Raw genomic sequence first — 860,994 nt, 5'->3', positions numbered from 1 at the left:
CTGGCCGGGCGGCGCGATCTTCTGTACCTCGCGCGACGCGCACTGGGCGTGGAGATCCTCGACGTCAGCGAGCCGGACTCGCCCCGCTCGCTCGGCCTGCTGCGCCGGGACATCGAGTTCGCGGACATGGCGGTGTCGGGGCGCCTCCTCTACCTGAGCGACGTCTACCGGGCTCTGACTGCGGTGGACGTCGCCGATCCCGCCAATCCGAAGGTGGTCTTCGAGACCGAGCAGGAGTTCACCCTCCGTCCAGCCCTGCGCATCCTGGGCGAGCGGCTCTATGCGCTGGAGTGGGACGAGCTGCAGCTCTTCGACATCCGGCTGGCGAGCCAGCCGCGCCTTCTGCGCAGCTGGGGCGTCGCCACGGACGCGCTAGGGCTGGACGTCGTGGACGGCTACCTGCTCACGACGGCCGGCGATGGCCTCGCCGTCCTCGATCCCGGTACGCCGCCGCCACCGGTCCCATCGTTCGAACCCGGGCGACTGATCTTCGGGCTGGCGGTCGCCGACGGACGGCTCTGCGTGATGGGCGGGGACGGCCTGGACTACTACTCCCTCGACGATCCCGACGCCCCGCGTCACGAGGGTTCCGTCACGGCGCCGGACTGGATCACGGACCTGGTCAGCGACGGGTCGCTCCTCTTCACCGTGGGGCCGGGGCGGATGGACGTCCTGGACATCGGTCACCCGACGCCCGTCCGGGTCGGCACCTACTACGCGAACTACGAGATCAGCGCGGTAGCTCGGAGCGGGCGCCTGCTCGCCCTGCCGCTGAATCCCTTGAACCAGCTGGAAGTTCGACTGGTGGATGTCACCGATCCCGCGACCCCGAAGGAGCGCAGCCGCATCGCGCTGGTGAGCGACTGGGGCACGCCCGCGGTGGCGATGGAAGGAGATGTCCTCGTGGTGGCGTGCGGACGCTGGTTCAACGTCTGCGACGTGAGCGATCCCGCACAGCCCCTTCTCCGCGAGTCCCTCGAGCCCGGCGGCCGCATCGACGCGATCGCCTTGCGCGATGGCTTGCTCTACGCGCTGAGCCACGACCGGCTGCAGATCTACGAGGTCACGCCGGACTTCGGGCTGCAGCTGCTCGGCGAGGCCCTTCTGCCACGGTTCGACTGGTTGGACCGGCGTCATCTGGCGCTGGGGGAGTCGGTCTGCTATTGCTCCCTCGACGCCGCCGTCCTGGTGGTGGACATCAGCGATCCCTTCCGGCCCCACTGCCGCGGAGGCTTTCCGCACGAGCGCAGTTACACGGAGATCGCGGTGGGTGAGAGCCGGCTTTACGTGCAGGCTGGCCCCGAGCTCCTTGCGCTGCCGCTCGACTGCGGGGATGCCGTGGGCGATGCGCCATCGGGTCTCTTCGCGCCCTGACACATTCCCCTTGCCCCCCTCCGCCAAGGCCCCATACTTGCGTCGCCTCGCTGTTCGCCCCAAAGGAGGAGCCATGCGCAGCGCAAGCCTTCGTCCCCTTGCCGCGGCCCTGCTGGCCGCCGCGCTCGTCGTCAGCCTTCACGCGCCTGCCCAGAGCCGCATCGCCGTTCGCCCCAGCGGCGGCGACAGCTACGGCGGCTACGGCCACAGCCACGACGCGGGCTTCTTCCTGCGCCTGTCGGCGGGTGGCGGGGGGGCCAAGACCGAAGCCGATGTGGTGCTGGGGTCCACGCCAGGCACGCTCGAGTTTTCCGGCGGTGCAGGGAACATGAACATCGCCATCGGGGGCATCGTTGCGCCTAACCTCGCTCTGCACGGCACGCTCTGGGGATGGACCGTGAGCGGTCCGAACGTCGACTGGAGCGCCGGCGGCGACGGCTGGGTGCCCGGTGATCTCACCATGGCCGCGGTCGGTGGGGGCGCCACCTACTACTTCATGCCGGTGAACCTCTACGTCTCCAGCTCGCTGGGCTTCGGACGGCTCGACCTCGAGGGCGGTTCGACCGATGCGGGGTTCGCCATGGACTTCACCCTGGGCAAGGAGTGGTGGGTCGGCGAGCGCTGGGGTCTCGGCCTCGCGGGGAGCCTCGGGTTCCACGACATCCCCGAGAAGGACGCGGACAACAACTGGAAGGGTTCGAGCGTCGGCATCCGCTTCTCGGCGACGATGAACTAGCACACACGGGTGCTCTTCCGGCCCCCGGCTGGCCCCCGGCGCGCAGGCTACCCGCCGCGTTCCGGGGGTTTCCCTTGTTGCCCCGAAACGCCGACCGCGCTGGCCCGTCGCTTGCGCGGCCTGGGCGTGGGCCCGGAGCGGCCCGCCACTGCGGAGGATGGCGAATCCTCGCTACGCGTCCCGGATGGAGCCATGGACGTCCCCGCGCCGGCGCTCCTCCACCGGGAGGAGCTAGCAGGGAGCCTACGATGCAGCGACACCTGCCCCACATCCTACTCGCCCTGGCGCTGCTGCCGGCTCTCGCCGGCTGCCAGTTCCTCTTCGGTCCCGACTCCACCGAGTCCGCGCCCCAGGCGGTGGCGATTCCGCTCACGCTGCCCGACGCGGGGCCGCTGCGGTCCGCCGTGCTCCATCTGCACGCGCGCGGCGCCAGCGGCCAGACGGTCTACGTCCACCGCGTCACGGCGCCCTGGGACGAGCTCACGGTCACCTGGAACAACTTCGGCCAGGCCTTCGACCCGGCGCCGCTGGACTCCTTCCCCGTGCAGGGCGCCGGCTGGATCGCCCTGGACCTGACCGCTGAGATCGCCCGCTGGGCGGCGGTCGACAACGAGGAGCCCTTCCACGGCCTGCTGCTGCGCTACGGGCAGATGGCCACGCCGCGCAGCATCATCGACAGCCGCGAGGACGCGGCCAACCCGCCGCGGCTCGAGCTGCTCGTCGAGACCGTGAACGGTCTCGAGGCCGACACGCTCGCGCTGCGCGGGGACACCTTCATCTGGCAGGGCTCGAGCAACGCCAACTACGGCGACCGCAACCCGCTCTACACGGGCTGGGCCCAGCCGCAGACCTACATCGAGACGCAGACCCTGCTGACCTTCGATCTGCCCGTGCTGCCCGTCGCGCCGACCACCGGCAGCGTCGGCGACCGCGTCTGGCTGGACGAGAACGCCGACGGCATCCAGGACGCGACCGAACTCGGCTTCGCGGGCGTGCAGGTCGAGCTGCAGGACGCGGACGGCATCATGCTCGCCCTTGCCGTCAGCGACAGCGTGGGCGGCTATCGCTTCGCCGACCTCGAGCCCGGCGACTATCGTCTGCAGGCGCGCGTGCCGGACGGCTACGCGATGAGCCCCGCCGCCCAGGGCGGCAACGGCGCCACGGACAGCGACGGCGACGCCGCCGGCGTCAGCGCCGTCTTCAGCGTGGCCGCCGGCGACAGCCTGAGCGACCTGGACTTCGGCCTGCATCCGGAGACCCCGAGCGACAACGACTGGACGCCCCGCAGCGTCCGCTACTGGCTCCGCCACGCGGGCCTCTCGCACCACCACGGGAACGTCACCGATCCCGATCTGGTGACGCCGCTGCTGCCCCTCTGGGTGGGCGCGCCGGGCGGCGAGCACAGCGTGCACGTCGAGACGGTGGAGGCCGCCGTGGAGATCCTCGATCAGAAGCGCTGGGATCGCTGCCACGGGCCGAACGCCATCACGGCGCTGCGCGCCCAGGCGCTGGCCTGCGCGCTGAACCAAGCGGCCGGCGCCGCGGGTCCGTCGGACGAGCTGCAGGCGAACGTCGACGGCTTCCTGGCGACGCATGCACCCGCCGACTGGGACGGGCTGTCTCATTCCGACCGGCGCACGATGCGCGGCTGGTGGATCGCGCTGGTGCGCTACAACAGCAGCGCCGGCTGGTGGTGGGGGCACTAGCAAGCCGAGAGATCACCCGAGGGCCAAAGGTAAACCCCGCTCCCGGATGGGAGCGGGGTTCGTCTTGCAGGCGGGCCCCTGTCCGCGCGCCCGTCCGCAATGCTCGGGGCGTCAGTCGCGCGACTGCCACCACTTCGCGATCAGGTAGCCGCCGAAGAGCACCAGCGCCAGCGGCCACCACTCGCCGACCCAGGCCAGCGACATGTCGAAGCGCGTGTTGAGGAGCAGGATCACGCCCAGCGCCGCCAGCGCTGCGCCGCCGGCCAGCGAGCCGCCGAAGGGCAGTTCCAGATCCTTGGGCATCTCCAGGTTGCCGATGCCGTCCAGCGCCTGGTTGTAGAGCGCGGCGCGGCGGCCGGCGTCCACGATGTTGTAGAGCCAGAAGAAGGCGAGGAACACGCCCACCAGCGGCGTGAGGTCGCCGATGCCCGCGGCCAGCAGCGTGATGCACAGCGCGATCGTCAGCACGTGCGCGAAGCCTCGCTGGTAGTAGCCCACGTAGACCTGCCCCAGCCCCGGAAAGAGCGAGAGGAAGCAGGCCAGCACGGGCGACTTGTAGAGGTTCACCTTGCGCTGGAGCTTGGGCGTGGCGAAGACGCCCGCCCGCGCGCCGTTCGGCTCGGGGCCGCGCGCGTCGGTCTGCGGATGTTCGATGCTGCTTTCCATGGGACTGCCTCCTGGTTCTGCGCTGTTCTCACGCATTGTCGTCGTTGTGCCGCGAGGCGTAGTGGAGCCGTTTCAGATCGCCGGCGAGGACGCTGAGCCGGGCCGAGGCCGCGGCCAGGTCCCCGCGCCGGAGATCTCCGACGAAGGTCTTCAGATCGCCCCAGAGGTCCCGCGCGCAGGCCTTCACGGCCGCCATGCCGCGGTCCACGTGCTGGCGGCCGCGCTCCAGCCTGCGGCCGCTCCACTCGCGCGCGCTCTCGCCGCGCTGGGAGACGCTGGCCGTCATGCTGCTCAGGTCGATCGGCGCGGGCAGCGCGCTGGCCAGGCCCGCCTCGTGGCCCTTCAGCAGCGACAGCGCGCGCCCGGGCGCCTGACGGAAGGGCGAGAAGGGCAGGCTCGTGAGCGAGAGGGCGAGCAGCGTGACGGCGTAGGCCATCTCCAGCGCGAAGCGCGGCCGCTGCCAGAGCCGCCGCCAGCGCGCGGCGACGTCAACGAGAGGGTGGCGGCGCGGGGCATCGTCGAGCGCGGCGAGCAGCGCCGCGGTAAAGGTGGCGTCCGGCGCCGGCGGCGCGAGCGCGGGGAGCGCGCCGGCCAGCCAGCGCAGGCTCGCGTCGAGCGCGGCGCAGGACGCGCAGTGCTCCAGATGGGCGTCGACGAGCGCGGCGTCGTCGGCGAGCAGCGCGCCGTCCACGCGCTCGGGCAGCAGCGACTCCACGCGCTCGCAGACGGGCCCGCTGGTCAGCGCCAGGATCGCGTCCGTAAGGGCCGGGTTGGGCGCGGCCTCGCGCAGCGCGCGCAGCTCGAGGGCGGCCGCGTGAAGGGCCGCGCAGTCGGCGCAGCCGTCGCGATGGGCGTCGGCGCGGCGGCGCAGAGCGCCGGGAAGCGTGCCGTCGAGCTGCGCGTCCAAGAGGGCCTGCCACTGCTCGCAGTTCATCGTCATCGGGCCCTCCTCACAGTCCCGCCGCCTCGGCCGGGGGGCCGCCCAGCGCGCCGAGGGCGCGGGCCAGCTCCAGGCGGGCGCGGTGGGAACGGGACTTGACGGTGCCCAGCGGGAGGTCCAGGGCGTCGGCGATCTCCTCGAGGCGCAGGCCCTGGACGTCCTTCAGCAGGATCATCTCGCGGCTCAGCGGACTCAGCGCGGCGAGGGCCTGTTCCACGAGCAGGCGGCGGCTGGTCTCGCGCCAGCGGGCGGCGGGATCGGGTGACGGATCCGCGAGGTCGGCGAGCGCCTCGGCGGCGAGGTCCTGCCGCGGCGGGCGCGCCCGCAGGCGGCGGCGGTGGTCGAGGCTCACGTTGCGCGCGACGCGGAGCAGCCAGCCGAGGAAGCGCTCGGGCTCGCGGCAGGCGTCCAGCTTGCGGTAGACGCGCAGGTAGATCTCCTGGGTCAGATCCCTGGCCTCCTCGGCGTCGCCGACTGTGGCGTAGGCGACGGCATGGACCTGCGATTGGGTGCTGCGCACGAGATGCTCCCAGGCCAAGGGATCGCCTTGCTGACAGCGCGCGAGCAGTGCGGCCGGTTCCATGGCGTCCTTGGGTTGCGGTGGACAGGGCGGGGACCTTCCCCTGCCCGACAAGACGCACGGAGCGCCGCGAAGGTTCGGTCGCCGTGGAAAAAACGTCGGCGGCGCGCTCGACGCTTGACTGTCTTGGGTATTTGGCTAAATTGCCAAGTGTTTGAACCCAGGAGGCCCGATGCCGGAAACGCCCCAGGCCCGCTTCGCCGCGCGGGCCGAGATCCTGAAGGCCCTGGCCCATCCGACGCGGCTGCTCATCGTCGACGAGCTCTCCCGCGGCGAGCGCTGCGTGGCGGAGCTCACCGAGCTGGCGGGCGTGGACATGTCCACCGTCTCGCGCCACCTCGGCCAGCTGCGGGGCGCGGGCATCCTGCAGGACGAGCGCCGCGGCGCCTGCGTCTACTACTCGCTCAGGTGCCCCTGCGTGCTGAGCTTCTTCACCTGCGTCGAGTCGGTGCTCGAGGCGAAGGCCGCCACCCTCGACGCCGTCCGCTAGGGGGGACGTGACCGCGTTCTCCTGGCGTCGCGAAGGCCGGGCGCTCGCGCTGATCGCGGGCGTCTTCGCGCTGGCGTTCTTCCTGCCCGTGGGGCGTGACCGTTTCGACGGGGCGGTCATCGAGGCCCTGCAGCTCCTGCGCTGGTACGCGCGGGAGCACGTGCTGCTCTGCCTGGTGCCGGCCTTCTTCATCGCCGGGGCGATCGGGGTCTTCCTGCGCAAGGACGCCGTGATGCGCTACCTCGGCCCGGGCGCGCCCAAGCCGCTCGCCTACGCGGTGGCCTCGGTGTCGGGCAGCGTGCTCGCGGTCTGCTCCTGCACCGTGCTGCCGCTCTTCGCCGGCATCTACGGCATGGGGGCGGGCCTGGGACCGGCCAGCGCGTTTCTCTACGCGGGGCCGGCGATCAACGTGCTGGCGATCATCCTGACCGCGCGCGTGCTGGGCGTCGAGATGGGCGTGGCGCGGGCGGTGGGGGCCGTGGTCTTCAGCGTCGTGATCGGGCTGGCGATGGCCCTGCTCTTCCGCGAGACCAGGGGCGCCCGCGCGCAGGCCGTCGATCTCGCGGACGAGGAGCCCGACCGGCCCCTGCACCGCACGGTGCTGAGCCTGGCCGCGATGCTGGCCGTGCTGATCTTCGCCAACTGGGGCGCGCCGGCCGGCGGCGACGGCCTCTGGCGCGCGATCCACGCCGCCAGGTGGCCGCTGACGGCGACGGCCGCCCTGGCCCTCGGCGTCATGCTCGCGCGCTGGTTCTCGCTCGCCTGGCGCGAACTCGCCCTGATCGCCCTGCCCGTGGCCGCGCTCGCGCTCTGGGGACCCGCCCGGCCGCTGCTGCCCTTCGGTGCGGCGGTGCTCCTGCTCGCGTGGCGCCTGGGTCGGCGTCCCGCCGACGACCCGCTCGGCGAGTGGTTCGCCTCGACCTGGGGCTTTGCCCGGCAGATCCTCCCCCTGCTCTTCGCGGGCATCCTGGCGGCGGGGCTGATGCTGGGACGTCCCGGCGGTGAGGGCCTGATCCCCGCCGGCTGGGTGGCGCGAGCGGTGGGCGGCAATGCCCTCGGCGCGAACCTCTTCGCCGCCATCGCGGGGGCCTTCATGTACTTCGCCACGCTGACGGAGATCCCCATCCTCCAGGGCCTGCTGGGCGCGGGCATGGGCAAGGGGCCGGCGCTGGCGCTGCTCCTGGCGGGGCCCGCCCTGTCGCTGCCGAGCATGCTGGTGATCGCCGGCGTGCTGGGGCTCCGCAAGACGCTGGTCTTCATTCTTCTGGTCGTCGCCATGGCGACCCTCACCGGGCTCGCCTATGGCGCGCTCTTCTAGGGAGGACGTGATGCGCACCGTGCAGATCCTGGGCACCGGCTGCCCCAAGTGCCGGCAGCTCGAGGCCAACGCCCGCGAGGCCGCCGCGGCGGCCGGCGACGGCTGGCAGGTGGAGAAGGTCAGCGACCTGAAGGCGATCATGGCCTTCGGCGTGATGATGACCCCGGCGCTGGCGGTGGACGGCGTCGTCAAGTCCACCGGCAAGGTGCTCTCGCCGGACGCCATCCGCGAGCTGCTGACATGAGCCGCGCCGCGCTCGCGGTCCTGTCGATGCTGCTCCTGCCCGGCGTCGCGCCGGCCGCCGCGGACGCGCCGCCGCCGGCCTTCCCGTCCGACGGGGTGAGCCTCTACTACTTCCACGCCACCCTCCGCTGCCAGACCTGCCTGCGCCTGGAGGCCAGCATCGATCACTGTGTACAGGACGAGTTCGCCGTGGAACTCGCAGAGGGCTGGCTCGACTGGCGCGCTCTGAACTACGAGCTCACGCCCAACAGCGCGCTGGCCGAGACCCTGGGGCTGCGAGGCAGCGAGCTGGTCGTCATCCGCTGGCAGGACGGCGCGGCCGTCGACTGGCGGCGCATCCCCGCCGTCTGGGAGGCGCCGGACGACGACGGCGTCTGCGCCGCGCTCAAGCCGGCGGTGACGGACTACCTGCGCGCGCAGCTCGCCCCCGCCGGGAGCGAGACGCCGTGAACGCGAAGCACGACGAGGAGTGTGCGTGATGAAGATGGGCGTGCGACTCGGCATCCTCGCGCTGGTGGCGCTGGCCGCCCTGCTCGTGCTGCGCTGGGGGCGCGGCGAGGAGACGTCCGCGGTGGCGGAGGCGCCGGTGGTCGCCGTCGCCCTGCCGCGGCTCGTGGACCTGGGCTCGACCACCTGCATCCCGTGCAAGCGCATGGCGCCCATCCTGGCGGAGCTCGCCGAGGAGCAGTCGGGCCGGCTCGAGGTGGAGGTCATCGACGTCCGCGAACAGCCGGAGGCCGCGGCGCGGCACGACATCCGCCTGATCCCGACCCAGATCTTCTTCGCCGCGGACGGCCGCGAGCTCTGGCGCCACGAGGGCTTCATCCCCAAGGCGGACATCCTCGCGAAGTGGGCCGAGCTGGGCGTGACGCTGGCCCCGGTCGAGGCGAGCGCGCCGTGACCGAGCTTTTCGGCAACCTGAGCGCCGCCGTTCAGGGCGCCTGGCCGCTGGCCCTCGGCGCCGCCTTCCTGTGGGGCGTGCTGAGCATCGTACTCAGTCCCTGCCACCTGGCGAGCATCCCGCTGATCGTGGCCTTCATCGGCGGAGAGGGCGGCACCAGCACGCGACGCGCGGCGGTCCTGGCGAGCCTCTTCAGCCTGGGCATCCTGGTCACCATCGCGGCGCTGGGTTTCGCCACCGCGGCCGCGGGCCGGATGCTGGGGGACGTGGGCGGCGCCGCCGGCCTGCTGGTGGCGCTGGTCTTCCTGCTGGTGGGCCTCCATCTGCTCGGCGTGATTCCCCTGCCCGCGGGACCGGCGCGCGTCGGCCGCGTCGGCCGCGGCCCGCTGGGCGCGCTGCTGCTGGGGCTCCTCTTCGGCATCGCGCTCGGCCCTTGCACCTTCGCCTACCTGGCGCCCATGCTGGCGGTCACGCTGGGCGCGGGGGCCGTCAGCCTGCTCTTCGGGACGCTGCTGCTCCTCAGCTACGGCGTCGGGCACACGGCGGTGATCGCCCTGGCCGGCACCTTCACGCAGGTCGTGCAGCGCGCGCTCGACTGGAACGAGCGCTCGGCGGCGCTGACCGTGGTCAGGAGGATCTGTGGCGCACTCATCCTGCTGGCGGGGCTCTGGCTGCTCCGGCTGGCCACCTGAGCGCGATGGAGCTGCCCATGCCTAGGCCCGCGGTGCTGTTTCTGTGCACGGGCAACGCCTGCCGCAGCCAGATGGCTGAAGGTTGGGCGCGCGCGCTGCACGGCGACCGCCTCGACGTAGCCTCCGCGGGCACGGCGCCCGGGCGCCTGGATCCGCGGGCCGTCGCCGCGATGGCCGAGGCCGGCGTGGACATCGCCGGGCAGCGGAGCAAGGGGCTGGACGCGTTCGCCGGCCGGCGCTTCGATCTGGTGATCACCGTTTGCGATCACGCGCGCGAGCGTTGCCCGGTGCTGCCGGGGGCGCGTCACCTGCACGCGGGCTTTCCCGATCCGCCGGCGCTCGCGGCCGGCGCGTCCTCCGAGGAGGAGGCGCTGGAGCACTACCGCGCGGTGCGCGACGCGATCCGCGCCTTTGTCGCCGGCCTGCCCGACCACCTCGACACGGGGGAATCCCGATGACCACGTCTGCCTGCGTGACGAAAACCCCGAGCCCCCTCGGCGCGTTCGAGCGCTGGCTCACGCTCTGGGTGCTGCTCTGCATCGGCGCGGGCATCGCGCTGGGCCGGGTGGCGCCAGGGCTGGCCGGCTGGCTGGACGGCCTGTCGCTGGCGGTCGACGGCGCGCCGGTGGTGAGCCTGCCGATCGCCGTCTGCCTCTTCTTCATGATGTTCCCCATCATGGTGAAGATCGACTTCGCCGAGGTGCTGCGGGCCGGCCGCAGCGTGAAGCCGGTGACGCTCACGCTCGTCGTCAACTGGCTGATCAAGCCCTTCACCATGCTCGCCCTGGCGAGCTTCTTCCTCGGCGTCGTGTTTCGCGGCTTCATCGGCGTGGACGCCGTGGACCTGGTGAAGCTCCCCTTCGGTCTCGACCTGCCAGTGGGGTCGAGCTACGGCGCGGGCACGGTGGTGCTGGTGGACGGCCTGAAGCAGCTCGCCGTGCCGCTCTGGCGGAGCTACCTGGCGGGTTGCATCCTGCTCGGCGTGGCGCCCTGCACGGCCATGGTCCTGGTCTGGGGCGCGCTCGCCCGCGGCAACGACGGCCACACGCTCGTCATGGTCGCGATCAACTCGCTCGTGATGCTCCTGCTCTACGGCCCGCTGGGCGGCCTGCTGCTGGGGGTCGGGCGACTGCCTGTGCCCTGGCAGGCCCTGCTGCTCTCCATCGCCGTCTACGTGGCCCTGCCGCTCGTCGCGGGCTACCTCACACGGCGCTGGCTGGTGGCGGCGCGCGGGGAGGCGTGGTTCGCCGCGCGCTTCCTGCACCGCCTCACGCCGGTCACCGTGACCGCGCTGCTCGTCACCCTGGTGCTGCTCTTCGCGCTCAAGGGCGAGACGATCCTCGCGGCCCCGCTGAACATCCTCTGGATCGCCGTGCCGCTCTTTCTTCAGACACTCTTCATCTTCGGCCTGACGTTCCTGCTGGCCCGCCGGCTGCGGCTGGACTATCGTGACGCGGCGCCGAGCGCGCTCATCGGCGCGTCGAACCACTTCGAGGTGGCGATCGCCACGGCGACGCTGCTCTTCGGCCTCGGCTCGGGGGCGGCGCTGGCCACCGTGGTGGGCGTGCTCATCGAGGTGCCGGTGATGCTGCTGCTGGTGCGGCTCTGCCTGCGGAGCCGTCCGCGATTCGCCACGCCTGTGTCCTGACCGCGCGCGGTCGGAGGTGTCCATGGTCCGTCGCCACCTGCTTGCTCTCGCCCTTCTGGCACTGCCCGCCGTGGCCTGCGCGTCCGGCCGGCGCAACGTCGTGCTATTCATCGGCGACGGGATGGGCTTCCGCGCCGTGGAGCTGGCGAGCCTCTGGGCCACGGGCCGGCCCGACGCCGCGCCCTTCGCCGACTGGCCGCTGCGCATGGCCATGAGCACGCCGCCGGCGGGCGCCCCGGCCTACGATCCCGCGAGCAGCTGGCAGGACTTCGACGCCGTCCGTCACAAGGTCACCGATTCGGCCGCCGCGGCCACGGCGCTCGCCAGCGGCGTGAAGACGTCGAACGGCGTCCTCGGCCTCGATCCCGCCGGCGCGCGGCTCGAGCTCCTGCCGGAGTGGCTGGACCGCCGCGGCGTGGTGAGCGGGGTCGTCACCAGCGTGCAGTTCGCGCACGCCACGCCGGCCGGCTTCGCCGCGCACGTGGAGAAGCGCAGCCGGTACGAGGAGATCGCGCGGCAGATGCTGCTCGACTCGCCGCTGCGCGTGATCGCCGGCTGCGGGCACCCGGGCTACGGGCCCAGCGGCGAGGCGCTCGAGACGCCGCGCACCTTCAAGTACGTGGGGGGGGAGGCGCTGTGGGTCGGGCTCCTCGCCGGCGAAACCGCGTTCGATCTCGACGGCGACGGCGCCGCCGACCGCTGGCTGCCTGACCTCGACGGCGACGGCGTCCCGGATCCCTGGCGCTTCCCGCAGACGACCCCGGAGATCGCCACGGCGATCGCGCACGAGACGAACGCGCGGCTGCTCATCGTGCCCCGCGTGGCCGACACGCTGCAGGAGGAGCGCGCGGGCCAGCGCCACACCGACCCTGGCGCCGTCCCGCTCACGCCCGATCTGCCCACGCTGGCGGGCATGGCCATCGCCGCGCTCGAGGTGCTGGAGCCGCACGACGGCGGCTTCTTCCTCATGGTGGAGGGCGGGGCCATCGACTGGGCGGCGCACGAGAACGACGCCGGCCGCCTGGTGGAGGAGCAGCTCGCGTTCGAGCAGGCGGTGCGCGCGGTGGAGCTATGGCTGGACCGTCGCGGCGTCACGGAAGAGACGCTGCTGATCGTCACCGCCGATCACGAGACCGGCTACCTCAGCGCGCCGGGGGAGAGCGCCGAGGAGCGCTGGCGGCCGCTGGAGAGTCGCGGGGCGGGTGCGCTGCCTCCGCTGCGCTGGAACAGCGACGACCACCAGCGCTCGCTGGTTCCGTTCTTCGCCACCGGTCCCGGCGCCGAGACCCTGCGCGAAAAAGCCCGCGGCGTGGATCCTCGCCGCGGGCCCTATCTCGACAACACGGATCTGGCCCCCGCGCTGCGCGCGCTCTGGGCCTCGCCGCGCTAGCCCTGCTTCTGCTCGGCAACGAGCTTCTCGAAGCGCGCGAGCTGCTTCTGCAGGTACTCGTTGTCCGGCACGAGCTGCAGCGCGCCCTGGATGAGCTCCAGCGCCTCGCCGCAGTCGCCGCGCGCGTTGCAGATCTCCGCGAGCGTGTCCATCACGTTGGCCCTGGCGCTGGGATCGTCGGCGAGGGCGACGCCCTTGCGCGCGTGCTCCTCGGCCTTGTCCAGCGCCACGCCGTTCTCGAAGCACCACCAGGCGAGGCCGTTGAGCGCGTTGGCGTCCTCCTGCCAGCCGGGCTCCAGGCTCTTCACCTTCCAGCCGTAGGCGGCTTTGCTGTCCTTGTCGACGAGCACGGCGTAGTTCGCGCGCAGGCCCGCCTCCAGGCGGCGGTCCTCGTCGGTGGCGGGCATGGACAGGCGCTGCACGCCCAGCTCCAGCGCGGTCAGGTAGGGCTGGCGATCGCCGTCCTGGGTGCCGCGGTCGATGAGCGCCACGGTCTCGGCCACCTGCCGGGCGCTGGCGCGCTCGTCCTTGAGGACGGCCATGGCCTGGTCGCGGACCTGCTCGCGCGAGTAGAGACCGTCGCGCGCGCCGCGGGCGTAGGCCTCGAGCATGTCGGCGCCGAGGAAGCGCGTGGCGTCGAGGCTCTCGGCCCGGTGGTACCAGGCGAGGGCCTCGCCGGAGAGCCCCGCGTCACGCTGCAGGTCGCCGATCTTCACGGCGTCGGCCGCGTTGGGCTCGCCGCGGAAGCGCTTCTTCCGCTCGCTCAGCGTGAGGGGAGCGGTGGTCGCCTCCTCGAGCGTGGCGAGGAAGGGGGCCGTGTCGCCGTAGCCCAGCCAGCGGTCCATGACTTCACCGTCGGCGCTCACGAGGACGAAGCTGGGGTAGGCGTTGACGCCGTAGCGGCGGGCGATGCCGATGCCCTCGCCGTGCTCGGCGTCGGGGGCGTAGAGGATGACGTGCTCGGCGATGGACTCCTGGAAGCCGTCGCTATCCTTCACCGCACGGGCGAAGGCCTGGCACGCGCCTCACCAGGAGGTGCCGATGTCCAGGAGGATGGGACGACCGGTCTCGCCGGCCAGTCGGGCGGCCTCGGCCATGGAGTCGACGTCGGACGCCCGAACGGCGCCGGCGAGGGCGGCGAGTGAAAGCAGCGCGACGAGCGCCGCCGGTCGCAGTCGGCGAAGTGCGAAGCGCATCGGGGCTCCTTTGCGTCAGGGGATCCGCACGGGCCACGATGGGCCGTCCGGAGCGATTCAACTCCTCGAAATTATTCACAAAGTCCGGGAAAGTGCAAGGACTCCGCCTTGCATGACGTCCCGCGCGGCCACAAGTTTCGCCTGTCCCCGCCTGCCAGGCCTCGACGTCGCCGCCGCCACGGCGGCAGCTTGCCAAGGAGGCCGGCATGGTCATCACGCTCCAGGCTCGGATCCAGTCCCAGCACCGCCGACGGGTGGCGGCGACCGCCCTCGCGGGCAGCGCGTTGCTGCTCCTCGCCGCGCTGCTGTCGCCGCCCTGGCGGCCGGCGCCCTACGTCCCGGACTACGACGAGGCCGTCCCCGAGCTCGTCACGATCCCCGACGAGATCCCGCCGCTGCCGGCCCTGCTGCCGGAGCCCGTGCGGCCGGCCTTCCTGCCGCAATTCACCCTGGTGGCCGAGGACGAGACCGGCGACGACCCAGACGCGCTCTTCCCCGGCGTCGAGGATGGCCTGCCGATGCCGCCGATCGCCATCCACGCCGGCAAGTTCGCCGCCGCGCGGGAGACGCCGCCGACGCCCATCCTGCGGGTGGATCCCGCCTATCCCGAGCTGCTGCGCGAGGCGGGGCTCGAGGGGACGGTATGGCTGTCGGTGGTGGTGGGGGAGACGGGTGACGTGGTCGCCGTCCGCGCGCTGAACCCCGACGCGCCCGCGGCCCTGGTGGAGGCCGCCGTGGCCGCCGCCTGGCGCTGGCGCTTCAGGCCGGCGCGGCAGGGCGTGAAGCCCGTCCGCGCGGTCACGACGCTGGGGTTCACGTTTCGGATTCGCTAGGGCGCGGTGGGCAGGCTGTCGGTCATGTCCTCGAGGGACTCCTCCTCGCCGAGCTCCTTCTCGAGCACGGTGATGAGGACGTCCGCCCCGTTCCTGGACTTGCTGGGGTCGAGGTAGTCGCGGATGGCCGCCTCGAGCGCGTTGATGCGGCTGTTGAGATCGTCGATGATGCTCTCCTGCATGGTGAGCGCGCTCTGCAGGGCGTTCGTCTCGGCGCGGAGCTTGCCGATCAGGCGCTCCTGCTGGTCCAGGCCCGTCAGGACGGCGTCGATCTCGGTCTTGTGCTTCGCCAGACCCATTTCGCTGGCCGCCTTGAGCTGCTGCTTGGCCAGATCGAGCCGATGGTTCATGGCGCACTCCCGTGCCGGTGTTCGAGCGATCTGCACGGCTTTGCAGTCCGCGTCCACTGTGGCGGGCATTTTCCACGATGCCGTGCCCGCTGGCTCCGCCCGCCCTTCCCCGTGGGTCCCGAAGCTGTCCACGAAGGGGGGCGGATGCCGCGCCCAGGGGGGCGCAGGCTCGCCCCTGCAAGTCCCGCACCCTCCCGGCGCCCTTCCGAATTCTGCTGGACGCGCGGCGAGGAAGGCGCGAAACTTCCCCACCCCTCGGCGCGGCGGTCGCTCGACCCCACCCCTGCCCGCGCCACGGTTCACGAGTCCCCGCCATCCCCGATGACGGGATCCGTAGACCGGAAAAACGGCGTCAAACTTGCATTTGCGGGCTGGCCGTCTGGCCGAAACCGTCCGCCATCGGACGCGAAACCGCTCTATGAGGAACTGCCCGAAGGGAGTCCCGGCGCGTGCCGATTCTCGCCTCCTCCGACCGACGCTTCCGCCGCGGCATGCAGGCGCTCGGCCTCGTTTCCACCGCGGCCCTGCTCTGGCTCGTCTGGCGTGGGTCCAGCTACTACCTGACGCCCTACCAGGAGCGTCCCTTCCACCCGGACTACGGCCTGTGGCGGCCGGCGGGCGGACTGGGCCACGGCCTGGGGATCGTCGGCTCCCTGATGATGCTCGTCCTGCTCACCTACAGCCTGCGCAAGCGCTGGAAGCGGCTGCGGAGCGCGGGGCACATCTCCCGCTGGCTGAGCGTGCACATCTACCTGGGCATCTTCGGGCCGCTGCTGGTGGTGCTGCACAGCGCCTTCAAGGTGAACGGGCTGGTGTCGATCAGCTTCTGGTCGATGGTGGCCGTGGCGGGCAGCGGCGTGCTCGGCCGCTACCTCTACCTGCAGATCCCGCGGAACCTGCAGGGCGACGCGATGGACATGAAGGCGCTCGAGGCGGAGGACGCCCGTCTGGCCGAGGCGCTGTCGCGCGACTACGGCCTGGACGCCGACACGGTGGCCGGCCTGCGCGCGCTCGGTGGCTCGTCGCAGGGCCGTTCGCTGATGGCCGCGCTCGCGCAGTCGCTCGTCAGCGACCTCACGCTCTCCCTGCGCATCCGGGGCTACCTGCGCCGCCGCGGCGTGCTGGCCGCGTTGCCGCGGGTGCGTCGGCGGCAGCTCAGCCTGCTCGCGCGCCGCAAGGCGCTGCTCGAGCGGCGGCGCATCCTGCTGGAGCGCCTCGCGCGCATCTTTCACTACTGGCACGTCATCCACAAGCCCTTCGCGGTGGTGATGCTCATCATCATGGTGGTGCACGTGGGCGTGACCGTGCTCCTGGGGTACCGGTGGATCTTCTGAGACGCGGCGGACGTCTGCTGACCGCGCTCCTCGTCCTGGCGACGGCGGCGCCGGCGGCCCGGGCCCAGCTCTCGCCGGGGCCCCTGGCCACGCCGCACGCGAACCTGGAGGGGATGAAGAACTGCACCCAGTGCCACGCGCTGGGCAAGGGCGTCGAGGCGGACAAGTGCCTCGCCTGCCACACGCTGCTCGCGGAGCGCATCACCGCCGGCAAGGGGCTGCACGCAGGCGCCGACCACGCCAACTGCGTGAGCTGCCACTCGGAGCACCACGGCGCGGACTACGCGCTCGTCCACTGGGAGGGCGGCGAGGCGAACTTCGACCACGCCGCCGCGGGCTTCACGCTCGAAGGCGCACATGCCGCGCTCAAGTGCCGGCAGTGTCATCGCGAGGACAAGATCGCGAATCCCGCGCGCCTGACCGCCGCGCACAAGGACCTCGACCGGAGCTTCCTCGGCCTCGGCACGGCCTGCCTCGACTGCCACGCCGACCCGCATCGCGGCACGCTGGGCGACGCCTGCCTCAAGTGCCACGGGCAGAGCGCGTGGCGGCCGGCCGCCGGCTTCGACCACGCCGGGACGCAGTTCCCCCTGCGCGGCAAGCACGCCGACGTCACCTGCGACAAGTGCCACCCGCGCAGCGGCGCCGCCGAGACCGGCGACCTGCGCATCGCCTTCAAGGGCGTCGCCTTCGCGGACTGCAAGGACTGCCACAAGGATCCTCACGCCGGCCGCTTCACGGCGACCTGCGCGAGCTGCCACCAGGAGACGGACTGGAAGGCCATCCGCGGGAAGCAGTTCGACCACGACCTCACGCGCTATCCGCTGCGCGGCAAGCACGCCGCGGTGGACTGCAAGGGCTGCCACCAGCCCGGCGCGCCGCACCGTCCGCTGGCGCACGACCTCTGCCTCGACTGCCACCAGGACAAGCACCTCGGCCAGTTCACGGTGACCGGGAAGGTGCAGGACTGCGCGCGCTGCCACAGCGTGGCGGGCTACTCGCCCAGCAGCTTCACCGTGGCGCAGCACGCGGAGAGCAGCTACCCGCTGGCCGGCGCGCATCTGGCGGTGCCCTGCCGCGACTGCCACCTGCCCACGGAGGCCCAGCCGGCCGGACGCTTCCGCTACGGCAGCACGAGCTGCACCCAGTGCCACGCCGATCCCCACGGCAAGAGCCTGGCGCTCGAGGGCGCCGACCGCCGTTGCGAACGCTGCCACACGCCGGAGAGCTGGCGCCGCGTGAACTACGATCACGCGGCCACCGGCTTCGCGCTCGCCGATCGCCACGCCGAGGCGGCCTGCACCGCCTGCCACGTGGCCATCCCCGGCGCCAAGCCGGGACAGCTCCGCTTCTCGGACCTGCGCAAGGACTGCGCGAGCTGCCACGAGGACATCCATCGCGGGCAGTTCCTGCGCGAGGGCGAGGCCATCGTCGACTGCGCGCGTTGCCATGACAGCCGGGACTGGATGGCCGCGCGCTTCGATCACACGAAGGACGCGCGCTTCGTCCTCGACGGCGCCCACGCGCCGCTGGCCTGCACGGCCTGCCATCTGCCCATCGACATCCCCGCGCCGGGCGAGGCCGTCACGCTCCGCTACCGGCCGCTGCCCACGGATTGCAAGTCCTGCCATCCGACGCTCGTCACCGCTCCGCAAGGAGATACCCCGTGACCACGAGACGCCCCTTCCGCATCCGCAGACGCGCAGTGCTCGCGGTCGTGCCGCTGCTCCTGACGCCGGTCCTGCTGGTGGCGCTGCTCGGCGCCGGCGAGCAGCCCAAGGTGGCCAGCCCGCACGGGCCGCTCAAGGCCGACTGCGCCCAGTGTCACGGGACGGAGAACTGGAACTACGTCGCCGGGCGCGGCTTCGACCACAAGACCACGGGCTACGCCCTCGAGGGGGCGCACGCGGCTGCCAACTGCGACGGCTGCCACGGCGACCTGCGCTTCGGGCGCGTGGCGTCGTCCTGCGCGGACTGCCACACCGACGTCCACGCCGGCGAGCTGGGCTTCGACTGCGCGGCCTGCCACACGCCGCACGACTGGGAGCCCGATGACGGTCCCCTGGCCCTCCATGCCGCCCGCGGCTTCCCGCTGGTGGGCGTCCACGCGCGTGTGGACTGCGAGGCCTGTCACCGCGGGGCCCAGGGCGAGTCCTTCGCGGGCACGCCCAGCGACTGCTTCGCCTGCCACGCCGCCGACTACCAGTCGACGACGAATCCCGACCACGAGCAGGCGGGCATGTCCACCGACTGCCTGAACTGCCACTCCTCGGTGGCGCCGGGCTGGGGCGACAGCAACTTCGACCACAACGCCTTCTTCGCGCTCAACGGCGCGCACGCCGCGCTGGACTGCGCGGCCTGCCACAAGGGGAGCTTCGGCGGCGAGCCCACCACCTGCGTCGGCTGCCATCAGAGCGACTACGACGGCACCACGGACCCGAATCACGCGGCCGCCGGCTTCGACACCGAGTGCATGCTCTGCCACAACACCAAGGCCTGGGAGCCCGCGACCTTCGACCACAACGCCACGGACTTCCCGCTGACCGGCGCGCACGCCACGACCAGCTGCCTCGAGTGTCACGGGTCCGGCTACGCCGGCACGCCGACCAGCTGTTACGCCTGCCACCAGTCGGACTTCGAGAACACCAACGATCCCGACCACGTGGCCAGCGGCTTCGACACGTCCTGCGAACTCTGCCACAGCACGACCGCCTGGGAGCCGGCGACCTTCGACCACGCGGCCACGGACTTCCCGCTGACCGGCGCGCACGCCACGACCAGCTGCCTCGAGTGCCACGGCTCCGGCTACGCCGGCACGCCGACCAGCTGCTACGCCTGTCACCAGTCGGACTTCGAGAACACCAACGATCCCGACCACGTGGCGAGTGGCTTCGAGACCACCTGCGAGGTCTGTCACAGCACGACCGCCTGGGAGCCGGCGACCTTCGATCACGCGGCCACGGACTTCCCGCTCACCGGCGCGCACACGAGCACGAGCTGCACGCAGTGCCACAGCGGCGGCTACACCGGCACGCCCACCGACTGCTACGCCTGCCACCAGTCGGACTACGATGCGACGAACGACCCGGATCACCAGGCGGCCGGCTTCAACACGCAGTGCGAGGCCTGTCACAGCACGTCGCGCTGGTCGCCGTCCACCTGGGATCACGACACGCTCTTCCCGATCTACACGGGCAAGCACAGCGGCAAGTGGGACAGCTGCGCGGACTGCCACGTGCAGCAGAGCGACTACGGGGTGTTCGAGTGCATCTTCTGCCACGAGCACAACCGGAACGACACCGACAGCCATCACCCGCTGAACGACATCCCCGACTACGTCTACGAGAGCGCGGCCTGCTTCGACTGCCATCCGCGGGGGAGAGCCAACTGATGGCAAGACTCCACCGATTCGGACTGGGCGTCCTGCTGCTCGCCGCGAGCGCCGCCCTCGCGGCGGCGGCGCCGCCTTCGGCGGCCGTGCGCTACCTCTCGGCGGATCAGGTCTACCTGGACGCGGGCAGTGCCGCAGGTTTCGCCGAGGGGGACACGCTCAAGGTCCTGCGCAAGGGACAGGTCAGCGCCACGCTGCTCGTCCTGCACGCGGCCGAGCACTCGGCGTCGTGCAGGCTGCTCACGGGCAAGGCGCCGGTGCTGGGCGATCGCGTGCAGGGCGTCGCGCGCGGGGAGACCGCGGCGCCGCCCCCGGTGGCGCCCGCGGCGCGCCGCGAACGGACCGTGCCCGAGCCGCGGCGTCGCGGCGCGGCCCAGGGGCTTGCGGCGCGGCTGGGCGGGAGCGTCAAGCTGAGCTGGGACGGCTACCGCGACGACGGCGCCGCCAGCCGCGACTACGACCGCGCCAGCCTCGCGCTCGGCCTGCGCGGCGAGCATCTCGCGGGGCGCGATCTGCGCCTCGACCTGCGCCTGCGCCAGCGCTGGATCGCGCGCGACGGCGCCAGCGCCGCGGATGAGCGCCGCCTGCGCCTCTACGTCGCCGCGGTCGAGCTGGGGGCGAACACGGGGCGCGTGCACCTGGCCCTGGGACGTCTCGGCGCCGGCCGCATGGCCGAGTCGGGCGCCCTGGACGGCGGCCTGCTGGGCCTCCGCTTCCGCGACGTGGAACTCGGCGGCTACGCCGGCTCGATGCCCGACTGGGCGGATCCGTCGCTGGCGACGCACGGTCTGCGCGGGGGCGTCTACCTGCGTCAGACCCTGGAGGCCGCGCGCTGGTCGCTGGAGGGCGTGAGCGAGCGCATGGACGGCGAGATCAGCCGCGAGTACCTGCTCAGCAGCGGGACGTGGCGGGGCGGGGACATCACCCTGCGCCAGCGGACCGAGCTGGACGTGAACCGCGGCTGGCGCGCCGAGCGCGCGGGGGGCCAGAGTCTCGCCCTCAGCAGCCTTCGCCTCAGCGGCGACTGGCGGCCGAGCGGCGAGTTCAGCGCCGGCCTTCGCTTCGACACCCGGGAGACGCCCCTCGACGCCGAGCTGCGCAGCCTGCCGGACAGCCTCTTCGAGGCCGCGCGCAGCAGCGGCACGAGCGCGTCGGCGCGCTGGCGTCCCGACCGGCAGGCCACGCTGAGCGGACGGGCGGGCTGGCGCGGCCGCGAGGGCCAGGACCGCGGCACGCTGTCCTACGGCGCGGACGTCCTGCTGCGGCCGGCCTTCGCCCCCTCCCTGCGCGGCGGCCTGCACCTGTCGGGCTTCGACGGCCCCGCCGCGGCCGGGCTCAGCCCCAGCGCCGATCTCTACCGCGACTTCCCCGCCGGCCACAGCCTCGGCCTCGCGACCGGCGCCTATCTCTACACGCCGCAGGACCTGGAACGGCGCAGCAACCGCTGGGTACGCGTGGACGGCCGCCTGGCCCTGCCCGCGCGCAGCTGGCTCGCGCTGGAGCTGGAGAACGACTCCGGCGACGACATCCGCGGCCTGCGCTTCTTCGCCGAACTGGGTCGGCGCTTCTAGACGGAGGGACGGTGGAGTCGCTTCTCATCTGGGCCGTCGCGGCGGTGGTGATCCTCGCCATCTTCGTGCCTTACTTCCGCAGCTTCCAGAAGCGCGAGCGCGAGATGGCCGCGCGCCGCGCCGAGGCCGTCTCCCTGGGCGCCGACCGCGCCATCGCCCAGCATCCCCAGGTGGACGAGACGCGCTGCATCGGCTGCGGCGCCTGCGTCGACGCCTGCCCCGAGGGCGAGGTGCTCGGGCTGGTGGGTGGACGTGCGGTGATCATCAACGGGCTGAAGTGCGTGGGGCACGCGCTCTGCGCGGCGGCCTGCCCGGTGGGGGCGCTGGCCGTGGGGCTCGGCGACATCGGCGCGCGCGACGACATCCCCCAGCAGGACGAGCACCTGCAGACCAACCTGCCCGGCGTCTACGTGGCCGGCGAGCTGAGCGGCTACGCGCTGATCCGTAACGCGGTGGCGCAGGGCGTGAAGGCGGTGGAGCACATCGCGAATCAGCCGCGGTCGGAGAACGGGCTGCTGGATCTGGTGATCGTCGGCGCGGGGCCGGCGGGGCTGAGCGCCGCGCTGGCCGCCAAGCAGGCCGGCCTGCGCGCCGTGGTGGTGGAGCGGGAGCAGCCGGGCGGGACGATCTTGCAGTATCCCCGCAAGAAGCTCGTCCTGACGCAGCCGGTGGAGATCCCGCTCTGGGGCGCGCTGGACCGCGCGGAGTACCGCAAGGAGGAGCTGCTGGCGATCTGGGAGGAGATCATCGAGCGCTTCGAGCCCGAGCTGAACATCGGCTGCTCCGTGGACGCCATGTCCCCATTGCCCGGCGGCGGTTACCGCGTCCACGCCGGCGAGCGGCAGTGGGACTCGCGGCACGTCCTCCTGGCGCTGGGCCGACGGGGCAGCCCGCGCAAGCTGGGCGTGCCGGGCGAGGTCGCCGAGAAGGTGCTCTACAAGCTCCTCGACGCGCGCTCGTTCAAAGGCGAGCGCGTGCTGGTGGTGGGGGGCGGCGACAGCGCGGTGGAGGCGGCGATGGGTCTGGCGCACCAGTCCGGCACCCACGTGACCCTGTCCTACCGCAAGGAGCGGCTCTTCCGCATCAAGCGCCGCAACGACGAGCGCTTCCAGCCCCTGGTCCAGGAGGGCCGCGTGCGCACGCTCTTCAACTCCGAGGTGCTGGCGATCGAGCCGGACGCCGTCACGCTGGCGGTGGACGGGCGCGAGGAGCGGATCCCCAACGACCGCGTCTTCGTCTTCGCCGGCGGCGTGCCGCCCTTCGAGATGCTGAAGGCGATGGGCCTGCGCTTCGGCGCCTAGTCGCGCTCCCGCGGACTGCCGGGCGTGCGCACCCACTCGGCCCAGGAGCCGTCGTAGAGGGCGGGGGTCCCCCGTCCCAGGCGCGCCAGCGCGAAGATCACGACACAGGCCGTGACGCCCGACCCGCAGTAGACGCCACCCGGCGCCGCGGGCAGCGCGGCCGCGTCCACGCGACGGCGGAGTTCGTCGTCTGGGAGGAGGCGGCCGTGGGCGTCCAGCAGCTCCGCGTAGGGCAGGTTCACGCTGCCGGGGATGCGCCCAGGCTCGCCCCAGGGCTCGGGCCCGGCGCCGGCGTGGCGCTCGGGCGAGCGGGCGTCGACGAGGGGCGTGCCGCCTGCGAGCCCGGCGAGGACGGCCGCGCGGTCGAGCACCGGCAGCCGGCCGGGCGTGGCCGGCCGGTCGACCGCGGCCGGTGCGGCGCGGCCCGTCTCCACCGGCAGACGGGCGGCGCGCCAGGCGGGCAGGCCGCCGTCCAGCAGGGAGACGCGCCGCTGGCCGAAGTGGAGAAAGGTCCACCAGGCGCGCGACGCGGCCGAGGCCACGCCGCTCTGGTCGTAGACGACCACGTGGTCCTCGGGCCCGATCCCCAGCGCGCCGACGCCCGCCGCGAAGGTCTCCGCGTCGGGCAGCATGTGGGGGACGTCACCCGAGGGCGTGGCGACGCGGTCGATGTCGAAGAACACGGCGCCCGGCAGGCGGGCCTCCGCGTGCGAGGCCCGGGGGTCGAGGCCCTGGGCGGGGGCGATCCAGGTCGCGTCGACCAGGCGGAGCCCCGGACGCCCCAGCTCGGCGGCAAGCGCTTCTGGGGCAATCAGTTCGGCATCTTCCTTGCGCATGCTGCGAGGGATCGCACGGCGCCGGGCGGCGGGTCAAGTGGCATTCCTGCAATCAAGACATTGACGTGCAAAAATACTGAAATTCCCCTTGCATGATTCAAGACCTCGTCCTAGGGTAGCCCCGCCCCTGGGAGGCCTGCGAGGCGCCGATGGCGACCGCGGCGGCGAACCCGGGGGCGAGCGGACCCGGCAGGGTCTAAACCGACGCAATCTCGAGGGAGGATCAGCGATGAAGAAAGTCGTGCTGCTCGCCGCCGTGCTGGCCGCGATGTGTCTGGCCACCGCGGCCCAGGCCGAGAGCTCTCTCGTGGGCCTGGTGCAGACCTGGTGGTCCTACACGGCCTACACGCATCCCGACAGCTCGGATCTCGACGCCACCCAGACCGGCTTCGGCGTCCGCCGCGCCCGCATGGGCTACAAGTACAAGGGCGGGGACATGACCGGCAGCTTCCTGGGCGACATGAGCGGGACCAGCTTCACGATCCTGGACGCCTACGCCGACTACAAGTTCCACGAGAAGGCCAGCCTCCGGGCCGGCCGCTTCATCGGCGTGCAGAGCCAGGCGGCGGGTCTGACTTCCTCCGCGAAGCTGGACCTCGTGGAGCGCACGATCGTGGGTCGTCGCTTCGGCTCCGGCACCGTGGGCGGCGACTACCGCACCTTCGGCGCCCAGCTGACCGTGGTCCCCAACGAGATGTTCACGGTCCAGTTGCTCGCCCACAACGGCAATGGCAGCTGGAGCATGGACTACGTGCCGTCCAACAACAGCCACGGCGATCCCTACCACACCACGATGGTCGATACCGTCGCGGTGCTGACCCCGACGATGGCGGACACCGGCGCGCTGCCGCAGCTGGACTTCGGCATCCAGGCCAAGCCCATGGAGGGCCTCGACCTCGGCTTCACCTACGGCGTGCCCAACGAGAAGCGGAACACCACCGGCTCGATGTCGGCCTTCGCCTACTACACGGCCGAGGAGTACTACTTCAAGTTCGACTTCGCCCAGCTCATGCACAATCCGGTCTGGGACGACGACGACCAGGACTTCACGAGCATGGGCTACGCGGTCACGGGCGGCTACAGCGCCAACGAGAACACCGAGCTGGTGGCCCGCTACGAGTCCTGGGACAACAACACGGACAAGGGCACCGACGACGGCGACTTCCTGACCAAGAACCTGAGCTTCGGCGTGAACTACTACGTGAACCCCGAGGCCAAGTACGATCAGGTCTTCAAGGCCGCCTTCACGCTGCGCATGGATGACACGCCCGACGGCGTGGACATCCCGGATCCGTACCTCTTCCAGCTCATGTGGCAGATCTACGTGCACTAGTCGGCGCGGGATCACGAGCACCCGAGCGCGATGGGACGGGGAGGGCAGCAGCCCTCCCCGTTTTCTTGGGGGTCAGCGGCGCGCGTCGGGGCTCGTGAAGTGCAGGGGTTCGCTGGGCCGCAGCTCGGCGCCGGCGCTGTCCACGGGCACGACGCGCCAGAAGCCGGCGTCCACGGCGGCCGCGTCCGCCGGCAGGATCAGCAGCGTGTCGCGCGCGACGGCGTCGTAGCGCAGCGTGGCCTCGCGGTCGTAGAGCTCGAAGCGGTACTGCGCGGCCGACGGCTCGCGCTGCCAGCGGAACTGCCGCGGCGCCGCCACCAGCTCGCCCTGGGGCTCCAGTCCACGCAGCGTCCCCGGCAGGCTGCGAAAGCGCGGCGGCTCCGGCGGTGCGCTCAGCTGCTGCTGCCAGCGCGGTCCCAGCCAGAGCAGCGCGATGGCCGCGGCCAGCGGCAGCACCACCGTGAACAGGCGGCGCAGCGCGGCGCGCGGCGCCGCGCCCCGCGCCCGCTCGAGCGCGTCCTGGATGCCGAGCTGCGCGTAGAGCTCCTCGCTGGCCTCGGGGTCGGCGAGGATTGTCGCCTCCAGCGCCGCGCGTTCGTCGGGGGGCAGGTTTCCGTCGCGATAGGCTGCCAGACGCGCCTCGCGCGTCTCGTCGCGTCCTTGCGTCATGGGCGCACTCCTCGGTCGAGCAGGATGGTCTTCAGCCGCGCACGGCAGCGGTAGAGCCGCCGGTAGAGCACGGCCGCGTCGAGCCCTTCGCGGTCGGCCAGCGCCGCGGGGGCGTCCCCGGCGAGTACGCGCCGCAGGTAGCGCGCGCAGTCGGCCGATTCGCGGGCCAGCGCGCCCAGGGCGGCCTCGAGATGCCGCCGCAGCTCGCTGGCCTCCAGGGCCTCGAGGGGATCGGCGCCGGACTCGCGCTGCTCGCGCGCGCTGGCCGCGGCGCCGTCGAGGGGCTCGTGGCGGCGGTGGCGTCGCCATTGGTAGTGATTGCCGATGCAGTTGCGCAGCACCTGGAAGCACCACGCGAGGGAGGGGAGTTCGGGCGCGCTCTGCTCCGCGGGCCCGAGTCCCTTCTGATAGACGATGCGCAGCGCCTCCTGCACCGTGTCCTCCACTGCGTCGGGAGCCAGACGTCGTCCGGCGATCTCCACGAAGCGCTGGCGCAACAGCTCGAGCCAGCGCTCGCGTTCCTCACGCGACGGACTCATTTGCCCAGCGCTCCCGATCTCCCGCCCGGATTCCGTCGGCGATCCGCGCGCGCGGCGAGCCACCAGCCCAGCAGCGCGACGAGGGGCAGCAGGACGAGCCAGCGGCCCCGCCCGCCCGCGGACGCCAGGGGGTGGTGGGCCAGGGCCGGCACGGGGGCCGCTCCCACGCCGCTCAGCACGAAGGCCGCGCGATCGCGCAGCGGATAGCCCGCGTCGGCCAGCTCGCGCCGCGCGCGGCGCAGGGCGAGGTCGCGGCTGTCGCCGTCGCGCAGGGCGGCGTAGAAGCGGGCCATGAAGCGCCGGGCGGCGCCGTCTTCCACGTCCCAGAGGCTGGAGACCACGCTGCGGCTCCCGGCCACCAGGAAGGAGCGCGGCAGCCCGAAGCTGCCCTCGCCGGGCAGCACGAGGCCGAGGCTGCTGCGGCAGGCGCTCAGCGTGACGAGATCCGCGCTCAGCGGCAGGCTCTCCACCTCCCGCGCCGGCAGCAGCGCGCTGCTCGCGCCTCGGGCGAGGAGCAGGGCGGCGTCCTCGCCGTTGAGGGGATTGATGAGGGCGTGCGTCGCGAAGTGCAGCACGGCGCGTCCGGGGCCCGCGCTGCGCAGGGAGTCCGCGCTCGCGGCGGCGCCTTCGAGGAGGCGGCAGCCGTCGACGGCGATGTCCCGGATCTCGCGGCGCGCCTCGGGCAGCGCTTGGCCGCCCAGCCCGCGGCTGGGGTCGCGCAGGGCGTCGCGTTCGGCGCGCAACGCCGGCGGGTCCGCGAGGGCCAGCATGCCCGCGGGCGCCGCGCGCCGCTCAACGAGCAGGGGCAGCGCGCTGGCGCTGGGGAGGTAGCTGACGCCGAAGCGCTCGCCCAGGGGCCCGTCCGCGGTCGGCAGGGCTTCGAAAGGGAAGCCCGCCAGCGCGTCCGGCGCCACGATGGCCAGGCGCTCGACACCCGCGGGCAGCCTGGCCAGCACCGGTTCGAGCAGGCGCCGCGACAGGCGCGACAGCGGCGGCAGGCAGAGGCTGTCCGGACTGCCCGCGGCCATGAGGCCGAGGGCGGCGCGGGCGTCGGCCTCGAGGTCGAGGACGTTGCCGAGGGGCAGGTCGACCACCTCGAGGCCCGCGGGCAGCACGGCCATGACCAGCAGGGTGTCGCTGGCGAAACTGTCGTATTGGATGAGGACTGTGTCCATGGCTTTGAGCGTCGCGCGAAGTGAATCCAGCGCGACGGGCGCGTCGCCGCCCAGGCGCTCGCGCAGCAGCGGGGCGCGACCGCGCTCCAGGGCGGCCCAGGCGTCCTCGGGGTGACCGCGCCGCAGCCCGCAGCGCGCGAGGGCCGTGCAGATCTGGGCGCCGCGGCGCTGCAGCCCCGCGCGCGTGGCCGGGTCCTCCTGGGCCTCGCGGTCGACCTCGAACGCGGCGAGCGCCGTGCTCAGCAGCGACTCCGCCTCGGCCACCCGGCCCAGGGCGAGGAGGGCGCGGCCTTCGAGGCCGCGCGCGTCCGTGAGCAGCGGGGCGTGGCCCAGCGCCTCGAGCTCCGGCCGCAGCGCGCGCGCGGCCTCGAGGCAGTCCGCGGCGCGTCCCAGGTTCAGCAGCAGCTGCAGGCGCAGGTTGCGGCAGAAGACCGCGTAGTAGCGCTCGCCCCGGGACTCCAGGGTGGCGATGCCTTCGTCGAGCTGCGCCAGCGCCTCTTCGCTGCGGCCGAGCTCGTCGAGCACTTCCGCCCGCCGCACGAGGGCCAGGCCCAGCGAGGCGCCTTCGTCCTCGGCGCGCGCGTAGGCCAGGCAGGTGTCGGCCCAGGCCAGCGCCTCGGTGCGACGTCCCTGCGCGGCCATCAACTCGGCGCGTCGCAGCAGCGACGCGCCCATCCCCTTGCGGTTGTCGGCGAGACGGTCCCAGCGCTCGGCCTCGCGCGTGGCCTCCAGCGCCTCGCCGACGCGCCCGAGCTCGTTGTAGACGTTCGCGATGTTGCCCCAGGTCACCCCCAGCCCGAAGGTGTCGCCCAGTGCCTCGCGCAGCGGAAGCAGCTCGAGCCAGCTGGCCGCGGCCTCCTCGCGATGTCCGCCCGCGGCATGTCCCACGGCGATGGCGTTGAGCAGGCTGGCCTCCATCTTGGCGTGCCCGTGCCCGCGGACCATGGCCAGGCCCGCGCGCCAGGTGTTCAGCGCGTCGTCGAGGTGTCCGAAGCGGAAGGCGTCGATGCCCGCCCACTCGTAGCCGCGCCCGGCGGCGCCCACGAGTCCCGCGGCCTCGAGGCTGTCGGCCAGCGACAGCAGCGCTTCGCGATGGGGGGCCAGCGCGCTTTCGTCGCTGGGGCGCTGCGGGTAGAGGACCTTCGCGCGCTCGAGCAGCCGCGTGGAGTCGGCGGCCAGGGGGGCGGCGCCCTCCGCGCGCAGCGGCGCGGGTTCGCGGGCCAGCAGGAGCGCCGGCAGCGCGAGCGCCAGGAGGCACCGGTGGCGGAGCGTGGGGCGCATGGCGGGCTTGCCCTCGTTATGTTGTCTAGGGACAACGGGTTGTGCGCAGAATGCTAGCAGGAGACCGCGATCCTCGCCAGTTTTTTCCGCGTCGGGCTTGACCTGTATACCTGGGTATAGTAGCGTACATGCGTTGCCCGGCGGTGGTGCCGGCGCAGTGGAGGTGCTGGCCCGTGTTCACGCCCGTTCCCGCTCTCGCCCACGTCGACATGGATGCGTTCTACGCCTCCGTGGAGCAGCGGGATTTTCCGGAGCTGCGGGGCAAGCCGGTGGTGGTGGGGGCCAGCGATCCCACCCGGCGGGGCGTGGTCTCGGCGGCCAGCTACGAGGCGCGCCGCTTCGGCATCCACAGCGCCATGCCCCTGCGCACGGCCTATCGGCTCTGCCCCCAGGCCTGCTTCGTGGGTGGGCGCATGGACGTCTACGCCGCCGAGAGCAAGCGCATCATGGCCATCCTGCGCGACTACTCGCCGCGGGTGCAGCCGCTCAGTCTCGACGAGGCCTTCGTGGATCTCACGGGCACCGAGCTGATCTTCGGCCCGCCGGTGGAGACGCTGCGCCAGATCAAGGCGCGCGTCCTGCGGGAGACGGGGCTGGTCTGCTCGGCGGGGCTGGCGCCGGTGAAGTTCGTCGCCAAGATCGCCTCGGACCACGACAAGCCCGACGGCTTCACCGTGGTCACGGCGGAGGGGCTGCTGGACTTCCTGCACCCTCTGCCCGTGCAGCGGCTCTGGGGCGTGGGGCCCAAGACGCTGGCGCAGCTCGAGGCCATGGGCATCGCCACCATCGGCGATCTGGACCGCCTGGGCGAGGCCGAGCTCGAGCGGCGCTTCGGGCGCTGGGGGCTGCGCCTGGCCCGTCTGGCCCGGGGCGTCGACCCCCGCGCCGTGGAGGCGGAAGCGCCGGCCGAGCAGTCCGTGGGGCACGAGCACACCTTCGACGAGGACCAGGACGAGCTTCGGGTCCTCGAGCGCACCCTGCTGGAGCTGTCCGAGAAGGTGGCCCGCCGTCTTCGCCGCCAGGGTGTGGCCGGCCGCACGCTCACCCTGAAGCTGCGCACCGCCTCGTTTCGCACGCTGACGCGTTCGGTGACCGGCAGCGAGTACCTCGACCAGGGCCTGCTCATCTTCCAGGCCGCGCGCCGTCTGATGACGGACGTGGACCGCCGCGGGGAGAAGGTGCGCCTGCTGGGCATTTCGCTGCGCAAACTGCTGCCTCGGGACGCCGTGCCCCCCAGCCTCTTCAGCGCCGAATCCCCGGAGCGGGAGGCGCGGCTGGGTCAGGCCATGGACGCTCTCGGGGAGCGCTTCGGACGGGACTCGGTGCGCCGGGCCCGCCTGCTGGGAAGGAGTCAGCCATGATCGACGGCAGGCAGATCGACCTCTTCGCCGCCGCGGCTGTGCCCCGCGCGGATCTGGGGCTGGCCGAGGCGCTGGACAACGCGCGCCGCTCGCTGCTGAGCGTGGCGGACGACGCGACCAGCCCGCCCCCGGGGGCGGGCGCCCCCGCCCTCTTCGCCCTCTGCCCCGGCTGCCCCGTGCATCCGGAGGGCGGCCTTGTCGCCGCCGCGGAGGTCGCGACGGAGGACTGCCCCGCCGGCGCGCGCCTGGCGGCACAGCTCACGACCTTGGCCGGGGGGGAGAAGCGCCTGTGGGCCGAAAGGGAGGGTTCGGCTCACGCGGGTTCGGTGGAGCGAGAGACGCTCGCCCGCTTTTCTCCCCCGGCGACTTTCCATTCCGGTGCGGACGCGCCGCCCCGGATCGACTTCTCCTTGACGGCTCTCGGACGCCTGTGTTCGGGTGCCGTCGAGGCGGTGAGCGCCATCCTCGTGGCGCCGCCGCGCCGCCTGCTGGCGGACGGCGGACGTCGCCTGCGGCGGCGCTGGTATTTCCACAGGAGGCAGGCGATATGTCGCCAGAGGTTCTCACGGATCGCCAACGATCCGTCCTTGATTTCCTGAGGCAGTTTCTCAGGGAAAACGGCTATCCCCCTACCATCAGGGAGATTGCCGCACACTTTGACATGCGTTCACCCCGCGGGGTGCAGGACCACCTGAAGGCCCTGGAGCGCAAGGGCTACATCCGCCGCGCCAAGGAGCGCTCGCGGGGCATCGAGGTCCTGAAGCTCGGCGACGGCCGCGAAAATCCGCGGAGCAACGTCGTGCGTCTGCCCCTCATCGGGCAGGTGGCCGCGGGCGCCCCGGTCCTCTCCGAGGAGAACATCGAGGAGTGGATCGAGGTGGACGCCTCCTTCGCCGCGCGGGAGGGCAACTTCCTGCTGAAGGTGGTGGGGGACTCCATGGTCGACGCCCACATCCTCGACGGCGACACCATCGTGGTCAGCCCGCAGGAGACGGCGCGCGACGGCGAGATCGTCGTCGCCCTGGTGGACGACGAGGCCACGGTGAAGACCTTCTACAAGGAGCCCGGCGGCATCCGATTGCAGCCGGAGAATCCCCGCCTGAAGCCGATCATGGTTCCGGCGGGGAGCGCTGACGTGCGCATCATCGGCAAGGTGGTGGCCGTCATGCGCGTGCTCTAGACGCAGGCAGCGGAAGGCAGGGGTCCGTCCCCGCTCTCCCGAGCGGGGGCGGACTCGCCTCGCCGGTCAGCCCGCCAGCGCTTTCTCGATGGCTTCGACCAGCTCGGCGTCCTCGGGCTTGGTGCGCGAGCCCCAGCGCGCGATCACGCGACCCTCCCGATCCACCAGGAACTTGTTGAAGTTCCAGCCGATGTCTCCCGCGAGCTCGGGATCGCCGCCGCCCGCCGTGAGGTAGCGGTAGAGCGGGTGCTGCGCGTCGCCCTTCACGTGGAGCTTGGCGAAGAGCGGAAAGGTGACGCCGTAGGTGCTGCTGCAGAACTCGCGGATCTCCGCGTCGCTGCCGGGCTCCTGGCCCATGAAGTCGTTGGCAGGAAAGGCCAGCACCTCGAAGCCCTGGGCGTGCAGCCGCTCGTAGAGCGCCTCCAGCCCCTCGTACTGGGGCGTGAAGCCGCACTTGCTTGCCACGTTCACCAGCAGCAGCACCTTGCCGCGGTACTCGCCGAGGGTGGCGGGGCTGCCGTCATTGCGCTCGAGAGGGATCGTGTACAGGGAGTCGGGCATGGGGACCTCCGGGACGTCCGCGCGCTTGCTGGCCCCGAGGGCCAGCGCGACCGCGGCGAGAAGTGCGAGGGCGGCGACGATGCGCAGGATCATGGCGACGCTCCAGGTGAAGGGTGCGACTTGTTTGGGCAAGAAGATCAACTATGTTGTACGCGTCAAGCCGGGCCGAAAAGGAGGGGAGACGGCTCATGGGCACCCCCACGCGCATCGTCATCGTGGGCGCGGGCTTCGCCGGCGCCACGTGCGCACGGACCCTGGAGCGCGCGCTGAGGTCGCGGCGCGACGTGGAGATCGTCCTCCTGGACCGGCACAACTACTTCGTCTTCACGCCCCTCCTGGTGGAGGCGGGCACGGGCAGCCTCCACCCGCGGCATGCCGTCGTCTCGATCCGCGCCTTCCTGAAGCGCAGCCGCTTCGTCATGGCCGAAGTCACGGCGGTGGATCCCGCCGCCCGGCAGCTGCGCTACCGCCTCGAGCCCGGCGCCCCCGAGCGCGCGCTGGACTACGACCACCTCGTGCTGGCGCTGGGCAGCGTCACGCGCCTGCCGCCCGTGCCCGGCCTGGCCGAGCACGGCTTCGAGCTCAAGAGCCTGGCCGACGCGGTGGCGCTGCGCGACCGGGCCATCGCGATGCTCGAACTGGCGGAGGCGACCGACGACGACGCCCAGCGGCGCGCCCTGCTCCACGTCGTCGTGGTGGGGGGCAACTTCAGCGGCGTCGAGGTGGCCGGCGAGTTCCTGGCCTTCCTGCGCGAGGCCAGCCGCCGCTACGCGCGCGTCCGCCCGTCGGACTGCCGCGTCACCCTGGTCGAGCTCGGCGACACGATCCTGAGCGCGCTGGGCGGTCCGCTGTCCCGCTACGCGGAGAAGCGGCTCGGCAAGATGGGGGTGGACGTCATCACGCGCCACGCCGTCGACGCGATCGGCCCCGCGCACGCGCAGCTCGACGACGGTCGCCGCCTCGACACGCGCACCGTGATCTGGTGCGCGGGCATCGCCGCCCCGCCGCCGCTCTGGGACGGCGCCCTGCCCACCGATCCGCAGGGCTGGCTGCTCTGCGAGCCGGACATGCGCATTCGAGGGCAGGAACGCGTCTGGGGCATCGGCGACTGCGCGGTCAACGTGGACGCCGCCGGCCGGACCCTTCCGGCCACGGCCCAGAGCGCCGTGCAGGAGGGCGCGCAGCTGGCCGGCAACCTGGCCGCCGTACTGCGCGGGGACGCGGCGCGCCCGCTGCGCTACCGCGACCGGGGCGCGCTGGCCGCGCTGGGCTGCCGCACGGGTGTCGCGCAGGTCTTCGGGATCAAGCTGTCGGGCTTTCCGGCCTGGTTCCTGTGGCGGACCGTCTACCTGTCCAAGATGCCGGGCCTCGGGCGGAAGCTGCGCGTCACGCTGGACTGGACGCTGGACCTGCTCTTCCGGCGGGACGTCGTCGCGCTGGGCCTGCACGCACGGCACGCGCACAGTGCCCCCGGGACGCGGCAGGCCGCTGCGGCCGGGTCCGAGGCCGCCCGCCCCCCCGACTAGCCCAGGTTTGCGCGGACGGCCCCGCCGTGCTACTAGGTAGGGGTCGGGACGCGCGCCGATCCGACAGCCGTCGGTTTTCTCTTTCGCCCGAGCCCAGGAACCGGTCCCGATGTCCCTTCGCGCCCAGCACCCGCTCTACGCGCCGCTCGTCTACCTTGCCTTCTTCTTCTCTGGGGCGGCGAGCCTCATCGCCGAGGTCACCTGGAACCGCATGCTGATCGTGGTGGTGGGCAACTCGCTCAGCGCCACGGCGATGATCCTCGTGATCTTCATGGGGGGGCTGGGGCTGGGCAGTCTCCTCGGCGGGCGGCTCTTCGGCGCCCGACGTGGCGACCTGCGTCCCTACTTCCTGATGGAGCTCGCCGTGGGGGCGCTGGTGCTGCTGTCCCCGGTGCTCATCGGCGCGCTCACCGGCGCTTTCGAGTCGGCGGCGGGTCGGATCGATGCGCAGGCGGGTCTCGCGATCGTGCGCGTGCTGATCACGAGCTGCGTGCTCCTGCTGCCGGCCATGCTCATGGGCGCCACCTACCCCGCGATCGCGGCCGGCGCGGCCCTCGACGACCCCCGCCGCGGCAGCGCCCGCACGAGCTACCTCTACGCCATCAACACGCTGGGCGCCGCTCTCGGGACCTACGCCGCGGGCTACCATCTCCTGCTCGAGTTCGGTGTGGGGCTGACGCTGCGGATCGCCTTCGGGCTCTACCTGCTGGCGGCCGGCACCGGTGTGCTCGCCGGCCTGCTGCGCCGCTCGGCGCCACGCGCCTCGGAGGCGAGCGCCGCTCCCGCGGCGGACGTCTCCGTCGCCACGCGGCGCGGCTTCCTCCTGGCGGCGAGCGCGACCATCGGCTTCGTCGCCCTGGCCTACGAGGTCCTGCTGACGCGGCTCAGCATCCTCTACCTCGGCAACGCCGTGTCGGTCTTTCCGCTGGTCTTGACCGCTTTCCTGCTGGGCACGGGGATCAGCGCGCTGCTGGGGACGCGGCTTTTCGATCGGGTTGCCGCGCGTCCCCGCGGCGGTGATCGCCTCTTCGCCATCACGGCGATCGCGGCGGGGGCGGCCGTCTTCGCGGCGCCCTATCTGCTGCTCGGAGACTGGATCGTCGGCGCTGGCGAGTTCGCGCGTTTCGCGGACAGCACGGCGCGGAATCCGCTGCCCGTGCTGCTGGTCATCATCACGCCGACGCTGCTCCTCGGCGCGCTGCTCCCCATGGCCATTCGCATGCTGGGTGGGGCGGGTCGTGGCCCCGGGGCGGCCCGGACCGCCGCGACGCTCTACGCCGTCAACACCGCCGGCGGGTTGCTCGGGGCCGGCGTGGTCAATCACCTGCTGGTCCCCGCCATCGGGATGCAGGGCGCGCTGCTCCTGCTCGCTCTGCTCGGCCTGGCGGTGGGACTGATCGCGGCGCTCGCGCCCGGTCGGCGCCCGTCGCGCTGGGGAGTCGTGGCGGCTTCTACGGCGCTGATCGGTCTCCTGCTCGGCGTAGCGGCGCCGGACATGGTCGACCGCTATGCCCAGAAGATCGCGCGGGGTACGCTCGCGGAACGGGCCACGGTGCGTCTCATTCGCGAGGGCCGGGCGGCGACGGTGACGGTGCTCGATCAGCAGGACAGCCGCCTGGGCGACTATCGCGACATGTACCTCAATGGGGTCGAGGAGGCGTCCACGCGCTACTGGCACGTGCAGCTGTTCAAGCTGCTCGGCAGCCTTCCCGTCTTCAGCCATGCCTCCGACGCGCCGAAGGACTGCCTCGTCATCGCCTTCGGCGCGGGAATCACGGCGGGGTCGACCCTGGCCACGGACGAGGTGGGGCGTCTGGACGTCGTGGATCTCAACCCTGACATCGAGGAGATCAACGATCTCTTCACGGAGGTCAACGGGGACGTCTTCCACCGGCCGCGCTTCCACTTCCACAACGACGACGGGCGTGGACACCTCGTCACCACGCACCGCCGCTACGATCTCATCATCGGCGATTCGACGCACCCGCGCGCCTACGACAGCTGGATCCTCTACACGCGCGAGTTCTACGAGCTCGTGAAGCGGCGCCTCGCCCCGGGCGGCGTCTTCGCGCAGTGGGTGCCGGTGCTCGGTTCGATGCGCGGGGAGCTGATGCGCATCCACCTGAATACGTTCCGCACGGTCTTCCCCAACGCGACGGTCTGGTACGTCTACGGCAGCGATCAGGCCTTCCTGATGGCGACGCCCGAGCCCTACGCGCTGGACGCCCCGCGCCTGCAGTCCCGGCTCGACCGGCTCGCACCGTGGTTCCGGGCGGAGCACTACCAGCTCGACAGCGTGCGGCGCGTCGGCGGCTTCTTCTGGATGGACGGCTCGGCCATGGCCGCGTTCATCGGCCCCGAGACCCGGGTGAACACGGACGACGCGCACTACTTCGACAAGCAGTCCGCGGTCTGGCCGCTGCCGCCGGCTCTGCAGTTGCCGATGTTCCAGGCCGCGTTGCCGCCCCATCTCAATGGCGGCGACCGCAGACTCGCCGAGGCGATTCTCGACGAGCAGCGCGTCGCCGGGTTGCTCGCGAGCTATGGTTTCTATCGGAACGAGAATGACCTGGCCACCGCATGGTGCCTGGATCCCGGCAACGGTGACGCCGACTGGTTCATGCGCCTCGCGACGGGAGGACGTCTGCCCGAGGGGGACGGCTTCTGCCTGGAGAACGAGATGCGCCAGTACCGCGAACTGATCGCCTCTCACCCCGACAACGACCGTGCGCTGAACGGGCTCGCCGATCTGCTCATCCAGGCCGGGCGCTACGACGAGGCGATCGCCGCCGCGGACCGGGCACTCGCGCTGGACCCGAGCTCGGGGATGTACCTGGATACGCGCGGCTGGGCCCTACACAAGGCGGGCCGGAGCGCGGAGGCCGTGACGGTCCTCGAGCGCGCGCTGACCGCGCTTCCGCGCCATCCGATCGTGCTCTATCACCTCGGCGCCGCCGAGTCGGCCGCCGGCGCGGAGTCGGCCGGCCGCCGGCATCTGCGCGCGGCGCTGGAGGCGTCGAGCGATTTCGACGGCGCCGCCGAAGCCCGCACCCTCCTCGATCAGACCGAACAGCGCTAGCCCCGGAGCCGTCGGCCCCGACTCACACACGAAGGAGACCCCATGCGCGCCCTCCTCTCCCGCGCCCCGCTGAACACCGATCTCGGTCTGCTGCTGCTTCGCCTCGCGGTGGGCTTCAGCATGCTCGTCTTCCACGGCTGGGGAAAGCTCACCGGCGGTCCGGAGGCCTGGGCGCGCGTGGGCGGCAGCATGGGCAATCTGGGGATCGGACTCTGGCCCGAGGCCTGGGGACTCGCCGCGGCGCTCGCGGAGAGTCTGGGCTCGCTGCTGCTCATCCTAGGCCTGTTCACGCGGCCGGCGGCGGCGGTGCTGGCCTTCACGATGGTCGTGGCGGCGGTGCAGCATCTGAACATGCCGCCGGAGGCCGCCAACGCAGGGTGGAAGGGCGCGAGCCACGCGCTGGAGCTGCTGGGGGTCTACCTGGCGCTGCTGCTGGTCGGGCCGGGCGCCTACGCGTTCACGCGCGGCCGCTGAGGCAGGTCGGCGCCGTCGGCCTGGCCCGCGAGGGGACGTCGCGGGAGCCCCAGCAGGGGCAGGACGGCCGCGGCGAGCTGCTCGAGAGTGAAGGGCTTGGCCAGGTGGACGTCCATCCCCGCCACCAGGCAGCGCTGGACGTCCTCCTCGAAGGCGCTCGCGGTCATCGCCACCACGGGCAGGTGAGCGCCCCCCTCGGCCTCGCGATCCCGCAGCGCACGGGTGGCCGCGAAGCCGTCCATCACGGGCATCTGGCAGTCCATGAGCACCAGGTCGACGCGCTCGGCGGCCAGGGCCGCGAGCGCGGCCTCGCCGTCCGCCGCCTCGCGCACCAGCGCGCCCAGTCGCTGCAGGAAGCGGCGCGCGATGAGCCGGTTGACGTTGTTGTCGTCCACCACGAGCACGCTGCGCCCGGCCAGCGGGCGGGAGGCGAGGGCGCCGGCGACGTCCTGCTGCGCTTCGGGCGACGTGGCCGCCAGGTTCAGCGCGCGCAGCAGCGCGCTGCGCAGCGGCGCAGGGCTGAGCGGCAGCGGCAGGGCCTGGGCGCGGGTCGCGGTGTCGGCGTCCAGCACCGGCGCGCCCAGCAGCAGGAGCGGCGGGTGTTCGGCGGGCAGCGCGTCGGGCAGATCGCCGGCGAGGAGGACGGCGTGGACGGGCGGCGCGTCGCGGTCGCTCAGCCGCTTGGCGAGGTCGTTCGGGTCGTCGAGCGACTCGGCGACGAGCCCGCCCTCACGGCACATCGCGGCGTGAAGCGCGCGGCGTGTCGGGTTCGCGTCCACCACGAGCGCCCGGCGGCCACCCAGGGGCGCCCAGGCCGCGAGCTCGCGCTGGCGGTGCGCGGTGTCGTCCTCGGCCACGGCCAGCGGCAGTTCGAACCAGAAGCAGGCGCCGTGGCCCTCGCGGGAGACGAGACCGATCTGCCCGCCCATCAAGCCCATCAGGCGCGCGCTGATCGCCAGGCCCAGGCCGGTGCCGCCGAAGCGGCGGGCGGTGGAGACCTCGGCCTGCTCGAAGGCCTTGAAGAGCCGGGGCTGGATGTCGGGCGGGACGCCGATGCCGTCGTCCTCCACCTCCACGCGCAGGCGCGGCGCATCGGCGGTGCTGCCCTCGGCCAGCGTCGCGCGCAGGCGCACGCCGCCGTGCTCGGTGAACTTGATGGCGTTGGAGATCAGGTTCGACAGCACCTGCAGCAGCCGCGTGCGATCGCCCTCGACGCGGCAGGGCAGCGGGGGCTCCACCGCATGGATGAGCACGAGGCCCTTCCGGCGGGCGCTCTCCGCGAAGAGTCGGCCCACGTCGTCGAAGAGCGCGCGCAGCGTGAAGGGGGCGCGTTCGATCTCGAGTTTGCCGGCCTCGATCTTGGCGAGGCTGAGCACGTCGTTGATGATGGCGAGCAGCGAACGGCCCGACGCGGCGAGCGTCTCGGCCAGCTGCCGCTGCTCGTCGTCGAGGCGTGTGGTGCTCAGCAGCTCGGCCATGCCCAGCACGCCGGCCAGCGGCGTGCGGATCTCGTGGCTCATGGTGGCGAGGAAGGAGCTCTTGAGCTCGGAGGCGCGCAGCGCGGCGTCGCGCGCCTTCTCCAGGTCCCGCGCGCGCTGCTCGAGCGTGCGTTCGGCGGTGACCACGAAGCCCGTCACGATCACCAGCACGACGATGAAGATCGACAGCATGTCGCCGCTCGTGAGCTCGATCTCCGACGGGATCGTCACGAAGTTCTCGCTGACGCGAAGGCCGACGACGGTGACGGCGCTCGCGAGTCCCCAGGCCGTCGCCGCGCGCGCCCCGCCGTAGTAGCCAGCGGCGAGCGGGATCAGCATCACGTAGTAGAGCGACGGGCTTCGCGACTGCCCCAGGAGCACGGCCGTGCCGACGATGCCGGCCATCCCGAGCGCCGTCAGCAGATGCGTCGCGACGTGCCGGCGGGTCCGCGTCGGGTTGCGGAGGACCCACGCGCAGACCAGTCCCATGCCGAAGACCGATGCCCACTCGATCAGTGCCGCCAGCGGCGCACCCTGCAGGAAGCGGCGCACCGCCACCAGCGCCACGGCGCCGCCCACCAGGGCCGTGAAGCCCAGCATGCGGCGCAGCCAGGCCACGGTCTCGGCGTCGGCGCCGGTCGGCACGAGCCGGTGGCGCAGTCCGGGAAGCGAGGGGAACTCCATGACGCTACAAGCAGCAACCCACATGCCACTTCCGGAGGCCCGAGCGAATTCGGGCCGTGATATCCGTTCCCTAGTGCCGCGGAGAGTGTTGCCAGGCTCTGGGCTGAAGGGATAAACCGCTGTCCACCAGGCAGTTAGGCCTGGGGTGGGATCCGGGCCAGCGCAAGTGGGCCACTGGGGTGTCAGTCAAGCGGATGGGGAGATCGGGACACAATCTCTGCGGCATAAGGAATGAAAAAGGGCCGCTGGGCGCGGCCCGGGGTATCCCCAACGGGATTCGAACCCGTGTCGCCAGATCGAAAATCTGGTGTCCTGGACCTGACTAGACGATGGGGACAGAGCGCTAACCCGGGGGTTGAGCGCGGCCAATCTAGCAGCCGCATCGGGCCCTGTCAACGCGTCCCGTATCTCGGAGTTGCCGCCCCTGATTTCGCAGCTGCCGGCAACGCGCGGGGAACCGTGCGCGGCCGCTGGACTTCCCTTATATTTGCCGGGTGATCGCAGTCGGCGCCCGTGACAACGCAACGGGCCCGACCGCTGGCGCGCGGAACCCCGGCAGGATGCCGGGCATCTCAGGTTCATGCCTGATTCGACACTCTGGACCGAAAGCGAGGAACAATGATCCGCAAGAGCGTCGCCCTGGCCGGCCTTCTGGTGCTGGCCTTCAGTGCCCTGGCCCAGGCTGGGACCTACAGCATCGATCCGGCTCACTCCAGCGTGAGCTTCGTCGCCCGCCACATGGTGGTGACGAAGGTGCGCGGCCACTTCGACACCTTCGAGGGCAGCGTCCAGTTCGAGGAGGGCAAGCCGGAGAGCTGGCGCGTCACGGCCACCATCGACGCGAACTCCGTCAACACGGGGGTGGAGAAGCGCGACGGCCACCTGCGCAGCCCTGACTTCCTGGACGTCGCCAACTACCCCGAGATCACCTTCAAGTCCACCGGTGTGAGCACCCACAAGGGCGGAGGCTGGGTGCTGAACGGCGACCTGACGCTGCACGGCGTCACCAAGCCCATCTCCCTGGACCTCGAGTACAACGGCAGCATCCAGGACCCCTATGGCAACACGCGCGCGGGCTTCACGGCCACCGGCGCGCTGAGCCGCAAGGACTACGGCCTCACGTGGAACAACCTGCTGGAGACCGGGGGTGCCGTCGTGAGCGACGAGATCCAGATCGAGATCGAGGTGGAGGGCATCCTCCAGAAGTAGGCACAAGCCAGGACTCCACCGTGGAAATGCCCGGCCAGTCGGCCGGGCATTTCCATTGGTTTCATCGCGATAGGGCCATCACCTGAAAGCTTACTTCACTCCGCCCAGCTCGGCGAGGCGCTCGAGCCGCGCCTCCTCGTTGGCCTGCAGCCAGGGGTCCTGGCTGAGCAGGGCGTGGGCCTTGGCGAAGTAGGGGCGCGCCGCGTCCGCCTGGCCCTTGGCCAGCAGCAGCTCGCCGAGCTCCTCGTGGACGTACCCGTCGCCCTGCCCCCCGGCCTCGGCCCACTGCCGCTCGAGGTCGCGCTGCATGGCCAGCGCCTCATCGAGGCGGCCCAGCGAGCGCAGGCAGCGCGCCACGCACCACTCGGCGATGCGGATCTCCGGCTGCCGGCCCTTCTCGCGACGGAAGTCCAGGGCCTGCTCGAAGAGCGTGAGGGCCTTGGCGTAGTCGCCCGCGTCGTGGTAGCTCCAGCCGGTGTTGTTCAGCAGCGAGCCGAGCCAGCCGCGCGCGCGCGGATCCTCGCTCGCCTGGGCCATGTCGATGGCCTTCAGATTCCACGCGAGCCCCTCGTCGCCGGGCGACGCGATGCCCAGCATGTGCGCCGCGTCCACGGCGTAGAAGTCGAGCTTCCGCTCCTGGGCCTGGCGGAGCGCGGCGTCGAAGTAGGGGATCGCGGTGGCGGCGTCGCCGTCGGAGTTGTAGGTGCGCCCGCGCTCGAGCAGGATGCGCACCGCCGCCGTGCCGGCCTTGCCCCCGCTGACGCGCTCGGCCTCGTCCAGGATGCGCCGCGCCTCCTCGAAGTTGCGCTGCAGCCCCTCGCAGCGCGCGATCTGGCTGAGTAGCTGGGCGTGCAGGTCGGGGGCGGCCTGCTCGGCCTCGGGCAGCAGGGCTCGGAACTTGACCTCCGTGGCGGCGGGGTCCCGATAGTCCCAGAGCGCGTCGAAATCGGCGACGGACATGGCGGCCTCCTGGCAGCGGGGGGTGAGGGGCGCGGCGGCCAGCAGGGCCAGCGCGAGTAGGGCCGTGGCCCAGGGTCTCATCATCGGCGCTTCCTCCTCGCGGCGGGCGGCGACAGCCAGCGCTCCAGCCAGGCGAAGACCTCGCCGTACCAGTGGACGCTGCTCTGCGGCTTCAGGATCCAGTGGTTCTCGTCCGGGTAGACGACGAGCCGCGCCGGCAGCCCCATCGCCCGGTAGACGTTGTAGATCTCCAGCCCTTGCTGGTAGGGCACCCGGTAGTCTCGCTCGCCGTGCAGGACCAGCATCGGCGTGGCGAAACCCTCGGCGTGGCGCATGGGATTGTAGCGGTCGAGGCCCTCCAGGTCAGCCCAGGGCTCCCCGCCCATGGCCCGGCGCCGGCCCTGGGTGACGTCCGACGCGTACTGGCTCTGCAGGTCGCTCACCCCGGCGTGGTTCACCAGGCACTTGAAGCGTCGCGTCTTGGCTGCAAGCCAGGCAATGAGATAGCCACCATAGCTCCCCCCGGCCGCCGCGAGGCGCTCGGGGTCGGCGAGCCCTTCCGCGACGAGCGCGTCGGTGGCCGCCATGACGTCCTCGTAGGGCTGATCGCCCCAGCGGCCGAGGATCGACGCGGCGAAGTCCTGGCCCCATCCCGTGGAGCCGTGGAAGTTCACGCAGGCGCAGAGGCAGCCCGTGCTGGCGAAGAGCTGCGCGTTCCAGCGCCAGTGCCACTGGTCGCCGAAGACGCCGTGCGGCCCGCCGTGCACGAGCTGCAGCAGCGGACGCCGCCGTCGCCGCGGCCCCGGTGGGTGGATCAGGAACATCTGCACCTGACGTCCACCCGCTCCGCGGAAGCGCCGCTCCTCCACCTCGCCGAGCCGGCGCGCCGCCAGCAGGGGCCGCGTGAAAGCCGTGAGCTGGCGTGGCGAGGCGCCGTCCAGGCCCATGCTGAGCAGTTCGGGCGCTTCGCGCAGCGACGAGTGGTTCACCAGCAGCCGCTCGCCGGCCGCGGCGAGGCCCGAGTAGGTGCCGCCGCGGCGGAGCAGGCGGGGCGTCGCGACGCCGCTGCGGCGCGCGGCCGCAAGCGGGAAGCCGTAGACGCCCACGCGCGCGCCCGTCTCGGCCAGCAGCAGCAGCTGGCGGCCGCGGTCCGCGAAGGTCCAGTCCTGGGCGGACGCGTCCCAGTCCTCGGTGAGCACCTGCTCGTCGCCGCTCGCGCGGTCGCGCAGCACGAGGCGCGTGCGGTCGGCGTAGAAGTCGTGCTCGCGGCGCATGCCGTAGACGAGGCTCCGCCCGTCCGGGCTGTAGCGCGGCCGCCGCGCGCCGCCCTTCCAGCAGCCGCCCAGCGCGCGCGGCCTGCCCGGCCGCGGACGGCCGTCGGCGCCCCAGCGCAAGGCAACGGTGAAGACGCCCCAGCGCCACGGGTCGTGGGGGGGACGGCTGGCGCAGGCGGAGAAGGCGAGCTCGTCGCCGTCGGGCGCCAGGTCGTACTGGCCGCTGGGGTCCATGGGCTCGAACCAGCGCTGCGAGCCGGGCGTCAGGTCCACCGGGGCGCCGCCGTCCGGATCGAGCCAGAGCAGATGGTGGTGGCGATCGGTCTCGAGCCAGTGGTCCCAGTAGCGGTAGACGCGATCCTCGCTCACCCGCGCGCCCACCTTGTCCGCGGCGCGCGCGGCGCGCAGCGCGGCGGCGCCCTCGGGGCCGGGGGCGTCCGCGGCCATCTCGCTGACGACGACCAGGCCGCGCCCGTCGGGCATCCACGTGGGATCCGCGACGCCGAAGGGCAGGTCGGTGAGGCGTCGCGCCTCGCCGCCGTCCAGGCGGAGCAGGTAGAGCTGCGGGCGGTCGCCGAAGGCGCCGTCGCCCTCTCCCGGTTCGCGCAGGTAGACGATGCTCCGGCCGTCGGGCGCCCAGGCGGGCTGCCGGCAGGAGTGCTCGGGCGCGGTGAGGGGGCGGGCGCCGTCGGCGCGGCCGCCGGCCCCCGCGCCGCGCGCGTCGGCGGGCAGCAGCCAGAGGCGGCTGCGGCCGCGGTTGGCGTCCAGGTCGTAGTCGGTGACCGTCACCAGCACCTGGCGCCCGTCCGGCGACGGGCGAGGCGCGCCCACGCGGGGCAGTCGCCAGAGGTCCTCGGCGCTGAGAGGCGGCAGTGCCTTGGCCATCGCGTTCCTCCCTGTGTGAGACTAGGCCTCGCCCGGTCGGTAAAGCGCGATGCTGGCGCCCTGGGGGTCGGTCAGCACCGCGACGCGGCCCACGTCGCCGATGTCGGTGGGCGGCAACTCCACGCGAGCGCCCAGGGACTGGGCGCGCGCGGCCGTGGCGTCGACGTCCACGGCGCGCACGTAGGGCAGCCACTGCGGCGGGGCGGCGGCGTCCGGCGGCATCGGCATGACGCCGCCGATGCCCACCTCACCCACCTTGAGCACGCGGTAGAGGCCCATGGCGCCCATGTCCATCGTCTCGACGGTATAGCCGAGCAGATCGGCGTAGTGCAGCGCCGCGTCCTCGGGCTGCTTCGAGAGCAGCTCCACCCAGATGAAGTCGCCCGGCGCGCGCGAGGCGGTGTCCTGCACGGCCGGCGCGTTGCTGGGCCGGAAGGGGCACCAGACGGCGCCCTGGGGATCCGTGCAGGCCGCCATGCGCCCCACCTCGGGGACGTCGTCCGGGCCGGCCAGCGTCGCGCCGCCGGCGGCCTCGTTGGCGGCCAGGGTGGCGTCGACGTCGTCCACGCTGAAGTAGGTGACCCAGCGCGCGGGCTCGCCGGGCTTCACGCTGCGGTCGTCGAGGCCGCAGATGGGCCGCTCGCCCACGGCGAACATCAGATACTCGCCCGCGCCGCTGGCCCAGGGCACTTCCTTCCAGTCGAAGAGGGCCGTGTAGAAGCGGCGGCAGGCCGCGGCGTCGGGGGTGAGGATCTCGTACCAGACGGGAAGGCCGCGAACCGGGGACGTCGCGTTCATCGCACGCTCCTTGGAGGCGTTGGCGAATGGCGGGCGGACGGGCCGCCCGCGGGAGGTGGCGACACTATAGCGGGCGGCGGCGCGCCCTTCAACTCCGGCGGCCGATGCGCTAGACTGCCGGGCTCCGGCTGCCGAGGAGAAGGCCATGACCCCGACGACACCGACACGCGACGAGGCCTGGGCGCTGCTCTGCCGCTACACGGCGAGCGACGCCCTGCGCAAGCACGCCCTCGCGGTGGAGGCGGTGATGCGCCACTTCGCGCCCCGCTACGGAGGGGACCCGGAGCTCTGGGGCGTCGTCGGGCTGGTGCACGATCTCGACTACGAGCAGTTCCCCGACGAGCACTGCGTCCGCACGGCGAGCATCCTCGGCGAGGAGGGCTGGCCGGAGCCGCTCATCCGCGCGGCGATCAGTCACGCCTATGGCATCTGCACCGACCTGGAGCCCCTGAGCGACATGGAGAAGGTGCTCTTCGCGGTGGACGAGCTCACGGGCCTGGTGGCCGCGGCCGCCCTGGTGCGCCCCAGCCGCAGCGTGCTGGACCTCGAGCCGTCCTCGGTGAAGAAGAAGTGGACCAACGCGCGCTTCGCCGCCGGAGTGGACCGCGCGCACATCGAGCGGGGCGCCGAGCGCCTGGGGCTGCCGCTAGAGGCGCTCATCGCCGAGACCATCGCCGGCATGCGCGCGCGCGCGGAGTCCCTGGGCCTGGCGGGCGCGGTCGCCCACGGAGGTTGAACATGCAGTCGGTGGCCTGTCCCAATTGCCTCAGCGAACTCGACGCGCACCCGGAGCCCGGCGCGCCTGACGCCTTGCGCTGCCCGGTCTGTCACTACGCCCAGCGCGACTGCCCGCGCTGCGGGGGCGTGATGGTCAAGCAGGTGCTGGCGCCCGAGGAGCTGCAGATCGAGGCCACGGGCCTCCCCCTGGACCGCTGCGAACTGCAGTGGATCTGCCAGTCGACCGACTGCGGCGCGGCGCTGGACGCGGTCCCCTAGCGGTCGGCCTTGGACGTCCCCCGGACTTCCTGGTAAAATGAAGGGGTCGGTGCACTGGCTGAAATCCACCAGCCTTGGAGGCCCCCTTTGCCCCCTCGACGCCGCGCTGCGCTCGCCCTCGCCGCGCTCCTGCTGATCGCGCTCGTCCACGGGCGGCAGGCGAGAGCGGACTACGACGCGCTGCATCCCCGCTTCCTGGTGGACCCCGCGCTGATCGCCACGCTGCCCGACTCGGTGGCGGCCGATTCGGTGCGCGCACGCACCCTCTACCTGATGCAGACGATGGGGGAGGTTTACGACGGCCTGTCGCCGAGCGTGATCCTCGGTTCGAACGGGGGCATCACCACCGTGCCGACGCTGGGGCTGCTCACCCAGCTCGCGGACGAGCCCCTGGCCAGCTCCGTGCGCGACAAGCTGCAGGAGGTGGCCGGCTACCTCGTCGCGAACGAGGACGTCTTCGGCTCCGGCGACGATCTGTCCGCCGCGCTGCGGCTGCGCAGTCTGCTGCACATCTACGACCTCGCCTGGTCCGGCGCGGACAGCGCCGCCACGGCCGCGCTCTTCACCGAACTGCGCGACTACCTCGACGTGATGACCACCGACTTCGTCTTCACTCGCGGGATCTACAACCCCTACTGCAGCAATCACAGCATCGCCATCGGCGCCGCGCTGCAGCAGGCCGAGCTCACGCTCCGCGACGACTGGCCGGGCGACACGCTGCTCGTGCAGGCGAAGACGCTGGGCGGTCACCTGGTGCAGAAGGCGCTGACGGACCTGCTCGGCCAGGACGGCAGCTACGGCGAGGGCGGGCTCTATCTCGGCTTCGTCTTCCGCTTCCTGCCGGCGCTCTGGGAGGCGCAGCGCCGGATCGACGGGCTGACCGCCTGGGACGACGCGCAGATCGGCGCGGTGCTGGAGTGGGCGGCCTACTCGCTGCTGCCGCAGGGCGGCGGCTACTGCCTGAATCGCAACGACTGCAACGAGTCGAGCCGGCCGCTGGCCCTGCACTCGACGCTCTGGGAGTGGGCGCAGTACCGTCAGCCCGATCCGCGCTTCGCGCGCTGGGTACAGGACTGGATCAGCGGCGCGCACGGGTTCAACTACTCGTCCGTGGGCGACTACACGGCCACGCTGCTCTGGCACCGCGCGGGCGCCCAGCTGCCGCCCCAGGGGCTGCTGGACGGCGAGCGGCTCTTCCCCGACCAGGGGCTCTACGTCTACCGGCGCGGCTGGCCGGGCGATCCGCTCGCCCAGAGCGTGCACTTCACGCTGCAGGCGGGGACCTTCCGCGGCGGGCACTGGCAGGAGGACGTCGGCCAGTTCACGCTGCGCGCCTTCGGCCAGACCTTCGCCATGGACCATGGCACCGGCGATCCGGCGAAGCAGACCGAGTCGCACAACCTGCCGCTGGTCGACGGCGTGGGACAGCACAACGCCGGCTCGAGCATCGGCACGGACGGCGTCCTGACGCGCGTGGTGGACCGCGGCTTCTGCCGCGTCCTCCGCGCGGACATGGAGCCGGCCTACACGAGCCACTCGCCCTACAACGATCCCGACCAGCCCCTGCCCGGCACCGACTGGTCCTGGGGCTACGACGGCGGGAACCCCATGCTGCTGGCCGACCGCTGGGTGCTGCTGCTGCCGGACGCGGCGCCCGCCGCGCCAACGCTCTACCTGCTCGACGACCTGCAGAAGGACACCGTGAACCACGACTACCAGTGGCGGCTGCACGTCGGCCAGCAGCTGGCGCTGAGCGTCAGCGCCGATCGCTACACCTTCGCCGGCCCGGCGGGCGGCATGGACGCCCACCTGCTCGTCCCGGCGCCGGCGAGCACGGGCTGGAGCGCCGCCGACTACGACAACGGCAACGACGATCCCGACAGCCGGCTCCTCACCGTCGACTACACCGCCATGAAGGCGCGCTTCCTCTGGGAGCTGGAACTGCTGCCGGACGGCGCGACGGCGCCGACCGTGACCACCGAGCGCTTCGACAACGGCGTCCACGCCGTGCGCGGCGAGGGCACGGACCTGCAGCGCGACCTGGTCGCCGCCTGGGACGGCCCGCTGGACAAGGAGGACGTCACCCTCGTCGGCCGCTTCGGTCTCGTGGAAGTCCGCCCGGAGGGCACGCGCACCCTGCTCGTGCAGGGGAGCAGCCTGATCCTGCACGACCGCCTCTACGTGGACCTCTCCGAGACGGGCTGGGTGTCGGCGGACCTCGACACGGTCTGGCTCTCCAGCGATCGCCTGGACTTCCAGGTCTTCGCCCCGGCGGCCACCGCCGTCATGGCCGGCGACACGCCCGTGCCCTGGGTGCGCGTGGGGGACTACGTCGAGCAGGACGACGCCGCCGCCGTCCCGCCGGCCGCCGGCTCCCCCTGGCGGCTGCGGGTGGCGGGCGTCGACCAGGTGGCGCTGTCGCTCTCGGGGCCGGGCGCGACGCGCGCGCGGGTGGACCTCTACGACGTCCGCGGCCGGCACGTCCGCCAGCTGCTGGACGGCCCCCTGCCCGCGGGGGTCAGCACCCTGCACTGGGACGGCCGCGACGGCGCCGGTCACCGCGCGGCCTCGGGGCTCTATCTGGCCCGCCTGCGCAGCGCCACGGGCGAGGCCAGAGGGCGGGTGCTCCTGCTCCGCTAGGCCGGGCTTGCCAGGGCCCGCGCGGGCGGGTACATTGCTCGGCGCTTCGACACTTCTTCCTTCCGCCACACCGAGATTCGCAGAGGAGGACTCCCGTGGCCGCCTACAAGATCGCCTGGCTCCCCGGAGACGGCGTCGGCAACGACGTGATGGAAGCCGCCCGCCTGGTGCTGGACGCCCTCAAGCTCGACGCCGCGTACACGCACGGCGACATCGGCTGGGACTTCTGGTGCAGCGAGGGCAACGCCCTGCCCGACCGCACCATCACCATGCTCCACGCGAGCGACGCCGCGCTCTTCGGCGCCATCACCAGCAAGCCGGTGGCGGAGGCGGAGAAGGAGCTGGACCCCTCGCTGCAGGGCAAGGGTCTCGTCTACTTCAGTCCCATCGTCCGGCTGCGGCAGGAGTTCAACCTCCACACCAATCTGCGGCCCTGCAAGGCCTACCCGGGCAACCCGCTGAACTACAAGGACGGGATCGATCTCGTCGTGTTCCGCGAGAACACCGAGGGCCTCTACACGGGCCTCGAGGCGCATCCCGTGCCCGACGAGCTCTTCGCCATGATGACCAAGCACATGCCCAAGGCGAAGCGCTTCGCGGACGTCCCGCGCGACGAGATGGCCATCACCACGCGCCTGGTCACGAAGGCCGGCTGCGCGAGCATCACCCGCCAGGCCTTCGAGTACGCCAAGGCCAACGGCAGGAAGTCCGTGACGCTGGTGGAGAAGCCCAACGTGCTGCGGCAGACGGGCGGGCTCTTCACGCGCACGGCGCGCGAGGTGGCGAAGGACTACCCCGGCATTCCGCTCTGGGAGACGAACATCGACGCCATGTGCATGTGGCTGGTCAAGAACCCCCAGGACTACGACGTGCTGGTGGCCGGCAACATGTTCGGCGACATCATCAGCGACCTCGCGGCCCAGCTCGTGGGCGGTCTCGGCTTCGCGGCCAGCGGGAACATCGGCGACAAGTTCGCGGTCTTCGAGCCCACCCACGGCAGCGCGCCCAAGTACGCGGGTCAGTACAAGGTGAACCCGATGGCGATGTTGCTCTCGGTCAAGCTCATGCTCGACTTCCTGGGCGAGACCGCTTCGGCGACGCGCCTGGAGGCGGCCATCGCCAGGGTCATCGCCGAGGGCAAGGTGCGCACCTACGACATGGGCGGCGCGAACAGCACGCTGGAGATGGCCGAGGCCGTCGCCAGGGCGCTCTAGGCGACGCGTGAGGCCGTGCGGACCGGAGGGCAGGACGCGTTGAGCGCGAGCCCTCCGGTCCACGCGCGTCCCTGGATTCTCATCGAGCCCTACTACGGCGGCAGCCATCGCCATCTGATCGACGGCCTCGTGGCGCGCCTGTCCGGCCCGCTTCGCTTCGAGCGCTGGACCCTGCCGCCGCGCCGCTGGAAGTGGCGCATGCGGGGCGCGGCCCTGCACTTCGCCGAGCGCTGGCGGCGGGAGCGGCCCGACGCTGCGGGGATCTTCGTCACCTCGCTGCTCGACGCCGCCGCCCTGCGCGGACTGCTGCCGCGCGAGGCCGCCGCGCTGCCTCTGCTGCTCTACTTCCACGAGAACCAGCTCGCCTATCCCGTGCGCGTGGACGACCGCCGTGACGAGCACTACGCGTGGACGAACGTCCAGAGCGCGGCGGCGGCGGACCGCGTGCTGTGGAACAGCGCCTACAACCGCGACAGCTTCCTGACGGCGCTGCCGGAGTTCCTCCGGCGTCTGCCGGCGCCGCGGCTGCCCGGGCTCGTCGAGCAGCTGCGCGCGCGTTCGACCGTGCTGCCGGTGCCGGCCGCGCTCGCGGAGCTGGCGGCGCGGCCGCGCGCGGCGCGGGAGGGCCCGCCGCGCATCCTGTGGAACCACCGCTGGGAGCACGACAAGGGCCCCGAGGAGTTCTTCGCCGCGCTGATCGCGCTGGCGGGCGAGGGACTGGAGTTCAGCGTCTCCGTGCTCGGCGAGCGCTTCGCCGCCACGCCGCCGATCTTCGACGTGGCGCGTGAGGCGCTGGGGACGCGCGTCGCCCACTGGGGCTTCCTCGAGAGCCGCGAGGCCTACGCCGAGGCCCTGGGCGAGGCCGACCTGGTCGTCTCCTGCGCCCGGCACGAGTTCCAGGGGCTCGCGCTGCTGGAGGCGGCCGCGGCGGGCGCGCTGCCGCTGGTGCCGGACGCGCTCGTCTACCCGGAGCTCTGGCCCGCGTCCCGTCGCTACCCGCCCGGGCAACTCGAGGGCGCGCTGAGGACGCATCTGCTCCAGCCGGAGCGCTGGCGGGGTGAGGAGTGCCGCGCCGCGGCGCTGGCCCACGACTGGTCCGCCCTGGGCGGGCGCTGGCGGGAGCTCTTCGCCACGGCGGGGCGCGACGGGGACGTCTAGCCCCTGTCGCTCGCGCGGCCCGTCTCCCAAATCTTCTCAAGCAAGTGCGCCACGAGGCCGATTCCCCAATGGCGACACGTCGGCCGCGGTGGCCGCCGTGCGCGAACTCCCACGGTTTCGGCGGCGCGATGAGTCGACTGCGTGTCCTGCTGTTCGTCCTCTGCCTCGGTCCCGCCGCGTCGCGCGCGGCGGAGAATCCCTACGCGGAGCTGGGGCTCGTCTACGCGCAGAACGTGGACACGGGCGAACTGGGCTTCAACCTGCAGAACTGGTGCGGCGTCCAGGACAGCCTGGGCTTCGTCTACGTGGGCAACACCAGCGGGCTGCTGCAGTACGACGGCGTGCGCTGGCGGCTCGTGGAGGACCTGGGGCCGAACATCGTGCGCGCCCTGCACCTCGACCGGCGCGGACGCATCTGCGTGGGCTCGCGGGTGGACTTCGGCGTCCTCGAGCCGGACTCGCTGGGCGTGCCCCGGCTGCGGTCGCTGCGGCCGCTGCTTCCGGCGGGCGCGCGCGAGGTGGAGGAGATCTACTCCATCGCGGAGACCGACGCGGGCGTCTACTTCCAGGGGCGCGCGGGCGTGTACCTGTGGACGGGCGGCGCGGACTCGCTGCGCGTGTGGCGGGACGGCGGCGAATTCAAGGGGCTGTGGGAGGCCGGCGGCGGCGTCTACACGCGACTCGAAGGGCGCGGCCTGGCGGAACTCGGCGACGACGGACGCTTCCACCTGATTCCCGGCGGCAAGGCCTACGCCGACAAGCACGTGACGGTGGTTCACGCGGCGCCGGGCGGCGGGCTGCTGGTCGCCTCCTACGACGACGGCCTCCTGCGCTACGAGCGCGGCGCGTTCGCGCCCTTCGCTCCCGCGCTGCACGAGCGCCTGCGCGAGGCGCAGGTCTACGAGATCATCACCCTGTCCGACGGCAACCTCGCCCTGGGCACGCTCCGCCAGGGCGTGATGCTGCTCTCGCCCGCCGGCGAGCTGCTGACCGTGCAGGACGAGTCGGTCGGCCTCATCCACAACATGGTGCTCGGCCTGTTCACCGACCGGCAGGACGGCCTCTGGGTGGGCACGGACAGCGGCATCTCCCGGCTCGAGCTGCCCGGGCGGCTGAGCAGCTTCGACCAGCGCCTGGGGCTGGAGGGCTCGGTGGAGGCGCTGGCGCTTCACGACGGCAGGCTCTACGCGGCCACGTCCTGGGGCTTCTTCGCCAGCACGCGGCGCACGGACGGCCGTTTCGGCTTCACGCGCGTCGAGGGTGTGGACACGCAGTGCTGGGCCCTGCTCGAGACGCCCTCGGGTCTGCTGGGCGGCTGCAACGAGGGCGTCTACGCGATCGACGGTGAGACGGCCACGCCCGTGGAGAAGGACCTCAGCGTTCGGGCGCTGGCGTCGAGCCTCAGCGAGCCCGACCTGGTGCTGGTGGCCCACGACGAGGGCGTCTCGCTGCTGCGCGCGCCGGACGCGACGGGAAGCTGGCGCCGGGAAGGCCGGCTGGGCGGCCTGTCTGCGGCGGTGCGCGGCGTCCAGCAGGACGCCGACGGCACGATCGTGGTGGCCTTCGAGCACGACAGCGGCCTGCTGCTCGCCTACGGCGATGGCTACGCGGCGGCGCCGTCGCTGCGCGTGGATCTGGGGCCGGAGCAGGGGGCGACGGCGGACTGGAACCTGTCCCTCTTCGCGCTGGGGGGCCGCGTGCGCGTTGGCGCCGAGCACGGTCTCTACCGCATCGATCCGGACTCGCTGGCGATGGCCGCCCTGCATCCCCTGGTGCCGGACTCCAGCTTCGGTCCCCAGTTCGCCGATGGCAAGCTGGACGTGAGCCTGCTCGCACAGGGCGCCGGCGGCGAGGTCTGGGCCTACGCGGGGCCCGACGTGGGCCGGGTGCTGCCGCGGGAGGACGGCGGCTATCGCTGGGATGCGACGCCCCTGAAGCGCATGCCCCCCGTGGGCAGCACGTCCCTCCTCATCGAACCGAGCGGCGTGCTCTGGTCGGGCAACAACTACGGCTTGCTCCGCTACGATCCGCGCATCGAGAAGCGCCAGCTCGACGTGTTCCGGCCGGTGATCGCCAGCGTGACGCCCGCCGGTTCGGACTCCCTGCTCTTCGGCGGCAGTCCGCGCGCCGACCTCGACGCGCCCGCCTTCCCCGCCACGCTCAACGCGCTGCGCTTCAGCTTCGCGTCCACCAGCCTCGACGCGCCCGATCGCGCCAGCTACCGCTACTTCCTCGAGGGCTTCGACCGCGGCTGGTCGGAGCCGACCGCGGAGCAGCACAAGGACTACACGAACCTCCCCGGCGGCAGCTACCGCTTCCGCGTCAAGAGCACGGACGCCCACGGCGTCGAGAGCGGCGAGGGTGTCTTCCCCTTCGCGATCCGCTACCGCTGGAGCGAGACCTGGTGGGCCTACGGCTCGCTGGGCCTGGCGTTGCTGGGCGCCGTGTGGGCGCTGGGCCTGGGACTGAACCGCTATCGCATGCGCCGGCTCGAGGTGCGGGTGAAGGAACGGACCTCGCAGCTCGTTCGCCTGGTGGGCGATCTGCAGGCCTCGCAGCAGGAGGCCGAGCAGGCCCGCGCCGAGGCCGAGGCGGCGACGCGGGCCAAGAGCGAGTTCCTGGCCACCATGAGCCACGAGATCCGCACGCCGATGAACGGCATCATCGGCATGGCGCAGCTGCTGATCGACAGCGCGCCGAACCCGGAGCACCGCGACTACCTGGAGATCATCCGCAGCTCCGGCGACGCGCTCCTCGTGATCATCAACGACATCCTCGACTTCTCGAAGATCGAGGCCGGCCAGCTGGAACTGCAGGACGAACCCTTCGCCCTCCGCGACTGCGTGGAGGAGGCGCTGGACCTCGTGGCGCTGCGCATGGCCGAGAGGCGTCTCGAGCTGTCCTGCCTCCTCGCGCCGGACCTGCCGCTCACGCTGAAGGGCGACCACCAGCGACTGCGGCAGATCCTGCTGAACCTGCTGTCCAACGCGGCCAAGTTCACCGAGCGCGGCGAGGTGTCACTGACGGTGGCCTCGCGCTCCACCAGCGGCGGACGCGCCGAACTGCACTTCGCGGTGCGCGACACGGGCATCGGCATCTCGCCCGCCGGGCAGCGACGTCTCTTCCGCTCCTTCAGCCAGGTCGACGCCTCGACCTCGCGCAAGTACGGCGGCACGGGACTGGGCCTGGCCATCAGCAAGCAGCTCTGCGAACTGATGGGCGGACGCATCTGGGTGGAGAGCGAGGAGGGGAAGGGGTCGACCTTCCACTTCACGCTTCGCGCGCAGGTCCTGGAAGCCGCGCCCGCGGGCGGGGCGCCGGACGGCGTGGGCGCGGGTCGCCGCGCGCTGCTGGTGGAGGACAACGCCTCGAGCCGCGCCGCGCTGCAGGGGCAGCTGCGCGCGCTCGGCTTCAGCGTGGAGGCGGCGGCGAGCAGCGCGGAGGCGCGGCAGCTGCTGGGTGGCGAAGAGCGCTGGGATCTCGCGCTCGTCGACGAGGACCTGGGCGGCCTCGACCGCGGCAACTGCGCGCGGCAGGTGGCCGAGGCCCTGGCGCCTTCGAACGTGCCCGTCCTGCTGCTGCAGGGACATCCCACCGGCGGGCCGGGCGATCCCGCCTTCCGGGGCGCCCTCAACAAGCCGGTCAAGGAGAGCCAGCTGCGGCAGCTCCTGGGCATGCTCTTCGCCGACGACGCGGACGCCGGTACGACGCCCTCACCTGACGCGGCGTCGCCGGCCGGCCAGGACCCCACGGCCCGCGCCGAGGGGGCCTCGACGGAGACAGCGGTCCGCATCCTCCTGGTGGAGGACAACGCGGTGAACCAGAAGGTCGCCATCAGCATGCTCAAGCGCATCGGCTTGCGGGCGGATCTCGCGGAGAACGGGCTGGTCGCGCTGCAGCGTCTGCAGGAGCAGCGCTACGGGGTCGTCCTCATGGACATGCAGATGCCCGAGCTCGACGGCCTCGGCGCCACGCGCCGCATCCGCGCGGAGCTGCCGCCGGAGCGGCAGCCGCACATCATCGCCGTGACGGCCAACGCGATGAAGGGCGATCGCGAGCGCTGCCTCGAGGCGGGCATGGACGACTACGTCAGCAAGCCCCTGCGCACCGAGGACCTGCAGGCGGCCCTGCAGCGCGCCGGGCTGCTGGTCGCGCACTAGACCCCGTCAGAGCAGGAAGAGCGCGACGGCGCCGGCCACCGCCAGCAGGGTGCCGGCCACGGCGCGCACCCCGACCCGCTCCCTGAACACGAAGCGGCCCACCGGCAGCAGGAAGATGGGCGGCAGGGCCATCAGCGTGCTGGCCACGCCGAGCTCCGTGCGCGCGATCGCCACCATGGCCAGCCAGACGCCCGCCACCGGACCGAAGGTCATGCCCCCGAGGATCGTGCCCAGCGCGCGAGGCTGTTCGCGAAGCCGGCGGAAGGTGAGCCGCACCTGCCGCTGGGCCAGCGCGAGGATCCAGATGCCGACGGCCGCCGCGCACATGCGCAGCACGTGGGCGGAGAGGGCGGGGAGGCCGTCGCCCAGGCCCTGCCGCGCGAACACGAGGCCCAGCGCCTGACCGGCCCCCCCGCCCAGCGCCAGCAGGAGTCCGGGCGCCAGGGAGCCGTCGGGGGCGCTCTGCGGGCCCGTCCTCGGCTGGCGTTCGCTTACCACCCAGCCCACGCCGGCGAGGGTCACCGCCATGGCCAGCACCTGCAGCGGGCCCAGGCGCTCCCCGAAGAGGACGCGGGCCAGCAGTGCCGCGATGAGGGGGTTCAGGCTGTAGACGAGCATCGTGAGCCGCGGGCCGATCAGCACGAAGGCGCGGAAGAGGCAGGCGTCGCCCGCCACGAGCCCCACCAGACCGGAGAGCGCGAGCCAGAGCCAGCGGGTGGCGTCGAAGGCGGGGAGCGGCGCGCCCGTCAGCGCGAAGTGCAGCAGGACGAGCAGGGGCGCCGCCCCGAGCAGGCGGATGCGATTCACCACCTGCGAGCCCACGCGGCGCCCGGCGAGCGAGAAGAAGGTGGGACCCAGCGTGAAGCCGAGGCTGGTGCCCAGCGCGGCCAGCTCGCCGGCGTGACTCACGCGCTAGCGCTCGGGAACGCGATAGATCACGTCCAGCAGGGTTCCGTCCACCCACTTGACCGCGCCCACGACCTCGTCGCCGAGCTCGGGCCTGGCGGGCTTGCCGCCGCAGAGCGCCTCCACCTCGGCCTGGATCTCCTCGATGGGACGCAGCGGCAGGCCCGCCTTCCGCGCGGGGCCGATGAGGTCCTCGCGGCGCGGGTTCACGGCGATGCCGCGCTCGGTGACGACCACGTCGATCAGTTCGCCCGGCCCGCAGAGCGTGGTCACCTCGTCCACGAGCACGGGGATGCGGTCGCGGAAGGAGGGGATGGGCAGGATCGTCACCTTGGCGGTGAGGCAGTTCTGCCAGCCGCCGATGCCGTGGAGCATGAGGCCGTCGGAGTGCGTCACCACGTTGGCGTTGAAGTGGCGGTCCACCTCGGTCGCGCCCAGCACGACGAAGTCGATCATCGAGGCGAAGTTGCCCTTGCCGTGCCAGTTGTAGCTGGTGAAGGGGCTCGTGGCGACGTGCAGCGCGTTCTCGCGCATGGAGCGCACGCCGTCGAGGTCGAAGGTCTGGCCGTCGAGGATGGTGCCGATCAGCCCCTCCTCGAGCATCTCCACCAGGTACTTCGTGGAGCCGCCGCGCATGAAGGCGGCGCGGAAGCCGTCGGCCTTCATCATCTCGCGTAGGTAGATCGCGGTGGCGAGCGCCGTGCCGCCGGCGCCGGCCTGCATGGAGAAGCCGTCGCGGTAGTAGGGCGTGCTGCGGATGAAGGCGGCCGTCAGCTCGGCGATGAGCTGGCGGTCCGGGCTGCGCGTGAGCACGGTGGTGCCGCTGACGATCTGCGACGGATCGCCCACCCGCTCCAGCTCCACCACGAAGTCCACGTTGTTGCCCTGGATCTGCCAGGGCAGGCAGGGGAAGGGCACCAGGTTGTCGGTGACGACGATCACCCGGTCCGCGTAGAGGCTGTCCACGAGGCCGAAGTTCAGGCTCCCGCAGGCGCTGGGGCCGCGGTCGCCGGTGGCGTTGCCGAAGGCGTCGGCCGTGGGCGCGGCGAGGATGGCGATGTCGATGTGCACCTCGCCGTCCTGCACCGCCTGCCAGCGGCCGCCGTGGCTGCGCAGCACCGCGGCGCCCGCCATCTTCCCGTGGCTCGCGTTGAGCCCGAGCGGACCGTTGAGGCTGCCCTCCACGCGCCGCACGACGCCATTGCGCATGTGCTCGATCACCGGCGCGTGGCAGGGGAAGGCCGCGCTGGGAAACCAGACGAGGTCCTTCACGCCCATCTCGGCGGCGATGGCGAAGACCTGGTTCATCACCAGGTCGCCGTTGCGGAAGTGGTGGTGGCTGCCGATGGTCATGCCGTCGCGCAGCCCCGCGCGCTCCAGCGCCTCGCGCAGCGAGGGGACGCGCTTGTCGCCGCTGGCGGGGTAGTCGTTGCAGCTGGCGATGGCCGGCGCGGCCTTGCGGCCGCTGGGCCGGAAGCCGCCCACGCCCTGGAAGGGGACCTGGGCTACGGCGTTGATCACGCCGGGCACCCGGCGGCCGGCGGCATTGACGGTCCAGTCGCTCACGCCTGCACCTCCGCGTTCTCGCGCCAGTTCTCGGCCAGCAGTCCGCCGGCCAGGGCCAGTGTCACCGTGCGCTGCGCCCGCTTGACCACGGGGGCGTCGATCATCTTGCTGCCCAGGCTCACCACGCCGAGGCCGGCGGCCGTGGCCGCCTCGAAGGCCTGCACGATGCGGCAGGCCTTGGCGATCTCGTCGGCCGTGGGAGCGAAGGCGGCGTGGACCACGGGGATCTGCCGCGGGTGGATGCAGCCCTTGCCGTCGAAGCCGAGCTGCTTGGCCGCGCGGACGCTGGCGGCGAGGCCGTCCATGTCGTCCACGTCGCTGAAGACGGTGTCGATGGGCTGGATGCCCGCCGCGCGCGCGGCGTTCACCACCACGCTGCGCAGCCAGAAGCTCTCCTCGCCGCTGTTGCTGCGCTGGACGCCCAGGTCCGCGGTGTAGTCCTCCAGACCGATGGCCAGCGCCACCACGTCCGCGTGCGCCCGCGCGATCTCCAGCGCGCTCAGTCCGCCCAGCGCGCTCTCGATGATGGGCATCAGCCAGAGCGGCTCCGCGCGCCCGCAGTCGGCGGCGATGCGCGCCGCGCGCTCGGCGACGGCCCTCACCTCGGCCGCGCTCTCCACCTTGGGGATGAGCACGAGCTGCACGCCGTAGGGCACGATCCACTCCAGGTCCTCGAGCCCGCGCTCCCCCTGGTTGATGCGCACCATGCGTTCGGCGGCGCCGAAGTCGAGGGCGAGCAGTGCGCCGCGCACGAGGCAGCGGGCGGCGTCCTTCTCCGAGGGCGCGACGGCGTCCTCCAGATCCAGGATCACGGCGTCGGGGCGGTGGAGGCCGGCGTTGAGCATCAGCTTGGGCTGCGTACCGGGCAGGTAGAGGCGGCTGCGCCGGAAGCGGTCGCGCTTCGACGGGGCGAGCGCCACGCGCGTCGCGGGCAGCAGCGTCGCCGCCGGCGCCTGGTCGCCCAGCGCGCGGCGAACGGCCGTCTCGAGCCGGGCGTCGATGACGAAGGGGACGGCGCCGCTGTCGTCGATCGTCACGCGCGCGTGGGCGAGGCCCAGGCGCGCGAGGCCGTCCGCCAGCTGGGCGCGGATCGACGCGCCGTAGAGCGACTCCACCTTGGACTTCAGCGCGATCTCGATGCCATCGGCGGCGATCGGATCGACTTCGATCCAGCAGTCCGAGCGGACGTCCGCACCCCGGGCGCCCGCCGCGGCCTTGGCAGCGCACATGCTAGGCCTCGCTTCGTTGGAGGATCAGGCAGCCGGAACAAATAGCACGGGCCGGCGCGCGGGCGCAATGGCCGGCGGGACGGCGGCGCTCAGGCGTCCAGCGTCGACGCGCGCGTCAGCCGGCTGAAGCGCACGCCCTTGAGGCCGCCGATGCGGATGGCGAGCTTTTCGATCTCGTCGGGACGGCCCCGCAGGAGGATCACCTCGAGGCAGTGGTCGTGGTCCACGTGCACGTGGGTGCTGCACAGGACGTTCACGTGCCGGTTGTGCTGCAGCTGCGTGAGGCGATCGGCCAGGCCGCGCTGGTGGTGGTCGTAGCTGAGCGTCAGCGTGCCGAAGACCGTGCTGCGCCGGGCGGCCCACTTTTCCGCCACCAGCCGCTCGCGGATGAGATCCCGGATCAGTTCGGAGCGCGAGGCGTAGCCCTGGCCGGTGACGCGGCGGTCGAGCTCCTCGAGCAGCTCGGCCGGCAGGGAGACGCTGAAGCGCTGGAGCGTGTCGTCGGCCATGGCTCAGTCCCAGTCGTGGGCGTGGTAGTGCCCGTTCCCGTGGCGGTGCAGCAGGCCGGCGGCCAGCAGGCGCTCGCGGTCGTCGGCGAGCGGCGCCACGGGGCCATCGTAGAGCAAGCGGCCGTCGGGCGCCAGCAGCAGCGCGCGGCGGCCGAGTTCGGGCGCGAGGCTGAGGCGATGGGTGCTGACGAGCGTGGTGGCCGCGAGACGCGGCAGCAGGTCCACCAGCCAGCCGGTGGAGGGAGGATCGAGGTGGGCGGTGGGCTCGTCCAGCAGCAGCAGTTTCGGCTCGAGCACCAGCAGGCAGGCCAGGCCCAGCCGCTGCTGCTGGCCGCCGCTGAGGCGGACGGGCGGGCGGTCGAGGACTCCGGCCAGGCCCAGCTCCGCGGCCCAGTGTCGCGCGCGGTCGACCGCCTCGGCGTCGGCGAGGCCCGCCTGACGGGGACCGTAGGCGATCTCGTCGAGCACGGTGGGGTTGAAGAACATCAGTTCGGGACGCTGGAAGAGCAACCCCACCTCGCTGCGAAAGCGGCGGCGGAAACCCTTTTCGCGCAGCCGCGACTTGGACAGCGGCGCGCCCTCGTAGTCCACGGCGCCTTCGCCGGCGAAGAGCAGGCCGTCCAGCAGCTTGAGCAGGGTGCTCTTGCCGGCGCCGTTGCTGCCCAGCAGCACGACCTTCTCGCCTGCCTCGAGGCGAAAGCTGACGTCGCGGAGCACGGGCTCGGCGCCCGGGTAGGCGAAGCCGAGGGCGCGGGCCTCAATCAAGGTCGAACCCCCGGGAACGGAGGGCCTGGGCCAGCTCGAGGCCGTCGCTCTCGCTGCGGACGAGGAAGTTCCGCGCGGTGGCGGCCGTCTGGCGGTAGAGCAGGCGCAGGGTGGGACGCGAGGGCGACCGGCTCGCCAGCGCCAGCCGGAAGTCGCCCAGCACCCGCCTCAACAGGAGGACCTGCCCGCTGGCCAGCACCAGCAGCGCGCTGAGGCGCCGGAAGGGCGCCAGCGCGCGGAAGAGGTTCACGCGCTCCACCAGCAGCGCGCTGAGCCAGGCCAGCAGCAGCAGGCGCAGGTCCGTGCGCAGCAGGTAGGCTGCGCGGGAGCCCTCGGTCAGGGGCAGGAGCAGGGAGAGGTCGAGCACGACGAGAAAGGGCAGCGACGCCGCCAGCGCCCGCCGGCCCACCCGCGGCGCCGCGCGGCCTGCCGCGAGCACCGCCACGGCCAGCCCCGCGCCCAGCAGCAGCGGCCGGTGGATCAGCGTGGCCGCGACCACCGCCGCCAGGTAGAGCGCGAGCCCAAGGCGGTCCTTCATTCCGTGCCGCTCCGCGTCCAGCGCTCCAGTCCCCGGCAGACGGCCAGGGTCAGCGCGCCCTCGGCGATCCCCAGCAGCAGGTGCGGGACGAGCACCGCCGGCAGCGTCACGCCCAGCCCGTAGGGGAAGTAGAGCGGCGAGCCGTCGGCTGCGCGGCCGAGCGCCGGCTGCAGGCCGAGCGCCAGGGCGACGAGCAGCGCCGGCAGGGCCGTGGCGAGCCAGCCCGCGCCGAAGAGCGCGGCGCGCTCGCTCAGCGGCCTCAGCAGCCGCCAGCTCCACCAGGCCGCGCCGCCGCCGACCAGCCCCATGGCCAGCGCGTTGAGGGGCAGCGTGGTGATGCCCCCGACGCCGAAGACCAGCGCCTGCAGCAGCAGCACGCCCGAGATCGCGAGGAAGGCCAGGGCGGGGCCCACGCTCAAGGCCAGGATGCCGATGCCCGACGCGTGGGCGCTGGTGCCACCGGGCAGGGGCAGCGGCAGGCTCATCAGCACGAAGGCGAGCGCGGTGAGCGACGCCATGCGGGGCAGCAGGTCGAGGTCCCAGCGACGGCGCCCGCGACGCAGGGCCAGCGCCCAGGCGAGGGCCGCCACCCCCCAGCTGGGCAGGTAGAAGCGGGGGCTGAGCATGCCGTCGGGCACGTGCACGGTCGGTCGGGGCTCCCGGTGTTCAGTGGAGGGCGGAGAAGCTGAGCACGAGGCGGTAGTTCTCCTTGCCCTCGGCGCCCTGCTGCAGATCGTCCTCGTTGAGATCGGTCCAGCTGGGCAGCTTGACGCCCAGTCCCAGACTCAGGTTCGCATAGTAGGCGCGCAGGCCCGGCATCAGGTAGAGCATTCTACCGCCGGTGGCCTCCTCGCCGACCCCGTCCAGCGCGTCGCGGCCCAGGGCGAGGAAGTTGGCTTCCAGGTTGCTGTCCAGCCGGAACTTCCGCGCGGCGTTCTCGAGGACGCGCAGGCTCCAGGCGACGTTGGCCCGCTGCTCGCTGCCGAAGCGCACGGCGCTGCCGTCATCGTAGACGTGCTCGTTGAAGTGGATCGTCGACAGCTCGAGCGTGAACGTGTTGCGGGGACCCAGGGTCTTGGTGGCGGTGACGCCGGCGCTGAAGGAGGGCTCGCCGAAGCCCAGGGAGCGGCCGGGATCGATGGCGCCATCGGCGTCGGCCAGCTCCGAATCGCCCAGCGGTAGCGATGCGCCGCCGTACACGGTGAAGTGCCAGTCTTCCAGGTCGTCGAGGCTCTCGTTCGCGGGCACCCGGCGCAGGCCGCCGTCCCACGTGAAGCCCAGCACCGCCATCAAGTTCGGATCGGCGAAGCCGGCGGTGTTGTAGGCGTTGTTCTCCATCGTCTTCACGTTGTAGGGCCAGATGGCATAGACGGAGAGCCAGGGCCGAATCCCGTACCCCGCGCCGTAGAGCCAGAAGCGGTTCGTCGTGGCCTCGTCGTCGCGGGCGGCGGTGAAGGTCTCGAAGTCCGCCTGATCGAGCTTGAGGAAGACAAGCAGCGAGCCCTGGGGCAGGGTGGCCGAAGCGGAGGTCTCCACGGGCGCGCCGGGTCCCTCGAGACCGGCCGCGCCGAGAGAGGCGACACCGTGGTGGGCGCCCGCCTGCAGGGGGAGCAGGGCGAGCAGGCCGAGGGCCAGGACTGGACGCTTCATCATCGCCTCCGTGTGAAGAGCGCCAGGATTCCGAACAGGCCGGCGATCAGCGCCAGGCCCGCCACGAGACGGGCCGAGCGCTCCCAGAGCGAGGTCGGCTTCGCCTTGATCACGCCCGAGCTGTCCACCTGGACGGTGAGCGACGCGCCGTGGCCGTCCTCGCTCTCGGCCACCACCCGCCACTCGCCGGGCCGGTCGGGCAGGAAGAGCGCGCGGCCCTCGGCGTCGCAGCGCCCGGTGGCGAAGGGTACGTCCTCGCCCGGGGGGAAGACCTCGAAGTGCTCGTAGGCGAAGGGGCTGCCGTCGCCGTAGCGCAGCGTGACGACCACGGCCTCCTCACGGCTCACCGTTGCGGCCACCTCGTGCGCGCCGGCGGACGTCGCCAGGCAGAGGAGGGCGAGTGCCAGCAGCCGCCGCATCAGCGCGCGTCCTCGATCGAGAAGGTGAGGGCCGTGGTCTCGATGACCTTGTCGGCGACGTCGTCCACGAGGGGACGCTCCTGGGTGGCCTGGATGAGCTGCAGGCCCGGGCGCCGCAAGCGGACATTCACGCGGCCGTCGGCGGCGGTGACGCCGCGGGGGCTGCCGTCGTAGGCGACGGTCACGTCGGACTGGGGCGCGCCCGCGCGCGTCACGCGGACCGTGACCTTGTCGCCGGGCCGAAGCGTAAGCGGGTTCGTCAGCGGCGACAGCTCGAGTTCCGCGCCGAGGGGCGCCGCGAGGGCGGGGAGCCAAGCGGCGATCCCCTTGACGCTTTCCAGCGAGCGCCAACTGCCCAGGGGGTGCGCCAGCTCGGCGGGGGGCAGGTTGCGCGTGCCCTCCGTGCTCTTCGTCCAGACGCCGGAGCTGGTCGCGACGAGAAGCGCGGGAGCACCGGCGGGCCAGCCGGCGGCGCGGGCGGCCTCCGCAGCGAGCGTGAAGGGCGCGCCGTCGGCATCGAGACCACGCGCGCCCAGGATCCAGCCGGGGGGCAGCTCCAGCGCCGTGGCTCCGTGATCGCCCGCGTCGTGCAGGTGCCCGTAGCGGAGCGACCACCGTCCCTGGTCCGACTCCAGCCACAGATCGTGTGCGGCGGCGGAACTCGCCGCGAGCAGGCTCGCGGCGAGTAATACGACAGACCATTTCATGTTACCAGGGTAGTCGCCGGCGCCGCTTCCCGCAAGTCGAAACTGCGGGGGCGTCCCGCGGACGGCCTACTTCGCGCGGAGGGCGGCGAGCAGGGGCGTCACCCGCTCCAGCTTCTCCAGTTCCTGGACCAGCCCGATCACCTTGGCCTGCTTCTTCTTCGGCAGGCTGAGCCCGGCCAGGGCGGCGAACTTGGTCGTGAGCTCGGCGTCGCTCATCGGGTTGCGCGGGTCGCCCTTGGGGTAGTCCACCTTCGCGCGGCGGGGCTCGGCGCCCGCCAGCTTGAGGATCACCTCGGCGCGCTTGTACTGGGGGAAGGCGGCGTCGATGGCTGCGTCGGCCTCGACGCGCACCTTGCCCATCACCGTGGGCAGGACGGGGTCCTTGAGGCGCTTCTCGGTGAAGGAGTCGGTGGTGACGGCGCCGTCCAGCAGGGCGACGGCGATCACGTAGGGCAGCGAGTGGTCGGCCGTCTCCTTGGAGCTCGGGATGTACTTGCTCGGGTCGGAGAGGATGTCCTTGGCGCGCGCGGTGGTGCGCACCTCCACCCACTCGATCTCCTCGGGCTTGTAGCCGCCGCCCTCCACCAGGTCCAGCGCGCAGGAGATGGGCGAGTGCGTCAGCGCCTCGGTGGGGAAGGCCTTCATGCCGCAGCGCACGATGCGGAACTCGGCGCCCTGCGTGTCGCCCGCGGACTTGCCCTTCTTGCGCTTGGTGAGGAGGGCGTCGAGCCCGTCGGTCAGGATCTCGGGCTTCCAGGCGACGCCGGTCTGCGTCCCCAGGCAGTGGAAGAGCCCCTCCTTGCCCTCGAAGACCGCCTCCGGCCCCGTGTAGCCCTCGGCGGCCAGCAGCGCGCTGACGACGCCCTCGGCGCCGGCCATGGGGTCGACCGTGTTCTTCATCATCGAGAGCTTGCCGGCCACCACGCCGCCGAACGTGCCCTGGCGGCAACCGGCGATGCCCACGGCGTGCATCATCTGCTCGGGGCTGAGGCCGTAGAGCTTGCCGGCGATCAGCGGGGAGACGAACTGCGTCAGCGTGGCGTGGTGCCAGCCGATCTCGCGGATGCCGGGGTGGGCCGCCTCGCAGAGGCGCATCTCGATCTCGTAGGCGAGCACGGTGGCGACGATGAGGTCCTTGCCGCTCAGCTTCTGTTGCTCCACCAGCGACAGCACGGTGCCCAGCATGTCCGACGGATGGCTGGGGTCCTGCTCCCAGTAGATGTCGTTGAAGTCCATGATGCGGATCATGAGGTTGTTCAGGAAGGCCGCGTCGCGCGCGTTCGTCTTCCAGTCGGTGCCGATCACCGTGGCCTCGGGGCGGCCGCGGAAGCGGCGGAAGACCTTCTTGGCGATGCGCGCGTCGTGGGCCTTGGTGCCGCCCAGCGCGCAGCCCAGGCTGTCGAGCCAGAAGCGCCGCGCCTCGCGCACGGCGGCGGGGCTCAGGTGCTCCCACTTGAGAGCGTGGGCGAAGTCGGCGAGTTGACGGGACAGCGTGACGGCGGGCGCGGTGCTCACGGGATCCTCCAGGCGTTGGGGTGGGCGGCCGGTCGATGCGCGGCCGCGGCGAGATAATGGGGGCCCGGCGCGGCGCTGGCAAGCCCCGGCATGACCAGGAGATATAAAGATGGCCGGGGGACCCCAGAGCCCCCCGGCCAGTCAGGATGAGAGCGGGTGGCGTGTAGGTCGCGCCTCCGCTCTGCCAAGCCAGCGAGCGATCGATTTGGCCGAGTGCCTCACGAACTGTGAAGCGAGGCAAATCGATCGCGAGCGCTACTTCGCGAGCAACAGCTTCCGGCTGTCGCTCTGCCCGGCGCTCTCCAGGCGCGCCAGGTAGACGCCCGACGCCACCGGCTGGCCGGCGTCGTCCACACCGTTCCAGGTGATGCTGTGCGGGCCGGCGTCCATGACGCCCGTGCGCAGCGTGCGGACGAGACGGCCGGCGCTGTCGTAGATCCGCAGGCTCATGGGGCCGGCGGCGTTCAGCGCGAAGTCGATGCTCGTCTTGGGATTGAACGGGTTGGGGTGGTTGGCCGCGAGACCGAAGGCCGGCGCCGTGGGCGTCTCCACGCCGGTCAGGTCGCCGATCTCGGTGAGGAAGGCCGTGGCGGACTGCACCACGTCGCCGGAGTTCATGTCCCGGATCCAGACCGTGGCGCGGAGATTGTCGTAAACCCAGCTTCCGTCCAGCGGGGCGGAGACCGAGTAGCTGTGCGTGCCCGGCGTGCTGAGCACGTTGTCGCCGGAGACGATGGCCGGCCACTGGTGGCGGAAGGCCTGGTGGTGGACCGTCTCGCCGTTCCCGCCGGCATGCACGATGTTGTCCTCGGTGATCACCCAGAAGAGCTGGTAGTTGGCGCCCGGACGGATCGCACCGGTGACCACCTCGTTCACGGTGAGCTGGTCGATGCTGTCATCCCAGGCCAGGTCCATGTGCATGGGGCTCTTCCAGGTCTTGCCCTCGTCCATGGCCGCGATCATGGCGGGGCCGTCGTAGCCCACGGCCCAGGTCGCGTCGAGGTAGAAGTCGGGCACGGCGTTCACGCCGAAGGCGCTCACGAGGGCCTGGGACTGCGCCGGATTCGCCAGGTACATGATGTCGCCGCCGTAGGGCCACCACACGTGGATGCGCAGCATGGACACGTTGTTGCCCTGATCGGGCATGTAGTCGTCCACGAGCAGATTCGGGATGTAGCACGGCGGGCAGCCGCTGTTGGTGAAGAAGAAGGCGATGGGCACGTGCTGATCGAAGTAGGTGGTGAAGTCGGACAGGGCGGTGTCGTTGCCGGCGTCGCCGTCGCCCGCCAGCATCGTGCTGCCGCTGAGGTCGTAGTACTCGCCGGGGTCGGGAGTGAAGTTGGGGAAGTTGAGCACTTCCTGCAGGCCCGGCCCGAGGGCGGTGACGCTCATCGTCTGGCTGTAGACCACGCCACCCGAGTCGCTGATGTCGAGGGTGACGTCGAAGCTCTCGTCGGACTGGCCGAAGTTCTCCACCGTCACCTGGGGCGTCACGGGCGTGCCGCCGTCGAGGTTGCCGCCGCCGGGGCTCACGCTCACGGCGCCGACGTCGTGGCCGCTCGGCGTGTAGATGCGGACGTCGTCGATGAACCAGGAGTCGTTCGTGGCCGCGGTGCCGGTGTAGCGGAAGGCCAGGTAGACCGTGGGCTGCCCGGCCAGGCTCACGAGGTTCACCGTGGCCGGTTCGCCGCTGAAGTCGGTGATGCTGTGGTTGCCGGGGGTCTGGTCGGCGATGACGGAGAAGGAGCCCATGTCCGTCTGGCTGGTGGTGCTGGCCATGATCATGTGGTGGCCGCCGGTGGCCCAGTTCAGGGCGCGCTCGTACCACTCGAGCTTGGGATTGATCGCGCCGCTGAGGTCGATGGCGGGCAGGACCAGCCACTCGTTCTGGGGCGAGCTGCTCCAGAACACGGCAGCGCTGTAGGTGCCGGTGTGGTGGTCGTAGTTGCTGCGTCCCCAGGTGGGGCTGCCGGTCTGGATCGTGGCCCAGCCGGCGGGCGGCCAGGCGGTCTCGAATCCCTCGGTGAACAGGTTGTCGTCACGGTCGCCGGGGGGGACGGTGGATTGCACAGGCGCCGCCTGCACAGCGGGCACGACGAGAAGTCCCGCAAGGGCGAGGCAGAGCAGGACTCGCGCGGTCCATCCCGTCAGGGAATTGCGGTGGCTCATGGATTACCTCCGAAGTGAGATAGTGACCGGACGCCGAAAGCGCCGGCCCGGATTCCCGGCGATTCTAGCAAAAATGCGCCCCGGACCGGAGCGCATTCTTCAAGAATAGTGGAGGAGCCGGCCTATATCAGACGTCGGCCTCGGCTTCATTCACCCGGACCTCCACCGCCTCGCTGCGAAAATCGCCGTGCCGCGTGCAGTGGGCCTCGGCGCGCAGGGCCAGCGTCCCGGCCTCGGGGACCAGGTTGAGCGAGATCGCGGGGTTGCCGCCGGCCGGGCCGAGCAGGCCCTGGGCGAAGCGGACCTCGGCGAGCAGGTGGTCGCCGTCGTAGAGGCGCAGGGCGTCGATGAAGTGGTCGGGCGCGTCCGGGTGCTCCTGCTCGTGGCCGACGCGAAGGCCCACCGGCAGGACGTCGCCGGCCTCCACCTCGCGCACGCAGTGCACGAAGGGCTGGTGCTGGTCGTCGTGGGTGTCTTCGTTGCGTTCGCTATTGGCTTCCATCTCGTCGCACTCCGGTCGGTTGACTTGGCGGTACAGGCGCGGACTCGAGCATGAAGTGTCGCCGATCGCGGGGTCTGTGGCAAGGGAGCCGCTCATGCCGCCGGAAGTGGTGACTTGAGCCGCGCCTGGCTCAGTCGCTAGTCTGTTGCGGTGACCCCAGCCAACGGAGGAACGAGGAATGAAGACCAGCCGTTGCTTCGCCGTTGTCCTGTGCCTGTATGGCTTGCTCTCTGCCATGCCGGCCAAGGCTCGCATCGGATTCGAGGCGGGAAATGAGAATGTGGACACCGACCGCTATTCCGTGGTGATTCTTGGCGCGTCCCTCTTGGGCACGGGGGCCGTGCTTCTGATGATCCACAACGAGCTGGATCGCCAGGCGGAACAGACGGTCGAATCGATGAGCCGGTTGATCACTGCCCTTGACGACAACACCCTCACCGCTCCCGACAAGGATCACTTCTACAGCGGGCAACTCAAGGGGGTTGGGCTGTTCTTCGTGGTTGCTGGGACTGCGGCGGTGCTGGCCTCGATCGTGAGGACTGATCGGGCGGGTGAGAACGACGAGTCTGCCCGTCTCGATGCCCCCGGCCGGCAGGGCTGGCATGCCGGCATCGCCCCGCATGGCGCCGACGGCTTCAGACTCGGCGTGTCCCGTCGCTTCTAGGGAGCCGGCTCAGCCGACGATGTCCTCGCCGCCGTCCACGCCGATGACGTTGCCCGTGATCCAGTCGGTGCCGGGCCCCGAGAGGGCGACGAGGGCGCCGGCCACGTCCTCCGGGGTGGTGAGGCGACCGGCGGGGTTGCGCTCCCTGGCCATGTCGAGGATCCGCGCGTTGCCCGGGATCATGCGCAGGGCGGGGGTGTCGGTGACGCCCGCGCGCAGCGCGTTCACGGTGATCCCCCGCGGCGCCAGCTCCATGGCCATCTGCCGCGTGTGGCTCTCCAGGGCCGCCTTGGCCGCGCTCACCGCGCCGTAGCTGGGCATCACCCGCGCGCCGCCCGACGAGGTCATGGAGAAGATCCGCCCGCCCTCGCCCAGCAGCCCCGCGTCCAGCAGTTCCTGGGTCCAGTAGACGAGGCTGTGGGCCATGACGTCGAGGGTCATCTCCATGCGGTCGCGGCCCATGAACTTGGCCTCCTCCTCCGCGCCCCCCGGCACGGGGAAGAAGGGGAGCAGCGAGCCGAAGGCCAGGCTGTGCAGCAGAACTTTGACGCGCTCGACGCCGGCGCCGCGCAGCGCGTCGAAGACCTCGGCGCGCTTGTCCTGGCTGGAGGCGTTGACGTTGAAGAAGAGCGCCTTCACGCCCAGCGCCTCGATCTCCGCGATCAGCGCCTGGACCTTGGGCAGGGTGGCCTTGCGGTCCAGGTGGACGCCGGCCACGTTGCAGCCCGCCCGCGCCAGGGCCAGGGAGCTGGCCGCGCCAAAGCCGCTGGACGCGCCGAGGATGAGGGCCCACTGGCCCTTGAGGCTGGAGGGTTGGCTGGTCATCGTCGCCTCCGGAGGGGGTTGCGGCAGGATTAGCACGGCGGGCCGGGAAACGTCAACGCGGGGTCCTCTGGCGCGGCGGGGCGGCCCGTGGCATACTGCTCGGCGTCACCGCCTCGTGACGCGCCCTTGCCGGGCTCCCGGGCGGTTCCCTCGCTTCCGTGGAGGCCAGCGTGCGCGGCAGCGTCGCCCTGTTCACCGACCCCAGCGGGCTCGCCCACGACACGGGGCGAGGACACCCGGAGCGGCCCGGCCGCCTCGCGGCCCTGGAGCGGCTCTTCGCGGGGCTGGACCGCGAGCGCTTCCCCTGGAGCCGCGCGGCCGAGCCCGCCGCCGAGGACACGCTGCTGGCCGTGCACACCGCCGGCCACCTGCAGCGGGTGCGCGCGCTCTGTGCCGCGGGCCCCGGCTACTTCGACCCCGACACGCCGGTGGTGCCGGCCAGCTGGGACGCCGCCCTCCGCGCCGCCGGCGCCACCGCGGAGGCCGCGCGGGCCGTGGCCCGTGGCGACGCGCGCCGCGCCTTCGTCGCCGTGCGCCCGCCGGGCCACCACGCCGAGCCCGGCCGCGCCATGGGCTTCTGCCTGTTCAACAACGTCGCCGTGGCCGCCCGGGCGCTCCAGGACGAGGGCCTGGCGGGCAAGGTCGCCATCGTAGACTTCGACGTCCACCACGGCAACGGCACCCAGGAGGCCTTCTGGGAAGATCCCTCCGTGCTCTACGCGAGCTGTCACCAGTCGCCGCTCTTCCCGGGCACGGGGCGGCGCAACGAGGTGGGGGCGGGTCCGGGCCTCGACTTCACGGTGAACCGTCCGCTGACCCCGGGCAGCGGCGACGAGCAGGTGCTGCACTGGGTCGAAGGGGAGCTGACCACGGTGCTGCGGCACTACAAGCCGAACTTCATGCTGGTCTCCGCGGGCTACGACGCCCACGCGGCCGACCCCCTGGCCCAGCTCGAGATGAGCACCGAGGGCTACCGCAAGCTGACGGCCCACCTTGCCGCCCTGGCGGACGAACTCTGCGACGGCCGCCTGGTGGCCACGCTGGAGGGCGGCTACGAGCTGGGCTCGCTCACCGAGTCCGTGGCGGCCACGCTCGAGTCCTTTGCCGGCTAGGGGTTGCCGCGGCCTGGGCCCTCTGCTATCTTGCGCGCTCGCCAGGGCCGGGGCGGCCCGAGACAGGACGAGGACGTGCCATGAAGATCATCGCCACCCAGATTCGCGCCGGCCAGGTTCACCAGGTCGACGGTGAGCTGTTCCGGGTCGCCGACATGACCCACGTGACCCCGGGCAAGGGGCCGGCCCACGTGCAGGTGAAGATGAAGAACCTGCAGACCGGCACCAACAAGGAGGTCCGCTACGGGTCCTCCGACAAGGTGGAGAAGGTGGACGTCCTGAGCCGCAAGATGACCTACAGCTACCAGGACGGCAGCGACTACGTCTTCATGGACGACGAGACCTACGAGCAGGTCCACATGCCCGGCGACCTGATCAGCGACGCGCTGCCCTACCTCGTGGAGAACACCACCGTGGACGTCCAGTCCTTCGAGGGGCGCGTGCTCGGCATCGATCTGCCGAAGGTGGTGGAGATGACCATCGTGGAGACGCCCCCCGAGGTGAAGGGCGCCACGGCCACCGCCCAGACCAAGCCCGCCACCCTCGAGACCGGGCTGGTGGTCACCGTCCCGGGCTTCGTGGGCTCCGGCACGCGCATCCGGGTGGACACCGCCACCGGCAAGTACCTCGAGCGCGCCTGAGCCATTTCCTCCGCCAGACACGGCATTGACAGACCCCCGCGGGGGCGCTTTCTTGTCGTCGACAAGAGTTGCGGGTCCGAATAACTGTCGACGTCGACGGAAACGGCCGCAACCCGCTGAGGAGGCTCACGATGTCGGATTCCGGGGACAAGCGGGACGCCCTCCGGCAGGCGGCCCTGGACTACCACGCCGGCGGCGAGCGCCGCGGCAAGATCGAGGTCGTCTCCACCAAGCCCTGCGTGACCCAGCGCGATCTCTCCCTGGCCTACACTCCCGGCGTGGCGCAGCCCTGTCTCGACATCGCGGAGGACCCGCGCCTCGCCCGCCAGTACACGGCCAAGGGCAACCTCGTCGCCGTGATCAGCAACGGCACGGCGGTGCTGGGTCTCGGCAACATCGGCGCGCTGGCGGGCAAGCCCGTCATGGAGGGCAAGGGCGTCCTCTTCAAGCGCTTCGCCGACATCGACGTCTTCGACATCGAGCTGGACCAGAACGACCCCGAGGCGATGATCGCCGCGGTCCGGGCCATGGAGCCCACCTTCGGCGGCATCAACCTCGAGGACATCAAGGCCCCCGAGTGCTTCGAGATCGAGGAGCGGCTCAAGGCCGAGATGAACATCCCCGTCTTCCACGACGACCAGCACGGCACGGCCATCATCTCGGGCGCGGCGCTGATCAACGCGCTGGAGCTGGTGGAGAAGGACATCAGCAAGATCAAGGTGGTCTTCAGCGGCGCCGGCGCGGCGGGCATCGCCTGCGCGAACTTCTACGTGTCGCTGGGCGTGCGCCCCGAGAACGTGCTGATGGTGGACAGCAAGGGCGTGCTCTGGAAGGGGCGTGGCGACGAGGGGCGGAACAAGTACAAGGACAAGTACTACCGCGAGACCAAGGCCCGCACGCTGGCCGACGCCATGGCGGGCGCCGACGCCTTCTGCGGCGTCTCGGTGAAGGACACGCTGACGGCCGACATGGTGAAGTCGATGGGGGACAAGCCCATCATCTTCGCCATGGCCAACCCGGATCCCGAGATCACCTATCCCGAGGCCAAGGCCGCGCGGCCGGACTGCATCATGGCCACGGGCCGCAGCGACTATCCGAACCAGGTGAACAACGTGCTCGGCTTTCCCTTCATCTTCCGCGGCGCGCTGGACGTGGAGGCCACGGCCATCAACGAGGAGATGAAGCTCGCGGCGGCGCACGCACTGGCCCGGCTGGCCAAGGAGGAAGTGCCCGAGTCGGTGAAGCGCGCCTACGACGACAGCGAGCTGAGCTTCGGGCCCGAGTACATCATCCCCAAGCCCTTCGACCCGCGCGTGCTGGTCTGGGAGGCTTCCGCGGTGGCCGAGGCCGCCATGGCCACGGGCGTGGCGCAGCAGCCCATCGACCTCGAGGAGTATCGCGAGCGCCTGCTCGAGCGCCTCGACTGGTCGCGCGAGGTCATGCGCAAGTTCCACGTGCTCGCGCGGCGCGATCCGAAGCGCATCGTCTTCCCCGAGGGCACGCATCCCAAGGTGGTCTGGGCTGCCAGCGAGGTGGCCAGCGAGGGCATCGCGCGCCCGGTGCTGCTCGGCCGCGCGGACGAGATCCGCAGCCGCTTCGAGGAGCTGCACCACGACGCCGAGGGCGTGGAGATCGTCGAACCCAAGAGCTCTCCGCAGATGGACGAGTACATCAAGGCCTACTACAAGCTGCGTCAGCGCAAGGGCGTTACCCAGTCGCGGGCGCAGCACGACCTGCGCGACTACTTCGTCTTCGGCACGATGATGGTCAAGCAGGGCCATGCCGACGGCATGGTGGCGGGCGTCAGCGTGAACTATCCGCAGGTGCTGAAGCCGGCGCTGCAGATCATCGGACCGCGGCAGGGCGGGCGACTGGTGGCGGGCATGTACATGCTGGTCCACGAGCACAAGCTCTACTGCTTGGCCGACTGCTCGGTGAACATCGCGCCCAAGGCCGAGGATCTGGCGGAGATCGCCCTGCTCGCCGCCACGGAGCTGGATCGCCTGCACATCGTGCCCCGCATCGCCATGCTCTCCTTCGCCAACTTCGGCTCGGTGCGCGAGCCCGAGACGGAGAAGGTCGCCGAGGCCGTCCGGCTGATCAGGGAGCAGCGGCCCTACCTGGTCGTCGACGGTCCCGTGCAGGCCGACGTCGCCCTGGACCAGGCGATGCTGCGCGAGTACTTCCCCTTCACCGAGCTGAAGGGCCGGGCCAACCTGCTGGTCTTCCCCAACCTGGACGCGGGCAACATCGCGCTCAAGCTGCTCCAGAAGTTCAGCAGCGCCCACACCTACGGCCCGATCATGCTGGGCATGGACAAGCCCATCCACCTGGTCGTGCGCGGCAGCGACGTGAGCAGCATCGTCAACCTCACGGCGATCGCCACGGTGGACGCCCAGACGGTGGCCCACCGCGAGCAGCAGCTCCGCGAGGCGCTGAACTACGCCACCTAGAAAAGAGGTCGCGGCGACGCCGCGGACCGGCTAGCATCGGGGCCCGGGCCACGCCCGGGCCCTTTCCCTTGCCACGGAGACGCGCCATGGAACGCCCGCTCGCCGAGACCGCCCTGCCGGAACTGCAGGTGGAGAGCCTTGCCGCCGGCGGCGACGGCGTGGGACGGCTGGAGGGGCAGGCCGTGTTCGTCGCCGGCGCCGTGCCCGGCGACCGCCTGCGCGTGCGGCTGGGTCAGCGCCGCGCGCGCTGGGCGAAGGCGGAGATCGTCGAGATCCTGGAGCCCGGCCCCGGACGCCGGAGCGCGCCCTGCCCGGTGGCCGACGACTGCGGCGGCTGCCAGTGGCAGCAGGTCGATGACGCGCTGCAGCGCGAGGCGCGCCGGGACATCGTGCTGGACGCCCTCACGCGCATCGCCGGGCTGGACGTCGCCGCGCTGCCGCCCGTGGACCTGCCGGCCCCGACGCCCGGCCTCGGCTACCGCCGCCGGGCGGAGTACCGCCTGCAGAGCCTGGGCGGCGGGCGCGTCGAGCTGGGCTTCCTGGCCCGGGGCAGCCACCGTCTCGTGGACCACGAGCGCTGCCTGCTGCTCGAGGCGCCGCTGGCCGACGCGGTGGCGAGTCTGCGGGAGACCCTCGTGCGGAACCTCGTCCGTCCGGCCGCCGCGCTGCTCGAGCTGACCCTGCTGGAGGGCGCCGGCGGCGGCTCGCCGGAGCTGCAGCTGCTGGCCACCCTGGACGACGCCGCGCGCCGCGTCCTCCCGCCGCTCCTGGCCGACTGGCGTCCGCCGGGCGTGGGGGCCGTGCACGTCGCGCTGCGGGACGCCGAGGGCCACACGCTTCGCGAGGCCCAGGGCGCGCCCTTCCTGCTCGAGCGCGTGCAGCTGGACGCCCCCGGCGGCCAGCGCCTGGACTACCCGCTCTACACGCGGCCGGGGGAGTTCGTGCAGGCGAGCCGGGCCGCGAATCGCCAGCTGCTCGACGCCCTGCTCGGCATCTTCGATCCCGGCGGCGAGCCCTGGGTGCTGGACCTCTTCTGCGGCGCGGGCAACCTGAGCCTGCCGCTGGCGCTGCTCGGCGCCAAGGTGCTCGGGCTGGAGACGCGCCGCAGCGCCCTGCGCAGCGCCCGCAAGTCGGCCCGCGACGCGCGCTGCGCGCGCGCCCGCTTCCGCGCCGGCGAGGTGGCGGAGCTGCTGCCCGAGCTGGCCGCCGACGGACGCAAGTACCGCACGGTTCTGCTCGATCCGCCGCGCCAGGGCGCTCCGGAGCTGGAGGCGCAGCTGGATCCGCTGGGCGTGGAGGAGATCATCGCCGTCAGCTGCCACCCGGCGAGCTTCGCACGCGACCTGGGCGGCTGGGTGGGCCGCGGCTTCGCGCTGCGCGAGCTCCAGCTCTTCGACTTCTTCCCGCAGACCCATCACGTGGAACTGCTGGCCCGCCTCACCCGGGCCTAGCGCTCGCGTCTGCGCTTGCGCGGCGCCCGCGTCCGTGCTTGGATGCCCGCACGCGCAGCAAGGCGGACGACACCCATGGAACGCAGAAGCTACTCGATCACCGGACGCGTGCAGGGCGTGGGCTACCGGGCCTTCGCGCGGACGGTGGCCCGCGGACTCGGTCTCGCCGGCTGGGTCTCCAATCGCCCGGACGGCTCGGTGGAAGTGCTGGCCGAGGGCACGCCGCGGGCGCTGGCCAATCTCGAGGCCCGGTTGCGGGAGGGTCCGCCCGGCGCCGTCGTGACGGCGGTCGCGCGGGGCGACGCCGCGGGCGAGGAGCGCTTCAGCCCGGGCGACTTCGAGATCCGCTTCGGCTAGCTCACTCGTAGGTGGGATCTTCGTCGTCGAGGCCGTGGTCGATGAGTTCCTGATGCGCGTCCCGCCGGGCCAGGCAGGCGCTGCAGTACCACAGCTCCTGCAGATGCTCGTCGGGCACGAGCTCCTCGGTCGCGCCGCAGTAGACGCAGTGCGCCCCCCGGCCCTTCTCCTCCACGGGCACCACCGCTAGCGGTTGCGCACGGCCGCGAAGGCCTCGCGCACGGGCTCGTAGTCCGCGTCCACGCCCTCCACCAGGCTGTCGATGCTGTAGAGGTCGCTGAGGATGGTGTGGCCGCTGTGGTCGTCGCCCATGGCGAGCAGCGCCGACTTCACCTTGGCCACCACGCCGGGGTGCTCGGTGAGCATGGGCGCCGTGACCGTGAAGGTGTCTCCGGGAATGGGGGGCGAGAAGAAGATGGGCTGAAGCTGCCGGGCCTCGGCGGCGCTGATGAACTCCTCGGCGGTCCAGGCGCCGGCCTTGCCCTGGGGGTCGTCGGCGAAGGTGGCGCCGGCGTCGACCTTGCCGGCGAGGATGTCGCGGATCACGGCGCTGTGCCCGCCGGCGTAGGTGATCTCCGCGAAGAAGTGGTCGGGGTCGATGCCCTCGCCCAGCAGCGCGCTCATGGGCACCACGTAGCCGGAGGTCGAGCCGAGGTGCGTGAAGGCGATGCGCTTGCCCTTGAGATCGCCCAGGGACCTGATGCCGCTGTCCCGCCGCACCAGGATCACGCTCCAGTAGTAGGGCTGACCGCCGCGCACGCACTTCAGGAGGATCTGCGCGTCCGCCACCTGCGAGGCGGTGACGTAGCCCAGCGGCGACAGGAAGGCGAAGTCCACCTTGCCCTCGGCGATGGAGCGGATGAGCTGGCTGTAGCTCTCGGCGATCACCGGCGTGGCGCGCAGCCCCGTGCGCTCCTCGAGGAAGGCGGCGAAGGCGTTGGACTTGATGCGGATGATGCCCGGGCTGTCGCCGCCGTTGAAGCCGATGCGCAGCGGCTGGTCGGCGTCGCCGGGGGTGGCGATCGCGACCGCGGGCAGGAGCAGGAGAACGAGCAGGGCGAGAACGACGGCGCGGCGGGCCATGGCGACCTCCCCGGATGGCGATGGCGGCTGGATGAGGTTCAGGCTGCCACAGGCCCGCGCCGCTGTCAACGCGCGGACTACTGCAGCGCGCTGGGCGGCAGCACGCTGAACTGGCCGCGCCCGCGCGCGCTGGCGCCGCTGACCCGGTCGAGCACCTCCACCTCCAGCACGTAGCTGTCCTCGGCGAACTCGGCGGCGGGAATGCTGAGCGGATGGCGGGCCATCTCGCCGCCGTGGCGGTCGGCGAAGGTGCTGCCCGCCTCGGCGTCGTCCGCCTCCTGCCGCGTCCAGAGCCAGGAGCTCTTGACCACGGGGTTCTTCGGCCGGATGCGGTAGGTGACGGTGTAGTCGTTCAGTCCGTCGGCGTCGGTGGCGAGGCCATAGACCTCGAAGTAGAGCTGGATGTTCCGGTCGGTGGCGTAGGCGTGGAGGGGATGGGGCGTCACGATCCATTCGCCGTGCGCGAAGCGGGCGGGCGCCTCGCCGCGCTGGAGGCCGCTGGCGAAGGCGACGTCGCTGATCAGGAGGCTGTCCGGCGGGAAGCCCGGCACGCTCACGCGCGTGTCGAAAACCTGCAGCCGGTGCGTGCGTTCGTCCTCCAGCCGCAGCGCCAGGCGATAGTCGCCGGGCCGCAGCTGCACCGCCGCCAGGCCCGGCAGGAGCAGGGGGCGGCGCGTGTCCTCCAGGGACTGCGCGTAGACGGGCTGGCGGTCCTCCACGCTCGCGGCGACGCGCTCGTCGGCGTCGTAGAAGACGGCCCGCCGCAGCAGCGCGGCCGCGAAGTCCTGGCGTCCCTCGTCGTAGGCGAAGCCGAGATCGTTGAGCCGCACCTCGTGGGTCAGCTCGACGCGGCTGCGTCCATCGGCGCCGCGAAAGCAGTCCACCGCGAAGACCGCCCAGAGCGGCTCGGCCTTGAAATCGTGCACGTAGGTGTCCGTGCGATCCCGCCGGTTCTCCAGGTACGCCGCCTCCATCTTGCGGAACTTGCTGCCCATGAGGTCGGCGAGCAGCTTCTGGTTCTTGATCTCGAGCATGTTGACGATCTCGCCCTCGGCGAGCTGCCGCATCAGGTCCTGGTAGGCCAGGGGATCGCTCTGGCGTAGGTCGGTGAGGAGCTGCGCGTCCTCGGCCTGGCTGTCCTGCATCACGGCGCGCTCGAGGCGGTAGGAGACGTCCGGGCGGGAGGACGGCGTCTCGTCCCAGGCCTGTTCCCACTCGCCGTCGAGGTTCCAGTCGGCGTAGGTGGCGCGCATGGGCGGGTGCAGCCAGATCCAGATGAGCCGCGCCGGGTGGTGGCCGGTCTCGTCGAACCACTCGTCGATCTCGCTGGTCTCGTCGGGCGGGCCGAAGAGGACGTAGTCCTTGCCGCGCTGGTCGAGTCCAATGGCGTTGTCCGCCGGATACAGCGCGCGGGCGGTCTCCAGGCGCTTGAGATGCTCCTCGCGCCGCTCGTTGACCGGCGTGGTCGGCGTGGGGTCCTTGTCGAGCCAGAAGCGGCGGACCCAGTCGTCCAGCGCGGCGGCGTCGGGCTGGGCGAGGAGGCGGGACTCCTCGCCCCGGCTCAGGATGGGCGCCAGGTCCTGCCAGACGTAGCGCTTCCACGCCGGCAGGGTCGCGGGGTCCACGGCGTCGGCCCCCCGGACCGCGGCGGCGATCGAGAGCACGGCGAACGTCGCCAGCAGCCAGCGGCCTGCGCGCAGGGTCGGACTCATCGGCGCGTGGACCTCACTTGAGAAGGGTCAGCTTGAGGCGGTCCGACCACGGGCCCGCCGTCACGCGCAGGTTATAGACGCCCGCGGCCAGCGAGTGCCCGTGTCCGTCTCGGCCGTCCCAGGTCCAGGAGTGCTCGCCCGCGTCCAGGCGCCCGAGGAACTCCTCGCGCAGCCGCCGGCCCGAGGCGTCGATGATCTCCACCCGCACCGGCGCGTCCGCCGGCAGGGCGAAGTCCACGCGCGTGCTGGGGTTGAACGGGTTCGGGAAGGCGCCGGCGAGCGCGAAGCGGACGGGCAGCGCGTCGTCGACGGGCGTGTCGTTCTGCCCGATGCCGCTGGCGACGCCGCTGTAGCCGCTGCCGTAGGCGCCCATGTCGTAGGCGCTGACGCGGTAGTAGAACGTGGTCTCGCCGTCGGGCACGTCGTCGCGCCAGGTGGATGCGGCCGGGTCCACGAGGGCCACCCGGTTGGCCGCCGACGGCGCGAAGCTCGCGCTGTCGCCGCGGTAGACGGCGTAGCCCAGCAGATCGGCCTCGAGGTTGTCGTCCCAGTCCAGCTCCACGAACCAGGCGCGCGGGCCGCCCGCGACCACGGTGAGACCCGTGGGCGACGCGGGGCGCAGCACCGCGGCGGCGGGTCCGCCGTAGGCGCCGATGTCGCTGCGGCCGCCGTCCACGTCGAGGAGGGCCGGATCGCCGCTGTCGAGGGCGGGCGAGTCGTAGTGGAGATGCAGGTCGCCGGCCGGCCGGTCGGCGTAGAGCGGGTCGGCGTGGGTGTCGCCCTCGCTGCTCGCGAAGCCGAGGTAGTCGCCGCTGCCGCCGTTGCCGAAGAAGTTGTTGTAGGCGGCCGTGGGCAGCGAGGCGCCGCTGGCGAAGATCGGCGGGCCGCCGCCCAGGTTGGTGAACTGGCTGTTGCGGATGGCCACGGGGGCGTTGTTGCAGGCGATCGCGCAGCCGGCGAAGGTGTTGGCCACCCCGTCCACGCTGCAGTTGACGAAGCTGCCGCTCGCGCCCGCCGCGTAGAAGGCCGCGCCCTGGATCGCGACCTCGTCGCCGCGGAAGCGGCAGTTGTGGACGTCGAGCACGGCGCCGGCCAGCGCGTGGATGGCGCCGCCGAAGTTGGTGGTCGCCGGGTCGCCGTTGCCGCTGAAGTCGCAGTCGCCGAGCGTGAGCGGTCCGCTCGCGCGCAGGCCGCCGCCGGCGAGGGCGCTGTTGTCGGCGAAGCCGCAGCCGTCGCAGACCACGCTGCCGACGGCCTCGATGGCCCCGCCGCCAGGCCCCGCCAGATTGCCGGTGAAGCTGGAGGCCGCGAGGTCCACCGCGCTCGTCGCGTCCACGTAGAGCGCGCCGCCGCTGTCGTCGGCCGTGTTGGCGCTGAAGGTCGCCTCGCCCAGCAGGGTGCTGCCGGCGAGGTGCGCGGCGCCGCCCCGGCGGTCGATGGCGATCTCGTGGGTGGCGCTGTTGCCCTCGAAGCTGCAGCCCTCGAGGGTCACGGTGGCGTTGTAGAGGCCGAGGCCGCCGCCGCGGAGCGCGGCGTTGCCCTCGAAGCGGCACTGGCTCAGGGTGACCGCCGTGTTCGCCACGAAGGCGCCGCCGCCGCCGGAGACGGTCTCGTCGCTCAGGTTGGCGCCGGCGAAGGTGAGGTGGCTGAGCGTCGGCGCGCCCGCCTTCACCAGGAGATTGCCGCCGTAGCGGCCGAGGTCGGGGTAGTAGCCGGAGGCGCCGCCGCCGTTCTCGAGGCGGAAGCCGTCCACGACGCAGGCCGCGCCGAAGGCCGCCTGGTCCAGCACGAGCAGGGGCTGGATGCCGTTGCCCTGCAGGGTGCTGGGCGCGCCGGCGGGATCGCGCGTCTCGTAGTCCTCGCTCCAGCCGCCGAGGAGCGCGAGCTCCTTGTCGGGACTCACGATGCCGACCGTCGCGACCACCGATCCGCGCACCGCGATCGTGTCGCCCGCGAGCGCGAAGTCGATGGCCTCGGGCAACGTGGCGAACTCCTCGGGGAAGGCGAAGAAGCTCCCGCCGCCCAGGGCCTGGAAGCCGTTGATGCGGCCGGCGCCGAGCAGGCCGCCGTAGCCCGGGTTCAGCGCGTCGATGTCGTCGCAGGTCTCGGTGAGGCGCGCGAACACCGCGGCCGCGTTGGCGCTGCTGCGCTGGCCGGCGAAGAGCGTCCAGTAGATCTGGGCCATGAGGCCCGCGGTGATGGGGCTCGAGAACGAGGTGCCCTGGGTGGAGACGTAGCCGTCGATCGCCGTGGTCATGATGGCGACGCCCGGCGCGCAGACGTCCACCCAGGTGCCGTAGTTCGAGAAGCTCGCCTTGCCGTCGGCGATGTCGGTGGCGGCCACGTCGACGCACTGGCCCGTGCCGCCGAGGAAGTCCGCCACGCTGGAGTTGTCGTTGCCGGCCGAGACGGCCATCAGCACGCCGGCGCTCTGGCAGGCGTTGACGGCGCTCTGCAGGCCCGGCGTGTAGCTCGAGCCGTAGCTGAGGTTGATCACCTGCACGCCCTTGACGCGGGCGTAGTTGAACGCGCTGGCCATGTAGGTGGAGTAGGAGACGGCGGTCATGCCGCCTTCGCCGTCCTCCACCGCGAAGCCGATGCGCACGGGCAGCACGCGGATCGACCAGCCGATGGACGCGATGCCGACGCCGTTGTTCGCGATCGCGCTCACGCAGCCCGCGCAGCTGGTGCCGTGGCCCTGGAAGTCGTTGGGGTCGTTGTCCTCCCCCGCGTAGTCCTCGCCGGCGTAGGGGCCGGAGCCCACGTTGACGAAGTCCCAGCCGCGCCAGTCGTCCGCGTAGCCGTTGCCGTCGTCGTCCACCCCGGGGATGCCGTTCAGCTCGCTGTAGTCGGTGCTCAGGTTGCCGTCGAGGTAGCCGGGCCCCGTGCCCGCGAGGTCGGGATGGTCGAGGTCGACGCCCGTGTCGCAGACGGCCACGACCACGCTGCTGTCGCCGAGGCTGTGGCCCCAGGCGCCCTTGGCCCGCAGGGTGCCGACGCCGCCGTTGGTGATCAGGTAGTACTGGGCGCCGAAGTTGGGATCGTTGGGCGTGACGATGTCCACCGGGCTGCGCGTCACCGCGCAGCGGAGCACCGGCCAGGCGCTCGCCACCTGGGGCAGGGCCATCAGCGCGTCGCAGAGCGCCCGGATGTCCGCGGCCGGATCGAGCCGCGCGGTGAAGAAGCGGTCGCGGAAGTCGCCGAAGCCGGCCGGCGGCGCCTGCTGGAAGAAGAGGCCGTCGAGCGCGGTCAGGCCGTGCTGGGCGAGCAGGGCGTCGACCGCGGCGGCGCCGGTGCGCCGCTCGGCGGTCACCCGCGATGGGTTCGGCGGTGCGGCCACGAGCTGCAGTTCGAGCAGGCCCGGCACCACGCGGCCGGGCGCGGCGGCGAAGACCTCGTCCAGCGCGGCGCGCGTGGCCTCCGGCCCGAGGGGGGTGAGGGCCGAGCCCGGCCCGGCGATCCCGAGGAGGCCGATCAGGACGAGTAGAGCGGCGGCACTGCGCGTGTTTCGAGACATGGGGACGCTCCTGCGCTGGACGTGATGGACCGGCGGCCCGCCGGGGCCGACACGGCCAAGATAACCCAGGCGCGCGATCGGCTCAAAGCGGAGAACGCGGCGCGAAGACGCCGATCCTCCATGATTTCGGTCCTTTAGGCGTTGACTCGCCCAGGGGCCGGTGATATCTTTCGCCGGCTTCTCCAAACTGCCCCTCATCACAGAGACCGAGAGTTTTGGAAGGGAGTTCGTCCATGAAGATGACGACCGACCCGGGCCGCCGCGCCGTCCGCATGCTGGCGCTGGCACTCGTCCCCGTGACGATGTCCCTGGCGGGTTGCAGCAAGAAAAAGATCGAGAATCCCTACGAGCCGGCCACGGTGACGCAGGCCGTGAGCGGGGAGAGCACGAACAAGCTCTTCAAGTTCGAGCTCGCCTCGCCGAAGATCCTCGCGATCCAGGGCAAGCTCGCCCTGCTGGCCGACGGGGATCGCCTGGAGTTCCTGGTCGCGGACGACCTCTCGCTGCTGTCCAGCGTCGACCCCGGCTACAAGCTGGGTGTCCGCCGTGAGTGGGGCACGAATCCCGACGTCTACCTGGTGCTCGAGCACGTCATCGACGGGGCGGACACGTCCTTCGTCACCGCCGACGAGGCGCCGGTCTTTCCCAGCTACCAGAACTTCGCCTCCTTCGACCGCAGCGCCTACATCGATCTGGGCGCCGAGATCGGCCGCATGAGCGACGCCGACCAGCGCTCCATGCTGCGCGCCTACGGCAAGCAGGGCGAGAAGATCTGGCTGACCGGCACCCTCGGCCACGAGGACGTCAGCGGCATCGGCACCTACTATCTCGAGACGCCCCTCGGCCGCTTCAAGATGGAGGGCGTGACGGGCTTCGGCGAGCTGTTCCTGAAGTCGGCGCTCGCCACCGGCGGGCAGATCGGCGTGGGCGGCCCCATGGGCGAGGTCTACCGCCGCAGCCAGGCGGAGGAGACCGGCTTCGTCGGGCCGATCACCGTGGAGATCTTCCGCTTCCAGAACTACATGATCACCAACGCCTAGCGTTGGACGCCTTCGAGCCCCGGTCGCAGGACCGGGGCTTTTCCGTACCCGCTCGATAGTCCACGGAGGCGACGATGAAGATCGGACTCATCGGCCTGCCGCGGGCCGGTCGCACCACCGTCTTCAATCTGCTGACGGGCCGCGGCGAAGCCACCGGCGGCTATGGCGGCCGTGAGGCGCACCTCGCCACCATCAAGGTGCCCGACCCCCGCATCGACCGTCTCTCGGCGATCTTCGCTCCCAAGAAGACCACCTACGCGGAGATCGAGTTCCTCGACCTGCCCGCCTTCGAGGTGGGACGCGGGGGCATCCCCTCCGAGCGGCTCGGCGAGATGCGCAACGTGGACCTGCTCGTCCACGTGCTGCGCGGCTTCGCCGGCGACGACCTCGAGGACGGGGAGGGCGCCGACCCGCTGCGAGACGCGCGGGCGCTGGAGCAGGAGCTGATCCTCACGGACCTGCTGCTCGTGGAGCGCCGCCTGGAAAAGGTCAGGGTGGACCTGGCCAAGGGGCGCAAGGAACTGGCCGGCGAGCTGGCGGTGATGGAGCGGCTCGAGGCCGCGCTGAACGAGGAGACGCCGCTGCGCCTGGTCAGCCTGGACGAGCACGAGGAGGGCCTGCTGCGGGGCTACCAGTTCCTCAGCCGGCCGCCGATGGTCCTGCTGGCCAACACCGACGCCGCGCCGGACGCGAAGACCCTGGCGGGCCTGGACGCGCTGGCCACGGCCGGCGGCCTGGCCGCACTGGCCCTGGACGCGCAGAGCGAGTGGGAGATCACCCAGCTCGCCGCCGAGGACCGCGAGGCCTTCCTGGCGGATCTCGGCGTCACCGAGCCCGGACGTGACCGCTTCATCCGCACCTGCTACGATCTGCTGGAGCTGGCGTCCTTCTTCACGGTGGGCGAGGACGAGGTGCGCGCCTGGACCATCGCGCGCGGTCTGGCGGCGGTCCGCGCCGCGGGCAAGATCCACAGCGATCTCGAGCGCGGCTTCATCCGCGCGGAGGTCATCGCCTACGAGCGCTTCCTCGAGGTCGGCACCCTGGCCGAGGCGCGCAAGCAGGGCGCCCTGCGACTGGAGGGGAAGGAGTACCCGGTGGCCGACGGGGACATCCTCAACATTCGCTTCAACGTCTAGATCGGAGCCGACATGCGACGAGAACCGGTGAGCAGCCTGCGCGCGGGGCAGCAGGTCGACAGCATCTACATCCTGAAGCGCAAGCTGCTCAAGAAGAACCCCGACGGCAGCCGCTTCGTGCTCTTCCAGTTCAGCGACAACAGCGGCAACCTGGGCGGCATCCTCTGGGAGGGCGCCCAGGAGGTCTACGGCCGGGTGGAACAAGGCCGCTTCGTGCGCGTGATCGGCGAGCTGCAGGACTACCGCGACATGCTGCAGGTGCGCGTCCGCCACGTGGAGACGGTGGACGGCTCGCACTTCGACCTGGCGGAGTTCCTGCCCGTGACGCCCATGGACCGCGAGGCGCTGAAGGACGAGTGGCGCGACCGCCTCGGCGACATCGGGGATCCGCAGCTGCGGGCGCTGCTCACGGCGATGTTCGAGGACCCCGAGCTGCACTGGCGCTTCTGCGCCGCGCCGGCCGGCAAGACCTGGCACCATCCCTACGTGGGCGGGCTGCTGGAGCACGCGGTGAAGCTGAGCCGCATCGTGATGGCGGTCAGCGCGCTCTACGAGGAGCTCGACCGCGACCTGCTCCTCGCCGCCTGCTACCTGCACGACCTGGGCAAGGTGCGCGAGATGGAGTACGAGAAGGCCATCGACTACAGCTCCGAGGGCAGGCTGGTGGGGCACGTGGTGCAGGGCGTGGAGATCCTCGACGAGTTCCTGCCGCGGCACTCCGAGCTGAGCAGGGAGACGGTCTACCGTCTGAAGCACCTCATCGTGAGCCACCAGGGCACCCACGAGTTCGGCAGCCCCAAGCTGCCGAAGACGATCGAGGCGATCGTCTTCCACCACATCGACAACCTGGACGCGCAGATCGACGGCTACGCCCGCGTGCTGCGCGAGGGGCGCGAGACCATGGGCGACAGCAACTGGACGGGCGTCAACAAGCTCCTGGGCCGCAACCTCTACATGGGGGGGCACGAGGAGTGACGCCCCGCGTCTTTCTGATCATCCTCGACGGCCTCGGCGTGGGCGATCTGCCCGACAGCCGGGAGTTCGGCGACCACGGCCGCAACACGCTCGCCAACCTGGCCGAGGCGGTGGGCGGCGTGTCGCTGCCCACCCTCGAGGGCCTGGGGCTGGGGCGCGTGCAGCCCTTCGCGGGCATGGATGCCGCGCGCCCCGTGCGCGGCGCCTACGGCCGCATGGCCGAGAAGTCCCGCGGCAAGGACAGCACCACCGGCCACTGGGAGCTGATGGGGCTGGTCCTCGAGCAGCCCTTCCCGCTCTTTCCCGACGGCTTCCCCGCCGACTTCCTCGCCGCCCTCGGCGAGCGCACGGGCTTCGGCTTCCTCGGCAACGAGGCGGCGTCGGGCACCGAGATCATCGAGCGCCTGGGCGACGAGCACGTGGCCAGCGGCAAGCTGATCGTCTACACCTCGGCCGACTCGGTCTTCCAGGTGGCCGCGCACGAGGACGTGCTGCCCCTGGACGGCCTCTACGCCTTCTGCAAGGAGGCCAGGGCGATGCTGCAGGGCGAGCTCGGCGTGAGCCGCGTGATCGCGCGCCCCTTCGCCGGCCTCTCCGGCAGCTACCGCCGGACCTCCGGCCGCCGCGACTTCTCCCTGCCGCCCCCGGGCGAGACCCTGCTCGACCGCCTCCGCGCCGCGGAGTTGCCGGTGGCGGGCATCGGCAAGGTGAAGGACCTCTTCGCCGGCCGCGGCTTCAGCCTCCATCTGCCCAGCAAGAGCAACGCGGAGGGCATGGAGCGGCTGGCCGAGGTGCAGGCGGAGTCCTCAGGCCCAGGGCTGGTGATGCTCAACCTCGTGGACTTCGACATGCTCTGGGGCCACCGCCGTGACCCCGAGGGCTACGCGGAGGGCCTGCTGGCCTTTGACCGTGCTCTCGCGGAGTTCCTCGGCTCCCTGCGGCCGGCCGACTACGTCGTCATCACGGCGGACCACGGCAACGATCCCACGGGACCGGGCAGCGACCACACGCGCGAATACGTGCCGCTGCTGGTGGCGCACCGCGGTCTCGAACGCGCGGTGGACCTGGGGCGGCGGCCCGGCTTCGGCGATCTGGCCGAGACGCTGGCGGAGGCCTACGGCCTCGCGCCCTTCGGCGTGGGGGAGTCCTTCTGGCCGCGCCTGCAGGCGACCGATGACGCGGGAGGCGAAGCGTGAGCACGGTGGACGAACGCGCGCTCGCCGAGGCGGCCCTGGCCGCCCGCGAGGGCGCGCACGCGCCCTACTCGGGCTTTCGCGTGGGGGCGGCGCTGGCCTGTGCGGACGGCGAGATCGTCAGCGGGGCCAACCTGGAGAACGCCTCGCTGGGGCTCTCGGTCTGCGCCGAGCGCAACGCCGTGGCGCGCGCGGTCTTCACCGGGCGGCGCGAGTGGCGCGCCCTGGCCATCGCGACGGACGCGCCGGACTTCGTGCCCCCCTGCGGCGCATGCCTGCAGGTGCTCCGCGAGTTCGCCAGCGATCTGCCGCTGCTGCTCGTGAACGCGGACGGCGACGTCCAGCGCCGCCGCCTTGGCGAGTTCCTGCCGCATCCCTTCCTCGACTTCCCCCGCCCCGGACGCGACGCGTGAACCTGCTGCCGCTCATCGTGGCCAAGCGGCGTGGCGAGGCGCTGTCCGCGGCGGCCATCGACGCCTTCGTGGCCGCCGTCAGCGACGGCAGCGCCCCCGACTACCAGATCAGCGCGCTGCTCATGGCCATCGTCTTCCAGGGGATGACCGAGGCGGAGACCACCGCCCTGACCCGTGCCATGGCCGCCTCGGGCGAGCAGCACGACTGGTCGACGCTACCGCGTCCCACGGTGGACAAGCACAGCACGGGCGGCGTGGGCGACAAGCTCTCCCTCGTCCTCGCGCCGCTGGTGGCGTGCCTGGGCGCGGCGGTGCCCATGCTCAGCGGCCGCGGCCTGGGCTTCACCGGCGGCACCCTGGACAAGCTGGAGTCGGTGCCGGGGCTCGCGACCCGCCTCGACACGGCGCGCTTTCGGCGCCTGGTGGAGACGCTTGGCTGCGCCTTCATCGGCCAGAGCGAGGGCATCGCGCCGGCGGATCGGCGGCTCTATGCCCTGCGGGACGTCACCGGCACGGTGGAGTCGCTGCCGCTGATCGTGAGCTCGATCCTGAGCAAGAAGATCGCGGCCGGGCCGTCGGCGCTGGTGATCGATCTCAAGGTCGGGCGCGGCGCGTTCATGCCGGACCTGGAGGCGGCGCGGGCGCTGGGTGCGGCGTTGCGGCACACCGCCGGCGCCTTCGGACGGCGCTGCGAGGTGGTCTACACCCGCATGGACGCGCCTCTCGGCCGCGCGGTGGGCAATCGGCCCGAGCTGCTGGAGGCGATCCAGCTGCTGCGCGGGCAGGGCCCGGCGACGCTCCGCGAACTGGTGCTGGCGCTGGCGGTGCCCATGCTCCGGCTGGCGCGCGGCGGCGACCCGAACGCGCTGGCGGCCGAGTGCGACGCCGCGCTGGACGACGGCCGCGCGCTCGCGCGCTTCGCCGAGGTGCTGGCGGCGCAGGGCGGGCGCATGGACGTCACGCGGGACGACGCGGGGCTGCCCGCGCCCGCGGCGACCGAAACCCTGCGGGCGGCCGCGGACGGCGTGCTGCCCGCGCCGGACGCGCGCGCCGTCGGCGAGCTCTGCGTGGCGCTGGGCGCGGGCCGCGCGCGCGCGGAGGATGCGGTGGACCCGGCGGCCGGCATCGTCTTCCTGGAGGACTGGGGCGCCTCCGTGCGGGCGGGGCAGGCCATCGCGCGGGTGGAGGCGAGCGACGCGTCGCGCGCGGCCCGCTGCGCCGAGGCGCTGGCACCGCTGCTCACGCCGGATCCCGTGGCCGCGCCTGCGCCGGCGCCGCTGCTGGGGGTGGAGGACGAGCGGGGGTTCCGCGCGCTCGGGCGGCTGTCCGAGCTGCTGGGGGGCATGGGCCGCTAGGGGGCGGGCAGGTCCTCTTCCTGACTGCGCAGATCGAGTTCCCTGAAGTCCAGGCCCGCGCCCATGAGCGCCGACTCGCCCGGCGAGTGCCGGTCGCAGAGACGGCTGGGCTCCTGCCCCTCGATGAACACCTCCTGCACCGTGTTCGGGCAGTAGCGCGTGGGCAGCAGCCCCGACTCGGTGCACACCGCCACCTTCACGATGCCCTCCGGCGCTTCGAAGGGCAGCGAGGGCAGATCCTCGTGCAGGCGCTTCATGACCTCGGTCCAGATGGGCAGCGCCGCGTGCGAGCCCTCCATCCAGCGGCCCATGGACTTCTTCTCGTCGAAGCCCACCCAGACGCCGCAGGCGTACTGCTTCGTGAAGCCCAGGAACCAGGCGTCGAAGTTGTAGTCGGTGGTGCCCGTCTTGCCCGCGGCGGGGTGGCGGAAGCCGAGACTGCGCGCGCGGATGCCCGTCCCCTGGCTGATGACGGTCTCGAGCATGCTGGTGATCAGGTAGTCGCTGCGCGGATCGATGACCTCGTGCCGCTCCGGCTGGTGCTCCTCGAGCACCTGGCCCCAGCGGTCCACCACGCGGCGCACGGCGAAGGGCTCGCTGCGGACGCCGCCGGCGGCCACCGTCGCGTAGGCGCCGGTGAGCTCGAGCAGGTTCACCTCCACCGAACCCAGGGCCAGCGAGATCACCGGCGGCAGGGGGCTGTCGATGCCGAGGCGGCGGGCGTAGTCGATGACGGTCACCGTGCCGAGGCGGTCCACGAGCTTCACCGCGGGGATGTTGATCGACTTGTTCAGCGCCTCGCGCAGCGTGATTTCGCCGAGGAACTTGCCGGAGTGGTTCTTGGGCTTGTAGGGCTTGGACTGGCCGGGGATGTCGATGGACACCGGCGTGTCCATGATCTTGTCGCTGGGCGCGAAGCCGTTCTCCAGCGCCGCCAGGTAGACGAAGAGCTTGAAGGCGCTGCCGGGCTGCCGCGGCGCCTGCGTGGCGCGGTTGAACTCGCTCTGCGTGAAGTCGCGTCCGCCGACCATGGCGCGGATCGCGCCGGTCTCCGGCTCGAGCACGAGCACGCTGGACTGCAGGTACTGCTCGGCGGCGGGCACGACCTCGCCCGAGTCGATGCGCGCGGAGACGTTGGCGTAGGTGTGCTCGTAGCGCATGCGCTCCTCGAGGTAGCGCACGTACTTCTCCATCTCCTCCTCGGCGACGCGCTGCGCGCGGGGGTCGATGGTGGTCTCCACGGTGAGGCCGTCGCGATAGAGGCGGTCGGAGCCGTAGCGGTCTTCGAGATACTGGCGGACGTACTCGAGGTAGTAGCTGCCGCTGCGCCGCTCGGGCTTGTGCTCCTCGACCTCCAGCGGCAGCGCCTGCAGCGAGTCCAGCGCGGCGGGGTCCACGCAGCCGTTGTCGGCCATCATGGCCAGGGCGAGGTTGCGGCGCTGCGTGGCGCGCTCGGGGAAGCGGAGGGGATTGTAGGCCCAGGGGTTCTTGGGCATGCCGGCGACGAGCGCGCACTGGACGAGATCGAGCTCGGAGGTGGGCTTGTCGAAGAGGGTCCTCGAGATCGCCTCGACGCCGTAGGCGCCGGCGCCGAAGTAGACCTGGTTGAGGTACATCGTCAGGATCTCGTCCTTCGAGTAGGCGCGCTCGATCTTGAGCGTGAGGATCATCTCCTTGAGCTTGCGCTCGATCCGCTGATCCTTGGTCAGGAAGAGATCCCTCGCCAGCTGCTGGGTCAGCGTGCTGGCGCCTTGCAGCGGCGCGCTGCGGCTGCGCAGCCGGATCTTGATGTCGGTGAGCAGCACCTTCGGCCAGCGCAGGATGTCCAGGCCCCAGTGCTCGTAGAAGCGGCGGTCCTCCACCGACAGCACGGCGTTGATCAGGTCGCGCGGCATCTCGTCCAGCGGAATCGCCACACGGTTCTCGATGCCGTAGGAGCCGTAGACGTCCCCGTTCAAGTCCAGCACCTGGGTCTTCAGGCTCTGGGTGATCATCTGGAGTCGGGTGGTGGAGGGCAGGTCGCGGGAGAGCCAGGCGACCCCGGCGATGAGGACGCCCAGGCCGAAGCACAGGGCGGCGACTCCCCAGCGCAGGATGAGGCGCCAGCGCCAGCGCCGCAGGGAGTCGAGAAGACGGGCCGGCGAAAGAGTGGAGCGTGTCGTCATCGGCAGCAGACCTTAGGTGACCTGAAATCCCTTGTCAACGGCGAGTCCCGTGAGTAGCGTACGGCCATTCCATCACTTGCGCGAGAGCGGAGGCCTGGCCATGCTGCCCGTAAAGCAACAACTGGACATCATCCAGCGCGGCGCCGAGGAGATCCTCCCCCTGGAGGAACTGCAGCGGAAGCTGGAACGCGCAGTGGCGCAGAATCGTCCCCTGATCGTCAAGCAAGGATTCGACCCGACGGCGCCCGACCTCCATCTGGGGCACGCGGTGGGGCTGCGCAAGCTGCGTCAGTTCCAGGATCTGGGGCATCGCGTGGTCTTTCTGATCGGCGACTTCACCGGCCTCATCGGCGATCCCTCCGGGCGCTCCGAGACGCGGAAGGCGATGACCCGCGAGGACGTCATCGCCAACGCGGAAACCTACCGCCGCCAGGTGGGCAAGATCCTCGACATGGACCGTCTCGAGGTCCGGTTCAACAGCGAGTGGTGCGCGCCGCTGACTTTCGAGGACGTCCTGCGGCTCGCGAGCCAGTACACCGTGGCGCGCATGCTGGAGCGGGACGACTTCGCGAAGCGCTACGCCGACGGACGTCCCATCAGCATCATGGAGTTTCTCTATCCGCTCGTGCAGGGCTACGACTCCGTGATGCTGGAGGCGGACATCGAAGTGGGCGGCACGGACCAGAAGTTCAACCTGCTCGTCGGGCGGCAGTTCCAGCAGGCGCACGGGCAGGAGCCGCAGGTGATCCTCACGCTGCCGCTGCTCGAGGGCATCAGCGGCGACGGCGAGAAGATGAGCAAGAGTCTCGGCAACACCATCGGCATCATGGAGCCCGCCGGAGAGATCTTCGGCAAGACGATGTCGATCCCCGACGCGCTGCTGCCGGTCTACTTCCGGCTGGCCAGCGCGCTGCCGGCCGCGGAGGTCGAGGAGGATCTGCGCGCGTTGGAGGCGGGGGGCGTGAATCCCGTGCTGCTCAAGCGGAAACTGGGGCGGCATCTCGCGGACCTCTATGCCGGCGAGGGGCAGGGCGCGGAGGCGGAGGCGGCCTTCGACCGCATCTTCGTCCAGAAGGACCTGCCCGAGGACATGCCCGAGGGGCGCTATCCGGCGGGGGAGGAGCTCTGGATCGTCCGGCTGTTGCAGGAAGGTGGGCTCGTCAAGAGCGCCAGTGACGCCAGGAGGATGCTGGGGCAGGGCGCGGTGAGCGTGGACGGCCTGAAAGTGGAGGATCCGGACTTCAACCTGCGGCTCGAGCCGGGGGGCGAGGCCGTGATCAAGGTCGGGAAACGACGTTTTTTCAAGGTGTTGGCGAGCTAGCTCGCGGGGCGTCTTTTCGCGATCTTTTTCGCTTGGCCCTGTTGACATTCACGAAACCCAGGGGTATATTCACGACCGCTTTGCCCCTAAGCCCAAGGGTGAAAGGGGAGTGGGAAAGTTGAGCCTTCTTCGGAATGCCATTGACTTTGCCCACGGGAGGGAGTAGGGTCCCTCTCCTGTCCCTGAGGGGACGGCCGCTCTTTGAAAACCGAATAGCGCACAGTCCGTTCAATTCCGGATCGTAGCCTTGCGTCCCATAGTCGGGACGCCAAGGTAGAAAATCCGGAGCGCGGCCCTTCCCTCGTGGAGGTGGTCGTGCTTCAGACTCTTTCTACAACGGAGAGTTTGATCCTGGCTCAGAACGAACGTTGGCGGCGTGGATTAGGCATGCAAGTCGAACGAGAAAGCACCCTTCGGGGTGTGAGTAGAGTGGCGAACGGGTGAGTAACGCGTGGGGAACCTGCCCTTGAGTGGGGGATAACGTTTCTAACGAGACGCTAATACCGCATAACACAGGCACCGGGCATCCGGAGCCTGTCAAAGGTGGCCTCTGTTTCAAGCTGTCGCTTGAGGATGGCCCCGCGTCCGATTAGCTAGATGGTGGGGTAACGGCCTACCATGGCGACGATCGGTAGCCGGCCTGAGAGGGTGTCCGGCCACACTGGGACTGAGATACGGCCCAGACTCCTACGGGAGGCAGCAGTCGAGAGGCTTCCGCAATGGGGGAAACCCTGACGGAGCGACGCCGCGTGGGTGAGGAAGGTCTTCGGATCGTAAAACCCTGTCAGGAGGGACGAAAACCGGATTGGCTAATACCCTTTCCGCTTGACGGTACCTCCAGAGGAAGCTCCGGCTAACTCCGTGCCAGCAGCCGCGGTAACACGGAGGGAGCAAACGTTGTTCGGAATTACTGGGCGTAAAGGGCGTGTAGGCGGTTCCGTAAGTCGGGGGTGAAATCCAGTGGCTCAACCATTGGCCTGCCTTCGAAACTGCGGAACTTGAGGCCGTGAGAGGAAAGCGGAATTCCTGGTGTATCGGTGAAATGAGTTGATATCAGGAGGAACACCGGTGGCGAAGGCGGCTTTCTGGCGCGGTTCTGACGCTGAGGCGCGAAAGCATGGGGAGCAAACGGGATTAGATACCCCGGTAGTCCATGCCGTAAACGATGAGAACTAGGTGTCGGGGGTATCGACCCCCTCGGTGCCGCAGCTAACGCATTAAGTTCTCCGCCTGGGGAGTACGGTCGCAAGGCTGAAACTCAAAGGAATTGACGGGGGCCCGCACAAGCGGTGGAGCATGTGGTTTAATTCGATGCAACGCGAAGAACCTTACCTGGGCTTGACATATACTTGACTGCCGTGGAAACACGGTTTCCTAGCAATAGGTGGGTATACAGGTGCTGCATGGCTGTCGTCAGCTCGTGTCGTGAGATGTTGGGTTAAGTCCCGCAACGAGCGCAACCCTTATCCTTAGTTGCCATCGGGTAAAGCCGGGCACTCTAGGGAGACTGCCTGTGTTAAGCAGGAGGAAGGCGGGGATGATGTCAAGTCATCATGGCCCTTACGCCCAGGGCTACACACGTGCTACAATGGCCGGTACAATGGGTTGCAATGCCGCGAGGTGGAGCTAATCCCTAAAACCGGTCTCAGTTCGGATTGGAGTCTGCAACTCGACTTCATGAAGTCGGAATCGCTAGTAATCGCGTATCAGCACGACGCGGTGAATACGTTCCCGGGCCTTGTACACACCGCCCGTCAAGCCACGAAAGTCGGGGGTACCCGAAGTCGTTGACCCAACCCGCAAGGGAGGGATGCGCCGAAGGTAAAACTGATGATTGGGGCTAAGTCGTAACAAGGTAGCCGTACCGGAAGGTGCGGCTGGATCACCTCCTTTCTATGGAGAAACTCTCTCTTCGACGGCTTGCCGCCGAGAGAGGGTGATCAACGGTCGATGCGATCTGGAAGGTCTGTGCGCTATTCAGTTTCCATAGGGCGACCCGTCCGTGAGCAGGGTCAGGCGTATGGCTCCAACGGGCCTATAGCTCAGTTGGTTAGAGCGCACGCCTGATAAGCGTGAGGTCGGTAGTTCAAATCTACCTAGGCCCACCCCTGAATACGGGGACATAGCTCAACTGGTAGAGCACCGGCTTTGCAAGCCGGGGGTTGCCGGTTCGAGTCCGGTTGTCTCCAATCTCACGGCGCAGGGAATTCGTTCCCAGGCGCCCCTGCCGTTCCGGCAGATAGCTCTTTGACAATCGCATATCGGGTAAGCGCAAACCGGTATCTTCAAGAGTTTCTTGAAGCTACTAAGAGTCCATGGTGGATGCCTTGGCGCTAGACGGCGATGAAGGACGTGGTAAGCTGCGATAAGCCCCGGGGAGTTGCAAACAAATGTCGATCCGGGGATTTCCGAATGGGGCAACCCGGCGGGTTAATCACCCGTCAACCCTTGGCTGAATACATAGGCCTTGGGTGGCGAACGCAGGGAACTGAAACATCTTAGTACCTGCAGGAAAGAAAAGTAAAAACGACTCCCTCAGTAGCGGCGAGCGAACGGGGAATAGCCCAAACCAGTCGATGTGCTACAGCCAGCACGCTATGCATCGATGGGGTTGTGGGATCTGGCAGGTTCCAGTGCTGACGGAACCAGGGAGTTACAAAGTCTCATGTTAGCGGAATCCTTTGGAAAGAGGGACCGCAGAAGGTGATAGTCCTGTACGCGAAAACGTGAGGCCTCCCGCTAGACACCCAAGTACCACGGGACACGAGAAATCCCGTGGGAATCTGCGAGGACCATCTCGTAAGGCTAAGTACGTGCTAGCGACCGATAGTGAACCAGTACCGTGAGGGAAAGGTGAAAAGTACCCCTGGCGGGGAGTGAAATAGTACCTGAAACCGTGGACTTACAAGCAGTGGGAGCGGTCTTCGGACCGTGACCGCGTGCCTTTTGCATAATGAACCGGCGAGTTACTGGTGTGTGGCAAGGTTAAGTGCAAATACACGGAGCCGTAGCGAAAGCGAGTCTTAATAGGGCGATTCAGTCGCACGCCGTAGACCCGAAGCTGGGTGATCTACCCATGGCCAGGAGGAAGCGGCCGTAACAGGTCGTGGAAGTCCGAACCAGAGAAGGTTGAAAACTTCCTGGATGAGCTGTGGGTAGGGGTGAAAGGCCAATCAAACCCAGAAATAGCTGGTTCTCCCCGAAATAGCTTTAGGGCTAGCCTCGAGTATATGTGCCGGAGGTAGAGCACTGAAAGAGCTAGGGGCCTCACAAGGTTACCGAACTCTATCAAACTCCGAATGCCGGACACAGTTAGCTCGGGAGTCAGCGTGCGTGGGATAAGCCGCGTGCGCGAGAGGGAAACAACCCGGACCAACAGCTAAGGTCCCCAAATCTGTGCTAAGTGACTAAGGATGTGGGTTTACACAGACAACTAGGATGTTGGCTTAGAAGCAGCCATCATTTAAAGAAAGCGTAATAGCTCACTAGTCAAGTAGGCCTGCGCCGACGATGATCGGGACTCAAGCACAGTACCGAAGCTTTGGGATCGTCATTGACGATCGGTAGGGGAGCATTCCGTAAGGGGCTGAAGGTGAACCCGTGAGGGACACTGGACCTATCGGAAGAGATCATGCCGGTATGAGTACGCGAAAAAGAGGGTGAGAAACCCTCTCCCCGAAAACCTAAGGTTTCCTGAGGAAGGCTAATCCGCTCAGGGTAAGTCGGATCCTAAGCTGAGGCCGAAAGGCGTAGGCGATGGCAATCAGGTCAATATTCCTGAACCGCCTCAATGGAGTTTGAGCGATGGGGTGACGCAGGGGTGAAAGGTCAGCCGGCCGATGGATGTGCCGGTCCAAGCCAGTAGGTGGGTCTTCCAGGCAAATCCGGAAGATCAACACCGAGAGGTGATGGGGAAACGAGCCTTCGGGCGAGCCAACTGATCCTAATCGTACTGCCAAGAAAAACCTCTAAGCGATTCATTGGGGTGTCCGTACCGCAAACCGACACAGGTAGGTGAGGAGAGAATCCTAAGGGGCTCGAGAGAACTCTTGTTAAGGAACTCTGCAAGTTGACCCCGTAACTTCGGAAGAAGGGGTGCCCCCAGGTAGGTGATCCACTTCGCGTGGTGAGCTGACGGGGGCCGCAGTGACCAGGCTCTGGCGACTGTTTACTAAAAACACAGGTCTCTGCTAAGTCGAAAAGACGACGTATAGGGACTGACACCTGCCCGGTGCCGGAAGGTTAAGAGGAGTCGTTAGCAATTTCGGTTGCGAAGCGGCGAATTGAAGCCCCGGTAAACGGCGGCCGTAACTATAACGGTCCTAAGGTAGCGAAATTCCTTGTCGGGTAAGTTCCGACCTGCACGAATGGTGTAACGACCGGAGCACTGTCTCAACAAGGGACTCGGCGAAATTGAAGTAGCGGTGAAGATGCCGCTTACCCACAGCTGGACGGAAAGACCCCGTGGACCTTTACTGCAGCTTGACATTGGGTTTTGGCAATGCATGTGTAGGATAGGTGGGAGGCTACGAAGCGGAGACGCCAGTCTTCGTGGAGCCAACCTTGAAATACCACCCTTGTGTTGTTGGGATTCTAACCTGGAGCCGTTATCCGGTTCGGGAACAGTGTCTGGTGGGCAGTTTGACTGGGGCGGTCGCCTCCTAAAATGTAACGGAGGCTCCCAAAGGTTCTCTCAGCGCGGTCGGCAATCGCGCGTCGAGCGTAAAGGTATAAGAGAGCTTAACTGCGAGACTGACAAGTCGAGCAGATGGGAAACCAGGGCTTAGTGATCTGGCGGTTCCGCATGGAAGGGCCGTCACTCAAAGGATAAAAGGTACCCCGGGGATAACAGGCTTATAACCCCCAAGAGTTCACATCGACGGGGTTGTTTGGCACCTCGATGTCGGCTCGTCTCATCCTGGGGCTGGAGAAGGTCCCAAGGGTTTGGCTGTTCGCCAATTAAAGAGGCACGCGAGCTGGGTTTAGAACGTCGTGAGACAGTTCGGTCCCTATCCGCTGTGGGCGCAGGAGATTTGCGAGAAGCTGTCCCTAGTACGAGAGGACCGGGATGGACGAACCTCTAGTGCACCTGTTGTCACGCCAGTGGCATGGCAGGGTAGCTATGTTCGGAAGGGATAACCGCTGAAAGCATCTAAGTGGGAAGCCCCTCTCAAGATAAGATCTCCCTGGGACTTCGGTCCCCTGAAGACTCCTTGAAGAACACAAGGTCGATAGGCCGGAGGTGTAAGTGTGGCAACACATTCAGCCGACCGGTACTAATAAGTCGTGAGGCTTCATGTTCTTTTGAAAATACCGTGCGCTTACCCGGTACTGCGATTGTCACGTTTTTCGGTGGCGATAGCGCAGGGGAAACACCCGATCCCTTTTCGAACTCGGTAGTTAAGCCCTGCTGCGCCGATGGTACTGCGGGGGCCACCCCGTGGGAGAGTAGGTCGCCGCCGGTTTTCATTCAGCCCCGCTCTGCGGGGCTTTTTCTTTGGGCACAAGTGGACGCGAAAAGCCCCGCCGATCGGCGGGGCTCAGCATTGGGAACTGTGCTGCGGAGAGCCCGTCAGGAGATGAGGGCCTGGCTTCCCGCGGCGCCCTGGGCTCGGCTCATGTCACGCGCCATGTGGTCGATCACGGTCCGCAGGATGCTGTCCAGCGCCATGGTCGGCCGATAGCCGATCACCCCGTTGATCTTCCTGAGCGACGGCAGCCGGTGCATCATGTCCTCGTAGTTGGCGCTGTAGGCCTTCTCGTAGGGGATGTACTCGATGCGCGACTTGCTGCCGGTCATGAGCTTGACCTTCTGGGCCAGCTGCTCGATGGTCACGCGCTCGTCGTTGCCGACGTTGAACACCTCGCCTTCGGCCGCGTCCGATTCGCTCAGGTCCACCAGCGCCTTCACCACGTCGCCGACGTAGGTGAAGCTGCGCGTCTGCTTGCCGTTTCCGTAGACGGTGATCGGCTCGCCGTGCAGCGCCTGGCGAATGAAACGCGGGATGACCATCCCGTAGCGCCCCGTCTGCCGCGGTCCGACCGTGTTGAAGAGGCGCGTGATCACGACGGGCACGCGCAGCTCCTGCCGGTAGGCGAGCGCCATGAACTCGTCGAGCGCCTTGGAGTAGGCGTAGCTCCAGCGGCCGATGGTGGTGGGGCCGTAGCAGCAGTCGTCGTCCTCGGTGAAGGGCAGCTTGTTGTTCTTGCCGTAGACTTCGCTCGTGGAGGTGATCAGCACCTTCTTGCCGTGCCTGCTGGCCAGCTTGAGCAGGGTCTCGGTGCCCTGGATGTTCGTCTCCATGGTGGAGACCGGCTTCTCGATGATGAGCTTCACGCCCACCGCCGCCGCCAGGTGGAAGACCATGTCGGCCTCCTGGACGAGCCGTTCCATCACGAAGGGATTGAGGATGCTGTCGACGGTGAGTCCGAAACGCGGGTGGTCCGAAAGATGCGCGATGTTTTCGAGCCGGCCGGTGGACAGGTTGTCGATTACGTGGACCTGATGCCCTTGGTCGAGCAGGTATTCACAGAGGTGCGAGCCGATGAAACCGGCGCCACCCGTGACCAGGTACCTCACCTACGCCTCCATTTCACGATGCGGCATCCGCCTTGGCGGCCTCGATCCGACTCGACGCGTCGGGGCGGAAACCTGCCCGTGCCGGGCGACCCGCCAAACAAGACGGGCAAAAGTCCCATAGCCCGTAATGAGCGTCAAGTTGAAAGTTGGAAGCCAAAGGAGGGCTTGCCCACCTCCAGGCAGATACTGCCGCACTGAAGTCTCACGCTCCCCGACGGGGCGTGTCCCGTTGCAACGACATTGGATGCAAAGCAAGGGCTTTGCCAAGACCAGAGCCGGGGTTCTCCTGCGAAGCCCCTGGAATCAGGAGCTTTCAGCGTGAGCAGTGGGTCGCACGTGCCTCCGGGGCAATGGTGTTGACACTCGTAGGTGGGCAATGTAACGTGCGCTCGTCTCAGGAGCTTCCTAAACTTATCGGGCCGACGGAGCCAATGCAAGAGACTTTCTCCATCGGCGTCCTGCTGGGCGACCTCGTCCGCCGCCGGCGCTTGATTCTCCTGGGCACCCTGGCCGTGGCCGTCCTGGCCGTTCTCGTGTCGCTCTTCGGACTTCAACGCAAGTACGTGTCGTCGGCCAGCCTGTTGCCGGAAGAGCAGCAGTCGTCCTCGCCGCTCAGCGCCATCCTCGGGCAGGCTGGGCTGCCCTTCGGCCTGTCGGGACTGTTCGGGGGCGGCGGGTCGGCGGAAGTGCACCGCGAGATCCTCGTCAGCTACAGCCTCTGCAAGCAGACGGTGGAGGCGCTCGACCTCTACGTCCCCTACGCGTTGACGGAGCTGCGCGCCGAGCGCCCCGAGGCGGCGGAGCAGGCGGCCGTCGCGAGGCTGCAGTCGGATGTCGGCGTGGTGATCGACGACCGCAGCGGCGTGCTGCGGCTCTTCGTCGCCGCGCCCGGGGCCGAGCTGGCCAGGGACATCGCCGCGCAGCTCATCGAACGGCTCGACCGCTTCAACCAGAGCCAGGTGCAGGAGGCCGGCCGGCGCAAGGCGCAGTTCCTCGACGAGCGGCTGACCGCGGCCAACGGAGACCGCAAGGCCGCGGAGGACGCCATGATGGACTTCTCCGCGCGCGAGGGCGTGGTGCACCTGCCCTCCGAACTCGAAGCGGAACTCGCGCTGGTGGGGGAGCTCACTCGCCAGCTCGTCTTCAAGGAGCTCGAACGCGCCTCGCTGGCCCAGGACACCGCGCCCGACGCGCCGTCCCGCCGGCGCCTCGAGTCGGAGATCGCCGTCCTGCGGCAGCAGCTCGACGCGCTCCAGCACGGCGGCGCCGAGGAGGGGACGCTGCAGCTGAAGCCCCTGAGCGAGCTGCCCGCGCTCACCCTGCGCTACTACGAGCTCAAGCGCGAGCTGAGCATCCAGCAGGAGATCTCGAACCTGCTGGTGCAGCAGCTCGAGCAGGCGCGGATCCAGGCTGCCAACACCGTTCCCACCCTGCGCGTCCTCGACCCGCCGCGGGTGCCCACGGTGCCGGCCTGGCCGCGGAAGAAGCTCGTCGTCGGGGGGGCGACCCTGCTCGGCGGCCTGTTCTTCTGCCTGCTCGCGCTGATGCTCGAGTTCCGTGAGCGCGTGCGGCGCAACGACGGCGGTCGCTGGGCGAGCTGGCAGTGGCTGCCGGGGCTCGCCCGTCGATCAGGATCCTGAACGTCCCGAGGAGGCCCGCATGTCCAGCGTCGCCAGTGAGTTGCCCGAGACTCCCCCACGCCCCGGCCTTGGCGCGGCGTTCTCCGCGCCGCTGAGGATCTTCGTTTCTCCCGGCAAGGTGGCGCGCGAGATCAAGAGCGGGCTGCCCTGGTGGCCCGGCCTGCTGTTGATGATCCTCGTGGGGCTCTGCCTCGCGGGGTTGCTGCTTCCGCTCCAGCAGCAGCTCATGGCCGCGGACATCAGCGGCGGGGTCGGCAACACGCGTGGCCTGGAGCTGGGCGAAGGCGGCGAGTTGCCGGCGGCCGCCCGCTACGGCCTGCTCGGCGGGGCCATCGGCGGACCCCTCCTGGGTGTGCCGCTGATGCTCCTGTTCGTGGCCTTCTTCTACTGGCTGGCGCTGACCATCACCTTTGGTGGCGCGCCTTTCGGACGGCTGTTCACGCTGACGGTCTACACGGGCTTCGTCGGTCTCGCCTACCAGCTGCTGAATGCGCTCTACCTGCGCTTCGGCGGGGTCGAGCTCACCTCGATGAAGGATCTGCAGAGCGAGGCCCTGATGCTCAGTCTGGGCGCGCTGACTTCCGGCGAGGGCTTCCTGCACAACTTCCTGGCCCAGCTCGGCGTGTTCCAGGTCTGGGAGCTCGTGGTCTTCGTGGTCGGCGCCGCGCTGCTCATGGGCCGGGCTCGGCGGAGCGTGGCCGTGCCGGTGGTCGTGGTGTTCCTGATGGGCATCGCCCTGGCGGCCTTCCTGGCCACGCTCGGCTCGCGCTTCGGCGGCTGAGCCAAAGCCGTCGCCGCGGCCGAAAACCCGCCAGGTCCCACAGGCGCCGTGTTGACAGCGCGCGGCGCCCGTGATAGCTTGCCTAGGTTGTTTTCTTGCAACCGGTTGAATCCTATCATTCAGACTTTCCCCACCTCGGTGGGCACTCCTTCTGCAGGAGGGCGGATCGGTGAAGAGCTACAGTCCCGAGGAAATCAGGAACATCGCCCTCGTTGGGCACCAGAGCAGCGGCAAGACCACCCTGGGCCAGGCCATTCTCTACGTGACGGGTTCGCTCAATCGTCTCGAGCGCGTGGACGACGGCAACAGCTGCCTCGACTACGAAGAAGAGGAGATCGAGCGGAAGATGTCCCTGAATGCCGCGGTGGGCTACGGTGAGTGGAAGAAGCAGAAGGTGAACTTCGTGGACACGCCGGGCTTCGACGACTTCACGGGCGAGCAGCTGGCCGCGCTGGCGGTCACCGAGGGGGCGGTCGTCGTGGTGAAGGCCGACGGCGGCGTCGAGGTGGGCACCGAGAAAGTCTGGGAGCAGCTCGGCGAGCGCGCCTTCCCGCGCGTGATCTTCATCAACCGCATGGACAAGGAGCACGCGGACTACAGCGGCACGCTGTCCCAGATCCGCGACGTGCTGCCCGGCGCCAGCGCCGTGCCCTTCCAGCTGCCGCTGGGCCAGGGCGACAGCTTCCGCGGCTTCGTCGATCTCATCCACCTCAAGGCCTACGAGTTCGACGCGGAGGGCAACCCCAAGGCGGTGGACATCCCCGCCGACGTGCAGGACGAGGTCGAGACGCTGCGCGCGACGCTCGTGGAGGGCGCCGCGGAGACCGACGAGCAGCTCATGGAGAAGTACTTCGCCGAGGGCAGCCTCACCGACGCCGAGCTGGTGCGGGGGCTGTCCACGGGCGTGCGCGCCGGCACGGTGGCGCCCGTCCTCGTGGGCGACGCGCACAGCGGTCGGGGCGTCCGGCTGCTTCTCGACGAGGTGCTGGAGTTCCTGCCCTCGCCGGCCCAGCGCCCGCTGAAGATCGAGGGCGGCACGCTGAAGGCCGACCCCGCGGGCAAGCCCCTGGCGCTCGTCTTCAAGAACCAGTCCGAGATGAACCTGGGCGACCTCTACTTCCTGCGCGTCTTCGCGGGCACGCTGGAGGGCGGCAAGGACCTGCAGAACCTGAACAGCGACGGCACCGAGCGCCTCGGGCAGCTCTACGTCGCCATGGGCAAGAACCGCGGCGAGGTGCCCAGCCTGGGCGCGGGCGACATCGGCATGACGATGAAGCTCAAGCACACCAAGGTGGGCGAGAACCTCGGGCAGAAGGGCGGCAAGCCCGTGGTGAGCATTCCCTTTCCCAAGCCCAGCATCGAACTCGCCATCGAGGCGCCGAACAAGGCCGACGACGAGAAGGTCGGCACCGGTCTCTCGCGCCTCAGCCGCGAGGATCCCACCTTCAGCGTCCACTTCGACGGCGAGATCAAGCAGAACATCCTCGCCGTGCAGGGCGACACGCACCTGGACGTGATCCTCAGCCGCCTCAAGCGCAAGTTCAAGGTGGAGGTGGAGACCGAGCGCCCGCGCATCGCCTACAAGGAAACCATCAAGAAGCTCGTGGACGCGCACTACCGCCACAAGAAGCAGACGGGCGGGCGCGGCCAGTTCGGCGAGGTCTTCATCAAGTTCGAGCCGCTGACGCGCGGCGAGGGCTTCGAGTTCGTGGACGCGATCACGGGCGGCGTGATCCCCGGCAAGTTCATCCCCGCCGTGGAGAAGGGCGTGCGCGAGGCCATGGTCAACGGCGCCGTGTCGGGCTACCCGGTCGTCGACGTCAAGGCCACGCTGCACTTCGGCAGCTTCCACAACGTGGACTCGGACGAGCACTCGTTCAAGCTGGCCGGCGGCATGGCGCTCAAGGAGGGCATCCGCGAGGCGGGGGCCGTCCTGCTCGAGCCCATCTACGGCCTCGAGATCAAGGTGCCCGACGAGAACCTCGGCGACATCATGGGCGACATCTCCGGCCGCCGCGGCAAGATCTCCGGCACCGAGCAGAAAGGGCGCTACCAGGTGGTCAAGGCCACGGCCCCGCTCTCGGAGCTCTACAAGTACGGGACGCAGCTCCGCTCGATCACGGGCGGTCGCGCGAGCTTCACCATGGAGTTTGACCACTACGAGGAACTGCCCCACGACCTGGCCCAGAAGGTGATCGACGAGGCCCAGGCGGCGCGGGCGGAGTCCTAGGCCCCCTTCGCGGGGCAGGAGGTTCGCATGTCCGGCCATTCCAAGTGGTCGACCATCAAGCACAAGAAGGCCCGCCAGGACGCGCAGCGCGGCAAGGTCTTCACGAAGCTCATCAAGGAGATCACCGTCGCCGCCCGCATGGGGGGCGGCGACGAGGACATGAACCCGCGCCTGCGCACGGCCGTCCAGGCCGCGAAGGCCGCGAACATGCCCGCGGACAACATCAAGCGCGCCGTGCAGAAGGGCTCGGGCGAGCTCGAGGGCGTGGAGTACCTGGAGATCACCTACGAGGGCTACGGCCCCGGCGGCGTGGCGATCCTCCTGGACACGGTCACCGACAACAAGAACCGCACGGCGGCGTCGGTGCGTCACGCCTTCAACAAGTACAACGGCAAGCTCGCCGAGCCGGGCGCGGTGGCCTGGATGTTCGAGACCAAGGGCGTCATCGACATCGCCAAGGACGGCGTCGACGAGGAGGCGCTCATGATGACCGCCCTCGAAGCCGGCGCCGACGACCTGGTGGACGAGGACGAGAACTGGCGCGTCCTGTCCGGACTCGACAGCTTCACCGCGGTGCAGAAGGCGCTCGAGGGCGGCTACAGTTTCCAGAACGTGGGCATCGAGAAGCTGCCGCAGAACACCGTCGCCGTGACCGAGAAGGACGCGCCCGGGCTGCTCAAGCTCATGGAGATGCTCGAGGACCTGGACGACACCCAGAAGCTCACGGCGAACTTCGACATCGACGACGACATCCTCGCCAGCCTCGACACGGACTAGAGGAGGCGCCCTGGCCCGCATCCTCGGCATCGACCCCGGCATCCGCCGGACGGGCTACGGGCTCATCGACGACGAGGGCGCCGGGCAGCGCCTCGTCGACGCGGGGGTGATCGCGCCCTCGCCCGACGACGAACTGCTCGCGCGCCTGCTCGAGATCGAGCGGAGCGTCGAGGCGCTGCTCGACCGCTGGCGGCCGGATGCGCTGGCCGTGGAGAACGTCTTCTATCACAAGAACCCGCAGAGCACGCTGACCCTGGGCCGCGCCCAGGCGGCGGTGCTGCTCTGCGCCGGCCGCAGGGGCCTGCCGCTGGCGCTCTACAGCCCCAGCGAGGTGAAGCAGGCCCTGACCGGCAGCGGCCGCGCGGCCAAGGAGCAGGTGCAGTTCATGGTGGAGCGCATCCTCGGCCGCAGCTTCGGCGGCGAGACGCAGGACCTGACCGACGCCCTCGCCGTGGCGCTCTGCCACGCCGGCCGGCGCCGTTCGCCCCTCAGCCTCGCCGCGCTCGAGCGAGGCTGAGATGCTCGACGCCCTGCACGGCCGCGTCGTGGCCACCGCTCCCGACCTCCTGCTGGACGTGGGGCCCGTCACGCTGCGCCTGGAGATCAGCGCGCGCACCCGTGCGGCGCTGCCGGAGGCCGGCGCGGCGCTGCGCGTCTACACCGAGCTGCTGGTGCGCGAGGAGAAGCTGGAACTGCTGGGCTTCGCCCGCGTGGAGGAGCGCAGCCTCTACCGGCTGCTGACCGGCGTCTCGGGCGTGGGCAAGCGGCTCGCACTCGCGGTGCTGTCGGCGCTGGATCCCGCGACGCTCGCGCACTGCGTGGCGACGGGGGACGCCGAGCCGCTGCAGAAGGTGAGCGGCGTCGGCAAGAAGACCGCCTCCCGGCTGCTGCTCGAACTCAAGGGCCGGGTTGACGTGTTCCTGCCCACGGAGTCGCCCGTCCCCGCGCCGGCCGGCGACCCCGCGCGCGAGGAGGCGCTGCGCGCGCTGCTGGCCCTGGGCATGAGCCGGCCCGCGGCCCAGCGCGCCCTGAGCGAGGCGGGGGAAGAGAACCTCGCCGTGGAAGACCTGATCCGCCGCGCGCTGGCCGCCAACGGCGAGCGCTGAAACCGACGAGACGAGGACGCAGTCCATGACCGGCAGCGCACCCCGCATCAGCAACCCCGGCGCCGATGGCCCCGAGCGCCGCGAAGAGCGCGCGCTGCGCCCACGCCGCCTCGACGAGTTCGTCGGCCAGACGGCGGTGAAGGAAAACCTGCGCGTCTTCATTCAAGCCGCGAAGGAGCGCGAGGAAGCGCTCGACCACGTGCTCCTCTACGGCCCGCCCGGCCTGGGCAAGACGACCCTCGCCGGTATCCTCGCCAACGAGCTCGAGGCCGCCTTCAAGGCCAGCAGCGCGCCGGTCTTCCAGAACGCCGCCGAGCTGGTGGGCGTGCTCACGCACCTCGAGCCGCGGCAGGTGCTCTTCCTCGACGAGGTGCACCGCCTCGGCCGGGTGCTCGAGGAGCACCTCTACCCGGCCATGGAGGACTTCCGCTGCGAGCTCGTCGTCGACAGCGGTCCCAACGCGCGCCACTACAGCCTGCAGCTGCCGCCCTTCACGCTGGTGGGGGCCACGACGCGCGCGGGGATGATCAGCGCGCCCCTGCGCAACCGCTTCGGCGTGGTGGCGCGGCTGGACTTCTACGACACCGACGAGCTCTCGCGCATCCTCGCGCGCTCGGCCGCGCTGCTCGAGCTCGACGCCGACGCCGACGGCCTCGCCGAAATCGCCCGCCGCAGCCGCGGCACGCCGCGCATCGCCAACCGCCTGCTGCGGCGGCTGCGCGACTACGCGCAGGTGGGGGGCGGCGGCCGCATCACGCGCGACCTGGCGGACTACGGCCTGCAGCGGCTGGGCGTCGACGCCGAGGGCCTCGACCCCATGGACCGCCGCCTGCTCGAGACGCTGATCCACCACCACGGCGGGGGCCCGGTGGGGGCGAGCACGCTGGCGCTGGCGCTGGCCGAGGAGAGCGAGACGCTCGAGGACGTCTACGAGCCCTACCTCATCCAGCAGGGCTTCCTGCGCCGCACGCGCCGCGGGCGCGTGGCCGCGCGGCGCGCCTACGAGCACCTGGGGATCACGCCGCCGGCCGCGCTCGACGACGACGCGACGGGGCTCCTCGAGGACCCGTCCTGAGGTCTGCCGTGCCGCCGTCCGAACGTCTCGCGGACTACGACTTCGCGCTGCCGGCCGCGTCCATCGCCCAGCGCCCGCTGGCCGACCGCGCCGCCTGCCGGCTGCTGCACCTGCCGCTCGAGGATCCCGGCGCCCCCCTGGCCGACCGCCGCTTCCGCGACCTGCCCGGGCTGCTCGCCCCCGGCGACCTGCTGGTGGTGAACGACACGCGGGTGCTGCCCGCGCGGCTGCTGGGGACGCGCGAGCACCCGGGCGGCGGCGCTGCGGAGCTGCTCCTGCACAGTCCCGGCCCCGACGGCCGCTGGCTCGCGCTGGTGCGTCCCGCGCGCCGCTTCCGGCCCGGCGATCGGTTCGTGGCCGCCGAGGGTACAGTGTGTGTAATAGTTGAGGAGGCGGACGGCGAGGGCAGCCGCTGGGTGCGGCTGGAGACACCCGCCACCTGGGAGGCGGCCATGGCCGCGGCGGGCCGCGTGCCCCTGCCGCCCTACATCGAGCGCGCGGCCGACGCCCGCGACGGCGACGACTACCAGACCCGCTTCGCCCGCGTCGACGGCGCCGTGGCCGCGCCGACGGCGGGCCTCCACTTCGACGCGCCCCTGCTCGCCGCGCTCGAGGCGCGGGGCGTGGCGCGCGCCGCCCTCACGCTGCACGTGGGCATCGGCACCTTCCAGCCGGTCCGCGAGGATGACCCCGCCCGCCACGACATGCACGCCGAGCGCTTCGTGCTGCCCGAGTCCACGCGCCGCGCGGTGGACGCCACGCGCGCCGCCGGCGGCCGCGTGATCGCCGTGGGCACCACGGTGGTCCGGGCGCTGGAGTCCCTCGACGCGGCCGCCTGGGACGCCCCCGGCGACCACGCCGCCGAGACGCGTCTCTTCATCCGGCCTCCCTACCCGTTCGGGCGCATCGACGGGCTCGTCACCAACTTCCACCTGCCGCGCAGCACCCTGCTCATGCTGGTGGCGGCGCTGGCGGGCCGCGAGCGCCTGCTCGCCGCCTACGAACACGCCGTGGTCGCGGGCTACCGCTTCTACTCCTATGGCGACGCCATGCTGCTGGCGCCGGGCCGGGACGCGCCGTGAGCGCCCCCTTCTTCGAGCTGCAGGCGGTGGATCCCACCGGCGCGAGGGCGGGCGTGCTGCACACGGAGCACGGGGACGTCCCCACGCCGGTCTTCATGCCCGTGGGCACCCAGGGCGCGGTGAAGACCGCCACCGCCGAGCAGCTGGAGTCCATCGGCGCGCGGCTGATCCTCGCGAACACCTACCACCTCTACCTGCGTCCGGGCGCGGCGCGCGTGGAGGCGGCCGGCGGCGTGCACGGCCTCGCCGCCTGGCGCGGCGCGCTGCTCACGGACAGCGGTGGCTACCAGTTCTTCTCGCTGAAGAGCCTGAACACCGTGAGCGAGGAGGGCGTCAGCTTCCGTTCGCACCTCGACGGCTCGCGCCACGCCCTCACGCCCGAGCAGGTGATCGACGTCCAGGCCGCGCTGGGCGCGGACCTCGTCATGCCGCTGGACGAGTGCATGCCCTACCCGAGCACCTTCGAGGACGCGGAGCGCTCCACCGCCCGCACCACGCGCTGGGCGCGTCGCTGCCGTGACCACCGCGGGCCCGTCTTCCAGCATCACGCGCACGCGCAGCGGCTCTTCGGCATCGTGCAGGGCGCCAGTTACCCCGCGCTGCGCCGGCGCTCCGTGGACGAGATCGCCGCGCTCGACCTGCCCGGCCACGCCATCGGCGGCCTGGCGGTGGGGGAGCCGAAGACCGAGATGCTGGACCTCACCGCGCTCTGCGCCGAGCTGCTGCCGGCCGACAAGCCGCGCTACCTGATGGGCGTCGGCTTTCCGGAGGACCTGCTGCGCTGCGTCGCGCGGGGCGTGGACATGTTCGACTGCGTCATGCCCACGCGCAACGCGCGCAAGGGCACGCTGTTCACCCGCGCGGGACGGCTGGTGGTCAAGAACGCCGCCTACGCCGACGACCAGGCGCCCCCGGACGACGCCTGCGCCTGCCCCACCTGCCGCCGGCACAGCCGCGCCTACCTGCGCCACCTCATCCAGGTGGGCGAACCCACGGGGATGACGCTTGCGACCCTGCACAATCTGTACTTCTATTTGGACTTGATGCGCGGCGCCCGCGAGGCCATCCTGGCGGGAAACTACGCCGCGTACCTGCGCGACTTCTTCGACGGCTATGCCATGGCCACCGACTGACACTTCCGGAAGGAGCCCCGATGCCCCTCCTCCTGCAGGCCCAGACCTCGGCCCCCGCCTGGAGCCCGATGCTCCTCATGGTGGGCATGTTCGCGGTCCTGTACTTCTTCATGATCCGTCCCCAGCAGCGCCGGGCCAAGGAGCATCAGGCGATGCTCAAGACCCTGGCCAAGGGGGATCACGTCATGACCAGCGGCGGTCTCTTCGGCACCGTCGTGGGCGTCAAGGAGGACCGCGTGGTCGTCCGTCTCGACGAGAACTGCAAGGTCGAGGTGTCCATCGGCAACGTGAGCGCCAAGCTGGACAAGTGAGATGAGCCTCAGCCTCAAGTACATCGGCTGCGACGTCCTGCGTCAGCGCGGCGAGCCCGTCACCGCGTTCGGCGAGGCGCTGGAGCAACACATCCCGCGCATGCTGGAGATCCTCCACGAGGAGGGAGGCATCGGTCTGGCCGCGCCGCAGGTGGGGCTGGCCCAGCACTTCTTTATCCTCGTGGCGAACGTGGATGACGACGAGCGCGAGGAGGACGAGGTGCTGCTCATGGCCAACGCCCGCATCGTCGAGCGCTCGAAGGAGGAGGTGGCCATCGAGGAGGGCTGCCTCTCCATCCCCGGCCTGCGCGCGGAGGTCACGCGGCCCGAACGCGTGCGCGTGCAGTTCCAGGACCTCGGCGGCGAGAGCGTCGAGCTGGAGACGGGCGGCATGCTGGCGCGGGTGATCCAGCACGAGCTGGATCACTGCGAGGGCATCCTCTTCACGGACCGCCTGAGCCCAGCGCGGCGCATGCTCCTCAAGAAGCGTCTCGCCGACATCGAACGCGAGTACGCCCCCCGCCAATGACGCGGCTCCGCGTGGCGTTCATGGGCAGCCCGGCGCTGGGCGTCCCCGCCCTGCGCGCCCTGCATGCGGCCCCCGACATCGAGCTGGTCCAGGTGGTGACCCTCGGCGACCGCCGCCGCGGACGCCGGGGCGGAACCGTGCCGACCCCGGTGGGGGAGGCGGCGCTCGACCTCGACGTCGCGCTGCTGCGCTGGGAGCGCGGCGATCGCGCCGCCGTCGAAGCCGTGCTCGCGCCGCTGGCGCTCGACGTGATCGTCGTCATCGCCTTCGCGCGCATCCTGCCGCCCCCGCTGCTGGCGCTGCCGCGCCTGGGCTGCCTCAACCTGCACGCCTCGCTGCTGCCCTGGGGCCGGGGTGCGAGTCCGATCCAGCACGCGATCCTCGAGGGGCTCGCCGAGAGCGGATGGTCCGCCATGCTCATGGACGCCGGCCTCGATACGGGTCCCGTGCTCACGACGCACGCGCTCACGCTGAACGCGCGCTGGACCGCCGGCGATCTCACCGACGCGCTCGCCGCCTGCGCCGGCCCGTTCCTGCTGCGCGCGCTGCGCGGCTGGCGCGACGGCGAGCTGGCGCCCGTCGCCCAGGACGACAACGCCGCCACCCTCACGCGCAAGATTCCCGCCGAGGCCGGCGGGCTGGACTGGTCGCTTCCGGCCGTGGCGCTGGATCGCCGCGTGCGCGCCTACTCGCCCAGCCCCGGCGCCTGGTGCCGCCGCGACGGCGAGCGCCTCGGTCTGCTCGCGGTCGCGCCCGCCCCGCGGCAGGGCCACGCCGCTCCCGGCGAGGTGATGGCCGCGCGCCCGCGTCTGCTCGTCGCCTGCGGCGAGGGCGCGCTCGAACTGCAGCGCGTGCAGCCGCCGGGTCGGCGTCCCATGGACGCTCCGTCCTACCTGAACGGCCGCCCCCTGCGCGTGGGCGAGCGGCTCGAGAACGGATGAAGCTCGCCCCCGCGCGCCAGGCCGCGCTCCGCTTCCTCGCCGCCCTCGAACTGGACCTGGACGGCGGCGGCGCCGAGGCCGACTGGGACGCCCTCCAGGAGCGCTGGCTCGCCGACCCGCTGCTCGCCGATCCCCGGGATCGCCGTCTCTTTCGACAGCTGACCGCGGGCGTCGTGCGACTGCGCGGCCGGCTCGACGCGCGGCTCAGACGTCTCACCGGCCGCGAGTCGCTCGATCCCGTGCCGCGCGACGCGCTGCGCCTGGCCCTCTATCAGCTCGAGCACATGGACCGCCTGCCCGCGCACGCCGTGATCGGCGAGAGCGTGGAGTGGGTCAAGCGCCGGCGTCCGCGCCTCGCGGCCTGGACCAACGCGCAGCTCCGCAACTGGCAGCGCGGCGGCGTGCCCGGCGAGGAGCCGTCCGCTGCGGACGACTGGGAGGCGCACGCCGAGGCCGTCCACTCCATCCCCGGCTGGCTCGCCACGCGCTGGCGCGACGAACACGGCGACGCGCGGGCCCTGGCCTTCATGGCCGCCGTGGGCGCCGCGCCGGCCTACTGCTTCCGCTGGAACGCGCTGCGCGAGGGGCGGGAAGCGTTGCTGGACGCGCTGCGCGAAGCGGGCGCCGAGGTTGAGCCCCTCGACGGCGCGCCCCTGGGCTTTCGCGTGCGCGGCGCGTGGCCGGCCGCCCTGCGCGAGGCGCTGGAGGACGGGCGCGTCAGCGTCCAGGACGCCAGCTCCCAGCGCATCGCGCCGCTGCTCGACGCCAGGGACGGCGCGCAGGCGCCGGGCGACTACGCGGACCTCTGCGCGGCGCCGGGCGGCAAGTGCTGCCACCTGGCCGAGCGCGGCGGGGATCGGCGGGAGGTCGTCGCGCTGGACATCGACGCCGGGCGGCTGGGGAAAGTCCTTGCCAACGCCGAACGGCTGGGCTTAGTTCGGCTCCGCGCCGAGTGCGCGGATCTGCGCGTCGCGGCGCCGCGTCCGCTGGACGGCGTCCTCCTGGACGCTCCCTGCAGCGCCCTGGGCACGCTCGCGCTGAATCCCGACGCGCGCTGGCGCCGCCGTCCGGAGGAGATCCCGCGGCTCGCGGCGCTGCAGCGCGAACTGCTCGTCGCGGCGGCGGCCTGGGTGCGGCCGGGGGGACGGCTGCTCTACGCGGTCTGCACCTTCACGCCGGAGGAGACGGTCCGCCAGCGCGAGGGCTTCCTGGCCGCGCGGCCGGATTTCGCGCCGGAGCCCTTCGGCGCGGACGAGCTGCCGGCCGCCTTGCGCAGCGCCGGCGGCGACTATCTCGTGTTGCCCGACGTCGAGGATGGCTCGGGCATGTACGCCTTCCGCTGCCGGCGCCGCGAAACGCCGGCCGAGGGGAGAAGCGCAGGATGAAGATGCGCGGACTCACGCGCTTCACGTTGAGCGTCCTGGGCATGGCGGCCTTCGTGCTGCTGGGCATCTGGGTCGCCAACCGCTGGATCCTGCCGCACCACGTGGGCAGCGGAACCGCCTTCGCCATGCCGCTGCTCGAGGGCAGCTCGAAGGAGGAGGTCTACGCCCTCTGCGCGCGGCGCGGCCTGATCCTGAGCGAGCGCCCGGCGGAGTTCGACGCCTCGCTGCCCAGCGGCTACCTGTTGCGCCAGCACCCACCCGCCGGGACCCAGGTCAAGTCGGGCCGGCGCGTCACGGTCACCTTCTCCGCGGGCCCGCGCATGGTCGTGGTCCCCGAGCTGCACGGGCAGACCGAGCGCCAGGCGCGCCTGAGCCTCGAGGACCTGGGCCTGGTGCCCGGCGATCTGCTGCGCTGCCCCGGCGACACGCCCGCGGGCGACGTCCTCAGCAGCCGCCCGGGACCCGGCGCGCGCGTGCCGCTGGGCGGAAGCGTCGCCCTGCTGCTGTCCACGGGGGGCGGCGCCGGCGCGGGCGGCTACCTGATGCCCGACCTGACGCAGCGGGACCTGGACGCCGCGCTGGCCCTGCTGGCGGACAGCGGGCTGGAACGCCCGGAGCTGCGCTACCGGAGCGCGCTGGGCGCGCGGCCCGGCGACATCCTGTCTCAGAGTCCCGCCGCGGGGACTCGCGTGGAAGGGGGGCGGCACCTTGAGCTGGTGGTCGCATCTGGATCGCAATAGGGTGGGCGTGGCGCCGTCGCTGCTCGGCGGCGACCTGGCCCGCCTGGCCGACGAGGTGCGCGACGTGGAGACGGCCGGCGCGGACCTGCTGCATCTGGACGTCATGGACGGCCACTTCGTCCCCAACCTCACCTTCGGCCCCGAGGTCATCGCCGCCGTGGCGAAGGTGGCCCGGCTGCCCCTCGACTGCCACCTGATGATCGAGTCGCCCCTGGCCAGCGCCGCCAGCTATGCCGAGGCGGGCTGCCACGGACTCACCCTGCACCTCGAGACCCTGAGCGACCCCGTGCGCGCAGTCGACGCGCTCCACGCGCTCGGCGTCCTGGCGGGCCTCTCGGTCCGCCCTGGCACGCCGCTGCCCCCGGCGGGGCCGCTCTGGGAGCGCCTCGACCTGCTGCTGGTGATGAGCGTCGAGCCCGGCTACTGCGGCCAGGCCTTCCAGCCCGCGGCCGTGGAGAAGGTCGAGGCCGCCGCGGCCCTGCGCCGCGAGGCGGGCCTCGACTTCGCCATCTCCGTGGACGGCGGCGTGGGGCCCGCCCAGGCCGGCCTCCTGCGCCGCGCGGGCGCGGACGTGCTGGTGGCCGCCAGCGCCGTCATGGGCAAGCCCGACCGGGCCGCCGCCGTGGCCGCGCTCCGCGAGGCCGCCGCCTCAAAATAGCGCGTTTTGCCGCCGCCAGGGGCTTGTCAGGCAGGGTAAGCTCTGCTATATTGCCGACTTCGTGCGCCTACGCCACGCCTGGCAGGGGGCGCTCTCCCGGAGGCCTTCGTGTTCCAGAACCTCAGCGAGCGCTTGGAGTCCGTCTTCACCAAGCTGAGGGGGAAGGGAAAACTTCGGGAGGAGGACGTCGAGGAGGCGCTGCGCGAAGTGCGCCGCGCGCTGCTCGAAGCGGACGTCAACTTCGGCGTCACGCGCGACTTCGTCGCCCGCGTCCGCGAGAGCGCGGTGGGGCGGCAGGCGCTGGGCGAGCTGAGCACGGCGCAGCAGGTGGTGGGGATCGTCCACGAGGAGCTCGTGAAGCTCCTTGGCGGAGGCGAGGGCCATCACCCGCTGGACCTGCGGACGAGCCCGGTGTCCACGGTCATGCTCGTGGGCCTGCAGGGCGCGGGCAAGACGAGCTTCGCCGCCAAGCTGGCGGGGCTGCTGCGGCGCCAGGGACGGCGGCCGCTGCTGGTGGGCGCGGACATCCAGCGCCCCGCGGCGATGGACCAGCTGGAGGTCCTGGGCCGCCAGATCGACATCCCGGTCTTCCTGGATCGGGACGAGAAGGACGTGGGCGTCATCGCCGAGTCCGGACGCGCCGACGCGCGCGCCCGGCTCTGCGATCTGATGCTGCTGGACACCGCCGGGCGCCTGCACGTGGACGAGGCGCTGATGGGAGAGCTCGAAGGGCTGAACGCGCGCCTGCGCCCCGACGAGATCCTCCTGGTGGTGGATGCGATGACCGGCCAGGAGGCCGTGCGCGTGGCCGAGGCCTTCAAGGACCGGCTGCCGCTCACCGGCGTCCTGCTGAGCAAGCTGGACGGCGACGCCCGCGGCGGCGCCGCCCTATCGGTGCGCGCGGTGACCGGCCTGCCCATCAAGTTCGTGGGCGTGGGCGAGACCGTGAAGGACGTCGAGGCCTTCCACCCCGACCGCATGGCCGGGCGGATCCTCGGCATGGGCGACGTCCTGTCCCTGGTGGAGAAGGTCCAGCAGGAGCAGGATCTCGCCGAGGCCCAGCAACTCGAGCAGAAGCTGCGCAAGCAGGGACTGGATCTCGAGGACATGCTGGGGCAGATCGAGAAGCTGCAGAAGATGGGGCCGCTGAACAAGATCCTCGGCATGTTGCCCGGGATGAGCAAGCTCCAGTCCCAGGGCTTCGAGGCGGATGAGGGCCAGCTCACGCGTGTGCGGGCGATCATCCAGTCGATGACGCGGCAGGAGCGTCGGCGCCCCGAGATCATCGACGGCAGCCGCCGCCGGCGCATCGCGCGCGGCAGCGGCACCACGGTGCAAGACGTCAATCAGCTGCTCAGGCAGCACGGCGAGATGAAGAAGATGATGAAGACCCTCGGCCGGATGAAGGGCCGGGGTCGCGTCCCGGGCCCCATGCGCGGCGGGCCAGGCAACTGAACCGGAGGTTTCTCCCTTGTCGACGAAGATCCGTCTGACGCGAATGGGTTCCATGAAGCGGCCCTTCTACCGCCTGGTGGTGGTGGATTCCCGGGCCCGGCGCGATGGCCGCTACATCGAGAATCTCGGCACCTACAACCCGGTGCCCAAGGCCACCGAGATCAATCTGAACGAGGATCGCATCCTCCACTGGCTGGGCCAGGGCGCCGAGCCCTCGGGCACCGCGGAGAATCTGATCCGCCGGCAGGGCCTGATGGAGAAGCACCGCCTCCTCAGCGAGGGCGTCGAGCCCGCGGATCTCGAGGCGCGCCTGGAGGCCTGGAAGGCCAAGCAGCCGAAGCCCCGGGCCGCGTCGCCCAGCCGCGCCGACAAGAAGGCGCAGAAGAAGGAAGACGCGCGCGTCGCCGCCGTGGCCGCCGCGAAGGCCAAGGCCGACGCCGAGGCCGCCGCTGCCGCCGCCGAGGCGCCCGCGGAGTCCGGCGAGGCCGACGGGGCGGAGGCCTAGCGGATGGCCCAGGTGGAAAAGCTGCTCCGCTACATCGCCGACTCCCTGGTGGAGGCGCCGGAGCAGGTGAGCATCGAGAAGGAAGCCGAGGGACCGGAGGACGTCTACACGCTCCTGCTGGCGCCCGACGACCTCGGCCGTCTCATCGGCCGGCACGGCAAGACCGCCGAGGCGCTGCGCACACTGCTCTCGGCGGTGGGCCGCAGGGAGGAGCGGAAGGTCAGCCTCCGGATCCGTGAGCACGAGTGAGGCCGCCCCGCGGCGGATCGAGCTGGGGCGTCTGGTGCGCCCCGTAGGCATCAAGGGCGAGGTGAAGCTCCTGCCCAGCGAGGACTTCTGGCCGGAGGCGCTCACCTCGTCCCGGCTCAAGCTGGCCCTCGCCGGCGAGGAGCGGGACGTGAAGGTGCTGGGCAGCCGGCCCTCCGGCGACTGTCTGGTGCTGCGCCTCGAGGCTCTGGCCGACCGCAACGCCGCCGAGGCGCTGCGCGACGCGGAGTTGCAGCTGGTGGGCGAGCCGGACGTCGCGCTGCCGGACGTGCCCCGCAGCTGGCAGGTGGAGGGCATGGAGGTGCGGCTCGCCGGCGGCGAGGCGCTGGGCCGCGCGACGGCGCTCACGCCCATGCCGGGCCAGCCGCTGCTGCAGGTGAAGGGCGAGACGAAGGACTACGCGATACCCTTCGTCCCGCCCATCCTCTGCGGCATCGACTGGGCGGAGGGGGTCATCGAGATCGATCCCCCGGACGGTCTCCTGGAGCTGTAGCGAGGGAGCGGCGTGGTCATCAGCGTGGTCACGATGTTCCCGGACTTCCTGCGCAGCGCGCTGCGCGTGGGCATCCTGGAGCGGGCCATCGAGCGCGGGGTGGTGGACTATCGCTTCGCCAGTCCGCGGGACTTCGCCGTGGACCGGCACGGGACGATCGACGACTACGCCTACGGCGGCGGCGCGGGCATGATCCTGATGGCGCCGCCGATGGTCGACGCGGTGGAGTCGCTGCTCGTCCAGAGCGAGTATCCGGGGCACCCGGTGATCCTGCTTTCGCCCCGCGGGCGGCCCTTCGACCAGGCCACCGCGAAGCGGTTGAGCGGCGAGAGCGAGATCACGCTCGTCTGCGGACGCTACAAGGGCGTGGACGAGCGGGTGCGCGAGCTGGTGGTGAGCGAGGAGATCTCCCTCGGGGACTTCATCCTCACCGGCGGCGAGCCGGCGGCGCTCTGCATCATCGACGCGGTGGTGCGGCTGCTGCCGGACGTGATGAGCGACCTGGAGTCGGCCGAGACCGATTCCTTCGGCGCGGACAAGTCGGGCCTCCTGGACTGGCCGCACTACACGCGGCCGGAGAGCTACCGCGGCCTCGAGGTGCCGCCGGTGCTGAAGGGCGGCAACCACGCGCTGATCGAGGCTTGGCGCCGGGAGGAGTCCCTGCGCCTGACGAGGAAGCACCGCCCGGATCTGCTCGAGGACTGACGGTCCCGAGGAGCAGCGAAGCCGGGAAGACAAGGAAGCCCAGCCGGCGCGGGCCGGCCCACAAGGCGGAGGACAGGGCCATGAACATCGTCGATGCGATCCGGAACCAGCAGCTGAAGGACGCCGTGCCGGACTTCAACGTGGGCGACACGGTGAAATTCCGCGTCAAGGTGATCGAGGGCAACAAGGAGCGGTTCCAGCCCTTCCAGGGCACGGTGATCCAGCGGCGCGGCAGCGGCATCGAGGCCACCTTCACGGTGCGCAAGATCTCCGGCAACATCGGCGTGGAGCGCGTCTTCCCGCTGCACAGCCCCAACATCAGCGACCTCGAGGTGGTGCGTCGCGGCAAGGTGCGCCGCGCGAAGCTCTACTACCTGCGCGGTCTGAGCGGCAAGAAGGCGCGCATCGCCAGCCGCCGCGACCACGTCGCCAAGCAGGACTAGCCGGCGCCCCCATGTCTGGGAGCGCCACGACGGCGTCGGCCCCGGATCCCGCCCCCAGCGCGGTGGTCCTGGCCGACGCCGCTGCGTTTCGGGCCGCGAGCGTCGCCGAGCAGACGGCGGCGCTGACCGCGCTCGCCCCCCCGGAGCGCGCGCCGTGGCTCCTTCTCCTCGATGACGATCCCCGCCAGGGCTCCCGCCAGCTGGCATCGCGCTTGCGGCGCGAGGCCGTGCGCCACGCGGCGCGCGAGGCGCGCTGGGCGGAACTCGCCGCCTTCGACCGCCACGAGGCCGCGGGGCAGCGGCTCGCGGGCGTGGACGAGGTGGGCCGCGGCCCGCTGGCCGGCCCCGTCAGCGCGGGCGCGCTGATCCTGCCCCCGGACTACCACGCCCCCGGCCTCGACGACTCCAAGCGCCTCACGCCCGCCGCGCGCGAGCGCTGGGCGGAGCGGCTGCGCGCCGATGCGGTCAGCTGGGCGGTCGCCGACGTGGACGCGGCCACCGTGGACGCCATCGGCATCCGCCAGGCCGTGTTCCGCGCCATGGCCGAGGCACTGCGCGCGCTGCGCCCGCGCGCCGAGCGCGTCTTGATCGACGGCCGCGAGCTGCCCGCCGGCGCGCGCATCAGCCGCGCGGTGGTGGACGGCGACGCGAAGAGCCTCGCCATCGCCGGCGCCTCGGTGCTGGCCAAGGTGCACCGCGACGCGCTGATGGTGCAGGCCGACGCCGAGTGGCCGGGCTACGGCTTCGCCGGTCACAAGGGCTATGGCAGCGACGCGCACATCGACGCCCTCCTGCGCCTGGGGCCCTGCCCCCTGCACCGACGGAGCTTCTGTGAACGCTGGTTCCCCGTCGCCGCGAAATCGACGCGCGCTGGGCGCGCTCGGTGAGACCCTTGCCGCGGACTACCTCGCACTGCGCGGCTGGCGCGTGCTCGCGCGCAACCTGCGCGTGGGCCAGAAAGAGATTGACCTCCTCGCGGTCGACGGGTCATGTCTCGTGGGCGTCGAGGTGCGCATGCGCCGCGGCGACCGCTACGGACGCGCGGTGGAGAGCGTGAATCCGCGCAAGCATGCCCTGCTCCGCGCCGGGCTGCGCGAGGAGGTGCTGCGCCGGGGCTGGCGCGGACTCTATCGCCTCGACCTCGTGACCCTGGATCTCGACCTCGCGCAGGACCGCCTGGAGCTGGAGCACTACCGCGGTCTCTGAGCCCAGCTCGAAGGACTTCCGTGCCTGCGACCCTCGGCGTCATCACGGCCTGCCTGGTCAGCCTGCTGCTCGGCCGCGCGGCCATCGCCGCGGCGGGGCGTCTGCGCTTCCTCGACGCGCCAGGCGAGCGCAAGCTTCAGAGCCGTCCCATCCCCGTGCTGGGCGGCGCGGCGATCGTGCTCGGGCTGCTGGCGGGGCTGACCCTCACCTGGCCGGATGCCGAGCGCGGACTCCTGCTACGCTGGCTCGCCGGTTCGCTCTGGCTGCTCGTCGTCGGCATGCTCGACGACCGCCGCGGCCTCGGTCCGCGACGCCGCCTGCTCGGCCAGCTGCTGGCGGCGCTGCTCCTGCTGCCCGAGCTGCGCGGCTGGCTCGATCCCGGCGGCCTGGCGGTCGCGCTGGGACTCGTCTGGGTGCTGGGGCTCGTCAACGCGATGAACTTTCTCGACAACATGGACGGCGCCGCCGGCACGCTCGCGCTGACCGGCGCCGTGGCGCTGGCGCTGAGCTTCGGTGTGGCCGGCGTCCCGGCGCTGGCCGCGCCGCTCTGGCCGCTGGCCGGCGCGCTGGCGGGCTTCCTCTGGTGGAATCGTCCCTCGGCGCGACTCTACATGGGGGACGCGGGCGCCACCGTGCTCGGCTACACGCTCGCGCTGTTCAGTCTGCTCCTGGTGCCGCGGGCGGGGCTGAGCCCCTGGCTGCTGCCCTTCGTCGTCGCCCTGCCGCTCTACGACAGCTGCACGGTGTTCTGGATCCGGTGGCGCGAGGGACGCCCGCTCTGGGTGGGGGACCGACGGCACGCGACGCATCGGCTGCTGGACCGTGGCAGCGGCATCGGCCGCGCACTGGCCGTGCTGAACGGGTGGGCCGCGGCGGCCGCGGCGGCGGCGCTGCTGCTGAACTGGGGGGGAGTGCGCGGTCTGCGCGCGTTTGCCGCCCTGGGCCTGGCGCTGGCGCTCGCCGTCGCGCTGTTCGGGGGGGAGCGTCGCTGGGAACGGGGCCGGTCGCCCGACGGCGCGGCGCGGCGGCGGAGCTAGTAGAGGTCGTCCTCGTCGCCGATCTCGTCGTCCAGGAGCTCGTCGAACTCCTCGTCGAAATCCTCCGCGTCCTCCGACTGCTCCCAGGTCTCGTCCTCGTCGACCTCGATGCGGCCCTCACCCAGGCAGAAGGGGCACTCGTCGTCCTCGAGGATGCCCGTTCCGCCGCACTCGTCGCAGGTGACCGGCTTCTTGCTGCTGCTCATCAGTCTCCGACCCTGGTTGACGTCCGCGGAGCCCCGCGCTGGGGGCGCTCCCTCCCCTGCGTCGAGGGGAGCGTGCGAAAATGTTAGCGTGGGCGAAGGCACTGTCAAGCGAGAAACGTCCACGCCGTGAACACCCCGCCGGCCGCCTGACATCCCCGGTTGACCGCGCCGGCAAAGGACCCGCGCCAGCGCGCCCTCCGCGGACGGTACCGCGCTTGCAGCGTCCCGCCGCCGGCCCGACCGGCGGGGGAGGAGCATGCACAGCAGCTGGCGCGGCGCGAGTCTTCGTGGGGTCGAGGGGATGCCCGTGCGCGTGGAGGTCCAGATGGCGCGGGGCCTGCCCGGCCTCAGCCTCGTCGGGCTGGCCGGCGCGGCCACGCGCGAGAGCCGCGAGCGCGTCTACGGGGCGCTGCGGGAGAGCGGCTTCGGCGTGCCCGCGGGGCGCGTCACCGTGAACCTGGCGCCCGCGGAGGAGCCGAAGCAGGGGACGGCCTTCGACCTGCCCATGGCGCTGGGTCTGCTGGAGGTGAGCGGACAGCTCGCGCCGCGCCGCGGGCGCGACTGGTGCCTGCTCGGCGAGCTGGGCCTGGACGGCCGTCTGCTGCCCCTGCGCGGCGCGCTGCCCCTGGGGCAGGCAGCGCTCGCCGACGGGTCGGCGGGCCTCGTGCTGCCTTGCGGCAACGCGGCCGAAGCCGCCTACCTCGCCGGGTCGCCGCTCCTGCTCTTCGATACGCTGCGCGCGGTGGTGGACTGGGTGGAGGGCCGCGGCGCGCCCGCAGCGCCCGCGCTGCGCCTGCCGGCCGCGAGGGAGCGGGCGCGTCCGCTACTGCTGCCCGGGGGCGCGCGTCTCGCCCGCGCGCTGGCCGCGGCCGCCGTGGGCGGGCACAACGTGCTGCTGGTCGGCGCGCCCGGCAACGGCAAGTCCACGCTGGCCCGCGCGCTGGGCGCGCTGCTGCCGCCCCTGGATCGCGACGAGCGCCGCGAGGTCATGGCGCTGCGCTCGGCCGCGGGCCTGCCCGTGGACGGCTCCCGCGGCCGTCCGCTGCGCGCGCCCCACCACAGTCTCAGCCTCGCGGGCCTCATCGGCCGGCAGGGGAGCGGGGGACGACCCGGCGAGTTGAGCCTCGCGCACCGCGGTCTGCTCTTTCTCGACGAGCTGCCGGAGTTCCGCCGCGACGTTCTCGAAGCCCTGCGCGAGCCGCTCGAAGACGGCGCGCTGCTGGTGAGCCGCGGCGCCGGCAGCCTGCGCTGGCCCGCGCGCTTCCAGCTCGCGGCCGCCATGAACCCCTGCCCCTGCGGACAGAGCCTGCGCGGACGCGAGCACTGCCGCTGCACGCCCGGGCAGGTGCAGCGCTACCGTGGGCGGGTGTCGGGGCCGTTGCTGGACCGCATCGACCTCATCCTCGAAGTGCCCGCCTGGCGCGGCCGGCCGGGCGCGGACCGCCTGTCCCCGGCGGCCGCCTGCGCGCTGCGGCGGCGGATCCTTCGCGCGCGGCGGCGTCTGCGCGCTGGCAGGGTGGGGACGCTCGACGCCGTCGACGCCGCCTGGCTCGACGCCCGCCTCGCCGAGACCGGCGCGAGCTACCGCCAACGACTCAAGCTGAGGGCGCTGGCCCGCAGCCTGGCCGCCCTGGACGGCGCCCGCCGTCCCGGCCGCGACGTCCTGCTAGAGTCCCTGGACCTGGGGCTGCGCTGGCGCCTGGCGCTCTCGGCGCCGGGGGCGTCCTAAAGTCGCGGCTTTCCGCAACATAGCGAAGTATCTCGTTATGAGGCCTTCACTTGCGTGGAAATGTGGGGTTGTCGTTTCCAGGAGATTCTGGTATTCTACAGCCGCTCCCCACGAGCGCTCAGCCGTCCCGATGGTGGATGTCCGCGGGGCGGCGGCGCGTGTGCGAAGGATCTGGGACTTCATGCGCCTATTGAGCCTGTTCCCCCTGTTCATCCTGCTCCAGTTCAGCCTCTGCGGGCAGAAGGACCCGGTCCTGACCGAGCGGGACGCGCCCGGCCAGCTCACGGTGCTCGCGCAGGAAGCAGACGGCGGGGCCATCGACGGCGTCGCGATTTCCATCGGCGGGCTGCTGCAGGCCCAGACGGCGCCGGCCACCTTCGAGCTGCCCGCCGAAGCGCCGCTGACCGTGGGCGTCGCCAAGGAGGGCTGGACCTTCACGCCCGGCGAGCTGACCGTCACGCTCGCCTCGGACGAGGAGCGCACGGTCACCTTCGTGGGCGAGGCCGCCGCGACGCGTCTGGTGCTCCTCGAGGACTTTTCCAACACCGGCTGCGTGCCCTGTCCCGCGGCCGACGAGGCCATGTGGACCGCGGTGGGGGCGGCCTCGGGGACGGCCATGCCCATCGCCTGGCATCCCAACTTCCCGGCGCCGAGCGACCCCTTCTTCCTCTACAACATCCTGCTGGGCCACTACGCGAACGACGGTTCGCGCAACAACTTCTACGGCATCTCCCAGCTGCCGCACATCCGCGTGGACGGCGAGGCGGTGGGCGTGCCCTCCGATGCGGTGGAGATCGGGCAGCTCATCGAGGCCAGGCTCGCGCTCGAGCCCACGCTGGAGATGACCGTCGCGCACAGCGTCGCCGGCGCCGAGGTGACCGTGAGCGCCGAAGGGACGGTCCTGCGCGCGCCCCCCGCGGGGAACTGGCGGCTCTATCTCGTGCTCATCGAAAACTACGTGGAGTTCGACGCGCCCAACGGCCAGACCGACTACCGCAACACCGTGCGGCACGTGAACGGCGAGGACGCCGGCTTCAACCATCCTCTCGGCGAGCCTGTCACGCTGAGCACCGGCGGCACGTTCTCTGGAAGCGTCACCTTCACGCCCGATTTTGACGTTGTCGACGTCGACGACCTCCGCGCGGTCGTCTTCGTCCAGGATTCGGATAGCAAACTCATTCTCGATGCTGCGGTCGAAGCCACCGGAGGTCCTTGATGCTGACGTTCCGCAAGTCCACGCTCGCCGTCCTGGCGACCCTCGTCGCCTGTCTCGCGGCCGCGCCCGCTCTCGCCCTGGTGGAGTACACCTGGGACACCCCCGTGCACGTGATCGTCGACGACGAGTTCGCCTTCATCGAGATCTACAGCACGATCACCAACACCGGCGACGAGCGCGACACCTACGACATCCACAAGGAGCAGCTCGTCCCCGACGACCTGATCTGGAGCGCGTCGATCTGCGTGGGCGACTTCTGCTACGCGCCCAACGTCAACGACGTATCCACGGGCTCCATCGATCCGGGCGGCACCGTCGACATCGGCGTGGCCTACTTCTTCGGCACGGAGCCGGGCACGGGTTACTCGAGCCTGCGCGTGTCGAGCCAGAGCGCGCCGGGCCTGGAGGACACGCAGAACTTCGTGGCCATCCACTCGGGCTGCGACGTGCTCGCCGTGGACGACACCGGCGACGCCTTCCTGAGCTTCGACCACATGGACGCCATCCGCGCCCAGCTGGGCAGCCGTTTCGCCGGCCACTGGCCGCGCGCGCTGCAGGAAGTCGATCTCGCCTCCCTGCAGGCCTTCCCCGCGACGCTCTGGATCACCGGCGAGAACGGCGAGACCCTGGACGCCGCGGACCGCGCCGTGCTCGGCGACTTCCTCGGCGGCGGCGGCTCGCTGCTGGTCAGCGGCGACGAGGTCGGCTACGACCTCTGCGATCCGGCGAGCCCGAACTACAGCACGGCCAACGTGCAGTGGGTGGCCGACAACCTCGACGCCGGCTACGAGGCCGACTTCGGCGACACCCAGGTGGACGGCCTCGCCGGCAGCGACCTGGGCGACGGCCTCAGCTTCACCCTGAACGATCCCATGGCCGACCCGGACGTCATCCGCCTCACCCGCGCCGGCGCCGCGCAGTTCGGCTACGGCACGGGCGGCACGGCGGGGATCCTCAGCACGGGGACCAAGCGCGTCGCCTTCCTCGGCTTCGACCTGGCGGACCTCGACGCCGCCAGCCTGGGCGCCGTCCTCGACAACGCGCTGACCGCGCTGGCGCAGCCGTCCGCGTCGGACACGCCGGCGCTGCCCGCGGCGCTCACGCTGCTGCCCAACCAGCCCAATCCCTTCAACCCCAAGACGACCCTGCGCTTCCGCGCGCCCGCCGACGGACTGGCCCGCGTGGACGTGCTCGACCTGCAGGGCCGCCAGGTGGCGAGCTTCCGCGTGCCGGTGACGGCCGGCGAGAACGCCGTGCCTTTCACGGCCGTGGACGCCAGCGGACACGACCTGGCCAGCGGCACCTACTTCACCCGCGTGAGTCTGGGCGGCGAGGTCGCCACGGGCAAGATGACCCTGCTCAAGTAGGTCAACGCATAGCGAAAGGACGCGACATGCGACGCATCGGCCTTCTGGCCCTGGCTCTCGGACTGTTCGTGCTGCCCGCGCTGGCCGCGGATCAGCAGGTGCCCAGCTTCTCGCTCGAGGACCTGGAGGGCACACCCCACGCGGTGAGCGAGCTCATCGGCGACGGCCCCGTGCTCTTCAACTTCTGGGCGACCTGGTGCAAGCCCTGCCTGGCCGAGCAGCCCAAGCTCAAGGAGTTCCAGGCCAAGTGGGCGGACAGGGGTTTCCGCGTGGTGTCGGTGAGCATCGACGACCCTCGCACCGCCAAGCAGGTGCGGCCCTTCGTGCACCGTCACAAGATCGAGTTCCCCGTCTACCTGGACTCCAACCAGGAGGCCTACCGCAAGCTGGGCGGCCGCGCCGTCCCCTTCAACGTGCTGGTGGGCTCCGACGGGACGATCCTCTCGGTGAGCATGGGCTACAAGGACAAGGACGCCGAGACCTGGGGCGAGATGATCGAGGCCGATCAGGCCGCGCGCGAGGCGGCCGCGGGGGAGGAGAAGGGTGAATAGACGGGGACCGGCCGTCGCCCTGGGGGCGGCGGCTGTTCTGCTGCTCGTCGGCGCCGTGGCGGCGGTGGCGCCGCTGCGCGCGGGCGAGATCTACGTGCAGGCGCAGAACGACCTGCAGGCCAGTCACGACACGGAGCGCGAGGTCGACATCGTCGAGGACTGGCTCGACCTCGATCTCTACGGCGACGGCTTCCAGCTCGGCATCCGCTACTCGAGCTTCGCGCCGCCGGATCCCATCGTCTCCACGGATCTGAAGAGCAGCGAGGGCATCACCCATCGCTTCGCCGAGCTGCAGCTGGAGAACACCCGCCTGCGCGTCGGCACCTTCACGCGGCTGATGGGCCGCGGGCTCATCTTCCGCAGCTTCGAGAACCGCGACCTGCGCGTGGACACCAACCTCGACGGCCTGCTCATCGAGCAGGAGGGCGGCTGGTGGCGCGGCGCGCTGCTCAGCGGCCGCACCGAGACCGGCCAGATGGAGACCGGCGAGCGGCGTCGCGCGGACCGCTTCAGCGGCGCGGACATGGAGGTGGACCTCGGCCGCATGATCGTCGGCGGCTCCTTCCTCGCGATGGAGCGGCCCAACTCGCCCGCGCGTCCGCAGCTGCAGGCGCTGCGCGCGAGCCTCGTGGACGGTCCCTTCACGCTGGACTGGGAGGGCGCCCGGCACCTGCCGGACAATCCCCAGAACGACGACGCCCGCGGCGCGGGCCAGGTGGTCGAGACCTCCTACCTGGTCGGGCCGCTGGGGCTCTACGCCGGCTACAAGCACTACAACGGCATGTCCGTGCTGACGCAGGACCAGAAGCTCATGAACCAGCCGCCGGTGCTCATCCACGATCCGCGCGCCACGCTCATGAATCGCCATCCGCACCAGCTCGACCCCAACGACGAGAAGGGCTTCCTCGCGGACGTCTCCCTGAGCACGCCGGCGGGCGAGTGGCTCGTGTCCTACGCCGAGACCCAGAACCTCGAGGCGAAGCTCGGCGCCAACAGCTTCACCGAGTCCTTCCTCGAGTGGGACCGCTACGGGCTCGGGCCCTTCGAGTCCGGTCACTTCATCCTGGACTTCCAGCAGACGCCCTACTTCGACACCACGGATCTCGCCGAGCCGGAGTGGGTGTGGGACTACTTCGTCACCACCGCGCTGGATCTGCGCCTGCCCGTCTACCAGGGCACGCTGGTCGGCATCTGGGAGCACCAGCACAAGCAGGCCGATCACGTGGGCGACTACGACGACGAGCTCTTCGTCCTCGAGTACGAGCACGCCAACGGCTGGAGCCTGTCGGTGCTGGGCGAGTTCCTGAACTGGACCGACGAGCAGCAGGTCATCGAAGGGCAGCTCGACCCGCGCAGCCGCTGGTCGGGACTGCAGGTGGCCGGGCCCATCGGCGACCGGCACACCCTGCGGGTCTTCGCGGGCGGGCGGCGCGCCGGCTACATCTGCGTGGGGGGCGTCTGCCGCTACGAGCCGGCCTTCGACGGCATCGAGCTGACGCTCATCAGCCGCTTCTAGCGGACCGCGTTCGCCTCCATGGCCGCGCGCTGCGCCAGGTTCTCCGGGCTGCGCGCGGCCGCGTCGTTCCGGCGCTCGATCACGAGGGCCAGGCCCAGGCTTCCCAGCACCATCGCCACGGCGATCCCGGCCGCCAGGCCGCGCCGCCATCCGCCCGGCGCTTCCAGCCGCAGCAGCAGCGTGGCCGCCAGCGCCGTCAGCGGAAACGCGGCGAAGTAGAGGTAGCGCAGCTCCAGCCAGCCGGCCGGCAGGGGGATCGCCGCGTAGGGCAGCACGGCCAGCAGGGCCCAGCCGGCGAGGAAGCGCAGTCCGGGCCGCGCCGTTCGCGCCGCGAGCAACCGCGCGCAGGCGAGGACGACCCCCGCGCCCAGCGCCCACTGCGCGCCGAGCAGCGCCCGCGACAGCGCCGCAGGCACGCCGCCGCCCGTGGCCGGCACCGGCAGGACGGCGAGCCCGAAGTAGCCCACGTAGCGCAGCGCGGCGGCCAGCACGGCGGCGGGGGAGCCCAGGCCGCCGGCCGTCGTGTCCGCGCCCGCGCTGCCGAGGAGCAGCGCGCTCACGGCCCACGGCACGACGCCCAGCGCGAGCAGCGCCGCGCCCCAGCCCCGCGGACGCGCCGTGATCGGCCCCGCTCCCAGCGCTCGCCGCAGCAGCAGCAGCGGGACGAGCAGCAGCCCCAGCTCGTGGGCGAAGGGGGCGAGCAGCGCGGCCAGCGCGGCCGTCCCTGCGCCGCTGCGGCGCGGATCCGCCTCCGCCAGCAGGGCGACCAGCACCAGCAGCACGGCGAGCAAACCGCCGCTGGTGCAGGCCCAGGTCACCTGCTTGTCCAGGTGCGCGACGCCCACGAGGAACAGGCCGGCGGCGAGCAGTGCGGCGGACGGCTCGACCCCCAGGCGGCGCAGCAGCCGAAAGCCCGCGAGCGCGATCGCGCCGTGAAGGAGCGCGTTGAAGAGCAGGTAGAGTCCGGCGCGCAGCCCGAAGAGCGCGTGTTCGCCGGCGAAGAGGAGCAGGGCGACGGGACGGTAGAAGGCCACGTCGTGCTGAATGCCGAGCAGCGCCCCGGGATCCGGGGCGCTGCGAACGGCGGTCAGGAACTGGTAGTCATCGGCGCGGAAGCCGTTGTCCAGAGCGGCTCCCAGCGGCACGCAGGCCAGGGCCGCGAGCAGCAGCAGGACACGGCGCAAGCGGCCGGCCTCAGCGCAACAGCGTGAGCTTGGGCCCGGGCTCGCCGTGGCCGTCCACGCTGAGGCGGCTGAGATAGGTGCCGCTGGCGAGGGCGGCGCCGCGCTCGTCGCGGCCGTCCCAGCGGAGCACCTGCTCGCCCGCGGGCAGGTCGCCGCGCGTGAGCCGACGCACACGGCGCCCGGTCGCGTCGTAGATGTCCACCGCTACCTCCCTCGCGCCGCGCGCGAGGGACAGCCTGAGCTGCGTGTCGCCGGGGCTCGGGTTGGGCCAGGCCGTGGCCGCGCTCACGAAGGGGCCGCCGCCGGGCACCGCGGTCAGGTCCGCGACGAAGTGCGACACCCAGGTGCTCCAGGCGCTCGACGTCACCGCGTACTCGTGGATCATCCAGAACTCGTAGCCGCCCGGGTCCACGCCCACGGCGCTGTAGTCGCCCCAGCGGGTCGAGCTGTACGACGACGTGCTCTCCTTCACCAGCACCGGCGCCTGCATCGTGCCGGCGGGGTCGCCCGCGGCGCGGTAGCTGCGCCGCATGGAGAAGAAGTCGTTGATGGACGAGTAGGCGTAGACCATCGCCGCGTCGCCCGCGGCGTTCACGCTGATCGAGTTGAAGGTCGCGAAGCCGGTGCCGTTCGGCAGCTCCTCGCCCCACTGCACGAGCGTGGGCGTGCTGCCGCTGTCCGGCCAGCCGTGCATGTCGAACTCGTACCAGCGGGCGGCGGCGGTGCTGCGCGAGGCGTCGGGCGCCACGTGCTGGCAGGCCCACAGCGAACCGTCGCGGTAGACGCAGCTCCAGAAGCGCGCCTCGAAGGTGGTGATCTGCGCCGAGGTGCCGAGGCTGCGCGCGCTGGGCGGACGCCACCAGTTGGGCACGGTGAGCGCGGTGGACGTGAGCGTCGGCGTGCCGAGGGGATCCTGGACCGCCCAGAAGGTCACCGTGTTGGCGCTCAGCGCCTCGTTGGCGTGGACCATGTACATGGTGGGGGCGTCGGTCACTTCCACGGGGATGCCCATGGACTGCGTGCCCGTGTGCAGCACGCTCGTGGCGACGGCCGCGCCGCCCGTCAGCACGCTGCTCTTGTCGAGGATGTAGACCAGGTACTTGTCCCCGCCCGTGAAGAAGTCCGCGGTCAGGTAGACGGCCTGCTCGTCCACGGACATGTTGGGCGAGTCGATGTCGCTGCCGGCGAGGGCGGTGACGTCCTGCCGGTACTTGAACCAGTTGCCGGTGGGGTCGTTGGTCTCCGACACCGCGAAGAGGAAGTAGGAGCGGTTGTTGGTGCGCTCGCAGGCCATGGCCATGAAGCGCTGGTCCAGCGGATCGAAGATGACCTCGGGGTCGAAGACGAAGCCGCCCGCGCCCAGCGAGCCCCAGAAGCCGCTCGCCCCCTCGATGGGGAACTGCCACTGCAGGGTGCCGTCCTTGCGGAAGGCGGCCACGGCGCCGTTGGTGGTGGCCATGACGTGGTCGTGGCCCACGGCCATGTGCGGGTCGGGGGGCGTCCAGCCGGTGTTGTTGATGGCGGTCCAGCCTTCGTCGCGGTTGCCGCCGCCGGGCCAGTAGAGCTCGGGGTCGGGATTGACGGACTCGAAGTCGGCGTCGAAGCTGGGCGGCTCGTGGGGGAGCGCCGCGCCGGCGCCGAAGCCACCGTCGTCGCTGTCCTCGGCGCGGTGCGCGCGCAGGTCCGCCATCGCCAGGCGGCTGCGCTGGGCCAGTCGCGCGACGGGATTGCGGGCTTCGGGCAGCAGCAAGGTCAGGTTCGCGGCGCTGGCGTCGCCCTGCCGCGAATCGCCCTCCCAGGCCACGGCGAGACGGCCGTCGTCGCCGAGCAGCACGCGCGACGCGCCGGAGGCGGCGGCCAGCGCCTGCCAGCCCTCCTCGACGGCGTTCACGCGGAAGGCCTCGCCCAGGGGGGCGAGCGCGGCGCCATAGCGGCGGGCGTAGACGTCCGCCTGCTCGCCGTCGGGGCTGAGCTGGTTCCAGGCCACCGCCAGGTCGCCGTCGGCGTTGGCGGCCAGGGCCACGCCGCTCTGCCAGCCGCCCAGCGCGGCGCCGGGACGGAAGGTCCGGCCGAGCGCGCCGTCGGCCTCCACGCGGCGGAGCGTGGCGCGCCAGTCGTTGCCGTCGCGCTCCATCCAGGCCAGGGCCAGCGCGCCATCCGGCAGCGCGGCGAGGCCGGGCTCGATGCCGCCGGCCGCGGCCAGCGACTCGTCGCCGCGGGGGGCGCCGTCGGCGTCGAAGCGCCGCAGCAGCACGCCGCCCGCCTCGACGAGACCGCGCACCTGGCGCTGCCAGGCGAGGGCGAAGCCGCCATCCGGCAGGGCGGCGACCACGGGCAGGCGGTCCATCGCGCCGGGCGCGCTGACGAGGACGAGCTCGTCGCTCAGCGGCTGGGCCGACGCGCTCACGAGGCGGCCGAAGATGTCGCTCGTGCCGGGTTCGTCACCGGGACCCGTCCAGACGGCGAGATGGCGTCCGTCCACCAGGGTGAGCGCCACGGGGCTCTCCTGGGAACCCGCGGTCGTCTGGTTGAGTAGCAGCTCGTCGCCGCCCTCGACGCGGCCCACGACGGCGTGGGCCGAGCCGTCCTGACCCCAGGCGGTCCAGACCATCCAGAGTTTCCCTGGCGCGCCGGCCACGGTGGGCTGCTGGTACTGGGCGCTGCGGTCGAGGTTCACGGCGAGCTCGGCGCCGTCCGCGCGTCCCCAGGCGTCCACCCGGCGGGCGAAGACCCCGTAGCGGCCGTCGAGCTGGCGACGGCTTTCCCAGACGGCGAGCAGGTCGCCGTCGGCCTGGCTGGCCAGGGCGACGCGCTCCTGGGCGCTGGCGGTGAAGGTGTTGAGGCGCAGTTCGCGTCGAAGGAACTGCCGGTCGCCGTCGCTCACGCGATCGGCGGCGAGGGATGCCGCCGCTGGCAGCAGCAGCGCGGCGAGCAGCGCCGAGCGGAGCGCGAGGCGAGCGAAGCGGGAGCCGTGGCGAGAGCGCATGGGAGCCTCCGTGGCTGAAGGGGGGCCTGGACAGGGCAACGGATGTCCATTATATCGGGTTTGACGCCGGGACTGAAGCGCTTTGCGGCTCGCTTGACGCGTCCCAGGCCCTGTGATAACAATGCCGCGCTGGCCGCCTGCCCCTGCCTGGGCAGCGCTCCCCCCGTCGAAGGAATGCCACGCCCTTGATCCCTCCTCGTCCGCAAGTCTGGCGCCTGCTGGCGCCCGCCTGGCTGCTCGCCCTGCTGGCCCTGGGGATGGGATGCCTCGAGCCCGGCGACACACCGCTCGGTGCCGAGTACAGCCCCGCCCCGCTGCCCGACGACGCGGCGGTCTACGCCGCCCGCGGGGCCGCGCTGAACCTCCGCGTCACCCGGATCGAGGAGAGCCACCCGCTCTTCGACACCGAGGTGCTCGCCTGCGGCGCCGACTCCGCCAGCGGCTTCCGCGCCGAACCCGTCTTCCGCTTCGACTGCGGGCAGTTCACGCCCTACGTCGCCGGCATCGAGACGGCCCGGCTCGCGCCCACCTTCCCCGACGCGGGCGGCGACTCGCCGTGGGCCGGCGACAATCCCGACCTGGGCCGCGACGTGGTGGTGAGCGTCTGGCGCCTGCCGGACATGGACTTCGAGAACGTCGTGCTGGATCAGGCCGTGCGGGACATCCCCGGCGCCTGGCCGGTGACGGGCGTCGTGGACACGCTGCTCAGCGCCGCCACGCTCAGCCTGCCGCCCGAGAGCCTCGAAGTCTGGATCGCCGCCGGCGACACGGTGAACCTGGCGCTGGCCTACGAGGACGCCCTGAGCGAGCCGGGCCTCGTGCGGCTCATCAGCAGGCGGTCCAGCGCCACGGCGACGACCCTGCAGATCGAGTCGGTGTCGGTCAACGAGGACCCGCAGTCGCTCGAACCCTTCGACGACGGCAACGCCGCGACCAAGGACGACACGGGCGCGGCTTTCACCGACCGCCTGGTCCTGGCCACCGGCGTCACCCGCGATGCGCTGCTCCAGTTCGACCTGCCGGATTCGCTGCGCGACCCGGACATCATCCTCGTGCGCGCGGTGCTCCAGCTCTGGCCCGACGACGGCAGCCTGGTGGGCCTCAGCCCCGGCGACCGCGCGGACAACGACGTGGGCGGCTTCGCGCTGGACGAGGGCGGCCTCACCGTGAAGATCCAGGCCGTCGACGACAGCCTGCCGGGCTCGGCCGGCTTCGACGAGGGCCGGGTCCTCGAGCAGCGCCTGGCGCTCTTCACGGCGGCGGACGATCCGGCCGAGACCGACCCGCCCACGGTGATCGCCGCGCCGCTGGCGCTGCCGCTCACCACCTGGCTCCAGGACTGGGCCAACGGCGACGACGAGAACCACGGCGTCACCCTGCGGCTGAACGGCGCCACCGAGCGCCTGCGCCAGGTGGCCTACCTGCTGGATCCGGCGGACGCCGAACTGTCGCCCCGCCTGGAACTGCTCTACCTGCGGAGGCCGGACTTTGACTAGCGCCGCCCGCACCCGCGCCGCCGTCCTGTTCGCCTGCCTCTGCGCGGCGACGGTTGCGCGGGCCGAGAGCCTCTTCGAGCTCACGCCGCCCGGCGAGCCGCTGCTGGCCCTGGACGCCCACGCCATCGCCCTCGCCGGCGCCTCCGAGGCGCGCTGGCATCTGGAGAGCGGACTGCCTTCCAACCCGGCGCAGCTCGTGGCCATCGACGGCGTGAGCTTCGCGACGGTGATCCAGTGGCGTCGCGGCCTGCGCGACCTGGAGGGGGCGGGCGCCAACTGGGACGAGACGCGCCAGGACTTCCCCGCCTTCCAGATCAGCGCCGCCTTCCCGCGCGGCATCCGCTTCGGCGCCGGCTACCGGGCCGACCTGCGCAGCCGCGGCGCGTTCAGCAGCACGGTGCCCATCGATCTCGAGGGGAACACGGATTCCTACCGGCTGGCCTTCAGCCAGGACGGCGGCCTCAGCCGTTTCCCGCTGAGCCTCGCGATGCCCCTGGGCGAGCGCACGCGACTGGGCATCGGCCTCAATCTGTATCGCGGCAACCGGAACCAGGAATGGCTCTTCGACTTCCCCAACGCCAGCAGCGGCGACCCGGATCAGGGCTACCAGGACCGCAGGGTGCGCCGTCAGGCGCGCTGGCACGGCAAGGGGCTGGCGCTCGGGCTGCAGTCCCGTCCGCTGGGGCCGCGGGCGGCCTTCTCGCTGCGCTGGGAAGCCGGGGCCGATCTCGAGGGCGAGGCGCGCACGGAGACCGCCGGCGAGACCGACGTGGAACTGGTGGCGCTGTCCGGCCGCATGCCGTCGCGCTGGGCGCTGGGCTGCGCGTTCGAGCTGGCGAAGGGCGGCATCGCCTCGCTCCAGTGGGAGCACGAGGCCTGGAGCGACTACGAGGCGCCGTTGCCGGCCGCGACCCTGCAGGACGTGGACCGCGTCGCCCTCGGCCTCGAGTGGCTGCTGGGCGGGCCCAGCCGTCCGGGTCATCGGCGGCAGCCGCTGCCCCTTCGCCTCGGCGTCCGACATGGCCGCTGGCCCGCGCCCGATCCGGTGACGGGCGGCGAGGTCATGGAGACGACCCTCGGTCTGGGGACGGGCATCGACGTGCAGTCGGGCCGCGGCTCGCTGGACCTGGCCCTGTTCTGGCAGCATCTCGGCGTGGACGGCGGAGCCGGCGAGCGGCGTTTCGGTCTCGCCCTCAGCCTGCGCACGTCGGAACACTGGTCGCGGCGCACCCAGCCCTACTAGTCTTGCGCAACGCAGAAGGAGTCGCCATGTCACATCGCACTGTTCTCGTTCTCGCCCTGGCGCTGGTCCTGGTCTCGGGGCTGGCGGCCTGCAACCGGGCAGTCTCCCAGGCGGAACTGGACGCCCTGGAGGCCATGCCGCAGCCGGAGCGCGTCGCCAAGCTCGAAGCGCTGTGGGCGAAGTACCCGGACGACATCCACCTGCCCGACCTGCTCGCCAAGGCCCGCTGGGAGGACTACGCCGACATGGACGGCACCGCGCGCATCGAGGCCGTGAAGGCCGACCTGCGGGCCGACGCGGAGGACCCGGTCACGTCGAAGCTGCTCGGCGACGCCTACTACGACTACGCGCGCAGCGGCGGGGGCGTGAACTACCTCGACAGCGCGCTCTTCGCCTACGAGAACGCCGCTCTCAAGGACCCGAACTTCCTCAGCGCCGTGGGCAGCGTGGGCTCGCTCTACGACGAGAAGGAGGACTTCGGCTCGGCGATCCAGTGGTACGAGAAGGCGCTCGAGCTGGAGCCCGACCACGTGCCGACGCTCTGCAACATCGGCGCGAGCCACTACAACAAGGGCGACTACGCCGTGGCGATCGACTACTATCGTCAGGCCCTCGCGCTGGATCCCGACAGCCAGGACGCCCACTACAACCTGGGCGTCGCCTTCGCGGAGGCGACGATCTATCGCGAGGCGATCGCGGAGTGGGGCAAGGTCATCGCGGTGGACAGCACCACCGCCATCGCCAAGCAGGCGATCAAGAACTCGGGACTGCTGCAGGACGTGCTCGACGAGACCGTCTACAAGAACGGGCGCAAGAGCCGCCGGCTCAACCTGAAGAACACGGAGTAGCCCGCCCCGCGGCGGGGGCGGACGGCCGCGAGGCCAGAACCAGCCTAGCGAGGAGGAGTGATGAAGCGAGTCGTTCACGTGGTCGGGACGGGCACCATCGGCGAGCCCCTGATCGGATTGCTGGTGGAGCACAAGCGGGAGCTGGGCATCGACGAGGTGACCTTCCACAAGCGCACGCCCACGCCGCTCGACCAGCCCAAGATCAAGGACCTCATCCGCCGGGGCGCCAAGCTCTGCGTGGACGAGGGCGCGCGCGCCGGCTTCCAGGCCATGGACCTGGAGACCTCCCACGAGTCGGAGGACGCCATCGAGCGGGCGCAGGTCATCATCGACTGCACGCCCTCCGGCAACAGCATGAAGGAGTCGGTCTACTCGAAGTACGACGACGGCCGCCGCCTCTTCGTCGCCCAGGGCAGCGAGTTCGGCTTCGGCAAGCCCTACGCGCGCGGCATCAACGACGAGACCCTGCGCCACGGCGAGGAGCGCTTCCTGCAGGTCGTGAGCTGCAACACGCACAACATCTCGGCGGTGATCCAGACCGTGGCGCTCGAGCCCCACGGCGACGACAACCTGGAGCGCGGCCGCTTCCACTGCCTGCGGCGGGCGAACGACATCAGCCAGGCCGGCAGCTTCATCCCCGCGCCCGAGGTGGGCAAGCACGGCGATCCGCGCTTCGGCACGCACCACGCGCGCGACGCGTATCACCTCTACCTGACCAAGGGCCTGGACCTGGACCTCTTCTCCAGCGCGATGAAGATGAACACGCAGTACATGCACATCATCCACTTCGCGCTCACGCTGCGCCGGCCCACCAGCCGCGAGACCATCGTCGAGCAGATCAAGAGCAACGACCGCCTGTCGCGCACGAACCAGTCCAGCGCGGGCGTCGTGTTCTCCTTCGGCCGCGACCACGGCCACTACGGGCGCATCCTCAACCAGACGGTCTTCGCCCTGCCCACGCTGCACATCAGCGAGAACGGCAGGGAGGTCTCCGGCTACTGCTTCACGCCCCAGGACGGCAACAGCCTCCTGAGCAGCGCGGCGGCCGCCGTGTGGCACTTCTACCCTGACGAGACCGTCGAGCGCCTCGACTGTCTCCGGCCCTTCTTCTTCAGCGAGGTCTAACCGGCCTCGTCGACGAGATCCGCCAGGGAGAGCGGCCGGAACACCGGCCGCTCTCCCTTTTTCGTGGGCACCCAGTCCAGGCGTCCGCTGGGCGACTCGCGCTCGTGCTCGAAGTAGAGGAGCCAGTCCTCCTCGCGCTGCCGCTCGAGGATCGCGCGCTTCGTCTCCAGCGTGTCGAGGGGGTAGAGGTCGTAGCTCATGATCCAGGGCAGCGGCAGGTGGCTGCTGGTGGGGATGAGATCGGCCGCGTAGAGGAGGCGCCGCCCGCCGGGCAGGTCCAGCAGCAGGGACTGGTGGTGCGCCGTGTGCCCGGGCGTGGGCAGCAGCGTGATGCCGGGCAGCAGCTCCGTCTCCCCCTCCACGAGATCCAGCAGCCCCGCCTCCTGGACGGGCAGGAAGTTGCGCGCGAGGTAGCTCGCCCGGCTGCGCTCGTGGGGCTGGGTGGCGTCGAGCCACTCGCCCCGCTGCACCACGTAGCGCGCGTTGGGGAAGCTGGGCTCGGCGTGGCCGGCGGCGTCGAGGCGCGTGTTGCCGCCGCAGTGGTCGAAGTGCAGGTGCGTGTTGACCACGTGGGTGACGTCCTCGCGCGCGAGGCCTCGCTCGGCGAGGGCGTCGAAGAGGTCGCGCTCGCGCTCGAGGGCGAACTGGTCGGCGAAGACGTCGCCCTCCTTGTCGCCGACGCCCGTGTCCACCAGCAGCACCACGCCGGGCGCCTCCACCAGCAGGCAGTTGAGGCCCAGCAGGATGCGGTTCTGGTCGTCGGCGGGGTCGTTCTGCTCCCAGAGCACGCGGGGGACGACGCCGAACATGGCGCCGCCGTCGAGGCGGAAGCTGCCGTCGCTGAGGGTGCTGAGTCGCTGGATGGCCATGGTTCTCCTTCGGTGGTTGGCGTGCGAGGGATTGTCGCTTAGCTTATGCAAACCCGTTGCACATGCAAGCGCCCGGACGGGCAGGAGGTGACGTGAGCGGTCCCTGGAACGAGAGCCTTCACCGCCGTCTCCTCGACGGCGTGCGCGCCGTGGGGGACTACCAGCTCGAGCACTACGGGGCGCTGGCGCCCGCGAGCCTGCGCACCAAGAGCGGCCACAGCGACCTGGTGACCGCCGTGGACACGGAGAGCGAGTCGCGTCTGGCCGCGCTGCTCCACGCCCTGCTGCCCGAGGCGGCCCAGCTCGGCGAGGAGGGCCTGCGCCGCCCCGGCGCGGGCGAGCTCACCTGGATCGTCGACCCCCTGGACGGCACCACCAACTACGCCCACGAGCACCCCTTCTTCTGCATCTCCGTGGCCCTGGTGCGGGGTCGCGAGCCGGTCCTGGGCGTGATCCACGCGCCGCGCCTGGGGGAGACCTTCCACGGCTGGGGCGGCCGCGCCTGGGCGGACGACGCCCCGCTGGCCGTGAGCGCGCGCAGGTCGCCCGAGACCGGCCTCTTCGCCACGGGCTTCGCCGACCGTCGGCAGGGCAACGGCCGCGCGGACGTCAACCTGGGCAACCTGGAGCGGATCCTCCACGCCAGCCGGGGCGTGCGCCGGGCCGGCAGCGCGGCGCTGGATCTGGCCTTCACGGCCGCCGGCCGCCTCGACGGCTTCTGGGAGATGGGGCTCAACCCCTGGGACGTGGCCGCCGGCATCTACCTCGTGCGCGCGGCGGGGGGCCGCGTCACCGACTTCCGCGGCGCGGTGGACGCGCTGGCGGGCGACCAGATCGTCGCCAGCAGCGGGCGGGTCCACGACTGGATGCTGGGGCTCCTCGAGCTCGCGCCCGCCTTCGACCGCGCCCCGGCGGCGCTCTTCGGCGGCGCCTAGCGCCGGCGCAGGGTGACGAGGCGCAGGGGACGCCAGCGATCGTCCACGCGCGCCCGCAGCCGGCGTTCGCTCACGGCGAAGCGGGCCGCGAGCGCGTCCACGCAGGCCGCCCCCACGGCGCGGCCGGGCTCCACGAGCAGCGCGCGCCCACGGGCGTTGAGGGCGGCGTCGAGCCAGCGGACCAGGGGCTCCGCAAAGGCGCGCTCGTAGAGCAGGTCCGCGCCGAGCACGGTGTCGTAGCGGACGGGCGGCGGGTCGTTCCAGTCCAGGCAGCGCACGCGCCGCGGGTCCAGTCCGTTGAGACGCAGGTTGGCCTCGGCGACCGCGCAGGCCTCGGGATCGCGGTCGGCGAGCTCCAGGTCCCAGCCGAGGCGCAGGGCCACGAGGCCGGCGAGACCGAGCCCGCAGCCCAGCTCGAGGGCCCGCCCCGGGCGACGGGGACCGCCGCCCGCCGCCAGCCAGGCCGCGAGTCCGACCGCGCTTGGCCACAGTTCGGCCCAGTAGGGGATGCGCTGCTCCGCGTCGGGGTCCGCGGGGTCGAGGCGCTCCAGGAGCGCGTCGACCGAGGGCGGGCGGTGAAGATGGACCGGCGTGGGAAACCCTGGCAGACGAAGCCGCGCCCGGCGCAACTCGAGGGCGTCGAAAGGATTCACAACGCGGGAACTCCTCTTGCTAAGTGCTGTAGGCGCTTGCTGTTGATAATCTCGCCGCGCTGTGCTTAATTGAGCGCGGCCGCCGCTGCCGCGGGGCCTGCGGCCCCTGCGGGGCGCCGGTCGATTTCCCCGACCTGGAAGGACCCATGAACGCGCGCTTCCGAACCAATCCGATCGTTCGCCTCCTGGCCTCGCTCAAGCTGATGGTCTTTCTCGTCCTCGTCTTCGCGCTGGCGAGCGGGGTGGCCACCTTCATCGAGAGCGCCTACGGCACGCCCGCGGCGCGCGCGCTGGTCTACAACGCCCTCTGGTTCGAGGTGACCATCGGCCTGCTGATCGTCAACCTCATCGCGCTGCTTCTGGCGCGCTGGCCCTACCGGCCGAGCCAGTACGGCTTCGTGCTGATCCACATCTCCGTGATCGTCATCCTCATCAGCGCGGCCATCACGCGCTTCTTCGGCTACGAAGGGATGATGCACATCCGCGAGGGCTCGTCCAGCAGCAGCATCCAGTCCACCAAGGACTACGTGGAGCTGATCGACGGGGACCGCATGGACGGCTTCCCCGTCCTGCTCTGGAAGGCAGGGCCCGCCCACGCGTCGGGCAAGGCCACCCTCGGCGGCGAGACCTACCATCTCGAGGTCAAGGAGTTCTGGCCGCACTTCAGCGAGCAGCTGATGGAGTCCGACAGCGGCCCGGCCGCGATCAACTTCGCCGTGGCCGGGGGGAACGGCATGGAGCGCCGCACCCTCACGGGCGGCGAGAGCATCCGCAGCGGGGACGTCCAGATCACCTTCCACGACGGCGCCCTGCCGCCGGCCGGCGCCACCGCCCCGCTGGGAAGCATCACCGCGCGCGTGGCCGGCAAGGTGGCCGTGCTGCCGGTGAGCCGCGACGCCACGGCCACGGCCGAGCTGGCCGGCTATTCGCTGCGCGTGACGGAGTTCCACCCGGACTACGCGCGCCGCAACGACAGCCCCGAGCCCACGGCCATGAACAACCCCATGGCGCGCGTCGAGATCACCGGCCCGGACGGCGCCACCGCCGAGCGCGTGCTCTTCGCCTTCTTCCCCGACTTCGGCATGGACCACCCCGGCAGCGAGACGCCCATGGCCGAGCTGGCGCTCGTCTACGACTACGGGCGCCGTCTCGAGTTCGGCGTGGCCGACGGCAAGCTCGCGGCCCGCGCCAGCTTCCCCCTGGAAGTGGTGGACATGGGCAGCGGTCAGGCCGACCACGAGCAGCCGGGCGGCGAGACCTTCAGCCCGGCGATGATGACGCTGCACCGCTCCGGCAACTTCAGCCTCGTGATCACCGCCTTCTTCGAGCACGCGGCGATGCAGCCCGCGGCGAGCGCCGACGAGAACTCGCCCGCGGCGGCGCGCGTCGCGGTGCGCGGCCCCGGCGGCGAGCAGGTGGAGAAGGTGCTGCGCCGGGGCGAGCCGCAGCGCGTGAGCCTCGGCGGCAAGGACTTCGACCTCAGCTTCGGCCCGCGGATGATCGACGTTCCCTACCGCGTCGAGCTCGACGACTTCCTGCTGCTCACCTATCCGGGCAGCAACAACCCCGCGAGCTACGAGAGCCACGTGAAGCTCTACGACGAGGACGCCGGCATCAACGGCCGCCCGGTGCGGATCTACATGAACCATCCGCTCACCTACAAGGGCTTCAAGCACTTCCAGTCGTCCTACGACCCGGACCACCGCGGCACGGTGCTGTCGGTGAACCACGATCCCGGCAAGTGGCCCACCTACTTCGGCTACATTCTCATTGGTCTCGGATTCCTGTTGATCCTGTTCAAGGGACTGATGACGCGCGGCGCGTCAGGCAACGGTTCCCGGAAGGAGAAGTCATGAGTCGCACCTCCCTTGGGCGTTCGCTCCCGACCCTGCTGCTGACCCTGCTCCTCGTGGCGGGCCTCGGCACCGGTCAGGCGCTGGCGCAGTACGGCGGTGAGGAGGAGGGGCAGCAGGCCACCGATCAGGGCATGGAAGGCGCCGCGGGCATGGCGCAGGAGCAGGAGGCGACGTCCGAGGACGCGCACGCCGGCCACGTCCACATGCCCGCCGCGGCGCCGGCCAAGAACTTCCTGTCCGCGGAGAGCCGGGAAGCGCTCCGGCGGCTCACCGTGCAGGACTTCCAGGGCCGCATGAAGCCCCTGGACACGCTCAGCCGCGAGATGGTGATGAAGGTCACCAAGCGCACCCACTTCGACGGCTGGGAACCGCTGGATCTCTACCTGAGCTGGATGATCTCCCCGCGCTACTGGTTCGACCAGCCCGTGATCGCGGTCCGCTTCCCGGGCCTGAAGGACCGCCTGGGCGTGTCGCAGGAGACGAAGTACGTCACGCCCGCGAGCCTGCTCGACGGCCAGGGCCAGTACCTGCTGGGCGACGAGGTCGAGGAGGCGCTGCGCACGGCCGACCGCGACCGCAGCAAGCTGCAGCGCAAGCTGCTCTCCTTCGACGAGCGCGTCAACCTGGTCTTCATGAACTTCCAGCGCAGCACGCTGCGCATCTATCCGCAGCCCGAGGACGAGAAGAACACCTGGCTGGCCATGGACCGTCTCAGCGAGGCCATGCGCATGGATCCGCGCTTCGCGGAGTTCCAGCGCGCGGACCAGACCCTCTTCTCCGCGCTGGCCGCCGGCGACGACGGCGAGATCCGCGCCGCCGCGACCCTGGTGGGCGCGCTGCAGGACAAGTACGGGCACGAGGTCAGCGTCCACGACCGGGCCCTCAAGGCCGAGCTGGTGCTCAACGACTACCAGCCCTTCGTGAAGATCATCCCCTACTACTTCCTGGCCTGGGCGCTGATGCTCTCGGCCTACGTGCTCAGCCTGGCGCGCCGGCAGGGCCGCGCCTACACGCTCAAGCACCCGCTCTACCTCATCGGCTCGCTGGTCTACTGGGGCACGCTGCTGATCCACGTGTCGTCCTTCGTGCTGCGCTGGGTCGCCTCGGGGCGCGCGCCGGTGAGCAACGGCTACGAGTCGCTGATCTGGATCAGCCTGATGGTGGGCACCGCCGGCTTCCTGTTCGAGCTGAAGGACCGCCACGCCCTGATCGCCAGCCTGGGCTCGCTGCTCACGGCCATCGTGCTCTCGGTGTCGCTGCTGTCCACCTTCGATCCGGCCATCGGGCCGCTGGTGCCCGTGCTGGCGAGCTACTGGCTCAACATCCACGTGACGATCATCACCAGCAGCTACGGCTTCCTCGGCCTGTCGGGGCTGATGGCCATGACGATCCTGGTGCTCTACCTCTTCAAGGGGCCGGGCCGCGACACCGTGCAGGGCGCCATCGGCCAGCTGCACCGCATGCACTGGTACGTGCTCGTCACGGGCCTCGGCCTGCTCAGCGTGGGCACCCTGCTCGGCGGCGTCTGGGCCAACGAGTCCTGGGGACGCTACTGGGGCTGGGACGCCAAGGAGACCTGGAGCCTGGTGACGATCCTCGTCTACAGCGCCGTCACCCACATGCGCTTCATCCGCGGCGTGGACGGCCCCTGGACCATGGCCACGGCGAGCTTCCTCTCGCTGTCGGCCGTGATCATGACCTACTTCGGCGTGAACTACTTCCTCGTGGGCCTGCACTCCTACGCCGCGGGCGACGCGACCAAGGTGCCCACCTGGGTGATCTACGCCGTCATCGGCGCGCTGGTCCTCGTGCTGGCCTCCTGGCTGGTGGACCGCAATCGTCACTGGCGGACCGGGGCGCCTGCGTGAGCACGGGCCCGCAGCTGACCGTCAAGCTCTTCGGCGCCTACCGCGACGCGGTGGGCGCCGAGTCCCTTGTAAGGCCCTGCCCGCCCGGCCTTCGTCTCGGCGCGCTCTGGGCCCAGCTCTGCGCCGAGTGGCCCGATCTGGCGCCCCTGGCGGCCGCGCGTCTCGGGGCCGTGAACCTCGACTACGCCGACGACGACCACCCGCTCGCCCCGGGCGACGAGGTGGCCTTCTTCCCCCCGGTCTCGGGGGGTTAGCGTGGACGTCCCCCGCGACCACTTCCACGTGGGCGAGGCGCCGCTGGACCTCGAGCCCCTGATCGCCGCGGTGAGCGGCCCCGGCCACGGCGCCGTGGCCGTCTTCCTGGGCGTGGTGCGCGCCGAGGGCGACGTCGTCGCCCTGGACTACGAGGCCTACCCCGCCATGGCGACGCGGCAGATGGCCGCCCTCGCCGACGCCCTTCGCGCGGCGCACGGCCCGCTGGCCGTCGCCTGCGCGCATCGCGTGGGGCGGCTGGACGTGGGCGTCGTCTCCCTGGCCCTGGCCGTGGGCGCGCCGCACCGGCGCGAGGCCTTCGCGGCCGCCGCGGACTTCGTGGACCGACTCAAGCGGAGCGTTCCCATCTGGAAGCGCGACCTGACCCTGGACGAGAGGAGCGAGACGTGACGATGACACTCAGGGTGGACGCCGCCGCCGACCCGGCGCGCCAGGACAACGTGGTGCTCTTCGGCAGCGTGGAGGACGGCATCGACGCCGCCGGACGCGATCTGCCCATCCTGGCCCGCGCGGCCGCGCTGCGCGCGCTGGGCGACTTCACCGGCAAGCTCGGCGCGACGAGCCTGCTCTACGACGACAGCGGCAGCCGCCGCTGGCTCCTGGTGGGGCTCGGCGAGAAGGCCAAGGTGAACGGCCGCGCCTGGCGCGCCGCGGGCGCCGCCGCGCAGGTGACGCTGGCGGGGCTCGGCGCGGAGTCGGCGACCTGCGTTCTGCCTGCGGGTGCCCGCGTCGGCGAGCTCGCCACCGGGCTGCTGCTCTCCGGCTACCGCTACGACCGCTACCTGCAGAGCGAGGACGCCAAGGCCAAGCACCTCGCGTCGGCCACGCTCGTGCCCGCGCCGGGCGACGACGTCGCCGCGGCCATCGCGGCCCTGTCCCGCGCGGAGTGCCACGCCCGGGGGGCGTCGCTCGCCCGCGACCTGATGAACGGCCCGGGCAACGCGGTCACGCCGAGCCATCTCGCGGCGGCCGCCACGGCCATCGCCGCCGAGTCCGGCGGACGCATCCGCTGCCGCGTTCTCGGCGAGCCGGAGCTGGAGGCCGAGAACTGCCGGGCCATCCTCGCGGTGGGGGCCGGCAGCGCGGAGGAGAGCAAGCTGATCGTCCTCGAGTACGCGCCCACGGGCAAGGTGCCGGCGGGGCGGACGCTGGCGCTGGTGGGCAAGGGCGTCACCTTCGACACGGGCGGAATCAGCATCAAGCCCGCGGCGCTGATGGAGGAGATGAAGTACGACATGGGCGGCGCCGCCGCGGTGCTCGGCGTCTTCCGCGCGCTGGCCGAGCTGGATCTGCCGGTGAAGGTGGTGGGGCTCGTCCCCACGGTGGAGAACATGCCCGACGGCCGTTCCTACCGGCCCGGGGACATCGTGGTGACGCGCAGCGGGCTGTCCATCGAGATCAAGAACACCGACGCCGAGGGGCGCGTGATCCTGTCAGACGCCCTCGACTACGCGAAGGACTTCGCGCCAGATCTCTTGATCGACCTGGCCACGCTGACCGGCGCCTGCGTGGTGGCCCTCGCGCACGAGGCGGCCGGGCTCATGGCCAACGACGCCGGCGAGGCCTTCGTGGCCGACCTGCGCGAGAGCGGCGACCGCAGCGGCGAGCGGGTCTGGCCGCTGCCGATGTACGCCGAGTACGAGGAGCTCATCAAGAGCGACGTGGCGGACATGTGCAACACCGGCGGCCGCTACGGCGGGGCCATCGCGGCGGCCAAGCTGCTGCAGCGCTTCGCGGATCACTCGCCGTGGATTCACCTGGACATCGCCGGAACGGCCTGGACCGGCAAGGAGCGCGACATCACGCCCAAGGGCGGCAACGGCTTCGGCGTGCGCCTGCTGATGGACTTCATCGAGGGCTTCGGCAGCTAGCGCGCCAGCTTCGCCACGATGGCGGCCACCAGGCCGTCCATCACCGCGGCCCGATCGAAGCGGGGCAGCACGAAACGCTGTCCCGCTTCGCCCATGGCGCGCGCGGCCGCGGGGTCGTCGCGCAGGCGCGCGATCGCGTCGCGATAGCTCGCGAGATCCTCGGGCGCCGCGGCCAGTCCGCCGCCGCTCTCGGCCAGCAGCGCGGCGGCCTCGCCGGCCACGCCCAGCAGCACGGGCGGACGGCAGGCGAGGAAGTCGAAGAGCTTGCTCGGGATGAAGGTCGCGAAGACGGGATCCGCCTTCAGCGGCACCAGCAGCAGGTCCGACGCGTTCAGCACCGGCGTGACGGCCTCCAGCGGCACCTGCGGGTGCAGGACCACCCGGTCCGCCAGCCCCTCCGCCGCCACGCGCGCCTGGAGCCGGGCGCGCAGCGGGCCGTCGCCGACGAACAGGAAGACGATCCCCGGGTCCTCGCGATAGCTGGCCGCCAGGTCCAGCAGGAAGTCCATCCCCTGGGCGATGCCGAAGAGCCCCGCGAAGGTCACCGTGAAGCGGTCGCCGAGGCCCAGCGTCTCGCGCAGCGCCGGGTCGCGGGGGCCGTCGTGGAAGATCGCGGGCAGCGTGCCGTTGGGCGCCCAGGTGAGCTTGTCGCGCGCGATGCCCTTGGCCGCGATGGCGTCCAGGAAGCCGCGCGTCACCGCGGGGATGAGCAGCGCGCGCCGGTAGAGGAAGCGCTCCACGCGCGCCGCGGCGCGGATCATCCAGGGGCGGCTGAGCTCGCCCAGCGCGACGGCGGCGTCCGGCCACAGGTCGCGCACGTCCATCACGAAGCGCGCGCGCCGCAGCGCGGACAGCGCCCAGCCGGCCATGGCCACGGGCAGCGGCGGGCTGGTGGCCACGACCAGGTCCACCGGACCCAGGCGACGGAAGGCCGCCAGCGTGGCCATCACCATGTAGCTCAGGTAGAAGGCGAGGCGCGTGCGGAAGGTCTTCACCGGGCTCGCCGCCACCCAGACGCGGAGGACGCGGTAGCCGTCCAGCGTCTCCCAGACGAAGCGCTTGCCGCGGTACTCGGGCGGGATCACGCCGTGCGGGTGGTTGGGGACCTCGCAGATCACGGTGACGCGATGGCCGGCGCGCGCGAAGGCGCGGGCCAGCTCGCGGGCGCGGGTCTGCGTGGCGCCCACCTCGGGGTGGAAGTACTGCGACAGCAGCACGACGCCCAGACCGCTGCGGGCGCGCCTCATCGCTGCGCCGCGCGGGCGGCCGCGGCGGCGTAGACCTGCGCGTAGCCCTCCAGCAGGCGACGCCAGTCGCGCTCTGCCTCCACCCAGCGCCGGGCGGAGGCCGCCAGCGCCTGGCGCCTGGCCGGGTCGGCCGCCAGCGCCTCGAGCGTGGCGCGAAATGCGGCGGCGTCGTCGCGGGAGAAGAGCAGGCCGTTCACGCCCGGCAGCACGAGCTCGCGGTGCCCGCCGATGTCGCTGGCGAGGACGACCCGCTCCGCCGCCATGGCCTCCAGCGGCTTCAGCGGCGTGACGAGCTCCGTGACGCGCAGGCTGAGGCGGGGCAGCACCACGAAATCCAGCAGCGCGTACCAGTCGGCGACCTCGGCGTGCGGAACCGAGCCCGGCGCCAGGATCCGGTCCTCGACGCCCAGCTCCCGCGCCAGCGCGAGGAGGCGGGGACGGTCCTGTCCGTCACCGATGAGCAGGAGTCGCCAGGGCTCGGGCAGCGCCGCGAGCTGCTCCACGAGCCACGGCAGTCCCTCGAGTCGGCCCATGCTGCCAACGAAGCCCAGCACGTGCCCGGGCGTGAGGCCCAGCCCGCGAGCCCGCGCGGGATCGGGCGCCACCGGCTGCAGTGCCTGGGTGTCGACGCCGTTGGGCATCAGGAAGAGCCGGTCGGAGGGGATGCCCCGCGCGACGAAGTCCGCACGCATCCCCTCGCCCAGCGTGACCACGGCGTCCGCGGCCGCCATCGCGCGCTCCTCGACGCGGCGCTTCTTGCGGTAGAGCCAGCCGCCTGAACGCGTGTTCCCCACCAGCGACTCGGTTTCCTCCGTGAGTCCGCGGACCTCGTAGACCACGGGGAGGGCGGGGACCCCGGCGCGCCGCGCGGCGCGACGCGCCAGGTTCAGGTTGAACGCGGGCGAGTGGGCGTGGAGCAGCGCCGGGCGCGCGTCGCGCAGGATGGCCGCCACCCGTCCGGCCAGCAACCGGTCGAGCACCGCCTTCTGCGCGAAGACGAGGAAGCGCCGCCAGCCCAGGCGTCCGCGCCGCCGATCCGTGCCCGGCAGGCGCAGGCGGTGGTAGAGGATGCCCTCCCGACTCTCCCGGCTGCCCTCGCTCCAGCGCGCGCCCTGGAAGGGCCCCGTGGTCGCCGACACCTGCCAGCCGAGGTCGCGCTGCCCCTGCAGGATGTAGCGGCTCCGGATGGCGTAGCCGTTGTGGTCGGGCTCGCTGTTGTAGAGGAGGTGCAGCACGCGTCCTCGAGGCGCGGACCGCGCCGCGCCCTCCAGCACCCCGGCATAGATCGCTTCCAGCCGCTCCGCGTGCGCTTCCCAGTCCATCTCGCGCGCGCGTTCCCGCGCAGCTTCGCCGATCCGACCGCGCAGTTCGGGGTCGGCGGCCAGCCGCCGCAGGGCGGCGGCGAGCGTGTCGACCTCGACGTCGGGGAGGAGCAGCCCGTCGCGCTCCGGCGCGATGACGTCCGCGATGCCTTCGCCCGCCGGCGCGATCACCGGCAACCCCGCCGCCATGGCCTCGAGGTAGACGATCCCGAAGGACTCGCCGGTGGCCGGCAGCGCGAAGATGTCCGCGGCTCGCAGCGCCGCCGCCAGCTCCTCCCGCGTCAGGGCGGGGCTCCAGGCCACGGCGAGGCCCGCGGCTTCCGCTTGATGGCGAAGCGCCGGCGCCTGCGGACCATCGCCCACCACGTGCAGGCGCAGCGCGAGCCCGGACGTGGCCACGCGGGCCATGGCCTCGATCAGGCGGTCCACGTTCTTGCTCGGCACGAGGTTCGCCACGCAGATCACCTGCAGCGGATCCTCGCGCAGCGGGAGCGGCGCGGCGGCGAGGAAGAGGTCCCGCCGAAAGCCGTTGGCGACCACCGCGCCGCGATCCACGGGCAGACCGCGCGCGCCGGCGCGCCGCAGCGCGGCGCTGCTCGGAAAGATCACGGCGGTCGCGTCGGCGAACGCGTCGTGGAGCGTGTCGTGCACGGCGGCCGCCCAGCGCGGGGCGCGCAGCACGTCCGAGCCGTGGCTCGTGACCACGTAGGGGAGTCCCAGCGTGGCGGCGAGTCGCCGCGCGGCCGCGCCGTCGGGCACGCCGGCATGGGCGTGGAGCAGATCGAAACGGCCGCGAAGTCCCTCCAGCAGCGGTTCCACGGCCCGCGCCATCCGCGCGCTGGCCCCCGCGAAGCCCAGGCGTCGGGGCAGCAGCAGGTAGCGCGGATGGCGGAGGGTGATGCCCTCGAAGCTGCGCCGGGCGGGGATGCGCGCGAGCCGTCGCCACTCGCCGCTCAGCCAGGCGAGCCCCGGCGGCGTGTGGGGCAGGGGAGCGATCACCTCGATCTCGTGCCCGCGCGCGCGCAACGCCAGCAGGCCTTCGTGGACGAAGACGCCGTAGTGCTCGCGCCCCGGCTGCGGGTACATGTGGCTGAGAACGAGGATTTTCACGCGCGGCAGGGTAGCACCGCGCCCGCAGGGCGGCAAGCGCGACCCGGCTTGCCAGTTTCGCGTCCAGCGACTAGCATGGGCGGGTGATCCTCGGCATCGGCATCGATCTCGCCCCGCCCGCGCGTCTGCGCCAGGCCTGGGCCCGACGCGGCGAGCGCTTCCTCGCGCGGCTCTTCACGCCCGCGGAGCGCGCCGACTGCGCGCGCGCCCGCGACCCCTGGCCCCACTACGCAAGTCGCTTCGCCGCCAAGGAGGCCTTTCTCAAGGCGCTGGGCACGGGCCTCGCCGACGGCCTGTCCTGGCAGGACATCGAACTGCGCCGCGACGCTCTCGGCAAGCCGACGCTCCACCTCGCCGGCCGCGCAGCGGCGCTGGCGGCCGAGCGCGGCGTGACGCGCGTGCACGTCAGCCTGAGCGATCTGCCGGAGCTCTCCGTCGCGCAGGTGCTGCTGGAGGGCGCGCCGTGAAGGAGCGCTGGGTCGACGGCTTCAACGTGATGCACCTGCTGCCGGAGCTGGTGGCGCGGCTGGAGTCGGATCCCGAGGGCGCCCGGCGGCGCTTCCTGCGCCTCCTGGCGCCGCTGGTCTTCCGCAGCGGCGAGCGCTGGACCGTGGTCTTCGACGGGCCGCGCGGGGGACGGGCAAAGGCGCCGGGACCGATCGACGTGATCTACGCACCGCACGCCGACAGCTGGATCGTGGAGGCGCTGGAGCGGCATCGTCATCCCGACGCGGTGACGGTGGTGAGCAGCGACGAGAAGGACATCGGCCGCCGCGCCCGCGCCCTGGGCGCCTCCGTGCAGTCTGCCGCCTCGTTGCTGCGCGCCCTGGCGGGGGACGACGCGCCCCCGGAGCCTGCCGAGCCCGAGAAGCCGGACTCCGTGTCGCCCGAAGAGGTCGACTTCTGGCTCGACGCCTTCGGCGGCGGCGCCTCCGGCGAACCCAAACGCCGCTTCGACACCCTCAAGGGCGACGATCCAGACCCCGAATCCTAGCGCGCCGCCGCCTCCTCCAGGTCCAGCACGAGGTTCAGATGCTGGTCCACGGCCGTGTCGAAGCCCGAGCGGCAGTAGCGGAATTCCCCGTTCAGCTTGAGCATGACGATGGGCAGATCGGGCCAGGGCTGTCCCTGAGCTACAGCCTGCGTCTCCATGAAGTCCTTCGAGAAGTGAACGGGGAAACAGTCGGTGCAGTCTGTGCTTCCGAAGCCGGCCGCTTCCAGGAGATCGGTGGGCGCCGCCTCGCTGCTGGCGGCGAAGACGAGCGCCACGCCACGACCGCGGAGGCGATGGCGGACGTGACCCAGCGCCTCGATCATGCGCGTGGCCGGCTCGCCGGGGGCGAAGATGAAGAGCAGGCAGTCGGGCCCCGGTTCGACTGGGGGGAGTAGCCCGCCCGCCAGGCGGTCGAGCAGCCGCTGCGGCTCGTCCACGTTCACGAAGGCCTCGCCCGGCTCCCAGCCGGGCCCGATGTCCAAGGGCAGGCTCACCGTCGTCAGCGAATCAGGGCTCACATGGAAGCGGCGCAGGCGCCCGTAGACGCTGCCGCCGGGCACGCGGTTCGCGCTGCTGAAGACGAAGTCGCCGGCGTCCCAGTCCTGCTCGCCGAGCACGGGCTCCCACCACGGCGAGCTGAAGGCGCCGTCCTCGAGCCGCGCGACGTTGAAGTGCCGGTAGGACTCGGCGGCGGGATACGGCGCGCCGCCCCAGGTGACCGCGAGGTCGAGGCGCCCGGTGGCCGCCGCGCCCGGCGCGCCCTCCTCGACGCGCGTGCCCGTGGACGGGTCCACGCCGATCCAGCCGTCGAGCCAGACCTCGGCGCGGCCGTTGCGAACGCGCGCGGGCCAGCCGTTGCGGCGGGCCAGACCCACGAGGGCGACGCGCAGGTCGGCGTCGGTGCCGAGACCGAGCCGCCAGCACTGGTCGGGGCTCAGCGGCGCGCCGTGGTAGGTGGCCTCGACGGACGTCGTACGCGCGGCGAAGGCGGCGAGCAGTGCGTCGAGGCTGGCGGGCGCGTCGGCCGCGAGGGGCAGCAGCGGGAGCGCCGCGCGCCAGTCGGTGGCGGGTTCGTAGTGCAGGCGGTCGGGCAGCACGGCCTGCCGGTAGAGCGAGTCGGGAAGGGTGAGCCCCACGGCCTCGAGACGCCGGCGCACCGCGCGGCCCGCGGCCAGCTCGGCGGCGATCTGCCCGGGCGACAGCTCGAAGAGATCCTTGTCGTCGCAGGCCTCCAGCCAGGCGAGCAGGTCCTCCCGGGCGAGCGAGTCGCCGGCCGCCGCGAGCAGTGTGGTCAGCGCGCTGGCGCGGGGGAAGGGCGTCGCCAGCAGCGCGGTGAAGCGCGCGCGCTGGGCCGGCGGCAGGGCGTCCACCTGCGCCTGCTCGTCCGCGTCGAGCGCGCGGAGCTTCGCGCGGTCGGCGGCGTGGGCGCGAACGGCGCGGTTCATGCCGCCCTCTTGCATCGGGGTGACGCGGTTCTCGTCGCGGGCGGGGGTGGCGTCGCCCTCGGGATAGCGCAGCCAGAAGCCGGGGGCGGCGTCGAGGTCGTAGCGGTCCTCCTCGCCCAGGGTGACGTCCACGCGCTCGCCGGGGCGACCGCTCACGACGCGCAGGTAGAGCGCCGAGTCGCTGCCGGCCGTCAGGGCGTACTCGCCGGGGCCCAGCGCCAGCGCATCGCCGCTGTCCATGCGGGCGAGGCCGCGCAGGTTGCCGAAGTTCAGCACGTTGACGTTGAGCGGGGGATCGTCGCGCTCCGCGACTTCGAGCGTCGCGGCGAGGCCGGGTGAGAGCGAGGCGCGCAGCGTGAAGGGCGTGCCGTAGACGGCGGTGGAGTTGATGGCCGTGGCGCCGTCCGCGCGGCGATACAGCGGCTCGGGCGCGGGATCGAACTCGCCGTAGCCGGTGGAGCGCACGAAGCCGGCGCGGCTGGCGGGCCCGGTGAACCAGGCGCGATCGAGGCAGCGGTCGGGCTCGCAGCCGCCGAGGTAGTGCCAGCGTCCGTCGGCCCAGACCTCCACCCAGGCGTGGTTGTTGTCGGTGAAGGTCCAGTAGGGGGTCGAGCAGCTGCGCGCGGGGAGACCGGCGGCGCGCAGGGCGCAGATGGTGAGGATCATCTCCTCTTCGCAGCGGCCCACGCCGCGCTCCACCGTGCCGAGCGGGCCCATGTCGCGCCCGCTGGTGGGGGTGAAGGTGGCCTGTTCGCGGCACCAGCGATTGACGGCCAGCGCCACGTCCTCCATGTCGCGCGCCCCCTCGAGCCGCGGCAGCAGTTCCGCGCGGAAGCGCGCACGCCAGGGCTGGGCCGGCTCCTGGCTCACGCGATGGGGCACCACGTAGTGCAGCCAGAGCGCGTGGGGGATCGCGTCACTATGGGTCGTGGCTGCCAGCTCCACATGTTCGCGCAGGAGCGGCAGGTCGAGCGCGGCGCAGTCCGAGAGCGGCAGCCAGGCGAGGATCCAGTTGGCGGCCTCGCGCTCGAGGGAGTCCTGGGGCAGCGTGTCCAGCCAGGCGGCGATGCGGGCGCCGTCGAGGTGGCGGGCGAGGGTGGCGTCCACCCGCTCCGCGAGGGTGGGTTCGGCGCTCGCGCGGAGCGGCAGGGCGGCGAGCAGCAGGACGATGAGCAGCGAACGGCGCACGACAACCTCCCGGAAGCGGGTCGGCCCAGTGTAGCGGACCGGCGCACGGCAGGCGAGACGCTTGTCCGTGCCCCGGCGCTCTGTTACGGTCGCCCTCCACCCTGCAAGGAGGCCCGATGGAACTCGCCAGCTGGAACGTCAACGGCATTCGCGCCGTGCAGCGCAAGGGCGCGCTGGACTGGATCTGGGAGTCGAGCCTGGACGTCGTCTGCCTGCAGGAGACCAAGGCCAGCCCCGACCAGCTCGACGCGGACCTCACCGCGCCCAAGGGCTGGGTCGCCCACTGGGCCTCCGCCGAGCGCAAGGGCTACAGCGGCGTGGTGACCTACGCGCGCGAGAGCGCCGCGCCCCGGTCCGTGACCGTGGGCTTCGGCACGAAGCGCTTCGACGACGAGGGCCGCACGCTCGTCACCGACCACGGCGACTTCCTGCTCTACAACGTCTACTTCCCCAACGGCAAGGCCAGCGACGAGCGCCTCGCCTACAAGATGGACTTCTACGCGGCCTTCCAGAAGCACGTGAACGCGCAGGTGAAGAAGGGTCGCCACGTGGTCATCTGCGGGGACGTCAACACCGCGCACCGCGAGATCGACCTCGCCCGGCCCAAGGAGAACGAGAAGATCAGCGGCTTCCTGCCCGAGGAGCGCGCCTGGATCGACGGCTTCCTCGCCGACGGCTGGGTGGACAGCTTCCGCGCCGTGCACGGCGACAAGTCCGACGCCTACACCTGGTGGTCCATGCGCACGGGCGCGCGGCTCCGGAACATCGGCTGGCGCATCGACTACTTCTACCTGAACCAGGCGCTCGCCGAGCGCCTGGACGACGCCTGGATCCGTCCCGAGGTCATGGGCAGCGACCACTGCCCGCTGGGCATCGCGCTGAAGACGGGCTAGCGGCAGTCCGCCGGCGCGTTCCAGTTGACGAGCGCCGCGGCCGGCAGCGTCACCCGTCGATGCGGCAGCGCGCGCACGAGCGCGTGCAGCGCCAGGTGGCCGGCGGCCAGGGCGGCCTCGGCGGGCGCAAGGCAGGCGGGCGTCCACAGCGAGAGCGTGGGGTGGAGGCCGTCGTCGCCCGCGGCGACCCAGACGGCGGTCGCGGCCCCGCCCGGCCGGGCCAGCAGCGCCTGCAGGTGGACGAGCGCGAGGCCCGGCAGATCCACCGGCAGCAGCAGCACGGGGCCGCGCGTCGCGCGCAGCGCCGCCACCAGGCCGCCCAGGGGCCCGCAGCCCGGCTGCGCGTCCGCGAGTTCCTCGAGTCCCAGTCCGCCGTAGCGGCGGCCGTCGCCGCTGAGCAGCAGCGCGGAGGCGCAGCTCGCGAGGCCCAGCGCCACCGTCCGCGCGAGCAGCGTTCCGCCGGCGGGGTGGGCGAGTGCCGCCTTGTCGCGTCCCATGCGCCTCGCCGCGCCGCCGCAGAGGATCGCGGCGGTGCAGGAGGGAGGACCGGGAAGCGTGCGGGCCATGGCGGCAGCCTAGCCGCCGGGCGTTGCAGGGACAAGCGCGAGGATCGTGCGGGGTGGGCAGGATGCACGGGGACATCGATTTCGAAGGAATGGCGGCTCCTAGGTGCTTGTAGGGGCATGGCTTAGGAGGCGCATCCCGCGGCGCCCGTGGCGTTTCGCTTGCACGCCTGCTTCCGAGCGTTCAGATTGCTTCCTGAGCCGTGGTCTTCCGCACTGTGGAGCGTGTTGATGATCCCCACCCGGTGCCGTGTCTGGCTTCCCCGTCTCGCCCTCGCGGCGGGACTGCTGCTGTCCCTCGCGGCGTGCAGCGTGACGGGTGTGGAGGACATCGAGCAGCCGCTCGGCGCCGACCAGGAGCCGACGCCCCAGTACGACACCCACGTGCTGCTCTACGGCAACGCGCTCGCGGGCGTGGACCAGTCGACGCTCGCCGCCTTCGATCTGCTCATCGTCGAGGCCCAGGTCTTCGACGACCTGTTGCCCGCGCACCGCTCGCGGGCCCTGCTCTACTTCGACCCCTGGGCGAAGAGCTGCTACACGGACAGCACGCGCAACTGGCCGGAGTGGCAGCCGGCGCCGGGCGAGATCGGCGAGCCGGAGATCGTGCTGGGCGGGGCCTACTGCTACCGCTTCGACAACGCCCACGTGGCGGACTTCCTGCACTGGATCGAGAGCTTCCTCGTCGAGCACGGCAGCCAGGTGGCGGGCGTGTTCCTCGACGACTTCAGCTACGACCGCGACTGGTGGGACGGCGCACCCGAGGACAGGGACGTCGTCTGGGGCCCCATGGACGGCGGCCCCGGATGGCGCGAGTCGCCGGCGGGCTGGAACCATCAGCGCATCCTCGACATCGAGCGCGGCGCGCGGGATCTGGTGCGCGACTACTGCGGTCCGGACGGCGTCGTGGTCGTCAACGGCACCGCGCGGAGCCTGGACGACGTGCGCCGTTTCGCCGAGGACGTGGGCTCGCCCAACAACGAGAGCTGGGATCGCCTGGAGGTGCCGGGCGTCGACGAGCGGCGCTACGTCCGCGCGGGCGACCTGCTGCAGGTCTACGGCGTCGGCGAGACCGGGCAGTGGGGCGACTGGACGGTGACCGCCTCCGGCCACGGGCTCACCAACCTGCGCCGAGCCGCGCTGCTGGCCCGCGAGCGCGGCGCCAGCGTCGGCCTCGCCTACGGCGAGCCGCCCCTGAGCGGCGACAGCCGCGCCTCCCTCATCCTGCCGCCGAACACGCCCGGCCAGGAGTGGCCCTACTACTTCGACGAGACGCCCTAGTCGCCCGCGTCGCCGTCCGCGCCGGGTCCGCCCTCGCGGCGGTCGGGCAGATAGCTGTCGGAGAGCTGCGGCGCGCCGTCGGGGAGCAGCCGGTGGCGCGCGCAGTGCTGGTAGAGGAGGGCGGCGGCGCTCGACGCCACGTTGAGGCTGTTCTTCACGCCGAGCATGGGCAGGTGCAGCACCGCGTCCGCCTGGCGCAGCAGCTCGCGATCCACCCCCAGCACCTCGTGACCGAAGACGAAGCAGCAGCGCGCGGGACCGTCCCAGGCGAAGGCGCTCTCGCTCGCGGGCGTCCGCTCCACGGCCACCAGCGCGAAGCCGGCCTCCCGCGCCCGGGCGACGGCGTCGAAGACGCGCAGGTCGTGGGTCCACGGCACGCTCGCCGTGGTGCCGAGGGCGGTCTTGGCCAGCTTGCCGTTGGGGGGGAAGGCGCTGATCCCCGCGAGGTAGAGGCGCTCGAGGCGCAGCGCGTCGGCGCTGCGGAAGATGTCGCCCACGTTGTGGGCGCTGCGGATGTTGTCCAGCAAGGCGGCCACCGGCGTGCGCGGGCCTCCCGGATCCACCGGGCGATCGCGCCACATCGCGTGCAGGGGATCGTGTTCCATGGGCGCCACTCTAGTCGCGCGCCCCGGACGGCGCAAGCGGAGCGATGCCGCCTTGCCCGCGGGACGCGGGACTGCTACACCTTCCCGCTTCGGGCGCGGTGCCCGGCGAGGCGAAGGAGCGAGGCGCGTGCGCGCATGGAGACGAATCGCGGGGCTGGCGGCCCTGGCGGCGATGGGACTGGCCCGCGCGGCGGGCGCGAGCGGGGGCGAGCCGTCCCCCGGCGAGGCGCCCTACTACTTCTACCACGGACGGGACTACGGCAGCGAGGCCATGGTCCAGCCGCTGCGGATGGTCATCAACAGCGGCTACGGCATCATGCAACTCGACAACCGCAGCGCCTCGGTGGTGGACGTGGACTACGAGGGCAACTGGCGCGGCCTGCGCCGCAACCTGGCGCATCCCGTGACCGCGATCGAGGACGAGGGCTGGAAGAACTTCTTTCTCAAGGAAGTGGTGCCCTTCAGCACCAACACGACCGAGGCGCGCTACTGGCCGAACTACACGCAGCACCTCATCGGCGGCGGCATGAGCTACCGGCTGATGGCCGAGTGGTACCGCTGGCACGGCTATGGCCGGCCGCGGCTCTGGGCGCTGGGGTCCATCACCGCGTATCACGTGCTGAACGAGGTGGTGGAGCTGGAGAGCCAGGAGGGCTGGACCACCGATCCCGTCGCCGATCTCTACCTGTTCGATCCGCTGAGCTGCCTGCTGTTCAGCTCGGATCGCGTGGCGCGCTTCTTCGCCGAGACGCTGAACATGGAGGACTGGTCCTTCCAGCCGGCGATCGCGCCCAAGGACTGGACGATCCAGAACAACGGCCAGAACTTCGCGTTCAAGTACCCGCTGCCGGGCAGCGAGCGCTGGAGCCTGTTCTACCACTTCGGCACCCACGGCGAGTTCGGCCTGTCGCGGCGCAGCGACTCGGGGCTGTCCTGGTCGGCAGGCGCGGGGCTGAAGGCCAAGGACCTGCTCGAGCTCGACGACGACACCCGCGGCGTCGACCTGGCCCTGGTGGGCGGCGTCTGGGTGGACCGCGAGGGCTCGCTGCTCGCCTCGGTGATCCTGGCGGCCACCAAGCGCTACCGCGCGCGGCTCAACCTCTACCCCGGCGTGCTGCGCCTGGGCTCGCTCAGCCCGAGTTTTTTCCTGGTGATGGACCACGAGGAGCGTATCCTCGTGGGCCTGGGGCTCTCCAGCCTGCCCGTGGGGCTGGCCGCCCCGCTGAACTGATCGCGGCGCCGCGGATCGAGGCCGACTCATGAGCGTGAACCCCTGGCAGGAACTCGAGCGCGAGCTCAACGCGCGGCAGCGCGAGGCGGTCTTCAGCGCCGCGCCGCACTGCCTCGTGCTCGCCGGTCCGGGGACGGGCAAGACCCGCACGCTCGTCAACCGCGTCGTCTACCTCGTGAGCGCGGCGGGCGTGGCGCCCGCGCAGATCCTGACGCTCACCTTCACCCGCAAGGCGGCGCGGGTCATGGTGGAGCGGCTCGCGCGCTACCTCGGCGAGTCGGCGGGCGGCGTGCGCACCGGCACCTTTCACCACTTCTGCCTCGAACTGCTGCGCCGGCGCGCGGGCCACGGCGAGATCCCGCCGGACTTCAGCGTTGCCGACGAACCCCGCCAGCTGCGCACGCTGGAGCGGGCGTGGAACCGACTGGGCGTGTCGGCGCGTCCGCCGGAGGAACGCGAGCTGCGTGCCATGCTGGGGCGCTTCGGCGCCTACCGCGTCGCCCGCGATCCGGAGCTGCTCAGCGGCCTGCAGCGCGAGTTCTTCGCCGAGTACCAGCGCCTGCTGCGCGAGGAGCGGGCGATCGACTTCGACGACATCCTCGATCTCGCCCGCGTCCTCCTGGAGTCGGACGCGCCGCTGCTCGCCGAGACGCGCGAGCGCTGGCCGCGCGTGCTCGTCGACGAGTTCCAGGACACCGACGCGCTGCAGTACCGCCTGCTGCGCCTCCTGGCGCCGCCCGCGGCGAGCAGCTTCGTCGTGGCGGACGATCAGCAGTCCATCTACGCCTGGCGCGGCGCGGACCGGCGCAACGTGGAGCGCTATCGCGCCGACTACGCCCCGCACGAGGTGCACCTCGAGGAGAACTACCGCAACCGCGAGGCGATCCTCGCCGGCGCGCAGGCGGTGCTGGGCGCCGGTGGGGAGGCGGGCCACACGCTCGTCAGCCGGGCGGGCGGCGAGGGCAGCCTGCGCCTCGAGGCCTTTGCCAGCGAACAGGAGGAGGCGGACTTCCTCGTGGCCGACATGCGCCGCGCGCGCGCGCGCGACCGCCATCTCGGCTGGGGGGACATCGCGATCCTCTACCCCAAGCACAGCATCGGCGAGTACCTGGAGACCCGGCTCATGGCCGAGCGCGTGCCCGTGGAGCTCGTGGCCGGGCGCGCGCTGCTGGCCCAGGAACGCATCCGCCGCACGGTGGCGGTGCTGCGTCTGCTGCGTCACGGCGGCGACGACGAGGCCCTCTCCACGCTGCTCGCCGCGCAGCTGGACGAGGGCTCCTACGCCCTGCTGCGCCAGGTGGCGCGCGGCAGCGGCGACTCCCTGCGCGCCGCCGTCGATCGCGTGCTGCGCGGCGGGTCGCTGCTGCGCGAACGCCGCCGCGCCTGGCAGCGCTTCCAGGAGCGTCTGGCCGCCGCGCCCGGGGACGACAGCGCCTGGCTCGCCGCCTGGGACGCGACCTTCCCCGACGGCCTCGCGCTCGGCGCCGCGCTGGAGGGCCCGGCGCCCGAGGCCGAGACGGCGGCCGACCCGGTGGCGCGGCGACGTCACCTGGAGGCCGGGGCCGAACGCATGGTCCACCTCTCGCGCCTGCCCTGGCTGCTCGAGGGCGTGGTCGCACGGCTTGGCAACCTGCGCGCGGGGCAGTCCGGCCGCAGCCTGAGCCAGCTCGTGCGCGAGATCCTGCTGGAGTTCGCCGATCCCGACGAGGAGGAGCTCCCCGGCGATCCCGCGGCGGTGCCCGGTCTCGCGGCCCTGCTCGCCGCCCTGCGCGAGGCGCTGCGCAGGGGGCGTCCCGTGCGCGTGGACGTCCCCGGCTCGCCCGCCGCGGCGCAGGTGCTCACCGAGATGCTGCGCGCCGGGCTGGAACCCTGGCATGCGCAGTGCCTCGCGGTGGCGAACCCAGCGGCGGACGCGGCGACGCCGAGCGCGGGCCTGCGCCTGGTGGCCGAGGGCGACCGCCTCGCGCTGGAGGGCGGCCCCGCCGCCACCGGCGCGCCCTGGGCCCTGCTGGCCTTCCGGCTCTATCAGCTCTGGCGGGGAGCGGAGCACCGGCCGCTGCGGGACTTCGTGCTCTTCGACCTGGAAACGACGGGGGTGGACACGGCCAGTTGCGAGGTGATCGAGCTGGCGGCGATCCGCGTCGAGGGGGGCAGGCCGACGGCGCAGTTCGAGGCGCTGGTGAAGCCCGTGGGCCCGATCCCGGCGGCGTCCACGGCCGTCCACGGCATCGACGCGCGGACGGTGGCCGACGCCCCGCCGCTCGGCCACGTGCTGCCCGACTTCCTCACCTTCCTCGGCGAGCACGACCTGGTGGCCCACAACGGGGCCGCCTTCGACTTTCCCGTGCTTCGCCGCGTGGCGCGCGAGCAGGGGCTCGCGCCCCCGCGCAACGCCCTCTTCGACAGCGTCGCCCTCGCGCGCCGTCTCCACCCCGGGGCGAAGAACGACCTGGGCTCGCTGATCGCGCGCTACGGCGTGACGGCCACGGCGCGTCACCGCGCGCTGGACGACTGCCGCTGCCTGCTCGAGGTGCTGGGCCATCTGCAGGACGAGCACCTCGCCGCGCTGCGGCGCCGCGCCGGGCGGGAAGCCCTGGCCCCGGCCGCGCTGGCCCTGCAGCTCGCGGGGCAGAGCGGGGGACTCGCCCCCGGCGGCGATGCCGCCACGCTCTTCCAGGCCGGCGTGCGCCGCCTCCTCGCCGGTGGCAACCCCTGGCTGGACCGGCTGGAGCTGGACGGCGAGGCGCGGCAGTCGCTCGAGGCGCAGCTGCTCGCGGCGGCCGGGCTCGAAGGCGAGGCCCCCGACCTCTTCACCGGGCTGCGCAGCGAGGAGGAGCGCTTCCTCTCGCTGGTGCCGCGCTTCGACGAGCTCTTCCTCGGCGACTCGCTCGCCGCCTTCCTGGACTTCCTCGCGCTCTACACGGGGCCCGACCTCGCCGGCGGGGGCAATGCCGTCCAGCTGATGACGATCCACGCGGCCAAGGGCCTGGAGTTCGAGCGCGTCTACATCACCGGGCTCGAGGAGAACGTGCTGCCCGGCTTCTACGCGCTGCGCTCCGGCGATCCGGAAGAACTGGCCGAGGAGCGCCGCCTGCTCTACGTGGCCATGACCCGCGCCGCGCGCGCGCTCACGCTCACGCGCGTGGGTTCGCGCGGCGGCTTCCAGCAGTCGCCGAGCCGCTTCCTCGCGCCGCTGGGCGCGGCCGACGGAGCCAGCCCATGACGCCGCGCCGGCTGCTTCTGCGCGCGCTGCGGGTGCTGGCGGCGCTCGTCCTGCTGGTGGTGGTGCTGCGGGCCGTGGTGGTGCCGCTCGCCCGTCAGCGCCAGCACCGCCGCGTCGAGGCGCCGACCCTGCTCGCCCTGCTCCCCGCCGACAGCGACGCCTGGTGCCTGCAGCGGCCCGCCCTGCGCCGCGTGCCGCCGCGGCTCTGGCCCGAGGCGCCGGCACTCTTCCTCGAACGCGCCCACGCCTGGGGCGCGCCGGTGGACGCCCTGGCCGACACGCTCGTGACCCTGCACCCGCTGCTGGGAGAGTGGCTCTGCGCGCGCTCGCCGCGCGGCTGGCTCCTGGCCGGCCCCCGGGTGCGGCTGCGCGGCGCGTCCCGGGTCGCGGAGGGCGGCGACGGCCTGCGCGCGCTCCAGGACGGCCTCGCCCTGCGGCTCTGGGGCGACTGGTTCGCGCTGGCCTCCGACTCCGCGCTGCTCGCGGCGCCGCCCTGGCTGGACGCCCAGGCGCGCTGGGTGGAGCGCGACGATCTGCTGCTGGAGAAGGACTGGCTGGAGTTCCGCCGCGCGGGGGCCGGCGGCGCGGTGCTGGGGGTGGAGAGCGTCCTCGACCGGCTGCTGGCCGAGGGTCTGGCCTGGGACTGCGCGGACGGCCTCGCGTTGCTCGTCGGCCTCGGTCCGGGGCCCGTCGTTGCCGAGGCGGTGCCGCCCGCCGCGCTGGACAGCCTGCCGCTCCTGCGCCACAGCGGACCCTTCGCGCCGGACGGGCTGCCGCTGGCGGCGGCGGGGGCGTCGCGAGGGGAGACCGACGCGCTGGGCGCGGCCGAGCGCCGCTGGCAGGACGGCGATCACGCGGCCCTGGCGCGGGTGATCTGGCTGCGCTGAGGCGCTGGCGGCGGGGGCGTTCGCGCAAAGCACACAAGCGCGGCGGAAATTGCCATTGACAGTGATGGGGCCGCTGAACAGTATGTCACGGATTGTGAGGAAAGGTGCGAAATGACCGTGTTCGCCGCCGCGGACAGCTACGCCGCAGGCTCCTATCTTCCCATCGTCGTGCTCATCGTGCTGGCCGTCCTCATGGCGGCGGGCATGGTGGCGGCCAGCCGTTTCGTGGGGCGCCGCATCGTGAACGCGGCCAAGTACACGCCCTACGAGTCGGGCATGGACCCGCGCGGCGACGCGCGCGATCGCTTCTCGGTGAAGTTCTACCTGGTGGCGATCCTGTTCATCCTCTTCGACATCGAAGTGGTCTTCCTCTACCCCTGGGCCGTGCGCTTCCATCACCTGGGGCTCTTCGGCCTGGTGGAGATGGGGATCTTCCTCGTGATCCTGCTGGTGGGCTATCTCTACATCCTGGGCAGCGGCGCGCTGGCCTGGGACCGCGGCGGGCTCTTCGAGCGGCGGGAGCAGGACGGGGAGGGACGTCGTGACTGAGCGCCTCGACTCCGTGGCGGTCCAGGCCGCCCAGCGCTTCGGCGACCGCCTGCTCGCGAGCGAGCGGGCCCAGGGCGAGCTCACGCTGCGGGTGGGCCCGGACGCCCTGATCGAGATCCTGACCTGGGCGCGCGACGAGGCCAGCCCCCGCTTCGCCATGCTGACGGACATCAGCGGCGTGGACGGCCTGGGCTTCGACTGGTCGCCGCGCTTCCGCGTGAGCTATCACCTGCTGGACCTGGAGCACGGCACGCGCCTGCGGGTCATGGCCGACACGGCCGAGACCGCGGACGGGCCCAGCGTGCCCACGGTCACGGGACTCTGGGAGCTGGCCAACTGGAACGAGCGCGAGGTCTGGGACCTGATGGGCATCCGCTTCGCCGGCCACCCCGACCTTCGCCGCATCCTGATGCACGAGGACTACGCGCTGGGACATCCGCTCCGCAAGGAGATCCCCACGCGCGGCGTGCACGACGACAACCGCTGACCCGCCCGCGGGCGGCGGCCACGGAGAGTGACGATGTTTGACGCGAGCATCCAGCGCGAGGCCGACGGGATCGTCGCGCTCTATCCGGACCCGCGTTCGGCGCTGCTGCCGCTGCTGCACCTCGTGCAGCGCGAGCAGGGCTGGGTGAGCCCGGAGGCGATGCGCTGGGTGGCCGAGCGCCTGGAGCTGACGCCGGCCATGGTCGAGGGCGTGACCACCTTCTACACCATGTACAACACCCGGCCGGTGGGGAAGCACCTCATCCAGCTCTGCCGCACGCTGAGCTGCGAGCTGCGTGGCAGCCTGGACATCCGCGCCCACCTGAAGGCGCGCCTGGGCATCGGCCCCGGCGAGACCAGCGCCGACGGCCGCTTCACCCTGGTGGAAGTGGAGTGCCTGGGCGCCTGCGGCACCGCGCCCGCGATGATGGTGGGCGAGGACTATCACGAGAACCTGACTTCAGAGCGCGTGGACGCGATCCTGTCCGAGCTGGGCTGAGCCCGCGCGCCACCGACGAACCGAGGCCGAGGACCCGATGGCTGCCTTCGAACCGGTACTGACCCGCATCGTGGGGATGGACGACTCCCACACGCTCGCCGTCTACGAGCGCGAGGGCGGCACGCAGGCCCTGCGCCTGGCCCTGAAGAAGAGCCCGGCCGAGATCGTCGAGACGGTGAAGGAGTCCGGCCTGCGCGGTCGCGGCGGCGCGGGCTTCCCCTGCGGCATGAAGTGGGGCTTCTTGCCCGACCCTGCAAAGAACAGCAGGCCCCGCTACCTGGTCTGCAACGCGGACGAGAGCGAGCCCGGCACCTTCAAGGACCGGGTGCTCCTGCGCCACAACCCGCATCTGCTCATCGAGGGCTGCACGATCTCGAGCTATGCGCTGCAGGCGCACCACTGCTTCATCTACATCCGCGGCGAGTACGCCGAGGAGGCGCGCATCCTCGAGCGCGCCATCGCCGAGGCGAAGGCGGCGGGGCTGCTGGGCAGGAACATCCTCGGCAGCGGTTTCGACCTGGAGATCGTCGTGCACCGCGGCGCCGGCGCCTACATCTGCGGCGAGGAGACGGCCCTGCTCGAAAGCCTCGAGGGCAAGCGCGGCTACCCGCGCATCAAGCCGCCCTTCCCGGCGGTGGTGGGGCTCTACGGCTGCCCGACGGTGATCAACAACGTGGAGACGCTCTGCTGCGTGCCGCCCATCGTGGAGCGTGGGCCCGCCTGGTTCGCCGGCATCGGCCGCGAGAAGAACACCGGCCCCAAGCTCTTCTGCGTGAGCGGCCACGTGGCGCGGCCCGGCACCTACGAGGCGCCCATGGGCATCACCTTCGACGAGCTGCTCGAGACGCACTGCGGCGGCATGCTGGGCGGCCGCAAGCTCAAGGCCGTCATCCCGGGCGGGAGCAGCACGCCGGTGCTCACGGCCGAGGAGGCCGCCGGCGCGATCATGGACTTCGACGGCCTGGCCGCCCTCGGCTCGATGATGGGCAGCGCGGCCGTGATCGTCATGGACGAGACGGTCGACATGGTGCAGGTGGCCTTCAACCTGATCCGCTTCTATCACCACGAGTCCTGCGGGCAGTGCACGCCCTGCCGCGAGGGCTGCGGCTGGCTGGAGAAGATCATCGGCCGCTTCGTGGCGGGCCAGGGCCGCAGCGAGGAGCTCGATCAGATCCTCGACATCTGCGACAACATGGCCTTCAAGACCGTCTGCCCGCTCGGTGACGCGGCCCGCATGCCCACCGAGTCCTACGTCCGCAAGTTCCGCGGGGAGTTCGAGGCCCGCGTGCTGGGCGCCGCCCTGGCGAAGGGGGAGTGATGGCCGACTTCCTGATCACGGTGATCAAGATCGTGCTCATCGCGCTCGTGGTGCTGGGCGGCGTGGCCTACATGACCCTGGCCGAGCGCAAGGTGTCGGCGTTCATCCAGTGGCGGAAGGGGCCCAACCGGGTGGGCTTCTGGGGGCTGCTGCAACCCATCGCCGACGGGTTGAAGTTCGTCCTCAAGGAGGACTTCACGCCCCCCGGCGCGAACAAGGCCCTGCACACGCTCGCGCCGATGCTCGTCATGATGCCGGCCCTGATCACCTACGCCGTGATCCCCTTCGGCGGCACGCTGCCGATCTTCGGCCACCAGGTGCGGATGATCGTGGCGGACCTGTCCATCGGCATCCTGTTCATCTTCGCGATCGCCAGCCTGGGCGTCTACGGCATCGCCGTGGGCGGCTGGTCCAGCAACAACAAGTACGCCCTGCTGGGCAGCCTGCGCTCGAGCGCGCAGATGATCAGCTACGAGATCGCCATGGGCCTGTCGGTGATCCCCGTGATCATGTTCACCGGCTCGCTCCGGCTCACGGACGTCGTGGCCCACCAGGGCGGCAACCCCTGGTTCGTGCTCAGCCAGCCGCTCAGCTTCCTGCTCTTCGTCGTGGCCGCCTTCGCCGAGACCAACCGCCTGCCCTTCGACCTGCCCGAGGCCGAGCCGGAGCTGGTGGCGGGCTATCACACCGAGTACAGCAGCATGAAGTTCGCGATGTTCATGCTGGGCGAGTACGTCAACATGATGACGGCCAGCGCGCTCATCGTGACGCTCTTCTTCGGCGGCTATCACCTGCCCTGGGTGGAGACCCTGCCCTTCTTCCAGCAGCACGGCTTCTGGCTGGCGCTACTGCAGCTCGCCACGTTCCTGGGCAAGGTCTGCGTGTGGCTGTTCATCTTCCTGTGGGTGCGCTGGTCCCTGCCCCGCTTCCGCTACGACCAGCTCATGGGACTGGGCTGGCGGGTGATGCTGCCGCTGGCGCTGGTCAACCTGTTCGTCTACGGCCTCTGGTCGCTGAAGGATCTCAACTAGGGGGCGCGGGAAGGCATGGTGCAGAGCTTCTTCTACTTCTTCGCCGCGCTGGCCGTGGGCTCGGGCCTGATGGTGGTCACGCGGAAGAACCCGGTGAGCGCCGCGCTCTACCTGGTGCTGGCCTTCTTCGCGCTGGCGGGCATCTACGTGCTGATGGACGCCTTCTTCCTGGCGGCCGTGCAGGTGGCGGTCTACGCCGGCGCGATCATGGTGCTCTTCCTGTTCGTCATCATGCTGCTCAACCTGGGCCCCGACGACCTGCCGCCCATCATGAACCGCAAGGTGAAGTGGCTCTACGCGGCGCTCAGCGCCGTGCTGGTGGCGCTGCTCATGGCGATGGACCTGGGCCGGCGCCTGCCCGAGGGCGGCCACGGGCCGGCCGGCGAGGTGGGGGCCATCGGCGACAAGCTCTTCGGCGACTACCTGCTGCCCTTCGAGATCACCGCGCTGCTGCTGCTGGTGGCCATCGTCGGCTCGGTGGTCATGGCGCATCGCGAGCCCCGGCGCTAGGAGGCGCGGATGTTCGATCTGAATCACGCGCTCGTCGTCGCCTTCCTGCTCTTCGGAACGGGCGTGGCGGGCGTGCTGCTGCGGCGGAACGCGATCGTCGTCTTCATGTCGATCGAGCTCATGCTGAACGCGGTGAACCTGGTGCTGGTCACCTTCTCGCGCCTGCGCGGGGACCTCGACGCCCAGGTGCTCTGCTTCTTCGTCATGGCCGTGGCGGCCGCCGAGGCCGCCATCGGGCTGGGCATCGTGATCGCGCTCTTCCGCCGGCAGGAGAGCATCGACCTCGACCAGGCCACGCTGCTCAGGAGCTAGCATGGACATCCGCTACTTCCCGCTGATCCTCCTGTGGCCGCTGCTGGGCGTGCTCGTCAACGCCGTGCTCGGCAAGCGCCTGCCGCTGCGCGCGAGCGGCGGCGTGGCCTCCTTCGCCGTGCTGCTCTCCTTCCTGACGGCCCTCGGCGGCTTCTTCGCGCTGCGCGGCATGGCCGGCGGCCACGAGGCGGAGGCCCCGCGGCTGGTCTTCCCGCTCTGGCAGTGGATCGCCAGCGGCGACTTCTCGGTGAGCGCGTCGCTGCTGCTGGACCCGCTCAGCGCGGTGATGATCCTCGTGGTGACGGGCGTGGGCTTCCTGATCCACGTCTACAGCATCGGCTACATGTCCCACGACAAGGACTACGCCCGCTTCTTCGCCTACCTGAACCTCTTCATGCTGGCGATGCTGATCCTGGTCCTGGGCGACAACTTCCTGATGCTCTTCGTGGGCTGGGAAGGCGTGGGGCTCTGCTCCTACCTGCTCATCGGCTTCTGGTACGACCGGATGTTCACCGCCACCATGAGCACGGCGCAGGCGGGCAAGAAGGCCTTCATCGTCAACCGCATCGGCGACTTCGGCTTCCTGCTCGCGCTCTTCCTCATCGTGACGCACTTCCACAGCCTGGACTTCGCCACGGTCTTCGCCGCGGCGCTTCACCATCCGGCCGCGCCCGGCGTGATGACCGCGATCGGCCTGCTGCTGCTGCTCGGCGCCACGGGCAAGAGCGCGCAGATCCCGCTCTTCGTCTGGCTGCCCGACGCCATGGCCGGCCCGACTCCGGTGAGCGCGCTCATCCACGCGGCGACCATGGTGACGGCGGGCGTCTACATGGTGGCGCGCAGCCACGTGCTCTACGCGCTGGCGCCGGCGGCGCTGGACGCGGTGGCCTGGATCGGCGGACTCACCGCGCTCATGGCCGCGACGGTGGCCATCGCGCAGAACGACATCAAGAAGGTGCTGGCCTACTCGACCGTGAGCCAGCTCGGCTACATGTTCCTGGGGCTGGGCAGCGCGGCCTTCGGCGCGGGCATCTTCCACGTGATGACCCACGCCTTCTTCAAGGCCCTGCTCTTCCTCGGCGCGGGTAGCGTGATCCACGCGATGCACGAGGAGCAGGACATCCGCAAGATGGGCGGCCTGCGCCGCCACCTGCCGGTGACCTTCGCCACCTTCCTCGTCGCCACGCTGGCCATCGCCGGTTTCCCCGGCCTCAGCGGCTTCTTCAGCAAGGACGAGATCCTGGCCGCGGCCTTCGTGCAGCACAAGGCGCTCTGGGTGATCGGCGTGCTGACCGCGGGCCTCACGAGCTTCTACATGTTCCGCCTGCTCTTCCTCACGTTCTTCGGCGAGAGCCGCGTGGAGCCCGAGCGCGCGAAGCACCTGCACGAATCGCCCGCGGTGATGACCTTGCCCCTGGCGCTGCTGGCGGTGCTGAGCGTCGTCGGCGGTTACCTGGGCCTGCCGCCGGTGATGGGCCCGCACCTGCTGGGCGGCTGGCTGGCGCCGGTCTTCGCGGACCTGCACCACGTGGAGGGCTTCGGGCACGCGGAGCACCTGAGCCACGCCACGGAGTGGGGGCTGATGGGCCTGTCCACGCTGGTGGCGCTGGTGGGCTTCGCCGTCGCCTGGCAGCGCTATGGCCGCGCGCAGGACCTGACGCCGCGCCTGGCCGACGCCCGCGGCGGGCTGCCCGGACTGCTGGCGGACAAGTATCGCATCGACGAGCTCTACGAGGCCGTCGTGATCCGGCCGCTGGGCGCGCTGGCGCGCTTCCTGTGGCGCTGGATCGACGAGCTCCTCATCGACGGTCTCGTCAACTTCAGCGGACTCTGCGTGCGGGTGGGCGGCGAGGTGCTGCGCCTGTTCCAGACCGGCTACGTGCAGACCTACGCCCTGTTCATGGTGCTGGGCGTGATCCTGCTGCTCCTGCGGCTGCTGGCCTAGGTGGGGGAGATGATCGATTCCTGGATCCTGACCTGGCTCGTCTTCCTGCCCGTCCTGGGGGCGTTGCCGCTCATCGTGCTGCCCGCGAGCCGGCCGGGGCTGGCGCGCGCCTGGACGCTGGCGGTGACCACGGTCACCTTCGTCCTCTCCCTGCACCTCTGGTTCCACTTCGACACCGGCAGCGCGGCGCTGCAGTTCACGCAGCGCGCGCCGTGGATCGCGGCGCTGGGCATCGACTACGCCGTGGGCGTGGACGGCATCAGCCTGCTCATGGTGCTGCTGACCGCCTTCATTATGCCCCTGGCAGTCCTTGGGAGCTGGCGCGCGGTGGACGACCGCGTGCGGGCCTACCACTTCTTCCTGCTCATGCTCGAGGCGGGCATGATGGGCGTCTTCGTGGCGGGCGACCTCTTCCTCTTCTACGTGTTCTGGGAGGCCATGCTGATCCCGATGTACTTCCTCATCGGGATCTGGGGCGGCCGCCGGCGCGTCTACGCCGCCGTGAAGTTCTTCATCTACACGATGGTTGGCAGCGTGCTCATGCTCGCGGCCATCCTCTACCTCGTGGTGCACCACCATCAGGTCGCGGGGGTGTGGACCTTCGACGTCGCCGCCATGGGCGCGACCCCGCTCCACGGGCGCCCCGAGCTGCTGGCCTGCCTCGCCTTCGTGCTGGCCTTCGCGATCAAGGTGCCGATCTTCCCGCTGCACACCTGGCTGCCCGACGCCCACGTCGAGGCGCCGACCGCCGGCAGCGTGATCCTGGCCGGCGTGCTTCTGAAGATGGGCACCTACGGCTTCCTGCGCTTCTGCCTGCCCTACTTCCCGGGCGCCATCGCCACGATCACGCCCTGGATGATGTCCCTGGCCGTGATCGGCATCGTCTACGGCGCCCTCGTGGCCATGGTGCAGGAGGACGTCAAGAAGCTCGTGGCCTACTCCAGCGTCAGCCACCTGGGCTACGTGGTGCTGGGTGTCTTCGCGCTCAACGCGCAGGGTCTCGCCGGCGGCCTGCTGCAGATGCTGGGCCACGGGCTGTCCACGGGGGCGCTCTTCCTCCTGGTGGGCATGATCTACGAGCGGCGCCACACCCGCCGCATCGAGGACTTCGGCGGCCTGGCGGCGGTGATGCCCCAGTTCACCTTCTTCTTCCTGCTCACGACGCTGGCCTCCATCGGCCTGCCCGGGCTGAACGGCTTCGTGGGCGAGTTCCTGATCCTGCTGGGGACCTTCAAGGTGTCGATTCCCTTCGCGGCGGTGGCGGCGACCGGCGTGATCCTCGGCGCGGTCTACATGCTGTGGATGGTGCAGCGCGTCTTCTTCGGCCCGGTGAAGCACGAGGAGAACCGCGGCCTGCGCGACCTGCTGCCCCGCGAGTGGCTGCTGCTCTTGCCCCTGGCCGCGCTGATGCTGTGGATCGGCCTCTACCCGAGACCCTTCCTCGATCGCATCGAGGCCTCGGTGAACGCGCTGGTGAACCAGAACCGGCTGGGCCACGAGCTGCCGCTCTCGTCGGCGCCTGCCCACGGCGCGGCGCCGGACGCCTCGGCGGCGCAAGCCCGTCTGCATGAAGGAGAGTGAGGACGCGTGGACTGGACCCTTTCGCTCATCGCCCCGCCCCTGATCCTGGCGATCGCCGCCATGCTCGCGATGCTGGTGGAGCTGCCCCGGCGCCGCGCGGGCCGGGGCGAGGGCTGGCTGGCCGAGGGCGTCGCGGGTCTCGGCCTGGTGGCGGCGCTGGTGATGGTCCTCGGTCACTGGGGCGAGCCGACCACCACGGGTTTCGGCGGCCGTCTGATGCAGGACGGCCTCGCCACCTACTTCCAGCTCCTCTTCCTCGGCATCGGCCTCGGCGTGCTCCTGCTCGCCCTGCCCTACCTCCGCCGCGAAGGCCTGCCCCGCGCCGAGTTCAGCGCGCTGCTGCTCTTCGCCGTGCTCGGCATGATGCTCATGGCCGCGGCCACCGAGCTCGTCACCTTCTTCCTGGCCCTGGAGCTGCTCTCCATGGCGCTCTACGTGCTGGCCGGCTACCAGCGCCGCGAGGCGCGCTCGGTGGAGGCCGCGCTCAAGTACTTCCTGCTGGGCGCCTTCGCCAGCGCCGTGCTGCTCATGGGGATGGCGCTGCACTGGGGCGCGACCGGCAGCCTGCAGCTCAGCCCCGCCGCGCCGCTGAGCCCGGGCGGGCTGCTCTCGCCGGGCCTCGCCACCGCAGGCTTCTGGCTGGTGCTGGTGGGCTTCGCCTTCAAGGTGAGCGTGGTGCCCTTCCACTTCTGGACGGCCGACGTCTACGAGGGCAGCCCGGTGCCCGTCACGGCGCTCATGGCCACCGGCACGAAGGCCGCGGCCTTCGCCGCGCTGCTGCGCCTCATGGGCACCGGCTTCGCGCCCGTGCCCGCCGACTGGGCGCCCGTCCTCTGGTGGCTCGCCGTGCTCACCATGTCCGTGGGCAACCTCATGGCCATCGTGCAGAGCAATCTCAAGCGCATGCTGGCCTTCTCCAGCGTCGCCCACGCCGGCTACCTGCTGGTGGGGATCGTGGCCGGCACGGCCGGCGCCGACCGCGCGGTGCTCTTCTACCTCGTCGCCTACACGCTGATGAACCTCGGCGCCTTCGGCGTGCTCGAGCTCGTGTCGCGCAAGGGCGAAGAGTACCAGTCCATCTATGACTTCGCGGGTCTCGCCCGCCGTCAGCCGGCCCTTGCCGTGCTGATGTCCATCTTCCTCTTCGCGCTGGCGGGCATCCCGCCGACGGTGGGCTTCACCGGCAAGCTCTTCCTCTTCGCCGAGGCGGTGAAGGCCGGCTACGTGGGCCTGGCCGTGATCGCGGTGCTGAACAGCCTGGTGTCGGTCTATTACTACCTGCGCGTCATCTACCTGATGACGATGAAGGAGGAGTGGGAACCCACGCCGAGCTTCACTGTTCCGTCGCCAGTGGCCCTGGTGCTCGCGGCGGCCGTGCTGCTGGTGCTGTGGCTGGGCATGCTGCCCGGCAGCCTCCTCGCGGTGGCGGATTACGCGGCCAGCGCGCTCTAGTCCGCCTCCACACCCGTCCGCCGCGCAAAGGATGGCCCCATGCCCACCCGTCCACGCCACCGGCGCCTCGCGCTCCTCGCCCTGGCCTCGGCCCTCTGGGTGGGCTCCAGCGCCGCCGCCGAGCTCTTCCCCCTGGACGCGCTGCGCCCGGGCATGCGCGGCGAGGGCTTCAGCGTCTTCCAGGGCGACAGCATCACGCGCTTCGAGGTGGAGATCGTCGACCGCGTCAGCGGCCGCGCGCCCTACGACCTGGTGCTCGTGCGCTGCCTCGGCGAGCAGCTCGAGCGCGACGGCATCAGCCAGGGGATGAGCGGGAGTCCCGTCTACATCGACGGCCGCTGGCTCGGCGCCATCGCCTTCAACTTCAACTTCGCCAAGGAGCCCCTCGGCCTGGTGACGCCGGCGTCGGCCATGCTGGCCCTGGCCGACCGGCCCGCAGGGACGGCCGGTGGCCGCGCCGACGCCGGCGACCTGCGCGCGCTGCCCTACCTCGGCGCGGACTGGAGCCCCGCGACGCCGCCCGCCCTCGCGACGGCCACCGGCGAACCGCTGACGCTCAGCGTGGCCGGACTGAGCCCGGCGAGTCTGGCCGCCCTGGCCTCGCGCTACGCGGCGGGCGGACTGACGCTGCAGCCCATGGGCACGGTGGACGCCGCCGGGTCCGGGGCCGCGCCCGCCGCGCCCCTCGCCCCCGGGGCGGCCCTGGCGGTGGAGCTGCTGCGCGGGCCCGTGTCGGCCGCGGCCATCGGCACGGTCAGCCACGTGGACGGCGACCGCATCTGGGCCTTCGGCCACCCCTTTCTCGGCGAGGGCCCGGTGACGCTGCCCCTGGCCAGCGCGCGCATCCACGCCGTGCTGCCGAGCCTCTACAACTCCTTCAAGCTCGGCGCCATGGGCGAGTCCGTGGGCACGCTGCTCCTCGACGGGCAGTCGGGCATCTACGGCCGTCTGGGCGAGGCCCCGCCGCTGCTGCCACTGCGCGTGACCCTGCGCACGGCCGACGGCGAGGCGCCCCTCTCCGCCAACTTCGGCCTCGCGCGGCACCGCCGCCTGCAGGCCACGCTCGGCCGCCTGGCCCTCGACGGCTGGCTGCCCGGCCGCCTGGGCAGCGCGCAGCGGGGCTGTCTGGCCATGGACGTCACGCTCAGCGCCCGCGACGACGCGAACGCGCCCGTCCGCGTGCGCGTCGGCGAGCGCTTCGCGGGCCAGGGCAGCGTGGGCGCGGTGGGGGCGTGGCTGCAGTCGCTGCTCGCCGCCCTGGGCGACAACCCCGCCGGCCCGCTGCCGCTGGACTCGCTGGACGTCGCCCTCGACTGGACGGCGGGCCAGGAGCCGCTGCTGCTCCAGGACCTCAGCCTCACGCGCGCCGCGCTGCGGCCGGGCGAGCCCTGGCGGCTGCGCCTCAACCTGCGGCAGGGCGACGGCGACGCCACGGACCGCGTGCTCGACTTCCCCGATCCGGCCGCGGGCCCGGTGGAGCGCCTCGCCGGGGCGGCGCTGCCGCCCGGCGACTACCGTCTCCACGTGGCCGATGGCACCACCTTCGAGCGCTGGAACGTCAAGCGCCAGCCGGCCCTCTACGACCTGGACGACCACGCGGCCCTGCTCGACCTGCTCGGCCGCCTCGAGTCCACCGCGCACTGGGTGGTCTGGCTCGAGGCGCCGGGCGAGGACGCCGTGGCCGGCGGCCGCGAGTTCGCCATGCCCGTGCGCTTCCGCGAACTGGCGCCCACCAGCCGGCGCGAAGAGCTGCTCACGCCCAAGGAGCCGCGCCGCATCGTCGCCCTGCAGCGGCTGGACGTGCCGCCGGGCGCCGCCGCCCAGGGCCATCTCTCGCTGCCGGTCACCGTCCTCGACACCCCGCGAAGGAGCGAACCATGATCCGCCCCGGGCTGCTGGCCGCCACCCTCGTCACGCTCGCCGCCAGCAGTACTCCCGTGCGCGCGGTGGAGACGCAGTACTACCGCTACGCCCGCATGGAGGACTACCAGGACGCGAGCTTCCGCGAGCTGATCCTCGCCGACGACGGCAGCTGGCGCCTCGGCCCGCGCTTCGAGGAGCTGCTGGCCGACGAGGTCGCCTACTTCTCCGAGCTCGGCGACGACGGCCGCTCGCTGCTGCTGGCCGGCGGCGGCAGTCCCGGCAAGCTGATCCTCTTCGACAAGGGCAAGCAGCGGCACGCGCCCGTCCTCACGGCCGACGACCTGCTCTTCAGCTGCGTGGAAACCCTGGGCACCGGCGACTGGGCCGTGGGCTCCGGGCCGGGCGGAGTCGTCTTCCGCGTCAAGGACGGCGAGGCGAAGCCCTTCGTGGAGACGGGGGAGGACTTCGTCTGGGACCTACTGCGGCAGGGCGACACGCTCTACATCGCCACGGGCAGCCGCGGGACCATCCTGCGCCACGACCTGAAGCGCGGCACGACGGAGACCTTCGCCACGCTGCCGGACCAGAGCGCCTTCTGTCTGGCGATGGACGACCAGGGCCGCCTATTGGCGGGCAGCAGCGGCGAGGGGCTGCTCTACCGCTTTGACCGCGACGGCAACATGACCCAGCTCGCGGACTTCGACGCGGAGGAAGTGCAGGCCATCCTTCCCGAACCCGGTGGCGGCGTGGTGGTCGCGGTGGCGCAGAGCGAGGCCGACTGCAAGGAGAACTGCTCGGCCGTCTACCGGCTCGAGGCCGGCGGTGTGCTCGAGAAGCTGCTGGGCTCGGACTCGGCCTTCATCGGCGACCTGCTGCCCGCGCCCGGCGGGGCCATCTGGGTGGCCTCGGGCAAGCCGGGAGAGCTGGACCGTCTCACGGGGCCCTACCACGGCGAGGTCTACGCCAGCGAACCCGAGCGCTACTACAGCGACCTCGCCCTCGACAGCGGCGGCGAAGACCTCTGGCTGCTGCAGTCCAAGCCCGCGCGCCTGCTCAAGATCTCCGGGCGCGCCGAGCGGGGCACGCTGACCTCCGAGGTGCTGGACCTGAACAACCGCAGCCTGGGCGGCGCGCTGCGTCTGGAGGGCGACCTGCCGCGGGGCTGCGGCTTCGCGGTGGAGGCGCGCTGCGGTCACAACGCCGAGCCCGGGGATCCCGGCGCGGGCTGGACGGACTGGACGGCCTGCCCCGCGGACGGCGACAGCTACCGCATGGCGCTGCCCGCGGCGCGCTACTTCCAGTGGCGCGTGGTCTTCGAGGGGGCAGGCGACCGCTCGCCGCGGCTCTACCGCGTGACCGCCAGCTTCCTGCCGCTCAACCGCAGTCCGCTGCTGGGCAACCTCACGGTGCTGCGCCCCACCGACGGACCCTTCGCCGAGAGCATGGAGCTGGGCGGGCGTCCCTTCACCCAGGTGATGGAGCGCGGCGTGCGCGTGCAGTACCAGCAGAAGGCCGGCCCCGAGCTGGCCATGGACCCGGACGTCCCCTCGCTGCGCGGCCTGCGCGAGCTGCACTGGGACTGGCTGGATCCCGACGGCGACCGCCTGCGCGCCACCCTCGAGCTGCAGCGCGAGGGCGAGGACGACTGGCAGCTGCTCGCCCGCGACTACGAGAACAGCACCTACACCTGGGACACGCGCGGCCTGCCCGACGGCCGCTACCGCCTGCGCGTGACCGCCGACGACGGGCTCGACAACGACGCCGCCCGGGCCAAGACGAGCACCCTCGTCAGCGAGCGCGTGCAGCTCGACGCCCAGCCGCCCAGCTGCGCGCTGCGCGTGGAGCGCGCGAAGGACGGCCTGCGCCTGCGCGGCACGGTGGCCGACGCGGGCGGGCTGCTCACGCGGCTCGAGTACCGTCTCGACGACGGGCCCTGGCTGCGCGTCACCGGCCCGGACGGCCTCATGGACCGCAGCCGACTCGACCTGGACGTGGATCTCGGCGACACCGCCGGCGCGTCACGCCTCGAGCTGCGCGCCGGCGACGAGTTCGGCAACTGGGGCTACTTCCGCAGCAGCCTGGAGACCGCGCGATGACGCCGGGCTTCCGGCGCCTGCTCCTGCTCGCCGACGGCGAGCTGACGCGCCGGAACGCCAAGACGGCCTTCGCCGTGCTCCGCTTCCAGCCCGGGCGCGCCGTGGCGCTGCTGGACCGCGAGACGGCGGGGCGCTCGGCCGAGGACGTGCTGGGTTTCGGCGGCGCGCTGCCCGTGCTGGCGAGCGTGGCCGAGGCCCTGCCGCTGGGCCCGGACGCGCTGCTCATCGGCGTGGCGCCGGCCGGCGGCGCGCTGCCGGCGGCCTACGTCCGGTTCTGCGAGGACGCCCTCGACGCGGGCCTCGACCTCGCCAGCGGCCTTCACCGCTTCCTCGGCGACGATCCCGTCTGGCGCGCCCGCGCCGACGCCCACGGCGCGCGCCTCTGGGATCTGCGCAAGCCGCCGGCGGAGCTGCGCGTGGCCCGGCAGCCGTCGCCGCGCCGCGCGACGGTGGTGCTCACCGTCGGCAGCGACTGCAAATCGGGCAAGATGACCGTCACCTTCGCTCTCGCCGACGCGCTGCGGGCGCGCGGCAAGCGCGTGGCCGTGCTGGCCACCGGGCAGACCGGCGTGCTGCTGCAGGGTGACGGCGTCTGCGTCGACGCCCTGCCGGCCGACTTCGTGGCCGGCGCGGTGCAGGAGCGCGTGGACGCGCTCGACGCCGCCGCGGACGCGCCGGAGTGGATCCTCGTGGAGGGCCAGGGTTCGCTGGCGCATCCGCTCTTCTCGGGCGTCAGCCTCGGCCTGCTGCACGGCGCGGCGCCCGACCTGCTGCTGCTCTGCCACGAGGCGGGGCGGCGCGTGACATCGCACACCGAGGACTGGCCCCTGCCCCCGCTCGCCGAGGTGCGGCGGCAGGTGGAGACCGCGGCCGCCTGGGTGAAGCCGGCGCCGGTGGTCGGGGTGGCGCTCAACACGGCGCAGCTCGCCGACGGACCCGCGCGGCAGGCCGTGGACGACGTCGCGGCCGCGCTCGCACTGCCCGCCACGGATCCGCTGCGGCTGGGCGTGGATGGACTCGTCGACGCGCTGCTCGCCGGCGCGGACCGGGAGGCGCGCGCGTGAAGCTGCACGTCGAGGCGCTGGAGCTCGAGACCACGCATCCCTTCGTGATCGCCCGGGGCGGCGCGCAGCGCTTCGAGAACCTCGTGCTCAGGATCGAGGCCGACGGTCTCGTCGGCGAGGGCGAGGGCAGCGCGACGCACTACTACGGCGAGACGCCGGCCATCGCCCGCCTGGCCCTCGAGAAGTTGCTGGACGGACTCGCGGACACGCTGTCGGAGGCGGTGGGGGCCGGCCTCGACCTCGCGCGCATCGCCGCCGTGATGGATCGCGCGGATCGCGTCCTCGCGCGCAATCCCGCGGCCAAGGCGGCGCTGGACGGCGCGCTCTGGGACCTGGCCGGCCGGCAGCAGGGCGCGCCGGTCTGGCGGCTGCTGGGCTTCGGCGAGCCGGTGAGCATCGAGAGCAGCTTCACGATCGCGCTGGCCGAGCCCGAGCGAATGCTCGAGCGCGCGCGGGCGGCCGTGGCGGCGGGCTTCGGCATCCTCAAGCTGAAGTGCGGCACGGAGCGCGACCTCGAGGTGGTGGAGGCGGTGGCCGCGGCCACCGGCGCGCGGCTGCGCGTGGACGCGAACGGCAGCTGGCGCGCCGACACGGCCCTCGCGCGTCTGGAGCGGCTCGCGCTCGCGGGGGTGGAGTTCGTCGAGCAGCCGCTCGAGCTGGACGACATCGCCGGCTACCGCGCCATCGCCGGCCGCGCGCCGCTGCCGGTGGTCCTGGACGAGAGCGTCCACGACGCGCTCGGTCTCGCCCTCTTCGGCGAGCTGGCCGACGGCGTGAACCTCAAGATCTCGAAGCTGGGGGGCATCACGCGCTGTCTTCAGCTGGCCCGGGCGGCGCGCGAGCTGCAGCTGGATCTCATGATGGGCTGCATGATCGAGAGCAGCCTGGGGATCGCGCAGGGCCTCCAGCTCGCGCCGCTGCTGCGCTGGGCGGACCTCGACGGCGCGCTGCTGCTGGCCGACGATCCGTACTCGGGCTTGACGGAAAGCGCCGGGGTCTTCACCCTGGGCTCGGCCCCCGGCCTCGGCGTGGCCAGGAAGGATCCACGGTCATGAGACACAAGCAGGTGGCGGTGATCGGCGACGCGGACGCCTCGCCGGAGGCGGAGGCCTTTGCCGAGGAACTCGGCCGCGTCATCGGCCGCAACGGCTGGGCCCTGATCTCGGGCGGCCGTGACGGGGTCATGGGGGCCGCGAGCCGCGGCTGCCGCGACGCCGGCGGCGTCGTGGTCGGCATCCTGCCCACGTCCGACGACAGCGCGGGCAATCCCCACTGCCAGGTCCTGCTGCCCACGGGCATGGGCTGGACGCGCAACAGCCTCACCGCCCTGGCCGGGGACGTGGTGGTGGCCATCGGCGGACGGGCGGGCACGCTGAGCGAGATCGCCTTCGCCTGGAGCTACGGCAAGCCCGTGCTCGCCGCGACGGGCTTCGGCGGCTGGAGCGAGCGTCTCGCGGGCGAGGCGATCGACGACCGCCGCCCGGACCGCCTCGAGCCGGTGGCGGACTCGCGAGCGGCGGAGGCCCTGCTCCGCCGGCTGCTGGGGAGCGAGGACGGCGCGTGAGCCGTCTGCCGCGGATCGAGGCGTCCCGTCTCGGCGAGATGCCGGCCCGGCTGCTGTGGCTCGGTCTCTTCCTGTTCCTCGCCGAACGGGTCGCGGTCTGGCTGCTGCTCGGCGCCACGCTGCCGACCCACGGCTTCGAGTCCGGCGTGATCTCCGACAACCTCGTGGCGGGCCGCGGCTACTGGATGCCCTTCTACTACTGCGACGTGCCCATGCGCTCGTTCATCCCGCCGCTCTACCCGGTGCTCATGGCGCTGGCCAAGATGGCCACCGCGCACTGGGTCACGCTGCTGCGGGTGCTGCAGGTGGGGGCCTCGCTCGTCAACGCGCTCCTGGCCGCCGAGATCGCCGGCCGCTGGTTCGGCCGCCGCGCGATGATCGGCAGCTACTTCCTGGTGGGGCTCTACCCGCTCTTCGCCATCTACTCGCTGGCAATCTTCTCCACCACGCTGATCATGACCTGGGTCCTGGTCCTGGTGAATCTGATGGACCGCGTGGACGGCCCGCGCCCGCTCGTCCTCGGCGGGACGACGGGCTTCGTCCACGGCCTGGCGATCCTGACCTCGCCGCCGCTGGGCCTGCTGGGCGTGCTCTTTCTCTTCCGGCTCTGGCGCTTTCCCCACCCCGGGCGACGGCGCCGCACGCTGAGCTACCTGGTCATGCTGGCGGCGGTCTGGAGCCCGTGGATCCTGCGCAACGCGGCCGTGCACCACACGCTGCTCCTGACGAGCACGAACGGGGGCTTCAACTTTCTCGTGGGCAACAACGCCTACGCCGGGGGCTACACCTGGGGCGACTTCACCGAGGAGCGGAACTTCTGGCGCGTGGTCGACCGCCAGGTGGTGGAGACCCTGCCCGAGCCGGCCCTCGAGCGCTGGTTCTACGCGCGCGCCTTCGGCGCCATCGGCGAGCGTCCCGCGCACTACCTGGGCTTCATCGTCCGCAAGGCGTACTACTTCTGGTGGTGCCGGGACATCACCCGCTTCGGCTATCCCACCCGCTGGAGCGTGGCCTACCAGTCGCTCTACGGGTTCATCCTGCCCTTCATCCTGGCGGGGCTCTGGCTCTGGCGCGGGCGCTGGCGGCGCCTGTTCCCGGCCTACTTCCTGTTCGCCGAGTACACGTTCCTCTACAGTCTCTACTTCGTTCGCAGCCGCTTCCGCTGGGAGATCGAGCCGCTGCTGCTGGTCTTCGCGGTGGCCGGCGCGCTCGAGATCCTCCGCCGTCTGACCGGAGGCTCGGGCCTGGAGGCGTCGACGTGATGCATCCCATCCTCTGGGCGGCGCTGCTCAGCGGCCTGCTCGCCCAGCTCTACAAGGTCGTGGCGGAGAGCCTGCGCGCGCGGCGCTTCAAGCTCTACCGCTTCTTCGAGACCGGCGGCATGCCCAGCAGCCACACGGCCGTCGTGACGGCGCTCGCCGTGGGGGCCTGGCGCGTGGCCGGGGCGGACTCGCCGCTCTTCGCCGTGACGGTGGTCTTCAGCCTCTACTTCGTGCTCGAGGCCACGGGGCTGCGGCAGGAGGTGGGCAAGCAGGCGCGCCTGCTGAACGAGATCCTCGACGAGCTCATCGACACGCACCACTTCGCCCGCGAGCGCACGCGCGAGCTGCTGGGCCACACCTGGAGCGAGGTCTTCTGGGGCTTCGTCCTCGGCGTGGTCACCACGCTGCTCATGGTCAGCGGCTGAGCGCTTCCCCCGCTCCTGGCCCGCGGAGCCGTCACACCACGTTCCCTCGTGATGCGTCGGGCAATAGTCCTTGACGGTTTTTCGGCCTGGCAGCACAGTGGCCGCGATGGAGACCCAGACAGCGCGGCCATGACCTCACCGGGGTCCTCCGGGGTGTACGAGACAGGAGGTGTCGGGATGAAGGTACTCGCGGTCGTTAACCAGAAGGGCGGCTGCGGCAAGACCACGCTCGCGATCCATCTCGCCGCCGCGTGGGCCAAGGAGGGCTTCCGGGTCCTGCTCGTGGACCTGGATCCGCAGGGCCACGCGTCCCTGGGCCTGGGCGTGGAAGTGGAGCGCTGCGCGCTGGGCACCTACGACCTGCTCAGCGATCCGGCGGCGTCGCTGGACGCGATGACCGTGCAGGTGCGCGACCATCTCGGCGTGGTGCCCAGCGGCATCATCCTCTCGGCGGCCGAGCAGGAACTGGCCCGCCAGCCGGGACGCGAGAGCCGGCTGCGCAGCGCGCTGCTGCGGCACGCTGAGGCCTACGACTGGGTCATCGTCGACACGGCGCCCGCCGTGGGGCTGCTCACCTTCAACGCGCTCGTGGCGGCCGACGCCCTCCTGGTGCCGGTCGACAGCAGCACCTTCACGCTGCACGGACTCGAGAAGATCCTCGAGACCCTCGAGGTGCTGGAGGAGGAGACGCGCCAGCGCCCCGCCTGCTTCGTGGTCGCCAACGAGTTCAATCCGCGCACGCTCTTCAGCCGCGAGCTCTACGCCGAGCTGGCGGCGAACTCGCGCATCCGCCTGTTGTCCACGCGCGTGCGCAGCAGCGTGCGGGTCAAGATGGCCGCCGCGGCCGGCCTGCCGGTGATGGAACTGGCGCAGGCCGGGCCCGTCCGCCTCGACTTCGAGAATCTCGCCGAGGAGCTCTGGGGCCACCTCGCGGAGCTGACCCTCGCGCGCGACGAGGAGCTGGAGTCCCTGCTCTTCGGCCCCCAGCGCTGCGACGAGGGGGTCCGCTTCCGCATCCACGCTCCCGAGGCGCACGCGGTCTACCTCACGGGCAGCTTCAACCACTGGAATCCCGGAGGCATCCCGCTCGCGCCGCGGCCGGGGAGCGCCGGCGCCTGGGAGGTCACGCTGGCCCTGCCGCCGGGCAACTACGAGTACCGCTACATCATCGACGGGCGCTGGGTGACCGATCCCAGCCACCAGCAGACCCGCCTCAACGACCTGGGTGTCGAGAACTCACTGCTCGTCGTGGGGGCGTAGACGGGAGCACGCCGCATGGGTGTCGCCGGCCAGCCGCAGCGGGCCAATCACATCCGCAGCATCTCGGGACTCTTCCTCAGCCGAACGCTGAGCGTGGAAACCAGGGTCCCGCAAAGCGTTTGCGGCCCCGAGCTCGAGTGTCGCGTGACGGGCCGGCCCGGTTCGCCCTGGCCGCTGGCCCTCGCCGCCAGCCTGGCGCTGAGCGCCTGGCGGCTCGGGGAATCCGTGCGCCTGGAGCTGCCGCCCTCGCGCCTCGCCCTGGCGGCTCGCCTGCTGGGCGCGCCGCCGTCGCGCATGGGTCTGGACTGGCGGGCGAGCGCACCGCCGCCGCTCCGCGTGGAGGTGCTGCCCGGGCTCCTGCTCCTCGGCCCGGGACAGGCCGAGCGCGAGGCGACCGCGCCGGGGACCTGGCGGCTCCAGCTCGTGGAGGGACCGCGCCCGGGCCACTCGCCGATCCTGGCCCTCGTCGAGAGCGCGGACGGCGCGGCGCCGTCCGCCGACGGCGCACCGCTCTTCCTCCTCGGCCTCGACCTCACGCCGCCGCCGCGCCGTGGCGTCACGGGCATCTGGGGACCGCTGGCCCGCCGGCAGCTGCTCGACCCTGGCCGTCTCGGCGCGCTGGCGCTGCAGTCCGGCGACCCGCCGCTGCGCCGCCGCTACCAGGGCTTCCTCGAGGCGCTGCGCCGGACGCCGACCGGAGGCCGGCCCCGGTGACGGCCGCGGGGGCCGGATCCTCGCCCGGCATGGAACCCGTCGTCGCGGTGCTGCTGCGCCGCTTCGAGCTGCAGCTCCGCCAGCTCGACCCGCGCATCCAGGTGGAGGCCGGCGCGCTGCAGCGCGTCTACCGGCTGGACGGCGACGTCCTCGCCGTGCTGCACCTGCACCGCGACCTCTTCCGCCTGCAGACGGGCACCGGCCCCAGCTGGGAAGCGCGCGTGCGCAGCCCCGAGGAGGCCCTCGCCGGCCTGGCGCGCGTCTTCGACCACTACTGGCAGCTGCTCGCCCGCGGGGGGCCGACCGCATGAGACCCTCGACGCGCACACCGGCCCGCTGGCTGCCGCGAACGCTCGCCCTGCTCGCGCTGGTGGCGTGGGGCGCCGTCGTCGTTCCGCGCGCGGCCGCGGACGTGGCGTCCTGGGCCGACTGGGCGGCGCCCGGTCCGCCCCTGCCCGCGCCGGACTCCGCGCGCGATCTGGCGCTGCAGTTTCTCGAGTGGGACTACCTGGCCGACTGGACCGCGGCCACCGTCCGCGGCGAGTCCGCCGGCGAGCTGCCAGGCCGCTGGGCGCGCCTGCGCGAGCTGCGCGGCGTGGCGGGGCGGGAGCCGTCCTGGTCGCTGGAACGACGCCAGCGCGGGCTCTGTCTCTACGAGCAGCTGGAGCTCGAGCCGCCGGCTCTGCTGGTTTTCTGCGACAGCCTGAAGGCCGGGCGCTACGCGCCCAGCAGCCTGCTGTTCGCCGGAATGGCCGAGGGCTTTCTGCTGCAGCGCGCGGGGCTGCCCGGCTGCGGGCGCGCGGACGACGGCGCCGACGCCCTGGCGGCCAGCCTGCCGCAGATTCCCTCCCTCGACCTGGAAGGGCTCAAGGAGGGGCGTCCCTTCGCGGCGCTCTTCTTCGCCGCGGAAGCCGTGCTGGAGACCGGCAGGCTCTCTCGTCTGGAGCGGGTGCGACGTTTCCTCCAGCAGCCCGGTCAGCTCATCTCGGTGAAGAGCGGCAACCACCGGCCGGTGCTGGAGCAGGCCCCGGCGCCCGCGGAGAGCCTCGACGCCGAACACCGGCTCTACGCCCAGGGGCTGCACGTGGACTGGGACAACGGCCGCGAGCTCAACGTCCGCGCGCTGCCCGTCCTGGTGACGCCCGCGCAGCATCTCTACCAGGTGGTGGAGCCGGACGGGCAGTGGACGCTGCTCAGCGACGGACGTCCGCTCGAGCCGCAGGTGGGCCGCTACGCGGTCGACGGCGAACTCCGTGTGGAGAGCGCGCACGTGACGCTGCGCATGAACGGCGGGCGCTACCGGCTGGAGGGGGGCGAGCTGCGCGTCTGGCTGCCCGGCAACTTCCTCGCCAGCAATCGCAACGGCCTGCTGCTGACGGCGCTGATGCTGGTGATCATCATCTACCTGCTCGGCAGCGTGCGGCGGCAGCGACGGCGCCTCGCCGAGCCCACGACGCGGCGGCGGCCCGGTCGCCGCTGAGCCAAGCCGCTGGACTTGGGGCGCGTCCTGGGGCATGATGGCCCCGTCCCGCGCCCCTGCGCGGGCACCCTCATCCGACGACCACTACCGGAGGGCAGCATGAAGGACAGGGTCCTGGCGGCCATCGAGACCGCGCGCCTGCGCGGCGCGGGCTACGCCGACGCGCGCTGGGTGGAGCGGCGCAGCGAGGAACTCATGGTCAAGAACGGCGCCCTCGCCCTGGCCGAGCTCAGGCGCAGCCAGGGCGTGGGGATCCGCGTGCTCAAGAACGGCGCCTGGGGCTTCGCGGCCACGGACCGCCTGGACACCGAGAGCCTCGAGGCGGCGGCCGCGCGGGCCGTGGACATCGCGGAGGCGAGCGCCCGGGTGATGGAAACGCCCGTGGAGCTGGCGGCCGAACCGGTCCAGCAGGCGCGCTGGGCGACGCCGCACACGGAGGATCCCTTCGCCGTCTCGCGCGAGGACAAGCTCGCCCTGCTCCACGGCGCCGAGCGGGCGCTGCACGTGGACCCGCGGGTCAAGGTGGGGCAGGCGCAGATGCTCTTCGACGAGCAGCGCATTCTCTTCGTCAGCACCGAGGGCGCGGAGCTCGAGCAGACCTTGCTGGCCAGCGGCGGGGGCGTGAGCGCGGTCGCCGCGGACGGCAACACGATCCAGCGGCGCAGCTACCCCGACTCCGCCGGCGGCACGCATCTCGGCGGCGGCTACGAGGTGCTGCGCGAGTTCGAGCTCGCCGCGAACAGCCAGCGCGTGGGGGAGGAGGCCGTCGCCCTGCTGGGCGCGGACCCCTGCCCGGAGGGCGAGCGCGACATCATCCTCGAGGGATCGCAGATGGCGCTGCAGATCCACGAGTCCTGCGGCCATGCCAGCGAGCTGGACCGCGTGCTGGGCATGGAGGCGAACTTCGCCGGCCGCAGCTTCCTGACCACCGAGAAGCTGGGCAACTTCACCTACGGCTCCGAGCACGTGAACCTGGTCGCCGACAACACCCTGGCGCGCGGGCTCGCCACCCGGGGCTGGGACGACGAGGGCGTGGCGGCCCAGCGCTGGCACGTCGTGGAGGGCGGCCGCTTCGCCGCCTACCTGACCAGCCGCGAACTGGCGGCGGTGGAAGGGAACGCGCGCAGCCGCGGCTGCAACCGCGCGGAGAACTGGAACCGCACGCCGATCATCCGCATCCCGAATCTCGGGCTGGCGCCCGGCCAGTGGGACCTCGATGACCTGCTCGCAGACACCGACGACGGCCTCTGGCTCGAGACCAACCGCAGCTGGAGCATCGATCAGATGCGGCTGAACTTCCAGTTCAGCACCGAGATCGGCTGGGAGATCAAGAAGGGCAAGAAGACGCGCATGCTGCGCGGCTGCACCTACCAGGGCCGCACGCCGGACTTCTGGGGCGCCTGCGACGCCGTCTGCGGCGCCGCCTGGTGGCGGCCCTTCGGCGTGATGAACTGCGGCAAGGGCGAACCGGGCCAGACCGCCCGGATGACGCACGGCTCCGCCCCGGCCCGCTTCCGCAAGATTCGCGTGGGGGTGAGCGCATGATCGACGAGATGGCCTTCCGCGGCATCGTGGACCGCGTGCTCGCCGCGAGCAAGGCGGACGAAACCGAGCTGGTCCTGGGGGGCGGTCGCGAGGAGCTGACCCGCTTCGGCGAGAACCGCATCACGCAGAACGTGTCCGAGGAGCGCTACGAGCTGCGCGTGCGCGTTCGGCTGGGCCGTCGCATCGGGCTGGCGAGCACGAACGACCTGTCGCCGGGCGGTCTCGAGCGCTGCGTCGAGGACGCCGAGGCGCTGGCGCGCATCCAGCCCGAGAGCGAGCAGGTGATCGACTTCCACCGCGGCGATGCGCGCAGCGAGGATCGCGCCTGGTCGGCGCGGACGGCGTCCGTCGACGCCGCCACGCGCGCCGCCTGGGTGAAGACGGCCGTCGACGTGGCCGCCGGCGAGGGCATCGAGCTGGGCGGCATCGCGCTCAGCACGGACGGCACCATCGGCGACTACGGCGAGATCGGCCAGTTCGGCGTGGCCAACAGCAGCGGCCTCTTCCGCTACGGGCGTCACAGCCGGGCCGTCTTCGAGGTGAGCGCCCAGAAGGGCGACGGCGCCGGCCGCAGCCGCATCCTCGTGCGCGACGCCGGCGACGTGGACGCCGAGGCCGTCGCGCGCGACGCCTGCCGCCGCTGCCTGGACAGCCGCTCGCCCCGCGAGCTGGCGCCCGGCAGCTACACGGTGGTGTTCGAGGCCGAGGCGGCGCAGGACCTGCTCTTCTATCTCACCTATCTCGGCTTCAACGGCCTGGCCGTGGCCGAGGAGCGCTGTCCGCTGGCCGACAAGCTGGGGGAGAAGGTCTTCGGCGAGAACGTCACGCTGCGCGAGGATCCCGCCGACCCGCGGCTCTTCGGCATCGGCTTCGACGGCGAGGGCGTCGACACCCAGGCGCTCACCCTGATCGATCGCGGCGTGGTGCGCGGCTTCCTCCACGATCGCGCCAGCGCCCACCGCAGCGGGCAGACGGCCACCGGCCACGGCCTGCCCCAGCCCAACGCCTGGGGCGCGTTCGTGCGCTTTCCGGTCATGGACGGCGGCCCCGCGAGTCTCGAGGCGCTGATCGGCGGCGTCGAGCGGGGCGTGCTGGTGACCCGCCTCTGGTACACCAACGTCGTCGATCCCATGCGCATGGTGATCACGGGCATGACGCGCGACGGCACCTTCCTCATCGAGAACGGGGCCCTGGCCGGCCCGGTGAAGAACTTCCGCTTCAACCAGAGCCTCATCGACCTGTTCGGCAAGGTCGAGGCGCTCGGCGAAGCCCAGGCGCTGGGCAACGCCGTGCTCCCGCATCTGCGGGTGGCGGACTTCCGCTTCAGCAGCGGGACGGACTTCTAGGACCGACCGGACATTTTCCGGTATCGGCAGGAACCGGGCCGCCCGCCGTGGAAGCGGGCGGCCCAATTCTTTACGATTCAAGCGTTTGGCTCGATTGTTCCGCCGCCGGGCGGCGTGCTATACTTGGTGTCCGTTTACGTCGATCCCACACCCTGTCCCGCCCCGGCGGGACCCGCACCTCCACGCAGGAGACAAGGATGCGCTCTGCCCTCAATCATCGCCTGCCCCTGCATCTTCGCACGTCACTCCCGCTCCTCGTGCTGCTGCTCGTGCTGGCCCAGGCGCTGCCCGCGCTGGCCACCGAGCTGCAGTTGACCTGGCGCGCGGATGCGTCGCTGCGCGCGCTTTCTTCCGCCGAGGACCTGGCCGCGCTGCTCGCCGCCACCCCCGGCCACACCGAGGTCGCCCAGCAGCCGTCGCTGCCCCTGCTGCCGCTGCGGCTCGCGATCCCCTCGGGTGAGCGGGTGACGGCGGTGCGCCTCGAGGACGTCCTCGCCGACCGGGTGCCGCTCGCGCAGGCCCTCGCCGACTTCGAGGGCGTCGTGGACGAGAACGGCAATCGCCTGAGCGTCGCCCCCGTGGGGCAGGACGCCGGCGAGAGCTTCCCGGCCGACTACCTCTACGCCCAGACCACCGGCAGCTTCCGCGGCTTCGCCAGCGCCGAGCTGCTGCTCGCCCCGCTGCGCTACCGGATGGAGAACGGCGCCCCGCTGCTCGAGCGCCTGCTGTCCGCGCGCGTGGTGGTGGAGACGGCGCCCGATCCCGGCGCGCGCGTGCCCCTGCGCCAGCGCGCGGAGGACCTGGCCCTCGGCGAGCGCCTGCTCGTCGCCAGCAGCGCGAACCCCGAAGCGGTGCGCGGCTTCGCGCCGCCGAGCGCGGTCCGCCAGGACGACGGCCCCTTCGACCCGCGCAGCGTGCCCAGCATCGAGGGCAGCGGCGTGGACATGGTCATCGTCTGCGCGCCCGAGTACGCCGCCACCTTCCAGACCCTGGCCGACTTCAAGCTGACCATGGGCATCCCCACCGTGGTTCGCGACACGGACTGGATCCGCGCCAACTATCCCCAGGGCGCCGACCTCCAGGAGACGCTGCGCTTCTTCCTGCAGGACGCGCTGGAGAAGTGGGGCGTGCGCTGGGTCATGCTGGCCGGCGACACCGACACGCTGCCCGCCCGCTACGTGCACTCCTACTTCAAGGATCCGCCGGAGGACATCCCCGCCGAGCTGTACTACGCGGACCTCGACGGCGACTGGAACGGCGACAACGACCAGTACTTCGGCGAGTCCAACTACGGCGGCACCCAGGGTGACGCGGTGGACATGATCGCCGACGTCAACCTGGGCCGCCTGCCCGTGCGCAACGCGGCCGACGCGCAGCTGATGGTGGACAAGATCATCGCCTACAGCTCGCAGCCCGACCCCACCTACACGGCCAACGTGGGCTTCTACGCCGAGGTGCTCTTCCCGGCCGACTGGCAGATCGGCGATCCCGTGGAGCTGATCACGCGCAACGGGGCCGACTACGCCGAGGACGTCTACGACAACCTGCTGCCGCCGCAGATGCAGGCGCTGCGCTTCTACGAGACGGACTGGCTCTACCCGGGCACGCTGCCGGAGAGTCCCGCGGCGGTGCTCGACGACATGGCGAACCGCGCCCACATCGTGCATCACGTGGGGCACGGCTTCCGCTACACCATGTCCATGGGCACGGGGTCGATCGTGGCGGACAACATGTACGCCCTCACGAACGGACTCGACCACCTGCTCGTCATCTACGCGCTCAACTGCACGTCCTGCGCCATCGACTACAACTGCCTGGGCGAGGCCGTGCTGCGCGCGCCGGCCGGCGGCGGCGTCGTGATCGTCGGCAGCATGCGCGAGGCGTTCCCGAACACCAGCATCTACTATCAGGACTCGTTCTTCGAGTCGCTCTTCGCCGACTCGATGAGCGTGGGCGAGTGCTTCTCCTACAGCCACAACACCTGGTCGACGCTCGGCATCGTCGAGGGCAGCCACCGCTGGACGCAGATGAGCTACGTGCTCATCGGCGATCCCTCGCTGGACATCTGGCTGGACACGCCGGAAGCGCTCAGCGCCGCGCTGGTCACGCCGTACACGCTCGACAGCACCACGCTCGAGCTGCAGGTCAGCCGCCTGGGCTCGCCGCTGGAGGGCGCGCGGGTGATCGCCAGCAAGGCCGGTGAGGACCGCGCCGAGGGCGTCACGGACGCGCTGGGCATGGTCTCGATTCCCTTCCGCGCGGAGAGCATGGGGGACATCGACCTCAGCCTCCTGCACCGGCAGGACCTGCCCACCTTCCTCGCCCAGTCCGTCGCGGCGGGCACGGGTCCGCGGCTCTCGGCCGAGCTGCTCGCGGTGGAGGACGATCCCATCGCCGACCCCACGGTGAACGGCAACGCCGACGGGCGACTGGACGCGGGGGAGACGGTGCGGCTCGCGCTGCGCATCACCAACGCCGGCAGCGCGGCGGCGAACGCCCTGACGCTCGACCTGACGCTGCCCGGCGGCGAGGCCGCCGTGACCGAGAGCCACGTGGCGACGGGACAGACCGTCGCGGCGGGCGGTCAGCTCGATCTCACCGGGCTCTTCCTCGTCGACGCGCCGCTGACGCTGGCCGACCGCCGCTACGCGGCGCTCGAGCTCGCCCTGAGCTACACGGGCGGCGGCGATGTCGACCAGCTGGACGTGGAGACCCACGCGCCGCTGCCGCGGCTCTTCGCCTTCGACATCGACGACAGCGCGGGCAACGGGGACGGCAATCCCGACGCGGGGGAGGTCTACGTCTTCCAGCCCGAGTGGAAGAACTACGGCAGCACGCCGGTGGACGGCTGGCAGGCCAGCCTGACGCCGATCGACCCCGCCGGGCAGGTGCTGTCCGGCGCGGTGACGCTGCCGCTGCTCGACCTCCTGGAGCGCGGCGCGTCCGCGGGCATCAACCTGCGCGAGAACGACGTCTCTTCGCCCAACCGCTTCGCGCTGACCCTGACCGGTCCGCTGGGCGGCACGCGGGTCGACACGGTGCAGGTGCGCCGCCCCGAGGCGCCGGGCATGCTCTACCTCGACTCGAGCCTGGCCAGCGACGTGATCGACGTCGCCTGGGACATCCCGGCCGCCCTGCCGGCCTCCTACCTGGTCTACCGCAGCCAGAGCCAGGGCGGGCCGTACTCGCTGGTGTCCAGCGAGCCCACGCAGCACGCCTACTTCCGCAACGACCACCTGGAGCAGAGCACGATCTACTACTTCGTGGTGGAGAGCGTGGACTCGGCCGGCTTCCGCAGCCTGCCGAGCGTCGAGTTCTCGACGAGCACGAACCCCTCGATGCTCGCCGGCTGGCCGCTGCAGACGAACTTCGGCACCGCCAGCAGCGTCGTGATCGGCGACATCGACGGCGACGGCGACAAGGAGCTCGCCGCCGGCGCGGAGCTGCTCTACGCCTGGCACGCCGACGGCGTCGAGATCCAGGACGGCGACTCGAACTCGGCCACCTACGGCGTCCTCAGCCCGAGCGGCGGCGAGTTCACCGCGGCGCTGGCGATGGCGGACGTCGATCCGGCGTTCCCGGGCCTCGAGATCATCGGCGCCACGCGCAATCCCTTCGGCATCTACGTCTACCACGGCGACGGCACCCTGGTCTCCGGCTGGCCCAAGACCCTGCCCAACTGGTGCTGGGGCACGCCGGCGGTGGCGGACGTGGACGGCGACGGCCAGGTGGAGATCTTCGCCATCTGCCTCGACGGCAACCTCTACGCGTGGAACGCCAACGGCACGCCGCAGATCGGCACGACGGGCATCTTCGCCAGCGGCTTCGGCGCCTGGAGCCGCTCCAGCCCCACGCTTTGCAACCTCGACGCCGATCCCGACCTCGAGATCGTGCTGGGCAGCTACGGCTCGAAGAAGCTCTACGCCTTCAACCCCAACGGCAGCACGGTCTCCGGCTTCCCGGTGACCTTCAGCGACGCCATCCACTCGAGTCCCAGCGTGGGCGACCTCGACGGCGACTACGATCTCGAGATCGTCTTCCTGTGCGAGAACGACTCGCTCTACGTCATCAACAACAACGGCACCCGTCGCCCCGGCTTCCCGGTCTACCTGCAGAGCAACGCGGCGGGCCTCGCGCCCAGTCCCGCGCTGGTGGACTTCGAGGACGACGGGCAGATGGAGATCGTCGCGGGCGGAGTGGTCGCCTACACGAGCATGAACCTGACCGTGCTGGACAACAACGGCGTCACGCGCCCCGGCTGGCCGCTGCACTTCGAGGAGAGCAGCGAGGCGAGCCCGGTGGTGGTGGACCTCGACGGCGACGGCGAGCTGGAGATCATGCTCGGCATGGAGACCGGCTACCTCTACGCCTTCGAGGCTGACGCCACCGACATGCCCGGCTTCCCCATCCTCACCGAGGCCGAGCTGCGCAGCTGTCCCACGGTGGACGACCTGGACGGCGACTTCAGCGTCGACGTGGCCCTCTACGGGTGGGACGCCTACGTCTACGTCTGGAACATGCCGGCCTTCTATCGCAACGGTCTGGCGCAGTGGAAGATGTTCCGCGCCAATCCGGGGCGCACCGGCGTCTTCACGCGTGAGGAGCAGAACACCGGCGGCGACGACCTCCCGGTGAGCGCGCCCGACGGCCTGCTCTTCGCGAACTACCCCAACCCCTTCAACCCGAGCACGACGATCCGTTTCGTCACGCCCGCGGGCGAGGGGCTGCTGCCGGTGACGCTGAGCATCCACGACATCCAGGGCCGCCGCATCGCGACGCTGCAGGACGGACCGCTGTCGCGGGGCGTCCAGCAGAGCGTGGTCTGGGACGGCAAGTCCGACACCGGCGCGCCGGTGGCGAGCGGCATCTACTTCGCCCGCGTGGAGATGGGCGACGTGGTGCACTCGCAGAAGATGGTGCTCCTAAAGTAGCGCTCGCGGGTGCTTGGCCTCGCTTCACACTTCGTGAGGCACTCGGCCCAAGCACCCGCTCGCTCGCGGGCAGAGGGGCGCGACCCGGACACAAGGCTCGCTCGCGGGCGGAAGCAGAGAAGACAAGAGGACGGGGGAGCCGGTGGCTCCCCCGTTTTCGTTGCGTGGGCTGCGGGGTCAGTCCTCGACGTGGACGTTCGCGGGGAAGTCGCTCGGGCGCGGCTGCTCGCCCCGCAGCAGGGCCTCCTCGAGCAGGTCGCGGGCGACCACGTCGAGCGTGTCCACCTGGCTGGCGAGATGGAGGATCTCGCCGTAGCCGTCGCCGCCGCCGAAGAGGAAGTCGAGCGTGGCGAGGGTGTAGTCGCGATCCGGGACCAGCGGCTCGCCGCCCACGCGGATGGAGAGCGCGAGGCTGTCCGCCACCGTGTAGTCCGCGCCGCTGACCTGCGCGTAGCGATAGCCGCCGCGGTTGTCGGCCAGGCGGTCGAAGAGCGCGCGCAGGGCGTTGCCGTCCATGTGCAGACGCAGCACCCGGTTGTCGAAGGGCAGCAGCTCGAAGAGCTTCTCGCGCAGCACCGGACCGGCGGGCAGGAAGGTGCGGTAGCCGCCGACGTTCTGCAGGCCGAGGTCGGCGCCCGCCGCACGGCGCATCAGCTCGGCCAGGAGCTGGCCGAGGGGGTCGGCGCCATCGCTCTTGCCGGCGCCGTCGAAGGCCTCCGGCAGCAGGCCGAGCACGGTCTTCATCTCCCGGTCCACGGGCACGCCGGCCTCGGCGATCAGCGCCGCGATCGCCGGGTCCTCTGGCCAGTCGGCCGTGACCGGTTCGAGGCGATCGCGGAGGTCCCAGCTGCCGTCGGGCCGGCGCCGGCACTCGAGCACGCCCAGGTTGTAGCCGTAGCAGCCGGTCTGGCAGACGGTGACGTCGCCCACCCGCTCCGGGTCCTTCAGAAAGCTGTGGCTGTGCCCGCCGAGGATCACCGGCACCGCGGGGACGGCGGCGGCGATCTCGCGATCCTCGCCGAGTCCGCAGTGGCTGAGCGCCACGCGCAGGTCGGCGGCGGGCCGTGGGGCCGCGAGCCAGTCGGCCAGGGCCTCCGCCGGCGGCTGGACCAGGAGCTCCCCGCGCATCGCCTCGGCGCTGAGTTCGGGCAGCGAGCGGGTGATCAGTCCCACGACCTCCACGCGCCACGGGCCCGCCGTGAGCAGCGTGCTGGCGGGCAGGAACGGCGTGCCGTCGGGCAGGTCGAGGTTGGCGCAGAGGCGGGGGAAGCGCGCGCCCACGGCGGCGCGCAGGAAGTTGACGCTCCCGTCGTCCAGCTCGTGATTGCCCAGGGCCATGGCGTCGCAGCCCATGCGGTCTAGCAGGGCCATGCCCAGCGCGCCGCGGTAGACGTGGTAGAACGGCGTGCCCACGAAGAGGTCGCCGGCGTCGAGATAGAGCAGCCGGTCGCCGTAGCGCTCGCGCAGCTGCCCGATGCGCCAGGCGAGCCGGGCGAAGCCGCCGCTGAGCGCGCCCTGGCGGTCGGGGAAGCTGCGGTAGTGGGCGTGGAGATCGTTGGTGTGGACGATCACGAGATCGGGCTCGCCCGCCGGCTCCTCGGCGCGAAGCGGCGCACCGAGGCCGAGCCCGAGCCAGAGTCCGAGCGCGAGGGCGAGGCGGCGGAGGGGGCGCTGGAGGGGCATCTCTCTCCTCGAAAAGCTTTGTCAGGCCGTGGCGCAGGCCCTATCTTTGGACGAGCAACTCGGAGGTGGACGCAGTATGCGCAGCAGATCCGCACGTCTCAAGGGCTTTCGCCGCTGGCGCACCGTCGCGCCGGCCGTTCTCCTCCTCGCCGCCGGCCTGGCGGGCTGCGCGAGCAACCCCACGCCCCCCGACGACAGCAACCACGCGCCGCAGGTGACCCAGATCAGCATCCTCGGCGACAAGCCCGTGGTCGCCGCCGGGTCCTTCAACGTCACCCTGCAGGCCCAGACCGCCGACGTGGACGGCGACGCCCTCACCCTGAGCTGGAGCGGTCCGGGCAACTTCCACGGCGTGAACAATGCCGCCAAGACGGTCCTCTGGGACGTCCCCGCCGACCAGTACGGGGACCTCACCGTCACCTGCACGGCCAGCGACGGCGATCTCAGCGGCAGCCGCGACCGCAGCTTCGCGGTGGGGCGGGCGATCACGGCGGCGGACTACGGCACGCCGGTGAACGGCACGATCACCTGGAGCACTGCGGACTCGCCGTTCTACATCCTCAAGGTCCCCGTGGACATCCCCGTGGACGTGAAGCTGGTCATCGCTCCCGGCACCACGATCTGGTGCGAGTCGGCCAGCCAGCTCAGCGTGCTGGGTGAGCTCGAGGCCCTGGGTACCTCGACCCAGCAGATCACCTTCAAGCCCTACGCCGCGCCCACGACGCTCCAGGACTACTGGCTGGGCGTCAGCATGGAGGCCGGCGCGAGGGCGGCGAATCTCGAGTGGTGCAACATCTACAACGCGAACGTGGGCCTTTCGCTGGCGCTGGGCACCCAGGACCCGGCCCTGGTGTCGATCGTCTACTTCCTCAACTGCAAGAAGGGCGTCGTGGCCGGCTTCGGCGGCGTGGCGGTGTCGGGCTGCCGCATCGAGGGCTTCGCGCAGGGCGTGGTGGCCGACGACTGCGAGGTCGACATCCACAACTGCACCTTCGTGGACGGCAGCGAGTCGTCCCTGATCCTCCGCGGCGGCAGCACCGGCCCCTGCACGGGGAACGTGATGACGGACGTCGCGGCGCCCATCGTCAACCTCGCCGCGAGCTACCCCCAGCTCAACTACAACTCGTTCTACGGCACGGGCGTGGCCATCGCGGTCGGGGGGGGCTACGGCACCGACCCCGCGCCCGTGGACGCCCGCTGCAACTACTGGGGCGACGGTCTCAGCGAGGGCGGCGTGGTCGGCCGCATCAGCATCTCGGGCACGGATCCGGCGGACGTGCTCTACGACCCCTGGCGCGACTCGGTGAGCGCCGACTGCAGTTTCTAGTCGTTGCCGGCCGGTCACCAGCGTGCTAGGCTGAATCCGTGAAGCACCGCAAGAACCCAAGCTACGGGCGCATCCGGACCTGGCCGAACGCCGTCAGCGCGCTGCGCCTGGCCCTGGCCTTGGTCGCGGCGGTGCTGTTTCTGGTCTTCGGGCTGATCCTCGCGCCGATCCTGCTCTCGATCCTCGCCAGCGTCCTGGACTTCGTCGACGGCTGGCTGGCCCGCCGCATGCGCCAGATCACTCGGCTGGGGGAGCACCTGGACCCCCTCGCGGACAAGGTGCTGATCACCGTGGTCTTCGGTGCCCTGGCCTGGTTCCTGCGCGAGCTCTGGGTCTGGGTGGCGGTGTCGCTGCTGCTCCTGCGGGAGTGGGGCATCACCTGGCTCCGCGAGTTCGTGCAGCGGCGGCAGCAGCTCACCCTGCCCGCCGGGCGCATGGGCAAGTGGAAGATGCTCAGCCAGAGCCTCTTCGGGAACCTGTTCCTGTTCTGGATGAGCCGCGCCCCCGACGCCCGGCCGGGCGAAGGGACCTTCCTGCCCACCCTGGGTCTGGCCCTCGGTCTCATCCTCGTGCTCTCCTACGCCTCCGCGATTCGCTACCTCGGCCGCCTCAGTTCCTGATCCCGGGCCTGGAACGGGAGTTGCACTGCACCCCCCGGGCGCCTGCGCTGTGCCGGCCGCCCTGTCAAGCTGCACAATCGCAACGCGTTGCAAGGATTCCTCGAGGCCCGCTTCCGCCGCGGGCGCCGGAGGCGTGGCAGGATGAACCCACCCATGGACACGCAGTCCCCGTCGCGCCCGACGCGTGAGCTGGGCACCCTCCTGGGCTGCCGCAGCCCGGAGGACCTCGCGCGGGCCCTGGCGCTCGACCTCGCCGAACGCTGGCCCGCCCGGCTGGGCCTGCTCGCCGTCTGCCCGGCCGAGACCCGGGACTGGACCGCCTGGTCGCTGCCCTCGCTGGAGCCCGAGCCCTGGAGCGCGAATCACCCGCTGGTGGAGGAGTTCCGGGAGGAGATGGACGGCGCCGTCCGCAGCCTCGACCCCACGGGACTGGACTGCCTGCGCGCCGACGGCTCGCCGCGCGGCACGCTGCGGGGGGTCGCCCTGCGCGACGGCCGCATGGGCCTCCTCGGCGCCCTGGCGCTCTGCGTCCCCGCGGGCACGGACGCCGTCGAACAGCGCGAGATCGAGGCCTGGCTGCGGGAGACCGCGCTCCTGTCGACGCTGCTGCTGGAGCGCCTGGTCCTGGGTCAGCGCCTGGAGCACCTGGAGCGCGAGGTGGACGAGCTCGAGTCCCTGAAGTCGAGCTTCATGGACACGGTCAGCCACGAGCTCAAGACACCGCTCACCAGCATCCTGGGTTTCTCCTCGCTGGCGCTGGACCAGCCGAGCCTCGACGCGCACCCGCCGCTGCCGGAGTTCCTGCGCAGCATCCACGACGCCGCGCTGCAGCTCGACCGCCTGATCAGCGAGGTGCTGGTGATGAGCGAGATGGCCTCGGCCGAGGGCATCCTCGAGCTCGAGGACCGCAGCCTGGGCTCGCTGCTCAGCGAGTACCGCGAGGGGTGGCTGAACCGGCTCTCCGGCGGCGAGCGCGTCCGCTTTCCCGACAACGCGCTGGAGTGCATGGTGCGCGTGGACCCCTACCAGTTCCACCGCATCCTCAGCCACCTGCTCAAGAACGCGCTCGGCTTCTCGCCGGAGGGCAGCGAGGTCACCGTCTCCTGCGCCTTCATCTCCGGGCGACGCCGCAGCGACTCCACGGACTTCCTGCGCATCGACGTCGTCGATCGCGGCGCCGGCATCCCCCTCGAGGAGCAGGAGCGCATCTTCCGCAAGTTCTACCAGGTGGACCGCTCGAGCACGCGCGAGCACGGCGGCGCCGGACTGGGGCTCACCGTGGCGAAGGAGTTCACGGAAGCGATGGGCGGACGTCTCTGGCTGCGCAGCGAGCCGGGGCGCGGGTCGACCTTCTCCTTCACCGTGCCCGTGCCGCGCGACGGGGGACTCTGCCCGCCGAACGAGGGCGACGGCTCAGCCCAGTAGCTCGATCTCCGACTGGAGTTCGCCGCTGACGAGCAGCGCTCCGCGCCAGTGCAGCGCGTCCACCTCGGTGCGCAGTCCGAACGCCGGGCCGTAGATCCCCGGCTCCACCGAGAACGCCACCCCTTCGATGAGCCGGCGCTCCTCGCGCGTCTCCAGGTCGTCCAGGTTGGCGCCCGGGCCGTGGTCCTCGCGGCCGATGCTGTGGCCGAGCCGGTGCACGAAGGCCTCGCCGTAGCCCTTGCGCTCGAGCAGCGCGCGGGCGACGGCGTCGACCTCGCAGCCCTGCGGCGGATCGCCGGCGGCGAAGCGGTCGCGAAGGAAGTCGAGCGCCGTATCGCGGGCGGCGCGCAGCGCCGTCCAGGCGCGCGCCACGTCCTCGGGCAGCTGCGTGCCGGCGAAGGCCATCCACGTGAAGTCTGCGTAGACGCCCTCCGGCCCCGGCTCCCGCGCCCAGTAGTCGAGGAGCACGACCTGGTCGCGGACGAGCGCGCGCGGCGTGGCGTCGGAGCACTCGTGATGCGGGTTGCCGCTGTCGGGCCCGAAGGCGACGATGGGGGGCGCGTTGGTCTCCAGGCCGGCCTGGCGGATGGCCGCGAGCATCCACTGCTGCAGCGCGCGATCGGTGAGCGGCGCGCCGCTGCGCAACGCTTCGCGCAGGCGTCCGATCGCGCCGCGGCGCACCGTCTCGATGGCCGCCGCCGCGCGCCGATGGCTCGCAAGCGACGCCTCGCTCCACGGGGCCTCGAGGCGCTGCACCAGGTCGGCGCTGCTCACGATCTCGAGTCCCAGCTCGCGGAGCCACTCCAGCGTGCCCGCGTCCAGGTGGGACACCGTGGGGATGGCCCCGCCGGGCGAGTACTCCATGGCGATGGGGCGGTCCTTGGGCAGATCGAGCAGCAGCGCGGCCAGCTCGCGCCAGCCGCGGAAGAGGCGCTGCTCGCCCGGCAGGTGGGCGAAGTGATGGCGCTCCACGGCCGACTGCAGGCGCACCGGCGCGCCCACGGCCGGGATCCAGTAGAAGAAGCGCCGCGTGAGCAGGGCGCCGGCCGGCAGCGCCAGCAGCTCGAGGGCCAGGGGGTTGGAGCCGCGGAAGTCGTAGAGCAGCCAGCCGGCGAGTCCTTCGTCCGCGAGCGCGGCCTGGACCTGTTCCAGGGAGTGCTTCATCGTCCACCCTTCTCGAAGCTCAGTTCGTAGGGAACCCAGCAGGCGACGGGCTTGCCGTCGAGGGTGCCGGGGGCGAAGCGCATCGCCGCGATGATGCGGTCGGCCTCGTCGCGGCAGGGCGCGCAGCGGAAGCCGCCGTCGTCGACGAGCTGCCACTCGGAGACCTGGCCGTCGGCCTCGACGCGCACACGGTAGCGCAGACGGCCGCTGCGATCCAGCGAGGCGAGCAGCTCGCGGCGCGGCCAGGCGGCGAAGAGGATGCGGGGGGAGCGGCGGCCGAGGCCCTCGGGGCCGCCTTCGCCGCGACTGTCGGGGGACGGGACCGCGGCGGGGCCCTCGCCGGGCGGCGCCGGCTGACCGGTCGGTGGCGCGTCGCCGGGCGCGACGCCGTCGTCCGTGGGCGCCGGGGTCGCTTCGGGGACAGCGAGCGGCTCCGCGTCGTCGGGGTCCGCTTCGACGGCCTCGGGCACGGGCGCCGCGGGTTCGGCGCTCGCCGCCGCCTTGCGCGGATCGGTGGGATCCCAGACCACCTGCACCTGGTCCCAGTCCTCGCCGCCCGCGCCGCCCGCACGCGTCCAGCTCTGGCCGAGGAGGCCGCCCGCCAGCCGGGGGAGCAGATCGAGGGCCGCCCAGGCGCCCAGCAGCAGCGCCAGCGCGGCAAAGAGCAGCCAGCGCCGCGCGCGGGGACGCGGCCGGCGTCCCGGCGGCTCGGGTGGCGCTTGCGGTGTCATGACCCCCGATTTATAAAGGGACTCCACTCCAGCTGCAAGCCGAGGAATCCATGCGAACCACTACCGATGGCCCCGCGCTCCTCGCCGCCGCGCTCGCGGTCGACCCCGTTCAGCCGCTGCGCCTGGACGGACTCACCGTGCACCGCGGCGACGGCGCCCCGGCCGCGCCGCAGGCCGTACAGCTCGCCGCCGGTCGCTTCGTGGCGCCCGAGGGCGAGGCGCGACGCATCGACCTCGGCGGCTGGACCCTGCTGCCAGGGCTCTGCGACGCGCACCTGCACCTCTTCCACGAGGCGCGGCGCCGGCTGCGCGTGGACCTGGCCGGCCTCGCGCGTCGCGCCGAACTCTGGGAGCGCCTGGCGGCCGCGCCCGCCGACGGGCCCGTCATCGCCGTGGGCTGGGACGAAAGCGACTGGGACGATCCCCGCTTTCCCACCCGCGCGGAGCTCGACGCGCTCTTTCCCGGCCGCCCGGCGGGACTGATCCGCGTCTGCGGACACGCCGCCGTGGCCAACAGCGCCGCGCTGGCCCTCCTCGAGCCGCCGCGGGACAGCGCCGACGGCCTGCTGCTCGAAGGCGACGCCGTGGCCCTGGCGCGCCGCTTCCCGCTGGAGCGCGAGCGGCTGCTCGTCGCGGCGGCGGACGTCGCGCGGGACCTGGCGGCGGAGGGCCTGACGGCCGTCACCGACATGGGCGCCGCCGAGCTGCCCGCGCTGGCCAGCGCCCTGCCCGCGGACTTTCCCCTGGCGCTCGAGTACTTTCACGCCGGACCGCTGTCGGATCTCCCCGCGCCGCGCGAGGACGCCGCCGGGCGCCCCCTGGGACGGAAGTTCTTCCTCGACGGCTCCATCGGCGGCCGCACGGCGGCGGTGGATCCGGCCTACGCGGACGGCGGGAGCGGCACCCTCCTCCACGAGCGCGCGGCCCTGGAGCGCGCCCTCGCCGCCGCGCTGGAGGCCGGCTGGAGCGTGGCCCTGCACGCCATCGGCGAGCGGGCGCTGGGTCAGGCGCTGGACTGCCTGGAGTCCCTGCGGCCCGCGCCCGGCAGCGCGCGTCTGGAGCACGTGGAGATGCTCGCGCCGGGCCAGGTGGAACGGGCGGGGGCGCTGGGCGTGGCCGTCTGCATGCAGCCCAACTTCATGGACCGCTGGGGGCGTCCCGGGGGCCTCTACGCGCGCGCCCTGGGCCCGGACTACGCGCGACGCTTCAGCGCGCCGGGCGACTGGCGGCGCGGCGGCGTCCCGCTCGCCTACGGCACGGACGGCATGCCGGCCGCCCTCTGGCCGGCGCTGCGGGCCTCGGTGGACGCGTCGATCTTCGGGGAGGGGCGCGACCGGCCCGAGACCGCCCTGGCCGCCGTCACCGGGGACGCGGCGCGCGCCGCCGGGCGCGCGGCCCAGCGGGGGCAGGTCAAACCCGGACTTCAGGCCGACTTTTGCCTTGTGGAACGGGATCCCTGTGCCGAAGACTTCAAGGAGAAGCTCGAGGTGGCCCTCACCGCGCGACGTGGCCGCCTCACCTGGCTCGCCCCCCGGCACCAAGGAAGGTGAACGTGACTCGGCTGTCCCCGACGATCCTGCGGACCCTGCTGGCCGCCCTGAGCCTGGCTGTGCTCGGCCTGGCCTGCGAGAAGACGACCACCCCCGTGGACGTGGTGCCGCCCGGCGCGCCCGTGGCCGCGCTGATCACGGTCTCCGCGCCGAGCGGGGGCATGCTGACCGTCACCGGCCAGCCAGGCGCCGTGGAGGGGAGCGCCACCGTGCGCGCCACCAACCAGACCAGCGGTGGCGACCCGGTGATGGCCAGCGCCGGCGGCAACGGCGCCTTCAGCCTGCAGCTGCCCGGCGGCCTGCTGGACGTGGTGCGTCTGCGCGCGGTGGACGAGGCGGGGAACGTCAGCACCTACACCGACCTGGTCTCGGGGGCGCCCTTCGCGCTCGCGGCCACCAGCGGTCTCGGCCAGACCGGCGTCGTGGGGAGCACGCTGGCCGAGCCGCTCGTCTTCACCCTGACCGACGGCGGCGGCGCGCCGGTGGAGGGCGTCGAGATCGTCTACGCGCTGGAGACGGGCGACGGCAGCTTCGATCCGGAGACCGTGAGCAGCGGTCCGGACGGCCGCGTGAGCAGCGTGCTCACGCTGGGGACCGCCGCCGGCGCGCTGAGCGTGCGGCCCCACGCCGTCGGTCTGACCCTGGACAGCGTGACGCCCATCGCCGCCACCGCGACGCCCGGGCCGCCGGTCAGCCTGGTCTGGGCCGAGGGCGACGGCCAGAAGGACGCGCCCGGCGAGACGCTGCTCGGCGCCCTGCGCGTGGAGGCGCAGGACAGCTACGGCAACGCCGTGGCCGGCCAGGCGCTGACCGTGGCCGCGGGGCAGGGCGGCAGCGTGAGCCCGACCGGCGGGACCACCGACGCCGACGGCGGCCTCGACTGCAGCTGGACCCTGGGCGGATCGCTGGGGACCCAGCAGCTCACCGCCAGCGCGACCGGCCTGCCCGACGGCGTGGCGCAGGCCGTGGCCGACGACGCGCCCACCCTGACGAGCGTCAACCCGACCACGCCCGTGGATCCGGGCGACCTGCTGACCCTCGACGGCGACAACTTCTGCGAGACCGAGGCCTTCAACACGGTGCTCCTGGGGGCGACGCCCATGACCGTCGTGGCGGCCTCCGAGACCCACCTGAGCGTGCGTGTGCCGTCGGGCGTGCTGCCCGGCGTCTACACGCTCGGCCTGAGCGTGGGGCACCAGACGGCGCCGCAGACCTACGACGTCGAGGTGGTCCAGCCGCTGGGCGGCGTGGAGGACCATCCCTTCGTGGGCGGCGCCGCGAACGTGCAGCTGGCCCTGCCCGGCAGCAGCACGCGCTACGTGATGATCCCCTACAACCTCGACTACTGGCCCGCCGGCGAGCCCGCGGGCTGGGTCGGGCCGCAGCCCGACTACACCTACGGCCAGGATGGCTACGGGGTCGACGCCGTGGCCCTGGCGCGCGGCGCGGCGGGCGAGCGCGCCGACGACGACCCGGTCTGGGACTTCCACCGCCGCCTGCTCACCACCCGCGGGGAGGGGCCCTACACCGGCGAGCGCGTGGTCCGCGATCGCGAGGCGCCGCTGGGGGACCGCGTGGCGTTCGTCTGCCTCGCGGTCAACGGCAACACCCTCGATCCCGCGAACTACGTGACCGTCAACGCGACGCTTCGCTACACCGGCGCGCACACCAAGATCTACGTGGACGACGACACGCCCGCGGCCTACGTGCCCGCGACCGCGATCAACGCGCTGGGCGCGGCCTTCGACCAAGAGGACTACGTCACCGACGTGGCCGCCTTCGGCGAGCCCTCGGACATCGACGGCGACGGCAAGGTGACAGTCCTGCTCAGCCCCGTGGTCAACGGGCTCACCACCTGGAACGACGGCTCCTACATCGGCGGCTTCTTCAACTCCATCGACCTGGACATCTGGTTCAACGTGCCCGGCACGAGCAACCACGGCGAGTTCTTCTACGCGATCGTGCCGGATCCCGGTCCGAACCCTCAGTTCAGCCCGGTGGCGCACGAGATCGACGCGACCATCGAGTCGCTGAAGAGCATCTTCGCCCACGAATTCCAGCACATGATCAGCGCCGGGCAGCGCTACATCCTCCAGGGCGATCTCAACAGCCCCGACGAGGAGCTGTGGTTCAACGAGGGCCTGAGCCATCTCGGGGAGGACCTCTGCGGCTACACCGCGCAGAACGTCGCGCGCGTGAAGATCTACCTGCACGGCGGCGCGCATCGCTTCTGGAGCCTGGTGCAGGGACCGGCGACGCTGGCCGAGCGCGGCGCGTCCTATCTCTTCTGCCGCTACCTGGCCGACCGCTGGACCGGCGACAGCTTCACTCGCTCGCTGATCGGCGGGCCCGAGGCGGGACCGGCGAACGTGGCGCAGGCCACGGGCGAGACCTTCGAACAGGTGTTCAAGGACTGGACCGCGGCGATCTACCTCGACGACCGCGACCTCGACGGCGACGGCTTCGCCGACGACCTGGGTCCCGTCTACCGCTTCACCAGCCACAACATCCGCACGGACTTCCCCTACTCGGGCGGCCCGAGCGAGCCGCTGGCCATCGTTCAGCTCACGGCGGACGACCCCGCCTACAGCAGCACGCTGGCGCCGAGCGCCATGGACTACCTGGAGATCGGGGTGGCGGGCGGCCAGTCGCCGCCGCCGGGCGGCACGCTGGATCTGCACTTCACCGGTGCGGGCGACGGGCCGATGGGGGTGCAGATCATCCGCATCGCGCACTGACGCCGGCGCGTCTGCGGTCGACGAAAAAGCCCCTCCCCCGCGTGGGGGAGGGGCTTCGTCTTGGCGCGATACTGGGGAAGGTCGTCCGCGGGCGGCGACTAGTAGAGCGCGCGAATCCGGCTGAAGCTGCTGCTCTCCGTGGCCACGGTCTGCGCCGTGAAGATGCGGCCGGCGAGACGGCTGTGGTAGCCGGGCGGCACGTTCACCGAGTCGTCGGCGCTCATGCCGTCGAAGACCTGCCACTCGAGCATGGCGAGATCGCCGAGCTCCGCCAGGCGCGAACCGCCCGTGAAGACGCAGTAGCCGTTGAACGTGCCCACCTGCGTGAGCGTGTTGAAGAGCACCGTCGCGGCGGAAACCGTGCCGGTCAGGGCCGCCGTGCCGTTGGTGGCGCTGGCGATGCCCTCGGCCGGGGAGTTCCCGTAGTCGAGGTCGAAGCTCGCATCCTCGTAGACGCCGACCGTCCCGCCGGTGAACTGGAAGTTCTGGAACACGGCGACCTCGGAGTAGCTCGCGAGGGTCATGCCCTCGAGCACCCAGGTCACCTCCGTCCCGACGTAGTCGAAGTCGAACGGGGGATTCTCAGGCTGGATGGGCTCGAAGAGTCCCACCACGCCGGCCTGGTCGCCGGGCGTGGTGCCCTCGATGAAGCTGTAGCCCTGCTGCAGGAAGTTGTAGACCACATCATCCGCCGACGCAGGGACCGCCATCAGGAGGAGGAGCGCCACCCCGATGATCGCTTTTCTCATGCTGAGTCTCCTTGGCTGTAGTTGTACGGCCACTGCTTAGTAGAGGCCCTTGATCTGGCTCAGGCTCGACGACTCCGTGGCCACGCTCTCCACCCAGACCTCGCCGTCCAGGGAGAGCTCGTAGCCGGGGGGGATCCCGGGGTTGTGGGGCGGGACCAGCGTGCCGCCGAAGGCGTAGGCCTCCTCCGTGAAGTAGGAGATGGCGCTGCCACCGTCGAGCGAAATGTGCCCCTCGAAGACGCCCATGCCCAGGTCACGCCACAGGGTCATGGTGAAGTCGGTGAAGGGGCCACTCAACCAGAGCGTGCCGTCGAAGAACGAGGACGGCGGATCGGGGATCGAGGGGAACTCGTTCCAGTCGGAGTTCATCGAGGCGTCCTCGAAGATCTGGAACAGGCCGAGGTTGTAAACGATCGTGGACACGCCCGCATCGACGACCTCGCCATTCGAGATCAGGCCGGTGACCACCAGCGTGTACTCGTTGAGGACGGGGTCATAGGGGAGCGCCCCCGGCGCGTCGATGCTCGTGACGTGGCTGATGAGGTGGATCTCGTCGCCGGGATCCGAGAAGTCGAACCCACCCACCTCGTAGCCGTAGCCGCTGAAGTGGATGTCGATGGTTCCCTGCGCGAGCAGCGGCGTGGCGCTCAACGACAGGGCCGCGACGGCGAGAACGAACATGAGCGATTTCTTCAAAGTGACGACCTCCCGAGTTGTGCTGCCCTTGAGCCCGGGCGGGCTGGATGCGGATGCTTCGCCAGCTCGGTGCCGTGGTGCGAATCGGTGGCGCCCTGCCGAAGCGTTGGCGCCGATGCGGTCAGTGATGCGAAGGCTCACGGTGCATGCGGGAACGATTATACCCCCTGCCACAGGGGCCTACAACCAGATTCCCCGGGCCCGTGCGCCCAGGAACTTCCATATTACACTCGGTTTGGACCCTCCGGGAGCGGGGGGGCTTTCGCCTTGACAGTCCCGCACCCCATCCCCTAGAGAATCGGAGACCTCAGGCTTCTGCCCTCGCGCCGCCCGCGGAAAGACGAGCGTATGTCCAAGTCAGCCATGCGGATCACTCTCCTGCTGGGGGCGTGCCTGCCCCTCGTCGGAGCGCTGATGCTCGCCCTGGCGCCGGCCGTTTCGGCGCTGGAGGTCCGGGATCCGAGCTACCTGCGGGCCTTCTCGCCCAACGGCGACGGGGTGCAGGACGTCTGTCCCATCACGCTCATCGGCGATGGGGGCGACGTGGCCGTGGACACGCTGATCCTGGGGATCTACGCGTCCCCCGGCGTGCCGCCCGACCCGGCCGACCTTCTCGCCGCGCCGCCGCCCGACAGCGTCCGGAGCACGGGCTTCCTGAAGCGCTCCTACCACACCTGGCACGGCCGCGGCGGGGACGACACGGAAGGACAGCCCCTGCTGCCCGACGGCCTCTACTACCTCCACGTCCTGGGCGTGGCGGGGGAGGACAGCGTCCGCCTCAGCCCGGCGATCCAGCTCGAGCTCAACACCGCGCCCCCCAGCCTCGACGCGGTGGCGCTCGAACCGTCGCTCTACTTCACGCCGCTGCAGGCCGGCGCGGACACCGTGCTGCAGGTCTTCTTCAGCTCGGCCGACTTCGACACCCTGACCGACACCGCCACGGCGCGCGTGCTGCGTCAGGATCCGGGCAACGGCAGCTACCTCCAGGTCAACCTGATCACGCGCGATCCGTCCTACGTGCTCCCGCAGGGCGGGCTGACCCGCTACCGCCTGCTCTGGGATGGATTCGACACCGAGGGCACGCGCGTCGACGGGCAGTACCGACTCGACCTGACCCTCAAGGACGACGCGGGCAACGCCCCGGCGGGCGCGAGCCTGAGCTCGAACCTGGACATCCTGGCGCCCACGATCGCCGTGACGGAGCTCGGGGGACCGGTGGAGAGCGGCACCAGCTTCACCTTCCATCCGGACTCCTTGCCGGACTCCCTCGTGGTGCGCGTCCGGGATCGCAACGACGTCGCCGACTGCGTCGCCGCCCTGGAGACCGCGACGGTCTTCGACCAGGTGGGCCGCCTGCTTCCCGGGTCGGGCTTCGGCGAGCGATTCTACGCCTTCACCCTGCCCGCCGCCTGGGGCGACGCGGCCGACACCCTGGACGTCCACCACGTCTACGTGGACGCCGAGGATCTCGCGGGCAACCGCAAGACCGACCTGGGTTCGGCCACGCGCATCACGCTGACCCTGGACGCGGAGGCGCCGCCCGCGCCGGTCCTCGATCCCCTGCCCGCACGCGTGATCCAGCCCGTGCTCACCCTCGCGGGCAGCAGCGCCGACCTCGAGGCCGACGTCGAGATCTACGAGGACGCGGTCTACAAGGCCGTCATGCCGGTGGACGTGGAAGGCCGCTTCAGCCTGCCGATCCTTCTCAGCGAGGGGACCCACGCGTGGACCGCCCGCGCGGTGGACGTCGCGGGCAACGCGTCGCCCTTCTCCGCGCCCGTCACGGTGACCTACGCCCCCGGGCCGGCGCTCAACCTGCCGGGCCGCTTTCGCGGCGGGCCGGGCGAGACCCTCCAGATCAACACCTCCGGCCCGGCCGACGCGGTGGTGCTCCGGATCTACTCGCTCGAGGGCGACCTGATCCGTCGCCTGGACGCGCAGGGCGGCCCGGTGCAGTTCAGCGCCGACTGGGATCTCGCGGACTCCGGGGGCCGCCAGGTGATGGACGGTCTCTTCGTCGTGAACGTGGAAACGCTCTACCAGGACGGCTCCCGCGACACGGAGCGGAAGGTGGTGGCCGTTGTTCGCCCCGCGCCCTAGTGCCGCGCTCGCCGCGCTCCTCCTCCTGCTGGCCTCCGCCACGCCCCTCCGCGCGGATTCGCAGGGGGGAAGCTTCCGCCTCTGGCCCCACGCCGCGCGCGATCTGGCCATGGGGGACGCCGCCACCCTGCTCGCTCCGGGGCTGGAGTCGCTCTTCACGCAGCCGGCCTCGCTGGTCGGCATGGACAGCTGGGAGCTGGGGCTCAGCGCCCAGCGCCCCGCCGGGCTGGACGGCCTCGACCTCAACTCCGCGGCCCTGGGCCTCGCGAGCGGGCGCCGGCTGCGCTCGGCGGGCGAGTGCACGCCGACGAGCCGGCACGCCGCGGCGCTGGCCGTGCAGCACCTCGGTGCGACGCTGGCCGACGACAGCGGCTGGGGCGAGACGACCGTCGCGCTGGGCCTCGCCTGGAGCCCCGTGCGCTGGATCTCGATGGGCCTGCGCGGCGACTACAGCCGCGGCGGCAGCGACGACGGTGTCGACGACGGCCGCGCCGTCGCGATGAGCGTCGGCCTCCGGGCCGTGGTGCTCAATCCGGGGCTGGAGTTCGGCTGGGTGGCCGAGGACGTCGTCCAGCGCTTCCACTGGCAGGACGCGCCGGACGACACGCGTCGCCGCGCGTCCGCGCAGGTGCTGGCCCTGGCGGCGCGGCTGCCCTGGCGCCTCGACGTCGAAGTCCAGGGGCGCTGGCGCTACCGCAGCCTCGAGCGCGCGGGGCTGGGGCTCGAGTGGCATCCGCTGGGTCCGGCGTTCGCGCTGCGCGGCGGCTTCCTCGCACATCGGCGGCTGGAGGAGAGCGTCGCGCCCTCCTTCGGCGCGGGCCTGACGCGCGGGCCGCTGCGCGTGGACTACGGCTTCCGCTTCGAGCGCGAGGAAGGTCCGGGCTCCCAGCATCGCCTGTCGCTGCGCTGGGTGGGCGGCCGGCCGTGAGGGTGGGGGCCGCGGCCATCCTCGTCGCTCTCGCCGTGCTGCAGCCCTCGACTCCCTGCCGCGCGGCATCCCCCGGGTGGGAGTCCGCCGGCGCCGTGCTCGCGGCGGGCGGCCAGGTGGGCTGGCTGCCGTCGCCGGGGCGCGGCTGCCGCGGGTTCACCGCGGAGGCGGTCTTCGGTCCCGGAAGCGTGCGTCAGTTCTCCAGCACTCTCGCGGAGCGGCGGCTGGGCCTCTGCCTGCGCTTCCACCGCAGCGTCGTGCGCAAGTGGGTGAACTGGAAGGGCGCGGAGATCTGCGTGCGCCGCGGCTTCGGGACGCGTCCCGACCTGACGCCCTTCCTCGAGCTGGGCGTGGGCGAGCTGCGCGTCGAGGACGAGCGCGCGGGCGCGGGGCGCGGCACCTGGAACGCGGTCATCGGCGGCGGCGTCCTGCGGCGTCTGGGCGAGCGCTGGACGGTGCAGCTCGCGGCCCACGCGCGCAGCGTGGAGACCGGCGGCGAGAGCTACAGCCATGCGGCCGTGACCCTCACCCTCGGCGGAAGGATCGACGCGTGAGCGCGTATCGCAGATCGAACGACCGGCTGCCCTTCGCGGCGAGTCCCTATCCGTGGACGCTGCGGCTGGTGCTGATCAACGTCATCGTCTTCGTGCTCATGCTCACCGTGATCCGCACGCGCTGGGGCGCGGAGCTGTTTGGCGAGATGATCCTGGTGCCGTCGCAGGTGCTGCGCGGTCACGTCTGGCAGCTCATCACCTACATGTTCATGCACAGCCCGAGCCTGGAGCGCTTCCTCTTCCTGCCGCTGCCGACGCACATCGTCTTCAACATGCTCATCCTCTGGATGTTCGGCCGCGAGGTGGAGATGACCCTCGGCAGCGGGACCTTCCTGCGCCTCTACTTTCTAGCGGGGATCGTGGCCGGCCTCTGCAGCATGTTCACGGGCAGTCCGGTGCTCGGCGCGTCGGGCGCGGTGCTGGGCATCCTGGCGGTCTACGGCTCGCTCTTTCCCGACCGCCTCATCCTGGCCTTCTTCTTCATCCCGATGAAGATGAAGGTCTTCATGTGGGTGATCGCGGGGATCGATCTGATGGGCGCGATCCAGGGGGGCGGGAACATCGCGCACCTGGCGCACATCGGCGGCTTCTTCACCGGCATCCTGATGATGCGCACGGGCTGGTACCGGAAGCGCTGGTTCGACTTCGGCGAGCTGCGGCGACAGCGCGAGCTGGACCGCCAGCGCCAGCGCCACCGGCGCGTGGATCAGATCCTCGACAAGGTGAGCCGCGAGGGCATCCAGTCCCTGTCTCGCGACGAGCGCGAGTTCCTGGAGCGCATGCGCCGCGAACGCTAGGTGGCGGGGCGGGACACCCTGGCCCACGGCCGCGCGGAGGGCCGCTGGGGCGAGGGCGTCCCGCCTGCCCGGGCGGGGACCCGGCCGAGGCCGGGCGGAGGTGGGGGCGCAGATGGGCCCCCGGAAGGCCAGCGGGGCCGAAGCCCCGCCGGGATCAGTCGTTCTTCAGTCGCTGCTCCAGTTCCTGGAGCCGCTTCTCCAGCGCGTCGAGCTTGTTCTGCAGGTCCTCATCGCCGCCGTTCAGCGGGCGCGCCATGCGGTGGAACTGGCCGAAGGGCGCGTCGTCGCCGCTGAAGCGCTTGATCATGAAGGGCGCCTTCGCGGCGGGGATCTCCACGTCCACGCGCTCGGTCTTGCCCTTGCGGACGTAGACCAGGGTGCCGGCGTCCTCGCCCGCCAGCGCGCCGACGGCCTTGCGCAGGTCGCTCACGCTCTCCACGTCGTCATCGCCGAGCTTGGTGATCACGTCGCCGGCCTTGAGGCCGGCCTTGGCGGCGGGGCTGTCCTCGTCCACGGAGAGCACCAGCGCGCCGTGCTTGGCGCCGGGGAAGTAGCCGCCGAGGTCCTCGTCGAGGTCACGGGCTTCCACGCCCAGGCGGGCGGCGCCGGGGCCGAAGCCCTGGACCCAGTCGTAGCTGTCGTCGTCGTCGCCCATCGCGAAGAAGCGGTGCGGGCCGCGGCCGAGCTGGTCGAGCGTCACCGACTGCTCGCGCTCGGCCAGGGTGACGCGGAAGGTCTTGCTGTCCCCGTCGCGCCGGGCCTTGACCTTGACCTTGTCGCCGGGGTCGTGCTCGCGCACGAGCGCGGTGAGCGCGGCGGCGTCCGTCACCTTCTTGCCGTCGAACTCCAGGATGATGTCCCCGGCCTCGAGGCCCGCCTCGCGGGCGGGGGTGTCGTCGAAGACGGACTGGACGCGCACGCCGCCGTCCTTGCCGGCCTCGTCCGCATCGAGATCGCTGAGGGTGACGCCGAGGAAGGCGCCGTCGCCGAGGAACTGGAGCTTGCTGTCGTCGTCGATCACGATGACGCGGCTGCCGTCCTGATCGTGCCAGTTCACGCGCGGGCTCTTGGCCAGCGCGCTCCCGGTCTGGCCGACGAGAAGGGCCAGCGCGACCAGGGCGACGGGGACTTGGTGCTTCATCGTGCAACCTCCGTGCAGGGGTTTCGGGTTGCCCCCTCTACGGCAGGTGGGGATGGGAGTTCCAGGCGCCGTTGCGCGTTGACCGCTCGGGCGCGCTCGCCTATTCTGGCCCCTCATGGACCTCGTTCTCCACCGCATGAGCGCCGCCGGCAACGCCTTCTATCTGGCCGTGGGGCGGAGCCTGCCCCTCGCCCACGCGGAGGAGCTGGCGCAGGTGCTCTCCCGCGGCGACGCGCTGTGGCCGCTGGACGACGCCTCGCCGCCCGATCTGAGCGACGGCCTCATCTTCGGCCTGCTCGCCGGCGGCGGCGCGCCGCCCCGGCAGATCATGCACAACCCCGACGGCAGCCGCGGCCACTGCGCCAACGGCGTCCGCTGTCTGGCCTGGCTGCTGGCGGCCGGGAGCGCGCTGCCCACGCCGCCGCGGATCCTCACCGACGACGGCGAGATCCCGGTGACCGTCGACGGCGATCGGGTCGAGGCGGCCCTCGGCCCGCTGCGGACCCTCGCGGGCTGGACCCCGCCGGACCAGCTCGCCGAGATCGTGCTGAATGGCGAAACGCTTCGCGGGTATCCCGCGTACGTTGGCAATCCTCAGTTCGTGCTGTTCGGGGATGTGAGTCTCGAGGCCCGCCTTGCCACTGTGGGGGCCGCGCTGCAGACCCACCCCCGCTTCCCGGATGGCGTCAACGTGGAGTTCGTGTTCGAAGACCCTGCCGCGCCCGAGGGCGAGGACGGCTGGCGCGTGCGCGTCTGGGAGCGGGGGGTCGGCGAAACGCTTTCCTGCGGCACCGGCGCACTGGCCGTGGCCGCGGTGGGTCCACGGGGGTTGGCGCGGGGGGCCGCGCGGCCCCTACGCTATCCGGGCGGCACGCTCACCGTGCGCCGGAGCCATGACGACCGTCTGCACCTCTCGGGTGAGGTGCAGCACGAGGGACGCTACGCGCTCGCCCCCGAGCTCGCGGCGCGAATCGCCGACGGCGTGGGAGGCCAGACGTGATCGAACTGCAGGGCGTGACCAAGCGCTACGACCGCACGGTGGCCGTGGACGGCATCGACTACCGCTTCCAGCCGGGCAAGCTCACAGGCTTCCTCGGCCCCAACGGAGCGGGCAAGTCCACGACCATCCGCATGATCATGAACATCATCGCCCCGGACTCGGGGCGCATCACCGCGGGCGGGGAGCCGCTCACCGAGGACTTCCGCAACCGCCTGGGCTACCTACCCGAGGAGCGCGGCCTCTACAAGAAGATGAAGGTGCTCGACCACCTCGTCTTCTTCGGCAGCCTGAAGGGGCTGAGCCGGGGCGAGGCGCGGCGGCGCGGCCAGGCCTGGCTCGACCGCCTGGGCCTCGCCGATCGGGCGCAGGGCAAGGTGGAAGACCTGTCCAAGGGCATGCAGCAGAAGATCCAGTTCGCCGGCACGCTGCTGCACGAGCCGGAGCTGATCCTGCTGGACGAGCCCTTCAGCGGCCTCGACCCCATCAACGCCGAGGCGCTCAAGGACATCATGCTCGAGCTCAAGCGCGCGGGCCGCACGGTGATCTTCTCGACGCACATGATGGACCAGGCCGAGAAGCTCTGCGACGAGATCGCCCTCATCAACAAGGGGCAGCTGGTGCTCTCCGGCGCCCTGAGCGCGCTGCGGGCGTCCTTCGGCAGGAGCAACCTGCGGGTGCGCTTCGTGGGCGACGCCGGCGTGCTTCGCGGCGACGCCCGCGTGGTCAGCTTCCAGGAGACGGAGCCCGGCCTGGCCGAGCTTCGCCTCGCGGACGGCCACGCGCCGGGCGAAGTGCTTCGCGAGTGGAGCGCGCGCCTGGACATAGACCACTTCGAGGTGATCGTCCCGAGCCTCCACAACATCTTCATCCAGACGGTGACGGCCCCCGCGGCCGCCGCGGAAGGGGGTGCGGCATGAACAAGGTCTGGGCGATCCTCGCGCGCGAGTATCTGGAGCGGGTGCGTCGGAAGTCCTTCTTCATCGGCCTCGTCCTGGTGCCGCTGTTCATGAGCGCCGTGATCCTGCTGCCGGTCTGGCTCAGCCGCGTCGAGGGCGAGGGGGTCAGCCGCGGGCTGATCGTGGACGCCAGCGGCCTGGTGAAGGCGCCCCTGGAGGACGCGCTGGCGGCCGACACGCTCAGCACCGGCGAGGCGCGCTACCGATTCGTCGACAAGGAGCTCGGCGACGCGCCCTTCCTGAGCGGCGACGCGCGCGAGCAGGCGCTGGGGACGTTGCTGGGCGAGGAGGCGATCGACTGGTACCTCGAGATTCCGGCCAACGTCCTCGAGACCGGCGACTGCACCTTCCATGGCCGCGTGGTCAGCAACTTCACGCAGCTGGAGAACATCCAGTCGCGCATCACCGAGATCCTGCGCGGCGAGCGCCTGCGGCGTCTGGACCTGGATCCCGCGCTGCTCAGCGAGCTCTCGGTGCACGCGGATCTCAAGACCATCCAGCACCGGGGCGAGAAGGCCAGCGAGGCGGGCTTCGAGTCGCTCTACTTCGGCACGCTGACCCTGGTGATGATCCTCTACATGACCATCCTCGTCTTCGGGACCATGATCCAGCGCAGCATCCTGGAGGACAAGAACCAGCACATCACGGAGGTGGTGCTGTCGAGCATGAGCGCCACGCGCTTCTTCACCGGCAAGATCCTCGGCATCGGCGCGGTGGGGCTGACGCAGTATCTCGCGTGGCTCCTGCTCGGCGCGGGAGCCATGGCCTTCGGCCTCGTGAGCAGCGCGCAGCTCGGGGCGCTGCCGGTGCTGTCGCCGGTGACGCTGCTGGCCTTCGTCAGCTTCTACGTGCTCGGCTTCCTGCTCTTCGCCGGCCTCTTCGCGGCGGTGGGCGCCATGAGCACCACGGACCAGGAGGCGCAGCAGCTCATGCAGCCGCTGGTGATGCTGCTCGTGGTGCCGCTGGTGATCATGGTCTACATCTTCCAGAATCCCGATTCGGCGGTGTCGGTGGCGCTCAGCCTGATCCCCGTGTTCACGCCGCTGGTGATGTTCATGCGGATCAACATCAGCCAGCCGCCGCTCTGGCAGATCGCGCTGGCCTACGGGCTGCTCATCGCCTCGGTGGCGGTGGTCTTCGTGATCTCGGGGCGGATCTTCCGCGTCGGGATCCTGATGACGGGCAAGAAGCTCAGCCTCGTGGAGGCCTGGCGCTGGGTGAGGCAGCCCTAGCCGTGGCGGACCGGCTGCGCGTGGGGATGTACCAGTTCAGTCCGCGTCTCGGTGACCGCGAGGGCAACCTCGCGGCCATCGAGGCGGGGCTGGCCGGCGTGGAGGCCGATCTGGTCGTCCTGCCCGAGCTGGCCACCAGCGGCTACGCGCTGCCCTCGCGCGAGGCCGCGGCGGCGGTGGCCGAGTCGCCGGGGAGCGCGGGACTGACCCGCCTCCAGGCGCTGGCCGAGTCGCTGGGCGCCGCGCTGCTCCTGGGCCTGCCGCTGGCCGAGAACGGGAAGCTCTTCAACGCCGCGGCGCTGCTGCGCCCGGCCGCGCCGCCGGTCTTCTACCGCAAGCTTCACCTGTTCTATCGCGAGGGCGAGGTCTTCGACCCCGGCGACCGGCCCGCGCCCGTGGAGGACGTGGCCGGCGCCCGGGTCGGCGTCATGATCTGCTTCGACTGGGTCTTTCCCGAGCTGGCGCGCAGCCTGGCGCTGGCCGGCGCGGAGCTGCTGGCGCATCCGTCCAATCTCGTGCTGCCGGGTTTCGCGCAGGCGGCCATGGTGACGCGCGCAGTCGAGAATCGCGTCTTCGCGATCACCTGCAACCGGGTGGGCGAGGAGCGCTATCCCGACGAGGAGCGGTCGCTCCGCTTCACCGGCCTCAGCCAGGCGCTGGATCCCCGGGGACGTCCGCTGCTCCAGTTCGGCGAGACGGACACCCGCCGCGGCGTGGTGACGCTCGATCTGGCGGAGGCGCGCGACAAGCGCATCACGCCGCGCAATCATCTCTTCGCGGATCGCCGGCCCGAGCACTACGGTCCGCTGACGGCGCCCCTGAGCGACGGCCGTGAGTCCTGACGAGCTCGCCGCGCTGGATGCGGACACCCTCGCGTCGCGGCTGGGCCGCCTGCTGGACGTCGCCGCCGGCGATCAGCCCGTGGGTCCGGGCCTGGTGGACGCGGCGGTGCTCGTCCCGCTGCTCGACGGGACCGGCGCCCACGGCGCCGACGGCCCCGCGCTCCTCTTCATGCGCCGCGCCCGGGACCTGCCCGACCACGCGGGCCAGGTGGCCTTTCCCGGCGGGGTCCGCGAGCTGGGCGACGCCACGCTCCGCGACACGGCCCTGCGCGAGGCCAGCGAGGAGGTGGCCGTGGCGCCGGGCGACGTGCGCCTGCTGGGCCCGCTGCCCCGCGTGAGCACGCTGGCCAAGTACAGCATCCAGCCCTTCCTCAGCCTCTGGCCGCCGGGGCGCTACGGCGTCGCGAGCCCGGCCGAGGTGGATCACGTCTTCCAGGTTCCCCTCGCCTGGCTCGCCGCTCCCGCGAACAGCGAGGAGACGGAGATCGCCCTGCCCGGCGGCCGCCGTCTGCGGGTGCCTGCGTGGCTCTGGGAGGGCGAGGTGATCTGGGGCGCGACGCGGCGCATCACGCTCACGCTGCTCGACCTCGTGGCGGCCCTTCGGTCTTGAGAATGCGGGGGACATGTTCTAGTATGCGAACTCCTGTTTGCCCCCACGGCCCACGGCGTTAGACGGGAACGAGGCATGGACTTCCAGCTCTCCGAACAGCACCGCATGATCCGCGACATGGCGCGCGACTTCGCCCGGGGGGAAATCGAGCCCGTGGCCGCGCGTCTGGACGCGGAGAAACGCTTTCCCGCGGACATCCTCGCGAAGGCCGCCGGTCTCGGCCTGATGGGGGTGATGGTCCCTCCGGAGTACGGCGGCGCGGGGCTGGACATGCTCGCCTACATCCTCGTGCTCGAGGAGGTGGCCAAGGCCTGCGCGTCCACCTGCGTGATCCTGTCCGTGCACAACACCCTCGCCAACGGAACCCTGCTCCGCTACGGCAACGCGGCGCAGAAGCAGCGCTGGCTCCCGGACGCCGCCGCCGGCAAGACCCTGGGCGCCTACCTGCTCACCGAGCCCGGCGCCGGCAGCGACGCGGCGAGCCTCCAGTGCCGGGCCGAGGCCGTGGACGGCGGCTGGCGCATGAACGGCAGCAAGGCCTTCATCACGAACGGGGGGCAGGCCGACTTCGGCATCCTCTACGCCGTCACCGAGCCCGGCGGCGGCAGCAAGGGGATCAGCGCCTTCGTCCTCGATTTCAAGTTGCCAGGCGTGCACCGTGGGCCCAACGAGAAGAAGATGGGCCTCAACGCCTCCTCCACCGTCATGGTGACGCTGGAGGACGTCGTGCTGCCCGCGGACGCCCTGCTGGGCGAGCGCGGCGAGGGCCTCAAGATCGCCCTCGGCATGCTCGACGCCGGCCGCATCGGCATCGCGGCGCAGAGCCTGGGCATCGCCGCGGCCGCGCTGGAGGAGTCGCAGCGCTACGCCGGCGAGCGCGAGCAGTTCGGCTCGGCCATCGGGCGGTTCCAGTCGGTGCAGTGGCACCTGGTGGACATGGCGCTCGGCGTGGAGGCCGCGCGTCTGCTGACCTACCGCGCCGCCCTGGACTATGGCGAAGGGCGCGGCGTGACCAAGGAGGCGGCCATGGCCAAGCTCTACGCGAGCCAGACCGCCGTCCGCTGCGCCGAACTGGCCGTGCAGATCCACGGCGGGTATGGCTACTTGAAGGACTTCAAGGTGGAGCGGCTCTTCCGCGACGCCCGCGTGCTCGAGATCTACGAAGGCACGACGGAGGTGCAGCGCATGGTGATCGCGCGGCAGCTCCTGAGCGCCTGAGTTCGTCCAAAGGAGGATCATGAAGATCGCCGTGATGGTGAAGCAGGTGGCCGACACCGCCGCGCGCATCGAGCTGGCCGACGGCGGCGGCGCCGTCAAGCTCGACGGTGTGCAGATGGTGCTCAATCCCTACGACGAGTTCGCCGTGGAGCAGGCCATCAAGGTGAAGGAGGCGAGCGGGGGCGAAGTGGTGGTCTTCAACCTCGGGCCGGCCGGCGCGGACGAGGCCGTCAAGACGGCCCTCGCCATGGGCTGCGACCGCGCCGTCCTCTGCCGCGACGACGCGGTGGGCGAGCTCGACGCCGCCGGCGTCGCCGCCGCCCTGGCCGCCATGATCAAGAAGGAGGGCGGGTTCGACCTCGTCTTCTGCGGGAAGCAGGCGACGGACGGCGACAGCCACCAGGTGGGCCCCGCCGTCGCGCAGCTCCTGGATTTGCCGGCCGTGACCTTCGTCACGTCCTTCGCGCTGGCCGACGGCGCGGCGACGGTGGGCCGCGAGGCCGAGGGCGTCCGCGAGACGCTCAGCGTCAAGCTCCCGGCCCTCTTCACCTGCCAGAAGGGCCTCAACGAACCCCGCTACCCCAGCCTGCCTGGCATCATGCAGGCGGCGCGCAAGCCCAAGGAGACGCTGACCCTGGCCGACCTTGGCGTCGACACGTCGCGGCGCGTCCAGCGCAAGGGCCTCAGCCTGCCGCCGCCCCGCGCGGCCGGCAAGATCCTGAAGGGGGAGATCCCCGATCAGGTGAAAGAACTCGTGAAGCTGCTGCGCGATGAAGCCAAGGCCGTCTAGCGACGTCGGGAGGAAAAGGACATGGCGATGACATCGATCTGGGTCTACCTGGAGTCCAAGGGCGGCAAGCTGAGCAAGGGCTCGCTGGAGGCCCTGGGCGAGGCGCGCCGGCAGGCCGACGCCGGCGGCGGCACGGTGACCGCGCTGCTCTTCGGAGCGGGGCTCGGCGACATGCCGGCCGAGGCCGGACGGCGGGGCGCCGACCGCGTGATCACCGCGGAGGACGCCGCCTGGGCCGACTTCAACCTGGAACTGCACCTGCACCTGGCGATCCGCGCCCTCGCGGGCAGCGACGCCGATCTGCTCCTGATGAGCGTCGGCACGCACACGCGGGAGCTGGCGGCGCGGCTGGCGGCCCACCTGGGCGCGGGCCTGGCGGCCGACTGCGTCGAGCTGAGCCGCGACGGCGACACGCTGCTCTTCAAGCGGCCGATCTACGCGGGCAAGGCCTTCGAGACCGTCGCGCTGGAGGGCAAGCCCGCCATCGCGACCCTGCGTCCCAACAACTTCGCGCCGATGCCCGCAGACGCGGGCCGCAGCGCGAGCGTGGAGCCCCTCGGCGAGAGCCTCGACGCCGCCGGCCTGCGGGTGGTGGTGAAGGAGGCCGTGGCCGCCGCGGCCGACAAGGTGCCCCTCGGCGAGGCGAGCATCATCGTCTCGGGCGGGCGCGGCATGAAGGGGCCGGAGAACTACGCGATCCTCGAGGAGCTGGCGGGGGTGCTCGGGGCCGCCGTGGGCGCGAGCCGCGCCGCGGTGGACGCCGGCTGGCGTCCCCATGCGGATCAGGTGGGGCAGACGGGCAAGACCGTCAGTCCGGTGCTCTACATCGCCTGCGGGATCTCCGGAGCGATCCAGCACCTGGCGGGGATGAGCTCCAGCCGCTTCATCGTGGCCGTGAACAAGGATCCGGACGCGCCGATCTTCAAGGTGGCCGACTACGGCATCGTGGGGGATCTCTTCGAGGTGGTGCCCCTGCTCACGGAGGAGTTCAAGCGCGCGCTGGCGTCTTGAAGTTGCCCGAGCTTGACCGCCGAAAGGCTTGGGAGTGATGGGGTTGCGGTTCTGCACGGGCGGCCGGCTGGAGGCCGCTCGAAGGCCGGAGGGGAAAAGGAAAACGAGATGGCCCGATGGACCATCCCGCTTTCCAGAGAGCAATCCCTATACCCAACCTTGAAAGGCAATGGTATAAGTCTTTGAAATGTCGCCATTTACCGCCTGCAAGCAGCGCCTGGCGACAAAGAGATACTAGCACAAGCTCTCCGGCCGTGCAAGCGGCGCCTACCGCAATTGCCCCGGGCGGGGAGCCATTTTTTCAAGTGCCTGCAACACAGTGAGTTGTGGGCCTGCCCGGGGTCCCGCGGCCCCGGGACGGGAGACGGCCATGAAGCGGGTTTTCAGCGGCATCCAGCCCTCCGGCGAGCCCCATCTGGGCAACTACGCTGGGGCGCTCATGAACTGGGTCCGCCTGCAGCAGGACTACGAGTGCATCTACTGCGTCGTGGACTACCACGCGATCACGCAGAGCTACGAGCCGGAAGTCCTTGGCAGGCGCACGATCGACATGGCGACGGCCATCCTGGCGGCGGGCGTGGATCCGGAGCGCGCCACGCTCTTCGTGCAGTCGGCGGTGCCCGAGCACACGGAGCTGGCCTGGCTGCTCAACTGCGTGACGCCGCTCGGCGAGCTCGAGCGCATGACCCAGTTCAAGGACAAGTCGGCGCGCAACCGCAAGAACATCAACGCGGGCCTGCTGAACTACCCGGTGCTGCAGGCGGCCGACATCGTGCTCTACAAGGCCGCGCTGGTGCCGGTGGGCGAGGACCAGGTGCAGCACCTGGAGCTGAGCCGGGAGATCGTCCGGCGCTTCAACGCGCGCTTCGGCGACGTCTTCCCCGAGCCCGAGCCGCTGCTGAGCACGGCCAAGCGCATCCTGGGCCTGGACGGCCAGGCGAAGATGAGCAAGAGCCTGGGCAACACGCTGGCGATGCTGGCGGAGGAAGACGAGATCTGGGAGAAGCTGCGGCCGGCGGTCACGGATGCGCGGCGGGTCCGTCGCAGCGATCCGGGCGAGCCCGAGGACTGCAACATCTTCACGATCCACAAGGCCTTCACTCCGGAGGACAAGCGCGCCGAGCTGGCGGCGGGCTGCCGGGGCGCGACCATCGGCTGCATCGACTGCAAGCGCGTGCTGGCCGACAACCTGAACGCCGACCTGGCGCCGGTGCGCGAGCGCTATCGCGAGCTGCAGGCCGCGCCGGAGCGGGTGCGGGAGATCCTGGCGGCGGGAGCCGAGCGCTGCCGAGCCCTGGCGCGCGAGACGCTGGCCGAGGCCCGGCAGGCGATGGGTTTGCCGCGCTAGCGGGCGCCGTGGCTACTTGCCGCGCCCGTCCTTGAGCAGAGTGACGCGCAGGAGGCCGTCGCGGCCGGGGGGGTTGCCCTTGAAGGCCAGGCCCTCGAAGGCCACCTGGTCCTCCGCCAGGAGCAGGCGCTCCTCCAGCTGACCGGCCAGCCACTCCGCCCGCGCCGCGGCGAGGTCCTGGGTCTCGGCCCAGGCCTGCACCTGGATGGCCCGCTCCGGGGCGTCCAGGATCTCGCGCAGCATGCGGTCGATGCGGCCCTCGGCCTCCTCCAGCGGCTTCTGGCTCCGCTTCTCGAAGAGATCGTGCCCCGACGCCTCCACGCGCAGGTTCTTGCCGTGGCTGTAGGCGACGAAGGGCAGCGAGAAGGTGCTGCCGGCGTACTGGTAGCGGTTCGTCCCCGAGTCCTCGATGGTGAAGAGGAAGGAGTAGGGGAAGCCGGGCTTGAGTTCCTCGTCGTGGTCGCCGCGGCCGTCCCAGGCCAGCTCGAGCGGCGGGACGCCGTCGCCCTCCATGCGCCGGAAGACCTCGCCGCGGTAGTCCGTGATGTCCAGCTGCCAGTGCTTCACGTCCGCGCCGGCGCTGAAGTCCGTGCGGAAGGTGGTGACCGGCGCGCGGCTGACGGGACGGCTCCCGAAGCTGGGCACCACCGGGCAGTCCACGCGCTCGGTGTCGAAGAGATAGGGATTGAAGCTCTCCATCGGCGCGTACTCGAAGAGCAGCTGCTCCACCTCGGTGGTGCCCTCGTCGAGGTCCTCGGGGGTGGGGTGGAAGTCCAGGTCGGTCTTGTCCACCTCGAGGCGGAACTGGTTGTCGTCGATGACCTCCATCTCCTGCACCGTCGCGGCGTCGTGCTCGGGGTCGGCGGCGGCGTCCCCCGCGTGCGCGGGAGCGGCCAGCAGCAGGGCGAGGAGGGCGAACGGGATCGTGGACTGTCGCATGGCTGTCTTCACTCCTGTCAGCGCAAACGGAAGACGATGGTGAGCACGCCCCACTGCTCGGCGGTCGAGCCGTCCGGCAGCGGGCTGAAGCGCCAGTGCTCGAGGCAGCGCTTCGCGGCCTCGTCCAGCACCTGGTAGGGGCTGGCCTGTTCGACGAAGACCTTCTTGATGCTGCCGTCGGGCCGCACGGTGAAGTAGACGCTCACGGTGCCCTGCCACCCCTGGCGCTTGGCGTCCTCGGGGTAGTCGGGCGCGACCGAGGACAGCACCTCCCGGCCCAGGATCGGACCGCTGAGCGTCATGGAGACGCCCTTGCCGGCCTTGTCGCTCGGGCCCGGCTGGGCGGGCGCAGCCTCCTCCTCGGCGGCGGGAGGGGGCGCGATGGTCTTGGCCAGTAGTTCCGCCGGGCGCGGCCCGCCGGAGGAGGCCTTCAGGCTGCCGCCGCGGGTGACTGCATCCGCGCCGCCCCGCGACACCAGGCCCGTGCCACGGCTCGGCTCCACCACGCCGCCGCCCACGGGGCCGCCGTCGCCGACGCCGCCCGGCATGCCGCTCTTCTGGAGCGTGGCGAGCGATTCCAGGCGATCCCGGCTGCCGTCCTTCGTGACGAGATTGCCCGAGGGGAGCTGGCCCTGGTAGGCCTGCTTGCCCTCGGCCAGCGTGCCGCCGCGCAGGTCCGCGTGGCCCGTGGCCACGCCGCCCTCGGGCACCGAGAGGGTGAGCGCGCCGCCGGCGAGGCCGGGGCCGCTGTCGTCCACCTCGAAGAGGGCGCTCTCCGTGAGGCGCGACTTGCGTCCCACCAGCACCTGCCCCTTCAGGTCGACGTCCTCGCTCGCCATGCGCACCCGCTTCGGATTCTCGGTCAGGCCCGCGGTGAGGAGCACCTCCTCGTCGCTGGACCGGGGCACGGCCGGGGCCGCGTCGCGGCGCTGCCGCGACTTGAGCACGGCCTTGGCGAAGGGATTGGGCGCCTCCAGGGGCGCGGGCTTGGGCAGGGGCACGTCGCTGAGCTCGGGCTGGGGAGGCAGACCCTTGGGCTCGGCTTTGGCGAAGATCGAGCCCTCGAGCTTCGGCGCCTCGGCCGGCTTGGCCTGGACCGCGGCCACCTTCTGCGGCGCCACCGTGACCTTCTTCGCCACTTCCTGCCCGTAGCGCTCCTCGATGTAGGAGATCTCCGTCAGCTTGACCGTGTCGTGCACCTTCTTCGCGCCGCCGATGCCCAGCAGCATGAAGAGCAGGACGTGCAGGCCGGTGCTGACCACGAAGGACGTGTTGGTGTCCGAGAACACCCCGCGGCGCGAGGCGCCGTGACGGTCCCGCTGGTCCAGCCGGTGCGGGTTCTGCGGCTTCACTGCGCGGCCTCCCCGTTCTTCTGCTCGGTGGCGAGCGCGATGCGCGGCGCCCCGGCGCGCTGGATCGCGGCGATCACGGCCTCGACGTCACCGTAGGCGATGCCCTGGTCGGCCTTCACCACGGCCATGCTGGTGGGCTGCTCGGCGAAGGTGGCCGCGAGGGTCGGCTCCAGCGTCTCCAGCGTGACGGCCTCCTGCCCGACGACCAGCGAGCCGTCCCGGGCGAAGAGGATCTCCACCTTGTCCTGGTCCTCGGTCTCGGTGGTGGTCGCGTCGGGCAGGTCCACGTCGAGCTCGGGCTTGTTCAGAAAGGGGCTGATGATCATCAAGGTCAGCACCACGACCAGCGAGACGTTGATGATGGGCACCACGTCCGTCTTCGGCGTGGGCAGCCCGCTGTGCTTGTGCTTTCTGGCCATCTCAGGGTCCCTTCACGCGGTTGAGCAGGGCCAGGCCCTGGGCTCCGTTCTGCTTGAGGACGTCCATCACGCTCACCACGTTGCCCAGCAGCACGTCGTCCTCGGGCACGACGATCACCGTGCGGTCCTCGCTGCCGGCCAGGCGCTCGCGGGCGATGGCCGCGAGGCCGTCGAGGTCCACGAGCTCGCCGTCCACCTGGATGCTCGCCGCCGTGACGAGCACGGTGAGCTTGTCGTCCGCGCTGTTCTCCTTGCGGGTCACCTCGCGGGTCTTGCTCGCCCGGGTGGCGTTGACCTGGATGCCGCTCCAGAGCAGGGCCGGCATGGTCATCAGGAAGACCACGATCAAGGTCGTCACCACGTCGGCCAGCGGCGTGACGTTGGCCTCGGCGATGCCCTCCGGGTTGATGCGCCTTCTGCGAGCCATCACTCCACCGGCCGGCTGTTGACGTACTTCCAGAACATGTTGCGGGCGTCCTCGGCCTCCGTGTTGCGCACGCGGATGGTGCGCGTGAAGGCGTTGTAGAAGACCGTGGCGATGACGGCCACCACGATGCCCGCCGCCGTCGTGAGCAGGGCCTCGGAGACGCCCATGGCGATCACCGAGCTGCCGCCGCTGCCCGTCACCGCGATGTCCTTGAACGCGCGGATGATGCCGACCACCGTGCCGAAGAGGCCCAGCAGGGGCGCGATGTTGGCCAGCGTGCCCAGCACGATCAGGTTGCGCTCCATCAGCACCTGCTCCTTCTCCATCTCGGTGTCGAGGAGCTGGTCCACCTGGTCGCGCCCGGCGCTGAGGTTGTCGAGGCCCGCGCCCATGATGCGGCCCAGCGAGCCGCTGCCGCGCTGGCAGTACTTGGCGAACTCGCCCAGCTGGTTGCGCGCGAGATGCTTGCGCATGGTCGCCTTGAACTCGTTGGCCGAGTAGCGCGTGCGCATGAAGTAGAGCCAGCGCTCCAGGGCGAAGGTGACCACCAGGATGCTGCAGAAGATCAGCACCAGCATGGTGGGGCTCTTCAGGAGCAGTTCGGTGAGGCTGTCCACACTAAGCATGGTCTCTCCTTTGCGGGTCCGTCCGGGCTGAGGGCCGGGCTACTGCGCGCCGGCCTGTTGAAGTTCCTGATCGAGCGATTCCATGCGCTCGCGCGCAAGGGACGCCCATTCGGCGTTGCTGTCGTTCTGGGCGATGCGCTGGTAGGCCTTGCGGGCCTGGGCGAGGTCGCCGGCCTCTTCGTGAATGCTCGCGATGCGGGCGAGGGCGGCGATGCCGTGGTCGTCGGAGAGCGCGCCGGGCACGTCGGCCGCCGCCGCGTAGGCCGCCAGGGCCTCGTCCGTGCGGCCGAGCTTGCTCAGGCACTCGCCGCGCTCGTACTGGATCTGCACCACCGGGGCGCCGGGCTGCTCGGCCAGCGTGCCGTACATGTCGAGCGCCTTGTCGTACTCGCCGGTCTCGTTCTGGTAGACGTCGGCCATCTGCAGCTGCACTTCGAGCCGCCGCTCGTGGCTGGCGTAGCGCTCGAGGAAGTCCTCGCTGTTGCTGAGGAAGGTCCGCCACTGCTCGAGCTTCCGGTAGCAGAGGCCGGCGTTGAAGAGGCCGAGCGGGGCCATCTCGTCGTCGGGATACTGATCCGCGAGGATGAGGAAGTGCCCGGCCGCCTCGGCGTACTTCTCCTGCACGTAGAGGATGTGCCCGGCCTTCAGCAGCGCCGCCGCCACGAGGGGGCGGTCCGGATAGGTGGCGGTGAAGTTCTCGAAGCCCGCGCGGGCCGCGTCCATGTCGCCCAGCGCGAAGCGCGACTCCGCCAGGTAGAAGAGCGCGTCGGGCGCGACGTCCGAGTCGGGGTAGCGCAGGGTGATGGCCTCGAGCCGCTTGGCCGCCTCCTCGTAGCGCTCCTCGCGGAAGGCCTCGCTGCCCTGCTCCCAGAGCACCTCGGCGGCGAAGGTGGCGTCGGGATTCTGCTCGACGTAGGCGAGCATGTCCTTGCCGCTGCGGAGGAAGCAGGCCTGCAGCGCCTGCTGGGCGTCCGCGAGTCGCCCGCCGGCCGGGTAGTCGTCCAGGTAGCGCTGGAAGAGCTGCGCGGCGGCGTCGTAGTCGCCCTGGTTGTAGACGCAGTTGCCCTGGTTGAAGAGGGCCTCGGAGGCCTGCGGGTCGTCGGGGAAACGCTGAGTCAGCTGGGCGTAGACGCCCTGCGCCTCGGTGTAGGCCTGCAGGCCGAAGAGCGTATCGCCCAGCTTGCGCAGCACGGCGGGCGTGTCCGGGTAGTCCGGCTGCTCGTTGAGCACGCGGCGCCAGCGGCCGACGGCGTCCTCGTAATACTGCAGCGCGTAGAGGCACTCGCCGCTCTGGTAGAGCGCCTCGGCGGCGGTGTCGCCCTCGGGCTTCGTGGCCAGGAACTGCTCGAAGAGCTCCAGGGCCTTCTTGTACTCCTTGCGGTTGAAGTACATGCCCGCGGCCGCCAGCGCGTTGCCCGGGTCGCTGCTGGCCTCGTTGGAGATCACCAGCAGGTAGCGCTCCTGCTCGATGGCGGCCTTCTGGTCCTCGCCGAGGCGGCTGTAGCTGGCCGTCACGCCCTGGAGCGCGAAGGGCGCCACGTCGCTGAAGGGGTAGTCGTTCAGCACCAGGCGGTAGAGGTCCGAGGCGTCCTGGTAGAGGCCGAGGTCGTAGTAGCTCTCGGCGATCAGGTAGTAGGTGCGCGCGCGCCAGGGGTTGGGCGTGGGCAGCAGCTTGCGCGCCATGTGCCGGTAGTTGGTGACGATGCGGTTGAAGTCCTGCTCGCCGTAGTAGGACCAGGTGAGCAGGAAGAGGGCCTTCTCGCCGAGGTCGGTGGCCGCGTGGGTGTCCAGGAGCTTGCCCAGCAGCGAGCGGGCCTGGCCGGTCTCGCCGAGCTCGAGGTAGTCCAGCGACTGGATGAGCTGGACGCGCCCCTCGAGGGGGTCGCCCTCGTAGCGGTCCATGAACATGTGGCCGAGGCCGATGCTCTGGTTCCAGTTCTGGTTGCGCGCATAGTGGTGCATCATGCGGAAGAGAGCGCTGCTGCTGGTGCGGCCCTCGGGGAAGGTCTGGAGGATCGCGCTGAAGGCGTGGTCCGCCTCGCTCTCGCGCCCGAGCTGGAAGTAGGCCAGACCCTGCAGCATGAGGACCTTCTCGCGCAGGGTGTCGTCCTCGGGGAGGTCGGCCAGCAGGGCGTCCAGGCTGTCCAGCGCGCGGTTGAAGTCTTCCTCGCGGAACAGGATGGTCGCCAGCTTGAAGCGTGCGGCCAGGGCGTGACGGCTGTCGGGATGCGCCTGGAGCACCTCCTCGAAGGCGCTGCGCGCCAGGGCGCGCTGGCCCGAGCGAAGGAAGCTCTCGGCGATGGCGAAGCGGACGTCCTCGGCCAGGCTCGTCTCGGGATAGCGCACCAGGAGCTGGCGGTACTGCTGGATGGCCTTCAGGTACTGGCCTTCCTCGCCGAGGGTGCGCGCCGTGTAGAAGCGCGCGCGCTCGGACTCCACCTGGCGGAAGAAGTCGCGCGCCTGCTCGAGCTCGCCCTTGTGGTAGTGATAGACGCCGTAGGCGAAGCGCAGCTCGGGCCGCTCGCCGTAGCCGGGCCAGGCCTCCACGAGACGGTCGGCCGTCTCCTTGAAGTCCTCCCACTCGTTCAGCGCGACCCAGGTCTGGGCCAGGGCGAAGCGCGCGTCGCGGGCGAGGTAGCTCTCGTCGCCGTCCTCGACCTTCTCGAAGTACTTGGCCGCCTCCGCGTAGTCGCCCTGGGCGAAGGCGCACTGGCCCCGGCGCAGGAGCGCGCAGGCGTCCAGGATCGCACGGTCGCCGCTGGCGCCCTTCACCTTGGCGAACTCCTGGTCGGCGGCCTTGAGCTCGCCGAGCTGGAAGAGGCAGTCGCCGGCCATGTAGCGCGCGCGGGCGCAGTGCTCCGAGCCGTCGAACTTCTGGTAGACCGCGCGGTAGGCGTCCACCACGGCCATGCTGGGACCCTTGCGGGCGAGCAGGGCGTCGGCCTCGTCGATGAGGGAGCTGGCGCTCTCCTGGGCCGCGGCGGACGTGGCCACGAAGAGCGCGAGCGCGAGCGGGAGTCCTTTCCACATGGTCTGCACCTCAGTTCACTTCCAGCTGGACGGGCGTCTTCAGGGCCGGGTCGTAGTCGCGGATCTCGACGTTCAGCTCCTGGGTCCAGGGATCGCCGAACTCGTCCAGGACCACGACCACGACGCGGTAGCTGCCGGTGCTCACCAGACGGCCCTGGTCGTCGCGGCCGTCCCAGGAGTAGGTCTCCGGCGGCTCCTTGCTGCCGCGGGCGCTGTGGCGGGGCTGGCCGTCGTTGTCGTAGATCACGAGCTCCCAGCCCTTGGCCTTGCCGCGGAACTGGCTCTTGAGCTCGAGCTCGACGCGATTGCGCTCGCCGCTGGGCGAGAAGCGCGCCGTGTCGCTGCTCAGGCTCACGCCGAGCGGCACGCCGAAGCGCCAGGTGAAGCTCAGCCGGTGCGACAGGCCGATCGGCGTGTCGCTGACGGCATAGTCGAGCTGCCAGGCCCCGCTGCGGTAGCCGCCGCCGGCCGCGTAGCCGTTGCGCATGGTGTCCCAGCCGCTGCGCAGCGCGAAGTTGCCCAGGCCCCAGACCTCGATGCCGGTCTGGACGCCCAGGGGAGCGTCGCCCACGCGGACGAGGTCGAGCGTGGACAGCACGCGGCCGTCACGCAGGTGGAGGGCGCCGCCCGCGCGCACGGTGAGCGGATAGCTCTCGGCGGTCTGGAGCAGCGTGATCTCCGGCGCCAGCACGTTCTGGACGAGGAAGCCGAAACTGAAGTGCCGCGCGGGACGGTTGAAGACGGCCAGGTCGAGTCCCGACCCGCTGCCGCTGTAGCCGGCCAGGCTCTGGTTCACGGTGCGATAGCTCGCCGCCAGGCTCACGCTGCCGAAGCGGCGGGCGAAGCTCACCTGCAGGCTGTTCTGCGTCTCGTCGAAGCTCTCGCCCGTGTCCTCGAGCAGGCTGCTGCGCTCGAAGCCGCCCGAGCTGAGCAGCGCGCCGGCGACGCCCAGCGTGCCGAAATGCCCCAGCGGCTGGACCAGGCCCAGGTACTGGTAGCGCGTCTCGGCCAGCAGCTCCGCGTGGAAGAAGAGCAGTTCCGTGCTGCGCACCTGCTCCATGCCCGCGGGGTTGTAGAAGAGGGCGCTGGCGTCGTTGGCGAGGCCCGTGGAGGCGCCGCCCATGGCCAGACCCCTGGCGCTGGCTCCGAAGCGCAGGAAGGTGCCCGGCTGACCGCCGGAGGCGTCCTGCGCCGCCGAGGGCGACGCCGCCGCGAGCAGCAGAGCGCTCAGGACCAGGATGCGGATGCTCGTCGTGTTCACCGTGTTCACCTCGCCTGCTACTTGACCACCGCGATCTTGCGTCGCAGGAGTTCGCCGCCGGTGCGGACGGTGCAGAGATAGCCGCCGTTGCCCACGATTTCCCCGCGCCCGTTGCGGCCGTCCCAGGGTACCTGGTAGGTCTGCCCGTTCTGGGTGCCCAGCTCGTGGGTCCAGACCAGGTTGCCGAAGTGGTCGTGGATGCGGACCACGGCCGTGCCGTCGGCGGCGGCGCGGAAGAGGATGACGGTCTCCTCGCGGCCCGCCTGGAAGGGGTTGGGCCGGTTGCTCACCGGGTGGTCGGCGGCGAGATCCGCCCCGAAGACCACGGTGAAGGTCTGCACGTTCTCGCGGTTGCCCTTGATGTCGTCCGCGTAGTAGCTGAGCGTGTGCTGCCCGTAGGCGCCGATGCCCAGGTCCTCGAAGCTCAGCGGTTCGAAGTAGAGGTTCTGCGGCAGCGCCTCCGGCCCCAGGTCCACGCCCCAGTAGGTGCGGTAGAGGCCGATCTCGCTGGAGCTGCTCAGGGCGAAGCGCGTCTCCGGCGTCACCATGACGCCGTGGCTGGTCTCGGCATTCGTGCCCAGCAGGGACAGCTCGGTGAGCGGGGGACCGATCACCGCGATCTCCACGAGGCGCGTGGGCAGGTCGCGCACCGACACCTGGACGACGAGATCCTCGCGCCCGCCCGTCGGCACGCGCACGACGTTGCTGGCCGTGCCCAGGTTCCCCGTCAGCACCGAGTCGGCCGTGAGGACGCCGTCGCCGCTGAGCAGGGTGAAGGCCACGGGCTCGCTGAGCACGTTGTTGCCGAAGAGGTCGGTGAGCGCGGCGGTGATCGCCGTCGCCTGGCCCACCTCGAGCGTGCTGAGGTCGGCGGTGACGCTCAGGTTTTGCGGCGGACCGTGGTGCACCTGGATCGGATCGGTGAAGACCACCACGCCCTGCTCGTCCGTGATGCGCAGGTAGATGGGCTCGGCGGCCGTGTAGGACTCGGTCAGCGTGCAAAGCCCCGCGTGGGTGCTGCCGGCCGTGAGGGCCAGCACGCCCGCGCCGAGGTCGCCCGTGTTGTGGTTCACGGCCTCCACCGTGAAGGAGCGGTCGTCGCTGGTGACGCGCTGTCCCGTGGAGGTGTCGATGAGCTCCAGGTCCACGGTGAACGACGCCGGCGGACCCACCGTGGCGGTGACCGGCGTGGTCACGCGATAGGTGACGTCCTCGGGCACCATGTGGATCACGTCGCTGAAGCTCTCGCGGCCCTGGTCGTCCGTCACGCGGATGACGATGTCCTGCACCGTGGCGTAGGTCTGCCCACCGATGGACAGCTCGCCCGCCGCCAGCACGCCGCTGGTCACGCCGAGCTGGTCGAGGGCCGTCTCGTGGTTCGGCAGCAGCGCCGTGAGGTAGACCTCGTCGTTGGCCGCGGTGATGAGCGTGCCGTCGTCGCGCACCAGACGGATCGTCATCGGCCAGCTCGCCGGCGGTCCGGCCTGGGCGATCGCGGGCACGCTGATCTCGTACTGCGCCTCGCCCACGGGGATGTTCACCGAGTGGGCCAGGACCTCGGGGTTCTCCGTGTCCTGCGCGAAGACGATGATGCTGCCCTGGTTGTGGATCACCAGCGCGTAGTCGCCGATGCCGCCGATGAGCGGCGCGCCGTTGTTGGGCGGATTGCCGTCGCGCACGCTGCCCTCGGAGCTGCTCAGGGTCACCGCGCCGGCGTTGAAGGTCTCGATGAGGTTCCAGTACTGGTCCGTGGCCCGGACCTGCACCATGAAGGGCACCTCGGCCTGCTGCAGGATCGGGTTGCCGGTCTTGCCGGTCTGGGAGCTGACGCCCGGCACCGGCGTCTCGCCCGGCGCGATGAGCTGCAGGCGCTTGTAGCCGTCCGGCAGCATCACGATGGTGTCGGAGATGCCCACCACGCCGCGCTCGTCGTGCACGCGCAGGTAGATGTTCCCGGCGCCGGTGTAGGTCTCGTTGAAGCTGCAGCGGCCGTCGTTCAGCACGTTGCTGCCCACGCTCCAGGAGCCCGCGCCGAGCTGGCCGGTCTGGCCCGAGTAGACGTCCACCGCGAAGGTGGTGTCCTGGCTGGCCACCACGAGCCCCGTGCCCAGGTCGAGCAGGCGCACGGTGACGGGGAAGCTGGTCGGGCCGCCCACCGTGGCCGTGTCGGGTACGCTGACCTCGTAGACGAGCCCGCCGGGCTGCATGTCCACGATGTCCGTGTAGCCCACGCGGCCCACGTCGTCCATGACGCGCAGGATGATCGGCTCCACGCGGTCGTACTGCTGGCCGTTGATCACGCGCACGCCGGCGGCCAGCGTCTCGTCGGTGATGGCCAGGTTGCCTGCCGCCACCGAGAAGTCGGGGTTCAGGGCGGTGATGCCGAAGCTGTGGTTGGCGTCGGGGGCCGGGTCGCCGGTGACCGGATCGATCATCTCGACGATCATCTGGAAGCCGGGGTAGCCGGTCTGCGGCGCCGGGTTCGACAGCGTGATCTGGTACTCGTAGCCCGGCGTCACGGGGATGGAGACCGTCTGTCCGGGGGGCGCGGTGTTGTCGTCGTCCCAGGCGCTCAGATCCACGGTGCCCTGCGCGTCCAGGTAGAGCTGGAAGGTGCGGCGGCCGTTCACGTAGGGCGACCCCATGGCGGGCGGGTTGCCCGGCCCCACGCTGTTGTCCGTGGAGCTGAACATGATGGCGCCCTCGTTCACGGTGCTGACGAGGTTCCAGAACTGGTCCACCGCGCGGACGGTCACCGGGAAGGGGATGCGGCTGCGCTGGGTGTCCGGGACACCCTCCTTGCCGGTCTCGGCGAAGGCCTCGACGCCCGGCCGCACCTCCTCGCCCGGGGCGAGGATCTGGAGGCGCTTGTAGCCGTCGGCGGTCACGGTGAAGATTGCGCTGTTGCCCGTGAGGCCCTGGTCGTCCTCCACGTGCACGTAGACGTTCTCCGCCCGGCTGTAGCTCTGGTTGAAGAGCACGTAGCCGGACTCGAGGCTGGCCTCCGTGACGCCGACCATGCCGAGGCCGGGGGCGCCCGTGGCCGAGGCCCAGACGCTCACGTCGAGATCGCGGTCCACGTCGATGCGCGTGCCGGTGTCGACGTCGCGCATCTCCACCGCGATCGGGAAGGTGCTCGGCGGACCCGCCACGGGGTTCGCGCCCTGGCCCAGCGCGATGCGGTACTCACGGCCGTTGCTCAGCATGTGGATGGGCTGGCTGTAGGCGAGGCGGCCGGCGTCATCGCTGACGCGGATGATGATGTCCTCGACCGTGTTGTAGGCCTGGGCCGGGATCGTCACCACGCCGGCGCTCAGCGTGGCCTGGCCGACCCAGAGGGTGCTGCTGGCCGGGTCGAGGTTGCTCTTGAAGGCCGTGATGTCCACGGTGTTGTTGGCCGCCGTCTCGGGCATGCCGAGCGAGTCCACCAGGCTCACGGTCATGCCGAAGGTCTGGGGCGGGCCGACGCGGGCGCTGTCGGGCGTCGCGATCAGGTACTGCGCGCCCTGCTGCAGGCTGATGGTGACGGCCTGGGGCAGGATGTCCAGGTTGTCCAGCGGGTTGACCTCCACGGACACCGCGCCGCTGGCGATCAGGAAGATCGGAAGCGTCAGGCTGCCGCCCGAGAGATTCTGGCCCTGGTTGGGCGGGTTGATGTCGTCGAGCGCGCCGTCGCTGCTGGTGAGCAGAACGTGCTCGTCGTTGTTGGGCACCTGGTTCCAGTACTCGTCGACGCTGCGCACCTCGATGTCGAACTGCAGACTGGTGGTCTGCAGGTCCGGGGTGCCCAGCTTGCCGTCGGACTCGTAGCCGCCGGGGTTGGGGGTCTCGCCGGGGGCGATGATCTGGAGGCGAGTGAAGGGCCCCGGCGCGATCTCCACCGTGGAGGTGTCCGCGCGGTCGGGCCAGGTGACGTCCGCGATCGCCAGGTCCTGGTCGCCAGCGGTGCGGAAGTAGAGCTCGGAGCTGGCGCTGCCGTTCGGCTGCAGGACCACGGGGTTCGCCGTGGTCACCACGCTGTAGCCCGTGCTGCTGAGCTGCACGGACGGCTGCGTCGCCACCTGGTTGAAGAAGGCGTCGACGGCCAGCAGCGTGGCGCTGAGGGTCTCGCCCGCGTCCACGGGGAAGGGCACGCCGGCCTTGCCGCTGCCGATGCCCGGCGTGTGCATCTCGCCGGGCAGGATGAGCAGCAGGTCGCTGTAGGCGCCGGCCAGCACGTCGAAGGCGTTGCTCACGCCCGTGCGTGCGTAGGCGGCGTCGGTGACGGTGAGGGTCACGTCGCTGCCGGCCTTGAAGACCTGCAGGCCGCCGCGCCAGACGCCCAGCTCCGCGCCGGGCCAGGTGCCGCCGTCGCTGAAGTCCACGCTCATGGGGGCGAGGATGCCGTCGCCATGGCTCACCGTGAGCAGGCCCGTGCCGCCGTAGGTGGGGATGTGGTTGCCGAACTGGTCCCGGGCCACGATGGTCAGGTCGCTGAGCACCTGGCCGGCCACGAAGTCGGGGATCGGGTCCAGGGGATCGTTGGGCGTTGGATTCGTGCGGCTGTTCACGCCCAGCGTGAAGTGATCGATCACGCCGGCCTGGAGCGGGACGGCCGTGAAGGCCTCGGCGCTGCCGTTCATGTCCTCGGCGTGGACGGTCTGGAAATTCGGGTCGGCCAGCGTGCGCAGGGTCACGTTGAAGTTGCCCGACGACGCCGACAGTAGCTGCCCGGGACTGGGCAGCGACGCGGCGCCGTCAGAGCTGGTGAAGCGCAGGCTGATGGGCAGCGACGGATCGCTCTCGCCCACGGGATTCCAGAAGGCGTCGGTGGCCACCACGGTGACCGGGAAGGCGATGCCCGCGTCCTGGTGGTTGCTGTCGCCCAGCTTGCCGTCTTCCTCGATGGAGTCGAAGATGCCCGGCGCCAGGGTCTCGCCCGGCGCCACCACGGCCAGGCGCGCGTAGGCGGCCGGCGAGACCTGGATCGCGTCGCTGGTGCCGCTCACGCCCTGGGAGCTGGTGATGGTCAGGGTGCGCGAGCCGAAGGTGCGGTAGATGACGTCGATGTTGGTGGCGTTGCTCACCGTGAAGTTGTTGTCGGCGAAGGCGGGCAGCTGGAAGTAGCCGTCGCCGCTGCTTGCGCCCACGAAGTGCGTGCCGCCCACCATGTTGAAGTACTCGTCCACGGGGCGGACCACCACCGGCGAGACCGTGAGTCCCGCCGTCGTGGGGTTGGGCGTGCCCAGGTTGCCGCTGAAGCCGGGCGTGCTGAGGCCGGGGGCGTAGGTCTGGCCGGGGAGCGTGACCAGGAAGCTGGCCAGCGGTCCCGGATTCACCTGGAAGCTGCCGCTGGTGGACGAGGCGCTGCCGCCGCTGTCGCAGACCAGCGCGCAGGAGAAGAAGCGGCGCGTCACCTGGATGTCCGTGTCGAGCTGGCCCGCCACGAAGGTGCTCGTGCTGCTGAGGATGTAGTCCTCGCTCTCCTCGGCGCCGTAGCGCACGCGCAGCGAGACCGCGCCGTTGTAGGGGAAGCGGTTCTCGTAGAAGTCGCGCGCGGTGATCTCCACGTTGAAGGGCTGGGTCGTCACCTGGACGTCCAGGGTGTCCCAGATCGCATAGTTGAACTCGAAGTGGTCGAGGTTCTGCGGATCCACCGTGAGGTAGCTGTTGCTCACATCGCTGATGGAGCCGCTGGCCGTGGCGCTCACGCTGTGCGTGGCCGCGGTGATGAGCCGGAAGTACTGGTCGCTGAGCGTGTTGCCGCTCATGGCGCCGCCCGGGGGCAGCTGCACCTGGGGATGGCCGTCCGAGCAGCTGTAGCTCAGGGTGAAGGGCAGGCCCGGGTCGCTCTCGAGCACGGGGTTCCACCAGGCGTCGACGGCGTAGACCGTGGCCGCGAAGGGGATGCCCGCGAGCTGATGCGTGGGGGTGCCGCTCTTGCCCGGAGGCACGCCAGGCGTGAGCGTCTCGCCGGGCAGGACGAGCACGATGCCGTCGAGCGCCGCGGGCCAGAGCGGCGTCACCACGGCCGTGCCGCGGGGATAGCTCGACTGCCCGGGGTAGATGCGACCGCCGGTGGCGGTCACCACGTTCGAGCGGGTCAGCGGATCCGTGCCGAGGAACTGCACGTTCACCGAGGCCTGTCCGTGATCGAAGCTGCCGCCGCTGACCAGCTGGGTGGGTCCGGGGCCCAGGTGGCCGATCTGGGCGGCCAGGGTGACGTCGTCGGCGAAGTTGCCGATGGGCACGCCGAACTCGTCCACCGCGATCAGCGTGATGGGGATGTTCTGCCCGACCCACTTGTCGCCCGAGGGCAGGCTGATGTTGAAGTGGTCAACGAAGGGGTAGCAGTTGATCCACTCGTAGCCCTTGGGGGCGGTGATGTCGTCCACCGCGCGCGCCTCGAGCTGGATCCCGGTGCCGGGCGCGTTGAAGACCACGTTGTCGAACTGGACCTCGCCGTTGACGATGTAGCGGTCCGGCGGCAGCGTGGCGGCGTGCGTGGTGTAGAGCTCGAAGAGCAGGGCGTTGACGCTGGTGTCCACCGAGCCGTCGCCGTTCATGGTGCGGACGCGCACGCTGAAGCCCTGCCCCAGGGTGACGGCGGGGTTCCCGTCCACCATGACGGCGTCGATCACCGTCAGCTCGGTGTAGTCCCAGGCCTGGGCGGTCGTCGCGCCCATGCCCAGAAGCAGGGCGGCGAAGGCCAGTGCGAGCCCGAGACCGAAGGTGCTACGCGCCGGGATACGCTGCGGCATCAGATGCCTCCACTCGGCGAAGTCTATGGGGGGCCGTCGCAGCGAGACGCTGCGAGGGATTGCCACCTGCTTCCAGAACTGCCGCATTGGCGCCGTGCCTGCGGGAGTCCAGTTCACGGCGACCCGGACTGCAACCGTTATGCCACCGGCAAAGTCTCGAGTTAGTAAGGAGTTGAGAGGCGTTCCTCACCCTTGTCGGAAAGCTCACGGCGGGCTGGGAAGGTCCGGGGACGCCTCGGGCCAAGGGCCGGTCAGTCTCCATTTGCACGATGCACATCGCCAGCCGTCAGCCCGCGCGTACGCCGCTTGCGAGGCGATCCCGCAACTCGTAAACTATTCCGTGAGGATCTGGAAACCTTGCCGCCCTCGGCGGCATCCAAGGGCCTGAACCCGACACCGTGGAGTCATCGATGCGACGCGCCGCCCATCTTCTCGCTGTGACCCTGCTGGCGGCCTCGCCCGCGGTCGCCGGCGCCGCGCTCATCCAGGTGCCCGGCGAGGTGGGAACGATCCAGGCGGCCATCGACGGCGCGAGCGACGGGGACGTCATCCAGATCGCCCCGGGCACCTACGCGACCTCGCTCGTGCTTCGCGGCGGCGTCACCCTCGTGGGGGGCGGGCCGCGCCCCGAGGACACGGTGCTGAGCGGCTCGTACATGCATCCGCTCATCAAGCTGGAGGGCGACAGCCGTCCGGCCCGCGTGGAGAACCTGACCCTGCGCGACGGCTTCGGCTACAAGGGCGCGGGGATGGAGCTGCAGGGCGCGGTCCTCGACGTCTACCGCGTGCGCTTCGTGAGCAACGCGGCCGCCCTGGAAGGCGGCGCGATCTACGCCACGAGCTCGCTGCTGACCCTGCGCGAGTGCCTCTTCTACGCGAACTACGCGCAGGGCGGCGAGGGTGGGTCCATCTACATCCAGGGGGACGACCAGACCGGCCGCGCCCACGTGGTGGAGAACTGCACCTGGGCGGGCAACGCCGGCTGCTGCGGAGGCATCTCGCTGGTGATCAGTGACTGCCGCGTCGAGGTGACGAACAGCATCCTCGAAGAGGTGACCTGTCTGGCCGGCGGGGACGGCTACTTCGCCTGCAACAACGGTACCTTCTGCGGCACCGACGGCGGCGGCAACTTCTTCGCCGATCCGCGCTACTGCGGCTTCGAGAACGCCGACTGCCGCCTCGAACCGGAGTCGCCCTGCCTGCCGGAGAACAACCCCGACTGCGGGCTCATTGGCGCCTTCGGCGGCTGCGGACTCACGGCCACGGCCGAGACGAGCTTCAGCGCCCTCAAGTCCCTGTACTAGCGGGCTTCACGGCGAGTCGCGGCGAGCGCGCAGCCAGCCAGGCCATGCCCAGCGCGAGTCCCATCCCCCAGATCCAGCCGGCGAGGACGTCCAGCGGGTAGTGCACGCCCACGTGCACCCGGCTGTAGGCCACCAGCACGGGCAGCGCGAGGACGAGCGCGCGCCGCCAGCGCGTCACGCCGAGGGCCAGGAAGGTGCCGGCCGCGCCCATGTTGGCCGCGTGGGAGCTGGGGAAGCTGAAGCCGGGGCCGCAGTCCACCAGCACGCGCAGGCCGGGGAGATCCGCGTGGCAGGGGCGCGGGCGCGCGAAGAACTCCTTGAGCAGCTGGCTCGACGTGCTGTCGCTGATCGCGATGAGCGGCAGCAGCCAGAGCGCGCGACGCCGCCAGCGCGGGCCGCAGGCCAGCAGCAGGAAGAGCCAGAGGGCGAGCAGGGGGATGCGCACCGGCTCGTCCTCGGTGATGAAGACGAAGAAGGCGTCCAGCCAGTGCGGCCAGGGGTGGGCGTTCAGCCCCAGCATGAGGCTGCGGTCGAGTGAGGCGAGCCAGTGCATGCGCGCAGCCTAGTGGAGGGCCTTCCGTTCGGCCAGGGATTTCGCGTCGGCGTCTTCGCCCGCGCTGGACGGCCGCGGCCGCAGGCCATAGAGTGGCGGCATGTTCGAGTACGAGCGCTATGGACGTTACTTCGCGCAGTGCGCCCACGCCCTCGAGCCCCTGGCGGCCGAGGAGCTGCGGGAGCTGGGGGCGAGCGACGCGCGTCCCGCCTATCGCGGCGTCTACTTCGAGGCGGAGCCGGCCGCGCTCTACCGCATCAACTACGCGTCGCGGCTGGTGAACCACGTCCTGGCGCCGCTGATCACCTTCGAGTGCCACTCCGACCGCTATCTCTACCGCACCGCCCGCCAGCTGGACTGGGACCGCCTCCTCGATCCCACGCGGACCTTCGTCATCGACGCGAACGCCAGCGACAGCAACCTGCACCACTCGCGCTTCGCGGCCCAGCGCCTGAAGGACGCCATCGCCGACCACTTCCGCGAAGCCCGGGGCGAGCGGCCCAGCGTGGACCGCCGCGAGGCCGATCTCTGGCTCAACCTGTCGATCCATCGGAACCGCGCGATCATCAGCGTGGACGTCTCCGGCGGCTCGCTGCACCGGCGGGGCTACCGCGTCGACGCCCGCGAGGCGCCGCTGCAGGAGACCCTGGCGGCCGCGATCCTGCGCCTCAGCGGCTGGCGGGGCGAGACGCCGCTCGTCGATCCCTTCTGCGGCTCGGGCACCCTGCTCGCCGAGGCCGCGCTGGTCGCCGGCCGCGTGCCGGCGGGCTGGCGGCGGCAGGCCAAGGGCGCCAGCGCCGCGGTGCTGCCCGACTTCGACGCCGCCGTCTGGAAGCAGGTGCGCCGCGAACAGGACGCCGCGCAGCGGGCGATCGCGCCGGGACTGCTCATGGGCGGGGACATCGACCGCGAGGCGGTGAAGGTGGCGCGCAAGAACCTGGCGAAGCTGCCGGGGCCGCCGCCGGTGGCGCTCAGCGTGCGCGACTTCCGCGAGGGCCCGGCGCTGGAGGGCGCGACGATCGTCACCAATCCGCCCTACGGACGCCGGCTGGGGGACCGCCGACAGGTGGAGGCGCTCTACACGGAGCTCGGCAACTGGCTCAAGCGCCGCTGCCAGGGCTCGACGGCCTGGATCCTCTGCGGAGACACCGGGCTGGTGAAGAAGCTCGGCCTGCGGCCGAAGCAGCGCATCCCGCTCTACAACGGGCCCCTCGAGTGCCGGCTGGTGGAAGTGCCGCTCTACGGCTAGGGGCCGGTGCGAGCGGGGCGTTGCCGCGGGGCTTCAGCGGCGCTTATAATCGTGGTCCCCGTTTCCGCGCGAGGTGAACCATGACATTCTCGGCCATTCTTTGCCGCTCTTCCCTGCAGGAAAGCCCCAGCGCCGGTCGGGCCGCGCGCCGCCCGGTGCTCTGGCTCTCGATCCTCCTGCTGGCCCTGTCCGCCGTTTCCGTGGCCTCGGCCGCGGAGGACGTCGCTCCCCGGCGATCGGGGGTCGTCGAGGTCGGGCCGCCCACGGCGGTCGGCACCCGAACGCAGGGCCTGCGCACGGGCGACGTCAACGTGACCGAGAACGCGCAGCAGCAGAACGAAACGGCGATCGCCGCGGATCCCTCGCATCCCGGCAATCTCGTCGCGGGCTGCAACGACTACCGCAACGGCGACTCCGACGTCGGCGTCGCCTACAGCTTCGACGGCGGCGAGAGCTGGACGGCCAGCACCCTGGCCGCGCTCGACCCCAGCCTGGGGAAGTACGACGCGCAGGGCGATCCCGCGATCGCCGCCTACCGTGACGGCGTCTTCTACTACGCGTTCATCGACTTCAGCCGCTCGGACGACCGCAACCGGCTGGCCGTGGCCAGGAGCGTCGACGGGGGCGTGACCTGGCCGCAGCTCGGCGTCATCATCGATCACTCGGGGACGGGTAGCGAGGACTTCGAGGACAAGGAATACATCGCGGTGGACAACACGGGCGGCCCCCACGACGGCAACGTCTACGTCACCTGGACGCGCTTTCCCGTCAGCGGCGATGTCGAGATCTTCTTCGCGCGCTCGACCGACGGCGGCGCGAGCTTCTCGACGCCGGTGGTGATCAGCGACGAGCCCGGCGTCCAGGGCTCGGTGCCGGTGGTGGGCGCGGGCGGGGAGATCTTCGTGGCGTGGAAGAACGGCGCGCTCATCGTCGTGGACAGGTCCACGGACGGTGGACTGACCTGGGGGACGGACGTGGTCATCGCCAACATCGACCCGATCCCCAGTCCGCTGCCCGGCGCGGGGTTCCGCGTGAACAGCTTTCCGACGCTCGCCACCTTCCAGCCGCCGGGAGCGCCGCAGCCACACGTCTACGCGGCCTGGGCGGACGAGTCCGCGGGCGGCGCCGGCCCGGACATCCTGTTCAGCCGCTCGCTCGACGGGGCGGCGACCTGGTCGCCCGCCATCCGGGTCAGCGACGACGACAACGCCGCGTTCCAGTGGTTTCCGTGGATGGCGGTCGATCCCGCCGGGAACATCGACGTCGTCTTCTTCGACCGCCGCCATAGCCCGAACTCGTCACGCTACCATACCTATCACGCCCGCTCCCGTGACGGCGGCCTGTCCTTCGAGACGAACCGTCGCCTGAGCGACGAGGAGTCCGACGCGGCGAACGGCGGCTTCGGCGGCGGCTTCATCGGCGACTACAACGGCCTGGTCTCGACCTCGCTCGGCGTGCGCGCGTACTGGACCGACACGCGCGATTCCAACGGCAACGCGGAGGGCTACACGGACGTCGACGTGAGCACCGCGGTGGCTTCCGGCGGCGATGGCTGGACGGCGGCCGCGATCCAGAGCAGCCCGAATCCGTTCCGAAGCAGCACCGAAATCCGCTTCGCGCTCCCGCGGGCGGGCGCGGCGACGGTCGCGATCTACGATGTCTCGGGACGTCGGCTGTGGGAGGCATCGCCGTCGGCGTGGAGCCAGGGCGAGCACGCGGTGCTGTGGGACGGCAGGAGCGCATCGGGCACGCTGCTGCCGTCCGGCGTCTACCTGTGCCGTGTCGAGGGCGAGGGGATTCGTCTGGAGCGGAAGCTCACCCTGACCCGCTGACGCGAGAGACCGAGGTGCCGGAGGTCGGGCTCGAACCGACATGCCCTCGCGGGCGGGGGATTTTGAGTCCCCTGCGTCTACCGATTTCACCACTCCGGCGGCGGCTGCAGAATAGCAGGCCGCGGGGGCCTGTCAACTGCCGGCGCTAGCGGGTCGAGTCCGGCCCTTCGTAGGGCCGCAAGGCGCGCGGCGCGCCGAGCACCTCCGCCATCACGATCGCGCGTCGCCAGCCCTGACGTCCCCGCGGCATGGCCGTGACCGGTCGCGGTCCACGCTGCTCGCTGGACATGGGCGCCGCCGGGGCGGCGGCCTGTTGCCGACGCTTCGCCGCGACGCGGCGCAGGGCGTCGGTGGCGCGCTGCCACTCCGGACCCGGCGTCACCGGCCTCGACGTGATCGTGGGCGCGGGGTGCGCGGCCTCGTAGTTCGTGCCGCCCTGGCCCTCGAAGCGGGCCTCGTGGGCCACGTCGTGCCAGGGGGGCGGCGCCTCGGGATCCGGCTCGCCGAAGGGTTTCGGCTGCGGCGCCGCGGGAGCCTTGGGCTTGTTCTCCGCGGCGCCCAGACGCTCGGCCAGCGACTCGAGCCAGGGGGGGAGCTGTACCTCGTCGGCGGGGCTCTCGTCCGTGACCGGCGTGGGCGCGGGCGCCCGACGCGGCCGTTGCCGCGCCGGGGCCTTCGCCTTCTTGTCCGTCTGCCCCTGCTTGGCCACGGCCTTGATGATTCGTGGCAGCGCCAGAAACAGCAGCAGGATGAGTAACTGCTCCACGGCCTAACCCTCCGGGGTGTTCTTGCCGCCGCCCGGCTTGTCCTCACGCGAAATCGAGTCGCGCATGGCCGTGTCGCTCTGGATGTTCTTCATGCGGTAGTAGTCCATGATGCCCAGGTTGCCGGTGCGGAAGGCCTCGGCCATGGCCCTGGGCACCTCGGCCTCGGCCTCGACCACGCGGGCGCGCATCTCCTGCACGCGAGCGACCATCTCCTGCTCCGCGGCCACGGCCATGGCGCGGCGCTCCTCGGCCTTGGCCTGGGCGATGCGCTTGTCGGCCTCGGCCTGGTCCGTCTGCAGCTGGGCGCCGATGTTCTTGCCGACGTCCACGTCCGCGATGTCGATGGAGAGGATCTCGAAGGCCGTGCCCGAGTCGAGGCCCTTGGCCAGCACCGTCTTCGAGATCTTGTCGGGGTTCTCCAGCACGGCCTTGTGGTTCACGCTGGAACCGATGGTGGAGACGATGCCCTCGCCCACGCGCGCGAGGATCGTCTCCTCGCCGGCGCCGCCCACGAGGCGGTCGATGTTCGCGCGCACCGTGACGCGGGCCGTGGCGATGAGCTGGATGCCGTCCTTGGCCATGGCCGCCACGTTGGGCGTGGTGATGACCTTGGGATTCACGCTCACCTGCACGGCCTCGAGCACGTTGCGGCCGGCGAGGTCGATGGCCGTCGCACGCTTCCAGCCCAGTTCGATGTTCGCCTTGTCGGCGCTGATCAGCGCGTTCACCACCAGGGTGACGTTGCCGCCCGCCAGATAGTGGCTCTCGAGCTCGTTGATATTGAGCACGAGACCCGCCTTGGTGGCCGCGATGAGCGGTCGGATGATCGCCGGCGGACTCACCTTCCTGAGCCGCATGCCCACCAGGGTGAAGAGGTTCACCCGCACGCCGCTGAAGAAGGCGGTGATCCACAGCCCCACCGGGATGAAGTAGGTGAAGAGCACCAGCATTACGATGATCAGAAGGACCACGAGGAAGAGGAGGATCTCCGTCGCGATCGCGGGCAGGAACAGCATGTCGCTCCTTAGGTCAGTTGAGAGGGCGAGCCCTCGGCCTCACCGGATTCCAGCGGCTCCACCACGACGCGGTTGCCGCTGATCTTGATCACCTTGACGCGCGACCCCCGGTCCACGTAGTCGCCCGTCGTCACCACGTCCAGCCGCCGCCCTTCGAGCTCGATCGCGCCTGCGGGCCGCAAATCGCTGAGGCAGTGGCCGATCTTGCCCACGAGCGGCTCGCCCTCGTGCTGGTCGGCGTGGAAGCCCACCGCGTGATCCTGTCGCGTCTCCAGCACGATCCCGCCCATCCAGCGGGCTTGCGGAAGGTACTTCAGCAGGCTGAGGAAGAGGATCAGCGTGACGAAGAAGGAGGCGATGAGCAGCAGCAGCGCGCCGCGGATGTCCGCCATGCCGCCGTGGGGCGCCACGCGGCTGAGCAGCAGGCCGGCCACCAGCATCACGATGCCCGCGATCCCCGCCGCGCCGAAGCCCGGGATGACGAAGATCTCCAGCACGATGAGCAGCAGGCCGCCCAGGAAGAGCAGCAGTTCCACGTTGCCGGCCAGGTTCACGAGGTAGTGGCTGCCGAAGTAGAGGGCCAGGCAGATCACGCCGATGAGCCCGGGGATCCCGAGCCCCGGCGTGCGCAGCTCGAGCAGGAGCGCGAGGCCGCCGATGGAGAGCAGCAGCCCGGCCATGATCGGGTGCGTGAGGAAGCGCACGAGCCCTTCGGACCAGGTGGGGCTGGCGCGGACCACGTCGCCCTCGTCCCAGTCCATGTAGCGCAGCAGCTCGCCGCGACCGGTGACGAGCTTGTCGGCCACGCCGAGATCCAGCGCCTCGTGGCCGGTGAGGGTGAGCAGCTTGCCGGTGGCGACGACGCCGTCGATCGCGATGTCCGCGTCGACCATGGCCTCGGCCACGCGCGCGTCGCGGCCGGTGGCCTCGGCGGTGGCGCGCATCTCGCCGCGCATGTAGGAGACGGTCTTCTCGCCCGTGGGCTCGCTCTCGCCGCCCGGGGTGATGTGGATGGGCTCGGCAGCGCCGATGGAGGCGCCCTCGTTCATCACCAGGGTCTTGGCGGCGAGGCTGATCAGGGCGCCGGCGCTGATCGCGCGGCCGGAGACCCAGGCGATGGTGGGCACCTGGCAGTCGAGGATGGCGTCGCGGATGCGCACGGCGGCGTCGATGCGGCCGCCGAAGGTGTCCACCCGCAGCAGGACGGCGTCGGCGCCCTCGCGCTCGGCCTGCGCGATGGCCCGCTCCACGAAGGGGGCGAGGCCCATCTCGATGGTGCCGGTGATGGGGATCTCGGTCACCCGCGTGGCGCCGTAGCCCGGCGGCGTGGCCGGCGCGTCGGCGGGGGTAGGGCCGGCCGGCAGGGTGAGCAGGGCCAGGGTGAGCAGAGGGAGTCCCGCGCGGCGCAGGAGGCCCCCGAAACCCAGTTGCACGCGGGTGAAACTGGCCCATGTGACCATTTTGTACCCCCTTAGGCCCTTGACTTTGCACAGGTCTATGCTATTGTGCAAGCCGTTTTGGGGCCGTAGCTCAGCTGGGAGAGCGCATGACTGGCAGTCATGAGGTCAGGGGTTCGATCCCCCTCGGCTCCACCTCAACGTTCGCCTGCGAGAGCCCGCAACCGCGGGCTCTTTCCGTTGAGGTGCTACCGCCGCGACGGGGGTCTATTCGACCCCGAGTTCAAATTCCACGCTGACGATCGCCTGGCCCCCCAGCGGCAGCTCGAGAGCGCGCCCCTCGCCCAGCGCGATCGCCTCCTGACGTTCTTCCAGTAGGTTCACCCGCCAGGCCGCGCGCGGCGGCGGGCCAAACACCAGCCGCTCCACCTGCGCATCGCCGCTCAAGTTCCACAGCCTCACGATCAGGGTGTCGCGCGCCTCGCAGCGCTTGATCGCGCTCACGGCCACGTGGGGGTTCGTCTTCGCAAAGAGCCCCGGCCCGCCGGCCCGCAGCCCCGCCGCCACGCCTTGGCTGCCCAGCGGCTCGGCGCGCCAGGTCTCGCTCACGCCCTTCACGTCCGCCTGCAGGTGATGCCCCGCGAAGGGCAGCAGCGCGTAGCGGAGCTCCTGCGGCCCGAGGCACTGCGCGTCGGGCGTGGCCAGCGTGGGGCCGGCGTTGCTGCACCGGCGGCTGACGAAGTCGTCCCGGGAGAGCCAGCCCACGGCGCGCAGCAGGGTGAGGCTGAGGCCGCCGTCAGCCGGCAGGGGGTGGATCTCGGGCAGGCCGCGATTCAGCACGGCGAGGCCGCCGTCCGCGGCCTGCAGCAGCGAGTAATCCTGTTGCGGGTAGCTGCCGGGATGCGGCTGCACCCAGTCCTCGCCCGTGGGCGGCGTGAGCGGTCGCGCGTTGATGAAGTAGTGACCCTCGCTCAGCACCCTGTCCGTGACTATCCCCGCGGGGAACTCGGCGCGCAGCCGGTGGTCCTCGGCGCGGTTGTCGATGCGCGTGCGGACGTCCACCAGCGGACTCCCCGCCGTGAGCGTGACGCGCACGGTGACGGGGCAGTCCACGGTCTCGGGGCTGCGAGCGCTGCGATCGGCGCCGAGTGACACCGGTAGGAGCCAGTTGAAGCGCGCCTCCACCGTGGCGCGCCCGGCACCCGCGTCGACGTGAACGACTTCCCCGGCGAGCCCCGCGGCGCTCACCGTGCGCGGCGTGGCGGCGTGGGAGAAGTCGTACTCGTCGCCGGCGTCCTCGTCGTCCACGAGATGGTTGAGGCCGTGGAAGCTGCGGCCGTCGCGGAGGTCGTCGAGGTCGAGGCGGCCGTCGGAATGCAGCGCGACCCGCACGAGGCCATTCTCGAGGGTCGATCCCGCGACGCGCACAGGGTGCGCAAAGGGCGGTGGCGTGGGTGCGTCTTCCACCAGGGTGAAGGTGGCGTGGCCGAGGGCGGGCAGCGCGGCCTCGAAGCGCAGGTGGAGGAAGCAGTCGGCGGTGTCGGCCTCGCTGTCGGGGCGGAGGATGCGCTCGCCGAACTGCTCGCGGTAGATCGCGAAGCGCGCGAGCTGCTCCTCGGCCGTGAGCGCAGCGCGGTAGTCGATGCCCCAGAAGCGCTCCACGAACTGCCGCGAGACGATCTCGCAGGGCACGGCGTTGCCGTCCGCGTCCACGAGGCCGAGCGTGTCCAGCCGATAGCCGAAGGGCTGCAGCACCACGAGGCGCTCGACGATCTCGCGTCGCGGCACGGGCAGCGGATTGAAGAGCGTGAGGACGGTGGCGCGGTCGTCGGCGGGCGCGGGGCCGAAGCGGGGGGCGAGGTCGCCCAGCTGGCGCTGCAGGAGGCGCGTGGCCGTCTCGCGCACGCCCGCGAAACGCGGGAGCATCTCGGCGTGGACGTCGTCGGTGCTGCAGCCGCAGATCGAGTCGTGGGGGTGGTTTGCCAGCAGCAGCTTCCAGGCGGCGCCGATCGCGCCGGCGGGGTAGGGCAGACCGTGGACGAAGTGCGCCACGGCGCTGGCCGGCTCCAGCACCCGCGCCAGCAGGTGCTGGCAGCGCTCGTTGGCCTGCTTCAGCGGCATGCGCGCGCTCCAGACCCCGGACAGGATGTGGTGCTCCTTGCCGCCCAGCAACTCGCCGGCGTGCGCGCCCGGCGTGAAGGGGCGCGAGCGCAGGGCGGCGAGGAAGTCGCCGTAGCTGCCGTGACGGAACTCGATCTCGGGGAAGGCGTCGCGCAGCGCCGCCAGCACGGCTTCGAAGTCCTGCTGCACCGGGAAGTGGTCGCAGCCGTTGTTGAGCAGCCAGACGTCGCTCCGCGAGTGCCGTGCCATTTCAATGAACAGCTCGCGCACCTGCTCCACCGCGCGCGCGGGCTCCACGCGCCGACGGGTGTGCGCGTGCCAGATCTCCTGGAAGCCCAGCCCGCCCGCGTTGCAGTAGCCGCGGCACTGGTTCACGGCGAGCACGCGGCTGCCGTCGGGGGCGGTCCAGTCGAACTCGAGGCCCTGGGCGGCCGCGGCGTCGTCGTTGCCGCGCGTGTAGATGAAGCTGTCGATGCCCGCGCCGCGCAGGAGCTGGGGCATCTGCGCGAGGTGGCCGAAGGAGTCGGGCATGAGCCCCACCTTCTGCGCGCCGCCGAAGGGCGCGGCCACGGCGTGGCCGATGAGCAGGTTCCTCACCATGGACTCGCCGCTGACGAGAAACTCGTCGGGCAGCACGTACCACGGACCCAGCGCGAGGCGGCCCTCCCTGCACAGCGCGGCCACGCGCGGCGCGTGCTCGGGTCGGACGGACAGGTAGTCCTCGAGCGCGATGGTCTGCCCGTCCAGCGCGAAGTGCTTGAACTCGCCGCCGGCGTCCAGGCGATCGAGCACACCCTCGACCACGCGCTCCAGGTCCACCTGGAACTCGTGCGCGGTGAGGTACCACTCCCGATCCCAGTGCGTGTGGCTCACGAGATAGACGATCGCCGGGCGCTCGGGCATCAGTCCTCCTGGCAGGCGCGAATCAGTTCGCCCACGGTGCTCTCGGCCACGCCGATGCAGGTGTCGGCGGCGCCGTAGTAGACGAGCACGCGCGCGTCCGCGGGGGCGGGGCCAGGGCCGTCGTGGGTGGGCAGGACCATCCCCGAGGGGAAGACCACGTTCGGCACCTGGCCGCTCAGCTCCCAGGGGAGGCGCGGCTCCAGCAGGTTGTTGCGGGTGCGGGCGAGGACGCGCGTGGGGTCGTCGGCGTCGAGCAGCAGCGCGCCCGCCTGGTAGACGTTCACGCCCCCGTGGTGCGTCGCCACGCCGTGATAGAGCGCGAGCCAGCCGGCCTCGGTGAGCACGGGGGGCGGCCCGGGGCCCAGCAGTTCGTCCCAGGAGCGCGGGCGGCCCGCGGCGACCGGACCTACGGGACGCCAGTGGAGGAGATCGTCCGACTCGCTGAGCCAGATCGCGTCGCCCGCGCCGGCCGCGCCGGCCGCCACGCGATTCGGACGGTCGAGGCGCAGCGCGCGGCCGCCCACGCGCGCGGGGAAGAGCACCCCGTTGCGATTGCCGCCGCGGGACACGAGCCCGCGCCACTGCCAGTCCCGAAGGTCCGCGCTGCTGAGCAGGCCCAGCTCGCAGCGGTCGTCGAGATCCACGGCCACGAGGGCGTGGTGCAGGCCGTCGAGGGTGGTCAGGCGCGCGTCGTAGACGTGGTGCACCGGCTCGCCGAGGGCGTCGAGCCCCGCGAGGTGGATGGGCTCCGGCGCGACCGTGACGCGGAGGCCGTCCTCGCTGGCGGCCATCACGAGGAAGGTCTCGCGCCCGCGGCTCTGCACGCGCAGCATGAGGTGGATGCGCCCGCCCGCGCGCAGCGCGCCGGGATTGAACACGCTGCTGGGATCGGCGAGGCGCGGCTCGCGGGAGCGGATCTCCGCCGCGGTGAGCAGCGGCGTGTCGGCGACGCGGCGGAGCCACATCTCAGCGCCTCCAGCCGATGAGGACCGCGCTGGAGCGCCAGTAGCCGTAGTTGCCGTCGGCGTCGGCGGGGCGGATGCCCTCGATGCGGTAGGCCAGCGCGTGCGGGCCCGGGGGCAGGGCCGCGCTCAGATCCTCGCGCAGGGGCGCCACCTGGTCCCCGGGGCACCAGCCGCTGCGGCTGTAGTCGCTGGACCAGCTGCCGTCGCTCCAGCGGCGGCAGTACGGGTTGATGGCGCGGAAGCGGCCGCAGTCGTCGCGCCAGGGACGCAGGCGAAGCACCTCTCGGCCGTCCACCGTGACCACGTGATCGCGCGTCTCGAACTCGTCGGCGCCACGGCCGTCGGTGCAGTGTCCGCTGGTGAAGAGGAGCAGTTCCACGCGGCCGACGTCCTGCGGGATCTCAACGGGGCAGTCGATGGTCCCCGCATCCATGGCGACCCGAGTGATGGCGTCCTCGCAGAAGAGCGGCAGCGCCCAGTCGGGATCGTCGGCGCCGGGGTCCGGTGCGAGGGTGAGGGTGAAGTCCAGGCGCCAGCCGGGATCGGACCAGGTGTCCACTGTAGCCTCGAAGTCGACGTGGCCCCGGAGGAGCGGTCGCGCCCAGCTCACGTCGGCCGTGTGCTCGGTGGCCCCGCCGTAGGCCGTGATGAACTTGAGCAGCTCCACCGCGGGCCCGGTCGGAGGCTGCAGCCGCACGCTGCCCGCGCGGTCCCAGGGATCGTGGACGTGCTGGATGTCCTGCGGGATCGGCCGCGTGGCCACGTGGGCCGTGATGCGCAGCGGCACGTTCCTCAGGCGCGGCGGAAACTCGTGGGGCCTCACCAGCACGCGGCCCGCGTCGCGCGTGTCCACCGACGCGGTGGCGTAGCGGGTGGAGTCGGCGGGGACGAAGGCGATGACGTTGTCGTCGAACACGATGAGCCGCTCCACCGGCGGCAGCGGCGCTGGCGCCGGCGCGCAGGCGCAGACGAGGGCGACGAACGGGATGGCCAGGCGACGCATCAGGCGTCCTCCCCGGAGTGGTGGACGACGCCGTCGTCACGGGCGTCGCGGGCGGCGCTGTCCAGCCGGCGGAAGAGCGCGCGCAGGTCGCGCAGGCCGCCCGCCGTGAACCAGACGATGGTGAAGACGGCCAGCAGCACCTGCACGACCACGTAGATACGCCAGTAGCGGGTCCAGCCGCGGCTGGTGGGATCCAGCCAGCGGAGCCCCGCAGCGGCGGCGCGCTGGGCGAGCGCCACGTCGCCGGTGGCGCTGGCGGCTTCGGCAAGGGACGTCCACGCGCGCCCGAAGGTGGAGTCCTGCTCCACGGCGCGCTGAAGATGGGGGAGCGCGGCGGCGGGCTCGTCGGCCTTGAGCAGGCAGAGGCCCAGGCGCTGCCGGAGCAGCGGATGGTCGCTGGCGGGCGCGGCCGCGAGCAGCGAATCGAGCCGCGCGGCCGCCGGCGCCCAGGCGTCGGCCGGCGTGTTCTTGTCGGCCAGCAGCGCCTCGGTGGCCACGAGCTCGCTGCGGGCTGGCTCGGGGACGGCGCCGTAGTCCGGCGCCGGGTCCAGGTGGCGCAGGCTCCAGAACGTGCCGCCGATGAAGATGAGCGTCCACGCGCCCGTCTGCGCATAGGTCAGCAGGTAGATCGCGCGGTCGGCGCGCGTGAACTCGCGGCCCATGCCGAGCAGGCGCCAGCCGCGGGCGGGCGCAGGCGTGGCGACGCGGGTTTCGTCCACGCGGGCGTGCGCGCCGCGATGGAGGGTGCGGTCGAGGTCGTGCAGGCGGCGCGGTCCCAGCAGCGACACGGCGATGTAGAGAAGTGTCGACGCGAACATCGACAGCGCCCAGTACTGCTGGCCGTTGATCGCGAAGAGCCAGCCCAGCACTCGCCAGCCGGCGCGTTGAAGCAGCGGCAACTCGCTGCGAACGACCTCGAAGAGGCCGGCATCGAGGCGATGGATCAGGATGCCGCCCACGGCGATGATCGCGCCGGCGCTCATGGCCGTCCACGCGGCCGCGGTGCTGCCGCGTCGCCAGTAGAGTCCGCCGATGATCACCGCGCCCGAGCCGCCGGCGAAGATCGCCCCCGTGATCGCGAAGAACAGGAAGATGTACTCGCTCTGCTGGAAGAGCAGGCTGAAGCAGAAGATGAACAGCGCCACGCCCAGGATCGCGAGGCGCAGGGCCAGCAGGTGCTGCCGCGGCGTGAAGGGCCGTGCGCGGAAGGGCAGGATGACGTCCTGCACCAGGATGCTCGCCCAGGAGTGCAGGTAGGTGTCGTGCGTGCTCACGAAGGCCGCGAGCATGACCGCCGCGAAGGCGCCCATGAAACCCACGGGCAGCAGGTGCGTGAGCACCAGCGGCGTGCGCAGCTGGCTGCGGACGGCTTCGTTGTCCACGCCGCCCAGGGCGTCCCGCACCGCCTGCGCCACCGGCGCGAAGTCCGGATGCCGCAGCACGGTGTAGGCCATGATCGGCACCAGCAGTAGGAACAGGTTCTGCGGAAAGCCGCGCCAGTTGTTGAGCACGCCGGCCATCTTGGTCTCGTGCGCGCTGATGCCCGACGCGTTGTAGGCCTGTGTCCCCTGCCAGCTCATGGTGCCGTAGAGCAGGCCGAAGATCCCGATCAGGAAGTAGACGAAGTTGAAGTCCTCGACCTGGCTGGTCTGGAAGGGGTTGATCAGGCTCGCGCGCTCGGGGGCCATGTTGAGCGTCTCGAGGATCTGCTCCCAGTGCACGTGGCCGAACAGGTAGAGCACCAACGCCACGAAGACCAGGTTGACGAACACGCCCTGCACGAAGTCCGTCACGATCACGGCCACCTGGCCGCCCGTGTAGACGAAGGTGAGCGCGATGCCCAGCAGCACGGCCATGACCAGCGGGAAGGTCGGCACGGGTCCCAGCTGCGCGGGCAGCCCGCAGAAGTGGATGAAGAAGCGCGCGCCCACGGCCGGGAAGATGCCGAAGTTCACCAGGCCCGACCCGAAGGCCAGCAGCCCCGCGAAGATGCGAAAGCGCTTGCTGTAGCGACGCTCGAAGAACTCGGCCAGCGTGAGGCAGCGGCTCTGCCGGAAGCGATAGGTGACCCAGCCGGTCACGGTGACCAGGAGCACGAACACGCCCATGGTCAGGCTCCACCAGCTCATCGAAAAGCCGGCGACGTAGTTCATCTCGAGGAGGCCGACGATGGTGATGGCGCCCAGGCCCGCGATGCCGTTGGCCACGCTGAGCAGGTAGCGGCCCGCCGCGCGGCCGGCGGCGAGGAAGTCCGCCACGCTCTGCATGCGCCGCCGGCTGGCGACGATGCCCGTGCCCATGAGCGCCAGCATGGCCGCGACGATGATCCAGTCGAGGGGTGCCATGTTCACGGCGGGGCCTTAGTAGAAGGACCGGGGTTTCCCGGGGTGCGTCCGCTCACACCCGGAATCGTCGATGAATCCGTAGCGGTTGGTGCTTGCATCGTACCCAGATGCCGAGTAGCCAATGGGGCTCACATCGAGGCTGAACGACCGCCATGCTTCGGACACGGGCACTCTCACGGCCAACTCGTCCAGGTCCCGTGCGTAGCGTTCTGTCTGAGCGTAGTAGCGCTTCTGAGCGTAGTAGAAGCGGCGAAACCTCGACAGCGTCTCACGGAAGACGAAACCACCGCTCTCCTTGCCCCCGAAGTGTAAGAATCCCCACATCTCCGGATAGTGCATGGCCACGAGCCCCTGCGGCGACCAGACCCAGTTGTCCTCGGGCAGAGGCCTTCCGGTCTCGGGGTCGACGCGCTTCCGGTAGGCGCCGTCGACCACGTCGAGCTGCCACTGCACGCGGGAGAAGTTCACGCGCCAGGTGTCCTTGCACTGCGGGGGTCTCCCCTGCGCCGCGCACTCTTCCAGCACGGTCCAGGGCAGCGCCAGCTCGACGCTCCAGCCGCGGTCGGTGTCCGAAGGGTCGTTGAGCGTGCCGTCCAGGTGCACGGCGCTCTTCAGCCCCGCGATGTCCCAGCTGTCCACGGCGTGCCCGCCGTCGCGGTAGGGGGCGGTGAGCAACAGATCCCAGACCGTGCCCAGGGCGTTGATCTCCAGCTCGTAGTAGTCGTGGGTGTCGCCGTCGGGGTCGATGAACAGCTCGAAGTCGTTGTCGTGGTAGATCACAGCGTCGCGCTGGGTGAGCGTCGCCCAGAGATGGGGCTCCTCCAGGTCGGCGCCGATGTAGAGGTAGTCGTCGTCCCAGAGCATCTTGACGCGGGTGCGGTGGCGGGGAGTGGGTGCGGACCCGCCGCGGATGTCCACGAAATCCGGTGTCCACTCGCTGCGCCCCCAGGCCGCGTCGTCGAGGCGGCCGTCGATCACTGGGGGTTGCTCCGCGCGGCCGCAGGCGTAGCCCAGCGGTTTCCACGTATCGAGGTCCAGCTGCGGCAGGGGGAAGTCGTCCGCGAGCGCCGCCGTGGGCGCGAGCAGTGCGAGCAGGATCAGCCACCGCGTCTTCATGCGGTCAGCCTACACGCTCGGCCCACGTCCCCGAAAGCGGAAAGGCGGGCAGGCGCGGCGCTTGCTTGCCTTGCATGTGGAGAGCGGCTCGCCTAGGCTGAGCCCGCCCGACCCGCCAGCCCGGAGGCAACGCATGCGCGCCAGGACCGTCCCCGTGATCCTCTTCGAACCCGCCGGCTGCGAGGGCTTCGGCCCGCCGGTGGCGCTGCGTCCCTGCTGGGAGCTGCGCGTGGGCGCGCGGCGTCTCGTGGAGCGCGTGCTGGACCAGGTGCCGGCCGATTCGCTTCACTTCTGGAGCCGGCCGTCGCTGCGTGGGCTCTGCCCGCCGCCGCCGGAGGCGCTGTTCGACACCGAGGATCTGCTCCTCGTCGCCGGCAACCTGTTGCTGCTGGGCGAGGCGCGGCTCGAGGCTCTCGCGCCCGGCGAGCGCGTGGACGTCGACGGCCAGGTGGTCGCGCTCCGTCTGGCCGGCCCGGCGGCGCGCGAGTTCCTGGCGTCCCAGCAGCCCGGCGCGACCTGGCCCGACCCGGCGCCGAAGGCCCGGGACTGCGCCTTCGGTCCCGTCCTCCAGTACTGGTGGGAGCTCTACGAGCAGGCGCCCCGCGCGCTGGCCGCCGACCGTGGCCTGCTGCTGGGGACCGGCGCCTGGCGCCGGGAGGATCGCATGGACTGGGTGGCGGCCGAGGATGTCCACCTGGCGGCGGACGCGGAGATCGCCGCAGGCGCCATGGTGGACGCCAGCGGCGGCCCCGTGCTCATCGACCGGGGCGTGCGGGTGGGGCCGCTGAGCGTCATCCAGGGGCCCTGCTACGTGGGGCCCGGAACGCGGCTCAAGCCGCACACGCAGCTTCTGCACGGCTGCTTCGTCGGGCCCGAGTGCCGGCTGGGCGGCGAGATCGAGGAGGCGCAGTTCCAGGGCTACGCCAACAAGCAGCACCACGGCTTCCTCGGCCATGCGGCGGTGGGCGAGTGGGTGAACCTGGGCGCGGGCGTCACCAACAGCGACCTCAAGAACAACTACTCCGACGTGCGCGTCCTGCAGGCGGGTCGGGAACTGCAGAGCCGGCGGCGCTTCCTCGGCTGCTGCCTGGGCGACCACGTGAAGGTGGGCATCCAGGGACGCATCAACACGGGCACCGTGCTCGAGCCCTTCACCAACTGGTTCGGCGCGGACTTCCCCCCCAAGGGGCTGCCGGCCTTTCTCTGGGGATCGGAGGCGGGCACGACGACCTACGCCCTCGACAAGGCGCTCGAAACGGCGGCCATCGTGATGCAGCGCCGCGGGCGCTCGCTCGACGCGGCGCTGGCCCGGACCATCACCGACTTCTTTGCCGCGACCGAACCGTCACGCGCCACCCTCCGCGCCTGAGAGCAGGCCCGGGAAGAGCCTGCACGGGTGGCTGCAAATTGCCGCCCCGGCCCACCGGGGGCGCGGCCCATCGCGTTTTTGCAACAACCTGCAATCGTTTGTCATCGAGGAACTTAGCCTGAGCACTCGGCTTCGGGACGGGCTCATCCGCCGGCAGCCGAGTCTGGCCCTGCTTTTGATGGACCGCCCCCAGCGACTTTGCCCTGCCCAGTGCGAGACAACCAAGCCGGGGGCCCAATCTCACTTCTCGTGTGCTGCGCTTTTCCGCGTTTGGTACTACGGCTCGGGCGGGGTTTTTCTTAGCGAGAGCGCCATCAGTGGGGGCGGCCAGTCGGTCGCCCCTTTCCCTTGATTCCCCACCCCTTAGGGTTTGACAAACGCAAGTGCGGGTGATACCTTGCGTTGCGTCTTTCGGATGGAGAGGCTGGACGCGGCGCGACGCCGCAAGTCGCCGAGCCTCCCGAGAAGGGGGAGTATGACCAAGGCCGATCTCGTCGAGGAGATCTCCACGCGTGTCACTCTGAGCAAGAAGGACACGGGGATCGTCGTGAACCTCGTGCTCGACAACATCAGCATGGCCCTCTCCCGCGGGGACAAGGTGGAATTGCGTGGTTTCGGGAGCTTCCGCGTGAAGCAGCGCCGGAGCCGGCGCGCCCGCAACCCGCGCACCGGCACCTCGGTCTTCGTGCCCGCCAAGCTGGTGCCCTTCTTCAAGGCCTCCAACGAGCTCAAGTCGCTCGTCAATCGCGCCGTGCAGGCTGCGGGCACGGAAGGGGCCGATCGGGGCTGAGCCCCCTCTCGATCCGACTCGAACGGAACCACGATCAAACCGGGATGGCCTCTCCCGACAGGGGAGAAGTGCTGCTCAGACGAAGAGGTAATGAGGCATGCCCAACGGCAGGAAGCGCAAGCGCAAGAAGATCGCCACGCACAAGCGGAAGAAGCGCATGCGCAAGGATCGTCACAAGAAGAAGTAACTAGCGCTTGCGCGACCGCATCCGCTCCTTCCTGGAGCTGCTGGGGAGGCATCCCGGCGGGCTGACCCTGCGCAGGGCAGCCCGCCTCCTCGGCGTCCCCCGCGAGGAGTACCGCGAGTTCAGACGAGACGTGCTCCGGATCCTGCGCCAGGACCAGCTCCGGCGGGATCGGGGGCGTTTTCTTTTGCCCGGCGCCGCGCCTGCGCAGGGCGTCGGGCGCTCCCTGAACAGAGAGCGGACCACGCAGCGGCCCCAGGGCGACCGACTGCGCGCGGCGCTGCCCGCGGCCTTCCAGCCGGCGAGCGTGGAGACCGAGCGGGCGCTCGGGATGAAGGAGCTCTACGCGGAGTTCGGGCTCGAGGCCGTCTTCCCGCCCGCCGTGGAGAGGGAGGCGAGAGCCAGCGCGGATGCGGCGCCAGCCGAAGAACCCGGGCGTGAGGCCCAGGGCGGCCTGCGCGTGCTCTGCATCGACCCCGCCGACGCCCGCGACCACGACGACGCCATCAGCCTGGAGCCGCTGCCCGGCGGCGGCTGGCGGCTCGGCGTGCACATCGCCGACGTGTCCGCCTTCGTGGCCGAGGGCGGCGCCCTCGATCGCGAGGCGCGTCGCCGGGGCAACTCCACCTACTTCTACCTGGACACCGTGCCCATGCTGCCGCCCCTGCTCTCGGGGCAGGCTTGCTCGCTGAGCGAGGGCGAGGATCGCGCGGCCATGTCCGTGTTCATGGATCTCGACGCGGACACGGCGGTCCGGCGCGTGCGGGTCGTCCGCAGCCGGCTGCGCGTGACGCACGCCATGAGCTACGAGGACGCCGAGGCCGCGCTGCTGGCGCCCGGGAACGCCGAGCCCGCGGCGACCCTGCGCGCGATGGACGCGCTGGCCTCGCGTCTGGCTGCGGCCCGGGCCGAAGGCGGCGCGCTGCAGTTCGAGCTGCCGGAGATTCGTCCCAAGGATCGCGGCGAGGGGGTCGAGGCCTTCGCGCCCGTGCCGGTGCTGCGGAGCCATCACATCGTCGAGGAGTTCATGCTGGCGGCCAACCACGCCGTCGGCAGGCTTCTGCGCGAGCAGGGGCGCCCCGCGCTCTACCGCGTGCACCCGCCGCCGTCGCCGGACGACGTGAGCGCCCTCGTCACCACGCTCCAGCATCGGCGCGTGGCCTGGCGACCCGGGCGGGTCGTGCGCAGCGCGGACTTCCAGCGCCTTGCCCAGCTGCTCGCCGACCGGCCCGACCGGCAGGTCCTCCTGATGAAGCTGCTGCGGGCCATGGCGAAGGCCGTCTACGCCGAGCGCGACGACGGCCACTTCGGCCTCGCCTGGCGCGACTATCTGCACTTCACGAGTCCCATCCGGCGCTACGCGGATCTCGAGGTGCATCGCACCCTGAAGGCGCTCATGGACGAGACCCGCGGCCACGCCCTCGAACACGACTTCGCCCCCGAGACCCGGCGGCCCAGCGCGGTGATTCCCCGCGGCGCGCGCGGCCGCAGCATGGCCGAGCTCGCCGGCTGGCTCAGCGACTGCGAGCTCAACTCGCTGCGCGCCGAGCGCGAGAGCCTGCGCCTCGAGATGGTGCTCTGGGCGCGCCAGCGCCTGGGGGAGTCCTTCGAGGCCGAGCTCGCGGCCGTCTTTCCCACGGGCCTGCTGCTGCGCCTGCCCGAGTCGGGCGTGGAGGGCTTCCTGCCGGCGCAGTTCCTGGGTCGGGAGTACTTCGTCTACGACGAGGAGCGCGAGGAGCTGCGGGGCGAGCACAGCGGCCTCCGCTTTCGGGAGGGCGACCGCCTGCCCGTGCGCCTCGTGGACGCGAACCTCTACACCCGTCGGCTGCAGTTTTTGCTTGAGCGTGACGGGGACTCGGACGACACTTAGAGGAAGCACACGAGCCGGGAGGTGAGCATGCAGGAAAGACGTCGGGCGCCGCGCCTTCGCATCAAGGTACCGGTCTCTCTGCGCATGCCCAATCGCGAGGTCGCCCGACTGGGCGAGACCGTCGACCTCAGCCGCAACGGCGCCTACTTCGGCAGCGAGTACTTCATGGGCGAGGGGACGCGCCTGCCCGTCACGCTCGAGCTGCCGGCCGACGAGGCGCATCCGGCCTGCACGATCCATCCGGACGGCATCGTCGTGCGCTGCCAGCCCGAGGCGGAGGACCCCAGCGTCCGCGAGTACGAGGTCGCGGTGTTCTTCATGGATCTCGACGAGGACGACCAGTCGCTGCTCGACGGGTTCCTCGAGCGCCGTCTCGGCAAAGCGACCGCCCGCTAGCTACGCCGCCAGCTTTCCCCTAAAGCGACCGCTCGGGAAGCCGATAGTCCTTCCGTGGCCCTATGCGTCCCGGAAAGGAGACCTCTGGCATGTCCGACAGTCCGTCCATCGCAGGTCTGGTGGAGAAGAAGACGCTTCAGAAGCGCGTGCTGACGCAGATCGAGAACATCCCGAGTCTTTCGACCGTGGTAGGCGAGTTCCTGGAGCTCTCGGCCAAGGACTACTTCACGGCCCTCGACTTCGAGAAGATCCTGATCAAGGATCAGGCCCTGGTGGCCCGCCTGCTCAAGGTCGCCAACAGCAGCTTCTTCGGCAGCTCCCGCGCGATCCACACGGTGCACGAGGCCGTGGTGCTGATCGGCATGGACAACCTCAAGAACATCGTCTACGCGGTGAGCTCGAGCGGTCTGCTCCGCCACCAGATGAAGGCCTACCGCTATCCCGACGCGGGCTTCTGGCTCCACTCCATGGCCGTGGGCATGACCTGCCGCGCGCTGATGGAGGGCCTCAAGAACGGGCCGCTGGGCAGCGAGGAGGCCTTTGTCGCCGGCCTGTTGCACGACATCGGCAAGCTCATCATCGACGACTACCTCGACCCCGGCGCGGCGAACGAGGAGGGGCGCTTCAGCCTCGAGTCCGAGATGGACGCCGCGGGCTACGACCACACCGAGCTGGGCGAGAAGATCCTCGAGCGCTGGCGCATCCCCGCGAACATCCGCGAGGCGCTTCGGCATCACCACCAGCCGCTCACCGACGAGGGCTTCCACGCGGGCGCCGCGGTGATCAGCCTGGCCGACCGCATCTGCAACACGTGGAGCGTCGGCACCAGGTCCCTCATGGACCTCGGCCGCGAGATCGAGGAGGAGGACTTCGAGGACCTCCTCACCGCGCTCCAGTTCCCGCCCGGCGCCTTCCTGCCGCTGCTCTGGGAGCTGCGACAGAAGCTCGCTCACGTCGAAGACTACTACGTCGACGACGAATGAGCGCTCCCCCTCGCACGGACGAGAGCCTGGCGCTCCAGCAGCTCTACGGCGCGGAGGATCTGGCCGCCTACCAGCAGGTGCTCGGCCGGCTTCTGCACGAGCTGTTCGACGTGGAGCGCTTCGCGATCACGCTGCTCGACCGCCGCCGCAAGGCCTTCCTGGAGATGGAGTCCGGGGAGGGCGTCGGCAAGCGGCTGAGCGGCGGCGACGCGCTGCGCCTGCCTCTCTCGGTGCAGGGCGGCGACCTCGGCGCGTTGCACCTGCCCGCGACGGCCGTCGACGACGACGGCGCCATCGCCCGCTTCGCCCAGCACGTGGGCCTGGCCCTCTACTATCACAAGTTCATCGACCAGCAGAGCCGGCTCATCGACGAGAGCCTCGCGCACGTCCAGGCGCTCAAGGCGATGGGCGAGCTGCTCGGCGAGCTGGACGAGGAACTCGTCCTCACCCAGATCCTCAAGTTCTTCGTGGACCTGGTGGACGCGGAAGTGGGCGCCGCCCTGCTTCGCGACGACAGCCGCGCCGTGGCCGAGGCCCGCTGGGGTCTGCCGGCGGAGCTGCTGGTGGAGCTGGTGGCCGCCGTCGACGAGGGGCGTGTCGAGGGCGAGGGCATCTTCCAGCAGGTGCGCCTGCCGGCCGGACGTTTCGCGTCGTTTTCCATGGCCACCGTGCTGCATCTGCCCATCGCCCTCAAGCCGCCCCATCGCGCGCAGGTGTTCCTGGTCTCCGGAGAGCGCCTGGACGTCGGCGCGCACCGGCAGGAGCTCATCCGCTCCTGTCTCAACATCGGCGGCATCGCGCTGCAGAAGGCGCTGGATCACCGCGAGCAGATCCGCCAGCACCGGCTGAACGAGCAGCTCAAGGTGGCGAAGGAGATCCAGAGCAAGCTGCTGCCGGCGGAGCTGCCGCGACTGGAACAGCTCGACATCGCCGGCGTCAGCCTGCCGGCGCTCGCCGTGGGCGGCGACTACTACGACGTGCTCGCCCTGCCCGGCGGCGACCTGCTGGCCATCGTGGCGGACGTGTCGGGCAAGGGCATCCAGGCGGCCATCCGCATGAGCGGGCTGCAGGCCATGGTGCACAGTCTCGTCTTCCAGGATCTGCGGCCGGGCGAGGTGCTGGGCAGGCTCAACGAACTGCTGGTGACGAGCCGGCTGCGCGGGCACTTCGTGACCGCCTGCGTGCTTCGGCTCGAGCAGGGCGGCCGCCGGGTGCGCATGGCCTCGGCGGGCCACGAGGCCATCCTGCGGGCGCGCGCGGGCGAACCCGGCCATGCGGTCGAGGCGCTGGGGGGCATCCCCCTGGGGCTGCGCAGCGGGCAGGAGTACCCGGAGAGCACGTTTACCCTGGACGACGGCGACCGCCTGCTCATCTACACCGACGGCATGACCGACGCCCGTGATCCGTCGGGCGCGCTCTACGGCGCCGAGCGCCTGAGCGATCGCCTCGCCGCCGGCGCCGACGAATCGGCCGCGGCCCTTCTCGATCGCCTGGTCGACGATCTGGAGCGCTACCGGGGCGAGCAGCCCTGGCCCGACGACCTGACGGCCCTGACCTTTCACTACCAGTCAGAAGGGAAGCAGTAATGGAAATCCGGAGCACCGAGCAGGGCGACGCGGTCGTCCTGAGCGTGAAGGGCGAGATCGAGGTCTACTCGCTGCCCGAGTTCTCACGCATGGCCGAGGGGTATCTGGGGGGACCGCAGACACTGATCCTGGATCTCGACGGCCTGGAGTACATCGACAGCTCGGGCCTCGGCTTCCTGGTCACGCTTCACGAGCGCATGGAGCGCAAGGGGCAGAAGCTGCGCCTGACGAACCTGCGCAACCACGTGGGGCGCGTCTTCAAGATCACGCGGCTGGACCAGATCCTCGACATCCAGCCCGAAGAGGCGCCGGCCAGCTAGGCCAGGCCGACTTCCCTCCTCACCCCGCCCGGTGGGCAGCTTTTGCCCGCCGGGGTGGTCGCGCTTTGCCCCCGGCCGCGTCCCGCGGCGCGACGACCGCGCCAAGTTGCAGCATTGACACCACTTGCCGGCATCGTCGGGAACGACGAGGCGTGGCACGCCCCTTGATGCTGGCCTGCGGACAACGCGCCGTTCGGGAGAAGCGGCGCGCGATCCGGGGGAGAAGCCATGATCAAGGCGCTGGAGAGCAGCGGCAGGGCCATGCAGGTCCAGCTTCGCCGTCACGAGCTCATCGCCAACAACCTCGCCAACGTGACCACGCCGGGCTTCAAGAAGCTCTTCGCGCAGGTCGCGCAGGAGACCGCGCAGCCCGCGGCGCCCGGCGGCGCCGCGACGCGTCGTCTGAGCGTGGGCAGCGCGACGTCCAGCGTCCAGGGCCCGCTGCAGAGCACGGGCAACCCGCTCGACGCCGCCCTCATGGGCGACGGCTACTTCGAGGTGGAGACGCCCGATGGCCCCCGCCTCAGCCGCGACGGCGCCTTCAGCCTGGGGCCGAACGGCGAGCTGCTCCACTCCTCCGGCAATCCCGTGCTCGCCGACGGGAGTCCCGTTCGCATCGAGACCGTGGGCAGCATCCTGCCCGACGGCACCGTCCTCGACGGCGACCGCCCCGTGGGTCGCCTCTCCGTCGTGCGGCCCGTGGCGGGCAGCGCCCTGCTGCGCCGCGGCGACAACCTCCTCGAAGCCCCCGGCGGCACGGAGCCCGTGCCCGAGGGCGAGACGCAGGTGCTCGCCGGCCGGGTGGAGGGCTCCAACGTCGAAGCGGTGGAGGAGATGGTGGACATGATCCGCGCCTTCCGCGCCTACGAGATGGCCCAGAAGGCGGCCCAGGCCGCCGACGACACCCTGCGGGTGGCGGTGGAGCGCGTGGGCGCCGTGCGCGCCTAGAACCGAACCGGGGCGTGAGCGCCCCGACACGCAGTCAGGAGAGCAGCCATGATGCGAGCGATGTCCACTTCCGCCAGCGGCATGCGGGCCCAGCAGCTCTACGTGGACACCATCGCCAACAACCTGGCGAACGTGAACACGACCGGCTTCAAGGCCTCCCGGGCGGAGTTCCAGGACCTGCTCTACCAGATGATCTCGCCCAACCAGCGGCAGGCCGCCGGCGCGAGCATCCAGCCGGTGCAGGTCGGCCACGGCGTGCGCCTGGCCGCCGTGCGGCGCATGTTCACGCAGGGCGCCACGCAGGTGACGGGCAACGCGCTCGACCTCACCATCACCGGCGACGGCTTCTTCCGCGTCGAGCAGCCCGACGGCAGCTACGCCTACACGCGCGACGGCAGCTTCTCCATGGACGGCGAGGGCAGCCTCGTCACCGCGGGCGGACTGCGCGTCGCCCCGGGCTTCACCTTTCCCGAGAGCACCGACGAGGTGGGCATCCGGCGCGACGGGCTCGTCCTCGTGCGCGCGGCCGGCGAGGAGACGTCGAGCGAGCTCGGCAATCTCGAGGTCTACCGCTTCGCCAACCCGGCGGGGCTTCGCGCCCTCGGCAACAACCTCTACGGCGAGACCGAGGCCAGCGGCGTCGCCCAGCTGGGCACGCCCGGACAGAACGGCGTGGGCGCCGTGGAGGCGGGCCTGCTCGAATCGAGCAACGTGAGCGTCGTGGAGGAGATGATCCGTCTCATCGAGGCGCAGCGCGCCTACGAACTCAACTCGAAGGCCATCCAGACCTCCGAGGACATGCTGACCGTCACCAACCAGCTCAAGCGCTAGGCCGACGTGACCCGACGCCTCGCATTCGCCTGCCTTCTCGCCGTCTCGGTCGCCACGCACGCGTGGGGGGCCGAGGGCGGCAGGCTCGTCCTGCGCGCGCGGGTGGACTGCGGCGGGCCGAGCCTCACCCTGGGCGATCTGCTCGCGCAGGGCAGCGCGGGCGCGCTGGACTCGCGGTTCGTGGGGGGAAGTCCCGCGCCCGGGCGCAGCGCGACGTTGAGCAAGCGCCGCCTCGAACGTCAGCTCGCGGACTGGGGCTGGCGCGGCCGCGTCGAAGGTCCCGACAGTCTGCGGCTGGCCACGCCGGGCGTCATCCTCGACACGCGCGCGCTGAGGGCCGCCGTGGGCGCGGAGCTGACGACGCGGCTGGACTCCCTGGGCCTGCGCCTCGACGGCGAGTCGGTGGACGGCTGGCCCGAACCCCTTTGCTGCGCCACCTCGCGCGTGCGCTGGACGCTGACGCTGCCGCCGACGCCGCCGCGCGCGTCGGGCGTCGCGCGGCTGAGCCTGGAGGATGCGGCGGGCTTTGCGAGCGAAGTCGCGCTGCGCTTTCGCTGCGCGCGACCGGTGCAGGTCGGGGTGGCGACGCTGTCCCAGCCCCGCGGCGCCACGCTGAGCGCCTGGACGCTGGAGGAGCGCGACGCCTTCGCCATCGACGGCGAGGCCCTCGACCCCGCGGGGCTCGTGGGCGCGCAGCTGCGCGAGCCGCTTCACCCCGGCGACGTGATCACGCGGCGCAACGTGCGCCCGGCGCCGCTCGTCAAGAGTGGTCGCGAGGTGGAAGTGCGTCTGGTGCGCGGCGCCGTGAGCGTGAGCCTGCGCGGGATCGCCCGCGGCGACGGCGCGCTCGGCGACCTGGTCACCGTGCAGCCCCTCGACGGCGGCGGAGCCCAGCGGCGCTACCGCGTCGCGGGTCCCGGGGTCGTCGTGCCCAGCTACGTACCGCTTTCAGGAGGCAGTTCATGACGATGCGCAGTTCCGTCCGCCAGGCCGGTCTTGCACTCGCGCTGCTCGCCGGCGCCGCCGGCGCGCGCGCCGACGCGCTCTGGGACAGCAACGCGGGCGGGAGCCTCTTCGCCAACGTGAAGGCCCACCAGCCCGGCGACCTGCTGACCGTGCTCATCACCGAGAACAGCAGCGCCAGCAGCGACGCGAAGACCGGCACGGAGAGCAAGCACGACACGGCCGGCGGCCCGGGCGAGGGCGCGCTCAACTTCATCCCGCTCTGGGGCTTCAGCCAGAAGACCACCTACGACGGCAAGGGCAACACCACGCGCAAGGGACAGCTCAGCGCCGTGATGAGCGTGCGGATCGTCGAGGAGCTGCCGGGCGGGATGTTCCGGGTGGAAGGCCATCGCGAGATCAAGCGCAACGGCGAGATCGAGGAGATGAGCCTGACCGGCATCATCCGCAGCCGGGACATCGGGCCGGACAACACGATCAACTCGAGCGCCATCGCCGACGCGGTCATCCACTACGACGGCACCGGCGACGTGGCCAACGGCAACGAGCCCGGCTTTCTGACGCGGCTCATCAACTGGTTCTTCTAGGAGCGGGCATGCAGCGCAAGCGAGCGTGGATCCTGGTACTGACCCTGGCGGCGACCGCCTCGGCGGCCGGCGCGGCCGGCGCGGCGCGCATCAAGGACATCGCCGCCGTCGACGGCAGCCGGGGCGAGCACGTCATCGGCTACGGCATCGTGGTGGGCCTGAACGGCACCGGCGACGGCAGCAAGACCGGCTTCACCACCTACTCGGTCGCCAGCATGATGGAGAAGTTCGGCCACACCCTGGATCCCGAGCAGCTGAAGCTGAAGAACGTGGCGGCCGTCATGGTGACGGCGCTGCTGCCGCCTTTCAGCCGCGAGGGCGGGGCCATGGACGTCACCGTCTCCAGCCTCGGCGACGCGTCGAGTCTCGAAGGCGGCGTGCTCCTGATGACGCCCCTCCTGCGGCAGGCCGACGGCCTGCAGTACGCGGTGGCGCAGGGCCCCATCTCCATCGGCGGCTTCAACGTGGACGCCGGCGCGGGCAACAGCCTTCGCCAGAACCACAGCACGGTGGGGCGCATCCCCGCCGGGGCGCAGATGGTGCGCGACTGGGACGGCCAGCTCGTCCGCGACAACCACGTGGAGCTGAGCCTGCACAACCCCGACTTCACCACCGCCACCAACGTGGCCAGGCGGATCAACGAGGCCATGGGCAGCGAGGCCGCGCAGGCCTACGGGCCGGGCCGCGTCTCCGTGTGGATCCCGGCGGCCTACGAGGCCGACCGCTTCAGCTTCGTCGCCCAGGTGGAGAACCTGAACGTGGATACGGACCTGCCGGCCCGCGTCGTGATCAACGAGCGGACGGGCACGGTGGTGGTGGGCGAGAACGTCTCGATCAAGGACGTGGCCATCGCGCACGGCAACCTGCGCGTCGAGATCTCCACGAACTACGGCGCGAGTCAGCCGGCGCCCTTCGGGCAGGGCGAGACGAAGGTGCTGCCGCAGGTGAACGCGGCCGTCACCGACGGCCAGGGCCAGCTCGCGGTGCTGAACCGCACCAACACGGTCGAGCAGGTGGCCCGCGCCCTCAACGAGCTGGGCGTGAGCCCGCGCGACATGGTGGCGATTTTCCAGGCCCTCAAGGAAGCCGGCGCGCTGCAGGCCGAGCTGGTGATCATGTAGGAGGCGCGCATGGCGACCCCCGGCATCACTCCGAACGCCGCGCGGCTGCTGCCGCTGAAGGCGAGCACGAGCAAGGCGCTGCGGCCGGCGCAGTCCGCCGCGAGCGCGGATCTGAAGCCCGCGGAGCGGCAGTCGGACGCGCCGAGCTTCGTGCAGCTGGACGGCCGGCAGGTGCCCGGCGGACTGCAGTCGCTGCAGCCGGCCGCGGCGGGCAGCCGGCGCGAGGCCCAGGAGGCCGTGAAGGCCTTCGAGGCCGTCTTCCTGCGCACGCTGGCCAGCGCCATGACGGCGAGCGCCAGCCAGGGGGGCGGCACGGGAAAGATGCAGGGTGGCGAATTCTACCAGGGACTCATCGACGAGCAGTTCGGACGGCTGCTGGCCGAGGACGGAGGCATGGGCAAGGGACTGGAGCAGGCGCTGCTGCGGGTCATGCTGCCCACGGAAGGAGTCGACGCCGATGTTGAGCGCTGACGAACTGCGCCGCCTGGAGGCGCTGCTGCGAAACGAACTGGAGGCCTGGGAGACGCTCGAGGCGCGCACCCGGGAACACCACGACGCGCTGCTGGCCGGCGAGGCCGCGGGGGTGGAGCGAACGCTGCGCGCGCAGGTGGGCGCGGTGGCGACGGCGCGCGAGCACAGCGAGGCGCGCGTGGCCGTCACCCGCGCGCTGGGCGAGGCGCTGGGCGAGGGGACGAGCTGCACGCTCGGCCGTCTGCTGGGCGCGCTGCCCGACGGGGACGACGCGCTTCGACGCATCCAGCAGGCCCTGCGCGCGAGCGCGGAGCGGCTGGGCGAGCTGAATGCGGCCAACCGCCGCCTCAGCGAGCACCGTCTCGATCTGCTGCAGGGGGACTTCGCCGCCCTGCAGGCCATGCTGGCCGCCGCCACGGGCGGCACCGACGACGGGCGCCCCGTGGAGGGCAGCCTGCTGTCCTTGCGAGCCTAGGGGGCTGCCATGTCCGGACTCTTCGGTCTGCTCGAGACTTCCAAGCTCACCATCTTCGCCCAGGAGATGAGCCTCGGGATTCTCAACCACAACATCGCCAACGCGAACACGCCCGGCTACCACCGCCAGCGGCTCAGCGTCTCGGCGCGGGGCAACGTGATCGGCTATGGCGGCGGACTGGGCGGGGGCGTCCAGATCGACGGCGTGGAGCGCTTCGCGAACAGCTTCGTGCTCAACCAGCTGGGACGGGTGGGCGCGAACCGCGGCGAGCAGGCGGCCCTGGCCACGGGCTACGGCGCGCTGGAGACGATCCTCGGCGAACCCGTGGACGAGACCATGGGCGAGACGGGGATCAACGACGCCCTCGACGCCTTCCTCAACGCCTGGCAGCCCGTGGTGAACCCGGAGATGACGGGCGAGGACGCCGACACGCGCAACCTCATCCTCGAGGCGGCGAGCACGCTGACCCACCGCCTGCGGGACGTGGCGCAGAGCATCCTCGAGGAGGCCGACAGTCTCCGCGAGCAGGTGGAAGCCGGCGTCGACGAGGTGAACGGCCTGCTGCAGCAGGTGGCCGACCTCAACCTGGCCCTCACGAGCAGTTCGCTCAACGACTCGTCGCGCGCGGACCTCGAGGACAGCCGCGACCAGCGCCTTCAGCGCCTCTCGGCGCTGGTGGGCGCCACCTGGGAGTTCACGGAGCAGGGACAGCTCAAGGTCTACACCGGCGGGCGCGTACTGGTGGATCACGTCACGGTGCACGGGATCGGCAGCGAGCTGGCCGCGGGCGAGCGCGTCGACAGCCTTCGCCTCTTCCCCCTGGCGGACAACCATCCGCTCACGCCGGCCGGCGGCGAGCTCAAGGGGCTGCTGGCGATGCTCGACACCGAGATTCCCACCGTGCTGGAGCGCCTGGACGCCCTGGCCGCGGGACTGATCGACAGCGTCAACGCCATCCACCAGTCGGCGACCGGCGACGGCGGCGGCGGCATCGACTTCTTCACGGGCAGCGACGCCAGCACGATCGCGGTCAACGCCGCGCTGCTGGCCGACCCCGCGCAGGTCTCCCTGTCGGGCACGCTGCCCGACGGGCGCGACATCGCCTCGGCGATCTTCGACCTGCACACCGACGTGGTCGACGCGGCGAACGGTCTGTCGCTCCAGGGCATCTACACGGGCATGGTGGGCAAGCTCGGCGCGCGCAGCGCGTCCAGCCAGCAGCTGCAGGCGGCCGCCGAGCGCCTGGAGACGGGACTCACCGAGAAGCTCGAGTCAGAGGTGGGCGTGAACATCGACGAGGAGCTGGCCCAGATGCTGGTGGTGCAGACCACCTACCAGGCGGCGTCCAAGGTGATCGGCGCCGTCGACGAGATGCTGCAGACCCTGCTGACGATCCTCTAGGAGGCACGATGCGCGTTACCCAGAAGATGTGGCAGTCGAGCCTGCTCGGAAACATCAACCGCGCCTACGACCGCATGGCCGGCATCGATCTGCGCCGGCGCATCACCACCGCCAGCGACGACCCCGCCGGCGCCGAGCACATGCTCCGCCTGCGTGCGCTGCTGGCCACCAACGAGCAGTACCAGGCCAACGTGGCCAGCGCGTCGCGCTGGCTCACCTACTCCGAGTCCGCGGTGGCCGCGGCGGCCCAGGACGTCCGCGCCGCGCACGACATCGCCCTCACGGCCGCGGACTCGAGCAACGATCTCGCGGGCCTGGCGGAGTCGCTGGACAATCTCATCGACGACATGCTGAACCAGGCCAACGCGCAGCAGGGCGGCCGCTACCTCTTCGGCGGCTCCCAGGGGCGGGAGGCGCCCTTCGTGCGCGAGGGCAACGCGATCACCTACCGGGGCGACGACATCGAGCTGGGGACGGCGATCAGCAGCGGGCTGTCGCTCCGCTACAACATTCCCGGCAGCGACGTCTTCGGCGACCGGGCGGCGAGCTTCGCGGGCACGGTGGACTGGGATCCGGTCACCACCTGGGCCACGCCGCTGAACCAGTTCTTCGACGGCGCCGGCCTCGAGCCGGGCCGCGTCCGCCTGACCGACGGCGCGGGCGAGTCGGCCGTCGTGGACCTGCGCGGCGCGACGAACCTGAGCGAGGTCCGCCAGCGCATCCAGACCGCGCTGCCCGCGCTGCGGGTGAGCATCGTGGACGGCGAGCGGCTCGAGATCCGCGACGACCTGAACCCCCAGGGGCAGGTGCGGATCGAGGACGTCCAGGGCGACCGCACCGCCGCCGTGCTGGGCCTGGTGAACGGCGGCAGCGGGGGAGCGCTGCGCAGCCGTGACCTCGACCCCTCGTTCACCGACACGACCCTGCTGAGCCAGCTGCGCGGCGTCACTCTGCCGCTGGGCGAGGTGGCCGTCGTGGTCGACGGCGCGGAGCCCCCGGTGAAGCTCGACCTCTCCGGCGCCCTGACCGTCGGGGATCTCCGCGGGCTGCTGAACTCAGTCTCCGGGGTCAGCGTCACCATCGCCGACGCAGGCAACCGGCTGGAGGTCGGGGGCGTGGGCTCGGCGAGCGTGGCCATCCAGGCCGTGGAGGGCGACGCCACGGCGGAGCTGATGGGCCTGGTGGGCAGCGCCGTGCCGGTGCGGCCCTTCAGCGCCCTGCTCGACCTGCGCGAGGCCCTCGAGAACGGGGACCGCGCCGCCGTGCGGGCCCTGCTGCCGGAGCTCGAAGCCCTGGAGCATCACTTCACGGCCACGCGCGGAACGCTCGGCAACCGTCTCAACCTGGCCGAGGACGCGCAGTCCACCCTCGAAACCCGCAACTTCAACATGACGGCGGCCCTGTCGGAGGTGGGGGACGCGGACATGACCGAGGCGCTGCTGCAGTACCAGAGCGCGGAGTCGGTCTACCAGGCGTCGCTGCTCATGGCCTCGAACATCTTCCAGTTGACCCTTTCGAACTACCTGTAAGCACGGAGAGTACGCAATGCAACTGACCGGAACGCGCTTCGGCGCCATGGAGTATCGAGAGCAGGATCGCATCACCTTGCCCGAGGGCCTGGTCGGGATGCCGAACCTGCGGCAGTTCCTCATCGCCGACTTCGAGGAGAAGGTGCCCTTCCGCTGGCTTCAGTCCGTGGACGACCCGTCCGTGGGCTTCCTGATCGCCGAACCCGCGCTCTTCGAGCCGGAGTTCAGCCTCGGCCTGACGGAAAGTGACCTCCGCGGGCTGGACGTGTCTGATCCCGAGGAACTCGGCGTCTTCGTCCTCTGCACCTTCCGGGGCAGCTGGCAGGAGACCACGGGCAATCTGATGGGGCCGGTGCTGGTTCACGCCGGGTCGCGGCGGGGGCGGCAGGTCATCGTCGAGGACTCCGGCTACAGCACGCACGAACCCCTGCGGGCCCTGCTCTCGGGCGAGGAGCTTGAGGCGGTTCAGCGCAAGGTGTCACAGACCGCCCGCCGACAGGCCGCGGTCGAGAGCATCGGTTGAGCACGAGCGGAAGGAGCCACTGTGCTTGTACTGAGCAGAAAACGGGATCAGAGCATCATCGTCGGCGAGGAGATCAAGATCACGGTGGTGGACGTCCGCGGGGACACGGTGCAGCTGGGCATCGACGCGCCCCGGGCGATCGCCATCTACCGTGAAGAGATCTACGCCGCCATCAGGGCCGCCAACGAAGAGGCGGCGGAGCGCCAGGGCCTGGACGACGACGGCGCCGGGCCGGCCACGCCGCCCCGGCGGGCGTGAGCGTTCCGTTGATGTCGACGGGCGGTGCGGGGCTGCGCGAAAGGCGCGGCCGGGCGCAGAATCAACTCTCCCCTTCGCATGAGCGCGCAACGTGGAAAAAACGCTCAAGTGAGGGTGAGGACGGCCGATGAAGGGTGAGGACGGCCGCAGACGACCGGCCGCCTGAGCGAATGGGACCGTGATCCGTGGCAAGGGAGCGCGACGGATCCAGGACAGCAAGAGCCGCCGCGGGCGGATGCTTAAGGAGAAGCGAAGATGGCATTCCGAATCAACCACAACATCGCGTCCATGAATGCGTACCGCAACCTGTCGCGGAACGACATGGGGTTCTCCCGCTCGCTGGAGCGGCTGAGCAGCGGCCTGCGCATCAACAAGGCGGGCGACGACCCGGCCGGCCTGGTGGTCTCCGAGAACATGCGCGCGCAGATCGCCGGCCTCGGCCAGGCGATCGAGAACAGCGAGCTGGCCACGGCCATGGTGCAGACCGCCGAGGGTTCCCTCACGGAAGTCCATGCGCTGCTCACCAGCATGCGCGAGCTGGCCATCCACGCGGCGAACGAAGGCGCGAACAGCGCCGCCGATCTCGCCGCGGACCAGGCCGAGATCAACAACGCCCTGGCGACGATCAACCGCATCGCCCAGCACACCCAGTTCGGCACCAAGAAGCTCCTCGACGGGTCCAACGGCGTGACCGGCAACGTGACCAGCGGCAGCGTCACCTTCCTCAGCGGCTCGGCCAGCACCGAGAGCGGCACCTACGATGTCGTGGTGACGACCCAGGCCGAGAAGGCCACGCTGGCCACCGGCAACTCGGGCGCCATCGCCGGCATCGCCGCCGACGAGACCCTCACGATCACCAACGACAACACGGGTGTCAGCGTGTCGGTCAACCTGGTGGCGGGCGACGACGCCCAGACGATCGTGGACAAGATCAACGCCTACACGAACTCCACCGCGGTGCAGGCGAGCACCGACGGCACGGACATCACCCTGCTCAGCTCGGTCTGGGGCACCGCGGGCGACTTCACGATCGTGTCAAGCAACGCGGCCACCGACGGCACGCAGAGCGGCTTCTCGGCCGGCGTGGGCGACACGGACGACGGCGTGGACATCGCCGGCAGCTTCAACGTGGGCGCCACGGCCTACCAGGCGGACGGCCTCGGCGCGATCCTCACCGGCCGCGCGGGCAGCATGGTGGATGGCCTCACGGTCTCGACCACGGCCGCTGCGGGCGTTGCCGGCACGGTGCAGGTGAGCAACAACAGCCTCGTCTTCCAGGTGGGCGCCAACGCCGGGCAGCAGGTGACGCTGTCCATCGGCAACATGGCGGCGGCCACGCTGGGCACCGGGCTCGACATCACCGGCGGCGGCAGCAACCAGTTCGGCAGCCTCGCCGAGATCAGCATCCTCGACGCGCACAAGGCGGCCGATTCGCTGGCCGTCATCGACCAGGCCATCGAAGAGGTGAGCACGATCCGCGGCACGCTGGGCGCTTTCCAGAGCAACACGCTCGAGAGCGGCGTCAACAACCTGCGCGTGGCGGAAGAGAACCTGGTGGCGGCCGAGTCGACCATCCGGGACACCGACATGGCCGCGGAGATGGCCACCTTCACGCGGAACCAGATCATGCTCCAGGCCGCGACGGCCATGCTGGCGCACGCGAACAGCGCGCCCCAGGTGGTCCTGCAGCTCCTGCAGGGCTAGCGCCACGCTCCCGGACAGCCCACGCGTCCCCATTCGCGGGCCCCGCCATCCGGCGGGGCCCTTTTGCGTTTCAGGGCTGCGCCCGGTAGGCGAGGGCGGCGGCGACGGGCTGCGCTCACCGCGTCGCGTGCCGGGGTTTCCCATCACATCCAACGGGAATCGCGTTTTTGCAATGCGCGGATAGCAGATTGAGCGCTCGCCTATTTCTCAGCGCTTCTCTGTGGGTGATTCAACCCAGCGCTCTGAGGCCTCAAGCGCCACGCAGTGCAGGCCTCCTCCGCGGACAGCCGCGCAGGGACACTCGGCTCCACGTCGGGCGACCTACCGCCTTTCGCGTCCCCTGGGGGGCTGCGGCCGGAAGCGCAAGGAACGGCTGCGCGGCCTTCGTCACACCGCTGTGCGCTTGGCATCGGGCCTGCGAACGCAGGCTCACGCCCGCCCTCCGAACGGAGGGGGCTTACGCCCGTCAACGAGGGCGGGTCTCGGGACCACGGAGGATCCCCTGCGGGGGATATCAAGGAGGATCGCCAGATGGCATTTCGCATCAATCACAACATCGCGTCCATGAACGCGTACCGGAACCTCTCCCGGAACGACATGGGCCTGTCGAAGTCGCTCGAGCACTTGTCGTCCGGCCTCCGGATCAACAAGGCTGGCGATGACCCGGCCGGCCTGGTCGTCTCCGAGAACATGCGCGCGCAGATCGCGGGCCTCAGCCAGGCCATCGAGAACAGCGAGCTGGCCACTTCCATGGTGCAGACCGCCGAGGGCGCTCTGACCGAGGTGCACGCGCTGCTCACCAGCATGCGCGAGCTGGCCATCCACGCTGCGAACGAAGGCGCCAACAGCGCTGCGGACCTCGCCGCGGACCAGTCGGAAATCGACAACGCCCTGGCCACCATCAACCGTATCGCCAGCCAGACCCAGTTCGGCACCAAGAAGCTGCTGGACGGCTCCAATGGCGTGACGGGCAACGTGACCAGCGGCAGCGTCACCTTCCTGAGCGGCACGTCCGACACCACGGCCGGCACCTACGACGTCACCGTGACGACGCAGGCCGAGAAGGCCACGCTGGCCACCGGCAACTCGGCGGCCATCACGGGTATCACCGCCGACGAGACCCTGACGCTGACCAACGACAGCACGGGCGTCGCGGTGACGGTGAACCTGGTGGCGGGGGACGACGCGCAGACGATCGTGGACAAGATCAACGCCTACACGAGCTCGACGTCGGTCGAGGCCAGCACGGACGGCACCGACATCACCCTGACCAGCACGGCCTGGGGCACGGCGGGCGACTTCACGATCGTGTCGAGCAACGCGGCCACCGACGGTACCCAGAGCGGCTTCGCGGCCGGCGCGGGTGACACGGACGACGGCGTCGACATCGCGGGCACCTTCGACGTGGGCGCCACCTCCTACCAGGCCGATGGCGTGGGGAACATCCTCACGGGTCGCGCTGGCAGCGTGGTGGACGGTCTGCGGGTGTCGACGGCTGCGGCCGCCGGCGCGGCGGGCACGGTCCAGGTGAGCAACAACAGCCTGGTGTTCCAGGTGGGCGCCAACGCCGGTCAGCAGGTCACGCTGGCCATCAGCAACATGGCGGCCTCCGAGCTGGGCACCGGTCTGGACGCGGCCAACGGCGGCAGCAACCAGTTCGCGGGCCTGGCTGACATCAGCATCCTGGACGCGGACAAGGCGGCCGACTCGCTGGCGGTCATCGACCAGGCGATCAGCCAGGTCAGCTCGCTCCGCGGCACGCTGGGCGCTTTCCAGAGCAACACCCTGGAGAGCGGCATGAACAACCTGCGCGTCGCCGAGGAGAACCTGGTGGCGGCCGAGTCCATCATCCGCGACACCGACATGGCGGCGGAGATGGCCACGTTCACCCGCAACCAGATCATGCTCCAGGCGGCCACGGCGATGCTGTCGCATGCGAACAGCGCGCCCCAGGTCGTCCTGCAGCTCATGCAGTAGCGCTGGCTGCTGGCTTTCCTCACGGGCTCCCTCCGAAGGGGGGGAGCCCGCTTTGCAGACACGATTTCCGGCTCAAGCGGGGACCGATGGGGGCCGATAGGGAAAGCACGGGAGCCGGGGAGCACTCCCGGGACACGCACAGGGAGGAGCAGCCATGCCCACGGGCGTGAATTCCATTTCAGGACTGATCAGCGGCATCGACACGGCGACGCTGGTCGACAAGCTCATCGACTTCGAGCGGCGGCCGGCCTACCTGCTGGAGGCCAAGCAGGCCCGCACCAACCTGACGCTGGCGGCCTACGGCGCCATCGAAGCGACCCTCGGCCAGCTCAAGAGCGCGGTGGAGGGGCTGCGCCGGCCCAGCGACTTCCGCAGCATGATGGCCACCAGCTCGCAGGAGGGCCTGATCACGGCCTCCGCGGGCAAGGGCGCGGCGCCGGGCGTCTACACGCTCACCGTGGACAAGCTCGCGCAGAGCCATCAGATCGTCAGCGGCGGCTACGCCGACCCGGCGGACAGCCTGGGCACGGGCACGGTCACCATCAGCGTGGCCGGCGCCGAGGCGCTGACGGTGACGCTCACCGAGGGCAACGACTCGCTGAACGATCTCGCCACGGCCATCAACCAGGCCGCGGCGGGCGTCACCGCCATGGTGGTGAACACGGGCAGCGGCGACACGCCCTACCAGCTCATCCTCTCGGGCAACACGACGGGGGCCGACCAGCTGATCAGCGTGGCCACCGACCTCAGCGGCGGCGCGGGCCTGGACTTCGGCAGCGTGGGCGGCGTGAACATCGTCAGCCAGACGGGCTCGAGCAGCATCGCCAGCGGCGGCGAGTACACCGGCAACAGCGACGGCGCCTACAGCTTCAGCGTGTCCACGGGGGGCGTCGTGGGCAGCGACACCATCGTCATCGACTGGACGAACGACGCGGGCGAGAGCGGCCAGATCATCCTCGACGACAGCTACGCCGGCGAGGCCGTGGAGGTGCACGGCAGCCTCACGCTCACCTTCGGCGCGGGCGATCTGCAGGCCGGCGACGAGTGGAGCGTGAACGCCACGAGCAGCACCATCCAGGCCGCCCAGGACGCCGAGCTGAGCTTCGGCAGCGGCGCGCCGATCACGATCCGCAGCGCCAGCAATACCGTGGACGACCTGATCGACAACGTCACGCTGAACCTGCTCGGCGCCGATCCCGGGCAGCAGGTGACGGTGAAGGTGGAGCAGGACGTGGACGGCCTCGTCCAGCGCCTGCAGGGCGTCGTGGACAAGTACAACAGCACCATCGACTTCTTCCTCCAGCAGTTCTCGTACGATCCGGACACGGAGAACGCCGGCGTGCTGCTGGGCGACCGCACCGCCATGAAGCTCGATTCGAGCATCCGCAGCGATCTCACCCGCGCGGTGGCGGGCCTGAGCAGCCAGTTCAGCCAGATGGCCCAGATCGGCATCGGCACGAGCGCGGGCGGCTCGCTGGACTACGACGGCAAGCTCTCCATCGACGAGGACACGCTGCGCAACGCCATCATCAACGATCTCGACGGCGTGATCGCCCTCCTGGGCAGCACGGGCAGCTCCAGCGACGGCGACGTGGTCTTTCTCAACGCGGGCCAGAGCGTCGAGCCCACGGGCGGGTTGAACGCCTACGACGTGCACGTCACCCAGGCGGCGACGCAGGGGCGTTTCGCGGGGCTCGGCGTCGCGACGCCCACGGTCGGTTCGCCGCTGACCATCACCGCGGCCGACCAGCTGCTGCGCTTCAGCGTCGACGGGATCGAGGGCAGCCTGCTGCGCATCCCGGAGGGCAACTACGAGAGCGGCGAGGCGCTGGCGGAGGCGATCCAGGCGGCCATCAACAACGACGACGCCATGGCGGACGCCGGCAAGAGCGTCAGCGCCAGCTGGGTGGACGACGGCGGCGGCCAGGGCCATCTCGAGCTCGTCAGCCGCAGCTGGGGCGGCAACAGCAAGGTGGAGCTGGAGACGACCGACGGCGCGCTCGCCACGACGCTCGGCCTCGTCGGCGGCTCGCCCATGGTGGGGCACGACGTGGCGGGCTACTTCCTCGTCGACGGCGAGGTCGAAGAGGCCTCCGGCTCCGGCCGCATCCTCACGGGCAACCAGGAGAACGGCGCCACGCGCGGCCTGAGCGTGCAGGTGAACCTGACCGAGGACACCCTCGCCGCCCAGGGCGAGAGCCAGGGCGCGGTGCAGGTCTGGAGCGGCGTCACCGACCGCCTCTACCGCTCCCTCGACGGGGCGCTGGACTCGGTGAGCGGCGTGCTGACGAGCAAGCAGGAGAGCCTGCGCGGCGAGATCGACGACATCGAGCAGCAGGTCAAGGCGATCGACGACCGCCTGGCCAAGCGCAAGGAGCGCTACCTGCGCGAGTTCCAGCGCATGGAGAGCCTGCTGTCCGAGATGACCAACACCAGCAGCAACCTCGCGTCGATGCTCGCCAGCGTCGGCACGATCTCGACGAGCCTCGGCTCGAGCAGCAACGGTTGAGGTAGGGATGAACCCCAGGCTGTCCGACACCCAGAGCCGCGCGCAGCGCGCCTACCAGGAGAGCAGGATCCGCGGCGCCGATCCCCAGGAGCTGCTGGCCATCCTCTACGAGGGGCTGCTCCAGTCCGTGCGGGACGGCCAGCACGCCCTGCGCGAGCAGCGCTGGGAGGACGCGCAGCTGGCCCTGAGCAAGGCGCGGCGGATCGTCACCTACCTCAGCAACTCGCTGCGCGAAGAGGGCGGGGAGATCACGAAGCAGCTGCGGCCTCTGTACGCTTTTTGCTTCGAGAACATCGGCCGCGCGAGCCTGGAGCAGGCGCCCGGCCTGCTGGACGGCGTGATCAAGGTGGTGGGGGAACTGAGCGGCGCCTGGGCGGCCATCGCCCGGGACGGTCAGCCCTCCCCGGCGCACGCGCCGGACACGCACTCCCCCTGACCCGGAGTCGAGGCATGGGCAGTCAGACGGCACAGGACACGTTGAGCGCGCTCAGGGCGCTGGCCGAACAGCTGCTGGACGCCTCGCGCGGCGGCGATCTCGACGGCCTCGAACGCGTGGAAGCCCAGCGTCGCGCGCTGATCGCCGCCCTCGATCCCGGCGACCTCGCCGCCCTCGCGACCGCCGACCCCGACGGCCTGGCCGCCCACGTGGCCGCGCTCGAGCGCGTCGACCGGCTGGTCCGCAGCCGCCTGCAGGGCCGGCTGGCCCAGCTCACCCGCGCCATGGAGCAGGATGGCGCGCGCCATCGCGCCGAGCGCCGCTACCGCCAGACTCCCTAGACTTCCCCGGAAGGCCTCGCGGCGCGGACCTTGCAAGACTCCCCGATCGGACCCCGCCCACGGAGGTAGACGGTGGAGATCGGCAAGTCTTCGACCATCCAGCCCCAGGATCTGACCAAGCTCTACGCACAGCGTTCCGAGACGGACGGCGCGCAGGGCGCCGGCACGTCGGCCGTCGCGACCGAGAGTGCGTCCGCCCGCGGCAACGCCGTGAGCGCCGCCGCGCCCGTCCTGGTGGAGATCAGCGCCGAGGCGCGCGAGCGCGCGGAGCAGCAGGAGTCCCTGCAGCTCGCGCGGGACCTCTACGACCGGCTGCCCGCCGTGCGCAGCGAGGTGGTGGCCGCCGTCAAGGCGCGCCTCGCCGCCGGCTACTACGACAGCGACGAGGTCAAGAACGCACTCGCCGACCGGCTGACCGGCCTGATTCGACGTCTGGACCTGGCCGTCCGCTAGCCTTCCCGGTTCCGCTCGCCCCCTGGCAAAAATTCTTGCGGGTTTTGCGATTCGCTGCTACGCAAGTGACGAAGGGGGAGAGAATTGAAGCAGGCCACCGCCGCGCGTTCGCTTCGCGTGCTCGCCGAGAGATCCACGAGCCGTGAGGACTTCGGACTGCCCGCCCGTCTCGACGGCTGGCGGGTGGAGTTCCACGTGCTCAGCGCCGCGGATCCCGGCGACGGCCAACCCGATCTCCTGCTCCTCGCCCTGCCGCCCTCCGCGGCGGGCCTGCGCGACTGGCTCGCGCGCTTCCGCTTCCTCCAGCCCCACTGCCAGGTCCTGCTCGCCGAGTACGACGAGGACGCGCGCTGGTATCGCGACGCGGTGCAGCTGGCCGTGGACGGCCTGCTCACCCTGCCCCTCGACGCCGGCGGCTGGCGGCGCACCCTGGCGCAGAGCGCCGAGGCCCTCGCCGCGGCCGAAGCCCAGCGCGGGCTGCTCGGCGATCTGCAGCGCAGCTCCCAGTCCCTGGAGGAGAGTCGGCGCCAGCTCGCCGGCATGCTGCTCCAGTCCTACGAGCACCTGGGGCGCGTCCATCGCCAGCTCGAGCAGCGCCTCGAGCAGCTGGGCATCCTCTACCGGCTCGGCCGCGATCTGAGCCGGCAGCGCAACTGGGATCCCGCCCTCGACGAGTTCCTGAAGGCCTGCGTCGAAGGCCTTGGGTTCAAGGGCGTTGCGCTGCTGCTGTGGAGCTTCGACGCCAGCCGCCTCGCCACGCGCGCCCACCGCTCGCTGGAGGCGCCCGCACTGGAGCGCGTCCTCGCCCTGCTGGGGGCGCTGCCGGGCGACGACCGCTGCGCGGGCACGGTGCTCGGTCTCGCGGGGGGCGACCTCCTGCGCGACGACGCCCTGCGCGCCGCGCTCGAGCGCATCGAGCTGCTGGTCCTGCCCCTGGCGCTGGGGGACGAGCCCGAGGGCTTCCTCGTCCTGCGCCGCGACTACAGCGAGGCGGCGGACCTGGACGCCGACTTCCACTTCCTGCGCGCCGTGCAGACCCTGCTCAGCGAGGCCCTCGCGGGCGCCAAGGCCGTGCAGCGTCTGGCCCGGCTCAGCGAGTTCAATCGCAGCGTGCTCGACAGCGTGCACGCCGCCGTCCTCACGGTGGACGGGGCCGGCCGCGTCAGCTTCCGCAACCCGCGAGCGGCGACGCTCTTCGGCCCCCGCCTGCAGCCCGGCACGGCCTTCGCGTTCGACGCGGGCTTCCATCTGCTCGACGACGCCACGGCCACCCTGGAGGGCGCGGACTGGATCCAGCGCGAGTGCCGTCTGCAGGACGAGACGGGCGCGGAGCGCCGCCTCCTGCTCTCGGTGACCCGCCTGCCGGCGCGACACGACAGCGAGACGCGCCACGTCATGGTGGGCGAGGACCTCACCGAGTACAAGCGGCTCGAGAGCGAGCTGCGCCAGGCGGAGCGGCTGAGCAGCCTCGGACAGCTCTCGGCGGGCATGGCCCACGAGATTCGCAACCCGCTGGCCGGCATCGCGATGACAGCGCAGGTGCTGGCCGGGCGACTGGCCGACCGCCCCGAGACCGCGCCCCATCTGGAGCGCATCCAGGCGGAGACCCAGCGCCTCGAGCGCATCGTGCGCAGCCTGCTGGAGTTCAGCCGGCCGGCGCGGCCAAGGCTCGCCGCGCTCGACCTGGCCGAGAGCGCGCGGCGCATCCTGGGCGACCTGGCCGAGAGCGCGCGGGCCGCCCAGGTCCACCTGGAGGCCGCGCCCGAGGGCCCGGCGCGCTGCCTGGCGCTGGCCGACGCGGACCAGATCCACCAGGTGCTGCTCAACCTGCTGCAGAACGCGCTGCAGGCCTGCGCGCCCGGCGACCGGGTGGGGCTGCGCCTGGAGCGCGCGGCCGCGGCCGGCGGCGGCGCGGGGCGCGTTCGCCTGGTGGTCTGGGACAGCGGTCCCGGCGTGCCGGAGGCGCACCGGGCCAAGCTCTTCGACCCCTTCTTCACGACCAAGCCGGAGGGGACGGGCCTCGGCCTGTCCGTCTGCCGGCAGATTCTGGATGAACACGGCGGCGCGCTGCGCCACCAGCCCCGACCCGGTGGCGGCGCGGAGTTCGTGCTCGAACTCGCGCCGGCGCCCGCCACTTCCAGCGCCGAGGAGAGAGCACGGTGAACCACAGCATCCTGATCGTCGACGACGAACAGACGCTCCGCTGGTCCCTGGGCGAAGCGCTCAAGGACAGCTACCGCGTCATCGAGGCCGAGGACGGCCCCGGCGGCCTGCAGCGGATCGCGGAGGAGGAGCCGGATCTGGTCCTGCTCGACGGCCGCCTGCCCGGTCTCAGCGGCATCGAGGTGCTCGAGCAGGCGCGCGCGGCGGGCTACGACGGCCAGGTGATCATGATGACCGCCTACGGCGAGGCCGAGAACGCGCTGCGCGCGGGGCAGCTCGGCGCCTTCGACTACGTGACCAAGCCCTTCACGCTCGAGAAGCTGAAGCAGCGCGTGGAGAACGCGCTGGAGGCGGGGCGCCTGCGCCGGGCCAACGCCCACTGGGAGGAGACGCAGAAGCGCGGCGACCCCTTCACCGGGTTCATCGGGCGCAGCCCGCGCATGGAGGAGCTCTTCGAGAAGATCCGGAAGATCGGGGCCAGCCAGGCGTCCACGGTGCTGATCCAGGGCGAGAGCGGTGCGGGCAAGGAACTGGTGGCGCGGGCGATCCACCGGGCCACGGCGGGCGCCAGCGGGCCGGTTGTGGAGATCAACTGCGCGGCCATCCCCGAGACGCTGCTCGAGAGCGAGCTCTTCGGCCACGAGAAGGGCGCCTTCACCGACGCCAAGAGCCGCAAGAAGGGCCTCATCGAGGCCGCGGCCGGGGGCACGCTCTTCCTCGACGAGATCGGCGAGATGGGCCTTCAGCTCCAGGCGCGCCTCCTGCGCGTGCTCGAGAACCGCACCTTCCGCCGCGTGGGGGGTATCGAGGATCTGCAGGTCAAGGCGCGCATCGTGGCCGCCACCAACAAGGACCTCATGGAGGAGGCCTCGGCCGGACGCTTCCGCAGCGACCTCTACTTCCGCCTCGGCGTGATCGTCCTCGAGGTGCCGCCGCTGCGCGAGCGCACGGAGGACATCGGCCCGCTGGCGAACTTCTTCATCGCCCGCTTCAACCGCGAGCTGGGCAAGAGCGTGGCGCCGGTGGACGAGCACGTGCTCGCGCTGCTGGAGGGCTACGGCTGGCCGGGCAACATCCGCGAGCTGAAGAACCTCATCGAGCGCGTGCTGCTGCTCGAGGGCGACGGCGCGCTGAAGCCGGCGCATCTGCCGGCGGCGATCCGTCAGGGGCAGCAGGGCGGCGAGGCGGCGGGCGTGCGTCGCGCGGAGAGCGGGCCGTTCCGCCCCGAACCGATCAGCGCGGTGGAGCTGCGGCACATCGAGCGGACGCTCGAGCACACGGGCGGCAACAAGAGCCGCGCGGCCCAGCTGCTGGGCATCAGTCGTCAGACCTTGCGCGAGAAGCTCAAGCAGAAGGACGTGCCGTCCGCCGCCGCGAAGTCGGCCGGCGCCTCTGGCTGAAAACCCACCAGCCTCGCGGCCAGCTTTCGAACCCTCCCGCCCCCGGCACGGCCGCTCGCCTGCCGGGGGCTTTGCGTTGTCGCCGCGTAAGCGGCCTTCTCCTGGGACCTTAGCGACGTCGATTCCGAGCCGGCAACCGGGCGGCAGCAAAAAGCGCCGAGGCATGGAACTTGTTTTCCGCCTCGCCTGGAACGGAGGAAGACGTCGCGATGAAGTCCACGCTCTCACTGCTGGCTCTTCTGGTCCTGCTCCTCGGGGGTGGGACCCTGGCTGCCGCGCCCGGCGATCCGGCGCCGGATGCGCCCGCCGCGCAGCCGACGGACGGCGGGCAGGACGGCGAGCATGCCATCACCATCCTCCTCCCCGAACTCGAGAAGCGCCTCGGCAAGCTCGAGGGCATCGACACCGCGAGCACGCAGGACCTTGCCGGCGCGCTGAGCGTCGCGCGCGGCTACCAGAAGCTGGGCCTCTACGAGGAGGCCTCGAAGTGGTACGAGCGCCTGGAGCACCTGAACGGCGCCGAGCTCTTCGCCGATGCGATCTTCAACGGACGGCTCGCCATGGCCGTCGGCTCGGGCGACGCCGACTCCCTGCGCGCGATCATCCTGCAGGGCGGCCCGAACGTCGCCGACCCCGACGCGACCCTGCTGACGCGCGCCTTCACCGAGGTCGGTCGCCGCGGCGACTGGAACCAGGTGGGCGAGCTCGTCAAGACGAGCCTCTCCCTCTACGGCGACAAGGTGCCGGCCGATCTCCTCTACCTCCAGGGGCGCGCCCTCCGCCGGCAGAACCGCCTCGCCGAAGCGGTGCTGCACTTCGAGCGCCAGCTCAACGCCATGAAGGTGCCCGACGCGGTGCACCCGTCGGTGCTCTCGCAGAAGGGCCGCTTCCTGCGCGCCGCGGCGGACTGCTCCTTCCTGATGAACGACCAGCTGCGCGCGCGGGGGCTCTATCAGCGCCTCGCCGTCGAAGGCGAGCCCAACGAGCGGGAGTGGGGGCGTTTCCAGATCGCGCAGATGGACATGCTCGCCAACGACTACCCGCGCGCCGAGCGCGTCTTCCGCGCCATCGCCGCCGACAGCCTCGGCACCCTCGCCGAGCTCTGGGCGGCGCCGCTGGCCCAGCACTGCGCCGAGATGCAGGCCCAGAGCAAGTACTACGTGTCCTCGAGCCCCCGGCTCTCGGCCAAGGCAGGAGTGAACTGATGGAAGACGCCCTGCGCCGCCTGATCGACGTCTACTGGCGCGAGCGCGAGCTCTACCGCCAGGTGCGCGGACACGTGGCGCGGCAGCGCGAGCTGATCGAGGCGGGACGCAGCTACGCGGAGATCAACGCCGAGCTCTCGCGCAAGCGCGACCTGCTGGAGGAGATCGCGACGCTCGAGGCCTCGGTGCGCGCCGACCGCGAGCTCTGGCAACGCCGCCGCCACCAGCTCGACGGCAGCCTGGCGCGCTCGCTGATGACCCTGCTGGCCGAGGTCACGGGACTCGTGGAGACCCTCCTCGACGAGGAGCGCCAGAACGAGATCCTGCTGACGAGCCGCCGCCGTCACGGCGTGAGCACGGCCGTGGACGCGCGGCGCGCCGCCGCTAGCTACCGCAACCACAGCCACCTGGAGGGCAAATGACCCCGGCGCTGGGAACGGCCGCGCCGCGACAGGAGACGGATCCCGTCGCCGCGGTGGGACGTTTCGTCGCGGGCTTCACCCATCGCCTGCGCAGCCCGCTCACGGGCCTGCGCGGCTACGGCGAGCTGGCGGAGCGCGAGGAGGACCGCGCGCGGCGCGCCTACTGGCATCAGCAGCTGCAGGGCGGGCTCGACTCGCTCGATCTGCTGCTGGAGGGCTTTCGCCGCTACCAGATTCCCGAGCAGGTCGCGCGCCGTCCGCAGCCGGCGCGCCGCCTGGTGGAGGAGGCCTGGCGGCTGGCCGGGCGCGTCACGCCGGGCAGCGCCACCAAGCGGGTGACGCTGTCGATCGATCTGCCCGAGGGGCGCGAGTGGCGCGTGGACGCGTTCCACTACCGCAACCTCCTGGTGAACCTGTTCCAGAACGCGCTGGATGCCAGCCCCGAAGGCGGGCGCGTGCGCGTGAGCGAGGACGGCGAGGCCGTCCTGCGCGTGGAGGACGAAGGGCCCGGGCTCGGAGAGCTCGGCGCCGCGGAGATCGTCCAGCCCTTTTTCACGACGCGCGCGGACCGGGCCGGCCTCGGCCTGACCGTGGCGTCCCGCATCGCCTGCGAGCACGGCCAGTCGCTGTGCTGGCAGGCACGACCCACCGGCGGCCTGGCCGCCCTCATCGTGATTGCCAATCCGGCAGAACAGCAAAGGAGTCTCCGGTGAGCGAGATGCGTCGCATTCTGGTCGTCGACGACGAGCGCGTGATGACGGACTACCTCGGCGATATGTTGCGCGATCGATTCGACGTGGCCGTCGCGGCCACGACCGTCGAGGCCAAGGCCCGCCTCGGCGCCGAACCCTTCGACCTGGCGCTCACGGACTTCCAGCTGGAGCGCGCCGACGGCGGGCTGGAAGTGCTGAAGGCCTGCCGCGAGCGCGGCGTGCCGGTGCTCGTGATGACGGCCTACGCCACGCTGGACGCCGCCGTGGCGTCGCTGCGCCTGGGCGCCGTCGACTTCTTGCCCAAGCCCTTCGGAGCGCGCGAGCTGGATGCCGCCCTGCGCCGTCTCGAGGCCGGACAGCCCGCGCGCGCGCGGGTGGTGCCGGCGTCGGCGCCGGGCAACCGTCTCGTCCTGGGCAGCAGCGAGGCCATGCGCCGCGTCCATGCGCTGGCCGCCAGCGTGGCGCGCACCAAGGCCACGGTGCTGCTCACCGGCGAGAGCGGAACCGGCAAGGAGCTGGTCGCCGCGGCGATCCATGCCCTCAGCCACCGCGCGGGCGGGAGCTTCATCAAGGTCAACTGCGCGGCGATCACCGACACCCTGCTGGAGAGCACGCTCTTCGGCCACGAGAAGGGCGCGTTCACCGGCGCGATCAAGCGCACGGCCGGCAAGTTCGAGCTCGCCAACGGCGGCACGCTGCTCCTGGACGAGATCAGCGAGATGAAGCTCGAGCTGCAGAGCAAGCTGCTGCGCGTGCTCCAGGAGCGCGAGTTCGAGCTGGTGGGGGGCACCCGGACCATTCCCGTCGACGTGCGGATCATCGCCACCAGCAACCGCAATCTGCGCGAGGAGGTCCGGGCCGGACGCTTCCGCGAGGACCTCTACTTCCGTCTCAACGTGGTGCCGGTGCATCTGCCCCCGCTGCGCGAGCGCCGCGAGGACATCCCCGATCTCATCGAGCACTTCCTGGCCCAGTCCGCGGCCGAGAACGGCCTGACGCCGCCGGTGCTCGACATCGCGGTGCTGCGCGAGCTGCAGCGGCAGGCCTGGCCGGGCAACGTCCGGCAGCTGCAGAACGCCGTGGAGCGCGCCGTCGTGCTGGCGCAGGGGGAGCCGCTGCGCTGCGAGCACTTCCTCTTCGAGGAGGACCTCGGGGCGCCTGCCAAGAGCGCCGCGACCTTCGACCAGGACCTGACGCTCAAGGAGATGGAGAAGCGCATGATCATGGCCAGCCTCGCCCGCTTCCGGGAGAACCGGACCCAGGCGGCGCGCCACCTGGGCATCAGCGTGCGCACGCTGCGCAACAAGCTGAACCTGTACCGCGAGCAGACCCGGGCCGCCAGCCGCGCGGCCACGGCCTAGGAGCGACATGGCCCGCGACGTCTTCAACGCCGGCAACCTGGACCTGCTCAAGCGCAGCCTGGACGCCTACACCCTGCGCCAGCGCGTGATCGCCGAGAACATCGCGCAGGTGGAGACGCCGGGCTATTCGAGCCGCAGCGTGGATTTCGAGGACGCCCTGCAGCGGGCGCTCGACCGCGGCGAGACGGCCCTGCCCGAGCCGGTGCTGCGGCCCGACTCGCCGCGCGCGCTGCAGGGTACGACGAACGGCGTGAACGACGTGGACCTCGACCGCGAGATGGCCGCCCTGGCGGAGACGAACCTTCGCCACAAGCTGGCCACGCGCATCCTGTCCATCCGCTACCAGCTGCTGCGGAGCGCGATCCGCGGCAAGGGCTAGGAGGTGAGCCGCCATGGCGACTGAAGGCATCTTCTCCAGCTTCAAGGTGAGCGCCATGGGCCTCAAGGCCCAGCGCCTGCGCCTGGACGTGGCCGCCGAGAACCTGGCGAACGCCGAGACCACGCGGACGCCCGAGGGCGGTCCCTACCGTCCCAAGACGGTGGTGTTCTCCGCCCGCGAGGCGAAGCCGGAGCCGCGCCGGGTCAGCTTCAGCGCCCTGCTGGACCGGGCGCGCGAGCTGCCGGCGATGCCGCCGCAGCCGACCCTGCCCGAGCTCGAGGCGAAGGTGGCCACGGTGGCCGACCCCGTGACGAGCGAGTACGCGCCGGGCCACCCCGACGCGGACGCCGACGGCGTGCTGCTCAAGCCGAACATCAACCCCGTGGACGAGATGCTCACCCTCATCAAGGCGACGCGGGCCTACGAGGCCAACGCCACCGCCATGGACGCGGCCAAGGAAATGATCAGCCGCGCCATCGACCTCTAGGAGTAGGCGATGAAGGATCTCCAGCTGCGTCCCCTGGTCACGCACAACCTGCTCAAGGCCTACGGGCAGACGCCCACCGAGGCGCCCAAGGCCAGCGGTTTCGCGGCCATGCTCGAGCAGAGCCTGTCGAAGACGCAGGCGAAGCAGGACCAGGCCGACGCGGCCATCGGGGCGGCGGTGCTGGACCAGGGCGTGGATGTCCACCAGATCATGATCGCCCAGGAAGAGGCGAGCCTCACCTTCGAGCTTCTCATGGAAGTGCGCAACCGTCTGCTGGAAGGCTACCAGCAGCTCATGCAGATGCAGGTCTAGGGAGCGAGCATGGCAACGATGATCTCACGACTGCGGGAGCTCTGGGGACTGCTGGGCACGAGCCAGCGGGTGCTCTTCCTGTCGCTCACGGGCGCGGTGCTGGCCACGCTGCTGATCTTCTTCGCGTGGCTGGGCCGGGAGAACTTCACCCTGCTCTACTCGAACCTCGGCCCCGAGGACAGCGCGCGCGTGATCGAGCAGCTCCAGAAGCGGGGCGTCGACTACCGCGTGACCAGCGGCGGCAACGGCCTCATGGTGCCGGCTAGCCGCGTGGGCGAGCTGAAGGTGCTGATGGCCGGCGAGGGCCTGCCCACGGGCGGCCTCAGCGGCTACGAGCTCTTCGACAACGAGGGGCTCGGCGTCAGCGAGTTCACGCAGAATCTCAACTACCGGCGCGCGCTCGAGGGCGAGCTGGCGCGCTCGATCATCACCATCAACGGCGTCGAGAAGGCGCGGGTCCACCTGGTCCTGCCCAAGCAGGCGCTGTTCCGGGCCGAGCAGCAGCCGCCGACGGCCAGCGTCGTGCTGAATCTGCTCCGCCCCGGCGCGCTGCGCGGCGATCAGGTGCAGGCGATCCAGCGTCTGGTGTCCGGCAGCGTCGAGGGCATGAGTCCCGAGCACGTGACGATCCTCGACAGCTTCGGCACCCTGCTCTCCCGTGACGGCACGAGCGACGTGGCCGGACTCAGCAACGCCCAGCTGGAGATCAAGCAGGAGGTGGAGTCCTACCTCGGCCGCAAGGCCCAGAGCACGCTGGAGAGCGTGCTGGGCCCGGGCACCGCGCTGGTGCGCGTCAACGCCGAGCTGGACTTCGAGAAGGTGGAGCGCACGCGCCAGGTCGTGGACCCGGAGACCAGCGCCGTGCTCAGCGAGCAGCGCAACCAGAGCCAGCGGGACACCGAGGGCGAGAACACCGAGAGCTCCACGGTGCAGTACGAGTTCAACCGCATGGTGGAGAACATCGTGGCGGCGACCGGCACCGTGCGGCAGCTGAGCGTGGCGGTGCTCATCGACGGCGTCTACACCCAGGCCGAGGACGGCAGCAGCCAGTACGCGCCGCGCAGCGCCCAGGAGCTCGAGGGCTACCGCAAGGTCGTCGAGAACATCGTGGGCGTGAACAAGGACCGCGGCGACAAGATCGAGCTGCTCAACGTCCGCTTCCAGGAGACCCCGCTGCCGGAGGCGAGCGCCCTGTCCACCTGGGTGGGGCGCGCCCCCAAGTACATCAACGGCGGCCTGATCCTCCTGGCCCTGATCTTCCTCATGGCGACCTTCCGCCGCCTGAGCGGCCAGCTCGTGGCCGGTCTGACCGGGCCGACCCGCAGCGCGCGCGACCTCGGTCGGGCCGTGGAGGCCGGTCGCGATCCGGCGGGGGACAGCGCCGTCGCCGAGGGGATCCAGAGCAAGGCGGCGCACGCGCTGGAGGTCGAGGAGCAGGCCCGCGCGCTGGCGCTGGAGAAGCCCGAGGACATCGCACAGCTGGTGCGTACCTGGATGCACGCGAGGAGCTAGCACGTGAGCAAGGCGACGAAGCAGCCGGCGCCCGAGAGCCCGCCCGCCCCGGCGGCGGGGGTGAACCTCGACGGCATGAAGGGCGTCACCCGCGCGGCGATGCTGATGATAGCGCTGGGCAAGGAGGCGGCCTCCGAGATCACGCGGCATCTCAGCGACGAGGAGCTCGAGGACCTCTCCGCCGAGATCGTCTCAATCGGCACGATCTCGGCCGAGGACAAGCGCGCGATCATCGAGGACTTCGCGCAGACCGCCCAGGCGCGGGACTACATCCTGCAGGGCGGCGAGGACTACGCGCGCGAGATGCTCATCGCCAGCCTGGGCGAGCGCAAGGCCAAGGCCATCATGAGCCGCTTCCGCGGCCTGGGCGAGACGAACTACTTCGGCCTCATCAGCAACGTGGACCCGCCGAGCATCGCGAACTTCCTGAAGAAGGAGCACCCGCAGACGGTGGCGCTCGTGCTCAGCACCCTGCCCACCCATCAGGCGGGACAGATCCTCGTCAACCTGCCCGAGGAGACCCGCACCAGCATCGCCTACCGCATGGCCACCATCGAGCGGCCGAGCGCGGAGGTCATCGCCGAGATCCAGGGCGTGCTGGGCGACTACGTGCTCACGGACTTCCAGGACATGGGCGTCAAGTTCGGCGGCACGACCCACGTGGCGGAGACCTTCAACGAGATCGAGCAGACGGTCTGGAAGGGCATCCTCGAGGAGATCGAGGAGGTCGACGCGGCCGTGGCCGAGGACATCAAGAACCAGATGTTCACCTTCGGCGACCTGGTGCTGCTGGACAACAAGTCCGTCCAGGCCGTGATGAAGGAAGTGGACAGCAAGGACCTGGCCCTCGCGCTCAAGGGCGCGACGGGCGAGGTGCGCGACCTCGTCTTCGGCAACATGTCCAAGCGGGCGGCCACGGCCATCCGCGAGGAGATGGAGTACATGGGCGCGGTGCGCGTGAGCGACGTGGAGGCCGCCCAGGCCCGCATCATCGAGGTGGTGCGCAGCCTGGAGGCCGAGGGGACGATCTTCATCGCTGGACGCGGGGGGGAAGAGGGTGGCCTCATCGAGTGACGCGGCCCTCGGCCTCTACCTCGAGGACTTCGCCCGCGCCGGCGCGGACGCGGAGATCGCGCACCTGTCCCGGCAGCCCGGCTTCGCCGACCTGCGCGAGCGCCTGCTGGCGGAGGGGCGGGACGCGGGACGCCGCGAGGCGGCCGCGGAATACGCCGCCGAGCGCGAGGCCCTCGTGGCCGGCCCGCTGGCCGCGCTGGAGCGGCTCCTGTCGAGCCTGACGGCGGCGCGCGCCGAGTTCCAGCGCGAGAGCGAGCGCGAGCTGCTGGCCCTGTCCATGGGCATTGCGCGTCGGCTGCTGCGCGCCGAGCTGCGCGCGAACGACGCGGCGCTGGCGGGCAAGCTCGCGGAGCTGCTCGGCTGTCTCGAGCGTGAGAGCAGCATTCGCGTGCTGGCGAACCCGGACGACCTCGCCGCGGTGGACGCCCTGCTCGCCGCCGAGGGCAAGCGCCTGCTCGACGGTCTGCCCTTCCAGCTCCAGCCCGATCCGCGCCTGCCCGCGGGCAGCCTCGCCCTGGAGGGCGACCGCGCGCGGGTGGAATCCATCGCCGAGGACGAACTCGCCCGGCTCGAGGCGCTCCTGCTCGACGGCTCGCTCGACGCCGCCGACGCGCCGCCTGCTCCCGAGGACGGGCCCCATGGCGCTTGATCTGCGCCGTGCGCTCGAACGCGTGGAGCGCGGCGACGTGGTTCGCCGCGTGGGCCGGGTCAGCCGCGTGATCGGCCTGCTGCTCGAAGCGGAGGGCGCGCCCGCCTCGGTGGGTGAGCTCTGCCTGATCGAGACCGCCGGCGACGGCACGCTGCCCGCCGAGGTCGTCGGCTTCCAGGACGGGCGTCTTCTCCTCATGCCCTACCGCGCGATCGCGGGCATCCGACCGGGCGACCGCGTGGTGCCCACCGGCGCGCCGCTCAGCGTGGGCGTGGGCGACGGGCTGGTCGGCCGCGTGCTCGACGGTCTCGGACGTCCCATCGACGGCGCGGGCGACCCCTGGCTCCCCGAGCGCCGCCGCGTGGAGGGCCGCGCCCCGGCGCCCCTGGACCGGGCGCCCATCGCGCGGCAGTTCGTCACGGGCGTTCGCGCGCTCGACGGGCTCCTCGGGGTCGGCGAGGGGCAGCGCCTGGGCATCTTCGCCGGCAGCGGCGTGGGCAAGAGCGTGCTGCTGGGCATGCTGGCCCGGCGCGCCGAGGCCGACGTGATCGTCCTCGGGCTCATCGGCGAGCGCGGACGCGAGGTGCGCGAGTTCATCGAGCGCGACCTGGGCGCCGAGGGGCTTCGGCGTTCGGTGGTGGTGGCCGTGACCAGCGACGCCACCGCACTCGAGAAGGTCAAGGGCGCCGAACTCGCCTTCAGCGTGGCCGAGCACTTCCGCGACCGCGGGCGGCGCGTCCTGCTGATGATGGACTCGCTGACGCGCTACGCCATGGCCCTGCGCGAGATCGGCCTCGCCACCGGCGAGCCGCCGGCCAGCAAGGGCTACACGCCGAGCGTGTTCGCGGCGCTGCCGCGGCTGCTGGAGCGCGCGGGCTCGGCCGCCACGGGGTCGATCACGGGGCTCTTCACCGTGCTGGTGGAGGGCGACGACATGAACGACCCGGTCGCCGACACGGTGCGCTCCATCCTCGACGGGCACGTCCTGCTCAGCCGCCGGCTCGCGACGGCCGGGCAGTACCCGGCGATCGACGTGCTGGAGTCCGTCAGCCGTCTCTTCGACGCCGTGGCGCCGGCCGAGGCCGTCGCGAAGGCGCGCGAGCTCACGGCGGCGATGGCCGTCTACCGGGAGAACGAGGACCTCATCCAGATCGGCGCCTACGCCCCGGGCAGCAGTCCGGAGATCGACCGCGCGATCGCGCTGCGCCCGGACTGGCAGCGATTCCTGCGCCAGGCGCGGGACGAGCGAAGCACCCTCGACGAGACCCGCGGCGCGCTGAGCGCGCTGCTCGGGCAGGCCGCGTCGACGCGTCAGGCCGGAGTCCGCCGCTGATGGCGCGCTTCAGCTTTCGGCTGCAGAAGCTGCTGCGCCTCCGCGAGCGCGCGGAGCAGGACGCCGCCCTGGCGCTGGGGCGGCTGGAGAGCGAACTCGCGCTGGCGCGGCAGGAGCTCGAGCGCAGCGCGGCCCTGCGGCGGGCGCTGCTGGAGCGCAGGGATCGTCTGCAGCAGGGGCGCGTCGAGCCGCTGCGCCTGGGCGAGAATCGCTATCAGCTGCTGGTGCTCGAGCGCGCCGACGTGCTGGCGCGTCAGCGTCTCGCAGCTCAGGAGCAGGGCGTGCGGGCGGCGCGGGCCGTCCTGCAGGAGCGCAGCCGCGAGCGCCGTCTGCTCGAGAAGCTCGAGGAGCGGCGGCGCGCGGAGTGGGAGCTGGAGGAGGCGCGACGTGAGCGCCGCGAACTGGACGCCAGGCCGACCCCGCGGCATGGCATGACGATTGCGATGCCGAGCCCGATCGCGGACAGAAGGTGACACCATGAAATCGGTCATTGTCTTCAGTGTCTTGAGCTTTTTCGTGATCTTCGCCGGGACCTTTCTGGTGACGGGCGTCTTCACGGGCATCCGCAGCGCCTACTTCACCGGCGAGGAGGCCGCCCCCGTGGACTCCACGGCGGAGTACAGCCTCGAGCGGCAATCCCTGCAGGCCAAGGCGGCGGAGATTGCCGAGCGCGAGGGGGAGATCGAGGACCTCCAGGAGAGCCTCGAACTCGAGAAGGCCGTGCTCGCGGAGGAGTTCAACAAGATCGACGCCATGCGCAAGCGCATCCAGCTGGCCGTCGGCCAGGTGGAGGAGGAGCGGCTGCGCGGGCTGAAGAAGCTGTCCAAGGTCTACGAGGCGATGCCGCCGAAGGACGCCGCGGCGATCCTGAGCGGGATGGACGTGGACATCGTGCTCGAGGTGCTCCGCAACATGAAGGAACGCCCGGCGGCGCAGATCCTCGCGTCGCTGGACCCGGCGCGCGCCGCGGCCCTCAGCAACCTGCTGACGGCGCAGGGGGGCAAGTGATGGAGCTGCTCAAGATCCTCGGCGCCATCGCGGACCTCGCGCCCACGCCCGGAGCGGGCGTGGAAGCGCGCGGCACGAACGACGCCTTCCGCCGCGAGCTGGACAGCGCGATGACCCGCCGCGCCGACACGCCGGCGCCGCAGCCGGCGCGGGCGGACGTCGAGCCCGACGCTCCCGCCGCGCCGACCGACCGGCCCAGTGCGGACACGAAGCCCGCGCCGGAGCAGGGCCTCGCCGACGAGGAGACCCAGACCGGCAGCGACGACGACGCGCTGGACAGCGCCGCCACGCCGAAGGGCGAGGACGAGAGCGCTTCCCGCCTGCTGGCGATGCTGATGGGCGTCGCGGCGGGCGTGGACGACGGGATCGATCCGGCGTCCTCGACGCCGCCGATCAAGGAGGCCGCGGACACCGGCGCCATCCCGCCGCAGGTCCACGGCGAGCTCGGCGATGGGAAGGGTCCGATCGCGCCGGCGCTCGCGCCGACGGTGGACACCCACGCGCTGACCGCCGCCGGGACGGCGCTCGCCGACGCGCCGCCCCCCGCGGTCGACGCGCCGGCCCTGCAGCCGGACCCGCAGGCGTCGCTGCGCCCGGCCAAGGGTCGGGGCGGGGAGGCTCTCGCGGCGGTTTCGACCGCGGAGGACGGCAGGGCGCTGCGCGCCGACGCGCGCGTGGCCACGCTGCAGAGCGCGCTGCTCGGAATGCGCCGCCCGGCGAAGGGCGAGACCACGGTGACGGGCGAGTCGGCGGACGCCGACGCGACCGGCCCGATGCGCGCATTGGCCCCGACCCCGCGGCCCGTGCCGACGCCGACGCCACCCATGCGGCCGACGACCGCCGGGTCCTCGGCGCGTACTCCCGAGCCGCCTGCTGCCCCGCCGGCCGATGCGATGCCGTCCCAGGGCGCCGCGGCGACCACGGTCCCCGCTGCGGCGGGTGAAGCCGACGCCGACGTCGCCTCGGATGGCGAGGGCGCGCGCTCCCAGACCACGGACGGCGCGCCCGCGGCGCCGGCCACGACCGACACGCCCCGCGCCCACGGCGCGGAGACCCTGCTCCAGAACGGCGCCGAGCTGCGGGCTGCCGAGAGCAAGGCGGGGACGTCGACGCGGCCCGCCGGCCCGAGCACGCCGCTGCCGGCCAGCCTGCGTCCGGCGGAGCTGCCGGAGCGCAGCGTCAGTCTGCTGCGGGAGCTGCGCCAGAACGGCGAGGACAACTACCGCGCCACCCTGCGCCTGGATCCGCCGGCGCTGGGCAAGCTGCGCATCGAGGTGCAGATGGACGGGGACCGCAGCTGGACCCGCCTCACCGTGGAGAGCCACGCCGCGCGCGAGCAGCTGCAGAGCGAGCTGCCGCGCATCCGCGCCCTCATGGAGCAGCAGGGCCTGGGCGAGGCGCGCGTCGAGGTGCAGCTCCGCCAGGGCGGCGGGCAGCACGCGCAGGGCGACGGCCAGGGGCCGCGCTACGGCGCCCCCGCCGCCGAGACGGAGTCGGGACTGGAAGCCGCGCGGACCACGGTGTGGGCCGCGCACGACGGCCTCATCGACCTGAGAGCCTGAGGAGAGAGGGATGACCACGCAGATCAGCGATCTCGGCCTGGGCAACTCCATCGGCATGAACGGGGTGATGACGCCCAGCGCGGAGCTGGGCAAGGAGGAGTTCCTGCAGCTGCTCGTGAGCCAGCTGCAGCACCAGAATCCCCTGGAGCCGACGAACAACGAGGACTTCATCGCCCAGCTCGCCACCTTCTCGAGCCTCGAGCAGCTGCAGGACATCAACACCGGCACCCAGACCGGCCTGCTGATGCAGCAGAGCCTGGGCAACGCCATGTCCACGAGCCTCATCGGCCGCGACGTGCTGCTGGACACGAGCAACGTGCGCGTGGAGTCCGGCTCCGCCAGCGACTTCCTGGTGGACCTGGACGACGACGCCACGCTCACGGTGGAGGTCCGCAACGCGGACGGCGACCTGGTCCGCAGCATGACGGTGGCCGGCCAGGACGACCTGCCGCTCATCCCGGGCGAGCACGAGGTCCACTGGGACGGCAAGGACGACAAGGGCAAGGCCGTCCCCGACGGCGAGTACTCGGTGTCGGTGACCGCCACCGACGCCACGGGCGGCGACGTGGGGGTGAGCACCTGGCTGCGCGGCCACGTGGATGGCGTGCGCTTCTCCCAGGGCACCGCCTACGTGATCGTGGGATCCATGGAGTTCACGCTCGCGGACGTCATCGAGATCCGCGAGCAGATCGAGGCCGCCGCGGAGGCGGCGAACACCCCGTCGCTGACGGCGGGCTGAGCGCACACCGGAGAGCTGGAGCAAGCACTGAGGGAGGACTAGAGCATGCTGAGAAGCCTTTTCGCGGGCGTGTCCGGCCTGATCAACCACCAGACGAAGCTGGACGTGATCGGCAACAACATCGCCAACATCAACACCATCGGCTTCAAGACGGGCCGCGTCTCCTTCCAGGAGATGCTGAACCAGACCGTGCGCGGCGCGAGCCGCCCGGACTCGGGGCTCGGCGGCACCAACGCCATCCAGGTGGGCCTGGGCATGACGGTGGCCTCGGTGGACACCCTGCAGACCCAGGGCAACCTGCAGGCCACTGGGAACATGTTCGACATGGCCTTCCAGGGCGAGGGCTTCTTCGTGGTGAAGAGCGGCGACTCGCTGAACTTTACCCGGGCCGGCAACTTCGCCGTGGACGGCTTCGGCAACCTTGTGCACCAGGCGAGCGGGTCCATCCTCCAGGGCTATCTGCCGGACGCCGACGGCGAGATCCGCGAGAGCAGCACGCTCTCGGACATCGTGGTGGATCGCTCGCGGGTGGTGAACGCGCAGGCGTCCACCTACATCGGCCTGACGGGGAACCTCAAGGCCGACGCCGAGGCGCTGCCCACGATCACGGAGTCCGGGCGCTTCCTGAAGCTCGCCGAGAGCACGACCCTGCTGACGGACATCTCGCAGCAGAGCTTCGGCACGGACATGAACATCCGCTCGGGCGACGTGATCAGCCTCAGCGGCCTGATCGACACGGACATCATCTCGGGCAGCCTGGTGGTGGACGACAGCACCAGCGTGCAGGACGTGCTGGACTTCATCAACGGCGCGCTGACGGCCGTCAACCCCACCTATCCGCCCGGCTCGGTGACCTTCGTGAACGGCGAGATCACGGTGGACGGCCACCCGGCCGGCGGCAACGACATCCACGATCTACGCCTGAGCATCAACGGCAATCCCGAGTTCAACTCGGCCTTCACCTTCCCCTCGCTGATCACGTCGGGCACCGGCGACAGCGCCACGATGAACGAGACGCTCATGCAGGCCGCCGACGCGACCGACCTGCTGGTGAACCTCTACAACGGCGTGGGCGAGCCGCTGGACGGACCCGACAGCGAGTACGGGATCGACGGCACCACGCTGACGCTGCAGGCCTACGTGGGCGGCGAGGCCCACATGCCCAGCGACTTCAACGTGACCGGCACCACCTCGCTGCAGGACCTCATGAACGCCCTGCAGGCGGTGACCGGCATCTCGGACTACGGCAACGCGGGCGTGACCCTGACCGCCGACGGCGCCATCCGCATCCAGGGCAACCCGGGGACGGACAACTCCATCGACAGCATCTCCATCGGCGACTCGACGTCGACGACGACCTTCGGCACGACCTTCCTCTTCGACCAGATCCAGGCGGCCAAGGACGCGGAGATGCATCCGGTGAGCGTGGACGTCTACGACAGCGTGGGCGCCAAGCACCACCTGACCATCTCGCTGCGCAAGCCGTCCTCGGACGCGGGCAACATCGAGTGGTACTGGCAGGCCGAGGTGGACGGCACCAGCGAGATCCTCGCGGGCGACCGCGGCAGCCTGATCTTCAACCCCGACGGCGAGCTGGTGAGCTTCTCCTTCGACGACGGCAGCGGCTCCATCCGCATCGATCCGGGCAACGGCGCCAGCACCATCGACCTGCAGATCCAGACGGCCGTGGGCTCGAGCACGCTCACCCAGACCGCCGGCGCCTCCACGGCGAAGATCGTGGCGGTGGACGGCTACGCCTCGGGCACGCTGGAGACCGTCTTCGTGGACGAGCGCGGCGTGATCGTGGGTCAGTTCTCCAACGGCGTCTCCGAGGACATGGCCCAGATCGCCGTGGCCCAGTTCTCCAACGCCGCCGGCCTGACCCGCCAGGGCAGCAATCTCTATTCAGAAAGCAGCAATTCCGGCCGATCCCTGGTCGGAACCATCAGCGGCTCGGTGGTGAACCGCATCACCCCCGGTGCGCTCGAGATGAGCAACGTGAACCTCGCGCAGGAGTTCACCGAGATGATCACCGCGCAGCGCGGCTTCCAGGCCAGCGCGCGGATCATCAGCACCGGTGACGAGATGCTCACCGAGCTGGTGAACATCAAGCGCTAGGGCGCGCAGGGGGCTGAGCAGGCATGATTCGGCTGACGAAGCTGAACGGGCAGTCCGTGGCGGTCAACGCCGACCTCATCGAGATGGTCGAGGAGACGCCGGACTGCCTGCTCACCCTCACCACGGGGCGCAAGCTGATGGTGCGGGAGTCGATGGAGGCCGTGCGCGAGGCCTTCCTGGAGTATCGCCGCCAGCTGGGACGGGCCTATCCCGTCCCGTCCGGCGGCCCGGACTACGATCCGACGGAGATCGCGCAGCCCTAGCGGACGGCGCGGCCCGGCGGGAGGGAAACCAGCGTGGACATCGCAACCCTGGTCGGCCTGGTGATGGTGATGGTGGTGCTCGCCCTGCAGCTCCTGCTGGGCGGCTCCATCGCGCTGTTCATCAACGTCCCGTCCATGGTGGGCACCTTCGGCGGCACGATCGCGGCGCTGTTCATCAACTTCAGCCTGCCGCAGATCCTGGGCGCCATGAAGGTGGCCCAGAAGGCCTTGCGCGACAACAGCAAGGACACGTCCGAGCTGATCAAGAACATCGTCACCTATGCCGAGAAGGCGCGCAAGGAGGGCATGCTCGCCCTCGAGGAGATGGCCGAGAAGGAGCAGGACGACTTCCTGCGCAAGGGCCTGCGCCTGGCCGTGGACGGCACCGATCCCGCCGTGCTGACCCGGATCATGGAGATCGACATCGACCAGGTGGAGAGCCGCCACAAGCAGGGCCAGGAGATCTTCAACCAGATGGGGGCCTACGGGCCCGCCTTCGGCATGATCGGCACGCTGATCGGCCTCGTCCAGATGCTCGCGGGCCTGGACGACCCCAGCACCATCGGCGCGGGCATGGCCGTGGCGTTGCTGACGACGTTCTACGGCGCGATCCTCGCCAACTCCTTCGCGCTGCCCATGGCCGGCAAGCTGAAGGTCCGCAGCGGCGAGGAGATCAACCTGAAGTGGATGATGGTCGAGGGCATCATGGCGATCCAGTCGGGCGACTCTCCGCGCATCGTCGAGGAGAAGCTGAAGAGCTACCTGACGCCCCAGGCCCGCGCGGCGCTCGAGGCCGAGCGCGCCAAGGACTAGGGAGGCCGCATGCCGCGCAAGAAGGGCGATGACGCGCCGCCGCCGGGAGCGCCCGCGTGGATGGCCACCTTCGGCGACATGATGAGCCTGCTGCTGACCTTCTTCATCCTCCTGGTCAGCTTCTCGAGCATCCAGGAGACGAAGTTCCGCGAAGCGGTGGGCAGCCTGCAGGGCGCCCTCGGCGTGCTGACCAAGCTGCCGAAGGTGCCCGTCGCCGACGAGATCGAGCTGCCCACCATGCGCGGCAAGGACCGCAGCGACGAGCTGCAGCAGCGCACCGAGGAGCTGCGTCGGCACCTGCAGGCGCTGAAGCAGGCAGACACGGTGACCGTGAGCCGCACGGCGGAGGGGCTGGCCATCCGGCTGGAGGACGAGATGCTCTTCAAGCCCGGCCAGGCCGTGCTGGAGACGCGGAGCTACCCGGTGCTGGACGTGGTGGCCGCCACGCTGGCGAGCTATCCCAATCCGGTGCGGGTGGAGGGCCATACGGACAACCGCCCCATCGAGAGCGAGCGCTTCCCGAGCAACTGGGAGCTCTCGGCGGCGAGGGCGGCGTCGGTGCTGCGCTACTTCGAGCGCTCCGGGCTCGACCCGCGGCGTCTGAGCGCCGTGGGACTGGGCGAATGGAGTCCGGTGGCCAAAAACGACTCAGAGGCCGAACGGGCCAAGAATCGCCGCGTGGAGATCTTCATGGAGCTGCCCCTGCCCCAGGGGATTCCCCAGACGGACCGTCTGGGCGAGCACTTCTAGGGCGCCGAGGCGCGTCAAGGAGCTGAAATGGCTGAGGATACCAAGGACAATCCGGCCGAGGAGCAGGAGGAGCAGCAGGCGGAGGCCAGGCCCAGGCGCTCCCTGCCCCGACGCCCCATCGTCTTCGCGGGCATCGCCGCCGTGGAGCTGGCCCTGGCCTTCGCGCTGGCACATTTCGTGATCCTGCCCCGTCTGCCGGCCCAGGAGACCGACGCTGTGGCCGATTCCCTGGCGGCCCTGGCCGCGGCGGAGCCGCAGCGGGGGAACATCGTCCTCATGGACGACGTGGTCGTGAACCTGCAGGGGGATGACGGCAGCCACTTCCTCAAGGTGGCGCCGGGCCTGGAGGTCTCCGACAGCAAGGTGGAAGCGGAGATCGCCGAGCGCATGCCCGAGCTGCGCGACCTGATCATCGACCACCTGGCCAGCCGCGCGGTGAACGAGGTGGTGGACCGGGAGGGTCGCGAGAAGGTCAAGCAGGACCTGCTGGACGACATCAACTCCCGGCTCCAGAAGGGTCAGCTGCTGAACATCTACTTCAGCGACTTCGTGGTTCAGTGAGACGGAGCGCCCACGGTGGCAAACGACGACACCCAGGACGAGACGCGGGAGACCGGGAGCGGCCTGGACGGGACGTCCGAGTCCTCGGCTGAGCGCGGAACCCCGCCCTTTCCGGAAGACGTCTTCGCGACGCCGCCCGCGCTGACCCTGGCCGAACGCGAGCAGCAGCGCGCCGCGCGCGCGGCCGCCGGCGGCGCCACGGCCGCGGGGGGCGGCGAGCCCTTCCTGACCTCGCGTCGCGGCCGCAGCGTTCAGCCCCAGAGCTACGACTTCAGCCGCCCGATCCAGCTCTCCAAGGGTTTTTCCCGCAGCCTGACCATCGTGAGCGAGTCCTTCGCCAAGCTGCTGACGCTCTCGCTGAGCAACTACCTGCGCATCCCGGTCACGGTCACGGCCAAGGGCGTGCGGCAGGTGCTCTTCGAGGAGCACACGCGCGCGATCGCCAATCCCAGCTGCATCAACATCATCGATCTGGCGCCCATCAAGATCCCGGGCATGCTGGACCTGGACATCGGCCTGGTCTTCGCGATGATCGAGAAGCTGCTCGGCAGCGCGGCGCTGCACGACGACGTGCGCCGCGAGTTCACCGCCATCGAGTCGCGCGTCGCGCGCAAGATCGTGCTGCGCATGCTGACGGACCTGCGCGAGGCCATGCTGCGCATCCTCGAGGTGGACGTCGGCCTGAGCGCCATCGAGCACAACCCCGACTTCACCTACATCATGAACGCCAACGACGCCTGCATCCTTCTCCTGTTCGAGGTGGAGCTGGCGGAGTTCTCGGGCCCCATGAGCGTCTGCATGTCGTTGACCAGCCTCGCCGCCGAGGTGGGCACCGAGGGGGCGTCGCCCTATCGCGACGGGCGCAGCGAGCACGAGCGGCGCGAGGACGCCGAGCGCCTCTCGCTGATCCTCGACAGCACCCGCACCGAGGTCGTGGCCGAGCTGGCGCGCATGCCAGTGAGCCTGGATCTCGTGCAGCAGCTCGCGGAGGGCAGCGTCATCAGCCTCCGCAAGCAGGTGGACGATCCGCTCAAGGTCATGGTGGGGGGCTGTCCCCTCTTCCAGGGCAAGATGGGGCGTTTCAAGAGCAAGTCGGCCGTCAAGATCACGCGCGTCCTGCGTCCCCGTGAGCATCCGCTGGGGGGCGCGCTGGAGGCGAAGCAGACCAGGAACGAGGGCAAGCGATGAGCGACGAGACCACCCTGCAGCAGGATCCCGAGACTCCGGTCAAGGCGCCCGCCGCGCGCCCCCAGGGCAAGGCGGCCGAGCTGCCCAGCTTCAGTGCGGGCATGGAGGGCAAGCCCACGGCCGTGCTGCGCGACGAGCGCGCGGGGAGCATCGAGCTGCTGCGCGACGTCAATCTCGAGCTCACGGTGGAGCTCGGCCGCACGCGCATGAACATCGGCGAGCTGATGGAGCTGGGCCAGGGCTCGGTGATCGAGCTGGACAAGATGGCCGGCGAGCCCGTGGACGTCCGCGTCAACGGGGTGCTGCTGGCCTCGGGCGAGGTCATCGTGCTGGACGACGTCTTCGGCGTGCGGATCACCCGGCTGCACAACCGCGTGGATCGCGCGGACACCTTCGGCGACTAGGAGTCAGCCATGCGCGGCCTCCGCTTCCTCAAGTCTCCGCTGGGCCTCGCGGCCTCCGCCTTCGGCCTGCTGGGACTGCTGTCGCTCTGGCCCGCGTCCGCCACGGGAGCGGAGAGCCCCGCCGCGGGCCTGCCGCTGCTGCGGCTCGCGCTGGCGCTGACGGGCATCCTCGCGCTGGCCTTGGCCGCACTGCCCGCGCTGCGCCGGCTGCAGAGCGCGGGGGGCAAGGGCCAGCGCCGCCTGCGCTGCGAAGAGGTGCTCGCCCTCGACGGCCGCCACCGCGTCGCGCTCCTGCGCGTGGACGATCGGGAGCTGCTCGTGAGCCTCCAGGCCGACGGCAGCCGCCTGCTCCTGGACCTGGGCGCCGACGGCGCCGCGGCCACCGACCCGGCCGCCGACTTCTCCTCGGCCATGCGCCGCGCCCGCGCCTGAGCGGCCAGCTTTCGGCCAGCGGCGTTCGCGTCGCCGCGGCAGCGTCTCGCCAGCCTCGCCGGATGGCTCCGTAACCACCTTCGCTGACAGCACTTGCACGCCCGATTCGCGGACGCTCCACCGTCCGCCGCGGCACGGGGCTTGATGTTCCCTACCAGGAACGTCCCCGAGGAGGCTCGAGTGCGCAGAATCCTGCCAATCGCCCTGACCCTGGTCGCCATCGCGCTGCTGTTCCATGCGGCGCCGGCCGGCGCCGTCAGTCTGCCCGGCCTGCAGCTGAACATCGGCGGCGCGGAGGGCGCCGAGGCGCATGGCCTCGGGCCGGCGCTCCAGATCATGCTCGGCCTCACGGTGCTCTCGCTGGCGCCGGCCATCCTCATCCTGATGACGAGCTTCACCCGCATCGTCGTGGTGCTGGGCTTCCTGCGGCAGGCCATGGGCACGCAGCAGATGCCGCCGAACCAGCTCATCATCGGCCTCTCGCTCTTCCTGACCGCGGCCGTGATGAGCCCCGTGATCGAGCAGATCCGCGCGGAAGCCATCGCGCCCTACCTGGCCGCGGAGATCGACGACGGCCAGGCGCTCCAGCGCGGCGTCGCCCCGCTCAAGACCTTCATGCTCGCGCAGACCGGCGACCGGGAGCTCGCGCTCTTCCTCGAGATCGGCGACAAGCCGCAGCCCGAGTCGCGGCTGGAGACGCCCCTCACGGTCGTCATCCCCGCCTTCGTGCTCAGCGAGCTCAAGCGCGCCTTCCAGATCGGCTTCGTGCTCTTCGTGCCCTTCCTCGTGATCGACATGGTCGTCGCCTCGATCCTGATGAGCATGGGCATGATGATGCTCCCGCCGGTCATGATTTCCCTGCCCTTCAAGGTGCTGCTCTTCGTGCTCGTGGACGGGTGGAACCTCCTGGTCCAGAGCCTCATCCGCTCGTTCGGAGCGTAGGGGGGAGCCGTGAACGAACAGATGATCCTCGAGCTCGGCCGCCAGGCGCTCACCACCACGCTGATGGTGGCCGGCCCGATGCTCGCCGCGGCGCTGCTGATCGGCCTGCTGGTGAGCGTCTTCCAGGCCGTGACGCAGATCAACGAGATGACCATGACCTTCGTGCCGAAGATCGTCGGCATCCTGGTGACGGGCCTCGTGGCCCTGCCCTGGGTGCTGCGCGTGATGCTGACCTTCACGCGTCACATCTTCGACGTGATCGCGGGACTCTGAGGCGGGGGCGCGCATGACCTGGCCCGTGATCGACGGCACGAGCGCAGTGCTCTTCCTGATGATCCTCGCCCGCACGGCGGCGTTCTTCTCCGTCTTCCCGGCCTTCGGCGGCGGCACGGTGCCCATGCGCTTCAAGGCGGGCGCCGCCGCCGCGCTCAGCGTGCTGCTCTTCACCGCCGTGCCGGCGCCGGCCGCGCTGCCCACCAGCACGCTGGAGCAGGTGCTCCTCATCGCCAGGGAGTCGCTGCTCGGCCTCACGCTCGGTTCCCTGGTGGCCTTCGTCTTCATGGCGGCGCAGTTCGCGGGGCAGGCCATCGGCGTGCAGATGGGCCTTGCGGCCGCGAGCCTCTTCGACCCGTCGAGCGGGGAGACGGTGGGCGTCAACGGACGCTTCTATCACCTGCTCGCGCTGCTGCTCTTCGTGAGCCTCGATCTGCACCACGGCTTCCTGCGCGGCTTCGGGCGCTCCTTCACCCTGCTGCCGCTGGGCGAGCCGGGGCTGGCCGCAGCGGGCTTCCTGCGCTGGGCGGAGCTGTCCGGCAAGGTCTTCACGCTGGCGCTGCGCCTCAGCCTGCCGGTGATCGCCGCGCTGCTGCTGCTCGATCTGGCGCTGGGCTTCCTCAGCCGGCTGGTGCCGCAGATGAACATCTTCCTCGTGGGCTTTCCCCTCAAGATCGGCCTGGGCCTGGCCGTGCTGGCCGTGGGCGTCCACACCGCGGGGCCGCTGCTCCTGCGCGCGCTGGACGGACTGCTCGTCGACTTCCACTCCCTCATGACCTGGATGCGCTGAGATGGCCGAGAACGGCGGACAGGAAAAGACCGAACTCGCGACCCCACGCAAGCGGCGTGAGGCGCGCGAACGCGGTCAGGTGGCGCGCAGCCAGGAGCTGGGCAGCTTCCTGTTGCTGCTCGCCGCCCTGCTCGCGCTGGCCGGGCTCGCGCCGAGCGTGGGCCGCGGCCTGGGCGGCATCCTCCGCCAGTCGGTGGAGGCCGCCTTCGTCGTGACGGTGGACGCGGGCACGCTGCCGCAGCTGACCAAGGTCTGGCTCAGCGAATCCCTCGCGCTGCTCGCGCCCTTCTGGATCATCCTGCTGGTGGTGGGGGTGGCCGCGTCCGTGGCGCAGGTCGGCTTCAGCGTGAACCCCGGCCTGCTCGCGCCCAAGCCCGAACGCCTGAACCCCATCGCCGGCTTCGGCCGCATCTTCAGCAAGCGCAGCGGCTTCGAGCTGGCCAAGAGCCTGCTCAAGATGGGCCTGCTCCTCGGCATCACCTGGTGGACCCTGCGGGGGGCGGCCAGGACCATCGTGGGCCTGTCGGAGCTCGAGCTGCTGCCGGCCCTCGCCGTGCTGGGCAAGGTGGCGCTGCTCCTCGCGGGACGCCTGATCGTGCTCATGGTGCTGCTGGCCATGGCGGACTACGCCTACCAGCGCTGGCAGCACGAGCAGGACATCATGATGACGCCCCAGGAACTCAAGCAGGAGTACAAGGAGACCGAGGGCGACCCGCTGCTCAAGTCGCGCCTGCGCGCGCTGCAGCGCGAGATGTCCCTGCGCCGCATGATGGAGGACGTGAAGCGGGCCGACGTGGTCGTCACCAACCCGACCCACTTCGCCGTGGCGCTGAGCTACGAGGAGACCAAGGGCGCGCCGACGGTGATCGCCAAGGGCGCGGACCTCGTGGCGCAGCGCATCAAGGAGACGGCCCGCGAGGCCGGCGTGCCGGTGGTGGAGAACCGCCCCCTGGCCCGCGCCCTCTACGCGGAGTGCCGTCTGGGCGACCGCATTCCCATCCGCTTCTTCCAGGCCGTGGCGGAGCTGCTGGCCTACGTCTACCAGCTGAACCCGCGCAAAGCGCGGCCGGCTCGCGCGGGGAGGGCGTAGCGCATGGCGGACGTGCTCCAGGCCAAGCGGCTCGACGGCATCCTGAAGGGGAACGCCAACATCCTGGTGGGCGCCAGCCTGATCGGCATCCTCGCCGTCATGGTGCTGCTGCTGCCCCCGGGCCTGCTGGACATCCTGCTGTCCTTCAACATCACCTTCGCGATCATCATCCTGATGGTGACCTTCTACATCCGGGACCCGCTCAACTTCTCGGTCTTTCCCACGCTGCTGCTCTTCCTCACGCTGTTCCGCCTGGCGATCAACGTGGCCTCGACGCGGCTCATCCTGCTCAACGGCTACGCGGGCAAGGTGATCGAGTCCTTCGGCGCCTTCGTGGTGGGGGGCAACCCGGTCGTGGGCATGGTGGTCTTCCTGATCCTGGTGATCATCCAGTTCATCGTGATCACGAAGGGCGCGGGCCGCGTGGCCGAGGTGGCGGCGCGCTTCACGCTGGACGCCATGCCCGGCAAGCAGATGGCCATCGACGCGGACCTCAACGCGGGCCTGATCGACGACAAGGAGGCCAAGCGGCGGCGCGAGCGCATCGGCGAGGAGGCGGACTTCTTCGGCGCCATGGACGGCGCCAGCAAGTTCGTGCGCGGCGACGCGATCGCCGGCATCGTGATCACGGCGATCAACATCCTCGGCGGGTTCATCATCGGCGTGGCGCAGCAGGGGCTGAGCTTCGGCGAGGCGCTGCGCACCTACACGCTGCTCACCGTGGGCGACGGCCTGGTGAGCCAGATCCCGGCGCTCATCATCTCGGTCAGCTCGGGCGTGGTCGTGACGCGCGGCCGCAGCGACCAGGAGCTGGGCGACGACTTCGTCAGCCAGCTCTTCGGACAGGCGCGGGCGCTGGGCATCGCGGCGGCGGCGCTCGGCGTGCTGGGCCTCGTGCCCGGGCTGCCGCACACGCCCTTCCTGCTGCTGGGCGCGGCGACGGGCACCGCCGCCTATCGCATCTCGCGCCGGAACAAGGACGAAGCCGCCGCCGAGGACGCGCCCGCCGCCCCCGAGGCGCCGGGCGATCCGCTGGAGGATCCCGCGCTCTTCCAGGTGGACCGGCTCGAGCTGGAGATCGGCTACGGCCTGATCCCGCTGGCCGACGCGTCACGGCGCAGCAACCTGCTCGAACGCGTGACGGCCATCCGCCGGCAGCAGGCCACCGAGCTGGGGCTCTACGTGAGCCCGGTGCGGATCCGCGACAACATCCATCTCAAGCCGGCCGAGTACGCGATCAAGCTGAAGGGCGTCGAGCTCGAGCGGGGCGAGATCCTGCCCGGCCATCTGCTCTGCATCGCGGGGCCGGAGGAACGCATGGGCCTGCCCGGCATCGAGACCGTGGAGCCGGCCTTCGGGCTGTCGGCGCTCTGGGTGCCCGAGGCCGATCGCGAGCTGGCCACCGACCGCGGACTCACGCTCGTGGAGCCGGCCGCGGTCATCAGCACGCACCTGGCGGAGATTCTGCGGCGGCATGCGGACGAGGTCATGAGCCGGGAGGACGTCAAGCGCCTCGTGGACGGCGTCCGCGAGATCGCGCCGGCCCTGGTGGACGAGCTGGTGCCCGGACAGCTGAAGCTGGGCTTCCTGCAGCAGGTGCTGGCCAACCTGCTCCACGAGCGCGTGCCCATCCGCGACATGGTGACGATCCTCGAGACCCTCGGCGACCACATCGGCCACAGCCAGAACACGGACTTCCTCGCCGAGAAGGTGCGCGAGGCGCTGGGGCGGGCCATCGTGCGCGAGTTCCTCGACGAGCGCGGCACGCTGGCCGTGATCACGCTGGACCACGGCGTCGAGGAGCTCTTCCTCGGCGCGCTCAAGCAGTACGGCGAGACGGGGGGCGTCGCCCTGCCGCCGGACCTGGCCGAGCGCTTCCAGGAGCGCCTGCGCGGCGCGGTGGAGCGCGCCACCCGGCAGGGCTACGCGCCCGTGCTGCTGGTGGCCAGTCCGATCCGTCTCGTCTTCAAGCGTTACACGGAGATCTTCCTGACGGGCCTCACGGTCCTGGCCTTCGGCGAGGTGCCGACCGGGATCGAGGTCAATGCCCTGGGGATGGTGAGTCTCGATGACTGAGCACCGCATCGTCGCGCGTGACATGCGCAGCGCGCTCAAGACCGTCCGCGCCCGCTTCGGCGAGGACGCGCTGATCCTCGACTCGCGCACGCTGCGCCGGCCGCGGCCGGGGTCCCTGCGCATGGACGAGGAGGTGGAGGTGCGCGTGGCCCTGCCCGGCGCGCCCGGCGAGATGGGCACGGGGCCGAGCGCCCCGCTTCGCCTGGAAGACGAGATCGCCCGCCTCGAGGCGCTCCTGGTCGACATGGAGGCGCAGCTCGACGCTGCCGAGACGCCCGGCCATCCCCTGCGGGCGGCGCTCGAGGCCCTGGGCATCCTGCCGGCCACGCTGCAGCGCCTGGCGCGCGACCACGCCGACGAGGTGCCGCCGGTGGATCAGGCCGCCGAGACGCCCGCGCTGGAGCGCATCGCCGCGCAGCTGCCCTGCGTGGAGTCCATGGCGCTGGCGGACCTGCGCGGCCACCACGCCCTGCTCGGCGCTCCCGGCGCCGGACGCAGCGCGCTGGCCACGAAACTCTGCGCCCAGGCGGCCGCCGCGGGACTGCGCGCCGCGCACCTCGCCGTCGCGCCGACCCACCCCGGCGAGCGCCTGCGCCTCGAGGCCGAGGCGGAGCTTCATGGCCACGAGGCGGTCCTCGCGCCCGACGGCGAGGCTCTGGTGGACGCCCTGCGCTTCCTGCGCGACCGCGACCTCGTGCTGATCGACCTGCCGGGCTTCGCGCCCGGGCAGATCGGGCTGCTCGAGCAGGCGGAGGCCCGGGCGGAGCTGGGGCCCATCCTGCGGCACGCCGTGCTGCCGGCGGACGGACGCGCCGTCCTCGCGGCGGAGCTCGCCACGGGGGCCCACTACCTGGCCCTGACTCGCGGGGACCTGGACGACCCGCTGCGCCTGGCGCTGGACCTCACGGCCGGGGGACGTCCGCTGCTCTCCTTCGTGTCGAGCGGCGCGGACGGCCACTCCCCGCTGGCGCTGGCCGGTCCGGAGGGCCTGCTGGCCGGCCTGCGCGGCCGTCTGCGCGGCGCCAGGGGCGCGGCCGGCGCGGGAGCCGGACGATGACCGGCATGCAGCGGCTCAACGTCCTGGCCGCGCTGCTGACCTTCCTCTACGGCGCGTGGAGGGGGTGGCCGCTGGCGCTGTCGCTCCAGAAGGGCCTCACGGCCTACGTGGTGGTCTTCGCGGCGCAGATCCTCGTGATCCTGGGCCTGCTGCGCCTCGCGCGTGGCGGGGCCGCGGAGCGTCGGCGCTGAGTCGGCACGGATTTGGACCGCCAGACCGGTGGCACGGATGCTGCAAGGTAGCGTCGGCGTCTAGGGTCAATGGCGGGAGTGCATGAGCAACCATGGGGAAGGACACGCCTAAGTTGGAAACGACGCTGACGTTATGGGAGGCGTACCACCGCGAGCGCGCGCCGCGCGACCGCGAGGCGCTCATCGTCCACTACCTTGGCCTGGTCAAGTATGTGGCGGGGCGGCTGGCGGCGGGCCTGCCGGATTCGGTGGACATCGACGATCTCGTGGGCGCGGGGATGATCGGTCTGATGAAGGCCGTGGAGGCCTTCGACCCCGCCAAGGAGGTCAAGTTCGAGACCTACTCCATCCCACGGATTCGCGGCGCGATGCTCGACGAGTTGCGCAACCAGGACTGGTTCCCGCGCTCCGTGCGCCGCAAGGCGAAGCGGATCGATCTGGCCGTCCAGGAGCTCGAGGCCAAGCTGGGCCGGAGTCCCAAGGACGTGGAACTGGCCAAGCACATGCGCCTCGATCTGGAGGACTTCTACCGCCTGGCCGGCGAGGTCTCGCAGTCCAGCCTGCTCTCCATCGAGGAGGAGCTGCGCGTGGGCAAGGACGGCACCTACGCGTCCGTGCGGGAGATCCTCTCCGACCTGCGCGTCCAGAGCGCGCACGATCGCCTGGCCGACAAGGAGCTGCGCGCCATCGTCATGGAGACGCTGGAGCAGCTGGACGAGAAGGAGCGGCTCGTCCTGACCCTCTACTACTTCGAGGAGCTGACCCTGGCCGAAATCGGCGAGGTGCTGGGGGTCAGCGAGAGCCGGGTCTGCCAGATCCACGGCAAGGCCGTGGGCCGTCTGCGCCTCAGGGTGCGGGGCAAGACCCGCGAGAACCCGCTGCCGCTGCGCCGGACGGGACGGCGCAAGGAGGCGGCGGCGCAACGCTGACGCACGGGAGGCGGCCATGGAGGACCTGCGCCGCATCGAGGGACCCGCAAAGGTGCCGCAGCCGGTGGACCGCGGCACGCGCAGCCAGCCCGGCCACACGCGAAAGGACGGCTTTCGCGATGTGCTGGAGCGAGAGCGACAGCCTGCAGAGCGTGAGCGACAGACCGCCGACCCGTCCGTCGAGTCCGAGGAGCCCGCGGGCCACGGACGCGGCGGCGCCGCCGAAGAGCCCGCGACGGGGGCGGTGGACCCGGACCGCGGGCGTCTGCTGGACGAGCGAGCCTGAGCGCTCGCGGAGCGCGAAACGGAGGAGCCCCAAATGACGGCGATGGCGGCGAGTGCCACCCTCACGGAACTCTGGAGCGCCGGCAGCCTGCCGCTGGCGCTCGGCGCGGCGCTGGTGGGGGTGGGCCTCCTGCTCGCCCTCCGGCTCCTGCGGCGCAGGACGACAAGCCCCCTCCGGACGGCCGCCGGCGACCCCGCGCTCGGGGAGCCTCAGCCGGCCACGCCGGCGCCTCTGCGGGCGCGGGCCGAGGCCGCCTACGCCGGCGCGGGAGCGATGGGCAGTGCGGGGTCAAGTTCGGGAACGAGACTGCCGATAGCTGAAACGTCGGCCCGGACGCCGGCGACACATGAATCGAGGGAGCCTGGCACTCCATGCCCCGCCGCGCTGAGCCGGCGGATCGATCGCTTGGAGGCCAGGGTACGCGCCAGGAGAGCAGCAAGCCGTGGTTGACACACTCGACAAGCTGATGGCCAAGGTGGGCAAGCTGCCCACCATGCCCCACGTGGCCTCGAAGATCCTGGAGCTCGTGGGCAATCCCGAGACCAGCGCCCGCCAGTTGCAGGTGGTCATCGACAGCGATCAGGTGCTGGCGATGCGCATCCTCAAGGTGGCCAACAGCGCGCTCTACTCGCTGCCGCGCAAGGTCAAGACCCTGAAGGAAGCCATCGTGATGCTTGGCTTCAACCACATCCGCAGCCTGGTCCTGGCCGAGGCGATCCAGAATCTGTTCAAGGGCAAGGGCAAGCGCGGCGACCTGCTGGAGTCCATGCTCTGGGAGCACTCGGTGGGCGCCGCGATGGCGGCCAAGACCGTGGCCGTGAAGGTGCATCCCGCGCTGAGCGAGGAGGCCTTCGTCACCACGCTGGTGCACGACATCGGCAAGCTCATCCTCCTGCAGAGCGATCCGCAGGGCTACCACGAGATCGTGCAGCGCATCTACTCCGAGTACCAGCCCTTCGGCGGGCTCGAGATCGAGCGCTACGACGTGGACCACGCCGAGGTGGGCGCGGCCCTGGCCGAGCGCTGGAACCTGCACGAGCGCGCCGTGGCGGCGATCCGCGAGCACCACGACGACACGGACGGCGACGTCCTCACGGACCTGGTCCGGCTGGGCAACGCCATGGCCTGGAAGGCCGAGTGGGGCTTCCGCAAGGAGCCCGACCTGGAGCTGGGCACCCTGAGCTGCGCCCAGCGCCTGGGCCTGGGCGAGGACGCGCTGCTCGAACTGCTCGCCACCACCCGCGAGCTGATGGCCAAGGAGCGCGCCACCTTCGGCGTGCCGGAGCTGGGCCGCACGCGGCGCGAGGGCGAGGGCGCCGAGGACGAGGCGGCCGAGCAGCCGGCGGACGCCTAGCGCCGCCGGCAATGGCGGTTGACAGACTCCGCGCTGCATCGCATACTGGTGCCAAGTTGGCAGTCTGTCGTCCAAATCCCTGTCTAGCAAAGAGCTAAGTATGCCCGCATCGGACGCCGTGCAGGCCGATGGCCTCTTCGTCGTCAGCGCCGAACGGGGTTTCGTGGCCACCGTGGAGGCCTGGGGCCCCGTGGCGGGCGCTCCGGTCTTCGCCTTCCCGTCCCTGCAGGCCGCCTACGGCGCCCTCGACGCCTACGACCCCCTGATCCTGCTGGTGGACCGGCGCAGCGAGGACGGCAGCATCCTCGGCCTGCTCCGCAAGCTCCGCCGCCGCTTCCGCCACCTGGAGCTGATCCTCCTGGAGAGCCCCCGCAGCGACCGCGTCCGGGGGGCCGAGCGCCTGGCCGGGGTGGACCTCTTCATCGACCTGCCCCTGCCCGACGGCGACCTGCGCCTCCTGCTCGAACGGCGCGTGCGCCTGGGGCGCTTCCGCCGCGACAGCAAGCTGGTGGGCAAGAGCGAGGCGCTCGAGCAGATCCTCGAGATGATCCTGCACATCGCGCCCACGGACATCAGCGTGCTCATCACCGGTGAGAGCGGCACGGGCAAGGAGCTCATCGCCCAGAGCCTGCACCAGACCAGCCGCCGCGCGAAGGCTCCCTTCCTGGCGCTCAACTGCGGCGCCATGCCCGAGGGCACGCTGGAGAGCGAGCTCTTCGGCCACGAGAAGGGCGCCTTCACCGGGGCGACGTCCGCGCACCCGGGGCACTTCGAGCGCGCGGATGGCGGCACGCTCTTCCTCGACGAGATCGGCGAGCTCAGCCCCCAGATCCAGATCCGTCTGCTGCGCGTGCTGGAGACGGGCGAGTTCATCCGCGTGGGGGGCGTGCGCACCCAGAGCGCCGACGTCCGCCTGCTCGCGGCCACCAACCGCGACCTCGACCTCGAGGTGCGCGAGGGGCGCTTCCGCCGCGACCTGCTGCACCGCATCAAGGTGATGGAGATCCGCGTCCCGCCGCTGCGCGAGCGCCCGGAGGACATCCCCCTGCTCGTGGAGCACTTCCTGCGCGAACTGCACGCCAAGGAGGGCACGCCGCTCTTCAGCGTGGATCCGTCGCTGATGGAGGTGCTCGCCGCGGCGCCGTGGCTCGGGAACATCCGCGAGCTGCGCAACACGGTGCAGCGCATGGCCGTGCTGGCCACCGGCAGCCGCCTCGGCCTGGAGAACCTGCCCGTGGACTTCGTGCGGGTTTCGGAGGGGCCGGCCTCGAACCTGCCGGTGCCGCTCAGCCTCCGGCCCGAGGAGGCCGAGCGCGAGCTGCTCTACCGGACCCTGCTCGCCCTGCGCGAGGACGTGGGCGAGGCGCTGGGCATCCTCCGCCGCTTCGAGCAGCAGCTCCAGGACGAGGAGTTCAGCATCGAGCACGAGGGACGGGCCTTCGGGCCCGGCCGGGACCTGAGCCGGGCCGAGGGGGGCAGCCTCGAGGCCATGGAGCGCCGCCTCGTCGAGCAGGCCCTGGCCGACAACCACGGCCACCGGCGCCGCACGGCGCGCCAGCTCGGCATCAGCGAGCGGACGCTCTACCGCAAGCTCCGCGAGTATGGGCTCGGCTAGCTCCCCGGGCCCGGATTTTCGCTGGCATCAACGGCTTGCCTCCTCTATCATTCAGGCCATGACCCCTGCCACCCCTGCCGGGAACAGAGCCAACCCCTCAACCGACGCGGTGAAACCATGAACACGCAGCTCTCGCGCTGGATGCTCCTGCTGTGCGCCGCCCTGCTGATTCTCCCGGCGACTGCTCACGCCACCAAGTACACGGCCGATTTCCTCACCGTGGGCACCGGGGCGCGGCCCCTGGCCATGGGCGGGGCCTTCACGGCCGTGGGCGAGGACAACAACGCCCTCTTCTTCAATCCCGGCGCCCTGGCCGCCATGGGCGGGAACAGCCTGAGCCTGATGCACTCGGAGCGCTTCGGCGGCCTGGTGCAGGTGGACAACGCCGGCTACCACCGGGCGGTCAATCTCTACGGCCGGCAGGCGAGCCTCGGGATCTCGGTGCTGCGGCTGGGGGTGGACAACATCACCTTCACCAACGACCACCCCTTCAACGATCTCAACGGGAACGGCGAGTTCGACGGCCCCGAGGAACTGCCCGACAGCATCGATCCCAGCTACTTCAGCAAGGAGAGCGACCAGGAGTGGGGGATCCTCGGGATCTACGCCACCCAGGCGGGCGGCTGGTCGATCGGCGGCGGGATCAAGATCATCTACCAGTCCGTGGGCAGCTTCAACAGCTTCGGCTTCGGCCTCGACGCCGGCGTGCTCAGCCCGCCGCTGGGCCACGGCCTGCGCGCGGGTCTGAAGATCCAGGACATCACGGGCACCTACGTCGCCTGGAATACGGGCGTGTCCGAGTTCGTGGCGCCGTCGCTGCGCCCGGGCCTCGCCTGGCGGCACGCGCTGGGGAGCCTCAACGCCAGCGTGCTGCTGGCCGGCGACCTCGAGATCCGCTTCGAGGAGTACGGCGACGCCGCCACCTGGAGCAGCAGCTTCGCGAGCGTGGATCCGCACCTCGGCGGCGAGCTCTGGCTGCTGGGGACCGTCGCCCTGCGCCTGGGCCTGGACCGCGACAACTGGACGGCCGGCGGCGGCCTGCGCCTGGCGGGCCGCGACGGGATCCTGCCCTGGAACGTTTTCGACGACCTGTCCCTGGACTACGGTTTCGGCAGCCACGAGGTCTTCGACGGCAGTCATCGCCTCGGGTTGTCCACGCGCTTCTAGTCGCGCGGCGGCGGGCCGCGTCACCCGATACGACAGTGGAGAGATGGACAACGTCCTGACCATGATCCTCGCCGGCGGCGCCCCGGACGCCCTTGGCGTGCTGGCGCGGCACCGCGCGAAGACGGCCGTGCCCTTCGGCGGCCGCTATCGCCTCATCGACTTTCCGCTGAGCAACTGCGTCAACTCCGGCCTGCGCAACCTCTACATCCTCACGCAGTACAATCCGCGCAGCCTTCGGCGGCACATCCGCCTCGGCCGGCCCTGGGACCTGGACCGCAGCATGACCGGCGGCGTGCGCGTGCTCATGCCCTACTCGGGCGCGCATCACACGTCGTGGTATCGGGGCACGGCCGACGCGCTGCTGCAGAACCTGGACATCATCCGCAAGAGCACGAGCCGCTACGTGCTGATCCTGAGCGGCGACCACATCTACAAGATGGACTACCGCGAGCTCTTCCACCGGCACATCGTCACCGGCGCCACGATGACCCTGGCCACGCGCCTGCAGCGCCCCGGGGACGAGCATCGCTTCGGGCTGGTGGACGTCGACGCGCGCGGTCAGGTGGTCGCCTTCCGCGAGAAGCCCGGCGCGCCCTTCGGCACGGACGCGAGCCTGGGGATCTACCTGTTCGAGCGCGACTACCTGGTCACGGCCCTGCGCGCCGCGGCCGCGGGCGACGGCACGGACCTCGTCAGCGAAGTCGTGATCCCCACCGTGAACCGGGAGCAGGTGGCGACCTACCGCTTCGACGGCTACTGGGAAGACGTCGGCGACCTCGAGGCCTACTACCGCGCGAACCTGCTGCTGGTGGACGCGGCGCCGCCGCTGGTGCTGGACGACCCCGCCTGGCCCATCTACACGCGGATGGAGAGCGAGAGCCCCACGTGGTTCGCCGGCGACTCCAGCGTCGAGCGCTGCGTGGTGGGCGCGGGCGGCCGCATCGCGGGGGCGGTGCACGACTCGGTGATCTTTCCGCGCGTCACCATCGAGGCCGGGGCCGTGGTGGAGGGCGCCGTGCTCTTCTCCGGCTGCCGCGTGGCGGCGGGCGCGCGCGTGCATCGCGCGATCCTCGACAAGGACGTCCAGGTGGGCGAGAACGCGCGGGTGGTGGGGCGCGACGCGCTGATCGTCCTGCCCAAGGGCAGCGCCGTGCCGGCGGGCGCCGACGCCTGCGAACCCGGCGCCGTGCTCGCGCGCGGAGGTGAGCGATGAAGCCCATGCGTCCCTACGGCAGCGTCGCGGTGCTGGTGCTCGCCGGCGGCCGCGGCGAACGTCTGGACCTGCTCACGACGCTGCGGGCCAAGCCCGCCGTGCCCTTCGGCGGCAACTTCCGCATCATCGACTTCGTCCTGTCCAACTGCTTCCACTCGGGCATGAGCGAGGTGTCGATCCTCACGCAGTACCTGCCGCGCAGCCTCGAGGACCACGTGGGCTTTGGCCGCGCCTGGGATCTCGACCGCATGACCAGCGGTCTGCAGTACCTGCATCCCTTCCGCGGCCTCGAGCGCTCGAACTGGTATGGCGGCACGGCCAACGCGCTCTACGAGAACCTGCACATCCTCGAGGAGTCGCGCGCGGATCACTTCCTCATCCTGAGCGGCGACCACATCTACCGCATGGACTATCGCGAGCTGGTGGCGCAGCACGAGGCGTCGATGAGCCAGGTGACCGTGGCCGTCCGGCCGGTGGACTGGGCGCAGGCGCATCACTTCGGGCTCTTCGAGACGGACGCGGCCGGCCAGGTCACCGCCTTCGTCGAGAAGCCGCCGGAGCCGCGCAGCAACCTGGCCAGCATGGGGATCTACGTCATCCGCCGGCAGTTCCTGCTGGACGCGCTGACGCGGCGTGGGCCGCAGGAGCCGTCGCTGGACTTCGGCCGCGACCTCGTGCCCGACTGGGTGAGCGGTGGCGACGTGACGCTCTTTCCCTTCGAGGGCTACTGGCTCGACGTGGGGACCCTCGACAGCTACGTGCAGGCCCACCGCGATCTGCTGGGCGCGAAGCCCACCTTCGCGCTCGACGACCCCGACTGGCCCGTCCTCACGCGCACGCCGCCGCGCGCGCCGATGCAGCTGGGCGACGGCGCCCGCGTCGCCGACTCGCTGGTGAGCGACGGCTGTCGCATCCAGGGGCGCGTGGAATCCAGCATCCTGGGCCCCGGCGTGCAGGTGGCGGCCGGAGCGCTGGTGCGCGACGCGATCGTGATGGAGGACACGGTGGTGGGCGAGGGCTGCCACGTCGAGCGCTGCATCCTCGACAAGCGCGTGCTGCTGGGCGCGGGCAGCCGGATCGGCGCCGCCGGCGCCGGCGATCCGAACCACGAGCGCCCTGCCGTTCTGCGCTCGGGCCTCAGCATCCTGGCGAAGGACAGCGTGGTGCCGCCGGGCTGGTCCCTGGGACGCAACGTCCGCTGGGCGCTCTCGGCCGAGCAGGCGCCCCCGGAGGAGCGCTTCCCGGATCACCGCGTTCCCGACGGGGAGAGCTGCCTCGCCTAGCTGTCCGTGTAGAGCACCAGGCGATCGCCCGGGTGCAGCACCGTCTCCTGCGTGATCTCGCGATTCCATCCCAGCAGGGCCTGCACCGTGGTCCCGTAGCGACGGCTGATGGAGTAGAGGCTCTCGCCCTGGGTGACCACGTGCACGCGGCGCACGTTGGCCGCGGCGGTCGAGGCCGTCTCCCCGTCGCCGCCGCTGCTGAGGTACTGCAGCACCTGGTTGGGATAGATCCGCGAACTGCGGCCGAGCCCGTTCCAGCGCTGGAGATTGCGCACCGGCACGTCGAGCCGGCGGGAGATGGCCGACAGGTTGTCGCCCTTGCGCACCGTGTAGAAGCTCTTGGACTGCCCGCCGGGCACGTCGAGGGGCGGCAGCACCTTGGCCGCCGAGGCGGCCACGCCATTGGACGTGGGCTCCTGCCAGCCCCGGTCCGGATGCGTGGGGATCGTCAGCACGGAGCCGGCGCGCAGCGAGCGCGGATTCCGGATGCCGTTGCGATCGATGATGGCCTGCACCGTGGTGCCGTAGCCCTTGGCGATCTCGTAGAGCGTCTCGCCCTTGCGGACGCGGTGGCGCGCGAAGCTGACGCGCTCGTCGTTGCTCAGCTGCGCGAGCGCGGTGCGCAGGCTGCCGCTGCGACCCGGCGGCACGTGTACGGCGTAGGCGGGGCGGTCCGGCGGCGTGCACCAGCGCAGCAGGTGCGGGTTGAGCCGCTCCAGCTCGGCCTTGCGGAAGCCGCCCTTCTTGGCGATGAGCGCCAGGTCCACCGCCTCGTCGATCTCCAGTTCCTCGTAGGTGAAGGGGCTCTCGGGCTGGACGGCGAAGCCGTGCTCGTCCAGGTGCGCGCCCACCCAGGCGGCGGCCATCATCTTGGGGACGTAGTCCTGGGTCTGCCGCGGCAGGCGCAGCTGCCAGAAGTCGCGGCTGCCGGCGCGCCGGACGGACGCCTGCACCCGGAACTCGCCGGTGTTGTAGGCCGCCATGGCGAGATTCCAGTCCTGGAAGATGCCATAGAGGTGGGAGAGGTACTGGCAGGCGGCCTCGGTGGAGCGCACGACGTCGCGGCGCTCATCCACCCAGTAGTCCACGCTGAGGCCGTAGCGGCGCGCCGTGCCGCGGATGAACTGCCACGGCCCCACGGCGCCGGCCGAGCTGCGGGCCGTGGGCTTGAAGCCGCTCTCGATCATGGCCAGGTAGTAGAGCTCGGGCGGCAGCTCGTAGCGCTCGAGCGCGCTCTCGATGACGTCCCGGTAGGCCTCGCCCCGGTTCAGCCACTCCTGGAAGACCTTGCGGCCATTGCCGGTGAAGTAATCCACCCACTTGTCCACGCGGGCGTTGCGCTCCAGCCGCAGCGGGCGGGAGGGCATGTCGGGTAGGCCGCCGTACCAGAGGGCGACGAGCGAGTCGTCGGCCACCTCGAGCGGCGCCGCGAAGTGCATGAGCGATTCCTCGTCGAGGATCTCCTGCAGCCGGTCCAGTCGGTTCTGCAGGCTGGTGAGATAGAGCCGCGCCAGGCCGCCGGCGGTCAGGGCGCTGTCGCTCTGGGCGTCCGCCAGGGTGAGGACGGCGTGGTCGATCATCTCCTGCGCGCTGAGGAGATCCCCCTGGGCGATGTAGTGGACGGCCTCGTCGTAGTCGCCCTGCAGCGCCTGCAGGTCGGGCTTGAAGGCCAGGGCGCGGTCGCGCAGCGACCACTCCGCCGGCTGCTCCTCCAGGGTGCCGCTGTCGGCCGTCAGGCCGGGACTCGTGACGCTGTCCGTCGCCGCCGTGACCAGGCCGGGCGCCTCGTCGTCCACCTCCGTGGACGGCGGGGGCACCTGCTCATGCCTGGCGCAGGCGCCGACGCCCAGGGCGAACAGCAGCAGCAGTGGGAGGATGCGAGGCGAGGCTGACACGGGGACCTCCTGGCGTCCGGGTTGCTGGACGTGGGCACCGGGATGCCCGCCGCGGATTTGCAAGGGGAATGCCTGCCGGGTGGCGCAGTCTAGGTCTGGGCTGCGGATCTGGCAACGAAGATCTCGCCCCGCGGGCAGAGGTCGGTTGACCTGCCCCCGGGGCCGTAGTATATACTTGAAATGCAGTCATTAGGCGCTTGTCATCGCAGATGTTAGACACCCCATGCCGCCCTCGGACCGCGGGTCTCGGGTTTGCAACATGAACCGACAGCAGAGGACCAGCCGCTACTTCCTCCAGCACCTGCTCCCGCGTGACGCGCTCGCGCCGTCCGAGCGGAGCCGGCTTGACGCCGTGCTGCGCGCCGGTGGCACCGACGCGGAGCGGCGTCTCGCCGTGGAGCTGGCCGAGGCCCTGGCCAGCCGGGGAGTCTACCGGCGCGGCCGCCCGGGCCACTACGGGAATCCGGCGACCCGCGAGACCTACCGTCTGTGCCCGCTCGCGGTTCCACGTGAACCGGTCGCCCCGGAGGCGTCGCCGCCGGCGACCACGCCATCGACGCCGCCCGTGCCGGTGGAGGGGGGCGTCCGCTTCGATCGCCTGCGGGAGGTCCTCGCGGTCCTGCGGCTGCAGGGGCGGCAGCCCGGCATCCTGGCCGGGGTGGGCCGCCTCCTGGCCGCGCTGGACCGCTGGTATCCCGGCAGCGGGCACTGCCTCTACCACTTCGAAACGCTGGCCCAAGGCGACACGCTCGCGGGACTGCGTTCGCTCGAGCCGGACACGCTCGCGCCGGGACATCCCTACCGCCAGGCGCTCGCCACGCGGGGCGTGAGCCGGCTGGATCCGCAGGCGGCCGCCGCGTCGGGCTGGTACCCGCCGCGCGCCGGCGCGGACGCGCGCTGGCTCCTGCTGCCACTGCGGCTGCCCGCCGACGACGCGGACGCGAGCCCCTGGGGCCTGCTCGAGCTGCGGCTGCCGCCCGCGCTGGACGACGACAGCCTCGACGCCGAGCTCGGCCTGCTGGGCGAGGCGCTGTCGGAGCTGGTGCACAACCACCGGGTGCTGTCGGACGTGGTCTACGTCGACGGCCTGACCCAGGTCTTCAACCGCAGCTTTCTCGACCTGCAGCTGCCGGTGGAGGTGGAGCGCGCGCGCCGCAACGACGAGACCCTCGCGGTCCTGGTGGTGGACCTCGACGACTTCAAGCGCATCAACGACACCTTCGGCCACGAGGCCGGCGACCGTGTCCTGCGCAGCCTCGGCATGCTCGTCCGTGACACGATGCGGCGCGTCGACCAGGTCTTCCGCTTCGGCGGCGAGGAGTTCGTCGTGCTGCTGCCCCGCCTCGACGAGGACTCGGCCCTGCGCGCGGCCGAACGTCTGCGCCTGGCCGTGGCCGAGCACCGGGTGGAGCTGCGCGGCAGCGACAGCCCGCTCGGCGTCACGGTGAGCATCGGCGGCGCGCTCTACCCCCGCGACGGCGCGGACCCCGACGCGCTCTTCCGCGAGGCCGACGCCGCCTGCTACCGCAGCAAGCGCGACGGCAAGAATCGCGTCAGCTTCGCCGGTCCCCCCGGCGTCTGATTCCGCCCGGTTTCCCTCCCTCGACACCGCGCCGACGGGAGCGCCTCCGTGTTCTGGCCTCTGCTCCTCGGCGTGCTGCTGGGCCTGCCCCTGCGTCTGACCGCCGCGCGCGCGGCGCTGCCCCTCTACTGGCCACTGCTGCTGCTGCCGTCCGGCCTGCCCCCGAAGCGCGGGCGCCTGGGCTGGACGCTGCGCGCCCTCGGCGTCGCGCTGGTCCTGCTGCGGCTGCCTGGGGCGCCGGCGCAGGGCGAGGTGGACGTCGCGGGCCGCTGGGACGCGGCCGTCGACCTGCGCGGCGAACGCGTGGAGGGACGGCTGCGCGCCCGCCCCGAGCTGCCGCTGCGCCTGCTCCTCGACGTGGACGGCCGCCTGCCCGCGGACGGCGCGCGCTGGCGCGGCCGCGGACTGCTCCTGCCGACGGCGGGCGGGGAGGCCGAACTGCGCGTGCGCGAGTGGACCGCCTCGCGGCGCGAGAGCCCCGCCGCGCGCGCGAGCCGCGCCGCCGGGCCGGGCGTGCGCGGACGCCTCGCCCGTCGACTCACGCGGGGCTTTCCCGCGCGCGAGGCGCCGCTGGCCAGGGCCCTGCTCCTGGGGGAGCGGCGCGGCCTCCCCGCGTCCACCTGGCGACGCTTCCGCGACGCCGGCCTCGCCCATGTGCTCGCCCTCAGCGGGCTTCACGCCGGGCTCTTCCTGCTGCTCGCGCGGCGCCTGATCGGCGTCCTGCCCGGCGGCGGCGCGGCGGGCGCGGAGCGCGTCCTCCTGCTGGCGCTGCCGCTGCTGCTTCTGCTCTGGGGCGGCTCGGCGTCGGTCCTGCGCGCGCTGGCGATGGCCGCCTACGTGCTCGTCTGGCGCCGCCGCGGCGGACGTCCCCGCGCCCGCGAGGCGCTGGCCCTGGCCGCGCTCGTCGAATTCATGCGCCGGCCGGCCACCCTGCTGTCGCCCGGCTTCCAGCTCAGCTACCTGGCGACGCTGGCGCTGATCGCCTGGGCGCGCCGCGTCGCGCCGCCGCAGGCCTTCTGGCCGCGGCTGCGCTGGTCGCTGGCGCAGGGCCTGCTCGCCAGCCTGCTCTGCACCGCGGCGGGCCTGCCCGTCCTCATCGGCGGGGGCGAGGCGAGCTTCGGGCGCCTGGCGCTGCTCGGCCCGCTGTGGAACCTGGCGGCGGGGCCGCTCTGCGCGCTGTCGCTGGGGCTGGGTTGGCTCGCGCTGCCCTTCGCCGCGCTGCCGGGCGTGGATGCCATCGCCGCGGCGCCCGGCGCGCTGGCGCTGCGCCTGCTGGCCGCGCTGGCCTTCACCGCGGGGGGGCCGCTGGCCGTCTGCCTGCACGGACGGGTCGCGAGTCCCTGGGTCTGGATCGCCTGGAGTCTGGGCTTCCGCACGCTGCTCGCGGGCGGCCGACGGCGCTGGCCGGCCCTGCTGATGGGACTGCCGCTGCTCGTCTTGCTCGTTGGCGGAGCGTGACTTGACACCCCGGCGACCCCTGACTAGGATGCGCCCGTCACCGCCGTCGCCACAGCCGTGGCCTCACCCACGTCGGAATCCGAGCAGTGCAGGGATGACCCGAATCGCCGTTTTCGCGTCCGGTCGCGGCTCCAACTTCGAGGCTCTCGCCGCGGCCGCGCGGGAGGGGCGCGTTCCGGCGCGCATCGCCCTGCTGCTCAGCGACCGGGAGGACGCCGGCGCCCTGGACGTCGCGGCGCGCTTCGGCATCGAGGCCGTGACCCTGAAGCCGGCCGGCCGCCGCGGCCCGCTGGACGCCGACTGGGAGGCCGCCTGCCTCGCCGCGTGCCGCCGCGCCGGGGCGGAGTGGATCTGCCTCGCCGGCTTCATGCGCATCCTGGGTCCGGCGCTGCTGGACGCCTACCGCGACCGCGTGGTGAACATCCATCCCTCGCTGCTGCCGTCCTTTCCCGGCCTCGACGCCCAGCGCCAGGCCTGGGAGCACGGCGTGCGCGTGAGCGGCTGCACGGTGCACCTCGTGGACGCCGGCGTGGACACGGGGCCCATCGTGGCCCAGCGCGCGGTGTCGACGGAGGGGGTGGGCAGCGCGGACGCGCTGGCCGCGCGCATCCTCGAGGCCGAACACGCGCTCTACGCCGAGGCGCTCGAGCGTCTGCTGGCCGGCGGCTGGCGCCGCGACGGGCGCCGCCTCGTCTTCACCCCCAGCCCGGAGGGCCGATCATGAACGCGAGCACAGCCCTGGTCTCCAGCCAGGATCTGGGCCTGACCCCCAGCTACCGCGGCAAGGTGCGCGACCTCTTCGATCTCGGCGAGGAGCTGCTCATCGTCGCCACGGATCGCATCAGCGCCTACGACGTCATCATGGGCGAGCCCGTGCCGGGCAAGGGCGCCATGCTGACCACGATCTCGGTGGAATGGTTCAGGCGCATCGAGGCGGCGGGCCTCGTGAAGCATCACCTGCTCAGCGCCGACTGGAAGGACTTCCCCGCGCCCTACCGGCGCGAGGAGCTGGCGGGGCGCAGCATGCTGGTGCGCAAGACGGACCGCTTCGACCTGGAGTGCGTCGTGCGCGGCTATCTGGTGGGCAGCGGCTGGAAGGACTACCGCGCGAGCGGCGCCGTCTGCGGCATCGCGCTGCCGGCCGGCATGCGCGAGGCGGACAAGCTCGATCCGCCGATCTTCACGCCGGCCACCAAGGCGGAGGAGGGGCACGACGAGAACGTCGACGCCGCCGGCGCCGCGGCCATCGTGGGCGAGGACTGGCTCGCGCGCCTCGAGGCGACGAGCCTCGCGCTCTACGCCTTCGCGCGGGACTACGCCGCCGAGCGCGGCATCATCATCGCGGACACGAAGCTGGAGTTCGGCCGCCTCGGCGACGAGCTCGTGCTCATCGACGAGGTCTTCACGCCCGACAGTTCCCGCTTCTGGGACCGCCGCGTCTGGGCGCCGGGCGCGACGCCCGACTCCTTCGACAAGCAGATCCTGCGCAAGCACCTGGATGACGTGGGCTGGGGCCGCGCGGGCGACCCGCCGCCGCTGCCGCAGGACCTCATCGCGCGCATCGGCGCGCGCTACGCGGAGATCCGCGACATCCTCTTCGCGCCCGGCGGCGGCCTGCGATGAAGATCAGACGCGCGCTGCTCAGCGTCACGGACAAGTCGGGACTCACGGAGCTGGCCACTTTTCTGCGAGGGCACAGCGTCGAGCTCATCGCCAGCGGGGGAACGCGGCGGCATCTCGAGGCGGCGGGGGTGGAAACCGTGGAGCTGGCCGCCTTCACCGGCAGCCCGGAGTGCCTGGACGGCCGCGTCAAGACCCTGCACCCCAAGACCTTCGGCGGCATCCTCGCCGATCCGGAACTCCACGCCGAGGACCTCTCGCGCCTGGACTTCCCGCTCATCGATCTGGTGGTGGTGAACCTCTACCGCTTCCGCGAGACGGCCGCCTCGGGCCGCGGCGAGGCCGAGGTGATCGAGTCCATCGACATCGGCGGGCCCAGCCTGCTGCGCGCGGCCGCGAAGAACCTGCGCCGGGTGGCGGTGCTCTGCGCGCCGTCCCAGTACGCCGAGTTCATGGCCGCGATGCAGGCCGGCGACGGCGACGTGGGGCCGGAGCTGCGGCGGCGGCTGGCCGGCGCGGCCTTCGCCCACACGCGCGACTACGACCGCGAGATCGCGGCCTGGTTCGACGTCCCCGAGGCGACGCCGGGGCCGGGCCTCGAAGCGCCGCTCGCCACGCTGCGCTACGGCGAGAATCCGCACCAGCGCGCGGCGCTGCACCCCTGGCTCGCGCCGAGCGCGCCCTACACGCAGCTGGGGGGCGCCGAGCTGTCCTACAACAACCTGCTGGACCTGGGCGCGGCGCTGGATCTCGTCGCCGACCTGCCCGGTCCCGCGGCGGCCGTGATCAAGCACGGCAACCCCTGCGGCATCGGCTACGGCGACGACAGCGCCGCGGCGCTCGCGGCCGCGTGGAGCTCGGACCCGGTGAGCGCCTTCGGCTCGGTGATCGCGCTGAGCCATCCCGCGGACGCGGCCGTGGCCTCCTTCCTGGCCAAGAAGTTCGTCGAGGTGCTCGTCGCGCCGGGCTACAGCGACGAGGCCAAGGCGAAGCTCGCGAAGAAGGAGAAGCTGCGCGTGCTCGAGCTGCGGAACCTGGCCCACTGGCGCGCGCCCCGGCGACTGCGGTCGGTGGGGCCGCTGCTCCTGGTGCAGGACGAGGACATGGACTTCGCCCCGACCGCCGAGTGGAAGCACGGCGCCGGCCCGGCGCCGGACGCCGCGACGCTCGCCGAGCTGGAACGCGCCTGGCGCGCGGTGAAGCACGTGAAGAGCAACGCCATCGTGGTGTGGAAGGGCGACAAGCTGCTCGGCGCCGGCGCGGGTCAGACCAGCCGGGTGGACTCCTGCCGCATCGCCGTGGACAAGGCGCGCGAACTCGGACACGATCCCGCCGGGGCCGTGGCCGCCTCGGACGCGTTCTTCCCCTTCCCCGACGGGCTGGAGATCCTGGCCGCGGCGGGCGTTCGCGCCGTCGTCGAGCCCGGCGGTTCGATCCGCGACGAGGAGGTGCTCGCGCGGGCGGACGCCCTCGGGGTCACCGTCATGCTCACCGGCCGGCGTCACTTCCGGCACTAGCGGCGCGGGCGGAGCCCGGCGCGACAGGGGGTAGCTCTCGTGGAGCAAGCGAGCGGCGCCATCGTCATTCTCGACTACGGTTCGCAGTACACGCAGCTGATCGCGCGTCGGATCCGCGAGCTGGCGGTCTTCAGCGTGATCCTGCCCTGGAACGCGGACGCGGAGGCCATCCGCGCCCACGCGCCGCTGGGCGTGATCCTCTCGGGCGGCCCGGCCAGCGTCTACGAAGACGGCGCGCCGGCGCTCAACGAGGCGGCGCTCGGGCTGGGCGTGCCGGTGCTCGGCATCTGCTACGGCATGCAGCTGATGGGCCGCGCGCTGGGGGCGAGCATCGAGCGCAGCGACCGGCGCGAGTACGGCCTCGCCGAACTGCACTGCGACGTGAGCGCGCCGCTCATGGAGGGTCTCGACCCCCAGGAGCCGGTGTGGATGAGCCACGGCGACAGCGTCCACACGCTGCCCGCCGGCGCGCGCGCGCTGGCCAGGAGCTCGGGCAGTCCGGTCTGCGCCTTCGCGCTCGCGGAGCGCGGGCTCTACGGCCTGCAGTTCCACCCCGAGGTCTCGCACACCGTGCACGGGACGCAGATCCTGCGGAACTTCGTCTTCGGCATCTGCGGCGCGGCGGCCGACTGGACGCGCGAGCAGTTCATCGACAGCACCGTGGCGCGCGTGCGCGAGACGGTGGGCGACGCGCGCGTCTTCTGCGCGGTGAGCGGCGGCGTGGACTCCACCGTGCTCGCGGCCCTGCTCAGCCGGGCCCTGCACCGGCAGGTGGAGTGCGTCTTCATCGACACCGGGCTGCTGCGCAAGCACGAGGGCGACGAGGTGGTGTCGCTCTTCGCGCGGCACATGGACGTGTCCTTCCACCGCGTGGACGCCGGCCCCGAGTTCATGGCGGCGCTCGCCGGCGTGGACGACCCCGAGGCCAAGCGCAAGGCCATCGGCCACACCTTCATCCGCGTCTTCGAGCGCGTCAGCGCCGAGCTGGGGGAGATGCCCTACCTCGCGCAGGGCACGCTCTACCCGGACGTCATCGAGTCGGTGTCGGTGGGCGGGCCCAGCGCCACGATCAAGAGCCATCACAACGTGGGCGGACTGCCCGAGGACATGCGCTTCACCCTGGTGGAGCCATTGCGGGAGCTGTTCAAGGACGAGGTGCGCGAGGTGGGCGCCGCGCTCGGACTGCCGCGGGACTTCCTCATGCGGCATCCCTTCCCGGGGCCGGGACTGGCGGTGCGCATCCTGGGCGAGGTGACCGCGGACAAGGTGGCCGTGCTGCAGGAGGCCGACGCGATCTTCATCGACGAGCTGCGCGCCGGCGGCTGGTACGACAAGGTCTGGCAGGCGCTCGCCGTGCTGCTGCCCGTGCGTTCGGTGGGGGTGATGGGCGACTTCCGCACCTACGAGAACGTCGTCGCCCTGCGCGCGGTGGACTCCCTCGACGGCATGACCGCGCGCTGGAGCGAGCTGCCGCACGGGCTGCTGGAGCGCGTGAGCAACCGCATCATCGGCAGCGTGCGCGGGGTGAACCGCGTGGTCTACGACATCAGCTCCAAGCCTCCGGCCACGATCGAGTGGGAGTGAGCGTGGCGCGCTCCCTGCTCGCGGGCCTGCTGCTGTCCGCCCTCGCCGCGACGGGCGCCGCCGCGGCGGAGCGGGCGACGAGCTACGTCTACCCGCCCTTCAAGCACACCCTCGGCATGCAGCGCGTGGGCGAGCTCGAGCTGAAGCTCTTCCTCGGTCCGGGCGCGAAGGTGGAGAACCCCCAGGGGATCTGCGCCGGCAAGCCGGCGAGTCGCGACGACGCCAAGACCGACCGCGACGACGACGAGCTGACGCTGGTGCTCGTCAATTCGGGGCGCGGCGAGCTGCTCTACAACCCCTCGCAGACGAGCCTGAAGCGCTACGGCCGCAAGGGGAGCGGCGAGGGCGAGTTCCTCGATCCGCGCGGCGTGGACATGGATCGCGAGGGGCGCGTCGCCGTGGCGGACACGGGCAACCACCGGGTGGCGCTGCTCGGCCTCGGTGAGGACGCGCTCCAGTGGACGGGCGCCATCGACAGCGTGGAGGGCGCGCCCTTCGCGCCGAGCGACGTGGCCTTCGCCGCCGGGATGCTCTGGGTGACCGATCTCGCCGGCGGGCGCATCCTGCGCTTCGAGCCGGACGGCGAATGGGTGGACGCCTGGGCGCCCCGGGGCGACGACGCGCTGGACGGTCCGCTGGCCCTCGCCGTGGCCGACGCCAAGGACCCGTGGAATCGCATGCGGCGCTTCGCCCTCGTGCTGGTGGACCGCCAGGGACAGCGCGTGCGCGTCTACGACGAGCGGGCGCGCGTGCTGCACGAGGCGAACGTCGCCGATCTGCTGCCCGGCCCTGCGCGCCTCGGCTATCCGGTGATCGACCTGCACGGGCAGATCCTCCTGCCGGACTCCACCGGCGGGCGGCTGCTCAAGCTGAACCGCGATCTCAGCGTCCTCGACGTGCTCGACCACCTGGACGACGACAGTCCCCTGCGCCATCCCAACTCCCTCGCGCTCTACCGGCGCTTCGGGCAGCTCTTCGTGGTGGAGACGCGCGGCGGCAGCTACGCCTGGACCGGCACCGACGTCAAGCGCTTCGAGGCCCTGCGCGTGGACGGCGACGGCCGGCCGGGCCTCCAGCTCGACTACTTCCTCACCGAGCCCAGCCTGGTGCGCATCCTGCTGGCGGCGGGAGGCGAGGAGCGCGAGCTGCTGCCCGAGCGACGGCGCGAGGCGGGCGAACGGCGTGACTGGGTGGCCCTGCCGGAGCCGATCCCCGCGCGCGCCACCGTGATCCTGCGCGCCACGCCCACCTACTCCGCGCGCAAGCAGCTCACGGTGGAGCGCCGCGCCCCGCTGCCGGCGGGCGATCCCGCGCCGCAGGCGGCGGAGGCGCGCTGATGGTGATGGACGCCCTCCGCGCCGAGGGCCCGCGCAAGGCGGTGCACCTGGCGACGGTCTGCATCCCCCTGGCCGTGTGGTTCCTGCCCGAGCGCCTCTGGCGCTGGCCGCTGGTCGCCCTGACGGTGCTGGTCCTGGCCATCGATCTGCTGCGCCTGGGCGATCCGCGCGTGCGGCGATTCTTCGGCAGCCTGGTCGGGCCGGCGCTGCGCCGTCACGAGCACAACGAGCTGCTGGGCTCGAGCTACCTGGCCATCGGCTGCCTGCTGGCCGCCCTGGTCTACCCGCGGCCGGTGGCCGTGGCCGCCATGGGCTACCTCATCCTGGGCGACGGCCTCGCCGGTCTGGTGGGACGCACCCTCGGGCGTCACACGCTGGCCTTCGGCAAGAGCTGGGAGGGCACGGTCGCCTGCTTCGCCGCCTCCCTGATCGTGGGGCTGCTGGTTCTCGGCGACCCGCGCGTGGCCGTGCTCGGCGCCCTGGTCGCCACCGTGGTGGAGCTGCTGCCCCTGCCCCTGGACGACAACCTGGCCATCCCGCTCCTCTGCGGCACCGTGCTCTGGTGGGCGCTGCTCTGATGCCGGGGCGCGTCCTGCACCTGCTCTCCCAGCAGCCTGGACACACGGGCAGCGGCGTGATCCTCGCGGCGCTCGTGGAGCAGGCGGGCCGGGCGGGCTGGGCGCAGCGGGTCCTGGTGGGGCTTCCCGCGGAGGAACCCACGCCCGCGCTGGCCGGTCTGGAGGCCGGCCAGCTGGAGGCCCTGCGCTTCGGCGAGGCGCCGCTGGAGTTCCCGCTGCCGGGGATGAGCGACGTCATGCCCTACCCCAGCAGCCGCTTCTCGGCCCTGAGCGACGCGCAGCTCGCCCGCTACGGGGAGGCCTGGCGCGCGCGCATCGCCGCGGCGGTGGCCGGCTTCGCGCCGACGGTGATCCACAGTCACCACGTCTGGCTGCTCAGCGCGGCGGTGAAGGACGTCGCGCCGCGGGTGCCCGTCCTCACGAGCTGCCACGCCACGGGGCTCCGGCAGGCGGCGCTCTGCCCGGCCCTCGCCCCTGCGGTGCGGGAGGGCTGCCGGCGCAACGAGCGCTTCCTGGTTCCGCACCGCGAGGGCGCGCGCGCCCTGGAGCGCTGGCTGGGCGTGCCGCCGGAGCGCATCCACGTGCAGGGGCCCGGCTTTCGGGACGAGCAGTTCCACGCGCGGGACCGCGCGCCGGGCGCGAGGGGGACCGTGGTCTATGTCGGAAAGTTGAGCAACGCCAAGGGCGTGCCTTCTTTGCTTGATGCGGTGCCCGAATTGAAGCGACGTCACAGGGACTTCGCGCTGCACCTGGCGGGCGGCGGCGGCGGCGCCGAGGGGGAGGCGCTGGCGCGGCGGGCGGCGGCGATGGAGGACGTCACCGTCCACGGCCCCCTGGACCAGGCGGCGCTGGGCGCGCTCATGCGGCGGGCGGCGGTCTGCGTCCTGCCCTCCTTCTACGAGGGCCTGCCGCTGGTGCTCATGGAGGCCGCGGCCTGCGGCTGCCGGGTGGTGGCCAGCGATCTGCCCGGGCTGGCCGAGTCCCTGGCGCCGAGCCTCGGCGAGGCGCTGCAGCGGGTGCCGCTGCCGCGGATGCTGGGGGTGGACAGCCCCGATCCCCTGGAGTTGCCCGCCTTCGTCGAGCGCCTGGTGGAGGCCCTGGACGCCGCCCTCGCGGCCGGACCGCCCGCCGGACCCCCGGCGGGCTGCGCCGAGCACGCCTGGCCTGCCGTCTTCCGGCGCATCGAGAGGCACTGGCGGGAGCTGGGCGGCTAGCCCGCCCGGGCTTGCATTTGCCCCCGCGGCTGGCCCACACTCGGACGTCCCTCGCTGCCGGGCGTTGACAGTGGCTGCGCGACGGTCCCGGACAGGCCGCGGCCCCGCTCCCCGACCTGGAGAGATCGCATGAAACGGCTCTACGTGGGCAACCTGCCCTTCACCGCCTCCGAGGACGAGATTCGAGAGCTCTTCTCCCGGCACGGGACCGTGAACGAGGTCAAGCTCATCAGCGATCGCGACACCGGCCGCCCGCGGGGCTTCGGCTTCGTGGAGATGGACGACGCCGGCGCTGACGCGGCCGTCGCGGCCCTGAACGGCGCCGAGATGGGCGGGCGCACCCTGCGCGTGGACGAGGCCCAGGAGCGCCGGCGCTAGGCGCCGCGCCCGCGATCGACCCCCGGCATGAGCAAGACACCGCCGCCGCGCTTCCGGCCCTACAGCGAGTACGAGGAGTACTCGCCCGACGCGATGCTCGCCCGCGCGGAGGACTTCCGGCGGGACCTGGCGCGGCGGCGCACCGTGCGCCACTTCGCCGAGCGGCCGGTGCCGCGCGCCCTCGTCGCCCGCTGCCTGCTGGCGGCGGGGACCGCGCCCAGCGGCGCCAATCGGCAGCCCTGGCACTTCGAGGTGATCGAGGACCCCGCGCTGAAGCGGCGCATCCGGGAGGCCGCCGAGGCCGAGGAGCGCGCCTTCTACGCCGAGCGGGCCCCGAAGGAGTGGCTGGAGGCCCTGGCGCCCCTCGGCACCGACGCCGAGAAGCCGTTCCTGGAGCGGGCGCCCTTTCTCATCGCCATCTTCGCGAAGCGCTGGGAACCGCTGCCGGGTGGGGGGCGTCTTCACAACTACTATGTGACGGAGTCCGTGGGCATCGCCACGGGACTCCTGATCGCCGCGCTTCATCGCGCGGGGCTGGCGACGCTGACCCACACGCCCAGCCCCATGGGCTTCCTGCGCGAGATCCTCGGGCGTCCGGCCCACGAACGCCCCTATCTGCTGCTGGTGCTTGGCTATCCGGCGGCGGGAGCCCAGGTGCCGGACATCGGCCGCAAGGGGCTGGGCGAGATCGCCGGGCTGGACGGCGGGCCCTTCCCGTCCGGGGACTCGGAGCCCTGAAGGCGCCGGGGATCCGGGAGCGGGGACAGGGCGGTTTGACAGACGCCGGGCCCGCCACTACCTTACGGGGCGCCCGCGCGCAAGCAGTTGAATTCCAAGCCGATGAGGAGCCGGTCGATGGCCTTCGAGATCCTGAAGAAGCTCTTTGGCACCCAGATGGACCGGGAGATCGGTCGCCTGCGGCCCATGGTGGACGCCATCAACGCCCGGTTCGAGGAGTACCAGGCGCTGCCCGCGGAGGGCCTGCCCGCCAAGACCGCTGAGTTCAGGGCGCGCCTGGCCGACGGCGAGGCCCTCGACGACCTGCTGCCCGAGGCCTTCGCGCTCGTCAAGGAGGCCTGCCGCCGCAAGGTCGGCGAGAGCTGGGACGTCATGGGCCGCCCGCAGACCTGGGAGATGGTGCCCTTCGACGTGCAGCTCATCGGCGGCATCGTGCTGCACCGCGGGCAGATCGCCGAGATGGCCACGGGCGAGGGCAAGACCCTCGTGGCCACGCTGCCGCTCTACCTCAACGCGCTGAGCGGCAAGGGCGCGAATCTCGTCACCGTGAACGACTACCTGGCCGAACGCGACGCGCGCTGGATGGGTCCCGTCTTCGAGAGCCTGGGGCTCACGGTGGGGGTCATCCTCGCGGGCATGACGCCGCCCGAGCGGCAGGTGGCCTACCGCTGCGACATCACCTACGGCACCAACAGCGAGTTCGGCTTCGACTACCTGCGCGACAACATGGTGGGCAGCGTCGAGCAGCAGGTGCAGCGCGGCTTCAACTACGCGATCGTGGACGAGGTGGACTCGATCCTCATCGACGAGGCGCGCACGCCGCTCATCATCAGCGGACCGGTGCGCGGCTCGAGCTCCGACGCCAAGTACTTCGAGCTGAAGCCCATGGTCGAGGGGCTCTTCCGCAAGCAGCAGCGCCTGGTCAACGAGCTGGCCGCCCAGACCGAGGGCCTCTTCAAGAAGGAGGACCGCAGCGACGACGAGCGCTGGCAGCTCGGCACGTACCTCCTCCAGCTCCGCCACGGCTCGCCCAAGAACAAGCGCTACCTGCGCCTGCTGCAGGAAGAGGGGCTCGCCAGCCTGCTGACGCAGGTGGAGAACGCCAACATCCGCGACAAGACCATGGGGGAGCTGGACGCGGCGCTCTACTTCGTCATCGACGAGAAGGGCCACAGCATCGAGCTCACCGAGAAGGGCCTCGACTCGCTGTCCGAGAAGGACCGCCAGCTCTTCGTGCTGCCGGATCTGAGCGCGCGGATGGGCGAGATCGACGCGGACCCGGACCTCGACCCCAAGGCGCGCGCGATCGCCAAGGAGGAGGCGCACCGCGGCTACGCGGAGCGCAGCGAGCTCATCCACATGGTGCAGCAGCTGCTGCGGGCCTACAGCCTCTTCGAGAAGGACGTGGAGTACGTCGTCCAGGAGGGCAAGGTCCAGATCGTGGACGAGTTCACCGGGCGCATCCTGCACGGGCGGCGCTACTCCGACGGCCTGCACCAGGCCATCGAGGCCAAGGAGGGCGTGCGGATCGAGGGGCAGACCCAGACCTACGCCACCATCACCTATCAGAACTTCTTCCGCATGTACGAGAAGCTCGCGGGGATGACCGGAACGGCCATCACCGAGGAGGCGGAGTTCTGGGAGATCTACAAGCTCAAGGTGGGCGTGATCCCGACGAACCGGCCCGTGGTCCGCGCCGACGAGGACGACCGCATCTACCGCACCCGCAAGGAGAAGATCGAGGCCATCCTGCAGGAGATCGAGCGCCTGCACGGCATCGGCCTGCCGGTGCTGGTGGGCACGGTGTCGGTGGAGTTCAGCGAGATGCTGAGCCGCGTGCTCAAGGGACGGAACATCCCGCACAACGTGCTCAACGCGAAGCAGCACCAGCGCGAGGCGGAGATCGTGGCGGGGGCGGGGCAGCCGGGCGCGGTGACCATCGCCACGAACATGGCCGGCCGCGGCACGGACATCAAGCTGCACCCGGGCGTGCTGGACGGCTCGGCGCTGAACGAGAGCGAGAGCAACGGCGACGGCCCCGGGCCGCGCGGCCTGCAGATCATCGGCACCGAGCGCCACGAGAGCCGACGCATCGACCGCCAGCTCCGCGGCCGTTCCGGCCGCCAGGGCGACGCGGGCCGCAGCGTCTTCTTCCTCTCCCTCGAGGACAATCTCATGCGCCTGTTCATGGGCGACCGCATGGGCGCCATCATGGACCGCATCGGCGTGCAGGAGGGCGAGGTCATCACGCACCGCCTGGTGACCAACGCCATCGAGCGCGCGCAGAAGAAGGTCGAGGCCTACAACTTCGACATCCGCAAGAACCTGATCAAGTACGACGACGTGATGAACGCCCAGCGCGAGGTGGTCTACGACCGGCGCGCCTACGCGCTGGAGGGCGACGCGGATCTGCTGGAGGACCTGCAGGAGAAGACCCGGGGCGTGGCCACGGCGCTGGTGGACCGGCACATTCCCGACAACTCCATCCCCGAGACCTGGGAGGCCGATCCGCTCTTCCACGAGCTGGAGGGCATCTTCCTCGGCGACTTCGCGCTGCCCGAGGGCGAGCTGGACCGCATGGACAAGGACCAGCTGCGCAACATCGTGCTCGAGCGCGCGGAGCAGCGGCTCGAGGAGCGCCGCGCGGCGCTGCCGGCGGAGATCTTCACGCAGGTGGCGCGCTTCGCCCTGCTGCGCAGCCTGGACGAGGCCTGGAAGGACCATCTGCTCGAACTGGACAACCTCAAGAGCGGCATCGGCCTGCGCGGCTACGGACAGAAGGACCCGTTGATCGAGTTCAAGCGCGAGGCCTTCGGTCTCTTCGAGGAGTTCATCGAGCGCGTGGACCGCGACGCGCTGCACGCCCTCTTTCACCTACAGGTGGCCGTGCAGCCGGCCGAGTACGAGGGGGAGGACCTCTCCAGGGTCAAGACCGAGCACGAGGAGGCGGAGTCCTACGCCTCCGCCGCGGCGCCCGCGAGCGGGGGCGGCGGACAGCCCCTGCCGCCCGAGGCCGCGATCTCGTCGACGGCCGCGGTGGCCGAGGCCTCCCGGCGCGGCGGTCCGGTCAAGGCGGCGCCGGTCAGCGCCGGTCCCAAGGTGGGACGCAACGACCCCTGTCCCTGCGGGAGCGGCCTCAAGTACAAGAAGTGTCACGGGCGCGCGGGCCAGGATTGAAGCCGCGCCGCCGGGAAATGGGGGCTGGACGACACCTGACCCAGATGCTAGCTTGCCGCGCAAGCCGGGGGAATCGACATCCATGCAGAAGCGCCTCAAGGAAATCGTCATCTACATCCTCGAGAACGGCAACAGCCTCGAGCCGGAGCAGCGCGCGGAGCTCGAGGCCATGCGCGGCGAGCTCGCCGAGAGCGGGCTGTCCGTGGAGGCGATCGAGGAGGCCATCCGCCAGGTCCTGGACCTGGGCGAGTTGCGCCCGGCCCGTCCGCGTCCCCTGACCGGCGACGTGCCCGCCGCCGCGCGGCACTACCTGCAGCGCCTCGTGAGCCACGGGCTCATCGACGAGGAGCAGCGGGACGAGATCCTGCAGCGGGCGCGGCGGCTCGAGCGGGACGTCCCCGAGCTGTCCACGGTGGAGTTCCTGGCCGCGTCGGTGATCTTCGACGAGAGCCTGGGCTTCTTCTGGGGCTGGGATGGGGAGATCCACGCGTCCGCCCACAACCTGCACTGACCCTCCGGAGAGCATCCCCATGGCGCAGAAGCTGCTCATCGTCGAGAGTCCCACCAAGGCACGCACCTTCCAGAAGTACCTGGGCAGGGGCTACGTGATCAAGGCCAGCAAGGGCCACGTGGTGGACCTGCCCAAGAGCAAGCTGGGCATCGACGTCGAGAACGGCTTCGAGCCGCAGTACGTCACGATCCGTGGCAAGGGCAAGGTCATCAAGGAGCTGGAGCAGGCCGCGCGCAACGTGGACGAGGTCCTGCTGGCCACGGACCCCGACCGCGAGGGCGAGGCCATCGCCTGGCATCTCCAGCAGCACCTGGAGAAGCGGCAGCCGAACATCCGCCGCATCCTGCTCAACGAGATCACGAAGGAGGCCATCGCCGAGGCGGTCGAGAAGCCCGGCGAGGTGGACCTGCGCAAGGTGGAGGCCCAGCAGGCCCGGCGCGTGCTGGACCGTCTCGTGGGCTATCAGATCAGCCCGCTGCTCTGGAAGATCTTCTACTACGGCCTGAGCGCGGGACGCGTGCAGAGCGTGGCGCTGCGGCTCATCGTCGAGCGCGAGCGCGAACGGCGCGCCTTCGTGAGCGAGGAGTACTGGTCCCTGCGCGCGGAGTTCACCGGCGCCGCGGGCGTGCCCTTCGAGGGGCGTCTGTTCAAGATCAAGGGCGAGGATCCGCAGCTCGCGGACGTCGCGTCCATGCGCGCGCTCCTGGCCGGCCTCGGCGCGAAGGACGCGAGCGGCGACGACGCCCTGGCCGGCGGCGAGCTGCGCGTTGCGGCGAGCGGCTCGCCGCCCTTCACCGTGACGGCGGTGGAGCGCAGCAAGCGCAAGCGCTCGCCGGAGCCGCCCTACATCACGAGCACGCTGCAGCGCGACGCGAGCAGCAAGCTCGGCTTCTCGGCGCGCCGCACGATGATGCTGGCGCAGCAGCTCTACGAGGGCGTCGACATCGCCGAGGAGGGGGCGGTCGGTCTCATCACCTACATGCGTACCGACTCGACGCGCATCGCCGACAGCGCGCGCGCGGAACACCGCGACTTCGTGCAGAAGACCTTCGGCGCCGACTACCTGCCGGCCAAGGACCGCCAGTTCAAGGTGAAGCGGGGCGCCCAGGACGCGCACGAGGCCATCCGGCCCACGCGCGTCTCGCGCGTACCCGACGGCCTGCGCGGCACGCTCACCAAGGACCAGCTCGCGCTCTACCGGCTCATCTGGCAGCGCTTCGTGGCGAGCCTCATGGCCGAGGCGCAGTTCGAGGCGACGCGCGTGGACGTGACCGCCGGCGACGCGCTGTTCCGGGCCACCGGCAACCGCCTGCTCTTCGACGGCTACCGCCGCGCCAGCGGCCCGCTGCGCGGCAAGCCGGGCGAGGCGGCGGAGTCCGGCAGCGAGAACGGCGACGGCGAACGCCTGCTGCCGGTCATCGAGGAAGGCGAGCGCCTGGACGCCGCGCTGATTCCGCGGCAGCACTTCACCGAGCCGCCGCCGCGCTACTCGGAGAGCAGCCTCATCAAGGAGCTGGAGGAGCGCGGCATCGGCCGTCCCAGCACCTACGCCAACATCGTCGGCACGATCCAGGGGCGCGACTACCTGACCCTCGACGACAACCGCCGCTTCCAGCCCACGGAGCTGGGCGAGGGCGTCTGGCAGGTGCTGGAGGAGGGCTTCCCGCGGCTCTTCGAGGTGGGGTTCACCGCGCGGATGGAGGAGGAGCTCGACAAGGTCGAGGAGGGCGACGAGGTCTGGACCGACGTCGTCGATCACTTCTACGCGCCCATGCGCGTGGCCCTGAGCGACGTCTCCGGCAACACGGAGCACCTGCGCGAGTCCATCCGCGAGGAGACGGGCGAGGCCTGCGAGAAGTGCGGCAAGCCCATGATCAAGACCTGGGGGCGCAACGGCCGCTTCCTCGCCTGCAGCGGCTACCCCGAGTGCCGGAACTCCCGGCCGCTGGAGGCGCCCGAGGAGGCCGGCGAGCAGAAGTGCCCCGAGTGCGGCGCGCAGATGATGGTGCGCGTGGGACGCTTCGGCCGCTTCGCCGCCTGCTCCCGCTATCCCGACTGCAAGGGCACCGCGCCGCTGCAGATCGGCGTGCCCTGTCCGCGCGAGGACTGCAACGGCCAGCTCGTGGAGAAGCGCAGCAAGCGGGGACGCACCTTCTACGGCTGCAACAGCTACCCCGACTGCGATTTCGCGAGCTGGAGCCGCCCGGTGGCGACCCCCTGCCCGGACTGCGGCGGCATGGTGGTGGAGAAGGCCAGCAAGGCCAAGGGCAACTACCAGCAGTGCAGCGTCTGCAAGCTCGAGATCCCGGAGTAGCATGAGCGCGCGCGTGCGCATCGTGGGCGGCGGTCTCGCCGGCTGCGAGGCCGCTCTGTCCCTGGCGGCCCAAGGAACCCCCGTGCTGATGGTGGAGCAGAAGCCGCTGCGCCGTTCGCCGGCCCACCGGCTCGACGGTCCCGCCGAGCTCGTCTGCAGCAATTCCCTCAAGTCCGTGCGCCTGGACAGCGCCTCCGGCCTCTTCAAGGAGGAGCTGAAGCGTCTGGGCAGCCGCCTGCTGCCGCTTGCGGAGGCCTGCGCGCTGCCCGCGGGCGCCGCGCTGGCGGTGGACCCCGCCGCCTTCTCCGCCCGGGTGGAGCAGGCGCTGGACGCGGACCCGCGCATCGAGCGCGTGAGCGAGGAAGTCGTCTCGCTGCCCGAGAGCCCCTGCATCGTCGCCACGGGACCCCTCACCGGCGCTGCGCTCAGCGCCGAGATCGAGGCGCACTTCGGGCAGGGGCGGCTCAGCTTCTACGACGCCATCGCGCCGAGCGTCAGTCGCGAGAGCCTGGTCGAGGGGGCGCTCTTCACCGCCAGCCGCTACGACAAGGGCGAGGCCGACTACCTGAACGCGCCGCTGGACCGGGCGACCTACGACGCCTTCACGGCCGCGCTGGCCGCCGCCGAGCCCTACCCGGCCAAGGACTTCGAGGCGGGCGTGCCCTACTTCGAGTCCTGTCTGCCGGTGGAGGTCATCGCCGCCCGCGGTGCGGAATCGCTGCGCTTCGGACCCTTCCGGCCGGTGGGACTGCGCGATCCCGTCACCGGGCGCCGGCCGCATGCGGTGCTGCAGCTGCGCCGCGAGAACGCCGAGGGCAGCGTCTGGGGCCTGGTGGGCTGCCAGACGCGCCTGCGCATCGGTGACCAGCAGCGGATCTTCGGGATGATCCCGGCGCTGGCCGAGGCGGAGTTCGTCCGCTACGGCGCGATGCACCGGAACTTCTTCCTCGACTTCCCGAGCACGTTGACGCCGTTCCAGGAGAGCCGCGCGCGCGCGGGGCTCTTCTTCGCCGGGCAGATGACGGGCGTCGAAGGCTACGTGGAGTCCATCGGCAGCGGCCTGCTCGCCGCGCGGCACCTCGCGGACCGGCTCGCGGGGCGCTCGCCGAGCCTGCCTCCGCCCGAGACGCTCACCGGCGCCCTGCTCCGCTTCCTCGCCGGGCAGACGCCGGGGCGCTCGCAGCCCATGAACGTCGCCTTCGGGCTGCTGCCGGCGCTGGACGGCCCGCGCCGCGGCAAGGACGCCCGCAAGCAGGCCTACGCCGAGCGCAGCCTGGCGGCGCTCGACGCCTATCTGCAAGAATCCCAGGACTTGCGAGCCTGAAAGCGCTCTGCTAGCTTTCCCGCGTGCACACCCTTCTTGGCGATTTCGAACGCTATCTCCTGGTGGAACGCGCTTACTCGGAACACACCGTGCAAGCCTATCGCCGGGATCTCACGCAGTTCCTCGAGTTCCTGGACTTCCAGGGCGATCCCGCGGAGCTGGCGGTGGACCGTCAGCGCATCCGGCGCTTCCTGGCGCTGCTCCGCCGGGACGCCTTCGCCGTGGACCGCCCGCGCAAGCCGGCGCTCAGCGACCGCAGCATCGCGCGCAAGCTCAGCGCGCTGCGGGCCTTCTACCGCTGGCTGGGCAAGCGCGGCCTGGTGGACGCGGATCCGTCCCTGCTGGTCCAGCTGCCGAAGCTGGGCCGGCAGTTGCCCGTCTTCGCCGAGGAGGGCTGGGTGCACCGCATGATGTCCCTGCCGGACACCAGCACGCGGCGCGGGCTGCGCGATCGCGCGCTGCTCGAGCTGCTCTACGGCGCCGGATTGCGTCTCGCGGAGCTGCAGGGACTGCGCCGCGACGACGTCGACCTGCGCGGCGAGCTGCTCCGGGTTCGCGGCAAGGGCGCCAAGGAGCGTCTGGTGCCGCTGCAGGGCGAGGCCAGGCGCTGGCTGGAGCGCTGGATCGACCTCGCGGGGCCCACGGGCGCGTCGCCGGTCTTCACCGGCCGCGACGGCGCCTCGCCGCTCAGCCGGCGCACCGTGCAGCGCGTGGTGGAGCGCTGCCTCGGCCAGGTGGCGAGCCTGGCGCGGGTGAGTCCGCACGTCCTGCGCCACAGCTTCGCCACGCACCTGCTCGCGCGCGGGGCCGATCTGCGCTCGATCCAGGAGATGCTCGGCCACGCGAGCCTGACCAGCACGCAGGTCTACACGCACGTGAGCACGGACAAGCTCAAGGCTGTGCACCGGAAGGCGCACCCGAGAGGATGATCCCCGTCGAACCGCGCGCCGCGGTGGCGCCGCGAAACCCCAGCTAGGGAGGAAGGGCCTTGTCGCACCCGAAGGATTTCATCTCCATCGCGGACTGGAGCACGGACGAACTCGTGCGCCTGCTGGAACTGGCGATGGAGCAGAAGCGCACGCTGAAGAAGTCGGGCAAGCTGCCCGCCAGCCACGCCGGCAAGGTGCTGGCCTGCATCTTCCACAAGCCCAGCCTGCGCACGCGCATCAGCTTCGAGGTGGCGATCCGTCAACTCGGCGGTTCGAGCCTCTACATCACCGACAAGGAGATCGGGCTCGGCAGCCGCGAGGCGCCGCAGGACGTGGCGCGCGTGCTCGAGCGCTACGTGGACGGCATCATGATCCGCACCTTCGCCCACGAGAACGTCACGGTGCTCGCGCGCAACGCCACGCGGATCCCCGTGATCAACGGGCTCACCGACCTGCTGCACCCCTGCCAGGTGATGGCGGACCTGCAGACGATCTGGGAGCACCGCGGCGGCATCGAAGGCCAGCGCGTGGTCTACATCGGCGACGGCAACAACATGGCCAACAGCTGGGTGCACGCCGCGGCGCGGCTGCCCATCTCGCTGGTCATCTGCAACCCGGGCGGCTTCGACGTGGACCCGAACGTGCTCGCCAACGCGAAGCGCATCAACCCGCAGCTGAAGCTGGAGCTGATCGGCGACCCGGCCAAGGCCGTGGACGGCGCGGACGTCCTCTACACCGACGTCTGGGCCAGCATGGGGCAGGAGGACGAGGCCGAGTCGCGCAAGTCGATCTTCGCGCCCTACCAGGTGAACGGCCGGCTGCTCGAGAAGACGCACAAGGCCGACACCATCGTCATGCACTGCCTGCCGGCGCACCGGGGCGACGAGATCACCGACGAGGTGGTCGACGGCCCGCGCTCGGTGGTCTTCGACGAGGCGGAGAACCGCCTGCACGCGCAGCGGGCCATCCTCTCGGTGCTGATGTAGATGCGTGGCTGGCGTGCGCAGCTCGTCCTGCTGGCGCTGCTCGCGTCGGCGCTGAGCTGCGCGCGCATCAAGCCGCCCAGCGGCGGCCCGGTGGACGACACGCCGGCCACGCTGCTGCGGGGCCGTCCCGCCGACGGAACCCGCAACACCGGCCCGCTGGAGGAGGTCAGCCTCGTCTTCAGCGAGCCGGTGGAGCGCGGCAGCGTGCTCGAGGCGCTGCACAGCGATCCGCCGCGGCTGCTGCGCAGCGTGCAGTGGAGCGGCGACACGCTGCTCGCGCTGCGCTTCTGGGAGCCCCTGGACGCGGACGTCAGCATGGACGTCTATCTCACCCCCGGGTGGAAGGATCGCCACCGCGTCGCCCAGGGCGACTGGCAGGTGATGAGCTTCGCCACGGGCGACACGCTGCGCCCCGGCTGGCTGGCGGGCCGCGCCACCTTCAAGGGCGAGTCCAGCCGCAGCCTGCACCTCGCCCTGCAGGACAGCAGCGGCGCGGTGCTGCGCCGGCTGCGCCCCGACGCGCGCGGCGACTTCGTCATCCGCCGGCTGCCCGCCGACGGCCGCGAGCTGGAGCTGGTGGGCTTCCAGGACGTGAACGGCGACAGCGTCTTCACCCCGGGCGTCGACTTCGCGGACACGCTGCGCGATTCCCTGCGTCTGACGCCGGCGGTCAAGCGCCGCTTCGGGCTGAAGCTCGACGTCATCGACCCCGACGAGCCCGGCACGATCGCCGGCAGCTTCGCCTGCCTGGACACGCTGTCCGGCGGCTTCTTCCTGCAGCTCCTGCCGGACTCCTTCCGCCTCGCCGACGGCGCGCGTCCCACGGGACCGCTGGACCAGCTGCCCGCGGCCGACCTCACGCATCTGCGCTGGACGAGCCGCTGGCAGGCGACGGCCGACAGCCTCGCCCCGGCCGGCCTGCGCATGGACGCCGAGGGGGCCTACGAGTTCGCCAGCGTCCCGCCGGGGGACTGGTGGCTCTTCGTCTTCAAGGATCTGGGCGGGGGCGACTCCCTCTGGAATCCCGCCGACGAGCCGGCCGGGCTCAACGCGGGACCGCTGCGCCTCGCGCCCGGCGGCGCGGTCACCGTGCCGCGCCTGGCCTTCCCCGTGCTGGACGACGCCCCCGGCGCCCGCCACGGCGGTGCCCCGTGAGGACGTCACGCCGGCTCGCGCTCCTGCTGGCCCTCGCGGCGCTGCTGGGCGGGGCGCTGCCCGCGCGGGCGCAGTATCTCTTCGGCAAGAACAAGGTGGTCTACTCGCCGCGGCAGTGGCTCGTCTCGCGCAGCGAGAAGGTGGAGCTGTTCTTCTACCCGGAGGAGGAGCGGCTGGCGGGCCAGGCGCTCGTCTTCGCCGACAGCGCGGCGGTGGAGCTGGAGGGCGTCTTCGGGCTCACGCTCGAGCGGCCGGTGCCGCTCGTGCTCTACGGCTCGCAGCACGACTTCCGCGAGACGAACGTCATTCCCAGCCTGATCCCCGAGTCGGTGGGCGGGTTCACGGATCTCATCCGCGGCCGCGTGGTGGTGCCGTCCACGGGGGACCTGCACCAGCTCGAGCACGTGATCCGGCACGAGATGGTCCACGCGGTGATGCTGGAGAAGCTCGCGCGCGTGATGGCCGAACGGCACCAGTTCTCCTACCAGCACCCGCCGCTCTGGTTCGTCGAGGGACTGGCGGAGTTCTACAGCGTGGGGCCGCCCGACACCGAGGGGGAGATGCTGCTGCGGGAGGGCATCATCGAGGGCTCGCTGCCGCCGCTCGACCAGCTCTGGCGCATCCAGGGCACCTATCTCATGTACAAGGTGGGTCAGTCGGTGCTGGCCTACCTCGACCGCAACTACTCCACGGCCGCCGTGCGCGGACTGCTGGAGTCGTGGTGGCGCAGCGCCGACTTCGAGCGGCTGCTCGAGCTCGAGCTGGGACTGGATCTCGAGACCCTGGACCGCGACTGGCGCAACAGCCTGCGGCGTCGCTACTACCCCACGGTCACGCGCCGCCTGCCCGCGGCCGAGCGGGGACGCGCGGTGCTGCGCGGCGGGAGTTTCCAGGTGAGCCCGGCGGCGCTGGGCGACTCGAGCTTCGTCTACCTGGAGACCGCGACGGGACGCGTGGCCCTCGCCAGCGCGCGCTTCCCCAGCAGCCCGCGGCGGAAGGCGGACTTCACCGTGTGGCTGGAGGGCGGGCGCAAGGCGTCGACGGAGTCGATCCCGTTCATGCGCAGCCGGCCGGGCAGCGGCGCCGGGCTCGTGGCGCTCACCGTGCAGCGGGGGCCGCGCGACGAGCTGCGCTTCCTCGACGCCGCCAGCGGCAAGTCGCTGGCGAGCTTCGGCGCCGACTCGCTGGTGCAGCTGGAGTCGCCGAGCGTCGCCGCGGACGGCCGCGTGCTCTTCTCGGGCATCACGCCCAGCGGACGGCGCGATCTGTTCCTGCTCACGGGCGATCCCCGCGCCGAGGACCCGGGCTGGCGCGTGCGGCGCCTCACGCGCGACGACTACGACGACCGCGATCCGAGCTGGCACCCCGACGGCACGCGCTGCCTCTTCAGTTCCGACCGCGGCTTCCCGGCGGCGAGTCCGCATCGCAATCTCTACAGCCTCGATCTGGCCAGCGGAGCGATCGAACGCCTGACGCAGGGGCCCTGGGTCGACCGGCAGCCCACCTGGGGACCGGACGGCGCGCGCTACCTCTACGTCTCCGATCGGCAGGGCGCCTGGGACGTCTACCTGGCCGAAGGCGAGCAGCACGTCCGGCAGACGGCCTGCTTCGGCGCGGTGCAGGATCCCGCCTGGCTGGGGGACGGCTTCCTGGGCGCCGTCTACGAGGAGGGGCGCTACCGCCTCTACCACTTCCCGCTGCGGGCGGGACAGGAGCCGGTGGCGCCGCGGCTGGCCTCGGCGGGGGACGGTCACGCGCCCGCGCCGCCGAGTCCCGCGGCGCTCCCCGCGCCGGTGCCCTACCGCCTGCGCTGGGGGCTGGACTTCGCGACCTCCGGGCTGGCCTACGATCCGGAGTTCGGCAACACCAGCGGCGGGTTGCTGGGCTTCACCGACCTGCTGGGCAACCACCAGCTCGGCGTGGCGGTGACCAACACGGCCTCCACGACCGCCGACTTCTTCAAGCGCATGAGCGTGGGGGTCAGCTACACGAATCTGTCGCGGCGCTGGAACTGGAGCGTCGCCGCCTTCCACCTGAGCAGCGACTTCGACACCAACGTCTGGGACTATCGCTACGAGCGGCGCTTCGGCGGGCTGGCGGCGGTCAGCTACCCCTTCAACCTGTTCCGGCGCGTGGAGTTCAGCGCGAACGTCCGCGGCGTGGTGGAGGAGGACGAGCTGAGCTACGTCCTGCGCGATCCGCAGGCGGTGCTGGGTTCGCTCTACGCGTCGTGGATCCACGACACGGTGCTCTGGAGCTACGCGGGGCCGCTGGAGGGCGAGCGCGTGAACGTCACGGTGGGCTGGACCACGGCCTTCGGGGAGGGAGGCTACGGCTACACCGTGGGCCGGGTGGACGCGCGCAAGTACTGGCGCGTTCTGCGCGACACGGTCTACGCGGCCCGCGTCATGGCGCACTACTCGGCCGGGGACGACCCGCGCTACGTGCACCTGGGTGGGCCGCTGCAGCTGCGTGGCTGGCCGCATCAGCACTTCCACGCGCGGGGCGTGCTGCTCACCAACCAGGAGCTGCGCGTGCCGATCCTGCGCGGCATTCGGCTCTTCATGCCGCTGGGCGCCCTCGACCTGCCGTCCGTGCGGGGCAGTCTCTTCTTCGACGCCGCCCGGCTCTCCCAGCGCTTCTTCGCGATCCCCGAGCCGGAGTGGGCGGGCGACTACGGCCTGGGCTTCGAGCTGGGCCTGGGACCGGTGCTGATCCTGCGCTACAACATCGCCCGCACGACGGACTTCCACGAGATCAGCGCGCGGGTCGATCACGAGCTCTTCCTGGGCTGGAACTTCTAGCGAGCGGAAGGAGACCGCATGACCGGTCGGGATCCCTGGACCGACGACCTGCTCCAGCTCAAGGGGACGCCCCGCAGCGGCTGGCTCCGCATCGGCATCGAGCACCCGGAGTCGGTGGCGTCGCACAGCTTCGCCGTGGGCCTCCTGGCCTGGCGCGAGGCGCGGGCGCGGGGTCTCGACGCGGACAAGGCGCTGCTCATGGGCCTGCTCCACGACTTCCACGAGGCGCGGCTGGGGGACATCCCCAGCCCCGTGAAGCGGCTCCTGCCCGCGGACGCCCTGGCCCAGGCGGAGGCCGAACTGCGCGCCGCGCAGTGGGCCGGCTGGGCGCCGGAACTGCTGGGGCTGCTGGAGGAGTTCGAAGCCGGCGAGAGCGCGGAGGCCCGCCTGGTGCGCGCCATGGACAGGGAGGAGCTGCGACTGCAGGCGCAGCGCTACCTGGCGCAGGGCCACGCGCGCGCGGCGGAGTTCCTGGAAGGGGATGCGGTGGGCGACTAGCGGAGCAACGCGAAGCGCCCTCCGCGCCGGGTGGCGGGGAGGGCGGCGCAGCGGCCTTCGGGACGAGGGGCGCTAGGACTGGACGAGCGCGTTGGCCTTCAGCTGGAGCCGGGACTTGAGACGGCTGGCCCGGTTCTGCTTGATGATGCCCTTCTTGGCGAGCTGATCGAGCATGGCGCTGATCTCGGGCAGGGCGGCGGCGGCCTCGTCGGCCTTGTCGATCGCACGGAACTTCTTGAGTCGCGTGCGCATCAGGCTGGTATACGCGCGGTTGTAGACCCGGCTCTTCTCGGCGGTCTTCAGGCGCTTCTTGCAGGACTTGTGATGCGGCATTTCCCTTCCTCGCTGGATAGGCGCGCAATCTAGCAACCCCCGAGGGCGGTGTCAAGGGGGAAACCCCTTGTCCCGTCACGGTTTCCGGGCTAGATTCGCCCGCGATTCCCCGGCCCAGTCCTCCCGCGATCCACGGAACGGCCATGAACTCCAGCAGCGACGACAGCAGCCCCGCCCCCGACGCCCTGGCGCGCAAGCTCGAGCGCCTGCCCACCAGCCCCGGCGTCTACCTGTTCAAGGACGCCAAGGGCAAGGTCATCTACGTGGGCAAGGCCAAGAACCTGTCCAGCCGGGTGCACTCCTACTTCCGCGAGGGGCGGCCGGCCGATCCCAAGACGGACCTGCTCGTGAGCAAGGTGGCGGACCTCGACTACCTGGTGCTCGCCTCCGAGATGGAGGCCCTGGTCGCGGAGAACAACTTCATCAAGGAGTACAGCCCGCGCTACAACATCCAGCTCCGGGACGACAAGAGTTATCCCTACGTCCGCATCACCCTGGAGGAAGAGCTGCCGCGGATCTTCCTCACGCGGCAGATGGAGGAGGGCGGGAGCCTCTACCTCGGGCCGTACACGGACGTCGGCGCGATCCGGCAGACGCTGCGCGTCCTGAAGAGCCTCTTCCCGATCCGGGACTGCCCCGGCGATCTGCCCTTCGACAGCCTCACGCGCGAGTGTCTCTACTACCACATCGGGCGCTGCAAGGCGCCGTGCACGGGGCGGCAGTCGGTGGCCGAGTACCGGGACGGCGTCGAGAAGGTGCGCCTCTACCTCACGGGCAAGGCGGCGCGGCTGCGCGATCTCATCGACGGGGAGATGCGCCGCGCGGCCGAGGAGCAGCGCTACGAGCAGGCGGCGCGCTTCCGCGACCAGCTCCAGGCCATCGAGCGCCTCACGCACCGCCAGCGCACGCAGACCTACGGCCAGGAGGACCGCGACGCCCTCGCGCTCGCGCGCGACCGCGAGGACTGCTGCGGCGTGGTGCTCCGCCTGCGCGGCGGCCGCCTGCTGGCCAGCGAGACCTATCACTTTCGCGCCCGCGAAGCGGAGGCCGACGCGGACGTCGCCCTGGCCTTCTTCCAGCAGTACTACCACCGGGTGCAGCAGCCGCCGCCGGAGGTCCTGCTGCCCGCGCTGCTGCCGGACGGGGAGGACGCGCTGCTCGCCGACTGGCTGAGCGAGCGCCGCGGCGGGCGCGTGACGCTGCGCCGTCCGCAGCGGGGGCTGGGCCGCGAGCTGCTCGCGCTCGCGCTGGAGAACGCGCGCACGAAGCTGGACGAGTCGCTGGCCACCCAGGGGAGCAAGGCCGGGCGCGTCCCGCCGGAGGTCTTCGAGCTGCGCGAGGCGCTGGGGCTCTCGGCGCTGCCGCGGGTGATCGAGGGCGTGGACATCTCGAACACCGGCGACCGCGAGATCGTCGCCGCGCTGGTGAGCTTTCGCGACGGCGCGCCGCGCAAGAGCGGCTACCGTCGCTTCCGCATCAAGGGCAAGGACGGCCAGGACGACTTCGCCGCCGTGGCCGAGGTGGTGACGCGGCGCTTCCGCCGGCTGAAGGAGGAGGGCGCGCCCTTCCCCGACCTGCTCCTCATCGACGGCGGCCCGGGTCAGGTGGGGGCCGCGGCCGAGGCGTTGCGGGCGCTCGCGGTGGAGGGCCAGGCGCTGATCGGTCTGGCGAAGCGCGAGGAGGCCATCTACCGGCCCGGCGCGCCCGACGCCCCGGTGATGCTCCCGCAGAACTCGGGCGCCCTGCGCCTGCTGCAGCGCGTCCGCGACGAATCCCACCGCTTCGCGCGGGGCTTCCATCGCGAGCGGCGGGGCAAGCGCAGCATCGGCTCGGCCCTGGACGCGGTGCCCGGCCTGGGGCCGGCGCGCCGACGCCTGCTCCTCGACCAGTTCGGCAGCGTGCAGGCCGTGGCGGGCGCCGCGCTGAGCGAGCTCATGGCGCTGCCCGGCATCGGCGAGGCGCTGGCGCGGCGCATCCTGGCCACGCTCGCTTCGCCGCCCGAGGAGGCGCCGTGAACGCCGCCTGGCAGGCGGCCCTGGACGACTGGCTGGACCAGCTCCTCGTGGAGCGCAGCCTCTCCGCCAACACGCTCGAGGCCTACCGGCGGGACCTCGGCCGCCTGGTGGACTGCGCGCTCAGCCCGCTGACCGCCCGCGAGGACGACCTCCGCGGCGCGCTCCACGCGGCCGAGGCCGACGGCCTGTCCCCCCGCAGCCGCGCGCGCCTGCTGAGCGCGTGGCGCGGCTTCTTCCGCTACCTCTGCGCCGAGGGGCGCCGCACGGACTCGCCGGCGGAGGGACTCGAAGGGCCCCGCCTGCCCCGCGCGCTGCCCGACCTGCTGTCCCTGGACGAGATCGAGGCCCTGCTGGACGCCGCCGGCCGCGCCCGCAGCGCGCCCCTGCGCAACCGCGCACTGCTCGAGCTGGCCTACGGCGCGGGGCTGCGCGCCTCCGAGCTGGTGGGCCTGCCCCTGGCGGAGCTCTTCCTGGAGGACGGGCTGGTGCGCGTCCTCGGCAAGGGCCGCAAGGAGCGCTGGGTGCCGCTGGGGCGGCAGGCGGCGGGCGCCCTGGGCGAGTATCTCGGCCTGGAGCGGCCCCGGCTCGCGCGCGTGGAGTCGCCGCCGCTGGTCTTCCTGAACGCGCGCGGCGGCGGGCTGAGCCGGGTGGGCTGGTGGAAGATCCTTCAGGCGCTGGCGGGCGAGGCGGGCCTCGCGGGGCGAGTGAAGCCGCACAGCCTCCGGCACTCCTTCGCCACCCACCTGCTGGAGGGCGGCGCGGACCTCCGCGCGGTGCAGGAGATGCTTGGGCACGCATCCATCGGTACGACGCAGATTTACACGCGTGTGGACAGGCTCTACCTGAAGCGCGTGCACCGCGACTTCCACCCGCGGGGCGTGGCGGCGGGCGGGGAATAGACGTTGACGGATCGCCGGCCCTCTGTTACCTGAAGGACCACTTGAAGTCCCCGCACTCTGCCCCGCCACCGACACGTGATCCCCGGGGAGGCCCGTGAGCTACACCGTTCGCCTGGAACTCTTCGAGGGCCCGCTGGACCTTCTCCTCTACCTGATCCGCAAGGAGGAGATCGAGATCACGGACATCCCGGTGGCGCGCATCACCGACCAGTATCTCGCGCACCTGGGTCAGCTCGAGGATCTCGAGCTCGACGGCGCCGGCGAGTACCTGCTGATGGCGGCCACCCTGCTGCGCATCAAGAGCCGCATGCTGCTGCCGCGGCCGACCTTCGGCGAGGAGGAGGAGGATCCGCGGCGCGATCTCGTCGCCCAGCTGCAGGAGTACCGCAAGTACAAGGAACTGGCGGAGCGCTTCGGCGATCTGGCGGAGGCGCGGCGGCGGCTCTTCGACTTCGTTCCCGAGCAGCCGCTCGCGGAGTTGCGGACCCGGGAGGAGGTCTTCAGCCTGGACTTCCCCGATCTGCTCGCGGCGCTGCGCGATGTCATGGGCATCGTCGCCGAGCGCGAGGCGCGGCATCGGATCGAGCTGGAGAACATCACCATCGAGGAGAAGATGGACCTGATCCGCGGCCGCCTGCAGCGGGGCGGACGCCTGCTCTTCCGGGACTTCTTCGCGGAGGCGCCGTCGCGCCTCCACGTGATCGTCACCTTCATGGCGCTCCTGGAGATGGTCAAGTACGGCGAAGCGGCCGTGCGGCAGGAAGGCGCCTTCGCGGAGATCTGGATCGAGACGGCCGCGCCGCAGGCTGGGGTGCCTGCGGACGGCGACAGCCAGGCGCTGGGAGCGACCGGCGCCTGACCGAAAGGGTGAGAGAAATGGAAGCCGACCTGAAGCGGACGGTGGAGGCGCTGCTCTTTGCCTCTCCCGAGCCCCTGTCCCTGCCTCAGCTGCAGTCCATCCTGCCGTCCACGGACCGCAAGGGACTGCGCGCGATCCTCGCCGAGCTCGCCGCGGACTACGACGCGGCGGGCCACGCTTTCCAGCTCAGCGAGCTGGGCGGCGGGTGGCGCGTGCTGACGCGGCCCGAGCACGCGCGTCACATCGAAACGCTGCTCAAGGGCCAGCGCCGCGTGCGCCTGAGCCGGGCCTCGCTCGAGTGCCTGGCCGTGGTGGCCTACCGTCAGCCCTGCACCCGCGTGGACGTGGAAGCCGTGCGCGGCGTGAACTGCGGCGGCTCGCTCGCCACGCTCATGGAGCGGAACCTGATCCGCATCACGGGTCGCGCCGAGACGCTGGGCCGCCCGCTGCTCTACAGCACGAGCGAGGAGTTCCTGTCGCACCTGGGCATCAACAGCCTCGAGGAGCTGCCCAAGCTCACGGAGATCGAGGCCCTGCTGAACACGCGCGAGGACGAGGAGGACAGCTCCGTGCCCGCCGACGCCCGCCGCGAGCGGCTGGTGGAGGGCATGGACGCCATCGCCGCGGTCATCGCCGAACAGCGGGAGGCCCTGGGCGAGGCGCAGGACATCGTCCCCGAGGATGACGCCGAGGCCGAGGGCGACGTCGAGGACGCGGCGGTCGACGGGGAGGGGGCCAGCGAACTGCCCGAGCATCGCGCGGTCATGGACGCCGCGCTGGCCGAGGAGCGCGCGGAACTCGCCGAGGCGCCCGCCATGGCGATGGCGGCGGTGGCCGCCGCGGCGGGCAACGGAGGCGGCACGCTGTCGCGCCTCGCGCGCGCGCTCACGCCGACGCCGGCCGAGGCCGACGACGCGCTGGACGAGCTCGCCGCCGCGGCGGACGGCGACCGCGAGGATTGAAGACCGTCCGCCTCAACCGCTTCCTGGCCCTGGCCGGCGTGGCCAGCCGACGCCGCTGCGACGAGATCGTGCGCAGCGGCCGCGTGGCCATCGACGGCGAGACCGTGGACGATCCCGCGCGCGGCGTCGATCCCGCGCAGGACCGGGTCACGCTCGACGGCAAGCCCCTCGCCGCCGTGGCGCCCCGCACCTGGCTCCTCAACAAGCCCCGCGGCGTGCTCTCCGCGGCCAGCGACGCGCGCGGCGGCCGCACCGTGCTGGATCTCGCGCGCGAGGCCGGCATCACGGAGCGCCTCTATCCGGTGGGGCGGCTCGACAAGGACAGCCGCGGCCTGCTCCTGCTCAGCAACGAGGGCGACCTCGCGCTGCGCCTCACGCACCCGCGCTACGGGGTCGAGAAGACCTATCGCGTGAGCATCAACCTGCCCATCACGGCCACGCAGCAGCGGCGCTTCGCCGCAGGGCTTCCGCTCGAGGACGGCCCCACCCGGCCCTGCCGCATCCGTCCGCTGCCGGGGCGCGCGAACTACGAGGTCGTGCTCGCCGAGGGGCGCAAGCGGCAGATCCGCCGGATGTTCGAAGCCATGGGGCGGCGGGTCACGGATCTGCGCCGCGTGCGCCTGGGCGCCCTGAGCCTGGGCGCGCTCCGCGAGGGCGAGCTGCGCGAACTCAGCGGCCGCGAACTGCAGGCGTTGAAACGGTCCGTGGGGCTGCGCTAGAGTCGTCGCGACACCCCGAGGGAGGGACGATGAACTTCGAGACGCTGGCGCGGCAGGAGATCCTGCAGGTGCGGCCCTACGTGCCGGGCAAGCCGGTGGAGGAGCTGCAGCGGGAGCGGGGGCTGGAGACCATCATCAAGCTGGCCTCGAACGAGAACCCGCACCCGCCGAGCGAGTCCGTGCTCGCCGTGCTGGCGCACGGCTGCCGCGAGCTCAACCGCTACCCGGACGACAGCGCCTACCATCTGCACCGCGCCCTCGCCGGGCAGCTGGGCGTGGACGAGGCGCGCATCATCATCGGCAACGGGTCGGTGGAGATCCTCTACCTGCTGGCGCAGATCTTCGTGCGGCCGGGGGAGAACCTCGTCTACGCGACGCCGTCCTTCGTGGTCTACGACATCGTCGCGCGGCTGTCGCCGGGCGAGGGTCGCCCGGTGCCCTGCGATGCGGAGTTCCGCCACGACCTCGGCGCCATGCTCGCGCGGGTCGACGCGCGGACGAAGCTGGTCTTCGTCTGCAATCCCAACAACCCGACGGGCACCTACACCCGGGCGGGCGAGCTGCGCGACTTCGTGCGCGCGCTGCCGAAGGACGTGCTCGTGGTGGTGGACGAGGCCTACTACGAGTACGTCGAAGCCGAGGACTACCCGCAGACGCTGGAGTGGCTGGACGCGCATCCGAATCTCATCGTGCTGCGCACCTTCAGCAAGATCCACTCGCTGGCGGGCCTGCGCGTCGGCTACGGCATCTGCCACCCGGAGCTGCGCGCGCTGCTGGAGCGCGGGCGGCCGCCGTTCAACGTGAATTCGCTGTCCCAGGCGGCGGCGGTGACGTCGCTCGGCGAGAGCGCGCGTCTGTGCGGCATCCGCGAGGAGAACAGTCGCGGCCGCGCGCTGCTGGAGCGCGAACTCGCCGCCATGGGCTGCCGCGTGCTGCCCAGCCAGACCAACTTCGTCATGGCCTTCCTCCCGATGGACGCCGCGCTCGCCTACGAGCGGCTGCTGGCGAAGGGCGTCATCGTGCGCCCCATGGGCAGCTTCGGCACGGACATGAACGCCGTGCGCATCAGCGTCGGGCTGGAGGCGGAGAACCGCCGTCTGCTCGCGGCCGTGAGCGATCTGCTGCAGGAGAGTCGCACCGCCTGATGAGTTACCGCATCCGTCCCGCGAAGAAGTTCCGCGGTCGCTGGCAGGCCGCCGGCGACAAGTCGCTCACGCACCGCGCCTTCCTCTTCAACGCCCTCGGCGAGGGCGAGGCGGTGCTGCGCGGCCTCAACGCCGGCGAGGACTGCGCGCGCAGCCGTGTTCTCGTGGAGGCCCTCGGCGCGCGCGTCGAACCCGTGGAGGGGGAGAAGGGCGCCTGGCGAATCACCGGCCGGGGAGGACGCTTCCGCGCCCCCGACGGCACGCTCGACGCCGGCAACTCCGGCACCACCCTGCGCCTGGCCTGCGGGCTGCTGGCGGCGCAGGCGTTCGCCAGCACCCTGGACGGCGACGACACCCTGCGCCGACGCCCCATGGCCCGCATCCAGGCGCCGCTCGCGGCCCTCGGCGCGACGGTCACGCTGACCAACGGCGGCACCGCACCGGTCACCGTGCAGGGCGGCGCGCTGGCGGGCTGCGACTACGTCAGCCCCGTGGCGAGCGCGCAGGTCAAGAGCGCGTTCCTGCTGGCGGCGCTGCAGGCGGAGGGGGCGAGCAGCTTCCGCGAGCCCGTCCTCAGCCGGGATCACAGCGAGCGCCTGCTGCGGCGCATGGGCGCGGAGATCGTCACGGACGGCGACGGCAGGCTCCGCCTCAGCGGCCCCCAGAGCCTGCGCTGCGTGAGTCTCGACGTGCCGGGGGACATCTCCTCCGCGGCCTTCCTGATCGCGGCGGGCGTGCTGGTGGAGGGCGGGAACGTCCTCATCAAGAATCTGGGCGTCAATCCCACGCGCACCGGCTTCCTCGACGTGCTCGAGCGCATGGGCGGACGCTTCGCGCTCTACCATCCGCGCGAGGAGGCCGGCGAGCCCGTGGCGGACCTGCTGGCGCAGCACTCGGCGCTGGAGGCGGTGGAGGTGGCGCCCGACGAGGTGCCGCGCCTGGTGGACGAGATTCCCATCCTCGCCGTGCTCGCCGCGCGCGCGCAGGGAAAGAGCCGCTTCCACGGGCTCGGCGAGCTGCGCGTGAAGGAGAGCGATCGCCTCGCCCAGACCGCGTCGCTGCTGGAGGCCTTCGGCGCGAAGGCGCGCGTGGTGGACGACACGCTCGAGGTGGAGGGCGGCGCGCGGCTCAAGGGCGCGGAGGTGGACGCCGCCGGCGACCACCGGATCGCCATGGCGGCGAGCGTCCTGGGCCTGCTGTGCCGGGGCGACAGCCGCGTGAACGGCACGGCCTGCGTGGCGACGAGCTTCCCCGAATTCCCCGGTCTCCTGCGCCGCTTCTCCGACGGCGCGCTGGCCCAGGACGGCGACGGCTGATGCTCATCACCATCGACGGCCCCGCCGCCAGCGGCAAGAGCACCACGGCCCGGGCCGTGGCCGAGCGGCTGGGCCTCGACTACCTGGACACCGGCGCGCTCTATCGCGGCGTGACCCTGGCGGCGCTGCGCAAGGAACTCGCCGCCGAGGAAGGGCCCGCGCTGAGCGCCTTCCTGGCCTCGCTGCACCTGCGCTACCGGGTGCGCCGCGGGCAGGTGCAGATCCTCCTCGACGGCGAGGACGTGAGCGACGAGATCCGCGACGCGGCCGTGACCGCGCGCGTCAGCGACTTCAGCGCCCTCCCGTCCCTGCGCGCCCACATGGTCGAGTTCCAGCGGCACTACGCGCGCGGGCGCAACGTGATCGCCGAGGGACGCGACATGGGCAGCGTGGTCTTCCCCGAGGCGGACCTCAAGGTCTTCCTGGAGGCCGATCCCCAGGTGCGCGCGCATCGGCGCGCCGAGGAGTTCGCCGAGCGGGGGCGGGACGTGGAGGACGCGGTCGTCGCCGCCGAGCTCGAAGCCCGCGACAGCAAGGACGCGGGGCGCTCGCACTCGCCGCTGGTCAAGCCCGAGGGCGCGGTGGTCCTGGACAACAGCCGGCTCAGCATCGAGGAGCAGGTGGAGGCCGTCCTGCGCCTGGCCGAGCAGCGCTGGCCCGCCGCGCGGGTGGATCCCGAGACCCTGCTCTATCATGCCCCCGGGGGGAACGCGGCCGTGCCGCGCATGCGGCTCAGCTACCGACTCGCCTGGAGCTTCGTGCGGCTGACGCTCCGCCTGCTCTTCGGCCTGCGCTACGTGCACGCCGAGCGCGCGGCGATGGGGGGGCCGCTGATCGTGGCCAGCAACCACATCAGCTGGCTGGATCCCCCCGCGGTGGGCAGCGGGCTCCCGCGGGAGATGACCTTCGTGGCCAAGCGCGAGCTCTTCGCGTTCAAGCCCTTCGGGGCGCTCATCGGCTACTTCAACGCCGTGCCGATCCGGCGGGGGACCTTCGACCGGGTCTGCTTCGACGTCCTGCGCCGCCGGATCCAGGCCGGCGGCGCCGTGCTCTTCTTCCCCGAGGGCACCCGGAAGCCCGTCGGGCGGCTGGGCCGGGCCAAGTTCGGGATGGGCCTGGTGGCCAAGGAGAGCGGGGCGCCGGTGCTGCCGGTCTACGTCAAGGGCAGCACCCGCTGGAAGCGGGCGCTCCTCCGGCGGGAGCGCGTGGAGGTCTGGATCGGCCGCCCGCTGCACATCGCGCCGCTCGCCGCCCAGGGCCACCGGGGCCGTGAGCTGCTGGATCTCTTCGGCGAGGGGGTCATGGCGGAGATCGCCCGGCTCCAGGACGAGGCCGGCGGCGCCTTCGACCCCTCCCCGCGCTAGCCCCACCCCCTTGCAATCGGGGCCAAGTTGGCCTATTGTCAGCGGGTTGCCCGGCTCCGGCCGGGCTTAACGCCATTCACCCATCAGGAGGAAACGCGTACATGGACTTCGAACAGACGACCCCCCAGGGCCCTGGCGAGACCCAGGCGAGCTCCGAAATGACCCTGAAGGGGGGTGAAAGCGAATCCACGTCCGGCGCGGCGACCGCTCCGCGCAAGGACCGCCTGCTGAACCAGCGCCTCGGCCTCGAGGTGGAGGAACTGGGGACGGGCGAGGGCGGCATCCGTCGCGACGTCAGCTTCGAGGAGCAGATGCTCCAGTACGAGCAGACCCTCAAGGAGATCAAGGAGGGCGAGATCGTAAAGGGCAGCATCCTGCACGTCGGCGACAACGAGGTGCAGATCAACGTCGGCTTCAAGAGCGAGGGCTACATCCCGCGCTCGGAGTTCGGCAGCGAGCCGATCAACATCGGCGACGAGGTGGACGTCTTCCTCGAGAGCCTCGAGGACCAGGACGGCCTCGTGGTCCTGTCCAAGGAGAAGGCCGACTTCCTCAAGGTCTGGGACACGATCAAGGACGCCTACGACACCGGCAACATCATGGAGGGCGTGGTGGACCGCCGGATCAAGGGCGGTCTCGTGGTTCGCTTCCTCGGCGTCGACGCGTTCCTGCCCGGCAGCCAGGTCGCCCTGCGCCAGGTGCCCGATCTCGAGGCGCTCCTGGGGCAGACCTTCGCCTTCAAGATCATCAAGCTGAACAAGCGGCGCCGCAACATCGTCGTGAGCCGGCGCACGGTGCTGGAGGAGGAGCGCAACCGCCTCAAGGCCCAGATCATCCAGGAGCTGGAGAAGGGCCAGGTGCGCAAGGGCACGGTCAAGAACATCACCGACTTCGGCGCCTTCGTGGACCTGGGCGGCATCGACGGCCTGCTGCATCTCACCGACATGAGCTGGGGCCGCATCAGCCATCCCAGCGAGCTGGTGACGATCGGCGAGGACATCGAGGTCAAGGTGCTCGACATCGATCTCGAGCGCGAGCGCATCAGCCTGGGCCTCAAGCAGCTCACGCCCTACCCCTGGGACAACGTGGAGAACAAGTTCCCCGTGGAGTCCGTGGTCAAGGGCAAGGTCGTCTCGATCACCGACTACGGCGCCTTCGTGGAGCTGGAGAAGGGCGTCGAGGGCCTGATCCACATCAGCGAGATGAGCTGGACGCGCCACGTCAAGCACCCGAGCAAGATCGTCAGCATCGGGCAGGAGGTGGAGGCCAAGGTCCTCTCCGTCGACCGCGAGAACGAGAAGATCAGCCTCGGCCTCAAGCAGACCGAGCCGGATCCCTGGGACACGCTCGACGAGAAGTACCCCATCGGCTCGATCGTGCCGGGCAAGGTGCGCAACCTGACCAACTTCGGCGCCTTCGTGGAGCTGGAGGAGGGCATCGACGGTCTGGTCCACATCAGCGACATGAGCTGGACCAAGCGCATCCGTCACCCGCGCGAGATGCTGAACAAGGGCGACGAGATCGAGGTCGTGATCCTGGCCATCGACAAGGACATCCGCCGCATCAGCCTCGGCATCAAGCAGCTCACGCCGGATCCCTGGCTCGAGCTGAGCACCAAGTACGGCGAGGGCACCTTCGTGGACGCCAAGGTCGTGCGTCCGCTGGAGCGCGGCGTGGTGGTGGAGGTCGAGGACGGCGTCGAGGGCTTCATTCCGGTGAGCCACCTGGGCGACCGGAACATCAAGCAGCCCGAGCTGCACTTCGCCGAGGGCGAGGAGATTCCGGCCAAGGTGATCAAGGTGGATCACGAGGGCCGGCGCATCGTCCTGTCCGTCGGCGACCGCCTGCGCGAGGAGGGCACCGAGGCGCTCAAGGAGTACCTCGACAAGTTCGGCCAGCCTCGTTTCACGCCGGCGGAGAAGTCCGAGAGCGACGGCGACGACGACATGGACGTGGATCTCGATGCGGACGTCGACGAGGCGATCGCGGACGCGTCCGAGAACGACTGATCGGGTTTCGCAGTGTGAGGGGAGGTCGGGCCTGCGCCGGACCTCCCCTTTTTTGCAGGGTCTGACGAAGGGAGACGCGCCATGGCCGGCGCGCCCGGACACGCCGAGGGGCTTCGCGCCCCCGGCCGCGTGGCCCTGGTCACCCAGGGCTGCAAGGTCAACCAGTACGAGACCCAGGTGATCCTGGAGTCGCTGCTGGCGCGCGGCTGGGAGCTGGTGCCCTTCGGTGACGCCGCCGACCTCACGGTGATCAACTCCTGCACGGTGACCGACGGCGCCGACCGCGACCTGCGCAAGCTCGTCGCGCGGGCGCGCCGCGCCAGCGCGGACGGCCGCGTGCTGGTCACCGGCTGCCGGGTCCAGGTGGACCCCGCGGGCAGCGCCGCGCTGGAAGGCGTGGACCTGGTGGTGGACAACGTCGCCAAGGCGCGCATCCCGGCGCTGCTGGACTCGCCGGCGCCGGGGAGTCTCGCGGGGAGCGTGCTGCAGGCCTTCGGCGACCGCGTGGAGGACGCGCCCATCACGCGCCTGGACGGCCGCGGCCGGGCCATCCTCAAGGTCCAGGACGGCTGCAACCTGCGCTGCAGCTTCTGCATCGTGCCGGCCGCGCGGGGGAACAGCCGCAGCCGCGCCGCCGGGGAGACGCTGGCGCGGGCGCGCCTGCTCGAGGAGCACGGCTATCGCGAGCTGGTGCTCTCGGGCATCCAGCTGGGCTTTTACCGCGACCCCGACGGCCACGCGCGCAGCCTCGCCGACCTGCTGGAGCTCCTGCTGGCGGGCACGCGGCGGCTGCGCTTCCGTCTGGGCTCCATGCTGCCGCGGCACTTCACACCCCGGCTGCGCGCGCTCTTCGCGGCCGAGCCGGCGCGGCTCTGTCCGCACTTCCACATCTCGCTGCAGAGCGGCGACGACGCCGTGCTGCGCGCCATGAAGCGACCCTATCGCTTCGCGCACTATCGCGAGCTGCTGGAGTCGCTGGTGGACGACCTCGCGGACCCCTGCCTCGGGACGGACCTCATCGTCGGCCATCCGGGCGAGGACGCGGACGCCTTCGCGCGCGGGCTCGAGGCGGTGGCGGCCTTGCCGCTGGCCTACGGGCACGTCTTCCCGTTCTCGGCGCGGACGGGGACGCGCGCGGCGGCGATGCCGACGGCGGCGAGCCCGCGCGAGATGGCCGCCCGCAGCCTGGCGCTGCGCGAGCTGCTGGCGGCGAAGGGCGCGGAGTATCGCGGCCGGCAGCGAGGCCGGGAGCTGCGCGTCGTGGCGGAGCAGCGCCGGTCCGGCGGGGTGTGGACGGGGACGAGCGAGAACTACCAGACCGTCCGCTTCGCGGCGCCGTCGCTGGAGGGCGGGGCCCTGGCGCGCGTGCGCGTGGTGGACGTCGAGCCGGGTGGCAAGCGCCTCCGCGGCGACGTCGTCGCCGACGCGCGGCCGGCCGCGGGCGTTCCCGACGCCGAAAGGATGCGAGCATGAGCCGCAAGTTCTACGTGGAGACCTACGGGTGCCAGATGAACGCCTACGACACGCAGGTCATCGAGGGCGTGCTGGAGGCCGAGGGGCTGGAGAAGGTGGAGCGGCCGGAGGAGTCGGACCTCATCATCATCAACACCTGCTCGGTGCGGGATCAGGCGGAGCAGCGGGTGCTGGGACGCATCAACCAGCTCGACGGCCTGCGCCGCGGCCGCGACAGCCGCCTGCTCATGGGCGTGGTGGGCTGCATGGCGCAGCGTCTCGGCCCCACGCTGATCGGCGGTACGCGGGGGCGCGTGGACTTCGTGGTCGGCCCGCAGCAGTACAAGCGTCTGCCGGCGATCCTGGCCAAGGTGGACGCCGAGACCGAGGCGCGGGAAGAGCACTACTTCACGGACTTCGACCACGTCGTCACCTATCAGGCCAAGCCCAAGCTCGCGCCGCCCGGGGGCAGCCACTTCGTGGCGGTCATGCACGGCTGCGACAAGTTCTGCTCCTACTGCGTGGTGCCCTTCACGCGCGGGCGCGAGCGCAGCAAGGACTGGCGGCACGTGCTGGAGGAGGTGGAGATGGTGGCGGCGCAGGGCGGCTTCGAGGTCACCCTGCTGGGGCAGACCATCAGCAGCTACCGGTTCGAGGACGTCGACTTCGCCGGCCTGCTGGAGAAGGTCCACGCGGTGGAGGGGATCGAGAGCATCCGCTTCATGACCAGCTACCCCACGGACATGACCGAGGCGCTGTTCGATCGCATTGGCAGCTTGCCAAAGGTCGGGACCGGCATCCACCTGCCCTTCCAGTCCGGCAGCGACGCGATCCTCAAGGCTATGAACCGCCGCTATAGCATCGGGGAGTACGAGTCGATCCTCGCGCGCGGGCGGCGCGCGATCGACGACCTGCTCTACTCCACCGACATCATCGTGGGCTACCCCGGCGAGACCGAGGCGGACTTCCAGGCCACGCTCGACGTCGTGGAGCGGCAGGATTTCATCTCGGCCTTCATGTTCAAGTACTCGCCGCGCGAGGGCACGCTGGCCTGGCGCCGGGCGGACGAGGATCTGCCCGCGGAGGTCAAGGAGGAGCGCCTCGCGCGCCTCATGGAACTGCAGGACCGAAAGACGCGGGAACTCCTGGAAACGCGGCTCGGGCGGCCGCTGGAGATACTGCTTGATGAACCCAGCAAAAAGGATGAGACTCGCCTGCGAGGCCGTACCCGCAACAACTTGCGGGTGATCGTCGAGGCCCGTCCCGAGCTTCGCCTGGGGACCCGCGTCAGGGTGCGTCCCCGGGCCATCGCCGGCAGCAGCCTGCTGGCCGACCTGGTGGACGCCGCCCCGGGAGGTTGATCATGTGGATCCTGCAGCGACTCTTCGTGGTGGCGGCCATCGCCATCGTCCTGCTCTTCGGCATGCTGAACGCCGGCGAGACGGTGCGGGTCCAGTACTGGTTCGGCGGCGGCTACACCTTCTACAACAGTCCGCTGCCCCTGGTCATGGTGACCTTCTTCCTGCTCGGGGTGCTCTTCTACTACCTGTTCTCCATCGCGAGGGAGTGGCGGCTGCGCGCCGAGATCCGTCGGCTGCGCCGCCTCACCGGCGACAAGGACCGCGAGCTGCGCGACCTGCGCAACCTGTCCCTCGATGACGTCGACGTCGACCTCGAGGACAGCCAGGGCAGCTACGCCGGCGAGGTGGGTGAGCGGTGAGCGCCGTGGCCTGGCTGGGTGCGGGCCTGCTCCTGCTGCTGGCGGGCCTGCTGCTCTTCTACCGCCGGCAGCTGAAGGCGCGGCCGTCGAGTTCCACCCACGATCATCACCTGGCGGCCCTCGAGGCCTTGGCCGACGGCGACGCCGACCGCGCCACCACGGAGCTGCAGGCGGCCGTGCAGGAGGGGCAGGGGGGCGTCGACGCCTACCTGCGCCTCGCGGAGCTGTCCCGCGCCGCCGGGCAGGTGAAGCGGGCCATCCATCTGCATCGCTCCCTGGCCGTGAACAGCAACTGGAGCCCCGCCGTGCGCCAGCGCATCCTGCGCGGCCTGGCGGAGGACTACCTCGCCGCCGGCCGCTGGGACGACGCCCTCGGCCAGCTCGAGGAGCTGCGCAAGCTCGACGGCCGCGACCCCGCCATCTACCGCCGCCTCTGCCAGGTCTACCTGCGCAAGCTCGACGGCGAGAAGGCCGAGCACGCGCTCAAGCGCGCCCACCGGCTGGAGGGCACGCCCAAGCCCGACGAGCTCGCGATCCTGCAGGGCGAGCTGGCGCGCCGCCTGATGGGCGAGCAGCGGCACAAGGAGGCCCAGAAGGCCGTCGCCGCCGCGCTCAAGCTGGACGAGGACTGCCTGCCGGCCCTGCGGCTGGCCGTGGATCTCGCGCTGCAGCAGAACCAGGAGCAGGAGGCCGCGGACGCGCTGCAGCGCCTCGCGCTCACCGGGCAGCCGGGCTCCGAGGACGACTACGCCCGCATGGAGAAGCAGTTCTTCGAGCTGGGGCGCTATCACGAGATCCAGTTCGTCTACCAGGAAGTGCTGAGCCGCGAGCCGGAGTTCTGGCCGGCGCGTTTCGCGCTGGCGCGGATCCTCCAGAAGCGAGGGCGGGGCGACGAGGCCGTCAATCTGCTGGAGCCGAGCCTCGACGCCGACGCCGGAACCGCCAGCCGCGCCGCCGCGCTGCTGCTGGAGTGGGGGCAGCCCGAGCGGGCGCGGCGCTGGCTCGAGCGCTGGGCGGGCGAGCTGCCCACGCGCCCGCGCACCTACCGCTGCCGGACCTGCGGCACGGAGAGCGCCCGCGCGCGCTGGTACTGTCCCACCTGCCATGCCTTCAAGAGCTACGACGCCGTCCGCGAGGAAGCCCGTGCGAAGTCGGCGCGCTGAGCTGACCGTCCTGCTGGCCGCGGGTCTGCTGCTCGTCGGCGCGGGGGCCTGGGCCGGTGCCTGGCCCGAGCCGCCCGCCACGGTGGCGCCCCAGAGCCTCAGCGGCGAGGCGGCCCGGGACTACCGCTTCGCCGCCGGTCTCTACCGCGCGCTGGCGCGCGAGGTCACGGACGGCAACCCCGCCCTGCTCGGCCCCGCCGACGCGGCGCGCGTGGCGCGGGCGCTGCTCACGCTCGGGCAGGGGGATCTCGCCGCCGAGCGCTTCGGGGGCCGGGACGACCTGCCCTCCGGGCTGCGGCTCCTCCTCGCCCTGCAGCGGGACCCGTCGGGTTGGTCGGCCGCTGACCGGGAGCGCTGGGGGAAGGCCTGGCCGGGCGGGGATGGCGAGTCGGTTTACTGGCGGGCCCGCGCCGATCAGGCGCTCGACGAGAGCGAGGGGGCGCGGAGCGCGCTGAACGCCTTGCTGGGCCGCGAGCCGGGGTCGGTCTTCGCGCCCGCGGCGCTGGAACTGCTGCAGGACCTGCCGGCGCCCGAGACGCTCTCCGCGAATCGCGGCGCGCCGGGTTCCAGGGTGGAGCCCGCGAGCGGGGGCCTGCGCGTGCAGTGGGGCGTCTTCCGTGACGTGCAGGGCGCGCGCCGGCTGCGCGAGGCCGTGAGCGCTTACGGTCAGCAGGCGGAGCTGCTGCGCTTCCGGCAGGACGGCCGCGAGCTCTTCCGCGTCTGCTCGCCGCCCTTCCCCGACGACGCCGAGGCGGACGCCCGCGCGCTCGGCGAGAGCCTGCGCCAGCGCTACGGCCTCGACTTCGTGCTCCATCGCAGCGAGGAGTCCGGAGCGTCGCCATGAGCCGCGCGGCCCGCGGCATGACCCCCATGATGGAGCAGTACCACCGGATCAAGCGCGAGCATCCGGGGCGCATCCTGCTCTACCGCATGGGCGACTTCTACGAGACCTTCTACGACGACGCGGTCGTCGCCAGCAAGGTGCTCGGCATCACCCTCACCACCCGCGGCAAGAGCGAAGGCGAGCCGATCCCGCTGGCCGGCGTGCCCTATCACGCCGTCAACACCTACGTCCACCGGCTGCTGCGGGCGGGGCACAGCGTGGCCATCTGCGAGCAGGTGGAAGACCCCGCCCTCGCCAAGGGCGTGGTGGAGCGGGCCGTCACCGAGGTGATCACGCCGGGGACGGTGGCGATCGAGGAGTTCCTCCCGGCCGATCGCGGCAACTACTGCCTGGCCGTGCAGCAGGCGGAGGACGGCCGTCTGGGCTACGCGCTCGGGGACATCGCCACGGGCGAACTGCTGGTGGGGGAAGATCCCACGGCGGTGGTGCTCGGCCTGCCGGGCCGCTTCCAGGTGCGCGAGCTGCTGCACGCGGAGGGCCTGGACGAGGAGCGCTGGCTCGCCGAGATGCGCGCGCTCTATCCGGAGCTGCACATCACGCCGCGCCGGGCCTGGGACTTCCTCGCCGAGGAGGCGGAGCGCGCGCTCACGCGGCACTTCGCCGTGGGGCGCAGCGCCGTGCTGGGCTTCCGCGAGCACGAGCGCGCGCCGCTGCGCGCGGCGGGCGCACTGCTGGGCTACTTCCACGAGCTGAAGAGCGGCGATCTCGCCTACGTGGATCAGGTGCAGTTCCTCCGCCAGGAAGAGTGCATGGTTCTCGATCGCGTGACGGTGGAGAACCTGGAGCTCATGCGGCCGCTCAGGGGCGAGGACCTCAGCGCGACGCTCTTCGCGCAGATCAACCACTGCCGCACCCGCATGGGCGCGCGCCTGCTCTCGCGCTGGCTGCTTTCGCCGCTGCTGGAGGTCGCGGCGATCGACGCGCGCCTGGACGCCGTCGCGGAGCTGCTCGGGCAGCTCGAGCTGCGCCGCGAACTGGAGCAGCTGCTCGGGCGGCTGCCGGATCTGGAGCGTCTGGTGGGTCGGCTGGGCAGCGGACAGACGCGTCCACGCGACCTGCGCGCCCTCGCCGACAGCCTGGCCGAGCTGCCCGTCTTCAAGGGCTTGCTCGCGCAGGCGGCGAGTCCGCTGCTGCGGGAGCTCGAGGCGGCGCTGGACCCGCTGGCCGAGCTCACGGCGCTGCTGCAGGGCGCGCTGGTGGAGGAGCCGCCGGCCAAGCTGGGCGACGGCGGCGTGATCGCGGACGGCCACGATCCCGAACTGGACCGCCTGCGCTCGCTCGCGCACGACGGCCGCGAGTGGATCCTCGCGCTGCAGGAGGCCGAGCGGGAGCGCAGCGGCATCCCCAAGCTGAAGGTGGGCTACAACAAGGTCTTCGGCTACTACCTGGAAGTCAGCCGGGGGCAGGCCGACAAGGTGCCCGAGGACTACGTCGTCAGGCAGACGCTGACCGGCAGCCTGCGCTACGTGACGCCCGCGCTGAAGAGCCGTGAGGAGGAGATCCTCGGCGCCGAGGAGCGTCGGCTGCGGCGGGAGGCCGAGCTCTTCGAGGCACTGCGCGCGTCGGCCTACGCCGAGCACCGGGCGCTGCAGGCGAACGCGCGCGCGCTGGCGGCGGTGGACGTCCTGCGCGGCCTGGCGACGCTCGCCGAGCGGCGTCGCTACTGCCGGCCGCAGCTGCTCGACGAGCCGCTGCTCGAGATCACCGAGGGACGTCACCCGGTGGTGGAGGCGCTGCTGGAGGGCGACTTCATCCCCAACGACCTCACGCTGCACCCCGAGCGCGAGCAGATCCACGTGATCACCGGGCCCAACATGGGCGGCAAGTCCACCTACCTGCGGCAGACGGCCCTGATCGTGATCCTCGCGCAGCTCGGCAGCTTCGTGCCGGCCGCGGCCGCGCGCGTGGGGCTGGTGGACAGCATCTTCACGCGCGTGGGGGCCAGCGACAACCTGGCGCGCGGGCAGAGCACCTTCCTCATCGAGATGGAGGAGACCGCCAGCATCCTGCGCAACCTCGGCGAGCGCAGCCTCGTGCTCATGGACGAGATCGGCCGCGGCACGAGCACCTACGACGGCCTCAGCCTCGCCTGGTCGGTGCTCGAGTACCTCCACGCCGAGGAGCGTCGCCGTCCCAAGACGCTCTTCGCCACGCACTACCACGAGCTGACGCGCCTGGAGCAGGATCTGCCGCGGCTGGCCAACTACCACGTCACGGTGAAGGAGTGGGCGGACGGGATCGTCTTCCTGCGCAAGATCGAGCGCGGGCCGGCCGAGCGGAGCTACGGCATCCACGTGGCGCGGCTCGCCGGACTCCCGCCCAGCGTGATCCAGCGGGCCTTTCAGCTCTTGCATTGGATCGAGCAAAGCCAGACTATGGATGGATCCGCGCCCGGGGCCCCGGCCCCGGCCCGCGCGCAGATGGAGCTCTTCGGGGGCGCGGCGCATCCCGTGCTCGAAACCCTGCGCGGGATCGACCCGGCGGCGATGACGCCCCTCGAAGCGCTGAACCTCCTGCACCGGCTCCGGGAGCGACTGGACGGCGAGAGCTGATGGCCACCGAACGCGTGATACTGGCGGGAGACGACGAGCGCCTGCTGCCCCTCTACGAACGCCTCCGCGGCGACGCGCTGGCCGACGTGGTGGCGCTGGGCAGTTCGGATCCGGACTCCGTCACCGCCACCCTGGCCGCGGTGAGCGGGCTGCCGCTCCTCACGGGCGCGGACGGCGAGCGCACCCCCGCCGCGGACTTCTGGGTCTGCGCCGGCCCCTGGCGCGCCCGGGCGGGGGCGACGCCGGTGCTCGACTTCGCCGACGCGGAAGCGCGCTGGCGCCCCGCCATGAAGCGTCCGGCGACGGCGCCCGGCGCCCCTGCGCCGCCGCCCCCGGCGCTGCGCCAGCAGGTCGACCAGGCGCTTGGCGCGTCGGCCAGCCCCTTCACCGCCTTTCCGCGCGAGCTGCAGCGGGAGATCCAGCGCAGCCAGCGCTACCATCTCGGCTTCACCCTGAGCATCCTGCGCGTGCTGGACGCGGCCGGCCGGCCTTTGGATGAGCGCGCCTTCGTCCAGGAGCCGCTGCGTGGCCTGCCGGGCCGCCTGGGACGCGCCTGCGACTCCTGGGGCCTCGCGCGCGAGGGCTACCTGCTCCATCTGGCGCCGGAGACCCTGGAGCAGGCCAGCGCGCTGCGTCGCCGCCTCGAGGCGGCGCTGCTGGAGGCGCTGGCCGGTCAGCCGGGCGGACCGTGGACCGTGGCCACGGGCCAGGCGCGCTTCCCGCGCGACGGCGAGCAGGGCAAGGCGCTCGTGGAGCTGGCCCTCAAGCGGCTCCAGCGCAAGCTGGAGCACAGCGGCGCCGAGGACGACGCGTGAACCCACCCACACGGCAGAGCATCCGGGCGCTGTCCCCGGAGACGGTCAACCGCATCGCCGCCGGCGAGGTGGTGGAGCGGCCGGCCTCCGTGCTCAAGGAGCTGCTCGAGAACGCCATCGACGCGGGCGCGAGCAGCCTGGAGCTGGAGATCGCGGGCGGCGGCATCGCGCTGCTGCGCCTCGCCGACGACGGCCATGGCATCCCCCGCGACGAACTCGCCCTCGCCCTCGAACGCCACGCCACGAGCAAGATCCGCGGTCTCGAGGACCTCGCGCGCGGCGACACGCTGGGCTTCCGGGGCGAAGCGCTGGCGGCGATCGCGTCGGTGTCGCTGCTCGAGATCGTCAGCCGCGTGGAGGACGACGACAGCGCCTGGGCGCTCTCCGGCGGCGAGGCCACGAACCCGCGGCCGGCGGCGCGCGGCCGCGGCACCACGGTCACGGTGCGCGAGCTCTTCGGCAATCTGCCCGCGCGGCGCAAGTTCCTGCGCACCGAGAGCGGCGAGAAGCGTCGGCTCCTGGACGTCTGGACCACCGCGGTGCTCGCCTATCCCGAGCTGCGCTTCGTGCTCCGCGAGGGCGGTCGCGAGCTGTCGCACTACCCGCCGGTGGCGAGCGCGCGCGAACGCGCGGCGGCCGTGCTGGGCGAGACGACGGCGCGACACATGGTGGACGTCAGCGCCGACGAGGCCGGCTTCCGCCTCCGCGGCCTCGCCACGCTGCCCCTGGTCAGCCGCGGCAACCGCAGCCACCAGTTCCTCTACCTGGGACGCCGGCCCGTGGAGGACCGGCAGGTGAGCCACGCGATCGCGCAGGCCTACGCGGACGTCCTCGCGCCCGGCCGCTTCCCCGCGGTGCTGCTCTTCCTCGAGGCGCCCGCGGGCAGCGTGGACGTGAACGTCCACCCCGCGAAACGCGAGGTGCGCTTCCGCGACGGGCGTCTGGTCCACCACCTCGTCAGCAGCGCGCTGCGGGCGGCCATCGGCGAGCGCGGCGGCCTGAAGCGCCATCTGGAGAGCCGCGAGGCGCCGCTGCTCGGCGCGCAGCGCGTCAACCAGCCCACCGGCTTCGCGGCGGCGCCGGCCCCGGCGCCCGAACAGCGAGAACTGACCTTGCCCGCGGGCAGCCGGCCCGCGCAGCCTCGCAGCGCCCGGGAGCCGGGCTTCCTGCGCCTGGGCGAGAGCGCCGACGCGCGCCATCATGAGCCCGACCGCGAGGAGCGACGTTTCTGGCAGCTCCACGACACCTTCATCCTGACGCAGATCCGCGGCGGACTGGTGATCATCGACCAGCACAACGCGCACGAGCGCGTGATCTACGACCGCGCACGAGCGGCGCTGTCCGGCGAACGCGCCGGCACGCAGGGGCTGCTCTTCCCGCACACGGTGGAGCTGGGACCCACGGAGATGGCGGCCTGGGAGGAGTTCGCGGTCTTCTTCGAGGAGCTGGGCTTTCGCATCGAGCCCTTCGGCGCGACGACGCTGCAGGTGACGGGCATCCCCGACACGCTGCGGCGCTGGGAGGGCGGGCGCGTGATCCGGGACATCCTCGACGAGGTCATCGCCGAGAGCGGCGGGCTCGCCGAGCGGCGGGACCGCGCGCTGATCAGCTTCAGCTGCAAGAGCGCCATCAAGGCCGGCGAACCCCTGCGCGAGGAGGAGATGCGCCACCTGGTGGATCAGCTCTTCGGCACGGAGAATCCCTACACCTGCCCGCACGGTCGCCCCATCGTGATCCGCATCAGCATGGACGAGCTGGAGAAGCGCTTCCATCGCCGCGTGCCCGGCGAGCTGGGTGACGCGCCGCCGCGCTGATGCGCCGCGTGCTCGTCATCATGGGCGCCACGGCCACCGGCAAGAGCGGGCTGGCGCTGGCGTTGGCCGAGGCGGCGGGGCGCGAGATCGTGAGCGCGGACAGCCGCCAGATCTACCGCGGCCTGCGCGTGGGCACGGCCCAGCCCACGGCGGACGAGCGGGCGCGCGTTCCCCATCACTGCGTCGACTTCCTCGCGCCCAGCGAACGCTGGTCGGCGCGCGCCTTCGCGGAGGAAGCGCTGGGCCTGCTGCGGCGCGAGGATCGTCCGGCGGCGCTCGTGGTGGGCGGGACGGGCTTCTACCTCGAGAGCCTCTGGGCCGGTCTCTTTCCGGCCGAGATCCCGGCCGCCGAACTCGCGGCCCTTCGCGAGGTCTTCGCGGCGGACGACGGGCCGGCGCTCCACGCCCGCCTCGCCGCGCTGGATCCCGAGAGCGCGGCGCGTCTGCATCCCAACGATCGCCAGCGCGTGGCGCGTGCGCTCGAGGTGGCGCTGGCCACGGGGCGGCCGCTGTCCGCGCATCATGCCGAGGGTCGCGAGGCCCCGGTGGACATCGCGTGGACCCGGGTGTGGCTGCGGGTGGAGCGGCCGTTGCTGAGGGAGCGCATCGCGAGGCGGCTGGACGCCATGCTGGCGGGGGGCTGGCCGGAGGAGGTGGAGGCGCTGCTGGCGGGCGGGGCCGATCCCGGCTGGCCCGGACTCCAGGCGCTGGGCTACCCGGAGCTGGTGGCCCGCCTGGCGGGGCGGCTCGACGCGGAGGAAGCGCGCGAGCGCATCCTGCTGCGCACGGCGCAGTTCGCGAAGCGGCAGGAGACCTGGTTCCGCAATCGGGGGCGGGCGGACGCCGTGCTCGATCCCGACGACGCGGCCACGCTGGAGCGGCTGCGCGCGCTGCTGGAGGCGGGCGGGGCGGCTTGACAGTCCGCGAAGGCGTTGCTAGCTTCCGGTCAGAGGCGGGAATAGCTCAGCTGGTAGAGCATCAGCTTCCCAAGCTGGTGGTCGCGGGTTCGAATCCCGTTTCCCGCTCCGTCGCCAAGCGCCCGGCCAGGCCGGGCGTTTCGCTTGGGGCTAGTAGCGTCCCTTGATCTCGCTGATCGACGCCGCCTCGGCGCCGCCGAGCCCGCAGTTGCAGGTGCCGCTGCAGTTGAAGGTGAACTCGCCGCCCAGGACGTCGTGCTCCTCGTAGTCGCCGTCCACCAGCACGATGTTCTGCTTCTCCGCGCCGCGGACCACGGTCATCCGGTGGTCGCCGTCGACCCAGTTCTCCGAGTAGGCGAGGAACTCCAGGGTGCCGAGGAGCACCGGGGAGCCGCTCACCGCATCGCCGAGGAAGGCGAGGGTGAAGTCGTCGTCGAGGTCGCCGATGGTGAGCGGCGACTCCCACACGGCGGTGCACTGGCCGAGGGGGTAGCCGGGGTTGCCGGGGTAGCCGTCGAGGCTGAACTCGGCGGCGCTCACGGCGTCGAGGCGGTCCAGCGTGGCCATGACGTAGACCGTCACCGCCTGGTAGGGCGTGAGCGGGGCGCTGCAGCTGCTGGCGCTGAGGTCGGTGTAGAGGCCGATCATGTCCGTCGCGGCCGAGGCCGGGACGCTGGCGCAGAGGATCGCGAGGGCGAGTGCGGCGGCACGTAGACGCATGGTCACCTCCAGGAGCTGGCCGAAAGCTAGCACGCGGGGCGTCGCTCTCCAAGCCCGCGGCTTGCGTTCCCGCCACGAGGCCCTAGAATGTGGGGACACCCCCGCGGGAAGGACCCATCGTGAAGCTCATCCGCTCCTCCCGTCACCCCGGGCTGCGCATCGCGCCGGCCGGCGGCGAGCCCGGCCTGCGGCTCACCGCCGTGGGGCCCGGCCTCGCCGATCGCCTGGCGCCAGGGGAGCGGGTGCTGGCGGTGGACGGCCACGCGCTGGAGGACGTCCTCGACTTCCACTACTACAGCGCCTTCAGCATGGAGCCCGAGCTGACGGTGCAGGACGTGGACGGCGCGGAGCGGCGCGTGACCATCGCGGGCGAGCTGCTGGAGCGGGAGTCGCTGGAGTTCGAGCCGCTGCAGTTCAAGACCTGCGGCAACGACTGCGTGTTCTGCTTCATCCACCAGATGCCGGAGGGCCTGCGCGAGGACCTCTACTTCATGGACGAGGACTACCGCCTCGGCTTCCTCTACGGCAACTACGTCACGCTGGCCCTCGCGCGGGAGCACGAGCTCGAGCGCATCGTGAAGCAGCACCTGAGCCCGGTCTATCTCAGCGTGCACGCCACCGACATGGCGTTGCGCAACCGGCTGCTGGGGCTGAAGCGCAGCCGTGACGTCCTCGCGCTCATCCGCCGCCTGCTGGACGGGGGCGTGAGCATCCACACGCAGGTGGTGCTGGTGCCGGGCTGGAACGACGGCGCGGCGCTGGACCGGACCCTCGCCGACCTCGCGGCCTTCCACCCGGGCATCGAGAGCCTGGGCATCGTGCCGGTGGGACTCACCGCGCACCGCGACCGCCTCACCGATCTGCACGCCTTCGACGACGCGGGCTGCGCGCGGGTCATCGAGCAGGTGGAGGGCTGGCAGCGCCGGCTGGCGGCGGAGCACGGGACGCGCTTCGTGCATCTCGCCGACGAGTTCTACCTGCAGGCGCGGCGCCCGCTGCCGGCCATGGAGGACTACGAGGAGTTCTTCCTCTACGACAACGGCATCGGCATGAGCCGCGATTTCGTCGACACGGTGCTGACGGAAGCGCAGGAGTGGATCGCGCCGCCGCGACCGCTGCGCGTGGGGCTCCTCACGGGCAAGCTGGGGGAGCAGCTCTTTCGGGAGACGCTCCTGCCCGCCCTGGGCGCGCTGCCCGGTCTCTCCCTCGAAGTGCGCGGTCTCGAGAATCGGCTCTTCGGGTCGGGAATCACCGTGAGCGGGCTCCTGCCGGGGGAGGAGCTGCTGGCGGGGCGGTCGCAGCTTCCGGAAGACCTGGACCTGCTGGTGCTTCCGCCCAATACCCTCAACGCCGGCGGGCGCTTCCTGGACGACCTCAGCCTCGAGGAATTCCGCGCGCGCTGCGACCTGCCCGTGCGGGTGCCGGCGGCGGGGCTGCTCGCCGAGCTGGCGGACTTCGCGCGTCACTCGAACTAGAAAGCGCTTGAAGCGGCGAAGGCGGCCTTGCTAAGGTCCGCCTATCGCTTTAGGCGACAGGACCTTCCGCAGGACGTCTCAAGTGCCGCCTGTATCGACCATCGCCATCATCGGCCGCCCCAACGTGGGCAAGTCCACGCTCTTCAACCGCCTGGCGGGGCAGCGTCTCGCCGTGGTTCACGCCAGGGCGGGGGTCACGCGTGACCGTCTGGTCACCCAGGTGACCCACGACGGCCGCCGCTTCTGGGTGGTGGACACCGGCGGGATCGGCTTCGACGACGACGAGCTCTCCGTCAAGACCAAGGAGAGCGCGCTGGCCGCGCTGGACGAGGCCGACCTGCTCATCTTCCTCACCGACGTGCGCACCGGGGTCACCGACGAGGACCTCGCCGTGGCGAAGCTGCTCCGCGGGCACACGGCCAAGGTCTGGCTGCTCGTGAACAAGGTCGAACGCGCCGAGGACGAATACGGCGTGCACGACTTCCACTCCCTCGGCCTCGGCGATCCGCTGCCCATCTCGGCGCTGCACGGCACGGGCGTGGGCGTGTTCTGGGAGCGCCTGCTGGCCCTGGTGCCGCCGCTGCCCACGGGCGCGGCCATGCAGCAGCAACTGCGGCTGGCCGTGGTGGGCCGTCCCAACGTGGGCAAGAGCAGCATCGTGAACGCGCTGCTGGGCGACGAGCGCATGATCGTCAGCGACGTGCCCGGCACCACGCGCGACGCCGTCGACAGCCGCCTGCGCTGGCACGGGCAGGAGGTGCTGCTCATCGACACCGCGGGCCTGCGCAGGAAGACCAAGGTCAAGCGGAGGCTCGAGGTCTACAGCAATCTGCGCAGCCTGTCGGCCATCGACAACGCGAACGTGGTGCTCATGACGCTCGACGCCAGCCGCAGCTTCGCCGAGCAGGACCTGCGCATTGCGAAGCACGCCCACGAAGAGGGCAAGGGCGTGATCATCGTCGTGAACAAGTGGGACCTGGTGGAGAAGGACAACAGCAGCACCGGCGAGTACGTGCTGCGCGTGCGCGAGGCGCTGCCCTTTCTCGGCTACGCGCCGATCCTCTTCATCTCGGCGCTCACGCACCAGCGGATCCACACGGTGCTGGAGACCGCCTTCCGCGTCTACGAGAAGCGGGGGCAGAAGCTCTCCACGTCGATGCTCAACGATTTCCTCGAGACGGCCGTCGCTCGCCGCCCGCCACGGCACACGCGCGGGGGCACCGCGCGCTTCTACTACGTCACGCAGACCGGCTCCGCGCCGCCGAGCTTCGCGCTCTTCGTGAACAACCCCGAGTGGGTGCACGAGAGCTACCGGCGCTACCTGATCAACCAGTTCCGCAAGAACTTCGACTTCGAGGGGAGTACCGTGCGGCTCAACCTGCGCGCGCGCACCCGTCGCGAGCGGAAGGTCTCGTGAGCGCGCCGCTCGCGAGCGTCGGCCTCCTGCTGGCCGCCTACCTGCTGGGGGGCATCTCCTTCAGCTACCTGGCCGGACGCATGGCGCGCGGCGTGGACCTGCGCGACGTGGGCAGCGGCAACCTGGGCGCCACGAACGTCGTGCGTCACCTGGGCTGGGGCTGGGGCGTGGGCGTGTTCGCGCTGGACATCCTCAAGGGCTGGGTGGCCGTGGCGCTGGCGCAGCGGCTGGGCCCGCCGAGCGCGGCCGCCTGGCTGCCGGTGGCCGCGGGCCTCGCGGCGATCCTCGGGCACAGCTTCACGCCCTACCTCGGCTTTCGAGGCGGCAAGGGCGTGGCGACGAGCGCGGGCGTCTTCCTGCGGCTGGCCCCCGCGGCCACGGGTCTGGCGCTGGCCGTGTTCCTCGTGGTGATGCTGCTGGGGCGGATCGTCTCGCTGGCGAGCCTCGCGGCGGCCACGGCGCTGCCGCTGCTGCTGCTGTGGCGGCGGCCGGACGAGCACGTCCTGCTGGGCTTCGCCCTGCTCATCGCGGTCCTGATCTGGGTCCGCCACCGCAGCAACCTGCGACGCCTGCTGCGCGGCCAGGAGCCGCGGCTGAGCGCCTCGCGGAAGGGAGGCGCGTGATGGACGGCGTCCGCGTCACGATTCTCGGCTGCGGAAGCTGGGGCAGCGCGCTGGCGAAGGCGCTGCACGAAGGCGGCAACACGGTGACGCTCTGGGGCCATCTCGCCGAGGAGATCGAGCCCATCCGCGCGAGCTGCCGCAACGAGAAGTACCTGCCCGGCGTGGAGCTGCCCGCGGCGGTCTGCCGCGCGGCGACGACGGATCTCGACGCCGCACTGGCCGGAGCGGAGGCACTGCTCCTGGTGGTGCCGAGCCAGGTGCTGCGCCAGGTGGCCGCGCGGGTGAAGGCCAGCGGCGCGCTGCCCGCGAACGCCGCGTGGATCCTCGCGGCCAAGGGGCTGGATCCGCAGACGGGCCGTAGCCTCTGCTGGGCCATCGAGGACGAGGTCGGCCCCCTGGCCGAACGGCTCCTGGTCCTGGTGGGACCGAGCCATGCCGAGGAGGTCGCGCGCGGACTGCCCACGGCCCTGGTGCTGGCGGGCGCGGAGAGCCCGGCGCGCGCGGCGCTGCAGCGGGCCTTCTCGAGCGACGCGCTGCGCGTCTACGTCAACGAGGATCGCACGGGCACCGAGCTGGGCGTGGCGCTCAAGAACGTGGTCGCGGTGGCGGCGGGGATCATCGACGGCGTGGGGCTCGGCGACAACACGAAGGGCGCCTTGATCAGCCGCAGCCTGGCCGAGATCGGCCGCTACATCGAGTCCCACGGGGGCGACCGGCAGACGCTGCTGGGCCTGGCGGGGGTGGGCGATCTCGTCACCACCTGCTTCAGCCAGCACAGCCGCAATCGCCACGTGGGCGAGGAACTGGGACAGGGACGCAGCCTCGACGCGATCCTCGCCGACATGGTGCAGGTGGCCGAGGGCGTCCACACGACGCGCACCCTGCACGCCATGGCGGGGCAGGAGGGCGTGGAGATGCCCATCACCGAGCAGGTCTACGCCGTGCTCTTCGCCGGCAAGGATCCGCAGCTCGCGATCCGGGAGCTCATGAAGCGCGACCCCGCGCCGGAGATCCGGAAAGGAGGGAGTCATGCCCGCAGGGAAGCCTGAGCGGGCCCGGGCCAAGCCCGATCCCGAGGCCAAGTCGTCGCGGCGCAAGAAAGAGGTCGGCCGCCTCTACTGGAGCATCAGCGAGGTGGCGGAGCTGGCGGGGGTCAAGCCCCACGTCCTGCGCTACTGGGAGACCGAGTTCCCCAGCTTCAAGCCGAGCAAGAACAGCGCGGGGAACCGGGTCTACCGGGAGCGGGACGTGGAGCTCGCCCTGGCCATCCGCACGCTGCTGCACAAGGAGCGCTACACGATCAAGGGCGCCCAGAAGAAGCTGGCCGAAACCCGCAAGGTGCGGGAGCTGGTGGATCAGCTCGAGATCCCCTTCGCCCGGGCCGACCAGCGGCAGGCGCTGAAGGACATCCGGGACGAGCTCATCGCCCTGCGCAAGCTCCTGGGGGGAAAGTAGCGCCCGCCCCCTTGTCAGCCCGGCCCCAAGTTGCTATATATCGGGGCCGTTCGGGGCGTAGCGCAGTCCGGTAGCGCACTTGCATGGGGGGCAAGTGGTCGCTGGTTCAAATCCAGTCGCCCCGACCTGAGAAGCTGAAGAGCCGCAAGCGCTTTGCCTGCGGCTCTCTTCTGTTTCCGGCCGCATGGATCGGCCACGGCAAGCCCTCGGTCTCGCGGCGCTGGCGATCTAGTACAGGGACTTCACCCGACTCCAGCTCGCCGCTTCCGCCGACACGGCTTCGCAACCGACATCGAGCGCTCCGATCAGGCCGCAGTCCCACCCATCCGGGTGGTTGCCAGGGGCGCAGGGCGAGTCGCTTCGAAGGGCGAAGTCTCCGCTGCCAATGAGGTCGCAGAATTCTGGGTCTGCAGAGAGATTGCCGCTGACTCCCGCTTGGCCCGCGACGATGTTCACCCAGTCGCCGCCGGCGTTTCCAAAGATGTCGGTGCACGTGACAGAGAGCTGGCCTACTGGCGATGATGGGTCGGTACCAATGGCAGCACCTTGAGCGTTGAACGCAAAGAGGCAGTTGGCGAAAGAGGCGTGGAGCCCTGATCCATACACGAACGCGCCGCCACCCGCCGCATCCCATCCACCCGCAGTCGCAGAATTCCGAGTGAACGTGCAGTTGGATACGGTTGCGGTGGAGATCCATCCACCTCCCCCGAACAGGTAGAGCCCAGCACCCAACACGCTGTTGTTCCGGTCGAAAAGACAGCCAGTCACGATCAGAGTGCAATCGAGCTGGGCGCTGACCGCTCCCCCGTAGTTCCCTTGGTTGAAGGCGAAGATGCAGTTGTAGATCGAAACAGAGGAGTGTTCGGAGACCGTGATGGCGTTTCCCTGGCTACAGCATCCATTGACGATGGAAACGCCCTCGATGACGACATCGGAGACTCCGTTGCCATCCGTCCCGCAGGCAATTCCCTTCCCGATGCCCTCGGCATCAATCACGACATCAGCTGGGTCCCCCGTGGCCCCGCGCAGCGTCACCCCCGATTTCATGATGACGCAGTAGTAGGGCGCAGAATACCCTTCCGGCAAGTGCGTGCAGTCGTAGTACTGGCCTGGCGCCACTTCGACGATGTCGCCTGACACCGCCGCGCCGACACCCTCGAAGATGGTGGGGTAGTCTGCCGGCACGCTGATCAGGGCGGCAAGGAGGGGCGACGGGCAGAGCGCAAGGATGACGACCAGGGCGATGGAGCGCATGCTTGACCTCGTTTCGCCGGAGGCGGGCCTCGACAGCCAGACAAGGCTACCAGGTCCGATTGCTCGCGACAAGCTACTGATTGCCTTCCCATTGCCAATGACGAACGCTGGTAGTACTAATCTGACCCGCGCGGCGAGGATTCGGCGCCGGGCGGGCGCTGGGACAGACGGGATACGTCTGCCACGCTCCATGGCGTTGAGGTGTGGGCTGGATGGGTGCAGGTGATCGTCGGTCAAGGCCCGGTCCCCACGACCCTGAGGTATCCCCCGCGTGTCAACGCGCGAGAGGGCCATCTCGCGAGCGCGCGAATCGCGGCTAGGACCGTCTACGGATTCTCCCGGGAATCGCGCGTGTCCTCGCGTTCCGACGCCTCCAACGCAAGAGCAGATAGGCGAGGACGCCGACCCATGCCGACGTCAGGAACTTGCCGATCACAAGCATCAAGAAGATCTCTTCGGTCTCGGCGTGGAGGGCCTTGCCCAGCTGCTCGACTAGCCAGAGCGCGGGATCCAGGGCGATGACCAGCGCGCCATTGTCCGCGCCGGCCGCGATGATCACGGTGAAGAAATGCAGGATCGCCACGAGCGCAGCGACCAGCTTCTCCCAGACGAACTTCTCGAGCATCCAGGCGGAAAGACCCATTGCCATCACCTCTCGGGGGAGTCAGCGCGGGTCGATGATGCATCAGGGCGGGAAGATGCTCAATCCATGAATGCGGCGACGCGGTCACCCAGCCCTTCCCGCATCCGTCCGGACGCGCTATGCTCTGAGAACGCCAAGCTCCTACGGCCACCCCCTCACTCCTCCCCGGAGGCCGCCATGCGCCGCTTGCTCGCCTTCAGCCTCGCTCTGGCTATGCTGCCCGCCCTCGTGGCGGCCGCGGTGAATCCCTCTCTCCAGTCCGCCACGGCGCGCCTCGCGCCCGGCGCCATCCTTCTCGACCGCGTGCTCGACCTGGCGGACTCCCCCGCCCTCGACGGCGGCCCGGGAACGCCGCCCATCGGCCCCGCGCGACTCCGCCAGCTCGCCTTCGAACTCGAAGCCGCCGGCGGGCCCGCTGCCTGGCCGGACGTCGAGGCCCTGCGTGACGCCGCCCGTCCCGGTGACGACCCCACGCTCCTGCCGCTGGCGCTCATCGACGCGCGCATCGCGCGCATCGAGGGCGATGCGCTCGAGACGGGCCTCCTGCGCTGGGAGGGCGAACAGCTCGTACCCACCGGCGCGGGTGATCCCACCACGACGCAGCCCCTCGTCGCGGCGGCGCTGCTGCGCGACTGGACCTACCACGGCGCCGGCCTGCGCCTGATCCTGCGCCGGGAGCAGCTCCTGCGCACGGCGGACGTCCCCGCCGCCACGCTCGCGCTCGACGCCGGCGACGGCCTCGGCTTCCGCGCTCTCGCGCTCGACACGCCCTTCCTGGTGCGCTACGCGAGCCGCGGCGTCAAGACGCTCACGCTGCGCGCCACGTCCGCCGACGGCGCGCGCCGCTACGCGCGCTTCACGCTCGACGTGCGCGACCTGCAGGCGCCGCCCTACGACACGCTCTGGCCGCTCACGGCCGACACGCCCTACGGCGGCGCCGTGGCCACGGGCGAGGCCTACGTCTACCTCGCGCCCGGCCATGCGACCGTGGAGAAGCCCGTGGTCATCGTGGAAGGTCTGGACCTCGACAACATCATGGGCTGGGACGAGCTCTACGACCTGCTGAACCAGGAGAACCTCCTGGAGGACATGCGCGCGATGGGCTACGACGCCGTCGTGCTCAACTTCACCGAGTCCACCGACTACATCCAGCGCAACGCCTACCTGCTGGTGACGCTCATCGAGCAGGTGCAGGCGGCGCTCGCGGACCCGGGGCAGGAGTTCGTCATCATCGGCGCGAGCATGGGGGGGCTGGTGGCGCGCTATGCGCTCGCCAGCATGGAGCAGGCGGGCGAGCCGCACCGGGTGAGCACCTTCATCAGCTTCGACTCGCCCCAGAACGGCGCGGACATCCCGCTCGGCGTGCAGTACTGGCTGGACTTCTTCAGCGGCGAGTCGGCGGACGCGTCGCACCTGCTGAGCCGCCTCGACCGCCCCGCCTCGCGCCAGATGCTGCTCTATCATCACACCAGCCCGCCCACGGGACAGGGCCAGCCCGACCCGCTGCGCGCCGTGCTCCTCGCCGATCTGGCCGCGGTGGGGGACTACCCGCAGAACCTGCGCAAGGTGGCGGTGGCCAACGGCAGCGGCACCGGCCAGACCCAGGGCTTCGTGCCGGGCGAGCAGCTCATAGACTACACGTATCGGAGCTTCCTGGTGGACATCAACGGCAACGTCTGGGCCGTGCCGGCCGGCAACAGCCACATCATCTTCGAGGGGCTGATCGATCGCATCTGGCCGCTGAACGACGATGCGATGAACGTCACCGTCAGCGGCACGCTGCCGCTGGATGGGGCGCCCGGCGGCTCGCGCGCGTCGCTGCAGGAGATGGACGAGAGCCAGGCCCCCTACGGCGACATCGTGGCCCTCTACCAGAGCCACTGCTTCATCCCCACGGTGAGCGCGCTGGCGCTCGACAGCGCGGATCCCTTCTTCGACATCGCCGGCGCGGGCGACCTGCTGGCCCACACGCCCTTCGACGCGCTCTACTACCCGGTCGAGAACCAGCCGCACGTGCTGGTGACGCCGGAGAACAAGGCGTGGTTCATCGACGAGATCACGAGCGGCGAGACGGCGGCCGGCGATCCGCTCCCCGCGGCGCACGCCTCCCTCGCCAGCTGGCCCAACCCCTTCAATCCCGCCACCACGCTCGAGCTCGAGCTGCCGCGCGCGGGGCGCGTCACGCTGGCCATCTACGATCTGGCGGGCCGCCAGCTGCGAACGCTGCTGGACGACAGGCGCCCGGCCGGGCACCTGAGTCTGCGCTGGGACGGGCGCGATGACACGGGCACGGTCCTGCCGTCGGGCGTGTACCTGGCCCGGCTGACGGCCGCCGACGAAACGCGCTGGCGCCGGCTCACCCTGCTGAAGTAGCGCGCATTTCCTCTCCCCAGGCGCGTGGCGATGCGCTAGACTGCCGCTTCGTCACGCCTTGCGGGAGAGTCCATGCGCATCCTACTCAGCAACGACGACGGCATCCACGCCCGCGGCCTGAACGCGCTCCGCGAAGCGCTCGAGCCTCTTTGCGAGCTGTGGGTCGTCGCGCCGCTTTCGCAGCAGAGCGCCACCAGCCACAGCCTGACCCTGCACACGATCCTGCGCCGGCACCGTTTGGGCGACCGCATCTACGCCGTCGACGGCACCCCGGCCGACAGCGTCCTCATGGCGATCAACGGCCTGATGCAGACCTCGCCGCCGGACCTCGTGCTCTCGGGGATCAACCACGGCCCCAACATGGGCGAGGACGTCCACTACTCGGGCACGGTGGCCGCGGCGATCGAGGCCGCGATCCTGGGCGTGCCGGCCATCGCGGTCTCGGTGGCGGCCTTCCGCAACCAGAACTTCGAAGGCGGCGTGCGCTTCATCGCGGACCTGGTGGAGAACGCGCCCGAGCGCCTGACCCGGCCGGGAACCCTGCTCAACGTCAACGTGCCGAACCTGCCGCACGCGGAGATCCGCGGCGTCGCGGTGACCCGCCTCGGCAGCCGCTACTACGGGGACGTCATCCTGCGCAAGGAGGACCCCCGCGGCCGCGAGTACTTCTGGATCGGCGGCGAGGAGCCCACCTGGCGTCCAGGCGACGACTCGGACTTCCACGCGGTGCACCACCAGGCGAAGATCTCGGTGACGCCGCTCAGCCTTGATATCACCGCCCACTCGCGGCTCGCCGGCCTCGCGGACTGGGTGGAGGAGCGCGCGTGAACGCTGCCGCCGAGGACTTCGCCGTCGCCCGCGAGCGCATGGTGGCCCGGCTGCGGGCCCAGGGGCTCGCGGGCGAGCTGGTGCTGGGTGCGATGGCCGAGCTGCCGCGTCACCGCTTCGTGGACGCCGCGCTGGGCGCGCGGGCCTACGGGCGCGACGCGCTGCCCATCGGCTACGGGCAGACGCTCTCGCACCCGGAGGTCGTCGCGCGCATGAGCGAGGCGCTCGTCCTGAAGCCGGGCCTGCGCGTGCTCGAGGTGGGCACCGGCTCGGGCTACCAGGCGGCCTTGCTAGCGCTGCTGGGCGCGGAGGTCTACACCGTCGAGCGCGTGGGGGGGCTGGTGGAGCGGGTGCGTCCCCTGTGGAGCGCGCTGGGTCTCGAAGCGCGGATCCAGGCGCGTCACGCCGACGGCTACCTCGGCTGGCCGGAGGCCGCGCCCTTCGCGCGCATCCTGCTCACGGCGGCGCCGCCGCGACTGCCGGAGGGACTGCTTGGCCAGCTGGCGGAGGGCGGTCTGCTGGTCGCGCCGCTGGGTGCGGAGGGTGGGCAGCGTCTCACACGCTTCCGCCTCGAGGGCGACCGCGCCTACCAGGAGGATCTGGGGGCCTGCGCCTTCGTGCCCATGCTCAGCCGCACGGTGGGGGGCGCCGCGGGCCAGTCGGCGGGGGCGAGCTGATGCACGCGCTCCTGGACTGGATCCGCAGCCTGCCCGCCGGACCTTCGGTGCTGCTCATGGCGATGCTGCCCATCGTGGAGCTGCGCGGCGCGATTCCGTTCGGCGTGTCGGTCCACGGTCTCGGCTACGCGCAGGTCTACCTGCTCGCGGTAGTGGGGAACCTCGTGCCGATCCTGCCGATCCTGTTGCTGCTGGGGCCTCTGGAGAGGACGGTGGGGCGATGGGGGCCGGCGCGGCGCTTCCTCGACTGGGTCTTCGCCCGCAGCCGTCGGAAGGGCGCGATGATCGAGCGGGTGGAGTTCTGGGGCCTGGTGCTCTTCGTGGGCATCCCTCTGCCCGTGACGGGCGCCTGGACGGGCGCGGCCGCGGCCTACGTCTTCGGCCTGCCCCTGCGGCGGTCGCTGCCGGCCATCGTCCTGGGCGTCTGCCTGGCGGGGCTGGTGGTCAGCCTGGCCTGGGCGGCGGGGATCGGCGTCTTCACGAAACTGCCGCTCTGAGGCAAGCTGGCAGGGAATGCCCCTTTACACCCCAGTTTCCATGACTTATGTTTGCGCCGTGTCGGGGTGTAGCGCAGCCCGGTTAGCGCGCCTCGTTCGGGACGAGGAGGTCGGAGGTTCGAATCCTCTCACCCCGACCCTTTTTCATCGCTCCAGTTACCGGAGAAGCCATGACGGCGGGCGACTTCGAGTCCGTCTATGTGCGGGAGATCTCCAGGATCCCTGTGCTGGGCCCCGAGAAGGAGCGCGCCCTGGCCCGACGGGTGCGCGCGGGGGATCCCCAGGCGCGGCGCGACCTGATCGTCAGCAACCTGCGCCTCGTCCTGAGCATTGCGCGCTCCTACACGGGTCGCGGCGTGGCGCTCATGGACATCGTGGAAGAGGGCAATCTGGGCCTGATCCGCGCCGTGGAGAAGTTCAACCCGGATCGGGGCTTCCGCTTTTCCACCTACGCGTCCTACTGGATCAAGCAGGCCATGGCCCGCGCGGTGGCGAATCAGGGGCGCACGATTCGCATCCCCTTCCACGTCTTCCAGCTGGTGAACCGCTTCTCGCGCCTGTCCATGCGCGACGGCGAGCTGGCCGGACTGTCGGATGCGGAGCTGGCGCAGCGGCTGCACTGCACCGAGCGCAAGGCGCATCTGGTGCGCAACCTGGTGGTGGGCATCCTGTCGCTGGATCTGCTCATGAGCCAGGGCGCGATGAAGGAGCTGTACACGCCGGAGGAAAACCGCGTCGGCCGCACGCCGGAGGACGTGGTGGCGCTGCAGCTCGAGCACGAGCGCGTGCATCGGCTCATGGACAAGCTCTCGGCGCGGGAGCGCGCGGTGCTGCGCATCCGCTACGGCTTCGAGTCGCGGGGCGAGTTCCAGACGCTGGAGGAAACGGGCCGCGCATTCGGCGTCACGCGCGAGCGCGCGCGGCAGATCGAGATGAAGGCGCTCCGCAAGCTGCGGCTGCTGCTAGTCAGCGAGGACGCGGCGGAGTTGCCAGGAGACTCGCCCCCGTAGCTCAGGCGGATAGAGCACTGGTCTCCTAAACCGGAGGGGCAGGTTCGAGTCCTGCCGGGGGCACCTGGATTGTGGGCGGGATGCGAGAGGTAGGGGCATAAAAAAACGAGGGGCTCACCGCTGAGTACGTATGACGTCCCACCCTTCAGAGGCTCGTGCGGCAATCGCTTCGCTGAGATGCATGAGGATACGGGGTCACGTACTCCCAGTGGAGCCCACTCAACCGGCACTCTAGCAGCGGTCCCCAGACCTGTCAACGCGATTCGCGTAATTATTTCGGGATATCCCGAATGGCCGAATTTCATCCGTAATAGCAATCTTGTCGCGAATGGAAACACTCCATTACGTCGCGGGGGCAAAAAAACCGGCGCCCCCCGCTGCGGAGGGCGCCTAGCGCTCGAAGGGCATGTGAACCTCTCGCTATCAGTCTCGCAACCACCAGAAGAGATCCAGTAACTCGCAGAAGAACACCCACATGGGTTCTCCTCCTTTCCTCAGGATCTCGGCCGAGATGTACACCTTGGCGATAGCAAGGCCCGTGCCCCGATTGCTACAAACGGGTAATTAAGCGCTTAAACGCATGAATACAAACGAGATGTCGTCGTGGAGGACGCCGCCGCCGAAGCGATCCAACTCCTCCAGAAGCTGGTCGGAAAGGGCTTCCAGCGGCAGATCCTTGCGCGATCGCAACCAATCGGCCAGGCGGGATTCCCCGTAGGGGACCGCGTGGGCGTCCTGCTGCTCCTCGAGTCCGTCGGAGCGCAGGAAGAGCAGGTCGCCGGGGTGGATGCGCAGCGTGCCCTGGAGGTACGGCCGGCCGTCGTTCACGCCCAGGAGCTGCCCGCCACGCTGCAGGCGCTCCAGCCGGCCGCTGCCGCGCAGGAGCCAGGGCGAGGGCATCCCCGCGTTGCAGAAGCGCAGGAGCGACGTGTCGCGGTCCAGGAGGGCATAGAAGAAGCCCGCGAAGGCTCCGCGGCTGCGGCTGCGATCGGTGATGAGCCGGCCGAGGGACTGGCTCATGGCGCCGAGCACCGTCGCGGGACGCTGGCCTTCCGCGGCCTGCGTGTGAAAGGCCAGCGCCACCGACGAGATCAGCATGGCCGCGGGCACGCCGTGCCCGGTGGCGTCGCCCAGGGCGAGGCCGAGGCGTCGGCCGTCGAGCTCCAGGTAGTCGTAGTAGTCCCCGCCGACGTCGCTGCTCGTGCGCATGCGTCCCGCCAACTCGACACCGCCGAGGCTCGGCGTGTTCCGCGGGAGCAGGCTGAGCTGGATCTTGCGAGCGAGGTCCATCTCGCTGCGCAGCTGCTCGTCCCGGGCCGCCCTGGCCAGCAGCGCCAGATTGCGCAGGTGGAGCTCCAGCGGGGCCACGAGTGTCTGCAGCCCTTCCACGACGTTCGCGTCGTAGAGGCCCGACGAGCACGCCGGCCCCAGCACGAGCAGCGCGGGCTGTTCGCTGTCGGCCGCGAGGCAGAGCAGCAGCGCCCAGTCACGCGCCTTGCAGTAGGGGAGAGCCTCCTCGCCCAGCAGGCTGCGCGCCCAGTAGGGGTCCCACTGCTCGGCGGCCAGGAAGAAGCGCTTGCCGAGCAGCGATCGCTCGAGTCCGGCGGGCAGGGTCATGGCCACGCCGGGCTCGGGCACCGTGATCGAGTGCGCGGGACCGCCTTCGCGCTGCCACCGCTCGCGCACCTGCCAGCGGTTGGGGGACTCGCGCTCGAGCCAGAGCGCCCAGGCCGCGTCGGCGTCCCAGCCGAGACGTGGCAGCAGGGCGCGGCTCATCTCGGGCCGATCGGTGAAGTAGCGCGGGGGCGCGAGCCAGCGGAGGCAGTCGACGAAGGGGTTGCCGTCGACCCGGCGGTCGCGCTGGTTCAGCCGGCGCAGCAACGGCGGGTGCAGCGGCATCGCGAGCACGAGGGCGAGGACGTCGAGGAACACCGCCTCGCCGAGGCCCTCGTGCTCGGGCCGCAGCGCGTGCAGGGCGAGCCGCAGCGCGCCGAAGAGCAGCAGCAGCAGCGCCCCGCTGAGGAGGTAGCGGCGCAGGAGGGTCGCGCGGCGCTGCAGGGCGGGAAGGTCGGGGCCGAGCATGCCCAGCGCGAAGCTCACGGGCAGCAGGGTGAGGAAGAGGGGTGTCCAGTCGGCCAGGCCCAGGCGGCGCCCCGGCAGGAGCAGATGAAGCAGGTGGAAGGCCACGAGCGGCAGGAGCCCTAGCGTGGCCGCGAGCAGCACGAGACGCAGGCGGCGCTGCTCGCGACGGTACTTGCGACGGAAGGCCTTGAGGACCAGGACGCCCAGCCCGAGCAGCAGAAGCAGCAGGCTGAGCAGGTTGCCGACGGTCTGCAGTTCGCGCGCCGGCGAGGACGGCCGCGTCATGGGCAGGTCCTGCAGGATCGCCACGCCCACCAGCAGCCCGAGGGCCACCGGGGGCAGGAAGACCAGCAGGCGCAGCCAGAGCGGCCGGGCCCGTCGTTCGGGGAACAGGACGATGAAGTGCAGCCACACCGGCGGCAGCATCAGCGCGAAGAGATCGCCCTTCCATTCGAGCAGTCGTGCGGGCAGTCCGGGCCCGAGACGAGGATCCAGGGCCAGGAGCGAGCCGATGAGCAGGGTGAGCACGAAGAAGAGCCTCGCCAGCGGATCGCGACGACGCCACTGCACCCAGTAGCCCGTGAGGAAGATCAGCGCCGCGGCCAGCGTGCGGAGCGTCCAGCCCAGGCGCCGCACCGGCTCCGGCGCCTGCCGGCGAAGGCGCAGCTCCTGGCGCACCCCGCCGCGCTCCACCTGGACCCAGGCGGGGCCCTGGCGCAGGGCGCCGGCGAGGGCGCCGAGCGCGGAGCCGTCGCGCCGGAGGATGCGCCCGTTCACGGCGATCAGACGGTCGCCCGCCCGCAGCGGCGCCAGGCTGGGCCCCGCGGGGTCGTGGGGGACGACCTGCAGCCGCCGCAGCCGGAAGGGGAGGTCCGGCCCCGACCAGCGCTCGGAGAGGCCGCTCAGCGCCAGCGCGAGCAGGGCCAGCACCGCGAGGGCGGGGAAGAGCCGCCAGGCCGATGAGCGTCGGGTGGACATGACACTATTTGACCGCGTGGACGGGGGGGCTGTCAACGTCCATGGCGACAGGATCTTGCGGCCCCAGGGCTCCCGTGGTAGATTCCACGTCTTGCCTGCAACGCGCCCGATGGGCCCAGCCGAGGAGTGAGCGTGAGCGCCGCCAAGCGGATCAGCAAGAGACGCCTCAAGGACGACAAGTTCGTCGACATCGTCTTCCACTACGGGGAGATGCTCCGCGAGCACCAGCGCCTGATCGTGGGCGGACTCGTGGTGCTGGTCCTCCTGGTCCTCGGTGTGACCTGGGGCAAGCGCGCCATGCACCTCGGCAACGAGGAGGCGCAGCAGGCGTTCTCCACCGCGCTCAAGCAGCTCGAGGTGGCCATGCAGGGCACAGACCCCATGGCCTTCGGCGCGCCGGAGCAGGCCTTCATGGCCATCGAGAGCGAGAACGGCGGCAAGGACGTCGGCAAGTGGTCCATCTACTACGTCGGCTACTGCCGCGAGCAGATGGGCAAGTACGAAGAGGCCGAGCAGGACTATGAACGCTATCTCAAGGCGGAGTCCAACGGCCAGTTCGCGCTCGCCGCGAAGCTCGGGCTCGCGACCTGCAACGCGGGCGTGGGGCGCTACAAGGTGCAGGCCGACATGCTCGTGGATCTCGCGTCGTCCGCCAAGGTCGACAGCGCCCAGGCGAACGCCTGGCTCTATCAGGCCGGGCAGACCTACATGGACAACGGCTACTTCGACCTCGCGCGGCAGGTGTTCACGCGGATCGAAGATCACGTGGACGAGCAGACGCAGCAGGAAGTGCAGCAGTTCCTGGAGGCGCTCGACCAGGTCAAGCAGTCCTGAGCCTTGCCCTCAAGTGAAGTCGAACGTGAAGCGCGCGCCGCGCGCTTCACCGTCGCTTTACATTGACTTCCACCAACAAAGCTGGAATTCTCGCTCCGATCGCAGTCGGCGATGGGGGGCTGGACTGCTCGCGCGGGTCGTGGGCGGATCCGAAGGGCAAGGTCCCCCGCCGCTCACGAGTCGCCGGGGATGCCGGGTGCGCCACGCGAGGTAGGCCGTTGAACGAGCAGCCGCCGCACAGCCAGGTGGACATCGAGGTCGATGGCGACGCCGCCCGCAAGGGGGCGTCACGGTCGGTGGACGGCGACAGCGGGGACCGCTGGGCCGCAGCGGTGTCCTACGTGTCGGTCCTGTGCCTGCTCCCGTACTTCTTCCGCGGCAGGCGCCCCTTCGCGCTCTTCCACGCCAAGCAGGGGATCCTTCTGCTCGCGCTCGAACTCAGCGCCGCGCTGGCCCTGTGGCTCGTCGAGGTGACGTTGGGGCGAATCCCTTTCCTCGGCCTGATTCTCATGCTGCTCCTCAGACTCGCCGTCTGGCTGCCGATCCTCGGCCTCGCGGTGCTGGGCTTCACCCGGGCCCTGGCCGGCGAACAGCTGCCGCTGCCGTGGATCGGTCACCTGGAGCATCGCGTGCCGGATCCACCCGTGACTGGCGGCGACGGCCGCCGCGACGAGGGGAATGAAGGCGATGACGCATAATGTATATTATGTTAACCACAGGATTCGCCCCAAGGTGAGGGGGGCCGCTGGCGGCGCTCCGGAGCGTCGGCCATGAGCGTCAGGACGCTGAACGAACTGCTCCTGCACGCCACTCGCAAGATCTCCAATCCCAAGGCGTTCCAGCGCAAGCTGAATCAGGTCTATGAAGCCGTTCCGGCGGCCGAGTTCGAGCGACTGTGCTTCGAAACCGCCCTGGGCCTGTCCGGGCTGGGCGTCGGCCGCGGCGACCGCGTGGCGCTGCTGTCGCCGAACCGGCTCGAATGGGCCGTCGCCGACTACGGGATCCTGCTCCTGGGCGGCATCAACGTGCCGATCTATCCGACGCTCCTGCCGGAGCAGATCGCCTACATCCTCAACGACGCGGGCGCGCGCGCTGTCGTCGTGGCCGACGAAGCCCAGGCGGCCAAGGTGCTCGAGGTCCGCGGGCAGGTCCGCAGCCTCGAGGCCATCATCCAGATCGACGGTGCGCGCGCGTCGGGCGTGCTCAGCCTCGAGGAACTGCGCGCCCAGGGCGCCGCGCGCTACGCGGCAGGCGCCGCCGAGATCGAGCGCGTCGCGCTGTCGGTGGCTCCGGGTGATCCGTGCAGCTTCATCTACACCTCGGGGACGACCGGCGACCCCAAGGGCGTAGTGCTGAGCCACTGGAACATCGTCAGCAACGTCCTCGCGGCCCTGGAGATCTTCGACATCAGCTCCAGGGACACGGCGCTGAGCTTCCTGCCGCTGAGCCACATCTTCGAGCGGATGGCCGGCTACTACACGATGCTCTTCGCCGGCGCGTCGATCGCCTATGCCGAGTCCATCGACACGGTGCCGCAGAACCTGCAGGAAGTGCATCCCACGGTGATGGTCTCGGTGCCACGGCTCTACGAGAAGATGTACGCCCGCATCCTCGACACGGCGCTGGCCGGCGGCTTCGTGAAGAAGAACATCTTCTTCTGGGCGAAGAAGACCGGCGAGCGCTGGGCCGATCTGCGCCTGGCCCACAGGCCGGTGCCCGGCGGCCTCGCGCGGAGCTACGGGATCGCGCAGCGGCTCGTCTTCGGTAAGCTGAAGCAGCGCACCGGCGGCGAGATGCGCTTCTTCATCTCGGGCGGCGCGCCGCTGGCGCCCGAGATCGCGAAGTTCTTCTATGCGGCGGGGCTGACGATTCTCGAGGGCTACGGCCTGACGGAGACGAGTCCCGTCATCACGGCGAACACCTTCAGCGCGATCAAGCTCGGCACCGTCGGCCGGACGCTGCCTGGCATCGAGGTGCGGATCGCGGAGGACGGCGAGATCCTCACGCGCGGCCCCCATGTGATGCAGGGCTACTACCGCAACGACGCCGCGACGCGCGCCGCGATCGACGCCGATGGCTGGTTCGCCACCGGCGACATCGGCGAGCTGGACGACGAGGGCTTCCTGCGCATCACCGACCGCAAGAAGGATCTGCTGGTGACGGCCGGCGGCAAGAACGTCGCGCCGCAGCCCATCGAGAACATGCTCAAGCAGGACAAGTTCATCAGCGAGTGCGTCCTCATCGGCGATCGGCGACCGTTCATCGCGGCGCTGATCGTGCCCAACTTCGAGACGCTCCAGAAGTACGCCAAGCGCAAGGCGATCATCTACACGTCCATGAAGGGCCTGATCAACGAGCCGCGCGTCCAGGATCTCTTCAGCCGTCGCGTGCAGCGCTACAACGAGTCGCTGGCGCGCTTCGAGCAGGTGCGGCAGTTCCGCCTGCTCGATCAGGAACTCACGCTCGAGGCCGGCGAACTCACGCCGTCGCTCAAGGTGCGGCGCCGCCGGGTCCTCGAGAAGTACGCTGATCTCATCGCCACGATCTACCCCGAGGAACGCTGAGTGCTGGCGCTCCTCAACAACCGGAGAAGGTGCTTCATGAAAGGAACGGCATCGCGTCTGCTGACGGTGACGACGGCCGCCCTGCTCCTCGCCTGCGCGAGCGGCGCCTGGGCCGCGGGCTTCGCGGTTTGGGAGATGGGGACCCGCAGTTCGGCCATGGGTGGTGTGCTCACGGCGAGCGCCGAGGATCCCACGGCCATCTTCTTCAACCCCGCCGGCCTGGGCTGGCTGGAAGGCCGACAGGCCACGGTGGACTTCACCGTGATCAATCCCTACACGGAGTTCAGCGGCGTCGATCCCAACCCGGGCTTCGGGGTGACCGAGCGCCTGGACGACCCCATGTTCTTCCTGCCCCAGGCCTACGTGGCCCAGCGCATCAACGAGCAGTGGAGCGCCGGCATCGGCTTCTACACCCCCTACGGCCTGGCGGTGGAGTGGCAGGATCCGACGAACTACTCGGGGCGCTACATCGCCACCAAGACCGAACTGAAGACGTACTTCATCACCCCCACCGTCGCCTTCGCCCCCACCGAGCGCGTGAGGGCGGGCCTGGGACTCAACCTGGTCAAGGGCAGCGTGGAGCTGAACCAGAACATCGTCGAGAACCTGCCCAACGCCACGGAGCTGGGCACGGCGAAGCTCAGCGGCGACAGCGACTGGGCCGTGGGCTTCAACGCCGGCCTGATGGTGGACGTCGCCGAGAACACCACGCTCGGCTTCAGCTACAAGTCGAAGGTCGATCTGGACTTCACGGGCGACGCCGTCTTCACGGCGCTCGTCGAGAACGCGCCGCTGCCGCCGAACGGGGGCGTGACCACCACGCTGCCGCTGCCGAGCATGTTCTCTCTCGGCATCGCCACGCAGGTGAACGATCGGCTGATGCTGGAGTTCAACTTCAACCGGGTGCAGTGGAGCACCTTCGAGAAGCTCGAGTTCCACTTCACCGAGTCGCCCGAGAACGACAAGAGCATCCGCGAGGAGTACGAGGACACGAGCCAGTACCGCTTCGGGGCCGAGTTCGCGGCCACGCCCGAGCTGGCGCTGCGGGGCGGTTTCGTCTACGACGAGAGCCCCCAGCCCACCGGCAGCGTGGGGCCGGTGCTGCCCGACGCGAATCGCAAGGGGCTGTCCATCGGCGCGGGCTATCAGGTCGGCAACGTCGAGCTCGACGTCTACAACCTCTTCCTGTTCTTCGCCGACCGCAACATCCGCGACAACTGGGACGGCTACAACGGCGACTACCAGAACTACACGAACCTGTTCGGCCTCGGCCTGACCTACCACTTCTAGCCAAGGAGCAGAGCCATGAACTTGCGCAACCGACGCACGGCCATTCTCGCGCTGGCGGCCCTGAGCCTGGCGCTTGCGGGCTGTTCGCTCTTCGCGCCGGACGAGACGGCGCTCCAGGCGCCCGCGCCCGACTGGGGCACGGCCGACTTCAGCACCTACGTCGCGCTGGGCAACTCGCTGACGGGCGGCTACCAGTCCGGCGCCCTCTACGCGGAGGCGCAGGAGCGGAGCTTCCCCTCCCTGCTCGCCGAAGCCATGGGGACGCCCTTCGAGCAGCCTCTCATCGCCTCCCCCGGCTACTATGACGCCGAGCACGACTCCGGCCTCCCCGTGGGCCACCTGCAGGTGACCTTCGACGACGCCGGCGACGCCGTCCTCGGCCCGACGCCCTGGAGCGGCGGCGCCCCGGCCCTGCTCAACGCCGGCCTCACCCTGCCCTACAACAACCTCGGCGTTCCCGGGGCGCTCACGGTGGATCTCCTGCAGGCCACCGACGCGGCGACGAGCGCGGGCGGCGAGAACACGTACTTCGACATGATCCTGCGCAACGCGGACATCGACTGGACGGCCCTCGGCGCCCCCGCCGCGGATCTCACCCCGCTCGGGCAGGCGCTGATGCTGCAGCCGACCTTCATGACCGTCTGGATCGGCAACAACGAGATCCTCGGCGCCGCCACCGCCGGCAACGGAACGCCGCTCGTCGACGCGCCCACCTTCAGCTTCCTCTACGACCAGCTCATCGACGCGCTGGTGGCGAACGTGCCGAACAAGGCCATCGTGCTGGCGAACGTTCCGCCGGTGACGGCCGTTCCGTTCTTCACCACGGTGCCCTGGTTCGTGCTCGACGCGGATCAGAACCCCGTGGACGGCGACCCCGGCACGGCGGGGATCCAGTTCATCGGCCTCATCGCCGCGGACAAGGCGCCCACCTACCAGCTGGAGTCGGGCGATCTCGTCACCATCAAGTTGCTGAGCTACGACTCCGAGCCCGATGGGACGCCCGACCTCGAGCAGGGCATGGGCATTCCCGACGCCGTGCTCATCGGCGCGCTGATGGCGCAGGGCATGAGCCAGTCCGAGGCGGAGGCGGCCCTGCCGGTGGCCTTCCCCCACCACGCGGAGCCCATCCCCGGCGCGCTGACCCTGGTGGCCGACGAGGTGACGTCGATCCTGGCTGCGACGACGGCCTACAACGACGCCATCGCGGCCCGGGCCGCGGATGACGACCTGCCGGTCGTGGACGCCTACGCGATCCTCGCCGACGTGGCGGCCAACGGCTGGACCTTCGACGAGGAGACCTACACGGCGGAGTTCGTCACCGGCGGGCTGTTCAGCCTCGATGGCGTGCACCCCAGCGCGGTCGGTTACGTGAGGGTGGCGCAGGCCTTCATCGACGTCATCAACGACACCTGGGGCTCCACGCTCGCCCTGCCCAGCGTGCCGATCCTGCCGCGCGCCGAGTCGCCGCAGCTGGCCGGCAAGCTTCACGTGGATCTGCCGTCGACGCTGCAGCCCTGAGCGGCCGCGGCGCTGGATACGCGAAACGCCGGGGAGCGACTCCCCGGCGTTTTCGTTTGGACGCCGACGCTAGTAGCCGCTGCGGGACGTGCTCATCCGGCGGGGCTCCTGGTAGAGCTCGTCCTCGGCCAGGTCCGCGACGTAGGCCTTGATGTCCGCGTAGCTCTTCAGGAGCTTCTCGTCGTCCGGGCTGGTGACCACGCGCAGGCGGCGGCCGCCCGGCAGGAAGAACTGCACCGTGAGCGAGGACGTCATCAGACCCGCATCCATGGCCTCGCGCCGCTGCCGGGGCAGCTCCACGTAGCAGTTGACGAAGTCCTTGCTCGCCTCCACCACCTCGGGAATGCGATAGAGCTGGGGCAGGACGAAGAGGCAGTCGCTGCAGGTGTGATCGAAGATGTAGAAGGCGAGCGGCAGGCCCGTGTCCTTGGCCTTGCGGAAGGCGACGTCGAGATCGTCGTAGAAGTAGACCCGCGAGGGATGCGTCCGCACGCGGCCGTCGGCCAGGAAGCTGATCTCCGGGTCGAGGTTCGCGTTGTCGTCGCCGATGAAGTTCTGGTCGTAGATCCACTGGCGGTAGTTGTGGCCCTCCTGCCAGAGGGAGTCCCGCGCCGCGCCCACGGTGTCGTTGTCGAGGATCTCGCGGGCCGACGTGGGGCCGTCCGGGACCAGCGCCCCGGCCAGCAGGACGGCGGTGGCGGCGATCAGCAGTGCGCGCATGCGTTCTCTCCAGGTCTGCGGGTGGAATGCGGAAAGCTATCAGCCGGCGGTCGCCGGGGCAAGGGCTCAGCCCCGAAGCGCCTCGCCGCGCAGGGAGGCCAGCAGCGTGATCTCGACGAGCTCCCGTTCCAGGGCGGCGGAGCCGTGCAGCAGCCGGACGTCCAGCTTCTGCAAATTGAGGATCCAGGTCAGGAGTTCCCGCTTTTTCAGGGCTTTCGCGCGGTCGACGGCCTCCCGCGCCCGCTGCGGGTAGGTGGGCAGCGCCGCGGCGGCGCGGGCGGGCGGCAGTCCCTCGTCCAGCAGCAGCCGTGCGCGCAGCAGCATGGTGATGCTGTAGTTCAGCGCGCCCAGCATGCTCTTGAAGCCGAGCCCGCTGCCGAGCAGTTCGTGGAGCAGGGCCATCGCCTCGGCCTCGCGGCCCGGGCGCAGCAGCTCGGTGAGGCGCCAGACGTCCTCGAGGCGCTGCACGCCCACCAGGCGATCCAGGTCGGCGGGCTGGAGGCGGTGCCCGGGCGGGCAGGCGAGGCGCAGCTTGTCGATCTCGCCGGCGATCTCGCCGGGGTCCGGCGGCAGCGCGGCGACGAGGCGCGCCGGCAGGCCGGGGGCGAAGTCCAGTCCCTGTTCGCGCAGGCGCGCGGCGGTCCAGTCGGTCAACGCGGCGGCACTCATGTTCTCGAACTTCAGCGCCAGCCCCTTCTGCTTCACGACGCGGTTCTTGGCCGCCATCAGCTGCTCGAGGTTCGGCGCGCTGAGGCAGAGGACGTTCTGACCGGGCGCCTCGTCCAGGAAGCGGGACAGCGCCGCGCGGAAGTCGTCGTCGAGCTTGCTCCCGACCTCGAGGTGGACGAGCTTGCGCGGATCGAAGAAGGAGTAGCTGCGGAGCAGGGCCTCGATCTCGGCCCAGTCGGCGAAGCGGTCGAGCGTGCGCTCCTCGTAGGAGAACTGGCGGCTCTCCTCGGGGACGCAGGCGTCGCGCAGAAGGCGGACCGCTTCGCGCCGCACCCAGTCGCTCTCGCCGGTGAAGAGGTAGCTGGGGCGGATGCCCTTGGCGAGGTCCGCGCGCAGGGGCGCGAGCGGATCCGAGCTGCTGCGCGCGCCCCGGGCGGCCATGCTACCAGTCCCCGAAGATGGCGTTGAGGACGGCGTCGATGATCTGCTGCAGCGCCTTCTCCTCGGCGCGATCGCGGGTGAGCTCCTCGCCCGCGGCGCTGCCCTCGACGAAGAAGCTCTCGCTGCCGGAGAAGCGGCGGTCCTTCCAGAGGTCGTCCCCGGTCTCCTGGTCGCGGAAGCTCAGCATGAGCACGAGGCTCAGCTTGTACTCGTCCGCGGTGCCCGCATCCCCGATCGAGAAGGGCGCTTCGCCGTAGCGCGCCACGGTGCCGGTGAGCAGATAGCGCTCCTGCCCGCGTGGCACGAGGCGCAGGCCGCCGTCGGCCTCGATGGCGTCGATGAGGGCCTCGGTGGCGCGCAGCTCCAGGTCGGGCTGCGCCGTGCGATTCTCGAGGAAGGGGATGGCGATCGTCCCCTGCAGGGTGCGCCCACGACTGGTGCTGTGGTAGTGCCCGCAGGAGGCGACGCCCAGCAGGAGCAGCGCGGCGAGGGCCAGGCGCGCGAGGCGGCCTCCCCTCATCGCTCACTCTCCTGGCGCGCGTCCTGGGGGTCGAGCTGCTTCATGCGGTAGCGCAGCTTGTCGCGGCCGAGCCCGAGCAGCTCCGCCGCGCGGCTCTGGTTCTCGCCGGTCTGGCTGTAGGCCTTGGCGATGAAGGTGCGCTCGACGGCCTTCAGCAGCTCGTCCAGCTCGACGCCCTCCTCGGGGATCGGCGATTCGAGCAGCCGCGCCAGGCGCCGCGGGAAGGTCTCGGGCACCTGTTCCCAGCTGCCCGAGAGGTAGGGACGCAGCTGCGTGGCGCCGAGGGTGGGGCCTTCCTCCATCAGCACGATGCGCTCGACCACGTTCCTCAGCTCGCGGATGTTGCCCGGCCAGGGGTAGTCCATGAGCAGGCGGCGGGCGGCGTCGTCGATGCGGGTGAAGTTGCGGTTGAAGCGCGGGTTGAATTCGCCGAAGAAGTGCGTGATGAGCGGGAGGATGTCCTCGCGCCGGTCTCGCAGCGGCGGGATCACGATCGGCACCACGTTGAGGCGGTAGTAGAGATCGCCGCGGAACTGCCGCGCGGAGACCATCTCGCGGAGATCGCGGTTGGTGGCCGAGAGGATGCGCACGTCCACGGTGAGCTCGTGGGTGCCGCCCACGCGCCGGAAGCTCTTGCGTTCGAGGAAGCGCAGGAGCTTGACCTGGAGGCCCATGCTCATCTCGCCGATCTCGTCGAGGAAGATCGTGCCGCGATCGGCCGTCTCGAAGAGGCCGGCCTTGGCCTCCTTGGCGTCGGTGAAGGCCCCGGCCTCGTGGCCAAAGAGCTCGCTCTCGAGCAGCTCCGAGGGGATGGCCGCGCAGTTCAGCTCCATGAAGGGCTGGGCGTGGCGCGGGCTGAGGCGGTGGACGAGCTGGGCGACGACCTCCTTGCCCGTCCCGCTCTCTCCCGTGATCAGCGCGGTCGTGTCCTTGCTCATGGCCACCATCAGGGCGTCGTCGTAGACCTTGGCCATGGCCTCGCTGGTGGACCGATAGAAGTCCTGTCCGTCCCCCATGCGGAAGCGGCGGCGCCGCTCGATGAGCTCGCGCTCCTCCCCCCGCCCGTCCAGCGCGCGCTCCACGGAGGCCCGCAGTTCGGCGAGGGGCAGCGGCTTGGCGTGGTAGTCCACGGCGCCGTGGCGCATGGCCTGCACCGCGTCCGCCACCGAGGCCTGGGAGCTGAGGAGGATGACGGGCAGGTCGGGCCACTGCCGGCCGATCCCGTCGAGGCGGTGCCCCAGGTCCACGGCGGGCCCGGGGTCGAGGATGAGCAGGGCGGGCTGGGTGTCGCGCAGCAGCGCGTCCAGATCCGCGGGCAGCGGGGCGCAGCGAACCTCGCGCCCCTCGCCCGCGAGGTTCTGGGACAGGAGGCGCCGGACGGCGTCCTGATCGTCCAGAACCAGGATCAGATCGGCCACGTTCGCGCCCTCATGCTCAGCGTCCGCCCGCGGTGGCGGTTGCCCGGTACCAGTCGACCGTGCGGCGGAGCCCCTCCTCGAAGCTGACCACCGGCGCATAGCCGATGAGCTCCCCGGCCAGGGCGATGTCCGCCTGGGAGTGATCCACGTCGCCCGCGCGGCGCGGGCCGAACTCGGGCTCGAGGTCCACTCCCAGCTGATCGCGGATCTGGTCGAAGAGATAGCGCACGGAGTAGGACCCGCCGCAGGCGACGTTCACGCTCTCGCCGGCCGTCTTCGGCGCGGCGATCGCGCGGAGATTGCCCTCCACGACGTTGGCGACGTAGGTGAAGTCGCGCGTCTGCGCGCCGTCGCCGTCGATGCGCGGCGAGCGGCCGGCCAGCAGCTCCTTCGTGAAGATCGGCAGCACGGCGGCGTAGGGCGAGTCCGGATCCTGACGCGGTCCGAAGACGTTGAAGTAGCGGATGCTCAGCGTCTCGAGACCGTAGACCGCGCTGAACGCGCGGCAGTAGTGCTCGCCGGCGAGCTTGCTCACCGCATAGGGCGACAGCGGCTGCGGCGTCAGGCCCTCGTGCTTCGGGCTCACCTCGGTGTTGCCGTAGGCGGAGCTGCTGCCCGCGTAGACCACGCGCTTCACGCCCGCGTCGCGCGCCGCCTGCAGCACGTTCAGCGTGCCGCCCACGTTCACCGCGTTGCTGCTTTCCGGGTCCTTCACCGAACGCGGCACCGAAGCCAGCGCGCCCTCGTGGAAGACGTAGTCGCAGCCCGCCGTCGCGCGGCGCACGGCGTCCATGTCGCGCAGGTCGCCGCGCTCCACGGTGATCTGCCCCGCGATCTCCTCCAGGTTGGACTCGTGTCCCGTGGAGAAGTTGTCGAGGATCACCACCTGGTTGCCGTCCGCCACGAGGGCGGCGGCGATGTGGCTGCCGATGAACCCGGCGCCGCCGGTGACGAGGATCCTGGCCATGCGTGCCTCCTAGAGCCTGAAGATCTTCTCGGATTCGACGCCCTTGTAGACGTTCCGGGAGTCGACCACGAGAGGCAGCCGCTCCAGCAGCCCCGCGTAATCCACCTGCTTGTGATGCGTGACGACGACCGCCACGTCCACGTCCTTGAGGCCGGCCGCGTCCAGCGCCCTCCGCGGGACGCCCGTCAGCTCGGGGATCTGCCCCTTCACCCAGTCGTCGTGGATGCTGACCTGCGCGCCGCGCCCCTGCAGCAGCTTGATGATGTCCAGCGCCGGGGACTCGCGGTAGTCGTCGATGTCGGCCTTGTAGGCCACGCCGAGCACGAGGATCTGCGCGCCGTTCACGGACTTCTTCTGCGAGTTCAGCGCGTTGGTGACGACCTCCACCACGTGGTCGGGCATGTGGCCGTTGATCTCGCCGGCCAGCTCGATGAAGCGCGCCTCGAAGCCGTGCAGCCGCGCCTTCCAGGAGAGGTAGAAGGGGTCGATGGGAATGCAGTGGCCGCCCAGCCCGGGCCCCGGGTAGAAGGGCATGAAACCGAAGGGCTTGGTGGCCGCGGCGTCGATCACGTCCCAGACGTTGATGTTCATGCGGCTGCAGATCAGGGCGATCTCGTTGACCAGGCCGATGTTCACCGAGCGGAAGGTGTTCTCCAGCAGCTTGACCGTCTCGGCCACGCGGCTCGACGACACGGGCACCACCGTCTCGATGGCCTTCGCGTAGAGATCCACGGCGACGTCCGTGCAGGCGGGCGTGATGCCGCCGACGACCTTCGGGATGTTCCGCGTCTGGAACTTGGGATTGCCGGGATCCACGCGCTCGGGGCTGAAGGCGAGGAAGAAGTCCTTGCCGACCTCGCGGCCGGTGGCCTCGAGCTTCGGCAGGATGACCTCGTCGGTGGTGCCGGGGTAGGTCGTGCTCTCGAGGATGACCAGCGTGCCATCGCTCATGTGCCGGGCGATCTCGTCCGTGGCGGCCACGATGTAGGAGATGTCCGGGTCCCGCGTCTTGCCGAGGGGCGTGGGCACGGCGATGTTGATCGTGTCGACGTCCCTGAGCACGGAGAAGTCCGTGCTGGCGCTCAGCAGCCCCTGCTTCACGAGCGGCGCCACGATGGCCGACGGGACGTCCTGGATGTAGCTCTCGCCCCGGCCGATGGCGTCCACCTTCCGGGCGTCCAGGTCCACGCCCACCACCTTCATGCCGCTCTTCGCGAACTCCACCGCGAGGGGCAGCCCCACGTAACCCAGGCCGATGACCGCGCAGCGCGCGTCACCCGCGGCAATCTTTGCCTTCAGCGTCTCGAGATGGGACATTGTCACTTCCTGCTCGGGACCGGGAGCGTCGCCACGCCATCCTGGCGTCGGGGGCGGCGCTCCGGGCCTCAGTCTAGATCGTTGTCGTTCATTGACTTGGGACTGCTCTTCAACTCCCGGCCCAGCTCGAGCACCTCGCGCCAGAGCCGGACCAGGCGGTAGAGTAGAAACACGAGGATCGCCCCGATGACAAGCGGCAAGAGCCATGCCTGCGGGCCGCCGGCCTCGTCGAAGTGGGCCCGCACCAGGCGAACCGCGGTGGCCAGCAACCAGAACAGGGCGCCGCAGAGCACGGTCATGGTGATGGCCTGCACGAGCTTGCTGGCGAAGGCCTCACGCGTGCGCCGACCCCTGCGAAAGCGGCCGTCGCCCTGACTCCGTGGCCGGACGCGCCCGCGGCGTCGCCCGAAATCCGCGGTCATGGGCGGCCCTGACCGGCGCCCCGCCCCTGTTCGCCCTCCCCGGCGGAGGACTCCAGGTCCTCGAACTCAGCGTCGCGGATGTTCGCGCCATCGAAGGGCAGCGGCTCCCCCGGCGCGCGCGGCTGAGCCTCGTTCCGAGTCTCTCGAGGGCGCCGGGTGCGCGCCCACGCCCCCAGCAACTGGCGGACGACCCAGAATCCGAGGAGGATGAGGATGAGGCGGGTGATGAACATAGCTCCAGGTACGCCCGGCAGGATTCGAACCTGCGACCTCTTGCTCCGGAGGCAAGCGCTCTATCCAGCTGAGCCACGGGCGCAGCGCAGTCGAATCTAGGGAATCCTCAAGGGCTTTGCCAGGGAAATCGTGGTCAGGCGCCGCGCCCCGCGGCCGCGAGCAGGCGCTTCGCCAGGGCCCGCGTCTCGCGGCCGGGTTCGGCCTCGCCGAGCATGCGGGCGATCTCCTGCTCGCGCTCCGCGCCCTCCACCACGACTACGCGCGTTCGCGTGCGCTGCTCGCCGAAGTCCTTGCGCACGCAGAACTGCCGCTGCGCGACGGCGGCGAGCCGGGGCTGATGCGTCACCAGCAGGATCTGACGCCGACCGGCGAGCGCCTCCAGCTGCTCGGCCAGCGCGCCGGCCAGATCGGCGCCGATGCCGGCATCCACCTCGTCGAGGATGAGCGTCGGCGCCGCCGGCTCCGACGCGCGGTCCGCGATCAGATGCCGGGCGAAGGCGATGCGCGACAGCTCGCCCCCGCTGGGCACCTCGCCCAGGCCGCCCTCGGGCAGGTCCGGGTTGGTTCGGATGCGGACTTCCACTCGGTCGGCACCCTCGGGACCCGCCCTCAGGCGCTTGCCGGCAATTTCAAGCCAGCCATCGGGATCCGGCTCCTGCTTGACGTCGATTCTCAGAGTCGCGCGCTCGAGGCCGAGGAGGCCCAGGCGCTCCTGCCAAGCCTTGCCGAGGGCAGCGGCGGCCGAGCGCCGGCGCTTGCTCAGCTCGGCGGCGGTGCGGGAAAGAGCGGCCTCCGCCTCGGCGCGGACCTGGGCGCGTTCCGCCAGGAGGGCGTCCTGGTCGTCCAGCTGGGCCAGGAGCTCGCGCTGCTCTGCGGCCCAGGCCAGGATGGCCTCCAGGTCCCGGCCGTGCTTCCGCTCCAGGGCGCTCAGCCTGCCCAGGCGCTCCGCGAGGTCCTCGCCGCGGCGGGCCTCGAGCAGGCCGTCCTCGGCGCGGTTGCGCAGGGTCGCGGCCAGCTCCTCCAGCGGGGCGCTGACGGCGGCGAGATCCAGGTCCACGGGGACGTCGCCCAGGCGCTCGAGGCGCTCCAGGAGGCCCTCCAGAGCGCCCAGGCCCTCCAGGAGTCCGCTGCCGCCCTCCAGGCGCTGCAGGAGCGTCCTGTAGGTCTCGCCCAGGCGGGCGGCGTTGCGGAGGCGGCGCTCGGCCTGCTCCAGGGCCTCGCGCTCGCCGGGCTCGGGGGCGAGGGCGTCGATCTCGTCGAGCTGGAAGCGGAGGTAGTCCTCGTCCTCGCGCAGGGCCGCCAGGCGGGCGGCAAGCTGCTCCTCCTGCCGGCGCAGCCCGCGGACCGCCTCCAGCTCCTGCGCGTAGCGCTCGAGGAGCGGGCGGTTGTCGGCGGCGGCGTCGACGAGGGCGCGCTGGGCGTCCTCGCTGGCCAGGGCGAGCTGGCCGTGCTGGTCCTGCCGCTCCAGGAGCAGCGCGCCGAGGGTCTTGAGACGTCCCACGCTCAGCGGAAAGCCCTCGCACCAGGCCTGGCTGCGGCCGTCGGCCCTGAGCTCGCGGCGCAGGGAGAGGCCCTCCTCGCCGGCCTCGATGCCCTGGGCCTCCAGCGCGGCCCGAACGCTCCGCGAGGGCATGAAGAAGCCCTCCACCACCGCGCGATCCGCGTCGGGACGGATCCAGTCCGTGCGCGCCCGCGCGCCCGTGACCAGGGCCAGGGCCGCCAGGAGCACGGACTTCCCCGCGCCGGTCTCGCCGCTGAGCACGTTGAGGCCCGGGGCCAGCTCGAGCGTGGCCTCCTCCACCACGATCAGGTTGCGGATGCGCAGGTGGGTCAGCACGGCTATCTCCCGTCCGGCACGCCCCAGCCGAGCTTTTCGCTGACGAGACCGTAGTAGTCGAAGTCCAGCGGCAGCGCGATGCGCAGCGCCCGCGCTTCCGCGCGGTGGATGCGGATCTGGTCGCCGCTCTGCAGGGGAATGCTGTCGGCGCCATCGAGCGTGAGGATCGCCGGGCCGCTGCGCCCGCCGATGCTCACGCGCAGCTCCTCTTCGCCCCCCACCAGGATCGGCCGGATGGACAGCGCGTGGGGACAGATCGGCGTGGCCACCAGCGCGTCCATCGTGGGGTGGACGATGGGCCCCCCCGCCGACAGCGAGTAGGCCGTGGACCCCGTGGGCGTGGCGACGATCAGACCGTCCGCGCGGTAGCCGCCCAGGTGCTGGCCGCTGACGGCGATGCGGAACTCGACGAGGCGGTTGCCGTCGCTCATGTGGACGACGGCGTCGTTGAGCGCGAGGTAGTCGTTCCGGGCCGCGCCGTCGCGGATCACCGTGGCGGTGAGGCGCATGCGCTCCTCGAGGCGGTAGGCGCCGCCGAGGATGGCCGCGAGGGCCGTCGCCATGTCCTCGAGCTTGAGCAGGGTGAGGAAGCCCAGGCTGCCCATGTTGATGCCGAGCAGCGGCGTGCTGGCCCGTTCCAGCGCCCGCGCGGCGCGCAGGAAGGTGCCGTCGCCGCCGAACACCAGCACGAGGTCGCAGTCGGCGGCGAAGTCGCGCAACTCGCGGCCGTGGGCCTCCAGGCCCAGCCACGCGCCCTGTTCCGCGTCGAGCAGCACTTCCACGCCCGCGGCCGCGGCCACCCCCATGGCTTCGAGGACCACCTCGCGCGCGGCCCGCACCTCGCGGTTGGCGGCCAGCCCCAGTCGGCGGATGGGCTCAAGCATTGCGACTCCTTCTCACTGCGCGCGCCGGGCCAGGACGAAGGTCTCCTCCTGGCGCTGATCGGGCCCCAGCGCCACCGGCTCGGTGGCGAGTATCTCCCAGCCCTCCGTGCGAGCGCAATCCAGGACTGCCTCCACGAGGCGCGTGGCCACGCTGGCGTCGCGGAGGCGGCCCGCCGCGGTGAGCGCCTTGGCGGGGGCCTCGAACTGGGGCTTCACCAGCGCGATCATCCGCGCCCCCTCGGCCAGGGGCAGCCGCAGGGCGGGCAGGATGCTCTTGAGGGAAGTGAAGGAGAGATCGAGCAGGAGGACGTCGCAGGGCGCGGGCAGGGTTTCCAGCGTCAGGAGATCCGTCTTCTCGAGGCTGGTCACGCGCGGATCCGCGGCCAGCGAGGGATCGAGCTGCCCTTCGCCCAGCTCGACGGCGAGCACCCAGGCGGCGCCGCGCTCGAGCGCGACCTGGGTGAAGCCGCCGGTGCAGGCGCCGCCGTCCACGACGCCCCGCGCTTCGAACTCCACCGGGTGCACGGAAAGGAAGCGCGAGAGCTTGTCGTAGCCGCGGCCCACGCGGTGTTCGCTGGCGGCGGGATCGAGGGCGAGGGTCTGCTCGGGGGCCACGGTCTGGGCCGGCCGTCGCACCGTGGCGCCGTCCACGCGCACGAGCCCGTCGAGGATGAACTCGCGCCCCTGGTTGCGGCTCTTGACGAGTCCGCGGCTCACGAGGGCGCGGTCAAGTCGCTCGCTCACTGCTGCTGGCCGCTGGCGCGCTGCTCCGCGAGATGTCCCAGGGCGGACTTGATGCTGGCCACGATGCCGTCGGCGTCGAGGCCCGCCTGCGCGAGGAGTTCGGGGCGCTTGCCCTGCTGCACGAAGGCGTGCGGCAGCGTGAGCGGCAGCACGCGCGGCCCCTGGCCTCGCTCTCGATAGAAGCGCAGCACGGCCTCGCCGAAGCCGCCCACCGGTCCGTTCTCCTCGATCGTGACGACGAGGTCGGTCGGCTCGACGATGGCGGCCAGCGCCTCCTCGTCGAGCGGCGCCAGGAAGCGCGCGTCCACGAGCGAGGGGGCGAAGCCCTGCGCGACGAGCTGATCGGCCGCCTTCTGTGCGGCGCCCAGGGTCGCGCCGAGCGACCAGAGGTGGATGTCGCGCCCGTCGCGCAGGCGACGGCTCTTGCCGATGGCCAGCGTCTCCAGCGGCGCCGTCTCCGCAAGGCCCAGCGCGGCGCTGCGCGGGTAGCGCAGCGCGATCGGCCCGCCCTGGTAGTCCACCGCGGTGGCGAGCATGCGACGCAGCTCGTTCTCGTCGCCCGGGGCCATGACCACCATGCCGGGCACCATGCCGAGGTAGCCCAGGTCCAGCACGCCGTGGTGGGTGGGGCCGTCCTCGCCCACCACGCCGGCGCGATCGATGGCGAAGATCACGGGCAGCTTCTGCAGGGCGACGTCGTGGACGATCTGGTCGAAGGCGCGCTGCAGGAAGGTGGAGTAGATGGCCACCACGGGGCGCAGGCCGTCCGCGGCCAGGCCCGCGGCGAAGGTGACCGCGTGCGGCTCGGCGATGCCCACGTCGAAGAAGCGCTCCGGGAAGCGCTCCGCGAAGGGGCCGAGCCCGGTGCCCTCGGGCATGGCCGCCGTGATGGCGACCACGCGCTCGTCCCGCTCCGCCAGCTCCACCACGGCGTCGCCGAAGGCCTGGGTGTAGGTGATGGGACTCGGCCCCTCGCCGCTCGGACGCTTGGCGCCGGTCTCGAGCACGAAGGGCGCGAAGCCGTGGTACTTCGCGGGATTCGACTCCGCGAAGGAGCAGCCCTTGCCCTTGCGGCTGAGCACGTGCAGCAGCACCGGACCCTCGATGCGCGAGAGCTGCTTCAGCGTGCGCACGAGGAGCGGGATGTCGTGGCCGTCCAGCGGGCCGTAGTACTTGAAGCCGAAATCCTCGAAGAAGTTGCTCGGCAGCACCATGTGCTTGAGGCCGAACTTCGCGCGGCTGGCCAGCGCGCGCAGCCGCGTGCCGAAGCGCGGGATGCGCCCCATGGCGCGCCAGGCGCCGCCCTCCAGGCTGAGGAAGGTGCGGGTGGACGTCAGGCGCGTGAGGATGCGGGAGATCGATCCCACGTTGGGCGAGATCGACATCTCGTTGTCGTTGAGGATCACCATCAGCCGGCCGGCGTGCGCGCGGGCGTTGTTGATGGCCTCGTAGACCATGCCGCCCGTGGCGGCGCCGTCGCCAAGGATCGCGATGGTCTGCCGCTGCTCGCCGCGCAGCGCCGCGCCGCGCGAGAAGCCCAGCGCCGCGCTGATGGCCGTGCAGGCGTGGCCGGCGCCGAAGTGGTCGTAGGCGCTCTCGCTGCGCTTGAGGAAGCCGCTGAGGCCGCCCGGACGGCGCAGGGTGTGGAAGCGGTCGCGGCGTCCGGTGAGGAGCTTGTGGGCGTAGGCCTGGTGGCCGGTGTCCCAGATCAGCCGCGTGCTCTCCTCGGGGAAGACGTGGTGCACGGCCACGGCCAGGTCGACGGAGCCGAGGCTCGCCGCCAGATGCCCGCCGTTCAGCGAGCAGACCTGGATGATCTCCTCACGGATCTCGTGGGCGAGAAAGGGCAGGGCTTCCACCGGCAGCGCGGCGACGTCCTGTGGGTTGCGGATTCCGTCCAGCAGCATGCGTTCGACTTTCTCGGTTTCTTTACGTGGCAGCTCCTCAAGCTACCAGCGCCAGGCCCGCAGTGCAAGCAGGGCTCTTTCCACCAGCAGGCCCAGCATCCCCCCCGCCAGGAGGGCCACCCAGGCGCGCACCGGGCTCTGCCCCAGGAGCACGCTGAGCCGGTGCTCCAGCGACTGGGCCTGGCCCAGCGACATGAGGATGCCCGCCTGGCGGCCGGCGGCCCGCTTGACCCCCGAGGTGTCGTAGAGGATCACCGCCGTGTAGCCCAGGACGATCGCCGTGTAGGGACTGCCCCAGCCCGTCGCCTGGGCCACCTGCACGGCGAGGCAGCCGCCCAGCAGCGGATGCAGGCTGGGGAAGCTCTCGAAGTCTGCCAGCCGGCCCGGCCGCCAGCGCCGCTCGCGCAGCGAATGGAAGCCGAGCTTCAGCAGCTGCCCCAGCAGTCCCGTGCCGATGATCGGAGCGAGGAGCATCAGGACCGTCGCTCCACCAGGCGCCGGGCCAGCGCCCGCAGCGGCTCGGCCGCGGGGACGTCGGGGATCTGGCGCAGGGCGCTCTCCAGATGCTCTCGCGCCGCCGCGCGGGCCGCCGCGGCTCCGAGGACGCCCGGGAGCGTCAGCTTGCCCAGCGCGCGGTCCTTGCCGGGCGTCTTGCCCAGCTCCTCGCGGCTGGCCTCCTGGTCCAGCAGGTCGTCGACGGCCTGGAAGGCGAGGCCGAGCGACAGACCCGCCGCCGCCAGCGCGTCGAGAAGGGAGTGCTCGGCGCGCCCGAGACGTGCCCCCAGCGTGAGACTGCTGCGGATCAGCGCCGCCGTCTTGCGGCGGTGGATCCACTCTACCTGCGCGGCGGGCGCGAGTTCCCCCGCCGGTTCGAGATCGCCGGCCTGCCCTCCCACGAGTTCCAGGGGGCCGGCGGCGTGGGCGAAGTCGTCGAGGGCGGCAAGGGCCTGCTCCGCGTCCAGCCCCGCCCGCGCGATGGCCGCGCCGAGGGTGGCGAAGGCCTGGGCCTGCAGGGCGTCGCCCGCCAGGATCGCCATCGCCTCGCCGTAGACCCTGTGGCAGGTGGGACGGCCGCGGCGCAGGTCGTCGTCGTCCATGGCGGGCAGGTCGTCGTGGATGAGCGAGTAGGCGTGCAGCATCTCCAGGGCGCTCGCGCCGAGCAGCGCGACGGACTGGTCGTAGCGCGCCAGGCGCATGCCCGCGGCGAGGAGCTGCGCGCGCAGACGCTTGCCGCCGCCGAGCAGGCCGTGGGCCATGGCCGCGCGCAGCGTGGGATGGCAGTCGGCCTTCGCGGGCAGCGCCGCCTCGAGGGCGGGCTCCAGGGCCGCGAGGAAGGCGTCCACCTCAGGCCTCCGCCAGGCTGTGCCGACGGCGGAACGCGGTGACGGTATTGCGCAGCAGCATCGCCACCGTGAGCGGACCCACGCCGCCGGGCACGGGCGTCATGGCCGAGGCGCGCTCGCGGAGCGCGTCGAAGTCGCAGTCGCCGACGAAGCGGTAGCCGCGCTTCGCGGAGGCATCCTCGATGCGGTTCATCCCCACGTCCACCACCACCGCGCCCGGCTTGATCCAGTCGCCCTTCACCAGCAGCGGCCGCCCCACGGCGGCCACGAGGATGTCCGCGCGCCGGCAGTGCTCGGCGAGGTCCGCGCTCGCGCTGTGGCAGACGGTCACCGTGGCGTCGCCCAGCGCGTGCTTCTGCAGGAAGAGCAGCGCCGCGGGCTTGCCCACGATGACGCTGCGCCCGATCACCACCACGTGCTTGCCGCGGGTGGGAATGTCGTTCCGGCGCAGCAGCTCGCGCACGCCGGCGGGGGTGCAGGGCAGGAGTCCGGGCAGACCCGCCACGAGACGGCCGAGATTCACGGGGTGGAAGCCGTCCACGTCCTTGTCGGGGTCGAGCAGCGCCATGACGGCGTTCTCGTCGAGGTGGGCCGGCAGCGGCAGCTGCAGGATCACGCCGTCGGGCGCGCCGGCGCTGAGCGCGGCCATGCGGGCCTCGAGCTCGGCCTGCGTGACGTCCGCGGGCAGGTGCAGATGCTCGCCCACGATGCCCGTGCGCTCGCAGGCCCGCATCTTGTTGCGGATGTAGACGCCGCTGGCCGGGTCCTCCCCCACCTGCAGCACGGTGAGGCGGGGCGCCTCGGGCAGCGAGGCGACCTCGGTGGCCAGCTCGTCGAGCAGGGTGTCGCGCAGCGCGTTGCCGTCCAGCAGGATCACGCGGTTCCTCCCTCCGGGGTCGTGAGCGGCGCGTCGATGCGTTCGATGGCGGTGGCGCGGCCGGCCTTGTCGATCGTGATCAGCGCGCCCTGCAGGCGCGGATCCTCGGTGGCCACCTCGAAACGGCGCAGGTTCTGGCGCAGGAAGCGGTGCAGGACCGCCTCGGCGTCCATCCCGATGATGCCGCCGTGCGGGCCGGTCATGCCGGCGTCGGTCAGGTAGGCGGTGCCGCCGGGCAGGATGCGCGCGTCGGCCGTCTGCACGTGGGTGTGCGTGCCGATCACCGCGGAGACGCGGCCGTCGAGATAGCGGGCCAGGGCGATCTTCTCGCTGCTGGCTTCGGCGTGCATGTCCACGAAGACGGGACCGCGCCCCTCCCAGTCGGCGAGCAGGTCGTCCGCGGCGCGGAAGGGACAGTCCACGGGGTTCATGAACACGCGCCCGATGAGATTGATCACGAGCAGCTCGCGGCCGTCGGGCAGGGCCAGGACCGCGCGGCCGCAGCCGGGGTTGCCCGGCGGGTAGTTGTGCGGGCGGAGCACGCGGCCGTCGCCGTCGTCGAGGTGGGCGACGCCCTCCTTGTTGTCGAAGCTGTGGTTGCCGCCGGTGAGGACGTCAGCGCCGGCGTCCATCAGCTCGCGCGCGATCTTGGGCGTGAAGCCCGCGCCCGCCGCGGAGTTTTCCGCGTTGGCGATGACCACGTCGGGGGCGAGACGCGCGCGCAGCTCAGGCAGGAGCTGCGTGACGGCGCGACGCCCGGGGCGTCCCATGATGTCCGCGATGAAGAGAAGGCGCATGGCGGGCACTCTCACGGCGTCGACCCCGCCCGGCCGTCGCCGACGAGCCGGGTGAGGGCGCAAAAAAATTCCCCACTCACTGCCGTGCGAGAAGATTCCGCATGGGCCGAAAGTCCCATGGGGGAAGGCCACACGACCGTTTCAGGACGCCCTGGGGCACCTTCCGCCGGCCGGATTCGGCCTTCCTTGCCGAAAGTGTTGGCTCAAACGCTGTCTTCCCGCTCGAGCACGGTAGGGAATTCGACTGCAGTATACCAAGCGCGACGGCCACCGGCAATGCCGCGCAAGGCGCTAGTCGCCGCCGCCGGCGGCGAGCGCGTCGTCGTCGAACAGGCGGAGCAGCTCGGCGGCCTTGGCCTCGGCCTTGGAGCCCCTCCCCCCCTGCTCGCGCTCGCGATGGAGCTCGGCGGCGATGTTGAACGCCGCCAGGATGGCGATCCGCGTGGTGGACACGTGGCGCCCGCCGGCCGCGATGGCCGACATGGTGGCGTCCACGTAGTCGGCGATCCGCTGGATCTGCTCCGCGTCCGCGTCGCCGCGCACGCGGTACTCGTTTCCGAAGATGCTCACCTTGACCTGGGGGTCGCTGGCCATGTCACCTCGCTCTCGGCTGGGAGCGGCGCTCAGAGATCCAGTAGCTCGAATTTCGAGAGGATGCCGTCCACGCGGCCGCGGAGATCGTCCAGGTTCGCGCCGGACTGCTGCGCGCTGCTGAGCTGCGCCGCCAGCGTATCGCGCTCGGACGCGAGCCCCTGCTTCTCCTGCTCGAGCTGCTCGAGGCGGGTCCGCAGTTCGTGGTTCTCCCGGTCCATGCGATTCAGCTTCTCGATGGCCTGGCCGATCTTCTGCTCGAGGATGTCGAGATTGGACACTTCTGACACGCGTGCTACCTCTGTCGTCTTCGGGGTACGGCCCCAGTCTGTCACGAGCGGAGCTCGACCTTCAAGGCTTTGTTGAGCTCGCCGAGGATCCGCTGCTGCACCTTGTCGACCTGCTTGTCCGTCAAGGTCCCCTCCGCCGAGCGGAAGCTCAGGCGGACGGCGTAGCTGGCGCGCCCCTCGGGCAGGCCCTTGCCGCGGTAGATGTCGAAGAGGGCCAGGTCCTCCAGCAGCTTGCCCCCGGCCCTGCGCAGGAGGGACTCCACCTGCTCCCAGGCAACGCCGTCCGGCACGAGCAGCGCCAGGTCGCGCCCCGCGGCCGGGAAGGCCGGCAGCGGCGCGTAGCGCGCCTGCCGCAGCGCCCCCGCCAGGGGGCGGTCGATCTCGAGGACGTAGACCTCGCGCTTGGGCTTGAGGTCGCCCAGGACCGAGGCCCGCAGCAGTCCGCCCTGCCCGAGCACCGAGCCCTGGGCCTTGAGCTGGAAGGAGGCGCCCGGGACGTAGCAGGGATCCGCCGCGCCATAGTCCACGTCGAGGATGAGTCCGGCGTCCTCGGCCAGCGCCAGGGCGAGTCCGCGCAGGTCCGCCAGCGTCGTCGGCGCGGCCGGCAGGCTGTAGTGCGCGGGCGCCGCGTGGCCGGTGAGGAGCAGGGCGAGGCGCAGGGGTTCGTCGGGCAGCGCCTCGCCGTCGCGGGCGAGGTAGACCCGTCCGAGCTGATAGAGGCGCAGCTCCTCCTGCCCCCGGTGGAAGTTCGTGCGCAGGACGTCCAGCAGCCCGGGCAGCAGGCTGGTGCGGAGCGTCTCGTTGAAGCTCACCAGCGGATTGAGCACGGTCACCGTGCGCCGGCGGGGGTCGTCCGCGGGGACGCGCAGGAGGTCCAGCTGCCGGGGATCCATGAAGGTGCTGGTCAGGACCTCGCGGCAGCCGAGGCGGGTCAGCGCGCGGTGCAGCCGCTCGACGCGCCGCTCGTCCTCGCTGCGCGCGCCGTAGAGGGTGTTGCGCACGCGGTTCTCGCGGGGCACCGCGTTGTAGCCGTGCAGACGCGCGACCTCCTCGATCAGATCCACCTCCAGCTCGAGATCGGGCCGGGTGTCGGGGATGGCGGTCTCCAGCGCGTCCCCGGCGACACGGGCCTCGAGTCCGAAGCGAGCCAGCAGGGCGGCCATGTCCTCGGCGGTGAGCGTCGTGCCCAGCAGCGCGTTCGCGCGCGCGGGACGCAGGGCGACGGTGCGCGTGGGCGGAGCGGCCGCCGCCACGTCGTCGGGCCGGTCCGCAGCCACGGCGCCGGCCAGCTCCACGAAGAGCTGCGTCGCGCGAGCGCTGGCCAGCGCGGCGGTCGAGAAGGCCGTGCCCCGCTCGAAGCGATAGGATGAATCGGTGCTGAGGTCGTAGCGGCGTCGCGCGCCGCGCACGCTGCGCGGATCGAAGACCGCGCTCTCGAGCACGAGCTCGCGGGTGCTGTCCGTCACCTTGCTCGCGTCGCCGCCCATGACGCCGGCCAGCGCCACCGGATCCCTGGCGTCCGCGATGACGAGATCCTCGGCACAGAGTTCCAGCGTCTTCTCGTCCAGCGTGACGAGGCGCTCCCCCTGCCGCGCGCGGCGCACGCGGATCTCGCCGCCCGCGAGCCGCGCGGCGTCGAAGGCGTGCAGGGGATGTCCCGTCTCGAAGAGCACGTAGTTCGTGATGTCCACCACGTTGTTGATGGGACGCAGGCCGAGCGCCAGCAGCCGCGCCTGCAGCCACTCCGGGCTCGGGCCCACGGTCACGCCGGTCAGCCGCCGGGCGATGTAGCGCGGGCAGCCGGCGGAGTCTTCCACGGTGACCGGCACCGGCGCGAGGGACGTCTCGCCTCCCGCCCGCAGCGCGGTCGCCGGCAGGCGCAGGGGCGTGTCGTAGAGCGCGGCCACCTCGCGGGCCACGCCGAGCACGCCGAGCTGGTCGGGGCGGTTGGGCGTGACCTCGATGTCGAGCAGCCAGTCCTCCTCGCCGAACTTCGCCGAGAGCGGCGTGCCGGCGGGGACGTCGAAGTCCAGCTCCATGATGCCCGAGGCGTCCTCGCCCAGGCCCAGCTCGATCTCGGAGCAGATCATGCCCTCGGAGAGCTCGCCGCGCAGCTTGCCCTTCTTGATCTCCGTGCCGTCAGGCAGGCTGGCGCCGGCGGGGATGACCGCAACCTCAAGGCCCGCGCGAACGTTCGGCGCGCCGCAGACGATGTGGCGGGGTGCATCCTCGCCGATGTCCACCGTGCAGACCGACAGCTTGTCCGCGTTGGGATGGCGCTCGCAGGTGAGCACGCGGCCGATGCGCAGCGCGTCGAAGGGATTGGGCCGGTGCTCGAGGCTCTCGACGTTGAGGCCGAGCATGGTCAGGTCCTCGGCCAGCTGGGCCGGCGTCGCGGAAATGTCGACGTACTCCCGCAGCCAGTTCAGGCTGATCAGCATGGCGGCTCCTAGAACTGGGAAAGAAAGCGGATGTCGTTCTCGAGGAAGAGGCGGAGGTCCTCGATGCCGTGGCGCAGCATGACGATGCGCTCGATGCCCATCCCGAAGGCGAAGCCCGTCACGCGCTCGGGGTCGTAGCCCGCGGCCTTGAAGACGTTCGGATGCACCATGCCGGCGCCGAGGATCTCGATCCAGCCCGTCCCCCCGCAGATGCGGCAGCCGTCGCCGCCGCAGCCGAAGCAGACCATGTCCGCCTCGGCGCTGGGCTCCGTGAAGGGGAAGAAGTGCGGCCGGAAACGCAGCCGCGCCTTGGGCCCGAAGTACTCGTGGGCGAAGTGCTGCAGCGTGGTGGTGAGGTCGCCGAGGGTGACGCCCTCGTCGACGTAGAGGCCCTCCACCTGGTGGAACTCCGCGCCGTGCGAGGCGTCCACGGCCTCGTTGCGATAGACGCGCCCGGGCACCACGATGCGCACCGGCGGCGGGTGCGCTTCCATGTAGCGGATCTGCACCGGGCTGGTGTGCGTGCGCAGGAGCACGTCCTCGCTGACGTAGAAGGTGTCCTGGGCGTCGCGCGAGGGGTGGTCGGCGGGAAAGTTCAGCGCCTGGAAGTTGTAGGCGTCGAGCTCGACCTCGGGGCCCTCGGCCACGCTGAAGCCCATGCCCCGGAAGATGCCGACGATCTCGTCGAGCCCGGCGGCCAGGACGTGCCGGCCCCCCACCCAGGGCAGCCGCGGCGGCAAGCTCGGATCGAAGCCGGGGGGCAGGGCGGTCTCCGCGGCCGCGGCGAGGGCCGAGCGCGCGGACTCCACCGCCGCCTCCACCTCGCCCTTCAGCGCGTGGATGGCCTTGCCCAGGGCCGGGCGCTCGTCGGGCGGCGCCGCGCTTAGCTGCTGGAAGAGCGCGGGCAGCAGGCCCTTCCGCCCCAGGTAGCGCAGGCGGAAGGCCTCGAGCGCGGTGTCGTCGCCCAGTCCGCTGCGCTCGGCGACCAGGATCTCTCGCAGTCTGGCGATCTCGTCCAGCACGGGCGGCCTCCTAGCTGGCCTGGGCGAGCTGCGCCTGCACCTTCTCCGCGAGCATGCGGAAGGCCGAGGGGTCGTTGACGGCCAGCTCGGCGAGCTGCTTGCGGTCGATCTCCACCGCGAGCTCCTTGAGCCCGCTCATGAAGCGGCTGTAGCTCAGGCCGTTCTCGTGGGCCGCGGCGTTGATGCGGATGATCCAGAGGCGCCGGAACTGGCGCTTGCGGTCCCGCCGGTCGCGATATGCGTACTGACCCGCCTTGTGGACGGCCTCCGTCCCCTGACGGACGCTGTTCTTCCGCTTGCCCTGATAGCCCTTGGCGCGGGTCAGGATGCGCTTGCGACGTGCGCGCGAGGCGACGTTGTTGATGGCGCGGGACATTGCTCTTCCTCCTCTTTGAAGCCTGCCGTGGTCTGCCTGGAATCGTGGTGGCCGGGGGTAGCGGGGCTACTCGGCCAGGATCATCCGCTTGATGCGCCCGTTGTCGGACGGGGCAGCCAGGGTGGCGTCGCGGAGGTTGCGCTTCCGCTTGGCGGACTTCTTGGTGAGAATGTGGTTCGCGAAGGCCTTGTTGCGACGAATCTTGCCGGAGCCGGTGGCCCGGAAACGCTTCTTCGCGGCGCGATTGCTCTTCATCTTGGGCATACTGGTCCTCCCCGACCGGCAGCAGCCGGCGCGAGTGTCTGGAGTTACTCCTGAACGCCGCCGCTGGCGGCCTCTTCTTCCCTGGCCCGCTGTGGCCGGCGCTCCTTCTCGTTGAGGGGCGCCAGGATCATCACCACGGTCCGTCCTTCCTGCTTGGGCTCCTGCTCGATCTTGCCGTGCTCGGCGATGTCGGCCATCAAGCGCTGGAAGGTCTGCATCGCGAAGTCCATGTGGCTCATCTCGCGGCCCCGGAAGCGGAGGGTCACCTTGACCTTGTCCTTGTGCTCCAGGAAGCGGATGATGTTGCGCAGCTTGAAGCCGTAGTCGTGGTCGTCGGTCTTGGGACGGAACTGCACTTCCTTGACCACCACCGTGTGCTGCTTCTTGCGCGCCTCCTTGGCCTTCTTGCTCTGCTCGTACTTGTACTTGCCGAAGTCCATGATCCGGCAGACCGGAGGCCGGGAGCCCGGCGACACCTCCACCAGATCCAGGCCCCGCTCCTGGGCCATCTCCATGGCCACCGAGGTGGCGATGATGCCCACCTGGTTGCCTTCTTCGTCGATGAGACGGATCTCCGGGATACGGATCCGGTGATTGACGCGGGGTTCGTCGGAATCGCGGCGGATAGAGTTACCTCCTGAAACGCAAAAAAGAGTGGATGCGAAGGCACCCACCCCACCATGACGGAGTCCGCGGGAACGCTGAGCGACCGATGCACGCGGTGCAGGCCGTCAGGTGAGAGTTGCCTCTGCTTTCACTGTATTCAGTTGTGACGCGCCAATTTAGCGCTTTGCAGCCAAGTCGTCAAGGGCTCGCTGCAGAAAATCCTCCGGACGGGCGCTGCCCTCGTCCCCGGACTGGCGGCTCCGGACCGAGACGGTCCCCTCCTCCATCTCCCGGGAGCCCACCACCAGCATGTAGGGGATCTTCTGGAGCTCGGCCTGCCGGATCTTGTAGCCCACCTTCTCGTCCCGGGTGTCCAGCTCGGCCCGCAGGCCGGCCGCCTTGAGCCGCTCGAGCACCTTGGCCCCGTACTCCCGGTAGGGCGCGCTGACGGGCAGCACGATCGCCTGGACCGGCGCCAGCCAGAGCGGGAACTCCCCGCCGTAGTTCTCCGTCAGCAGGGCGATGAAGCGCTCGATGGACCCGAACAGCGCCCGGTGGATCATGTAGGGGTGCTTGTGCTGGCCGTCCTCGTCCACGAACTGGACGTTGAAGCGCCGCGGCAGGTTGAAGTCGAACTGGATGGTGGTGGTCTGCCAGTCCCGGCCCAGGGCATCCTTGATCTTCACGTCGATCTTGGGCCCGTAGAAGACCGCCTCGCCCTCCATGCGCTTCACGGGCAGGCCCACGCGCTTGGTGGCCTCGAGCAGGGCGTGCTCGGCGCGCTCCCACTCCTCGTCAGAGCCGAGGTACTTCGTCTTGTTCTCGGGATCGCGCACGCTGAGTTCCGCGCGGAACTCGTGGAAGCCGTAGGTGCTCTGCAGCTCCTTGGCGAAGGTGATGAGCTCGGTCACCTCGTCGACCAGCTGGTCGTGCGTGCAGAAGATGTGCGCGTCGTCCTGGGTGAAACCCCGCACCCGGAGCAGCCCGTGGAGGGTGCCGCTGCGCTCGTAGCGGTAGACCGTGCCCAGCTCGGCGATCTTGAGCGGCAGGTCGCGGTAGCTCTTGAGGTCGTTCTGGAAGATCAGGATGTGCCCAGGGCAGTTCATGGGCTTGACCACCTGGAGCTGATCGTCCTTCTCGAAGGTGTACATGTTCTCGGCGTAGTAGTCGAGGTGGCCGCTGGTGCGCCACAACTCGCCGCGAAAGATGTGCGGCGTGATGACGAGCTGGTAGCCCCGCGCCTTGTGCTCGGATTTCCAGTGGGTCTCGATCACCTCGCGCAGGATCGCCCCCTTGGGGTACCAGAAGGCCAGGCCGCCGCCGGCCTCCTCCTTGATCCCGAACAGCCCCAGCTGCTGGCCGAGCTTGCGGTGGTCCCGCTTCGCGGCCTCTTCCAGCATGTGCAGATAGGCCTCGAGGTCCTTGGCCTTGAACCAGCTGGTGCCGTAGATGCGCTGGAGCTGCTCGCGCTTCTCGTCGCCCTTCCAGTAGGCGCCGGCGACGCTCATCAGCTTGAAGGCCTTGAGCATGCCCGTGTCGGGCACGTGGGGGCCGCCGCAGAGATCGGTGAACTCCCCCACCTCGTAGAAGGAGATGGGCGTCTCGTCGGGCAGCTCGCCCACGTGCTCCACCTTGAAGGGCTGGTCGTGCTCGGCGAAGTAGCGGCGGGCGTCCTCCCGGGACATGATGCGCTTCGTGAAGGGCAGCTTCTGACGCGCCAGGTCCTTCATGCGCGCCTCGATGCGCTCCAGGTCCTCCGGGGTGAAGGGCTTGTCCACGAGGATGTCGTAGTAGAAGCCGTTCTCCACGTCCGGGCCGAAGGCGAACTTCGCCTCGGGGAAGAGCTCCTGCACGGCCCAGGCCATCAGGTGCGCGGTGCTGTGGCGCAGCACCTTGAGGGCGTCCTCGTCCTGCTCGGTGAGCACCTCGAAGCGGCCGCTGCTGTCCAGGGTGCTGTGGAGGTCGACGAGCTTGCCGTTGAGCTTGACGGCGACGGCCCGCCGCAGCAGGCCCTCGCTGATGGCCTTGATGGCCTCCGGCACGGGCACGGGGCCATCGAGCTTGATCACGGCGTCATCGGGGAGCGTAAGGGCGACGGTCATGGCGGTCCTCACTACGACAGAGGGTTCCGAAGGTGCAATTGCGCAAAGGGCCGAACGCGGGGTCCGGCCCTTGCGGCACGGTGGGCGCTACTGGGATCGAACCAGTGACCTCATGCGTGTCGAGCATGCACTCTAACCAGCTGAGCTAAGCGCCCGTGGATGCGAAGGATATAATCGAGACGCGGGGTCCTGTCAAGAGGCCTAGGCCACGGGCACGGCCTCGCCCACGATCCTCAGCCGCGGGGTGCCCTTCTCGAAGCAGAGTCGCCCGTCCACGCCGAAGTCCACCTGCAGGTGGTCCCCGTAGCGGATCTGGCCCGTGGAGATGAGGTTGGCCAGCGGATAGACCAGGTAGCGCTCGATGGCCCGCTTGATGTGGCGCGCCCCGTACTTGCGGTCCACGCCCTCGCGCAGGAGGAAGCCCTTGGCGTCGTCGCTGAGCTCGAAGGAGAACTTCACGTCGCCCGCGGCCTGCATGATCCGCCGCTGGAGCTGGCTCAGCTCGATGTCGATGATGCTGCGGATGTGCTGCTCGTTGAGATTCCGGAAGACCACCACGCTGTCGATGCGGTTCATGAACTCTGGCGAGAACTTGCGCCGGGCGGCGTCGAGGACCGTGGAGTAGATCTGCTGGTCGAAGCCGGGCTCGTTGAGCGCCGCGGCCTGGTCGGTGAAGCCGATGCCGCCCTCGATCAGGCGGTCGATGCGATCGGCGCCCACGTTGCCCGTCATGTAGATGACCGTGCGGGTCATGTCCACCTCGGTGTTGTCGCCGAGGGTGAGGCGCCCCTTGTCCAGGATGCCGAGCAGCAGGCTCCAGAGGGTGTCGCTGGCCTTCTCGATCTCGTCGAAGAGGACGAAGGTGAAGTCCATCTCAGGCGTGCGGTAGCGCTCCAGGTTCGCCTGGGAGAAGTAGGGCGTGGTCTCGCGGTGGCCCAGGTATCCGGGCGGCGAGCCGATGAGGCGGCTGATCTCGTGGCTGTGCGCGTACTCGGCGCAGTCCACCTTGAGCACGGCGTTCGCCGTGCCGAACAGGATCTCCGAGGCGGCCTCCACGATACGCGTCTTGCCGCTGCCCGTGGGCCCCAGGAACAGGAAGTTCCCGATGGGGCGGTTGGGAGGGAACAGACCGGCCAGGAAGACCTGATAGAGGCGGGCGATCCTCTCCACCGCCCGATCCTGCCCCACGATGCGTTCGCGCAGCTGCTGCTCGAAGCGCTCCGCCGCGAGGGACTTCTTCATGGGATCGAGGGTGCTCTTGGTTGCGATACTCACGATGCTCGGACCTCCTGCTTCCGTTCCGGGCGGCATCAGCAAGGGCCCTGCCAAGGCTCGGCTTGCCGAGTCCCGCGGCAAGCGCTGTGGCGTACTGGTCCCGATGGTCCGTTATGTGGGCGATGGGCAGTCGCTTCGCGCTTCGAGCGCGTCGGTCGCGAAGGCACGAACAGGGAATGAACTGCCCTTTCCGAAGCGCCAGCGCCGAAGCGCGTCGCGAACGTGCGTCGGGATGCAATGCGCGCGCGGCAATTTCCAACGATCGCACGCGCGTCGGTGACAGGAATGCGAAAAGGCGCCGTCCGGAGACGACGCCTTCTCGGCCAACCCTCGCGGAGCGCTCAGTCGACGACTTCGTAGTCCGCGTCCACCGCCTTGCCGTCGTCGCCGCCCTCGGACGACGCCGCCGCCGACGCGCTCTCGCCGCCCTGCGCCGGCCCGGCCTGCTGCTGCTGGGCGTCCTGGTAGAGCTTCTGCGAGAAGCTGTGCAGGGCCTTGTTGAGCGTCTCGATGCCCTGCTCCATGGCCTCGTGGTCATCGCCCTCGAGCGCCTTCTTCAGCCCGCTGACGGCGGACTCGATCTCGGCGCGCGTGGCGTCGTCGATCTTGTCCTTGTGCTCCACCAGCTGCTTCTCCGTCTGGTAGATCAGCGACTCGCCCTGGTTGCGCGTGTCGATCAGTTCGCGGCGCTTGCGGTCCTCGTCGGCGTGCGTCTCGCCGTCCTTGACCATCTGGTCGATCTCGTTCTCGCTGAGGCCGCTGGACGCCTGGATCTTGATGGACTGTTCCTTGCCCGTGGCCTTGTCCTTGGCGCTGACCGAGAGGATGCCGTTGGCGTCGATGTCGAAGGCGACCTCGATCTGCGGCACGCCGCGCGGCGCCGTCGGGATGCCCGTCAGCTGGAAACGACCGATGGACTTGTTGCTGTCCGCCATCTCGCGCTCACCCTGGAGAACGTGGATGTCGACCGTGTCCTGGTTGTCGGCGGCCGTGGAGAAGATCTGGGCCTTGCGCGTGGGGATCGTGGTGTTGCGCTCGATGAGGCGCGTCATCACGCCGCCCAGGGTCTCGATGCCGAGGCTCAGCGGGGTCACGTCCAGCAGGACCACGTCGTGGACGTCGCCCGCCAGGATACCGCCCTGGATCGCCGCGCCCAGGCTCACCACCTCGTCGGGGTTGACGCCGTGGTTGGGCTCCTTGCCGAAGATCTCCTTCACCTTCTCGCGCACCCGCGGAATGCGGGTGGAGCCCCCCACCAGGATCACCTCGTCGATGTCCCCGGTGGTCAGGCCCGCGTCGCTGATGGCGCGCTGGCAGGGCCCCACCGTGCGCTCCACCAGGTGGGCCGTCAGCTCGTCGAACTTGGCCCGGCTCAGGTTCACGTTCAGGTGCTTGGGGCCGGTCTGGTCCGCGGTGATGAAGGGCAGGTTGATGTCGGTCTGCGTGCGGGTGGAGAGCTCCTTCTTGGCCTGCTCGGAGGCCTCCTTCAGGCGCTGCACCGCCATGGCGTCCGCCATGAGATCGATGCCCTCCTTGCCCTTGAACTCCTTGGCCAGCCACTCGATGAGCACCTGGTCGAAGTCGTCGCCGCCGAGATGGGTGTCGCCGTTGGTGCTCTTCACCTCGAAGACGCCGTCCCCCAGCTCCAGGATGGAGATGTCGAAGGTGCCGCCGCCCAGGTCGAAGACCGCGATGGTCTGGTCGGTCTTCTTGTCCTCGCCGTAGGCCAGGCTGGCGGCCGTGGGCTCGTTGATGATGCGCTTCACCTCGAGACCGGCGATCTTGCCGGCGTCCTTGGTGGCCTGCCGCTGGCTGTCGTTGAAGTAGGCCGGCACGGTGATGACGGCCTCGGTCACCGGCTCGCCCAGGTACTCCTCGGCGGTCTCCTTGAGCTTGCGCAGCACCAGGGCGCTGATCTCCGGCGGCGTGTACTCCTTGCCTCCCATGACGATGCGCGCGTCGCCATTGCTTCCCTTCGCGACCTTGTAGGGCACCTCCTTCATCTCCTGCCCCACTTCGCCGAACTTGCGCCCCATGAAGCGCTTCACCGAGTAGACGGTGTTCGTCGGATTGGTGACGGCCTGGCGCTTGGCCAGCTGGCCCACGAGGCGCTCGCCGTCGTCCGTCATGGCCACCACGCTGGGGGTGGTACGATGGCCTTCGCTGTTGGGGATGACCTTCGGCACGCCGCCCTCGATGACGGAGACGCAGGAGTTCGTGGTGCCGAGGTCGATGCCGATGATCTTGCCCATGGCTTCTCCTTCCGGATGGGATCCGATCCTTCGTTCACGCTCCCTATCGGAAGATGCGTGCCAGCGCTCCGCAAACGAGTCGCTACCGCTAACTGGCTTCGTTTATGTAGGTTACGGGGCGACCCCGCCCCGGGCTTCGCGACCGGAGACGCGGGGCGGCGCCAGATTGGCGCGGATCACTGCCACGCTGACGGCGTGGCCGACACGCCTGCCGCCGGACTGACAGGTCCTGCCAGCGGCTGCCAAAGGTGCTGTAGGGAGGTTTCAGAGGTCGGGAAGGCGCCGCTGGCGGGCAGGGAAACCGGCCTGGAGGTGCCGGAGCCGGGATTCGAACCCGGATGGATTGCTCCGGGGGATTTTAAGTCCCCTGCGTCTGCCCGTTTCGCCACTCCGGCGCAAAAAAAAAAGGAGGCGGCACCCGGATTCGAACCGGGGATGACGGTTTTGCAGACCGTTGCCTTACCCCTTGGCTATGCCGCCTTGAATCCGAGAACCCCTCCTCATCGGAGGCTATGTCCGACGCAGATCAGGAGCGGGAAACGAGACTTGAACTCGCGACCCCAACCTTGGCAAGGTTGTGCTCTACCACTGAGCTATTCCCGCCGAAGCCTCACTATGAATAGGGCATACGCCGCGCACTGTCAAGGCCCTTGCCCCGCCGCCGGCAGCGAAATCGTCGCCTGCGAGGCCCGGATCGCCGCCAGCAGGGCCGCCGCGCCGCGGCGGTCTCCCGCTCGCCGCAGGATCGCTGCCCGGTAGAGTCGCAGGTAGTCGGCGGCGCTCCGCGACCAGCTGAAGTCGAGCCCCATGATGCGTCGCCGCAGCGAGAGCCGGGCGACCGGGTCGCCATGCAGCGCGAGCGCGCGCCGGATCGCGTCGAACAGCGCCTCGGGGCGGGCCTCGCCGAAGACGAACCCCGTGCCGTCCTCGGGGGCCTCCGTCACATCGCGCACGGTGTCCGCGAGTCCGCCCGTGGCCCTCACGATGGGCGGGGTGCCATAGCGGAGACTGTAGAGCTGGTTCAGGCCGCAGGGTTCGTAGCGGCTGGGCATGAGGAAGAGGTCCGCGCCGGCCTCGATGCGGTGGGCCAGGCGGTTGTCGTACTTCACCCAGACTCTCAGCTTGTCCGGACAATACCTTGCAGCGTCATTGAATGCAGCTTCGATCGCCGGTTCGCCGCTGCCGAGCACGACCAGCTGCAGCGGCAGCGCGAGCAGGTGATCCAGGAGCGGCACCAGCAGGTCGAAGCCCTTCTGCCGGACCAGCCGCGAGACCACGCCGAGCACGGGGACGTCCAGGTCCGGCAGGCCGGCTTCCTCACGCAGGGCGCGTCGGTTGGCCGCCTTGCCCGCCTCGACGGTCGCCGCCGTGTAGGTTTCTGCGAGTTCCGGGTCCGTGGCCGGCGACCACTCGTCCGTGTCGATCCCGTTCAGCACCCCCACCAGGGTGTCCAGCCGGTCCGCCAGGACCCCCTCCAGGCCATGGCCGAACTCGGCGCTGCCGGCGATCTCCTCGGCGTAGCGCGGACTCACCGTTGCGACGAGATCCGCGGCCACGATGCCGGCCTTCATGCAGTTCAGCTTGCCCCAGAACTCGTAGGGACTGCCGTAGCGCGCCTCGGCGGGGCTGATGCCGGCGCGCGCCAGCAGCGGCAGCGGAAACACGCCCTGATAGGCCAGGTTGTGGATGCTGAAGAGGGTCGCCGCGCGGCCGAGCAGCGGGTCGTCCCGCCAGTTCCGCTCGAGTAGCGCGGGGGCCAGGCCGGTGTGGAAGTCGTTGCAGTGGATCACGTCCACCGGCACAGGCCCCTCGGCGAGCGAGTCCAGCGCCGCCAGGGTGAAGGCGAGGAAGCGCTCGCCGTCGTCGGCGTAGCCCTCGCCGGTGGCGCGGTCGACATAGAGCGCATCCCGCTGAAAGTAGCGCGGAATGTCGATCAGGATCGCGCGCAGTCCGGGCGCGGGCGCGTGCTCCCAGCGGCGGTAGCGCAGCGGCGTCGACGCGTCCGGGAAGGGCAGGCTGCCCTCGCCCGCGGGCGAGAGTCCATGCGCCTCGCGGTCGACCACCCCGTGCAGCGGCAGCAGGAGCGTCACCCTGTGGCCCGCCTGCGCGATCGCACGGGGCAGGGCGCCGGCGACGTCGCCCAGGCCGCCGGCCTTGGCGTAGGGCAGGGCCTCCGCGGCGAGAAAGGCGATGTGCAGCGGGCGATCGTCCACGGGCTAGCCGCTCTGCGATTCGGCGGCGAGGCTCAGCTTGCGCAGATAGTCCGCCGCGTCTTCCGGAGGCGTGGGGTTGATGTAGAACCCGCTCCCCCACTCGAAGCCAGCCACCTTCGTGAGCTTCGGCATCAGCTCGAGGTGCCAGTGGAAGTGCCAGTCGACCCCGTCGTTGATGGGCGCCGTGTGGATGATGTAGTTGTAGGCGGGCTGATCCAGCGCGAGGTTCAGCTTGCGCAGCACCGTGCGCAGCACCTGCGCCAGATCGAGGCGCGCCGCGTCCCCCAGCCGGTGGAAGTGCGCTTCGTGCGCGCGCGGCAGGATCCACGTCTCGAAGGGAAAGCGCGCGGCGAAGGGCGAGATCACGAGGAAGTGCTCCGTCTCCAGGATCACGCGCCGCCCGTCGAAGAGCTCCTGGTCGATGATGTCGCAGAAGATGCAGCGCTCCTTGAGCTCGAAGTGCCGCTTGGCGCCCTCCAGCTCCTCCATCACGCGCTTGGGCACGATCGGCGTGGCGATCAGCTGCGTGTGCGAGTGCTCGAGGCTCGCCCCCGCTTCCTCGCCATGGTTCTTGAAGATGAGGATGTAGCGGAAGCGCCGGTCCCGCGCCAGGTCGAGCTGGCGCAGCCGATAGGCCTCGATCACGTTGGCGATGTGCTCGGCGCTCATGTCGCCGAAGCTGCGGTCGTGCTCCGGCGAGTCGATGATGACCTCGTGCGCGCCGACGCCGTCCACCACGTCGTAGAGCCCCACGCCCCGGCGCTTCAGCTCGCCCTCGATCACCAGGGCGGGGAACTTGTTGGGCACGACCCGCACCTGCCAGTCCGGGCCGTTGGGCACGGCGTCGCGGCGGAGCGCGAAGATCTCCGGGGGGGTCTTGTCCTCGTTGCCAGGACAGAACGGGCAGAAACCGCCCCGCTGCCGCGCGGGGCGGTGAGGGAAATCCATGGGGCGCTTGCCCCGCTCGCTGGCGATGATCACCCAGCGGCCGATGACCGGGTCCTTGCGCAGCTCAGGCATGTGACCGACTAGCGCTCGAAGATCCAGGCGTCCTTGTAGCCCATCTCGGTCAGATCCCGGCGCAGGATCACCGCGTCATCGCGCTCGGTGAAGCCCCCCACCAGGACCTTGTAGTAGGGGTCCAGGAAGAGGATGCGCACGGGCTTGTCGAAGCGGGAGTCCGCCTCGAGGGCCACCTCCTCGGCGCTCTGCCGGTTGCCGCTGGCAAAGATCTGCACGTAGAAGAGCGGGCCGGACGCGGCGGGCGCCGCGCTCTCCACGGGCAGGGGCGCCGCGGCCAGTTCCTGGGGCGCGGGCGCGGAGGCCGGGATGGGCGTCGAAGGCGGCGCCGTGTCCTCCACCGGAAGGTCCGCCTCGGCGGGCACCGCGTCGGCCGCGGCCACGCCCTCCTCGGCGAGGAAGTCGTAGGTCAGCGTGTCGCTGCTGGCGGTGTAGGTCTCCGGGGTGTCCGGGCTGTCCATCCAGGGATCGCTCTGGATGGGCTGCTTGGAACTGCAGGCGCTCAGCGCCAACGGCAGCGCCAGCAGCACGAGGCTGCGCTTGAACATTTTTCTCTCCTCCCTGTGGCCACGAGCGGCGGGAGGATAGCAGCCGCCCCTGGGACTGGCAACAGGATTCCGGCGGGTTCAGGCGTTCCGCAGGGCGCGCTCGTAGAGCGCAAGGGTCTGGTCCAGAACCACTTGCGGCGAGAAGCGCGCCCGGGCGTTCGCGTGGGCGGCGCGGCCTCGGCGCTCCCTCTCCGACGGGTCCGCCGCCCACGCCGCCAGGCAGGCCGCCAGGGCTGCGGGATCGCCCGCGGAAAAGCGCCAGCCGCTGTCGTCGTCCACCAGTTCGGGCAGCCCGCCCAGATCGCTGACCAGCGGGGCCCGCCCCAGCGCCATCGACTCGAGCACGGAGAGCGGCGCGTTCTCGTAGCACTCGCTGGGGACGATGCAGCCGTCGGCCTCGCGCACCCGCGCCGCGATGTCGCCGCGGGGCAGCCGCCCCAGCCACTCGACGCGGTCGCGAAGACCGAGCTCGTCCGCCAGCGCGCGCAGGGCCGCGTCGGCGGGGCCGTCTCCAGCGAGCTGGAGCTCCACCGGCGCGTCGCAGCGCGCGACAGCCCGCAGCAGCGTGCCGAGACCCTTCTCCGGGCTCACCCGCCCCGCCCAGAAGAGCCGCGGGCGATCGCGCCGGGGCGGCGGCGCGTAGGGCGCGGCGAGGACGTCCTCGCCGAAGGGCAGCGCATTCGGCAGGTGGACGATGCGCTCGGCCGGCACCCCGCCGGCGATCATCTTCTCGCGCAGGAAAACGCTCGGCGCGGTGAAGAGCGTCACGCCGCGCGCATAGCTCCCGAGCAATCGGTGCAGGGCCGCCTCCGCGAAGAGCACCGCGCTCTCCGCGAGGCCGCCGTCCTTGCAGCGATGCGCGAGCACCGGCCAGGGCATGCGCCCGAGGCACTCCTCGCAGAGCTTGCCGTCGCGCAGGAACAGGTAGACCGGGCACTGCAGCTTCAGGTCGTGCAAGGTCAGCAGCACCGGGATGCCGCGGTCCCGCGCAGGCGCCAGGATCGACGGGGTGAGCTGATGGTAGATGTTGTGCGCATGCACGATCGCGGGGCGTCGACGATCCAGCAGCGCCGCCATGCCGCGGCGCGCCTGGACGCCGTAGATCGTGCGCATCGCCTCGCGCGCCTTGCGCAGCGCGCCGCGCCGGGCGTGGTAGTCCACGGTCGCCGGGTAGAGGTCGGCGTCATCCGTCGCGACGTTGCGCGGGTCGTCCATGCCGAAGTAGCAGACCTCGTGGCCGGCCGCCCGCAGGGCGTCGCCCAGACCGAGGCAGACGATCTCCGCCCCGCCCTTCCGGTAGAGGAACTTGTTGACCTGCAGAACCCGCATCAGCCCTGCCCTCCGAGCGCGGCCAGGAAGCGTCCGTAGCGCGCGGTGAATCGCTCCGGCGCATGGTCCCGGGCCACGCGCCGCCGCAGCGCCTCCCTCGCCGCCGGGGACGGGGGCGCGACGAGGAAGCGGTCGATCTGCTCCGCCCAGTGCGCGGGGTCGTCGCCGTTCAGCAGCAGCCCGCGCTCGCCGCCGAGAAGCTCCGGCAGCGCCCCGTGCGGGGGCGCTGCCACCGGCAGTCCCGCCGCCTGGGCCTCGAGCACGCTCAGCGGCAGCGCCTCCTCCTCGCTGCCGAGCACGAAGAGGTCGTGGTCGGGCAGCAGGGCGGCGATGTCGTCGCGCTGCCCCAGCAGCCGCAGCGATCCGCCCAGCCCGAGTTCTCCCGCCAGCGCCTCGAGGCGGGGCCGCTCCGGTCCGTCGCCGATCAGGGTGAGACGGGCGGTGCGTCGGCGCCGCAGGGCGTCGACGAGCCGCAGCAGCCGCTCCAGGCGCTTCTCCGGGCGCAGCCCGGCGACGCAGACCAGCTCCACGGCGCCGCCCTGGCGCTGGGCGGGGACCTCCGTCGCCAGGAATCGCTCGAGATCGGGGACAGGATTCGGGATGCGCCGCCACAGCCCGCGCGGAACGCCCTCGCGCCGCTCCAGGGCCCGCTCCTGCCAGCCCCCGAGGGTCGCGAGGTTCGGACTCAGGCCGAGCAGGAGTCGGTTGTAGAGACGGTAGGCGCGCAGGCGCCCGGCGGCCGAGCTGTGCACCGGCGAGAGCGTCGGCAGGAAGCCGTGAAGCGCCGCCGCCAGGCGTCCCCAGAAGAGGCAGTCGTGGTGGTCCTGGACGTAGAGGAGATCAGGCTGTCGCTCGCGCAGCAGGCGCAGGAGCGCCGGCAGGGCGCGCGGCGAACGCGTGTCGGCCAGTCCGAGCGCATGGCTCGCGCAGCCGTCGGCGGCGAGCGCCTCCCCTACCGGCCCCGGCGACTTGAGGTAGCAGAGCTCCACCGAGACACCCGCCGCGCGCAGTCCGCGCAGCAGGCTGGCCAGCACCTTCTCGCCGCCGCCCACGCCCAGTGTGGAGGCCAGGACGAGCAGGCGGCGGATCGACAGCTCAGTCGGGTGGGTCATAGGGTCGTTCGCGCAGATCCACGGGACAGCCGAGCGCGTAGATCGAGCGCCCCACGCGCGCCGGGTTGCCGTAGACCACCGTCTCCGGCGGCACGTCGCGCGTCACCACCGCGCCGCTGCCCACCAGCGCCCGCGCGCCGATGCGCACCATGGGCAGCAGGGTGACGTTCACGCCGATCTGCGCGCCGGCCTCGATGATCGGCCCGCGCATGCACTCGGCCGACTGCGGGCAGCCCGGGTGGGGATCGTTGGCGATGGTCACGCCCGGGGCGAGGAAGGCCCCGTCGCCGATCTCCGTGAACTGCGCGATGTAGCAATTGCTGTGGATCTTGACGCCGTTGCCGATCACGCAGCCATAGTCGATGACGGTGTTGTTCCACACCGACAGGTGCTCGCCGATGCTGTTCTGCTCGCGGATGACGACGTTGTGGCCCGTCTCGAGCCCGGCCCCGATGCGGCTGCCTTGATAGATCACCGTTCCCGAGCGCAGGTGCGCGCCCGCGCCGATCAGCAGCTCCAGCGGGACGTCGCGACGTCCGGTGCGGTAGCCCAGCAGCACGTTGGGATCGAGATGGCGCGGCGCCTCCAGGCGCACGTGCTCCGGGATCAGCGGCTCACCCTCCATGGCGTCGCCCCCTGGTCAGATCGCCTTCGACAGATTGTAGTCGATTTCGACGCGGCGTCCACCCTCGCGAATGGACGTGCACCCGGCCTCCAGCGCGCAGACGACCTGATGCCCGTGCTCGAGTCCTGACTGGCAGGGCACCCCCTGGCGGATGCACTCGAGGAAGTGGGCGGTCTCGGCCTTGAGAGGCTCGCCGTCGTCCAGCTTGGGGATGTGGATGTCGCCGAAGCGATAGGCCAGCTGGAACTCGCCGAAGGTGTCGTAGTGGCGGTGCACGTCGACGCCCTTGTCGTAGACGCGGATCTTCTCCACGTTCGACGTGTCGTCGTAGACGAGCATCTTCTTCGAGCCCACCACGGTGATGCGCCGGATCTTGTTCGGATCCAGCCAGCTCACGTGCACGTGGGCGAGACGTCCGCCGGGGAAGCCGTAGGTGAGGAAGGCGACGTCCTCGATGCCGGGCTGGATGTAGCTGTGCCCGACGCCCTGCACCCGCTCCGGCTCCGCGCCCAGCAGGAAGTTGAAGATCGACAGGTCGTGGGGCGCGAGGTCCCAGACCACGTTGATGTCCTCCTGGAAGAGCCCCAGGTTCACGCGCGTCGAGCTCATGTAGTAGACCTCGCCCAGCTCGCCGGAGTCGAGCAGCTCCTTGATCTTGAGCACGGCGGGCGAATAGATGAACGTGTGCCCCACCATCCCGGCCAGCCCCCGTTCGCGCGCGAGCTTCACCAGCTGCAGGCTGTCCTCGGCGCTGTTGGTGAGGGGCTTCTCGACGAAGATGTGCTTGCCGGCCTCGATCGCCTCGCGCGCGATCTTGGCGTGGCTGGTCACCGGCGTCGCGATCACGATGGCGTCCAGGCCCGGGTCCTCGATCAGCTCGCGGTAGTCCTGCGTGGTGTCGAGGAAGGGGTAGAGCCGCTCCATGTGCTGAAGCCGCTCGCGGGACAGGTCGCTGACGCGCGTCACCTGGGCGCCGCTCTGATTCACGAAGTTCCGGATGAGATTGGGGCCCCAGTAGCCCGCCCCCACGACACCGATGCTGATCATGGCTCTCCTCACGTGGCCGCCGGTCGGCGCATCCCGCAGCGGGACCGGGCCGGCCTCTCTCGCCCAGCCCCGTGCCCATGCCGGATCGTGCCCCGGGACAGGTCGCTCATGACTGGGAATCTAGCAAGAACGACGCTCAATACCCCCCGACCCCGAAGATGACCACCGGGATCGTGCGCAGCAGGATCTTGAGGTCGAGCAGGAAGGACCAGTTCTCCATGTAGTGGATGTCGAGCATCACCATCTCGTCGAAGGGCACCTGGCTGCGGCCGCTGACCTGCCAGAGGCCGCTGATGCCCGGCTTCGCCTGCAGGCGCTGCTTGTGCCACTCGTGGTAGTACTCGACCTCGTACTCGATGGGAGGGCGCGGCCCCACCAGGCTCATGTCCCCGCGCAGCACGTTGAAGAGCTGCGGCAGTTCGTCGAGACTGCACTTGCGCAGGAAGCGGCCGATGGGCGTGATGCGGGGGTCGTCCGTCATCTTGAAGGCACGGCTGTCGTGGCGGGCGTTCCAGCCGTTGATCAGCCGCTCGGAGTAGGCGCGGTGGATGGAGTCGTCGCTTCGATGCACCATCGTCCGGAACTTGAAGAAGTTGAAGCAACGGCCCCCCAACCCCACACGGCGCTGGGTATAAATGGCGGGTCCCCTGGAACTGAGGCGTACACCCAGGTACACCAGCAGCAACAGGGGCGACAGGATGACGAGACCCAGCCCAGCGGCGACGATGTCGAACGCTCGCTTGGCGAGGGCTCCTCGCTGGTAGGCACCAGAGACGGCGGGGGCTGCAACCAGGGTCAAGTGGGGTTGCATGGTGACCCCATAGCCTTCCGCCGCGGAGTTGGCCACCATCGAAGTCTTTTTCAAGCTCGAACTCCTCGATGAACAGCTGAGATGCGATTCAAGCCTGGCAGAACAGGTCGTTAGCTATCGCTCGATAGTGCCTCCAGCGGTTTCAGCGAGTGTCACCTAAGGATGTCGTTCCAGCTGAACGCGCCCAGTATAGCATAGCCCTTCGATCGGCATCTACCGGAAAGGCAGGAGCCCCGGGCTTTCTTGAGGCCCGCCGGACGCGGCAACTGTGCTCGTGGAGCCACGGACCTCGCGGATGGCCCCTTGCAAGACGCCCTCCCACTTCTCCAGGAGCGCTGCGGAATCATGCTCCTGCCGCAGGTGCTCCCAGGCGCGCCGACGGCGGGCGTCCTTCTCCACTTCGCCCGCCGCCGCCGCCGCCTTCAACCCCGCCTGGAGCTCGCCCAGCGTCCTCCCCACGAGCCCCAGGCCACGCTCGGCGAGCAGCCTGTCCGGATCGACCGTGGAGACCACTTCGAGCCCTCCGCTCCAGGCCTCGAGCAGCGTGTTGGGAAAGCCCTCGGTGATCGACGTGATGAGCAGGACCCCGCACTCGGCCACGATCCCCGGCAGCGCCTCGGGCGCCACCGCGCCCCGGTAGTCCACGTTCGCCCGCGCATTCAAGGCGCGCTGAATAGGCGCCGCATAGCGCTCCTGCCCGGCGACCACGCCCCCGAAGACGATGAAGCGCTGGTCGGGCAGGGCGTCGGCGAGGGCGAGAAGCCACTCGGGGCGCTTTACGGGCCGCAGGTTGCCGCCCCAGAGGACGGCCCTCCCGCCGGGCAGCGCCGGCCGCGGCGGCAGCGGCCCCCCCATGAACGAGCGCAGGACGTAACCCTCCCGTCCCTGCGCACGGCGCAGGGCCAGACGCTGCCGCGCCGACTGCAGGACGATGGCGTCCGCCCGCGCCACACCCTGACGGAAGAGCACCCGGTCCTGGGGATGCGGAAGCAGTTCGCGCCCGGGGACGAAGTCGCTGTCGCTGGCCGACGCGAAGACGAAGGGCAGCCCGAGCAGGCCCGTGACCGCGCGCCCCAGGCCCGTCAGTTCCGACGCCCCCCGCTGCAACAGCAGCTCGCTGCCGCGGCGCCGCAGGAAGGCCGCGAGCGCGGTCCCCTTGGGGTGGATCAGCTTGAAGACGGGCAGGCCGCCCGCGGGAAAGCTCGGCCAGAGGCGAACGCCGTCGACGATCCGCGGCCGCTCGGGATCCAGGGCCGGGCCGGCGGCCACCAGCACGTCCACGTCGTGACCGCGGGCGACGAGCCCCCTGGCGAGGGACGCGAGCTGGCGCTCCGCGCCGCCCACGCCTTGCCGGGATTCGGGCAGGAAGGCGGGCGACGCGCCCGGGGCCAGGATCGCGAGTCTCACGGGGTCTGCAGGCCGCGGCCGAGGGCGGGCGCATGGCCGCGCTTCGGCACCCTCGTGCAATCCTGGAACAGGACGCCCGCGATCATGAACATCATGATCGTCGGGTACTCGGCGTGAAAGAGCATGTCCGTGGTCAGGGCCTGCACGTACTGGGTGATGGCCATCCCCATGAGGACCATCACCTCCATCGTCCCCGTGGTGGGATGGACGAGCCGTCCCGAGAGGAGCTGCAGCATTCGCCGCACCATGAACACGAGCATCAGCAGGTAGGGCACGACCAGCACGACGCCGCCCTCCACCCAGAGGCGGATGTACGAGTTGTGCGGCGAGGTGATGCCGTGCGCGTAAGGCGTGCTCACGGTGTTGCCGTAGAAGGTGAAGTACTTGTCATAGTAGAAGCTGAACCAGCCGAAGCCCGTGCCGAAGACAGGGAAGCGGCGGGCGATCTCGTAGGACGTCAGCCAGACGATGTAGCGGTCGTTCACCGTGCGCGAGTTCGCCATGCGCTCCTGGAAGACCTGCGACTCCTCGATGGTCTTGAGGTTCAGCAAGAACACCGTGGTGCCCAGGAGCATCGCGATCATCACCGGCTTGCGGAAGCGCCGGTCCAGCACGCTGAGGAAGATGAGCGTCGCCCCGTAGCCCATCCACACCGAGCGGCGATAGGTCCAGTAGATCGCGACCGAATAGATGACCAGGATGCCCAGGGACAGCAGCCGCCGGGAGAGCGAGCGCGCGTTCACCATGAGGTAGAAGAAGAAGACGATGCCCCCGACCATGACCGTCCCCAGCACCTGGGGCGAGTTGAAGGGGCCCTGGATGCGGTCGGCCATCCCCTCCTGCTGCCAGGTCAGCTTGTTGTTGTCCGTGAAGAAGCTGTACTCGGTGAAGTGCTCCTGGAAGCCAAGCACGGCGCAGTAGAGCGTCACGATGCCCAGCGTCAGCACGAGGGCGCGGATCTCCCGTTCCGAGGTCAGGAGGTTCTTCGCCAGGAAGAAGGCGATGAAGGGCGTGAGGATCTGGTCGTAGATGAGCTGGCCGGCCGCCACCGGCTCCCGCGCGCGCGCGACGCCCGGCAACAGCACGAGGAAGATCGCGAGCATCACCCACTCCACCGGCGCCATGCGGCGCAGCGTCCGCATCTTCAGGGCGACCTGGAAGACGAGCGCCATGAGAAGGAGCAGCGAGGCCACGCGGTCCACGGTGATGTCCGGAATGCCGGCGCCCATGTCGATGCGGACGAAGTTGGTGAGGATCGGCGAGGTGCCGATCCAGACCAGGAACATCGCCATGGTGTTCTTGACGACGGCGTAGAGGATGAAGGGCACCAGGCTGACGACGAGCACCTGCATCCAGTTGCCGCCGAAGAAGGCCAACCCCATGAGGATCCCCACGAAACCGGCGACCAGCAAGGTGGGATCGAAGGAGATCAGGCCGCCGAAGCGCTTCCACAGCGAGGGCTTCTGGAAGACGACGCGGTACATGTCAGAGACGGCGGTAGAGGAAGTCGGGAATGGGGTGCTCCCGCATGTTGAAGACCATCCCCGTCACGGGGATGCCCGCCGTCTTGAAGCCGCGGAGCGTCTGCAGCATGATCTCCCGCTTGGTGCGTCGGTAGCTGGCCAGCAGCAGCACCGCATCCGCGCGCCGCCCCCAGAGCTCGACGTACTTGTCGAATCCCGCCCGGCCGTTGAAGATCACCGCTCGATAGTAGCGCGTGGCCTCGGAGACGAAGGCGTCCGCCTGCTCCGCGGCGAGCTTCACGAAGCTCTGGTGCAGATGCCCGGCGTGGATCGCCGCCAGGTCGGTGAGCTCCGTGGCGAAAGGTAGCAGTTTGAAGTCCACGTCGCCACGAAGATACTCGCTGAGGCCGTGATCGGGCAGGCCGGTCGTGTTGCGGATCGTGGGCTGGACGATGTCGCCGTCGACGAAGAGGCACTCCTCGCCCTCGCGCATGGCCAGGTAGTAGGCCAGCGCCCAGCTCACCGTGCTCACGCCCTCGCCTTGGTCGCTGGCGCCCATGTAGATGAACGGACGCTTCGCCTGGAGCAGCGGCTGCAGCGCGGAGTAGAGCCCTTCCAGCTCGGGCAGGATCCGGCGGTCGAAATGGGACGGATCCGGGCGCTGGCCCGCCGCCGACTCCTTGATGAAGTGCTTCATGCTCGCCCCTCAGATCTTGCGGAAACTGGCCAGCACGGGCACGCCCGTGAAGTCCTCCAGCTCCGCCCGGCGCTGGAAGGTGTGCGACGTCGCCTCCTTCATGAAGGCGATGGCCACGGCCAGCAGCAGCGCGAACAGCGGCGCCACGACCACGGTGACGATCTTGGGAGTCTCCCCCTCGACACCGCCGATGTTCGGCGGGCCGAGCTGGACGATCTGGTTCTCCAGCATCGACTGCGCCTCGCTGGCCTGCGTGTCGCTGAACTTCGTGATCAGCTCGCCGTAGAGGCGCCACTGCTGCTCGATGTACGCGTCGTAGTACTCCAGGCGGCCGGCCGTCACGGGCACGTTCTCGAGCTGGCCCTTGAGCTCGGTGATCGCCGTCGTCAGCAGGCGCTCGTGCGCCTTCATCTGCCCCAGCTGCAGCTCGTGCTCATCCAGCACGGCGCGGATGGTGCCGTCCAGATTGACCTCGGCCTCCCGCAGCTCGTCGCGCTTCGCCCGCACCAGCCGGTGATCGTCGGTGTAGCGCGAGCGCAGCTCGGCGAGGTTCATCCGCAGGTCGTTGACCACGAAGAGGTTCTTGTTGACGAGATTGTCCTCGCGCAGCGCCTTCGTCAGGGCCGTGCTCTCGGGCGCGCTGACGTAGCGCCGCTCCTGCTCCACCTGCAGCGCGTAGAGCTCGCGCTCCCGCTGCCGGCGCGCGAGATCGAGCTCGAGCTGCTGCAGCGACTCCGTGAGCGCGATCTCCTGGTGGTTCCAGTTGAACAGCTGCGTGTCCTCCTGGAGATCCGCCTTGGACTCCTTCGCGATCCGGATGCGGTCCTCCACGTCGCGCAGGGCGCCTTCGAGGTAGCTGCGGCCGTGGCTCTCCAGCGAAACGCGGCGGAACTCGTTCAGGAAGCCCTGGCTGTACATCTCCGCCAGGGCGAGAGCCGTGTCGGCGTCCGTGTCGCGGACGAGGATGTTGATGATGTCCGTCTCCTGGACGGGCACCACCTCCACCATCGTCGCGAGACCGGAGGCGATCTCCAGCGTGCGCGACTCCGGCGGGTCGGCCCAGCCGCGGTACTGGTCGTAGCGCCGGGCCGTGTCCACGAGCACGCCCTGGCTGCGGCCCATCTCCGCGAGGGAGTTGATCTCCTCTTCCCACTGCAGACGGCCCACGTAGCGGATCGTCGCCTGCTGGGGCAGCGCGCGGTTGACGAAGAGCTTCACCGACGCCACGAAGACCCGCTGGCGCAGGGAGAGCCCCCACATGATCGCCAGGAGGAGCACGATGAAGGAGCCGATGATCGTCCATTTGTGCAGGAAGATCACCAGGAAGAACTCACGCAGCGTGATCTGCTGCCCGCTCTGAGGACGCTGTTGCGCGTTCTGGGTGTCGGAAACGTCCATCGGTGTACCGGCTAGTTGGAGTAGTAGAGGTTGAGTTCCTTGGACAGCGCGTTCTCGAAGACGATGGCGTCGAGGCCGAAGCGCAGCGCGACGAGGCTGTTGCCGAAGGCCGCGTCCACGAAGTCGCGCAGGTTCGCCACGCGGCTCTTGGGCACGACCACGATGTCGTAGCGCTGCAGCGGAATGTCCGGCAGCAGCGACTCGCCCTTGAGCAGCTTGGAGAAGTTGATGTCGAAGACCACGGGGTCCTGCCCCGGGACGCGACGGATGACGATCACCTGCTTCTTCTGCCCGTCCGGCGTCAGACCGCCGCAGGCGGCGATGGCGCCCGCCAGCGTGAGCGGCTCCGACTTGGCCAGCTGCGGCGTGCGCACCTCCCCCAGCACGAAGACGTGCTGGCTGCCCAGCTCGACGAGATGCACGAAGACCTGCGGGTCCACGAGGTAGCGCGTCAGGCTGTCCACGATGGCGCTCTGCAGCTCTTCCAGCGTCAGGCCGGCGGCGAGGATGGGCTGGTCCAGCAGCGGCAGCAGCACGCGCCCGTCCGGGCTGACCTTGACGTTCGAGTCGAGGGCGGTCTCCCCCACGAAGGTGGCGCGCAGGACGTCGCCGGGCCCGAGCAGGTAGCGCGGCTCGGGGACCGCGATGCCCTCCTCCTGCAGCGTGGCGGCCTCGTGAATGGTGTGGACCGTCACCGGCGGTTTCGACCCGCCACAACCGACCAGCGCGAGCAGAAGGGCGGCGGGGACCGCCTTCCATCCGTGCAAGATGCTATTCTGCAAGGCCTTCCGCATCAGGACGCAACCCCTCGTTGAACGGCCGCGCGGACCGCGATACCACGCGATTCTGCAAGTCGGATGCCAGTTGGCCGCGTCACGGCCGCTTCTCCAGTGTGTAAATCCTTACACCACGCAATGTTGCGCTGCCGACCTCGCGATAGCCGGTGAACGCGCGCAGCAGGGCCTCGCTGCCGCCCCACTCCCAGTCCCGCGCGCTGACCAGCTTGAGCCGTGCGGGCTCGCCGAGCGCGGCGACCTTGGCGCGGATATCGTCGCTTCGCATGCCCGGCCACAGCTGCGCCGTGGGCACGTTACCCCTGAAATAGTAGTCGAAAGGCGCCCCCACCACGGCCACCACGACGGGCACGGCCTCGGCCTCGGCCGCCAGGCGGCGCGCCGCGCCCCGAACGTCTTCCTTCGCGTAGGCGGGATTCCAGTAGTACTGGGCGAGGGAGCCGGCGAACAGCCCGAGAACGAGGGCCGTCGCCAGCTGGCGCCATCGCCGTGGGCGCAGGGCCAGGATTCCATCCGCCAGCAGCAGGAGGAGAAGCGGCCAAACCATACTCACGTAGCGCACGTTGTAAACCTTAAAGTTCTTCAGCGCCAGCGCCGTGGCGAGCCCCAGGCAGACCGCGAGAATCGCCACGATTTCCCAGCGCCGGCTCCGCGTCTGGCGGGCAAAGCCCAGCACCATCAGCGGCGCCAGCACCAGCCCGGCCACCCCCAGCGCCAGGGAATGCCGGCCCAGCGCCGCGCCCAGGCTGCCGTGGAGCTCGCCCAGCGACGGTCCCCAGCTGAAGCCCATGAGCAGCGCGTAGAAGGTGTAGGGCAGCGCCATGGGCGAGAACGACGGCGCGCCGCGCAGGGGGGCGTCTCTCCAGCCGGGGACGTCCAGCACCAGCCGCTGCGGCGCCATGGTCTCCACGAAGCTGCGGATCCAGGGCAGGCTGAGCAGGGCCAGCAGCAGCGCCGCCAGACCCAGCCAGGCGGCCTGTCGCCGCCGCCGCCCCGGGACCGCCACCAGCAGGGCCACGGCCAGGCCGAGGAGCAGCAGCGCAAAGGTCAGGTTGGCCAGCAGCCCGAGCCAGGCGATGCCGACGAAGAGCGCGAAGTCCCCCCAGCGCGGGGTCCCCCGCTCCCGCCAGCGCTCCGCCGCCCAGAGGCAGCTCGCCGCCAGCAGGAGGACGAAGCTGTAGTTCCGCAGCTCCTGGCTGTACCAGACCGCGAAGGGGCTGAGGGCGGCCAGCCAGGCCACGAGCGCGGCGCTTCGCTCCCCGGAGACGCGACGCGCCCAGGCGTGGACCGGCAGCACGGCCAGCGCGCCCGCCAGGGCCGAGATCAGCCGCAGCCGCTCGCCGCTGAGCGCCTCCGCGCCCAGCGCCAGTGCGGCCGTGTAGAGCGGACCGTGCAGGTCCCGCAGCAGATGGCCCGCGCTGACCTCGCGCACGACGCGCACGGCATCCAGCGTGATGATCTCGTCCACCCAGAAGCCCGAGGCCGTCAGGTGGTAGAGACGCAACACCACGCCCAGCAGCAGGGCGCAGGCCAGTGGCCAGTGCCCGCCCCAGCGGGTGGAGGATTGCCCGAGTGCTGTCGTCAAACTAGTAAGCGCCTCGTCTGGCGATGATGGCCGGCAGTGTGCGCAGGAGGAGCTTCACGTCGAACACCAGGCTGCGCAGTTTCACGTACTCCATGTCCAGTCGCATCCACTCGTCGAAGCCGATGCTGCTCCGCCCCGACACCTGCCAGAGGCAGGTGATCCCCGGCTGCACCTCGAGCCGGCGATAGTGCCAGGGTTCGTAGAGTTCCACCTCGGAGGGGATCTGCGGCCGCGGGCCGACGATGCTCATGTCGCCCTTGAGCACGTTGAAGAGCTGCGGCAGCTCGTCCAGGCTACTGCGGCGCAGGAAGCGGCCGAGAGGGGTGATCCGGGGATCGTCCCGGATCTTGAACATGGGGCCCTCGGCCTCGTTGAGGTAGCTGATCTCCTCCTTGAGGGACTCGGCGTCGGCGACCATCGAACGGAACTTGTAGCAGACGAAGTGGCGCCTGCCCTTGCCCACGCGGATCTGCCGGAAGAAGATCGGCCCGTCGCTCTCCAGCTTGATGATGATGGCCAGCGGGACCATCAGCGGCAGGAACAGCAGGATGCCAACCCCGCTGAAGAGGATGTCCATGAGGCGCTTGCTGGCCCGGTAGTACCAGGGATCGCGGACGGGAAAGGCCACCAGGTCGCCGTCCTGCGCGAACGGCGTCGCGCCTGCGCTGCCCATGTCGGCCTCTGCGTCGATGTCGTGCTCGGAGAGCAGGGTGCCGCTTCTTGCCATGCTGTCGACCTCAGATGTCTGACTGCTCTGCGGATCGGGTCAGGAGCGCGCTTGCCAGCCGGCGCCGGGTCCGAAGTGGAGCGCTGTTGTCATCGAGAACGATAGCAAGCGGCGATAAGGGCCTCCGTGGCGGGTTGAGACCATCAAGTCTAGCAGAGGCGAAGCAGGCTTGTAAAGCAGCGCCCTTCCTGCGCCTAGAACACCGAGCGCAGGACCGCGCAGACGTGATCCACCTGCTCCTCGGCGAGCTCGGCGTACATGGGAAGGCTGAGGATCTCCGCGGCGCCACGCTCCGCGGCCGGGAACTGCCCGCGCCGGCCCAGGTGGGCGAAGGCCGGCTGCAGATGCACCGGCTGCGGGTAGTGATAGCCGAAGCCGATCCCCGCCGCCTTGAGGGCTGCATCGATATCGGCCACGCGCTCGCTGCGAATGACGAAGAGGTGGAAGACGGGCTCGTGCCCCTCGCGCCGCAGCGGAAGCCGCAGGTCCCCCACGCCCGCGAGGCGCTCGGCGTAGGCCGCCGCCACGCGGCGCCGGCCGGCGTTCCAGGCGTCGAGATGGGCGAGCTTCACCGACAGCACGGCCGCCTGCAGCGCGTCCAGGCGGCTGTTGGTGCCCAGCCGCTCGTGCTGGTACTTGCGAGGGCTGCCGTGGTCGCCGATCTCTCGAACACCCTGCGCCAGTTCCGGTGACGACGCCAGCACCGCCCCCGCGTCGCCGTAGGCGCCGAGGTTCTTGCCCGGGTAGAAGCTGAAGCCGGCCATGTCCCCCATGCTCCCGCAGCGGCGGCCCTTGTAGCGCGCGCCGTGGGCCTGCGCGGCGTCTTCGATCACGACGAGCCCGTGCTTGCGGGCGAGCGCAAGCAGCGGGTCCATGTCGACGGCGTCGCCGTAGAGATGCACGGGCATCAGCGCGCGGGTGCGTGGGCCGATCGCGGCCTCCACCTGGGCGATGTCCAGGTGGTAGGTGGCGGCATCCATGTCCACCAGCACCGGCGTCGCGCCGGCGAGCACGATGGCCTCCACCGTCGCGACGAAGGTGTTCGCGGCCGTGATGACCTCGTCGCCGGGGCCGAGGCCCAGGGCTCTGCAGGCGAGCTGCAGCGCGTCGGTGCCGTTGGCCACGCCCACGGCGTGAGGCGCGCCGCAGTAGGCCGCGAAGGCCGTCTCGAAGTCCCTGACCGCCGCGCCGCCGATGAAGGCGCCGCGCGCCATGATGTCGTTCAGCAGCGGGTGGATTTCGTCCTTGATCTGCTGGTACTGGACCTTCAAGTCGAGGAATGGCACCTGCATCTTACGTCGTTCCCTTCCGTCCCGGAGCACGGGCCGCGATTCCGCAGGCGGGGGCGACCGTCCCCGTCCGCGTCCGCAGCCGCGGCGATTGTCACTTTCTTTGCGAAGCAGCAGAGGTGCCAGTCGCGGCCGCCCGCGCCGCGTTGACGCCCCGGAGAGTGGGTGATAGCGTAACACGTTCTCGCTGAAAGGAAAGCCCCATGCTCCGCGTGGCGATGGTCGCCTACACCTACTACGCCTCGGACCCGCGCGTGCGGCGCGAAGCCGAGGCCCTCGCCGCCAGAGGAGACCACGTGGACTTCTTCTGTCTGCGGTCGCGAGGCGAGCCCGCCGAGGAGCGCCTGCATGGCGTCCGCGTGCTCCATCTGCCGCTGCGGCGCTATCGCGGCGGGAATCCGTTGCTCTACGTCGGCAGCTATTGCCTCTTCCTCGTCATGGCCGGCTGGGCGCTGGCGTGGCGCCATCTGCGCGGCGCCTACGCGCTCGTGCACGCCAACAACATGCCGGACTTCATGGCCTTCGCCGGCCTGCTGCCGCGTCTCGCCGGGCGGCCGCTCGTGCTGGACATCCACGACACCATGCCCGAGATCTACCGCGGCAAGTTCGGGGTCGGCCCGGACCACCCCCTGATCCGTCTCCTGCGCCTGCAAGAGCGCCTGAGCGCGCGCCTGGCCAGCCGGGTCCTGACCTCGGAGCACACCAAGCGCGACGCCCTCGTGGAGCACGGCCTGCCCGCGGAGAAGATCGAGGTCCTCCTGAACCTGCCCGACCCGCGGATCTTTCCCCCGGCGCCGCCGCGGGAGCCCCGTCCGGCGGACGCGGGCTTCCGCCTCGTCTTCCACGGCACGCTGGCGGAGCGGCTGGGCGTGGATCTGGCCCTGGAGGCCGTGGCGCGGATCGGCGAGCGCATCCCCGGTCTCCGCCTCGACGTGATCGGGGACGGCGACCAGCGTCCGGCCCTGCTCGCGCTCCGGGACCGCCTCGGCCTGCAGGACCGGGTGCGCTTCAGCGACGGCATGGTGCCGGTGGAGGATCTCCCCCGGCTACTGGCCGACGCCGACCTGGCGGTCATCCCCACGCGGGAGGGAATCGCCACGCGTTACATGCTGCCGACGAAGCTCGTCGAGTACGCCACCCTCGGAATTCCGGCAATAGTGGCGCCGACGCACACGATACGCTATTACTTCGACGAGACCCAGGTGGCCTTCTTCACTCCGGGGGACCCGGAGTCGCTGGCCGAAACGATCGTGGCGCTCCACGAGGATCCCGTCCGCCGGCGCGCGCTTGCCCTGGGCGCGGCGCGCTTCAGCGAGCGGTATTCCTGGAACCGGCACAAGCAGGTCTACCTAGACCTGGTCGATGCCCTCTGCGCCCCCGCAAGGAGTAGCTGATGTACCTGGAGTTCTTCGGGCTGCGCGAGAAGCCGTTCAACGTGACGCCCGATCCCCATTTCCTCTACATGTCGCCGAGCCACCAGGAGGCCTTCGCGAACCTGATCTACGGGGTGCGCGAGCGGAAGGGCTTCATCATGGTCACGGGCGAGGTGGGAACGGGCAAGACCACGCTGCTCCACAGCCTGCTGGCGAACCTCGACGACGACATTCGCAGCGTCTTCGTCTTCCACACGGGCCTCGACTTCACCGACATGCTCGAGATGGTCCACCACGAGCTGGGCATCCCGATCAGCACGCCCACGCGGGCCGCGCTGCTCCAGAGCCTGAACCGCTACCTCATCGAACAGCTCGGCGAGGGGCGCAACGTGGCGCTGATCATCGACGAGGCGCAGAACCTGTCGCCGGAGCTGCTCGAGAACCTGCGGCTGCTCTCGAATCTCGAGACGGCCAAGGACAAGCTCCTGCAGATCGTGCTCGTGGGCCAGCCCGAGCTGGACGACAAGATGGCCCTGCCCCAGCTGCGCCAGCTCAAGCAGCGCATCGCCGTGCACGGCGTGATCGACACGCTGAGCCCCGGCGAGAGCCGCGCCTACATCCGCCACCGGCTGGCCGTGGCCGGCGCCCCCAACCAGGGCGCGGGGATCTTCAGCGAGGAGGCGATCAGCCACCTCGTGCACGCGGCCGGAGGCGTCCCGCGCCAGCTCAACGTGCTCTGCGACAACGCGCTGCTCATCGCCTACGCCGACGGCTCGCGCGAGGTGCTCAGCGCGCACGCGCGCGAGGCCATCCGCGATCACGGCGCCCCCACGCCCAGCGCCCGGCGCAAGGCCGAGCTCGAGGCGACGCAGCCGTCGCTGCCGCCGCTCCCGGCGCCCGCGCCCAGCCGTCGCTGGCTGATGCCCGCCGTGATCATCGGCGCGCTGGCCATCGCCGCGCTGCTCTATGGCAGCTTCCGTCTCGGCTCGCGCAAGGGCATGCCGGGCGAGACGTCCCGCTCGCTGCCGCCGCAGCGGGAGGTCCAGCGCACGCCCCAGCCGATGGCCGACGAGCCCGCTGCCGCCATGCCGATCCCGGCCACCGCCCAGGCGGCGCCCGCGGAGTCGCCGGCGCAGCTCGCGGATGAGCTGGCGCGCCGTCGCGACAGCGCCGTGCTCGATCCCCTCTACGCCGGCGAGCGCGCCACCGAGACGCGCCAGGCGCCGACGCACACGGGCGAGCGCATTCTCGATCCCATGTACACGCGCCAGCCCGACGAGGCGGTGACGCAGCGGCCTGCCGAGAGCGTGACGCAGCGGCCGGTGGCTGCGCGCCCCGTCGAGACCGTGGCGGAGCGGCCCGCGACGTCCCGACCGGTCCCGAGCGCGACGCAGCTCGACACCGCGACGCAGTCCTCCGCGCCGCCCGCCGCGTCCGACGTCATGGACGAGCCCCCCGCCGCGCGCCCGGCGACGCAGACGCGCACGTCGCCCCCCGCCACCAGCACCCCGGCCGTCGCGGTGACGGAGGACGGCCGTCCGGGCCGCTTCCTGCCCGTCCGGCGGCCGGAGAACGAGTCGGTCCCGCTGCCCCAGGAAGCGCCAGATTCGCCGGTCGCCTCGCCGGAACCCGCGCCGCTGACGCATCACGAGGGGAACCAGAACCTCCTCGAGCGCTTCTGGCACGCGTCGACCCTGGTGGAGCTGCAGTCCATCCTCGACCAGTGTCCGCGCCGGACCTACGTCGTGCGGCCGGGCGATCACTTCATCGGTCTGGTCTACGCCGCGACGGGCCGTCGCGACGTGCTGGTCCTCGATCTGGTGGAGCGGATGAACCCCCAGGTGACGGACTTCGACCTCATCGAGGTAGGCTGGCCCTTGATCCTGCCGGACTTCACGTCCTCGGCGTCGGAGACGTCCGAGGTGGCCGGCACCCCCAGCGGCTAGGAGGAGCGCCGCGTGAGCAAGACCTTCAAGGCCCTACAGCGCGCCGCCCGGGAACAGGCCCAGCGGCAGCACCGTCCCCTGGACGAGGCCCTGACGCCCCCGCCGCCGGCCCCCCGGCTGGCGCCGCCTTCGGCGTCGCGCGCGCGGGTCATCGCGCTGTCCGGTCTCGTCCACGACGGCGAGGGCAACGCGCCGCCGCGTCCCCGCGCCCTCTCCGCCACGGAGGAGCACGGCGAACTGCGCAGCGAGATCGACCTCTCCCTGCGCGAGATCCTCGAGCAGCATCTGCGACCGGGCTGCCCGGAGCTCGACATCCGCGACGACGGCTGGGTGCGCGGCAAGCTGGACCCACGGGGGCTGCTGCGCCTGCTGCGCCGTCACAACCTGCTGCACTGCCTGCAGCGGGACGAGGAGACCACGTTCTGGTTCTGGGCGTCGGCGCGCGAGGCCACGGATCTGGCCGATTCCACCGGCTACCGCCTCGACCCCGTGGATTTCGCCGGGAATCTCCGCGACTAGGGCGCCTCGTCGAGCGTGTCCTCGGCGGGCGCTTCCAGCGAGCCGCCGGCCCGATAGGTCCGCAGCTCCGAGGTGAACGCCCCCACCGGCGCGCGCGCCTTCAGCTTGACCGGCAGGCGGCGCGAGTCGTCGCTGACGTAGATGAGCATCCTCCCCTCCGACTTGAACAGGCCCTGGCTCTGCAGCGTCGGCTCGAGCACCAGGCAGTCGAAGCGGCCCATCGGGGTCTCCACCTGCTCCCTGCCCACCACGGCCACCCGCAGGGGATAGCTCTTCTTGCCGTCGTGGACCGGGATGTGCAGCACCATGCCCTCCCGGAGCGGGAAGGCGCGCAGGGTGAACAGCGCGGAGAGGATGTCCTGGCTGCCGGGCATGAGTTCGCTCTCGCTGCCGTCGGCGTAGCGCGCGACGCCCTCGTCCTGGTAGTACTCCGCCACGAGATCGCTCTCGTAGTTCCCCTCGCGGAGATGCTTCTCGAAGCGAAGGCTGGTGAGCGTGTCGAGATCCAGCAGGGAGCTGATCTCGTCGCGAACCTTGTAGACGCTGTCGATCCACTTCGCGCTGCGCGCCCGCGACATCAGGCCGAGCACGCGGCGGCCGCGGTGCGTCTCGACCTCGCGCGTCTCGAGGCGCGCCCGGCCGACGCTCATCACCCCGTACTGGATCTCGTAGTCGAGGATTTCTCCGCCGCCGAAGGGCAGCGTGTCGGGCATGAGGAAGCCCTCGCTGCCGTCCGGGTACTCCACGTGGCCCGGCTGAGGGAGGCGGAGCGCGGGGTGCGTGGCGTCGGGTGCGCCGTTCGGCGCCGGCGCTTCGTCCGCGGCGCTCACAGCGCCGGCGGCGGCGAGGAGCAGCGCTGCGAACCACACGCGTCTGCGAAGTCTAGTCAACGCCGCGCTCCTCGTGCTCGGGTGGCGCCGGGTCGCCCGGAATCACTCCGCGCGCCTGGCCCCAGTGGAGGCTGTGCTTCAGCCCCACCTGCAGGGCGGACAGCAGCGCCAGCACGACGCCGTGCGGGCCATCGCGCCAGCCCCGCTGCCAGACCAGCATCCGCAGGAAGCGTGCCGGCGGACGAAGCAGCGCCCTGCCCAGGCTGGGGCGGCGGCCCTCGCGGGCGAGCTGTCTGGCCCCCGCCCGCGAGTAGCGCAGCATGCGGGCGAGGTAGTCGTCTACATCCCGGTAGCTGTCGTGTTCCAGCGCCTCACGGAGCCGGCCGTGGCCGCCGGGGCAGTGCATGAGCTCGTGGACGAGGGCGTCCCGGTAGCGGCCAGCGTCCCGCTCCAGCAGGCGGACGACGCCGTCGCGCTCCCAGCCCCCGTGACGCATCGTCTTGCCCAGGAAACGGTTGCGGCGAGGCACCCAGTAGGCGCGGTGCTGGGGAGCCGCGAGCGTGCGGTCGATCTCGGCGCGAAGGGCCGGCGTGACGCGCTCGTCGGCGTCGAGGATCAACACCCAGCCGGGATCCAGGCGCTCCAGCGCCCAGTTCTTCTGGTCGGAGGGCGAGCGGTACTGGCGCCGCACGAATTCGGCGCCCGCGGCCTCGGCCACCTGCGCGGTGCCGTCGGTGCTGAAGGAGTCCACCACCAGGATCCTGCGCGCCCAGCCCGCCACCGAGGCGAGGCAGCCCGGCAGGTTGTCCTCCTCGTTCCAGGTGGTGACGAGCACCTGGGGGCCCGTCATCGCGCGCCGTCCTTGCCCAACATGGCGCGGAGCCTTGCAGACACCTCCTGGGGCGTCAAGTCGTTCATGCAGGGGTGGCCGGCCAGCGGGCAGCGCGTGAGGCTGCAGGGACTGCAGTCCAGCGGCAGGCGGAGGAGCGGGTGGCGCGGATCGTCCACTGACCAGATCGACGGATCGCTGGGACCGAAGAGCGCCAGGCTCGGCGTACCCACGCCCACGGCGACGTGCCTGGCGCCGGAGTCCGTGCTGAGCAGCAGGTCCGCGTGACGCACCGCGGCGAGCAGGGTGGCGATGTCCGTGGACGCGAGCACCGCCGCACCCGAGCGCGCTGCGATCTCGCCGAGCAGCGCCTGCTCGGACGGTCCGCCCAGCAACGTCACCCGCCAGCCCTCGGCCAGCAGCGTGCGCGCGACCTCGGCGTAGTGGGACGGCGGCCACTGCTTCGACGTCCAGGTGGCCCCGGGCGCGACGAGCAGGCTGGGCCCGTCGCCCGGCGGCAGCGGGTTGCGCTCTTCGGCGGGCGCCGGCGGGAGCCGCAGGTCCAGGGAACCGGGTGCGATCCCCAGGCTGTCGACGAGCAGGAAGTGATTCACCGGCGCGTAGGGGCGTCCGCGCTCGGCGGGCCACACGCGCGGCGCCTTTTCCGTGTAGAAGAAGTGGCGGTGCCGCACCCGGTACCCGTGTCGCCGCGGCGCCCCCGACAGCAGCGTGAAGAGCGCCGAGGTGGTGCTGCCCTGCAGGTCGAGCACGAGATCGTAGCGCTCGCGGCGCAGACGCAGCCCCCAGCGCAGGTCGCTGAGCCAGCGCGGGCGCGCCCGCCGCGGGTAGGCGAGCACGCGGTCCAGCACCGGACTGCCCTCCACCAACCGCGCGAGGGTGTCGTCCACCAGGTAGTCGATGCGCGCGGCGGGATAGGCCGTTCGCAACGCGGCGAGCAGCGGCGTGCCCAGCAGGACGTCCCCCAGCGCGCGGAAACGCATCACGAGGATGCGCTTCACCGGCCCTCCAGGAGCGCCACGAGACGTTCGAAGGCGAAGTCGACGCCGAGATCGGCGAGGCAGAAGGGATCGTCGCAGACGTGCTTGTGACAGGGCCGGCAGTGCGCCGGCATCGTGAGCAGCTCGGCGTGGGGCTGGTCGTCGTAGGGGAACCAGATGTTCGGGTCCGTCGGGCCGAAGAGCGCCAGCGTGGGCACGCCCAGCGCGATGGCCAGATGCATGATGCCGCCGTCGCCCGCGACGAGCGCGCGGCAGGCGGCGAGCAGGCCCATCAGCGGACGCAGCTCCAATTCGGGCAGGATCACGACCTTGGAGTTGCTCAGCGCGCGGATCCGTTCCAGGCGCCGCCGCTTGCCCGGCTGGCCGAGAAAGACCGGGCGATACCGTCCGTCCATGCGCAGCTGGGCCGCCAGGCCCACGAAGCGCTCCTCCGGCCACTCCTTGGTGGGCTGCGTCGCGCCGGTGAGGATGGCCACCGTGTTCCCGCCCAGCCCGCGGTCCTCGAGCATCCGCCGCCCGGCGCTCAGCTCCGCCGGCGACACGGTGAGCCGCGGCGCCGTGAGCGCCTGCGGGCCGGCGATGCTCTCGACGAAACGGAGGTGGTGGCGCGGGGCGCTGTCGTCGGGGAGATCCTCCGGCGGCCGCACGTTGTAGAGCAGCGAGCGCGGAAAGCGTCCGCGCCCCACCCGCGTGGGCGCGCCGGTGAGCCAGGTCAGCCAGGCGCTGCGCGGGTTGCCGAAGAGATCCAGCACCAGGTCGTAGCGGCCGCGCAGCCGGCGCACGAGCTCCCACGCCCCCTCGCCCGTGGCGCCGTCGCTGCGGCGCAGCGCGTGCACGGCGCGCAGCTCCGGGACGCGGTCGAGCACCTCGTGATACGGCGCTTCGCAGAGGTAGTCGATGGCCGCGCCAGGATAGGCGCGCCGCAGGGCCGAGACCACGGGCAGGGTGAGCACGACGTCGCCCAGGAAGCGCAGTCGCGTGACGAGGATCGTCCGCGGTTCGCCCTTGCCGAAGCGCGTCTTCACGCCCGCACCTCCGCGTCGCGGATGACGCGCGCCGCTTCGAGCAGGGTGTCCAGCACCTGCTCCGCGCCTTCCGCCGCGCCGGCGGCCTCGGTCTCGGCGCCGTGGCCGCTGCGCACCAGCAGCGCGCGCAGTCCGCGCGTGGCCGCCAGGCCGAGGTCGTCGGGCTTGTCCCCCACCACCCAGCTGCCGGGCAACTCCAGGTCGAGTTCCCGCGCCGCGCGATCCAGCATGCCGGGACGCGGCTTGCGGCAGTCGCAGTCGATCGCGTAGTCGGGCACGCTGCCCTCTGCCAGATGCGGACAGTAGTAGACGCCGTCGAGCCGCACGCCACCCGCGGCGAGGAGCGACGCGAGGCGGGCGTTCACCGCGGCCACGGCGCCCTCGTCGAAGAGGCCGCGCGCCACGCCGGACTGATTGCTCAGAACGACCAGGGCCAGGCCCGTCTCGCCGAGCGTGCGCAGCGCGTCGAGCGTCCAGGGGTAGAGCGCGAGCGCGCCCGCCTCGGCGAGGTAGTGCTTCTCCTCGACGAGTGTGCCGTCCCGGTCCAGAAAGACCGCGCGCCTCATGCCGACGCCCGCCGCGGCTCGAACCAGTCCGCGAGCGCGCCGCGCACGTTCCACGGCGTGACGGCCGTGTCGCAGTGCATCGCAGGCAGCGGACAGACGCGGTTGAAGCAGGGCCGGCAGGGGACGTCCGCGGCCAGCCAGCGCACGCTCGGGCCGCGCGGCGCGGTCCACTGCGTGGAGGTGGAAAGAAAGAGACCCAGCACGCGCCCTCCCACCGCCGCCGCGAGATGCATCGGACCCGTGTCGTTGCTGACGACGAAGCGCGCCTCGCGCAGCAGGGCCGACAGCTCGCCGAGATCGAGCGCCCCCGCCAGCGCCAGCGCGCGGCGGCCCTGGGCGCGCAGCGACTCCGTCAGCGCGCGGCAGAGCGCGGCTTCCTCGGCGCTGCCGAGCACCAGCACCCAGAGCTCCTGCGGAATCACGCGGGCCAGCTCCGCGAACTGCGTCCAGCGCTTCGCGGGCCCGAACACGGCGCCGGGGACGAAGACGGCGAAGCCGTCCAGCGGCACGTCCTCGCGCTGCAGGCGATCACGCGCGCGGGCGGTCGCGTCCGCGGTCGGATGGACCGCCGGCTGCAGCCCGCTGGCGCTCGTGGCCCCGTCCGCCAGGAGGCCGGCGCGTCCGTCGATCCAGTGACGCTCCCGCCCGGGCGGCGGACCGAGGTTCCGCGTGAGCAGCGCGCCGCGGCCCTGGCCGCCGAAGCCGACGCGTCGCCGCACGCCGCTCGCCGCCGCGAGGAGCGCGGTGGACAGGCTGTCGGGGACGATCCACAGGGCATCCAGCGCGCGCGCGGCGCCGCCCAGGTCCCGGCGCGCCCGCAGGAGTCCGACCGGGCCGCGGTGACGTCCCTTCGGTTCCACCGCGCGCACGGCGACCACTGCGGGATGGCCGCCGAAGAGGGGCTCGTGCCCCGGCCGGCACCAGACTTCGACGCCCTGTCCGCTGAGGCCGGCGAGGGGGGGCAGGAGCGCCGTGGACATCACGCAGTCGCCCAGGTGCGCGGGCGTGAGCAGCGCGGCGCGAAAGGGCGGCTCAGGAAGGCTGGACATGCAGGATGCCCTCGACGGCCGCGTCGATCTCCCGCAGGGACATCTTCTGACCTGGCTGCCCCCGCAGCACGCCCACGCGCTCGCGCCGGCGCGGCTCCCAGCGGCTGCTGTCCGCCGCGCTGAAGAGGCCCAGGCTGGGCACGCCGGCCGCGACGGCCGCGTGGAAGAACTCCGTGTTGCCGGCCACGAGCAGATCGCAGCGGCTGAGCAGCGCGAGCCGCTCGCGCAGGCCCTGGGGCGGCATGTCCAGCGCCTCGCCGCGCAGGTCGCGGCGGAACTCGGCGGCGGCGTCCGCGTCCTCGTCCAGGTGCAGCAGCAGCACCTTGCCCCGCAGCCGCTCGGTGAGATGGTTCACCAGGTAGGCCAGGTTCCCGCGCGCGAGGCGGCGCTCGCCGAGCCCGCGTCCCGGGTCCACGGCGATGAGCACCTGGTCCTTCACCGGCTTGCGGAAGTGGATCAGCTGATCGGCGGCGCGCTGCTCTTCCGGACGCAGCGTGAAGCGCCACTGGCTGGGGTCGTAGTCCAGCCGGAAGAAGCGCGACAGCTCCCAGGCCAGCTCCATGTGGTAGCGCTCGTGCCCCTGCCAGCGCAGCATGCAGTTGAGCAGCTGGTCCCGCTCCTCGCGGAAGACGCCGATGCGCAGCGCCGCCTGGGAGGCGTAGGCGACGAGATCGCGCGGCGGATCGGCCTCGTCCCCGAGGAGGATCACCGTGTCGAACTCGCGGTTGCGCACTTCCTTGAGCAGGCGGTAGTAGCTCGCCGAGCGCGCCTTGAGCTGGTCGGTCTTGTAGACGAGCAGACCGCTCAGCATCGCCTCGCGGCGGAGGAGTTCCGCCCAGCGGTCCTCCACCATCACCTGCAGCTCGAGCTCCGGCTGCTCGCGGTGCAGGGCCTGCATCACCGGCAGGAAGAAGACCAGATCGCAGAGCCGGCCCGAGTCCACGAAGAGCAGCCGCCGGGCTTCGCTGAAGCCGCGGCTCAGGCTGAACTCGCGTTCCAGCGGCGCCATGCCGAGGCTGCGCAGCGCGAGGCGGGCGAAGGGGCTGTTGAGGATCGACGTCTTCATGCGCTCAACCGTCGTTTCGCGGATTCGTCGTCACCGGCTTCCGTAGAGCCGATCGTAGTACTCGCGGTAGTCGCCGCTCAGGATGCGCTCCCACCACGGGCGGTGGGTCAGGTACCAGTCGATGGTGGCCGCGATGCCGTCGGCGAAATCCACCGTGGGCGTCCAGCCCAGCTCGGCGCGGATGCGCCCCGCGTCCATGGCATAGCGACGATCGTGCCCGGGGCGGTCCGTCACGTGCTCGATCAGGTCCTCGCCCTTGTTCAGGGCCGCCAGGATCAGGCGCACGATGTCGATGTTCGCGCGCTCGTTGTCCCCGCCGATGTTGTAGACGCGCCCGGGCTCGCCGCGTTCCAGCACCGCCAGCACGGCGCGGCAGTGGTCCTCGACGTGCAGCCAGTCGCGTACCTGCAGGCCGTCGCCGTAGACCGGCAGGCTCAGGTCCTGGCTGGCCCGCTGGATCATGAGCGGGATCAGCTTCTCGGGAAACTGGTAGGGCCCGTAGTTGTTGCTGCAGCGCGTGATCGTCACCGGAAAGCCGAAGGTGCGGTGATAGGCCTGGCAGAGCAGGTCCGCCGACGCCTTGCTCGCCGAATACGGGCTGGACGGGTCCAGCGGCGTGTCCTCGCGGAAGCGTCCGGTGGGCCCCAGCGAGCCGTAGACCTCGTCGGTGGACACCATGACGAAGCGCCCGTCGCCCGCGGGCCAGGCCTTGCGCGCCGCGTCGAGGAGCACCTGCGTGCCGCGCACGTTCGTCTCGACGAAGACGCCCGGCCCCAGGATGCTGCGGTCCACGTGGCTCTCGGCCGCGAAGTGCACCACCGCGTCGATGGGGTGCTCGGCGAAGAGGCTCTCCACCAGGGCCGCGTCCGCCACGTCGCCGCGGACGAAGCGGAGGCCGGGATCGTCCTCCAGGGCGGCAAGGTTTTCCAGGTTGCCCGCGTAGGTGAGGGCATCCAGGTTCAGCAGCTCCCGCTCCGGGCGCTCCGCCCGCAGCAGCTGGATGAAGTTGCTGCCGATGAACCCGCAGCCGCCGGTGACCAGGATCATCCGCCGGCCCCCCGCGTGCCGAAACCGGCCTCGGGCGGCACCAGCTCCTGCGCGTGGCGGAGCGATTCGAAGGTGCCGGCGTCAGTCCACCAGCCGTCGAGCACCTGGTAGCGCAGGGTGCCCTCGGCGATGTAGGCGTTGTTGACGTCGGTGATCTCCAGCTCGCCGCGGCCCGAGGGCTTCAGGGCGCGGATGATGTCGAAGACCCGTCCGTCGTAGATGTAGATTCCGCAGACGGCCATGTGGCTCTTGGGCTTGGCGGGTTTCTCTTCGATGCTGACGATGCGATCCTCTGCCAGCTCGGCCACGCCGAAGCGCTCGGGCTGCCGCACCTCCTTGAGGAAGATGCGCGCGCCCGTCCCCTGCCGCTCGAAGGCCTCCACGCCGGGGCGGATCGAATCCGCGAAGATGTTGTCGCCCAGGATCACCGTCATCGGGTCGCCATGGGAGAAGTTCTCCGCCAGGCCCAGCGCCTGGGCGATGCCGCCGGCCTCGTCCTGAACCCGGTAGGTGATGCGGCAGTCGAACTCGCGGCCGCTGCCCAGCAGGCCCACCACGTCCCCCATGTGCTCCGTGCCCGTCACGACCAGGATCTCCTCGATGCCGGCTTCCACCAACTTGGACAGCGGGTGGAAGATCATGGGCACGCGGCCCACGGGCAGCAGGTGCTTGTTGGTCACCTTGGTGAGGGGATAGAGACGGCTGCCGGTGCCGCCCGCCAGGATGATGCCCTTCATGTCGCTCCTGCGGCTGGGGTTGGCTCAGGGGACAGCCTAGCGGTCGCCCTGCTGACCGGCAACAGGAAATCTGCCCTGTTCAGCGCGCGCGCCAGGCACTAGGCTGGGAGCGGGAGGTTGCGTGATGTCCCTGCTAATCGGCACCGCCGGATGGAGTTACCCCGACTGGGCGGGCGCGGTCTACCCGTCGCCCAAGCGTCGGGACTTCGACCCGTTGCCCTACCTGGCGCGCCACTTCGATCTCGTGGAGATCAACGCCAGCTTCTACCGCCTGCCCCCGCTTCGTGTCGTGGAGAGCTGGCTGCGCCGCGTGGACGGCTTTCCGCGCTTCCGGTTCCTCTTCAAGGCCCCGCGCAGCTGGACGCACCCCGGCCTCGGCGCTGGCGAGCCCGAGGCGCCGGCCGCGGCCGTGGCGGAGCTCGCCGGCCGTCTCCATGACGCGGGACGTCTGGGCGCGGTGCTGCTGCAGTTCCCCTGGTCCTTTCGCGACGCCCCCGCCAGCCGCGCCCGCGTGGACGCGCTGCTGCGGCGCCTCGAACCCCTTCCGGCCGCCGTCGAGGTTCGCCACGCCAGCTTCGCGCGCGCCGACTGGCTGCACTGGCTCGGGGAGCGCGGCGCGCTGCCCGTGAACGTCGACCAGCCCGCCCTCCGCGACTGCCTGCCCCTCGAGAGCGCCACCGGCCCCGACGCCGCCTACTTCCGCCTCCACGGACGCAACGCAGCGGCCTGGTTCGCCGCGAGCGCCGGGCGTGATCAGCGCTACGACTACCTCTACGCGGCGGCGGAACTTGACGCGATCGCGGCCCGCGTGCGATCGGCGGCCGAGCGCGTCGCGACGCTGTTCGTCGTCACGAACAACCACTACGGCGGCCAGGCCGCGGTCAACGCGCTCGAACTCCGCGCGAAGCTGCTCGAGGAACGCGTGCGCGTGCCGCGCAGCCTCCTCGCGCGCTATCCGCAGCTGGCGGAGATTGCCACGCCGGACAGCGAGGACGGCGTGGATGACGACCCCACCCCACCGACGCGTCAGGGAGAGCTGTTCTGAGGAACTAGCGGCGGCCGGGGCGCGCGCTGCGGTAGAGACTGCGCTCCTGCAGGTCCACGTTGCGCAGGGAGTCGAGCCGCATCTGCTCGAGCACGTCCTCGGGAATGAACTCCACCGTGAGCTCGTCCACCACCGGCGGCCACTCCCAGAGCAGCGCCACGGTCGGCGCGCCGCTGAGGTTGTGCAGGGCATAGGTGCGCCCCGCGGGAATCTGCAGCAGGTCGCCGGGGCCGTACTCGCTCTCGTCGTCATCGATGAGGAGCGTGCCCCGCCCGCGCCAGACGTAGACCCAGAGATCGCTGTGCGGGTGGTAGTGCGGCCACTCCTCGCCGCGGAGCTGGTAGAGCTCCAGGGCGAGCGTGGACTCGGCGCGGAAGACGGAGACGCGGCTTGAGTTCTCCTCCTCGGCGAGCAGATTCTTGCGCAGCAGCTCCTGGAGCTGAAGGCGCTTGAAGTCCAGCGGCGGCCGCTTGGAGAAGCTGTCGAGGAAGGACTCGATCTCGCCCGCGTCCTGGCTCAGGTCTCTCGGCTCGGCGGACAGATCCCGCGTGTCGAGGTAGCTGCCCTGTCCCAGCCGCGGCCGCATCACGCTGTCGGCGGGCGCGGCGTCGTCGGCCGCCCGCGCCACCGGGACGACGGCGAGGAGGGTCAGGGCGAAGGCGAGGGTCGACAGGGCTGAGCGCATGGATCCGTCCCGCTTACAGGTGGTCACCGCGACCGTTCGTGTAGCTGTGGCGAGGAGGAACGCCGAGGCTCTCGAGCTCCTCCACCACCTTCCGCATCAGCGCGGCCTTGCGCGCGTGAGGCAGGAAGGCGCTCTTGAAACCGTTCAGGATCAGCTCGTGCACGTCGCCGACGTCAAGCTGGAAGGCTTTCACCGCCCGGTCGAACTCCTTCGTGACGGTGGTGTCGGAGATGAGCCGATTGTCGGTATTCAAGGTCACGCGCAAACCGAGGTCAAGGTATTTCCGGAACGGGTGATCGTGCAGCTCGGCCACCGCGCCCGTGTGGACGTTGCTGGACAGGCACATCTCCAGCGGGATGCGGTGGTCGTTCACGTACTCCATCAGGTCGGGGTCCTCGTAGAGCCGGACGCCGTGGCCGATCCGGTGCGTGCCGCAGTAGTGCAGCGCCTGCGCGATGCTCTCGGGACCGAAGGCCTCGCCCGCGTGCAGCGTCGAGTTCAGGTTGTGATTCAGGATGAAGTAGAAGGCCTCGCGGTGCTGCTTCGCGGGGTAGTCCTTCTCCTCGCCGGCGAGGTCGAAGGCGACGATGCCGAGATCCTTGTAGAGCAGCGTGGCCTGGGCCAGCTCCAGGGAGCGTTCGGGCGTCATGGAGCGGATTCCGCAGAGGATCTGCCCGGCGATGATGCCCGTCTCGGCCTCGGCGCGCGACAGTCCCCGCTCCACGGCCTCGATGATCTCGCGGTTGTGCAGCCCGCGTTCGCGATGCAGCAGGGGGCTGTAGCGCACCTCGATCAGCCGCACGTTCTCCGCCGCGGCGTCCACGGCGAGCTCGTAGGCGATGCGCTCGAGGGCCGCGGCGGTCTGCATCACCGGCAGCGTGTACATGAAGGCGCGCAGGTAGTGCGAGAGGCTGCGCTCCTCGCCCTGCACCTGGGTGAGGGTGCGCACCTCCGCCTCGCTGCTGGCCGGCAGGTCGAAGTCCGCCTCCACGGCCAGCTCGAGCAGCGTGGCGGGCCTCAGGGAGCCGTCCAGGTGGACGTGCAGGTCCGTCTTGGGAAGGGTCGCCAGCCAGTCGCGTTCGATCTTCACGCGCTCGCCTTTCCGCGCCGGCCCGTCACTGGCCGCCGCCGCTCTGGAAGTAACGCTCCTCGAAGACCTCGGTGTAGGGCGGGCCGCCCATGAAGTCCTCGATGCTGTCCTCGTCGCGCTGCTGCAGCTTGCCCTGTTCGATCAGATCGTAGACCACGTTGCCGAAGTCGCCCCCGCTCTTGACGCCCCACTCGCGGAAGACCAGGGCGGCCAGCGGGCCGTAGCGCTCCGCGCCGAGGCGCCGGAGGCTCTCCAGCAGCTCCGCGCCGCTCACGTGCCCGCCGTCGGGGGTGCTCTGCCGCGCCTGCTCGAGCGCCTCGCGCAGGAAGTCGTAGGCCTCCGCGCTGTAGGGTCGCTGCTTGCCGCTGTCGGTGGTCATCCCGTCCCCTCCCGGCTCGGGTTGCCGGATAACAAAGCGCGTCGACGCGCCGCTGTCAATCGACCTTGCTGGCCATGAGGTTCTGGAAGAGCTCCTCGTAGCGATCGATGACCCGCGGCAGCGGAAAACCCTCCTCCACCGACGCGCGGCCCGCGAGGCCCACGCGACGGCGCAGGCTCTCGTCCCTGAGCAGGGCGTCGCAGCGCGCCGCCCAGGCGCCGAGATCGGACGGATCCAGCAGGAAGCCGTTCTCGCCGTCGCGGATGAACTCGCTCGGACCGCCACGGCTCGTCACCACCACGGGCACGCCGCAGCTCATGGCCTCCAGCGCCGCGAGCCCGAAGGACTCGTGCTCGCTCGGCTGCAGGTAGACGTCCGCCACGGGCAGCAGCTCCTCGATGCGCTCCCAGGCGCCCACGATCTTGACCTGCCTGCCCAGCCCCAGCTCGCGCGCCTTGTACTCGAGCGCCGCGAGTTCGGGCCCGTCGCCCGCGAGCAGGAGGACGGTCCGCTCGCGCTCCTCCATGGCGGCGAGGATGTCCACCAGGGTCAGCGCGCGCTTCACGGGACGGAAGTTCGACGCGTGCAGCAGGATCCGCTCGCCGTTCTTCGCGAAGCGGGCGCGCAGGCCGTCCGCCGAGCGCGGGCTGAAGCGCGCCGTGTCGACGAAGTTGGGGATCGTGTGGATCTTCTTGTCGGTCCGGAAGATCCTGCGCGTCTCCGAGGCTAGGAAGTCGCTCACCGCCGTGACGCGATCCGACTGCTCGATGCTCCAGCGCGTGATGCGGTGGTAGCTCGGGTGGTTGCCCACCAGCGTGATGTCCGTGCCGTGCAGGGTCGTCACCACGGGGATGCGCCGCGAGCCCATCTGGCTGGCCAGGATCGCGCTGGCCGCGTGCGGGATCGCGTAGTGCACGTGCAGCAGGTCAAGGCCGTGGAAGCTGGCCACCTGGTGCATCTTCACCGCGAGCGCCAGCGTGTAGGGCGGATGCTCGAAGAGCGGGTAGTCCAGCGTCTCCACCGTGTGCACCGACACACGCTCCTGCCCCAGGTGCACGCGGAAGGGCACCGACGCGGTGATGAAGTGCACCTCGTGCCCGCGCTCGGCGAGCGCGAGGCCCAGCTCCGTGGCGACGATCCCGCTGCCCCCCGCCGAGGCGTAGCAGGAGACGCCGATCTTGAGCGGGCGCGTCACGACGCCCTCCCCGCGCCGTCGAAAGGCGCCGGCGCGAGCAGCTGCGCGGGGTCGGCGACGAGCGGCACCTGCGCCGAGTGGAAGGGCTCGGCGTAGCCGCAACCGCCGAGCGCGCCGTAGTAACGGTCTCGCGCCAGGAGCTGCTCGAGGAAGTCCGGATGGTTGATGGACGTGGCCGCGCGCCCGCCGCCCCGCAGGAACTGGCTCGCGTAGCAGCGCAGCGACTCGCGCTTGGCCTCCACCACCGCGTCGATCCCGATCACGAAAGATGGTGCGAAGGGAAAGCGCTCCATCGTCTCGATGATGCGCTGCGGGCGCCGCGCCGCGCCCGCGGCGTCGTAGCGTTCGAGCCCCGCGAGGAAGGCCGCATCCCAGAGCAGATGGTGCGCGGCGCTGTGGTCGGGGTGACGGTTCTGCGCGCCGGGGATGATGAGCAGGTCCGGGCCCAGGGTCCGCAGCCACCCGGCCACCTCGCGACGCTGGCCGAGGTCGGCGGCGCTGAGATGTCCGTCGGGCAGGCCGGCGTTCTCCCGCCGCCCCACACCCAGCGCGCGCGCCGCGGCCGCCGCCTCCTCCGCGCGACGCGCGGGATCGCCGTTGGAGCCCAGCTCGCCGGCCGTGAGATCGAGGATGCTCACCGTGTGCCCCAGGGACGCCGCCAGGGCCAGGGTGCCGCCGCAGCCCAGCTCCACGTCGTCGGCGTGCGCGCCGCAGGCCAAGAGGTGCATCTCAGGCTCCTTCGGGTTCGAGCGGGAGGGTCCACTCAATAAGCTCTCCGGACGCCCAGGCCGCCAGATGCTCGCGCGCCAGCGCGAGCAGCCGGGCGGGGTCCGCGAGGGGATGCCCGCCACGCGCCAGAGGACTGCTGCGGCGACCGGGATCGGGGAGATCGAGGTCTCGATCTCCGTCCCACCGGGCGCGAAGGCGCGGGTATGCCGGTGGGAAGGGCAGGTCCAGTAGCGCGAAGCCGTCGACCAGCTGGCGATGATAGCGCCACTCCCCCGGCCCCAGCACCACGGCCGCCACCGGCAGCACCGCGTCCTGCGCCAGGGGGCGCAGCGAGGCGTTCGGGCTGAGCGTGTCGGGCGCCTCTTCCAGCCGGCGTGCCAGGGCCGCGGCGTAGTCCTCGGGCTCCGGGAGCTGGCGACGTCCCCGCCGCAGCAGCCACAGCGCCCGCTCGCCGATCCCCGCGCGCAGGGGGGGCTCGGTGCCGTCGGCGGCGAGCCGCGCCCCCGCCGCGTCCAGCGCCCGGGCGAACTCCAGCCGCTTCGCGGCATAGCGGACGTAGAGCGGCGCGGCCGCTGCGCGCAGCGCGGGGCTCCTCGCGTCGATCGCGAAGAGCGGTTCCTCCGGGAAGCGCTCGAGCACCAGCCTGAGCTCGCGCGAGCCGAGGTCCTCGCCCGCGCGCACGGCGTGCCGCGCGAGATCCGCGTCCACGCCGGGCAGCGCGATCAACTCGGCGTAGGCCGGCCCGGGGTCCAGATCCCCGACGAAGGCGCCCTTCTGCGCGAGCGCCGCGGGCAGGGCCACGTCCAGCGGCCTGCGCCCCCGTCGGGGGAGGCGCTGGCCGGCGGCTTCGTCGAAGTCGCTGTCGTCGCCGCCGGACCAGAAGCAGGGATAGACCGGGAGATCGCCCGTGGCCGACAGGTGCGACGCCAGCGCCACCGCGGTGGCCACCTTCTGCAGCGTGAGGCCCAGGGGCAGCGGAAAGCTCGGCTGCTGCCCGGTGACCACCAGCCGCGCCTCGCCGCGCGCGAGCTGAGCGCGGGCCGTGGGGCTGCCGCCCTGCATCGCCGCCAGCAGCGCTGGATCCACGGGCGAGGGCGCTCCCGGCGCGGCGGCCGGCAACGGCGCCGGCAGCTGCAGCGCGTGTCGACGCGGGCCCTGGGACATCACGACGCCGCTCGCGTCAGCAGGAGGATGAGCCGCGCGCTCCGCTCGGGATCGAAGGCACCGCCGCGATAGTCCCCCCAGCGCCCCGACTCCGCCAGACCCAGCCGCGCGAAGCCGTCGACGAGCTCGTCGGGCGTGAAGAGCCGCACGCTCTCCTCGTAGTGGACCGTCTCCCCGCCCGCCAGCGGGCGCAGCGCCACCCGCTTGACCACCCGATCCGCCTCGATGCTGCGCTCCTCCTCGGCGCGCCAGTGGCGGCTCTCGCGCACGCCGCGCTCCTCGAGGCTGCGCTCGAGCTGCGCCCGGTTGAAGAAGTCGAAGAAGAACCAGCCGCCGGGCGCGAGCACGCGCGCCACCTCGGCGGGCACCTGCCAGTTCTCCTCGTCCCGCGCAAAGTAGCCGAAGGACGTGAACATGCTCACCGCGCCGTCGACGCTGCCGTCGGCCAGGGGCAGCCGCCGCATGTCGCCGCGCAGGAGATGCAGCCCCGGCCTGAGCCGCCCCCGCGCCGCATCGAGCAGCGGCCAGGAGAGGTCGAGGCCCAGCGCACGCGCGCCCCGCCGACCCAGCGCGGCGAGGTGACGTCCGCCGCCGCAGCCGAGATCCAGCACCCGCTGACCTGTCAGCGGCGGGGTGACGCGCGCGAGCAGCGCCATCGCCAGCTCGGCTTCGCGCTCGTTGCGATGGGCGTAGAGTTCGAGGTAGTGCTCGCCGAAGCCTTCCACGTACCACGGCTTAGGCACGGGGCGAACCTGCGGTGAAGCGCGCGGAGAGGTAGCCGACCACCTCGCGCCGGTCCCCCGTGACCGGGGACGAGTCCCGCCGATCCAGCAGCTCCACCTGCCCGCCGCGGCGACGGTGCTCCGCCAGCAGCAGCAACACGGGCTCGGCGCCGCAGGCCTCCGCGCGCCCCTTCGCCAGCGCGAGCGCGAAGGCGTCCGCGTCGCCCGCCTCGATCAGCCGGGCGGTCTCCGCGTCGAGCGCCTCCGCCCGCTCTAGCGCATGGAAGTGCGAGAGGTCCGTCGTCACGACCCAGAGATCCCCCGGACGGGCGATGTCCCCCAACCGACGGGCGGCCTCCTCCCGGTCGGCCGCGCTGCAGCGGCCGACGAGGATCGGCAGCACCCTCGGCGGGCTCTCGCCGCCCAGCCGCTGGAGGAAGGGCAACTGCACCTCGAGCGAATGCTCGAGCGCGAGCGCCTCCTCCGCCGGGGCGAAGGGCGCTCCGCCGGCGAGCAGGGCGTCGACCGCGGCGGCGTCCACCTCCACGTCGCCGAGTGGCGTCTCCCAGCGCTCCGCGCGGGAGAGGCCGAATCCCGCCAGCGGCCGGTGGTGGTTCGGTCCGAGCAGGAGCACGCGCGAGGGCGTCGCCGGCAGCCCCGCGTAGGCGGCCGCGGCGCAGGCGCCGGAGTAGGGATAGCCCGCGTGCGGAACGAGCAGGGCCCAGGGCGCGGGCGCGTCGGGTCGAGGGGGCCACGCCGCGAGCAGCGCGTCCACCTGAGTCGCGAGATGCTTCGCATCGCCGGGGTAGAACTTGCCGTCCCAGAGCGCGTGCCTAACCAAAGAGCTCACCTCGCTTGAGCAGCGTGGGTCGCAGCCAGTCGTCCAGGGTCTCGGGATGGTCGAGCGTGTAGTGCAGGCCGCGGCTCTCCTTGCGCGCCAGCGCGCTGCGGATGATGAGCTGCGCCACCAGCGCGATGTTCCTCAGCTCGATCAGTTCCGCGGAGATGCGGAAACGCCAGTAGAAGCTCTCCACGGTGTCGCGCACGTGGCGGATGCGCTCGTCCGCGAGGGTGAGACGCTCGTCGCTGCGCACGATGCCCACGTAGTCCATCATGATCCGGCGCACCAGATCCCAGTCGTGCTCGAGCACCACCGACTCGTGGTAGTCGCGGCTCTCGGGCGCGCTCCACGGCTTGAGCTCGGGCTGCTCGCCATCGGGCAGCCCGCGCTCCGCCAGCGCCTCGTAGGCCCAGTGCGCGAAGGTCACGGCCTCGAGCAGGGAGTTGCTGGCCAGACGGTTCGCGCCGTGCACGCCGGTGCAGCTCACCTCGCCCAGGGCCAGCAGGCCGCGGAGGCTGGTGTGGCCCGTCTCGTCCACCTGGACGCCGCCGCAGGCGTAGTGCGCGGCCGGCACCACGGGCACGAGCTGCGAGCGCGGATCGATGCCCACGCCCATCAGCGCCTTGAAGATGGCCGGGAAGCGCCGCGGGATCTCCTCGCGCCCGATGGGCGCGAAGTCGAGCCACAGGTGGCGTTCGCCGCGGATCTTCATCTCGTGATCGATGGCCCGCGCCACGATGTCCCGCGGCGCGAGGTCGCGGCGCTCGTCGTAGCGCGCCATGAAGGCCTCGCCCGCGCCGTTGCGGAGCAGCGCGCCCTCGCCGCGCACCGCCTCGCTGATGAGCTGGCTGTGCAGCCGGTCGTGGTAGAGGCAGGTGGGATGAAACTGCACGAACTCGAGATTGGCCACCACCGCGCCGGCGCGATAGGCCATGGCGAGGCCGTCGCCGGTGGCGATGTTCGGATTCGTGGTGTAGGCGTAGACCTTGCCGAGCCCCCCCGTCGCCAGCACCGTGACGTGCGCGGCGATGGCCTCCACGTCGCCCGTGTCGACGTCGAGCACGTAGGCGCCGTAGACCTGCTCCTCGCGCCCCTCGCCCCGCAGGTGCTGCACCAGGGCCAGATTCACCGCGATGTGATTGGGCAGGATCGTGATGTTGGGGTCGCTCGCGGCCCGCTCCAGCAGCACGCGCTCGAGCTCGCGGCCGGTGTAGTCGGCCACGTGGACGATCCGCCGCCGGCTGTGGCCCCCCTCGCGTCCCAGGGCCAGCGCGGGGCCCTGCTTGCTGAAGGCCACGCCCCAGTCCAGCAGCTCGCGCACCCGCTCGGGGCCGGCGGCCACCATCCGCTCCACGCGCGCCCGGTCGCAGAGCCCCGCGCCGGCGCGGAGGGTGTCCTCAACGTGGGAGACGAAATCGTCGGCGGGGTCCAGCACCGCCGCGATGCCCCCCTGGGCGCGGCAGGTGTTGCTGTCCGCCGCCTCCTTCTTGGTGACCAGGGTCACCCGCCCCAGGGACGCCGCCTTGATGGCGAAGCTCAGCCCCGCGATGCCGCTCCCGATGACCAGAAAGTCCGTGCGCATGGCCCTCCCGCCCGCCGGTCCGCCCGGGGGCCCAGGCAGTCTACGTCAGGGCAGGCGACCATGCAATCTGAGCCGGGCGGTCCCCATCTGCCGGTTGCGGGCAAGCGCCCGGCGGGGCGGAGACCGCGGCAGGCGCGCTCGTGCTTCCTCGCGGTTCCCCGGCGTTCCCCATGGCGCCCTGCGCAGGGTTCCCCGGGGGATGGCACAGGCGTTGCTGTCCCGTCCTCGAAATCCCTGCGCACCAGGAGGTCAGCATGCGCAGCACTGCCGCCTACTCTCTGATCGCCGTGGCAGCCCTGACGCTTGCCTTGAGCAGCGGCTGCGGCCAGAACACGATCGAGGGTCACACCCGTCCCACCCTGCTGTCCATCAATGCGGGACAGCCGCTGCACGCGGACGTCTTCGTTTCGGACACCACCCTCGTCGGCATGGGGTACATCCCCGAGGAGACGGTCGAGGTCGTCTTCTCCAATCCGCCCAGCCAGGCCTTCCTCGACATGACTCCGGACGATCCGTACGGGAACTTCGTCTTCACGGCCGCGACGATCCGCTACGAGGTGCTGCAGCTGCTGGAGGGTGGCGGAAGCTTCTCCACGCCGAACCTGCCCACGGTTTCGATCCCGATGCACCTGACGATCCCGGTCGGCACGGAGATGACCACCTCGCTGGTCCTCGCGCCCGCCTCGATCAAGCTCGAGGCCCCGATCGTGGACATCATGCCCGGCGGCACGGCACCGAACGGCGAGGCCGTGGTGCGAGCGGAGATCATCTTCACGGGGCACGAGCAGGGCTCCGACCGGGATCAGATCATCGAGGCGAGCACGACGATCCTCTTCGCCGACTACGCCGACGAGAACTGATCGATCAGGGCGAGCAGAGCCGCCGGGTCCTGGAAGCGATGCTCCTGGGCCAGTACCTGAGGCGGCGGCCCCGACAGATCCCAACGCGACGAGGACGCCCAGCGATGGGCGTCCTTTTCCGTTAGCAGGAAACGCGCGCCCGGGTGGCGCTCCAGCGCGGCGCCGAGGCGCGCCCTGACGCGCGGCGTCCAGTCGGCGTGATCCGAAAAGCGCAGGTGTTCGCGCACCTGCGCGCCGGCCGTCGCCAGGCGCGCCCGCGCCGCCTTCTCGAAGCCCTCCGGGCGGGCGATCCCGGCGGCTGTCACGTAGACGCGCGCGGGCGTCGCGGGGGCGCCGTCGAGGTCGCGCAGCTCGCTCGACACCCACTCCAGGACGAAGACCGTCTTCCCCGCCGGCGCGCGCTGGCCGGGCCGCAGGACGAAGGCGTCCGCCCGCGCCAGCGCCCCGGGAAACTCGCGCAGGGGGCCCGCGGGCAGGACCCGCCACGGGGAGAGCGGCGCGTCCGGGGACAGGCGCACGAGGTCCAGGTCGCGGACGAGACCGCGGTGCTGGAAGCCGTCGTCCACCAGGATCAGCTCGCAGGCGCCGGCGCCGTCCAGCGCCAGGGCGCCCTCCACCTTGCGGCGTGCCGCCAGGACCGGCACGCCGGGCAGCCGGGCGGCCAGCAGCCGCGCCTCGTCCGGCGCCGCGTCGGCGAAGGCGGGGTCGTCACCGGCGAGCAGCGCGCGCCCCTCGGCGTCCCGCCCCCAGAGCCCGGTGACGATCCCCGGCCGCCGCCCCGCCTCCAGCAGCAGCGTCGCCAGGGCCAGCACCGCGGGCGTCTTCCCGGTGCCCCCGGCCTCCAGGTTGCCAATGCTGATCACGGGGCGGACGCAGCGGCGCGCCCGTCCGGCGAGCCGGCGGCCGTTGAGCGCGGCGGCCACCCCCACCAGCAGCCCCAGGGGCGCCAGGAGCAGGGCGGCGCCCCCCGGCCGTCGCTCCCAGGGACGGCGGTAGTCGAGCACGCGCGGGGCGCTCACGCGTCCTCCGCCGGCGGGATCGGCGCGCGACCGAGCTCGAGGTCCAGGGCGTCGGTGAAGCGCTGCAGCTCCAGCTGGACCTCCCGGCGCAGGGCCTCGAGGGCGTCCCCGCCAAGACCCCGCGGCACGAGACGCGGCGCGCCATAGCGGATGCGCAGGCGCTGCAGCGGCCAGGGCAGGAGCGTCCTGTCCCAGCTGCCGAAGACGTGCATGCGGGGCGCGGCCACGGCCACCGGCACGAGCGGACAGCCCGACAGCGCGGCCAGCTGCAGGGCCCCGCCGTGGAGGTGGCCCCGCGGGCCGCGGGGACCGTCCACGGTGAGGGCTGTGTCCGCGCCTTCGCGCGACGCTTGAAGCATGCGCCGCAATCCCGCGGATCCACCACGACTTCCGGAGCCGGCCGGCATGCCGTAGCCCAGGCGACGGTTCACCGCCGCGATGAGCTGTCCGTCCCTGCTGCCGCTGCGGAGCACGTGGATGCCCCGCTCGCGGTGCGTGTAGGACAGCATCAGCATGCGATTGTGCCAGAAGACGTAGACCAGGGTCCCGTTCGGGCTGGCCTGCCGTGCGGCGTCCAGGGCCTGGCGGTCCTCGTCCACGCGCCAGCTGCCGCCCCAGAGCCGCAAGAAGCCGGCGATGGCCCAGGCCTGCCGCTCCAGCGCGCGGCGCTCCTTGGGGGCGAGCCGGTCCTCGCCGGCGTCCCAGTGGGCGCTCTCGCTCACGGCGCCGCCCCCGGCCCGGCGGCGAGCAGCTCCTCGGCCAGCGCGGCCACCCCCGCGCCGCAGCCCGCGCCCCCGAGCGAGGCGCGCAGCGCCTCCAGGCCCTCGCGCTGGGCGCGGCGGGCGGGGCCGTCCTCCAGCAGCGGGAGGACGGCCGCGGCCAGGGCCTCGGCGGTCACATCGCCCTGGATGAGCTCCGGCACCAGCGCGGCATCGGACACCACGTTCACCAAGGCGATGCGCGGCAGGCGCACGAGGCGCCGGGCGAGCTGGTAGTTCAGGGCGCCGGTGCGGTAGGCCACCACCATGGGCAGCCCGGCCACGGCGGCCTCCAGGGTGGCCGTGCCGCTGGCCACCAGGGCCGCGCCCTGCCGGGCGAGGAAACCCGCGCTCGTCTCGCGGCAGCGGCGCGGGGCGATGGGCGCGCCCGCGAGCTCGGCGTCGTAGACGGAGGGGGCCAGACCCGGCGATTCCAGCAGCTCCAGCTCCAGCCCGGGCAGCGAGGCGGCGACCCGCGCCGCGGCCTCGAGCATCACCCCCAGCAGGCGGTGGACCTCCTGCGCGCGGCTGCCCGGGAGCAGGCCCAGCCGCGGCCGGGCGGCGGCCGGCGCGAGCGGGCGCTCCGTCTCCATCAGCGGGTGGCCGACGAAGCGCCCTTCCACGCCGCGCGCCCGAAACCAGGCCTCCTCGAAGGGCAGGATCAGGGCGAGGCGGTCGACATCGCGGCGAAGCTTCGCCACGCGCCCTTCCCCCCAGGCCCAGAGCTGCGGCGCGACGAAGTAGAGCACGGGCACGCCGGCGCGATGCGCCCGCGCGGCGAGGCGGAGGTTGAAGCCGGGGAAGTCCACGGGGAGAAAGAGGTCCACCGAGCCGTCCTCGAGACGCCGGCGCAGCCGGTTCAGGTGCCCACGCAGGGCGGGCAGGCGGGTGATGACCTCGGCGAAGCCCATCACCGCGAGCTCGCGGTAGTCGAGGATCAGTTCCGCGCCGGCGGCCGCCATGCGCTCGCCGCCCGTGGCCAGCAGGCGCCAGTCCGGGTGTCGCGCCTTGAGCGCCGCCACGACGGCGGCGCCGGCCTGGTCGCCGCTGGCCTCGCCCGCGGTGAGGAGGACGCAGGGCGCGCGGCGGGGCTCAGCGGCCACCGTGCATCGTCTCCAGGATGCGCACGGCGAGGCGCAGCGCGCGCAGGCCGTCCTCGCCGCTCACGGGCACGGGCTCGCCCGCCGACACCGCGCGCGTGAAGGCTTCGAGCTCCAGACGCAGCGGCTCCGCGCGGGTGACGGGCACGGCCACCTGCTCGACGAAGTCCTCCAGGTGCACGTCGGCCATGCCGCCCGGCGCGGACACGGCCTTGGCGAGGCGCAGGTCGAAGTCCGCCTGCTTGCGGATGAACTCCACGCTCCCGGCCATGAGGTCGACGGCCAGGTAGCCGTCCGGCTGGAAGACCCGCAGCTTGCGCATGCGCTCACGGCTGATGCGGCTCGCCGTGATGTTGGCCACGCAGCCGCCGGCGAAGCGGAGGCGCGCGTTGGCGATGTCCACGTCGCGGGTGAGCACCGAGCTGCCGCTGGCGTCGAGACTCTCCACCTCCTCGCCCAGGATCATCGAGAGCAGATCGATGTCGTGGATCATGAGGTCGAGCACGACGGCCACCTCCGCGCCGCGCGCGCCGAAGGGCGAAAGGCGATGGCTCTCCACGAAGCCCGGCGCGCGAAAGTGCGGCAGCGCGGCGAGGATCGCCGGATTGAAGCGCTCCACGTGGCCGACCATGAGCTGGAGATTGCGGCGGGCCGCCGCGGCAAGCATCTCCTCGGCGGCGCGCAGGTCGTGCGCCACGGGCTTCTCCACCAGCAGATGGCAGTCGCGCTCGAGGGCGGCCAGGGCCACGTCGCGGTGCGCGGGCGTGGGCACGCAGACGCTGAGCGCGTCCACCGTCTCGGCGAGGGCCGCGAGGCTGTCGTAGGCGCGGCAACGCAGGCGCTCCGCGCAGCGCGCCGAGGCGGCCGGATCGATGTCGTAGACGCCGGCGAGCGTGACCTCCGGCAGTTCACTGTAGACACGGGCATGAATGCTGCCCAGATGGCCGCAGCCCAGCACACCGACTTTCACCTTGACCTCCTTTGCGAGCAGGCTGGATCTTAGTGGCCGGCGCGAAGGGCTGCAACCGTAGCCTGCGCGCGCCGCCGGCGAAAGGAAGCCCCGTGGACGTCACCCTGCATCCGGAACTCCGGGGACGCGTGATGGCGGCCTGGTTCACGCTCTCGGAACTGCGCCACGAGGAGGCGCCGGGCTTCCGCGACGAGGTGGCGCGCGTCGCCGAGGGCCTGCGCCAGCGCTGGGCGGGGCTCAAGCCCTCCGAGATCCCACTCTTCGCGCCCGCACGCACGCTCTACAAGGCCGTGGGGATGGATCCCACGCGGCACCGCCCGTCCAGCGAGGCGCTGCTGCGGCGGATCCTGCTGGGCAAGGAGCTCTACCGCCTCGACGCCGTCGTGGACACGGGCAACCTGTTCTCGCTCTCGCACGGGATGCCCCTGGGGCTCTACGACGCGGACCGCGTCGCGGGCGACGTGATCCTGCGCCTCGGCGAGCCGGACGAGTCCTTCCCCGGGATCCGCAAGGCGCCGGTGAACGTGGAGGCCCGCCTCTGCCTGGCCGATGACCAGGGCGCCTTCGGCTCGCCCAGCTCGGACTCCGACCGGACCCGGATCCGCCCGGAGACCGTCAGCGGTCTCGCCCTCCTCTACGCGCCCGCGGACTTCGCCGCCCCGGCGCTCCAGGCCGCGGCCACGACCCTCGCCGCCGAGTTCGAGCGCTGGAACGACGCCACGGCCAGCCAGCCCGCGCTGCTCGGGGTCGGCGAGGCGGGCGACTGACCTGTCCTACTTGGTGATGCCGCGCGCGCTGCTGCGCACGAAGTCGATGAGCCTGCGCACCTCGGCGCAGTCGCTCAACTCGGTCTCCATGCGTTCCAGGGCCTGCGTCGTGTTGAGGCCCGCGCGGTAGAGCAGGCGATAGGCCTTGCGGAGGCTGTTCAGGGTCTCGGGCGCGAACCCGCGCCGCTGCAAGCCCAGTAGATTCAGACCGGCGATCTCCATCGGATTACCCGCGCCACGGAGGAACGGGGGAACGTCCTGGGGAACGCGGCTGCCGCCGCCCACGAAGGCGTGCGCGCCGATCCGCACGAACTGGTGGACGGGCGTCACGCCCCCCACGATCGCATGATCTTCGACCGCGACATGCCCGGCGAGATTCACGCTGTTGGCCAGGATGACGCCGTCGCCGATCGCGCAGTTGTGCGCGACGTGGGAATAGGCCATGAGAAGGCAGCCGCTGCCCACGCGGGTCACCTCGCCCGCCGCCGTGCCCGGGTTGAGCGTGGCGTACTCACGGATCATGTTGTCCGCGCCGATGTCGAGGATGCTCGGCTCGCCCCGGTACTTCAGGTCCTGGGGCGGACTGCCCAGCACGGCGCCCTGGAAGATGCGGTTGCGCGGTCCGAGGCGGACGCAGCCCTCGATGCGCACGTGGCTGGCGATCTCGCAGCCGTCGCCGATCACGGCGCCGTCGGCGACGATGCTGAACGGGCCGATGCTGACGTCCGCGCCGAGCGTGACGCCCTCGCCCACAATGGCCGTGGGGTGGATCCTCCCCTGCTCGCCGCTCGCTCTGCCCATGACCGCCCTCACGCTAGCGCTCGACCACCTGGGCCATCAGTTCCGCCTCCGCGACGAGCTGGCCGTCCACGAAGGCCTCGCCACGCATCTTGCACCCGCTCTTGCGCAGACGCAGCATGCTCAGCTCGAAACGCAGCTGATCCCCGGGCAGCACGGGCCGCCGGAAGCGCGCGTTGTCGATGCCCATGAAGTAGACGAGCTTGCCCGTCGGATTGTCAACCGTGGACAGGAGCAGGATGCCGCCCGTCTGGGCCATGGCCTCCAGGATCAGGACGGCGGGGAAGATCGGGTGCCCGGGAAAGTGCCCGTCGAAGAAGGGCTCGTTCACCGTGACGTTCTTCACGCCCACCACGCGCTGGCCGTCCACCATCTCGATGAGCTTGTCCACGAGCAGGAAGGGATAGCGGTGGGGCATGATCCGCATGATGTCGCGGATGTTCCACTCGTTGGGCGCGCCGCCGATGAAGGTCTTGTCCTGGCGCTCGGCCGCCTCGGCGAGCATGCGCGCGAACTTGCCGTTGGAGACGTGCCCGCTCTTGTGGCTGATGATGTGGCCCTTGATCGGCCGGCCCACCAGCGTCAGGTCGCCCAGCAGATCGAGGATCTTGTGGCGGACGAACTCGTTGGGAAAGCGCAGCGGCGTCTCGTTCATGATGCCCTCGCGCCCCACCACGATCGCGTTGTCCATCGTGCCGCCCTTGATCAGGCCCTGCTCGCGCAGGCGCTCGACGTCGTCCCAGAGCACGAAGGTGCGCGCGCTCGCGATCTCCTCCTCGAAGATCTGGGGGTTGATGTCGAAGGACGCGTACTGCGTGCCCAGCTGCGGCTCGTCGTACTTGATCGTGAAGCTGATGCGGAAGCCGTCGTAGGGCAGGGCCAGCAGCTCGATCTCGTTCTCCACGAGACTGATCGGCTGCTTCACCTCGAAGTAGCGCACCGGGGCGCCCTGTCCCGTGATGCCGACTTCCTTGAAGCGCTCCACGTAGTCGGCGCAGCTGCCATGGACGGGCTCGGCGGGTTCGTTGCTGTCGAGCTCCACGATGACGTTGTCCACGCCCAGGCCGGTCAGCGTCGCGAGGACGTGCTCCACGGTGTGGATGCTCTGCCCGTCGCGGCTGAGCGTGGTGTTCCGGAACTCCTCGGTGACCGCGGGCGAGAAGTCCGCGTGCACGGGGAAGTCCAGCGGCGGATCGAGATCCACCCGCCGGAAGACGATGCCCGTGTTGGGCGGCGCAGGGTGGAAGTGCATGCGCACGGGATTGCCCGTGTGGAGGCCGATCCCCTCGTAGACGAGATCGCTGGCGATGGTCCGTTGCTGGCGAATCACGTGCGGTCGTCCTCCTGGCGGCCGTCGTCGCCCGCGCCGCCGCGCAGTCGGCGCACCTCGTCCTCGAGCTCGCGCACCCGGCGGACCAGCTCCGGGAGCTTGGCCAGGGCAGCCTGCAGACGCATGGCCTGATCGTGCGGACGCGCGGGATAGCCCGAGACGGCCGTGTCCGGCTCCACCGACTTCGTCACGCCGGCCTGCGCGCCCACCTGGGCGCGGTCGCCGATCTCGATGTGGCCGACGATGCCCGCCTGCCCCGCGATCTTCACGTGCTCGCCCACGCGCGTGCTGCCGGAGATGCCCACCTGCGCCACGACGATGCTGTTCCTGGCGATCTGCACGTTGTGGGCGATCTGGACGAGGTTGTCGATCTTGCAGCCGTCGCCGATGGACGTGACGCCCGTCGTCGCCCGGTCGATGCACACGTTCGCGCCGAGCTCCACGTCGTCGCCCAGCACCACGTGGCCGATCTGCGGGATCTTCCGGTGGGCGCTGCCGTCCCAGGCGTAGCCGAAACCGTCAGCCCCCACCACCGTGCCGGCGTGGACGATCACGCGCGCGCCGAGCTTCGAATCCTCGCGGAGCGTCACGTTGGGAAAGATGACGCTGTCTTCGCCGATCCGCACGCGGTCCATCAGCACCGCGCCGGGCATGAGCACGACGCGGTCGCCGAGCTCCACGTTCTCGCCAACCCGCACGAAGTCGCCCACGTGGCAACCGGCGCCGAGGCGCGCGGACGCCGCCACGCTGGCGCGCGGGCTCACCCCCGGCGCGAAGGCGTTGCGCAGGGGGCTCGCGAAGAGCTGGATGGCCCTGAGGAAGCTGAGGTAGGGATCGTCCACGCGCACAGCGGGCAGGCCGTTGATCTCGGCCTTCCGGCTCACGATGAGCGCGCTGGCCCGCGTCTCCTTGACGAATCCCTGATAGCGCCCGTTCGCCAGGAAGCTGATCTGCCCGGGCTCCGCCTCGCGGATGCCGGCGATGCCGCTGATCTCGAGCGTGGGATCCCCCTCGAGATCCCCGGCGAGGGCGCGGGCCACCTCCGCCAGCGTGTAGCTGCGCGCGGCGCTCGCCGCCCCCAGCAGGTCCTGGTCCGGCTTGGTCAAGATTGCCACCCTTCCGGCGCTAGCCCTTGGCATTGATCGCCGCGGCGACGCGATCGTCGAGATTCAGGTCCGGGCGCCAGTAAACTATCACACCATTGACGTCGAAGACCAGATCGTATCCGTCTTCCTCGGCGATGGTCTTCACGGCCTCGCGGATCTTCTCGTAGATCGGCTCGCTCAGTTCCATGTTGCGCCGCGCGGCCTCGCCCTCGGGGCCGAACTTCTCCTGGTCGAACTGGTAGAGCTCGCCCTCGAGCTGGGCTAGCTCCGACTGCCGCTGCTGCTGCGTCTCCGGCGTCATCATCGGGCGCTGCACGGCGAAGTTGTCGCGCGCCTCGGTGAGCTCGCTGATCATCTGCTGTTTCTGGGCCTGCCAGGCCTCCATGTCCTTGTTGAAGATCTTCAGCGCTTCCTCGTAGCCCTCGTAGTTCTGGAAGATCGCCTGGATGTCCAGGACCCCCACCTTGAGGTCGTCGGCGCGAGCCGCGCCCACCGCGGCCAGGGCCACGACTGCGAGCGCGAGAATGGACTGCTTGACGCGCATGGCGGCATCTCTCCTAGAAGTCGGTTCCCATCTTGAAGTGGAAGCGCCCGTGATCCGACCCGGGCGCGGGGTCCAGGGGGTAACCCCAGTCGAAGCCGAGGACACCCATCAGCGGAATCTCGATGCGGGCGCCGAAGCCCAGCGAGCGCTTGAGCGTGGTGAAATCGGCTTCGGACATCGAGTTCCAGGTGTTGCCGAAGTCGAAGAAGGGCGCGACGATCTGCACGCTGTTGTTCACGCCCAGCACGACCTCCACGGTGCCCGTGGTCATGGCGCGTCCGCCCAGGAAGCCGCTGTTGCCGTAGGGCACCACGCTGTACTCGTCGTAGCCGCGCAGAGGTTCCGTGCGGTTGCCGCCCAGACGGAAGCGCTCCTGATCCGGCACCTGGTCGGGGCGGTCCAGGCCATCCACCAGGCCGAGCGTCTGGTGGAAGCGCAGCACGAAGGGTCCGCCCAGCTTCTGGTACCACGTGTAGTTCGAGAGGTACTTCTGGTAGGCGAGATTGCCCCCCAGCGCACCGCCGGCGAACTGGCCGCTCGTGCGGAAGCGGGTGCCCCGGCTCGGCAGGAAGGGGTTGTCGGTGGAGTCGCGCCAGAAGGAGAAGGTCACGCTGCTCTCCACCTCGGGCCAGTCGCGCTCGGCGAGGCGGCCGCCCGCGTCCAGGTACTCCTGGCTGAAGTCGTAGAGCTTGATGCTCTCCAGACGGTAGGTCGCGCTGATGCGGGCGAACTCCAGCCACGGGAAGGGGCGCCCCGCGCCGAAGGAGAAGCCCAGCTTCTCGTCCTTGTAGTACTCCCGGTACAGGTCGCTGCGGCTGCGATAGACGTTCCCACTCAGCGAGATCGGCCGGTCCCGGAACCACGGCTCGGTGAAGCCGACGTTGAACAGGTTCACGCGGCTGCCGAACTCCCACTGGAAGTTCAGGCTCTCGCCGCGGCCGCGGAAGTTCTGCGCGCCCACCTGGATGAAGCCCGTGACGCTCGTCGCCTCGCTGTAGGTGATGCCCGCGCCGAAGTTGCCCGTGGAGCGCTCCACCACGCGGAAGACCAGGTCGACGTCGCCGCTGGCCGGATCGGTGCGCGGCTCGAACTGCACGTCGTCGAAGAAGCGCAGCATGAAGATGTCCCGGTGGCTGCGGATCACCTTCTCGCGGTTGAACAGCTCGCCCGGGTAGATCTTCATCTCGCGGCGGATGACCTTGTCGAGGGTCTTGTCGTTGCCCGCCACGATGACCTCGCGCACCCGCGCCAGCGGACCCTCCACGATGCGCAGGGAGAGGTCCACGCTGTGCTCGTGCAGGTTCCGCTCCGGCCGGACCTGGTTGTACAGGTAGCCGCGGTCGTAGAGCGCCTCGGACACGCGCGCCACGCCGCGGTCCAGCGCCCAGCCGTCGAAGGGCTGGCCCGCCTCGAAGGGCAGGAACTCGGCGATGCTCGAGTCCGGCAGCGCCACGTTGCCCGACCAGTCGATGGCGCCGAACGCGTAGCGATCGCCCTCCTCGACCCGGTAGGTGATCGTCACGTCCGCGTTCTTCTCGTCGAAGTCGCGCTGGGTGTCCAGCACCTTCGCGTCGAGATAGCCCGCCTGGTGATAGGCCCGGGTGATGCTCGCGACGTCCGCCGCGATCGAGTCCGGCTGGTAGGCGTTGAAGTTCGTCCAGCTCGTGGGCAGATAGATCCGCTTGGGCTTCGAGCTCACGGCGTCCCTCAGCTCGCCCGTGGACAGGCCGCTGTTCCCTTCGAAGCGGATGTCGTGGATCTTCGTCTTCGCGCCCTCGTGCAGCGTGAAGGTGAGCGTGGCCCGGCCGTTCTGAACGGTGTCGTCCGCCTCGACGCTGGCGGAGTAGTAGCCCTTCTCCTCGGCGTGAGCCAGGATGGACGCCTTGGCCTGCTCCACGAGCAGCGGCCGCAGATAGCTGCCCTGCGTGATCCGGATGGCCTCTTCCAGGTCCTTCTTCTTGAGCTTCTTCAGCCCCTCCCAGCGAAGTTCGGCCACGCGGGGGTACTCGGTGACCTGCAGCTCGAGCAGGGCGCTGCTGGCGCCTAGCGGCTCGGCACGCACGGTCAGGGTCTCGAAGCGGTGGCTGCGGTAGAGCCGCTTGACCGCGTCGCCCAGCGTGTCCCGGTCGAGGGTGTCCCCCTTGGCGACGCCGAACTCCAGCAGGATGCGATCGGCCGGCACGAAGCGCTCTCCCGTGACCCGCAGGGAGTCCACGGTGAAGCTCTGGGCACGCGCAGATCCCGCCGGGAGCGTGAGCAGCGAGGCGAGGAGGGCGAGGAAGAGGAAGGGAACGCGTCGCAGCATCGGCATCCGCTCGCGTGGGAGACAAGCCACGGGCCTGCGGCCCAAAAAAACGGCCCCCGCAGGAGCCGTAAAACAGTGGGAATCTAGGAGAAGTGCCGCGGCTTGTAAAGGTCTTTCCGCCCCCCTACTCCGCGGGCGCCGACGCCGGGGACGGCTCGTCCTTGCGGGCCCCCCGCCCGCCCCCCTTGCCGCTCGCATCTGACTGCACGAAATGGAGTTCCCCGTCCTTCACCGAGATCGCGACCGGCCGCCCGCGGCGCAGCTTGCCCGCCAGGATCTGCTCGGCCAGCGGGTTCTCCAGGTTGCGCTGGATGGCCCGGCGCAGCGGCCGCGCGCCCAGGCTGGGGTCGAAGCCGCGGTCGATGAGCAGCTGCTTGGCCGGGTCGTCGAGCGTGAAGCTGAAGCTCTGTTCCTTGAGACGCGCCTGCAGATCGCCGATGAGGATCTCCAGGATGCGGCTCATCTCCGCCCGGCCCAGGCTGTGGAAGACGATCGTGTCGTCGATGCGGTTCAGGAACTCCGGACTCAGGGCGCGCTTGACCTCGTCCATGATCTTGTGGCGCATGTCCTTGTAGTCGCTGTCGTCCGTGGCCAGCGAGAAGCCCATGGTCCGGCTCTCCTTGAGCTGGCGCACGCCCAGGTTGCTGGTCATGAGCACCACGGTGTTCTTGAAGTCCACCGTGCGGCCGAAGCTGTCGGTGAGCTGGCCGTCCTCCAGGATCTGCAGGAGGATGTTGAAGACGTCCGGGTGGGCCTTCTCGATCTCGTCGAGCAGCACCACCGAGTAGGGACTGCGGCGGACCTTCTCGGTGAGGTAGCCGCCCTCGTCGTAGCCCACGTAGCCGGGAGGCGCGCCGATGAGACGGCTCACGGCGAACTTCTCCATGTACTCGGACATGTCGATGCGCAGGAGCTGGTCTTCCGAGTCGAAGAGGAAGCGCGCGAGCTGCCGCGCGAGGTGGGTCTTGCCCACGCCCGTGGGGCCGAGGAAGAGGAAGGACCCGATGGGCCGCCGCGGATCGCGCAGCCCCGCGCGGTTGCGGCGAATGGCCGTGGCGATGGCCGCCACCGCCTCCGCCTGCCCGATCACGCGCTCGGTCAGCACCTCCTCCATCCGCAGGAGCTTCTCGCCCTCGCGCTCTTCCACGCTGGTGACGGGGATGCCGGTCATCTCGCTGATGACCTTGCAGATGTCCTCCACGTCCACCACCGCGCGCTCCTCGCTGACGTTCTCCTCCACCTCGATCCGCAGGTTCTCGAGGCGCGCCTTGAGCTCCTTCTCCTTGTCGCGGAGCCGCGCGGCGGTCTCGAACTCCTGGTTCTGGATCGCGCTCTCCTTCTCCTGCTCGAGGCGCTCCACCTCGCGCTCCATCTCCACCAGCTCCTTCGGAATCGCCGTGACGGCCAGCCGCGCCCGCGCGCCGGCCTCGTCGATCACGTCGAAGGCCTTGTCCGGCAGGAAGCGGTTGTTCACGTAGCGCTGGCTGAGCTTCACGGACTGCACGATGGCGTCGTCGGTGAAGGTGGCGCGGTGGTGCGCCTCGTACTTGTCGCGGAGCCCGCGGATGATGGCGATGGTCTCCTCCTCCGAGGGCGGGTTGACCAGGACCATCTGGAAGCGCCGCTCGAGGGCGCCGTCCTTCTCGATGTGCTTGCGGTACTCGTCCAGGGTCGTGGCGCCGATGCACTGCATCTCCCCGCGCGCCAGGGCCGGCTTGAGCATGTTCGAGGCGTCGATGGCGCCCTCGGCGCCGCCTGCGCCCACGATGGTGTGCAGCTCGTCGATGAAGATGATCACGTCGCTCGACTCGCGGATCTCGTTGATCACGCTCTTCAGGCGCTCCTCGAACTGACCGCGATATTTCGTTCCCGCCACGACGCTTGCCAGATCCAGGGTGCAGATGCGCTTGTCCTTGAGGATCTTGGGCACCTTGTTCTCGACGATGTGCTGGGCCAGGCCCTCGGCGATGGCCGTCTTGCCCACGCCCGGCTCGCCGATGAGCACCGGGTTGTTCTTCTTCCGCCGGCAGAGCACCTGGATGACCCGCTCGATCTCCTTGTCGCGGCCGATCACGGGGTCCAGCTTGCCGTCGGACGCGTACTGCGTGAGGTCGCGGCCGAACTGGTCCAGCGCCGGCGTCTCGCTCTTCTCGCGGCGGGGATTGCGCCGCTGCCCGCCCGTGGCGCCCAGCAGCTTGAGGATCTCCTCGCGCACCTTCTTGCGGTCCGCGCCCAGGTCGAGCAGCACGCGCGCCGCGACGCCCTCGCCCTCGCGGATCAGCCCCAGCAGCAGGTGCTCGGTGCCCACGTAGTTGTGGCCCAGCAGGCGGGCCTCCTCCACCGACAGCTCGAGGACGGTCTTCGCCCGCGGCGTGAAGGGGATCTCGCCGATGGTCACCGTGCCGCCGGTGGCCGCCACCAGCTTCTCCACCGCGAGGCGGATCTGCTCGAAGTCCAGGCCCATCTTCTTCAGGACCTTGGCGGCGATGCCCTCGCCCTCCCGGACGATGCCCAGCAGCAGGTGCTCCGTGCCGATGTACTCGTGCTGAAGGCGGCTGGCCTCGTCCCGGGCCAGGAAGAGCACCTTGCGGACGCGCTCGGTGAATCGGTCGTTCATGGACTATCCTTTCCGCTCGGCCGTTTCCAGATCCGCCAGCCAGCGCCGGAGCTGCTCCGCGCGCCGGGCGTCCCGTGCCGCGGGGTCGAGGGTCTCGCCGGCGAGCAGCTGAAGCCCGCCGTCCCCCACACGCCGCCACATGGACTGAACTCCTTGATAATCAACTACTTCCAAGATGCCAGCCCGACAGCCCAGGCTCAGCGTGCCCAGCAGCTCGGCGGCGGTCTGGGCGCTGAGCAGCCGGCCGTAGCGCAGCTGCCCATAGGCGGTCCAGACCCTGTCTTCGAGCAAGCTCCGTGCCTCGGTGAGGAGGGCCTCCCGGGCCCGGTCCTCGAAGGCGCTGAGCTTGTTCACGACCTCCGCAAACCCGTCCACCAGCTCATCTTCGCTCATCCCCATGCTGCGGGAGTTGGCCAGCTCCAGGAGCGTGCCGGGGCCCTCGCCGTCCCCGTGCAGGCGGACGTCGCCGTGGAGCACGTCCAGGGCGCGCAGCAGGCGCGGCAGCTCGCCCCGCAGCGTCAGGGCGGGCAGATGGAGCAGGGCGCGGCACTGCAGCGCCGTCCCCGCCCGGCGGGGAGAGGCGGTGAGGTAGCCGAACTCCTCGGAGAAGGCGAAATCGAGGCGCTCCTCGAGGGCCGCGTCGAGGCTGTCCACGTCGGCCCAGATCTCCTCGAGCTCCCAGCCCTCCCGGTGCCCCTGCAGGCAAAGATGGTCGCCATCGCCGACGCGGACGCTGTGACGGGCGCCCGCCGGCAGGACGAGCCCGCGTCGGTCGTCGGCCAGGTCCTGCCGCTCCGGCAGCAACGCGAACTCCGCGAGGCAGGCCATCTCCGCCGGGTCGAGCAGTTCGGCCTTGAGGAAACTGGCCTCGCGGCAGCAGTCCATCTCGGCCAGGGCGGCGAAGAGCCGGTCCCGCAGCAGCTCCCGCTCCTGCCGGTCCAGGCGCCCGGGAAAGCGCTCGGGCAGATTGCGCCGCAGGATGCAGAGCGCCCCCAGGACCACGGGGTGGCGCCGGCTGCGCGTCTCCTCCAGGAGCGACCTGAACTGCGGGGCCAGGGTCACGACGGCTCTCCCGTCTCGAGCAGGCGGGCCAGCTCGCGCTCCAGGTCCTTCATCTCGTCGCGCAGGCGCGCGGCGTCCTCGAAGCGCTCCTCGCCCACGGCCAGGTGGATGCTCTCCTTGACCCCGACGATTCGCCGCCGCAGGTCGATCCGGCGCCCGAAGTTGCGCGGCATCTTGCCGCGGTGCCCCTGGCCGCCGTGCCAGTCCTGGAGCAGGCGGGTCATGTCGCCCATGAAGGTCTGGTAGCAGCGCGGACAGCCCAGCCGCCGGGTCCGCTCGAAGTCGGCGAAGGTCTGGCCGCAGTCGGGGCAGGAGAGGGCGTCGTCGCCGCGGCCCTCGGAGAGCTGCTCGATGATCTCGCGCCACAGGGCGCGCGTGTCCATCCGCTCGCCCTTGACGGCGTCCCTGGGCAGCCCGCGGGCCACGCCGCAGTCGGCGCAGAGCAGCGCTGAGCGCTTGCCCGCGCCGTCCACTTCCGTGAAACGGAATTCTGCTTCGCGCTGGCCGCAGGCTTCGCAGATCTCACGCATGGACCTGACCTCCGCCTTCAATATAGAGCCGGGGGCCGGGTCTCACCAGGGTCAGGCCGGGCCCAGGCGGCCCCGGTCGAGGCGCAGGCTGCGGTGCGCGCGCGTGGCGAGCGCGGCGTCGTGGGTGACGAGCAGCAGGCCCACGCCCTCGTCGGCGGTGAGTTCGAAGAGCAGATCGGCCACCTCTCGCCCCGTGGCGGTGTCGAGGTTGCCGGTGGGCTCGTCCGCGAGCACCAGGCGCGGCTTGCTCAGCAGCGCGCGCGCCACGGCCACGCGCTGCTGCTCGCCCCCCGAGAGCTCGCCCGGGCGATGCTCCTCCCGCTCGGCGAGACCGACCCGCGCGAGCAGGGCGCTCGCCCGGGCGAAGGCCTCGGCGCGTCGCTGCCGCGCGATGAGCCCGGGCAGCGCGACGTTCTCCAGCGCCGAGAACTCCGGCAGCAGGTGGTGGAACTGGAAGATGAAGCCGAGCTCCTTGCGCCGGAAGGCGCTCGCCTCGCGCGCCTTCGCGGCCAGGAGGTCGCGTCCGTCGAAGCGCAGCGATCCCGCGTCCGGCCGGTCGAGCGTGCCGAGGATGTGCAGCAGCGTGCTCTTGCCGCTGCCGCTGGCCCCCAGGATCGACAGGGCCTCGCCCGCGTTCAGCGTCAGGCTGCAGTCCGCCAGCACCTCGAGGCGGCGACGCGCGGTCACGAAGACGCGGCTCAGCCCCTCCGCGCGCAGCAGTTCAGGCACGGATACCCCCCTCTCCCTGCAGCGATTCCAGCGGCCGCCGCCGGAGCGCCTCCAGTCCCGGCAGCACCAGGGCGAAGAGCGCGACGCCCACCGCCGCCCCCGCGATGCTCAGCACCAGCGCGGGGCTCAGCTGCGCCGGCAGGTGATCGATGAAGTAGACCTCGCCCGGCAGCGGCAGCGGATGGCTGCGGAACCACAGGATGAGCCCCGTCCCGAGCAGTCCCCCCGCCAGCACCCCCGCGGCGCCGATCATCCAGCCCTCGGTGAGGAAGACGCCCAGCACCGAGGACCGCTCCGCCCCCAGCGACAGCAGCAGGCCGATCTCCCGCGTCCGCTCGGTGACGATGATCGTCATCGCCCCGGCGATGTTGAAGCCCGCCACGAGGATGATCAGGCTCAGCGCCACGAAGAGCACGGAGCGCATCGTGCGGATCCAGCGAAAGATCTCGCCGTTGAGGTCCTGCCAGCTCGCCACGCGGTAGCGGCTGTACTCGAGCTCGCCGCGCAACGCCAGCGCCACGCGGTCGGCGTCGTCGACGCGGATCACCCGCAGTCCCAGGCCATCCGCGCCGCCCTCCGGGCGGAAGCAGCGCTGGGCGACGGCGAGGTCCAGGTAGGCGAAGCGCCGGTCGAACTCGTAGAGGCCGGTGCTCACGAAACCCAGCACGGTGAAGGGCTGATGCAGGGCGCGATCCGCGTCGCCGTCGCCGTCGAGCAGGGTCGTGAAGGTGACGACCTCGCCGGGCAGCACGCCCAGCTCGCGCGCCAGCTCACGGCCCATGAGCAGCCCTGGCGCCTCGGGACTGCCCAGGAGGTCGAAACCCGCGAAGGGCGGATCGCAGCTGTCCAGCAGCCGCGTGACGCCCCGCTCCCGCTCGGGATCGAGCCCCCGCAGGATCACCCCCCGCAGCTTGAGGCTGCGGCCGGAGCGCGTGCTCAGCACGCCCTTCTGCTGGATGAAGGGACTCACGGCGCTCACCCCGGCCGTCGCCGCCACGGTGTCCAGGACCGGGTCATCGGGCCCGATCCCGCCCCGCGCCGCCGCGGAGACGAAGACGCCGGGATTCATGTCCGTCAGCAGCGACAGCACCTCGGCCTCGAAGCCCTGCACGAAGGCGAACACGGTCAGCAGCGTGGCCACCCCCACCGCCACGCCCGCGGTGGCGAGCAGGCTGACGCGTCCGAGAAAGCCGCCGCGCCGCGAGGTGGCCAGATGCCGCAGGGCCAGGTCGAAGGCGAGACCCATCAGGCCTCGGGTCGCATCATCGGAAAGAGCAGCACCTCGCGGATGTGGTGCGCGTCGGTCATGAGCATCGCCAGCCGGTCGATGCCGATGCCCAGCCCCGCCGTGGGCGGCATGCCCACCTCCAGCGCGCGGATGTAGTCTTCGTCCAGCACCTGCGCCTCGTCGTCGCCCTTCGCGCGCAGGCCCATCTGCGCCTCGAAACGGCGCCGCTGCTCGGCGGGGTCGTTGAGCTCGCTGAAGGCGTTGCCCGCCTCGAAGGTGGCGATGAACGGCTCGAAGCGCTCCACCTGGCCGGGCTTCGAACGGTGGTCCTTGGCCAGCGGGCTGATCTCCTTGGGATGGTCCATGACGAAGGTCGGCTGGATCAGTCCGGGCTCCACCAGCTTCGCGAAGAGCGCGTCCAGCAGCTTGCCGCGGTTCATGCCGGGCTCCAGCGCGATACCGTGCTTCGTGGCCAGCGCGGCCACCGCCTCCGCCGGCGCCAGCCGCAGGTCCTCGCCCGTGGCCTTCGCGAGGGCCTCGTAGTAGTCGAGCCGCGGCCAGGGCGGAGCCATGTCGATCGTGTGCTCGCCGTAGGTGATGCGCGTCGAGCCGGTGAGCTCCGTCGCGAGCTGCGCGTAGAGCGTCTCGAAGAGCTCCATGAGATCGTGGTAGTCCCAGTAGGCCGCGTAGGCCTCGAGCATGGTGAACTCGGGGTTGTGCGTGCGGTCCATGCCCTCGTTGCGGAAGATCTTCCCGATCTCGAAGACGCGCTCCATGCCGCCCACGATGAGCCGCTTGAGGTAGAGCTCGTCGGCGATGCGGAGGTAGAGCTTGGTGTCGAGCGCGTTGTGCAGCGTGGTGAAGGGACGCGCGCTGGCCCCCCCGTAGAGCGGCTGCAGCACCGGCGTCTCCACCTCCAGGAAGCCGCGCTCCTCGAAGAAGCGCCGGATGAAGCTGATCATGCGCGAGCGCGTCTCGAAGTTGCGGCGCACGTCGCCATTGGCCGCCAGGTCCAGATACCGCTGCCGGGCGCGGAGCTCCGGATCCGTCAGGCCGTGGTACTTCTCGGGCAGCGGCAGCATGGCCTTGGCCAGGAGCGTCCAGTCCCTGACCTTGAGGCTGAGCTCGCCGGTGCGGGTGACGAAGAGCGCCCCCGTGGCGCCCACGTGGTCGCCGGGCTCGACGAGCTTGGTGAAGCGCCGGTAGCTCTCCTCACCCAGCTCGTCCAGGCGCAGGAAGAGCTGCAGGCTGCCGCTGCGATCTTCGAGATGCCCGAAGCTGGTCTTGCCCATGACGCGCTGGCTCATGAGCCGGCCGCAGAGCTTCAGTTCCCTCTCCTCGGCCACCCAGGCGTCGGCGTTGGCCACGCAGTCGGCCGCCGTGGCGCTGCGCTCGAAGCGGTAGGGATAGGGCTCAACGCCCTGTTCGCGCAGGCGCGTGAGCTTCTCGTCCTTGTCCCGGCGCAGACGGTCAACTGCTCCAGGGGCTCCGGACGCTTCGGGCGCCTCGTGCTCGGCCATGGCTCGCTGTCCTCCTCGTTGCGCGCGCGTCGCGCGGCGTCTCGCTCAGGGTGCCGCGCTAGGCGAGCACCTGCCGGCCGTCCGCATTCATTCCCTGCACGCGGACGAGCAGGCGGCGGCGGCGGGGTCCGTCGAATTCGCAGAAGTACACGCCGCCCCAGCTGCCCAGCTCGATCCTACCCTCGCTGATCAGCAGCGTCGCGCCGCTGCCGGCGAGCACGCTCTTCAGGTGCGCGGCGCTGTTGCCCTCGGCGTGCCGGAAGTCCGGGTCGTCGGGCACGAGCTTGTCCAGGGCCATCAGCAGGTCGCGCTTCACGTCCGGATCGGCGTTCTCGTTGATCGCCAGGCCGGCCGTCGTGTGCGGGACGAAGAGGTGGCACAGGCCCTCCACCACGCCGCTGGCCGCCACCGCGCGCGCGACGTCCCGCGTCACGTCCACGATCTCCTGCCGCGAGCGCGTGGCCACTTCGAGGCGCGTCACGACCCGTCGCCCACGGCCATGCCGGAGCTCTTCTTGAGCCAGGCCTCCACGAAGCGGTCCAGGTCGCCGTCCATGACGGCCTGCACGTTGCCCGTCTCCACGCCCGTCCGGTGGTCCTTGACCATGGAGTAGGGATGGAAGACGTAGCTGCGGATCTGGTTGCCCCAGCCGATCTCGGTCTTGCTGTCCTCGAGCTTCTGCCGCGCGGCCTCCTCCTCCTCGCGGCGCAGCTGGTAGAGCCGCGCCATGAGGATCTTCAGCGCGTTCTCGCGATTGCGATGCTGGCTGCGCTCGTCCTGGCAGCTCACCACGATGCCCGTGGGGATGTGGGTGATGCGCACCGCGCTGCTGGTCTTGTTCACGTGCTGGCCGCCCGCGCCGCTGGCGCGGAAGGTGTCCACCTTGAGGTCGGCTTCGTCCAGCTCGATGTCGCCCGCCTCCTCCACCTCGGGATAGACGAAGACCGACGCGAAGGACGTGTGCCGACGGCTCTGCGCGTCGAAGGGACTGATGCGCACCAGCCGGTGCACGCCGCGCTCGGCCTTCAGGCGTCCGTAGGCGAAGTCGCCCTTCACCTCGACGCTCACGCTCTTGATGCCCGCCTCGTCGCTGCGCTGGAAGTCCAGCAGCTCGGTCTGCCAACCCTGGCGCTCGCAGTAGCGCTGGTACATGCGCCAGAGCATCTCGGCCCAGTCCGCGCTCTCGGTGCCGCCGGCGCCGGGGTGGATGGTGAGGATGGCGCTCTTGTCGTCGTCCTCGTCCTTGAACATGAGCAGGAGCTCGTAGCCGTCCAGGCGCTCCTCGAGGCGCTCCAGCTCCGATTCGATCTCCGCGCTGGCGGAGGCGTCGTCCTCGCTCTCGGCCAGCTCGTCCAGCAGGGTGAGGTCCGCGCAGGCGCTGGCCAGCTCGTTCAGGGGATCGAGCCAGGCCTTGAGCCGCTTGGACTGGGACATGGTGCGCTTGGCGCGGGCCTGGTCATCCCAGAAGCCCGGCGCGGCCATGGTCTGCTCCAGGGCCGCCATCTCCGCGGTCAGTCGCGGATAGTCAAAGACACTCCTTGAGATGGGAGACGCGGGACTCCAGCGTGGCGATGTTCGCGGCGTGCGACATTCCAGGGCTCCTCGGGATCGGGTCGGGCAACCATAGTGCGTCGATGGCGAGGGGGCGTCAAGCCCGGGTCTCCCCCTACGGCGCGGGAGCGGCGAGCAGCGCCGGCAGCAGCACGCGGACGCGCCGCTCGAGCTCGGCGAGATCGCAGTCGGTGTTGAGCACGCGGTCGGCCTGGGCCGTCCAGCGCTCCCAGTCCCCCTGGGCGGCCAGGCGGCGCGCCACGTCGTGCGCGGCCAGACCGCTCCGCGCGGCCACGCGCTCCACCAGCCGCTCCGGCGGCGCCCAGGTGAGCAGCACGCCGTCCACGGCGAAGGGGCGCTGGCTGAGCTGGAACCAGAGCACCACCTCCATCACCAGGAGCCCGCTGCCGCGCGCGCGCCAGTCCGCGGCCTTGTCGGCCAGCTCGCTGAGCACGTGGGGATGCAGCAGCGCCTCGAGCTTGCCCAGGAGCCCGGGGTCGGCGAAGACGCGCTCGCCGATGAGCCGCCGGTCCGGACGCCCATCGGCGCCGAAGACCGCCTCGCCGAAGAGCGCGCGCAGGCCGGCGTGCACCTCGTCGTGCCGCGCCAGCAGCCGGTGCGACAGGGCGTCCGCGTCGAGCACCGCCGCGCAGCACTGCTCGAGCAGGCGGCAGACCGTGCTCTTGCCGCTGCCCATGGGGCCGGTGACCACCCACACGCGCGAGTCGGGACGCCTCAATGCGCCTCCAGCCAGCTCGCGCCCACGCCCCAGTCCACCTTGAGCGTGACGTTCACCGCGCCGATGCCCTGCCCCACGCCCTCCATGCGCGCGACGACCTCCCCGGACAGCGCCTCCAGGTCTCCGGGCGCGACCTCGAAGAGCAGCTCGTCGTGCACCTGCAGCAGCATGCGCGCATCGAGTCCGCTCCCGGGCAGCCAGTCGTGGATGCGGATCATGGCCAGCTTGATCAGATCGGCCGCGCTGCCCTGGATCGGCGTGTTCACGGCCATGCGCTCGGCGAAGCCGCGGATGCGGCCGTTGCCGCTGTTCAGCTCGGGCAGCGCCCGCCGGCGCCCGAAGAGCGTGGTGACGGCCCCCTCCGCCCGCGCGCGGAAGAGCGTCTCGTCGATCCAGCGGCGCACCTCGGGGAAGGCGGCGAAGTACTCGTCGATGAAGCCCTGCGCCTCGCCGCGCGAGATCCGCAGCCGCTGGGCGAGTCCGTGGGCGCCCATGCCGTAGAGCACGCCGTAGTTCACCACCTTGGAGCGGTCGCGCTCCTCGCGCGTCACGTCGTCCTCGGCCTTGCCTGCCAGGCGCGCCGCCGTCCAGCGGTGGATGTCCCGGTCGCCCGCGAAGGCCTCGCCCAGCGCCGCGTCGCCGCTCAGCGCCGCGAGGATGCGCAGCTCCACCTGGCTGTAGTCGAAGGATGCGAGCTGCATCCCCTGCGCCGGCACGAAGGCGCGGCGGATCTCGCGTCCCAGCGCGGTCCGGATCGGGATGTTCTGCAGGTTCGGATCGCTGCTCGAGAGCCGCCCCGTGGCCGCCACCGCCTGGTTGAAGCGCGTGTGCACGCGCCCGGTGGCCGGCAGCACCATCTGCGGCAGGACGTCGACGTAGGTGCTCTTCAGCTTCGACAGCTCGCGCCACTCCAGCACCCAGCCGGCGATGGGGTGCTCCGCCGCCAGTTCGCCCAGCACCTGCTCGTCGGTGGAGTAGCCGGTCTTGGTGCGGCGTCCCTTGGGCAGGCCCAGCTCCTCGAAGAGCACCGTCGCGAGCTGCTTCGGGCTGCCGATGGCGAACTCCCGCCCCGCGGCCGCGTGGATGCGTCCCTCCAGCTCGGCGCGGGCGGTTTCCATCTCGCCCGAGAGCCTGGCCAGGTGCGCCGTGTCCAGCGCGATGCCCGTCTTCTCCATGGCGGAGAGCACGGGAATCAGCGGCATCTCCAGCTCGCGGAAGACGCGCTCGGTGCCCGTCTCCCCCAGCGCCGGACGCAGGGTCGCGGCCAGGCGCAGGGTGTAGTCGGCGTCTTCGGCGGCGTAGTGGCCGAGGCTGTCCAGCGGCACGGTCTGGATGTCCCGCGTCTTGTCGCCCGCCTCGAAGAGATCCTCGAAGGGCACCATCACGTGGCCGAGCAGCTCGAGGGCGAGGGCGTCGAGGCCGTGGCTGCGCCGGCCGGGGTCGACGCAGTAGCTGGCCAGCATGGTGTCGAAGCAGGCACCCTGGATGGGTAGGCCATGCTGTTCAAGCATTTGGGCGTCGAACTTCAGGTTTTGCGCGACCTTCTCGATCCCCGGATCGGCGAGGGCGGGACCGAGCAGCGACCGGAGCGTCTCCAGCGGCAGCCCCTCGCCGGCGCAGCGTCCCGCCACCGGCAGGTAGAAGGCCTCCCCGGGCTCCAGGGCCAGGCTGATGCCCACGAGTGCGTCGCTCAGGGGATCGAGCCCCGTGGTCTCGGTGTCCACGGCGAAGCGCGGCGCGGACTCGAGGCGCTCCACGAGCGCGCGCAGGGACGCCTCGTCCTGCACGAGCGAGTAGCGGGCCGCCTCCTCGGGCTCGCTCTCGCCGAGGAAGTCCGGCACGAGGGTGTGGAAGCCGCGCTCGAGCAGCCAGGCCTGCACGGACTCGCGCCGGGGCGCCGCCGGACGCCAGGCTGGCTCCGGCCCGTCCAGGTCCAGGTTCTCCACCAGCGCGATGAGCCCGCGCGCCCGGAAGGCGTTCTCGCGGCCGTCCTCGAGCTTCTTGCGCACGGTGGCCGAGTCGAGGTCGTCCAGGCGGGCGTAGAGGTCGTCCAGGGACTCGAACTCCGCCAGCAGCTTGCTGCTGCCCTTGGGTCCCAGCCCCGCCACGCCGGGGACGTTGTCCGCGCTGTCGCCCACCAGGCTCAGGTAGTCGCGGATCTTGGCCGGGGGCACGCCGTACTCCTCCTCCACCTCGGCCGGCCCCAGCTCCTTCTGCGGCTTCTTGCCGCTCGCGGGCCGCAGCAGGTGGATGCGGTCGTCCACCAGCTGGCAGAGGTCCTTGTCGCCCGACACGATCCGCACGTCCCAGCCCTCGGCCGCCGCGCGGCGCGCGGCGCTCGCCAGCACGTCGTCGGCCTCGTAGCCCGGGCGAATCTCCTGCGCGATGCCCGCCAGCGGCAGGAACTCCTGGAGCCGCGACACGCTGGCCTTCAGCTCCAGCGGCGTCTCGGCGCGCTGGGCCTTGTAGTCGGGAAACTCGCGGTGGCGAAAGCTGCCCCCGGGCGGATCGAAGGCCACCAGGATCGCATCCGGCGCCTCGTCGCGGCGCAGGGCCAGCAGCGTGCGCAGGAAGCCGAACTCCGCGCTGGTGTTCTCGCCCGCGCTGTTCGTGAGCGGACTGCGGATCATGGCGTAGTAGCTGCGGAAGGCCAGCGCGTGGCCGTCGAGGAGCAGCAGCTTCACGGGGCCTCCTTGCGGTAGAGTCCGGCGCGCCGGGCGGCCGCGGCCACGGCGGCCGGCAGCCAGGGCGTTTCGCGTCCCGCGGCGAGACAGCCGCGGATGACCCGGCTCTGCGCCGGGTGCGTCTCCCCCGCCGCGAGCCGGTGCGGCCAGCGCGCGGGCGTGGGACTCCCCTCCCGCGCCAGGACCAGCAGCTCCACCTCGGCGCAGAGCTGCGCCGGCTCGTGCCAGCCGTCGAGGTCCGCGAGCGAATCCGCGCCCAGGATGAGCGCGAAGCGCTGCGTCGCCCCGTGCCGCGCCTTCAGCGCCCGCACGGTGTCGAGGCTGTAGCTCGGCCCCGGGCGCTCGGCCTCGATCGCGTCGACGCGGAGCCAGTCCTCGCCGCTGCTCTCCACGAGAACCCGCGCAAGGGCGGCGCGCTGGGCGAAGGGCGTCTGCCGGTCGGCGTCCTTGTGCGGCGGATGATGCGCGGGAACGAGCCAGACCTCGTCGAGGCTCCAGAGCGCATGGGCGCGACGGGCCATCCAGAGATGGCCGGCGTGGGGAGGGTCGAAGCTGCCCCCCAGGAGCCCCACGCGACGGCGCCGCGCCCCGGCCATGCTCAGCGGTCGAGCAGGGCCCGGGCCCGCCGGGCCAGCTCGCTGTCGGGGCGATCCGCCGCCACGCGCTCGGCCAGCCGACGCGCCTCGCCGCGCTCGCCCATCTCCACGCGCACCGCGATCAGACCGAGGACGGCCGCGTCGGCCCGCGGGCTATCGGGGTACTCGCGCAGCAGCTTCTCGTAGTAGATCGCCGCCGCCTGGGGCCGTTCCATGCGCCGGTACAGCTCCGCGACGGACAGCGCCTTGTGCGCCAGCTTGTCCTGCAGCGCGGCCAGCTTGACCTTCGCGTCGGGCGCCTGGGGCGCGTCGGGGTGGTCGAGGAGGAAGTCCTGCAGCATCTGGATCGCCTTCAGCGTGGGCGTGGCGTCGCGATCGTAGGCGGGCGACTGCTCGACCCAGCAGAGCGTCTGGTACCACGCGGCGGCGAGCAGCGAGTCGCTGCGCGGATAGTCGCGCTGGAAGATCTCGAACTCCACGGCCGCCGTCGGGTAGTCGCCGTTCTCGAAGTAGCTTCGGGCCAGCATGAAGTGGGCGTCCATGGCCTCGACGCCGAGGCCGGCCTCCTCGAGGAAGACCTGGTAGTCCTGGATCGCGCTCGCGTAGTCCCCCCGGGCGAAGGCGTTGTCCGCCCTGCCCTTCCGGCTCAGACCGCGGCTGGACGAACAGCCGGCCAACGCCGCCCCCACCAGCAGCAGAGCGAGGAGGACGAGTCCCTGCCGCCGGAGGGCCTTCGGATCCCTCGCGCTTCGCTTCACCGCAACCTCGCCTTCTCCATTCTAGCCAACCGTTCGATGGCCGTGTCGTAGATCCGGCCCGTCTGCGTGTTGCTCGTGTCGATGACGCGCCGGTAGCAGGACGCGGCCGCGTCGTAGTCCTGTAGATTCTCGTAGCTGCCGCCGAGTTCCAGCAGCGCTTCCGCCGTCATCGGCGGGTTCTCGTCGAAGCGCAGGGCCCGGCGAAGATACTCCACGGCGGCGTCGTAGTCCATGCGGCCGTTCGCCGCGCGCGCCTGGTCGATGAGGATCTCCTGATAGAGCCAGATCGCCTCGTGCCGATCGCGGTGGCGCGGGTAGCGCGTGATGAAGGGCCCGAGGACGTCCATGGCCTCCTGGTCCCGCTCCAGCTTGTGCAGGCTCACCGCGTAGGGGTAGAGCGATTGCTTCACGGCGCTCGAGTCGGCGTAGACGCTGAGCGCGCGCCCGTAGAGCGCCGCCGACTGGCGCCAGTCGCGCTCCTCGTAGGAGCGGTCCGCCATGTAGAACGCGTACGGGCCAAGATCGAGCATGGGCTCGAAGCGCAGGGCGATCAGCCAGCGGCGGGCGGCGCGGCTCTTCTGCCCGGAGGTGTAGTCCTCCCTGGCGCGGGTGTCGTAGAGTTCCGCCGCCTCCATGGCGTGCAGCGGGCTCTTCTCCGCCAGCGTGTGGAAGTAGCTCTCGGCCTCGCCGTCGCGGTCCTGGGCCAGGAGGCTCCTCGCCACCAGGGAGAGCGCCTCCTCGTTCTCGGGCTCGCGCAGGAGCACGTAGAGCCCTTCGAGCTGCGCCTCCTCGTAGTGCTTGTGCGCGAAGAGACTGCGTCCCTTCGACAGGTGCGACTCCAGCTCGCCGCCCCCGCACCCGGACGTGGCCAGGACCAGGGCGACGCCCAGCGCCGCGCCGCCGGCGCCGAAGCCCCGGAGCGCCCGCCGCAGCGCGGGTCGGCGCATCAGTTCCCGCTCTGGTTGCTGAAGAAGAGGTAGATGAGCCCCGCGATCATGCCCGTCACCACGAAGGGCTCGGCGGACTTGCTCCAGTCGCGCTCCTTGAGTTCGGGCGCGGTGAAGGGATAGGTCGGGCTGCCCACCAGATCCTTCAAGTCGTAGGGCACGCGGTCGGCCAGCAGCACCTCCTGCTGCGTGGTGGCGCGCTCCCGCCCGCCCTCGGTCTCGAGGACCCGCGCCGCGAGCACGCAGGCGCCGTGGCGCTCGATCTCCTTGCGCGTCCACAGCGCGCTGCGGTCCACACCGGTGTAGGCGATCTGGAGCTCCAGGATGCGATACTCGAGCGTCGTCGGACAGCCGGCGTCCGCCGCGGCGATCGCCAGTCCGCGCTGGCGGGCGGCCTCGGCCAGCGCCAGCTCCAGGATCGAGTTCCCCGAGTGCTCGCCGCGCGCCTTCAGCAGGACGCAGCCGCCGGCCGGCAGGGACAGCGCGTCCAGGGTCGCCGCGGCCACCTCGGTCGCCATCCGGTGGGCGAGGCCGAGATTCGTGGGGATGTCCTCCACGGTCAGCGGCGCCGGCTCCGCCGCCACCGCCGGCCCCAGCGCGAGGAAGAGCAACGCGGCGCAGCCCAGCAGGCGGCGAGGGGCGGACAGGACGACTCGGCGAGGCGTGGCGCGCATGGCGATCTCCGTCAAGTTGTTGGTCCAGCTTGGTATAGGAAGCGTCCCGGCCGCTGTCAAGGCAAAGCCGGCCCGGTCAGACGCCCCCGCAGGTCGTAGACGTCGCTCTCGATCACCTCCACCTCGACCCAGTCGCCGGGGGCGAGGCCCGCGTCGTCGTCGAGGAAGAGGTGACCGTCCACTTCGTAGGCCTCCCGCGGCCCCCGCAGGGCCGCCCGCGCCGACGGGAAGGGCGCGCTGGCCAGCGGATCCAGGCAGCGCTCGGGGGGCAGCCCCTCGCCGAGGGTCGCCGTCGCCTCCACCACCGCGCGCACCCGGCGTCCCACCCAGGACGCGGCGCGCTCCTCGCTGCAGGCCATCTGCGCGAGCTGGACGGCCTCCACCCGCTCCGCCACGCTCTCGGCCGGCACGGCCGGGCCGAGGCTCGGCGAGGCCGTGCCCTCCTCGCGGCTGTAGCCGAAGACGCCCAGGTGGTCGAAGCCGTGCTCGCCGAGGAAGTCCAGGAGCGTGGCGAGGTCGTCCTCCGTCTCGCCGGGGTGGCCCACCAGCACGGTGCTGCGGAAGGTCATGTCGGGACGCTCCGCCCGCAGCCCGCCGAAGAGCTCCGTCAGCCGCTCGGGCCCGTGGCCGCGGCGCATGAGCTTGAGCATCGAGGCCGACGCGTGCTGGATGGGCATGTCCAGATAGGGCAGCACCTTGGGCAGGGCGAAGAGCTCCAGCAGATCGGGCAGGTCCACCAGCGTCGGATGCAGGTAGAAGACGCGGATCCACTCCAGCCCGTCCACGGCCGAGAGGCGCCGCATCAGCGGCAGCAGGGTCTCCCGCGCTCCCTTCGGCCCCGCGTCCAGGCCGTAGTAGGCCGTGTCCTGGCTGATGATGTTCAGCTCGCGCACGCCGCGCGCCGCGAGCGCGCGCGCCTCGGCCTCCAGGTCCTCGGGCGGGCGGCTGCGGAACTGCCCGCGGATCCCCGGTATCGCGCAGAAGCTGCACTTGCGGCTGCAGCCCTCGCCGATCTTGAGGTAGGCGAGATGCGGCGGCGTCAGCAGCGGCCGCTCGAGAAAGCCCGCGAAGCTGATGGCCGGCGCCGCGGGCGTGAGGGCCTGGGCCCCCGCCGCGGCGTCGTCGCCGGCGAAGAGCGCCGCCAGGGACGCGGCCAGCTCCGCCTGCTGCCCCACGCCGGCCAGCAGGTCGATCTCGGGGATCTCGTCGCGCAGTTCGTCGGCATAGCGCTGGGGCAGACAGCCGATCACCGCCAGGCGCGCGCCGGTCTCCCCCTTGAGGCGCACCAGCTCCAGAATGCGCTCCACCGACTGCTCGCGCGCCGATTCGATGAAGGAGCAGGTGTTCAGGAGCAGCAGTTCGGCGGCGCCGGGGTCCGTCTCGTGACGAAACCCGCGCCCGAGGAGCAGGCCGAGGGCGGCCTCGCTGTCCACGAGGGTCTTGGCGCAGCCCAGCGACTCGAGATAGACGCGGCGCGCCTTGGCGGGATCGCTCATGCGCCCAGCTCCTCGTCTTCCAGCGCCTCCGGTCCGACCAGCAGCTCGCGGGCCTTGCTGCCGGTGTGGGGCCCCACGATGCCGGCCTCTTCCAGCATGTCCATGAGGCGGCTGGCGCGGGTGTAGCCCACGCGCAGTCGACGCTGCAGCATGGTGGTGCTGCCGAAGCCGGCGAGGATGACCGTGCGCCGGGCGTCGGGGAAGAGGTCGTCCTCGGCGGCCAGGTCGAGCCCGCCCTCGCGGCGGGGCTCGAGATTCACGTGGGCGGGGTCGTCGCCCCCCACCTGGCGCCAGTGATCCACGATGCGTTCCACCTCGCCGGTCTCCACGAAGGCGCCGTGCACGCGGCGCGGGAAGGGCTGACGGCCGTGCTTGAAGAGCATGTCGCCCCGGCCGATGAGGGTCTCGGCGCCCACGCCATCGAGGATGGTCTTCGAGTCGAAGCGACTGAAGACCTTGAACGCGATTCGGCTCGGAAAGTTCGCCTTGATCACGCCGTCGATGATGTCCACGCTCGGCCGCTGCGTCGCGAGCACCAGGTGGATGCCCACGGCGCGGGCCATCTGCGCCAGGCGCACGATGGGCGTCTGGATGTCCTTGCCCAGGGTCATCATCAGGTCCGCGAACTCCTCGACGACGCCCACGAGGAAGGGCAGCGTCTCGTCGACGCGCTGGCCGTCGCGGTCCGTCACCTCACCGGCGCGCACCTTGTCGTTGTACTCGCCGATGTTCCGCACGCCTACCGGCTTGAGCAGCAGGTAGCGCCGCTCCATCTCCCCCACCAGCCAGTTCAGCGCCTGCAGCGCGACGCGGTTGTCCGTGATCACCGGGTGCATGAGGTGCGGGATCTCGTTGTAGACGCTGAGCTCCAGCATCTTGGGATCCACGAGGAAGAGGCGGAGCGTGTCCGGCGTGTGCGCGAGCAGCAGGCTCACCAGCAGCGTGTTGATGCAGACGCTCTTGCCCGTCCCCGTCGCGCCGGCCACCAGCAGGTGCGGCATGTCGGCGAGGTCGGTCCAGGTGGCGCGGCCGTCCACGTCCACGCCCAGCGCGAGGGCGAGCTGGCCGCCCGCGCCCACGGGATCCGTCGCCTCGAGCACCTCGCGCAGGCGGATGACCCGCGGCTTCGGATTCGGCAGCTCCACGCCCACGGCCGCCTTGCCGGGAATCGGCGCCACCATGCGCAGCTCCTTGCTGCGCAGCGCGAGCGCGAGGTCCTCGCGGCGGCTGAGGATCTGGTTGACCTTCACGCCGGTGTCCGGCTCGAACTCGTAGGTGGTGACCACCGGTCCCTGGCTCATGGCGCTGACGCGCCCGCCGATGTTGAAGCTCGCCAGCTTGTCCACCAGCACCTTCGCGCGCTCCTCCACGAAGCGCTTGTCGGCCGCCTCGCTGCGCACCGTGGGCGGCTCGAGCAGTTCGAGGGGCGGCAGCGTGAGATCGCCGCGCTTCCGCCGCGCGCGCCGCGCTGGCGCCGGGGCGCTGCGCGGCTCGGGACGCGACTCGCGCGCGGGCGCGCCCGTCGTGGCGGCGGCCGCCAGGGCCACGGGCTCGTCCTCCATCGTGATCGCGTGCACGGCCGCGGCCGGCACTGCCATCGGCGATGGGTCCTCGCCCGCCGCTCGCGCCCGCGTCTCGGCGCGCCGCGCGGCCTGCTCGGCCCAGGCGTCCTGACTGCGCAGCGCCAGCCCACGGACGGATCCGCCCACCCAGCGCAGAGCCTCGGCGAGACCGCTGCCCAGCGCCGTCAGCGCGCGTCCCCCGGCGCGCAGCGGCGCGAGGAGCCCACGCCCCAGCACGAGAAGACCCCGACGCAGCCCGCCGAAGACGCGCCCGGGCAGCGCGAACACCAGCGCCATCAGACTGAGGAAGGCCAGCACGATCACAGAACCCGTGCGTCCGGCCAGGCTGGCCAGACCCTCGCTCAGCAGCTCGCCCAGCCAGCCCTGACGCACGACGCTCGGCCCTCCGGCCACCGCGCTGCCCGCCCAGAGCAGGGCCAGCAGCGCGGCCGCGGCCCAGAGCTGCAGCGCCGGTCGCCGCGAGCGTCCGAGCAGGTCGGCGCCGCCCGCCAGGAAGAAGGCGGGCGCCAGCAGCCAGAGCGCCAGGGCTCCCAGCAGGAAGAGCAGGATCTTGGCGAGGACCGCCCCGACGAAGCCGAAGGCGTTGCGCGCGTGGAAGAGCGAGGCGTCCCAGCCCCAGCCCACCCAGTCGCCGGGATGGAAGGTGAGCAGACTGCCCAGCACGACGAGGCCGAGCAGCAGGGCGACGAGGCCGCGCAACGGGTGACGGGACGTGCTACGGGAGCCGGCCATGGTCTGCGGACCGGCTCAGCGCCCCGCGCTGCGCCAGTCCTCCTCCTCCAGGAAGTGGGTGCTGAACTTTCCGCTCAGGAAGCGGGGATGCTGCATGATCTTGGCGTGGAAGCCGAGGGTGGACGGCACCCCGTCGATGACGCACTCGTCCAGCGCGCGGCGCATGCGGCGAATCGCCTCGTCGCGGTCCGCGCCGTAGGTGATGATCTTCGCGATCATCGAGTCGTAGAAGGGCGGAATCTTGTAGCCGCTGTAGACGTGCGTGTCCACGCGCACGCCGGGGCCGCCCGGCGGGTGGAAGCTCACCACGGTGCCCGGCGCGGGCGCGAAGTTGTTGAGCGGATCCTCGGCGTTGATGCGGCACTCGATGGCGTGCCCCTTCATCACCACGTCCCCCTGCCGGAAGCTCAGCGCCTCGCCGGCCGCCACGCGGATCTGCTCCTTGAGCAGGTCCAGCCCGGTGACCATCTCCGTGACCGGGTGCTCCACCTGGATGCGCGTGTTCATCTCCATGAAGTAGAAGCGGCCCGTCTCGTCGAGGAGGAACTCCACGGTGCCGGCCGAGTGGTAGTTCACGGCCTCGGCGGCGCGCACGGCGGCCCCGCCCATCTTGGCGCGCAGGGCGTCGTCCACCGCCGGCGACGGCGACTCCTCGATGAGCTTCTGATGCCGCCGCTGGATCGAGCAGTCGCGCTCGCCCAGGTGCACGATGTTCCCGTGCTTGTCGCCGATCACCTGGATCTCCACGTGCCGCGGGCGCAGCACCAGCTTCTCGAGGTAGACGTCCCCGCGCCCGAAGGACGCCTCGGCCTCCCCCTGCGCGGCGCCGAAGGCCCGCCGCAGCTCTTCCTCGTCGGCCGCGGCGCGCATGCCCTTGCCGCCACCGCCGGCGCTGGCCTTGACCATCACCGGGAAGCCGATCTCGCGGGCGATCTGAAGCGCCGTGAGCTCGTCGGCGACGATGCCCTCGCTGCCGGGCACCACGGGGACGCCGGCGGCGATCATCGTCTCGCGGGCGAGGGCCTTGTCGCCCATGCGGCGGATCATGTCCGGCTCGGGACCCACGAAGATGAGCCCGTGGGTCTGGCAGACCTCGGCGAAGTGGGCGTTCTCGGCGAGGAAGCCGTAGCCCGGGTGGACGGCGTCGGCGCCCGTCACCTCGGCGGCGCTGATGATGTTGTGGATGTTGAGGTAGCTGCGGCTGGAGCTGGCCGGGCCGATGCAGACGGTTTCGTGGGCGAACTTGACGTGCAGGCTGTCCTCGTCCGCCTCCGAGTGCAGGGCCACGGTCTCGATGCCGAGCTCCTCGCAGGCGCGCATGATGCGCAGGGCGATCTCGCCCCGGTTCGCCACCACCAGCTTGCGGATCATCGTGGGGACAGCCTTCCGACCTCCGGCGCGGTCCACCCGCGCCAGGTCCGTGGCATAGCACAGTCGCCGAGGGCTGTCCAGCGGGGATCAGGGCGCGCGAAGCGCCGCAAGTCCCCATTCTGACGGGCTCTGCGGCGCTTCGGCGGCTAGACGTGCGTCGTGCTGTCCCGCGGGATCCAGGTTTCCAGCAGGTTCTCCGAACCCTCGATCCCCGACATCTTGAGCCGGATCTCGTCCGGGTGCGAGGCGTGGGTCAGCGCCTCCTCCATGCTGATCTTGCCCAGCTTGGCCAGCTCGAGCAGCGACATGTCGTAGGTCCGCGTCCCGTAGACGGTGTAGCCCTCCGCCATGAAGTCCCGGATGCTGTTCATCTTCTTCGGATCCTGCAGGTACTCGCGCGTGGTCGCGCAGCCCACCAGCACCTCGCAGGCCGGCACGCGACCGGTGCCGTCCTTGGTCGGCACGAGGCGCAGGCCGAGGATCCCCTCCAGGTTGTGCGAGAGCAGGTGGCGGATCTCGCTGTGCTGGTCCGGCGGGAAGAGCGACAGCATGCGGTTCACGGTCTGCAACGCGTCCGTGGTGTGCAGCGTCGAGAGCACGAGGTGCCCCGTGTCCGCGGCCGTCAGCGCGATGCGCATGGTGGCCGCGTCACGGATCTCGCCGATCACCAGGACGTCCGGGTCCTGCCGCAGCACGTGCTTCAGCGCCGAGGCGAAGGACAGCGTGTCGCTGCCCACCTCGCGCTGCGTGACCATCCCGATGCCGTCGGCGTGCAGGAACTCCGCGGGGTCCTCCACGGTCATCACGCTCACCGGCTTCGTGTCCAGGATGCGGCGCACCATGGCGGCCATGGTGGTGGACTTGCCGCTGCCGGTCATGCCCGTCACCAGCACGAGTCCGCGGGGGGACATGGCCAGGCGCTCGGTCACGTCGGGCAGGTTGAGGTCCTCCAGCTGCGGCACCGTGGTGGGGATGTGCCGGAACACCATGGAGATGCTGCCGCGCTGCAGGAAGATGTTCCCGCGAAAACGGCCCAGGCCCGGCATGCTGAGCGCGAAGTCCACCTCGTGGTCGCGCTCGAAGACGTCACGCTGGCTCTCGTCCAGCGCCTGCCGGTAGAGCGCCACGGTGTCCTCGAGGAGCAGGGGCTCGTCGCCGGCGAAGGCCAGCTCGCCGTTGATGCGATAGCCCGGAGGGCGGCCGACCTTGATGTGAAGGTCGCTGGCCCGCCGCTCCACCATCTCCTGCAACATCTGGGTGAGTTCCATGCTGTCCTCCGCCTGAGGGGCACACGTCGCCCCGGCGAAACTTAGCAAGAAGCTCACCCTTTCCCTGGGGATCTCTCGGCGGGAAGCAAGGTCCGCGATGGGGAATCGGAAGGAAGCCTAGCGCCGCTCCACGCGGAAGAGCGGCTGTCCGAACTCCACCGCCTGCCCGTTCTCCACGAGGATTTCGCGCACCACACCGCTCACGTCCGACTCGATCTCGTTCATGAGCTTCATGGCCTCCACGATGCAGAGCACGGTGCCCGGCGTCACCTTGCTGCCCTCGCTGACGAAGGGATCGGCGTCCGGGTTGGGCGCGGTGTAGAAGGTGCCGACCATGGGCGCCTTGATGACGTGGAGGTCACCGTCGGCCTGCGGCGCGGGCGCGGCAGCCGCCCCCCCCGCGCTCACCGGAGCCGGCGCGGCCGGCGCGACCGCGGGGGCCGCCGTTTCGCCTCGACGGGAGACCCGCACGCGGTGCCCGCCCAGGAAGCTGGACATCTCGATCTCGACGATGCCGGCGTTCTCTTCCAGCAGCTTGATCAGCTGGCGGATCTCGTCAACGCGCATGCTCTCTCCCTTGCCTGCGGCGCCGGGCGCCGCTAGTCCTCGGCCAGACCCGCCAGGTGAAGGATGGCGAGCCGGTAGCTCTCCTCGCCGAAGCCGCTGATGATCCCCTTCGCCGCCGCGCCCGTGAGGGAGCGCTGCCGCCAGGGCTCGCGCGCGTGGAGGTTGCTCAGATGCACCTCCACCACCGGCAGCGCGAGGCCCGCGATGCAGTCCCGCAGCGCCACGCTGCTGTGGCTGAAGCCGCCGGGGTTCAGGACGGCGCCGTCGCAGCGCCCCGCCGCCTGCTGCAGGGCGTCGATGAGCGCCCCCTCGTGGTTCGACTGCAGGAACTCGAGCGCGACGCCGCGGGCCGACGCCCAGCGCTCGAGGTCGGCCTGCACCGTGCTCAGGTCGCGGGCGCCGTAGACCTCCGGCTCCCGCGTGCCCAGCAGGTTCAGGTTCGGTCCCTGGAGGACGAGGATGCGCGTCATCCCGTCCGCTCGCCGCCGGCCCGCTGCGGGTCCGCGCCCGCCCAGGCATCCGGATCGTCGGGGGACGGCGCGCGCAGGTAGGCGGGCTCGAGTTCGGCCAGGCTCAGCTCCATCAACCCCGGCGCGCGAGGGACGGGCGGCGAGGGATCGGCCGCGCCCATCGCCTCCAGCTCCTCCAGCAGATCCGCCAGCTCGGGATCCTCGGGGTCCTGCGCGGACCAGGCCTCGAGAAGCCGCCGCGCCGCGTCCACGTCCCCCGCGGCCAGGCTGCTGGCCGTCAGGGCCCGCAGCGCCGGCAGGTTCTGCGGATCCAGGGCCTCGAGAACATGGCGGTAGTGCCGGAGCGCCTCGTCCATGCGGCCCTCCTGGGCGCGCAGCCGCGCGAGCTGCACCCAGGCCGACACGCGCCGGGGGCACTCCTCCAGCCCCTGCTCCAGCAACGCCGCCGCCTCGGCCAGGCGCCCGTCGCGGCGCGCCAGCTCGGCCAGGGGGACGAAGAGCGTCCGCTCGCCCCGGGCGAAGCGCGACTCGAGGGCCTCCCGGCCCTGGTCCCTGTCGCGCTGGACGAGCTTGGATCGTGCTGGAACTGGCAAGCGCAACCCCTTGGATATCCTAAGCCTATACGATTACACGACTTCTAGGCAATCAACGCTAGCAGAGCCCGGGCCGGACGGTCAACGCATTTCCGTGTCCGGCACGGCGAGGAGGAAATCGACGAGGGCCCGCTCCACACTCTCCGGGGCCACTTCCACGCCATGGCGGCTGCGTCCCCAGTCCTCGAGCAGGACGAAGCGCAGCGCGCCGCCGCGGCGTTTCTTGTCGCTGCCCATCAGCCGGACGAGAGCCTGCGCGTCGGCGCCGGCGGCCGGCCGCAGGGGCAGCGACCACCGCGCGAGCAGGCGGGCCAGACGCGGCTCCGCGCCCTCCGCGGCGGTCACGCCCAGGGCCGCGCCGAGCCGCAGCGCAAAGAGCATCCCGATGGCCACCGCCTCCCCGTGCAGCAGCGGCGCCTCGCCCGCGGCGACCGGCGTGCCCGCCAGCGTCGCGCCCTCCAGGGCGTGGGCCAGCGTGTGGCCGAAGTTGAGGATGGCCCTTCGCCCCGCCTCGCGCTCGTCCTCGGCCACGACCGCCGCCTTGAGCGCGCAGCCGCGAAGCAGCGCGTCGGGCAGCGCTGGCGAACGCGGATCCAGCAGCGACTCCCCCGCCTGCTCGAGTGCGGCGAGCAGGTCGGCGTCCAGGGTGGCCGCCATCTTGGCCAGCTCCGCCAGCCCCGCGGCGCGCTCGCGCCGGGGCAGCGTGTCGAGAAAGCCCAGGTCGGCCAGCACGGCCAGGGGCTGGTGGAAGGCGCCGAGGCTGTTCTTGGCCCCCGGCAGGTTCACGGCGACCTTGCCCCCCACGCTCGCGTCAACCTGGGCGAGCACCGTGGTGGGGACCTGCACGAAGGGGATGCCCCGCAGATAGCTCGCGGCCAGGAAGCCGCCCAGGTCGCCGCAGACGCCCCCGCCCACCGCGACCAGCGCCCCGTCGCGGCCGAGGCCCAGCGCGATCAGCTCGCGCGCCAGGCGCTCCAGCTGGGCCAGGGTCTTGGTCCCCTCGCCCGAGGGGACCGTGAGGCGGGGCCGCCCGCCCAGCAGCGCGTCCAGGCGCGGCCCCTGCACGGCGGCCACCTGGGCGTCCACCAGGGCCACCGCGGGGCGGCCGGCGAGGGCGTCGGCCAGCAGCGCGGGGTCGAGGTCGCGGCCGAGATGGATCGGATAGCTGCGGGCGCCCAGCGCCACCTGGAGGCTTCGCATCAGTAGCGGAAGGTCGTGGCCAGCGCCTCGAGCTCCCGCATGAAGGGATGCTTGGCCATGCCCGGCGCGTAGAGGAGCAGGTCGAGGGCGAGCAGGCGGTGGCGGTGCTCGTCGAGGAAGAAGTAGGTGACGAAGGGGCCGCCGGTCATGTCCCGCTCGTTCTGCCAGATGCCCCGCAGGCGCAGCGCGCTGCGTCCGGCCTCCTCCACCGCGGTGAACTGGTTGGCCTCGGGCAGCAGGTAGTCGCCGTGGTAGAGCGTGTCCACCACCGACTCGCGAAAGGCCAGCAGGCGGGTGGAGTCGGCGACCGTGGGCGCCGGGCCGTCCCAGTCCTGCCAGAAGACGCCCATCACGCGGCTCGGATCCTCCCGGTGCAGCTCGATCGCCCCGAGGTCGGGACGCTCCTGCAGCAGCCGGTACTCGGCCGGGTAGCGCAGGGTGAAGGCGTAGCGCCGCAGCAGGTACTTGCCGCCGCCCTTGTTCTCGCGGCCGTTCAACAGATAGTCCCGCAGGCGCTCGCGCGTGGAGTCGCGCATGCGGTCGCGCAGGGTCGGCGCCATGCGCGTGAAGAGCTGCTCCTCGCCGGCGGCGCCGTCGGCCAGCAGGAAGTAGACGTCCTGGTCGCGCGCGAAGAGATCCTCGCGGTAGAGCACCAGCTGACCCTCGCGCCGAACCCGGGCGAGGATGTCCTTGCCCAGCAGGCGCTGCACCCGCGAGAGCATGCCGCCCTGGCGGTCCACGCGCGCGTAGAGCACGATGTTCTTGCGGTCGCGGTTGTGCTCGAACTGCTCGAAGTCGCGGACGTAGACGTCGAACTCGTTCTCTTCCTCGAAGACGTACTCGATGGGGTGCGAGAGCGACTCGACGAAGCTCCGGAGCAGGTCCGTCTGCGTGCCCTGCTCGGTGAAGATCCACACGTCGGAGTAGGGACCCACGGCGGGGATCACGCGCTTCTCGCTGCAGGAGAGCAGAAGCGGCGCGACGAGAAGGAGCGCGGCAATCGCTGCGCGAAGACGTCGGGGCGAGGTGATCATGGAGGCAGAATAGGCGCCGGACGCGGTGGGGTCAAACGCTCATCTGATGGAAGCGCCGAGGCGCGCATGGGGTGGCGCGAGGGCGGGCAAGCCCAGCCTCGCGCCACCCCCGCCGGGGTTCAGGGCGTCGTCGCGGGAGCGCCGAGGCTGTCGGCGCTGGCGCTCGGAGCGCCGGTCTCGGCGGCCTTGCCTTCCAGCAGGATCGCCTGACGGGGATCCGCCGCCTGGATGGTCCAGTGCTCGGGACCCTGCAGCGGCATCACGTCGCTGCCGCCCACGGGCTGGAAGCCGCGAGAGCTCTCCTGGAGGCCGCCCGCGAAGGGCTGCGGCGTCGACGGGATCTGCAACCCCTCGCCGCTGTCCTGGGCGAGACCGCCCTGCGAAGCGCTGCCGCCCAGCGCCGGCGGGAACATCGACGGCGCCTGCATGGCGCGGTAGACCAGCGCGCCGCCGCCCAGGGCGATGGCCAGGGCCGCCGCCGCCGAGAGCACGAAGCGCGGCCAGAAGCGGCGCTCGACGTCCTCGTCGCGGTACTGCCAGCCCTCGTGCTGGGCCTGCTGCAGCTTGCGCTTCAGATTCCAGTCGAAGTTGGGGGACGGAGACTCCAGCGGCAGTTCGTGCAGGGCCGCCAGACCCTCCTTCAGTTCGTTGAGATAGGCCGTGCACTCGGTGCAGCCGGCCAGGTGCCGGTTCAGCTGCGTCTGTCCCGCGGGGTCGAGCCGCTCGTCGAGGAACAGGGAAATCGCAGCCTGGGCGCGTTTGCAGTTCATTGCAGGGGGCCTCCATCCGCCGTGCGGGCGTTGTCGTCTTCGAAGCGAGCCAACCACTGCTTCCGGAAATGGGCGCGAGCCCGGTTGATGCGGCTGCGCACGGTGCCGAGCTTGAGGCCCGTGGCCGCCGCGATTTCTTCGTAGCTGAGGTCGTGAACTTCGCGGAGAACGAAGGGTTCCCGGTAGTGCGCGGGAATCTTGACCATGATCTCCTCGATAAACCGACGCTGTTCCCGGCGCTCCAGGTCCACGTCCTGGAGGTCGCCGAGGTCCGGCGCTTCCATCTCGACCTTGTCCTCGCCCTTGCCGATCAGCGGCATCCGCGAGATCGGGCTGCGCTTGGCGCGGCGCGCGTGGTTGCGCACCAGGTTGATCGCGATGGTGTAGAGCCAGGTGCTGAACTTGGCGATGGTCCGGTACTTGTCCGCGTTGATGTAGGCGCGGACAAAGGCGTCCTGCGTGATTTCCTCCGCCAGATCCGGGTCGGCGACCATGCGCAGGACGAAGTTGTACAGGCGCATCTTGAAGCGGCCGACCAACTCGTCGAAAGCGCGCTTGTCGCCGGCCTGGACGGCCAGGATGAGATCCTCATCGGTGGGCACGCCCTGCCCCTCCTGACGTTTCCATGCTAGCATCATGTCTCTCTCCGAGATGGTCAGGGGTTGCTGCTGAGCAACACCCCGTCCTCACGGAGGGTTCCCGTCGTCACCCAGAAAAAGCCAGTCCTCGGGGCCGAGCGCCGGCGCCGGGCGCAAGCGGCTCTGAACCCGCAGCCAGCTGCCGTCGGGCAGGGCCACGCGCAGGACCGCCCTCGCGCCTGGGGCCAGCGCCGGCCAGTGCAGGACGACCCTGCCCTGCGGCAGGTCCCAGTCCAGCGCGCGCGCCCGGCCGCCCCGCAGCCGCAGAGTGGCCGGATGTCCCCCGAGACGCCCCCGCGCTTCCCGCAGCGCCCCGCCGGCGGGCCCCGGGACCGCGCCCTCGAGGCAGGCCGTGAGGGCGGGGCCGTCGCCGAGGAGGAGCGCAGCCAGCGCCGTCGGCGGCAGCGCCGCCAGCACGCCGCGCAGATCGCCCCGCGGGGCCAGCAGGGAGCGGGCGCCGGCAGGTTCGGTCCAGTCCAGCAGGGCTGCGCCCTCCCGCAGGAGGAACTGGCGGCGCGGCGCGAGCGCCACCGGCGGCAAGGTCAGGGCCGCCGAGACCCGGTCGCCGTCCAGGAGTCGCAGCTCCGCCCGGCCGCCACGGTGAAGGAGGCCGCGCCCCAGCAGCCAGTGCGAATGGAGGCGCGAGGGAGCCGCGAGCTCCGCCCGAGCCGACGTCGCCGAGGCGATGAGGAGCAGAAGGGTGATGAGCCGCGGGCTGCGCAGCGAGAGGCTCAGGGCCTAGTCCTTGGAGCCGGGCCCGCCGGCCCCGTCGCCGCGCCCCTTGGGGAGCTGGTCGTTCTCGTCCTTGCCGGACATTCCCTGGCGAAATTCACGGATGCCCGACCCCAGGCCACGGGCCAGCTCGGGGATCTTGCGGCCGCCGAACAGCAGCAGCAGAGCCAGCACCACGAGGGCGATCTCCCATTGACCCATGAAGGCGAACATGGCAACTCCCGCTCGCGTCGCGAGCCGTGCAAGTGGATGCGAAACTGCAGTTTCAACGATAGTGCCGCGGTCGGCCGCTGTCCACCCCGAAAAGCGGACCGCCCCGGACCCCGTTTCCACGCCTTGCAGGCGGCGGGCCAGCCGCCTAGACTACCCCCCTTCCCGGAGGTGACCCATCCGCGCCCTGTTGCGACTGATGCCCTACCTGGCACGCCGCCGGGGACGCTACGCGCTCGGCGTCCTCTGCCTGCTGCTCTCGAACCTCGCCGCCACGGCCGTGCCCTGGCTGGTGGGACACATCGTGGACGTCCTGCAGCGCGCCCACGCCGGCGGCGCCGGTCTCCCCGACGGCTTCCTGACGCGCAACGTGCTCGCGCTCACCGGACTCTCCCTCGCCGGCGGCGCCTTCATGTTCGGCATGCGCTGGCTGCTGATCGGCGCCAGCCGCGAGATCGAGTTCGAGCTGCGCGACGACTTCTTCGCCCACCTCCTGACCCTGGATCCCCCCTACTACCAGCGCACCCCCGTGGGCGACCTCATGGCCCGCGCCGGCAGCGACCTGAACGCCGTCCGCATGCTCCTCGGCCCGGGCATCATGTACACGATCAACACCGCGACGGCGCTCATCATGACCCTCGCGCTGATGTTCGTCATCGACGGCAAGCTCACCCTGCTCGGCCTCGCCCCGCTCCCGGTGCTCAGCGTGCTGATCTACCTCATCAGCAGCCGCTTCCACCACGGCTTCACCCGCATCCAGGAGCAGTTCAGCCGCCTCAGCACGCGCGTGCAGGAGAACTTCTCGGGCATCCGCGTGGTGAAGGCCTTCGGCCGCGAGGAGGGCGAGCAGCGGCGCTTCGAAGCGGAGGGCTGGGCCTACTATCACGCGAACCTGAAGCTCTACCGCATGATGGCCCTCTTCATGCCGACGCTCCGCCTGCTGAGCGGCGCGGCGATCGTCCTGATCCTCTTCTACGGCGGGCGCGCCGTGGGCGAGGGCCGGATCACCCTGGGCCAGCTCGTCACCTTCATCCAGTACATGATCCGCCTGAGCTGGCCCATGGCCGCCCTGGGCTGGGTGACGGGCATCATCCAGCGCGGCAGCGCCTCCTGGGCGCGCATGCTCGCGGTGCTGGACCAGGAGCCGGCCATTGCCGGGCCCGCGCCGTCGCCGCAGGACGCGCCCCTGCGCGGCGATCTGGAGATCCGCCATCTGCACTTCGCCTACGGGGAGCACGCCGTCCTGCACGACATCGACCTGCGCCTGCCCGCGGGGGAGACCCTCGGCATCGTGGGCCTGACCGGCAGCGGCAAGACCACGCTCCTGCGGCTCATTCCGCGCCTGCTGGATCCCCCGCCGGGGAGCATCCTGCTGGCGGGGCGCGACGTCACCACGCTCCCGCTCGCCCAGCTGCGCGCGTCCATCGCCTGGGCGCCCCAGGAGCCGCTGCTCTTCAGCGAGAGCCTCGACGCCAACCTGCGCCAGGGCGACCTGGGCATCGACCCCGCGCTGCGCGACGCCGCGGCGAAGGACGCCGGCGTCCTCGACGAGATCCTCGGCTTTCCCAAGGGCTGGGACACGCCCATCGGCGAGCGCGGCGTGAACCTCTCCGGCGGCCAGCAGCAGCGCGTGAGCCTCGCCCGCGCGTTGCTCAAGGACGCGGGCTTGCTCATCCTCGACGCCCCCTTCGCCAGCGTGGACACGCACACCGAGGAGCGCATCCTCGCGGCGCTGCGCGCCGGCACGCGCGGGCGCAGCCTGATCCTGGTCAGCCATCGCGTCTCCACCGTGCGCCACTGCCAGCAGATCCTGGTGATGGACGGCGGCCGCATCGTCGAGCGCGGCGACCACGCCAGCCTGCTCGTCGCGGGCGGGCTCTACAGCCGCCTACACGAGCGCCAGCTCCTGGAGGACGAGCTCGGCGCCGCCGGCGCGACGGCGGACGACGGCGCCGAGAGGGAGCAGGCGTGAGCGACTACCTCCAGGCCGACCTCGCCCCCCAGAAGGCCTACGACGCGCGGCTGATGCGGCGCGCCCTGCGCTACCTCCACCCCTATCGCTGGCGGGTGGCGCTGGCCGTCGTGCTGCTCGCCTGCGCCAGCCTTGCCGGTCTCGCAGGGCCCTACCTCGTCAAGGTGGGCATTGACCGTGGCATCGTGGGCTCGGATCCCTCCGCCCTGCTCTACGCGTCGCTGCTCTTCGGTCTCGTGCTGCTCGCCGAGTTCGGCCTCGGCTACCTGCAGACGCTCATCGTCGTCGGCCTCGGCCAGCGCTTCATGCTCGATCTCCGCCTGGAGCTCTTCGCCCACCTCCAGCGCCTGCCCGTGGCCTTCTTCGACCGCAATCCCGTGGGCCGGCTGATGACGCGCATCACCAGCGACGTCGAGCTGCTCAACGAGATGTTCAGCTCGGGCCTGGTGGCGATCATCGGCGATCTCATCACCCTGGCGGTGATCCTGGGCTACCTCTTCCTGCTCAACGTGCGGCTCGCCCTGGTGACCTTCGCGCTGCTGCCGGTGCTCAGCCTCATCACGCTCTACTTCCGCGGACGCCTGCGCACCAACTTCCGCCAGGTGCAGGTGCGCGTGGCCGCCATCAACGCCTTCCTGCAGGAGCACCTCGCCGGCATGGAGGTGATCCAGGCCTACGGCCAGGAAGAGCGCGCCGCCGGCCGCTTCCGCGAGCTCAACCGCTCCCACACGCGGGCCCATCTGGACAGCGTCTTCAACCTGGGGCTCTTCTTCCCGCTCGTGGAAGTGATCGCGGTGCTGTCGATCTCCCTGAGCCTCGGCTTCGGCGGCCACTGGTACAGCACGGGCGGCGACGCGGCGCTGAGCCTCGGCGATCTGGCGGCCTTCATCCTCTACGCGCGGCGCTTCTTCCAGCCCATCAGCGACCTCAGCGAGAAGTTCAACATCATGCAGGCGGCCATGGCCTCCAGCGAGCGCATCTTCCGGCTGCTGGACACGGAGCCCGAGCCCCCGTCGCCGGCGCTGCCCGCCTCGCCGCCGCGCCTGCGCGGGGAGATCCGCTTCGAGGGCATCCGCTTCGGCTACGACCCGGCCCTGCCCGTGCTCCACGACGTGGCCTTCCACGTGGCGCCCGGCGAACGCCTCGCCCTGGTGGGCCCGACGGGCGGCGGCAAGTCGAGCATCCTGAGCCTGCTGCTGCGCTTCTACGAGCCGCAGCAGGGGCGCGTGCTGCTCGACGGCGTGGATCTGCGCGACCTCCCACGCGGTGTGCTGCGGGGACAGGTGGCGCTGGTGCAGCAGGACATCTTCCTGTTCCCGGGCAGCATCGGCGAGAACATCCACCTGGGGAACGCGGGCATCGACGCGGCGCGCGTGCGCGCGGCGGCAGAGGCCGTGGGGGCGCTGGACTTCATCGAGCGACTGCCCCGCGGCTTCGACACGGCGCTCACCCAGGGCGGCGGCGGTCTGTCCACGGGGCAGAAGCAGCTCATCGCCTTCGCCCGCGCCCTCGCCCACGACCCCGCCGTGCTGATCCTCGACGAGGCCACGAGCTCCGTGGACACCGAGACCGAGGCGCTCATCCAGCAGGGACTCGAGCGGCTGCTCGCCGGGCGGACCAGCGTGGTGGTGGCGCACCGTCTGTCCACCGTGCGCGGCGCGGATCGCATCCTGGTGGTGCAGCGCGGCCGCATCGTGGAGTCCGGTCGCCACGAGGAGCTGCTCGCGCTGGACGGCGTCTACGCGCGACTCCACCGCCTGCAATACCTGGACACGCCCTCCGCCTGACCGCTGGACCCGTCCTTGCAACGTGCCGCGGTGAACGGCGCTACCGGCGACGCCCGTGGCGCGGCGTTTCCTTCGCTTCCCCCTGGAGCCTCGATGCCGGCCGAACTGGTGGCCAACGACAGCACCGTCCTCACCCGGACGCCCGACGCCGAGGAGCGCGCCCTCGCGGACGCCCTCGACCGCTGGGCGCCCGGCGCGCCCGCCTTCGACGGCCCGCTCGCCGGCATCGCCGACGAGGCGCATCCCCGCCGACGTCGCGACGCGCTCTGGACCCTGCTCGCCGAACAGGAGCGCGGCACGCGGCAGCGCCTGCTCGAGGCCATCATCGGCGCGGCCTATCGGGAAGACCCCGCCGGCCTGCGCCTGCTCTTCAGCTTCCTCTGCGGACGCCCCCGCAGCGTGCTCTACCCCGAGCGCGTCGCCACGCTGCGGCACCTGGACCGGCTGGGCCGGCGACTGCTCCTCGTCACCGCGCCCGCGAGCGACGAGGAGACCGCCTGGCTCGCGGAACTACTCGCCATCGTGGAGCCCATGGGCCCGCCCGAGCAGTTCCAGTCCTCGCTCGCCGGCCCGCGCGACGCCCTGAGCGCACTGCTCGCCGCCCCGGAGGGCATGCCCCATCCTCTGCCCGACGCGCTCGCCCGGCTGCTGCTGCTCGAAGGCCGCGCGGCCAGCCTGCGCGGCGCGCGGCTCGTCGACCAGGTCGGAGACTACGACCCCGCCGCCCTCGCCCGCCTGCTGCCGCTGGTCGTCGCCCTCGACGAGTGGCAGGGCGACCTCCAGGCGCTCGTCGAGCGCGGCGCGCGCGGCTTCAAGCATCCCCTCGAGCAGTACCTCGGCGAGGAGGAGCTCGTGGGCTGGCGCCACGCGCTGAACAAGGGCGAATCGCTTCCCTCGCAGCTGCTCTCCGGCTGGGTGAACTGGATGAGCAGCACGGAACTCGTCGGCGACGAACCCACGGCCTGGGTGGGCCTCCTGCGCACGCTCGGCGGCCGCCGCTACCGCAAGACGCTCCACGCGGCGCTGCTCCTGCCCCTGCGCTGGCGTCAACGGCGCCTGGGCCTGGGCGAACGCCCCCCGCGGACGCTCTTCCGCGCCAGCGCCGTGAGCGAGTCCGAGGGGCTGTACTGGGTCGACCTCGACGCGCTGCTCTGGTCCGAGTGGGTCAGCCCCGACGGCTGCCCCATGAGTCCCGAAGGCTGGCGCGACGAGGGCTCGCCGCTGCTCATGCTGCGCAGCCGGCTGCAGGACGACGCGTTCTGCGAGCGCATCCTCGACAACGAGCAGTGGAGCCAGCGTCACGGCGTGGTGGAGGCCATCGCGCGCGGCAGCCGCAGCCTGAAGGTGCTGCTGCGCATCGCGCGCGAGCGGCGTCTGCACAGCGGCGCGGCCTGCCGCGGCGTGCCCCTGGCGCTGCTCGAGAACCCCACGGGCATCCCGCTCAGCGCGCTGCGCACCTTCCTCGGGCCGCGCTACATCTCACGGCACGACTTCACGCGCCTCGCGCGCGGCAGCTCGGGCGTGCGGCAGGAGATCGTCCACGAGGCCCGTCAGCTGCAGAAGCACAACTAGCGCGCGTAGAACTCCGCCAGCGCGTCCAGCACGGCGTCCTGCCGCTCCTCTCCCAGCTCCGGATAGATGGGCAGGCTGACGACCTCCGCCGACAGGCGTTCGGTCATCGGCAGCGCCCGCGCGACGCCGGGCAGATCCGCGAAGCAGGGCTGGCGGTGCAGGGGCACGGGATAGTAGATCGCCGCGCCGATGCCGGCCGCCTGCAGGTGCGCCAGGAGCGCGTCGCGCCGCTCGGCCCGCAGCGTGAACTGATGGAAGACGTGCTCCTCGCCCACCGGCAGGGCCGGCGCGCGCAGGACGTCCGCCAGCCCGCGCGCGGCGATGCCCTCGGCGTAGCGCGCCGCCAGCGCGCGCCGTGCGCGATTCCAGCCGTCGAGGTGCGGCAGCTTCGCGTGGAGCACCGCGGCCTGCAGGGCGTCGAGCCGCCCGTTCACGCCGACTTCCGCGTGGTGATAGCGCTGCGTCTCGCCGTGATTGCGGTAGCGGCGCGCGCGCTCCAGCAGCGCGGGATCGGGGCTGGTGAAGAGGCCGCCGTCGCCCGCGCCGCCGAGGTTCTTGCTGGGGAAGAAGCTGAAAGCCGCGGCGTGGCCCAGACTGCCGCTGGCCCCCAGCGCGTCGCGCGAGCCCACGGACTGCGCCGCGTCCTCGATGAGCGCGAGCCCGTGCTCCTCGGCCAGCGCGCGCCAGGGCCGCCAGTCCATCTGACGTCCATAGAGGTGCACGCCGATCGCCGCTCGCGTGCGCGGAGTCAGGACGCGCCGCGCGTCGTCCGGGTCCATGAGGAAATGCTCGTCCACGTCCACGAAGACGGGCGTCGCCCCGCGCTGCGCCACGGCGCCCGCGGTGGCGAAGAAGGTGAAGGCGGGCAGCAGCACCTCGTCGCCCGGGCCCACGTCGAGCACGGCCAGCGCGATGCGCAGCGCCTCGCTGCCGCTGGAGATGCCCACCGCTCCCGGCACGCCGAGGTAATCGGCCATGGCCGCCTCGAAGTCCGCCACGGCCGCGCCGAGGATGAAGCTCTGCGACTCGAAGAGCGCATCCACCCGGGCGCGGATGTCGTCGCGCAACGCGGCGTACTGGGCGGGCAGGTCGAGCTGAGGCACCTTCGTCACGACATCCTCCATCGTGGGCAGGAAGCGGGCAGTCTAGCACCCGCTGCGCCCTCGGGCGAGCGCTCGCCGCGGGGCTGCAAGAAAACTTGCCACAAACTTGCAATAGAACGGGCGACGGACGCCTGCGCACGAGGAGGGAGCCTTCCGTGAACACCCCACGCTGGATGATCGACGCCCCACGCTTCCTCGTCGTGGCCGCCCTCGCGCTGGGCCTGCCGCGCCTCGCCAGCGGGCAAGATGACGATTCTCTTGCAAAAATCCAACACTTCGAAGGCGGCCAGCTCGCCCTGACCATGGGCGCGACCAGCGTCGCGCTGCTGGGCCCGGGCGTGGCGGGACTGCAGACCACCGTCGCGCCCATCTACCCCGGACCGGGACGACAGCTCCACAACCCGGCGCTGCTGGGCCTCGTGGGACGTCCCCTGCTGTCCGCGGATCTCGGCCCCCGCCTCGGCCTCGACCTCGGCGGCATGCTCGGCCTCGACGACGAGCTCGTGTCGCGCACGGACGATCTGCTGGAGGACCACCTGGCCGACGGCGGCACGCTGGTGGCCTCGACGGCCGACGCCAGCGTCTTCCACCCCGGGGGCCTCGGGACCGCAGCACTGATCCTGCCGCTACCCGCGGGTACAGCGTCGTTCACGATTGACGCGCCCTTCGCCCTCGACCTCGATCTGCTCGCCACGGGCCTGCAGGCCTGGGCGGACATCGAGAAGACGCTCGGCGACCAGACGGAGACGGTGCTCCTGCGCGCGGACCTCGACCTCAGCGCGCGCCTGCGGCTGCGCGCCCGCCGCTACAGCGTGGCGATGGGCCTGCGGCCGCTGCCGGATCTCAGCGTCGGCGTCGGCGTGGACTGGCTCGCTTACCGCGCGCAGGTCGACGGCCTCGCCGACACCGAGGGCATCATGTCCACCGGCGGTCGCGAGTTCAGCTTCGGCGACCCGAACGACGCCTGGGAGAACTCCCTCGACCAGAGCGTGCACGGCGACTACGCCGGCCACGGCTGGACCCTGCGGCTGGGCGCGGGCTGGCGCCCGGTGCCGCGCCTGGCGCTCGGCCTGGTGCTGCAGGCCAGCCCGCCCGTGGAGCTGCCCGGCAGCGCGGAGCTCTCGCTGCGGCGGCTGGTGGCCTACGCCGACGGCGGCATCGACCCGGCGCAGCTGTCGCTGTCGCAGCCCACGCGCACCGAGGCGGTGGACTCCCCCGTGGACGACCGCTTCCGCCTCGCCCTGCCCGGCAGCCTCGGCCTCGGCGCCGCGAGCTTCCTGGGCCCGGTGAGTCTGAGCCTCGACGGCAGCGTCTTCTGGGGCGACGGCAGCCTGCGCTACCTGGACACCGAACTCGCCCTGCGCCCGCGGGGCCTGCTGAAGGCGGGCGTCTACTCGGGGCCCGCCTCCCTGTCGCTGGGCGTGCTGCTCGCGTCGCCGCGCGTGGTCTTCGATGGCGAGACGCACGCGTCGGGCCTGCTGCCGCTGCCCATGCTGACCCTGGGCGGCGGCGCGCGCGTGGGCGAGCGCCTGCGCCTGGACGCCATGCTCAGCGCCGCCCCGCTGCCGTCGCTGCGACTCAGCGGAACCCTGCTGCTCTGATCCGGGAGAGGACGATGACCCGCCGCCACGCAACGCTCTTCTTCATCGCCCTGCTGGCGCCCTGCGCCGCGCTGGCCGGCGTGGGCGACGTCCATCCCACGCAGATCCCGGGCGGCCTCACCGCGCTCGGCGACACGCTCTCCCTCCGCTGGGCCGAGCCGCTGGACTGCCAGCTCGAGCTGGGGCCCACGCCAGAGAACCTGCTGCCCCTCGACGGCGCCGCCGGCGGCCCCGGCGCGCTGGACTTCGTCCCCGACAGTCTCGGCCTCATGCCCGGCGCGTGGACCGCGCGGCTCGTCAGCCTGGTGAACGCCGCCGACACCAGCCTGCCCTTTCCGCTCTTCATCGAGGCCGACCAGGCCCCGCTGATGCTCTCGCCGGCCAACGGCGACACCGTGCCGGGCGGGGGCGTCACCCTGCGCTGGGAGCCGGTGCTGGGCGTGCCCTACTACCACGTGCTGTTCAGCGACCAGGAGATCCTCATCGAGGAGGACGAGAACGGCGATCCCGTGATCGCCGGCGCGGCGATCGTGTGGCAGGCGATCACGCCGTCGACGAGCATCGCCTACGGCGACGTGGACCCCTCGGGCTTCTTCACCGGCATGAACGGCAACGCCGCGCCGCTGGTGCCCGGGCCCACCTACAACTGGCTCGTCCTGAACAACTACGGCAACAACCCGGCGCTCTCGAGCACGCGCCAGGCCGGCGTGAGCGCCTTCAACGTGGATGGCGGCAGCGCCCTCGACGCACCCGTCCTCCTCGCCCCCGCCGAGGGCGATACGCTGCAGAGCGACTCCGTGGTTTTCAACTGGTCCGCCGTCGACGGCGCGAGCCACTACCAGTTCGTGCTCAGCCGCATCGTCGACGAGGACGGCAACGAGGGTGCGGTGGGCGTCTTCGATCAGGTGACGGGCCAGACGTCGCTCGAGCTGCCCGCGTCCAGCCTGCTGGTCGACTCGCGCTACCGCTGGAAGGTCTACGCGCTGGACGAGAGCGGCCAGGGCACCGCCAGCGCGCCCCGCGAGTTCGTCTACGTGGTGGCCTCGGGGCGTCTCAAGATCCGCACGCGCGACGACAACGGCGACGTCCTCGCCTACGTGCAGGTGCTGCTCACGCCCCTGGGCGGCGGCGGCAGCGCGCTTCCCGTGGTCACCGGTTCGAGCGGCGGCTGGGACGACGACCTCAGTCCCGGCGCCTACCTGCTCGAAGCCTCCTTCGACGGCCACGAGGACGCGAGCGCGCAGGCCGAGGTGATCGAGGACTCGCTGCGCACCGTCACGCTCGTGCTGCCGCCCAGTCCCGCCACGCTGGCCGGCACCGTTCGCGATCTGCAATCCCAGCCCGTCGCCTACGCCGTGGTGAGCGCGCGCGACACGCTCACGGGCGAGCTGCGCCAGGTGGACGCGGGCGGCGGCGGCGGCTTCCAGCTCGGCGTCACGCCCGGCGTCTGGCGGCTCAAGGCCACCCGCAGCGGCTACCACGCCGCCGACAGCCTGCTGGTGACGGCCCAGCCCGGCGCCTATCAGACGCTGCCCGCGCCGCTGCACGTCGAGCCCAACAGTTGCACGCTGGCCGGCGCCGCGCTGAACGCCAGCGGCGCGCCGGTGGTGTCGGCCACGGTCACGCTCGCCCGCGACGGCGAGAGCCTGCAGGCCTTCACCGGCAGCGACGGGCAGTTCCAGTTCAACCTCGACGCCGGCCTGTGGACGCTCACGGCCGCCAAGCCCGGCTACGTCTCGCCGGCGCCGCGCACGCTCAGCTTCGCCCCGGGGCAGGACCTCGCCCTCGATCCCCCGCTCACGCTCAGCGCCCAGGCGGCCATCCTCAACGGCTTCGTGCAGGCGGGCGGCGGCATGGTGGGCGGCGCGACCGTCACGGCCACCCCCAGCGCCGGCTATCCCCAGACCGCGCTCAGCGGCAGCCAGGGCGCCTGGCAGCTCTCCCTCGCGCCCGGCACCTGGACCCTGCGCGCGAGCAAGGCCGGCTACAGCCCCGGCCCCCCGCTGCAGCTCACCCTCGCGCCCGGCGGCGGCCAGAGCGGCCTCGTGCTGACGCTCAGCCCCAACCCCTGCAGCGTGTCGGGACAGGTCAGCGACGGCGCCGCCCCCCTGGCGGGCGCCACCGTCACCGGCGGCGGCGCGAGCGCTGGCAGCCTCTGGGACGGCAGCTACACGCTCACCTTGCCCGCGGGCACGCAGCTGCTCCAGGCGAGCAAGACCGGCTACAGCGGCGCGCAGCAGACGCTCGAGCTCGCGCCCGGACAGCAACTCACGGGCGTGGACTTCGTCCTCGCGCCGGGCGCCGCCACGGTCAGCGGACAGGTGCTGTCCGAGGGGCTGCCCGTGGCCGGCGCCACCGTCTGGCTCCGCGGCGACACGGATTCCCTCGCGCAGCTGAGCGGGCCGTCCGGCGGCTTCAGCCTCAGCGCCCCGCCGGGCGCCTACCTGCTCGGCGCGACGAAGGCGGCCATGCTGGGCGACGGCCCCGTCGCCCTCACCCTCGCCCCCGGCCAGAGCCTGCCCGGGCAGCTGCTCACGCTCACCCCCGCCGGCGCGCGGCTGTCCGGCACGGTGACGGCCGACGGCGCGCCCCTGCCCGCCGCGCAGCTGCGGGCCGTCTCGGCGCTGGGCGAGGCCAGCACGGGCTGCGATCCCAGCGGCGGCTGGTCGCTGCTGCTCGACGGCGGCGCGGACTGGACCGTCACCGCCTCGCGCAGCGGCTATGGCAGCGTGAGCGCCGCGACCGGCGTGCTGGCCGACGGCGCCACCTGGCAGCACGATTTCGCGCTGACGCCCCAGCCGGCGCAGCTCAGCGGCCGCGTGCGCGACGACGAAGGCCTGGACGTCGCCGGCGCGCTCCTGCGCCTCGACGCCGGCGCCGACAGCCTGACCGTCGCCACCGACGGCAGCGGCCGCTACGCCATCTCGCTCGCCCCCGGCGACTGGACGCTCTCGCTCGCGCCCGCCGGCTTTGCGCCGTACAGCGCCGTGCTGACGCTTCCCGTCGGCAGCACCGTCCACAATCCCGTCCTCGAGACCCGCTTCGCGCGCCTGGACGGCACCGTCGCGGACGCCGACGGCGCCCCGCTCGGCGGCGTCACGCTCACCGTGAGCGGCGCGGCCTCCGGCAGCGCCCTGAGCGGCGCGGACGGCGCCTTCCACTTCCCCCGCCTGCTCGCCGGCGCCTCCACGCTCAAGGCCCAGAAGTCGGGCTTCGCCGTTGCCCAGGAGCCGCTGCTCCTCGCCGAGGACGAGACGGCGGCGCTGGACCTCGTCCTCACGGCGCACACCGGCACGCTCTCGGGCGCCGTGCGCGGCGACGGCGACTCTCCCCTGGCCGGCGCCAGCGTCCAGCTGCGCGCGGGCGGCCAGCTCGTGGCGCAGGCCCTCACCGACGGCGACGGCCTCTTCGCCGTCTCCGGCCTCGATCTCGCGCAGGCGCTCTCGGTCAGCGCGAGCCTGGCCGGGCACTCGGCCGTCTCCACGAATCCGCTGCTGAACGTCCTGCCGCCGGCCGCGGGCCTGCTGTTCCAGCTCGCGCCCGACGACGGCGTCATCCGCGGACGGCTGACGGACGCCGACAGCGGCGTGCCCGTCGCCGGCGCGCTCGTGATCGTGGACGACGGCGCGGGCTACCACGGGGAGGCCCTGAGCGACGCCGCGGGCGACTTCGTCGCCGCGGGCCTGCGGCGCGCCTCCGTCTACTCGCTCGTGGCGGACGCCGCCGGCTGGGCGCCGCTCGCGCTCGACGCGGTGAGTCCGGACGGGGCGCCGCTCGCGCTCGCGCTCACGTCCGCGCCGGCGAGCATCTACGGCACGCTCTACGGCGGACGCGAACCGGGCAGTCCCCTGCCGGCCGGCTCGCGCCTGCGCGGCGTGGCCGGGAGCGGCGGCGTGGACGTGAGCGTCGCCGTGGACGCCCTCGGCGCCTACAGCCTCGGCGCGCTGCCGCCGGGCAGCTACACGCTCGTGCTGCGCGCGGACGGCTACCTGAGCGAGCCGCGCCAGCAGATCGTGCAGGTCGGCGAGGGCCAGGCGGCGGGTCCCTACGACTTCGAGCTCGTCGAGACCTCACTCGCCAGCCTCGAGATCAGCGGCGTCGACGAGCTCGACAACGACGGCAGCGCCATCTTCCGCGGCGCGCAGCTCAGCGCCGACGGCGAGCAGCTCGACTACCCGCTGGCCTGGACCGTCGAGCCGGCCAACGCCGGCACGCTGGACGCGGCCACCGGCCGCTTCACGCCCCGCGCCGACTTCCTCGGCACGGTGACGCTCGGCGCACGGCATCTCGCCTCGGGGCTCAGCGCCACGCGCGCGCTCAGCGTGACCGCCCGCGTGTCGCCGGACAGCGCCCGCGTCCTCGACGACGGCAACGGCGTCTCGATCAGCCTCCCCGCCGGCGCCCTCGCCCAGACCACCCGCCTGTCCATGCGGCGCCGCACGCCGGGCCCCCTGCGCCGGCGCGCCGGCAGCTTCCGGGTGGAGGGCGAGCTCTACCGCTTCCTGCCCGACGGTCTCGCCTTCGGCGTCGACACCCCGGCCACGCTGACGCTGCCCATCCCCAATCCGCTCTTCAACCAGCGCCTCGCCATGGGCTGGTGGGACGCCGAGGCCCTCCGCTGGGAGGCCATGCTGGCGAACAAGGGCAGCGCCGGCCTGTCGCGCAGCCTCGCGCACTTCTCGGAGTACGCGCTGCTCGTGGCGAACACGCCGCTCGGCGTCGCGGACGCCGCCTTCAGCGCGAACCCCTTCAGTCCCGCGCTGGGTCCCGTCCAGCTCAGCTTCGTCCTGAGCAGCCAGGCCATGGCCGCGCCGCTGGTGGACCTGACCGTCTACAACCTGCTCGGCGATCCCGTGCGCACGCTGCTGCGCCACGAGGCGCTGGAGGTGGGCGTGGCGCAGGTCGTGTCCTGGGACGGCCTCACCGACGCGGGCGAGCTGGCCCGCAACGGGCGCTACCTGCTGCGTCTCGTCGTGGACGACGGCCGGGACCGCGCCGAACGCATCCTGCAACTCGTGCTCATCAAGTAGGAGAGACGCCATGCGCCGACACCGCCTGACCCTTTCCCTCGCGCTCGCCGCCGGACTCGCGCTGCCCGGCGCGGCGCGCGCGGGGCAGAGCGCGATTCCCGCCGCGTTCGCGGATCCGGGACTGGGCGGACGCGTCATGGCCATGGGCGGCGCCGGCGTGGCTGCGGATGGCCGGGCCACCGACCTCGCCTGGAATCCAGCCGGCCTCACCGCGCTCGCGGGGACGTCCCTCTGGGCCATGCAGGGCGACCAGTTCGGCCTCGTGCCCTCGACGGTGCTGGGCGGCGCGCGCCCCTGGGGCGAAGGGCGCGGCGTGGCCGCCGCGCTGCTGTCGGGCGGAGACGCCCTGCTGCGCGAGAACACGCTCCTCGTCGCGCTCGGACAGAGCCTGGGTCCACTGGCCCTCGGCGCGACGCTCCGGCTGCGCCACGCGTCCTTCGGCCCCGAGTCCGGCGGCGACGGCGTCGACGGCAGCGCCTACGGCGCCGGCCTCGATCTCGGCGTCGTGATCCGCCAGGGACCCTACCGCTACGGCCTCGTCCTCGACGAGGCCCTCAGCGACCTGCGCTGGAGCAGCTCCGGCCTCGGCGACTACCACGAGGGCGTCCCCCCCACGCTGCGCGCGGGCCTCGGCCTCGACGCCGCGCCCTTCAGCCTGGCCGTCGACCTGGAGCTCGCGCTGGAGAGCGAACGTGCGCACAAGGCGGCGCTGGGCCTGGAGTGGCGAGTGCATCCCGTGCTGGCGCTGCGCGGTGGAATGAGCCAGCGGCTCGACACCGAGGAGCTGCGCTTCCTCACGCTGGGGGCGGGTCTGGGGAAGGATCTCGAGGGTGGACGTCGCCTGCAGCTCGACAGCGCCTACAGCTTCCACGACCTGGGCGGCAGCCTGCGCGTGGAAGTGAGCCTCGGGCTCTGAAGCGTCACTCCAGCTCGAACTCGAAGGTGCTGACCACGCGGATGGTCTTCGTCGGCGTGCTGGTGGGGCTGTAGGGCGAGGACTCGTTGTTGCCGTCGCTCCCGAAGATCTGGATCGAGCCCTGGTTCGCGTCGCGGATGCGCCCGACGCGCGTGCTCGCGTCGTCCGCGAAGCGCTGCGCGGTCTCGCGCGCGTTCCTGGTCGCCGCCGCGAGGAGCGTGGGGCGCAGTTCGTTGAAGCTGCTGAGCAGGTAGCGCGGATTCGCCCCGCTGCTCGCGTCGCCGTCGAGGAGGACGCCGGCGCTGAGGAGCGTCTCCGTGCGGCCGATGGCCTGGGTCACGCGGTCCACCTGCTGCGTGTCCACGCGCACCGCGCTCGTGGCCACGTAGCGATAGGCGCCGACGTCGCTGGTCTCGCCGTACTCGCGCGCGAGCTTGTCCACGGTGCGGATGGGCTGGCGCGTGATCTCGTCGTCGGTGAAGCCCTGCGCGTGCAGGAACTCCACGGCGGCCTGCCGGTCGGCCTCCAGCTGCCGCTGCACGGACTCCGGCTGCGAGCCGGCGCGGCGAAAGTTCAGGGACCAGAGCGCCCGATCGGCCTTCGCCTCCTGCTCCACCAGGCCCTTCACCGTGACGGTCCGCGTCGCCGCGCCCTGGTGGCGCAGCCCCTCGCCCACGGCGTAGCCCGCCAGGGCCAGGCCCGCGACGAGGCACAGCCCCAGCAGGAGGGCGGAACCGAGCGAGAGGGAGCGGGGCGTGGCGTCCATGGCGAACCTCCGGCGTGCTGCGCGGAGGCTAGCCCAATGCCGCGGACGGGTCAACGCCCGGGCGCGGCCTGGACCTCCCCGCCTTCGCGTGCTAGACCCGGCCCATGCACCCGGACGCCTACGCCATTCTCGCCGGCGGCGCCAGCGCCGAAGCCAGGATCAAGGGCTCGCGCTTCCTGGCCCTCTGCGCGCCCGTCGTCGACGAGGCCGCCGCCCACGCCCTGCGCGAACGCACGGCGGCCGGGCATCCGGACGCCAGTCACCTCTGCTGGGCGCTGCGCCTGGGACGTCCGGAGAGCGCCCGCGCGCTCAACAGCGACGACGGCGAACCCGGCGGCAGCGCCGGGGCGCCCATCGCCCGCGCGCTCGAGAGCGCCGGCGTCTCGGACGCGCTCTGCATGGTGCTGCGCTGGTTCGGCGGCACGAAGCTCGGTGTCGGCGGACTGGTGCGCGCCTACGGCGGCGTCGCCCGCGAGGCGCTGGCCGCCGCGCCGCGCGACGAGCGGCTGGCGCTGCTGCTGCTCGAGGGGAGCTTCGACTACGCCCACGAGGGCGCGCTGCGGGCGCTGCTCGCGGCGGGGGAGGGACGGGTCGTCACCCAGCGGCGCGACGCGCGCGTGCACTGGCGGCTGGCCCTGCCGCCATCGGCGCTGGGAGACTTCAACGCAAAGGCCGCGGATCTCGTCCGCGGCCCTTCGCCGTTCACGCAGCTCGAGGAGGACGGGACCTCACTGTAGCAGGCTGCTGTCCACCAGGTAGTCGTACTGGAGCAGGTCCGGGCTGAAGACGATCTCGTCCAGGGCCTGGTCCCCCACCACCACGACCTTGTCCAGATCGCGCGACGTGACCACGACCACGGGTCCGAGGTCAGGCGCCAGGAGCAGGAGGCCGAGATCCCGGCGCGCGGTGCCCATCGCGGCGCGCGCGGGGATGTACTCGTCCGGGATCGCGCTCTCGCCGGGGGCCGTGTTCGGATCCCGCTGGTTGCTGAGGAAGATGTCCGCCTCGAGGCTGAGGCGCACCCAGCGGCACCGGGGGTAGCTGACGCCCTTGAGCTCGGGGAAGAGCGAGTCCGCCTCGGCCCCGAGGTCCGAGTAGGCGAAGGTCTCCTCGGCCAGAACCTCGCCCACGAGCCGGACGGCGCTGATGCCGTCGAGGTAGGTGTCGTGGTCCACGTCCGAGGGATCCCAGAGCACGTTGCCCGGCTGGCCTTCGCCCTGGTAGAGCCGGCGGGTGTAGTCGAAGCCGAGCGCGTGGTTGAGCAGGACCTTCCCCTGCTCGTCGCCGCCGTAGTCCACGCCCATGCTGCTGTCGGCGTAGGTGGCGAGCTGCTGCGACCAGCGGAGCTGCCCGAAGCGCACCCAAGGATAGGGCGCGCCCTCGAGGAAGACGAAGCTGCTGTCCGTGGCGGCGAGGGTGTCCTCGCCGGCGAGCGAGTACCCTCCGGCCACGCTGTTCAGATAGACGCTCAGCGAGTGCCGCAGGACGCCGCCGCCGTCGGGCGCGCTGGTCGCGGTCCCCGTGAGGATGAGATCGGCCAGCCCGCCACCGCTGCTGCATTCCCAGCGCGTGTAGGCCGAGGGCAGGTCGGGGTTGTAGTAGTCGAGCGTCGTGTCGGGGCTGAAGACGCCGGTCTCGCGGCGCACGAAGCTCCACCACTCGCCCGGGGCCAGCGGCAGGTAGTTCGCCGTGAGCGGACTCAGCGTCGAGCCACCGGGCCCGGCGGGATTGGAGCTGTCGTCCGAGCAGGCTCCCAGGAAGAGAGACAGGACGGTCGTCGCCGCCAAGGTGGCGAGCCACCCGACTCGCCGGGGCGTTGCGCTGGGCCTCATCGTCGTCCACCTCGCGGTGAATGGGCGCGCGGAAATCCGCGCCGTTGCGTCGGTTCCGGAATCGTGGGGACCTGGGGAGTTTAGGGAATGCCGCCTGCACGGGCAAGGGGATTTTTCCCGGCTTGCGGCGTAGAGGGCCCCTGGGTTACGGCTAGGGAACCCCAACCCGGAGAGCCACGCAATGCCGCGACGTCAGCTTCTCGTCCCCCTCGCCCTCGCGCTCCTCGCGGGCGCGCCGTCCGCCCTCCCCGCCGCCAGCGCCGGGCGGGCCGCCAGCGCTGACACCCTGCGACTGCACGAGGACGTCTTCGCCCTCGCCTCCGAGGACTGCGCCGGGCGCCGCGCCGGGACGCCCGGCAACGCCAGGGCGCGAGAGTACCTGCTCTCCCGGCTGGCGTCCCTCGGGCTGGAGCCTCTCCCCGGCGCCGACGGCCTGACCCAGCCCTTCGCCGTGGTCGGCGTGGAGCTGGACAGCCTGCGCGGCGCGCTGGGCACGCCGGCCGGCGCGCAGGTGCCGCTGCAGCTCAGCGTCGCCTCGCCCTTCCGCGCCAGCGCGTCGCCCCGCGTCGTGGCCTGGCCCAAGGGAGAGCCGGCGCCCGCCTGCGGCGCGCCCACCCTGCTGATCCGGTTGGGGCCCGCCGGCCGCGGCGAGGAGTTCTCGCCCAGTTCGCTCGAGCTGGAGGCGGAGGCGGCCGGCGCGGAGGGCGTCGTGCTGGTGCCCGATCCCGCCGACAGCACCGGCCTCTTCGGCCACTACCTCGCGCGCACGCGCTCGCGCGACCCGCGCCTCTACGCCCTGGCCGGCGCGCCGCCCACGGGGGTGCTCGCCTATGCGGACGGCCCCGGCGCCGAACTGCTCTACGGCATGGCGCTCTCGACTCCCGAGGGCTGGGGGCTGCGCCTGCCCGCGGGACGTCCGCTGGCGCTCGAGGGCGTGAACCTGGTGGGCCGCCTGCCCGGCGAGGAGCCGTCGACGCGCGTGCTGCTGCTCAGCGCTCACTACGATCACCTCGGCGTGACTCCCGAGGGCCTCTTCCCCGGCGCCGACGACAACGTCAGCGGCGTGGCCACCCTGCTCGAGACCCTGGAGCTCCTGCACGGCCAGCCCCACCGCGACGAGCTGCGCGTGCTGCTCGCCGACGGCGAGGAGCTGGGGCTGCTCGGCGCGCGCGCCTACCTGGCGGCGGAGGGCAAGCCGGACCGCGTCATCAACCTGGACTCCGTGGGACGCGCCGGCGTGGACAGCTACCGGAAGCTGCGCGATCCGTCCCTCGCCGATGCCCGGCTGATGATCCACTGGTCCAGCGACGCCGGGGCGCCGGGCGCCACGCGCCTCGATGCCGCGCTCGCGGCACGCGGGTTCGCCGTGCAGGCCGGCGACGGCCCCATGTTCGCGCGCGGCGGGGATCACTGGGTCTTCGCCGAGGCGGGCGTGCCGGCGGACTTCCTCTTCGGGGGCTTTCACGTGGACTACAACACGGTGAACGATCGGCCGGAGCGGCTGCTGCTCGACCGGCTGGGCCTGCTGGCCGAGGCGCTGGCGAGCTACTGCGACGAGTCGCTGGACCGCTAGCGCGATCTAGCGCGCCTTCGGCGCAGGCTCCCGGCCGGAGTCGACCCACTGCAGGAAGCGCAGCGGCAGCGCCAGGTCACCGCCCAGCGCGCGCAGCCCGCGGCTGCGGCAGGGCAGGAGTTCCACGCGACGACTGCCCTCCGGACCCGCGGCCAGCAGCGCGCGCACGCTCTCGAGCGAGACGCTGTCCTGATCGCAGGCCGTCAGCAGGAGCGGCTGCGGCGCCGCGTTCGCCGACGCGCGCAGGTCCGCCGTCGGCAGCGGCGAGACGAGCAGGCCGCCCGCGTAGCGCCGCGCCTGCGGCGCGCGCTCCGCGTCCTCGGCCAGCATCTCCAGCGCCAGCGCGCAGGCCTCCCCTTCCGCGATCAGCACCCACGGCCGCCCCTCGAGGCCCGGCTGGCGATCGGCGAAGCCGAGCACGGCCTCCAGGTCCCGCGCGATCAGCGCCCGCGCGGACGCGTTCCAGGCCGGCGCCGGGGACACGCGCCCGCGACGGCTGTTCACGCTGTCGCCCTCGCCGCGCAGGTCCGGCAGGAAGACCGCGGCGCCCGCGTCCTGCAGCCCGTAGCCGAGCGGCGCGAGCGCGTAGGACGACGCGCCCCGGTCATGCAGCAGGAGCACCAGCGGCTGCGCGGCGTCGAAGGCCCGGAAGTAGCTGCCGGCCAGGGCCAGCGAGTCTGCCGTCCAGAGCTGGAAGCGCACCAGGTCGGCGGTCTGGGCGCGCGCCAGCGGCGCGCAGAGCAGAAGCAGCGCGAGGACGAGGACCGCGCGAGGGGCCCGAAGGCGTGCGGGGGCGTCGTGGATCATCGCTGGTAGAGGTAGGCTTCCCAGCTCTGATGCATGGCGTCGCCGAGGAAGCGGCGGAAGAGCAGGGGCGGCAGCCAGCGCGGCTCCCGCGGCGTCGTCAGCAGGCGCATCCCGGCCTCGGCCGGCAGCCGGTTGCCCTTGCGATGGTTGCAGGCCGTGCAGCAGGTCACGCAGTTCTCCCAGTGGGTGGGTCCGCCCCGCGGGTACTCGGGGGTGCGCCGGCTCTTCGGCACGACGTGGTCGATGGTGAAGGGCCCCACGGCGCTCCCGCAGTACTGGCAGATGAACCGGTCGCGGGCGTAGAGGTTCCTGCGATTCAGCTGCACCCGCACCACGCGATAGACCCGGTGCGCGATGGCGATGAAGAGCCGGATGATCCGCGGCAGGCGCCACTCCGCCTGGGCCGACCGGATCACGAGGCCGGACTCCTCCACCGCCACGGCGCGCCCGCTCACCAGCAGGACCATCGCGCGCCGCGCGCTCACGATGTTGACGGGCTGGTAGCCCGCATCCAGGACGAGGACATGCTGTCCCAGGGCCCGCGCGTCCACGGCAACCTCTCCTCGCAGCGGGGCCGCCCCCGTGGCCGGAGACGGCCCATGCGAAAAGGTTGGGCGAGGGCAGGCGGCCGGTCAAGCGAATTCCGGGTAAAGCCGGGCTAGTGGCCGGCGTCGGGCGCGTCCGTCGGCGGCGACGGGAAGCCGGCCGCGTCGTCGTCGAGGCGCTCGAGGGCGACGCGCGCGGCGTCCTGCTCCGCATCCTTCTTGCTGCGCCCGCTGCCTTCTCCCACCACCTCGCCCAGCACCAGGACTTCCACCTCGAAGTCCTTGGAGTGGTCGGGCCCGTGGGTGGCGCCGACGCGATAGCGCGGGGGCGTCTTGTAGACGGACTGCACGCGCTCCTGGAGCAGCGACTTGTAGTTGCGGTGGCTCTCGTCGGCGAGGAACTCCTCCTTGCGCGAGAGCACGCGCGCGGCCACGAGGCGCCGGGCGGGCGTGAGCCCGCCGTCGAGGTAGATCGCGCCGAGCACCGCCTCGAAGGCGTCCGCGAGGATCGAGTCGCGGCTGCGGCCGCCGCTCTCCTCCTCGTTGGCGCTGAGGCGCAGGACCGCGCCGAGCTCGAGATCCCCCGCCACGGACGCCAGCACGACGCGGCTCGCCAGCAGACTCTTGAGCTTGGTGAGGGAGCCTTCGTCCGCCTCGGGCAGCTCGCGCACCAGCGCGACGTTGATCGCGAGGCCCAGCACCGCGTCGCCGAGGAACTCGAGGCGCTCGTTGCTGGCCTGCCGCTCCATGCCCTCCTGGAAGGCGTAGGAGCGGTGGGTCAACGCGAGGAAGAGCAGCTCCGGATCCTTGAAGCGGTAGCCGAGCCGCTCCTGGAACCGCGCCAGCGCCTCGCTCTCGTCGGCCGAGAGCGTGGGGAAGAGCTTGCCCGGGAAGAGCTTTCGGAACCAGGCGCGAATGGCGGGGCCACCTTTCCTCTGGCGGAGGGCGTCAGCGCTCGCCCGGAGCCTTGCCCAGCAGCAGCACGATGTTGTGCCCGCCGAAGCCGAGGGAGGTGCTGATCGCCGCCTCCACCGCGTGCTTGATGGGCGTGTTGGGGACGTAGTCCAGGTCGCAGTCTGGATCCGGATGCTCGTAGTTCACGGTGGGCGGAATCTCCCCCCGCTGGAGCACCAGGGCGGTGATGCCCGCCTCCAGACCGCCGGCCGCGCCGAGCAGGTGTCCCGTCATGGACTTGGTGCTGCTGATCTTCAGCGACTTCGCGTGCGCGCCGAAGGCGTTGCGCATCGCCTGCGTCTCCACGCGGTCGTTGTAGGGCGTGCTGGTGCCGTGCGCGTTGACGTAACCCACGGCCTCCGGCGGCAAGCCGCCCTCGTGGAGCGCGCGCTGCATGGCGGCCGTCGCGCCGCGTCCCTCCGGATCGGGGGCAGTGATGTGATGCGCGTCGGCGGTCAGCCCCGCGCCGAGCAGCTCCGCGAGGATCGTCGCGCCGCGCGCCTTCGCGTGCGCGTAGTTCTCGAGGACCAGGATGCCGGCGCCCTCGCCCATGACGAAGCCGTCGCGCTCGGCGTCGAAGGGACGGCTGGCGCGGGTGGGATCGTCGTTGCGCGTGGACAGCGCCTTCATGTTGCCGAAGCCGGCGAGCGCCATGGGGCTGATGGTCGCCTCCGCGCCGCCCACCACCATCACGTCGGCCCGGCCCGCGCGGATCTGCAGCGCGCCGTCCGCGATGGCGTGCGCGCCCGTGGCGCAGGCGGAGACCACGCCGTAGTTGGGGCCGCGGAAGCCGTGCCGCATGGACACGAGCCCCGACGCGATGTCGCCGATCATCATCGGGATGAAGAAGGGACTCACCCGCCGCGGACCGCGCTCGATCAGCGCGCTGTGGTTCTCCTCGAAGCTCCACATGCCGCCGATGCCCGAGCCGATGATCACGCCGGTGCGCAGGCCGTCCGGCGGCTCGGCCAGCAGGCCGGCCTGCTCCAGCGCCTCCTCGGCCGCCACCAGCGCGAACTGCGCGAAGCGGTCGGTCTTCTTGCGTTCCTTGGGTTCGACGATCTCGCCTGGATCGAAGTCCTTCACCTCGGCGCCGATCTTCGCGGAGTAGCCCTCCGTGTCGAAGGCGCCGATGAGGCCTACGCCAGAGCGCCCGGCCAGCAGTGCTGACCAGGTCGCCTCGCGACCCTGACCGACGGGGCTGACCAGCCCCAGGCCGGTGACGACGACGCGGCTGTCCATGCTCGTCCTCCTGCGCTGACGGCGCCCCGCCGTCGCAGCGGGACGCAGCGGGGCTAGGCCTCGGAAACGGTGGCTTTCAGATACTCCACCACGGCCTGCACGTTGGTGAGCTTCTCGGCGTCCTCGTCCGAAATCTCCATCCCGAACTCTTCCTCGAAAGCCATGACCAGCTCGACGGTGTCCAGGGAGTCCGCGCCCAGGTCGTCGATGAAGGAGGCCGTCGGGGTGATCTGCTCGGGATTGACGCCCAGTTCCTTCTCGATGATCTGATGCACACGCTCTTCGATCGATGCCATGGATGCAACCTCCTGCATGGGCGCGGGGAACCCTCGCCCCTCGCCTGGAATGCCAACTCCTTAGGGGATCGCGTCCCCCGTGTCAAATGCAAAACCCTACATCACCATGCCGCCGTTGACGCCCAGCACCTGCCCGGTGATGTAGCGGCCGCCCGGTCCGAGCAGGAAGAGCACGGCCGCGGCCACGTCCTCCACCTCGCCCAGGCTGCCCAGGGGGATCGACGCCAGCAGGCTCGCCTTCACGTCGTCGGCGAGCCCGTCGGTCATGTCCGTGCGGATGAATCCCGGCGCCACCACGTTCGCCGTGACGCCGCGCGGCGCGAGCTCCTTGGCGAGGCTCTTGGTCAGACCGATGAGCCCGGCCTTGCTCGCCGCGTAGTTCACCTGGCCCGCGTTGCCGATCTGTCCCACCACGCTGCTGATGTTCACGATGCGCCCGGCCCGCTGCTTCATGAAGGGCCTGGCCAGCGCGCGGCAGAAGTGATACGCGCCGCCCAGGTTGACGTCCAGCACCCGCTGCCACTCCTCGGCCTTCATGCGCGCGAAGAGGTTGTCGCGCGTCAGCCCGGCGTTGTTGACGAGGAAGTCCACCTCGCCCATGGCGCCGCGGACGGCCTCCACCAGCGCGGCCACCTGTTCGCCGTCGCCGATGTCGCAGCCGAAGCCGCGCAGGTCCTCACCGCCGCCGAGCGCCGCCGCCGCCGCCTCGCCCCGCTCGGGGCTGCTGCCCACCAGGGCCACGCGGCAACCCCGCGCGCGCAGGGCCTTCACGATGCCCAGGCCGATGCCCCGGGTGCCGCCGGTCACGAGGGCCAGCTTGCCCATCAGCGCGTCGTCCGCCGCCATGGCCTCCTCCTTCACTCCGCGGCCCTGGCCCCGCTCGCGGCGAGCCAGTCGTCCAGGGCGGCCTTGTCGCCGAGCGACGCCACGCGCGCGCCGCGGTCGATGCGGCGCATGAGGCCCATCAGCACCTTGCCGGGGCCGACTTCCAGCGGGTCGGTCTCGTCCACCGTGCGCAGCGCCTGCATGGACTCCACCCAGAGCACGGGGCGCGTGAGCTGCTCGATGAGCAGTTCGCGCAGACGGTCGCCGTCGGTGGTGGGCGCGGCCGTCACGTTGGGGATGACCGGCGCCGACGCGTTCCTGAAGGGCGTCGCGCGCAGCGCCTCGCCGAGTTCCTCCGCCGCCGACGCCATGAGCGCCGAGTGGAACGCCCCGCTCACCGTGAGCGGCACCACCTTCGCCGCGCCCGCCGCGCTGCAGGCCGCCATGCCGCGCTCCACGGCGGCGACGGCCCCGCTGATCACGAGCTGCTCGGGGCTGTTGACGTTGGCGAGCTGCAGCACCTCGCCCTCGGCCGCCTCCGCGCAGCAGCGCTCGACGGCCTCGCGCGTGAGGCCCATCACCGCGGCCATCGTGCCGGGCGTCTTCTCGCCGCTGGCGAACATCAGGCGTCCGCGCAGGGCCACCAGCTCCAGCGCCCGCAGCGGTTCGATCACGCCGGCCGCCACCAGGGCGCTGTACTCCCCCAGGCTGTGACCGGCCACGACGCTCGGCGCCACCCCGTGCCGCGCCAGGTAGTCCTGGCAGGCGATGCTGACCAGCAGGATGGCCGGCTGCGCGTGGCGCGTCTCGGTGAGGCGCTCCAGCGGTCCCTCGAAGCAGAGCGCGCCGAGCGGCAGCTGCACGCGCGCCTCCGCGTCGGCGAAGAGCCGCGCGGTCGCGGCGTCCCCGGCGAAGAGCTCCTGGCCCATGCCCACGAACTGCGAGGCCTGGCCGGGAAAGATCATCGGGCGACGAAGCATGCGTCCTCCTTGCCTGCGCGCCGCTAGAGCCGCACGAGCGCGGCGCCCCAGGTCAGGCCGCCGCCGAAGGCGGCCATGAGCACCAGGTCGCCGGCCTTCACGCGGCCGTTGCGGCGCGCCTCGTCCAGCGCGATGGGAATCGATGCCGCGCTCGTGTTGCCGTAGTCCTGGATGTTGACGTAGACGCGCTCCGAGGGAATGTCGAGGCGGCTGGCGATCGCGTCGATGATGCGCGTGTTCGCCTGGTGCGGGATGAACAGCGCGACCTCCTCGGCCGCCACGCCCGCGTCCTCCAGCACCGCCATCGCCGCCGCGCCCATGTTGCGCACCGCGTGCTTGAAGACCTCGTTGCCCTTCATGTGGATCTTGTTCGTCCGCGCGGCGATGACCTCCGCCGTGGGCGGCGACGCGCTGCCCCCCTCCGGCGCGTTGAGCAGTTCCGTGAGCCGGCCGTCGCTGCGGCTGAAGGTGGCCAGCACGCCGCGCCCGTCGGGCTCGCCCGCCTCCAGCAGGACGGCGCCGGCGCCGTCGCCGAAGAGGACGCAGGTGCTCCGGTCCTTCCAGTTCGTCAGGCGGCTCAGGACCTCCGAGCCCACCACCAGCGCGCGCTTGCCCCGGCCCGACGCCAGCAGCGCCGTGGCCTGCTCGATGCCGAAGAGGAAGCCGCTGCAGGCCGCCGACAGGTCCCAGGCGGCCGCGCCCTCCGCGCCGATCTTGGCCTGCACGATGCAGGCCGTGCTGGGAAAGATGAGATCGCCGGTCACCGTGCCCACGAAGAGGTAGTCCACGTCGGCCGCGTCGCAGCCCGCCTCGGCGAGCGCGCGGCGGCAGGCCTCGGCGGCGAAGTCGCTGTTGTTCTCGTGGTCGGCGGCGATGTGCCGGCGCTTGATGCCCGTCCGCGTGGTGATCCACTCGTCGCTGGTGTCCACGATGCGGCTCAGGTCGTCGTTGGTGAGCACGCGCTCGGGGACGGCGTGTCCCGTTCCCACGAGGCGCACGCTGGGTCTAGGCGCCAAGACTTTCCCCCTGCGACTGGCGCTGCGACTGGCCCAGCAGCGCCTCCATGCGCTGGGCGGTGTGCAGCTCCTGGAAGCGCGCCGCCGTGCGCACGGCGTTCATGATCGCGAGCTCGTTGCTCTTGCCGTGGCTGATGATCACGGCGCCGCCCACGCCCATCAGCGGTGCGCCGCCGTGCTCGGCGTAGTCGAGGTCCTTGCGGATCCGCTGCTGGCCGCGGCGCAGGCCGTCCTTCATGAGCAGCGCGCCGAGCTTGCCGCGCAGCGTCCCGAGGACGCTCTCCTTCATGTGTCCCATCAGCAGCCGGGTGGTGTAGCCGACCATGCTCTCGGCCAGCTTCAGCACGACGTTGCCCGTGAAGCCGTCGCAGACCACCACGTCGGCCTCGCCGGCGAGGATGTCCGCGCCCTCCACGTTGCCCACGAAGTTCACGGGCGCGGCGGCCAGCAGCTCGTGCGCCTTGACGTAGAGCTCGCTGCCCTTGCTGCTCTCCTCGCCGATGTTGAGCAGGCCCACGCGTGGCTTCTCGCGGCGCAGCACCGCCTCGGCGAAGAGGCGGCCCATCACGCCGAACTGGGCGAGATGCTCGGGCTTGTTCTCGGAGTTCGCGCCCACGTCGAGGACGACGCAGCCGCCCTGCTTGCTGGGAAACCAGGTGGCGATGGCCGGACGCAGCACGCCGGGCAGGCGCCCCACGTGGAACATCGCGCCGGCCACCATGGCGCCGGTGGAGCCGGCGCTGACGATGCCGCCCACCTCGCCCGCCTTCAGATCGAGCATGCCGCGGACGATCGGCGAGTCCTTCTTCTTGCGCACCGCCGAGGCCGGCGACTCGCTCATCGCGATGGACTCGGTGGTGTGCACGATCTCGAAGCTGTCCGGGCCTTCGCCCTCTTCGGCGAGCACCACACGGATCGCGTCGGCGTCGCCGTAGAGGCGCAGCTCGGGCGCCGCATCGAGCTCGCGCCGGGCCTTGAGCGCGCCGCGTACGAGAACGGGAGGCCCGTGGTCGCCTCCCATCACATCCAAGGCGAGCTTCACGCCCCTCAGTCCGACTCGACCGTTTGCACCTGGCGGCCGGCGTACCAGCCGCAGTCCGGGCAGACCTGGTGGCTGGGCTTCATCTGACCGCAGTGGCTGCAGCGCACCAGGGTCGGCGTGCGCGCCGAGGCGAGCCAGACCGCACGGGTCATGCGCGAGCGCGAGCGGGACTTGCGCTTCTTGGGAAGAGCCATGAGCTACTCCTGTTCTTCACTGTCGTTCTGGTCCGCGGCCGTGGCCGCGGGACCCTTCGGAGCCTGCGCCTCGAGCCGCTGTTTCAGCGCCGCCAGGGGCCCCCAGCGGGGGTCCATGGCCGCTTCGCCCTCGCCGGCGGCGGCCTCCTCGGGGCCGTCGGGTCCGGGGCAGGGCCCCGCGTCGCCGTCCTCGCAGCTCAGCTGGATGGGCAGATCCAGCCAGAGCGCCTCCATCGCGGCGGCGGTCAGATCGAGTTCCTGGCTGCCCGGGGGCAGCACCACCACCGTGTCCTCGTCGTCGGGCTCGAGGTCCCCGGGAGAAGTGGCGAGCACCAGCAGCTGGAAGCTGCCCGTGAGGGCCCCCGCGAAGGCACGTCCGCAGCGGTCGCAGCGAAAGGGAAAGCTCGCCTCGACCTCAGCGCTCACGTACCAGCGTTCGCCGGCAGGGTCAACTCTGACTTCCAGCCTGGCCTCGCCGGGCTCCGCCCGGCCGGCGTCCTCGAGTTCCTTCAGGCGCACGGGACCCGTCAGGACGAAGTCCCGCGACTGCTCCTTGACGCTGCTGAGGAGGATCTTCACGGGACGCCCACGGCCCGCACAAGAGGGGGCATCATAGAACCGAACTGCTCCATTGTCAAGGTCTTGGCCGCCTCGGCGAAGGCCCTAGCCCCCGAAGATGATCCCCAGCTCCCGGGCCGCGGAGGCGTCCGAGTCGCTGGCGTGGACCCCGTTGTTCTGCAGGCTGCGCCCGAAGAGGTAGCGGATGGTGCCCGGCGACGCGTTCTCCGGGTTCGTGGCCCCCACCAGCGTGCGCAGGTCCGCGACCGCGTTGTCCTTTTCCAGGCGCACGGCCACCACCGGGCCGCCGCTGATGTAGGCCACCAGGTCGTCGTAGAAGCCCTTGCCCTCGTGCTCGGCGTAGAAGGCCCGCACCTGCGCGGCGCTGAGCCGCTTCATCTCCAAGGCCTTGATGGCAAAGCGGTTGGCGGTCAGCATGGCCAGGATCTCGCCGATCACCTGGTCGGCCACCAGCTCCGGCTTGATCATCAGGTAGGTTTCGCTCATGGCGGCAGTCCTCGTCGCGCGCTAGGGTTTGTAGATCTCGCTGAGCAAGGGCACGATGCGGCTCGGGATCTCGGCCACGGGCACGCCCGCCGCCTGGAGGCTGGCGATCTTGTCCGCCGCGGTGCCCGAGCCCCCGGCGATGATGGCGCCGGCGTGGCCCATCCGCTTGCCGGGAGGCGCCGTCTGGCCGGCGATGAAGGCCACCACGGGGATGTCCATCCGCTCCTTGATGAAGGTCGCGGCCTCCTCCTCGTCGGTGCCGCCGATCTCGCCGATCATCACCACGGCCTCGGTCTCCGGGTCAGCCTGGAAGCCCGCGAGGCAGTCGATGAAGTTGGTCCCGATCACCGGGTCGCCGCCGATGCCGATGCAGGTGGACTGGCCCAGCCCCGCCTGCGTCAGGTGGTAGACGACCTCGTAGGTCAACGTGCCCGAGCGGCTCACCAGGCCCACGCGGCCCGGCTTGACGATGCTCCCGGGCATGATGCCCACCTTGCACTGCCCGGGCGTGATGGCGCCGGGGCAGTTGGGACCGATCAGGCGCACGCCGGCCGCGCGCACCCGCGGCATGACCGCGTTCATGTCGCGCACGGGAATCCCCTCGGTGATGCAGACCACCGTCTGCACCCCCGCGGCCACGGACTCGAGCACCGCGTCCGCCGCGACGCTCGCGGGGACGAAGATCACGCTCGTGTTCGCGCCCGCCTGCTCGACCGCCTCGGCCACCGTGTCGTAGACCGGCACGCCGTAGGCTTCCTGGCCGCCCTTGCCCGGCGTCACGCCGGCCACGATCTTCGTGCCGTAGGCCTGCATCTGCTCGGTGTGGAAACCGCCGTCGCGCCCGGTGATGCCCTGCACCACCACGCGCGTGTCGTTGTCGATGAAGATGCTCACGCCGCTTCCCCCCGAGCCAGGGCGATCGCCTTCTGGACCGCCTCGTCCATGCTGTCCGCGCCGACGAGCTCCGTGGCGGCCAGCAGCTGCTTGGCCTCGGCCTCGTTGGTGCCCACCAGGCGCACCACCACCGGCAGCTTCAGGTCCATCTTGCTCTTGGCCGCGATGATGCCGCGGGCCACGTCGTCGCAGCGGGTGATGCCGCCGAAGATGTTGAAGAGGATCGCCTTCACGTTGCGATCGCGCGTGATGATCTCGAGCGCCTTCACCACCTTGTCCGGATTCGAGCTGCCGCCGATGTCCAGGAAGTTGGCCGGCTGCCCGCCGTAGTGCTTCACCAGGTCCATCGTGGCCATGGCCAGGCCGGCGCCGTTGACCAGGCAGCCCACGTCGCCCTCGAGCTTCACGAAGCTCAGGCCGGCCACGCGGGCCTCGTCCTCTTCGGGCGTGGTCTCCGCCGGATCGCGCCAGCCGGCGATCTCGTTCTGACGGTAGAGGGCGTTGTCGTCGAGGACCATCTTGCCGTCCACCGCCCAGACCTCGCCGGTGGGCGTTTCCACCAGCGGGTTGATCTCGGCGAGGTTGGCGTCGGCGTCGCGATAGGCCGCCCAGAGCCGCTGCAGGATGTCGGCCATCCTGAGCGCCACGCGCCCCGTGGCCACGCGGAAGGCCACGCGCCGCGCCTCGTAGGCGGTCAGCCCGGCCACCGGGTCGATGCTGTGCTTGATGATCTGCTCGGGGGCGGAGCTGGCCACCTCCTCGATGTCCATGCCGCCCGCCGCCGAGACCATCAGCGTGGCCCGCTGGGCCGCGCGATCCTGCACGATGCCCAGGTAGTACTCGGCCTTGATGTCCACGGCCCGTGTCACCAGCAGCCGCTTCACCGTGAGGCCCTTGATCTCCATGCCCAGGATCTGGTCGGCCTTGTCGCGGGCCTCGTCGTAGCTGCCGGCGAGCTTGACGCCGCCGGCCTTGCCGCGGCCGCCCACCAGCACCTGCGCCTTCACCACCACCATGCCGCCCAGTTCGCGCGCGCGCTCCTTCGCCTCCTCGGGCGTGCGCACGACGTGGCCGTCGGGCACGGGAATGCCCTGCCGGCGGAACAGCTCCTTGGCCTGATACTCGTGAATCTTCACACAGCACTCCTCCGCTGTGAGCGCGCGCGGCGCCGCCGACGGGTCAGCGGGCGGGACCGCGGGCGCTCCCCTCTTTCTCGTTCCGTAGACTGCGGGTCGTCGAATGGCCGGGCAGCATGCCCACGCGGTGCACGCGCCCGCCCCAGCCCTTCACCTCGGCCGCGCCGACGATCGCGTCCTCGGCGTACTCGTCGCCCTTGACGAGCACCGCCGGGCGCACGGCGCGGATCAGCTCGAGCGGCGTGTCCTCGTCGAAGACGGACACCGCGTCCACCGAGCGCAGGTGCGCCAGCAGGCGCGCGCGATCGTCCTCGCCGTGGACGGGCCGGCTCTCGCCCTTGAGGCGACGCACCGAGGCATCGCCGTTCAGACCCACGAGCAGCAGCTCGCCCTGCTCGGCCGCCTCGGCCAGCAGGGTGCGATGCCCTTCGTGGAGAATGTCGAAGCAGCCGTTGGTGAAGACCACGCGCTGTCCGCGTTCCCGGGCGCGGGCGGCCCAGGCGGCGGCCTCCTCGCGGCTGAGGATCAGGGCCTCGCGGCCGTCCTGCTCGGGTTCGCGCAGGCGTTCGTCCAGCACGGCCGCCAGCAGCTGCTCGGGGCGCACGGCGGCCGTGCCCACCTCGGCCACGACCAGGCCCGCCGCGTGGTTGGCCAGCACGGCGCCCTCGTCGAGCCCCGCGCCGGCGGCGAGCGCCAGCGCGAGCGTGGCCACGACGGTGTCCCCGGCGCCGGTGACGTCGTAGACGCGCCGCGCCTTCGCGGGAAAGCGACGCTGCTCGGCCCCCGGCGTGAACAGGGCGATGCCGCCCTCGCCGAGGGTGATCATCAGCGCCTTCACGCCGAGGCGTTCCAGGAGGCCGCGCCCCACGCGCTCCACGTCGTCGTCGCTGCGGATCGGCAGCCCGAAGGAGCCGCCGGCCTCGGCCTTGTTCGGGGTGACGAGATCCACGCCGCGGTAGGCGGCGAAGTGGCCCTCCTTGGGATCCACCACCACGGGCACCCCGCGCGCGGCGGCGGCCCGTACGACCGCGGCCACGAGGGCGTCCACCAGCACCCCCTTGCCGTAGTCGGAGAGCACGACGGCGCGGCACTCGGCCACGAGGGCGGCGGCGCGCGCTTCGAGCGCGGCGAGGACGTCCCCCGCGGCCGGACGGCGATCCTCGTCGTCCACGCGGCAGATCTGCTGCCCCGCGCCGAGGATGCGCGTCTTCACCGTGCTGGGCCGCGCGGGATCCACCACCAGGTCGCCCGCCGGGATGCCGTGCGCTTCGAGGGTGGCCGCCAGCTGGACGCCGGCCTCGTCGTCGCCGCGAATCCCCAGGAGACGCGGCCGTCCCCCCAGCGCCGCGACGTTGCGCGCCACGTTGGCGGCACCGCCCAGCCGATGCTCCCGCTCCCGCACGGCCACCACCGGCACCGGCCCCTCGGGGCTGATGCGCTCCACCGAGCCCTTGAGGTAGACGTCGAGCATGAGATCGCCGAGGACCAGCACCGGCAGGCCCTGCATGCCGTCCAGGAGCCGGCGGAGTCGATCCAGGCTGGGAGACTGCGAATCCATGCTTCCTCGGGGGCGTGCGCCGGCTCGGCGCGGAGGGCCGCAAAAGAGTGGCCGCAAAGTATCACCGGCCCCCCGGGGTGTCAAGAAAGGGGCTGGCGCCGCCCGAAAGCGCGTGCTTACATGGCGCGGAAGGCCCCAACCGCCACGCACACGCAGGAACGAGGACGCCATGGCCGACCCCAAGCAGCCCGCCACGACCCGCATCGAGATCGATCTCGGCGACGCCGACGAGCACTACGCGAACATCACGCTCGTGAACCAGTCCAGCAACGAGTTCATCCTGGACTTCGCCCGCCTGATGCCCGGCCGGCCCAAGGCCCAGGTGCACGCGCGGGTCATCATGGCGCCGGCCAACGTGAAGGCCCTGCTGCGCGGCCTGCAGCAGCACGTCCAGCGCTACGAGGAACTGCACGGCGCGCTGCCCGAGCCGGGCAACCAGACGCCGTCCGCGGGCTTCTCGGAGCCCGGCCGCGCCTAGTTCGCCGCCTGCGCCACGCGCCGCGGGAGGCCGTCCTCCCCGCGCGGCGCGCGCTTCCAGCGCTTGTGCAGCCAGAACCAGTGCTCCGGATGGCGACGCACCACCGCCTCCAGACGCGCGGTGTGCGCGGCCGTGAGCGCGAGCACCGCCGCGTCCGTGGGCTTGCCCTCGGGCCAGAGCGGGGCGTCGAAGATCACGCGGAAGCGCTTGCCCTCGCGCACCAGGAAGCTCGGCAGGATGGGCGCGCCCGTGGCCAGGCTGAGGTAGGCCGAGCCCGGATGCGTGAGACTCTCCATGCCGAAGAAGGGCACGACGATCCCGTGCCAGCGCGCCTCCTGGTCGCCCTGCACCCCCACGCCGTGTCCCGCGCGCAGCGCCTTCATCACCGCGCGCAGGCCCATGCCCCGGTGCTCCACCGGAAAGCCGAGCGAGCGGCGCAGGTCGTTCATGGCCGCGTCCACGCCCGGGTTGGCGAGGTCGCCCACCAGCAGGTGCACCGGCAGGCCCAGCGCCTGCGTCGCCAGCGCCAGCAGCTCCCAGTTGCCGAAGTGCGCTGCGAGGAAGAGCACGCCCTTGCCGGCTGCGCGCGCCGCCTCCAGATGCTCGAGGCCGCTGTAGTCCACGCGCTCGAGCACGCGGCGGCGTCGAAAGGCGGGCAGGGCGAAGTACTCCCAGTAGCTGCGGCCGAACTGCGCGTAGCAGTCCGCGGCGATGCGCCGGCGCTCGGCCTCGGTCGTGCGCTCGCCCAGGGCCAGACGCAGGTTCTCGAGCGTCACGCGGCGGCGGACGCGCAGCACGTGGAAGGCGAAGCGCCCCATCAGCGCTCCGGTCCCGCTGATCCACGACCAGGGGAAGAGCGAACCCAGGGCCAGCCCGCCGCGCACCAGCGCGAATTCGATGCGGTGCTTGAGTCGCATGGTGTCGCAGTCTAGTCCACGCGCGGCCCGCCATCAATCGTCGCCGCCGGCGCGGCGGCATCGGTCACGCGAAAGCGCCCGCCGCCCAGACGTTCCACCGCGCCCTCGCGCTCCCAGTCGGCCAGCCGTTCCAGGGTCTCGGTGATGAGCCAGCCGCTGCGCGCCGAGAGGCGCTCGGCGTCCAGCACGCCCTCGCGCGCGCAGCGCGCGGGCGTCCAGGTCTCGCCGTTCGCGTGCCCCGGCCCCGCCGACTCGCCCCAGAGCACCGGCAGGTCCTCGGGACCCAGCAGCAGGTGGCAGCCCTCGGCGAGCAGGCGGTTGCTCCCGCCCGCCGAGGGATTGAGTGGACTGGCGGGCACCGCGCCCAGTTCCCGGCCCAGGGCCTGGCTCTCGCGCGCCGTATGCAGCGCGCCGCTGCGCGACCCCGCCTCCACCACCACGAGCGCCACCCCCAGCGCCGCGATCAGCCGGTTGCGCCGCGGAAAGTGGAAGGGCAGCGGCGGCGCGCCCGGCGGGAACTCGCTGAGGAGTCCGCCGGCTGCCACCACCGCCTCGGCCAGCGCGCCCGCCTCGGGCGGATAGACCCGGTCGAGCCCGCAGCCCAGGACGCCCCAGCTGGGCCCCTGCTCCAGGCTGCCGCGCTGGGCGGCCTGGTCGATGCCCCGGGCGAGCCCGCTGACCACGGGCCGTCCCGCCGCGGCGGCCGCGCGCCCGAGCCGCCGCGCCATCTCCAGCCCCTGTCCGCTGGCCCGACGGCTGCCTACGATCGCCAGCAGCGGCTCGCCCTCGCCAGGCAGCCGCCCGCGGTAGTAGAGCAGCGGCGGCGGATCGGGGAGCTGTCCCAGGGCGGCGGGGTAGTCCGCGCCCCCGAAGGGGCTCACGCGGATGTCGAGCCGCCGGCAGGTCTCCGCCTGGCCGCGCAGCACCCCGGGCGACGGCAGGTCCTGCGGCGCGGGCTCGCGGCGCAGGATTTCCAGCCAGCGGGGCGGCGGCGTCCCCAGGGCCACCAGTTCGGCGAGGCGCGCCGGCTGGTAGAGCAGGCGCTGGGAGAGCTCGAGTTGATCGACGTCCGGATGCAGGGCACACCTCCGGCCGGACAGCGCAAGCGCTGCGCCGGCGACGCCAGGATCGGCATCGCGCGTCGTGGCATGGGCTTGGGCGGATCCGTCGAGGCGGCGTCGAGGTCGGAGCGACAACGGCGGCGTCGGTTTCGCCGGCCCGTGACAACGCCGTGGACGGGCGAGCGACTAGAGGACGTCCGCCAGCGCGTCGTCCAGGCGGGGGTGCCGCCACGTGAAGCCTGCGGCCTCCAACCGCCCCGGATGGACGGCGGCGCTGGCCAGCAGGGCCGCGTCGGCCATCTCGCCCAGGAGCAGGCGCAGCGCGAAGGCCGGCGCGGGGAGCAGGGCGGGGCGGTGCAGCGCGCGGCCCAGCGCCCGCGCGAAGTCACGCTGGCGCACGGGAGCCGGCGAGACCAGGTTCACCGGCCCGGCGAGGGATTCGTTCGCGAGCGCGAAGCGGACGGCGCGCGTCGCGTCCTCCAGGGACAGCCAGCTCAGCCACTGCCGGCCGCTGCCCAGCGGACCGCCCAGGCCCAGGCGGAAGATCGGCAGCATGCGGCCCAGCGCGCCGCCTTCGGCCCCCAGCAAGACGCCGAAGCGCAGGTGGACGACGCGGATCCCCGCGGCGGCGGCGGGCGACGCGGCCGCCTCCCAGTCCCGGCACAGCGCCGGGAAGAAGCCCTGGCCCGCGGCGCTGCCCTCGTCGAGGCGCTCGTCGCCGCGGTCGCCGTAGAAGCCGACGGCCGAGGCGCAGAGCAGCGCCCGCGGCGGGCGCGCGCAGGTCGCCAGGCGGCTGGCGAGGAGGGCGCTGCTGCCGACGCGGCTCGTCCGCAGGCGCGCCTTGCGCGCGGCGTTCCAGCGGCCGGCGGCGATGTTCTCCCCCGACAGGTGGATCACGGCGTCCAGACCCTCGAGCGCGGCGGCGTCCAGGTCGCCGCGGGCGGGGTCCCAGCGGAGCTCGCCGGGGCCGCGCGGTGCGCGGCGCAGCAGGCGGGTCAGGGTGTGGCCGTCGGCCGCCAGCGCGGTCAGCAGCGCGCCGCCCAGCATGCCGCTGGCGCCGGAGAGCGCGATGCGCAGGGGCGTCATCTCAGAGGGTGGGGATCGGGGAGTGGCCGGGGCGGTCGCCCTCCCCGGGCGGGGTGACGTGGCGATCCAGCACGTGACGCAGCGCGTCCAGGCCGGCGCCGGTCACCGCGCTGATGGCGAGGTAGCCCACGCGCTCCTCGAGCCCGGACGGGCGGGGCGGCGTCTCGCCGCCGAGCAGGTCCAGCTTGCTCAGCACGAAGAGGCGCTCCTTCTCGAGCAGGGCGGGTTCGTGGGCTTCGAGCTCGCCGAGCAGGGTCAGGTAGTCGGCCAGGGGGTCGTCCGCGCTGCCGTCCACCAGCACCAGCAACACGCGGCAGCGCTCGACGTGCCGCAGGAACTCCTTGCCCAGTCCCCTGCCGTCGCTGGCGCCCTCGATGAGGCCGGGGACGTCGGCCATCACCAGGCTGCGGTACTGGGACGTGCGCACGAGGCCGAGGTTCGGCTCGAGCGTGGTGAAGGGGTAGTCGGCGATCTTGGGACGGGCGTCGGAGAGCGAGGCCAGCAGCGTCGACTTGCCCGCGTTGGGCAGGCCGACCAGGCCCACGTCGGCGATGAGCTTCAGCTCGAGCTCCAGGGTCAGCTCCTCGGCCGCACCGCCCGGCGTGAACTTCTGCGGCGCCTGGTGGATGGAGCTCTTGAAGCGCGCGTTGCCGTGGCCCCCCTTGCCGCCCTTCGCCACGAGCAGGCGCTGGCCCGGCTCCACCAGGTCGCCGAGGACCGCGTCCTCCTCCACGTCGCGGACCACCGTGCCGGGCGGCACGGGGACGACGGCGTCCTGCCCGCTCTTGCCGCTCTTCTCCGAGCCCTGGCCCGGGCGGCCGTTCTCGGCCTGATAGCTGTTGCGGTAGCGCAGGTCGAGCAGCGTGTGCATGCGGGGATCGACCTCGAGCACGACGTCGCCGCCGCGGCCGCCATCGCCCCCCGACGGCCCGCCGCGCGGCACGAACTTCTCGCGCCGAAAGGCCACGCAGCCGTCGCCTCCGCGACCGCTGCGCACACGGATCACCACGCGGTCGACGAGCATCAGACCACGACGCCCACGAAGCGCTCGAGGCGATCGAAGGCCGCCGTCAGCTCGTCGTCGGAGGCCGCGAAGGACAGCCGCGCCCAGCCGGGCATGCCGAAGGCATCGCCGGGCACCAGGGCCAGGCCCTCCGCTTCGAGCAGCGCCGTGCAGAACTCCTGGCCGTCGGCCCAGCCGCGCTGCTCGCAGAGCGGCATGGTGTCGAAGAACAGGTAGAAGGCTCCGCGCGGTTCGATGAAGGGCAGCCCCACCTTGCGCATGCGCTCCACGCAGAGCGAGCGGCGGCGCGCGAAGGCCTGCCGCATGGGCTCCACGGACTCGCGCCCCTCGCCCAGCGCGGCCAGCGCCGCGCGCTGGCTGATCTGCGACGGGCTCGACAGCGCCTGGCTCTGGTAGCTCGCCAGCGCCTTGATCAGCCCCGCCTCGGCGATGGCGTAGCCGAGGCGCCAGCCGGTCATCGCGTAGCTCTTCGAGAAGCCCGACACCAGCACCGTCCGCTCGGGCAGCCACGCGGCCAGGTTGTAGCAGGACTGGTGCGGCGTGTCGCCGTAGACCAGGTCTTCGTAGATCTCGTCGGCGATGAGGATGAGATCCTTCTCGCGCACCACCGCGGTGATCGCCTCCAGCTCGGCGCGCGTGTAGACGGCCCCGCTCGGGTTCGTCGGGTTGTTCAGCAGCAGCGCCTTGGCCCGCGGGCCCGCCGCTTCCGCGAGGCGCCGCGCGTCCAGCTTGTGGTCGCTCGCGTAGTCGGTGGGCACGGCCACCGGCACGCCGCCCTTCATCGTCACCATGGCGGCGTAGCTCACCCAGTAGGGCACGGGGAAGAGCACCTCGTCCCCCGGCTCCAGCAGGATGCACATGAGGTAGTAGAGCAGCGGCTTCGCGCCGCTGGACACGCAGACGTTCTCCGCCGCCAGCGGCAAGCCGAGGCGCTGGGCGTAGAACTCCGCGATCGCCTTGCGCAGCGCCGGCTCGCCCGCCGCCGCGGTGTAGCGCGTGGCCCCGGTGCGGATCGCCGCGATCCCGGCCTCGGCCACCGGCGCGGGCGTGCGGAAGTCCGGCTCGCCGGCGGTGAGCGAGATGATGTCGCGTCCCTCGCTCTTCAGCCGGGCGGCCAGCGCCGTGACCGCCAGGGTCTTGGACGGCTCCACCGCGCGGCCGATGCTGTTCAACTTGTCACTGAAGCGCTCCATGGCTCCTCCTCCGGTCACGGCCGTCTCAGTCGGACGACGTCCCCAGCGCCTGCAGCCGAGCCAGCACCGCCGGCGGCACGAAGGCCGACACGTCGCCGCCGTAGCGGAAGATCTCCTTCACCAGGGAGCTGCTCACGGAGAGGAAGGGCTCGCTGGGCATCATGAAGATCGTCTCGAAGGTCGGCAGCAGCTTGCGGTTGGTCAGGGCCATCACCAGTTCGTATTCGAAGTCGCTGAACGCGCGCACGCCACGGAGGACGGCGTTCACCTTCAGCGTGCGCACCTGCTCGGTGAGCAGGGTGTCGAAGCTCAGGACGCGCAGGCCGTCCATCGTGGCCGTCACCGTCTCCATGAGCGCGAGGCGGTCGGCCAACGGTAGCAAGGTACGCTTTTCGCGGTTTTCCGCCACCGCCACCACGAGATCGTCGCAGAGGGGCAGCGCGCGCTGGATCAGGTCGAGATGCCCCAGCGTCGGCGGGTCGAAGGTGCCGGGGTAGAGCCAGCGTCGGACGGCCGGGGTGGGTGTCATGGCGCCTCGCCTCCTCGCAGCAGGGTGACGCGCGTGTCGCCGAAGCGCAGCACGCGCTCGATGACGAGGCCCGCGGGCGCGTCCACGTCCCGGTCCTCGCTCTCGTAGACGACCCGCGCCGGCCGCCGCTCGGCCAGCGCCGCCAGCAGCGCGGGTCCCAGGGGCTCGCCGTAGGGCGGGTCGAGGAAGACCAGCCCCGGCGCCGGCGACGGCCACTGGCGCCGGACGAAGTCCACGGCCTCGGCCCGCCGCACCGCCATCGCGAGCTCCGGCGCGGCCGCCCGCAGCGGCGCCAGGTTGCGCTCGAGCACGGCCAGGCTGGGCGCGGAGCGGTCCACGAAGAGCGCCGCCGCCGCGCCCCGGCTCAGCGCCTCGATGCCCAGCGCGCCGGTGCCGCAGCAGAGATCCAGCACGCGGACGCCGGCGAGCGCGGGCTCCAGCACCGCGAAGAGCCGTTCGCGCACGCGGTCGCTCGTGGGGCGCACGCCCGGCGGCGCGGGGGCCAGACGGCGTCCCTTGAAGCGCCCGGCGATCACGCGCACGGCGGCGCCTCCTCCCCCTCGGCCGCGCGGGCGGCGGCGAGGATACGGCGGCTCAGCTGCTCGCGCAAGCGGCGCCGGTCCATCTCCGCCTCGCGGGACCCCAGCGGCAGGACGAGCCGCGCCAGCCCCCGGTAGAGCGGCACCCGGCGCTCCCAGCGCTCGCGCAGCGCCGTCTCGCCACCCGCCGCCAGCGGCCGGCTGGCGGGCCGCGCCAGGATCCGCGCGGCGAGCAGCGGCCACTCCCAGTCCAGGTAGACGCAGAAGCCCGCGCCCAGCAGCGCGCGGTTCGACGGGTCCTCCACCGCGCCGCCGCCGGTGGCCAGCACGAGGTCGCGCCGGCCCTCCAGCGCACGCAGTGCGGCGTGCTCCTCCTCGCGGAAGGCGCGCTCCCCCACGAGCGCGAAGAGATCGGGGACGGTCAGTCCGCTGCGCCGCTCCACCTCCTGGTCCAGGTCGAGGAAGGGCAGTCCGCCGCGGCGCGCGATCGCGGGTCCCAGGCTGCTCTTGCCCGCGGCCATGAAGCCCAGCAGGTGGATGCGCACGGCGTCAGCGCCGGGTCTGCTGCCGGCGGTAGAGTCGCCAGGCCTGCTTGAGGTCGCGCAGGGTGTCCGCGCGGAACTCGTCGAGGACGGCGTCGGCCAACACGAGCGCGCACATGGCTTCCATCACGACGCCCATGGCGGCAACGGCGGTGCAGTCGCTGCGCTCGCGCACGGCCTTCACCGCGCGGCCGGTGGCGATGTCGACGCTGTCCAGCGGCTGCATCAAGGTCGAGATCGGCTTCATGGCGCCGCGCACGAGCAGCGGCTCGCCGTTGGTCATGCCGCCCTCGAGCCCCCCCATGCGATTCGAGCCCCGCGCGTAGCGCAGACCCGTGGCGGCGGCCTTGGCGGGCAGTATCACGTCCATCACGCGGCTGCCGCGCATCTGGGCGTTCTCGAAGGCCGGGCCGATCTCCATGCCCTTCACGGCGGGGATGGACAGGATCGCCTCGCCCAGCCGCGCGTCCAGCCGCCGCTCCCAGTGGACGTAGCTGCCCAGCCCCGCCGGCAGCCCCGTCACCACCACCTCGGCCACGCCGCCGAGCGTGTCGCCGTCCTTCCAGACGGCCTTGATCGTGCGCACCATGCGCGCGTAGGCGTCGCCGTCGGCCACGTGGAGATCGTTGGCGGCCGCCGCCTCGGCCAGGGCGGCCAGGTCGCCGTAGTCGACCTGCGCCTTGACCCCGCCGATGGACAGCACGTGGCTGAAGACCATCACCCCCAGCTCCTCCAGCAGCAGGCGGCAGACGCTCCCGGCCGCCACCCGCGCGGCCGTCTCGCGCGCGCTGGCGCGCTCCAGCACGTTTCGGATGTCGCCGGTGCCCGTCTTGAGGACGCCGGCCAGGTCGGCGTGGCCCGGCCGCGGCTGGGTGACCGGCTTCGGCGCCTTGCTTCCGCGCCGCGGCTCCGGGTGCATGCTCCGCTCCCAGTTGGCGAAGTCCAGGTTCTCCACCCAGAGCGCCAGCGGACTGCCCAGGGTCACGCCGCGGCGGAGGCCGCCGGTCACGCGGACCTGGTCCTTCTCGATCTTCATGCGGCCCCCGCGGCCGTAGCCCTCCTGACGGCGTGCGAGTTGCGCGTTCAGACGGACGGGATCGACCTTGAGGCCCATGGGCAGGCCTTCGAGAATCGCCGTGAGACCGGGGCCGTGGGACTCGCCCGCGGTGAGCAGCTGCAGGTGGCGCATGGAACGTCCTCGGCTGGAGACGCGCCGAGCCTAGCAAGCCCGCGGGTCCAGGCATAGAAAAACCCGGCCCCGCAAGGCGGGAGCCGGGTTCGCCCGAACGGCGGCGCTAGCCGCCCAGAGGAAGCGTGTAGCCCTGGTCGCGCAGGTCGGCCTCGGTGTCCGAGTTGCCCGGCTGCACGATCCGCGGCGTGATGAAGATGATCAGCTCGCGCTTGCTGTCGGTGTTGTTGCTGTAGCCGAAGAGGCGGCCCAGGATCGGCAGCTTGCCCAGGAAGGGCACGCCGTTCTCCAGGGTGCTCTCGCTCGACTTGATCAGGCCCGCGATCACGGCCGTGGAGCCGTTGTCCACCATCACGTTCGTCTTGCTCTCGCTCGTGGTGATGATCACGCCGCCCTGCACCGTCGCCTCGCTGGCCAGGTCGCTCACCTCGGTGAGCACCTGCATCATGATCTTGCCGTCGGGGTTGATGTGCGGGGTCACGACCATCTTGATGCCGATGGTGGTGAGCTGCGTGATGGCGTTGCCGGCCTCGTCCGCGACGATGAGCGGGATCTTCTTGCCCACGAGGATGTTCGCCTCGCGGTTGTCCATGGTCGTCACGCGCGGCGTGCTGATGATGTTCGCCTTGTTCTCCTGCTCCAGGGCCTGCAGGGTGACGTTGAGCTCACCCCAGCTGCGCACCGAGGCGACCTGCACCTGGCCGGCGGGCTCCGGGAAGGTCTGAGTCACGCTCGCGTTGCCGACGATCCCCGCGTCCGGGTTGACCACGTTGAGGGCGTTCCAGTCGATGCCCAGGTCGCGGCTCGCGCGGTAGTCCAGATCGACGATCCGCGCGGTGATCTCCACCTGCGGCATCAGCTGGTCGAGGCGCATGGCCAGCTCGGCCACCTGCGCGACGGTCTCGGGCAGGTCGGTGATGAGCAGGCTGTTCGTGCGCTCGTCCACGTCCATCTTGCCGCGCTCCGTGAGCATCTTGCTCAGGGGCTCGGTCATCTCCTCCGCCACGGCGTAGGACAGGTTGATCACGCGGGTCTCCAGGGGACGGTACTCCTGCCGCTTCTTCTCGGCGGTGAGCATCTCCATGTCCTCCTGCAGCAGGCTGCCGCGGGGCGCCACGCGCAGCACGCCGTGCTCCTCGCGCACCGCGTAGCCGTTCGCGCTGCAGACGGCGGCCAGGGCCTCGCGCCAGGGCACGTCGTCCAGCGTGACGGACACCTTGCTCTTGACCTCCTGTCCCGCCACGATGTTCACGTTGGCGAACTCGGAGAAGGCGCGCAGCACGGTGCGGAACTCGGCGCCGCGCATCTCGAGCGTGATGGGCGCGTCGTCGGGCTTGACCGCGCCGTGGCCGGCCATCAGGCTGGCGCTGGTCTTCGCGGCGGGCGCGGCCTTGGGCTGCGCGGCCGGGGCCGCCTGCGCGACCTGCACCGGCTCGCGCTTCGCGATCGCCGCGCTCGCGTCGGCCACCTGCATCGGCGCCGCCTCGGCGGCGGTCTGCTGCGTCCCGCGATCGAACTTCACCACGGGCGCGGTCTTGACCGGGGCGCCCGAGGACGAGGGCGCGCTCGGCTGCGCCGCCGTCTCGCTCGCCGCGGCCATGCCCACGGCACCGCCGGTCGCGGCCGCCATCACCACGGGCTTGCCCACGGGCGCGGCCTGACTCTGGCTCTTGGCGACGGGCGCCTGGGCCTTCACGACGGCCACGGACCTGGGCGCGCTCTCGACCTCGCTCGTGGAGCTCGCCGCCTCGGGCGTCTCGAACGGATCGCCGTAGAAGACGGCCTCCGCCTCGGCCTGCCGCTGCTCCAGCTTGGCCGCGGCATTCTTCGCAGCGCTCACCGCGGCGCCCGCGCTGGACGCGCTGCCGCCGCCGGAGAGCCGCGCGAACTCGCTGGCCGCGTCGCCGCTGGCCGCCGGCGCGGACGCGGCCTTCGCCTTGTCGGCCTGCTCCCAGTCGAAGGGCGCGCGGTCCTCGCCGTCGAGGTCGGGCTTCGTGGCCTTGGCCTTGGCCGCGGGGGCCTCGTCGGGCAGGGCGTCCATCGCGCCCATGCTCGCCGCCGCCACCGGGCGCGGCGCGTGGAGCGTCTCGCTCTCGGCCACCACGGGCAGCTCGTCCTCGTCGGCCGGCGCGGCCTTCGGCGCCGCCTTGGGCGCGGAGGCGATCACGGCGCCCGCGCTCGGGCTCGCCGGCATCTGGCCGGACGGGGCGAGCGTGATCCGCAGGAAGCGGCCCGACTCCTCGGTGAGGAAGTTGTGCGGGGCGCTCAGGTCCAGCACGATGCGCGCCTTGAGCCCGCCGGGCTCGTCCGGCTCGTTCTGGCCGACGCGGATCGCCTGCAGGTCGCCGCTGCCGGCGTAGTCCTGCACGTCCAGGGTGGAACGCACGTCCGGGAAGTCCAGGACGATGCGGTCGGGGTCGTCCAGCACCATGCTGCGGCTCTCGTAGGGGCCGTCGAAGCCGAGGATCAGCACGCCGTCCTCCCAGACCAGGGAGTTGAGCAGCGTGGCCGCCTGGGCCGTCAGCCCGCTACAGGCCAGAATCACCAGCAGGGCGGCGATCCTCAGGGTCTTGCCGAGCATCTCACTCTCCTTCCTTGACGAGCTCGAGGCGGATCTGCTGCCGCGAGTCGCCGTTGCGCATCCAGGCTGTGAGGGCCGCGTCGCTGATGGCGGTGACGCGCCCGGACCGGACGTTGTCGCCCTTGAAGAGGGCATAGCTGTCGCCGTTGGCGTCCTCCACCAGGGCGATGTAGTCGCCGCCGGGGAGCTTGACCACGCCCACCAGCTCGGCGGTGCGCAGGTCCAGCTCGCGCGAGGACGTCTGCGAGCCCGCCGTGTAGTCGGGCAGGTCGAAGGGATCGCGCGAGAGCGTGGCGTGGTAGGTGATCGTCCTCAGCTCGAGGCGCTGCTCGGTGACCTTCGGCGCGGGTTCGTCCCCCACCGCGGCCATCGCGCCCTGCGCCGTCAGCAGCGCGAGCAGGGCGAGGAGCGCCCAGCGCCGGCGCGCGTCAGCGAACCGCATTGCTGCCCTCCATCATGTAGAGCGTGGCGCGGAAGGTGGCCTCGATGCTGCCGTCCTTCGCGTCGCCCTCGACGTTCTTCTTCTTGGACGCGTCGTCCAGACCGCGGATCGTGAGCCCGTCGGTGCGGATGACGCGCGAGGCGTTGGCCACCAGCGCGATGAAGCGCCCCACCTTGTGATAGTCGCCGTGCACGCGCATCTCGATGGGACGCGTGAGCACGCCCTCGCCCGGCACCGTCTGCCCGGGCTGGAGCAGGTCGATCTTCACGCCGACCGTGCTGGCCAGGCGCGCGATCTCCTTCAGGAACTCGGGCATCTCCTCGGTGCGCGGCAGGAGCGCCTCGAGACGCGTCCAGTCGGCCTGCATCTCGTTCATGCGGGCCTGCAGCACCTCGAGCCGGCCCGCCTTGCCGCGGGCGATCTCCAGCTTGCGCTCCTGCTCGGCCAGCTCGGCGTCCACGCGCGCGATCTGCGCCTTCTTCACCCGGTAGGTGAAGGGCAGCAGGGTGCTGCCGAAGAAGAGGTAGCCCAGCAGCAGCGTGATCAGCACCGTGAAGGCGCGCCGCTGGATGACGGGGTCCTGAAGGTTCATGACTTACCCTCGGGGGCTGGGGCCGGCGTGGCCGGGGGACCGTCGGCGCCCCAGCCCGCGGAGACCGTGAAGTAGATCATCGGGCGTGTGCCCAGCATGTTGCGCTCGGCCTTGACCAGCTGCACGCCGCCGAAGTGCCCGCTCTGCTCCATGGACTTCATCAGGTCGCTGATGGGCTGGAAGCCCTCGGCGACGCCCTCCAGCGTGGTGCGGTTGCCGGCCTGGTTGCGGTTCATCTGCTTGATCCAGAGATTCGTCGGCACCACGGTGTTCACCGAGTTCAGCCACTCCACGTTCTCGAAGCGGTGCACCTCGAGCTGACGCAGCAGATCCAGGCGCTCGCTGAGCAGCGCGCTCTGGGTCTCGAGCTGCTCGATGGCCCGGGTCTGGCGCTCCAGCCGCTCCTGCTCGGCGTTCAGCTCCACCCGCTTCGACTCCAGCGAGCGCATCGTGTGGCCCTGGGAGAAGAAGGTGTAGACGCCGGCCGCCACGATCAGCGCCGCCGCCGCGTAGACGATCAGCGACACGCGGTCGGGCAGCGGCAGGGTGCGAGGCCGGGGACGGTCCTCGTAGGGCAGCAGGTTGATGCGAATCACGCGACCACCTCCCGCAGTCCCAGGCCCACGGCGACGCCGAGCAGGGCCGGCAGGCCCAGCTCGCGCATCTCGGTCTCCACGTCGGGATCGATCTCGAGGGCGCTGAGGGGATCCACGGTCTTGACCGGCAGGCGCAGGCGCTCTTCGAGGCGCTCGCGCAGGACCGGCAGGTTGCCGCCGCCACCGGACAGGTAGACGGCGCTGAGCTCCTCCACCTCACCCGCCGAACGCAGGTAGGCCAGCGAGCGCTCGAGACCCACGGCGATCTCTTCCGAGAGCCGCGCGATGGTCTCCTGCCCCGCCTCCTCCGGCTGCGTGCGGTCCACGTTGTTCGTGCTGATGAGCTGCAGGGCCTCTTCGTAGGGGATCTCGAGGTCGCGCTGCAGCGCTTCCAGGTACTGTCCGCAGCCGACGCTGAAGTCCCGCGTGAAGAGCGGGAAGCCGTCGCGGACGATGCTGACGTTCGTCACCTCGGAGCCCACGTTCACCAGGGTCGCCAGCGGCTCCTCGCCGCCCACGCCCTCGTGCAGGTTCTGGATGGCGAAGGTGTCCACGTCGATCACCGTGGGCGTCAGCCCCGCCTCGCGCAGCAGCGAGAGATGCTCGTAGATGACCTCGCGCTTGGCGGCCACCAGGAGCACCTCCATCTTGCCGTCGCCGGCGTTGGGCTCGAGCACCTGGAAGTCCAGGCTCACGTCCTCGATGTCGAAGGGGATGTGGCTCGACGCCTCCATCTCGATCAGCGCGCGCGCCTCCTCGGTGGTCATGCGATCCATGAGCAGGCGCTTGACGATGACCGAGCGGCTCGAGACGGCCGTGACCACCTTGTCCTTCTTGATCTCGGCGGCCTCGAAGGCGGCCTCGATGGCCGCGAGCAGCAGGTCGCGGTCCATGATCTCACCCTCCACCACCGCGTCGGGGGACACATGGGCCGTGCCGAAGCGCAGCAGGGTGGGACGGCCTTCGTTGCGGCCGATCTCCACCACCTTCACGAGTCGGCTGCCGATGTCGAGCGCGACCACATGGTCGCTCTCCTTCTTGAAAGGCAGCTTCATTTCACCTCCTGGGGCGCGCGAAGGCGGGCATTGCGCCAACCACGCCGGACTCCGGGTGCGATCTCACGACAGCAAGCCATGTGCCATCCTTCCTCAGGAGGGCGCCGCCGATGGCGTGGTCAGGCGCTCCTGACCCTGCTTATGCAGGATTGCTTCCAGCCGCCGCACGTTCTCGAGCGCGGCTTCGCGCACGGACGGATGTTCCGCCGTGGCGGCCACTTCCAGCCACATCTCCCGCGCCACGCGGGGATCGCCGCCCAGCTCCGAGATGCGGGCGACGAAATGGCGCCAGGCCGGCGCCACCCCTGGGCAGCGCCCGGCCCGCTCGAAGGCGGACTTTGCGGCCTGGTAGTTTTCCAGCCACAGGTACTGCATGAATCCCTGCTCGTAGGGGTAGTACCAGGTGCCCGGGTTGGCGCGCTCCGCGTAGGCCAGCCAGCGAACGGCGCCGGCCGGATCGCCCATGTCCGTGGCGCGGATCACGGCGGCAAAAAGGGTCGCCCGGTGGAAGTTCGGATCCAGTCCCAGCAGCCGCTCGACGCGCAGGTTGAAGCCCGCGAGGTCGTGCTCTCCCATCCGGTAGCCGCCGAAGTACTGGAGCAGGTCGAACCAGTAGTAGTCCACGAGCACGGCCTCGCTGCCCATCATGACGGACTCGAGGGCACGATGCGGCGCCTGGCGCCGCACGGCGGGCCAGGGCTGACTGAGCTGGGCCACCACGATCAGCAGCGCGCTCAGCGCCAGGAAGACCGGCTCCTTCCGCATCAGCGGATCTCGCGGCGGCTGAAGATGGCGGCCGCCCCGCCCACCAAGGCCGTGAAGTAGAGGAGCGTGTAGCCGAGCGCGCCGAGGATCGCGTCGGGCGCGGGCGCCACGCCGGCGACGAGATCGTGACGCACCCGGTAGAGCTCCAGATGCGGCAGCACCCAGTGGGCGCCCAGGGCCACGCCCTTGATCACGGCGCTGTGCGACAGCTCCGCGAAGCGCAGCAGGTCCGCGGACAGGTGGCCCGCGGCGAACATGGCCAGCGCGAGAAAGAGCGTCATCACCAGTCCGGTGAAGGTGGAGAAGAGCAGCACCATCCCCGCCAGCAGGGACATCTCCATCACGATGTAGAGCAGTCCCACGGCGAGATGCCCCACGGGCGGCACGCCGGTGGCCCAGGCCACGAGCAGGTAGACGAGCGCGGCGCCGCCGACCATGAGCGCGAGCACGCCGAGGAGGCCCATCACGCGGCCGATGAGGTACTCCTGCCGCGAGACGGGGCGCGTCAGGATGCCCAGCCAGATCCCCCGCTCCTGTTCGCGGTGCAGGCTCCAGGCGCCGAGCACCAGCATCGCCAGCAGGCCCGAGGCGTGGATCCAGGCCAGGGCGACGTCGCTGAAGGTCTTGTCGCGCGCGCCCAGGGTGAGCGGCGCCATGAAGGCCAACACGGTGAGCAGCAGGGCGCCGAGGCCGAGCAGCGAGTAGAGCAGACGGTCCCGCAGCGCTTCCTTCAACGCGCTCCAGGCCAGCACGGCCGCGACTCTCATACGCGCTCCTTGACGGGTTCGTCCGTGGGTTCGCTGGCCGGTGCCTCCCCCTCCGCGGCGATGCTGGCGATGATCTCGTCCGCGGCCAGATCGCGCCGCTCGTGCAGCTCGAGGATGGGGATGCCCAGCGCCGTCCAGCGCTGCAGCAAGCTCTGCGCGCGCTCGAAGGGCAGGCCGCGGAAAGTCTCCGTGTCGCCCTCGTGCACGCTCTCCAGGTCCGGCGCGTCCAGCCGCGCCTCCTTGACCTTCTCGAAGGGGATGCGGATATCCACCGCCAGGGGGCGGCCCTCCGCGTGGAGCGGGATCTCGCGGCGGATGCGCCCGCCCGACAGCACGCCCAGCCGGTCGGCCAGCGCCTCCAGTTCGGAGAGGATGTGGCTCGAGACGATCATGCTCGTCCCGGCGCGCTTCTGGTCCAGCAGGATGTCGATCACGCGCTGCCGCTGCAGCGGGTCGAGGGCGGTGAGCGGTTCGTCGAGGATGAGCAGCTCCGGTCGCGCCAGCAGCGCGAGCGCCAGCGCCAGACGCTGCACGGTGCCGCGGGAGAGCTGCCGCACCTGCTTGCGGGCGACGTCGGCCAGGTCGAACTGCGCGGCGAGCCAGTCGAGGCGGCTGCCGGCCGTGACGATGCGCGAGCGCACCAGCGCCGCGTGGAAGCGCATCACCTCGCGCACCGTGAGATTCGGGGGAAAGGCCGGGCTTTCGGGGCAGTAGCCGAGGCGCAGGCGGACGTCGTTGTCGCTCGGGCCACCGCCCAGCAGGCGGATCGAGCCCGTGTCGGGCCGCGCCAGACCGGTGAGCAGCCGGAAGGTCGTGCTCTTGCCGGCGCCGTTGCGTCCCAGGAGTCCGTAGACCTCGCCCCGGGCCACGCTCAGGCTCAGGCCGGCGAGCACCGGTGCCCGGCCCCGCGCGCGGCGGCCGTAGCTCTTGTGGAGATCCTCGACCTGGAGGACCACCTCTCCGCTCGTGCTCATGCTCAGGGCTCCTCCCCTGACCGCAAAGCGGTCGAAATTGCCTGACGACGGCCGAAAAGCGCCCAGTAATGGCGCGTTCGGCCCCTTCACGAGGGGAGTCGCACGGGGCGTTCCAATCGCGCATCCACGGAGGGGAGAGAGGACCAGGGTTGGTGAGGATGTCGATCGCTAGATGCCGATGATTGACTGGAGAGCTCCAAAAAAGCACTGCGGTAGGTCGGCAAACTGGCAAGGTCAGCTGTAGTGGTGTGACTATGCGAGTGGTCAAGAGATGATCCCGGGCCGCAAGCACCCGGGATCAGAATCAAAGCGATCAGGTCAAGACTGCCCTCGGTGTTCAGCGCAGCAGGCATAAGCTCTTCGAATCGCGCCCCAAACCCCAATCCATCTGACAGAAGTACACTCCTGCCGGCGCGCGATCACCCTCATCCGATTTCCCATCCCACTCGACAGTATTGATCCCAGCTTCTGCTAACCCTTCATACAATGTCCGCACATGCCTACCCTGGACGTCCACGATGTCAATAGCAACTTGCCGATGTCGGTCCAACGCATAGCTGATCGCCGTCGACCGAAAAAACGGATTCGGCCAGGCCGCCACGACTGATAAGCCTGGCTCGACCGCATCAACAAGCGGGGAGTCGCCTGTCACGGTCCCCCCAAGCTTGGCTGTGAACATGCCGGGGGCACTGGTCATAACAGTGCAATTGCCCATACTCAACGGGACACTGTTGTAGTGCCCATGCACCAAGATGTAATCCCACTCATCCAACGACACATCCGCGGCCGTCGTGTTCCCTGTGTTGCTAGCGCCAAATGGATCAAGTACCCATACTGTCGATCCATCCACCCCATCCAGTTTCGCTAGCAGTCCCCTGCGCACACTGTCATTCAAGCCGAAATCGATGTCACCGATCTCAGCCAAACCTGTTACGTAGCCCGTGACCAGTACGCTTCCCGCTGCATCGATGGCGACGCCACCAATTGCATCGCTCCCGCTGCCACCGAGTGCAAGCACCCACTCCACCGCCCCCTGATCATCGAACATGATAAGGGCGTCATCCACGCCGCCTGGATCCGCGATTGCATAGTCAGCGCCCCCCACAGTCAGCGTGCCGTGGAAGCCACACGCAACAAGCACCCCCCCTGCCGAAGACGTCGCGATATCGTAGCTAGGGTCGACCAGAGTGCTGCCGAACGCGCTGCCCCACTCGGCTGAAAAGCCACTCTGCAAGTCACCCGAAAACGACGCCGCAAAAACATCTACCGATCCCACAGGTGGTGTCAGGAGGATCCCCGAGCCTAGGTTTAGATTCCCATCGAATGTCCCGGTTATCGCGAATCCAGTGGAACTTGACAGGGCGATCGACCGAGGTGTGTCGGTCCCCGATGAAGTGAAGGCTGCATCCCAAAGAAGTGTGCCGTCAGCGGACGAGAAGACAGCGATGAACATGTCTCGGCTGGTAGCAGAGTGCTCACCGCTTCCGAAGTCGATATCTCCTTGAAAGTACCCCAGCACAAAGACGTTTCCCGAATCGTCAACCGCAAGGGAGGTCACTGCCACCTCCGCGCTGTTCCCGAAAGATAACCCCCAGATGCAGTCTCCGCTACTTGCCACCCTGGCGATGAAGATGTTAGCCTGCGTTCCGATGGCATATAAATCACAATCGTCTGCTCCCCCACCGCAATCGCCAATGTGGATGGCACCATTAAACTGACCGGCCACATACACGCTCCCGCCCGGCCCCGTTGCCAGGGCCGTTGGGTACTGCGCTTCAGATTCGTCCCCTGTGCACTCCCCATACGTCCAAACATCTTCGAAATCCCCATTGCTAGAGTACTTTACCAAGTACATGTCCAACCCAAGGGGCGTTTCAGGGGATTCTGGAAATGCCGGATCGAACGGGGTGGGGGTCGAAAAGCTACCAGTCACATACACATATGGGCCCACCCCTGTTGCGACGGCAACGGGCGTCACCCCTCCAGAGGGCACCTGAGTCACCCAATGGCACGATGCGTCGTCACGGTCTGCCGCTACTGAGTTCGACATCCACGCCACCTGCACCAGCAAGAGAGCGCTGAATACCACGATCAAGCCTGATGACCGCATGTTTGAACCTCCTTCACCCACGAGTCAGACCTCGCTACTGGCACGAGCACTGATTGTAGTATTGCGCAAAGATTCCGAAGTCGGCCGTTGTGACCGCACCACTCTCGTTGTAGTCGCAACATAGGTTGCACTCAGTGCAGTTTAGCTCACCCGCCAGAATCCCCATATCCCCAATGGTGACTTGCCCGTCTCCATTCAGGTCGGGAGAGTCGACACCTATCTCAACGGACTCAATCGACTGGACGCCGAGCACGACGGCATGCATTTCAAGCAGATCACAAGGCGGCGGCTCCGATGACGCCAAAACCGAACCGAAGAGGCTTCCCGTGAACGACGTCTCGCCAAGGCTATTCGTCTGGCCGTCTGGGTGATTGTATTCCTCGGCGGGCCCACACAGCCATATACTCGGATGCCACAACCATATGTCCGTGGGAGGGATGCTTTCTACTGGGTCCCCCACGGTGTCCAACACCGTCAAATAGATTGCCAGGGACTGACCGCCCGGACCTGCTGTATCTAGCTCCTCGCCACCGCAGGGCGCTATTGTTACGCGTCCAGTCCCGGCCGATGAGATGTAGATATGTGCTCCATCCGGTATCCCCGCCCACGCGTCTACTGCCAGGAGCATAACGAACACCGCAACAGGAAACCGCATTCTCTACCCCCTCCGTGTCGTTGCCGCCTTGTCGCACATGACCCATGCTGGGCACAATTTGCACAAAGAACTAAGCATCTCCGGATTGATAGATCAAGTATAAAGTAGCTGCCGGCCTGCTGCTGGTCGGGGAGGAGCTGCGGGAGCCGTGGTGGCCCAGGCTGATTGCACCCGAGTGGGTTGGCAGGCCGACAGGTTGCCGAGGCGCGGTACTTTTCGCTTCAGTGCGGACCAGCGGGTTCGAGCTTTGGCCTGCCCGCCTGCTGGGCACCTGTTGTGCTTGACTTGTGGGACTGGAAGCTCCCAGGCCCGTAGGGTGCTCATAGCCTCAACATGTACCGACTCTGCAGGAATTTATCCGTTTGACAGGCCGAGGAGTAGCCCTCCGCCGTTGCCGTAGCAGTCGAGGCGGTAGTGCTGCGGATCGCCCATGGCCGTGGGGTCCTGGTAGTCCACCATGCCCTCGGCGGGACCGGCGCCCACGCTGAGACCGTCGGCGCCGCTGAAGGGGTTCTTGAAGATCGCCCCTCCCGGCAGCTGCGCCTGGATGTCCGCCAGGGCCGTGGCGGCGGGCGGATAGGTGCCGAAGTTCGCGGCGGCGTAGGCCTCCACCGCGAGCTGCCCCGCGTGCCCGTTGGCCTTGACCGAGGCCTCCATGGCGCGGTTGCGCATGGTGGTGAAGTTCATCGTGCCCATGATCGCGAGGATGCCGATCACCACGATGACCACCATGAGCTCGATCAAGGTGAAGCCCCGTCTATCCAGCATGAGCGCGACCTCCCGCACGACATGCCCAGAGCCAAGGGCAGGACAGGTAAAAGCGGCGGGGGCCGAGAGCCCCCGCCGCCAGGGAATCCGAACTAGCCGTTGGTCAGGGTCAGCACGAGCGCCGCGGCCTTGCCGTAGCAGTCGAGCTGGTACTGGTTGGCCACACCGGTCGTCGTGGGATCGGAGTAGTCCACCATGCCCTCCGCGGCGCCTGCACCCGCCGTGAAGCCGTCCGCGGCCCCCGTGATGGGGTTCGAGAACGCAGTGCCACCGGGCAGCGCGTTCTGAATCGCCGCCTCAGCGCCCGCACCGTCGGGATAGACGCCGTTGCCCTGGACGGCCAGGTCCTCCACCGCCAGCTGCGCCGTGTGGCCGTTCGACTTCACGGCCGCCTCACGGGCGCGGTCCTGCATGGCGACGAAGTTCGGGATCGCGATCGCGGCAAGGATGCCGATGATCACGACCACGATCATCAACTCGATCAGGGTGAAACCCTTGTTGGAAAACATCTAGCTTACCTCCTGTTGGTCCGCCGAATCGGGCTCGGTTGGCTCCTACGCGTCGGTCCGGGCCCCCTCATCGCAAGGGTAGTGCCAAGCCGCCCTTGCACATTGTGGCGCGCGAAGCCCTTGAACGGCAGGAGCTTGCGCTTCGCGTTGCAAGCTGCACGAAAGTGCCCTGCCTGAGCACCCGTGCAGTTTGGGCCCCACGGGGACCCGACGAATCAGTCCACCTGCGCCATTTCGCGCTGCGGCTCGAGGCCGTAGCGCTGGATCTTGCGGTAGAGGGTGGACGCATTGATGCCGAGGATGGCGCTGGCCTTCTTCTTCTGCCATCCGGTGGATTCGAGCACCTGCAGCAGGTACTCCTTCTCCAGTTCCTCGAGCGTCGCCCGGGGCTTGCCTTCGAAGAAGGCCTTCGGGCTCCGGTCGGGGCTCTCCAGCAGCTTCTCGGGCAGCGACTCGCGGTCCAGGCTGTCGCGCTCCTCGAGCAGGACCATGCGCTCCAGCACGTTCTCCAGCTCGCGGACGTTGCCGGGCCAGTCGTACTCGCAGAGCAGCTCCATGGCGTCGCGGGTGATGCCCTTCATGGGCAGGCCGCGCTTCTCCGCCAGGCGCTGGATGAAGTGCCGCACCAGCAGGGGGACGTCCTCGCGGCGTTCCCTCAGCGGCGGCACCGTGAGCGGGATCACGTTGAGTCTATAGTAGAGGTCCGCGCGGAAGGTGCCGCGCTCCACCTCCTCCTCCAGGTCGCGGTTGGTGGCGGCGAGCACGCGCACGTCCACCTTCACCGGCTGCGTGCCGCCCACCGGCAGGAACTCGCGCTCCTGCAGCGCGCGCAGCAGCTTGACCTGGAGGGCCGGCGTGATCTCGCCGACCTCGTCGAGGAAGATCGTGCCCGACTCGGCCACCTTGAAGAGGCCCTCCTTGTCGCGGATGGCCCCAGTGAAGCTGCCCTTCACGTGGCCGAAGAGCTCGCTCTCCAGCAGGTTCTCGGGCAGCGCGCCGCAGTTGACGCCCACGAAGGGCTTGTCCGCGCGGCCGCTCATGAAGTGGATGGCCCGCGCGATCAGCTCCTTACCGGTGCCGCTCTCGCCACCGATGAGGATGGTGCTGTCCGTCGCCGCGATCTTGCGCACCACGGCGAAGATCCGCTGCATGGCCTCGCTGCTGCCGATGATGCTCTCCAGCGACGAGTCGTCCTGCAGCTGGCGGCGCAGCTGGGTGTTCTCGCTGCGTACCTCGCGCATGGCCAGCGCGTTGCGCACCACCATCTTGATCTCGTCGTTGCGGGCCTGCTTGATCAGGTAGTGGAAGGCGCCCTTGTTCACGGCCTCGATGGCGGTCTCCTGGCTCGCGTAGGCCGTGAGGAGGATCACCGGGATCGACGCGTCGATGGCCTTGATGCCCGCCAGGAGCTGGATGCCGTCCATCTCCGGCATGCGGATGTCGCTGATCACGAGATCGGCCCGCCACTGCTGCAGCTCGCGCAGGGCCTGCTTGCCGCTGCTGACCGCGCGGATCTCGTATCCTTCCTTGGCGAGCATGATCGACAGGAAGCGGATCATGCTCTCTTCGTCGTCGACCAGTAGGATCCTGGGCTGAGCCATGGGCTCGGGCTCCCTCCGCTAAGACTGCTGTACTGCTGTTTCGGTCGTTTCCGGGGCGTGCGCCCCGGTCGCGTCGCCCGCGCCCCGCCAGAGCAGGGGCAGGCGGACGCGGAACACGGCGCCCGGCCCTTCACTTTCCACCAGCTCGAGCTGGCCGCCGTGCAGCCGCACGAGGCGGTGCGCGATGGCGAGCCCCAGGCCCGTGCCGCCGGGCTTGGTGGTGAAGAAGGGCTCGAAGACGTGCTCCTTGTCGGCGGCCGCGATGCCGGGCCCGTCGTCGGCCACGTCAATTGTCAGACAGTGTCCGGTGGCCCCCTTCTCGCAGTCCGACGCCGGCGCCTGGGCCAGCGTGACCTTGAGCGCGCCCCGCCAGTTCACCGCCTGCGCGGCGTTGAGCAGCAGGTTGAGAAGCACCTGCTTCAGCATGCCGGGGTCGGCCTCCACCTGAGCCGGCGCGTCCTCGGCGCCGAGGGTGAGGCGCAGCTGCTCGCCCGCCTCGCTCCGCTGGCGCAGCAGCCGCAGCACCTCGCGCAGCAGGACGCTCGGATCGAGCACCTCGGGGCTCGGCTGGCGCTCGCGCGTGAAGTCGAGGAACTCCCCGATCAGCGCGTTGAGCCGGTCGCTCTCCTTGATGATCAGGTCGAGCAGCACCCGGTGCTCGCCGGACAGCTCCAGCTCCCCCGCGAGCAGCTCCACGCTGCCGGCGATGGAGGCCAGCGGATTGCGGATCTCGTGGGCGATGGACGCCGCCAGCGCGCCCACGGCGGCCAGGCGCTCCTGCTGCTGCATGCGCGCCCGGAGCTTTCTCGCCTCGGTCAGGTCCTGGAACACGGCCACCGCGCCGGAACCGCCACCCAGCCGGCTCGTCGAGATGCCGAGCGGGATGATCTTGCCGTCGGTGCGGGTCACGTCCAGGCTGCCTCGGTTCACCGTCTTCCCTTCGAGCGCGTCGCGCAGCAGGGCGGCCAGGCCGCGCTGCCCCGCGATGGGCCAGCGATCCACGTGCTGTCCGATCATTCCCCCCCGGCCCATGCCGAGGATCCGGGTCGCGACCTCGTTCCAGCGGCAGACGGAACCGGTCTCGTCCAAGCCCACCAACCCGCTGGGAATGGCCGCAATGATGTCTTCGGCCGTGCGCGTGCCCGCCTGAAGTATCGATTCCGACATCATTCGCCGTCGTCGTTCCGCGCGAAGCCCCGCGACGGTCCAGGCGCCCGCGCCCGCCGCCACGGCCCCGAGCCCCAGCAGCAGCGAGGGCGGAGCCCCCAGCGCGGCCGCCAGGGCGGCCACGGCGCCGGCGCCCCCGCTGATCATGGCGGTCCAGGCGGGGTCCAGCGTTGCGCCGGCTGGCTCGACCTTCTGCATCCTCCCCTAACCTCCGGACACGACGCTGATGAGCTTGAACATCGGCAGGTACATGGCGATCAGCATGCCGCCGACGATGAGACCCATGACGACGATCATCACCGGCTCGATCACCGCGGTGAGCGAGTCCACCGCCGCGTCGACCTCGTCGTCGTAGAAGTCGGCGAGCTTGCCGAGCATCTCGTCCAGGCGGCCGGTCTCTTCGCCCACGCTGACCATCTGCGTCACCATTGGCGGGAAGACGCCCACCTGGCGCATCGGCTCGGCCAGCGTGGAGCCGCCGGTCACCGAGGTGCGGATCACGCCGACGGCGTCCGAGACGATGGTGTTGCCCGCGGCGCGGGCGGTGACGTTGAGGCCGTCGAGCAGCGGCACGCCGCTGGCGAGCAGGGTGCCGAGCGTGCGCGAGAAGCGGCTCACGGAGCCCTTGCGCACGACCTGGCCGATCACCGGGATGCGCAGCATGATGGCGTCCACCTTGCGTGCGCCCTTGTAGGTGGCGCGGTAGCGCTTGAGGAAGATCAGGCCGCCCACGATCAGGATCACCAGGACCCAGCCGTAGTGCTTCAGGCCGTCGCTCGCCATCATGACGATCTTCGTGGGCAGCGGCAGCTCGCCGCCGAAGTCCGCGAACATCGCCGCGAAGCGAGGGATCAGGAAGAGCAGCATGAAGGCCGTGGCGCCCATGCTCACCGAGAAGACCACCAGCGGGTAGGTCATGGCGCCCTTGATCTTGCGGATCAGGGCTTCCATCTTCTCCAGGTGCGTCGCCAGGCGCTCGAGGATGGTGTCCAGGATACCGCCCGTCTCGCCCGCCTCCACCATGCTCGTGAAGAGCTCGTTGAAGACGACCGGGTGGTCCCGCAGCGCCTCGTTCAGCGTCGAACCGCCCTCGATCCTCTGCGTCACCTGGCTGATCACCGAGCGCAGCTCCGGGTGATCCATCTGCTGCGCCAGCACCTCGAGGCACTGGATGAGCGGCAGACCGGCGCTGATCATCGTGGCGAACTGGCGCGTGAAGAGACCGAGGTCCTTGACCTTGATCTTCTTCGGGCGCGAGAACATGCCCTTCTTGGCGGCCTGCTCCTGCACCAGGGTGATGCGGATCTTCTGCTTGCGCAGGTTCTTGAGGACGTCCGCCTTGCTGTCGGCCTCCAGCACGCCGGAGACCCGCTTGCCGCTCAGCGAAATGCCCTGCCAGACGAAGCTAGCCATGCGCTATCCCTTCGGCTAGGAGTCCATGTTCACCAGTTCGCCGATCATGTGCTGGAGCTCCATCGGGTCGCGGCTGCGGCCCATGGCGTCCTCGAGACTGATCTGGCGGTTCACATAGAGCTCGTAGAGACTCTGATTCATGGTCCGCATCCCGTACTTCTGCCCCGCCTGCATCATGCCGTAGACCTGGTGCACCTTCCCTTCGCGGATGGCGCTCTTGATCGCCGGCGTGCAGACGAGCACCTCCGACGACAGGCAGCGCCCGCCGCCCCGCGCCACGGGGATCAGCTCCTGCGTGGCCACGCCCTGCAGCACGAAGGCGAGCTGCGCGGTGACCTGGGCCTGCTGCGAGCTGGGGAAGATGTCGATGAGGCGGTGGATGCTCTCGTAGGCGCTGTTGGTGTGCAGCGTGGCCAGGCAGAGGTGGCCGGTCTCGGCGATGGTCAACGCGGCCTGGACGGTCTCCAGGTCGCGCATCTCGCCGATCAGGATCACGTCCGGGTCCTGCCGCAGCACGTACTTCAGCGCCACCGCGAAGCTCTCGGTGTCGGCCCGCACCTCGCGCTGGTTGACGATGCAGCGCTTGTGCTGGTGCAGGTACTCGATCGGGTCCTCGATCGTGATGATGTGGCCGTTGCGGTTCTCGTTGATCCAGTTCACCATGCTGGCCAGCGTGGTGCTCTTGCCGCTGCCCGTCGGGCCCGTCACCAGCACGAGCCCCTGGGTGCGCTTGGCGAACTCGCCCACCGCGTTGGGCAGTCCCAGCTGCGAGAAGGACTTGATCTCGAAGGGGATCTGTCGGATCGCCATGCTCACGACGCCGCGCTGCAGGAACACGTTGGCGCGGAAGCGCGAGAGGTTGGGGATACCGAAGGAGAAGTCGAGCTCGCGCGTCTTCTCGAAGCGCGAGCGCTGGTCCTCGTTCATGATGCTGTAGGCCAGCTTGCGCGCGAGTTCGGGCAGGATGCGGTCCTCGCCGAAGCGCGTGATCTCGCCGTCGATGCGGAACATCGGAGGGAGTCCCGCGGAGAGGTGAAGGTCGCTGGCGCCCTTCTCGATCATCTGACCCAGCAGTTCGCGCAGGTTCATGTTGATCTCAGTCAATGTTGGTCTCCCTCAGAACTTCCTCCAGCGTCGTCATTCCCTGGGCCATCTTCCACAGGGCGTCCTGACGCAGCGTGATCATTCCATCGGCGATGGCCCGCTCGCGGAGCTCCGCCGTCGACGCCCGGTCGAGGATCATCTCCTTGAGCCGGGGCGTCATCACCATCACCTCGTAGAGTCCGACACGGCCCGAATAGCCCGTGCCGTTGCAGTTGGGGCAGCCGGTCCCCTTCTGGGGCTGGGCCGTCTGCGCGTTCTCCGGAGTCATCCCCGCCTCCACCAGCACCTCGGGCTGAATCTCGACCGGCGCCTTGCACTTGGAGCAGATGCGCCGAACGAGTCTCTGGGCCAGGATCAGCCGCACAGAGCTCGACACCAGGAAGGGCTCGATGCCCATGTCGATGAGTCGCCCGATGGAACTGGGCGCGTCGTTGGTGTGCAGAGTGGAGAGCACCAGGTGACCGGTGAGGGCCGCCTTGGTGGCGATGCTGGCGGTCTCCAGGTCGCGGATCTCGCCGACCATGACGATGTTCGGGTCCTGGCGCAGGATGCTCTTCAGCGCGCTGGCGAAGGAGAGCCCCACGTCGTCGTTGATCTGGACCTGGTTGATGCCCTCGAGGTTGTACTCCACCGGGTCCTCGGTGGTGATGATGTTCACGTCCACCGTGTTGATCTTGGTGAGCGCGGAGTACAGCGTCGTGGTCTTGCCGCTACCGGTCGGGCCGGTGACCAGCACCATGCCGTAGGGGCTCTTGATCGCCTCGAGGAAGTGCTGGAGCGGGCCCGTCTGGAAGCCGAGCTTGTTCAGGTCGACCTGGAGGTTGCTCTTGTCCAGGATTCGCATCACGATCTTCTCGTCGAAGAGCGTGGGGAGCGTGCTCACGCGCATGTCGATGTTCTTGCTGCCGATGCGCAGCTTGATGCGGCCGTCCTGCGGCACGCGGCGCTCGGCGATGTCCAGCTCGGCCATGATCTTCATGCGGCTGATGATCGCGCTCTTGAGGCGGTTGGGCGGGCTCATCATGTCGTGCAGGATGCCGTCGATGCGGTAGCGCACGCGCATGTTCTTCTCGTAGGGCTCCACATGGATGTCGCTGGCGCCCCGCTGCACAGCGTCGGCCAGCAGGCTGTTCACCAGCTTGACCACCGGCGCGGCCTGGCTCTCGGCCTCCATCTCGCGCGTGGCCAGCAGCTCGTCGTCGTCGTCGATGACGTCGATGTCGCCGTCCATCTCGTCCATGACGGACTTGAGCGTCTGCGCGCGGTCGTAGTAGCGGTCGATCGCGTCCTTGATCGCGGACTCGGGCGCCACCAGGGGACGGACCTCCAGACCCGTGTAGAACTTGAGGTCGTCGATGGCGAAGAGGTTGTCCGGATTGGCCATCGCCACTTCGAGCACGCGGCCCTGGCGGCCCACGGGCACCAGCTGGAAGCGTGTGGCGATGTCTTCGGGGACGAGCTTGATGATCTCGTTGTCGATCTCCATGGAGCCGAGATCGACGGCCGCCACGCGGAAGACGGACGACAGGAAGTCCCGGAACGAGGCTTCCTCGATGTACCCGCTCTCGATGATGTGGCGACTCAGCGCTCCGCCCTGACGCTGGTGCGCCTCGACAATATTGCCGAGCTGCTCCGGCGTCAGCAGTTTGCTGGCGAGGAGCGCCTCGCTGAGTTTCTCGTTGGTCACGGGTCCTCCGGGGGCCGGGCATCCATGCCGGGTGCCACCGTTCCCCGAGAGGCAACGCATATGCCAGCGCGCACTCTGCAAACCCTGTCCGCAGAAGCGCCCGGCGCGGCGCAAGCTTCCCCGTGAGGGCGCGCCGACGACGCGAACCGCCGCCCTAGGCGGCCGAACGTGCCCTTTTGCGCGGTCTAGTGATCAAGTTGCCAGTCGATGCCGAGGCGCAGCGTCGACGGCTGGACGGGAAAGCCCGGCAGTTCCTCCCCCGCCCAGTCCAGCGCATTGCTCAAACGTAACCAGAAGCGAGCGTCCAGCACGCGGAGCTCCGCGCCCAGCGAGGCCCTGACGATGTTCCCGTGATCGCTGCGGCCGCCGCGGAACTCGAGTCCGCCGTCCAGCGTGAGGCGGGCATCGGCGGCGAAGAAGGCGCGGCCCAGGCTCAGCGTTCCCCGCGCGGCCAGCGGATAGAAGGCGCGCTCCGCGGTGGAGGCCTCGTCGAAGCCACCTTCGGCGCTCAGGTCGACCGCCGCGGCCATCACGCCCCCGAGGCCTTTCACGCGCGTCCCGAGCGTCGCGCCCAGCGCCTGACGCGCCTCGCCAGGCGCCGCGCGCCAGGCGCCGCCCGCGTCGGTCTCCACGAGGACCCAGTCCAGCCCGCCTTCCTCGTGCGCGACGAGCAGGCGCGCCCAGAACGACTCTCCCTGCCGGTCCAGCGCGGCCCCCGTCCGCAGCAGCGGGTCGCCGGCGGGCGCCTCGCCGGGAGCGCTGAGCGCGGCGGGCCAGCGCTGGAGGTCGGGGACCCGGTCTCGTCCCCAGGCGACGTCGCCCCGCCCACCGGCGGCGAAGCCCTCCACGGCCCAGCCGGCCGGAAGGGTCCAGCGCAGCGACGCCTCGCCCTGCACCCGTCCCCGGCGCTCGTAGGGCGCCGTGAAGCGGCCGCCGAGCGCGGCGCGAAGACGCTCGCCGAGCGCGGCCTCGCCCCGCGCCCCCAGCCAGAGCCAGGCGGGGCGCGGCAGCGGCGCACGCTCCCCGTCCACGGTGAAGCCCAGCTGATGACGCTCCGCGCCGCCCAGCAGTCGCAGGGCGTCCCCCGCCAGCGGACGGGACCAGCGCAGCGCGACGCCGGCGTCGGTGGCGCGGCCGTCCGCGCTGTGGCGGTCCAGCAGCGTGTGGCTCAGCGTCAGCGCGCCCAGCGGGCTCGACGGCAGCTGCAGCGCGAAACGGGTGCGCTCGCGGTACCAGGGGTCGAAGCGGGTGCCGCTGCGATCCAGATGCCAGGCGCTGCCCTCGAAGGACAGCTCCAGCGGCCCCGCGCCGCCCCCGTCCAGCAGCACCCGCGTGCTGAGCTGCCGCCGGCGCGTCAGGCTGATCTCCGGCGTGGCGCTCGTCTGCACGGGTTCGCCGTTCCACACGGCGCTGAAGGGATAGCCCTCGGCGAAGACCTCGTCCAGGCCCACCAGCACGGCGACGTCGCCCGGCGGCGTCGTGAAGGTCAGGTGACGTCCCCGCTGGCCGAAGCTGCCCCGCGAGAGCTGCAGCCGGGTCTGCACCCGCGGCGCCTCGGGACGCCGCGTGGTCACGCGGATCACGCCCGCCAGCGCCGCGTCCCCGTAGTCCGCGAGCTGGGGCCGCAGGTCCAGCTCCACCGCCTCGACGAGCGCGATGGGCAGCTCCTCGGCCAGCGGCTCGCCGGTCCAGGCGTCGCGCCAGGGCACGCCGTCCACCACCAGGAGCAGTTCGCCGGGGCGCGCCCCGGGCGCGAGCACGCGATACGGCAGGCCCTCGCCGCCCTGGCGCTCCACCGTGAGCATCGGCGCGGCGCGGAGGACGTCCTCCAGCGTGTCCGCGTGCAGCCGTCGCAGCGCCTCGCCGTCGACGCGCCAGGTCTGGGCGGGCGCGCCCGTCGCCAGGGCCAGGAGCGCCAGGGCCAGCAGCAGTCGACGCCCCCGCTCAGGCATGACGTCCCGCCGCGTCCAGCCGCGCCACCTGCCGCATGAGCGGTCCGTAGCTGCTGAGGAAGATCAGCGCGTTGACCCCGAGCGAACCCGCCGTCATGAGGAGGCCGAGGGCCGCCCAGCCCTGCCACGCGCCGCCGCCCAGCAGGGCGAAGCTCAGGGCCGGCAGGAGCGGCAGGGCCAGCGCGGCCGCCAGCGCGAAGGGGAGCAGCAGCGCGCGGCCGGCCCAGCCGTCTCGCGCCGCGGAAGGCAGGCCGCGCCAGAGCTGTCCGCAGAGCGCGCCGAGCGCCGCGATCCAGAGTCCGGCCACGAGCTGCGCGCCGAAGAGCAGCGGAAAGGCGAGGCTCGAGCCGTAGGGGTTCAGTCCATAGTAGAGGGCGATGGCGATGAGGGACGCCGCCGCGCCTCCCGTCGGGCCGAGCGCGCTACCGGCCACAAAGAGGCTGAAGGTCACGAGCTCCACGTTGGGGACGGGCGCGAGAAGGAAACCCAGAGCGGCCGCGAGGGCGGCGAAGAGGGCGATGCGAACGGTGCGGCGCACCCTGGCTCCTTGGCGAGGCGAGCAGATGTCAACGCGCGGGGACCTTAGCCCATGCCCCCGGGACGGTCAAGGCGACCCCGCCCGGCCGGCCGCAACGCGCGCAGCGCGGCCAGCGCCTCGCTCGCCACGCCCTCGGCGCCGAGATCCCTGGCGCCGCTGCCGGGCTGATGGAAGTCGCTGCCGCCGGTGGCCACGAGGCCGAGCTCGCGACAGCGCGCCCGCAGCTGCTCCCGGTCCAGCACGGAGTGCTTCGGGTGGTCCACCTCCAGGCCTTTCAGCCCCAGCGACACGAAGCGTTCCAGCAAGGGCTCGTAGTCCGTGAGCGCGGGGTGGGCCCAGACGGGCACGGCGCCGTACTCCGCGAGCAGCGCGAAGCCGCGCTCGGGGTCCATGAGGGTCTTGGGGACGTAGGCGGGGCCGTCGTCGCCGATGTAGCGCGCGAAGGCGTCCTCGAGGCTCGACACCTCGCCGCGGGCGAGCAGCGCCTTGGCCACGTGCGGGCGGCCGGGGTTGCCGTCGCCGGCCTGCTCGAGGACGTCCCCGTAGGTCACCGCGCAGCCCAGCGACTGGAGCAGGTCCACCATGCGCTCCGCGCGACGGTGCCGCATCGCGGTCAGCTCGAGCAGGATGCCGCGTAGCGTGTCGCTCGCGTGGTCGATCCAGTAGCCGAGGACGTGGACGTCGCGGCCGTCCACCTGCACGCTCAGCTCGATGCCGGGGATGAGCTCGAGGCCGTGCTCGTCCGCGGCGGCGAGCGCCTCGTCGACGCCGTCGACGCAGTCGTGATCGGTGAGCGCCAGGCCGTCGAGTCCCGCCCAGGCGGCCCGGGACACCAGCCGTGCCGGTGAGAGCACGCCGTCGGACGCGGTGCTGTGGCTGTGGAGATCGTAGCGCAGAGGGCCTCCCCACCCCTTCGCGTCCAGCGCAGCGCCGGACCTTCGGGGCCAAGGGGGCAGCGTACTAGGCGGTGGTCAGCTTGGCAAGCTTGGCCTGGACGTCCCGGAACTCGCTGTCGAGCTGGTAGACCTTGGTGAAGGCGTCCAGCGCGAGGTCCCAGGCCTTGAGCATCTCGTAGGCCTCGCCCAGCAGGTAGTAGAGCTCGACCATGGACTTGTGCGGATAGGTCTCGGCGTCCAGGCGCGTCTGCAGCAGCAGCACGATCTCCCGCGGCCGCTCCAGCTCGAGCAGACAGCGCGCCATCCACTCGCGGGTCTTCTGGCCGAGGACCTTGTGCTCCAGCGTGTGCTCGAACTCCTCCAGCGCCTCCTCGAAGAGGCCCATCTCCATGTAGGAAACGCCCAGCTGGTAGCGCTCCTCCGGCGCCATGGAGCCCATCTGCTCCTTCATGCGCCGCTTGAACTCGCCGAGCACCTCGTCGATGTCGTCGGTCTGCAGCGCCTCGCCCGCCGTGGTGGACAGGCCGAAGCTGAGATGGCCGTCCTCGCCCGGATGCCCGGTGCTGTCGAGGTCGAGGCTCCGCCGACGGCCCTCCCGTCCGGGCAGGGTCTCTCCGCGCCCCCGCGCCTCGTCCTCGGCCTTTCGCTTCCACTCGCCCTCGGCTTCCTTGAGGCTGTCCTCCACCGAGACGAGTTCCAGGCCGTCGAGGTCGAGTCCACCGGCGGCGTGCCCGTCGCCGGGGTCCGAGGCGAGGCCGTCGCTGACGTCCGCGAGTGGCAGGCGCTCGTCGGCGTCGCCCTGGGACGAGCCCCCGCTCGGCGCGCTCTGGGTATTGCTGAGCGCGTCGCCGCCCTGGCGGCTGTCCATCAGCTCGGCGAGGCCCCCCGCCTCGTCGGGCGCCGCGGGCGCTGCCGCCGGCCCGTCGTCGCCCTGCGTGCTGTGCAGCAGCTCGACGCTGTCGTCCAGATGGAACTGGGAGACCAGCGAGTCCGCCACCTGCCGCGTGGTGAGCAGCTCGTCGTCGTCGCCGTTGCTGGGCAGCACCTCGACCTCGGGCAGGCCGCTGCGCTCGAGCTGGGCGAGCATGGACTCGGCGAGCGCGGCGGTCTCGTCGTCCTCGGTGCCGTCGTCCAGGCCCACGGGCTCCGCGTCCGCCTCCAGCGCCGGGGGTGCGGGTTCCGGTGCGGGTTCGGGCGCGGGCGCGGTGTCGGCGGGCGTCGCCACGGTGAAGGCCTCGAAGCCGTCGTCGGGCTCCGGAGCGCTCTCCGCGGTTTCGTCCTCGTGCTTCTCTCCACCGTTGCCGCCCGCCGCGGCCGAGGGCGTCGGCGCCAGCGGCAGCGGCTCGCCGGGGCTCGTGATGGTGAGCTTCTCCATCTCCTCGGCGGTGGGGATGCTCGGCCGCGCCCGCTTCTCGAGCACCGGGCCGGCGGGGGCTGCCGGCGCGGCGCTGTCCGGCGCGGGCTCGGGCCCGCCCGCGGGCGCCATGTTGCGGGCCTCGCCGCGCAGCGCCTCCGCGCGATCGCGATGGCCCTCGCGCTCCTCGAGGTCCGCCATCCGCAGCGTCGCCTTCCGCGCGAGTTCCTTTTCGCCCATCCGGGTGTAGGTGCTCGCGACGTAGCTCAGCAGTTCGCGGCTGCCCGCCTGAAGGGTCTCGGCCTGTTCCAGCAGCGTCAGGACGGACTTGCGGTCCATGGGGTCGTCTTCGGCGTAGAGCTTGAGCCCTTCGAGCATGTGCTCGGCGCCGTCGGCGAGAAAACCCTGCCGGGTCTTGAGCTCGCCAAGCACCCAGATGGCCTCGCGCTGCTCGGGCTCGAGGCGCAGGACCTTCTTGCACAGCGCCGCCCCGTTCGAGTACATCCCCAGCTCGCGGTAGGCGTGGATGCCCCGCATGAAGCTGGTGATGGCCTCGGCCTGGCGTCCCGACTTGAGGAGGATGTCGCCCATCTGGTTGTGATAGGCGGGCTGCGACTCCTCGACGCTGACCAGCTTCTCGAGCACGGCCAGCGCGTCGTCCCAGGAGGATTCCTGGAGAGCCAAGCTCAGGTTGCGCTTCAACTCCTGGATGCGGCTCAAGGGCTCTCCTTTCCCGAGCACAGGAACCCCTGCCCTGGAATCAGGGTCTCCGCCGAGTCAGCAAGGGCTATTCCATCGCGGGCGACGCGCCTCAAAGCGGCAAGCTGATGCACTGCAAGGGATTGCGGGCAGGCCTCGGCACCCCCGCCGCCCCCTGGGAAAGGGACGGGGCGCAAGAAAGTGCCCGGTGGATTGCAAAATGGGCAGGCCGTTCGACAGGACTTACGTTCTTGCGAGGGGCCGGTCGCGGCAGGCGTCCTCCGCGAAGTCCACGACCTCGCCGCGGGCGTAGACGCGCTGCGCCGACGCGAAGCCGATGTGATACGGAAGCTCGCGGAGGTCGGCGGCATCGTGAAGGACGAAGTCCGCCCGCTTGCCGGGCTCGAGGCTGCCCGCGCGCTCGCCCTCGCCGCAGGCCCAGGCCGCGTTGAGCGTGGCCGCGCAGAGGGCCTCCGCCGGCGTCAGCCGCAGCGCGCTCGCGGCCAGCGAGACGATCAGCCCCATGGATTCGCAGCAGCTCGAGCCGGGATTGAAATCCGTGGCGAGGGCCAGGGCCACGCCGGCGTCCACGAGCTGGCGCGCGGGCGCGAACTGCGTGCTGGCGAGGCCGAGGCTGGTGGCCGGCAGCATCACGGCCAGCGTGTTCGACGCCGCCAGCGCGGCGATGTCCGCCTCGGCCATCACGATCAGGTGGTCCGCGCTCAGCGCCGACAGCCGCGCCGCGAGGGCGGCGCCGCCGTAGCCGGCGGCGATCTCGTCCGCATGGATCTTGAGGCCGAGGCCCAGGGCGGCCGCCGCCGCCAGGATCCGCTCGCTCTCGGCGAGGGTGAAGACGCTGGGCTCGCAGAAGACGTCCGCGAAGCGCGCGACGCCCTGGGCCGCCACGGCCGGGAGCCAGTCCTCGCAGATCGCGCGCACGTAGGCGTCGCGGTCGGCGCGCCCCTCCGGCGGAATCTCGTGCGCGCCGAGAAAGGTGGGGACCAGGGTGCCCGGAAGTTCCGCGTCGAGGGCGGCGATGAGGCGAAGCGCCCTCAACTCCTGCTCGAGGTCGAGGCCGTAACCGCTTTTCACCTCTATAGTAGTGCTTCCCGAGCGCAGCATGCGGCGCAGGCGGGGCCGGCTGAGCGCCAGCAGGTCCTCGTCGCTGCGGCCGCGGAAGTCGGCCACGCTGGCGTGGATGCCCCCGCCCGCGGCGGCGATGTCCACGTAGGCCGCTCCGCGCACGCGCAGGTCGAACTCGTCGGCCCGGTAGCGCCCGAAGAGGGCGTGCGTGTGGGGATCGACGAAGCCCGGGGTCACCAGGGCGCCGCCCGCGTCCAGCTCCCGGGTGTCGGGACCGGTCGTCACCGCGGCAAGCACTGCCGCCTCGGGCCCCGCCGCCAGAATCCGGTCCCCCGCCACCGCGAGGGCGGCGCCGGCCACGAGGCCGGGGTCGTCCATGGCCCGGCCGCGCCGCGGGCCCGCGGGACCGGCCAGCGTGGCGAGCTGGCCGATGCCCCGGACGATCAGCGTGGCCTTCACAGCGGCCGCGCGGGCTGGACGAGGGGTGTGCGCACGCCGCGCTCTGCGGCCACCTCCAGCGCGCGCGGATAGCCCGCGTCCGCGTGGCGCATCACGCCCGTGCCCGGGTCCCCCGTGAGCACGCGGCTGAGGCGCGCCTCGGCCTCGGGCGTGCCGTCGGCCACGATCACCATGCCCGCGTGGATCGAGTTGCCGATGCCCACCCCGCCCCCGTGGTGGATGGACACCCAGGTGGCGCCGTTCACCGCGTTGAGCAGGGCGTTGAGCAGCGGCCAGTCGGCGACGGCGTCCGAGCCGTCCTGCATCGCCTCGGTCTCGCGGTACGGACTGGCCACCGAACCGCTGTCGAGATGATCGCGCCCGATCACGATCGGCGCGCTCACCTTGCCCTCGGCCACCAGCCGGTTGAAGGCGAGACCCGCCCGCTCGCGCTCCCCGTAGCCGAGCCAGCAGATGCGGCTGGGCAGTCCCTGGAAGTGCACCTTCTCGGACGCCATGCGGATCCAGCGCGCGAGCGCCTCGTCCTCCGGGAACAGCTCCAGGATCGCGGCGTCGGTGGCGGCGATGTCCGCCGGGTCGCCGGACAGCGCCGCCCAGCGGAAGGGCCCCTTGCCTTCGCAGAAGAGCGGACGCACGAAGGCCGGCACGAAGCCGGGGAAGTCGAAGGCGCGCGGTTCGCCGCCCTTCACCGCGCCGCCGCGCAGGTTGTTGCCGTAGTCGAAGGTGACGGCCCCGCGCGACTGCAGCGCCAGCATGGCCCGCACCTGCGCCGCCATGCTGGCGTGCGCGCGGCGGACGTGCTCGTCCGGGTCCTTCGCGCGCAGGTCGGCCGCCGCCGCGAGGCTCAGGCCCGCGGGGACGTAGCCGTTCAGCGGATCGTGGGCGCTGGTCTGATCGGTGACGAGCTCCGGCGTCACGCCGCGCTCCACCAGCGCGGGAAAGACCTCGGCCACGTTGCCGAGCAGGCCCACGCTCAGCGCCTCGCCCCTGGCCTTGGCCGCCGCGCAGCGCGCGAGGGCGTCGTCCAGGTCCTTCGACTTCACGTCGAGGTAGCGGTGCTCGAGGCGGCGGTCGATGCGCTGCTCGTCCACTTCCACCACCAGCGCCACGCCCTCGTTCATGGTGACGGCCAGCGGCTGCGCGCCGCCCATGCCGCCGAGGCCGCCGGTGAGGGTGAGCGTGCCGCGCAGGGTGCCGCCGAAGTGCTGCCGCGCGGCCTCGGCGAGCGTCTCGTAGGTGCCCTGCAGGATGCCCTGGGTGCCGATGTAGATCCACGAGCCGGCGGTCATCTGCCCGTACATCATGAGGCCCTTCTTCTCCAGGGCCCAGAACTGCTCCCAGCTCGCCCAGGCCGGCACGAGCTGGCTGTTGACGATCAGCACGCGCGGCGCGTCCGGGTGCGTGCGGAAGACGGCCACCGGCTTGCCCGACTGCACGAGCAGGGACTCGTCTGCCTCGAGGTCGGTGAGGGCCTGCACGATGGCCGCGAAGCAGTCCCAGTTGCGCGCGGCCTTGCCCGTGCCGCCGTAGACCACCAGGTCCTCGGGCCGCTCGGCCACCTCGGGATCCAGGTTGTTCATCAGCATGCGCAGGGCGGCCTCCTGCAGCCAGCCCTTGCAGTGCAGTGCGCTGCCCCGAGGCGCGCGGACCTGGCCCGGGCTCAACTCCAGCATCGTGTCCCCCTCGTGTCCTGCGGGTCGGTGTCGCGTGTCCCGCGCGCGGCGGCTTCAGGCGCCGGGCCGCGTCGGGCGCGGCCGCGAGACGTACCAGGCGTGGAGTTCATCCTCCAGCGTCGACGGATCGAAACATAGTCGAGTCTCCGCGGGAAGTGAACGCAAAAAGCGCTGGCCGTAGCCCTTGTGGACGAGCCGGCTGTCGAGGAAGATCGCCAGCCCCTCGTCGCTCGCCCCGCGGATCAGCCGCCCGAAGCCCTGCTTGAAGCGCAGCACCGCCTCGGGGACCATGAAGTCCATGAACGGGTCTTCGCCCGCCTCGGCCAGCCGCTCGCAGCGCGCCTCCACCAGCGGCTCGGACGGCACCGCGAAGGGCAGGCGCGTGATGACGAGGATCTTCAGCGCGTCGCCGGGAAAGTCCACGCCCTCCCAGAAGCTGCTCGTGCCGAGCAGCACGGCGCCGCGCCGCGTGCGGAAGCGCTGGGCGAGGGCGTCGCGGCTCTGTCCGCTCTCCTGCACCAGCAGCCGCTCCGGCGACAGGCCGCGCTCGAGCAGTCCGCGCCGGCAGCGCTCGAGCGCGCCGTAGCTGGTGAAGAGCACGAGCGTGTTGAGCGGCTGCGCCGTGGCGAGATGCGCCAGCAGCTCCACGACGGCCTCAACGTGGCCCGGTCGCCCCGGCTCCGGCAGGTAGGTGGGCAGCAGCAGCGTGGCCTGCGCCGCCAGGTCGAAGGGACTCGAGAGCGCGAGCTCGAACGCCGTGCGCCCGCTGTACTCGAGGCCCACCTTGCGCCGGAAGTAGTCGAAGTTGCCCTGCACCGTGAGCGTCGCGCTGGTCATGAGCAGCGCATCGAGCTTCTCGCGGAAGAAGGCGCCCAGTTCGAGCGACACCTCCACCGGGCTCGCCACGAGTTCGCGGACGCCGCCGCGCGCGTCGCCTTCCAGGTAGAAGACGAAGTCCTCGCCCTCGGCGGCGAGCAGGAAGCCCAGCCGCTCGCGCAGCTCGTCGACGCCCGTGGCGATGAGATCCAGCGACTCCAGCTCGCCGCGCAGCTCGGGCTCCTTGCCCGGTGGCGCGGCGACGTCCCGCGCCGCCCCTTGCAGCGCGCGCGCCGCGCGGGCGACGGCGCCCAGCGCCTCGGTCAGCGCACCCGCCTCGCTCGCGAGGTGACGTCCCAGCGCCTGCGCCTCGCGGTAGCGCAGGCGCCCGGTGTCGGCCATGGCCCGGGCCACCGCGCCCTGGGCCGCGAGGCGGTCGAGCAGGGCGCGCAGCGCGGCGCGGGCTTCGGGCAGGGCTTCGAGGAGGCACTCCCGCGCGGCGCCCACGGCCTCGCCGTCGGAGGCCAGTGCCTTCAGCGCCGGCAGCCAGCGCGCGAGCGCGCGCTCGCCCCAGCCGAGCTGCCGATTCTCCGGCGCGATGACGGCCAGCGCACCGTCAAGCACGCGCGCCGACAGGGTGACGCCCAGCGCCCGCGTGGCCACCGCGTCGAGGTGCTGGGCCTCGTCCACGATGAGATGGCGATACTCGCCCAGCACCGCGCCGCCCACGGCCTGGTCGGCCAGCAACAGCGCGTGGTTCACCACCACCAGCTGCGCGCCGCGGGCGCGCTCGCGCGCGCGGGTCACCCAGCAGTTGCTGCGCGCGGCGCAGCGGCTCTCCTCCGCGCTCTGGTTGCGCGCGCGGAGGTCCTCCAGCAGCGCGGGGTCGATCAGCGGGTGCTCGGCAAGCTCCTCCACCAGTCCCTGCGGACTGCGATCGCGCCAGACGAGCAGCGCGGCGGCGGCCAGTCGCTGGCGGGGATCGTCCCCCATCGTCTCGAGGAAGCGCTCGAGCTTGCGGCGGCAGACGTAGTTCTCCCGTCCCACCAGCAGCGCGCAGTTCACCGGGAACCAGTCCGCCTCGGCCAGGCGGGGCAGGTCGCGTCCCAGCAGCTGCTGCTGCAGGTTGCGCGTGTGCGTGGAGACGAGCACGCGCTCGCCGTGCTGCAGCGCGAAGAGCCCGGCGGGGACGAGGTAGGCCAGGCTCTTGCCCGTGCCCGTGGGCGCCTCGACGAGCAGGTCGCCGCCGCTTGCGAGCACCTGCCAGGTGGCGAGGGCCATCTGGCGCTGGCCGTCGCGCAGTTCGAAGGCCTTGCCCATCAAGGTGGCGAGCGCGCCCCCCGGCGCGAAGATGGCCTCCACCTGCGCCTCGCCGCCGCCGGCAAGGGCGCCGGCCGCGGTCGCAGCGCGTCGCGCGGGACGCTTCGCCGCCATCGCGCGCTCGGCCGCCAGGCGGCCCCCCTCGGCGGCGAAGGCGGCCCAGGCCGCGAGGGGCGGTCCGCCGCCCGCCATCAGGCCCTGGATCAGGCCCCAGGTCTCCACGGCGAGAGGTGTCCAGTCGATGGCGGCGATGTCGAGGGCGAGGGCGTCGAGGTCGAGCGCGTCGGCGTCGAGCTCGCCGAAGGCGGCGCCGTCGGGGGCGGGCCGCTCGGGCAGGAAGAGCGCCAGGAAGAGATCCAGCGGCAGGCGGCGCGCGGCGAGGTCCGGCGCGGCCCCGGGGCTCGGATCGAGGGTCCAGGCCGGCGCGTCGGTGGTCGGGGAGAGTCGGATGGCGAGTGCGCTGTTCATCGTCGGCGTGGGGTTGAATCCTCGAACCTGCGGGCGACATCGGAGTATGCCCAAGGGCGCGCGGGGCCACAAGCGCCCTGGGAGACCATTTCAATCCTGTTGCCCGACCCGGCGGCATGCTCTATCTTGGTCCGAAATCCCAGCCACGAGGGGAGTTGCGATGTTCGGGTGGAGTCTGCGCAGAGCGCCACGGAGCGTGAGACTGTGGACGCGGTTGACGCTGGCCCTGCTCCTGGGCGCGCTGGCGTTGCCGGTGTCCGCGGCCGCGCCCGGGCCGGCGGGCGGCGCGCTGGGCGACGGCGGCGGCTTCGGCCCGCCCCCGGTCCCCGTGCGCCTCGAGCTCATGGCCGACCGCGCCGTGGCGGGCGAGACGGTGCCGGTGGTGCTCGTCTACAGCATCCCCGCCGGGACCCACCTCACCGACGCGTTCTTCACCGTCGACTTCACGGCCGAGCCCGCCCTCGCCGTCGAGGAGCCGCGCTATCCGCGCGGCGAGCCCGTGGAGGACGGACAGGTCTACCGCGGCGAGGTGCCCGTGTGGACGCGCGTCACGCTGCCCGCGAGCGGCCCCGTGACGCTGCGCGCCGTCGCCGAGTACCAGATCTGCCAGGAGGGCGAGGTGGAGATGTGCTTCCCGCCCGACGAGGCCACGGCCACGCTGGCGCTCGAGCTCGCCCCCGCCGGCAGCGCCTGGGCGCCGCTGAGCGTGGCGGGCGTCGACCCCAGCGGCGGCGGCCAGGGCGACAGCGCGGCCCCCGCGCTCGGCACCGGCGGCGGCCTCGAAGGCCGCCTCGCGCGCGCCCTGGCCTCGGGCAGCTGGCTGGCGTTCCTGCTGGTCTTCCTCGGCGGCGTGCTCACGAGCTTCACGCCCTGCGTCTACCCGGTGATCCCCATCACCATCAGCTACGTGGGCGGCAGCGCGAAGGGCAACCCGCTGAAGGGTTTCGTGCTGTCGCTGTGGTTCGTGCTGGGCATCGCGATCACCTACTCGGCGCTGGGCCTGCTCGCCGCGGCCACCGGCGCCGCCTTCGGACAGGCCACGCAGAATCCCTGGGTCAACGGCGCCATCGCGCTGCTCGTGGGCGCCATGGGCTTCTCCATGGCGGGCTTCTTCGACATCCAGCTGCCCAGCGGCCTCACCAGCAAGGTCGGCGGCGCGCGCGGCGGCTTTCTCGGCCCCGTGCTCATGGGCTTCGCGACGGGCCTCATCGCCGCGCCCTGCGTGGGGCCGGTGCTCGTCGTGCTGCTCACCTGGGTCGCGCAGACCGGCAGCCTCTTCCTCGGCTTCTGGCTGCTCTTCGTCTTCGCGCTTGGCCTGGGCCTGCTCTTCCTCGTGCTCGGCACCTTCAGCGGCGCGCTGGCCGCGCTGCCCGGCGCCGGCGCCTGGATGGACGGCGTGAAGCACTTCTTCGCGCTCATGCTCTGGGCCCTGGCCCTCTGGTTCCTGCGGGCGCTGGTGCCGGCCTGGATCCTGACCCTCGCCTTCGGCCTCGCCCTCGTGCTGGCGCTGGCCGCCTGGGGCGCCTTCCATCCGCTGCCGGAGAACGCCAGCCACCGCCAGGGTCTCATGAAGGGCGTGCTGCTGCTGCTCTGGATCCTGGGCGCGGTGCTCACCATCGGCGCGGGACTGCGCGGCTTCGCCCCGCAGCTGCTGCCCGCCGGGGGCGGCGGCGCGCCGGGGGTCGCCCTCGCGACGCATCAGGAGCCCGAGTGGGTCTGGGACGCCGAGAACGGCTTCGCCCAGGCCGCCGCCGCGGACACGCCCGTGATGATGGACTTCTGGGCCCAGTGGTGCGCCGCCTGCAAGGAGCTCGACCACAAGACCTACAACCAGGCGCGCATCCTGGAGCTGGCCCGGGGCTTCACGTCCATCAAGATGGACATGACCGAGCGCGACGAGAACAACGCCGCCGTGCAGAAGCGCTACGGCGTGGTGGGCATGCCCACCGTCATCTTCTTCGATTCGGAGGGCCGCGAGCTCGAGCGCTTCGCGGGCTTCAAGAAGGCCGAGGACCTGGCCCCGATCATGGAGCGGGTCCTGGCCGCGCACTGACCGCCCATCGCTCACTGCGAGCGCGCACTGGAGGAGGAACCATGAGCGACGTCCTGCACGTCAACGACGACAACTTCGAGACCGAGGTCACCCAGAGCGACATCCCGGTGCTCGTGGACTTCAGCGCCACCTGGTGCGGTCCCTGCAAGAAGCTCGATCCGATCGTCGAGGAGATCGCCACGGAGTACAAGGGCCGGCTGAAGGTCGCCCACGTGGACGTGGACAAGGCCCAGGGCAGCGCGCGCAAGTTCGGCGTGATGTCCGTCCCCACCGTGCTCTTCATGAAGGACGGCCAGGTGAAGGGCACGCAGATCGGCCTCGCGCCGAAGGAAAAGATGGTGGAGAAGATCGGCGCGCTGCTCTAGCCCGATCGTTCGCACGTCGACGCCCCGCCCGCCCAGCACGGCGCGCGGGGCGTTCGCGTGCTCGGCCGAGGCTCAGGGGTCCACGAAACGCAGCGTGCCCTCGAAGACCGTCAACCCCGGCGCGAACTGGTAGAACTCCCAGTCGGGGCGGCCGTCGCGCAGGCAGGTGATCAGCCGGTAGTCGACGCTCTCGCCCGCGCGCGGCAGCAGGCGCGCGCTCTCGTCCAGGGCCCACATCTCCGTCTCGTCCCCCGCGTCGTTGCGCAGCAGGGCGTAGTCGTCCGACGGCGAATCCAGGTTCAGGTAGTACCAGCGGAAGCTGGTCGCCTCGCGCTGCGGCGACCCGTCCAGGGCCGAGCTGTAGGACTCGCGGATCGGCGGCAGGACCGCGTAGTAGGTCCAGTCGGCGTGCCGCGGGATCTCCGTGACCGGGCCGTCCGCGGCGAGCGGGTAGTGCTGCGTCACGCCGGCGTAGGACGCGTGGTCGGCCCAGGACACGTCCGGGTGCGCGATGGCGAGCACCTCGTAGGCGTCGGCCTGGGGATTCGTGTTCGCGTTCTCGCTGCCCAGGCGCGCGCTGTGGCGCACGGTGACGGTGCGGGTGACGTCCACGTCCAGCTCGCAGTGGATCGACGCGCGCAGGAGCACGCGGCAGGCGAAGCGATCGGCGATGGCGAGGACCGTCGCCTGCGTGGCCGGGTCCTGGGTCGCCAGATCCTCGGGGGTCACGGTGGCGAGCAGGGACTCCACCAGGGCCTTGTCGGGCAGCTCGTCGGGGCCCAGCGGCAGCAGCTGACGGATCAGCGCGACCGTGGCCGGATCGGAGACCGGGTCGTCGATCGCGCTGGAGACGAGCAGCGCGGAGTCCGGCAGCGCCAGCCAGAACTCCTGCGCGAAGAGGCCGTTGCCCAGGGCGGTCGGCGGCGCTGGATCCAGCGGCAGCAGCACCCGCTCCACGTAGTCCGGGGCGAACTCGCCGGCGTTGTAGTCCAGCGCGAGGCGCCAGCTCAGCGTGCAGTCGTCAGGGAAGGGCGTGTAGTAGCGGAGCGTCACCCGGACGGAGTCGCCGGGCGCGGCCTCCGGAGGCTCGACCGCGATGGCGATCGGGCGGGTCTTGTCCTCGCGGCCCAGGTGCATCTCCAGGTCGAAGAAGTCCTGGCTGCAGGCGGGCAGCAGCGCCGCGAGCAGGAGCGCCGCGAGGACGCGAGGGCGCCGTCGGATCTTCATCCTAGAACTCCACCCGGCAGCCGAGCGCGGGCAGGATGATCCACCCGTAGTCCCGCCGCTCGGAGAAGTCGTAGTTGTAGTCATAGCCTTCGGGGCTGTTGTAGAGGAAGTAGCCGAGGTTCTGCACGTCCAGGTAGAGCTGCCAGATCGACGAGCCGCGCACGAAGCGCTTGTCCACTCGCATGTCGCAGCGGACGTAGGGGCTGCGCCGATCGCTGAGATAGTCGCCCAGCACCTGCTGGTAGTCGCCGGTGTCGGCGTCGAACTCGAACTGCTGGCTGTCGTAGTTGAGCAGCGGCGTGACCGGGTTGCCGCTCACGACCTGCAGGCGCAGGCCCAGCGACCAGGTGGGCGTCACGCGCCACGAGCCCAGGGCCTCCAGGTGATGCGTCTGATCCAGCGCGTAGAGCACCCAGCGGTCGGGGTCCCAGGGCCCGGCCGTGCTCGGCAGCCCCGAGGTGTCGGGTTCCTGGGTGACGTTCGCCGGCCGCACGGGCGTCTTCCGCTCGCTGCGCGAGAGGGTGTAGCTCAGCCAGCCGAAGAAGCGCCCGCCGCTCTCGCGCCGCAGCGTGAGCTCGAGGCCCCCCATCCGCGCCTCGGCGCTGGGACGGTAGCCGTCCACCGACTCCTCCACGGCCACCGGGATCCGGCGCTGCGTGTTGTAGTAGAGCTGCGTCTCCAGGCGCAGCTGGGGCGAGATCCGCCACTCCTCCCCCAGCACCGCGTGCCGGCCCAGCGTGGGCGGCAGGGAGGCGCCGCCGTCCACCAGCTGGAGCGAGCTGCCCGTCGGCTGCGGCTGGGACGGCTGGTTGTAGCTGCCCAGGGCGGCGTTCAGCGCGTGCCGCGCGCCGAGCCGCCAGCGCGCGTTCATGCGGAGGCTCGTCTCGGTGGCGTCGCTCTGCCAGTAGTCGTCCACGCGCACGGACGGGCGCAGCAGCAGCGACTCCGTGGGACGCCACTCCACCGACAGGTAGGCGCCCAGGTCGGAGCTGTCGCGATTCTGGAGCGCCGCGGGCCAGTCCTGCGCGCGCACCGCGTAGTGCACCGGGGCGTAGTTGAGGTCCAGGCCCAGCGTGGCGTCGACCCGCGAGTGAACGGCGGCCGTGAGCTCGTCGCGCAGCTGCCAGTTGGGCCCGTGCAGGTCGAAGTCGAAGTAGCCGAAGACGTGCCCCCGCTGCTGCGAGCGCCCGTAGGAGGCGCGGAGCATGTTGTCGAAGCGCTCGCCCAGCGGGCGGTCGTAGCCCAGGATGAAGCGGCTGAAGCTGGCGTCGATGGCGATGGCGTTCGTGGCCGCGTTCACGCTGGGGTCGCCCTGGTCCGCGCTCGGCACCAGCAGGTCCATGCGGTCGCGGGCCGCGAAGGCGGTGACGAAGAAGCGCTCCTCGGGCCGGCGCGTGAAGTCGTAGCGCGCCACCAGGTCCCAGTAGTAGGGCGACAGGGTCATCTGGTAGTCGTTGCTGCCCGACAGGACGGCGCGCAGCACCTCGCCCACGAAGCTGCGGCGCCCGGTGAGCAGCAGGCTGCTCCGCTCGCCGAGCGGCCCTTCGGCGTGGAAGGACGCGTCCAGCAGTCCCGCGTCCACGATGCGCCGCCAGTGGTCGCGGCGGCCGGGCCGGCCCCGCAGCTCCACCACGCCGCCCACGCAGCCCCCGTAGCTCGCGCCGTAGCCGCCCGGGTAGAGGTCCACGCTGCCCAGGGCCAGGCTGTTGTAGGTGGACTTGACGCCGCCGTAGTGGAAGAGCAGGGGGATGTCCACGCCGTCGAGGAAGAAGCGCGTGTCGTAGCTGCCGCTGCCGCGCACCGTCACCGAGCCGGGGTCCGCGAGCACGGGACGCGCCACGCCCGGCATGGACTGCACGCTGCGCACGGCGTCGCCGCCGAAGCCGGGGAGCGTCTCCACCTCCACGGCGGTCAGACGCTGCCGCGACACCTCGCGATCCCGGTCGTGCCCCTCCACCACCAGCTCGTAGGCCGCCACGCTGCTGCGGGCGAGGGCGAAGTCGCGCGAGAGCGCGCCGTCGACGGGCACGCTCACCCGCGTGTCCAGCTCACGGAAGCCGCCCCGCCGCACGACCACCCGCAGCAGGCCCGGCGGGATGGCGCTGAAGCGGAAGGCGCCCGTGGAGTCGGAGTAGGCCACCAGGCTGTCGCCGCCGCCGAACTGGCCGGGCAGGCTCGCGAGGCGCTCCATGACGATGGGCCAGGGCAGGGCCATCACGCTGTCCATGACGGCGGCCGGGAAGTGCAGCACCACGGTGGCGTCCACCAGGGGACGGCCGCTGCCGCGCTCCAGCACGCGCCCCCGCAGCTTCGTGACCGGCGCGATCTTGCGGGCTTCGTCGCGCAGCGAGAACGCGTAGCTGTAGAGCAGGCGGACGGGGACGGCCTCGCCCGCCACGCGCGCGGGCGTGAAGCGGAAACGCGCGGCGGCCGACGACGCGGCGGCGTCGAGCGAGGGCTCGAGCGGCTCGACCACCGTCACCGAGTCCACCTCGCCCCCGGCGTTCACCAGCAGCTCGAGCAGCACGTCGCCCTCGATGCCCGCGCGGAGCGCCGCGCGCGGGTACTCGGCCGGCGCGAAGTGGACGAGCTCGGGCAGCACGTCGGGCTCGGCGCCCTCCTGCGCGAGCGCGGCGGCGGGCGCGAGCGCGGAGAGCGCCAGCGCGAGGGACAGCCAGGCCATGAGCGCGCGCATCCCCGTCACCCCGCGAACTCGAAGCGAATCTTGTAGAGGATCCACACGGCGACGGGCTCGCCCTGCCGCAGCGCGGGCTCGAAGCGGAAGCGTCCGCAGGCCTCGGCCGCCAGCCGGGCCGAGTCGAAGCCGAAGTCGTCGAGCACGTCCACCTGCTCCACCTCGCCGCGCACGTTCACCAGGAGCCGCGCGTTGACCACGCCGCTCGCCCGCGCGTCGACCATGGCCTGCGTGTAGACCGGCCGCTCGACGTAGAGCGGCAGCGGCGCGCGATCCACGCCGCTGAGCGGAACGGCGTTCGCGACGAGATCCTCGGGCCGCGCCACGAGGCTGTCCATGGGGCCGCCGGTGCTGTTGCCCGGCTTGGCGGTGAGGAAGGCGCCGCCGGTGTCGTCCCCCAGCGCGCGGCCGTAGATCTTGCGCACGCCGTAGACCTTGCGCGGCGGCGCGGCGCTCGCGGCGCCCTCGGCAGCGGCGGCGGGCGCGGCGCTGGACGCGGGCGGCGTCTCGCGGCTGGGCGCGGCGGCGGGCAGCGTGACGGGCACGCTGCGCGGCACGGCCGCCGCCGGCGACTCGCGCGCGCGCAGGCTGCGCGGGCGCCGGCGGACGCGGCAGGTGCACGGCCGGGACCACCTGGAAGCGCGCCGGCGTCACCGGCACGGCGGTGCGCGGCGGACCCGGCGGCGCGGCGGCGCGCAGCCCCGCGCCCGCCACCAGCGCCAGCAGGACGCAGGCGGCGAGGAAGGCCAGGAAGCGGCCATCGCGGCCGCGGCGCGGCGGCGCCACCGCATAGCTGGCCAGCAGGCGTTCCCGCCGCTCGGCGCGCGCGTCGTTCTGTGCCGGCGCGTCGCTCACGGCGTCTCCTGTTCGGCCAGCAGGGCGAAGTCGCGGATGCCCGCCGCGGCGCAGGTGCGCAGCACGCGCTTGATGACGGCGAAGTCGAGATCGCGGTCGCACTGCAGGGTGACGCCCTGCGTGTCGCCCGCGCCCTCCAGCGCCGCGAGCAGCGTCGGCAGCACCAGCGAGTCGGCCGCCACGGCCTCTGCCACCGGCAGCACCGGCACGCCCTCCACGCTGATCTGCCTCAACGTGACCTCCACCGACAGGGCCGGCGCCAGCCGCGATGGGCTGCTCGACGTGGGCAGCTGCATGTCCGAGGCCCTCGACGCGAGGTCGCCCTGCACGCTGAGGTTCACGAGCAGGAACACGACGAGGATGGTCATCATGTCCACCAGCGACGTCAGCGGCGGACTCCCCGCGCTGCGCGGCGCGCCCTTGCGCGCGTCCTTGGGCAGGATGCTCTTCGACGGCTCGCTCATCGCGGGGACGCCTCCGGCGTGACGAGCGTCGGCAGGGGCTCGGCGAGGCCGTCGGCGAGGCTCACCTCGTCGAAGCCGACGCCGCGGCAGCGGTCCAGGCAGGCCACCAGCGACGCGCAGCGGACGCCGTCCTCCGCCGCCACCACGACCCGGTTGCCCGCCAGGCCCTGCGAGCGCAGCGCCACCAGGGCGCTGTCCAGCGCCGCGAAGCTGGTGGCGCCCTGGCCCGCTCCGGGCAGGCGGCCCAGTTCCTCGTCCCCCTTGGCCAGCAGGACGCCCTCCGCCCCCAGCGCCACGAGCAGCGGCGGGCTGGTGTCGGTGGCCGTGGCCGACGCCTCGGCCGCCGAGAGACGGAACACCTGCACGGCGAAGTGCGAGAAGGCCGCCATGCTCACCAGGAAGGGAATGAGGATGGTGAACATGCTGAGCACGGGGGTGACGTTGACGTCCGCCCCGCCGACCGCGGCCGTCGGCCGGCGCGCGCCCAGGCCGCGCGTGCGCTGGGTCATGGCGTGCTCCTTCTCGCCGGCTGCCCGCGAAGCTCGGTGAACGTGCCTAGGCGGAAATGCGGCCCGCGATCACGTCCGGCTTCTCCGGACGGTTCTCGAGGTAGTTGAGCAGACGCATGGCGCCCGCATCAAGGTCCTCGGCACGTCGGCTCTGGAGATTGACCAGAACGGCATGGGCCAGCAGGCAGGGAATGGCCACGATGAGGCCGAAGGAGGTGGTGTTCATCGCCTGGGCGATGCCCGCGGCGAGCACGGCGGCCTTCTCGGCCGCGTTGGTGACCACGAGGGAGCGGAAGGCCACCTGGAGGCCGAAGATCGTCCCCAGGAGACCGGCCAGCGTGGCCACGTTGGCGAAGGTGCTCAGGTAGCCCAGGCGCTGGGAGAAGCGCGGCACCTCGCGCAGGGCGACCTCCTCCACCGCCTGCCGGATCTCGCTGTTGCTGTGGCCGTCGCGGTAGCGCTCGATGGCCACGGCCAGCACGGCGTTCAGCGGTCCCCGCTGCCGGGTGACGGCCCGCAGGGCCCGCTCCGGCAGGCCGTGGTTCAGGGCGCTCACGGCTTCGGCCACCAGCGGACCGGAGCGGTCGCGGCAGCGCAGCAGGAAGAAGACGGCCCGTTCGACGATCACTGCCGCCGCAGCGCCCACGATGGCGAGGATGGCCCACATCAGCGGGCCGCCGTCTGCGAAGTAGCGAGCGATCAGATCCAGCATGCGTGTCCTTTGCCGCGGGACGGCGGTGACGTCCGGTGCAGTCCGCCAGGCCCGGTGTAAGATTGGCCGACCGCTTCGTCGCCGGTCGCGCGCCGCCGGAACCTCATTCTGTCATTCGAACGGAAGCTATTATCGCACACGGGTCTGGCCGCGGTCAACGGGGCCGCCGGCGCGCCACCAGCGACGCCGTGCGCGCGGCCGGTTCGCGCTCCCCTTCGCGATAGGCGACGATTTCCAGCAAATCCTCGTAGTGCCGCTGGAGTTCCAGCGGCTCCAGCAGCCACTGGGGCCGGCGCGGTTTGCCCCGGTGCCCCTGGAGAAAACTTTCGTAGATCAGGACCCCGCCGGGGGCCAGCGCGTCCGCCAGCCGGGGCAGCAGGGGCCGGTGAAGGAAGTTGAAAACCAGGAGCCCGTCAAGGGCGGCACGCGGCAGCGCGTCCGGGCGGGTGACGTCCCCCACCCGCGCGTCGAGGTCCACTCCGTGGCGAGCGGCCAGCCCCCGCGCGAAGGCCACGGCCTCCGGCAGGATGTCCTCGCCCTCCACCCGGAACCCCCGCAGCGCCAGCCAGACCGCGTTGCGGCCGCTGCCCATGGCCAGATCGAGGACGCGACCGCCGGCCGGCAACAGCTGCCAGTGTTCGGCGAGCCAGGGGCTGGGCGACCAGAGCGGGCTGGCGGCGCCCAGGTCCAGCGCGTCGGCCGGCCAGTCGGCGGGCGGCTCGTCGGTCCAGGCCAGCGACCAGCGCGCGCGGCGCTGCAGGCGATGGGCGCCCTCGGCGGCGAGTTCGCCCCCCACCACGAAGAGCTCCGCCCCGCGCCGGGGCAGCTCGTGGATGCGGGCGTCGATCTCGTCCAGGGGGACGTTGCCCGCACCCGGCAGATGCCCGCGCGCGAAGTCCTCCGCCGGACGCAGGTCCAGGCAGGCCGGGCGGTGCGTGGCCGCCAGCCAGTCGCGAACGCCGAGGCGCCTCACGCCTCGGCGTCCCTCAGCGCGCGGAGGCGCGCCTCGTCCCAGATCTCCACGCCCAGCTCGCGCGCCTTGCTCAGCTTGCTGCCGGCCTTCTCGCCGGCGAGCAGCAGATCGGTGCGGGACGAGACGCTGCCCGTCACCTTGGCGCCCCGCGCCTCGCACCAGGCCTTGAGGGCGTCGCGGTCGACGTCCGCGAAGCTGCCGGTGATGACCACGGTCTTGCCGGCCAGGGGGCCGTCCGCCGCGGGCGCGGGCGCCTCCGCGTCCGACGCGTCGAAGAAGCCCACCGCCTCGAGCGCCGCGAGCTCCCGGTTCACCCCCTCGGCCGCCAGGCTCTCCAGCACGGCGGCGGCCACCACCGGCCCCACGGCGTCGAGCGCCTGCAGCTCCTCCAGCGTGGCCGCGCGCAGCCGCGCGAGGTCGGGGAAGCGCGCCGCGAGGATGCGCGCCGTCTCGGCGCCCACGTGGCGGATGCCGAGCGCGAAGAGCTTCGCGCGCCAGGGCCGGCGGCGCGCCCCGTCGATGGCGGCCACCAGGTTCGCCGCACTCTTGGGCCCCATGCGCTCCAGCTCGAGCAGCTGCGCCTCCGTGAGCGTGAACAGGTCGGCGAAGCCTTCCACCAGGCCCTGGTCGACGAGCACGTCGATCCACTGCTTGCCGAGGCCCTCGATGTCCAGCGCGCCGCGCGACGCGAAGTGCTCGAGCCGCCGCCGCAGCTGGGCGGGACAGCGGGGGTTCTCGCAGCGGACCGCCACCTCCTCCTCGGCGAAGGAGAGCGCCGCGCCGCAGGCGGGGCAGCGCGTGGGAAAGACGAAGGGCTGCTGGCTGCCGTCGCGCGCGTCGGTCAGGACGCCGAGCACCTTGGGGATCACCTCGCCGCCCTTTTCCACCAGCACCGTGTCGCCGACGCGGAGGTCCTTGCGCTCGATCTCGTCGCGGTTGTGCAGCGTCGCGCGGCTCACGGTCGTCCCCGCAAGCTGCACGGGATCCAGCTCCGCCACGGGGGTGACCGCACCCGTGCGCCCCACCTGCAGCACGATGTCGCGCAGCCGCGTGCTCACCTGCTCCGCCGCGAACTTGTAGGCGATGCCCCAGCGCGGCGAGCGCGCCGTGGCGCCGAGCTGGGCCTGGAGCCCGAGGGAGTCGAGCTTGATGACGGCGCCGTCGGTGGCGTAGGGCAATGCCGCGCGCTCGGCGTCCAGCGCATCGACGGCCTCGCGCACCGCCTCCTCCCCGCGGCAGCGGCGCGTGGCGAGCACCGGCAGCCCCAGCGTCGCCGCGCGCTCGAGGCGCCCGCTGTGCGTGTCGCCGAGCTCGTCGCCGAGCACGGCATAGACCGCCAGGGACAGCCCCCGCCGCGCCACCTCGCGGCTGTCCAGCAGCTTCAGCGTGCCCGCGGCCAGGTTGCGGGGGTTGGCGAAGCGCTCCTCGCCGGCCGCCGCCCGCGCGGCGTTCAGCGCGGCGAAGCGCTCGCGGTCGAGGTAGGCCTCGCCGCGCGCGGTGAGGCTCACGGGCTCGGCGAGCTGCGCGGGCACGTTGAGAAAGGTGAAGACGTTGGGCGTCACCAGATCTCCCTGCACCCCGTCGCCTCGCGTGGCGGCCCGCTCCAGACGCCCCGCGACGTACTCCAGCGAGAGGGCCACGCCGTCCACCTTGGGCTCCACCGACCAGTCGAGCGGCGCGTCGTCGCCCGCCTCCAGCGCGCGACGCGTGCGGGCGAAGAACTCGTCCAGCTCCGCCCGGCTGTAGGTGTTGGCGAGCGAGAGCATCGGCTCGGCGTGGACGTGCGGCGGAAACGCCGCGTCGCGCGCCTCGCCCACGCGCTGGGTGGGACTGTCCGGCCGGGCGAGCGCGGGGTGCGCGGCCTCGAGGGCGACGAGCTCGGCCATCAGCGCGTCGTAGTCCTGGTCGCTGATGGTGGGCGACGCCTCGGCGTAGTAGCGGCGATCGTGCTCTCGGATCGCGTCCACCAGCTCTCGCCAGCGTGCGGCGGCGCGCGCCGTTCGGTCCCGGGGCATGCCCCTCCTCCCGCCGCGGCGGGCTGCTAGAAGCCGGTGTCCAGGGCCAGGTGGACGCGCAGGTCCGCCAGGCGCTTGCTCTCGCCCATGGCCAGGGCGAGGGAGAGCTGGCCGCGGGGCCCCGGCGCGAGGAGGCCCAGGCCCGCGCCCCAGCCGCGGAAGCTCGCCGTGGGCGCGCCGTCGCGGCGCCAGCGGCCCCAACCATAGTCGAGGAACAGGGAAAGCTCAAGAGGCTCCCCCAGCGCGAGTTCCGCGCTCGTCGACGCGACGCGGTCGCCCCGGAAGAACTCCTCGTCGTAGCCGCGCAGGCTGAGCGCGCCGCCCAGAGGATAGAGCTCCGCGGCGTTGAAGCCGCCCTCGGCGCTGTGGACGAGATCGCCCACGCCCTTCAGCCGCAGCTTCCAGAGGGGCGCGAGCCGGACGGTCCAGCGCCCCTCGCCCTCCACCGCGTACTGGCGCTCGCGGCCCTCCTCCCCGGGCAGGGTGGAGCGCTTGATGAGCAGGTCGCCCACCAGGCGCAGGCGACGGTCCAGCCCCCCACCTTCGCCGAGTCCGCGCCAGGCGAGGCCGAAGCGGTGCCGCCGCCGGCTCATGGTGGCGTCGCTGGCCACGTCGCCCGTGGCGAGGCCGAAGAGACTGCGCTCGTAGCCGATGCCCGCGATGCCCTCCCAGCCGGCGGGCAAGAGCAGGCGCAGGTCCGCCTCCACCGAGAGCTGCAGGAAGGTGGAGTCCTGCTTGGCGCGGTGGAAGCCGAGGTCCATCGCCACGGGCCGGCCCAGCAGCCGCGGCTCCGAGAGCGACAGGTCCACGCGGCTGCGCTGCCGCCCCTGCCAGTCGCCGCCGAGCTGCCAGCGACGTCCGCGGCCGAAGGGGCTGAAGAAGTCCAGGTCCAGCGCGCCGCTGGTCTCGCCGGAGCCGCTGCCGAGCAGCGCCGTGATGCGGTTCGGCCGCGGGCGCTCCACGACGCGGTAGAGCACGCCCACCTGGCCGCGCACGGGATCCCAGCCCAGCTCCGGCCGGTCCACGCGGTCGAACCAGCCGCTGGCCGCCAGCCGTTCGCGGCCGCGCTCGGCGGCGGCGCGGGTCATGGGCACGTCGCGCGGGAGGTCGAGGTAGTCGACGAGGAAGTCCTCCCCCAGCCGCCTCCCGCCCAGCACGCGCAGCGGCCCGAGCTTCCCGCCGGGACCCGGCTGCAGGATGGCCGTCAGCGCGAGCGTGTCGCCGTCCGCGGGCCGCAGCCAGAGCTGCGCGAAGGGATGGCCGCCCCGGTCCATGAGCGTCAGCCAGTCGCGCGCCTCCCGCTGGAAGTCCGCCGGCGAGGCGATCAGCGCGTCCGCCCGCCATGGCGCCGCCGCCGTCTCCCCGGCGAGGGAGTCCACCCGCGCGGGGTGCGGACGCGCCCCCAGGGCGCGCAGGCTGCGGCCCTGCAGCACGAGGCTGTCCGCCCGCCAGCCGGCGGCCTCGATCGCCAGCGCCGCGCGCGCCAGACGCGCCCCCGGATCGCCCCCGGCGCGTCCCAGCGCGTCCAGCTGCCGTGCCAGGCCCTCGGGCAGCGGCGCCGCCGCGGACAGCCCCGCCCCGCCGCTCAGCAGGAGGGCGAGGAGGAGTCCGCGCAGGGCGCGCTTCATCTCATGCATCGCTGCAAGTGCCATCGCCATCCCTAGAAGAATGCACGGCTTTCCAGTCTCAATCGCTGCCGGGCGTCCGTGTCGGCCTCCTCGCGGAGCTCGTAGCGGGCGCTCAGGGTCAGGTTGCCCCCCGCCTGCACGGTGGACTCGAGGCGCAGCACGCGGGTCCAGCCGGGTGCGTCGAAGAACCAGGGGCGGCCGGCGGCGGGATCGCCCTCGGTGTAGTCGTTGTGGCTCAGCTGCCAGCGCGCCTCGAGGCGCAGGCTGTTCACGGGCGTGAGGGCGAGGCCCGGCTCCAGGCTGAGCACCCGAAGGCCGAGGGCCCGCGCATCGTCCCGCTGCAGGCTCAGGTCGCCGGTGAGGGTGGCCGTGAGCCGTCCCGGCAGGTGACGGGCGCCGGCCAAAGCGCTGCCGCGCTGTCCCACCGCGTAGTCGCCGCCGCCGCCCTCCACGCCGCGCCGCTCGCGGCGCTCGAGCCGGAGCGTCCACTCCAGGCTGCCGCTGTCGCCGCTCCAGCGGCTGCGCAGGGCGTGGCTCCACTCGCTCTCGTCGACGCTCCCGGCGGTGTCGCGGGCGTCCAGGCGCGCCAGCCGCCGGAAGCGATAGCGCAGCTCCTGTCCGCCGCGCGGACGGTAGCGCAGCTCCTGCCACAGCTCCGCGCTCCCGAGCAGCGTGCTGCCCACGCGGCGGAAGCGCGCCGGATCCAGGCGCGCCAGCGCCCAGGGCGAGGCGTCGCGGTTCTGCTCACGCAGCGTCACGCGCGACTCGCTCCCCAGACGCGAGAGCCAGCGACCCTTGCGCGCCTCCAGGTGCTGCAGCCGGGTCTCCAGCTCCAGGTTCTGCGTGCGCACGGCCTCCTCGGCGAGGAGACTCAGGCGGCGGTAATCGCCCTCCCCTTCGCCGACGTAGACGCCGTCCTCGTTGAGGTCGCCGAGGCCCAGCCCCACGAACACGAGACGGCTCTGGCGCAGACGCTGCCGCTGACTGCCGAGGCGGTACAGCAGATCTCCCCCCCAGCCACCGGGGCGGGCGAGCCAGGTGCCGCGCGCCTCGGCCTGGAACTGCTCCGTGTCGAGACTTCCGCGGCGGCGCTGGTAGTGCGCGGTGAGATCGAGGCGGCCGCTCGCCGGCAGCCCTCCGGCGACGGCGCTGCGCAATCGCCGCACGCGGTCCTGCGCCGCGCCGGCCTCGATGCCCTCCTCGCGCCAGCTGAAGCTCCAGAGCCCGCCGCCGCGCGCGCCGAAGCGAAGCTCCGCGCCGCTGCGCGTGTGGTTGGCGCGCAGCTCGGGCGTGCGCAGCGCGTCCAGGCTGTCGGGATGGTCCAGGCGCGCGCGTTCCACGTCGACCTGCGCGCCCCGCAGCAGGGGCAGCGGCAGATCGACCGTGAGCCGGCCTTCCAGGCGCGAGCCGTCGCCCAGGAGCGAGTCGCTGCTCGAGACCGCCGCGCCGGCCGCCCGCAGGCCGAGATCCGCGCGGCCCAGGCCGCCGTCCAGCGTGCCGCGCAGGCCGTCGAAGCGGTTGCCGAGACTCAGGCTCTCCACGCCGCCGTGAAGACTGCGCCAGGGGGAATCGCCCCAGTCGAGGGCGAGGCCGAGGCGGCGCTCGTCGAGGCGTCCCGGATCCCAGGGCAGGTTCCACAGGCGATAGTCGGACGCGCCGCGCCGTGCCCCCGGAAAGCGGAAGCGCTCCTCCTGGCGCTCGGCGCTGGCACGCAGCGTGAGCGGCTGGCCGCCGGGCTCGGCCACGCGCCCGGCCAGCGCGGCCCGGAAGGCGCCGCCGAGGTTGTCGCCGTCGTCGCGCGAGGAGAGCAGGTTCGCGTCGCGGTCGCTCAGCGCGAGCTCGGCCTCGCCCTCCACGCCGGCGCCCGACCAGTCCAGCCGCAGGCTTTCCAGGCGGTAGGATTCGGGCAGGGCCAGCTGCTCCCCCAGGGCGAAGCTGCCCTGGCCCTGGCCCGCGTAGCCGAAGTAGCGCTCGCCGTCCGCGCTCACGCCGAGGGCGCGGTAGTCGCCCTGGCCCGCGCCAAGCTCGCGAAAGCGCAGGACGTAGTCGCCGAGAGAGTCCACCCAGGCGTAGGTGTCGAGGTCGGGCAGCGTCGGATCCTCGTGGGTGAGAACGTAGCGCCCCGCGCCGGGACGCGGGATCACGCCGTCCGTGATGGCCAGCGCCGCGTCGTCTCCCGCCGCGGCCAGCGCCGCCCGGTGCGCGTCGTCGAGGCCGAAGGCCAGGGGGCGGGCGGTGTCGTCGCTCTCCTCGAAGTGCAGCAGATCCACGCGAAGCGCGCCGAGCCGCGCGCCCGCGCTCGCGCCCCAGGCGCCGCGCTCCCAGCTCTCCTGCGAGTAGCGGAAGTCCACCCGGATGATGTCCCCCTCGCTCACGGGCTGCCCGCTGCTGAAGGTGACCGACGCCTGGTCGTAGTCGATCACGTAGTCGCGGTCGCGTCCGCGGGTCAGCACGCGGCCGTTCAGCCGCACCGTCTCGCTGCCGGCCAGGATGACCGCGCCGTTGCTGCGCAGCGCGCTCAGCAGTTCGTAGGGCCCCTGCAGCCCTTCGCTGCCGGTGAATTCGAGGCTCGTGAAGAGGCCCTGGCTCCGCGCCAGCCAGAGGCCGGCGCCGCCCCGCGCACCGCGCCACTCGCCCTGGATCCCCTGGAAGTCGCGGTGGAAGGGCGTGAGCTCCCGCTCCGGCGCCTCGAAGACGAAGTCGCCCACCCGCGCGCGGCCCGCGGGGCCGGCGATCTGCAGGAACACCTTGTCCAGCTCGTCGAGACGCTCCGTGTTGCCCTCGGGCTGGAAGGGCAGGTTGTCGTCGCGCAGCACCGCCTCCACCACGGTGGAGTCGCCGAGACGCCCCTGCAGCTGCACGCGCAGGCTCTGCTCGAGCGCGAAGTCCTCGCCCTCGCCCATGCGCAGCACGAGCGACTTGCTGCCCCCGAGCGTGAAACTCGCGGGCACCGCCGCCGCGCCCGCCTCCGTCGAGGGAGGGGAAGCGCCCGACGCCGCGCGGGCCGTGTCGGCGTCGGCGAGGAGACTCAGCTCCTGCCAGGAGCGGAAGGGGGCGAGTTCGAGACGGCGGGGCAGCCCCCAGGGCAGCCGCTCGGCGGAGAACTCCAGCAGGGCGCCCGGCGCGGGCTCGAGCAGCTCCAGGGCGCCCTGGCCAAAGTCGAGGCGGTAGTCGCGCCCCGGCGCGAGGGCCTGACCGTCCAGCAGGACGCTCTCGCTGCCCGGCACGATCGCGAGCGCCTGCAGCTCCACCCGCCGTTGTCCGGCTTCGAGTCGGGCCGTCATGCGATAGGTGAGGAGATCGCGATAGGGCGCGGTGATGACGCTATCTGCCGACTCGGCGGCCACCGCAGCCGGCGCGCCGGGCAGCAGCAGCAGCAGGGCTGCGAGCAGTCGGCCCGTGCGCATCAGGGGGCCTCGCCGGCCTCCGTCGCCGGGACCAGCAGCCGGACCGTGCTCGCGTCCTTGAGCACGTAGGCCCTGGGCAGCGGCCGGAAGCCGAAGTGCAGTTCTTCGCCCTCGGGGCCGTGGGCGACGAGGAGCTCGTCGTCGTCGTTCACCGCCAGACGTAGCTCGCCGTCCGGCAGGTCGAGCGGCCAGCTCCCCAGCGCGTTGCCGGCGCCGTTCAGGTGATGCACCCGCGCCGGCCAGCCCTCGGCCACGTAGAGGCCGCCGCGCTCGTCGGGGCACCAGTCGAGCAGCGGACCGCGGTAGCCGGGCAGGCGCGTCTCGAGCTCCCAGCTCGCGAGGCGCTGCCCCGCGCGGCTCAGCACCAGGAAGCGCCCGCCGCCCTGCTCGCTCACCCAGATCCTGCCGCCGCGATCCGCGCGCAGCCGCCGCCAGGGACGGTCCTCGGGCAGCGGCCAGCGCTCCTTCGCCTCCCCCCGACGCCCGATGCGCTGCACGGCGCCGCCCCCGTCCACCAGCAGCAGCCAGTCCGTGCCGTCGGCGCTGATGGACTCCGGCCAGTCGCGGCCGGGGAGGTCGCCCCCCAGCAGCCGCTGCTCGACGTCGTCGCCGTCGAGCACCAGATGCAGGCCGCCCTCCGGATCGAGCAGCAGGAGATCGCCGCCGAAGCCGCCCAGCGCCATGTCCCGGGCGGGCGAGGCGCCGAAACGACGTCGCTCGCGCACGGTCAGTCGGGTGAAGCCGCCGCCGAGTCCGTAGCGATGGATCGAGACGTCCTGCGCGCCGGCCTGCGCGGGGACGTCGGCCTGCCGGTCGGCGGCGAGAAGCAGCGGCAGCGCCAGAAGTGCGAGGAGGCCGCCGAGGCGGCGAGGACGGCCCCGGCTCAGAAGCACCGGGTCCAGCGCAGGCTGAGGGCAAGGCCGTCCGCGCGCGGCTCGGCCCCGAACTGCAGGCTCGCCTGCTCCGCGTCGAGGCCGCTGCGGATGGCCTCGCGGCTCCGGTAGACGCGCCAGGTGTCCACCATGGCCACCACGCGGTTCACCAGCAGCGCGTAGAGCGTGTAGGTGGCGCGGCGCTCGGCGTTGTTGCTGGCCTTGCGCTTGGCCAGGTAAGCGAAGCGACGGTCGTCGCTGTTCCAGTCCCAGGCGTCGGCCTCGCCGATCTCGTTCTCGGCGATGTAGCTGTAGTACTCGGGGGTCCCGAAGCCGTACTCGCGGCGCGCCTGGTAGCGCAGCCACTCGTTGTAGTCCAGCCAGCTCGCGTTCTGGCCGACGGCCTTCCAGTAGTCGTCCGGGTGGTCGCCGCCCGTCACGCCGGCGAAGACCTGCCCCATCTCGATGTAGTCGTCGCGGCGCAGCTTCTCCTGCACCTTGAAGGTGCTGTAGGTGCCCCAGGTGGCCGCCTCCGCGCCCATGAAGATCAGCCCGCGCCCTGGCGCGCCGAGATAGCGCTGTCCCCAGCCGGGCAGGAGCGCCGTGCGCCAGAGCCCGCCCACGAGACCGCGCTGGCCGCTGGGACGCTCCTGGATGCCCATCCGCCCCTGCGGCGCCGGCTCCGGCCGCCGCCAGGCCTGGGGCCGGGACAGGGACGCGCCGCTCCAGTCCGCCGGCAGCGCGCGGGCGCCGCCGGCCAGGGCGGCCAGGACGAGCAGCGCGAGGGCGACGCGCAGGGACCGTGTGCTCTGCATGGGGATCACGCTACCATCTCCTCGTCAGGGCGAGCGCGAAGCGCGACTCGCGCGGGTCCACGGGCGCCATCTCCAGACGCCAGCCGCGGTCCAGTTCCTGCGGCGGCACGCCGGCCTCGAGGCGGCGCAGCATCAGGAAGGTGTCCGCCAGCGACACCACCCGGCCCACCACCAGCGCGTAGATGAAGTGCTCGGCCGTGGTGAAGGCGTCGTTGCTGTCCTTGCGCATGGCCGCGTAGACGTATCGGTTCGCCGAGTCGTCGGCGCTTTCACTGTAGTCGTCCCAGCCCCAGCGGTACCAGTCGTACTTGCCGAGATTCTCGTAATAGTGCTGGGGGTCCTCCTGGTAGGGCGCGAAGTGGCTCTCCAGGTAGTCCTGGTGGCCGTCGCGCCAGAAGTCCATGGCGCTGGCAATGGTGTCGGGCCAGGCGTAGGCGTCCCACTGCTCGGGAGTGACCCAGTCCATCCAGTCGGGCTGGCCGTCCGGGCTCCAGGCGCTGGCCCAGCGCGCCTCTTCCCAGTGCGCCTCGGCGTAGGCCTCATAGTCGTGGCGGAGCTCGAACCCACGGTCACGATAGTAGAAGTTGCCGGCCCAGCAGCCGGCCTCCAGGGCGAAGTGGGTCAGCGCGATCCGCTTGTGGCCAAGGCTCCACTCCCCCATGCCCGGGATCAGCAGCGAGTAGAGCAGCGGCTTCGCGTCCATGGCCCGCGCGCTCGGCGCAAGCAGGGTGACGATCACGAGGGCGGCGAGCGTGGCACGTTTCATCGCAAGACTCCCAGTCGACGCAGGAGGTGACGGCTCCCGGCCTCCCCTTCCACCTCGATGCGGCAGAAGTAGACGCCCGAAGCGAGGCTGCGCAGCTGCAGGGGAATCTCGAAGGGGCCGTCGACGGGGACCGTCGCCTCGCGCGTGAACTTGTGCTGCCCTTCGAGGTCGAAGAGCTCGAGTCGCACGTGGGTGCCCGCCGCCAGCGACGGATGGTGCAGCCGCACCCAGTCCGCCGCGGGGTTGGGATAGAGCAGCCAGCCCTCGGCGATGTCGCCGCCGCCCGGCTGCAGCGCGTGCTGACGCTGCCAGCGCCCGCCGCGGTCGGTGCCGCCACCGCCGGCGCCCCACTCCGCGGGCACGCCCGCGCCGCCGCTCCCGGCGAAGGCGAGCAGGAAGCCGTCGCGGCTCACCGCGTAGACGCGGCCGTCCCGCGCGATCAGATCCTGCGGCGGCGCCGCCGCCAGCGAGCGCGGCGTACCGAGCACGGGCCGCGCGTCGGCGTCCGCGACGATCAGGTGACCCGAGTCGCCGAAGACGATCAGCTCGGCCACGCCGTCGCCGGTGAGATCGGCGGCGCGCAGGCCCGACCCCACGCGCATGGGCGTGTCCAGATCGGCCAGCTCGCCGAGGCGCAACGGCCAGTTCGGATAGGCGAAGCCCTCGAAGCTCAGGCGGTGCACGCGGTCGCCCGCGGCGAGGAGCAGCTCGGGACGGCCGTCGCCGTCCAGATCCGCCACGGCGGGCTCGGCGCTCAGCGTGGCGCCGCCGAGCGGCGCGGCGAAGCGGAGCGTGGGTGCGCCGCCCGCGGGGTCCGGCGTGGCGACGCGGCCGTCGACGTGGACCCAGAAGAGCTCCTCCGGCGACTCCACGCCGTCGGCGTCCAGGTCCACGGGGCGGATCCAGAAGGGACCGTCGCCCGGGTCGGGCAGCGGATACTGCGCGACTGGCGCGTTGCCGAAGGGATCCACGAGATTGAGCGTGTCGCCCAGGGCGATGCCCAGGCGCGCGCCGTCCGCGGTCTCGACGCGGCAGAGCGGCGCCATGACGGGCAGGTCCTGCCGCGCGCCGCGGGACGCGGGCGCGAGCATCGCGCGCTTCGCGCTCGGCGCCGGTGTACCGCGCTTCAGCGAGTAGTCCAGCACGTAGAGGAAGCCGTCCTCGCCCAGCCAGAACACCGCGGCCGAGTCGCCCACGGCGATGGCCAGCGGGAGCGTGGCGGGCCCCGCGGGCAGCTCGGCGCCGCCGGCGGGCGTGGGCGGCGCGCCGGGCGAGGGGATGTTCCACACCAGCAGCGAGTCCGGCGTGAGCAGGATCCAGTCGCGCGCCGCGACGGCGGGCGCGTCGAGCAGCGCCGCGCCGCTCAGCGTGTTGCCCAGGCGCGCGGGCGCGCGCGGGGCCAGCGGCGGGCCGCTCGCGGCGTCGCTGCCGCTCACGATGAGATGGCTCTGCAGCAGCGTGTCCGGGTCGAGCGAGTCCATCACGTAGCCGAGCCAGAGCGCGTCGCCGTCGGCGAGGGGCAGCAGGCTGCCCGTGGCGGGGCGCTGGGCGAGCGTGGAGTCCACCACCGCGCGGTCGTCGCGGGGGAAACCGGTCGGCTGGCCCGCGAGTGCGATGTCGAAGGTCACGGTGGAGTCCACGAAGCCGTCGCTGTCGAGGTAGGGACTCGTCACCAGGTCGGTCATCGAGAAGCCGGAGGCGGTGCCGTCGCGCAGGCGCGTGTTGGGCACGCCCTCGGGCAGCCACTCGGTGACGTTGCCGGTGTAGAAGGGATCGCGGTCGTTGCCGCGCCAGTCGAAGGAGTAGGGATCGCCGAGGTCGCCGGCGCCGTCGGCCTCCACGAGGATCACGTGGCGGTCGTCGGCGGGGTTGATCACGTTGAGCGGGTAGAGCGTCTCGAAGTCGCGCTCGTCCACGTGCCAGGCCAGCAGCCCCGACTGCGGGATGAAGAGGTCGTACTCGCCGATGTTCTCCGCGCTGTCGGGATAGGCCGGGAAGTCCTTGGAGACGAACTGGAAGACGCCCGTGGCCTCGTCGCTCTTCACGTAGCGCCCGCCCGGCCAGAGCAGCTCCTGGCGGTTCTCGAAGAGGAAGTACTCCCGCTCGCTGAAGTCCACGCGCAGGGCCTTCACTCCGCCCGGCGCCTGCACGTTGCAGGCGGTGAGCTCGATGTCGTGCGCGCCGCCGCCGGGGCGCTCTAGGCTGCCGTCGTCCTCGCTGACCCAGCCCAGCAGCATGCGATGCCAGATGCCGAAGCTCGTGGGCAGCGCGCCGTAGACGTAGATCGGGTCGGGGTCGTCCAGCGTCTGGAAGCCGTAGAGGATCTGGTGGCCGCTGTCCATGAGATCCCAGTAGCCCACGCTCGGCCAGCCCCAGAGGGTGTTGTAGGTGTCCACCAGGTCGAGCTGGTGGCCGAACTCGTGGGCGGTGACGGCGTTCAGCGCGCCGTAGATGGGATCGGCCGGATCGGTGTCCTGGGTCGTCGTCTCCGGCAGGAGCAACACGGAGCCCAGCGGGTGCGTCCCCCCGTCCACCAGCGGCGGCTCGCCGAAGAAGATGTTGAAGCTCGGCAGGTCGTTGGGGCTGTCCTGGAAGATGTCGTTCTGCAGGTCGCTGCCGGCGTGGAAGATCATCACGTGGTCGTAGTCGGCGAAGCGCGGGCCGTCGGGGTCGGCCTGCAGCGCGACGTCGATGCTGTCCACCATCGTGCGCACGGCGCTCTCCAGCAGCTCGAGCGTCCAGTAGCCGCCCGACTCGCCCGGGCCGTAGTCGGCGATGTCGGGCAGGAGGAAGAGGCCGTCGTCGGGGCCGTCGAGAATGTCCCACTCGATCTGCAGTTTGCCGTAGCTCTGGATGCGGTAGAACTCCCGCATCGCGCGCATGTGGGCGTCGAAGAAGGCCGCGTCGTGCGGCGGCGGATCCACGCGCGTGAGCCAGCTGGCCAGCGTGTCCGCGTCGGCCATGAACTTGCCGTCGACGGGCACGGTGGTCAGGTCCGGCCGCCGGTTCTCGCGGAAGCCCAGCAGGCAGACCATGACGCGGGTGGTGCCCACGCCGGCGGCGCGATCGCCGAGCGCGTTCTCGTCAGCGGGCTGCGGCCGCTCGAGCGCCTTGCGCAGGCCGGCCGTCAGCGCCTCCACCTCCGCCCGGCGGTCCAGGCGGAGCTGCGCGTAGGGATCGCGGGCGGACGGATCCGCCACCTCGCCGCGCTCGGCGCCGGGAAGCAGCGGCTCCCAGCGGCCGGCCATGGCGGCGCCGGCCGTCAGCAGCAGCGCCAGCAGGATCCCGACGCGCGCGCCGAGGAGGGCGCCGCGCCGCTCCGGCCGAGGCTCGCGTGCGCGTGTCATGGGCGCCCGGTCCTAGAAGAGCATCTCGAAGGAGAAGCGGTGCACGCGGTCGAGGTTGTCGGCCTGCGGGATGTTCGCGTAGTCAAAGAAGAAGTCCTTCCCGCCCAGCGCCTTGTGGAAGCCGCCGCCGAAGGTGAAGTCCTCGATGTGGCCGTCCGGGTCGTACATGTAGCCGATGCGAAGGGCCATGATGTCCGTGTACTGCAGCTCCGTGCCGCCGTTGAGCGTCGTCTGGCCGCCGGAGACCAGCAGCTTGTTGAAGTCGCCACTCACCAGAACGTGCCCGTACTCGCCCTGGTAGACGAGACCCGCGGCGCCGAGGCGCAGGAAGCGCGGCAGCGGGTCGCTCTGCTCGGCGTCGATGAAGCTGATGTTGGGGCCGAAGTTCGTCAGCGCCAGGCCCGCGCTGTAGTTGCCGAAGTGGCGCAGGAAGCCGAGGTCCACGGCCACCGAGCCGCCGGCGCCCGCGCCGGAGCCCGCGCCCTGGTCGGGCACGCTGCCCGACGGCGCGAGATCCACGCGCACGTACTTGAAGCCCAGGCCCACGGCGGTGTTCTCGTCGAGGCGCACGCCGTAGCTGAGCGAGGGCGAGAACTCGTAGCTGGTGAAGGTGCCCTCGGGGTCGGGGCTGTCGGTCGTCTTCACGCTCGTCCCGTAGGAGAGGTAGATGACGTTCACCGAGTAGGTGCCCCAGCCCTCCAGCTGCTGCACCCAGCCGGCGAACTCGTAGTAGATGTCGTCGGCGAGGTCGGGCACCAGCTTGCTGTGCATGAGGCCGAGGGTGCGGCCGGTCATGAAGCCAAGCCCCGCGGGGTTCCACCAGGCGGCGGTGGCGTCGTCCGCCAGGGCCACGCCACTCTGGCCCAGCCCGTTGAAGCGGGCGCTGGGCGGAATCTGCAGGCTGGCGGCACCGGCCACGCTGGCGAGGGCGTTGCCCGAGGCCAGCAGCAGCAGCAGCAAGGTCAGCAGGGCCACAGGGGCGTGGGATCCGGTCCGGTTCATGCGGCTCGTCCTCCAAAAGGGTTGATTTCGCGCAATATAGATTCCTTCGGCGAGCAGGGTCAAGCTCACTCGCGCATGCGGACGAGGGCGCCGGTTCGCTCGCGCCGCCGTGCCGCGTTGTCGCTGTAGACCGCCTCGAGGCGATAGAGGTACGTGCCGTTGGCCACCTCGTCACCCACGCTGTCGCGGCCGTCCCAGTCCAGGGCGTAGCGCCCCGCGTCCGGGCAATCCAGTTCCAGGTGACGGACCCGCCGCCCGCTCACCGTGTAGATGTCGCAGCTCACGTGGCCGGGCGCCGTCAACTCGAAGCTGATGGCGCAGCGGCCGCGGAAGGGATTGGGGAAGGGCTGCACGGCCAGCACGTCCGCGCGGCCGGCTTCGAAGATCTCGACGCGCAGCGTGTCGCGTCCCACGTTCCCCAGGTTGTCCGCCACCGAGGCCACCAGGGTGTTGAGGCCCTGCGGCAGCCCGGGCGGCAGCACGCCCTCGGCGCTGCCCGCCGTGGCGCTGCCCACGCCGTACTCGAAGCGATCGGTGAGATTGTCCACCTCGCCCGTCTCCACGAACTCCACGAAGATCGCGTTCTGCGGATGGGCGCCCACCAGGTTGATCCCCGACGCCGCCTCGGCCTCCACCGCGTAGCCGCCGCCCGGGGTGGAGTGCGTCGCGCCGCTGGCCAGATGCAGCGACACCCGCGGCGGATCCCCCGCCGGCGGCAGGATGCCCGGCAGCACCGTCAGCGAGTCCAGCGCGCCCGCGGCCTCCTGGCCGCTGTCCGTGTCCACCGCGAAGGCGCGAATGCGGCCGTAGTTCCCCAGCGCCGAGTCCGGCAGCCCGGGGACGAAGAAGGCCGGCGACTGGAAGCGCCCGTCGGTCACGCGCACGCGGCCCCGGAAGACCTCGGGCCCGGGCAGGTGGTAGGCCACGTGGGCCGTGCCGCCGCCGTAGAGCGGCTTCATCGTGCCGCTGGTGTCCGCCGAGGCGCGCACGCTGAGCTGCAGCTCGCCGTTGAAGTCCGGGGCCAGCAGCCCGTCGCGAAGCACGCGCCCCGACACGGCCAGCGTGCTGCCCACCTCCAGCGTGTCGGCGCGGGTGGCGTCGAACTCCACCGTCAGCTGGGGCGTGCGCAGGCGCAGCGAGGGATCGCCGAGCACGGTGTAGCGCTCGTTGTTGAAGCCCTGGGACTGCTCGTAGTCGACCTGCTGGATGCGCACCTTCGCGCGCAGCAGCGCCGCGCCCACCGCCTGCGGGTCGCGCACGAGGCGGTCCGGGAAGAGCTCCTGCAGGAAGTTGCGGTTGAGCTGGTTGTTGAAGCTCGCGCTCGAGAGATCGCTGGACGCCATCGTCGCGATCGCCCCGCCCGCGGCCAGCGAAAGCATCTCCTCGCTCATGCTGCGGCCCTGGGTGTCGTCGAACTTGCCGACGTTGCACGAGGCCGAGACGAAGAGGAAGCGGCGGTTCCCGTTGGCCAGCGAGGACAGGCGCGGCGTGAGGAGGAGCTGCTCGTCGCTCAGCACGTCGTTGCCGCCGTGCCCCACGTAGTTGAAGACGAGGACGCCCTCGTTCAGCGCGTCGAAGAGCGCGTTCTGCGCCTGCGGCTTGAAGCCCGCGTAGTCGCAGTCCCACTCGCACATGTAGATCTTCTGCAGGTCCAGGACCGGCGGCACCGCGAAGCGCACCAGCAGCTCGGCCTGGGCCGTGTGGTCGATGGTGTCGATCTCCTGGCAGTTCTTCGTGTAGTCGTCGGTGGCGATCACCATGCGGTCGTTCCAGAGGCCGGGCACGGCGTCGCGCTCGTAGCCGATGATCGCGTCGATCATGACGTCCGCCGTGCTCTCGTCGCTGGCGGGCAGCCGGCCCATCGCGAGGTCGGGAATGGCCCGGCGCAGCGAGTCGTCCTCCGCGTCCATGTAGGCGAAGAAGTCGTCGGTGGTGTAGGCCCAGGGGTACTGCTCGATGCGGAAGCGGTCGCTGATCGACGGCACCAGGACGTTGCTCACGTCGCCGCGCACGTCGCGGCCGAGGAAGTTGCGGTAGTCCGTGCTGGTGTCGCCGAGCAGCAGAACGTAGCTGAGGCGGGACTCCGGCGTGTCGAAGCGGTACTTCAGGAAGTGCCGCAGCGCGGCCGGGTCCTGCATGCCGCCGCCGAAGTTCGCGTAGATGTCGCTGACCCCCACCACCTCGATCTCGCCCTGGCCGATGGCGGGGAAGTGGGCGGCGCGCCAGGCGGCGAAACGATTGGCGGCGCCGAGGAAGCCGTCGTCGCCGGGCGCGTCGAGCTTGCCGTCGAAGGCGATCACGACCATGTGGGGCCGCGCGTCGTGGCGCAGCGGCGTGGGCGAGACCGACAGCACCCGGTCGGGCGTCCGGTAGCTGGACGCAGCCTGGGAATCCACGAGCATGAGCCGGCGGCGCGAGGACGTGTCGAGCCCGAGCGCCAGGCTGTCGCCGGCCCAGACGCCGCCCGTGAGCAGCACGGGAGCGGCGGGATCGCTGAGATCCCAGACGTCCGGCAGGTGCGCCCAGCCGCTCGACGTCACCTGGGCCCGCGCCTGGGTGTCGGGAACGTTGAGCAGCAGCGGCGCGGAGTCCGCGGTCCGCGGCCGCGCGGCGTAGTAGAGCTCGTACCAGAGCAGCCAGCCGAAGTCGTTCGCGAGGCCCGTGGGCGGGTCCCGCGGCAGGCGCAGCGTGAAGCGAAGCGTGGACAGTCCCTCCAGATCCGCCGGCAGGGGCAGCGTCCCCTCGAACACGGCCTGGCTCAGCGAGGAGCTGATGAAGGCGCTGCCGTCCACGAAGCGGTGCGTCGGATCCGCGGGGTCGGCCTGCACCGACGCGGGCGTGAGATAGCCCTGGATGTGGTGCGGCCCGCTCAGGCCGTCGTGGCGATCGGCGTCGAAGCCGATGCGCAGGCGGGCGGGCTCGCCGCTGGCCGGCCAGCCCACCCCGACGTTGTCGGCGATCGAGGTGGGTCCCGAGCCCGGGAACACGTAGGTCCAGGCCCAGCCGTCCTCGAAGAGCTCGTGCGAGTTGTACTCGGTGTTGCGCTCCCGGTGCACGCGCGCGGGCAGCGTGCTCAGCGCGGTTTCGCCACCCTGGGGCGCGGCGTCGGCGCTGGTCACGCGCGCGCCCGGGCTGCCGCCGCCCCAGTTCAGGTAGTACGCGGCGCGGGCCGCATAGGCGCCGCGCCGGTACGATTCGAAGTCGGCGCCGGCCACGGCCTCGTCGCGGTAGCCGTCCACGCCGGGGAGATAGGCGAGGATCTCGGTCTCGGGCGCGAGGCTGTCGCCCCCGCGCACGAGCAGCGGCAACTCCGGCAGCTGCCAGCCCCGCTCCCAGGAACCGCCGGGCCACTCGAGCCGCGTGGGCTGGGCCAGGCCGCGCGTGCCGAGCAGGCGCAGGTCGACGAGACTCGCGCCGGGAATCATGCCCGCGCTCACCAGGTCGCCGTAGTCCAGGCGATAGATCCCGGTCGCGGCGACGTCCAGGCGGATCCAGTGGCCGCTGCCGTCGAAGATCTCGTCATCGCGGTCTCGGGGTTCCGCGGCGCGCGGCGCGGCGACGGTCACCGCCTGCGCGGGGTTGAGGACGAGACCGTCCAGCAGCGGATCGGCGGCGATGGAGCGGGTCGACGGGGCCAGCGGCGCGTCGAAGTCGAGGACGAGCTCGGCGCGGGTCCAGCCGCGGGCGGGCGGCGTGAAGCGCAGGTGACCGACGCGCACGCGCCGGAAGACGCCCGGCAGGCCGAGCGTCACGCTGCCGTCGACGGGAACGGAGCGCCCGTCGACGCTGAGCGCGCTCACGCGCCAGCCCCCCGTCTGCGGCAGGGCGAGGCTGAGGTCCACGGGCTGGTCGCCGGCCGCGGGATCGGCCAGGATCAGCACGCGACCCTGGCGCCCCTCGCCTTGCCAGCGCAACTCGGGGCCCGCCGCCGACGCGAGGCCGGCCGCGAAGAGGAAGAGCGAGGCGAGGGCGAGGCCCAGCCGGCGGCTCCGTCGACGGAGTGGTCTACGCATCCATGCTCCTGGCGCTCTCGGGCAAGAGGTCGGCGATGCCGTCCACGATGGGATAGTCCACGCGGCAGCCGTCACAGGCCAGACGGTCTCCCCCCGACTCCAGGCGGAGACGCTGACGGCAGCGTGGACAGACGAGGATGTCCAGCAGTTCCCGGTCGAATTCCATCTCGCTCCTCGGCCGGGACCACTGCGGCGGGACCCGGACAGGCGGACCTAGGCCTCTCGCCGAGCAGGGATCCACGGCGATTCTTAGAGGAGACAGGGGAGTCGGGCAAGCCCGAAATCGGAACTCCCGGACGCGGGAGCGCAGTGACTGGTCTGCAAAGGATAAGCGGTCAGGGGCCAGAGATCAAGCCGGCCCTTGCTCCCGATAGACGCCCATCCGGGCGAACTTGGCCACCCGGGCCTCCACGAGGTCTTCCGGCCGCCGGCTCTGCAACTCCGCCAGCTCCTCCACCAGGACCCGGCCCAGGATCTTGGCCATGGCGTCGGGATCCCGGTGCGCGCCCCCCAGCGGCTCCTCCACAATCCGGTCCACCACCTCCAGTTCGGCCAGATCGCGGCTGGTCAGGCGCAGGGCCTCGGCGGCGTCCTGGCGCTTGGTCGAGTCCTTCCACAGGATGGACGCGCAGCCCTCCGGGCTGATCACGGCGTAGATCGAGTGCTCGAGCATCAGCACCCGGTCCCCCACGGCCAGGGCCAGGGCGCCGCCGCTGCCCCCCTCGCCGGTGATCACGGTGATCACGGGCGTGGCGAGCAGGGCCATCTCGCGCAGGTTCCTGGCGATGGCCTCCGCCTGGCCCCGCTCCTCGGCCCCGATGCCGGGGTAGGCCCCGGGGGTGTCCACGAAGGTGATCACCGGCCGGCCGTAGCGCGCAGCCATCTCCATGAGGCGCAGCGCCTTGCGGTAGCCCTCGGGGTTCGGCATGCCGAAGTTGCGGTGGATGTTCTCCTTGGTCTCGCGGCCCTTCTGGTGGCCGATCACCATCACCGGCTGGCCCTGCAGCTCGGCCATGCCGCCGACGATGGCGGGGTCGTCGCCGTAGAGCCGGTCGCCGTGCAGCTCCACGAAGTCCGTGAAGATCCGGCCGACGTAGTCCAGCGTGTAGGGCCGCGCCGGGTGCCGGGCCAGCTGCACCTGCTGCCAGCGGGACAGGTTGCCGTAGATCTGCTCGCGCAGCTTGGCGGCCTTGGCCTCGAGGCGCTCGAGCTCCTCGTCCATCTCCACGCCCTGGCCGCCGGCGAAGGCGCGCATGTCCTCGATCTGGGACTCCAGCTCCGCCAGCGGCTTTTCGAACTCGAGCGTGGGACCGCGCATGGCTCCTCCTTGCGTCAGAAGCTGCCTTCGTAGCTGATCTCGAACTGCCGGTCCACCGAGTCGCGGCCGCCGTCCGACGGGCGGCGGTAGTTGGACAGCAGGTCCCGGAAGAAGAACTTGAACTGCACCGGGCCCACCACGTTCCAGCGCAGGCCGAGATCCAGCCAGCCCTTGCCGCTGCCGTAGCGCCGGGTGGGCGACTCCTGCTCGCGGTCGTCCAGGCCCGCGCTGTAGTCCAGCAGCAGGGCGAACTGCCGGTCGAAATCCTGCTCGAAACCGAAGAAGAAGTCCACCGAGGACTCGTCCTTGTCCTCGGTGCTGTAGTTGATCCCCGCCGTGGTGGCCACGTCGGTGCCCATGGGCCCGTACCAGTTGCGGGTCAGGCAGGCGTAGAAGCCCTTGCTCTTGCGCTCGTAGCGCTCGAGGTCGGGATCCCAGGCGCCGTAGCCCTGGCTGTCGAAGCCGATCAGGAGTGACGGGAACTGCATCTCCGGAATCAGCAGCAGCCGCAGGGAGAGCGCCGTGCGGTCGTTGAACTCCACCTCGCCGCGGCCGAGCAGGCCCTGCATGCCCCAGGAGACGCCCACCTCGAAGCGGTCCTTGATGCCCACGCTGGTCGCCGCGACCAGGGAGCCGCCGTCCATCAGCCGGCCGCGGATGCGGTAGTGGCCGTGGGCCAGCACCGTGGCCGTGGGGCTGTCCACCACCTGGCTCGAGTGAAGCAGCTCGCCGAAGCCGACGTCGTAGCCGCCGGCCGCGTAGTCGCCGTAGCCGTCGTCGTCGCTGCCTTGGGCCTGCGCTCCACCCGCGAACGCGGCCAGCAGGGCCACGGACGCGAGGAGCGCGCGCGCGCGCAGTGCCATGCCTCTCCCCTTTCGCCTAGGGCAGGAAGCGCTCGGGATGCGCCAGCTTGCGGGGCAGGTACTCGTCGATCACGTAGTTCAGCCCGTGCTTGGCCAGCGCCTGCTGCTCCGCGCGCACCCCCATCTTGATCAGCTGGTTCAGGGCCTTCTGCCAGGCCTTGTAGTGCTGCACGAAGGGATCGTTCTTGAGCGCGTCCTTGGCCCGCTTCACGTCCACGTCCTTGAGCGGATGCGTGGGCAGTTCGTAGTCCACGATGTCCTGGGGCGTGATCCCCAGGAAGTGCGCCTGCGGTACGCAGAAGTACTCGTTGAGATGCGCGGCGTTTCCGCTGCCCACCTTGAGCGTGCGGTAGATGTTGCTGATGCCGTAGGGGTCGCCGTCCACGAAGACGTAGACCGCGAGGCCCTTCTCGTCGGCGAGGCGGCGGATGAAGCGCCGGCAGGCGCGCGTGGGCACGCCGCCCATGCTCACCAGGATCGCGCCGGCCGTCTTCCAGTAGCCGTGCTTGACCAGGCGCTGGAACATGCCCGCCGTCTCGATGGCGAGGATGAACTTCGCCTTCGTCTCGAAGGCCAGGTGCTCGACGCTGTTGGGGATCGAGTAGGCCCCGCTGCCGAACTTGGTGCAGTCGATGCGCAGCTTCTTGCCCGTGGCGGGATCGCGGTCGATCACCACGAGGTCGCCGGCCACGTCGCCGCCCTTCTCCTCGGGGATGAAGCCGAGCTGCTCGCGGTTGACGCCGAAGAGGGCCTCCACGTCGTCCATCACCGTGTCGCTCTCGGGCTGCTCGTGGAAGCGCGCCTCGCCCCAGTTCTTGGAGACGTAGTAGGCCTCTCGCTTGGTGGCGATGTCGCCCGTCTCCACCAGCTGCTTGGACAGCGCCATCATCTTGAGCGTCTGGGCGAAGCCCTTCACCGTGCCCACCGTCAGCGCGCGCTCCTTGCGGCCGGCCTTCATGGTGAAGTGCCCGCGGCTGGCGTCGTAGCGCACGTTGCTCAGGCTGCGGACGGGGAACTTGAGCGTGGGCTTGCCGCCGGCCAGCGCGCTCTTCTCCACGGCCTTGGCCTGCTCGCGGATCTTCTTGACGACGGGACTCGTGCTCTGGGCCATGCCTACAGCTTCCGGCTGCGCTCGAGCGTCTCGCTGAGCGTCTCGACGATGGACTTCTCCCGCGACTCGCTGAGGCCCAGGATCTCGCGCAGCGCCTCGCCGATGTGCGGAATGTAGCTCTTGATGTAGTCCGACTTCTTGCGCGCCTCGGCCATGCGCTTGCCGCGGCGGATGTGCTGGCCCAGGCGCCGGCCGCAGTCCTGCAGCGCGAGCTTGATCTCCTTGAGAATCTCCGGGTAGCCCGCCACCGCCTCCTTGCTCTCGCTGGTGAAGGGCACCCACGCGCTCGCGATGTGCACGGCGATCACCAGCGAGCCCGCCGGCAGCGCGCCCTTGGACTGCGAGAGGCCGTAGTTCTTCCAGCCCGCCCCCACCACGCTCTTGGTGATGGCGCAGGCGCCCTGCTGATACTGCAGGGGCACGCGGTTCGCGAAGCGGTGCAGGACGGCCAGGTCGTCGCCGGCCTGCCCCTCCACGTTCCAGGCGATCGCGGCTTCCACCAGGAAGGGATTGCCGCGGTAGACCGACGGCTTGCGGCTCACGGCCGTGAAGAACTCCGCCTCCACCACCTTGCGCAGCCCGGCCTCCAGCTCCTCCGCGCCGATGGGCGACAGGCAGTTCGTGGGCGGCGCCATGATCTTGGTCGCGGCGATGCCCTTGAGCAGCTGCTCGGCCTTGTCGCGGCCCAGGCTCCCCGGCTTGGCCTGCGGACGCAGCATGGCCGCGTCGATGATCTCGTCGGCCACCTTCGGCCCCACGCGGCTGAACTCGTCCTGCAGGAAGCTCTTCAGGTTGCGGCTCTTGCTGGCGTCGAGCATGGCCATCAGCGCGCCCAGTTCCACGCCGTAGGGATGCGGCTGGATGGCCTGCGCCTCGTGGGGCAGCGCGTCGCTCACGCGGGGGTAGCGCGTCTCCTCGCCGCTGGGATCGCGGTAGCTCAGCTCGAGATGCGGATTGGCGACGGCGGTGAGGGTGAGGTAGTCGTCCACGCTGCGGCGGCCGCGCTTGTGGGTGGCCTCGAGCTCGATCTCCACGCGCGTGCCGTGCTCGGCATCCCAGTCGACGGTCTCGTCGAGCGTGATGATCGGCTCGTTCTTCTGCGTGTTGATCTTGACCTCGAACTGGTGGGCCGCGGCGCGGGCGCCGGTCCGGCTGACGATGCGCACCGGCTTGCCCGTGGTCAGCTGCCCGTACATGCCCGCGGCGCTGATGCCGATGCCCTGCTGCCCGCGGCTCTGCTTCAGCGTGTGGAACTTGGAGCCGTAGAGCAGCTTGCCGAAGATCTTGGGGATCTGCGCGCGCACGATGCCCGGACCGTTGTCCTGGACCACCACGCGGTAGCGCGTCTCGGCCACCTGCTGCACCTCCACGCGGATCGTGGGCAGGATGCCGCCGTCCTCGCAGGCGTCGAGGCTGTTGTCCACGGCTTCCTTGATCGTCGTGAGCAGGGCCTTGCTGGGATTGTCGAAGCCGAGCAGGTGGCGGTTCTTGGTGAAGAACTCGCTGATGGAGATCTCGCGCTGCTTCGCCGCCTGCTGCTCGGCCGTGCTGCCCTTGCGGGGCGCCGGGCTGCGCCGGCGGGGCGCCGTCTTGGCCGTGGCCGGCGCCGCGGGCGGCGGCTCGGCCACCGACGTGGTCGCCTCGGCGCTGCTCGAAAAGAGATCCGGGCCGTCGTTCTTCGACTTGCGGCGGGCCATGCTGCTCCTGATGGCTGCGGGAGGTGCCGGGGACGCGGGAGTCTAGCGGGGGCCGGGAAAGCCGTCAAAGGAAAGCTCGGCGACGCCGGGTGTCAACCGCGTTGACAGCCACGACGGGCAAGACCTTGCCATCGCGGCGCTTGCGGCGACGCGCCACGGGGTCGCTCGCAGGGGACGTGCCGCCCGGCACAGGAAAGCCAGCGCTTGAGTTCCCCGGCCGCTTGGATAGAATCGGGCCATGAGCGAAGGTGCGAACTCGAGCCCCCGTGGCATCCAGGCCCCCGCTCCCGGTCAGCGGGGCGTGGCCGTGGCCATGGGCGGCGGCCTGCCCTTCGGCGTGGTGGCGATCGGGCTGCTCAGGCTGCTGGAAGAGAAGGGCGTCGCCGTGAAGGCCCTGGCCGGCACCAGCCTGGGCGCCATCGTGGGCGCCTGCTACCTGCGTTACGGCAGCGCCGAGAAGGTGGAGGCGCTGCTGGCGGAGTTCTTCGCCCAGCTGCACCCGCGCTATCTCATCGTGCGGGACTTCCGCTTCTTCCAGCCGGGACTCCTCACGGGCAAGAGCGTGATGAACCACATCGCCGAGCTGCTGGGCGGCGACTTCCGCCTCGAGGACGCGCCCGTCCCCTTCCTCGTGAACGCCACCGATCTCCTGCGCGGCACCGACGTGGTGATCCGCACCGGGTCCGCGCTGGATGCGATTCGCGGCAGCATCGCCATGCCGGGCATCTTCGTCCCCCACAAGTGGGGCGACACCTATCTCGTGGACGGCGCCACCACCTGCCCCGTGCCGTCGGCCTTCCTCGAGCGCGAGGGCTTCGCGCCGGTGATCCCCGTGCGCGGCCTGCGCACGCTGCCCGACGAGGCCGAGGTCGAGAAGGAGCGCAGCAACCTGGAGAAGGAGCACCTGCTGCAGGTCGGGCTGGCGCCGAGCATCATCTACGTGCTCTGGCGCGCGATGGGCCTGCTCCAGCAGGACGACTTCGCCCGCCGCATCATGGAGCAGAACCCGCTCAGCGTGTCCCCGAGCATCAGCCTCGAGCTCGGCGGCGATTTCCAGAAGGTGCGCGAGATGGTCCAGCTCGGCTACGACGCCGCCCTCGAGAAGTGGCCGGTGATCGAGGCCGCGCTGGGCGGTCAGCCCGTCTCCCCGGGCAGCGAGGCCTGAAGTCCCGCCAGTCGCCCCGTGGCGAACGCTGCCTGGAAGTTGTAGCCGCCGATGGGGCCGTCGACGTCCAGCAGCTCCCCGCAGATGAACAGCCCCGGCACGAGGCGCGAGGCCATCGTGCGCGGATCCACCTCGTCCAGGGGAATCCCCCCGCGCGTCACCTCCGCCTTGGCGAAGCCCAGCGTGCCCGCCACGGGCAGGCGCAGGGACTTCACGGCGTCCACGAGGCGCAGGCGCGCCGCGCGGTCCAGGGAGGCGGCGGGGACGTCCGCGCCGGCCTGCGCCGCCAGCGCGCGACGCAGTCGCTCGGGCAGCGCCTCGGGCAGGAGCGCGTGGGTCGGACGCGCGCCGCCGGCCCGCAGCGCGGCGTCCACGCGCTCGCGGGGCAGGTCGGGCGCGAGGTCGAGGACCAGCGCGCAGCCGGCGCCGGCGGCGGCGACCCAGCCGGAGACGTCCATCGGCCCCGGGCCAGAGAGTCCGCGATGGGTGAAGAGCAGCGGGCGGCGCCGCGTCGCGAGGTGGCGGCCGTCGACGTCCTCCACCGCGATCACAGCGTCCGGCAATGTCAGACCACTCAGCGCGTGGACCCAGTCGAGGTCCACCGCCAGCGGCGCGAGCGCGGGCACCGTGGGCGTGACGGAATGGCCGAGCGAGGCGGCGAGCGCGTAGCCGTCGCCCGTGGTGCCCATCTGCGGATAGCTGCGGCCGCCCGCGGCGAGGATCACGCGCCGCGCCGCGAGCGGGCCGGCGGGCGTGTCGAGCTGGAAGCCGTCCGCCTCGCGGCGGATCGCGGTGACGGGCCGCTCGGTCTCGATCGCGACGCCGGCCTCGCGCGCGCGGCGGAGCAGGGCCTCGAGGACGTCGCCCGCGCGCCCGCTCACGGGAAAGACCTTCTCCAGCGCTTCCTCGTGCAGCGCGACGCCCGTGCTTTCGATGAAGGCGCGCAGCGCGCTCGGGGGAAAGGCGCGCAGGGCGTGCCGCAGCCAGCGCGCGGCGGCCTTGCCGAAGGCGGCCTCGAGCGCGGGGCCCGTCACCGTGGTGGTGAGGTTGCAGCGGCCGCCGCCGCTGACGAGGATCTTCACGCCGGGACGGCGGTTCTTTTCCACGACGATCACAGGGGTAGCGGAGGGCGCGGCGGCAGCCGCCGCGATGGCGGCCATGAGGCCGGCCGCGCCCGCGCCGACCACCACGATACCCTGGCGTGGCGAATCACTGCTCATCTTCGACTGACCCATGCAGATGCTCGCCCTGGAATCCGAGGTGCTGGAGCATGGGAGCCTATAGTCGCCAACTGTCCGTGCCCGCCTGAATCCAACCCGAGTGGAACCGCAGATCTACGGGAATGAGATCTGCACCATAGCGCCTATTGAGGTAGCGGATCAACTCCTCCCCGTTGCCAAGCCCTAGGCGCTCCCCGGGAGGGACAAGGAAGATCTCCCGCCTACGCTCCATCGTCTCCGGCAGCCAAACTGCTGATCCGAACGCCCTGCAAAGACAAGACCCTAGTAAACGGTCATACTGCTCACTGCTGGAATTAGGGAGGATGTACGCGCTGCCAGTGTCGTCACGGTGTATGACCACAGCATCAAGACAGGAGCGCCACTTGATGAAGTCGCTATGTGCAAAGTAGTAACAGTCCCGAGCCTCGCCACCTGGCTTGCGATTGATCAACTGACGAATGCCGTATAGCGATGCCCCGATCTGGATCGCGCGGAGATCCGCAAACTTGCCAGAGACACGAAACCAAAGCACTCGAAAGTCTGCATGCTGCCAAGCTCTGAGCTGCCTTGTTCCCTCCTTGATACGGCTGGAGATGCGATTCATTTGATTCGCTGACTCCGAGAAGGAGTAGATCCCCCCACGAACTAGTGTCTTCGACTCCTCAAGAAGTCGCCCAGGGTCTTCCTGCTTGTCCTTGACCTCGATCACTACTCGCTCGTGATCATGCTCAACTAAAATGTCAGGGGTTTTGCTGTGCTGCCGACGTGGTAGCGGTGTTGCGCATAGCCCGAAGTCCCCGAGTTGAGCGCAGACGGCCTGAATGTATGCCGTGTCCTTCTCCATGCTAGCCCCGCGCCCAGGCCGCGCGCCCGCCGCCGTTGCCGCCGCCGCCGCGCCGGCGAGGATCCTGCGGGAAGGGCTTGCCCTCGAAGCGGCAGCGGAAGCGCTCGCGGTTGTCGCGGAGGAAGTCCTTCAGCCAGGGGCCCGCCTCCACGCGCAGGGCCTTGCTGCGGATCACCACCGGCTCGCCGTCGTCACCGGTCAGATGGAAATACACCTCGTGGGGCCCCGGATGATCGCGCAGCTCGGCCTCGAGCGCGGCCAGCCAGGACGACCGAAAGCCGGCGCTGAAGTGCAGGTGCATCTTGCCGGGCCAGGCCGACAGGGCCTCGTCCACGCTGTAGACCCGGTCGAGCAGCAGCTTGGCCTCCCCCGACTCCATGAGATTGCTCTTGCCCTCGAAGCCGAGGATGGCGTCCACGGCGAGCTTCAGCCCGTACTGCTCGTAGACCGAGCCGAAGACCACCACCTCGTAGCTGCCCAGGTAGTCCTCCACGGTGAGGAAGGCCATCGTGCGCTCGCGGGAGTCCAGCTTCTGCTTGATGGCCGTGATGATGCCCACCGTGCGCGCCTCGCTGCGGTCGGGGCAGTCCTTCAGGCTCTCGGCGTTCTGAAGCGGCAGGGCCAGCAGCGTGGGGCGCAGCGGATCGAGCGGGTGTCCCGACACGAAGAAGCCCAGCACCTCCTTCTCCTTGGCGAGGCGCTCGCGCGCGTCCCATTCGGGCAGCGCTTCGACCTTCTTGCGGACGGCCTCCTGCTCCTCCGCCCCCAGCGTGTCCAGCAGGCTCATCTGCCCGGCCTCGCGCTCCTTCTGTCGGCTCTGGCTCGCGGCCATGGCCTCCTCCAGCGCTCCCAGCAGGCTCGCGCGATTGGGCCCCAGCCCGTCCAGCGCGCCCGCCATGATGAGGCTCTCGAGCACCTTCTTGTTCACCTTGCGCAGATCCAGCGCCTCGCAGAACTGGTAGAGGTCCGCGAACTGACCTTCCGACTCCTCCCGCGCGCGGATGATCTCCTCGATGGCCCCGTGCCCCACGTTCTTCACGGCGCCCAGGCCGAAGTAGATCTTGCCCCCGTGGACGCGGAACTCGTCGTGGCTGATCGTGACGTCCGGCGGCACCACCTCGATCTCGTGGTTGCGGCACTCGTTCATGAAGACCACGATGCGGTCCGTGTTGCTCATCTCGCTGGTCATGCAGGCGGCCAGGTACTCGGCCGGGTAGTGCGCCTTGAGGTAGGCCGTCTGCATGCTGATCATGGCGTAGGCCGCCGAGTGGCTCTTGTTGAAGCCGTAGCCGGCGAAGTAGGCCAGGAGGTCGAAGATCTCCTCGGCCTTGGCCGCGGGGTAACCCCTGGCCACGGCGCCGTCGACGAAGAGCGCCTTCTGCTGGGCCATCACCTCGGCCTTCTTCTTGCCCATGGCGCGGCGCAGCATGTCCGCCTGGCCCAGGGTGAAGCCGGCCATGCGCGAGGCGATCTGCATCACCTGTTCCTGGTAGACGATGGCGCCGTAGGTCTCCTCGAGGATCGTCGCGAGATCCTCGTGCGGGTAGGCGATCTTCGTGCGGCCGCGCTTGCGGTCGATGAAGTCGTCCACCATGCCGCTGCCGATGGGACCGGGCCGGAAGAGCGCGTTGGTGGCCACGATGTCGCTGAACTCGGTGGGCTGCAGGCGGCGCAGGATGTCCCGCATGCCCGCGCTCTCCAGCTGGAAGGTGCCGACGGTGTCGGCGGCGCGGAGCAGCTCGAAGGAGGCGGGGTCGTCCAGGGGCAGGTCGCGCGCGGTGAGGCGCTCGGCCGCGGGCCGCGACGCGTTGATGGCGGCGAGGGCGTCCTCGATCACGGTGAGCGTGCGCAGGCCGAGGAAGTCCATCTTGAGCAGTCCGATGGCCTCGCACATGCCCATGTCGTACTGCGTGGTGACTTCGCCCTTGTTGTTCACGTAGAGCGGCACGTGCTCCACCAGCGGATCGGGCGTGATGATCACCCCCGCCGCGTGCGTGCTGGCGTGCCGCGTGAGGCCCTCCAGCGTGAGCGCGTAGCGGATGAGCTTGGCGTAGGGCCAGGGCTCGTCGGTCTTCGCCAGCTCGGCGAGGTCGGGACTGAGCTTGAGCGCCTGCTCGAGGGTCATCCCCAGCGTCTCGGGCACCAGCTTGGCCACGCGGTCGACTTCGCCGTAGGGGATCTTGAGGACGCGCCCGACGTCGCGCACCACGGCGCGCGCCTTCATGGTGCCGTAGGTGATGATCTGGCAGACGTTCTCCTTGCCGTACTTCTCGGTGACGTAGTCGATCACCTCGCCCCGGCGCACGTAGTCGAAGTCGATGTCGATGTCGGGCATCGACACGCGCTCGGGGTTCAGGAAGCGCTCGAAGAGGAGGCCGTGCTCCAGCGGGTCGATGTCCGTGATGCCCAGCGAGTAGCAGACCAGGCTGCCCGCCGCGGAGCCGCGCCCCGGCCCCACCGCGATGTCGCGCTCGCGGGCGGCGCGGATGAAGTCGCGCGTGATGAGGAAGTAGCCGGGAAAGCCCATGCGGCCGATGATGTCCAGCTCGTAGTCCAGCCGCTCGCGCTGCTCCGCCGTCGGGGTGCCGTAGCGCGACTTCAGTCCCTCGAGCGAGAGGTCGGCCAGGTAGCGCTCGGGGTTGTCGTAGCCCTCGGGCAGCGGGAAGTTGGGCAGGCAGTTCACGCCGAGCGGAATCTCGAGGTCGCAGAGATCGGCGATGCGCTGCGTGTTGGCCAGCGCCTCCGGCAGGTCGCCGAAGCGCTCGGCCATCGCGTCGGCGTCCTTGAAGTAGAGCTCCTCGGTGCCGATGTGGAAGTGGTTGTCGTCGATGTCGCTGCCCGTGTTGATGCAGAGCAGGACCTCGTGGGCCTCGTGGTCGCCCTTGCTCAGGTAGTGGCAGTCGTTGGTGGCGACCAGCGGGATGCCCGTCCGCCTGGACAGGTCCGCCGCCCGCTCCCGGATGAGATCCTCCTCGGCGATGCCGTGGTTCTGGACCTCGAGGAAGAAGTTCCCCTTGCCGAAGATCGACTCCAGCTCCAGCGCGCTGGCGGCGGCCTCGTCCAGGCTGCCGGCCGCGAGGAAGCGGTTCACCTCGCCCGACATGCAGGCGCTGGTGGCGAGCAGACCGCCGCTGTAGCGGCGCAGCAGCTCCCGGTCCAGGCGCGGCTTGTAGTAGAAGCCCTCGGTGTAGGCGAAGCTCGAGAGCTTGACCAGATTCCGGTAGCCCTCGTAGTTCCGGCACAGGAGCAGCAGGTGGTTGGTCTCGGGCCGGCTGCGGCCGCCCCCCCGTTCCCGGCGGTCCCCCCGGATCGAGTAGCCCTCCATGCCCAGGATCGGCTTCAGGCCGGCGGCCTTGGCCGCCAGGTAGAAGTGAATGGCGCCGAAGAGGTTGCCGTGGTCCGTGACCGCCAGGGCCCCCATCTCGTACTCCCGTGCCCGGGCCACGAGCTTCTTGACCTGGATGGCCCCGTCCAGCAGGCTGAAGTCGGTGTGATTGTGCAGATGCACGAAGGGGGCGCTGGCGGACATGAGGGCGAGTTCCTTGGCTGGGGACCGGAGGGTGGCCCCACTGTAGTCGCTGGCCGGCCCCCGCTCAACCTTTCGGTTGCGGCGGCCGAGACCTTGTGCTAAGTTGTGCCCCTTCAGTGAATTGACCGCCCCGGCCGGGACGGTCCTCGTTCGCAACCCCCGTCAGCCGTCACGTGCCGTAGCGCAGGGAGGGGCCTTTCATGTTGAGCCAGATGCGGCAGGGACAGTTCATCAAGACCGTCCTCTGGGTGGTGGTGGTCACCTTCGTCGCCACCATGATCTTCGTCTGGGGCGCCGACCTGCAGGGTTCCGGCTGCGGCACGCGCGCGCCGCAGGGCGAGCAGTGGGCCGGCATGGTGGGCAAGCAGCCCATCAGCCTGGCCGAGTACGACCGCCGCCTGCGCGAGGCCATCAGCCAGATGGCGCAGGGACGCGAGCCCGGTCAGGTGATCTCCGAGGACGAGCGCCTGCGCGTCAGCGACCAGATCTTCCAGCAGATGGTCAACGAGGCCCTCTTCAAGCAGGAAGTCGATCGCATGGGCCTCGAGCCCAGCGATCAGGAGATCGGCGACGTCCTGCAGTACGACCCGCCCGACTTCCTCAAGCAGCAGTTCCGCGACGAGCAGGGCAACTTCAACCAGGACGCCTACCAGCTCGCGCTGAACAACCCGAACGTCGACTGGAAGCCCCTGGAGGCCTTCGTGCGGTCGAGCCTGCCGGCCGAGCGCCTGCAGCAGATGCTCATGAGCTCCGTGCACGTGGGCGAGGGCGAGGTGCGGCAGGAGTACGAGCGGCGCTTCCGCAAGATGACCGTGCGCTACGCGGGCCAGACCTGGCGCGACGTCGTCCTCGAGAACGAGAACCCCGGCGACGAGACCCTGCGCGCCTACTTCCAGTCGCACCTGGACGACTACCAGCTCGACGAGCGCTACCGCATCGACGCCGTCCGCTTCTCGCGCGATCCGAGCCCCGAGGACGACGCCTACGTCAAGGACCGCATGGACTTCCTGCGCCAGCAGATCCTGCAGGGCGGCAAGACCTTCGACCAGATGGCCAAGGAGTGGTCCCAGGACCTCAGCAACGCCGACAAGGGCGGCAACCTGGGCTGGTTCGGCAAGGGCGTCATGGACCCGGCCTTCGAGCAGGCCGCCTTCGCGCTCAAGGAGGGCGAGGTCAGCCAGCCCGTGCGCACCCGCTTCGGCTATCACCTCATCAAGCTGGACGGCAAGCGCGACGAGGCCGGCCAGGAAGAGGTGTCCGCGCGGCACATCCTCCTGCGGGTGGAGCCCAGCTTCGCCACGCAGGACAGCCTGACGACCCTGGCCGACTCGCTCTACGCCCAGGCCACGCGCGACGGCTCCCTGGCCACCGCGGCCGCATCGCTCGGCGTCGAGGTGCTGAGCCCGCCCCCCTTCACGCAGCGCCAGTCCATCGAGGGCATCGGCTTCAACAGCTCCGTGAAGTCGCGCGTGGAGCGCATGAAGCCCGGCGAGATCACCAAGAGCTTCGCCGCGCGCGACGCGGACTACCTGGTGCAGCTCATGGAGGTCCTGCCCGCCGGGCCGTCCGACTTCGACACCGAGCGCGACAAGGTCACGCGCGACTGGCGCGAGAGCCAGCAGCGCGCCGTCGCCCGCCAGAAGGCCGCCGCCCTGCGCGCCGCCATCGACGCCGGCGCCAGTCTCGACGCGGCCGCCAAGGAGCTGGGGCTCGAGGCGGTCGAGACCGACCCCTTCGCCCGCCGCGACTACATCCCCGGCGTGGGGCGCCAGGGGGCCTTCCAGGACGCGGCCTTCATCATGAACCCGGGCGAGACCAGCGGCGTGGTCGAGACCCAGGAAGGCGCCTACGTCTTCACCCTGCTGACCAAGCCGGAGTCGGACAAGACCAGCTTCCCCACGGAGCGCGACAAGATCCGCGAGCGCCTGCTGAGCAGCGCGCAGCAGCGCTTCTTCGAGAGCTGGATGACCGAGCTCAAGAAGCGCTTCCCGGTGAAGGACTACAGGGACCAGTACTACAAGTAGTCGCCCGGCCGGGGCGACGACGCCGGCGGACTAGGAGGCGGATCCGGGGTTGTCCGGGTCCGCCTCGTCGTTTGCGGGGTCGTCGGCGGGCTCGGTCGCGCGACGCGCCTGCTCCGCCTCGGCCTCCGCGTCTCGGTAGGGCGCGTCGGGATCGGCCGGCGCCGCGGCGACTGCCGTGACGGGTGTCTCGACGGGCGTCGGGTCGGCGGCCGCCGTGGGCAGCTCCCGCGCCTGGCGCGCGGCCTCGCTCGCGCGGCGCGAGGCGGCCTCCGCGTCGGGATCCACGCTGCTGTAGAGCTCGCGACGGAGCTCGCGGTTCGCGTCGCGCAGCTGCGCCGTGACGCGGCTCAGCGTCCGCGCGATCTCGGGCAGACGCTTCGGCCCGAAGACCACCAGCGCGATGGCCAGCACGAGCAGGAGCTCCTGCCCGCCCACGCCGCCGATGAACGCTACCACGCCCACTTGAGGAGCTGGATCATCACGAAGATGCCCAGCACGGAGAGCAGGTTGAAGGTGAGGCTGAAGCCCAGGGTGAAGCTCACCACCAGCAGGTTCACCGTGAAGGGCTCGAGGGTGAAGCTGCGCGAGTAGGTGAGGACGTCGCGGGGAATGCCGTCCGGGAGCACGATGCCCAGCAGGTCGCCGAGCAGGGTGCCCACGGCGATGCCCAGCAGGATCGCCAGCACGATCGTCTTGAATGACTTGCGGTGGAGGGACATCGGTTCACCTCGTCGTGCGCGGGATCAGGGCTCGGGCCAGCGGTAGTCCGACCAATCTTGCCCCAGGACCAGCGTCGCGTCCAGCATGAGATCGTCCCGCCGCTGCAGGATCACCGGCACGCCGCCCAGGCGCCGGGCCAGGTCGCGGACGGCATCGAGGCGCTCCGGGCTGCTGCTGCGCACCAGGAGGAGCGTCTCGGGGAAGGGATAGTCCGGGGCGTTGTCCCGGTCCAGGGCGTCCACGCCCCACTCCCTGAGCCCTTCGCCGCGCTCCAGCGCCAGGCGGTTGACCCCGGTGGCGTTGAGGATCTGCAGGCGCAGCGGCGCTTCGTTCGGCGCGGCCGCCGCCGCAGGCTGGGGAGCGCCCCCGGGGGCGGACGTCGCGTCCCCCCCGCCCGGCAGGACGTCCCGGACACGGCTCAGCGCCGCGTCCGCCCCGTGCCGCCAGCGCGGTCCGTAGCGCAGTCCCAGCGAGACCACGAGCAGCAGGCCGAAGGCGACGACCAGCCAGCGCGAGGCCGACGGACGCCGCCGCGCCGCGGGACGCAAGCGGCCCACCTCAGGCGCCGTCCGGGTTCGGGGCGGCGAGCGCCGCCGCGAGGCGCGCGAAACTGTCGGCCAGGTCCTCGGGCACCACCCGCGTCTGCCCCACCGTGGTGATGAAGTTCGTGTCCCCCACCCAGCGCGGCAGGAGATGCACGTGCAGGTGGTCCGGGATGCCCGCCCCGCCCGCGCGGCCGAAGTTGACGCCCAGGTTCATGCCCTCGGGGCGATAGGCGCGGCGCAGCGCATCCTCCACGCGGGCCAGCAGCGGACCGAGCTCCTCGCGCGCGGCGGCGGGCAGGTCGCCCAGCCAGCGCAGATGGTGGCGGCTGATGAGCATCACGTGCCCGCTGCAGTAGGGAAAGGCGTTGAGCGCCAGGTACCAGTGCTCGGTGGCCAGCAGCTGGTCTTCCGGGGAGTTCGCGAGGCGGCAGAAGACGCAGCCCTCCTCGCGCGTGCCCTCCACCACGTACTTGCGCCGCCAGGGTGTGAACAGGTGCTCCACTCAGTCCCCCCTCGACTCCAGCTCGGCCTCCAGCGCCGCGAGCTGCTCGCGGTCGTTGATGCCCGCGATCTCGCGGGGGTCGTCAGCGAGGCGGGCGGCCACCCGCTGGCCGCGCGCGCGTAGAATGGCCAGCGTGTCCGTCAGGTAGTACTCGCCCTGGTCGTTCTCGGGACGCAGCGCGTCCAGGGCCTCCAGCAGCGAAGGCGCGCGGAAGCAGTAGATGCCCGCGTTGATCTCCCGCACGGCGCGCTCCGCCTCGCTGGCGTCGCGGTGCTCGCGGATCGCGACGACGTCCCCCGACGGCTCGCGCAGGATGCGCCCGTAGCCCGTGGGATCCTCGAACTCCGCCGAGAGCAGCGTCAGGGCCACGCCGGCCTCGCGGTGCGCCGCGAGGAGCCCGCGCAGGGTCTCGGGACGGATCAGCGGCACGTCGCCGGCCAGGATCAGCACGTCCGCCTCGCCGAGCGCGAGCAGCTCCTGACGCGCCACCTGCACCGCGTGCCCGGTGCCGTGCTGCTCGGCCTGCAGCACGTAGCGGAGATCGCCCTCGTCGTAGCGGGACATCTCCTCCTTCACGCGCTCGGCCTGGTGCCCCACCACGACGAGCTGCGGACCGAGGCCCGCGTCCCGCGCCGCCGCCAGCACCCAGGCCAGCAGCGGACGTCCGCCGAGCGTGTGCAGGACCTTGGGCATGTCGCTCTTCATGCGCGTGCCCTTGCCCGCGGCAAGGATCAGCGACGCGCAGGCCGCGCCGCCGCCCTCGCGCGGCGGCGTCTCAAAACAGGAGGGTCTCATGGATGCCTTCCTCTCCCAGACTGAAGACGTGATTGTCGATGAGCCGCGCCGGCCCCAGCCGCGCGGCGCAGGCCACCAGCAGCAGCCCCCGCTCGGGGACCCGCGCCGGCGGCTCCAGGGTGGACGGATCCACCGCGGCGAAGTACTCGGGCGACAGGCCCGGCGCCGCCGCCAGCCGCGCGAAGCCGCGCTTCGCGAGACGCAGCGGGTCCCGCTCGCCCCCGCGCAGCGCCGCGCCCGCGTCCTCGAGGGCGGCGAAGAGGGCCGGCGCTTCGGCGCGCTGCTCCGCGCTCAGGTAGGCGTTGCGGCTGCTCATGGCCAGGCCGTCCGGCTCGCGCCGCGTGGGCGCGAGGCGCAGGCGCAGCGGCCAGTGCAGCGCGTCCACCATGCGCTTCACGATGAGCGCCTGCTGCGCGTCCTTCTGTCCCAGGATCACCGTGTCCGGCTCCACCAGGTTGAAGAGACGCGCCAGCACGTTGGTCACGCCGTCGAAGTGGCCTGGGCGCGTGGCGCCGCAGAGCCTGTCGAGGCCCCAGTTCACGCTCACGGTCGTGCGGTCGCCGGGCGGATAGATCGCGGTCGCCGCCGGCGCGAAGCAGGCCTCGGGGGCGAGCGGCGCCATCGCGGCGAGGTCCGCCGCCAGGTCGCGCGGGTAGGCGGCGTAGTCCTCGCCGGGACCGAACTGCGTGGGGTTGACGAAGACCGAAACCAGCAGCCGGTCGGCGTGCTTCCGCGCCAGGCGCATGAGGTCGAGATGCCCCTCGTGCAGCTTGCCCATGGTGGGCACGAAGGCGAGCGACGCGCCCTCGGCGCGCAGGCCGCGGCGCCAGGTCCTGAGCGCCGCCACCGTGTCCAGCAGCAGGGGCGTGGCCATCAGCCGCCGGCCTCGTCCCGGCCGCGACCGCGGGCGCGCGGCTTGGGGTTGCCGGGCGCGAAGCGGTGCTCCTCGGCGGGGAAGCGTCCCGCGCGCACGTCCTCGCAGTAGCGGGTCACCGCCCCGCTCACGTCCCGCTCGATCTCGGCGAAGCGCTTCACGAAGGTGAGGCCGCCCTCGCCGTAGCCCAGCATGTCGTGAAGGACGAGGATCTGCCCGTCGCAGCGCTCCCCGGCGCCGATGCCGATGGTGGGGATGCGCAGGCGCTCGCTGATGCGCTGGGCCAGGGTCCAGGGCATGCCCTCCAGCACGACGGCGAAGGCGCCCGCGGCCTCGAGCGCGAGGGCGTCGTCGACGAGCGCGTCGGCGGCCGCCTCCTCACGCCCCTGCACGCGAAAGCCGCCGAAGGCCAGGTGGCTCTGCGGCGTGAGGCCCAGGTGTCCCATCACGGGGATGCCCGCCGCGACGATGGCCTCCACGGCCGGCGAGCTGCGCCGTCCGCCCTCCAGCTTGACGGCCTCGGCGCCCGCGGTCTTCACGAAGCGCCCGGCGTTCTCGAGCGCCTGGGCCGTGCTCACCTGGTAGCTCATGAAGGGCAGGTCTGCGACCACCATCGCGCGCTGCGCGCCGCGGGCCACGGCGGCGACGAGCACGAGCATCTCCTCCATCGTCACCGGCAGGGTGGAGTCGTAGCCGAGCACCACGTTGGCGGCGCTGTCGCCCACGAGGACGATGTCCACGCCGCAGGCGTCCAGGATGCGCGCGCTGGGGTGGTCGTAGGCCGTGAGCGCCACGATCTTCTCGCCGCGCGCCTTCATGGCCGCGAGCGTGCGCGTGCCGACCTTCTTCGTCGCCATGTCAGCTCTCCCAGTTGGGCACGTAGTAGAGCGTCCCCTCGAAGGGCGTGAGGATCCGGCGCACCAGATCCTCGAAGTGCTCGGGGTGGGCCACGAAGTTCACGTTGTCCGTGTTCACCACCAGCAGCGAGGACTCCCGGTAGTGGAAGAAATAGTGGTTGTAGGCTTCCGACAAGGTGGCCAGATAGCGCGGCTCGATGTCCTTCTCCATGCGCCGGCCGCGCCGGGCGATGCGCTCCAGCAGGCTCTCCACCGAGGCCTGCAGGTAGATCACCAGCTCGGGGCGCGGCACGCGGGGGGCGAGGACGTCCGCCACCTGCTTGTAGAGCGCCAGCTCCTCGTCGCTGAGGGTGATGTTCGCGAAGATCAGGTCCTTCGCGAAGTGGTAGTCCCCCACCACGCGGCGCTGGAAGAGCTCGCCCTGGAAGAGTTCCTGCTGCTGGCGGTAGCGCGAGAGCAGGAAGAAGAGCTGGGTCTGGAAGGCGTGGCGCGCGGGATCCGCATAGAAGCCCGGCAGGAAGGGGTTCTCCTCCACCAGCTCCAGGTTGAGGCGGGCGTCGAAGCGGTCGGCGAGCAGGCGCGCGAGGCTGGTCTTGCCCACGCCGATGACGCCCTCCACCACGATGTAGCCGGGCAACTGCCCCTCAGCGCGCGTCGCCGTCACGGCGCCACCACCCTTCCTCGCAGTCGAGACGCCGCACGGGTTGCGCGTCGCCAAGGTCCGTCAGCATCCTGTCCACGCGGCGATCGTCGGCCGGGTGCCGCCAGTCCGGCCGCAGCTCGGCCAGCGGCGCCAGCACGAAGCGCCGGCGCGGGAGGCCCGGGTGCGGCAGCGCCAGGCCCGGGCCGCTGCGCACGGCGTGGGCGTAGTACAGCAGGTCCAGATCGAGGACGCGAGGCCGTCGCGGGCCGCCGGCGGGTCGCCCGGCCTCGCGTTCCAGCCGCTGGGTGCGCGCGAGCAGGTCCGCGGGCGCGAGCGTCGCCCGGCCCACCGCGCAGCAGTTCCAGAACGCCGGCTGCGCCTCCCCCACCTCCACGGGCGCCGTCTCGTAGACGCCGCTGACCTCCATGCCCTCCAGCAGCTCGTCGTCCAGCGCGCGCAGCGCGGCCGCCAGGTTGGCCCGGCGATCGCCCAGGTTGCTGCCCAGCGACAGCGCCACCTCGGCGGCGCTCACGCCCGGCGCTCCCGGCGCAGGCGCACCTCCACCTCGCGGCAGGTGTTGGGAAAGGGCAGGTTCATCTTGCGCAGCGACACCTCCACGCCGGCGAGGCGGGGAAAGTGCTGCAGCAGCCCGTCGATGACACGCTGCGCCAGATGCTCGAGCAGCCGGCAGCGGGTGCCGCCCGCGAGCTGCTGGGCGGCGACGTAGATCTCCTCGTAGCTCACCGTGTCCACCAGGGCGTCCGAGGCGGCCGCCTCGCTGAGGTCCACGTCCAGCTCCAGGTCCATGAGCAGGCGCTGCCCCACCTGGCGCTCCGGGTCGGAGGCGCCATAGTAGCCGTAGACGATGATGTCCTTGAGGCGGATGCTGTCCATGGGATCCTCGGTGGGAGCGGGCGGAGACGGCCGCCGGCGACGAACGCGGTGGAGACTACGGACGGTCCGACAGGCTGTCAAGCGCAGCCCTCGCCCACGGCGCGAGCCCGCGCGTCGGTCGGCGATCGCAAAGAAAATGCCCCGCCGAGGCGGGGCAAGGGGGGCTTGGCGCGGGATTCGGGCCCTTGGCGGGCCGGAGGCGCTGACTCAGCGCAGGTGCAGCAGCTTCTTCGTGTCGCCGAACTCGCCGGCGTGGAGGCGCGCGAAGTAGATGCCGCCAGGCAGCGCCTGCGCGTCCAGCTGGGCTTCGTAGGCGCCCGCCTGCTTCTCGTCCGACACGAGGGTCGCCACCCGGCGGCCCAGCGCGTCGTAGACCTCCAGGCTGACGAAGCCGGCGACGGGCACCTTGTAGCGGAGCGTCGTGCTGGCGGTGAAGGGATTCGGGTCGCTGTTCAGCAGGGCGAGCGGCGCGGCGGGCGTGTCGCCGGCGGCGGTGGCGCCCAGGGTCATGCGGCCGTAGTAGACGTCCTGCTCGCCGTTGAAGGTGGCGGCCCAGGCCAGGTTGAAGCCCTGATCGTCCGAGACCATGTGATAGTAGTCGCCCATCTTGTCCTGGTTCGGCCAGCCGAGATGCGGATCGAAGGCCTCGGACAGGCGCTCGTTGGCCGACCAGGTCAGCCCGCCGTCGTCGGAGTGGGAGTAGTAGAGCGAGGACAGGTAGGTGCCCGGGTTGTCGCGCGTGTCGAGCCAGATTGCGTCGATGCGGCCGGAGGGACTCGTCGACATGGTGCCGAACCACTGCCAGCCGGTGCCCGCGTCGTCGTTCACGCGGACCGGCGCGCTCCAGGTCAGGCCGCCGTCCGTGCTGCGCGAGAAGCCGACGTCCAGCGGATCCGTCCCCGCCGGATTGACCGAGCAGAGCGCGCAGATCACCACGCCCTGCGGGCCGCCGGGGATCGCCGCGACGTGGGCCTGGCCGAGCAGACCGCCCGGGTTGGGGCCCGTGCTCGAGCGGATGGGTCCGCCCAGGTCCACCACGGTGACCGCGTCCCAGGTCACCGACTGTCCCGCCTGCTGGGCGTTCGAGGAGCGCGCGACCGTGAAGTCGTCGCCATTGGTGCCGATGGTGAAGAGGCGGCCGAGGGGATCCACCGTGAGCGTCCCCCAGTAGGGATCGTCGGGGATCGTCGTGCAGTTCTCGTAGGAGTCGCCGCCGTCCGTGGACCGGGTGAAGAAGCCCGGCGGACAGGTGGAGAAGAACCCGTTCCAGTAGGCGTAGATGTGGCCGTCGCCCACGCCGCCGGACTTGTCGATGGTCATCCACTGCTTGTCGCCGCCGCGGGCGCGGACGCCGCCGTCCCAGGCCATGCCGCCATCGTCGGAGCGGTAGACGTCGCAGGGGTAGTCGTTCCCCTCGATGGTAAGGCTGTTGTAGTAGAGGCGGCCCGCCGCGTCCGAGTCCAGCACGGGATCGGAGCGGAAGACGCCGGGCTCGATCACGCCGGGGAAGGTCCAGGTCAGGCCGCCGTCGGTCGTGTAGCCGTAGCCGGCCTGGCGGAAGTTGTTGGTGACGCTGTCGAACTGCCGCCAGCCGATGACCATGCGGTTCGGGTCGAGCGCGTCCACGGCGATGGACGGTTCATTGGCGGCGTCGCCGACGATGTTCTGCCCGAGGGCGTCGACGTTCACCTGGACGGCCAGGAAGGACCCCCGCGCGAAGCGCATGGCCGGCGAGCGCGGATGCTCCACGCGCGGCGAGGCGACGTAGGGATCGTCGGGCACCTCGTGGTGGCGTTCCCGCGCGGTTTCGGTCGCGCTGGCGAAGGCCGCCGGGAGCAGGATGAGAAGGGCGAGGACGGCGAACCGGCGGAGCGTGGGTGTGTTTTTCATGACTCAAGTAGACCAGATGTGGCCCTGCAAGTCAACGTGGGCGCGGCTCGCGACGCGCGCCTTCCCCCCAACGAAGAACCCCCGGAGCGCTGCCCCGGGGGTCCGTCGATTGCGCTGACGTGGTCGTCGAGGCCAAGTGGCCTAGTACATGCCGCCCATGCCGCCGCCCGGCATCGCCGGCGCCTTGTCGGGCTCCGGGATGTCGGCCACGATGGTCTCCGTGGTCAGCAGCAGGCTGGCGATGCTCGCCGCGTTCTGCAGCGCGCTGCGGGTCACCTTGGCGGGATCCACGATGCCGGCCTTGAACATGTCGACGTACTCGCCCTTGGCCGCGTTGTAGCCCATGGCGCCCTTCTCGGTCAGCAGGCGCTGAACCACGACCGAACCCTCGACGCCGCTGTTCTCGGCGATCTGGCGCAGCGGGCTCTCGAGCGCCTTGCGGACGATGTTCACGCCCGTCGCGACCTCGGCGTCCAGGTCCTTCAGACCGTCGAGACTGGCGATAGCGCGGATCAGCGCGACGCCGCCGCCGGGGATGATGCCCTCTTCCACCGCGGCGCGGGTGGCGTTGAGGGCGTCCTCGACGCGCATCTTCTTCTCCTTCATCTCGGTCTCGGTGGCCGCGCCGACGTTGATCACCGCGACGCCGCCGGCCAGCTTGGCCATGCGCTCCTGCAGCTTCTCGCGATCGTAGTCGCTGGTGGTGTCCTCGATCTGGCGCTTGATCTGCGAGACGCGGGACGCCACGGCGTCGGACTTGCCGGCGCCCTCGACCACCGTCGTGTTGTCCTTGTCGACGGTGATGCGCTTGGCCTGACCCAGGTCCTGCATCGTCGCGCTCTCCAGCTTGCGGCCGGCCTCCTCGGCGACCACGGTGCCGCCGGTGAGGATCGCGATGTCCTCGAGCATGGCCTTGCGGCGGTCGCCGAAGCCCGGCGCCTTCACGGCGCAGACGTTCAGGGTACCGCGCAGCTTGTTCACCACCAGCGTGGCCAGGGCCTCGCCCTCGATGTCCTCGGCGATGATGAGCAGCGGCTTGCCCGTCTGGGCGACCTTCTCGAGCACCGGCAGCAGGTCCTTCATGCTGCTGATCTTCTTGTCGTGGATGAGCACCAGCGCGTTCTCCAGCACGGCCTCCATCCGCTCGGCGTCGGTCACGAAGTAGGGGCTGAGGTAGCCGCGGTCGAACTGCATGCCCTCGACGACCTCGAGATCCGTGGTCAGGCTCTTGGCCTCCTCCACGGTGATGACGCCGTCACGGCCCACCTTGTCCATGGCCTCGGCGATGAGCTGGCCGATCTCCTCGTCGTTGTTCGCGGAGATGGCGGCGACCTGGGCGATCTCCTCCTGGTTGCTCACCTCGTGGCTCTGCTCCTTGATGGACTCCACGACCTTCGCTACGGCCTTCTCGATGCCGCGCTTCAGGTACATGGGGTTCACGCCGGCCGTCACGTTCTTGAGGCCCTCGTGCACGATGGCCTGGGCCAGCAGCGTGGCCGTGGTGGTGCCGTCGCCGGCGACGTCGTTGGTCTTGGTCGCCACTTCCTTCACCAGCTGGGCGCCCATGTTCTCGTACGGGTCCTCCAGCTCGATCTCCTTGGCGATCGTCACGCCGTCGTTGGTGACGGTGGGGCTGCCGAACTTCTTGTCGAGGATGACGTTCCGGCCACGGGGGCCCAGGGTCACCTTGACGGCGTTCGCGAGCTTGTCCAGTCCGCGCTTGAGCGAATCGCGGGCGGCGACGTCGAACTCGATCTGCTTGGCCATCTCTTCCTTCTCCTTCGGTCGTTGATCGAACGGTAACGCGTCGGGGCGCCGCCGCGCGGCGCCGCCTTGTCTCCTGCGAGGGCGGGTCTAAAGGACCGCGAGGATGTCGCTCTCACGCAGGATGATGAACTTCTCGTCGTCGATGGTCACTTCGGAGCCCGAGTACTTGCCATAGAGCACCTTGTCACCCTTGCCCACCTCGAGCGGCAGACGCTCGCCGGCGTCGGTCAGCCGGCCGGGGCCGACCTCGACGACCTCGCCCTTCTGGGGCTTTTCCTTGGCGGTGTCCGGGATGATGATGCCGCCCTTCTTGACCTCCTCCTCATCGAAGGCCTTCACGAGGATCCGGTCAGACAACGGCTTGATGGACATACTCCAACCTCCATGGATCGTTGGGCCGAGGCGGGGCCGTCGCGCCGAGGCCGCGTCGCCTAAAGCATTACTTTGCAGTGGATTTAGCAGTCGAATGGCGCGATTGCTAGCGCTTCGCGGCGGAATATAGACAGGGTTGCGGAGGCGTGCAAGCCTATTCGGCTGCTTTTTCCGGCCCCCCCAGCGGCAGGAGCGGCGCGGGCGCGGCGCGCCGCGCGCGCACCGGATGCAGGTAGCTGCGGGCCGGATCGAGACGGAAGCGGCCGGCCAGATCAGCCCGCCCCAGATGCAGGAAGTGCTGGCGCCGGCTGGGCACGAGCGCCAGCTCGCCCTCCCAGATCTGCTCGCCGAGGGCCAGCCGCGCCTGGACCACGAAGCAGCGCCCGAGCCCTTCCCCCAGCCGCGTCCGGCGGACGTAGAAGGCGTGCACGGGCTGCAACCTTCCCTGCCCGCGCCCCACGGGCACCTCCAGGCGCAGGACGAGCCGGCGCCGGCCGTCGGGGTCGCGCATGCGGCCCACCCGCTCGACCCGGGGCACGGACAGGGTCGACAGCGGCGACACGGGATCCATCAGCGCCTTCAGGGTGATGCCCCAGTCCGGGAGCGTCACACGCTCCTTCCAGCCCACCAGGGGCGGCGTGGCCTGACCCTCGCTCGTGCTCACGGCCTGCGCTCCTTCCCTCCGCGGCGGGAAATCGCTCAAGCGGCGCCCGCCGCGGCCGATACCAAGGGTGCGCGGAGGGCTCGTGACGCTTCTCCCCTAGGCCCTTCGCTGCACTGCTCCACTGCTCTCGCCGCGCGAGGGCAGGCTTCTCCCGGGATCCCGGCTCGCTCAGCGGGCCGGGATTCTTCATCCAGCACTATACCGGATCCCGGCTCGCGGCGCTCTCGCAAAGGCACGATGCTTGCCTGACCCGGCGCATGGCCGTCCCGTTCACGTGCCCGCCGCGCGCCCTGCTGGGCGCCTGCCTGCTGCTCGGCATCGCGCTGGGGACGGCCGGGTCCGCCCAGGCCCAGCGGCTCTTCCGCCAGGAGCGCAGCGCCACCTACGCCGACGGCAGGACCATTCCCCCACTCAGCGTCAGCGAAGACCTCCTCGAGACCGGGCCACGGCGTGAGTTCGCGCTCCCCGGCGGGCGGCGGCTGCTCGTCGTCGGCGCGCTCTCGTCGGACCGCGAGGCGGAACTCTCCGACGTGGCCGCACTGGTCCGCGAAGCGGTGGCCCATGCCACGACCGCCACGGGCCTGCCCTTGCCCGGGAACATCCTGCTCTGTCTGCTCGAAGTGGAGCGCGTGCCGACGGCCTACCGCTTCGAGGCACGCGAGCCATCCGACGCGTCCTGGTGCGAGCTGCGCCTGGCCTTCGTCGAGCGGTCGCGCCCCCTGCTGGGGCCGGGCGCCACGCCGGAGTTCCTCGAACTGCTCTACGACACGCTCCCCCACGAGCTGGGACACGACCTGCTGGACCAGGTGCCGGGGTTGCGTCAGGACCTCGACGGCGGACCCTCCACCGGGACGCGCTGGTTCTGCGAGGGAGTCTGCGAGCTGATCGCGAAGAGCTTCGCCCAGCGGCTCGACCCGCAGCAGGCCCGACGCTACCGGGCAGATCGCGACGTGGGCTCCGCGCTGCGGACGGCCGGCTGGCTGCAAGCGCTCCTGGACTGGCGCCAGGACTCGGCGCTCGACCCCGCGGCCGAGTCCCGGGCCTACGGCCTCGCCTGGCGGTTGGTGGAGACCTGGGACGACCACCGCCCGCTGCGTGAGCTCCTCGCGGAGCTCGCACGTTCGGCGACACCCACGGACGGCCCGCGCCTGCGCGCGCTTCTCGCCCGCGATCTCGGCACGGACGAGGCAACGCTCGCGCTCGCCCTCGGCGCCCGCCGCCCGGACGAGCCGCTGGCGGCGGGCCTGGGGACGCAGCCCTGATGCCAACGGCACGGGCCGCCCCCGAAGGCGCGGCCCGTACCGGCAAACCGATTTCTAGGTCGACTAGAGCTTGATGCCCAGCGCCTCGATCGTCGCGTAGGTCAGGCCACCGGAAGCCAGGCCCTTTGACTTCTGATAGGCCGTGAGGGCGCCCTGGGTCTGACGGCCGTAGATGCCATCGATCGGGCCCGGGTCGAAGCCGGCGCCCTTGAGCGCCCGCTGCAGCTCGCTCACAACGCCGCCGCTCATGTTGGTCTCGCAGAGCACCGGACGCCACTCCAGCCGGCTGGGCTGGACCATGCGGCGGTTCTGCACCGTCTTGTACTCGGCCGGGATCGCCGTGCGCGTCTCGCGCGCGGGCTCCGCGAGCTTGCGCACCTTGACGGACTTGTACACGGCGGGAACGGTGACCGTGCGCGTGTGCGCGGCCTCCTTCACAACCTGACGGCTGAGGGTCTTGTATTCCGCAGGAATCTCGACCTCGTGCACGCCGGCCTTGGACTTCAGCACGCGCTTGCTCACGGTCTTGTAGACCGCCGGCTCCTTGACCAGGCACATCACCTCGCCGGTGCTGTTGTCCACGCGCTCGATGAGACCGCGGCCCTTCTTCCAGTAGGTGCGCTCCGGGGTGACCAGCACCTTCTCGGTGACGGTCTCGTAGACGGCCGGAACCTCCTGCAGCTCCTTGCTGGCCGGCTTGACCAGGATCTGCTCCTCGACGGTCTCGAAGGTCGCGGGCACGACTTCCAGCTTCTCGCTGGCCTCGCGCACGAGCACGTCCTCCTCCACCCAGTCGTAGCGGGCAGGGACGATCTCCACCTTCTCGCCGGCCTCGCGCACCAGCACCTGCTCCTCGCCGGTCTCGTAGACCTCGGGAATCAGCACACGCGCGTAGCATTCGCCGGGCTGGGCGTTGGGAGGCAGTAGCATGGCCTCGGCGCTGGAGGCGCCCTGCGCGCTGCTCATGTCCTGCATGGCGGTCTCGACCTGCTGAGCGCGGCTCTCGGCCTGGTTCGCGGCATCGCGCGCGCTCGCGGCTTCCTTCTGGCTGGTGGCCAGCTTCGCCTGCAGTTCCTCGATCTGCGCCTCGCGCGAGCGGAGCGCCTCCTGAACGCTGTCGTCCGTGTTCAGGTCCTTCGTGCTGGAGCTGCTGCAACCGCTGGCCGCGACGCTCGCCACCGCCAGCAGCAGACCCCAGGTCATCATCCTCGACTTCATCGGTTCGTCTCCTCGTGCTGAGTGAATGCCACCGGATCCTGCCGGACCTGCGGCGCGGGGCATAGAGACCTTGCTCGACCCGCCGCTTTCACGACCGCAGACGGGTTCGCAAAGTCACAGCAAAGCGTCGGTCTCCCGGGAAAAGCGGCGAGCTAGCCCATGACCTTCTTGAACAGATCGGCGAGCCCCTGGCCGCCTTTGGACTTGAAGAAGTCCATCATGACCGGCGCGAACTTGCCGACCATCTCGGGCTTGAGGCCGAGCTTCTCGAAGCCGCCGGCCAGCCCGGCCAGCGCGCCCAGGCCGCCGAGCTTGCCGCCGAGCTTGCCGCCGAGGCCCGAGACCAGCCCGCCCAGGCCGCCTGCGGAGGGCGCCGCCTGCATGAGGGCGTCGGCGTTGGGGAGCTGGGCCGCCAGCTTGCCGAAATCGCCCCCGCCGAGCTTGTCCTTGGCCGCCTTGAGGATGAGACCCGCGCCACCCTTGGCCTGGGACTCGTCCACGTTCAGTTGACTCGTGAGCATCTGAATCAGATCCATGCTGACCTCCATTTTCGGGTCGCGCATAGTATGTCGCTGAGGCGCCGGGCGCCAGATGAATTCACCACGCTACAAAAATGTGAAGTCAGTGAGAGGCGCAGAGAGCGGCCACGCCGCGCAGGGTCCAGTCGGGCTCCAGCCGGCAGGCGCCCGCCGCCCAGCGCTCGGCGAGCCCGGGGGCGGCGCCGCCGGTCAGGATCACCGGCGCCGCGTCCCCCCAGTCCGCGCGATAGCGCAGCGCCAGGCCTTCGAGGGCGGCCAGCCCGCCCCAGAGCGCGCCGGCGGCCAGCGCCTCCGCGCTGTCGCGTCCCCAGGGGGACGGCGGCCAGTCCGGCCGCGCCTCGAAGAGCTGCTCCGCGCCGGCGCCCAGCGCGCGCAGGGTGAGCGACTGCCCCGGCAGGATCGCACCGCCGCGGTAGACGCCGCCCGCGTCGACCAGATCCACGGTGACGGCGGTGCCCGCGTCGATCACGAGGGCGGGCGCCAGCGAGGCCGCCCAGGCGGCGGCGGCGTTGCAGAGGCGGTCGGCGCCGAGGGTCTCGCGCTGGGCGACGGCCACGGGAAAGGGCGCGGGACTGTCGCCGCGGATCTCCCGCAGCTGTGCGCCTCGCGCGCGCAGCGCCCGCGCGAGGGGCAGGCCCAGCGAAGGACGGACGCTGCAGAGGCCGACGCGGCCCTCGGCCGCAGCGAGCAGCGGGGCGAGGGCGTCGAGCAGCGCGTCCACGTCCCCGCCCTCCAGCGACAGCGCGTCGCCCTCGGGCCCGTGCGACCAGCACCGGGCCTTGAGCCGGCTGTTGCCGATGTCGATGCAGAGCAACGTGTCCACCGCGATCTCCGGGCCGGGGGTCGTCACAGGGTAGCCGCGCGGCGACGGCCGCGCCAGCGCTCAATCGTCGCCGGCGTTGGCGTCCTCCTCGAGGACGAGCAGCTCGCCCGCCTGGAGCAGCTCCGAACCCGTGGGACTCTCGACGCGCAGCGCGCCGGTCGCGTCCACGTCCATCAGGCGCAGCCGACGACCCGCCTCGTCGCGCGCGACGCGCCCGCGGTGGGCCCAGCGTTCGCGCCACGCGTCCAGGAGCCGCGGCGCAGCGTCGGTGTCGAGCGCGTCCAGCACCGCTTCGAGTTCCACGAGGAGCGTCGCGAAGAGGTCCCGCCGCGACAGCCGCCGCCCGGCGGCCAGGTCGAGCGAGGACGCGCGCCCCCGCAGCGCCGGCGCGAAGTCGGTCTCACGCTGGTGGACGTTCACGCCCATCCCCAGCACCAGCTGCGCGTAGCCGTCCCCGGACAGACGCGCCTCGCTCAGCACGCCGGCCACCTTGCGCTCGCCGTGCAGCACGTCGTTGGGCCACTTCAGCGCGAGACGCAGTCCGAACGCGTCGCCCGCGCGGGCGAGGGCCAGCCCCGCGCCCAGGGCGAGCAGTCCCCCGCGCGCCGGCGTCCACGTGGGGCGCAGCAGCAGCGCCAGCAGCAGGCTGTCGCCGGGCGCGTCCTGCCAGTCGTTGGCGCGCCGCCCGCGTCCCCGGCGCTGGTGCTCGGTGAGCACGCAGGCCCCGGCCGGCGCGCCCGCCTCCCCCAGCGCGTGCGCGCGGTCCATGGCGCTGTCCAGGGCGCTGTGGATCTCGAGGGGACGTCCCAGGCGGCCACGAAGCGCCGCGCTCCAGTCCGCCTCGCGAGCGCTCAGGCGCAGGGACTCGCCGGAGGGAGACGACATGCTCAGGCTTCCAGCTCGAGGGCGAGATCCAGCGCGCCGGCGCCATGGGTGATGGAACCCAGGCTCGCCGCCTCCACGCCGGCATAGCGCGGATCCGAGAGGTCCTCGGCGCGGAGCCCGCCGGAGATCTCGAAGTCGGGGCCCCCGCCGAGGGTCTGCCGGAGGGCGACGGCCGCCGCCACCTGCTCGGGCGGGAAGTTGTCCAGGAGCACGCGATTCACGCGCCGCGCGGCGGGGTGCGCGAGGAGCAGCTGCAGCTCCTCGAGGCTGTCGACCTCCACCACCAGCTCCGGCTGGCGTTCGGGCGCGAGCGGCAGGGTGGCCACGCGTTCCATCACGCCGGCCATGCCGCCGAGGGCCTCCTTGTGGTTGTCCTTGACCATGATCGCGTCGTAGAGACCCATGCGGTGGTTGCGGCCCCCGCCCATGCGCACGGCGTACTTCTCCAGGCGGCGATAGCCCGGCGTGGTCTTGCGCGTGTCGAGCACGGCGGGGCCGCAGCTGGCCGCCACCGCGCGGGACGTCGCCGTGGCCACGGCGCAGAGGCGCTGCAGGAAGTTGAGCGCCGTGCGCTCGCCGGCGTGGAGCAGGGCCGGCGGCGCGGCGAGGCTGGCGAGCGTCTCGCCCGCGTTGAAGCGCAGGCCCTCCGGTGCCGTCTCGAGCAGACGGATGCCCCCCGCGGCCAGGGGCACGGCACCGTCGGCGGGCAGCGGCGGCGCGAGGCCGAGCCGCGCGGCCGCGGCGCGAAAGACGAAGAGGAAGAGCGGCAGGCCGGCCAGCACCCCGGGCTCGCGGGCCACGAGCCGCGCCGTGCGGGGCGCCGCGGCGGCGTCGGGATCGAAGTTCCGCGCGCTCAGGTCGCCGGCGTCGCCGAGGTCCTCGTCGAGCGCCAGCCGCAGCAGGGGCAGGGCCGCCGCCCGCAGGTCCTCGGGCCAGCTCAGCCAGGGATCGCGCGTCACAGCTGCTCCTCCCCACCCGCGGCGAGCTGCAGCTTCAGCTCGGCCACCAGATCGCGCAGGCTGGCCGCGGCCTCGAAATTGAGCTCGGCGGCTTCCTTGCGCATCTCCTCCTCGAGCACGGCGATCCGTTCCACCACCTGGAGGTGCGCGTAGTCGCGCGCCAGGGCGGCCGCGTCCTCACCGGCCTGCCGGCGACGCGAATCGCCCACCTGGGTCTGCGCGTCGATCTGTTCGAGGCTCTTCGTTATGCCCACAGGTGTGATGTGGTGCTCCGCGTTGTAGGCCTCCTGGAGCGCGCGGCGGCGTGCGGTCTCGTCCACGGCGCGGCGGATGGAGTCCGTCTCCTCGTCCGCATAGAGGATGACCGTGCCGGACACGTGCCGCGCCGCGCGGCCCGCCGTCTGGATGAGGCTCGTGTGGCTGCGCAGGAAGCCCTCGCGGTCGGCGTCCAGCACCGCGACCAGGGACACCTCGGGCAGGTCGAGGCCTTCGCGCAGCAGGTTGATGCCCACGAGGACGTCCACCTCGCCCACGCGCAGCTGGCGCAGGATCGCCACGCGGTCCAGCGCCTTGATGTCGCTGTGCAGGTAGGCGACGCGCACGCCGCCGGCCTGGAGGTAGTCGGTGAGGTCCTCGGACATGCGCTTGGTGAGCGTGGTCACCAGCGTGCGCTCGCCGCGCTCGGCGCGGGCGCGGACTTCGGCGAGGAGGTCGTCCACCTGGTGGCGGCTGGGGCGGATCTCGATCACGGGATCGAGCAGCCCCGTGGGACGGATCACCTGCTCGTAGACCGCCTTGCCGCTCTTCTGGAGTTCGTAGGGACCCGGCGTGGCGCTCACGAAGAGCAGGCGCGGGGCGAGGTCCTCGAACTCCTCGAAGCGCAGCGGCCGGTTGTCGAGCGCGCTGGGCAGGCGGAAGCCGTACTCCACCAGCGTCTCCTTGCGGCTGCGGTCGCCGTTGAACATGGCGCCGATCTGCGGCGCGGTGACGTGGCTCTCGTCGAGGATGATGAGAAAGTCCTCGGGAAAGTAGTCCAGCAGGCACATGGGCCGGTCGCCGGGCGCGCGGCCGTCAAGGTAGCGCGAGTAGTTCTCGATGCCGTGGCAGAAGCCGATCTCGCGCAGCATCTCCATGTCGTAGCGGGTGCGGCCCTCGAGACGCTGGGCCTCCAGCAGGCGATTCGCGTTGCGGAACTCGTGGAGGCGCTCCTCCAGGTCGTGGCCGATCCGGTCGATCGCCTCGCGGAGACGGTCGCGGCCGGTCACGTACTGCTTGGCCGGGAAGACCGTCAGCTCGCCGAGCACTTCCAGTCCGCGGCCGGTGAGGGGATCGAAGGCCTCGATCAGCTCGACGCGGTCGCCGAACAGCTCGATGCGGTAGGCGCGCTCCTCGTAGGCGGGGAAGACGTTGATCACTTCGCCCCGGACGCGAAACGCCCCGCGCGCGAAGTTGAGATCGTTGCGCTCGTACTGCATGTCGACCAGGCGACGCAGTATCCCTTGCCGGCCGGGCTCCTCCCCGATCGCCACGTGCAGCACCATGCGCTTGAACTCCTCGGGATTGCCGAGGCCGTAGATGCTGCTGACGCTGGCGACCACCACCACGTCCTTGCGCGTCAGCAGATTGCTGGTGGCGTTCAGGCGCAGGCGGTCGATCTCCTCGTTGATCGACGCGTCCTTCTCGATGTAGGTGCTCGTCGCCGGGACGAAGGCCTCCGGCTGGTAGTAGTCGTAGTAGCTGATGAAGTACTCCACGGCGTTCTCGGGGAAGAAGCCGCGGAACTCGCCGTAGAGCTGGGCCGCCAGGGTCTTGTTGTGGCTGATGATCAGGGTGGGCAGGTCCACCTGCGCGATCACGTTGGCCATGGTGAAGGTCTTGCCGCTGCCGGTGACGCCCAGCAGCGTCTGGTACTTGCGGCCGGAGAGCAGGCTCTCGGTGAGGCCCTTGATCACCGCGGGCTGGTCGCCCGTGGGCGCGTAGGGGGAGTGCAGGCTGAAGCGGGACAAGGCTGGGGCCTCCGGGGGCGGGGAGAGGGCCCGCGCAGGCTAGCGCAGAGGCGCGGGGGCGTCAATGCCAGCGCCTAGTCGCCGCCCTCCGGCGCGTCGATGCGCAGGGCCAGCACCCCGTTGCTCGGCGGCGTGGGCAGGCTGCGCGTCTCGCCGTTCACCGTGAGCGCGAGCGCCTGCGACTCGGTGGTGTTGAGGACGATGAACTGCTCGGCGGCCACCGTCCACGTCTCCCCGTCCACCATGGCGCGCGCCACGGTGCGGCGGTCGTCCACGTTGAGCTGGACGCGGCAGGGCGCCAGCGCGCGCAGGGTGACGCGCAGCGCGGGCTCGCGGCGCAGCGTGGTGCCGGCCGCCTGCCCGGGCAGGCTCACCGGCCCCTCGGTCCAGGCCGGGCCGGCCGGCGCGGCGGGCAGGGTGTCGGCGGCCGCGTTGGACGCGCCCAGATCCTCCTGCGGCGGGGGTGCGGCCTCCTCGGCGGCGGAGTCCGCCGGCCGCGCCTCCTCCACGGCCGGGGGCGGCGTCGCGGCGGGCCGCTCCTGCGCCGTGTCGACGGCGCCCTGCGCGGACGTCGCCGCGTCCGTGCGTGAGCGCCCGGCCAGCCACCACCACAGCGCAGCCGCGAGCACCACCAGCAGGATGACTCCACCGATCAGACGCGGGCCTGGCCGCCAGCCGGCGACGCGGGTCTCCGGCACCTCCTCGCGCCAGACGCCGTCGGCGGCCGCCTGGGGCCGCTCGCCTGCAGCGCCGAGCATCTCGCGCGCGCGGGCCATCAGCTCCACGCGGTCGAGCTCCAGGTAGTCGGCGAGGATGCGGATCGCGTTGGCCGTGTAGAGCTCTCCGGGCATGTCGCCCAGGCGGTCGCTCTCCAGCGCGCGGAGAACGGCGAGGGAGAGCCGGGTCTCGCGCCCCACGGCCTCCTGGCTCAGGCCGCGGGCTTCGCGGGCCTGCCGGAGGGTCTCGCCGATGGTGCGCTCGGGGCTCATCCTACTCCCGCAGGTTGTCCAGGCTCTCGCTCAGGCGGCGCGCCTTGTCGCGCGCGGCCTCCGCGCGCTCGCGCACCTGCTCCACCACCTCGGGTGGGGCCTGGGCCAGAAAGCCCTGGCTCGCGAGCTTCGCCTCGCTGCCCTTGAGATCCTTCTCCACCTTGGCCAGCTCGCGCTCGAGGCGCTGGCGCTCCTCGTCCAGGTCCACCAGGCCGACCAGGGGCAGCCAGACTTCGAGCCCGTCGAGGAAGGCCCCCGCCGCGGGCTTGGGCTTGATCGGCGACGCGGGCTCCAGCGCGAACTCGCTCACCTTGGCGAGACTTGCCAGGAAGGGACGACAGTCCTCCAGCTGCCGCGCGTGCTCGGGCCGGTCGCTGCGCAGGATCAGCCGCAGCTCCTTGCCCGGCGCCAGGCCCAGCTCCTGCCGCAGCCCGCGCACCGCCGAGATCAGCGCGATGCGGAAGTCGAGTTCGGCCTCGGCGGTCTCGTCGCGGAGCGCGGCGGGCAACTGCGGCCAGGGCGCCGCGATCACGCGATCGGCCGCGCCGGGCAGCCGCTCCCAGATCGCCTCGGTGACGTAGGGCATGAAGGGATGCAGCAGGCGCAGCACGGCGTGCAGCACGCCCGCGGCCGTGACCAGGGCCGTGGCGCGGGCGGCGGGGTCGTCGCCGTAGACGCGCGGCTTCGTGAGCTCCAGGTACCAGTCGCAGTACTCCTTCCAGAGGAAGTCGTAGAGCGCGCGGGCCGCGTCGTTGAAACGGAAAGCCTCGAGGTCGCGCTGTACCGACTCCGCGGTGGCCGCGAGCCGGCTGACGATCCAGCGGTCCTCGCTGGCCGGCGCGGCCAGCGCGTCCTCGCCCACGGGCTGCCACTCGGCGGCGAGCCAGTCGGCCAGCGCGCCGCGGGCCGGCGCGCCCGCGCCCAGGCGACCCTCGGCCACCACGCCGGACTCCTCCAGACGCGTCAGCACATAGCGGCTCGCGTTCCAGAGCTTGTTGGCGAAGTTCCGCCCCATCTCCATGTGCGAGTCCTCGAAGAGGTAGTCGCCGCCCAGGGGCGTGAGCATGGTCATGGAGAAGCGGACGGCGTCGACGCCGTAGCTGTCGAAGAGATCCATGGGGTCCGGGCTGTTCCCCAGGCTCTTGCTCATCTTGCGGCCCTTCTTGTCCCGCACGATGCCGTGCAGGAAGACCTGGCGGAAGGGCACGTCGCCGGGGAAACGCAGACCGGCCATGATCATGCGCGCCACCCAGAAGAAGATGATGTCCGGTCCCGTCACCAGCGTGCTGCCCGGGTAGTAGCGCGCAAGGTCGGACGTCTTCTCCGGCCAGCCGAGGATGGAGAAGGGCCAGAGCCAGCTCGAGAACCAGGTGTCGAGCACGTCGGGATCCTGCCGCCAGCGGCCGCTCGCGTCCGGCGCTTCGGCCGCGGCGCGCTCCTCGCCGCTGTCCAGGTGCGTCCACACCGGGATGCGGTGCCCCCACCAGAGCTGACGGCTGATGCACCAGTCGCGGATGTTCTCCATCCAGTGCATGTAGGTCTTTTCCCAGCGCGTCGGCGTGATGCGGATGCGGCCGTCGGCCACGGCGGCGATCGCCGGCTCGGCGAGTTCCTTCATGCGCACGTACCACTGGGGCGAGACCATGGGCTCCACGGGCACGCCACTGCGCTGGCCGTGCCCCACCGAATGCCGGTAGGGCTCCACCTTCTCCAGCAGACCCTCGGCCTCGAAGGCCGCCACCACTGCCTTGCGCGCCTCCTCGCGGGTGAGCCCCGCGAAGCGGCCGGCGGCCTCGGTCATGCGGCCGTCGAAACCGATCACGCGGATGCTCTCCAGCCCGTGCCGCTGCCCCATGGCGAAGTCGTTGGGATCGTGCGCCGGGGTCACCTTCACGAAGCCGGTGCCGAACTCGGGGTCGACGAAGTCGTCCTCGATCACCGGCACCTCGCGGCCCACCAGCGGCAGCCGCACGCGGCGGCCGCGATAGGCGCGCTTGGACGCGTCCTGCGGGCTCACGGCCACGGCCGTGTCGCCGAGCATGGTCTCCGGCCGCGTGGTGGCCACCACCAGGTGGCCCTCGCCGTCCGCCAGCGGATAGCGCAGGTGCCAGAGGTGGCCGTCCTTCTCGACGAACTCCACTTCCTCGTCGCTCAGCGCCGTCTGGTCGTGGACGTCCCAGTTGACGATGTACTCGCCCTTGTAGATCAACCCCGCCTCGTAGAGCGCGATGAAGACCCGCTGCACGGCGGCGCTGAGCCCGTCGTCCATGGTGAAGCGCTCGCGCTCCCAGTCGCAGCTGCAACCGAGCCGGCGCAGCTGGCCGGTGATGCGCGCGTGGTACTCGTCCTTCCAGGCCCAGGCGGCCTCGACGAAGGCGTCGCGCCCCATGGCCTCGGGGTCCTGTCCCTGCGCGCGGAGCTTCTTCGCCACCACGTTTTGCGTGGCGATGCCGGCGTGGTCGGTGCCGGGCACCCAGAGCGTCTCCACGCCCCGCATGCGCTGCCAGCGGATGAGCACGTCCTGCAGCGTGTTGTCGAGCACGTGGCCCATGTGCAGGATGCCGGTGACGTTGGGCGGGGGGATGCAGATCACGTAGGGCGGCCGGCCCTGGGCGTCCGGGCGCGGGCGGAAATAGCCCCCCTCCTCCCAGGCGCGATAGAGCCGCTCTTCCACGCTGGCGGGCGCGTAGGCCTTGTCCATGGAGCCGATCGCGCTATCGCTCATCGGAGATACTCTCCTCCCGTGACGGCACCGATCGGTCCGCCCGCCGGCCAAAGAAGCCCGTATCGTAGGTCAAGGGTCGGGCCGGGTCAAGGCGCGGGCCGGACTAGCCCCGCGTGAGCAGGATCAGCACGCCGGCGATGCTCGCGGCCCAGCAATAGAAGGAGAACTTCCAGAAACTCTCCCGCGCCAGGAGCCGCAGCAGCCAGACCAGGGCCAGCCAGCCGGACAGGAAGGCCGCCAGGGTGCCGGCCAGGATGACGCCCCAGTCCACCGCGGCCAGCGACTCGATCTTGAGCGTGTCGAAGAGCGCGGCGCCCACCAGGGCCGGCACGGCCAGCAGGAAGGCGAAGCGCGCGGCCTCCTGCCGCTTCACGCCCAGGGCGAGGGCGGCCGAGATCGTGCTGCCGCTGCGGCTGATGCCGGGAAGCATCGCCACGGCCTGGGCCAGGCCGATCAGGAAGCCGCGCCGCCAGCCCACCTCGCCGGTGGCGCGCGGGCCCGTCCAGCGGGTGCTGAGGAGGATGAAGCCCGTCACGGCCAGGAAGATCGCCGCCGGCAGCGGCGCGCTGAAGAGCCGGTCCAGGAGATCGTCGAAGGCCAGGCCCAGCACCACGGCCGGAATCGTGCCCAGCACCAGGATGCCGAGCAGGCGCAGTGCCTGAGCGTCCCCGGGCGCGGGCTTGCCGCCCCGGGCCAGGGCGCGGAAGGGCGCGCGCAGCATGTCCCACAGGTCGCGGCGGTAGTGGATGAGAATCGCCAGCAGGGTGCCGAAGTGGGTCATCACCACGAAGAAGCGGTAGTGGTCGCCGTCGTGGCCGCTCACGCCCAGCAGGGCGCCGAAGAGCGTGAGGTGTCCGCTCGAACTCACGGGCAGGAACTCGGTGAGCCCCTGGATGATCCCCAGCAGCAGGCTGTCCCAGTAGCTCATGCTAGGCGCCCGCCCGGGCCGCGCGGCTCATGCCTTGCGCCAGGCGATGTCCAAGGCGGTCGGCCTGCTGGTAGCTCTGGAGCGCGGCGTCGGGCTGGCCCAGCTTGTCGTAGACGATGCCCAGGTAGTAGTGGCTGCGCGCGTCGTCGGGATGCATGGCAATCACCTGCCTGAGGCAGGGCAGGGCCGCGGCATAGTCGTTCATGTTCACGTGGCAGAGGCCCAGGTAGTACTTGATGCGCGGATCGTCGGGGAAGCTGCGCTCGGCGCGCTCGAGCTCGGCCAGCGCCTTGCGGTGCGCGCCGAGCCGCGAGTGGCAGAGCGCCGTGTGGAAGCGGGCCTCGCCGCTGGACGGCTGCAGCGCCTGCGCGCGCTCGAACTCGTCCAGCGCCTCGGCGTAGCGTCCGCTGTTGTAGTAGGCGAGCCCCAGGCTCATGCGGCCCTCGTGGCTGTCGGGGGCGAGCTCGACCGTCTTGGCGAAGAGCCGGATCGCCTGCTCGAAATCCCCCTGTTCCCCGTAGAGCGCCCCCAGGTTGAGGTGCCCCATGGCGTCGTAGGGGTCGAGCTGGATGGCCCGCTTGAACTGCTGGATCGCCTGCTGCCGCTCCCCCCGCCGGTCCAGGCTGAAGCCCAGGTTGGTGTAGGCCTTGGCGAGGCGGGGATCCAGGGTCAGGGCGCGGCGGAAGGCGTCCTCGGCCTCGAGGAAGCGGTTCTCCCGCAGGAGCGTGCAGCCCAGCTGGTAGATGCTGTCGGCGGACTCGCCCGGCATCGACAGCGCCAGCCGGTGCAGCTCGTGGGCCTGCTCGAAGCGGCCGGCGAGGCTGTGGAGACGGGCCGCCTGGTTCAGCGGCCGGGCGTTCTCGGGTTCGCGGCGCCGCCAGGCGGCCGCCAGGCGGAGACCCTGCTCGAAGAGCTGGGCCCGGAAGCTGGCCTCGATGAGATCGGAGTAGGTCTCGGACGGCAGCTCCAGCGGGTCGCCCAGTTCGTCGAAGAAGGCCTCGAGCTCCTCCTTCTCACCCCGCGCCAGCCGCTCGTCGAGCCACTGGGTCAGGGTTTCCAGGTCGCGCCCGCGCTCGCCGCGCAGGGTGCCGATCACGCTGCGGCGCCGCGAGCGCCGCTGCAGCTTCTGGTACCAGTTCCAAGGACTTACGTTCACCTGGCCACCTCTCCGGCATGACGGCGGCAGGATAGGCGGGGTCCCAAAAATCGGTCAAGACATTGTTGTGGATCGGAAAGGCGGCGCTAGGCGCTAGTCGTCGGCCCGATCGGCGACACTGTCGCTGCGCGGCGACAGCAGCCCGCCGCGCTGCCAGCCCAGCGGCGAGTAGGCGTCGTAGAGGCTGCCGCCCAGGCCCTGCCCCACCTCGACGTGGAAGAGAAAGCTGTCGCTGGGGCGCCAGTCCAGCGCGGCGTAGGGCAGCACGAACTGCCCGCTCTGCTCCTGGCCGCTCAAACCGGCGTTCGGGGTGAAGGCCACGCCGAAGCGCGTGTTGAAGTCCAGGTTGCCGCCCAGCGGCACGCGCAGGTCGCGGGTGAGCATGCCGAGCGAGCGGCTCTGCCCGCCGCCCCAGCTCTGGCTGTAGCTCAGGGTGGTGGGACCCCATTGCAGACGGTCGAAGCCGAGGGTGGGAACGCCGCCGGCCGCGCCCAGGGTGGGCAGCGCGCCGAGCGGATGGAGCGTCTCGTTCGCGGCGCCTTCCACGTCCGCCGACGCGACGGCGGGCAGCAGCAGGCAGACGAAGGCGATCAGGGTGCGACGCGACATGGCTTCCTCGCTTCCTCGGTCGGACGGGGACGGAAACGACAACGCCTCAGTCGGCGAGCAGTTCCCGCACCTTGGCCTTCAGCGGATCCAGATCCGAGGACTTGACCACGTAGGCCTCCGCGGACCAGGACGCGAAGTCGTCCTTGTAGCTGTGATAGGCGCTGCTGATGAGCACGGGCATGTCCCGGTGCTCCCCCATCACCTCACGGAGGTAGGTCAGGCCGTTCTTGCCGGGCAGCTCGATGTCGAGGATCAACAGGTCCGGCCGCTGACGCTCCAGCACGCGCGTGGCCTCCTCCGCGGACGCCACGGTCTCCACCTCGTAGCCCTCGTCGCCCAGTTCCTGGGCGTAGAGGGTCCGGATGCTGGCTTCGTCGTCGACGACGAGAATGCGCTTGCTGCTCATGCCCTGGCCACGCTCCTTGCCGCGAAGCGTAGTGACGACGCGAGGGACTGTCAAGCAGACCCCTAGTCCAGGGGGACCAGCTCGCCGTCGCGCAGCGCGAAGCGCGTGCCCGTGCCCGCCGGACGTCCGGCCATCGGCGCGCTGGAGCGCGCGTGCGCCGGCGCGGCCGCGGGGACCGGAACGGGTTCGGGCGCGGGGGCTGGTGCGGGCGCGGGCGGGGGGGCGGCGGCGGCGCCGCTGTCACGGGCTCTGCGGAGCCCACGGGCGCCGCCGTCGGGGCCAGGGCCGCGGGAGCGGCCGGCGCCGCGGGAGTCGCCGCGCTGGACGCGGCGCCGCTCTGTCCGCCGCCCGTGGCGCTGGGCGAGTCGTCCAGCACCAGGCGCAGCGTGATCTCGCCGCGGATGAGCAGCGAACGCGGCACGCGCAGCGTGAGCACCTGGGGAGCGCTGTCCGTCACCGCGGCCGGCGGAGTCGCCGGCGGCGCGACCGGCGTGGGCGCCGGCGGCGCGACGGCCTGCGGCGGCTCCGGCGCCGGCGGCGCGGGGGGCGGCGCGACCGGGGGCGCGGCGTTCACGGGAGCCGCCGTGTACGGAGTCTGCGTCACGGGCGGCGTGGGCGTGGGCATCTCCTGGATCTCGACGATCTCGGGCACCACGTGCGAGGGCGTCTTCGCCGTCGGGGTGCTCGCGGTCATGCGCTCCAGCGGCGACTGCGCGTTGTGCGTGGACGGCGCGGGCGTCTCGGAGAGGCTGCGCAGCGGCGAGGCCTCCACGGAGGTCTCCACCTCGCGCAGCGCCCGGCGCATGTCGCGGCCGTCCATGAGGTCGGCGATGCCGCCGGCGGCCGGCGACTGGGGCTTCGGATGCGTGCCCGGGGCCATCTCCACCACGCGGGGATCGGGCAGGCCACCCAGGTCCAGCGTGTGACGCGCGCCCCCGTCGGGCGCGGCCGGCGCGGGCGGCGGCACGGGGGCCGGCGGCGTGGACTGCTGCACGGACCGAGGCGGCGTCGACTGCATCGGCGACGGCGCCGCGCCGTGGCCGCTGCGCAGCGTGTCGCCCAGCTCCTTCTCCACCATGCGCTGCAGCTGCGGCCGCAGGTGCTCGGTCACGCCGCGGAGCGTCTCCTGCACGCCCTCGCCGCGCGGCGCCACGGCCGTGAAGCTGGGCACGCCGGTGGGGTTCAGCGCCTGCTCCAGCTCCTCGACGCTCAGGATGTCCGGCAGGTCGCGCTTGTTGTACTGGATCACCCAGGGCAGGTCCTCGAGCTTGAGACCCATGTCCACCAGGTTCGAGCGGAGGTTCTCCAGGCTCTCGAGGTTCTCCTCCATCTTGCCGCGCTGGCTGTCGGCGACGAAGACCACGGCGTCCACACCCTTCAGCACCAGACGCCGGGTGGCGTTGTAGTAGACCTGACCCGGCACGGTGTAGAGCAGGATGCGCACGTTGAAGTCGAGGATCGCGTCGCCGCTCAGCGGCAGCAGATCGAAGAAGAGCGTGCGGTCCGTGCGCGTCTTCATGGAGATCATCTTGCCGCGATTGTCCTCGGGGACCTGGCGGAAGAGCACCTCCAGGTTGGTGGTCTTGCCGCTCAGGCCGGGCCCGTAGTAGACCACCTTGGCGCTGATTTCCTGTCCCGCTCGGTTGATGAGAGCCACGCTGCACCTCGTTCTCGCGTTGGACGGCGGAGGCCTGCCGGCCCGCCGCAGTCTCCTGCTTCCTTGCTGGGGCGCATCGGGGAGCGCAGTTCCTCCCCGTCCGCCGCTCGGCGATCCTCGCGGGCGGCAATGCAAGAAGCGTTCTCGCAAGGCCTCCGAATTCAGCTTCCTTCCCCCCGCCGCCCAAGCGCTGCAAGACGGCGCAGATCTTGCAAATGCAAAGCCGCCGCTGAACCCGGACGCAGGGGCGGGGCACGCTTATGGACACATCGCAGCGAGGTGCTGGCGCTCATGGCCGAGACGCGGAAAGTCGTGACGGAAATGTTCTCCCGCTTCCTGAACATCCAGGTCGAAGGGGAGGCGCTCGAGCGCCTCGTCGCGCTGGTGGACAAGGTCGAATCCAGCATCGACGAGGACCTCGACCTCAGCACCGTCCAGGGACGCAACACGCTGAAGGTGCTGCTCGGCACGCTGCTGGCCTACGGCTGGGGCATCGGCATGCACCCCTTCCACAACCCCGAGCGCGACATGGACGGCCGCCCGCTCGAGGTGCGGGTGAGCAAGGACATCCTCGTCACGCTCAAGGATCTGCAGGCCCTGCGCTACCTGAAGAAGGACCAGTACGGCCGCGTCAAGAAGGCGCTCTTCGAGCCCGACCAGAACGCCCGCGTGCGCAGCCAGATCGACGGACTGCTCACCGAGATCCACAGCAGCAAGTGGCAGGAAGAGGAGTTCTAGGGGCTCAGCGCCCCGCGCGACGCAGGTAGAGCAGCACCACGCGGCCGCCCTCCTGATACTCCACGCGATCGGCCAGCTCCTGCATGAGCAGGACGCCCCGGCCCCCACCCCGATGCAACCCTTCCTCGCTCGCCGGATCGATCAAGGTGCCGGGATCGAAGCCCGCGCCCGGATCCTCGATGCGGATGCGCAGCACGTCGTGGCCGAAGCGCACCTGCACCTGCACGCGCTTCGCCGCGTCGCAGCCGCAGCCGTGACGGATCGCGTTGCTCAGCGCCTCGTCCAGCGCCAGGGGCAGGTTCTCCGCCCAGACCCGGGGATGAAAGCCGTGTTCCCGCGCCATCCGGCAGAGAAAGCCCGCGGCTGGCGCCACGAAGCGCAGCTCGGCGGGCAGCTCGAAGTCCACGCGCGTGCGGACCTTCTGATCGAACTCGGGCAGGCGGCGGTCCAGGGGCAGCGCGCGCTCGCCGTCGGCGAAGAGCAGCTCCAGATCGAGGCCGCGGAAGGGCGGCGTGAGCACCTCGGCGAAGCCGCGGGCCAGCAGGCGGCGCCAGGCGCGCTCGTCGCAGGCGGGCAGCAGCAGCACGAGTCGGGCGCCGGCGACGCGCAGGCCGTCCAGCAGTTCCTGGGCGGGCAGCGCGGCCTCCGAGGCCGCCGCCAGCACGACGCCGAAGGGCGACGTGGGCAACTCGCTCATCCAGCGCTCGGGCGTGGGCAGCGCGCGCAGGCGGCCGGGCTCCGGGCGCAGCTCCTCGAGGAAGCGCGTGGAGAGACCGTCGTCCGCGCCCCACAGGTAAAGGGCGAGGGGGGCGGCCTCAGAAGAGCGGATGTCCGTCGGCAACGATCTCATTGAACGCATCCCTGAACTGCGGGTGTGTCCGGGCGAAGTCCTCGCCCACCTTCTCCACGTAGACGCGCCAGGCGCGCTGGATCTCCGGCCCGAACTCGGCGAGCAGCCGGCCGGCGGCCAGCGCCGTGTCGCGGCGGGCCCGTCGACCGGGGCCCTGCAGCAGCTCCTCGGCCAGCGCTCGGGCCAGGCGGCGCGCCCGGCGCTCCAGACGTCGCTGCTCCCGCTCCGGGTCCGGCGCTGGATCCGGCGGCCCAGCGGTCGACGCGGCAGATTCTGCCGCTGGAGGCGCGACTTCTGGCGATTCGGACGGCTCCGGCAGCGCCGGGGGCGGCTCCGCGCCCTGACGCCAGCGCAGGCGGAAGCGCGTGTCGCAGCGCGGGCAGCGTACACGCAACTCGCCTTTTTCCATCAGGCTGGGCGGCACGGTGAAAGTGCCGCCGCAGCCTGGACAGGTGACCGTCTGGGCCGTCATGCAGGTTCCGTCCTGGGCGCTATGGCTCCGGGCGGCGCTGCAATCGCCATGCCGCGTCAGCCCACCCCGGCCAGGGTGAGACGCTCCTTGTAGACGCGCTGCAGCAGGGCGCGCAGGGGCTTCAAATCGGCGGCGGCCAGCTCCGGGTCCCGCTGGGCCAGATCCACGGCGCGCTCGCGGGCCAGGGCGACGAGGCGCGCGTCCCGCAGGGGATGGGCGAGGCTCAGCTCGGGCCGGCCGTGCTGCCGCTGCCCGAAGAGCTCGCCGGGGCCGCGCAGGCGCAGGTCCTCCTCGGCCAGCTTGAAGCCGTCCCGGTGCTTGACGAAGATCCCCAGCCGCTCCCGCGCCTGCGGCCCCAGCCCGCCCGACGCCACGAGCACGCAGTAGCTCTTCGCCGTGCCGCGCCCGATGCGCCCGCGCAGCTGGTGCAGCTGGCTCAAGCCGAAGCGCTCCGGGTTGTGGATGAGCATGAGCGTGGCCTCGGGGACGTCGATGCCCACCTCCACCACCGTCGTGGCCACGAGCACCGGGCGCTCGCCGCTGCGAAAGGCGTCCAGGGCCTCGGCCTTGCGCGCGGGGCTGAGCCGCCCGTGGATCAGCGCGCAGCCGAGGCCGGCCAGCGGGCCGGCCTCCAGCTCCTCGAAGGCCTCCGTGGCCGCCTTGAGCTCGCTCTGGTCGCCCTCCTCCACCAGCGGGTAGATGAGAAAGGCCCGCTCCCCCGCCTCCACCCGCTCGCGCAGGAAGGCGTAGATCTGCGGGAGGCGGGCTTCGTCGCGCAGGGTGGTGACCAGTGGCGGGCGGCCTGGCGGCAGTTCGTCGATGACGCTGAGCTCCAGATCGCCGTAGACGGTCATCGCCAGCGAGCGCGGGATCGGCGTTGCCGTCATCACGAGCACATGGGGCGCGCCCCGCTCGCGCAGGCCGGCGCGCTGCATCACGCCGAAGCGGTGCTGCTCGTCCACCACGGCCAGGCCCAGGCGCGCGAAGGCCACGCCCTCCTGAATCAGCGCGTGCGTGCCGAAGACCAGGTCGATCTCGCCGGCGGCCAGCGCGGCGATCGTGGCCCGGCGCTCGGCGGCCGGCTGCGCGCCGCTGCCCAGCAGCAGGCCGCAGCGAAGGCCCAGCGCGGCCAGCCGCCCCGCCCAGGACGCGAAGTGCTGACGCGCCAGCGCCTCCAGCGGCACCATGAAGGCGGCCTGGTAACCGCCCTCCACGGCGAGCAGGCTGGCGGCCAGGGCGACGACGGTCTTGCCGCAGCCCACGTCGCCCTGGAGCAGGCGGTTCATGCGGCCGCCGCTGGACAGGTCGGCACGGATCTCCCCCAGCGCCCGCGACTGGGCGTGGGTGAGCTGGAAGGGCAGGCGCGCGAGCAGGGGCTTCAGGTAGCGGGTGTCCTGGTCCAGCACCGGGCCGTGCTCGGCGCGGCGCCGGTGTCGGCGCAGCGCGCCCAGCAGCTGCAGCAGGAAGAGCTCCTCGAACTTCAGCCGCTCGCGCGCGCGGGCCAGGTCGGCCTGGTCCTCGGGGAAGTGGATGGACTGCAGCGCCTCGGCGCGGCGGGGCCAGTCCTCGGCGGCGAGCCACTCGGCGGGGAGGACCTCGGGCAGGAGGCTCGGGAGATCGGCCTCGGCCAGCACGCGATCCGTGAGGCGCCGCAGCCAACGCTGGCCGACGCCCCGCGTGAGCGGATAGAGCGGCAGGAGGGTGCGGGCGAGCAGGCGCGGGGACTCGTCCTCGCCCAGGATCTCCAGCTCGGGCGACTGCATCTGCAAGCCCGACCTGTAGACCGCAAGCTCCCCATTCACAGCGACTCGCGCGCCGTTTCTCAGCTGCCGCTTTAGGTAAGGCTGGTTGAAGAAGACGAGCTGCAGGCGGCCCGTGCCGTCGTCCACCATGACCTGGAGCAGGCTGAGCCCTCGGCGCGGCCGGCGCTCGGCGCTGGCCAGCACCTGCCCCTGCACTGTGGCCCGTTCGCCGGGCGTGAGCTCGGCGATGGGACGGACGTCCCCCAGGTCCAGGTAGTCGCGGGGGAAGTGGAGGACGAGGTCCTCCACCGTCTCGATGCCCAGGCGGGCCAGGTCGGCGGCGCGACGGGGGCCCACGCCCTTGAGGAACTGCACGGGGCGTAGCAGACCCTGGCCGCGCGAGGGATCGGACTGCATGGCGGGAGGGTAGGCCCTGGCGGGCGCGCTGACAAGGGCGGGCTAGTCGCCCTCGTCCGCCAGCAGCTCGAAGTGCTGGGCGAGCAGGCGGCGCAGGGCGGGCTGGTCGGGGTGCGCCGCGAGGAGCGGCTCGAGCATGGCGCGCGCGGCGTCGTTGCGGCCGAGATTGCGCAGCGTGAGCGCGAGGCCCAGTTCGGCCTCCAGGTACTGCGGCGCCTGGGACAGCGCGCGGCGGTAAGACTCCTCGGCGCCGAGGAAGTCCCCCTGCTTGAAGTGCAGGTCCCCCTGGAGCTTGAGCAGATCGGGGTAGCTCGGATGCGCCGTGAGCGCCGGCGCCAGCAGCGCCTGCGCCTTGGCGTAACGGCCCAGGCGCAGCTCGCAGCGGAGGCGTCCCTTGAGGACGAAGAGATCCTCCGGCGCCAGCTCCTGCGCATGGGTGAAGGTCATGAGGGCGGCCTCGAGATCGCCCTGGGCGAGCTGGGTCTGGCCGAGGAAGCCCAGCAGCTGCGGATCTTCCGGCGCCGCCTCGGCCAGGTGACGAAAGCGCAGCCCCGCCCGCCCCCACTCGCCCTTGCGCGCGTGGATGAGCGCCAGGTCGAGAGCCGCAGTGCCCAGCGTCGGCTTCGCCTCCAGCGCCGCTCGGATCAGGCGGAGGGCGTCGTCGTGACGACCCTCGGCGTGACGCAGCAGGCCCAGCAGGTAGCGCGCCTCGGCGTGCTCCGGCTGGCGGCGGAGGAGTTCGTCGAGCAACGTCTCCGCGCCCTCGTTCCGCCCGAGCTGGAAGCGGCAGCGCGCGAGCTGCAGCAGCAGGTCGCTGCTCTCGCCCCCCAGCTCCCGCGCGAAGTCCAGCGACTCCTCCGCCTCCAGGTAGCGCTCCTCCCCCAGCAGCGCGAGGCCGAGGAAGTACGACGCCTCCATGAAGCGCGGATTCACGGTGAGCGCCGTGCGCAGGGCCTGGATCGCGCCCTCGCCGCGGCCGCACTTGAGCCGCGCGAGGCCGAGCTGGCACTGGACGTCCGCGTAGTGCGGCTTCATCGCCCCGGCCTGCTGCAGCAGATCGGCGGCCAGCGGGTAGTTGCCCAGGTTGAACTGCGCGACGCCCTCGGCATACACCTCGCGGAACTCCGCCCCGCTCTCCAGCAGCTCGAGTACGGGTCCCACCTCGGGCAACACCGTCTCGCGCTCGCGCAGGTTGGCGAGCAGGAAGCGGTTCACCTGGATGGGGATCTCCGCGCGGCTGGCCGTCACCTGCTGGAGCTGGGCGCGGGCGGCTTCGGCATCGCCGTCGGCCTCGAGCGCGACGGCCAGGAAGCAGCGCGCCTCGGCGTAGTCGGGGTTGATCTCCAGCGCGCGCTCGAAGCAGGGCTTCGCCTCGTCGCGGCGGCCCTCCATGAAGAGCGCCACGCCCAGCGAGTACTGCAGGTCGGGGAAGTTGGGCGTCTCGGTGAGGGCCTGCTCCAGGTGGACGCGCGCCTCGTCATAGTGCTCGGCCTTGAGCAGCGCACGGCCGATGTTGGCGTGCGCCTCGGCCGCGTAGAAGATGCCCAGTCGATAGGTGGTGCTGGTCTTGGCGGAGCCCGCCACGGCCGCCTCGAAGTGGGCGATGGCCTCCTCGAAGCGCCCCTGGTTGTAGAGCGCGATGCCCGCGCTGTACTCCTCGTCGTGACGGTTGCCGAAGAGTCTGCGCAGGAGCGAGGCCATGCCTCCCCCTAGTCGTTCTGCTTGCGCAGGAAGGTCGGGACCTCCCAGTCCTCCGTGCCGGACCCGCTCTTGAGACCCCGCAGGGCCTCCTCGCGCATGGCCGCGGCCTCGCGCGTGAGCAGCTCGTCGTCGTCCTGTTCGGGCTCGAGAACGGGCGCGGGCTCGGGCGCGCGACGGAAGTCGCCACCCAGTTCCAGCTCGGGCGCCGCCGCAACCTGCCGCGCGGGACTCTCGTGCACGATCTCGATCACGCGGGGCGCCTCGGGCTGCGCCACCTCATGCGGCTTCTCGGCGGCGGCCACCGCTGCGGCAGCGGCGGCGGCCGCGGCGCGGCGCTCCTCGCTGATGCGCGCGGCGCCGAAGCCCGTGGCGATCACGGTGATGCGGAGCTCGTCGCCGAGCGACGGGTCCATCACCGTGCCGAAGATGATGTTCGCGCTGTCGCCCACGGCGTCGGTGATGAGGTCCGTCGCCGTGGTCACCTCGCGCAGCGTGAGCGTGCTGCTGCCGGTGATGTTGATCAGCACGCCCTGGGCGCCGGAGATGTCCTGCTCTTGCAGCAACGGGCAGCTGATGGCCGCGCGCGCGGCCGCCTCGGCGCGGCCCTCGCCGCTCGCCGTGCCCGTGCCCATGAGCGCGGGGCCCATGCCGGCCATGATGCTCTTCACGTCGGCGAAGTCGAGATTGATCAGCCCCGTCACCGTGATGAGATCGCTGATGCCGCGCGTGGCCTGCAGCAGCACGTCGTCGGCGATGCGGAAGGCCTCGGTGAAGGGCGTGTCGGGATCCACCACCTCGAAGAGGCGCTGGTTGGGAATGGTGATGAGCGTGTCCACCTCGGCGCGCAGGGCCATCATGCCCTCGTCGGCCACGCGGCTGCGCTGCCGGCCCTCGAAGTTGAAGGGCTTGGTCACCACGCCCACGGTGAGAGCGCCGGCGTCCTTGGCCAGCCGCGCCACCGACGGCGACGCGCCCGTGCCCGTGCCGCCACCCATGCCCGCGGTGACGAAGACCATGTCCGCCCCGCGCAGGAGCTCGGCGATGGCGTCGAGGTCCTCCTCCACCGCGGCCTGGCCCACGTTGGGGTTGCCCCCGGAGCCCAGCCCCTTGGTCAGCTTGCGGCCGATCTGGATGCGGTGGAGCGCCTTGCTCTCGGAGAGCACCTGGGCGTCCGTGTTGATGTTGATGAAGTCGACGCCGGAGAGCCCGGCCTCGATCATCCTGGCGACGGCGTTCCCCCCGGCTCCTCCGACGCCGACCACCTTGATGGACGCCGTATCGGAGAAGTCCGAGTCGAAGTCGAACTTCACCCTTGGCATGTCGGACATTTTCTCTCACCTCCGCCGTCAAGCTAGCGTGAGCTGCGAGAAAGCGTCCAGGGTTATTTTCCCCTTCTGGCAACCGCCCGCAGCAGGCGCTTCAGGCCGCCGCCGCGCGGCTCGGTGGCCGCCTCCTCGCTGCCCGCGAGGCGCTGGTAGCCGTAGTGAAGCAGCCCCACCACGGGCGTGTAGCGGGGGTCGGCCAGCTCGGCGGTGAGCCCCTGCTGCTCCAGCGGCGCGCCCACGCGGACGCTCCGCTCGAAGAGCTGCGAGGCGAGGGCCGGCAGCCCCGGCAGCAGCGCGCCGCCGCCGCAGAGCACCACGCCGCAGCCCGCGCTGCGGGCGGCCGGCGAGCGCTGGGCGCGATTCCAGGCCAGTTCCAGCAGCTCGCGCACCCGCGGCTCCACGATCGAGCTCAGCGTGCGCGCGGTGAGGAAGCGGTCGGCATCGGCCCCCACCTGGCGGATGGGAATGCGCGCCTCGGCTTCCTCGTCCTCCAGCGCCCCCACGCGCGCGTGGTCGAGCTTGAGGCGCTCGGCGTCGGCGACGCTGAGCCCGAGGCCGATGGACAGATCCCGCGTGACGTTCGCGCCGCCCAGCGGCAGCACCTCGGCGTGGCGGGCGGCGCCGTCGGCCAGCACCAGCACCTCGGTGGTGCCCGCGCCGATGTCGATGAGCACCACGCCCTCCTCGCGCTCGGCTTCCTGCAGCGCGGCCATGGCCGAGGCGAGCGGGCTGAAGACCAGGCCCTCCACGGCGAGCCCCGCCTTCTCCACCACCTTCGCGGTGTTCTCGAGCACGCTGACCTGGCCCATGAGCAGGAGCACCTCGGCCTGGAGGCGCACGCCGTCCATGCCCACGGGATCCTTGATGCCGCTGCGCCCGTCGAGGATGAAGTCCACCGGCAGCGTGTGCAGGATGCGATAGCCGGGCGGCAACTGCAGGCTGCGCGCGACGCGGATGACCTGCTCGACGTCCTCGGGCGTGATCTCGCGCTCGCGGCCCTCCTTGGCGTGCACGCCCTCGCTCGGAATCGCGCGGAAGTGCTCGCCGCTGACGTTGGGAAAGACCGCCCGGATCTCCAGGCCCGAGGCGCGCTCGGCCTCCTCCACGGCCTCGCGCACGGCCTCCACGGCCGGCTCGAAACCCACTACCACGCCCTTGCGGATGCCCTGGCTGGGCACGGTGCCCAGGCCGAGCACGCGCGAGTGGCCGCGGCCGTCGAGTTCGGCCACCAGCGCGGTGACGCGGTGGCTCCCCAGGTCCAGTCCCACGACGATCTTCTGCTCGTTCATGCTCACTCCATGGCTGCGTGCCTCGCCACCACCTGATCGCGGTAGCGCAGGTCGAGCTCGGCGGGGAAGCCGCCCGCCGCGATCTCGCTGTAGACGTCCCGGTAGCAGCGCGCCCGCGCGCCGAAGTCCTCCCAGCCCATCAGGACGCGGGTCGCCGACCCGCTACGATAGTAGACGATTCCCGTGGATTCTGCAGTGATTTCGCTGACCTCGTCGGCGAGATCGAAGGAGGCGTCCCGCAGGGCGTCCAGGGCCGCCAGGGCCAGCGTGCGCAGGCTGTCCGCCGCCAGGGCCTTCGCCGGCCGGATTATCGGCAGATCCGGCGCCGCGTCGCCGAAACGATCGAGCGGGCGGCCGGCGTCGTCGAGCTCCACGAAGCCGCCGTCCAGCCAGAGCGCCACGCCCTTGGCCTCCTCGACCCGACAGAGCAGCGTGCCCGGCGGCCGCCGGCTCACGCGCAGGCGCGCCACGCGCGGCAGGTCGGTGAGCGCGGCCTCGAGGGAATCCGGATCGATCGAGAAGAGCGGCCGTCCCAGCAGCGGCTCCAGGCGCTCGCGCACGCGCGAGGCGGGCAGCACTCGGCAACCCTCCACGCGCAGCGTGCGCAGGCTCAGCCAGTCGCTGGCGTTCAGCGCGCGCAGGCCCTGCCAGCTCCCGTAGCCGGCGAAGGCCACGGCGAAGACGGCCAGGCCCAGCAACACGCGCCACCAGGGCCCCCGCTTCTTCGACGCCATCGCGCGCCGGCGCCTGACCGGCAGCCTAGGGCTCGCCATAGATCCTGACCTCGGGCTCGAGCACGACGCCCGTCTTCGCGGCCACGATCTCCGCCACCTCGCGCATCAGCGCCTCGACGTCGGCCGCGCGCGTGCGCCCCGTCTCGGTGACGATGAAGTTCGCATGCCGCTCGCTGATCCGCGCGCCGCCCACGCGGAGGCCCTTGAGACCGCAGGCGTCGATGAGACGCCCCGCGTGATCGCCCGGCGGATTCTTGAAGGTGCTGCCCGCCGTGCCCAGCCCCGCGGGCTGGCTCGCCGAGCGCGCGGCGATGATGTCCTTGAAGCGGGCGTCCGCCTCGGCGCGTGCGGGCGCGTCCATCACGGGCAGGTTCAGCACCAGCGACGTCACCACCACGCCCGCCGGCAGCCCGCTGCGGCGGTAGCCGAAGTCCAGCTGATCGCGCGTCAGCGTGACGGGCGCGCCGGTGGCCGCGAAACCCTCCGCGCTGACGAAGTGGTCGGCCAGCTCGCCGCCGAAGCAGCCGGCGTTCATGGCCAGCGCGCCGCCGAGGTTGCCGGGTAGCGCCGCCGCCCAGACGAAGCCTCCGCGTCCTTCCGCCAGCGCCCTGCGCGAGAGCCGCGCGCTGGCGAGCCCCGCGCCGCAGCGCGCCGCGTCGCCGTCGAAGTCCAGCGACTCCAGCGCGCGCGTGATGCGGATCACCGCGCCGCGGATGCCGCCGTCGCGCACGAGCACGTTGCTGCCCTCGCCGAGCACGGTGACGGGCAGGCGCTGCTCCGCGAGCCAGGCGAGCAGGGGACCGAGTTGCGCGGCGCGCGTGGGCGTGAAGAGCCAGTCGGCGCTGCCGCCGAGGCGGAAGTTGCTCTTGTCGGCGAGGGAGGCGTCCCGCTCCACGGGGCCGTCGTAGACCGCGGCGAGCTCCTGCATCAGCGGACTCCCCGCGTCGCCTCCAGCCGCTTCAGCAGATCCTCCGCGAAGCGGTTCAGGTCGCCCGCGCCCAGCGTGAGCACGAGATCGCCGGGCTCGAGCTCGTCCATGAGCAGCGCGGCGATCGCGTCCTTCTCGCCCACGCGGCGCACGGGAGTGCGGCCGCGCGAGGCCACCGCCCGCTCGATGAGCCCGGCGTCCACGCCCTCGATCGGCGCCTCGCCGGCGGCGTAGATCTCCGTGAGGATGAGGTCGTCGGCCGCGTCGAAGGCCTCCCCGAACTCGTCGGCCAGCATGCGCGTGCGGCTGTAGCGATGCGGCTGGAAGACGACCCGCAGCCGCCGGCCGAAGTGCTCGCGCGCGGCCTCCAGCGTGCGCGCGATCTCCGTGGGGTGGTGGCCGTAGTCGTCCATTATGATGATGTCATCGACGCTGCCAAGGACCTGGAATCTGCGCCCCACGCCCTGGAAGGCCGAGAGCCCGCGGCCGATGTCCTCGGGGCTCACGTCCAGTTCCAGCCCCACGGCAACGGCCGCAAGCGCGTTGAGCACGTTGTGACGTCCCAGCACGGGCAGCTCGAGCTCGCCGCCGAAGCGCGCACTGCGCCAGCGGAAGCGCGTCCCCCCCGGATGCTGCTCGACGATCTCGCCCTTCAGCGCGCAGTCGTCGCTCCAGCCGTAGCCCACCACGCGGCCGCGGATCTCGGGCAGCATGGCGCGCAGGGTCGGGTCCTCGAGGCAGAGGATCGACGCGCCGTAGAACGGCACACGGTTGAGGAAGCCGAGCACCGCGGCGCGCAGCGTGGCGAAGTCGCCGTAGTGGTCGAGGTGCTCGTTGTCGACGTTGGTCACGACGGCCCAGGTGGGCGCGAGGCGCTGGAAGGAGCCGTCGGACTCGTCCGCCTCGGCCACCATGTGCGGCCCTGCGCCGAGCCGCGCGTTGCTGCCGAAGCTGAGCAGGCGCCCCCCAACCACCGCCGTCGGGTCCAGCCCGCCGGCGTGCAGCACCTCGGCCACCAGCGAGCTGGTGCTGGTCTTGCCGTGGCTGCCGGTGATCGCGATGCCCCGCTTGAGACGCATCAGCTCGGCGAGCATCTCGCCGCGGCTGATCACGGGAATGCCGCGCTCGCGCGCCTCCACCAGCTCGGGGTTGTCCTGGGGCACCGCGCTGGAGTAGACGACCACGTGCGCCCCCTCCACCTGCTCGGCCCGATGCCCCACGTGACAGACCACGCCGAAGCTGCGCAGCCGCTCGAGCGCCGGCCCTTCGCGCTGGTCGGAGCCCGTGACGGTAAAGCCAGAATTCACAAGGATCTCGGCGATTCCGCTCATGCCGATTCCACCAATGGCGACGAGGTGCAGGTGTCGGGTGCGGCCAAGGTGCACGGCGCGGTCCTCCTAGGGGGCTTGGCGGCGGTTTATCACCCACCCCCGGGACCGACAAGGCTTTTGTTGTGCCGCGGATCTTGTACCGCGGGACAGCGCATGCCTCCTCGCTATCGCCCGCTCGGCGCTAGGCCGCGTACGCAAGCGAGTGCCGCCGATTGACGCCCAGCGCCGGTGTCTCGTCCTCGCCGGCGTAGGTCGTTGCCCAACTCGCCGGCAGCTCGATCCGGGTCCTGAACAACCGCTCCGATAGGATCTCCGGCACACGCAGCAAACGGTCGGTCAGCCCCTTCAGCATCGCCGGGCTCACGGGAGGCCCCTTCTCGTGCCGACGCTTCACGCAATTCCGCCAGACCACCAGGACCCAAAGCCTGAGCGCCGACGCGTTCCGCCGCTTTGACCAGGCGATCGTCTCCCGCCGGTGGTTCGCGCTGCTGTGACGGATCAGCAGGTCCAGCAGGTTCACCTCGAAGAGGTCGTTGTCGGCGTCCCGGCGCGCCGTCGAGGGCGTGATGTGGTGCTTGAACTTGATGTTCAGCGGCCGCATGGCCCGCGGGTAGGCCGGGTGGTCGTCGCTGCGGAGTTCCAGCCGATCCAAACCCCGGCAGACGATCCGCAGCAGCTCGCGAACGCCCTTCTCCACGGCCTTCCGGTCGGGTCTTCCCCAGCGCTCCTCGAGTTCCGCGCGGCGCTTCTTCTGATCCGAGCGCATTCGACCCTTTCGGCGGAGCGGGCTGTCGGTGAAGCCGAAGGTGAAGCTGCTCTCGGCCTCGACGGCCAGGTTGTGGTGGAAGGGGAAGTACTGGCTGTACTCGAAGGTCTCGAAGCCGTCGACTACAACGGCTCCCCGCGGTCTACAGCGCTCGAGGAGCCTGGTTTGGTAGAGCAGGCAGTGCCTCCCCAATCGAGCCAGCTGGCGATCCACGGTACTCGGCGCCACACCCAGATCCCGGGCGATCTGCCGATTGGCCATGCCGCCGACGGTCTTCATGAAGAGCCTGGGCAGGACGTCCGGCCGCTTGAGCCAGTAGCTGGTCGAGAAGGTCTGGGTACTGAAGGAGCGCTTGCAGTCGGTGCACTGGAAACGCTGGATGCAGTGCGGCTTGACGGCCCGGTAGTAGACGCCCTGGCGTTTGAAGGGCCAGCGGCCGTCCAAGATCCGGTGGTACTTGCAGTTGGGATTGGGGCAGAAGGGCGGCCGCCAGCTCTGGCTGAGAATCGTGGGCTTGTTCATGGCCTGGCCCCGGCAGGACCCGGGCCAGGTACAACATCAGCGGCACAACGCAAGGCTTTTCTGGATCGCCTCCAGGATCGCCGCCGTGGCCTCGGGCCGGCCCAGCGCGCGGCTCGCGGCGGCCATGGCGGCTTCGCGGCCCGGCGCGCGCCAGAGCCCGGCGAGGGTCTCGGCGAGGCGCGCGCCGGTGAGTTCCGCATCGGGGATGAGCACGGCGGCGCCTGCGTCCACGAGGGCCTGGGCGTTGGCCGTCTGGTGGTCGTCCACCGCGTGCGGGAAGGGCACGAGCACGGCGGGCAGTCCCAGCGCCGTGAGTTCGGCGAGGGTCATTGCCCCCGCGCGGCAGAGCACCCAGTCGGCGGCGGCGAGGCGGGCGGGCATGTCATCGAGGTAGGCGGCCACGGTGACGGCGGGCGCCAGCGGCGCCAGCGCCGCGGCCACGGCAGCGTGCTCGGCGGGCCCGGTCTGCAGCACGGCCTCGAGCGCGAACTCGCGCGCGAGCAGCGGCAGCGCCTCGGCCGTGGCCGCGTTGAGGCTGTGCGCCCCGCGGCTGCCGCCGAAGACGAGCAGGCGCCGCGGCGCATCCGCGGCGCGAGGCAGGCGCCGCAGCCCGACGAACTCCTCCCGCAGCGGATTGCCCGTCAGCAGCGTGCGCGCCCGCGCGGGCAGCTGCTGCGCCGCCTCTTCGTAGGCGATGAACACCGCGCGCGCACGCCCCGCGAAGAGGCGGATCACCCGCCCCGGCACGCTGTTCTGTTCCTGCAGGAAGATCGGCCGCCGCGCGAGCCGCGCGGCCAGCAGCACCGGCAGGCTCGCGAAACTGCCCGTGGCGAAGACGGCCCCGGGCCGCTCGCGCAGCAGGATCCCCAGCGCGCCGAGCAGCGCCACGCCGAGCTCCGCGAGAAAGCGCAGCCGCTGGAGCGGGCCCTTGCCCCGCCAGCCGTGAATCGGCAGCGCGCTGAAGGGGACGTCCGCGGCCGGCACCAGCTGCGCCTCGAGGCCCCGCCGCGAGCCCACGAAGCGCACGCGGCGGCCTGCGCCGCCCGCGAGGAAGGCCCGCGCCACCGCCAGCGCCGGGTAGATGTGCCCCCCCGTCCCGCCGCCGGTGACGAGCAGGCGGCGCATCAGCGCCCCGCCGCGCGGCGCGCGCGCTTGAGCGGCGGCTCGGCGCCACGCCGTCCGGCGCGGCTGAAGAGGTCCTCGGCCACGGGCTCCAGGCGACGCCGCCGCGGGATGAGGCTGCGGCGCGCGGCCTGCACGGGTCGTCCCGCTTCGGCGCGGCTCACCGACAGCACCAGGCCCAGCGCGAGCAGGTGCATCACCAGCGCGCTGCCGCCATGGCTCACGAAGGGCAGGGGCACCCCGGTGAGCGGAAAGAGCCCGAGGGTGACGGCCACGTTCATCGCCGTGTAGACGAAGAGCATGCCCCCCACGCCCGCGGCCAGGTAGCGCGCGAAGGGGTCCGCCTGCCGGCCGGCGATGCCCAGCACGCGCAGGCTGAGCGCGGCGAGCAGCGCGAGCAGCACGCTCGCCCCGAAGAAGCCGTACTCCTCGCCGACGATGGCGAAGATGAAGTCCGTGTGGTGGTCCGGCAGGAAGATGCGCTGGCGGTTGCGTCCGGCCCCCTGTCCGAAGCCGCCGCCCGCGCCGATGCCGATCAGCGACTGCCGCAGCTGGTAGTTCTCGGCGGAGTTCTCCGACGCGTCGAAGTGCAGCGTCAGGTCCACGCGCTGGCGGATGCGGTCGCTGCCCAGGTAGAGCGCGCCGACCATCAGCACACCGGCCAGCACGGCCAGCGCGAGCCAGCGCCAGGGCGGCCGCGCCGCGATGAGCACGCAGGCGCCGCTGAGGCCGAGCGCCAGCGCCGAGCCGAAGTCCGGCTGCAGCGCCACCAGCAGGACGCCGGCGGCCAGCGCGATCGCCGCGGGCAGGAAGCGTCGCCAGCCGGACATCGCCTCGCGGAGCGCCAGGCGATCGGCCATGAAGACCAGCAGGCCGACGCGGGCCGCGTCCACGGGCTGAATGGTGAAACCGCCGACGAAGATCCAGCCGCGCGTGCCCTTGATCATGGGCGCGCCCAGCACCCAGAGCAGCAGCGCGGCGCTCGCCACGGCGGCGGGGAAGGCCGCGCGACGGATCCAGCGCGGATCGGCCAACGCCGCCACGCCGAGGAAGGCGAGGCCCAACGCGATCTGCACGAGGCGGCGCAGCAGCAGGTGGCCACTCGCGCCCTGCGCGCCCGCGGCCACCTTGGCGCTGGCCGCGTAGAGCACGATCAGTCCCGCCAGCAGCACCAGCAGGATGAGACCCAGCAGGGGACGGTCCAGGCCGCGCAGGCTCCTCACGCGCTCGCCTCCGCCACCAGGCGGCGGAAGTGCTCGCCGCGCTCCTCGAAGTTCCGGTACTGATCGTAGCTCGCGCAGGCAGGCGAGAGCACGAGCAGCTCGCCCGGACGCCCGTCGCGCCGCGCGGCCTCCACCGCCGCGGCGAGGTCGCCCAGTTCGCGTCCACGCTCGCCGAAGGCGCGCGCGACCTTGTCGCCGGCCTCGCCGATACCGTAGGCGAGGCGCACGCCGGGCAGGCCGGCGGCGAGGGCGTCGAAGTCGCCGCCCTTGTCGCGACCGCCGGCGATGAGCAGCACGGGCGCGCTGAGGCCGCTCACGCCGGCCAGCGCCGCCTCCACGTTCGTGGCCTTGGAGTCGTTGTAGCAGCGGAGCGCGCCGAGCATCCCGACGTCCTCCATGCGGTGCGCGAGGCCACGGAAGCTGCGCAGTCCCTCGGCCAGCGCGCCCGCGTCGGCGCCGAAGGGCAGCACCAGGGCCAGCGCGGCGAGCGCGTTGGCCAGGTTGTGGCGGCCGGGCAGCGGCAGATCGTCGGCGGGGAGCAGGCGGTGCTCGCGGCCGTCCCAGCGGATGGCGAGGGCGCCACTCACCAGACCCGCGCCGTCGGCCACGAGAGGGCGCGTGGGGCTGGCGGCAAGGCGGCGCGCGGGGCAGTCCGCCAGATGCGCGCCGGCCGCGGGGTCGTCGCCGAGGGCGAGCCAGTCCTCGGCCGTCATGGCGGCGAAGGTGCGCAGCTTGGCGGCGTAGTAGTCCTCGAGTCGGCCGTAGCGGTCCAGGTGGTCGGGGCTCAGGTTGAGCAGCGTGGCCGCGCGCGGACGGAAGCGGCGGAAGGTCTCCGCCTGGAAGCTGCTGACCTCCACCACGTAGCAGTCGGCGTCGGGCGCGTCGAGCAGCAGGTCCGAGAGCGGACGGCCCAGGTTGCCGCCCGCGGGCGCGCGGCGCCCCTGGGCCTGGAGGAGGTGGGCCGCGAGGCTCGTCACCGTGCTCTTGCCGTTGCTGCCGGTGACGGCCAGCACCGGCGCCGCGCAGCGGCCGAAGGCCTCTTCCAACTCACCGCTGATCGGCAGGCCGCGCTCCGCGCAGGCGCGATGGGCCGCGCTCGTGGGCGGCACGCCCGGACTCACGACGACGCGGGTCACGCCCTCGAGCCAGGCGGCGTCGAAGGCGCCCACGCGGCAGTCGACGGCGCCGAGCGCCTCCGGCAGCGCGGGGAGCGACTTCTCGTCAGCGAGGCGCACGCGCTCGCCGGCGTGCGCCAGCAGGCGCGCCGCGGCGAGTCCGCTCGCCCCCGCGCCGAGCACCAGCGTGATGCCGCCCATGGACGTCATCGCAGCTTCAGGGTGCTGAGGCCGACCATGACCAGGAGCACGGCGAGGATCCAGAAGCGCACCACGACCTTGGATTCCGCCCAGCCCTGCAATTCGAAGTGGTGATGCAGCGGCGCCATCTTGAAGATGCGCTTGCCGCGGCGCTTGAAGCTCCAGACCTGGAGGATCACGCTGGCGGCCTCCATCACGAGCACGCCGCCCAGGATCACCAGCAGCAGCTCCTTCTTGATCAGGATCGCCACCGTGCCCAGCGCGCCGCCCAGGGCCAGCGAGCCCGTGTCGCCCATGATGATCTCCGCCGGATGCGTGTTGAACCAGAGGAAGCCGAGGCTCGCCCCCACCACCGCCGCGCAGTAGACCGTGAGCTCGCCGGCGCCGGGCAGGTAGACGATGTTCAGGTACTCGCTGAACACCCGGTGGCCGCTCACGTAGACGAGCCCCGTGAAGGCCACGAAGATGATGCTCACCACGCCGATGGCGAGGCCGTCGAGACCGTCGGTCAGGTTCACGGCGTTGCTGGTGCCCGTCAGCACCAGCACCACCACCGGGATGTAGAAGAGCCCCAGGTTGAGCAGCATCCCCTTGAAGAAGGGCAGCTCCATCGTCACGCCGCCGCCCTGGGGATCCAGCGGCTGGAAGTAGAGGAAGAGGCCGAGCGCGAGACCGAGGCCCACCTGCCCCACGAGCTTGTAGCGCCCGACCAGGCCCTTGCTCTGCTTCTTGACGACCTTCAGATAGTCGTCCGTGAAGCCCAGCAGACCCGTGCCCACGGTGACGGCGATCACCAGCTGCACGTAGCGGTTCGTGAGGTCCGCCCAGAGCAGCGTGGGGATGAGGATGCTCGCGAGGATCAGGAGCCCGCCCATGGTGGGCGTGCCCGCCTTGGCCTGATGGCTGTCGGGCAGCTCGGCGCGAATCCTCTCGCCCAGCTGCATGCGGCGCAGCCGGCGGATGACCCAGGGCCCCATGAAGAAGCTGATCACGAGGGCCGTCACCAGCGCGTAGGCGCTGCGAAACGTGATGTAGCGGAAGACGTTGAATCCGCTGAACCAGTCCAGCAGCAGGTAGTGCAGGTGATAGAGCATTCAGCGCCTCGATTCGCCCGTGCGGGCCGCGGCCCGCTCCAGCAGTCGGATCACCGTCTCCATGGCCATGCCCCGCGAGCCCTTCACGAGCAGCAGGTCGCCCGGCGCGAGACGCGCGGCGAGGGCCTCGGCCAGGGCGGCGTGGTCGTCGAAGTGCGCGGCGTCGAGTCCGGCCGCACGGGCCGCGTCCACCAGGGCGCGGCTGAGAGGGCCGTAGGCGAACAGCCCGGCGATGGCCCCAGCCGTCCCCAGCACCGCCGCGCGCTCGCCCAGGGCGCGGTGCAGGTCGGCGGCGCCGTCGCCGAGCTCGAGCATGTCGCCGAGCACGGCCCAGCGGCGGGCCTCCGCGGGGAGGGGCGCCGCGGCCAGCCACTCCAGCGCGGCGCGCATGGAGTCGGGGTTGGCGTTGTAGCTGTCGTCCACCACGGTCCAGTCGCCGAGCGGGCGCGTGCCGCCGCGGTTCGTCTCGCGGAAGGCGCCGGGCGCGGCGGCGGCCAGCGCTTCCGGCGCGGCGCCCAGCGTGCGCGCGAGCAGCCAGGCCGCGCCCAGGGCGAGCTGGCTGTGCCGCCAGGGCCGCGGCAAGGTGAGGGTCTGGCCGTCGACGCGCAGGCGGCGAGCGCCGGGGCCGTCGGGACCCAGGTCTTCGAGCACGAGGTCGCCCGCGCCGTGGCCGTAGCGCAGCAGGCGCGCGCGGCTGCGCGCGGCGAGGCGCGCGGTGTAGGGGCCGGCGGCGTCGAGGAGCAGCAGGCCGTCCGCGGGCAGCGCGGCGGCGAGTTCGCCCTTGGCCCGCGCGACGCCGTCGAGGTCGCCGAGCTGCTCGAGGTGCGCGGCGCCAATGTTGGTGATGATCCCCGCGAAGGGCGGGAAGAGCGCCGCGAGCGCGGCGATCTCGCCGAAGCCCGAGCATCCCATCTCGAGCACCAGATAGCGCGTGTCGGCCGGCGCGGCGAGGACGGTCATGGGCAGGCCGATCAGGTTGTTGAAGTTGCCCTCGCTCGCATAGCAGGGGCCCAGCGTGGCGAGGAGCGCGCGGCAGCAGTCCTTGGTCGCCGTCTTGCCGTTGCTGCCGGTGACGCCCACCACCACCGCACCCAGCGAGGCGAGGTAGTCCGCGGCGAGCTGCTGCAGCGCGCCCAGGGGACTCGTCACGAGGTAGAGCGACGCGTCGGGATGCGCGGCGGCCAGCGCGGCGTAGCGCCCGGCGTCGCCGAGCAGCGCGCCGCCGGCGCCGGCGGCCAGGGCGGCGTCCGCGTGGACGTGCCCGTCCGCCCGCTCGCCCTTCAGCGCCACGAAGAGCTCGCCCGGACGCAGGCTACGGCTGTCCTGCCGCGCGCCCCGCAGCGGACGCGTGCCCGTCCGCGACTCGCGCAGGAGTCCGTGCGCCCCGAGGCGCGCCGCGATCCAGTCCGGCGTGATCATCGCTCTCCGTTCAGCGCGGCCCAGGCCCGCCGCAGGACGTCCACGTCGTCGAAGGGCAAGCGCTCGCCCGCGATCTCCTGCGTGCGCTCGTGGCCCTTGCCCAGCACGGCCACCAGGTCGTCCGGCGCGGCGCCGTCCAGCGCGAGGCGGATCGCCCGGGCCCGGTCCACCTCTTTGTGCCAGCTTCCGCGCGAACGGTCCAATCCTGTTTCCATCTCGGCGAGAATCGCCGCGGGATCCTCGCTGCGGGGATTGTCGCTGGTGAGCACCACCACATCCGCCCCGGCCTGCGCCGCCCGCGCCATGAGGGGACGCTTGCCGCGGTCTCTATCCCCGCCGGCGCCGAGCACCACCACCAGGCGCCCGGCGCAGAGCGGCCGGCAGGCCGCCAGCACGCGCTCCACGGCGTCGGGGCTGTGGGCGTAGTCGACGATGGCGAGCGGCCCCTCGGCCAGCGGCACCCGCTGCATGCGGCCGGGCACGCCGTCGAAGGCGGCCAGCCGCGCGGCGAGCGCGGCGGGCGCTTCCCCCAGAGCGAGGGCCAGCGCCAGCGCGCCGGCGGCGTTGCTCACGTTGAAGTCGCCGGTGAGTGGGCTCGTCACCGCCAGCGAGCCGCCCTGCCAGTCCAGACGGAAGCGGCTGCCCGCGGCGCCCAGCTCCACGTCGCGCACGCGGTACGCCGCTCCCGGCGCGCGGCCGACGCCGAGGACGTCCCGCCCGTTCGCCCAGGGGGCGAAGGCGGGGTCGTCCGCGTTGACCAGCGCGGTCGCGCCCGGACGGCGCAGGCCGAGCAGGCGGCGCTTGGCGTCGAGGTAGCGCGCCATGTCGCCGTGATAGTCGAGATGGTCGCGGCTGAGATTCGTGAACAGAACGCCGGCGAAGGCCAGGCCGGCCACGCGCTCCTGGTCGAGGGCGTGGCTGCTCACCTCCATCGCGACGCCGGCCTGTCCCCGGTCGACGCTCTCGCCGAGCAGCGCCGCCAGGCTGACGGGATCCGGCGTCGTGTGCGTGCTCGGATGCACGGCGCCGCCCGTGTCGAAGCGCAGCGTGCCCAGCGCGCCCCAGCGCGGCGCGCCGCCCATCAGCGCCTGCAGCAGCAGCACGCAGCTGCTCTTGCCGTTGGTGCCGGTCACGCCGAGCAGCGCGAGGCGCGCGGCAGGGTCGCCCGCGAGTCGCTGCGCCACCCGCCCCGCGGCGCGGCGCGGCGCTGCGCAGAGCAGCGCGGGAACGTCGGGGGGGGGCGCGGCTCCCGCCGGCAGCAGCAGCGCCACCGCACCGGCGGCCAGGGCCTGGGGGATGAACGCGCGGCCGTCGGCGGCGGCGCCGGGCAGCGCGGCGAAGAGCGCGCCGGGCGTGACCCGGCGGCTGTCGATGGCGAGCGCGGCGACGGGCAGGTCGCGTCCCGCGAGCGCGCAGCCTCCCGCCTCGGCGTCGATCAGGGCGGCAAGGGCGGCGAGGGAGACGGGCGGCGGCTGCGTGACGCCCGCGGGATTCACGACGATCTCCCGCCGCCGGGCTGCGCGAGCCGCAGCGGAATCGCGCCGCCGCGCCCCGGATCGGGAGCGCCCTGCTCCACCACCACGCCCCAGCCGCGCGGCGCCACCTGATAGCCGCGCTCCAGCGCCAGCCGCCGCGCCTCGCGCAGGCTGAGGCCCACGAGCTTCGGCAGCGGACTCGGCTTCTCCGGGTCGCCGAGCACGAGGGTCAGCGGGCTGTCGGGGCGCTGCACGCAGCCGGGGTCCGGCTGCTGGGCCACCACGCGGCGGCCGTGGCCGCGCAGGCGCAGCTGCAGGCCGCGTTCGCCGGCCAGTTCCTCCGCCGCGGCGAGGTCGAGTTCGAGGAAGCGCGGCACGGGACGGCCGGCGAAGCGGCCGGGGTCCGGCGCTTCGCCCGCGCTGGGCGCGAGGAGCTCGGGGGTCGCCACGGCCAGCTTCTCGACGATGTGCGCGAAGGCCGGCGCCGCGCTCTGCCCGCCGTGGCAGTAGGCCCAGCCGGGCTCGTCGATGAAGATGCCGATCACGATGCGCGGCGCGTCCAGCGGCGCCACGCCCACGAAGCTCGCCAGGTACTTGCCGGGCTTGAGGCGCCCGCCCTCGAACTTCTGGGCCGTGCCCGTCTTGCCGCCCACGCGCAGCCCGGGGACGGCCGCCGCCGTGCCGGTGCCCATCTCGACCACGTCGCCCATGAGCTGGAGGATCGTCCGCGCCGTCTCCGGGCGGCAGACCCGGCGCAGGAGGACGGGCTCGTCCTCGCGCAGATGGCGGCCATCGGGGTCGGCGCTGCCCCGCAGGATGCGCGGCCGCATCAGCAGTCCGCCCGTGGCGAGCGCGCCCACGGCGGAGGTCACCTGCAGCGGCGTCGCGCTCAGCTCCTGCCCGAAGACCAGCGTCAGCTTGCTGCGGCGGGACCACTCGGCCGGCTTGCGCAGCACGCCTTCCAGCTCGCCGGGCAGCAGGACACCCGTGCTGTTGCCGAAGCCGAGGTCCTGCAGCGTGCCGAAGAGCTGTTCGCGGCTGAGGCGCTGCGAGAGCTTGGCGAAGCAGATGTTGCTGGAGAAGGCGAAGGCCTCGCGGAAGCTGAGGTAGCCGGGGTGGGGCGTGTCGTCGCGGACGGTGAAGCCGTCGATCTCGGCGCTGCCGTCCTCGGCGTCGATCTGCGTGGCCAGGCTCACGTCGCCGCGCTCGAGCAGGGCGATGCTGGTGACGGCCTTCAGCGTCGACCCGGGTTCGTAGAGCCCCTGCACCGGCAGCAGCTTCCACTGCGCGGGGTCGTAGCGATCGGCGTCGCGCGCCGCCACGGCCGGCCAGCTCGAGAGCGCCAGGATCTCGCCGCTGTGGGGATCGAGCACCACCGCCGCGGCGCCGTGCGCGCCCGACTCCTCCGCGGCGCGCGCCAGTTCGAGGTCCACGATGGCCTGGATCTTGTGGTCGAGGGTCAGGTAGACGTCCCGCCCGCGTTTCGGCTCCACCAGCCGCCGGTTGAGCGGCGAGATGAGCACGCGGCCGCGGTCGTCCTTCTGCACGAGTTCCACGCCCGGCGTGCCGGCCAGCTCGGCCTGCAGGCCCGCTTCGAGGCCGCAGACGCCCTGGTCCTCCGCGTTCACGAAGCCGAGCAGCGGGCCGGCCAGCGGCCCCATGGGATAGAGCCGACGGCTGCGCTGCTCGAGATGCACGACGCCGGTGGCGCGCAGCGCCTCGGTGGCCTCCACGTCCAGCGTGAGCCCCTCGTGCAGCAGCGCGTAGCGACCGCGCGCGCCCAGCGCTCGACGCAGCTCTCGCTCGCTGAGCCGCAGCGCGCCGGACAGGGTGGCCAGCAGCTTCTTGCGGCCCTCCGCCGAGCGCTCGCGATAGGCCTGCGGATCAGCGCTCACGCGGTACTGCAGCACCCCCACCGCGAGCGGCGTGCCCCCGCGGTCGTAGAGGTTGCCGCGGGGCGCGGCGAGCGGCAGCTCCTTCTGCCACTGGCGGTTCGCCAGGGAGAGGTAGTGGTCGTGCTGCAGGATCTGGAGGACGAAGAGCCGCAGCCCGAAGACCAGGGCCACGGCGACGATGATGACCCGCAGCAGGCCGAGACCGGGATCGCGCGAGGGAGCCATCGCCGACTAGCGGCGCTCGGCGGCCAGCGCCGGCGCCACGCCGAGACCCACGCTCGCCAGCCAGGTGTCGGGCGCCTCCGCGCCGCCGTTCTTCTCGCGCCGCGCCGGCACGAAGACGCGCCCCTGCAGATCGCTGAGGGCCAGGTCGCCGGCTTCGCCGTCACGCATGAGCTGCAGCGGCTGACGGCGCTGCGCCACCAGCACGCCCTGCTCCACGATCCGGGCGCGCAGCGCCTCGCGGCGCAGTTCGAGCCGGGCCACGTCCGCCGCGAGCTGCAGTCCGCGATTCTGCTGCCACACGAAGAACAGGAGGACGAGAAAGAGCAGCAGCCCCAGGAAGAACCACAGGTCCTTGCGCCGCAGCGCGTGCCGCGCGGCGACGCCCTCGCCACGGTGGCTGTGAGGATCCCAGGTGCGGGCTTCGGCGGCGGGAATGCTCAGCACGATGACCTCCTGCGGGCCGCGCGCAGACGCGCGCTGCGCGCGCGCGGATTGCGCGCGATCTCGTCGGCCTCGGGTTTCAGCGCCCGAGGGGTGAGCAGTTCGAAGCGCGCCACCCGGCCGCAGACGCAGACGGGCAGCTCCGGCGGACAGACGCAACCACGGCTCTCGAGGCGGAAGCTCTGCTTCACGCGCCGGTCCTCGAGCGAGTGGTAGCTGATCACGGCGGCGACGCCGCCCGGCGCCAGCAGGTCGGGCAGCGCGGCGAGCAGCGTGTCGAGGGCGCCGAGCTCGTCGTTCACGGCGATGCGCAGCGCCTGGAAGACGCGGGACAGCTCGGCCGTGGCCTCGCGTCCCACCGCGCGCTCCACCGCGCGGCGAAGATCGGTGGTGCTGGCGAGTCCCCCCGCGTCGCGCGCCGCGAGCATGGCGCGGGCGACGCGTCCCGCCGCGCGCGACTCGCCCAGTTCACGGAGCAGGCGGCGCAGGCCGTCGTGGTCGAGGCGGCGCAGCAGGTCGGCCGCGCTCTCGCCCGCGGAGCGGTCCATGCGCATGTCCAGCGGCGCGTCGAAGCGGTAGGAGAAGCCGCGCTGTGCCGTGTCGAGCTGCATGCTGCTCACGCCCAGGTCCAGGAGGAGGCCCGCGAGGCCGTCAGGCGCGCGCTCGGCCAGGATCGGCGGCAGCGCGTCGGGCAGTCCGCGGAAGTCGACGTGCAAAAAAAAACCCGGTCGCCGAAGGGCGACAGGCGTTCGGACGCCAGGGCCAGGGCGCTGGCGTCGCGGTCCACGCCCAGCAGCGTGGCTTCGGGCAGCGCGCGCAGAAGGGCTTCCGCGTGTCCACCGGCGCCGAGGGTCGCGTCCACGAAGAGCCCGGGACCTCCGCGTCGCAGCAGATCGACGCTTGCGTCCAGGAGGACCGGCTCGTGGGACATGGACCCCTCTCCTCGACAGTGTCGCGTGCGTCGCGGAAACAAGGGGGAAGCGGCCTAGAAGACCAGACCGCTTCCCCTTCTCTCACCCTCGTGCGGAAACTGTGAACTGGCGGCGAAGTCAGGCCGGATCCCCAAGGCCGCACTCGCCTCCGAAGGATAGACCGGAATCGATCTGGGAACGTCCCCCGCCGCCAGAATCTCCATGAGGTAGAAGCTCGGCCCGGCCAGCACCAGCTCGCCGCCGGCGCGCTTCACCTCGTCGTGCAAGTCGAGCAGCTTCGACAGCACCCGAAAGCGGATGTGCGTGGTGGCCGCAAGGTCCACCAGGAAGCTGCGTCCCCCCGTGGCCAGCCGCGAGCGCACTGCGCGAGCGAGTTCCTCGTGCAGGATGTCGTCCCACTCGTCGGCGGGACGCAGAGTCAGAATGCCATCCATCGGCTCGCAGATCAGGGTCACGGTCTCGCTCCAGTTCTTTCTCTCACCGACTCCTGCGCCCCCTCCAGGCTCACCCAAGCTCAGAGGAGGTGTTCCACCTCGCGAAGGGCGTCGTCCACGTCGCTGATCTGCGTGTCGAAGTCCGCAGGATTCCACAGCTCGATGTGGTCGAGCGCGCCGACGAGGAGAACCTCGTCGCGGATCCCGTAGTCGCCGAGGAAGCTCTTCGGCAGGTTCACGCGTCCTTGCCGGTCCACCAGGAGCGGCGCGGAGTTGTGGCTGAAGAAGCGGATCACCTGGCGCTTCTTGGATCCCGAGGGAAGGGCGTTCAGACGCTCCTGGAAGTCCCGCCATCCATCCGGGCCGTAGAGGATCAGGTGCTTGTCGAAGCCGCGTGTGACCACGAAGGTCTCTCCCCCCTCGATGCCCGAACTGCGGCGGAAGACGGCGGGCACCTGGAGGCGTCCCTTGTCGTCGACCTTGCAGCGATGGGTTCCGATGAAGGCGGCCATCTGGGCTCCCGCGCTCGATCCTCGTTGTCCCAGTTTCAGGAGAGTTGGTCCAATCCTCCCCACAACGCCCCACCTTACCCCCCAACCAAATGCGCGTCAAGCGCGTTCTCCGCGCGTGGCGCGAAAAAACTGCGGGGCCGCGCGCACGCGCGACGACCCGCAAGCTCAGGGGGATGGGAACGGATGCTGCCGCTAGATCTAGGGGACGTCCTCGGGGCCGCGCTCGAGGATCGCCAGCAGCGATGCGCGCGGTCGCGCGCTGAGACGTGGGACGGGCGCGTAGTCCGGGCTGCCCAGCAGCACGAGCACCCCCACTCCCCCACCGGGGGGCGGCGGCTCCACGCCCAGCGGGACGAGCGCCCGCCAGTACTCCAGCGTGTCGCCTTCGGAGCTGACCAGGCGCTGCAGCGCCGTGAAGCGGAACTCCAGCGCGCCGAGCGAAAGCGCCTGCCCTAGGCTGCGGCGCCCGAGCTCGCCCGCCGCCGGGACGGACGCGTCGAGCAGCGCGCGCAGCTCCTCGGCAAGGGCGGGCACGCGGCCGTCGGTCGGCGCGAGCAGGTGCTGCTCGCCCTGGCCGTGGATCCGCAGCTCGACGGGGGGGCGCTCGGCGGGAGCCGGCGGCGGCGACGCGCGGCGGCAGGCCCCCGTCGCCAGGGCGATCGCGAGCGCGACGAGGACGCCGAACCGGCTCGGGCGCGTCACTTCAGCAGCAGCAGGCGACAGGTCTCGGCGCCGCCGGCGTGGCGCAGCTGCGCCAGGTAGACGCCGCTGGCCTGCAGGCGGCCGGCCTCGTCGCGACCGTCCCAGAGCGCGGCGTGCCGACCGGCCGGCAGCAGACCTTCCACGAGCCGACGCACGCGGCGGCCTTCGACGTCGAGCAGATCCAGCGCCACGCGCCCCGGCGCGCCGAGGGTAAACTCCACCGTGGTGCTCGGGTTGAAGGGGTTCGGATGCGCGCCCACGAGGCGCGTGGCCAGCGGCGTGGCGGGAACGAGGAGACGCCCCAGCAGGACGCGCTGTCCGTCACGCCGCGCCAGGGCCGTGTACTCGAGCTCCTCGCCGGGCTGCGGGCTCGCGTCGCGCCAGCGGCACCAGCCCTCGCCGTCAGGCCGGAGATCCTCCGCCACGCGCAGGGCCCCCGACCAGGACGCGCCCGGCGCCGGCCGCCGGCGGCGCTCCAGGTCCCAGCGCGTCAGCGAGGGATCGCCCACGCGCCAGGCCACGCGCGCGGCGCCGTCGGCGGCGAGGGCCAGGTCCACGGCGCTGACGGCCACGGGCACGTCGTCCCAGCGGCCGGCCTCGCCGCGGCGCAGCGCGCTCCCGGAGAGCGTGGGCCAGGGGCAGGTCTCGGGGCCGAAGGGCCCGGAGAAGTCCCAGGCCAGGACGCGGCGGTTCCAGGTGGAGACGAGCAGCTCGATGTCCCCGTCGCCGTCGAGATCGGCGAGGCAGGGCGTCCCGCGTACCTCGCCGCCCACGGCGATGGGAAAGCCCGGCTGCACCGTGCCGTCGCTGCGGTAGCCGTAGATCACGCCCTGCTCGCTGCCCTGGATCACCTCGAAGAGCCCGTCGCCGTCGAGGTCGCCCACCACGGGACTGCACTCGGCGTGCATCGGCAGGTCCAGCGGCCAGCCGGCCACCTCGCTGCCGTCGAGCTGGAAGAGATGCATGCGCGAGGCGCCGCCGCCGAAGATCTCGAGGACGAAGAGCTCGAGGTCGCCGTCGCCGTCGACGTCGGCGGGCGCGGGGCCGGGCATCAGGTCGCCGCCGCCGCTGGCGAGGCGGCGGGGCCAGCCGGGCCAGCGGTTGCCGTCCGACGTGAAGACGTAGAGCGAGTCGTTCTCGCTGCAGAGGACGATCTCCAGCGCGCCGCCCGGATCGTTGTCGAGGTTCGCCACCAGCAGCGGCCGGCTCTCCTTGAGCCCGGGGAGCTGGTTGAGCGGGTCGAGATTCACCGGCCAGCCGGGGAGCTCGCTGCCGTCCCCGTCGAAGACGTGCAGGGAACGGTGCCCCAGGCCGCCCATCACCACCAGCTCGTCGTCGCCGTCGCCGTCGAGATCCGCGGCGGCCGGGGAGCCATCGGAGTAGCTGCCCAGCCCGCGCCTGAAGATGCCCGTGGTGGCCGGGTTGGCGTCGCCGTCGATGAGCTCGCTGCCGTCGGCGTGGAAAGCATAGAGATTGCCGCTGCGGTCGAGGGCGGCGAGTTCGTCGTCGCCGTCGCCGTCGAGATCGGCGGCCACCAGGTTGGCCCAGATCCAGTCGAGGGTGGGGCGCGGCCAGCCCGGCAGCACCTGGCCGGCGTCGTCCATGAGGAAGATGCGCCGCTCCGCGATGCCGCCGTAGTCGCGCGTGGCGACGGCGATGCGGCGGTAGGTCGTGCCCGGCACGGGGAGCAGCGTGACCGCCCCCACCACGTCCCGGACGGCGGTGGAATAGGGGCCGAGGGTTTGCGCGTCGCCGTCGCCGTCCAGCGGCTCGTTGCCGTCGGCGGTCCACACGTAGAGCACGTTGGCCCCCACCACCAGCTCGAGGCCGGCGTCCCCGCTGACGTTCCCCACCGCCAGCGGACAGCTGCTCGCCGCCCCCGTCGCCTGGGGAAAGCCCGCGAGCTGCGGCGGACTGGTGGACGTGTAGAGCGTGTCGGCCGCGGCGCTCTCGAAGCCGCCGCGGTCCACCGCCGTCACGTAGGCCCAGGTCTCGCTGTTCTCCGCGAGGCCCACCAGCGAGATCCCCGCGTGGGGTAGGGGCAGGGGCGTCACCCGCGTGAAGGCCGTGGGACTCGACTGGGAGACGTAGACCAGGTAGCCGGCCAGGTCCGCGTCGGCCACGGGCTCCCAGCGCAGCGCGAGTTCGCCCGCGCCCTCGCTGAAGCCCGCGCCAAGTCCGGCGGGCGGGCTGGGCGCGAGGAAGTCGAGGCTGTCCTCGCGCACGCGACCGAAGGCGTCGGTGAGGCTGAGCAGGGCCGCCGACGCCACGCCCGCGTTGACCCGCTGCACGAGGAAGCCCGGTGCGGGCGCGCCGGACTCCAGCAGCTCGAGGGGACCCAGGGTCGCGTCGCCCTCGAGCACGGTGAGGTCCACGTCGTGGGAGACGAGCTGCGCCGACAGCGGGCCGCCGCTGCCTCCGCCGAGGTTCACCCAGCGCGGCGCGGCGCGCCAGCTCTCGCTCTCGTCCCAGATGCCGTCGCCGTTGCCGACGTCCGTGAACGTCCACTGCGCGAGAACGGGCGCGGGGGCGCGCGCGATCACCGCGAGCGTGTCGCTGTGCAGCGGCTGCTGGGCGAGATCCTCCACGTGGAGCGCGAGGCGCAGGCGATGCGCGTCGGGGCAGTCGACCTGGGCGCGCAGCACGAGATCGCCCACGCCCCAGACGGCGCCGCCCGCGGGCAGCGCGCCGAAGCTCTCGGCGTCCGTCTCCACAGTGAGCAGCGGGTCGAGCGACTCCAGGCGCAGCGTGAAGGCCTGTGTGTCGGTCAGGCCGTCGTTGGCGATCTGCGCCACGAGACGCGCGCTCTCGCCGGCTTCGAGCAGGCCGTCGCCATCGTTGAGGGCGTCGAGCGCGGGGTCGTCATCGAGCTGCCAGTCCGCCAGGTGCGGCGCCGCGCCCGCGGGCGCGTTCACGGTGACGGCCCGCGTCTCCTGAAAAGCGTTCGGCGCCCAGACCACCAGGTCCATGGCGCCGGCGCTGAGCGGCTGGATGGGCAGTCGAACCAGACCGGCGGCGTCCGTCTCGCCGCTGGACCAGAGCTCGCCGGCCTTGCTCAGCGTGACCGTGGCGCCGGCGACCGGCTGCACTCCCGCGCGCACGGTGACGTCCACCTGCTGCCAGCCCGTCTCCACCGCGGCCGGGGCCGTGATGTCCAGGGTGCGCGCCGCACCGGCCCAGAGATCCAGCAGCGGGTCGCCCAGGTAGTTCATGATGAGGTAGGTCCAGCGGCTCGAGCCCTCGGCGTCGGTGCCGGGCGCGAAGGCCTGGCGCATCTCCAGCACGATCCGGCCGGGGCGCGTGAGGCCTTCCTGGAAGAGCTGCCTGTAGTAGTAGTCGGGATAGCGCCAGCTACTGAGCGGATAGCTGTCGCGGCTCGCGCCCAGCGCGGCCACCGCGCCGCCCACCGGGTTGCGCAGGAAGTTCTCGGCCAGGCAGTCGAAGTCGAAGGCCGCCGAGCTGCAGTTCATCAGCATCAGGTGGAAGGGCATGCTGTTGGTGAGCGCCAGCGCCTGGCCCACGGCGCAGCTGCCGTCGCCGAGGGACATGTTGTAGCGGAAGCCGTGGCCGTTCTGGTCGACGAAGGCCCAGTTCCCGCTGTCCATGGAGTCGAGCGCCGCCGCCACGTTGAGGCGCCGGGGCGAGGCCGCCGTGGCGCCCCAGAGCGGGTTCTCCCAGCTCTGGAAGAGCTCGTGGTGCTCGACGTAGGGATTCAACGCGTCGGCGATGAGCGCGGCGTCGAAGCTGCCGCCGTCGAGCAGGATGTCCGAGAAGGGATCCTCCGGCGACCAGCTCGAGGGCGTGAGGACCTCGGCGAGAAAGAGGATGCGCTGCTGGAAGTCGTCGCGGCGCGTCTCGCGGTAGGCGATCAGCTTCGCCACCAGCGCGGCCGCCTCGGCGGGCGTGCTCACGGGCAGCCGGCCCACCTCGAGCTCGGGGTAGAGGTCGGCGCCGTCGCCCGGCTGGCCTTGATAGCTGGACTCGCACCAGCGCGAGTCGCCGTCGCCGTTCCAGTTGCCGTCGAGGCAGGCGTAGTAGAGGTCGGTGGGCACGTCCTCGCCGGCGCCGCCGTGGAAGTAGCTGACGGCATAGCGCACGGGCACCACGTCGGTGTCGCCGCCCAGGATCACGGTCCTGAGGCCCCACTGCGCGTGGGCGTCCTGCAGGAAGACGCGCAGGTTCTCGGCCTGGTCGCGCCCCGGCGGGTAGTTCGCGGCCACCCACTCCAGCGTGCGCAGCACGCAGCGCGTGCCGCGGGCGAGATGCCAGTCCGCCAGGACCTGGAAGGCCGGGGCCAGCGCCTCGCTGGTGACGATCACCGCGTCCACCGGGCTGCCGTCCTCCGAGGGGAACTCCCGCGGCGCGAAGGGTCCGCCGCCGCGCGTCTCGGCGGCCGTCACGGCGCTCGCCGCCGCCAGCAGGCCGAGCAGCCCCATCCCCAGGGCGCGAAGCGGTCGGCGGAGCGAAGTGGACGTCATGCGCATCTCCCTGGCGGCGGAACGGCCCGCCGCGAAGCGATTCCAAGGCAATGATACCCCCTGCGCCACACGGCGTCGAGGACGGCCCCCGCCCGCGCGCCGGCTAGGGGCTCGGCGACGGCGGCGCCGGTCGCAGCTCGGGGCCGTGCGCCTCGTCCGGCGGGCCGATGCGATAGAGCGTGTAGACCAGCGGCTCCGGCTTGCGCAGGCCGAGTCCACGGACGGGCCGGCTGACCAGCGGCAGCAGCACGCGCCCGTCGGGCATCCGGCCCGCCAGCCGCCCGGCCTCGGGCGCGCGGTCCACCAGGTAGTCGGCGGGCTGCCGCTCCAGGAAGGCGAGCGTGCGGACCATCTCGTCGTAGCCAATGCGGTGCCAGAGTTCGGCCATCTCGGGGTGGATGAGACCGCCCAGATCCACGATGCGGCAGTCCGAGCGCAGTCCCAGCAGGCCGATGTCCGGCGCGGCCACCCGCGACCCCGCCGGCGCGCGCAGCGCCAGGTAGTCCGCGATCCGTCCCAGGCTGGACTCGAGGTCCTGTCCGAAGGCCCGGCCGTAGGGCTGAACGCGCGTGACGTAGAGCCAGAGGTTCGGCCCGAGGTGCAGCGCGAGCAGCACCGGCGCCAGGGCGAGCACCCGCGGGTGGCGGTCCGCCCAGTAGTCCAGGAAGTAGACGGCCGCCAGCGGCAGCAGCGGCGTCACGGGCAGCAGGTAGCGGCTGATGACTTGAACGTCGCGGACGAGGAAGACCACGGGCAGACCCAGTCCCCAGACCAGCGCCACCAGCGCGTAGAAGCGGAAGCGTCCCGCGTGCTCCTCGCGCCTGAAGAGCGGGCGGCGGCAGCGTCCCCCGAGGAGGCAGGCCGCGAGCCCCAGCCCCGCCGTGAGCAGCAGCGCCGCCTGGCCCGAGAGCGGCACCTTGAGCAGGCGCCAGGTCTGCAGGACGACGTGCCCCATGCCCTGCCAGCCCTGGCTTTTCGCCGCCGCCGTCGAGGGAAGGAAGGCGCCGAGTTCGAGCCGCGCGAAGATCAGCCAGGGCAGCAGCGGCAGCGCGATGCCCAGCAGGAGCGCGGGCAGACGCCGCCGCCAGCGCGCGCTGAAGAGGGCGAGGCCGGGCAGGATCACGTCCAGCAGGTAGAACTCCGGCCGCACCAGCGCGGCCAGTCCCGCCAGCAGGCCGATGCCGAAGACCCCGCTCCGCTGCAGCGGCGCGGCCGCCAGCCGCTCGAAGACGGCCAGCAGCAGCAGCACCGCCAGCGAGCTCTCCATGCCCGACGAACTCCAGCGCAGAAACCAGATCTCGGTGGCGAAGAGCAGCGTGGCCATCAGGCGCAGGCTCTCGCGCCGGATGCCCCGCGCGGCGAGCTGGTAGAAGACGGGAATGGACACCAGCCCGGCCAGGATCGCCAGCAGGCGTGCCGCGAGCAGGCCCGCCGCCTCGCCGCTGGCGAAGGGCGCGAGCAGCAGCACCCAGAGCGGACTGGTGCTGCCGTAGGACGGCTCGCCGACGTTGAAGACCCAGCCCTCGCCCAGCAGCAGGTGCCGCGCGTAGACCAGATGGATGTAGGTGTCGTCCGTGACGTAGCCCCAGAGCGGCCACTGGGCGAGCAGGTAGAGCAGGCCGATGGCCAGGAGATAGCGCCTGGCGTGGCCGGCGGGAATGCTCACGACCGTCCCCCTTTCGCGGCGCGCTCCACGCACGCGTCGAAGAGCGCCGCCATGGCCGCGGCCTGGGCCTGACGGCTGAAGGCCTCGGGCGCGGGCCGGCGTGTCCAGCGCCCCTCGTCGAGCGCGCTCAGCGCCTCGCCCAGGGCGTCGCGCACGCTCTCGGCGCGCGGGCGGCAGGTCCAGCCCAGCGCGTGCTCGCGCAGGAGCGTCTCGATCTCGCCGGCCGGCGTCATGGCCAGGATGGGCGGGCCCGCCGCGGCGTACTCGTAGAACTTGCCGGGGATGAGATCGCGGTAGCGCGGATCGTCGTGCTTGATGAGCAGCAGCAGGTCCGCCGCCGCCTGCCGCGCGACGCTCTCCGCGTGGGGCACCGAGTCCTCGAAACGCACCAGCGCCTCCAGGCCCAGCGCGGCCACGGCCGCCTCGTTGTCGCTCTCGCGCGGCCCCAGGAAGTGAAGCCGCGCACGTTCGGCCAGCGCGGGCCGCGTCTCGCGCAGCGCGGCGAAGCCCTCCAGCAGCGGACGCGCCGAGCGCGTGAGGCTGAGCTTGCCCGTGTGCAGCAGGTGGAGCAGTCCGTCCGCGCGCGCCGACGCGGCGAGGCCTTCGTAGTCCGCCGGATCGAAGCCGTTGCGGATGAGCACCGGCGGCCGCGCGCAGCGCTCCGCGTAGTAGCGCCGCCAGCCTTCGGTCACCGCGACCACCTGCGCCTCGCGCAGCACGCGCGCCTCCATGCGGCGGTGCAGCGCGCGGTGCAGCGGCGTCGGCGGCGTCTTGAGATGCAGATTGAACCAGGGATCGCGGAAGTCCGCCACCCAGGGCAGGCCCGCCCTCGCCGCCAGCGGCCCCGCCACGCGGTGCGCGCTGTCGGGCGGACTGCTCGAGTAGATGAGATCGATGTCCCCCGCCGCCAGCCGCTCGGCCCCGGCGCGGCGCGCCGGCGCGATCCAGCCGGCGTAGGCGTCGGGCAGCGTCAACCAGTCGCCGAGGCGGCGCAGGCGGCGGAAGAGGCCGCTGGAGCGGCTGCCGCTCGCGGTCGCGTCGCCGCCGCTCGCGCCGCCGCGGCGGAGACGTCGCAGCAGGGACTGCCCGGTGAGGCCGCCCACGCGGTGCACCTCGAGCGAGGTCGGCAGCTCGTCGAGCAGCGACGCGTCGCGCACCCAGTAGTCCTCGGGCCGGCCGCAGAGCAGCACGGGCTCCCAGCCGTGCCGGGGCAGGTAGCGCGCGAGCTTGAGGCTGCGGAAGACGCCCCCGTCCCCCATGGGCGGGAAGAAGTAGGCCACCATCAGCACGCGCCGGCTCATCGGTGCACCGCCGCCGCCATGGCGAGGAAGCGCGCGCGCACGGCGCCCATGTTGTCCTCCCAGATCGCGCGTTCGCCGATGACGGTGCGGTTCGCGGCGAGGGCCTCGGCGCGCGCCGTGTCGTCCATGCGCAGGGCGCGCTCGAGCGCGGCCTCGAGACCGGCGGCGTCCCCGACGGCGAAGTACGCCGCCCCGGGCGGCGCGGCGATCCACTCGCGGTTCGCCGGCAGGTCGCTGAGCACGGGATAGGCGCCCAGGGCCATGGCCTCGAGCAGCGAGACGCTGGTGCTGTCCGAGCGGCTCGCCGAGAGGTAGACGGTGGCGCGGCGCAGTTCGTCCATGAGGGCGTCGCGCTGCAGGCGGCCCAGGAAGCGCACCTGCTCGCCGAGCGCCAGCGACGCCGCCTGCGCCTCCAGCTCGCCGCGCAGACTGCCGTCCCCCGCCAGACGCAGACGCCAGTCGGGGTGGGCGCGCAGCACCGGCGCCGCGCCGCGCAGGACGGTGCCCACGTCGTAGACCGACTCCAGGTTGCGGTTGTGCAGGATCACCCGCTCGCGCGCCGCCCGTCCGCCCTCGGCGAAGAGCGCGCGGCCGATCCCCATGGGGGCCGTGAGGACGTCCACGGTCTCACCGGCGAGGGCGTGGATCGCGTCGGTCAGCATGGCGGCGTCGCTGGTCACCAGGTCGGCCGCGCGCAGCACCCTGCGGGCGCGCCAGCGGTGGAAGGGGCTCAGGCCCGGGTTCACCAGCACGTCGCTGCCCCAGGTCGAGAGCACCCACGGCCGCTGGCGGAGCAGCCAGGCCATCCAGCCGTAGTTGGGCGCGAAGTGCGCGTTGACGAGATCCGGCACGAAGCGCGTCAGCACGCGCCGCGCCGCCGGCACGGCGGCCGAGTAGGCCAGCGCGGCGGGCCGCGCGCGCGGGCCGAGCCGCCGCACGGGCACGGGCATGGAGAGCGGGTGCTCGAGGGTGAGCAGCATGACGTCGTCGCCCTGCTCGGCGAAGTAGCCGGCCCAGCGCTGGGTGTGGACGTTGCCGCCGTCGCTCAGCAGCGCGAGCCTCATGCCGCCACCCCCATCACGCGCCCCAGCCCGTGGCGCAGCGCCGTCGACGGGAGCCGGTCCAGGAGCCAGCGCTTCTCGTCGGCGGCGAAGAGCCCGCGGCCGCGCAGCGCGAGCAGGGCGCTCGACGCCAGCAGGGCCAGACCGGTCCCGACACCCGCCGCGCTGGGCGCCACCGCGCTCCCGCCCGGCCAGGCGAGCGCCGCCGCGATGCCGAGCGCCGCCGGCGCCAGGCCCACCAGCGCGCTGCGGCAGACGCCGCCCAGCGCTCCCGTCAACCAGCCGCGCCGGGCGGCGACGCCCATCACCCACACGGCCTGCACGGCCGCCGCGCTGACCTGCGCGAAGCCGAGGCCCCAGAGCCCCCAGCGCCCGATGAAGAGCGGCAGGGCCGCGTAGTAGAGCAGCGCCCAGAGCAGGTTGCCGACGAGGACGGCGCGCAGGCCGTCGAGGCCGCGCAGCGCCGCCTCGAGCACGGCCACCAGGCTGCCCAGCGGCAGCGTGATCGCCAGCAGCGCGAGCAGCGGCAGGGCCTCCAGGTAGGCGCCGGTCGAGAGCAGGAGCAGCAGCGGACGTCCCGCGAGGTAGAGCCCGGCGGCGAACCAGCAGGCCACCGCCAGCTGCCCGCGCAGGATCAGCTGCAGGCGCGCGGCCAGCTCACCTTCGCGGCGCTCCTCGAAGAGGCGGCTCACCTCGGTCTGGAAGGACAGCACCGGCGCGGCCAGGAAGCGCTTGCTGATGCCCACCAGGCGCGCCGGCACGTGGAAGAGCGCCACCAGTTCCACGGCCGCCACCATGCCGATGACGTAGCGGTCCAGCTCGAAGTAGGCCAGCGCGAGCCAGCGCAGCGGCAGGCTGGTGAGCCAGTAGTCGAGAAGCTGCCGCCGGCCGATGCGCAGCGCCCCCAGCGCCGACGGCGCCCCGCCGCCGCGCGGAAGCCACCAGGGCAGCAGCGCGAGGAGCAGCAGCGCGCGCAGGAGGAACCAGAGGGCGAAGAGCCGGAGGGCGCCGGGCGCGTCGAGGGTGGCGCGGCGCAGGAAGAGGTGCAGCGTGAGGCCCGCCAGGCCCAGGAGCTCGGCCAGCGCCATCGGCGCCATGCGGCGGAGCCCCTGGTAGAGTCCCGCGGCCAGCTCCGCGAGGCCGAGGGCAAGTCCGAGGAAGACCGTCGGCAGCAGCAGCGGCTCGAGCGCCGTCTGCGGCGCGACGCGCCCTGCCAGCTGCGGCCAGAAGCGCCAGGCCGCGAGGCCGACGACGGCGTAGAAGCCGAGCAGCGCGACGACGAGCGTCACCGCGCCCCGGAGCAAGGCGCCGCGGTCGCCGCGCACCTCGAGCTGCGGGCCGAAGCGCTGGGCGAGCTGCGGCAGGGCCATCACGCCCACGGAGGAGAGCAGGACGGCGAGTCCTCGCAGCGCGAGGAAGAGACCGAAGACCTCCTCGCCCAGGCCCACCGTGAAGAGCTTCATCTGCAGCAGGCCGAAGACGCTCGCCGCTAGCCCCTGCAGCAGCAGGAAGAGCGCGTTGCTCCCCGCGCGGGAGCCGCCGGACGCGCCGCTCACGACGCGCCCCCGCGGCCGAGGAGCCGGAGCGCGGCGCCGTCGCGTCGCCAGAGCCCGTAGTGCACGGGCTGGGCGCCGAAGGCCGCCTTGAACTCGTAGAGCGGGTCCTTGCCGATGCTCCCGCCGAAGTTGAAGCTCGCCTCGCCGTCGGCGCAGGCCTGCTCCAGGTTCATCGCGTAGAGCAGCACGCTGGGCGCGAGCTCGCGATGGGCCTTGCTCGCACAGCCGTTCCAGGCGATCACCGCGCCGCGGTGGTGGAAGTTGAGATGCCCCCCCACCAGCACGCCGCGGTGGCGCGCCACCCAGAAGCGCACGCGCCCCGTGTCGCGCACGAGGAACTGCAGGTGGGCGAGCGGCGTGGGCGAGGCCAGCCGCCACTCGCGCGCGTGCTCGAGGTAGATGCGGTGGTAGGCGGCGACGTCGTCGGGCTCGGCGCTGCGCGCCACCACCACGCCCGAGCGCAGGGCCTTGCGCACCTGCCGGCGGCGCTCCTTGCGAAAGCCGTCGGCGAAGACCGCGTCCCAGCCCGGGCGCAGGTCGAGGATCTGGGTCGCCGGGCGGTGGGGAGCGTCGGCAGGGCCGTCGGGATGGTCGAGGTCGGGCGCCGTGGTCAGCGTGACGCGCTGGCAGCGTCCCCCCACGCTCGCGAGAAAGCGCGCGCGCAGCGCATCGGCGAGCGACGCTGCGGCGTCCGGCGCCAGCGCCGGGCCGCCGTAGGTGCCGAAGGCGAGGCTCTGCCGGTGCACGATGCCGAGGCGCGCGCTCTCCACGAAGGGCAGCACGCCCTCCAGCGCGCCCTCCGCGCGACGCAGGAGGAACCCCACGCGCAGGCCGTAGACCTCCTCCAGCGAGCGCAGCCAGGTGGCGCCGTGGTAGAAGCTCGCGCCGCGGGCCGTGGCGACGAAGGCGTCCAGCTCCTGCCAGTCCAGGCGGCGCTGGAGCGTGATGCCGTCCGCCACCGCGCTACCCTCGGTAGTAGCTGATGAGCTTGAGGACGGCCTCGCTGGCCTGATCCACCTCGTCGTCGGTGATGTCCGGAAAGAGGGGCAGGCTGAAACAACCGCGGTAGAACGCCTCGCTGGACGGGAGCTGCGGACCGGGCGCGCCGAAGTACTCCCGGTGCACCGCGTGGTGCTGGATCGGGATGAAGTGCAGGCTGGGCGAGATGCCCTCGGCCGTCAGCGCCTGGAGGAAGCGGTCGCGATCGACGCGCAGCGCGCCGTCGGCGAGGCGCGGCGCATAGAGATGCCAGCTGTGCAGCGCGCCCTCCCGCGTGGCGGGCAGGTGCAGCGCCGCCTCGTCGGCGAGGTTCGCGCGGTAGCGCTCGGCCGCGCGCCTGCGCGCCTCGCGCAGCGCCTCCGCCCGCCCGAGCTGGACGAGGCCGAGGGCGGCCTGGATGTCCGTCATGTTGCACTTGTAGCCGAAACGGCTCACGCCGTAGAACCAGCGCCCGCGGTCGGCGTAGCGCCTCCAGGCGTCGCCCTCCATGCCGTGCAGGCTCATGAGGGCGATCTCCTTCTCGAGCGCGTCGTCGCGGCAGCTCAGGAAGCCGCCCTCGCCGGTGCTGAGGTTCTTGGTGACGTAGAAGGAGAAGGCCGCCATGTCGCCGAAGTCGCCGGGGGGGCGCCCGCTGGCGAGTCCACCGAAGGCGTGAGCCGCATCCTCCACCAGCAGCAGGTCGTGTCGCTTCGCGATCGCCGCCAGCGCCTCGATGTCGCAGAGCTGTCCGCCGTAGTGCACGGCGAGGATGGCCCGCGTGGCCGGCGTGATCGCCGCCTCCACCGCGGCGGGATCGAGCCCGTAGCTGATGAGCTCGATGTCCGCGAGCACGGGGGTGGCCCCCACGTGGTGGATCACGTTCACCGACGCGGTGAAGGTGTTGGGGCTGGTGATCACCTCGTCGCCAGGACCCAGGCCCAGGATCTTGAGCGCGAGGAAGAGCCCGGAGGTGCAGCTGTTCACCGGCCAGCCGTGGGCCAGGCCCACGTGGTCGAGGAAGGCCTGCCGGAAGGTCTGCGTGCGCGGTCCCACGGTGAGCCAGCCAGAGCGCAGGGTTTCCACCACCGCCGCGATCTCGTCCTCGCCGTGGCTGGGGCGGAAGAAGGGCAGCGGCGTGTCCCGGACGGGACGTCCCCCCTCCAGCGCGGGCAGCGCGCCCGAATCGCCGCGGCGCGCGCTCACAGCAGGTCCCGCGTGGCGCCGGCCACGGCGAGCATGCGGGCGCGGAGCGTGTCGTCGTCGCCGGCGGCGGCCAGGGCGCCCAGCTCGGCAAAGGTGGCGTCGAGGTCGAGGCCGCCCGGCAGCTCCGGGCGGATGATCATCAGCTGCTCGCCGAACTCGCTCACCTCGGCCTCGGCCGCGGTCATGAGGCGCTCGTGCAGCTTCTCCCCCGGACGCAGGCCGGTGAAGCGGATGGGAATGTCTCGCTCGGGCACGAAGCCCGACAGGCGGATCATGCTGCGCGCCAGCTCCAGGATCTCCACGCTCTCACCCATGTTGAGGATGTAGATCTCGCCCCCCGCGCCCCCGCTGCCGGCCTGGATGACCAGCATGCTGGCCTCCTTGATCGTCATGAAGAAGCGCGTGGCGCGGGCGTCGGTCACCGTGACCGGCCCTCCCGCCGCGATCTGCCGCTGGAAGAGGGGCACCACCGAGCCCCGGCTTGCAAGCACGTTGCCAAAACGGACGGAGATGAAGCGGGTTGCGCCGCCGGCCTGCCGCGCCCGGGCGGCCGCGCGCAGCAGCAGCAGCTCCGCCAGGCGCTTGCTGGCGCCCATCACGCCCTGGGGATCCACGGCCTTGTCGGTGGACAGCATGACCATGCGCTCCGCGCCGACGGCCGTGGCCATGTCCACGAGGTTCCGGGTACCGAGCACGTTGTTCACGAAAGCTTCGCTGGGCCAGGCCTCCATGTAGGGCACGTGCTTGTGGGCGGCGGCGTGGTAGAGCAGCTGCGGGGCGATCTCGGCCCCCAGCCGCAGGATGCGCTCCCGGTCGCGCATGTCGGCGATGAGGCCGAGGATCTCGAGCCCGGGATGCCGATCGCGCAGCTCGTTCTCGATCTCGAAGATGGAGTTCTCGCCCCGGCCCATCAGCACCAGCCGCCGCGGCGCGAGACGCGCCACCTGGCGGGCGATCTCGCTGCCGATGGACCCGCCCGCCCCGGTGATCATCACGGTCTTGCCCGCGACGTCGCGGCGGACCGGCTCGGGCTGGAAGTCCACCGTCTCGCGGCCGAGCAGGTCCTCCGGATTCACCCGGCGAATCTGCGAGATGTGCACCGCGCCGGTGACGATCTCGCGAATCCCCGGCACGATCTTGAAGGGAAGCTCCGCCTCCTGGCAGATGCGCACCAGGCGCCGCACCACCGCGCCCGCCGCCGACGGGATGGCCAGCACGACCTCGTCCACCGCCTCGCGGCGGGCCACCTCGCGCAGCGCCTCGGTCGTGCCGAAGACGGGCCGCCCGGCCACGCTCTGCCCCGCCAGCGCGGGGGCGTCGTCGAGCCAGCCCGCGAGGGCGAGGCCCAGTTCCGGGCTGGCCTCGATCTCGGCGGCCACCATGCGGCCGGCCTCGCCGGCGCCGATGATGAGAAGTCGCTTCACCGTGTCCCCTAGCGCACCACGACCAGCTCGCGCAGCGCCACGTGCCCCTGCGTCTCGAGCCTCAGGATGTAGGTGCCGCTCACCGCGCGCGAGCCGAAGCGCGTGGTCATGTCCCAGAGCACCCCGCCGGGCTGGACCTCGCCCGACTCCTTCACGAGCTGGCCTTCGAGGTTGTAGACCGTCGCCGTGACCGGCTGCTCGATCCCGCCCAGGCGCACGGCCTGGTGGCCGAGCGCGAGCCGCGCGGGGTTGGGGTAGATCCACGCCGCGTCCACGAGGGACGGATCCGGCGCCGCGTCGGGGCTGAAGGTGAGGCGCGCCACCCCAGACGTGGTACCCAGCCAGATCGTGTCCCCGTCGTCGCCAACCAGCACGCGGCGCACGTTGCCCGACGGCAAGGGCGCGAGCGTCTCGCTGCCGAAGAGATCAGTGCCCGCCTGCTGGCGGCCGGTCTCGGTGGTGTAGCTCTGGAGCGTCCAGCGCAGCAACTCCTGGCCGCCGCTGTTCTCGAGGGTCAGCGCCGCATGCGTGAGTCCGAGATCCGTGCCCACCCAGACGCTGCCGTCCGGGGCGCCCGCCACGCAGGCAACGCTCACGCCGATCAGGCCGTCGGTGAAGGTGGTCTTGGCGCCCAGGCGCGTCACCACACGGTAGCCGCCGCTGGACGGAACCACGCGCACCAGGCCGTTGCCCTGGCCGACCCAGAGTCCGCCGCGGCGATCGTCGGTGAGGCTCGAGAAGAGCGTTCCCGCCTCGAGAAGGCCATCGTCGTCCTCGAGACCCGCGCCCTCGCCCCACCAGGTGTCGTCGTCGGTGTTGTCCAGCGTGCCGGCGTGGTCCCAGATCCAGAGCCCCGCGCCGCGGCAGAGCAGCGCCACGCGCCGGGTCGACAGGAAGGCGATGTCGTCGATCGTGAGCGACGGCAGCCCGGAGCCGAGGTCGTAGTGGATCCAGGTGTCGTCCGCAGTGAACACCGACAGGCCGGTCTGGACATCGTTGTTGTCCCGGCAGAACCAGCGGTTGCCCTGCGCGTCTTCCAGCATTCGTGTGATCGACACGCCGTCGCCCGTGATGATCTCCTCGGTCAGGCTGCTGAGCTCGACGCGCAGGAAGCGATGCGTGTAGCGATTGAACCACACCCAGCCCTGGCTGTCTTCGAGCACGTCGAGGCTGAACCGTGGAACGCCGCCCGAGAAGCTGCCCGAGGGATAGCGCGTCCAACGCTGGCCGTCGAACATGGCGCCGGCCACGGTGCTGTTCGCCCACAGATTGCCGGAGGGCGCCAGCGCCATGCTGTTGTACTCCGCGCCCGCCGGGCTCGCGTTGAGGGGATGGTGCGTCCAACTGCCGCCGGCGTAGTGCACGGCACCCGGTCCCAGGGCGCCGTCGACGGTTCCGCCCACCCAGATATCGCCACCGGGGCCCGCGAGCACCGCGTCATAGGCGAGCGTGCTGTACGCGGGATAGAAGTTGTTCGGAAGGCCCGCGCTGATGTCGGTCCACCCCGCGCCGGCGCTGTAGAGAAAGACTCGATCCGCCCTGCCACTCGTTCCCGACTCTCCCAACGTGACCACCAAGCCCTCGCCCACGGCCGCCAGCGCCTTCACTTCGAGGCCCGCTACCGGCGACGCTAGCGCCGGCCAGGCGTCAGTACCCGCCAGACGATCCCGGTGCAACGCCCCGCCGGCCACGACCCACACGCTGTCGGCGACCACGGCAACGTCCGTGATCGTCGACGTCGGCGCGCCCGCCACGGCCACCGGGTTCGCCCCGGGGTCCATGCGGTAGAGCCCGGCCGCCGTGCCCACCACCAGCGTGTCGCCAGCGAAGGCCAGTGCGCGCACGTCGGGATTGGAGAGTCCGTTCAGCTCGTTCCAGAGCCGCTGATGCTGGCCGTCGACGATGACGCCGTAGCCCTTGTCGCTGCCGTACCAGACGCCGCCGGCGGGACCGCCGGCGAGGCACTGCACGGCGTCGGAGGCCAGGCCCTGCGGGAAGGTCTGGAAGCGGAACCAGGGGTCGGCCGCGCCCGGACGATAGCGCTGCAGCCCCTCGGTGGCCATGGCCACCCACAGTTCGCCGTCCTGCATGAGCAGGTCCATCACGTCGATGCCCGCCAGGCCCTCGGCCGTGGTGACCGCCTCCACGTCGCCCGTGGCCGGCGTGATCCGCACCAGGCCGCCGCGGCCGCCGGCCCAGACGGCGTCGCCGTCGAGCGCGAAGGCGCGCACGCGGCTGGGGTCCGCCCACACGGACCAGTGGTCTTCGGCGCGCGACGTCGCCGCGCTCGTCGACAGGAGCATCGCCAGCAGGAGCAGGGGGAGGCTGTGCTGCTTGCTCACGCGAGTCCTTTCTCGCCCGGCGCGGCCGCTGCCGTCGGGCGCGTGGCCTCCTCCCCGCGCAACCGCGCGAGGAGGAAGGCGGGATGGTCGCCGCGCAGCTGGGCGCCCAGGGTCTCCAGCCAGAGCTGGAGGTCGAGCCCCAGGCTCCAGTTGCGCAGATAGAAGAGGTCGAGTTGACGGGCCTCGTCGGCCGCGTCCACCCGCCCGCGACGGCGCCAGGCGCCGGTCAGCCCGGGGCGCAGCGTCAGCAGCGCGCCCAGGTCCGGCGGCGGCGCGGGCAGCGCGCGTCGGGGCATGGGCCCCACCAGGCTCAGTCCGCCTGCGAGCACTGCCGCGAATGCCCAGGGGTTGAGAACGTCGGGCGCCGGGCGACCGTCCCGGCGCAGGACCAGGGTGAGGCGCGTCGGCCGCCCGTGACGTCCCAGCACCTCCACGCGGAGCCTCCTCGCCCCGCGACTCACTCCAAGATGCACCAGGCCGGGAAGCAGGGTCAAGACGAGCCCCGCGAGCCCCACGACCAGGTCCGCCAGCCGCTTGAACGCCCGCTCCAGCGGGTAGAGGCCGGCCATGCGGTAGGCCACGGCGGGCAGGCCGAGAAAGTCCTCGGCGCGCGCGCCCCGGCCCACCATGCCGGCCAGGTCGCTGAGCAGGCGCAGGTCGATGCTCCGCGCCCGGCACCAGATCAGGGCCGTGGCCAGCGACGGCAGTCCCGCCCCGCTCGGCGCCACCACGATCTCCTGCACCCGCTCCGCCGCGCTCACCCGCTCGAGGTCCGCGGGACCGCCGAGCGCGCCGCGGCGCTCCATCTCGCTCTCGCCGACCGCGATGCGCCCCACCATCTCCAGGCCCAGCTCCGGGTGCCGCAGCAGGCGCTGCTCCAGCGCGGACGCCTCCACCGCCGTGCCCACGAGCAGGAGCCGACGCAAGTCGAAGTGGTAGCGCAGCAGCACGCGGTGCAGCGCGCGCAGGCCGCCGCGCAGCAGCCAGGTGAGCAGCACGGCGAGGAGCACGCTGGCGAGCACCACCGCGCGCGAGACGATCCGCTCCTTGCTCAGGAAGGTGCTGCTCATGAGCACCACGCCCGCCAGCACGCCGGCCTTGCCCAGGGCGAGCAGCTCCTCGCTCGCGCTCTCGCGGCGGCTGCTGCGGTAGAGCCCCGACAGGTAGTAGGTGCCGAGGAGGATGACGAAGTACAGCAGCGAGAAGCGCTGGTACGGCTCGGCGATGAAGTAGTCCAGGTGGAAGCTGCGGCGCAGCGCGATCGCGGCGAGGTAGGCCGCGCCCGCGCCGGCGACGTCGAGGACGAGGAGCGTCAGCACCTTGAACAGGTTGCGATAGCGCTTGAGCAGGTAGGCGGCCGGGTTCCACTTCTCGGTGTAGTGCACGAAGCTCGTGATGTGCGCCACCAGGCTGCGGCTGAAGGGATTCCGCGCGCTGGCGCGCTTGTGCACGTGGTTCATCACGGCGCCGGGGACGTACCACACCTCCCACCCGCGCGTCTGCATGCGGTAGCACCAGTCCACGTCCTCGAAGTAGAGGAAGAAGCGCGGGTCCATGGGGCCCACCTCGGCCACGGCCTGCCGGCGCACCATCATGCAGGCTCCGAGCACCCAGTCCACCGCGCGCTCGGAGGCGTGGTCGAAGTCGAGCATGAGATGGTGGCGCAGCGCGCGGCTCTTCGGGAACAGCTTCCCCAGCGGCGTGCGCCGCAGCAGCACGGTCCAGAAGGTGTAGAAGCTGCGGCAGGAGTGCTGCAGCGTGCCGTCCTCGTTGAGCAGCTTCGCGCCGGCGATGCCCGCGCGGGGATGGGCGTCCATGAACTCCACCAGCGCGTCGACGGCGCCGGGGCGCACGGTGACGTCCGGGTTCAGCACCAGCACGTAGTCGCCGGTGGCGGCCGTGAGCCCCAGGTTCACCGCGCGCGCGTAGCCCAGGTTCATCGGGTTCTGGAGCAGCGTCAGGTGCGGGGCCTCGGCCAGGCGGGCGGCGGAGTCGTCGCGGCTGGCGTTGTCCACCGCGATCACCTCGAGCGCGTGGCGGCTGCCCGCTTCCCGGAGGCTCTTCACGCTCGCGAGGATCTCCTCGCCGGAGTTGTAGCTCACGTAGATGACGGAGATCGTCTTCACCGCGACGCCCCCTGCCAGCGTCCGCCCCGCAGTCGCGTGAAGCGCAGACGCCAGACCATCCACACGGCCTCCCAGATGATCCGCCGGTTCATCTTGCTCACGCCCACGCGGCGATCCGTGAAGACGATGGGGATCTCCTTGATCTTGAAGCCGCGCTTCCAGGCCTGGTAGTTCAGCTCGATCTGGAAGCTGTAGCCGTCGCTGCGCACCCGCTCGAGGGGGATGGACTCCAGCACCTCGCGGCGGAAGCACTTGAAGCCGCCGGTGGCGTCCTTGATCGGCATGCCGGTGACGATGCGCGTGTAGATGTTCGCGCCCAGGCTCAGCACCAGCCGGCGCAACGGCCAGTTGACCACGGTGACGCCGTCGAGGTAGCGGCTGCCCAGCACGAGATCGTGGCTGTCGATCTCGCGCAGGAAGCGGCGCAGGTCCTCGGGGTTGTGGGAGAAGTCCGCGTCCATCTCGAAGATCCGGGCCACGTCGGGGCGCGCCAGGGCCCACTGGAAGCCCGCGATGTAGGCGCTGCCCAGTCCCATCTTGCCAGGCCGGCTCAGCAGGAAGACCCGTGTGTCCAGCTCGGGGCGGGCCTTCACGAGCTCCGCCGTGCCGTCCGGCGAGCTGTCGTCCACCACGAGCACGCCCAGACCCGGGTCGATGGCGAGCACCGCCGCGATGATCGCGTCGATGTTCTCGCGCTCGTTGTAGGTGGGAATGATGACGAGGCTCTGCCCGTTCACGCCGTCCCCTCCCGTTCCTGCCGGCGCGGCCGCGCCAGCAGCCCGCCCGCCGCGCTCAGCAGCAGCAACAGCGCCCACGCGGCACGTCCCAGCCAGCGGAAAGCGGCGAGCCGCGGCGGCGCGAACTCGAAGCGCACCGCGTGCTCGCCCGCGGCCAGGCCCACGGCGCGCAGGAGGCCGTCGGCCGTCAGCAGGGGACGCTCGGCGCCGTCCACGCTCACGCGCCAGCCGGGGTAGGCCATGTCCGCGAGCACCAGCAGCGCCGGCCGGTCCAGGCGCACGCTGCAGTCCACCGTGTCGAGCGCCCACTCGACCCGTTCCACCGCGCCGGGAGGGCCGTCGCCCGGGGCGGGCGCGGGATCGGGCGGAGCGTCCACGTAGACGAGGCCCGGCTCCGCGCGACCCGCGAAGAGCCGCTGCCGGCTCGCGGCCGGCGGCTCCACGGCGGCGCGGTCGGCGAGCCGCAGGCGTCCCAGCGCGCCGGGATTGACGAAGACCGCCTCCTCGCAACCCTCCGCGCCCGGCGCCGGCGGGAAGCCCGCGCCCAGCTGCGTGCCGCGCGGCGCGATCAGGGTGCTCACCGCGAAGCGATCCAGCAGCTCGGGACCGGCCGTGGGCAGCGCCTTCAGCACCGAGTCCGCGAGCGCGAGCTTGGCGGCGTGATAGCCGCCCAGGCTGGCCAGTCCCGCGGCGGCGGCCCCGTTGGCGGCGAAGGGACTGCCGGGCAAGGCGTAGAAGCGCTGGTGATCGAGGTTGCGCTCCAGGTAGTCGAGCGTGCGCGCGGGCAGGCGTTCGGCCGCGGGCTCGCGCTCGCCCCACAGCTCCACGCCCCGGCGCGTCGGCCAGTGCGCGGCCGGGTGAAGGACGCGCCCGTCCTGCGGCAGCAGGTCGCCCAGCACGGCGAGCAGCAGGGCGGCGGCGAGGAGCAGGTCGGTCCGCTCCCAGCTCGACGCCATCGCGCCGCGGACGCCACGGCGACGCCGCAGCTCGAGCGCGGCGAGCACGGGCAGGAGCAGGAGGCCGGCGCGCAGCGCGTCGTCGCGCACCCAGCCCGCGGGCAGGGCGGCGAGACCGTCCACGAAGTCGCGCGCCTGCTGCGGCGACACCCGCGCGAGCTGGCTGCTGTAGCGCGCGGCGAGGGTCTGCCGGGCGCGGTCCTCCACCCTTCCGGGCAGCACGGCGGCGCTGATCAGCATGGCGGCCGCGCCGGCGGCGAGCAGGAGACGCAGCCGCGACAGGGCCGTCGACTCCCGCAGCGCCAGCTCGAGGCCGCGGGCCATGAGCGTCGCCACGGCGAGCTGCTGGAGCAGGAGGATCATCACCGGCACGCGGAAGCGGCCGAAGCCCGGCAGATGCTCGTAGAGCGGGCGGTAGACCGCCGGCAGGAAGCGTCCCGCGGCCACGAGCGTGGCGGCGAGCGCCAGGGCGAGGAAGAAGACGTCGAAGGCGCGCGGCCGGCGGCGCCAGAACAGCGGCACGGCCGCGAGCAGGGGCAGGATGCCGAGCGCGTTGCCGTAGTCCGTCAGCGGCATGCGGCCGAAGTAGCTCTCGGCGCCAAAGCCCCAGCTGGCCGGCCAGAGGAAGGTGCTCCACTCGGCGGGCGCCAGGCTCCAGCCCGTGGCGTAGTCGTAGCTGGCCCCCGCCTCGGCGGCCCCGCGAATCGAGTGCGCGCTGTACTCCTTGACCGGTCCGTAGAGGGGCAGGCTCGCCGCGCCCGCCAGCGCCAGCGCGGCGAGGCCCAGGGCCAGCGGGGCGAGCGCGCGCGCCGGCCCCTCGCGGCGGGCGATCAGGACGAGGCGGCCCAGCGCGAAGAGCCCCAGGGTGAGCAGCGCGTAGTAGGCCACCTGGATGTGCCCGGCCAGCAGCAGTCCCGCGAGAGAGAGCCCGAAGAGGCCGGCGTCCATCAGCGCGCGGCGCCGGTCGAGCAGGCGGTCGACGAAGAGCAGCGCCCAGGGGAGCCAGGCGAGCGTCATCACCTTGCTGCCGTGACCGTGCGCGCCGATCGCCACCTGCGGCGGCAGCAGCACGAACCACGCCCCCGCCAGCCAGGCGAGGTAGGGCCGCACGCCACGTCGACGCAGGAAGAGGAAGACGCCCAGGCCCAGCCACAGGTAGTGCGCCAGCAGCCAGCCCAGCGGCGGCAGCAGGTGGATGGCGCTGAGGCCGCGCAGCAGCGGCCCCGGCGGGTAGAGATTGCGGTCGTGGGCGAGCGAGGCGTAGGCGGGCATGCCGCCGAAGATGAAGGGGTTCCACAGCGCGTCGCCCGGGGCGATGCCCTCGCGCGCCACGTAGTCCGCGAAGCCCTGCGGCGCCACGCTGTCCGGGCTCACGAAGACCTGCCCGTGGAAGACGCCCTCCGGAAAGAGCAGCGCCAGCAGCGCGGCGTAGAGCAGCGCCGCGGCGAGGCCGCCCCAGCCGCCGCGCAGGGTGAGGAAGGCCGTCAGGCGGCCGTTGCCGGTGGACTCGCTCACGCGCTCCTCTCCCTGCTCTGCTTCGGACCCGTTTCGCCGCCGCCCGAGCCCATGGCGCGCACGAGCGCGCCGCCGACGCCCCGCTCTCCGCGCAGCCTCGCGGCCAGCGCGCCGCGCAGGACGTGCAGCCCCCAGGCCGCGAGCGCCAGGGGACGCCGCCAGGCGGGCACGTGGCGACGCAGCAGGTGCAGCACCGCCTTGCGCTGGGCGCGCAGCTTCGTCGCCGCCAGGCCCCCGCCGCTGGCAAAGCCCACGCGGTGGTAGAGCAGGGCGGCGGGCGCGTAGCGCAGCCCCCAGCCCAGGGCGCGGGCGCGCAGGGACAGGTCCACGTCCTCGGCGTAGAGGCCGAAGCTCTCGTCGAAGCCGCCCGTGCTCCGCCAGAACTCGCCGCGGCCCATCAGGCAGCAGCCCGTGAGGTAACCGGTCTCGGCGGGCACGAGCCAACGCCCGGCGGCCGGCTTGCGCAGGCCCAGGTGACGGCTCACGGTGCTGAAGCGGCTCACCGCCCCCCCAGCGTACCACATCCGGTCGCGCGGGTCCGCGTAGTGGATGCGGGGGCAGACGCCGCCGGCCCGGGGGTACTGCTCCAGGGCGTCGACCAGCGGATCCAGCAGGTCCGGGTCCGCCTCGGTGTCGTTGTTCAGCACGCAGACGTGGTCGAGGTCGCGCGCGAGCAGCAGCTGCAGCCCCGCATTCATGCCGCCGGCGAAGCGGCGATTGCTGTCCAGCCGCAGCAGCTCCCACTGGGGATGGGTGCGCAGCGCGGCGTCGGCGGAGCCGTCGGTGGAGGCGTTGTCCACCAGGAGTCGCGTCACGGCGTGCCGGCTGTGGGTCACGGCGGCGTCGAGGCTGGCCAGGCAGGCCGGCAGCACCTCGCCGCCGTTCCAGTTGAGGACCACGAGGCCCACGCGCCGCCGAGGCGTTTCGCGCTCAGACATCACGCGGTGGACGCTCCCGGGCGATGCGCCGCCGCTCCTCGTCCCCCCGCAGATGAATCATGAGCTCGCCCAGCAGGCCCAGCGAGGCGAACTGGAAGCCCAGCACCAGCAGGATCAGGCCGAGGATGAGCAGCGGGCGCACGCGAAGCGCTCCCGTGGCGAGCCAGACGGCGCCGAAGTACAGGTTGATGGCCGTACCGACGACCAGCAGCCAGAAGGCCACCCGCCCGAAGAAGTGCAGCGGCGCGGACGAGCGCCGCGCGATGAAGGTGATCGTGAGCAGGTCGAAGATGCCGTTGAGGAAGCGGCGCCCACCGTACTTGCTCTTGCCATAGGGACGCGCGTGGTGTTTCACGGCCAGCTCGCCCACGCGGAAGCCCTCCCAGCCGGCGAGTACCGGCAGGTAGCGGTGCATCTCGCCGTAGACGCGCAGGGTCTCGGTCACCTCGCGGCGGTAGGCCTTGAAGCCGCAGTTGAAGTCGTGCAGCGGCAGCCCGGACACGCGTCGCACCAGCGCGTTCCAGAGCTTGCTGGGGACGGTCTTGCTCACGGGGTCCTTGCGCTCGCGCTTCCATCCGCTCACCAGGTCGAGCTGGCGCTCGTCGAGCGCGGCCACGAGACGTGGCAGTTCGGCGGGGTCGTCCTGCAGGTCCGCGTCCATGGTGACCACCACGTCGCCGCGCACGCGGCGAAAGCCCTCCGACAGGGCGGCGCTCTTGCCGTAGTTGCGTCCCATGCGCAGGATGCCGAGCTGCGGACGCGCCTCGGCGAGCGTCTCGAGGACCTGCGCCGTGCCGTCCGTGCTGCCGTCGTCCACCACCAGGATCTCGTAGGGGGTGAGGCCGGCGGCCTCGCAGGCGGCGGCGATGCCGTCGACCAGCGCGGGCAGACTCTCGGCCTCGTCGTAGGCGGGGACGAGCACGCTCAGCTTCACCCCGAGCCCTCCATCTCCCGTGTCCAGGCCACCTGGGCGGCGAGGCCGTCGGCGAGGGGGATGCGGGGCGTGAAGCCCAGCTCCTCGGTGATGCGGGTGGCGTCGGCGAGCGTGTCGGGGACGTCGCCGTCCTGCTTCTCGCGGAAGTCCAGATTGAGCGGCCGGCCCAGCGCGCGCTCGAGGATCCGCAGCGCCTCGCGCAGCTCGACGCGGCTGCCGCCACCGGCGTTGAAGACGTACTGCGGCCCGTCGTAGGCCGCCGCGCGCAGGTTGGCCTCCACGATGTCCGCGATGAAGGTGAAGTCCCGCGTCTGGCTGCCGTCGCCGTAGATGGGCAGCGCCTGGCCCGTGAGCCCCGCCGCGATGAACTTGGAGAAGCCCATGTCCGGCCGCTGCCGCGGTCCATAGACCGTGAAGTAGCGCAGCGCCGTGGCCCGCAGGCCGAAGTTGAGCCGGTAGAGATCCACCAGCTGCTCGGCCGCGAGCTTGGTCACGCCGTAGGGGCTGAACGGGCGCGGCAGGCTCGTTTCGCGCATGGGCAGGTCGGCCGTGGCGCCGTAGACCGAGCTGGAGCTGGCGTAGACCAGCTTGATGTCCCGCCCCTTGCAGGCTTCCAGCAGCCGCTGCGTCGCGGCGAGGTTGCAGTGCAGGTAGATGTCGAACTCCGCGCCCCAGCTCGCGCGCACGCCGGCCTGGGCGGCCTCGTGGAAGACGAGCCCGCAGCCCTGCAGCAGGGCGGCGAGGTCCGTCTCCACCAGGTCCTCCTGCACGAAGCGGTAGCGCGGGTTCGTCAGCGCGCGCTCGAGGTTGCGGCGCTTGCGGGCGGGATCGTAGTAGTCGGTGAGGCAGTCGATGCCCACCACGTCGCGTCCCTCGTCGAGGAGGCGCTCCACGATCTGCGAGCCGATGAAGCCGGCCGCCCCGGTGACCAGCACGCGGTCGTTGGCGCTCACGGTGTCGCTCCTCCCGAGTCGGGCGACGCCGAGGGCGACTCGCCGGCGAGAACCTCGTCGAGCAGGCGCAGCCGCTCGCGGATGGACGTGTTGTCGGGATTGCGCACCATGTACTGCGCCAGCTGCTCGCGCAGGTTGCGCAGGTTCTGCACCGACGGGAAGTAGCTCACCACGTAGTCCACCAGGGACAGGTAGGCCGGCTCGTAGTCCGGGTTGATCGCGATCACCTGGCGCAGCGCCTGCACCACGCGCTGCCTGTCGTCCGCCCCTTCGGCCGCCTGCGCGTAGCGCGCCCAGAGCTGCCAGTTGTCCGGCTCCCGCTCCAGGTAGTGCTCGTAGGTGCTCATCGCGCGCTCGGGCTCGCCGTTCTTCATGTAGAGGTAGCCGAGGTAGAGCACCACGGGCGTCAGGTCCTCGCGGATCAGACTCGCCATCTCCATCGCCCGCACCGCGCCCTCGGGATCCGGCGTCAGGCCGGGCCCCTCGCGATCCAGCTCGATGGCCAGACGGCTCCAGGCCGCGGCGTAGTTCTGGATCAGGTGCGTGATCGTGGGCTCCTTGTAGAAGCTCGGGAGCGTGAGGCCGGGGTCGTCCGGCGGCGGCACCTTGCTCAGGATGCTCGCCGAGTCCGCCGACTCCTGCCAGGCCTCGCCCTCGCTGCTGGGGCCGTCGGTGAAGATGCCCCGCCACTCGAAGACGTGCTCCAGGTTCTCCTCGAGCTTGGGGATGTTCACCTGGTCCTTGCCCTCGGTGAGCGTCATCCGGTAGACCATGCCCTCCATGCTGCAGTAGGGCAGGTAGGGCTCGAGCGTCTCGCGCGGAATCGTGACGGCGAAGTAGAACGGCGTCTTCTCCCAGCCGCGCTTCTGGGCGGTGATGAAGAGGTGGTTGATCACCTCGTCGCGCGGCTGGATGATGCGGCCGTCCTCGAGCCGGTAGTAGTGGGTGGCGACCTCGTCGAGGTCGGCGTTCTGCCAGGCGATGGGCACCTGCGGCGGGTCGTCGCGAAGCTGCTGCATGTACCAGGCCGTGTTGAGCAGGCTCAGGTTGACCACGCGGACGTCCTTGCGGAAGCCCTCCACCTCCTGGATGTACCAGAGCGGGAAGGTGTCGTTGTCGCCGTTGGTGAAGATCACCGCGTTCGGCTCCAGCGGCTCCAGCATGTTGTAGGCGTAGTCGCGCGCGATCAGGTTCTGGCTGCGGTCGTGCGTGAACCAGTGCTGCTTCAAGGGGCCCAGCGAGGCGATCACCAGCACCACGGCCAGCAGCCCCGCCCAGAGCGCGCGCTTCCGCTCGCGCCGCAGCGAGTCCAGCAGGCCCACCGTCCCCAGGCCGATGAACACCGCGTAGTAGTAGAACCCGTTCGCGTAGAAGTAGTCGCGCTCGCGCACTTCCTGGTCGCTGAAGTTCAGGAAGAGCACCAGGCCCAGCGTGTTGATGATGAGCACGGTGAACAGCGCCGCCCAGTGCTTCTTCTCGCGGAACCACTGGATCAGCATCCCCAGCATCCCGAGGCCCAGGGGGATCGCCGTCAGCGCCCGCCCCGCGTGGAACTGGAAGCTGCCCAGCGAGAAGGCCGCCTCGCCCGGCATGCGGAACTGCGCGCCCAGGTAGTGGAAGAAGTGTCCGAACTGCCAGGCGAGCGCCGCCTTGCGCTCCGTCGGCAGCTGGAAGGGATACTGCTCGCGGCGCAGCACCGCCCAGAGGTTCGCCCAGTTGGCCGGATCCGCCTCGTTGATCGCCGGGTGCTGCCCCGCCCGGATGAGCAGGAAGACGTGCACGCTCAAGCCCAGCGCGAAGAGCGCCAGCGAGTAGAGCACGAAGGGCCGGTGCCCCCGGCCGCCGTAGCGCGTGGGCAGCGCCAGCCAGACCCCCGCGGCCAGGATGGCGAGGGTCCCCACCACCAGCAGCGTGTCCGGCATGTGCAGGATCGTGCTGCCCAGGAAGAGCGCCAGCGCCGCGCCCACCAGCCAGAGGTCCAGGTCGGTGAAGCTCTTCTCCCGGATCAGCAGCGCCAGCACGAAGAAGCCGGGAAAGACCAGCACCGTGCCCAGGTGGAAGCCCACGGCCAGGCTCAGCAGGTAGAGGATCAGGTAGACGAGCGCGTTGCCCCGGGGCTGGTCGGCGTGCTTGGCCCAGTCCAGGGCCAGGTAAAGCACGAAGCCCATCAGGAAGGCGCTCAGCGCGTAGACCTCGGCCTCGATGGAGTTGATCCAGAAGGTGTCGCTGAAGGCGATGAAGAAGGTCGCCACCAGGCCACCCGCCGCGCGGATCCAGGCCGGCGGGGCCTCGTCGCCCTCGCGCCAGGCCGCCGTCATGCGCAGCGTCAGCAGGTAGATGAACAGCGCGGCCAGGGCCCCGAAGAGCCCGCTCATGAAGTTGATCCTGTGGGCGACGCTCTCGCCGAAGGGCATCACGCTGGCCAGGCGCGCCACCAGCACGAACATCGGCGTGGCCGGCGGATGCGGGATGCCCAGGATGTAGCCGCAGGTGATGAACTCGCCGCAGTCCCAGAAGTTGAGCGTCGGGGACATGGTGAGCCCATAGACGACCAGCGGCAGCAGAAAGGCCACGATGCCGCCGGCCAGCAGGAGAGGATGTCGCTTTGCCATGTGCATCCGCGCTGATTAAGAGACTGAAATTACAGGAAATATAGCGGGATCCTGCCCGAAAGTTCCCCGGCGCGCAACCGCTTTTTCGGCCCGCTAGGAAGCCTCGCCGGGGCCCGAGGACGCCGGCCGGACGCCCCCGCCCCCCCGCCGCAGCAGGAAGAGCAGCCCCCCCACCAGGCTGACGGCGAGCATGAGCAGGTAGGCCAGGAACTCGATGGCCACGGCCCCCTCCCCGCTCACCCCCAGCGGCGCGAAGAGCGGCAGCGCCAGCCCCTCCCGCAGCCCCAGCCCGCCCAGGGTGATGGGCAGGGTCAGCGCGAACGCCAGCGGCGGGATGACCAGGAAGAAGTCTCCGGCCGCCGGGCAGGCGTCGCCCAGCAGCGACCGCCCCACGAGGTAGTGAACGGCCACCCGCAGCGCCTGCACGCCCAGGGAGAAGACGAAGAGCCGCAGCAGGAGCCCCCGCCGGCGCCGCACCCGGCGCAGCTGCTCGAGGATGTGCGCCGGCAGGCCGCCCGGCTTCAGCATCCCCCAGCGCTCCCCCAGCACGCGGAGGGGGCGAAAGAAGGGTCCCACCAGGAAGAGCAGCGCCAGCAGCAGGAAGAGAGCGCTGCCCAGCAGCACGCCGCGGGCCAGCGACGCCAGCTCCGACTCCGCGCCGAGACGCCAGGCCGCCGCCAGGGCCAGGGCGGCCAGCGCGCTGAGGCCGGTGATGCGGTCGGCCAGCGTGGCGGTGGCCGAGGCCACGGGGTCGCGCGCGGCGCGGCTGAGGTCCACGACCTTCACCACGTCGCCGCCCAGATTGCCGGGCATGAAGTTGTTGAAGAAGAGCCCGACCCAGTAGAGCTCGAGCAGCTTGCGCCCGCCCAGGGAGATGCCCAGCGCCTCCAGCAGCTGCCCCCACTGCCAGGCGCCGGCCAGCACGCTGAGGATGAACACCGCCAGCGCGCCCACCATGGGCAGGAGCCGCGCCTCGCCGAGCAGCGAGAGGGCCTGGCCCAGCGAAATCCGCGTGACGAGCAGCCAGAGCAGGACCGCCGTGAAGACCAGCTTCAGGACGAGCAGCAGGCGCTGCCGGCCGCGCTCGTCCGCGGCGGCGTTCACCGGGCGCCTCCGCGCCCCTCGTCGCGCAGCGCCTGCAGGAGGGCCTCGGCGTCGGCGGCGCTGCGATCCCAGTGGAAGCCGCGCGCGCGCACGGCCGCGGCCTCGCCCATGGCGGCGCGGCGGGACTCGTCGCGGAGCAGGGCCAGCGACGCCCTCGCCATGGCGTCCACGTCGCCGTAGGGGACGAGCACGCCGGTCACGCCGTCCTGCACGGACTCGCGCAGGCCCGGCGAGTTGGCCGCCACGCAGGGCACGCCGCAGGCGCCGGCCTCGATCACGGTGAGACCCCAGCCCTCCTTGGGGCTGGCATTCAGGAAGAGATGGCAGCGGTAGAGCAGGTCCACCATCGCCGGCAGGGGCAGATGGCCGTGGAAGGTCACGGCCCCGGTCACGCCCAGGCTCGACGCCAGGCGCTCCAGCGCGGGCAGCTCCGGCCCCCCGCCCACCATGTCGAGCCGCGCCGCGGGCTCCTCGGCGCGAACCTTCGCGAAGGCGCGCAGCACGAGGTCGGCGCCCTTGTAGCGGCGGAGGCGTCCCAGGTGGACGAGCCGCGGCGACGCGTCCCGCGGCGGCGGCGCGGCGAGATCGTAGGGCCCCGCGTCGAAGCCGCAGTGACTCACGGCGATGCGGGCTGGATCGAGACCGCGGCGGACCAGGTCGTCCTTGGTGCTCTCGCTGATGGCCAGCACACGGCTCGCGCGGTAGGCGGACGGTATCAGCAGCTCGGGCAGGAAGACGTAGGCCCCGAAGAGCGGGTTCGTCTCGCGGAACACGGTGGCGCCGAAGAGGTGCGGCACCACGAGCAGGTGCGGCAGGTCGCTGATCCAGGGCAGGAAGAAGGGGATCTTGTTGACGTCCTCCAGCAGCACGTCGAAGGACTCGCGTGCCAGCAGCCGGCGGGCGAGCCAGGCGAGGGCGTAGTTGGCGGTGAGGGGGCCGCCCGCGCGCAGCACCCGCAGCCCCGCGTAGCGCTCCTCGCGCGCGGCGCCGGGCCAACCCGCCGCCAGCAGGGTGACCGCGTGCCCCCGCGCGGCAAGACGCTCGAGGATCTCGTGCAGGTGCGTCTCGGCGCCGCCCGCCTCGGGGTTCTTGCGATCGCGCCAGTTGACGGCGAGGATGCGCAGCGGCGCGCTCACGCGGTCCGCGCCTTGCTTTCGGACGGTGTGACGGTGGCCGGCCGGCGCGCCACCACGCCCACCACCATGGCCGTGTACTGCCCCAGGCGGCGGTAGCGCTGACCGCGCTTGAACGCGTTCGCGAGCTGGCCCAGCACGGGAAAGGGCGGCGGGTACATCGGCAGGCGGAGTCCCAGCCTGCCGGCCGCGCGCCGCAGCACGCGATAGACGAGCCCGGGCTCCGGCCACGCACCGTAGCTGCAGATCCGCTCGAGGCCGAGGCCGTCGAGCAGGTGCTCCAGCTCGCGCGCGCTGAAGGAGCACTCCCAGCCCGCGAACCAGCGGTCCAGGGCGATGAGCAGGCGCTTCGCGGGCGTGTAGGGATGCCAGCGCTGGGGCACGTCCACCAGCAGGACGCCGCCCGGCGCGAGCACGCGCAGGTTCTCGCGCAGCAGCGGCAGCGGATCGCGGAAGTGCTCGAGGAGTCCCTGGTGGAAGACCGCGTCGAAGCTGCCGTCGGCGAAGGGGAGTTCGAGGGCGTTCCCGCGCAGGAGCCAGGGGGACGGCCCCTCGATCCGCAGCCGGCCCAGCGCCCGCCGCGTGGCGGCCAGCGCGGACTCGGAGTAGTCGAGCACCGTCACCCGCGCGCCGCGGGCGGCGAGAGCCAGCGAGTCGCGGCCGCTGCCGGCGCCCACTTCGAGCACGCGGGCGCCGTTCAGGTCGAGATGCCGCGCGAGCTCCTCGTGCAAGGCGCCCACGGCCTCGTAGACGTCCTCCACCGGCTGCGCGTCCCAGAAGCGATCCCAGTGCTCGCGGCGACTCTCCCGCCCCGGACTCACGCGCGACCGCCCTCGGCCAGCTCCCCTGGGCGCTCGTCGCTCAGCAGCGCGGCCAGCAGCCCGTTGGCGAAGCTCGCGCCCTCCTCGCTGTCGTACTTGCGGGCGAGTTCGACGGCCTCGTCGAGGATCACGCGCGCCGGCACCTCGGGGGCGTGGCGGCTCTCCGCCAGCGACTGGCGCAGGATGAGCCGCAGCAGCAGGCTCACCCGGTCGAGGTCCCAGTTCCGCAGGCGCTCGGACAGCGCCGCGTCGAGCGCGCGCTCGTCCGCGCGCACCCAGGTGACGAGCCGCCCCGCGTAGTCGCGGGTCTCGTCGGCGCTGCCCCGGCGGTCGGCCTGGTCGCGCAGCACGGCCCCCGGGTCCTTGCCCGGCGCCTCCAGCTCGTAGAGGCTCTGCAGGGCCAGTTCCCTGGCCTTTCGACGGCGGCCCACGGTCAGGCGCCGAGCTTGCGTCGCAGGTCGGCCAGCTCGATGGCGGCCAGCGCCGCCTCCCAGCCCTTGTTGCCGCCCTTGCTGCCGCTGCGCTCGATGGCCTGCTCGAGCGTGTCCGTGGTGAGGACGCCGAAGAGCGTCGGCACGCCGGTCTGCAGGCCCACCTGGGCCACGCCCTTCGCGGCCTCGGCGGCCACGAACTCGAAGTGCGGCGTCCCGCCGCGGATCACCGCGCCCAGGCAGATCACCGCGTCGTAGCGGCCGCTCTCGGCGGCCAGCTTGGCGGCGTAGGGCAGCTCGAAGCTGCCGGGCACCTTGATCTCGGTGATGGCCTCGTCGCTCGCGCCGTGGCGGCGCAGGCAGTCCCGGGCGCCGTCCACGAGCTTGTCCACCAGGAACGCGTTGAAGCGGCTCACCACCAGCGCCACGCGCAGCCCGTCGGCTCCCAGCTGACCTTCCAGAATCACGTCCCTACCTCCTGTGTCGCGCCAGGGTCACCGCCCCGGCCTCGCCGTTCAAGTGCAAAATGCCGTCGCCGCGATGTCCTAGAGCAAGTCCAGCAGGTGGCCGAGCTTCGCCTTCTTCGCGGCCAGGTAACGCTCGTTCTCGCCGCGCGGCGGCACCTCCAGGGGGAGACGCTCGACGATCTCGAGTCCGTAGGCCTCGAGCCCCACGATCTTGCGCGGGTTGTTGGTCAGCAGGCGGATGCGGCTGAGCCCCAGCTCCGCCAGGATCTGCGCGCCGATGCCGTAGTCGCGCAGGTCCGCCTTGAAGCCCAGGTGATGGTTGGCCTCCACCGTGTCCATCCCCTGCTCCTGCAGCCGGTAGGCGCGGAGCTTGTTGGCGAGGCCGATGCCGCGCCCCTCCTGGGTCATGTAGAGGAAGACGCCGTGGCCGTGCGCCTCGATGCGCTGCATGGCCAGATCGCGCTGCTCGCCGCAGTCGCAGCGGCGGCTGCCCAGGACGTCGCCCGTGAAGCACTGGCTGTGCACGCGCACCAGCGTGTCGGGCTCGGCCGCCGGATCGCCCTTGATCAGCGCGGCGTGCTGGCTGCCGTCCACCACGCTCTCGAAGAGCACGAGGCGGAACTCGCCGAGCCGCGTGGGCAGATCCACGCGCACCACTTCCTTCACCAGCCGCTCGCGGCTGTGCCGGTAGGCGATGAGCTCCTCGATGGTGATCAGCACCAGGTCGTGCGCCTGGCAGAAGCGCTCGAGATCCGGGCGGCGGGCCATGCTGCCGTCCTCGTTGAGGATCTCGCAGAGCATGCCGACGGGCCGCAGGCCGGCGAGGCGGGCCAGGTCGACGGCGGCCTCGGTGTGCCCGGCGCGGCGCAGGACGCCGCCGCCCACGGCGGCGAGCGGGAAGATGTGTCCGGGCCGCGCCAGGTCCTCGGCGCAGGTGCCGGGGTCGGCCAGGAGCCGCACCGTCAGCGCGCGGTCGGCCGTGCTGATGCCTGTGCTCGCGCCCTCGCGCGCGTCCACGCTCACCGTGAACGGCGTGTGCATGAGCGCGGTGTTGTTCTCCACCATGGGGTGCAGGTCGAGACGCTCGAGTAGAGGGCCGTCGGCCGGCGCGCAGATGAGCCCGCGGCCGTGCGTCGCGAAGAAGTTCACGGCCGCCGGCGTGACCTTCTCCGCGGCCATGATGAGATCGCCCTCGTTCTCGCGGTCCTGGTCGTCGACCACCACCACCATGCCGCCGGCGGCGATCACCGCGATGGCCTTCTCCACCCGACTGAAATCACGCATGCTGTCCTCGCTTGGTCGCGTCTGTCAGCGCTGGCCTTTGCCCTTGTTCAGGAATCCCTGCTCCATCAGCAGGCCCAGGAGGCGTCCGTCGCCGCCCTCGCCCTGCTGGATGTAGCGCTGCACGTACTTGCCGAGGAGATCCGTCTCCAGGTTCACCGCGTCGCCGGGCTTCAGCGCGCCGAGCGTGGTCTCGCCGAGCGTGTGCGGGATGAGGTAGATCTCGCAGCCGTCGTCCTCGAGCTCGGGGCCCACGGTGAGCGAGACGCCGTCCACCGCGATCGACCCCTTGGGGACGAGCTGTTCGAGCAGCTCGAGCTCCATGCTCAGGCGCAGCGTGGTCCAGCCGGGCTCCGGCGTGACGGCCTCCACCCGGCCCACGCCGTCCACGTGCCCGCTGACGAAGTGCCCCCCCAGCCGGCTCGTGGGCGTGAGCGCGCGCTCGAGGTTCACCGCGTCGCCCACCTTCAGCGCGCCGAGCGTGGTCGCGCGCAGGGTCTCGCCCATGGCGAAGACGCTGAAGCGGTCCCCGTCCAGCGCGGTGACGGTCTGGCAGGCTCCGGCGATGGCCACCGAATCCCCCAGCGCCAGGCCGCCGGCGAAGGGCGGCGCCGCGATCTCCAGGCGACGTCCCCCGGCCTCCGGCAGCGCGGCGGTGACACGGCCCAGGGTCTCCACGATCCCCGTGAACATTCAGGCCTCCTCGTCCGCGCCGGCCGGCGCCGGCGGCAGCAGGGTGATCTGCAGGTCTGCCCCCACGCTCCGCACCCGCTCCACGCGCAGGCCATCGCGCGCGGCGAGCTCGGTCCAGAGGGGACGTCCGTCGGCCGGCAACAGGCGCGGCGCCACGAAGAGCTCCCAGCGCTCCCAGAGGCCCGCCCGCAGGAAGGCCGACAGCAGCCGACCCCCGCCCTCGACGAGCAGGCTGTCGAGTTCCTCGTCCGCGGCGAGCTCGCGCAGCGCGGCGTCGAGGTCCAGGCCGCCGTCGCCGCGGGGCACGCCGCGCACGCGCCAGCCGGCCCGGCTGTGCGCCGGCGCCTCCACGCCCGCGGGCAAGAGCAGCAGCGGCTGACGGTCGGGGTAGCCGAGATCGGCGGGCGTGCGCAACGCCTCGCCGTCGAAGACCACCGGCCGGGGCGCCGCGGCCCCGGCGCTCTCGCTGTCGGGGAGCAGTCGGAGGTCGAAGCGCGGCCGGTCCAGCCGCGCCGTCTCGCCGCCCACCGCCACGCCCATGGCGCGCGCGCGCAGGCGATGCCCCTCGCGCCGCGCGGCCTCGCCCGTGATCCAGCGCGAGCTGCCGTCGGCGCGCGCCAGCAGGCCGTTCAGGCTGGCCGCGCTCTTCAGCGTGACCAGGGGACGTCCCGTGCGCTGCCGGTGCACGTAGGCGGGATTCTGCGCCGCGGCCTCCTCTGCCAGCAGGCCGCCCTCCACGGCCACGCCGGCCTCGGCCAGCAGGCGATGGCTCACGCCGCGCTCGCCGGGATTGGGGTCCTCCAGCGCGTAGACCACCCGCGCGATGCCCGCGGCGAGAATGGCCTCGGTGCAGGGCGGCGTGCGTCCGTGGCGGTGGCAGGGTTCGAGCGAGACGTAGAGCGTGGCGCCGCGGGGGTCCTCGGCGCAGGCGGCCAGCGCTTCGCGCTCGGCGTGCGGGCCGCCCAGGCGGGCGTGCCAGCCCTCGCCGATCACGCGGCCGTCCTTGACGAGCACCGCGCCCACGCGGGGGTTGGGTCGCAGGGCCACGCCGCCCCGGGCCGCCAGCTCCAGGCTGCGCAGCAGCCAGCGGCGGTCCTCGTCGCCCGGGCGGATGCTGTTCGCGTTCGCGCTCACGGTTCCCCCCCTCGCCCCGGATACGAAAACACCGGGGCGGGACCCCGGGGCATGGGAGGACGCGGACGCACGGTGGCGCCTGACAGCCTTCTCCCATCCGGACTGTGACCGTCGGCCCCGGAATCGCACCGGATCTGCGGCTCGCGCCGCTCGCGGGCTTCGGCGCCCGGATCCCGGGTCGCCGTCACCGCCGGTGGGGAATTCCACCCCGCCCCGAAGGCTGGCCCCAATAAACGGCAGGGCCTCACGGCTGTCAAGCAAGCCGCGCGCCGCCGCGGGACCGCTCGCCCGAACGACCCCCGTGTTCCTAGTCGAAGATCTCCTCGAACAGCGCCCGCATGGCCTCCCACGAGCGCCGGTCCGCCGCCGCGTCGTAGGCCGCGCCGGCCGAGGTGTCGTCGCCGGCCTCGCGCTGCGTGAAGGCGTGCACCGCGCCCGAGTAGACGACCACCTGGTAGTCGATGTGGCCGGCCTCCATCTCGTCCACGAAGCGCTGCAGGTCGCTGAGCTTCGCGTAGGGGTCGATCGCTCCCTGGCAGACCAGCACCTTCGCCTTGATGTTGCGCGCCGAGGCCGGGTCCGGGTTCGAGAGCCCGCCGTGGAAGCTCACCGCGCCGGCGATGTCCGCGCCCGAGCGCGCCAGCTCCAGCGCGCCGGTCCCGCCGAAGCAGTAGCCGACCACCGCGATCCGCGCGGGGTCGACCCGCGGGTCGCGCCGCAGCTGATCCAGCGCGGCGGCCAGCCGCGTGCGGTAGAGCGCCCGGTCGTTCATGTACTTGCCGGACTCCTGCGCCGCCGCGCCGCGGTCGGCGGGCCGCACGTCCTTGCCGTAGATGTCCGCGGCGAAGGCGACGTACCCAAGCTCCGCGAGCATCCGCGAGCGCATGCGCTCGTTGTCGGTGAGCCCCATCCACTGGTGCACGACGAGCACGCCCGGCCGCGGGCCGGTCTGCGCGTCGTCGTAGGCCAGAAAGCCCTCCAGGGCCGTGTCGCCCTGGCTGTAGTCCACCGTCTGGGTGACGATCGCGGCGCTCACCGCCGCCCCTCCCCCGAGCCCCAGTAGCGCCAGGACGGCCAGCAGCGCCGCGAGGGCGCCGTGAAACAGCTTGATCCGCATGGTTTCCTCCGTCGGCTCATGGTCGCGGGACTCTAGCGCAGGGGCGGGCGGGTCACAAGGGGAAGGGATGCCGCCTTTTTCGTCCGCCGGGTGTCGTGGGGTCGCCGGCGCGGAACGCGAGCGCTCGAGCGGCGTTCATGCCGCGCCGGGCATCCCCTGGCTGGGCACCCAAGGAGGAGCGATGCGTGGACGACGACTGTGGTGGCTGCTGGTCCTCGTCGTGATCGGCGCGGGCCTCGTGGGCTGGCGACTGCGGGCGGACGGCGACAGCGCGCCGCGCTACCGCAGCGAGCCGCTGGGTCGCGGCGACGTGGAGGTCAGGGTCGCGGCCACCGGCACCTTGAATCCCGTGACCACCGTTCAGGTGGGCAGCCAGGTGAGCGGGACCATCGCGGCGCTCTACGCCGACTACAACGACCGCGTGCGCGAGGGACAGAAGCTGGCCCAGCTCGACCCGACCTTCCTCGCCGCCCAGGTCGCCCAGAACCGCGCGGACCTCCAGCGCGCCCAGGTGGAGCTGCGCCAGGCGCTGCGGGACAGTTCCCGCACGGCGCCCCTGGCGGCGGAGGGGCTCGTCGCCCAGGCGGACCTCGACGCCTCCCTCACCGCGGTGGACGCCGCCCGCGCCGGCGTGGACGCCGCCCGCGCCGCCCTCGACCGCGCCGCCACCAACCTCCGCTACGCCACGATCGAGTCGCCCATCGACGGGGTCGTGGTCTCGCGGGACGTCGACGTGGGCCAGACCGTGGCGGCCTCGCTGTCGGCGCCCACGCTCTTCACCATCGCCCAGGACCTCACCCAGATGCAGCTCGAAGCGGCCGTGGACGAGGCCGACATCGGCGCCGTGCGCGAAGGCCAGCCGGCAAGCTTCACCGTGGACGCCTACCCGACCCTCGCCTTCGAGGGCGTGGTGCACCAGATCCGCCTCGCGCCGGAGACCGTGTCCAACGTCGTCACCTACACCGTGGTGATCCGCGTGCAGAATCCCGAGCTCAAGCTGCTGCCCGGCATGACGGCCAACGTGAGCATCCTCGTGGACGCCGCCCGCGACGTGCTCCGCGTGCCCGCCATGGCGCTCCGCTTTCGTCCCGCCGGCGCGCCGCCCGCGAGCGCCGAGAACGGCCGCGGCGGCGCCACGCTCTACGGCCTCGGCCCCGACGGGACGCCGGAGCCGCTGCGCGTGAAGCCCGGCCTGAGCGACGGCACCTGGACCGCCGTCAGCGGCGACGGACTCGCCGAGGGCCTGCCCGTGCTGCTGTCCCTGGACCGCGGCGGCAAGGCGGGCGGAGCGAACGACACCGTGAACCCCTTCATGCCGCGCCCGCCCGGCGGCCGCTCGCGCTAGGGGGCGCCATGGCGACGCAGGAGAGTGCCGCGCGCGGGAACGTGGTGATCGCGCTCCGCGATCTGGTCAAGGTCTACGGCCGCGGCGCCAGCCAGGTGGCCGCGCTCCGCGGCGTCTCGCTGGACGTGCGCGCCGGCGAACTGGTGGCCATCATGGGCGCGTCGGGCAGCGGCAAGTCCACGCTGATGAACATCGTCGGCTGTCTCGACCGGCCCAGCGCGGGCAGCTACCTCCTCGACGGCGAGGACGTCAGCGCGCTCGGCCGCGACCGCCTGGCCGAGATCCGCAACCGGAAGATCGGCTTCGTCTTCCAGAGCTTCAACCTGCTCGCGCGCACCAGCGCACTGGAGAACGTCGCGCTGCCGCTGGTCTACAGCGCGGGCGGCGGGAAGCGGCTCGAGGAGCGGGCCCTGGCCTGCCTGGAGCAGGTGGGGCTGGCCGACCGGGCGCGGCACATCCCCAGCCAGCTCTCGGGCGGACAGCAGCAGCGCGTGGCCGTGGCCCGCGCGCTGGTCAACGATCCCGCCCTCTTACTCGCCGACGAGCCCACCGGCAACCTGGACACGCGCACGTCCGTGGAGGTGATGCAGGTCTTCCAGACGCTGAACCGCCGCGGCATGACGGTGGTGCTGATCACGCACGAGACCGACATCGCCGAGTACGCCGGCCGCGTGATCGTGCTCCGCGATGGCCTGGTGGTGGAGGACCACCGCATCGACCGGCCGCGCGACGCGGAGGAGGAGCTACGACACCTGCCCCCGGCCAGCGCGGTGGTGTTGCCTGGCCCCGGCGCGAGGAGGTTCTGAGATGCCGCGGCTCCTGCTGCTGCTCAAGGCCGCGCTGCGCTCGATCGCGCGCAACACGATGCGCTCGGCGCTCACCGTGCTCGGCATCGTCATCGGCGTGGGCGCCGTGATCGCGATGGTGGGCATCGGCGAGGGGGCCTCGAACCTGGTGCAGTCGCAGATCTCGGCCCTGGGCGACAACCTGATCAACGTCTTCCCCGGCTCCTTCGCCGGCGGCGGCCGGCACTTCGGCGCGGGCAGCAGCTCGACGCTCACCGAGGAGGACGCCGCGGCCATCGAGCAGCAGGTGCCCCTGGTCACGATGCTGAGCCCCGTCGCCCAGTCGGGCGGCATGGTCGTCTACGGCAACGAGAACTGGTCCACGAGCTTCCTGGGCGGCGACAGCGACTACTTCGACATCCGCAAGTGGCCCGTGGTCGAAGGCACGGGCTTCGGCGCGTCGGCCGTGCGCAGCACGGCCAAGGTCGCCGTGCTCGGCCGCACGGTGGCCGAGCAGCTCTTCCAGGGCGCGGACCCGGTGGGACAGATCGTGCGCATCAAGAAGATGCCCTTCACCGTGATCGGGGTGCTGGAGGAAAAGGGGCAGAACAGCTGGGGCCGCGACCAGGACGACGTGATCATCCTCCCCTACACCACCGTGATGAAGCGGCTCTCGGGGCAGACCAAGCTGTCCATGATCCTGGCCTCGGCGACGAGCGCGGACGACCTGGACGAGGCCGTGAGCGAGATCTCGGCGCTGCTGCGCCAGCGCCACCGCCTGCCGGCCGGCGTGGATGACGACTTCACGGTGCGCACGCAGCAGGACATCGCCAGCGTCATGGGCTCCACGTCGCGGGTGATGCGAATTCTGCTGGCCGCCATCGCCTCGGTGTCGCTGCTGGTGGGCGGCATCGGCATCATGAACATCATGCTGGTCTCGGTCACCGAGCGCACGCGCGAGATCGGCATCCGCATGGCCGTGGGCGCGAAGGGCTGGCACATCCTGATCCAGTTCCTCGCCGAGAGCGTGGTGCTCGCCTCGCTCGGCGGGCTGGCGGGGATCGGGCTCGGCGTCGTGGCGGCGAAGCTCGTGGCGCGTTTCGCGCACTGGCCGGTGCTGGTGCCGCCCGGGGCGGTGGTCGTCGCCTTCCTGTTCGCGGCCGCGGTGGGCGTGTTCTTCGGCTTCTGGCCGGCCCGCAAGGCATCGCTGCTGGATCCCATCGAGGCCCTGCGCTACGAGTGACCCGCCCCCGGGGGCGGGTGCCAAAGCTTCCCCCTCGCTGCCAGCTTGACCTCCCCCCCCCATCTCGGGGCATTATGGCGCAGGTCGAATCCGAATGGTCTGCGTTTGCCTTCAGGGGGGTGTGGCATGCCAAAGGTGTGGGGACTCCTTATCATTGCCGCTGTCAGCGTGTTCGCGGGGTGCACGCAGCGGCGAGTCGAAATCGGTGTCGCCGTGAGCGACAAGCAGAAGACCGACCTCGACTTCTATGCCTACACGACGCGGCTGCCCGCCGTCGCGCCCGAAGAGGTGCGGCTCGTGCTTGCGACCGTGGCCGACCTCGAACGGCGCATCGATCTCGAGATTCCCGAGAGCGTGTCCGTCTACCCGATCCTCATGCAAGACGAAGTCCCCTACCGCTACATTCACCCCGACCTGATCGGGCAGCTCGTGCCCGACTCGCCAGTCTCCCTGGAGGAGGACCTTGGACGGCCCTTCGTGCTGGGACGATTCGATCACATGCTGGCCTATGCGCCGAACTGGAAGGTCTACGAGGCTCCCAGTGCCGTGGCTGGAGTGCAGTGGGCCGACCTGGACGAGAGGTTGATGGACGTCGTGCGGGAGGGCATCCTGAGAATGCGCAACGATGCTGCCGCCTACGGCGCTCGCGCGGTGGTGGGCATCACCGTCACGGTGGCGGAAGGTCACAGCTCGAGCAGAACGGCCGCGGAGTACCTGGGGTTGCGGCTGCACGGCCGAGCCGTTGTCTTCGATCAGTCGGGGGAAGGCGTAAGGCAGCCCTCAGAGCCGCGACTGCTCAGTCCAACAGCTTCACGCTAGGGGTCGCGCCCGCCCTGAGTGCGGGCCTTCGGACCCCGTGCTCCGATTGCGCGGCGCGCGCCGCGGCGGCTCGCGTGCATTCTCGGCGAGAAGTGTTAAACTACTTCCGCGACACCTTCACGCCACCTTCACTCCGGGAGCAGCCCCATGAGCGAGACCCCCGCGCCCACGCGGCAGCTGGACACCCGCGGCACCTACTGTCCGCGCCCCGTCATCGACACCGACGCCGCCATGCGCCAGCTCGGCGCCGGCGAGGTGCTCGAGGTGCTCGCCGATGACGTGGGCGTCAAGCTGGACCTGCCCGCCTGGTGCCGCGCCCACCGCCAGCGCCTGCTGGAGGTCCGCGAGGAGGGCCGGCTGATCCGGGTGCTCATCATGAAGACGGGAGAGCGCGCCTGATGCCACCGATCCCCCGCCGCCTCAAGGAGGACGGCCGTCCGGTCAAGGCCATCGGCCTCATCTCGGGCGGCCTCGACAGCACCCTCGCCGCTCACGTGATCGCCGAACAGGGCGTCGAGGTGCTGGGCGTGAACTTCTCCACCGGGTTCTGCCGCAGCGATCACCATCGCGCGATGGGCGCCATGGGCAAGACGCAGGACGAGAAACGCCTGCGCAACGAGGCGCTGCGCGCCGGCGCCGATCTCGAGATCCCCGTGCGCATCGTCGACGTGTCCAGCGACTACATGGACGTCATCCTCAAGCCACGCCACGGCTACGGCGCGAACATGAACCCCTGCATCGACTGCCGGGGCTACATGCTGCGCGCCGCGCGCGCGATCATGGACGAGGAGGGCGCCGACTTCGTCTTCACCGGCGAGGTGCTGGGCCAGCGGCCCATGAGCCAGCACCTGCGGGCCATGCAGCTCATCGAGCGCGAGAGCGGCCTGGAGGGCCTGCTGCTGCGGCCGCTCTCCGCGCGGCTCCTGGCGCCCACGCTGCCGGAGCGGCACGGCTGGGTGGACCGCGAGCGCCTGCTGCGCCTGCAGGGACGCACGCGCAAGCCGCAGATGCGGCTGGCGGACGCGGCCGGACTGACGGACACGCCCGCCCCCGCCGGCGGCTGCTGCTACCTCACCGACGAGGTCTACGCCTCGCGTTTCGTCGACCTGCTCAGGCACCTGCCCGCGGACCAGCGCCCGACGCCGCGGGACGTCCTCCTGCTCAAGGTCGGACGCCACTTCCGGCTGACGCCGGGCCTCAAGATGGTGATCGGTCGCGACGAGCCCGAGAACAACTTCCTGCGCACCTTCTTCCCCGAGGGGCCCTTCGTCGAGGCGCCGGACGTGTCCGGGCCGCTGGCCTACGTCCACGTCCACCCGGGCGCGGCGCCGCCCGATCGCGCGCTGCGCGAGCGGATGGCGGCGATCGTGGCGCGCTACGGCAAGGGACGGGACGACGAGCGTCTGCGCGTGGACTACTGGCGGCCCGAGGGCGTGGAGGCGCTCGACGTGAAGCCCGTGCCCGATAGCGATCCGCTCGACGAGTACCGCATCGCCCGCAAGATCGACGCCCGCACGGCCCTGCGCCGCTAGCGCTGCTGGCCGCCCGCGCGCAGGGCGGCCTCGTAGTCCCTGAGCGCGGCCGCGGCGTCGCCCGGCGTGGTCTCCGCCTCCACCAGCTCGCGCAGGCGCTGGCCCACTGCGGCGGCGGTGGCGCCGTCGCCCGTCGCCAGCGCCAGCACGCCGCGGTCGTAGAGCAGATCGGGATCCTGCGGGTGCCGCGTCAGCATCACCTCCACCTCGCGAATCGCCCGGGGGAAGTAGTTCCACTGGAAGAGGAGCTGCGTGAAGCGGCGGCGGCCGAGTTCGCCTCGGCCCAGGTAGAGGAAGTCGCTGGTCCCCGTCAGCGCGTAGATCTCGCTGTTGACCCAGCTGGTGTCCGGGCTCGCCGCGCCGGGCAGGGCCTCCACCACGCGCCAGCTGCGCAGCTTGGGGAAGAAGACGGGCAGCACCCTGCCGCCGTAGAAGGCCTTGTCCACGGGGAAGAAGAGCATGCGCCGCGTGTTGGGTCCCTCCTCGAGCCCCACCGCGAGATCCACAGCCTCGCCCGGCACGGCCGCCACCACCAGCACGTCCCCCGCAGGCGCCTTCTCGGCCGCGCGGAGGGAGCGGACCGCGTCCTCGACGATCTTGCCGTAGCGCAGCATCGGATCGGCCTGCAGCTTGCCTTCGAGGAGCAGCGCCGCGCGCGCGTCCATGCGCCAGGCCGTCAGCCCCAGCAGCGCGAGCGGCACGGCGAAGCTCGCCAGCGCGAATCGCGCGGGCAGACGCTCCAGCCCCGCCGCGGCCAGCAGCCAGAGCGGCGCCAGCGGCAGGTAGAGGTAGTAGAGGTAGCTGTGACGCACCAGCGGCAGCACGGGCGCCAGGAGCAGCAGGGCCATCAGGCTGGCGCGCCCGATCCAGGGCGCCCACTCCCGCCAGCGATACCAGGCGAGGAAGGCCAGGAGTAGAGGGAGCGCGAGTCCCCATCGCCAGAGGGCCGGCTGGAACACCGGGGTGATGTCCGGGAAGGGCGTCCAGCAGCGGACGAGCCAGGCGCTGTAGGTGAACGCATTCCAGATCACGTTGAGCCCGTAGGCGGTGGCGTAGGGGTTATTCTCGGGCTTGCCGACGAAGGCGCCGCCGGTGTAGAGCAGTACGAGGCCCGGCGCGAAGGCGAGCATCGCGCGCAGGCGGCGCGCCCGCGACTCGCCCGGCAACAGCACGGCGGCCACCGGAAGCAGGAAGGCCGCCTCCTTGCTCAGGATCGCCGCCAGGTAGAAGACCAGCGCCAGCGACTCGCTCCACGCGCGCGCCGCCCCCCGGCGCAGCCAGGCCCAGAGCGCCGCCAGCGCGAAGGTGGCCATCATCACGTCCTGCACGCCGCTGATCCAGTGCAGGCTCGTGAAGGCCACCGGCGAGACGAGAAAGAGCAGCGCCGCGAGCGCCGCGCCGCGATCGCTCAGCCCCAGTCGCCCGGCCACGCGCCCCAGCAGCCACGCGTTCAGCGCGTGCAGCAGCAGGATGAGCACGTGATAGAGCGCGGCCCGCTCGCCGAAGAGCGCCCAGCAGACGCTGAAGAAGACGCGCACCGACAGCAGGCGCCGCGTGCCCATCGCCCAGGGTTCCACGCCCTTGGCGCGCAGGAGGAAGAGGAGGTCGTCGGTGCTGAAGAAGACGCGGAGCGCGCCCCAGTAGAGCCCGAGCGTCAGCGCCACGAGCAGCAGGGCGAAGAGCGCCTCGCGCCAGGCCCGCGCCCGCGCGTCCATCTCAGTCCCTCGCGAGCAGCGCGCGGGTGAAGGCGTCGGGATCGAAGGGCGTGAGATCCTCGAGCCCCTCGCCCAGGCCCACCCAGCGCACGGGCAGGCCCAGCTCGCGGCCGATGGCGAAGATCACGCCGCCGCGCGCGGTGCCGTCGAGCTTGGCGAGCACGATGCCGGTCACCTCGGTGGCCTCCTTGAAGACGCGGGACTGCTGGATGGCGTTCTGCCCCGTGTTGGCGTCGATGACCAGCAGCACCTCGTGGGGCGCGCCGTCCACCTCGCGTGCGGTGACGCGGTGGATCTTCGCCAGCTCGGCCATGAGGTGCGACTTGTTGTGCAGGCGGCCGGCGGTGTCGGCGATGACCACGTCCACGCCGCGCGCCTTGGCCGCGGCGAGGGCGTCGTGCACCACGGCCGCGGGATCGGCGCCGTCGGCGTGCCGGACCAGCTCGCAGCCCAGGCGCTCGGCCCAGATGGCGAGCTGGTCGCCGGCGGCGGCGCGGAAGGTGTCGCCCGCGGCGAGGAGCACGCGGCGCCCGCGCTGCTGATGCTGCCAGGCGAGCTTGGCGGCGGTCGTGGTCTTGCCCACGCCGTTCACGCCCACCAGCAGCACGACGTGGGGCTTGCCGGCCAGCGCCAGCGCGCCGTCGTCATCCGTCGCGGAGTTCGGGGCGCCGGCGGCGCCCAGCTCTTCGGCGAGACTGTCGCGGAGGACGTCGATCACGGCATCGAGGTCGTCGCCGCTGGCGCGGGCGGCGCGCAGCCGCTTCTCCGTGCGCTCGGTGACGTCCAGCGCGAGCTCGGCGCCCAGGTCCGCCTCGATCAGCAGCTCCTCGAGCCGCTCGAAAACTTCCGGGCTCAGCGTCTCGCGGCCGCTGAACAGCTCGCCGACGCGCTCCACGAGCTGCTTGCGGGTCTTGCCCAGCCCGGCCTTCAGCCGGGCGAAGGGATTCACGACGCCACGGCGGCCTGGGCCCCGAGGCCACCCTCCGGTTCGTCGGGGACGTCCTCGAAGGCCACGCTCACGAGCTTCGAGACGCCGCTCTCCTCCATCGTCACGCCGTAGAGGTGGCCGGCCACCTCCATCGTGCGCTTGTTGTGGGTGATGACCACGAACTGCGTGCGGCTCGAGAACTCGCCCACGAGCTTCGTGAAGCGCGCGATGTTCGCGTCGTCCAGCGGCGCGTCGACCTCGTCGAAGACGCAGAACGGACTCGGCTGGCTCAGGTAGACGGCGAAGAGCAGCGACAGCGCGGTCAGGGTTTTCTCGCCGCTGGAGAGCAGCTGCACGGAGCTGATGTTCTTCTCCTTGGGCTTGGCCGTCACCACGATGTCCGCCTCGAGCGGATCGTCCGGATCCACCGTGAAGCTGAGGTCCGCCTCGCCGCCGTCGAAGAGCGTGAGGAAGATCTCGATGAAGTTCTCGCGGATCACCTTGAAGCTCTCGGTGAAGCGCTGCTTGGCCTCCGTGTTGATCGTGCGGATGGTCTCGAGCAGCTGCTCGCGCGCCTTGACCAGGTCGTCCTTCTGCGCGAGCAGGAACTCGTAGCGCTCGTTCTTCTCCTCGTACTCCTCGAGGGCCAGCAGGTTCACCACGCCGAGGCGGGCGAGCTTGTCCTTGAGCTCCGCGACGGCCTCCCCCAGCGTCTGCCCGTCGATCAGGGGGACGCCGGCCTCGCCGCCGCCGGCCGCCGCGGGATCCACGGCGGGGTCCAGCTCGACGCCCAGCTCCTCGAGCACCCGCGACTGCAGGTCCTCCATCTTCACGCGCAGCGTGTTGAGTTCGAGCTCCAGCGCGTGCTCGGCCTGCTCGCTCTCGCGCTGGGCCTCGCGCAGCTTGCGCCCCTCGCCCTGCAGCTGGGCCTGCTGCTCGCGCAGCGACGTGATCCCGCCCATGAGCGCCTCGGCGTCGGCGCGCCGCGCTTCGAGACCCTCTCGCTCGCTGCCCAGGCCGCCGCGCAGCTCGGCGCCGCGGGTGCGCAGGGCCGTCACCTGTTCGAGGCTCGCGGCGGCGCCGGCCTCGCCGGTCTCGCGGCGCGAGAACTGTCCGGCCAGCGAGCGCTCGAGATTCTCCTCGCGGAGCCGCAGATTCTCGCGACGGCCACGCACGGCAGTCCGCTCGAGCCGCTTCTCGTCGAGGCGCGCGCGGGCCGCGTCGCGTTCGCGTTCCAGGGCACCCACCTCCAGCTCCAGCGCGGGCAGATCGATCTCCTCGCTGGGCGCGTCGTCGGCGAGGCGGGCGAAGGTCGTCTCCGCCTCGTTCAGCGCGCTGCGGAAGGCCTCGGCCTGGCGGCTCTGCAGGGCGTCCTCGTCGGCGACGGTCTGCGCCTCCTCCTCCGCGCGGGCCAGCCGCGTCTCCACGCGCGCGCGCTCGGTCTCGCGTTCGGCCACGCGCGCGCGGGCCGCGCCCAGCTCGAGTTCGAGGGCGTCCAGCGCCGCGCGGGCCTCGCTCAGCGCGGACGCGTGTTCGTCGCGCGCGGTTTCGAGACGACGCCGCTGCGGCTCCAGCGCCTCCAACTCCTCGGCCAGGCTGGCGATTTCCGCGGCGCGCCCCAGGGGACGTCCCTCCGCGGCGCCCGTGCTTCCGCCGCTCAGCAGGCCCCGCTGGAAGACGAAACCGTCGGGCGTGACCACGGTGAGGTGCTCGCCGCCCGGGCCGGCCAGCGCGGCGCGCGCGGCGCCGGCGTCCGCGGCGAGGTAGTGACGGCCCAGCAGGCGCTCCAGCGTGGGGCGCAGGGCGTCGTCGCAGCGCACCGCCGCAAGCAGCGGGCGCAGTCCGGCCGGCGCGGGCGCCTCGGCCCCGGCGGCGCCGTCCGCGCGCTCGAGCAGCAGGGCGCGGCCGCCCTCCTCGCCCTGCAGGTGACGCAGCCAGTCGAGGCCGCGGCCTTCATCCACCACCAGCGCGCCGAGCAGACGCTCCAGCGCGCACTCCACGGCGAGGCGGTCGGCGTCGTCGACGTCGAGCAGGTCGGCCAGCGCGCCGTGCAGGGCGCCGTCGCCGCCGTGGCGCTCGAGCAGGCGCCGGGTGCCTTCGGGGTAGCCGGCGCCCTCGTCGCGCAGGCGCTCCAGCAACTCGCGCCGCGCCGACGCCTTCTCCCCCGCCAGTTCCAGGTTCCGCAGCAGGGCGTCCACTTCGCTGCGGCCGGCCTCGGCGCGCTCGCGGCGCTCGCGGGTCTCGTCGCGGCGGTTCTGCAGGGCCAGCAGCGCGGCGGCCGCGGCGGCCTCCGCCTCGCGAAGCCCTTCGAGTTCGGCGGCGAGGGTCTGGCGCTGGGACTCGAGGCTTTCGCGTTCGACGGCCAGCTCCTCGCGGCGCCGCGCGCTGTGCGCCAGGCGCTCGCGGAGGCGCTCCACCTCGCCGCCGGTCTCGGCCCGGCTGCGCGCGAAGTCGAGCTGCAGCTGCTTCTCGCGCGTGAGCAGGCTGCGGCGCTCGGCGAACTGCGCGTCCAGCGCGGCGTGCGCCGCGTCCGCCTCGGCGAGTTCCGTCTCCAGGCGCTGGGCGATGGCCTCCAGCTCCGTCCGCTCGGTCTCCAGCGTCTCGCGGTCCGCTTCGAGCCGCGTGATGGCCTCGGCGGCCATGCGCGCTTCCTGCTCCATCTGCGCGGCCTGACGCTCCTCGGCGCGCACGCGCTCGTCGAGGACGGCCAGTTCCTCCTCGCGCTTGCGGTAGGCGTCGGTGGCCAGCTCCAGCGCGTCGCGGCGGCGCTTGTACTCCTCCTCCTGGGCCAGCAGCTCGGCCTGCGCGGCCGACAGCGACGCCTCCAGCGCCGCCAGCTTGCCCTCCTGCGCGCGCCCCGCGTCGCCCGCGCTCTCCAGGTCGCGGCGCAGCGCGCGCTGACGCTGCCACTGCGCGTGCAGCTGCTCGGCCGCGTGCTGCCGCTCGGCGGCCTTGAGCTCGTCCTGCAGGCGCTGGTAGCTGCGCGCGCGGCCCACCTGATACTTCAGCGAGCGGACGCTCTTGCCCAGCTCGTCGAGGATGTCGTCCAGTCGCGTGAGGTCGCCTTCGGTGGCGCCGAGCTTGGCCAGGCTCTCCTTGCGCCGCAGCTTGTAGCGCATGATGCCGCTGGCCTCCTCGAAGAGCAGGCGGCGCTTGTCGCCGGCCTCCGAGAGGATGTCCTTCACCATGCCCAGCTCGATGATCGAGTAGACGTGGTTGCCGAGCCCCGTGCCCGCCAGCAGATCCTTGATCTCGTGCAGGCGGTAGGGCTGGTTGTTGAGGAAGTACTCGCTGCCCCCCGCGCGCGTCACGCGGCGCTTGATGCTGATCTCGTCCCACTCCACCGGCAAGCGCTCGCTCGCCCCGGTGAAGGTGAGCGTGACCTCGGCGAAGCCCATGGGCGGGCGGCGCTTGGTGCCGTCGAAGATCACGTTCTCCATCTTGACGCCGCGGAGGAGCTTGGCGCTCTGCTCGCCGAGCACCCAGCGGATGGCGTCCACGATGTTCGACTTGCCGCAGCCGTTCGGCCCGAGCACGGCGGTGATCCCGCTCTCGAAGTTGAGCACGGTCTTGCCCATGAAGGACTTGAAGCCGAGCATCTCTAGACGTGAAAGGCGCAAGACGTCTCCTCGGGTGCTAGTTCGACGTTGTCGTGACGAGCAGGCAGTAGTCCTCGTCGGTCTGGTCCAGCAGCGAATCGCGCACCGCCGCGGCGGCGGGCAGATCCGGGAAGGGACCGATCAGCATGCGGTACCACTGCTTGCCGCCGATCTGCGAGGGCTCGATGACGAAACCGAAGCGCTGGAAGCCCCGGCGACGCGCGCTCTCGTCGGCCAGCGCGCTGTCGTGATAGGACTCCACGTGGACGTAGAACGGCCCGGACGACTCGGTGAGCGTCCGCCAGGCCCCCGCCGGCTCGAAGCGGCGGCGGATGACGAAGTGCCCGGCGCCGCTCGAGGCCGGCGCCGGGGCCGGCGCCGAGGCGGTGGCCGCCGGCGGTGTGGACGGCCTGGGCGTGGTCTTCGCGGGCGGCGTCACGGGCTCCGGCTCCGGCGACGGGGATCCGGCCACGTCATCGGCGCTCGCGGCGGCGGGCTTGGCGGCCGGCTTGGCGGTCGACGTGCTGCTGCCGGCGGCGAGCGCCGCGGGCGCTTCGCCCATGCCGGCGCGTTCCTGCGCGCCCATGGGCCTGGCCGATGCGCCGCTGTCGGCCGTCTCGGCGGCGCCGCTGCCGTAGGGCAGTTCGGCGGGTCCGGGCAGCGGCGAGTAGGTCTCGCGCGCGCCGCGACCTTCGGCCAGGGTCGACGCGCTCTCGCCACGGCCGATGAGCCCGCGCGCCGGGCCGAAGATGAGCGCCCAGGCGCCGGCGAGCAGCAGGACCAGGATCAGCGCGGCAAGGGGCCAGCGGCGAGGGCGATCGGCGTCATCCATGAGCACCACCCTTGGCAGGTCGTCGTCGGTGTCCGACGGCGAGTGAGAGGTCGTCATGCCCGCGGGCTCGGCGGCCTCCACCGGCGGCGGGGCGACGTCCCCCGTCGACAGCGCGGGCACGAGCTGCAGGCGGTAGTGGCAGCGGTCGCGCAGGGCGTCCAGCAGCCCTTCGGCGTCGGTGGCGTCCGCGAGCAGGAGCACGCGATCCGCCTGGCTCGCCAGGCGGTAGAGGCTGAGGCCGGGCTCCTCGGGATTCTCGAGGGGCAGGCTCCAGCGGCCGCCGGCGGGAATCCACTGCCCCGCGCAGCCCTCGCGGCTGCGGGCGGAGGCGTCGGGACTGAGGCCGTAGTGCAGGATCTCGGTGAAGCCCTCGGGGCTCTCGCCGAACATGTCGCCGAAGAAGGGGCGCGCCGGGTGCGCGTCCACGATGAGCGTGCGCAGGCCGCGGCCCTCCCACAGCTCGGCGAGGCGCTCCGTGAGGCGCAGGAACTCCGGGCCGTCGTCCGGGCCGAGCTCCACCAGCACCAGCACGCCGCCCTCGCCGACGGCGGCCGCGTCGATCTCCGCGTCGAGCGAGGACACGAGTTCGCCGATGCGCGGCGACGCCCCCGGCGCCAACGGCCAGGGCAGGATCCGCTCGTGCTCGTGGCTCATGAACCGCCTCCCGGCTTCGTCGTACGATCGAGCACACGCCGCAGCACCTTCGCGGCGTCAGGCAATTCTTCCCGTGTAATCGCCGCCAAGTCGAGGAAAAACTCCTCCTGGCGCACCGTCCCGAGCACGGCGGGCCGGGCGTCGCGCAGCTTGCGCGCCAGGCGGGCCGCGGGCAGGCCCTCGCGGACGAGGCGCAGCGCCGCGCTCGGCCAGTCGCTCTCGGCCGCCGCCCCGCCGCCGCTGCGCGCCTGGGTGGCCACGCGCTCCACCCGCAGCCCCGCGATGGGCGGGGCGGTGAGCAGGGCGGCGAGTTCGTCGGCCAGCGCTTCGATCTCACCCCGCTTGCGCGCGAGCATGCCGCGCGTGGGCACGGGGACCTCGACCGCCAGCCGGTCCGCCAGGGTGGCCAGCAGCGCGGCGATGTTCAGCTTGTCCAGGCGCAGCGCGCGGGCCAGCGGGTTCTTGCGCAACGCGCCGATCAGCGGCGCCGGCCCCAGCAGGATGCCCGCCTGCGGCCCGCCGAAGACCTTGTCCCCGCTGAAGCTGATGACGTCCGGCCCCGCCGCCAGCGCCTCGGCCAGCGGCGGCTCGCCGAGCCAGGCGACCTCGTCGTCGAAGCGGCCGCTGCCCAGGTCGTAGATCACCGGGCACTGGCGCTCGCGCCCCAGCGCCACCAGCTCGGCCAGCGACGTGTCCTCGACGTAGCCCACCTGGCTGAAGTTGCTGCGGTGCACCTTGAGCAGGACGTCGCCCTTGCGCGTGATGGCCTTGGCGTAGTCGGCGATGCGCGTGCGATTGGTGGTGCCCACCTCCACCATGCGCCCGGCGAAGCGCTCGAGGATCTCCGGCAGGCGGAAGGAGCCGCCGATTTCGACCTGCTCCCCGCGCGAGACGATCAACCGCCGCTTCCGCGCCAGCGTGTCCACGGCCAACGTGAGCGCCGCGGCGTTGTTGTTCACCGCCGTGGCCGCCTCGGCCCCCGTGAGCAGGCGGAGCAGCAGTTCCAGCTTCCGCGTGCGCGAGGCGCGCTGGCCCGTGTCCAGGTCCAGCTCCAGGTCCACCGGCCAGCGGGCGGCGAGCGCCAGGTCGCGGCGGGCGCGGGCGGACAGCGTGGACCGTCCCAGATTCGTGTGCAGCAGCACGCCCGTGCCGTTGATGACACGGCGCGTCCCCTGCTCGCAGAGCGCGCGCCACTCGCGGGCCCAGGCCGGCGGGAGCTGCTTGAGCAGCGCGTCCCGCTCGAGCGCCTGCGCGCGTCCCTCGCGGAGGGCGAGGCGATAGGCGTCCAGGCGCAGGGTGACGAAGCGGCGCAGGCCGTCCCGCTGCCAGTCCTTCGCCAGGGCGGCGAAGGCCGGGCTGGCCAGGATGCGGTCCACGGACGGGATCGCCTGGAGGGCCCGCTCGAGTTCGCCGGGCGCTGGGGTCACGGAGGGCTCGCTTTCGGATGGACGGGAAGCGCGGCCGCGCTGGGCCTCACGCTAGCATGGGGCTCAGGGACCGTCAATGAAGCCGTTGGAGAAGGCGTCCGGGGCCGCGGTCTCGCGCTCGGCCGGGGCGTCGCGCTCGTCGTAGGGCCGGATCTCCCCGCGCTGGACGGTCATCAACGTCACCTGGGCGGCCAGCAGCTCGCGGCGCGCGGCCTCGTCGCCCGTGTCCGCGGTGCGCAGGGCCAGCTGGTCGCGCAGCGCGCCGCGGCCCTCGGCGCCGCCGGCCATCACCTCGAGCAGCGTGGTCATGCCGAGGAAGCCCCGCGCCGCCACCGGGTTGACGCTGCTGGCGTAGCGGCGCTCGTAGAGGCGCAGGAAGTCGCGGTAGAGGCCGCGATCGCGCTTCAGCAGCAGGTCGCTGGGGAAGAGCGCCCCTTCGAGGCCGTCCCCGCCCAGGCGCAGCAGGCGGCGGCTGTTCCACGACTCGTTGCCGAGCAGCTGGGCGTAGACGTCGTGGTAGGCCAGCTGGGGGACCAGCAGCACGAGTTGCTCCACCTCGCCGGGCATGAACAGCACCTCGGGCTGCGCGAGGCGGATCTGCTCCAGCGGCTCGCTGAAGTCGGTCATCCCCACCTCGTAGGAGACGCTTGCCACGATCTCGCCGCCCAGCCCGTAGACCGTGTCCTCGAAGACCTTGGCCAGGGCCATGCCGTTGCCCTGCTTGGGGTAGAGCACCGCGAAGCGTGCGCCCAGAAGATCCGTGATGGCAACGCGCGCCAGAGCAAGAACTTGCGCCTCGCTCGTGATGTTGTTCTGGAAGACCCACGGCCCGATCTCGTGGATGTTCTCGGCCGTCGCGGCCGGCGAGAGCAGCGGCACCTCGCTGGCGTTGGCCTCCACCGCCGCGGCGGCCGTGGAGTTGCTGAGCACGCCACCGAGCAGCGCCGCCACGCCGTCGCGGCGGATCAGCCGGCGCGCGGCGAGGGCGGCCACCACCGGATCGCCCTCCGTGTCCGCGCTCACCAGCTCGAACTGGCCGAGGGTCTGCTCGTTGTAGCGGTTCAGCGCGAGCTGCGCGCCGTCGAGGAAGGCTTCGCCGTAGACCTGGTAGCGCCCGCTGAGCGGCGCGAGCACGCCCACGAGTCCCGTCCGCACCGGCGCCGCCTGGCCGGGCGCAAGGCCGGGAGCGCCGTCCAGCTCGGCCAGCAGCTGGCGCGCGCGGACGCGCAGCCCCGGTTCGTCGCCCGACGCCACGTCCTGCAGCAGGGTCCGCGCGGCGGATTCCTCCCCCGCCTCCATGCGTCGCTGGGCCAGCGCCAGCTTCGCCCGCGGCAGGCGGCGCGAGTGCGGGCGGCGCGCCATGAACTCCTGCAGGTCCACGGCGCTCAGCGCGCCGTCCAGAAGCGAGGCCATCTCGCCCTCGGCCCGGCTCTGCCAGGCGTTGTCGGGCCAGTAGTCGAGCGCGCGGTCCAGGCCGGTGGCGGCGTCGAGCCCACGGCCGGCGCCGGCCAGGGCCTGGGCCTTCAGCACGATGGCGGGCCAGCGCTCGTCGCTGCGCGGGTAGTCCTCCAGCAGGCGGCCGAGCTGATCGAGCGCGGGCTCCCAGTCCGACTCCTCCATGTAGCTCTCCGCGAGACGGCGGCGCAGTTCGGCGGCGCCGCGGAAGCCGGGCTGCGCGTCGAGCAGCGCGAAGGACAGGCTGCGCGCGCGCGCCACGTCGCCGCGGCCGTAGGCGTCGAGGACCGCCGCGTAGTCGCGCTCGGCCGCCACCTCCTCGCCGGCGTTCAGAGACTTGAAGCTCGGCCCGCGGCTGCTGCAGGCGCCGAGACCCAGGAGCAGCGTGGCCAGGAGGACGACGCCCGCGCTTCGCAGCCGGGCCCGCGTGTGCTGCCCACGGTGGCTAGTCGCCTCCATGCTCGCCATCCTTCCGTGAGAGTCCGCGCCGGAAGCGCTCGGCGTTCGCGGCGTAGTGCGCGGCCGAGGCGCGGTGGGCGGCCAGGGTGTCCTCCTCGGGGAGGCCGCGCTTCACCGCGGCGGGCAGGCCCACCACCAGGCTGAAGGGCGGGATCTCCGCGCCTTCGCGCACCAGCGCGCCGGCGGCGATGAGACTCCCGCGCCCGATGCGCGCGCCGTTGAGGACCACCGCCCCCATGCCGACGAGCACGTCGTCCTCCACCGTGCAGCCGTGCAGGATCGCCCGGTGGCCCACGGTCACCCGCGCGCCGATGCGCAGCGGAAAGCCGGCGTCCACGTGGAGCACCGCGCCGTCCTGGAGGTTGGTCTCCTCGCCGACGGTGATCGCGTCCACGTCGCCGCGGATCACCGCGGCGAACCAGACGCTCGCGCGCTCGCCCAGGCGCACCCGCCCCGCGACCTGCGCGTCCGGCGCGAGCCAGCAGGAGTCGGGAATAGCGGGGTCGTGGTCGTCGAGTCGGTAGACGGGCATGGGCGCTCCTCGCTCCTAGTCGTCGTCTTCGTCGTCGTCGGCGGCGTCGCTGTCCTCGGCGTCCGCGGGGCCGTCATCGCCGGCCGACGGGGGACCCAGGCGCTTCTTCTGCGCCTCGAAGAGGTCGGCCGGCACGTAGATCTCGGCGCCGCAGCGCAGGGCCAGGGCGATGCCGTCGCTGGGACGGCAGTCCACGGCCACGAAGTCCCCCTTCCGATCCAGCAGCAGCCGGCCCAGGAAGGTGTTGCCCTCGAGGGCGGTGACCTCGGTCCTGAGCAGGCGGGCGTCCAGCCCCTCCAGCACGCGCTGGATGAGATCGTGCGTCAGGGGGCGCTGCGGCTCGGCCCCGCTCAGCGTGAGCGCGATCGCCGACGCCTCGCTGGGGCCGATCCAGATGGGCAGCACCTCGTCACGGCCCGGCGGCTGCAGGAGGAGGATGGGAATCTTCGTGTCCTCGTCGAGGGCGAAGCCCTTCACCTCCATCCGCATTCCGGCGTGCTCACGACTCATGCGGCCCCCTTCCTCCGCGGCTACTGGGTCTGAAAGGGCGGCTCCGTTCCGCTGAGCGCCCCCAGCATGTAGTGCGCGTCCTCCACGAGGTCGCTCTTCGGATAGAGCGACAGGAAGCGCTCGAAGGCGGCGCGGGCCTCGGCGCTGTCGCCGAGCTCCTCCGAGTAGACGAAGCCCACCATGAACATGGCGCGATCCGCCTGCTCGTAGTCGGGAAAGCGCTGCACCATCTGCTGGTAGTACTCGATCCGCTCATGCGGGTCCTTGGCGCTCTGCGCCATCTCGAAGAGCTCTTCCGGCGTGGCCGCGCTGGTGAAGGGCTCGGCCATCTCCTTGACGCCGAAGCGCTCGCGGAGCTGCTTCAGCGTGTCGGCGTAGAGGTCCTCCTGGGCCTTGGGCGCCAGGCGGCGCGCGATGTCCCCGCGGACCTCCGCCAGGGACTTCGTGCGGGCGTCCTCGTGCTCGTCCACGCGCACCAGGGCCCAGCCCTTCTTCTCCACCTCGATGGGCGCGCTCACCTCGCCCAGCTTGAGGCCGAAGACGCGATTCGTAAAGCCCTCATTCACGCCGATGGAGCGCACGTAGCCGTCGCGGGTGAACCAGCCCAGGTCGCCGTCCTCGGTGGCCGTGGGCGCGTCCTTGCTGTTCTCCCGCGCGAGCTGCGCGAAATCCGCGCCGTCGGCCAGACGGCCGGCCAGGCGCTGCGCGTCCTTCTTCGACTCGGCGAGGATCCAGCGCGCCCGCACGCGCTCCTTCACGCCGAACTCGTCGGGGTGCTCGTCGTAGTAGGCCTGGATCTGCTCCTCGCTGGGCTGCGCGGCATCCTGCACGGCGGACTTGTAGTAGTGCCGCATCAGGATCTGACGCCGCGCGCGCTCCATCTCGTCCTTCACGTCGGGCGTCTTGTCCAGGCCGTCGGCCAGCGCCGCCTGGTAGAGCAACTCCATCTCCACGAGGCGATCGAGGAACTTCTGCTTGCCCTGGGGCGACTCCATCTCGCGGCGCTGGTAGGGCGGCACCTTGTCCAGCTCGGCCTCGAAGTCAGCCTTCGTGATGGACGTCCCGCCCACGGTGACGAGCACCTCGTCCCCGCCGCTCGCGGTCTTCTCCTCACCCTTCTCGCCGCCGCAGCCCGCCAGGGCCAGCAGCGCGACGAGCACCGCCGGCAGCAGTCCGGCTCGCATCGCAGTTCGCATCATGGTCGCCTCCTTCGGTCGCCAAGCGCCGTCGTGTCAGCCGTCGTTCTAGAGGTAGCGGCCGCCCTCGCGCGCCGCCAGTAGCCCCACCAGTTCGCGAAGGTCGTCGAGACGGTCCCGCCGCGCAACCAGCACGGCGTCGCCCGCCCGCACGACCACGAGTCCCTCGACGCCGAGCAGGGCGGTGACGCCCTCCCGGTCGAGCACGATGTTGTCCGTGGCGTCGAGCGCCACCACGTCGCCCTCCACGCGGTTGCCCGCGCTGGGCGCCAGCAGTTCGCCGAGCGCGCTCCAGCCGCCGACGTCGCTCCAGCCCACGTCCGCGGGGATCACCCGCACCGGCACTTCGCGCTCCTTCTCCATGATCGCCACGTCGAAGGCGATCGACGGCAGCGCGTCGTAGGCCGCCTCCAGCGCGCGGCGCCAGCGCGGCCGGTCCGCCGGCGTGTCGGGCAGCGCGTCCAGCGCCGCCCACAGCGCGGGCGCGTGGCGCTCGAAGCTCGCCCGCAGCGCCGCGGCGTGGAGGAAGAAGATCCCGCTGTTCCAGAGGTGGCGTCCGCTCGCCGCGTACTCGGCGGCCAGCAGCGCGGCCGGCTTCTCGACGAAGCGCGCGACGTCCACGGGCTCGTCACCCCGCGCCGCGCCGGCCAGTTCCAGGTAGCCGTAGTCGGTGGCCGCCCGCGTGGGCGTGATGCCCAGGGTGACGAAGGCGCGCTCCTCGCGCGCGCAGCGCAGCGCGCGGCGGGCCAGGCGGCGGAAGGCGGGGACGTCGGCGACGTGATGGTCGCTGGGGAACACGGCCAGCACCGCCCGCGGATCCTGCCGCAAAGCCAGCACGGCCGCCAGCGCCACCGCGGCCGCCGTGTTGCGGCCCGCCGGCTCGCCGAGGACCTGCGCCGCAGGCAGCGCGGGCAGCGCACGGCGGCAGTCCGCGCGCAGGTCGGCGGCGGTGACGAGCCAGCTGCGCGCGGCGTCGCCCAGCGGGGCGACGCGGGTCCAGGTGTCCTCGAGCAGGCTGCGCCGGCCCAGGAGGGGCAGCAGCTGCTTGGGCCGGTGACGGCGACTCAGGGGCCAGAAGCGGGTCCCCCGTCCTCCGGCGAGCAGGACGAGGTGTGCGGCCATCAGTCGCCCCCCTCCGGCAGCTCCGCGTGCAGGGCGTCCATCACCAGGCTGCGGATGGCCTCCAGGCGCTCCTGGCTCACGGCCTCGAAGCGCAGCACCAGCACGGGACCGGTGTTGGAGGCGCGGACGAGTCCCCAGCCGTCGGGGAACTCGATGCGCACACCGTCGATGTCCACCACCTCGTAGTCGCGCGCGAAGCGCTGCCTGAGGGCCTCCACCACCTGGAACTTGGACTCGTCCGGGCAGGAGAGCCGGATCTCCGGCGTGGAGACGTAGCGCGGCGCGCCCGCCAGCAGGCCGCTCAGCGGCGAGTCGGCGGCGGCCACGATCTCGAGCAGGCGGCCGGCGGCGTAGAGGGCGTCGTCGTAGCCGTAGTAGCGGTCGGCGAAGAACAGGTGTCCGCTCATCTCGCCGGCCAGCAGCGCGCCCTCGGCCTTCATCTTGGCCTTGATGAGCGAGTGGCCGGTCTTCCAGAGCACGGGCTGGCCGCCGTGGGCGGCGATGTCCTCGCCGAGCGCGCGCGAGCACTTCACCTCGAAGATCACCTTCGCGCCGGGATGCTCGGCGAGCACGCTGCGCGCGTAGAGCGCGAGCAGGCGGTCGCCCCAGAGGATCTCGCCGCGCTCGTCGACCACACCCAATCGATCCGAATCCCCGTCGAAGGCGACGCCCAGCTCGTAGCCGCCCTCGCGCACGGTCTGGATCAGGACCTTCAGGTTGTCGGCGACGACGGGATCGGCGGGGTGGTTGGGAAAGTTGCCGTCGGGATCCTCGTAGAGCAGGGTCGCGTCGGCGCCCCAGGCCTCGAAGAGCTTGCGCGCCACGATGCCGGCGGTGCCGTTGCCGCAGTCGACGGCCACCTTCACCGCGCGGCGCGGTGTGAGGCCTTCGCCCAGGCGCGCCAGGTAGCGCGGCCGGAAGTCCTCGTCCGTGCGGCCGCCCCGCCCGGTGGGCAAGGGGCCCGCGGCGCGGCGGCGGAGATCCTGGATCTCCTCGCCGCTGAGGGCGCGGCCGGCCGAGACCACCTTGACGCCGTTGTAGCGCGGGGGATTGTGGCTGGCGGTGACCATCGCGGCGAAGTTCCGGCCCTCGCCCAGGGTCGCCTGGGCGAAGTAGAGCACCGGGGTGGGCACCTCGCCGATGAAGATGACGTCCAGCCCGGTGGCGCGGATGCCCTCGATCAGCGCTTCGCTCAGTTCGGGGGAGTGCGTGCGGTTGTCGTGGCCGACTACCGCCGCGCGCGCGCCGTCGTCGAGGAAGCGGCTTCCCAGGGCGCCACCCAGGGCACGATAAGTCGCGGCGTCGAGGTCTTCCCCCACGACGCCGCGAATGTCGTACTCGCGAAAGATCTTTGCAGGCATCTCCACGCCGCTGCTCCTTTGCCCGCCCGGTGTCCAGGCGACGGGTTCGGGTGACGGGCCGCGGGTCGGGCCTTCGCGCTACTCCCCGCTCACCACGACCTTGATGGTCGCCTCCACTCCCTGGCCGCGATGGAGCTTCAGGATGACCGGGTACTCGCCCAGCTCCTTGATGTGCTCCTCGAGATCGACCATGCCGGTCTCGATCTGATAGCCCTTGGCCTGGAGCTCCTTGGCGATGTTCTGGGCCGTGACGGAGCCGTAGAGGTGACCCTCCTCGGTGGTCTGGCCCGAGAACTGGAGCGTGACGCCCTCGACGATCTTGCGCAGTTCCTCGGCGGCGACCACGTTCTTGCGGTCCTTGCGGGCGCGGACGCGATCCTCTTCCGCCATGGCGCGCAGGTTGCCGTCGGTCGCCAGCACCGCCATGCCGCGGGGCCGGAGGAAGTTGCGGAAGTAGCCCTTGGCCACGTTCACGCGGTCGCCCCGCTTGCCGAGACTGTCCACGCTCTGGGTCAACAGGATTTCCATGCTCGTCCTCCTCGCCTAGCGCCAGTGCTCGCGCACGTAGGGCAGCAGCGCCACGTAGCGGGCCTTCTTGATGCCGGAGACCAGCATGCGCTGATGCCGCGCACAGGTGCCGGTGATGCGGCGGGGCGCGATCTTGCCGCGGTCATTGACGAAGCGGCCCAGGAGCTCCTGGTTCTTGTAGTCCACCTCGTCCACGTGGGTGATGCAGAACTTGCAGGGCTTTTTCCGCCCGCTCCACTTGCGCGCCTTCTTCTTCTTGCGACGGATACGCGGCATTAGTCGTCCCTCCCTCCATCGTTGTCCCTGTCGGCGTCAGCGCCACGGGCGGACCGGGGCGCGTGGTCATCCTGGTCGTCGCGCGGAGGACGGGGGCCGTCCTCGCGGGGGCCGCGTCCGCCGCCGGGGCGAGGTCCGCGGCCACGGGGGCCACGGCCGCGACCGCGGCGATCGCGCTCCTTGCGCTCGGTGAGCTGCATGAGCTCGTCGTTCTGCCCGGCGCCCTCGGGCACCTCGTAGCTGGTCATGTAGCGCAGGACGCGGTCGTCCACGCGCATGCGGAACTCCAGCTCGGCGATGGTGGTCGCCGGGGCGTCGAAGCGCATCAGGATGTAGTTGCCGTCGGTGAACTTCTGGATGGGGTAGGCGAGCTGGCGCTTCCCCCACTGATCCACCTGCCGCACGGTGCCGCCCTGCCCGGTGACGATCTCACCGAACTTGGCGGCCGACTGCTCCAGCTCGGAGCTGTCCGCGGCGGGATGGACGATGTACAGACACTCGTAGGCTCTCAATGCCTGCCTCCCTTCGGACTGACGGCCCCCGGTCGCCCCGAACGGGGGCCGGGAGCAGGGTGTGGCCGGCGCGTGGCCGGCCAGGCATTCGTATTGCTGCTATGTAAATGCGGGCCGGGAGCCTGAACTCCCGGCCCGTCAATATAGCGCGGGCGGACGGCGGTGTAAACCCCGTCAGCCCAGGAACTTCTTCATCAGGGGCGCCAGCACGAGGCTCACCACGCTCATGAGCTTGATAAGGATGTTCAGGCTGGGCCCGGCGGTGTCCTTGAAGGGGTCCCCCACCGTGTCGCCCACCACGGCGGCCTTGTGGGCGTCGGAGCCCTTGCCGCCGAAGGCGCCGCCCTCGACATGCTTCTTGGCGTTGTCCCAGGCGCCCCCCGCGTTGGACATGAACAGGGCCATCAGCACGCCGCTGGAGGTCACGCCCGCCAGCACGCCGCCCAGCATGACCGGGTTGCGCAGGATCAGGCCGAAGAAGACCGGCGTCAGCACGGCCAGCAGGCCGGGCAGGATCATCTGCTTGATGGCCGCGGCCGTGGAGATGTCCACGCAGCGCGCGTAGTCGGCGCGGGCCTTGCCCTCCAGCAGGCCGGGGATCTCGCGGAACTGGCGGCGGACCTCTTCGATCATGTCGAAGGCCGCCTTGCCCACCGCGTTCATGGCGAAGGAGCTGAAGAGGAAGGGCAGCATGGCGCCGATGAGCAGGCCGCCGGTCACGTTGGGATCGAGGATCGAGATCTCGATGCCCTTCTCGGCGAAGCCCACCGTGGTGGCGAAGGCCGAGAAGAGGGCCAGGGCCGTCAGGGCCGCCGAGCCGATGGCGAAGCCCTTGCCGATGGCCGCCGTGGTGTTGCCCACCGCGTCCAGCTTGTCGGTGCGGCCGCGCACCTCCTTCGGCAGCTCGGCCATCTCCGCGCAGCCGCCGGCGTTGTCGGCGATGGGGCCGTAGGCGTCCACCGCGAGCTGGATGCCGGTGGTGGCCAGCATGCCCAGGGCCGCGATCGCGATGCCGTAGAGCCCGCTCAGCTTGAAGCTGAAGACGATGGCCAGCGCGATGGCCACGACCGGCAGCGCCGTGGACAGCATGCCCGTGCCGAGCCCCGCGATGATGTTCGTCGCCGCGCCGGTCTCGCTGGCGCGGGCGATCTCGTGGGCCGGCTTGCGGTTCTCGGCCGTGTAGTACTCGGTGAGCAGACCCACGGCCACGCCGGCCGCCAGGCCCACCACCGTGGAGCCGAAGACCCGGGCCGCCGCCCAGGGCCCCTCGCCCAGGGCGTAGCGCTGGATCACGAACCAGGACAGGATGACCATCAGGATCGCGGCGCCGAAGGTGCCCAGGTTGAGCGCGGCCTGGGGGTTGCCGCCCTCGCGCGTCCGCACGAAGAAGGTGCCCACGATGGAGACCACGATGCCCAGCGCCGCGAGGATGAGCGGCAGCAGCACGTAGTTCAGCGCGATGTGCTCGCCGCTGGCCGACATGATGCCGGCGCCGGCGGCCAGGACCATGGCGCCGATGATCGACCCCACGTAGGACTCGAAGAGGTCGGCGCCCATGCCCGCCACGTCGCCCACGTTGTCGCCCACGTTGTCGGCGATGGTGGCCGGGTTGCGGGGATCGTCCTCGGGGATGCCCGCCTCGACCTTGCCCACCAGGTCCGCGCCCACGTCGGCGGCCTTGGTGTAGATGCCCCCGCCCACGCGGGCGAAGAGCGCGATGGAGCTGGCCCCCATCGCGAAGCCGGAGAGAATCTCCATGGTCTGGGGCAGGTGCGCGTCGCCCTCCAGACCGCCGTAGAGCCAGAAGAGCGCGCCGAGGCCCAGCACGCCGAGCCCCACCACGCACATGCCCATGACGGCGCCGCCGGAGAAGGCGACCTGCAGGGCGGCCGGCAGGCTGGTGCGCGCGGCCTGGGTGGTGCGGTTGTTGGCGGCGGTGGCCACGCGCATGCCGAAGAAGCCCGCGAGGCCCGAACAGGTGGCGCCGACGACGAAGCTCAGGGCCACCATGCCCGTGCCGCGCCCCTTGTTGGCGAAGAACAGCAGCACGGCGACGGCGATCACGAAGACCGACAGCACCTTGTACTCGCGGGAGAGGAAGGCCATGGCGCCCTCGCGCACGGCCCGTCCGATCTCGACCATCTTCTCGTTGCCCGGCTCCTGGCGGCCGATCCAGGCGGCCTTGAACCAGGCGAAGAGCAGGGCGAGAACGCCCGCGATCAGGATTCCCAGGACTTCGGCTCTCATTGGCGTAGGTCTCCCCTCGGCTGTGCCCCCACGGCATAGCGGCGACCCGCGGTCGGGTCAGGTGATCTGCAGGGCGTTGAAGTGGCTTGCGGCGCGCTCGAGACCGCGATCCAGGGTCTCGGAAACGGCATCCGCGGCAGCTTCGATCATCCGCTCGGCCGTGTCAAGTTCCGCGTCCGCGAAGGGCGCGAGGACGTGCTCCACCGTGTCGTCCGCCGGGCGGCCGATGCCCAGGCGCAGGCGGGGGAACGCGTCGCTCGCCCAGGCGGCGGTCAGCGAGGCCAGGCCGCGGTGGCCGCCGTCGCTGCCCCGGGCGCGCAGGCGCAGGCGGCCCAGGGGCAGGTCGAGGTCGTCCACCAGGACGAGGCAGTCGGCGGGCGCGAGGCCCGTGAGCTCGAGCAGCCGCGCCCCCGCCTCGCCGGACCGGTTCATGAAGGTCGTGGGCAGGACGAGAAGCACGTCGCCCGCCGGACGTGCCCAGCGGGCGGCGTGAAAGTCTCCCCGTCCGGGGCGGAAGTCCTGCCCCGCGCGGCGAGCCAGGCGCTCCACCACCATCCAGCCCGCGTTGTGGCGGGTGGACGCGTAGCGCGGCCCCGGGTTGCCCAGTCCGATGACCAGGCCCGCCAGCCCGTCATAGCGCAGGGACGGCGGCCGGAACAGGCGCCTAAGAGTCGCCAGCACCGCCCGCATCCGGAGCGGCCTCCCCCTCGTCGTCGTCGCCCTCGACGCCGCTGGCGCCCTTGACCAGGCGCGGCGCCGCGATGTTCACCACCGCGCGGGCGGGCTCGGCCACGAAGGTCACCTTGGGCACGTTCAGGTCGCGCACGTGGATGGACTCGTTGATCCCCAGCTTCGAGATGTCCACCTGGATGCTGTCGGGGATGTCGTTGGGCAGGCAGCTGATCGTCACCTGGCGCAGCAGGTGCTCGAGGATGCCGCCCAGGTCCTTGATCGCGCGGGACTCGCCGATGATGTGGACGGGCACGTCCACGCTGACGGGCTTGTCCATGCTGATGCGCTGGAAGTCCACGTGGATGACGCGGTTCGACACCGGGTGGCGCTGCCGCTCGCGGACGATGCTCAGCACCGGCGCGGCGCCGTCCACAACGAGATTCAGGATGAAGTTGCTGCTCTCGCGCGCGCGGTAGAGCAGCTCGAACTCGATGGCCTCGACCTGGAGGCTCCGGGCCTTGGAGTCGGCGCCGTAGAGGGTGGCGGGCAGCACGCCCTGGGCGCGCAGCTTGCGGGTGACGGACTTGCCAGTGCCCTCGCGGGTCGTGGCCTTGAGATCGACGGTCTGCATGATTCCTCCCGTTTCCCCGCCCCGGCGCGAGTGGCCGGGAATCGAAGACGGAGCTTGGGTTGACGGATCAGATGAAGAGCGAACTCACGGATTCGGCGTTATGTATGCGCCGAATCGCCTCGCCGAGCAAGGGGGCGACGTCCAGAATCTGGACCGAGGGCGGCAGGTCGTCGTTTTCCCGGTTCAGCGAATTGGTGATGGCCACGTCCTTGAGCGGCGAGGCCGACAGGCGCGCGATGGCCTGCCCGGAGAGCAGGCCGTGGGTGGCCGCCGCCCGGACCGAGCGGGCGCCGCGGGCCATGCAGAGCTCGGCGGCGTTGGCCAGCGTGCCCGCGGTGTCGATGAGATCGTCGACGATCACCACGTCGCGGCCGTCCACCTCGCCGATGAGGTTCATGGTTTCCGAAACATTGGCCGAGGGCCGCCGCTTGTCCACGATGGCCAGCTCGGCGTGCAGCCGCTTGGCGAAGGCGCGCGCCATCTTGACGCTGCCCACGTCCGGCGCGACCACCGCCGGGCGCTCCAGGCCCAGGTGCTCCAGGTAGTCCAGCAGCACGGGCGCGGCGAAGAGGTGGTCCAGCGGGATGTCGAAGAAGCCCTGGATCTGCGGCGTGTGCAGGTCCATGGTCAGCCCGCGGTCGGCCCCGGCGCTCGTGATGAGATTCGCCACGAGCTTGGCCGTGATCGCGACGCGCGGGCGGTCCTTGCGGTCCTGCCGCGCGTAGCCGAGATAGGGAATCACCGCCGTCACGCGCTGCGCGCTCGCGCGCTTGCAGGCGTCGATGAGGATCAGCAGCTCCATGAGGTTGTCCGCCGGGGCGGGCGTGGACTGGATGATGAACGCGTCCACGCCGCGAATGTTCTCCTGGATGTGCGCGTAGATCTCCCCGTCCGCGAAGCGCTCGATCGTGGTCTCGGTGAGGCTTCGTCCCACGTAGCGCGCGATGCGCTCGGCCAGGGGACGGTTGGCGGTGCCGGTGAGGAGGCAGAGATCTTCACGCGTGGAGAACATGCGAGACCTTTCGAGCGTAACTCCGCGCAGGCCGCTCACGCCGCAGCTCCGCGCATCCTGATCGCCTAGGTTGGGGCGGGAGGATTCGAACCTCCGAATGCAGGTACCAAAAACCTGTGACTTGCCACTTGTCGACGCCCCAGCGAGCGCAGTCTGCTACTCGTCGTCCTCGCTGCCCGTCGAGTAGTCGGTCTCACCGGACTCGAGCCGTCCGACTTCCTTCGCGTACTCGTTGAGGATGCGAGCCTCGATCTTCGTGCGCGTGTGGTTGTTCACAGGGTGGGCGATGTCCTGATACGTGCCGTCGCCGCGCTTGCGGCTGGGCATGGCAACGAAAAAGCCGCCGGCTCCCTCGATGATCTTCAGACCGCGAACCACGAAGCAGTCGTCGAAGGTCATGCTGGCGAAGGCCTTCAGCTTGTCGTCATTGCGCAGGGAGATACGGACCTCGGTGATCTCCATGAGTTCCTCCCAGCCGGTCGATGTCCTAGCCAGTCGATCCTACTGCTGCGCCCGAGTCAGTCGAGGCCTATCCCCTGCGTCCTGGGTGCGACTACCCACGTCTGCCAGCGCTCTGCCAGCAAGACCCCGGCGCGCGCTGCCGCCTCGCGATCCCGGAACGTGCCGAAGAGCGTCGCACCACTCCCGCTCATCAGCGCTTGCACCGCTCCGGCCTCCTCCAGGCTCTCCACGATATCGGAAAGAACGGGGTAGGCCGGAAACACAACGTCCTCTAGGCGGTTCTTCAGGACCATGCCGGGGACGGGAAACCGCGACAGATAAACCTTAACTTGTTCGACACTAATCCGATACGGGTGGCCTGTCAAGCCCAATCGCAAATGCTCGTAGGCCCAGGCCGTGCTGACCGAAAACCCGGGATGGACCAGCAGAAAGGCGCCCCGGTGCAGCGGCGGCAGGGCCTCGAGTCGCTCGCCCCGTCCCCTGCCGATGGCGGTGCCCCCGGCGAGGAAGAAGGGTACGTCGCTGCCGAGCTCCAGCGCGAGCCGCCCGAGGGTGGCGGCGTCCAAGTCCAAGCCGAACAAGCGGTTGAGCGCCAGCAGCGCGGCGGCGCCGTCGCTGCTGCCCCCGCCGAGGCCCGCGCCCACCGGAATGCGCTTGTCCAGATCCACCCTCACGCCGCCCAGGCGCCCCGGCCGGGTTTCCCGCAGGAGGGCGTAGGCCCGCCTTGCGGTATTGTGGGTCTCGTCCGCCAGCGGCTGCCCCGTGATGCGGAGTTCCAAGTCCGCTTTGTCGGGCCGCCGGGTGAAGACGAGCCGGTCGCCCCAGTCGACGGTCTGGAAGAGCGTCTCGATGTCGTGGTAGCCGTCCGGGCGACGGCGCAGCACCTCGAGGCCGAGGTTGAGCTTGGCCGGCGCGAAGGCCTCGACCCGCTCGGGCAGTCGCGACGCGTCGCTCATCGGCCCAACCCCACCGTCCACAGGGTGAAGAGCATCCAGCCCAGCGCGCTGAGCTGGATGGGCCGGTCGCGCAGCAGCACCTCGGCGGGATCGCCCGCGCCGCCGCCGCCGTAGGCGAGGTAGAGGTAGCGCATCACGCCGAAGGTGACGAAGACGTTCGAGAGCAGGAAGCCCGCGCCGTAGCGCTCCACCGTGCTCGGCCAGAGCGTGTAGAGCGCGTAGGCGAGGATCACCACGCCGGCGGAGAGGCCGACGAGCTGGTCCAGCAGCGGTCCGTTGTAGCGCGCCAGCACCGGGCGGTGGCGGCCGGGTTCGTCGAGCTCGAGCAGCTCGCTGCGCCGCTTGGCGAAGGCCAGGAAGAGCGAGCCGAAGAAGGTGCAGACCAGCAGCCAGGGCGAGAGCAGCACGCTGCCGGGGCCGCTGGCGCCGCCGAAGGCCGTCACCACGTGGGGCGCGAGCACCGCCACCCCCGCCACGGCGCGGAGCACGAAGTTCAGGGCGATGCCGAAGGCGTCCAGGATCACCTGGTGCTTGAGCCAGAGCGAGTAGAGGACGTTCAGCAGCACGAAGATCACCGACAGGACGAAGAAGTTCCGCCCGAGCCACCACGCCCCGCCCAGCGCCAGGGCCAGCACCAGCACGAGCCCGCCCGGCACCCAGCTCAGCGGCAGGCGCCCCGACGGCAGCGGACGTCGCCGCTTCTCCGGGTGGATGCGATCCTTCTCCAGGTCCAGGCGGTCGTTCACCAGGTAGATCGCGCCCGAGAGCAGACAGAAGACGAGACAGGCCGCCACGCTCCGCGCGAGCAGGGACGCCTGACCCGTCTGCCGCGCGAAGACGATGCCGAAGAGCACGATGAGGTTCTTCGTCCACTGGCGGGGACGAAGGACGGCGACGAAGGCGGCCAGCTGCGACGCGAGCATCAGGGCGCGGACTCCCGTTCGTCGTCGGCCTTGCGGCGCGCGAGCTCGTCCCGGATCTTCGCCACCAGCAGATCGATGGCCACCGCGTTCTGCACGCCCTCGGGCACGATCAGGTCGGCATAGCGCTTCGACGGCTCCACGAAGCGCAGGTGCATCGGCCGCACCGTCTGCTGGTACTGGTCGACGATCGAGGCCACCGTCCGCTCCCGGTTGCGGATGTCCCGCTGCAGGCGCCGGATGAAGCGCTCGTCCGGATCCGCGTCGATGTAGATGCGGATGTCCATCCGCCGGCGCAGCGCCTCGTGCTCGAGCACCAGGATCCCCTCGAGCAGGATGATGTCCGCCGGCTCCACCGGCGTGCCCTCCGCCAGCCGGGAGTGCGTCTCGTAATCGTAGCGCGGCTGCACGACCTCCTCGCCCCCCCGCAGCCGGTCCAGATGCTCGATCAGCAGGTCCGTCTGGAAGGCCTCGGGATGGTCGTAGTTGATGCGCTCGCGCTCGGTCGCGGGCAGATGGCTGTTGTCGTGGTAGTAGGAGTCGTGGTGCAGGAGCACCACGCGCTCGTAGGGAAAGAAGCTCTTGAGCTTGAGGGCGACGCTCGTCTTGCCCGAGCCGGTACCCCCCGCGATGCCGATGACCACCGGTGCGCGCTGCATGCGTGTTCCTCCCCCTGCCTGGACCGGGCTGCAAGCTAGCACATCGGCCGGGCCCTGCCAATGGCGCTCAGTAGGCGTTCTCGCCCCTGAACACGGCCCGCAGGGTCAGCCAGAGTATCTTGAGGTCGAAGCCCAGCGACCAGTTCTCCACGTAGAAGAGGTCGTAGCGCGTGCGCTCCTCGATGGGCGTGTCGCCCCGCAGCCCGTTGACCTGCGCCCAGCCCGTGATGCCGCTGCGCACCCGGTGCCGCTCGAAGTAGCGCGGGATCGAGCGCGCAAAGCCCTCCACGAACTCCGGCCGCTCGGGGCGCGGGCCCACCAGGCTCATCTCCCCCTTCAAGACGTTCCAGAGCTGCGGCAGCTCGTCGAGGCTGCTCGCGCGCAGGAAGGCGCCGGTGCGCGTGCGGCGGGCGTCGTCGGGGCGGCTCCAGGCGGCGCCGCCGGCCTCCGCATCCCGCCGCATGCTGCGGAACTTGCGGATGCTGAAGCGCCGGCCGTCCCTGCCCAGCCGCACCTGGCCGTAGAAGATCGGGCGGCCGTCGTCCAGCAGCACGGCCAGCGCGAGGAGCCCGAAGACCGGCGACAGCAGCGCGAGGCCCAACCCGGCCACCAGGAGATCCATGCTGCGCTTCAGCACGCGCCCCAGTCCGGAGAGCGGCACGTGCCGGAAGGCGAGGAAGGGCAGTCCCTCGATCTCCAGGTGGTGCAGGCGCGTGGTGAGCAGGCCGGCGAGGTCGGGCACCAGGTAGGCGTTCACGTTCAGGCTCGACAGCCGCGCCGCCAGCTCCACGAAGCGCTCGTAGCGCTCGAAGGGCAGCGTGACCACCACCGTGTCCAGCTCCAGCGACTTCACCAGCGACTCCAGCTCGGCGCTCGCGCCCAGGCGCGGAAGGTCCTCCGGCAGTTCGCCCTCGCCGGCGCCTTCGTCGATCAGCCCCAGGGGACGAAAGCCGTAGCCCGGCCTCTCCACGAAGAGCCGCCACACGCGCGCGGTCATGGGGCTGTGGCCCAGCAGGGCCAGGTTCAGCGCGCCGCGCCCCCGCGCGAAGGTGCGCCCCTGCGCCAGGCGCAGCAGCCGACGGACCAGGAGCAGCGAGAGGTAGGCGAGGACCGCGAAGCTCAGCACGTAGCTGCGCGAGAAGCTGAAGCCGCGCCAGAAGAAGAGGAAGGTCAGCAGCAGCGCCAGGCTCAGCCCCAGGCCGGCCGCCAGCTCGCTGAGGTCGGTGCGCAGGTCGCCGCGTCGCCGCGGCTCGTAGTGCCCCCGCTGGTAGAAGACCACCGCGCAGAGCAACGCCGTCACCGCCCCGGCCAGCAGGTAGACGCGAAAGGCCGGCACGCCCAGCGGCGTGGGAAAGAGGCCGCTCGAAAAGCGCAGCAGGTAGGTGCCCAGGGACGCGCCCAGCAGCGCGGCGACGTCTCCCAGCAGGAAGAGGCTGGGAAAGAGCATGTCGCCCTTGCGGGTGCGCAGCGGGCCGGGGCTCACGGCGCGGCGCTCCCGCGTTGGACGGGCGGCGGCCCGCCGAGGAAGTCCTCGAGCTCGCGGCGGAACGCGGCGCGGAAGCGGTCCTTGCCGAAGCGCTCCGCCTGCGCCCGGCAGCGGGCGGGGTCCCAGTCCCGCGCGGCGAAGCGGTCCAGCGCCTCGCGCAGCGAGGCGGCGCTGGGCGTGGCGAAGAAGAGGCCGGTCTCGCCGTCGACCACCGTCTCCAGCGCGCCTCCCGCCCCCAGCGCGACCACGGGCGCGCCGCAGGCCTGGGCCTCCAGCGGAGTGATGCCGAAGTCCTCCTCCCCCGGCAGCAGGAAGGCCCGCGCGCCGCGGTAGAGGGCGCGGAGCGTGTCGTCGCTCGGGCGGCCGACGAAGTGGATGTTGCCCGCGCCCGCGGCCAGGCCCCGCAGCCGCGCGGCATCGGGGCCGTCGCCGGCGACCACCAGCGCGTCGCCCGTTCCCGCCACGGCGGCCAGCGCCAGGTCGAGGCGCTTGTAGGGCACCATGGCCGAGACGAGGAGCAGGTAGCCGCCCGGGCGCAGCCCCGCGGGCAGGTCGTCCCCCGGCTCGCCCGGCGTGTAGAACGCGGCGTCCACCGGCGGGTGCAGCACGCGGGTGCGCGCGGCGGGCAGGTCCCAGAAGCGCTCGAGCTTGGCGCGCACGTTCTCGCTGTTGGCAAGATAGCGCTGCGCGCGATGGGCGCTGCGCCGGTCCCAGGCGCGCAGGCGCGCCATGACGCGCGGCAGCACCTGGCGGCCGACGAAGTCCGTCCGGTCGCCGAAGTAGGCGTCGTACTGGTCCCAGGCGTAGCGCATGGGCGCGTGGCAGTAGCACAGATGACGCGTGCCCGGGCGCAGGCGCACGCCCTTGGCCACGCAGTGGCTGGAGGAGACGACCAGATCGAAGCGGGACAGGTCGAGGCTCTCGATCGCCGTCGGGAAGAGGGGCAGGTAGTGGCGATAGCGCCGCGCCGCGCCGGGCAGATGCTGCACGAAGCTCGTCCGGATCGGATGGGCCTCGATGGCCGGGCTCACGCTGCCCGGCACGTGCAGCAGGGTGTAGAGCGGCGCGTCCGGAAAGTCCTCCATGAGCAGCTCGAGGACCTTTTCGCCGCCCCGCATCCCGGTGAGCCAGTCGTGGACGAAGGCGACCCGCATGGCGTCAGGCCCCGTCCGCGGGGGCCTCGGCCAGCAGGCGATCCAGCAGCTTGCAGAGCACGTGGCCCAGCAGGATGTGCGCCTCCTGGATCCACTGGGTGTCGTCGCTGGGCACCAGCAGCACGCGGTCGCAGAGGGGAGCGAGCGGCCCCCCGCCCTTGCCCAGCAGGCCGAGCACCTGCACGCCCCTGGCGCGCGCCGCCTCCGCGGCGCGCAGCAGGTTGGGGCTGCGCCCGCTGGTGGAGATGAGCACGAGCTGGTCGCCCGGGACCGCGAAGCCCGCGACCTGACGCGCGTAGACGGCGTCGAAGCCGTAGTCGTTGCCGACGCTGGTCAGGGTGGAGCTGTTGGCCCCCAGCGTGTGGACGGCCCGTGCCGGACGCTCGGCCTCCAGCCGGCCCTCCATCTCGGCGGCGATGTGCTGCGCGTCGGCCGCGCTCCCGCCGTTGCCCGCCAGCCAGACGCTGTGCCCCGCCGCCAGCGCCCTCGCCAGCGCCTCCGCGGCGGCCAGCAGCTCCGGGCCCAGCGCGTCCAGGCGCGCGAAGAGTTCGCGGTGGCCGGCCAGGTGGGCCCCGTAGATCTCGCTCAGCGCGCCAGCCATCCCATCTCCTCCAGGTAGCGGTTCAGGGCGTCCTGCCAGGGCGGCAGGGGACGTCCCCGCAGGCTCTCCAGTCGCGTGCCCCCGAGCCGGCTGTTGGTGGGACGGGGGGCGGGGCGCGGATAGTCCGCGCTGCCGCAGGGCGTCACCCGCTCGGGCGCCAGGCCCATGCCCACGGCGACGGCGCGGGCGAAGCCGTACCAGGTGGTGGCGCCCGCGTTGCAGCAGTGGTAGACGCCCTCGCCGCCGGCCTCGCCCAGATCGAGGATCGCCGCGGCGCTGTCCCGCGTGAAGGTGGGCGAGCCCTGCTGGTCGTCCACCACCTTCAGGGTGCGCCCTTCGCCGAGCAGGCCGGCGATCGTGGCGACGAAGTTCTTGCCGTCCGGGCCGAAGGACCAGCTCAGTCGCAGCACGCTGCCGCCGGCCGCGAGGACGCGCTCCTCGCCGCGCAGCTTGCTCCTGCCGTAGGCCGTGGCGGGGCCGGTGGGGTCGTCCTCGAGGTAGGGTGCGTCCTTCGCGCCGTCGAAGACGTAGTCCGTGCTCACGTAGACGCAGCGCGCGCCGATCTCCGCCGCGCCGCGCGCCAGCACGCCGCTGGCCTCGCCGTTGATGGCCATGGCGAACTCGGCCTGACTCTCGCAGCCGTCGACGTCGGTGATGGCCGCGCCGTGGATCACCAGCTCCGGCCGCGCCTCGCGCAGCTGCCGGGCGGCCTCGGCCGGCCGCGCCAGCTCGAAGCCGGGCCGGTCGAGCCCCGTCACGGCGTGCCCGCGCCGCGCGGCCTCCTCCACGAGGCGGCGGCCCAGCATGCCCTCGCAGCCGGTGACGAGCACCCGCATCACTTGGCCAGGGCGTTGATCGCGAGGATGAGACCGCTGAGCGAGGCCGCGGTCAGCAGCACCTCGGAGAAGATCGACAGGTTGCTGCGGCCCACCACCAGCACGTCGCCGCGGTGCAGATGGTCGGTGCGCGCCACCTTGCGGCTGACGCCGGTGGCGTCCACCACGTGCATCTTGCCGTCGCTGCCGCGGTCGCTCACCCCGCCGGCCATGGCCAGGTACTGCCCCACGGTCCAGGAGGGCACGTAGCGCAGCGAGCCGGGGCTGCGCACCTCGCCGAGCACGAAGACCTCGGTGGGGCGCAGGGGGACGTAGAGCACGTCGTCGTTCTCGATGGCCAGATCGGCGGGGCCTTCTCCCCGCAGCACCTCGCGCAGGTCGAAGCGGAAGAAGCGGCTGCGCTCCGTGCCCCGGCGCTCGAGCGTCGCCTCCTCGGGCAGGGCGCTGCCCCGCGTGTCGCCGAGACGGCGGACGAGATCGCCAAGGGTCTCGCCCGGGCTCAGGTAGATCTCGCCCACGCGCTCGCCGGCGCCTTCGAGGAAGACGCGCTTCATCATCGGCTTCCGGCTGCCCACCACCACCGTGTCGCTGGGCCGCAGCGGCGTGTCGCGCGCGTCCGCGTCCAGGAGCTGGATGCTCACCGACTCGGCGTCGCGCTCGAGCAGCACGGAGCCCGGCAGCGCGTCCTGGGTGAGGCCGCCGGCGTAGTCCAGCACGTCGCCCAGGGTCTCGCCCTCGCGCCACTCGTAGGTGGCCGGGCGGTTGACCTCGCCCAGCACCTGCACGGTGTCGGTGCGCAGGGGGACGAAGATCGCCGTCCCCGTGGGGCAGTAGGGGTTGGCGTCCCAGTCGCCGTCCATGAGGAAGGGAAAGAGATCGAGGCGCGTGCGCCGCGCGCCGTCGCGGAACTCGACGAAGCGCTTGCTGCCCCGCGGCCCCGGTCCCCCCGCGGCGGCGATGGCGGTAGTGAGACGATCGCCGGCCGACAGGCGCACGGCGCCCGGATGCGCGACCTCCCCCAGCACTTCCACCTCGATCTGCCGGGGCGCGAGCAGGAGCAGGTGGACGGACACGTCGGGCATGAGCGGCGCCAGCGCGTCGGCCACCGCCGCTTCGGCCGCGCGGAGGCTGAGGCCGTCCACGGGCTCGCGCAGTCCGCCCTCCCACTCGAGCAGCCCCTCGGGCAGCACCGTCAGGGTGAGGCGCCGCAGGCTGCGGCCCTCCAGCAGCAGCAGCACCTTGTCGCCGGGTCCGAGCAGGTAGCGGTCGGCGTCGACGCTGCCGTCCAGCGCCCAGTCCACGGCGGCGCCCGGCGGCGACGCGGGCAGCAGCCCGCCGGGCAGCGTCACGGGAGCCATCGCGTCCAGCTGCGCGGCGGCAGGAGTCGCCAGCGCCGCGGACAGCGCGAGGAGGATGAGGAGGCTGCGCATCAGGCGTCCTTTCCCGTGGAGGCTTCCTCGAGCAGGCGTCCCAGCGCCTGGAGCACCGTGGCGAACTGCCCGCGCTCGGACAGCCCCGCCTGGGCCAGCGCCGGACTGCCGCCACCCCGGCTGCCGAGGCTCTCGGCCACGGCCGCGGTGAGACGTCCGGCGTGCAGTCCCCGGGACTGCAGCGCATCGGGGACGAGAATCAGAAACGAGCTCTTGCCGCCGGCCTCGGCCAGCAGCGCGCCCACGGCATCGCCGAGCTTGCCGCGCAGCGCGTCGGCGAGGCCGCGGATCTCCTTGGGGGACTCCGCCTGCAGTTCGCCCTTCACCAGCGCGACGCCCCCGTGCTCGCCCACCGGCTGCAGGAGCTCGTCGCTGCGAGCCGCGGCCTGCCGCAGGCGCAGGCCCTCGAGGTCCTTGCGGAGCTGCTGGGCGGTCTCCTGCAGCTCCGCCGCGCTGTCCGCGACGGCGTCCACCGGGACGTGCAGCCGCCGCGACAGCTCCACCACCTGCGAGCGTGCGCTCTGTCCGTACGCGTGCGCGCGCAGGCCGGTGTAGGCCTCGATGCGCCGCACGCCGCTGGCCACGCTGCTCTCGGCGACCACCGCGAGCTGGCCCATGGAGCCGCTGGCCGTGAGGTGGGTCCCGCCGCAGAGCTCCAGCGAGATGTCGCCCACGCTGATGACGCGGACCACGTCGCCGTACTTCTCGCCGAAGAGGGCCATCGCGCCGCGCTCCATGGCCTCGGCGATGGGCAGGCTCTCGTGGCGCACGGGCAGGTTGGCCACGATCCACTCGGCCACCTGGCTCTCGACGGCCTCGAGCTCCTCGGGCCGCACGCCGCGGAAGTGGTTGAAGTCGAAGCGGAAGACGTCCGGGCCCACCCAGCTGCCGGCCTGCGTGGCCTCGTCGCCGATCACCTGGTGCAGCGCCGCGTGCAGCAGATGCGTGCCGGTGTGGGCGCGCGCGATGGCCTGGCGGCGGGCGGCGTCCACGCGGGCGTCGATCGCGGCCCCCGCCGCGAGCAGTTCCAGCAGCGCGTCCTGCGCGAGGCCCTCCGGCAGGCGCACGCGGTGGCAGAGGCGGCTGCCGCGGCGGGCGACGTCCAGCACCGGCAGCTCCCAGCTGCCCACGCGCAGGACGCCCGTGTCGGCGATCTGGCCGCCGCTGGTGGCGTAGAAGGGACTGCGGTCCAGCACCAGCTCGAGTTCGCGGCCGGGCGCGTCGCCGCCCTCCCCCAGCGCCCGCCACTCCAGGGCGCGCGCTTCGTCGGCGAGGCGCTCGTAGCCCGTGAAGACCGAGGCGGGCACCGGTTCCACCAGCGCGGTGTAGCGCCCCTCGTCGGTGCCGGGGTCGGCGCCCTCGAAGGCGCTGGCCGCCTGCGAGCGCTCGCGGTCGGCGGCGAGCGCGGCGCGATAGCCGGGCTCGTCGACCTGCAGGCCCTCGTCGCCGGCCATCTCGCGCGTCAGTTCCCAGGGAATGCCGTAGGTGCTGTAGAGACGGAAGACCTCCTCGCCCGGCAGCGTGTCGCCGCCCGCGGACTTGAGGCCGTCCACCAGTTCCTGGTAGCGGCCGACGCCCTGTTCGAGGGTGCGCAGGAAGCGCTCCTCCTCGCTCTTCACCACCAGGGCGCTCCGCTCGGCCCGCTCGCTCAGTTCGGGATGCACGCCGCCCATGTGCTCGCCCACCACGCCCAGCACGCGGTAGAGCATGGGCTCGCGCACGCCCAGCGTGCGCAGCGCCATCATCGCGCGGCGCAGGATGCGCCGCAGCACGTAGCCGCGGCCCACGTTCGACGGCACCAGCCCCTCGCCGAGGGTGAACGCCAGCGCGCGCGCGTGGTCCGCGACGCGGCGCAGGGCGACGAGCGCCTCGCCCTCCTCGGGGCCGTCGTAGCCGGTGAGCGACTTGACGCCGTCCATGAGCGGGCGGAAGACGTCCGTCTCGAAGACGTTGCTCTTGCCCTGCAGCATCGCGGTCATGCGCTCGAGGCCCGAACCCATGTCAATGCCGCGGTTGGGCAGGGGCGGGCGGCTGCCGTCCTCCTGCTGGTCGTACTGCGGGAAGACGGCGTTCCACACCTCGATGTAGCGGTCGTCCCGCCCCGGGCCGCGGCCGATCTCGCCGCTGGCGTGCTCGGCGCCCAGGTCCCAGTAGATCTCGCTGCTGGGGCCGCAGGCGCCGGTCGTGCCCGCCGGGCCCCAGAAGTTGTCCTTGGCGCCCAGGCGCACGATGCGCTCGGCGGGGAAGCCCACCTTGCGCCAGCAGTCGGCGGCTTCGTCGTCCTCCTCGAAGACGGAGATCCACAGCCGCGACGTGTCCACGTCCAGCACCTTCGTGAAGAACTCCCAGGCGTAGGCCACGGCCTCGGCCTTGAAGTAGTCCCCGAAGCTGAAGTGGCCCAGCATCTCGAAGAAGGTCAGGTGACGCGGACTGCGGCCCACGTTTTCCAGGTCGCTGTCCTTGCCGCCGGCGCGCAGGCACTTCTGGATGGAGAGCGCGCGGCGATAGGGCAGCTCGCCCGTGGTCGAGTAGAGGGACTTGAACTGCACCATGCCCGCCGTGGTGAAGAGCAGGCTGGGGTCGTCCCGGGGCACCAGGCTGGCGCTGGGCACGAGCGTGTGCCCCCGGGCGACGAAGAAGTCCAGGAAGGCCCGGCGCAGTTGCTCGTGGCTCGTCATCGCCTTGCGGTCCTCGCGTTGGGCGTTCAGTCCAGTGCCTCGGCGTCCTCCGCCTCCCGCGCCGCGGCGAGGTGGGGCTCGCAGAGCTCGCGCACGATCGCGGCGTCGAAGCCGCGCCGGGCGAGATAGTCGTGCAGACGTCGCCAGCGCGCAAGGGCGGGCAGCGACGCCAGCGCGCCCTCCCGCCGCGCGGCGAGCCCCTCGGCCAGCGCGCGCTGCCGCTCGGGGTCCTCGCGGCCGGCCAGCGCGGCCGCCGCGTCGGCCGCGTCGATGCCCCGCTGCTCGAGACGCCGTCGCAGCCGCAGCGGCCCCAGCGGGTCGTGGCGGTCGTGCCAGTCGCAGAGCCGCTCCGCCAGCGCGGCGTCGTTCAGATAGCCGCGCTCGTGCAGATGCTGGATCACGTCCTCCACGTCGGTGGCGGGCGTCCCCCACTCGGCCAGACGCGCCCGGACCTCCCGCTCGCTGCGGTCACGCCGCGCAAGCCAGCGGAGGGCCCGGGCCAGCGGCGTGGCCGGGGCGGGCCCCTCCGGCATCAGTCCGCGCCCAGGGCGGCCTTGGCGGCGCCCTTCGCGGCCGGGGCGGACGAAGCCGCCGCGGCGGCCTTGGCGTCGTCTTTGGCGTCGGCCTTGGCCTTGCCCTTGGTCTCGACCGCGGTCTCGGGCTCGGGCGGCATCAGGCCGAAGTGCCGGCGAAGCTTGACGTCGAGCTCGTCGCGCAGTTCGAGGTTGTCCTTGAGGAACTGCCGCGCGTTGTCGCGGCCCTGGCCCAGGCGCAGATCGCCATAGCTGAACCACGTGCCGCTCTTCTGCACGATGTCGGCCTTGATGCCCATCTCCACGAGGTCGCCCTCGTAGCTGAAGCCCTCGCCGAAGTAGAGCTCGGTCTCGGCCACCTTGAAAGGCGGGGCCACCTTGTTCTTGACCACCTTGATCTTGGTGCGGCTGCCGATGACGTCCTCGCCCTTCTTGATCGCCTGCGTGCGGCGGATGTCCATGCGCACCGAGCTGTAGAACTTGAGCGCGTTGCCGCCGGTGGTGGTCTCGGGATTGCCGAAGAGCACGCCGATCTTCATGCGGATCTGGTTGAGGAAGATCAGGCTGGTGTTGCTCTTGGACACGATGCCCGTCAGCTTGCGCAGCGCCTGGCTCATGAGCCGCGCCTGCAGGCCCATGTGGGCGTCGCCCATCTCGCCCTCGATCTCGGCGGCGGGCACCAGGGCTGCCACGGAGTCCACCACGACGACGTCCAGCGCGCCCGAGCGCACGAGCACCTCGACGATCTCCAGCGCCTGCTCGCCCGTGTCCGGCTGGCTGACCAGGAGCTTGTCGACGTCCACGCCGATCTTGCGCGCGTAGATCGGGTCGAGAGCGTGTTCGGCGTCCACGAAGGCCGCCGTGCCGCCCAGGCGCTGCGCGTTGGCCACCACGCTGAGGGCCAGTGTGGTCTTGCCCGAGCCCTCGGGGCCGTAGATCTCGGTGACGCGCCCGCGGGGCACGCCGCCGATGCCCAGGGCGTGATCCAGGATGAGGCTGCCGGTGGAGATCTTGCCGATCTCGGGCAGCACCGCGCCCTCGCCCATGCGCATGATGGCGCCCTTGCCGAACTGCTTCTCGATCTGGGTGAAGGCCAGCTCCAGGGCCTTGGCCTTGCCGTTCTGATCCTCGCTGCGGGTCATCGTGTTCTCTTCCGTTGTGGGTGCGCGCAGTGAGCGGCGCATCCTGGCCAGACGGGACGCCGCCGGCGCCAAGGTATCACCGGCAAAGCGGGGCCGTCAAACGATCTTCGGGCACGGCATTGCAGGGCGCGGGCCGCGGACTCGGGTCGCCGAATCGCCCTTCCGACAGCGCCTTCGGGGCGCCGTCGCCCTCGCCGCCGACAACGTCGGCGACAGCCCGGAGCGGCGCTGGCGTCGGCATGACCGGTCCGCCTCGCGCCGTGCCGGGTACGAATGTATAGCTAGCGTGAATGGGCGTCAAGCATTGCTTTGGCGACGAGATCCGGCGGCAGGGAAGCCGCGAAGTCGGCGAGCTCGGCCCGCAGGGCCGCGCCGTCCGTGGGCGTGCAGGCGTAGACGGCCACCGTCGGCCGCGAGCAGACCACGTTGTCGGGGATCGTCCACTCCAGCAGCGGAACCCACGCGGCGGGGATCTCCCCCTCGAACAGCCCCGGGTGCAGCAGCGCCACGCGCGCGCCGCGCCGAGCGGTCTCCGCGGCCAGCGCCGCGCCGAGCCGCCCCTCGCGCCGCGCGCGGGCTAGCGCGGGCGTGGCCAGTCCCAGCGGGTCCACCGCGCGCACGCGCGCGTAGAAGCTGGGGGCGCCGATGTCGTCGAGCACCACGGTCTCGCCCGCGTGATGGCCCTCCAGGTAGCGCGCCACCTGGAGCTGCTGGCCGGCGACGTTCCCCATCGCCAGCGGAATCCGCCGGAGCGACACGGCGCTGCGCGCGCCCAGCGCGACGAGGAGCAGCAGCCCCACCAGCGCGAGCGCTCCACGCGGCCGTCCGCGCCACGAGCCCGGCGCGCCGGGCAGCGTGAAGGCCATCGCGAGGCCCAGCGCCACCAGCCAGCTCTCGTAGCGGAAGAACCAGCCCACGCCCCCGAAGACGAGCTGCAGCGCGAGCGCCGCGAGCAGCAGCGCGACGCCCGCGCGCCGCTCGGCGTCGAGCGCGAGTCGCTCGCGCCGATGCCACACGAGCGCGCCCGCGACGATGAACAGCATCAGGTGCAGCGCGAAGGGACTGAGCGGATTCCGCAGCTCGGCCCAGAGCGGCAGCAGCAGCGAGCGGAGGCTCGCGGCCGGCGAGCGCAGGTCGAGACCCCGGCCCTTGAGCAGGAGCGAGTCCGGCAGCCAGCCGCCGCCCGCGCTCAGCGACAGCGCCGCGTAGAGCGCCCACGGCGCCGCCCCCGCCGCCAGCAGACCGAGCGCGCCGGCCCGGCGCCCGCGCCGCGCGAAGAGCACGGCCCCCGGCACGACGAGAAACGCCCCCTCGGGCCGCGCCGCGCACAGGAGCGCCGACAGCGCGAGCAGTCCCGCCCCCGGGGGCGCGCCCGTCCCGAGCCGGGGCAGCGCGACGCCGAGCCAGAGCAGCGCCAGCCAGGCCTGCAGGAGGTGCTCCATGCCTCCGATCGCGAGCGCCGGCAGCGGCGTGAGCAGGACGAGCAGCAGCAGGGCGCGCAGCCGCTCTCCAGCGGCGAGACCCCGACGTGCGAGGAAGCGGTCCGCGGCCGCCAGCAGCAGGCCGCCGAAGAGGAGGTTCAGCGCGAAGGGCCAGAGCGTGGCCGCGCCCGGCCGCGGGCGCGCGAGCGCCACGAGCAGGGTCCAGAGCGGCGAGCTGGAGACGCCGTCGAACTGCCCCGGGACCAGCCCCCAGCCACCGCCCTCGGCCAGCGTGCGGCCAAGCGCCAGGTGGATGTACGCGTCGTCCAGCGCGTAGGCCCAGCCGCCGCCCGTGCGCGCGAGGCCGAGCGCCAGGCAGGCTGCCATCAGCAGCCCGAAGGCGACGAGCGCCACGGCGACGGGGCGGCGCCCCACGCGCTAGTTCCCCGCGCCGGCCGGCGGCGTGCAGTGCGGCCGGCGGCCCGCGGCGCGCGCCTCCTCGTAGAGCGGCAGCGCCGTGCTCATGCGCGCCTGCAGATCCGCGATGCGCGTGCCGTGCGACGGATGCGTCGACAGGAACTCCGGCGGCTGCCCGCCGCCCGCGGCGCTCATGTTCTCCCACAGCTCGATGCTCGCGCGCGGATCGAAGCCCGCGCGCGCCATGGCGTCCAGGCCGAGCAGGTCCGCCTCGCTCTCGTGCGAGCGGCTGAAGGGCAGCAGGATCCCCACCTGCGTCCCCAGACCCAGCAGCCCCATCAGCTGCTGGTGCTCGGGGCTCTCGGGATTGCCGAGGGCGATGTCGATCACGCCCAGGCCCAGCTGGGCCACCATGCCCTGGGAGACGCGCTCGTTGCCGTGCCGCGCGATCACGTGCGAGACCTCGTGGCCGATCACGGCCGCCAGCTGGTCGGGCGTGACCGCCACCTTGAGCAGCCCGGTGTGCACGCCGATGCGGCCGCCGGGCAGGGCGAAGGCGTTGGGCGTGTCGTCGCGGAAGACCACCACCTCCCAGTCGCTGACGCCGGTCTGGTCCGCCGTGACGGCCAGGATCGCCTCGGCGACGCAGCGCACGTAGGCGTTGGTGGCCGGGTCCGTCTCGATGGGCGTGCTGGCCTTGGTCTCCTCGAAGGCGCTGAGGCCCATGCCGTTCATCTGGTCGTCGGGCAGCAGCGTGAGCTGCTTGCGGCCCAGGGGCGACGTGGAGCAGGCGAGGGCCAGCACGAGAACGAGCAGGGGACCGAGCCAGAAGCGGCGGGTGGCGCGCAGGTTCATGCCGTGGATCCGTCCTTTCGGGTGGCGGCGTCGCCGCCGAGGGGGAAGCTCTGGCGGCGCCGGTACTCCGGCCCGCCGGGTCGCAGCACGCTCTCGAAGAGCAGCACCTCGCTCGCCCGCCAGGCGGGCTGCGACGGCGCATCCAGGGCGCCGGTCAGCGCCGGCGGCAGGCTCTCTCCCTGACGCGCCCGCGCCAGGGTCAGATGCGCCTTGAAGGGGCGCGTCTCGGGCGCGTGGCCCAGGCGGCGGCAGACCGCCTCGACCTCGCGCGCCACCGCGCTCAGCGCCGGGACGCCCTCCGCGCAGGCCAGCGCCAGCACCCGCGCGCCCCTGCCCGAGGGCAGGCGCAGCGCGGCGCCGAGTCGCAGGTCCACGGGCGGCAGAGCCGCCAGGGCGGGCGCAAGCGCGTCGCGAAGCGCGCCCTCCTGCGCTGGCGTGCAGTCGCCCAGAAAGCGCAGCGTGAGATGATAGAGTCCGGGGTCGACCCACTTCAAGCGGGGAGCGACGTCCCGCCACGGCGCGGCGGCGTCGGCGGCGGCCGCGCGCGCCGCGCCGGACAACGGCACGCCCACGAAGAGCCTCAGGCTCGTGCTCATCCTCAGGTCTCCACGTGCCGCAGCTGCTCCCAGAGCAGCGTCATCGCCTGCAGCACCGCGTAGCGGCGGTTGTCCTCGCGCTCCCAGCCCGCGCGCAGCAGGCGGTGGGCGCTCGTCGCCGGGCCGGCCAGGGCGACGTGGATCGTCCCCACGGGCTTGCCGGGCCGCTCGCCGCCCGGACCCGCGATCCCCGTGATGGCCAGCGCCCAGTCGCTCGCCAGGCGCGCGCGGACGCCGTCGGCCATGGCGCGCGCCACCGGCTCGCTCACCGCGCCGTCGCGGGCGAGCAGGGCGGCGTCGACGTCCAGCAGCGCGGTCTTCACCGCGTCGGCGTAGCTGATCACGCCGCCGACGAAGACGTCGCTCGCCCCCGCCACGCGCGTGATGCGCGCGCCGAGCATGCCTCCCGTGCAGCTCTCCGCCACGGCGAGCGTCTCGCCCCGCGCGGCGAGGAGCTTCACCAGCACGGCCTCGGGGCGTCCCTCCTCGCGCGAGGCGAGATGCGGCGCGAGGCGCTGCGCGAGGTCGTCGCGATCCACGGCGTCGCGCAGGGGCACGCGCAGGCGATGCCCTTCCATCGACGGATAGAAGCCCAGGTGGTCGCGGCCGGGGTAGTCCTCGAGCAGCGCGGCGAGACGGTCCTCGCCCACGCCGAGCAGCAGCCAGTCCTCCGCCTGCGGCGCGGCCGGCGGGGGCAGGACTGCGTCCACCATCGCCGCGAACTCGAAGGGCACGCCCGGCAGCACCAGCAGCCAGCCGGCGCCGCTCGGGTGGGGACGTCCGAAGCCGGGCGCCGTGCCCACCGGATTCTCGACCGGCTCGCAGCCCTCGGGCAGCAGGGCCTGCCGGTGGGTGAAGGGGGTGAAGCGGCGGCCGAGCCGCTCCTCGCGCGCGTGGATCATCGCCGCGGCGGCCGGGTGCTCCACGAGCGCCACGCCCAGGCCCGCGGCCACGTCCTCGCGCGTGAGGTCGTCGGCCGTGGGGCCGAGACCTCCACAGAGGAGGAGCACGCCCCCCTCCTCCAGCCAGCGTTGCACGGCCGCCGCGGTGGCGCCGCCGTGGTCGGGCGACTGGGCCATGGAGTCGGGCATCCAGCCGAGGGCGGCCAGGCGCGCGGCGAGACGGTGGCCGTTGCGGTCGAGCACCTCGCCGCGCAGGAGCTCGTCCCCCACCGCGACGAGTCTGACGGGCCGGGCCAGGGAGGCGAAGCGGTCGCTGGGCATCAGAACCAGGGCAGCCAGAGCGAGAGCAGGAGGACGGCGCCCAGGCTGTAGAGGCCGGCCAGGGTGTCGTCGGCCACGATGCCCCAGCCCTCGGGCAGGTGCTCGAGGCGCCGCCCGGGCCAGATCTTGAGGATGTCGAAGAAGCGGAACAGGAAGAAGGCCGCCACGAGGAGCTTCCAGCTGCCGGGCGCGCTCAGGTCGCGGCCCTGCAGCGGAATGAGGTAGCCGACGAACTCGTCCACGGTGCAGGCGGACGGGTCCTCCCCGAGCAGTCGCTCCATGCGCGTGGCCAGCGGCACCGAGACCAGCAGGCCGACGCCGAGCATCACGCCCAGCGCCACGGGGCCGGGCCCCCACCAGGCGAAGAGCAGCGCCAGCAGCAGGGTGGTGAAGGTCGCCGGCGCGAAGGGAAAAAAGCCCGTGCCGGCCACGCTGCCCAGGAAGAGACTCAGTCGGTTCATCCCATCTCCACACGGCCTTCGAAGGCGCGCTGCAGGGTGGCTTCGTCCATGTACTCCAGGTTGCCCCCCACGGGCAGGCCGCGGGCCAGACGCGTGAGGCGCAGCTCGCGTCCGCGGAGGCGCTCGGCGAGGTAGAGCGCGGTGGTCTCCCCCTCCACGCCGCCCGAGAGGGCGAGGACCAGCTCGCGGACGCTCTCCGCCTCCACGCGGCGCAGCAGGGACTCCACGGCGAGGTCCTCGGGGTGCACGCCGTCGAGCGGACTGATGACCCCGCCCAGCACGTGGTAGCGCCCGCGGTAGACGGCGCTGCGCTCGAGGCTGATCACGTCCACCGGCTGCTCGACCACGCAGAGCACGCCTTCGCGGCGACCGGCGTCGGCGCAGATCACGCAGAGCGCGCCCTCGGCGTAGAAGCCGCAGCGGGGGCAGAAGCCCACGCGCTCGCGGACGTCGCGCAGCAGTCGCGCCAGCTCCTCGCTGTCGGAGGCCGGCGCGTGCAGCAGGTGCAGCGCGATGCGCTGCGCGCTGCGCTCGCCGATGCCCGGCAGGCGTGTCAGACGCTTGACGAGCTGCTCCAGGAGGGGGCTTCCGTAGTCCACCTAGAACCCCGGCAGGCCCATTCCACCGGTGATGCCCCCCAGCTTCTCCTCGCTGGCCGCGCGGGCCGCGCCCTGCGCCGCCCTGAAGGCGGCGGTGATCAGGTCCTCGAGCATCTCGGCGTCGGCGTCCTCGAGCGCCGCGGGATCGATCTTCACCTCGAGCAGATCCTGCGCGCCGTTCAACGTGACCTTGACGACGCCGCCGGCCTCGCCGGTGAAGGGCGTCTCGGCCAGCTCGCGCTGCAGCTCGGCCATGCGGGCCTGCATCTGCTGCGCCTGCTTCATGAGCTGGTTCATGTTCTTCATCGGGGGTTCTCCTCGTCTGGGACTGGAGTCGGGGTCAGTCTTCCAGCACTTCGCCGTCGAAGCGCTGGAGCAGGTCCTGGATCAGTGGGCTGTCGGCATGGTCGCTCAGCGCCTGCTCGCGCCTGGCCTCGGCCGCGCGCTCCGCGCTGATGCGCGGGCCCGGCGCTGCGGCCGTGGCGCTGCCCGCGGCGAGCTCCAGGCGGATGGCGCGCGCCTGCCCCGTGAGTCCGGCCAGCGTATCGCCCATGAGCCGCAGATGCTCGGGCGTGTCGAGCATGGCCAGATGGAAGGGGTTCTCCACGACGATCCGGTAGTGCTTGCCGCTCGGTCCGCCGGGGCGCGCGCGCTCGAGGAACGAGCCCAGCGACTTCATGCTGCGGCCCACCTGCCGGACGAACTCGCCCCAGAGCTCAGCCGGGTCGTCTCCGGCCATGGCGGCGGGCGCGTCCTGCCGCGCGGCCGCCGCGTCAGGGCTCGCCGTGGCGCCCGGCTGCGGCCGCGGCGACGGCGCGTCCTCGACGCGGGGAGCGGGAGCGGGACGCGGCGCGGCCGAAGCCGCCCTGGCGCTGGGCCCGGGGCGCGAGCGCGCGGGCGGGTCGTCGTCCCCCTGCGCGGAGGGACCGGCGCCGCCGGAGCCCGCGCTCGCGCCATCGAGCGCGCGGAGGCGGCCGAGGAGTTCGGCGAGCACCACGCGGCGCTCGAAGCGGGCGATCTCCACCACCAGGGTCTCGAGCAGGACGCGCGGCTGGCTGGCGTAGCGGATCTGGTCGGCGCGCTCCCCCACCAGCCGGGTCAGGTGCAGCAGGTCTTCCACCTGCCAGCCGGCCGCGAGTTCGGCGCAGCGGGCGTGGTCGTCGGCCCCCATCTCGCCGGCGAGCAGCCCGGGGTCGAGTCGCAGGAAGAGCAGGTCGCGGAAGTGGCGCACCAGGCCGAGCGCGAACTCGCGCGCGCCGAGACCCGTGCCGAGCACGGTGTCCAGCGCGCGGAGGGCGGCGGCGGCGTCCTCGGCCTGCCAGGCCTCGTCGAGCGCGAAGTAGTGGTCGTGGCGCGTGAGGCCGAGGATGCCCGTCACCGCGTCGAGATCGAGGGCGCCGTCGCTCGCGGCGAGGGCCTGGTCGAGCAGCGTGATGCCGTCGCGCATGCTGCCGTCGGCGCGGCGCGCGATCGCCTGCAGCGACTCGGCCGGCACCGCGACGTTCTCGCGCTCGCAGATCGTGCCGAGGCGGCCGGCGATCTCGTCGGCGCCGAGCAGGCGGAACGCGAAGCGCTGGCAGCGCGAGTGGATCGTCGGCAGGATCTTGTGCGGTTCGGTGGTCGCGAGCACGAAGACGGTGTTCGGCGGCGGCTCCTCGAGGGTCTTGAGCAGCGCGTTGGCGCCGTGGGCGCTGATCTGGTGGGCCTCGTCGAGGATGTAGACCTTGTAGCGGCCACCCATGCTGCCGAGCGCCGCCTCGGCGCGCACGCCGCGGATGTCGTCGACGCCGCCCGAGCTCGCCGCGTCGATCTCGATCACGGCAAGGCTGTTGCCCGCCGCGACCGCCTTGCAGGACGCGCATTCGCCGCAGGGCTGCGAGGTGGGTCCGCGCTCGCAGTTGAGCGCCTTGGCCAGGATGCGGGCGGTGGTGGTCTTGCCGCAGCCGCGCGGACCGGAGAAGAGGTAGGCCTGGGCCAGGCGGCCCTGGTCCACGGCGCCGGCGAGGACGCTCGTCACGGCCTGCTGGCCCACGATCTCCTCGAAGCCGCCGGGACGGTATTTCAGGGCCAGAACCCGGTACTCCAAGCGTCCTCACCTCCAGCGGGGATCGGAAAGGGGCCAGGCGGCTCCACGGCACATCCGAGGGCTTTTCGTACCGCTGCTATCTTCCGATCCTGACGGAGTTGGAAAACTCGGATTGCGTGGGACCTGGCCCCAAAACAGCCTGCTAGCAATGGGCGGAGAGGCAGGGATTCGAACCCTGGGAACCCGTGAGGGCTCAACGGTTTTCGAGACCGTCCCGTTCAACCGCTCCGGCACCTCTCCCAAGGCGGAGAGTCTGGGATTCGAACCCAGGGTACCTTTCGGTACACACGATTTCCAGTCGTGCCGATTCGACCGCTCTCGCAACTCTCCCGTGCACTCAGTCTTCCCGGAGCTTGCGGAAGAACCCCCGCATCAGCCTGGCCGCCTCGTCGTCCAGGATCCCGCCCTGTACCTCGACGCTGTGATTCCAACTCGACACCGCCGGGACGTCGATGATGGAACCGCAGGCGCCGAACTTGGGATCCTTGGCTCCGAAGACGACTCGCTGAATGCGAGCCAGATGGATGGCTCCGATGCACATCGTGCAGGGTTCCAAGCTAACATAGAGGGTGCACTGGTTCAAGCGCCAGCTTTTGAGGGTGCCGGCCGCGGCGGTGATGGCCAGGAGTTCGGCGTGCGCCGTGGGGTCCTGGAGCGTCTCCACCGAGTTGTGCCCGCGGCCGACCACGATGTCCTGGTGGACCACGACGGCCCCCACCGGCACCTCCTCCTTGGCGAAGGCGGCCTGCGCCTCGTCGAGGGCCATCCACATGAAGTAGGTGTCGGTCTCGAGCCTGTCCATGGTCACTCCGCGCGGCGTCCGGCCGATTCCGGCGCGGGGGCATTAGACCCCAAGCCGTCCCGACCGGCAAGGCAATTTCCCGGGGATGCGAGAACGCTGGGAGCAAGAAGAAGGCCCCGCCGCGGGCGGGGCCTCGAAGACGATGCGCTGGGGAAGGATCAGCCGCGCTGGGCGAGGATGCGGCCGCAGCGCCGCAGCGACTTCACCGGCAGGACCACCCGGACGTGCTCGTCGCCGGACTCCACCTCGATGCGCAGGCGGCGGCGCTCCTTGATCACGAGCACGCGGTCCGCGCCGGACTCCACGCGCACGAACTCCCCGTCGGGGCAGTTCGCCAGCCCGTCGCAGGCGGCCAGGAGCACGGGCTGCCAGGCCACGGGGGCGTCGTCGAGTTCCTCCGCGGCCTGGGCGTAGACGTCACGCGGCACCAGCAGCAGCCCCGCCTCGAGGAGTCCCGAAGGCAGGCTGAGACGGATCGGCGGGGCGCCGCTGCCGCTCACGTGCACCTGCACGCTGCCCGGTCCGACGAAGAACCAGAAGCCCACGCCGGCGATGAGAACGGCCAGCGCGACCCCGGCCAGAAGCGACAGTGCGACGTTGCTGCGACTCATGACGACCTCCTCCTTCCGACTTTCACGTGGGCCTAGATGCCCTCCATGCTGGAGTCCACCCAGACGCGCACCTTCGACTCGCCGTCGTCGACCGTCACCAGGGTGCTGCCCTTGCCGTCGCCCAGCACTTCGAGCGCGGCCTTGATGTTCAGCGAGTTCTCGCCGCCGTCGAGCATGGCCTTGGCGACGGCGATGGGGATCTCCACCTGGACGATCTCGCCGTCGTCCTTCACGTCCACGTGCAGCGTGTCCTTCTTCTTGTGGACGGTCACGGTGACGTCGTCGCCCTCCTCGATGCGGACGAACTCGCCGTCCTTCGACTTGACCGCCGCCTCGAGGATGGCCGTCACCAGGGCGGGGTCGAACTCCTGGTCCTCCAGGACGATGTTGCCGTTGCGGAACTGCTCGCTGTCCACCGAGGCGAGCACGCTGGCCACGAGTTCAATGGGCAGGTTCACGGAGACCTTGTCCTCGCCGTCCAGCACCCGGACGTGGAGCCAGCGCTCCGCATCCGCCCGGGCGGGCGAGCTGCCCGCGGCCAGCAGGGTCGTCAGGGTCGCGAGCACGAGGGCGAAGAGGGTTAGCTTGCGCATCGTCTACCTCCGGCTGGGACGGCCCGTCGCGGGCCGCCAACCCCCTACGGGGCGGCGCGCAGCGGGTTACAGCGACACGAAGCCCCGCCTCCTGGCGAGGAGGCGGGGCCGAGAGGAAAGGCGAAGCCTAGAGCTCGTCGGCGCTGACTTCCACCACCTGGTCGTCCATGCCGATCTCCGCCAGCTGCGGCAGGACCTCCTTCTTGTCCCCGACGATCACGATCTGCATGGTGTCGGGGTGGAGCATCTCCCTGGCGCTGCGATTGGCGCGGGCAAGGTCCATGGCCTGGACCCGGTCCACGTAGTCGCTCCACTCGCTGAGCGGCATGGCTTCCGTCAGCAGTTCGGAGAGCTGGCCGGCCATGCCCTCGAGCGTCTCGAAGCGCTGCGGGTAGCCCTGCACCAGGCGGTTCTTGCAGTCGACGAACTCCTGGTCGCCGATCGGCCGCGCCCCCTGGATGTCCCGGATCTCCTTGAACATCTCCTTCAGCGACGCGCCCGTGAACTGGGTCTGCACGCCCGCGGCGCAGCCCCAGCTCCCGGCGCCCTTGAGGCCGTTCACGAAGCTGTAGCTGCCGTAGGTGTAGCCCTTGTCCTCGCGCAGGTTCATGTTGATGCGCGCGATGAACCCGCCGCCCAGCGCCGCGTTCATCACCTCGAAGGGCAGGAACTCGGCAGAGGCGCGCTCGGGGCCCAGCTGGCCGACGACGATCATGCTCTGCTGCGCGTCGGGCCGGTCCAGCAGCGCGATCCGCGGCCCCGTGGCCGGCTTCGGTGCGGGGATGCTGACCGCGGGCACGTCGCCGCGCTTCCACTTGCCGAGGGCCTTGTCCAGGTGGGCCCTGGCCTCCGCCAGCGTGATGTCCCCCACCACCACGACCATGGCGTTGTTGGGCCGGTAGTGCGTGGCGTGGAAACCCACCAGGTCCTCGCGGGTCAGGCGGGAGACGGACGCCGCCGTCCCCGTGCCGGTCATCGGCTGGGCGTAGGGATGGCCCTCGCCGAAGAGCCGCTGCTGCATGAGCTTGACCGCGGCCAGCCGCGGCTGGCTGTTCTCCTGGCGGATCTGCCCGAGGGTGCTCTTGCGCTGGCGCTCCACCTCGTCGGCGGGGAAGGACGCGTTCATCACCACGTCGCCCATGAGCTCCAGGCCGGCGTCCAGCTGGCTGCGCAGGATGTTGAGCGAGACCTGCGAGCCGTCGAACGCGCTGTTCGTGCCCAGGCGCGCGCCCAGGCGGCGGGCGTCCTCGGCGATCTGCAGCGCGTCGCGGCGCTTGGTGCCCTCGTCCAGCAGCTCGGCCGTGAAGGCGGCCGTGCCCGGCCGGTCGACGGGATCGGCCGCCCAGCCGCTCTTGAAGTTCAGCGTCACCTGGACCAGCGGCAGCTCGTGCTTCTGGACCACGTAGATCTCCAGGCCGTTGTCCAGCGTGGCCCGCTCCACCGCGGGCGGCGCGAAGCTCACGGCCTCGCCGGGCGCGGGCAGCCCCTCGGGCATGCCGGCCTCGCCGGACGCCACGCGGCTGTGCTCGGGCACGATGTAGAGCACCGCGCGCCGGGTGGCGGGCAGGTACTCGTCGACGTAGCCGGCCACGTCGGCGGGGGTGACCTGGCGGTAGCGGTTCACGTCCCACTGCAGACGGTTCGGGTCGCCCAGGAAGGTGTTGTAGTTGTTCATCAGGTCGGCCTTGCCGCCCCAGGCGCCCACGCGCTGGAGCCGGCGCATGAAGCGCGACTCGTAGCCCACCTTGGCCAGCTCGAGCTCGTCCTTGGTGACGCCCTTCGCGCGCAGCGCGGCCAGTTCCTCGTCGATCACCGCCTCGATCGTCTCGAGCGCCACGCCCTCGCGGGCCGTGACCTCGATGGTGAAGACGCCGCTGAGCTCGCGGCCGTCCTCCCAGGCGGAGACGTCCTGCGCGATCTCCATCTCGTAGACCAGGCGCTTGTAGAGGCGCGAGGTCTTGCCGCCGGCCAGGACGGAGGCCAGCAGGTCGAACTCGGCGTCACCCGGCTGGTAGTTGCCCGGCGTGTGCCAGCTCATCGTGAGCTGGGGCAGCTCGACGGCGTCCTCGGCCACGAGGCGGCGCTCGCCGTCCAGGCGCGGAATCCAGCTCTCCAGGCGATCCACCTGCGGCCCGCTGGGGATGGGCGCGAAGTACTTCTCGATCAGCGCCTTGGCCTCGGCGCTGTCGAAGTCGCCGGCCACGGCCAGAGACGCGTTGTTCGGCGCGTAGTAGCGGCGGAAGAAGTCGGAGACGTCCTCCAGCGAGGCCGCCGACAGGTCGTCCATGCTCCCGATGACAGTATGCGAGTAGGGATGGTCGGACGGGTAGAGCAGCTCCGTCATGATCTCGTAGCCCTTGGCGTAGGGCTGGTTCTCGCCCTGACGCTTCTCGTTCTTCACCACGTCCTTCTGGTTGGCGAGCTTCTCCTCGGTCATGGCCGGCAGCAGGTAGCCCATGCGGTCGGCCTCGAGGTAGAGCGCCAGGTCCAGCTGATCGCTGGGGACGTTCTCCCAGTAGTTGGTGCGGTCCTCCGTGGTAGAGCCGTTCACCTGCCCGCCCGTCTTCTGCAGGGGCAGGAAGTAGTCGTCGTCGTAGTGCTCCGAGCCCTGGAACATCATGTGCTCGAACAGGTGGGCGAAGCCCGTGCGGCCCGGCTTCTCGTTCTTGGAGCCGACGTGGTACTAGACGTTGACCGCCACGATGGGCGTGCTGTGATCCTCGTGGAGGATGACGTCCAGGCCGTTGGGCAGCTCGTAGTGCTCGATGGCGAGTGCGGGGAGCTCGTCGGCGGCCCGCGCCGGCTGCGCGGCGGCGAGGACGAGGAGCAGGCCCGCAGCCGCGAGGGATGCGCTGCGCATGAATGAAGCCTCCGGTAATGAGTGGAAGGAGATGATGCCCGTACGCGGCTCCCGATTCAAGGTTGCACCCCATCGCTTCGGGTGATTCCCCCTGGGGCGCCGGCCCCGCCGGGGCTATACTGGGCCCATGGGCACCGCTCCCCATGCCGTGGGCCACTGGCGACCGCTCGACGACGGCCGCCTGGAGTGCACCCTCTGCCCCCACCGCTGCCGACTGGCGGACGGGCAGCGCGGCTTCTGCTACGTCCGCCGGCGCGAGGGCGGCACCCTGGTGCTCGACACCTACGGCCGCTCCAGCGGCTTCTGCGTCGATCCCATCGAGAAGAAGCCCCTGAACCACTTCCTGCCCGGCACGCCGGTGCTGTCCTTCGGCACGGCGGGGTGCAACCTCTTCTGCCGCTTCTGCCAGAACTGGGAGATGAGCAAGGCCCGCGAGCAGGACGTCCTCGCCGCCCCGGCCGGCCCCGCGCGCATCGCCGAGGCTGCCGTCCACGCGGACTGCCGCAGCGTGGCCTTCACCTACAACGACCCGGTGATTTTCCTGGAGTACGCCGTCGACGTGGCCGCGGCCTGTCGCGAGCGGGGCGTGGCCTCGGTGGCCGTCACCGCGGGCTACGTGGAGGAGGCCGGACGCCGCGAGCTCTTCGGCGCGATGGACGCCGCCAACGTGGACCTCAAGGCCTTCAGCGAGGACTTCTACCGCAAGCTCACCGGCGGCAAGCTGGGCGTGGTGCTCGAGACGCTGGAGTACCTGGCGCGGGAGACCGAGGTCTGGCTGGAGGTCACCACCCTCCTCATCCCGGGGGAGAACGACGGCGACGCCGAGCTCGAGCGACTCGCCGCCTGGTGCGCCGAACGCCTCGGCCCGGACGTCCCCCTGCACTTCACGGCCTTCCATCCCGACTTCCGCATGCTGGACCACGCCCCCACTCCGCCGGCCACCCTGCGCCGCGCGCGGCGGATCGCCAGGGCCGCGGGACTGCGGCACGTCTACACAGGGAACGTGCGGGACGCCGAGGGCGGCAGCACCTGGTGCGCGGGCTGCGGCGCGCTGCTGATCGAGCGGGACGGCTATCGCCTCGGCCACTGGGGACTGGACGCCCGCGGACGCTGCGCGGACTGCGGAACGCCCCTCGCCGGCCGCTTCGAGGCGGCGCCCGGCGCCTGGGGCGGAGGCCGGCGGGTCCTGGATCTCGGCGAGGGCGACGTCGGCGCCTAGAACGCCTCGCCGACGGACATCGTCACGCTGCTCTCCCCCTGCTCGCCCCAGCCGAGGTCGAAGCGGAGGTGCAGTTCGCTGCCCGCGTCGTAGAGGTAGCGGAAGCCCAGACCGCCGCCGAGGCGGGGATCGCCCGGCCGCAGATCGGCCACGCGGGGCGCCACGTCTCCCAGCCCGCCGAAGAGCACCACGCCGAGGGGCCCCACGAGCGACGAGCGACGCAGCTCGAGCTGGGCGAGGAAACGGCTGCGGTCCCGGTAGCGGGCGCCGGGGTAGCCGCGCAGCTCCTGGTCGCCGCCGAGGGCGGGAAGCTGGTCGAAGGGCACGTCGCCGTGGGCGTCGTCCAGCGCGAGCTGCAGCGCCAGGACGCCGAGCGCCCCGACCGCGCGGTAGCCGCGCAGGTCGATCCCGTAGCGCTCCCAGTCGAGGTCGCCGCCGAGCCCGCGGCGGAAGGCGGTGCCCGCGAGGCTGGCGAACAGCCCGCGCCGGGGCCACCAGTCGGAGTCGCGGCTGTCGTAGCGGACGATGAGGCCGAGGCCGGCGAAGGCGTAGCCGTCGCTGCCCGTGAGGACGGCGGACTCCAGCACGCCGCCCGCCTCGAGCTCGCCGTAGCTGCGCCGGCCGCCCGAGGCGCTGGCCCCCAGTTCCCAGGCGCTGCCGAGACGGCGCAGGTAGGTCAGGGCCCCCGAACCGCCGCGGGGGGTGTAGTCCTCCTCTGTTCCCACGGGGGTCGCACGGCCCATCCCGTAGTAGGTGCTCGGGAACTTCTTGTAGTCCAGGCGCCAGACCAGGTGGTGGCGCCGGCCCATCCAGTAGTTCTCGCCCCCCAGGGCGGCGATCACCTGGCGCTTCTGGCTGTACAGGAAGCTCAGGGCGACGTTCGAGCGGCGGCAGTCGGGGTCGTCCGTCTCCTCGCAGCCGAAGAGCCGCATGAGCATGGCCCCGCCCATGAGCTCCGTATCCGTGGAGTAGCCCAGCGCCGGGATGAAGACCCAGTCGCGGCGCGGGGCCTCGTCCCCGCGGGCCGCCGAGGCCAGACCCAGCAGGGCCGGCAGGATGACGAGCAGGCGGGTCAGGGCACGGCGCACGGCGACCTCTCGGCGGAATTCGCTTGAAACACGGACAGGTCCGGCACAGTAGTCTACCCATTCCCCGGAATCAACCGTTCCCGGCGCCCGGGCGCCGGGAAGCGCGCGCGACGGGCAGGTCCCGCCCCGCGGACACCACGTCATGGAGGCAGCGATGATGCATTGCTCCGCCGGCGGATCCATCCGTCGATTCTTCCGTCACAGTGCGAAGAGCCCCTGGGGCGGGTTGGCGCTCGCGCTCCCGCTCCTGCTCGCCCTGAGCGCGGCGGCCGACGCGTCCACCGGCTACCTGCGCACGCCGGACATCCACGGGGACACGGTGGTCTTCTGCGCCGAGGGCGATCTCTGGACCGTCGCCGCCGGCGGCGGCCTCGCCCGGCGGCTCACCACCCACGACGGCGCCGAGACCAATCCGAGCTATTCCCCCGACGGCAAGTGGATCGCCTTCTCGGGGCAGTACGACGGCAACCGCGACGTCTTCGTCATGCCCGCCGCGGGCGGCGAACCGCGTCGCCTGACCTGGCATCCCGCCCCGGACGAGGTCATCGGCTGGACGCCCGACGGCCAGCGGATTCTCTTCCGCAGCTGGCGCGAGTCGGCCCCCACGTCCTGGGAGCTCTTCAGCGTGCCGGCGGCCGGCGGCGACGTCCAGCGGCTGCCCCTCGGCTGGTGCTCGCGCCTGGACATCGACCCGGCGAGCGGGCGCTACGCCTTCAACCGCATCAACCGCGAGTCCCGCACCTGGAAGCGCTACCGCGGCGGACTGGCCGCCACGATCTGGGTGGGCGATCCCAAGCGGGAGGACTACCGCGAGGTCACCACCTTCACGGGGACGAACGGCTACCCCATGTGGCACAGCGGGCGGATCGTCTACCTCTGCGACGAGGGCGGCACGGCCAACCTCTGGTCGATGCAGCCCGATGGCTCCGACCGCAAGCAGCTCACGCACGAGGACGTGTGGGACGCCCGCTGGCCGTCGATGGGGCCTGACGGGCGGGTCGTCTACATGCTGGCCGGCGGCATCAAGGTCTTCGATCCGGCGAGCGGCCAGAGCCGCGAGATCCCGATCGAGCTGCCCAGCGAGCGCCTGCTCACCCGCGAGCGCTACAGCGACGTGGCGCGCTACGTGACGGGCTTCAGCCTGTCGCCCGACGGCGATCGCCTCGCGGTGGTCGCCCGCGGCGAGATCTTCTCCGTGCCCGCGGAGGACGGCGTGACGCTCGCCGTGACCCGCGGCAACGGCGCCCGCGAGGAGGCGGCCGAGTTCAGCCCCGACGGCAAGCGCCTGCTCTACCTCACGGACGAAGGACACGAGGAGAGCTTCCGCACGGCCGACGCCTGGGGCCGCGGCGACGTGAAGGTCGTCGTGCCCGCCGCGGAGCGCGGCTACCACTACCCGGCGGTCTGGGCGCCCGACGGCAAGCACATCGCCTACGGCGACGATCAGCAGACCCTGTGGGTCGCCCCCGCCGACGGCGGCAAGCCCGTGCAGGCGGACGCGAGCGACCGCGCGCCGATCACCGACTACACCTGGAGCCCCGACGGGCGCTGGCTGGCCTACACGAAGCGCCTCGACAACGACTTCGCGTCGGTGTTCATCTACGACAGCCAGGACAAGGAGACGCGCCGCATCACCAGCGTCTACACGGAGGACCAGTCCCCCGCCTGGGACCCCGACGGCAAGTACCTCTACTTCAGCAGCAGCCGGGCGATGAATCCCGTCTTCGGCAGCCGCGACTTCAACGTGGTGGAGGCGAACAACGTCAAGCTCTACCTGACCCTGCTCCAGGCCGACGGCGAGAACCCCTTCGCCCACCTCGAGGGCATGCCGCCCGGCGCCGAGGACGAGAAGGACAAGGAGAAGGCCAAGGACAAGGACAAGGCCGACAAGAAGGACAAGGACAAGAAGGACGACGAGGACAAGGACGACGACGCCCTCGAGCCGGTGAAGATCGACTTCGACGGCATCGGGAATCGCAGCGTCGCGCTGGACGTCCCGGCCGGCCAGTACGGCGGCCTGGGCGCCGTGAGCGGCAAGCTCTTCTACTTCAGCCGGCCGCTGCAGGGCTGGTCCGAGGGACAGGACGAGGACGGTCCCGGCGCCACCCTCATGGCCTTCGACCTCGAGTCCAAGGAGGCCGACACCTTCATGGACGGCGTCGCGGCCTACAGCCTCGCGCTCAAGGCCGACAAGATCGCCGTCGCCAAGGGCCGCGGCGAGCTCTACGTGGTGGGCACCGGCAGCGCGCCCAGCGATCTGGGCGAGAGCCGCGTGAGCCTGGACGGCATCGTCATCGACCTCGATCCCCGCGAGGAGTGGAGCCAGATCTACTACGAGGCCTGGCGCCGCATGCGCGATCGCTACTGGGATCCGAACATGGCCGGCGCCGACTGGAAGAGCCTGCGCGATCAGTACGCCTCGCTGCTGCCGCGCCTGGCCAACCGCGACGACCTGCGCGACCTGCTCGGCGAGCTCATCGGCGAGCTGAGCACCAGCCACACCTACGTCTGGGGCGGCGACTACGCCGTGCGCCCGCAGTCGGTCGCCACCGGCCTGCTCGGCGCGGATCTCGCGCGCGAGGGGGACGTCTACCGCGTCGCGCGCATCTACTATGGCGACGAGGCGGACGACCTCCCCTCGCCCCTGCTGGCGGCAGGCGTGAACGTCAAGGTGGGCGACGTCCTGCTGGCCGTGAACGGCCGCGGCTTCGCGGCGGACCGTCCCTTCCTGGCCAGCCTCGAGAACTTCGCCGACAAGGACGTCCTCCTCACCGTGGCCGCCGACGCCGCGGGCAAGAAGGACCGTCGCGACGTCGTGGTCCACACCCTGGGCTCGGAGAACGCCCTGCGCTACGCCGACTGGGTGCGCCACAACCGCGAGTGGGTGGACAAGCAGTCCGGCGGCAAGTTCGGCTACCTGCACATCCCCGACATGGGCTACGACGGCATGACCACCTTCGACCGCTGGTTCTACCCCCAGTGCGACAAGGAGGGCATGGTCGTCGACTGCCGCTGGAACGGCGGCGGCTTCGTGTCGCAGATCCTGCTCGAGCGCTTCCGTCGCCCGGTGACGGCCTGGGACCGCAACCGCTGGGGACGCCTCGACAAGTACCCGCAGATGAGCCTCAACGGCCCCTTCGTCGTGCTGACGAACCAGTTCGCCGGCTCCGACGGGGACATCTTCCCCCGCGCGGTGCAGATCGAGAAGCTGGCGCCGGTCATCGGCAAGCGCTCCTGGGGCGGCGTGATCGGCATCAACATGGCCAGGATCCTGGTCGACGGCGGCGTCGTCACCTATCCCTACTCGGCCTGGTGGGACCGGATGGGCGGCTGGAGCATCGAGAACCACGGCGTGGACCCGGACATCGAGGTGGAGAACCAGCCCGAGGACGTGGCCGCGGGCAAGGACAGCCAGCTCGAGCGCGGCCTCGCCGAGCTCACGCGGCTCCACAAGGAGAACCCGCCGGCGAAGCCGGACTTCGAGCCGATCAAGTCCAAGAGCCGGGGCGCCTACAAGCGCGAAGGCTAGTCGCGGCGACCGAGGGCGGCGCGGCGCTCCCGACGGGGGCGCCGCGCCGTTCTTCATGGTGGCGTCCTGCGTGCGGGACCGCCCCCCGCCTCCATCCTGGCAACTCCCTTGCACTGCGCACCCATGTCAGCGGCGCGAGCCCTGGCCGAGATGGCGCGAGATTCCCCGACGTTCCCCGTGCCGTCCCGTGATGCCCCGCAATCCCCGGGGCGAGCGCAGGAATCCCGGCAGCCGCTGACACAGGGGCTGCACAAACGCGCAAGGAGTTGCAAAATGAAGAAGCTGCTAATGGCTTTCGTCGTCCTCACGCTGGCCACCGGCGTGGCCACCGCCGACACCTACATCGGCATGTACGCCGCGCCCACGGCCACCGAGTGCTACGCGGGCACCAGCGTCTACACCGCCACCACGGTCTACTTCACGGCCTGGGTCGACACGGACTGGAGCGGCGAGATCTCGGCCGCCGAGTTCTACGTCGAGAACTTCCCCGAGGCCGCCGGCATGGGCGTGATCACCGAGAACTGGAACACCGATCTCGTCATCGGCGTCATCAGCTACGGCATCGCCCTGGCCTTCAACCCGCCGCTCAGCGGCCCGCTGGCCGCGCTGGGCAGCGTGGACTTCTTCACGACGGATGCGAACTGGATCCCGGCCGACTACTCGATGTACGTGCGTCCGAGCCGCGCCAGCAACGGCCTGCTGCTCGTCGACACGGATGGCATCGAGTACCAGGTCGGCGGCGGCATGTTCACGTTCAACTGCAGCAACCCCACGAACTGCGACTGCCTCGAGGGTGTTGCCACGGACGACGCGAACTGGAGCTCCGTGAAGGCGCTCTACTAGCCGACGCCCGACACTCGCCGGTCGCCTCGGCGACCCGCTTGCAACGACAGACGGGCCGCGCAATCGCGCGGCCCGTTCTTCATTGGGAGCAAGCCCTGTGTCCGGGTCGCTCTCCTCTGCCCGCGAGCAGTCGCGCGTCCGGGTCGCGCGCCTTCGAAGCGGCGCACGAGAGGACGCGCTGCTGCGTCACTTTAGCAGCACCAGCTTCTGCGACTCCCGCCGTCCCTCGGCCACCAGCTGCACCAGGTAGACGCCGCTGGCCAGCGGCGTGCCCGCGTCGTCGCGGCCGTCGAAGCGCAGCGCGCTCTCGCCCGCCGGCCGGGCGGCGCCGTCCAGCAGCAGACGCACCCGGCGCCCGGCGAGATCGTAGATCGCCAGGCTGACCCTGCGGGGCGCGTCGAGCGTGAAGCGGAGCGTCGTGCTCGGGTTGAAGGGATTCGGCTGGGCGGCGTGCAGGCGCAGGGGCGCGGGGGCGTCCTCCACGGCGGTCACCGTTTCGCTCACCAGCAGGTGCTGATCCGCGGCCAGCGTGGTCATGACCTGCGTGACGCCGCTGGGCCAGCGCAGGATCAGGGAGTCCACCTGCGTCGCCGAGCCCAGGCCGAAGTGCAGGGTCGGCGCGTTCTGGGAGAAGGTGCCCGCGTCGCCGCCCAGCGTGCGGGTGACGCGCTGCCCGCCGGCCACGGCCGTCACGGTGGCGCCGATGCCGAGACGATTCGACGCCGTGCCCTCCAGATCCAGCAGGAGCCAGTGGCCGCCCACGCCATCGTTGCGCAGGAGCCGGTTCGGGCCGCCTGCGTTGACGAGGTAGACGTCCAGGTCGCCGTCACCGTCGACGTCCGCCCAGGCTGCGGCGTTGCCGTTGCCCGCGTCGCCGAGCAGCGGATGGGTGGCGTCGCTGAAGGCCTCGCCGCCGTCGTTGTGCAGCAGCACGTTGGCGCCGTTGTTCACGACGTAGAGGTCGAGCCGGCCGTCGGCGTCCACGTCCACCCAGCTGGCGCTGCGGCCGGCGCCGGCGTCGAGCAGCGCGCCGGAGCCGCTGGACACGAAGACGCCCCCGTCGTTGCGGAAGTAGCGGTTCGCGCCGTCGTTGACGATGTAGAGGTCCAGGTCGCCGTCGCCGTCCGCGTCGCCCCAGGCGGCGCCGTAGCCGTTGCCGCTGTCGGTGAGCCCCGTGGCGTAGGTGGCGTCGGTGAAGCTGCCGTCGCCGTTGTTGCGGTAGAAGTAGTTCGTACCGGAACGCACGAGGTACAAGTCGAGGTCGCCGTCGCCGTCCGCGTCGCCCCAGTTGGCCGAGCGGCCCCAGCCGGCGTTGCCCAGGGGCGAGGCGGCCACGTTCGCGAAGCTGCCGTCGCCCAGGTTGTGCAGGAGCAGGTCGGGCTTGTAGACCTGGGCCACGTAGACGTCCACGAGCCCGTCGCCGTCGTAGTCGCCCCAGGCGAGGTCGCTGCTGTAGCCGTCGCCGACGACGTCGCCGGCGGTGATGTCGGTGAAGGTCCCCGCGTCGTTGCGGAAGAGCAGGTTCGTCTCGCCGCCGGTGCGCAGCAGGTAGAGGTCGAGGTCGCCGTCGTTGTCGATGTCCGCCCAGGCCGCGCCGCGGCTGAAGCCGTTGACGTCCACCGGCGGCGCGCTGCCGTCCGCGAAGCTGCCCACGCCGTCGCCGAAGTAGAGATGGTTGGCGCTGCTGCTGTTGCTCAGGTAGAGATCCGCGCCGCCCACGCCGTCGCAGTCGCCCCAGCTCGCGGACTGCCCCGCGCCGCCGTCGTCCAGGGGCGCGCCGCCGGCCTCCGACCAGGCGCCGGCGCCGAAGATGCCGAAGACGCCGCTCCAGCCGAACTTCAGGTCGTCGCCCACCACCTTCAGGCGGTAGGCGTTGCCGGTGCCCCAGGCGGACTGCACCGTGCCCAGGGGAATCTCCTCGCCGTCGTTCGCGGTCCAGTCGGCGAGACGGGCCACGAACTGCGTGCCGTCGTAGAGGTCCACCACCACCTGGCTGCCGCTGGCGCCGCTCCAGTGCACGGCGGGGATGGGATCGCCGTGGGTCCAGATCTCGCCGTTCGCGGGATCGCTCACGGCGAAGTAGCCCAGCGGCTCGATGTTCACCAGCATGGCCTCGACCATGGGGTCGCAGCCCGACCAGGGGCAGTAGACCTCGTCCAGGGCGTACCAGAGGTTCTGCCCGCCGCCCCAGCCGTAGTTCATGTGGTAGTAGCGCGCGCCGGCGTCTTCCTGGTGACCGTCGCAGATGATCGAGTGCGTGTTGATGCGATAGTGCGTGGGCCGGGGCGGGAAGGCGTCCAGCTCCTCGCAGATCCGCGCCCACCAGCCGTCGGCGGTGTGACCGCTGCGGTTGATGAAGTCGATGTCCGTGGAGTAGCGGAAGTAGTCGGGGTAGACGCTCTCGCCCCAGGACACGTAGGTGCCCGAGGCGCAGACGCCGTAGTCCATCTCGAAGGCCACGCCGACCTCGTAGTTCAGCTCGGCGGCGGCCGCCGCCTGCGCGGCCGTGTAGCCGCTGGTGTAGCTGTCGAGGATGAGATCCCAGTCGTAGGGATCGGAGAAGTCGGCGCTCAGGATGCCGCCGCCGACGTTCTCGCCGCAGGAGTCGTCGCCGCCCCACTGGTAGCTGTGGGAGCCCTCGCCGGCCGGCGGATACTGCCAGTACTTCATGATCATCGCCGCGCTGGTGGCCACGCAGCCCACGACGCAGATGCCGCCGTCGCCCTGCGGACAGGCGTTCTTGTAGGGCGCGCTCTGGTGCCAGCTGCTGGCGATGAAGGGCCCCACCGGCGTGTCCCGGGGCGTCTCGGCATCGCCGGCCAGCAGCCGGTCCCAGGCCTCGCGCGCGCGGTCGACCGCGGGGTCCTCCCCGGCGGCCAGCGCGCCGCGCGCCTCGAGCAGGTCGAGGCTCTCGCCGAGCGTGAAGCGCAGCAGGTCGGCGACGCCGCCGTCGTCGGCGGGATCGAAGTCGGTCTCGAAGGAGAAGGCCTTGATGGGCGGCAGCGCGCGCCGCGCCGAGACGACGATCACGCCGGCCGGCTCCAGGGGCAGCCGATAGGCCAGCAGCCGCCCCTCGGCGGTGAAGGGCTGGCAGTCGAGGATGCGCGCCGTGGGCGCCGCCCCCCGCGCCTGACGGGCGCCGAGCCAGGTCTCGGCCACCTGCCGGGCGTCCTCCCGGTTCACGGCCTGGGCGAAGGCGCTGCCGGCGACGGCGAGCAGCAGCAGGGCGACAAGAACGCGGAACGCGTTGGAGCGCATGGGGAACTCTCCTGGCTGGAGTCCGGAGTGGCGGCGAGGCGTACGCTCAACTATAGCAGGTGAGGCCTGGCTGGCAAAGGCCGGAGTCGGGACGGACGCGCCCTGGACAGTCCCCGCCCCGCGCGCCTAGTCTCGGGGCTCCACTCGCCCGGGAGGCGCCATGCGCAAGACGAAGATCGTCGCCACCATCGGTCCGGCCTCCTCGTCGCCGGAGACGCTCGACGCGCTGCTCGAAGCGGGCATGAACGTGGCCCGCCTGAACTTCTCCCACGGCACCCACGACGAGCACCGCGCCAAGGTGGAGGCCCTCCGCGCCGCCTCGGCGCGCACGGGCAAGCCGGTGGCCATCCTGCAGGATCTGGCCGGGCCCAAGATCCGCGTGGGGAACGTCGCCGGCGGCAGCGTGCGCCTGAAACCCGGCGCGCGTTTCCTGCTGCGCGCGGCGGAGGACGCGCCCGGCGACGCCGACGGCGTGAGCGTGAACACCCCGCGCGTCGTGAAGGACGTGGCCCCCGGCGAGCACCTGCTACTCGCGGACGGCGCCCTCGAACTCGAGGTCCTCGAACAGCGGGACGACGCGCTCGTCACCCGCGTGCTGGTGGGCGGTGTGCTCGGCTCGCACAAGGGCATCAACCTGCCCAGCAGCACGCTCAAGTTGCCCAGCCTCACCGCGAAGGACGAGGACGACCTCGCCTTCGGCCTGTCGCTGGGGGTGGACTTCGTCGCGCTCTCCTTCGTGCGCGAGGCCGCCGACCTCGAACGCTGCCGCGAGCTCATGCGGGCGCACGGCGATCCCGTGCCGCTCATCGCGAAGGTCGAGAAGCACGAGGCCCTGACCCACATGGACGCCATCATCGCGGCGGCGGACGGCGTCATGGTGGCGCGCGGCGACCTCGGCGTGGAGACGCCGCTGGCCCGCGTGCCCACCGTGCAGAAGCAGCTCATCGCCAAGTGCAACCGCGCGGGCATCCCCGTGATCACGGCGACGCAGATGCTCGGCTCCATGACCCAGAGCCCGCGTCCCACGCGCGCCGAGGTCGCGGACGTGGCCAACGCGATCCTCGACGGCACCGACGCGGTCATGCTCTCCGAGGAGAGCGCGATGGGGCAGTACCCGGTGGAGGCCGTCGCCACGATGGACCGCATCGCGCGCGAGACGGAGGAGGTCTTCCCCTACGACAGCTGGGAGGGGCGCGTGGCCCACAGCGCACGGCAGGGACTGCGCGAGGCGGTGGCCCACGGCGCCTGCGCGCTCGCCGCCGCGGTGGACGCCGCCGCGATCATCCCCTTCACGCGCTCGGGCGGCACGGCGCAGCTCGTGGCGAAGTATCGGCCGGCGATGCCCATCCTCGCGCCCTGCTCCCTGGAGCGCACGCGGCGTCGGCTGCTGCTGAGCTGGGGGATCATCCCGCTGGCCAGCGAACGCCTGCCCGACAGCGAGGCCATGCTGCGCCACGCCTGCCAGGTGGCGCTGGACACGGGGCTCGTCGCGCCGGGACAGACCGTCGTGCTCACGGCGGGACTGCCCGTGGGCCACGAGGGCGTGACCAACACGATCCGCGCGGCCGTGCTGGACTAGCCGCCGTTCAGGCTGCGCTCGTGCGGCATCACGCTGCGGTGGGCGCGGAAGAACGCGTAGGGCGACTCGTAGATCAGGTTCGACACGCGCGAGGTGTAGATGTCCGCGTGCCGCTCCACCTGCCGCGCGAAGTAGCTGCGGTCGTTGCCGCTGGCCATGAGCAGCCCCCAGCGCCGGTTGCCGAGCTCCCCCACCGCCTGCGCCAGCGGCGTGATGGCGGCGTCCAGCGCCAGCAGCTCCTCGCGCTTCGCCGCGAGCTGCGCCTCGAGCTCCTTCAGGCTCGCCTCGCGCGGCGGCGCGATGCCCTCCTTGCGGTGCAGCACGCGCAGTCGCAGCAGCGAGAGCTCGCGTTCCATCTCCACCTTGCGGGCCATGAGCGCCGTCAGCTCGCGCTGCCGCGGCGTGAAGGCCTTCTCGGCGCGGATCTCCGCCTCCAGCTCGCGGGCCACCAGGGCCGTGCGCCAGCGGCGGAGGTTCTTGGACACGTGGACGTCCCCGTAGGCATGGTCCCCCACGTAGAGGAACTGCGCGCCGCGCAGCCCGAAGATCTGCTCCACCGCGCCGGCGTGCCCGCCGTGGAAGATGCCACCCGCGCGCGGCGGGCCCACCACCGGCGTCAGGAGGCCCTGTTCGTCCACCACCTCGAAGAAGGGCTGCTGGCCCAGGAAGAAGGCCGGCTTCCGCGCCGCCACGATGATGAGATCGAAGAGATCGCGCCAGGTCATGTCGGCGGGCAGGTAGCGGTCGAAGGCGTAGCGCATCATGGCCTGCGTGAAGGGCCACTCCGAGTTGGTAATGAGCAGCAGGTGCTTGCCGGCGCGCTTCTGGTCGAGCAGGGTCCAGGGCACCTCGGGATCGAGGTCCACGAAGGCCTCGGGCTTCGCGACGATCTCCGCCTTCAGCTTGCCCTCCAGGTGCGCCTCGTCGAGGACGCGCTTCACCAGCCGGTAGAGGTCGGCGTAGCCCACGGGCGCCGGCGCCTGGCCCGCTTCCACGAGATCGACGAGCTGCGCGTACATGCTCGCCTCGGACAGCGAGAAGAGCGTGTTGAGGAAGACGAAACGCGGCTCCGACAGGTCCACCACCGTCTCGGCGTAGGCCTGGCGCAGGGGCTCGAAGTCCAGCATGCGCGTGCCGTGCGCCGCGCGCTTCACGTAGCCGAACTGGTTGGCCTTGAGGATGTTCCCCAGCTCCAGATCGATGATCAGCCCGCGCTGGAAGTCCCGCGGCGCGAAGCGCAGCTCCCCGACGGGCCAGCCCGCCTCGCGCAGCTTGCGCCGCATGGTCGAGAAGCTGCGCTGCTCCCACTTCTCCACCCGGTAATGGATGAGCGTGTAGTCCATGTCGTAGCCGATGGCCCGGATGGAGCGCAGGTTGAGGGTGCGGTTGCAGAAGATGCGGCGCTCCGGCGGGGGCAGCGCTCCCGTGGGCGCGGGCTGCGCGTCGGTGGGCATGGCGTTTCGCTTTCGTCTGTCGGGCATGGGTCAGCGGGAGCCGAAGAGCGCGACGAGCACGCCCAGCGTGGAGATGATGCCGATCACCGCGGCGACGATCAGCATCCGCGTCCGCGGACTCGCGCCGGCGCCGATCTTGAGCAGGGCCTCCCGGCGCGCGACGCGCAGGGCGACGTCGATCTCCATCGCGGTCAGCCCGCTCTCGCGGGACTTGTACTCGGCGATCAGGCGCACCACCGCCGCGGCCAGTTCCTTGCTGCGCCGGCTGGGCGAGTGCTGGACGGGGACGTAGACCATCTGTCTCCTTGCCGGGCGCGCGCCTAGCGCGGCGCCGCGTCGAAGGCCGGCGGATGCCGGCGGTGCCAGTCGGTGGCGCGCTCGTAGGCGGCGGCGACACCGAGGAGGGTGGCTTCGTCGTCGAGCCGACCCACCAGCGTGAAGCTGCTGGGCTGGTCGGGCTCCGTGAAGCCGTTCGGCAGCACTACCGACGGGTGCCCCGAAAGATTCGTCAGCAGCAGGTTGTCGCCCTCGAAGCTCGGCGACAGGTAGACGTCCACCTGCGCGAAGAGTTCCGCCATCGCCTGCAGCAGCCGCCAGCGCGCGCGGTTGGCCTCCAGGTACTCCACGGCGGGGATGTAGCGCGCGGCGCGAAAGACGTTGGGCCAGGCGAAGCGGCCCTGGCGGACGAGCAGGTCGTCCCGGCCGCTGAGCGTGAGGCCGTCGAAGGCGGTCGCGGCCTCGGCGCTGAGCAGGAAGGCCATGCTCGCCACCGGGGCGTCGGGCAGCGCGATGGGGATCAGCTGCACGCCCAGCCCGCGAAAGACGGCGAGCGCCGCGCTGTCCTGGGCCGCGCCGGCGTAGTCGCCCGCGAAATCGTCGGCCAGGTAGCCGATCCGCAGCCCGCGCAGGTCCAGCGCCGGCGCATAGGGAAAGGGCGCGTCGTGGACGGCCGCGTCGGCCTCGCGCGGCCCGCCCGACCCGCGGATGGCGTCGAAGACCCGCGCGCAGTCCTCCACGCTGCGGGCGATGGGGCCGAGCTTGTCCATCGACCAGCTCAGGGCCATGGCGCCCTCGCGGCTGACACGCCCGAAGCTGGGGCGCAGGCCCGTCACGCCGCAGCGCGTGCAGGGCGAGACGATCGAACCCCAGGTCTCCGAGCCGATGGCGAAGGGGACGAGCCCGGCCGACACGGCGCTGGCCGAGCCCGCCGACGAGCCGCTCGAGCCCTGCTCGACGCGCCAGGGATTGCGCGTGGTGCCGCCGAACCAAACATCGCCCCAGGCCAGCGCCCCCAGGCTGAGCTTGGCCACGAGCACGGCGCCGGCCGCGTCGAGCTTGCGCACCACCGTGGCCGTGGAGTCGAGCACCTGGTCGGCGTAGGGCGCCGCGCCCCAGGTGGTCGGCGCGCCGGCCACCGCGAGCAGATCCTTCACGCCGTAGGGGATGCCATGCAGGGGGCCACGGTAGCGTCCCGCCGCCAGCTCGCTGTCGGCCCGGGCCGCGGCGGCCAGCGCGCGCTCCTCCAGGAGCGTGATGACGCAGTGCAGCTCGGGGTCGAAGCGCTCGAGCCGGTCGAGACTGAGGCGGGTGAGCTCGGTGGAGCTGACCGCCCCGCTGCGCAGCAGCGCGCCCAGCGTGCCGAGATCGGCGAAGGCGAGCGTCTCGAGCGAGGCCGGCCGGCTCACCCGGCCCGGCTCGGACCAGCGGGGCGGCGCGGCGGCGGCCGGCGCCTGCCAGCCCACGGGTCGGGGATCGAAGACGAGCGCCGGCGGCACGGCGTTGGGCAGCGCGAGCGCGCGCAGGGTCAGGAAGCTCTCGAGCTGATCGGCCAGGTCGGGCAGCAGCGTGTCGATCTCGGCGGCGCTGAAGTCGAGACCGATGAGCTGGCCCGCCCTGGCGGCGACGTCGGGTTCCGGCGCGGCCGCGGCGGCCGGCAGCGCGAGGAGGCAGAGCAGAGCGATCGCGGCGCGCATCGGCGTCCTTCCGTGGAGGTCGCGCCCAGTTCAGCCCAAGCAGGGCGCATTTGCAAGGACCAAGTCCGCCGTCCGCGCAACCTCCGCCGCCCTGTCCCGTAGAGCGGGAACGCCGCCGCTGCCGCGGCGCCACACGACACCCACCCGGAGGTTTCCATGCGCTCCCCCACCCGCCTGGCCGCCGTCCTGCTGTTCGCCGCGCTGGCCGCCCCGTCGCTTCCGTCCCCCGCCGCCGCCGACTGGAAGGGCAAGCAGGTGGCGCAGGGCGACGTCGTCCTCGTGCAGAATCCCGCCGAGCCCATGCTGGCGCCCACGACGATCCGGCCCACGGAGGCCTGGCGCCTGGGCGGCGACAGCGACAGCGACGACGAGTTCTTCGGCGTCCTCGTCGACATGCTCGAGGACCCGGAGGGCGACGTCTACCTGCTCGACCAGGTGCTCTGCGACATCAAGGTCTTCTCCCACGACGGCGAGTTCCTGCGCGCCATCGGCCGCGAGGGCGAGGGCCCGGGCGAGTTCCGCAACGCGCGGGACTTCGTGCAGCTGCCCGACGGCACCCTCGCCGTCTTCGAGCTCGCGCCCGGACGCGTGGTGCAGCTCACGCCCGACGGCGTGCCTGCCGGGGAGCACCCGCTGCCCACGATCGAGGGCGCGGGCTTTCTCATCCTCCTCGGCGCGCAGCGCGAGGCGGACAACCTGGCGCTGGCCTTCGGCTACAACAGCTTCGAGACGGGCAAGTTCACCACGGTCCGCTGCCTGAGCCGCATCGGCGCCGACGGCGCCCTGCTCACCGACTACGTCAAGGATCCGCGCAGCGTGGACCTCGCCAACCCCGTGATCGAGGAGCGCCGCTGGGACGGCTTCGAGAACCGCTGGGCAATGGGCGTGGACGGCCGCGTCTACGCGGCGGTGCACTGGGGCGAGTACGAGATCACCGTGTGGACGGCCGACGGGCGCCGCGAGCGCGTCATCACGCGGCCGCTGGAGGAGCGCAAGCGCAGCCGCGAGGAGATGGACCGCTACCACGCGATCTACGAGCCCTTCATCCGCAGCTTCCCCGGCGCGAAGCCGGGGATCGAGGACCGGGATCACCGCATCCAGCAGGTGCACGTCCGGCCCGACGGCTCGCTCTGGGTGCTCAACGCCTTCGGCGCCTTCGAGCGGCCGGAGGGGAGCCTGGGCGTCTTCGACGTCTTCGACGCCCAGGGCCGCTTCCAGCGCGAGGTCACGATCATGGGCGAGGGCGATCCCCTGCGCGACGGCTACCGCTTCATCGGCGACCGGCTCTACGTGATGACGGGCTTCCTCGACGCGGCCATGAACGCGGCCGGCGGCGCCGACGACGAGGCCATGGCGGAGGACGCCAAGCCCATGGCCGTGATCTGCTACGAGCTCGGCGACGCGCTGAAGCTGGCCCGCGCGGACCGCTGAGCCCGAAGGTCGAGACGGGGCACAAAAAGAGGGCCCGCCGTGAGGCGGGCCCTGTTTCTCGGTGCCGGTCAGCGCTGTGACCGGCGCGTGGGTCCTCCCGAACGCCTAGCGGCGCCAGTTGCCCCCACCGCCGCCACCGCGGCCGCCGCGATCGCGGCGCTCCTCGGCCTCGTTGACGCGAAGGGTGCGACCACCGAACTCGAATCCGTCCAGGGCGCTCATGGCCGCGGTCGGATCCTCCATCTCCACGAAACCGAAGCCACGGGGGCGGCCGGTCTCGCGATCGTTGATCAGGTTGACGGACACGACCGTGCCATGCTTCTCGAACAGGGCGCGGATCTCATCCTCGGTGGCACTGAAAGGCAGGTTGCCCACGTACAGTTTCTTAGCCATCTCTGCTCCGAATCGCCCCATTGCCATTGTCGACGGGAAGGCGGCGCGTTCGTCGCGGGCCGGGTCCCAAGCTTCTCTCGGATTGCCCGCTGACGAGACTCGGTCGCGACTTGCGCTGACGACGCCCTGCAACGGCCTTCGATGCGACGGGGGCGAAACGGCCCATCGATCCTGAGGAGGCTTATACAAGGGTCGAATATAGTCCATTCGACGCCACTTGTCACTGTCGATCGCTCCGAGTAGCCAAAAAACAGGTCGCCGGACCCGATTCCCGAGTTCCGGCAACATATTGCAGGATTGGCAGTTCGGGCGGCCGGCTCCCCCCCGCGGGGAAGCGCTTCCGCTAGCTCCGCAGCGCTTCGAGCGCTTCCCAGCGCTCGTAGCGCTCGGCGAGTTCGACGGCGAGGGCCTCGAGCCGCGCGCTGTCGGCGCCCAGCTTGGCCCCCGCGCCCGCGCAGTAGACGGGGTCGGCGAGCCGCGCGTGCAGCGCGGCCTGCTCCGCCTCCAGGGCCTCGATCTCGCCGGGCAGGACCTCCAGCTCCCGCTGCTCCTTGAAGCTGAGGCGACGCGGCGCCGCCTGGCGCTCCCGCGGCCGGGCCGGGCGCTCCGTGCGGGGAGCGGCCGCGGCGCTGCGGCGCGTCCGCGCCCAGTCCGCGTAGCCCCCCACCGTCTCGGCCACGTGGCCGTCCGGCTCGAGCACCAGGGTGCTGGTGCAGACGTTGTCCAGGAACTCCCGGTCGTGGCTGACCAGCAGCAGGGTGCCGGGGAAGTCCACGAGCTGCTGTTCGAGCAGCTCCACGGTCTCGAGGTCGAGGTCGTTGGTGGGCTCGTCGAGCACCAGCAGATTGGCCGGGCGCGCGAAGAGACGGGCGAGCAGGAGCCGGTTGCGCTCGCCGCCGGAGAGGCGCGCGAGCGGGGCGCGGAACTGGTCCGGCGTGAAGAGGAAGCGCTGCAGGTAGGTCGCCACGTGGACGCTCCGCCCGTCCACGGTCAGCGTCTCGCCCCCGCCGGTGACGTTGTCCTGCACGCTGCGGGTCTCGTCGAGCTGCTCGCGCTGCTGGTCGTAGTAGGCGAGGGCGAGGCGGGTGCCGTGCTCGACGCTGCCGGCCGCCGGCGTCAGCTCGCCCAGCAGCAGGCGCAGCAGCGTCGTCTTGCCCGCCCCGTTGGGCCCGAGGATGCCCACCTTGTCGCCGCGGGCGATCACCGTGCCAAAGTCTCTCAGGATCGGCCGGTCGCCCCAGGCGAAGTCGACGCCCCGGGCGCGGATCACCTCGCGGCCGCTGCGCCCAGCGTCCTGCACCGAGAGCTGCACGCTGCCCGCACCCTCCCGCCGCGCCTGCCGCTCCGCGCGCAGCCGCTCGAGGGCCCGCACGCGTCCCTCGTTGCGGGTGCGCCGCGCGCGGATGCCCTGCCGGAGCCAGGCCTCCTCCTCCGCGAGCTTGCGGTCGAACTCGGCGGCCTGGGCGGCCTCGGCGCCCTGCAGGGCGTCGCGCCGCTCGAGATAGGCGGCGTAGTCGCAGTCCCAGCTGCGCAGGCGCCCGCGGTCGAGCTCGAGGATGCGCCCCGCCAGCGCGCGCAGGAAGGCGCGATCGTGGGTGACGAAGAACAGCGTCCCGGCGAAGCGGGCCAGCTCGCGCTCGAGCCAGGCGATGGCGTCGATGTCGAGGTGGTTCGTGGGCTCGTCCAGGAGCAGGAGATCGGGCTCCGCCACCAGCGCGCGGGCGATGAGCGCCCGCCGCCGCGCGCCCGTGGAGAGGGTGGCGAGCGGGGCGTCGCCGTCGAGGTCCGCGCGCGTGAGGGTCTGCTCCACGAGGTGCGACTGTTCCGGCCCCGCCGGGGGCAGGCCCACGGCGGCGAAGCCGTCGGCCACCGTGTCGCGCACGCTGGCCTGCGTGAGGACGGGCAGTTCCTGGGGCAGGTGCGCCACGCGCAGTCCAGGGGCGCGCGCAATCTCGCCGCCGTCGGGGGTCAGCTCGCCGAGGAGCAGGCGCAGCAGCGTGCTCTTGCCCGTGCCGTTGCGGCCGAGGAGGCAGATGCGCTCCCCGCGCTCGATCTGGAGCTGGACGCCGTCCAGGAGGAGCGGACCGCCCAGGGCCATCGAGACGTGCTTGAGGTCGACGAGTGCCATGGGGGCAGAAGGTAGGGCGAGCCGGCGGGCGCGGCAAGCGTCGGCTAGGGACGTCGCCAGTCGAGGCTGCCTTCGGCGACCACGCGGGCGCTGTCGCTCGCGAAGGGGGCGAGCTGGGCCGTGGCGAAGTCGGCGTCCGCGGGCGACAGGTTCCGGTACCAGTAGATGGGCACGCCGCGCGCCACCAGGCGCGCCTGCAGGGCCCGCAGCTGGGCCGTGCTCGCGTGGACCGCGGCCGGCGCCACCCCCTCCTCGAGGCACTGGGCCGCCAGGACGCCGGCGGCCTCGCCCAGGGCCCACTCCACCGCGTGGGTGCGGGTGGCGCCGTTGGTGATGTGGGTGCTGCCGGCCGCCTTGCCGGTGGGGATGAGGTTCTCCGTGTCGGCGCTGACGAGGAGCCCGAGGGGCAGCTGGAAGGGCAGGCTGCTCTGCGCCGGGGCGTCGCCGGCGGCGCAGGGTCCCGCGTGCAGGTCGATGGCGTAGTCCCCCACGCCCACCGCGTTGGCGAAGAAGGCGCCGCGGGTGCGGCCGGGGTTGAGGCGCCTGGACAGGTCCTGCTCGCGCAGGCGGTCGAGCGTTAGCGCGCGGCGGCCTTCGCGCACGTAGGGGTAGCGCGCCAGGCCGTCGGCGGTGCCCATGGCCTCGGCCGCGAGGCGCAGCTCCGGGTGGCCGCGGCCGCCGGGGTGGTCGATGGACGTCTGCAGCCAGTAGAGAAAGCCGAGGCTCAGCCGGCGGGCGGCGAGGAGGTGCTCGAGCGTGACGGCGGGGTCGTCGCCGAGCAGGGTGCCGCCGCGGTAGTCCATCGCCGGCCAGTTGATGAGCGAGAGGTCCGACGGGTAGGCGTCGGGACGGAAGAGGGAGCGGTCGATGAGGCGGCGGTAAGTCCAGAACGAGCCGCCGAGGTTGGGGGTGCGCGTGAAGAGGGAGAGCAGGGCGTAGCGGTGACCGCCTCGGCCGTCGGGCAGCGCGGTGCTGTGCGAGTAGGGCTGCGCGCGGCGGTTCGCCGCGTAGTCCTCCGGTTCGGGAATGACGTGCGACTCGCTCGGGAGATGCTCGAGGATGAACGCGTAGGTGAAGGCCTGCACGCAGTCGGGGTCGGGCGTGACGGGGGCCGAGGGTTCGCCGGTGTCGTCCGTGGACTCGGCCCCGCACGCGAAGCCCGCGCCGCAGGCGGGGAGCAGATCGCCCATCTCCGTGGCGTCCACCAGGTAGTCCGCCAGCACGCGCGTGACGCCCCCGCCGTCCAGGTCCAGCAGGTCGACCCACTCGACCCGCGCCCCCACGCGCCCGGCGCGCAGCACCCGATGGCGTCGCAGCAGCACCAGCCGCCCGGACGCCACCAGCGGCGCGAGCAGATCCTCGATGACCGCCAGCGCGACGCGCGGCTCGCAGGCCAGCGGCCCCACCCAGCAGTTGCCGGGGTTCAGGCGCGGGCCGGCCGCGACGTCCGGCAGCAGCAGGCCGCCCTGCCGATAGCGCCCGCGGATGCCCTCGCGCAGGGCCTGGTAGCTGCGGGTGCCGCCGCAGCGCTCCACGAGCGGCGGATCGTCCAGCGCCGCCATGCCCTGGGCCGTGAGCTGGCCGCCGGGCCAGTCGGTCTCGTCACAGAGGAGAACGCGGTGGCCGGACTCGCAGAGCGCGAGGGTCGCGGCGATGCCGGCGAGCCCGCCGCCGGCGACGAGCACCTCCGTCTCGCGCTGCGTGTCGGGAGCGCGCGCGGCGTCGACCGCGATCAGCCGCAGCTGCTGGACGTCCAGCACCGTGAGCGTGCCGGCCCGGGCGGCGCCGGCCACGGCGAGCAGCGCGACGAGCAGGGCGCCGCCCCGGCGACTCGCGCCTGGAGACCCAGCCCGTTGCGGACCGCGCCCAGCGCCCATGGCTGCCCCCGGGGTAAGGGGAGGCGGCCCCTCAGGAGAGGAGCCGCCCGATGAGAAGCCCTGGTGTCTGCTAGTAGAGCGACTTGACCTGGCTCCACGACGTGTCCTCCACGCCCGTGGTGCCCCAGACGACGCTGACGTCGTCCCAGTAGACCTCGGTCCCGCCGTTGCTGAACAGGTCGAGGCAGGCCAGGTTGAGCACGCCCGTGAAGTCGAAGTTCGTGCCCGCGGTGTACGGCTTGCTCAGGAAGACGGCCCCGTTGTAGGACACGTCCATCAGGTCGAGATCCAGATCGATGACCACCTGCAACTCCGCCCACTCGCCGGAGACGGTGGGATAGGTCACCGCGTCGAACTCGCTCTCCACCAGACCGTCCTGGAAGCGCAGCTGCAGCGCCCAGTGGTTGGTGGTGCCCCCGTGGTCGTAGGCGTCCAGGAGGATGAAGTACTGCTCGCCGGCGGCGCCGCTCGGGATGTACATCCAGGCGGTCACGATGACCATGCCCGCCGTGACCCCGCTGAACTGCTGGATCACGTCGGTCGTTGGCAGGATGCTCACCGAGTTGGGCCCGCTGTGGGCGTAGAGATTCGTCACCATGGCGTCCGTCGAGATACCGCCGCCCCAGCCTTCCCAGCCGCCCTGACCGATCAGTCCGCTGCCATTAGCATAGGTGTCGAAGTCGTCGGACCAATCCGCGCTGGCGTTCGTCGCGAACAGGCCAAAGGCGAGGAGAATCGCGAAGAACATCACTTTGGAGTTCATGATCCCCTCCTTGAGTGTTGAGAGGAAAACAGGATAGCACAGGCCAGAACTCAACTCCACTCGAAGCTCCCCGCCCCCGGGCAGGGAAAGTTTCGGCCAATCGCAACCGAAATCTCGTTTGATGATGACAAGCCGGCGCGGAAGCTGTACCTTCTGCGTCATAGACGACTCCTCGTGGCTGGATCCGCCGTTTCGCCCCCGTCGAACCACGATCCGTTCTTCCGCTGACCGGCGACGACGCCGCTCCCGCGGACGATCCCGAAGAGCATGAGCACCGCCCCGCCGCCGACGTGCGGGCCAGGGCTCCGTCGATGACCTGGGGCGAAATCGGAGACTCCAATGTCCAAGAAGCTCTATGTGGGCAACCTGCCCTTCACCGCCACCGAGGATGAGGTCCGCGCGCTCTTCGAGAAGCACGGCACCGTCCACTCCGTCGCTCTGATCATGGACCGCGACACCGGCCGCCCCCGCGGCTTCGGTTTCGTCGAGATGGACAACCACGAGGCCGCGATCAGCGCCCTCGACGGCACCGAGATGGGCGGCCGCGCCCTGCGTGTCAACGAGGCCGAGGAGCGCCGCGAGCGCAGCGGCGGCGGCTTCCGTGGTGGCGGTCGTGGCGGCGGTGGCGGCGGCGGCCGCTGGTAGCCTGACCTCTTGCCTTTTCCCCCGGCGGCCGCTGGTCGCCGGGGGACTCTCCCACACGGGCGGCCCTCGATGAACTCCCCGCGCAGATCCCCGCACGTCGACTGGCGCGCCCTGGTAGCACCCTTCGAGCGCAGCTGCACCCGCCGCAGCCTCCTGCAGATCGCCACGTCGGTGCTCCCCTACCTCGCGCTCTGGGCGGCCATGCTCTTCAGCCTGCGCGTCTCCTACTGGCTGACCCTCGCGCTGGCGATTCCCACCACGGGCTTCCTCGTCCGCAGCTTCATCATCTGCCACGACTGCGGGCACGGCGCCTTCTTCCGCTCGCGCTGGGCGAACCGCCTGGTGGGCTTCGTGACGGGCCTACTCGTCTTCATCCCCTCGGGCGGGTGGAGCCACGAGCACGCGCGGCATCACGCCACGTCCGGGGACCTCGACCGCCGCGGCGGCGGCGGGGACATCTGGACGCTCACGGTCGCCGAGTACCGCGCCGCCTCGCGCTGGGAGCGCCTGCGCTACCGGCTCTATCGCCATCCGCTGGTGATGTTCGGCCTCGGCCCCTTCTTCGTCTTCCTGCTCAACTACCGCGTGTGGCGGCGCGAGGACAGCACCCGCGCGCGCCGCAGCAAGGTGCTGACGAACCTCACCCTCGCCGCCATCGCGGCCGTCATGTGCCTGACCATCGGCTGGAAGGCCTACCTGATGATCCAGTTGCCGCTGATCTTCCTCGCCGGCGTGGCGGGCATCTGGCTCTTCTACGTGCAGCACCAGTTCGAGGGGACCTACTGGGCGCGCAAGGGCAAGTGGGACTACCTGCGCCAGGCGCTGGAGGGCTCGTCCTTCTACAAGCTGCCGCGGCTGCTGCAGTGGTTCAGCGGGAACATCGGCTTCCACCACATCCACCATCTCAGCCCGCGCATCCCCAACTACTTCCTCGAGCGCTGCCACCTCTCCAGCCCGCTCTTCAGCCGCGTGAAGCCGGTGACGCTGCGCGCCAGCTTCAGCAGCCTCCGCTTCAAGCTCTGGGACGAGGACGCCGGCCGCCTCGTGGGCTTCGGCGCGCTGAAGACGGCGAGCTAGCGCAAGGCGACTCGGGAGGCGCGCCGCGGGCGCAGCGGTCCCGGCGGCTCACGCCGGACGCCAAGGACATGCGCTCGTCCTGGAAGACCTGGCACGATACGCGCTAGTTGCCTATCTTGACGCATCTCGTCGGGCTCCTGCCCGACAGCGGCGAACAACAGGACCGCGATTCACGTCGCGGGTCGCGCCGCCCGCAACCCCTCTTACCCTTCACTGTTGTTTGGGTCGGAACTCCAGACCGCCTCGCGCGGGCCCGGCCCGTGTGCCTGCGGTGGAACGCAAGGACTTCATGTCAGATCAATCTTCTCCCGCCGGCGGCTTCGACCGCTTTGGCCTCCACGACGCCCTGCTGCGCGGCATTCGCGACGCGGGCTTCACCAGCCCCCGCCCCATCCAGGCCGACACCATTCCCGCCAGCCTCGAGGGCCGCGACGTCCTTGGCCTGGCCATGACCGGCACCGGCAAGACCGCGGCCTTCGCCCTGCCCTTGCTGCACCGGCTGCTCACTTCGCCCCGGGACGGACGCCGCCGCGATCCCCGCGCGCTGATCCTCGCCCCCACCCGTGAGCTGGCAACCCAGATCGCGGCGGAGATCGCCGTGCTCGCGCGGCACAGCGCGCTGAAGGTGGTCACCCTCTTCGGCGGCGTGCCCGTGTCGCGGCAGATCAATCAGCTGCGCCGTCGCCCCGAGATCGTGGTCGGCTGCCCGGGCCGCGTGCTCGACCTCATCGAGCAGGACGAACTGCGGCTCGACCGGGTCGACACGCTCGTCATCGACGAAGCCGATCACCTGTTCGACATGGGCTTCCTGCCGAACGTCCGCCGCATCCTAGCCACGCTTCCGGCGCGGCGACAGAACCTGCTCTTCTCGGCCACCATGCCCAGCGAAGTGCGCCATCTGGCCGACAGGCTGCTCTTGCGCCCGACGGTCGTGGAGCTGTCCCACAGCGCGCCGGCCAGCACGGTGGATCACGCGCTCGTGTCGGTGGCCGAGACGCGCAAGCGCGATCTGCTCGAGCAGTTGCTCAGGCGGCCGGACTGCGCGTCGGCCATCGTCTTCGCGCGAACGAAGCAGCGCACGCGCCGCCTGGCCGAGCATCTCGCCAAGGCGGGCTTCCGCGCGGTGGGCATCCAGGGCAACCTGTCCCAACCTCAGCGCGACCGCGCCATGGCCGGCTTCCGCACGGGGCAGTTCAGCGTGCTCGTGGCCACGGACATCGTGGCGCGCGGGATCGACGTCAGCGGCGTGTCGCACGTGATCAACTACGACGTGCCGAACACGCCCGAGGCCTACACGCACCGCATCGGGCGCACGGGACGTGCAGAGCTGACGGGCGCGGCCATCACCTTCGTCACGAACGAAGATCATGGCTGGGTGCGCGCGACCGAGCGAATGATCGGCACGCGAATTCCGCGCCGGACGGTCGAGGGCTTCGAGAGCGCGTTCGTCGAGGCGCCGCCGCGGCCCGCGCGGACGTCGCATCGCCAGTCGCGGCCGCGCCTGGAGTCGCCCGTGCCGCCCGTCGCCTCGGCGGGTCGCGGGCGCCGTCGACGGCGCTAGGGTGATCGAAGGGGACAAGCCCTCCGTCCGGGTGTAGACTCCAGACAGCCCTGGAGGTGGCCCGATGAAAGAGATCCGCAACACGACCGCTGGCCCGCTGCGCCTCACGCTGCCCGGCGGCAAGACGCTGCACCTGAGCCCGGGCAAGGTGGCGCAGGTGGCCGACAAGGCGCTGGAGCGCGCGAGCCTGAAGGCGCTGGTGGCGTCGGGTGAAATCGAGGTCCTGGGCGAAGGCGACCACCCGGAGGGCATCGGTCCCGCCGCGAGCGGCGCGGAACAGACGCACGGGCAGAGCCGCTCGCCCTTCCGGCGGCGGTCGGGCGAACGCTAGCGGCCCTACTTGCCAAGACCCTTCAGCAGGTCCTTGGCCTTGTCGCCGATCGAGCCGCCGAGCTTCTCCTCGATGAGGCGCTGGGCCTCCGAGCCGGCGACGTCCCGCGCGGCCTGCTTCGCCACGGCGCCGAGGATCTCGCGGGCGAGCGCGTCGGGCGTGGCGCCCTCTGCGCCGCCGAGGTTCGCCAGATCGAAGGCCGGCAGCTTCACCGTGCGCGGTTCGAGGCCGAGGGCGGAGGCGTCCACGGCGATCTCGCCGTCGGCGAAGTGAAGGCGCGCGATGCGGAGCTTGGCCGGCGCGGCGCCGGCCGGTTCGCGCGGCGCGCTGTCCTGCAGGCGGTGGCGGAGGACGTCCAGGTTCAGCGAGCCGTCCCGCAGGAACTCGGCGCGGACGCGCGGGCCGTCGACGCGGATCTCGTCGATCACGATCGGTTCGCTCTTGAGACTGGCGAGATCGAGATCGAGGACGATGTCCTCGAGGTCGAAGACGTCCTCGCCGCTGAAGCCCACCGGATTGCCCACGCTCAGCCCCGCCACCTCGCCGCGGCCCTGGCGCAGCGAGAGCTTGGCGCCGGTCACCTCCACCGGCGAGCCGGTGGCCTCGCTGCCGGCCTTCTCGATGGCCGCGGCCAGGAACGCGCCGAGGTTGCTCGTCAGGAAGATCGCCGCGGCGACGATGACGACCACGGCCACGGCGGCGACGACGATCACGGGCTTGCGCATGACACCCTCCGCAGGTTCGGGTGCGGCCAGCCTCGCAGGCGGCTCGGCGCGGGTCAAGGACCGGATGCGACTGGACCGGCCGCCCGCCGCTCGCTATCCTCACGAGAGCGGTGGAGGTGGACGATGACGCGGACGCTTGCGCTCCTGGCGCTGCTCGCCCTGGCATCCCCGGCGATGGGAAATGCGACCGAAACGGCGCTCGACAGCCTGGTCACGCCGGATGAGCGCGCCTTCCTTCTGGAAACCGTCGCGGCAATCGACCCACCCACCCGCTTCTGCGAACTCGCGGAGTTCGGCTCACGGCAGTCCGCCCTCGGCGGCGGCTTCTACGGCATGCTGCCAGACCAACTCACCCCCGCCGACAGCCTGCCCGTGCCCGCCGACGAAGACTCGCGCCTCGCTGCCGTGCTGGTCCTCGCGCGCCAGCGCGAGACCAACCGCGCGGCGCTGGCCGCGCTCAACCCCGACTACCCCGTGACCTTCGGCGCTACGTCGCTCGCGGACTTCCTTCTCGACCTGCCCGCGTCGGAGCTGGGCCCTCCCCCTGACGGCGATGCGCTGCGGCTTGCACTCGATCTCAGCGCCGTGCGCGGCTTCCTCGCGGCCCGCGCCGACGGTGCGATCGACCGGTCCGAGGCCGCCGCCCTCGCCGCGCTACCCAGCAACGTGGCCATGCTCGAGCACCGGCGCAATCTCGGTTACGTGCCCGAACCGCTGCCGGACGCCGAGGCGCTGGCAGCGTTCATCGGGCAGGCGGGCTCGCCGGATCCGCTGGACCGCCTCTGGTGCTGGGTGAGCTCGCAGAACGCCTTCGGCTACGCCGATCTGGCGGAGCAGCCGACGGGGTACGGCGATCTCGTCGCTCAACTGAACGCGCACGGCGACGCCCTGGCGGCCGCGGTGCTCGGCCGCATCGCCCGTTTCGCACCGGAGGACGCACGGCTCGAGACGACCTTCGCCTTCACCGTGGGCTGGGCGATCCGCGGCTGGGCGACGCCAGCGATGGCGGGGCTGAACGTCGAGCAGGTGAAGGACGACTGGGACTTCCTCTACGGCACCCTGGTGGAGGAGACGTATCACCGCCTGCAGCTCGAGCTGTTTCCTTCCGCGGACGGCGCGCCCGCGCGCACGTTCGAAGACCTCGTGGCCGCGGACACGGGCGACCCGCGGCTCGATCGGCTGCAGGAGATCCTGGCCTACACGGCGGCCGAGGGCGCGGCGAACCTGGTGCGCGGGCGCTTTGCGCCGGCGGGACTCGACGCGAAGGCGCCCGAGGGGGCGGCGCTGCTGGCGCGATTCGTGGGGGAGGTCGTCGAGGGTGGCAACTTGGAGGCCGCTGACGCGCTGATCAACGAAGGCCTGCGCGGCAACGGTCCGCTCTACGGCCTCGGCCTGCGCCTGGCCACCGCGATCGCGGACACCGACGGCGACCACGCCGTGGGCGAATGGCAGCAGCGCGGCGCGGCGGCCTTCGTGCTGCGCGGGTCGGAGCTGTCGGCGGCGGGTGGAACGCCGCTGCTGGCGGCGGACGTCATCGCCGCGGTCGAGCGTCTACGCTAGGCCTACTTCAGCAGGGTCATCTTGCCGCTGACGCGGAAATCCCCCGCCTCCAGGCGATACAGGTAGACGCCGCTGGCGAGACGGTAGCCGCTGTCGTCGCGACCGTCCCAGATCGCAGTGAAGGGGCCGGCGGGCTGCGGCGCGGCACTGAGAAGCGTGCGGACGCAGCGGCCCGCTGGATCGAGAACGCGCAGCGTCACGGGCGCCGCCGCGGGCAGCGCGCAGCGGATCGTCGTCGCGGGGTTGAAGGGGTTGGGGAAGTTCGCGGCGTACGGCGCGGCCGGGCTGCTTCCCGTGTTCACGCCTGTCGGCGCGTCGGACCAGCGGCCCACCGCATAGGACATGTGGCCCCCGGCGACGCGGAACGTCCCGCAGGCGTAGAGCCAGTCGTCCACGACCTCCAGGTCGTAGAGGGACGCTCCCGAGTAGTCGAGTTCGGCGAGGCCCGTGCCCAGCAACTCCCAGCTTTCACCATTCCAGCGCGCGATGCCGCCGCAGGCCTCGCCGTCGATGGCGGAGATCCAGCCCCCGGCGATGAGGTCGCCGTGGTAGACCGCGAGGGCGGTGACATTGCCGGTGACGACCCAGGGGAAGGGCTGCCACTGCTGACCGTCCCACCGGGCGATGTGGCTCGCGGGCTGACCGTCCGCGAGGGTGAAGCTGCCGCTGGCCACGAGCTGATCGTTCCACTCGACGAGCGCGGACGCCTGCGCGTCGAAGCCGCCGCCGAAGGGCTGCCACCCCGCTCCATCCCAGCGGCCGATGAAGTTGAGCGGCTGGCCGAGGTCGTCCGTGGCGAAGGTGCCGACGGCGACCAGCTCGCCCTGGTAGGCGTGCAGGTCGATGATCGTCCCATCCAGGCCGATGGCGAGGTCCTGCCAGCTGGTTCCATCCCAGGCTCGAAGCGAGCTCCCCCCGGCGGCGAAGAGGGTGCTGCCGACCAGTCGCAGCGCGCGGCAGGCGAAAGGCAGGCCGGCGCCCAGCGCGTGCCAGCCGGTGCCGTTCCAGGCCGCGACGTTGAGTGCCGGGACGCTGTCGATCTCCGCGAAGGTCCCTCCCGCCACCAGTTCGCCGTCGAGCTCCTCGAAGCAGTAGATGGAATCGAAACGATCCGGAAGGCCGGCGCCGAGGGGCTTCCAGGCGTCGCCGTCGAATTCGCCGACGCCGTTGAGCGCGCTGTCGAAGCCGAAGTCGAAGGGGCCCCCCGCCACGAGGCTCCCCGCGAAGGTCCCGAGCCCGTAGGGCGACCAGTCGAGGCCCCCGTAGTGGCCGAGGTGCGAGGGGCTGGCGAAGGGCACCCAGGCCGAGCCGTCCCAGAGGGCCAGCCGGTTCATCGCCGAGTGATTCGCCTGACGGAAACCGCCCCCGATGAACAGCTGGTCCTGATAGCTGCCGAGCAAGGTGAGGGTCGGCGGCACGATGTTGGCCGGGTTGCCGAAAGGTGCGCCGAGCGCCGACCAGGCGGCGCCGTCCCAGAACGCGGCGCAGCGGCCGCCGTCGATGTCGAAGTTGCCACAGGCCACGAGGCCGCCATCGAAACTCAGCAGCGCCCGGACGTTGCCCGGGAGATCCCCCGGAAACTCCTCCCACGCCGCACCCGTCCAGCGGAAGACGCCGGAGTAGTCGCCCGTCAGCAGCTCGCCCTCGAAGAACTCGAAATCGCACGGCTCATAGAGGTAGCCCATGCTCGACCAGGACCCGCCGTCCCAGCGCGCAAGGTTGCGGATGCCGTAGTCGCCGTCGAGGCCCTCGAATGCGCCCTGGACGACCAGGTCGCCCTCGTAGACCACCATGTCGCTGACATGGCTCGCCCAGCCCCATTCGAAGGTGGCGAGGGACGTCCACTCGTATCCGTCGTACGCCGAGAGGCCGCCCTGCTCGAAGTAGTGATACTCATCGGTGTACCAATCGAGGATGCCTGCGACCACCAGCCGCCCCTGATACAGGCAGAGCGAAAGCACGGAGTCGAAGTCCGGCTGCACGGCGAGCGGCTGCCAGGCCGCGCCATCCCAGCGCGCGATCCCGTTGACGGCCGTCGCCCCCGAGTGTCCGAACTCGCCGGCGGCGTAGAGCGATCCGTTGATCACCACGAGGTCGCGGACCGCGCCGTCGAACCCGTCCCCCATGGGCTGCCAGTCGTTGCCGTCCCAGCGCGCGACGCGGGTTGTCGGCGAGAGATCGACGTGGGTGAAAGCGCCACCGAGGACGAGGCTTCCGTCGTATTCAACCGCGCAGTAGACGCTGGACTCGGCGCCGGGCAATGCGAAGTCCTCCGACCAGTCCCCGCCGGACGGGTCGCTCCGCGCGAGGGTCGCGGACAGCATGAGCAGCGCGAGACCGAGAACTGACTTCTTCATCGCCCACCTCCACCGCCGACGTTTGCTCGCTCCGCCCTACCTCCAGGAGCACCTCCACCCGGGGGCAGTATAGCAGCGGAGCCACGATCTGAAAAGATTGTGGATGGCCACGGCGGAGATGCTACACTTTCTAATGCGCGACGCAACCGGGGAGGGTCCGATGCGGCGAAGAGTTCGTGCGGTGGCGGCCATGGCCCTGGCCCTCTCGGGGCTTGAGGCGGGCTGGGTGTCGGCGGCGGAGTACGTCGTCCCGACGGACTTCGAACGCCTCGGCGAAGCGCTCCAGGCCGCCGGTCCTGGCGACACCGTGACCGTCCGGCCAGGCGAGTACCCGCTCTTCGGGCACATCGGAACTGAGGAGACGGAGCTGCTGATTCGCTCGTCGGGCGGTCCCACGGTGACGATACTCCTCGGTGACGATCCCTGGGGACTGGGGGCAGACTTCACCTTCGGATGGGGCATAACGCCCACGACGGTTCTGCAGGGGTTCACGTTCAGGAACTTCGACCGCAGCGCGATACGGATCTTCGGCGGCTCGCCGTCCTTGAGCAATCTCGTGTTCGAGAATTGCGGCACCACTGGATTCGTCGACTCATTCGGTGGCGCCATCAATTGCCAAGCGGGCAGTCCAGTACTCGCCGGTGTCCGCTTCGTCGAGAACCACACGTTGAGCGGGGGTGCGTTCGCCAATAGCGGCGGCTCACCGGTCTTTTTCGGCTGCAGCTTCGAGTCAAACTGGGCGTGGTACGGTGGAGCGGTGCATCTAGGCGGCGGCAGCCCGAGCTTCATCGCCTGCGACTTCATCGACAACGAGGTGAGGACGGACTACAGCTGGGAGGACCAGTCCTACGTCGATGCCTATGGTGGCGCGGTGTACATCACCGGGAACTCAACCGTCGCCCCCACCTTCAGCCAATGCCGGTTCATCCACAATCAAGCGCTGGATGCCGTGCAGCACGGCACGGAAGCCATCGGCGGCGCCTGCTATACCAGGGGCGGATGTACCCCCACCTTCACCGGATGCACCATGGTGGACAACAGCGCCGACACGCGCGGCGGCGCGGTGCTGGCGACCGACGAGGCGCAGCCCACGTTCAGCAGCACGATCATCGCGTTCACGTCCGAAGGCGGCGGGCTGGTGGTCGAGGGCGTGACCGCGGGCGTTACGCTTGCCTGCTGTGACGTCTACGGCAACAACGGCGGCGACTACGTCGGCATGGACGACCCCACGGGGCAGGACGGCAACATCAGCGCCAACCCCCTCTTCTGCGATCCGGACGCGCGCGAGTACACGCTGGCAGCCGGGTCGCCCTGCCTGCCGGCCGGCAACGACTGCGGCGTGCAGATCGGCGCGTATGGCGAAGGCTGCGCGTGGCCGACCGCGGTGGAGGACGCGCCGGCGCAGGCCGGCGGGGGCGTCGCCCTGGACTGCCACCCGAACCCTTTCAATCCGACCACGGTCTTCAGCTTCGAAGTGCCCGCACCGGCACGCGTGTCGCTCACGGTCTACGACGTGACCGGGCGCCACGTGCAATCCCTGGTCCACACCGATCTGCCGGCGGGCCAGCATGCGGTGGACTTCGACGGCAGCGGGCTGGGCTCGGGGGTCTACCTGGCGGTGCTGCGCATCGGGGAGCGGCACGCGGAGCGGAAGTTCACACTCGTGAAGTAGTCGGGAGTCGACGCGTGGCGGATCTTGAGGGAAGCCCGGACATCATCCTGGTGTTGCCGAAGGGGCATGTGCTCGCCGCGGTGGCGCCGGTCGCGGGCTATTCCGTGCAGGCGCTGCCGGCGTCGTCCGACGCTTGGTGGATCGCGATCCACCGCCAGGCCGTCCCCGCGTTCGGCGAGTCGGACCTGAAGGACTGGCTGCAAAGGTACCGGGACCTGGCGCTGCGCGACGGGATCCTCGTCGCGACGGACGACGCGACCGGCGCCCCGGTGGCGACCGCCGGCAGCCTCGCCAACTCGAAGGGCGGGATGTTTCCCGAGGGCGGGCAGATCGGCTGGGTCGCCACCGTCCCCGAACATCGCCAGCGCGGCCTGGCGAGCTGGCTGACCGCGCTGGTGACGCAGCGTCTTCAGGCGGAGGGCTTCCGGAACATCTTCCTGTGCACCGGGGACGACATGCCGGGCGCCATCAGCGTGTACCTGCGCCTGGGGTATCGGCCGTGCCTCTACGCGAGCGACCAGGCGGCGCGCTGGGCGCGGATCTGCGCGGCGATAGGGGCTGAGTACACGCCGGCGGCGTGGCCGAGCGTTGAGGAGTACTTGGCGGGGTGACGCGCGGCGCGGGCGTCAGCGAAGGGCAGGGACTATTGGCTGGACTCAAACGACCGAGGCTCCGGATAGGCAGAGGCGGCTTACTTGTCGAGGCAGAGATGAAGGAAAGGGCTGCGCGTTCTCACTGCAGCACCGAGAGGGGTTCCAGATGACACCCGAGGAGTTCATGAGCCGGATGAGATCCGGGGAGTTTGACTGGCAGGAGATCGGCCGTGGGATGCACAAGGCCTTCTGCAACGCAGAGTCGCTCCTCGAAGACGCCGAGTACTTCCTCAAGCACAAGCCAGGTCGGGCGATTAGCCTCGCGGTCCTGGCCGCAGAGGAGATCGCCAAGGTCTTCCTGCTCGCCGAGGTGGTCCTGATGGCTGCCGCACATCCTGTTCCGTGGGACGAAGCCGAGAGATCAATGAAACTGCGTGCACACAAGGCAAAGCTGGAGGTCTTTGCGCAGTATGGAGACAGGATTCTAAACCGCTTCTTCGCGGAAGAGGGCACCACATACTACAAGGAATCGCTGCCGGTCGGGATAGCCCCGCTACTCGACTACTTCAAGCAATTAGGGCTGTATGTGAATCCTGCAGAAGACCGCTTCATCTCGCCTGAGGAGTTCGGGCGGGACAACCCCGAGCTCGCTGAGACCCTGGTCACCGCCGCCCGGGAGCGCCTTGAGAGCATCAGGAAGATGCACTCAAGCGAGAAGCAGTCCATAGCAATGGCTGGCATCCTCGTGGAACTGCTGAAGGAGTATGCCCGCACCATGGTGGCATCAGGGGATGTCGACGCCGCAGCGATGCGCGAGATCGTAAAGAAGGGAATGGCGGTTGCCCGCACTGCGATGGAGGAAGGTGACTCCGGTACGGCCTCCCCGCAAGACGAGTCCCAGCATGGCTAGGATGGGTACAAGACAGGTACATGATTTGGGTGCATAGGATTACCAAAGAAGAGCCCCGCTGCAACTCCTTGCAGCGGGGTCATTTGTAGCTCAACTCAGGTACGCCCAGGAGGGCTCGAACCCCCAACCTTCTGATCCGTAGTCAGACGCTCTATCCAATTGAGCTATGGGCGCAGGGGCGGAGAGGCAGGGATTCGAACCCTGGGTGAGCTTTATAGGCCCACACTCGCTTAGCAGGCGAGCACCTTCGGCCGACTCGGTCACCTCTCCAAGCGACTCGTCAGGCGGAGGACGAGGGACTCGAACCCCCAAGGGCAAAGCCCGGCGGTTTTCAAGACCGCTGCCTTACCAGTTAGGCTAGTCCTCCCAAGGCGCGAAGCGCCCCGGCAGGATAGCCCCTGCAGAGCCGGGGCGCAATATATCAGCGCCTTCGGACCCTGTCAATCCATCCGCGTCTAAGCCATTCGTTTTGCTCGAATTCCCCCTCGAGCGGGGCGGGCGCGCCGCCGGTCCGGCCACGGCGCACGCGGCGCCACGCGGCCACCAGGAAGAGCAGCATCATGACGAAGAAGAGCGGCGCCGTCCCGAAGAGCAGGCCCCAGCGCCGGAAGCCCGGCATGATCGACGCGTCGAAGCGCGCCTGGAAGGCCTGCAGCGTCTCGCCGCGGCTGCGCTCGAGCGCGTCGGAGAAGGGCATCCCCTCCTCGAGCAGCGCCATGAGATGCGCCCAGCTCTCCGGCTCGCGCGCCAGCTCCTGCACGGCGGCCTGCGACTCGGCGTAGGCGAGCATCGCGCGCGGACCGCTGGCCGGGAAGCTGCGGCGGAGGTCGCCGAGGGGGATGGCGCTCTTCGTCCACGCCGCGCGGGCGAGACGCCAGAGCACCTCCATGTCCCACTCGGCCGCGCGCATCTGCGCATAGCCCTCGTGGAACCAGCGCGGCACCGGCCGCTCCCCCAGCTTGCGGTCGAGCAGCACGTGCGCGAGCTCGTGCCGGATCAGCGTCGCCGCCTGCCCCAGGTCGAGGACGTACTCCTTGTCCAGCAGGATCGTCTCGCCGGGCACCAGGATCAGCCCCGCCGCCCACTCCGGGCTGCGGCCGCCGGCCAGCCGGCGGAAGCGCTCGCCGTCGTGGGCGAGAATCAGGGTGATGGGACGCCGGTCGGCGCCGAGTTCCGCTTCGGGCAGCGCGGCCAGAAAGCCCTCGGCCAGGTCGCCGAGCTGCCGCGCCAGCGGCGCGTCGGAGGGCTCGCTGCGGACGTCCACGCGCGGCGGCCCCGGTGCCAACGCCGTTGACACCTGGGCCTGCAGGGCCAGCGTGGCCAGCACAGCGGCGACGAGCGCGGCCCATCCTAGCAATCGCTTCATCTCACCCTCACAAATCGCTGCTACCGGGACGGATAGCACTTCGGCAATGCGGGCGATCATGCTAAGCTAGCACATCCTCTGCGAAAGGACATCCCCCGTGACGCCATCGCGCCCCTCCCCGCGCGCCGCGCTGCTCGGCCTGGCCGCCCTCTGCCTCGCCGCCCTGCCCGCCGTGGCCGGCAGCCTCCGCCTCATGGACTACAACCTGCTCAACTTCCCCGGCAGCACCGGCGCGAGCCGCGCGCCCTACTTCCGCACCGTGCTGGCCGAGGCGGCGCCCGACCTCATCGTCGCCGAGGAGGTGCTCGGCACGGCCGGGCGCGACCAGTTCCTCTCGCTCGTCCTCGACGTCGCCGAGCCAGGGCTCTGGGAAGCCGCCTTCTTCCACGACGGCACCGACACCGACCGGGCGCTCTTCATCCGCGACAACTGCGCCGCCGTGATCGACGCGGGCTGGCTCGACACCGACCTCCGCGACATCGACTGGTGGGACCTCCGCCTCACCGAAAGCGGTGACACCCTGCGCGTCTACGGGCTGCACCTCAAGGCCAGCCAGGGCAGCACCGAGGAGCAGCGCCGCTACGCAGAGTGCCTGGTCCTGCGCGGCGACCTCGACGCCCTCCCGCCCCAGCGCGCGGCGCTGGTCTGCGGTGACTACAACATCTACACCTACACGGAGCCCGCCTGGCAACTGCTTCGCAGCGACGGCCCCGGCCAGCTGCTCGATCCCCTCGACCAGGAGGGCCCCTGGCACAACAACCTGGCCTACGCGCCCGTACACACCCAGAGCACCCGCACCGCCAGCTTTGGCGGCGGCGCCACCGGCGGCCTCGACGACCGCTTCGATTTCATCCTTCCCCGCCCCGTGCTCATGGATGGTATCGGTCTCGAACTCGACCCGCTAAGCTACCTGGTTCTAGGCAATGACGGGAATCACTTCAACCAGGCGATCATCGATGGTGTGAACGGCGTTGTCAGTGCCGAGGTGGCCAACGCCCTCCACGAGTCCAGCGACCACCTGCCCCTGCTCGTGAACCTCACCTGGCAGCCTGTCACCACCGTTGCCACCGCGCCCGCGCCCACCCGCCTCGACGCCTGGCCCAACCCCTTCAACCCGGCCACGCGCCTGGCCTTCGGCCTGCCCGCTGCAGGCCACGCCCGGCTGGCCGTCTACGACGCCCTCGGCCGACAGGTGGCGCTGCTCGTCAACGAGGCCCTGCCGGCCGGCCCGCTGCAGGTGGACTGGCATCCCACGGGCCTGCCCGCCGGCCTCTACCTCGCCGAGCTGCGCCTGGACGGGGCGCCGGCGGCGCGGACGAAGCTGGTGCTGCTGAAGTAGCTCGCGATCGTTCTGCCTCGCTTCGCACTGCGTGAGGCGCTCGGCCAAAACGATCGCTCGCTAGCGTGTGGAACAAAGGCGCGCGACCCGGACACAAGGCTCGCTAGCACGCAGAGCAAGAGCGCCGGGCTGGACGCGCGTCTACCCGCCCCCGGGGGCGGGTGGCACTCGGCAGGCAACTCGATTCGGGTCAAGATTCTCGCGGCGCCCACTTGCGCTGGATACCAATGTATAGTATCCTTGGGCAGGAGTCAAGGGGCTTCGCGCGAGGCTGAGCCGAGGGGAGAGTCGCGCCGGCCGTCCGACACGGCTGCGGAACCCGCCCCCGGGGGCGGGTCGAGAGGGGCGAATCGAGGAGGCCGGGGCCGCCAATCCGCCCCCGGGGGCGGGTTCGACCTGGCGATCTGCATCGAACCGCGCCTAGCTCACCGCGTCGATGATCCCGTGCCCCACCACGCTGTCGCCCCGGTAGAGGACGAGGCTCTGTCCCGGCGCGGCGGCGCCCGCAGGCGACGCGAGGCGCACGGCGAGCGCGCCGTCGCCGAAGGACCACGACGCCACCGGCTGGTCCGCGCTGCGGTAGCGGATGCGCGCGGCCACCGGCGAGTCCGGCGCGGCGACGAGCGCCGGGTGCACCCAGGCATCGCGGCAGCGCAGCTCGCGGGCGGCGAGGTCGGCCGACTCCCCCAGTTCCACCTCGCCGGTGGCGGCGTCCACGCGGGTCACGTAGAGCGGCCGGCCCGCCGACACGCCCAGGCCGTGGCGCTGGCCCACGGTGAAGAGCGCGGCGCCGGCGTGTTCGCCGAGCACGCGGCCGTCCGCGTCCACCACCGGGCCGGGCGTGAGCAGCTCGCGCTCGCCCAGGTAGTCGCGCAGGGTGCGGCCGCCGAGGAAGCAGACGTCCTGGCTCTCGCGCTTGTCGGCGACGTGCAGCCCGTGGCGCCGCGCCACCTCCCGGGTCTCCACCTTCTGCAGGTCCCCCAGCGGGAAGAGCACTCGCGGGTAGAGCGCCGGGGCCATGGCGGCGAGGAAGTAGCTCTGGTCCTTGGCGCGGTCGGCGGCGCGGGCGAGGAAGCGCGCGTCGTCCGCGCCGAACATGCGCGCGTAGTGGCCCGTGGCCACGGCGTCGAAGCCGCCGGCCACCGCCTCTTCCACGAAGCGCGGAAAGCGCACCTGCGAGTTGCAGCGCACGCAGGGGTTGGGCGTGCGGCCGGCCGCGTACTCGGCGTGGAAGACGTCGATCACCTCGCGCTGGAAGCGCGCGGTCTCGTCCACCACGCGGTGGTCGATGCCGAGCGCGCGGCACACGTCCAGCGCGTCGGCCACTGCGTCCACCGAGCAGCAGGAGCGGCCCGGCAGCTCGTCGGTCTCGGCGAAGCAGAAGTTCTTGGTGGTGGCGCCGACGACTTCGGCGCCCTGTTCGATCAGGAGGGCGGCGGCCGCGGAGGAGTCCACGCCCCCGCTCATGGCCACGAGCACCCGGCGCCCGGCCAGGGGCTTCATCGGATCACGTAGCCCCGGGAGCGGGCCAGCTCCTCCTTGGCCTTGTCCAGCAGCGCCTCCCACTCGGAGGTGCCGTGCTCGATCTTGCGGGAGTAGCTCTCGAGACGCGCCACGGCGGCCTCGTTGATCTCCTCCTCGATCTCGAGGTCGCGGGTGATCCACACCTCGAGCAGGTCCATGAAGGCCCGCTCGCTCACGGTGATGTCCACCAGTTCCTCGTCCAGCAGGCGGTCCGCCAGGCGGCCGGCCAGCACCTCGATGCGCTCCTCGCTCAGCCTCACAGCGTGTACCCCCGCTTCTTGGCCAGCTCCTGCTTGAGCTTGCGCCGCAGCATCATCTGGTCCAGGTCCTGGCTCATGATCTGGCGCTCGTACTGCTCCAGCAGGACGTTCACCTCGGCGTCGATCTCGTCCTCGACCTTGAGCTCGTCCACGAACTCCCACTCGATGATGCGCACGAGCTCATCGGCGGGGATGTTCAGGGAGACGTCCTCGTGGTCGCGCATGATGCGCACGAGCTTCTCGGCCAGGTACTCGATCTTGGCGGGGCTAAGTCGCATGGCTCTCCTCGCTTTCGCAAGAATCTAGACGAGCCGCCCGGCCCTGTAAAGCCCCCGCCCGGCGGGCCGGCTTCTTGCAGATCCCGCCCGACGGGCGTCCGCGGAGGCCGGCCAGGAGGCAGCATGGGCAAGCAGAAGGCAGATCGCGCCGCGCGAGGGCAGTTTCCGCGCTGGCGGCAGCTGCAGCGCGAGATGCAGGCAGCCCTGCAGGCGCGCCTGGACGCCCTGCTCGAGCCCCCGCCGTCCTACATCGACGACTACCGCGCCCGCTACGAGCGGGAGTACCCCGCCTGGGACGGCGGGAGCCTCAGCCCCAGCGAGCTCGACCGCCGACTGGGCGAGGCGGATCTCGTCCTCGTGGGCGACTACCACAGCCTCGCCCAGTCCCAGCGCACGGCCCTGCGCCTGCTGCGGCGGCTGAGCCGGCGGGGCGTCGCGCCGACCCTGGCGCTCGAGATGCTCCCCGCCGACCGCCAGCCGCTGCTGGACGACTTCCTCGCCGGCCGGCTCAACCGCGCGGCGTTCACCGCGCGCATCGAGCAGGAGCGCGTCTGGGACTTCCCCTGGAAGCCCGTGCAGATCCTGCTCGACTTCGCGCGCTATCACCAGCTACCGGTCGTCGCCCTGAACCACCGCCCCCGGCGCGCCGAGCGCGCGCTGGTCGAGCGCGACCGCCGCGCCGCCCGCCTGCTCGCCGAGGCGCGCAAGCGCGAGCCCGGGCGGCCGCTGTTCATCCTGTTCGGCGACTACCACCTGGCCGCCAGCCACCTGCCGGCGGAAGTCGCGCGCGCCTTCGCGAAGGCGAAGCTGCCGGCGCCGCGGCTGAGGCGCGTCTTCCAGAACCGCGAGGCGCTCTTCTGGCAGAGCCTCGCCGACGACGGCCGCGCGCCCGAGATCCTCGACCTGGCCGGCGGCGACGTCTGCATCCAGAGCGCGACGCCGCTGGTGAAGCTGCAGAGCTACCTGCACTGGCTCAGCTTCCACGCCGGCGAGCGCGAGGACTGGGCGCTGCCCGACCCCGACGAGTACAGCGAGGACCTCAGCCGCGAAGTCGACGTGGCGCTGCACCGCATCGCGCAGTTCCTGCGCGTCCCGCTGCTGGAGCAGTCGCCGCCGCGCGTCTTCTGGGTGGGCGAGACGGACTTCGCCCGCCGCATCGCCCGCGCCGCCGGCTGGCGCGACGAGGAGCTGGCCCTCGTGCTCAACTCCCTGCGCGTGGGCGAGGACTGCTACCTCCGCGAGCGCGATCTGGCCGTGATCGGCGACCCCGGCGAGAACCATCTCAGCGAGCTGGCCGCCCGCGTGCTGCACAGCCGCTGCAGCCGCCTGTCGCTGCGCCCCCGCACGCTGGTGGACGACTTCTACCTGCGCGTCATCCGTCACGCGCTCATGTTCCTCGGCTCGAAGGTGATGAACCCGCTGCGCAAGAGCCAGGACCGCCCCGCGCTCCTCCGCTATCTCCGCGAGGACGGCCCCGCCGGCGACTGGCGCGGCCGCGCCGAGCTGCTGCTCGCCTATCTGGAGGCCGAGGAGCAGTTCCAGTCCACCGGCGACATCGACGGCTTCGCCGGTCGCTTCTTCAACCTGGAGCCGCGTCTGCACCTGGCGCTCACGCGCGCGGTGGGCCGCAGCCTCGGGGGACGTCTCTACGAGGCCCTGATCGCCGATCGGCTGGACCCCATCTGGCTGCGCACGCTCTGGTTCGAGCCCTTCCACCTGGAGGGCAGCCCGCTCAAGCGCTACCTGGAGATGCTCGAGCAGCTCGGCCGTCCGGGCGGCGCCGCGCGCGCCGCCGGCGAGCTGGAGCGGCTCTAGACGCCGCCCTCGGCCGCCCACCGCGCCGCCAGCGCCGGCAGGCGTGCGAGCAGCTGCGCGTCGGCGGCGGGGAAACGGTAGTCGGCGAGTTCGTCCGGCCGCAGCCAGGCGAGCGCTTGACCCTCCCGTCCCTCGGGCTCGCCCGCGAAGCGCGGGCAGCGCAGCACGATCAGCGTGATGCTCACGTGATCGTAGTCGTGGCGGATTCGCTCCAGCTCCTCCCCCACCTCGACGTCCACGCCCAGCTCCTCGCGCAGCTCCCGCGCCAGCGCGCGCGCAGGCGTCTCGCCGGGCTCCACCTTGCCGCCGGGAAACTCCCAGACCGGGCCCAGGGGATCGTCGTCCGCGCGCCGTGTGACCAGCAGCCGCCCCGCGCGCCAGAGCACGCCGGCGACCACGGTGATGGGTTCGCGTCCCGCCACGCCGCTAGCGCTTCAGCTTGCGGCCGAGACGGGCCTCGAGGGCGTCGGTCTTGCCCTCCAGGCGGCCCGTGGCCCCCACGCGGTCGTCGATCTTGATGAAGGTGGACACCCGCGCCGCGCGCTCGCGCACGAGGAAGTGGCAGCGCTTGACGAGGTCCATCACCGGATCCCAGTCGCCCTCGATGGTGGTGCCCATGGGACCGGTCTTGTAGGCGAGGCCGCTGCGGTCGATGAGATCCAGCACCTCGGCCACGATCTCGCTCATGCTCTCGCCCGTCCCCGCGGGCGCCACGGTGAGGAAGACGAGCATCAGTCGCGCGCTCCCCGCAGGATGAGCAGGCGCAGCAGCTGCAGCACGGCCATCGCCGCGGCGGCCACGTAGGTGAGCGCGGCGGCGTCGAGGACCTTCTTCGCGCCCTCGGCCTCGTCGGCCTGCAGGTAGCGCCCCTCGCGGAGCATCACCATGGCGCGGCGGCTGGCGTCGAACTCCACCGGCAGCGTGATCATGTGAAAGAGCACCGCGCCGATGAAGAAGACGATGCCCACGTCCATCAGGATCCGGAAGCTGCTGAAGATGAAGCCCACGAAGAAGAGCGGGAAGGCCAGCGTGCTCGCGAAGCCCACGGTGGGCGCGATGGCGCTGCGCAGGTTGAGCGGCAGCCACTGCTTCGCGTGCTGCATGGCGTGCCCCGACTCGTGGGCCGCGATGGCCAGCGACGCGAGGCTCGTGCCCTGGTAGACGGCCGGGCTCAGGTTGACGCTGCGGTTCCGGGGATCGTAGTGGTCGTCGAGCTGGCCGCGCGTGGCGCGCACCTCGACGCCCTGCAAACCCTGGCTGGCCAGGATGCGCTCGGCCACGTCGCGGCCGCTCAGCCCGCCCCGGCTCGGCACCTGCAGGTAGCGCCTGTAGGCGCTCTTGACGCGATTCTGCGCCCACAGGGCGAAGACGAGGGCGGGGATGATCAAGAGGAACGTGGGGTCCCAGAAGAACATGGTCACCTCCGGTGGCGTCAGTCCTGGTCGGCCGGCGGCTCGGCCTCGGCGCTCGCCCTGAAGTCCTCCAGCACCTCCTGCGCCGCGTCCAGATCCACGGCCCGCACGCGCATCTCGGCGTGGCCGCGCTGGCTCTCGAAGATGCCGTCGTAGGGCGTCGAGTGCCAGGTGATGAGCTGGCTCGGGATGCCCGCGTCGGCCAGCAGGCCCTCCAGGACCTGCGCCTCCACGGGGTTCTCCACGGTGCAGAGCTTCACGAGTTCCAGGTCGTCGCGCCGGGTCATGGCTCACCTCCCGCTGGGGTGAATATAGTCCCGGGGCCCGGGAAATTCACCCGGAAGGGCGGGCCCCCCGCGTCCTCCAGAATTGACACCGGCGCCCCGATCCCTTAGCTTTCGGGGGACTCCCCAGCCCCAGCGCCCCAGAACTACGGAGGATAGCGGAAGCCATGCTCAAGCGGCCCGCCCTGGCTCTAGCCCTGACCGCGACGCTCCTCGCCGGCCTGCTGCCCGGCACTGCTCAGGCCATCCTGATGGGGAGCCACCAGCTGACGCTGGATCTGCTGGGGACCACCCAGTACTTCGACTTCGCCGAGTTCAAGGAGTACCAGTTCCCGGTCCAGGGCCTGGACTGGGGCTTCCGCCTGCAGGATCTCTACGACGTGGACTTCCGCGACCCGCAGATCCCCTTCGACTCGGAGCTGCAGAACCGGAACGCGATCCGGCTCGGCTTCGTGGGCAACCTGGACATCGGCGCCCGCCTCCGCACGGCGATCCGGCCCAGCTGGGGCCTGGAAGGCTACTTCAAGTACACGCCGGTGGACCTGGTCATCAACTACAACGGGCAGAACCTCTCCGAGGCCACCTTCACGCGCTACTCCGGCGTCACCAACCCCGGCGACGCCCCGGACCTGCTGAACTGGGTCAAGGGCGACTACCCCACCTACCACGTGCTGCGCTTCGGGCTGAACCTGGACTACGTCTACTTCCGGGCGCGCAACAACACGATCAATCTCTACGGCGCGGCGGGCGGCGGCGCCGTCACCTACAAGATGGACGGCAAGCTGTTCATCCCCACCGACTACGATGAGAACGAGCAGAACGAGCCCAGCGCGCCGCGCGACATCAGCTTCTACATGCCCAACGACACGTTCTGGTCGGTGAACATGGGCCTGGGCGGGATCTTCTTCGTGCACCGCTACTTCGGCATCAACGTGGACTTCCGCGCGTCCTACTCGCCGTTCCAGCTGCATCGCATCGACGCCGACCAGTACTTCGACACGAACAAGAGCCACTGGATCTTCAGCTCGAGCATCGGCTACACCTGGCGCCTGGGCTAGCGGCCCTCGACGCCCTGAACGCGAAACGCCTCCGGCCCGGGAAGGGACGGAGGCGTCGTCGTAAGCGCCGCTGACGCGGATCTACTCGTGCATCTTGAGCGGCGGGATCTTGTATTTCCGGTCGATGAGACGGATCTCGTCGAAGGCCTCGCGCAGCCGGGTCTGGATCTCCTGGAGGCGGCGGGCGGCGGCCTCGTCCAGCGGCTTGCCGTCCTTCTGGCGCCAGTGCTCGTGGTACTTCTCGCGCAGCAGGGCGTGCAGACGCGCCTCGAGTTCGGCGAAGCGGGGGTCGTCCTGGGGGCTCTCGTCGGGGCTCATGGTCACCTTCCTCGTTGATCCGGATCCGTCGCCAATATAGCATCTGCGGATCCCAATGCCAGCCTCCCCTCAGCCCTGCGGGTCCCGCATGATCGTCGCCTTGATCTCCGACAGCCACGGCCAGCTGCCCCCCGTCGTCTTCGAACGGCTGGACGGCGTGGATCTCATCCTCCACCTCGGCGACCTGGGTCCCGTGGGCCTGCTGGCGGACCTCGCGGCCATCGCGCCGGTGCAGGCCGTGGCCGGCAACGTCGACGCGCCCGGCCACCCGGAGCTGCCGGCGCGGCGGCGGCTCACCCTGGCCGGCCTGCCACTCTTGCTTCGCCACGAGCCCTGGGACGCCGGCGAGCTGGCCCTGTCGCCCGTCGGCCTCTACCTGCACGGGCACATCCACCAGCCGCGGCTGGAGCGCATCGGGCGCGCCTGGGTCTGCTGTCCCGGCGCCGTGCGGAATCCCCGGGGCGGCAGCCCGGCGAGCTATGGCTTGATGATGGTGGACGAGCGGGCGCTGCGCATCGCGCTGCACGCCCTGGAGGATGGCCGCATGCTGGCCCGGCAGGCCTGGCCGCGGGGCTGAGGACCTCCCCAAAAAGACGAAACCTCCGCGGCCGCTGTGGCGTGCCGGGAGGTTCGGGTGCCCGGGGCGAGACTCGAACTCGCACGAACTTTCGTCCACTGCCCCCTCAAGACAGCGTGTCTACCAATTCCACCACCCGGGCTCGTGCGTCAATTCCCCGCCGGGGCCGGTGCGGACGTGCCCGCGCCCGGCTGGGCGGCTCCAGTGCTGTCGCCGGACATCTCCGTGGCCGCGCCCTCGAAGCCCTCGGTCTCGATCTGGTTGAGGATCGAGCCGTCGTTCTGAACGTTGTAGACGTCCAGCGCGCCGGACTGCTGACGCCGGGAGATGATCCCGCCGTCGGGGCTCGCCGTCTGGCGCGTGCGCGAGGACAGCACCGCCAGGATCAGGGCCAGGGCCATGAAGGAGACGGCCAACCACACGGTCAGCTTGCCGAGGAAGGTGGCCGCGCTGCGCCCGCCCAGGACGGAACTGTCGCTGCCGCCGCCCCCGAAGGCGCCGGCCAGACCCCCGCCCTTGCTGGACTGGAGCAGGACCACCACCATCAGGACCAGGCAAACCAGGATGAAGAGCGTCAGCAGGACGGCATACATGGCCACAACCTCACGGCGTCGAGCAAAGGAAAGCGCAAGTTATCACTTTGTTTGGGGCCTGTCAAGCGGCCGTGAACGGCGGAATCAGCGCGAGGAAGCTCCCGGCCTCCAGGCTGGCGCCGCCCACCAGGGCGCCGTCCACGTCGGCCTGGGCCAGCAGTCCGGCCACGTTGCCGGGGTTCACGCTGCCGCCGTAGAGGATCCGCAGGCGGGCGGCCAGGGCCTCGCCGTGACGCCGGACGAGGTGGGCGCGCATGGCCGCGTGGACTTCCTGGGCCTGGGCCTCCGTGGCCACGCGGCCGGTGCCGATGGCCCAGACGGGCTCGTAGGCCAGCGTCACCAGCGCCAGCGCGTCGGGCGACAGGCCGTCCAGCGAGCCGTCCACCTGACCCAGGACCACGTCGAGGGTGCGGCCCGCCTCGCGCTCCTCGAGCGTCTCCCCCACGCAGACGATGGGCAAGAGCCCGGCGACCAGGGCCGCCGCGGCCTTGGTGGCAACGCCGGCGTCGGTCTCGCCGAAGTACTGACGACGTTCGGAGTGCCCCAGGATCACCCAGCCGGCGCCGGCGGCGCGCAGCATCGGCCCGCTGATCTCGCCCGTGAAGGCGCCCGACGGCTTGGCGTGCAGGTTCTGTCCGGCGACGCCCACCGCCGCATCTCCCAGCGCTTCCACCACCGCGGTCAGGGCGAGCGCCGTCGGGGCGACGACCACGTCGGCCTCGACGCGCCGGCCGGCCAGCCCCGCCGCCACGCCGCGGGCCAGCGCCGCCGCGTCGGCGGGAGCGAGGTTCATCTTCCAGTTGCCCGCGATCAGAGGGCGCCTGGCGCTCATACCACGGCTTCCTTGGCGTCGCTCAGGGCCTCGACGCCGGGCAGGGACTTGCCCTCCATGAACTCGAGGCTCGCGCCGCCGCCGGTGGACACGTGGGTGAAGCGCTTGGCCAGCTTGAGCTGCGTGATGGCCGCCACCGAATCGCCGCCGCCCACCACCGTGGTGGCGCCGTGGCTGGTGGCGTCGGCCATGGCCTTGGCCAGGCTGAGCGTGCCGCGCGAGAACTTGGCCACCTCGAAGACGCCCATGGGGCCGTTCCAGAAGATCGACTTCGACGCCTGGATCACCTGCGTGTAGAGGTCCACGGTCTTGGGCCCGACGTCGAGGCCCATCCAGCCCTCGGGGATGTCCGTGGGCAGGACGGTCTGCGTCTCCGCGTCGTCGCTGCGCTCCTTGGCCACCACCACGTCCACCGGCAGCAGGATCTCGCGGTTGGCTTCCTTGGCGCTGCGGATAGTCTTGAGCGCCGTCTCGAGCATGGCCTCGTCCACGAGGCTCTTGCCCACGCTGAGGCCCAGAGCCTTGAAGAAGGTGAAGGCCATGCCGCCGCCGATCATGAGCGTGTCGAGGTGCTCCATCAGGTTGCGGATGACGGGGATCTTGCCGCTCAGCTTCGCCCCGCCCAGCAGCGCCGAGGCGGGCCGTTCGGGATCGGAGAGCAGCTGGCCGAGGAAGTTCAGTTCGCGCTCCATCAGCAGGCCCGCGGCCCTGAACTCGAAGTGCCGCGTCATGCCCTCGGTGGACGCGTGGGCGCGGTGCGCCGTGCCGAAGGCGTCGTTGACGTAGAGCTCGGCCAGGCTCGCCAGCTCGGCGGCGAAGTCGGGATCGTTGGCCTCCTCGCCGCGGTGGAAGCGCAGGTTCTCCAGCAGCAGGACGCTCCCCTCGCGCATCTGCGCCACGGTCTCGCCCACCTCGCGGCCCACGCAGTCCCGGGCGAAGCGCACGGGGACGTCCACCAGCTCCGCCAGGCGATCGGCCACTGGCGAGAGGCTGTACTCGTAGGCGGGGTTGCCGTCAGGACGGCCGAGATGGCTGCCCAGGATCAGGGTCGCGCCGCGCTCGATGAGGAGCTTCAGCGTGTCCAGCGAGGCGCGGATCCGGGTGTCGTCGGTGATTTCCTGCCGGTCGTTCAGGGGGACGTTGTAGTCCACCCGTACGAAGACCTTCTTGCCGGAGACGTCCAGATCGCGGACGGACAGTTTCGACAACATGGGGACGCTTTCCTTCGCTGTGGGACCCCGGCCTTCCACCCCCTGTGGGAGGGGAGTGCTGCGGCCCCGGTGCAGGATCCTAGCGCTAACCCGCTCAGTCGCATGCCAAGCGGCGTCGCGGGTTCCACAAGGTACTCAGGGCAGATTCAACCTGTCAAGGGAGACCCCGGCGGCGGGATCCGCGCCAGAACCAGCGCTAGCACATGGCGTTCCAGCGATGGGTCGAGCGCCGCACGGCAGGCGCGGAGGGTCGCGCCGGTGGTGCAGAGGTCGTCCACGAGGATCAGCGTGCCCTCCGCGGGCGGCGCACCCCGCGCGAAGTACTCCCCCGCGGCCCGCGCGAGGCGTTCCTCGCGGCCCCGTCCCGCCTGCCGCCCGGACAGCGCCCTCCGCCGCAGGAGCGCAAGCGGATCCGCGGCGCCGCAGCGCGACGCCACCGCCGCGGCCAGCAGCGCGCTCTGGTTGAAGCCGCGGCGCAGACGGCGCGGCAGCGGCAGCGGCACCGGCTGCAGCCACCAGGGCCGGGGCGGCGCCGCACGGCGAAGGCGCGCGGCGAGGGCGTCGGCCAGGAGCGGCAGCGCACCGTCGCGGCCGCCGTACTTGAGCCCTTTCACGAGCGCCTGCACCGTGGGCCCCGGCGCGAAGGGCGCGAGCAGGGTGAGGCCCGGCTCCAGCGCGAGGGTCGCGTCGCCGCGCAGCAGCGCGTCGTCGCAGCGCGCGCAGAGCGTGGCGAAGCGCAGTCCCCCCCAGCGCTCCACGGGTTCTCCGCAGGCGTGACAGAGACTCGGCAGGCACGCGGCGAGCAGTTCGCCGAGGCGCATGGCGACTCCGGTGTCGAAGCGTGGGAGGTCAGGGAGCGCCGAAGAGCGCGGTCCGCATGGCGGCGAGGGGTGCGTCGCGGCCGGTCCAGAGGCGGAACGACGCCGCCCCCTGGGCGAGCAGCATCTCGCGGCCGTCCGCCGCCCGCGAACCCGCCGCCGCGCAGGCCCGCTGCCAGGCCGTCGACTGCGTGACGAGGTCGAGCGCCGCGGGGAGTTCGCCCGCCGCGGGCAGTGGCGGCAGGGGATCGTCCGCCGCGAGTCCCAGGCGCGTGGCCTGGATGACGAGATCGACGCCGCCGGGGCAGCGGCCGTCGACGAGCGCGTGGACGGCGAGGCGCGCGTCGTCCGGGGCCAGCGCCCGCTGCAGCGCGCGCGCGCGCTCGGGGCTGCGATTCCAGAGGAGCACCGCGTCGCAGCCGCCATCGAGACAGGCGGCCACCGCGGCGCGGCCCGCGCCCCCCGCGCCGAGGACCAGGACGCGGCGACCCGTCAGCGGCGCGCCCAGCAGCGACTCGGCGGCGGCGCGGCAGCCCTCGAGGTCGGTGTTGTCCAGCCGCCAGCGGCCGTCCGGCTCCAGGCGCAGGGTGTTCACCGCGGCGAGCCGGGCCGCGGCGTCGCCGATCGCAGCGGCGCGCGGCGCGAGCAGAGCCCACGCGCGCTCCTTCAGCGGCAGCGTGAGGTTCAGCCCGCGATAGCCGGCGGCGGCGAGCGCGGCGAGGCGCGCCTCCAGCGCGTCGGCCGGGCAGCGGATGGCCTCGTAGCGTCCGTCGAGGCCCGCCGCGTCCAGCGCCGCCTGCTGAAAGCGGGGCGACAGCGAGTGCGCCACCGGATCGCCGAGCACCGCGAGCCGGAGCATCAGGCGACGTCCAGCACGCGCCCGCGGCCCCGGCGCAGGCGCCAGTGCAGCAGGATGCCCGCCACCAGGAAGCCGATGCTCAGCCACTGGTTCACGCTGAGGGACCAGACGGTCATCGCGTCCTCGTAGTAGCGGAACTGATCGACGGTGAAGCGGTGCACGGCGTAGAGCAGCAGGAAGTTCGCGAAGGTGAAGCCCTCGTAGGGCCGCCGCCGATCCAGCGCGAGGAGCGTCACCAGGATCACCAGACCGCCCAGCGACGAGTAGAGCTGCGCCGGATGGATCGGGATGCAGTCGCCGGCGAAGCCGTGCCCCGTCGCGAGGGAGGCGGCCGTGCGCTCGGCCTCGCTGTGGGGCGGGAAGCAGACGCCCAGCGGCGAGTGCGTCGGCAGGCCGTAGCAGCAGCCGTTCAGGAAGCAGCCGATGCGCGTGAGCATGATGCCGAGGCCAAGGCTCGGGGCCATGACGTCCGCCATGCGCAGGAAGGGCACCTTGCGGTGGCGCAGGAAGAGCCAGGCGCTCACGAAGCAGAGCAGGATGCCGCCGTAGAGCGTGAGCCCGCCCTCCCAGATGGCGGCCATGTGCCACCAGCGGCCCGCGTAGGCGTCCAGGTGGAAGACGACGAAGAGGATCCGCGCGCCGACGATGGCGCTGAGCACGAGGAGCTGGAAGAGATCCATGACGTCCCGCTCGGCCACGCCGCGCTTCGGCGCGCGCGCGCGGGCCAGCAGCACGCCGGCGAGGAAGCTGAGCGCGAGCATGGTGCCGTAGGCGTGCAGCGTGAAGGGACCGAGGCGGAAGAGATCGGGATGCACGCGGTCCTCCTTGCGACCTAGTAGCGGCCCCAGTTCCGGGCGATGTTCATCTGCAGCCCCAGCAGGAAGCTCGTGGCCACGAGCACGCTGCCGCCGAAGCTCATGCCGGGCAGGGGGAGGCCCGTCACCGGCGCGAGGCCGGTGGTCATGGCGATGTTCACGAACACGTGGAAGAGCAGGTAGGAGCTGATCCCCACCGCCAGCAGCTGCGCGAAGGGATGTCGCGCGCGCCCCGCCACCTGGAAGCCGCGCAGGATGAGCAAGCCGTAGAGCCCGAGCAGCACCAGCGCGCCCACGAAGCCGAACTCCTCCCCCACCACCGAGAAGATGAAGTCCGTGTGCCGCGCCGGCAGGAAGGCCAGGCCCTTCTGCGTCCCCTGCAGGAAACCGCGCCCCAGCAGTCCGCCCGAGCCGATGGCGACCTTCGACTGGAAGATCTGATAGCCCGCGCCCAGCGGATCCAGCTCCGGGTCGAAGAAGACGAGGATCCGCTTCTGCTGGTAGGGCAGCAGCCCCGCCCAGATGCGCGGCACGACGAGGCCCACGCCGATGCTGGCCACCATGAACCCGATGCGCTCCACCAGCGGCACCCGCGGCGAGAAGAGCATGAGCAGGAAGAGCCCCAGCATGAGCAGGGCCCAGACCAGGTGCGCGGCGCCGAGTCCCTCGTGCGCGCGCGTCTCCCCGTAGAGGACGATCGCGCCGCTGAGCAGCGGCGCCGTCATGATGATGAGCCGGCGCAGCGACAGCCCCCGCCAGAGCAGCATGGGAAACATCAGCCAGATGAAGGTGAGCGCCGTGCCCAGGTCGGGCTGACGCAGCACGAGCAGCGTGGGCGGCAGCACCAGCGCCAGCGTGAGCAGGAGCTGCGAGAGCCGGTCGGGATCGCCGCGGCGTCCGGCCAGGAACGAGGCCAGCATGATGATGAGCGCCGCCTTGAAGAACTCCGAGGGCTGCAGGCTCACCGGCCCCAGCACCAGCCAGCGGTGCGTGTCCCCGCGCAGGGGCGGCAGCGCCAGCAGCGCGACGAGCACCAGCAGTCCGCCGCCGTAGAGCAGCCAGGCGAAGTAGTCCTTGTAGACGCGGAAGGGCACGGCCGCGCTGACGAGCATCGTCACCACGCCCAGGGCCACCCAGAGCAGCTGCCGCTCGAAGAAGATGCGGCTCACCGTGTAGGCGGCGCGCTCGTCGCCCAGGTCGAAGTCGCCCGGCGGCGAGCTGACGGAGTAGAGCATGAGCAGGCTGAAGACGAGAATCGCCAGCCAGGGCAGCAGCGTGCGCAGGTCGATGACGCCGATCTGGAGCTTCACTCGCGTCCTCCCTGGCCTGCGCTGCGGCGCCCCCGGCGCAGGGGCGTCACGTCGAGATGGAACCAGGTCGCCACCAGCTGGCGGAAGATGGGCGCGATGTCGCTGCCGTGCTCGCCGTGCTCGACCAGCAGGGCGATGGCGATCTGGGGATCGTCGGCGGGGGCGTAGCCGCAGAACCAGGCGTGCTCGGCCCCGTGGGGATTCTGCACGGTTCCCGTCTTGCCGGCCATGGGGAAGTCGTCGATGGCGCTGCCGTTGGCGGTGCCGTCCTCGTCGGCGAAGACGTCCACGAGGCCTTCGCGCACCACGCGCAGCGCGCGGGTGTCCAGGCGGATGCGCTCGCCCCGGCTCGGCGAGAACGGGATGACCGTGTTGCCCGCGGCGTCCTCCACGTGATGGCGCAGGCGCGGAACGGGCAGGAAGCCGCCGTTGCCCAGCGCCGCGTAGAGGCGGGCCATCTGCAGCACCGTGACGAGCACCTCGCCCTGGCCGATGGCGACGTTCCAGACGTTGCCGGTGGTCCACTTGCCTTCGCCGAAGCGGCGGTTGTACCAGTCGCGGTCGGGCACGAGGCCGCGCGCTTCGCCGTCCAGGTCCACGCCCGTGGCCTCGCCGAGTCCGAAGCGCCGCGACTCCTCGGCCATCCGGTCCACGCCCAGCTCCTCGCCGAGCTGGTAGAAGTAGACGTCGCAGCTCTGGCTGATCGCCCCCACCGCGCCGACGCTGCCGTGGCCGCCGCGATCCCAGCAGTGGAAGGTGCGGCGCCCGAGGCGCAGGCCCCCGGTGCAGGGCCGGAAGCGGCTGTCGCGGTTCACCACGCCGCGTTCGAGGCCCTCCAGCGCCACGATGGGCTTGAAGGTGCTGCCCGGCGCGTAGGTGGCCTGCGAGATGCGGTTGAAGAGGGGCTTGCCGGGATCCTCGCTGAGGCGTTGCCAGAGCGGCGCGGGGATGCCCCCCACCAGCAGATTCGGGTCGAAGGACGGGCGGCTCGCCGCCGCCAGGATCTCGCCGGTGTGGACGTCCATCACCACGCCGGCCCCCGCGCCCCAGAAGGCGAGGGCGCTGTCGAGCTCGGCGCTGAGCGCGAGGTCGAGGGTGAGCACGACGTTGCTGCCCGGTTCCGGCGCCAGGGACTGCACGGTCTCCAGCTCGGCGCCGCGCGCGTTGACGAGGATCATGGTCTTGCCCTCCGCGCCGCGCAGGAAGGGCTCGTAGGTCTTCTCGACGCCCGCGCGCCCCACCAGATCGCCGGGCCGGTAGGCGCGCGGATCCGCGGAGCCGGGCTCGAGCTCCTCCTCGCGCACCTCGCCCACGTAGCCGAGCACGTGGGCCATCAGGTCCCCGCGCGGGTAGCGCCGCCGGGCCCAGTCGCGCAGCACGAGGCCGGGCAGGGTGGGCAGCTGCTCCTCGAGCACGAGGATCGAGGGCTTGTCCAGGTCGCGGTCCAGCACGATCCGGGGCCGGGCGTCCTCGAGGCCGCGGTCCACCACCGCCTGCAGGGCGTCGGCGTCCCGTCCCAGCATGGCGGCGAGGCGCGGCAGCGTCTCCGGACGCTGCTCGAGGCTGCGCGCCGACACGCTGGCTTCGCAGGCGGCGACGTTCTTGGCCAGCACGCTCCCGTTGCGGTCGAGGATGAGCCCCCGCGGGGCCGCGACGCGAATCTGCCGGAACTGGTTGTCCCGCGAGAGGCGGAGATAGCCCCCCGACGAGATCACCTGTATCTGGAAGAGCCGCGCGACGAGCACGAACAGGAGCAGGCCCGACAGCAGCATGATGCGCCGGGCGCGTCCCTGATCGGAACCCTCGCTAGGACCGCTGTGCCGGTTCATTGAGGAGACGGGTTCCCTCCCGGATGAGATGCACCACCAGGAGCACGAAGGCGTAGACGAGGGCGTTCAGCGGCGCCCCCGCCAGCGCGTAGCGGGCCCAGGCCCAGAGCGCGCTGCCCACCGACCAGCCGCTGCGCGGCAGCAGGATCACGGCCTGCGTGGCGAGCACGGCCGCCGCCAGCAGCACCAGCCGGGTGCCGAGGTTGTCGCGGTCCACCTTCTCGCGCAGGTCGCCCACGGCGTAGCCGACCAGCGCGTAGGCCAGCGCGCTCGCGCCGAGCATGGAGAAGTTGCCGAGGTCGCGCAGCAGGCCGATGAAGAAGCCGTAGAAGGCGCCGGGCGTGCGTCCCCGCCTGAGCGCGATCCAGAAGACCACCAGGAAGGGGTAGTCCACGCTGAGCCCCCAGGGCCGGAGCCAGCGCTCCACGATGGGGTGGAAGAGCGCGGCCAGCAGCAGGATGAAGAACTGCCAGCGGTTCTCGCTCATGGCCCGCCGCCTTCGCCGCCGCCGCCCCGCTGCGCGCTGGAGTCCGGCGCCTCGGCGGGCAGCGGGAAGCCGGGCGCGTGGGGACTGACCGCCGTGACGACGAACACGTCCTCCAGACGCGGCAGCGGCACCGCGGGTTCCAGCGCGATCTCCTGGCGCAGGGCGCCGGGCGGAGCGTCCACGGCCGTCACGCGGCCCAGCAGGAAGCCCTCGGGGAAGCGGCTGCCCAGGCCGCTGGTCATGAAGATGTCGTCCACCTGCACGTCCTCGCCCAGATCCACGCGATCGATGTGAAAGCCCCGGCGCGAGTCCCACTTGAGCACGCCCAGCACGCGGCTGCGGCGGTCGCGGCAGCTCACGGCGAAGTCCTTGCTGGCCAGGAGCTGCACCTCGGCCGTGCGCTCGTGCACGGCGAAGACCGCGCCGATGAGACCGGCCGGGCTCACCACCGGCATGCCCTCCTCGAGGCCGTCGCGCCGCCCGCGGTCGATGCGCAGCAGGTTGCGCTCGCGGAAGTCGAGCGGGTAGCTCAGGAGCTCCGCGGGCAGGAAGCGATAGCTCTCACGGTCGCGGAACTCCAGCAGGCGCCTGAGGCGGATCGCCTCCTTGCGATACTCCTCGCCCCGGCGCCACTCGTCGGCCAGGGTCATGAGCCGCTCGCGCAGGGCCTCGTTCTCGCCGTGCAGCCGCCGCAGGTGGCCGCCCAGCCAGATCGCGCCGTCGGCCGGCGCGTAGACCACGGTGCCGAGGCCGCGGGCGAGCGTCATGCGCAGGTCGTCGGGCAGGCGCATCAGGGTGATGGAGGCCAGGACGCAGGCCAGTAGCACCGCGCGGTCGCGGTGCCGCTGCAGGAAGGCGGGGAGAGCCATCTCAGCTGTCGCTTCCTCGCATGATCACCTGCTCGTACTCCTCGATGTTGTCGAGGATCTTGCCCGTGCCCAGCACGACGCAGGAGAGGGGATCTTCCACGAGGTTGATGGGCAGGGCGGTCTCGTCCTTGAGGCGAACGTCGATGCCCTTGAGCAGGCTGCCGCCGCCGGTGAGCACGATGCCGCGGTCCACGATGTCCGCGGCCAGCTCCGGCGGCGTCTGCTCGAGGCTGCGCTTCAGCGCCTCGACGATCTCGCTCAGCGGCTCCTCCAGCGCCTCGCGCACCTCCTCCGACGAGATGCGCAGGGTCTTGGGCAGGCCGTCCACCAGGTGCAGGCCCTTGACCTCCATGGTCATGTTCTTGACCGAGGGATGGGCGCTGCCGATCTGCTTCTTGATCGACTCGGCGGTCTGCTGACCGATCATGAGGTTGTACTTGCGCTTGACGTAGTTGACGATGGCCTCGTCCATCTCGTCGCCCGCCACGCGGATCGACGTGTCGGCCACGATGCCGTTCAGCGCGATGACGGCGATCTCGCTGGTGCCGCCGCCGATGTCCACGATCATGTTGCCCGTGGGCTTGTCGACTGGCAGGCCAACGCCGATGGCAGCTGCAATGGGCTCGCTGACCAGGTAGACCTCGCGCGCGCCGGCGTGCTCGGCCGAGTCGCGCACCGCGCGCTTCTCCACCTCGGTGATGCCGCTGGGCACGCAGATGATGATCCGCGGCCGGATGAAGCTGCGCTTCTTCTTGGCCTTCTGGATGAACGCGCGCAGCATGACCTCGGTGATGGCGAAGTCGGCGATCACGCCGTCCTTGAGCGGCCGGATCGCCTCGATGTCCTGGTGGGTGCGCCCCAGCATGAGCTTGGCCTCGGCGCCCACGGCGTAGACCTTGCGGGTGTGCGCGTTCACCGCCACCACGCTGGGCTCGTTGATGATGATGCCCTCGCCCTTCACGAAGACCAGCGTGTTGGCCGTGCCCAAATCGATGGCGATGTCGTTCGTGAAGTAGCGGGCGATCTGTGCGAACAAGGCTCCATCCCCTCTCCGGCTAGGGCATCAGCCCTCGCTCCCTGAGGCTCACGTGCTCGGCGCCGCCGAGGATGACGTGATCGAGCAGCTCGATCCCCATCAGGCGGCAGGCGTCATGGAACCGGGCGGTGAGGCGCAGGTCCTCTTCACTCGGCTCGGGGTCGCCCGACGGATGGTTGTGCACCATCACCATGGCCGCTGCGGCGCTGAGGATGGCCGGCCTCAGCACCTCGCGCGGGTGCACCACGGCGGCGTTCAGCCCGCCCATGGCCACCAGCACCTCTCGCTCCACGCGGTGCTTGCTGTCGAGCAGCAGCACCCGGAACTGCTCCTGGCGCAGCCCGGCCATGTCCGTCGCCAGGAGGGCGGCCACGTCCTCCGGCGCGTGGATGGCCGGACGCTTCCCCAGCACCACCCGCGCCGCCTGGCGCCCCAGCGCGAAACAGGCCGTCAGCCGCGCGGCGCCGCCGGGTCCGAGTTCCCCGCAGGCGAGGAGCTCCGAGGGCGAGGCCGCCGCCAGCCCGCGCAGGCCGCCGAAGTGGCGCAGCACGCGGCCGCTCAGGCGCTCGGGACGTTCCACGCCCCCGGGCGACAGCAGCGCCGCCAGCAAACGCTGAGGCGAGTGGCCCGGCGGCGCCTCGTTCAGCAAGGCATGACGCCAGCGCTCGTCGCGCGCGCCTCGGCCGCTCACGTCCACTCCGTTGGCAGCGGGGCCGCCCCGCTGTCAACCGGCGCCAATCTACCCGCGAATCCATGCGTTATCAACAAGTTTCGCATTTCCCCGGGTTTGCGTCGGTCCCCGGGGAGGCGAGGCCGGCGCGCCGCTCACGCGGGTTCAAGCGGCGTGCCGTTCACCCCATCAGACGTTCTCCAGCGTCTCCAGCGCCCGCCGGGCCAGGCCCCCGTAGGGCGACTGCGGCCAGCGGCGGAGCTGCTCGTCGTAGAGGGCCCGGGCGCGGTCCGGATCCACCCCCTCCTCCAGGCGGGCGGCGCGCAGTAGCACCAGGGGCATGCGTTCGGAGTCGCCGTAGAGCGCGCGGAAGATCTCCATGGCCCGGAGGGCGGCCCGGGGACGTCCCAGGCGGTCCAGGCCCAGCGCCAGCCGGTAGAGCTGGGGCTCGGGGAAGGCCAGGTCCGGGTAGCCCCCCAGCGCCTCCGCGTAGACCGTGGCGGCGCCGACCTCGTCGTCCTGGGCCAGGGCCCCCCGCACGGCGCGGTGATAGAGGCCGCGGCCCACCGTCCCGAAGCCCAGCAGCCGGGCGCAGCGGGCGCCGAGGCAGAGGTCCTCGGGATCGTCGGCCTCGAGCAGCGGCTGGATGGCCTCGTAGGCCCCCATCCAGTCCCCGCGCTCCAGACGGCGCTCGGCCGCGTGGCGCAGCCCGAACTGGCGCCCCTCGCGCGGCAGCTTCAGCGCCCAGCCCAGCAGCAGGCCCGTGACCAGCCCGCCCAGGTGGGCGCCATAGGCCGTGCCGTCCGCCCCGCCCAGAGCCTTGGCCCCCACGTGGACGAGCTGCAGCGCCACCCAGCTGCCCACGGCCAGCAGCGAGGGGATCGCCACCACGCCGCTCTTCACCTGGCCGTAGAGCGGGCTGAAGAGCACCCAGGCGGTGCGGATGCGCGCGTAGGGAAAGCGCAGGACGAAGAGCCCCAGCAGGCCAGAGATCGCACCCGACGCGCCCACGACGCCGAGCCCGGCGCCCGCGGTGAGCAGGGTGCTGGACACGAGGCCCTGGGCCAGGTTCGACATCACGCCGAGGAAGACGAAGAGCAGCAGGTAGCGCGCGCCGCCCAGCTCCCGCTCGAGGCTCGGGCCGAAGGTCCACAGGTAGATCAGGTTGCCGGCGATGTGCATCCAGCCCACGTGATTGAAGACCGAGAGGAAGAGCCCCGGCCGCAGGCTGGCCTGCGGGAAGTAGACCCACCACTCCCAGTTCAGCAGCGCGGCCATCGGGTGGGTGTGGAAGTAGAGGAAGACGGTCAGCATGATCCCCGTGAGGGACCAGGTTGCCCAGGCGGGGCCCGCCGGGCGCCGCTGCACCCCGAGCGGATAGTAGAAGAAGAAGTACACGCGCGGTCTGTCCTTCCCGATCGTTCCCCGGCGGGCCGCGAAAGGGCGCGGCCACTCCCGGAGTTGGCAAGAAGCGCGCACGGGGCGGAACGGGGCGCGAAAAAACCCCGCCCTCCGCAGGGGAGGACGGGGTCTCGCGAGTGATCGCTGCTCGTCGCCGAGCCAGGTTCCAGTCAGACTAGAACCAGAGCTTGGCCTCGATCTGCGCGATGGGGCTCTGCGGGCTGTCGTAGCCATGGAACCAGTAGCCGGCGCTGTACAGCCAGGTCTGGTTCAGCTCCAGGTCGATGACCCAGTCGCCCATGGCGATGCCCATGCCCATCGTGAACATCCAGGGATAGCTGTGGTACGTGTCGGTGCCGTCGGGCGTGCCGGGCTCCTCGTACTTCTCCCAGTTCTTGGTGGCGCCCATGCGCACCGTGAACATGTCCGTGAACTCGTGCTCGACCGCCGCGCCGATGCCGGGCAGGGCCGTCATCTTGTACTCCGCGGTGTCGGTGCCGTCGTCCAGGGTCTCCTTGCTGTTCTGGAAGCTGGCGAACACGTAGAGGTCGTTGTCCTCGTTGATCGTGTAGTCGAAGCCGAGGCCGGCGCCGAACATCGTGGTCTTGTCCTCGGCGTCGCCCAGCTTGTCCTTCCAGGTGTTGAAGACGAACACGGGAACGATCGTCAGATCCTCGCGCCAGGCCTTGAAGGCGCGGGCGCCGAAGTTCATGCCGGTGCTCTCGGGATCGTCGTTGCCATCCACGCCGTCGTCGGTCTTGCCGGTCACGAAGGCGAAGGTGGCGTCGATCTGAGTCTCGTCGTCCATGTCGTAAGTGATACCGGCGCCGAAGGCGTTGTAGGTCTCACTCATCTTGGTGCCGCCGACTTCCTGGCTGGTGCCCTGACGGTTGTAGACCACGCCCAGATCGAAGTTCTCGAAGGCGTAGCCGTAGCCCAGCGTGAAGTGGTTGTACTCGCCGGACAGCTGCTTGTCGTAGAAGGAGCCCTCCTGCAGATGCAGCATGTAGGCGCCGTAGCTCTCCTCGCTCTTGATCAGGCCGAGGCCCTGGGCAGTGCTGGAGGGCCACCAGGTCACGCGCACGTGATCCGCGTTGCGGTAGATGCGACCGAACCAGGTGTAGGCGTCGTTGCTGTCGGAGATGAAGTTGGCGTTGAAGGCGTCGCCGCCGGTCAGCGTGTAGCTACGCACCGGATTGGGGAAACCCTCGAAGGCCATGGCCGCGCTGCTGACGAGCATCAGCAGAACACCGGCGGTGAAGAGAACACGATTCATGCGAGACACGAGCAACCTCCTGATGGGGTTTGGCAGCTGATATCCAGTAGGTCTCTCAGCCGGAACGAAAACAGAATTCCTTCGCAGTGTGTCTTGGCGCCTCCCGTTTCATCACGCGCCTGGAGCCGACGAAGTGATGGCGTGTGAGGTCGGGATGCCCCGACTCCGCGTGCCACTGGCCCCTACTCTGTGAAAACCGGACGCAAGGTATCCCCCGACCCCAGGTCTGTCAACAAAAAACGCGGCCAGGAATCCGATATCCCGCAATCCTGTTCCGCACCGCTGCGAACGCGCAACTGACGCTGGCGCAGCGAATTGCGGAAACCCGCATGGGGACTGGCTCTCCGCGATCGCGGTCACAGCAGGGTCACCGCGACCACGGGGAGGCGATTTCCCAGCGCGCCCCCGTCCCCCAGGGCCTCCAGCCGGCTCGTCCCGCTGGCGTGCAGGAGCCGAGCCCCCGTCGCCAGCACGCCCACGTGATCGACACGGGCGCCGGCGCCCGAGTCACCGCTCCCCCCGTAGAACAGGAGATCGCCAGGCCGCCAGGATGCCGGCGCGGCGGGATCCAGGGCGCGGCCCGCGCGAGCCTGCAGGTCCGCGTCGCGGGGCAACGCGATGCCGAGGCTCCCCGCGAGCAGCTGGACGAACCCGCTGCAGTCCAGCCCCGCGCTGCTCGTCCCGCCCCACTCGTAGGGCAGGCCGAGGAGGCGCTCGCCCCGCCGCAGCAGCTCGGCGCGCAGCGCATCGCCGTCGCCCTCGCCCCCGGTCCGCGGGGCCCAGGGCGCCAGCGCGTCGACCGGGGTCCAGGCCTCGCGCCCGTCGGGCAGCAGCCAGCCCTGACGCCCCGCACGCAGCGCGCCGGCTGCCGCCAGCCGGGTGCCGAAGGAGAGGTCCAGCAGCAGCGCGTCGCCCTCGGCCGCGGCATGGGCCGGCGCCTGCCTGGCGACGACCACGCGGTCCGGCGGCGTGGCGGCGGGGCCGTCCACCAGATGCCAGCTGCGGAACCAGCCGGGGTAGCCGTCGTCGCCGGCGCCGAAGCACCAGGCGCCGCCGTCGGCCTCGTGCCAGGCGGTGAAGCGGTCGCCCAGGCGCAGCTGGGAGATCTGCTCGGCCGCGTGGGACGGCGCCGCGCGCAGCGAACTCCGCGTGACGCTCACCCGCCGCACGCTGGCCCTCGCCGGATCCAGCGCCCGCCAGCGCAGGCCCGCCGCGCTGAGCGCCTCGGCGTGCGAGGCCGCGAGATCCAGGGCCGGCCCCGGCTGCAGCAGCAGCTCGCCCGCGCCGGGCTCCCAGGTCCAGAGCTCGCGCCGGGGGTCGAGCCCCGCCTCCCGCGCGAGGGCGCGCCAGCGATCGAGGGACGGCGTCGGGGTCATGGCCGGGCCTCCGTGGCGGCGCGCTCGTCCAGCAGGTCGCGGAGCGCGTCGCCCAGCAGGTTGAAGCCCAGCACGGCGAGCGCCATGGCCAGGCCGGGGACGAGCGTCAGCCAGGGCGCCGTGCGCAGGTAGCCGAAGCCGTCGCGGATCAGGGTGCCCCAGCTCGGCTGGGGCGGCTGCGCGCCCAGCCCGAGGAAGCTCAGGCTGCCCTCGGCGATGATCGCGCTGGCCATGCCCATGCTGAAGAGGACGAGCAGCGTGGACCGGCAGCCCGGCAGCACGTGCACCAGCAGGATGCGCCGCCGGCTGCAGCCCAGCGCGCGCGCCGCCTCCACGTAGTCCAGTCGGCGCAGGCTGAGCACCTGGCTGCGCAGCACGCGCGCCACCGGGGCCCAGCCCAGCACGCCCAGGGCGAGGAAGAGCGTCAGCAGACTGGGCCCGAAGGCCGCCACCACGGCGATCAGGAGCAGCAGGGCGGGGAAGGCCAGGGTCATGTCGGCCAGGCGCATGACGACGCCGTCCAGCCAGCCGCCGAAGTAGCCCGCCAGCAGCCCGGCCGCGGCGCCGAGCAGCAGGGCAACCAGGCGGCTGAGCAGGCCCACGAGCAGGCTGAGCCGGGCGCCGGCCAGCACGCGGGCGGCCAGGTCCCGGCCCACGGCGTCGGTGCCCAGCAGATGCTCCCCGCCCGGTGGGCGCAGCGCGGCGGCGGGGTCGGCGGCCAGGGGATCCGCGCCCAGGGCCGGCCCCAGCAGGGCCAGCCCCACGAAGGCGAGCACCAGCAGGGCCCCGAGGACGAAACCGCCGTGGCCGAGCCAGCGGCGCAGGCCGCGCCCACGCCGCGCGGCAGGCGCGAGGGCAGCGCCGGTCGCGCTCGCGCTCATGGCGCCTCCCGCCGGGTGCGCGGGTCGATCCAGGCGTAGCTCAGGTCCACCAGCAGATTCACCAGCACGAAGGCCAGCGCCATCACCAGGATCGCGCCCTGGATCGCGGGCAGGTCGCGCTTGGCCACCGCGTCCAGGGTGTAGCGGCCGAGCCCCGGCCAGGCGAAGATCCGCTCGGTCAGCACGGAGCCGCTCAGGTAGCTCCCGAAGTCGTTGCCCACGACCGTCACCACGGGCAGCAGCGCGTTGCGCAGGCCGTGGACCAGCAGGATGCGCGAGGGCTTGAGGCCCTTGGCCCGCGCGGTGCGGATGTAGTCCTGCCCCATCACCTCGAGCAGGGACGCCCGGGTCATGCGCGCCACCAGCGCGGCGGAGGCCAACCCGAGGGTCAGCGAGGGCATGACAAGGTGCGCCAGGTCCCCGCCCCCGTAGCCCGAGGGCGGCAGCCAGCGCAGGCGGATGCTGAAGGCCAGGATCAGCACCATGCCCAGCCAGAAGACGGGCACGGAGATCCCGAGCGAGGCGAAGACCATCGCCGCGCGGTCCAGCAGCGAGCCGGGCTTGAGCGCGGCGGCGAGGCCGAGCCCCACGCCCAGGACCACGGCCACGAGCATCGCCGAGAGCGCGAGGCGCAGCGTGTGCGGGAAGGTGGCGAAGATGGCGTCGCGCACGGGCTCGCGCGTGACGTAGGACACGCCCAGGTCGCCGCGGGCGAGGTCCAGCAGGAAGCGGCCGTAGCGCAGGGGCAGGGGATCGTCGAGGTGCAGTTCGGCGCGGAGCGCGTCGAGGACGGCGTCGTCGTAGCGCTCGCCGGCCACGGCCTGCACGGGATCGCCGGGCACGACGTAGAGCAGCAGGAAGCTGAGGAGCGTCACCCCCAGCAACACGGGCACCAGCGCCAGCAGCCTACGGAGCAGAAAGCGCCGCATCGCGCCGGATCTCCAGGTAGTCCTGCCCGTTGAAGATGAGCGGCGGCCGGTAGCCGCTGATCCCGTCGGCCACCACTTCCAGCGACAGCGGGTGCCAGAGCCAGATCCACGGCGCCTCGCGGTAGAGCGTCTCGTTGAGGCGGTTCACCAGATCCTTGCGCGCGGGTCCGGCGGGGCTGGTCTGCAGCTCGTCCAGGAGGATGTCCACGTAGGTCTCGCCGAAACCGCAGCGATTGCCGCCGCCGCCGCGATTGCGCGAGTGGAAGAGCGGCACGAGGAAGTTCTCGGCGTCGGGGTAGTCCGCCAGCCAGTCGAGGAAGAAGGCGTCGGCGCTGCCCTGGTTCACCGCGTCCTTGAACGCGCCCCAGTCGCGCACGACGATCTTCGCCTCCACCCCCACCGCCGCGAGATAGGCCTGCACGGCTTCCAGCAGCCGCCCGGCCTCGGGGTTCTCCTTCTGCCAGATCTCCATGGCGAAGCCGTCGGGGTAGCCCGCCTCGGCCAGCAGCTCGCGCGCGCGCTCCGGCCGGTAGTGGAAGGTCTCGGCCGGGTCGGCCGTGCGCAGCGCCGGCGGCACGGGGCCCAGCGAGCGGCGCGCCGCGTGGGCGCGCAGCGTGCGGATGAGCGCTTCCACGTCCACCGCGTAGTTGAGCGCCTGGCGCACGCGCAGGTCGTCGAAGGGGGCCTTGCGCACGTTGAGCCCGATGTAGGAGACCACGAGCTGTTCCTGGCGCAGCACCTTGCCGGGATGCGTGTCGCCCATCCAGTACTCCGCCTCGGCGAGCGGGACGCGCAGCAGATCCAGGTTGCCCACCTCGAACTCCGCGACGGCGGTGAAGGGCTGCGGGATGATGCGCAGCTCGAGGCCGGTCATCTCGCCCGGCAGCGCCGGGCCGCGGCGCTCGAGGAGAAGGCGGTCGCCGCGGTCCCAGGTCCTCAGCCGCCAGGGCCCGCCGGCCACCGGGAGGCCGTCCACGCGGCGGGGCTTGCCCGACGCGTCCAGCAGGCAGACGCGCGTGGCCGGCATGGCCAGCAGCCCCAGGAAGGGCGTGAAGGGCGAGTGCAGCGTGAGGACGAGCGTGCTGTCGTCGGGCGCGGCGAGGCCGGCGACGTCCGTCGCCATGCCGTCGCGGAAGGCCGCAGCCCCCTCGAGCCGCTCCAGCACCCAGCGCCGCGGCGAGGGCTGGGCGGGATCCAGCAGGCGGCGGAAGCAGCGCGCCACGAGCGGCGCCGTGATCGCCGTGCCGTCGTCGAAGCGGCGGGAGCCGTCCAGGTGCAGGCGGTAGCGCCGCCCCTCCTCCTCGCGCTCCCAGCGCAGGGCCAGGTCGGGCTGCGGATGCCCCGCCGCGTCGAAGCGGAAGAGGCCCGGATAGATCAGCGAGACGAGCGTGCCCGAGGTCTGATCCACTGCGAAGGCGGGGTCCACGCTCTGGGGCTCGTCGGTGGTGTAGCTGCGGAAGAGCGCCGGATCGCCCGCCGGCTCCTTACCGCAGCCGGCGAGCAGCAGCAGCGCGGCGACGGCGCCCAGCGCGCGGCGGCCGCTCATCCGTTCATCACCCGCAGCAGGACGAAGTCCCCCGCGCCGTGGCGGTCCTCGAAGACGTAGACCAGTCCCTGGCGATCGTAGGTCCAGACCTCCAGCGTGCGGAAGTTGCCCTCGTCCTCGGTCGTCTCCACGCGGTCCGGCGGGCCGTACTGCAGGTAGACCTGGCCGCGATCGCTCAGGTAGCCGTCGCGGGCGCCGGCGCCGAAGCGGCGATTGGCGTCGCTGACGTGCTCGCAGAAGGCCTCCAGCGCCGGGTTGCCGGGCGCGTCGCCGCCCGGATCGCGGCGGGCCCAGAACGCCCGCCAGCGCACGAGGCGCTCCCGCGGCAGGGCGGCGGCCAGGTCCTCGCGCTCGTCGAGACTGGCCAGCGGCCGGACGAGCTCCTGGGTGCGCTCCCAGTCGCGGTCGAAGGCCGCCTGCGTGAGGCCCACGTCGAGGCGGCCGGTCAGCCGCCGCCGTTCGCTCTCGCCCTGCACCCGCAGGTCGATGTCCACCAGGTAGGCGCCCATCCCCAGCTTGTTCACCGGCAGCTCCCAGTCCAGCGCCTGCCGGCCGGGTCCGACCTCGACGACGCGCCGCGCGTAGTGCGCCAGCTTGCCGCGCGCGTCCTCCACGCTGAGGACGGCCTCCGCCTCCAGGCTCTCCTGGCTCCAGTTCAGCAGCTCGCAGCTCAGCGCGGCGCGCGCCGGCGCACCGTCCGCGAAGTGGCTGCGGTCGTCGGGGATGCGCCAGATGTCGCGGAAGAAGAAGGGCGGCGTGAGCGCGCCCTGGCCGCGCCCCCCGGCCCAGCGCGGCCCCTGCAGGAACAGCGTGCCGTGGCTGGAGTCCGGCACCTCGACCGCGAACGCGTCGCGCCAGGGACGCGCGGGACCGCGGGCGTAGAGCAGCAGTTCGACGTCCCAGCGTCCGGCGCCCAGCTCCAGCGCGAAGTCTTCGGTGAAATGCTGGCCCTTCCGGCGGCTGGCGGCGAAATCGGCGGCCCGCACGCTCGCGTGGCGCAGCAGCGTCGTCTCCTCGTGGTCCGACTCGCGACGGGCCCGGCCCGCGATCCGCAGACGCGCCGCGAAGCCGGAGTCCGCCCGCTCGAAGACGAGACGCTCGTAGGGAATCTCGAGGTGGAACTCGAGCCGCGCGCTGCCGGAGTCGGGCAGCGCCAGGCTGTGGTCGAGACGGATGTCGCGAGGCAGGTCCTCGCTACCCTGCGCGGCCGCCGTCGCGGCGACGAGCAGCAGCGTGGGCCCCAGCAGGGCCGCTAGGCGGGTGGCGGTGCTCATGCCCTGTCCGATCCTCGGGGTTCGTTCGCCGGCAGCGGCGCCTTCGAGCCAAAGATTCCGCAAAGGGCTGCGGGTGTCCAGGGGTTTCAGCCGGTGCGCGTGTCGCTCTCGATGCGGCCGTCCCGCAGGCGGAGGCAGCGGCCGGCGTGCTCGGCGATATCCGGCTCGTGGGTGACGAGGATCACCGTCTGGCCGCTGGCGTGCAGCGCGTCGAAGATCGCCATGATCTCGAGGCCGGTCTTGGTGTCCAGGTTGCCGGTGGGCTCGTCCGCGAGCAGGATCGCGGGCTCGTTCACCAGCGCGCGCGCGATCGCCACGCGCTGGCGTTGCCCGCCGGACAGCTCGTTGGGCTTGTGCCTGGCGCGGTCCTCGAGCGAGACGGCGGCGATGGCGCTGTCCACCCGGCGCTTGCGCTCCGCGGCGGGCTGGCCGGCGTAGATGAGCGGCAGCTCGACGTTGTGGTAGACGTCCGCGCGCGGCAGCAGGTTGAAGGTCTGGAAGACGAAGCCGATCTGCCGGTTGCGGATGCGGGCCAGGGCGTCGTCGTCCATGTCGGAGACGCGCTCGCCGTCCAGCAGGTAGCTGCCGTGGCTCGGCGAGTCCAGGCAGCCGATGATGTTCATCAGCGTCGACTTGCCCGACCCCGACGGCCCCATGATCGCCATGTAGGCGTTGGCGGCGATGTCCAGATCGACGCGGTCCAGGGCGCGCACCTCGCTGGCGCCCACCCGGTAGACCTTGCTCAGTTCGCGGATCTCGATCACGGCGTCATCCTAGCGGGACAGCGACCAGCCGGTGGCCCGCTCCAGCTCGGCCACGGCGCTGAGGTAACCGGTCACGCCGTCGATCTCGCTCGAGCGCCCCTGCACCAGGGACACCTCCGCCTGGCTGACCTCGAGCAGGGTCGCGGCCCCGACGCGGTAGCGCTCGCGGGCGAGGCGCAGATCCTCCTGGGCCAGCGAGATCGTCGCGCGCGCCAGCAGCACGCGCTGCCGCGCGTTCTCTAGCGTCACCAGGATGTTCTCCACCTGCTGGATCAGGTTGCGGCGCTGCTGGTCCACGGCGTACTGCTGCTGATGATAGCTCGCCCTGGCCTGCTGGATGCCGCGCTTGGTCTGGAAGCGGTCGAAGAGGTTCCAGCTCATGCCGAGCGAGAGCGAGTAGGAGTAGTCCTCGTTGAAGACGGTGAGGACCTCGTCGGGCGGGCTCAGATTGCTCCAGCCGAAGCGGTAGTTGGCGCCGATGCTGGGGTAGAGCCCCGACTTCGCCTGGCGAAGGTTCTGCTCGGCGGCGTCGCTGCGGAAGCCGGCCGCACGCAGGGTCGGGTCGTGGTCGATCGCCGCCTGCAGGGCGTCCTCACGCGAGACGGTCGCGAAGCGGTCGAGCGCGGGCGACACCACGTCCAGCGGCGCCTGGGTGTCGGCGCCGATCAAGGTGGCCAGCGCCACCCGGGCGAGCGCGTGGCTGTTCTGTGCCTCCAGCAGTCCCAGCTGGGCCTCCGCCGCCTGCACGCCAGAGCGCAGGGTGTCCGACCGGGCCACGGCGCCCATGGCGAAGGAGCGCCGCGTCTGGTCGTGCTGCTCCAGATTGGCTTCCAGGGTGCTCTGCTTGAGCTCCACCAGGAGCTGGGCGCGCGCCAGGTCGTAGTAGGCCTTGACGACCGCGCTCTCCACGTCGCCCCGGGTCCGCTCGAACTCGGCCTCGCCCGCGGCGAGCGTGAACTTCTGCCCGGCCAGGCTCGCCCAGCGCGAGAAGCCGGAGAAGAGCGTCAGGTCGCCGGAGAGATTGAAGCTGTAGGTCTCGTAGTCCCGGCTCTGGATGGGGTCCTGGATGAAGAACTGCTGGGTGATGGTGTTGTACTGGGTGCTCGCCGGCTTGGGCCCCACGAACTGGTGCCCGTAGCCGATGGAGGTGCTGAAGCTCGGCAGGAAGCTGCCGTAGGCGCCGAGCACTCCCGCCCGGCTGGACAGCAGCTGCTGCCGGGCCGAGGCCAGTTCCGGGGAGTGCTGGAAGGCCAGGGTCAGGCACTGGTCGAGGTCCAGGGTCTCCGCCCGGGTCGCCGACGGAACCTGCGCGACGCTGAGGGTCAGGAGCAGTAGCAGACAGGTCCGAAGGCTCGCACGGCAGCGCGACATGGGCGGCACCCTCCCTAGGCTGATGGACCCCGAGCCTACGACCGAGGCGGCGCGAGGTTTCCACCGCATGATGACACCCGAGCGGCGGGCTTGCGACGGAAAAAGTACGGGGGATCGACCGGCGGGCGGGCCGGGGCCGGGTCCGGCCCTAGCCGCGCACCTGGAACACGAAGGGGACGCTGATCGTGGTCTTCACCGGCACGTTGCGCTGCTTGCCGGGCTTGAAGCGCCACTTCCAGGCCGCCTTGACGGCCTCGTCGATGAGGATCTGCGGCACCGTGGAACTGAGCATCTGCACGTTGAAGACGTTGCCGCGCTCGTCGACGAAGATGAGGACCACCACCGTGCCCTCCATCTCGGCCTCGCGGGCCAGCTCCGGGTACTGCGGGGCCTGCCGGTAGGTGGGCGCGGGCGGCTCGTCGAAGGCGTAGAACTGCGTCGGGCCGCCGCCGAAGTCGCTGGCCGCGGGCGGCGGGATCTCGCTCGCGAAGTCGAAGCTGGTGTCCTCGATGGTCTCCTCGTCGGACGCCGAGTCGGAGATCTCGATCTGCACCGGCACCTTGGGCATCTCGACTTCCTGCGGCGGCGGCGGGATCTCGATGTCCTCGGGGATCTCCACCACCTCGAAGACCTCTTCCTCGAGCTTGTAGGGATTGGGCACGTAGCGCGGCGAGAACAGGAACACGTTCACGATGATGATGAACGCGCCCAGCAGCGCCCAGCGCAGGAGCTTCGGGTAGCCTTGCTTGACCAGTTGCTGGACCGTGATGACCATGGCTCGCTCCCCGTCCTAGCGCCTGCTGCTTTCCATGTCGCTGGAGAAGACGACGCGGACCGCGTTGATGCCCTTGAGCTCCTCCATGATGGAGTTCATCACCTCGTACTTCACGCGGCTGTCGGCCTTGAACGACACGATGAGCAGCGGATTGCCCTCCAGGCGCCGCTTCATGACGGCCTGGATGTCGGGCACGCGCACGAGCTTGTCGTTGATCGAGATGCGGCCCTTCTGGTCCACCCAGACCTGGGCGAGCTGCTCGGTCTTCTGCTTCTTGGCCGCCTCGGCGCGCGGCAGCGTGACCTCGAGCCCGTTCTCGTGCTTGAAGATCGTCGTCGTCATGAAGAAGATCAGCAGCAGGAAGACGATGTCGCCCATCGTCGACGTGGGGATGCCGGGCATCGGCTTGTCGGGTTTCTCGATTCGCATGCTGTCTCCCTACCCGGACATCTTGATGGAGATCTTCTTGATATTCGCCATCTTGAGTTCGTCCAGGATGTCGATCATCACGCCGTACTGCGCCTGCGGGGCCGTCTGGATGACCACGATCAGCTTGGGATTGGCGTCCTGCGCTTCCTTCACGATGCGGCGCACCTCGCCGACCTTGGTGGGCACGCCCTTGATCGTGATGGAGTTGTCGGGGTTGGCCTTGATCTCCAGCACGTTCTTGCGGCTCACCTGCGCGGCCGACTCGGTCTGACCGCTGGGCAGGATGAGCGGCAGGCCCATCTCCAGGTTGAACACGGTGCTCACGATGAAGAAGATCAGGAGCAGGAAGGAGATGTCGGCCATGGAGGCCGTGCTGATCTCCGGCGGCTTGCGCTTCTTCTTGTTGCTGAGCAGGCCCATTGCGTCCCCTTGCGCCGGCGCTCGCTAGAGGCCGAGCTCCGTCAGCTCGTTGATCAGCTCCGCGCTCGTCTCCTCCATCTCCACCACGAAGCGGTCCACCTGGCCCGTGAAGTAGGAGTGGAAGAGGCTGGTGGGAATGGCGATGACCAGACCCGCCGCCGTGGTGATGAGCGCTTCCGAGATACCCGAGGCGACCAGCTTGGCGCTCACCTGGTCGGAGGCCGCGATGGCCTCGAAGGCGTTGATCATACCCGACACCGTGCCGAGGAAGCCGAGCATCGGCGCCACGACGACGATGGCCGCGATGGCGCTCAGGCCCTTCTCGAGGAAGGCCATCTCGATGGCGCCCGCGGTCTCGATGGCCTTCTCCACCGCCTGGGGCCCGCGCGCGGTCTTCAGCAGACCTGCGTGCAGGATGGCGGCGATCGGCCCGCGCGTGCGCTCGCAGGTGCGGATGGCGGCGTCCACGCCCTCGCTGCGCAGGGACTTCTGGATGCCGTACATCAGGCTGCGCGTGTTGACGCGGGCGCGCGACAGCGTCCACAGACGCTCGAGGATGAAGACCAGGCCCACGACGATGCAGGCCAGCAGCGGCCACATGAAGGTGCCGCCGTTGATGAAGAGCTCACCCGCGCCGCTCCGTCCGAGACGCGTGCCGCGGAACCAGGCCTCGAACCCGCCCTCGGAGTAGTAGTCCGCGTAGGCCTGGGCGAGGCCGGTGGTGTCCGAGTCCGCCACGGCGCCGGGTGCGATTCGGTAGGTGACCCCGGAGTTGTCGCCGGCGGCCTCCTGGCCGAAGGCGGGCGCCAGCGTCAGCAGGGCCAGGATCCCGAGCGCGAGAGACGCCCGCGCGATACTCTTCCTGATGTTCATCGATCCCTACTCCTTACGAGCGTGACTTGCGGTCCTGGGCCGGCGCGCACCTGGGGCGCCCCGCGGCACGGACTTCCCTAAGCTATTGCAATTGCTTTGGCTTGGCGGGTTGACTACGGACTCAAGGGAGCCCAACTATAGGGTCCGTCGTGGGGCGTGTCAACTCGAAAAGGCGGCCCCCCAACTCGCCAAACCCTCAAAAATCAAAGTCCTCCGAACGGTAGCGCAACGTGTAGTCGCCGTAGCCGTTCTCGTCCACGAAGATCACCTGCAGGCTCACGCCGCGCAAGTGGAGCTTGTATTCGGGCAGCAGCGGCTCGCCGCCAAGGGCGTAGGTCCAGATCTCGTAGGCCTCGCTGTCGTCCCCGAAGTCGATGAGTCCCCCGGTGCCGATCCCCTTCAGGTCGCTCGCCAGCTCGCGGTTGCGGCCCGGGTCGCCCTCGCCGCTGACGAACTCGGGGTCGTAGGGCGAGAGCATCGGATCGACCGCCTCCTGGCCGTGCAGCCCGCGGACCGCGTTGGTCAGACCCTCGCGGTTCAACGGCATCGCCTCCGCGTCGATGCTGCTCGGCTCGCCGTAGCGGATGAGCATGCGTCCTCGGTCGCTCAGCGCCCCGGCCTTGAGGACCGAGTAGCGCGACTGCGCCAGGGCGAAGCGGCGGAGGAACTCGTCGTAGACCGGGTTGTCCGCCGAGTCCGGCGTCGGATCCTGCCGCTTCCAGAACGCCTCCATGGCCAGCACGCGCTGCAGCGCCGACAGCCGCGACCAGCCCTGGTAGGTGTCGCCGTCGAGGAATAGTTGCGCCTCGACGCCACGCCGCGCAAGCTCCTCGTCCGCGATCTCCCCCGTGCCGACGATCTCGAGCGTGGTTTCGCGCGTGCTCGTCCCGATGCCGGGGCCGTGCAGCTCCAGGCTCAGCGTGTAGCTGCCCGCCTCCAGGCCGCCGAGCGGCAGCCGGAAGCGCAGGGGCAGGTTCTCGCCGGGTGCGTAGTTCCAGGCGCCGCGCTTGCTCAGGCGGGTCAGGCCGGCCGCGTCGCGCAGGGCGAGCGCCAGCCCGAAGTGGCCGGCGCTGTCGGGCGCGGCGAAGACCGCCTGCAGCTCGATGGCCGGCTCACCCAGGAAGAAGGCGTTGCTGGGATTGAAGCGCGTGCTCTCGCCATCGGCCAGCACCCGGTAGAGGAGCGGATCGCCGAGCTCCCCCCCCGCGGAGAAGTCGCGCGCCGTGAGCGTGGCGTCGATCGTCGCGCGGGGATGGCGGTCGAAGAGCCCCAGCACGCCGCCCACGCTGCGCCCGAGGTCCTCGCACTCCAGTTCCAGACGGTACTCCCCCGCCGGCACCTCCACCTCGCGCAGGTAGAGCATCGTCGCCAGGGGCTGCCCGGGCGGACGGCTGAGCGGGAGGCGCTCGTCGACTGCTGTGGCCTCTTGTCCCAGGCTGTGCAGACTCCAGCGGCAGCGGATCTCGGCGACGAGACTGTCGCCCTCCTCGCGCCAGGCCAGCTCCTGCACGGGGAGCTGGACGGCCAGCAGCAGCCGCGTGGCGTCAGCGGCGGCAGGCTGGCTGAAGCTCTCGAGGAAGATCCCGAAGTCCCCGCGCCCCGTGGCGCCCTCCGCCAGCGCGGAGCCGGCGACCGTCCCCAGCAGGACCGCGCCGAGCAGCAGCGGGAGCAGCCGGGAGGCGGGGCTGGGGAGGGAACTGTGCCCGAACACGGGAGGCTCCTGTCGCAAAGGCCCCCGCATCCACGGGAAGCGGGGGCCGTCAACCGTCGGTCGCTGGGATCCGCGATGCCTAGTAGGCGAAGCTCACGCTGAAGCGATGAGCGCCACCCAGGTAGGACAGATCCTCGAAGGCGTAGTCGACGAGCAGCCGCGAGCGCTCGCTCGTCCCGATCTCGAGGCCGAAGCCGCCGGTGAGGCCGTTGGCGTCGTAGCCGGCGTTGTAGCCGCTGCGCAGGAAGAAGAAGCGGTTGAACCCGTACTCCACGCCCAGGTTCGCGCGCTCCTTGTTGTCCGGCGGATGGCTGAACTCGATCACGCTGGTCATGTGGTGCGGACCGACGTCGAACGCCTCCGCCGACAGGCCCACCTTGAACATGATGGGCAGCTTGGCCGGCTGGGAGTCGTAGTCCACCTCGCCGCCGGCGTTCTGCACCACCATGCCCAGGCGCATGCCGCGGATGCCGATGCGATACACCAGACCGAAATCGAAGGCCGAGGTGTTCACGGACTTGTCGGCGAGCCCCATGTGGATGAAGTGCGCCGTGAAGCCCGTCGAGAAGCGCTCGGTGAAGTACTGGGCATAGGTGATGCCGAAGCTCATGTCACCGGCGTCGAATTCGCGGCCCGTGCCGTTGGGCAGGTAGATGGTGCGCTCCACCTGCGGGTCCATCGTCAGGGCGCGGGCCGTCAGGCCCAGCACGCCGGGCAGATAGGGCGTGTGGAAGACGTAGGACACGAAGTCCAGCTTGATGTCCGCCGGCCACTCGACGTGGTCCAGGTGCAGTGCCGTGCGGGGCACGTCCACCAGGCCGCCGGGGTTCCAGTAGGTGGCGCTGGCGTCATCGGCCACGGCCACGAAGCCGTTGCCCATGCCCGCCGCTCGCGCCGTGGGACCGATCTTGAGGAACTGGCCACCGAAGGTGCCCACCTTCTCGAAGATCTGCGCCTGGGCTCCCTGTGCAAACAGGACGAGGGTCAGAGCCAGCAGGGCTGTGCGTTTCACGTTCTACCTCCCGCAAGGTCCCTTGGTCAGGTGCGGTTTGTCGGTGAGGCCTGGCCTCAACGAATGACGATGAACTTGCCGACCTTCCTGTCGAAGCCGTCGGCCTCCACCGAGAATACGTACACGCCGCTGGCCACGTCCTGGCCGTTGCGGCTGACCAGATCCCAGCTCGCCGTGCCGGTGGAGCCGTAGTCTCCAGCGGCGATGTCCGCGCTGCGATCGTGGACGATGGTCTTCACCAGATCCCCCGCCAGCGTGTACACGCGGATCGTGCACTTCGCCGCCGGCAGATGACGGAACTCGACCTTGAGCCCCGTGGGATCGTCGTTGTTGGGGTTCAGCGCCCAGGGCGCCATGGACTCCTGCGTGGCCGGGTTGGGCACCACGAAGACCTGGTCGGGATCGTAGTCCCAGGAGGGCTGGCTGGCGCTCTGGGGCACCGTGTAGACGAACCCGCTCGACGGGTCGCCGCTCAGGCCCTCGGCGTAGCCCGTGAGCACGCTGTTCGTGAACACGCGCTCGTGGTCCGTGGCGGTCACGGAGTAGAAGTAGTGCATGCCCGTGTGAACGCGCGAATCCTCGTAGCGGTAGTAGGTCTTTCCGCCCGGCAGTCCCAGCGCCGTCTTGGCCAGGGCGATGGCCGTGTCGGCCTCCGCCAGCGTGTAGCCCGTGGGCGGCAGCAGGTCGTGGCCCGAGTCGATGGTCGGGTTGTCCATCAGCGCGTCCGTGTAGAAGGCCATCAGGTTCGCGTCCACGTTGGGCTGGTAGCGCAGGCCCTCCAGCCCGGTGTCGGCGCCCAGGCCGTTCTGCATGTCGTACTCGGCGAGGAGCATCCACAGGTCGGAGCTGGGGCCATTGTCGATGGACGAGCCGAAGGGCCGGTCCCAGTTGTCCGCCCGCCAGACGCGGTAGCCCTCGAAGTCGTAGATGAGCTCGCTGACGTCCGGGATGGCCTCGCTGAAGTTGTCCCAGAACAGCACGTTCTTGCCCTCGGTGGGCCAGATGCGCAGGTTGGGCGGCGGCGGCGGCGAGCCGTAGAGCCAGTGGATCTGCGTGTCGAGTCCGCCCTCGCCGGGCGTGCACCACCAGCCGTCCATGCCTTCGATGAGACCGGGGTTGCAGAGCGCGTTGGCGTCGATCTCGATCCGGCAGTCGTTGTTGACCCACATCTTCTCGCCCTTGTTGATCAGCACGGGCGGCGCCAGGCTGTCGCAGGGGTTCGCCCACTCGACGCTCTCGGTGATCGCCTCGATGAGGGTCTCGGCGCAGGGCTTGACCTGGGGCGGAGTGTTGATGTCCGCGTCGAGATCGAACCAGTTGCCGTCGTAGGTGAGCTTGGCCTGGGCGGCGTTCTCCAGCAGGCCCTCGCGGCCCTCGCCCACGACGAAGGCCACCTGGAACTTGAGGCTGTCCCCGGACTCCACCAGGAAGGGACCGGCGGAGAGCAGCATGCGGTAGTCGCGCGGGACGTTGGGCTTCTTGTCGCTGGTCTCCGCGCTCATCAGCGCGTAGCGCTGCTCGTCGTTCGTCGGGTCGCCGCCGTCCTCGAAGGGCGCGTTGCCGCTGAAGGCCTGCCAGGAGCGCAGCGTCACCCGCGGCGGCGCCTTGACGCCCGAGGGATCCGTGGTGTGGCCCATGAACATGATGCCGATCTGCCCGAGGGCGGGTGTGTCCGCCTCGGGGTCGCCGTCCGCGTCGAAGGCCACGCCCATGGCGTAGCGCACCGGCACCTCGAGGGAGCCCTTCTTCACGCAGGCGGAGGCGTCGATCACGTCCACGAGGTCGTCCTCGTAGTTGTTGGGCAGCGCGCGCGAGCCGACGTCGGGGTCGGCGAAGAAGCCGAGGAAGAAGTCCTCCAGCGTGGCCTCCCCGATGTTGTAGACCGTGAACTCGACGCCCACGAAGTCGTCGACGCGGTCGTTCTCCCACTCGTAGCTCTCCTGAACGACGTAGAGGTTCAGGGGCTGGTGGTCGGGCGAGTTGCCGTAGCTCTCGGGGAGGTCGTCGCGGTAGGTGCAGCGGAACATCTGGTTCGAGATGGCCGCGAAGTCCTCGTCGATGAGACCGTCGCCGTCGTCGTCGAAGCCGTTGAGCGGGTCCTCGTCGATCCTGCCGTCGTTGTCGTCATCGGCGGCGGGCGAGGGCAGGCGGTTGCCGCCGCGCGAGCCCTCGAAGCTGCGGTAGAGCGTGTAGATCGGCTCGATGCCAGGCCTGAACTCCCAGATCCGGAAGTCGCTGGTGGAGACGCGGGGGATGCCCGACACGCGCGCGCCGCACCAGAGACCGGCCGCCCACAGGTACTCGACGCCGCTGCCCGCCGGCCACTGGGCCGACGGCATCTCCGACATGGCGAACCCGGCGTTGGGATAGGAGCCGAAGACGCCGAAGTTCGTGATGTTCATCTGCAGCTCGCCGACGTTGTGCACGAAGCTGCCGTCGATCACGAGCGTGCCGTTGCCCCCGACGGGGTAGTCATGGCCTCCCGCCGGCGAATCCTGGTGCGCGGCGGCGGGACCGGCCGGCACGAGCAGGCAGCAGAGCGCGCAGGCCAACAGCGGCGCGACTCTCGCTTTGATCGTCTTGGCTGCGGACATTGTCCGTCCTTTCTCTGCGGCCGCAGGGGCCGAGCTAGAACTCGAAGCCAAAGCCGATGCGGAAGATCCGGTGCGGCGAGTAGACGCGCGGATCCTCAACCGGGTGGTATTCGTCCTCGCCGTCGCCATCCAGATCGGTCCGGTAGGCGCCGCCGTAGTTGCCGGTCTCCGTCAGGTAGGTCGTGTAGCCGTTCTGGGCGTAGCGGAGCGCGGGGAAGATGCCCGGATCGTGGTTGGCGATCTGATCCTGGTCCAGCAGATTGCGGCCGTCGAAGAAGAGGGTCAGATCCTGACCCCAGACGTTGAAGTACTTCTCCGCCTGCATCGACAGGCTGTGGGTGGCCGGATAGCGCCGCGAGTTCTCGAGTTCGGGGTCCTGCCGACGCACGTCCGGGAAGGCCGGCGTGTAGGGGAAGCCCGAGCCGAAGCTGTAGATCAGCGAGCCGCCCCAGCTGCCGGGGTCGGCCAGACGGAGGCTGGCCGAGACCGAGTGACGCTCGTCCCAGCGCAGCGGCAGCTCCTTCGTGGGCAGGTGCGTCAGGCCCGCGGCGCTGGTGGCGCCGAACTCCGCGTCCGAGGCCACGCCGTCCGCGTAGCTCAGCGTGTAGGCGATCTGCCCGCCGTAGTTGTCCGCGAACTGCCGGTTGAGCGTGATCTCCAGACCGCGCGCCGAGGCGTAGGCCTTGTTGATGTAGCGCCCGAACTGGTTGCCGCTCACCGTGTCGATGGCCGTGGTGGAGCTGATCAGGTCGTAGATGTCCTTGTAGAAGATGGCGAAGTCGCCCACCACGTGCTCGGTGAACTGGTGCTTCACGCCGGCCTGATAGGAGATGGTGATCTCCGGCTTCAGGTCCGGGTTGCCCAGGATGCCCACGCCCGCATTCGGGTCCTGGGTCTGGAAGAGGTCGTTGTTCGAGGGCGCCTGGATGAAGCGACCGTAGTGGAAGTGGAACACGTCGCGGTCGGTGATCGGGAAGGCCAGGCCCAGCCGCGGACTCAGCGACTGCTTGTAGCGCTTGATCGTGGGATCCACGCCCTCCGCGCGCAGCAGGATGTCCACGCCGCTGCCCGGGCTGAACAGGTCGTAGCGCACGCCGCCGTTCACCACCATGCCCTTGTACTCCCAGCGGTCCTGCACGTAGAAGGCCGTCAGCGGCGCGTAGTTGTGGAAGATGTTCGCGCTGCGCCCCTGCGCCTCGCCCAGCACGCGGCCGGTCTGGTCGTCCACGAGGATGCGCGTGCGGCCGGGCGCCGTGAGCTGCTCGTTGTACATGTCGTTGTACTGGGCGAGGAAGCCCGTCTTGATCTTGTGCGACTTCCAGCGGTTGCTGGTCAGGTCGAACTTGGCGATCCAGCTCGTGGAGTTGCGGTCGAAGTAGTTCGGGTAGTCGTAGGCGGAGGCCAGGAAGGGGTTGTTGGGATCGGTGTAGTAGATCTCGCCCGACACCGACCGCACGGTGGCCCCGTTGTGCAGCGTCGCAGGCAGGCCCGCCGTGGAGTACTCCACCGGCGACTTGCCGTCCACCGCGCTGTGCCGCTCGAAGCCGAGGCGGGTGAGCGCGAGCTTGTAGAAGACGTTGTCGCTCACGTTGTGCACGGCCACGAACTTGACGCTGTTCGTGAAGCTCGTGCTCGTGGGCGTGTGCTCGGCCGAGTTGTAGTAGACCTGCGAGCTGTCGTTCTGGATGTAGCTCCAGCGGCTCAGCGTGTCCATGAAGCCGTCGAAGAGCTCGTCCGTGAGCACGAGGAACTCCGTGCCCGAGAAGGCGCTCTTGACGCGCATGGCGTCGACGACCTCGTAGACCGACGAACCCGCCCCCGACGGCTTGTACTTGATCAGCACCTTCTCGAAGTCGGTGGGCAGACCCTGGCGCTGGCGCTCCTTGTCCTGGACGTAGGCCTGATACCAGGGGCCGTGCAGCACCGGCAGCGTGCCGCGGACCACGTAGAAGAACTGCTCGCCCTGGTTCGGGTCCGTCTCGCCGCTGAGCTCCAGGCGCTCGAAGAGGTGCAGGCGATTGACGTAGCCCTCCTGGTTCCAGTTGTGGATGTAGCGGTCGTTGCTGTCCCAGCTGATGTTCCCTTCCAGGTTCAGCTTGAGATCGGGATTGACGCGCCAGGTGAGCTTGTTCTGGACGTTGAGGCTGCTGCTCGCGCGGTCCTTGAACTTGAGGAAGCCGCCCAGGGCGCTCCACTCCTCGCGGCGGTCGAGGGTCAGATCCTCGCCGTCGGAACCCTGGGCCTCGGCGGAGAGGAACCAGCGGAAGTCGTCGCTCACGAGGGGACCGCCGAGGCCGACGGCCAGGCGGTCGTAGTTGGTGTAGGTCTTGTCCTGGCGGCCGTAGTCGTCCGTCCAGTAGCGCACGGAGCCCTCGAACTGGCTGCCGCCCTCGCGCGTCACGATGTTGAACACCGCCGACTGCGCGTTGCCGAACTCGGCGTCCATGCCGCCGATCACGGCCTCGGCCTCGGCCACCGCCACGTTGGACACCTGCACGGCGCCGCCCAGCGGGTCGTTCACGGGCACGCCGTCGATCATCATCGAGACCTCGCCCGACCGGCCGCCGCGGACGTAGAGGTCGCCGCCCTTCATGGTGATGCCGGCCTCGAGGGCCATGGCCTCCTGGACGTTGTCCACCGCGAAGGCGGTCAGGTCTTCGGAGTCCTTCTTCTTGGTCTCCGACGAGCTCTTCACGTCCACCACCGGCGCATCGCCCTCGACCACGAACGCGTCCATGGCCAGCGCGACGCTGGGCTTCAGCTCGACGTCGAGGGTCGTGGTCCGCTCGCCGTTGATCACGACGCCGTCGCGGGTGACGGACTCGTAGCCCAGGTAGGTCACGACCACCGTGTAGGTGCCGGCGGGCAGGACGAAGCTGAAGGTGCCGTCCTCCAGCGTCATGGCGCCGAAGTTCGTGTCCTTCACGGTGACGTTGGCGTAGCCCAGCGGGCCGCCGGTCTGGTCGTCGGTGATCTGCCCCCGGATCGTGCCGATGTTCTGGGCCCACGTCAGGGTGGGAACCATGAGCAGGGTGAGCAGTAGGCACACGGTGCGCAGTCGTCGACCGGTCATGCGGTTCCCCTTAAGCATGGCGTTCCGGTCCCTCCTCGATTACGTGCAAGTCGTTAAAAGCAAACACTCTGCGGGCCTGCCCCGCGAGGACAGGACGACGGTTCGGGCCGCAGCAACTCGACTTGCCGTACGATGGGGGGAAGTTCAACCTGATCGCTCTTAATGTAGGGATTGGCAAGAGCTTGAGTCAACCGGATTCTTGCCCGCCCGCCAGGGTCACCGGACAGCGCAGGCGGCGTCCATCCGCGCCTTCCAGCAGCGCGGGCGCCTCCAGCCCGCACCGCGTAAGGGCCAGCGGACAGCGGGGCGCGAAGGCGCAGCCCACGAGCCGGTCGCCCGCATCCGCCGGCTCTCCCGGAAGCGGCGCCGGAGGCGCGGCGCCCGCCTCGGCCCGGGGCGCCGCCGCGCGCAGCGCCCGCGTGTAGGGATGACGGGGATCGCCCAGCACCGCTTCGGCGGGGCCCTCCTCCACCACCTGCCCCAGGTACATCACCGCCACCCGGTCGCAGAGCTGACGGAGCACCGCCAGGTCGTGGCTGATGATCAGGATGGCCAGGCCCATGCTGCGCCGGAGCTCGTCCAATAATAGAAGGATCTGCGCCTGCACCGACACGTCCAGGGCGCTGACGGGCTCGTCGGCCACTAGCAGGTCCGGCCCGCAGGCCAGCGCCCGCGCGATCCCCACCCGCTGACGTTGCCCGCCCGAGAACTCGTGCGGGCGCCGCCGCGCCTCGGCGGGATCCAGCCCCACGCGCTCGAGCAGGGCGGCCACGCGGCGCGCGCGCTCGGCGCCCCGGGCCAGGCCGTGCACCGTGAGCCCCTCGCCGACGATGTCCCCCACCCGCAGCCGGGGGTTCAGCGAGCCGTAGGGATCCTGGAAGACGAGCTGCATCCGGCGCCGCAGCCCGCGCAGGGCGCGACGGTCCAGGCCGGCCAGCGCGCGGCCGTCCACGGCCACGCTGCCGGCGTCGGGGCGTTCCAGGGCCAGGATGCAGCGCGCGAGGGTTGTCTTGCCGCAGCCGGACTCGCCGGCCACGCCGAGGATCTCGCCGCGCCGCAGGTCGAGGTCCACGCCGCGCAGCGCCGCCAGCGTGCCGCCGCCCCGTCCGCCGGGGTAGCGCTTCTCGAGCCCCCGCACCTGCAGCAGTGGCGGCCGCCCGGTGACGCTCACGGCGCGCCCTCCGCCGCCAGCCAGCAGCGCGCGCTGAGCGACCCCTCCGCGTCCAGCGGCGTCAGCGTCTGCGGCCGCTCGCAGCCGGGCCGGGCCAGCCCGCAGCGATCCCTGAAGCGGCAGCCCGCCGGGGCCCTGCCCGCGGGCGGCACGCTGCCCGGGATGCCGGCCATGGCCACGCGGCGGTCCACGCGCGGCAGGCTCGCCAGCAGCGCGCGCGTGTAGGGGTGCGCCGGCGCGGCGAGCAGCGTGGCCGCCGGGCCCGTCTCCACCACCTGGCCGGCGTACATCACCATGACGCGCCCGCCGAGAGCCGCCACCACGCCGAGGTCGTGGGTGATGAAGAGCAGCGCCAGCCCGCGGCGTTCCCGCAGGCCGGCGAGGAGCGCCAGCACCTGGGCCTGCAGGCTGACGTCGAGGGCGGTGGTCGGCTCGTCGGCGATGAGCAGCGCCGGATCGCAGGCCAGGGCCATGGCGATCATGACGCGCTGCCGCAGTCCGCCGCTGAGCTCGTGCGGATAGCTGTCGAGCCGCGCGCCGGGCGCCGGCACGCCCACCTCGGCCAGCAGCTGTTCGGCGCGCGCGCGCGCCTCGCGCCGCCCGAGCCCGCGGTGCTCGCGCAGGACTTCCCCGATCTGGGTGGCGACGCGGAGCACGGGATTGAGGCTGGTCATGGGCTCCTGGAAGACGACGCCGATCTCGGCGCCGCGCAGCCGGCGCAGCGCGCGCTCGTCCAGGGCGCCGATCTCGCGGCCACGCCAGCGCAGGCTCTCGCTGCGGCGCCGGAGCCCCGCGGGCAACAGCCCGGGCAGCGACAGCGCGGAGAGGCTCTTGCCGCAGCCGGACTCCCCCACCAGGCAGACCGTCTCGCCGGCGTCGAGCGCGAGATCCACGCCGTCCACCAGGGCCAGCGGCGGCCGGTGGCCGGCGTGCTCCACGCGCAGTCCGCGCACGCGCAGCAGCGGCGCGGCGGCGGCATCGAAGGCTGTGGACGAAGTCGCTGACACGGCGCCTCCGCGGGCACGACGGGTGCGGGACGGACCTAGGCCCAGCGAATCCCGAACTCGGCGGCGAAGGCGTCCGCCAGGGCGGACTCGAGCGACTCCCGCGCCGGCAGCGCGGGCAGCAGCTCGCCCAGGGAAACGGCCTGCGCCGCCAGACCCAGTTGGTAGCGCAGGCGGCGCTCGGGGTCCAGGGGAAGGAGCAGGGCCAGGTCGAGATGCGCGTTGCCGAGGGGCAGGGAACCGTGCTGAAGGAAGGCGCGACGCCCCCGCCGCTGCGCGCTGCCGGCCAGCTTGCGGCCCTCGACCTCGAGCTCGGCCAGCCCCGGCGCGGCGAAGCAGGGCGCCGGACTGCGGGGGTCGAGCGCGGCGGGCGGGGCCGGGCGCGTGAGCTCGGCGTTCACCCCGAGACCATGGTAGAAGCGCCGCAGCGCCCCGGCGACCCGGCGGTGCGTGTCGGCCAGGCCCGAGGCGAAGGGTCCGGCCAGCGGGGCCGTCAGCGCGTAGGTGATCTCGTCGGCGTGGAGCACGGCGCGGCCGCCGGTGGGCCGGCGCACCCAGTCCCAGCCGCGGCGCGCGACCGCATCGAGATCCAGGCTGCGGGCGGGGTCCTGGTGCAGCCCCAGCGAGACGGCCCAGGGCTGCCAGCCGTAGAGGCGCAGGGTCGGGGCCGCGCCGGGCAGGTCCGTCTCCAGCGCCTCGAAGAGCTGGAGATCGCGGGCCATGTTCACGGCCGCGCTGGCGGCGCCCTCTCGCAGCAGTCGCCAGGTCCCGGGCAGGCCGCTCCCGCTCAGGAGCGCGCCCCCGCGGTCGGGGGTGCGGTGGCGCGGTCGCCGGCGGCGTCGTCCAGCGGCAGCGGCTGCACGACCTCCAGGAGCTTCGCGGCGCGGGCCTCGTCGAGACGGCCCACGGGCGTCGCGTGCGGCGCCTCGGTGAGCAGCGCCGGCTCGCTGGACGCCTCCATGACGATGCGCTCCATGATCTCGACGAAGGCGTCGAGCGTCTCCTTGGTCTCGGTCTCCGTGGGCTCGATCATCAGCGCCTCGGGGACGATGAGCGGGAAGTAGATCGTGGGCGCGTGCACGCCGAAGTCGAGCAGGCGCTTGGCCACGTCCGTGGTGCGCACCCCGTGCTTGCGCAGCGGCGTGCCGCTGGCGACGAACTCGTGCATGCACAGGCCGTCGTGGGGAATCTCGAGCAGATGGCGCAGCCGGGCCTGCAGGTAGTTGGCGTTGAGCACCGCGCCGCCGCTGATGTCGGCGAGACCGTCGCCGCCGTAGCGCAGGATGTAGGCGTAGGCGCGCAGCAGCATGCCGAAGTTGCCGTGGCGGCCATGGACGTCGCCCACGCTCTTCGGCGCGGGCGACGCGCTGTAGACGCCGTCCGCCTCGGTGACGCGCAGGCCGGGCAGGTAGTCGGCCAGGTCCGCGCGCACGCCCACGGGTCCGGCGCCCGGGCCGCCGCCGCCGTGGGGCGTGGAGAAGGTCTTGTGCAGGTTGAGGTGCATCATGTCGAAGCCGATGTCGCCGGGGCGCACCCGCCCCACCAGCGCGTTCATGTTGGCGCCGTCCATGTAGACCAGCGCGCCGGCCGCGTGGACCGCCTTCACGATCTCGCGGATGCTCGACTCGAAGAGCCCCAGCGTGTTGGGGTTGGTGAGCATCACGGCGGCCACATCGGCGTTCAGGGCTGCCTCGAGCGCGGCGAGGTCCACGAGGCCGTCGGGGCCGGACTTCACCGTCACCGAGCGCAGGCCGGCCATGGCCACGCTGGCGGGGTTCGTGCCGTGGGCGCTGTCGGGGATCAGGACGACGTCGCGCGCCTCGCCCCGGTCGGCGTGATAGCGCCGCGCGATCTTCATGGCGACGTACTCGCCCTGGGCGCCGGCCGCCGGCTGCAGCGTGAAGGCCGGCAGTCCGGTGATCGCCACGAGCGCGCGCTCGAGCGCGTGCATCAGCGCGAGCGAACCCTGCACGGTCTCCTGCGGCTGCTCGGGATGGCAGCCCGCGAAGCCGGGCAGCGCCGCCAGCAGCTCGTTCTGCACCGGGTTGTACTTCATGGTGCAGGAGCCCAGCGGATAGAAGCCGCGCGCGATGGAGTGGTTGAGCTGGCTGAGACCCACGAAGTGCCGCAGCACCTCGAGCTCGCCCAGCTCCGGCAGCCCCGCCGGCGAGCGGCGGCGCTTGTCCGCGGCGAGGCGCGCGCCGCCGGTCGGGCCATCGGCGGGGAGCGCGAAGCCGGGACGGCCCGCGCGGCTCTTGTCGAAGAGGGTGGCGCTCATCGTGCGAACTCCTTCAGGAAGTCCACGTAGCGGTCCAGCGCCTCGGCGCCGTGCTTCTCCGAGACGGTCACCAGCAGCGCGTTCTCCCCCAGCGCGGGGAAGTCCGCGCCCAGGGGCAGCCCCGCGGCGATCCCGCGCTCGCGCGCCGCCGCCATCAGCGTGGCCGCGGGCACGGGCGCCTCCAGCACGAACTCCTGGAAGATGTCCCCGCCGAAGGGCACGCGGAAGCCGGGCAGCGCCGCCGCGCGCGCCGCCAGGCTGCCGGCGCGGTTGGCCAGCCCCTCGCCCAGCGCGGCCAGGCCGCCCTCGCCCAGCGCGGCCAGGTAGACGGTGGCGGCCAGGGCCATCAGCCCCTGGTTCGTGCAGATGTTGCTCGTGGCCTTCTCGCGACGGATGTGCTGCTCGCGGGTCTGCAGCGTGAGGACGAAGCCGGGGCGCCCCTGCGCGTCCACCGTGCGTCCGACCAGGCGGCCGGGCAGCCGGCGCACCAGCTCGCGGCTCACGCCGATGACGCCGAGGTAGGGCCCGCCGAAGCTCAGCGGCAGGCCGAGGCTCTGCCCCTCGCCGGTGACCACGTCCGCGCCGTAGTGGCCCGGCGCCTCGAGCACGCCCAGGCTGCTGGGATCCGCGTGGACCAGCAGCAGCGCGCCGGCGGCCTTCGCGAAGGGCGCGAGGCGGCCCAGGTCCTCCACCACCCCGAAGTGATTCGGGCTCTGCACCACCAGCGCGGCCACGTCGCCCGTGGCCAGCGCCGACTCCACGGCCGCCGGGTCGAGCCCGCCGTCCGCGCTCCAGGGCAGCGAGACGAGCTGCATGTCCTGGCCGTCGGCATAGGTGCCCACCACGCGGCGGCAGCCGGGGTTCAGGCTCGCCGGCAGCAGGACGCGCCGCCGTCCCGTGGCCGCGCCGGCCAGCAGGACCGCCTCCGCCAGCGCGCTCGCGCCGTCGTAGAGGCTCGCGTTCGCCACGGCCATGCCGGTGAGGCGCGCCATCAGCGTCTGGAACTCGAAGATCACCTGCAGGGTGCCCTGGGAGACCTCGGGCTGATAGGGCGTGTAGGCCGAGTAGAACTCCGGCCGCGCCAGCACCTGCGCCATGACCGCGGGCTGGATGCGGTCGTAGGCGCCGCCGCCCATGAAGTTGAGCCGCCCGCCCGCGGGGCGGTTCATGGCCGCCAGCGCGCCGATGCGCTCGCCGACGCGGTACTCGTCCTCGCCGGGCGGCAGGTCGAGGGGACCGGCCCAGCGGCAGTCCGCGGGGACGGTGGCGAAGAGGTCGTCGATCGAGCCGACGCCCACGGCGCCGAGCATGGCCTCGATCTCGGCCGGCGTATGGGGCAGGAAGCCGCGCATCTACTCTCCCACCAGCTCCAGGTAGCCTTCGCTGTCCATGAGCGCCTCCAGTTCGGACGGGTCGCTCATCTTGATCCGCACCAGCCAGCCCTCGTGGAAGGCCGACTGGTTCACCTGCTCGGGATGCTCCTCGAGGCCGTCGTTGATCTCGAGCACCTCGCCGGTCACCGGCGCGTAGATCTCCTCGACGGTCTTCACCGCCTCGACGGTGCCGAAGGGATCGCCCTTGCCCACGTGGGTCCCCACCTCGGGCAACTCCAGGTAGATGATGTCGCCCAGCTCGCCCTGCGCGTAGTCGGTGATGCCGATGGTGGCCACGTCACCCTCCACCGACACCCACTCGTGCTCCTTGGTGTAACGATAGTCCGCGGGGTAGTCGCTCACGTCCTCTCCTTGCTGTGACCTCCGGCGCGAGCCGCCGGCCGAGACCCTAGGCGCGAAGCGCCGGTTGAGTATAGAAAGGCAACTTGACCGTGCGGGCGTCCACGCGCTCGCCGCGGATCTCCACGCGAAGCGGCTGCTTCACCCGGTCGCGCCGGACCAGGGCCATGGCGAGACTCTGGTCGAGCGTCGGCGCGAAGCTGCCGCTCGTGACCGCGCCCACGGGGGCGTCGTCGTCCGCGTGGACGGCATAGCCCTGGCGCGCGATCTTGCGCCCGGGCAAGGCGAGGCCCACCAGGCGCCGCGCCGCGGGGTCGTCCTTGCGCCGCCGCAGCGCGTCCCGGCCAATGAAATCCCCCTTCTCCAGTTTCACAAGCCAGAAAAGGCCCGCCTCGAAGGGGTCCGTCGCCTCGTCGAGCTCGTGGCCGTAGAGGCAGTAGGACGCCTCGAAACGCAGGGTGTCGCGACAGCCCAGACCGGCGGGGACGAGCCCTCGCGCCCCGCCCGCGCGCATCAGCGCGGCGGCGAGCGCGGGCGCGGCGTCCGGGGCCAGGTAGAGCTCGTAGCCGGGCTCGCCGGTGTAGCCCGTGCGGCTGAGCAGCACGGGCGCGCCGTCGAAGCGCGTCTCGAGGAAGTGGTAGAAGGGCAGCGTGGCGAGACGTTCGGCCAGCGGCGCGAAGGCCGGCACGTCCTGCAGGATCTCGCGGCTGGCCGGCCCCTGCAGCGCGAGCTGGGCGAAGTCGGCGGAGGCGTCGCGCAGGTCCGGGCCGCCGGCCAGCTGCTTCGCCGTCCAGGCGGCGAGCTTGTCGCTGTTGGCGGCGTTGACCACCAGCAGGAAGCGCTCCTCACCGAGGCGGTAGACGAGAAGGTCGTCGAGGACGCCCCCGTCCTCCTTGCAGGCCACGGTGTAGAGGATCTCGCCGATCGCCAGCCGCGCGCAGTCGTTGGTGACGAGCCGCTGCACGCCCTCCAGCGCGCCCGGTCCCTCCACCAGGATCTCGCCCATGTGGCTGACGTCGAAGAGGCCCGCGCGCGTGCGCACGGCGCGGTGTTCGTCCAGCAGCGAGCCGTAGTGGACGGGCAGTTCCCAGCCGGCGAAATCCACCAGCTTGCCGCCCTGCTCGCGGTGCCAGGCGTTCAGCGGAGTCTTGCGTGGCGGTGTCGTGATCGACCTCCTGCGGACGGCGCGGTCTACTCGGGTGTCGGGTCGCGGCGCTCCGCGTCCTGGTCCAGCGCCTCGACCAGAACGGCGCCGGTGGCGCTACGGGTGCAGGATCGGATCTGCGAGGGCGGGCCGGCGAAGAGCAGCTCGCCGCCCGCGGGGCCGCCGTCGGGTCCGAGGTCGATGAGCCAATCCGCCTCCCGGATGATGTCGGGGTTGTGCTCGATTATAATGACGGTGTGCCCCTTGTCAACCAAGCGCTGGAGGATGCCCATCAGCGTGCTCACGTCCTGGAAGTGCAGGCCCGTGCTCGGCTCGTCGAGCAGGTAGACGGCCTTCCCCCGCGCCCGGCGCGTGAGCTCCTTGGCCAGCTTGAGCCGCTGCGCCTCGCCGCCCGACAGGCTGAGCGCGCTCTGTCCCAGGCGCAGGTAGCCGAGTCCCACCTCGGCCAGCACGGCGAGCGCGCGGCCGAGCGCGGGGATCTCGGAGAAGTGCTCCCGCGCCTGCTCGACGGTCATGTCCAGCACCTCGGCGATGGTGCGCCCGCGGTAGTGGATCTCCAGCGTCTCGCGATTGAAGCGACGTCCCCGGCAGACCTCGCAGGGCACGTAGGCCGGCGGCAGGAAGTGCAGCGTGACCTTGCGCTCGCCGTCGCCCTGGCAGTGCTCGCAGCGGCCGCCCTTCACGTTGAAGCTGAAGCGGCCGGGGCCGTAGCCCCGCAGCTTGCTCTCGGGCAGCGAGGCGTAGAGCCGTCGCACCTCGTTCCAGAGGCCGGCGTAGGTGGCCGGGTTGCTGCGCGGGGAGCGGCCGATGGGCGCCTGGTCCACGTAGACGACGTCGTCCACGGCGCCGGCGCCGCTGAAGCGGCGGCAGGGGCCGGGCGTGGGCGTCTCCCTGCCCAGCGCGCGCGCCAGGTGCCGGTAGAGCGTGTCGTGCACGAGGCTGCTCTTGCCGCTGCCGGACACGCCGGTGACGCAGGTGAGCAGGCCCAGGGGGAACTCCGCTTCCAGGTCCTTTAGGTTGTGCAGGCTCGCGCCCATCACCCGCAGCCACGCCTTGCCGGGCGGACGCGGGGCGCGCAGCGGCCGGCCCAGCGCCTCGCGCAGGCTGCGGCCCGTGGGGCTGGCCGCGTGCGCGCGGATGGCCGCGAGGTCCCCGGCCGCCACCACCTCGCCGCCGCGCTCGCCGGCGCCCGGTCCAAGGTCGATGATCCAGTCCGCCCGCTCGATCGTCGCCCGGTCGTGCTCCACCACCAGCACCGTGTTGCCGCGGTCGCGCAGCGTGATCAGCGTGTCCAGCAGCGCATGGTGGTCGCGCGGGTGCAGGCCGATGGACGGCTCGTCGAGGATGTAGAGCACCCCCGTCATCGCGCTGCCCACCTGCTCGGCCAGCGCCAGGCGCTGCCGCTCTCCGCCCGACAGCGTGCTCGCCCGGCGGTCGAGGCTGAGGTAGCCGAGGCCCACGCGGTCCAGGAAAGCGAGGCGCGAGCGGATCTCCGGCAGGATCTCGCCGGCGACGTCGCGGCGCGGTCCGCTGAAGCGCAGCGCGGCGAGGTGGACGTCCAGCTCGCGCAGGGTCAGCGCGCTGAGCGCGGCGAAGTCCAGGCCTCCGAGGCTGACGCGCAGCGCGTCCTCCGAGAGCCGCTTGCCGCCGCAGGCGGGGCAGGGTTCGTCGCCCATGAGCGCCTCGATGCTCTTGCGCAGGCTCGCGCTGCTCGTCTCGGCGTGCCGCCGCTCGAGGTAGGGGATGAGCCCGGGAAAGGTCTTGCGCACGCGGCCGCGGGGACTGCGCAGCTGGATGTCCAGGCCGCCCCGCCCGGTGCCGTGGAGCAGGGTGACGCGCGCCTCCTCGGAGATCTTTCGCCAGGGCGTGTCCAGCGTGAAGCCGAGCACCGCGCCCAGCGCCTCGATCTGCGCCAGCAACCAGGCGCCGCGGGCGCCGGCCAGCACCGGCAGCGCGCCGTCGGCCAGGCTCTTGGCGGGCGACGTCACGAGCAGGTCGAGCTGCACCCGTCGGCTCCGGCCCAGCCCCTGGCACTCGGGGCAGGCGCCGCGCCGGCTGTTGAAGGAGAAGAGGCTGGGAGAGATCTCCGGCAGCGCCCGTTCGCCGCCGCGGGCCACGGCGAGATCGAGGGTCTCGACGTCCTCGTCGCCCCCCGCCCCCGCGCTCTGGATCAGCGCGCGCAGCCGCCCGCCCGACAGCTCGAGCGCGCGCGACACGCTGTCGGCCAGGCGCCGCTGGCTCTTCGGGCCGCAGACCAGGCGGTCCACCACCGCCTCCACGCTGTTGCGCCGGCCGGCCTCGAGGCGCAGGTCCTCGTCGAGATCGCGCAGCTCCCCGTTGAGACGCACGCGCACCAGGCCCTCGCGGCGCAGGCGATCCAGCAGCCGCTTCTGCGCCCCTTTGCGCTCCTCCAGCACCGGGGCCAGCAGCGTGAGGCGCGTCCCCTCGGGCAGCGCCTCGAGCCGCTCGCGGATGGCCTCCGGGTCCATCACGTAGCCGCCTTCGCCCAGCTCGCCCACGCGCGCGTAGAGGAGGCGGAGGAAGTTGCCGATCTCGCTCAGCGTCCCCACGGTGGAGCGTGGCCCCGCCGCGGTGCTGTGCTGGTTGACGGCCACCGCCGGACTCAACCCCTCCACCAGATCCACGTCGGGACGGTGCAGCTCGCCGAAGAGCTGCCGCGCCTGGCTGGACAGGCTCTCCACGTAGCGCCGGCGCCCCTCGGCGAAGAGCGTGTCGAAGGCGAGGCTGCTCTTGCCCGAGCCACTCGGGCCGGTCAGCACCGTGAAGCTGTAGCGGGGGATCTCCACGTCGATCCCCCGGAGGTTGTTCTCCCGCGCGCCGTGCACGCGGATCGGTGCGCCGCGCGTGCTCATTGACCCTGCCCTGCGGTGTCGGTTCGGGCCAGCGCATCGAGGCGGCGAAGCGCCTCCGCGGCGCTGCGCCCGGGGTCGGAGTCCGGCCCCTGGTTCGCGAGCACCCTGGCATAGAGCTGGCGCGCCTCGTCGAGCGCGCCGCTGCGCTCGTAGAGGAAGGCCGCGCGCAGCGTGGCCGTCACGCCCCAGAGCCCCTGGTCGCCGTAGAGGTAGCCCACCTTGAGGAAGGCCCCCAGCGCGGCGTCGCGACGGCCCAGCGCCTCCAGGCTGTCCCCCACCCAGAAGGTGAGACGCGCCTTGCCCTCGTCGTCCTGGAAGATCTCGGCGCGCTGGTAGGCGAGCACGGCCTGCTCGTGACGTCCCAGCTCGTGCAGGCTGTAGGCCGCCTTCATCATGGCCTCGGGGGCGCGGCGGTCCTCCGGATAGCGCGCGAGGAACTGCTCCAGGCGTGCGAGGGTGCCTTCGCGGTCCTCGCGCTTCTCCAGGGCCAGCGCGGAGTTGTAGAGGAGGTCGGCGTCGGGCGACGCCTCGCCCGCCACGCAGGCTTCGAGCTGGTCGCTGGCGGCGGCGTAGTCGCCGCGGGCGAAGAGCAGCGCCGCAGCCTTGCGGCGGGCCGCCGGCGCGGCGGGGCTGGCCGGGGCGTCCCGCGCCACGCGCAGGAAGTCCGCCAGGGCGCCGTCGCCGTCGCCCCGGCGGGCCTTGAGCAGCCCCGCGGCGAAGCGCGCGGCGGGCGCCGCGTCGGTGGCGGGGAAGTTCTCGGCGCAGGCCTCGAGGCGCGTGAGCGCGGCCGCGACGTCCCCGGCGGCGGCGCGCTCCTCGCCGAAGGCGAGCAGCACGCGCGCGCGTTCGGCGTCGTCGATCCGCGCGTCCGGCGAGTCCCCGAGCGCCGCCCAGGCCTTGCGCGCGCCGCCGGCGTCGCCCGCGAGCAGCAGCGCGCGCACCCGCTCGGCGCGCAGCGTGGGTTCGAGCGCGCCCGCGTCCCCCCGCGCGAGCAGCGCGTCGTAGGCGCGACGCGCCTCGCCCCCCTCGCCGCGCGCCAGGAGCAGACGGGCGAGTCGCAGCGCGCCCTCGGCCGCGTGCGGGCCGTCGTCGCCGAGGGTCTGCAGGCGCCGCAGGGCGTCCTCGGCGGCGGCGCTGTCCCCCGCCGCCAGCGCGTGATCCGCGAGACGCCACGCCGCCTCGCGCCGGTAGCGCGGCGCGGCGTCGTCCAGCAGCCGGCAGTAGGCCTCGCGCGCGGCGGCGACATCGCCGCGCCGCTCCGCCACCAGTGCCACGCGGTAGCGCGCGGCGTCGGCCAGCGGCGCGGGCGGCGCCATGTCGACGAGCAGCGCGTAGGCCTCGCTCGCGGCGTCCCACTCGCGGAGCGCGTAGTGGCAGTCGCCCAGGTGCAGCAGGCAGCGCGCGCGCGCGTCGCCCGTGAGCGCGGTCTCGAGGAAGGCGCGGTAGTGGTCGATGGCGCGGCCCTGACGCCCGCGCGCCTCCTCCACCTCGCCGAGGCCGAGCCGCGCGAGGGCCGACTCCACACCGCTCGGCTCCCGGTCCACCAGGCGACGGAACTGCCGCTCGGCCGCGTCGAGGGCGGATGCGTCGCCCTGCGCGAGCGCGAGGCGCCCGGCCAGCAGGCGCGCGGCGGGCGCGAAGGCCGCCGAGGGGTCGAGCGCGAGGGCGCCTTCCGCGTCGGCGCGCGCCGCGACGAGCGCGGTGGAGTCCGCGCCCGCGGGATCGGTGAGCGACGCGCGGCGGTAGCGGGCGCGCGCCCAGCGGGGATCGTCGCCGTGGGCGAAGAGCGCCGCGTCGAGCAGCGCGCGGCGCTCCGCGTCGTCGCGGGCGGCGGCCAGCGCGAGATCGAGCGATTCGCGCGCGGCCTCGTCGCTCACGCGCGGCAGCCCCGCGACCTCGGCGCGCCGCAGGCGCTCGCGCGCGCGGCCCCGCCAGTCGCCCACGCCTCCCTGCCGCGTCCCCGGCAGCGCGCGGCGCTCCGCCTCCCGTGCCGCGGCGCGGCCGGCGTAAAGCCAGGCCCAGGCGCGTCCCTCCGCGTCGGCGACGCTCTCCCCCAGGGCGTCGAACTGCGCCATGGCGCCCGGGAAGTCCTTGAGCGTGTCGAGCAGCACCAGGCCGACGCGGAAGTCGCGCCCGCGCGCCGCGCCCCGCGCGCGCTCCTCGTCGAGCAGGGCGAGCAGTGCCTCGAGGGCCGCGGGACGGTCGGGGGCCGTGAAGCGCGAGAGGACGTCCAGGCGCGTGGCGGCGGCGGACGCCTCGGCGCTGCCGCCGAACTGGCGCAGCAGGCGCCCGTAGTGGGCGCGGGCCGCGTCCCAGTCGCCGCGCTCCTCCGCGAGACCGCCGAGTTCCAGCAGCGACGCCAGCAGCGGCGCGCAGGGCGGGGCGTCCTCCGCCACGCGCGACCAGGCGCGGCGCGCCGCGTCGGGATGGCCAAGCGCCGCCTCGCGCGCGCCGAGCGCGTGCAGGACCTCCGCGCGCTCGAGGGGATCGCCCAGCCAGGGCAGCAACTCCTCGACGCCGCGCTCCAGCGCGGGCAGCGGCCCGGCGCCCGCCAGCAACAGGCCCACCCGGCGACGGCGGGCGAGCAGACCCAGTTCACCCGCGGGGTCGGCGGCCGCGCAGTCGGCCCAGGTCGCGAGGGCGTCGTCCGCGCGTCCCGCCGCCTCCTCGGCGCGCGCGAGCAGGGCGAGATGCGCCGCGCTCGGCGCGTCGGCGACCCGCTCGCGGGCGCGGGCGACGGCGTCCCGGGGCTTGTCGGCCGCCAGCAGCAGCTCGATCTCGCGCGTGAGGTCGTCGGGACTGAGCTGCGCCGCGGGCAGACGGCGGCGGAGGGTCGCAAGGTCGCGGGCGGCATCGGCGGGGCGCCCCGCGTCCGCGCTCAGCGCGGCGCGGGAGCGCAGGGCGCGCGCCTGCTGGGCCGCGTCCTGGCTGCGGTCGAGCGCCCAGTCCAGCGCCTTGCGCGCGGCCGCATCGTCGCCGGTGGCGCGGCGATCCGCCGCCACGCGGAGCGCGGCCTCCACCGCGAGGGAGTCCCGTGGCAGGCTGGCCATGAGACGTTCGCGGTCGGCGCGGGCGCCGTCCGGATCGACGTCGTCCCGCAGCGCGGCGCGGGCCCACAGTGCCTGGCCGAGGAGCCCCGCGTCGCCGGTCTGCTGGATCACGAGGCCGAGCAGCTGGCGCGCCTCGGCGCCGCGGCCTTCGTCGGCGCGCAGGCGGGCGAGGAGGAGCAGGGCGTCCTCCCGGCGCGCGCTGTCGGCGTGGTCGCGGAGCAGGCGCTCGAGCACGGACTCGGCGTCGGCGGGGAGGCTGTCCGCCACGGCGGCGCGGCCGGCGGCGAAGAGCGCCTCGGGCGCGCGCGGGTCCTCGGGCGCGTCGGCGGCGAAGCGGGCCAGCCAGCGCAGCATGCGCCGGGTGTCGCCCTGGGCCTCGTAGCTGCGGCCGAGCAGGTGCTCGACCTCGGTGCGCGCGGGATCGTCGGGATGGGCGGCGAGCCAGGTCTCCATCTGGCCGGCCGCCACGGCGTGGAGGCCGTCGGCCTCGAGGGAGCGGAAGAAGCGAAGCTCCTCGCCCGTCTCCGCCCCTGCCCGCGCGGCCGACGCCAGGAGCAGCGTCGTCGCGAGGATGCGGAGCCGAAGGCGCGCGGGGCGGGACATGCCTCTCCCTAGGGCGTGATGCGCGTCATCATCCGCGGGAAGGGGATGCACTCGCGGATGTGCCGGCGCCCGGCCAGCCAGGCCAGGGTGCGCTCCACGCCGATGCCGAAGCCGCTGTGGGGGAAGCTCCCGTAGCGCCGGAGGTCAAGGTACCACTCGTAGGGCGCGCTGGGCAGCCCGTGCTCGGCGATGCGCCGCTCGAGGAACTCCAGGTCGTCGGCGCGCTGGCCGCCGCCGACGATCTCGCCGTAGCCCTCGGGGGCGAGGCAGTCCACCGAGAGGCAGTACTTCGGGTCGTCCGGATCGGGGGCCATGTAGAAGGCCTTGATCGCGCTCGGGAAATGGTGGACGAAGAGCGGCCGGTCGTGGGCGTCCGAGAGCAGGGTCTCGTCCTCGGCGCCGAAGTCCCCGCCCCACTCGAAGTCCACGCCCTTCGCGCGCAGGAAGGCCACGGCGTCGTCGTAGTGCATGCGCGGGAAGGGCGCCTTCACCCGCTCGAGGGCGGCGCAGTCGCGCTCGAGGACGTCCTCCAGCAGGCCGCGGTGGGCCTCCAGCACGCGGCCGGCGACGTACTCGAGCAGGCGCTCGCTCACGTCCATGACGTCCGCGAGGTCGGCGAAGGCCATCTCCGGCTCCATCATCCAGAACTCGGTGAGATGGCGGCGGGTCTTGCTCTTCTCGGCGCGGAAGGTGGGGCCGAAGCAGTAGACCTTGCCGAAGGCCGCCGCGGCGGCCTCCATGTAGAGCTGTCCGCTCTGGGTGAGGAAGGCCTTGTCGCCGTAGTAGTCCACGGCGAAGAGCGTGGTCGTGCCCTCCACGGAGCTGGGCGTGAAGATGGGCGCGTCCACGTGCAGGAAGCCGTCCTGGCGCATGAACTCGTGGATGGCCGCGATCAGCGTGCCGCGCACGGTGAGCAGCGCGTGCTGCTGCCGGCTGCGCAGCCAGAGGTGGCGGCGCTCCAGCAGGAAGTCCACGCCGTGCTCCTTGGGCGTGATGGGAAAGTCCACGCTGGGGGCGATCACGGCGAAGTCGGTCAGCAGGAGCTCGTAGCCGCCGGGGGCGCGCTCGTCCGCGTGGACGGTGCCGGTGACCGTGAGGCTCGTCTCCTGGGTCAGGGCGTCGAGGGCGGCGAAGCGCTCCTCGCCGAGGTCCGCCAGCGACCCCACCGCCTGGATGGTGCCCGAGCCGTCCCTGACCTGCAGGAACTGGAGCTTCTTGCTGCCCCGCTTGTTGTAGAGCCAGCCCGCGAGGGTGACCTCGCGACCGTCGTGCTCGCCGATGGCGGCGATTCTCACCGATTGCATGTTCTCGACTCTCCGGTGTCAGTGCTTGAGCCTGGCGAAGTCCTCGTTGCGCGCGATGACCGACAGGCGGTCGCCGGCCTCGAAGCGGAAGTCGCCGTCGGGCACGGGAAAGACCCGCCGCTCGCTCTTGCCCTCGGCCAGCGTGATGCGCCGCACCGCCAGCACCGCCAGCCCGTGGTTGCGGCGCAGCCCCAGCTCGCCGAGCGTGCGGCCCACGAAGGGCGCGGGCACCTCGAGCTCGCGCAGCGAGTAGTCGTCCGGCAGGTCCACGAACTCCAGCGCGTCGCCGCGCACCAGGTTCTGGGCCAGGCGCTGGCCCATCTCCTGTTCCGCGAAGAGCACGCGGGTGGCGCCGACCCGCTCCAGGATGCGCCGGCGCACCGGCGTCCCCGCGCGGGTGATGACCTGGGGGATGCCCGCCTCGGCCGCCCAGGACGTGATGAGGATGTTCTCCTCGAACAGCTCGCCCACGCCCACCACCAGCAGGTCCACGTTGCGGACGTCCAGCTCGTCCAGCGCGCTCTCCTGGGTCGCGTCCACGCAGACGGCCAGGTCGACGTCGTCCTTGACCATCTCCACGTAGCGCAGCTCGCGGTCCACGGCGAGGACCTCCACGCCGAGCTCGCTGAGCGTGCGGGCCACGGCGCGGCCGAAACGGCCGAGGCCCACCACCGCCGCGCGCTTGATCGTCCGCTCGCCCATGCTTCCTCCACGCGAATGAAGCCCGGACGCGGCCGGGCCGAAGCGGCAGTCTAGCACAGGGGCCGGCCATTGCAACGGCGAAGCCCGCGCGGGCTAGCCGACCATCGGCGCCTCGGGCGGCAGCTGGAAGTGGCGCTCGCGCCAGCCGCCGGCCAGGCCCAGCGCCACCGTCAGCAGGCCCACCCTGCCGCAGAACATGATGACGACGAGCAGCAGCTTGCCCGCCGGACCCAGCTCCGCGGAGAGCCCGACGCCGAGCCCCACGGTGCCGAAGGCGCTGACCACCTCGAAAGCCGCGCGGTCCAGCGCGACGTGCGCGGTCAGCAGGATCAGCAGCGTGCCCAGCACCACCATCACCAGCCCCGCGCTCATCACGGCCAGCGCCTCCCTGAGGACGGTGTCCGGGATGCTGCGGCCCGCCACGTCCACCCGGATCCGACCGGCGAAGTAGCCCCGCAGCAGCAGCAGGACGAGGATCACCGTGGAGACCTTCACGCCGCCGCCGGTTGAGCCCGGCGCCGCGCCGATGAACATCAGCAGCAGGCTGCCGAGCGTGCCGGCCGGCGACAGCAGGCCCTGGGCGAAGACGTCGAAGCCCGCCGTGCGGCAGGTCACCGACTGGAAGAAGGCCATGAGCAGCTGGCGGCCCGGAGACTGCTGGGCCAGGGCGCCGTTCCGCTCGGTCCACAGAAAGAGCAGCGTGCCGCCCAGCCAGAGGACGAGCGAACCCACGAGCACGATCCGGCCCTGCACCGAGAAGTGCCGGCGCCGCGGCCTCCGCCGCAGGCGGCCCAGGATCTCGAAGCTGAGCAGGAAGCCGAGCCCGCCCAGCATGACGAGCAGCGCGACGCTCAGCAGGGCCAGCGGCCGCTCGAGGAAGCGGGCCAGGCTGTCCGGATAGAGCGAGAAGCCGGCGTTGCAGAAGGCGCTCACGGAGTGGAAGACGGCCGCGAAGGCGCGGTGCCGCCCGGCGCCCAGTCCCGGTCCCGCGCTGAGGTGAAGCAGCAGGGCGCCCAGCCCCTCGATGAGCAGGGTGAAGCTGACCACGCCGAGCAGCAGGCGGCGCAGTCCGTGGATGCCCCCGGTCCGGAGGTCCTCGCTGAGCGTGAAACGGTGCCCCATGCCGAGATCGCGCCGCGCCAGCAGCGCGAAAACGCTGCTCACGGTGAGGATGCCGAGCCCCCCGATCTGGAACAGGAGGAGAAGGACCAGCTTACCCGCCGGGCTGAAGTGGCTGCCGGTGTCCACCACCGTGAGTCCCGTCACGCAGGCCGCGCTCGTGGCCGTGAACAGCGCGTCCACCAGGCCCAGATGGCCATGCCAGGAGCAGAACGGAAGGCTGAGGAGGAGCGTCCCCGCCGCGATGAGCGCAAGGAAGCCCAGGGCCACGGCGGCGGGCGGGGTCAGGCGGCGGCGCGAATGCAGGACGAGAGGTGACACGACCGCGGCATCATAGGGTCCGGCCCCGGCAGGCTGTCAAACGGAAACCCTTATGCCGCCGACCTTGTATCTCGACTGTAGGCAACCCACCTCGGCATGCGCGCTTGCCTCTAGGTTGCATACGTCAGGGCATGCTGCCGATTGATCCCCAGTGCAGGTGTTTCGTCCTCGCCGGCGTAGGTGGTGCCCCAGCTCGTCGGAAGCTCGATCCGGCTGCGGAACAGCCGCTCCGCCAGGATCTCGGGCACACGCAGCAAACGGTCGGTCAGCCCCTTCAGCATGGCCGGGCTCACCGGCGGCCCCTTCTCGTGCCGACGCTTCACGCAATTCCGCCAGACGACCATGATCCAGAGCCTCAGAGCTGAGGCGTTCCGCCGCTTTGACCAGGCAATCGTCTCCCGCCGGTGGTTCGCGCTGCTGTGGCGGATCAACAGGTCCAGCAGGTTCACCTCGAAGAGGTCGTTGTCGGCGTCCCGGCGGTCAGTCGAGGGCGTGATGTAGTGCGCAAACCTCACCTTCAGCGGCCGCATGGCCCGCGGGTAGGCCGGGTGGTCGTCGCTGCGGAGTTCCAGCCGATCCAAACCCCGGCAGACGATCCGCAGCAGCTCCCGAACGCCCTTCTCCACGGCCTTCGGGTCGGGTCTTCCCCAGCGCTCCTCGAGTTCCGCGCGGCGCTTCTTCTGATCCGGTCGCATTCGGCCCTTTCGGCGGAGCGGGCTGTCGGTGAAGCCGAAGGCGAAGCTGCTCTCGGCCTCGACGGCCAGGTTGTGGTGGAAGGGGAAGTACTGGCTGTACTCGAAGGTCTCGAAGCCGTCGACGATTACCGCTCCACGCGGTCTACAGCGCTCGAGGAGCCTGGTTTGGTACAGGAGGCAGTGGCGGCCTAGCCTGGCCAGCTGGCGATCCACCGTGCTCGGCGCGACGCCCAGATCCCGGGCGATCTGCCGATTGGCCATGCCACCGACGGTCTTCATGAAGAGCCTGGGCAGGACGTCCGGCCGCTTGAGCCAGTAGCTCGTCGAGAAGGTCTGGGTACTGAAGGAGCGCCTGCAGTCGGTGCACTGGAAACGCTGGATGCGGTGGGGCTTGGCCGCGCGGTAGTAGACGCCCTGGCGTTTGAAGGGCCAGTGGCCGTCCAAGATCCGGTGGTACTTGCAGTTGGGATTGGGGCAGAAGGGCGGCTGCCAGCCCTGGCGGAGAATCGTGGGCTTGTTCATGGCCTGGCCCCGGCAGGACCCGGGCCAGCTACAACATCGGCGGCACAAGCAACGGGGAGGGGGCGCGCCCCCTCCCCGACACTCAGTCCAGTGCCAACTGCCCGTTAGGCCGTCGGCGCCTTCTTGGCCGTGCTCTTCCGGCGAGCCGGACGCTTCGCGGCCTTCTTCGCCGTCTTCTTGGCGGCCGTCTTCTTCGCGGCCTTCTTCACGGTCTTCTTGGCGGCCTTCTTGACCGTCTTCTTCGCGGCCTTCTTGCGGGTCGCCTTCTTGGCGGTCTTCTTGGCGGCCTTCTTGGCCGTCTTCTTCGCCGCCTTCTTGGCCGTCTTCTTCGCGGCCTTCTTCACGGTCTTCTTGGCGGCCTTCTTGACCGTCTTCTTCGCCGCCTTCTTGCGAGTCGCCTTCTTCGCGGTCTTCTTGGCGGCCTTCTTGGCCGTCTTCTTCGCCGCGGTCTTGCGAGTCGCCTTCTTGGCGGTCTTCTTGGCGGCCTTGCGAACGGTCTTCTTGGCAGCCGTCTTCTTGGCGGCCTTCTTGACCGTCTTCTTGGCAGCCTTCTTCACCGTTTTCTTGGCCGTCTTCTTGGCAGCCTTTTTCACAGCCATTGTACCCTCCTAGGCAGGGAAAGCGGATTGCTCTCTGGAGCCGGTTGCCTTGAGGCTCCGTCGACAGAGATATCGGAAGCTGTGAAAATTTGTAAAGGGAAAATGTTGCCTTGAGGTCGTTTTTCCGATCTCGCCGCTTGCGCGATTCAGCGCTCGTGAACACCCGCGTTCGGCGCTGCGTCGCCGAGTCGTGCGCTCTCGATGCGCGGCGTGTCGGTGTTCATGCCGCGCAGCACGAGCTGCGCGCGCTTCCATGGCGCTTCCTGCTTGAGGTAGAGCGACTGCGCCGCGAGCTCACGCCGCTGAAACTCCTGCTCACGTTTCGCGCGCTGCTTGCCTTCCAGCGCGCCGAGCGCGAGCTCGAGCGCGCGCTCGAAGTCGCTGACCAGGTAGATGCGGAAGTCGTAGTAGCCGAAGCTGTCCGACTGGAAGAGGAAGGGGCCCTCGAGCAGCAGCAGCCCACCGGGCTCCAGCGCGAGACGGCGGCGGCCGGTCACGCGCTCGCGGCCCGCGTCGTAGACGTCGTAGTGCAGTTCGAGCGGCAGCTCCCGCGCCTGTCGCAGCGGGAGGAGCAGCTGCTCCTTCAGACGGTCCATCGCGTAGTACTTGCGATAAAGCCCTTCGGGCTCGGGGTAGCCCTTGGCGCGGCGCTCCTTCTTCTCGGCGGTGAAGTCGTCCAGGGCCACCTGCTCGACGGGCAGGCCGACGCCGGCGAGGCGCGTCGCGAGCGCCGCCGCGAAGCCCGTCTTGCCCGCCTTGTCGATGCCGTTGATGCCCACGAGGAAGGGCCTCCCCTCCCGCTGGCGGCGGGCGGCGAGGAGCAGGGCCACGGCGTCGCGCAGGACGAGCGCGTGGGGCGCGACCGTCTCGACGGGGGACTGCCCGGCCGCGCCCGCGTCCAGAGCCGGCAGCCCCGCGCGGCGGGCCCAGCTCAGGAGGCGCTCGCGTCCGCTGAGCAGCAGCGTCTGCTCGAGGACGCCCCCCGCATGCAGTCGCTCCAGCGCGGCCAGGCCGCCCTCCCCCTCGGCGTCGATGCGCTGCGGTCCGGCCGGATCCGCGGACGCGGCCGGCGGCGCATCGTAGAGCAGCAGCTCCCAGTCGGGGTGCTCGGCGCGCAGCGCCGCGAGGAGCGAGGCCAGCGCGTCGGGGTCCGCCGCCAGCTGGGCGTCGACGATCACGCGACGGCAGTCGCTGGCGAAGCGGGGCATGCCCATCAGAAGGAGCCCGGGCCGGCGTTGGGGCCGAGGCTCACGAGGGTGAGCGTGGCCGGGTCGAGGTAGGTGGTCGCCAGGCGCTGGATGTCGTCGCGGCTGACCGCGTCCACCCTGGCCACCAGCTCCTCCACGCCGATCTGCCGCCCCTCGTTGATCTCCCCGCGGGCCAGACGGCTCATGCGGGCGTTCATGCTCTCCATGGCCAGCAGCAGGTTGCCCTTGAGCTGCATCTTGGTGTCCTCGAGCTCGTCGAGGGAGCAGCCCTCCGCGCAGAGCTTCGCGTACTCGGAGAGGGTGAGGCGGATCGCGTCGTCGCTGCGTCGAGGCGAGACGGCCATGTAGCTGCCCAGCAGCCCCGCGTCGCTGGCGAAGTCGGAGAAGGAGTAGATGTTGTAGGCCAGCCCCGCCCGCTCACGGATCACCTGGAAGAGCCGGCTGCTCATGCTGCCGCCCAGCAGCGTGCTGAGGAGGAGCAAGCCGTAGCGGTCCGCGTCGGCGCTGCTCACGCCCAGCCGGCCGAGCCAGAGGTGCTGCTGCTGCAGCTCCCGGACCTGGGTGACGACCCGGCGCCGGGGCGCCGGCGGGGCACTGCCGTTGCGGGCGAGCGCGGCGCCCGGACGGACGTGGAACCAGGTCTCCACGCGCCCGCGCATCTCGTCGTGGCTGAGCGGCCCCACGGCGGCGACGATCACGTTGCCCGCCGTGTAGCGCGCGTCCAGGTAGGCGCTGAGATCGTCCCGCGAGAAGGACTCCACCGTGTCCTCGGTGCCGAGGATCGGCAGGCCCAGCGGGTGCTCGCCGAAGACCTCGGCGCTCGCCAGCTCGTGGATGAGGTCGTCCGGGTCGTCCAGGACGTTGCGGATCTCCTCGACCACCACCTGCTTCTCCACGTCGATCAGCTCGCCGTCCAGCGAGGCGTGGCCGAGCATGTCGCCGAGGACGTCCAGGGCCGTGTCCACGTACTCCGCGAGCACGCGGGCGGAGAAGCAGGTGAGCTCCTTGGTCGTGAAGGCGTCCAGCTGGCCGCCGACGCGGTCGATGGCCAGGGAGATCTCGAGGGCGCTGCGCCGCTCGGTGCCCTTGAAGACCATGTGCTCGAGGAAGTGCGTGATGCCGTTGTGCTGGGCGCCCTCGTCGCGGCTGCCGCAGCGCACCCAGGCGCCGATGCTCACCGACAGGGCGTCGGGCACGCACTGAGTAAGCAAGGTGACCCCGTCGTCCAGGGTCACCTTGCGAATGTCCTCCCGGCGGGAGAAGTGGCTGGTGTTCATGGCGGGCCTAGTTGGCGGCTGCCTCCAGCAGGACCTTGCGGCTCAGCCGGATCTTGCCGGCGTTGTCGATGTCCACGACCTTCACCTGCACGGTGTCGCCCACCTGGAAGACGTCCTCCACGCGATTGATGCGCTTGTGGTCGATCTCCGAGATGTGCAGCAGACCGTCGGTGCCCGGGAGGATCTCCACGAAGGCGCCGAACTTGGTGATGGTCTTCACCTTCCCATCGTAGACCTTGCCCACCTCGGCCTCGGCCGTGAGGTAGTTGATCCACTCCACCGCCGCGTCGCTGCTCTCGCCATTGACCGCGGCGATGCGGACGGTCCCGTCGTCCTCCACCTCGATGGTGGCGCCGGTCTCCTCCTGGATGCGGCGGATGGTGGCGCCGCCCTTGCCGATGACGTCACGGATGCGCTCGGTGTTGATCTTGATGCTCGTGATCTTGGGCGCGTGACGGCTCACCTCGGGCCGCGCGCTGGGCATCGACTGCTCCATCACGTCGAGGATGTGCATCCGCGCCGTGCGGGCCTGGGCCAGCGCGTCGCGCATGACCTGCTCGGGCAGGCCCTCGATCTTGGTGTCGAGCTGGAAGGCCGTGATGCCCTTCCGCGTGCCCGCCACCTTGAAGTCCATGTCGCCCAGGTGGTCCTCCAGGCCCTGGATGTCCGTCAGCACCCGGAAGCTCTCGCCATCGGTGATGAGACCCATGGCCACGCCGGCCACGTGGGCCTTGAGGGGCACGCCGGCGTCCATGAGGGCCAGCGCGCCGCCGCAGACGGTCGCCATGGAGCTCGAGCCGTTCGACTCGGTGATGTCGCTCACCACGCGGATCGTGTAGGGGAACTCCTCCTCGTTCGGGATCAGCGGGCGCAGCGCGCGCTCGGCCAGGTTGCCGTGGCCGATCTCGCGGCGGCCGGTGAAGAAGCGGCCCACCTCGCCGACGCTGAAGCCGGGGAAGTTGTAGTGGAGCATGAAGCGCTTGAAGTACTCGCCCTCGAGGTTGTCGATGCGCTGCTCGTCACGGCTCGTCCCCAGGGTCGTGGCCACCAGGGCCTGGGTCTCGCCGCGCGTGAAGAGCGACGACCCGTGGGCCCGGGGCAGGAAGCTGGGAACGATCGTGATCGGGCGCACCTCGTCGAGCTTGCGGCCGTCGGCGCGCAGGGACTCCCTGAGGATCATCCCGCGCATGGCGCGCTTCTCGACGTCGCCGAAGGCCTTGCCGATCCAGCGCTCCTGCTCGGGGAAGTCCCCGGCGAGCTCCGCCAGCACCTTCTCGCGCAGGGCGTCCAGGGCGTCCTGGCGCTCGTGCTTGTGCGCGTTGCGGCCGAGGCGGTCGATCTCGGCGCCGTAGGTGGACTCCACGCGCTCCAGCAGACCCTCCGGCATCGACGGCGCGACGACCTCGCGCTTGGCCGGCGTGCCCGCCTTGGCGAAGAGCTCGCGCTGCATGGCGTTCAGCTTGCGGATGTGCTCGTGCGCGAAGGCGATGGCCTCCAGCATCTCCTCCTCGGAGATCTGATCGGCCTCGCCCTCCACCATCATGATGGCGGTGTCGCTGCCGGCGACCACGAGGTTGAGCGGGCTCTCCTCCGTCTCCTCCAGGGTCGGATTCGCCTTGAGGGCGCCGTTCACCCGGCAGACGCGAACGCCGGAGACGACGTCGCCGAAGGGGATGTTGGACAGGCCCAGGGCCGCGCTCGCGCCGGTGATGGCGAGCACGTCGGCCTCGTTGACCTGGTCGAAGCTGAGAACGGTGGCCACCACCTGCGTCTCGGCCATGTAGCCGTCGGGGAAGAGCGGACGGATGGGACGGTCCACCAGACGCGCGGCCAGCGTCTCCTTTTCGGACGGGCGCGCCTCACGCTTGAAGTAGCCGCCGGGAATCATGCCCGCGGCGTACTTCTTCTCCCGGTACTCCACGAAGAGAGGGAAGAAGGGCTTGTCGGGGTCGTTGTCCTTGCTGGCGACCGCGGTGACCAGCACGAGCGTCTCGCCCATGCGGACGATCACGCTGCTGGCCTGCTTGGCCACCTGACCCGTTTCCAGGGCATACTCCTGCCCCGACAGTTCTAGACTGACTTTCTGCATATTACCTCCGGGGTCCGGGAACGGACCGTGGTGGAAACAAGGGGGACCTTCCCCCTTCCCCGCCACGAATGGCGGGGAGGAGCGCCGACCCTCGACGCCCCTGTGCGCGGACCGTCGGCGTTAGCGCCGCAGACCCAGCGACTTGATCAGCTCGCGGTAGGTATCCAGCTTGTTCTGCTTCAGGTAGTCCAGAAGGCGACGCCTGCGTCCCACGAGCTTCATGAGACCTCGCCGCGAATGGTGATCCTTCTTGTGGACCTTGAAGTGTTCGGTGAGCTGGTTGATTCGCTCCGTGAGCAGGGCGATCTGAACTTCCGCAGAGCCGGAGTCGGCTTCGTGCAAGCGGAACTTCTCGATGATGCCCTTCTTGGTGTCGGACTCGAGTGCCATCGTCAGTATACCTCCAGGTATATTCGAGCAGTCGCGATGGCGGCAGGCGCGGGAGCACCCGCCAGAACGGCAGCAAACTAGCACAGTGCCAATCGGCTGTAAAGGGGCCTGGATGCAGGCTTTATTCCAACGGCCGAGGTCTTGATCCCCCGCCCCGCGATCCGGCCAGGGCGAGCCGGCGGCGGGCCTCGGCCACGTCGGCCGCGATGGCCGCCGTCAGCGCCTCCAGGCCCGCGAAGCGCTGCTCGTCCCTAAGCCGTTCCAGGACTTCCACATGCAGGGTTCGGCCGCAAAGGTCCCAGTCCCCGTCCAGCAGATGCACCTCGGGCAGGAAGGTGCCCCGGACCGTGGGGGCTTCTCCGAGGTTGAGCAGCCCGTCCGCGGCGCCCCCCTCCCAGCGGGCGCGCACCAGGTAGACCCCCCTGGGCGGCAGCAACTTCTCGGGGGGCGGCGGCGCGAGGTTGGCCGTCGGGAAGCCGAGGGCGCGGCCACGGCCCGCCCCCCGCTCGACCACGCCCGTGAGCGGAAAGGGACGTCGAAGCGCGTGGGCCACCGCGCCCAGATCGCCCGCGGCCAGGTCCTCGCGGATGCGGCTGCTGCTGACGATGCGCCCGTCGGCATAGCAGGGCGTCACCACGTCGACCCGATAGCCCAGCGACTCCCCCAGCGCGGCCATGGCCTCGGCCGAACCGGCGCGGCCGCGGCCGAGATGGAAATCGTAGCCCGCCACCAGCTGCACCATCCCCGCGGCGCCGACGAGCGCGTCGCGCGCGAAGTCGGCGTAGTCGGTGGCCGCGACCTCGCGGTCGAAGGGCAGGATCAGCAGTTCGTCGAGTCCGGTGTCGGCGAGCGCCGCGATGCGTTCCTCGAGCGTCAGCAGCAGCCCGGGCGCACGCTCGGGCCTCAGCACGGCCATGGGGTGCGGCCAGAAGGTGATGGCGCAGCTGGCGTCGAGGCGCCGCCGCCGCGCGGCCCCGAGCAGCGCGGCGAGGATGCGGCGGTGGCCGCGGTGCACGCCGTCGAAGACGCCGACCGTGACGGCGCGACGCCGGTCGCGGGGCAGGTCCTCGAGACGCCGATAGACCCGCACCGCTAGTCCACCAGTCGCCGCCGCAGGCGCAGGCGGGGCGGCGCGTCCGCGCTGGCGGGACGCTCGACGCGGGCGAGGGCGAGCAGCGCGTCCTCCGGCGAGAGGACGCGCACCCAGGCGCCCTCCGCCGCGGTGGCGAAGTCCCAGTCGAGGTCCTCCACGCCCGGCTGGGCGCCGAAGCGCAGGCGCTCGGCGTAGTCGCCGCGGGTGACGGCGGCGGGCAGGTCGGCGAGGGCGACCTCGAGCGGCAGGCCCAGCGGGTCGGTGCTGTCCTCCCAGAGCAGGCGGTCGGCGCCGACGGCGTGCTCCACGCTGAAGGGACCCGAGCGCAGGCGGCGCAGCGCGCGCAGGTGGGCCGGCACGCCGACCAGCTCGCCGAGGTCGCGGGCCAGCGCGCGCACGTAGGTACCGGCGCTGCACTCCACCTCGACGACGAGGTCGCGGCCGTCCCAGTCCAGTCGCTCGAGGCGGTGGATCGTGACCGGGCGCGGCGGCGGCGCGTCGTCCGCCTCCAGCTTGCCGGCGCGGGCGAGCTTGTAGAGGGGCACGCCCTCGCGCTTGATGGCCGAGTAGACCGGCGGACGCTGCTCGCGCCGCGCGGCGAGCGTGGCCAGGGCGTCGTCGAGGGCGGCGGGCGCGAGCGCGAAGTCCGCGGCGCTGGCGACGACCTTGCCCTGCCGGTCGTCGGTGTCGGTCGCGCTGCCGAAACGCACCGTCCCCTGGTAGACCTTCACGTGGTCCCCGAACACCTCGGCCAGCCGCGTGGCCCAGCCGGTGAGGATCAGCAGCAGCCCGCTGGCCATGGGGTCGAGCGTGCCGCAGTGCCCGGCCTTCTTGATGCCGAGGGTGCGGCGCAGCGTGCTCACGACGTCGTGGCTGGTGGGCCCTTCGGGCTTGTCCACGAGAACCAGACGGCTCACGCCTCCTCCTCGGTCCCGGGCGCCGCTGGCGGGGAGGGCGAGGGCGTCGCGTCGGCCGCGTCCACGGGCGGGGCCTCGTCCAGCAGCTCCTCCACGCGATTGTAGCGTTCGAGGCTCTCGTCGGCGCGGAAGCGCAGCTCGGGCGCGGTGCGCATCTTGAGGGTGCGCCCCACGGCGCCGCGGAGGAACCCGCCCGCCTTGCGCAGGCCGCGCAGGGCGGTCTCGCCGCCGCCCATGACGAAGACCTTGGCCACGCTGTAGTCGTCGTTGAGCTCGACGGCCGTGATCACCACGTCCTCCACCCGCGGGTCGCGCAGCTCCCGGGCGAAGAGATCGGTGAGCACCTCGAGGATGTGGTTTTCGAGCCGGCCCTTGCTGTGATCGCTCACCAGTACTCCTTCTCCTCCTCGAGCAGCACGACGCGGGGCTCCCGCTCGAGGATGGCCAGCACCTTCTCCAGCTGGGCGTCGCCCTGGGCCCGGCTCGCCACCACCGCCGCCACGCCCAGTCGCGCGCGGTCGTGGATGCCGGTCGGCTCCACCTCGCTCACGGAGAGATTGAGATCCCGGCGCAGGCGCGCCTTGAGGCGCTCGAGCACGGCGCGCCGGGCCTTGAGACTCCGGCAACCGGGGATGCCCAGCTCCAGCGTGAGCACCAGCACGCGCACGTCCGGCCTCTCCCGTCGGGCTCGCTACAGGGTGCGGGCGATCTCCTCGGTGGTGAACGCCTCGAAGGTGTCGCCCTCCTTGACGTCCTGGAAGTCCACCAGGCCGATGCCGCACTCGTAGCCGGACTCCACCTTGCCCACGTCGTCCTTGAAGCGCTTCAGGCTCGAGATGCGCCGATTGCCGATCACCACGCCGTCGCGCAGGACGCGGATCGTCGAGCTGCGCTCGATGACGCCGTCGGTCACGTAGCAGCCGGCCACCGCGCCGATGCGCGGCACGCGGAAGACCATGCGCACGGCCGCCGTGCCGGTGACGGTCTCCTTGATCTCCGGACGCAGCAGGCCGCCCATGGCCTGCTTGATCTCGTCCACCGCCTCGTAGATGATGTCGTAGGTGCGGATCTCCACCTGCTCGCGCTTGGCCAGCTCGCGCACCGAGACCTGCGGCCGCACGTGGAAGCCGATGATGATGGCGCTCGAGGCCGCGGCCAGCAGCACGTCGCTCTCGGTCACCGTACCCACCGACTTGTGGATGATGTTGACCTTCACCTCGTCGGTGGACAGCTTCTGGAAGTTGTCGGCCATGGCCTCCACGGAGCCGGCGACGTCGCCCTTGAGCACCAGGTTCAGCTCCTGCACCTCGCCCTGGCTGATCTGGCTGTAGAGGTCGTCCAGGGTCATGCGGCGCTGGTAGCGCAGCTCCTGCTCGCGGCGGAGCTGCTGGCGCTTGACGGAGACCTCGCGGGCCTTGACCTCCGATTCGGCCTCGGCGAAGACGTCGCCCGCCTCGGGCACGTCGCTCGCGCCCAGGATCTCCACCGGAGTCGCGGGCCCGGCCTCGTCGATGCGGTCGCCCCACTCGTTGATCATGGCGCGCACGGTGCCGTAGTGGAGGCCCACGTCGAAGGGCGTCCCCACTCGCAGCGTTCCCTGCTGCACGAGGACCGTGAACACGACGCCGCGGCCCGGGTCCTTGCGCGCCTCGATCACGATGCCCTTCACCGGCGCCTCGGGGGCGCCCTTGAGCTCCAGCAGCTCGGCCTGCGTGAGCACCATCTCGAGCAGGTTCTCCACGCCGTCGCCGAACTTGGCCGAGATGGGCACGGTCACGGTGTCGCCGCCGAAGTCCTCCACGGTGACGCCGTGCTGCAGCAGCTCCTGCTTGACCCGGTCGGGGTTGGCCGCCGGCAGGTCGATCTTGTTGATGGCCACGATGAGCGGCACCTTGCCCGCCTTCGCGTGGTCGATGGCCTCCACCGTCTGCGGCATGACGCCGTCGTCGGCGGCCACCACCAGGATGACGAGGTCCGTCACCGACGTGCCGCGCGCGCGCATGGCCGTGAAGGCCGCGTGGCCCGGCGTGTCCAGGAAGGTGATCCTGCCGTTCGGCAGCTCCACCGAGTAGGCGCCGATGTGCTGCGTGATGGCGCCCGCCTCGCCCTCGGCCACCTTGGCCTGGCGGATGTAGTCCAGGAGCTTGGTCTTGCCGTGGTCGACGTGACCCATCACCGTGACGACCGGGGCGCGGGGCGCCAGGTCCTCGGGCGCGAACTCCACCGGCTCCGGCTCGCCGATCTCGCTGAACTCGCTGATGAACTCGACGTCGAACTCGTACTCGCTGGCGATGAGCTCGATGTCCTCGCGCTCCAGACGCTGGTTGATGGTCACCATCAGCCCGTTCTTGAGGCAGGTGGCGATCACCTCGTTCTGGGGCACCTTCATGGCGTTGGCCAGCTCGGAGAGCGTCGACAGGGGCAGGATGCGCAGCCGGGTCTCCTGCACGGCCGTCCGCTCCTCGGCGGTGAGGATCGGCGCGCCGCCGGTCCCCCGGCGCCGCTGCTTGCGCCCGCCGCGGCCTTCGATGGTGGCCATGGCCTGGCGGACGCTCTTGCGGATCTCCTGCTCGTCGCGGTCGCTCTTCTTCTTGCGGCGCTTGCGGCCGCGCGCGGCCGTCGCATCGCCCGCGGGAGGCGGCGGCCCGCCCGCGGCGCCACGCGGCGGCGAGGGCCGGACCGCGCCGCCGGGACGACGCGCGCCCGGCGCGCCCCCGGCACCGGCGCTGCTGAAGTCACGACCGGGACTGCGCGCGCCGCGGTTGCGGAGCAGCTCGTCGCGCGCGGGGGCGCCGGGCTCCATGCCGGGCGCATAGCGGATGACCCGCGGCTTCTCCTCCGGCTGCGGCTCGGGCTCCGGCTCGGGCTTCGCGGCCTTTTCCTCGGCCGCGCGGGCGGCGGCGGCCTCCTGCTCGGCGCGCTTGACCACCTGGACGCCGCTCTTCCGCTCGCTCGGACGCGGCGGAACGGCCTTGGGCGCGGCCGGCTCCGGGGCCGCCGGCGCCGGGGTCACGGCCTTTTCCTCACCGGCGGGCGCGGGGGCCGCCGGGGCGGTGGGCGCCTCGGGTGCGGCGGGAACGGGAGCGGCCTCGGTCGACGCGTCGGCCGTGGCGGCCGCCTTCTTCGTCGCCTTCTTGACCGTCGCCTTCTTGGTGGCCTTCTTGGCGACCTTCTTCACGGCCTTCTTGGCGGCGGGCTTCTCGGAGCTGTCCCCGGCGGGCGCGAAGCGCTTGTCGATGGACTCCTGCATCTCCGCGCTGACCTGCGACATGTGGCTGGCCACGTCGAAGCCCTGGTCGCGAAGATAGTGGACCAGCTCCACGCCCTTCACGCCGAGGGATTTCGCGACCTGATAGATTCGCTTCGCCAACTTTACCTCCGTAAGGCCCCGGGGTCCGCAGCGCCGCCTTCACCCAGGCGCGCCAGCATCCCCGCGGCCAGCCCGGGGTCGGTTATCCCCAGGATGGCCAGTTCACGCCGGCCGATCCAGGCGCCCAGCGCCTCCCGATCGGCCAGTTCGACCAGCGGCGTTTGTCCCACCGCCAGCCTGCGCAGCGACTCGCCCGCGTCGCGCGCCCTGAGGATCAGGACGCAGCGCCCCTGCGCGAGAGACTGCTTCACCGCCCGGTAGCCCAGCGCCACACTGCCCGCCCGCCGCGCCAGATGCAAGTAGGGCAGCAGCGATTCGAGCGTGGCGTCCCCGGCCATCTCAGGCGGGACGTTCCCCGTCGTCGCCCGCCTCCACCGTGCTGGGGGCGGGATCCGCGTCGGGCTCCTCGTCCGCGGCCTCCGCCTTCGGTTCGAAGGGGTTGGTCGCGGGACCCGCGTCGGCCGCGGGGGCGCCGTCCGCCTCGTCCTCGTCGTCCTCGTCGTGATCGAACTTGGACTCGTCGAAGAAGGGCTCGGCCTGGCGCCGCTCCTCCTCCAGTTCCCGACGACGGCGATCCACGTAGTCGTCCCGCGCGTTCTCCAGATCCATGAGGCCGGCGTCCGCGCGCTCGAGGATCTTCTCGGCGGTCTTGTCGCCGATGCCCTCGATCTTCGCGAGCTGCTCGGGCGCGGCGGCCGCGAGGGCCTCCAGGCTGTCGTAGCCGGCGCTGGCCAGGGCCTCGGCCAGGCGCGGCGTGATGCCCTCCAGATCGCCCACGGCCATGGTCACGTGCTCCATGGCCTCATCGCGCAGCTTCAGCAGCTCGCTGGTGACGAGGTCGATGCGCCAGCCCGTCAGCTTCGCGGCCAGGCGGACGTTCTGCCCCTCCTTGCCGATGGCGAGCGAGAGCTGGTCCTCGGCCACGATGACTTCCAGCGCGCGGGCGTCCCAGTCCACCACGCGGATGGACGAGACCATGGCCGGCGACAGCGCGCGCGACACGAAGTTGTGCACGTCGTTGTCCCAGGGCACGATGTCGATGCGCTCGCCGCTCAGCTCCTTGACGATGGCCATGACGCGCGCGCCCTTCATGCCCACGCAGGCGCCCACGGCGTCGACGCGGTCGTCCTTGCTGTAGACGGCCACCTTCGAGCGCCAGCCCGGCTCCCGGGCGATGGCCTTGATCTCCACCAGGCCCTCGTAGACCTCGGGGATCTCCTGCTCGAAGAGGCGCAGCAGCAGGTCGGGATGCGTGCGGCTCAGGATCACCTGGGGTCCGCGCGATTCGCGCTGGACCTCGAGCACCAGGCCCTTGACCGTCTCGCCCTGATGCCAGCGCTCGCGGCGGATCTGCTCGCGGTAGGGCAGCAACGCCTCGGCGCGCCCCAGGTTGAGCAGGATGTTCCCGCGGTCCACCTGCTGCACCGTGCCGCTGACGATCTCGCCCACGCGCTTGCTGTACTCGTTGAAGATGCGCTCGCGCTCGGCCTCGCGGACGCCCTGCACCAGCACCTGCTTCGCGGTGAGGATCGCGTTGCGGCCGAATTCCTTGACGTCCAGGGGAATGCGGATCATGTCCCCCACTTCGGGATCGTCGATGTACTCGCGCGCCTCCTCCACCGTGAGCTGCTGGTCCTCGTTCTCCAGGTCGTCCTCGGTGACGACCTGCATCACGAGGTGGATCTCGATGGCCCCCTGGGGATCGATGGTGACGTCCACGTTGGCCTCGGAGCCGTGCTTGCGCCGCACGGCCGAGCGCAGGCCCATGGCCAGCGTCTCGATCAGCACCTCGCGATCGACCTTGCGCTCGCGAGTGATCTGCTGCAGGGCTTCGAAGAAGCCTTCGCTCATCGTAGTTCCTCCGTCGACGTCCCGTTCAGTCCCGCCGCGTGCTCAACGTGGCCAGGACACGCGCCTTGCCGATGGCGCTCCAGGGCAGCGTGACCTCGCCGCCCTCCCACTCCAGCCGGATCGCGTCGTCGCCGACGTCGCTGAGCCGGCCCTCCAGCGTCGGGTTCTCGCCCGACGCGGGATCGTGGTCCGCCCGCGTGATCCGGACGCGCTCGCCCAGCGCCATCGCGAAGTGCCGCGGCGTGAGCAGCGGCCGGTCCACCCCGGGTGATGAAACCTCGAGGACGTAACTGCCCTCCACGGCCTCGGCCGCCTCCAGCGCGGCGCCCACCCGTCGGCTCACCCGGGCGCAGTCGTCCAGGTTCACCCCCTGCTCGCCATGGATGAAGACCTGCAGGAGGCGGCGCTTGCCGGCCGGACGCAGCTGCCAGCTGTAGAGCTCCAGCCCTTCCTGGCGGATCTCCTCCGTCAGGAGACTCTCCAGGTCCTCGCGCATGCGGATGCCTTCCAGGGAGAGTAGAAAGAAAAAAGTGGGCACAATCACCCACTTGCCCCGATACCTTAGTACGGATGGCGCGGTGCCGCAAGGGGTTATTTGCCAGGACCCTAGAAAACGAAGGTGGTCCGCAGGTCCAGCCGCACCCGGGTCTGGACGTTGTTGCGGATGTCGTCGCTGGTCCGGCTGAAGGTCAGGCCGGCCGAGCCGCGGAGCTTCTCGGTGAACTGGTAGCTGGCGCCCGGGCTGATGGTGAAGCTCTTGGACCCGCCCAGGGGCGTCTCGAAGCCGCCGGAGTCGATGCGGACGTTGCGGATACGCGTGTAGCCCAGCTTGGCGTTCAGGTCCATCCGGCTGGAAAAGCGGATCTTGCCGAGGCCCGGGAAGCCCAGCCCGTTGGGCGCCGACAGGTTGTAGTTCCAGGACAGGTCGACCTTCAGGTTGCTGCTCTTCGTCTGGCTGGTGTTCTCGATGCTGGCCGTGGAGCCGTAGCTGCCGGTGAGCTGGGTCTGCATCTTGTTCGCCCAGTTCATGCTCCAGCGCGGCGTCCAGTTGGTGCTCTGCGTCCGGTTCTCGGTGCCCTGGACCAGGTTCTCCGTCACCCGCAGCTGCCGGCCGTAGCCCAGGCCCAGGGAACTGCTCTCGAGCATGTCGCCCCAGAGCGGCCACTTCTCCACCCCGCTGAGGTCCACGCTCAGGCTCGGCCACTTGCGATTGGTGTCCACGGTGCTCGTGCTGGTCATCTTGCGCGTGCCCCGGGTGTATTCGAAGTCCGTGCTGACCTGCAGGTTCTCCGCCACGGTCACGCCGGTGGCCAGACGGAGGTCCCGCGACTCGTCCAGCAGGTCGGCGCGCTTGTGGTCCACCGCGACGCCACCCTGGGTGCCCGGCAGGTCGGGATCCTCGCTGAAGCCGAGGCGGTAGAGCAGGGTCGGCGCGCCGTGGACGTTGTCGAAGCGCGTGTTCACCCGCCGGCTGAGGTCGACCTTGAGCGGTTTGAGGCCGCTGAGCACGTCCAGGGTCTTGTAGACGATGAACATGGGGTCGACCTGCTTCTCGGTGCTGTCGGCCTCGGCGGCGGCGGCCGGCACGGCGACCTCGAGCTCGTCCTCGATGAAGCGGCGCGTGCTCCGCCGGCGCATGCGCGGGTCGGGGCCGCGGAGGGGGTCCACCGGCACCAGCAGGCGCTGCGGCTGGTGGCGCGGCGCGCCGGTCGGCCCGGCGCTGCGCCCCGGCGTCTCCTCGGGCGCCTTGGCCTTGCGCAGCGCCTCGAGCCCCTCGCCGCCCATCCACGTGAACCACTTCCCCACCTCGAAGTTGTAGGTGGTGGAAATCACGTTGCTGTTGTTCAGGTTCTTGCTGCCCGCCGCCACCGAGTTCGAGCCGAGGTTCACCGCCTGCGCGCTCTGGCTGTAGTTGCTGTTGAAGCTGAACTTGGGACGGAAGCGACGCAGGTAGGGCAGCGTGAAGTCGATGCGCAGGGTCTGGCCCTGGCTGGTCTGGTAGCCGATGTTCAGCGACTTGCCGAAGAGCTTCAGCGCGTCGGGGTCCTCGTGCTCGAGGTCGCGCGCGTCGTTGATGCCGAAGTCCGTCTTGAAGGAGTCGAAGAGCGGCCAGTTGAGATTCGCCGAGTTGGTCAGCTTGCCGCTGCTGATGTAGGGGTTCGGGGTGTAGCGCAGGCCGCTCGCCTTCCAGCTCTCCGTGCGGGAGCGGGTGACGTCGGACTTGAGCCGCAGGCTTCCGGGCAGGTAGCGCAGTTGCCCGAGGCCGAAGATCGGCAGGCGCCGGTCCTTGATCTGGGTGTCGTAGCTCGCGCCGTAGGCCAGCTGCTCCTGCAACTCGAGGCGCAGCGGCGTGTTGCTGCGGCGCTGGGTGACGGACCCCGAGAGCTTGATCTTGTCGAAGAGCAGCCGGCCCAGCAGGTGCGTGGAGGGGCTGCGGCTCAGGCTGGCCGACACCCGCTGGTTGATGGACGTGCTCTTCTGCTCTTCCTGATGCGGGCGATCGAGCTCGACGTCGCTGCTGAGCTGGTACTTGGGCAGGCTGAGGCCGCGGCCGTAGCTGGCGTTGATCGGCAGCTTGTAGCCCCCCAGCGGGACGAAGTGCTCCAGCGCCGACGACGCGCTCACGCTCCAGTTGCGCGTGTGCGCGCCCTGTCCGGTGGTGGCCCGCAACCCGCGGAACTCGGCGTCCTGCTCCTGGTAGTTGACGCCCATGTTCAGCACGCCGGCCATGTTCACCGAGCCGGTCACCTTGCCGGCGTAGCCGGTGGCGCGCTTGACCTCCTTCACCTTCAGGTCGTTCACCCAGGTCTCGCCGGTCAGGGGCAGCGCGCCCTCGTCGTTGACGATGCCGAAGAAGAACGCGCGGATGCGGCTGAGATCCGGATTGCCGATGCGCGTCAGCGTGTAGTCGCGCCCCGGGAAGACCGCGTCCTCGCCGGCCGTGCGCACCGTGTCGGCGTCGCTGATCAGCTTGAGGTCGGTCCAGTCCTGCAGGTCCAGGTTCACCTCGGTCCAACCCTGGCTCTGCGGACGGTAGCGCCACTCGTAGTAGGTCGTGCTGTCCTGGGCGGCGCGCAGGAAGACATCGTGGTCGGCCGACGCCTGATCCGGATGGACGTAGAAGGTCAGCGTGCGGTAACCGGTCAGGTTGAGGCTCTGGTAGTCCTTGCGGATCAGCGCCTGGTGGCCGGGCTGCAGGTTCTCGTAGACGACGTTGAGCGCCTGCTCGCGCTCGGGCAGGCCCGTGTCCGGATCTAGCTGCTCGCCGAAGGGCCAGCTGAAGTTCGCGTTGTCCTTGCTGTTGATCACCTCGACGCGCAGGTCCTCCCCCGCGCTGAGCGACGTGGGCGGCAGCGTGACGCCCGTGGCCAGCTCCTGGATGCCGTGGGTCTTCCAGCGGTTGCCCACCAGCTTGATGCTCGCCACCTCCAGCCGGTTGGACGGCCGCTCCGGGTTCTGGCCGGGCGCGTTCAGCCCGTCCACCCAGAAGCGGAAGTAGTTGATGCGGCTCCAGTCGGGCGCCTGGAAGCCGTCGCCCACCACGCGGGCCTCGTCGAGGTTGATGCGATACAGTCGCCAGGCCTTGTTGTTCTCCGGCGGCGCCACGCCCTCGTCGGCGTAGACCTCCACCATGTCGGTGAAGGGAACGGCGTTCAGGTCCACGGTCAGCGTGAAGTAGCTGTTGGTCTGATCCAGGGTGCCGTCGCCGTCGAGGTCCTCGGTGTCCAGGCGCTGGTTGCTCTCGGTGCCGTTGATGCGGAAGTACGAGCTGCCGAAGTCCTCGTCCTGCTGTTCGGGCGCGTAGTCGTCGCCGGCGGGGTCCGCCGCGCCGCCGTAGGGGTTGTCGGGATCGGGGGGCTCGTCCATGTCGAAGACGCCATCGAGGCCCGTGTCCTCCTCGCCCTGGACGAAGACGCCGATGCCCTCGCGGTCCTCGGTGTCGTACTCGTTGAGCTCGGGGTTCCAGTAGTCCTCGTTGATGGCGCCCATGTCGAAGTGCAGCCGGCCCGTGCGGAAGAGCTGCTGCTGCTGGAAGTCGTTGACCCAGACCTCCAGGTACTGCGCCTCGCTGAGATCCAGTCCCTGGCCGCTGAAGCCGCGCATGAGGCCCATCCACAGCGAGTCGCCCTGGGCCCGGTTGTAGCCGTCGGTCTCCACCAGCGCCGGGTAGGCGCCGAGCTGCTGCGCGTTCAGGTTCACCGGCACGAAGAGCTGGAGGACGTCCACCACCTCCTGCGCCTCCTGCTCGGGCAGGTTCAGGTTGAAGTCCTCGCGCCGCGTGGTGCCCTGGGGCTTGAACCAGTAGGCGCCGCGCGCGCGGCCCGCGGGCGTGGGCAGGATGTCCGCCCCGCCGACGACGCGGATGGCGTCCACCGGCTCGCTGGCGCGCACCCACTGCACGCGGTTGACGCCGAGCTCTACGGCGTCTTCCGCGCCCTCCATGTCGTCGACGAAGGCCTCGTTGTCCACGTTGGGATTGGGGAAGCTCACCGCGAGCTCGCTGGACAGGCTGACGGTGCTCGTGGCGTCCGTGTCCACGCGCGGCAGGAGATTCGCGAAGGACGTGAGGAACTCCGGCTCCGCGCTCAGGTTGGCGAGCACGTTGCCCACCACGTTGCGCGTGGACTCCTCGCCCAGGCGCGGCCGCCGCGCGCCGCTGTACTTGGACTCGTAGAGCCACGAGCTCGCGATCTGGTTCTTCTCGCCGAGGTGATAGGTGCCGTTGAAGCCCACCAGGCTGCTCTGCCCGCCCCCCACCAGCGGACGGAACTGGTAGGTGACCTGCAGGTTGCTGCTCGGCGTGAGGCGCGCGGCCGCGTCGCCCAGCAGTTCCACCTCGCCGGAGAAGTAGTCGATGCGGTAGTCCGTGCCCTTCTTGAGCGGCACCCCGTCGAGCGTGACCACCTCGCTGCCCTCGAGGATGTCGAAGGCGTTCAGGTTGAAGCGGCTGGCCACCGTGGCGCTCTGGTACTTGATCACGTACTTGCTGTAGAGCGACGGGTTGCGGTTGATCGTCTCGCGCGCCGTCTCGTAGATGGCGGGGTTGAGGTCGGCGTCGGTGAGCAGTTCGCAGTCGCCGACCACCGGCTGGGTCCACTGGCAGACGAGCCCCTCCGGCGGATCGAAGGGCCGGTAGTAGGGAAAGATCAGCAGACCCTCGGCGATGTCGATGCGCGGCCAGTCGATGCGGCCGTCGGGGTCGAAGCCCTCCACGAGCTGGCCGCGGTACTGGTCCAGTCCGAAGAAGCGCAGGTAGGGCGTGTTGCTGCCCTCGGGATAGGCCGGATCCTGGGAGGTGCCGATGCGCTCGATGCTGACCTCGAGGCTCGCGAAGTCGATCTCCGTGCCGCCTAGCGAGTAGACGTTCCGCAGCATGTAGTCCCAGGTCGGACTGTCCGGCCGGTAGGGATCGGGCTTGATCAGCTCGAGGCTCAGGGTGTCGGCCTGGGAGTCGAAGTAGGTGATCTTGCCCTGGGTGTTGTCGCCGACCTGGCGCAGGGCGTCGCCGTTCGCGGAGTCGCGCGCGGTGTAGCTCACCGCCAGGATGTCCGTCTCGGCGATGGGGTAGTTCAGCTCGAGGATGCTGAAGTTGCCGTTGGGGTCCACCCGCCAGGTGTACTCGTTTTCCTGGAGGAGCTTGAAGGCCTCGAGCTCCGGGCTCTGCCCGGCGAGATCGTCCGCGAGACCGTTGCCGCCCAGATCGGTGTAGGCGCGGCCCCAGTAGTAGCGCGACGCGTCCGGGCTGCTGGCGCTGGGCGCGGCGCCGTTGGACACGAAGACCTGGAGCTTCTCCTCCACGATCCAGCGGTAGAAGCTGTCGGGATCGGTCGGGTTGTCGAGGAAGAAGAAGCGGTTGGCGATGTAGTCGGTGTCGCGCTTGGAGTCGGCGCGGACGTCCTGGCCCGAGTTGTTGAAGGTCTTGCTGGAGACCTCGCCCTCCTGCTTCGAGGCGATGGCCGTGAAGTCGAGGGCGCCGAGATGGCCCTGCATCTTCACGCCGAAGAGGCCCTTGTTCTGGGTGGAGTAGCTGATCAGGCCCGAGCTGGGCAGGCTGAGCTGCGTGTCGCCCATCTCGATGAGCTCCACCACCTCGTCCTCGTCGCCCTCGTAGCGGATGCGGATGCGGTTCGCGTCCGCGCCCTGCGCCAGGCTGTTGTTCTCCACCTCCACGTGGACCTTCTCGCCCACGGTGCCGTTGAGCTTGACCTGCAGCTCCTGCTTCATCTCCAGGCGCGGAAAGAGGGGCTGGCCGCGGCCGGACTCGTCGGTGATGAAGTTGCTGTTCCGCGTGGTCTCGCCGCTCAGGGTGATGGTCTCGCGGCCCGTCACCGTGATGTTGCTCTTCTCGCCGCGCCCCACCACGCGCTCCACGCTCTTTGGCAAGTTCAGGGGGATGTTGATGTCGATCAGCGAGCCGCGCGCCTGCTCCTGCTTCAGCTCGCGCGCGGTCTGCGCGGCCTTCTCGCGCAGCAGCGCCAGGCGGCGCGCGGCGATCTCACGGTCGAACCAGTCCTGCCAGACGAGGACGTCCCGCTGAACCGCCTGCGGCCACTCGTCGGCGAGCTGCCTGCCGTAGTGGTCCTCGCCGGAGGAGAGCGGCCGCATCTGGTCCAGCACCGCGGGGCGGCGGAGCCAGAGCACGAGGCCGCTCTCGGGGAGGACGCGCAGCTCGTCGACCCAGTAGGGCTCGCGGCCGTGGCGATCGACCACCGGCGGCAGCCACTGCGCGGGGCCCACGCCGCGAATCCACCCATCCAGACGGTGCTGGCGGTCGGCGTACCACTGGGCGTAGGGGCTGTAGGGCGGTTGATCGGGGGCGGGCGGCAGCTCCGCGCGGGCGTTGCCGGCCAGGAGGAGCAGCAGCGGCAGGACCACCGCGAGCGCGCGCAGCATCGCCGCGCCGCTGAGGCGCGCGCGAACGTTGGCGACTGGCTGGCGAGCTCTCTCGGTCATCGACGACGGGTCCCTCGGATCGCGATGCACGGCGTCACGACCCCGCTGGCGCCCAGGTCCTCCTGAGCGCGTGAGGCAGGGGCGTACTGTCCCCTCCCGGGGACGGCCCGGTCCTCGAAACAGGACAGGGCCCCCTCCGCTCCAGTCGCCGTCCCTGGCGGACCCGGGCTGCGGGGCACCGCCGTCACCAGGTGGCCTGGAACCGGCGGCGGGAGCGACCCATAATTCCCTTGTCGGGGAGCGCAGGGGTAAAGTACACTCGCCCTTCCAGTTAAGTCCTTGTCTTTAAAGAGGTAATCGGTGAGGCTGGCCGATCGCTACATCCTGCGCAACCACGTGGGACCCTTCTTGCTCGGCCTCTCGGTGCTGACCTTCATCCTCGTGATCGATATGCTCTACTCCTTCCTGGAGCTCTTCCTGGTCAACAAGGTGCCAGCGAAGGTGGTGCTGGAGCTCGTCGTGCTCAGCCTCGGGCACATCTTTGCATTGACCATTCCAATGGCCGTGCTGGTCTCCACCATGATGGCCTTCTCCCATATGGTGGGCGAGAACGAGATCACCGCGCTGCGTTCGGGGGGCATCAGCCTCTACCGCCTCATCGCCGCGCCGCTGGTGGCGGCCCTGGCGCTGACCGTCTTCATGTTCCTCTTCAACAACTTCGTGCTGCCGGAGACGAACCACCGGCTCAAGAACCTGCTCATGGCCGTGCGCTCCAAGAAGCCGGCGCTGGACATCAAGCCGGGGCGCTTCATCGAGTCGATCCCGGGCTACACGCTCTACGTCAGACAGAAGGACGACGTCAGCGGCGAACTCGCCGACCTGCTCATCTTCAAGGAGGAGCGGGGCAAGGACCCCACGATCACCAGCGCCGAGCACGCGCAGTTCCAGCGCGACGACCAGCAGGACCTGCTCAAGCTCGGCCTCACCGAGGGCGAGCAGTTCTCCGCCGACCTGCAGCGGCCGGCGCGGATGCAGATCACCGTCTTCGACCGCATGGACATCCTGCTGCGCGACATCGACCGCGACCTCCAGCGCCGCGACCTCGAGCACCGCGGCGATCGCGAGATGTCCGTGGCCATGATGTCCGAGAAGGTGCTGCGCAACGAGGAAGAGCTGCAGCGGCTCGACCAGCGGCTGGCGGGCGAGGTGGACACGCAGCTGGGACGTCTCGTCACCCTGATCGATCCCGCGCAGCGCAAGGCCTACCTGGAGCGCAAGGGACTGCCGGCCACGGCGCCGGCCTCCCGCCGCGGGGCGGCCTCGCGCATCCAGGACGAGGAGAACACGCTGCGCAGCCTGTCCAATCTCATGCTGAGCCGGGACTCGGTGGAGCGCAAGATCCGCCGCTACCAGGTGGAGATCCACAAGAAGTTCTCCATCCCGGTGGCCTGCCTGGTCTTCATCCTGCTGGGGGCGCCGGTCGCCATCAAGACGGGCCGCAGCGGCACGGGCTGGGGGATCACCTTCAGCATCGCGCTCTTCACGATCTACTACGTCTTCCTCGTGGGCGGCGAGGAGCTGGCGGACCGCGAGTTCCTGGCCCCCTGGATCGCCATGTGGATGTTCAACCTGCTCCTGCTCGGCCTGGGGATCCTCATGCTGATCCGCACGAACCGCGAGTCCCGCCCCTACCCCGTGGTCACGCGCATCGCCGAGTGGGCCGAGCGCCGCCGCATCGCCAAGCAGGCCCGGAGGCGCGGCGCATGAGACGGCTCGACCGCTACGTCCTGCGCCAGTTCATCCAGGCCCTGCTGCTCGGGCTGCTGGCCTTCCTGGTGATCTTCATCGTCATCGACTTCTTCGAGAAGCTGGGCGACTACATCGACCGCGACACGCCCTGGCTCGTGGTGGCCCGGCTCTACCTGTTCAAGGTGCCCTACATCACGGTGCTGATCCTGCCCATCGCCATGTTGCTGGCCAGCCTCTTCAGCCTCGGGCGGATGTCCCGCGACAGCGAGCTGACGGCCATGCTCGCCGCCGGCGTCCCGCTGACGCGGCTGCTGGCGCCGCTCTTCGTCTTCGCGGCCCTGGTGAGCGTGGGCAGCTACTACTTCAACGACCGCGTCGTGACGCGCTCGAACCTGGCGCTGGAGCAGGTGCAGAAGTACGAGGTCAAGCAGGAGAACGCCGCGGACCGCAGCGTGCGCCGCTTCGTGCACCGCATCGGGGAGGACGGCACCCTCTACTGGGCCGAGGCCTACTTCGTCGCGCAGCAGCGCTTCGAGAACCTGGTGCTGCTGCGCTACGACGGCAGCCGCCTGCGCGAGTACACCCTGGCCCGCCACGCCTTCTGGAACGGCAACCACTGGCGTCTGGCCGAGGGCACGCGGCACCTCTTCCCCGCGGGGACGGGGCAGGAGCGGCCCGAGTCCGGCACCTTCACCTTCGAGAACTTCGACCTGCCCCCGCTGGCCGAGACGCCCGAGGTCTTCAGCGAGGAGGAGAAGAAGCCCGAGGCGATGGACTACCGCGAGCTGCAGGACTACATCGCCACGCAGACCCGCTCCGGCGAGGACGCCGACCGCCTCTGGGTGGACCTGCACGTCAAGGCCAGCTTCCCCTGGGCCAACCTCGTGATCGTGATCCTGGGCAGCGCGCTCAGCGCGTCCAAGCGCCGCATCTCCATGGCCGCGGGCTTCGGGCTCACCGTGGCGATCGCCTTCGTCTACCTGATCTTCCTGCGCTTGGGGCTCTCGCTTGGGCACAACCACACGCTGCCCCCCCTGCTCGCGGCCTGGGTGGGCAACATGCTTTTCGCGGTGGTGGGTCTGGGTCTGCTCTGGCGGGCGAGCCGCTAGGCGTCGTCTGGCGCCGGTGCGCGAAGGATCTCCACGCGCTCCACGGTGACGAGGCCCTGCCGCAGCACGCCGTCGAGGCGGGGCAGGAAGCTGCGGATCCGCTCCTCCGCGTCGACGATCTCCACCACCAGCGGCAGGTCCTCCGACAGGCGCAGGATGCTCGCGCGATGCACGCGGCCGCCGGCGCCGAAGCCCTCGAGCCCGCGCAGGACGGTGGCGCCCGCGAGGCCGTGCGCATGCGCCGCCTCCACCAGCCAGCGGTGGAGCGGCTTGCCCGCATGGCGGTCGGACTCGCCGATGAAGATGCGCAGCAGGGCGCCCTGACGCGGCCGCGAGTCCATCACGCGCTCACCCCCGGCAATCGTCCCAGCCCCCAGCCCAGCCAGACCGCGCCGAGTCCGAGCAGGAGCTGGCCGGCGACGTTCAGCCCGGCAAGATGCCACTGGCCGTCCTTGAGCAGTTGCAGGGTCTCGAAGCTGAAGGACGAGAAGGTGGTGAAGCCGCCGAGCAGACCCAGGAAGACGAGCAGGCGCGCGCCGGGGCCGAAGAGGCCCCGGCTGTCGGCCAGTCCACCCAGCAGTCCGATGACGAAGGAGCCCAGCGCGTTCACGCTCAGCGTGCCCAGCGGAAAGGCCCCGCCGGTGGGGCCGAGCCGCTGCACGAGTCCGCTGACGCCGTAGCGCAGCACCGAGCCCAGAAAGCCGCCCAGGCCCACGAGGACCCATCCCGGCAGCGGCGGCACGGCCCTAGGTCCCCGCCGAGTAGTCGTCCGCGTAGGCGATCTGCTCGGGTGTGAGCGTGTCGATGGCGAGGCCCAGCGTCTTCAGCTTGAGCGCGCCGATCTCCTCGTCCTGGGCCGCGGGGATGTCGTGCACCGTGGGCGAGAGCTGCTTGCCCTCGCGGGCCATCCACAGCAGGCTCATGAACTGGTTGGCGAAGGACATGTCCATCACCTCGGAGGGATGCCCCTCGGCCGCGGCCAGGTTCACGAGGCGGCCCTTGGCGAGCACGAAGATCCGCCGTCCACCCGAGAGCGTGTAGCGCTCGTTGTTGGGGCGGATCGTCTCGGCCTCGCCGTCGGCGAGGCTCGCCAGCTGCCCGAGGTTGAGCTCGCAGTCGTAGTGGCCGGTGTTGCAGATCACGGCGCCGTCCTTCATGGACTTGAAGTGGCGCTCCACCACCACGTCCTTCATGCCGGTCGCGGTGATGAACACGTCGCCGAGCTTCGCCGCCTCGTCCATGGTCATCACGCGGAAGCCCTCGAGGTTGGCCTTGAGCGCCGCCGTCGCCTTGACCTCGGTGACGATCACCTGCGCCCCCATGCCGCGCGCGCGCATGGCCACGCCGCGGCCGCAGTGGCCGTAGCCCGCCACCACGAAGGTCTTGCCCGCGAGCAGGATGCTGGTGGCGCGCAGGATGCCGTCGATGGACGACTGCCCGGTGCCGTAGACGTTGTCGAAGTCCCACTTCGTCACGGCGTCGTTCACCGCCACCACCGGGTAGCGCAGCTTGCCGTCGGCGGCCATGGCGCGCAGGCGGTGGACGCCGGTGGTGGTCTCCTCGGTGCCGCCGTGGATCGTCTCGCAGCGCTGCGGGTGCCGCGCGTGGGCGCTGAAGATGAGATCGGCGCCGTCGTCCAGGGTCAGCGTGGGGCCCGCTTCGAGGCACTGGTCGATGGCCCAGTAGAATTCCTCGGTGTTCATGCCGTGCCAGGCGTAGATGGGCGTGTCGGCGGCGGCCAGGGCGGCCGCGACCTCGTCGTTGGTGGACAGCGGGTTGCAGCCTGACCAGGCCACCTCCGCGCCCGCGGCGCGCAGCGTCTCCACCAGGACCGCCGTCTCCTTGGTGACGTGCAGGCAGCCGGCGATCAGGTGCCCCTCGAAGGGCTTGCTCTTGCTGTAGCGCTCGCGCAGGGCCATGAGCACGGGCATGCGGCTCTCCGCCCACTCGATGCGCCGGCGGCCCGCCGCCGCCAGGGAGAGGTCCGCCACCTTGTATCGGGTCTGGGTATTCATCGCGTCTCCTTGCTAGTCCTAGCGCTGCTTCGCGCGCGCTGCCTGACCGAAGCGCTCGCTGAGCGCGCCGGCCAGATCGGTGTCCTCCCAGCGGAAGCCCTCGCCCTCGCGGCCGAAGTGGCCGAAGGCCGCCGTGCGTGCGTACTGCGGCCGCAGCAGGCCCAGGTGTTCGATGATCTGCCGCGGCTGCAGCGGAAAGAGCTCGCGCACGGCCTTGGTCAACTCGGTGTCCGGCGCCACGGCGGTGCCGAAGCTCTCCACCATCACGCTGACGGGGTCCGCCACGCCGATGGCGTAGGCGAGCTGCACCTCCACCTCGCCCGCGAGCCCCGCCGCCACCAGGTTCTTGGCGATGTAGCGCGCCATGTAGGACGCCGATCGGTCCACCTTGCTCGGGTCCTTGCCGCTGAAGGCGCCGCCGCCGTGGCTGCCCTTGCCGCCGTAGGTGTCGACGATGATCTTGCGCCCCGTCACGCCGCAGTCGGCCTTGGGCCCGCCCTCGACGAAGCAGCCCGTGGGGTTGATGTGCACCTTGTAGCCGCCGTGGTCGTAGCCGCTCTCCTCGAGCACCGGGCGGATCACCTTGGCGTTGATCTCCTCGCGCAGCGCGTCGATCGCCCACTTCGCGTCGTGCTGCGTGGACAGCACCACCGTGTCGATGCGCACCGGGCGACGGCCCTCGTACTCCACGGTCACCTGGCTCTTGCCGTCCGGGCGCGCCATGGGCAGCTCGCCCGCGCGCCGCAGGTCGGCCAGGCGGCGGGTGAGCCGATGCGCCATCGTGATGGGCAGCGGCATGAGGCTCTCGGTCTCGTCGCAGGCGTAGCCGAACATCATGCCCTGGTCGCCGGCGCCGCCGGTATCCACGCCCTGCGCGATGTGCTCGGACTGCTTGTCGATGCTCGTCATCACCGCGCAGGTGTGCGAGTCGAAGCCCGTGTCGGAGCTGGTGTAGCCGATCTTCGCGATGGTCTCGCGGATGAGCGTGGGGATGTCCACCCAGACCTCGGTGCGCATCTCGCCGGCCACCATGGCGAGCCCCGTGGTCACCAGGGTCTCGCAGGCGACGCGCGCGGCGGCCACGTTGCCGCCGGAGCTGGTCTCGCCCTCGAGGACGGCGTCGAGAATGCTGTCGGAGATCTGGTCCGCCACCTTGTCGGGATGACCGTCGGTCACCGACTCGGAGGTGAAGAGATGGCGTTCGCTCACGGTGTCGCTCCTCTGCTGGGGATCAGGACTCGGCGTCTGGGGGCGCCCCGCGGACCACGCTGTGGTCGCCGAGATTGAGGCTGCCGCGCAGGCCCTCCACGAGGCAGTGCGCGCCGACGAGGGAGTCGTGAAGCCTGCACTCTCGCACGCGCGCGCCCTCGCCGACAACGGAATTCTCCAGGGTGCCGCCGCTGATCTCCGCGTTCTCCCCCACGCTCACGTAGGGCCCGAGCCGGCAGTTCTCGAGCTGCGCGGAGTCCGGCACGTAGACCGGCGGGACGAAGCTGACCCCGGGCGGCGGCGGCGGGGCGGGCTGGCCGTCGAGGAGGGCGCGGTTCGTCTCGAGCCAGGTCTCCTCCTTGCCCACGTCGTACCAGTCGCCGATGGGAAAGGGCGTCAGGCGCTCGCCCTGCTCGATGAGCCGCTGCAGGCCGTCGGTGAGCTGGAACTCCCCGCGCGTGCGCTGTCCCGCCTCGATCACGGCCTCGAGGGCGTCGTAGAGCACCCCGAGGTCCTGAAACGCGTAGACGCCCACCAGGGCCAGGTTGCTGCGCGGCTCGGCCGGCTTCTCCTCGAGGTCCACGATGCGGCCGTCCTCCACCACCGCGACGCCGAAGCGCCGCGGATCCTCCACCGCCTTCACGCCCATCGCGTGGCCCTCGGCGGCCAGCAGGCCGTTGAAGTCCGCGCGCACGATCGTGTCGCCCAGCACGATGAGCCCGCGCCCGGAGCGCAGGCCCTTGCCGCCGTGGGCGTCCTGCAGCGCGCGGAAGACGGCGTGCCCCAGGCCAAGGCGCTGGGTCTGCAGCACCGCGTCGAGCTCGAGCTGCGGGTAGGCCTCGGCCACCCATTCGGCGATCATGTCGCCGCGATAGCCGAGCACCAGGACGACGTGATCCACGCCGGCCTCGAGCAGCTGGTCGAGGATGTGCCCGAGCACCAGCTTGCCCGCCACGGGCAGCAGCGCCTTGGGCCGGCTGTGCGTGTGCGGACGCAGCCGCGTGCCCACGCCGGCGGCGGGAATGATGGCGGTCAGGCTCATGCGGACTCCTGGTCGGGGGGCGTGGCGGGATCGTGGCTGGCGGCCAGCCGCTCCTTCATGGCGACTAGCGGCGTCACGGGGGTGGGATCCACCCCGCGCATGAGGGCGTGGTAGACGCTCAAGGTGTCCCCCGCGAGCACGGTTGTCAACATGCGGGTGAGCAGGGCCCCGCCGGTGGCGGGGATCTCCAGCGGCGTCACGCCGCGCGCGGCCAGCAGCGCGTCGGTGAGGCGGCGGCGGAGCAGCACCCGCGGATGGGCATCGGCCGCGCCGACCCAGACCGGCAGGCCCGCCAGGTCGCCGTCCGCCCAGGGCACCCAGCTGTTGTGATGGAGCTCGGGCAGGCTGCGCCGCGACGCGCTGCGCTTGGCGTTCTCCTCGCACTGGCAGCGCAGGCGCAGGGCCACGGCCTCGAAGGCCTGGGCCATGGCGCAGAAGACCGGCCGGCGCTCGCCCAGGGCGAGGGCCATGGCCTTGGCGGGATTGTCGTCCACGCCGCGCGCGGGAGCGAGCGCCGTCCAGCGCGAGTCGAGCGCGGCGACGAGCCCGTCCAGGTCCTCGTCCGCGGGGTCGTGCAGCCCCAGCCCGGCACCGATGGCCAGGAGACGGCCGAGCAGCGCCGGCAGCGCCGCCCGCGGCGGATGTCCCGCGGGCAGGCCGAAGTGGACGGCCCCCGGCGCCCGCGCGGCGAGGCTGCCCCCCACGGTGACCAGCAGCGGCTCGAGGCCGGCGCGGCGGGCCTCATCGAGCAGGGCGAGCACTTCCTCGGTCTCGCCCGAGTAGCTGCAGAGGACGAGCGCGTCGCCCCGCCGCAGCGGCGGGAGCCGGTAGTCGCGCACGAGCTGCAGATGCGCGCGGGCGCTCCCGCCCGCCGCGTAGAAGCCGCCCAGCAGCTCGCCCGCGATCGCGCTGCCCCCCATGCCGCCCACGAGCAGCCGCGCGGGTGACGGCCGCGTCGCTGCGCCGGGCTCCCAGCCCGCCGGCAGCGCGAGGGTCCGCGCGTCGCGCAGCAGCGCGGCGAAGCCCGCGAGACGCGCCAGCATGCCGCCGGGATCGGCGGCGGCGAGCGCGGACGGGTCCGCGAGGCGCGCCCGCCAGTCGGCGTTGACCGTCATGGACGGGGCTCCGCGGGCTGCAGCGAGGCCTCCAGTTCGGGGAACTTGCGCGCGGCCAGGCGCGAGACGTTGCGCTTGATCTCGTCCGCGGTGGCGTAGCTCCAGGCGCTCTTCACCAGGTTGCGCGCCTGGTCCGCCGTGATGCTGCGGATGATGCGCTTGATCTCGGGGATGCGGTAGGGGTTGACGCTGATCTCGTCCAGCCCCAGGCCGATGAGCAGGATCGTGAAGAGCGGCTCCTCGGGCAGTTCGCCGCAGATGCCCACCCAGCAGCCCGCGTCCTTGCCCGCCTTCACCGTGCGCCGGATCTGGCGCAGGATCGCCGGATGGAAGGGCTCGTAGAGCTTGCGCACGGTGTCGTTGTCGCGGTCGATCGCCAGCGAGTACTGGATGAGATCGTTGGTCCCGATGCTGAAGAAGTCCACCTCGCGCGCCAGCAGGTGCGCGATGACCACGGCCGCCGGCGTCTCGATCATCACGCCCAGCTCGTAGCTCTCCGTGAAGGGGAGGCCGTCGGCCTTGAGCGAGGCCTTGACCGCCTCCAGGTGCGCCTTCACCGCGCGGATCTCCTCCACCTGCGAGACCATGGGCACCATGAGTCGCAGCGTGCCGTGCACGCCGGCGCGCAGGATGGCGCGGAGCTGGGTGCGGAAGACGTCCGGCCGGTCCAGCGCGTAGCGGATGCCGCGCCAGCCGAGGGACGGGTTGTCCTCGGCGGGGAAGTCCATGGCCGGCGACACCTTCTCGCCGCCGAGATCCATGCTGCGGATGATCACCGGGTCGGGCGCGAGGCCCGCCAGCACGCGGCGGTAGACGTCGACCTGCTCTTCCTCGCCGGGGAAGGAGGGCGAGGTCAGGAAGAGGTACTCGGTGCGGAAGAGCCCGACGCCCGCCGCGCCGTGATCCACCGCCGCCGCCACCTCCTCGGGGAGCTCGATGTTGGCGAGCAGCTCGATGAGGCGGCCGTCGCGCGTCTCGGCCGGGTGGTCCTTGTAGCGCAGGCTCTGCCGCTCCAGCTCGCGATAGGCCGTCTCGAGCCGCTGGAACTGCTCCTCGGCCCGCGCGTCGGGGTGCAGCACCAGCTGGCCGGTGTGGCCGTCGAGCATGAGCATGTCGCCCTGCTTGGCCGCGGCGGTGATGCCCTCGGCCCCCACCACCACCGGAATGCCCAGGCTGCGGCCGAGGATCACGGAGTGGCTGGTCTCGCCGCCGCGCTCGGTGACGAAACCCAGCACCCGCTCGCGGCTCATGGTCGCCGTGTCCGACGGGCTGATGTCCCTGGCCACCACGATCACCGGCTCGGCCAGCTCGCGGAAGCCCGCCTGCTTGCGCCCCTGCAGCTGGGCCAGGACGCGGCGTTCCACGTCGCGCAGGTCGCTGCTGCGGTCGGGCAGGTCGCCGTCGAGGCTCTGGAAGGTGCGCAGGATGCGCTGGCAGGCCTCGGCGTAGGCGGTCTCGGCGCTCCAGCACTCGCCGATGAGCCCGCGCGTCTGCTCCAGCAGGAAGCGGTCGAGCAGGATGAAGCGGTGCGCGTCGAAGATGCGCGCGTGGTCCTCGCCCAGCTCCTCGGCCACGCGGCCGCGGGCCTCGGCGATCTCGCCCTCGGTGGCCTTCAGCGCCGCGGCGAAGCGGGCCAGCTCGGCCTCCACCTCGCCCGCCTCGATCTGCCGGGGGGCGCCGGTGGGCAGGTCCTGGTCGTAGACGAACACGCGCCCGGCGGCCACGCCGGGGGCGCCGGGACGGCCCTGGAACCGTTGCGGTCGCTCAGAGGGCATCCTCGTAGAACCCCCGGGCGAAGAGCGCCGTGATCGCGTCCAGTGCGGAACCCTCGCTGTCGCCGTCGCAACGGACCTTCACGCTGCTGCCCTTCGCGGCCCCCAGGGCCGCCACCCCGAGGATGCTCTTGCCGTCCACCTCGATCACGCCGTTGGACAGCGTGACCCTGCAGTCAAGGGACGAGGTCAGCTTGACCAGCTCGCTGGCCGCGCGCAGGTGCAGGCCCTTGGCGTTGACGACTTGAAGATCGCGCTCCAGCAAGGCAGCTCCTTCGTCAGGGGACGGACGTGGCGCCGCCGTCGGCGTCCAGCGGCCCGAGCTCCACCCGGTAGGCGAACTCGGCGGACTGTCCGTCGTCGAGGTCGAGATCGCGGCAGGCACAGATCCAGGATCCCTGGTAGACACGTTCGAACCCCTCCTCGGAGAGGCTGACCGTCTCGATCGGCTCACGATAAACCGCCAGCGACCCGGCGGCAAGGGCGATGCGCACCCCGCTCCAGTCGTCCCGGAGCTCCAGCCGGCCGCCCTGCTCCCAGCCGCGGCTGGCGAGACGGGGGTCCGCCGCGGGCGCGCCGTCCACGAGCACCCGGCGGTCCGGCGCGTCCGGCGCGAGCAGGTTGAAGTTCCAGCCAGAGCCCAGCTTGGCCCGGAGCGGGGACGCGCCCCGGTAGCTCAAGCGCAGCTGGACGTCCAGCGCCGCCCCCTCCTCCAGCCAGCGCAGGCGCTTCTCCAGGCGCAGGCGCCGCCCGGGCTCGAACTCGTGCTCGACCGCGAAGAGGAGCGCGCCGTCCGGGGACTCGGGCGTTGTCACCGCGAAGTCCAGGGCGGCGAAGTCCAGCCAGGCGCTGCCATAGGCCAGCGTCTCGGCGTCGGCGGCGTAGAGGCCCTCCTCTAGACCGGCGCGCGGATGCGGATCGTAGACGAGATAGGCCTCGAGACCCTCTTCCTTGACGCGCACGATGTCGTGGATGCTCTGCGCGCCGCCCGCGGCCACCGCGGCCGGCGCCGAGGCCAGCGCCCGGAGCTGCGCGTGATAGCCCTCCTCGCGGCGGCTCAGGCAGTTGCTGAAGGGGAAGGCCGCCGCCAGGCTGTCCAGCTCGCGCACGAGGCCGCCGCGGGGCTTGGCGAAGAGCCGCGAGCGCGGGCTGGTCCAGACGATCTCCTCCTGGCCGTCGAAGTCCAGGTCGTGCCGCGCGATCGCGTGCTCCCGCGGCACGACGCGCGCCTCGGCGGCCAGCAGGCGCTGGAAGATCGCGTGGCGAAGGTGCGGCAGGTAGAGCCCGCCGAAGAGGCCGTGCCAGTAGCCGCAGTTGCACTGCGCCTGGAGGAGCAGGTCCTCGGCGGCGTCCAGGTCCTCCGCGCGCGCGTGGCCCGCCGCGCGCGCGGTCTCGATCTCGCGGCGCG

General features: G+C 71.4%; 738 protein-coding genes, 21 tRNA genes, 3 rRNA genes, 1 other RNA gene, 3 pseudogenes and 1 riboswitch (1 of these 767 cut by a window edge). Of the genes and pseudogenes, 307 read left to right on the top strand and 459 right to left on the bottom strand.

Translation table 11 applies throughout. The annotated features are described in order from the left end of the window. From H6693_04555 to H6693_04545, 3 genes are all read left to right on the top strand, one after another. A partial coding sequence (locus H6693_04555; GenBank protein ID MCB9515439.1) for a hypothetical protein occupies window positions 1–1,374 on the top strand: 1,374 nt, incomplete at its 5' end. Window positions 1,375–1,447: 73 nt separating this feature from the next. After that, window positions 1,448–2,110, top strand: coding sequence for a hypothetical protein (locus H6693_04550; GenBank protein MCB9515438.1), 663 nt, complete (start codon window positions 1,448–1,450; stop codon window positions 2,108–2,110). Window positions 2,111–2,358: 248 nt separating this feature from the next. After that, entirely contained in the window at window positions 2,359–3,816 is a 1,458-nt protein-coding gene (locus tag H6693_04545; GenBank protein MCB9515437.1) for a DNRLRE domain-containing protein, read from the top strand. A gap of 111 nt (window positions 3,817–3,927) precedes the next feature. Here the strand turns inward: H6693_04545 and H6693_04540 are convergent, their stop codons facing one another. The 3 genes from H6693_04540 to H6693_04530 are packed head-to-tail and all read right to left on the bottom strand — an operon-like array spanning window position 3,928 to window position 6,005. Further along, complete coding sequence (locus tag H6693_04540; protein MCB9515436.1) at window positions 3,928–4,482, bottom strand: hypothetical protein; 555 nt, start codon at window positions 4,480–4,482, stop codon at window positions 3,928–3,930. 28 nt (window positions 4,483–4,510) lie between these two features. Continuing rightward, a complete protein-coding gene (locus H6693_04535) occupies window positions 4,511–5,422 on the bottom strand; it encodes a zf-HC2 domain-containing protein (protein ID MCB9515435.1) in 912 nt (303 codons plus the stop codon). 10 nt (window positions 5,423–5,432) lie between these two features. Next, on the bottom strand, window positions 5,433–6,005 hold the full coding sequence (locus H6693_04530) for an RNA polymerase sigma factor (protein MCB9515434.1): 573 nt from the start codon (window positions 6,003–6,005) through the stop codon (window positions 5,433–5,435). A 169-nt stretch (window positions 6,006–6,174) separates the two neighbouring features. Here H6693_04530 and H6693_04525 point away from each other — a divergent pair, with 169 nt between their 5' ends. Genes H6693_04525 through H6693_04485 form a run of 9 tightly spaced genes read left to right on the top strand, consistent with a single transcriptional unit; the run spans window position 6,175 to window position 12,684 of the window. Continuing rightward, window positions 6,175–6,492: a winged helix-turn-helix transcriptional regulator gene (locus tag H6693_04525; GenBank protein MCB9515433.1), complete on the top strand. Its 318-nt coding sequence runs from the start codon at window positions 6,175–6,177 to the stop codon at window positions 6,490–6,492. A 7-nt stretch (window positions 6,493–6,499) separates the two neighbouring features. Further along, window positions 6,500–7,810, top strand: coding sequence for a permease (locus H6693_04520; GenBank protein ID MCB9515432.1), 1,311 nt, complete (start codon window positions 6,500–6,502; stop codon window positions 7,808–7,810). 10 nt (window positions 7,811–7,820) lie between these two features. Continuing rightward, window positions 7,821–8,054, top strand: a complete 234-nt coding sequence (locus H6693_04515; GenBank protein MCB9515431.1) for a thioredoxin family protein — start codon at window positions 7,821–7,823, stop codon at window positions 8,052–8,054. Then, complete coding sequence (locus tag H6693_04510; protein ID MCB9515430.1) at window positions 8,051–8,503, top strand: hypothetical protein; 453 nt, start codon at window positions 8,051–8,053, stop codon at window positions 8,501–8,503. The genes H6693_04515 and H6693_04510 overlap by 4 nt, the downstream gene beginning before the upstream one ends. Window positions 8,504–8,537: 34 nt before the next feature. Next, window positions 8,538–8,954: a thioredoxin family protein gene (locus tag H6693_04505; protein MCB9515429.1), complete on the top strand. Its 417-nt coding sequence runs from the start codon at window positions 8,538–8,540 to the stop codon at window positions 8,952–8,954. Continuing rightward, window positions 8,951–9,646 (top strand): cytochrome C biogenesis protein, encoded by a 696-nt coding sequence (locus H6693_04500; protein MCB9515428.1) that lies wholly within the window; start codon window positions 8,951–8,953, stop codon window positions 9,644–9,646. The genes H6693_04505 and H6693_04500 overlap by 4 nt, the downstream gene beginning before the upstream one ends. A gap of 17 nt (window positions 9,647–9,663) precedes the next feature. Next, window positions 9,664–10,104 carry an arsenate reductase ArsC gene (locus tag H6693_04495; protein MCB9515427.1) on the top strand — a complete coding sequence of 147 codons (441 nt, stop codon included), beginning with the start codon at window positions 9,664–9,666 and terminating at the stop codon, window positions 10,102–10,104. Further along, window positions 10,101–11,294: an ACR3 family arsenite efflux transporter gene (gene arsB, locus H6693_04490; protein MCB9515426.1), complete on the top strand. Its 1,194-nt coding sequence runs from the start codon at window positions 10,101–10,103 to the stop codon at window positions 11,292–11,294. Before H6693_04495 ends, arsB begins: the two co-directional genes overlap by 4 nt. A gap of 22 nt (window positions 11,295–11,316) precedes the next feature. Beyond that, window positions 11,317–12,684, top strand: a complete 1,368-nt coding sequence (locus H6693_04485) for an alkaline phosphatase (GenBank protein MCB9515425.1) — start codon at window positions 11,317–11,319, stop codon at window positions 12,682–12,684. Here H6693_04485 and H6693_04480 read toward each other — a convergent pair. After that, on the bottom strand, window positions 12,681–13,682 hold the full coding sequence (locus H6693_04480; protein ID MCB9515424.1) for a hypothetical protein: 1,002 nt from the start codon (window positions 13,680–13,682) through the stop codon (window positions 12,681–12,683). The two genes, H6693_04485 and H6693_04480, sit on opposite strands and share 4 nt — an antisense overlap. Window positions 13,683–13,709: 27 nt before the next feature. After that, window positions 13,710–13,880 (bottom strand): hypothetical protein, encoded by a 171-nt coding sequence (locus tag H6693_04475; GenBank protein ID MCB9515423.1) that lies wholly within the window; start codon window positions 13,878–13,880, stop codon window positions 13,710–13,712. A 206-nt stretch (window positions 13,881–14,086) separates the two neighbouring features. Here H6693_04475 and H6693_04470 point away from each other — a divergent pair, with 206 nt between their 5' ends. Beyond that, complete coding sequence (locus H6693_04470) at window positions 14,087–14,713, top strand: TonB family protein (protein MCB9515422.1); 627 nt, start codon at window positions 14,087–14,089, stop codon at window positions 14,711–14,713. Here H6693_04470 and H6693_04465 read toward each other — a convergent pair. Then, entirely contained in the window at window positions 14,710–15,063 is a 354-nt protein-coding gene (locus H6693_04465) for a hypothetical protein (GenBank protein ID MCB9515421.1), read from the bottom strand. The two genes, H6693_04470 and H6693_04465, sit on opposite strands and share 4 nt — an antisense overlap. Before the next feature lie 449 nt (window positions 15,064–15,512). Here H6693_04465 and H6693_04460 point away from each other — a divergent pair, with 449 nt between their 5' ends. The 5 genes from H6693_04460 to H6693_04440 are packed head-to-tail and all read left to right on the top strand — an operon-like array spanning window position 15,513 to window position 22,660. Next, complete coding sequence (locus H6693_04460) at window positions 15,513–16,397, top strand: hypothetical protein (GenBank protein ID MCB9515420.1); 885 nt, start codon at window positions 15,513–15,515, stop codon at window positions 16,395–16,397. Continuing rightward, window positions 16,385–18,067 carry a hypothetical protein gene (locus H6693_04455; protein ID MCB9515419.1) on the top strand — a complete coding sequence of 561 codons (1,683 nt, stop codon included), beginning with the start codon at window positions 16,385–16,387 and terminating at the stop codon, window positions 18,065–18,067. The genes H6693_04460 and H6693_04455 overlap by 13 nt, the downstream gene beginning before the upstream one ends. Beyond that, a complete protein-coding gene (locus H6693_04450; GenBank protein MCB9515418.1) occupies window positions 18,064–19,788 on the top strand; it encodes a hypothetical protein in 1,725 nt (574 codons plus the stop codon). Before H6693_04455 ends, H6693_04450 begins: the two co-directional genes overlap by 4 nt. Continuing rightward, window positions 19,788–21,359 (top strand): hypothetical protein, encoded by a 1,572-nt coding sequence (locus H6693_04445; protein ID MCB9515417.1) that lies wholly within the window; start codon window positions 19,788–19,790, stop codon window positions 21,357–21,359. Before H6693_04450 ends, H6693_04445 begins: the two co-directional genes overlap by 1 nt. 11 nt (window positions 21,360–21,370) lie before the next feature. Beyond that, complete coding sequence (locus H6693_04440) at window positions 21,371–22,660, top strand: NAD(P)-binding domain-containing protein (protein ID MCB9515416.1); 1,290 nt, start codon at window positions 21,371–21,373, stop codon at window positions 22,658–22,660. Here the strand turns inward: H6693_04440 and H6693_04435 are convergent. Next, window positions 22,657–23,496, bottom strand: coding sequence for a sulfurtransferase (locus H6693_04435; protein MCB9515415.1), 840 nt, complete (start codon window positions 23,494–23,496; stop codon window positions 22,657–22,659). The genes H6693_04440 and H6693_04435 overlap by 4 nt on opposite strands. Before the next feature lie 229 nt (window positions 23,497–23,725). Between H6693_04435 and H6693_04430 the strand changes: the two genes are divergently transcribed. Further along, a complete protein-coding gene (locus H6693_04430; GenBank protein MCB9515414.1) occupies window positions 23,726–24,829 on the top strand; it encodes a hypothetical protein in 1,104 nt (367 codons plus the stop codon). A gap of 72 nt (window positions 24,830–24,901) precedes the next feature. Here the strand turns inward: H6693_04430 and H6693_04425 are convergent, their stop codons facing one another. The 3 genes from H6693_04425 to H6693_04415 are packed head-to-tail and all read right to left on the bottom strand — an operon-like array spanning window position 24,902 to window position 28,493. Continuing rightward, on the bottom strand, window positions 24,902–25,498 hold the full coding sequence (locus tag H6693_04425) for a hypothetical protein (protein ID MCB9515413.1): 597 nt from the start codon (window positions 25,496–25,498) through the stop codon (window positions 24,902–24,904). Next, the gene (locus tag H6693_04420; GenBank protein ID MCB9515412.1) at window positions 25,495–26,037 is read right to left on the bottom strand and encodes a sigma-70 family RNA polymerase sigma factor; all 543 of its coding nucleotides are present in this window, start codon (window positions 26,035–26,037) and stop codon (window positions 25,495–25,497) included. The genes H6693_04425 and H6693_04420 overlap by 4 nt, the downstream gene beginning before the upstream one ends. Further along, window positions 26,034–28,493, bottom strand: a complete 2,460-nt coding sequence (locus H6693_04415; protein MCB9515411.1) for a CHAT domain-containing protein — start codon at window positions 28,491–28,493, stop codon at window positions 26,034–26,036. The genes H6693_04420 and H6693_04415 overlap by 4 nt, the downstream gene beginning before the upstream one ends. Window positions 28,494–28,666: 173 nt before the next feature. Between H6693_04415 and H6693_04410 the strand changes: the two genes are divergently transcribed. The 3 genes from H6693_04410 to lexA are packed head-to-tail and all read left to right on the top strand — an operon-like array spanning window position 28,667 to window position 31,034. Continuing rightward, window positions 28,667–29,854: a DNA polymerase IV gene (locus H6693_04410; GenBank protein ID MCB9515410.1), complete on the top strand. Its 1,188-nt coding sequence runs from the start codon at window positions 28,667–28,669 to the stop codon at window positions 29,852–29,854. Continuing rightward, window positions 29,851–30,453: a hypothetical protein gene (locus H6693_04405; GenBank protein MCB9515409.1), complete on the top strand. Its 603-nt coding sequence runs from the start codon at window positions 29,851–29,853 to the stop codon at window positions 30,451–30,453. Before H6693_04410 ends, H6693_04405 begins: the two co-directional genes overlap by 4 nt. Beyond that, entirely contained in the window at window positions 30,402–31,034 is a 633-nt protein-coding gene (gene lexA / locus H6693_04400; protein MCB9515408.1) for a transcriptional repressor LexA, read from the top strand. The genes H6693_04405 and lexA overlap by 52 nt, the downstream gene beginning before the upstream one ends. A 66-nt stretch (window positions 31,035–31,100) precedes the next feature. On the opposite strand, the gene H6693_04395 is transcribed toward lexA, so the two are convergent. After that, on the bottom strand, window positions 31,101–31,595 hold the full coding sequence (locus H6693_04395; protein MCB9515407.1) for a glutathione peroxidase: 495 nt from the start codon (window positions 31,593–31,595) through the stop codon (window positions 31,101–31,103). Window positions 31,596–31,783: 188 nt separating this feature from the next. Between H6693_04395 and H6693_04390 the strand changes: the two genes are divergently transcribed. The 3 genes from H6693_04390 (at window position 31,784) to H6693_04380 (ending at window position 36,674) form a co-directional block, all read left to right on the top strand. Beyond that, window positions 31,784–33,121, top strand: coding sequence for an NAD(P)/FAD-dependent oxidoreductase (locus H6693_04390; protein ID MCB9515406.1), 1,338 nt, complete (start codon window positions 31,784–31,786; stop codon window positions 33,119–33,121). Window positions 33,122–33,230: 109 nt separating this feature from the next. Then, entirely contained in the window at window positions 33,231–36,200 is a 2,970-nt protein-coding gene (locus H6693_04385) for a fused MFS/spermidine synthase (protein ID MCB9515405.1), read from the top strand. 42 nt (window positions 36,201–36,242) lie between these two features. Continuing rightward, a complete protein-coding gene (locus tag H6693_04380; GenBank protein MCB9515404.1) occupies window positions 36,243–36,674 on the top strand; it encodes a DoxX family protein in 432 nt (143 codons plus the stop codon). On the opposite strand, the gene H6693_04375 is transcribed toward H6693_04380, so the two are convergent. Together H6693_04375 and H6693_04370 are read right to left on the bottom strand one after the other, a co-directional pair. Further along, window positions 36,650–38,836: a response regulator gene (locus H6693_04375; GenBank protein MCB9515403.1), complete on the bottom strand. Its 2,187-nt coding sequence runs from the start codon at window positions 38,834–38,836 to the stop codon at window positions 36,650–36,652. The genes H6693_04380 and H6693_04375 overlap by 25 nt on opposite strands. 262 nt (window positions 38,837–39,098) lie before the next feature. Continuing rightward, window positions 39,099–39,173 (bottom strand) — tRNA-Glu (locus tag H6693_04370). A gap of 281 nt (window positions 39,174–39,454) precedes the next feature. On the opposite strand from H6693_04370, the gene H6693_04365 reads away from it, so the two are divergent. Continuing rightward, window positions 39,455–40,045: a YceI family protein gene (locus tag H6693_04365; protein MCB9515402.1), complete on the top strand. Its 591-nt coding sequence runs from the start codon at window positions 39,455–39,457 to the stop codon at window positions 40,043–40,045. Window positions 40,046–40,135: 90 nt separating this feature from the next. On the opposite strand, the gene H6693_04360 is transcribed toward H6693_04365, so the two are convergent. Genes H6693_04360 through H6693_04350 form a run of 3 tightly spaced genes read right to left on the bottom strand, consistent with a single transcriptional unit; the run spans window position 40,136 to window position 43,962 of the window. Continuing rightward, on the bottom strand, window positions 40,136–41,089 hold the full coding sequence (locus H6693_04360) for a tetratricopeptide repeat protein (protein MCB9515401.1): 954 nt from the start codon (window positions 41,087–41,089) through the stop codon (window positions 40,136–40,138). Then, window positions 41,086–43,164: a S9 family peptidase gene (locus H6693_04355; protein MCB9515400.1), complete on the bottom strand. Its 2,079-nt coding sequence runs from the start codon at window positions 43,162–43,164 to the stop codon at window positions 41,086–41,088. The genes H6693_04360 and H6693_04355 overlap by 4 nt, the downstream gene beginning before the upstream one ends. A gap of 21 nt (window positions 43,165–43,185) precedes the next feature. Beyond that, window positions 43,186–43,962 carry a VOC family protein gene (locus H6693_04350; protein MCB9515399.1) on the bottom strand — a complete coding sequence of 259 codons (777 nt, stop codon included), beginning with the start codon at window positions 43,960–43,962 and terminating at the stop codon, window positions 43,186–43,188. 145 nt (window positions 43,963–44,107) lie between these two features. Between H6693_04350 and H6693_04345 the strand changes: the two genes are divergently transcribed. The 6 genes from H6693_04345 to H6693_04320 all read left to right on the top strand — a co-directional run bounded on the left by H6693_04345 (window position 44,108) and on the right by H6693_04320 (window position 54,130). Next, window positions 44,108–44,698 carry a hydrolase gene (locus tag H6693_04345; GenBank protein ID MCB9515398.1) on the top strand — a complete coding sequence of 197 codons (591 nt, stop codon included), beginning with the start codon at window positions 44,108–44,110 and terminating at the stop codon, window positions 44,696–44,698. Between the two features lie 2 nt (window positions 44,699–44,700). Then, entirely contained in the window at window positions 44,701–44,958 is a 258-nt protein-coding gene (locus H6693_04340) for a hypothetical protein (GenBank protein ID MCB9515397.1), read from the top strand. Window positions 44,959–45,045: 87 nt separating this feature from the next. After that, window positions 45,046–47,598 (top strand): heparinase II/III family protein, encoded by a 2,553-nt coding sequence (locus H6693_04335; GenBank protein ID MCB9515396.1) that lies wholly within the window; start codon window positions 45,046–45,048, stop codon window positions 47,596–47,598. Window positions 47,599–47,693: 95 nt separating this feature from the next. Next, complete coding sequence (locus H6693_04330; GenBank protein ID MCB9515395.1) at window positions 47,694–48,812, top strand: isocitrate/isopropylmalate dehydrogenase family protein; 1,119 nt, start codon at window positions 47,694–47,696, stop codon at window positions 48,810–48,812. A gap of 39 nt (window positions 48,813–48,851) precedes the next feature. Next, window positions 48,852–49,970 carry a DUF3524 domain-containing protein gene (locus H6693_04325; protein MCB9515394.1) on the top strand — a complete coding sequence of 373 codons (1,119 nt, stop codon included), beginning with the start codon at window positions 48,852–48,854 and terminating at the stop codon, window positions 49,968–49,970. A gap of 128 nt (window positions 49,971–50,098) precedes the next feature. Next, window positions 50,099–54,130, top strand: coding sequence for a response regulator (locus H6693_04320; GenBank protein ID MCB9515393.1), 4,032 nt, complete (start codon window positions 50,099–50,101; stop codon window positions 54,128–54,130). Between the two features lie 6 nt (window positions 54,131–54,136). Here the strand turns inward: H6693_04320 and H6693_04315 are convergent, their stop codons facing one another. From H6693_04315 to H6693_04255, 13 genes are all read right to left on the bottom strand, one after another. Next, window positions 54,137–55,039 carry a DMT family transporter gene (locus H6693_04315; protein MCB9515392.1) on the bottom strand — a complete coding sequence of 301 codons (903 nt, stop codon included), beginning with the start codon at window positions 55,037–55,039 and terminating at the stop codon, window positions 54,137–54,139. 3 nt (window positions 55,040–55,042) lie between these two features. Continuing rightward, the gene (locus tag H6693_04310) at window positions 55,043–56,602 is read right to left on the bottom strand and encodes a citrate lyase subunit alpha (GenBank protein ID MCB9515391.1); all 1,560 of its coding nucleotides are present in this window, start codon (window positions 56,600–56,602) and stop codon (window positions 55,043–55,045) included. Further along, window positions 56,599–57,831, bottom strand: a complete 1,233-nt coding sequence (locus H6693_04305; protein ID MCB9515390.1) for an HpcH/HpaI aldolase/citrate lyase family protein — start codon at window positions 57,829–57,831, stop codon at window positions 56,599–56,601. The genes H6693_04310 and H6693_04305 overlap by 4 nt, the downstream gene beginning before the upstream one ends. Window positions 57,832–57,920: 89 nt before the next feature. Beyond that, a complete protein-coding gene (gene nikR, locus H6693_04300) occupies window positions 57,921–58,340 on the bottom strand; it encodes a nickel-responsive transcriptional regulator NikR (GenBank protein MCB9515389.1) in 420 nt (139 codons plus the stop codon). Between the two features lie 3 nt (window positions 58,341–58,343). Next, the gene (locus H6693_04295) at window positions 58,344–59,105 is read right to left on the bottom strand and encodes an ABC transporter ATP-binding protein (GenBank protein ID MCB9515388.1); all 762 of its coding nucleotides are present in this window, start codon (window positions 59,103–59,105) and stop codon (window positions 58,344–58,346) included. Then, window positions 59,098–59,643 (bottom strand): ABC transporter permease, encoded by a 546-nt coding sequence (locus H6693_04290; GenBank protein MCB9515387.1) that lies wholly within the window; start codon window positions 59,641–59,643, stop codon window positions 59,098–59,100. The genes H6693_04295 and H6693_04290 overlap by 8 nt, the downstream gene beginning before the upstream one ends. Further along, on the bottom strand, window positions 59,640–60,287 hold the full coding sequence (locus H6693_04285) for an energy-coupling factor ABC transporter permease (GenBank protein MCB9515386.1): 648 nt from the start codon (window positions 60,285–60,287) through the stop codon (window positions 59,640–59,642). Before H6693_04285 ends, H6693_04290 begins: the two co-directional genes overlap by 4 nt. A 22-nt stretch (window positions 60,288–60,309) precedes the next feature. Continuing rightward, window positions 60,310–61,296 (bottom strand): transporter, encoded by a 987-nt coding sequence (locus H6693_04280; GenBank protein MCB9515385.1) that lies wholly within the window; start codon window positions 61,294–61,296, stop codon window positions 60,310–60,312. Continuing rightward, window positions 61,293–61,712, bottom strand: a complete 420-nt coding sequence (locus tag H6693_04275; GenBank protein ID MCB9515384.1) for a hypothetical protein — start codon at window positions 61,710–61,712, stop codon at window positions 61,293–61,295. Before H6693_04275 ends, H6693_04280 begins: the two co-directional genes overlap by 4 nt. Continuing rightward, window positions 61,712–62,419, bottom strand: coding sequence for a DUF4198 domain-containing protein (locus H6693_04270; GenBank protein MCB9515383.1), 708 nt, complete (start codon window positions 62,417–62,419; stop codon window positions 61,712–61,714). Before H6693_04270 ends, H6693_04275 begins: the two co-directional genes overlap by 1 nt. A gap of 66 nt (window positions 62,420–62,485) precedes the next feature. Then, window positions 62,486–63,934, bottom strand: coding sequence for an MmgE/PrpD family protein (locus tag H6693_04265; GenBank protein ID MCB9515382.1), 1,449 nt, complete (start codon window positions 63,932–63,934; stop codon window positions 62,486–62,488). Between the two features lie 255 nt (window positions 63,935–64,189). After that, window positions 64,190–66,103, bottom strand: a complete 1,914-nt coding sequence (locus H6693_04260) for a choice-of-anchor J domain-containing protein (GenBank protein ID MCB9515381.1) — start codon at window positions 66,101–66,103, stop codon at window positions 64,190–64,192. A 127-nt stretch (window positions 66,104–66,230) separates the two neighbouring features. Further along, entirely contained in the window at window positions 66,231–66,605 is a 375-nt protein-coding gene (locus H6693_04255) for a dethiobiotin synthase (protein ID MCB9515380.1), read from the bottom strand. A 178-nt stretch (window positions 66,606–66,783) separates the two neighbouring features. Between H6693_04255 and H6693_04250 the strand changes: the two genes are divergently transcribed. Next, on the top strand, window positions 66,784–67,269 hold the full coding sequence (locus H6693_04250; protein MCB9515379.1) for a hypothetical protein: 486 nt from the start codon (window positions 66,784–66,786) through the stop codon (window positions 67,267–67,269). A gap of 9 nt (window positions 67,270–67,278) precedes the next feature. On the opposite strand, the gene H6693_04245 is transcribed toward H6693_04250, so the two are convergent. Continuing rightward, entirely contained in the window at window positions 67,279–68,094 is an 816-nt protein-coding gene (locus H6693_04245) for an SDR family oxidoreductase (GenBank protein ID MCB9515378.1), read from the bottom strand. 188 nt (window positions 68,095–68,282) lie between these two features. On the opposite strand from H6693_04245, the gene H6693_04240 reads away from it, so the two are divergent. The 5 genes from H6693_04240 (at window position 68,283) to H6693_04220 (ending at window position 74,108) form a co-directional block, all read left to right on the top strand. Next, window positions 68,283–69,206, top strand: a complete 924-nt coding sequence (locus H6693_04240; GenBank protein ID MCB9515377.1) for a histone deacetylase — start codon at window positions 68,283–68,285, stop codon at window positions 69,204–69,206. 80 nt (window positions 69,207–69,286) lie between these two features. Then, window positions 69,287–69,847 carry an elongation factor P gene (efp, locus tag H6693_04235; protein ID MCB9515376.1) on the top strand — a complete coding sequence of 187 codons (561 nt, stop codon included), beginning with the start codon at window positions 69,287–69,289 and terminating at the stop codon, window positions 69,845–69,847. 131 nt (window positions 69,848–69,978) lie between these two features. Then, window positions 69,979–72,300: an NADP-dependent malic enzyme gene (locus H6693_04230; protein ID MCB9515375.1), complete on the top strand. Its 2,322-nt coding sequence runs from the start codon at window positions 69,979–69,981 to the stop codon at window positions 72,298–72,300. A gap of 86 nt (window positions 72,301–72,386) precedes the next feature. Continuing rightward, on the top strand, window positions 72,387–73,751 hold the full coding sequence (locus H6693_04225; GenBank protein MCB9515374.1) for a class I SAM-dependent RNA methyltransferase: 1,365 nt from the start codon (window positions 72,387–72,389) through the stop codon (window positions 73,749–73,751). A 75-nt stretch (window positions 73,752–73,826) separates the two neighbouring features. After that, window positions 73,827–74,108, top strand: coding sequence for an acylphosphatase (locus H6693_04220; protein MCB9515373.1), 282 nt, complete (start codon window positions 73,827–73,829; stop codon window positions 74,106–74,108). 1 nt (window position 74,109) lies between these two features. Here H6693_04220 and H6693_04215 read toward each other — a convergent pair whose 3' ends face one another. From H6693_04215 to H6693_04200, 4 genes are all read right to left on the bottom strand, one after another. Continuing rightward, window positions 74,110–74,283, bottom strand: coding sequence for a hypothetical protein (locus H6693_04215; protein MCB9515372.1), 174 nt, complete (start codon window positions 74,281–74,283; stop codon window positions 74,110–74,112). An 11-nt stretch (window positions 74,284–74,294) separates the two neighbouring features. Then, window positions 74,295–75,191 (bottom strand): phosphate/phosphite/phosphonate ABC transporter substrate-binding protein, encoded by an 897-nt coding sequence (locus tag H6693_04210; protein ID MCB9515371.1) that lies wholly within the window; start codon window positions 75,189–75,191, stop codon window positions 74,295–74,297. Window positions 75,192–75,268: 77 nt separating this feature from the next. Next, window positions 75,269–76,903 (bottom strand): GWxTD domain-containing protein, encoded by a 1,635-nt coding sequence (locus H6693_04205; GenBank protein MCB9515370.1) that lies wholly within the window; start codon window positions 76,901–76,903, stop codon window positions 75,269–75,271. Window positions 76,904–76,916: 13 nt separating this feature from the next. After that, window positions 76,917–80,420, bottom strand: a complete 3,504-nt coding sequence (locus H6693_04200; GenBank protein MCB9515369.1) for a S8 family serine peptidase — start codon at window positions 80,418–80,420, stop codon at window positions 76,917–76,919. Window positions 80,421–80,653: 233 nt separating this feature from the next. Between H6693_04200 and H6693_04195 the strand changes: the two genes are divergently transcribed. The 6 genes from H6693_04195 (at window position 80,654) to H6693_04170 (ending at window position 86,532) form a co-directional block, all read left to right on the top strand. Continuing rightward, on the top strand, window positions 80,654–81,460 hold the full coding sequence (locus H6693_04195; GenBank protein ID MCB9515368.1) for a hypothetical protein: 807 nt from the start codon (window positions 80,654–80,656) through the stop codon (window positions 81,458–81,460). 74 nt (window positions 81,461–81,534) lie between these two features. Continuing rightward, the gene (gene ychF / locus H6693_04190) at window positions 81,535–82,596 is read left to right on the top strand and encodes a redox-regulated ATPase YchF (GenBank protein MCB9515367.1); all 1,062 of its coding nucleotides are present in this window, start codon (window positions 81,535–81,537) and stop codon (window positions 82,594–82,596) included. Window positions 82,597–82,608: 12 nt separating this feature from the next. Beyond that, window positions 82,609–83,571: an HD domain-containing protein gene (locus tag H6693_04185; protein ID MCB9515366.1), complete on the top strand. Its 963-nt coding sequence runs from the start codon at window positions 82,609–82,611 to the stop codon at window positions 83,569–83,571. Next, on the top strand, window positions 83,568–84,767 hold the full coding sequence (locus H6693_04180; protein ID MCB9515365.1) for a phosphopentomutase: 1,200 nt from the start codon (window positions 83,568–83,570) through the stop codon (window positions 84,765–84,767). Before H6693_04185 ends, H6693_04180 begins: the two co-directional genes overlap by 4 nt. Then, complete coding sequence (gene cdd / locus H6693_04175) at window positions 84,764–85,177, top strand: cytidine deaminase (GenBank protein MCB9515364.1); 414 nt, start codon at window positions 84,764–84,766, stop codon at window positions 85,175–85,177. The genes H6693_04180 and cdd overlap by 4 nt, the downstream gene beginning before the upstream one ends. Further along, entirely contained in the window at window positions 85,174–86,532 is a 1,359-nt protein-coding gene (locus H6693_04170; protein MCB9515363.1) for a thymidine phosphorylase, read from the top strand. The genes cdd and H6693_04170 overlap by 4 nt, the downstream gene beginning before the upstream one ends. Here H6693_04170 and H6693_04165 read toward each other — a convergent pair. After that, window positions 86,529–88,697 (bottom strand): PBP1A family penicillin-binding protein, encoded by a 2,169-nt coding sequence (locus H6693_04165; GenBank protein ID MCB9515362.1) that lies wholly within the window; start codon window positions 88,695–88,697, stop codon window positions 86,529–86,531. The genes H6693_04170 and H6693_04165 overlap by 4 nt on opposite strands. A 100-nt stretch (window positions 88,698–88,797) precedes the next feature. Between H6693_04165 and H6693_04160 the strand changes: the two genes are divergently transcribed. The 6 genes from H6693_04160 (at window position 88,798) to rrf (ending at window position 95,483) form a co-directional block, all read left to right on the top strand. Further along, entirely contained in the window at window positions 88,798–90,018 is a 1,221-nt protein-coding gene (locus H6693_04160; protein MCB9515361.1) for a tyrosine--tRNA ligase, read from the top strand. Between the two features lie 336 nt (window positions 90,019–90,354). Further along, window positions 90,355–91,914 (top strand): 16S ribosomal RNA (locus H6693_04155). Between the two features lie 135 nt (window positions 91,915–92,049). After that, window positions 92,050–92,123: transfer RNA gene (locus H6693_04150), tRNA-Ile, on the top strand. Window positions 92,124–92,134: 11 nt separating this feature from the next. Further along, window positions 92,135–92,207, top strand: a tRNA-Ala gene (locus H6693_04145). 109 nt (window positions 92,208–92,316) lie between these two features. Continuing rightward, window positions 92,317–95,316: ribosomal RNA gene (locus tag H6693_04140) — 23S ribosomal RNA — on the top strand. Between the two features lie 50 nt (window positions 95,317–95,366). Next, window positions 95,367–95,483, top strand: a 5S ribosomal RNA gene (rrf, locus tag H6693_04135). Together the 16S, 23S and 5S rRNA genes with 2 tRNA genes alongside form the textbook arrangement of a ribosomal RNA operon. 107 nt (window positions 95,484–95,590) lie before the next feature. Here the strand turns inward: rrf and H6693_04130 are convergent. Continuing rightward, window positions 95,591–96,598 carry a GDP-mannose 4,6-dehydratase gene (locus H6693_04130; GenBank protein MCB9515360.1) on the bottom strand — a complete coding sequence of 336 codons (1,008 nt, stop codon included), beginning with the start codon at window positions 96,596–96,598 and terminating at the stop codon, window positions 95,591–95,593. A gap of 431 nt (window positions 96,599–97,029) precedes the next feature. On the opposite strand from H6693_04130, the gene H6693_04125 reads away from it, so the two are divergent. The 23 genes from H6693_04125 to H6693_04015 all read left to right on the top strand — a co-directional run bounded on the left by H6693_04125 (window position 97,030) and on the right by H6693_04015 (window position 117,097). Further along, window positions 97,030–98,238 carry a hypothetical protein gene (locus H6693_04125; protein MCB9515359.1) on the top strand — a complete coding sequence of 403 codons (1,209 nt, stop codon included), beginning with the start codon at window positions 97,030–97,032 and terminating at the stop codon, window positions 98,236–98,238. A 19-nt stretch (window positions 98,239–98,257) separates the two neighbouring features. Beyond that, window positions 98,258–99,019 carry a YIP1 family protein gene (locus tag H6693_04120; protein ID MCB9515358.1) on the top strand — a complete coding sequence of 254 codons (762 nt, stop codon included), beginning with the start codon at window positions 98,258–98,260 and terminating at the stop codon, window positions 99,017–99,019. A gap of 169 nt (window positions 99,020–99,188) precedes the next feature. After that, on the top strand, window positions 99,189–101,249 hold the full coding sequence (fusA, locus tag H6693_04115) for an elongation factor G (protein ID MCB9515357.1): 2,061 nt from the start codon (window positions 99,189–99,191) through the stop codon (window positions 101,247–101,249). 27 nt (window positions 101,250–101,276) lie between these two features. After that, window positions 101,277–102,026, top strand: a complete 750-nt coding sequence (locus H6693_04110; protein ID MCB9515356.1) for a YebC/PmpR family DNA-binding transcriptional regulator — start codon at window positions 101,277–101,279, stop codon at window positions 102,024–102,026. A gap of 10 nt (window positions 102,027–102,036) precedes the next feature. Beyond that, window positions 102,037–102,543: a crossover junction endodeoxyribonuclease RuvC gene (ruvC, locus tag H6693_04105; GenBank protein MCB9515355.1), complete on the top strand. Its 507-nt coding sequence runs from the start codon at window positions 102,037–102,039 to the stop codon at window positions 102,541–102,543. Between the two features lies 1 nt (window position 102,544). Continuing rightward, window positions 102,545–103,132, top strand: a complete 588-nt coding sequence (gene ruvA / locus H6693_04100; GenBank protein ID MCB9515354.1) for a Holliday junction branch migration protein RuvA — start codon at window positions 102,545–102,547, stop codon at window positions 103,130–103,132. 25 nt (window positions 103,133–103,157) lie between these two features. Next, on the top strand, window positions 103,158–104,207 hold the full coding sequence (ruvB, locus tag H6693_04095) for a Holliday junction branch migration DNA helicase RuvB (protein ID MCB9515353.1): 1,050 nt from the start codon (window positions 103,158–103,160) through the stop codon (window positions 104,205–104,207). An 8-nt stretch (window positions 104,208–104,215) separates the two neighbouring features. Beyond that, entirely contained in the window at window positions 104,216–105,289 is a 1,074-nt protein-coding gene (gene queA / locus H6693_04090) for a tRNA preQ1(34) S-adenosylmethionine ribosyltransferase-isomerase QueA (protein MCB9515352.1), read from the top strand. After that, a complete protein-coding gene (gene tgt, locus H6693_04085) occupies window positions 105,286–106,422 on the top strand; it encodes a tRNA guanosine(34) transglycosylase Tgt (GenBank protein ID MCB9515351.1) in 1,137 nt (378 codons plus the stop codon). The genes queA and tgt overlap by 4 nt, the downstream gene beginning before the upstream one ends. Before the next feature lie 20 nt (window positions 106,423–106,442). Continuing rightward, window positions 106,443–106,733 (top strand): preprotein translocase subunit YajC, encoded by a 291-nt coding sequence (gene yajC / locus H6693_04080; protein MCB9515350.1) that lies wholly within the window; start codon window positions 106,443–106,445, stop codon window positions 106,731–106,733. 1 nt (window position 106,734) lies between these two features. Then, window positions 106,735–107,262, top strand: coding sequence for a peptide deformylase (gene def / locus H6693_04075; GenBank protein MCB9515349.1), 528 nt, complete (start codon window positions 106,735–106,737; stop codon window positions 107,260–107,262). After that, window positions 107,259–108,203 carry a methionyl-tRNA formyltransferase gene (locus tag H6693_04070; GenBank protein MCB9515348.1) on the top strand — a complete coding sequence of 315 codons (945 nt, stop codon included), beginning with the start codon at window positions 107,259–107,261 and terminating at the stop codon, window positions 108,201–108,203. The genes def and H6693_04070 overlap by 4 nt, the downstream gene beginning before the upstream one ends. Continuing rightward, complete coding sequence (locus H6693_04065; GenBank protein MCB9515347.1) at window positions 108,200–109,588, top strand: 16S rRNA (cytosine(967)-C(5))-methyltransferase RsmB; 1,389 nt, start codon at window positions 108,200–108,202, stop codon at window positions 109,586–109,588. Before H6693_04070 ends, H6693_04065 begins: the two co-directional genes overlap by 4 nt. Next, on the top strand, window positions 109,585–110,328 hold the full coding sequence (locus H6693_04060) for a PASTA domain-containing protein (GenBank protein MCB9515346.1): 744 nt from the start codon (window positions 109,585–109,587) through the stop codon (window positions 110,326–110,328). Before H6693_04065 ends, H6693_04060 begins: the two co-directional genes overlap by 4 nt. Further along, complete coding sequence (rpe, locus tag H6693_04055) at window positions 110,315–110,986, top strand: ribulose-phosphate 3-epimerase (protein ID MCB9515345.1); 672 nt, start codon at window positions 110,315–110,317, stop codon at window positions 110,984–110,986. The genes H6693_04060 and rpe overlap by 14 nt, the downstream gene beginning before the upstream one ends. A gap of 108 nt (window positions 110,987–111,094) precedes the next feature. Continuing rightward, window positions 111,095–112,441: a signal recognition particle protein gene (gene ffh / locus H6693_04050; protein MCB9515344.1), complete on the top strand. Its 1,347-nt coding sequence runs from the start codon at window positions 111,095–111,097 to the stop codon at window positions 112,439–112,441. 16 nt (window positions 112,442–112,457) lie between these two features. Next, the gene (gene rpsP, locus H6693_04045) at window positions 112,458–112,946 is read left to right on the top strand and encodes a 30S ribosomal protein S16 (GenBank protein ID MCB9515343.1); all 489 of its coding nucleotides are present in this window, start codon (window positions 112,458–112,460) and stop codon (window positions 112,944–112,946) included. Window positions 112,947–112,949: 3 nt separating this feature from the next. Then, the gene (locus H6693_04040; GenBank protein ID MCB9515342.1) at window positions 112,950–113,195 is read left to right on the top strand and encodes a KH domain-containing protein; all 246 of its coding nucleotides are present in this window, start codon (window positions 112,950–112,952) and stop codon (window positions 113,193–113,195) included. Further along, window positions 113,182–113,706: a 16S rRNA processing protein RimM gene (gene rimM / locus H6693_04035; protein MCB9515341.1), complete on the top strand. Its 525-nt coding sequence runs from the start codon at window positions 113,182–113,184 to the stop codon at window positions 113,704–113,706. The genes H6693_04040 and rimM overlap by 14 nt, the downstream gene beginning before the upstream one ends. A 12-nt stretch (window positions 113,707–113,718) precedes the next feature. After that, window positions 113,719–114,411 (top strand): tRNA (guanosine(37)-N1)-methyltransferase TrmD, encoded by a 693-nt coding sequence (trmD, locus tag H6693_04030; protein ID MCB9515340.1) that lies wholly within the window; start codon window positions 113,719–113,721, stop codon window positions 114,409–114,411. Window positions 114,412–114,491: 80 nt separating this feature from the next. Beyond that, entirely contained in the window at window positions 114,492–114,854 is a 363-nt protein-coding gene (gene rplS, locus H6693_04025; GenBank protein MCB9515339.1) for a 50S ribosomal protein L19, read from the top strand. Window positions 114,855–115,616: 762 nt separating this feature from the next. Further along, window positions 115,617–116,060, top strand: coding sequence for a YraN family protein (locus H6693_04020; protein MCB9515338.1), 444 nt, complete (start codon window positions 115,617–115,619; stop codon window positions 116,058–116,060). Between the two features lie 20 nt (window positions 116,061–116,080). After that, entirely contained in the window at window positions 116,081–117,097 is a 1,017-nt protein-coding gene (locus H6693_04015) for an undecaprenyl/decaprenyl-phosphate alpha-N-acetylglucosaminyl 1-phosphate transferase (protein MCB9515337.1), read from the top strand. Here H6693_04015 and H6693_04010 read toward each other — a convergent pair. Further along, a complete protein-coding gene (locus H6693_04010; GenBank protein ID MCB9515336.1) occupies window positions 117,094–117,303 on the bottom strand; it encodes a hypothetical protein in 210 nt (69 codons plus the stop codon). The genes H6693_04015 and H6693_04010 overlap by 4 nt on opposite strands. 256 nt (window positions 117,304–117,559) lie before the next feature. Here H6693_04010 and H6693_04005 point away from each other — a divergent pair, with 256 nt between their 5' ends. The 5 genes from H6693_04005 to H6693_03985 all read left to right on the top strand — a co-directional run bounded on the left by H6693_04005 (window position 117,560) and on the right by H6693_03985 (window position 123,682). Further along, on the top strand, window positions 117,560–119,032 hold the full coding sequence (locus H6693_04005; GenBank protein MCB9515335.1) for a YifB family Mg chelatase-like AAA ATPase: 1,473 nt from the start codon (window positions 117,560–117,562) through the stop codon (window positions 119,030–119,032). A 181-nt stretch (window positions 119,033–119,213) separates the two neighbouring features. Beyond that, window positions 119,214–120,248, top strand: coding sequence for a hypothetical protein (locus H6693_04000; protein ID MCB9515334.1), 1,035 nt, complete (start codon window positions 119,214–119,216; stop codon window positions 120,246–120,248). Beyond that, window positions 120,248–121,615, top strand: coding sequence for a T9SS type A sorting domain-containing protein (locus H6693_03995; protein MCB9515333.1), 1,368 nt, complete (start codon window positions 120,248–120,250; stop codon window positions 121,613–121,615). Before H6693_04000 ends, H6693_03995 begins: the two co-directional genes overlap by 1 nt. A gap of 26 nt (window positions 121,616–121,641) precedes the next feature. Further along, the gene (locus tag H6693_03990) at window positions 121,642–122,166 is read left to right on the top strand and encodes a TlpA family protein disulfide reductase (GenBank protein ID MCB9515332.1); all 525 of its coding nucleotides are present in this window, start codon (window positions 121,642–121,644) and stop codon (window positions 122,164–122,166) included. After that, entirely contained in the window at window positions 122,159–123,682 is a 1,524-nt protein-coding gene (locus H6693_03985) for a hypothetical protein (protein ID MCB9515331.1), read from the top strand. Before H6693_03990 ends, H6693_03985 begins: the two co-directional genes overlap by 8 nt. Here H6693_03985 and H6693_03980 read toward each other — a convergent pair. After that, window positions 123,679–124,866 carry a hypothetical protein gene (locus H6693_03980; protein ID MCB9515330.1) on the bottom strand — a complete coding sequence of 396 codons (1,188 nt, stop codon included), beginning with the start codon at window positions 124,864–124,866 and terminating at the stop codon, window positions 123,679–123,681. The genes H6693_03985 and H6693_03980 overlap by 4 nt on opposite strands. A 10-nt stretch (window positions 124,867–124,876) precedes the next feature. Continuing rightward, window positions 124,877–127,852 (bottom strand): hypothetical protein, encoded by a 2,976-nt coding sequence (locus H6693_03975; GenBank protein ID MCB9515329.1) that lies wholly within the window; start codon window positions 127,850–127,852, stop codon window positions 124,877–124,879. Between the two features lie 185 nt (window positions 127,853–128,037). Between H6693_03975 and H6693_03970 the strand changes: the two genes are divergently transcribed. The 4 genes from H6693_03970 to H6693_03955 are packed head-to-tail and all read left to right on the top strand — an operon-like array spanning window position 128,038 to window position 132,564. After that, on the top strand, window positions 128,038–129,348 hold the full coding sequence (locus H6693_03970; protein MCB9515328.1) for a hypothetical protein: 1,311 nt from the start codon (window positions 128,038–128,040) through the stop codon (window positions 129,346–129,348). Then, complete coding sequence (locus tag H6693_03965) at window positions 129,341–130,591, top strand: hypothetical protein (GenBank protein MCB9515327.1); 1,251 nt, start codon at window positions 129,341–129,343, stop codon at window positions 130,589–130,591. The genes H6693_03970 and H6693_03965 overlap by 8 nt, the downstream gene beginning before the upstream one ends. A gap of 26 nt (window positions 130,592–130,617) precedes the next feature. Continuing rightward, window positions 130,618–131,439, top strand: a complete 822-nt coding sequence (locus tag H6693_03960) for a tetratricopeptide repeat protein (protein ID MCB9515326.1) — start codon at window positions 130,618–130,620, stop codon at window positions 131,437–131,439. A gap of 60 nt (window positions 131,440–131,499) precedes the next feature. Further along, window positions 131,500–132,564 (top strand): hypothetical protein, encoded by a 1,065-nt coding sequence (locus H6693_03955; GenBank protein MCB9515325.1) that lies wholly within the window; start codon window positions 131,500–131,502, stop codon window positions 132,562–132,564. On the opposite strand, the gene H6693_03950 is transcribed toward H6693_03955, so the two are convergent. Further along, entirely contained in the window at window positions 132,561–133,433 is an 873-nt protein-coding gene (locus H6693_03950) for an MBL fold metallo-hydrolase (protein MCB9515324.1), read from the bottom strand. The two genes, H6693_03955 and H6693_03950, sit on opposite strands and share 4 nt — an antisense overlap. 92 nt (window positions 133,434–133,525) lie before the next feature. On the opposite strand from H6693_03950, the gene H6693_03945 reads away from it, so the two are divergent. Beyond that, the gene (locus H6693_03945; protein MCB9515323.1) at window positions 133,526–134,368 is read left to right on the top strand and encodes an inositol monophosphatase; all 843 of its coding nucleotides are present in this window, start codon (window positions 133,526–133,528) and stop codon (window positions 134,366–134,368) included. Here the strand turns inward: H6693_03945 and H6693_03940 are convergent. After that, on the bottom strand, window positions 134,365–135,021 hold the full coding sequence (locus tag H6693_03940; protein MCB9515322.1) for a methyltransferase: 657 nt from the start codon (window positions 135,019–135,021) through the stop codon (window positions 134,365–134,367). The genes H6693_03945 and H6693_03940 overlap by 4 nt on opposite strands. Window positions 135,022–135,167: 146 nt before the next feature. Here H6693_03940 and H6693_03935 point away from each other — a divergent pair, with 146 nt between their 5' ends. The 5 genes from H6693_03935 to H6693_03915 are packed head-to-tail and all read left to right on the top strand — an operon-like array spanning window position 135,168 to window position 140,889. Continuing rightward, window positions 135,168–136,877, top strand: a complete 1,710-nt coding sequence (locus H6693_03935) for a cytochrome c biogenesis protein ResB (protein ID MCB9515321.1) — start codon at window positions 135,168–135,170, stop codon at window positions 136,875–136,877. After that, complete coding sequence (gene ccsA / locus H6693_03930; GenBank protein ID MCB9515320.1) at window positions 136,874–138,745, top strand: cytochrome c biogenesis protein CcsA; 1,872 nt, start codon at window positions 136,874–136,876, stop codon at window positions 138,743–138,745. The genes H6693_03935 and ccsA overlap by 4 nt, the downstream gene beginning before the upstream one ends. After that, window positions 138,742–138,999, top strand: coding sequence for a MoaD/ThiS family protein (locus H6693_03925; protein MCB9515319.1), 258 nt, complete (start codon window positions 138,742–138,744; stop codon window positions 138,997–138,999). The genes ccsA and H6693_03925 overlap by 4 nt, the downstream gene beginning before the upstream one ends. A gap of 28 nt (window positions 139,000–139,027) precedes the next feature. Further along, complete coding sequence (locus H6693_03920; GenBank protein MCB9515318.1) at window positions 139,028–139,408, top strand: molybdenum cofactor biosynthesis protein MoaE; 381 nt, start codon at window positions 139,028–139,030, stop codon at window positions 139,406–139,408. After that, on the top strand, window positions 139,405–140,889 hold the full coding sequence (locus tag H6693_03915; GenBank protein MCB9515317.1) for a leucyl aminopeptidase: 1,485 nt from the start codon (window positions 139,405–139,407) through the stop codon (window positions 140,887–140,889). The genes H6693_03920 and H6693_03915 overlap by 4 nt, the downstream gene beginning before the upstream one ends. Here the strand turns inward: H6693_03915 and H6693_03910 are convergent. Both H6693_03910 and H6693_03905 read right to left on the bottom strand, forming a co-directional pair. Next, window positions 140,886–142,136: a glycosyltransferase family 4 protein gene (locus H6693_03910; GenBank protein MCB9515316.1), complete on the bottom strand. Its 1,251-nt coding sequence runs from the start codon at window positions 142,134–142,136 to the stop codon at window positions 140,886–140,888. The genes H6693_03915 and H6693_03910 overlap by 4 nt on opposite strands. After that, entirely contained in the window at window positions 142,133–144,568 is a 2,436-nt protein-coding gene (locus H6693_03905) for a glycosyltransferase (protein ID MCB9515315.1), read from the bottom strand. The genes H6693_03910 and H6693_03905 overlap by 4 nt, the downstream gene beginning before the upstream one ends. A gap of 83 nt (window positions 144,569–144,651) precedes the next feature. Between H6693_03905 and acpS the strand changes: the two genes are divergently transcribed. Further along, window positions 144,652–145,035, top strand: coding sequence for a holo-ACP synthase (gene acpS / locus H6693_03900; GenBank protein MCB9515314.1), 384 nt, complete (start codon window positions 144,652–144,654; stop codon window positions 145,033–145,035). After that, window positions 145,032–145,562, top strand: a complete 531-nt coding sequence (locus H6693_03895) for an NYN domain-containing protein (protein MCB9515313.1) — start codon at window positions 145,032–145,034, stop codon at window positions 145,560–145,562. Before acpS ends, H6693_03895 begins: the two co-directional genes overlap by 4 nt. On the opposite strand, the gene H6693_03890 is transcribed toward H6693_03895, so the two are convergent. Next, on the bottom strand, window positions 145,559–148,195 hold the full coding sequence (locus tag H6693_03890; GenBank protein ID MCB9515312.1) for a transglutaminase domain-containing protein: 2,637 nt from the start codon (window positions 148,193–148,195) through the stop codon (window positions 145,559–145,561). The genes H6693_03895 and H6693_03890 overlap by 4 nt on opposite strands. 116 nt (window positions 148,196–148,311) lie before the next feature. Between H6693_03890 and xth the strand changes: the two genes are divergently transcribed. Then, window positions 148,312–149,088 (top strand): exodeoxyribonuclease III, encoded by a 777-nt coding sequence (xth, locus tag H6693_03885; GenBank protein MCB9515311.1) that lies wholly within the window; start codon window positions 148,312–148,314, stop codon window positions 149,086–149,088. Here xth and H6693_03880 read toward each other — a convergent pair. Further along, on the bottom strand, window positions 149,085–149,654 hold the full coding sequence (locus tag H6693_03880; GenBank protein ID MCB9515310.1) for an NTP transferase domain-containing protein: 570 nt from the start codon (window positions 149,652–149,654) through the stop codon (window positions 149,085–149,087). The genes xth and H6693_03880 overlap by 4 nt on opposite strands. 228 nt (window positions 149,655–149,882) lie before the next feature. On the opposite strand from H6693_03880, the gene H6693_03875 reads away from it, so the two are divergent. Next, complete coding sequence (locus tag H6693_03875) at window positions 149,883–150,932, top strand: hypothetical protein (GenBank protein MCB9515309.1); 1,050 nt, start codon at window positions 149,883–149,885, stop codon at window positions 150,930–150,932. Here H6693_03875 and H6693_03870 read toward each other — a convergent pair. Further along, a complete protein-coding gene (locus tag H6693_03870) occupies window positions 150,929–151,537 on the bottom strand; it encodes a TrmH family RNA methyltransferase (protein ID MCB9515308.1) in 609 nt (202 codons plus the stop codon). The two genes, H6693_03875 and H6693_03870, sit on opposite strands and share 4 nt — an antisense overlap. Window positions 151,538–151,664: 127 nt before the next feature. On the opposite strand from H6693_03870, the gene H6693_03865 reads away from it, so the two are divergent. The 27 genes from H6693_03865 to H6693_03735 all read left to right on the top strand — a co-directional run bounded on the left by H6693_03865 (window position 151,665) and on the right by H6693_03735 (window position 186,111). Beyond that, on the top strand, window positions 151,665–152,768 hold the full coding sequence (locus H6693_03865; protein ID MCB9515307.1) for a hypothetical protein: 1,104 nt from the start codon (window positions 151,665–151,667) through the stop codon (window positions 152,766–152,768). A 28-nt stretch (window positions 152,769–152,796) separates the two neighbouring features. Then, window positions 152,797–155,991 carry a UvrD-helicase domain-containing protein gene (locus tag H6693_03860; GenBank protein MCB9515306.1) on the top strand — a complete coding sequence of 1,065 codons (3,195 nt, stop codon included), beginning with the start codon at window positions 152,797–152,799 and terminating at the stop codon, window positions 155,989–155,991. After that, the gene (locus tag H6693_03855; GenBank protein ID MCB9515305.1) at window positions 155,988–156,878 is read left to right on the top strand and encodes a hypothetical protein; all 891 of its coding nucleotides are present in this window, start codon (window positions 155,988–155,990) and stop codon (window positions 156,876–156,878) included. Before H6693_03860 ends, H6693_03855 begins: the two co-directional genes overlap by 4 nt. Window positions 156,879–156,989: 111 nt before the next feature. Then, on the top strand, window positions 156,990–157,427 hold the full coding sequence (ndhC, locus tag H6693_03850; protein ID MCB9515304.1) for an NADH-quinone oxidoreductase subunit A: 438 nt from the start codon (window positions 156,990–156,992) through the stop codon (window positions 157,425–157,427). 13 nt (window positions 157,428–157,440) lie between these two features. Further along, entirely contained in the window at window positions 157,441–157,914 is a 474-nt protein-coding gene (locus H6693_03845; GenBank protein ID MCB9515303.1) for an NADH-quinone oxidoreductase subunit C, read from the top strand. Window positions 157,915–157,947: 33 nt separating this feature from the next. Continuing rightward, the gene (gene nuoE, locus H6693_03840) at window positions 157,948–158,412 is read left to right on the top strand and encodes an NADH-quinone oxidoreductase subunit NuoE (protein MCB9515302.1); all 465 of its coding nucleotides are present in this window, start codon (window positions 157,948–157,950) and stop codon (window positions 158,410–158,412) included. A gap of 37 nt (window positions 158,413–158,449) precedes the next feature. After that, window positions 158,450–159,730 (top strand): NADH-quinone oxidoreductase subunit NuoF, encoded by a 1,281-nt coding sequence (gene nuoF / locus H6693_03835; GenBank protein ID MCB9515301.1) that lies wholly within the window; start codon window positions 158,450–158,452, stop codon window positions 159,728–159,730. After that, window positions 159,730–160,761 (top strand): NADH-quinone oxidoreductase subunit NuoH, encoded by a 1,032-nt coding sequence (gene nuoH / locus H6693_03830; GenBank protein MCB9515300.1) that lies wholly within the window; start codon window positions 159,730–159,732, stop codon window positions 160,759–160,761. Before nuoF ends, nuoH begins: the two co-directional genes overlap by 1 nt. A 15-nt stretch (window positions 160,762–160,776) precedes the next feature. Further along, a complete protein-coding gene (locus tag H6693_03825) occupies window positions 160,777–161,271 on the top strand; it encodes an NADH-quinone oxidoreductase subunit J (protein ID MCB9515299.1) in 495 nt (164 codons plus the stop codon). 9 nt (window positions 161,272–161,280) lie between these two features. Then, entirely contained in the window at window positions 161,281–161,583 is a 303-nt protein-coding gene (gene nuoK, locus H6693_03820) for an NADH-quinone oxidoreductase subunit NuoK (GenBank protein MCB9515298.1), read from the top strand. Window position 161,584: 1 nt separating this feature from the next. Continuing rightward, window positions 161,585–163,528, top strand: a complete 1,944-nt coding sequence (gene nuoL, locus H6693_03815; protein MCB9515297.1) for an NADH-quinone oxidoreductase subunit L — start codon at window positions 161,585–161,587, stop codon at window positions 163,526–163,528. Between the two features lie 9 nt (window positions 163,529–163,537). Next, window positions 163,538–165,109, top strand: a complete 1,572-nt coding sequence (locus H6693_03810; GenBank protein ID MCB9515296.1) for an NADH-quinone oxidoreductase subunit M — start codon at window positions 163,538–163,540, stop codon at window positions 165,107–165,109. A gap of 6 nt (window positions 165,110–165,115) precedes the next feature. Further along, window positions 165,116–166,561, top strand: coding sequence for an NADH-quinone oxidoreductase subunit N (locus H6693_03805; GenBank protein MCB9515295.1), 1,446 nt, complete (start codon window positions 165,116–165,118; stop codon window positions 166,559–166,561). A gap of 39 nt (window positions 166,562–166,600) precedes the next feature. Further along, window positions 166,601–168,442: a hypothetical protein gene (locus H6693_03800; protein ID MCB9515294.1), complete on the top strand. Its 1,842-nt coding sequence runs from the start codon at window positions 166,601–166,603 to the stop codon at window positions 168,440–168,442. Beyond that, window positions 168,439–170,520, top strand: a complete 2,082-nt coding sequence (locus H6693_03795; GenBank protein ID MCB9515293.1) for a hypothetical protein — start codon at window positions 168,439–168,441, stop codon at window positions 170,518–170,520. The genes H6693_03800 and H6693_03795 overlap by 4 nt, the downstream gene beginning before the upstream one ends. Beyond that, window positions 170,517–171,584, top strand: a complete 1,068-nt coding sequence (locus H6693_03790) for a DUF1611 domain-containing protein (GenBank protein ID MCB9515292.1) — start codon at window positions 170,517–170,519, stop codon at window positions 171,582–171,584. Before H6693_03795 ends, H6693_03790 begins: the two co-directional genes overlap by 4 nt. Further along, window positions 171,581–172,639 carry a dipeptide epimerase gene (locus H6693_03785; protein MCB9515291.1) on the top strand — a complete coding sequence of 353 codons (1,059 nt, stop codon included), beginning with the start codon at window positions 171,581–171,583 and terminating at the stop codon, window positions 172,637–172,639. Before H6693_03790 ends, H6693_03785 begins: the two co-directional genes overlap by 4 nt. Then, window positions 172,636–173,148 carry a TIGR00725 family protein gene (locus H6693_03780; protein ID MCB9515290.1) on the top strand — a complete coding sequence of 171 codons (513 nt, stop codon included), beginning with the start codon at window positions 172,636–172,638 and terminating at the stop codon, window positions 173,146–173,148. Before H6693_03785 ends, H6693_03780 begins: the two co-directional genes overlap by 4 nt. Next, window positions 173,145–174,410 (top strand): hypothetical protein, encoded by a 1,266-nt coding sequence (locus H6693_03775; protein MCB9515289.1) that lies wholly within the window; start codon window positions 173,145–173,147, stop codon window positions 174,408–174,410. The genes H6693_03780 and H6693_03775 overlap by 4 nt, the downstream gene beginning before the upstream one ends. Further along, window positions 174,410–174,835: a divergent PAP2 family protein gene (locus H6693_03770; protein ID MCB9515288.1), complete on the top strand. Its 426-nt coding sequence runs from the start codon at window positions 174,410–174,412 to the stop codon at window positions 174,833–174,835. Before H6693_03775 ends, H6693_03770 begins: the two co-directional genes overlap by 1 nt. Window positions 174,836–175,012: 177 nt before the next feature. Further along, a complete protein-coding gene (locus H6693_03765; protein MCB9515287.1) occupies window positions 175,013–176,095 on the top strand; it encodes an AAA family ATPase in 1,083 nt (360 codons plus the stop codon). A 15-nt stretch (window positions 176,096–176,110) separates the two neighbouring features. After that, window positions 176,111–176,809 carry a hypothetical protein gene (locus H6693_03760; GenBank protein MCB9515286.1) on the top strand — a complete coding sequence of 233 codons (699 nt, stop codon included), beginning with the start codon at window positions 176,111–176,113 and terminating at the stop codon, window positions 176,807–176,809. Between the two features lie 29 nt (window positions 176,810–176,838). After that, a complete protein-coding gene (locus H6693_03755; protein MCB9515285.1) occupies window positions 176,839–177,120 on the top strand; it encodes a hypothetical protein in 282 nt (93 codons plus the stop codon). Then, window positions 177,117–178,289, top strand: coding sequence for a hypothetical protein (locus H6693_03750; GenBank protein MCB9515284.1), 1,173 nt, complete (start codon window positions 177,117–177,119; stop codon window positions 178,287–178,289). The genes H6693_03755 and H6693_03750 overlap by 4 nt, the downstream gene beginning before the upstream one ends. Window positions 178,290–178,388: 99 nt before the next feature. Beyond that, entirely contained in the window at window positions 178,389–179,834 is a 1,446-nt protein-coding gene (locus tag H6693_03745; protein ID MCB9515283.1) for a TldD/PmbA family protein, read from the top strand. Beyond that, complete coding sequence (locus tag H6693_03740; protein ID MCB9515282.1) at window positions 179,831–181,180, top strand: TldD/PmbA family protein; 1,350 nt, start codon at window positions 179,831–179,833, stop codon at window positions 181,178–181,180. The genes H6693_03745 and H6693_03740 overlap by 4 nt, the downstream gene beginning before the upstream one ends. A 197-nt stretch (window positions 181,181–181,377) precedes the next feature. Beyond that, complete coding sequence (locus H6693_03735) at window positions 181,378–186,111, top strand: T9SS type A sorting domain-containing protein (protein ID MCB9515281.1); 4,734 nt, start codon at window positions 181,378–181,380, stop codon at window positions 186,109–186,111. A gap of 177 nt (window positions 186,112–186,288) precedes the next feature. Here the strand turns inward: H6693_03735 and H6693_03730 are convergent, their stop codons facing one another. Next, complete coding sequence (locus H6693_03730) at window positions 186,289–187,794, bottom strand: bifunctional metallophosphatase/5'-nucleotidase (GenBank protein MCB9515280.1); 1,506 nt, start codon at window positions 187,792–187,794, stop codon at window positions 186,289–186,291. Window positions 187,795–187,870: 76 nt separating this feature from the next. Here H6693_03730 and H6693_03725 point away from each other — a divergent pair, with 76 nt between their 5' ends. The 3 genes from H6693_03725 to H6693_03715 all read left to right on the top strand — a co-directional run bounded on the left by H6693_03725 (window position 187,871) and on the right by H6693_03715 (window position 191,166). Further along, window positions 187,871–189,121, top strand: a complete 1,251-nt coding sequence (locus H6693_03725) for a hypothetical protein (protein ID MCB9515279.1) — start codon at window positions 187,871–187,873, stop codon at window positions 189,119–189,121. Between the two features lie 38 nt (window positions 189,122–189,159). Continuing rightward, window positions 189,160–189,741 carry a CDP-alcohol phosphatidyltransferase family protein gene (locus tag H6693_03720; GenBank protein MCB9515278.1) on the top strand — a complete coding sequence of 194 codons (582 nt, stop codon included), beginning with the start codon at window positions 189,160–189,162 and terminating at the stop codon, window positions 189,739–189,741. A gap of 153 nt (window positions 189,742–189,894) precedes the next feature. Then, window positions 189,895–191,166, top strand: a complete 1,272-nt coding sequence (locus H6693_03715) for a HAMP domain-containing histidine kinase (protein ID MCB9515277.1) — start codon at window positions 189,895–189,897, stop codon at window positions 191,164–191,166. Here H6693_03715 and H6693_03710 read toward each other — a convergent pair. Next, window positions 191,155–192,330: an aminopeptidase P family protein gene (locus tag H6693_03710; GenBank protein ID MCB9515276.1), complete on the bottom strand. Its 1,176-nt coding sequence runs from the start codon at window positions 192,328–192,330 to the stop codon at window positions 191,155–191,157. The two genes, H6693_03715 and H6693_03710, sit on opposite strands and share 12 nt — an antisense overlap. Further along, a complete protein-coding gene (locus H6693_03705) occupies window positions 192,327–193,061 on the bottom strand; it encodes a hypothetical protein (GenBank protein ID MCB9515275.1) in 735 nt (244 codons plus the stop codon). Before H6693_03705 ends, H6693_03710 begins: the two co-directional genes overlap by 4 nt. 50 nt (window positions 193,062–193,111) lie before the next feature. On the opposite strand from H6693_03705, the gene H6693_03700 reads away from it, so the two are divergent. Together H6693_03700 and H6693_03695 are read left to right on the top strand one after the other, a co-directional pair. Further along, the gene (locus H6693_03700) at window positions 193,112–194,611 is read left to right on the top strand and encodes an amidohydrolase family protein (GenBank protein ID MCB9515274.1); all 1,500 of its coding nucleotides are present in this window, start codon (window positions 193,112–193,114) and stop codon (window positions 194,609–194,611) included. 2 nt (window positions 194,612–194,613) lie between these two features. Continuing rightward, a complete protein-coding gene (locus tag H6693_03695) occupies window positions 194,614–197,349 on the top strand; it encodes an IPT/TIG domain-containing protein (GenBank protein ID MCB9515273.1) in 2,736 nt (911 codons plus the stop codon). A 98-nt stretch (window positions 197,350–197,447) separates the two neighbouring features. On the opposite strand, the gene H6693_03690 is transcribed toward H6693_03695, so the two are convergent. Next, the gene (locus H6693_03690; protein ID MCB9515272.1) at window positions 197,448–198,098 is read right to left on the bottom strand and encodes a hypothetical protein; all 651 of its coding nucleotides are present in this window, start codon (window positions 198,096–198,098) and stop codon (window positions 197,448–197,450) included. A gap of 36 nt (window positions 198,099–198,134) precedes the next feature. Next, window positions 198,135–198,794 carry a hypothetical protein gene (locus tag H6693_03685; GenBank protein MCB9515271.1) on the bottom strand — a complete coding sequence of 220 codons (660 nt, stop codon included), beginning with the start codon at window positions 198,792–198,794 and terminating at the stop codon, window positions 198,135–198,137. A 363-nt stretch (window positions 198,795–199,157) separates the two neighbouring features. Between H6693_03685 and H6693_03680 the strand changes: the two genes are divergently transcribed. From H6693_03680 to H6693_03665, 4 genes are read left to right on the top strand one after another with little or no spacing between them, the layout of a single operon-like run. Continuing rightward, on the top strand, window positions 199,158–200,894 hold the full coding sequence (locus H6693_03680) for a hypothetical protein (protein ID MCB9515270.1): 1,737 nt from the start codon (window positions 199,158–199,160) through the stop codon (window positions 200,892–200,894). After that, entirely contained in the window at window positions 200,875–201,822 is a 948-nt protein-coding gene (locus H6693_03675) for a hypothetical protein (GenBank protein ID MCB9515269.1), read from the top strand. Before H6693_03680 ends, H6693_03675 begins: the two co-directional genes overlap by 20 nt. Further along, the gene (locus H6693_03670) at window positions 201,819–202,376 is read left to right on the top strand and encodes a hypothetical protein (GenBank protein MCB9515268.1); all 558 of its coding nucleotides are present in this window, start codon (window positions 201,819–201,821) and stop codon (window positions 202,374–202,376) included. The genes H6693_03675 and H6693_03670 overlap by 4 nt, the downstream gene beginning before the upstream one ends. Beyond that, window positions 202,373–203,173 carry a rhomboid family intramembrane serine protease gene (locus H6693_03665; GenBank protein MCB9515267.1) on the top strand — a complete coding sequence of 267 codons (801 nt, stop codon included), beginning with the start codon at window positions 202,373–202,375 and terminating at the stop codon, window positions 203,171–203,173. Before H6693_03670 ends, H6693_03665 begins: the two co-directional genes overlap by 4 nt. 154 nt (window positions 203,174–203,327) lie before the next feature. Here the strand turns inward: H6693_03665 and H6693_03660 are convergent, their stop codons facing one another. After that, complete coding sequence (locus H6693_03660; GenBank protein MCB9515266.1) at window positions 203,328–204,314, bottom strand: PDZ domain-containing protein; 987 nt, start codon at window positions 204,312–204,314, stop codon at window positions 203,328–203,330. A gap of 115 nt (window positions 204,315–204,429) precedes the next feature. Here H6693_03660 and H6693_03655 point away from each other — a divergent pair, with 115 nt between their 5' ends. The 9 genes from H6693_03655 to trpS all read left to right on the top strand — a co-directional run bounded on the left by H6693_03655 (window position 204,430) and on the right by trpS (window position 213,321). Beyond that, complete coding sequence (locus tag H6693_03655) at window positions 204,430–205,314, top strand: hypothetical protein (protein MCB9515265.1); 885 nt, start codon at window positions 204,430–204,432, stop codon at window positions 205,312–205,314. Beyond that, window positions 205,311–206,231, top strand: coding sequence for an ATP-binding cassette domain-containing protein (locus H6693_03650; GenBank protein MCB9515264.1), 921 nt, complete (start codon window positions 205,311–205,313; stop codon window positions 206,229–206,231). The genes H6693_03655 and H6693_03650 overlap by 4 nt, the downstream gene beginning before the upstream one ends. After that, a complete protein-coding gene (locus H6693_03645; protein ID MCB9515263.1) occupies window positions 206,228–207,502 on the top strand; it encodes an ABC transporter permease in 1,275 nt (424 codons plus the stop codon). The genes H6693_03650 and H6693_03645 overlap by 4 nt, the downstream gene beginning before the upstream one ends. A gap of 2 nt (window positions 207,503–207,504) precedes the next feature. Further along, window positions 207,505–208,344, top strand: a complete 840-nt coding sequence (locus H6693_03640; GenBank protein ID MCB9515262.1) for a hypothetical protein — start codon at window positions 207,505–207,507, stop codon at window positions 208,342–208,344. Further along, a complete protein-coding gene (locus H6693_03635; protein ID MCB9515261.1) occupies window positions 208,334–208,954 on the top strand; it encodes a CoA pyrophosphatase in 621 nt (206 codons plus the stop codon). The genes H6693_03640 and H6693_03635 overlap by 11 nt, the downstream gene beginning before the upstream one ends. Before the next feature lie 75 nt (window positions 208,955–209,029). Then, a complete protein-coding gene (locus H6693_03630; GenBank protein MCB9515260.1) occupies window positions 209,030–210,172 on the top strand; it encodes an acyl-CoA dehydrogenase family protein in 1,143 nt (380 codons plus the stop codon). A gap of 19 nt (window positions 210,173–210,191) precedes the next feature. After that, entirely contained in the window at window positions 210,192–210,962 is a 771-nt protein-coding gene (locus H6693_03625; protein MCB9515259.1) for an electron transfer flavoprotein subunit beta/FixA family protein, read from the top strand. Between the two features lie 27 nt (window positions 210,963–210,989). Next, complete coding sequence (locus tag H6693_03620) at window positions 210,990–211,973, top strand: electron transfer flavoprotein subunit alpha/FixB family protein (protein ID MCB9515258.1); 984 nt, start codon at window positions 210,990–210,992, stop codon at window positions 211,971–211,973. A 370-nt stretch (window positions 211,974–212,343) separates the two neighbouring features. Beyond that, window positions 212,344–213,321 (top strand): tryptophan--tRNA ligase, encoded by a 978-nt coding sequence (gene trpS, locus H6693_03615; protein MCB9515257.1) that lies wholly within the window; start codon window positions 212,344–212,346, stop codon window positions 213,319–213,321. 12 nt (window positions 213,322–213,333) lie between these two features. On the opposite strand, the gene H6693_03610 is transcribed toward trpS, so the two are convergent. Genes H6693_03610 through H6693_03575 form a run of 8 tightly spaced genes read right to left on the bottom strand, consistent with a single transcriptional unit; the run spans window position 213,334 to window position 228,115 of the window. After that, entirely contained in the window at window positions 213,334–214,260 is a 927-nt protein-coding gene (locus H6693_03610) for a hypothetical protein (protein MCB9515256.1), read from the bottom strand. Between the two features lie 17 nt (window positions 214,261–214,277). Beyond that, on the bottom strand, window positions 214,278–215,612 hold the full coding sequence (locus tag H6693_03605) for an energy transducer TonB (GenBank protein ID MCB9515255.1): 1,335 nt from the start codon (window positions 215,610–215,612) through the stop codon (window positions 214,278–214,280). After that, window positions 215,609–216,031: a biopolymer transporter ExbD gene (locus H6693_03600; GenBank protein ID MCB9515254.1), complete on the bottom strand. Its 423-nt coding sequence runs from the start codon at window positions 216,029–216,031 to the stop codon at window positions 215,609–215,611. Before H6693_03600 ends, H6693_03605 begins: the two co-directional genes overlap by 4 nt. 1 nt (window position 216,032) lies before the next feature. Continuing rightward, a complete protein-coding gene (locus H6693_03595; GenBank protein ID MCB9515253.1) occupies window positions 216,033–216,458 on the bottom strand; it encodes a biopolymer transporter ExbD in 426 nt (141 codons plus the stop codon). After that, window positions 216,458–217,084 (bottom strand): MotA/TolQ/ExbB proton channel family protein, encoded by a 627-nt coding sequence (locus H6693_03590; protein MCB9515252.1) that lies wholly within the window; start codon window positions 217,082–217,084, stop codon window positions 216,458–216,460. Before H6693_03590 ends, H6693_03595 begins: the two co-directional genes overlap by 1 nt. Window positions 217,085–217,123: 39 nt before the next feature. Then, on the bottom strand, window positions 217,124–220,114 hold the full coding sequence (locus H6693_03585; protein MCB9515251.1) for a tetratricopeptide repeat protein: 2,991 nt from the start codon (window positions 220,112–220,114) through the stop codon (window positions 217,124–217,126). Window positions 220,115–220,124: 10 nt separating this feature from the next. After that, on the bottom strand, window positions 220,125–221,375 hold the full coding sequence (locus H6693_03580; GenBank protein MCB9515250.1) for a PorV/PorQ family protein: 1,251 nt from the start codon (window positions 221,373–221,375) through the stop codon (window positions 220,125–220,127). A gap of 17 nt (window positions 221,376–221,392) precedes the next feature. Continuing rightward, complete coding sequence (locus tag H6693_03575) at window positions 221,393–228,115, bottom strand: hypothetical protein (GenBank protein ID MCB9515249.1); 6,723 nt, start codon at window positions 228,113–228,115, stop codon at window positions 221,393–221,395. A gap of 410 nt (window positions 228,116–228,525) precedes the next feature. On the opposite strand from H6693_03575, the gene H6693_03570 reads away from it, so the two are divergent. Beyond that, entirely contained in the window at window positions 228,526–229,419 is an 894-nt protein-coding gene (locus tag H6693_03570) for a hypothetical protein (protein ID MCB9515248.1), read from the top strand. On the opposite strand, the gene H6693_03565 is transcribed toward H6693_03570, so the two are convergent. Next, window positions 229,403–229,972 (bottom strand): phosphatase PAP2 family protein, encoded by a 570-nt coding sequence (locus H6693_03565; protein ID MCB9515247.1) that lies wholly within the window; start codon window positions 229,970–229,972, stop codon window positions 229,403–229,405. The genes H6693_03570 and H6693_03565 overlap by 17 nt on opposite strands. 100 nt (window positions 229,973–230,072) lie before the next feature. On the opposite strand from H6693_03565, the gene H6693_03560 reads away from it, so the two are divergent. Next, complete coding sequence (locus H6693_03560; protein ID MCB9515246.1) at window positions 230,073–231,221, top strand: class I SAM-dependent RNA methyltransferase; 1,149 nt, start codon at window positions 230,073–230,075, stop codon at window positions 231,219–231,221. Window positions 231,222–231,301: 80 nt separating this feature from the next. Then, complete coding sequence (locus H6693_03555) at window positions 231,302–233,053, top strand: hypothetical protein (protein MCB9515245.1); 1,752 nt, start codon at window positions 231,302–231,304, stop codon at window positions 233,051–233,053. 15 nt (window positions 233,054–233,068) lie between these two features. Here the strand turns inward: H6693_03555 and H6693_03550 are convergent. The 4 genes from H6693_03550 to H6693_03535 all read right to left on the bottom strand — a co-directional run bounded on the left by H6693_03550 (window position 233,069) and on the right by H6693_03535 (window position 236,269). Further along, window positions 233,069–233,152, bottom strand: a tRNA-Leu gene (locus tag H6693_03550). Window positions 233,153–233,198: 46 nt separating this feature from the next. Beyond that, window positions 233,199–233,819 (bottom strand): hypothetical protein, encoded by a 621-nt coding sequence (locus tag H6693_03545; protein ID MCB9515244.1) that lies wholly within the window; start codon window positions 233,817–233,819, stop codon window positions 233,199–233,201. A 3-nt stretch (window positions 233,820–233,822) separates the two neighbouring features. Continuing rightward, window positions 233,823–234,836 (bottom strand): flotillin-like protein FloA, encoded by a 1,014-nt coding sequence (gene floA / locus H6693_03540; GenBank protein MCB9515243.1) that lies wholly within the window; start codon window positions 234,834–234,836, stop codon window positions 233,823–233,825. Between the two features lie 8 nt (window positions 234,837–234,844). After that, entirely contained in the window at window positions 234,845–236,269 is a 1,425-nt protein-coding gene (locus H6693_03535) for a nodulation protein NfeD (protein ID MCB9515242.1), read from the bottom strand. A gap of 86 nt (window positions 236,270–236,355) precedes the next feature. Here H6693_03535 and H6693_03530 point away from each other — a divergent pair. Further along, a tRNA-Ala gene (locus tag H6693_03530) sits at window positions 236,356–236,428 on the top strand. Between the two features lie 72 nt (window positions 236,429–236,500). Here H6693_03530 and H6693_03525 read toward each other — a convergent pair. Genes H6693_03525 through H6693_03505 form a run of 5 tightly spaced genes read right to left on the bottom strand, consistent with a single transcriptional unit; the run spans window position 236,501 to window position 244,686 of the window. Then, a complete protein-coding gene (locus H6693_03525) occupies window positions 236,501–239,257 on the bottom strand; it encodes a hypothetical protein (GenBank protein ID MCB9515241.1) in 2,757 nt (918 codons plus the stop codon). Next, on the bottom strand, window positions 239,257–240,222 hold the full coding sequence (locus H6693_03520) for a glycoside hydrolase family 130 protein (GenBank protein ID MCB9515240.1): 966 nt from the start codon (window positions 240,220–240,222) through the stop codon (window positions 239,257–239,259). Before H6693_03520 ends, H6693_03525 begins: the two co-directional genes overlap by 1 nt. Window position 240,223: 1 nt before the next feature. After that, the gene (locus tag H6693_03515; GenBank protein ID MCB9515239.1) at window positions 240,224–241,225 is read right to left on the bottom strand and encodes a hypothetical protein; all 1,002 of its coding nucleotides are present in this window, start codon (window positions 241,223–241,225) and stop codon (window positions 240,224–240,226) included. Beyond that, window positions 241,225–243,576 (bottom strand): sodium:solute symporter, encoded by a 2,352-nt coding sequence (locus H6693_03510; GenBank protein MCB9515238.1) that lies wholly within the window; start codon window positions 243,574–243,576, stop codon window positions 241,225–241,227. The genes H6693_03515 and H6693_03510 overlap by 1 nt, the downstream gene beginning before the upstream one ends. Window positions 243,577–243,585: 9 nt before the next feature. Next, entirely contained in the window at window positions 243,586–244,686 is a 1,101-nt protein-coding gene (locus tag H6693_03505; protein ID MCB9515237.1) for a carbohydrate-binding family 9-like protein, read from the bottom strand. A 133-nt stretch (window positions 244,687–244,819) separates the two neighbouring features. On the opposite strand from H6693_03505, the gene H6693_03500 reads away from it, so the two are divergent. The 63 genes from H6693_03500 to H6693_03190 all read left to right on the top strand — a co-directional run bounded on the left by H6693_03500 (window position 244,820) and on the right by H6693_03190 (window position 305,825). Continuing rightward, window positions 244,820–246,055: a hypothetical protein gene (locus tag H6693_03500; protein ID MCB9515236.1), complete on the top strand. Its 1,236-nt coding sequence runs from the start codon at window positions 244,820–244,822 to the stop codon at window positions 246,053–246,055. Window positions 246,056–246,470: 415 nt separating this feature from the next. Then, on the top strand, window positions 246,471–246,845 hold the full coding sequence (locus H6693_03495; GenBank protein MCB9515235.1) for an integration host factor subunit beta: 375 nt from the start codon (window positions 246,471–246,473) through the stop codon (window positions 246,843–246,845). A gap of 194 nt (window positions 246,846–247,039) precedes the next feature. Then, window positions 247,040–248,899, top strand: a complete 1,860-nt coding sequence (locus H6693_03490; GenBank protein MCB9515234.1) for an RNB domain-containing ribonuclease — start codon at window positions 247,040–247,042, stop codon at window positions 248,897–248,899. A gap of 27 nt (window positions 248,900–248,926) precedes the next feature. Continuing rightward, window positions 248,927–249,295: a PilZ domain-containing protein gene (locus H6693_03485; GenBank protein ID MCB9515233.1), complete on the top strand. Its 369-nt coding sequence runs from the start codon at window positions 248,927–248,929 to the stop codon at window positions 249,293–249,295. Window positions 249,296–249,384: 89 nt separating this feature from the next. After that, complete coding sequence (locus H6693_03480; GenBank protein MCB9515232.1) at window positions 249,385–250,278, top strand: HDOD domain-containing protein; 894 nt, start codon at window positions 249,385–249,387, stop codon at window positions 250,276–250,278. Continuing rightward, window positions 250,275–251,864, top strand: a complete 1,590-nt coding sequence (locus H6693_03475; protein MCB9515231.1) for a serine/threonine-protein phosphatase — start codon at window positions 250,275–250,277, stop codon at window positions 251,862–251,864. The genes H6693_03480 and H6693_03475 overlap by 4 nt, the downstream gene beginning before the upstream one ends. After that, the gene (locus H6693_03470) at window positions 251,864–252,184 is read left to right on the top strand and encodes an STAS domain-containing protein (GenBank protein ID MCB9515230.1); all 321 of its coding nucleotides are present in this window, start codon (window positions 251,864–251,866) and stop codon (window positions 252,182–252,184) included. Before H6693_03475 ends, H6693_03470 begins: the two co-directional genes overlap by 1 nt. 228 nt (window positions 252,185–252,412) lie before the next feature. Then, window positions 252,413–253,132 carry a flagellar hook basal-body protein gene (locus H6693_03465; protein ID MCB9515229.1) on the top strand — a complete coding sequence of 240 codons (720 nt, stop codon included), beginning with the start codon at window positions 252,413–252,415 and terminating at the stop codon, window positions 253,130–253,132. Window positions 253,133–253,180: 48 nt separating this feature from the next. Continuing rightward, window positions 253,181–253,963, top strand: coding sequence for a flagellar basal-body rod protein FlgG (flgG, locus tag H6693_03460; GenBank protein ID MCB9515228.1), 783 nt, complete (start codon window positions 253,181–253,183; stop codon window positions 253,961–253,963). Window positions 253,964–253,969: 6 nt separating this feature from the next. Then, complete coding sequence (gene flgA, locus H6693_03455) at window positions 253,970–254,929, top strand: flagellar basal body P-ring formation protein FlgA (GenBank protein MCB9515227.1); 960 nt, start codon at window positions 253,970–253,972, stop codon at window positions 254,927–254,929. Beyond that, on the top strand, window positions 254,926–255,513 hold the full coding sequence (locus H6693_03450) for a flagellar basal body L-ring protein FlgH (GenBank protein ID MCB9515226.1): 588 nt from the start codon (window positions 254,926–254,928) through the stop codon (window positions 255,511–255,513). Before flgA ends, H6693_03450 begins: the two co-directional genes overlap by 4 nt. A gap of 8 nt (window positions 255,514–255,521) precedes the next feature. Further along, a complete protein-coding gene (locus tag H6693_03445) occupies window positions 255,522–256,634 on the top strand; it encodes a flagellar basal body P-ring protein FlgI (GenBank protein ID MCB9515225.1) in 1,113 nt (370 codons plus the stop codon). A gap of 9 nt (window positions 256,635–256,643) precedes the next feature. Beyond that, entirely contained in the window at window positions 256,644–257,105 is a 462-nt protein-coding gene (locus tag H6693_03440) for a hypothetical protein (GenBank protein ID MCB9515224.1), read from the top strand. Beyond that, on the top strand, window positions 257,095–257,580 hold the full coding sequence (flgN, locus tag H6693_03435; protein ID MCB9515223.1) for a flagellar export chaperone FlgN: 486 nt from the start codon (window positions 257,095–257,097) through the stop codon (window positions 257,578–257,580). The genes H6693_03440 and flgN overlap by 11 nt, the downstream gene beginning before the upstream one ends. 9 nt (window positions 257,581–257,589) lie before the next feature. Continuing rightward, the gene (flgK, locus tag H6693_03430) at window positions 257,590–258,981 is read left to right on the top strand and encodes a flagellar hook-associated protein FlgK (protein MCB9515222.1); all 1,392 of its coding nucleotides are present in this window, start codon (window positions 257,590–257,592) and stop codon (window positions 258,979–258,981) included. A gap of 8 nt (window positions 258,982–258,989) precedes the next feature. Beyond that, window positions 258,990–260,510 carry a hypothetical protein gene (locus tag H6693_03425; GenBank protein MCB9515221.1) on the top strand — a complete coding sequence of 507 codons (1,521 nt, stop codon included), beginning with the start codon at window positions 258,990–258,992 and terminating at the stop codon, window positions 260,508–260,510. A gap of 16 nt (window positions 260,511–260,526) precedes the next feature. Further along, window positions 260,527–261,033, top strand: coding sequence for a flagellar assembly protein FliW (locus H6693_03420; protein ID MCB9515220.1), 507 nt, complete (start codon window positions 260,527–260,529; stop codon window positions 261,031–261,033). Window positions 261,034–261,054: 21 nt separating this feature from the next. Then, window positions 261,055–261,291 carry a carbon storage regulator CsrA gene (csrA, locus tag H6693_03415; GenBank protein ID MCB9515219.1) on the top strand — a complete coding sequence of 79 codons (237 nt, stop codon included), beginning with the start codon at window positions 261,055–261,057 and terminating at the stop codon, window positions 261,289–261,291. 255 nt (window positions 261,292–261,546) lie between these two features. Continuing rightward, the gene (locus H6693_03410) at window positions 261,547–262,995 is read left to right on the top strand and encodes a flagellin (protein ID MCB9515218.1); all 1,449 of its coding nucleotides are present in this window, start codon (window positions 261,547–261,549) and stop codon (window positions 262,993–262,995) included. A gap of 531 nt (window positions 262,996–263,526) precedes the next feature. Continuing rightward, on the top strand, window positions 263,527–264,972 hold the full coding sequence (locus tag H6693_03405; GenBank protein ID MCB9515217.1) for a flagellin: 1,446 nt from the start codon (window positions 263,527–263,529) through the stop codon (window positions 264,970–264,972). Between the two features lie 154 nt (window positions 264,973–265,126). Continuing rightward, a complete protein-coding gene (gene fliD, locus H6693_03400; GenBank protein ID MCB9515216.1) occupies window positions 265,127–267,481 on the top strand; it encodes a flagellar filament capping protein FliD in 2,355 nt (784 codons plus the stop codon). Window positions 267,482–267,488: 7 nt separating this feature from the next. Further along, on the top strand, window positions 267,489–267,917 hold the full coding sequence (fliS, locus tag H6693_03395) for a flagellar export chaperone FliS (GenBank protein MCB9515215.1): 429 nt from the start codon (window positions 267,489–267,491) through the stop codon (window positions 267,915–267,917). A 14-nt stretch (window positions 267,918–267,931) separates the two neighbouring features. Beyond that, complete coding sequence (fliT, locus tag H6693_03390) at window positions 267,932–268,258, top strand: flagellar protein FliT (protein MCB9515214.1); 327 nt, start codon at window positions 267,932–267,934, stop codon at window positions 268,256–268,258. Between the two features lie 72 nt (window positions 268,259–268,330). Then, window positions 268,331–268,711 carry a flagellar biosynthesis anti-sigma factor FlgM gene (locus H6693_03385; protein MCB9515213.1) on the top strand — a complete coding sequence of 127 codons (381 nt, stop codon included), beginning with the start codon at window positions 268,331–268,333 and terminating at the stop codon, window positions 268,709–268,711. A gap of 84 nt (window positions 268,712–268,795) precedes the next feature. Further along, entirely contained in the window at window positions 268,796–270,874 is a 2,079-nt protein-coding gene (locus H6693_03380; GenBank protein ID MCB9515212.1) for a hypothetical protein, read from the top strand. Beyond that, a complete protein-coding gene (locus H6693_03375) occupies window positions 270,871–272,274 on the top strand; it encodes a sigma-54-dependent Fis family transcriptional regulator (protein ID MCB9515211.1) in 1,404 nt (467 codons plus the stop codon). Before H6693_03380 ends, H6693_03375 begins: the two co-directional genes overlap by 4 nt. Window positions 272,275–272,483: 209 nt before the next feature. Next, entirely contained in the window at window positions 272,484–273,479 is a 996-nt protein-coding gene (locus tag H6693_03370) for a hypothetical protein (GenBank protein MCB9515210.1), read from the top strand. Continuing rightward, window positions 273,479–273,901, top strand: a complete 423-nt coding sequence (locus tag H6693_03365) for a hypothetical protein (protein ID MCB9515209.1) — start codon at window positions 273,479–273,481, stop codon at window positions 273,899–273,901. Before H6693_03370 ends, H6693_03365 begins: the two co-directional genes overlap by 1 nt. Continuing rightward, complete coding sequence (locus H6693_03360; protein ID MCB9515208.1) at window positions 273,898–274,614, top strand: HAMP domain-containing histidine kinase; 717 nt, start codon at window positions 273,898–273,900, stop codon at window positions 274,612–274,614. Before H6693_03365 ends, H6693_03360 begins: the two co-directional genes overlap by 4 nt. After that, window positions 274,611–275,975 carry a sigma-54-dependent Fis family transcriptional regulator gene (locus tag H6693_03355; protein ID MCB9515207.1) on the top strand — a complete coding sequence of 455 codons (1,365 nt, stop codon included), beginning with the start codon at window positions 274,611–274,613 and terminating at the stop codon, window positions 275,973–275,975. Before H6693_03360 ends, H6693_03355 begins: the two co-directional genes overlap by 4 nt. Window positions 275,976–275,982: 7 nt before the next feature. Next, window positions 275,983–276,354, top strand: coding sequence for a flagellar basal body rod protein FlgB (gene flgB, locus H6693_03350; GenBank protein MCB9515206.1), 372 nt, complete (start codon window positions 275,983–275,985; stop codon window positions 276,352–276,354). 13 nt (window positions 276,355–276,367) lie between these two features. After that, a complete protein-coding gene (flgC, locus tag H6693_03345) occupies window positions 276,368–276,841 on the top strand; it encodes a flagellar basal body rod protein FlgC (GenBank protein ID MCB9515205.1) in 474 nt (157 codons plus the stop codon). Between the two features lie 9 nt (window positions 276,842–276,850). Then, the gene (gene fliE / locus H6693_03340; protein MCB9515204.1) at window positions 276,851–277,153 is read left to right on the top strand and encodes a flagellar hook-basal body complex protein FliE; all 303 of its coding nucleotides are present in this window, start codon (window positions 276,851–276,853) and stop codon (window positions 277,151–277,153) included. Window positions 277,154–277,171: 18 nt separating this feature from the next. Then, window positions 277,172–278,665, top strand: a complete 1,494-nt coding sequence (gene fliF, locus H6693_03335; protein ID MCB9515203.1) for a flagellar M-ring protein FliF — start codon at window positions 277,172–277,174, stop codon at window positions 278,663–278,665. A gap of 3 nt (window positions 278,666–278,668) precedes the next feature. Beyond that, on the top strand, window positions 278,669–279,739 hold the full coding sequence (fliG, locus tag H6693_03330; GenBank protein ID MCB9515202.1) for a flagellar motor switch protein FliG: 1,071 nt from the start codon (window positions 278,669–278,671) through the stop codon (window positions 279,737–279,739). Further along, complete coding sequence (locus H6693_03325; GenBank protein ID MCB9515201.1) at window positions 279,723–280,388, top strand: hypothetical protein; 666 nt, start codon at window positions 279,723–279,725, stop codon at window positions 280,386–280,388. The genes fliG and H6693_03325 overlap by 17 nt, the downstream gene beginning before the upstream one ends. After that, the gene (locus tag H6693_03320; protein ID MCB9515200.1) at window positions 280,378–281,721 is read left to right on the top strand and encodes a FliI/YscN family ATPase; all 1,344 of its coding nucleotides are present in this window, start codon (window positions 280,378–280,380) and stop codon (window positions 281,719–281,721) included. Before H6693_03325 ends, H6693_03320 begins: the two co-directional genes overlap by 11 nt. Next, window positions 281,721–282,194 carry a flagellar export protein FliJ gene (fliJ, locus tag H6693_03315; protein ID MCB9515199.1) on the top strand — a complete coding sequence of 158 codons (474 nt, stop codon included), beginning with the start codon at window positions 281,721–281,723 and terminating at the stop codon, window positions 282,192–282,194. The genes H6693_03320 and fliJ overlap by 1 nt, the downstream gene beginning before the upstream one ends. Before the next feature lie 4 nt (window positions 282,195–282,198). Beyond that, window positions 282,199–282,729 (top strand): hypothetical protein, encoded by a 531-nt coding sequence (locus H6693_03310; GenBank protein MCB9515198.1) that lies wholly within the window; start codon window positions 282,199–282,201, stop codon window positions 282,727–282,729. Beyond that, window positions 282,729–284,291: a flagellar hook-length control protein FliK gene (locus H6693_03305; GenBank protein ID MCB9515197.1), complete on the top strand. Its 1,563-nt coding sequence runs from the start codon at window positions 282,729–282,731 to the stop codon at window positions 284,289–284,291. The genes H6693_03310 and H6693_03305 overlap by 1 nt, the downstream gene beginning before the upstream one ends. 10 nt (window positions 284,292–284,301) lie before the next feature. Then, window positions 284,302–285,030, top strand: coding sequence for a hypothetical protein (locus H6693_03300; protein ID MCB9515196.1), 729 nt, complete (start codon window positions 284,302–284,304; stop codon window positions 285,028–285,030). A 45-nt stretch (window positions 285,031–285,075) separates the two neighbouring features. Further along, a complete protein-coding gene (locus H6693_03295) occupies window positions 285,076–287,148 on the top strand; it encodes a flagellar hook-basal body complex protein (GenBank protein MCB9515195.1) in 2,073 nt (690 codons plus the stop codon). A 23-nt stretch (window positions 287,149–287,171) separates the two neighbouring features. Beyond that, window positions 287,172–287,411 carry a flagellar FlbD family protein gene (locus tag H6693_03290; protein ID MCB9515194.1) on the top strand — a complete coding sequence of 80 codons (240 nt, stop codon included), beginning with the start codon at window positions 287,172–287,174 and terminating at the stop codon, window positions 287,409–287,411. Window positions 287,412–287,444: 33 nt separating this feature from the next. Beyond that, window positions 287,445–288,224 carry a motility protein A gene (locus H6693_03285; protein ID MCB9515193.1) on the top strand — a complete coding sequence of 260 codons (780 nt, stop codon included), beginning with the start codon at window positions 287,445–287,447 and terminating at the stop codon, window positions 288,222–288,224. A 9-nt stretch (window positions 288,225–288,233) separates the two neighbouring features. Continuing rightward, window positions 288,234–288,974 carry an OmpA family protein gene (locus tag H6693_03280; GenBank protein ID MCB9515192.1) on the top strand — a complete coding sequence of 247 codons (741 nt, stop codon included), beginning with the start codon at window positions 288,234–288,236 and terminating at the stop codon, window positions 288,972–288,974. 27 nt (window positions 288,975–289,001) lie between these two features. After that, the gene (locus H6693_03275; protein ID MCB9515191.1) at window positions 289,002–289,535 is read left to right on the top strand and encodes a flagellar basal body-associated FliL family protein; all 534 of its coding nucleotides are present in this window, start codon (window positions 289,002–289,004) and stop codon (window positions 289,533–289,535) included. A gap of 15 nt (window positions 289,536–289,550) precedes the next feature. Further along, complete coding sequence (locus H6693_03270; protein MCB9515190.1) at window positions 289,551–290,723, top strand: FliM/FliN family flagellar motor switch protein; 1,173 nt, start codon at window positions 289,551–289,553, stop codon at window positions 290,721–290,723. Then, the gene (fliN, locus tag H6693_03265) at window positions 290,720–291,127 is read left to right on the top strand and encodes a flagellar motor switch protein FliN (GenBank protein MCB9515189.1); all 408 of its coding nucleotides are present in this window, start codon (window positions 290,720–290,722) and stop codon (window positions 291,125–291,127) included. Before H6693_03270 ends, fliN begins: the two co-directional genes overlap by 4 nt. Before the next feature lie 9 nt (window positions 291,128–291,136). Next, entirely contained in the window at window positions 291,137–291,559 is a 423-nt protein-coding gene (locus H6693_03260) for a flagellar biosynthetic protein FliO (GenBank protein ID MCB9515188.1), read from the top strand. 144 nt (window positions 291,560–291,703) lie between these two features. Then, entirely contained in the window at window positions 291,704–292,501 is a 798-nt protein-coding gene (gene fliP / locus H6693_03255; GenBank protein ID MCB9515187.1) for a flagellar type III secretion system pore protein FliP, read from the top strand. Between the two features lie 21 nt (window positions 292,502–292,522). Continuing rightward, window positions 292,523–292,774, top strand: coding sequence for a flagellar biosynthesis protein FliQ (fliQ, locus tag H6693_03250; protein ID MCB9515186.1), 252 nt, complete (start codon window positions 292,523–292,525; stop codon window positions 292,772–292,774). A 13-nt stretch (window positions 292,775–292,787) separates the two neighbouring features. After that, window positions 292,788–293,564 carry a flagellar biosynthetic protein FliR gene (gene fliR / locus H6693_03245; GenBank protein MCB9515185.1) on the top strand — a complete coding sequence of 259 codons (777 nt, stop codon included), beginning with the start codon at window positions 292,788–292,790 and terminating at the stop codon, window positions 293,562–293,564. Between the two features lies 1 nt (window position 293,565). Continuing rightward, window positions 293,566–294,654, top strand: coding sequence for a flagellar biosynthesis protein FlhB (gene flhB / locus H6693_03240; protein MCB9515184.1), 1,089 nt, complete (start codon window positions 293,566–293,568; stop codon window positions 294,652–294,654). Between the two features lie 3 nt (window positions 294,655–294,657). Next, entirely contained in the window at window positions 294,658–296,730 is a 2,073-nt protein-coding gene (gene flhA, locus H6693_03235; protein ID MCB9515183.1) for a flagellar biosynthesis protein FlhA, read from the top strand. Beyond that, a complete protein-coding gene (locus tag H6693_03230) occupies window positions 296,723–297,787 on the top strand; it encodes a hypothetical protein (GenBank protein MCB9515182.1) in 1,065 nt (354 codons plus the stop codon). Before flhA ends, H6693_03230 begins: the two co-directional genes overlap by 8 nt. Continuing rightward, window positions 297,784–297,978 carry a hypothetical protein gene (locus tag H6693_03225; GenBank protein MCB9515181.1) on the top strand — a complete coding sequence of 65 codons (195 nt, stop codon included), beginning with the start codon at window positions 297,784–297,786 and terminating at the stop codon, window positions 297,976–297,978. Before H6693_03230 ends, H6693_03225 begins: the two co-directional genes overlap by 4 nt. Window positions 297,979–298,091: 113 nt before the next feature. Further along, complete coding sequence (locus H6693_03220; GenBank protein MCB9515180.1) at window positions 298,092–298,907, top strand: FliA/WhiG family RNA polymerase sigma factor; 816 nt, start codon at window positions 298,092–298,094, stop codon at window positions 298,905–298,907. 16 nt (window positions 298,908–298,923) lie between these two features. Then, window positions 298,924–299,193: a hypothetical protein gene (locus tag H6693_03215; protein ID MCB9515179.1), complete on the top strand. Its 270-nt coding sequence runs from the start codon at window positions 298,924–298,926 to the stop codon at window positions 299,191–299,193. Window positions 299,194–299,635: 442 nt separating this feature from the next. Further along, window positions 299,636–300,547 (top strand): HDOD domain-containing protein, encoded by a 912-nt coding sequence (locus H6693_03210; GenBank protein MCB9515178.1) that lies wholly within the window; start codon window positions 299,636–299,638, stop codon window positions 300,545–300,547. Window positions 300,548–300,647: 100 nt separating this feature from the next. Next, on the top strand, window positions 300,648–302,162 hold the full coding sequence (locus H6693_03205; GenBank protein ID MCB9515177.1) for a sigma-54-dependent Fis family transcriptional regulator: 1,515 nt from the start codon (window positions 300,648–300,650) through the stop codon (window positions 302,160–302,162). 117 nt (window positions 302,163–302,279) lie between these two features. Beyond that, the gene (locus H6693_03200; protein MCB9515176.1) at window positions 302,280–303,329 is read left to right on the top strand and encodes a hypothetical protein; all 1,050 of its coding nucleotides are present in this window, start codon (window positions 302,280–302,282) and stop codon (window positions 303,327–303,329) included. 43 nt (window positions 303,330–303,372) lie between these two features. Beyond that, on the top strand, window positions 303,373–304,542 hold the full coding sequence (gene glgD, locus H6693_03195) for a glucose-1-phosphate adenylyltransferase subunit GlgD (GenBank protein MCB9515175.1): 1,170 nt from the start codon (window positions 303,373–303,375) through the stop codon (window positions 304,540–304,542). Continuing rightward, entirely contained in the window at window positions 304,539–305,825 is a 1,287-nt protein-coding gene (locus H6693_03190) for a glucose-1-phosphate adenylyltransferase (GenBank protein MCB9515174.1), read from the top strand. Before glgD ends, H6693_03190 begins: the two co-directional genes overlap by 4 nt. Here the strand turns inward: H6693_03190 and H6693_03185 are convergent. Further along, entirely contained in the window at window positions 305,822–307,720 is a 1,899-nt protein-coding gene (locus H6693_03185) for a LysM peptidoglycan-binding domain-containing protein (GenBank protein MCB9515173.1), read from the bottom strand. The two genes, H6693_03190 and H6693_03185, sit on opposite strands and share 4 nt — an antisense overlap. 259 nt (window positions 307,721–307,979) lie before the next feature. Between H6693_03185 and H6693_03180 the strand changes: the two genes are divergently transcribed. From H6693_03180 to H6693_03085, 20 genes are all read left to right on the top strand, one after another. Beyond that, window positions 307,980–309,302 carry a GGDEF domain-containing protein gene (locus H6693_03180; protein ID MCB9515172.1) on the top strand — a complete coding sequence of 441 codons (1,323 nt, stop codon included), beginning with the start codon at window positions 307,980–307,982 and terminating at the stop codon, window positions 309,300–309,302. Window positions 309,303–309,350: 48 nt separating this feature from the next. Next, window positions 309,351–310,760 carry a ComEC/Rec2 family competence protein gene (locus tag H6693_03175; GenBank protein MCB9515171.1) on the top strand — a complete coding sequence of 470 codons (1,410 nt, stop codon included), beginning with the start codon at window positions 309,351–309,353 and terminating at the stop codon, window positions 310,758–310,760. Between the two features lie 94 nt (window positions 310,761–310,854). After that, window positions 310,855–311,484, top strand: coding sequence for a phosphoribosylglycinamide formyltransferase (locus tag H6693_03170; GenBank protein ID MCB9515170.1), 630 nt, complete (start codon window positions 310,855–310,857; stop codon window positions 311,482–311,484). Next, complete coding sequence (locus H6693_03165; GenBank protein MCB9515169.1) at window positions 311,481–312,383, top strand: phosphoribosylaminoimidazolesuccinocarboxamide synthase; 903 nt, start codon at window positions 311,481–311,483, stop codon at window positions 312,381–312,383. The genes H6693_03170 and H6693_03165 overlap by 4 nt, the downstream gene beginning before the upstream one ends. Further along, window positions 312,380–313,897 (top strand): bifunctional phosphoribosylaminoimidazolecarboxamide formyltransferase/IMP cyclohydrolase, encoded by a 1,518-nt coding sequence (gene purH / locus H6693_03160; GenBank protein ID MCB9515168.1) that lies wholly within the window; start codon window positions 312,380–312,382, stop codon window positions 313,895–313,897. The genes H6693_03165 and purH overlap by 4 nt, the downstream gene beginning before the upstream one ends. Before the next feature lie 39 nt (window positions 313,898–313,936). Then, window positions 313,937–315,481 (top strand): glutamine-hydrolyzing GMP synthase, encoded by a 1,545-nt coding sequence (gene guaA, locus H6693_03155; protein ID MCB9515167.1) that lies wholly within the window; start codon window positions 313,937–313,939, stop codon window positions 315,479–315,481. A gap of 2 nt (window positions 315,482–315,483) precedes the next feature. Further along, window positions 315,484–316,818: an NHL repeat-containing protein gene (locus tag H6693_03150; protein ID MCB9515166.1), complete on the top strand. Its 1,335-nt coding sequence runs from the start codon at window positions 315,484–315,486 to the stop codon at window positions 316,816–316,818. Then, a complete protein-coding gene (locus tag H6693_03145) occupies window positions 316,818–317,396 on the top strand; it encodes a hypothetical protein (protein ID MCB9515165.1) in 579 nt (192 codons plus the stop codon). The genes H6693_03150 and H6693_03145 overlap by 1 nt, the downstream gene beginning before the upstream one ends. After that, window positions 317,381–318,610 carry a glycosyltransferase family 4 protein gene (locus tag H6693_03140; GenBank protein MCB9515164.1) on the top strand — a complete coding sequence of 410 codons (1,230 nt, stop codon included), beginning with the start codon at window positions 317,381–317,383 and terminating at the stop codon, window positions 318,608–318,610. Before H6693_03145 ends, H6693_03140 begins: the two co-directional genes overlap by 16 nt. A 129-nt stretch (window positions 318,611–318,739) precedes the next feature. After that, complete coding sequence (locus tag H6693_03135) at window positions 318,740–318,988, top strand: RNA-binding protein (protein ID MCB9515163.1); 249 nt, start codon at window positions 318,740–318,742, stop codon at window positions 318,986–318,988. A gap of 27 nt (window positions 318,989–319,015) precedes the next feature. Further along, entirely contained in the window at window positions 319,016–319,726 is a 711-nt protein-coding gene (locus H6693_03130; protein ID MCB9515162.1) for a nitroreductase family protein, read from the top strand. Between the two features lie 117 nt (window positions 319,727–319,843). Beyond that, window positions 319,844–322,903, top strand: a complete 3,060-nt coding sequence (secA, locus tag H6693_03125) for a preprotein translocase subunit SecA (GenBank protein MCB9515161.1) — start codon at window positions 319,844–319,846, stop codon at window positions 322,901–322,903. An 82-nt stretch (window positions 322,904–322,985) separates the two neighbouring features. After that, entirely contained in the window at window positions 322,986–323,414 is a 429-nt protein-coding gene (locus H6693_03120; protein MCB9515160.1) for a hypothetical protein, read from the top strand. Window positions 323,415–323,433: 19 nt separating this feature from the next. Next, a complete protein-coding gene (gene topA, locus H6693_03115; GenBank protein ID MCB9515159.1) occupies window positions 323,434–325,728 on the top strand; it encodes a type I DNA topoisomerase in 2,295 nt (764 codons plus the stop codon). A gap of 1 nt (window position 325,729) precedes the next feature. Beyond that, window positions 325,730–327,052 carry a methylenetetrahydrofolate--tRNA-(uracil(54)-C(5))-methyltransferase (FADH(2)-oxidizing) TrmFO gene (trmFO, locus tag H6693_03110; GenBank protein ID MCB9515158.1) on the top strand — a complete coding sequence of 441 codons (1,323 nt, stop codon included), beginning with the start codon at window positions 325,730–325,732 and terminating at the stop codon, window positions 327,050–327,052. 23 nt (window positions 327,053–327,075) lie between these two features. After that, the gene (locus H6693_03105) at window positions 327,076–327,981 is read left to right on the top strand and encodes a tyrosine recombinase XerC (protein ID MCB9515157.1); all 906 of its coding nucleotides are present in this window, start codon (window positions 327,076–327,078) and stop codon (window positions 327,979–327,981) included. A 59-nt stretch (window positions 327,982–328,040) separates the two neighbouring features. Further along, entirely contained in the window at window positions 328,041–328,967 is a 927-nt protein-coding gene (argF, locus tag H6693_03100) for an ornithine carbamoyltransferase (protein MCB9515156.1), read from the top strand. Beyond that, window positions 328,968–330,122, top strand: a complete 1,155-nt coding sequence (locus H6693_03095) for a hypothetical protein (GenBank protein MCB9515155.1) — start codon at window positions 328,968–328,970, stop codon at window positions 330,120–330,122. Beyond that, the gene (locus H6693_03090) at window positions 330,119–332,926 is read left to right on the top strand and encodes a PD40 domain-containing protein (protein MCB9515154.1); all 2,808 of its coding nucleotides are present in this window, start codon (window positions 330,119–330,121) and stop codon (window positions 332,924–332,926) included. The genes H6693_03095 and H6693_03090 overlap by 4 nt, the downstream gene beginning before the upstream one ends. A gap of 18 nt (window positions 332,927–332,944) precedes the next feature. Beyond that, window positions 332,945–333,424: an HD domain-containing protein gene (locus H6693_03085; protein MCB9515153.1), complete on the top strand. Its 480-nt coding sequence runs from the start codon at window positions 332,945–332,947 to the stop codon at window positions 333,422–333,424. 72 nt (window positions 333,425–333,496) lie between these two features. Here H6693_03085 and rpsT read toward each other — a convergent pair whose 3' ends face one another. After that, window positions 333,497–333,757: a 30S ribosomal protein S20 gene (rpsT, locus tag H6693_03080; protein ID MCB9515152.1), complete on the bottom strand. Its 261-nt coding sequence runs from the start codon at window positions 333,755–333,757 to the stop codon at window positions 333,497–333,499. Window positions 333,758–333,900: 143 nt separating this feature from the next. Between rpsT and uvrC the strand changes: the two genes are divergently transcribed. The 19 genes from uvrC to H6693_02985 all read left to right on the top strand — a co-directional run bounded on the left by uvrC (window position 333,901) and on the right by H6693_02985 (window position 356,490). Beyond that, the gene (uvrC, locus tag H6693_03075; GenBank protein ID MCB9515151.1) at window positions 333,901–335,772 is read left to right on the top strand and encodes an excinuclease ABC subunit UvrC; all 1,872 of its coding nucleotides are present in this window, start codon (window positions 333,901–333,903) and stop codon (window positions 335,770–335,772) included. Then, window positions 335,769–336,671 (top strand): tyrosine recombinase XerD, encoded by a 903-nt coding sequence (locus H6693_03070; protein ID MCB9515150.1) that lies wholly within the window; start codon window positions 335,769–335,771, stop codon window positions 336,669–336,671. The genes uvrC and H6693_03070 overlap by 4 nt, the downstream gene beginning before the upstream one ends. A gap of 94 nt (window positions 336,672–336,765) precedes the next feature. Continuing rightward, window positions 336,766–337,530, top strand: coding sequence for a segregation/condensation protein A (locus H6693_03065; GenBank protein ID MCB9515149.1), 765 nt, complete (start codon window positions 336,766–336,768; stop codon window positions 337,528–337,530). Window positions 337,531–337,547: 17 nt separating this feature from the next. Further along, window positions 337,548–338,492, top strand: coding sequence for an SMC-Scp complex subunit ScpB (gene scpB, locus H6693_03060; GenBank protein ID MCB9515148.1), 945 nt, complete (start codon window positions 337,548–337,550; stop codon window positions 338,490–338,492). Continuing rightward, window positions 338,489–339,211, top strand: coding sequence for an rRNA pseudouridine synthase (locus tag H6693_03055; GenBank protein ID MCB9515147.1), 723 nt, complete (start codon window positions 338,489–338,491; stop codon window positions 339,209–339,211). The genes scpB and H6693_03055 overlap by 4 nt, the downstream gene beginning before the upstream one ends. A 29-nt stretch (window positions 339,212–339,240) precedes the next feature. Beyond that, complete coding sequence (locus H6693_03050) at window positions 339,241–340,356, top strand: histidinol-phosphate transaminase (protein ID MCB9515146.1); 1,116 nt, start codon at window positions 339,241–339,243, stop codon at window positions 340,354–340,356. Further along, the gene (aroA, locus tag H6693_03045) at window positions 340,356–341,672 is read left to right on the top strand and encodes a 3-phosphoshikimate 1-carboxyvinyltransferase (protein ID MCB9515145.1); all 1,317 of its coding nucleotides are present in this window, start codon (window positions 340,356–340,358) and stop codon (window positions 341,670–341,672) included. The genes H6693_03050 and aroA overlap by 1 nt, the downstream gene beginning before the upstream one ends. After that, on the top strand, window positions 341,672–343,036 hold the full coding sequence (locus tag H6693_03040; protein MCB9515144.1) for a (d)CMP kinase: 1,365 nt from the start codon (window positions 341,672–341,674) through the stop codon (window positions 343,034–343,036). The genes aroA and H6693_03040 overlap by 1 nt, the downstream gene beginning before the upstream one ends. A 311-nt stretch (window positions 343,037–343,347) precedes the next feature. Then, window positions 343,348–345,045: a 30S ribosomal protein S1 gene (locus H6693_03035; protein ID MCB9515143.1), complete on the top strand. Its 1,698-nt coding sequence runs from the start codon at window positions 343,348–343,350 to the stop codon at window positions 345,043–345,045. 81 nt (window positions 345,046–345,126) lie between these two features. Continuing rightward, a complete protein-coding gene (gene mtaB / locus H6693_03030; GenBank protein ID MCB9515142.1) occupies window positions 345,127–346,518 on the top strand; it encodes a tRNA (N(6)-L-threonylcarbamoyladenosine(37)-C(2))-methylthiotransferase MtaB in 1,392 nt (463 codons plus the stop codon). After that, complete coding sequence (gene miaB, locus H6693_03025; protein MCB9515141.1) at window positions 346,515–347,858, top strand: tRNA (N6-isopentenyl adenosine(37)-C2)-methylthiotransferase MiaB; 1,344 nt, start codon at window positions 346,515–346,517, stop codon at window positions 347,856–347,858. The genes mtaB and miaB overlap by 4 nt, the downstream gene beginning before the upstream one ends. Before the next feature lie 2 nt (window positions 347,859–347,860). Beyond that, complete coding sequence (locus H6693_03020; protein MCB9515140.1) at window positions 347,861–348,217, top strand: LapA family protein; 357 nt, start codon at window positions 347,861–347,863, stop codon at window positions 348,215–348,217. Continuing rightward, window positions 348,214–349,380: a tetratricopeptide repeat protein gene (locus tag H6693_03015; protein ID MCB9515139.1), complete on the top strand. Its 1,167-nt coding sequence runs from the start codon at window positions 348,214–348,216 to the stop codon at window positions 349,378–349,380. Before H6693_03020 ends, H6693_03015 begins: the two co-directional genes overlap by 4 nt. Then, entirely contained in the window at window positions 349,361–350,224 is an 864-nt protein-coding gene (locus H6693_03010) for an SPOR domain-containing protein (protein MCB9515138.1), read from the top strand. Before H6693_03015 ends, H6693_03010 begins: the two co-directional genes overlap by 20 nt. Then, window positions 350,221–352,836: a DNA mismatch repair protein MutS gene (mutS, locus tag H6693_03005; protein ID MCB9515137.1), complete on the top strand. Its 2,616-nt coding sequence runs from the start codon at window positions 350,221–350,223 to the stop codon at window positions 352,834–352,836. The genes H6693_03010 and mutS overlap by 4 nt, the downstream gene beginning before the upstream one ends. After that, on the top strand, window positions 352,836–353,651 hold the full coding sequence (locus tag H6693_03000; GenBank protein MCB9515136.1) for a hypothetical protein: 816 nt from the start codon (window positions 352,836–352,838) through the stop codon (window positions 353,649–353,651). Before mutS ends, H6693_03000 begins: the two co-directional genes overlap by 1 nt. Beyond that, complete coding sequence (gene mutL, locus H6693_02995) at window positions 353,648–355,465, top strand: DNA mismatch repair endonuclease MutL (GenBank protein MCB9515135.1); 1,818 nt, start codon at window positions 353,648–353,650, stop codon at window positions 355,463–355,465. The genes H6693_03000 and mutL overlap by 4 nt, the downstream gene beginning before the upstream one ends. Next, entirely contained in the window at window positions 355,465–356,382 is a 918-nt protein-coding gene (gene miaA, locus H6693_02990; GenBank protein ID MCB9515134.1) for a tRNA (adenosine(37)-N6)-dimethylallyltransferase MiaA, read from the top strand. The genes mutL and miaA overlap by 1 nt, the downstream gene beginning before the upstream one ends. Window positions 356,383–356,417: 35 nt before the next feature. After that, a tRNA-Gly gene (locus tag H6693_02985) sits at window positions 356,418–356,490 on the top strand. 42 nt (window positions 356,491–356,532) lie between these two features. On the opposite strand, the gene H6693_02980 is transcribed toward H6693_02985, so the two are convergent. Beyond that, complete coding sequence (locus tag H6693_02980; protein MCB9515133.1) at window positions 356,533–357,102, bottom strand: hypothetical protein; 570 nt, start codon at window positions 357,100–357,102, stop codon at window positions 356,533–356,535. 119 nt (window positions 357,103–357,221) lie between these two features. On the opposite strand from H6693_02980, the gene H6693_02975 reads away from it, so the two are divergent. From H6693_02975 to H6693_02950, 6 genes are all read left to right on the top strand, one after another. Beyond that, a complete protein-coding gene (locus tag H6693_02975) occupies window positions 357,222–358,577 on the top strand; it encodes a DUF512 domain-containing protein (GenBank protein ID MCB9515132.1) in 1,356 nt (451 codons plus the stop codon). Window positions 358,578–358,620: 43 nt separating this feature from the next. Further along, complete coding sequence (gene der / locus H6693_02970) at window positions 358,621–359,994, top strand: ribosome biogenesis GTPase Der (protein MCB9515131.1); 1,374 nt, start codon at window positions 358,621–358,623, stop codon at window positions 359,992–359,994. Further along, window positions 359,991–360,617, top strand: a complete 627-nt coding sequence (gene plsY, locus H6693_02965; protein ID MCB9515130.1) for a glycerol-3-phosphate 1-O-acyltransferase PlsY — start codon at window positions 359,991–359,993, stop codon at window positions 360,615–360,617. Before der ends, plsY begins: the two co-directional genes overlap by 4 nt. Then, window positions 360,617–361,666, top strand: a complete 1,050-nt coding sequence (locus H6693_02960) for an NAD(P)-dependent glycerol-3-phosphate dehydrogenase (GenBank protein ID MCB9515129.1) — start codon at window positions 360,617–360,619, stop codon at window positions 361,664–361,666. Before plsY ends, H6693_02960 begins: the two co-directional genes overlap by 1 nt. Continuing rightward, window positions 361,647–362,072: a MerR family transcriptional regulator gene (locus H6693_02955; GenBank protein MCB9515128.1), complete on the top strand. Its 426-nt coding sequence runs from the start codon at window positions 361,647–361,649 to the stop codon at window positions 362,070–362,072. The genes H6693_02960 and H6693_02955 overlap by 20 nt, the downstream gene beginning before the upstream one ends. 51 nt (window positions 362,073–362,123) lie before the next feature. Beyond that, window positions 362,124–362,197: transfer RNA gene (locus H6693_02950), tRNA-Pro, on the top strand. A 103-nt stretch (window positions 362,198–362,300) separates the two neighbouring features. Here H6693_02950 and H6693_02945 read toward each other — a convergent pair. Both H6693_02945 and H6693_02940 read right to left on the bottom strand, forming a co-directional pair. Further along, window positions 362,301–363,326: a hypothetical protein gene (locus H6693_02945; GenBank protein ID MCB9515127.1), complete on the bottom strand. Its 1,026-nt coding sequence runs from the start codon at window positions 363,324–363,326 to the stop codon at window positions 362,301–362,303. Window positions 363,327–363,642: 316 nt separating this feature from the next. Further along, a complete protein-coding gene (locus tag H6693_02940; protein MCB9515126.1) occupies window positions 363,643–363,951 on the bottom strand; it encodes a hypothetical protein in 309 nt (102 codons plus the stop codon). A gap of 195 nt (window positions 363,952–364,146) precedes the next feature. On the opposite strand from H6693_02940, the gene H6693_02935 reads away from it, so the two are divergent. The 7 genes from H6693_02935 to H6693_02905 all read left to right on the top strand — a co-directional run bounded on the left by H6693_02935 (window position 364,147) and on the right by H6693_02905 (window position 369,417). Further along, window positions 364,147–366,342, top strand: coding sequence for a hypothetical protein (locus H6693_02935; protein MCB9515125.1), 2,196 nt, complete (start codon window positions 364,147–364,149; stop codon window positions 366,340–366,342). Window positions 366,343–366,414: 72 nt separating this feature from the next. Next, window positions 366,415–367,170, top strand: a complete 756-nt coding sequence (surE, locus tag H6693_02930) for a 5'/3'-nucleotidase SurE (protein ID MCB9515124.1) — start codon at window positions 366,415–366,417, stop codon at window positions 367,168–367,170. Window positions 367,171–367,208: 38 nt separating this feature from the next. After that, window positions 367,209–367,847, top strand: a complete 639-nt coding sequence (locus tag H6693_02925; GenBank protein MCB9515123.1) for a protein-L-isoaspartate(D-aspartate) O-methyltransferase — start codon at window positions 367,209–367,211, stop codon at window positions 367,845–367,847. Beyond that, the gene (locus H6693_02920) at window positions 367,847–368,344 is read left to right on the top strand and encodes a small multi-drug export protein (protein MCB9515122.1); all 498 of its coding nucleotides are present in this window, start codon (window positions 367,847–367,849) and stop codon (window positions 368,342–368,344) included. The genes H6693_02925 and H6693_02920 overlap by 1 nt, the downstream gene beginning before the upstream one ends. Window positions 368,345–368,406: 62 nt before the next feature. Then, window positions 368,407–368,481, top strand: a tRNA-Pro gene (locus H6693_02915). 33 nt (window positions 368,482–368,514) lie between these two features. Further along, a complete protein-coding gene (locus H6693_02910; GenBank protein ID MCB9515121.1) occupies window positions 368,515–369,354 on the top strand; it encodes an RNA polymerase sigma factor RpoD/SigA in 840 nt (279 codons plus the stop codon). Further along, window positions 369,345–369,417 (top strand) — tRNA-Arg (locus H6693_02905). The genes H6693_02910 and H6693_02905 overlap by 10 nt, the downstream gene beginning before the upstream one ends. A gap of 501 nt (window positions 369,418–369,918) precedes the next feature. Here the strand turns inward: H6693_02905 and H6693_02900 are convergent. After that, complete coding sequence (locus H6693_02900) at window positions 369,919–372,414, bottom strand: SpoIIE family protein phosphatase (protein MCB9515120.1); 2,496 nt, start codon at window positions 372,412–372,414, stop codon at window positions 369,919–369,921. A gap of 132 nt (window positions 372,415–372,546) precedes the next feature. Here H6693_02900 and H6693_02895 point away from each other — a divergent pair, with 132 nt between their 5' ends. From H6693_02895 to H6693_02875, 5 genes are all read left to right on the top strand, one after another. Beyond that, complete coding sequence (locus H6693_02895; GenBank protein MCB9515119.1) at window positions 372,547–373,248, top strand: hypothetical protein; 702 nt, start codon at window positions 372,547–372,549, stop codon at window positions 373,246–373,248. A gap of 218 nt (window positions 373,249–373,466) precedes the next feature. After that, a complete protein-coding gene (locus H6693_02890) occupies window positions 373,467–373,946 on the top strand; it encodes a hypothetical protein (GenBank protein MCB9515118.1) in 480 nt (159 codons plus the stop codon). Between the two features lie 72 nt (window positions 373,947–374,018). Further along, entirely contained in the window at window positions 374,019–375,812 is a 1,794-nt protein-coding gene (locus H6693_02885) for a long-chain fatty acid--CoA ligase (protein MCB9515117.1), read from the top strand. A 36-nt stretch (window positions 375,813–375,848) separates the two neighbouring features. Beyond that, the gene (locus H6693_02880; GenBank protein ID MCB9515116.1) at window positions 375,849–377,102 is read left to right on the top strand and encodes an outer membrane protein transport protein; all 1,254 of its coding nucleotides are present in this window, start codon (window positions 375,849–375,851) and stop codon (window positions 377,100–377,102) included. Between the two features lie 15 nt (window positions 377,103–377,117). Beyond that, window positions 377,118–378,620 (top strand): hypothetical protein, encoded by a 1,503-nt coding sequence (locus H6693_02875; GenBank protein ID MCB9515115.1) that lies wholly within the window; start codon window positions 377,118–377,120, stop codon window positions 378,618–378,620. A gap of 69 nt (window positions 378,621–378,689) precedes the next feature. Here H6693_02875 and H6693_02870 read toward each other — a convergent pair whose 3' ends face one another. The 46 genes from H6693_02870 to H6693_02645 form a co-directional block, all read right to left on the bottom strand. Then, window positions 378,690–379,340, bottom strand: a complete 651-nt coding sequence (locus tag H6693_02870) for a hypothetical protein (protein MCB9515114.1) — start codon at window positions 379,338–379,340, stop codon at window positions 378,690–378,692. 66 nt (window positions 379,341–379,406) lie between these two features. Further along, a complete protein-coding gene (gene holA, locus H6693_02865) occupies window positions 379,407–380,450 on the bottom strand; it encodes a DNA polymerase III subunit delta (protein MCB9515113.1) in 1,044 nt (347 codons plus the stop codon). A 1-nt stretch (window position 380,451) separates the two neighbouring features. Beyond that, entirely contained in the window at window positions 380,452–380,970 is a 519-nt protein-coding gene (locus H6693_02860) for a hypothetical protein (GenBank protein ID MCB9515112.1), read from the bottom strand. Continuing rightward, the gene (locus H6693_02855; protein MCB9515111.1) at window positions 380,967–382,388 is read right to left on the bottom strand and encodes a sigma-54-dependent Fis family transcriptional regulator; all 1,422 of its coding nucleotides are present in this window, start codon (window positions 382,386–382,388) and stop codon (window positions 380,967–380,969) included. The genes H6693_02860 and H6693_02855 overlap by 4 nt, the downstream gene beginning before the upstream one ends. Window positions 382,389–382,404: 16 nt before the next feature. Continuing rightward, complete coding sequence (locus H6693_02850) at window positions 382,405–383,355, bottom strand: SDR family oxidoreductase (GenBank protein ID MCB9515110.1); 951 nt, start codon at window positions 383,353–383,355, stop codon at window positions 382,405–382,407. Between the two features lie 9 nt (window positions 383,356–383,364). After that, window positions 383,365–384,672 carry a nucleotide sugar dehydrogenase gene (locus H6693_02845; GenBank protein ID MCB9515109.1) on the bottom strand — a complete coding sequence of 436 codons (1,308 nt, stop codon included), beginning with the start codon at window positions 384,670–384,672 and terminating at the stop codon, window positions 383,365–383,367. Window positions 384,673–384,740: 68 nt separating this feature from the next. Further along, on the bottom strand, window positions 384,741–385,094 hold the full coding sequence (locus tag H6693_02840) for a hypothetical protein (protein MCB9515108.1): 354 nt from the start codon (window positions 385,092–385,094) through the stop codon (window positions 384,741–384,743). Between the two features lie 242 nt (window positions 385,095–385,336). Further along, window positions 385,337–385,410 (bottom strand) — tRNA-Arg (locus H6693_02835). A gap of 51 nt (window positions 385,411–385,461) precedes the next feature. Further along, window positions 385,462–387,165, bottom strand: coding sequence for an AAA family ATPase (locus tag H6693_02830; protein MCB9515107.1), 1,704 nt, complete (start codon window positions 387,163–387,165; stop codon window positions 385,462–385,464). Between the two features lie 2 nt (window positions 387,166–387,167). Next, complete coding sequence (locus H6693_02825) at window positions 387,168–388,049, bottom strand: NAD(+)/NADH kinase (GenBank protein MCB9515106.1); 882 nt, start codon at window positions 388,047–388,049, stop codon at window positions 387,168–387,170. A 12-nt stretch (window positions 388,050–388,061) separates the two neighbouring features. After that, on the bottom strand, window positions 388,062–388,793 hold the full coding sequence (locus H6693_02820; protein MCB9515105.1) for a TlyA family RNA methyltransferase: 732 nt from the start codon (window positions 388,791–388,793) through the stop codon (window positions 388,062–388,064). Continuing rightward, window positions 388,790–390,700, bottom strand: coding sequence for a 1-deoxy-D-xylulose-5-phosphate synthase (locus H6693_02815; GenBank protein MCB9515104.1), 1,911 nt, complete (start codon window positions 390,698–390,700; stop codon window positions 388,790–388,792). Before H6693_02815 ends, H6693_02820 begins: the two co-directional genes overlap by 4 nt. Window positions 390,701–390,742: 42 nt before the next feature. After that, window positions 390,743–391,174 (bottom strand): divergent PAP2 family protein, encoded by a 432-nt coding sequence (locus tag H6693_02810; protein ID MCB9515103.1) that lies wholly within the window; start codon window positions 391,172–391,174, stop codon window positions 390,743–390,745. Next, window positions 391,174–392,043, bottom strand: coding sequence for a polyprenyl synthetase family protein (locus H6693_02805; protein MCB9515102.1), 870 nt, complete (start codon window positions 392,041–392,043; stop codon window positions 391,174–391,176). The genes H6693_02810 and H6693_02805 overlap by 1 nt, the downstream gene beginning before the upstream one ends. Window position 392,044: 1 nt before the next feature. Continuing rightward, complete coding sequence (gene folD / locus H6693_02800) at window positions 392,045–392,920, bottom strand: bifunctional methylenetetrahydrofolate dehydrogenase/methenyltetrahydrofolate cyclohydrolase FolD (protein ID MCB9515101.1); 876 nt, start codon at window positions 392,918–392,920, stop codon at window positions 392,045–392,047. Then, complete coding sequence (locus tag H6693_02795; protein MCB9515100.1) at window positions 392,917–393,717, bottom strand: YmdB family metallophosphoesterase; 801 nt, start codon at window positions 393,715–393,717, stop codon at window positions 392,917–392,919. The genes folD and H6693_02795 overlap by 4 nt, the downstream gene beginning before the upstream one ends. 291 nt (window positions 393,718–394,008) lie before the next feature. After that, entirely contained in the window at window positions 394,009–394,311 is a 303-nt protein-coding gene (locus tag H6693_02790) for a cell division protein ZapA (GenBank protein MCB9515099.1), read from the bottom strand. Window positions 394,312–394,340: 29 nt separating this feature from the next. Further along, window positions 394,341–394,598, bottom strand: coding sequence for a cell division protein ZapB (zapB, locus tag H6693_02785; protein ID MCB9515098.1), 258 nt, complete (start codon window positions 394,596–394,598; stop codon window positions 394,341–394,343). A gap of 41 nt (window positions 394,599–394,639) precedes the next feature. Then, window positions 394,640–397,039 carry a phenylalanine--tRNA ligase subunit beta gene (locus tag H6693_02780; GenBank protein MCB9515097.1) on the bottom strand — a complete coding sequence of 800 codons (2,400 nt, stop codon included), beginning with the start codon at window positions 397,037–397,039 and terminating at the stop codon, window positions 394,640–394,642. A gap of 8 nt (window positions 397,040–397,047) precedes the next feature. Then, entirely contained in the window at window positions 397,048–398,061 is a 1,014-nt protein-coding gene (gene pheS, locus H6693_02775) for a phenylalanine--tRNA ligase subunit alpha (protein ID MCB9515096.1), read from the bottom strand. A 10-nt stretch (window positions 398,062–398,071) separates the two neighbouring features. Continuing rightward, a complete protein-coding gene (gene rplT / locus H6693_02770) occupies window positions 398,072–398,437 on the bottom strand; it encodes a 50S ribosomal protein L20 (protein ID MCB9515095.1) in 366 nt (121 codons plus the stop codon). 66 nt (window positions 398,438–398,503) lie between these two features. Next, the gene (gene rpmI / locus H6693_02765; protein MCB9515094.1) at window positions 398,504–398,701 is read right to left on the bottom strand and encodes a 50S ribosomal protein L35; all 198 of its coding nucleotides are present in this window, start codon (window positions 398,699–398,701) and stop codon (window positions 398,504–398,506) included. 44 nt (window positions 398,702–398,745) lie between these two features. Further along, window positions 398,746–399,327, bottom strand: a complete 582-nt coding sequence (locus H6693_02760) for a translation initiation factor IF-3 (GenBank protein MCB9515093.1) — start codon at window positions 399,325–399,327, stop codon at window positions 398,746–398,748. 156 nt (window positions 399,328–399,483) lie between these two features. Beyond that, window positions 399,484–401,409: a threonine--tRNA ligase gene (gene thrS, locus H6693_02755; GenBank protein ID MCB9515092.1), complete on the bottom strand. Its 1,926-nt coding sequence runs from the start codon at window positions 401,407–401,409 to the stop codon at window positions 399,484–399,486. An 81-nt stretch (window positions 401,410–401,490) separates the two neighbouring features. Further along, window positions 401,491–401,564 (bottom strand) — tRNA-Val (locus H6693_02750). A 46-nt stretch (window positions 401,565–401,610) separates the two neighbouring features. Continuing rightward, window positions 401,611–402,684: an AAA family ATPase gene (locus tag H6693_02745; protein ID MCB9515091.1), complete on the bottom strand. Its 1,074-nt coding sequence runs from the start codon at window positions 402,682–402,684 to the stop codon at window positions 401,611–401,613. Window positions 402,685–403,025: 341 nt separating this feature from the next. Continuing rightward, window positions 403,026–404,936, bottom strand: coding sequence for a molecular chaperone DnaK (dnaK, locus tag H6693_02740; GenBank protein ID MCB9515090.1), 1,911 nt, complete (start codon window positions 404,934–404,936; stop codon window positions 403,026–403,028). A gap of 313 nt (window positions 404,937–405,249) precedes the next feature. Beyond that, a tRNA-Leu gene (locus H6693_02735) sits at window positions 405,250–405,331 on the bottom strand. Between the two features lie 14 nt (window positions 405,332–405,345). Beyond that, a tRNA-Cys gene (locus H6693_02730) sits at window positions 405,346–405,416 on the bottom strand. A gap of 51 nt (window positions 405,417–405,467) precedes the next feature. Further along, window positions 405,468–405,539: transfer RNA gene (locus tag H6693_02725), tRNA-Gly, on the bottom strand. Window positions 405,540–405,577: 38 nt separating this feature from the next. Continuing rightward, on the bottom strand, window positions 405,578–407,149 hold the full coding sequence (locus tag H6693_02720) for a glycogen synthase (GenBank protein MCB9515089.1): 1,572 nt from the start codon (window positions 407,147–407,149) through the stop codon (window positions 405,578–405,580). Between the two features lie 3 nt (window positions 407,150–407,152). Next, entirely contained in the window at window positions 407,153–408,169 is a 1,017-nt protein-coding gene (gene galT / locus H6693_02715) for a galactose-1-phosphate uridylyltransferase (GenBank protein ID MCB9515088.1), read from the bottom strand. An 8-nt stretch (window positions 408,170–408,177) separates the two neighbouring features. Beyond that, the gene (locus H6693_02710; GenBank protein MCB9515087.1) at window positions 408,178–408,717 is read right to left on the bottom strand and encodes an SPOR domain-containing protein; all 540 of its coding nucleotides are present in this window, start codon (window positions 408,715–408,717) and stop codon (window positions 408,178–408,180) included. 78 nt (window positions 408,718–408,795) lie between these two features. Next, complete coding sequence (locus H6693_02705) at window positions 408,796–410,046, bottom strand: glycosyltransferase (GenBank protein MCB9515086.1); 1,251 nt, start codon at window positions 410,044–410,046, stop codon at window positions 408,796–408,798. Further along, window positions 410,046–411,158: a glycosyltransferase gene (locus H6693_02700; protein MCB9515085.1), complete on the bottom strand. Its 1,113-nt coding sequence runs from the start codon at window positions 411,156–411,158 to the stop codon at window positions 410,046–410,048. The genes H6693_02705 and H6693_02700 overlap by 1 nt, the downstream gene beginning before the upstream one ends. Further along, window positions 411,142–411,783, bottom strand: a complete 642-nt coding sequence (locus tag H6693_02695; GenBank protein MCB9515084.1) for an N-acetyltransferase — start codon at window positions 411,781–411,783, stop codon at window positions 411,142–411,144. The genes H6693_02700 and H6693_02695 overlap by 17 nt, the downstream gene beginning before the upstream one ends. Before the next feature lie 15 nt (window positions 411,784–411,798). Next, entirely contained in the window at window positions 411,799–412,830 is a 1,032-nt protein-coding gene (locus tag H6693_02690; protein ID MCB9515083.1) for a Gfo/Idh/MocA family oxidoreductase, read from the bottom strand. Between the two features lie 136 nt (window positions 412,831–412,966). Continuing rightward, entirely contained in the window at window positions 412,967–413,641 is a 675-nt protein-coding gene (locus tag H6693_02685) for a sugar transferase (GenBank protein MCB9515082.1), read from the bottom strand. 213 nt (window positions 413,642–413,854) lie between these two features. Next, on the bottom strand, window positions 413,855–415,048 hold the full coding sequence (locus tag H6693_02680) for a glycosyltransferase family 4 protein (protein ID MCB9515081.1): 1,194 nt from the start codon (window positions 415,046–415,048) through the stop codon (window positions 413,855–413,857). Next, window positions 415,045–416,532 (bottom strand): O-antigen ligase family protein, encoded by a 1,488-nt coding sequence (locus tag H6693_02675; GenBank protein MCB9515080.1) that lies wholly within the window; start codon window positions 416,530–416,532, stop codon window positions 415,045–415,047. Before H6693_02675 ends, H6693_02680 begins: the two co-directional genes overlap by 4 nt. Window position 416,533: 1 nt before the next feature. Beyond that, entirely contained in the window at window positions 416,534–417,208 is a 675-nt protein-coding gene (locus tag H6693_02670; protein ID MCB9515079.1) for a hypothetical protein, read from the bottom strand. A gap of 9 nt (window positions 417,209–417,217) precedes the next feature. Continuing rightward, a complete protein-coding gene (locus tag H6693_02665) occupies window positions 417,218–418,606 on the bottom strand; it encodes a hypothetical protein (protein ID MCB9515078.1) in 1,389 nt (462 codons plus the stop codon). A gap of 11 nt (window positions 418,607–418,617) precedes the next feature. Next, on the bottom strand, window positions 418,618–419,301 hold the full coding sequence (locus H6693_02660) for a polysaccharide export protein (protein ID MCB9515077.1): 684 nt from the start codon (window positions 419,299–419,301) through the stop codon (window positions 418,618–418,620). Window positions 419,302–419,479: 178 nt separating this feature from the next. Continuing rightward, window positions 419,480–420,985: a glycosyltransferase family 39 protein gene (locus H6693_02655; protein MCB9515076.1), complete on the bottom strand. Its 1,506-nt coding sequence runs from the start codon at window positions 420,983–420,985 to the stop codon at window positions 419,480–419,482. 1 nt (window position 420,986) lies between these two features. After that, window positions 420,987–421,658: a sugar transferase gene (locus tag H6693_02650; GenBank protein MCB9515075.1), complete on the bottom strand. Its 672-nt coding sequence runs from the start codon at window positions 421,656–421,658 to the stop codon at window positions 420,987–420,989. 248 nt (window positions 421,659–421,906) lie between these two features. Next, window positions 421,907–423,004, bottom strand: a complete 1,098-nt coding sequence (locus H6693_02645) for a DegT/DnrJ/EryC1/StrS family aminotransferase (GenBank protein MCB9515074.1) — start codon at window positions 423,002–423,004, stop codon at window positions 421,907–421,909. A 200-nt stretch (window positions 423,005–423,204) separates the two neighbouring features. On the opposite strand from H6693_02645, the gene H6693_02640 reads away from it, so the two are divergent. Genes H6693_02640 through H6693_02630 form a run of 3 tightly spaced genes read left to right on the top strand, consistent with a single transcriptional unit; the run spans window position 423,205 to window position 426,839 of the window. Further along, the gene (locus H6693_02640) at window positions 423,205–424,395 is read left to right on the top strand and encodes a glycosyltransferase family 4 protein (protein MCB9515073.1); all 1,191 of its coding nucleotides are present in this window, start codon (window positions 423,205–423,207) and stop codon (window positions 424,393–424,395) included. Further along, window positions 424,395–426,320 carry an AAA family ATPase gene (locus H6693_02635; GenBank protein MCB9515072.1) on the top strand — a complete coding sequence of 642 codons (1,926 nt, stop codon included), beginning with the start codon at window positions 424,395–424,397 and terminating at the stop codon, window positions 426,318–426,320. Before H6693_02640 ends, H6693_02635 begins: the two co-directional genes overlap by 1 nt. Window positions 426,321–426,332: 12 nt before the next feature. Beyond that, window positions 426,333–426,839 carry a hypothetical protein gene (locus H6693_02630; protein MCB9515071.1) on the top strand — a complete coding sequence of 169 codons (507 nt, stop codon included), beginning with the start codon at window positions 426,333–426,335 and terminating at the stop codon, window positions 426,837–426,839. Here H6693_02630 and H6693_02625 read toward each other — a convergent pair. Genes H6693_02625 through H6693_02585 form a run of 9 tightly spaced genes read right to left on the bottom strand, consistent with a single transcriptional unit; the run spans window position 426,836 to window position 435,007 of the window. Next, window positions 426,836–427,708 (bottom strand): DUF3108 domain-containing protein, encoded by an 873-nt coding sequence (locus tag H6693_02625; GenBank protein MCB9515070.1) that lies wholly within the window; start codon window positions 427,706–427,708, stop codon window positions 426,836–426,838. The two genes, H6693_02630 and H6693_02625, sit on opposite strands and share 4 nt — an antisense overlap. A 13-nt stretch (window positions 427,709–427,721) precedes the next feature. Then, window positions 427,722–428,519: a glycosyltransferase family 2 protein gene (locus H6693_02620; GenBank protein ID MCB9515069.1), complete on the bottom strand. Its 798-nt coding sequence runs from the start codon at window positions 428,517–428,519 to the stop codon at window positions 427,722–427,724. Further along, window positions 428,516–429,517 carry a glycosyltransferase family 9 protein gene (locus tag H6693_02615; GenBank protein MCB9515068.1) on the bottom strand — a complete coding sequence of 334 codons (1,002 nt, stop codon included), beginning with the start codon at window positions 429,515–429,517 and terminating at the stop codon, window positions 428,516–428,518. Before H6693_02615 ends, H6693_02620 begins: the two co-directional genes overlap by 4 nt. After that, a complete protein-coding gene (locus H6693_02610) occupies window positions 429,514–430,542 on the bottom strand; it encodes a glycosyltransferase family 9 protein (GenBank protein ID MCB9515067.1) in 1,029 nt (342 codons plus the stop codon). The genes H6693_02615 and H6693_02610 overlap by 4 nt, the downstream gene beginning before the upstream one ends. Continuing rightward, window positions 430,539–431,108 carry an HAD family hydrolase gene (locus H6693_02605; protein MCB9515066.1) on the bottom strand — a complete coding sequence of 190 codons (570 nt, stop codon included), beginning with the start codon at window positions 431,106–431,108 and terminating at the stop codon, window positions 430,539–430,541. Before H6693_02605 ends, H6693_02610 begins: the two co-directional genes overlap by 4 nt. Beyond that, window positions 431,105–432,157 carry a glycosyltransferase family 9 protein gene (locus tag H6693_02600; GenBank protein ID MCB9515065.1) on the bottom strand — a complete coding sequence of 351 codons (1,053 nt, stop codon included), beginning with the start codon at window positions 432,155–432,157 and terminating at the stop codon, window positions 431,105–431,107. The genes H6693_02605 and H6693_02600 overlap by 4 nt, the downstream gene beginning before the upstream one ends. After that, window positions 432,141–433,223, bottom strand: a complete 1,083-nt coding sequence (locus H6693_02595; protein MCB9515064.1) for a glycosyltransferase family 9 protein — start codon at window positions 433,221–433,223, stop codon at window positions 432,141–432,143. Before H6693_02595 ends, H6693_02600 begins: the two co-directional genes overlap by 17 nt. A 30-nt stretch (window positions 433,224–433,253) precedes the next feature. Next, window positions 433,254–434,270 (bottom strand): dTDP-glucose 4,6-dehydratase, encoded by a 1,017-nt coding sequence (gene rfbB, locus H6693_02590; protein ID MCB9515063.1) that lies wholly within the window; start codon window positions 434,268–434,270, stop codon window positions 433,254–433,256. Continuing rightward, a complete protein-coding gene (locus tag H6693_02585) occupies window positions 434,267–435,007 on the bottom strand; it encodes an NTP transferase domain-containing protein (GenBank protein MCB9515062.1) in 741 nt (246 codons plus the stop codon). The genes rfbB and H6693_02585 overlap by 4 nt, the downstream gene beginning before the upstream one ends. A gap of 124 nt (window positions 435,008–435,131) precedes the next feature. Between H6693_02585 and H6693_02580 the strand changes: the two genes are divergently transcribed. After that, entirely contained in the window at window positions 435,132–436,052 is a 921-nt protein-coding gene (locus tag H6693_02580) for a DUF72 domain-containing protein (protein MCB9515061.1), read from the top strand. Window positions 436,053–436,056: 4 nt separating this feature from the next. Here H6693_02580 and H6693_02575 read toward each other — a convergent pair whose 3' ends face one another. Genes H6693_02575 through nadB form a run of 9 tightly spaced genes read right to left on the bottom strand, consistent with a single transcriptional unit; the run spans window position 436,057 to window position 444,439 of the window. Beyond that, window positions 436,057–436,737, bottom strand: a complete 681-nt coding sequence (locus tag H6693_02575) for a cupin domain-containing protein (protein ID MCB9515060.1) — start codon at window positions 436,735–436,737, stop codon at window positions 436,057–436,059. A gap of 13 nt (window positions 436,738–436,750) precedes the next feature. Continuing rightward, the gene (add, locus tag H6693_02570; GenBank protein MCB9515059.1) at window positions 436,751–437,827 is read right to left on the bottom strand and encodes an adenosine deaminase; all 1,077 of its coding nucleotides are present in this window, start codon (window positions 437,825–437,827) and stop codon (window positions 436,751–436,753) included. Between the two features lie 25 nt (window positions 437,828–437,852). After that, window positions 437,853–438,206, bottom strand: coding sequence for a hypothetical protein (locus H6693_02565; GenBank protein ID MCB9515058.1), 354 nt, complete (start codon window positions 438,204–438,206; stop codon window positions 437,853–437,855). Between the two features lie 55 nt (window positions 438,207–438,261). Beyond that, window positions 438,262–439,401 (bottom strand): N-acetyl-alpha-D-glucosaminyl L-malate synthase BshA, encoded by a 1,140-nt coding sequence (gene bshA, locus H6693_02560; GenBank protein MCB9515057.1) that lies wholly within the window; start codon window positions 439,399–439,401, stop codon window positions 438,262–438,264. Continuing rightward, the gene (bshB1, locus tag H6693_02555; protein ID MCB9515056.1) at window positions 439,398–440,129 is read right to left on the bottom strand and encodes a bacillithiol biosynthesis deacetylase BshB1; all 732 of its coding nucleotides are present in this window, start codon (window positions 440,127–440,129) and stop codon (window positions 439,398–439,400) included. Before bshB1 ends, bshA begins: the two co-directional genes overlap by 4 nt. 1 nt (window position 440,130) lies before the next feature. Continuing rightward, window positions 440,131–441,297 (bottom strand): bacillithiol biosynthesis BshC, encoded by a 1,167-nt coding sequence (gene bshC / locus H6693_02550; GenBank protein ID MCB9515055.1) that lies wholly within the window; start codon window positions 441,295–441,297, stop codon window positions 440,131–440,133. Next, window positions 441,294–442,037: a methyltransferase domain-containing protein gene (locus H6693_02545; protein MCB9515054.1), complete on the bottom strand. Its 744-nt coding sequence runs from the start codon at window positions 442,035–442,037 to the stop codon at window positions 441,294–441,296. Before H6693_02545 ends, bshC begins: the two co-directional genes overlap by 4 nt. Beyond that, a complete protein-coding gene (gene amrB, locus H6693_02540) occupies window positions 442,030–442,857 on the bottom strand; it encodes an AmmeMemoRadiSam system protein B (GenBank protein MCB9515053.1) in 828 nt (275 codons plus the stop codon). The genes H6693_02545 and amrB overlap by 8 nt, the downstream gene beginning before the upstream one ends. Next, on the bottom strand, window positions 442,850–444,439 hold the full coding sequence (gene nadB / locus H6693_02535) for an L-aspartate oxidase (GenBank protein MCB9515052.1): 1,590 nt from the start codon (window positions 444,437–444,439) through the stop codon (window positions 442,850–442,852). The genes amrB and nadB overlap by 8 nt, the downstream gene beginning before the upstream one ends. A 254-nt stretch (window positions 444,440–444,693) precedes the next feature. Here nadB and H6693_02530 point away from each other — a divergent pair, with 254 nt between their 5' ends. Further along, a complete protein-coding gene (locus tag H6693_02530) occupies window positions 444,694–445,299 on the top strand; it encodes a hypothetical protein (GenBank protein MCB9515051.1) in 606 nt (201 codons plus the stop codon). Here H6693_02530 and lpxK read toward each other — a convergent pair. Genes lpxK through H6693_02510 form a run of 4 tightly spaced genes read right to left on the bottom strand, consistent with a single transcriptional unit; the run spans window position 445,281 to window position 449,146 of the window. After that, window positions 445,281–446,318, bottom strand: a complete 1,038-nt coding sequence (gene lpxK / locus H6693_02525) for a tetraacyldisaccharide 4'-kinase (GenBank protein MCB9515050.1) — start codon at window positions 446,316–446,318, stop codon at window positions 445,281–445,283. The genes H6693_02530 and lpxK overlap by 19 nt on opposite strands. Continuing rightward, window positions 446,315–447,040 (bottom strand): DUF374 domain-containing protein, encoded by a 726-nt coding sequence (locus H6693_02520; protein MCB9515049.1) that lies wholly within the window; start codon window positions 447,038–447,040, stop codon window positions 446,315–446,317. The genes lpxK and H6693_02520 overlap by 4 nt, the downstream gene beginning before the upstream one ends. Continuing rightward, window positions 447,037–448,179: a lipid-A-disaccharide synthase gene (lpxB, locus tag H6693_02515; protein ID MCB9515048.1), complete on the bottom strand. Its 1,143-nt coding sequence runs from the start codon at window positions 448,177–448,179 to the stop codon at window positions 447,037–447,039. The genes H6693_02520 and lpxB overlap by 4 nt, the downstream gene beginning before the upstream one ends. Next, window positions 448,169–449,146: a Gfo/Idh/MocA family oxidoreductase gene (locus H6693_02510; protein ID MCB9515047.1), complete on the bottom strand. Its 978-nt coding sequence runs from the start codon at window positions 449,144–449,146 to the stop codon at window positions 448,169–448,171. The genes lpxB and H6693_02510 overlap by 11 nt, the downstream gene beginning before the upstream one ends. Before the next feature lie 32 nt (window positions 449,147–449,178). On the opposite strand from H6693_02510, the gene H6693_02505 reads away from it, so the two are divergent. Then, complete coding sequence (locus tag H6693_02505; GenBank protein MCB9515046.1) at window positions 449,179–449,913, top strand: hypothetical protein; 735 nt, start codon at window positions 449,179–449,181, stop codon at window positions 449,911–449,913. A 6-nt stretch (window positions 449,914–449,919) separates the two neighbouring features. On the opposite strand, the gene lpxA is transcribed toward H6693_02505, so the two are convergent. From lpxA to H6693_02345, 32 genes are all read right to left on the bottom strand, one after another. Continuing rightward, entirely contained in the window at window positions 449,920–450,714 is a 795-nt protein-coding gene (lpxA, locus tag H6693_02500) for an acyl-ACP--UDP-N-acetylglucosamine O-acyltransferase (GenBank protein MCB9515045.1), read from the bottom strand. A gap of 13 nt (window positions 450,715–450,727) precedes the next feature. Continuing rightward, window positions 450,728–452,041, bottom strand: a complete 1,314-nt coding sequence (locus H6693_02495) for a bifunctional UDP-3-O-[3-hydroxymyristoyl] N-acetylglucosamine deacetylase/3-hydroxyacyl-ACP dehydratase (GenBank protein MCB9515044.1) — start codon at window positions 452,039–452,041, stop codon at window positions 450,728–450,730. Next, window positions 452,038–453,147 (bottom strand): UDP-3-O-(3-hydroxymyristoyl)glucosamine N-acyltransferase, encoded by a 1,110-nt coding sequence (gene lpxD / locus H6693_02490; GenBank protein MCB9515043.1) that lies wholly within the window; start codon window positions 453,145–453,147, stop codon window positions 452,038–452,040. Before lpxD ends, H6693_02495 begins: the two co-directional genes overlap by 4 nt. Window positions 453,148–453,166: 19 nt before the next feature. Beyond that, on the bottom strand, window positions 453,167–453,691 hold the full coding sequence (locus tag H6693_02485; protein MCB9515042.1) for an OmpH family outer membrane protein: 525 nt from the start codon (window positions 453,689–453,691) through the stop codon (window positions 453,167–453,169). 13 nt (window positions 453,692–453,704) lie between these two features. Further along, complete coding sequence (gene bamA / locus H6693_02480; protein ID MCB9515041.1) at window positions 453,705–455,996, bottom strand: outer membrane protein assembly factor BamA; 2,292 nt, start codon at window positions 455,994–455,996, stop codon at window positions 453,705–453,707. 124 nt (window positions 455,997–456,120) lie between these two features. Beyond that, window positions 456,121–458,613: an ATP-dependent Clp protease ATP-binding subunit gene (locus tag H6693_02475; GenBank protein MCB9515040.1), complete on the bottom strand. Its 2,493-nt coding sequence runs from the start codon at window positions 458,611–458,613 to the stop codon at window positions 456,121–456,123. Window positions 458,614–458,616: 3 nt separating this feature from the next. After that, window positions 458,617–459,675 (bottom strand): hypothetical protein, encoded by a 1,059-nt coding sequence (locus H6693_02470; GenBank protein MCB9515039.1) that lies wholly within the window; start codon window positions 459,673–459,675, stop codon window positions 458,617–458,619. Continuing rightward, the gene (locus H6693_02465; GenBank protein ID MCB9515038.1) at window positions 459,672–460,205 is read right to left on the bottom strand and encodes a UvrB/UvrC motif-containing protein; all 534 of its coding nucleotides are present in this window, start codon (window positions 460,203–460,205) and stop codon (window positions 459,672–459,674) included. Before H6693_02465 ends, H6693_02470 begins: the two co-directional genes overlap by 4 nt. Before the next feature lie 51 nt (window positions 460,206–460,256). Next, on the bottom strand, window positions 460,257–460,925 hold the full coding sequence (locus tag H6693_02460) for an ABC transporter ATP-binding protein (protein ID MCB9515037.1): 669 nt from the start codon (window positions 460,923–460,925) through the stop codon (window positions 460,257–460,259). A gap of 1 nt (window position 460,926) precedes the next feature. Continuing rightward, the gene (locus H6693_02455; GenBank protein ID MCB9515036.1) at window positions 460,927–462,180 is read right to left on the bottom strand and encodes an ABC transporter permease; all 1,254 of its coding nucleotides are present in this window, start codon (window positions 462,178–462,180) and stop codon (window positions 460,927–460,929) included. After that, a complete protein-coding gene (gene lysS / locus H6693_02450; GenBank protein ID MCB9515035.1) occupies window positions 462,180–463,682 on the bottom strand; it encodes a lysine--tRNA ligase in 1,503 nt (500 codons plus the stop codon). Before lysS ends, H6693_02455 begins: the two co-directional genes overlap by 1 nt. A gap of 58 nt (window positions 463,683–463,740) precedes the next feature. Next, a complete protein-coding gene (locus tag H6693_02445) occupies window positions 463,741–464,163 on the bottom strand; it encodes a YjbQ family protein (protein MCB9515034.1) in 423 nt (140 codons plus the stop codon). Next, the gene (gene prfB / locus H6693_02440) at window positions 464,160–465,185 is read right to left on the bottom strand and encodes a peptide chain release factor 2 (protein MCB9515033.1); all 1,026 of its coding nucleotides are present in this window, start codon (window positions 465,183–465,185) and stop codon (window positions 464,160–464,162) included. The genes H6693_02445 and prfB overlap by 4 nt, the downstream gene beginning before the upstream one ends. Window positions 465,186–465,348: 163 nt before the next feature. After that, on the bottom strand, window positions 465,349–465,972 hold the full coding sequence (gene coaE / locus H6693_02435) for a dephospho-CoA kinase (GenBank protein ID MCB9515032.1): 624 nt from the start codon (window positions 465,970–465,972) through the stop codon (window positions 465,349–465,351). Next, entirely contained in the window at window positions 465,969–468,656 is a 2,688-nt protein-coding gene (gene polA, locus H6693_02430; GenBank protein MCB9515031.1) for a DNA polymerase I, read from the bottom strand. Before polA ends, coaE begins: the two co-directional genes overlap by 4 nt. Continuing rightward, a complete protein-coding gene (gene nadD / locus H6693_02425) occupies window positions 468,653–469,252 on the bottom strand; it encodes a nicotinate (nicotinamide) nucleotide adenylyltransferase (GenBank protein ID MCB9515030.1) in 600 nt (199 codons plus the stop codon). Before nadD ends, polA begins: the two co-directional genes overlap by 4 nt. A 2-nt stretch (window positions 469,253–469,254) precedes the next feature. Beyond that, on the bottom strand, window positions 469,255–470,010 hold the full coding sequence (gene bamD / locus H6693_02420) for an outer membrane protein assembly factor BamD (protein ID MCB9515029.1): 756 nt from the start codon (window positions 470,008–470,010) through the stop codon (window positions 469,255–469,257). Then, on the bottom strand, window positions 470,007–470,957 hold the full coding sequence (locus H6693_02415) for a tetratricopeptide repeat protein (GenBank protein MCB9515028.1): 951 nt from the start codon (window positions 470,955–470,957) through the stop codon (window positions 470,007–470,009). Before H6693_02415 ends, bamD begins: the two co-directional genes overlap by 4 nt. Beyond that, window positions 470,957–471,631 (bottom strand): hypothetical protein, encoded by a 675-nt coding sequence (locus tag H6693_02410; protein ID MCB9515027.1) that lies wholly within the window; start codon window positions 471,629–471,631, stop codon window positions 470,957–470,959. Before H6693_02410 ends, H6693_02415 begins: the two co-directional genes overlap by 1 nt. 56 nt (window positions 471,632–471,687) lie before the next feature. Next, window positions 471,688–473,127 (bottom strand): 30S ribosomal protein S12 methylthiotransferase RimO, encoded by a 1,440-nt coding sequence (rimO, locus tag H6693_02405; protein MCB9515026.1) that lies wholly within the window; start codon window positions 473,125–473,127, stop codon window positions 471,688–471,690. After that, window positions 473,124–475,442 (bottom strand): DNA translocase FtsK, encoded by a 2,319-nt coding sequence (locus H6693_02400; GenBank protein MCB9515025.1) that lies wholly within the window; start codon window positions 475,440–475,442, stop codon window positions 473,124–473,126. Before H6693_02400 ends, rimO begins: the two co-directional genes overlap by 4 nt. Window positions 475,443–475,457: 15 nt before the next feature. Continuing rightward, window positions 475,458–476,813 carry an acetyl-CoA carboxylase biotin carboxylase subunit gene (gene accC, locus H6693_02395; GenBank protein MCB9515024.1) on the bottom strand — a complete coding sequence of 452 codons (1,356 nt, stop codon included), beginning with the start codon at window positions 476,811–476,813 and terminating at the stop codon, window positions 475,458–475,460. 146 nt (window positions 476,814–476,959) lie between these two features. Beyond that, window positions 476,960–478,081, bottom strand: a complete 1,122-nt coding sequence (locus H6693_02390) for a PilT/PilU family type 4a pilus ATPase (GenBank protein ID MCB9515023.1) — start codon at window positions 478,079–478,081, stop codon at window positions 476,960–476,962. A gap of 117 nt (window positions 478,082–478,198) precedes the next feature. Further along, the gene (gene accB, locus H6693_02385; GenBank protein MCB9515022.1) at window positions 478,199–478,648 is read right to left on the bottom strand and encodes an acetyl-CoA carboxylase biotin carboxyl carrier protein; all 450 of its coding nucleotides are present in this window, start codon (window positions 478,646–478,648) and stop codon (window positions 478,199–478,201) included. Between the two features lie 32 nt (window positions 478,649–478,680). Further along, the gene (gene aroQ / locus H6693_02380) at window positions 478,681–479,118 is read right to left on the bottom strand and encodes a type II 3-dehydroquinate dehydratase (GenBank protein MCB9515021.1); all 438 of its coding nucleotides are present in this window, start codon (window positions 479,116–479,118) and stop codon (window positions 478,681–478,683) included. Further along, window positions 479,115–479,711, bottom strand: coding sequence for a tetratricopeptide repeat protein (locus tag H6693_02375; GenBank protein MCB9515020.1), 597 nt, complete (start codon window positions 479,709–479,711; stop codon window positions 479,115–479,117). The genes aroQ and H6693_02375 overlap by 4 nt, the downstream gene beginning before the upstream one ends. A gap of 81 nt (window positions 479,712–479,792) precedes the next feature. Then, window positions 479,793–480,914: a 3-dehydroquinate synthase gene (gene aroB / locus H6693_02370; protein MCB9515019.1), complete on the bottom strand. Its 1,122-nt coding sequence runs from the start codon at window positions 480,912–480,914 to the stop codon at window positions 479,793–479,795. After that, a complete protein-coding gene (locus tag H6693_02365; protein ID MCB9515018.1) occupies window positions 480,911–481,945 on the bottom strand; it encodes a DUF4837 family protein in 1,035 nt (344 codons plus the stop codon). Before H6693_02365 ends, aroB begins: the two co-directional genes overlap by 4 nt. A gap of 119 nt (window positions 481,946–482,064) precedes the next feature. Further along, the gene (locus tag H6693_02360; GenBank protein MCB9515017.1) at window positions 482,065–482,715 is read right to left on the bottom strand and encodes a zf-HC2 domain-containing protein; all 651 of its coding nucleotides are present in this window, start codon (window positions 482,713–482,715) and stop codon (window positions 482,065–482,067) included. Continuing rightward, window positions 482,712–483,317 carry a sigma-70 family RNA polymerase sigma factor gene (locus H6693_02355; GenBank protein ID MCB9515016.1) on the bottom strand — a complete coding sequence of 202 codons (606 nt, stop codon included), beginning with the start codon at window positions 483,315–483,317 and terminating at the stop codon, window positions 482,712–482,714. Before H6693_02355 ends, H6693_02360 begins: the two co-directional genes overlap by 4 nt. An 84-nt stretch (window positions 483,318–483,401) precedes the next feature. Continuing rightward, window positions 483,402–483,884, bottom strand: a complete 483-nt coding sequence (locus H6693_02350; GenBank protein ID MCB9515015.1) for a hypothetical protein — start codon at window positions 483,882–483,884, stop codon at window positions 483,402–483,404. A gap of 207 nt (window positions 483,885–484,091) precedes the next feature. Then, window positions 484,092–484,298, bottom strand: coding sequence for a twin-arginine translocase TatA/TatE family subunit (locus tag H6693_02345; GenBank protein ID MCB9515014.1), 207 nt, complete (start codon window positions 484,296–484,298; stop codon window positions 484,092–484,094). A gap of 196 nt (window positions 484,299–484,494) precedes the next feature. Here H6693_02345 and H6693_02340 point away from each other — a divergent pair, with 196 nt between their 5' ends. The 3 genes from H6693_02340 to H6693_02330 all read left to right on the top strand — a co-directional run bounded on the left by H6693_02340 (window position 484,495) and on the right by H6693_02330 (window position 489,626). Next, window positions 484,495–486,267: an ABC transporter ATP-binding protein gene (locus tag H6693_02340; protein MCB9515013.1), complete on the top strand. Its 1,773-nt coding sequence runs from the start codon at window positions 484,495–484,497 to the stop codon at window positions 486,265–486,267. Beyond that, window positions 486,264–488,054: an ABC transporter ATP-binding protein gene (locus H6693_02335; protein ID MCB9515012.1), complete on the top strand. Its 1,791-nt coding sequence runs from the start codon at window positions 486,264–486,266 to the stop codon at window positions 488,052–488,054. The genes H6693_02340 and H6693_02335 overlap by 4 nt, the downstream gene beginning before the upstream one ends. 93 nt (window positions 488,055–488,147) lie before the next feature. Beyond that, window positions 488,148–489,626, top strand: coding sequence for a hypothetical protein (locus H6693_02330; GenBank protein MCB9515011.1), 1,479 nt, complete (start codon window positions 488,148–488,150; stop codon window positions 489,624–489,626). Here H6693_02330 and H6693_02325 read toward each other — a convergent pair. Then, entirely contained in the window at window positions 489,623–490,750 is a 1,128-nt protein-coding gene (locus H6693_02325; protein ID MCB9515010.1) for a DegT/DnrJ/EryC1/StrS family aminotransferase, read from the bottom strand. The genes H6693_02330 and H6693_02325 overlap by 4 nt on opposite strands. Window positions 490,751–490,884: 134 nt before the next feature. On the opposite strand from H6693_02325, the gene H6693_02320 reads away from it, so the two are divergent. The 3 genes from H6693_02320 to H6693_02310 are packed head-to-tail and all read left to right on the top strand — an operon-like array spanning window position 490,885 to window position 498,276. Beyond that, window positions 490,885–492,330: a hypothetical protein gene (locus H6693_02320; protein ID MCB9515009.1), complete on the top strand. Its 1,446-nt coding sequence runs from the start codon at window positions 490,885–490,887 to the stop codon at window positions 492,328–492,330. Between the two features lie 14 nt (window positions 492,331–492,344). Further along, window positions 492,345–497,360 (top strand): carboxypeptidase regulatory-like domain-containing protein, encoded by a 5,016-nt coding sequence (locus tag H6693_02315; GenBank protein ID MCB9515008.1) that lies wholly within the window; start codon window positions 492,345–492,347, stop codon window positions 497,358–497,360. A 10-nt stretch (window positions 497,361–497,370) separates the two neighbouring features. After that, a complete protein-coding gene (locus H6693_02310) occupies window positions 497,371–498,276 on the top strand; it encodes a hypothetical protein (protein MCB9515007.1) in 906 nt (301 codons plus the stop codon). Window positions 498,277–498,280: 4 nt separating this feature from the next. Here the strand turns inward: H6693_02310 and H6693_02305 are convergent, their stop codons facing one another. Then, entirely contained in the window at window positions 498,281–499,042 is a 762-nt protein-coding gene (locus H6693_02305; GenBank protein ID MCB9515006.1) for an SIMPL domain-containing protein, read from the bottom strand. Window positions 499,043–499,146: 104 nt separating this feature from the next. Between H6693_02305 and H6693_02300 the strand changes: the two genes are divergently transcribed. After that, the gene (locus H6693_02300; protein ID MCB9515005.1) at window positions 499,147–499,779 is read left to right on the top strand and encodes a YigZ family protein; all 633 of its coding nucleotides are present in this window, start codon (window positions 499,147–499,149) and stop codon (window positions 499,777–499,779) included. On the opposite strand, the gene H6693_02295 is transcribed toward H6693_02300, so the two are convergent. Continuing rightward, window positions 499,771–500,874, bottom strand: coding sequence for a hypothetical protein (locus H6693_02295; GenBank protein ID MCB9515004.1), 1,104 nt, complete (start codon window positions 500,872–500,874; stop codon window positions 499,771–499,773). The genes H6693_02300 and H6693_02295 overlap by 9 nt on opposite strands. Window positions 500,875–501,055: 181 nt before the next feature. Here H6693_02295 and H6693_02290 point away from each other — a divergent pair, with 181 nt between their 5' ends. Then, the gene (locus H6693_02290) at window positions 501,056–502,447 is read left to right on the top strand and encodes a M28 family peptidase (protein ID MCB9515003.1); all 1,392 of its coding nucleotides are present in this window, start codon (window positions 501,056–501,058) and stop codon (window positions 502,445–502,447) included. Between the two features lie 6 nt (window positions 502,448–502,453). Here H6693_02290 and H6693_02285 read toward each other — a convergent pair whose 3' ends face one another. The 15 genes from H6693_02285 to rfaE1 form a co-directional block, all read right to left on the bottom strand. Next, window positions 502,454–503,254, bottom strand: coding sequence for a hypothetical protein (locus H6693_02285; GenBank protein MCB9515002.1), 801 nt, complete (start codon window positions 503,252–503,254; stop codon window positions 502,454–502,456). Further along, window positions 503,251–503,805: an HNH endonuclease gene (locus H6693_02280; GenBank protein MCB9515001.1), complete on the bottom strand. Its 555-nt coding sequence runs from the start codon at window positions 503,803–503,805 to the stop codon at window positions 503,251–503,253. The genes H6693_02285 and H6693_02280 overlap by 4 nt, the downstream gene beginning before the upstream one ends. A gap of 107 nt (window positions 503,806–503,912) precedes the next feature. Then, on the bottom strand, window positions 503,913–504,644 hold the full coding sequence (gene rnc / locus H6693_02275) for a ribonuclease III (protein MCB9515000.1): 732 nt from the start codon (window positions 504,642–504,644) through the stop codon (window positions 503,913–503,915). A 103-nt stretch (window positions 504,645–504,747) separates the two neighbouring features. Beyond that, entirely contained in the window at window positions 504,748–505,995 is a 1,248-nt protein-coding gene (gene fabF, locus H6693_02270) for a beta-ketoacyl-ACP synthase II (protein ID MCB9514999.1), read from the bottom strand. Between the two features lie 53 nt (window positions 505,996–506,048). Beyond that, on the bottom strand, window positions 506,049–506,291 hold the full coding sequence (gene acpP, locus H6693_02265) for an acyl carrier protein (GenBank protein ID MCB9514998.1): 243 nt from the start codon (window positions 506,289–506,291) through the stop codon (window positions 506,049–506,051). A gap of 96 nt (window positions 506,292–506,387) precedes the next feature. Continuing rightward, a complete protein-coding gene (gene fabG, locus H6693_02260; protein ID MCB9514997.1) occupies window positions 506,388–507,137 on the bottom strand; it encodes a 3-oxoacyl-[acyl-carrier-protein] reductase in 750 nt (249 codons plus the stop codon). An 11-nt stretch (window positions 507,138–507,148) separates the two neighbouring features. After that, window positions 507,149–508,096 (bottom strand): ACP S-malonyltransferase, encoded by a 948-nt coding sequence (gene fabD, locus H6693_02255; protein ID MCB9514996.1) that lies wholly within the window; start codon window positions 508,094–508,096, stop codon window positions 507,149–507,151. Between the two features lie 23 nt (window positions 508,097–508,119). Continuing rightward, window positions 508,120–509,112 (bottom strand): ketoacyl-ACP synthase III, encoded by a 993-nt coding sequence (locus H6693_02250; protein ID MCB9514995.1) that lies wholly within the window; start codon window positions 509,110–509,112, stop codon window positions 508,120–508,122. Then, entirely contained in the window at window positions 509,102–510,154 is a 1,053-nt protein-coding gene (gene plsX / locus H6693_02245; GenBank protein MCB9514994.1) for a phosphate acyltransferase PlsX, read from the bottom strand. The genes H6693_02250 and plsX overlap by 11 nt, the downstream gene beginning before the upstream one ends. Before the next feature lie 5 nt (window positions 510,155–510,159). Then, window positions 510,160–510,348: a 50S ribosomal protein L32 gene (gene rpmF / locus H6693_02240; protein ID MCB9514993.1), complete on the bottom strand. Its 189-nt coding sequence runs from the start codon at window positions 510,346–510,348 to the stop codon at window positions 510,160–510,162. A 3-nt stretch (window positions 510,349–510,351) separates the two neighbouring features. Next, window positions 510,352–510,927 carry a DUF177 domain-containing protein gene (locus H6693_02235; protein ID MCB9514992.1) on the bottom strand — a complete coding sequence of 192 codons (576 nt, stop codon included), beginning with the start codon at window positions 510,925–510,927 and terminating at the stop codon, window positions 510,352–510,354. Window positions 510,928–511,011: 84 nt separating this feature from the next. After that, window positions 511,012–511,413 carry a nucleoside-diphosphate kinase gene (locus tag H6693_02230; protein MCB9514991.1) on the bottom strand — a complete coding sequence of 134 codons (402 nt, stop codon included), beginning with the start codon at window positions 511,411–511,413 and terminating at the stop codon, window positions 511,012–511,014. Between the two features lie 21 nt (window positions 511,414–511,434). After that, window positions 511,435–512,307: a succinate--CoA ligase subunit alpha gene (sucD, locus tag H6693_02225; GenBank protein MCB9514990.1), complete on the bottom strand. Its 873-nt coding sequence runs from the start codon at window positions 512,305–512,307 to the stop codon at window positions 511,435–511,437. Continuing rightward, window positions 512,304–513,443 carry an ADP-forming succinate--CoA ligase subunit beta gene (gene sucC / locus H6693_02220; GenBank protein MCB9514989.1) on the bottom strand — a complete coding sequence of 380 codons (1,140 nt, stop codon included), beginning with the start codon at window positions 513,441–513,443 and terminating at the stop codon, window positions 512,304–512,306. Before sucC ends, sucD begins: the two co-directional genes overlap by 4 nt. A gap of 43 nt (window positions 513,444–513,486) precedes the next feature. Continuing rightward, entirely contained in the window at window positions 513,487–514,950 is a 1,464-nt protein-coding gene (gene rfaE1, locus H6693_02215; protein ID MCB9514988.1) for a D-glycero-beta-D-manno-heptose-7-phosphate kinase, read from the bottom strand. 220 nt (window positions 514,951–515,170) lie between these two features. On the opposite strand from rfaE1, the gene H6693_02210 reads away from it, so the two are divergent. Beyond that, window positions 515,171–515,479: a DUF3467 domain-containing protein gene (locus H6693_02210; protein ID MCB9514987.1), complete on the top strand. Its 309-nt coding sequence runs from the start codon at window positions 515,171–515,173 to the stop codon at window positions 515,477–515,479. Here the strand turns inward: H6693_02210 and H6693_02205 are convergent. From H6693_02205 to H6693_02050, 32 genes and pseudogenes are all read right to left on the bottom strand, one after another. Next, window positions 515,476–516,396: a lysophospholipid acyltransferase family protein gene (locus tag H6693_02205; protein ID MCB9514986.1), complete on the bottom strand. Its 921-nt coding sequence runs from the start codon at window positions 516,394–516,396 to the stop codon at window positions 515,476–515,478. The two genes, H6693_02210 and H6693_02205, sit on opposite strands and share 4 nt — an antisense overlap. A gap of 11 nt (window positions 516,397–516,407) precedes the next feature. Continuing rightward, window positions 516,408–517,592: a DNA-protecting protein DprA gene (locus H6693_02200; GenBank protein MCB9514985.1), complete on the bottom strand. Its 1,185-nt coding sequence runs from the start codon at window positions 517,590–517,592 to the stop codon at window positions 516,408–516,410. A 51-nt stretch (window positions 517,593–517,643) separates the two neighbouring features. Next, complete coding sequence (locus H6693_02195) at window positions 517,644–518,543, bottom strand: TIGR01777 family protein (GenBank protein MCB9514984.1); 900 nt, start codon at window positions 518,541–518,543, stop codon at window positions 517,644–517,646. Between the two features lies 1 nt (window position 518,544). After that, complete coding sequence (gene obgE / locus H6693_02190) at window positions 518,545–519,567, bottom strand: GTPase ObgE (protein MCB9514983.1); 1,023 nt, start codon at window positions 519,565–519,567, stop codon at window positions 518,545–518,547. Then, window positions 519,567–520,760 (bottom strand): pyridoxal phosphate-dependent aminotransferase, encoded by a 1,194-nt coding sequence (locus tag H6693_02185; GenBank protein MCB9514982.1) that lies wholly within the window; start codon window positions 520,758–520,760, stop codon window positions 519,567–519,569. Before H6693_02185 ends, obgE begins: the two co-directional genes overlap by 1 nt. A 25-nt stretch (window positions 520,761–520,785) precedes the next feature. Then, window positions 520,786–521,289, bottom strand: coding sequence for a pantetheine-phosphate adenylyltransferase (gene coaD, locus H6693_02180; protein MCB9514981.1), 504 nt, complete (start codon window positions 521,287–521,289; stop codon window positions 520,786–520,788). Further along, the gene (locus H6693_02175) at window positions 521,286–521,831 is read right to left on the bottom strand and encodes an RsmD family RNA methyltransferase (GenBank protein MCB9514980.1); all 546 of its coding nucleotides are present in this window, start codon (window positions 521,829–521,831) and stop codon (window positions 521,286–521,288) included. Before H6693_02175 ends, coaD begins: the two co-directional genes overlap by 4 nt. Then, on the bottom strand, window positions 521,822–522,373 hold the full coding sequence (locus H6693_02170) for a shikimate kinase (GenBank protein ID MCB9514979.1): 552 nt from the start codon (window positions 522,371–522,373) through the stop codon (window positions 521,822–521,824). Before H6693_02170 ends, H6693_02175 begins: the two co-directional genes overlap by 10 nt. Window positions 522,374–522,377: 4 nt before the next feature. Next, a complete protein-coding gene (gene aroC / locus H6693_02165) occupies window positions 522,378–523,550 on the bottom strand; it encodes a chorismate synthase (GenBank protein ID MCB9514978.1) in 1,173 nt (390 codons plus the stop codon). Window positions 523,551–523,665: 115 nt separating this feature from the next. Beyond that, window positions 523,666–526,140 carry an AMIN domain-containing protein gene (locus H6693_02160; protein ID MCB9514977.1) on the bottom strand — a complete coding sequence of 825 codons (2,475 nt, stop codon included), beginning with the start codon at window positions 526,138–526,140 and terminating at the stop codon, window positions 523,666–523,668. Between the two features lies 1 nt (window position 526,141). Beyond that, window positions 526,142–526,582, bottom strand: a complete 441-nt coding sequence (locus H6693_02155; GenBank protein ID MCB9514976.1) for a hypothetical protein — start codon at window positions 526,580–526,582, stop codon at window positions 526,142–526,144. Then, window positions 526,569–527,174: a type 4a pilus biogenesis protein PilO gene (pilO, locus tag H6693_02150; GenBank protein MCB9514975.1), complete on the bottom strand. Its 606-nt coding sequence runs from the start codon at window positions 527,172–527,174 to the stop codon at window positions 526,569–526,571. Before pilO ends, H6693_02155 begins: the two co-directional genes overlap by 14 nt. After that, window positions 527,171–527,770, bottom strand: a complete 600-nt coding sequence (locus H6693_02145) for a PilN domain-containing protein (GenBank protein ID MCB9514974.1) — start codon at window positions 527,768–527,770, stop codon at window positions 527,171–527,173. The genes pilO and H6693_02145 overlap by 4 nt, the downstream gene beginning before the upstream one ends. Beyond that, entirely contained in the window at window positions 527,767–528,825 is a 1,059-nt protein-coding gene (gene pilM / locus H6693_02140; protein MCB9514973.1) for a type IV pilus assembly protein PilM, read from the bottom strand. Before pilM ends, H6693_02145 begins: the two co-directional genes overlap by 4 nt. Window positions 528,826–528,918: 93 nt before the next feature. Next, window positions 528,919–529,590, bottom strand: coding sequence for a hypothetical protein (locus H6693_02135; GenBank protein MCB9514972.1), 672 nt, complete (start codon window positions 529,588–529,590; stop codon window positions 528,919–528,921). Beyond that, window positions 529,590–530,357, bottom strand: coding sequence for an ABC transporter permease (locus tag H6693_02130; GenBank protein ID MCB9514971.1), 768 nt, complete (start codon window positions 530,355–530,357; stop codon window positions 529,590–529,592). Before H6693_02130 ends, H6693_02135 begins: the two co-directional genes overlap by 1 nt. Then, on the bottom strand, window positions 530,354–531,331 hold the full coding sequence (locus H6693_02125) for an ABC transporter ATP-binding protein (GenBank protein MCB9514970.1): 978 nt from the start codon (window positions 531,329–531,331) through the stop codon (window positions 530,354–530,356). Before H6693_02125 ends, H6693_02130 begins: the two co-directional genes overlap by 4 nt. A 337-nt stretch (window positions 531,332–531,668) precedes the next feature. Next, a complete protein-coding gene (locus H6693_02120; protein ID MCB9514969.1) occupies window positions 531,669–533,057 on the bottom strand; it encodes a hypothetical protein in 1,389 nt (462 codons plus the stop codon). A 1,393-nt stretch (window positions 533,058–534,450) separates the two neighbouring features. Continuing rightward, a complete protein-coding gene (locus H6693_02115) occupies window positions 534,451–534,864 on the bottom strand; it encodes a type II secretion system protein (GenBank protein MCB9514968.1) in 414 nt (137 codons plus the stop codon). A 413-nt stretch (window positions 534,865–535,277) separates the two neighbouring features. After that, window positions 535,278–535,373: pseudogene (locus H6693_02110) on the bottom strand (prepilin-type N-terminal cleavage/methylation domain-containing protein). Between the two features lie 215 nt (window positions 535,374–535,588). After that, window positions 535,589–536,974, bottom strand: coding sequence for a sigma-54-dependent Fis family transcriptional regulator (locus tag H6693_02105; GenBank protein MCB9514967.1), 1,386 nt, complete (start codon window positions 536,972–536,974; stop codon window positions 535,589–535,591). Between the two features lie 18 nt (window positions 536,975–536,992). After that, window positions 536,993–538,339 (bottom strand): PAS domain S-box protein, encoded by a 1,347-nt coding sequence (locus tag H6693_02100; GenBank protein MCB9514966.1) that lies wholly within the window; start codon window positions 538,337–538,339, stop codon window positions 536,993–536,995. A gap of 6 nt (window positions 538,340–538,345) precedes the next feature. Continuing rightward, the gene (locus tag H6693_02095; GenBank protein MCB9514965.1) at window positions 538,346–539,554 is read right to left on the bottom strand and encodes a type II secretion system F family protein; all 1,209 of its coding nucleotides are present in this window, start codon (window positions 539,552–539,554) and stop codon (window positions 538,346–538,348) included. A gap of 15 nt (window positions 539,555–539,569) precedes the next feature. Further along, window positions 539,570–540,643: a type IV pilus twitching motility protein PilT gene (locus tag H6693_02090; GenBank protein MCB9514964.1), complete on the bottom strand. Its 1,074-nt coding sequence runs from the start codon at window positions 540,641–540,643 to the stop codon at window positions 539,570–539,572. Between the two features lie 7 nt (window positions 540,644–540,650). Further along, window positions 540,651–542,345, bottom strand: coding sequence for a type IV-A pilus assembly ATPase PilB (gene pilB, locus H6693_02085; protein MCB9514963.1), 1,695 nt, complete (start codon window positions 542,343–542,345; stop codon window positions 540,651–540,653). Window positions 542,346–542,530: 185 nt separating this feature from the next. Continuing rightward, window positions 542,531–544,297, bottom strand: a complete 1,767-nt coding sequence (locus tag H6693_02080) for a TonB-dependent receptor plug domain-containing protein (GenBank protein MCB9514962.1) — start codon at window positions 544,295–544,297, stop codon at window positions 542,531–542,533. Next, the gene (locus tag H6693_02075) at window positions 544,290–544,835 is read right to left on the bottom strand and encodes a hypothetical protein (GenBank protein ID MCB9514961.1); all 546 of its coding nucleotides are present in this window, start codon (window positions 544,833–544,835) and stop codon (window positions 544,290–544,292) included. Before H6693_02075 ends, H6693_02080 begins: the two co-directional genes overlap by 8 nt. A 44-nt stretch (window positions 544,836–544,879) precedes the next feature. Further along, entirely contained in the window at window positions 544,880–545,689 is an 810-nt protein-coding gene (locus tag H6693_02070) for a PHP domain-containing protein (protein MCB9514960.1), read from the bottom strand. A 106-nt stretch (window positions 545,690–545,795) separates the two neighbouring features. After that, window positions 545,796–547,805, bottom strand: a complete 2,010-nt coding sequence (locus H6693_02065) for a hypothetical protein (protein MCB9514959.1) — start codon at window positions 547,803–547,805, stop codon at window positions 545,796–545,798. A gap of 222 nt (window positions 547,806–548,027) precedes the next feature. Continuing rightward, window positions 548,028–549,326, bottom strand: coding sequence for an imidazolonepropionase (locus H6693_02060; protein MCB9514958.1), 1,299 nt, complete (start codon window positions 549,324–549,326; stop codon window positions 548,028–548,030). Then, window positions 549,323–550,999 carry a urocanate hydratase gene (gene hutU, locus H6693_02055; protein ID MCB9514957.1) on the bottom strand — a complete coding sequence of 559 codons (1,677 nt, stop codon included), beginning with the start codon at window positions 550,997–550,999 and terminating at the stop codon, window positions 549,323–549,325. The genes H6693_02060 and hutU overlap by 4 nt, the downstream gene beginning before the upstream one ends. A gap of 54 nt (window positions 551,000–551,053) precedes the next feature. Continuing rightward, complete coding sequence (locus tag H6693_02050) at window positions 551,054–553,603, bottom strand: DEAD/DEAH box helicase (GenBank protein MCB9514956.1); 2,550 nt, start codon at window positions 553,601–553,603, stop codon at window positions 551,054–551,056. A gap of 196 nt (window positions 553,604–553,799) precedes the next feature. Between H6693_02050 and H6693_02045 the strand changes: the two genes are divergently transcribed. After that, window positions 553,800–555,656 (top strand): thioredoxin family protein, encoded by a 1,857-nt coding sequence (locus H6693_02045; protein ID MCB9514955.1) that lies wholly within the window; start codon window positions 553,800–553,802, stop codon window positions 555,654–555,656. Between the two features lie 41 nt (window positions 555,657–555,697). Beyond that, entirely contained in the window at window positions 555,698–556,021 is a 324-nt protein-coding gene (gene trxA / locus H6693_02040; protein MCB9514954.1) for a thioredoxin, read from the top strand. 72 nt (window positions 556,022–556,093) lie between these two features. Here trxA and H6693_02035 read toward each other — a convergent pair whose 3' ends face one another. From H6693_02035 to H6693_01935, 21 genes are all read right to left on the bottom strand, one after another. Then, a complete protein-coding gene (locus H6693_02035) occupies window positions 556,094–557,248 on the bottom strand; it encodes a hypothetical protein (GenBank protein ID MCB9514953.1) in 1,155 nt (384 codons plus the stop codon). Between the two features lies 1 nt (window position 557,249). Then, on the bottom strand, window positions 557,250–559,943 hold the full coding sequence (locus H6693_02030) for a TonB family protein (GenBank protein ID MCB9514952.1): 2,694 nt from the start codon (window positions 559,941–559,943) through the stop codon (window positions 557,250–557,252). Between the two features lie 5 nt (window positions 559,944–559,948). Then, window positions 559,949–560,500, bottom strand: a complete 552-nt coding sequence (locus H6693_02025) for an energy transducer TonB (GenBank protein ID MCB9514951.1) — start codon at window positions 560,498–560,500, stop codon at window positions 559,949–559,951. 294 nt (window positions 560,501–560,794) lie between these two features. Further along, entirely contained in the window at window positions 560,795–561,262 is a 468-nt protein-coding gene (locus H6693_02020) for a biopolymer transporter ExbD (GenBank protein MCB9514950.1), read from the bottom strand. Next, complete coding sequence (locus H6693_02015; GenBank protein ID MCB9514949.1) at window positions 561,259–561,771, bottom strand: biopolymer transporter ExbD; 513 nt, start codon at window positions 561,769–561,771, stop codon at window positions 561,259–561,261. The genes H6693_02020 and H6693_02015 overlap by 4 nt, the downstream gene beginning before the upstream one ends. Window positions 561,772–561,817: 46 nt before the next feature. Next, entirely contained in the window at window positions 561,818–562,483 is a 666-nt protein-coding gene (locus H6693_02010) for a MotA/TolQ/ExbB proton channel family protein (protein MCB9514948.1), read from the bottom strand. Between the two features lie 154 nt (window positions 562,484–562,637). Beyond that, complete coding sequence (locus H6693_02005) at window positions 562,638–563,456, bottom strand: methyltransferase domain-containing protein (GenBank protein ID MCB9514947.1); 819 nt, start codon at window positions 563,454–563,456, stop codon at window positions 562,638–562,640. Beyond that, the gene (gene ligA / locus H6693_02000; GenBank protein MCB9514946.1) at window positions 563,453–565,471 is read right to left on the bottom strand and encodes an NAD-dependent DNA ligase LigA; all 2,019 of its coding nucleotides are present in this window, start codon (window positions 565,469–565,471) and stop codon (window positions 563,453–563,455) included. Before ligA ends, H6693_02005 begins: the two co-directional genes overlap by 4 nt. Before the next feature lie 26 nt (window positions 565,472–565,497). Beyond that, window positions 565,498–567,108, bottom strand: a complete 1,611-nt coding sequence (locus tag H6693_01995; GenBank protein MCB9514945.1) for a hypothetical protein — start codon at window positions 567,106–567,108, stop codon at window positions 565,498–565,500. 23 nt (window positions 567,109–567,131) lie between these two features. After that, window positions 567,132–570,506 (bottom strand): hypothetical protein, encoded by a 3,375-nt coding sequence (locus H6693_01990; protein ID MCB9514944.1) that lies wholly within the window; start codon window positions 570,504–570,506, stop codon window positions 567,132–567,134. Then, window positions 570,506–571,399, bottom strand: coding sequence for a hypothetical protein (locus H6693_01985; protein ID MCB9514943.1), 894 nt, complete (start codon window positions 571,397–571,399; stop codon window positions 570,506–570,508). Before H6693_01985 ends, H6693_01990 begins: the two co-directional genes overlap by 1 nt. Next, on the bottom strand, window positions 571,390–572,202 hold the full coding sequence (locus H6693_01980; protein MCB9514942.1) for a hypothetical protein: 813 nt from the start codon (window positions 572,200–572,202) through the stop codon (window positions 571,390–571,392). The genes H6693_01985 and H6693_01980 overlap by 10 nt, the downstream gene beginning before the upstream one ends. 1 nt (window position 572,203) lies before the next feature. Further along, entirely contained in the window at window positions 572,204–572,959 is a 756-nt protein-coding gene (locus tag H6693_01975) for a hypothetical protein (GenBank protein ID MCB9514941.1), read from the bottom strand. Further along, window positions 572,956–576,306 (bottom strand): immune inhibitor A, encoded by a 3,351-nt coding sequence (locus H6693_01970; GenBank protein MCB9514940.1) that lies wholly within the window; start codon window positions 576,304–576,306, stop codon window positions 572,956–572,958. The genes H6693_01975 and H6693_01970 overlap by 4 nt, the downstream gene beginning before the upstream one ends. 12 nt (window positions 576,307–576,318) lie before the next feature. Then, window positions 576,319–577,308: a PorV/PorQ family protein gene (locus H6693_01965; protein MCB9514939.1), complete on the bottom strand. Its 990-nt coding sequence runs from the start codon at window positions 577,306–577,308 to the stop codon at window positions 576,319–576,321. Between the two features lie 65 nt (window positions 577,309–577,373). Beyond that, entirely contained in the window at window positions 577,374–581,321 is a 3,948-nt protein-coding gene (locus tag H6693_01960; GenBank protein MCB9514938.1) for a hypothetical protein, read from the bottom strand. Further along, window positions 581,314–581,487 carry a Trm112 family protein gene (locus H6693_01955; protein ID MCB9514937.1) on the bottom strand — a complete coding sequence of 58 codons (174 nt, stop codon included), beginning with the start codon at window positions 581,485–581,487 and terminating at the stop codon, window positions 581,314–581,316. The genes H6693_01960 and H6693_01955 overlap by 8 nt, the downstream gene beginning before the upstream one ends. Window positions 581,488–581,670: 183 nt before the next feature. Next, window positions 581,671–582,639 carry an acetyl-CoA carboxylase carboxyltransferase subunit alpha gene (locus tag H6693_01950; protein MCB9514936.1) on the bottom strand — a complete coding sequence of 323 codons (969 nt, stop codon included), beginning with the start codon at window positions 582,637–582,639 and terminating at the stop codon, window positions 581,671–581,673. A gap of 14 nt (window positions 582,640–582,653) precedes the next feature. Beyond that, entirely contained in the window at window positions 582,654–583,502 is an 849-nt protein-coding gene (locus tag H6693_01945; GenBank protein MCB9514935.1) for a hypothetical protein, read from the bottom strand. Between the two features lie 16 nt (window positions 583,503–583,518). Continuing rightward, window positions 583,519–584,613, bottom strand: coding sequence for a DNA topoisomerase IV subunit A (locus H6693_01940; GenBank protein MCB9514934.1), 1,095 nt, complete (start codon window positions 584,611–584,613; stop codon window positions 583,519–583,521). 2 nt (window positions 584,614–584,615) lie between these two features. Next, a complete protein-coding gene (locus H6693_01935) occupies window positions 584,616–586,310 on the bottom strand; it encodes a DNA topoisomerase VI subunit B (protein MCB9514933.1) in 1,695 nt (564 codons plus the stop codon). Between the two features lie 238 nt (window positions 586,311–586,548). On the opposite strand from H6693_01935, the gene H6693_01930 reads away from it, so the two are divergent. Further along, window positions 586,549–587,475, top strand: coding sequence for a patatin-like phospholipase family protein (locus tag H6693_01930; protein ID MCB9514932.1), 927 nt, complete (start codon window positions 586,549–586,551; stop codon window positions 587,473–587,475). Here H6693_01930 and H6693_01925 read toward each other — a convergent pair. Next, window positions 587,445–588,695, bottom strand: coding sequence for an NAD(P)/FAD-dependent oxidoreductase (locus H6693_01925; protein ID MCB9514931.1), 1,251 nt, complete (start codon window positions 588,693–588,695; stop codon window positions 587,445–587,447). The two genes, H6693_01930 and H6693_01925, sit on opposite strands and share 31 nt — an antisense overlap. An 845-nt stretch (window positions 588,696–589,540) precedes the next feature. Further along, window positions 589,541–593,068 (bottom strand): DNA polymerase III subunit alpha, encoded by a 3,528-nt coding sequence (gene dnaE, locus H6693_01920; protein MCB9514930.1) that lies wholly within the window; start codon window positions 593,066–593,068, stop codon window positions 589,541–589,543. A 200-nt stretch (window positions 593,069–593,268) separates the two neighbouring features. Between dnaE and H6693_01915 the strand changes: the two genes are divergently transcribed. After that, window positions 593,269–595,092: a peptidylprolyl isomerase gene (locus H6693_01915; GenBank protein MCB9514929.1), complete on the top strand. Its 1,824-nt coding sequence runs from the start codon at window positions 593,269–593,271 to the stop codon at window positions 595,090–595,092. A 30-nt stretch (window positions 595,093–595,122) separates the two neighbouring features. Here the strand turns inward: H6693_01915 and H6693_01910 are convergent, their stop codons facing one another. From H6693_01910 to H6693_01845, 14 genes are all read right to left on the bottom strand, one after another. After that, the gene (locus H6693_01910) at window positions 595,123–595,548 is read right to left on the bottom strand and encodes a twin-arginine translocase TatA/TatE family subunit (GenBank protein MCB9514928.1); all 426 of its coding nucleotides are present in this window, start codon (window positions 595,546–595,548) and stop codon (window positions 595,123–595,125) included. Then, window positions 595,542–595,811 (bottom strand): DUF4321 domain-containing protein, encoded by a 270-nt coding sequence (locus H6693_01905; GenBank protein MCB9514927.1) that lies wholly within the window; start codon window positions 595,809–595,811, stop codon window positions 595,542–595,544. Before H6693_01905 ends, H6693_01910 begins: the two co-directional genes overlap by 7 nt. Before the next feature lie 24 nt (window positions 595,812–595,835). After that, complete coding sequence (locus tag H6693_01900) at window positions 595,836–596,360, bottom strand: LytR C-terminal domain-containing protein (GenBank protein ID MCB9514926.1); 525 nt, start codon at window positions 596,358–596,360, stop codon at window positions 595,836–595,838. 10 nt (window positions 596,361–596,370) lie between these two features. After that, window positions 596,371–596,859, bottom strand: coding sequence for an HIT domain-containing protein (locus H6693_01895; protein ID MCB9514925.1), 489 nt, complete (start codon window positions 596,857–596,859; stop codon window positions 596,371–596,373). Then, complete coding sequence (locus H6693_01890; protein MCB9514924.1) at window positions 596,860–597,654, bottom strand: NTP transferase domain-containing protein; 795 nt, start codon at window positions 597,652–597,654, stop codon at window positions 596,860–596,862. It abuts the gene before it with no gap. Then, on the bottom strand, window positions 597,635–598,528 hold the full coding sequence (locus H6693_01885; GenBank protein ID MCB9514923.1) for a pantoate--beta-alanine ligase: 894 nt from the start codon (window positions 598,526–598,528) through the stop codon (window positions 597,635–597,637). Before H6693_01885 ends, H6693_01890 begins: the two co-directional genes overlap by 20 nt. Further along, a complete protein-coding gene (panB, locus tag H6693_01880) occupies window positions 598,528–599,385 on the bottom strand; it encodes a 3-methyl-2-oxobutanoate hydroxymethyltransferase (GenBank protein ID MCB9514922.1) in 858 nt (285 codons plus the stop codon). The genes H6693_01885 and panB overlap by 1 nt, the downstream gene beginning before the upstream one ends. 1 nt (window position 599,386) lies before the next feature. Next, window positions 599,387–600,049, bottom strand: a complete 663-nt coding sequence (locus H6693_01875; protein ID MCB9514921.1) for a deoxynucleoside kinase — start codon at window positions 600,047–600,049, stop codon at window positions 599,387–599,389. Then, window positions 600,030–600,560: a 2-amino-4-hydroxy-6-hydroxymethyldihydropteridine diphosphokinase gene (gene folK / locus H6693_01870; GenBank protein MCB9514920.1), complete on the bottom strand. Its 531-nt coding sequence runs from the start codon at window positions 600,558–600,560 to the stop codon at window positions 600,030–600,032. Before folK ends, H6693_01875 begins: the two co-directional genes overlap by 20 nt. Continuing rightward, window positions 600,557–600,922, bottom strand: coding sequence for a dihydroneopterin aldolase (gene folB, locus H6693_01865; protein ID MCB9514919.1), 366 nt, complete (start codon window positions 600,920–600,922; stop codon window positions 600,557–600,559). Before folB ends, folK begins: the two co-directional genes overlap by 4 nt. 207 nt (window positions 600,923–601,129) lie before the next feature. Next, complete coding sequence (locus H6693_01860; GenBank protein ID MCB9514918.1) at window positions 601,130–602,812, bottom strand: T9SS type A sorting domain-containing protein; 1,683 nt, start codon at window positions 602,810–602,812, stop codon at window positions 601,130–601,132. 141 nt (window positions 602,813–602,953) lie between these two features. Then, window positions 602,954–604,579, bottom strand: a complete 1,626-nt coding sequence (gene groL, locus H6693_01855) for a chaperonin GroEL (protein MCB9514917.1) — start codon at window positions 604,577–604,579, stop codon at window positions 602,954–602,956. A gap of 87 nt (window positions 604,580–604,666) precedes the next feature. Further along, window positions 604,667–604,951 (bottom strand): co-chaperone GroES, encoded by a 285-nt coding sequence (gene groES, locus H6693_01850; GenBank protein ID MCB9514916.1) that lies wholly within the window; start codon window positions 604,949–604,951, stop codon window positions 604,667–604,669. Between the two features lie 154 nt (window positions 604,952–605,105). Continuing rightward, window positions 605,106–605,615 carry an ATP-dependent zinc protease gene (locus tag H6693_01845; protein ID MCB9514915.1) on the bottom strand — a complete coding sequence of 170 codons (510 nt, stop codon included), beginning with the start codon at window positions 605,613–605,615 and terminating at the stop codon, window positions 605,106–605,108. 257 nt (window positions 605,616–605,872) lie between these two features. Between H6693_01845 and H6693_01840 the strand changes: the two genes are divergently transcribed. Continuing rightward, complete coding sequence (locus H6693_01840) at window positions 605,873–606,877, top strand: hypothetical protein (protein ID MCB9514914.1); 1,005 nt, start codon at window positions 605,873–605,875, stop codon at window positions 606,875–606,877. A 63-nt stretch (window positions 606,878–606,940) separates the two neighbouring features. Here the strand turns inward: H6693_01840 and H6693_01835 are convergent, their stop codons facing one another. The 13 genes and pseudogenes from H6693_01835 to H6693_01775 form a co-directional block, all read right to left on the bottom strand. Beyond that, on the bottom strand, window positions 606,941–608,083 hold the full coding sequence (locus tag H6693_01835) for a peptidoglycan-binding protein (GenBank protein ID MCB9514913.1): 1,143 nt from the start codon (window positions 608,081–608,083) through the stop codon (window positions 606,941–606,943). A 164-nt stretch (window positions 608,084–608,247) separates the two neighbouring features. Continuing rightward, on the bottom strand, window positions 608,248–608,631 hold the full coding sequence (locus tag H6693_01830; protein ID MCB9514912.1) for a DUF2780 domain-containing protein: 384 nt from the start codon (window positions 608,629–608,631) through the stop codon (window positions 608,248–608,250). 85 nt (window positions 608,632–608,716) lie between these two features. Then, window positions 608,717–609,457 (bottom strand): type III pantothenate kinase, encoded by a 741-nt coding sequence (locus H6693_01825; protein ID MCB9514911.1) that lies wholly within the window; start codon window positions 609,455–609,457, stop codon window positions 608,717–608,719. Window positions 609,458–609,517: 60 nt separating this feature from the next. After that, complete coding sequence (locus H6693_01820; GenBank protein MCB9514910.1) at window positions 609,518–610,342, bottom strand: biotin--[acetyl-CoA-carboxylase] ligase; 825 nt, start codon at window positions 610,340–610,342, stop codon at window positions 609,518–609,520. A gap of 2 nt (window positions 610,343–610,344) precedes the next feature. Then, a complete protein-coding gene (locus H6693_01815) occupies window positions 610,345–611,301 on the bottom strand; it encodes a nicotinate-nucleotide diphosphorylase (carboxylating) (GenBank protein MCB9514909.1) in 957 nt (318 codons plus the stop codon). After that, the gene (uvrB, locus tag H6693_01810; GenBank protein MCB9514908.1) at window positions 611,298–613,307 is read right to left on the bottom strand and encodes an excinuclease ABC subunit UvrB; all 2,010 of its coding nucleotides are present in this window, start codon (window positions 613,305–613,307) and stop codon (window positions 611,298–611,300) included. The genes H6693_01815 and uvrB overlap by 4 nt, the downstream gene beginning before the upstream one ends. A gap of 74 nt (window positions 613,308–613,381) precedes the next feature. Beyond that, the gene (locus H6693_01805; protein ID MCB9514907.1) at window positions 613,382–614,296 is read right to left on the bottom strand and encodes a helix-turn-helix domain-containing protein; all 915 of its coding nucleotides are present in this window, start codon (window positions 614,294–614,296) and stop codon (window positions 613,382–613,384) included. A gap of 1 nt (window position 614,297) precedes the next feature. Beyond that, window positions 614,298–617,021, bottom strand: coding sequence for a valine--tRNA ligase (locus tag H6693_01800; GenBank protein MCB9514906.1), 2,724 nt, complete (start codon window positions 617,019–617,021; stop codon window positions 614,298–614,300). 103 nt (window positions 617,022–617,124) lie between these two features. Beyond that, window positions 617,125–617,949, bottom strand: a complete 825-nt coding sequence (locus H6693_01795; protein ID MCB9514905.1) for an undecaprenyl-diphosphate phosphatase — start codon at window positions 617,947–617,949, stop codon at window positions 617,125–617,127. A 1-nt stretch (window position 617,950) separates the two neighbouring features. Continuing rightward, a complete protein-coding gene (locus H6693_01790; protein ID MCB9514904.1) occupies window positions 617,951–619,105 on the bottom strand; it encodes a tetratricopeptide repeat protein in 1,155 nt (384 codons plus the stop codon). Window positions 619,106–619,198: 93 nt separating this feature from the next. Continuing rightward, window positions 619,199–619,714, bottom strand: a complete 516-nt coding sequence (locus H6693_01785; GenBank protein ID MCB9514903.1) for a hypothetical protein — start codon at window positions 619,712–619,714, stop codon at window positions 619,199–619,201. A 46-nt stretch (window positions 619,715–619,760) separates the two neighbouring features. Beyond that, the gene (locus tag H6693_01780) at window positions 619,761–620,120 is read right to left on the bottom strand and encodes a response regulator (GenBank protein MCB9514902.1); all 360 of its coding nucleotides are present in this window, start codon (window positions 620,118–620,120) and stop codon (window positions 619,761–619,763) included. A 1,078-nt stretch (window positions 620,121–621,198) separates the two neighbouring features. After that, window positions 621,199–621,777 (bottom strand): annotated as a pseudogene (locus H6693_01775) (gliding-motility protein MglA). A 321-nt stretch (window positions 621,778–622,098) separates the two neighbouring features. Here H6693_01775 and H6693_01770 point away from each other — a divergent pair. Continuing rightward, complete coding sequence (locus H6693_01770) at window positions 622,099–622,515, top strand: hypothetical protein (GenBank protein MCB9514901.1); 417 nt, start codon at window positions 622,099–622,101, stop codon at window positions 622,513–622,515. Between the two features lie 4 nt (window positions 622,516–622,519). Here the strand turns inward: H6693_01770 and H6693_01765 are convergent, their stop codons facing one another. From H6693_01765 to H6693_01535, 47 genes and pseudogenes are all read right to left on the bottom strand, one after another. Beyond that, window positions 622,520–623,365, bottom strand: a complete 846-nt coding sequence (locus tag H6693_01765) for an ATP-binding protein (protein MCB9514900.1) — start codon at window positions 623,363–623,365, stop codon at window positions 622,520–622,522. After that, the gene (locus H6693_01760; protein MCB9514899.1) at window positions 623,331–623,837 is read right to left on the bottom strand and encodes a zinc-ribbon domain-containing protein; all 507 of its coding nucleotides are present in this window, start codon (window positions 623,835–623,837) and stop codon (window positions 623,331–623,333) included. The genes H6693_01765 and H6693_01760 overlap by 35 nt, the downstream gene beginning before the upstream one ends. A 56-nt stretch (window positions 623,838–623,893) precedes the next feature. Then, on the bottom strand, window positions 623,894–625,996 hold the full coding sequence (recG, locus tag H6693_01755; protein ID MCB9514898.1) for an ATP-dependent DNA helicase RecG: 2,103 nt from the start codon (window positions 625,994–625,996) through the stop codon (window positions 623,894–623,896). A 42-nt stretch (window positions 625,997–626,038) separates the two neighbouring features. Continuing rightward, the gene (locus H6693_01750; protein MCB9514897.1) at window positions 626,039–627,697 is read right to left on the bottom strand and encodes a tetratricopeptide repeat protein; all 1,659 of its coding nucleotides are present in this window, start codon (window positions 627,695–627,697) and stop codon (window positions 626,039–626,041) included. Window positions 627,698–627,705: 8 nt separating this feature from the next. Then, a complete protein-coding gene (ftsZ, locus tag H6693_01745) occupies window positions 627,706–629,016 on the bottom strand; it encodes a cell division protein FtsZ (protein ID MCB9514896.1) in 1,311 nt (436 codons plus the stop codon). A 62-nt stretch (window positions 629,017–629,078) separates the two neighbouring features. Next, entirely contained in the window at window positions 629,079–630,311 is a 1,233-nt protein-coding gene (gene ftsA, locus H6693_01740) for a cell division protein FtsA (GenBank protein MCB9514895.1), read from the bottom strand. A gap of 2 nt (window positions 630,312–630,313) precedes the next feature. Then, window positions 630,314–631,045, bottom strand: coding sequence for an FtsQ-type POTRA domain-containing protein (locus tag H6693_01735; GenBank protein MCB9514894.1), 732 nt, complete (start codon window positions 631,043–631,045; stop codon window positions 630,314–630,316). Window positions 631,046–631,070: 25 nt separating this feature from the next. Next, the gene (gene murB / locus H6693_01730; protein MCB9514893.1) at window positions 631,071–631,973 is read right to left on the bottom strand and encodes a UDP-N-acetylmuramate dehydrogenase; all 903 of its coding nucleotides are present in this window, start codon (window positions 631,971–631,973) and stop codon (window positions 631,071–631,073) included. Then, a complete protein-coding gene (locus H6693_01725) occupies window positions 631,973–633,358 on the bottom strand; it encodes a UDP-N-acetylmuramate--L-alanine ligase (GenBank protein MCB9514892.1) in 1,386 nt (461 codons plus the stop codon). The genes murB and H6693_01725 overlap by 1 nt, the downstream gene beginning before the upstream one ends. Window positions 633,359–633,485: 127 nt before the next feature. Continuing rightward, window positions 633,486–634,592 (bottom strand): hypothetical protein, encoded by a 1,107-nt coding sequence (locus H6693_01720; protein MCB9514891.1) that lies wholly within the window; start codon window positions 634,590–634,592, stop codon window positions 633,486–633,488. Window positions 634,593–634,628: 36 nt separating this feature from the next. Beyond that, the gene (murG, locus tag H6693_01715) at window positions 634,629–635,717 is read right to left on the bottom strand and encodes an undecaprenyldiphospho-muramoylpentapeptide beta-N-acetylglucosaminyltransferase (GenBank protein ID MCB9514890.1); all 1,089 of its coding nucleotides are present in this window, start codon (window positions 635,715–635,717) and stop codon (window positions 634,629–634,631) included. Next, window positions 635,717–636,937 carry an FtsW/RodA/SpoVE family cell cycle protein gene (locus H6693_01710; GenBank protein ID MCB9514889.1) on the bottom strand — a complete coding sequence of 407 codons (1,221 nt, stop codon included), beginning with the start codon at window positions 636,935–636,937 and terminating at the stop codon, window positions 635,717–635,719. Before H6693_01710 ends, murG begins: the two co-directional genes overlap by 1 nt. Further along, window positions 636,934–638,262 carry a UDP-N-acetylmuramoyl-L-alanine--D-glutamate ligase gene (gene murD / locus H6693_01705; GenBank protein ID MCB9514888.1) on the bottom strand — a complete coding sequence of 443 codons (1,329 nt, stop codon included), beginning with the start codon at window positions 638,260–638,262 and terminating at the stop codon, window positions 636,934–636,936. The genes H6693_01710 and murD overlap by 4 nt, the downstream gene beginning before the upstream one ends. After that, window positions 638,259–639,347 (bottom strand): phospho-N-acetylmuramoyl-pentapeptide-transferase, encoded by a 1,089-nt coding sequence (locus H6693_01700; protein MCB9514887.1) that lies wholly within the window; start codon window positions 639,345–639,347, stop codon window positions 638,259–638,261. The genes murD and H6693_01700 overlap by 4 nt, the downstream gene beginning before the upstream one ends. Continuing rightward, window positions 639,348–640,766, bottom strand: coding sequence for a UDP-N-acetylmuramoyl-tripeptide--D-alanyl-D-alanine ligase (gene murF, locus H6693_01695; GenBank protein MCB9514886.1), 1,419 nt, complete (start codon window positions 640,764–640,766; stop codon window positions 639,348–639,350). Next, window positions 640,763–642,160, bottom strand: coding sequence for a UDP-N-acetylmuramoyl-L-alanyl-D-glutamate--2,6-diaminopimelate ligase (locus H6693_01690; GenBank protein ID MCB9514885.1), 1,398 nt, complete (start codon window positions 642,158–642,160; stop codon window positions 640,763–640,765). Before H6693_01690 ends, murF begins: the two co-directional genes overlap by 4 nt. Window positions 642,161–642,258: 98 nt before the next feature. Continuing rightward, a complete protein-coding gene (locus H6693_01685) occupies window positions 642,259–644,361 on the bottom strand; it encodes a hypothetical protein (protein ID MCB9514884.1) in 2,103 nt (700 codons plus the stop codon). Between the two features lie 6 nt (window positions 644,362–644,367). Then, window positions 644,368–644,805: a hypothetical protein gene (locus H6693_01680; protein ID MCB9514883.1), complete on the bottom strand. Its 438-nt coding sequence runs from the start codon at window positions 644,803–644,805 to the stop codon at window positions 644,368–644,370. Further along, window positions 644,799–645,733 (bottom strand): annotated as a pseudogene (gene rsmH, locus H6693_01675) (16S rRNA (cytosine(1402)-N(4))-methyltransferase RsmH). The gene H6693_01680 and the pseudogene rsmH overlap by 7 nt, the downstream one beginning before the upstream one ends. A gap of 54 nt (window positions 645,734–645,787) precedes the next feature. After that, window positions 645,788–646,189, bottom strand: a complete 402-nt coding sequence (locus H6693_01670) for an STAS domain-containing protein (protein MCB9514882.1) — start codon at window positions 646,187–646,189, stop codon at window positions 645,788–645,790. A gap of 59 nt (window positions 646,190–646,248) precedes the next feature. Continuing rightward, window positions 646,249–646,680, bottom strand: a complete 432-nt coding sequence (locus H6693_01665) for a division/cell wall cluster transcriptional repressor MraZ (GenBank protein ID MCB9514881.1) — start codon at window positions 646,678–646,680, stop codon at window positions 646,249–646,251. Window positions 646,681–646,878: 198 nt separating this feature from the next. Beyond that, the gene (locus H6693_01660; GenBank protein ID MCB9514880.1) at window positions 646,879–647,382 is read right to left on the bottom strand and encodes a hypothetical protein; all 504 of its coding nucleotides are present in this window, start codon (window positions 647,380–647,382) and stop codon (window positions 646,879–646,881) included. Then, complete coding sequence (locus tag H6693_01655) at window positions 647,379–651,860, bottom strand: VCBS repeat-containing protein (GenBank protein MCB9514879.1); 4,482 nt, start codon at window positions 651,858–651,860, stop codon at window positions 647,379–647,381. The genes H6693_01660 and H6693_01655 overlap by 4 nt, the downstream gene beginning before the upstream one ends. Window positions 651,861–651,963: 103 nt before the next feature. After that, a complete protein-coding gene (locus tag H6693_01650; GenBank protein ID MCB9514878.1) occupies window positions 651,964–653,526 on the bottom strand; it encodes a hypothetical protein in 1,563 nt (520 codons plus the stop codon). Next, window positions 653,523–654,827, bottom strand: coding sequence for a glycosyltransferase (locus H6693_01645; protein MCB9514877.1), 1,305 nt, complete (start codon window positions 654,825–654,827; stop codon window positions 653,523–653,525). Before H6693_01645 ends, H6693_01650 begins: the two co-directional genes overlap by 4 nt. Beyond that, window positions 654,824–655,891 carry a glycosyltransferase gene (locus H6693_01640; protein ID MCB9514876.1) on the bottom strand — a complete coding sequence of 356 codons (1,068 nt, stop codon included), beginning with the start codon at window positions 655,889–655,891 and terminating at the stop codon, window positions 654,824–654,826. The genes H6693_01645 and H6693_01640 overlap by 4 nt, the downstream gene beginning before the upstream one ends. Further along, a complete protein-coding gene (locus H6693_01635; GenBank protein ID MCB9514875.1) occupies window positions 655,888–657,444 on the bottom strand; it encodes a hypothetical protein in 1,557 nt (518 codons plus the stop codon). The genes H6693_01640 and H6693_01635 overlap by 4 nt, the downstream gene beginning before the upstream one ends. Next, the gene (locus tag H6693_01630; protein MCB9514874.1) at window positions 657,441–658,403 is read right to left on the bottom strand and encodes a GNAT family N-acetyltransferase; all 963 of its coding nucleotides are present in this window, start codon (window positions 658,401–658,403) and stop codon (window positions 657,441–657,443) included. The genes H6693_01635 and H6693_01630 overlap by 4 nt, the downstream gene beginning before the upstream one ends. 4 nt (window positions 658,404–658,407) lie before the next feature. Further along, window positions 658,408–659,625: a DegT/DnrJ/EryC1/StrS family aminotransferase gene (locus H6693_01625; GenBank protein ID MCB9514873.1), complete on the bottom strand. Its 1,218-nt coding sequence runs from the start codon at window positions 659,623–659,625 to the stop codon at window positions 658,408–658,410. Next, complete coding sequence (locus H6693_01620; GenBank protein ID MCB9514872.1) at window positions 659,622–661,049, bottom strand: polysaccharide biosynthesis protein; 1,428 nt, start codon at window positions 661,047–661,049, stop codon at window positions 659,622–659,624. The genes H6693_01625 and H6693_01620 overlap by 4 nt, the downstream gene beginning before the upstream one ends. 8 nt (window positions 661,050–661,057) lie before the next feature. Then, the gene (locus H6693_01615; protein ID MCB9514871.1) at window positions 661,058–663,391 is read right to left on the bottom strand and encodes a T9SS type A sorting domain-containing protein; all 2,334 of its coding nucleotides are present in this window, start codon (window positions 663,389–663,391) and stop codon (window positions 661,058–661,060) included. Continuing rightward, on the bottom strand, window positions 663,388–665,517 hold the full coding sequence (locus H6693_01610; protein MCB9514870.1) for a glycosyltransferase: 2,130 nt from the start codon (window positions 665,515–665,517) through the stop codon (window positions 663,388–663,390). Before H6693_01610 ends, H6693_01615 begins: the two co-directional genes overlap by 4 nt. Beyond that, entirely contained in the window at window positions 665,514–666,254 is a 741-nt protein-coding gene (locus H6693_01605) for a polyprenol monophosphomannose synthase (GenBank protein ID MCB9514869.1), read from the bottom strand. Before H6693_01605 ends, H6693_01610 begins: the two co-directional genes overlap by 4 nt. Then, a complete protein-coding gene (locus H6693_01600) occupies window positions 666,251–668,725 on the bottom strand; it encodes a hypothetical protein (GenBank protein MCB9514868.1) in 2,475 nt (824 codons plus the stop codon). The genes H6693_01605 and H6693_01600 overlap by 4 nt, the downstream gene beginning before the upstream one ends. Beyond that, window positions 668,722–669,663 carry a glycosyltransferase family 2 protein gene (locus H6693_01595; GenBank protein MCB9514867.1) on the bottom strand — a complete coding sequence of 314 codons (942 nt, stop codon included), beginning with the start codon at window positions 669,661–669,663 and terminating at the stop codon, window positions 668,722–668,724. The genes H6693_01600 and H6693_01595 overlap by 4 nt, the downstream gene beginning before the upstream one ends. Next, complete coding sequence (locus H6693_01590; GenBank protein ID MCB9514866.1) at window positions 669,656–670,624, bottom strand: glycosyltransferase family 2 protein; 969 nt, start codon at window positions 670,622–670,624, stop codon at window positions 669,656–669,658. Before H6693_01590 ends, H6693_01595 begins: the two co-directional genes overlap by 8 nt. Then, entirely contained in the window at window positions 670,594–671,550 is a 957-nt protein-coding gene (locus tag H6693_01585; GenBank protein ID MCB9514865.1) for an NAD-dependent epimerase/dehydratase family protein, read from the bottom strand. Before H6693_01585 ends, H6693_01590 begins: the two co-directional genes overlap by 31 nt. Then, complete coding sequence (locus H6693_01580; protein ID MCB9514864.1) at window positions 671,547–674,162, bottom strand: DUF2723 domain-containing protein; 2,616 nt, start codon at window positions 674,160–674,162, stop codon at window positions 671,547–671,549. The genes H6693_01585 and H6693_01580 overlap by 4 nt, the downstream gene beginning before the upstream one ends. 93 nt (window positions 674,163–674,255) lie before the next feature. Further along, window positions 674,256–675,266: a flippase-like domain-containing protein gene (locus H6693_01575; protein MCB9514863.1), complete on the bottom strand. Its 1,011-nt coding sequence runs from the start codon at window positions 675,264–675,266 to the stop codon at window positions 674,256–674,258. Further along, a complete protein-coding gene (locus tag H6693_01570) occupies window positions 675,263–676,402 on the bottom strand; it encodes a glycosyltransferase family 4 protein (protein MCB9514862.1) in 1,140 nt (379 codons plus the stop codon). Before H6693_01570 ends, H6693_01575 begins: the two co-directional genes overlap by 4 nt. Further along, window positions 676,399–677,220: a class I SAM-dependent methyltransferase gene (locus H6693_01565; protein ID MCB9514861.1), complete on the bottom strand. Its 822-nt coding sequence runs from the start codon at window positions 677,218–677,220 to the stop codon at window positions 676,399–676,401. The genes H6693_01570 and H6693_01565 overlap by 4 nt, the downstream gene beginning before the upstream one ends. After that, window positions 677,217–677,651 carry a transcription antitermination factor NusB gene (gene nusB, locus H6693_01560; protein ID MCB9514860.1) on the bottom strand — a complete coding sequence of 145 codons (435 nt, stop codon included), beginning with the start codon at window positions 677,649–677,651 and terminating at the stop codon, window positions 677,217–677,219. Before nusB ends, H6693_01565 begins: the two co-directional genes overlap by 4 nt. 2 nt (window positions 677,652–677,653) lie before the next feature. Further along, window positions 677,654–678,118 (bottom strand): 6,7-dimethyl-8-ribityllumazine synthase, encoded by a 465-nt coding sequence (locus H6693_01555; GenBank protein MCB9514859.1) that lies wholly within the window; start codon window positions 678,116–678,118, stop codon window positions 677,654–677,656. 78 nt (window positions 678,119–678,196) lie between these two features. Then, window positions 678,197–679,402: a bifunctional 3,4-dihydroxy-2-butanone-4-phosphate synthase/GTP cyclohydrolase II gene (locus H6693_01550; protein ID MCB9514858.1), complete on the bottom strand. Its 1,206-nt coding sequence runs from the start codon at window positions 679,400–679,402 to the stop codon at window positions 678,197–678,199. 24 nt (window positions 679,403–679,426) lie between these two features. Next, window positions 679,427–680,092: a riboflavin synthase gene (locus H6693_01545; GenBank protein ID MCB9514857.1), complete on the bottom strand. Its 666-nt coding sequence runs from the start codon at window positions 680,090–680,092 to the stop codon at window positions 679,427–679,429. Further along, the gene (gene ribD / locus H6693_01540) at window positions 680,093–681,226 is read right to left on the bottom strand and encodes a bifunctional diaminohydroxyphosphoribosylaminopyrimidine deaminase/5-amino-6-(5-phosphoribosylamino)uracil reductase RibD (protein MCB9514856.1); all 1,134 of its coding nucleotides are present in this window, start codon (window positions 681,224–681,226) and stop codon (window positions 680,093–680,095) included. Window positions 681,227–681,307: 81 nt separating this feature from the next. Beyond that, a riboswitch (FMN riboswitch) is annotated at window positions 681,308–681,451 on the bottom strand. Between the two features lie 82 nt (window positions 681,452–681,533). Further along, entirely contained in the window at window positions 681,534–682,343 is an 810-nt protein-coding gene (locus H6693_01535; protein MCB9514855.1) for a dienelactone hydrolase family protein, read from the bottom strand. Between the two features lie 181 nt (window positions 682,344–682,524). On the opposite strand from H6693_01535, the gene H6693_01530 reads away from it, so the two are divergent. The 6 genes from H6693_01530 to H6693_01505 all read left to right on the top strand — a co-directional run bounded on the left by H6693_01530 (window position 682,525) and on the right by H6693_01505 (window position 688,067). Then, on the top strand, window positions 682,525–683,688 hold the full coding sequence (locus H6693_01530) for an efflux RND transporter periplasmic adaptor subunit (protein MCB9514854.1): 1,164 nt from the start codon (window positions 682,525–682,527) through the stop codon (window positions 683,686–683,688). An 8-nt stretch (window positions 683,689–683,696) separates the two neighbouring features. Next, window positions 683,697–684,494 (top strand): ABC transporter ATP-binding protein, encoded by a 798-nt coding sequence (locus tag H6693_01525; protein MCB9514853.1) that lies wholly within the window; start codon window positions 683,697–683,699, stop codon window positions 684,492–684,494. A 1-nt stretch (window position 684,495) separates the two neighbouring features. Next, complete coding sequence (locus H6693_01520; GenBank protein MCB9514852.1) at window positions 684,496–685,716, top strand: ABC transporter permease; 1,221 nt, start codon at window positions 684,496–684,498, stop codon at window positions 685,714–685,716. A gap of 213 nt (window positions 685,717–685,929) precedes the next feature. After that, window positions 685,930–686,535: a hypothetical protein gene (locus H6693_01515; protein ID MCB9514851.1), complete on the top strand. Its 606-nt coding sequence runs from the start codon at window positions 685,930–685,932 to the stop codon at window positions 686,533–686,535. A 147-nt stretch (window positions 686,536–686,682) separates the two neighbouring features. Further along, complete coding sequence (locus H6693_01510) at window positions 686,683–686,934, top strand: sulfurtransferase TusA family protein (protein MCB9514850.1); 252 nt, start codon at window positions 686,683–686,685, stop codon at window positions 686,932–686,934. Next, window positions 686,934–688,067, top strand: coding sequence for a thiamine biosynthesis protein (locus H6693_01505; GenBank protein ID MCB9514849.1), 1,134 nt, complete (start codon window positions 686,934–686,936; stop codon window positions 688,065–688,067). Before H6693_01510 ends, H6693_01505 begins: the two co-directional genes overlap by 1 nt. On the opposite strand, the gene H6693_01500 is transcribed toward H6693_01505, so the two are convergent. The 47 genes from H6693_01500 to H6693_01270 form a co-directional block, all read right to left on the bottom strand. Further along, window positions 688,064–689,782: a hypothetical protein gene (locus H6693_01500; protein MCB9514848.1), complete on the bottom strand. Its 1,719-nt coding sequence runs from the start codon at window positions 689,780–689,782 to the stop codon at window positions 688,064–688,066. The two genes, H6693_01505 and H6693_01500, sit on opposite strands and share 4 nt — an antisense overlap. 1 nt (window position 689,783) lies before the next feature. Continuing rightward, a complete protein-coding gene (ftsY, locus tag H6693_01495) occupies window positions 689,784–690,731 on the bottom strand; it encodes a signal recognition particle-docking protein FtsY (GenBank protein MCB9514847.1) in 948 nt (315 codons plus the stop codon). After that, entirely contained in the window at window positions 690,728–694,330 is a 3,603-nt protein-coding gene (gene smc / locus H6693_01490; protein MCB9514846.1) for a chromosome segregation protein SMC, read from the bottom strand. Before smc ends, ftsY begins: the two co-directional genes overlap by 4 nt. Window positions 694,331–694,346: 16 nt before the next feature. After that, window positions 694,347–695,795 carry an SPOR domain-containing protein gene (locus H6693_01485; protein MCB9514845.1) on the bottom strand — a complete coding sequence of 483 codons (1,449 nt, stop codon included), beginning with the start codon at window positions 695,793–695,795 and terminating at the stop codon, window positions 694,347–694,349. Then, entirely contained in the window at window positions 695,792–697,222 is a 1,431-nt protein-coding gene (gene selA / locus H6693_01480; protein MCB9514844.1) for an L-seryl-tRNA(Sec) selenium transferase, read from the bottom strand. The genes H6693_01485 and selA overlap by 4 nt, the downstream gene beginning before the upstream one ends. A gap of 63 nt (window positions 697,223–697,285) precedes the next feature. Then, window positions 697,286–699,136 (bottom strand): ABC transporter substrate-binding protein, encoded by a 1,851-nt coding sequence (locus H6693_01475; GenBank protein ID MCB9514843.1) that lies wholly within the window; start codon window positions 699,134–699,136, stop codon window positions 697,286–697,288. Then, window positions 699,123–699,668 (bottom strand): gamma carbonic anhydrase family protein, encoded by a 546-nt coding sequence (locus tag H6693_01470; GenBank protein ID MCB9514842.1) that lies wholly within the window; start codon window positions 699,666–699,668, stop codon window positions 699,123–699,125. The genes H6693_01475 and H6693_01470 overlap by 14 nt, the downstream gene beginning before the upstream one ends. A 15-nt stretch (window positions 699,669–699,683) precedes the next feature. Then, window positions 699,684–700,178: a bifunctional nuclease family protein gene (locus tag H6693_01465; protein MCB9514841.1), complete on the bottom strand. Its 495-nt coding sequence runs from the start codon at window positions 700,176–700,178 to the stop codon at window positions 699,684–699,686. A 20-nt stretch (window positions 700,179–700,198) separates the two neighbouring features. Further along, entirely contained in the window at window positions 700,199–701,377 is a 1,179-nt protein-coding gene (locus tag H6693_01460; GenBank protein MCB9514840.1) for a peptidyl-prolyl cis-trans isomerase, read from the bottom strand. Window positions 701,378–701,422: 45 nt separating this feature from the next. Next, the gene (locus H6693_01455; GenBank protein MCB9514839.1) at window positions 701,423–702,496 is read right to left on the bottom strand and encodes a mannose-1-phosphate guanylyltransferase; all 1,074 of its coding nucleotides are present in this window, start codon (window positions 702,494–702,496) and stop codon (window positions 701,423–701,425) included. Then, window positions 702,496–703,857: a phosphomannomutase/phosphoglucomutase gene (locus H6693_01450; GenBank protein ID MCB9514838.1), complete on the bottom strand. Its 1,362-nt coding sequence runs from the start codon at window positions 703,855–703,857 to the stop codon at window positions 702,496–702,498. Before H6693_01450 ends, H6693_01455 begins: the two co-directional genes overlap by 1 nt. Window positions 703,858–703,935: 78 nt before the next feature. Next, on the bottom strand, window positions 703,936–704,385 hold the full coding sequence (locus tag H6693_01445) for a 50S ribosomal protein L9 (GenBank protein MCB9514837.1): 450 nt from the start codon (window positions 704,383–704,385) through the stop codon (window positions 703,936–703,938). Window positions 704,386–704,400: 15 nt separating this feature from the next. Further along, window positions 704,401–704,661 carry a 30S ribosomal protein S18 gene (locus H6693_01440; GenBank protein ID MCB9514836.1) on the bottom strand — a complete coding sequence of 87 codons (261 nt, stop codon included), beginning with the start codon at window positions 704,659–704,661 and terminating at the stop codon, window positions 704,401–704,403. Continuing rightward, entirely contained in the window at window positions 704,661–705,173 is a 513-nt protein-coding gene (gene rpsF / locus H6693_01435; GenBank protein MCB9514835.1) for a 30S ribosomal protein S6, read from the bottom strand. The genes H6693_01440 and rpsF overlap by 1 nt, the downstream gene beginning before the upstream one ends. Before the next feature lie 174 nt (window positions 705,174–705,347). Beyond that, window positions 705,348–707,420: a sodium-translocating pyrophosphatase gene (locus tag H6693_01430; GenBank protein MCB9514834.1), complete on the bottom strand. Its 2,073-nt coding sequence runs from the start codon at window positions 707,418–707,420 to the stop codon at window positions 705,348–705,350. Window positions 707,421–707,477: 57 nt separating this feature from the next. Further along, window positions 707,478–708,110, bottom strand: a complete 633-nt coding sequence (locus H6693_01425) for an aminoacyl-tRNA hydrolase (GenBank protein ID MCB9514833.1) — start codon at window positions 708,108–708,110, stop codon at window positions 707,478–707,480. Then, window positions 708,085–708,723: a 50S ribosomal protein L25 gene (locus tag H6693_01420; GenBank protein MCB9514832.1), complete on the bottom strand. Its 639-nt coding sequence runs from the start codon at window positions 708,721–708,723 to the stop codon at window positions 708,085–708,087. The genes H6693_01425 and H6693_01420 overlap by 26 nt, the downstream gene beginning before the upstream one ends. A gap of 67 nt (window positions 708,724–708,790) precedes the next feature. Next, on the bottom strand, window positions 708,791–709,735 hold the full coding sequence (locus H6693_01415) for a ribose-phosphate pyrophosphokinase (GenBank protein MCB9514831.1): 945 nt from the start codon (window positions 709,733–709,735) through the stop codon (window positions 708,791–708,793). 70 nt (window positions 709,736–709,805) lie between these two features. Further along, window positions 709,806–709,877 (bottom strand) — tRNA-Gln (locus tag H6693_01410). A 14-nt stretch (window positions 709,878–709,891) separates the two neighbouring features. Beyond that, entirely contained in the window at window positions 709,892–710,197 is a 306-nt protein-coding gene (spoVG, locus tag H6693_01405; protein MCB9514830.1) for a septation regulator SpoVG, read from the bottom strand. 56 nt (window positions 710,198–710,253) lie between these two features. Then, window positions 710,254–711,153: a 4-(cytidine 5'-diphospho)-2-C-methyl-D-erythritol kinase gene (ispE, locus tag H6693_01400; protein ID MCB9514829.1), complete on the bottom strand. Its 900-nt coding sequence runs from the start codon at window positions 711,151–711,153 to the stop codon at window positions 710,254–710,256. After that, window positions 711,150–712,076: a decaprenyl-phosphate phosphoribosyltransferase gene (locus H6693_01395; protein ID MCB9514828.1), complete on the bottom strand. Its 927-nt coding sequence runs from the start codon at window positions 712,074–712,076 to the stop codon at window positions 711,150–711,152. The genes ispE and H6693_01395 overlap by 4 nt, the downstream gene beginning before the upstream one ends. Then, window positions 712,076–712,732 carry a uridine kinase gene (udk, locus tag H6693_01390; GenBank protein MCB9514827.1) on the bottom strand — a complete coding sequence of 219 codons (657 nt, stop codon included), beginning with the start codon at window positions 712,730–712,732 and terminating at the stop codon, window positions 712,076–712,078. Before udk ends, H6693_01395 begins: the two co-directional genes overlap by 1 nt. Before the next feature lie 67 nt (window positions 712,733–712,799). Beyond that, window positions 712,800–714,215, bottom strand: coding sequence for an exopolysaccharide biosynthesis polyprenyl glycosylphosphotransferase (locus H6693_01385; protein MCB9514826.1), 1,416 nt, complete (start codon window positions 714,213–714,215; stop codon window positions 712,800–712,802). Beyond that, window positions 714,212–715,372: a glycosyltransferase gene (locus H6693_01380; GenBank protein ID MCB9514825.1), complete on the bottom strand. Its 1,161-nt coding sequence runs from the start codon at window positions 715,370–715,372 to the stop codon at window positions 714,212–714,214. Before H6693_01380 ends, H6693_01385 begins: the two co-directional genes overlap by 4 nt. Before the next feature lie 4 nt (window positions 715,373–715,376). Next, the gene (locus H6693_01375; GenBank protein MCB9514824.1) at window positions 715,377–715,973 is read right to left on the bottom strand and encodes an SIS domain-containing protein; all 597 of its coding nucleotides are present in this window, start codon (window positions 715,971–715,973) and stop codon (window positions 715,377–715,379) included. Next, complete coding sequence (rfbD, locus tag H6693_01370) at window positions 715,958–716,809, bottom strand: dTDP-4-dehydrorhamnose reductase (protein ID MCB9514823.1); 852 nt, start codon at window positions 716,807–716,809, stop codon at window positions 715,958–715,960. The genes H6693_01375 and rfbD overlap by 16 nt, the downstream gene beginning before the upstream one ends. Next, a complete protein-coding gene (locus H6693_01365) occupies window positions 716,809–718,239 on the bottom strand; it encodes an SLBB domain-containing protein (GenBank protein ID MCB9514822.1) in 1,431 nt (476 codons plus the stop codon). Before H6693_01365 ends, rfbD begins: the two co-directional genes overlap by 1 nt. Beyond that, window positions 718,239–720,917: an alanine--tRNA ligase gene (alaS, locus tag H6693_01360; GenBank protein MCB9514821.1), complete on the bottom strand. Its 2,679-nt coding sequence runs from the start codon at window positions 720,915–720,917 to the stop codon at window positions 718,239–718,241. The genes H6693_01365 and alaS overlap by 1 nt, the downstream gene beginning before the upstream one ends. A gap of 26 nt (window positions 720,918–720,943) precedes the next feature. Next, window positions 720,944–721,450, bottom strand: a complete 507-nt coding sequence (locus H6693_01355; GenBank protein MCB9514820.1) for a RecX family transcriptional regulator — start codon at window positions 721,448–721,450, stop codon at window positions 720,944–720,946. Then, window positions 721,450–722,592 carry a recombinase RecA gene (recA, locus tag H6693_01350; protein MCB9514819.1) on the bottom strand — a complete coding sequence of 381 codons (1,143 nt, stop codon included), beginning with the start codon at window positions 722,590–722,592 and terminating at the stop codon, window positions 721,450–721,452. Before recA ends, H6693_01355 begins: the two co-directional genes overlap by 1 nt. 281 nt (window positions 722,593–722,873) lie before the next feature. Further along, entirely contained in the window at window positions 722,874–724,448 is a 1,575-nt protein-coding gene (locus tag H6693_01345) for a hypothetical protein (GenBank protein MCB9514818.1), read from the bottom strand. Between the two features lie 3 nt (window positions 724,449–724,451). Further along, window positions 724,452–725,285: a M48 family metallopeptidase gene (locus H6693_01340; GenBank protein ID MCB9514817.1), complete on the bottom strand. Its 834-nt coding sequence runs from the start codon at window positions 725,283–725,285 to the stop codon at window positions 724,452–724,454. Beyond that, window positions 725,282–725,881: an RNA 2',3'-cyclic phosphodiesterase gene (thpR, locus tag H6693_01335; protein ID MCB9514816.1), complete on the bottom strand. Its 600-nt coding sequence runs from the start codon at window positions 725,879–725,881 to the stop codon at window positions 725,282–725,284. The genes H6693_01340 and thpR overlap by 4 nt, the downstream gene beginning before the upstream one ends. A 2-nt stretch (window positions 725,882–725,883) precedes the next feature. Continuing rightward, on the bottom strand, window positions 725,884–727,104 hold the full coding sequence (locus H6693_01330) for a nicotinamide-nucleotide amidohydrolase family protein (GenBank protein ID MCB9514815.1): 1,221 nt from the start codon (window positions 727,102–727,104) through the stop codon (window positions 725,884–725,886). Then, complete coding sequence (locus tag H6693_01325) at window positions 727,104–727,565, bottom strand: phosphatidylglycerophosphatase A (GenBank protein MCB9514814.1); 462 nt, start codon at window positions 727,563–727,565, stop codon at window positions 727,104–727,106. The genes H6693_01330 and H6693_01325 overlap by 1 nt, the downstream gene beginning before the upstream one ends. Then, window positions 727,562–728,164, bottom strand: a complete 603-nt coding sequence (gene recR / locus H6693_01320; GenBank protein ID MCB9514813.1) for a recombination protein RecR — start codon at window positions 728,162–728,164, stop codon at window positions 727,562–727,564. The genes H6693_01325 and recR overlap by 4 nt, the downstream gene beginning before the upstream one ends. Continuing rightward, complete coding sequence (locus tag H6693_01315) at window positions 728,165–728,470, bottom strand: YbaB/EbfC family nucleoid-associated protein (GenBank protein MCB9514812.1); 306 nt, start codon at window positions 728,468–728,470, stop codon at window positions 728,165–728,167. Between the two features lie 34 nt (window positions 728,471–728,504). After that, complete coding sequence (gene dnaX, locus H6693_01310) at window positions 728,505–730,250, bottom strand: DNA polymerase III subunit gamma/tau (GenBank protein ID MCB9514811.1); 1,746 nt, start codon at window positions 730,248–730,250, stop codon at window positions 728,505–728,507. Window positions 730,251–730,278: 28 nt separating this feature from the next. Beyond that, window positions 730,279–730,379: signal recognition particle sRNA small type (ffs, locus tag H6693_01305), an RNA gene on the bottom strand. A 24-nt stretch (window positions 730,380–730,403) separates the two neighbouring features. Next, window positions 730,404–730,490, bottom strand: a tRNA-Ser gene (locus tag H6693_01300). 5 nt (window positions 730,491–730,495) lie between these two features. Next, window positions 730,496–730,580, bottom strand: a tRNA-Ser gene (locus H6693_01295). A 7-nt stretch (window positions 730,581–730,587) separates the two neighbouring features. Continuing rightward, on the bottom strand, window positions 730,588–731,052 hold the full coding sequence (locus tag H6693_01290; GenBank protein MCB9514810.1) for a nucleoside deaminase: 465 nt from the start codon (window positions 731,050–731,052) through the stop codon (window positions 730,588–730,590). Window positions 731,053–731,210: 158 nt separating this feature from the next. Next, on the bottom strand, window positions 731,211–731,663 hold the full coding sequence (locus H6693_01285; protein ID MCB9514809.1) for a hypothetical protein: 453 nt from the start codon (window positions 731,661–731,663) through the stop codon (window positions 731,211–731,213). A gap of 32 nt (window positions 731,664–731,695) precedes the next feature. Continuing rightward, on the bottom strand, window positions 731,696–732,256 hold the full coding sequence (locus H6693_01280) for a hypothetical protein (GenBank protein ID MCB9514808.1): 561 nt from the start codon (window positions 732,254–732,256) through the stop codon (window positions 731,696–731,698). 127 nt (window positions 732,257–732,383) lie between these two features. Continuing rightward, entirely contained in the window at window positions 732,384–734,873 is a 2,490-nt protein-coding gene (locus H6693_01275; GenBank protein ID MCB9514807.1) for an insulinase family protein, read from the bottom strand. A 66-nt stretch (window positions 734,874–734,939) separates the two neighbouring features. Next, the gene (locus tag H6693_01270) at window positions 734,940–735,116 is read right to left on the bottom strand and encodes a hypothetical protein (GenBank protein ID MCB9514806.1); all 177 of its coding nucleotides are present in this window, start codon (window positions 735,114–735,116) and stop codon (window positions 734,940–734,942) included. 127 nt (window positions 735,117–735,243) lie between these two features. Between H6693_01270 and amrS the strand changes: the two genes are divergently transcribed. Next, complete coding sequence (gene amrS, locus H6693_01265; protein ID MCB9514805.1) at window positions 735,244–736,335, top strand: AmmeMemoRadiSam system radical SAM enzyme; 1,092 nt, start codon at window positions 735,244–735,246, stop codon at window positions 736,333–736,335. Here amrS and H6693_01260 read toward each other — a convergent pair. Next, entirely contained in the window at window positions 736,332–737,423 is a 1,092-nt protein-coding gene (locus H6693_01260) for a BamA/TamA family outer membrane protein (protein ID MCB9514804.1), read from the bottom strand. The genes amrS and H6693_01260 overlap by 4 nt on opposite strands. A 154-nt stretch (window positions 737,424–737,577) precedes the next feature. Here H6693_01260 and H6693_01255 point away from each other — a divergent pair, with 154 nt between their 5' ends. Both H6693_01255 and H6693_01250 read left to right on the top strand, forming a co-directional pair. After that, window positions 737,578–740,952, top strand: coding sequence for a PD40 domain-containing protein (locus H6693_01255; GenBank protein ID MCB9514803.1), 3,375 nt, complete (start codon window positions 737,578–737,580; stop codon window positions 740,950–740,952). Between the two features lie 273 nt (window positions 740,953–741,225). Next, a complete protein-coding gene (locus tag H6693_01250) occupies window positions 741,226–741,795 on the top strand; it encodes a hypothetical protein (GenBank protein MCB9514802.1) in 570 nt (189 codons plus the stop codon). 186 nt (window positions 741,796–741,981) lie between these two features. On the opposite strand, the gene H6693_01245 is transcribed toward H6693_01250, so the two are convergent. Next, the gene (locus tag H6693_01245) at window positions 741,982–745,053 is read right to left on the bottom strand and encodes a VCBS repeat-containing protein (protein ID MCB9514801.1); all 3,072 of its coding nucleotides are present in this window, start codon (window positions 745,051–745,053) and stop codon (window positions 741,982–741,984) included. Window positions 745,054–745,213: 160 nt separating this feature from the next. Here H6693_01245 and pyk point away from each other — a divergent pair, with 160 nt between their 5' ends. Continuing rightward, window positions 745,214–746,632: a pyruvate kinase gene (pyk, locus tag H6693_01240; GenBank protein MCB9514800.1), complete on the top strand. Its 1,419-nt coding sequence runs from the start codon at window positions 745,214–745,216 to the stop codon at window positions 746,630–746,632. Here pyk and H6693_01235 read toward each other — a convergent pair. From H6693_01235 to H6693_01225, 3 genes are read right to left on the bottom strand one after another with little or no spacing between them, the layout of a single operon-like run. Then, the gene (locus H6693_01235) at window positions 746,629–748,086 is read right to left on the bottom strand and encodes an HAD-IG family 5'-nucleotidase (protein ID MCB9514799.1); all 1,458 of its coding nucleotides are present in this window, start codon (window positions 748,084–748,086) and stop codon (window positions 746,629–746,631) included. The genes pyk and H6693_01235 overlap by 4 nt on opposite strands. Window positions 748,087–748,116: 30 nt before the next feature. After that, a complete protein-coding gene (locus tag H6693_01230) occupies window positions 748,117–748,383 on the bottom strand; it encodes a hypothetical protein (GenBank protein MCB9514798.1) in 267 nt (88 codons plus the stop codon). A 23-nt stretch (window positions 748,384–748,406) separates the two neighbouring features. Continuing rightward, a complete protein-coding gene (locus H6693_01225; GenBank protein ID MCB9514797.1) occupies window positions 748,407–750,059 on the bottom strand; it encodes an amidase in 1,653 nt (550 codons plus the stop codon). 156 nt (window positions 750,060–750,215) lie between these two features. Between H6693_01225 and H6693_01220 the strand changes: the two genes are divergently transcribed. Further along, a complete protein-coding gene (locus H6693_01220; protein MCB9514796.1) occupies window positions 750,216–751,490 on the top strand; it encodes a hypothetical protein in 1,275 nt (424 codons plus the stop codon). 105 nt (window positions 751,491–751,595) lie between these two features. Here the strand turns inward: H6693_01220 and H6693_01215 are convergent, their stop codons facing one another. The 4 genes from H6693_01215 to H6693_01200 all read right to left on the bottom strand — a co-directional run bounded on the left by H6693_01215 (window position 751,596) and on the right by H6693_01200 (window position 756,651). Beyond that, window positions 751,596–751,883, bottom strand: a complete 288-nt coding sequence (locus H6693_01215; protein ID MCB9514795.1) for an RNA-binding protein — start codon at window positions 751,881–751,883, stop codon at window positions 751,596–751,598. A 343-nt stretch (window positions 751,884–752,226) separates the two neighbouring features. After that, on the bottom strand, window positions 752,227–754,011 hold the full coding sequence (locus tag H6693_01210) for an ATP-binding cassette domain-containing protein (protein MCB9514794.1): 1,785 nt from the start codon (window positions 754,009–754,011) through the stop codon (window positions 752,227–752,229). A gap of 44 nt (window positions 754,012–754,055) precedes the next feature. Further along, entirely contained in the window at window positions 754,056–755,888 is a 1,833-nt protein-coding gene (locus H6693_01205; protein ID MCB9514793.1) for an FAD-dependent oxidoreductase, read from the bottom strand. Window positions 755,889–755,958: 70 nt separating this feature from the next. Then, window positions 755,959–756,651, bottom strand: coding sequence for a hypothetical protein (locus tag H6693_01200; GenBank protein ID MCB9514792.1), 693 nt, complete (start codon window positions 756,649–756,651; stop codon window positions 755,959–755,961). A gap of 339 nt (window positions 756,652–756,990) precedes the next feature. On the opposite strand from H6693_01200, the gene H6693_01195 reads away from it, so the two are divergent. From H6693_01195 to H6693_01180, 4 genes are all read left to right on the top strand, one after another. Continuing rightward, complete coding sequence (locus tag H6693_01195) at window positions 756,991–757,296, top strand: RNA-binding protein (protein MCB9514791.1); 306 nt, start codon at window positions 756,991–756,993, stop codon at window positions 757,294–757,296. A gap of 69 nt (window positions 757,297–757,365) precedes the next feature. Further along, the gene (locus H6693_01190) at window positions 757,366–758,373 is read left to right on the top strand and encodes a fatty acid desaturase (GenBank protein MCB9514790.1); all 1,008 of its coding nucleotides are present in this window, start codon (window positions 757,366–757,368) and stop codon (window positions 758,371–758,373) included. Between the two features lie 271 nt (window positions 758,374–758,644). Further along, window positions 758,645–759,934 carry a DEAD/DEAH box helicase gene (locus H6693_01185; protein ID MCB9514789.1) on the top strand — a complete coding sequence of 430 codons (1,290 nt, stop codon included), beginning with the start codon at window positions 758,645–758,647 and terminating at the stop codon, window positions 759,932–759,934. A 64-nt stretch (window positions 759,935–759,998) separates the two neighbouring features. Further along, window positions 759,999–760,265: a hypothetical protein gene (locus H6693_01180; GenBank protein MCB9514788.1), complete on the top strand. Its 267-nt coding sequence runs from the start codon at window positions 759,999–760,001 to the stop codon at window positions 760,263–760,265. A gap of 5 nt (window positions 760,266–760,270) precedes the next feature. On the opposite strand, the gene H6693_01175 is transcribed toward H6693_01180, so the two are convergent. Beyond that, window positions 760,271–760,990 carry an AsmA family protein gene (locus H6693_01175; GenBank protein ID MCB9514787.1) on the bottom strand — a complete coding sequence of 240 codons (720 nt, stop codon included), beginning with the start codon at window positions 760,988–760,990 and terminating at the stop codon, window positions 760,271–760,273. Between the two features lie 123 nt (window positions 760,991–761,113). On the opposite strand from H6693_01175, the gene H6693_01170 reads away from it, so the two are divergent. Continuing rightward, window positions 761,114–762,550 carry a hypothetical protein gene (locus H6693_01170; protein ID MCB9514786.1) on the top strand — a complete coding sequence of 479 codons (1,437 nt, stop codon included), beginning with the start codon at window positions 761,114–761,116 and terminating at the stop codon, window positions 762,548–762,550. A gap of 2 nt (window positions 762,551–762,552) precedes the next feature. On the opposite strand, the gene H6693_01165 is transcribed toward H6693_01170, so the two are convergent. After that, window positions 762,553–764,907 carry a hypothetical protein gene (locus tag H6693_01165; protein ID MCB9514785.1) on the bottom strand — a complete coding sequence of 785 codons (2,355 nt, stop codon included), beginning with the start codon at window positions 764,905–764,907 and terminating at the stop codon, window positions 762,553–762,555. A gap of 160 nt (window positions 764,908–765,067) precedes the next feature. On the opposite strand from H6693_01165, the gene H6693_01160 reads away from it, so the two are divergent. The 3 genes from H6693_01160 (at window position 765,068) to H6693_01150 (ending at window position 768,082) form a co-directional block, all read left to right on the top strand. Next, on the top strand, window positions 765,068–766,579 hold the full coding sequence (locus H6693_01160) for a T9SS type A sorting domain-containing protein (GenBank protein MCB9514784.1): 1,512 nt from the start codon (window positions 765,068–765,070) through the stop codon (window positions 766,577–766,579). Between the two features lie 14 nt (window positions 766,580–766,593). After that, window positions 766,594–767,190: a GNAT family N-acetyltransferase gene (locus H6693_01155; protein ID MCB9514783.1), complete on the top strand. Its 597-nt coding sequence runs from the start codon at window positions 766,594–766,596 to the stop codon at window positions 767,188–767,190. Between the two features lie 148 nt (window positions 767,191–767,338). After that, window positions 767,339–768,082 carry an AbiV family abortive infection protein gene (locus H6693_01150; protein ID MCB9514782.1) on the top strand — a complete coding sequence of 248 codons (744 nt, stop codon included), beginning with the start codon at window positions 767,339–767,341 and terminating at the stop codon, window positions 768,080–768,082. 100 nt (window positions 768,083–768,182) lie between these two features. Here the strand turns inward: H6693_01150 and H6693_01145 are convergent. The 4 genes from H6693_01145 to H6693_01130 all read right to left on the bottom strand — a co-directional run bounded on the left by H6693_01145 (window position 768,183) and on the right by H6693_01130 (window position 769,448). After that, window positions 768,183–768,256: transfer RNA gene (locus H6693_01145), tRNA-Arg, on the bottom strand. Between the two features lie 5 nt (window positions 768,257–768,261). Beyond that, window positions 768,262–768,352 (bottom strand) — tRNA-Ser (locus H6693_01140). A 15-nt stretch (window positions 768,353–768,367) separates the two neighbouring features. Further along, window positions 768,368–768,449 (bottom strand) — tRNA-Ser (locus H6693_01135). Window positions 768,450–768,503: 54 nt separating this feature from the next. Then, window positions 768,504–769,448: a hypothetical protein gene (locus tag H6693_01130; GenBank protein ID MCB9514781.1), complete on the bottom strand. Its 945-nt coding sequence runs from the start codon at window positions 769,446–769,448 to the stop codon at window positions 768,504–768,506. A 97-nt stretch (window positions 769,449–769,545) separates the two neighbouring features. Here H6693_01130 and H6693_01125 point away from each other — a divergent pair, with 97 nt between their 5' ends. Beyond that, window positions 769,546–770,787: a hypothetical protein gene (locus H6693_01125; GenBank protein ID MCB9514780.1), complete on the top strand. Its 1,242-nt coding sequence runs from the start codon at window positions 769,546–769,548 to the stop codon at window positions 770,785–770,787. Window positions 770,788–771,207: 420 nt separating this feature from the next. Here the strand turns inward: H6693_01125 and mnmA are convergent, their stop codons facing one another. Genes mnmA through H6693_01110 form a run of 3 tightly spaced genes read right to left on the bottom strand, consistent with a single transcriptional unit; the run spans window position 771,208 to window position 772,849 of the window. Next, entirely contained in the window at window positions 771,208–772,290 is a 1,083-nt protein-coding gene (gene mnmA / locus H6693_01120) for a tRNA 2-thiouridine(34) synthase MnmA (GenBank protein MCB9514779.1), read from the bottom strand. Then, window positions 772,287–772,571 (bottom strand): DUF507 family protein, encoded by a 285-nt coding sequence (locus H6693_01115; protein MCB9514778.1) that lies wholly within the window; start codon window positions 772,569–772,571, stop codon window positions 772,287–772,289. The genes mnmA and H6693_01115 overlap by 4 nt, the downstream gene beginning before the upstream one ends. After that, window positions 772,568–772,849 carry a DUF507 family protein gene (locus H6693_01110; protein ID MCB9514777.1) on the bottom strand — a complete coding sequence of 94 codons (282 nt, stop codon included), beginning with the start codon at window positions 772,847–772,849 and terminating at the stop codon, window positions 772,568–772,570. Before H6693_01110 ends, H6693_01115 begins: the two co-directional genes overlap by 4 nt. A 123-nt stretch (window positions 772,850–772,972) precedes the next feature. Between H6693_01110 and H6693_01105 the strand changes: the two genes are divergently transcribed. Then, window positions 772,973–774,664, top strand: coding sequence for a ChaN family lipoprotein (locus H6693_01105; protein ID MCB9514776.1), 1,692 nt, complete (start codon window positions 772,973–772,975; stop codon window positions 774,662–774,664). On the opposite strand, the gene mutT is transcribed toward H6693_01105, so the two are convergent. The 4 genes from mutT to H6693_01085 are packed head-to-tail and all read right to left on the bottom strand — an operon-like array spanning window position 774,661 to window position 776,363. Next, entirely contained in the window at window positions 774,661–775,086 is a 426-nt protein-coding gene (gene mutT, locus H6693_01100; GenBank protein MCB9514775.1) for an 8-oxo-dGTP diphosphatase MutT, read from the bottom strand. The genes H6693_01105 and mutT overlap by 4 nt on opposite strands. A gap of 4 nt (window positions 775,087–775,090) precedes the next feature. Beyond that, window positions 775,091–775,396, bottom strand: a complete 306-nt coding sequence (locus tag H6693_01095) for an MTH1187 family thiamine-binding protein (GenBank protein ID MCB9514774.1) — start codon at window positions 775,394–775,396, stop codon at window positions 775,091–775,093. Then, window positions 775,396–776,079, bottom strand: coding sequence for a zinc metallopeptidase (locus H6693_01090; GenBank protein ID MCB9514773.1), 684 nt, complete (start codon window positions 776,077–776,079; stop codon window positions 775,396–775,398). The genes H6693_01095 and H6693_01090 overlap by 1 nt, the downstream gene beginning before the upstream one ends. Before the next feature lie 17 nt (window positions 776,080–776,096). Beyond that, window positions 776,097–776,363: a DUF2007 domain-containing protein gene (locus H6693_01085; protein ID MCB9514772.1), complete on the bottom strand. Its 267-nt coding sequence runs from the start codon at window positions 776,361–776,363 to the stop codon at window positions 776,097–776,099. 164 nt (window positions 776,364–776,527) lie between these two features. Here H6693_01085 and H6693_01080 point away from each other — a divergent pair, with 164 nt between their 5' ends. Then, the gene (locus H6693_01080) at window positions 776,528–777,418 is read left to right on the top strand and encodes a hypothetical protein (GenBank protein MCB9514771.1); all 891 of its coding nucleotides are present in this window, start codon (window positions 776,528–776,530) and stop codon (window positions 777,416–777,418) included. A gap of 81 nt (window positions 777,419–777,499) precedes the next feature. On the opposite strand, the gene H6693_01075 is transcribed toward H6693_01080, so the two are convergent. Beyond that, window positions 777,500–777,736 (bottom strand): hypothetical protein, encoded by a 237-nt coding sequence (locus H6693_01075; GenBank protein ID MCB9514770.1) that lies wholly within the window; start codon window positions 777,734–777,736, stop codon window positions 777,500–777,502. 88 nt (window positions 777,737–777,824) lie between these two features. On the opposite strand from H6693_01075, the gene H6693_01070 reads away from it, so the two are divergent. After that, window positions 777,825–778,313, top strand: a complete 489-nt coding sequence (locus H6693_01070) for a metallophosphoesterase family protein (protein MCB9514769.1) — start codon at window positions 777,825–777,827, stop codon at window positions 778,311–778,313. Window positions 778,314–778,371: 58 nt separating this feature from the next. Here the strand turns inward: H6693_01070 and H6693_01065 are convergent. From H6693_01065 to sprA, 57 genes are all read right to left on the bottom strand, one after another. Beyond that, window positions 778,372–778,455: transfer RNA gene (locus H6693_01065), tRNA-Leu, on the bottom strand. Between the two features lie 7 nt (window positions 778,456–778,462). Next, on the bottom strand, window positions 778,463–778,906 hold the full coding sequence (gene secG / locus H6693_01060) for a preprotein translocase subunit SecG (GenBank protein ID MCB9514768.1): 444 nt from the start codon (window positions 778,904–778,906) through the stop codon (window positions 778,463–778,465). Window positions 778,907–778,967: 61 nt separating this feature from the next. Further along, window positions 778,968–779,738, bottom strand: a complete 771-nt coding sequence (locus tag H6693_01055; protein MCB9514767.1) for a triose-phosphate isomerase — start codon at window positions 779,736–779,738, stop codon at window positions 778,968–778,970. Next, window positions 779,735–780,946, bottom strand: coding sequence for a phosphoglycerate kinase (locus H6693_01050; GenBank protein MCB9514766.1), 1,212 nt, complete (start codon window positions 780,944–780,946; stop codon window positions 779,735–779,737). The genes H6693_01055 and H6693_01050 overlap by 4 nt, the downstream gene beginning before the upstream one ends. 149 nt (window positions 780,947–781,095) lie before the next feature. Continuing rightward, window positions 781,096–781,770, bottom strand: a complete 675-nt coding sequence (locus tag H6693_01045) for a hypothetical protein (protein ID MCB9514765.1) — start codon at window positions 781,768–781,770, stop codon at window positions 781,096–781,098. Between the two features lie 28 nt (window positions 781,771–781,798). Next, window positions 781,799–782,626, bottom strand: a complete 828-nt coding sequence (gene aroE / locus H6693_01040; protein MCB9514764.1) for a shikimate dehydrogenase — start codon at window positions 782,624–782,626, stop codon at window positions 781,799–781,801. After that, entirely contained in the window at window positions 782,626–783,441 is an 816-nt protein-coding gene (lgt, locus tag H6693_01035) for a prolipoprotein diacylglyceryl transferase (protein MCB9514763.1), read from the bottom strand. The genes aroE and lgt overlap by 1 nt, the downstream gene beginning before the upstream one ends. A 17-nt stretch (window positions 783,442–783,458) precedes the next feature. Then, the gene (gene rodA / locus H6693_01030; protein MCB9514762.1) at window positions 783,459–784,751 is read right to left on the bottom strand and encodes a rod shape-determining protein RodA; all 1,293 of its coding nucleotides are present in this window, start codon (window positions 784,749–784,751) and stop codon (window positions 783,459–783,461) included. Further along, on the bottom strand, window positions 784,748–786,523 hold the full coding sequence (gene mrdA, locus H6693_01025; GenBank protein ID MCB9514761.1) for a penicillin-binding protein 2: 1,776 nt from the start codon (window positions 786,521–786,523) through the stop codon (window positions 784,748–784,750). The genes rodA and mrdA overlap by 4 nt, the downstream gene beginning before the upstream one ends. 34 nt (window positions 786,524–786,557) lie before the next feature. Then, window positions 786,558–787,067: a rod shape-determining protein MreD gene (mreD, locus tag H6693_01020; GenBank protein MCB9514760.1), complete on the bottom strand. Its 510-nt coding sequence runs from the start codon at window positions 787,065–787,067 to the stop codon at window positions 786,558–786,560. Next, a complete protein-coding gene (gene mreC, locus H6693_01015; protein ID MCB9514759.1) occupies window positions 787,064–787,936 on the bottom strand; it encodes a rod shape-determining protein MreC in 873 nt (290 codons plus the stop codon). Before mreC ends, mreD begins: the two co-directional genes overlap by 4 nt. A 1-nt stretch (window position 787,937) precedes the next feature. Continuing rightward, entirely contained in the window at window positions 787,938–788,972 is a 1,035-nt protein-coding gene (locus H6693_01010) for a rod shape-determining protein (GenBank protein ID MCB9514758.1), read from the bottom strand. A gap of 19 nt (window positions 788,973–788,991) precedes the next feature. Beyond that, on the bottom strand, window positions 788,992–789,663 hold the full coding sequence (radC, locus tag H6693_01005) for a DNA repair protein RadC (GenBank protein MCB9514757.1): 672 nt from the start codon (window positions 789,661–789,663) through the stop codon (window positions 788,992–788,994). A 168-nt stretch (window positions 789,664–789,831) separates the two neighbouring features. Further along, window positions 789,832–791,040, bottom strand: a complete 1,209-nt coding sequence (locus H6693_01000) for a rhomboid family intramembrane serine protease (GenBank protein ID MCB9514756.1) — start codon at window positions 791,038–791,040, stop codon at window positions 789,832–789,834. 178 nt (window positions 791,041–791,218) lie between these two features. Beyond that, a complete protein-coding gene (locus tag H6693_00995; GenBank protein MCB9514755.1) occupies window positions 791,219–792,319 on the bottom strand; it encodes a hypothetical protein in 1,101 nt (366 codons plus the stop codon). A 356-nt stretch (window positions 792,320–792,675) separates the two neighbouring features. Further along, a complete protein-coding gene (locus H6693_00990; GenBank protein MCB9514754.1) occupies window positions 792,676–793,695 on the bottom strand; it encodes a C40 family peptidase in 1,020 nt (339 codons plus the stop codon). Next, on the bottom strand, window positions 793,692–794,576 hold the full coding sequence (locus H6693_00985; protein MCB9514753.1) for an ABC transporter permease: 885 nt from the start codon (window positions 794,574–794,576) through the stop codon (window positions 793,692–793,694). The genes H6693_00990 and H6693_00985 overlap by 4 nt, the downstream gene beginning before the upstream one ends. Beyond that, entirely contained in the window at window positions 794,573–795,505 is a 933-nt protein-coding gene (locus H6693_00980; GenBank protein MCB9514752.1) for an ABC transporter permease, read from the bottom strand. Before H6693_00980 ends, H6693_00985 begins: the two co-directional genes overlap by 4 nt. After that, a complete protein-coding gene (locus H6693_00975; protein ID MCB9514751.1) occupies window positions 795,483–797,051 on the bottom strand; it encodes an ABC transporter substrate-binding protein in 1,569 nt (522 codons plus the stop codon). Before H6693_00975 ends, H6693_00980 begins: the two co-directional genes overlap by 23 nt. After that, window positions 797,048–798,325, bottom strand: coding sequence for a GWxTD domain-containing protein (locus tag H6693_00970; protein MCB9514750.1), 1,278 nt, complete (start codon window positions 798,323–798,325; stop codon window positions 797,048–797,050). Before H6693_00970 ends, H6693_00975 begins: the two co-directional genes overlap by 4 nt. 86 nt (window positions 798,326–798,411) lie before the next feature. After that, window positions 798,412–799,089, bottom strand: a complete 678-nt coding sequence (locus tag H6693_00965) for an ABC transporter ATP-binding protein (protein ID MCB9514749.1) — start codon at window positions 799,087–799,089, stop codon at window positions 798,412–798,414. Window positions 799,090–799,098: 9 nt separating this feature from the next. Further along, on the bottom strand, window positions 799,099–800,460 hold the full coding sequence (locus H6693_00960; protein ID MCB9514748.1) for a TolC family protein: 1,362 nt from the start codon (window positions 800,458–800,460) through the stop codon (window positions 799,099–799,101). Window positions 800,461–800,608: 148 nt separating this feature from the next. Next, the gene (locus H6693_00955; GenBank protein MCB9514747.1) at window positions 800,609–801,235 is read right to left on the bottom strand and encodes an energy transducer TonB; all 627 of its coding nucleotides are present in this window, start codon (window positions 801,233–801,235) and stop codon (window positions 800,609–800,611) included. 15 nt (window positions 801,236–801,250) lie between these two features. Next, window positions 801,251–801,664 (bottom strand): biopolymer transporter ExbD, encoded by a 414-nt coding sequence (locus H6693_00950; protein MCB9514746.1) that lies wholly within the window; start codon window positions 801,662–801,664, stop codon window positions 801,251–801,253. A gap of 9 nt (window positions 801,665–801,673) precedes the next feature. Next, on the bottom strand, window positions 801,674–802,084 hold the full coding sequence (locus H6693_00945; protein ID MCB9514745.1) for a biopolymer transporter ExbD: 411 nt from the start codon (window positions 802,082–802,084) through the stop codon (window positions 801,674–801,676). Between the two features lie 24 nt (window positions 802,085–802,108). Beyond that, complete coding sequence (locus H6693_00940; protein MCB9514744.1) at window positions 802,109–802,684, bottom strand: MotA/TolQ/ExbB proton channel family protein; 576 nt, start codon at window positions 802,682–802,684, stop codon at window positions 802,109–802,111. 469 nt (window positions 802,685–803,153) lie between these two features. After that, complete coding sequence (locus H6693_00935; GenBank protein MCB9514743.1) at window positions 803,154–804,668, bottom strand: GWxTD domain-containing protein; 1,515 nt, start codon at window positions 804,666–804,668, stop codon at window positions 803,154–803,156. A 79-nt stretch (window positions 804,669–804,747) separates the two neighbouring features. Then, the gene (locus tag H6693_00930) at window positions 804,748–805,680 is read right to left on the bottom strand and encodes a PorV/PorQ family protein (GenBank protein ID MCB9514742.1); all 933 of its coding nucleotides are present in this window, start codon (window positions 805,678–805,680) and stop codon (window positions 804,748–804,750) included. 56 nt (window positions 805,681–805,736) lie between these two features. Beyond that, on the bottom strand, window positions 805,737–808,274 hold the full coding sequence (locus tag H6693_00925; GenBank protein MCB9514741.1) for a hypothetical protein: 2,538 nt from the start codon (window positions 808,272–808,274) through the stop codon (window positions 805,737–805,739). 34 nt (window positions 808,275–808,308) lie between these two features. Then, window positions 808,309–811,347: a TonB-dependent receptor gene (locus H6693_00920; protein MCB9514740.1), complete on the bottom strand. Its 3,039-nt coding sequence runs from the start codon at window positions 811,345–811,347 to the stop codon at window positions 808,309–808,311. Window positions 811,348–811,534: 187 nt separating this feature from the next. Then, entirely contained in the window at window positions 811,535–812,518 is a 984-nt protein-coding gene (locus H6693_00915) for an ABC transporter ATP-binding protein (GenBank protein MCB9514739.1), read from the bottom strand. After that, a complete protein-coding gene (locus H6693_00910; GenBank protein MCB9514738.1) occupies window positions 812,515–813,480 on the bottom strand; it encodes an ABC transporter ATP-binding protein in 966 nt (321 codons plus the stop codon). Before H6693_00910 ends, H6693_00915 begins: the two co-directional genes overlap by 4 nt. A gap of 80 nt (window positions 813,481–813,560) precedes the next feature. Next, window positions 813,561–814,244 (bottom strand): hypothetical protein, encoded by a 684-nt coding sequence (locus tag H6693_00905; GenBank protein MCB9514737.1) that lies wholly within the window; start codon window positions 814,242–814,244, stop codon window positions 813,561–813,563. Window positions 814,245–814,309: 65 nt separating this feature from the next. Continuing rightward, a complete protein-coding gene (gene gcvPB, locus H6693_00900; protein ID MCB9514736.1) occupies window positions 814,310–815,800 on the bottom strand; it encodes an aminomethyl-transferring glycine dehydrogenase subunit GcvPB in 1,491 nt (496 codons plus the stop codon). Beyond that, window positions 815,797–817,152 (bottom strand): aminomethyl-transferring glycine dehydrogenase subunit GcvPA, encoded by a 1,356-nt coding sequence (gcvPA, locus tag H6693_00895; GenBank protein ID MCB9514735.1) that lies wholly within the window; start codon window positions 817,150–817,152, stop codon window positions 815,797–815,799. The genes gcvPB and gcvPA overlap by 4 nt, the downstream gene beginning before the upstream one ends. Beyond that, window positions 817,153–817,536 (bottom strand): glycine cleavage system protein GcvH, encoded by a 384-nt coding sequence (gene gcvH / locus H6693_00890; protein ID MCB9514734.1) that lies wholly within the window; start codon window positions 817,534–817,536, stop codon window positions 817,153–817,155. Between the two features lie 46 nt (window positions 817,537–817,582). Further along, entirely contained in the window at window positions 817,583–818,701 is a 1,119-nt protein-coding gene (gene gcvT, locus H6693_00885) for a glycine cleavage system aminomethyltransferase GcvT (protein MCB9514733.1), read from the bottom strand. 23 nt (window positions 818,702–818,724) lie between these two features. Further along, window positions 818,725–821,571 (bottom strand): excinuclease ABC subunit UvrA, encoded by a 2,847-nt coding sequence (gene uvrA / locus H6693_00880; GenBank protein ID MCB9514732.1) that lies wholly within the window; start codon window positions 821,569–821,571, stop codon window positions 818,725–818,727. Beyond that, window positions 821,568–825,224, bottom strand: coding sequence for a tetratricopeptide repeat protein (locus tag H6693_00875; protein MCB9514731.1), 3,657 nt, complete (start codon window positions 825,222–825,224; stop codon window positions 821,568–821,570). The genes uvrA and H6693_00875 overlap by 4 nt, the downstream gene beginning before the upstream one ends. Before the next feature lie 8 nt (window positions 825,225–825,232). Beyond that, the gene (gene asnS / locus H6693_00870) at window positions 825,233–826,528 is read right to left on the bottom strand and encodes an asparagine--tRNA ligase (GenBank protein MCB9514730.1); all 1,296 of its coding nucleotides are present in this window, start codon (window positions 826,526–826,528) and stop codon (window positions 825,233–825,235) included. An 18-nt stretch (window positions 826,529–826,546) separates the two neighbouring features. Continuing rightward, window positions 826,547–827,230 (bottom strand): TrkA family potassium uptake protein, encoded by a 684-nt coding sequence (locus H6693_00865; GenBank protein ID MCB9514729.1) that lies wholly within the window; start codon window positions 827,228–827,230, stop codon window positions 826,547–826,549. Between the two features lie 93 nt (window positions 827,231–827,323). Then, window positions 827,324–828,670 (bottom strand): hypothetical protein, encoded by a 1,347-nt coding sequence (locus tag H6693_00860; protein MCB9514728.1) that lies wholly within the window; start codon window positions 828,668–828,670, stop codon window positions 827,324–827,326. Window positions 828,671–828,780: 110 nt separating this feature from the next. Further along, entirely contained in the window at window positions 828,781–829,887 is a 1,107-nt protein-coding gene (locus tag H6693_00855) for an IS1 family transposase (GenBank protein ID MCB9514727.1), read from the bottom strand. 104 nt (window positions 829,888–829,991) lie between these two features. Then, window positions 829,992–830,486 (bottom strand): hypothetical protein, encoded by a 495-nt coding sequence (locus tag H6693_00850; protein MCB9514726.1) that lies wholly within the window; start codon window positions 830,484–830,486, stop codon window positions 829,992–829,994. Between the two features lie 146 nt (window positions 830,487–830,632). Then, the gene (locus H6693_00845; protein MCB9514725.1) at window positions 830,633–831,694 is read right to left on the bottom strand and encodes a hypothetical protein; all 1,062 of its coding nucleotides are present in this window, start codon (window positions 831,692–831,694) and stop codon (window positions 830,633–830,635) included. Window positions 831,695–831,699: 5 nt separating this feature from the next. Continuing rightward, the gene (locus H6693_00840; GenBank protein MCB9514724.1) at window positions 831,700–832,971 is read right to left on the bottom strand and encodes an insulinase family protein; all 1,272 of its coding nucleotides are present in this window, start codon (window positions 832,969–832,971) and stop codon (window positions 831,700–831,702) included. A 7-nt stretch (window positions 832,972–832,978) separates the two neighbouring features. After that, window positions 832,979–835,060, bottom strand: a complete 2,082-nt coding sequence (locus H6693_00835) for a polyribonucleotide nucleotidyltransferase (protein ID MCB9514723.1) — start codon at window positions 835,058–835,060, stop codon at window positions 832,979–832,981. A gap of 120 nt (window positions 835,061–835,180) precedes the next feature. Then, entirely contained in the window at window positions 835,181–835,450 is a 270-nt protein-coding gene (gene rpsO, locus H6693_00830; GenBank protein ID MCB9514722.1) for a 30S ribosomal protein S15, read from the bottom strand. 121 nt (window positions 835,451–835,571) lie between these two features. After that, the gene (gene ribF / locus H6693_00825) at window positions 835,572–836,540 is read right to left on the bottom strand and encodes a riboflavin biosynthesis protein RibF (GenBank protein MCB9514721.1); all 969 of its coding nucleotides are present in this window, start codon (window positions 836,538–836,540) and stop codon (window positions 835,572–835,574) included. A gap of 2 nt (window positions 836,541–836,542) precedes the next feature. Next, window positions 836,543–837,460, bottom strand: a complete 918-nt coding sequence (gene truB / locus H6693_00820; protein MCB9514720.1) for a tRNA pseudouridine(55) synthase TruB — start codon at window positions 837,458–837,460, stop codon at window positions 836,543–836,545. Beyond that, window positions 837,457–837,849 (bottom strand): 30S ribosome-binding factor RbfA, encoded by a 393-nt coding sequence (rbfA, locus tag H6693_00815; protein MCB9514719.1) that lies wholly within the window; start codon window positions 837,847–837,849, stop codon window positions 837,457–837,459. The genes truB and rbfA overlap by 4 nt, the downstream gene beginning before the upstream one ends. Beyond that, window positions 837,846–838,127, bottom strand: coding sequence for a DUF503 domain-containing protein (locus H6693_00810; protein MCB9514718.1), 282 nt, complete (start codon window positions 838,125–838,127; stop codon window positions 837,846–837,848). Before H6693_00810 ends, rbfA begins: the two co-directional genes overlap by 4 nt. Window positions 838,128–838,151: 24 nt before the next feature. After that, a complete protein-coding gene (gene infB / locus H6693_00805; GenBank protein ID MCB9514717.1) occupies window positions 838,152–840,830 on the bottom strand; it encodes a translation initiation factor IF-2 in 2,679 nt (892 codons plus the stop codon). A 2-nt stretch (window positions 840,831–840,832) separates the two neighbouring features. Next, a complete protein-coding gene (locus H6693_00800; protein ID MCB9514716.1) occupies window positions 840,833–841,168 on the bottom strand; it encodes a 50S ribosomal protein L7ae in 336 nt (111 codons plus the stop codon). A 1-nt stretch (window position 841,169) separates the two neighbouring features. After that, window positions 841,170–842,681 (bottom strand): transcription termination factor NusA, encoded by a 1,512-nt coding sequence (nusA, locus tag H6693_00795; GenBank protein MCB9514715.1) that lies wholly within the window; start codon window positions 842,679–842,681, stop codon window positions 841,170–841,172. Window positions 842,682–842,706: 25 nt separating this feature from the next. Then, entirely contained in the window at window positions 842,707–843,177 is a 471-nt protein-coding gene (locus H6693_00790; protein MCB9514714.1) for a ribosome maturation factor RimP, read from the bottom strand. Between the two features lie 110 nt (window positions 843,178–843,287). Then, window positions 843,288–849,635 carry a cell surface protein SprA gene (sprA, locus tag H6693_00785; protein MCB9514713.1) on the bottom strand — a complete coding sequence of 2,116 codons (6,348 nt, stop codon included), beginning with the start codon at window positions 849,633–849,635 and terminating at the stop codon, window positions 843,288–843,290. A gap of 300 nt (window positions 849,636–849,935) precedes the next feature. On the opposite strand from sprA, the gene H6693_00780 reads away from it, so the two are divergent. Both H6693_00780 and H6693_00775 read left to right on the top strand, forming a co-directional pair. Beyond that, on the top strand, window positions 849,936–851,342 hold the full coding sequence (locus H6693_00780; protein MCB9514712.1) for an LptF/LptG family permease: 1,407 nt from the start codon (window positions 849,936–849,938) through the stop codon (window positions 851,340–851,342). Next, window positions 851,339–852,433, top strand: coding sequence for an LptF/LptG family permease (locus H6693_00775; protein MCB9514711.1), 1,095 nt, complete (start codon window positions 851,339–851,341; stop codon window positions 852,431–852,433). The genes H6693_00780 and H6693_00775 overlap by 4 nt, the downstream gene beginning before the upstream one ends. On the opposite strand, the gene H6693_00770 is transcribed toward H6693_00775, so the two are convergent. The 9 genes in view from H6693_00770 to H6693_00730 are tightly spaced (at most 22 nt apart) and all read right to left on the bottom strand, a layout consistent with a single transcriptional unit that may run on beyond the window. Then, window positions 852,430–852,774, bottom strand: a complete 345-nt coding sequence (locus H6693_00770) for a DUF190 domain-containing protein (protein ID MCB9514710.1) — start codon at window positions 852,772–852,774, stop codon at window positions 852,430–852,432. The genes H6693_00775 and H6693_00770 overlap by 4 nt on opposite strands. Then, on the bottom strand, window positions 852,774–853,166 hold the full coding sequence (gene crcB, locus H6693_00765; protein MCB9514709.1) for a fluoride efflux transporter CrcB: 393 nt from the start codon (window positions 853,164–853,166) through the stop codon (window positions 852,774–852,776). Before crcB ends, H6693_00770 begins: the two co-directional genes overlap by 1 nt. Before the next feature lie 13 nt (window positions 853,167–853,179). Continuing rightward, complete coding sequence (locus tag H6693_00760; protein MCB9514708.1) at window positions 853,180–854,448, bottom strand: adenosylhomocysteinase; 1,269 nt, start codon at window positions 854,446–854,448, stop codon at window positions 853,180–853,182. Between the two features lie 18 nt (window positions 854,449–854,466). Next, on the bottom strand, window positions 854,467–855,657 hold the full coding sequence (locus tag H6693_00755) for a methionine adenosyltransferase (GenBank protein ID MCB9514707.1): 1,191 nt from the start codon (window positions 855,655–855,657) through the stop codon (window positions 854,467–854,469). A gap of 22 nt (window positions 855,658–855,679) precedes the next feature. Then, window positions 855,680–856,699 (bottom strand): NTP transferase domain-containing protein, encoded by a 1,020-nt coding sequence (locus H6693_00750; protein ID MCB9514706.1) that lies wholly within the window; start codon window positions 856,697–856,699, stop codon window positions 855,680–855,682. Continuing rightward, window positions 856,696–857,814: a hypothetical protein gene (locus tag H6693_00745; GenBank protein ID MCB9514705.1), complete on the bottom strand. Its 1,119-nt coding sequence runs from the start codon at window positions 857,812–857,814 to the stop codon at window positions 856,696–856,698. The genes H6693_00750 and H6693_00745 overlap by 4 nt, the downstream gene beginning before the upstream one ends. Next, window positions 857,811–859,589, bottom strand: coding sequence for a phosphoenolpyruvate--protein phosphotransferase (ptsP, locus tag H6693_00740; protein MCB9514704.1), 1,779 nt, complete (start codon window positions 859,587–859,589; stop codon window positions 857,811–857,813). The genes H6693_00745 and ptsP overlap by 4 nt, the downstream gene beginning before the upstream one ends. Continuing rightward, on the bottom strand, window positions 859,579–859,851 hold the full coding sequence (locus H6693_00735) for an HPr family phosphocarrier protein (protein ID MCB9514703.1): 273 nt from the start codon (window positions 859,849–859,851) through the stop codon (window positions 859,579–859,581). Before H6693_00735 ends, ptsP begins: the two co-directional genes overlap by 11 nt. Window positions 859,852–859,864: 13 nt before the next feature. After that, window positions 859,865–860,994, bottom strand: partial view of a DUF1926 domain-containing protein gene (locus tag H6693_00730; protein MCB9514702.1) — the 3' portion only. The gene runs 1,006 nt beyond the window's last position; the window shows 1,130 of its 2,136 coding nt (coding positions 1,007–2,136); its start codon lies beyond the right edge, outside the window; its stop codon occupies window positions 859,865–859,867.

The organism is Candidatus Latescibacterota bacterium, from assembly GCA_020633725.1.
Lineage (GTDB): Bacteria > Krumholzibacteriota > Krumholzibacteriia > JACNKJ01 > JACNKJ01 > VGXI01.
This window is presented reverse-complemented; position numbering and strand designations above follow the sequence as displayed.

What these genes read in the sequence shown, in the direction of transcription:
- H6693_04550 (MCB9515438.1), top strand. Translation starts at nt 1,448, where the DNA reads ATGCGCAGCGCAAGCCTTCGTCCCCTTGCCGCGGCCCTGCTGGCCGCC.
- H6693_04545 (MCB9515437.1), top strand. Translation starts at nt 2,359, where the DNA reads ATGCAGCGACACCTGCCCCACATCCTACTCGCCCTGGCGCTGCTGCCG.
- H6693_04540 (MCB9515436.1), bottom strand. Translation starts at nt 4,482, where the DNA reads ATGGAAAGCAGCATCGAACATCCGCAGACCGACGCGCGCGGCCCCGAG.
- H6693_04535 (MCB9515435.1), bottom strand. Translation starts at nt 5,422, where the DNA reads ATGACGATGAACTGCGAGCAGTGGCAGGCCCTCTTGGACGCGCAGCTC.
- H6693_04530 (MCB9515434.1), bottom strand. Translation starts at nt 6,005, where the DNA reads ATGGAACCGGCCGCACTGCTCGCGCGCTGTCAGCAAGGCGATCCCTTG.
- H6693_04525 (MCB9515433.1), top strand. Translation starts at nt 6,175, where the DNA reads ATGCCGGAAACGCCCCAGGCCCGCTTCGCCGCGCGGGCCGAGATCCTG.
- H6693_04515 (MCB9515431.1), top strand. Translation starts at nt 7,821, where the DNA reads ATGCGCACCGTGCAGATCCTGGGCACCGGCTGCCCCAAGTGCCGGCAG.
- H6693_04510 (MCB9515430.1), top strand. Translation starts at nt 8,051, where the DNA reads ATGAGCCGCGCCGCGCTCGCGGTCCTGTCGATGCTGCTCCTGCCCGGC.
- H6693_04505 (MCB9515429.1), top strand. Translation starts at nt 8,538, where the DNA reads ATGGGCGTGCGACTCGGCATCCTCGCGCTGGTGGCGCTGGCCGCCCTG.
- H6693_04495 (MCB9515427.1), top strand. Translation starts at nt 9,664, where the DNA reads ATGCCTAGGCCCGCGGTGCTGTTTCTGTGCACGGGCAACGCCTGCCGC.
- arsB (MCB9515426.1), top strand. Translation starts at nt 10,101, where the DNA reads ATGACCACGTCTGCCTGCGTGACGAAAACCCCGAGCCCCCTCGGCGCG.
- H6693_04485 (MCB9515425.1), top strand. Translation starts at nt 11,317, where the DNA reads ATGGTCCGTCGCCACCTGCTTGCTCTCGCCCTTCTGGCACTGCCCGCC.
- H6693_04475 (MCB9515423.1), bottom strand. Translation starts at nt 13,880, where the DNA reads ATGCGCTTCGCACTTCGCCGACTGCGACCGGCGGCGCTCGTCGCGCTG.
- H6693_04470 (MCB9515422.1), top strand. Translation starts at nt 14,087, where the DNA reads ATGGTCATCACGCTCCAGGCTCGGATCCAGTCCCAGCACCGCCGACGG.
- H6693_04465 (MCB9515421.1), bottom strand. Translation starts at nt 15,063, where the DNA reads ATGAACCATCGGCTCGATCTGGCCAAGCAGCAGCTCAAGGCGGCCAGC.
- H6693_04445 (MCB9515417.1), top strand. Translation starts at nt 19,788, where the DNA reads ATGGCAAGACTCCACCGATTCGGACTGGGCGTCCTGCTGCTCGCCGCG.
- H6693_04435 (MCB9515415.1), bottom strand. Translation starts at nt 23,496, where the DNA reads ATGCGCAAGGAAGATGCCGAACTGATTGCCCCAGAAGCGCTTGCCGCC.
- H6693_04430 (MCB9515414.1), top strand. Translation starts at nt 23,726, where the DNA reads ATGAAGAAAGTCGTGCTGCTCGCCGCCGTGCTGGCCGCGATGTGTCTG.
- H6693_04425 (MCB9515413.1), bottom strand. Translation starts at nt 25,498, where the DNA reads ATGACGCAAGGACGCGACGAGACGCGCGAGGCGCGTCTGGCAGCCTAT.
- H6693_04420 (MCB9515412.1), bottom strand. Translation starts at nt 26,037, where the DNA reads ATGAGTCCGTCGCGTGAGGAACGCGAGCGCTGGCTCGAGCTGTTGCGC.
- H6693_04415 (MCB9515411.1), bottom strand. Translation starts at nt 28,493, where the DNA reads ATGCGCCCCACGCTCCGCCACCGGTGCCTCCTGGCGCTCGCGCTGCCG.
- H6693_04405 (MCB9515409.1), top strand. Translation starts at nt 29,851, where the DNA reads ATGATCGACGGCAGGCAGATCGACCTCTTCGCCGCCGCGGCTGTGCCC.
- lexA (MCB9515408.1), top strand. Translation starts at nt 30,402, where the DNA reads ATGTCGCCAGAGGTTCTCACGGATCGCCAACGATCCGTCCTTGATTTC.
- H6693_04395 (MCB9515407.1), bottom strand. Translation starts at nt 31,595, where the DNA reads ATGCCCGACTCCCTGTACACGATCCCTCTCGAGCGCAATGACGGCAGC.
- H6693_04390 (MCB9515406.1), top strand. Translation starts at nt 31,784, where the DNA reads ATGGGCACCCCCACGCGCATCGTCATCGTGGGCGCGGGCTTCGCCGGC.
- H6693_04385 (MCB9515405.1), top strand. Translation starts at nt 33,231, where the DNA reads ATGTCCCTTCGCGCCCAGCACCCGCTCTACGCGCCGCTCGTCTACCTT.
- H6693_04380 (MCB9515404.1), top strand. Translation starts at nt 36,243, where the DNA reads ATGCGCGCCCTCCTCTCCCGCGCCCCGCTGAACACCGATCTCGGTCTG.
- H6693_04375 (MCB9515403.1), bottom strand. Translation starts at nt 38,836, where the DNA reads ATGGAGTTCCCCTCGCTTCCCGGACTGCGCCACCGGCTCGTGCCGACC.
- H6693_04365 (MCB9515402.1), top strand. Translation starts at nt 39,455, where the DNA reads ATGATCCGCAAGAGCGTCGCCCTGGCCGGCCTTCTGGTGCTGGCCTTC.
- H6693_04360 (MCB9515401.1), bottom strand. Translation starts at nt 41,089, where the DNA reads ATGATGAGACCCTGGGCCACGGCCCTACTCGCGCTGGCCCTGCTGGCC.
- H6693_04355 (MCB9515400.1), bottom strand. Translation starts at nt 43,164, where the DNA reads ATGGCCAAGGCACTGCCGCCTCTCAGCGCCGAGGACCTCTGGCGACTG.
- H6693_04350 (MCB9515399.1), bottom strand. Translation starts at nt 43,962, where the DNA reads ATGAACGCGACGTCCCCGGTTCGCGGCCTTCCCGTCTGGTACGAGATC.
- H6693_04345 (MCB9515398.1), top strand. Translation starts at nt 44,108, where the DNA reads ATGACCCCGACGACACCGACACGCGACGAGGCCTGGGCGCTGCTCTGC.
- H6693_04340 (MCB9515397.1), top strand. Translation starts at nt 44,701, where the DNA reads ATGCAGTCGGTGGCCTGTCCCAATTGCCTCAGCGAACTCGACGCGCAC.
- H6693_04320 (MCB9515393.1), top strand. Translation starts at nt 50,099, where the DNA reads ATGAGTCGACTGCGTGTCCTGCTGTTCGTCCTCTGCCTCGGTCCCGCC.
- H6693_04305 (MCB9515390.1), bottom strand. Translation starts at nt 57,831, where the DNA reads ATGTGCGCTGCCAAGGCCGCGGCGGGCGCCCGGGGTGCGGACGTCCGC.
- nikR (MCB9515389.1), bottom strand. Translation starts at nt 58,340, where the DNA reads ATGGCCGACGACACGCTCCAGCGCTTCAGCGTCTCCCTGCCGGCCGAG.
- H6693_04290 (MCB9515387.1), bottom strand. Translation starts at nt 59,643, where the DNA reads ATGAAGGACCGCCTTGGGCTCGCGCTCTACCTGGCGGCGGTGGTCGCG.
- H6693_04280 (MCB9515385.1), bottom strand. Translation starts at nt 61,296, where the DNA reads ATGATGAAGCGTCCAGTCCTGGCCCTCGGCCTGCTCGCCCTGCTCCCC.
- H6693_04275 (MCB9515384.1), bottom strand. Translation starts at nt 61,712, where the DNA reads ATGCGGCGGCTGCTGGCACTCGCCCTCCTCTGCCTGGCGACGTCCGCC.
- H6693_04270 (MCB9515383.1), bottom strand. Translation starts at nt 62,419, where the DNA reads ATGAAATGGTCTGTCGTATTACTCGCCGCGAGCCTGCTCGCGGCGAGT.
- H6693_04260 (MCB9515381.1), bottom strand. Translation starts at nt 66,103, where the DNA reads ATGAGCCACCGCAATTCCCTGACGGGATGGACCGCGCGAGTCCTGCTC.
- H6693_04255 (MCB9515380.1), bottom strand. Translation starts at nt 66,605, where the DNA reads ATGGAAGCCAATAGCGAACGCAACGAAGACACCCACGACGACCAGCAC.
- H6693_04250 (MCB9515379.1), top strand. Translation starts at nt 66,784, where the DNA reads ATGAAGACCAGCCGTTGCTTCGCCGTTGTCCTGTGCCTGTATGGCTTG.
- H6693_04245 (MCB9515378.1), bottom strand. Translation starts at nt 68,094, where the DNA reads ATGACCAGCCAACCCTCCAGCCTCAAGGGCCAGTGGGCCCTCATCCTC.
- efp (MCB9515376.1), top strand. Translation starts at nt 69,287, where the DNA reads ATGAAGATCATCGCCACCCAGATTCGCGCCGGCCAGGTTCACCAGGTC.
- H6693_04230 (MCB9515375.1), top strand. Translation starts at nt 69,979, where the DNA reads ATGTCGGATTCCGGGGACAAGCGGGACGCCCTCCGGCAGGCGGCCCTG.
- H6693_04225 (MCB9515374.1), top strand. Translation starts at nt 72,387, where the DNA reads ATGGAACGCCCGCTCGCCGAGACCGCCCTGCCGGAACTGCAGGTGGAG.
- H6693_04220 (MCB9515373.1), top strand. Translation starts at nt 73,827, where the DNA reads ATGGAACGCAGAAGCTACTCGATCACCGGACGCGTGCAGGGCGTGGGC.
- H6693_04210 (MCB9515371.1), bottom strand. Translation starts at nt 75,191, where the DNA reads ATGGCCCGCCGCGCCGTCGTTCTCGCCCTGCTCGTTCTCCTGCTCCTG.
- H6693_04205 (MCB9515370.1), bottom strand. Translation starts at nt 76,903, where the DNA reads ATGAGTCCGACCCTGCGCGCAGGCCGCTGGCTGCTGGCGACGTTCGCC.
- H6693_04200 (MCB9515369.1), bottom strand. Translation starts at nt 80,420, where the DNA reads ATGTCTCGAAACACGCGCAGTGCCGCCGCTCTACTCGTCCTGATCGGC.
- H6693_04195 (MCB9515368.1), top strand. Translation starts at nt 80,654, where the DNA reads ATGAAGATGACGACCGACCCGGGCCGCCGCGCCGTCCGCATGCTGGCG.
- ychF (MCB9515367.1), top strand. Translation starts at nt 81,535, where the DNA reads ATGAAGATCGGACTCATCGGCCTGCCGCGGGCCGGTCGCACCACCGTC.
- H6693_04185 (MCB9515366.1), top strand. Translation starts at nt 82,609, where the DNA reads ATGCGACGAGAACCGGTGAGCAGCCTGCGCGCGGGGCAGCAGGTCGAC.
- H6693_04165 (MCB9515362.1), bottom strand. Translation starts at nt 88,697, where the DNA reads ATGACGACACGCTCCACTCTTTCGCCGGCCCGTCTTCTCGACTCCCTG.
- H6693_04160 (MCB9515361.1), top strand. Translation starts at nt 88,798, where the DNA reads ATGCTGCCCGTAAAGCAACAACTGGACATCATCCAGCGCGGCGCCGAG.
- H6693_04125 (MCB9515359.1), top strand. Translation starts at nt 97,030, where the DNA reads ATGCAAGAGACTTTCTCCATCGGCGTCCTGCTGGGCGACCTCGTCCGC.
- H6693_04120 (MCB9515358.1), top strand. Translation starts at nt 98,258, where the DNA reads ATGTCCAGCGTCGCCAGTGAGTTGCCCGAGACTCCCCCACGCCCCGGC.
- H6693_04110 (MCB9515356.1), top strand. Translation starts at nt 101,277, where the DNA reads ATGTCCGGCCATTCCAAGTGGTCGACCATCAAGCACAAGAAGGCCCGC.
- ruvA (MCB9515354.1), top strand. Translation starts at nt 102,545, where the DNA reads ATGCTCGACGCCCTGCACGGCCGCGTCGTGGCCACCGCTCCCGACCTC.
- ruvB (MCB9515353.1), top strand. Translation starts at nt 103,158, where the DNA reads ATGACCGGCAGCGCACCCCGCATCAGCAACCCCGGCGCCGATGGCCCC.
- yajC (MCB9515350.1), top strand. Translation starts at nt 106,443, where the DNA reads ATGCCCCTCCTCCTGCAGGCCCAGACCTCGGCCCCCGCCTGGAGCCCG.
- def (MCB9515349.1), top strand. Translation starts at nt 106,735, where the DNA reads ATGAGCCTCAGCCTCAAGTACATCGGCTGCGACGTCCTGCGTCAGCGC.
- H6693_04070 (MCB9515348.1), top strand. Translation starts at nt 107,259, where the DNA reads ATGACGCGGCTCCGCGTGGCGTTCATGGGCAGCCCGGCGCTGGGCGTC.
- H6693_04065 (MCB9515347.1), top strand. Translation starts at nt 108,200, where the DNA reads ATGAAGCTCGCCCCCGCGCGCCAGGCCGCGCTCCGCTTCCTCGCCGCC.
- H6693_04060 (MCB9515346.1), top strand. Translation starts at nt 109,585, where the DNA reads ATGAAGATGCGCGGACTCACGCGCTTCACGTTGAGCGTCCTGGGCATG.
- H6693_04040 (MCB9515342.1), top strand. Translation starts at nt 112,950, where the DNA reads ATGGCCCAGGTGGAAAAGCTGCTCCGCTACATCGCCGACTCCCTGGTG.
- rplS (MCB9515339.1), top strand. Translation starts at nt 114,492, where the DNA reads ATGAACATCGTCGATGCGATCCGGAACCAGCAGCTGAAGGACGCCGTG.
- H6693_04020 (MCB9515338.1), top strand. Translation starts at nt 115,617, where the DNA reads ATGGCAGCGACGCGCACATCGACGCCCTCCTGCGCCTGGGGCCCTGCC.
- H6693_04010 (MCB9515336.1), bottom strand. Translation starts at nt 117,303, where the DNA reads ATGAGCAGCAGCAAGAAGCCGGTCACCTGCGACGAGTGCGGCGGAACG.
- H6693_04005 (MCB9515335.1), top strand. Translation starts at nt 117,560, where the DNA reads ATGCACAGCAGCTGGCGCGGCGCGAGTCTTCGTGGGGTCGAGGGGATG.
- H6693_04000 (MCB9515334.1), top strand. Translation starts at nt 119,214, where the DNA reads ATGCGCCTATTGAGCCTGTTCCCCCTGTTCATCCTGCTCCAGTTCAGC.
- H6693_03995 (MCB9515333.1), top strand. Translation starts at nt 120,248, where the DNA reads ATGCTGACGTTCCGCAAGTCCACGCTCGCCGTCCTGGCGACCCTCGTC.
- H6693_03990 (MCB9515332.1), top strand. Translation starts at nt 121,642, where the DNA reads ATGCGACGCATCGGCCTTCTGGCCCTGGCTCTCGGACTGTTCGTGCTG.
- H6693_03975 (MCB9515329.1), bottom strand. Translation starts at nt 127,852, where the DNA reads ATGCGCTCTCGCCACGGCTCCCGCTTCGCTCGCCTCGCGCTCCGCTCG.
- H6693_03960 (MCB9515326.1), top strand. Translation starts at nt 130,618, where the DNA reads ATGTCACATCGCACTGTTCTCGTTCTCGCCCTGGCGCTGGTCCTGGTC.
- H6693_03955 (MCB9515325.1), top strand. Translation starts at nt 131,500, where the DNA reads ATGAAGCGAGTCGTTCACGTGGTCGGGACGGGCACCATCGGCGAGCCC.
- H6693_03950 (MCB9515324.1), bottom strand. Translation starts at nt 133,433, where the DNA reads ATGGCCATCCAGCGACTCAGCACCCTCAGCGACGGCAGCTTCCGCCTC.
- H6693_03935 (MCB9515321.1), top strand. Translation starts at nt 135,168, where the DNA reads ATGAACGCGCGCTTCCGAACCAATCCGATCGTTCGCCTCCTGGCCTCG.
- ccsA (MCB9515320.1), top strand. Translation starts at nt 136,874, where the DNA reads ATGAGTCGCACCTCCCTTGGGCGTTCGCTCCCGACCCTGCTGCTGACC.
- H6693_03910 (MCB9515316.1), bottom strand. Translation starts at nt 142,136, where the DNA reads ATGAGGCGCGCCCGCAGCGGTCTGGGCGTCGTGCTGCTGTCGCAGTAC.
- xth (MCB9515311.1), top strand. Translation starts at nt 148,312, where the DNA reads ATGGAACTCGCCAGCTGGAACGTCAACGGCATTCGCGCCGTGCAGCGC.
- H6693_03880 (MCB9515310.1), bottom strand. Translation starts at nt 149,654, where the DNA reads ATGGCCCGCACGCTTCCCGGTCCTCCCTCCTGCACCGCCGCGATCCTC.
- H6693_03875 (MCB9515309.1), top strand. Translation starts at nt 149,883, where the DNA reads ATGATCCCCACCCGGTGCCGTGTCTGGCTTCCCCGTCTCGCCCTCGCG.
- H6693_03870 (MCB9515308.1), bottom strand. Translation starts at nt 151,537, where the DNA reads ATGGAACACGATCCCCTGCACGCGATGTGGCGCGATCGCCCGGTGGAT.
- H6693_03860 (MCB9515306.1), top strand. Translation starts at nt 152,797, where the DNA reads ATGAGCGTGAACCCCTGGCAGGAACTCGAGCGCGAGCTCAACGCGCGG.
- H6693_03855 (MCB9515305.1), top strand. Translation starts at nt 155,988, where the DNA reads ATGACGCCGCGCCGGCTGCTTCTGCGCGCGCTGCGGGTGCTGGCGGCG.
- ndhC (MCB9515304.1), top strand. Translation starts at nt 156,990, where the DNA reads ATGACCGTGTTCGCCGCCGCGGACAGCTACGCCGCAGGCTCCTATCTT.
- nuoE (MCB9515302.1), top strand. Translation starts at nt 157,948, where the DNA reads ATGTTTGACGCGAGCATCCAGCGCGAGGCCGACGGGATCGTCGCGCTC.
- nuoF (MCB9515301.1), top strand. Translation starts at nt 158,450, where the DNA reads ATGGCTGCCTTCGAACCGGTACTGACCCGCATCGTGGGGATGGACGAC.
- nuoH (MCB9515300.1), top strand. Translation starts at nt 159,730, where the DNA reads ATGGCCGACTTCCTGATCACGGTGATCAAGATCGTGCTCATCGCGCTC.
- H6693_03825 (MCB9515299.1), top strand. Translation starts at nt 160,777, where the DNA reads ATGGTGCAGAGCTTCTTCTACTTCTTCGCCGCGCTGGCCGTGGGCTCG.
- nuoK (MCB9515298.1), top strand. Translation starts at nt 161,281, where the DNA reads ATGTTCGATCTGAATCACGCGCTCGTCGTCGCCTTCCTGCTCTTCGGA.
- nuoL (MCB9515297.1), top strand. Translation starts at nt 161,585, where the DNA reads ATGGACATCCGCTACTTCCCGCTGATCCTCCTGTGGCCGCTGCTGGGC.
- H6693_03810 (MCB9515296.1), top strand. Translation starts at nt 163,538, where the DNA reads ATGATCGATTCCTGGATCCTGACCTGGCTCGTCTTCCTGCCCGTCCTG.
- H6693_03800 (MCB9515294.1), top strand. Translation starts at nt 166,601, where the DNA reads ATGCCCACCCGTCCACGCCACCGGCGCCTCGCGCTCCTCGCCCTGGCC.
- H6693_03795 (MCB9515293.1), top strand. Translation starts at nt 168,439, where the DNA reads ATGATCCGCCCCGGGCTGCTGGCCGCCACCCTCGTCACGCTCGCCGCC.
- H6693_03790 (MCB9515292.1), top strand. Translation starts at nt 170,517, where the DNA reads ATGACGCCGGGCTTCCGGCGCCTGCTCCTGCTCGCCGACGGCGAGCTG.
- H6693_03780 (MCB9515290.1), top strand. Translation starts at nt 172,636, where the DNA reads ATGAGACACAAGCAGGTGGCGGTGATCGGCGACGCGGACGCCTCGCCG.
- H6693_03770 (MCB9515288.1), top strand. Translation starts at nt 174,410, where the DNA reads ATGCATCCCATCCTCTGGGCGGCGCTGCTCAGCGGCCTGCTCGCCCAG.
- H6693_03765 (MCB9515287.1), top strand. Translation starts at nt 175,013, where the DNA reads ATGAAGGTACTCGCGGTCGTTAACCAGAAGGGCGGCTGCGGCAAGACC.
- H6693_03760 (MCB9515286.1), top strand. Translation starts at nt 176,111, where the DNA reads ATGGGTGTCGCCGGCCAGCCGCAGCGGGCCAATCACATCCGCAGCATC.
- H6693_03755 (MCB9515285.1), top strand. Translation starts at nt 176,839, where the DNA reads ATGGAACCCGTCGTCGCGGTGCTGCTGCGCCGCTTCGAGCTGCAGCTC.
- H6693_03750 (MCB9515284.1), top strand. Translation starts at nt 177,117, where the DNA reads ATGAGACCCTCGACGCGCACACCGGCCCGCTGGCTGCCGCGAACGCTC.
- H6693_03745 (MCB9515283.1), top strand. Translation starts at nt 178,389, where the DNA reads ATGAAGGACAGGGTCCTGGCGGCCATCGAGACCGCGCGCCTGCGCGGC.
- H6693_03740 (MCB9515282.1), top strand. Translation starts at nt 179,831, where the DNA reads ATGATCGACGAGATGGCCTTCCGCGGCATCGTGGACCGCGTGCTCGCC.
- H6693_03735 (MCB9515281.1), top strand. Translation starts at nt 181,378, where the DNA reads ATGCGCTCTGCCCTCAATCATCGCCTGCCCCTGCATCTTCGCACGTCA.
- H6693_03730 (MCB9515280.1), bottom strand. Translation starts at nt 187,794, where the DNA reads ATGCCCCTCCAGCGCCCCCTCCGCCGCCTCGCCCTCGCGCTCGGACTC.
- H6693_03725 (MCB9515279.1), top strand. Translation starts at nt 187,871, where the DNA reads ATGCGCAGCAGATCCGCACGTCTCAAGGGCTTTCGCCGCTGGCGCACC.
- H6693_03715 (MCB9515277.1), top strand. Translation starts at nt 189,895, where the DNA reads ATGGACACGCAGTCCCCGTCGCGCCCGACGCGTGAGCTGGGCACCCTC.
- H6693_03710 (MCB9515276.1), bottom strand. Translation starts at nt 192,330, where the DNA reads ATGAAGCACTCCCTGGAACAGGTCCAGGCCGCGCTCGCGGACGAAGGA.
- H6693_03705 (MCB9515275.1), bottom strand. Translation starts at nt 193,061, where the DNA reads ATGACACCGCAAGCGCCACCCGAGCCGCCGGGACGCCGGCCGCGTCCC.
- H6693_03700 (MCB9515274.1), top strand. Translation starts at nt 193,112, where the DNA reads ATGCGAACCACTACCGATGGCCCCGCGCTCCTCGCCGCCGCGCTCGCG.
- H6693_03690 (MCB9515272.1), bottom strand. Translation starts at nt 198,098, where the DNA reads ATGAGAAAAGCGATCATCGGGGTGGCGCTCCTCCTCCTGATGGCGGTC.
- H6693_03680 (MCB9515270.1), top strand. Translation starts at nt 199,158, where the DNA reads ATGCGGATCACTCTCCTGCTGGGGGCGTGCCTGCCCCTCGTCGGAGCG.
- H6693_03660 (MCB9515266.1), bottom strand. Translation starts at nt 204,314, where the DNA reads ATGAAGCACCAAGTCCCCGTCGCCCTGGTCGCGCTGGCCCTTCTCGTC.
- H6693_03655 (MCB9515265.1), top strand. Translation starts at nt 204,430, where the DNA reads ATGGACCTCGTTCTCCACCGCATGAGCGCCGCCGGCAACGCCTTCTAT.
- H6693_03645 (MCB9515263.1), top strand. Translation starts at nt 206,228, where the DNA reads ATGAACAAGGTCTGGGCGATCCTCGCGCGCGAGTATCTGGAGCGGGTG.
- H6693_03630 (MCB9515260.1), top strand. Translation starts at nt 209,030, where the DNA reads ATGGACTTCCAGCTCTCCGAACAGCACCGCATGATCCGCGACATGGCG.
- H6693_03625 (MCB9515259.1), top strand. Translation starts at nt 210,192, where the DNA reads ATGAAGATCGCCGTGATGGTGAAGCAGGTGGCCGACACCGCCGCGCGC.
- H6693_03620 (MCB9515258.1), top strand. Translation starts at nt 210,990, where the DNA reads ATGACATCGATCTGGGTCTACCTGGAGTCCAAGGGCGGCAAGCTGAGC.
- trpS (MCB9515257.1), top strand. Translation starts at nt 212,344, where the DNA reads ATGAAGCGGGTTTTCAGCGGCATCCAGCCCTCCGGCGAGCCCCATCTG.
- H6693_03610 (MCB9515256.1), bottom strand. Translation starts at nt 214,260, where the DNA reads ATGCGACAGTCCACGATCCCGTTCGCCCTCCTCGCCCTGCTGCTGGCC.
- H6693_03600 (MCB9515254.1), bottom strand. Translation starts at nt 216,031, where the DNA reads ATGGCCAGAAAGCACAAGCACAGCGGGCTGCCCACGCCGAAGACGGAC.
- H6693_03595 (MCB9515253.1), bottom strand. Translation starts at nt 216,458, where the DNA reads ATGGCTCGCAGAAGGCGCATCAACCCGGAGGGCATCGCCGAGGCCAAC.
- H6693_03590 (MCB9515252.1), bottom strand. Translation starts at nt 217,084, where the DNA reads ATGCTTAGTGTGGACAGCCTCACCGAACTGCTCCTGAAGAGCCCCACC.
- H6693_03585 (MCB9515251.1), bottom strand. Translation starts at nt 220,114, where the DNA reads ATGTGGAAAGGACTCCCGCTCGCGCTCGCGCTCTTCGTGGCCACGTCC.
- H6693_03575 (MCB9515249.1), bottom strand. Translation starts at nt 228,115, where the DNA reads ATGCCGCAGCGTATCCCGGCGCGTAGCACCTTCGGTCTCGGGCTCGCA.
- H6693_03570 (MCB9515248.1), top strand. Translation starts at nt 228,526, where the DNA reads ATGCGACGCGCCGCCCATCTTCTCGCTGTGACCCTGCTGGCGGCCTCG.
- H6693_03565 (MCB9515247.1), bottom strand. Translation starts at nt 229,972, where the DNA reads ATGCACTGGCTCGCCTCACTCGACCGCAGCCTCATGCTGGGGCTGAAC.
- H6693_03560 (MCB9515246.1), top strand. Translation starts at nt 230,073, where the DNA reads ATGTTCGAGTACGAGCGCTATGGACGTTACTTCGCGCAGTGCGCCCAC.
- H6693_03555 (MCB9515245.1), top strand. Translation starts at nt 231,302, where the DNA reads ATGACATTCTCGGCCATTCTTTGCCGCTCTTCCCTGCAGGAAAGCCCC.
- floA (MCB9515243.1), bottom strand. Translation starts at nt 234,836, where the DNA reads ATGCTGTTCCTGCCCGCGATCGCGACGGAGATCCTCCTCTTCCTCGTG.
- H6693_03525 (MCB9515241.1), bottom strand. Translation starts at nt 239,257, where the DNA reads ATGCCCGAGCGCCCGGCGATCGTCTATCTCGTGAGCCACACGCACTGG.
- H6693_03520 (MCB9515240.1), bottom strand. Translation starts at nt 240,222, where the DNA reads ATGTGGCTCCGCCGCGTCGCCGACACGCCGCTGCTCACCGCGGCGGAG.
- H6693_03515 (MCB9515239.1), bottom strand. Translation starts at nt 241,225, where the DNA reads ATGCGTCGCCTGGCCATCCCGTTCGTCGCCCTCGTCTGCGCCTGCGCG.
- H6693_03505 (MCB9515237.1), bottom strand. Translation starts at nt 244,686, where the DNA reads ATGAAGACGCGGTGGCTGATCCTGCTCGCACTGCTCGCGCCCACGGCG.
- H6693_03500 (MCB9515236.1), top strand. Translation starts at nt 244,820, where the DNA reads ATGCGCGCCAGGACCGTCCCCGTGATCCTCTTCGAACCCGCCGGCTGC.
- H6693_03495 (MCB9515235.1), top strand. Translation starts at nt 246,471, where the DNA reads ATGGAGAGGCTGGACGCGGCGCGACGCCGCAAGTCGCCGAGCCTCCCG.
- H6693_03485 (MCB9515233.1), top strand. Translation starts at nt 248,927, where the DNA reads ATGCAGGAAAGACGTCGGGCGCCGCGCCTTCGCATCAAGGTACCGGTC.
- H6693_03480 (MCB9515232.1), top strand. Translation starts at nt 249,385, where the DNA reads ATGTCCGACAGTCCGTCCATCGCAGGTCTGGTGGAGAAGAAGACGCTT.
- H6693_03475 (MCB9515231.1), top strand. Translation starts at nt 250,275, where the DNA reads ATGAGCGCTCCCCCTCGCACGGACGAGAGCCTGGCGCTCCAGCAGCTC.
- H6693_03470 (MCB9515230.1), top strand. Translation starts at nt 251,864, where the DNA reads ATGGAAATCCGGAGCACCGAGCAGGGCGACGCGGTCGTCCTGAGCGTG.
- H6693_03465 (MCB9515229.1), top strand. Translation starts at nt 252,413, where the DNA reads ATGATCAAGGCGCTGGAGAGCAGCGGCAGGGCCATGCAGGTCCAGCTT.
- flgG (MCB9515228.1), top strand. Translation starts at nt 253,181, where the DNA reads ATGATGCGAGCGATGTCCACTTCCGCCAGCGGCATGCGGGCCCAGCAG.
- H6693_03450 (MCB9515226.1), top strand. Translation starts at nt 254,926, where the DNA reads ATGACGATGCGCAGTTCCGTCCGCCAGGCCGGTCTTGCACTCGCGCTG.
- H6693_03445 (MCB9515225.1), top strand. Translation starts at nt 255,522, where the DNA reads ATGCAGCGCAAGCGAGCGTGGATCCTGGTACTGACCCTGGCGGCGACC.
- H6693_03440 (MCB9515224.1), top strand. Translation starts at nt 256,644, where the DNA reads ATGGCGACCCCCGGCATCACTCCGAACGCCGCGCGGCTGCTGCCGCTG.
- flgK (MCB9515222.1), top strand. Translation starts at nt 257,590, where the DNA reads ATGTCCGGACTCTTCGGTCTGCTCGAGACTTCCAAGCTCACCATCTTC.
- H6693_03425 (MCB9515221.1), top strand. Translation starts at nt 258,990, where the DNA reads ATGCGCGTTACCCAGAAGATGTGGCAGTCGAGCCTGCTCGGAAACATC.
- H6693_03420 (MCB9515220.1), top strand. Translation starts at nt 260,527, where the DNA reads ATGCAACTGACCGGAACGCGCTTCGGCGCCATGGAGTATCGAGAGCAG.
- H6693_03410 (MCB9515218.1), top strand. Translation starts at nt 261,547, where the DNA reads ATGGCATTCCGAATCAACCACAACATCGCGTCCATGAATGCGTACCGC.
- H6693_03405 (MCB9515217.1), top strand. Translation starts at nt 263,527, where the DNA reads ATGGCATTTCGCATCAATCACAACATCGCGTCCATGAACGCGTACCGG.
- fliD (MCB9515216.1), top strand. Translation starts at nt 265,127, where the DNA reads ATGCCCACGGGCGTGAATTCCATTTCAGGACTGATCAGCGGCATCGAC.
- fliS (MCB9515215.1), top strand. Translation starts at nt 267,489, where the DNA reads ATGAACCCCAGGCTGTCCGACACCCAGAGCCGCGCGCAGCGCGCCTAC.
- fliT (MCB9515214.1), top strand. Translation starts at nt 267,932, where the DNA reads ATGGGCAGTCAGACGGCACAGGACACGTTGAGCGCGCTCAGGGCGCTG.
- H6693_03370 (MCB9515210.1), top strand. Translation starts at nt 272,484, where the DNA reads ATGAAGTCCACGCTCTCACTGCTGGCTCTTCTGGTCCTGCTCCTCGGG.
- H6693_03365 (MCB9515209.1), top strand. Translation starts at nt 273,479, where the DNA reads ATGGAAGACGCCCTGCGCCGCCTGATCGACGTCTACTGGCGCGAGCGC.
- H6693_03360 (MCB9515208.1), top strand. Translation starts at nt 273,898, where the DNA reads ATGACCCCGGCGCTGGGAACGGCCGCGCCGCGACAGGAGACGGATCCC.
- flgB (MCB9515206.1), top strand. Translation starts at nt 275,983, where the DNA reads ATGGCCCGCGACGTCTTCAACGCCGGCAACCTGGACCTGCTCAAGCGC.
- flgC (MCB9515205.1), top strand. Translation starts at nt 276,368, where the DNA reads ATGGCGACTGAAGGCATCTTCTCCAGCTTCAAGGTGAGCGCCATGGGC.
- fliE (MCB9515204.1), top strand. Translation starts at nt 276,851, where the DNA reads ATGAAGGATCTCCAGCTGCGTCCCCTGGTCACGCACAACCTGCTCAAG.
- fliF (MCB9515203.1), top strand. Translation starts at nt 277,172, where the DNA reads ATGATCTCACGACTGCGGGAGCTCTGGGGACTGCTGGGCACGAGCCAG.
- H6693_03320 (MCB9515200.1), top strand. Translation starts at nt 280,378, where the DNA reads ATGGCGCTTGATCTGCGCCGTGCGCTCGAACGCGTGGAGCGCGGCGAC.
- fliJ (MCB9515199.1), top strand. Translation starts at nt 281,721, where the DNA reads ATGGCGCGCTTCAGCTTTCGGCTGCAGAAGCTGCTGCGCCTCCGCGAG.
- H6693_03310 (MCB9515198.1), top strand. Translation starts at nt 282,199, where the DNA reads ATGAAATCGGTCATTGTCTTCAGTGTCTTGAGCTTTTTCGTGATCTTC.
- H6693_03305 (MCB9515197.1), top strand. Translation starts at nt 282,729, where the DNA reads ATGGAGCTGCTCAAGATCCTCGGCGCCATCGCGGACCTCGCGCCCACG.
- H6693_03300 (MCB9515196.1), top strand. Translation starts at nt 284,302, where the DNA reads ATGACCACGCAGATCAGCGATCTCGGCCTGGGCAACTCCATCGGCATG.
- H6693_03295 (MCB9515195.1), top strand. Translation starts at nt 285,076, where the DNA reads ATGCTGAGAAGCCTTTTCGCGGGCGTGTCCGGCCTGATCAACCACCAG.
- H6693_03290 (MCB9515194.1), top strand. Translation starts at nt 287,172, where the DNA reads ATGATTCGGCTGACGAAGCTGAACGGGCAGTCCGTGGCGGTCAACGCC.
- H6693_03280 (MCB9515192.1), top strand. Translation starts at nt 288,234, where the DNA reads ATGCCGCGCAAGAAGGGCGATGACGCGCCGCCGCCGGGAGCGCCCGCG.
- H6693_03275 (MCB9515191.1), top strand. Translation starts at nt 289,002, where the DNA reads ATGGCTGAGGATACCAAGGACAATCCGGCCGAGGAGCAGGAGGAGCAG.
- fliN (MCB9515189.1), top strand. Translation starts at nt 290,720, where the DNA reads ATGAGCGACGAGACCACCCTGCAGCAGGATCCCGAGACTCCGGTCAAG.
- H6693_03260 (MCB9515188.1), top strand. Translation starts at nt 291,137, where the DNA reads ATGCGCGGCCTCCGCTTCCTCAAGTCTCCGCTGGGCCTCGCGGCCTCC.
- fliP (MCB9515187.1), top strand. Translation starts at nt 291,704, where the DNA reads ATGTTCCCTACCAGGAACGTCCCCGAGGAGGCTCGAGTGCGCAGAATC.
- fliQ (MCB9515186.1), top strand. Translation starts at nt 292,523, where the DNA reads ATGATCCTCGAGCTCGGCCGCCAGGCGCTCACCACCACGCTGATGGTG.
- fliR (MCB9515185.1), top strand. Translation starts at nt 292,788, where the DNA reads ATGACCTGGCCCGTGATCGACGGCACGAGCGCAGTGCTCTTCCTGATG.
- flhB (MCB9515184.1), top strand. Translation starts at nt 293,566, where the DNA reads ATGGCCGAGAACGGCGGACAGGAAAAGACCGAACTCGCGACCCCACGC.
- flhA (MCB9515183.1), top strand. Translation starts at nt 294,658, where the DNA reads ATGGCGGACGTGCTCCAGGCCAAGCGGCTCGACGGCATCCTGAAGGGG.
- H6693_03230 (MCB9515182.1), top strand. Translation starts at nt 296,723, where the DNA reads ATGACTGAGCACCGCATCGTCGCGCGTGACATGCGCAGCGCGCTCAAG.
- H6693_03225 (MCB9515181.1), top strand. Translation starts at nt 297,784, where the DNA reads ATGACCGGCATGCAGCGGCTCAACGTCCTGGCCGCGCTGCTGACCTTC.
- H6693_03215 (MCB9515179.1), top strand. Translation starts at nt 298,924, where the DNA reads ATGGAGGACCTGCGCCGCATCGAGGGACCCGCAAAGGTGCCGCAGCCG.
- H6693_03205 (MCB9515177.1), top strand. Translation starts at nt 300,648, where the DNA reads ATGCCCGCATCGGACGCCGTGCAGGCCGATGGCCTCTTCGTCGTCAGC.
- H6693_03200 (MCB9515176.1), top strand. Translation starts at nt 302,280, where the DNA reads ATGAACACGCAGCTCTCGCGCTGGATGCTCCTGCTGTGCGCCGCCCTG.
- glgD (MCB9515175.1), top strand. Translation starts at nt 303,373, where the DNA reads ATGGACAACGTCCTGACCATGATCCTCGCCGGCGGCGCCCCGGACGCC.
- H6693_03190 (MCB9515174.1), top strand. Translation starts at nt 304,539, where the DNA reads ATGAAGCCCATGCGTCCCTACGGCAGCGTCGCGGTGCTGGTGCTCGCC.
- H6693_03180 (MCB9515172.1), top strand. Translation starts at nt 307,980, where the DNA reads ATGAACCGACAGCAGAGGACCAGCCGCTACTTCCTCCAGCACCTGCTC.
- H6693_03170 (MCB9515170.1), top strand. Translation starts at nt 310,855, where the DNA reads ATGACCCGAATCGCCGTTTTCGCGTCCGGTCGCGGCTCCAACTTCGAG.
- H6693_03165 (MCB9515169.1), top strand. Translation starts at nt 311,481, where the DNA reads ATGAACGCGAGCACAGCCCTGGTCTCCAGCCAGGATCTGGGCCTGACC.
- purH (MCB9515168.1), top strand. Translation starts at nt 312,380, where the DNA reads ATGAAGATCAGACGCGCGCTGCTCAGCGTCACGGACAAGTCGGGACTC.
- H6693_03145 (MCB9515165.1), top strand. Translation starts at nt 316,818, where the DNA reads ATGGTGATGGACGCCCTCCGCGCCGAGGGCCCGCGCAAGGCGGTGCAC.
- H6693_03135 (MCB9515163.1), top strand. Translation starts at nt 318,740, where the DNA reads ATGAAACGGCTCTACGTGGGCAACCTGCCCTTCACCGCCTCCGAGGAC.
- H6693_03130 (MCB9515162.1), top strand. Translation starts at nt 319,016, where the DNA reads ATGAGCAAGACACCGCCGCCGCGCTTCCGGCCCTACAGCGAGTACGAG.
- secA (MCB9515161.1), top strand. Translation starts at nt 319,844, where the DNA reads ATGGCCTTCGAGATCCTGAAGAAGCTCTTTGGCACCCAGATGGACCGG.
- H6693_03120 (MCB9515160.1), top strand. Translation starts at nt 322,986, where the DNA reads ATGCAGAAGCGCCTCAAGGAAATCGTCATCTACATCCTCGAGAACGGC.
- topA (MCB9515159.1), top strand. Translation starts at nt 323,434, where the DNA reads ATGGCGCAGAAGCTGCTCATCGTCGAGAGTCCCACCAAGGCACGCACC.
- trmFO (MCB9515158.1), top strand. Translation starts at nt 325,730, where the DNA reads ATGAGCGCGCGCGTGCGCATCGTGGGCGGCGGTCTCGCCGGCTGCGAG.
- H6693_03095 (MCB9515155.1), top strand. Translation starts at nt 328,968, where the DNA reads ATGCGTGGCTGGCGTGCGCAGCTCGTCCTGCTGGCGCTGCTCGCGTCG.
- H6693_03085 (MCB9515153.1), top strand. Translation starts at nt 332,945, where the DNA reads ATGACCGGTCGGGATCCCTGGACCGACGACCTGCTCCAGCTCAAGGGG.
- rpsT (MCB9515152.1), bottom strand. Translation starts at nt 333,757, where the DNA reads ATGCCGCATCACAAGTCCTGCAAGAAGCGCCTGAAGACCGCCGAGAAG.
- uvrC (MCB9515151.1), top strand. Translation starts at nt 333,901, where the DNA reads ATGAACTCCAGCAGCGACGACAGCAGCCCCGCCCCCGACGCCCTGGCG.
- scpB (MCB9515148.1), top strand. Translation starts at nt 337,548, where the DNA reads ATGGAAGCCGACCTGAAGCGGACGGTGGAGGCGCTGCTCTTTGCCTCT.
- H6693_03050 (MCB9515146.1), top strand. Translation starts at nt 339,241, where the DNA reads ATGAACTTCGAGACGCTGGCGCGGCAGGAGATCCTGCAGGTGCGGCCC.
- aroA (MCB9515145.1), top strand. Translation starts at nt 340,356, where the DNA reads ATGAGTTACCGCATCCGTCCCGCGAAGAAGTTCCGCGGTCGCTGGCAG.
- H6693_03040 (MCB9515144.1), top strand. Translation starts at nt 341,672, where the DNA reads ATGCTCATCACCATCGACGGCCCCGCCGCCAGCGGCAAGAGCACCACG.
- H6693_03035 (MCB9515143.1), top strand. Translation starts at nt 343,348, where the DNA reads ATGCTCCAGTACGAGCAGACCCTCAAGGAGATCAAGGAGGGCGAGATC.
- mtaB (MCB9515142.1), top strand. Translation starts at nt 345,127, where the DNA reads ATGGCCGGCGCGCCCGGACACGCCGAGGGGCTTCGCGCCCCCGGCCGC.
- miaB (MCB9515141.1), top strand. Translation starts at nt 346,515, where the DNA reads ATGAGCCGCAAGTTCTACGTGGAGACCTACGGGTGCCAGATGAACGCC.
- H6693_03020 (MCB9515140.1), top strand. Translation starts at nt 347,861, where the DNA reads ATGTGGATCCTGCAGCGACTCTTCGTGGTGGCGGCCATCGCCATCGTC.
- mutS (MCB9515137.1), top strand. Translation starts at nt 350,221, where the DNA reads ATGAGCCGCGCGGCCCGCGGCATGACCCCCATGATGGAGCAGTACCAC.
- H6693_03000 (MCB9515136.1), top strand. Translation starts at nt 352,836, where the DNA reads ATGGCCACCGAACGCGTGATACTGGCGGGAGACGACGAGCGCCTGCTG.
- miaA (MCB9515134.1), top strand. Translation starts at nt 355,465, where the DNA reads ATGCGCCGCGTGCTCGTCATCATGGGCGCCACGGCCACCGGCAAGAGC.
- H6693_02980 (MCB9515133.1), bottom strand. Translation starts at nt 357,102, where the DNA reads ATGCGTCTACGTGCCGCCGCACTCGCCCTCGCGATCCTCTGCGCCAGC.
- H6693_02960 (MCB9515129.1), top strand. Translation starts at nt 360,617, where the DNA reads ATGGACGGCGTCCGCGTCACGATTCTCGGCTGCGGAAGCTGGGGCAGC.
- H6693_02955 (MCB9515128.1), top strand. Translation starts at nt 361,647, where the DNA reads ATGCCCGCAGGGAAGCCTGAGCGGGCCCGGGCCAAGCCCGATCCCGAG.
- H6693_02945 (MCB9515127.1), bottom strand. Translation starts at nt 363,326, where the DNA reads ATGCGCTCCATCGCCCTGGTCGTCATCCTTGCGCTCTGCCCGTCGCCC.
- H6693_02940 (MCB9515126.1), bottom strand. Translation starts at nt 363,951, where the DNA reads ATGCTCGAGAAGTTCGTCTGGGAGAAGCTGGTCGCTGCGCTCGTGGCG.
- H6693_02935 (MCB9515125.1), top strand. Translation starts at nt 364,147, where the DNA reads ATGCGCCGCTTGCTCGCCTTCAGCCTCGCTCTGGCTATGCTGCCCGCC.
- surE (MCB9515124.1), top strand. Translation starts at nt 366,415, where the DNA reads ATGCGCATCCTACTCAGCAACGACGACGGCATCCACGCCCGCGGCCTG.
- H6693_02925 (MCB9515123.1), top strand. Translation starts at nt 367,209, where the DNA reads ATGGTGGCCCGGCTGCGGGCCCAGGGGCTCGCGGGCGAGCTGGTGCTG.
- H6693_02920 (MCB9515122.1), top strand. Translation starts at nt 367,847, where the DNA reads ATGCACGCGCTCCTGGACTGGATCCGCAGCCTGCCCGCCGGACCTTCG.
- H6693_02910 (MCB9515121.1), top strand. Translation starts at nt 368,515, where the DNA reads ATGACGGCGGGCGACTTCGAGTCCGTCTATGTGCGGGAGATCTCCAGG.
- H6693_02900 (MCB9515120.1), bottom strand. Translation starts at nt 372,414, where the DNA reads ATGTCCACCCGACGCTCATCGGCCTGGCGGCTCTTCCCCGCCCTCGCG.
- H6693_02885 (MCB9515117.1), top strand. Translation starts at nt 374,019, where the DNA reads ATGAGCGTCAGGACGCTGAACGAACTGCTCCTGCACGCCACTCGCAAG.
- H6693_02880 (MCB9515116.1), top strand. Translation starts at nt 375,849, where the DNA reads ATGAAAGGAACGGCATCGCGTCTGCTGACGGTGACGACGGCCGCCCTG.
- H6693_02875 (MCB9515115.1), top strand. Translation starts at nt 377,118, where the DNA reads ATGAACTTGCGCAACCGACGCACGGCCATTCTCGCGCTGGCGGCCCTG.
- H6693_02870 (MCB9515114.1), bottom strand. Translation starts at nt 379,340, where the DNA reads ATGCGCGCACTGCTGATCGCCGCCACCGCCGTCCTGCTGGCCGGGGCG.
- holA (MCB9515113.1), bottom strand. Translation starts at nt 380,450, where the DNA reads ATGGCCGCCCGGGGCGCGCGCAGCAGCTCGGATCCGCTCGCGCCCCTG.
- H6693_02860 (MCB9515112.1), bottom strand. Translation starts at nt 380,970, where the DNA reads ATGAGGGGAGGCCGCCTCGCGCGCCTGGCCCTCGCCGCGCTGCTCCTG.
- H6693_02850 (MCB9515110.1), bottom strand. Translation starts at nt 383,355, where the DNA reads ATGGCCAGGATCCTCGTCACCGGCGGCGCCGGGTTCATCGGCAGCCAC.
- H6693_02845 (MCB9515109.1), bottom strand. Translation starts at nt 384,672, where the DNA reads ATGTCCCATCTCGAGACGCTGAAGGCAAAGATTGCCGCGGGTGACGCG.
- H6693_02840 (MCB9515108.1), bottom strand. Translation starts at nt 385,094, where the DNA reads ATGACCGCGGATTTCGGGCGACGCCGCGGGCGCGTCCGGCCACGGAGT.
- H6693_02825 (MCB9515106.1), bottom strand. Translation starts at nt 388,049, where the DNA reads ATGCTTGAGCCCATCCGCCGACTGGGGCTGGCCGCCAACCGCGAGGTG.
- H6693_02815 (MCB9515104.1), bottom strand. Translation starts at nt 390,700, where the DNA reads ATGCTGCTGGACGGAATCCGCAACCCACAGGACGTCGCCGCGCTGCCG.
- H6693_02810 (MCB9515103.1), bottom strand. Translation starts at nt 391,174, where the DNA reads ATGCTCCTCGCTCCGATCATCGGCACGGGACTGCTGGGGCAGCTGCTG.
- H6693_02795 (MCB9515100.1), bottom strand. Translation starts at nt 393,717, where the DNA reads ATGCGCCTTCTCTTCATCGCGGACATCATGGGACGCCCCGGGCGTCGC.
- H6693_02790 (MCB9515099.1), bottom strand. Translation starts at nt 394,311, where the DNA reads ATGGCCAGCGACCCCCAGGTCAAGGTGAGCATCTTCGGAAACGAGTAC.
- H6693_02780 (MCB9515097.1), bottom strand. Translation starts at nt 397,039, where the DNA reads ATGCTGATCAGCCTGAACTGGCTGCGGGAGTACGTCGACATTTCCGCG.
- rplT (MCB9515095.1), bottom strand. Translation starts at nt 398,437, where the DNA reads ATGTCCCGCGCCATCAACAACGTCGCCTCGCGCGCACGTCGCAAGCGC.
- rpmI (MCB9515094.1), bottom strand. Translation starts at nt 398,701, where the DNA reads ATGCCCAAGATGAAGAGCAATCGCGCCGCGAAGAAGCGTTTCCGGGCC.
- thrS (MCB9515092.1), bottom strand. Translation starts at nt 401,409, where the DNA reads ATGACCGTCGCCCTTACGCTCCCCGATGACGCCGTGATCAAGCTCGAT.
- dnaK (MCB9515090.1), bottom strand. Translation starts at nt 404,936, where the DNA reads ATGGGCAAGATCATCGGCATCGACCTCGGCACCACGAACTCCTGCGTC.
- galT (MCB9515088.1), bottom strand. Translation starts at nt 408,169, where the DNA reads ATGCCTGAGCTGCGCAAGGACCCGGTCATCGGCCGCTGGGTGATCATC.
- H6693_02710 (MCB9515087.1), bottom strand. Translation starts at nt 408,717, where the DNA reads ATGTTCAAGCGCAGCCTCGTGCTGCTGGCGCTGCCGTTGGCGCTGAGC.
- H6693_02705 (MCB9515086.1), bottom strand. Translation starts at nt 410,046, where the DNA reads ATGCGGGTTCTGCAGGTCAACAAGTTCCTCTACCGGAAGGGCGGGGCG.
- H6693_02700 (MCB9515085.1), bottom strand. Translation starts at nt 411,158, where the DNA reads ATGACCCACCCGACTGAGCTGTCGATCCGCCGCCTGCTCGTCCTGGCC.
- H6693_02695 (MCB9515084.1), bottom strand. Translation starts at nt 411,783, where the DNA reads ATGGAGGGTGAGCCGCTGATCCCGGAGCACGTGCGCCTGGAGGCGCCG.
- H6693_02690 (MCB9515083.1), bottom strand. Translation starts at nt 412,830, where the DNA reads ATGATCAGCATCGGTGTCGTGGGGGCGGGCTACTGGGGCCCCAATCTC.
- H6693_02685 (MCB9515082.1), bottom strand. Translation starts at nt 413,641, where the DNA reads ATGCAACCCCACTTGACCCTGGTTGCAGCCCCCGCCGTCTCTGGTGCC.
- H6693_02675 (MCB9515080.1), bottom strand. Translation starts at nt 416,532, where the DNA reads ATGTACCGCGTCGTCTTCCAGAAGCCCTCGCTGTGGAAGCGCTTCGGC.
- H6693_02670 (MCB9515079.1), bottom strand. Translation starts at nt 417,208, where the DNA reads ATGAAGCACTTCATCAAGGAGTCGGCGGCGGGCCAGCGCCCGGATCCG.
- H6693_02665 (MCB9515078.1), bottom strand. Translation starts at nt 418,606, where the DNA reads ATGGACGTTTCCGACACCCAGAACGCGCAACAGCGTCCTCAGAGCGGG.
- H6693_02650 (MCB9515075.1), bottom strand. Translation starts at nt 421,658, where the DNA reads ATGGGCAGCGCAGGCGCGACGCCGTTCGCGCAGGACGGCGACCTGGTG.
- H6693_02645 (MCB9515074.1), bottom strand. Translation starts at nt 423,004, where the DNA reads ATGCAGGTGCCATTCCTCGACTTGAAGGTCCAGTACCAGCAGATCAAG.
- H6693_02640 (MCB9515073.1), top strand. Translation starts at nt 423,205, where the DNA reads ATGCTCCGCGTGGCGATGGTCGCCTACACCTACTACGCCTCGGACCCG.
- H6693_02635 (MCB9515072.1), top strand. Translation starts at nt 424,395, where the DNA reads ATGTACCTGGAGTTCTTCGGGCTGCGCGAGAAGCCGTTCAACGTGACG.
- H6693_02620 (MCB9515069.1), bottom strand. Translation starts at nt 428,519, where the DNA reads ATGACGGGCCCCCAGGTGCTCGTCACCACCTGGAACGAGGAGGACAAC.
- H6693_02605 (MCB9515066.1), bottom strand. Translation starts at nt 431,108, where the DNA reads ATGAGGCGCGCGGTCTTTCTGGACCGGGACGGCACACTCGTCGAGGAG.
- H6693_02600 (MCB9515065.1), bottom strand. Translation starts at nt 432,157, where the DNA reads ATGTCCAGCCTTCCTGAGCCGCCCTTTCGCGCCGCGCTGCTCACGCCC.
- H6693_02595 (MCB9515064.1), bottom strand. Translation starts at nt 433,223, where the DNA reads ATGAAGACGTCGATCCTCAACAGCCCCTTCGCCCGCCTCGCGCTGCGC.
- rfbB (MCB9515063.1), bottom strand. Translation starts at nt 434,270, where the DNA reads ATGATCCTGGTCACCGGCGGCTGCGGGTTCATCGGCAGCAACTTCATC.
- H6693_02585 (MCB9515062.1), bottom strand. Translation starts at nt 435,007, where the DNA reads ATGAAGGGCATCATCCTGGCGGGCGGCACCGGCAGCCGTCTCTATCCC.
- H6693_02580 (MCB9515061.1), top strand. Translation starts at nt 435,132, where the DNA reads ATGTCCCTGCTAATCGGCACCGCCGGATGGAGTTACCCCGACTGGGCG.
- H6693_02575 (MCB9515060.1), bottom strand. Translation starts at nt 436,737, where the DNA reads ATGCGCTCAGCCCTGTCGACCCTCGCCTTCGCCCTGACCCTCCTCGCC.
- H6693_02565 (MCB9515058.1), bottom strand. Translation starts at nt 438,206, where the DNA reads ATGACCACCGACAGCGGCAAGCAGCGACCCTACAGCGCGGAGGCCTAC.
- bshB1 (MCB9515056.1), bottom strand. Translation starts at nt 440,129, where the DNA reads ATGCACCTCTTGGCCTGCGGCGCGCACGCCGACGACGTGGAGCTGGGC.
- nadB (MCB9515052.1), bottom strand. Translation starts at nt 444,439, where the DNA reads ATGCGCACGGACTTTCTGGTCATCGGGAGCGGCATCGCGGGGCTGAGC.
- H6693_02530 (MCB9515051.1), top strand. Translation starts at nt 444,694, where the DNA reads ATGCGCAGCACTGCCGCCTACTCTCTGATCGCCGTGGCAGCCCTGACG.
- lpxA (MCB9515045.1), bottom strand. Translation starts at nt 450,714, where the DNA reads ATGGGCAGAGCGAGCGGCGAGCAGGGGAGGATCCACCCCACGGCCATT.
- H6693_02485 (MCB9515042.1), bottom strand. Translation starts at nt 453,691, where the DNA reads ATGCGCGTCAAGCAGTCCATTCTCGCGCTCGCAGTCGTGGCCCTGGCC.
- bamA (MCB9515041.1), bottom strand. Translation starts at nt 455,996, where the DNA reads ATGCTGCGACGCGTTCCCTTCCTCTTCCTCGCCCTCCTCGCCTCGCTG.
- H6693_02475 (MCB9515040.1), bottom strand. Translation starts at nt 458,613, where the DNA reads ATGAACGACCGATTCACCGAGCGCGTCCGCAAGGTGCTCTTCCTGGCC.
- H6693_02465 (MCB9515038.1), bottom strand. Translation starts at nt 460,205, where the DNA reads ATGCGTGAGATCTGCGAAGCCTGCGGCCAGCGCGAAGCAGAATTCCGT.
- H6693_02455 (MCB9515036.1), bottom strand. Translation starts at nt 462,180, where the DNA reads ATGGGTCTCGCCTTCGACCTGGCCCTGCGGCATCTGGCCACCTCGCGG.
- lysS (MCB9515035.1), bottom strand. Translation starts at nt 463,682, where the DNA reads ATGGCCGAGCACGAGGCGCCCGAAGCGTCCGGAGCCCCTGGAGCAGTT.
- prfB (MCB9515033.1), bottom strand. Translation starts at nt 465,185, where the DNA reads ATGGCGGCCCTGGAGCAGACCATGGCCGCGCCGGGCTTCTGGGATGAC.
- nadD (MCB9515030.1), bottom strand. Translation starts at nt 469,252, where the DNA reads ATGGCCGGGGCGCGGCGCCGTCGCGTGGGGCTCCTGGGGGGCAGCTTC.
- H6693_02415 (MCB9515028.1), bottom strand. Translation starts at nt 470,957, where the DNA reads ATGCGCCGACCCGCGCTGCGGCGGGCGCTCCGGGGCTTCGGCGCCGGC.
- H6693_02410 (MCB9515027.1), bottom strand. Translation starts at nt 471,631, where the DNA reads ATGCGCGCCACGCCTCGCCGAGTCGTCCTGTCCGCCCCTCGCCGCCTG.
- rimO (MCB9515026.1), bottom strand. Translation starts at nt 473,127, where the DNA reads ATGAGCGATCCCGCCAAGGCGCGCCGCGTCTATCTCGAGTCGCTGGGC.
- H6693_02400 (MCB9515025.1), bottom strand. Translation starts at nt 475,442, where the DNA reads ATGGCCGGCTCCCGTAGCACGTCCCGTCACCCGTTGCGCGGCCTCGTC.
- accC (MCB9515024.1), bottom strand. Translation starts at nt 476,813, where the DNA reads ATGATCCGCAAGCTGGTGGTGGCGAACCGGGGCGAGATCGCCCTGCGC.
- H6693_02390 (MCB9515023.1), bottom strand. Translation starts at nt 478,081, where the DNA reads ATGGAACTCACCCAGATGTTGCAGGAGATGGTGGAGCGGCGGGCCAGC.
- accB (MCB9515022.1), bottom strand. Translation starts at nt 478,648, where the DNA reads ATGCGCGTTGACGAGATCCGCCAGCTGATCAAGCTGCTGGAAGAGAAC.
- aroQ (MCB9515021.1), bottom strand. Translation starts at nt 479,118, where the DNA reads ATGACGCGCATCCTCGTCCTCCAGGGACCGAACCTGAACCTGCTGGGC.
- H6693_02365 (MCB9515018.1), bottom strand. Translation starts at nt 481,945, where the DNA reads ATGATCACCTCGCCCCGACGTCTTCGCGCAGCGATTGCCGCGCTCCTT.
- H6693_02360 (MCB9515017.1), bottom strand. Translation starts at nt 482,715, where the DNA reads ATGAACTGCAAACGCGCCCAGGCTGCGATTTCCCTGTTCCTCGACGAG.
- H6693_02345 (MCB9515014.1), bottom strand. Translation starts at nt 484,298, where the DNA reads ATGTTCGCCTTCATGGGTCAATGGGAGATCGCCCTCGTGGTGCTGGCT.
- H6693_02340 (MCB9515013.1), top strand. Translation starts at nt 484,495, where the DNA reads ATGCCCTACCTGGCACGCCGCCGGGGACGCTACGCGCTCGGCGTCCTC.
- H6693_02330 (MCB9515011.1), top strand. Translation starts at nt 488,148, where the DNA reads ATGCCGGCCGAACTGGTGGCCAACGACAGCACCGTCCTCACCCGGACG.
- H6693_02325 (MCB9515010.1), bottom strand. Translation starts at nt 490,750, where the DNA reads ATGGAGGATGTCGTGACGAAGGTGCCTCAGCTCGACCTGCCCGCCCAG.
- H6693_02315 (MCB9515008.1), top strand. Translation starts at nt 492,345, where the DNA reads ATGACCCGCCGCCACGCAACGCTCTTCTTCATCGCCCTGCTGGCGCCC.
- H6693_02310 (MCB9515007.1), top strand. Translation starts at nt 497,371, where the DNA reads ATGCGCCGACACCGCCTGACCCTTTCCCTCGCGCTCGCCGCCGGACTC.
- H6693_02305 (MCB9515006.1), bottom strand. Translation starts at nt 499,042, where the DNA reads ATGGACGCCACGCCCCGCTCCCTCTCGCTCGGTTCCGCCCTCCTGCTG.
- H6693_02300 (MCB9515005.1), top strand. Translation starts at nt 499,147, where the DNA reads ATGCACCCGGACGCCTACGCCATTCTCGCCGGCGGCGCCAGCGCCGAA.
- H6693_02295 (MCB9515004.1), bottom strand. Translation starts at nt 500,874, where the DNA reads ATGAGGCCCAGCGCAACGCCCCGGCGAGTCGGGTGGCTCGCCACCTTG.
- H6693_02290 (MCB9515003.1), top strand. Translation starts at nt 501,056, where the DNA reads ATGCCGCGACGTCAGCTTCTCGTCCCCCTCGCCCTCGCGCTCCTCGCG.
- H6693_02285 (MCB9515002.1), bottom strand. Translation starts at nt 503,254, where the DNA reads ATGATCCACGACGCCCCCGCACGCCTTCGGGCCCCTCGCGCGGTCCTC.
- fabF (MCB9514999.1), bottom strand. Translation starts at nt 505,995, where the DNA reads ATGGACAGCCGCGTCGTCGTCACCGGCCTGGGGCTGGTCAGCCCCGTC.
- acpP (MCB9514998.1), bottom strand. Translation starts at nt 506,291, where the DNA reads ATGGCATCGATCGAAGAGCGTGTGCATCAGATCATCGAGAAGGAACTG.
- fabG (MCB9514997.1), bottom strand. Translation starts at nt 507,137, where the DNA reads ATGGCGGCGGACGACGCGCTGATGGGCAAGCTGGCCCTCGTGACCGGC.
- fabD (MCB9514996.1), bottom strand. Translation starts at nt 508,096, where the DNA reads ATGCTTCGTCGCCCGATGATCTTTCCCGGCCAGGCCTCGCAGTTCGTG.
- rpmF (MCB9514993.1), bottom strand. Translation starts at nt 510,348, where the DNA reads ATGGCTCTTCCCAAGAAGCGCAAGTCCCGCTCGCGCTCGCGCATGACC.
- H6693_02230 (MCB9514991.1), bottom strand. Translation starts at nt 511,413, where the DNA reads ATGAGCGAAACCTACCTGATGATCAAGCCGGAGCTGGTGGCCGACCAG.
- rfaE1 (MCB9514988.1), bottom strand. Translation starts at nt 514,950, where the DNA reads ATGCAGGGCCTGCCGGTGCTGGTCCTCGGCGATCTCATGCTCGACGTC.
- H6693_02210 (MCB9514987.1), top strand. Translation starts at nt 515,171, where the DNA reads ATGGCCGACCCCAAGCAGCCCGCCACGACCCGCATCGAGATCGATCTC.
- H6693_02205 (MCB9514986.1), bottom strand. Translation starts at nt 516,396, where the DNA reads ATGCGACTCAAGCACCGCATCGAATTCGCGCTGGTGCGCGGCGGGCTG.
- H6693_02195 (MCB9514984.1), bottom strand. Translation starts at nt 518,543, where the DNA reads ATGACGCCCCTGCGCATCGCGCTCTCCGGCGCCAGCGGCATGCTGGGC.
- obgE (MCB9514983.1), bottom strand. Translation starts at nt 519,567, where the DNA reads ATGCTCGTCGACCGCGTGGTGATCCGTGTGCGCAGCGGTCGCGGAGGC.
- H6693_02185 (MCB9514982.1), bottom strand. Translation starts at nt 520,760, where the DNA reads ATGGAGCGCTTCAGTGACAAGTTGAACAGCATCGGCCGCGCGGTGGAG.
- coaD (MCB9514981.1), bottom strand. Translation starts at nt 521,289, where the DNA reads ATGACACCCACCCCGGCCGTCCGACGCTGGCTCTACCCCGGCACCTTC.
- H6693_02160 (MCB9514977.1), bottom strand. Translation starts at nt 526,140, where the DNA reads ATGCTCGGCAAGACCCTGAGGATCGCCGCCCTGCTGGTGATTCTGGCC.
- H6693_02155 (MCB9514976.1), bottom strand. Translation starts at nt 526,582, where the DNA reads ATGCGGTTCGCTGACGCGCGCCGGCGCTGGGCGCTCCTCGCCCTGCTC.
- pilO (MCB9514975.1), bottom strand. Translation starts at nt 527,174, where the DNA reads ATGAACCTTCAGGACCCCGTCATCCAGCGGCGCGCCTTCACGGTGCTG.
- pilM (MCB9514973.1), bottom strand. Translation starts at nt 528,825, where the DNA reads ATGAAGCTGCCTTTCAAGAAGGAGAGCGACCATGTGGTCGCGCTCGAC.
- H6693_02135 (MCB9514972.1), bottom strand. Translation starts at nt 529,590, where the DNA reads ATGCGGAAGGAGCCGGTCTTCCTGGCGCTGAGCGCGCTGCTGATCGTG.
- H6693_02130 (MCB9514971.1), bottom strand. Translation starts at nt 530,357, where the DNA reads ATGAGAGTCGCGGCCGTGCTGGCCTGGAGCGCGTTGAAGGAAGCGCTG.
- H6693_02125 (MCB9514970.1), bottom strand. Translation starts at nt 531,331, where the DNA reads ATGAGCACGAGCGGAGAGGTGGTCCTCCAGGTCGAGGATCTCCACAAG.
- H6693_02115 (MCB9514968.1), bottom strand. Translation starts at nt 534,864, where the DNA reads ATGCTGGATAGACGGGGCTTCACCTTGATCGAGCTCATGGTGGTCATC.
- H6693_02105 (MCB9514967.1), bottom strand. Translation starts at nt 536,974, where the DNA reads ATGGCTCAGCCCAGGATCCTACTGGTCGACGACGAAGAGAGCATGATC.
- H6693_02100 (MCB9514966.1), bottom strand. Translation starts at nt 538,339, where the DNA reads ATGCAGAAGGTCGAGCCAGCCGGCGCAACGCTGGACCCCGCCTGGACC.
- H6693_02095 (MCB9514965.1), bottom strand. Translation starts at nt 539,554, where the DNA reads ATGGCTAGCTTCGTCTGGCAGGGCATTTCGCTGAGCGGCAAGCGGGTC.
- H6693_02090 (MCB9514964.1), bottom strand. Translation starts at nt 540,643, where the DNA reads ATGAACCTGCGCGAACTGCTGGGTCAGATGATCGAGAAGGGCGCCAGC.
- H6693_02080 (MCB9514962.1), bottom strand. Translation starts at nt 544,297, where the DNA reads ATGCCTGAGCGGGGGCGTCGACTGCTGCTGGCCCTGGCGCTCCTGGCC.
- hutU (MCB9514957.1), bottom strand. Translation starts at nt 550,999, where the DNA reads ATGCTGGAGTTGAGCCCGGGCCAGGTCCGCGCGCCTCGGGGCAGCGCA.
- H6693_02050 (MCB9514956.1), bottom strand. Translation starts at nt 553,603, where the DNA reads ATGAACAGCGCACTCGCCATCCGACTCTCCCCGACCACCGACGCGCCG.
- trxA (MCB9514954.1), top strand. Translation starts at nt 555,698, where the DNA reads ATGAGCGACGTCCTGCACGTCAACGACGACAACTTCGAGACCGAGGTC.
- H6693_02035 (MCB9514953.1), bottom strand. Translation starts at nt 557,248, where the DNA reads ATGAAGATCCGACGGCGCCCTCGCGTCCTCGCGGCGCTCCTGCTCGCG.
- H6693_02030 (MCB9514952.1), bottom strand. Translation starts at nt 559,943, where the DNA reads ATGCGCGCGCTCATGGCCTGGCTGTCCCTCGCGCTGGCGCTCTCCGCG.
- H6693_02020 (MCB9514950.1), bottom strand. Translation starts at nt 561,262, where the DNA reads ATGAGCGAGCCGTCGAAGAGCATCCTGCCCAAGGACGCGCGCAAGGGC.
- H6693_02015 (MCB9514949.1), bottom strand. Translation starts at nt 561,771, where the DNA reads ATGACCCAGCGCACGCGCGGCCTGGGCGCGCGCCGGCCGACGGCCGCG.
- H6693_02010 (MCB9514948.1), bottom strand. Translation starts at nt 562,483, where the DNA reads ATGCTGGATCTGATCGCTCGCTACTTCGCAGACGGCGGCCCGCTGATG.
- ligA (MCB9514946.1), bottom strand. Translation starts at nt 565,471, where the DNA reads ATGCCCCGGGACCGAACGGCGCGCGCCGCCGCACGCTGGCGAGAGCTG.
- H6693_01995 (MCB9514945.1), bottom strand. Translation starts at nt 567,108, where the DNA reads ATGCATGAGATGAAGCGCGCCCTGCGCGGACTCCTCCTCGCCCTCCTG.
- H6693_01990 (MCB9514944.1), bottom strand. Translation starts at nt 570,506, where the DNA reads ATGCGCACGGGCCGACTGCTCGCAGCCCTGCTGCTGCTGCTGCCCGGC.
- H6693_01975 (MCB9514941.1), bottom strand. Translation starts at nt 572,959, where the DNA reads ATGAAACGTGCCACGCTCGCCGCCCTCGTGATCGTCACCCTGCTTGCG.
- H6693_01970 (MCB9514940.1), bottom strand. Translation starts at nt 576,306, where the DNA reads ATGACACGCGCACGCGAGCCTCGGCCGGAGCGGCGCGGCGCCCTCCTC.
- H6693_01965 (MCB9514939.1), bottom strand. Translation starts at nt 577,308, where the DNA reads ATGAACCGGACCGGATCCCACGCCCCTGTGGCCCTGCTGACCTTGCTG.
- H6693_01960 (MCB9514938.1), bottom strand. Translation starts at nt 581,321, where the DNA reads ATGCGTAGACCACTCCGTCGACGGAGCCGCCGGCTGGGCCTCGCCCTC.
- H6693_01955 (MCB9514937.1), bottom strand. Translation starts at nt 581,487, where the DNA reads ATGGAATTCGACCGGGAACTGCTGGACATCCTCGTCTGTCCACGCTGC.
- H6693_01950 (MCB9514936.1), bottom strand. Translation starts at nt 582,639, where the DNA reads ATGCGCGGTCCCACGCTCGAGTTCGAAAAGCCGCTGGCGGAGCTGGAG.
- H6693_01945 (MCB9514935.1), bottom strand. Translation starts at nt 583,502, where the DNA reads ATGGCACTGCGCGCGCGCGCGCTCCTCGCGTCCGTGGCCCTGCTGGCC.
- H6693_01940 (MCB9514934.1), bottom strand. Translation starts at nt 584,613, where the DNA reads ATGGCCCAGAGCACGAGTCCCGTCGTCAAGAAGATCCGCGAGCAGGCC.
- H6693_01935 (MCB9514933.1), bottom strand. Translation starts at nt 586,310, where the DNA reads ATGGCCCGCCGCAAGTCGAAGAACGACGGCCCGGATCTCTTTTCGAGC.
- H6693_01930 (MCB9514932.1), top strand. Translation starts at nt 586,549, where the DNA reads ATGAGCGAAGGTGCGAACTCGAGCCCCCGTGGCATCCAGGCCCCCGCT.
- H6693_01925 (MCB9514931.1), bottom strand. Translation starts at nt 588,695, where the DNA reads ATGAGCAGTGATTCGCCACGCCAGGGTATCGTGGTGGTCGGCGCGGGC.
- dnaE (MCB9514930.1), bottom strand. Translation starts at nt 593,068, where the DNA reads ATGTCCGCCAGCGCCCCCTTCGTGCATCTGCACAATCACACCGACTTC.
- H6693_01915 (MCB9514929.1), top strand. Translation starts at nt 593,269, where the DNA reads ATGTTGAGCCAGATGCGGCAGGGACAGTTCATCAAGACCGTCCTCTGG.
- H6693_01905 (MCB9514927.1), bottom strand. Translation starts at nt 595,811, where the DNA reads ATGTCCCTCCACCGCAAGTCATTCAAGACGATCGTGCTGGCGATCCTG.
- H6693_01890 (MCB9514924.1), bottom strand. Translation starts at nt 597,654, where the DNA reads ATGAGACCCTCCTGTTTTGAGACGCCGCCGCGCGAGGGCGGCGGCGCG.
- H6693_01885 (MCB9514923.1), bottom strand. Translation starts at nt 598,528, where the DNA reads ATGGCCACGCCCCTGCTGCTGGACACGGTGGCGGCGCTCAGGACCTGG.
- panB (MCB9514922.1), bottom strand. Translation starts at nt 599,385, where the DNA reads ATGGCGACGAAGAAGGTCGGCACGCGCACGCTCGCGGCCATGAAGGCG.
- folB (MCB9514919.1), bottom strand. Translation starts at nt 600,922, where the DNA reads ATGGACAGCATCCGCCTCAAGGACATCATCGTCTACGGCTACTATGGC.
- H6693_01860 (MCB9514918.1), bottom strand. Translation starts at nt 602,812, where the DNA reads ATGAAAAACACACCCACGCTCCGCCGGTTCGCCGTCCTCGCCCTTCTC.
- groL (MCB9514917.1), bottom strand. Translation starts at nt 604,579, where the DNA reads ATGGCCAAGCAGATCGAGTTCGACGTCGCCGCCCGCGATTCGCTCAAG.
- groES (MCB9514916.1), bottom strand. Translation starts at nt 604,951, where the DNA reads ATGTCCATCAAGCCGTTGTCTGACCGGATCCTCGTGAAGGCCTTCGAT.
- H6693_01840 (MCB9514914.1), top strand. Translation starts at nt 605,873, where the DNA reads ATGGCCGTCCCGTTCACGTGCCCGCCGCGCGCCCTGCTGGGCGCCTGC.
- H6693_01835 (MCB9514913.1), bottom strand. Translation starts at nt 608,083, where the DNA reads ATGATGACCTGGGGTCTGCTGCTGGCGGTGGCGAGCGTCGCGGCCAGC.
- H6693_01830 (MCB9514912.1), bottom strand. Translation starts at nt 608,631, where the DNA reads ATGGATCTGATTCAGATGCTCACGAGTCAACTGAACGTGGACGAGTCC.
- H6693_01820 (MCB9514910.1), bottom strand. Translation starts at nt 610,342, where the DNA reads ATGTCGTCTCCCTCCGGCGAGTCCCTGCGCCTGAGCGCTCGCGAGGCG.
- H6693_01805 (MCB9514907.1), bottom strand. Translation starts at nt 614,296, where the DNA reads ATGAGCCCCGAGCGCACCATCGGCGAGACCCTCCGGCAGGCCCGCGAA.
- H6693_01800 (MCB9514906.1), bottom strand. Translation starts at nt 617,021, where the DNA reads ATGAGCGATAGCGCGATCGGCTCCATGGACAAGGCCTACGCGCCCGCC.
- H6693_01795 (MCB9514905.1), bottom strand. Translation starts at nt 617,949, where the DNA reads ATGAGCTACTGGGACAGCCTGCTGCTGGGGATCATCCAGGGGCTCACC.
- H6693_01785 (MCB9514903.1), bottom strand. Translation starts at nt 619,714, where the DNA reads ATGTCGCGTCGCACCCTGATCGCCTTCGTCTGCCTGCTGCTGCCCGCC.
- H6693_01780 (MCB9514902.1), bottom strand. Translation starts at nt 620,120, where the DNA reads ATGAGCAGCAAGCGCATTCTCGTCGTCGACGACGAAGCCAGCATCCGG.
- H6693_01770 (MCB9514901.1), top strand. Translation starts at nt 622,099, where the DNA reads ATGTTCTCCCGCTTCCTGAACATCCAGGTCGAAGGGGAGGCGCTCGAG.
- H6693_01765 (MCB9514900.1), bottom strand. Translation starts at nt 623,365, where the DNA reads ATGAGATCGTTGCCGACGGACATCCGCTCTTCTGAGGCCGCCCCCCTC.
- H6693_01760 (MCB9514899.1), bottom strand. Translation starts at nt 623,837, where the DNA reads ATGACGGCCCAGACGGTCACCTGTCCAGGCTGCGGCGGCACTTTCACC.
- recG (MCB9514898.1), bottom strand. Translation starts at nt 625,996, where the DNA reads ATGCAGTCCGATCCCTCGCGCGGCCAGGGTCTGCTACGCCCCGTGCAG.
- H6693_01750 (MCB9514897.1), bottom strand. Translation starts at nt 627,697, where the DNA reads ATGGCCTCGCTCCTGCGCAGACTCTTCGGCAACCGTCACGACGAGGAG.
- ftsZ (MCB9514896.1), bottom strand. Translation starts at nt 629,016, where the DNA reads ATGCCAAGGGTGAAGTTCGACTTCGACTCGGACTTCTCCGATACGGCG.
- ftsA (MCB9514895.1), bottom strand. Translation starts at nt 630,311, where the DNA reads ATGAACGAGCAGAAGATCGTCGTGGGACTGGACCTGGGGAGCCACCGC.
- H6693_01735 (MCB9514894.1), bottom strand. Translation starts at nt 631,045, where the DNA reads ATGGCGTCGAAGAAGCGGGGGCCCTGGTGGCGCGTGTTGCTGGGCCTG.
- murB (MCB9514893.1), bottom strand. Translation starts at nt 631,973, where the DNA reads ATGCAGGAGCTCGCCGCGGTCTACGACGGCCCCGTGGAGCGGGACGCC.
- H6693_01720 (MCB9514891.1), bottom strand. Translation starts at nt 634,592, where the DNA reads ATGAACAAGCCCACGATTCTCAGCCAGAGCTGGCGGCCGCCCTTCTGC.
- murG (MCB9514890.1), bottom strand. Translation starts at nt 635,717, where the DNA reads ATGCGCCGCCTGCTCGTCACCGGCGGCGGGACGGGGGGGCACATCTAC.
- murD (MCB9514888.1), bottom strand. Translation starts at nt 638,262, where the DNA reads ATGACGTCCATGGGCGGCATCACGCTGGTGCTCGGCGCGGGGGCGAGC.
- H6693_01700 (MCB9514887.1), bottom strand. Translation starts at nt 639,347, where the DNA reads ATGCTCTATCACCTGCACTACCTGCTGCTGGACTGGTTCAGCGGATTC.
- murF (MCB9514886.1), bottom strand. Translation starts at nt 640,766, where the DNA reads ATGATCACGCCGGACTGGATCGCGGCGCGCCTCGGGGCGCACGGACTC.
- H6693_01685 (MCB9514884.1), bottom strand. Translation starts at nt 644,361, where the DNA reads ATGGCTCCCTCGCGCGATCCCGGTCTCGGCCTGCTGCGGGTCATCATC.
- H6693_01665 (MCB9514881.1), bottom strand. Translation starts at nt 646,680, where the DNA reads ATGGCCGCCTTCATCGGAACCCATCGCTGCAAGGTCGACGACAAGGGA.
- H6693_01655 (MCB9514879.1), bottom strand. Translation starts at nt 651,860, where the DNA reads ATGACGTCCACTTCGCTCCGCCGACCGCTTCGCGCCCTGGGGATGGGG.
- H6693_01645 (MCB9514877.1), bottom strand. Translation starts at nt 654,827, where the DNA reads ATGAGCCGGCGCGTGCTGATGGTGGCCTACTTCTTCCCGCCCATGGGG.
- H6693_01640 (MCB9514876.1), bottom strand. Translation starts at nt 655,891, where the DNA reads ATGAGGCTCGCGCTGCTGAGCGACGGCGGCAACGTCCACACCCAGCGC.
- H6693_01595 (MCB9514867.1), bottom strand. Translation starts at nt 669,663, where the DNA reads ATGTCTGAGCGCGAAACGCCTCGGCGGCGCGTGGGCCTCGTGGTCCTC.
- H6693_01580 (MCB9514864.1), bottom strand. Translation starts at nt 674,162, where the DNA reads ATGGCAAAGCGACATCCTCTCCTGCTGGCCGGCGGCATCGTGGCCTTT.
- H6693_01550 (MCB9514858.1), bottom strand. Translation starts at nt 679,402, where the DNA reads ATGCGTGATTTCAGTCGGGTGGAGAAGGCCATCGCGGTGATCGCCGCC.
- H6693_01545 (MCB9514857.1), bottom strand. Translation starts at nt 680,092, where the DNA reads ATGTTCACGGGGATCGTGGAGACCCTGGGCCGTGTCACCGCCGCGCTG.
- H6693_01535 (MCB9514855.1), bottom strand. Translation starts at nt 682,343, where the DNA reads ATGCGGATCAAGCTGTTTCACGGCGCCCTCGCGGCGCTGCTGGCCGTC.
- H6693_01530 (MCB9514854.1), top strand. Translation starts at nt 682,525, where the DNA reads ATGCGTGGACGACGACTGTGGTGGCTGCTGGTCCTCGTCGTGATCGGC.
- H6693_01525 (MCB9514853.1), top strand. Translation starts at nt 683,697, where the DNA reads ATGGCGACGCAGGAGAGTGCCGCGCGCGGGAACGTGGTGATCGCGCTC.
- H6693_01520 (MCB9514852.1), top strand. Translation starts at nt 684,496, where the DNA reads ATGCCGCGGCTCCTGCTGCTGCTCAAGGCCGCGCTGCGCTCGATCGCG.
- H6693_01510 (MCB9514850.1), top strand. Translation starts at nt 686,683, where the DNA reads ATGAGCGAGACCCCCGCGCCCACGCGGCAGCTGGACACCCGCGGCACC.
- H6693_01505 (MCB9514849.1), top strand. Translation starts at nt 686,934, where the DNA reads ATGCCACCGATCCCCCGCCGCCTCAAGGAGGACGGCCGTCCGGTCAAG.
- H6693_01500 (MCB9514848.1), bottom strand. Translation starts at nt 689,782, where the DNA reads ATGGACGCGCGGGCGCGGGCCTGGCGCGAGGCGCTCTTCGCCCTGCTG.
- H6693_01485 (MCB9514845.1), bottom strand. Translation starts at nt 695,795, where the DNA reads ATGAGCCACGAGCACGAGCGGATCCTGCCCTGGCCGTTGGCGCCGGGG.
- H6693_01475 (MCB9514843.1), bottom strand. Translation starts at nt 699,136, where the DNA reads ATGGAGGCGACTAGCCACCGTGGGCAGCACACGCGGGCCCGGCTGCGA.
- H6693_01470 (MCB9514842.1), bottom strand. Translation starts at nt 699,668, where the DNA reads ATGCCCGTCTACCGACTCGACGACCACGACCCCGCTATTCCCGACTCC.
- H6693_01465 (MCB9514841.1), bottom strand. Translation starts at nt 700,178, where the DNA reads ATGAGTCGTGAGCACGCCGGAATGCGGATGGAGGTGAAGGGCTTCGCC.
- H6693_01460 (MCB9514840.1), bottom strand. Translation starts at nt 701,377, where the DNA reads ATGATGCGAACTGCGATGCGAGCCGGACTGCTGCCGGCGGTGCTCGTC.
- H6693_01455 (MCB9514839.1), bottom strand. Translation starts at nt 702,496, where the DNA reads ATGGCCGCACACCTCGTCCTGCTCGCCGGAGGACGGGGGACCCGCTTC.
- H6693_01450 (MCB9514838.1), bottom strand. Translation starts at nt 703,857, where the DNA reads ATGCCTGCAAAGATCTTTCGCGAGTACGACATTCGCGGCGTCGTGGGG.
- H6693_01445 (MCB9514837.1), bottom strand. Translation starts at nt 704,385, where the DNA reads ATGGAAATCCTGTTGACCCAGAGCGTGGACAGTCTCGGCAAGCGGGGC.
- H6693_01440 (MCB9514836.1), bottom strand. Translation starts at nt 704,661, where the DNA reads ATGCCGCGTATCCGTCGCAAGAAGAAGAAGGCGCGCAAGTGGAGCGGG.
- H6693_01430 (MCB9514834.1), bottom strand. Translation starts at nt 707,420, where the DNA reads ATGAGAGCCGAAGTCCTGGGAATCCTGATCGCGGGCGTTCTCGCCCTG.
- H6693_01425 (MCB9514833.1), bottom strand. Translation starts at nt 708,110, where the DNA reads ATGCGGGCGGTGCTGGCGACTCTTAGGCGCCTGTTCCGGCCGCCGTCC.
- H6693_01420 (MCB9514832.1), bottom strand. Translation starts at nt 708,723, where the DNA reads ATGCAGACCGTCGATCTCAAGGCCACGACCCGCGAGGGCACTGGCAAG.
- H6693_01415 (MCB9514831.1), bottom strand. Translation starts at nt 709,735, where the DNA reads ATGTTCTCCACGCGTGAAGATCTCTGCCTCCTCACCGGCACCGCCAAC.
- spoVG (MCB9514830.1), bottom strand. Translation starts at nt 710,197, where the DNA reads ATGGAGATCACCGAGGTCCGTATCTCCCTGCGCAATGACGACAAGCTG.
- ispE (MCB9514829.1), bottom strand. Translation starts at nt 711,153, where the DNA reads ATGAGCGACGCGTCGCGACTGCCCGAGCGGGTCGAGGCCTTCGCGCCG.
- H6693_01395 (MCB9514828.1), bottom strand. Translation starts at nt 712,076, where the DNA reads ATGCTCGCGTCGCAGCTGGCCGCCTTCGTCGCCGTCCTTCGTCCCCGC.
- udk (MCB9514827.1), bottom strand. Translation starts at nt 712,732, where the DNA reads ATGCAGCGCGCACCGGTGGTCATCGGCATCGCGGGGGGTACCGGCTCG.
- H6693_01380 (MCB9514825.1), bottom strand. Translation starts at nt 715,372, where the DNA reads ATGCGGGTCGCCTTCGTCCACGACTGGCTCACCGGGATGCGGGGCGGC.
- H6693_01375 (MCB9514824.1), bottom strand. Translation starts at nt 715,973, where the DNA reads ATGGCTGGCGCGCTGAGCGAGATCTACGGGGCCCACCTGGCCGGCCAC.
- rfbD (MCB9514823.1), bottom strand. Translation starts at nt 716,809, where the DNA reads ATGCGGGTGCTCGTCACCGGCTGCGAGGGCATGCTGGGCCGCCGCCTC.
- H6693_01365 (MCB9514822.1), bottom strand. Translation starts at nt 718,239, where the DNA reads ATGCGCAGCCTCCTCATCCTCCTCGCGCTGTCCGCGGCGCTGGCGACT.
- alaS (MCB9514821.1), bottom strand. Translation starts at nt 720,917, where the DNA reads ATGACGAGCCACGAGCAACTGCGCCGGGCCTTCCTGGACTTCTTCGTC.
- H6693_01355 (MCB9514820.1), bottom strand. Translation starts at nt 721,450, where the DNA reads ATGCCGGAGGGGCCCGCCCCGGCCACGCCGCTGGCCCGGGCCCTCCGC.
- recA (MCB9514819.1), bottom strand. Translation starts at nt 722,592, where the DNA reads ATGACCCGCAGCGAGGATCAGAACGGCAAGGCCAAGGCCCTGGAGCTG.
- H6693_01340 (MCB9514817.1), bottom strand. Translation starts at nt 725,285, where the DNA reads ATGAACCTGCGCGCCACCCGCCGCTTCTGGCTCGGTCCCCTGCTCGTT.
- thpR (MCB9514816.1), bottom strand. Translation starts at nt 725,881, where the DNA reads ATGAGCACGAGCCTGAGGCTCTTCGTGGGCGTGCCGTTGTCCGGCGCG.
- H6693_01330 (MCB9514815.1), bottom strand. Translation starts at nt 727,104, where the DNA reads ATGCCCAGCGACCGCTTCGCCTCCCTGGCCCGGCCCGTCAGACTCGTC.
- H6693_01325 (MCB9514814.1), bottom strand. Translation starts at nt 727,565, where the DNA reads ATGAACCGACTGAGTCTCTTCCTGGGCAGCGTGGCCGGCACGGGCTTT.
- H6693_01315 (MCB9514812.1), bottom strand. Translation starts at nt 728,470, where the DNA reads ATGAAGAACATGAACCAGCTCATGAAGCAGGCGCAGCAGATGCAGGCC.
- H6693_01290 (MCB9514810.1), bottom strand. Translation starts at nt 731,052, where the DNA reads ATGGACAGGCTCGAGACCGACACCTACTTCATGTGGATGGCCCTCGAC.
- H6693_01285 (MCB9514809.1), bottom strand. Translation starts at nt 731,663, where the DNA reads ATGAGTCGCAGCAACGTCGCACTGTCGCTTCTGGCCGGGGTCGCGCTG.
- H6693_01280 (MCB9514808.1), bottom strand. Translation starts at nt 732,256, where the DNA reads ATGCGCAAGCTAACCCTCTTCGCCCTCGTGCTCGCGACCCTGACGACC.
- H6693_01275 (MCB9514807.1), bottom strand. Translation starts at nt 734,873, where the DNA reads ATGTTCCAGGGCTCGGAGCACTACGACGACGACTACTTCCTGCCCCTG.
- H6693_01270 (MCB9514806.1), bottom strand. Translation starts at nt 735,116, where the DNA reads ATGCGCAGCGCATCCCTCGCGGCTGCGGGCCTGCTCCTCGTCCTCGCC.
- amrS (MCB9514805.1), top strand. Translation starts at nt 735,244, where the DNA reads ATGGGCACCGCTCCCCATGCCGTGGGCCACTGGCGACCGCTCGACGAC.
- H6693_01255 (MCB9514803.1), top strand. Translation starts at nt 737,578, where the DNA reads ATGATGCATTGCTCCGCCGGCGGATCCATCCGTCGATTCTTCCGTCAC.
- H6693_01250 (MCB9514802.1), top strand. Translation starts at nt 741,226, where the DNA reads ATGAAGAAGCTGCTAATGGCTTTCGTCGTCCTCACGCTGGCCACCGGC.
- H6693_01245 (MCB9514801.1), bottom strand. Translation starts at nt 745,053, where the DNA reads ATGCGCTCCAACGCGTTCCGCGTTCTTGTCGCCCTGCTGCTGCTCGCC.
- pyk (MCB9514800.1), top strand. Translation starts at nt 745,214, where the DNA reads ATGCGCAAGACGAAGATCGTCGCCACCATCGGTCCGGCCTCCTCGTCG.
- H6693_01235 (MCB9514799.1), bottom strand. Translation starts at nt 748,086, where the DNA reads ATGCCCACCGACGCGCAGCCCGCGCCCACGGGAGCGCTGCCCCCGCCG.
- H6693_01230 (MCB9514798.1), bottom strand. Translation starts at nt 748,383, where the DNA reads ATGGTCTACGTCCCCGTCCAGCACTCGCCCAGCCGGCGCAGCAAGGAA.
- H6693_01225 (MCB9514797.1), bottom strand. Translation starts at nt 750,059, where the DNA reads ATGCGCGCCGCGATCGCTCTGCTCTGCCTCCTCGCGCTGCCGGCCGCC.
- H6693_01220 (MCB9514796.1), top strand. Translation starts at nt 750,216, where the DNA reads ATGCGCTCCCCCACCCGCCTGGCCGCCGTCCTGCTGTTCGCCGCGCTG.
- H6693_01215 (MCB9514795.1), bottom strand. Translation starts at nt 751,883, where the DNA reads ATGGCTAAGAAACTGTACGTGGGCAACCTGCCTTTCAGTGCCACCGAG.
- H6693_01210 (MCB9514794.1), bottom strand. Translation starts at nt 754,011, where the DNA reads ATGGCACTCGTCGACCTCAAGCACGTCTCGATGGCCCTGGGCGGTCCG.
- H6693_01205 (MCB9514793.1), bottom strand. Translation starts at nt 755,888, where the DNA reads ATGGGCGCTGGGCGCGGTCCGCAACGGGCTGGGTCTCCAGGCGCGAGT.
- H6693_01200 (MCB9514792.1), bottom strand. Translation starts at nt 756,651, where the DNA reads ATGAACTCCAAAGTGATGTTCTTCGCGATTCTCCTCGCCTTTGGCCTG.
- H6693_01195 (MCB9514791.1), top strand. Translation starts at nt 756,991, where the DNA reads ATGTCCAAGAAGCTCTATGTGGGCAACCTGCCCTTCACCGCCACCGAG.
- H6693_01190 (MCB9514790.1), top strand. Translation starts at nt 757,366, where the DNA reads ATGAACTCCCCGCGCAGATCCCCGCACGTCGACTGGCGCGCCCTGGTA.
- H6693_01180 (MCB9514788.1), top strand. Translation starts at nt 759,999, where the DNA reads ATGAAAGAGATCCGCAACACGACCGCTGGCCCGCTGCGCCTCACGCTG.
- H6693_01175 (MCB9514787.1), bottom strand. Translation starts at nt 760,990, where the DNA reads ATGCGCAAGCCCGTGATCGTCGTCGCCGCCGTGGCCGTGGTCGTCATC.
- H6693_01170 (MCB9514786.1), top strand. Translation starts at nt 761,114, where the DNA reads ATGACGCGGACGCTTGCGCTCCTGGCGCTGCTCGCCCTGGCATCCCCG.
- H6693_01165 (MCB9514785.1), bottom strand. Translation starts at nt 764,907, where the DNA reads ATGAAGAAGTCAGTTCTCGGTCTCGCGCTGCTCATGCTGTCCGCGACC.
- H6693_01160 (MCB9514784.1), top strand. Translation starts at nt 765,068, where the DNA reads ATGCGGCGAAGAGTTCGTGCGGTGGCGGCCATGGCCCTGGCCCTCTCG.
- H6693_01150 (MCB9514782.1), top strand. Translation starts at nt 767,339, where the DNA reads ATGACACCCGAGGAGTTCATGAGCCGGATGAGATCCGGGGAGTTTGAC.
- H6693_01130 (MCB9514781.1), bottom strand. Translation starts at nt 769,448, where the DNA reads ATGAAGCGATTGCTAGGATGGGCCGCGCTCGTCGCCGCTGTGCTGGCC.
- mnmA (MCB9514779.1), bottom strand. Translation starts at nt 772,290, where the DNA reads ATGAAGCCCCTGGCCGGGCGCCGGGTGCTCGTGGCCATGAGCGGGGGC.
- H6693_01110 (MCB9514777.1), bottom strand. Translation starts at nt 772,849, where the DNA reads ATGCGACTTAGCCCCGCCAAGATCGAGTACCTGGCCGAGAAGCTCGTG.
- H6693_01105 (MCB9514776.1), top strand. Translation starts at nt 772,973, where the DNA reads ATGGGCAAGCAGAAGGCAGATCGCGCCGCGCGAGGGCAGTTTCCGCGC.
- H6693_01095 (MCB9514774.1), bottom strand. Translation starts at nt 775,396, where the DNA reads ATGCTCGTCTTCCTCACCGTGGCGCCCGCGGGGACGGGCGAGAGCATG.
- H6693_01090 (MCB9514773.1), bottom strand. Translation starts at nt 776,079, where the DNA reads ATGTTCTTCTGGGACCCCACGTTCCTCTTGATCATCCCCGCCCTCGTC.
- H6693_01085 (MCB9514772.1), bottom strand. Translation starts at nt 776,363, where the DNA reads ATGACCCGGCGCGACGACCTGGAACTCGTGAAGCTCTGCACCGTGGAG.
- H6693_01080 (MCB9514771.1), top strand. Translation starts at nt 776,528, where the DNA reads ATGCTCAAGCGGCCCGCCCTGGCTCTAGCCCTGACCGCGACGCTCCTC.
- H6693_01075 (MCB9514770.1), bottom strand. Translation starts at nt 777,736, where the DNA reads ATGAGCCCCGACGAGAGCCCCCAGGACGACCCCCGCTTCGCCGAACTC.
- H6693_01070 (MCB9514769.1), top strand. Translation starts at nt 777,825, where the DNA reads ATGATCGTCGCCTTGATCTCCGACAGCCACGGCCAGCTGCCCCCCGTC.
- secG (MCB9514768.1), bottom strand. Translation starts at nt 778,906, where the DNA reads ATGTATGCCGTCCTGCTGACGCTCTTCATCCTGGTTTGCCTGGTCCTG.
- H6693_01055 (MCB9514767.1), bottom strand. Translation starts at nt 779,738, where the DNA reads ATGAGCGCCAGGCGCCCTCTGATCGCGGGCAACTGGAAGATGAACCTC.
- H6693_01045 (MCB9514765.1), bottom strand. Translation starts at nt 781,770, where the DNA reads ATGCGCCTCGGCGAACTGCTCGCCGCGTGCCTGCCGAGTCTCTGTCAC.
- aroE (MCB9514764.1), bottom strand. Translation starts at nt 782,626, where the DNA reads ATGCTCCGGCTCGCGGTGCTCGGCGATCCGGTGGCGCACTCGCTGTCG.
- mrdA (MCB9514761.1), bottom strand. Translation starts at nt 786,523, where the DNA reads ATGCTGCTGTCGGGCCTGCTCCTGTTCGTGCTCGTCGCGCGGCTCTTC.
- mreD (MCB9514760.1), bottom strand. Translation starts at nt 787,067, where the DNA reads ATGAGCGAGAACCGCTGGCAGTTCTTCATCCTGCTGCTGGCCGCGCTC.
- mreC (MCB9514759.1), bottom strand. Translation starts at nt 787,936, where the DNA reads ATGGCTCTCCCCGCCTTCCTGCAGCGGCACCGCGACCGCGCGGTGCTA.
- H6693_00995 (MCB9514755.1), bottom strand. Translation starts at nt 792,319, where the DNA reads ATGAATCGTGTTCTCTTCACCGCCGGTGTTCTGCTGATGCTCGTCAGC.
- H6693_00990 (MCB9514754.1), bottom strand. Translation starts at nt 793,695, where the DNA reads ATGACCCCGACGCCGTCCCTCGATCGCTGGCGCGCCCTCGCGCGGGAG.
- H6693_00985 (MCB9514753.1), bottom strand. Translation starts at nt 794,576, where the DNA reads ATGAGCGCGAGCGCGACCGGCGCTGCCCTCGCGCCTGCCGCGCGGCGT.
- H6693_00980 (MCB9514752.1), bottom strand. Translation starts at nt 795,505, where the DNA reads ATGCGGCGCTTTCTGCTCCGTAGGCTGCTGGCGCTGGTGCCCGTGTTG.
- H6693_00975 (MCB9514751.1), bottom strand. Translation starts at nt 797,051, where the DNA reads ATGAGCGGCCGCCGCGCGCTGGGCGCCGTCGCCGCGCTGCTGCTGCTC.
- H6693_00970 (MCB9514750.1), bottom strand. Translation starts at nt 798,325, where the DNA reads ATGAGCACCGCCACCCGCCTAGCGGCCCTGCTGGGGCCCACGCTGCTG.
- H6693_00960 (MCB9514748.1), bottom strand. Translation starts at nt 800,460, where the DNA reads ATGTCGCGCTGCCGTGCGAGCCTTCGGACCTGTCTGCTACTGCTCCTG.
- H6693_00955 (MCB9514747.1), bottom strand. Translation starts at nt 801,235, where the DNA reads ATGGTCATCACGGTCCAGCAACTGGTCAAGCAAGGCTACCCGAAGCTC.
- H6693_00950 (MCB9514746.1), bottom strand. Translation starts at nt 801,664, where the DNA reads ATGCGAATCGAGAAACCCGACAAGCCGATGCCCGGCATCCCCACGTCG.
- H6693_00945 (MCB9514745.1), bottom strand. Translation starts at nt 802,084, where the DNA reads ATGGGCCTGCTCAGCAACAAGAAGAAGCGCAAGCCGCCGGAGATCAGC.
- H6693_00940 (MCB9514744.1), bottom strand. Translation starts at nt 802,684, where the DNA reads ATGTGGCCGCTGCTGGCCTGCATCGTCGTGGGCCTGGTCTTCATCCTC.
- H6693_00925 (MCB9514741.1), bottom strand. Translation starts at nt 808,274, where the DNA reads ATGTCCGCAGCCAAGACGATCAAAGCGAGAGTCGCGCCGCTGTTGGCC.
- H6693_00920 (MCB9514740.1), bottom strand. Translation starts at nt 811,347, where the DNA reads ATGACCGGTCGACGACTGCGCACCGTGTGCCTACTGCTCACCCTGCTC.
- H6693_00905 (MCB9514737.1), bottom strand. Translation starts at nt 814,244, where the DNA reads ATGGCCCGCGATCTCCAGCTCTTCGAGGCGCTGGAGACGGACCTGCCC.
- gcvPB (MCB9514736.1), bottom strand. Translation starts at nt 815,800, where the DNA reads ATGAGCGCCACCCTCTTCGACAAGAGCCGCGCGGGCCGTCCCGGCTTC.
- gcvPA (MCB9514735.1), bottom strand. Translation starts at nt 817,152, where the DNA reads ATGCGCGGCTTCCTGCCCCATACGCCGGCCGAGATCGAGGCCATGCTC.
- uvrA (MCB9514732.1), bottom strand. Translation starts at nt 821,571, where the DNA reads ATGAGCACGCGCGGCGCACCGATCCGCGTGCACGGCGCGCGGGAGAAC.
- H6693_00875 (MCB9514731.1), bottom strand. Translation starts at nt 825,224, where the DNA reads ATGTCCCGCCCCGCGCGCCTTCGGCTCCGCATCCTCGCGACGACGCTG.
- asnS (MCB9514730.1), bottom strand. Translation starts at nt 826,528, where the DNA reads ATGCAATCGGTGAGAATCGCCGCCATCGGCGAGCACGACGGTCGCGAG.
- H6693_00865 (MCB9514729.1), bottom strand. Translation starts at nt 827,230, where the DNA reads ATGGGCGAGCGGACGATCAAGCGCGCGGCGGTGGTGGGCCTCGGCCGT.
- H6693_00855 (MCB9514727.1), bottom strand. Translation starts at nt 829,887, where the DNA reads ATGAACAAGCCCACGATTCTCCGCCAGGGCTGGCAGCCGCCCTTCTGC.
- H6693_00850 (MCB9514726.1), bottom strand. Translation starts at nt 830,486, where the DNA reads ATGGCTGTGAAAAAGGCTGCCAAGAAGACGGCCAAGAAAACGGTGAAG.
- H6693_00845 (MCB9514725.1), bottom strand. Translation starts at nt 831,694, where the DNA reads ATGCCCCGCTTCGCCAGCGACTGCCGTCGCGTGATCGTCGACGCCCAG.
- H6693_00840 (MCB9514724.1), bottom strand. Translation starts at nt 832,971, where the DNA reads ATGAACACCAGCCACTTCTCCCGCCGGGAGGACATTCGCAAGGTGACC.
- H6693_00835 (MCB9514723.1), bottom strand. Translation starts at nt 835,060, where the DNA reads ATGCAGAAAGTCAGTCTAGAACTGTCGGGGCAGGAGTATGCCCTGGAA.
- rpsO (MCB9514722.1), bottom strand. Translation starts at nt 835,450, where the DNA reads ATGGCACTCGAGTCCGACACCAAGAAGGGCATCATCGAGAAGTTCCGC.
- H6693_00800 (MCB9514716.1), bottom strand. Translation starts at nt 841,168, where the DNA reads ATGGCCGGGGACGCCACGCTCGAATCGCTGCTGCCCTACTTGCATCTG.
- nusA (MCB9514715.1), bottom strand. Translation starts at nt 842,681, where the DNA reads ATGAGCGAAGGCTTCTTCGAAGCCCTGCAGCAGATCACTCGCGAGCGC.
- H6693_00790 (MCB9514714.1), bottom strand. Translation starts at nt 843,177, where the DNA reads ATGCGCGAGGACCTGGAGAGTCTCCTGACGGAGGAGATCCGCCAGGAA.
- sprA (MCB9514713.1), bottom strand. Translation starts at nt 849,635, where the DNA reads ATGACCGAGAGAGCTCGCCAGCCAGTCGCCAACGTTCGCGCGCGCCTC.
- H6693_00775 (MCB9514711.1), top strand. Translation starts at nt 851,339, where the DNA reads ATGAGACGGCTCGACCGCTACGTCCTGCGCCAGTTCATCCAGGCCCTG.
- H6693_00770 (MCB9514710.1), bottom strand. Translation starts at nt 852,774, where the DNA reads ATGGACTCGCGGCCGCGTCAGGGCGCCCTGCTGCGCATCTTCATCGGC.
- H6693_00760 (MCB9514708.1), bottom strand. Translation starts at nt 854,448, where the DNA reads ATGAATACCCAGACCCGATACAAGGTGGCGGACCTCTCCCTGGCGGCG.
- H6693_00750 (MCB9514706.1), bottom strand. Translation starts at nt 856,699, where the DNA reads ATGAGCCTGACCGCCATCATTCCCGCCGCCGGCGTGGGCACGCGGCTG.
- H6693_00745 (MCB9514705.1), bottom strand. Translation starts at nt 857,814, where the DNA reads ATGACGGTCAACGCCGACTGGCGGGCGCGCCTCGCGGACCCGTCCGCG.
- ptsP (MCB9514704.1), bottom strand. Translation starts at nt 859,589, where the DNA reads ATGCCCTCTGAGCGACCGCAACGGTTCCAGGGCCGTCCCGGCGCCCCC.